This is a genomic window from Salinicola sp. JS01 (assembly GCF_030284585.1).
Lineage (GTDB): Bacteria > Pseudomonadota > Gammaproteobacteria > Pseudomonadales > Halomonadaceae > Salinicola.
The window spans coordinates 922,747-1,845,492 of sequence record NZ_CP127244.1 but is presented as its reverse complement, the minus strand read 5'-3'; the positions used below and the strand labels follow the sequence as shown (position 1 = coordinate 1,845,492).

At 65.9% G+C, this 922,746-nt stretch carries 801 protein-coding genes, 9 tRNA genes, 3 rRNA genes, 2 other RNA genes and 9 pseudogenes (2 of these 824 cut by a window edge); 361 read left to right on the top strand and 463 right to left on the bottom strand.

What is annotated here, in order from left to right; all coding sequences use genetic code 11:
- Together ruvA and QO259_RS08305 are read right to left on the bottom strand one after the other, a co-directional pair.
- Nucleotides 1–599: the 5' portion of a Holliday junction branch migration protein RuvA gene (ruvA, locus tag QO259_RS08310; RefSeq protein ID WP_285952751.1), read on the bottom strand. The gene continues 7 nt to the left of window position 1, outside the view; 599 of the gene's 606 nt are visible here — the first part of the coding sequence; it begins with the start codon at nt 597–599; its stop codon lies off the left edge, out of view.
- 90 nt (nt 600–689) lie between these two features.
- Nucleotides 690–1,088, bottom strand: coding sequence for a nuclear transport factor 2 family protein (locus QO259_RS08305; protein WP_285952471.1), 399 nt, complete (start codon nt 1,086–1,088; stop codon nt 690–692).
- A 112-nt stretch (nt 1,089–1,200) separates the two neighbouring features.
- Between QO259_RS08305 and QO259_RS08300 the strand changes: the two genes are divergently transcribed.
- From QO259_RS08300 to zapE (QO259_RS08290), 3 genes are read left to right on the top strand one after another with little or no spacing between them, the layout of a single operon-like run.
- Complete coding sequence (locus tag QO259_RS08300) at nt 1,201–1,791, top strand: GNAT family N-acetyltransferase (protein ID WP_285952470.1); 591 nt, start codon at nt 1,201–1,203, stop codon at nt 1,789–1,791.
- Complete coding sequence (locus tag QO259_RS08295) at nt 1,788–2,672, top strand: carbon-nitrogen hydrolase family protein (protein ID WP_285952469.1); 885 nt, start codon at nt 1,788–1,790, stop codon at nt 2,670–2,672. Before QO259_RS08300 ends, QO259_RS08295 begins: the two co-directional genes overlap by 4 nt.
- Nucleotides 2,673–2,722: 50 nt before the next feature.
- A complete protein-coding gene (gene zapE / locus QO259_RS08290) occupies nt 2,723–3,787 on the top strand; it encodes a cell division protein ZapE (protein ID WP_285952468.1) in 1,065 nt (354 codons plus the stop codon).
- A 56-nt stretch (nt 3,788–3,843) separates the two neighbouring features.
- Here the strand turns inward: zapE (QO259_RS08290) and ruvC are convergent, their stop codons facing one another.
- The 3 genes from ruvC to QO259_RS08275 form a co-directional block, all read right to left on the bottom strand.
- Nucleotides 3,844–4,386, bottom strand: coding sequence for a crossover junction endodeoxyribonuclease RuvC (gene ruvC / locus QO259_RS08285; RefSeq protein WP_285952467.1), 543 nt, complete (start codon nt 4,384–4,386; stop codon nt 3,844–3,846).
- Between the two features lie 237 nt (nt 4,387–4,623).
- On the bottom strand, nt 4,624–6,405 hold the full coding sequence (gene aspS / locus QO259_RS08280; RefSeq protein ID WP_285952466.1) for an aspartate--tRNA ligase: 1,782 nt from the start codon (nt 6,403–6,405) through the stop codon (nt 4,624–4,626).
- 31 nt (nt 6,406–6,436) lie between these two features.
- Nucleotides 6,437–6,715 (bottom strand): FmdB family zinc ribbon protein, encoded by a 279-nt coding sequence (locus tag QO259_RS08275; protein WP_035470871.1) that lies wholly within the window; start codon nt 6,713–6,715, stop codon nt 6,437–6,439.
- Between the two features lie 372 nt (nt 6,716–7,087).
- Between QO259_RS08275 and QO259_RS08270 the strand changes: the two genes are divergently transcribed.
- The 3 genes from QO259_RS08270 to QO259_RS08260 all read left to right on the top strand — a co-directional run bounded on the left by QO259_RS08270 (nt 7,088) and on the right by QO259_RS08260 (nt 9,981).
- On the top strand, nt 7,088–8,020 hold the full coding sequence (locus tag QO259_RS08270) for a D-2-hydroxyacid dehydrogenase (RefSeq protein ID WP_285952465.1): 933 nt from the start codon (nt 7,088–7,090) through the stop codon (nt 8,018–8,020).
- A 27-nt stretch (nt 8,021–8,047) separates the two neighbouring features.
- Nucleotides 8,048–8,968 (top strand): ribokinase, encoded by a 921-nt coding sequence (locus QO259_RS08265; RefSeq protein WP_285952464.1) that lies wholly within the window; start codon nt 8,048–8,050, stop codon nt 8,966–8,968.
- A gap of 62 nt (nt 8,969–9,030) precedes the next feature.
- Nucleotides 9,031–9,981: a nucleoside hydrolase gene (locus QO259_RS08260; RefSeq protein ID WP_285952463.1), complete on the top strand. Its 951-nt coding sequence runs from the start codon at nt 9,031–9,033 to the stop codon at nt 9,979–9,981.
- A 202-nt stretch (nt 9,982–10,183) separates the two neighbouring features.
- On the opposite strand, the gene QO259_RS08255 is transcribed toward QO259_RS08260, so the two are convergent.
- The 8 genes from QO259_RS08255 to QO259_RS08220 all read right to left on the bottom strand — a co-directional run bounded on the left by QO259_RS08255 (nt 10,184) and on the right by QO259_RS08220 (nt 18,992).
- Nucleotides 10,184–10,456 (bottom strand): acylphosphatase, encoded by a 273-nt coding sequence (locus tag QO259_RS08255; RefSeq protein WP_285952462.1) that lies wholly within the window; start codon nt 10,454–10,456, stop codon nt 10,184–10,186.
- On the bottom strand, nt 10,395–11,426 hold the full coding sequence (locus QO259_RS08250; protein WP_285952461.1) for a YihY/virulence factor BrkB family protein: 1,032 nt from the start codon (nt 11,424–11,426) through the stop codon (nt 10,395–10,397). The genes QO259_RS08255 and QO259_RS08250 overlap by 62 nt, the downstream gene beginning before the upstream one ends.
- A 153-nt stretch (nt 11,427–11,579) precedes the next feature.
- Complete coding sequence (locus QO259_RS08245) at nt 11,580–12,497, bottom strand: LysR family transcriptional regulator (protein ID WP_035470884.1); 918 nt, start codon at nt 12,495–12,497, stop codon at nt 11,580–11,582.
- A 79-nt stretch (nt 12,498–12,576) separates the two neighbouring features.
- Nucleotides 12,577–13,998 carry a cardiolipin synthase gene (gene cls, locus QO259_RS08240; RefSeq protein ID WP_285952460.1) on the bottom strand — a complete coding sequence of 474 codons (1,422 nt, stop codon included), beginning with the start codon at nt 13,996–13,998 and terminating at the stop codon, nt 12,577–12,579.
- Nucleotides 13,999–14,152: 154 nt separating this feature from the next.
- On the bottom strand, nt 14,153–15,658 hold the full coding sequence (locus QO259_RS08235; protein WP_285952459.1) for a fumarate hydratase: 1,506 nt from the start codon (nt 15,656–15,658) through the stop codon (nt 14,153–14,155).
- 186 nt (nt 15,659–15,844) lie between these two features.
- Nucleotides 15,845–16,678, bottom strand: a complete 834-nt coding sequence (gene nei / locus QO259_RS08230; protein ID WP_285952458.1) for an endonuclease VIII — start codon at nt 16,676–16,678, stop codon at nt 15,845–15,847.
- Nucleotides 16,679–16,694: 16 nt separating this feature from the next.
- Nucleotides 16,695–18,725: an excinuclease ABC subunit UvrB gene (uvrB, locus tag QO259_RS08225; protein ID WP_285952457.1), complete on the bottom strand. Its 2,031-nt coding sequence runs from the start codon at nt 18,723–18,725 to the stop codon at nt 16,695–16,697.
- A gap of 69 nt (nt 18,726–18,794) precedes the next feature.
- Nucleotides 18,795–18,992, bottom strand: coding sequence for a hypothetical protein (locus QO259_RS08220; protein ID WP_285952456.1), 198 nt, complete (start codon nt 18,990–18,992; stop codon nt 18,795–18,797).
- Nucleotides 18,993–19,185: 193 nt separating this feature from the next.
- Between QO259_RS08220 and ygfZ the strand changes: the two genes are divergently transcribed.
- Complete coding sequence (gene ygfZ / locus QO259_RS08215; protein ID WP_285952455.1) at nt 19,186–20,229, top strand: CAF17-like 4Fe-4S cluster assembly/insertion protein YgfZ; 1,044 nt, start codon at nt 19,186–19,188, stop codon at nt 20,227–20,229.
- A gap of 34 nt (nt 20,230–20,263) precedes the next feature.
- Here ygfZ and QO259_RS08210 read toward each other — a convergent pair.
- The 3 genes and pseudogenes from QO259_RS08210 to QO259_RS08200 form a co-directional block, all read right to left on the bottom strand.
- Nucleotides 20,264–21,024 (bottom strand): annotated as a pseudogene (locus tag QO259_RS08210) (TatD family hydrolase).
- Between the two features lie 2 nt (nt 21,025–21,026).
- Complete coding sequence (mscL, locus tag QO259_RS08205) at nt 21,027–21,509, bottom strand: large-conductance mechanosensitive channel protein MscL (protein WP_285952454.1); 483 nt, start codon at nt 21,507–21,509, stop codon at nt 21,027–21,029.
- A gap of 210 nt (nt 21,510–21,719) precedes the next feature.
- Complete coding sequence (locus tag QO259_RS08200) at nt 21,720–23,309, bottom strand: peptide chain release factor 3 (RefSeq protein WP_207035462.1); 1,590 nt, start codon at nt 23,307–23,309, stop codon at nt 21,720–21,722.
- 259 nt (nt 23,310–23,568) lie between these two features.
- Here QO259_RS08200 and QO259_RS08195 point away from each other — a divergent pair, with 259 nt between their 5' ends.
- The 4 genes from QO259_RS08195 (at nt 23,569) to QO259_RS08180 (ending at nt 26,918) form a co-directional block, all read left to right on the top strand.
- The gene (locus QO259_RS08195) at nt 23,569–24,840 is read left to right on the top strand and encodes an ATP-binding protein (protein ID WP_207035460.1); all 1,272 of its coding nucleotides are present in this window, start codon (nt 23,569–23,571) and stop codon (nt 24,838–24,840) included.
- 168 nt (nt 24,841–25,008) lie between these two features.
- A complete protein-coding gene (locus QO259_RS08190) occupies nt 25,009–25,545 on the top strand; it encodes a response regulator transcription factor (RefSeq protein ID WP_207035458.1) in 537 nt (178 codons plus the stop codon).
- A gap of 52 nt (nt 25,546–25,597) precedes the next feature.
- Nucleotides 25,598–26,419 (top strand): inositol monophosphatase family protein, encoded by an 822-nt coding sequence (locus QO259_RS08185; RefSeq protein ID WP_285952453.1) that lies wholly within the window; start codon nt 25,598–25,600, stop codon nt 26,417–26,419.
- A gap of 229 nt (nt 26,420–26,648) precedes the next feature.
- Nucleotides 26,649–26,918, top strand: a complete 270-nt coding sequence (locus QO259_RS08180) for a GrxA family glutaredoxin (protein ID WP_106420240.1) — start codon at nt 26,649–26,651, stop codon at nt 26,916–26,918.
- A 131-nt stretch (nt 26,919–27,049) separates the two neighbouring features.
- Here the strand turns inward: QO259_RS08180 and QO259_RS08175 are convergent, their stop codons facing one another.
- Entirely contained in the window at nt 27,050–28,360 is a 1,311-nt protein-coding gene (locus QO259_RS08175; protein ID WP_285952452.1) for an MFS transporter, read from the bottom strand.
- Nucleotides 28,361–28,750: 390 nt separating this feature from the next.
- On the opposite strand from QO259_RS08175, the gene yihG reads away from it, so the two are divergent.
- The 5 genes from yihG to QO259_RS08150 all read left to right on the top strand — a co-directional run bounded on the left by yihG (nt 28,751) and on the right by QO259_RS08150 (nt 32,906).
- A complete protein-coding gene (yihG, locus tag QO259_RS08170; protein WP_285952451.1) occupies nt 28,751–29,626 on the top strand; it encodes a 1-acylglycerol-3-phosphate O-acyltransferase, YihG family in 876 nt (291 codons plus the stop codon).
- The gene (locus QO259_RS08165) at nt 29,566–30,456 is read left to right on the top strand and encodes a M23 family metallopeptidase (RefSeq protein ID WP_285952450.1); all 891 of its coding nucleotides are present in this window, start codon (nt 29,566–29,568) and stop codon (nt 30,454–30,456) included. Before yihG ends, QO259_RS08165 begins: the two co-directional genes overlap by 61 nt.
- Before the next feature lie 137 nt (nt 30,457–30,593).
- A complete protein-coding gene (locus QO259_RS08160) occupies nt 30,594–31,751 on the top strand; it encodes a glycosyltransferase family 4 protein (RefSeq protein ID WP_207035449.1) in 1,158 nt (385 codons plus the stop codon).
- On the top strand, nt 31,720–32,280 hold the full coding sequence (locus QO259_RS08155) for a phosphatase PAP2 family protein (protein ID WP_207035447.1): 561 nt from the start codon (nt 31,720–31,722) through the stop codon (nt 32,278–32,280). Before QO259_RS08160 ends, QO259_RS08155 begins: the two co-directional genes overlap by 32 nt.
- Nucleotides 32,277–32,906, top strand: coding sequence for an alpha-ketoglutarate-dependent dioxygenase AlkB family protein (locus QO259_RS08150; protein ID WP_285952449.1), 630 nt, complete (start codon nt 32,277–32,279; stop codon nt 32,904–32,906). The genes QO259_RS08155 and QO259_RS08150 overlap by 4 nt, the downstream gene beginning before the upstream one ends.
- Nucleotides 32,907–33,100: 194 nt before the next feature.
- Here the strand turns inward: QO259_RS08150 and gcvT are convergent, their stop codons facing one another.
- Nucleotides 33,101–34,210 carry a glycine cleavage system aminomethyltransferase GcvT gene (gcvT, locus tag QO259_RS08145; RefSeq protein WP_285952448.1) on the bottom strand — a complete coding sequence of 370 codons (1,110 nt, stop codon included), beginning with the start codon at nt 34,208–34,210 and terminating at the stop codon, nt 33,101–33,103.
- Nucleotides 34,211–34,282: 72 nt separating this feature from the next.
- Entirely contained in the window at nt 34,283–35,671 is a 1,389-nt protein-coding gene (locus QO259_RS08140) for an alanine/glycine:cation symporter family protein (protein ID WP_285952447.1), read from the bottom strand.
- 535 nt (nt 35,672–36,206) lie between these two features.
- On the opposite strand from QO259_RS08140, the gene gcvH reads away from it, so the two are divergent.
- A complete protein-coding gene (gene gcvH / locus QO259_RS08135; RefSeq protein WP_285952446.1) occupies nt 36,207–36,611 on the top strand; it encodes a glycine cleavage system protein GcvH in 405 nt (134 codons plus the stop codon).
- Nucleotides 36,612–36,683: 72 nt separating this feature from the next.
- Nucleotides 36,684–39,587 (top strand): aminomethyl-transferring glycine dehydrogenase, encoded by a 2,904-nt coding sequence (gcvP, locus tag QO259_RS08130; RefSeq protein WP_285952445.1) that lies wholly within the window; start codon nt 36,684–36,686, stop codon nt 39,585–39,587.
- Between the two features lie 157 nt (nt 39,588–39,744).
- Here gcvP and QO259_RS08125 read toward each other — a convergent pair whose 3' ends face one another.
- A complete protein-coding gene (locus QO259_RS08125; protein WP_285952444.1) occupies nt 39,745–40,665 on the bottom strand; it encodes a LysR family transcriptional regulator in 921 nt (306 codons plus the stop codon).
- Nucleotides 40,666–40,880: 215 nt separating this feature from the next.
- Here QO259_RS08125 and QO259_RS08120 point away from each other — a divergent pair, with 215 nt between their 5' ends.
- Nucleotides 40,881–41,168 (top strand): YfcL family protein, encoded by a 288-nt coding sequence (locus QO259_RS08120; protein WP_207035435.1) that lies wholly within the window; start codon nt 40,881–40,883, stop codon nt 41,166–41,168.
- A gap of 50 nt (nt 41,169–41,218) precedes the next feature.
- Nucleotides 41,219–42,592: a nucleotide 5'-monophosphate nucleosidase PpnN gene (ppnN, locus tag QO259_RS08115; RefSeq protein ID WP_285952443.1), complete on the top strand. Its 1,374-nt coding sequence runs from the start codon at nt 41,219–41,221 to the stop codon at nt 42,590–42,592.
- 122 nt (nt 42,593–42,714) lie between these two features.
- On the opposite strand, the gene QO259_RS08110 is transcribed toward ppnN, so the two are convergent.
- The 12 genes from QO259_RS08110 to cysQ (QO259_RS08055) all read right to left on the bottom strand — a co-directional run bounded on the left by QO259_RS08110 (nt 42,715) and on the right by cysQ (QO259_RS08055) (nt 53,686).
- On the bottom strand, nt 42,715–43,101 hold the full coding sequence (locus tag QO259_RS08110; RefSeq protein WP_285952442.1) for a hypothetical protein: 387 nt from the start codon (nt 43,099–43,101) through the stop codon (nt 42,715–42,717).
- Nucleotides 43,098–43,559 carry a flavodoxin domain-containing protein gene (locus QO259_RS08105; protein ID WP_285952441.1) on the bottom strand — a complete coding sequence of 154 codons (462 nt, stop codon included), beginning with the start codon at nt 43,557–43,559 and terminating at the stop codon, nt 43,098–43,100. Before QO259_RS08105 ends, QO259_RS08110 begins: the two co-directional genes overlap by 4 nt.
- A 210-nt stretch (nt 43,560–43,769) precedes the next feature.
- Nucleotides 43,770–44,078, bottom strand: coding sequence for an integration host factor subunit alpha (ihfA, locus tag QO259_RS08100; RefSeq protein ID WP_035470927.1), 309 nt, complete (start codon nt 44,076–44,078; stop codon nt 43,770–43,772).
- 27 nt (nt 44,079–44,105) lie between these two features.
- The gene (pheT, locus tag QO259_RS08095) at nt 44,106–46,487 is read right to left on the bottom strand and encodes a phenylalanine--tRNA ligase subunit beta (RefSeq protein WP_285952440.1); all 2,382 of its coding nucleotides are present in this window, start codon (nt 46,485–46,487) and stop codon (nt 44,106–44,108) included.
- 27 nt (nt 46,488–46,514) lie between these two features.
- Entirely contained in the window at nt 46,515–47,534 is a 1,020-nt protein-coding gene (gene pheS, locus QO259_RS08090; RefSeq protein WP_207035425.1) for a phenylalanine--tRNA ligase subunit alpha, read from the bottom strand.
- 157 nt (nt 47,535–47,691) lie between these two features.
- Nucleotides 47,692–48,042 (bottom strand): 50S ribosomal protein L20, encoded by a 351-nt coding sequence (rplT, locus tag QO259_RS08085; protein WP_035470930.1) that lies wholly within the window; start codon nt 48,040–48,042, stop codon nt 47,692–47,694.
- 39 nt (nt 48,043–48,081) lie between these two features.
- A complete protein-coding gene (rpmI, locus tag QO259_RS08080; RefSeq protein WP_035470931.1) occupies nt 48,082–48,276 on the bottom strand; it encodes a 50S ribosomal protein L35 in 195 nt (64 codons plus the stop codon).
- A gap of 87 nt (nt 48,277–48,363) precedes the next feature.
- Nucleotides 48,364–48,963: a translation initiation factor IF-3 gene (infC, locus tag QO259_RS08075; protein ID WP_207035423.1), complete on the bottom strand. Its 600-nt coding sequence runs from the start codon at nt 48,961–48,963 to the stop codon at nt 48,364–48,366.
- Entirely contained in the window at nt 48,938–50,848 is a 1,911-nt protein-coding gene (gene thrS / locus QO259_RS08070; protein WP_285952439.1) for a threonine--tRNA ligase, read from the bottom strand. The genes infC and thrS overlap by 26 nt, the downstream gene beginning before the upstream one ends.
- A 314-nt stretch (nt 50,849–51,162) precedes the next feature.
- Nucleotides 51,163–52,056, bottom strand: a complete 894-nt coding sequence (locus QO259_RS08065; RefSeq protein WP_285952438.1) for an OmpA family protein — start codon at nt 52,054–52,056, stop codon at nt 51,163–51,165.
- A gap of 288 nt (nt 52,057–52,344) precedes the next feature.
- Nucleotides 52,345–52,830 carry a DUF2489 domain-containing protein gene (locus tag QO259_RS08060; RefSeq protein WP_285952437.1) on the bottom strand — a complete coding sequence of 162 codons (486 nt, stop codon included), beginning with the start codon at nt 52,828–52,830 and terminating at the stop codon, nt 52,345–52,347.
- 43 nt (nt 52,831–52,873) lie between these two features.
- Nucleotides 52,874–53,686, bottom strand: a complete 813-nt coding sequence (gene cysQ / locus QO259_RS08055) for a 3'(2'),5'-bisphosphate nucleotidase CysQ (protein WP_285952436.1) — start codon at nt 53,684–53,686, stop codon at nt 52,874–52,876.
- Between the two features lie 253 nt (nt 53,687–53,939).
- On the opposite strand from cysQ (QO259_RS08055), the gene QO259_RS08050 reads away from it, so the two are divergent.
- Nucleotides 53,940–55,433, top strand: a complete 1,494-nt coding sequence (locus QO259_RS08050) for an SLC13 family permease (RefSeq protein WP_285952435.1) — start codon at nt 53,940–53,942, stop codon at nt 55,431–55,433.
- Between the two features lie 164 nt (nt 55,434–55,597).
- Here QO259_RS08050 and QO259_RS08045 read toward each other — a convergent pair.
- Nucleotides 55,598–55,674: transfer RNA gene (locus QO259_RS08045), tRNA-Pro, on the bottom strand.
- A 216-nt stretch (nt 55,675–55,890) separates the two neighbouring features.
- Here QO259_RS08045 and QO259_RS08040 point away from each other — a divergent pair.
- The 3 genes from QO259_RS08040 (at nt 55,891) to QO259_RS08030 (ending at nt 59,487) form a co-directional block, all read left to right on the top strand.
- The gene (locus QO259_RS08040) at nt 55,891–56,259 is read left to right on the top strand and encodes a CidA/LrgA family protein (protein WP_285952434.1); all 369 of its coding nucleotides are present in this window, start codon (nt 55,891–55,893) and stop codon (nt 56,257–56,259) included.
- On the top strand, nt 56,256–56,984 hold the full coding sequence (locus tag QO259_RS08035; protein WP_035470941.1) for an LrgB family protein: 729 nt from the start codon (nt 56,256–56,258) through the stop codon (nt 56,982–56,984). Before QO259_RS08040 ends, QO259_RS08035 begins: the two co-directional genes overlap by 4 nt.
- A 142-nt stretch (nt 56,985–57,126) precedes the next feature.
- Nucleotides 57,127–59,487: a right-handed parallel beta-helix repeat-containing protein gene (locus QO259_RS08030; RefSeq protein ID WP_285952433.1), complete on the top strand. Its 2,361-nt coding sequence runs from the start codon at nt 57,127–57,129 to the stop codon at nt 59,485–59,487.
- 140 nt (nt 59,488–59,627) lie between these two features.
- Here QO259_RS08030 and QO259_RS08025 read toward each other — a convergent pair whose 3' ends face one another.
- The 18 genes from QO259_RS08025 to QO259_RS07940 all read right to left on the bottom strand — a co-directional run bounded on the left by QO259_RS08025 (nt 59,628) and on the right by QO259_RS07940 (nt 79,811).
- Complete coding sequence (locus QO259_RS08025) at nt 59,628–59,798, bottom strand: hypothetical protein (protein WP_285952432.1); 171 nt, start codon at nt 59,796–59,798, stop codon at nt 59,628–59,630.
- Complete coding sequence (locus QO259_RS08020) at nt 59,795–61,813, bottom strand: acyltransferase family protein (RefSeq protein WP_285952431.1); 2,019 nt, start codon at nt 61,811–61,813, stop codon at nt 59,795–59,797. Before QO259_RS08020 ends, QO259_RS08025 begins: the two co-directional genes overlap by 4 nt.
- Nucleotides 61,814–61,860: 47 nt before the next feature.
- Nucleotides 61,861–63,222 carry an undecaprenyl-phosphate glucose phosphotransferase gene (locus tag QO259_RS08015; protein WP_285952430.1) on the bottom strand — a complete coding sequence of 454 codons (1,362 nt, stop codon included), beginning with the start codon at nt 63,220–63,222 and terminating at the stop codon, nt 61,861–61,863.
- Nucleotides 63,223–63,343: 121 nt separating this feature from the next.
- Nucleotides 63,344–64,012, bottom strand: coding sequence for an adenylyl-sulfate kinase (cysC, locus tag QO259_RS08010; RefSeq protein WP_285952429.1), 669 nt, complete (start codon nt 64,010–64,012; stop codon nt 63,344–63,346).
- 11 nt (nt 64,013–64,023) lie between these two features.
- Nucleotides 64,024–64,956, bottom strand: a complete 933-nt coding sequence (locus QO259_RS08005) for a KpsF/GutQ family sugar-phosphate isomerase (protein ID WP_207035398.1) — start codon at nt 64,954–64,956, stop codon at nt 64,024–64,026.
- 415 nt (nt 64,957–65,371) lie between these two features.
- Complete coding sequence (locus QO259_RS08000; protein WP_207035396.1) at nt 65,372–65,935, bottom strand: KdsC family phosphatase; 564 nt, start codon at nt 65,933–65,935, stop codon at nt 65,372–65,374.
- Nucleotides 65,935–66,780 carry a 3-deoxy-8-phosphooctulonate synthase gene (kdsA, locus tag QO259_RS07995; RefSeq protein ID WP_035470950.1) on the bottom strand — a complete coding sequence of 282 codons (846 nt, stop codon included), beginning with the start codon at nt 66,778–66,780 and terminating at the stop codon, nt 65,935–65,937. The genes QO259_RS08000 and kdsA overlap by 1 nt, the downstream gene beginning before the upstream one ends.
- A complete protein-coding gene (locus QO259_RS07990) occupies nt 66,780–67,997 on the bottom strand; it encodes a capsular polysaccharide export protein, LipB/KpsS family (protein ID WP_285952428.1) in 1,218 nt (405 codons plus the stop codon). The genes kdsA and QO259_RS07990 overlap by 1 nt, the downstream gene beginning before the upstream one ends.
- Nucleotides 67,990–69,057, bottom strand: a complete 1,068-nt coding sequence (locus QO259_RS07985; RefSeq protein ID WP_285952427.1) for a glycosyltransferase family 4 protein — start codon at nt 69,055–69,057, stop codon at nt 67,990–67,992. The genes QO259_RS07990 and QO259_RS07985 overlap by 8 nt, the downstream gene beginning before the upstream one ends.
- Nucleotides 69,058–69,061: 4 nt before the next feature.
- On the bottom strand, nt 69,062–70,222 hold the full coding sequence (locus QO259_RS07980; RefSeq protein WP_285952426.1) for a hypothetical protein: 1,161 nt from the start codon (nt 70,220–70,222) through the stop codon (nt 69,062–69,064).
- A 37-nt stretch (nt 70,223–70,259) separates the two neighbouring features.
- A complete protein-coding gene (locus tag QO259_RS07975) occupies nt 70,260–70,991 on the bottom strand; it encodes a sulfotransferase family 2 domain-containing protein (protein ID WP_207035386.1) in 732 nt (243 codons plus the stop codon).
- A gap of 109 nt (nt 70,992–71,100) precedes the next feature.
- Nucleotides 71,101–72,534: a sulfate adenylyltransferase subunit CysN gene (cysN, locus tag QO259_RS07970; protein WP_285952425.1), complete on the bottom strand. Its 1,434-nt coding sequence runs from the start codon at nt 72,532–72,534 to the stop codon at nt 71,101–71,103.
- Nucleotides 72,535–73,452 carry a sulfate adenylyltransferase subunit CysD gene (gene cysD, locus QO259_RS07965; RefSeq protein WP_035469326.1) on the bottom strand — a complete coding sequence of 306 codons (918 nt, stop codon included), beginning with the start codon at nt 73,450–73,452 and terminating at the stop codon, nt 72,535–72,537.
- Nucleotides 73,453–73,531: 79 nt separating this feature from the next.
- Complete coding sequence (cysQ, locus tag QO259_RS07960) at nt 73,532–74,335, bottom strand: 3'(2'),5'-bisphosphate nucleotidase CysQ (RefSeq protein WP_285952424.1); 804 nt, start codon at nt 74,333–74,335, stop codon at nt 73,532–73,534.
- A 191-nt stretch (nt 74,336–74,526) separates the two neighbouring features.
- Nucleotides 74,527–75,900, bottom strand: a complete 1,374-nt coding sequence (locus QO259_RS07955; RefSeq protein WP_285952423.1) for an oligosaccharide flippase family protein — start codon at nt 75,898–75,900, stop codon at nt 74,527–74,529.
- A gap of 94 nt (nt 75,901–75,994) precedes the next feature.
- Nucleotides 75,995–78,232, bottom strand: coding sequence for a polysaccharide biosynthesis tyrosine autokinase (locus tag QO259_RS07950; RefSeq protein WP_285952422.1), 2,238 nt, complete (start codon nt 78,230–78,232; stop codon nt 75,995–75,997).
- A 19-nt stretch (nt 78,233–78,251) separates the two neighbouring features.
- Entirely contained in the window at nt 78,252–78,689 is a 438-nt protein-coding gene (locus tag QO259_RS07945; protein ID WP_207037210.1) for a low molecular weight protein-tyrosine-phosphatase, read from the bottom strand.
- 3 nt (nt 78,690–78,692) lie between these two features.
- Nucleotides 78,693–79,811 carry a polysaccharide export protein gene (locus QO259_RS07940; protein WP_285952421.1) on the bottom strand — a complete coding sequence of 373 codons (1,119 nt, stop codon included), beginning with the start codon at nt 79,809–79,811 and terminating at the stop codon, nt 78,693–78,695.
- Nucleotides 79,812–80,910: 1,099 nt separating this feature from the next.
- On the opposite strand from QO259_RS07940, the gene QO259_RS07935 reads away from it, so the two are divergent.
- The 12 genes from QO259_RS07935 to modC all read left to right on the top strand — a co-directional run bounded on the left by QO259_RS07935 (nt 80,911) and on the right by modC (nt 92,238).
- On the top strand, nt 80,911–81,150 hold the full coding sequence (locus QO259_RS07935) for a hypothetical protein (protein ID WP_081918900.1): 240 nt from the start codon (nt 80,911–80,913) through the stop codon (nt 81,148–81,150).
- Nucleotides 81,151–81,209: 59 nt separating this feature from the next.
- The gene (locus QO259_RS07930; RefSeq protein WP_285952420.1) at nt 81,210–81,824 is read left to right on the top strand and encodes a YjbF family lipoprotein; all 615 of its coding nucleotides are present in this window, start codon (nt 81,210–81,212) and stop codon (nt 81,822–81,824) included.
- 59 nt (nt 81,825–81,883) lie between these two features.
- On the top strand, nt 81,884–82,690 hold the full coding sequence (locus QO259_RS07925; protein ID WP_285952419.1) for a capsule biosynthesis GfcC family protein: 807 nt from the start codon (nt 81,884–81,886) through the stop codon (nt 82,688–82,690).
- 13 nt (nt 82,691–82,703) lie between these two features.
- Complete coding sequence (locus QO259_RS07920; protein WP_285952418.1) at nt 82,704–84,845, top strand: YjbH domain-containing protein; 2,142 nt, start codon at nt 82,704–82,706, stop codon at nt 84,843–84,845.
- A gap of 94 nt (nt 84,846–84,939) precedes the next feature.
- Nucleotides 84,940–86,415, top strand: coding sequence for an AlkA N-terminal domain-containing protein (locus QO259_RS07915; RefSeq protein ID WP_285952417.1), 1,476 nt, complete (start codon nt 84,940–84,942; stop codon nt 86,413–86,415).
- The gene (locus QO259_RS07910; RefSeq protein WP_285952416.1) at nt 86,412–86,936 is read left to right on the top strand and encodes a methylated-DNA--[protein]-cysteine S-methyltransferase; all 525 of its coding nucleotides are present in this window, start codon (nt 86,412–86,414) and stop codon (nt 86,934–86,936) included. Before QO259_RS07915 ends, QO259_RS07910 begins: the two co-directional genes overlap by 4 nt.
- 213 nt (nt 86,937–87,149) lie before the next feature.
- Nucleotides 87,150–87,584, top strand: coding sequence for a DUF2946 domain-containing protein (locus QO259_RS07905; RefSeq protein ID WP_285952415.1), 435 nt, complete (start codon nt 87,150–87,152; stop codon nt 87,582–87,584).
- Nucleotides 87,585–87,668: 84 nt separating this feature from the next.
- Nucleotides 87,669–89,060, top strand: coding sequence for a PepSY-associated TM helix domain-containing protein (locus tag QO259_RS07900; RefSeq protein WP_285952414.1), 1,392 nt, complete (start codon nt 87,669–87,671; stop codon nt 89,058–89,060).
- 121 nt (nt 89,061–89,181) lie between these two features.
- Complete coding sequence (locus QO259_RS07895) at nt 89,182–89,559, top strand: winged helix-turn-helix domain-containing protein (RefSeq protein ID WP_285952413.1); 378 nt, start codon at nt 89,182–89,184, stop codon at nt 89,557–89,559.
- 110 nt (nt 89,560–89,669) lie between these two features.
- On the top strand, nt 89,670–90,449 hold the full coding sequence (modA, locus tag QO259_RS07890; RefSeq protein WP_035473575.1) for a molybdate ABC transporter substrate-binding protein: 780 nt from the start codon (nt 89,670–89,672) through the stop codon (nt 90,447–90,449).
- Between the two features lie 5 nt (nt 90,450–90,454).
- Entirely contained in the window at nt 90,455–91,150 is a 696-nt protein-coding gene (gene modB / locus QO259_RS07885; protein WP_285952412.1) for a molybdate ABC transporter permease subunit, read from the top strand.
- On the top strand, nt 91,147–92,238 hold the full coding sequence (gene modC / locus QO259_RS07880; RefSeq protein WP_285952411.1) for a molybdenum ABC transporter ATP-binding protein: 1,092 nt from the start codon (nt 91,147–91,149) through the stop codon (nt 92,236–92,238). The genes modB and modC overlap by 4 nt, the downstream gene beginning before the upstream one ends.
- Nucleotides 92,239–92,815: 577 nt before the next feature.
- Here modC and QO259_RS07875 read toward each other — a convergent pair.
- A complete protein-coding gene (locus QO259_RS07875) occupies nt 92,816–93,448 on the bottom strand; it encodes a TetR family transcriptional regulator C-terminal domain-containing protein (RefSeq protein ID WP_285952410.1) in 633 nt (210 codons plus the stop codon).
- A gap of 211 nt (nt 93,449–93,659) precedes the next feature.
- On the opposite strand from QO259_RS07875, the gene xdhA reads away from it, so the two are divergent.
- The 4 genes from xdhA to guaD are packed head-to-tail and all read left to right on the top strand — an operon-like array spanning nt 93,660 to nt 99,768.
- Nucleotides 93,660–95,102 (top strand): xanthine dehydrogenase small subunit, encoded by a 1,443-nt coding sequence (gene xdhA / locus QO259_RS07870; RefSeq protein WP_285952409.1) that lies wholly within the window; start codon nt 93,660–93,662, stop codon nt 95,100–95,102.
- Complete coding sequence (xdhB, locus tag QO259_RS07865; RefSeq protein WP_285952408.1) at nt 95,086–97,527, top strand: xanthine dehydrogenase molybdopterin binding subunit; 2,442 nt, start codon at nt 95,086–95,088, stop codon at nt 97,525–97,527. Before xdhA ends, xdhB begins: the two co-directional genes overlap by 17 nt.
- Nucleotides 97,524–98,417: a xanthine dehydrogenase accessory protein XdhC gene (gene xdhC, locus QO259_RS07860; RefSeq protein WP_285952407.1), complete on the top strand. Its 894-nt coding sequence runs from the start codon at nt 97,524–97,526 to the stop codon at nt 98,415–98,417. The genes xdhB and xdhC overlap by 4 nt, the downstream gene beginning before the upstream one ends.
- Before the next feature lie 16 nt (nt 98,418–98,433).
- Entirely contained in the window at nt 98,434–99,768 is a 1,335-nt protein-coding gene (gene guaD / locus QO259_RS07855) for a guanine deaminase (RefSeq protein ID WP_285952406.1), read from the top strand.
- Between the two features lie 33 nt (nt 99,769–99,801).
- Here the strand turns inward: guaD and QO259_RS07850 are convergent, their stop codons facing one another.
- Together QO259_RS07850 and QO259_RS07845 are read right to left on the bottom strand one after the other, a co-directional pair.
- Complete coding sequence (locus tag QO259_RS07850) at nt 99,802–100,767, bottom strand: hydroxymethylglutaryl-CoA lyase (protein WP_285952405.1); 966 nt, start codon at nt 100,765–100,767, stop codon at nt 99,802–99,804.
- Nucleotides 100,768–100,771: 4 nt separating this feature from the next.
- Nucleotides 100,772–101,968: a CaiB/BaiF CoA transferase family protein gene (locus QO259_RS07845; RefSeq protein WP_285952750.1), complete on the bottom strand. Its 1,197-nt coding sequence runs from the start codon at nt 101,966–101,968 to the stop codon at nt 100,772–100,774.
- 183 nt (nt 101,969–102,151) lie between these two features.
- On the opposite strand from QO259_RS07845, the gene QO259_RS07840 reads away from it, so the two are divergent.
- Nucleotides 102,152–103,111 carry a LysR family transcriptional regulator gene (locus QO259_RS07840; RefSeq protein WP_285952404.1) on the top strand — a complete coding sequence of 320 codons (960 nt, stop codon included), beginning with the start codon at nt 102,152–102,154 and terminating at the stop codon, nt 103,109–103,111.
- On the opposite strand, the gene QO259_RS07835 is transcribed toward QO259_RS07840, so the two are convergent.
- From QO259_RS07835 to QO259_RS07820, 4 genes are all read right to left on the bottom strand, one after another.
- Nucleotides 103,108–104,514, bottom strand: coding sequence for a mannose-1-phosphate guanylyltransferase/mannose-6-phosphate isomerase (locus tag QO259_RS07835; protein ID WP_285952403.1), 1,407 nt, complete (start codon nt 104,512–104,514; stop codon nt 103,108–103,110). The two genes, QO259_RS07840 and QO259_RS07835, sit on opposite strands and share 4 nt — an antisense overlap.
- 119 nt (nt 104,515–104,633) lie before the next feature.
- Nucleotides 104,634–105,989 (bottom strand): UDP-glucose dehydrogenase family protein, encoded by a 1,356-nt coding sequence (locus QO259_RS07830; RefSeq protein WP_285952402.1) that lies wholly within the window; start codon nt 105,987–105,989, stop codon nt 104,634–104,636.
- Nucleotides 105,990–106,480: 491 nt separating this feature from the next.
- Nucleotides 106,481–106,705, bottom strand: a complete 225-nt coding sequence (locus QO259_RS07825) for a hypothetical protein (RefSeq protein ID WP_207037234.1) — start codon at nt 106,703–106,705, stop codon at nt 106,481–106,483.
- Between the two features lie 453 nt (nt 106,706–107,158).
- On the bottom strand, nt 107,159–107,536 hold the full coding sequence (locus QO259_RS07820; protein ID WP_207037235.1) for a histone-like nucleoid-structuring protein, MvaT/MvaU family: 378 nt from the start codon (nt 107,534–107,536) through the stop codon (nt 107,159–107,161).
- A gap of 402 nt (nt 107,537–107,938) precedes the next feature.
- On the opposite strand from QO259_RS07820, the gene QO259_RS07815 reads away from it, so the two are divergent.
- A complete protein-coding gene (locus QO259_RS07815) occupies nt 107,939–108,850 on the top strand; it encodes an N-acetylmuramoyl-L-alanine amidase (RefSeq protein WP_285952401.1) in 912 nt (303 codons plus the stop codon).
- On the opposite strand, the gene QO259_RS07810 is transcribed toward QO259_RS07815, so the two are convergent.
- Nucleotides 108,804–109,352, bottom strand: a complete 549-nt coding sequence (locus QO259_RS07810; protein ID WP_285952400.1) for a helix-turn-helix domain-containing protein — start codon at nt 109,350–109,352, stop codon at nt 108,804–108,806. The genes QO259_RS07815 and QO259_RS07810 overlap by 47 nt on opposite strands.
- Nucleotides 109,353–109,493: 141 nt before the next feature.
- Here QO259_RS07810 and QO259_RS07805 point away from each other — a divergent pair, with 141 nt between their 5' ends.
- Nucleotides 109,494–110,678 (top strand): benzoate/H(+) symporter BenE family transporter, encoded by a 1,185-nt coding sequence (locus QO259_RS07805; RefSeq protein WP_285952399.1) that lies wholly within the window; start codon nt 109,494–109,496, stop codon nt 110,676–110,678.
- Here the strand turns inward: QO259_RS07805 and QO259_RS07800 are convergent.
- Both QO259_RS07800 and QO259_RS07795 read right to left on the bottom strand, forming a co-directional pair.
- A complete protein-coding gene (locus QO259_RS07800; protein WP_285952398.1) occupies nt 110,675–111,541 on the bottom strand; it encodes a transglutaminase family protein in 867 nt (288 codons plus the stop codon). The genes QO259_RS07805 and QO259_RS07800 overlap by 4 nt on opposite strands.
- A gap of 150 nt (nt 111,542–111,691) precedes the next feature.
- Nucleotides 111,692–114,247 carry a circularly permuted type 2 ATP-grasp protein gene (locus tag QO259_RS07795; protein WP_285952397.1) on the bottom strand — a complete coding sequence of 852 codons (2,556 nt, stop codon included), beginning with the start codon at nt 114,245–114,247 and terminating at the stop codon, nt 111,692–111,694.
- A 404-nt stretch (nt 114,248–114,651) separates the two neighbouring features.
- On the opposite strand from QO259_RS07795, the gene QO259_RS07790 reads away from it, so the two are divergent.
- Nucleotides 114,652–116,106 (top strand): circularly permuted type 2 ATP-grasp protein, encoded by a 1,455-nt coding sequence (locus QO259_RS07790; RefSeq protein WP_285952396.1) that lies wholly within the window; start codon nt 114,652–114,654, stop codon nt 116,104–116,106.
- A gap of 3 nt (nt 116,107–116,109) precedes the next feature.
- Complete coding sequence (locus tag QO259_RS07785; protein WP_285952395.1) at nt 116,110–117,096, top strand: alpha-E domain-containing protein; 987 nt, start codon at nt 116,110–116,112, stop codon at nt 117,094–117,096.
- A gap of 9 nt (nt 117,097–117,105) precedes the next feature.
- On the opposite strand, the gene QO259_RS07780 is transcribed toward QO259_RS07785, so the two are convergent.
- From QO259_RS07780 to QO259_RS07770, 3 genes are all read right to left on the bottom strand, one after another.
- Nucleotides 117,106–118,173 (bottom strand): zinc-binding metallopeptidase family protein, encoded by a 1,068-nt coding sequence (locus tag QO259_RS07780; protein ID WP_285952394.1) that lies wholly within the window; start codon nt 118,171–118,173, stop codon nt 117,106–117,108.
- Nucleotides 118,174–118,337: 164 nt separating this feature from the next.
- The gene (locus tag QO259_RS07775) at nt 118,338–118,760 is read right to left on the bottom strand and encodes a hypothetical protein (protein ID WP_285952393.1); all 423 of its coding nucleotides are present in this window, start codon (nt 118,758–118,760) and stop codon (nt 118,338–118,340) included.
- Between the two features lie 174 nt (nt 118,761–118,934).
- On the bottom strand, nt 118,935–119,540 hold the full coding sequence (locus tag QO259_RS07770; protein WP_285952392.1) for a Yip1 family protein: 606 nt from the start codon (nt 119,538–119,540) through the stop codon (nt 118,935–118,937).
- Between the two features lie 298 nt (nt 119,541–119,838).
- On the opposite strand from QO259_RS07770, the gene QO259_RS07765 reads away from it, so the two are divergent.
- Complete coding sequence (locus QO259_RS07765; RefSeq protein ID WP_285952391.1) at nt 119,839–121,548, top strand: proline--tRNA ligase; 1,710 nt, start codon at nt 119,839–119,841, stop codon at nt 121,546–121,548.
- Complete coding sequence (locus tag QO259_RS07760) at nt 121,520–122,209, top strand: lytic transglycosylase domain-containing protein (RefSeq protein ID WP_502949135.1); 690 nt, start codon at nt 121,520–121,522, stop codon at nt 122,207–122,209. The genes QO259_RS07765 and QO259_RS07760 overlap by 29 nt, the downstream gene beginning before the upstream one ends.
- A 22-nt stretch (nt 122,210–122,231) precedes the next feature.
- Here the strand turns inward: QO259_RS07760 and QO259_RS07755 are convergent, their stop codons facing one another.
- Both QO259_RS07755 and rfaH read right to left on the bottom strand, forming a co-directional pair.
- The gene (locus QO259_RS07755; RefSeq protein ID WP_285952748.1) at nt 122,232–122,741 is read right to left on the bottom strand and encodes an FKBP-type peptidyl-prolyl cis-trans isomerase; all 510 of its coding nucleotides are present in this window, start codon (nt 122,739–122,741) and stop codon (nt 122,232–122,234) included.
- 356 nt (nt 122,742–123,097) lie between these two features.
- Nucleotides 123,098–123,634 carry a transcription/translation regulatory transformer protein RfaH gene (gene rfaH, locus QO259_RS07750; RefSeq protein ID WP_035469994.1) on the bottom strand — a complete coding sequence of 179 codons (537 nt, stop codon included), beginning with the start codon at nt 123,632–123,634 and terminating at the stop codon, nt 123,098–123,100.
- Nucleotides 123,635–123,792: 158 nt separating this feature from the next.
- Between rfaH and QO259_RS07745 the strand changes: the two genes are divergently transcribed.
- On the top strand, nt 123,793–125,157 hold the full coding sequence (locus tag QO259_RS07745; RefSeq protein WP_285952390.1) for an AmpG family muropeptide MFS transporter: 1,365 nt from the start codon (nt 123,793–123,795) through the stop codon (nt 125,155–125,157).
- Between the two features lie 24 nt (nt 125,158–125,181).
- Here QO259_RS07745 and QO259_RS07740 read toward each other — a convergent pair whose 3' ends face one another.
- The gene (locus tag QO259_RS07740; RefSeq protein ID WP_285952389.1) at nt 125,182–127,023 is read right to left on the bottom strand and encodes an SEC-C metal-binding domain-containing protein; all 1,842 of its coding nucleotides are present in this window, start codon (nt 127,021–127,023) and stop codon (nt 125,182–125,184) included.
- Nucleotides 127,024–127,145: 122 nt separating this feature from the next.
- Between QO259_RS07740 and QO259_RS07735 the strand changes: the two genes are divergently transcribed.
- From QO259_RS07735 to QO259_RS07725, 3 genes are read left to right on the top strand one after another with little or no spacing between them, the layout of a single operon-like run.
- Nucleotides 127,146–129,065 (top strand): hypothetical protein, encoded by a 1,920-nt coding sequence (locus QO259_RS07735; RefSeq protein WP_285952388.1) that lies wholly within the window; start codon nt 127,146–127,148, stop codon nt 129,063–129,065.
- Between the two features lie 7 nt (nt 129,066–129,072).
- A complete protein-coding gene (locus QO259_RS07730) occupies nt 129,073–131,100 on the top strand; it encodes a DNA topoisomerase III (RefSeq protein WP_285952387.1) in 2,028 nt (675 codons plus the stop codon).
- Nucleotides 131,097–131,975 carry a ketopantoate reductase family protein gene (locus QO259_RS07725; RefSeq protein WP_285952386.1) on the top strand — a complete coding sequence of 293 codons (879 nt, stop codon included), beginning with the start codon at nt 131,097–131,099 and terminating at the stop codon, nt 131,973–131,975. Before QO259_RS07730 ends, QO259_RS07725 begins: the two co-directional genes overlap by 4 nt.
- A 63-nt stretch (nt 131,976–132,038) precedes the next feature.
- On the opposite strand, the gene QO259_RS07720 is transcribed toward QO259_RS07725, so the two are convergent.
- The 7 genes from QO259_RS07720 to cysM form a co-directional block, all read right to left on the bottom strand.
- Nucleotides 132,039–132,368, bottom strand: a complete 330-nt coding sequence (locus tag QO259_RS07720; RefSeq protein WP_207037252.1) for a chaperone modulator CbpM — start codon at nt 132,366–132,368, stop codon at nt 132,039–132,041.
- Nucleotides 132,365–133,351, bottom strand: coding sequence for a DnaJ C-terminal domain-containing protein (locus QO259_RS07715; protein WP_285952385.1), 987 nt, complete (start codon nt 133,349–133,351; stop codon nt 132,365–132,367). The genes QO259_RS07720 and QO259_RS07715 overlap by 4 nt, the downstream gene beginning before the upstream one ends.
- A gap of 61 nt (nt 133,352–133,412) precedes the next feature.
- Nucleotides 133,413–136,097, bottom strand: a complete 2,685-nt coding sequence (ppc, locus tag QO259_RS07710; RefSeq protein WP_285952384.1) for a phosphoenolpyruvate carboxylase — start codon at nt 136,095–136,097, stop codon at nt 133,413–133,415.
- 218 nt (nt 136,098–136,315) lie between these two features.
- Complete coding sequence (gene mazG, locus QO259_RS07705; RefSeq protein WP_285952383.1) at nt 136,316–137,176, bottom strand: nucleoside triphosphate pyrophosphohydrolase; 861 nt, start codon at nt 137,174–137,176, stop codon at nt 136,316–136,318.
- Nucleotides 137,173–139,422: a GTP diphosphokinase gene (gene relA, locus QO259_RS07700; RefSeq protein ID WP_285952382.1), complete on the bottom strand. Its 2,250-nt coding sequence runs from the start codon at nt 139,420–139,422 to the stop codon at nt 137,173–137,175. The genes mazG and relA overlap by 4 nt, the downstream gene beginning before the upstream one ends.
- A gap of 122 nt (nt 139,423–139,544) precedes the next feature.
- Nucleotides 139,545–140,900, bottom strand: a complete 1,356-nt coding sequence (locus QO259_RS07695) for a TRAM domain-containing protein (RefSeq protein WP_285952381.1) — start codon at nt 140,898–140,900, stop codon at nt 139,545–139,547.
- A gap of 49 nt (nt 140,901–140,949) precedes the next feature.
- Nucleotides 140,950–141,846, bottom strand: coding sequence for a cysteine synthase CysM (gene cysM, locus QO259_RS07690; RefSeq protein ID WP_285952380.1), 897 nt, complete (start codon nt 141,844–141,846; stop codon nt 140,950–140,952).
- A gap of 1,163 nt (nt 141,847–143,009) precedes the next feature.
- Between cysM and QO259_RS07685 the strand changes: the two genes are divergently transcribed.
- A complete protein-coding gene (locus tag QO259_RS07685; protein WP_285952379.1) occupies nt 143,010–144,752 on the top strand; it encodes an Hpt domain-containing protein in 1,743 nt (580 codons plus the stop codon).
- A gap of 57 nt (nt 144,753–144,809) precedes the next feature.
- Here QO259_RS07685 and pdxJ read toward each other — a convergent pair whose 3' ends face one another.
- From pdxJ to rpoE, 9 genes are all read right to left on the bottom strand, one after another.
- Entirely contained in the window at nt 144,810–145,604 is a 795-nt protein-coding gene (gene pdxJ / locus QO259_RS07680; protein WP_285952378.1) for a pyridoxine 5'-phosphate synthase, read from the bottom strand.
- Nucleotides 145,605–145,716: 112 nt separating this feature from the next.
- The gene (gene recO / locus QO259_RS07675; RefSeq protein WP_207037260.1) at nt 145,717–146,424 is read right to left on the bottom strand and encodes a DNA repair protein RecO; all 708 of its coding nucleotides are present in this window, start codon (nt 146,422–146,424) and stop codon (nt 145,717–145,719) included.
- Nucleotides 146,425–146,433: 9 nt separating this feature from the next.
- Nucleotides 146,434–147,333, bottom strand: coding sequence for a GTPase Era (gene era / locus QO259_RS07670; protein WP_035470005.1), 900 nt, complete (start codon nt 147,331–147,333; stop codon nt 146,434–146,436).
- Nucleotides 147,330–148,025, bottom strand: coding sequence for a ribonuclease III (gene rnc, locus QO259_RS07665; RefSeq protein WP_035470006.1), 696 nt, complete (start codon nt 148,023–148,025; stop codon nt 147,330–147,332). The genes era and rnc overlap by 4 nt, the downstream gene beginning before the upstream one ends.
- A gap of 159 nt (nt 148,026–148,184) precedes the next feature.
- Nucleotides 148,185–148,973 (bottom strand): signal peptidase I, encoded by a 789-nt coding sequence (gene lepB / locus QO259_RS07660; protein ID WP_207037262.1) that lies wholly within the window; start codon nt 148,971–148,973, stop codon nt 148,185–148,187.
- Nucleotides 148,974–148,984: 11 nt separating this feature from the next.
- Complete coding sequence (gene lepA / locus QO259_RS07655) at nt 148,985–150,802, bottom strand: translation elongation factor 4 (protein WP_285952377.1); 1,818 nt, start codon at nt 150,800–150,802, stop codon at nt 148,985–148,987.
- A gap of 195 nt (nt 150,803–150,997) precedes the next feature.
- Entirely contained in the window at nt 150,998–152,422 is a 1,425-nt protein-coding gene (locus tag QO259_RS07650; protein WP_285952376.1) for a DegQ family serine endoprotease, read from the bottom strand.
- A gap of 322 nt (nt 152,423–152,744) precedes the next feature.
- Nucleotides 152,745–153,488 carry a sigma-E factor negative regulatory protein gene (locus QO259_RS07645; protein ID WP_285952375.1) on the bottom strand — a complete coding sequence of 248 codons (744 nt, stop codon included), beginning with the start codon at nt 153,486–153,488 and terminating at the stop codon, nt 152,745–152,747.
- Between the two features lie 169 nt (nt 153,489–153,657).
- Nucleotides 153,658–154,263 carry an RNA polymerase sigma factor RpoE gene (rpoE, locus tag QO259_RS07640; protein WP_207037266.1) on the bottom strand — a complete coding sequence of 202 codons (606 nt, stop codon included), beginning with the start codon at nt 154,261–154,263 and terminating at the stop codon, nt 153,658–153,660.
- Between the two features lie 384 nt (nt 154,264–154,647).
- On the opposite strand from rpoE, the gene QO259_RS07635 reads away from it, so the two are divergent.
- The gene (locus QO259_RS07635; protein WP_207037267.1) at nt 154,648–155,730 is read left to right on the top strand and encodes a 3-deoxy-7-phosphoheptulonate synthase; all 1,083 of its coding nucleotides are present in this window, start codon (nt 154,648–154,650) and stop codon (nt 155,728–155,730) included.
- Nucleotides 155,731–155,914: 184 nt separating this feature from the next.
- On the opposite strand, the gene dinG is transcribed toward QO259_RS07635, so the two are convergent.
- On the bottom strand, nt 155,915–158,077 hold the full coding sequence (gene dinG / locus QO259_RS07630) for an ATP-dependent DNA helicase DinG (RefSeq protein ID WP_285952374.1): 2,163 nt from the start codon (nt 158,075–158,077) through the stop codon (nt 155,915–155,917).
- Nucleotides 158,078–158,160: 83 nt separating this feature from the next.
- Nucleotides 158,161–159,450 (bottom strand): DEAD/DEAH box helicase, encoded by a 1,290-nt coding sequence (locus QO259_RS07625; RefSeq protein WP_233076378.1) that lies wholly within the window; start codon nt 159,448–159,450, stop codon nt 158,161–158,163.
- Nucleotides 159,451–159,744: 294 nt separating this feature from the next.
- Here QO259_RS07625 and QO259_RS07620 point away from each other — a divergent pair, with 294 nt between their 5' ends.
- Together QO259_RS07620 and xthA are read left to right on the top strand one after the other, a co-directional pair.
- Nucleotides 159,745–159,981: a hypothetical protein gene (locus tag QO259_RS07620; RefSeq protein WP_035470052.1), complete on the top strand. Its 237-nt coding sequence runs from the start codon at nt 159,745–159,747 to the stop codon at nt 159,979–159,981.
- Nucleotides 159,981–160,799, top strand: a complete 819-nt coding sequence (gene xthA / locus QO259_RS07615; RefSeq protein WP_285952373.1) for an exodeoxyribonuclease III — start codon at nt 159,981–159,983, stop codon at nt 160,797–160,799. The genes QO259_RS07620 and xthA overlap by 1 nt, the downstream gene beginning before the upstream one ends.
- Nucleotides 160,800–161,047: 248 nt before the next feature.
- On the opposite strand, the gene QO259_RS07610 is transcribed toward xthA, so the two are convergent.
- From QO259_RS07610 to QO259_RS07575, 8 genes are all read right to left on the bottom strand, one after another.
- Nucleotides 161,048–162,226, bottom strand: a complete 1,179-nt coding sequence (locus tag QO259_RS07610; protein WP_285952372.1) for a tetratricopeptide repeat protein — start codon at nt 162,224–162,226, stop codon at nt 161,048–161,050.
- A 170-nt stretch (nt 162,227–162,396) separates the two neighbouring features.
- On the bottom strand, nt 162,397–163,155 hold the full coding sequence (locus QO259_RS07605; RefSeq protein WP_285952371.1) for an energy transducer TonB: 759 nt from the start codon (nt 163,153–163,155) through the stop codon (nt 162,397–162,399).
- Entirely contained in the window at nt 163,155–163,562 is a 408-nt protein-coding gene (locus tag QO259_RS07600; protein WP_207037274.1) for an ExbD/TolR family protein, read from the bottom strand. Before QO259_RS07600 ends, QO259_RS07605 begins: the two co-directional genes overlap by 1 nt.
- Nucleotides 163,555–164,022 (bottom strand): MotA/TolQ/ExbB proton channel family protein, encoded by a 468-nt coding sequence (locus tag QO259_RS07595; protein WP_285952747.1) that lies wholly within the window; start codon nt 164,020–164,022, stop codon nt 163,555–163,557. The genes QO259_RS07600 and QO259_RS07595 overlap by 8 nt, the downstream gene beginning before the upstream one ends.
- 49 nt (nt 164,023–164,071) lie before the next feature.
- Entirely contained in the window at nt 164,072–165,523 is a 1,452-nt protein-coding gene (locus tag QO259_RS07590; protein WP_285952370.1) for a MotA/TolQ/ExbB proton channel family protein, read from the bottom strand.
- A complete protein-coding gene (locus QO259_RS07585) occupies nt 165,520–166,425 on the bottom strand; it encodes a DUF3450 domain-containing protein (protein ID WP_285952369.1) in 906 nt (301 codons plus the stop codon). The genes QO259_RS07590 and QO259_RS07585 overlap by 4 nt, the downstream gene beginning before the upstream one ends.
- A 242-nt stretch (nt 166,426–166,667) precedes the next feature.
- The gene (locus tag QO259_RS07580; protein WP_285952368.1) at nt 166,668–167,594 is read right to left on the bottom strand and encodes an electron transfer flavoprotein subunit alpha/FixB family protein; all 927 of its coding nucleotides are present in this window, start codon (nt 167,592–167,594) and stop codon (nt 166,668–166,670) included.
- Between the two features lie 14 nt (nt 167,595–167,608).
- Nucleotides 167,609–168,358, bottom strand: coding sequence for an electron transfer flavoprotein subunit beta/FixA family protein (locus QO259_RS07575; protein ID WP_285952367.1), 750 nt, complete (start codon nt 168,356–168,358; stop codon nt 167,609–167,611).
- A gap of 396 nt (nt 168,359–168,754) precedes the next feature.
- Between QO259_RS07575 and QO259_RS07570 the strand changes: the two genes are divergently transcribed.
- Nucleotides 168,755–170,410: an electron transfer flavoprotein-ubiquinone oxidoreductase gene (locus QO259_RS07570; RefSeq protein WP_035470618.1), complete on the top strand. Its 1,656-nt coding sequence runs from the start codon at nt 168,755–168,757 to the stop codon at nt 170,408–170,410.
- Between the two features lie 56 nt (nt 170,411–170,466).
- Here QO259_RS07570 and QO259_RS07565 read toward each other — a convergent pair whose 3' ends face one another.
- The 16 genes from QO259_RS07565 to QO259_RS07490 all read right to left on the bottom strand — a co-directional run bounded on the left by QO259_RS07565 (nt 170,467) and on the right by QO259_RS07490 (nt 184,786).
- Nucleotides 170,467–171,291, bottom strand: a complete 825-nt coding sequence (locus tag QO259_RS07565) for a sulfurtransferase (RefSeq protein WP_285952366.1) — start codon at nt 171,289–171,291, stop codon at nt 170,467–170,469.
- Between the two features lie 65 nt (nt 171,292–171,356).
- Complete coding sequence (locus QO259_RS07560) at nt 171,357–173,609, bottom strand: ATP-dependent helicase (protein WP_285952365.1); 2,253 nt, start codon at nt 173,607–173,609, stop codon at nt 171,357–171,359.
- Nucleotides 173,606–174,139: a DUF1285 domain-containing protein gene (locus QO259_RS07555; RefSeq protein WP_285952364.1), complete on the bottom strand. Its 534-nt coding sequence runs from the start codon at nt 174,137–174,139 to the stop codon at nt 173,606–173,608. The genes QO259_RS07560 and QO259_RS07555 overlap by 4 nt, the downstream gene beginning before the upstream one ends.
- Before the next feature lie 194 nt (nt 174,140–174,333).
- A complete protein-coding gene (locus QO259_RS07550) occupies nt 174,334–175,143 on the bottom strand; it encodes a TatD family hydrolase (RefSeq protein WP_285952363.1) in 810 nt (269 codons plus the stop codon).
- Between the two features lie 95 nt (nt 175,144–175,238).
- Nucleotides 175,239–175,574, bottom strand: a complete 336-nt coding sequence (locus tag QO259_RS07545) for a PilZ domain-containing protein (RefSeq protein WP_285952362.1) — start codon at nt 175,572–175,574, stop codon at nt 175,239–175,241.
- 90 nt (nt 175,575–175,664) lie between these two features.
- Nucleotides 175,665–176,672: a DNA polymerase III subunit delta' gene (locus QO259_RS07540; protein WP_285952361.1), complete on the bottom strand. Its 1,008-nt coding sequence runs from the start codon at nt 176,670–176,672 to the stop codon at nt 175,665–175,667.
- Complete coding sequence (tmk, locus tag QO259_RS07535) at nt 176,663–177,319, bottom strand: dTMP kinase (RefSeq protein ID WP_285952360.1); 657 nt, start codon at nt 177,317–177,319, stop codon at nt 176,663–176,665. Before tmk ends, QO259_RS07540 begins: the two co-directional genes overlap by 10 nt.
- 74 nt (nt 177,320–177,393) lie before the next feature.
- Nucleotides 177,394–178,398 carry an endolytic transglycosylase MltG gene (mltG, locus tag QO259_RS07530; RefSeq protein WP_285952359.1) on the bottom strand — a complete coding sequence of 335 codons (1,005 nt, stop codon included), beginning with the start codon at nt 178,396–178,398 and terminating at the stop codon, nt 177,394–177,396.
- A 97-nt stretch (nt 178,399–178,495) separates the two neighbouring features.
- Nucleotides 178,496–179,302 carry an aminodeoxychorismate lyase gene (gene pabC / locus QO259_RS07525; RefSeq protein ID WP_285952358.1) on the bottom strand — a complete coding sequence of 269 codons (807 nt, stop codon included), beginning with the start codon at nt 179,300–179,302 and terminating at the stop codon, nt 178,496–178,498.
- Nucleotides 179,303–179,309: 7 nt separating this feature from the next.
- Nucleotides 179,310–180,548, bottom strand: coding sequence for a beta-ketoacyl-ACP synthase II (gene fabF / locus QO259_RS07520; RefSeq protein ID WP_285952357.1), 1,239 nt, complete (start codon nt 180,546–180,548; stop codon nt 179,310–179,312).
- Between the two features lie 315 nt (nt 180,549–180,863).
- On the bottom strand, nt 180,864–181,097 hold the full coding sequence (gene acpP / locus QO259_RS07515) for an acyl carrier protein (RefSeq protein WP_035474582.1): 234 nt from the start codon (nt 181,095–181,097) through the stop codon (nt 180,864–180,866).
- Nucleotides 181,098–181,193: 96 nt separating this feature from the next.
- Nucleotides 181,194–181,937, bottom strand: a complete 744-nt coding sequence (gene fabG, locus QO259_RS07510) for a 3-oxoacyl-ACP reductase FabG (protein ID WP_207037302.1) — start codon at nt 181,935–181,937, stop codon at nt 181,194–181,196.
- Between the two features lie 8 nt (nt 181,938–181,945).
- Nucleotides 181,946–182,908, bottom strand: coding sequence for an ACP S-malonyltransferase (gene fabD, locus QO259_RS07505; protein ID WP_207037285.1), 963 nt, complete (start codon nt 182,906–182,908; stop codon nt 181,946–181,948).
- A gap of 5 nt (nt 182,909–182,913) precedes the next feature.
- Nucleotides 182,914–184,023 (bottom strand): phosphate acyltransferase PlsX, encoded by a 1,110-nt coding sequence (gene plsX / locus QO259_RS07500; RefSeq protein WP_285952356.1) that lies wholly within the window; start codon nt 184,021–184,023, stop codon nt 182,914–182,916.
- Nucleotides 184,024–184,052: 29 nt separating this feature from the next.
- Nucleotides 184,053–184,223 (bottom strand): 50S ribosomal protein L32, encoded by a 171-nt coding sequence (gene rpmF / locus QO259_RS07495; RefSeq protein ID WP_106420326.1) that lies wholly within the window; start codon nt 184,221–184,223, stop codon nt 184,053–184,055.
- Nucleotides 184,224–184,255: 32 nt separating this feature from the next.
- Nucleotides 184,256–184,786, bottom strand: coding sequence for a YceD family protein (locus tag QO259_RS07490; RefSeq protein WP_285952355.1), 531 nt, complete (start codon nt 184,784–184,786; stop codon nt 184,256–184,258).
- Between the two features lie 458 nt (nt 184,787–185,244).
- Here QO259_RS07490 and QO259_RS07485 point away from each other — a divergent pair, with 458 nt between their 5' ends.
- Nucleotides 185,245–185,844, top strand: a complete 600-nt coding sequence (locus QO259_RS07485; protein ID WP_285952354.1) for a Maf family protein — start codon at nt 185,245–185,247, stop codon at nt 185,842–185,844.
- Here the strand turns inward: QO259_RS07485 and sppA are convergent.
- Genes sppA through QO259_RS07470 form a run of 3 tightly spaced genes read right to left on the bottom strand, consistent with a single transcriptional unit; the run spans nt 185,832 to nt 188,601 of the window.
- On the bottom strand, nt 185,832–186,890 hold the full coding sequence (gene sppA, locus QO259_RS07480; RefSeq protein ID WP_285952353.1) for a signal peptide peptidase SppA: 1,059 nt from the start codon (nt 186,888–186,890) through the stop codon (nt 185,832–185,834). The two genes, QO259_RS07485 and sppA, sit on opposite strands and share 13 nt — an antisense overlap.
- Before the next feature lie 60 nt (nt 186,891–186,950).
- Nucleotides 186,951–187,664, bottom strand: a complete 714-nt coding sequence (locus tag QO259_RS07475) for an HAD-IA family hydrolase (RefSeq protein WP_285952352.1) — start codon at nt 187,662–187,664, stop codon at nt 186,951–186,953.
- Nucleotides 187,654–188,601 carry an RluA family pseudouridine synthase gene (locus QO259_RS07470; protein WP_035474568.1) on the bottom strand — a complete coding sequence of 316 codons (948 nt, stop codon included), beginning with the start codon at nt 188,599–188,601 and terminating at the stop codon, nt 187,654–187,656. The genes QO259_RS07475 and QO259_RS07470 overlap by 11 nt, the downstream gene beginning before the upstream one ends.
- Nucleotides 188,602–189,368: 767 nt before the next feature.
- Here QO259_RS07470 and rne point away from each other — a divergent pair.
- The gene (gene rne, locus QO259_RS07465) at nt 189,369–193,010 is read left to right on the top strand and encodes a ribonuclease E (protein ID WP_285952351.1); all 3,642 of its coding nucleotides are present in this window, start codon (nt 189,369–189,371) and stop codon (nt 193,008–193,010) included.
- A 92-nt stretch (nt 193,011–193,102) separates the two neighbouring features.
- Here rne and murB read toward each other — a convergent pair whose 3' ends face one another.
- The 7 genes from murB to QO259_RS07430 form a co-directional block, all read right to left on the bottom strand.
- Nucleotides 193,103–194,134: a UDP-N-acetylmuramate dehydrogenase gene (gene murB / locus QO259_RS07460; RefSeq protein ID WP_285952350.1), complete on the bottom strand. Its 1,032-nt coding sequence runs from the start codon at nt 194,132–194,134 to the stop codon at nt 193,103–193,105.
- Nucleotides 194,127–194,630: a low molecular weight protein-tyrosine-phosphatase gene (locus QO259_RS07455; protein ID WP_285952349.1), complete on the bottom strand. Its 504-nt coding sequence runs from the start codon at nt 194,628–194,630 to the stop codon at nt 194,127–194,129. Before QO259_RS07455 ends, murB begins: the two co-directional genes overlap by 8 nt.
- Nucleotides 194,623–195,399, bottom strand: coding sequence for a 3-deoxy-manno-octulosonate cytidylyltransferase (kdsB, locus tag QO259_RS07450; protein ID WP_285952348.1), 777 nt, complete (start codon nt 195,397–195,399; stop codon nt 194,623–194,625). Before kdsB ends, QO259_RS07455 begins: the two co-directional genes overlap by 8 nt.
- Complete coding sequence (locus QO259_RS07445; RefSeq protein WP_285952347.1) at nt 195,396–195,596, bottom strand: Trm112 family protein; 201 nt, start codon at nt 195,594–195,596, stop codon at nt 195,396–195,398. Before QO259_RS07445 ends, kdsB begins: the two co-directional genes overlap by 4 nt.
- A 121-nt stretch (nt 195,597–195,717) precedes the next feature.
- Nucleotides 195,718–196,734 carry a tetraacyldisaccharide 4'-kinase gene (gene lpxK / locus QO259_RS07440; RefSeq protein WP_285952346.1) on the bottom strand — a complete coding sequence of 339 codons (1,017 nt, stop codon included), beginning with the start codon at nt 196,732–196,734 and terminating at the stop codon, nt 195,718–195,720.
- Nucleotides 196,731–198,470, bottom strand: a complete 1,740-nt coding sequence (gene msbA / locus QO259_RS07435; RefSeq protein WP_285952345.1) for a lipid A export permease/ATP-binding protein MsbA — start codon at nt 198,468–198,470, stop codon at nt 196,731–196,733. Before msbA ends, lpxK begins: the two co-directional genes overlap by 4 nt.
- A 124-nt stretch (nt 198,471–198,594) precedes the next feature.
- Nucleotides 198,595–200,949: a DNA internalization-related competence protein ComEC/Rec2 gene (locus QO259_RS07430; protein WP_285952344.1), complete on the bottom strand. Its 2,355-nt coding sequence runs from the start codon at nt 200,947–200,949 to the stop codon at nt 198,595–198,597.
- Between the two features lie 103 nt (nt 200,950–201,052).
- On the opposite strand from QO259_RS07430, the gene QO259_RS07425 reads away from it, so the two are divergent.
- Nucleotides 201,053–201,583 (top strand): DUF2062 domain-containing protein, encoded by a 531-nt coding sequence (locus QO259_RS07425; RefSeq protein WP_285952343.1) that lies wholly within the window; start codon nt 201,053–201,055, stop codon nt 201,581–201,583.
- 114 nt (nt 201,584–201,697) lie between these two features.
- On the opposite strand, the pseudogene QO259_RS07420 reads toward QO259_RS07425, so the two are convergent.
- A pseudogene (locus tag QO259_RS07420) lies at nt 201,698–202,416 on the bottom strand (ABC transporter ATP-binding protein).
- Entirely contained in the window at nt 202,409–203,650 is a 1,242-nt protein-coding gene (locus QO259_RS07415; RefSeq protein WP_035474546.1) for a lipoprotein-releasing ABC transporter permease subunit, read from the bottom strand. The pseudogene QO259_RS07420 and the gene QO259_RS07415 overlap by 8 nt, the downstream one beginning before the upstream one ends.
- Nucleotides 203,651–203,934: 284 nt before the next feature.
- Between QO259_RS07415 and QO259_RS07410 the strand changes: the two genes are divergently transcribed.
- The 3 genes from QO259_RS07410 (at nt 203,935) to QO259_RS07400 (ending at nt 207,207) form a co-directional block, all read left to right on the top strand.
- On the top strand, nt 203,935–204,996 hold the full coding sequence (locus QO259_RS07410; protein WP_285952342.1) for an agmatine deiminase family protein: 1,062 nt from the start codon (nt 203,935–203,937) through the stop codon (nt 204,994–204,996).
- A gap of 87 nt (nt 204,997–205,083) precedes the next feature.
- Nucleotides 205,084–205,983: a carbon-nitrogen hydrolase gene (locus QO259_RS07405; RefSeq protein WP_285952341.1), complete on the top strand. Its 900-nt coding sequence runs from the start codon at nt 205,084–205,086 to the stop codon at nt 205,981–205,983.
- 264 nt (nt 205,984–206,247) lie between these two features.
- Complete coding sequence (locus QO259_RS07400) at nt 206,248–207,207, top strand: DNA replication terminus site-binding protein (protein WP_285952340.1); 960 nt, start codon at nt 206,248–206,250, stop codon at nt 207,205–207,207.
- A 22-nt stretch (nt 207,208–207,229) separates the two neighbouring features.
- On the opposite strand, the gene sthA is transcribed toward QO259_RS07400, so the two are convergent.
- The 10 genes from sthA to QO259_RS07350 form a co-directional block, all read right to left on the bottom strand.
- Nucleotides 207,230–208,621 carry a Si-specific NAD(P)(+) transhydrogenase gene (gene sthA / locus QO259_RS07395; protein WP_106420335.1) on the bottom strand — a complete coding sequence of 464 codons (1,392 nt, stop codon included), beginning with the start codon at nt 208,619–208,621 and terminating at the stop codon, nt 207,230–207,232.
- A gap of 220 nt (nt 208,622–208,841) precedes the next feature.
- Nucleotides 208,842–209,099, bottom strand: a complete 258-nt coding sequence (gene nqrM / locus QO259_RS07390) for a (Na+)-NQR maturation NqrM (protein ID WP_035474538.1) — start codon at nt 209,097–209,099, stop codon at nt 208,842–208,844.
- Nucleotides 209,096–210,166 (bottom strand): FAD:protein FMN transferase, encoded by a 1,071-nt coding sequence (locus tag QO259_RS07385; RefSeq protein ID WP_285952339.1) that lies wholly within the window; start codon nt 210,164–210,166, stop codon nt 209,096–209,098. The genes nqrM and QO259_RS07385 overlap by 4 nt, the downstream gene beginning before the upstream one ends.
- Complete coding sequence (gene nqrF / locus QO259_RS07380; RefSeq protein ID WP_285952338.1) at nt 210,163–211,395, bottom strand: NADH:ubiquinone reductase (Na(+)-transporting) subunit F; 1,233 nt, start codon at nt 211,393–211,395, stop codon at nt 210,163–210,165. The genes QO259_RS07385 and nqrF overlap by 4 nt, the downstream gene beginning before the upstream one ends.
- Before the next feature lie 34 nt (nt 211,396–211,429).
- Nucleotides 211,430–212,050: an NADH:ubiquinone reductase (Na(+)-transporting) subunit E gene (gene nqrE, locus QO259_RS07375; RefSeq protein ID WP_035474533.1), complete on the bottom strand. Its 621-nt coding sequence runs from the start codon at nt 212,048–212,050 to the stop codon at nt 211,430–211,432.
- Entirely contained in the window at nt 212,043–212,723 is a 681-nt protein-coding gene (locus tag QO259_RS07370) for an NADH:ubiquinone reductase (Na(+)-transporting) subunit D (protein WP_035474531.1), read from the bottom strand. Before QO259_RS07370 ends, nqrE begins: the two co-directional genes overlap by 8 nt.
- Before the next feature lie 2 nt (nt 212,724–212,725).
- Entirely contained in the window at nt 212,726–213,505 is a 780-nt protein-coding gene (locus QO259_RS07365) for a Na(+)-translocating NADH-quinone reductase subunit C (protein ID WP_164673609.1), read from the bottom strand.
- Nucleotides 213,502–214,734, bottom strand: coding sequence for an NADH:ubiquinone reductase (Na(+)-transporting) subunit B (locus tag QO259_RS07360; RefSeq protein WP_207030792.1), 1,233 nt, complete (start codon nt 214,732–214,734; stop codon nt 213,502–213,504). The genes QO259_RS07365 and QO259_RS07360 overlap by 4 nt, the downstream gene beginning before the upstream one ends.
- A gap of 2 nt (nt 214,735–214,736) precedes the next feature.
- Nucleotides 214,737–216,086, bottom strand: coding sequence for a Na(+)-translocating NADH-quinone reductase subunit A (locus QO259_RS07355; protein WP_285952337.1), 1,350 nt, complete (start codon nt 216,084–216,086; stop codon nt 214,737–214,739).
- A gap of 324 nt (nt 216,087–216,410) precedes the next feature.
- Nucleotides 216,411–217,862, bottom strand: a complete 1,452-nt coding sequence (locus QO259_RS07350; RefSeq protein WP_285952336.1) for a glyceraldehyde-3-phosphate dehydrogenase — start codon at nt 217,860–217,862, stop codon at nt 216,411–216,413.
- A 278-nt stretch (nt 217,863–218,140) separates the two neighbouring features.
- Between QO259_RS07350 and mfd the strand changes: the two genes are divergently transcribed.
- On the top strand, nt 218,141–221,590 hold the full coding sequence (gene mfd / locus QO259_RS07345; protein WP_285952335.1) for a transcription-repair coupling factor: 3,450 nt from the start codon (nt 218,141–218,143) through the stop codon (nt 221,588–221,590).
- Between the two features lie 60 nt (nt 221,591–221,650).
- Here mfd and QO259_RS07340 read toward each other — a convergent pair whose 3' ends face one another.
- Entirely contained in the window at nt 221,651–222,775 is a 1,125-nt protein-coding gene (locus QO259_RS07340) for a metallophosphoesterase (protein WP_285952334.1), read from the bottom strand.
- A gap of 119 nt (nt 222,776–222,894) precedes the next feature.
- Between QO259_RS07340 and QO259_RS07335 the strand changes: the two genes are divergently transcribed.
- Both QO259_RS07335 and QO259_RS07330 read left to right on the top strand, forming a co-directional pair.
- A complete protein-coding gene (locus tag QO259_RS07335; RefSeq protein WP_207030801.1) occupies nt 222,895–224,550 on the top strand; it encodes an FMN-binding glutamate synthase family protein in 1,656 nt (551 codons plus the stop codon).
- A gap of 146 nt (nt 224,551–224,696) precedes the next feature.
- On the top strand, nt 224,697–224,867 hold the full coding sequence (locus QO259_RS07330) for a hypothetical protein (RefSeq protein ID WP_164673605.1): 171 nt from the start codon (nt 224,697–224,699) through the stop codon (nt 224,865–224,867).
- A gap of 272 nt (nt 224,868–225,139) precedes the next feature.
- Here the strand turns inward: QO259_RS07330 and QO259_RS07325 are convergent, their stop codons facing one another.
- From QO259_RS07325 to topA, 3 genes are all read right to left on the bottom strand, one after another.
- Nucleotides 225,140–225,379 (bottom strand): hypothetical protein, encoded by a 240-nt coding sequence (locus QO259_RS07325; protein ID WP_035474513.1) that lies wholly within the window; start codon nt 225,377–225,379, stop codon nt 225,140–225,142.
- Between the two features lie 166 nt (nt 225,380–225,545).
- Nucleotides 225,546–226,040, bottom strand: a complete 495-nt coding sequence (locus tag QO259_RS07320; RefSeq protein WP_285952333.1) for a DUF6586 family protein — start codon at nt 226,038–226,040, stop codon at nt 225,546–225,548.
- Entirely contained in the window at nt 226,037–228,658 is a 2,622-nt protein-coding gene (topA, locus tag QO259_RS07315) for a type I DNA topoisomerase (RefSeq protein ID WP_285952332.1), read from the bottom strand. The genes QO259_RS07320 and topA overlap by 4 nt, the downstream gene beginning before the upstream one ends.
- A 534-nt stretch (nt 228,659–229,192) precedes the next feature.
- Between topA and pyk the strand changes: the two genes are divergently transcribed.
- Nucleotides 229,193–230,656, top strand: a complete 1,464-nt coding sequence (gene pyk, locus QO259_RS07310) for a pyruvate kinase (protein WP_285952331.1) — start codon at nt 229,193–229,195, stop codon at nt 230,654–230,656.
- Nucleotides 230,657–230,987: 331 nt separating this feature from the next.
- Here the strand turns inward: pyk and oadA are convergent, their stop codons facing one another.
- Together oadA and QO259_RS07300 are read right to left on the bottom strand one after the other, a co-directional pair.
- Nucleotides 230,988–232,808 (bottom strand): sodium-extruding oxaloacetate decarboxylase subunit alpha, encoded by a 1,821-nt coding sequence (gene oadA / locus QO259_RS07305; RefSeq protein ID WP_285952330.1) that lies wholly within the window; start codon nt 232,806–232,808, stop codon nt 230,988–230,990.
- A gap of 33 nt (nt 232,809–232,841) precedes the next feature.
- The gene (locus tag QO259_RS07300) at nt 232,842–234,257 is read right to left on the bottom strand and encodes an acetyl-CoA carboxylase biotin carboxylase subunit (protein WP_233076371.1); all 1,416 of its coding nucleotides are present in this window, start codon (nt 234,255–234,257) and stop codon (nt 232,842–232,844) included.
- 143 nt (nt 234,258–234,400) lie between these two features.
- On the opposite strand from QO259_RS07300, the gene QO259_RS07295 reads away from it, so the two are divergent.
- Nucleotides 234,401–235,387 (top strand): LysR family transcriptional regulator, encoded by a 987-nt coding sequence (locus tag QO259_RS07295; protein WP_285952329.1) that lies wholly within the window; start codon nt 234,401–234,403, stop codon nt 235,385–235,387.
- A gap of 163 nt (nt 235,388–235,550) precedes the next feature.
- Here the strand turns inward: QO259_RS07295 and QO259_RS07290 are convergent, their stop codons facing one another.
- The 13 genes from QO259_RS07290 to QO259_RS07230 form a co-directional block, all read right to left on the bottom strand.
- Complete coding sequence (locus tag QO259_RS07290; protein ID WP_285952328.1) at nt 235,551–236,069, bottom strand: GAF domain-containing protein; 519 nt, start codon at nt 236,067–236,069, stop codon at nt 235,551–235,553.
- Between the two features lie 144 nt (nt 236,070–236,213).
- Nucleotides 236,214–237,203: a lipoyl synthase gene (lipA, locus tag QO259_RS07285; protein ID WP_285952327.1), complete on the bottom strand. Its 990-nt coding sequence runs from the start codon at nt 237,201–237,203 to the stop codon at nt 236,214–236,216.
- A 61-nt stretch (nt 237,204–237,264) separates the two neighbouring features.
- Complete coding sequence (gene lipB / locus QO259_RS07280) at nt 237,265–237,933, bottom strand: lipoyl(octanoyl) transferase LipB (RefSeq protein WP_285952326.1); 669 nt, start codon at nt 237,931–237,933, stop codon at nt 237,265–237,267.
- A gap of 5 nt (nt 237,934–237,938) precedes the next feature.
- The gene (locus tag QO259_RS07275) at nt 237,939–238,226 is read right to left on the bottom strand and encodes an HP0495 family protein (RefSeq protein WP_285952325.1); all 288 of its coding nucleotides are present in this window, start codon (nt 238,224–238,226) and stop codon (nt 237,939–237,941) included.
- 120 nt (nt 238,227–238,346) lie between these two features.
- Nucleotides 238,347–239,573, bottom strand: a complete 1,227-nt coding sequence (locus QO259_RS07270) for a D-alanyl-D-alanine carboxypeptidase family protein (protein WP_207030818.1) — start codon at nt 239,571–239,573, stop codon at nt 238,347–238,349.
- A gap of 27 nt (nt 239,574–239,600) precedes the next feature.
- Nucleotides 239,601–240,587: a septal ring lytic transglycosylase RlpA family protein gene (locus QO259_RS07265; RefSeq protein ID WP_502949147.1), complete on the bottom strand. Its 987-nt coding sequence runs from the start codon at nt 240,585–240,587 to the stop codon at nt 239,601–239,603.
- A gap of 14 nt (nt 240,588–240,601) precedes the next feature.
- Nucleotides 240,602–241,642 (bottom strand): lytic murein transglycosylase B, encoded by a 1,041-nt coding sequence (gene mltB, locus QO259_RS07260; protein ID WP_285952323.1) that lies wholly within the window; start codon nt 241,640–241,642, stop codon nt 240,602–240,604.
- 35 nt (nt 241,643–241,677) lie between these two features.
- Nucleotides 241,678–242,817 (bottom strand): rod shape-determining protein RodA, encoded by a 1,140-nt coding sequence (rodA, locus tag QO259_RS07255; RefSeq protein ID WP_207030822.1) that lies wholly within the window; start codon nt 242,815–242,817, stop codon nt 241,678–241,680.
- On the bottom strand, nt 242,807–244,702 hold the full coding sequence (gene mrdA / locus QO259_RS07250; protein ID WP_285952322.1) for a penicillin-binding protein 2: 1,896 nt from the start codon (nt 244,700–244,702) through the stop codon (nt 242,807–242,809). Before mrdA ends, rodA begins: the two co-directional genes overlap by 11 nt.
- Before the next feature lie 87 nt (nt 244,703–244,789).
- Entirely contained in the window at nt 244,790–245,257 is a 468-nt protein-coding gene (rlmH, locus tag QO259_RS07245) for a 23S rRNA (pseudouridine(1915)-N(3))-methyltransferase RlmH (protein ID WP_285952321.1), read from the bottom strand.
- Nucleotides 245,254–245,631: a ribosome silencing factor gene (gene rsfS, locus QO259_RS07240; protein WP_035474483.1), complete on the bottom strand. Its 378-nt coding sequence runs from the start codon at nt 245,629–245,631 to the stop codon at nt 245,254–245,256. The genes rlmH and rsfS overlap by 4 nt, the downstream gene beginning before the upstream one ends.
- A 121-nt stretch (nt 245,632–245,752) precedes the next feature.
- A complete protein-coding gene (gene nadD / locus QO259_RS07235) occupies nt 245,753–246,478 on the bottom strand; it encodes a nicotinate-nucleotide adenylyltransferase (RefSeq protein WP_502949134.1) in 726 nt (241 codons plus the stop codon).
- Nucleotides 246,465–247,748: a glutamate-5-semialdehyde dehydrogenase gene (locus QO259_RS07230; protein ID WP_207030838.1), complete on the bottom strand. Its 1,284-nt coding sequence runs from the start codon at nt 247,746–247,748 to the stop codon at nt 246,465–246,467. The genes nadD and QO259_RS07230 overlap by 14 nt, the downstream gene beginning before the upstream one ends.
- A gap of 400 nt (nt 247,749–248,148) precedes the next feature.
- On the opposite strand from QO259_RS07230, the gene QO259_RS07225 reads away from it, so the two are divergent.
- Genes QO259_RS07225 through QO259_RS07215 form a run of 3 tightly spaced genes read left to right on the top strand, consistent with a single transcriptional unit; the run spans nt 248,149 to nt 251,260 of the window.
- A complete protein-coding gene (locus QO259_RS07225) occupies nt 248,149–248,946 on the top strand; it encodes a hypothetical protein (protein ID WP_285952320.1) in 798 nt (265 codons plus the stop codon).
- Nucleotides 248,943–249,857, top strand: a complete 915-nt coding sequence (locus QO259_RS07220; RefSeq protein ID WP_285952319.1) for a diguanylate cyclase domain-containing protein — start codon at nt 248,943–248,945, stop codon at nt 249,855–249,857. Before QO259_RS07225 ends, QO259_RS07220 begins: the two co-directional genes overlap by 4 nt.
- Complete coding sequence (locus QO259_RS07215) at nt 249,854–251,260, top strand: bifunctional DedA family/phosphatase PAP2 family protein (RefSeq protein ID WP_285952318.1); 1,407 nt, start codon at nt 249,854–249,856, stop codon at nt 251,258–251,260. The genes QO259_RS07220 and QO259_RS07215 overlap by 4 nt, the downstream gene beginning before the upstream one ends.
- A gap of 28 nt (nt 251,261–251,288) precedes the next feature.
- Here QO259_RS07215 and QO259_RS07210 read toward each other — a convergent pair whose 3' ends face one another.
- A complete protein-coding gene (locus QO259_RS07210) occupies nt 251,289–251,909 on the bottom strand; it encodes a flavin prenyltransferase UbiX (protein ID WP_285952317.1) in 621 nt (206 codons plus the stop codon).
- The gene (gene mpl / locus QO259_RS07205) at nt 251,899–253,266 is read right to left on the bottom strand and encodes a UDP-N-acetylmuramate:L-alanyl-gamma-D-glutamyl-meso-diaminopimelate ligase (protein WP_285952316.1); all 1,368 of its coding nucleotides are present in this window, start codon (nt 253,264–253,266) and stop codon (nt 251,899–251,901) included. The genes QO259_RS07210 and mpl overlap by 11 nt, the downstream gene beginning before the upstream one ends.
- A gap of 433 nt (nt 253,267–253,699) precedes the next feature.
- Here mpl and QO259_RS07200 point away from each other — a divergent pair, with 433 nt between their 5' ends.
- The 10 genes and pseudogenes from QO259_RS07200 (at nt 253,700) to QO259_RS07155 (ending at nt 265,953) form a co-directional block, all read left to right on the top strand.
- Nucleotides 253,700–254,959: a 6-phosphofructokinase gene (locus QO259_RS07200; protein ID WP_285952315.1), complete on the top strand. Its 1,260-nt coding sequence runs from the start codon at nt 253,700–253,702 to the stop codon at nt 254,957–254,959.
- 343 nt (nt 254,960–255,302) lie between these two features.
- Entirely contained in the window at nt 255,303–256,682 is a 1,380-nt protein-coding gene (locus QO259_RS07195; RefSeq protein WP_285952314.1) for a glutamine synthetase family protein, read from the top strand.
- Between the two features lie 301 nt (nt 256,683–256,983).
- Entirely contained in the window at nt 256,984–258,093 is a 1,110-nt protein-coding gene (locus tag QO259_RS07190; RefSeq protein WP_285952313.1) for an ABC transporter ATP-binding protein, read from the top strand.
- A 10-nt stretch (nt 258,094–258,103) separates the two neighbouring features.
- Entirely contained in the window at nt 258,104–259,033 is a 930-nt protein-coding gene (locus QO259_RS07185; RefSeq protein ID WP_051896082.1) for an ABC transporter permease, read from the top strand.
- Entirely contained in the window at nt 259,030–259,827 is a 798-nt protein-coding gene (locus QO259_RS07180) for an ABC transporter permease (RefSeq protein ID WP_285952312.1), read from the top strand. The genes QO259_RS07185 and QO259_RS07180 overlap by 4 nt, the downstream gene beginning before the upstream one ends.
- A gap of 97 nt (nt 259,828–259,924) precedes the next feature.
- Nucleotides 259,925–260,998 (top strand): ABC transporter substrate-binding protein, encoded by a 1,074-nt coding sequence (locus tag QO259_RS07175; protein ID WP_285952311.1) that lies wholly within the window; start codon nt 259,925–259,927, stop codon nt 260,996–260,998.
- Nucleotides 260,999–261,073: 75 nt separating this feature from the next.
- Complete coding sequence (locus QO259_RS07170; RefSeq protein WP_285952310.1) at nt 261,074–262,438, top strand: glutamine synthetase family protein; 1,365 nt, start codon at nt 261,074–261,076, stop codon at nt 262,436–262,438.
- 70 nt (nt 262,439–262,508) lie between these two features.
- Nucleotides 262,509–263,570, top strand: coding sequence for a polyamine ABC transporter substrate-binding protein (locus tag QO259_RS07165; RefSeq protein WP_207030867.1), 1,062 nt, complete (start codon nt 262,509–262,511; stop codon nt 263,568–263,570).
- Nucleotides 263,571–263,956: 386 nt separating this feature from the next.
- Nucleotides 263,957–264,502, top strand: a complete 546-nt coding sequence (locus QO259_RS07160; protein ID WP_207030869.1) for a glycine zipper 2TM domain-containing protein — start codon at nt 263,957–263,959, stop codon at nt 264,500–264,502.
- Between the two features lie 144 nt (nt 264,503–264,646).
- A pseudogene (locus QO259_RS07155) lies at nt 264,647–265,953 on the top strand (NAD(P)/FAD-dependent oxidoreductase).
- A gap of 162 nt (nt 265,954–266,115) precedes the next feature.
- Here QO259_RS07155 and QO259_RS07150 read toward each other — a convergent pair.
- The 3 genes from QO259_RS07150 to QO259_RS07140 all read right to left on the bottom strand — a co-directional run bounded on the left by QO259_RS07150 (nt 266,116) and on the right by QO259_RS07140 (nt 269,962).
- Nucleotides 266,116–267,864 carry a methyl-accepting chemotaxis protein gene (locus QO259_RS07150; protein ID WP_285952309.1) on the bottom strand — a complete coding sequence of 583 codons (1,749 nt, stop codon included), beginning with the start codon at nt 267,862–267,864 and terminating at the stop codon, nt 266,116–266,118.
- A gap of 302 nt (nt 267,865–268,166) precedes the next feature.
- Nucleotides 268,167–268,868, bottom strand: coding sequence for a DnaA regulatory inactivator Hda (gene hda / locus QO259_RS07145; protein WP_207030876.1), 702 nt, complete (start codon nt 268,866–268,868; stop codon nt 268,167–268,169).
- On the bottom strand, nt 268,868–269,962 hold the full coding sequence (locus QO259_RS07140; RefSeq protein ID WP_285952308.1) for an AI-2E family transporter: 1,095 nt from the start codon (nt 269,960–269,962) through the stop codon (nt 268,868–268,870). The genes hda and QO259_RS07140 overlap by 1 nt, the downstream gene beginning before the upstream one ends.
- Before the next feature lie 137 nt (nt 269,963–270,099).
- Here QO259_RS07140 and purM point away from each other — a divergent pair, with 137 nt between their 5' ends.
- The 15 genes from purM (at nt 270,100) to QO259_RS07065 (ending at nt 293,176) form a co-directional block, all read left to right on the top strand.
- Nucleotides 270,100–271,194 (top strand): phosphoribosylformylglycinamidine cyclo-ligase, encoded by a 1,095-nt coding sequence (gene purM / locus QO259_RS07135; RefSeq protein WP_285952307.1) that lies wholly within the window; start codon nt 270,100–270,102, stop codon nt 271,192–271,194.
- The gene (gene purN / locus QO259_RS07130) at nt 271,191–271,937 is read left to right on the top strand and encodes a phosphoribosylglycinamide formyltransferase (RefSeq protein WP_285952306.1); all 747 of its coding nucleotides are present in this window, start codon (nt 271,191–271,193) and stop codon (nt 271,935–271,937) included. Before purM ends, purN begins: the two co-directional genes overlap by 4 nt.
- 227 nt (nt 271,938–272,164) lie before the next feature.
- Nucleotides 272,165–272,950, top strand: coding sequence for an efflux RND transporter periplasmic adaptor subunit (locus QO259_RS07125; protein ID WP_285952305.1), 786 nt, complete (start codon nt 272,165–272,167; stop codon nt 272,948–272,950).
- On the top strand, nt 272,947–274,263 hold the full coding sequence (locus tag QO259_RS07120) for an efflux RND transporter periplasmic adaptor subunit (RefSeq protein ID WP_285952304.1): 1,317 nt from the start codon (nt 272,947–272,949) through the stop codon (nt 274,261–274,263). Before QO259_RS07125 ends, QO259_RS07120 begins: the two co-directional genes overlap by 4 nt.
- Nucleotides 274,263–276,356 carry a site-2 protease family protein gene (locus tag QO259_RS07115; RefSeq protein ID WP_285952303.1) on the top strand — a complete coding sequence of 698 codons (2,094 nt, stop codon included), beginning with the start codon at nt 274,263–274,265 and terminating at the stop codon, nt 276,354–276,356. Before QO259_RS07120 ends, QO259_RS07115 begins: the two co-directional genes overlap by 1 nt.
- Nucleotides 276,357–276,729: 373 nt before the next feature.
- Nucleotides 276,730–277,224 (top strand): GNAT family N-acetyltransferase, encoded by a 495-nt coding sequence (locus QO259_RS07110; RefSeq protein ID WP_285952302.1) that lies wholly within the window; start codon nt 276,730–276,732, stop codon nt 277,222–277,224.
- A 23-nt stretch (nt 277,225–277,247) separates the two neighbouring features.
- The gene (locus tag QO259_RS07105) at nt 277,248–277,547 is read left to right on the top strand and encodes a DUF6916 family protein (RefSeq protein ID WP_502949146.1); all 300 of its coding nucleotides are present in this window, start codon (nt 277,248–277,250) and stop codon (nt 277,545–277,547) included.
- A gap of 47 nt (nt 277,548–277,594) precedes the next feature.
- Nucleotides 277,595–278,176, top strand: a complete 582-nt coding sequence (locus QO259_RS07100; protein WP_285952300.1) for a phage tail protein — start codon at nt 277,595–277,597, stop codon at nt 278,174–278,176.
- A gap of 201 nt (nt 278,177–278,377) precedes the next feature.
- On the top strand, nt 278,378–286,681 hold the full coding sequence (locus tag QO259_RS07095; protein ID WP_285952299.1) for an Ig-like domain-containing protein: 8,304 nt from the start codon (nt 278,378–278,380) through the stop codon (nt 286,679–286,681).
- Between the two features lie 51 nt (nt 286,682–286,732).
- Nucleotides 286,733–288,217, top strand: a complete 1,485-nt coding sequence (locus QO259_RS07090) for a TolC family protein (protein WP_285952298.1) — start codon at nt 286,733–286,735, stop codon at nt 288,215–288,217.
- 173 nt (nt 288,218–288,390) lie between these two features.
- Nucleotides 288,391–289,488, top strand: a complete 1,098-nt coding sequence (locus QO259_RS07085; RefSeq protein WP_285952297.1) for an aldo/keto reductase — start codon at nt 288,391–288,393, stop codon at nt 289,486–289,488.
- 421 nt (nt 289,489–289,909) lie between these two features.
- On the top strand, nt 289,910–290,701 hold the full coding sequence (locus QO259_RS07080; RefSeq protein ID WP_207034580.1) for a MoaF C-terminal domain-containing protein: 792 nt from the start codon (nt 289,910–289,912) through the stop codon (nt 290,699–290,701).
- Nucleotides 290,702–290,818: 117 nt separating this feature from the next.
- Nucleotides 290,819–291,583, top strand: coding sequence for an SDR family NAD(P)-dependent oxidoreductase (locus QO259_RS07075; protein ID WP_207034581.1), 765 nt, complete (start codon nt 290,819–290,821; stop codon nt 291,581–291,583).
- Between the two features lie 45 nt (nt 291,584–291,628).
- Nucleotides 291,629–292,426: an SDR family NAD(P)-dependent oxidoreductase gene (locus tag QO259_RS07070; protein ID WP_285952296.1), complete on the top strand. Its 798-nt coding sequence runs from the start codon at nt 291,629–291,631 to the stop codon at nt 292,424–292,426.
- 174 nt (nt 292,427–292,600) lie between these two features.
- On the top strand, nt 292,601–293,176 hold the full coding sequence (locus QO259_RS07065; protein WP_285952295.1) for a TetR/AcrR family transcriptional regulator: 576 nt from the start codon (nt 292,601–292,603) through the stop codon (nt 293,174–293,176).
- 263 nt (nt 293,177–293,439) lie between these two features.
- Here QO259_RS07065 and dcd read toward each other — a convergent pair whose 3' ends face one another.
- From dcd to QO259_RS07020, 9 genes are all read right to left on the bottom strand, one after another.
- On the bottom strand, nt 293,440–294,006 hold the full coding sequence (gene dcd, locus QO259_RS07060; RefSeq protein WP_207034587.1) for a dCTP deaminase: 567 nt from the start codon (nt 294,004–294,006) through the stop codon (nt 293,440–293,442).
- Between the two features lie 169 nt (nt 294,007–294,175).
- Nucleotides 294,176–294,979 (bottom strand): iron-sulfur cluster carrier protein ApbC, encoded by an 804-nt coding sequence (gene apbC, locus QO259_RS07055; protein WP_207034589.1) that lies wholly within the window; start codon nt 294,977–294,979, stop codon nt 294,176–294,178.
- Nucleotides 294,980–295,127: 148 nt separating this feature from the next.
- Nucleotides 295,128–295,580, bottom strand: a complete 453-nt coding sequence (locus tag QO259_RS07050; RefSeq protein ID WP_285952294.1) for a tellurite resistance TerB family protein — start codon at nt 295,578–295,580, stop codon at nt 295,128–295,130.
- 256 nt (nt 295,581–295,836) lie between these two features.
- Nucleotides 295,837–296,352: an S-ribosylhomocysteine lyase gene (gene luxS, locus QO259_RS07045; protein ID WP_035472035.1), complete on the bottom strand. Its 516-nt coding sequence runs from the start codon at nt 296,350–296,352 to the stop codon at nt 295,837–295,839.
- A 97-nt stretch (nt 296,353–296,449) separates the two neighbouring features.
- Nucleotides 296,450–296,719, bottom strand: a complete 270-nt coding sequence (locus QO259_RS07040) for a hypothetical protein (RefSeq protein ID WP_285952293.1) — start codon at nt 296,717–296,719, stop codon at nt 296,450–296,452.
- A 162-nt stretch (nt 296,720–296,881) separates the two neighbouring features.
- Nucleotides 296,882–299,266, bottom strand: a complete 2,385-nt coding sequence (locus QO259_RS07035; protein ID WP_285952292.1) for a DNA polymerase II — start codon at nt 299,264–299,266, stop codon at nt 296,882–296,884.
- A gap of 13 nt (nt 299,267–299,279) precedes the next feature.
- Entirely contained in the window at nt 299,280–300,209 is a 930-nt protein-coding gene (locus QO259_RS07030) for an AEC family transporter (protein ID WP_207034597.1), read from the bottom strand.
- Between the two features lie 80 nt (nt 300,210–300,289).
- Nucleotides 300,290–301,348: a glycosyltransferase family 2 protein gene (locus QO259_RS07025; RefSeq protein WP_285952291.1), complete on the bottom strand. Its 1,059-nt coding sequence runs from the start codon at nt 301,346–301,348 to the stop codon at nt 300,290–300,292.
- Nucleotides 301,349–301,736: 388 nt separating this feature from the next.
- On the bottom strand, nt 301,737–302,162 hold the full coding sequence (locus QO259_RS07020; protein ID WP_285952290.1) for a DoxX family protein: 426 nt from the start codon (nt 302,160–302,162) through the stop codon (nt 301,737–301,739).
- A gap of 215 nt (nt 302,163–302,377) precedes the next feature.
- Here QO259_RS07020 and metG point away from each other — a divergent pair, with 215 nt between their 5' ends.
- The 3 genes from metG (at nt 302,378) to nth (ending at nt 306,264) form a co-directional block, all read left to right on the top strand.
- On the top strand, nt 302,378–304,453 hold the full coding sequence (gene metG, locus QO259_RS07015) for a methionine--tRNA ligase (protein WP_285952289.1): 2,076 nt from the start codon (nt 302,378–302,380) through the stop codon (nt 304,451–304,453).
- A 150-nt stretch (nt 304,454–304,603) separates the two neighbouring features.
- Entirely contained in the window at nt 304,604–305,578 is a 975-nt protein-coding gene (locus QO259_RS07010) for an RnfABCDGE type electron transport complex subunit B (RefSeq protein WP_285952288.1), read from the top strand.
- A gap of 47 nt (nt 305,579–305,625) precedes the next feature.
- On the top strand, nt 305,626–306,264 hold the full coding sequence (nth, locus tag QO259_RS07005) for an endonuclease III (RefSeq protein ID WP_285952287.1): 639 nt from the start codon (nt 305,626–305,628) through the stop codon (nt 306,262–306,264).
- 33 nt (nt 306,265–306,297) lie between these two features.
- Here the strand turns inward: nth and QO259_RS07000 are convergent, their stop codons facing one another.
- The 5 genes from QO259_RS07000 to QO259_RS06980 form a co-directional block, all read right to left on the bottom strand.
- Complete coding sequence (locus tag QO259_RS07000) at nt 306,298–306,987, bottom strand: DUF1161 domain-containing protein (RefSeq protein WP_285952286.1); 690 nt, start codon at nt 306,985–306,987, stop codon at nt 306,298–306,300.
- A gap of 103 nt (nt 306,988–307,090) precedes the next feature.
- On the bottom strand, nt 307,091–307,753 hold the full coding sequence (locus QO259_RS06995) for a glutathione S-transferase family protein (RefSeq protein ID WP_207034608.1): 663 nt from the start codon (nt 307,751–307,753) through the stop codon (nt 307,091–307,093).
- A 93-nt stretch (nt 307,754–307,846) separates the two neighbouring features.
- Complete coding sequence (locus tag QO259_RS06990; protein ID WP_285952285.1) at nt 307,847–308,899, bottom strand: tRNA-queuosine alpha-mannosyltransferase domain-containing protein; 1,053 nt, start codon at nt 308,897–308,899, stop codon at nt 307,847–307,849.
- Between the two features lie 251 nt (nt 308,900–309,150).
- Nucleotides 309,151–309,459: an HlyU family transcriptional regulator gene (locus tag QO259_RS06985; RefSeq protein WP_285952284.1), complete on the bottom strand. Its 309-nt coding sequence runs from the start codon at nt 309,457–309,459 to the stop codon at nt 309,151–309,153.
- Between the two features lie 51 nt (nt 309,460–309,510).
- Complete coding sequence (locus QO259_RS06980) at nt 309,511–310,731, bottom strand: argininosuccinate synthase (RefSeq protein WP_285952283.1); 1,221 nt, start codon at nt 310,729–310,731, stop codon at nt 309,511–309,513.
- A 317-nt stretch (nt 310,732–311,048) separates the two neighbouring features.
- Between QO259_RS06980 and rnt the strand changes: the two genes are divergently transcribed.
- The gene (rnt, locus tag QO259_RS06975; protein ID WP_110676820.1) at nt 311,049–311,714 is read left to right on the top strand and encodes a ribonuclease T; all 666 of its coding nucleotides are present in this window, start codon (nt 311,049–311,051) and stop codon (nt 311,712–311,714) included.
- Nucleotides 311,715–311,855: 141 nt separating this feature from the next.
- Here rnt and grxD read toward each other — a convergent pair whose 3' ends face one another.
- Entirely contained in the window at nt 311,856–312,200 is a 345-nt protein-coding gene (gene grxD / locus QO259_RS06970) for a Grx4 family monothiol glutaredoxin (RefSeq protein ID WP_285952282.1), read from the bottom strand.
- 346 nt (nt 312,201–312,546) lie between these two features.
- Between grxD and argF the strand changes: the two genes are divergently transcribed.
- Entirely contained in the window at nt 312,547–313,464 is a 918-nt protein-coding gene (argF, locus tag QO259_RS06965; RefSeq protein ID WP_285952281.1) for an ornithine carbamoyltransferase, read from the top strand.
- A 121-nt stretch (nt 313,465–313,585) separates the two neighbouring features.
- Here argF and QO259_RS06960 read toward each other — a convergent pair whose 3' ends face one another.
- The 3 genes from QO259_RS06960 to QO259_RS06950 form a co-directional block, all read right to left on the bottom strand.
- On the bottom strand, nt 313,586–314,257 hold the full coding sequence (locus QO259_RS06960; RefSeq protein WP_285952280.1) for a VTT domain-containing protein: 672 nt from the start codon (nt 314,255–314,257) through the stop codon (nt 313,586–313,588).
- A 157-nt stretch (nt 314,258–314,414) separates the two neighbouring features.
- A complete protein-coding gene (gene trpE / locus QO259_RS06955) occupies nt 314,415–315,911 on the bottom strand; it encodes an anthranilate synthase component I (RefSeq protein ID WP_207034703.1) in 1,497 nt (498 codons plus the stop codon).
- A gap of 220 nt (nt 315,912–316,131) precedes the next feature.
- Nucleotides 316,132–316,797 (bottom strand): phosphoglycolate phosphatase, encoded by a 666-nt coding sequence (locus QO259_RS06950; RefSeq protein WP_285952279.1) that lies wholly within the window; start codon nt 316,795–316,797, stop codon nt 316,132–316,134.
- Between the two features lie 286 nt (nt 316,798–317,083).
- Here QO259_RS06950 and QO259_RS06945 point away from each other — a divergent pair, with 286 nt between their 5' ends.
- Complete coding sequence (locus QO259_RS06945; protein WP_207034624.1) at nt 317,084–318,382, top strand: NAD(P)/FAD-dependent oxidoreductase; 1,299 nt, start codon at nt 317,084–317,086, stop codon at nt 318,380–318,382.
- A gap of 28 nt (nt 318,383–318,410) precedes the next feature.
- On the opposite strand, the gene QO259_RS06940 is transcribed toward QO259_RS06945, so the two are convergent.
- The gene (locus QO259_RS06940) at nt 318,411–320,768 is read right to left on the bottom strand and encodes an ATP-dependent DNA helicase (protein ID WP_285952278.1); all 2,358 of its coding nucleotides are present in this window, start codon (nt 320,766–320,768) and stop codon (nt 318,411–318,413) included.
- A complete protein-coding gene (locus QO259_RS06935) occupies nt 320,765–322,492 on the bottom strand; it encodes a VRR-NUC domain-containing protein (protein ID WP_285952277.1) in 1,728 nt (575 codons plus the stop codon). Before QO259_RS06935 ends, QO259_RS06940 begins: the two co-directional genes overlap by 4 nt.
- A 243-nt stretch (nt 322,493–322,735) precedes the next feature.
- Here QO259_RS06935 and QO259_RS06930 point away from each other — a divergent pair, with 243 nt between their 5' ends.
- On the top strand, nt 322,736–324,379 hold the full coding sequence (locus QO259_RS06930; RefSeq protein WP_285952276.1) for a dihydroxyacetone kinase subunit DhaK: 1,644 nt from the start codon (nt 322,736–322,738) through the stop codon (nt 324,377–324,379).
- A gap of 315 nt (nt 324,380–324,694) precedes the next feature.
- Here the strand turns inward: QO259_RS06930 and QO259_RS06925 are convergent, their stop codons facing one another.
- From QO259_RS06925 to rpe, 3 genes are read right to left on the bottom strand one after another with little or no spacing between them, the layout of a single operon-like run.
- Complete coding sequence (locus QO259_RS06925) at nt 324,695–325,432, bottom strand: ParA family protein (RefSeq protein WP_285952275.1); 738 nt, start codon at nt 325,430–325,432, stop codon at nt 324,695–324,697.
- A 45-nt stretch (nt 325,433–325,477) separates the two neighbouring features.
- On the bottom strand, nt 325,478–325,813 hold the full coding sequence (locus QO259_RS06920) for a GIY-YIG nuclease family protein (RefSeq protein WP_233076916.1): 336 nt from the start codon (nt 325,811–325,813) through the stop codon (nt 325,478–325,480).
- A 10-nt stretch (nt 325,814–325,823) separates the two neighbouring features.
- A complete protein-coding gene (gene rpe / locus QO259_RS06915; protein WP_035469669.1) occupies nt 325,824–326,513 on the bottom strand; it encodes a ribulose-phosphate 3-epimerase in 690 nt (229 codons plus the stop codon).
- 227 nt (nt 326,514–326,740) lie between these two features.
- Here rpe and ggt point away from each other — a divergent pair, with 227 nt between their 5' ends.
- The 7 genes from ggt (at nt 326,741) to QO259_RS06880 (ending at nt 334,375) form a co-directional block, all read left to right on the top strand.
- Nucleotides 326,741–328,483 carry a gamma-glutamyltransferase gene (gene ggt / locus QO259_RS06910; RefSeq protein ID WP_285952274.1) on the top strand — a complete coding sequence of 581 codons (1,743 nt, stop codon included), beginning with the start codon at nt 326,741–326,743 and terminating at the stop codon, nt 328,481–328,483.
- Between the two features lie 35 nt (nt 328,484–328,518).
- Nucleotides 328,519–329,673, top strand: a complete 1,155-nt coding sequence (locus QO259_RS06905) for an MFS transporter (protein ID WP_285952273.1) — start codon at nt 328,519–328,521, stop codon at nt 329,671–329,673.
- A gap of 255 nt (nt 329,674–329,928) precedes the next feature.
- Entirely contained in the window at nt 329,929–330,954 is a 1,026-nt protein-coding gene (cysP, locus tag QO259_RS06900; protein ID WP_285952272.1) for a thiosulfate ABC transporter substrate-binding protein CysP, read from the top strand.
- The gene (gene cysT / locus QO259_RS06895) at nt 330,951–331,805 is read left to right on the top strand and encodes a sulfate/thiosulfate ABC transporter permease CysT (RefSeq protein ID WP_285952271.1); all 855 of its coding nucleotides are present in this window, start codon (nt 330,951–330,953) and stop codon (nt 331,803–331,805) included. The genes cysP and cysT overlap by 4 nt, the downstream gene beginning before the upstream one ends.
- On the top strand, nt 331,805–332,632 hold the full coding sequence (gene cysW, locus QO259_RS06890) for a sulfate ABC transporter permease subunit CysW (RefSeq protein ID WP_285952270.1): 828 nt from the start codon (nt 331,805–331,807) through the stop codon (nt 332,630–332,632). The genes cysT and cysW overlap by 1 nt, the downstream gene beginning before the upstream one ends.
- Nucleotides 332,629–333,711, top strand: a complete 1,083-nt coding sequence (locus QO259_RS06885) for a sulfate/molybdate ABC transporter ATP-binding protein (protein ID WP_035469682.1) — start codon at nt 332,629–332,631, stop codon at nt 333,709–333,711. The genes cysW and QO259_RS06885 overlap by 4 nt, the downstream gene beginning before the upstream one ends.
- A 70-nt stretch (nt 333,712–333,781) precedes the next feature.
- Nucleotides 333,782–334,375, top strand: a complete 594-nt coding sequence (locus QO259_RS06880) for a YajG family lipoprotein (RefSeq protein WP_035469684.1) — start codon at nt 333,782–333,784, stop codon at nt 334,373–334,375.
- Nucleotides 334,376–334,478: 103 nt separating this feature from the next.
- Here QO259_RS06880 and QO259_RS06875 read toward each other — a convergent pair whose 3' ends face one another.
- From QO259_RS06875 to QO259_RS06865, 3 genes are all read right to left on the bottom strand, one after another.
- Entirely contained in the window at nt 334,479–335,114 is a 636-nt protein-coding gene (locus QO259_RS06875; RefSeq protein ID WP_285952269.1) for a class I SAM-dependent methyltransferase, read from the bottom strand.
- Between the two features lie 97 nt (nt 335,115–335,211).
- The gene (locus tag QO259_RS06870; RefSeq protein ID WP_285952268.1) at nt 335,212–335,832 is read right to left on the bottom strand and encodes a TIGR04211 family SH3 domain-containing protein; all 621 of its coding nucleotides are present in this window, start codon (nt 335,830–335,832) and stop codon (nt 335,212–335,214) included.
- A gap of 291 nt (nt 335,833–336,123) precedes the next feature.
- Nucleotides 336,124–336,453, bottom strand: coding sequence for a DUF1820 family protein (locus tag QO259_RS06865; RefSeq protein WP_035469689.1), 330 nt, complete (start codon nt 336,451–336,453; stop codon nt 336,124–336,126).
- A gap of 250 nt (nt 336,454–336,703) precedes the next feature.
- Between QO259_RS06865 and miaB the strand changes: the two genes are divergently transcribed.
- The 7 genes from miaB (at nt 336,704) to QO259_RS06830 (ending at nt 345,745) form a co-directional block, all read left to right on the top strand.
- Complete coding sequence (gene miaB / locus QO259_RS06860; RefSeq protein WP_285952267.1) at nt 336,704–338,053, top strand: tRNA (N6-isopentenyl adenosine(37)-C2)-methylthiotransferase MiaB; 1,350 nt, start codon at nt 336,704–336,706, stop codon at nt 338,051–338,053.
- 251 nt (nt 338,054–338,304) lie between these two features.
- Entirely contained in the window at nt 338,305–339,309 is a 1,005-nt protein-coding gene (locus QO259_RS06855; protein ID WP_285952745.1) for a PhoH family protein, read from the top strand.
- On the top strand, nt 339,306–339,797 hold the full coding sequence (gene ybeY / locus QO259_RS06850; RefSeq protein ID WP_285952266.1) for an rRNA maturation RNase YbeY: 492 nt from the start codon (nt 339,306–339,308) through the stop codon (nt 339,795–339,797). The genes QO259_RS06855 and ybeY overlap by 4 nt, the downstream gene beginning before the upstream one ends.
- A 336-nt stretch (nt 339,798–340,133) precedes the next feature.
- Nucleotides 340,134–341,027 carry a CorC family transporter gene (locus QO259_RS06845; protein WP_207034649.1) on the top strand — a complete coding sequence of 298 codons (894 nt, stop codon included), beginning with the start codon at nt 340,134–340,136 and terminating at the stop codon, nt 341,025–341,027.
- Nucleotides 341,028–341,100: 73 nt separating this feature from the next.
- Nucleotides 341,101–342,585: an apolipoprotein N-acyltransferase gene (lnt, locus tag QO259_RS06840; RefSeq protein ID WP_285952265.1), complete on the top strand. Its 1,485-nt coding sequence runs from the start codon at nt 341,101–341,103 to the stop codon at nt 342,583–342,585.
- A gap of 252 nt (nt 342,586–342,837) precedes the next feature.
- The gene (gene hglS / locus QO259_RS06835; RefSeq protein WP_285952264.1) at nt 342,838–344,205 is read left to right on the top strand and encodes a 2-oxoadipate dioxygenase/decarboxylase HglS; all 1,368 of its coding nucleotides are present in this window, start codon (nt 342,838–342,840) and stop codon (nt 344,203–344,205) included.
- A 136-nt stretch (nt 344,206–344,341) separates the two neighbouring features.
- Nucleotides 344,342–345,745, top strand: coding sequence for an MFS transporter (locus QO259_RS06830; RefSeq protein ID WP_207034654.1), 1,404 nt, complete (start codon nt 344,342–344,344; stop codon nt 345,743–345,745).
- 179 nt (nt 345,746–345,924) lie between these two features.
- Here the strand turns inward: QO259_RS06830 and QO259_RS06825 are convergent, their stop codons facing one another.
- Nucleotides 345,925–346,473 carry a zinc ribbon-containing protein gene (locus QO259_RS06825; RefSeq protein ID WP_207034656.1) on the bottom strand — a complete coding sequence of 183 codons (549 nt, stop codon included), beginning with the start codon at nt 346,471–346,473 and terminating at the stop codon, nt 345,925–345,927.
- Between the two features lie 246 nt (nt 346,474–346,719).
- Between QO259_RS06825 and leuS the strand changes: the two genes are divergently transcribed.
- The 6 genes from leuS (at nt 346,720) to QO259_RS06795 (ending at nt 354,726) form a co-directional block, all read left to right on the top strand.
- Nucleotides 346,720–349,305, top strand: a complete 2,586-nt coding sequence (leuS, locus tag QO259_RS06820) for a leucine--tRNA ligase (RefSeq protein ID WP_285952744.1) — start codon at nt 346,720–346,722, stop codon at nt 349,303–349,305.
- Between the two features lie 94 nt (nt 349,306–349,399).
- Nucleotides 349,400–349,888 (top strand): LPS-assembly lipoprotein LptE, encoded by a 489-nt coding sequence (locus QO259_RS06815; RefSeq protein WP_285952263.1) that lies wholly within the window; start codon nt 349,400–349,402, stop codon nt 349,886–349,888.
- A gap of 30 nt (nt 349,889–349,918) precedes the next feature.
- Nucleotides 349,919–350,977: a DNA polymerase III subunit delta gene (holA, locus tag QO259_RS06810; RefSeq protein ID WP_285952262.1), complete on the top strand. Its 1,059-nt coding sequence runs from the start codon at nt 349,919–349,921 to the stop codon at nt 350,975–350,977.
- Nucleotides 350,978–351,164: 187 nt separating this feature from the next.
- The gene (locus QO259_RS06805) at nt 351,165–351,557 is read left to right on the top strand and encodes an MAPEG family protein (RefSeq protein WP_207034670.1); all 393 of its coding nucleotides are present in this window, start codon (nt 351,165–351,167) and stop codon (nt 351,555–351,557) included.
- Nucleotides 351,558–351,656: 99 nt separating this feature from the next.
- Nucleotides 351,657–353,813: a putative bifunctional diguanylate cyclase/phosphodiesterase gene (locus tag QO259_RS06800; RefSeq protein WP_285952261.1), complete on the top strand. Its 2,157-nt coding sequence runs from the start codon at nt 351,657–351,659 to the stop codon at nt 353,811–353,813.
- A 28-nt stretch (nt 353,814–353,841) separates the two neighbouring features.
- Nucleotides 353,842–354,726 (top strand): S66 peptidase family protein, encoded by an 885-nt coding sequence (locus QO259_RS06795; protein WP_285952260.1) that lies wholly within the window; start codon nt 353,842–353,844, stop codon nt 354,724–354,726.
- A gap of 84 nt (nt 354,727–354,810) precedes the next feature.
- Here QO259_RS06795 and QO259_RS06790 read toward each other — a convergent pair whose 3' ends face one another.
- The 3 genes and pseudogenes from QO259_RS06790 to fadB form a co-directional block, all read right to left on the bottom strand.
- The gene (locus QO259_RS06790; protein WP_285952259.1) at nt 354,811–355,287 is read right to left on the bottom strand and encodes a YbhB/YbcL family Raf kinase inhibitor-like protein; all 477 of its coding nucleotides are present in this window, start codon (nt 355,285–355,287) and stop codon (nt 354,811–354,813) included.
- Nucleotides 355,288–355,518: 231 nt separating this feature from the next.
- On the bottom strand, nt 355,519–356,694 hold the full coding sequence (gene fadA, locus QO259_RS06785; protein ID WP_285952258.1) for an acetyl-CoA C-acyltransferase FadA: 1,176 nt from the start codon (nt 356,692–356,694) through the stop codon (nt 355,519–355,521).
- A 26-nt stretch (nt 356,695–356,720) separates the two neighbouring features.
- Nucleotides 356,721–358,888 (bottom strand): annotated as a pseudogene (gene fadB, locus QO259_RS06780) (fatty acid oxidation complex subunit alpha FadB).
- A 237-nt stretch (nt 358,889–359,125) separates the two neighbouring features.
- Here fadB and QO259_RS06775 point away from each other — a divergent pair.
- The gene (locus QO259_RS06775) at nt 359,126–360,253 is read left to right on the top strand and encodes a DUF5924 family protein (protein ID WP_233076918.1); all 1,128 of its coding nucleotides are present in this window, start codon (nt 359,126–359,128) and stop codon (nt 360,251–360,253) included.
- A 77-nt stretch (nt 360,254–360,330) separates the two neighbouring features.
- Complete coding sequence (slyA, locus tag QO259_RS06770) at nt 360,331–360,783, top strand: transcriptional regulator SlyA (RefSeq protein WP_207034682.1); 453 nt, start codon at nt 360,331–360,333, stop codon at nt 360,781–360,783.
- 9 nt (nt 360,784–360,792) lie between these two features.
- On the opposite strand, the gene QO259_RS06765 is transcribed toward slyA, so the two are convergent.
- Entirely contained in the window at nt 360,793–361,314 is a 522-nt protein-coding gene (locus QO259_RS06765) for a preprotein translocase subunit YajC (RefSeq protein WP_285952257.1), read from the bottom strand.
- A 202-nt stretch (nt 361,315–361,516) separates the two neighbouring features.
- Between QO259_RS06765 and QO259_RS06760 the strand changes: the two genes are divergently transcribed.
- Complete coding sequence (locus tag QO259_RS06760) at nt 361,517–361,972, top strand: universal stress protein (protein WP_207034686.1); 456 nt, start codon at nt 361,517–361,519, stop codon at nt 361,970–361,972.
- Nucleotides 361,973–362,046: 74 nt separating this feature from the next.
- On the opposite strand, the gene QO259_RS06755 is transcribed toward QO259_RS06760, so the two are convergent.
- The gene (locus tag QO259_RS06755) at nt 362,047–363,996 is read right to left on the bottom strand and encodes an ATP-binding cassette domain-containing protein (protein ID WP_285952256.1); all 1,950 of its coding nucleotides are present in this window, start codon (nt 363,994–363,996) and stop codon (nt 362,047–362,049) included.
- Between the two features lie 142 nt (nt 363,997–364,138).
- Here QO259_RS06755 and QO259_RS06750 point away from each other — a divergent pair, with 142 nt between their 5' ends.
- The gene (locus QO259_RS06750) at nt 364,139–365,014 is read left to right on the top strand and encodes a TatD family hydrolase (protein WP_285952255.1); all 876 of its coding nucleotides are present in this window, start codon (nt 364,139–364,141) and stop codon (nt 365,012–365,014) included.
- The gene (locus QO259_RS06745; RefSeq protein WP_207034692.1) at nt 365,011–365,487 is read left to right on the top strand and encodes a hypothetical protein; all 477 of its coding nucleotides are present in this window, start codon (nt 365,011–365,013) and stop codon (nt 365,485–365,487) included. The genes QO259_RS06750 and QO259_RS06745 overlap by 4 nt, the downstream gene beginning before the upstream one ends.
- A gap of 22 nt (nt 365,488–365,509) precedes the next feature.
- Here the strand turns inward: QO259_RS06745 and QO259_RS06740 are convergent, their stop codons facing one another.
- Nucleotides 365,510–366,070, bottom strand: coding sequence for an elongation factor P hydroxylase (locus QO259_RS06740; protein WP_285952254.1), 561 nt, complete (start codon nt 366,068–366,070; stop codon nt 365,510–365,512).
- Between the two features lie 111 nt (nt 366,071–366,181).
- Here QO259_RS06740 and QO259_RS06735 point away from each other — a divergent pair.
- Both QO259_RS06735 and QO259_RS06730 read left to right on the top strand, forming a co-directional pair.
- A pseudogene (locus QO259_RS06735) lies at nt 366,182–367,629 on the top strand (MATE family efflux transporter).
- Nucleotides 367,630–367,866: 237 nt separating this feature from the next.
- Nucleotides 367,867–368,562: a hypothetical protein gene (locus QO259_RS06730; protein WP_285952253.1), complete on the top strand. Its 696-nt coding sequence runs from the start codon at nt 367,867–367,869 to the stop codon at nt 368,560–368,562.
- A 16-nt stretch (nt 368,563–368,578) separates the two neighbouring features.
- Here the strand turns inward: QO259_RS06730 and tusA are convergent, their stop codons facing one another.
- The 11 genes from tusA to QO259_RS06675 all read right to left on the bottom strand — a co-directional run bounded on the left by tusA (nt 368,579) and on the right by QO259_RS06675 (nt 380,898).
- Complete coding sequence (tusA, locus tag QO259_RS06725; RefSeq protein ID WP_285952252.1) at nt 368,579–368,824, bottom strand: sulfurtransferase TusA; 246 nt, start codon at nt 368,822–368,824, stop codon at nt 368,579–368,581.
- Between the two features lie 20 nt (nt 368,825–368,844).
- Nucleotides 368,845–369,915 (bottom strand): 23S rRNA (cytidine(2498)-2'-O)-methyltransferase RlmM, encoded by a 1,071-nt coding sequence (gene rlmM / locus QO259_RS06720; RefSeq protein WP_285952251.1) that lies wholly within the window; start codon nt 369,913–369,915, stop codon nt 368,845–368,847.
- Nucleotides 369,916–370,355: 440 nt separating this feature from the next.
- Nucleotides 370,356–370,471: ribosomal RNA gene (gene rrf, locus QO259_RS06715) — 5S ribosomal RNA — on the bottom strand.
- Between the two features lie 144 nt (nt 370,472–370,615).
- Nucleotides 370,616–373,504, bottom strand: a 23S ribosomal RNA gene (locus QO259_RS06710).
- A 240-nt stretch (nt 373,505–373,744) separates the two neighbouring features.
- Nucleotides 373,745–373,820: transfer RNA gene (locus tag QO259_RS06705), tRNA-Ala, on the bottom strand.
- Nucleotides 373,821–374,012: 192 nt separating this feature from the next.
- Nucleotides 374,013–374,089 (bottom strand) — tRNA-Ile (locus tag QO259_RS06700).
- A gap of 100 nt (nt 374,090–374,189) precedes the next feature.
- Nucleotides 374,190–375,730 (bottom strand): 16S ribosomal RNA (locus QO259_RS06695).
- Together the 16S, 23S and 5S rRNA genes with 2 tRNA genes alongside form the textbook arrangement of a ribosomal RNA operon.
- 620 nt (nt 375,731–376,350) lie before the next feature.
- Nucleotides 376,351–377,835: a 2-methylcitrate dehydratase gene (prpD, locus tag QO259_RS06690; protein ID WP_285952250.1), complete on the bottom strand. Its 1,485-nt coding sequence runs from the start codon at nt 377,833–377,835 to the stop codon at nt 376,351–376,353.
- Between the two features lie 74 nt (nt 377,836–377,909).
- Nucleotides 377,910–379,031 (bottom strand): bifunctional 2-methylcitrate synthase/citrate synthase, encoded by a 1,122-nt coding sequence (gene prpC / locus QO259_RS06685; protein ID WP_035476947.1) that lies wholly within the window; start codon nt 379,029–379,031, stop codon nt 377,910–377,912.
- Nucleotides 379,032–379,124: 93 nt separating this feature from the next.
- Nucleotides 379,125–380,012 (bottom strand): methylisocitrate lyase, encoded by an 888-nt coding sequence (gene prpB / locus QO259_RS06680; protein ID WP_285952249.1) that lies wholly within the window; start codon nt 380,010–380,012, stop codon nt 379,125–379,127.
- A gap of 124 nt (nt 380,013–380,136) precedes the next feature.
- Nucleotides 380,137–380,898, bottom strand: coding sequence for a GntR family transcriptional regulator (locus QO259_RS06675; RefSeq protein ID WP_285952248.1), 762 nt, complete (start codon nt 380,896–380,898; stop codon nt 380,137–380,139).
- A gap of 411 nt (nt 380,899–381,309) precedes the next feature.
- Between QO259_RS06675 and pabB the strand changes: the two genes are divergently transcribed.
- Together pabB and QO259_RS06665 are read left to right on the top strand one after the other, a co-directional pair.
- Entirely contained in the window at nt 381,310–382,770 is a 1,461-nt protein-coding gene (pabB, locus tag QO259_RS06670) for an aminodeoxychorismate synthase component I (RefSeq protein WP_285952247.1), read from the top strand.
- Between the two features lie 160 nt (nt 382,771–382,930).
- Nucleotides 382,931–383,551: a phosphoadenosine phosphosulfate reductase domain-containing protein gene (locus QO259_RS06665; RefSeq protein ID WP_035476939.1), complete on the top strand. Its 621-nt coding sequence runs from the start codon at nt 382,931–382,933 to the stop codon at nt 383,549–383,551.
- A gap of 98 nt (nt 383,552–383,649) precedes the next feature.
- Here QO259_RS06665 and cysB read toward each other — a convergent pair whose 3' ends face one another.
- Nucleotides 383,650–384,618, bottom strand: a complete 969-nt coding sequence (cysB, locus tag QO259_RS06660) for an HTH-type transcriptional regulator CysB (RefSeq protein ID WP_106420433.1) — start codon at nt 384,616–384,618, stop codon at nt 383,650–383,652.
- Between the two features lie 244 nt (nt 384,619–384,862).
- Here cysB and trxA point away from each other — a divergent pair, with 244 nt between their 5' ends.
- Entirely contained in the window at nt 384,863–385,186 is a 324-nt protein-coding gene (gene trxA / locus QO259_RS06655) for a thioredoxin (RefSeq protein ID WP_035476933.1), read from the top strand.
- Between the two features lie 114 nt (nt 385,187–385,300).
- On the opposite strand, the gene QO259_RS06650 is transcribed toward trxA, so the two are convergent.
- The 14 genes from QO259_RS06650 to QO259_RS06585 form a co-directional block, all read right to left on the bottom strand.
- The gene (locus QO259_RS06650; protein ID WP_285952246.1) at nt 385,301–386,410 is read right to left on the bottom strand and encodes an AI-2E family transporter; all 1,110 of its coding nucleotides are present in this window, start codon (nt 386,408–386,410) and stop codon (nt 385,301–385,303) included.
- Nucleotides 386,411–386,608: 198 nt separating this feature from the next.
- Nucleotides 386,609–387,433: a phosphate ABC transporter ATP-binding protein PstB gene (gene pstB / locus QO259_RS06645; protein WP_081919685.1), complete on the bottom strand. Its 825-nt coding sequence runs from the start codon at nt 387,431–387,433 to the stop codon at nt 386,609–386,611.
- A gap of 19 nt (nt 387,434–387,452) precedes the next feature.
- Nucleotides 387,453–388,304: a phosphate ABC transporter permease PstA gene (gene pstA / locus QO259_RS06640; RefSeq protein ID WP_207037402.1), complete on the bottom strand. Its 852-nt coding sequence runs from the start codon at nt 388,302–388,304 to the stop codon at nt 387,453–387,455.
- A gap of 18 nt (nt 388,305–388,322) precedes the next feature.
- On the bottom strand, nt 388,323–389,264 hold the full coding sequence (gene pstC, locus QO259_RS06635) for a phosphate ABC transporter permease subunit PstC (RefSeq protein ID WP_207037401.1): 942 nt from the start codon (nt 389,262–389,264) through the stop codon (nt 388,323–388,325).
- Between the two features lie 163 nt (nt 389,265–389,427).
- The gene (pstS, locus tag QO259_RS06630; RefSeq protein ID WP_035476924.1) at nt 389,428–390,468 is read right to left on the bottom strand and encodes a phosphate ABC transporter substrate-binding protein PstS; all 1,041 of its coding nucleotides are present in this window, start codon (nt 390,466–390,468) and stop codon (nt 389,428–389,430) included.
- A gap of 445 nt (nt 390,469–390,913) precedes the next feature.
- Nucleotides 390,914–392,119: a Bcr/CflA family multidrug efflux MFS transporter gene (locus QO259_RS06625; RefSeq protein WP_285952245.1), complete on the bottom strand. Its 1,206-nt coding sequence runs from the start codon at nt 392,117–392,119 to the stop codon at nt 390,914–390,916.
- Between the two features lie 276 nt (nt 392,120–392,395).
- Nucleotides 392,396–392,899: an STAS domain-containing protein gene (locus QO259_RS06620; protein ID WP_285952244.1), complete on the bottom strand. Its 504-nt coding sequence runs from the start codon at nt 392,897–392,899 to the stop codon at nt 392,396–392,398.
- Nucleotides 392,892–393,974, bottom strand: a complete 1,083-nt coding sequence (locus QO259_RS06615) for a PP2C family protein-serine/threonine phosphatase (protein ID WP_207037417.1) — start codon at nt 393,972–393,974, stop codon at nt 392,892–392,894. Before QO259_RS06615 ends, QO259_RS06620 begins: the two co-directional genes overlap by 8 nt.
- Nucleotides 393,975–394,044: 70 nt before the next feature.
- Nucleotides 394,045–394,791, bottom strand: a complete 747-nt coding sequence (locus tag QO259_RS06610; protein ID WP_285952243.1) for an MlaA family lipoprotein — start codon at nt 394,789–394,791, stop codon at nt 394,045–394,047.
- Nucleotides 394,791–395,915 carry a beta-ketoacyl-ACP synthase III gene (locus QO259_RS06605; protein ID WP_285952242.1) on the bottom strand — a complete coding sequence of 375 codons (1,125 nt, stop codon included), beginning with the start codon at nt 395,913–395,915 and terminating at the stop codon, nt 394,791–394,793. Before QO259_RS06605 ends, QO259_RS06610 begins: the two co-directional genes overlap by 1 nt.
- Nucleotides 395,916–396,108: 193 nt before the next feature.
- Entirely contained in the window at nt 396,109–400,098 is a 3,990-nt protein-coding gene (gene hrpA / locus QO259_RS06600) for an ATP-dependent RNA helicase HrpA (RefSeq protein ID WP_285952241.1), read from the bottom strand.
- Between the two features lie 82 nt (nt 400,099–400,180).
- Nucleotides 400,181–401,893 (bottom strand): AMP-binding protein, encoded by a 1,713-nt coding sequence (locus QO259_RS06595; RefSeq protein ID WP_207037395.1) that lies wholly within the window; start codon nt 401,891–401,893, stop codon nt 400,181–400,183.
- A gap of 91 nt (nt 401,894–401,984) precedes the next feature.
- Nucleotides 401,985–403,781, bottom strand: coding sequence for a vWA domain-containing protein (locus QO259_RS06590; RefSeq protein ID WP_285952240.1), 1,797 nt, complete (start codon nt 403,779–403,781; stop codon nt 401,985–401,987).
- A gap of 120 nt (nt 403,782–403,901) precedes the next feature.
- Nucleotides 403,902–404,375: a hypothetical protein gene (locus tag QO259_RS06585; RefSeq protein ID WP_285952239.1), complete on the bottom strand. Its 474-nt coding sequence runs from the start codon at nt 404,373–404,375 to the stop codon at nt 403,902–403,904.
- A 143-nt stretch (nt 404,376–404,518) separates the two neighbouring features.
- On the opposite strand from QO259_RS06585, the gene QO259_RS06580 reads away from it, so the two are divergent.
- A complete protein-coding gene (locus tag QO259_RS06580; RefSeq protein ID WP_285952238.1) occupies nt 404,519–406,612 on the top strand; it encodes a S9 family peptidase in 2,094 nt (697 codons plus the stop codon).
- Between the two features lie 95 nt (nt 406,613–406,707).
- Here QO259_RS06580 and QO259_RS06575 read toward each other — a convergent pair whose 3' ends face one another.
- From QO259_RS06575 to QO259_RS06525, 11 genes are all read right to left on the bottom strand, one after another.
- On the bottom strand, nt 406,708–407,157 hold the full coding sequence (locus QO259_RS06575; RefSeq protein ID WP_035476897.1) for a YcgN family cysteine cluster protein: 450 nt from the start codon (nt 407,155–407,157) through the stop codon (nt 406,708–406,710).
- Nucleotides 407,150–407,461, bottom strand: coding sequence for a YcgL domain-containing protein (locus QO259_RS06570; RefSeq protein WP_285952237.1), 312 nt, complete (start codon nt 407,459–407,461; stop codon nt 407,150–407,152). Before QO259_RS06570 ends, QO259_RS06575 begins: the two co-directional genes overlap by 8 nt.
- A complete protein-coding gene (locus QO259_RS06565) occupies nt 407,458–408,585 on the bottom strand; it encodes a ribonuclease D (RefSeq protein WP_285952236.1) in 1,128 nt (375 codons plus the stop codon). Before QO259_RS06565 ends, QO259_RS06570 begins: the two co-directional genes overlap by 4 nt.
- 138 nt (nt 408,586–408,723) lie before the next feature.
- A complete protein-coding gene (gene recR / locus QO259_RS06560; protein WP_285952235.1) occupies nt 408,724–409,329 on the bottom strand; it encodes a recombination mediator RecR in 606 nt (201 codons plus the stop codon).
- Complete coding sequence (locus tag QO259_RS06555) at nt 409,329–409,655, bottom strand: YbaB/EbfC family nucleoid-associated protein (protein WP_207037390.1); 327 nt, start codon at nt 409,653–409,655, stop codon at nt 409,329–409,331. Before QO259_RS06555 ends, recR begins: the two co-directional genes overlap by 1 nt.
- A gap of 93 nt (nt 409,656–409,748) precedes the next feature.
- Entirely contained in the window at nt 409,749–410,603 is an 855-nt protein-coding gene (locus tag QO259_RS06550; protein WP_285952234.1) for a DNA polymerase III subunit gamma/tau C-terminal domain-containing protein, read from the bottom strand.
- 77 nt (nt 410,604–410,680) lie between these two features.
- Nucleotides 410,681–412,147 (bottom strand): DNA polymerase III subunit gamma/tau, encoded by a 1,467-nt coding sequence (gene dnaX / locus QO259_RS06545; RefSeq protein ID WP_502949133.1) that lies wholly within the window; start codon nt 412,145–412,147, stop codon nt 410,681–410,683.
- 393 nt (nt 412,148–412,540) lie between these two features.
- An RNA gene (gene ffs / locus QO259_RS06540) (signal recognition particle sRNA small type) lies at nt 412,541–412,637 on the bottom strand.
- A 232-nt stretch (nt 412,638–412,869) separates the two neighbouring features.
- Nucleotides 412,870–414,390 carry a tripartite tricarboxylate transporter permease gene (locus tag QO259_RS06535; RefSeq protein ID WP_285952233.1) on the bottom strand — a complete coding sequence of 507 codons (1,521 nt, stop codon included), beginning with the start codon at nt 414,388–414,390 and terminating at the stop codon, nt 412,870–412,872.
- Nucleotides 414,390–414,836 carry a tripartite tricarboxylate transporter TctB family protein gene (locus QO259_RS06530; RefSeq protein ID WP_285952232.1) on the bottom strand — a complete coding sequence of 149 codons (447 nt, stop codon included), beginning with the start codon at nt 414,834–414,836 and terminating at the stop codon, nt 414,390–414,392. Before QO259_RS06530 ends, QO259_RS06535 begins: the two co-directional genes overlap by 1 nt.
- Complete coding sequence (locus tag QO259_RS06525) at nt 414,833–415,819, bottom strand: Bug family tripartite tricarboxylate transporter substrate binding protein (protein ID WP_035473666.1); 987 nt, start codon at nt 415,817–415,819, stop codon at nt 414,833–414,835. Before QO259_RS06525 ends, QO259_RS06530 begins: the two co-directional genes overlap by 4 nt.
- A gap of 346 nt (nt 415,820–416,165) precedes the next feature.
- Here QO259_RS06525 and QO259_RS06520 point away from each other — a divergent pair, with 346 nt between their 5' ends.
- Genes QO259_RS06520 through QO259_RS06505 form a run of 4 tightly spaced genes read left to right on the top strand, consistent with a single transcriptional unit; the run spans nt 416,166 to nt 420,101 of the window.
- Nucleotides 416,166–416,837, top strand: coding sequence for a response regulator transcription factor (locus tag QO259_RS06520; RefSeq protein WP_285952231.1), 672 nt, complete (start codon nt 416,166–416,168; stop codon nt 416,835–416,837).
- Nucleotides 416,834–418,228, top strand: coding sequence for a sensor histidine kinase (locus tag QO259_RS06515; protein ID WP_285952230.1), 1,395 nt, complete (start codon nt 416,834–416,836; stop codon nt 418,226–418,228). The genes QO259_RS06520 and QO259_RS06515 overlap by 4 nt, the downstream gene beginning before the upstream one ends.
- Nucleotides 418,195–419,355 carry an ABC transporter substrate-binding protein gene (locus QO259_RS06510; protein ID WP_285952229.1) on the top strand — a complete coding sequence of 387 codons (1,161 nt, stop codon included), beginning with the start codon at nt 418,195–418,197 and terminating at the stop codon, nt 419,353–419,355. Before QO259_RS06515 ends, QO259_RS06510 begins: the two co-directional genes overlap by 34 nt.
- Nucleotides 419,352–420,101 (top strand): TlyA family RNA methyltransferase, encoded by a 750-nt coding sequence (locus QO259_RS06505; RefSeq protein WP_285952228.1) that lies wholly within the window; start codon nt 419,352–419,354, stop codon nt 420,099–420,101. Before QO259_RS06510 ends, QO259_RS06505 begins: the two co-directional genes overlap by 4 nt.
- Before the next feature lie 18 nt (nt 420,102–420,119).
- Here QO259_RS06505 and mscK read toward each other — a convergent pair whose 3' ends face one another.
- Complete coding sequence (mscK, locus tag QO259_RS06500) at nt 420,120–423,584, bottom strand: mechanosensitive channel MscK (RefSeq protein ID WP_285952227.1); 3,465 nt, start codon at nt 423,582–423,584, stop codon at nt 420,120–420,122.
- Nucleotides 423,585–423,871: 287 nt separating this feature from the next.
- Here mscK and QO259_RS06495 point away from each other — a divergent pair, with 287 nt between their 5' ends.
- The 4 genes from QO259_RS06495 (at nt 423,872) to QO259_RS06480 (ending at nt 425,884) form a co-directional block, all read left to right on the top strand.
- Nucleotides 423,872–424,795 (top strand): phospholipase A, encoded by a 924-nt coding sequence (locus QO259_RS06495; RefSeq protein WP_207037382.1) that lies wholly within the window; start codon nt 423,872–423,874, stop codon nt 424,793–424,795.
- Nucleotides 424,796–424,870: 75 nt separating this feature from the next.
- Entirely contained in the window at nt 424,871–425,212 is a 342-nt protein-coding gene (locus tag QO259_RS06490; protein WP_285952226.1) for an ElaB/YgaM/YqjD family protein, read from the top strand.
- Nucleotides 425,212–425,592, top strand: coding sequence for a phage holin family protein (locus QO259_RS06485; protein WP_233076715.1), 381 nt, complete (start codon nt 425,212–425,214; stop codon nt 425,590–425,592). The genes QO259_RS06490 and QO259_RS06485 overlap by 1 nt, the downstream gene beginning before the upstream one ends.
- Nucleotides 425,585–425,884, top strand: a complete 300-nt coding sequence (locus tag QO259_RS06480) for a YqjK-like family protein (RefSeq protein WP_207037381.1) — start codon at nt 425,585–425,587, stop codon at nt 425,882–425,884. The genes QO259_RS06485 and QO259_RS06480 overlap by 8 nt, the downstream gene beginning before the upstream one ends.
- Before the next feature lie 110 nt (nt 425,885–425,994).
- On the opposite strand, the gene QO259_RS06475 is transcribed toward QO259_RS06480, so the two are convergent.
- Complete coding sequence (locus tag QO259_RS06475; RefSeq protein ID WP_285952225.1) at nt 425,995–427,179, bottom strand: BaiN/RdsA family NAD(P)/FAD-dependent oxidoreductase; 1,185 nt, start codon at nt 427,177–427,179, stop codon at nt 425,995–425,997.
- A gap of 232 nt (nt 427,180–427,411) precedes the next feature.
- Between QO259_RS06475 and QO259_RS06470 the strand changes: the two genes are divergently transcribed.
- On the top strand, nt 427,412–427,648 hold the full coding sequence (locus QO259_RS06470) for an ElaB/YgaM/YqjD family protein (RefSeq protein ID WP_051895978.1): 237 nt from the start codon (nt 427,412–427,414) through the stop codon (nt 427,646–427,648).
- Between the two features lie 549 nt (nt 427,649–428,197).
- Here QO259_RS06470 and QO259_RS06465 read toward each other — a convergent pair.
- Nucleotides 428,198–428,485, bottom strand: a complete 288-nt coding sequence (locus tag QO259_RS06465; protein ID WP_035473687.1) for an FAD assembly factor SdhE — start codon at nt 428,483–428,485, stop codon at nt 428,198–428,200.
- A gap of 347 nt (nt 428,486–428,832) precedes the next feature.
- On the opposite strand from QO259_RS06465, the gene QO259_RS06460 reads away from it, so the two are divergent.
- From QO259_RS06460 to lapB, 3 genes are all read left to right on the top strand, one after another.
- Nucleotides 428,833–429,129: an integration host factor subunit beta gene (locus QO259_RS06460; RefSeq protein WP_035473690.1), complete on the top strand. Its 297-nt coding sequence runs from the start codon at nt 428,833–428,835 to the stop codon at nt 429,127–429,129.
- A gap of 79 nt (nt 429,130–429,208) precedes the next feature.
- Nucleotides 429,209–429,514 carry a LapA family protein gene (locus QO259_RS06455; RefSeq protein ID WP_207037379.1) on the top strand — a complete coding sequence of 102 codons (306 nt, stop codon included), beginning with the start codon at nt 429,209–429,211 and terminating at the stop codon, nt 429,512–429,514.
- A 1-nt stretch (nt 429,515) separates the two neighbouring features.
- On the top strand, nt 429,516–430,703 hold the full coding sequence (gene lapB / locus QO259_RS06450) for a lipopolysaccharide assembly protein LapB (RefSeq protein ID WP_285952224.1): 1,188 nt from the start codon (nt 429,516–429,518) through the stop codon (nt 430,701–430,703).
- Here the strand turns inward: lapB and pyrF are convergent, their stop codons facing one another.
- On the bottom strand, nt 430,704–431,408 hold the full coding sequence (gene pyrF / locus QO259_RS06445) for an orotidine-5'-phosphate decarboxylase (RefSeq protein ID WP_285952223.1): 705 nt from the start codon (nt 431,406–431,408) through the stop codon (nt 430,704–430,706). It lies immediately after the preceding gene.
- A gap of 269 nt (nt 431,409–431,677) precedes the next feature.
- Here pyrF and QO259_RS06440 point away from each other — a divergent pair, with 269 nt between their 5' ends.
- The 6 genes from QO259_RS06440 to QO259_RS06415 all read left to right on the top strand — a co-directional run bounded on the left by QO259_RS06440 (nt 431,678) and on the right by QO259_RS06415 (nt 436,088).
- Nucleotides 431,678–431,935: a ComEA family DNA-binding protein gene (locus tag QO259_RS06440; RefSeq protein ID WP_207037376.1), complete on the top strand. Its 258-nt coding sequence runs from the start codon at nt 431,678–431,680 to the stop codon at nt 431,933–431,935.
- 103 nt (nt 431,936–432,038) lie between these two features.
- The gene (locus QO259_RS06435) at nt 432,039–432,548 is read left to right on the top strand and encodes an FxsA family protein (protein WP_285952222.1); all 510 of its coding nucleotides are present in this window, start codon (nt 432,039–432,041) and stop codon (nt 432,546–432,548) included.
- Between the two features lie 209 nt (nt 432,549–432,757).
- Complete coding sequence (locus QO259_RS06430) at nt 432,758–433,051, top strand: co-chaperone GroES (protein ID WP_035473701.1); 294 nt, start codon at nt 432,758–432,760, stop codon at nt 433,049–433,051.
- 61 nt (nt 433,052–433,112) lie between these two features.
- Nucleotides 433,113–434,756, top strand: a complete 1,644-nt coding sequence (gene groL, locus QO259_RS06425) for a chaperonin GroEL (protein WP_035473704.1) — start codon at nt 433,113–433,115, stop codon at nt 434,754–434,756.
- A gap of 143 nt (nt 434,757–434,899) precedes the next feature.
- Nucleotides 434,900–435,619 carry an RNA methyltransferase gene (locus QO259_RS06420; protein WP_285952221.1) on the top strand — a complete coding sequence of 240 codons (720 nt, stop codon included), beginning with the start codon at nt 434,900–434,902 and terminating at the stop codon, nt 435,617–435,619.
- Nucleotides 435,620–435,692: 73 nt separating this feature from the next.
- Nucleotides 435,693–436,088 (top strand): hypothetical protein, encoded by a 396-nt coding sequence (locus tag QO259_RS06415; RefSeq protein ID WP_285952220.1) that lies wholly within the window; start codon nt 435,693–435,695, stop codon nt 436,086–436,088.
- Between the two features lie 296 nt (nt 436,089–436,384).
- Here the strand turns inward: QO259_RS06415 and rpsA are convergent, their stop codons facing one another.
- From rpsA to QO259_RS06380, 7 genes are all read right to left on the bottom strand, one after another.
- The gene (gene rpsA, locus QO259_RS06410; RefSeq protein WP_035473713.1) at nt 436,385–438,061 is read right to left on the bottom strand and encodes a 30S ribosomal protein S1; all 1,677 of its coding nucleotides are present in this window, start codon (nt 438,059–438,061) and stop codon (nt 436,385–436,387) included.
- 219 nt (nt 438,062–438,280) lie between these two features.
- Nucleotides 438,281–438,961, bottom strand: coding sequence for a (d)CMP kinase (gene cmk / locus QO259_RS06405; RefSeq protein ID WP_285952219.1), 681 nt, complete (start codon nt 438,959–438,961; stop codon nt 438,281–438,283).
- Nucleotides 438,958–441,183: a bifunctional prephenate dehydrogenase/3-phosphoshikimate 1-carboxyvinyltransferase gene (locus QO259_RS06400; protein WP_285952218.1), complete on the bottom strand. Its 2,226-nt coding sequence runs from the start codon at nt 441,181–441,183 to the stop codon at nt 438,958–438,960. Before QO259_RS06400 ends, cmk begins: the two co-directional genes overlap by 4 nt.
- 1 nt (nt 441,184) lies before the next feature.
- Nucleotides 441,185–442,285, bottom strand: coding sequence for a prephenate dehydratase (gene pheA / locus QO259_RS06395; RefSeq protein ID WP_035473721.1), 1,101 nt, complete (start codon nt 442,283–442,285; stop codon nt 441,185–441,187).
- A gap of 174 nt (nt 442,286–442,459) precedes the next feature.
- Nucleotides 442,460–443,548: a 3-phosphoserine/phosphohydroxythreonine transaminase gene (gene serC / locus QO259_RS06390; protein WP_285952217.1), complete on the bottom strand. Its 1,089-nt coding sequence runs from the start codon at nt 443,546–443,548 to the stop codon at nt 442,460–442,462.
- A gap of 191 nt (nt 443,549–443,739) precedes the next feature.
- Nucleotides 443,740–446,451, bottom strand: coding sequence for a DNA gyrase subunit A (gyrA, locus tag QO259_RS06385; protein WP_207037369.1), 2,712 nt, complete (start codon nt 446,449–446,451; stop codon nt 443,740–443,742).
- A 169-nt stretch (nt 446,452–446,620) separates the two neighbouring features.
- Nucleotides 446,621–447,052 (bottom strand): acyl-CoA thioesterase, encoded by a 432-nt coding sequence (locus QO259_RS06380; protein ID WP_207037368.1) that lies wholly within the window; start codon nt 447,050–447,052, stop codon nt 446,621–446,623.
- Nucleotides 447,053–447,213: 161 nt separating this feature from the next.
- Here QO259_RS06380 and QO259_RS06375 point away from each other — a divergent pair, with 161 nt between their 5' ends.
- Together QO259_RS06375 and QO259_RS06370 are read left to right on the top strand one after the other, a co-directional pair.
- Entirely contained in the window at nt 447,214–448,140 is a 927-nt protein-coding gene (locus QO259_RS06375) for a recombination-associated protein RdgC (protein WP_285952216.1), read from the top strand.
- Nucleotides 448,137–449,339 (top strand): 1-acyl-sn-glycerol-3-phosphate acyltransferase, encoded by a 1,203-nt coding sequence (locus QO259_RS06370; RefSeq protein ID WP_285952215.1) that lies wholly within the window; start codon nt 448,137–448,139, stop codon nt 449,337–449,339. The genes QO259_RS06375 and QO259_RS06370 overlap by 4 nt, the downstream gene beginning before the upstream one ends.
- A 188-nt stretch (nt 449,340–449,527) precedes the next feature.
- On the opposite strand, the gene QO259_RS06365 is transcribed toward QO259_RS06370, so the two are convergent.
- Nucleotides 449,528–451,027: a TrkH family potassium uptake protein gene (locus QO259_RS06365; RefSeq protein ID WP_285952743.1), complete on the bottom strand. Its 1,500-nt coding sequence runs from the start codon at nt 451,025–451,027 to the stop codon at nt 449,528–449,530.
- Between the two features lie 201 nt (nt 451,028–451,228).
- Here QO259_RS06365 and QO259_RS06360 point away from each other — a divergent pair, with 201 nt between their 5' ends.
- On the top strand, nt 451,229–451,513 hold the full coding sequence (locus QO259_RS06360; RefSeq protein ID WP_035473735.1) for a hypothetical protein: 285 nt from the start codon (nt 451,229–451,231) through the stop codon (nt 451,511–451,513).
- A gap of 79 nt (nt 451,514–451,592) precedes the next feature.
- Here QO259_RS06360 and QO259_RS06355 read toward each other — a convergent pair whose 3' ends face one another.
- Complete coding sequence (locus QO259_RS06355) at nt 451,593–452,114, bottom strand: pilin (protein WP_353057319.1); 522 nt, start codon at nt 452,112–452,114, stop codon at nt 451,593–451,595.
- 241 nt (nt 452,115–452,355) lie between these two features.
- On the opposite strand from QO259_RS06355, the gene pilB reads away from it, so the two are divergent.
- The 5 genes from pilB (at nt 452,356) to yacG (ending at nt 457,415) form a co-directional block, all read left to right on the top strand.
- Nucleotides 452,356–454,083, top strand: coding sequence for a type IV-A pilus assembly ATPase PilB (gene pilB, locus QO259_RS06345; protein ID WP_285952214.1), 1,728 nt, complete (start codon nt 452,356–452,358; stop codon nt 454,081–454,083).
- Nucleotides 454,084–454,198: 115 nt separating this feature from the next.
- The gene (locus tag QO259_RS06340) at nt 454,199–455,425 is read left to right on the top strand and encodes a type II secretion system F family protein (RefSeq protein ID WP_285952213.1); all 1,227 of its coding nucleotides are present in this window, start codon (nt 454,199–454,201) and stop codon (nt 455,423–455,425) included.
- Nucleotides 455,426–455,644: 219 nt separating this feature from the next.
- On the top strand, nt 455,645–456,505 hold the full coding sequence (locus QO259_RS06335; protein ID WP_285952212.1) for a prepilin peptidase: 861 nt from the start codon (nt 455,645–455,647) through the stop codon (nt 456,503–456,505).
- Nucleotides 456,502–457,167 carry a dephospho-CoA kinase gene (coaE, locus tag QO259_RS06330; RefSeq protein ID WP_285952211.1) on the top strand — a complete coding sequence of 222 codons (666 nt, stop codon included), beginning with the start codon at nt 456,502–456,504 and terminating at the stop codon, nt 457,165–457,167. The genes QO259_RS06335 and coaE overlap by 4 nt, the downstream gene beginning before the upstream one ends.
- Nucleotides 457,164–457,415, top strand: coding sequence for a DNA gyrase inhibitor YacG (yacG, locus tag QO259_RS06325; RefSeq protein ID WP_051895981.1), 252 nt, complete (start codon nt 457,164–457,166; stop codon nt 457,413–457,415). The genes coaE and yacG overlap by 4 nt, the downstream gene beginning before the upstream one ends.
- A gap of 166 nt (nt 457,416–457,581) precedes the next feature.
- On the opposite strand, the gene QO259_RS06320 is transcribed toward yacG, so the two are convergent.
- From QO259_RS06320 to QO259_RS06305, 4 genes are all read right to left on the bottom strand, one after another.
- Nucleotides 457,582–458,535 carry a Nudix family hydrolase gene (locus tag QO259_RS06320; protein WP_285952210.1) on the bottom strand — a complete coding sequence of 318 codons (954 nt, stop codon included), beginning with the start codon at nt 458,533–458,535 and terminating at the stop codon, nt 457,582–457,584.
- 81 nt (nt 458,536–458,616) lie between these two features.
- Entirely contained in the window at nt 458,617–459,825 is a 1,209-nt protein-coding gene (gene argJ / locus QO259_RS06315) for a bifunctional glutamate N-acetyltransferase/amino-acid acetyltransferase ArgJ (protein ID WP_285952209.1), read from the bottom strand.
- Nucleotides 459,826–459,890: 65 nt separating this feature from the next.
- On the bottom strand, nt 459,891–462,632 hold the full coding sequence (gene secA / locus QO259_RS06310; RefSeq protein ID WP_285952208.1) for a preprotein translocase subunit SecA: 2,742 nt from the start codon (nt 462,630–462,632) through the stop codon (nt 459,891–459,893).
- Nucleotides 462,633–462,711: 79 nt separating this feature from the next.
- Nucleotides 462,712–463,053, bottom strand: coding sequence for a hypothetical protein (locus QO259_RS06305; RefSeq protein ID WP_285952207.1), 342 nt, complete (start codon nt 463,051–463,053; stop codon nt 462,712–462,714).
- Between the two features lie 62 nt (nt 463,054–463,115).
- Between QO259_RS06305 and QO259_RS06300 the strand changes: the two genes are divergently transcribed.
- Nucleotides 463,116–463,604: a DUF721 domain-containing protein gene (locus QO259_RS06300; RefSeq protein WP_285952206.1), complete on the top strand. Its 489-nt coding sequence runs from the start codon at nt 463,116–463,118 to the stop codon at nt 463,602–463,604.
- Nucleotides 463,605–463,752: 148 nt separating this feature from the next.
- Here QO259_RS06300 and lpxC read toward each other — a convergent pair whose 3' ends face one another.
- From lpxC to rsmI, 16 genes are all read right to left on the bottom strand, one after another.
- Entirely contained in the window at nt 463,753–464,664 is a 912-nt protein-coding gene (gene lpxC, locus QO259_RS06295; RefSeq protein ID WP_207037358.1) for a UDP-3-O-acyl-N-acetylglucosamine deacetylase, read from the bottom strand.
- 116 nt (nt 464,665–464,780) lie between these two features.
- Nucleotides 464,781–465,956 (bottom strand): cell division protein FtsZ, encoded by a 1,176-nt coding sequence (gene ftsZ, locus QO259_RS06290; RefSeq protein ID WP_035473756.1) that lies wholly within the window; start codon nt 465,954–465,956, stop codon nt 464,781–464,783.
- A gap of 31 nt (nt 465,957–465,987) precedes the next feature.
- The gene (gene ftsA / locus QO259_RS06285; protein WP_207037357.1) at nt 465,988–467,259 is read right to left on the bottom strand and encodes a cell division protein FtsA; all 1,272 of its coding nucleotides are present in this window, start codon (nt 467,257–467,259) and stop codon (nt 465,988–465,990) included.
- 300 nt (nt 467,260–467,559) lie between these two features.
- Complete coding sequence (locus QO259_RS06280; RefSeq protein ID WP_207037356.1) at nt 467,560–468,282, bottom strand: cell division protein FtsQ/DivIB; 723 nt, start codon at nt 468,280–468,282, stop codon at nt 467,560–467,562.
- A 46-nt stretch (nt 468,283–468,328) separates the two neighbouring features.
- Entirely contained in the window at nt 468,329–469,738 is a 1,410-nt protein-coding gene (gene murC / locus QO259_RS06275; RefSeq protein WP_285952741.1) for a UDP-N-acetylmuramate--L-alanine ligase, read from the bottom strand.
- 34 nt (nt 469,739–469,772) lie between these two features.
- Nucleotides 469,773–470,858 (bottom strand): undecaprenyldiphospho-muramoylpentapeptide beta-N-acetylglucosaminyltransferase, encoded by a 1,086-nt coding sequence (murG, locus tag QO259_RS06270; protein ID WP_285952205.1) that lies wholly within the window; start codon nt 470,856–470,858, stop codon nt 469,773–469,775.
- The gene (gene ftsW, locus QO259_RS06265; RefSeq protein ID WP_285952204.1) at nt 470,855–472,060 is read right to left on the bottom strand and encodes a putative lipid II flippase FtsW; all 1,206 of its coding nucleotides are present in this window, start codon (nt 472,058–472,060) and stop codon (nt 470,855–470,857) included. The genes murG and ftsW overlap by 4 nt, the downstream gene beginning before the upstream one ends.
- The gene (gene murD, locus QO259_RS06260) at nt 472,054–473,433 is read right to left on the bottom strand and encodes a UDP-N-acetylmuramoyl-L-alanine--D-glutamate ligase (RefSeq protein ID WP_285952203.1); all 1,380 of its coding nucleotides are present in this window, start codon (nt 473,431–473,433) and stop codon (nt 472,054–472,056) included. Before murD ends, ftsW begins: the two co-directional genes overlap by 7 nt.
- Before the next feature lie 4 nt (nt 473,434–473,437).
- Nucleotides 473,438–474,520, bottom strand: coding sequence for a phospho-N-acetylmuramoyl-pentapeptide-transferase (gene mraY, locus QO259_RS06255; protein WP_035473771.1), 1,083 nt, complete (start codon nt 474,518–474,520; stop codon nt 473,438–473,440).
- 9 nt (nt 474,521–474,529) lie between these two features.
- Nucleotides 474,530–475,897, bottom strand: coding sequence for a UDP-N-acetylmuramoyl-tripeptide--D-alanyl-D-alanine ligase (locus QO259_RS06250; RefSeq protein WP_285952202.1), 1,368 nt, complete (start codon nt 475,895–475,897; stop codon nt 474,530–474,532).
- Nucleotides 475,894–477,429, bottom strand: a complete 1,536-nt coding sequence (locus tag QO259_RS06245) for a UDP-N-acetylmuramoyl-L-alanyl-D-glutamate--2,6-diaminopimelate ligase (protein WP_285952201.1) — start codon at nt 477,427–477,429, stop codon at nt 475,894–475,896. The genes QO259_RS06250 and QO259_RS06245 overlap by 4 nt, the downstream gene beginning before the upstream one ends.
- Nucleotides 477,426–479,147: a peptidoglycan D,D-transpeptidase FtsI family protein gene (locus tag QO259_RS06240; RefSeq protein ID WP_285952200.1), complete on the bottom strand. Its 1,722-nt coding sequence runs from the start codon at nt 479,145–479,147 to the stop codon at nt 477,426–477,428. The genes QO259_RS06245 and QO259_RS06240 overlap by 4 nt, the downstream gene beginning before the upstream one ends.
- Nucleotides 479,144–479,473: a cell division protein FtsL gene (gene ftsL, locus QO259_RS06235; protein WP_207037349.1), complete on the bottom strand. Its 330-nt coding sequence runs from the start codon at nt 479,471–479,473 to the stop codon at nt 479,144–479,146. The genes QO259_RS06240 and ftsL overlap by 4 nt, the downstream gene beginning before the upstream one ends.
- A 9-nt stretch (nt 479,474–479,482) precedes the next feature.
- On the bottom strand, nt 479,483–480,463 hold the full coding sequence (rsmH, locus tag QO259_RS06230; protein WP_285952199.1) for a 16S rRNA (cytosine(1402)-N(4))-methyltransferase RsmH: 981 nt from the start codon (nt 480,461–480,463) through the stop codon (nt 479,483–479,485).
- A 33-nt stretch (nt 480,464–480,496) separates the two neighbouring features.
- An RNA gene (gene rnpB, locus QO259_RS06225) (RNase P RNA component class A) lies at nt 480,497–480,846 on the bottom strand.
- Nucleotides 480,847–480,952: 106 nt separating this feature from the next.
- On the bottom strand, nt 480,953–481,810 hold the full coding sequence (gene rsmI / locus QO259_RS06220) for a 16S rRNA (cytidine(1402)-2'-O)-methyltransferase (RefSeq protein WP_207037347.1): 858 nt from the start codon (nt 481,808–481,810) through the stop codon (nt 480,953–480,955).
- Between the two features lie 169 nt (nt 481,811–481,979).
- On the opposite strand from rsmI, the pseudogene QO259_RS06215 reads away from it, so the two are divergent.
- The 4 genes and pseudogenes from QO259_RS06215 to QO259_RS06200 form a co-directional block, all read left to right on the top strand.
- Nucleotides 481,980–483,734, top strand: a pseudogene (locus QO259_RS06215) (penicillin-binding protein activator); the annotation flags it as partial.
- Between the two features lie 183 nt (nt 483,735–483,917).
- Nucleotides 483,918–484,286: a YraN family protein gene (locus tag QO259_RS06210; protein WP_285952740.1), complete on the top strand. Its 369-nt coding sequence runs from the start codon at nt 483,918–483,920 to the stop codon at nt 484,284–484,286.
- 18 nt (nt 484,287–484,304) lie between these two features.
- On the top strand, nt 484,305–484,898 hold the full coding sequence (locus QO259_RS06205; RefSeq protein WP_035473784.1) for a phosphoheptose isomerase: 594 nt from the start codon (nt 484,305–484,307) through the stop codon (nt 484,896–484,898).
- Between the two features lie 5 nt (nt 484,899–484,903).
- Entirely contained in the window at nt 484,904–485,458 is a 555-nt protein-coding gene (locus tag QO259_RS06200) for a BON domain-containing protein (RefSeq protein WP_035473787.1), read from the top strand.
- 152 nt (nt 485,459–485,610) lie between these two features.
- On the opposite strand, the gene QO259_RS06195 is transcribed toward QO259_RS06200, so the two are convergent.
- From QO259_RS06195 to zapE (QO259_RS06175), 5 genes are all read right to left on the bottom strand, one after another.
- The gene (locus tag QO259_RS06195) at nt 485,611–486,081 is read right to left on the bottom strand and encodes a ClpXP protease specificity-enhancing factor (RefSeq protein ID WP_285952198.1); all 471 of its coding nucleotides are present in this window, start codon (nt 486,079–486,081) and stop codon (nt 485,611–485,613) included.
- 38 nt (nt 486,082–486,119) lie between these two features.
- Complete coding sequence (gene sspA, locus QO259_RS06190; RefSeq protein WP_035473791.1) at nt 486,120–486,746, bottom strand: stringent starvation protein SspA; 627 nt, start codon at nt 486,744–486,746, stop codon at nt 486,120–486,122.
- Nucleotides 486,747–486,914: 168 nt separating this feature from the next.
- Entirely contained in the window at nt 486,915–487,304 is a 390-nt protein-coding gene (gene rpsI, locus QO259_RS06185) for a 30S ribosomal protein S9 (RefSeq protein WP_035473793.1), read from the bottom strand.
- A gap of 12 nt (nt 487,305–487,316) precedes the next feature.
- A complete protein-coding gene (rplM, locus tag QO259_RS06180) occupies nt 487,317–487,745 on the bottom strand; it encodes a 50S ribosomal protein L13 (RefSeq protein ID WP_035473795.1) in 429 nt (142 codons plus the stop codon).
- 181 nt (nt 487,746–487,926) lie between these two features.
- The gene (gene zapE / locus QO259_RS06175; protein ID WP_285952197.1) at nt 487,927–489,108 is read right to left on the bottom strand and encodes a cell division protein ZapE; all 1,182 of its coding nucleotides are present in this window, start codon (nt 489,106–489,108) and stop codon (nt 487,927–487,929) included.
- A 192-nt stretch (nt 489,109–489,300) separates the two neighbouring features.
- Between zapE (QO259_RS06175) and QO259_RS06170 the strand changes: the two genes are divergently transcribed.
- Complete coding sequence (locus tag QO259_RS06170; RefSeq protein WP_285952196.1) at nt 489,301–489,753, top strand: Z-ring associated ZapG family protein; 453 nt, start codon at nt 489,301–489,303, stop codon at nt 489,751–489,753.
- A 123-nt stretch (nt 489,754–489,876) separates the two neighbouring features.
- Here QO259_RS06170 and QO259_RS06165 read toward each other — a convergent pair whose 3' ends face one another.
- Nucleotides 489,877–490,680: a Nif3-like dinuclear metal center hexameric protein gene (locus QO259_RS06165; protein ID WP_285952195.1), complete on the bottom strand. Its 804-nt coding sequence runs from the start codon at nt 490,678–490,680 to the stop codon at nt 489,877–489,879.
- 228 nt (nt 490,681–490,908) lie between these two features.
- Between QO259_RS06165 and QO259_RS06160 the strand changes: the two genes are divergently transcribed.
- The gene (locus tag QO259_RS06160) at nt 490,909–492,234 is read left to right on the top strand and encodes a Do family serine endopeptidase (protein ID WP_285952194.1); all 1,326 of its coding nucleotides are present in this window, start codon (nt 490,909–490,911) and stop codon (nt 492,232–492,234) included.
- A 104-nt stretch (nt 492,235–492,338) separates the two neighbouring features.
- On the opposite strand, the gene hisD is transcribed toward QO259_RS06160, so the two are convergent.
- From hisD to QO259_RS06115, 9 genes are all read right to left on the bottom strand, one after another.
- Nucleotides 492,339–493,649, bottom strand: coding sequence for a histidinol dehydrogenase (gene hisD, locus QO259_RS06155; RefSeq protein WP_285952193.1), 1,311 nt, complete (start codon nt 493,647–493,649; stop codon nt 492,339–492,341).
- Between the two features lie 60 nt (nt 493,650–493,709).
- Nucleotides 493,710–494,357, bottom strand: coding sequence for an ATP phosphoribosyltransferase (hisG, locus tag QO259_RS06150; protein ID WP_207037338.1), 648 nt, complete (start codon nt 494,355–494,357; stop codon nt 493,710–493,712).
- 17 nt (nt 494,358–494,374) lie between these two features.
- Nucleotides 494,375–495,637, bottom strand: a complete 1,263-nt coding sequence (gene murA, locus QO259_RS06145) for a UDP-N-acetylglucosamine 1-carboxyvinyltransferase (RefSeq protein WP_035473808.1) — start codon at nt 495,635–495,637, stop codon at nt 494,375–494,377.
- Nucleotides 495,638–495,720: 83 nt separating this feature from the next.
- Complete coding sequence (locus tag QO259_RS06140; protein WP_106420490.1) at nt 495,721–495,975, bottom strand: BolA/IbaG family iron-sulfur metabolism protein; 255 nt, start codon at nt 495,973–495,975, stop codon at nt 495,721–495,723.
- A gap of 238 nt (nt 495,976–496,213) precedes the next feature.
- Nucleotides 496,214–496,579 carry an STAS domain-containing protein gene (locus QO259_RS06135; RefSeq protein ID WP_285952192.1) on the bottom strand — a complete coding sequence of 122 codons (366 nt, stop codon included), beginning with the start codon at nt 496,577–496,579 and terminating at the stop codon, nt 496,214–496,216.
- A complete protein-coding gene (locus tag QO259_RS06130; protein WP_285952191.1) occupies nt 496,576–497,238 on the bottom strand; it encodes an MlaC/ttg2D family ABC transporter substrate-binding protein in 663 nt (220 codons plus the stop codon). The genes QO259_RS06135 and QO259_RS06130 overlap by 4 nt, the downstream gene beginning before the upstream one ends.
- Nucleotides 497,239–497,258: 20 nt before the next feature.
- A complete protein-coding gene (gene mlaD / locus QO259_RS06125; RefSeq protein ID WP_035473816.1) occupies nt 497,259–497,720 on the bottom strand; it encodes an outer membrane lipid asymmetry maintenance protein MlaD in 462 nt (153 codons plus the stop codon).
- Entirely contained in the window at nt 497,717–498,499 is a 783-nt protein-coding gene (gene mlaE / locus QO259_RS06120) for a lipid asymmetry maintenance ABC transporter permease subunit MlaE (protein ID WP_106420493.1), read from the bottom strand. The genes mlaD and mlaE overlap by 4 nt, the downstream gene beginning before the upstream one ends.
- Nucleotides 498,496–499,311 carry an ABC transporter ATP-binding protein gene (locus tag QO259_RS06115; RefSeq protein ID WP_207037334.1) on the bottom strand — a complete coding sequence of 272 codons (816 nt, stop codon included), beginning with the start codon at nt 499,309–499,311 and terminating at the stop codon, nt 498,496–498,498. Before QO259_RS06115 ends, mlaE begins: the two co-directional genes overlap by 4 nt.
- Before the next feature lie 375 nt (nt 499,312–499,686).
- Here QO259_RS06115 and QO259_RS06110 point away from each other — a divergent pair, with 375 nt between their 5' ends.
- The 9 genes from QO259_RS06110 to QO259_RS06070 all read left to right on the top strand — a co-directional run bounded on the left by QO259_RS06110 (nt 499,687) and on the right by QO259_RS06070 (nt 506,496).
- The gene (locus QO259_RS06110) at nt 499,687–500,664 is read left to right on the top strand and encodes a KpsF/GutQ family sugar-phosphate isomerase (RefSeq protein ID WP_285952190.1); all 978 of its coding nucleotides are present in this window, start codon (nt 499,687–499,689) and stop codon (nt 500,662–500,664) included.
- Nucleotides 500,665–500,745: 81 nt separating this feature from the next.
- A complete protein-coding gene (gene lptC / locus QO259_RS06105) occupies nt 500,746–501,342 on the top strand; it encodes an LPS export ABC transporter periplasmic protein LptC (RefSeq protein ID WP_207037332.1) in 597 nt (198 codons plus the stop codon).
- A complete protein-coding gene (gene lptA, locus QO259_RS06100; protein WP_207037331.1) occupies nt 501,339–501,869 on the top strand; it encodes a lipopolysaccharide transport periplasmic protein LptA in 531 nt (176 codons plus the stop codon). Before lptC ends, lptA begins: the two co-directional genes overlap by 4 nt.
- Nucleotides 501,870–501,900: 31 nt before the next feature.
- Entirely contained in the window at nt 501,901–502,626 is a 726-nt protein-coding gene (lptB, locus tag QO259_RS06095; protein WP_285952189.1) for an LPS export ABC transporter ATP-binding protein, read from the top strand.
- 347 nt (nt 502,627–502,973) lie between these two features.
- Nucleotides 502,974–504,398: an RNA polymerase factor sigma-54 gene (locus tag QO259_RS06090; protein WP_285952188.1), complete on the top strand. Its 1,425-nt coding sequence runs from the start codon at nt 502,974–502,976 to the stop codon at nt 504,396–504,398.
- A gap of 115 nt (nt 504,399–504,513) precedes the next feature.
- On the top strand, nt 504,514–504,822 hold the full coding sequence (gene hpf, locus QO259_RS06085) for a ribosome hibernation-promoting factor, HPF/YfiA family (protein ID WP_035473830.1): 309 nt from the start codon (nt 504,514–504,516) through the stop codon (nt 504,820–504,822).
- A 10-nt stretch (nt 504,823–504,832) separates the two neighbouring features.
- Nucleotides 504,833–505,312 carry a PTS sugar transporter subunit IIA gene (locus QO259_RS06080; protein ID WP_035473898.1) on the top strand — a complete coding sequence of 160 codons (480 nt, stop codon included), beginning with the start codon at nt 504,833–504,835 and terminating at the stop codon, nt 505,310–505,312.
- A 7-nt stretch (nt 505,313–505,319) separates the two neighbouring features.
- Nucleotides 505,320–506,234: an RNase adapter RapZ gene (rapZ, locus tag QO259_RS06075; RefSeq protein ID WP_285952187.1), complete on the top strand. Its 915-nt coding sequence runs from the start codon at nt 505,320–505,322 to the stop codon at nt 506,232–506,234.
- Nucleotides 506,221–506,496, top strand: coding sequence for an HPr family phosphocarrier protein (locus QO259_RS06070; RefSeq protein ID WP_207037328.1), 276 nt, complete (start codon nt 506,221–506,223; stop codon nt 506,494–506,496). The genes rapZ and QO259_RS06070 overlap by 14 nt, the downstream gene beginning before the upstream one ends.
- Nucleotides 506,497–506,615: 119 nt before the next feature.
- Here the strand turns inward: QO259_RS06070 and pmbA are convergent, their stop codons facing one another.
- A complete protein-coding gene (gene pmbA, locus QO259_RS06065; RefSeq protein ID WP_285952186.1) occupies nt 506,616–507,956 on the bottom strand; it encodes a metalloprotease PmbA in 1,341 nt (446 codons plus the stop codon).
- 102 nt (nt 507,957–508,058) lie between these two features.
- Here pmbA and yjgA point away from each other — a divergent pair, with 102 nt between their 5' ends.
- Entirely contained in the window at nt 508,059–508,550 is a 492-nt protein-coding gene (yjgA, locus tag QO259_RS06060) for a ribosome biogenesis factor YjgA (RefSeq protein WP_285952185.1), read from the top strand.
- 39 nt (nt 508,551–508,589) lie between these two features.
- Here yjgA and tldD read toward each other — a convergent pair whose 3' ends face one another.
- The 7 genes from tldD to QO259_RS06025 all read right to left on the bottom strand — a co-directional run bounded on the left by tldD (nt 508,590) and on the right by QO259_RS06025 (nt 518,991).
- The gene (gene tldD / locus QO259_RS06055) at nt 508,590–510,044 is read right to left on the bottom strand and encodes a metalloprotease TldD (protein ID WP_285952184.1); all 1,455 of its coding nucleotides are present in this window, start codon (nt 510,042–510,044) and stop codon (nt 508,590–508,592) included.
- A 61-nt stretch (nt 510,045–510,105) separates the two neighbouring features.
- Entirely contained in the window at nt 510,106–514,176 is a 4,071-nt protein-coding gene (locus QO259_RS06050; RefSeq protein ID WP_285952183.1) for a YhdP family phospholipid transporter, read from the bottom strand.
- Between the two features lie 4 nt (nt 514,177–514,180).
- A complete protein-coding gene (rng, locus tag QO259_RS06045) occupies nt 514,181–515,644 on the bottom strand; it encodes a ribonuclease G (RefSeq protein ID WP_285952182.1) in 1,464 nt (487 codons plus the stop codon).
- Between the two features lie 175 nt (nt 515,645–515,819).
- Nucleotides 515,820–516,419 carry a Maf family protein gene (locus QO259_RS06040; protein ID WP_285952181.1) on the bottom strand — a complete coding sequence of 200 codons (600 nt, stop codon included), beginning with the start codon at nt 516,417–516,419 and terminating at the stop codon, nt 515,820–515,822.
- Between the two features lie 26 nt (nt 516,420–516,445).
- Nucleotides 516,446–516,925, bottom strand: a complete 480-nt coding sequence (gene mreD, locus QO259_RS06035) for a rod shape-determining protein MreD (protein WP_207037411.1) — start codon at nt 516,923–516,925, stop codon at nt 516,446–516,448.
- Nucleotides 516,926–516,927: 2 nt separating this feature from the next.
- Nucleotides 516,928–517,902: a rod shape-determining protein MreC gene (gene mreC / locus QO259_RS06030; RefSeq protein ID WP_285952180.1), complete on the bottom strand. Its 975-nt coding sequence runs from the start codon at nt 517,900–517,902 to the stop codon at nt 516,928–516,930.
- A gap of 51 nt (nt 517,903–517,953) precedes the next feature.
- Nucleotides 517,954–518,991 carry a rod shape-determining protein gene (locus QO259_RS06025; RefSeq protein WP_035473851.1) on the bottom strand — a complete coding sequence of 346 codons (1,038 nt, stop codon included), beginning with the start codon at nt 518,989–518,991 and terminating at the stop codon, nt 517,954–517,956.
- Nucleotides 518,992–519,184: 193 nt separating this feature from the next.
- On the opposite strand from QO259_RS06025, the gene gatC reads away from it, so the two are divergent.
- From gatC to gatB, 3 genes and pseudogenes are all read left to right on the top strand, one after another.
- Entirely contained in the window at nt 519,185–519,475 is a 291-nt protein-coding gene (gatC, locus tag QO259_RS06020; RefSeq protein ID WP_035473853.1) for an Asp-tRNA(Asn)/Glu-tRNA(Gln) amidotransferase subunit GatC, read from the top strand.
- Nucleotides 519,476–519,565: 90 nt separating this feature from the next.
- Nucleotides 519,566–521,032, top strand: a complete 1,467-nt coding sequence (gatA, locus tag QO259_RS06015; protein ID WP_285952179.1) for an Asp-tRNA(Asn)/Glu-tRNA(Gln) amidotransferase subunit GatA — start codon at nt 519,566–519,568, stop codon at nt 521,030–521,032.
- Nucleotides 521,032–522,482: pseudogene (gene gatB, locus QO259_RS06010) on the top strand (Asp-tRNA(Asn)/Glu-tRNA(Gln) amidotransferase subunit GatB). Before gatA ends, gatB begins: the two are co-directional and overlap by 1 nt.
- 89 nt (nt 522,483–522,571) lie before the next feature.
- On the opposite strand, the gene QO259_RS06005 reads toward gatB, so the two are convergent.
- From QO259_RS06005 to QO259_RS05965, 9 genes are all read right to left on the bottom strand, one after another.
- Nucleotides 522,572–523,000, bottom strand: coding sequence for a hypothetical protein (locus QO259_RS06005; RefSeq protein WP_285952178.1), 429 nt, complete (start codon nt 522,998–523,000; stop codon nt 522,572–522,574).
- A gap of 78 nt (nt 523,001–523,078) precedes the next feature.
- Nucleotides 523,079–523,927, bottom strand: coding sequence for a tetratricopeptide repeat protein (locus QO259_RS06000; RefSeq protein ID WP_285952177.1), 849 nt, complete (start codon nt 523,925–523,927; stop codon nt 523,079–523,081).
- Nucleotides 523,924–525,165 carry a hypothetical protein gene (locus QO259_RS05995; protein WP_285952176.1) on the bottom strand — a complete coding sequence of 414 codons (1,242 nt, stop codon included), beginning with the start codon at nt 525,163–525,165 and terminating at the stop codon, nt 523,924–523,926. Before QO259_RS05995 ends, QO259_RS06000 begins: the two co-directional genes overlap by 4 nt.
- A 125-nt stretch (nt 525,166–525,290) precedes the next feature.
- Nucleotides 525,291–526,133, bottom strand: a complete 843-nt coding sequence (locus QO259_RS05990; RefSeq protein WP_285952175.1) for a tetratricopeptide repeat protein — start codon at nt 526,131–526,133, stop codon at nt 525,291–525,293.
- 1 nt (nt 526,134) lies between these two features.
- The gene (locus QO259_RS05985) at nt 526,135–527,397 is read right to left on the bottom strand and encodes a hypothetical protein (protein WP_285952174.1); all 1,263 of its coding nucleotides are present in this window, start codon (nt 527,395–527,397) and stop codon (nt 526,135–526,137) included.
- A 92-nt stretch (nt 527,398–527,489) separates the two neighbouring features.
- Nucleotides 527,490–528,341 carry a tetratricopeptide repeat protein gene (locus QO259_RS05980; RefSeq protein ID WP_285952173.1) on the bottom strand — a complete coding sequence of 284 codons (852 nt, stop codon included), beginning with the start codon at nt 528,339–528,341 and terminating at the stop codon, nt 527,490–527,492.
- Nucleotides 528,342–531,878, bottom strand: coding sequence for a T6SS effector BTH_I2691 family protein (locus QO259_RS05975; protein WP_285952172.1), 3,537 nt, complete (start codon nt 531,876–531,878; stop codon nt 528,342–528,344). It lies immediately after the preceding gene.
- A 1-nt stretch (nt 531,879) separates the two neighbouring features.
- A complete protein-coding gene (locus tag QO259_RS05970) occupies nt 531,880–532,764 on the bottom strand; it encodes a DUF4123 domain-containing protein (RefSeq protein WP_285952171.1) in 885 nt (294 codons plus the stop codon).
- A 2-nt stretch (nt 532,765–532,766) separates the two neighbouring features.
- The gene (locus QO259_RS05965; RefSeq protein WP_285952170.1) at nt 532,767–535,397 is read right to left on the bottom strand and encodes a type VI secretion system Vgr family protein; all 2,631 of its coding nucleotides are present in this window, start codon (nt 535,395–535,397) and stop codon (nt 532,767–532,769) included.
- A 124-nt stretch (nt 535,398–535,521) separates the two neighbouring features.
- On the opposite strand from QO259_RS05965, the gene QO259_RS05960 reads away from it, so the two are divergent.
- Nucleotides 535,522–535,791, top strand: coding sequence for a PAAR domain-containing protein (locus QO259_RS05960; protein WP_035469462.1), 270 nt, complete (start codon nt 535,522–535,524; stop codon nt 535,789–535,791).
- On the opposite strand, the gene QO259_RS05955 is transcribed toward QO259_RS05960, so the two are convergent.
- From QO259_RS05955 to tssJ, 9 genes are all read right to left on the bottom strand, one after another.
- Complete coding sequence (locus QO259_RS05955) at nt 535,782–536,981, bottom strand: hypothetical protein (protein WP_285952169.1); 1,200 nt, start codon at nt 536,979–536,981, stop codon at nt 535,782–535,784. The two genes, QO259_RS05960 and QO259_RS05955, sit on opposite strands and share 10 nt — an antisense overlap.
- A gap of 2 nt (nt 536,982–536,983) precedes the next feature.
- The gene (tssA, locus tag QO259_RS05950) at nt 536,984–538,102 is read right to left on the bottom strand and encodes a type VI secretion system protein TssA (protein WP_035469457.1); all 1,119 of its coding nucleotides are present in this window, start codon (nt 538,100–538,102) and stop codon (nt 536,984–536,986) included.
- A 343-nt stretch (nt 538,103–538,445) separates the two neighbouring features.
- Nucleotides 538,446–538,976 (bottom strand): Hcp family type VI secretion system effector, encoded by a 531-nt coding sequence (locus QO259_RS05945; protein WP_035469455.1) that lies wholly within the window; start codon nt 538,974–538,976, stop codon nt 538,446–538,448.
- A 430-nt stretch (nt 538,977–539,406) separates the two neighbouring features.
- Nucleotides 539,407–541,899: a type VI secretion system membrane subunit TssM gene (tssM, locus tag QO259_RS05940; protein WP_285952168.1), complete on the bottom strand. Its 2,493-nt coding sequence runs from the start codon at nt 541,897–541,899 to the stop codon at nt 539,407–539,409.
- A 27-nt stretch (nt 541,900–541,926) separates the two neighbouring features.
- Entirely contained in the window at nt 541,927–542,844 is a 918-nt protein-coding gene (gene tagF, locus QO259_RS05935) for a type VI secretion system-associated protein TagF (protein WP_285952167.1), read from the bottom strand.
- 116 nt (nt 542,845–542,960) lie between these two features.
- The gene (locus QO259_RS05930) at nt 542,961–546,956 is read right to left on the bottom strand and encodes a type VI secretion protein IcmF/TssM N-terminal domain-containing protein (protein WP_285952166.1); all 3,996 of its coding nucleotides are present in this window, start codon (nt 546,954–546,956) and stop codon (nt 542,961–542,963) included.
- 14 nt (nt 546,957–546,970) lie between these two features.
- The gene (gene icmH, locus QO259_RS05925) at nt 546,971–547,684 is read right to left on the bottom strand and encodes a type IVB secretion system protein IcmH/DotU (RefSeq protein ID WP_285952165.1); all 714 of its coding nucleotides are present in this window, start codon (nt 547,682–547,684) and stop codon (nt 546,971–546,973) included.
- Complete coding sequence (gene tssK, locus QO259_RS05920) at nt 547,681–549,027, bottom strand: type VI secretion system baseplate subunit TssK (RefSeq protein ID WP_285952164.1); 1,347 nt, start codon at nt 549,025–549,027, stop codon at nt 547,681–547,683. The genes icmH and tssK overlap by 4 nt, the downstream gene beginning before the upstream one ends.
- A 68-nt stretch (nt 549,028–549,095) precedes the next feature.
- Entirely contained in the window at nt 549,096–549,653 is a 558-nt protein-coding gene (gene tssJ / locus QO259_RS05915) for a type VI secretion system lipoprotein TssJ (protein WP_285952163.1), read from the bottom strand.
- A gap of 313 nt (nt 549,654–549,966) precedes the next feature.
- Here tssJ and QO259_RS05910 point away from each other — a divergent pair, with 313 nt between their 5' ends.
- From QO259_RS05910 to QO259_RS05835, 16 genes are all read left to right on the top strand, one after another.
- The gene (locus QO259_RS05910) at nt 549,967–550,446 is read left to right on the top strand and encodes a copper resistance protein NlpE N-terminal domain-containing protein (RefSeq protein ID WP_285952162.1); all 480 of its coding nucleotides are present in this window, start codon (nt 549,967–549,969) and stop codon (nt 550,444–550,446) included.
- 266 nt (nt 550,447–550,712) lie between these two features.
- The gene (locus tag QO259_RS05905; protein ID WP_035469442.1) at nt 550,713–551,468 is read left to right on the top strand and encodes a hypothetical protein; all 756 of its coding nucleotides are present in this window, start codon (nt 550,713–550,715) and stop codon (nt 551,466–551,468) included.
- A gap of 147 nt (nt 551,469–551,615) precedes the next feature.
- The gene (gene tssB / locus QO259_RS05900) at nt 551,616–552,149 is read left to right on the top strand and encodes a type VI secretion system contractile sheath small subunit (protein WP_035469440.1); all 534 of its coding nucleotides are present in this window, start codon (nt 551,616–551,618) and stop codon (nt 552,147–552,149) included.
- Between the two features lie 12 nt (nt 552,150–552,161).
- Complete coding sequence (tssC, locus tag QO259_RS05895) at nt 552,162–553,661, top strand: type VI secretion system contractile sheath large subunit (protein WP_035469437.1); 1,500 nt, start codon at nt 552,162–552,164, stop codon at nt 553,659–553,661.
- 119 nt (nt 553,662–553,780) lie between these two features.
- Nucleotides 553,781–554,263 (top strand): type VI secretion system baseplate subunit TssE, encoded by a 483-nt coding sequence (gene tssE / locus QO259_RS05890; protein ID WP_035469434.1) that lies wholly within the window; start codon nt 553,781–553,783, stop codon nt 554,261–554,263.
- Nucleotides 554,263–556,098 carry a type VI secretion system baseplate subunit TssF gene (gene tssF, locus QO259_RS05885; RefSeq protein WP_285952161.1) on the top strand — a complete coding sequence of 612 codons (1,836 nt, stop codon included), beginning with the start codon at nt 554,263–554,265 and terminating at the stop codon, nt 556,096–556,098. Before tssE ends, tssF begins: the two co-directional genes overlap by 1 nt.
- A 22-nt stretch (nt 556,099–556,120) precedes the next feature.
- On the top strand, nt 556,121–557,137 hold the full coding sequence (tssG, locus tag QO259_RS05880; protein WP_285952738.1) for a type VI secretion system baseplate subunit TssG: 1,017 nt from the start codon (nt 556,121–556,123) through the stop codon (nt 557,135–557,137).
- Nucleotides 557,134–559,794 (top strand): type VI secretion system ATPase TssH, encoded by a 2,661-nt coding sequence (gene tssH / locus QO259_RS05875; RefSeq protein WP_285952160.1) that lies wholly within the window; start codon nt 557,134–557,136, stop codon nt 559,792–559,794. Before tssG ends, tssH begins: the two co-directional genes overlap by 4 nt.
- Before the next feature lie 197 nt (nt 559,795–559,991).
- Nucleotides 559,992–560,543, top strand: a complete 552-nt coding sequence (locus tag QO259_RS05870; RefSeq protein ID WP_035469427.1) for a cupin domain-containing protein — start codon at nt 559,992–559,994, stop codon at nt 560,541–560,543.
- A 339-nt stretch (nt 560,544–560,882) separates the two neighbouring features.
- Nucleotides 560,883–561,740 (top strand): HTD2 family dehydratase, encoded by an 858-nt coding sequence (locus QO259_RS05865; RefSeq protein WP_285952159.1) that lies wholly within the window; start codon nt 560,883–560,885, stop codon nt 561,738–561,740.
- Nucleotides 561,737–562,903 (top strand): acyl-CoA dehydrogenase family protein, encoded by a 1,167-nt coding sequence (locus QO259_RS05860; protein ID WP_285952158.1) that lies wholly within the window; start codon nt 561,737–561,739, stop codon nt 562,901–562,903. Before QO259_RS05865 ends, QO259_RS05860 begins: the two co-directional genes overlap by 4 nt.
- 58 nt (nt 562,904–562,961) lie before the next feature.
- A complete protein-coding gene (locus QO259_RS05855; RefSeq protein WP_285952157.1) occupies nt 562,962–564,158 on the top strand; it encodes a CaiB/BaiF CoA transferase family protein in 1,197 nt (398 codons plus the stop codon).
- 193 nt (nt 564,159–564,351) lie between these two features.
- Nucleotides 564,352–565,203 carry an HpcH/HpaI aldolase/citrate lyase family protein gene (locus QO259_RS05850; RefSeq protein WP_285952156.1) on the top strand — a complete coding sequence of 284 codons (852 nt, stop codon included), beginning with the start codon at nt 564,352–564,354 and terminating at the stop codon, nt 565,201–565,203.
- A 509-nt stretch (nt 565,204–565,712) separates the two neighbouring features.
- Nucleotides 565,713–566,723, top strand: a complete 1,011-nt coding sequence (locus QO259_RS05845; RefSeq protein ID WP_285952155.1) for a TRAP transporter substrate-binding protein — start codon at nt 565,713–565,715, stop codon at nt 566,721–566,723.
- 13 nt (nt 566,724–566,736) lie between these two features.
- Nucleotides 566,737–567,384 (top strand): TRAP transporter small permease, encoded by a 648-nt coding sequence (locus QO259_RS05840; protein WP_207034749.1) that lies wholly within the window; start codon nt 566,737–566,739, stop codon nt 567,382–567,384.
- Nucleotides 567,381–568,667, top strand: a complete 1,287-nt coding sequence (locus tag QO259_RS05835) for a TRAP transporter large permease (protein WP_285952154.1) — start codon at nt 567,381–567,383, stop codon at nt 568,665–568,667. The genes QO259_RS05840 and QO259_RS05835 overlap by 4 nt, the downstream gene beginning before the upstream one ends.
- 139 nt (nt 568,668–568,806) lie before the next feature.
- Here QO259_RS05835 and QO259_RS05830 read toward each other — a convergent pair whose 3' ends face one another.
- Nucleotides 568,807–570,525, bottom strand: coding sequence for a bifunctional protein-serine/threonine kinase/phosphatase (locus tag QO259_RS05830; protein WP_285952153.1), 1,719 nt, complete (start codon nt 570,523–570,525; stop codon nt 568,807–568,809).
- 152 nt (nt 570,526–570,677) lie between these two features.
- On the opposite strand from QO259_RS05830, the gene ppa reads away from it, so the two are divergent.
- A complete protein-coding gene (ppa, locus tag QO259_RS05825; RefSeq protein WP_035469412.1) occupies nt 570,678–571,208 on the top strand; it encodes an inorganic diphosphatase in 531 nt (176 codons plus the stop codon).
- 121 nt (nt 571,209–571,329) lie between these two features.
- Here the strand turns inward: ppa and QO259_RS05820 are convergent, their stop codons facing one another.
- Complete coding sequence (locus QO259_RS05820) at nt 571,330–572,358, bottom strand: DUF2333 family protein (RefSeq protein ID WP_285952152.1); 1,029 nt, start codon at nt 572,356–572,358, stop codon at nt 571,330–571,332.
- Nucleotides 572,359–572,617: 259 nt separating this feature from the next.
- On the opposite strand from QO259_RS05820, the gene dsbD reads away from it, so the two are divergent.
- The 8 genes from dsbD to purH all read left to right on the top strand — a co-directional run bounded on the left by dsbD (nt 572,618) and on the right by purH (nt 581,546).
- Complete coding sequence (gene dsbD / locus QO259_RS05815; protein WP_285952151.1) at nt 572,618–574,744, top strand: protein-disulfide reductase DsbD; 2,127 nt, start codon at nt 572,618–572,620, stop codon at nt 574,742–574,744.
- A 221-nt stretch (nt 574,745–574,965) separates the two neighbouring features.
- On the top strand, nt 574,966–575,409 hold the full coding sequence (gene aroQ / locus QO259_RS05810) for a type II 3-dehydroquinate dehydratase (protein WP_207034758.1): 444 nt from the start codon (nt 574,966–574,968) through the stop codon (nt 575,407–575,409).
- Between the two features lie 103 nt (nt 575,410–575,512).
- Complete coding sequence (accB, locus tag QO259_RS05805) at nt 575,513–575,980, top strand: acetyl-CoA carboxylase biotin carboxyl carrier protein (protein ID WP_035469406.1); 468 nt, start codon at nt 575,513–575,515, stop codon at nt 575,978–575,980.
- A gap of 21 nt (nt 575,981–576,001) precedes the next feature.
- Nucleotides 576,002–577,345 carry an acetyl-CoA carboxylase biotin carboxylase subunit gene (gene accC, locus QO259_RS05800; RefSeq protein WP_035469405.1) on the top strand — a complete coding sequence of 448 codons (1,344 nt, stop codon included), beginning with the start codon at nt 576,002–576,004 and terminating at the stop codon, nt 577,343–577,345.
- Between the two features lie 111 nt (nt 577,346–577,456).
- On the top strand, nt 577,457–578,359 hold the full coding sequence (prmA, locus tag QO259_RS05795) for a 50S ribosomal protein L11 methyltransferase (RefSeq protein ID WP_285952150.1): 903 nt from the start codon (nt 577,457–577,459) through the stop codon (nt 578,357–578,359).
- A 142-nt stretch (nt 578,360–578,501) separates the two neighbouring features.
- Entirely contained in the window at nt 578,502–579,533 is a 1,032-nt protein-coding gene (gene dusB, locus QO259_RS05790) for a tRNA dihydrouridine synthase DusB (RefSeq protein WP_285952149.1), read from the top strand.
- Nucleotides 579,530–579,838, top strand: coding sequence for a DNA-binding transcriptional regulator Fis (gene fis, locus QO259_RS05785; protein WP_035469402.1), 309 nt, complete (start codon nt 579,530–579,532; stop codon nt 579,836–579,838). Before dusB ends, fis begins: the two co-directional genes overlap by 4 nt.
- Nucleotides 579,839–579,941: 103 nt before the next feature.
- The gene (purH, locus tag QO259_RS05780; RefSeq protein WP_207034766.1) at nt 579,942–581,546 is read left to right on the top strand and encodes a bifunctional phosphoribosylaminoimidazolecarboxamide formyltransferase/IMP cyclohydrolase; all 1,605 of its coding nucleotides are present in this window, start codon (nt 579,942–579,944) and stop codon (nt 581,544–581,546) included.
- A 129-nt stretch (nt 581,547–581,675) separates the two neighbouring features.
- Here the strand turns inward: purH and QO259_RS05775 are convergent, their stop codons facing one another.
- The 6 genes from QO259_RS05775 to QO259_RS05750 form a co-directional block, all read right to left on the bottom strand.
- On the bottom strand, nt 581,676–583,145 hold the full coding sequence (locus tag QO259_RS05775) for an NAD-dependent succinate-semialdehyde dehydrogenase (protein ID WP_207034767.1): 1,470 nt from the start codon (nt 583,143–583,145) through the stop codon (nt 581,676–581,678).
- A 199-nt stretch (nt 583,146–583,344) separates the two neighbouring features.
- Nucleotides 583,345–583,800, bottom strand: coding sequence for a hypothetical protein (locus QO259_RS05770; RefSeq protein ID WP_207034769.1), 456 nt, complete (start codon nt 583,798–583,800; stop codon nt 583,345–583,347).
- 160 nt (nt 583,801–583,960) lie between these two features.
- Nucleotides 583,961–584,518: a GTP cyclohydrolase I FolE gene (folE, locus tag QO259_RS05765; RefSeq protein WP_106418160.1), complete on the bottom strand. Its 558-nt coding sequence runs from the start codon at nt 584,516–584,518 to the stop codon at nt 583,961–583,963.
- A gap of 182 nt (nt 584,519–584,700) precedes the next feature.
- The gene (locus QO259_RS05760) at nt 584,701–585,687 is read right to left on the bottom strand and encodes a serine/threonine protein kinase (protein WP_207034772.1); all 987 of its coding nucleotides are present in this window, start codon (nt 585,685–585,687) and stop codon (nt 584,701–584,703) included.
- A gap of 40 nt (nt 585,688–585,727) precedes the next feature.
- Nucleotides 585,728–586,474, bottom strand: a complete 747-nt coding sequence (locus tag QO259_RS05755; protein ID WP_285952148.1) for a ComF family protein — start codon at nt 586,472–586,474, stop codon at nt 585,728–585,730.
- Nucleotides 586,475–586,829: 355 nt separating this feature from the next.
- Nucleotides 586,830–587,024: a hypothetical protein gene (locus QO259_RS05750; protein WP_285952147.1), complete on the bottom strand. Its 195-nt coding sequence runs from the start codon at nt 587,022–587,024 to the stop codon at nt 586,830–586,832.
- Nucleotides 587,025–587,943: 919 nt separating this feature from the next.
- On the opposite strand from QO259_RS05750, the gene QO259_RS05745 reads away from it, so the two are divergent.
- The 4 genes from QO259_RS05745 to QO259_RS05730 all read left to right on the top strand — a co-directional run bounded on the left by QO259_RS05745 (nt 587,944) and on the right by QO259_RS05730 (nt 591,066).
- Nucleotides 587,944–588,606 carry a hypothetical protein gene (locus QO259_RS05745; RefSeq protein WP_285952146.1) on the top strand — a complete coding sequence of 221 codons (663 nt, stop codon included), beginning with the start codon at nt 587,944–587,946 and terminating at the stop codon, nt 588,604–588,606.
- A gap of 497 nt (nt 588,607–589,103) precedes the next feature.
- Complete coding sequence (locus tag QO259_RS05740) at nt 589,104–589,352, top strand: DUF1654 domain-containing protein (RefSeq protein WP_285952145.1); 249 nt, start codon at nt 589,104–589,106, stop codon at nt 589,350–589,352.
- Nucleotides 589,349–589,792 (top strand): LexA family protein, encoded by a 444-nt coding sequence (locus QO259_RS05735; RefSeq protein WP_285952144.1) that lies wholly within the window; start codon nt 589,349–589,351, stop codon nt 589,790–589,792. Before QO259_RS05740 ends, QO259_RS05735 begins: the two co-directional genes overlap by 4 nt.
- Entirely contained in the window at nt 589,792–591,066 is a 1,275-nt protein-coding gene (locus tag QO259_RS05730; protein ID WP_285952143.1) for a Y-family DNA polymerase, read from the top strand. The genes QO259_RS05735 and QO259_RS05730 overlap by 1 nt, the downstream gene beginning before the upstream one ends.
- Before the next feature lie 146 nt (nt 591,067–591,212).
- Here QO259_RS05730 and QO259_RS05725 read toward each other — a convergent pair whose 3' ends face one another.
- Nucleotides 591,213–591,455, bottom strand: coding sequence for an SOS response-associated peptidase family protein (locus QO259_RS05725; RefSeq protein WP_285952142.1), 243 nt, complete (start codon nt 591,453–591,455; stop codon nt 591,213–591,215).
- Nucleotides 591,456–591,784: 329 nt separating this feature from the next.
- Between QO259_RS05725 and QO259_RS05720 the strand changes: the two genes are divergently transcribed.
- Nucleotides 591,785–592,246 (top strand): hypothetical protein, encoded by a 462-nt coding sequence (locus tag QO259_RS05720; RefSeq protein WP_285952141.1) that lies wholly within the window; start codon nt 591,785–591,787, stop codon nt 592,244–592,246.
- Here the strand turns inward: QO259_RS05720 and QO259_RS05715 are convergent, their stop codons facing one another.
- Nucleotides 592,247–592,909 carry an SOS response-associated peptidase gene (locus QO259_RS05715; RefSeq protein ID WP_285952140.1) on the bottom strand — a complete coding sequence of 221 codons (663 nt, stop codon included), beginning with the start codon at nt 592,907–592,909 and terminating at the stop codon, nt 592,247–592,249. It lies immediately after the preceding gene.
- Nucleotides 592,910–592,952: 43 nt separating this feature from the next.
- On the opposite strand from QO259_RS05715, the gene QO259_RS05710 reads away from it, so the two are divergent.
- Together QO259_RS05710 and QO259_RS05705 are read left to right on the top strand one after the other, a co-directional pair.
- Nucleotides 592,953–593,516 (top strand): hypothetical protein, encoded by a 564-nt coding sequence (locus tag QO259_RS05710; protein WP_285952139.1) that lies wholly within the window; start codon nt 592,953–592,955, stop codon nt 593,514–593,516.
- Between the two features lie 199 nt (nt 593,517–593,715).
- Nucleotides 593,716–593,925, top strand: a complete 210-nt coding sequence (locus QO259_RS05705; RefSeq protein WP_285952138.1) for a hypothetical protein — start codon at nt 593,716–593,718, stop codon at nt 593,923–593,925.
- 26 nt (nt 593,926–593,951) lie between these two features.
- Here QO259_RS05705 and QO259_RS05700 read toward each other — a convergent pair whose 3' ends face one another.
- The 28 genes from QO259_RS05700 to QO259_RS05565 all read right to left on the bottom strand — a co-directional run bounded on the left by QO259_RS05700 (nt 593,952) and on the right by QO259_RS05565 (nt 619,881).
- Nucleotides 593,952–594,599, bottom strand: coding sequence for a hypothetical protein (locus QO259_RS05700; RefSeq protein ID WP_285952137.1), 648 nt, complete (start codon nt 594,597–594,599; stop codon nt 593,952–593,954).
- Between the two features lie 6 nt (nt 594,600–594,605).
- Nucleotides 594,606–595,607 (bottom strand): hypothetical protein, encoded by a 1,002-nt coding sequence (locus QO259_RS05695; RefSeq protein ID WP_285952136.1) that lies wholly within the window; start codon nt 595,605–595,607, stop codon nt 594,606–594,608.
- Complete coding sequence (locus QO259_RS05690; RefSeq protein WP_285952135.1) at nt 595,541–596,323, bottom strand: hypothetical protein; 783 nt, start codon at nt 596,321–596,323, stop codon at nt 595,541–595,543. The genes QO259_RS05695 and QO259_RS05690 overlap by 67 nt, the downstream gene beginning before the upstream one ends.
- Nucleotide 596,324: 1 nt before the next feature.
- Nucleotides 596,325–597,143 (bottom strand): hypothetical protein, encoded by an 819-nt coding sequence (locus tag QO259_RS05685; RefSeq protein WP_285952134.1) that lies wholly within the window; start codon nt 597,141–597,143, stop codon nt 596,325–596,327.
- Nucleotides 597,140–598,501 carry a hypothetical protein gene (locus tag QO259_RS05680; protein ID WP_285952133.1) on the bottom strand — a complete coding sequence of 454 codons (1,362 nt, stop codon included), beginning with the start codon at nt 598,499–598,501 and terminating at the stop codon, nt 597,140–597,142. Before QO259_RS05680 ends, QO259_RS05685 begins: the two co-directional genes overlap by 4 nt.
- A complete protein-coding gene (locus tag QO259_RS05675; protein WP_285952132.1) occupies nt 598,498–603,570 on the bottom strand; it encodes a coiled-coil domain-containing protein in 5,073 nt (1,690 codons plus the stop codon). The genes QO259_RS05680 and QO259_RS05675 overlap by 4 nt, the downstream gene beginning before the upstream one ends.
- A gap of 322 nt (nt 603,571–603,892) precedes the next feature.
- Entirely contained in the window at nt 603,893–604,255 is a 363-nt protein-coding gene (locus QO259_RS05670; RefSeq protein ID WP_285952131.1) for a hypothetical protein, read from the bottom strand.
- Between the two features lie 133 nt (nt 604,256–604,388).
- A complete protein-coding gene (locus QO259_RS05665; RefSeq protein ID WP_285952130.1) occupies nt 604,389–604,655 on the bottom strand; it encodes a DUF1799 domain-containing protein in 267 nt (88 codons plus the stop codon).
- A gap of 71 nt (nt 604,656–604,726) precedes the next feature.
- Entirely contained in the window at nt 604,727–605,071 is a 345-nt protein-coding gene (locus QO259_RS05660) for a hypothetical protein (protein WP_285952129.1), read from the bottom strand.
- A gap of 76 nt (nt 605,072–605,147) precedes the next feature.
- Nucleotides 605,148–606,101 carry a phage tail tube protein gene (locus QO259_RS05655; RefSeq protein ID WP_285952128.1) on the bottom strand — a complete coding sequence of 318 codons (954 nt, stop codon included), beginning with the start codon at nt 606,099–606,101 and terminating at the stop codon, nt 605,148–605,150.
- Entirely contained in the window at nt 606,082–606,270 is a 189-nt protein-coding gene (locus tag QO259_RS05650; RefSeq protein WP_285952127.1) for a hypothetical protein, read from the bottom strand. Before QO259_RS05650 ends, QO259_RS05655 begins: the two co-directional genes overlap by 20 nt.
- Nucleotides 606,271–606,293: 23 nt before the next feature.
- Nucleotides 606,294–607,025, bottom strand: a complete 732-nt coding sequence (locus tag QO259_RS05645) for a hypothetical protein (protein WP_285952126.1) — start codon at nt 607,023–607,025, stop codon at nt 606,294–606,296.
- The gene (locus QO259_RS05640) at nt 607,022–607,549 is read right to left on the bottom strand and encodes an HK97 gp10 family phage protein (protein ID WP_285952125.1); all 528 of its coding nucleotides are present in this window, start codon (nt 607,547–607,549) and stop codon (nt 607,022–607,024) included. Before QO259_RS05640 ends, QO259_RS05645 begins: the two co-directional genes overlap by 4 nt.
- Complete coding sequence (locus QO259_RS05635) at nt 607,536–607,874, bottom strand: phage head closure protein (protein ID WP_285952124.1); 339 nt, start codon at nt 607,872–607,874, stop codon at nt 607,536–607,538. Before QO259_RS05635 ends, QO259_RS05640 begins: the two co-directional genes overlap by 14 nt.
- Nucleotides 607,871–608,200: a head-tail connector protein gene (locus tag QO259_RS05630; RefSeq protein WP_285952123.1), complete on the bottom strand. Its 330-nt coding sequence runs from the start codon at nt 608,198–608,200 to the stop codon at nt 607,871–607,873. The genes QO259_RS05635 and QO259_RS05630 overlap by 4 nt, the downstream gene beginning before the upstream one ends.
- A complete protein-coding gene (locus QO259_RS05625) occupies nt 608,197–608,640 on the bottom strand; it encodes a hypothetical protein (protein WP_285952122.1) in 444 nt (147 codons plus the stop codon). Before QO259_RS05625 ends, QO259_RS05630 begins: the two co-directional genes overlap by 4 nt.
- Before the next feature lie 66 nt (nt 608,641–608,706).
- Entirely contained in the window at nt 608,707–609,948 is a 1,242-nt protein-coding gene (locus tag QO259_RS05620; RefSeq protein WP_285952121.1) for a phage major capsid protein, read from the bottom strand.
- 4 nt (nt 609,949–609,952) lie between these two features.
- The gene (locus tag QO259_RS05615; protein WP_285952120.1) at nt 609,953–610,654 is read right to left on the bottom strand and encodes an HK97 family phage prohead protease; all 702 of its coding nucleotides are present in this window, start codon (nt 610,652–610,654) and stop codon (nt 609,953–609,955) included.
- The gene (locus QO259_RS05610) at nt 610,644–611,918 is read right to left on the bottom strand and encodes a phage portal protein (protein ID WP_285952119.1); all 1,275 of its coding nucleotides are present in this window, start codon (nt 611,916–611,918) and stop codon (nt 610,644–610,646) included. The genes QO259_RS05615 and QO259_RS05610 overlap by 11 nt, the downstream gene beginning before the upstream one ends.
- Nucleotides 611,918–613,651: a terminase large subunit gene (locus QO259_RS05605; RefSeq protein ID WP_285952118.1), complete on the bottom strand. Its 1,734-nt coding sequence runs from the start codon at nt 613,649–613,651 to the stop codon at nt 611,918–611,920. The genes QO259_RS05610 and QO259_RS05605 overlap by 1 nt, the downstream gene beginning before the upstream one ends.
- Complete coding sequence (locus QO259_RS05600) at nt 613,614–614,129, bottom strand: phage terminase small subunit P27 family (protein WP_285952117.1); 516 nt, start codon at nt 614,127–614,129, stop codon at nt 613,614–613,616. Before QO259_RS05600 ends, QO259_RS05605 begins: the two co-directional genes overlap by 38 nt.
- Nucleotides 614,130–614,263: 134 nt before the next feature.
- Nucleotides 614,264–614,578 carry an HNH endonuclease gene (locus QO259_RS05595; protein ID WP_285952116.1) on the bottom strand — a complete coding sequence of 105 codons (315 nt, stop codon included), beginning with the start codon at nt 614,576–614,578 and terminating at the stop codon, nt 614,264–614,266.
- A complete protein-coding gene (locus QO259_RS05590) occupies nt 614,568–615,029 on the bottom strand; it encodes a 3TM-type holin (protein ID WP_285952115.1) in 462 nt (153 codons plus the stop codon). The genes QO259_RS05595 and QO259_RS05590 overlap by 11 nt, the downstream gene beginning before the upstream one ends.
- Nucleotides 615,026–615,325, bottom strand: a complete 300-nt coding sequence (locus QO259_RS05585) for a hypothetical protein (protein ID WP_282235650.1) — start codon at nt 615,323–615,325, stop codon at nt 615,026–615,028. Before QO259_RS05585 ends, QO259_RS05590 begins: the two co-directional genes overlap by 4 nt.
- Nucleotides 615,326–615,339: 14 nt before the next feature.
- A complete protein-coding gene (locus tag QO259_RS05580; protein ID WP_285952114.1) occupies nt 615,340–615,960 on the bottom strand; it encodes a glycoside hydrolase family 108 protein in 621 nt (206 codons plus the stop codon).
- Between the two features lie 246 nt (nt 615,961–616,206).
- Nucleotides 616,207–616,590 (bottom strand): hypothetical protein, encoded by a 384-nt coding sequence (locus QO259_RS05575; protein WP_035470030.1) that lies wholly within the window; start codon nt 616,588–616,590, stop codon nt 616,207–616,209.
- Nucleotides 616,591–616,646: 56 nt separating this feature from the next.
- On the bottom strand, nt 616,647–616,979 hold the full coding sequence (locus QO259_RS05570) for a hypothetical protein (RefSeq protein ID WP_285952113.1): 333 nt from the start codon (nt 616,977–616,979) through the stop codon (nt 616,647–616,649).
- Between the two features lie 319 nt (nt 616,980–617,298).
- A complete protein-coding gene (locus tag QO259_RS05565) occupies nt 617,299–619,881 on the bottom strand; it encodes a bifunctional DNA primase/polymerase (RefSeq protein WP_285952112.1) in 2,583 nt (860 codons plus the stop codon).
- 31 nt (nt 619,882–619,912) lie between these two features.
- Here QO259_RS05565 and QO259_RS05560 point away from each other — a divergent pair, with 31 nt between their 5' ends.
- A complete protein-coding gene (locus QO259_RS05560) occupies nt 619,913–620,410 on the top strand; it encodes a hypothetical protein (RefSeq protein ID WP_285952111.1) in 498 nt (165 codons plus the stop codon).
- A gap of 2 nt (nt 620,411–620,412) precedes the next feature.
- Here the strand turns inward: QO259_RS05560 and QO259_RS05555 are convergent, their stop codons facing one another.
- The 3 genes from QO259_RS05555 to QO259_RS05545 form a co-directional block, all read right to left on the bottom strand.
- The gene (locus QO259_RS05555; protein ID WP_035470032.1) at nt 620,413–620,622 is read right to left on the bottom strand and encodes a TraR/DksA C4-type zinc finger protein; all 210 of its coding nucleotides are present in this window, start codon (nt 620,620–620,622) and stop codon (nt 620,413–620,415) included.
- Entirely contained in the window at nt 620,622–621,122 is a 501-nt protein-coding gene (locus QO259_RS05550) for a phage regulatory CII family protein (protein WP_285952110.1), read from the bottom strand. The genes QO259_RS05555 and QO259_RS05550 overlap by 1 nt, the downstream gene beginning before the upstream one ends.
- A gap of 185 nt (nt 621,123–621,307) precedes the next feature.
- Complete coding sequence (locus QO259_RS05545) at nt 621,308–621,496, bottom strand: Cro/CI family transcriptional regulator (RefSeq protein WP_285952109.1); 189 nt, start codon at nt 621,494–621,496, stop codon at nt 621,308–621,310.
- Between the two features lie 77 nt (nt 621,497–621,573).
- Between QO259_RS05545 and QO259_RS05540 the strand changes: the two genes are divergently transcribed.
- From QO259_RS05540 to QO259_RS05475, 15 genes and pseudogenes are all read left to right on the top strand, one after another.
- Entirely contained in the window at nt 621,574–622,302 is a 729-nt protein-coding gene (locus tag QO259_RS05540) for a S24 family peptidase (protein ID WP_285952108.1), read from the top strand.
- A gap of 34 nt (nt 622,303–622,336) precedes the next feature.
- Nucleotides 622,337–623,416: a type I restriction endonuclease gene (locus QO259_RS05535; RefSeq protein ID WP_285952107.1), complete on the top strand. Its 1,080-nt coding sequence runs from the start codon at nt 622,337–622,339 to the stop codon at nt 623,414–623,416.
- A 146-nt stretch (nt 623,417–623,562) separates the two neighbouring features.
- Entirely contained in the window at nt 623,563–623,739 is a 177-nt protein-coding gene (locus tag QO259_RS05530; RefSeq protein ID WP_285952106.1) for a hypothetical protein, read from the top strand.
- Complete coding sequence (locus QO259_RS05525) at nt 623,736–624,017, top strand: hypothetical protein (protein WP_285952105.1); 282 nt, start codon at nt 623,736–623,738, stop codon at nt 624,015–624,017. The genes QO259_RS05530 and QO259_RS05525 overlap by 4 nt, the downstream gene beginning before the upstream one ends.
- A complete protein-coding gene (locus QO259_RS05520; RefSeq protein WP_285952104.1) occupies nt 624,014–624,313 on the top strand; it encodes a hypothetical protein in 300 nt (99 codons plus the stop codon). The genes QO259_RS05525 and QO259_RS05520 overlap by 4 nt, the downstream gene beginning before the upstream one ends.
- Nucleotides 624,310–624,615, top strand: a complete 306-nt coding sequence (locus QO259_RS05515; protein WP_285952103.1) for a hypothetical protein — start codon at nt 624,310–624,312, stop codon at nt 624,613–624,615. Before QO259_RS05520 ends, QO259_RS05515 begins: the two co-directional genes overlap by 4 nt.
- Nucleotides 624,616–624,626: 11 nt before the next feature.
- Complete coding sequence (locus QO259_RS05510; RefSeq protein ID WP_035470038.1) at nt 624,627–624,905, top strand: phage antirepressor KilAC domain-containing protein; 279 nt, start codon at nt 624,627–624,629, stop codon at nt 624,903–624,905.
- Nucleotides 624,898–625,302 carry a pyocin activator PrtN family protein gene (locus QO259_RS05505; RefSeq protein ID WP_285952102.1) on the top strand — a complete coding sequence of 135 codons (405 nt, stop codon included), beginning with the start codon at nt 624,898–624,900 and terminating at the stop codon, nt 625,300–625,302. Before QO259_RS05510 ends, QO259_RS05505 begins: the two co-directional genes overlap by 8 nt.
- Nucleotides 625,303–625,310: 8 nt before the next feature.
- Complete coding sequence (locus QO259_RS05500; RefSeq protein WP_285952101.1) at nt 625,311–625,673, top strand: YfdP family phage-associated protein; 363 nt, start codon at nt 625,311–625,313, stop codon at nt 625,671–625,673.
- A gap of 98 nt (nt 625,674–625,771) precedes the next feature.
- Entirely contained in the window at nt 625,772–626,575 is an 804-nt protein-coding gene (locus QO259_RS05495) for a DUF2303 family protein (RefSeq protein WP_285952100.1), read from the top strand.
- Nucleotides 626,576–626,667: 92 nt separating this feature from the next.
- Nucleotides 626,668–627,249, top strand: a complete 582-nt coding sequence (locus tag QO259_RS05490; protein WP_285952099.1) for a hypothetical protein — start codon at nt 626,668–626,670, stop codon at nt 627,247–627,249.
- Nucleotides 627,246–627,527, top strand: coding sequence for a hypothetical protein (locus tag QO259_RS05485; RefSeq protein WP_285952098.1), 282 nt, complete (start codon nt 627,246–627,248; stop codon nt 627,525–627,527). The genes QO259_RS05490 and QO259_RS05485 overlap by 4 nt, the downstream gene beginning before the upstream one ends.
- Entirely contained in the window at nt 627,524–627,766 is a 243-nt protein-coding gene (locus QO259_RS05480) for a hypothetical protein (RefSeq protein ID WP_285952097.1), read from the top strand. The genes QO259_RS05485 and QO259_RS05480 overlap by 4 nt, the downstream gene beginning before the upstream one ends.
- Nucleotides 627,767–627,878: 112 nt before the next feature.
- Nucleotides 627,879–627,995 (top strand): annotated as a pseudogene (locus QO259_RS20350) (hypothetical protein); the annotation flags it as partial.
- Nucleotides 627,996–628,042: 47 nt separating this feature from the next.
- Nucleotides 628,043–629,248 carry a site-specific integrase gene (locus tag QO259_RS05475; protein WP_285952096.1) on the top strand — a complete coding sequence of 402 codons (1,206 nt, stop codon included), beginning with the start codon at nt 628,043–628,045 and terminating at the stop codon, nt 629,246–629,248.
- Nucleotides 629,249–629,287: 39 nt separating this feature from the next.
- On the opposite strand, the gene QO259_RS05470 is transcribed toward QO259_RS05475, so the two are convergent.
- Nucleotides 629,288–629,372: transfer RNA gene (locus QO259_RS05470), tRNA-Leu, on the bottom strand.
- Between the two features lie 396 nt (nt 629,373–629,768).
- Nucleotides 629,769–630,113, bottom strand: a complete 345-nt coding sequence (locus tag QO259_RS05465; RefSeq protein ID WP_207034777.1) for a hypothetical protein — start codon at nt 630,111–630,113, stop codon at nt 629,769–629,771.
- A gap of 971 nt (nt 630,114–631,084) precedes the next feature.
- On the opposite strand from QO259_RS05465, the gene QO259_RS05460 reads away from it, so the two are divergent.
- The 3 genes from QO259_RS05460 to QO259_RS05450 all read left to right on the top strand — a co-directional run bounded on the left by QO259_RS05460 (nt 631,085) and on the right by QO259_RS05450 (nt 633,426).
- On the top strand, nt 631,085–631,867 hold the full coding sequence (locus QO259_RS05460) for an amino acid ABC transporter substrate-binding protein (protein ID WP_285952095.1): 783 nt from the start codon (nt 631,085–631,087) through the stop codon (nt 631,865–631,867).
- A 141-nt stretch (nt 631,868–632,008) separates the two neighbouring features.
- Entirely contained in the window at nt 632,009–632,683 is a 675-nt protein-coding gene (locus QO259_RS05455; protein WP_207034781.1) for an amino acid ABC transporter permease, read from the top strand.
- Nucleotides 632,680–633,426, top strand: a complete 747-nt coding sequence (locus tag QO259_RS05450) for an amino acid ABC transporter ATP-binding protein (protein WP_285952094.1) — start codon at nt 632,680–632,682, stop codon at nt 633,424–633,426. Before QO259_RS05455 ends, QO259_RS05450 begins: the two co-directional genes overlap by 4 nt.
- Before the next feature lie 15 nt (nt 633,427–633,441).
- Here QO259_RS05450 and QO259_RS05445 read toward each other — a convergent pair whose 3' ends face one another.
- Together QO259_RS05445 and QO259_RS05440 are read right to left on the bottom strand one after the other, a co-directional pair.
- Nucleotides 633,442–634,929 (bottom strand): sodium:solute symporter family protein, encoded by a 1,488-nt coding sequence (locus QO259_RS05445; RefSeq protein WP_285952093.1) that lies wholly within the window; start codon nt 634,927–634,929, stop codon nt 633,442–633,444.
- Complete coding sequence (locus QO259_RS05440) at nt 634,922–635,155, bottom strand: hypothetical protein (protein WP_285952092.1); 234 nt, start codon at nt 635,153–635,155, stop codon at nt 634,922–634,924. The genes QO259_RS05445 and QO259_RS05440 overlap by 8 nt, the downstream gene beginning before the upstream one ends.
- 148 nt (nt 635,156–635,303) lie before the next feature.
- Here QO259_RS05440 and QO259_RS05435 point away from each other — a divergent pair, with 148 nt between their 5' ends.
- Nucleotides 635,304–636,119, top strand: a complete 816-nt coding sequence (locus QO259_RS05435; protein ID WP_285952091.1) for a DUF1206 domain-containing protein — start codon at nt 635,304–635,306, stop codon at nt 636,117–636,119.
- Between the two features lie 182 nt (nt 636,120–636,301).
- Here the strand turns inward: QO259_RS05435 and QO259_RS05430 are convergent, their stop codons facing one another.
- The 14 genes from QO259_RS05430 to QO259_RS05365 all read right to left on the bottom strand — a co-directional run bounded on the left by QO259_RS05430 (nt 636,302) and on the right by QO259_RS05365 (nt 650,271).
- Nucleotides 636,302–636,913, bottom strand: coding sequence for a HupE/UreJ family protein (locus tag QO259_RS05430; RefSeq protein WP_285952090.1), 612 nt, complete (start codon nt 636,911–636,913; stop codon nt 636,302–636,304).
- Nucleotides 636,914–637,013: 100 nt separating this feature from the next.
- The gene (ureG, locus tag QO259_RS05425) at nt 637,014–637,676 is read right to left on the bottom strand and encodes an urease accessory protein UreG (RefSeq protein WP_285952089.1); all 663 of its coding nucleotides are present in this window, start codon (nt 637,674–637,676) and stop codon (nt 637,014–637,016) included.
- A 138-nt stretch (nt 637,677–637,814) separates the two neighbouring features.
- Entirely contained in the window at nt 637,815–638,507 is a 693-nt protein-coding gene (locus tag QO259_RS05420; protein ID WP_285952737.1) for an urease accessory protein UreF, read from the bottom strand.
- Nucleotides 638,504–639,088 (bottom strand): urease accessory protein UreE, encoded by a 585-nt coding sequence (gene ureE, locus QO259_RS05415; protein ID WP_285952088.1) that lies wholly within the window; start codon nt 639,086–639,088, stop codon nt 638,504–638,506. The genes QO259_RS05420 and ureE overlap by 4 nt, the downstream gene beginning before the upstream one ends.
- Before the next feature lie 73 nt (nt 639,089–639,161).
- The gene (ureC, locus tag QO259_RS05410; protein ID WP_035469468.1) at nt 639,162–640,865 is read right to left on the bottom strand and encodes an urease subunit alpha; all 1,704 of its coding nucleotides are present in this window, start codon (nt 640,863–640,865) and stop codon (nt 639,162–639,164) included.
- Nucleotides 640,862–641,191: an urease subunit beta gene (locus QO259_RS05405; protein ID WP_207034796.1), complete on the bottom strand. Its 330-nt coding sequence runs from the start codon at nt 641,189–641,191 to the stop codon at nt 640,862–640,864. The genes ureC and QO259_RS05405 overlap by 4 nt, the downstream gene beginning before the upstream one ends.
- A gap of 9 nt (nt 641,192–641,200) precedes the next feature.
- On the bottom strand, nt 641,201–641,578 hold the full coding sequence (locus tag QO259_RS05400; RefSeq protein WP_285952087.1) for an urease subunit gamma: 378 nt from the start codon (nt 641,576–641,578) through the stop codon (nt 641,201–641,203).
- Nucleotides 641,551–642,468, bottom strand: a complete 918-nt coding sequence (locus tag QO259_RS05395; RefSeq protein ID WP_285952086.1) for an urease accessory protein UreD — start codon at nt 642,466–642,468, stop codon at nt 641,551–641,553. The genes QO259_RS05400 and QO259_RS05395 overlap by 28 nt, the downstream gene beginning before the upstream one ends.
- Nucleotides 642,465–643,160, bottom strand: a complete 696-nt coding sequence (urtE, locus tag QO259_RS05390; protein WP_285952085.1) for an urea ABC transporter ATP-binding subunit UrtE — start codon at nt 643,158–643,160, stop codon at nt 642,465–642,467. The genes QO259_RS05395 and urtE overlap by 4 nt, the downstream gene beginning before the upstream one ends.
- Complete coding sequence (gene urtD / locus QO259_RS05385) at nt 643,154–644,017, bottom strand: urea ABC transporter ATP-binding protein UrtD (protein ID WP_502949132.1); 864 nt, start codon at nt 644,015–644,017, stop codon at nt 643,154–643,156. The genes urtE and urtD overlap by 7 nt, the downstream gene beginning before the upstream one ends.
- Entirely contained in the window at nt 644,014–645,075 is a 1,062-nt protein-coding gene (urtC, locus tag QO259_RS05380; protein WP_285952084.1) for an urea ABC transporter permease subunit UrtC, read from the bottom strand. The genes urtD and urtC overlap by 4 nt, the downstream gene beginning before the upstream one ends.
- Nucleotides 645,072–646,700, bottom strand: a complete 1,629-nt coding sequence (gene urtB / locus QO259_RS05375) for an urea ABC transporter permease subunit UrtB (protein ID WP_285952083.1) — start codon at nt 646,698–646,700, stop codon at nt 645,072–645,074. The genes urtC and urtB overlap by 4 nt, the downstream gene beginning before the upstream one ends.
- A gap of 113 nt (nt 646,701–646,813) precedes the next feature.
- Complete coding sequence (gene urtA, locus QO259_RS05370; protein WP_233076692.1) at nt 646,814–648,121, bottom strand: urea ABC transporter substrate-binding protein; 1,308 nt, start codon at nt 648,119–648,121, stop codon at nt 646,814–646,816.
- A gap of 350 nt (nt 648,122–648,471) precedes the next feature.
- Nucleotides 648,472–650,271 carry an acyl-CoA dehydrogenase C-terminal domain-containing protein gene (locus QO259_RS05365; RefSeq protein WP_285952082.1) on the bottom strand — a complete coding sequence of 600 codons (1,800 nt, stop codon included), beginning with the start codon at nt 650,269–650,271 and terminating at the stop codon, nt 648,472–648,474.
- A gap of 401 nt (nt 650,272–650,672) precedes the next feature.
- Between QO259_RS05365 and QO259_RS05360 the strand changes: the two genes are divergently transcribed.
- Nucleotides 650,673–652,307 carry a BCCT family transporter gene (locus QO259_RS05360; RefSeq protein WP_207034803.1) on the top strand — a complete coding sequence of 545 codons (1,635 nt, stop codon included), beginning with the start codon at nt 650,673–650,675 and terminating at the stop codon, nt 652,305–652,307.
- 210 nt (nt 652,308–652,517) lie between these two features.
- Here the strand turns inward: QO259_RS05360 and QO259_RS05355 are convergent, their stop codons facing one another.
- The 4 genes from QO259_RS05355 to serS all read right to left on the bottom strand — a co-directional run bounded on the left by QO259_RS05355 (nt 652,518) and on the right by serS (nt 658,179).
- The gene (locus QO259_RS05355; protein WP_502949131.1) at nt 652,518–653,243 is read right to left on the bottom strand and encodes a 3'-5' exonuclease; all 726 of its coding nucleotides are present in this window, start codon (nt 653,241–653,243) and stop codon (nt 652,518–652,520) included.
- Nucleotides 653,240–655,180: a putative nucleotidyltransferase substrate binding domain-containing protein gene (locus QO259_RS05350; protein ID WP_285952081.1), complete on the bottom strand. Its 1,941-nt coding sequence runs from the start codon at nt 655,178–655,180 to the stop codon at nt 653,240–653,242. The genes QO259_RS05355 and QO259_RS05350 overlap by 4 nt, the downstream gene beginning before the upstream one ends.
- A 277-nt stretch (nt 655,181–655,457) precedes the next feature.
- Complete coding sequence (cobA, locus tag QO259_RS05345) at nt 655,458–656,312, bottom strand: uroporphyrinogen-III C-methyltransferase (RefSeq protein WP_285952734.1); 855 nt, start codon at nt 656,310–656,312, stop codon at nt 655,458–655,460.
- A gap of 589 nt (nt 656,313–656,901) precedes the next feature.
- Nucleotides 656,902–658,179 (bottom strand): serine--tRNA ligase, encoded by a 1,278-nt coding sequence (gene serS / locus QO259_RS05340; protein ID WP_285952733.1) that lies wholly within the window; start codon nt 658,177–658,179, stop codon nt 656,902–656,904.
- Nucleotides 658,180–658,419: 240 nt separating this feature from the next.
- Between serS and QO259_RS05335 the strand changes: the two genes are divergently transcribed.
- Together QO259_RS05335 and QO259_RS05330 are read left to right on the top strand one after the other, a co-directional pair.
- Nucleotides 658,420–661,719, top strand: a complete 3,300-nt coding sequence (locus QO259_RS05335; protein ID WP_285952732.1) for an FAD-binding and (Fe-S)-binding domain-containing protein — start codon at nt 658,420–658,422, stop codon at nt 661,717–661,719.
- Between the two features lie 146 nt (nt 661,720–661,865).
- Entirely contained in the window at nt 661,866–663,665 is a 1,800-nt protein-coding gene (locus QO259_RS05330; RefSeq protein WP_081919674.1) for a cation:proton antiporter, read from the top strand.
- Between the two features lie 185 nt (nt 663,666–663,850).
- Here the strand turns inward: QO259_RS05330 and trpC are convergent, their stop codons facing one another.
- The 4 genes from trpC to QO259_RS05310 form a co-directional block, all read right to left on the bottom strand.
- Nucleotides 663,851–664,663 carry an indole-3-glycerol phosphate synthase TrpC gene (gene trpC / locus QO259_RS05325; RefSeq protein ID WP_285952080.1) on the bottom strand — a complete coding sequence of 271 codons (813 nt, stop codon included), beginning with the start codon at nt 664,661–664,663 and terminating at the stop codon, nt 663,851–663,853.
- A 54-nt stretch (nt 664,664–664,717) separates the two neighbouring features.
- Complete coding sequence (gene trpD / locus QO259_RS05320; protein ID WP_207034807.1) at nt 664,718–665,737, bottom strand: anthranilate phosphoribosyltransferase; 1,020 nt, start codon at nt 665,735–665,737, stop codon at nt 664,718–664,720.
- Complete coding sequence (locus tag QO259_RS05315) at nt 665,724–666,335, bottom strand: anthranilate synthase component II (protein WP_285952731.1); 612 nt, start codon at nt 666,333–666,335, stop codon at nt 665,724–665,726. Before QO259_RS05315 ends, trpD begins: the two co-directional genes overlap by 14 nt.
- 281 nt (nt 666,336–666,616) lie before the next feature.
- A complete protein-coding gene (locus tag QO259_RS05310) occupies nt 666,617–666,988 on the bottom strand; it encodes a hypothetical protein (RefSeq protein ID WP_207034809.1) in 372 nt (123 codons plus the stop codon).
- A gap of 324 nt (nt 666,989–667,312) precedes the next feature.
- Here QO259_RS05310 and QO259_RS05305 point away from each other — a divergent pair, with 324 nt between their 5' ends.
- Nucleotides 667,313–667,546: a hypothetical protein gene (locus QO259_RS05305; protein ID WP_207034811.1), complete on the top strand. Its 234-nt coding sequence runs from the start codon at nt 667,313–667,315 to the stop codon at nt 667,544–667,546.
- Nucleotides 667,547–667,575: 29 nt separating this feature from the next.
- On the opposite strand, the gene QO259_RS05300 is transcribed toward QO259_RS05305, so the two are convergent.
- The gene (locus tag QO259_RS05300; RefSeq protein WP_285952079.1) at nt 667,576–667,809 is read right to left on the bottom strand and encodes a hypothetical protein; all 234 of its coding nucleotides are present in this window, start codon (nt 667,807–667,809) and stop codon (nt 667,576–667,578) included.
- A gap of 182 nt (nt 667,810–667,991) precedes the next feature.
- On the opposite strand from QO259_RS05300, the gene QO259_RS05295 reads away from it, so the two are divergent.
- A complete protein-coding gene (locus QO259_RS05295; RefSeq protein WP_285952078.1) occupies nt 667,992–668,171 on the top strand; it encodes a hypothetical protein in 180 nt (59 codons plus the stop codon).
- 19 nt (nt 668,172–668,190) lie between these two features.
- On the opposite strand, the gene QO259_RS05290 is transcribed toward QO259_RS05295, so the two are convergent.
- Nucleotides 668,191–668,490 (bottom strand): DUF6482 family protein, encoded by a 300-nt coding sequence (locus tag QO259_RS05290; RefSeq protein WP_207034816.1) that lies wholly within the window; start codon nt 668,488–668,490, stop codon nt 668,191–668,193.
- 74 nt (nt 668,491–668,564) lie between these two features.
- Between QO259_RS05290 and QO259_RS05285 the strand changes: the two genes are divergently transcribed.
- Nucleotides 668,565–668,837 (top strand): hypothetical protein, encoded by a 273-nt coding sequence (locus QO259_RS05285; protein WP_285952077.1) that lies wholly within the window; start codon nt 668,565–668,567, stop codon nt 668,835–668,837.
- Here QO259_RS05285 and QO259_RS05280 read toward each other — a convergent pair.
- A tRNA-Ala gene (locus tag QO259_RS05280) sits at nt 668,808–668,883 on the bottom strand. The two genes, QO259_RS05285 and QO259_RS05280, sit on opposite strands and share 30 nt — an antisense overlap.
- A 469-nt stretch (nt 668,884–669,352) precedes the next feature.
- Between QO259_RS05280 and QO259_RS05275 the strand changes: the two genes are divergently transcribed.
- The 8 genes from QO259_RS05275 (at nt 669,353) to dusA (ending at nt 674,841) form a co-directional block, all read left to right on the top strand.
- The gene (locus QO259_RS05275) at nt 669,353–669,997 is read left to right on the top strand and encodes a response regulator (protein ID WP_207034820.1); all 645 of its coding nucleotides are present in this window, start codon (nt 669,353–669,355) and stop codon (nt 669,995–669,997) included.
- A 53-nt stretch (nt 669,998–670,050) separates the two neighbouring features.
- Complete coding sequence (uvrC, locus tag QO259_RS05270; RefSeq protein ID WP_285952076.1) at nt 670,051–671,892, top strand: excinuclease ABC subunit UvrC; 1,842 nt, start codon at nt 670,051–670,053, stop codon at nt 671,890–671,892.
- A 61-nt stretch (nt 671,893–671,953) separates the two neighbouring features.
- Nucleotides 671,954–672,502, top strand: coding sequence for a CDP-diacylglycerol--glycerol-3-phosphate 3-phosphatidyltransferase (pgsA, locus tag QO259_RS05265; RefSeq protein ID WP_035476596.1), 549 nt, complete (start codon nt 671,954–671,956; stop codon nt 672,500–672,502).
- 63 nt (nt 672,503–672,565) lie between these two features.
- Nucleotides 672,566–672,640: transfer RNA gene (locus QO259_RS05260), tRNA-Gly, on the top strand.
- 195 nt (nt 672,641–672,835) lie between these two features.
- Nucleotides 672,836–672,909, top strand: a tRNA-Cys gene (locus tag QO259_RS05255).
- Between the two features lie 58 nt (nt 672,910–672,967).
- Nucleotides 672,968–673,054: transfer RNA gene (locus QO259_RS05250), tRNA-Leu, on the top strand.
- 233 nt (nt 673,055–673,287) lie between these two features.
- Complete coding sequence (locus QO259_RS05245) at nt 673,288–673,587, top strand: hypothetical protein (RefSeq protein WP_285952075.1); 300 nt, start codon at nt 673,288–673,290, stop codon at nt 673,585–673,587.
- Between the two features lie 240 nt (nt 673,588–673,827).
- Entirely contained in the window at nt 673,828–674,841 is a 1,014-nt protein-coding gene (dusA, locus tag QO259_RS05240) for a tRNA dihydrouridine(20/20a) synthase DusA (RefSeq protein WP_285952074.1), read from the top strand.
- 7 nt (nt 674,842–674,848) lie between these two features.
- On the opposite strand, the gene QO259_RS05235 is transcribed toward dusA, so the two are convergent.
- Together QO259_RS05235 and QO259_RS05230 are read right to left on the bottom strand one after the other, a co-directional pair.
- Nucleotides 674,849–675,871 (bottom strand): succinylglutamate desuccinylase/aspartoacylase family protein, encoded by a 1,023-nt coding sequence (locus tag QO259_RS05235; protein ID WP_207034828.1) that lies wholly within the window; start codon nt 675,869–675,871, stop codon nt 674,849–674,851.
- 121 nt (nt 675,872–675,992) lie between these two features.
- Nucleotides 675,993–676,760: a CDP-alcohol phosphatidyltransferase family protein gene (locus QO259_RS05230; protein ID WP_233076686.1), complete on the bottom strand. Its 768-nt coding sequence runs from the start codon at nt 676,758–676,760 to the stop codon at nt 675,993–675,995.
- Between the two features lie 388 nt (nt 676,761–677,148).
- Here QO259_RS05230 and QO259_RS05225 point away from each other — a divergent pair, with 388 nt between their 5' ends.
- From QO259_RS05225 to QO259_RS05205, 5 genes are all read left to right on the top strand, one after another.
- Complete coding sequence (locus QO259_RS05225; RefSeq protein WP_285952073.1) at nt 677,149–678,120, top strand: zinc-dependent alcohol dehydrogenase; 972 nt, start codon at nt 677,149–677,151, stop codon at nt 678,118–678,120.
- 61 nt (nt 678,121–678,181) lie between these two features.
- Nucleotides 678,182–678,580 (top strand): 6-pyruvoyl trahydropterin synthase family protein, encoded by a 399-nt coding sequence (locus QO259_RS05220; protein ID WP_035476587.1) that lies wholly within the window; start codon nt 678,182–678,184, stop codon nt 678,578–678,580.
- Complete coding sequence (locus QO259_RS05215; protein WP_285952072.1) at nt 678,577–679,623, top strand: glycosyltransferase family 4 protein; 1,047 nt, start codon at nt 678,577–678,579, stop codon at nt 679,621–679,623. Before QO259_RS05220 ends, QO259_RS05215 begins: the two co-directional genes overlap by 4 nt.
- A complete protein-coding gene (locus tag QO259_RS05210) occupies nt 679,620–680,552 on the top strand; it encodes a class I SAM-dependent methyltransferase (RefSeq protein ID WP_285952071.1) in 933 nt (310 codons plus the stop codon). Before QO259_RS05215 ends, QO259_RS05210 begins: the two co-directional genes overlap by 4 nt.
- Complete coding sequence (locus tag QO259_RS05205; protein WP_285952070.1) at nt 680,549–681,532, top strand: lysylphosphatidylglycerol synthase transmembrane domain-containing protein; 984 nt, start codon at nt 680,549–680,551, stop codon at nt 681,530–681,532. Before QO259_RS05210 ends, QO259_RS05205 begins: the two co-directional genes overlap by 4 nt.
- A 41-nt stretch (nt 681,533–681,573) precedes the next feature.
- Here the strand turns inward: QO259_RS05205 and QO259_RS05200 are convergent, their stop codons facing one another.
- A complete protein-coding gene (locus QO259_RS05200; RefSeq protein WP_285952069.1) occupies nt 681,574–682,473 on the bottom strand; it encodes a RibD family protein in 900 nt (299 codons plus the stop codon).
- Nucleotides 682,474–682,743: 270 nt separating this feature from the next.
- Here QO259_RS05200 and ribA point away from each other — a divergent pair, with 270 nt between their 5' ends.
- Complete coding sequence (gene ribA / locus QO259_RS05195; protein WP_285952068.1) at nt 682,744–683,883, top strand: GTP cyclohydrolase II RibA; 1,140 nt, start codon at nt 682,744–682,746, stop codon at nt 683,881–683,883.
- Nucleotides 683,884–684,159: 276 nt separating this feature from the next.
- On the opposite strand, the gene QO259_RS05190 is transcribed toward ribA, so the two are convergent.
- From QO259_RS05190 to QO259_RS05170, 5 genes are read right to left on the bottom strand one after another with little or no spacing between them, the layout of a single operon-like run.
- On the bottom strand, nt 684,160–684,777 hold the full coding sequence (locus QO259_RS05190) for a Fic/DOC family protein (RefSeq protein ID WP_285952067.1): 618 nt from the start codon (nt 684,775–684,777) through the stop codon (nt 684,160–684,162).
- A 24-nt stretch (nt 684,778–684,801) separates the two neighbouring features.
- On the bottom strand, nt 684,802–685,617 hold the full coding sequence (locus QO259_RS05185) for a creatininase family protein (RefSeq protein WP_285952066.1): 816 nt from the start codon (nt 685,615–685,617) through the stop codon (nt 684,802–684,804).
- A 50-nt stretch (nt 685,618–685,667) separates the two neighbouring features.
- Nucleotides 685,668–687,770: an exodeoxyribonuclease V subunit alpha gene (gene recD, locus QO259_RS05180; RefSeq protein ID WP_285952065.1), complete on the bottom strand. Its 2,103-nt coding sequence runs from the start codon at nt 687,768–687,770 to the stop codon at nt 685,668–685,670.
- Nucleotides 687,767–691,705 carry an exodeoxyribonuclease V subunit beta gene (recB, locus tag QO259_RS05175; protein ID WP_285952064.1) on the bottom strand — a complete coding sequence of 1,313 codons (3,939 nt, stop codon included), beginning with the start codon at nt 691,703–691,705 and terminating at the stop codon, nt 687,767–687,769. The genes recD and recB overlap by 4 nt, the downstream gene beginning before the upstream one ends.
- A complete protein-coding gene (locus QO259_RS05170) occupies nt 691,702–695,556 on the bottom strand; it encodes an exodeoxyribonuclease V subunit gamma (protein ID WP_285952063.1) in 3,855 nt (1,284 codons plus the stop codon). Before QO259_RS05170 ends, recB begins: the two co-directional genes overlap by 4 nt.
- Before the next feature lie 175 nt (nt 695,557–695,731).
- On the opposite strand from QO259_RS05170, the gene QO259_RS05165 reads away from it, so the two are divergent.
- The 3 genes from QO259_RS05165 (at nt 695,732) to QO259_RS05155 (ending at nt 698,460) form a co-directional block, all read left to right on the top strand.
- The gene (locus QO259_RS05165; protein WP_285952062.1) at nt 695,732–696,574 is read left to right on the top strand and encodes an EamA family transporter; all 843 of its coding nucleotides are present in this window, start codon (nt 695,732–695,734) and stop codon (nt 696,572–696,574) included.
- 165 nt (nt 696,575–696,739) lie between these two features.
- Complete coding sequence (locus QO259_RS05160) at nt 696,740–697,744, top strand: amidoligase family protein (protein WP_502949145.1); 1,005 nt, start codon at nt 696,740–696,742, stop codon at nt 697,742–697,744.
- Nucleotides 697,744–698,460 (top strand): gamma-glutamyl-gamma-aminobutyrate hydrolase family protein, encoded by a 717-nt coding sequence (locus tag QO259_RS05155; protein ID WP_285952060.1) that lies wholly within the window; start codon nt 697,744–697,746, stop codon nt 698,458–698,460. The genes QO259_RS05160 and QO259_RS05155 overlap by 1 nt, the downstream gene beginning before the upstream one ends.
- Here the strand turns inward: QO259_RS05155 and QO259_RS05150 are convergent.
- The 5 genes from QO259_RS05150 to QO259_RS05130 all read right to left on the bottom strand — a co-directional run bounded on the left by QO259_RS05150 (nt 698,435) and on the right by QO259_RS05130 (nt 702,667).
- Nucleotides 698,435–699,340 (bottom strand): cation diffusion facilitator family transporter, encoded by a 906-nt coding sequence (locus tag QO259_RS05150; RefSeq protein WP_285952059.1) that lies wholly within the window; start codon nt 699,338–699,340, stop codon nt 698,435–698,437. The two genes, QO259_RS05155 and QO259_RS05150, sit on opposite strands and share 26 nt — an antisense overlap.
- A 46-nt stretch (nt 699,341–699,386) precedes the next feature.
- A complete protein-coding gene (locus tag QO259_RS05145) occupies nt 699,387–700,694 on the bottom strand; it encodes an MFS transporter (protein WP_035476561.1) in 1,308 nt (435 codons plus the stop codon).
- A 216-nt stretch (nt 700,695–700,910) separates the two neighbouring features.
- Nucleotides 700,911–701,342 (bottom strand): OsmC family protein, encoded by a 432-nt coding sequence (locus tag QO259_RS05140; RefSeq protein ID WP_110675494.1) that lies wholly within the window; start codon nt 701,340–701,342, stop codon nt 700,911–700,913.
- Between the two features lie 122 nt (nt 701,343–701,464).
- A complete protein-coding gene (gene tpx / locus QO259_RS05135) occupies nt 701,465–701,968 on the bottom strand; it encodes a thiol peroxidase (protein ID WP_035476555.1) in 504 nt (167 codons plus the stop codon).
- Nucleotides 701,969–702,124: 156 nt separating this feature from the next.
- Nucleotides 702,125–702,667, bottom strand: coding sequence for a DUF1415 domain-containing protein (locus tag QO259_RS05130; RefSeq protein WP_035476659.1), 543 nt, complete (start codon nt 702,665–702,667; stop codon nt 702,125–702,127).
- 104 nt (nt 702,668–702,771) lie between these two features.
- Between QO259_RS05130 and QO259_RS05125 the strand changes: the two genes are divergently transcribed.
- Entirely contained in the window at nt 702,772–703,671 is a 900-nt protein-coding gene (locus tag QO259_RS05125) for an aldo/keto reductase (protein WP_285952058.1), read from the top strand.
- 45 nt (nt 703,672–703,716) lie between these two features.
- On the opposite strand, the gene nfi is transcribed toward QO259_RS05125, so the two are convergent.
- A complete protein-coding gene (nfi, locus tag QO259_RS05120) occupies nt 703,717–704,448 on the bottom strand; it encodes a deoxyribonuclease V (RefSeq protein WP_285952057.1) in 732 nt (243 codons plus the stop codon).
- Nucleotides 704,449–704,626: 178 nt separating this feature from the next.
- On the opposite strand from nfi, the gene QO259_RS05115 reads away from it, so the two are divergent.
- From QO259_RS05115 to QO259_RS05105, 3 genes are all read left to right on the top strand, one after another.
- A complete protein-coding gene (locus QO259_RS05115) occupies nt 704,627–705,865 on the top strand; it encodes an exonuclease SbcCD subunit D C-terminal domain-containing protein (protein WP_353057317.1) in 1,239 nt (412 codons plus the stop codon).
- Nucleotides 705,862–708,684: an AAA family ATPase gene (locus QO259_RS05110; RefSeq protein WP_285952056.1), complete on the top strand. Its 2,823-nt coding sequence runs from the start codon at nt 705,862–705,864 to the stop codon at nt 708,682–708,684. Before QO259_RS05115 ends, QO259_RS05110 begins: the two co-directional genes overlap by 4 nt.
- 62 nt (nt 708,685–708,746) lie before the next feature.
- Nucleotides 708,747–709,160 (top strand): SbcC/MukB-like Walker B domain-containing protein, encoded by a 414-nt coding sequence (locus QO259_RS05105; RefSeq protein WP_285952055.1) that lies wholly within the window; start codon nt 708,747–708,749, stop codon nt 709,158–709,160.
- Nucleotides 709,161–709,223: 63 nt separating this feature from the next.
- Here QO259_RS05105 and QO259_RS05100 read toward each other — a convergent pair whose 3' ends face one another.
- On the bottom strand, nt 709,224–710,444 hold the full coding sequence (locus tag QO259_RS05100) for an ROK family transcriptional regulator (RefSeq protein ID WP_285952054.1): 1,221 nt from the start codon (nt 710,442–710,444) through the stop codon (nt 709,224–709,226).
- A 253-nt stretch (nt 710,445–710,697) separates the two neighbouring features.
- On the opposite strand from QO259_RS05100, the gene xylB reads away from it, so the two are divergent.
- Nucleotides 710,698–711,432, top strand: coding sequence for a D-xylose 1-dehydrogenase (gene xylB / locus QO259_RS05095; RefSeq protein ID WP_285952053.1), 735 nt, complete (start codon nt 710,698–710,700; stop codon nt 711,430–711,432).
- Between the two features lie 80 nt (nt 711,433–711,512).
- On the top strand, nt 711,513–712,919 hold the full coding sequence (locus tag QO259_RS05090) for a sugar porter family MFS transporter (RefSeq protein WP_285952052.1): 1,407 nt from the start codon (nt 711,513–711,515) through the stop codon (nt 712,917–712,919).
- A 69-nt stretch (nt 712,920–712,988) separates the two neighbouring features.
- Here QO259_RS05090 and wrbA read toward each other — a convergent pair whose 3' ends face one another.
- Nucleotides 712,989–713,594 carry an NAD(P)H:quinone oxidoreductase gene (gene wrbA / locus QO259_RS05085; protein ID WP_207034869.1) on the bottom strand — a complete coding sequence of 202 codons (606 nt, stop codon included), beginning with the start codon at nt 713,592–713,594 and terminating at the stop codon, nt 712,989–712,991.
- Nucleotides 713,595–713,759: 165 nt separating this feature from the next.
- Nucleotides 713,760–714,515 carry a FadR/GntR family transcriptional regulator gene (locus QO259_RS05080; RefSeq protein ID WP_285952051.1) on the bottom strand — a complete coding sequence of 252 codons (756 nt, stop codon included), beginning with the start codon at nt 714,513–714,515 and terminating at the stop codon, nt 713,760–713,762.
- 234 nt (nt 714,516–714,749) lie between these two features.
- On the opposite strand from QO259_RS05080, the gene QO259_RS05075 reads away from it, so the two are divergent.
- The 8 genes from QO259_RS05075 to QO259_RS05040 all read left to right on the top strand — a co-directional run bounded on the left by QO259_RS05075 (nt 714,750) and on the right by QO259_RS05040 (nt 723,578).
- Nucleotides 714,750–715,490: an SDR family oxidoreductase gene (locus QO259_RS05075; protein WP_035476531.1), complete on the top strand. Its 741-nt coding sequence runs from the start codon at nt 714,750–714,752 to the stop codon at nt 715,488–715,490.
- A gap of 223 nt (nt 715,491–715,713) precedes the next feature.
- Complete coding sequence (locus QO259_RS05070; RefSeq protein WP_285952050.1) at nt 715,714–716,556, top strand: fumarylacetoacetate hydrolase family protein; 843 nt, start codon at nt 715,714–715,716, stop codon at nt 716,554–716,556.
- Between the two features lie 103 nt (nt 716,557–716,659).
- Nucleotides 716,660–717,694: a zinc-binding alcohol dehydrogenase family protein gene (locus tag QO259_RS05065; protein WP_285952049.1), complete on the top strand. Its 1,035-nt coding sequence runs from the start codon at nt 716,660–716,662 to the stop codon at nt 717,692–717,694.
- Nucleotides 717,691–719,340, top strand: a complete 1,650-nt coding sequence (locus QO259_RS05060; protein ID WP_285952048.1) for a UxaA family hydrolase — start codon at nt 717,691–717,693, stop codon at nt 719,338–719,340. The genes QO259_RS05065 and QO259_RS05060 overlap by 4 nt, the downstream gene beginning before the upstream one ends.
- Before the next feature lie 11 nt (nt 719,341–719,351).
- The gene (locus QO259_RS05055; RefSeq protein ID WP_285952047.1) at nt 719,352–720,476 is read left to right on the top strand and encodes a mannitol dehydrogenase family protein; all 1,125 of its coding nucleotides are present in this window, start codon (nt 719,352–719,354) and stop codon (nt 720,474–720,476) included.
- Nucleotides 720,477–720,626: 150 nt separating this feature from the next.
- Nucleotides 720,627–721,622 carry a C4-dicarboxylate TRAP transporter substrate-binding protein gene (locus QO259_RS05050; protein WP_285952046.1) on the top strand — a complete coding sequence of 332 codons (996 nt, stop codon included), beginning with the start codon at nt 720,627–720,629 and terminating at the stop codon, nt 721,620–721,622.
- A 133-nt stretch (nt 721,623–721,755) separates the two neighbouring features.
- Nucleotides 721,756–722,289 carry a TRAP transporter small permease gene (locus tag QO259_RS05045; RefSeq protein WP_285952045.1) on the top strand — a complete coding sequence of 178 codons (534 nt, stop codon included), beginning with the start codon at nt 721,756–721,758 and terminating at the stop codon, nt 722,287–722,289.
- Between the two features lie 5 nt (nt 722,290–722,294).
- Nucleotides 722,295–723,578: a TRAP transporter large permease gene (locus QO259_RS05040; protein WP_207034883.1), complete on the top strand. Its 1,284-nt coding sequence runs from the start codon at nt 722,295–722,297 to the stop codon at nt 723,576–723,578.
- Here QO259_RS05040 and mmuM read toward each other — a convergent pair whose 3' ends face one another.
- Both mmuM and QO259_RS05030 read right to left on the bottom strand, forming a co-directional pair.
- Nucleotides 723,579–724,565, bottom strand: coding sequence for a homocysteine S-methyltransferase (gene mmuM, locus QO259_RS05035; RefSeq protein ID WP_285952044.1), 987 nt, complete (start codon nt 724,563–724,565; stop codon nt 723,579–723,581).
- Nucleotides 724,562–726,013, bottom strand: a complete 1,452-nt coding sequence (locus QO259_RS05030) for an amino acid permease (RefSeq protein ID WP_285952043.1) — start codon at nt 726,011–726,013, stop codon at nt 724,562–724,564. The genes mmuM and QO259_RS05030 overlap by 4 nt, the downstream gene beginning before the upstream one ends.
- 223 nt (nt 726,014–726,236) lie before the next feature.
- Here QO259_RS05030 and QO259_RS05025 point away from each other — a divergent pair, with 223 nt between their 5' ends.
- Nucleotides 726,237–727,013 (top strand): FadR/GntR family transcriptional regulator, encoded by a 777-nt coding sequence (locus QO259_RS05025; RefSeq protein ID WP_207034890.1) that lies wholly within the window; start codon nt 726,237–726,239, stop codon nt 727,011–727,013.
- Nucleotides 727,014–727,202: 189 nt separating this feature from the next.
- On the opposite strand, the gene QO259_RS05020 is transcribed toward QO259_RS05025, so the two are convergent.
- Complete coding sequence (locus QO259_RS05020) at nt 727,203–729,002, bottom strand: IlvD/Edd family dehydratase (RefSeq protein ID WP_285952042.1); 1,800 nt, start codon at nt 729,000–729,002, stop codon at nt 727,203–727,205.
- A 93-nt stretch (nt 729,003–729,095) separates the two neighbouring features.
- Entirely contained in the window at nt 729,096–730,088 is a 993-nt protein-coding gene (araD1, locus tag QO259_RS05015; RefSeq protein WP_285952041.1) for an AraD1 family protein, read from the bottom strand.
- Nucleotides 730,089–730,691: 603 nt separating this feature from the next.
- Here araD1 and QO259_RS05010 point away from each other — a divergent pair.
- The 5 genes from QO259_RS05010 to QO259_RS04990 all read left to right on the top strand — a co-directional run bounded on the left by QO259_RS05010 (nt 730,692) and on the right by QO259_RS04990 (nt 735,975).
- Nucleotides 730,692–731,612, top strand: a complete 921-nt coding sequence (locus QO259_RS05010) for a tripartite tricarboxylate transporter substrate binding protein (protein WP_285952729.1) — start codon at nt 730,692–730,694, stop codon at nt 731,610–731,612.
- 25 nt (nt 731,613–731,637) lie between these two features.
- Nucleotides 731,638–732,123 carry a tripartite tricarboxylate transporter TctB family protein gene (locus tag QO259_RS05005; RefSeq protein ID WP_207034897.1) on the top strand — a complete coding sequence of 162 codons (486 nt, stop codon included), beginning with the start codon at nt 731,638–731,640 and terminating at the stop codon, nt 732,121–732,123.
- A 6-nt stretch (nt 732,124–732,129) separates the two neighbouring features.
- Nucleotides 732,130–733,644, top strand: coding sequence for a tripartite tricarboxylate transporter permease (locus QO259_RS05000; protein ID WP_207034899.1), 1,515 nt, complete (start codon nt 732,130–732,132; stop codon nt 733,642–733,644).
- The gene (locus QO259_RS04995; RefSeq protein WP_285952040.1) at nt 733,641–734,696 is read left to right on the top strand and encodes an Ldh family oxidoreductase; all 1,056 of its coding nucleotides are present in this window, start codon (nt 733,641–733,643) and stop codon (nt 734,694–734,696) included. Before QO259_RS05000 ends, QO259_RS04995 begins: the two co-directional genes overlap by 4 nt.
- A gap of 79 nt (nt 734,697–734,775) precedes the next feature.
- Nucleotides 734,776–735,975: a fumarylacetoacetate hydrolase family protein gene (locus QO259_RS04990; RefSeq protein ID WP_285952039.1), complete on the top strand. Its 1,200-nt coding sequence runs from the start codon at nt 734,776–734,778 to the stop codon at nt 735,973–735,975.
- Nucleotides 735,976–736,093: 118 nt separating this feature from the next.
- On the opposite strand, the gene QO259_RS04985 is transcribed toward QO259_RS04990, so the two are convergent.
- Complete coding sequence (locus QO259_RS04985) at nt 736,094–736,822, bottom strand: FadR/GntR family transcriptional regulator (RefSeq protein WP_285952038.1); 729 nt, start codon at nt 736,820–736,822, stop codon at nt 736,094–736,096.
- 228 nt (nt 736,823–737,050) lie between these two features.
- On the opposite strand from QO259_RS04985, the gene QO259_RS04980 reads away from it, so the two are divergent.
- Genes QO259_RS04980 through QO259_RS04960 form a run of 5 tightly spaced genes read left to right on the top strand, consistent with a single transcriptional unit; the run spans nt 737,051 to nt 742,179 of the window.
- Nucleotides 737,051–738,031 carry a TRAP transporter substrate-binding protein gene (locus QO259_RS04980; protein ID WP_285952037.1) on the top strand — a complete coding sequence of 327 codons (981 nt, stop codon included), beginning with the start codon at nt 737,051–737,053 and terminating at the stop codon, nt 738,029–738,031.
- A gap of 6 nt (nt 738,032–738,037) precedes the next feature.
- Complete coding sequence (locus QO259_RS04975; RefSeq protein WP_285952036.1) at nt 738,038–738,658, top strand: TRAP transporter small permease; 621 nt, start codon at nt 738,038–738,040, stop codon at nt 738,656–738,658.
- Entirely contained in the window at nt 738,655–739,935 is a 1,281-nt protein-coding gene (locus QO259_RS04970; RefSeq protein WP_285952035.1) for a TRAP transporter large permease, read from the top strand. Before QO259_RS04975 ends, QO259_RS04970 begins: the two co-directional genes overlap by 4 nt.
- A 14-nt stretch (nt 739,936–739,949) precedes the next feature.
- Complete coding sequence (locus QO259_RS04965) at nt 739,950–740,978, top strand: 4-hydroxythreonine-4-phosphate dehydrogenase PdxA (RefSeq protein ID WP_285952034.1); 1,029 nt, start codon at nt 739,950–739,952, stop codon at nt 740,976–740,978.
- A gap of 28 nt (nt 740,979–741,006) precedes the next feature.
- Entirely contained in the window at nt 741,007–742,179 is a 1,173-nt protein-coding gene (locus QO259_RS04960; protein ID WP_285952033.1) for an L-rhamnonate dehydratase, read from the top strand.
- A gap of 97 nt (nt 742,180–742,276) precedes the next feature.
- On the opposite strand, the gene QO259_RS04955 is transcribed toward QO259_RS04960, so the two are convergent.
- A complete protein-coding gene (locus QO259_RS04955) occupies nt 742,277–743,206 on the bottom strand; it encodes a LysR substrate-binding domain-containing protein (protein WP_285952032.1) in 930 nt (309 codons plus the stop codon).
- 207 nt (nt 743,207–743,413) lie between these two features.
- On the opposite strand from QO259_RS04955, the gene QO259_RS04950 reads away from it, so the two are divergent.
- The 6 genes from QO259_RS04950 (at nt 743,414) to QO259_RS04925 (ending at nt 750,158) form a co-directional block, all read left to right on the top strand.
- Complete coding sequence (locus tag QO259_RS04950) at nt 743,414–744,718, top strand: L-fuconate dehydratase (protein ID WP_285952031.1); 1,305 nt, start codon at nt 743,414–743,416, stop codon at nt 744,716–744,718.
- Nucleotides 744,719–744,814: 96 nt separating this feature from the next.
- Nucleotides 744,815–745,903 (top strand): TRAP transporter substrate-binding protein, encoded by a 1,089-nt coding sequence (locus QO259_RS04945; RefSeq protein WP_207034910.1) that lies wholly within the window; start codon nt 744,815–744,817, stop codon nt 745,901–745,903.
- A gap of 93 nt (nt 745,904–745,996) precedes the next feature.
- Nucleotides 745,997–746,485, top strand: a complete 489-nt coding sequence (locus QO259_RS04940; protein ID WP_035476488.1) for a TRAP transporter small permease — start codon at nt 745,997–745,999, stop codon at nt 746,483–746,485.
- Nucleotides 746,482–747,738, top strand: a complete 1,257-nt coding sequence (locus QO259_RS04935) for a TRAP transporter large permease (RefSeq protein WP_106418247.1) — start codon at nt 746,482–746,484, stop codon at nt 747,736–747,738. The genes QO259_RS04940 and QO259_RS04935 overlap by 4 nt, the downstream gene beginning before the upstream one ends.
- Before the next feature lie 16 nt (nt 747,739–747,754).
- Nucleotides 747,755–749,182 (top strand): FAD-binding oxidoreductase, encoded by a 1,428-nt coding sequence (locus QO259_RS04930; protein ID WP_207034914.1) that lies wholly within the window; start codon nt 747,755–747,757, stop codon nt 749,180–749,182.
- A gap of 85 nt (nt 749,183–749,267) precedes the next feature.
- On the top strand, nt 749,268–750,158 hold the full coding sequence (locus QO259_RS04925; protein WP_285952030.1) for an NAD(P)-dependent oxidoreductase: 891 nt from the start codon (nt 749,268–749,270) through the stop codon (nt 750,156–750,158).
- An 80-nt stretch (nt 750,159–750,238) separates the two neighbouring features.
- Here the strand turns inward: QO259_RS04925 and QO259_RS04920 are convergent, their stop codons facing one another.
- Together QO259_RS04920 and QO259_RS04915 are read right to left on the bottom strand one after the other, a co-directional pair.
- Complete coding sequence (locus tag QO259_RS04920; RefSeq protein WP_285952029.1) at nt 750,239–751,237, bottom strand: GntR family transcriptional regulator; 999 nt, start codon at nt 751,235–751,237, stop codon at nt 750,239–750,241.
- Nucleotides 751,238–751,449: 212 nt separating this feature from the next.
- Nucleotides 751,450–753,165, bottom strand: a complete 1,716-nt coding sequence (locus QO259_RS04915) for a DEAD/DEAH box helicase (RefSeq protein ID WP_285952028.1) — start codon at nt 753,163–753,165, stop codon at nt 751,450–751,452.
- 505 nt (nt 753,166–753,670) lie between these two features.
- On the opposite strand from QO259_RS04915, the gene QO259_RS04910 reads away from it, so the two are divergent.
- Complete coding sequence (locus QO259_RS04910; protein WP_207034919.1) at nt 753,671–754,162, top strand: YaiI/YqxD family protein; 492 nt, start codon at nt 753,671–753,673, stop codon at nt 754,160–754,162.
- A 43-nt stretch (nt 754,163–754,205) separates the two neighbouring features.
- Here the strand turns inward: QO259_RS04910 and QO259_RS04905 are convergent, their stop codons facing one another.
- On the bottom strand, nt 754,206–755,210 hold the full coding sequence (locus QO259_RS04905) for a glutathione S-transferase family protein (RefSeq protein WP_285952027.1): 1,005 nt from the start codon (nt 755,208–755,210) through the stop codon (nt 754,206–754,208).
- Nucleotides 755,211–755,373: 163 nt separating this feature from the next.
- Complete coding sequence (locus QO259_RS04900; protein WP_285952026.1) at nt 755,374–756,336, bottom strand: LysR family transcriptional regulator; 963 nt, start codon at nt 756,334–756,336, stop codon at nt 755,374–755,376.
- 469 nt (nt 756,337–756,805) lie between these two features.
- Between QO259_RS04900 and QO259_RS04895 the strand changes: the two genes are divergently transcribed.
- Both QO259_RS04895 and QO259_RS04890 read left to right on the top strand, forming a co-directional pair.
- Nucleotides 756,806–758,515, top strand: a complete 1,710-nt coding sequence (locus tag QO259_RS04895; RefSeq protein ID WP_285952025.1) for a peptidoglycan DD-metalloendopeptidase family protein — start codon at nt 756,806–756,808, stop codon at nt 758,513–758,515.
- A gap of 354 nt (nt 758,516–758,869) precedes the next feature.
- Nucleotides 758,870–760,285, top strand: a complete 1,416-nt coding sequence (locus QO259_RS04890; RefSeq protein WP_035476467.1) for a PhoH family protein — start codon at nt 758,870–758,872, stop codon at nt 760,283–760,285.
- Between the two features lie 124 nt (nt 760,286–760,409).
- Here QO259_RS04890 and QO259_RS04885 read toward each other — a convergent pair whose 3' ends face one another.
- The 3 genes from QO259_RS04885 to QO259_RS04875 are packed head-to-tail and all read right to left on the bottom strand — an operon-like array spanning nt 760,410 to nt 762,026.
- A complete protein-coding gene (locus tag QO259_RS04885; protein ID WP_285952024.1) occupies nt 760,410–760,649 on the bottom strand; it encodes a hypothetical protein in 240 nt (79 codons plus the stop codon).
- Between the two features lie 57 nt (nt 760,650–760,706).
- Nucleotides 760,707–761,348 (bottom strand): DUF938 domain-containing protein, encoded by a 642-nt coding sequence (locus QO259_RS04880; RefSeq protein ID WP_285952023.1) that lies wholly within the window; start codon nt 761,346–761,348, stop codon nt 760,707–760,709.
- Between the two features lie 12 nt (nt 761,349–761,360).
- Nucleotides 761,361–762,026 carry an alpha/beta hydrolase gene (locus QO259_RS04875; RefSeq protein ID WP_285952022.1) on the bottom strand — a complete coding sequence of 222 codons (666 nt, stop codon included), beginning with the start codon at nt 762,024–762,026 and terminating at the stop codon, nt 761,361–761,363.
- A gap of 158 nt (nt 762,027–762,184) precedes the next feature.
- On the opposite strand from QO259_RS04875, the gene QO259_RS04870 reads away from it, so the two are divergent.
- Nucleotides 762,185–763,837: an alkaline phosphatase family protein gene (locus QO259_RS04870; protein ID WP_285952021.1), complete on the top strand. Its 1,653-nt coding sequence runs from the start codon at nt 762,185–762,187 to the stop codon at nt 763,835–763,837.
- On the opposite strand, the gene QO259_RS04865 is transcribed toward QO259_RS04870, so the two are convergent.
- The 7 genes from QO259_RS04865 to QO259_RS04835 all read right to left on the bottom strand — a co-directional run bounded on the left by QO259_RS04865 (nt 763,806) and on the right by QO259_RS04835 (nt 772,663).
- A complete protein-coding gene (locus QO259_RS04865; RefSeq protein ID WP_285952020.1) occupies nt 763,806–764,795 on the bottom strand; it encodes a TerC family protein in 990 nt (329 codons plus the stop codon). The two genes, QO259_RS04870 and QO259_RS04865, sit on opposite strands and share 32 nt — an antisense overlap.
- A 277-nt stretch (nt 764,796–765,072) precedes the next feature.
- Nucleotides 765,073–765,939 carry a formyltetrahydrofolate deformylase gene (gene purU, locus QO259_RS04860; protein WP_285952019.1) on the bottom strand — a complete coding sequence of 289 codons (867 nt, stop codon included), beginning with the start codon at nt 765,937–765,939 and terminating at the stop codon, nt 765,073–765,075.
- Between the two features lie 96 nt (nt 765,940–766,035).
- The gene (locus QO259_RS04855; RefSeq protein WP_285952018.1) at nt 766,036–766,716 is read right to left on the bottom strand and encodes a sarcosine oxidase subunit gamma; all 681 of its coding nucleotides are present in this window, start codon (nt 766,714–766,716) and stop codon (nt 766,036–766,038) included.
- Nucleotides 766,709–769,750, bottom strand: a complete 3,042-nt coding sequence (locus QO259_RS04850) for a sarcosine oxidase subunit alpha family protein (RefSeq protein WP_285952017.1) — start codon at nt 769,748–769,750, stop codon at nt 766,709–766,711. The genes QO259_RS04855 and QO259_RS04850 overlap by 8 nt, the downstream gene beginning before the upstream one ends.
- On the bottom strand, nt 769,747–770,136 hold the full coding sequence (locus QO259_RS04845; RefSeq protein ID WP_106418260.1) for a sarcosine oxidase subunit delta: 390 nt from the start codon (nt 770,134–770,136) through the stop codon (nt 769,747–769,749). The genes QO259_RS04850 and QO259_RS04845 overlap by 4 nt, the downstream gene beginning before the upstream one ends.
- A gap of 12 nt (nt 770,137–770,148) precedes the next feature.
- On the bottom strand, nt 770,149–771,399 hold the full coding sequence (locus QO259_RS04840) for a sarcosine oxidase subunit beta family protein (RefSeq protein ID WP_207034940.1): 1,251 nt from the start codon (nt 771,397–771,399) through the stop codon (nt 770,149–770,151).
- 235 nt (nt 771,400–771,634) lie between these two features.
- A complete protein-coding gene (locus tag QO259_RS04835; protein WP_207034942.1) occupies nt 771,635–772,663 on the bottom strand; it encodes a substrate-binding domain-containing protein in 1,029 nt (342 codons plus the stop codon).
- 278 nt (nt 772,664–772,941) lie between these two features.
- Between QO259_RS04835 and QO259_RS04830 the strand changes: the two genes are divergently transcribed.
- The 5 genes from QO259_RS04830 to QO259_RS04810 all read left to right on the top strand — a co-directional run bounded on the left by QO259_RS04830 (nt 772,942) and on the right by QO259_RS04810 (nt 779,022).
- A complete protein-coding gene (locus QO259_RS04830; protein WP_285952016.1) occupies nt 772,942–773,928 on the top strand; it encodes a substrate-binding domain-containing protein in 987 nt (328 codons plus the stop codon).
- Between the two features lie 70 nt (nt 773,929–773,998).
- Entirely contained in the window at nt 773,999–775,489 is a 1,491-nt protein-coding gene (locus QO259_RS04825) for a sugar ABC transporter ATP-binding protein (RefSeq protein WP_285952015.1), read from the top strand.
- The gene (locus tag QO259_RS04820; RefSeq protein ID WP_285952014.1) at nt 775,482–776,474 is read left to right on the top strand and encodes an ABC transporter permease; all 993 of its coding nucleotides are present in this window, start codon (nt 775,482–775,484) and stop codon (nt 776,472–776,474) included. The genes QO259_RS04825 and QO259_RS04820 overlap by 8 nt, the downstream gene beginning before the upstream one ends.
- Nucleotides 776,471–777,454 (top strand): ABC transporter permease, encoded by a 984-nt coding sequence (locus tag QO259_RS04815; protein WP_035471896.1) that lies wholly within the window; start codon nt 776,471–776,473, stop codon nt 777,452–777,454. The genes QO259_RS04820 and QO259_RS04815 overlap by 4 nt, the downstream gene beginning before the upstream one ends.
- An 11-nt stretch (nt 777,455–777,465) precedes the next feature.
- Complete coding sequence (locus tag QO259_RS04810; RefSeq protein WP_285952013.1) at nt 777,466–779,022, top strand: FGGY family pentulose kinase; 1,557 nt, start codon at nt 777,466–777,468, stop codon at nt 779,020–779,022.
- A gap of 36 nt (nt 779,023–779,058) precedes the next feature.
- Here QO259_RS04810 and QO259_RS04805 read toward each other — a convergent pair whose 3' ends face one another.
- From QO259_RS04805 to gbcB, 3 genes are all read right to left on the bottom strand, one after another.
- On the bottom strand, nt 779,059–779,649 hold the full coding sequence (locus tag QO259_RS04805; protein ID WP_207034950.1) for a DNA-3-methyladenine glycosylase I: 591 nt from the start codon (nt 779,647–779,649) through the stop codon (nt 779,059–779,061).
- A gap of 156 nt (nt 779,650–779,805) precedes the next feature.
- A complete protein-coding gene (gene fdhA, locus QO259_RS04800; RefSeq protein ID WP_207034952.1) occupies nt 779,806–780,999 on the bottom strand; it encodes a formaldehyde dehydrogenase, glutathione-independent in 1,194 nt (397 codons plus the stop codon).
- 344 nt (nt 781,000–781,343) lie between these two features.
- A complete protein-coding gene (gbcB, locus tag QO259_RS04795; RefSeq protein ID WP_285952012.1) occupies nt 781,344–782,450 on the bottom strand; it encodes a glycine betaine monooxygenase reductase subunit in 1,107 nt (368 codons plus the stop codon).
- 358 nt (nt 782,451–782,808) lie between these two features.
- On the opposite strand from gbcB, the gene gbca reads away from it, so the two are divergent.
- Entirely contained in the window at nt 782,809–784,098 is a 1,290-nt protein-coding gene (gene gbca, locus QO259_RS04790) for a glycine betaine monooxygenase oxygenase subunit (RefSeq protein WP_207034956.1), read from the top strand.
- A 111-nt stretch (nt 784,099–784,209) separates the two neighbouring features.
- Here gbca and QO259_RS04785 read toward each other — a convergent pair whose 3' ends face one another.
- Entirely contained in the window at nt 784,210–786,312 is a 2,103-nt protein-coding gene (locus tag QO259_RS04785; RefSeq protein ID WP_207034958.1) for a TonB-dependent receptor, read from the bottom strand.
- A gap of 416 nt (nt 786,313–786,728) precedes the next feature.
- On the opposite strand from QO259_RS04785, the gene QO259_RS04780 reads away from it, so the two are divergent.
- Both QO259_RS04780 and fhuB read left to right on the top strand, forming a co-directional pair.
- Nucleotides 786,729–787,628: an ABC transporter substrate-binding protein gene (locus QO259_RS04780; RefSeq protein ID WP_207034960.1), complete on the top strand. Its 900-nt coding sequence runs from the start codon at nt 786,729–786,731 to the stop codon at nt 787,626–787,628.
- The gene (fhuB, locus tag QO259_RS04775; protein WP_285952011.1) at nt 787,625–789,658 is read left to right on the top strand and encodes a Fe(3+)-hydroxamate ABC transporter permease FhuB; all 2,034 of its coding nucleotides are present in this window, start codon (nt 787,625–787,627) and stop codon (nt 789,656–789,658) included. Before QO259_RS04780 ends, fhuB begins: the two co-directional genes overlap by 4 nt.
- 67 nt (nt 789,659–789,725) lie before the next feature.
- On the opposite strand, the gene QO259_RS04770 is transcribed toward fhuB, so the two are convergent.
- The gene (locus QO259_RS04770; RefSeq protein ID WP_285952010.1) at nt 789,726–789,971 is read right to left on the bottom strand and encodes a hypothetical protein; all 246 of its coding nucleotides are present in this window, start codon (nt 789,969–789,971) and stop codon (nt 789,726–789,728) included.
- A gap of 215 nt (nt 789,972–790,186) precedes the next feature.
- Between QO259_RS04770 and QO259_RS04765 the strand changes: the two genes are divergently transcribed.
- Complete coding sequence (locus tag QO259_RS04765; RefSeq protein ID WP_285952009.1) at nt 790,187–790,819, top strand: transglutaminase-like cysteine peptidase; 633 nt, start codon at nt 790,187–790,189, stop codon at nt 790,817–790,819.
- A gap of 37 nt (nt 790,820–790,856) precedes the next feature.
- Here the strand turns inward: QO259_RS04765 and QO259_RS04760 are convergent, their stop codons facing one another.
- From QO259_RS04760 to QO259_RS04735, 6 genes are all read right to left on the bottom strand, one after another.
- A complete protein-coding gene (locus QO259_RS04760) occupies nt 790,857–791,723 on the bottom strand; it encodes an adenine nucleotide alpha hydrolase family protein (protein ID WP_285952008.1) in 867 nt (288 codons plus the stop codon).
- Nucleotides 791,710–793,008 carry an electron transfer flavoprotein subunit alpha/FixB family protein gene (locus QO259_RS04755; RefSeq protein ID WP_285952007.1) on the bottom strand — a complete coding sequence of 433 codons (1,299 nt, stop codon included), beginning with the start codon at nt 793,006–793,008 and terminating at the stop codon, nt 791,710–791,712. The genes QO259_RS04760 and QO259_RS04755 overlap by 14 nt, the downstream gene beginning before the upstream one ends.
- Entirely contained in the window at nt 793,005–794,987 is a 1,983-nt protein-coding gene (locus QO259_RS04750; RefSeq protein WP_285952006.1) for a (Fe-S)-binding protein, read from the bottom strand. The genes QO259_RS04755 and QO259_RS04750 overlap by 4 nt, the downstream gene beginning before the upstream one ends.
- Nucleotides 794,988–795,208: 221 nt before the next feature.
- The gene (gene dgcA, locus QO259_RS04745) at nt 795,209–797,278 is read right to left on the bottom strand and encodes a dimethylglycine demethylation protein DgcA (RefSeq protein WP_285952005.1); all 2,070 of its coding nucleotides are present in this window, start codon (nt 797,276–797,278) and stop codon (nt 795,209–795,211) included.
- Between the two features lie 119 nt (nt 797,279–797,397).
- The gene (locus QO259_RS04740; RefSeq protein ID WP_285952004.1) at nt 797,398–797,928 is read right to left on the bottom strand and encodes a DUF5943 domain-containing protein; all 531 of its coding nucleotides are present in this window, start codon (nt 797,926–797,928) and stop codon (nt 797,398–797,400) included.
- 212 nt (nt 797,929–798,140) lie between these two features.
- Nucleotides 798,141–799,118: a dipeptidase gene (locus tag QO259_RS04735; RefSeq protein ID WP_207034977.1), complete on the bottom strand. Its 978-nt coding sequence runs from the start codon at nt 799,116–799,118 to the stop codon at nt 798,141–798,143.
- A gap of 424 nt (nt 799,119–799,542) precedes the next feature.
- On the opposite strand from QO259_RS04735, the gene QO259_RS04730 reads away from it, so the two are divergent.
- Genes QO259_RS04730 through QO259_RS04720 form a run of 3 tightly spaced genes read left to right on the top strand, consistent with a single transcriptional unit; the run spans nt 799,543 to nt 801,129 of the window.
- Nucleotides 799,543–800,076 (top strand): helix-turn-helix domain-containing protein, encoded by a 534-nt coding sequence (locus tag QO259_RS04730; RefSeq protein ID WP_285952003.1) that lies wholly within the window; start codon nt 799,543–799,545, stop codon nt 800,074–800,076.
- Complete coding sequence (locus QO259_RS04725) at nt 800,069–800,794, top strand: AzlC family ABC transporter permease (protein ID WP_285952002.1); 726 nt, start codon at nt 800,069–800,071, stop codon at nt 800,792–800,794. Before QO259_RS04730 ends, QO259_RS04725 begins: the two co-directional genes overlap by 8 nt.
- Nucleotides 800,791–801,129: an AzlD domain-containing protein gene (locus tag QO259_RS04720; RefSeq protein ID WP_285952001.1), complete on the top strand. Its 339-nt coding sequence runs from the start codon at nt 800,791–800,793 to the stop codon at nt 801,127–801,129. Before QO259_RS04725 ends, QO259_RS04720 begins: the two co-directional genes overlap by 4 nt.
- Nucleotides 801,130–801,254: 125 nt before the next feature.
- On the opposite strand, the gene gbdR is transcribed toward QO259_RS04720, so the two are convergent.
- The gene (gene gbdR / locus QO259_RS04715; RefSeq protein ID WP_051896112.1) at nt 801,255–802,379 is read right to left on the bottom strand and encodes a choline metabolism transcriptional regulator GbdR; all 1,125 of its coding nucleotides are present in this window, start codon (nt 802,377–802,379) and stop codon (nt 801,255–801,257) included.
- A gap of 536 nt (nt 802,380–802,915) precedes the next feature.
- On the opposite strand from gbdR, the gene efeU reads away from it, so the two are divergent.
- The 4 genes from efeU (at nt 802,916) to efeO (ending at nt 807,465) form a co-directional block, all read left to right on the top strand.
- Nucleotides 802,916–803,749, top strand: coding sequence for an iron uptake transporter permease EfeU (gene efeU / locus QO259_RS04710; RefSeq protein ID WP_285952000.1), 834 nt, complete (start codon nt 802,916–802,918; stop codon nt 803,747–803,749).
- Nucleotides 803,746–804,996, top strand: coding sequence for a cupredoxin domain-containing protein (locus QO259_RS04705; RefSeq protein ID WP_285951999.1), 1,251 nt, complete (start codon nt 803,746–803,748; stop codon nt 804,994–804,996). The genes efeU and QO259_RS04705 overlap by 4 nt, the downstream gene beginning before the upstream one ends.
- A 38-nt stretch (nt 804,997–805,034) precedes the next feature.
- A complete protein-coding gene (gene efeB / locus QO259_RS04700; protein WP_285951998.1) occupies nt 805,035–806,387 on the top strand; it encodes an iron uptake transporter deferrochelatase/peroxidase subunit in 1,353 nt (450 codons plus the stop codon).
- Nucleotides 806,388–806,625: 238 nt separating this feature from the next.
- A complete protein-coding gene (gene efeO, locus QO259_RS04695; protein ID WP_285951997.1) occupies nt 806,626–807,465 on the top strand; it encodes an iron uptake system protein EfeO in 840 nt (279 codons plus the stop codon).
- Nucleotides 807,466–807,635: 170 nt separating this feature from the next.
- Here efeO and QO259_RS04690 read toward each other — a convergent pair whose 3' ends face one another.
- Nucleotides 807,636–808,874 carry a DUF2254 domain-containing protein gene (locus tag QO259_RS04690; protein WP_285951996.1) on the bottom strand — a complete coding sequence of 413 codons (1,239 nt, stop codon included), beginning with the start codon at nt 808,872–808,874 and terminating at the stop codon, nt 807,636–807,638.
- A 275-nt stretch (nt 808,875–809,149) separates the two neighbouring features.
- On the opposite strand from QO259_RS04690, the gene QO259_RS04685 reads away from it, so the two are divergent.
- From QO259_RS04685 to QO259_RS04675, 3 genes are all read left to right on the top strand, one after another.
- Nucleotides 809,150–810,163, top strand: a complete 1,014-nt coding sequence (locus tag QO259_RS04685; RefSeq protein ID WP_207034996.1) for a DNA topoisomerase IB — start codon at nt 809,150–809,152, stop codon at nt 810,161–810,163.
- 98 nt (nt 810,164–810,261) lie between these two features.
- Nucleotides 810,262–811,326: a lactonase family protein gene (locus QO259_RS04680; RefSeq protein ID WP_285951995.1), complete on the top strand. Its 1,065-nt coding sequence runs from the start codon at nt 810,262–810,264 to the stop codon at nt 811,324–811,326.
- A gap of 325 nt (nt 811,327–811,651) precedes the next feature.
- Nucleotides 811,652–813,889, top strand: a complete 2,238-nt coding sequence (locus tag QO259_RS04675; RefSeq protein ID WP_285951994.1) for an NADP-dependent isocitrate dehydrogenase — start codon at nt 811,652–811,654, stop codon at nt 813,887–813,889.
- A 228-nt stretch (nt 813,890–814,117) separates the two neighbouring features.
- Here the strand turns inward: QO259_RS04675 and QO259_RS04670 are convergent, their stop codons facing one another.
- The gene (locus QO259_RS04670) at nt 814,118–815,590 is read right to left on the bottom strand and encodes a carbon starvation CstA family protein (protein WP_207035002.1); all 1,473 of its coding nucleotides are present in this window, start codon (nt 815,588–815,590) and stop codon (nt 814,118–814,120) included.
- Between the two features lie 226 nt (nt 815,591–815,816).
- On the opposite strand from QO259_RS04670, the gene QO259_RS04665 reads away from it, so the two are divergent.
- The 7 genes from QO259_RS04665 to QO259_RS04635 all read left to right on the top strand — a co-directional run bounded on the left by QO259_RS04665 (nt 815,817) and on the right by QO259_RS04635 (nt 823,038).
- On the top strand, nt 815,817–816,563 hold the full coding sequence (locus tag QO259_RS04665; RefSeq protein WP_285951993.1) for a murein L,D-transpeptidase catalytic domain family protein: 747 nt from the start codon (nt 815,817–815,819) through the stop codon (nt 816,561–816,563).
- Nucleotides 816,564–816,683: 120 nt separating this feature from the next.
- Nucleotides 816,684–817,817 (top strand): L,D-transpeptidase, encoded by a 1,134-nt coding sequence (locus tag QO259_RS04660; RefSeq protein WP_285951992.1) that lies wholly within the window; start codon nt 816,684–816,686, stop codon nt 817,815–817,817.
- Nucleotides 817,818–818,038: 221 nt separating this feature from the next.
- On the top strand, nt 818,039–818,533 hold the full coding sequence (locus tag QO259_RS04655) for a universal stress protein (RefSeq protein ID WP_285951991.1): 495 nt from the start codon (nt 818,039–818,041) through the stop codon (nt 818,531–818,533).
- Between the two features lie 120 nt (nt 818,534–818,653).
- Nucleotides 818,654–818,923 carry a DksA/TraR family C4-type zinc finger protein gene (locus QO259_RS04650; RefSeq protein WP_207035010.1) on the top strand — a complete coding sequence of 90 codons (270 nt, stop codon included), beginning with the start codon at nt 818,654–818,656 and terminating at the stop codon, nt 818,921–818,923.
- Between the two features lie 1,198 nt (nt 818,924–820,121).
- A complete protein-coding gene (gene kynU / locus QO259_RS04645; protein WP_285951990.1) occupies nt 820,122–821,354 on the top strand; it encodes a kynureninase in 1,233 nt (410 codons plus the stop codon).
- A complete protein-coding gene (locus QO259_RS04640; protein ID WP_285951989.1) occupies nt 821,354–822,172 on the top strand; it encodes an alpha/beta hydrolase in 819 nt (272 codons plus the stop codon). The genes kynU and QO259_RS04640 overlap by 1 nt, the downstream gene beginning before the upstream one ends.
- 5 nt (nt 822,173–822,177) lie before the next feature.
- The gene (locus QO259_RS04635; protein WP_285951988.1) at nt 822,178–823,038 is read left to right on the top strand and encodes a tryptophan 2,3-dioxygenase; all 861 of its coding nucleotides are present in this window, start codon (nt 822,178–822,180) and stop codon (nt 823,036–823,038) included.
- 82 nt (nt 823,039–823,120) lie between these two features.
- Here the strand turns inward: QO259_RS04635 and amt are convergent, their stop codons facing one another.
- The 5 genes from amt to glnT form a co-directional block, all read right to left on the bottom strand.
- Complete coding sequence (gene amt / locus QO259_RS04630) at nt 823,121–824,452, bottom strand: ammonium transporter AmtB (protein ID WP_285951987.1); 1,332 nt, start codon at nt 824,450–824,452, stop codon at nt 823,121–823,123.
- Nucleotides 824,453–824,708: 256 nt separating this feature from the next.
- A complete protein-coding gene (locus QO259_RS04625; RefSeq protein ID WP_207035018.1) occupies nt 824,709–826,034 on the bottom strand; it encodes an FMN-binding glutamate synthase family protein in 1,326 nt (441 codons plus the stop codon).
- A gap of 13 nt (nt 826,035–826,047) precedes the next feature.
- Nucleotides 826,048–826,734, bottom strand: coding sequence for a GltB/FmdC/FwdC-like GXGXG domain-containing protein (locus QO259_RS04620; RefSeq protein WP_285951986.1), 687 nt, complete (start codon nt 826,732–826,734; stop codon nt 826,048–826,050).
- On the bottom strand, nt 826,734–827,651 hold the full coding sequence (locus tag QO259_RS04615; RefSeq protein WP_207035020.1) for a class II glutamine amidotransferase: 918 nt from the start codon (nt 827,649–827,651) through the stop codon (nt 826,734–826,736). The genes QO259_RS04620 and QO259_RS04615 overlap by 1 nt, the downstream gene beginning before the upstream one ends.
- Before the next feature lie 54 nt (nt 827,652–827,705).
- Entirely contained in the window at nt 827,706–829,040 is a 1,335-nt protein-coding gene (gene glnT, locus QO259_RS04610) for a type III glutamate--ammonia ligase (RefSeq protein ID WP_285951985.1), read from the bottom strand.
- A 663-nt stretch (nt 829,041–829,703) separates the two neighbouring features.
- On the opposite strand from glnT, the gene purU (QO259_RS04605) reads away from it, so the two are divergent.
- From purU (QO259_RS04605) to QO259_RS04560, 10 genes are all read left to right on the top strand, one after another.
- Complete coding sequence (gene purU, locus QO259_RS04605; protein ID WP_207035024.1) at nt 829,704–830,570, top strand: formyltetrahydrofolate deformylase; 867 nt, start codon at nt 829,704–829,706, stop codon at nt 830,568–830,570.
- The gene (gene folD / locus QO259_RS04600) at nt 830,567–831,487 is read left to right on the top strand and encodes a bifunctional methylenetetrahydrofolate dehydrogenase/methenyltetrahydrofolate cyclohydrolase FolD (protein ID WP_233076672.1); all 921 of its coding nucleotides are present in this window, start codon (nt 830,567–830,569) and stop codon (nt 831,485–831,487) included. The genes purU (QO259_RS04605) and folD overlap by 4 nt, the downstream gene beginning before the upstream one ends.
- 19 nt (nt 831,488–831,506) lie before the next feature.
- Nucleotides 831,507–832,748 carry an FAD-dependent oxidoreductase gene (locus QO259_RS04595; RefSeq protein ID WP_285951984.1) on the top strand — a complete coding sequence of 414 codons (1,242 nt, stop codon included), beginning with the start codon at nt 831,507–831,509 and terminating at the stop codon, nt 832,746–832,748.
- A 34-nt stretch (nt 832,749–832,782) separates the two neighbouring features.
- Nucleotides 832,783–833,079, top strand: coding sequence for a sarcosine oxidase subunit delta (locus QO259_RS04590; RefSeq protein WP_207035028.1), 297 nt, complete (start codon nt 832,783–832,785; stop codon nt 833,077–833,079).
- Nucleotides 833,076–836,024, top strand: coding sequence for a 2Fe-2S iron-sulfur cluster-binding protein (locus QO259_RS04585; RefSeq protein WP_285951983.1), 2,949 nt, complete (start codon nt 833,076–833,078; stop codon nt 836,022–836,024). Before QO259_RS04590 ends, QO259_RS04585 begins: the two co-directional genes overlap by 4 nt.
- Before the next feature lies 1 nt (nt 836,025).
- On the top strand, nt 836,026–836,733 hold the full coding sequence (locus QO259_RS04580; RefSeq protein WP_285951982.1) for a hypothetical protein: 708 nt from the start codon (nt 836,026–836,028) through the stop codon (nt 836,731–836,733).
- A gap of 198 nt (nt 836,734–836,931) precedes the next feature.
- Nucleotides 836,932–837,549 carry a helix-turn-helix domain-containing protein gene (locus QO259_RS04575; protein ID WP_207035034.1) on the top strand — a complete coding sequence of 206 codons (618 nt, stop codon included), beginning with the start codon at nt 836,932–836,934 and terminating at the stop codon, nt 837,547–837,549.
- Between the two features lie 471 nt (nt 837,550–838,020).
- Entirely contained in the window at nt 838,021–839,847 is a 1,827-nt protein-coding gene (locus QO259_RS04570; protein WP_285951981.1) for a CocE/NonD family hydrolase, read from the top strand.
- A gap of 123 nt (nt 839,848–839,970) precedes the next feature.
- Entirely contained in the window at nt 839,971–841,284 is a 1,314-nt protein-coding gene (locus QO259_RS04565) for a short-chain fatty acid transporter (protein ID WP_207035038.1), read from the top strand.
- A 74-nt stretch (nt 841,285–841,358) separates the two neighbouring features.
- A complete protein-coding gene (locus QO259_RS04560; RefSeq protein WP_285951980.1) occupies nt 841,359–842,045 on the top strand; it encodes a GntR family transcriptional regulator in 687 nt (228 codons plus the stop codon).
- 62 nt (nt 842,046–842,107) lie between these two features.
- Here the strand turns inward: QO259_RS04560 and QO259_RS04555 are convergent, their stop codons facing one another.
- The 6 genes from QO259_RS04555 to QO259_RS04530 all read right to left on the bottom strand — a co-directional run bounded on the left by QO259_RS04555 (nt 842,108) and on the right by QO259_RS04530 (nt 848,257).
- Complete coding sequence (locus QO259_RS04555; RefSeq protein WP_285951979.1) at nt 842,108–842,914, bottom strand: hypothetical protein; 807 nt, start codon at nt 842,912–842,914, stop codon at nt 842,108–842,110.
- Nucleotides 842,915–842,932: 18 nt separating this feature from the next.
- Nucleotides 842,933–843,673 (bottom strand): SDR family NAD(P)-dependent oxidoreductase, encoded by a 741-nt coding sequence (locus QO259_RS04550; protein WP_285951978.1) that lies wholly within the window; start codon nt 843,671–843,673, stop codon nt 842,933–842,935.
- A gap of 63 nt (nt 843,674–843,736) precedes the next feature.
- Nucleotides 843,737–844,525, bottom strand: coding sequence for an SDR family NAD(P)-dependent oxidoreductase (locus QO259_RS04545; RefSeq protein ID WP_285951977.1), 789 nt, complete (start codon nt 844,523–844,525; stop codon nt 843,737–843,739).
- Complete coding sequence (locus QO259_RS04540; RefSeq protein ID WP_285951976.1) at nt 844,522–845,883, bottom strand: MFS transporter; 1,362 nt, start codon at nt 845,881–845,883, stop codon at nt 844,522–844,524. Before QO259_RS04540 ends, QO259_RS04545 begins: the two co-directional genes overlap by 4 nt.
- A 57-nt stretch (nt 845,884–845,940) precedes the next feature.
- The gene (locus QO259_RS04535) at nt 845,941–846,822 is read right to left on the bottom strand and encodes a polysaccharide deacetylase family protein (RefSeq protein WP_285951975.1); all 882 of its coding nucleotides are present in this window, start codon (nt 846,820–846,822) and stop codon (nt 845,941–845,943) included.
- A gap of 415 nt (nt 846,823–847,237) precedes the next feature.
- Nucleotides 847,238–848,257, bottom strand: coding sequence for a GntR family transcriptional regulator (locus QO259_RS04530; protein ID WP_285951974.1), 1,020 nt, complete (start codon nt 848,255–848,257; stop codon nt 847,238–847,240).
- 360 nt (nt 848,258–848,617) lie between these two features.
- Between QO259_RS04530 and QO259_RS04525 the strand changes: the two genes are divergently transcribed.
- Genes QO259_RS04525 through QO259_RS04505 form a run of 5 tightly spaced genes read left to right on the top strand, consistent with a single transcriptional unit; the run spans nt 848,618 to nt 854,159 of the window.
- Entirely contained in the window at nt 848,618–850,138 is a 1,521-nt protein-coding gene (locus tag QO259_RS04525; RefSeq protein WP_285951973.1) for an NCS1 family transporter, read from the top strand.
- Between the two features lie 49 nt (nt 850,139–850,187).
- Nucleotides 850,188–851,543 (top strand): amidase family protein, encoded by a 1,356-nt coding sequence (locus QO259_RS04520; RefSeq protein WP_285951972.1) that lies wholly within the window; start codon nt 850,188–850,190, stop codon nt 851,541–851,543.
- 32 nt (nt 851,544–851,575) lie between these two features.
- Entirely contained in the window at nt 851,576–851,878 is a 303-nt protein-coding gene (locus QO259_RS04515; protein WP_224418001.1) for a hypothetical protein, read from the top strand.
- A 21-nt stretch (nt 851,879–851,899) separates the two neighbouring features.
- A complete protein-coding gene (locus QO259_RS04510; RefSeq protein ID WP_285951971.1) occupies nt 851,900–852,943 on the top strand; it encodes a CobW family GTP-binding protein in 1,044 nt (347 codons plus the stop codon).
- The gene (locus tag QO259_RS04505; RefSeq protein WP_285951970.1) at nt 852,936–854,159 is read left to right on the top strand and encodes an ABC transporter substrate-binding protein; all 1,224 of its coding nucleotides are present in this window, start codon (nt 852,936–852,938) and stop codon (nt 854,157–854,159) included. Before QO259_RS04510 ends, QO259_RS04505 begins: the two co-directional genes overlap by 8 nt.
- A gap of 95 nt (nt 854,160–854,254) precedes the next feature.
- Here the strand turns inward: QO259_RS04505 and QO259_RS04500 are convergent, their stop codons facing one another.
- The 3 genes from QO259_RS04500 to QO259_RS04490 form a co-directional block, all read right to left on the bottom strand.
- Nucleotides 854,255–855,064, bottom strand: a complete 810-nt coding sequence (locus tag QO259_RS04500; RefSeq protein WP_285951969.1) for a DODA-type extradiol aromatic ring-opening family dioxygenase — start codon at nt 855,062–855,064, stop codon at nt 854,255–854,257.
- Between the two features lie 51 nt (nt 855,065–855,115).
- A complete protein-coding gene (locus tag QO259_RS04495) occupies nt 855,116–856,063 on the bottom strand; it encodes a glutathione S-transferase family protein (RefSeq protein ID WP_285951968.1) in 948 nt (315 codons plus the stop codon).
- Between the two features lie 89 nt (nt 856,064–856,152).
- A complete protein-coding gene (locus QO259_RS04490; protein ID WP_207035047.1) occupies nt 856,153–856,635 on the bottom strand; it encodes a DoxX family protein in 483 nt (160 codons plus the stop codon).
- Between the two features lie 164 nt (nt 856,636–856,799).
- Between QO259_RS04490 and QO259_RS04485 the strand changes: the two genes are divergently transcribed.
- Complete coding sequence (locus tag QO259_RS04485; RefSeq protein ID WP_285951967.1) at nt 856,800–857,732, top strand: LysR family transcriptional regulator; 933 nt, start codon at nt 856,800–856,802, stop codon at nt 857,730–857,732.
- A gap of 805 nt (nt 857,733–858,537) precedes the next feature.
- Here the strand turns inward: QO259_RS04485 and QO259_RS04480 are convergent.
- The 14 genes from QO259_RS04480 to QO259_RS04415 all read right to left on the bottom strand — a co-directional run bounded on the left by QO259_RS04480 (nt 858,538) and on the right by QO259_RS04415 (nt 873,383).
- A complete protein-coding gene (locus QO259_RS04480; RefSeq protein WP_285951966.1) occupies nt 858,538–860,379 on the bottom strand; it encodes an ATP-binding protein in 1,842 nt (613 codons plus the stop codon).
- Nucleotides 860,376–861,566: an SIR2 family NAD-dependent protein deacylase gene (locus QO259_RS04475; protein ID WP_285951965.1), complete on the bottom strand. Its 1,191-nt coding sequence runs from the start codon at nt 861,564–861,566 to the stop codon at nt 860,376–860,378. Before QO259_RS04475 ends, QO259_RS04480 begins: the two co-directional genes overlap by 4 nt.
- Nucleotides 861,567–861,664: 98 nt before the next feature.
- Nucleotides 861,665–862,240, bottom strand: a complete 576-nt coding sequence (locus QO259_RS04470) for a hypothetical protein (RefSeq protein ID WP_285951964.1) — start codon at nt 862,238–862,240, stop codon at nt 861,665–861,667.
- A gap of 102 nt (nt 862,241–862,342) precedes the next feature.
- Nucleotides 862,343–863,263, bottom strand: coding sequence for a nucleotidyl transferase AbiEii/AbiGii toxin family protein (locus tag QO259_RS04465; RefSeq protein ID WP_285951963.1), 921 nt, complete (start codon nt 863,261–863,263; stop codon nt 862,343–862,345).
- Nucleotides 863,253–864,029 carry a type IV toxin-antitoxin system AbiEi family antitoxin domain-containing protein gene (locus tag QO259_RS04460; protein WP_285951962.1) on the bottom strand — a complete coding sequence of 259 codons (777 nt, stop codon included), beginning with the start codon at nt 864,027–864,029 and terminating at the stop codon, nt 863,253–863,255. Before QO259_RS04460 ends, QO259_RS04465 begins: the two co-directional genes overlap by 11 nt.
- A 221-nt stretch (nt 864,030–864,250) precedes the next feature.
- On the bottom strand, nt 864,251–864,607 hold the full coding sequence (locus tag QO259_RS04455) for a nucleotide pyrophosphohydrolase (RefSeq protein WP_285951961.1): 357 nt from the start codon (nt 864,605–864,607) through the stop codon (nt 864,251–864,253).
- A 107-nt stretch (nt 864,608–864,714) separates the two neighbouring features.
- On the bottom strand, nt 864,715–867,105 hold the full coding sequence (locus QO259_RS04450; RefSeq protein ID WP_285951960.1) for a DNA/RNA helicase domain-containing protein: 2,391 nt from the start codon (nt 867,103–867,105) through the stop codon (nt 864,715–864,717).
- A gap of 151 nt (nt 867,106–867,256) precedes the next feature.
- Complete coding sequence (locus tag QO259_RS04445; protein WP_285951959.1) at nt 867,257–867,457, bottom strand: hypothetical protein; 201 nt, start codon at nt 867,455–867,457, stop codon at nt 867,257–867,259.
- Between the two features lie 68 nt (nt 867,458–867,525).
- Entirely contained in the window at nt 867,526–867,792 is a 267-nt protein-coding gene (locus tag QO259_RS04440; RefSeq protein ID WP_285951958.1) for a hypothetical protein, read from the bottom strand.
- Between the two features lie 12 nt (nt 867,793–867,804).
- The gene (gene trbL, locus QO259_RS04435; RefSeq protein ID WP_285951957.1) at nt 867,805–869,301 is read right to left on the bottom strand and encodes a P-type conjugative transfer protein TrbL; all 1,497 of its coding nucleotides are present in this window, start codon (nt 869,299–869,301) and stop codon (nt 867,805–867,807) included.
- Nucleotides 869,302–869,314: 13 nt separating this feature from the next.
- Entirely contained in the window at nt 869,315–869,545 is a 231-nt protein-coding gene (trbK, locus tag QO259_RS04430) for an entry exclusion lipoprotein TrbK (protein ID WP_224104327.1), read from the bottom strand.
- Between the two features lie 10 nt (nt 869,546–869,555).
- Nucleotides 869,556–870,323 (bottom strand): P-type conjugative transfer protein TrbJ, encoded by a 768-nt coding sequence (gene trbJ / locus QO259_RS04425; protein ID WP_285951956.1) that lies wholly within the window; start codon nt 870,321–870,323, stop codon nt 869,556–869,558.
- Between the two features lie 286 nt (nt 870,324–870,609).
- Entirely contained in the window at nt 870,610–872,220 is a 1,611-nt protein-coding gene (gene traI, locus QO259_RS04420; protein ID WP_285952728.1) for a TraI/MobA(P) family conjugative relaxase, read from the bottom strand.
- A protein-coding gene (locus QO259_RS04415; RefSeq protein WP_285951955.1) for an IS3 family transposase occupies nt 872,221–873,383 on the bottom strand; the annotation gives its coding sequence in 2 pieces (ribosomal slippage) (nt 872,221–873,125 and nt 873,125–873,383; 1,164 coding nt in all).
- Nucleotides 873,384–873,896: 513 nt separating this feature from the next.
- Here QO259_RS04415 and QO259_RS04410 point away from each other — a divergent pair.
- The gene (locus tag QO259_RS04410) at nt 873,897–874,526 is read left to right on the top strand and encodes a hypothetical protein (protein WP_285951954.1); all 630 of its coding nucleotides are present in this window, start codon (nt 873,897–873,899) and stop codon (nt 874,524–874,526) included.
- Nucleotides 874,527–874,546: 20 nt separating this feature from the next.
- Here QO259_RS04410 and QO259_RS04405 read toward each other — a convergent pair whose 3' ends face one another.
- Nucleotides 874,547–875,059 (bottom strand): opioid growth factor receptor-related protein, encoded by a 513-nt coding sequence (locus QO259_RS04405; protein ID WP_285951953.1) that lies wholly within the window; start codon nt 875,057–875,059, stop codon nt 874,547–874,549.
- Nucleotides 875,060–875,278: 219 nt separating this feature from the next.
- Between QO259_RS04405 and QO259_RS04400 the strand changes: the two genes are divergently transcribed.
- The 4 genes from QO259_RS04400 to QO259_RS04385 all read left to right on the top strand — a co-directional run bounded on the left by QO259_RS04400 (nt 875,279) and on the right by QO259_RS04385 (nt 878,523).
- Nucleotides 875,279–876,235, top strand: a complete 957-nt coding sequence (locus QO259_RS04400; RefSeq protein ID WP_285951952.1) for a restriction endonuclease — start codon at nt 875,279–875,281, stop codon at nt 876,233–876,235.
- Nucleotides 876,236–876,454: 219 nt separating this feature from the next.
- Nucleotides 876,455–877,204 (top strand): helix-turn-helix domain-containing protein, encoded by a 750-nt coding sequence (locus tag QO259_RS04395; RefSeq protein ID WP_285951951.1) that lies wholly within the window; start codon nt 876,455–876,457, stop codon nt 877,202–877,204.
- A 132-nt stretch (nt 877,205–877,336) separates the two neighbouring features.
- Nucleotides 877,337–877,645 carry a helix-turn-helix domain-containing protein gene (locus tag QO259_RS04390; protein WP_285951950.1) on the top strand — a complete coding sequence of 103 codons (309 nt, stop codon included), beginning with the start codon at nt 877,337–877,339 and terminating at the stop codon, nt 877,643–877,645.
- The gene (locus QO259_RS04385) at nt 877,570–878,523 is read left to right on the top strand and encodes a tyrosine-type recombinase/integrase (RefSeq protein WP_285951949.1); all 954 of its coding nucleotides are present in this window, start codon (nt 877,570–877,572) and stop codon (nt 878,521–878,523) included. Before QO259_RS04390 ends, QO259_RS04385 begins: the two co-directional genes overlap by 76 nt.
- 39 nt (nt 878,524–878,562) lie before the next feature.
- On the opposite strand, the gene QO259_RS04380 is transcribed toward QO259_RS04385, so the two are convergent.
- Nucleotides 878,563–878,639 (bottom strand) — tRNA-Ile (locus QO259_RS04380).
- 83 nt (nt 878,640–878,722) lie between these two features.
- On the opposite strand from QO259_RS04380, the gene QO259_RS04375 reads away from it, so the two are divergent.
- The 5 genes from QO259_RS04375 to QO259_RS04355 all read left to right on the top strand — a co-directional run bounded on the left by QO259_RS04375 (nt 878,723) and on the right by QO259_RS04355 (nt 884,662).
- Nucleotides 878,723–879,331, top strand: coding sequence for a hypothetical protein (locus tag QO259_RS04375; protein WP_285951948.1), 609 nt, complete (start codon nt 878,723–878,725; stop codon nt 879,329–879,331).
- Nucleotides 879,332–879,382: 51 nt separating this feature from the next.
- Nucleotides 879,383–880,126, top strand: a complete 744-nt coding sequence (locus tag QO259_RS04370; RefSeq protein WP_285951947.1) for a 4'-phosphopantetheinyl transferase family protein — start codon at nt 879,383–879,385, stop codon at nt 880,124–880,126.
- Nucleotides 880,127–880,226: 100 nt separating this feature from the next.
- Nucleotides 880,227–881,123 (top strand): lipid A hydroxylase LpxO, encoded by an 897-nt coding sequence (gene lpxO, locus QO259_RS04365; protein WP_035470987.1) that lies wholly within the window; start codon nt 880,227–880,229, stop codon nt 881,121–881,123.
- 123 nt (nt 881,124–881,246) lie between these two features.
- Nucleotides 881,247–882,350: a helix-turn-helix domain-containing protein gene (locus tag QO259_RS04360; protein WP_285951946.1), complete on the top strand. Its 1,104-nt coding sequence runs from the start codon at nt 881,247–881,249 to the stop codon at nt 882,348–882,350.
- A gap of 194 nt (nt 882,351–882,544) precedes the next feature.
- On the top strand, nt 882,545–884,662 hold the full coding sequence (locus QO259_RS04355) for a TonB-dependent siderophore receptor (protein WP_502949130.1): 2,118 nt from the start codon (nt 882,545–882,547) through the stop codon (nt 884,660–884,662).
- Between the two features lie 57 nt (nt 884,663–884,719).
- Here the strand turns inward: QO259_RS04355 and QO259_RS04350 are convergent, their stop codons facing one another.
- The 3 genes from QO259_RS04350 to QO259_RS04340 are packed head-to-tail and all read right to left on the bottom strand — an operon-like array spanning nt 884,720 to nt 886,441.
- On the bottom strand, nt 884,720–885,160 hold the full coding sequence (locus tag QO259_RS04350; RefSeq protein WP_285951944.1) for a GNAT family N-acetyltransferase: 441 nt from the start codon (nt 885,158–885,160) through the stop codon (nt 884,720–884,722).
- A gap of 16 nt (nt 885,161–885,176) precedes the next feature.
- Nucleotides 885,177–886,238, bottom strand: coding sequence for a hypothetical protein (locus QO259_RS04345; RefSeq protein ID WP_285951943.1), 1,062 nt, complete (start codon nt 886,236–886,238; stop codon nt 885,177–885,179).
- A complete protein-coding gene (locus QO259_RS04340; RefSeq protein WP_285951942.1) occupies nt 886,235–886,441 on the bottom strand; it encodes a hypothetical protein in 207 nt (68 codons plus the stop codon). The genes QO259_RS04345 and QO259_RS04340 overlap by 4 nt, the downstream gene beginning before the upstream one ends.
- Before the next feature lie 138 nt (nt 886,442–886,579).
- Between QO259_RS04340 and QO259_RS04335 the strand changes: the two genes are divergently transcribed.
- The 11 genes and pseudogenes from QO259_RS04335 (at nt 886,580) to QO259_RS04280 (ending at nt 904,160) form a co-directional block, all read left to right on the top strand.
- The gene (locus QO259_RS04335; protein ID WP_207035075.1) at nt 886,580–887,347 is read left to right on the top strand and encodes an ATP-binding cassette domain-containing protein; all 768 of its coding nucleotides are present in this window, start codon (nt 886,580–886,582) and stop codon (nt 887,345–887,347) included.
- A 426-nt stretch (nt 887,348–887,773) separates the two neighbouring features.
- Nucleotides 887,774–889,885 (top strand): TonB-dependent receptor, encoded by a 2,112-nt coding sequence (locus tag QO259_RS04330; protein WP_285951941.1) that lies wholly within the window; start codon nt 887,774–887,776, stop codon nt 889,883–889,885.
- Between the two features lie 300 nt (nt 889,886–890,185).
- The gene (locus tag QO259_RS04325) at nt 890,186–891,460 is read left to right on the top strand and encodes an MFS transporter (protein ID WP_285951940.1); all 1,275 of its coding nucleotides are present in this window, start codon (nt 890,186–890,188) and stop codon (nt 891,458–891,460) included.
- Between the two features lie 185 nt (nt 891,461–891,645).
- Entirely contained in the window at nt 891,646–893,454 is a 1,809-nt protein-coding gene (locus QO259_RS04320) for an IucA/IucC family protein (protein ID WP_285951939.1), read from the top strand.
- Nucleotides 893,451–894,452, top strand: a complete 1,002-nt coding sequence (locus tag QO259_RS04315) for a GNAT family N-acetyltransferase (RefSeq protein WP_285951938.1) — start codon at nt 893,451–893,453, stop codon at nt 894,450–894,452. The genes QO259_RS04320 and QO259_RS04315 overlap by 4 nt, the downstream gene beginning before the upstream one ends.
- Nucleotides 894,452–896,302, top strand: a complete 1,851-nt coding sequence (locus tag QO259_RS04310) for an IucA/IucC family protein (protein ID WP_285951937.1) — start codon at nt 894,452–894,454, stop codon at nt 896,300–896,302. Before QO259_RS04315 ends, QO259_RS04310 begins: the two co-directional genes overlap by 1 nt.
- Nucleotides 896,295–897,620 carry a lysine N(6)-hydroxylase/L-ornithine N(5)-oxygenase family protein gene (locus QO259_RS04305; RefSeq protein WP_285951936.1) on the top strand — a complete coding sequence of 442 codons (1,326 nt, stop codon included), beginning with the start codon at nt 896,295–896,297 and terminating at the stop codon, nt 897,618–897,620. Before QO259_RS04310 ends, QO259_RS04305 begins: the two co-directional genes overlap by 8 nt.
- A 165-nt stretch (nt 897,621–897,785) precedes the next feature.
- A pseudogene (locus QO259_RS20245) lies at nt 897,786–899,539 on the top strand (MFS transporter).
- Nucleotides 899,540–899,687: 148 nt separating this feature from the next.
- Nucleotides 899,688–901,721: a RecQ family ATP-dependent DNA helicase gene (locus tag QO259_RS04290; protein ID WP_285951933.1), complete on the top strand. Its 2,034-nt coding sequence runs from the start codon at nt 899,688–899,690 to the stop codon at nt 901,719–901,721.
- Nucleotides 901,722–901,873: 152 nt separating this feature from the next.
- The gene (locus QO259_RS04285; RefSeq protein ID WP_285951932.1) at nt 901,874–903,133 is read left to right on the top strand and encodes a putative DNA modification/repair radical SAM protein; all 1,260 of its coding nucleotides are present in this window, start codon (nt 901,874–901,876) and stop codon (nt 903,131–903,133) included.
- 7 nt (nt 903,134–903,140) lie between these two features.
- Nucleotides 903,141–904,160 carry a DUF4130 domain-containing protein gene (locus QO259_RS04280; RefSeq protein ID WP_285951931.1) on the top strand — a complete coding sequence of 340 codons (1,020 nt, stop codon included), beginning with the start codon at nt 903,141–903,143 and terminating at the stop codon, nt 904,158–904,160.
- 11 nt (nt 904,161–904,171) lie between these two features.
- Here the strand turns inward: QO259_RS04280 and QO259_RS04275 are convergent, their stop codons facing one another.
- Together QO259_RS04275 and QO259_RS04270 are read right to left on the bottom strand one after the other, a co-directional pair.
- Nucleotides 904,172–905,854 (bottom strand): multidrug ABC transporter permease/ATP-binding protein, encoded by a 1,683-nt coding sequence (locus tag QO259_RS04275; RefSeq protein WP_285951930.1) that lies wholly within the window; start codon nt 905,852–905,854, stop codon nt 904,172–904,174.
- 291 nt (nt 905,855–906,145) lie between these two features.
- The gene (locus tag QO259_RS04270; protein ID WP_207035098.1) at nt 906,146–907,051 is read right to left on the bottom strand and encodes a LysR family transcriptional regulator; all 906 of its coding nucleotides are present in this window, start codon (nt 907,049–907,051) and stop codon (nt 906,146–906,148) included.
- 225 nt (nt 907,052–907,276) lie between these two features.
- Between QO259_RS04270 and QO259_RS04265 the strand changes: the two genes are divergently transcribed.
- The 3 genes from QO259_RS04265 (at nt 907,277) to QO259_RS04255 (ending at nt 910,136) form a co-directional block, all read left to right on the top strand.
- The gene (locus QO259_RS04265; RefSeq protein ID WP_285951929.1) at nt 907,277–908,302 is read left to right on the top strand and encodes a zinc-dependent alcohol dehydrogenase family protein; all 1,026 of its coding nucleotides are present in this window, start codon (nt 907,277–907,279) and stop codon (nt 908,300–908,302) included.
- A gap of 130 nt (nt 908,303–908,432) precedes the next feature.
- Nucleotides 908,433–909,314, top strand: coding sequence for an AEC family transporter (locus tag QO259_RS04260; protein WP_285951928.1), 882 nt, complete (start codon nt 908,433–908,435; stop codon nt 909,312–909,314).
- Between the two features lie 279 nt (nt 909,315–909,593).
- Nucleotides 909,594–910,136, top strand: a complete 543-nt coding sequence (locus QO259_RS04255) for a PRC-barrel domain containing protein (RefSeq protein ID WP_285951927.1) — start codon at nt 909,594–909,596, stop codon at nt 910,134–910,136.
- A gap of 222 nt (nt 910,137–910,358) precedes the next feature.
- Here the strand turns inward: QO259_RS04255 and QO259_RS04250 are convergent, their stop codons facing one another.
- The 3 genes from QO259_RS04250 to QO259_RS04240 all read right to left on the bottom strand — a co-directional run bounded on the left by QO259_RS04250 (nt 910,359) and on the right by QO259_RS04240 (nt 913,282).
- Nucleotides 910,359–910,739 carry a DUF4168 domain-containing protein gene (locus tag QO259_RS04250; protein WP_207035106.1) on the bottom strand — a complete coding sequence of 127 codons (381 nt, stop codon included), beginning with the start codon at nt 910,737–910,739 and terminating at the stop codon, nt 910,359–910,361.
- Nucleotides 910,740–910,920: 181 nt separating this feature from the next.
- Nucleotides 910,921–912,216 carry a pyridoxal phosphate-dependent aminotransferase gene (locus QO259_RS04245; RefSeq protein ID WP_285951926.1) on the bottom strand — a complete coding sequence of 432 codons (1,296 nt, stop codon included), beginning with the start codon at nt 912,214–912,216 and terminating at the stop codon, nt 910,921–910,923.
- A 148-nt stretch (nt 912,217–912,364) separates the two neighbouring features.
- A complete protein-coding gene (locus tag QO259_RS04240; RefSeq protein WP_285951925.1) occupies nt 912,365–913,282 on the bottom strand; it encodes a MurR/RpiR family transcriptional regulator in 918 nt (305 codons plus the stop codon).
- 259 nt (nt 913,283–913,541) lie between these two features.
- Between QO259_RS04240 and QO259_RS04235 the strand changes: the two genes are divergently transcribed.
- A complete protein-coding gene (locus QO259_RS04235; RefSeq protein ID WP_207035111.1) occupies nt 913,542–913,994 on the top strand; it encodes a DUF4174 domain-containing protein in 453 nt (150 codons plus the stop codon).
- Nucleotides 913,995–914,097: 103 nt separating this feature from the next.
- On the opposite strand, the gene QO259_RS04230 is transcribed toward QO259_RS04235, so the two are convergent.
- From QO259_RS04230 to QO259_RS04220, 3 genes are all read right to left on the bottom strand, one after another.
- Entirely contained in the window at nt 914,098–915,030 is a 933-nt protein-coding gene (locus tag QO259_RS04230) for a 5-oxoprolinase subunit C family protein (protein ID WP_285951924.1), read from the bottom strand.
- A gap of 74 nt (nt 915,031–915,104) precedes the next feature.
- Entirely contained in the window at nt 915,105–915,818 is a 714-nt protein-coding gene (locus tag QO259_RS04225; RefSeq protein WP_285951923.1) for a 5-oxoprolinase subunit B family protein, read from the bottom strand.
- The gene (locus tag QO259_RS04220) at nt 915,815–916,567 is read right to left on the bottom strand and encodes a 5-oxoprolinase subunit PxpA (protein ID WP_285951922.1); all 753 of its coding nucleotides are present in this window, start codon (nt 916,565–916,567) and stop codon (nt 915,815–915,817) included. The genes QO259_RS04225 and QO259_RS04220 overlap by 4 nt, the downstream gene beginning before the upstream one ends.
- 304 nt (nt 916,568–916,871) lie before the next feature.
- Here QO259_RS04220 and QO259_RS04215 point away from each other — a divergent pair, with 304 nt between their 5' ends.
- From QO259_RS04215 to QO259_RS04200, 4 genes are all read left to right on the top strand, one after another.
- On the top strand, nt 916,872–917,834 hold the full coding sequence (locus QO259_RS04215) for a LysR family transcriptional regulator (RefSeq protein ID WP_285951921.1): 963 nt from the start codon (nt 916,872–916,874) through the stop codon (nt 917,832–917,834).
- Between the two features lie 75 nt (nt 917,835–917,909).
- Nucleotides 917,910–918,908, top strand: a complete 999-nt coding sequence (locus tag QO259_RS04210) for a TRAP transporter substrate-binding protein (protein ID WP_285951920.1) — start codon at nt 917,910–917,912, stop codon at nt 918,906–918,908.
- 91 nt (nt 918,909–918,999) lie between these two features.
- Complete coding sequence (locus tag QO259_RS04205; protein WP_285951919.1) at nt 919,000–919,560, top strand: TRAP transporter small permease; 561 nt, start codon at nt 919,000–919,002, stop codon at nt 919,558–919,560.
- 59 nt (nt 919,561–919,619) lie between these two features.
- Nucleotides 919,620–920,921, top strand: coding sequence for a TRAP transporter large permease (locus QO259_RS04200; protein WP_207035123.1), 1,302 nt, complete (start codon nt 919,620–919,622; stop codon nt 920,919–920,921).
- A gap of 122 nt (nt 920,922–921,043) precedes the next feature.
- On the opposite strand, the gene QO259_RS04195 is transcribed toward QO259_RS04200, so the two are convergent.
- Both QO259_RS04195 and mtgA read right to left on the bottom strand, forming a co-directional pair.
- Nucleotides 921,044–921,973, bottom strand: coding sequence for a Gfo/Idh/MocA family protein (locus tag QO259_RS04195; RefSeq protein ID WP_035474915.1), 930 nt, complete (start codon nt 921,971–921,973; stop codon nt 921,044–921,046).
- A gap of 276 nt (nt 921,974–922,249) precedes the next feature.
- A protein-coding gene (gene mtgA / locus QO259_RS04190; protein WP_285951918.1) for a monofunctional biosynthetic peptidoglycan transglycosylase crosses the window boundary here: on the bottom strand, nt 922,250–922,746 show its 3' portion. The gene runs 211 nt beyond the window's last position; 497 of the gene's 708 nt are visible here — the last part of the coding sequence; its start codon lies beyond the right edge, outside the window — the gene reads right to left on this strand; the stop codon is at nt 922,250–922,252.

Here is a 922,746-nt window from a genome sequence, read left to right as displayed (position 1 = left end):
GCCATCTGGCGCGCCAGCGCCGCCTTGATCAGGGCCTCGGTAGGCAGGCCCTCGTCGAGCCCGGACAGCATGCGCGACGCCTCGGTCGGCTTGTAGCCCAGCGATACCAGCGCCGCCTCGGCATCGGCGAACGGGTCCCGCGGCTTGACCACGGGCTGGCGCGGCGTCTCCAGCAGCGACCCCTGCTCTTCCTGCCAGTGGGGAAAGCGATCGCGCATCTCGACGATCAAGCGGTCGGCGGTCTTCTTGCCCACGCCCGGTAGTTTGGTCAACGCCTTGCTGTCGCCCTCCATGACGCAGCCGACGAAGGCGTCGCGATCCATGCCGGAAAGGATCGCCAGGGCGAGTTTCGGCCCCACGCCGTTGACCTTGATCAGCGCGCGAAACAGCTGGCGCTCCTCGTCACGCCCGAAACCGTAGAGCAGATGCGCATCATCGCGCACGCTCAGGTGAGTATAGAGGCGGACCTCCTCGCCCACGGCGGGTAGCGCGACCAGTGTCGTCATCGAGGTTTCGAGTTCATAACCGACGCCGTTGACGTCGACCACGATCCAGGGAGGGAGCTTTTCCAGCAGGGTGCCGTGCAGGCGTCCAATCATTCCATTCAACGTCCTTTCCGTGACGGCGTCCACTATACGCATCGCCGAATCGGCTGACTAGCTGCTACATGGCCCCCTGCTTGACGATATTCAGCCCACCTGTGCCACCCACTCATTGAGGTTGTAGTAGTTGCTGATGCGCGCGACCTTGCCGTTTTTGATCTCGAAGAAGGCGCCGGCCGGCAGGACGTAGGTTTGGCCGTTGGCCGGAGGTAATCCTTCGTCGTCGGCCAGGTACTCACCGTGCACCACGAACTCGGCAGCGGCGCGGTCGCCGGCGGCGTTCTGCATCACCACGATATCGGCCAGGCGCTCGTGGTAGCAGCGGTTCATCTTGTCCATGAAGGCGGCGAAGGTGGCCTTGCCGACCTGGCGTTCGCCCTGGTTGATGTCGTGCACCACGTCCTCGGCCAGCAGGTCGAGGAAAGTGGGCATGTCGCCGGCGTTGAAGGCGGCGTAGTAGGCCTGAACCAGTTCGGTGGCGGTCATGGCTAGGTTCCTTGCGTAGCGTGGTTAGTGGTTGCTTGGCTCGCATGATAAGTTCGCGCCTTCCAGCCGGCATAGCCGCCGGCGTCACCCTGCTGCTGGCGAACGACTCCAGATGGATATCGAACTGCTCCGGGGGCCGCAGATTGCACCCCATGTCGAAGACCTGGCGCATTTGCGGATCACGGTCTTCCGCGAATTTCCCTACCTCTACGACGGCAGCCTCGACTATGAGGCCGAGTATCTCAACACCTACGTGCGCAGCGCGGACAGCCTGTGCGTGCTGGTGCGGGACGCGGGCCGGGTGGTCGGCGCCTCCACGGCGCTGCCGCTGGCCGATGAAACCGAGGAATTCCAGCAGCCGTTCGTTGCGGCGAGCTGGAATCCTGCGCGCATCTTCTACTGCGCCGAGTCGGTGGTGTTACCGGCCTGGCGCGGGCGTGGTCTGGGCGTGCACCTCTTCGCCGAGCGCGAGGCGCATGCGCGGCGGCTGGGTCGCTTCGACTGGTGCGCCTTCTGCGCCGTGCAGCGCCCGGCCGACCACCCGCGCAGGCCCGCCGACTACCAGCCGCTGGACGCCTTCTGGGCACGCCGCGGCTATCGTCATCATCCCGAACTGCACACCCAGTATCATTGGCGCGATCTGGACGAAGCTGAGGAGTCGGCCAAGCCCATGTCGTTCTGGCTCAAGGAACTCACCTCATGATCAAGGTTGCCGCCTGCCAATATCACATCGATCTGCTGACGAGCTGGGAAGCCTATGTCGAACACCTGACCGAGCTGTGCGAGGCCGCCGCCGGCCAGGGTGCCGAGCTGCTGCTGCTACCGGAATACGCCGGCATGGTGCTCACGGGCCAGTTGCCAGAGGCCCAGCGCAGCGACCTGCACGGCTCCATCGCCGGCATCCAGGTGCTGCTGCCGCGCTGGCTGGAACTGTGCGAGAGCCTGGCGCGGCGGCTGCAGATCTATCTGCAACCCGGTTCGGTAGCCGTGCGGGATGACGACGGCCTCTACCGCAATCGCGCCTGGCTTTTCGGCCCGGACGGCTGCCTGGGCAGCCAGGACAAGCTGATGATGACCCGCTTCGAGCTGGAGCAATGGCAGATCGCCGCCGGCAGCGGGCTCAAGGTGTTCGACACGGCATTGGGCAAGCTGGGCATCCTGATCTGCTACGACAACGAGTTTCCGCTGCTGGCGCGCACCCTAGCCGAGGCCGGGGTGGACTTGATCCTGGCGCCCAGTTGTACGGACACCGAGGCGGGCTTCTATCGTGTGCGGATCGGCGCCCAGGCGCGCGCGCTGGAGAACCAGATTGCCGTGCTGCAGTCACCCACGGTCGGCCTGGCGCCCTGGTCACCGGCGCTGGACGAGAATATCGGCCGCGCCGCGCTCTACGTGCCGTCGGACTACGGCATGCCGGCCAACGGGGTGATCGCCGAGAGCGAAGCGCTGTGCCTCACGCACAGCCGCTGGCTGATCGCCGAGCTGGATCTGGCCGAGGTGCGCCGGGTGCGTGAAACCGGCCAGGTATTCACCCGGCGCGACTGGCCGACGCAGTTCGACGAAAGCCGGCGGGTGCTGCGTTGAACGCGCCAGAGACATCACCGGGCTCCCCGCGGGCTGCTTATGAGCATGCGTTGACCGCAGGCTTCGTCGCCGATGCTGCCCAGCGCCGGGCAGTGGCAGCGCTGCAACGGTGCTTCGAGGCCACGCATCGTGGCGAATGCCCGCCCGGCGTGTATCTCTGGGGCCCGGTGGGACGCGGCAAGACCTGGCTGATGGACGCCTTCTACAACGCTCTGCGTGTGCCGGCGCGGCGCCAGCATTTCCATCACTTCATGCAGTGGGTGCATCGGCGTCAGTTCCAGCTCACCGGTAATGCCGACCCACTGCGCCTGCTGGCCGAGGAGCTGGGACGCGAGGTGCGCGTGCTGTGCTTCGATGAACTGTTCGTCAGCGATATCGGCGATGCCATGTTGCTGGGCCGCTTGCTCAGCCTGGTGGTACAGCAGCGCGTGGTGCTGATGGCCACCTCCAATCAGCCACCGAATCAGCTTTATGCCGACGGTTTCAACCGCGAGCGTTTCCTGCCAGCCATTGCCGCATTGGAGGCGCACATGCAGGTGGTGGCCGTGGACGGTGAGCAGGATCATCGCCTGCACCCCGGCGCTGAGGTGCAGCGTTACTGGGTGCAGCAGCCCCAGGCGCTGTTTGAGCTGTTCGCCCGCCTGAGCGCGGGCCAGGTGACCAGCCGTGAGCCGGTCGCGCTGGGTCATCGGCGTATCGCCAATCTGGGCCACAGCCCGGCAGCGCTGTGGTGCCGCTTCAGTGAACTGTGCGAACGGCCGCTGGCCGCATCGGACTTCATCGCGCTGTGCGAACGCTTTCCGGCCATTCTGCTCGAGGAAGTACCGCGTCTAGGCGGTAAGCCGCGTGAAGGGCGCATCGCCCGTGGCACCGAGGATGGCGCCGAGCGGGTCGACGCCGGCGACAGACAGTTGCCGGCACTGTCGCACAACGACGATGCGGTGCGCCGTTTCATCGCTCTGGTCGATGAGTGCTATGACCGCCGCGTGCCACTGTATATCGAAGCCGAGGTGGCGCTGGATGAGCTTTACACCCAAGGCTACCTCGAGTTTGCCTTCCGCCGCGCGTTCAGCCGTCTGCGCGAGATGCAGCTAGAGCGCTTCGGCCGCTCATAGCAGCGTGCCTGTCACTCGTGGATTAGAGTCTGGCACACTGGATTCCTCCCCTTCTCTCACTCAGGCCTGAAGTCGCGCCAGCGGTTGCGGCCAGCGCTGCCGCTACTGCGCCGGCGGCTGCTGGTCGCCACTAGCCCCTGGCGCGCGTAGGCGTGGGTGAGCGCGATGGCCAGCGCGTCGGCGGCGTCCTCGGGGGGAGACGCGTCCAGCGTGAGGAGCGCCGTTACCATATGCTGGACTTGGGCCTTTTCGGCACCGCCGGTGCCCGTGACCGCCTGCTTGATCTGGCGTGCGGCGTATTCGTGCACCGGGAGGCCGTGATTGGCGGCGCAGACGATCGCGGTGCCGCGGGCCTGGCCCAGCTTGAGCGCGGAGTCGGGGTTCTTGGCCATGAATACGCGCTCGATGGCGAACTCCTGAGGTCGATAGCGCCCGATCAGCTCGGCGACGCCGGCATAGACCTGGGCCAGCTTCTGCGCCAGATCGTCACCGGAGATACGAATGCAGCCGCTGGCGACGTAGCGGGGGCGTGCCGCACCGACGTCGATCACGCCGTAGCCGGTGACACGCGAGCCCGGATCGATACCCAGCAGGATCATCGCCCTGACCTCGCCGTCGGGCTTTGGCCCCTGTGCATCATGCGGATGATCATCGCTCGCTCCGTCGTGCGCTTCATGCTGGGTTCACCTTTTCCGTTCGGCGCCTACGGGGGCGACTCGAGGGGTATGCCGCGCGATTGGGCGTATCACCCGGCAGCCTATCCCCTAGCCGCCGCGCATAAAAGAACCGGCGCCTCGCGGGGCGCCGGTTCGGGGCACGTCGAACGCCGGGCGATGTTATTCGCCGGCACTCTCCGGCTTGGCCTTGGGACGCAGACGGATGTGCAGATCGCGCAGCTGCTCCTTGCTCACCTCGCCCGGGGCGTCGGTCATCAGGTCCGCGGCGCTCTGGGTCTTGGGGAAGGCGATGACGTCGCGAATGGTACGCGAACCGGTCATCAGCATCACCAGACGGTCGAGGCCGAAGGCCAGGCCACCGTGGGGCGGCGCACCGAACTTGAGCGCGTCGAGCAGGAAGCCGAACTTCTCTTCCGCCTCTTCCTTGCCGATGCCGAGCACGTCGAAGACCACGCGCTGCATCTCCTGGTCGTGGATACGGATCGAGCCGCCACCCAGCTCGGTGCCGTTGAGCACCATGTCATAGGCCCGCGACAGCGCCGTGGCCGGCGATGCCTTGAGCGCTTCCGGGGCGCAGGAAGGCGCGGTGAACGGGTGGTGCAGCGCGGCCAGTCGGCCGTTGTCGTCGGCTTCGAACATGGGGAAGTCGACCACCCACAGCGGCGCCCAGTCGGCGGTGTAGAGATCGAGATCCTCGCCCAGCTTGACGCGCAGCGCACCCAGCGCCTCGTTGACCACCCGCGCCTTGTCGGCGCCGAAGAAGACGATATCGCCATCCTCCGCGCCCACACGGTCGAGCAGCTCCTCGATCACGCCTTCCATGAACTTGACGATCGGCGACTGCAGCCCGTCGAGCCCCTTGGCGCGCTCGTTGACCTTGATCCAGGCCAGGCCCTTGGCGCCGTAGATACCCACGAACTTGGTGTAGTCGTCGATCTCCTTGCGCGAGAGCTTGGCCCCGCCGCTGACCTTGAGCGCGGCGACACGGCCGTCCTCGGCCTTGGCCGGGCCGGAGAAGACCTTGAAGTCGACCGACTGCATCAGATCGTCGACGTCGACCAGTTCCAGCGGAATACGCAGGTCCGGCTTGTCGGAACCGTAGCGCTGCATCGCCTCGCTGTAGGGCATGCGCGGAAACTCGGGCAGCGTCACGTCGAGTACGTCCTGGAACAGCTGGCGCACCATGGTCTCGGTGATGCCCATGATGTCGCGCTCTTCGATGAACGACGCTTCGATATCGATCTGGGTGAACTCGGGCTGGCGATCGGCGCGCAGGTCCTCGTCACGGAAACACTTAGCGATCTGGTAGTAGCGATCGAAGCCCGACACCATCAGCAGCTGCTTGAACAGCTGTGGCGACTGCGGCAGCGCGAAGAAGTGGCCTTCGTGGGTACGGCTGGGCACCAGATAGTCGCGCGCCCCTTCGGGAGTGGCGCGGGTCAGAATCGGGGTCTCGATGTCGAGAAAACCCTCGCCCTCCAGATAGGCGCGCACGCTGTGGGTGATCCGTGAACGCAGGCGCAGCTTCTCGATCATCTCCGGACGGCGCAGATCGACGTAGCGATACTTGAGACGTACCTCTTCGCCGACCTTGCCGTGCTCGTCGAGCTGGAACGGCGGCGTGGCGGCGGTGTTGAGTACCTCCACGTCCTTGGCCAGCACTTCGATCATGCCGGTGGGCATGTTGGGGTTCTGGGTGCCCTCGGGACGCAGGCGAATGCGCCCGCGAATCCGCAGCACGTATTCGCTGCGCGCGCGATCGGCGGTGGCGAAGGCCTCCGCCGTGTCGGGATCCACCACCACCTGAGCGACACCGTCTCGATCGCGCATATCGAGGAAGATGACCCCACCGTGATCGCGGCGGCGATGCACCCACCCGCAAAGCGTGACTTCTTGATCGATCAATGACTCGTTCAACTGGCCGCAATAATGACTGCGCATGAGGGATCCTGTGTTATGAATGCTATGGGGCTCAGGCCGAAGCCTTGCTCTCACCGGCAGGCTTGGCGCTGCCGCTCTCGCTCGACGCTGGCTTGCTGGCGCTGTCACCGGCGAGGTTCTTCTTGCTGCCCGACTTGAAATCGGTCTCGTACCAGCCGCCACCCGCGAGCCGGAACCCGGCGGCCGATACCAGGCGCGACAGCGTCGGCTCGGTACAGGCGGGGCAGTCGGTCAACGGCGCGGCGCTGATCTTCTGGAGCTTCTCCAGACGATGGCCGCAGGCTTTGCACTCGTACTCGTAGATGGGCATGGTCGTGTCACTCTCTCAAAGATGCGCGATCGAGTCGCGCCACGTCGCAGTGGCATAACGGCATCGATGATCGCGATGCGCAGCCGCTGCACCCCTTGCGCTCGCCCAGGCCATTCCGACACGCATCCAGACAGCCGGGCGATCTTCCAGGCAAATAGGGGCGACGCACGGGCTTTCCAAGCCGGAATCGATACGCACTGCCGCGCGCCCTTTCCAAGCCGTGTTCGAAAGCCGCATAGTATAGCGCGCAGCGGCCGGTCGCGGGCAATATTACCGGCTCAGGAAATCGCTGTCGCCCGCCGCGACGTGGCGACTGTGGCCCCGGCCCGGACGGAGGGTACGGGGCCCGCACGCTGGAGAGAGGAAGCCTGCATGAAAGCCGTTCTGCTGGACGCCGCGTCACTCGGTGACGATATCGATCTGAGCCCGCTGCGCGCGCTGGTCGACGACCTGGAGGTCCATGCGCTGACCGCCCCCGAGCAGCGCCGCGAGCGCCTTGCCGGCGCCCAGGTGGCACTGGTCAACAAGGTGGTGATCGACGCCGAGCTGATCGACGCCCTGCCCGATCTCGAGCTGATCTGCGTGCTCGCCACCGGTACCAACAATATCGACACGCAGGCCGCCGAGCGGCGTGGCATCGCCGTGCGCAACGTCACCGCTTACGGTACCGCCAGCGTCGCCCAGCACACCCTGATGCTGATGCTGGCACTGGCCGCGCGCCTGCCGCACTACCAGTCCGCGCTGCGCGACGGTGCCTGGCAGCGCAGCGAGATTTTCTGCCTGCTCGATCAGCCCACGCTGCAGCTCGCCAGCAAGCACCTGGTGATCGTCGGCAGCGGTGAGCTGGGCTCCGCGGTGGCCCGGCTGGGTGAAGCCTTCGGCATGCGCGTGACCTTCGCGGCGCGCCCCGGCAACGAGGCCAGTGACACGCGCCCGCCGCTCGCCGATCTGCTGGGCGAGCTGGACGTGCTCAGCCTGCACTGCCCGCTGACCGAGGCCACCCGCGGCCTGATCGATGCCCAGGCATTGGCGGCGATGAAACCCGAGGCGCTGCTGATCAACTGCGCCCGCGGCGGTATCATCGACGAGCACGCCGCGCTCGAGGCGCTGCGTCAGGGCCGGCTCGGCGGACTCGCGGTGGATAGCCTGCCGAGCGAGCCGCCGCGGGAGGGCCATGCCCTGCTCGACGCCTTGCACGAGCCGCTCAATCTCATCGTCACCCCGCACAATGCCTGGATCAGCCCCGAGGCACGACAGCGCGTGGTGACCCTGACCGCCGACAATCTCCGCGCCTGGCGGCATTGACCCAGATTCTCCAGCAGTGAGTTAGCCATGATCTACAACTACGGCTCGATCAATATCGACTACGTCTATCGCGTACCGCACCTGGTGCGCCCCGGCGAGACGCTGTCCAGTACCGGCTTTCGTCAGGTGCTCGGCGGCAAGGGCGCCAACCAGTCGCTGGCGCTGGCCCGCGCCGGTGGCCAGGTAGCCCACTGGGGCCGCCTGGGACAGGCCGATCGCTGGGCGCTGGAGCCGCTGACCAAGGCGGGCGTCGACACCGCCCATGTGGAGCTGACCGCCGACGCCAGCGGTCACGCGCTGATTCAGGTCGACGACGACGCCGAGAATGCGATCATTCTCTACCCCGGTGCCAACCACGGCTTCAGCGACAAGCATCTCGAGGCGCTCATCGGCGCCGCTGACGACGACAGCTGGCTGCTGATGCAGAACGAGTGCAACGCCGCCGAACGCATCATCCGCTTGGCCAGCGAGCGAGGCCTGGCGATCGCCTTCAATCCGGCGCCACTGGGCCCTGAAGTGGCCGCCCTGCCACTGTCGCTGTGCCGTATTCTGTTTCTCAACCGTGGCGAGGCCGCAGCGCTGGTCGAGCTCGACGAAGAGAGCGAGGTCGATACCCTGCTCAACGCCCTAGCCGAGCGTCTGCCCGAGGTGGAGATCGTGCTCACCCTGGGGCGCGACGGCGTCTGCCATCAGCTCGCCGGCGAGCGCATCCGCGCCTCGGCGCACCAGGTCGAGGCGGTCGACACCACCGCGGCCGGCGATACCTTCATCGGCTACTTCATGGCCGCACGCCAGCGCGGCGACGACGTCGAACAGGCCCTGCGACTGGCCAGCGCGGCCTCGGCCCTGTGCGTACAGCAGTCCGGCGCGGCGCCGAGCATTCCGCTGGCCGCAGCGGTCGAGTCAGCGCTCGACAGTCTGGTGCCACTGCGTATCGAGCGCGCCTGACCCCCGAGGCCCCGGCAGCGAGCGCCGGGGCCAATCCATCGTTATCCGTATCGAGAGAGAGCATGACCACGCCTATCATTTTCGACACCGACCCGGGTGTCGACGACGCCCAGGCCATCGCCATCGCCCTGGCCCACCCGGAGATCGAGCTGCTGGGGATGACGACCACCTTCGGCAACGTCACCATCGAGGTCGCGACCCACAACGCCCTGCTGCTGGCCGAGCTGGGCGGGCAAAAGATCCCCGTCGCCCAGGGCGCCGCCACACCCATGGTCAAGCCCAAGAACCCACCGCCGGGGCATATCCACGGCGACAACGGCCTGGGCAACATCGCCCTGCCCGACATCAGTACCCAGGCGCTGGCCCAGAGTGCACCCCAGTTCATCGTCGAGCAGGTCAACGCGCGCCCGGGCGAAGTGGTGCTGGTGGCGGTCGGGCCGCTGGGCAACCTGGCCGCGGCGCTACAGCTCGACCCCTCGCTGGTGGACAAGGTCAAGCAGGTGGTGGTGATGGGCGGTTCGATCCGCGAGGGCGGCAACGTAACGCCGGTCGCCGAAGCCAATATCTTCAACGATCCGCACGCCGCCAAGGCGGTACTGGAGGCGCGCTGGCCGCTGACCCTGGTGGGGCTCGATGCCACCCATCGCTGCGTGCTCGACCCCGACAGCATGGCGCGAATCGTCGAGGCCCAAGGCAAGCTGGGGCGGGTATTGGGAGAGAGCTACGCCTTCTATCGCGCCTTCTATCAGCAGGCGCTAGGCATCGATGGCTGCTGCCCCCACGACAGCTGTGCCCTGGCCTGGCTGCTGCGTCCGGAGCTGTTCACCACCACCCGCGGCACGCTCAGCGTGGTCACCGAAGGGCTGGCCGAAGGGCAGACGATCCTGGCCCCGCAGACACGAGAATTCGTGGATGCACGCTGGACGCGCGACGCCACCGCCGAAGTCTGCATGAACGCCGATGGCGCGGCGGTGGTCGAGTGGATCGTCGAGACCCTGACCGCGGGCACCTAAAGGCCCATTTCGAAAGGCTCTAGCGATGGGCGCCGGGGGCAGGACAAAGTAAGGGGCCTTTGCCAGGGATGGCAAAGGTAGCGCCCAGGGAGGGGTTCACAGCGCCCTCGCGACGCCCTGACGCCGGATAAGCCCATGTCGTCTAGCGGTTGGAAAAGGCGTCCTAAGCGCCCTCCCGAGCACGTGGCCTGCTGCCGCGCCTTCAACCGGTGGTGAAACTCGCCGGGGCGATCAGTGTGGCCTCCTCCACGCTCACCTCGATCACGTCCGCCGCCGGGGGGCCTTCCCACAGCAGATCGATCAGCTCGGCAATGGCGGTCGCCTCACCGCAGGCGATCACCTCGACCGCACCGTCGTTCTGATTGATGGCGTGCCCCGTGAGCCCCCAGCGCTCGGCGTGGCGGCGCACGAACTCACGATAGCCCACGCCCTGAACGTGGCCGCTCACCCGGGCTCGAATCGTGCGCTTGGTCATGTGAGGTCTCCTCCTGCTGCTGCTTGCGCATTGGCATTGGTGTTGGTGGTTCTTCCTGCTCCACGGTCTCCTTGTGCAGCACCTCGTGGCGTACCAGTACCGCGGTGTTGCGCGGAATCACCCGGCGGCCCTTCGACACCACGTGGGTTCGCGTGAAGGCCGCACCATAGAGCAGGATCAGCGACGAGTAGTAGACCCACAGCAGCACCAGGACCACCGACCCCGCAGCCCCATAGGTGGACGCCGTAGCGGTATGGGCGAGATAGGCGGCGATCGCATTGCGCCCCAGCATGAACAGCACCGCGGTGACCAGGGCACCCAGAAAAACGTCACGGTAGGAGAGCACCACGTCAGGCAGCACCTTGAAGATGGCGGCGAAGAACAGCGTGACCACGGCGAGCGAGAGCGCGAACTGCGCCAGCTCGAGCAGCATCACACTACCCGGCACCCAGCCGCCGGCGTAGCTGAAGGTGGCCTGGACGATGACCCCGAGCACCAGCGACACCAGCAGCACGAAACCGATCGCCAGCACCACCGCCAACGACAGCAGGCGCTTCTTGGCGAACAGCCACAGGCTGTTGCGATCGGGATTGGGGGCCACGCCCCAGATGGTGTTGAGCGAGAACTGCATCTGGCCGAAGACCGTGGTCGCCCCGATCAACAGCGTGACGAAGCCGGCCACGGTGGGCAGAATGCCCGACGCCTGAATGCTCGACTGCGCGACGGCATCCTCGATTGCCTTGGCAGCGGCGGGGCCGAGGGTATCCTGCAGGCGGGCGACGATTTCGCCGCGGGCAGCGTCCTCGCCCAGCCATAGCCCCACCACGGTGACCGCAATGATCACGGTCGGCGCCAGCGAGAACAGGGTGTAGAACGCCAGCGACCCGGCGTAGCTGAAGGCGTTACGATCGAGCCACAGCTTGATCGAGTCGCGAATCACGTTGAACCAGTACTTGACGCTCTTCACCATCGTTACGGCATCCTTTCCCGTCTTGTCGTCATGGGCGCCTCGGCGTTGCCCCGGTTGCCGACCAGCGCCGGCACACTCGTCATGCGCAAAGCACGGCTCTGTTTTCGCCAGTCTAGCAGCCCAAGGCGCCCCGAGCGTGCCTCCCGCCCGGGATCAGGCGCGCAGGAAGTCACTCGGCAGCTTCATCATGCGCTTCCACAGCTTCTCGACGCCGGGCTTGTGCACCAGCGAGCAGCGGTAGAGGCGGATCTCCAGCGGAATGTCCCAGCTCTCACCCGCGGCGCGCACCAGCTTGCCGTTGGCCAGCTCCTCGCGAATGCAGAAATCGGGAATCCAGGCCAGCCCCACCCCCTGCAGCGCCATGCCCTTCAGCCCCTCCGCCATCGCGGTCTCGTAGACCGTCTTGAGGCGCATGCGGGCGGGTTCGTTCTTCAGCAGCATGCGCACGCTGCGGCCGAGGAAGGCGCCCTGGGTATAGGCCAGAAACGGGATCGAGCCCTCGCCGTCGAACGAGAACTTGGCCTCGCCATTGGCCTTGGGCACGCTCACCGGCAGCATCTTGACCTGCCCGATCGAGAACGAGGGGAAGATCTCGGCATCCAACTGCATGGTGGCGTAGGGGTCGTGATAGGCCAGCATCAGATCGCAGTTGCCCTCGCGCAGCACATGAATGGCATCCCCCACGTTCATCGCCACCAGCCGCGTAGGCAGCTCACCCACGCCCTTCTGCAGTCGCGAAATCCATTGCGGGTAGAAGGCCAGCGCCAGGGAGTGGGCGGCAACGATGTCGAGCGCCTCGTTGTCCATCGCCAGGCCGCGCAGGTGGGCCAGGCTATCGTTGAGCTGCTCGACCATGTTGCGCGCCGTCACCAGGAACAGCTGCCCTTCCGGGGTCAGGCTGACCGGCGTGGTCGAGCGGTCGACCAGAGTCGCGCCGACGGCCTGCTCCAGCGAGCGGATACGGCGGCTGAAGGCAGGCTGGGTCACGTGGCGCTGGCGTGCCGAGGCGGAGAAACTGCGCGTATTGGCGAGCGCCACGAAATCTTCCAGCCATTTGGTCTCTAGGTTCAAGGGGACTCCTTGACGATGGGTTTCACACGCCGGCCCCGGCCGACGCAGCTGCGCTTGGGTATCAGAGCCGGTAAGGCCTTCACTGGATCGGCGACAGCAGGTAGGTCGCCCGCGACACCACCTTGCGCCATAGCGGTCGCGCTGCCAGCTCGCGCTCGGTCACCTCGCGGCTGTGCGCGAAATCCTGCTCCAGCATGGCCGTCACTTCGGCGGCGAAGGTCTTGTCGGGCACGTAGGCGGTCACCTCGAAGTTGAGCCGGAACGAACGGTTGTCCAGGTTCACGGTACCAACCATCGCGGTGTGATCGTCGACCAACAGCGTCTTCTGATGCAGAAAACCCGGCTGATAGCGGTAGATCTTGACGCCGTTACGGATCATCTCGGGCAGGAAGGCGAACGCCGACAGGAACACCAGCAGATGATCCGGCCGCTCGGGAATCAGCACGCGCACCTCGACACCGCGCAGCGCGGCCAGGATCAGCGCGTCCTGAACACCGTGATCGGGCACGAAATAGGGGCTGGTGACCCACAGCCGATGGCGGGCGCCGTGAATGGCGTGCTGGACCAGCAGGCTCGCGGTCTCGCGACCGTCGGCGGGGCCGGAGGGCACGATCGCCACGTGCTGAGTCGCCTCCGCGACATGATGGATGCGCCAGCCGAGGGCGAGAATATCGCCGGTGGCCCAGTACCAGTCCTCCCAGAACGCCTCCTGCAGCGCCAGCACGCTCGGTCCTTCCAGCTTGAGATGGGTATCGCGCCAGGCACCGTAGCGCTCGACCCGGCCCAGGTACTCGTCGGCGACATTGAGCCCACCGGTCCAGCCAGAGCGACCGTCGACCACCACGATCTTGCGATGATTGCGGAAATTGACCTGGAAGCGGTGGCGCCAGCCCCTCGAAGAGTTGAACGCCGAGACCCGCACCCCGGCCTCCTCCAGGTCACGCAGATAGCCACCGGGCAGGCCGCGGCTGCCGATCTCGTCGTACAGGAAATAGACGTTGAGCCCGTGCTCGGCCTGATGGATCAGCTTGCGCTTGAAGGCAAGACCGATCTCATCGGCGCGGACGATGAAGAATTGCACCAGAATGTATTCTTCGGCCTGGTCGATGCCGGCGAAAAGACTGTCGAAGGTGCGCTCGCCGTCGATCAGCAACTCCACCCGATTGCCGCGGGTCATCGGCATCATCGCCAGCTGCTCCACCGCGCGGATGCGCCCGCTCACCGCCTCCGGGCGCGAGACGTAATCATCCATGTGCGGGCGGTAGCGTTTGAGTACCTGGCGCAGCACGGTATCGCGCTCGCCGCGTGCCGACACATAGCCGTAGAAGCGCGGCCGGCCGAAGATCCAGAAGATGGGCACGCTGAAGTAGGGAAACAGCACCAGCGTGATGATCCAGGCCACCGCACCCTGGGAGGTGCGGCTCGACATAAGCGCGAAGACAGCGGAAATGGTGCCCACTACGTGGCACAGAAACAGCAGCGTGCCGATGATCCATGTCATTGCCGAGACTCCACGCTGCCCTGCGCCATGCACCGACTCCTGTCGAATTGATCGATCCGGCCATCATACCCAAAAAAAACGAGAGAGCCCCAGGGCCCTCTCGTCATCGGGACAGGCGCCATCGCGGCGCCCGCCCGCTCTGCCTCGCGCTCGCTCAGCCCCGCGCGGCAATGATCTCCTTCCACTTGGCCGGGCCGGTCTGATGCACCGAGGTGCCGAGATGATCGACCGCCACGGTGACCGGCATGTCCTCGACTTCGAACTCGTAGATCGCTTCCATACCCAGATCGTCGAACGCGATCACCTCGGCCTTCTTGATCGCCTGGGCGACCAGATAGGCGGCACCGCCGACGGCCATCAGGTAGACCGCCTGATTGTCGCGGATCGCCTCGATCGCCAGCGGGCCACGCTCGGCCTTGCCGACCATGCCCAGTAGCCCGGTCTGCTCGAGCAGGGTGCGGGTGAACTTGTCCATGCGTGTCGCCGTGGTGGGGCCCGCCGGACCGACCACCTCGTCACCTACCGGGTCGACCGGGCCGACGTAGTAGATGAAGCGGTTCTTCAGATCCACCGGCAGCGACTCGCCCTTGGCCAGCATGTCGATCATGCGCTTGTGCGCCGCATCGCGCCCGGTCAACAGCTTACCCGAGAGCAGCACGGTATCGCCCGGCTGCCACTCGCGCACCATCTCCGGGGTCAGCGTATCCAGATCGACCCGGCGCACGCCCTCACCCACTTCCCAGGTGATCTCGGGCCAGTCGTCGAGCTTGGGTGCCGGCAGTGCAGCCGCCCCGCTGCCATCCAGCGTGAAGTGCACGTGACGAGTGGCGGCGCAGTTGGGGATGATCGCCACCGGCTTGTTGGCAGCATGCGTCGGGTAGTCCTTGACCTTGATGTCGAGCACCGTGGTCAAGCCGCCCAGCCCTTGGGCGCCGATGCCGCTCTGATTGACCTTGTCGAACAGCTCCAGACGCAGCTCCTCGGCGCGGTTACTGGCACCACGCGCCTGCAGCGCCTGGATGTCGATGGGGTCGAGCAGTGCCTCCTTGGCCAGCGCCATCGCCTTCTCCGCGGTGCCGCCGATGCCGATGCCGAGCATGCCCGGCGGGCACCAGCCGGCGCCCATCTTGGGCAGTTGCTCGAGCACCCAGTCGACCACGCTGTCGGACGGGTTGAGCATGGCGAACTTCGACTTGGCCTCGCTGCCGCCGCCCTTGGCCGCCACGTGCACCTCGACGCGATCGCCCGGCACCAGCTTGTGGTGGATCACCGCCGGCGTGTTGTCGCCGGTGTTCTTGCGCTTGCCGTCCGGGTCCGCCAGCACCGAGGCGCGCAGGACGTTGTCCGGCAGCGTATAGGCGCGCCGCACGCCTTCGTTGATCATCTCATCCAGGCTCAGCTCGCACTCCCAGCGCACGTTCATGCCGACATGGACGAAAACGGTGACGATGCCGGTGTCCTGGCAGATCGGCCGGTGCCCGGTGGCGCACATGCGTGAGTTGATCAGGATCTGGGCGATGGCATCGCGCGCCGCGGGGTTCTCCTCCCGCTGGTAGGCCGCGTGCATGGCATCGATGAAATCCTTGGGATGGTAGTAAGAGATGTACTGCAGCGCATCGGTCACGCTCTGGATGAGATCCTCCTGACGGATCACGGTCATCACGGCACTCCTGCTATCACGGTGACTGCTCCCACTGTTCGGCGTGGGTAGCGGGTATTCGGGTGGCTGGCATCTTACCGCAATTGATGACAATCGGCAGGTTGGATCGTTTTTTGACAATACAAGATAACGGTATAAATCTGGGTGTTCACAAGTCTTCTCTCGATCAGACAGGCCGAGGGGAGATCAGGCGGCAGGCGAATCGGGCTGGCAGTGCGGGCAGCGGTAGAGTCGCCGGGAGGCGACCATGAGTTTGACGATCTCATTGCCACAGGCGTGGCACGGCAAGCCGGCGCGGTTGAACACTGCATGCCGCCAGCGCGCCCGCTTGAGCCCCTGGCGCTGCAGACGTCGACGCCAGGTCGGCCGGTTGGTCACCCCGGCCTCGTGATACGCCTGGGCGACGGTGCGCAGCATCACCTCGGCGAGACGCCGGCGCTTGCGCGGCGACAGTCGCTCCGCGCTGATCTTGGGCGGCAGCCCGGCATAGAACAGGATTTCCGAACGCAGATAGTTGCCGATACCGGCGTAGAAGCCCTGATCCAGCAGCAGTCCGCCCAGCCCGCGGCGGCGAAACGCTGGCAGCATCAGACGCTCGACGATCTGCTCGGGGCTGACGTCATGGGTGAGCAAATCCGGCCCCAGGCGCGCCAGGAACGGCTGCTGGTCGAGGGTATCGCGGGTCCACAGCGAGATGTCCGAAGCGCTGTAGAGGCTGGCGGCGTGGGTCGGCGTGACCAATCGCGCCCGCAGCACACGCCCCGTGTCCGGCTCGCGCTCGCGCCGGTGCACCTTCCACACGCCATAGAGCTGGTTATGAGAATAGAGCACCTGATCATCGGCGAAGGTGATCAGCAGCGCCTTGCCCCAGCTATCCACTGCCACCACGCGGCTTTCGGCTAGCGCTGGCGCCTGCTGCGCGAGGCTGGCATAGGCGAACCATACCTCGCACAGGGGCGCGTCGATCAGCAGCTTGCCGAGGCGGTCGGCGACGCGCCGAATCTCGGGTCCTTCCGGCATGCGCCCCCCTCGCCTCTCAACCCAGCTCGAGCAGACGCGCCTTGAGCGTCTGCAACTGATCGCGCAGCTTGGCGGCCTGCTCGAACTCCAGGTTCTGCGCCGCCTCGAACATGCGATCCTCGAGCTTGCCGATCTCCTTGGTCAGCTGCGGCGCGCTCATCGCACTCAGTTCGTCGCGGGTATAGCTGCCAGGCGCTTCGGCGACGCGCTGTTCGGCACGCTTGCGGCCACCCTTGCGCCCCGGCGCCTGGGCCCCTTCCATGATATCGGCGACCGACTTGGTCACCGTACGCGGAACGATGCCGTGCTCCTCGTTGTGGGCAATCTGCTTGGCGCGGCGACGCTCGGTCTCGTCGATCGCCCGGCGCATCGAGTCGGTGACCCGGTCACCGTAGAGGATCGCCTTGCCGTTGGCGTTACGTGCGGCGCGGCCGATGGTCTGGATCAGCGAGCGCTCGGCGCGCAGGAAACCCTCCTTGTCGGCATCCAGGATTGCCACCAGCGACACCTCGGGGATATCCAGGCCCTCACGCAGCAGGTTGATCCCCACCAGCACGTCGAACTTGCCCAGGCGCAGATCGCGGATGATCTCGACCCGCTCCACGGTGTCGATGTCCGAGTGGAGATAGCGCACGCGAACATCGTGCTCGTCGAGGTACTCGGTGAGATCCTCGGCCATGCGCTTGGTCAGCGTGGTCACCAGCACCCGCTCCTCGACTTCGAGGCGCAGGCGGATCTCGGAGAGCAGATCGTCGACCTGGGTCGACGCCGGGCGCACCTCGATCTGCGGGTCGACCAGCCCGGTGGGACGTACCACCTGCTCCACCACCTGCCCGGCATGGGACTGCTCGTAGGGGCCGGGCGTAGCCGAGACGAAAACCGTCTGCGGCAGGATGTTCTCCCACTCCTCGAACTGCATCGGACGGTTGTCGAGCGCCGAGGGCAGGCGGAAACCGTACTCCACCAGGGTCTCCTTGCGCGAACGGTCGCCTTTGTACATGCCGCCCACCTGGGGCACGCTGACGTGGGATTCGTCGATGAACAGCAGCGCATCGTCGGGCAGATAGTCGAAGAAGGTCGGCGGCGCCTGCCCCGGCTCTCGACCGGAAAGATAGCGCGAGTAGTTCTCGATACCGTTGCAGTAGCCCAGTTCGAGCATCATCTCGATGTCGTAGAGGGTGCGCTGCTCGAGCCGCTGCGCTTCGACCAGCCGCTCGTGCTTACGCAGATAGTCGAGCCGCTCGGCCAGCTCCTGCTTGATCGCATCCACGGCCGAGAGAATGGTGTCGCGCGGGGTGACGTAGTGGGTCTTGGGGTAGATGGTCATGCGCGGCACCTGGCCGCGCACCTCGCCGGTGAGCGGGTCGAACAGCCGGATCGAGTCGATCTCGTCGTCGAACAGCTCCACCCGCACGCCCTCGTCCTCGGCGTCCGCCGGAAAGATATCGATCACATCGCCGCGCACGCGGTAGGTACCCCGGCGAAAGTCGGCGTCGTTACGCGTGTACTGCAGCTCGGCGAGGCGGCGCAGGAACTGGCGCTGGTCGATCTGCTCGCCGCGGTTGAAGTGCAGCCGCATCTTCATGTACTGCTCGGGATCGCCCAGACCGTAGATCGCCGACACCGAGACCACGATCAGCGCGTCGCGACGCTCGAGCAGCGCCTTGGTCGCCGATAGCCGCATCTGCTCGATATGGTCGTTGATCGAGGCATCCTTCTCGATGAAGGTGTCCGACGACGGCACATAGGCTTCCGGCTGATAGTAGTCGTAGTAGGAGACGAAGTACTCGATGGCGTTGTCGGGGAAGAAGCTCTTGAACTCACCGTAGAGCTGCGCCGCCAAGGTCTTGTTGGGCGCCAGCACGATGGTCGGACGCTGCAGTGTCTCGACTACGTTGGCGACGGTGAAGGTCTTGCCCGACCCGGTGACCCCGAGCAGCGTCTGGTGCGACAGCCCCGCCCCGAGCCCACGTACCAGCCCCTCGATGGCGGCCGGCTGGTCACCCGCGGGGCGGTACTTGGAGTGAATCTTGAAGGGTTTGTTCATGATCGTTAGGTAGGGTCCAGAGCCGTTCGCTTCAAGGGCGGCGCACGCGATGATCGCGCTGATGAGGTCTTAGCGGGCAACGTAGCCCTGTTTCAGCTCGCTGACGGCTTTGATCAGCGCAGCGCGAGTTGCATTGCCTTCGACCTCGGCCCAGTCGCGACCGATATCGACGCTCTCGACGCCGTCGACCATCATCAGCGCCGTGGTGACACGATTGAGATCCTCGGGCGTGGTGACGCCTTCGAGGGCCAGATTGATTCGGGACATGGATGACTCGCTAACCGCAGAATGAATTCGAAACCATCGATGAGAATAGCACTTCAGCGCCTCGCCAGCGTTGCAATGTGCCACCATCGCCGCCATGTTGGGGCCATTGTCGGGCGTTATGAGCGCCCGCCCCGATCGCCTCTGGTGATCGTGATCCGCGACCCCCACTCACCATGACCACCGGAGTAACCCGATGCACGACTGGACGGCGCATCTCGAAGCCCAGGGCGGCCAGCCACGCGACGCGCTGCATTGGCAGTTCCCCGACGACGCACATCGAGCGGATGACGCCCCGGCGCTGGTGCCGCTAACCCATCTGGCGGTACTCGAGTGCCGTGGCGCCGATGCCGCGCGCTTTCTGCAGGGGCAGACCAGCGCCAACGTCGAGCATGCCAATGGCACCCTGGCGCCGCTGACGGTGTTCTGCACTCCCAAGGGGCGGGTACTGGCCAATGCCGAGCTGCTCAAGGTGGCACCCGAGCACTACTGGCTGGTGCTGCACGCCTCGTTGGTCGCGCCGCTCAAGCAGCAGCTCGACAAGTACGCGCCGTTCTACAAGATGAGCCTGGCCGCCCGAGACGATCTCGTGCTGCTGGGCGTGGTCGGCGACACGCCGATTGCCGCCACCTGGCCCTCGAGCGCCTGGCACATGACGCATGACAACGCCAGCGTGGTGGTGCGCCATCCCGGCCCCCAGCCGCGCTGGCTAGTGGCGCTGCCCGCGGATCAGGCCGAGACACGATGGGCGGCGCTGACCGCCGAGCTGGCGCTGAAAGGTACCGACCGCTGGCTGCGCGCCGATATCGCCGCCGGCCTGGCCTGGCTGACCCAGGCACACAGCGACAGCTATCTGCCGCAGATGATCAACTGGGAGGCACTGGGTGGCATCAGTTTCCGCAAGGGCTGCTATACCGGGCAGGAGGTGGTGGCGCGCGCACACTTCCGCGGCCAGGTGAAGCGCCGTCTGGGAGTGGCACGGCTCGCCGGCGACACGCCGCCAGTGCTCGGCAGCGAGATTCGCGATGCCCAGGACAAACGTGTCGGCGAAGTGTGCCAGGCGGAGACCGACCCCAGCGGCGACGGCTGCCAGCTGCTGATCGTGATCAACACTGCGGTAGCGGACGACGAGCCGCTCCAGGTCGAGGGCCGCGAGCTGACACGCGCACCGCTGCCCTACCCCCTCGAACGCCTCGACCCGGAGACTCTGGCCGCCGCCAGCGAGCCCGCCCAGGCGTGACGCCGGTCAGCGCCGCGGATCATGATCTCGCGGGCTAGGCGCAGGCGAACAGGCGACAGGTATTGGCATAGGCCTGGGCGGCGACCTCGGCCTCGGGTCGGCGGCGCAGCGCGGCGACCCGGGTCAACACTTCGGTGAGATTGGCCGGCTCGTTGCGCTGCTCGTGGCGCCCGGCCGGCGGCATGTCGGGGCTGTCGGTCTCGAGCACGAAGGCGTCGTCGGGCAGCGCGGCAATGGCCCGCTGCAGCCGCTGGGCGCGGGCGTGGGTGGCAGCGCCACCCAGGCCCAGATGGTAGCCGAGATCGACGAAACGACTGGCCTGCTGCGCGCTGCCGGCAAAGGCATGGATCAGCCCCCCGCGGGCAGCGCCAGCTGCCGCAGCCGCTTGGCCACCTGGTCGTTGGCGTGCACGCAGTGGATCACCAGCGGTAGCCGGTGCTGCTTGGCCAGCTGCAACTGGGCCTCGAACAGCTGCCACTGGCGTGGCAGCGCCTCTTCGAAGCGGGCATCGATACCGCACTCGCCGATGGCGACCACCGCGCCTCGCTGCGTCAACGCCTCTTCCAGCGCGTCGAGATCCTCGTCGCGGTGGTCATCGATGAAATAGGGGTGCAGCCCCAGCCCCACGATCACATCGTCACGGGCCGCCAGTGCGCTAACCGCCGGCCAACGTGCGCGCGTCGTACCCGGCACCATGAAACGCCTGACGCCGGCCGCGTGCGCTCTTGCAAAAACGGCTTCGCGGTCGGCGTCGAAAGCGGCGAAATCGAGATGGCAGTGGGCGTCGAACAGCATCGTCAGGACGTGGCGCGCTCCTCGCTGGGCAGATCAGCGGTGCAGTGGCCGCAGCGAGTCGCCTTGATCGGGATGGTCATGAAGCAGTAGGGGCACGCCTTGTCGGTGGGTGCCTTGGGGGCCACCGCCTCCTCGCGCTTGAGCCGGTTGATGGTGCGCACCAGCAGAAAGACCGCAAAGGCGACGATGACGAAGCTGATCACGGCGTTGAGGAACAGCCCGTAGTCCAGGGTCACCGCGCCTGCCTGCTGCGCCGCCGCCAGCGACAGATAGGGCCCGGGCGTGGCGCCCTCCTTGAGCACGACGAAGAAGTTGGAGAAATCCACGCCGCCGATCAGCAGCCCCAGCAGCGGGTTCATGACGTTCTTGACCAGGCTCTGCACGATCAGCGTGAAGGCGCCACCGATGATGATGCCCACGGCCATGTCGACGACATTGCCCTTGACCGCGAATTCGCGGAACTCCTTGAGAAACTTGGAAGCCATCGACGTTCCCTTTGACTGAGTCGATTACGCGCTACGAGGCGCACCCGCCGGCCGAGCGCGCCCTTCCCTTGTTGCGTGTCCCACGCCGACAGCATGGCCCAGGCGCCGACGGGCGACAAGCGAGCGGCGTCGCTGATGGCTCAGCGCTGGCCACGCCTGGCCTGCCAGCGGCTCGCGCTGTCGCTTTTCGAGCCATCGGTGCTCGCGCTATCAGTGCTCACGCGTGGCGCGGAAGGTGATATCCGGCCAGCGCTCCTGAGTCATCTGTAGATTGACCCGGGTCGGCGCCAGATAGGTGAGATAGTTGCCGCCGTCGTAGGCCAGGTTGAGGCTCGCCTTGCGCTTGAACTCGTCGAGTTTGCGGGCGTCGTCACAGTAGATCCAGCGCGCGGTATGGACATTGACCGGCTCATAGAGGCAGTCGACCTTGTACTCCTCCTTGAGCCGGTGGGCGACCACGTCGAACTGCAGTGTCCCCACCGCTCCGACGATCAAGTCGTTGTTGTCCAGCGGCAGAAAGACCTGGGTCGCGCCCTCCTCGGAGAGCTGTTGCAGCCCCTTCTGCAGCGCCTTCATCTTGAGCGGGTCCCGCAGCCGCACGCGGCGGAACAGCTCCGGGGCGAAGTGCGGGATACCGAGAAAGCGCATGTCCTCACCGGCGGTGAAGGTATCGCCGATCTGGATCGTGCCGTGGTTGTGCAGGCCGATGATATCGCCCGGCCAGGCCTCCTCGACATGGGCACGATCAGAGGCCATGAAGGTCAGGGCGTCGGCGATCTTGACGTCCTTACCGATGCGCACGTGGCGCATCTTCATGTTGCGTTCGTACTTGCCCGAGCAGATGCGCAGGAAGGCGACCCGGTCGCGGTGCTTGGGGTCCATGTTGGCCTGGATCTTGAACACGAAGCCGGAGAAGCGGCCATCGTCGGAGACCACTTCACGGGCATCGGTCTCGCGCGGCTGGGGCGCCGGGGCGAACTCGACGAAGCCGTTGAGCATCTCGCGCACCCCGAAGTTGCCCATGGCGGTCCCGAAGTAGACCGGCGTCAGCTCGCCGCGGCGATAGGCCTCGAGATCGAATTCGTGCGACGCGCCGCGCACCAGTTCCACCTCCATGCGCAGCTCCTCGGCCACGCTCGCACCCAGCACCCGATCCACCTCTTCGCTGTCGAGGCCTTCGATGCGCTTGTCCTCGGGAATCCGGTTGCCCTGGCCCTGGGTGTAGAGGTGCACGACGTCGTCATAGAGATGATAGACGCCCTTGAACGCCCGGCCCATGCCGATCGGCCAGGTCATCGGTGCACACTGGATATTGAGCACCGTCTCGACCTCGTCCATCACCTCGACCGGATCGCGAGTCTCGCGGTCCATCTTGTTGACGAAGGTCAGGATCGGCGTGGTGCGCAGGCGGCACACCTCCATCAGTTTGATCGTGCGATCCTCGACGCCCTTGGCGCCATCGATCACCATCAGCGCCGAATCCACCGCGGTCAGCGTGCGGTAGGTGTCCTCGGAGAAGTCCTCGTGTCCCGGGGTATCGAGCAGATTGACCACCCGCCCGTTATAGGGAAACTGCATCACCGAGGTGGTCACCGAGATGCCGCGCTCCTGCTCCATCTTCATCCAGTCGGAGGTGGCGTGGCGCTCGGCGCGCTTGCTCTTGACCGAGCCCGCCAGCTGGATCGCGTTGCCGAACAGCAGCATCTTCTCGGTGATAGTGGTCTTGCCCGCGTCGGGGTGGCTGATGATGGCGAAGGTGCGCCGCAGTGCCGCTTCCTGGGCTATTTGAATGTCTGACATGAAGAGTTCGCTGACCGAAACAGGGCACGTCGGCCGGTGGGCCGCGCGTGCGAGAGTGTAGAAAGGGTATCGAGAGGTTCAGAATGGGCGCGATTGTACGCGCTGGCGGCGGCGAGTTGTAGCGGCTGAGGGACAGCCACCCCGGCGCGCCCTGCCGACACTGGCGCTGCGCGCTCACGCCAGCTCGCTGGCTGCGTTACCATAGGCGGTATTCGACCACCGGCGCGGCGACATCGCCGATCGCGATTGCGGAGAGATCATGTTGCAGGCGCTACCCCTTTCGACCCCGAATCGCAATCTGGTGCGCCTGACGATCGTGCGCGGCATCACCTGGACCGGCTTCCTGGCGGCGATCATCTTCGGCATCGAAGTGCTCAAGTTCCAGCTGCATGTGTTGCCGATCATCAGCGTGATCGTCGCCATGGGGCTTTGCAACGTGGCCACCTGGTGGCGTCTGGGGCGCCCGCTGGCAGTGACCGACACCGAGTATCTGCTGCACTGGCTGCTGGATATCGCCGGCCTGAGCCTGTTGTTCTACTACACCGGCGGCTCGACCAACCCTTTCATCACCTATCTGCTGGTACCGCTGGCGATCGCCGCTTCCACCCTGCCCTGGTCCTACGCCTGGATCATCGCCTTCGCCGCCACCGCCAGCTACACCTTCATGATGCTGTTCTACGAGCCGGTCCCGCAGCTCGCCAGCGCCGAGCTGGTCTCGGGCATCCAGCTGCACACCGTGGGCATGTGGCTCAACTTCATCCTCTCCGGCGGCCTGCTCAGCTTCTTCATCTTCAAGATGGCCCACGCCCTGCGCCGGCGTGACCTGACCCTCTCGCGGACCCGCGAGGCGGCGCTGCGCAACGAGCAGATTCTCGCCGTGGCGACCCAGGCCGCCGGCACCGCACACGAGCTGGGCACGCCGCTATCGACCATGGCGGTACTGCTCAACGAAATGCGCCACGACGCCGCCGACCAGCCGCAGCTGCTCGAAGACATCGAGCTGCTGCGCCGCCAGGTCGACACCTGCAAGCAGCGCCTGCAGACCCTGGTCGCCAATGCCGACCGCCGCCGTCTGGAAAAGCCGGAGACACTGCGCGCCATTCCGTGGATGGAGTCGCTGATCCAGCGCTGGCTGGTGCTGCGCCCGGATGTGAACCATCAACTGGAGATCGTCGGCCGCCGCGGTCAGCCGTGGATCGCGGTCGACACCACCCTGGAGCAGGCGCTGATCAACCTGCTCAACAACGCCGCCGATGCCAGCCCGGAAGCGGTGGTGACCAGCCTCGACTGGAACGTCGAGGAGCTGATCATCGATATCCGCGACCACGGCCCCGGTGTGCCGATGTCGATCGCCGACCAGCTCGGCGACACCTTCGTCTCGACCAAGAGCAAGGGCATGGGCATCGGCCTGTTTCTGAGCCACGCCACCATCAACCGCTTCGGCGGCGGCGTGAGTCTCTACAATCACGAGGAGGGCGGCACCCTGACCGAGGTCAAACTGCCGCGGGTCACCGCCGGCGAGCTACCCTGAGCGCGCTTGGGCCAGCGCTATCGCGCCCCTGTGGCGACGCCGCTCCGAGGTTCGACGAGACACCGCGGCAACGGATGAAAGCCTCGACGACCGAGAGCGTCGACGAGCAAGAGCTTCCATTGGCAAGTGCATCAACTGGCAAGAGAAAAGGATCGAGGACGGATAGCCATGAGTGATCAGGAACGTCTGCTGATCGTCGACGACGACGATCAGTTCTGCTTCGTGATGGAGCGCGCCATGCGCCGGCGCGGCTATGAGGTGAGCGTCGCGCATACCCAGGCCGAGGCGCTCGAGGCCGCGCGTCTGGCGCCACCGGATCTGGCCACCCTGGATCTCAAGCTGGAGTCGGACTCCGGGCTCAAGCTGCTGCCGGAGCTGCTGGCGGTGGCCCCCGAGTGCCGGGTCATCGTGCTCACCGGCTACTCGAGCATCGCCACCGCGGTCGAGGCGATCAAGCTCGGCGCGGTCAACTATCTGTGCAAGCCGGCCGATGCCGACGAGATCCTGCACGCTCTGGAGCGCGACAGTGGCGACGTCGACGTCGAGATCGCCGACAACCCGCCCTCGGTCAACCGCGTGACCTGGGAGCATATCCAGAAGGTGCTCCAGGAGCACGACGGCAATATCTCGGCCACCGCGCGGGCGCTCGGCATGCACCGGCGTACGCTTCAACGCAAGCTGCAGAAACGTCCGGTGCGCCACTGAGCGTCGCTCGGATCTCCGCCTTCATTCGCTTTCGACCCCGCAGGAGTTTCACTTGGATCACACCCAGCGTCTGGAACAGATGGTTCGCATTGCCCATCAGGCCGGCGAGCGCATCGAAGAAGCCCGCCGCGCCCAGGACTACGCCCACCGCTACAAGGGCGGCGACGAACTGGTCACCGACGTCGACGTCGCCGTCGACCAACTGATTGCCGACGAGCTGGAGGCCAACTTCTCCGGTGAGGCCCGGCTGACCGAAGAGCTCTCCCCCGACCGCAGCCAGCTCGAGCGCGAAGGGCCGCTGTGGGTCGTCGACCCGATCGACGGCACGGTCAACTTCGCCTATGACCACGTCCATGTGGCGGTCTCCATCGCCTGGGCGGTGGATGGCGAACTCGAGCTGGGCGTGGTCCACGCCCCGTTCATGGGCGAGACCTTCAGCGCGGTACGTGGCCAGGGCGCCTGGTGCAATGGCCAGGCGATCCGCTGCAGCCAGGCCGATAGCCTGGCGCGCAGCCTGGTCGCCACCGGCTTCCCCTACGGCCGCGACAAGCGCGAGCCGCTGGTGCGCCGTCTCAGCCATGTTCTCGGCGCCTGCCGCGATATTCGCCGTAACGGCTCCGCCGCGCTCGATCTGTGCCATGTCGCCTGCGCCCGCCTGGATGCCTACTACGAGAGCGTCTCACCCTGGGATTTCGCCGCCGGGCTGCTGATCGCCCGCGAGGCGGGTGCGCGCACCGGCCACCTCTACGCCTGCCCGGACAACCTGCCTGCCGACCTCTACGGCGAGAACCTGCTGGTGAGCGCGCCGGACATCCACCGCGATCTGGGCGAGCTGCTGCGCCACGCTGACGAGGGTGGCCGCCTCCGGCACTGAGCCAAGTCCCGGGGAGCGTCGTCTTCCCGGGGATTGATCGCCCCGCCGTCGCCAGAATGATATAGCGCCTAGCCGACGGGTCTGAGAGCGGGGCTATAGTTCCGCACAATGGATCGAGTAGGCCGACGCTATTGGCGACCGGGGGTTTAATACGAAAGAATAAGTCCCCACTGACTCTACCAATCCACACCCTGGATTCCGTCTTCCCCTTTTCACAGGAGACCGCTCGATGTTGACCGTCATTTTTGGCCGTCCCGGCTGCCCCTTCTGCGTGCGTGCCAAGGAGCTCTCCGAACAGCTCAAGCAGGCGCGTGACGATTTCGATTTCCGCTATATCGACATCCATGCCGAAGGCATCACCAAGGCGGACATGGAGAAGACCATCGGCAAGCCGGTGGAGACCGTGCCGCAGATCTTCGTCGACCAGACCCATATCGGCGGTTTCACCGAGTTCGATCAGTACGTCCGTGATCACGCCCTGATGCCGGAAAACGCCTGAGTCGCGACGTCCTCGGCAGGCCCGCCTTCAGCGCCGGCTCCGAACGACGACCCGGATACGACGACTCCGATAAGACGACGCCCGCGACCTCCTCGGTCGCGGGCGTTTCCGTGTGGCACCGGGCACCCGGTTCAGGCCGCCTCCCCGTCTGACCCGGCTTCCCAATCGTGACCGTCGAGGTCGAGCTCGTACTGGATCGGCCCGTGGCGCGGATCGAGCTCGTTGATGTAGTGGGTCGACTCCACCAGCGGCACCATCGGCGTGTAGGGCTCCTGCTCCTGTGGCGTCTTGACCGGCTCGCGCCGCCACAGGCGATAGAGAATGAACGCCGCCAGTGACAGGGCCGCAGCGCCGAGGAAGTACCACAGCCCATCGGGCCCCGCGATATCCATCAGCAGCGAGGCGCTGAATGGGCCGATCACCGAGCCCACGCCGTAGCACATCAGGATCTTGCCATTGGCCTGGATCGTCTCCTCCGGCTCCAGCCAGTCGTGGGTGTGGGCCAGGCTCAACGAATAGAGTGTGTGCAGCATGGCGGTGTGGAAACTGGCCACGAACACCAGCAGCCAGAAGCTGGAGCGCGCGGCGAAGGTGATCAGTATCCCGGAGATCGTCATCACGATCGCCATGCACAGAATCACCTTGCGCCGATCGAAGCGGTCCGAGACCCGGCCGAGGGTCCACTGGGCGACCAGCGCCACCAGCGTGGTGATCGACATGAACTGGGCGGTCTGGCCGGTGCTCAAGCCAATCTCCTGACCATAGAAAGGCGTCATGGCGAAAAACGCCTGGACCATCAGCCCGGCGACGAAGGCCCCGGTCAGGCCCACCGGGGCGCGCTTGAACAGCTGGGCCAGCGAAATCTTCGCCGCCGCGCTGTGCTGACCGCGCAGCGGGCCGTGAATACGGTGGATCGAAAGCGGCACCAGTGACAGTGCGAACAGAATGCCGGCGACCGAGAACAGCACGAAGGTGCCAGGGTCGGCGGCATTGAGCATCCACTGACCGCCGGCCAGCGACAGGGTCGAGATCACCAGATACCAGCCGAGCACCCGGCCGCGGTTCTCGTTGGTCGACTCCCCCGAGACCCACGACTCCATCACCATCAGCAGGCCGGCGGTCGCCGCACCGCCGAACAGCCGCCACACCAGCCAGGCCCAGGGGTTGACCCACAGGCCGTGGAGAATCGCGGTCGCCGCGAGCAGCGCCGCGCAGGCGGCGAAGACACGGATATGCCCGACGCTGCGGATGCGCTTCTCGAGCCAGTAGCTACCGGCGACGAAACCCAGCGAGAAGCAGGACATCAACAGCCCCGCCATCTGTGACGGAAACGACTCGAGCGACATACGCACGCCGAGCAGCGTCATGATCAGGCCGTGGCCGAGCAGGAAACTGATCTCGCACAGGAACAGAATGGGCAGTGTCGCAGGCAGTGAGCGCAAGACGTCCTCCGATAGATGACGAGACGGCGCGATGGCGGCACGCGACCATCGACGGCCGGCGAGCTGCATCCCGCCGCACGCGGGGTGAGGCAGAAGCAAAAGGAGCGGCATTCTAACAACTTGCCTACCCTATTCCGACTCGCGAACGCCACCCGGCGCGGCGTGCCACGAATTATTCACATCTTCTGTGGATAACGCTGTGCATTTCCGGTGGCCTGCCGCGACGCTCGCCGAGCCTCTCGGCATCGCGCTCGGATTGATCAGTTTTTCGGCACTCGCTCACCCCGACGGCATGACGATTTTGACCCTTGACCCGGACACCGCCATGGTCATCTGTGCAGTTCGACGACATTCCAGTAACATTACTCCAAGTCTTTGATGGAGCATGGCATGTCGACCCTTAAGGGGCTCGTCAGCGTACTGCTGTTGATCGCCAACACCCTGTTCTGGGGCACCCCGCTGATCGCGCTCACCGCGGTCAAGCTGGTCACGCCCACGCGTCGGGCGCGACTCTACGTGCTCGGCGGGCTGCATTGGCTCGCCCTGGCCTGGATTCGCACCAACAACGTCTGGATCCGCCTCTGGTTGCGCCCGCGCATTCACCACGAGCTGCCAGAGGGCCTCTCGCCGGCACAGTGGTGGCTGGTGATCGCCAACCACCGCAGCTGGACCGATATCATCGTCATGCTCTATGTGCTCACCGACCGCCTGCCGATGCCCAAGTTCTTCCTCAAGCGCGAGCTGATCCTGGTGCCTATCGTCGGTCTCGCCTGGTGGGCGCTGGAGTTCCCGTTCATGCGCCGCTACAGCCGCGAGCGCCTGGCGCGCAACCCCAGGCTCGCCGAGCGCGACCGTCAGGCGACCCAGCGCATGTGCGACCACGCCCGCGAGATGCCGATGACGATCTACAACTTCGTCGAGGGCACCCGCTTCACCGCGGCCAAGCGCCAGGCCCAGTCGAGCCCGTTCGAGCATCTGCTGCGCCCCAAGGCCGGCGGCGTGGCGCAGGTGATTGGGCTGCTCGGTGAACGCCTCGACGGCATTCTCGACGCCACCCTGCACTACCGGCGCCAGCAACCCGACTTCTGGGACTTCCTGTGCGGCCGCGAGGGTCAGATCGCGCTGGTGGTCAGACGCCTCGATCGGCCGAACTGGATGCTCGAGGGCCGTTACGACGATGCCCAATACAAGGAACGTTTCTATTCATGGCTCAACACCCTGTGGCAGGAAAAAGACGCGGCGCTCTCCTCCTACTCCTGGCCCTGATCCTGCTGCTCGGCGGCTGCGCCAGCGGTGGGGGTGGCAGCAGTCGCGCCGGCCCCGGCTGGATCACGGTCCAGCGCGGCGACACCCTGGGCAAGATCGCCAGTCAGGCGGACATTCCGCTGCTGCGTCTGCAGCGCTTCAACCCCGGCGTCGATGCACGTCGCCTGGCGGTGGGCCAGCGCCTGATGCTGCCCTCGCGCCAGGAGCGCGCCCCCGGTGGCGGCCCCTACCGGTATCAGGTGCGCCGTGGTGATACGCTCTACGGCATCGCTCGCTACTTCGGCGCCGACCCGCAGCGGGTTCAGACCGCCAACCCGGGGCTCGACCCGAGCAATCTCGCCGTGGGCCAGCTGATTCAGGTGCCACTGAGCAGTGCCGGCAGTCGCAGCAGCGGCGCGCGTACCAGCGCCCCAGCCGCGCGCCGCAGTCTGCCCGACCCGGGCCCACTGCCGCGCTCGGCGCACGGCTGGGCATGGCCACTGTCCGATTACCGCATCGCGCGCCCCTTCGGTCGCGATGCCAACGGCACGCTGCAACCGATGCTGCTCGCCACCACCGCGCCCGCCCAGGCCAAGGCGACCAACGCCGGCAAGGTGCGCTTCGCCAGCGGCATGCGTCAGCTCGGCCAGGTGGTGATCCTGCACCACGCCGACAACATGCAGAGCGTCTACGCCTTCTGCAGCAAACTGCTGGTGAGCGAGGGCCAGAGCGTGAACCGCGGCGATCCGGTGTGCGACATCGCCCACGATGACAACGCCAATAACTACCATCTGCTGTTCGATCTACGTCATGGCGGCAAACCCATCGATCCCGCGCGCGTGCTACGCTGATCGACAACGGGGTTTGTCATGGAACCGTCATCGCTTTGACGCATTGACGTCACTGCCGATACGCAGGATCTAGGAAGGGTCAACACGGTCGCACGCGCCGCCAACGCGGTCGTGCGCCGTGCAAGGGAGTGATCGTGATGCGGATAGCCCTGGTCAGCGAAACCTGGTCTCCGGAAGTCAACGGGGTGGCGCACACGCTGCGCCACCTGGCCAACCACCTCGTCGCCAAGGGCGTCACTCTGCAGGTGATCCGCCCGCAGCCGGTCGGCGGCGAGCGTGACCAGTTGGCCGAACGCGATGTGCATGTCAGGGGCATGTCGCTGCCGATCTATGCCGACGTGCATATCGGCTTGCCGTGTCGGCGGCGACTGTTGAAGCTGTGGCGCGAGGAGCGCCCCGATGCGCTCTATATCGCCACCGAGGGACCGCTCGGCTGGTCGGCACTCAACGCCGCCCGCGATCTGCAGATCCCCGTGGTCAGCGGTTTTCACACCAATTTCGACCAGTACGCCGGCAACTATCATCTGGGCTGGAGCATCCCCATCGCCCGGCGCGGCCTGCGTTATTTCCACAATCGCTGCGAAGCCACCCTGGTGCCCACCCAGGCCCAGCGCCAGCACCTCGAACGCCAGGGCTACCAGCGCGTCTCGGTGCTCGCCCGCGGCGTCGATGCGCGCCGCTACACGCCCGAGAAACGCAGCGCCGAGCTGCGTCGCCAGTGGGGCGTCGGTCCGCACCAGCCGGTGGCGCTCTACGTGGGCCGCCTCGCCTCGGAAAAGAACATCGAGCTGCTCGCCGACAGCATGGCGGCGATGCAGCGCAGCAACCCCGCCCTGACCCAGGTTCTGGTAGGCGACGGCCCGGCGCGCAAGACACTCGCGCGACGTCTGCCGGAGGCGATCTTCACCGGTTTTCAGACCGGCGAGGCGCTGGCGGCACACTATGCCAGCGCGGACCTGTTCGTCTTCCCCTCGCTCTCCGAGACCTTCGGCAACGTCGTGCCCGAGGCCATGGCCAGCGGCCTGGCCGTGATCGCCTTCGAGCACGCCGCCGCCCAGGAACTGATCACCGATGGCGTCGATGGGCGCCTGATCGCCGCCGACGATCGCCATGGCTTCATCCAAGCCGCCAGTCAGCTGAGCGGCCAGCCGGCCCTCTACGCTCGGCTCGGCCGGCAGGCGCGGCAACGCGCCGCCGCACTGAGCTGGGCCAACATCGGTGATCGCTTTCTCGCCCACATGATCCAGGTCCAGAGGCCACAGCATGCTGCCGCGCACTACACGTCTCACGTTTGAACGTCTCGATCGCTTCGAGAGCCGGCTCAGCCACCGCTTCGCCGAGCTCTCGCGCCACTCGCCGACGCTATGGCTGTTCCGGCTGGTCAGCCGGCTGGGCGACTGGCCGGCATGGGTGCTGCTGTGCCTGTGCCAACCGCTGTGGCACGGTGCCCGTGGCTGGCTGATCGCTGTCTACTGGGGGCTGACCACCGCGGTCGCCGCCCTGCTCTACCGACTGCTCAAGACCCGCCTGTGCCGCGAGCGCCCCTACATTACCTTCTCGACCATTCGCTGCAGTATGCCGCCGGTGGACCGCTACAGCTTCCCCAGCGGACACACCCTGCATGCGGTGATGTTCACCCTGCTCACCGCCACCACCACGCCCAGCCTGCTGCCGGTGGTCTTCCCCCTGGCCTGTCTGATCGCCGCCTCACGCGTGATACTGGGGCTGCACTATCTCAGCGATGTGCTGATCGGTGGCCTGATCGGCGCCGGGCTCGCCTGGTCGAGCCAGGCACTGGCTGTGTTGATCTTCCCCCCGCTTTGAGCGCCGGCGCCACATCCCGCGAGGCGTGGCAGTGGCTCGAGACCGAGCCGCTGCTGGCCCGGCTGGACGCCTTCATCGCCCCGGCGGCGGCCAGCGCGCTGCTCGAGACACTGCTTCACGAGGTCGCGTGGGAGAGCCCGGCCATCCGTGTCTACGGGCGCGACCATGTCATCCCCCGCGCCCAGTGCTGGATGGGTGATCCCGAAGCCAGCTACCGCTACTCCGGCAGCCAGCTGGTTCCGACAGCCTGGCACCCGGCGGTGGCCGAACTGGCCATACGGGTGCAGCAAGCCCTGGCCCAGGCCGAACTGCCGACCACCGAGTTCAACAGTGTGCTGCTCAATCGCTATCACGACGGTCAGCAGCGCATGGGCTGGCACAGCGACGACGAGCCGGAGCTGGGCCCGGACCCGATCGTCGCCGCGGTTTCGCTTGGGGCCGAGCGCCCGCTACGCTTCCGTGAGCGTCGCCGTGGCCCCGGGCGGCGGGCGTTCAACGTCTGGCTGCCCCACGGCAGCCTGCTGCTGATGGGCCCCGGCGTTCAGTCCCGCTGGCAGCATGCCCTGGCCCCACGGGCGATCCCCGGTCCGCGTATCAGCCTCACCTTTCGCCGCGTCCACGGCTGAGCCGATTCAACACGCACCTTCATGAGCAGCGATAGCCGAGCCGCGCTGACACCCCAGCCTGTTACCCTGCGTGCTTATCCTGGAAACCAAAAAAGCCTCCCGAATGGGAGGCTTCGAAAGGTTATCCGCGACCAAATAAGATAACGGTATAAATAGGGCAAAGCGCCATCGTGGCTCAGCCTTACCGCCAGCGCTCAGCGCTGATAGTTGGCCTCGACGAACGGCATCCGGCTGACGCGCATCGGCAAGCGTTTGCCGCGCACGTCGGCGTAGAGCGTGGTCTCGAGCTGTGCCACCTCGGGCTTGACGTAAGCCATGGCCACCGGCGCCCCGACACTGGGGCCGAAGCTGCCGGAGGTGACCTCGCCGATGGCGTTGTCGTCGGCATCGTAGAGCGCGCACCCTTCGCGCACCGGCGCCCGCCCCTCGCCGACCAGCCCGACCCGCTTGCGCCGGTGATCCTTGGCCTGCATCTGATGCAGGATGATATCCGCACCGGGGAAGCCCGCTTCGCGCTCGCCGCCTATCCGGCGCGCCTTGCCCACCGCCCAGGCGAGGCTCGCCTCCACCGGCGTAGTGGTGGCGTCGATATCGTGGCCATAGAGACATAGCCCTGCCTCCAGGCGCAGCGAATCGCGCGCGCCCAGGCCGATCGGCGCCACCTCGGTCTGCGCCAGGAACCAGCGCGCCAGCTTTTCGGCGGCCTCGGCGGCGACCGAGATTTCGAAACCGTCCTCTCCGGTGTAGCCGCTGCGGCTGATCCACAGGGTGTCACCGTCGACCTCGAAACGTCCATGCTGCATGAAGCTGAGTTCGCAGGCCGCGGGGCACAGCCGGTCCATCACCTGGCTCGCCTGCGGCCCCTGCAGCGCCAGCAGCGCGCGGTCGAGCACCTCCACCTCGTGCTCGGTACCCAGACCGACCCGCATCAGCGCCACGTCCGCATCCTTGCAGGCCGCGTTGACCACCACGTAGAGCGCATCCCCCTGGTTGACGATCATCATGTCGTCGAGGATGCCCCCCTCACTGTTGGTGAACAGCGCATAGCGCTGACCGCCCTCGGGGATACCCACCACGTCCGCACACACCAGCGTCTCCATCGCCTGCGCCGGCGACGGCCCGGTCACCCGTACCTGGCCCATGTGGGAGACGTCGAACAGGCCGCAGGCTTGGCGAGTGTGCTCGTGCTCCTTCTTGACCCCGAGGGGGAACTGGACCGGCATGCTGTAGCCGGCGAAGGGCACCATCTTGCCACCCAGCTCTTGATTCAGGGCGTGAAGCGGTGTCTGTTTGAGATCGGACATGAGGATTCTCCAGATCGGGTCGAGAAGGAAACCGTGCCACAGGGCCGCCACGCGTGGCAGCGGCCCGCGGCATCAGTCGCGGTGGCGTTCGAGCTCCTCGCCCGGCAGCACCGTCTTGCCGGCGAAGTGATCGCGGGTCAGCTTGAACACTACCGGTGACAGCAGTGCCAGCGCGATCAGGTTGGGAATCGCCATCATGGCGTTGAAGGTGTCCGCCACCAGCCAGATGAAATCCAGCTTGGCCATGGCCCCCACCGGCACCGCCAGCACGAAGACGATACGGTAGAGCATGATCGGCTTGTCGCCGAACAGATACTGGAAGCACTTCTCGCCATAGAACGACCAGCCGAGGATGGTGGTGAAGGCGAAGACCGCCAGCGCGATGGCGACCACGTGCTGACCCACCCCCGGTAGCGCGCTGTCGAAGGAGAGCGAGGTCAAGCCGGCACCGCTCTCGCCGTCCAGCCAGTGGGTCGAGGTGAGAATCACCAGCGCGGTCATGGTGCACACCACCAGAGTGTCGATGAAGGTACCGAGCATCGCGATCAGCCCCTGGCGCACCGGGTTGCGGGTCTGGGCCGCGGCGTGGGCGATCGGCGCACTACCCAGGCCCGCTTCGTTGGAAAAGATGCCCCGGGCCACGCCGAAACGGATCGCTGCGGCCACGGCAGCGCCGGCGAAACCGCCGGTGGCGGCGATCGGATTGAAGGCGTGATTGAAGATCAGCGCGAAGGCGTTGCCGATCTGATCGACGTTGATGACCAGGATGATCAGCCCCGAGACCACGTAAGCCACTGCCATCAGCGGTACCAGCTTGCCCGCGACCTGGGAGATGCGCTTGATACCGCCCAGGATCACGGCACCCGCCAGCAGCATGATGATCACCCCGGTCAGCCACGCCGGCACCCCGAAGGAGGTGGTCAACGCATCCGCCACCGAGTTGGCCTGCACCGTATTGCCGATGCCGAACGCCGCCACCGCGCCGAAGAAGGCGAACAGCCCGCCGAGCCACGCCCAGCGTCTGCCGAGACCGTTACGGATATAGTACATCGGCCCGCCGACATGGTTACCCTGGGAGTCGGTCTCGCGGTAGCGCACCGCCAGCACCGCCTCCGAGAACTTGGTCGCCATGCCGACCAGCGCGGTGAGCCACATCCAGAACACCGCCCCGGGGCCGCCGAGCGCGATCGCCGTCGCCACGCCGGCGATATTGCCCGTGCCGATGGTCGCCGAGAGCGCGGTCATCAGCGCATTGAACGGCGAGATCTCGCCATCGTTGCGGTCGTCGTCGGCACTCCGACGCCCCTGCCAGAGTAGACTGAAGCCGAGCCCGAGCTTGCGGATCGGCAGCAGCTTGAGGCCCAGCTGGAGATAGATCCCCACCCCGAACAGCAGTATCAGCATCAACGGGCCCCACACGACCCCGTTGATGGATCCGAAGATATTGGTCAAAAGTTCCATGGCAACCCCCTGTTGAGATTGTTATTGCCCAGCGCCCCGACGGCCAGTCGTGGCGCGACCTGCCAGACGCTTGTGTCGAAAAAACCCTGCAACGATAGAGGATTATACTGCGACTTCACAATCAGACCCGTGGCGGATCGGAAGTGCAGCAGCGACGACACTGAGGATGTCGCTAACCTTATGCGAAAAGGTGAGGCACGAAAAGCGTTCTTGTTTCCAATAAGAAACATAAGCGTCGATCAGAAACGCGCCTCTCGACCGCCAGGCGCACGAGCGCTGAGGCATGCGCGCCACCACCGCCTCTTTCGACCACCGCCACGCCGCGAAGTCGGCAGGCGCAAGCCGCCAGTGGCGCGACCCGCGGCTCGAGCGGGCGGTTGCCACTGGACGCCGGCGCCTTCTCGCCCCAACCTAGGACGTGGCGACAGCGATCGTGATCACAGCGATCGCGGGCCTATGCCAATTGACGAAACATTGATGCATAATGCTCGCCAGAGTCTCTTGTGCCGAAATACGTTTCTTATAGGAAACCCTCATGAGCGATATCCCCAACAACCTGCTCTATACCGATAGCCACGAATGGGTGCTGGACAACGGCGACGGCAGCGTCACTGTCGGCATCACCGACCACGCCCAGGAAGCACTGGGCGACGTCGTCTTCGTCGAACTGCCCGAGCCAGGCAAGAGCCTCGACGCCGGTGACGAATTCGGCGTCATCGAGTCGGTCAAGGCGGCCTCCGACCTCTACGCGCCGCTGGCCGGTGAAATTCTCGAGGTCAACGAAACGCTCGAGGATGCCCCCGAGACCGTCAACGACTCGCCCTACAGCGATGGCTGGATTCTCAAGCTCAAGCTGGCCGATCAGGGTGAGCTGGAGTCACTGCTCTCCGCCGAGGCCTACGCGGACCTGGTCGCCGCCGAGGCAGATCAGGACGACTGACCCACTCGCCCCAGTCGCGGCCACCCGCCCCGCCGGGTGGCCCTCTCCCACCGCCGATCCGCTGGACGCACCATGCCTACCGATACCCGCACCCTGGCCGAGCTGGCCAACCACGACGATTTCCTCAAGCGCCACAACGGCCCGAGCGGTGAAGACGTCACCGCGATGCTCAAGACGCTCGGCATGACCTCGCTGCCGACGCTGATCGAGCAGACCGTGCCCCAGGGCATCCGCCTGAAGCGGGAACTGGCGCTGGACGGCCCCAAGGGTGAGGCGGAGGCGCTCGACTATCTCAAGGGCCTGGCGCGTCAGAATCGGGTATTCAAGAGCTACATCGGCCAAGGCTACTACCCCACTCATCTGCCGCCGGTGATCCAGCGCAACGTGCTCGAGAATCCGGGCTGGTACACCGCCTACACGCCGTATCAGCCGGAGATCGCTCAGGGGCGTCTCGAAGGCCTGCTCAACTTCCAGCAGATGGTGATGGACCTGACCGGCATGGCGATCGCCAACGCCTCGCTGCTCGACGAGGCGACCGCCGCCGCCGAGGCAATGGCGCTGTGCCGACGCGCCAACAAGAAGAACAAGAGCGAACGCTTCTTCGTCGCCGACGACGTGCTGCCGCAGACCCTCGACGTGCTGCGCACGCGGGCGGCCTATCTCGGCTTCGAGCTGGTGGTCGCCCCGCGTGCGCGCCTGGCCGAGGAGGAAGTGTTCGGAGCCCTGCTGCAGTATCCCGGGGTCTATGGTGAAGTCCCGGCGGATCTCGAAGCACTGATCGCGGCCGCCGGCGAGCGCCAGATCATGACCTGCGTCGCCGCCGACCTGATGAGCCTGGTGCTGCTCAAGCCGCCGGGCGAGATGGGCGCCGATATCGTGCTCGGCAACTCCCAGCGCTTCGGTGTGCCGATGGGCTACGGCGGCCCGCACGCGGCCTACTTCGCCGCCAGCGATGCGCTCAAGCGCTCGCTGCCGGGACGCGTGATCGGCGTCTCCAAGGACAGCCATGGCCGCCCGGCACTGCGCATGGCGATGCAGACCCGCGAGCAGCATATCCGGCGCGAGAAAGCGACCTCCAACATCTGTACCGCCCAGGCGCTGCTGGCCAACATCGCCGGCTTCTACGCCACCTATCACGGTGCCGAGGGGCTGCGCACCATCGCCACTCGCATCCACCGTCTCACCTCGCTGCTGGCGACGGGCCTGGCTCAGCACGGTGTCGCGCTCAAGCACGACAGCTGGTTCGACACCCTGACCCTGTGCGGCGTCGACAGCCACCGCATCCAGGGGCGCGCGCTGACCCGCGAGCTCAACCTGCGCTATCCCGGCGACGGCGAAGTCGGCGTGAGTCTCAACGAGACCACTACCGCGGCCGATCTGGCCGAGCTGTTCGATGTGCTGCTGGGCGACGAGCACGGCCTCTCGGTGAGCGAGCTCGATCGCCAGGCCCAGCGCGAGGCGATCACCGGCGTTCCCGCGGCGCTTGCACGCCACAGCGACTTCCTGACCCACCCAAACTTCCAGCGCTTTCGCAGCGAGACGGAAATGCTGCGCTATCTCAAGCGCCTGGAGAATCGCGACCTGTCGCTGACCCATGCGATGATCCCGCTGGGCTCGTGCACCATGAAGCTAAACGCCACCAGCGAGATGATCCCGATCACCTGGCCCGAGTTCGCCAACATCCACCCCTTCGCGCCCGCCGAGCAGGTCGCCGGCTACCGCCAGATGATCACCGAACTGAGCGACTTCCTGGTCGAGATCACCGGTTACGATGCCATTTCGATGCAGCCGAACTCGGGGGCCCAAGGCGAGTACGCGGGCCTGGTGGCGATTCGCCGCTATCAGCAGGCCAACGGCGAGGGCCATCGCGATATCTGCCTGATCCCCAGCTCGGCCCACGGCACCAACCCGGCCTCGGCGGCGATGGCGCAGATGCAGGTGGTGGTGGTGGAGTGCGACCGCGACGGCAATATCGACCTGAGCGACCTGCAGGCCAAGGCAGAGAAATACAGTGAGCGCCTCTCGGCGATCATGCTCACCTACCCCTCGACCCACGGCGTGTTCGAAGAGAGCGTCCGCGACGCCTGCCAGATCGTCCATGAGCATGGCGGCCAGGTCTATATCGATGGCGCCAACATGAACGCCCAGGTCGGCCTCTGCCGCCCCGGCGACTACGGCGGCGACGTCTCCCACCTCAACCTGCACAAGACGTTCTGCATCCCCCACGGGGGCGGTGGTCCGGGCATGGGGCCGATCGGGGTCAAGGCGCACCTGGCGCATCATCTGCCCAACCACGTGGTGACCCCGCAGGAGGGGATCGACCCGGCTGCCGGCGCGGTCTCCGCGGCAGCCTTCGGCAGCGCCTCGATCCTGCCGATCTCGTGGGCCTACATCAAGATGATGGGCGCGCGCGGGCTGCGCGAGGCGACCGAGCTGGCGATCCTCAACGCCAACTACATCGCCAAGCGGCTCGAACGCCACTACCCGGTGCTCTATCGCGGCGCCAATGGCACCGTGGCCCACGAGTGCATCCTCGACATTCGCCCGCTCAAGGCGGCGTCGGGAATCGGCGAGGAGGATATCGCCAAGCGCCTGATGGATTACGGCTTCCACGCCCCGACCATGTCCTTCCCGGTCGCCGGCACGCTGATGGTCGAGCCGACCGAGTCCGAGTCGCGCTATGAGATCGACCGTTTCTGCGACGCCATGATCGCGATTCGCGAGGAGATCGCCCAGGTCGAGAACGGCACCTGGCCCAAGGATGACAATCCGCTGGTGATGGCCCCCCACACCATGGCCGACCTGGCCGCCGAACACTGGGAGCGCGCCTACTCCCGCGAACTCGGCGCCTTCCCCTCCCAGGCCTCGCGGGAAGCCAAGTACTGGCCGGCGGTCAATCGGGTCGACAACGTCTTCGGCGACCGCAATCTGATCTGCAGCTGTCCGCCGATGGACGCTTACCGCGACGCCGTCTGAGATACGCGCGAAAGCGACAGGCTCATAAGACGCATGCGTGAAAAAGCAACGGCCGCTCATCGAGCGGCCGTTGCCTTGTCTGGGGAACCCATCGAACCGGTGTCGGGCTATGCGCGCTGTCTTCTAGCGAGACATCTCCTTCTCGCTGGACACCCTATCAGGCGTCCTCCAGAGACGGCAGCTCGCTGTAGCCATAGAGCGAATTGAGGCGCTGCTGACGGAAGGTCTCGAGCAGCTGCCGGTAGCGCTTGGGCAGCTCGACGTCACTACGGCTGACCAGATAGAGGGTGTCATAGACCGGTTGCGCCAACGGCAGCTCACGTACCTGACGCTGCCAGGGCGAGGTCTCCAGCACCGGCCGCGAGACCACGGTGAAGCCCAGGCCACGGGCGACCGCGTCCAGCACCTGCCCCACTTCGTTGGTGAATCCCTGACGCGGCAAATGCGTCATGCTGCGGAATTCACCGCCGAAGTTGTTGCGCAGCACCAGACTGGCGTTGGTATTGCCGTCGGTGTAGTTGACGAAGCCCAGCGCCTGCAGCTCGGCGAAGGTGGTACCGGCGAAATCCGCCGGCACCACCAGGCACAGCGGCTCTTGGTGCCACGCCTCGAAGTGCAGATCCGGCTGCTTGCCCACCTCGGTGACGATGCCCACGTCGTAGCGCCCCGCCAGCACGTCGGCGGCGATCTCGTGATTGAAGGCGAAGCTGTAGTTGACCGTGAGTCCCGGGTGCATCTGCTGATAGCCGAGCAGGAACGGATAGAACATCAGCCCCACGCTGCCCGGCGAGGCGATACGGCACTCGCCGCTGTCAGGGGAGTCGTCGTCCAGCGAGTGGCGAAAATGCTCGTGCTCGGCGAACAGCTTGACCGCATAGTCGTAGGCGCGGCGGCCGGCATCGGTCAGCGAGAACTTGCGCCCCTGGCGGTTGAGCAGCGAGCGCCCGAGGTACTCCTCGAGCTTGCGCACATGCTGACTGACACCGGGTTGAGTCATGTCGAGCTTGCCCGCGGTCTGAGTGAAACTGCCGGTTTCGACGAGCATCATGAAGGTACGAAAATACTGGGCGTTGAACATGGAAAACGCGATTCACTCACGCGGGCAGGGCTGAAGAGAGTCGAGGCGCGCGAGAACGTCGCGCCACCGTGGCCGGATAACGGCTGATTGTTATCACGGCCTCTGAATCATCATAGCAATTTATACCCCGAGACGCACCGCCGCCGGCGTCACTGCGCCGCTCCAACACCCGTGTTAGCATGCGTAATCCCCTTTTTTGGATAGTTCAGAGCCCTATGTCAGATCCCTTCGCGCAACGCGCCCAGGCCGTCCAGCGCACCCTGCTCGAGATGGAAGAGAACGCCGCGGAGAACGACCTGTTCGCTCTCGGCTACATGATTCCGCAGATCGGCCTGGTCCAGGAGATGGCCGACTACGACCCTGCCGAGGTAGTGGCGGAAGATTTCGACGCCACCTACTGGCAGTGGCTCGAGAGCACTTTCGCCCAGGACGGCATGAGCGACGCCGACCGCGCGCAGATCGCCGCGCTGTGGCAGCGCGCCGTCGACCGTACTCCCCAATAATCCCTCATGTCGCCCGCCCCGGCGGGCGCTCTCTGTGCAAGGAAACGGCCATGCCCGAGACGCTATCCACCATCGTCTCCCCCGAAGGAAGCCTCGAAGTTCTCTCCCAGTCCGAAGTCAATCGCCTGCGCGACACCTCGGGCAGCGGTCTGCACGACCTGCTGCGGCGCTGCGCGTTGGCGATCCTCAACTGCGACACCCCCACCGACGATGGTCTGGCGGTGATGCAGGCGTATCACGACTTCGATATCGAGGTGCTGCAGCAGGATCGCGGCATCCGCCTGAAGCTCTCCAACGCCCCGGCTTGCGCCTTCGTCGACGGCCGCATGATCCGCGGCATCCGTGAGCAGCTCTCCTCGGTCCTGCGCGACATTGTCTACGTCTACAACGAGATCCAGAACAACCCGCGCTTCGACCTCGACACCAACGAGGGCGCCACCAACGCGGTATTCCATATTCTGCGCAACGCCAGCGCCCTGCGTACCGCCCACGAGCCGAGCATGGTGGTGTGCTGGGGCGGCCACTCGATCAGCCGCGAGGAGTACGACTACACCAAGGCGGTGGGCTACCACCTGGGCTTACGTGAACTCGACATCTGCACCGGCTGTGGCCCCGGGGCCATGAAGGGCCCGATGAAGGGCGCCAACCTGGCCCACGCCAAGCAGCGCCGGCGCGGCGGTCGCTATCTGGGCATCTCCGAACCCGGCATCATCGCCGCGGAGTCGCCCAACCCGATCGTCAACGAGCTGGTGATCATGCCGGACATCGAGAAGCGCCTCGAGGCCTTCGTGCGCGTGGGTCACGGCATCGTGGTGTTTCCCGGCGGGGTCGGCACCGCCGAGGAGATTCTCTATCTGCTCGGCATCCTGATGCACCCGGACAACCGCGACATCCCCTTCCCGGTGATCCTGACCGGGCCGGCCAGCGCCAGCGACTACTTCCAGCGCATCGACGAGTTTCTCTGCTATACGCTGGGTGAGTCGGTGCGTCGACACTACCGCATCATCGTCGACGACCCGGTCAGCGTCGCCCGTGAGATGCGCCACGGCATCGACGATGTCGCCGAATTCCGTCGCAACCAGAACGACGCTTTCTACTTCAACTGGCGTCTCAATATCGAGCGCGGCTTCCAGCAGACGTTCGAACCGACCCATCAGGCCATGGCGGGCCTGGCGCTGCATCGCGACCAGCCGCGTCACGAGCTGGCCGCCAACCTGCGCCGGGCGTTCTCGGGGATCGTCGCCGGCAACGTCAAGGAGCCGGGCGTACGCGCGATCGCCGAGCACGGCCCCTTCCGCCTGCATGCCGAGCCCGAGCTGATGGAGCGCCTAGACGCCCTGCTCACCTCCTTCGTGGCCCAGGGGCGCATGAAGCTGCCGGGTAGCGAATACGTGCCCTGCTACACCCTCGCCGCCCCGCACTGAGTCTGCGCCCGAGCGGCAAACACCGCGCGGGCGGCAGGCCATAAACGCCAACGGGCGACGGGGATCTCCCCGTCGCCCGTTGGCTTTGGTGTCTCAGCTGGCGCCTGCGCCCTTTCGTGGGGCTACTCTCCGCGACGCCGCCACAGCCGCAGCACCACGTGCAGCACCAGCCCCAGCGCCATACCCTGAGAGAGCGTCACCGCCCAGACCACGCCGGCCGCGCTGAATAGACGCCAGCCGGCCACCACTATCAGCCCCACCACCAGGCAGATCAGCAGATGACGGATCGCCCGCGGGCAGCGGCCGCGCTCCGCCGTCGACATCAGCCGCCAGATTGCCGCCAGCGCCACGCTCACCGCCACCACGAAGGCGCCCAGCAGGGCCAGGCGCGTCTGATCACCGAGCAGCCAGTAGCGTGGCAGCGAGAGCAGCATCACCAGCCAGAGTCCCAGCAGCGTACTGAAGCGGGTCGCAGTCAGCGCCCGCGCGGAGGCGGTGGTGTCACTCATGCGCCCAGCCCCTGCTCGGCGATCCACGTCTCGGCCCAGGGCAGCGCGGCGTCATCCGCCATGAAGGTCTCCATGGCATCGATCTCCAGGCGTTCACCCAGACGCTGCGCGCCGATATCGGCAAGGATCTCGTCGAGCGCCCGGCCGGAGCCACAGAAGGTATCGCCATAGGAGCTGTCGCCCAGCGCGATCAGGCCGTAGCGCAACCCGTTCAGCGCCGGCGGTGTCTCCTTCAAGGCACGCACGAAGGCGACGAAATCACCGGGAAAATCCCCACTGCCGGTGGTCGAGAGGCAGAACAGCGCCAGATCGGGACGGTCGTCGACCAGATCGGCCAGCGTCGGCTGCTCGATCACGGTGACCTCGTAGCCAGCCTGCTCGAACAGCGGCGAGATTTGCTCGGCGACATCGAGTGCGCCGCCGTAGACGGTTCCTACGTAGATCTTCAGTCTAGGCATATCAATTCGGTCTAGAGTGGGTGAAAAGCACGGGCAACAGACCGCCCGCGGTGGGCACGAACTTGAGGTTTGTACGAAAAAGTCAGCGAGCGCAGGCATTTTGCGCACAAAGCCTAGCACACCCGCCCGGGGCGGCTCATCCGACGCCGTCTCAACGCAAGACCGCCCGCCGGGGTCGCCGGCAGGCGGTCTTGGAAGTGAGAGCCCTGCTCAGGGGTCCTGCAGCTCGCCGTCGAAGCTTTCGACCTTGGCCTTCAGCTTCTGCCCGGGTCGAAAGGTGACCACGCGCCGGGCGGAGATCGGTATCTCCTCGCCCGTCTTCGGGTTGCGCCCCGGCCGCTCGCGCTTGTCGCGCAGATCGAAGTTGCCGAACCCCGACAGCTTCACCTGCTCGTTTTCGCGTAGGCAGCCACGAATCTCCTCGAAGAACGTCTCCACCATGTACTTGGCTTCCCGCTTGGAGAAGCCGAGCTCCGTATGCAGGTGCTCGGCGAGTTCAGCCTTGGTCAGCGCTCCCATGATCGCTCCTTCGCACAGGACGACAGATCAACTGCGCAGCCTGGCACCGAAACGGGACTCGGCTTCGTCCACCACGGCTGCAATTAACTGATTGATTTCATCGTCATTGAGAGTGCGCGAAGGATGCTGCCAGGTCAAGCCCAGGGCGATGCTCTTGTGCCCCTCGGCAACCCCCTGCCCCTGGTAGACATCGAACAGCTGCCACTGGGTGAGCCACTCACCGGCACGTGCCCGGATCGCTTCCAGCAGCGGTGCCACGCCTACCTCGGCATCGACCACGAAGGCCAGATCGCGACGCACCTCCGGATAGCGCGACAGCGGCTGGAAGGCCGCGATCCGCCCTTCGAGTACCGCCTGCTGGGCGACTTCGAACAGATAGACCTCCGGCTTGATGCCCAACTGCGCCCGGATCGAGGGGTGCAGCGCACCGATCCAGCCCTGGGCCTGGCCACCCCGATAGAGCTCGGCGGTACGCCCCGGATGCAGCGCGGGATGGCTGGCGGCGACGAACTGCCACTCGTCGGCGCAGCCGCCGAGCGCCAGCAGGCTTTCGAGGTCGCCCTTGAGATCGAAGAAGTCGACGCTCTCACGCCCGGCGGCCCAGCCCTCGACGTCGCGACTACCGCATACCAGGCCACCGATCATCGGCGTCTGCGTCAGCGCATCGAGCTCGCCTTGGAACACCAGCCCGGTCTCGAACAGGCGCACCCGCTGCTGTTGACGGTTGAGGTTGTGCATCAGCGCCTTGAGCAGCCCCGGGAAGAGGCTGTGACGCATCACCGACATATCGCTGGAGATAGGGTTGGCCAGGGTCGGCGATACCGCTTCCGGCAGCAGCAGCGATTGCAGCTCGGGGGAGACGAAGCTGTAGGTCACCGCCTCCTGATAGCCACGCGAGACCAGATGGCGGCGCACCCGGCGCAGCGGCTGCAGCGCCTCGTCGGCCGGCTTCAGGCTCAGTCGCGCCTGGGGCCGGCGTACGGGCAACCGGTTGTAGCCGTGGACACGCGCCAGCTCCTCGATCAGATCCTCCTCGATGGCGATATCGAAACGCCAGCTCGGGATCTGCACCCGCCAACGGTCGCCGGGCGCCGACGCGGTCATGCCCAGGCCGCGGAAGATACGCTGGATTTCGTCGTCGGGCAGGCGTACGTCGAGGCAGGCGGCGAGGCGTTCGCGGCTCAGCGCGACGTCGTCACGCTGGGGCAGGTGCGCCGGCTTGCGCACCTCGGAGATCGGGCCCGGGGTGCCACCGACGATCGCCAGCAGCAGCTCGGTGGCACGCTCCATCGCCGGACGAGTGATGTCCGGGTCGACGCCGCGCTCGAAGCGGTGGGAGGCATCAGTGTGTAGTCCGAATTCACGCGCCTTGCCCGAGACCGCAAGCGGTGCGAAGAAGGCGGCCTCGAGGAACAGATGACGCGTCTCGGCGCCGACGCCGCTATCTTCGCTCCCCATGACACCGGCGATCGCCAGCGCCTTGGTCTGGTCGGCGATCACTAGGGTAGTGCCATCCAGCACTACCTCCTGACCGTCGAGCAGGGTCAACCGCTCGCCGTCGTGGGCCCGGCGCACCTCGATGCCCCCTTCGAGCACGTCGAGATCGAAGGCGTGCATCGGTTGCCCTAGCTCGAGCATCACATAGTTGGTGACATCGACCGCCGGATCGATGCTGCGAATACCGCTGCGGCGCAGGCGTTCGCGCATCCACAGCGGCGTCTGCGCGCTCAGGTCGACGTCGCGGATGACCCGGCCGAGATAGCGCGGGCAGCCCGCTTCGTCGCTCACCGCGATCGGGAACTGGGCATTGCTGCGCGCCACCACCGGCGCGATATTTGGCTCTACCACCCGGGTCGCGGTAACGCAGCCGACTTCACGGGCGATACCGCGCAGACTGAGACAGTCGCCGCGGTTGGGAGTCAGGTCGACGTCGATGGTGCTGTCGTCCAGCGCCATCCAGGCGCGGAAGTCCTTGCCGACCGGCGCGTCCGCGGGCAGCACGTAAATCCCTTCGGAGTGCCCCTCCTCCAGCCCCAGCTCGGAGGCAGAGCAGATCATGCCGTGGGACTCGACCCCGCGCAGCTTGGCGCGCTTGATCTTGAAATCCTCGGGCAGCACCGCGCCGACCCGGGCGAACGGCACCTTCTGGCCCACGGCGACATTGGGCGCGCCGCACACCACCTGAACCGGCTCGCCACTGCCATCCTGAACCTGGCACACATTGAGCTTGTCGGCGTCCGGATGCGGCGCCTTGGCCACCACTTCCGCGACCACGACGCCCGTGAAAACCGCCCCGACCGGCTCGATCGCATCGACCTCCAGGCCGGCCATGGTGATGGCATCCGCCAGGGCCTGGGTATCGAGCTGAGGAGAGACCCACTCGCGCAGCCACGCTTCGGAAAACTTCATCTTGATACTCCTTGACTGGCGAAGAACTCAGTTGAACTGGCGCAGGAACCGCAGATCGTTGTCGAAGAACAGGCGCAGATCGTTGACGCCGTAGCGCAGCATCGCCAGACGCTCCGCCCCCATGCCGAAGGCGAAGCCAGTGAAGCGGCTGGCATCGATACCCGAGTGACGGAAGACTTCGGGATGCACCATGCCGCACCCCATCACCTCCAGCCAGCCGCTGTGCGAGCAGACCCGGCAACCCTCGCCGCGGCACATCACACACTGGATGTCGACCTCGGCGGAGGGCTCGGTGAACGGGAAGTAGGAAGGCCGGAAGCGGACCTGCAGATCGTCACGCTCGAAGAACGCCTGCAGGAAATCGGCGATAGTGCCCTTGAGATCGGCGAAGCTGATCCCTTCGTCGACCAGCAAGCCCTCGACCTGGTGAAACATCGGGGTATGGGTCAAATCGGAGTCGCTGCGATAGACGCGTCCCGGGCAGACGATACGGATCGGCGGCTCCTGCGACTGCATGGTGCGCACCTGGACCGGAGAGGTATGGGTGCGCAACAGCCGCGTGGCGTCGAAGTAGAAGGTATCCGCCATGCCCCGCGCCGGATGGTGGGCCGGGATGTTGAGCGCCTCGAAGTTATGGAAGTCATCCTCGATCTCGGGGCCCACGGCGACATCGAACCCGATGTGCTGGAATAGCGCCTCGATGCGCTCCAGGGTCTGGGTCACCGGATGCAGACCGCCATTGACCTCGCCGCGCCCGGGCAGGGTGACGTCGATACGCTCGGCTTCGAGCTGTGCCGACAGCGCCGCCTGCTCCAAGGTTTGGCGGCGCTGCTCGAGCTCCTGCTGCAGCGCCTGCTTGGCCTCGTTGATGCGCTCGCCGGCAGCCGGCCTCTCTTCCGGAGGCAACTGGCCGAGCCCCTTCAACAGCGCCGTGATCTCGCCTTTCTTGCCCAGATAGCGCACACGCACCTGGTCCAGAGCCTGGGCGTCCTCGGCCGCGGCGATGGCCGCGCTCGCCTCGTTGACCAGGGCAGGAAGATGATCCATCCGTCGAGCTCCACTTGTCTCTCGTGACGCACCGCGTATCGCTGCTGCAGTGCACTCAAAAACAGGGTATGGGAAAAAAACAGGGGAAGAGCGGCTGCTCTTCCCCTGGATCGGTCACGCGATTACTCCGACCCGCGAAGGGCCGGGGATGACCGGCTTATGCAGCCTTGGCTTTCTCGACGAGCGCCGTAAACGCGGCTTTCTCGTGAACGGCCAGATCGGCCAGCACCTTGCGGTCGATCTCGATACCCGCCTTCTTGAGGCCGGCAACGAAACGGCTGTAGGACAGGCCGTTGTTGCGTGCCGCCGCATTGATACGGGTGATCCACAGCGCGCGGAACTGACGCTTGCGCTGACGACGGTCACGATAGGCGTACTGACCGGCTTTGATGACCGCCTGCTTGGCTACGCGGAAGACGCGCGAACGCGCACCGTAGTAACCCTTGGCCTGCTTCATGATCTTCTTGTGACGACGACGTGCGACGACACCACGCTTGACGCGAGACATAGTACTCTCCTGACGTTAAAAAAGGTCGACCAAAGGGGCTCAGAGGTTCGGCAGCATGCGGGCCACGAGCTGCTTGTCGGCAGCGTGGACCTGCTTCATACCGCGCAGCTGACGCTTACGCTTGGTGGACTTCTTGGTCAGGATGTGACTACGGAAAGACTGCTTGTGCTTGAAGCCATTCGCGGTCTTCTTGAAGCGCTTGGCAGCGCCGCTGTTGCTCTTGATTTTCGGCATGAGTAGAAACTCCGATCCGATTTCTTTAGAAAACCCGAGGCCGGGCGTGGCGGATTGACGCCACACCCCGTTCGACTTGCCCGCGGATCACTTCTTCTTGGGCGCAAGGATCATGATCATCTGCCGTCCTTCCATCTTGGGAAAGGACTCGACAGCGGCCATCTCCTCGAGATCGCCGGCGATCCGTTCCATCAGTCGACGACCGATGTCCTGGTGCGCCATCTCGCGACCGCGGAAGCGGAGGGTGACCTTGCCCTTGTCGCCACCTTCGAGGAAACGTATCAGGTTCTTGAGCTTCACCTGATAGTCACCCTCGTCCGTGCCAGGCCGGAATTTCACTTCCTTGACCTGAATCTGCTTGGTCTTCTTCTTCTGAGCCGATTTCTGCTTCTTCTGCTCGAAGAGGAATTTACCGTAGTCCATGATCTTGCAGACGATGGGATCGGCATTGGAAATCTGCACGAGGTCCATACCGGCTTCCTCGGCACGCTCCAGCGCCTCCTGCATGGGGACGACCCCCACCTGCTCGCCCTCGGCATCGATAAGGCGAACTTCGTCTGCACGAATACGGTCATTGATGGGCGCGCGCTTTTCCTGAGGGCGCCCGCGCTGATTATTACGCTTGATCGTTAGATCTCCGTTTGGCGATTCACGTTGCTGCTCAGTGCTGATCCGGCTTGCCTGCATGTTCGAGCTGCGCCAGCAGCGCCTCTACCGACAGGGAGCCCAGATCCTCGCCGGACCGAGTACGCACGGCAACGGCACCCGATTCGACTTCCTTATCTCCGACAACCAGCAGATAAGGGATCTTCTGCAGCGTATGTTCGCGAATTTTAAAGCCGATCTTCTCATTCCTCAAGTCCGCTTCGACGCGGAAGCCCGCTTCACGCAAGCGTTTCAGGAGATTTTCGGCGTATTCGCGCTGTGCATCGGTGATGTTCAACACCACCGCCTGGACCGGCGCCAGCCATAGCGGCAGAGCTCCGGCGTAGTGCTCGATCAGGATACCCACGAAGCGCTCCATCGAGCCGACAATGGCACGGTGCAGCATGACCGGGGTCTGGCGCGAGCCATCCTCGGCCACGTACTGGGCGCCGAGGCGGCCAGGCATCATGAAATCCACCTGCATGGTACCGACCTGCCATTCGCGGCCGAGGCAATCCTTCATATGGTACTCGATCTTCGGACCATAGAAAGCACCTTCGCCTGGCAACTCCTGCCACTCTACATCGCAGTTGGCGAGTGCAGCGCGCAGCGCACCCTCGGCCCGATCCCAAGTCTCATCACTACCCAGGCGCTTGTCCGGGCGCAACGCGATCTTCACCGCGATATCGTCGAAGCCGAAGTCAGCATAGACCTTGAGCGCCTGACGGTGGAAGGCAGTCACCTCGGGCTCGATCTGCTCGGGCGTACAGAAGACGTGGCCGTCGTCCTGGGTGAAGGCGCGCACGCGCATGATACCGTGCAGCGCACCGGAAGGCTCGTTGCGATGACAGCCGCCGAACTCCCCGTAGCGGATCGGTAGCTCGCGGTAGCTGCGCAGCCCCGAATTGAAGACCTGGACATGGCCGGGGCAGTTCATCGGCTTGAGCGCATACTCGCGCTTCTCCGACTCGGTGAAGAACATGTTCTCGGCGTAGTTGTCCCAGTGGCCGGACTTCTTCCACAGCGACACGTCCATCACCTGGGGACACTTGATCTCCTGGTAACCGCCGCTCTTGTAGACCTTACGCATGTACTGCTCGACGACCTGCCACAAGGTCCAGCCGCGGGGGTGCCAGAACACCATACCGGGCGCCTCTTCCTGCATATGGAAGAAGTCGAAGCGCCGCGCCAGCTTGCGGTGGTCACGCTTCTCGGCCTCTTCCAGACGCTGGAGATAGGCCTTGAGCGCCTTCTTGTCGGCCCAGGCCGTGCCGTAGATACGGGTCAGCATGGGGTTGGCGGAATCACCCCGCCAGTAGGCGCCGGCCAGCTTGGTCAGCTTGAACGCCTTGAGATGCCGAGTATTGGGCACATGAGGCCCGCGACACATGTCGATGTACTCCTGATGATGGTAGAGACGAATCGTCTCGCCATCGGGAATCCCCTCGACGATCTGCTGCTTGTAAGGCTCGTCGCGGGAGACGAAGGTGGCTAGCGCCTCGGCCTTGTCGACGTACTCGCGCACGACGTCGTAATCCTGGTCGATCAGCGCCTTCATGCGCGCCTCGATCTGCTCCAGATCCTCCGACGAGATCGACTCGCCAAAGTCGATATCGTAATAGAAGCCGTCTTCGATGACCGGGCCGATCGCCATCTTCGCCGCAGGATAGAGCTGCTTGATCGCATGCCCCATCAGATGAGCACAGGAGTGGCGGATGATATCCACCCCTTCCGGATCGCGCGCGGTGATGATGGCGACCTCGGCATCGTGTTCGATCAGATCCGCGGCATCGACCTCGACTCCATCGATCTTGCCGGCAATGCACGCCTTGGCCAGACCCGGCCCGATGGACTCGGCCAGCGCCATGATGCTGATGGGATGTTCGAAGGTTCTCTGACTGCCGTCGGGCAGCGTGACAATAGGCATGAAGACATCCTTATGTTCAGTGGTGGCCCACACCAAGGACCACGTGAACGGTTCGATACGGTGACGTCGCTATCCACGATCAGCCCGCATACGGGCAGGCCGATGTTCGGCGGAAAGGCGTCGACTTGACGATATCGCCGTGAGGCGAGTTTGGGGGCACTAGCGTAGCAGCGCCGAGACACCGACGCCATCGATTACGCGGTTGTCCGGGCAGGTATGGCGGGGAAAGGCGTCGATGCAGCGGTCAGACCTGCCCCACAACGACAGAGGGCGCCCGAAGGCGCCCTCTTGATCACATCGATCTGGTGGCGAGCTTACTTCCACTCGTCCAGTTCGACGCGACGGTTCTGGGCACGACCTTCAGCGGTGTCGTTGCTGGCGATCGGATCGCTCTCACCGTGACCGTAGGTCATGATGTTGTCAGCATTGAAGCCCTTGTTGACCAGGTACGCTTTGACGGAGTCAGCGCGACGCTGGGACAGCTTCTGGTTGTAAGCGTCCGGACCCACGGAGTCAGTGTAGCCGTCGAGACGGATACGCAGCTTGGCGTTGGAGTTGGAGCTAGCCATCAGCTTCTGGGAGATGCCGTCGAGAATCGACTCGGCGTTGGAGGTCAGCTCGGCGGAATCGAACTTGAAGTTGACGTCACGCAGGATGACGCTCTCTTCACAGCCCAGAGAGTTGACCTTGGCGCCAGCCGGAGTGTTCGGGCACTGGTCCTGGTAGTCCGGCACGCCGTCACCGTCGGAATCCAGCGGGCAGCCCTGAGCGTTGACTTCGACGCCAGCCGGGGTACCCGGGCACTGGTCCATGTAGTCCGGCACGCCGTCACCGTCGGTGTCCAGCGGGCAGCCTACCGCGTCAACCGCGACGCCGGCCGGGGTGTTCGGGCACTGGTCACGATCGTCCGGCACGCCATCGCCGTCGCTGTCGACGACGTCGGAGGAGTAGTCGGCACACAGCAGGGCACCTGCTGCTGCGCCGGCAACGCCACCCACGGCTGCGCCAGTGTCTTCGTCGGAACTACCGCTGGTTGCGTAGCCCAGACCACCGCCGATCAGACCGCCAGCGAGGCCGCAGACGAACGGCGAGTTGTACCACGCCTGATCGGAAGAGCTACCGGTGGACTCCATGCCAGAACTGGCACAACCAGAAAGACCGACTACCAGAGCAGAGCCCAGCAGCAGGCCAGTCGTTGATTTTTTCATGTAAGACTCCTTCTTAACACAGCGCTAGTCGTAACGGGCGTTACCCAGCGGCTTCGAGTATAGAAGCCGATTTCGTTGGGAGAAAGTCATTCCCCTCCCTCAACGACAAAGAAATCTCTCGCGATGGAACCCATCGAGTCGAGTAGCGGTCAATGTTCCCATTGTCCCTTTTTCTTTGCAGCTCCGTAACAGCATTGTCGATTCCTTGCCGGTATGCAAACCCGCGTCGGAAACACTGTTCTTTTTTAGCATCATTTACGAGATTGGCAAAGCGTAGCGGCGAAAAGTTCACGCCGCTTGCGTGATTGCCGCCCACTTATCGGGCCAATCGGCACACAGCGCCTGCAGCGCCCGGGCAGCGTCATCCAGCCGCGTTTCGTACTGCTCGGCGATCGCCACCCGGGCGAGATCCTCGCGGTGGCGCTGACGCGGCGTCAACTCGCTTCGTGCGGCATGCGTACGCAGATGCGCCGCCTGCGCCTGGACCTCGGCAATCACCTTGAAGCGCTCCTGCGTCACCAACTGGTGATCGACGATATCCAATAGCACCTTGCAGCGCAGGGCGCCCTCGACCAAGTCTACCTGGCGCTCGAGCATCGCTTGCGAGATCGCCGCCAGGCTATCGATGCAGTTGCGATTGGCGCGCGCGATCTCGTCGCGGCGAAACGCTTCGCGTCGCCGCACCTCGCGCCACAGTCGGCGGGCATAGAGCGCCAGCCCCACCACCACGGCCAGCGCCACCAGCGCCAGCGCACTCACTCCCCATGCAGACATCACACTCTCCTGAGCCGATCGGTTGTCTTCGCCGACGCCGCACTCACCGCGCCGCCTGCCAAGCCGCCCGCCAGTCCCCCTGGGGGTCGGCACAGGCGACGAAATCCGGGTTGAGCAGCGACGCCTTGGTGTTGTAACGCAACGGTTGCCAGTCTCGTGGATCGACCAGCGCCCCGCCGGCGCCTTCCAGAATCGCTTGCGCCGCCGCGGTATCCCACTCGCTGGTCGGGCCGAAACGCGGATAGAGATCCGCCTCACCGGCGGCGATGCGACAGCACTTGAGCGAGCTGCCGAGGGCCTCCACCCGGGCCCCGGGCAGGCGCGCGATAAACGCCCGGGTGTGCGCGTCGCAGTGATGGCGGCTCACCATCACCCGTGGCGGCGTGCACGACTCGACGCCGAGTCGAATCCAGGCAGCCCCGGCGGCTGGCTGATACCAGGCGCCCGATTCAGCGCCGCCGGCCCATACCTCGCCGCTACCGGGCTTGGCGATCACCCCCAGCACCGGGCGCTGATCACGAATCAGCGCCACATTGACACTGTACTCGTCGGAGCCGCGAATGAACTCCTTGGTCCCATCCAGCGGATCGATCAGCCAGTAGCGCGACCAGCGCCGGCGCGTCTCCCAGGGGGTGGCGGCCGCCTCCTCGGAGAGCACCGGCAAGCGGGCATCGCCCAGCGTCGGCAGCGCCGCCATCAATACCTGGTGGGCGGCGAGATCGGCGTCGGTCACCGGGCTGGCATCGGACTTGAAGCGCGTCTCCAGGCCATCGGCGGCGGCGCTCAAGATCGCCTCGCCGGCACGCCGACAGAGCGACGCCAAGGCGTCGAAAGAGGGATAGAGAGAAGCGCTCATGCAGTCATCCTAGATCACCGGCGGCGCTACCGCCGTCGCCGTGCTGCGAATGGGCGGCCGATCCGAGGACGGCCGCGGCGTGCGCGCATGATATTAGACCGCCGCACATACCGCATCCTCGGCCGCAGCCGGCATGCCAGGTGCAGCGTGCCAATCCGTTGATAGACTGGAGGCATGGGAATGGGGTGCGTGACCGGCTCTGGGTCATCCGCCCCGCTGCTCGATCCATGGCTTCGTCAACCGGAGAGACGTCATGACCACCACTCGCACGGATGCGCATTCGCCCCCCTCCCTCACCGCCAGGATCGGCCTGATCCTGGGACCGCTCTGGGTGCTGACGACGCTACTGCTGCCATCGCCTGCCGGGATGTCGCCCGCCGCCTGGCACTGTGTCGGCCTGGCGCTGCTGCTGGCAACCTGGTGGGCCACCGAGGCGATCCCCATCCCCGCGACATCGCTACTGCCGATTCCGCTGGCACCCGCGCTGGGTATTGCCGAGCTCAAGAGCGCCGCCGCCAGCTACGCCAATCCGACCATCTACCTGTTCCTGGGCGGCTTTCTGCTCGGCATCGCCATGCAGCGCTGGAATCTGCATCGCCGGATCGCCCTGCGCATCCTCGATCTGGTCGGCCAGAAACCGCGCCAGCAGATCGCCGGCTTCATGCTGGCCACGGGATTCATCAGCATGTGGGTCTCCAATACCGCCACTGCGATCATGATGCTGCCGATCGGCATGTCGGTGGTGTCGCTGTTCGCCAGCGCCGACGCCCGCGAGGTGGAACGCTACGCCACCGCCCTGCTGCTGGCGATCGCCTACGCGGCGAGCATCGGCGGCATCGCTACGCTGATCGGCACGCCGCCCAACGCCATCCTCGCCGGCTACCTCTCCAGCGAGCAGAATATCGAACTGGGCTTCGCCGAGTGGATGACCGTGGGGCTGCCAGTGAGTCTTGCAATGATGGCTGTGGCCTGGTGGTGGCTGACCCGCGGCGGCTTCGATCTGCGCCTGCAGGCAAGTGCCAACAGCAGCGAGAACAGCGGCAAGAACGACAGCCGGGACGGTAACGTGATCCGCGACGAGCTGAGCAAGCTGGGCCCGCTGAGTGCCGCAGAGATGCGCGTCGGCGTGGTCTTCCTGCTCGCCGCGCTGGCCTGGATCACCCGACCGCTGCTCAACGACATGGGCGTGGACTGGCTCTCCGACACCTCGATCGCGCTGATCGCCGGGGTGGGCCTGTTCCTGATCCCCAGCGGCAACGAGCCGCACCGCCCGCTGCTGCTGTGGGAGGACACCAAGGATCTTCCCTGGGGCATCTTGCTGCTGTTCGGCGGCGGTCTGGCACTGGCCAGCAGCATCAGCAGCTCGGGGCTCGCCGACTGGATCGCCAATCAGCTGAGCCTGTTCGACGTCCTGCCGCTACTGCTGCTGATCGGCGCCGTGGTGCTGGTGATCATCTTCCTCACCGAGCTGACCTCCAACACCGCCACCGCCGCGGCCTTTCTGCCGCTGCTCGGCGCGCTGGCGATCTCGCTGGGCATCGACCCGCTACTGATCACCGTACCGGCTGCGATCGCCGCGAGCTGCGCCTTCATGATGCCGGTGGCGACGCCGCCCAACGCCATCGTCTTCGCCACCGGGAAGATGAAGATCCAGTCGATGATCCAGGCTGGCTTGCTGCTCAATCTGGTCGGCGCCGTGCTGGTGACCTTGATCAGTGTGGCGGTGGTCGAGGCATTCTGGCTCTAGCCACAACGCGCGCGGTTGACGGTCGGCGCCTCGGCATACAGCGGGATGGAAGGACAGCGGACAGAGGGACAAAAAGAGAGCCGAATGGCAAAACGGCTGGACGGAAAAATCGACACAAAAAAAATGGCCAATCGGAGCGAATCCGATTGGCCATTTTCTCGATCTGGTCGGAGCGACAGGATTCGAACCTGCGACCTCTGCAACCCCATTGCAGCGCGCTACCAAGCTGCGCCACGCTCCGGCTTCGCCCAGGCTTGCCCGTGGGCTACCCTGCGAAACGACGCGTATACTACCTTGCGTTTCCGGAAATGAAAAGCGCTTCTTTCATCTTTTTTATCAATCGCTTGCAGGACAGTCTCGGGACGCACTTGGTGATCGCCGCAATCGACGTACAATAGCCCGCTTTCCGGGCGCTCTGCCTGTTCCCCGTCTTCCACCACGCGCGCAAGAGGTCACCATGTCCCTGATCATCGGCATGAGCATTCTGCTCGGCTGTCAATTTCTCGGAGAGGTGCTGAGTCTGGCACTGTCGCTGCCGATTCCCGGCCCGGTCATCGGCATGCTGATCCTGCTCATCGGCCTCGTCATTCGCGGCAGCGTTCCGGCCAGTCTGCGCAGCATGGGTGAAGGCCTGCTCAAGTACCTCACCCTGCTGTTCGTGCCCGCCGGCGTCGGGCTGATCGAGCACGTCGGGCTGATCAGGCAGGAGTTCTGGATCCTGCTGGTCACGCTGGTGCTATCGGCAGCAGTGACCCTGTGGGTGACCAGTCAGGTGATGCAGCGGCTCGCCCACCGCAGCGGCACAGCGCAGGAGGAGGAGGTATGAGCCCGCTACCTCTGGGTCAGGTGTGGGTCTATCTGGCCGCCAGCCCACTACTGCATCTGTTCGCCACCCTGATCGCCTTCGTCATCGCCAGTCGCATCAATCGCTGGGCCGGCGGCACGCCGCTGCTGCACCCGGTGATCCTGTCGATCGCGCTGCTGATCGCCTTTCTGCTCCTCACCCATACCGACTACCCCACCTACTTCGCCGGCGCGCAGTTCCTGCACTTTCTGCTCGGCCCCGCCACCGTGGCCCTGGCGATCCCGCTGTTCGACCAGCGCGAGCGCGTACGCCGCCTGCTGTGGCCGGTATGTGCCGGCACCCTCGCCGGTGTCGCCACTGCGGTGGTATCGGCGGTAGGTATCAGCCTGGTACTGGGTGCCGACCACGCCACCGTGCTATCGCTGGCGCCCAAGTCGGTGACATCACCGATCGCCATGGGCATCGCCGAGAAGATCGGCGGTATTCCCTCGCTGACCGCCGGGCTGGTCCTGCTCACCGGGGTCATCGGCTGCATCATCGGCCCCTGGGTCCTGCGCCTGGGCCGCGTCACCGATCCGGCCATCCGCGGCTTCTCCATGGGTTTGGCCGCCCACGGCTTCGGGACCGCTTACTGTTTCTCCACCTATGGCGCCATTGCCGGGGCCTTCTCCGGCCTGGCCATGGGGCTCTCCGGGCTGGTCACCGCCTTCGTGCTGCCACCCCTGGTACAGCTTTTCGGCCTCTGATTCCTCAGCGTTAGCGCGGGCACTGCCGGTGGCGGATACGCACCTCCACCACCGGCTGACAAAACCACACCAAGTCGCAAAAGAGCGCGGGCGGCGAGTTGCGGATAATGCTCAGCGAGTTCACGACGTGAGAGTGCGCCCCATGGAAGTCAAAACCTTCTTCGCCCAGCGCGCCGACGGTCGAGCGCTGCCACGCGCCGCCGTCAGCGTCCTGCCCCAGGGTGAGGAGACGCTGGCAGCCGGCCTGGAGGATGGCCTTGGTCAGCCGCTGTCCAACCCGTTCCACGCCGATGCGGACGGTCGCATCCAGTTCGCCGCCCCCAACGGCCACTATGTGGTGGAGGTGGGCGATGGCACCCAGCAGCAGCGCTTGCACGCCCAGTTCTTCGATCAAGGCGAGATTCATTCCGCCTCCGGCACTCAGCCGCTGGCCCAGGCGCTCGATCAGCGCCTGGTGGTGGTCGACAGCGTGGATACCCTGCGCGAGTGGCCGGGTGCCCGTGTCGCCGACGGCTGCTGGCTGGTCTGCCGCAGCTTCTACCGCGACCGCCCCTTCGAGTTGGATATCCAGCTACAGCGCGTCGTCGCCCTTGACGACCCCGGGCAGGCCAATCAGATGGCGTGGCTGCCCATTGATCACCCACACCACGACGACTTCCATCGCTTCACCCTGTGGGCCGCCGATGGCGCCGCCTATGTCCAGCCCGGCGACGACATCGACCTGCTCAAGGTCGGCTTTCGCGCCGATTACACTGACGCCGAGGGCAGCGGCAGCGACGAATCGGCGTGGTTCCAGGAAACTCTGGACAAGACCCCCTACCGCACCAAGTATCTGCCCGATCTGCCCCAGGGCTGTGCGCTCTATCTGGGCAAGCGGCGTATCGCGCTGCGCTCGGGCACCCGTCTGGTGGGCGCCGGCGCGCGCGCCAACAGCCGCCTGGTCAGCGATTATGTCGCCAGCGGCTTTCGCGATGGCATGTTCCTACTGCGCGAACCCCACGTGATCGCCGCCTGGGCCGAGGGGCGGCCGCAGGGCGATCTGGACGCCGCCTTCAGCCACGATATCCATGTCAGCGGCCTCACCCTGGAGGCGCGCGACTTCTGCCGCGGCGCGGTAGCCCTGGTCTGCGTGCGCGACGTGGTCTACCGAGATATTCATCACGTGCGCTGCGGCGGGCTGAAAGTGTTCCATGAGCTGGAGCTGAACGGGCGCTACTCCACCCGGGAGGAGAACCCGGAGAGCGACAACGCCGTGGCCGCGGGTTTCAACCCCGAGGTGCCCGACGACCTGAGCGAGCGCATCCGTATCAGCGACCTCTCCGGCGGTGCCGGTCGCTATACGCTCAGCCCCGGCGACAGCAAGCGCGCCGGCGCCGTGCGCCTCAACTTCGTGCGCGACTTCAGCATCTCCCACGTGCACATGGACTACTGCAACGTCTCCGGCTGGGGCGGCTCGGCGCGCCCGGGCAAGGGTGGCGAACTCCGGTGGATGCGGCGCCTGCGCGACGGCTTCATCCAGGACGTCCACTGCCGCTGGACCAATGGCGCGATCTATTTCAACAACGCCCACAACATCAAGGTCTACGGCTGCAGCGCCAAGGAGGTAAGCGACACCGCCTTCGACCTCGAGGGCTGCACCTACTGTCTGTTCGACGGTCTCTACGCCGAGAACGCAGCCAACTTCGGCATCTCGATCTTCTATGCCACCCGCGGCAACGTGATCAAGAACTTCGTCGCCCGTCAGAGCGCCAGCGCCGGCACCCTGCACGAGCGCCTGGCAGAGCCCAAGTTCGGCCCCGGCCTGGGCCGCACCCTGTTCCGCCGCCTGGCCGGGTTCGAGGACCCTGACTTCAGCCAGGACGTGACCCTGGATACCGGCGCCTTCGTCTACGAGGGCGAGGGCTTCGGCGCGGTGATCGTCGACTCCTGGGCCGATGTCACCTATCGCAACGTCAGCCACCATGACGTGGTCATGGACCTGCGCGGCCACAGCAACGCCCAGTCGCCCTATCTCAAGGACTGCCGCTTCACCTTCACCCGCCCCGCGCGTGATGGCGACGTACTGGTGGCGCTGGGCACCAACCGCAGCGACTACGGCTACTGGAAAGGCGGTGCGATCGTCTCAGAAGTGCCACAGCCGGCCGGCGTGGTGCCGCTGCTGGGGCAGCTGCGCGCCTATACCGGCACCGCGATCTTCGATCTCGACGACCTGCGCATCGACGTTCCCGGGGTCGAGACCGCGATCGCCGTGTGCGATGCGCGCCAGGCCGGGCGCCGCCCCGGCCACGCCTTCCGCCTCGGGCGCAACCTGATCCCGGCCCACAGCGGCATCACCGATCTCGCGCTCAATCGGCAGTCGGGTGGCGACGCCCTGCAGCTCGATGCCGGTGACAATCGCACCCTCGACTTCTCTCTTGTGCAGGTGCAGGCACTGGACGAGGGAGGCACCCGGCGCTATGCCGCACTCGCCTTCGGCCTCGATGTGGCCCGCGGCGGCGACTGACGCCAATCCCGGCAGTGACCACGCCGGCCGCAGTCACATCGTCACCAACGCAAGACGCCCGCCGGATTCGGCGGGCGTCTTGCATTCGGCGGGGCGTTGACGGCGCATAGTGGCTCAGAGCGAAGGCGCCGCCTGCCGACTCAGCCGAGCATGACCCGGTTGGCCTCCCCCACGATTCGCAGGCCGCCGGATGCCGACCGCGTCGAGCGCTGGTCCAAAGGCGTGCGTATTGGCCCGGAGAGCGCGGGCAGCGCGGGGGTCGCGGCCACGGCCAGCATGGCAGTGATGAATCGACGGCGTGTCAGACTCATGATCCCTCCTTGGGTTCGGCTGGTTGACTGCCCTGGGACGCGCCGGCGATCCAGTGCCCCGCATCCGCCATCGCGAATGCCGCCTCGGCCTGAGCCAAGGTGTGGGCGATACGGGGCGCCGCCAGCTGCGAAAAGGTGTTGGTGATGTGATGGTCGTCGCGGTAGAGCAGCACCTTCCCCTGCAGCGGCCGACACAGGCGCTCATCGCAGAAGAGATCGCTGATATCCGCGAAGTAGACGTTGTCGAGGTGATAATCAGCGGTGGGCGAACGCCGACTGAGCAGCGCATCCCGCGGCTTGGCGCAGGCGTCCGCGGCCTCCTCGTGCAGATCGACACACTCGGGCACGTCGAAGCCGAACCAGGGATTGTCGCGCAGCGCCAGGACCCGCACGCCCCCTTCCGCCAGCGCGTTCCACGCCGCCAGATAGCCCTCGGGCACGTACTCCGCCGAACCCTGCCCACGAGTCGAGTTGGTGAACACATAGTCGGGCTGGATCTGACGGATGCGCGCGATCACCCGCTCGTTCCAGGCATGGCAGGAGGGGTACGCCATGTAGTCGGCATCGGCGTCGAGGGAGAGCATGCAGCCGCCCTTGGTCAGGGTGACCAGGCGAAAGCGCTCGCGCGCCGCCACCCGTTGGAGCGCCGCCAGCCACTGCTGGGCGTGGGAACCGCCGGCCAGCACCACCGTCTTGTCGGCGTCAGGGTCACCGTAGCTGCACTCCACCAGCTCGGCATCCGTCGCGCTCTGATGGCAACCATCCCGGGACGACGGTGGCAGATCCATGCTGGCGATCAAGGTCGGCGGGTAGACTGCTGCCTCTGCCGGCCGGGCGTGGTGCAGGAACCGATCGAGTGCCGCCTCGGCGCTGGCGCGGCGCCCCTGGTAGTCATGATACCAGCCGCCCAGGGCCGCCATCGGCAGCGCCAGCAGTGCAGCGCAGGCCGCATAGGTGGCGAACCGGTGCCGCGACAGCCATGCCGAACGACGCACCGGGTTCTCGAACCCCCAGGTGGTCAAGCCCGCCAACAGCGCGGCGCCGCCGATGATCGCCAGCCCCGGCAGCAGCCCGACGTCGAAGCCGCCGGTGGCGTAGCGATAGCAGGAGAGCAGCGGCCAGTGCCACAGATAGAAGGCGAACGAGAGATCGCCGAACCACACCACGCCGCGATTGTTGAGCAGCCAGATGTCGCACTGGTTGCGCGCCGCGACGATGATGCCGCAGGCCGCCAATACCGGAATCAGCGCCACCACACCGGGGAACGACGACGACACCTCGAGAAACAGCGCAAAGGTGAGCAGCACCGCCAGCGACACCCAGCCGAGCAGCTTGGCCGCCAGACGCGACAGCGTCATCCGCGTCACCGCAAAGGCGAGCAAGCCGCCGATGGCGAACTCCCAGGCCCGCGCGCCGCTATCGAAGTAGGCCCACGGCTGGTTGCGCGCGGTCATGTAGACGCTGTAACCCAGCGACAGCAGCCCGATCAGCACCAGCGCGACGATCACCCGTCGGCGGTAGCCGTGCTGGTCACGGCCGACGCGACCCGCCACCCACAGCAGCAGCGGGAACAGGCAGTAGAACTGGACCTGCACCGCCAACGCCCACAGCTGCTGGAACGGCGACGGCGGCGAGCCCTGCTGCAGATAGTCGGTGGCGGTGAAGGCCAGTGCCCAGTTCTCGAGAAACAGCGTCGAGGCCAGGGCGTGCTTGATCTGATTGCGCCACATCGAATCCGGCATCAACCACAGCGACAGCGCCACCGTGGTCACGATCACCACCGCCGCGCTGGGTACCACCCGGCGCAGGGTCTTGGCGTAGTAGTCGAACAGCCCGCCCAGCGTGGGTGGGCCGCCGCGGGTCAGCGAACCGACGATGAAGAAAGCAGCGACGACGAAGAACACGTCGACACCGCCGGAGACCTTCTGGATCCAGATGTGATAGACGGCGACCATCAGCGCCGCCACCGCGCGCAAGCCCTGAATCTCGTACAGGTAGCTTGAGTGTCTAGCCAACGTTCAGCTCCTTCGAACGTAACGGATGAGGGATCAAAACCGCCATATCAGTAGGCGTTCTGACCGGTGAAGCCCTTGAATACGGTGAGAAAGATGATCTTCAGGTCGAGCAGCAGCGACCAGTTGTTGATGTACCAGAGATCGTGCTCGACCCGGCGCTGCATCTTGTCCAGGGTGTCGGTCTCACCCCGATAGCCGCACACCTGGGCCCAGCCGGTGATGCCCGGCTTGACCATGTGCCTCTGCATGTAGGACTCGACCAGATCCTTGTAGTAGTCGTTGTGCGCCAGGGCGTGCGGACGCGGCCCGACGATCGACATGCGCCCCTGCAGCACATTGATGAACTGGGGCAGCTCGTCCAGCGAGGTCCGGCGCAGGAAGGCGCCGACCCGGGTGATGCGCGGATCGCGCCGGGTCGCCTGGGAGACCTGGCCGGCGGACTCCTGATGCACCTTCATCGAGCGGAACTTGTAGACCTGGACATCGTGGCCGTTGGCTCCGGTGCGCAACTGCTTGAACAGCACCGGACCCGGCGACGACAGCTTCACCGCCAGCGCGCAGGCCAGGCACACCGGCGCGATCAACAGCAGAATCAAGCCGCCGATCACGATGTCTTCCAGGCGTTTGGCCCACTGCGCGCTGCCGGCGATGGGGCTGACGCTGAGATCGAAGGCGTGATTGCCGGCGACCTGGCTGACCCGATGGTTGAGCAGCGGGATATCGGCGAAGTGCGGGATGAAGCGAATCTCCAGCGGCAGATGGCGCAGGTTGTACATGATCGCCTTGACGTGGGCGCCTTCGGAGACCGGCAGGCAGATCCACACCTCATCGGCGCCCGACTTCTCCACCCGACGGGCCAGATGGCGCGGCGTCTGCTGGCTACGTAGCACCCGCGCGCGGCAGATACCGGCGAGCGCATAGCCCTGCTCGCGGTGGCGGCGCAGCGAGCGCGCCACATCGAGCAGGTTCTCCTCGGGACCGACCAGAAACACCTTGCGCCGGTTCTTGGCGCTGGCGTTGTGATAGAGGGTCAGCATCATCAGCAGCGCCCGCGACGCGCACACCAGGCAGAACGACAGCAGGAAGGTGAACACCAGCCACTGCCGCGACACGCTCTCGGAGAGCTTGAACAGATAGAGCAGGCTGGCGAGTACCGCGAACACCGCCGCCCACACCCACAAGAGCCGGTAGATACGGCTGCGCAGCCGGGTCGAGCGCCACTTGCTGTAGCCGCCACCGAACAGATTGATCAACACCACCGCCAGCGCCACCAGCACCAACACCAGCGCGTTGCCGCTATCGAGCCGCGCACTGCCGAAACGCACCTCGCTGGCCAGCACGCCCGCCAGCGCTATGGCCATCACATCCATCAGCGGCGCCAGACGCCGGACCGGATTCAGGCTTTTCATCGTGGTTCTCCCTTGAACGCGTGGTTATCCCTGAACGCGTAGTTCTCCTTGGACGCGTGAGTCTCAATGACCGCTTGCACCTGGCTTGCCATCGCCGCAGACGCCACCAACGCTCGGCCTGTCATACGCAGCGCCGGCCCGCGAGATAGTCCACCACCTGCTGTGCCATCGCCGACGGCGAGCAGCTGCCGTCGTTGTGCAGATGCACCTCGGGCGCCTGGGGCGGCTCGTAGGGTGAGTCGATACCGGTGAAGTCAGCGATCTCGCCAGCCCGCGCGCGCCGGTAGAGCCCCTTGGGGTCGCGCGCCTCGCAGGTCGCCAGCGGCGCGTCGACGAACACCTCGATGAAGTCCCCCGCCGCCAGCCGCTGGCGCACCGCGGCTCGCTCGCTGCGAAACGGCGAGATGAACGCCGACAGCGTGATCACCCCGGCATCCACGAACAGCCCCGACAGCTCGCCGATGCGCCGCACGTTTTCGACCCGGTCGGCGTCGGAGAAGCCGAGATCGCCGTTCAGTCCCTGGCGCACGTTGTCGCCGTCGAGCAGATAGGTCAGCTTGCCCAACTGGTGCAACCGCTCCTCGACCAGCCCGGCGATGGTCGACTTGCCGGAGCCGCTGAGCCCGGTGAACCAGAGCAGGCAGGCACGCTGAGCGTTGAGCGCCTCGCGCTGAGCCCGATCCACCCGATGGGCATGCCAGACGGTGTTGTCACTCATGCACGCGCCTTCTTTCTCACCCTGCATTCCCATGTCCTGCATTCCCATGTCCTGCACTCCCTTGCCCTGCATGCCCGCCTCCTTCATTTCTTGAACACACCGACCAGGCGCTCGTGGTCGAACACCAGCAGCACACTGATCTGCTTGCTATCCATCAGCGCCAGCGCATCCTCGACCCGGGCAGTGGGCGCGATCCGCGACGCCTGCGGCGTCATGAAGTCGAACGCCCGGCGACTGAACACGCGCTCACCGTACTTCTCGATCGCCCGGCGCAGATCGCCATCGGTGATGATTCCCCAGCGCTCGCCGTGGCGGACCACCGCCATGCCGAGCTGCCCCCGGGACATCGCCTGGATCACATCGAGTACCTGGGCGTCGGCCTCGACCAGGGGCAGGTTGTCGCTGCGCATCTCGTGCTCGACTCGGCTCAGCAGACGCCGCCCGAGCGAGCCGCCGGGATGAAAGCGGGCGAAGTTCTCGGGCTGGAAGTCGCGCGCCTTCATCAGCGTCACCGCCAGCGCGTCGCCCATCGCCAGCGTGGCCGTGGTCGAAGAGGTCGGCGCCAGCTGCAGCGGGCACGCCTCCTCCAATACACCGATGTCGAGATGACTGTGCGCCGCCTGCGCCAGGGTCGAACCGGGGCTGCCGGTCAGCCCCACCAGATAGTTGCCGTTGTCCTTGAGGAACGGGATCAGCTTGACCACCTCCTCGGTCTCACCGGAGTTGGAGATGGCCAGGAAGACGTCGTGCTCGGTGACCATGCCCAGGTCGCCGTGGTAGGCCTCCCCGGGATGCATGAAGAAGCTCGGCGTACCGGTGCTGGCCAGGGTAGCGGCGATCTTGCGCCCGACGATGCCGGACTTGCCCATACCGCACACCACCACCCGACCCGGCGTGCGCAGGATGGCATCGACCGCGGAGATCAGGTCGTTGTCGAGCTTGCGCGAGACTTCGAGCAGGGATTCGGCTTCCTTGGCGAAGACCTGCCGGGCGGTATCGAGATAGGTCAGATTCATAGGGACCTCCATGTGTCTCATGAATGTGTCTCATGAGCGGCTGAATGACCGATGGGATGACCCGCTTGAGAGACGCCCGGCCACGCCGCGACGCACCCGGCCCGTAATCGGGCAAGGCACGCCGCGCCGGCGGCGTCTGCTGAGATAGCGCGGGGTCGTACTGGGTGATGCCTGGGTGATGAATGAGTGATGACTGACTGAGTGCCGGAGAGCGCTGATCAGCGCCGACGTATCGAGCGGCGGACGCAGGCGCGCCCTTTGGCCGCTTTCGAGGCAATGCCGAGTGAAGATCTCAGCCCTGCCTCGGCGATGCCGCCGCCAGCGGGCGCTGGCGGCGCAATGCCCGCCCCCGTTTGGCGCCAGGCGCCGTGGGGGACGGGGTCGCTAGGTCGTGGGTGCCGCCCGTGGCGGATGACTACTGGACCAGATCGCCCAGCGCGTCATCGTCCTCGAGCAGATGGGCGTACATCTCGGCCAGGGTCAGCCCCCGGGCCGCGAGCAGATCCTCGGCGATCTCGCGCGCCACGCCGCGGCCGCCACGGCTGGCGGTCACATACGTGGCGACCTTGCGTACCAGCGGATGAGCGTCCGCCGGCGCATAGGCGACGCCGATTCGACGCATCACCGGAATATCGATGATGTCGTCACCGGCGAAGGCGATGCGCGCCGGCGGAATCTGCCACTCGGCGCTGATCTGAGCGATCGCCTCCAGCTTGCGACTGAAGCCGAGCTTGACCACGTCCATGCCCAGTTGGGTGGCGCGGGTGAGCAGCGGCTGGCTCGACTTGGCCGAGAGCACCCCACTCTTGATCCCGTGCTGGCGCAGCAGCCCCACCGCCACGCCGTCGCGGACGTTGAACGGCTTGAGCGCCTCGCCCTCGGGACCGATCAGCAGCGTGCCGTCGGTGAGCACGCCATCGACATCGAACAGCACGAGCTCGATGTCGTTGCGCGCATCGGCCTGGCCGCCCCCTGCCATCAACGGATCTCCAGCGCGGGGAAGCCCTTGACCAGATCATCCAGCGCCTTGATCTGGGCCAGGAACGGCTCGAGCTGGTCCAGCGGCAACGCGCTGGGGCCGTCACAGCGGGCGCGATCCGGGTCCGGATGCCCTTCCAGGAACAGCCCCGCCAGCCCCACGGCCATGCCGGCACGGGCAAGCTCCAGCGCCTGGCGCCGACGTCCGCCGGAGGCCTCGCTCGACGGGTCGCGGCGCTGCAGACTGTGGGTGACGTCGAAGATCACCGGCGCATTGCCGCTGACGTCCATCATCTCGCGGAAGCCGAGCATGTCGACGACCAGGTTGTCATAGCCGAAGCAGCTGCCACGCTCGCAAAGCACGATCTGCTGATTGCCCGCCTCGGCACACTTGTCGACGATGTTCTTCATCTGTCCCGGGCTCAGGAACTGCGGCTTCTTGACGTTGATCGGGCGACCGGTGCGCGCCATCGCCACCACCAGGTCGGTCTGGCGGGCGAGGAATGCCGGCAGTTGGATGATATCGGCGACCTCGGCCACCGGTGCCGCCTGGGCGACTTCATGGACGTCGGTGATCACCGGCACGCCGAACTCGCGCTTGACCGCGGCGAAGATCTCGAGCCCCTCGTCCATACCGACACCGCGGAAGGAGTGGATCGATGAGCGGTTGGCCTTGTCGAAGCTGGCCTTGAACACATAGGGGATGCCCAGTCTGCGCGTGACCTCGACGTAGGTCTCGCACGCCTTCAACGTACTCTCCCTGTCCTCGAGCACGTTGATGCCACCGAACAGCGTGAAAGGGGCATCGTTCGCTACCGTCAGACCGGCAATGGGTACGGATTTCATCAAGCTACCTCGCTTCGATCCAGAATGGGCAATCGGGCTCTTTGCATCAGCTTGGCGAAGTTCGCCGCGCTGAACGGAGTATCCCGAAAATAGTCTTCGTTCACTAGGTAATGGTCGACATAGGCCGCCAGACGACGCTCGTCGAACTGCGCATAGAAGGTGTTGCCGAGGAAGGTGACCGGCTTGTCGAGCAGCTTGGCCTCGAGCCCCACGGTAGAGTTGATCGTCACCACCGACTCGGCGCCATCGAGCAGGCGGAAGGTGTTCTCGTTGACGATCTTGAAGCCATGCTCGCGGCGCAGCCGCGCCAGCACCGCCGGGATCGCCTGATTGATCTCCGCCGGATGCGGCTTGATCACCAGCTTAAGCCCCCTTTCCGCTGCGATCTGTATCGCCCGCTTGAGCCCATCGATCACGCTGCCCTGGGGGTAATTGAGAATGATCTGGGCGTCGGTGCTCACCTGCATCGGAAAGAACAGATAGGGTGTCTGCCAATCCATGTTGTCGAGCGCGACGTCATCGGCCTTGCGCAGCTTGGCCAGTTCCGACAGCCCATAGGCGTTCTCGCCGGCGAGCCCGAGCAGCGCCTCGAGCCGGCAACCGGCCACCTGCACACACTTCTGCAGTACCGTCTTCAGGTCCAGCTTGCGCGCCTGCCCGATCACGTGCTTCTGCATGCGCGCCTGGGTGTAGTCGCGCTTCCAGCGGCGGAAGGCATCGAGGTCGACCGCATAGTCGTCGAGCAGCTCCACATGGGCGTAGAGATAGGACTGCATGTCGGTGCCCTGGGGATCGGCGAAGGTCTTGTTGCCGATATTGCCGTAACCCGTATAGAGCACATCGATCCCCTGGGCGCGGGCGTGGGCGGCCAGCGCCGACTGCGACGCCAGCCGGCCGCTGGGAAGAATGTAGAGCTCCCAACCGCGCCGCGGCTGCTCGCGCTCGATGAAATTGGCGAAGCCCGAATAGACCCGATCCGCCTGGCGCTGCGTCAGCCGCCCGGTCTTGATGCTGAAGTTGTCCTCGCGGCAGTGCCGGCCATGGCCGCGGCGCGGCATGAACACCGTCTCGCGCTTGAGCTTCAGATAGACGTACATGATCAGGTTGTTGGCCACGAAATCGACGCGGCACGCCTGGGCGCCGGGGGCGGCGAAAACGCGTTTGAAGAAACGGTAGTCTTCCGGGTTGGAGATATTGATCAGGATCCGACTATACATAGCAGTGCTCGCTCGAGCGGTAGAGTTTGAGAAGCGCCGAATTCATGCTGGCGGGCGAGAATTCACGCTCGTAGCGCTCGCGGCAGCGACGCCCCATGGCCTCGCGGTCGCCCGCCTCGAAGCGCGCCAGCGCGGCGTCCAGCGACGGCGCGAAATCGTCGAAATCGAATACTTGGCCGGTCTCGCCATCGCGCACCAGCTCCGGCAGCGCGCCGCGGTTGGAGCAGATCACCGGGGTCGCGTTACGGTAGGCCTCGAGGACCACGAGGCCAAATCCCTCCCAGCGGCTGGGCACGATCAGCGCCTTGGCCCGGGCGATCAGGCCGTCGAGGCTGGCGTTATCGAGCCAGCCGAGCAGATGCATGTTCGCCTTGGGCGCGAACGCCGTACCGGCATCCACCACGCTGCCACCGACCACTCGCAGCTCGCCATGGGCTTCACCCCAGCTGGCATAGAGTCGATCGAACCCCTTCTGGCGGTCGAAGCGTCCGATGAACAGGTAGAAATCCTCCTTGTCGACACCGACACGCGGTTCGCGGGTGTCGCGCACGCAGTTCTTGATCAGCAGCGTGCGCTCGCCCATACCCGCCGCGTTCAGCAGCGTCTGCTCGTATTCGGAGATCGCCACCAGCGCATCGCTGCGCGCATAGAGTGCACGCTCCACCCACTGGATCGCGCGGCGCTTGAGCCCCCCGACACGGTGCGGATCGAAGGCCACCCCGTGGGGCTGATAGACCAGCTTGGCCCCGCGCAGCGACAGCGGCAGCCCGCGGCAGACAAGCCCGGCGAAGGTGCTGTGGACGTGGACCACGTCCGGCCTCTCGGCCGCCACCGCCGCCGATAGCCGTGTGGCCAGATGGCGCAGACGCTGCGGCCGACTCTCGCCGGGGAAGTCGTGGATACGCACCGCATCCCCCAGCGCGATCTCCTCACGCTGCGCCGCCGGCAACACCATGGAGACCCCGCTGACATCGGGATGGCGCAGCTGCTCGCCCGCGACATTGTTGAGATAGGTGGCGATGCCGCCCGTCACCGTCTCGCATACATGCATGATTTTCATGGGATCACTCGCTGAAGGAGAGCATTACCAGCAAAGAAAAGATGATGAAGGTCGGCACCAGGACCAGCGCCGCATCGGAGAAGGTGGCCACCCAGTACATGACGCAGCCGATACAGGCACTGCGGCTCACGGGGCGCGAGGGGTCGAACAGACTGCGCGCCATAACCACGTTGGAGAAGAACAACAGGAACGGCAGCAGACCGATCAGCCCCACGAACTCGGCGATCGAGACGTAGGGAATCTCGTAGGACCAGTAGAGCGGCGTGTGTGAGATCAGTCCGGCGTCGAAGAAGTACTGCAGATACCCCGCCCGGCCCCCCAGATCGCTGTCGAACAGGAAGGTGACGTCGCGCCCCATCAGCCCCAGCAGACCGACGATGCCCGGCACCACCAGGCACAGCGCAAAGCAGATCAGGATCAGCTTCTTGACCGAGATGGCGCGATTGAAGAGCAGATATTCGAAGATGCAGTAGACCAGCAGCAGCGCCCAGGCGGTGCGAGACAGCGTCAGCATGATCGTCAGCATCAGCCCCAGTACCCACAGGCGGCGGGTCTCGATCACGCTGTAGAGCGGCAGCAGCATGATCATGCACACGGCGTAGATGTTGCCGTTGTTGTAGGTCGAGAAGAGCTTGAACAGGCCGCCGCGGTCGTTCATCTTCGCCTCCAGCGTCAGCTCGGCCCCATAGGTGGTGGTCAGCATGGGGATCGAGAAGTACTGGCCGGTGGCGATCTTGTAGAGGAACAGCGCCAGGCCGAAGACGATGGCGAAACGGATGCAGTGGCGCAGACAGACGAGCAGATAGGCGATCTGCTCGGGTCCCAGGCGCTTCGACCAGACGTAGACGAAGATCGGCACCACGATCAGCGCCATCACGTAGCCGAAGTAGATGCCCACGCTGGCGATCCCGTTGAGCAGTGTGACCGCCAGAAACAGCAGCCAGAACGGCACCAGCAGCCACACGTAGCAGGCGTAGCGATCCTGGCGAAAGAGCTTGCCAGTGCCCAGCATCGCCTTGAGGAACAGGATCGGGAACGTCACCACGATCAGCAGATAGATGGTGTTGAGCGGAATGCCGCCGAGGGCGACGCCCGACTTGGGTAGCGCGATGGCGAAGATCGCCACCAGCGCCACGAAAACGCGCTTGGCATCGATGACCAGCATGTCTCGGGTCCATGAGTACGAAGGGGTCATGCGGCGTTCAGGGCGTGTAGCCGAAGATCTCGAAATCGCGCCGATAGAGGCGTGAGGCGATCGCGGTAAGCTCACTGTCGTAGTAGTCGCGGTAGTCCCGGCGCGCGGTGGCGTTGACCACTTCCAGCGGTGCCACCCGACTGATGCGCAGATCGGCGGCGATACGCCGGTAATCGGCATCGATGTTCTCGTAGCGCCCGACATAGTCGACCAGCGGCTGGCCCTCGGCGTCGCACAGGAACTCGGCCTGGGGCCGGAAGTGGACCCAGCGCATCACCCGGCGGCGATAGCGCGACCGCGACGCCAGCCGGCGCAGAAAATCATCGAAACCGGAGACGCCGCGCAGATACTTGTCGCGGAAGGCGCGGTCGTAGCGGCCGATACCGCCCTTCTCGAGGTAGACGTAGGCGGAGACCAGACGATCCAGCGGATGGCGCACGAAGCCGAACTTGTAGTAGCGCGCGAAGCGCTCGGCATCGAAGCGGCGATAGCGCTCGGCCGGATCGTGGCCGTGGGCCGGCACCCCGAACAGCGCCTGGAAGATACTGTTGCCGGCGGTCTTGGGCACGTGCACGAAGACCACATCGTTGTTCTCCTCATGCTCCGAATAGGGGTCGACCAGATGACGATAGAGGCGATCCTTCACCTCCAGCGGCAGGCGGTCGTTGACGCCCAGGATCAAGGACTTGGCCAGGGGGCTCTTTTTCAGACGATAGCGGGTCTGTATCAGCAGGCTCATGGCACTCCCGTCGATGAGTGATCGCAGTGAATCGAGGCGCTCCGGCGGCGTCTGGCGACGCGCCGGAGGCTTGGCATAGCGGTGGGGTTTAGCGGTGTCGCGGCGCGCTTCAGTCGCCGATGCCGCGCAGCACGGTGCGCAAGTCCTTGGCTTCCCAGTGCGGGAAGTGCTTGCGGATCAGCGCGTTGAACTCGACCTCGAAGGCCTGCCAGTCGACCTCGCCGCTCACCTCGCGGCCCGCCGCCGCGCCGCGGATCAGCCCCGCGCCCACGGTGACGTTGCTCAGCCGGTCGATCACCACGAAGCTGCCGGTCCCCGGGCTGCGCCGGTAGTCGTCCAGCGGCACGCTCGCGGTCAGCTCCACCCGGCAGCGCCCGATGGCGTTGAGCGCCAGCTGCTCCGCCGGCAGCTGCGCCAGGCTGTTGACGTCGATCTGATAGTCGATCTCGGCCACTCGCCCGGCCACTTCCTGGGTGCCCAGCTTGAAGTCGTAGAGCCGACCGGGTTCGAGGGCGTTCTCGTGCATCCACACGATGTCGGCCTCCAGCGCGCTGGCCTGGGTCACCTCGGCATCCGCTGCCACCAGCCAGTCACCGCGGGAAAGGTCGATCTCGTCTTCCAGGGTCACCGTCACCGCCTGCCCGGGATACGCCTCTTCGAGGTCGCCGTCGAAGGTGACGATGCGCGCCACCCGCGAGCGCTTGCCCGAGGGCAGCGCCTTGATCGCCTGACCGGGGCGCAGGATGCCGGCTTCGAGCGTGCCGCAGTAGCCGCGGAAGTCGAGGTGCGGGCGGTTGACGTACTGCACCGGCAGGCGCAGATCGGAGAGGTTGGCGTCGTGGGCGATCTCGACCGTCTCCAGCAACTCGAGCAACGGCGGACCGGCGTACCAATCCATCTGCTCGCTGGGGTTGACGACGTTGTCGCCCTCCAGCGCCGAGAGCGGCACGAAGCGGATATCGCGGGCGTCGAGCTTCTCGGCGAAGGCGCGATACTCGGCGACGATCTCGTCGAAGCGCGCTTCGGCGTAGTCGACCAGATCCATCTTGTTGACCGCGATCACCAGGTGCTGGATACCCAGCAGGTCGGCGATGAAGCTGTGCCGGCGGGTCTGCGTCTGCACCCCGTGGCGGGCGTCGATCAGGATCACCGCGAGGCTAGCGGTGGAGGCACCGGTGGCCATGTTGCGGGTGTACTGCTCGTGCCCCGGGGTGTCGGCGATGATGAACTTGCGCTTGTCGGTGGAGAAGAAGCGGTAAGCGACATCGATGGTGATGCCCTGTTCGCGCTCCGACTGCAGGCCGTCGACCAGCAGCGCCAGGTCGACCTTGTCACCGGTGGTGCCGCTGGTCTTGGAGTCGCGGGTGATGGCGGCAAGCTGATCTTCGTAGATCATCTTGGAGTCGTGCAGCAGGCGCCCAATCAGGGTTGACTTGCCGTCATCGACGCTGCCGCAGGTGATGAAGCGCAGCAGGTCCTTGTTCTCGTGCTCGTGCAGGTACTGCTCGATGTTGTCGGCGATGAGCGAAGACTGATGTGACATTTAAAAATACCCCTCGCGTTTCTTCTTCTCCATCGAGCCAGCTTGATCGCGGTCGATGGCCCGGCCCGAGCGCTCGCTGGTGCGGGTCAGCAGCATCTCCTGGATGATCTCGGGCAGCGTCGCCGCCCGCGACTCCACCGCCCCGGTGAGCGGGTAGCAGCCGAGGGTGCGAAAACGCACCCACTTCTCTTCCGGCACTTCACCCGGTGCCAGTGGCAGGCGCTCGTCGTCGACCATCACCTGCATGCCGTCACGCTCGACCACCGGGCGCGGCGCGGCAAAGTAGAGCGGCACGATGGGGATCGATTCGAGGTAGATGTACTGCCAGATATCCAGCTCGGTCCAGTTGGAGAGCGGGAAGACGCGGATCGACTCGCCCTGGTTGACCTTGCCGTTGTAGAGCCGCCACAGCTCCGGGCGCTGGTTCTTGGGGTCCCAGCGGTGGTGCTTGTCGCGGAAGGAGTAGACCCGCTCCTTGGCCCGGGACGCTTCTTCATCGCGCCGCGCACCGCCGAAGGCGGCATCGAAGCCGTACTTGTCCAGCGCCATCTTCAGCGACTGGGTCTTCATGATGTCGGTGTACTTGGCGCTACCGTGATCGAAGGGGTTGATGCCGGCGGCGCGTCCCTCCTCGTTGATATGTTCGATCAGCTCCATGCCCACGCTGGCCGCCATGCGGTCGCGGAACTCGATCATCTCCTTGAACTTCCAGGTGGTGTTGACGTGCATCAGCGGAAACGGCGGCGTCCCCGGATAGAACGCCTTGCGCGCCAGATGCAGCATCACCGAGGAGTCCTTGCCGATCGAGTAGAGCATCACCGGGTTGCGGAACTCGGCCGCGACCTCACGGATGATGTGCATCGACTCCGCCTCGAGCTGCTTGAGGTGGGTTTGACGTTCCGGTGTGATTTCCAGCATGAGGGTTTCCGTACGGTTTGATGTCCCTATCCGCGCGTGCCGGCACTCGCGCCATCGCGAGCGGCGGCACACGCCACGGTCACAGTGCGCGCTGCAGCGCGCTTTCCCAGCGCTCATCGCGCTGTGCGCAGACGATGAAGGCAGGATTGAGGTAGCTCTCGCCCTGGGTGCAGCGCAACGGCGCCAGCGTCTCGGCCTCGAGCACCTCGCCCCCCGCCGCCAGCACCACTGCCTGGGCGGCGGCGGTGTCCCACTCGCAGGTCGGGGCCAGCCGCGGGTAGAGATCGGCGCTCCCCTCCGCCACCAGGCAGAGCTTGAGCGAGCTGCCGAGGCTGGTGAGGCGATGTGCCGGCAGCCCGTCACAGAAGGCCTCGAGCGCCTCGGCGGCGTGGGAGCGGCTGCCCACCACCACCCAGGGTTCGGCCGCCGGATCGGGCAAAGCACGCACGCGGATCTGCTCGACCACGCCCGCTCCGACCTGCTTGAAGGCGCCCTCTTCGCCGCCCCACCAGGTGGTGGGCCCGGCCGGCAGCGCCGGGGCGTGAACGATGCCAAACACCGGCACCCCGGCCTCGATCAGCGCCACGTTGAGGGTGAACTCACCGTTTTGCTTGAGAAACTCCTTGGTGCCGTCGAGCGGGTCGACCAGCCAGTAGCGCGACCAGCCGCGACGGGTCTCGAACGTGACGTCGGCAGCCTCTTCCGAGACCACCGGATACCCCGGTGCGAGCCGTTCGAGCGCCTGTACCAGCGCCTCGTGAGCGGCCAGATCGGCCGCTGTCAGCGGCGAGTCGTCGGCCTTCCAGGTGACCTCGGCGTCGCCGCGATAGATCGCCATGACCCGCTCGCCGGCGGCGTGCACCGCCTGCAGCAGTGCCGCCAACGGCAAACATGCTGACGCATCGCGACTATTCTCGGGCGCCTCGGTCGCGGTCGCCGAGGCGGTATCGGTGGCAATGTCGGAGGCACCGACGGACGAGGAAACGGGCGATTCCGTCGCCCTGCCTGTCGCGTGTGGGTATCGGCACATGCTCGAAAGACTCCTTGTCTTACTCACTCACGTATGGATCTTGATCAAGTACGGGTGTGGCGGCGCGGCGTGTCAGCGGTCGCCGCACGCCCAGGCACCGTCAACGGCAGCATGACGATGCCCATGTCGCGCCAGACGAAGATCGCCGCGACGACGTTCTGCAACGAGAGCACCAGCGCCAGCGACAGCGCCGCCCCCAGCGCACCCAGCAGCGGGATCAGCACCAGAAAGGCGATCAGTCCCAGGGTGGCGCAGATCAGCGAGATGTTGCGCATCAGCCGCTCGCGCCCGGTCATGGTCAGCAGGAAAGCCACCGACCCGGTTGCGACATTGACCAGATGGCCGATGGCGATGATGCGTAGAAGCGATGCTGCGGCGCCGAATTCGGGCCCGAACCAGCCCAGCACCCAGGTCGGAAAGAGCAGGCAGAGTAGCGCCAGCGGCAGCGCCATGGCCGTAGCCACACGCGTGCTCTGGCGTGCCAACCGCGCCAGCCCTCGGTGGTCGCCCTGGTGATAGAGCCGCGAGAAACGCGGCGGGAAGACCGCATTGATCACCAGCAGGATGAAGCTGATGATCATGCCCACCCGCTCCGCCGACTTGAACAACCCCAGGTCGACGTGGCTCAACAGCGCACCGGCGATGAACATCCCCAGCACCTGCTGCAGGAACATCGACAGATTGAGCATGATGAAGCTCTGCGCGGTGGCAAAGAAGGCGCCCTTGCTGGCCAGCGTAGCCAGGTCCGGCGCACCGCCGACCACCGAGGCATGCCGACGCAACCAGCGCAGGGTGTGCAGCGCGCCCTGGGCAAAGACCAGCCAGGCGGCAGCGCAGAAGGCCCAACTGGCCAGCACCAGCGAACGGCTCTCGCCGACGAGCACCAGCGTGAGAATGGCGATCGCCGCCCACAGCGAGATGGCGCCATTCTCCTGCAGGCTGGCACGCGCCGGCATATTGGCGCCCTTGAGGAATCCGGCGAGCACGAACGAGAGCGTGAAGGCAGGCGTGGCCACGGCGATCGCCGGCAGCATCTCACCCAGGGTGGGTGCGGCGAAGACGTTGGCGATCGGTGCGCGCAACAGCCAGATCGCCACGGCGAAGAGCACACTCAGCATGAGTGCCCGCAGCAGCGCCCAACGCAGATAGCGGCGTACATTCGGGCTGTCGCTATCCTGGCTGACATAGCGCATCAGCGAGCCGTTGAGGCCATAGCAGGCGATGATGCCGGCACCGAATATCAAGCTCTGCGCCAGCGCGAACAGCCCCACCCCCTGGGCTCCATAGAGACGGCCCAGCACCACCCCGAGCATCACCGTGCCCAGAGCGGCCACACCGCGCGCAGCGAAGGTGCGGCAGAGGTTGACCACGAGCTCACCGCGCAGCCGGGTGCGGATCACCGCGAACGCAGGCGTCATGGATATGCCCTCGCAGCCTTTGTCCGCGCCGGACGAGACAGGCTCCGAGCTCCGGCGACATCGACGGTGGTGGGTTTCATGGCGGCTCGCGGGATCACTGATAGTTGTAGTGGTAGTAGCCGTAGCCATAGGCGGTTGACGCCTTGCGCTCGACCGCGTTGAGGATGGCGCCGCGCGGTTCGACCCCGGCGGTGCGCAGGCGAGCGATCGCCAGCTCCAGCTCCTTGACCGGATTGCGCTCGAAGCGCACCAGCATCAGCGAGGTGCCGACCTGCTTGCCAATGATCGCAGCATCGGTGACCGCCAGAATCGGCGGCGAGTCGACGATCACCAGGTCGAAGCGTTCACTCGCCGCAGCGAGGAAGGCACTGAAGCGCGACCCCATCAGCAGCTCCGAGGGGTTGGGCGGTGCCATACCCCGAGCAACGTAGTGGAGCCCTTCGCACTCATCGACGTCGCGGATCACTTCATCCAGCGTCAGCCGGCCACCGAGCACGTCGCTCAGCCCCGACTCCGAGGTCGCGCCGAAGACGCTGTGCACCTGCCCCTTGCGCATGTCGGCGTCGATCACCAGCACGCGCTGTCCGGCTTGGGCGCAGACAGCCGCCAGATTGACGCTGACGAAGCTCTTGCCCACGCCGGGGCTGGGGCCGGTGATCATCAGGCGGTTATCGCTCGCTTCGAGCATCGCGAAGTGCAGACTGGTGCGCAAGCCGCGCAGGGCCTCGACCGTGACGTCCGCCGGATTGCGCAGCGACAAAAGCCCCTGCGGGTAGCGCGGGTCGCGGCGCGTGCCACGGCGCCCGCGCTGCTCGCGGCGATTGAGCTTGCGCTGCTCGTCCGACAGCGGCACCGTCGCATAGACCGCCAGGCCGGTCTCTTCGATCTGCTCCTGGGTCTCGATACCGCGATTGAAGAGCGCGCGCAGGAACACCCCGGCGACGCCGACGATCAGGCCGACGATCACCGCCACCGCCAGCAGCAGCGGCTTGTTGGGTGCTACCGGGGTTGCCAAGACCTGGGCCGAGTCGAGCACGCGAACGTTGCCCACGGTACTGGCCTCGGCGATCCGCGTCTCCTGCACCTTGTTGAGCAGTTGCACGTAGATCTCGTTGTTGACCTCGGCATCACGCTTGAGACGCAGGATTTCCTGCTGGGTCTTGGGCATCGCCTTGATCTGCTGGTCGAGATTGGCGCGCTCACGCTGGAGCTGGGCCTTCTTCTCGAGCAACGCCTGATAGGTCGGATGGCTCTTGGTGAAGCGCTGGGCAATCTCGGCCTCGTTCATATCCAGCTCGTTGAGCTGAGCCTCCAGATTGACCAGACGGTCGAGCACCGACTTGGTCTCCAGCGACAGATCGACACTGTCCTGGGACTCGCGATAGCGATTGAGCTTCTCCTCCGCGCGATCGACCTGGGCGCGGATCTTGGGCACCTGGCCATCGAGAAACTCGAGGCTCTTACGGGCCTCCTCGGACTGGCGCTGAACGTTCTGCGAGTAATAAATATCGGCAATGGTGTTGAGGGTCTTCTCGGTCTCCTGCGGGTCGGGCCCGGTAAGGCTCCAGCTCAGGATGCCGGTCTCGCTGCCCGCCTCGGCCACCGTCAGGCGCCCGCGCAGGGCATTGATGGCGGCGAGACGCGAGCCGTGGCGCAGCTCGAAGGTGGCGCCGGCGCCGGCGTCGATCGAGGTCACCCGCAGCGCCACCCCGCCGTCGGCGAAGTTGCTCAGTTCGCCCAGCTTGCCTTCGCCCAGGTCGTTGCCGTCGGCATCGAACAGGCGATAGTGATAGCTGTCGATAACCCGCAGGCGGAACGGCTGCCCCTCATAGGCATCGGCCACCGGCATCTCGCTGACCGCGATAGACTCACCGCTGAAGGCGTAGTGCCAGCCGGCGGCGAAACCGGGCCGAGAGACATGCTGGCGCTCGAGCAGCCCACCGATCACCGGCAGCGTCACCGGGGCCACGGAGATATCGAGATTGAGCAGATCCACTGCACGTCCAAGGACCATGCGCGACTGGATGATCTCGATCTCCGACAGCGTCGGCGGCTCCTGGCCCAGCAGCGTCGATACCTCCTTGAGCGGATTGCTGCCGGGTGAGGAACTCTCGATCTGTACCAGCGCATCGGCGCGATAGATCGGAGTCGCCACGCTGACATAGACAAGCCCCAGCAGGGCGAAGGCGGCGACGCTCGCCAGCACCCACTTCTTGTGATCGACCAGAATCCCGAACAGACGCCGGATATCGATCTCTTCGTGGCTGCGCGGCGCGCTCGCGGAGGGCGTCGGGGCTTGAGTGCCCGACTGAGCGTTCGAGGCGTGAGTCATCGTGGGTCCTTGCATCCTTTCATCGTTCCGGCAGCTTGCCGATCCAGCCGTCGGCAGCGCTCACCAACAGACCGTGGACGTGCGCGAAGGCACTCTCGCTCTTGTGGTAGGGATCGGGGATCTCGGGCTCGGCGAGCCAGCGCCCGAACAGCAGCGTCTTGCCCGTCGCGGCCGGGTCGCGCTCGGTGACCGCCCGGCGCTGCCCTTCGCTCATGACCAGGATCAGCTCGGCGTCCTTGAGCATGTCGGCATCGAGCTGGCGCGCGACGTGGGCGTCGAGGGTCAGACCGTTGCGCTCCGCCAGCAATCGGGCGCGAGGATCGACGTCCTGGCCGACCAGTGCGCCCAGACCTGCGGACTCGATCCGGCGCCCAGGGAAGCGCTGGCGCAGCAGCGCCGCGGCCACCGGACTACGGCATACGTTGCCGATACAGACCACCAGAATGCGCTGAAACATCGATCAATTACCGTCCCTGAGTTCATCGAAATCACGCGTGGCCCGGGTCACCTGGTAGACCGAGGTAATGGTCGGGGTAAGCTGATTGATCACCCGGTTCCAACGGCTCAACGGCGCCGCAGTGACATAGACGATATCGGTGGGCTGGAGCATGAACTGGGTGCCCAACACCAGCGCCGTGGCATTGCGCGCATCGAGCTGATAGACCGTCGCCAGCTTGCCGCTGGCGGCCGGCGCCTGGCGGATCACGAAGATACCCTTGGCATCGGCTTCGGCCTCGTTCATACCACCGGCCTGGGAAAGCGCATCGGTCAGTGACAGCCGCGAATTGCCCATCGGCAGCGAGACCGGGTCGACCACTTCGCCCATCACGAACACCTTCTGGTTGCCCAGGTCGGGGACGTGCACCACATCGCCGTCCCGCAGGCGGCGGTTGGCGCTGAGGTCGCCGTCCTGGAGCATGGCGTGGACATCGATATGCTCGATCTCGTCGCCACGGGTCAGCACCACGTCATGCCAGTTGGCACTCTCGCGCATGCCGCCCGCCTGATTGATGGCATCGAGCAGCGTCAGCGGCACGTTGGTGACCGGCATGACACCGGGCTTGTCGACCTCACCGGTCACATAGACCTTCTGAGAGTTGAAGCCGGCCACCTTGACGTCGACCTGAGGCGAGGCGATGTACGCCGTCAGCCGCCGCTGCAGCTCGTCGCGCACCGCGTCCACGGTGCGCCCGGCCACCGTCATTCGGCCCACATAGGGGTAGAAGATGGTGCCGTCGCTGCCGACGGTGCTACCGGACTCACTGCTGGGGCGCTCGCCGCCGGCGGGAATGGTCAGCTCGGGGTGGTCGTAGACGGTCACCGAGAGCACATCGCCCACCCCGACACGATACTGATAAGACGGGGCTGGCGACGTATCTCCAGCGCCTTCGGCCGCGCGGCTCAGCGCTTCCGGATCGGGCTTTGCGGCATCCACCGTGCCGGCCTGTTGGGTACGAATCAGCCCCAGCGTAATCGGCTCGACATCGACCAGATCGTCGATGGGTGCCGAATCGGTCTCATAGCCGATATGACCGCCCGGGGCGAAAGCACAGCCGCTAAGGCTGGTGACCAGTAGCAACGCAGCGAGGCCTCGGCCGCTGCCAGCCACTGACCTGATCGCCCCAGCTAGCGACAACCCGACTTCGACCGTACCCACCTCTCGATTCTTGCGTCTCATCCCTCTCGCCTCTGCCATTCGCGCCATCCCTGTCGCTCGACGTCACTCGTGCCTTTTGCCCGACACATGCACATTGACTCAATGGGTCAAAACGACGGGTCAAAACGACACAGACCCGACGAATTTAAATTTAAACACGCTACCGCCCCGAGGTTGTCATGGCATTCCCCGAAGCCTTTCTACAAGATGAATCGCCCAAGTCGGCACGATTTAAGCTTGGCTATCCTTGGCGGCAACCCGCTTCCATTCAAGCAATGCCAAAGTCGTGCCAACTTCATAAAACGACACACCTCGGAAACATTAGAATTACGTAGCAGGCGACAAGACTGCACGACACCAGTGAAAAATCATTTTCTTGCGTATTTGACACCGCTCTTCGCGTTAGCCAGCTGTAACGAAATAGCGACAGGTTATCTGCGAGAAGCACCTATTGGAGGCAGCACCCGAGCACTCGAGCAGCTCGCCACTCGCCCATAAGCACTGGAGAAAGCCACCGAACAGCCCCCTATTGCAGCCGATTTTCAATAGCTTGCCCCCGCCAGGAGCCACGCCAGACGGCTTGGACGTTGGTCGTACTCCCTCTCGCAGCACGGCGTGATAATGTCGCAACCCCTCCCGCGAAACAGCCCTTTTTGGTGCATGCCTGCACGCAACGGCAAGGTTGTCGCCAATCACTGACAAGTTGGCTTAGCGCTTTACAAATTACGTTCAAACATTGCCAAAAGACACGATTCAGCCCACTTTGCGATCGCACTCAGCGCGCCCATCGTTACGATCCAGCAACAATAATCCGCATTTTATTCCTCACACTACCGTCATCTTTCGATAATGAAATCACCTGCCTAAACGGCCTCGCTATTAGCAGACTTCCAGCCCCCAAATATTTGACAAGTTCCGATTGCCCCGCAGCATAATATTGGCAAGAATGTCCTCGGTCTTCGGACCACGGGCGAGGCGTCAATCGCACTCGTTTTACTTTTCACTCAACCAGGAGCTATCTATGAAGAAGCGAGCCATCTTGGCAGTCGCCTTCATGGCGGTCTCTTCGCTCGCTGCAGCCCAGGAAGTCGCTACGGGCAGCGCAGCCGGCGTGGGCACCGCCGCCAGCGCGTCTACGGCCTCGGCCGTGGGCGCCAGCACGACCGCCTCTTCGGTGGGCGCGCTGGCCGCCGCTGGTGGCAGCGATGGAAGTGGTGGTACCGGTACCACCGGCACCACCGGTACGACCGGCACACGTTGATGAGCGTATTGGCTCAGCGTTGCCGGGAAGGCCGCCCTCGGGCGGTCTTCTTCATCGGCATGGCACTAGTGCTGTCGGGCTGCACCATCGGCAGCCAGCGCTCGCCCAGTGACGTCGTCGCCAGCCTGCGCGGGCCCGACCTGGCGGCCCAGGCCGCGGATTTGCCCTACGCCTCGCTGGCACTGGACCTGGCCGGCCACGGCGGGCTGGTGGTACTGGCCAGCCAGCAGGCCAGCACCACCTACTGGCAGTTCCGCGATGGTGCGACGCTGGCGCTCGAGGATGGTTATCCGGTGGCCAGCGCCGGGCTGCGCGACGAGCTGCTGGGTACGCGCATTCTCGACGCCAACGAGGCATCGCCACCGCCCTATCCATGGCGTCAGCCTGGCAGCGAAGTGCACTACCGGATCGAGCGCCAGTGGCAGGATGCCGAAGGTAATCTGCATCAGGACAGCGCCCGGGTAGCGCTCGATTGCGCGGCACCGGCAACCGTCGAGTTACTGTTGACACGGCGCCGGCTGGTGCGCTGCCAGGAAACATCACACTGGGCCGGCGGCGCCATCACCGAGGCGACGCTATGGCGCGATCCCGAGGACCGGCGGCTGTGGGCTTATGCGGGCCAGCCGTGGCCGGACGCACCGACACTGACCTGGCAGATCGCCCGCCCCTGGTGAACGACATGCCGAAGGATCGGCACGCTGCTCCTATCCACCGTCAGGGACATGACCGACACATGCGATCCCCTTTCCCCTTTGCGCTGGGCCTGCTGGCGCTGGGTGCACTCGCGTTGGATGCCGCGGCCGCGCCGCCGGCCGACGAGGCCCCCGTCACCATCGAGATCGAGGGCCGAACGGCTACGGCAACGACACTGCTGGAGGCGTGGTCGGCGCTATCGCGCCACGATCGGGTGAACTGGCCATTCGCCTATGTGGGTGCCGAGCGCACCGATAGCTCGACCCGCCAGACGCAACGTCGCCTGCGCGCCGAACTAGACGGGCTCGCCCTACAGGCCCGACTGCAGCGACAGCCAGCGCTGGCCAGCGGACTCGATGAGTGGTCGCGGGCGCTAGCCACCAAAGCGCCCGGACGTATTCCGGGCCGGGTCGATCCCAGTTGGCTGATGGCACACACGCGCCAGATGCCGGCACTGGCCGATCTCGACCGCCTCGGCTGGTGCGAGACCCCGGACTGGGTCGAAGCGTGGACCCCGCAAGGCGTGACGCGGCTCGACTGGCGCCCCGGCATGACCACCGAGACGCTGCTGGAGGCGCTGCCCGAGTCCGCCCGCGCCCAGAGCGAGCAGCTGGCGCTGGTCGACCCACGTGGTGGGATACGTCGGCTGGGCATGGCGGCATGGAATCGCCAATCGGCCACGCTGGTGCCGGGTAGCCGCGTGGTGCTGCAACTGCCCCTGAATGGAGTGAGCGCGCGCTGGGTCGATGCCAGCCTGCCCGATTTCCTGGCCACGCGCCTGCCCGGCGACACCTGCCACACCTTCACGCCCGACGCCGCTTCAGGCGCTACTACCGCCACCGACTGACGACGCTCCGAGCATGATGCTTCCAACCTCCCGCCGTTCCCGCACGCTACGCCGCGCGACCCCCGCCATGGGGCTCTCGCTGCCCTTGCTGCTCGCCACCGCCCCCCACGCCGTGGCCGAACTCGGCACGTCCCAGAGCGATTTCGGGGGTGTCGGCCTGATGCAGACACCCAGCGCACGCATGGCGCCGCTGGGCGAAATCTCGCTGCACTACAACCACGTCTCGCCCTATTCGCGCTATCAGGTCAGCGTGCAGCCGATGGATTGGCTTGAGGCGGGCTTCCGCTATACCTCGATCGGTAACCGCGACTACCGCGCCTCCGGGGACGCCGAGCGGGATTACCTCGACAAGGGCATCGATTTCAAATTCAGACTGCATCAGGAAGATCGCTACACCCCGGCGCTGGCGCTCGGCTTTCGCGACTTCGGCGGTACCGGGCTGTTCGGCAGCGAATATCTGGTGGCGAGCAAGCGCTGGAACGACTTCGACTTCACCCTGGGCCTGGGCTGGGGCTATCTCGGCGCCGGCGGCGGGCTCGGCAACCCGCTCTCGGCGCTCTCCGGACGCTTCGATTCGCGCCGCAGCGAGAACCCGGAAGAGGCCGGCGACTTCGAATTCGGCGATCTGTTCAGCGGCGATATCGGCGTGTTCGGCGGGGTCGAGTACCAGACCCCGTGGGAGCCGCTGACGCTGCAGCTCGAGTACGACGGCAACGATTACCGCTCGGAGCCCCTCGACAACCCTCAGCGTCAGCGCTCGCCGTTCAACCTGGGCGCGCGCTGGCGCCTCAGCGACAATCTCGCGCTAGCGGCGGGCTGGGAGCGTGGCGACACCGCCATGCTCGGCCTCACCCTGAGTGCCAATCTGGCCGGCGCGAGCCAGGCCAAGACCGGTGACCCGCGCCCGGTCGCGGTGGCCGAGCCGCCGCCGCGCAGCACTGACGACTGGCAGGCGGTCAGCCGCGACCTCCAAGCCAATGCCGGGATGCGCGTGCATCGCATCACCCGGCGCGATGACGAGCTAGTGGTCGAGGCGGAAGCCACCCGCTACCGTTCGCTGCTGGTCAGCGAAGGGCGCGCCAACCGCATCCTCAACAACCACACCGCCGACGACATCGACACCTACCGCTACCGCTGGCAAAGCGCTGGCATGGGCCTGCGCGACGACGTTCACGACCGCCACGCCTTTCGTCGCGCCGCCGCCTCGGCCGCCTATGATCAGCAGTATCACTACGGACTCTACGCCTCTGCCCTGACCCAGCCCGACGACAGCGCACCGGATGGGGAGCGGCTCTATACCGACGATCTCGCAGGCTTCGACTGGCAGCTGGCGCCGGGTCTCAACCAGAACATCGGTGGCCCGGACGGCTTCCTCTACCAGCTCTACGCCAAGCTCGATGCCAACTACCGCACCGACGCCAACGGCTGGTTCAGCGGCCAGCTGGCGCTCAACCTGTTCGACAACCTGGACCGCTACGACTATATCGCCGACTCCAAACTGCCGCGGGTGCGCACGCACATCGGCGACTATCTCGACCAGACCAGCCTCGGCATCTACAACCTGCAGTACACGCGTACCGCGCGCCTGGGCGAGAACTGGTACGGCATGGCCTACGCCGGCCTGCTGGAGATGATGTACGCCGGCGGCGGCGGCGAGGTGCTCTATCGCCCCTTCGACAGCCCGGTCGCCTTCGGCGTCGATCTCAACTGGGTCAAGCAGCGCGACTTCGACCAGCGCTTCGGCCTGCGTGACTACTCGACCTGGACCGGGCACGCCACCGCCTACATCGAGACCGGGGTCGAGGACGTGCTCGCCCAGGTCAGCGTGGGGCGCTATCTGGCCGGCGACCTGGGGGTCACCTTCGATCTCTCGCGCCAGTTCGATTCCGGGGTCCGCGTGGGTGCCTGGTCGACCTTCACCGATGCCGGTGACGACTACGGCGAGGGCAGCTTCGACAAGGGCTTCTACGTCTCGATTCCGTTCGACGCCTTCTTCGATACCTCGAGCCGCAGCGCCACCACCATCGCCTGGCAGCCGCTGACGCGTGACGGCGGAGCGCGCCTGGCGCGACGCTACACCCTCTACGGGCTGACCCAGGACCGCGAGATGGGGCACTACTGGCAGGACTACGATCGAGTATGGGATGAGCCCTGAAGGAGAGCTGTTTTACTAGGGTGCCGAATCCGGCGAGTTCGCGCGCTCCCAGGCGCTACACTGGGGTCACCTGCGGCTCGCCGGACTCGTATCCATGCACCACGCATCTCCACTCAACGTTACCGACGCCAGCACGTCTCTGCCCGACGCCGCCCGGCTAGACGCCTCGCCTCCCCAGACGAGCGAGCTCGGAGCGCCGTTCTCGCTCGCCCCCGAGCAGTGCCGGCGGGCACGCCTGGCCCGGGACGCGCGCTTCGACGGTCGCTTCTTCATCGGTGTCGTCACCACCGGTATCTACTGCCGTCCGATCTGCCCGGTCATGCCCCCGCACGAGGAGAACGTGCGCTACTTCGGCTCGGCGATCGCCGCCGCTGCCGCGGGTTTCCGTCCCTGCTTGCGCTGCCGCCCGGACAGCGCCCCCCGCTCGCCTGCCTGGCGCGGCACCCATACCACCCTGAGCCGGGCGCTGGCGCTGATCGATGCCGGTAGCCTGCAGCGCGGCAGCGTGGCCGCGCTGTGTCAGCGTCTGGGCATCGGTGAGCGCTATCTACGCCAGCTGTTCCAGCGTCATCTGGGGGTATCGCCCAAGACCTATGCGCTCTATCGCCAGTGCCTGTTCGCCAAGCAACTGCTCCATGACACCGCGCTACCGATCACCGATATCGCCTACGCCAGCGGCTTTGGCAGCCTGCGCCGCTTCAATGACGCCTTCCAGCGCCAGCTACACCTCACCCCCAGCGCGGTGCGCCGCCGGCGCGGCGATCCACAGGCGCCACTGACACTGACGCTCACCTATCGCCCGCCCTACGCCTGGTCACGCCTACGCCACTTCCACGCTCTGCACCAGCTCACCGGGCTGGAGTGGATCGATGAGGCGTGCTTCGGGCGCACCTTCCGCCTGGGCGAGGTCACCGGCCATTTCACCGCGCGACACCTGCCCGAGCGCCACGCCTTCGCCGTCAGTCTGGCGCTGAGCGATCTCGCCGCCCTCGACGAAGTGGTGCACTGCCTGCGCCGGCTGCTCGATCTGGATGCCGACACCCAGACGATCGAAGGCCATCTCGCCGCGGCGCTGCCGGGGCTCGCACTGAAACCGGGGCTGCGTCTGCCTGGGGTCTGGGATCTGTTCGAGGCGGGCGTACGTGCGATTCTGGGCCAGCAGATATCGATTGCCGCCGCCACCCGCCTGCTGCAGCAACTGGTCGACCAGCTGGGCGAGCAAGACACCGCTGAACGCCGCCGTTTTCCCACGCCAGCGGCGATCGCCGCCAGCGATCTGGCCTTCCTCAGGCTGCCGGGGGCGCGACGCGAGACCCTCAAGCGCTTCGCCATCGCCTATCAGAATGGCGAGCTCGGCGACGACCCCGCGAGCTGGCAAAGGCTCAAGGGCATCGGCCCCTGGACCGCCAAGGTCGCGGCTTTCCGCGGCCTCAGCGACCCCGATATCTGGCTCGATGGCGATGTCGGCCTGCGTCGCGCACTAGCGCATCAGCCGCAGCCGCTCGACCCCGCCCGTGCCGCGCCCTGGCGCAGCTACCTCACGCTACAACTGTGGGATACCGTGATATGAACGCACCGCTGTCTTTCGTCGCCCCCTGCACGCTCACCCATCACGCCGAGGCGTGCCAGCGCTATACCCCGCCCGCTGGGGTGCCACTGGGCGAGATCGAGATCCGCGCCAGCGAGACTGGCCTGACCTGGGTCGGCTTCGTCACCGACGCCTGCGCCGACGCCAGGCCGAACACTCTGACCGGCCGCTGTGCGCAGCAGCTCGACGCGTACTTCGCCGGCGAACTCACTCATTTCGATCTCCCGCTGGCGCCCGCCGGCACCGAGTTCCAGCGCAGCGTGTGGCAGGCGTTAACCACCATCGCCTTCGGCGAGATCCGCTCCTACGCCGCACAAGCCGAAGCCATCGGCCGCCCCAGTGCCACCCGCGCGGTAGGGGCGGCCAATGGTCGCAATCCCCTGGCGATAGTGGTGCCGTGTCATCGGGTGATCGGCGCCAACGGCCGCCTCACCGGTTACGCCGGCGGGCTCGAGCGCAAGCGCTGGCTGCTGAGCCATGAGGGACACGTCGTCACGAGCTAGCGCCTCGGTGTGCGGCGGAGCGCGGAGATCGCCGCGATGCCGACCGCCGCATCTGCTCGAGGTGGTGTAGGGCAGAATGACGATCGCTTCACGCGAGCCCTGGGTATCCCTGTCGGTCGCCTGCGACATAGTTACACACCCCAGGCGGCAATGATTGGCGCCACCGCCCGGACACGCTAGAGTCGCGGGTCGACGACGCGACGGACTCCGGCCATGACCCGCCTGTGGCACCACTGTTACCGACCGCTGACCTGGCTGGCGCTATTCGCCATGCTGATGGCGTTCGTCGGTCCGCTGGTGAGCCAGTCACAGCGCCTGATGGAGATGCCCGCCCACGGCGGCATGCCGCTGCACGCGCTGCAGGCGCCGACGCATCACGCTGCCGCGCCCTCCGCCGCCATGAGCGGCGGCCACGGGATGCGCGCCGAATCGCGCTTCAGTGCCAGCGACCACTGGCACCTGGCGGCCTGCGGCTACTGCGAGCTGTTCTTGCACGCCCCGGGTATTGCCACGCCCGCCGTGATACCGCCGCCCATCGTGTCGCCCGCCGCCCCCAGCGTCGCAGCGCCCACGCCGCTGGCGGCGCCGCCCAACCCGCACGCCCGTTTTTCTCCCCGCGCGCCACCCGGCGCCTTCGTCTTGAGCTGACTTCCAGCGCCCGCCGTCGCATTGCGTCGGGCTCTGTCGGCACGCCAATGCTGCGCTGCCGACGTCGCCAATTCGGAGATATCCATGTCTACCCCCATGGCAGCGGCCGAGCGCCGCCGCACTCGTCAACTGCTGCTCGCGATGATCACGCGGCTGCACTTCTACGTCGGTCTCTTCGTGGGACCCTTTCTGCTGATCGCAGCCCTTTCGGGCATCGCCTACGCCCTGACCCCGCAGCTCGAACAGTGGGTCTACCACGACGCCTTGACCACCCAGAGCAAGGGTGAGGCGCAGCCGCTAGCGCGCCAAATCGCAGCCGCCCAGGCCGCGGCTGGTATCAGCCAAGCCCCTGCCGCGGTGCGCCCGGCGCCCGCCGCGGGCCAGACCACCCGGGTGATGTTCGATGACCCCAGCGTAGGGGAATTCCAGCAACGCGCGCTGTTCATCGACCCGGTGACACTGGCGGTGCGTGGCGACATGCCCGCCTACGGCACCAGCGGCTCGCTACCGCTGCGCACCACTATCAGTCAGTTCCACCGCAGCCTGCTGCTGGGGCAGCCCGGGCGCATCTATAGCGAACTCGCCGCCTCCTGGCTGTGGCTGCTGGCGCTGGGTGGCGTAGTGCTGTGGTGGCAGCGCCGTGGCGCCCGCCGCGCCCCGGCGGCCAGCCCGCAGCGTCGGCGCCAACGCCATGCCACGCTGGGCATCGTCGCCGCGCTGGGGCTGGTGTTCTTCTCCGCCACCGGGCTCACCTGGTCGAAATGGGCCGGCGGCAATATCGCCGAACTGCGCCATGCCTGGGGCTGGGGCACGCCAAGTGTCTCCACGACGCTGAAAGGGCAGGACGCCGCCGCCGCGGACCCCCACGCCGAGCATCACCACGCTGCGGGCGGCATGGGCATGACATCTTCGGGCGTCACCGGCGCCGACTTCGACCGCGCGCTGGCCGCAGCCCGCCATGCCGGCCTGATGGCGGGCAAGATCGAATTGCAGCCGCCGCCGGCAGCGGATCGCGCCTGGAAAGTGCGCGAGATCGGCCGCGAGTGGCCCACCGAGGTAGACCAGGTAGCGCTCGACCCGCACAGCTTCGCGGTACTCGACCGTACCGATTTCTCCACCTTCCCGCTGGCGGCCAAGCTCACCCGCTGGGGCATCGACCTGCATATGGGCGTGCTCTTCGGCCTGCCCAATCAGTTGGTGCTGGTGGCAGTAGCCGGCAGTCTGGCAACGCTGATCTGCTGGGGCTATCGGATGTGGTGGCAGCGGCGTCCGGCCAGCGGCACGCGCGCCGCGCCGCAGACTCTGAGCGCACTGTTCGCACAGCTCGGCTGGGGGCCGCGTCTGGGCGTGTTGCTGGTGGCGCTGGCGCTGGGCCTGGCGCTGCCGGTGATGGGGGCGAGCCTGGTGCTGTTCGTGGTGATCGACTGGCTGCGCTGGCGGCTGTCGAGCCCCGCGAGCGTCGCTAGCACCGCCTGAACTCGATCGCGAGCGCAGCGCCAGCCGCTGCGCTCGCCTGGTTCGGCCCTGGTTCGGCTCTGGTCTGGCCGGAGTCGAGTGCTATGGTAGGGTCTCGCTCCCCAGCTACGGCTTGCTCTCGATGACCCGCACCCATCATCCCCGTCCCCAGCTCCAGCTACGTCTGGTCGCCGAGCGCGACATCGTGCTCGGCCCGGGCAAGATCGCGCTGCTCGAGGCGATCGAGCGCCACGGCTCGATCGCCGCCGCCTGCCGCGAGATGCGTCTGAGCTACAAGAAGGCGTGGCAGCTGCTGGAGACCATGAGCCGTCACTTCGGCGCCGCGCTGGTCGACACCAGCTCCGGTGGCAGCCAGCGCGGCGGCGCCACCCTGACCCCCTTGGCCCGCGAGCTCATCTCCCATTATCACGCGCTGCTGCAGCGCCTCGACGCCGCGCCGGAGAGCGCGGCCCTGCGTGGACTGCTGCGCTCGCCGCACGCTCCCTCCCACGAGTCCTGAGCGGGCAGCGGTTGCCGACCCTACGCGCTGCCGGCGAGTAGGGTCGACGCTCGTGCCCGGCTGGTCTATAGTCATTCCCGTTATTTCCAAACAGACATAGCGAGAACGCCATGCCCGCGCTGCGCACCGCCGCCACTCTCGGCGCCCTGCTGTTGACACTGCTTCCGCTCAACGCCAGCGCCGCCGAGCGCATCCAGGTGTTCGCCGCGGCCTCGCTCACCGATGCCATGAACAGCGCCATCGCCCGCTACGAGCAGTCGCACGATGTCGAGGTAGTGCCGGTCTATGCCTCCTCCTCGACCCTGGCGCGCCAGATCGCCAACGGCGCCCCGGCGGATCTCTACCTCTCGGCCAACGAGCAGTGGATGGATTGGCTCGCCGATCAGGGCGCCACGGTCGACCAGCGTATCGATCTGCTCGCCAACCGACTGGTGCTGATCGCCCCGCGCGACAGCGAGATCGCGCCCTTCACCCCCGGCGATGGCACCGCTATCGCCACCCGCCTGGGCCCCGACGAGCGGCTCTCGGTGGGCAATACCGACCACGTGCCGGCGGGTATCTATGCCAAGCAGGCGCTCGAGTCCCTGGGCGAGTGGCCGGCGCTGCAGGCACGCCTGGCCAGCGGCGACAACGTGCGCGCAGCCATGGCCCTGGTCGAGCGCGGCGAAGCGCCGCTGGGGATCGTCTACCAGACGGATGCCGAGGCCAGCGACGGCGTGCGTCAGATCGGCGTCTTTCCCGACGCCAGCCATACGCCGATCACCTACCCCATGGCGGTGGTCACGCCATCGCCCAGCGCCGCCACCGAGGCGCTGCGCCAGTGGCTGGCCGGTGACGCGGCGCGCCGGATCTTCAGCCATTACGGCTTCACCCCGCTCACCGGCGACTGAACCGGGTGCTCTCGGACGCCGAATGGCAAGCGCTGGCGCTGAGCCTCAAGATCGCTGGCAGCGCGGTGGGCTGGACCCTGATCCCCGGGATCGCGCTGGCCTGGCTGCTGGCGCGGCACGACTTCCGTGGCAAGTCACTGCTGGATGGTGTCATCCACTTGCCGCTGGTGTTGCCACCGGTGGTGGTGGGCTATCTGCTGCTGCTGGCGCTGGGCCGCCAGGGCTGGCTCGGGCACTGGTTGCAGGCGAGTCTCGGCATCACCCTGCCGTTCACCTGGCAGGGTGCCGCCGTGGCCGGCGGGGTCATGGCCTTTCCCCTGCTGGTGCGCGCGGTACGGCTGTCGCTGGAAGCGGTCGACCCCAAGCTCGAGGCCGCCGCGGCGACCCTCGGTGCCGGACGCTGGCGGGTGCTGTTCACCATCACCCTGCCGCTCGCCCTACCCGGCCTGCTCACCGGCAGCGTGCTGGCCTTCGCCCGCGCACTATCGGAGTTCGGCGCCACCATCACCTTCGCCTCGAACATTCCCGGCGAGACCCGCACCCTGCCGCTGGCGCTCTACACGCTGATCCAGACCCCCGGCAAGGAGGCCGCCGCCGCGCGACTGTGCGCGATCTCCATTGCCATCGCGATGCTCTCGCTGATCGCCTCCGAGTGGCTCGCTCGCCGCGCCCGGCGGCGCCTGCAGGAGCGTGACCGATGACCTCCCGCAATGCGCTCTCGCTCGACCTGCGCAAGCGCCTCGGCGATTTCACCCTGGAGATGAAGCTGGAGGTGGCGGCGAGCGGGGTCACCGCGCTGTTCGGGGAATCCGGCAGCGGCAAGACCAGCCTGCTGCGTCTGATCGCCGGCCTCGACCGCCCGGACGCCGGGCATGTGCGCCTGGATCAGCGGTGGCTGACCCACTGCCAGCGCGGCATCGCGGTGCCGGTGCATCGCCGCCGACTCGGCGTGGTATTCCAAGAGCCGCGCCTGTTCCCCCACTACCGGGTGCGCGGCAACCTCACTTACGGCATGCCGCGGGCGGCCCGCTCACGCTTCGACGACCTGGTCGCGCTAATGGGTATCGAGCCGCTGCTCGAGCGCCTGCCGGGCACGCTCTCCGGCGGCGAAGCCCGACGCGTTGCCATCGGCCGCGCGCTGCTGACCCAGCCGCGCCTGCTGCTGCTGGACGAGCCGCTCACCGGCCTCGATGGCGAGCGCAAGCAGGAGCTGCTGCGCTATCTGGTGCGCTTGACCCGAGAGATCGACATTCCCGTGCTCTATGTCAGCCACGATACCCAGGAGATCACCGCCATCGCCGACCATCTGGCGCTGATCGACAGCGGGCGCCTGGTGGCCCATGGCTCGCTCGATGCGCTGCTGCAACGGCTCGACCTCGGTGGTCGCCTGGGCGGCTTCGATGCGGCCTCACGGCTGTGCGGCCGGGTCACCGCCCAGGATGCACACTACGCCCTGACCCGGATCACCCTGGCCGACGGCCAGACACTGCGCGTGCCGCGTATCGACCAGCCGCTCGGCGGTGAGGTACGTCTGCGCATCGGCGTGCGCGACGTCGCCATCGCCCTGGCGATGCCAGCAGATACCAGCTATCGCAACGGCCTCGCCGCACGTATCGTCGACACCGCCCCTTCGACCCACGATCCCAGCTCCCAGGAGCTACGCCTGACGGTCGGCGAGCAGTCGCTGCGCGCGCGCCTGACCCGGCAGGCGTGCGACGAGATGCAGCTGACACCGGGGCGGGAGGTGATCGCGCTGATTCGCAGTGTCGCCTTCGAAGCGCCGGCATGAATCGCCCAAATGGCCGATCGTGACCGGGACCGCACGCGCAGACCGTTTGAATAGAACCAAACGAGGGGAGCCGCACGAAGTGAGCGGCGCAAGGACCATTACGGCGCCCCTCGTGAGAACTGTTGGCAGAATTTTCTTCAACCGAAACAACGGTTTCCCGGCGCCCGGAGGGCGCGTTTATCGAGCACTGTTTCTTTTTGTAATTATTGGATTTTAAACGAAAAAGTCATTAGCGAACGGACTCATCGCTCGGCTAGAATGGCCGTGGCAGGATGCCATCCAAGGAACCCGCTCAGGGAGGCAGCGTTTTGGCAGGGATCGCGCCAGGGAGAGCCCAGGGATCGATCCAGAGCAAAAGGAGCTTGCCGGCGCTCAAGGTCGAGACTCGACAGGAGGTCGAGTGCGAAGGGACTCGCTTCCGTCGTATCGTTTTTCGATGTCTCATCGTCTTGTTCCCGTCGTTTTCCCCTCGCGGTCTTGCTTGCCTTCCCCACTGTCGTTGTTGCACTCCTTTTTTACCCCTCTGGTTTTTACTCTCTTTGGTTTTTATCCCTCTGGTTTTTATCCCTCTGGTCTTTCACCCCCGCGTCAGCCCACACCCCTTTAGAATGACCTGACATAGACAGTCGGTGGCGGCGGCGAAATCGGCGTCCGCCAGACCGGCCTGCCCGGTGATACCAAGCACCTGCGCCTCGAAATCAGCATAGTGCTGGGTCGCCGACCAGATCAGGAAGATCAGCCAGACCGGGTCCACCGGATCCATGCGCCCCTGCTCGGCCCAGCGCCGGAAGATCGCTGCACGCGACTCGACCCACTCGCGCATGCTGCCGGCAAGGGTCTCCTGCAGAAATGGCGCTCCCTGCAGTATTTCATTGGCAAACAGTCTCGAACTGAGCGGATGCGTCTGGCTCAGCGCCATCTTGCTGCGGATGAACGTCTCGATCACCGTGGCCGGGTCATCGTCTTCGCCGATATCGCTGAGCGCGGTGTTCCAGCGCGCCATGGTGCGTTCCAGCAGTGCCACGTAGAGCCTGCGTTTACTGCCCACGTAATAGAGCACATTGGACTTGGGCAGCTCGGCGGCGGCGGCGATCGCCTGGATGCTGGCCCCACGATAGCCGTGGCGCGCGAAGACCAGCTCCGCGGCGTCGAAGATCCGCCGTTCGTTGCGCTCGCGAACCGTCGGTTCCGCTGCAATCGAATCACTCACGCGCTCTCCTTGAATCGTCGAAGGTCCACGCGCAATCTTACCCGAACCCTCTTGCCTCCGGGCGTACGATCGGAGAACCTGTAACGACTTGACCGATCGGTCAGCTTTTTTACCGGCTCTCGTCACGCGTCGCTCGTTCTTTCCGCCGGCTTGGCCGCCGGCCGCCTGACGTCCAATACAACGACAACGACAACACCACCAGGGGTGAGCGATGATCGAATTCTTCCTCAACGGCCGACGCCAGTGCGTGGAGGCAGCCCCCGCTACCAGCGTGCTGGCGTTGCTGCGCGAGACCCTGGGCCACTGCGGCACCAAGGAGGGCTGCGCCTCCGGCGACTGCGGCGCCTGTACCGTGGCGATCTCCGACCCCGACTCGCCGGCGGCGTGGCGTACCGCCAACGCCTGCATTACCCCGGCGCATCAGCTTCAGGGCTGCCATCTGGTCACGGTGGAGGGGCTGGCGCGGGGAGAGGCGTTGCATCCGGCCCAGGCCGCCATGGTCGAGTGCCATGCCAGTCAGTGCGGTTTCTGTACCCCCGGCATCGTAATGTCGCTGTTCGCCCTGCACGAGTCGCGCCGCCAGACGCCTGCCGCCCCGCTCGCGCCCCAGGCGCTGGAAGCCGCGCTGGGCGGCAATCTTTGCCGCTGCACCGGCTACCGCCCGATCCGCGATGCCGCCCATGCCATGGCCACGCAGCCGGACAGCCGGCCGAGCTGGGCTGACGACCCGGAGCTCGAGACGGCGTGGCGCGCGCTCGGTCGCGCCAGCCGCGCCACGCACTACCACACGCCGCAGAATCTCGCCGAGCTCATGCAACTGCGCCGCGAACATCCGCAGGCGCCGCTGGTGGCCGGCGCCACCGATCTGTGGCTCGGCGTCACCCAACGGCTCGAACAGTGGCCCGAGGTGATCGATCTCAGTCAGGTCGCCGAGCTGCGCCGCATCGAGGCAGAGGCCAAGGGGTGGTGGATCGGTGCAGCGGTCACCTACCGCGAGTGGGAGCCACTGCTGCAGACCCACTACCCCGCCTTCGCCCATCTGCTCGAACGCCTTGGCTCGGCGCAGATTCGCCATCGCGCCACGGTCGGCGGCAATATCGCCAACGCCTCGCCCATCGGCGACACCCCGCCGGTGCTGCTGGCGCTCGAGGCACGGCTGAGACTGGCCGGCCCCGAGGGCGAGCGCGAACTGCCGCTCTCGGCGTTCTTCCTCGACTACCGCAAGACCGCCCTGCGCCCGGGCGAGTGCATCGTGGCCATCTGGCTGCCGCGACCCGAGGACGACGCACAGCTGCGGGTATGGAAACTTTCCAAGCGCCGCGAGGACGATATCTCGACCCTACTCGGCGCCTTCCATTGGCGTCACACCGGGGAGCGGCTGCACGATGTGCGCGTCGCCTTCGGCGGCATGGCGGCGACTCCGCTACGGGTGCCCACGGTGGAGGCCGCACTCGAAGGCCAGCCGGCCACGGCGGCGACCTTCGCCGACGCCAAGCGCGCTCTGCGTGCGGCGCTGACGCCGCTGGACGACGTGCGCGGCTCCGCCGACTATCGCCTGACCGCCGCCACCAACCTGCTCGAGCGCTGGGCGCTGATCCTCGACCCGAGCCGCGATGATACTCAGGAGGTGGCGCTCGATGCGTACGCTCACTAAACGTCTGCAGGCCAGTCACTCCAGCGCCGAGGCGCGCCCGCAGGCGCCCGCCGCCGAAGCCCCGGTGCAGGGCGACGAGCCGCTGGCGCGGGAGACCATCGCCTCCACCCACGACGCGTCACGCCAGCCGCAGGCCGCGCGCCACGAAAGTGCGGTCAAGCATGTCACCGGACGCGCCCACTATATCGATGACCTCCCCGCGCCGGCGGGAGCGCTGCATGCCATGGTCGGCTTGAGCGAGGTCGCCCACGGCCGCCTGCTCCGGCTCGATCTCGACGCCGTGGCCAAAAGCCCCGGGGTGGTCGACGTCATCCGCGCCAGCGACATTCCCGGACACCGTGATATCGGCCCGGTCTTTCCCGGCGACCCGCTGTTCGCCGAGACCAGTGTGAGCTATGTCGGCCAGCCGCTGTTCGCGGTGGCAGCCACCAGCTATGCCGCGGCACGCCGTGCGGTGCGCGCCGCCGTGGTCGAGATCGAAGCGCTGACGCCACGCTTCGATGCGGTCGCCGCCGCCGCGGCCGGTGAGTTCGTGCGCCCCTCCCACCGCCAGGTCGGCGGCGACTGGGACCAGGCACTGGCGCAGGCGCCCCACGTGCTGGAAGCGCGTCAGTTCGTCGGTGGTCAGGAGCACTTCTATCTCGAGGGGCAGGCGTGCCTGGTCATCCCCAGCGAAGACGAGGGCGTGACCGTCCACACCTCTAACCAGCACCCCAGCGAAACCCAGAAGCTGGTCGCCGAGGTGCTCGATATCCCGTTCCATGCAGTGACGGTGGAGAACCGGCGCATGGGCGGCGGCTTCGGCGGCAAGGAGACCCAGGCCGCACCCTGGGCCTGCATGGCGGCGCTGCTCGCCCGGCGCACCGGCCGCGCGGTGCGCCTGCGCCTGCCCAGGGTGGAGGACACCCGTGCCACCGGCAAGCGCCATCCGTTCCACAACCGCTACCGCCTGGGTATCGACGACGACGGCGTGATCCTCGGCGGCGACATCGAGCTGATCGGCGACTGCGGCCACTCGCCGGATCTCTCCGAGGCGGTGGTCGACCGCGCCATGTTCCACGCCGACAACGCCTACTCGCTGGGTGCGGCACGCGTCACCGGGCATCGCGCGCGCACCCACACTGCCTCCAACACCGCTTTTCGCGGCTTCGGTGGCCCCCAGGGGATGATGATCATCGAGCGGGCCATGGACGATATCGCTCGCCATCGCGGCGAGGACCCGCTGACCATTCGCCAGCGCAATCTCTACCGCCCGGGCCGCGAGACCACCCACTATGGCCAGCGCGTCGACCAGCACCCGCTGCTGCACCACATCGTCGAACGCCTGACCCAGAGCAGCGACTACTGGCAACGCCGCGAGGCGATCACCGCGTTCAACCGCCACAGCCCGGTGGTCAAGCGTGGCTTGGCGCTGACCCCGGTCAAATTCGGTATCTCCTTCACCGCCAAGCACCTCAACCAGGCCGGCGCCCTGCTCCACGTCTATACCGACGGCAGCGTGATGATCAATCACGGCGGCACCGAGATGGGTCAGGGCCTGCATACCAAGATCTGCCAGGTGGTGGCACGGGAGCTGGGGCTCGATCTGGCGGCGGTGCGGATCAGCGCCACCCGCACCGACAAGGTGCCCAACACCTCGCCCACCGCAGCCTCCAGCGGCGCCGATCTCAACGGCATGGCGGCGCGCGATGCCGCCATCCAGATGCGCCGGCGGCTGCTCGACTTCGCCGCCGAACACTACCAGTGGGACCGCGAGGGGCTGACGCTGCAGCAGGGCGCGCTGGTCGCCGGTGACGGCGATGCCGGCCATCGGGTCGCCTGGGGCGAGCTGATCCAGGCCGCCTATCTGGCCCGGGTCTCGCTCTCGGCCACCGGCTTCTACGCCACGCCGCTGATCCACTACGACCGCGACAGCGGCCAGGGCCGCCCGTTCTACTACTTCGCCTACGGCGCCGCGGTGAGCGAGGTGCGCGTGGACACCCTGAGCGGCGAGTACCGGGTCGAGCGCGTCGACGTGCTCCACGACGTCGGCGACTCGCTCAATCCGGCCATCGACCGCGGCCAGGTGGAGGGCGGGTTCATCCAGGGGATGGGCTGGCTGACCAGCGAGGAGCTGAAGTGGAACGCCGAGGGCCGCCTGCTCAGCGACGGTCCGGCGACCTACAAGATTCCCACCTTCGGCGACCTGCCACCGGTGTTCAACGTCGAGCTGCTGGAGGGCCACCCCAACTCCCAGGCCAGCCTCTATCGTTCCAAGGCAGTGGGCGAGCCGCCGTTCATGCTGGCGATCTCGGTGTGGTCGGCGCTGCGCGACGCCCTGGCCAGCCTGGTCGACTACCGCGAGAGCCCCGACCTGGATACGCCGGCCACCCCCGAGCGTGTGCTGCTGGCGGCCGAGGCCCTGCGCCGGCGAGACGAGCCATGATACCCACCCCCGACAACGCCACGAACGGGTGGGCACCGGAGCCCTGGCATGCGGCGCTGCATCGCCTGCAGCAGGCGGGCGAGGCCCACGTGCTGGCGAGCATCGTCGCCGCCAGCGGCTCGACCCCGCGGGAGCCCGGAGCCAAGCTGGTCGTCACGCCGGGGCAGGTGATCGATACCCTGGGCGGCGGCCACTTCGAGCAGCAGGTGATCGCGCTGGCGCGGGAAGCACTAGCGACACCGTCCGCCACGCCGCAGACACATCTGGAGACCTTCGTGCTCGGCGCCCGCTCGGGCCAGTGCTGCGGCGGCTGCGTGCAGGTGCTGATCGAGCACTTCCCCGGCGCCGAGCAGCATCTAAGCCTGTTCGGCGCCGGCCACGTGGGCCAGGCGCTGGTCGCTCTACTGGCACCGCTGCCGTGGCGGATCGACTGGTTCGACAGCCGCGCCACGGCGTTCGAGGGTGTCGCCGGCGGCCCCCGCGTGCACTGTCACACGGTCGATGCCGACGCTTCGGACGCCGCGCTGGCGGAGCTGGTCGGAGACGGCCACGCGCTGATCATGACCCACGACCACGCCCTCGACCGCCGGCTGGTGGCTGCCCTGGCGCCGCGTGACGATCTCGCCTCGCTGGGGCTGATCGGCTCGGCCAGCAAGTGGTCGAGCTTTCGCGCGGCGCTGGGGCGGGCCGGGCTCGGCGAGGCCGATCTGGCGCGGGTGCGCTGCCCCATCGGCCTCGCCGCCAGCGCCGCCAAGCGCCCCCAGGAGATCGCCATCAGCGTCGCCGCCGAGCTGCTGGCGCTCTCCACGCCGCCCGCCGAGGCGGACGACGATCACCATCGCGGCATTCCTGCGGCCACGCTGCGGGATGCCTTCCCCTCTGCCCGCTGACGATGACCTTGCCATCATGACCCAATCGCACCGACTGCTCCGCGGCGCCCTGTTCACCTGCCTCGACGATCCCGGCGAGGACAACACCCCGCTGCCCGACACCACGCGCTATCTCGAGGATGGCGCGATCTGGATCGTCGACGGGCATATCCACGCCGTCGACGACTACGCCGCCCTGGCCGCCCGGCTGCCGCCGGAGATCGAGGTGGTCGACTACCGCGGCAAGCTGATGATGCCGGGCTTCATCGATAGCCATGTCCACTATGTGCAGCTCGATATCATGGCCTCCTACGGCCACCAGCTGCTCGACTGGCTCAACGACTACACCTTCCCCGCCGAATGCCGCTTCGCCGACGCCGAGCACGCCCGGCAATCCGCGGAGCGCTTCCTCGACGAGCTGCTGCGCGCCGGCACCACCACCGCTCAGGTGTTCTGCTCGTCGCACCCGATCTCGGTCGACAGCTTCTTCGGCGCCGCCCAGCGGCGTCGGCTGCGCATGCTCGCCGGCAAGGTCCTGATGGACCGCAACGCCCCCGCAGCGCTCACCGACGATACCCTCGGCGGCGTGCGCGACAGCGAACGACTGATCGCCGACTGGCATGGCCGTGATCGCCTCGCCTACACCTTGACGCCGCGCTTCGCCCCGACCTCCACCCGCGAGCAGCTCGACGCCGTGGGCGGGGTACTGCGCAGCGCGCCGGATCTCTACCTGCAGACCCATCTGTCGGAGAACCGCGGCGAGATCGCCTGGGTCGCCGAACTCTTCCCGGAGCGGCGCGATTATCTCGAGGTCTACGAACACTACGGCCTGGTGGGCCCGCGCAGTACCTTCGCCCACGGTATCCATCTGGATGACGGGCAGCGCCGCCGTCTGGCCGACCCGGGTGCCAACATCGCCTTCTGCCCGACCTCGAATCTGTTCCTCGGCAGCGGGCTGATGGACCGCCTGGCCTGCCGCGACGCCGGGCTGGCCACCTCGCTGGCCAGCGACGTCGGCGCCGGCACCTCGCTGTCGGGTTTCGGCACGCTGCAGGGGGCGTATCAGGTGGGAGCACTGCTGGGCCAGCCGCTGACCGGCTGGCAGGGGTTCTATCGGCTGACGCTGGGCAACGCCCGCGCGCTGCATCTGGCGGACAAGATCGGTAGCCTGCAGCCCGGCTACGAGGCCGATATCGTGGTACTCGACCCGGACGCCACGCCGCTGCTGTCACGCCGCCTGAGCGGTGCCACGACGCTGGCCGAGCGCCTGTTTGCGCTGATGATGCTGGGTGACGACCGCACCGTGGCCGCTACCTGGGCCAACGGGCAGCCCGTTCACGTGCGCGATGCCGTGGCCGTGGGCGGCGACTGAGTCGCGCCCCGGCGCCCGAACCAGCGCGACTCGCTATTCGCTCCCCGTGGGCAGCGGATAGCGCCGCTCGGCGGTACCGGCCTTGACCACCTGGCCGGGCACCGCATTGCCGACCAGCGCCGGCAGCGCCTCTGCCACGGCGAGCAGGCGCGCCAGATCGACGCCGGTCTCCACGCCCATCTGGGCGAACATGTGGGCCAGATCCTCGGTGCACACATTACCGCTGGCCCCCGGCGCAAAGGGGCAACCGCCCAGGCCACCCAGGGCAGCGTCGAAGCGCGTCACCCCCTGCTGCCAGGCGCTGAAGGCGTTGACCAGCCCCATCCCGCGGGTGTCATGCACGTGCAGGGTCAGCGCCAGCCACGGCCAGCGCGCCAGCACCGCGCCGCACAGGGTCGCGACCTGCTGCGGATTGGCCATGCCGGTGGTGTCGCACAGGCTGATGCCCTGTATGCCCAGCGCCAGCAGGCGTTCGATGATCTCCATCACCCGTCGCTGCGCCACCCTGCCCTCGAACGGACAGCCGAAGGCAGTAGAGATCGAGGCGTTGATCTGGACCCCGCTGCCGCGGGTGAGCTCGACAATGCCGGCAAAGCGCGCCAGCGACTGCTCGGCGCTCATACGTAGATTGGCGCGGCCGTGGCTATCGCTGGCCGAGAGCACCAGATTGATCTCGTCGACACCCACCGCCAGGGCACGCTCGGCACCCTTCTCGTTGGGCACCAGGACCGCGTAGTCGACCCCGGCGACGCGCTCGATGCCCTGCATCACCGCCTCGGCATCGCGCAGCGTGGGAATCGCTTTAGGTGAGGTGAAGGAGGTCGCCTCGATCTTGGCCACTCCGGTGCGCGACAGCGCATCGATCCAGCGGATCTTCTCCGCCGTGGGCACGAATCGAGACTCGATCTGCAGGCCATCGCGGGGTGCTACCTCGTTGAGCGTCACCCGCTCGCTGCCCCGCGTCATGCCGCTGGCCGGCGTCAGCGTATGGCGAGCCATCAGATCACCCCCGCTCGCGCATTCTGGCCTGGGTTTCGCGGTCGATGCCGAGCTCGTCGAGTACATCCTGGGTGTGCTGTCCCAGCGCCGGGCCGCCGCCGTGGATACGCCCCGGCGTGCGGCTCAGCTTGGGCAGCACCCCAGGCACCTTGAGTTCGGCGCCGTCATCCAGGCGCACGCGCTCGATCATCTCGCGGGCCAGATAGTGCGGGTCGGCGACGATATCTTCGGCGGTGTAGGGGTAACCTACCGGCACCTGGGCGTTCTCGAGGGTGTCCAGGACCTGATCCCGCGCATGCTGGCGGGTCCACGCCTCGATCGCACCGTCGATCAGTTCGGCATGCTGGCTGCGACCATCGTTGTGGGCGAAGCGCGGGTCAGCGGCCAGATCGTCACGCCCGATCGCCTGCATCAAGCGTTTGAAGATGCTGTCGCCGTTGCCGGCGATCAGCACGTATTCGCCGCCGGCGCAGCGATAGGCGTTGGAGGGGGTGATACCGGGCAGCGCGCTGCCGGCAGGTTCGCGCACCACGCCGGCGGCGTCGTACTCGGGCAGCAGACTCTCCATCATGGCGAAGACCGACTCGTAGAGGGCGACGTCGATATACTGGCCGCGACCGCTGCGCTGGCGCTCCTGCAGCGCGAGCAGCGCGCCGATCACGCCGTAGAGCGCCGACAGCGAGTCGCCGATGCTGATGCCGACCCGCACCGAGGGCTGGTCCGGGTGGCCGGAAAGATAGCGCAGGCCGCCCATGGCCTCACCGATCACGCCAAAGCCCGGGCGATCGCGGTAGGGACCGGTCTGGCCATAGCCGGAGATGCGCACCATGATCAGCCGCGGATTGAGCTCGCTCAGCGCCTCCCAGCCCAGATCCCACTGCTCCAGCGTGCCGGGGCGGAAGTTCTCGATCACGATGTCCGCCTCCGCCACCAGCCGGCGCACCACCGCCTGCCCCTCGGCCGTGCGCAGGTCCAGCGCCAGCGAGCGCTTGTTGCGGGTCTGCACGTGCCACCACAGCGAAGTGCCGTCCTTCAGCACGCGCCATTTGCGCAGCGGGTCCCCCGTGCCGGGCGGCTCGATTTTGATCACATCGGCGCCGAATTCGCCCAGCAGCTTGCTGGCGAAGGGGCCCGCGATCAGCTGTCCCAGTTCGATCACCTTGAGCCCGGCCAGAGCCTGGGCACCGTCGCTTGCCGACATCGCCTTCTCCCATGATTGGCAGCGGCAGGCACGCAGCGCGCAGGGCGGCGCGCGCCGGCCGCGGATGCCCGCCAGCATGGCGTAGCCCGGCGACGGCGACAATTGCGCAATCGTCAAGCAAGGCTTCGCCAAAGGCGAAAGCTGAGTTAGGCTCGGGGGCCCATCGCCAGCCTGCGGCCCATAATGAAGCGACTCGATTTCACCACCCTGCGCCTGTTCATCGCCATCGCCGACTCGCACAGCCTGACCCGGGCGGCGGCGCGCGAGCACCTGGCGCTGGCGGCGGTGAGCAAACGCATCAGCGATCTCGAGACGCAGCTCTCGACCGCCCTGCTCTACCGACGCCCCCGCGGCGTCGAGCTGACCCCGGCGGGGCATGCGCTGCTGCACCACGCACGCCACATGCTCGATAGCCTCGACCATCTGACCGCGGATCTGAGCGACTACAGCGTGGGTGTCCGCGGGCATGTGCGCATGCACGCCAACACCTCAGCGGTGATCGAGTTCCTGCCCGAGGATCTGAGCGACTTCACCTGGCGCTACCCGCAGATCCGCATCGACATGCAGGAGCGTCTGAGCCACGAGATCATCGCCGCGGTGCGCGAAGGGCTCACCGATATCGGCATCTTCTCGGCGCATATTCCCGCCGCCGAGCTGCAGACCCGCGCCTATCGCCGCGACCGCCTGGCACTGGTGACCGCCAGCGACCATCCGCTCGCCGGGCACGCCAGCATCGCCTTCGCCGAGACCCTGGACTACGACTTCATCGGGCTGGAGCAGGACTCCTCGCTGCACAGTCTGCTGCAGCAGGACGCCCAGCGCCTGAAGCGCGCGCTGCGCATGCGCATCCAGGTGCGCAGCTTCGAGGGGATCTGCCGCATGATCGATCGCGGCATGGGGGTGGGCATTCTGCCGGCACGCGCGGTCTCGGCCTACCGCGGTAGCCTGTCGCTGGCGACGGTCCCGCTGAGCGACACCTGGGCCGAGCGCGAACTGGTGATCGGCATGCGCGACTACGACTCGCTGCCGCTGATCGCGCGCGAGATGGTCGACCACCTGACCGCGGCCGCCGAGCGCAGCGGCGCCTCCAGCCACGGCGAGACGCCGACCGTCGCCACCGCGCCGCGCGCCGGAGAGGTCTAGTCGCGCCGATAGACGTCGTCGAAACGCTCGATGTCGTCCTCGCCCAGATAGCTGCCGCTCTGGATCTCGATCAGTTCGAGCGGGATCTTGCCCGGGTTCTCGAGCCGGTGCACCACCCCCAGCGGGATATAGGTGGACTGGTTCTCGGTCAGCAGGAAGGTGTCGTCGCCGCAGGTCACCCGCGCGGTGCCGCACACCACCACCCAGTGCTCGGCGCGATGGAAGTGCTGCTGCAGCGAGAGGCGCCCGCCCGGCGCCACGCAGATATGCTTGACCTGATAGCGCGCGGCGCGATGCACGCCATCGTAGCTGCCCCAGGGGCGATGCACGCGGCGATGGAGATCCCACTCGCTGCGATTGTCGCGCTTGAGCGCCGCGGCGATCCGCTTGACCTCCTGGGCCTGTTCGCGATGGGTCACCAGTACCGCATCCGGGGTCTCCACGATCAGCAGGTCGTCGATCCCCACCGCCGTGACCAGGCGGCTCTCGGCGCGGATCAGACTGCCGTGCACGTCCTCGGTGATGACGTCGCCACTGAGCGCATTGCCCGCGGCATCCTTGTCGGCGATCTCCCACAGCGCCTGCCACGAGCCGACATCGGACCAGCCGGCATCGAGCGCCACCACACAGCCCTCGGCGGTGTTCTCCATCACCGCGAAGTCCACCGACTCGGCTTCGCAGGCGGCGAAGGGCGCCGGCGCCACACGCAGGAAATCGAGATCCGACTGGCGCGCTTCCCAGGCGGCGGTCACCGCATCGAGCATGTCCGGACGGTGTGCCCCCAGCTCCTCCAGATAACGGTCGGCACGCATCAGGAACATGCCGCTGTTCCACAGATAGCGGCCGCTGGCGAGATAGGCTTCGGCAGTCGCGGCGTCGGGCTTCTCGACGAAGCGCTGGATCGGCACCGCGAATGCTTCACTCGGCGACTCGCTGGTCTCGATATAGCCGTAGCCGGTCTCGGCGCGGGTCGGGGTCACTCCGAAGGTCACCAGCCGGCCCTGGCGCGCCGCCGCCTGGGCCGGCCCCAGCGCCGCGCGCAGCGCCTCGGGGTCACGGATGGCGTGATCCGCCGGCAGCACCAGCAGCATGGCATCGGGGTCGCGCACCATCGCCTGCAGTGCGGCCAGGGCAATGGCCGGCGCGGTATTGCGCGGCGCCGGCTCGAGCAGAATCTCCGCGCGCCAGCCCGCCTCGCGCAGCTGCTCGGCGACCACGAAGCGATGCGCCTCCTGGCACACCACGATGGGATCGGCGGGCTCGACGCTGACGAAGCGATCCAGGGTCTCGAGCAGCATGCTGCGCGGCCCCACCACGGGCAGGAACTGCTTGGGAAAGCTTGCCCGCGACATCGGCCACAGCCGGGTACCGGCGCCGCCGGCGAGCACCACGGGGATCAACATGCACTGATGTCCTTGGTGGGTCGATAGATAATAAATCTATGATATCTCAGGCCGAGCCCGCCTGACGTCGAGACCACCGCGACCTGCCGGTCGCGGTACCTCTCTCTATCACCACGCGATCACCGTGCGCGCGGCGCCTGTTGCTCGAGCGAGTCGCCGCGCCCCACAGCGAAATAGAGCAGCCCGGCGTCGCGCACCGCCAGCGGGTCGAACAGATTGCGGCCATCGACGATTACCGGCGTGGTGAGTTCCCGCTTGAGCTGAGCGAAATCGACCGTGCGGAAAGACTTCCACTCGGTGCAAATGACCAGCGCATCGGCCCCCATCACCGCCTCGTCACGGGCGTCGACCAAAGTCAGGTCGTCGCGCTCGCCGTAGAGCCGGGTGCACTCCTCCATCGCCTCGGGGTCGAAGGCACGCACCTTGGCCCCGGCGGCCCACAGCGCTTCCATCAGCGCTCGGCTCGGCGCTTCACGCATGTCATCGGTGTTGGGCTTGAATGCTAGCCCCCAGATCGCCACCACCTTGCCCGCCAGGGCGCCATCGAACGCCTGCTCGAGCTTCGCGAACAGCGTGGCCTTCTGTCGCTCGTTGACCGCTTCCACCGCTTCCAGCAGCTGTGCCGGATAGCCGATCTGGGCCGCGGTGCGCGACAGCGCCTGAACGTCCTTGGGGAAGCAGGAGCCACCGTAGCCACAGCCCGGATAGATGAAGTGATAGCCGATACGCGGGTCGCTGCCGATACCCCGGCGCACGTTCTCGACGTCGGCGCCCAAGCGCTCGGCCAGGTTGGCGATCTCGTTCATGAAGCTGATCTTGGTCGCCAGCATGGCGTTGGCGGCGTACTTGGTCAGCTCGGCGCTGCGCACGTCCATGAACATCAGCTTCTCGGCGCGCCGGTTGTAAGGCGCGTAGCACTCGCGCATGAGCGCCTTGACGCGTTCGGCGTCGGTCCCCACCACGATCCGCGCGCCGTGGGTGAAGTCCTCGATCGCCGCGCCCTCCTTGAGGAACTCGGGGTTGGAGCAGACATCGAACGGCAGCTCGACGCCGCGCCCGGCGAGGGTCTCGGCGATCGCCTCGTGCACGCGATCGGCGGTGCCCACCGGCACGGTGGATTTATCGACCACCACCTTGTAGGCGTCCATATGCTCACCGATCGAGCGCGCCACGGCGAGCACGTACTGCAGGTCGGCGCTGCCGTCCTCATCGGGCGGCGTGCCTACGGCGATGAACTGCAGCGTCCCGAATGCCACCGCCTGGCGGACATCGGTGGTAAAGGTCAGCCGCCCGTGGGCCACGTTCTCGGTGACCAGCGCTTCCAACCCGGGCTCGTAGATCGGAATCTCGCCACGCTTGAGCCGCACGACCTTGTGTTCGTCGATATCCATGCACATGACGTCGTGACCTGCATCCGCCAGACAGGCCCCCGTGACCAGGCCGACGTAGCCCGTGCCGAAAATCGTGATTCGCATTGCGGTTCCTTCGACTTCGAATGAGAGCGCCCGAGCGCCGCGATACCGCTACCGCGACGACCATCGAGCACAGGATAGCTGGTGCCAATGGTAAAGGGTTTTGGTCTGCGTGGCGCGCTCCGGGCAGATCGAAACCGCGAGACACCGCCCGCTAGGCCTACGCTATCGGCGGTTCGACGAAGCCAATTGGCAGAACGCCGAAAGAGGATCGACCAGCAGGCAGTGGTTCGCTGGCAGGCAGGCGCTGACATGCTTAAAACTATTGGACAATTGCATAAAACGCCACCTAGCGTCGCGGAATACTTTAACTCGCGACAATCGCATAAGGGACTTCGGTAAATGTTGTCGCAATCCCGGTTTTTGCATACCGCGACGCTACGTATCCACATAACATCACGTAACGCCACGCTCTCACATAACGCAACGCTACGTTTCCAGGCGGAAACAGCGCGAGATAAGTCACATCAGGCTAAAAACGGCACGTACGCACTTCAAGAAAGATATTTCAACCGGGTCAGTGTCGTCAGCATATCGAGCACGCATTGCTGGCTCAGTGCATACTCCGACATCAGCGCATGGAGGCGATCTTCGAACCGTGGGCGTTCATCGACGGGGGACGAAGAGGCTTGACGTGAACCACCGTCGAGCTCTCGTAGCGCCTGCGCGAAAGCATCATCCAATTCTCGGAACTTACGGAGTTTATCGCGTTCGTTCATGTGTTGGCGTGGCATAGAGTAACGATCGTTGGCAGCAATGGCCAGACACCGTCAGGTGTAGGCAGTTGAGATGAATGACCCGAACAGGAACACGCCTGTGACGGCCGGACGAACCTCTCTAAACAAACCACTCTAGACAGGAGCGTGCGCAAACGGGAGCGAACGCGGCCCCCACAACAGGCTTTCAGCGGGTCGTCGAAAAGCATAGCGGAATTCTGCCGCGAAATCATCTATCGCGTAGACACCCTAAATGGGGTTCGCTTCAGTGCCCAACTGACGGCAAGGATGCGGTAAGGCCTTGGAAAAGCAAGACGACATGAAAAGGCTTGACAACAAAGAGCGCCCACCCTTATCGGGTAGACGCTCTTTCTCTGGCGACCTGCTCGAGCACGGCCAAGGCTGTGTCAGAAGGCTTTCCAGCTGCCTGCCACACTCGCCGGGCGTCGAATCGGATCACTCTTCGGTGCGCACGACCCAGGACTCCACGGTGTCGCCGCCGTGCTCTTCTTTCCACGCTTTCAGCGTTTTGTGGTTGCCGCCACGCGTCTCGACCACTTCACCCGTATTGGGGTTCTTGTAGATCTTGAGCTTGCGTTTGCGACGACCGCCAGCGCTGGCGGGTTGAGTACTTGCGGCAGCACTGCTGGGGCGCGGGCTGAGCAGTTCGATGACGTCGGAAGCGGACTTACCATACTCCGCCATCAGGGCCTCGAGCTTCTCCTTGAATTCGAGCTCGGCCTTGAGGCGCTGGTCACCTTCCATACGCTTCAGCTCTTCTTCTAACTGCTTAAGGAGCTGTTCCTTTTTGACGTAGTCACTGAGAAGAGACATTCTGAGTTCCGTTGCAGATTGATTGGCCCTCACATTATTGCGCTAAAATCGCAACATGCAACCCTTTTGCAATGATATTTTTTGCTTACCACTGGTTAATAAGCGCCTTTCCGGATACCCACCGTGCAACGTAGATAAAGCAACTCAGGTAGCGCTGTATAATGAACTTTCCCATACCGCTCGACCCCATCGAGCGGACCATTTGGTACATATTTTTTTGCCATGGGCAAAGCCCGCATACCGACTGGTGTAGAGCGTTGCCGCCAGGGCTATGCTAGGCGACTACCATGCGCCTTAGCGGCCGACTGCCGCCAATATCAGACATCGGCCCCCAGGAACTACTACCGCTGGAACTTTCAGCTTGGAAAATGACACATCGTGATATCTCCGAGATGCAAGACCTTGCCTGCACGCACCTGGCAACTGGCGGTCTTCGCCGCTCTGTTCACCGTCATCGCCGGCTGTGCCAGTTCCGGCCTGGCGCAGCGCGACGGCTATGTGGCAGATCGCCGCCAGCAGTCGAGCGCGTTCAATGAACGTGTGCGCTATGTGGTATTGCACTACACCGATTCCGGGGCGCCGCGCGCACTAAAAACGCTGATGGGCCCCGAGGTCAGCGCGCACTATGTGGTCGCGCGCACGCCCGAGGAGCGGGGTGGCGAGCCGGTGGTGTGGCAGCTGGTCGACGAGCAAAAGCGCGCCTGGCACGCCGGCGTCAGCGCCTGGGAGGACCGCACTCAGCTCAACGACTCATCGATCGGTATCGAGATCGTCAATCGCGGCCCGAACCACGACGCTGCGGTGCAGCACTGGGAGCCCTACTCCGAGGCGCAGATCGCGGCCGTCATTGCGCTGGTCGGCGACATCGTTCGGCGCTATCGGCTGCCGCCCACGGCGATCGTCGGTCACGCCGATATCGCCCCAGAACGCAAGATAGATCCGGGCCCGGCCTTTCCCTGGCAGCGCCTCTACGCCGCCGGCATCGGCGCCTGGCCGGATGCCGATAGCGTCGCCCGCTATCGGCAACGCTTCGAACGCTGTCCGCCGACGCTTGCGCAATTGCAGCGCGCGCTTGCTGCCTACGGTTATGCGCTACCCGTCAGCGGCGAGCGCGATGTGCGGACCCAAGCGGTGCTGCGCGCCTTCCAGATGCACTTCCGAGCGTCGGATTATCGCGGCGAGCCTGACATCGAGAGTGCGGCGATCGCCTGGGCGCTGCTCGCCAAGTACCGTCCCGAGGCCCTGCAGGATGCACGTCTGACCACGCTCACATGCCCGCCGGGTAGTGGATCAGGTCGTGGATTCGCGCCCTAGACGCGTCGAGATTGCGATAGGCGTGGGGCCGGTCTGCGGCGAAGCGCATGGCATCGCCGGCCTCGAGACGATGCCACTGCCCCTCGATCGCGAGCTCCATGGCGCCCTCGATAACGACGACGTGCTCGACGATCCCCGGCGCATGGGGCGGCGACTCGCTCAACGTCCCCTGGGGAAGATCGATGACGAACATCTCGAACCCGAGGCCGGGGTCGAAGGCGAACAGCGGCTGCACCGTCATGCCGGAAGCGTCCTGGTGCCAGGGAATCGATGAGCGGCTGGCCGGGCTCAGGCCGGGGGCCAGGAAGTAACTCATCGGGACGCGCAGGCCGCTGGCGATCTTCCACAGCGTAGCCACCGTGGGAGTTGACTCCCCGCGTTCGATCTGCCCCAGCATCGCCTTGCTCACACCGGTCTCCCGGGCGACACCGTCCAGACTCAGCCGGCAGGCCTGGCGACGCGCCTTGAGTCGCTGGCCCAGCGCCGCGAGATCGGCTTCCATGGCGACTCCTCTTTGATCGCAGGGTGGTGTTCACAGCCATCTTCGGCAATGTCCGCGCCGGATGCAATGTGCGTTATAGCGCACGTTGCGTCCGGCCAAATCGTGCGCTATAACGCACGAACCGTTCTCGAGATTCCCGCCATGCTTCACTCCCACTTCTGGCGCGACAGCAGCCCCGCCCACGCCACGGCCGGTTTCGTCGCCGTGCTGGTCGGCTATAGCAGCTCTGCGATCATCATCTTCCAGGCGGCCGCCGCTGCGGGAGCCTCACCGAGCCAGATCGGGGCCTGGCTGAGCGCGCTGGGGCTGGCGATGGGCATCACCTCGATCGGGCTCTCGCTGCTCTATCGCCAGCCGATTCTCACCGCCTGGTCGACACCCGGCGCCGCGCTGCTCGCGGTCAGCCTGCCTGGCAGCTCGCTCAACGAAGCGATCGGGGTATTCATGTTCTGCGCCCTACTGGTGCTGATCTGCGGCATCACCGGCTGGTTCGCTCGGCTGATGCAGGTGATCCCGCAGTCGATCGCAGCGGCGATGCTGGCCGGGGTGCTGCTGCGCTTCGGTCTCGATGCCTTCGTCTCGCTGGGCCACGAGTTTACTTTGGTGCTGGTGATGCTAGCGACCTATCTGATCGCCAAGCGCTGGCTGCCCCGCTACGCCATCCTGCTGGTGCTGACACTAGGGCTCGCGTGCGCCGCCGCGCTGGGCAAGATCGATACCGCAGCAGCACGCTGGTCGTTCGCGCTGCCGTCAGCCGTCATGCCCCATTTCAGTCTCGCCAGCCTGCTCGGCATCGGCTTGCCCCTGTTCGTGGTCACCATGGCCTCGCAGAATGCGCCCGGCGTCGCCACGCTGCGTGCTGCGGGCTACGACACCCCGATATCGCCGCTGATGATCTGGACCGGTATAGCCACGCTGCTGCTGGCCCCCTCCGGGGCCTTCAGCGTGTGCCTCGCCGCCATCACCGCCGCAATCTGCATGGGCGGTGACGTCCACGCCGATCCGGCACGGCGCTATCCGGCCGCGGTCTGGGCGGGGCTTTTCTATCTGCTCGCGGCGGTATGCGGCGGCTCGATCGGCAGCCTGTTCGACGCCCTCCCGCGGGAGCTGGTCTTGGCCCTGGCCGGCCTGGCACTGCTACCGACCATCGCCAGCAGCCTGCACCGCGCGCTGCGCGAGGAGGCCCAGCGCGAGCCAGCGTTGATTACCTTCCTGGTCACCGGCTCCGGGGTGAGCCTGTTCGGTATCGGCGCGGCATTCTGGGGGCTGGTCGCGGGCATGCTGGCGCTGGGTATCGCCGGTTTTCGTCGCAGATCAAGATTTTAGGCGGGGTCGGTGGTCAACGGCTCCACATCCACCGCCACCTCCAGCACATGCGAGCCGCCGCCGCTCATCACCCCTTTCAGCGGCGGCACGTCGCCGTAGTCGCGGCCCCAGCCGGTGATCAGATGCCGCTCACCGGGCAGCGTACCGTTGGTCGGATCGAACTCCAGCCACCCCCAGCCCGGCAGATAGAGCGCACTCCAGGCATGGGAGGCATCCGCCCCCACCAGCCGTGGTTGACCCGGCGGCGGTCGCGTTTCGAGATAGCCGCTGACGTAGCGCGCAGCGAGCCCCAGCGAGCGCAGGCAGCCGACCATCAGGTGGGCGAAGTCCTGACATACACCGCGGCGCGCTTCGAGCACGTCGAGCACCGGTGTCGCCAGCGTGGTGTAGCCGGGATCGTAGATGAAATCTTCGAAGATGCGCCGATTGAGTTCGGCGGCAGCCTCGAGCAGCGGCCGCCCCGGCGTGAAGCTGATGGCGGCAAAGTCGTAAAGCGCCGCGTGGCGGGTGACGAATGGCGAGTCGAGCTGATAGAGCCGGCACGCCACCCGCTCGCGGCTGGCCGCGCGCACTGCCTCCCAGGCGCCGACTGAAGGCGGCTGCGGGCGCGCGTCGGCGGTCAAGCAGGTTTCGGCAGTCACGGTCAGGCTCTGATGCACCTCTTGAACGCTGAAGTAGTTGACCTCGTTGCCGAACGCGTCGCGCCGCGTCTGCAGTACGGCCGGCGCCGGCGTCACCGTCAGGCGGGTCGGTTCGGGGAGCTGCCAGGTCAAGCGCCGCGGCGTCAGGCGCGCCTCGTTGTGGCACAGCGAGACTGGCGCGGCGTAATCGTAACGGGTGCTGTGGCTGACGCGATAGCGCATGAAATCCGTTTCCCTCTCTAGCGACACCCGCGACTTCTCTCTAGCGATACCCAAGACTTCTCTCTAGCGACACCCGAGACGCCTGTCTGGATGCCCGGGAATCACGTCCGACAGGTCGTAAAACTAAGCAATCCGCGCTTCACGGTGTGCTCAGGGTGCCTGCATCGGAATCAGTTGGCGTGGCGCCTCGGCATGGCTGAAGTGGCTATACTCGATCGCCTGGGACAGTGCCGCCAGCGGCTCGGCAAGGGCGTCCAGCAGGCTCGCCAGAGCCTGCCTCGCCTGCGGCATCAGCGCACTCTCGGCCAACGAATCGAGATCCGCCAGATGCAGCGCGGCCCGCGCGCGAATCAACAGCCGCGCCTCATCGCTGCGATAGGGCGTATCCTGCGGCTGGGGTAGATGCGCGATCTGGCGCTCCAGACGCTTGAACATATAGCCGATCGAGCGCGGATTGCCCTCATCGAACAGCAGCAGATCGAGAATCGCCGCCGGATAGAGCTCGCTACGGTAGCGTCGGCGGTAAGCACTGGCATTGTCGGTGGTCGCCAGCACCACTTCCCACAGACCGTCACCGGTCGCTGGCGCGCTGTCACCCTGGGACGCCGACTGGGGCGCCTCGATCAGCGCCACCCGCAGCAGTCGCAGGGTGAGCATGGCACGCTCGATGAAGCGTCCGATATCGAGGAAACGCCAGCCGTAATGGTGCGGCATGGTCTCGTTGCAGAAGCCGAAGAACGCCGCCGACTGGGTGATCAGCGCTTCCACCGCGCGCCGCCCCTCGTGGATGCCCGCCTGCGGCAGGCGCGCGCCCTCCTGATGCAACTGGTTGAACACCCGCCAGGCGTCGTCGCCGAGATGGTCGCGCACCGCCCGGCCATTGGCCACCAGCCGCGCCAGCAGGCTGGGTAGCGCCTCAGAATGCCCCTCCTTGAATAGCGACAGAAGCTGCTCACGATCGTGCTGGAAGCGGTTCTGAGCGGAATCGGCCGGACCCCGCTCGAGACCCAGCAGACGCAGCAGATCATCCAGCGCCGGGTCGGCAAGAGTCTCCTGATCCTGCTCCATCAGGCGATAGATCGCTTCACGCAGCAGCCTGGCGTGGCCGTCCAGACGCTCACCGTAGCGCCCCAACCAGAACAGGCTCTCGGCCACCCGGCTGGGCAGGTCGGCGCCGTCACGGGTGACCACGAACGGTTGCGACGCGCGTCGCAGCCGGCTGACGTGGGGCTGCGGCGAGGTAGCGCTGACCCACACGTCCTTGACGCACTGACTCGTCGCCATTGCCGCCCCGGGCAGCCCTTGCCACGCTACGCCCCCCGGCATCGCTTCGAAGCCCGCCGGCCGGCGCTGATCGTCGTAGCGCGCCTGCACGAAGCAGCGCAGATTGAAGGTCGCCGGCGTCAGCCCGGCGCCGACGTGGGTCATGAATGGCGCCGTGGCCCCCTCCAGCGGACGCGACGCCACATAGCGCTCGGGATGCGCCACCAGCGCCGCGCGCAGCGCCGCTTGTGCCCCCGGCGCCAGGCTCTTGGGCTCGCTGATCGCGTGGCCGGCGTCGATGCGCTGAAAGCGCAGCCGCTCGAAGTCGGCAAGCGCCCAGGCCAGGCCCGCCGCCTCGCCGCACCAGTGCGACTCGGGCCCCGAGATCGCCAGCGGTTCGCCCAGCAGGCGCTCGCACAAACGCGGCAGATAGGCCGCGATCAATGGATTCTCCAGCACGCCGGCCCCGGGAGGGTTGGCCACCCCGACCCCGCCGCCGCGAATTGCTGCCAGCAGCCCGGGCACGCCGATCAGCGAGTCGGCCTCCAGCTCCAGCGGATCGCTCCAGGCATCGCCGATCTGCTTGAGCAGCACGTCCACTGGCACCAGCCCGCCCAGGGTGCGCATCCATACCCGCGCATCGCGCACCACCAGGTCGCTGCCTTCGACCAGTGCCAGGTTGAGATAGTTGGCCAGGTAAGCGTGTTCGAAATGGCTGGCGTGCGCCGAGCCCGGAGCGAGCAGCGCAATACGCGGTTGGTTGAGTGTCAGCGGCGAGAGTGCGCCCAGGGCGTGGTGCTGACGCTCAAGGAAGCCCGCCAGACGACGCAGCGGCGCGTTGCGATAGACACCGGGAAAGGCACGCGCCATGGCGATCCGGTTCTCCAGCGCGAAGCCCATGCCGGTGGGTGTCTGCAGGTGGTCGGCGAGCACGCACCAGCGGCCGTCGCTATCGCGGCTCAGATCCACGGCCAGCAAGGAAAGCGCCGGCGCCCGCTTGCCGTAGAGACGATCGCAGGCGAGCAGAAACCCCGGATTGGCGAACAGCGCATCGGCGGGCAGTACGCCCTCCTCGAGCATGCGCCGGGGGCCGTAGATATCCGCCAGCAGCGCATCGAGCAGACGCATGCGCTGCATCAGCGCGCGCTCCAGATGCTGCCACTCGGCCGGGGTGATCACCAGCGGCAGCGGGTCGAGCCGCCACTGACGCAGACTCTCGGGATCGTCGGCCGAGCGGCCGTAGGTGACGCCGTTCTCGTGCAGCAGGCGCTGAATCTCTTCGACTCGCTGAGCCAGGGTGTCGCCGTCGAGACGTTCGAGCGCCGCCAGCAGCGGCTGCCAGCGTCGCCGCAGCGAACCGCGCGGGGTCACCAGTAGATCAAAGCCCGACTCGGTCTCATAGTCACCGAGCCAGGGTGTGGTGCGGGTGTCGGTCTCAGCCATCGCCGCCTTGCTACCTTTACACGGGCACATCCGGCCAGCATCGAGTCCGGCCTCCTGCCGGACCACGCGAGCCGCCCAGGGGCGGCCCGTCCATTTTCACGCAGGGCGCCGACCCGCTACGCCAGGCCGACGGCGGCGCGCAGCGAGTCCGCGCGCCCTGGCGCCAGCTTAATCGCACCACCTGCCGGCGTCACCTCTGATCGCTTTATCGGCCGGCGGCGCTGTCACTGCAGTCTTGCGCGCCGCAGATCGCTACCCCACCGCCTGGCCCGCGGCGGCGAGAAAACTCAGTCACCTTCATCGCACAACGCAGGTGACAGTCTGGCCTGGCGCTCACTATGCTGAGACAACGACACAACAACACGACGACCGGCCAGACCGATTCGCCGGCAGGAGCTTGAGCGATGGGCAATGTGGATTGGCAGCAGTATCCCGGCAAACCCTTCTACGACGAACTGATCGCCGCCTCCGGCGCACCGCGACCGGCAGCAGCACCGCTATGCGACATGCTGGAAAGCTTCACCCCGCGCGAGCTCAACGAACGCAAGCTGGCCGCCGAAGTGGCGATCCGCACCATGGGGATCACCTTCACCGTCTACTCCGAAGGCAGCACCATCGACCGCGCCTGGCCGTTCGACATCGTGCCGCGCATCATCCCCGCCAGCGAGTGGCGCGGTATCGAGGCTGGCCTGAAGCAGCGCGTCGATGCCCTCAACCTGTTCATCGACGACCTCTACCACGATCAGAAAGTGATCAAGGACGGCATCCTGCCCGGCGAGATTCTGGCCCAGTCGGTCAATTTTCGCCCCCAATGCCGCGGTATCGACCCACCCCACGGGATCTGGGCCCATATCTGCGGATCCGACCTGGTGCGTGATGGCGACGGCACGGTCTACGTGCTCGAGGACAACCTGCGCGTTCCCTCCGGCGTCTCCTATATGCTCGAGAACCGCAACGTGACCAAGCGCGTGCTGCCGGAGCTATTCCAGACCGGGCGCATCCTGCCGGTGGATGACTATCCGGCGCAGCTCTACGACACCCTGGCCAGCCTCTCGCCGCGCCCCGGCGACGAGCCTCAGATCGTGGTCTTGACTCCCGGCATCTACAACTCCGCCTACTACGAGCACGCCTATCTGGCGCAGCAGATGGGGGTCGAACTGGTTCAGGGCTCCGACCTGATCGTCGACGACGAAGACGTGGTCTACATGCACACCGTCGACGGGCTCAAGCGAGTCGACGTGATCTATCGGCGGATCGACGATCTGTTCCTCGACCCGGAGGCGTTCCGCCCCGACTCGATGCTCGGCACGCCGGGCCTGCTGCGCGCCTGGCGCGCTGGCAAGGTGGCACTGGCCAACGCCCCGGGCGCCGGCGTCGCCGACGACAAGGTGGTCTACGCCTTCGTACCCAAGCTGATTCGCTACTATCTCGACCAGGAGGCGACGCTGCCCAACGTGCCCAGCTACCTGTGCATGTTCGACGACGACCGCCGCTACGTGCTCGAGCATCTCGACGAGCTGGTGGTCAAACCGGCCAACGAATCCGGCGGCTACGGCATGCTGATCGGCCCACGCGCGAGTGCCGAGGAGCGCGCCGCCTTCGCCGAACGCATCCAGGCCGACCCGCGCAACTACATGGCACAGCCGACCCTGGCACTCTCCACCGCACCGACCCTGTTCGACGGCGCGCCCGAGCCACGCCACGTCGACCTGCGCCCGTTCATCCTCTCGGGGCCGGAGACCCACGTCACCATGGGCGGGCTGACCCGGGTGGCGCTGGTCAAGGACTCACTGGTGGTCAACTCCTCCCAGGGCGGGGGCAGCAAGGACACCTGGATCGTCGATACCGAGGAGGATTGAGCCATGCTGTCACGTGTCGCCGAAAATCTGTACTGGATGGCCCGCTACGTCGAACGCGCGGAGGACACCGCACGTCTGATCAGCGTCAACAGCAACCTGATGCTCGACATGCCGGCACGCGCTGCGCTGAGCTGGTCGACCCTGATCGACATCACCGGCAGCGAAGAGACCTTCGACGCGCTCTACAGCGAGCGTAGCGAGCGCAACGTCATCGACTTCCTGTGCCTGTCCCGCGAGCACACCGGTTCGATCCTCTCCTCCCTGGCCAACGCCCGCGAGAACCTGCGTACCACCCGCGACGTGGTACCGCGGGAGATCTGGGAGGAGATCAATCAGTGCTATCTGGAGATCCAGGAGCAGACCCAGAGCGGGCTCAAGCCGCGTCACCGCGATGCCTTCCTCAAGAGCGTGGTCCGCGCCTGCCAGACCCTCACCGGGCTGATCGAAGGCACCCTGAGCCACACCGAGGCGCGCACCTTTCTCTCGCTGGGGCGGCATCTGGAACGCGCCGACATGACCACCCGGATCCTCGACGTGCGCTCTGACAATCTGCTGCCGCGCAATCCCGAGGAGCTGATTCCGTTCGAGCACCTGCAGTGGATGAGCGTGCTCAAGTCACTCACCGCCTACCAGATGTACCGCCAGGCGGTCAGACTGCGGGTGCGCGGCCCCGATGTGCTGCGCTTTTTGCTCCAGGATCACGATCTGCCGCGCTCGGTGCTGCGCAGCCTCGAAGAGGTCAGCTGGGAGCTGCAGACCCTGCCCAACCACGACCGGCCGCTGGCGGTGGCGACGCTGGTGCGCGCCGAAGTCGCCGAAGCCGACGTCCAGACCCTGGCCCGCGCCCCGGAGCAGTTGCACCAGCTCATCGACGAGTTCCAGATCGGCTTCAACAATCTGCACGAAGCGATCGCCAGCGCCTACTTCGTGGTGCGCCCGGTCAAGAGTGCCAGCACCCAGGAGCGCGACCTCGGCGACGACGACGATTGAGCGTCACCCTCACCCGCGCGGCGACGTCGCCGCGCGGATCACCAGATCGTGGACATAGGCCAGCTTGTCGCGGATGGCCGGGGTGATGATCACCGGCACCACGTCGAGAAGTCCCATTTCACGATTGAGTTCGTTGAGCCCCATTCCGACCCGCTGAAAGGCCAGGATCATGGCATCGATGCCGCTCTCCGGAGCGGCTCGGGTCAGTCCCAGATCGCCGGCGGTGTCCAGCACCGAGACGATATCCTCGTAGAGCGAGAACGTCTCGGCGAAGTCCTCCCACGGATGCATGGTGGCGTAGGCCGAGACATGGCGCTCGCGCCAATCGGGCGCCGGGCCCTCGGCGTAGTAGCGCTCCAGCGCCTCGGCATAGGTGGGCGTGTCGTGATCGCCGAACACCGAACGGCAGGCCGCCTCGTCCTGCCCCTTGACCAGCAGATCCCAGTAGTAGTGGCCGATCTCGTGACGAAAGTGCCCGATCAGGGTGCGTAGAGGCTCGTTGAGGTCGACCCGCAGGCGCTCGCGCTCGACGTCGTCGGCCTCCTTGAGGTTGATCGTGATCAGCCCCTCGGCGTGGCCGGTATAGACCTTGTCGCTGCCCTCGGCGCTGCGCCACAGGCCGGCATCGGGAAGCGCATCGGCCATGAAGGCGAAACGCAGCGGCAGAGCCACGCCATCCTGAGGCGCCGGGTGCGGCAGGCCCATCAGGTCAAGGGTATAGAACAGCCGTCGCTTGGCCGCCTCCAGCGCCGCCCAGCGCTCGCGATGGCCCTCGATGGAGAGATCGGGGATCACCGTGTTGTGACGGCAGCAGTCGCACAGACCGTGGTAGCGTGCCGCGTCCGCCGGCGTCAGCAGGCGGTTGCAGACATCGTGATGAGCGTAGTTGAAGCACTTGACCAGGGTCGCGCCACAGGCCGGATTGGCGCAGCGATAGTCTGCCCCCTGCGGGATCAGCGCGGTCACGCTCGAGCACACCGGACACCAGCCGACCTCGGCGTGGCACACGGTGCAGCGGGTATTATCGAAGAACAGCCGAGTCGGCGGCTGGCAGCAGTGACACTCGAAGGTGCGCATGCGCTCTCTCTCAAGACGACGTCGAGCGCGGCGGCCAGCCCGGTTGGCGATCACCCGCCGCCCCAAACCGTGGCGGGGCAGCGTCGGAGCGCCGCCGCGCCCCTGCCTGAGAGCTTAGCAGAGCCCTGCCGCGCCAAACGTGACGCGGCTACCGATATCTACGCTCAGCGTGCGGCGAGATCGACCCGGGAGGCCTCGATCCAGGCCAGCGCCTGGCCCAGGTCCCGCGGGCGTTCGACCCGCACCACCTCGGCCTGCCAGCCCCGCGGCAGCCCGCGCGAGGCCAGCAGCGCATCGACCTGGGCGGTGTCGGCAGGGTCGTCGAGATGAGTGGCATCGATACCCGCCCCCGCCTCGCTGGGCAGATAGATGGTGTTGTTGGAGAAATCGATGGCGTAGGCGATCACGCCGGGCACGATGAAGAAGAGCAGCCCGATGCCGTCGGCGATGGCCACGCCGGGGTCGATACGCCCTGGCAGCTGGCCCTTGCGTTCGGGATAGAACAGCGTGCCGCAGCCGGCGAGCGCAAGCGTCAGGCTGGCGATGAGCGCGGTGGCGACGGCGCGCCTGGGGTCGAGGAGTGACATCGTCGGGATCCTGCGGTGGGAATCGAGCGTTAACCTAAAGTAACGCGCTTTCGACGTCCACCGCCGGCCGGCACGAAAACGCCCGCCTATAGTGGCGGGCGTCTTGGGAGCCAGAAGCCAGAAGCCAGAAGCCAGAAGCCAGAAGCAGGAGGCCAGCGTCTGGCGCCTTCATACTCACACCAGCGAAGCGCCGTAGCTCCACAGCAGGACGGTCAGCGCCAGCAGCGCCTCCAGCACCAGAATACCGATCGCCAGGGCCGCACTGGAGGCGCGCAGGCCCTCGCCGCGGTCGATGCCGAGAAACGACGGCAGTCCGGCGAACAGCAGATAGGCGGTGTAGCACAGGCCGACGATACCCGCGAGCAGGCACAGCCAGACGATGGGATAGAGGGCGACGATACCGCTCAGAAACATCGGTGTCGCCATATAGCCGGCGAACACCACGCAGCGGTTGAGGCTCGGCCGCGACGGATAGCGCCGGGCCAGCCAGTGCACCACGTTACCCATCAGCCAGACCGCAGCCAGAATCAGCGCATAGAAGATGATCGCGAGCAGGACCGCCGTGGAGGGCGCCACCTGCACGCGCTCCGCCAGGCCGGTTTCCGACGTGCCGAAGTGCCAACCCACCAGCGTGGTGCCGATGAACGAGCAGACGACGGGCACCGCCGCCAACAGCAGCACGTGATGGCCGTAGAGGTGGGAAACGGTCTCGTTCTCGCTGCTGATCTCCTGCCACTCGCGATTGGGATGCGTGAGAAGTCCCCAGACATGGTTGATCATGACGCGCCTCTCCACACCGCCGCGGGTCGCCAACGACGGCTTCCGTGAATGCCACCGCTCGCCCGGCGGGCGATGTCGGTCGCGACCCTGCCTTCACTATAGAAAAGAATTCGCCGAGCGGTAGCTAGACCTGTGGCTAGGCCGAACTCGCCTCGACGCCCAGGGATTTTACCCGGCCCCCTCCCCGTGGGCGGCTGCCATCTCTATACTGGCCGGCTCACGATCGACTCATCGCCGTGCCGCACCCGGCTCACCGCCGGTCCCGGACACCGCTGCTGAATACAGGAACGAACACGCCATGCGCGCCAGCCAACTACAGATCTCGACCCTCAAGGAAACGCCGGCGGATGCGGAAATCATCAGCCACCAGCTGATGCTGCGTGCCGGCATGATCCGCCGTCTGACCTCGGGGCTCTACACCTGGCTGCCGGTGGGCCTGCGCACCTTGCGCAAGGTCGAGCGCATCGTGCGCGAGGAGATGGATCTCGCTGGCGCCCAGGAGGTGCTGATGCCGGCGGTGCAGCCGGCCGAGCTGTGGCAGGAGTCCGGGCGCTGGGAGCAGTACGGACCGGAACTGCTGCGTCTCAAGGATCGCCATCAGCGCGACTACTGCGTCGGTCCGACGCATGAAGAGGTGATCACCGATCTGGTGCGGCGCGAGCTGTCGAGCTACAAGCAGCTGCCGACCAATTTCTATCAGATCCAGACCAAGTTCCGCGACGAGATCCGGCCGCGTTTCGGCGTCATGCGTTCGCGCGAGTTCATCATGAAGGATGCCTACTCCTTCGACGTCGACGAGGCCGGACTGGCGCGCTCTTACCAGAAGATGTACGACGCCTACGTGCGCATCTTCACCCGCCTGGGGCTCGATTTCCGTGCGGTGCTCGCCGACAACGGCTCGATCGGCGGCACCGGCTCCCACGAGTTCCACGTTCTCGCCGACTCCGGTGAAGACGCGGTGATCTTCTCCACCGGTTCGGACTACGCCGCCAACATCGAAAAGGCCGAAGCCATGCCCCCGCTCGGCGCCGAGCGCGCGGCACCGCAGGAGAGCCTGCGCCAGGTGCCCACCCCCGGCGTGCGCACCATTGCGGCGCTGGTCGAGGGCTTCGACCTGCCGATCGAGAAGACGGTCAAGACACTCATCGTGCACGGCGCCGAGGGTGGCCTGGTGGCCCTGATGGTACGCGGTGACCATCAGCTCAATGAGATCAAGGCGGAGCATCTGCCCCAGGTCAAGGCGCCGCTGACCATGGCCGAAGAGAGCGAGATTCGCGCCGCAGTGGGCGCCGGCCCCGGTTCGCTGGGCCCGGTGGGGCTGCCGATGCCGCTGATCGTCGACCGCAGCGTGGCACTGATGAGCGACTTCGGCGCCGGTGCCAACATCGATGACCAGCACCTGTTCGGGATCAACTGGGAGCGCGATCTGCCGCTGCCCGAGATCGCAGATCTGCGCAACGTGGTCGAGGGCGACCCGTCGCCGGACGGCCAGGGCACCCTCGCCATCACCCGTGGCATCGAGGTCGGCCACGTGTTCCAGCTGGGCCAGAAGTACTCGCAGGCGATGAACGCCACCGTGCTGGGTGACAACGGCCAGCCCGCCACCCTGCACATGGGCTGCTACGGCATCGGCATCACCCGCGTGGTCGCCGCCGCCATCGAGCAGAATCACGACGCCGGCGGCATCATCTGGCCCGACGCCATCGCCCCGTTCCAACTGGCGATCGTGCCGATGAACGCGCACAAGTCAGAGCGCGTGCGCGATACTGCCGAGGCGCTCTACACCCGCCTCACCGCCGCGGGTATCGATGTGCTGCTCGACGACCGCGACCTGCGCCCCGGGGTCAAGTTCGCCGATCAGGAACTGATGGGTATCCCCCACCGCCTGGTGATCGGCGACCGCGGCCTGGACAACGGCGAGCTGGAGTACAAGGGACGCCGCGACAGCGAAGTCACCATGGTCGCCGTCGAGGATCTCGATGCGTTCCTCGCCGAGCGCCTGGGCTGATCATCGCCTAACCCGGCGAGCCCTCGTCGGCACGCTGGCAGCGCTGCTGCTGGCGGCCGGCCCGCTGCCTGCCGCCGCGGCCCAGGCCGCGGCATCGCCTCCTTCCCCACTCCCCGCTACCGCCACAGACATCGACCCGGCGCACACGCCGCCCGATCCGGCGCTGATCCAGGCGCTGGCACGGTCGATGGCCGCCGAACCCGACAGCGGCGATCACTTCGATGCCCAGGTGTGGCTGCTCGACATGCAGTCGCGCCTGGCCCGGCGTCATCCCACTGCCTATCCCGATCGCCAGGCGCGCTTGCGCCTACTGCAGCGCGTTTACGTCGAAGCGCGTCGCGTCGCCCTGCCACCGGCACTGGTGCTGGCCCTGATCGATGTCGAGAGTCGCTTCCATCCCGCGGCCCGTTCGAGTGCCGGAGCGCGCGGGCTGATGCAGGTGATGCCGTTCTGGAAGGCCGAGATCGGCCGTCCACAGGACGACCTGGAGGACGCCGCCACCAATCTGCGCTACGGCTGTACCATCCTCGCCCACTATCTGACCCGGGAGAACGGTGACTGGACCCGCGCCCTGGCCCGGTACAACGGCAGCCTTGGGCGCACCACCTATCCAGAGCGCGTGATGGCGGCGTGGTACCAGCGCTGGTGGGTAGTTCGCTGAGCGCCGCGCGAGCGGCGTCGGATCAGACCTGCTTGCGGTCCTCGACCTCGGTGTGCGAAGTGCCCGGCGGCAGCGGATGCCCCTTGACCCGCTCGGCACGGGTGGCCTCGCGCACTTCGAGGATCTCGATCTCGTAGCTCAGCGTCTGCCCCGCCAGCGGGTGGTTGGCATCCACGGTGACGCTGTCGGCCCCGGCGGCGATCACCGTCACCGTGTGCGGCCCTTCCGGCCCCTGGGCCTGGAAGCGCGCGCCCGCCTGCAGCGGCTGGTCGACGGGAAAGGCGCTACGCGCGGTCTCGCTGACCAGCGCTTCGTCGCGCTCGCCATAGCTCTGCGCCGGGCTCAGCGTCACTCGCATCTGCGCGCCGGGCGCCGCATCCGCCAAGTGCGCTTCGAGCGCCGCGAACAGGTTACCGTGGCCGTGCAGATAGCTCAGCGGCTGCTGGCGCGCGCGGGAGTCATCGAGGGTGCGCCCGTCGGCATCGCTCAAGCGGTAGTGCAGCGTGGCGACACGTCCGGGGGTGATGGTCATTGCCGTCATGGGTCGTTCCTGAAAGTCGTGGCTGAAGATCGTTCCTGGAAAGAGAGAATATCGGCGGCTTCTCTTGCCAACCCCGGGGTACGTAAGACAAGTCAGCGAGCGCAGTCCTTTTCAGCCAGTGCCTAGGTGCTGTCTGAAAAGTCTACGAGCGAAGGCCAGGCCGGGGCGCGCAGCTAAGGCAAAAATTGGCGAAAACGGACCGGGCTGGCGCTCCAGTTTACGGGGTGTAAATGAGCATATTACTCGCTCCGCTCGCCCTTCGGGCCGTCCTACGGACGTTCTGAACGAGGTTCAGTGAGCCGATTTTTAACGCCGCAGGGGCGAGCGCAGTACTTTTCAGCCAGTGCCTAGGAAACCGGCTTGCGCAGCGCCTCCACTGGCAGCTCCAGCCGCTGGGTCTGCTGCAGCAGGTTGAGCAGCACGATCGCCCGCTCCTCGCCCTTCTGGGCGTCGAATATCGCCTGCAGGGCGCGAAACGGCCCGTCGGTGATCTCCACCAGGTCGCCACGCCGGTAGTAGACATTGGCGCGCTCGCGGCTGGTATCCGCAGCGACACGGTCGCGCAGGGTCGCGATCAGTGCATCCTGCACCGCCACCGGCTCGTGGCCGAAGCCGACCAGCCGCAGCACGCCACGGGTGGAGCGAATCGGGCGCCAGTTGCTGGCGAGGCGGTCGAGGCGAATGAACAGATAGTGGGGAAACAGCGGCTCGGCTACCCAGACCAGCTTGCCGCGGCGGCGCTTCTGGACTTCCAGCACCGGGTGGAACACCTCGTAGCCCTGGTTGTCCAGATGTTCGCTGGCGCGAAACGACTCACCGCCCTTGCACTGGATCACATACCAGCGAGGCAGCGCGTCACCGTCGTTCGTCGACTCCGTGGTCATGCTCGTCTTCCTGATCGCGATCATAATCCCGTGGCGTGCCCGGGTAGGGAAGCGTGGTCATCAGATCCCCCGCGCCAGACGCGACACGATCGGCTAGAGTAGCATTTTTCGCGTCACCACGTCCGCCCGCGACGCGGCGGACCCTGTCTGGAGGTTGCATGCAACGCGAGCCACGCGACTGGCTGACATCGTGCCGGGTGTATCTGCGCGCCCCGGTCATCACCCTGCTGTTTCTGGGGTTTTCCGCGGGCCTGCCCTATCTCCTGGTGTTCTCCACCCTGACCGCCTGGCTCGAGGACAGCGGCGTTGACGTCGCCGCCATCGGCTTCTTCAGCTGGATCGGCATGCTCTATTCGATCAAGCTGTTCTGGGCGCCGATCGTCGACCGCGTGCGCCTGCCGCTGCTGGGGCGTGCTCTCGGCCAGCGGCGTAGCTGGATGCTGCTTGGGCAAGCGCTGATCGCCGCCGGTCTGTTCGGGCTCTCCGGGGTCGATCCGCTGGGGCATCTGCCGCTGGTGGCCGCCTTCGCCCTGCTCACCGCCTTCGGCGCGGCGACTCAGGATATCGTCATCGACGCCTACCGCATCGAATCCGGCGAGGCCGAGATCCAGGCGGCGATGGCATCGACCTATATCATCGGCTACCGCATCGGCATCGTGGTCGCCGGCGCCGGGGCGCTGTATATCGCCGACGCCGCGTCCTGGTCGGTGGCCTATCTGAGCATGGCCGCGCTGGTCGGCATCGGCATGCTCACGGTGCTGCTGCGTCCCGAGCCGCCGCGCCAGCAGGGGCTGGGCCGGGTCCTGTTCCATCCACGGGTCAGGCGCTTTTTGCGCGCCGGCGCCTCGCGCCCCGAGTGGCAGCGCCGCGCCGGGGTATGGCTGATCGCCGCCGTGGCTTGTCCGGTGGCGGACTTCTTCCAGCGTTACGCGCGCCTGGCCTTCGCCCTGCTGCTGTTCGTGGCAATCTACCGCATCGGCGACATCGTGATGGCGGCGATGGCCAACCCGCTCTACCTGAGTCTGGGCTTCACCAAGAGCGAGATCGCCAGCGTGACCAAGGTGTTCGGCGTCGCCATGACCATTGGCGGTGGCGTGCTTGGCGGGCTGCTGGTGGTGCGCTACGGCCTGGCACGCATGCTGGTTATCGGCGGCATCGCGGTGGCACTGACCAATATGGCATTCGCGGTGCTGGCCCTCGGCGGAAAGAGCCTGCCGCTGCTGGTGCTCACCATCACCGGTGACAACCTCGCCAACGGTCTCGCCAGCACGGTGTTCATCGCCTTTCTGTCGAGTCTCACCTCGCGCGCCTACACCGCGACCCAGTACGCGCTGTTCTCGTCGCTGATGACGCTGCCGGGCAAGTTCATCGGCGGCTTTTCGGGGGTCGCCGTGGCCCATCTGGGCTTCGCCCCCTTCTTCGTCCTGAGCGGGCTGCTCGGAGTACCGGCGATCGCCCTGGCCTGGTGGCTGGGCCGGCGCCTGCCGGCACTCGGCGGGGCAAGCGACACGCCGGCGCGCTGAAGCGGCGGCCGGCCTCCTCGGCGATCACTGGCTGCGGCGGCCCTCGCCGGCGCGCGCGCAGGGCTGACGCGAGAGCCACTCCAGCGCGCCGTCCGAGGCGGCCCATTGATCGCGCATCAGTTGGCGGTATTGCCACGCCTCGGCGCGGGTGCCGGGCTCAGGCATATCGACGCTCAAGCGCGCCGGGCGCGGGCGATCCTCGCACAGCACGCGCACGATATAGGGGTTGGCAGCGCATACCTCACCGAGTACCGCGCGCGCATCGTCATGCCGCGCCAGACGGTAGAGCGCCAGCACCCGCCCCATCTGCACACCCAGCATGTCGGCGCCTTCCGGTCCGGCCTCGCTCACCGCCAGTGCCTGGTCGTCGTTGCCCTCACGCAGCAGCTGATCGATCACCAGCTCGCGCAAGCCCAGGCTATCCTCGGCGTCGAGCGCTAAAAGCCGCTGCGCCAGCGCCCGCGCCTGGGGCCCGGCACCGCGCTCCATACCGATCACCAGCGCCAGGCCGGTGCGCAGCAGCGTGGCATTGTCAGCGTCGTGCCAGGAGAAGGTGCCGCCGGCATCCTCGAGCTGGGTCAGCCAGGCGCCGTAGCGCTCGGCCAACGGCGTGAAGAAGGTATCGACCATCCACGGCAGGCTGCCGAAGCGGCTCGCCAGCGCCAGGGTCAATGCCTGCATCACCTTGGGCGCGTCGAGCCACTCGGGGTTGGCACACAGCCCTTGAAGCCACTGCGGCGCAGTGACCCAGGGGTCACCGAGGAATCCGAGTGCAGCGTCCTCGTCGATCTCGATCTCACAGGCTTCGATCCAGCCAGCGTAGAGTGATGCCTCGCGCCGGCTGGGCTCGTAGAGCAGCGCCCCCTCCGGCGAACGCGACAGCACCAGCCGCGGCGGCCGCTGCTGAGTGTGCAGCAGCGCCTGCAGCGCGGTCAGCGGCCCGGCCAGCGCCTCCTCGGAGTTGATCACCTGTTCGGCCAGGGTCGACTCGGGATCGTCGGCCAGCTCGGCGATGAAGTCGAGCTGATCGGGATCGGCCTGGTGTTGGCGTGCCAGCCGCCGCCACCAGAACGCCGCGCGCTGGCGCGCCTTGCCCACGTTGCCCTCATGCAGCAGCACCATGGCTTCGATATAGGCCAGCGACGGCGAGTCCGGCAGAGTGCGCTGGGCGCTCTGGAACGCCTCGCGGGCACTGGCCAGGTCACCGCTGTCGAGATGCATCAGACACAGTCGCTCGTAGGCCGCGGCGCGAAGGAAATCGGGGCCACTGGCGATGACCCGCTCGATCAGCGCCGCGCGCTTGCGCAGGAAGCCGCGCTCCTGATAGAGATCGATCAGGATCTCGAACGCCGGCTCGATCTGCTCGGCCAGCACCTGCCAGTCACGCTCGCCGGCGAACAGCGACTCCAGAATCTGCTGGGCGCGGCCGTTGTTGCCGCTCTCGGCGGAGACGATACCCGCTTCGAGCAGCGCCTGCGCCGGCGCCTTGCGGCTCTCCAGCGCGGCCTTCAACGTCTCGCCGCGCCACTCGCGCAGCGACAGCATCCACATTAGATGCGTGGGCACCGCGCTGGGCAGCGCCACCCGCCGGCAGCAGTCGCGAAAGGCGCGCCCCGAATCGCACCAGCAGGGTTCGTCGGGACGCGGCTCGGCCAGCGGCTCGCAGTCGAACTGGCGCCGCACCAGCGGCGTCTGGTTCCAGATGATCGGCGCCAGCGCCTGGGCCATGTCCAGACTGCCGCCGCAATGCTCGGCGCCCTGCGTGCGCGCCCATGCCATCAGTGCCGGGTAGTGTTCGTTGTCGCGAATTGTATCGAGGGCGCCGCTGGCGTAGCCCAGCAGCTGTTCGACCCAAGCAGTCAGCATGGCGTTCCTCCGTCCGGTTGGCCCCATCCTAGCACGCCAGGCAACAGCGCTGGCGAGGCTCGACCTGGGGTGCTAAGTTAGCCGCCGCCCGCTGTGTCCGCCGCTGTTTGCAAGGAGCAAGCTTGCTCTCGTTGATTCCCCCCACGCTCCGCCGCCGATCCCACGCCGCCGCCAGCGACACCCCCCAGGTGCGTCTGGAGCGTGAAGGGCGCGACGAGATCCGCCGTATCACCGCCGCGGTGGAAAAAGTGCCGTGGACCGTGAGCCTGCTGCAGATCCTCTGGACCGCCGGTCCGGTGACCCTGCTCGGCGCCTGGGGCGGCTACCTGCTCGGCTACGGCAAGGCGCCGACGATCGAGAACTACATCTTCTTCATCTCGTTCACGGTCATCACCGGCATCTTCGGCGTACTCGCCAACCTGACCCATCACCTGACCCGCGGGCGACGCGTCGAGCGCACCTCGCAGCGCATCGAGCGGGTGATCAAGACCCTGCCGGAGCTGCTGCTGGCGACACGCAACCTGATCGTCGAGAGCCTCGACGGCGACGCCCGTCGCCGCGAGGCCGCGGCCATGCTGCTGCGCAAGCAGGACCTGTCGCCGGCGGGCGTCGAGCTGGCCGCGCTGGAGCTGCTCGACGACCCCGAAAGCGCGCGCCTGATCGGCCAGATCGAGGTCTACCGCCGGGTCGGCCTGCACGCCCGTATCAGCGATCTCTTCACGACCTACCGCGAGCGTATCGAACCGCAGTTCGGCGAGCTGTTCGACCTCGCGCCCCAGGCCATCACCCTGCTGCGCGAGCGCTTCGAGGGGCACGCCCCCGACCCGCGCTATGGCGTAGCGCGGGACGAGAACTTCATCGAACGCGTGATGGCGGCGATCGAGAACGACAACGACCTGCTGATGACGCTGCAGGACGTCGAGGAGATGGTGATTCTGGCCTTCGAACTGATCAGCGGCCGCCAGATCCCGGTGCTCTCGTTCGAGTACCGCGGGCGCTGGAAGCTGGCGCGCGCCTTCGACAACCTCGAGGAGGCGCGCGCCCGCCACCGCATCGCCCAGGCCACCGGGCTCTCGCGACTCAAGGCGCTCAACACCTATCTCACCGAACGCTCCGCCACGCCGCTGGCCGAGAGCGTCTCCGGCCAGCGCGCCGATGCCCTGCTCGCTCACAGCGTGGCGGCGATCGACGACCTCAGCGCGCGTATCGACGCCCAGGTGCGGGCGATCCAGAACGGGCGTAAGGAGGAGCGCCAGACGCTGCGCGACAACGCCGAGGTGCTGACCAACGCGATCAAGCTCTACAAGAGCGTCTCCAGCGCCTACGAGTCGGTCGGGCGCAGCCATGCTCACCGTCTGCGCATGGCCGAGCGCTGGGAAGCGCTCAGCGCCAACCTCTCCGACAGCACCACCCGCCTGCGCCTGGGGCCGGGGCGGCGCGGTCTGCGCATTCGCGAAAGCAAGATCGCCCTCGACGACGAGGCCAAGGCGGAGGTGTGCAAGCTGCTCGGGCGCTATATGGAGAAGGCCAACATCGGCACCTTCCGCGACCGCCTGCGCCAGGCCGAACGCGACACCCAGCTGAGCGTCGGCGTCGATACCGCCAAGCGCGTGGCAGTGGAGATCTTCCTCGCCCTGGAGCCCCACGTGCAGCTATCGCGCCCGGCGGTGCAGCGCGCCATCAACAGCTCCAACGCGGCGGACTTCGGCCAGCTCGAACCCAACCTCTCCGCCGCGGCCAAGGCGGCCATGGGCTCGGCGATGGTACGCGAGATCGAGACCGACCTGTCGCGCACCGCCGAGTCCCTGGCATTGGCGTTGGTGCGTCACTATCGGGTGGCGCTGGAACCGGAGGCGATGGCTTTTCTGCAGCGCCAGTACGGTGCCCGTGAGGCCACCCTGACGATGCTTACCAACGTCAATCTGGAGCGCAGCGAAACGCCCAACGTCAGTTATCTGAGCATGGCGCCACCGGCAGTAGGCACGCCGCACCGCCAGTGGTACCGCGCCCTGGTACGCGCCCGTCGACACCTGGAGAAGTGAACCGCGCATGCGTCTGATCGTCGCCGAAAAGCCCAGCCTGGCCCGGGCCATCGCCGCGGCCCTGCCCGCTCCGGCGGTACGCCGCGACGGCTATCTTGAAGCCGGCGACACCTGCGTCAGCTGGTGTCTGGGCCATCTGCTGGAGCAGGCCCCGCCGGAGGCCTACGCCCCCCGCTACCAGCAGTGGCGGCTGGACGATCTGCCCATCGTGCCGGATCGCTGGCAGCTGGTGCCGCGCCCCCAGGCCCGCGGCCAGCTCGCGGTGCTGCGCAAACTGCTCAAGCGCGCCACCAGCGTGGTCCACGCCGGCGACCCCGACCGCGAGGGCCAGCTGCTGGTGCAGGAGGCGCTCGATTACCTGGGCTGGCGCGGCCCGCTGCAGCGCCTGCTGGTACAGGATCTCAACCGCCCGGCGGTGGCCAAGGCGCTGGCCCGGCTCGAGGACAACCAGCGCTACCAGCCGCTGTTCGCCGCCGCCGAAGCGCGCTCGCGGGCGGACTGGCTGTATGGCATCAACCTGACCCGGGCGTGGACGCTGATCGGCCGCCAGGCGGGTTACGACGGCCTGCTCTCGGTGGGCCGGGTACAGACCCCGGTACTCGGGCTGGTGGTGCGCCGCGACCGGGAGATCGCCGCCTTCGAACCCTATCCGTTCTATCCACTATGGGCAGACCTCGCGGTCGCCGCCGGCGAGCTGCGCGCCTGGTGGCTGCCCGGCGAGAACCAGCCGCTGGATGCCCAGGGCCGCCTGCTCGACCCGCGTCCGGCCCAGGCCCTGGCCGCGCGCCTGCCCGGCAGTCAGGGCCGGCTGGCGACGCTGGAGCAGCGCCGCCAGCGCCAGGCGGCGCCCCTGCCCTACTCGCTCTCGGCGCTGCAGGTGGACGCCGCGCGGCGTTTCGGGCTCTCCGCCAAGCGGGTGCTGGACGTGTGTCAGGCGCTCTACGAGCGGCACCAGCTGATCACCTACCCGCGCTCGGACTGCCGCTATCTGCCGGCGGCTCACCACGGCGAGGCCGCGCGCACCCTGGCGAGCGCCTGCCAGCACGATGCGACACTCACACAGTGGGTGCGCGGGGCCGACTTCACCCGGCGCTCCAAAGCCTGGGACGATGCCAAGGTCGGCGCTCACCACGCCCTGGCGCCGAGCGGTCGCCCGGCCGATGTCGAACGCCTGACCCGCGACGAAGCCAATCTGTTCCGGCTCATCGCGCGTAACGTGCTGGCGCAGTTCTACCCGCCGCTGGAGACCTTCGAGACCCGAGCGCTGTTCGAGATTCTCGACGAGCGTTTCCAGGCCAAGGGGCGCGAAATCCTCGAGCCGGGCTGGAAGCCGCTGTTCACCACCCGCGACGACGTACCTACGCTGCCCGCGCTGCACCAGGGCGAGACGGCCCGCGTGCTGGGCGCCGAGGTCGAGAGCCGCGAGACGCGCCCGCCGGAGCCGTTCACCGATGCCAGTCTGATCAAGGCGATGATGAACATCGCACGCTATGTGGATGACCCCGAGGTCAAGCGCACCCTGCGCGAGACCGACGGCCTGGGCACCGAGGCGACGCGGGCCGGCATCATCGAGACCCTGCTCACCCGCGGCTATCTGGTGCGCGAGGCCAAGGCGCTGCGCGCTTCGCGAACCGGCCACGCCCTGATCGATTCGCTGCCGCCGGCGGCCTCGCAGCCGGAACGCACCGCGCTATGGGAGCAGCGTCTGACCCGCATCGCCGAGGGCAATGCCGCGGCGCAGCCTTTCGTCGACGCCCTGCTCACGGACCTGCACCAGCTGCTCGGCCAGGCCAGTGCGGGCAAGCTCGACCAGGCGCTCAAGGCGGCCCGCCAGAGCGCCGCGCCGGAGGCCGCCAAGCCGGCTCGCGGCAAACGCCACACGGCCAAGCGCGGCAGCGGCGGGCAGTCGCGTCGGCGTAGCGGCAGCAAGAGCAGTGCTGGCACCCAGAGCAGTACCGACACAAAGAGCGGCACGGGCACCACCCGCAAGCCGCGTAGCCGCCGCGGCAGCCGCACCCAGGGGTCCGGCTCGTGACGTCGGGGCCCTGGCTGGTACTCGGCGCGGGGGCGCTGGGGCAACTGTTCGCGGCGCGCCTCGCCGCGGCGAGCGATAGCGGGCAGATCATGCTGCGCGGGCGCCAGGGGGCAGTGAATCAGGTACACCTGCAGACGGCCGACGGCAACTGGCAGACTCGGACGCTAACGCCCTCCGCGGCGGCGCCGGCGCTGGTGATCGTCGCCACCAAGGCGTTCGATGCCGAGCAGGCGCTAGCGCAGGCCCGGCTGGCACCGGCTACTCCGCTGCTGCTGTTGCAGAATGGCTTCAGCGTCCAGCCGCGTCTGAGCAGAGAGTGGCCGGGCCCGGTGCTGTGCGCGGCGACCACCGAAGCGGCCTATCGCCGGCCGCTGCCGGCAACCGGGGTGGTCCACGCAGCAGCCGGCCACACCTGGCTCGGCGATCTGGCCGGAGAGCATCGCGCCATGGCGGCCGCGGTCGCCGCGACCCTCACCCGCGCAGGCCTGGCAGCCAGCGCCTGCGACGACATCGATGAGAAGCTGTGGCACAAGCTGGCGGTCAACGCCGTGATCAATACGCTGACGGCACGCCATCGGGTACTCAATGGTGCCCTCGCCACGCCGCCGCTCCGCGCCGAGGTCGCAGCGCTGTGCGCGGAGATCGCGCAGCTGATGGCGGCAGCACAGATAGCGCCCCCGGCCGCGGGGTGGCAGGGATGGGTCAGCGCGGTGATCGAGGCCACCGCTGGCAACCGTTCGTCGATGCTCCAGGACGTGCTGGACGGGCGTCGCACCGAGCGCGACGCCATTCTCGCGCCACTGCTAGCGCTCGCCAATACCCACGCCCTCGCGGCACCTGGGCTGCGCGCCTGCTATCACGCCACCCCAGGCTGACCGCCGGGGCCCCCGGGGCGCGGCGGCCATACACGTAGAGTGGCCCTGACGCTGAGCGGGGGCTCAGCCCGGGCCGCCATCGAGGCGCCGGCGCAGCGTCTCTAGCTCTTCCATCAGCTCCAGGGCGAGCGCGGCACCCGCCAGGTTGACCCCCAGGTCGCGCTGCAGGCGTCGGACCGTGCGCACGCGGGCCAGGCTGCTGCCGTAGAAGCGCCACTGCTCACGCTGGCGCCCAGCGGGCGTGAGAATGCCCTCGTCGACCAGCTCGATCACCCACTCGGCGTGCACGGTGCAGCTACGGCAAAGCTCGCCCAGGGTCAGCAGCGGACGCTCGTCGAGGTTATCCCCTTCGAGCACCGAGTCGGCATCGGCAGATGAGAGATGTCGCGTCATGATCCGTTACCTCCCAGGTCGGCACGGGGGTCGAAAGCGCTGGCCTCGGCCAGTTGGCGATAGGCGGCCGCCACCGCCTCGCTGTCGGCCGGCGGTGTCACCAGCGTCAGCTCGACGTAGAGATCGCCGGGCGGCGTGCCGGGAATGCCTCGCCCCTTGAGGCGTAGACGGCGCCCGCCGCGGGAACCGGCAGGCACCTTGAGGGTCACCTCGCCGCCCGGCGTCGGCAGCGACAGCGTGGTGCCCAGCGCCGCCTCCCACGGCGCCACCGGTAGCGTCATGGCGACGTCACGTCCCTCGACCCGATAGCGCGGATGCGGGCGGAACTCCACCTCCAGATAGAGATCCCCGGCGGCGGCGCCGTTGGCGCCAGGACCACCCTGCCCGGCGAGGCGGATGCGCTGCCCCGCCTTGACGCCCTTGGGGATCCGCACCTTGAGCGTGCGCTCGCGCGGGCGCAGATGCCCCTGCGGGTCGAACTCGGCGCGCTGCAGCGACAACGTGCGCGTGGCCCCCTGATAGGCATCCTCCAGCTCGATCAACACCTTGGCGTGGTGGTCCTCGCCGTGCAGCGTCTGATTACGGGTCCGACCAGCGCCCTCGAAACCGCCCGCGGCGTCGAAGCCTGAGAATCCGCCCCTGGCGCCACGGCGGCCGAACAGCGTCTCGAAGAAGTCGCTGAAATCGGCACTCTCACCATGGGTATAGCCGCCGCCGCTGAACTCGAAGCCGGCATCCCAGTCGGGCGGCGCCTCGAAGCGCTCGCCCTCGCGCCCGCCGAGACGGTCATAGGCAGCGCGCTTCTCCGGATCCTTGAGCACCTCGTAGGCTTCGCCCAGCGCCTTGAAGCGCGCCTCGGCGTCGGCCTCGTGACTGACATCGGGATGATACTTGCGCGCCAGCTTGCGATAGGCGCGCTTGATCTCCTCTTGGGTGGCGTCGCGCTCGACGCCGAGTACCGCATAGTAGTCCTTGAACTCCATCGGCGATCTCCCTTTGCCCAGCCCACGGGGCGATCACCTCGCCCCGGCCCGACGCCACGCCTCAGCCGGTATTGCGCAGTCCGGCGGCGATACCGGCCATGGTGACCATCAGCGCCCGCGAGAGCGCCGGGCTGATGTCGCCGTCGGCATCGCGGTTACGCTGCAACAGCTCCGCCTGCAGCCCGTGCAGCGGGTCGATGTAAGGATTGCGCACCTCGATCGCCTGACGGATCAGGGGCGTATCCTCGAGCAGCGTGCGCTGATCCAGGATCTGCAGCAGCACCGCTTCCAGGTCGACCAGACGCTGGCGCAACGCCCCGCCCAGCTCGCGCAGCGCCGGGGCATCGACCAGCCGCTCCTCGTAGTAGGCGGCGATCTGACCATCGGACTTGGCCAGCAGCATCTCCAGCATGTCCAGGTAGGTGCGGAAGAACGGCCACTGTTGGCGCATCTCGCGCAGCCGGGCCAGGCCGCCCTCCTCGGCCACCCGGGTGGCGAAGGCTTCGCCACTGCCCAGCCAGGCCGGCAGCATCAGCCGGATCTGTGTCCAGGCAAAGATCCACGGAATCGCGCGCAGCGTCTCGATGCCCCCCTGTTGACGCCGCTTGGCCGGGCGCGAGCCCAGTGGCAAGCGGCCCAGGGCGCTCTCCGGGGTCACCGCGCGGAAGTAGTCGACGAAGTCCGGATTCTCGCGCACCACGCCGACATAAGCCGCGTGGGCCACATCGGCCAGGCGATCCATCTCCTCGCGCCAGGCCGGCTGCGGCGCCGGCGGCGGCAGCAGGGTCGCCTCCAGCACCGCGCAGGTGTAGATCTCCATCGAACGCAGCGCGATATCCGGCTGCCCGAACTTGAAGCGGATCATCTCGCCCTGCTCGGTGACCCGAAGACTGCCGTTCACCGAACCCGGCGGCTGCGACAGGATGGCGGCATGGGCCGGGCCGCCGCCGCGCCCCACGGTACCGCCACGGCCGTGGAACAGGGTCAGCGCCACGCCGCCATCGCGGCACACCTCGACCAGCCGCTCCTGGGCGCGGTACTGGGCCCAGGCCGCCGCCAGCTGGCCGGCGTCCTTGGCCGAGTCGGAGTAGCCGATCATCACTTCCTGATAGTCACCGGCGATCGCCCGATACCCCGGCAGCGCCAGCAGCCGCTCGATCACCGCGCCGGCGCGGTCGAGGTCGTCGAGGGTCTCGAACAGCGGCGCGATGGGCAGATTCAGGCCCTCGCCGGCCTCCTTCATCAGCAGCGCCACCGCCAGCACGTCGGAGGGCTGCTGGGCCATCGAGATGATGTAGGTGCCCAGCGCCTCGCGCTGCTCGCGACCGATCACGCGGAAGGTGTCGAGCACCTCGCGCGCCTCGGCGGAGCAGGCCCAGCGCGGCGGCACCAGCGGCCGCGGCGAGGCCAGCTCGTCGAGCAGGAACTGCTGGCGCTGTGCTTCCGGCCATTCCAGATAGCTGCCGAGCTCGAGATGACGGGTCAGCTCGTCGAGGCACTGGGCGTGGCGCGAGCCATCCTGGCGCACGTCGAGCTTGGCCAGAGTCACCCCGAACACCCCGACCCGGCGCAGGGTATCGAGCAGCACCCCGTTGGCGATGGTCTCCAGACCGACGTCACACAGCGAGCGGTAGCAGGCCAAGAGTGGCGCATGCAGCTGGGCGCGGGTCTCGATGATCGGAGCGTCTGCCACCGGTTCGCCATCGAGCCGGGCGCGGGCCCAGGCGCGGGTCGCCTCCAGCCGGGTGGTGAGCTGCTTGAGCAGCGCGCGGTAAGGTTCGGGATCGTCGCCCACCTCGGCGCGCAGGGCGTCGCTGGCCTGCCACATCGACAGCTCGGCACGCAGCTGCTCGAGATCGCGCAGGTAGAGATCCGCGGCCATCCAGCGGCCCAGCAGCAACACTTCCTGGGTGACCGCCGCAGTGACGTTGGGGTTGCCGTCGCGGTCGCCGCCCATCCACGAGGCGAAGCGGATCGGCGAGGCGTCCAGCGGCAGGCGCTCGCCGGTGGCGTCGAGCAGCAGCGCATCGAGATCACGATGGAAGGTAGGCACTGCCTGCCACAGCGCGTTCTCGATCACCGCGAAACCCCACTTGGCCTCGTCCACCGGTGTCGGCCGCTCGTGACGAATCTCGTCGGTGTGCCAGGACTGGGCGATCAGCTCCTCGAGCCGCCCCTGGGCGCGCTGCAGCACCTCGGGGTGTTCAGCGCTGGTCTCGATCCGACTCAGGCACTCGTCGATGGCATCGTATTTCTGGATCAGCGTGCGCCGGATGACCTCGGTCGGGTGCGCGGTCAGCACCAGATCGACACGCATCCCCGCCAGCGCATCGACGACCTCGCGGGGCGACTTGCCGGCAGAAGCGATACGCTCGATCAGTTCGCCCAGGTCTGGCTGGGTGCCGGGGCGGTAGTCCTCGACCCGGCGAAAGCGCGCCCGATAGTGCTGTTCGGCGATATTGGAGAAGTTCAGGAACTGGTTGAAGGCGCGGGTCACCGGCAGCAGCTCGTCATCGGGCAGCGCGCGCAGATAGTCGATCAGCGCGTGGCGGTCGGACGCCTCGGCACGCTGGCGCCCCTGCTTGGCCAGCGCGCGGATCGCCTCGATGCGATCGACGAAATCGGCGCCCATGTCGTTGGCGATGGTTCTGCCCAGGCTATCACCCAGCAGCCTGACGTTTTCCCTGAGCGATTCGTGCAGCGAAGTGTCGTGGTCCGACGTCCTGGTGTCTTGCTCTGAACTCATGAAAGTTCCTCTGCGGGCGGCGATGGGCGATGGCGACGCCCGGCCTGACGACGACAGATGCGCCGGCAACAGGCCGGGTGACGCAGACAGTATGATCCAGAATAGCCACAAGCGAGGCACCCCTGGCAAGCGCCCTCGCGCACTGATTCTCCTGCCGGGGGCAAGCGCCGCGGTCGCGTTCGGCTAGCGCACGCCCACTCCTGCTGGTGCTCCCGCGGCTAGTCCCGCTGGCGCTCCCGCGCCTTGGCCGCCTGCCAGTGGCGCTCCATCTGTGCCAGCGTGGCATCACCGGGGGTGACACCCTCTTGTGCCAGGCCATCCTCGACGTGGCGGAAGCGGTGCTCGAACTTGTGGTTGGTGCGCCGCAGCATCTGCTCGGGGTCGCACTTGAGCCGCCGTGCCAGATTGACCACCGCGAACAGCAGATCGCCCACCTCGGCCTGGGCGTGCTGGCGATCGCCGTCGGCGAGCGCCGACTCGACCTCCGCCAGCTCTTCCCGGATCTTGTCGATGACGCCGTGCTCGTCGGGCCAGTCGAAGCCCTGGCCGGCGGCGCGCTTGCTCAGCTTGGCTGCGCGGGTCAGCGCCGGCAGCGCGGCGGGGATGTCATCCAGCGCCGAGGGGCGTTGCGTCGCCTGAGCGCTACGCGCCTCGCGCTCCTCGGCCTTGAGCGCTTCCCAGCGCGCCTTGACCTCGGACTCGGCGACGGCGCCATCGCTGCGCCGCGAGGTCAGGGTGCCGTCGGGAAACACATGCGGATGGCGGCGCAGCATCTTGGCGGTCAGGGTGTGGACGATGTCGGCGAATTCGAAGCGCCCCGCCTCGCGCGCGAACTGACTGTAGTAGACCACCTGGAACAGCAGGTCGCCGAGCTCGCCGGGCAGCTCGTCGAAGGCGCGGCGCTCGATCGCGTCGGCCACCTCGTAGGCCTCCTCCAGGGTGTGCGGCACGATCGAGTCCCAGTCCTGCTTGAGATCCCACGGACAGCCGTCACGGGGGTCGCGCAGCACCGCCATCAGCGTCAGCAGATCGTCGAGGGTGTAGCGTTGGGTCGCGGTGCTCTCGTCGGTCAGGCTCACTGGATCTGTCCCTGGCGCAGGCGTTTGACGTCGATCACGTTGGGCAACTGCTGGATACGCGAGAAGATGCGCTCCAGCGCCTCGAGCCCATCGACCTCGAGGGTGATGCGCATGCGCGCGATGTTGTCGTGCTTGTCGGTGGCGGTGTTCACCGAGGTGACGTTGATCCGGTCGCTGGAGAGCACGTGGGTGACATCGCGCAGCAGTCCCGAGCGGTCCCAGGCCTCGATCTCGATATCCACCGGATACTGGGTTCGCGCGCGGTCGCCCCACTCGACGTCGACGATGCGCCGCGGCTCTTCGCTGCGCAGCTGCAGCACGTTGGCGCAGTCCTGGCGGTGGATGGTGACCCCACGTCCCTGGGTGATATAGCCGATGATCTGATCGCCGGGCACCGGGTGGCAGCAGTTGGCCATCAGCGTCTTGAGGTTGCCCACGCCGAGGACGGTGATGCCGTCGCCGGCCTCCCGCGACGGCTGGCGCTTGGGCTTGGTCAGCAGACGGTCGAGCTGCTCCTGGTCGTCGCTCTCGCCGAACTTCTGCTGCGCCTGGTGCAGCACTTGGCCGATGCGCAGGTCGCCGGCGCCGATCGCCGCGTACATGTCCTCGGCGCTGGTGTAGTTGACCGTCTCGGCGAGCCGGGTGAGATCGATGCCTTCGATATCCAGACGCCGGAACTCACGATCGAAGATCGCCTTGCCCTCTTCCAGGTTCTGCTCGCGCGCCTGCTGCTTGAACCACGCCTGGATCTTGGCCCGCGCCCGCGAGGTGCGCACGTAGCCCAGATTGGGGTTGAGCCAGTCACGGCTGGGGGCACTCTTGGTCGCGGTGAGGATCTCCACCTGCTGGCCGGTCCGGAGCAGGTAGGTCAACGGCACGATGCGCCCGTCGACCTTGGCCCCGCGGCAGCGATGGCCGATCTCGGTGTGCACGCGGTAGGCGAAGTCGATCGGCGTCGCCACCTGCGGCATGTCGATGACGTGACCATCGGGCGTGAACACATAGATGCGATCCGGGGCCACGTCGCTGGAGAGCCCTTCACGGAAGTCGCCGACGTCGCCGACCTCCTCCTGCCACTCCAGAACCTGGCGCAGCCAGGCGATCTTCTCTTCGTAGCTGCGGCTCTTGGGATCGAGATCGGTGCCCTTGTAGCGCCAGTGGGCGCAGACCCCGAGTTCGGCCTCCTCGTGCATGGCGAAGGTGCGCACCTGGATCTCCAGCACCTTGTTCTCGGGGCCGAAGACCGCGGTGTGCAGCGACTGATAGCCGTTCTTCTTGGGGTTGGCGATATAGTCGTCGAACTCGTTGGGCACATGATGCCAGCGCGAGTGCACCACCCCCAGCGTGGTGTAGCAGTCGGCGATCTCGGGCACCAGAATGCGCACCGCCCGCACGTCGTAGACCTGGGAGAAGTCGATGTGCTTGCGCTGCATCTTGCGCCAGATCGAATAGATGTGCTTGGCGCGGCCGTCGACCTGGTACTGGCTGATCCCCTGACGCTCGAGCAGCGTCTCGAGGGTGGCGACCACCTCCTTGATGTAGCGGTCGCGGTCGAGGCGCTTCTCCGCCAGCTGCTTGGCGATCGACTTGTATTCGCTCTCGTGGAGATAGCGGAAGGCCAGGTCCTCAAGCTCCCACTTCACCTGGCCGACGCCGAGCCGGTGTGCCAGCGGCGCGTAGATATCGAACACCTCGCGCGCCACCCGCAGGCGCTTCTCGCGCGAGGCATCCTTGACCTGACGCAGGGCACAGGTGCGCTCGGCGATCTTGATCAGCGCCACGCGCACGTCGTCGACCATGGTTACCAGCATCTTGCGCAGGTTCTCCTGCTGGTTGTGCTGGGAGAGCCCCTGCTTGGGGGCCTGCAGCTGGCTGATCGCGGCCATGCTGAGCACGCCTTCGATCAGCTGCGCAACCTCCCGCCCCTGACGCTTGGCCACGCCCTCGACGCTGATCAGGCCCCGGCGCACGCTGCGATAGAGTACCGCCGCCTCCAGCGTCGGCTGATCGAGCCGTAGCTGGCTGAGGATATCGGCCATCTCCAGACCGGTGAGCAGGCTCAGCCCGGGTACACTCTCCTGAGCCGTCGCCTGCGGGTTCTCCCCCACGGCACGCGCCAGCTCGCACGCCTGACGCATGCGCTGCGGGTCACGCAGCGTCACTTCGTCGTTCAACCGCTCGAGCCATCCCTCGAGATCGATACCGCCGGGGCCGACCGACGGCTGATCCTCACGCACCTTGACCATGCCTGTCCTCGCCTCCTGGAGCCCCTTGATGCCGCCGCCTGCCGCTGAACGGCAGGCCCCGCGACACCGGGCTTTCGTTGTTCGTGATAATAGCTGTCTAGTCGCTTGCGCGTTGATTCAAGTCAATCGTGATCGGTACCGCCGGCCCCGAGCGCCACCTCCGGGCGCGTGAACAGCGCCAGCGACTCCAGATGCGCGGTGTGCGGGAACATGTCGGCGACCGCCAGCCGTCGCAGCACCAGGCCACCGGCCACGAGATGCGCCGCATCACGCGCCAACGAGGCCGGGTCACACGAGACGTAGAGCACCTGCGCCACCTCGCTCTGCGCCACCCGCCGGCAGAGCGCATCGGCGCCATCCCGCGGCGGGTCGAGAATCAAGGTGTCGTGCTCCGCCAGCAGTGCCTCCAGAGCCGAGTCCGGCGCACTCAGGTCCGCCTGCATCGCCGTCACCGCGGGAAGGGCATTGGCGTCGGCGTTGGCACGCAGGCGCTCGACCATCGTCTGGCTGCCCTCGACGGCGGTCACCGCCGCCACCTCATCGGCCAGCGCCAGCGAGAAGTTGCCGATGCCGGCAAACAGATCGAGCAGCCGCATGCGCGGTGTCGGTGTCAGCCAGGCGCGGACCGTATCGATCAGACGCTGATTGATCTCGGCGTTGACCTGGACGAAATCCCCCGGCGCCAGCGCCAGCGTCACCGCATGGGCGGCGCCCTGCACCCTCACCGCCAGCGTGGGCGCCGCGCCCAGCCAGTGCAGCTGCGGCTGCTCACGGCCCTGCAGCTGGGCCACCGCGACGCCATGGCGCTCGCCGAAGCGCCGCCAGCGCTCGCTGTCCTCGCTCACCTCGCGCAGTTGGCGCACCACCACCACCGGCACGGCGTGGTCATCCAACAGCAGCTCCAGATGGCCGACATGGCGCGGCACGGCCAGCGTTGCGAGCAGCTCGCGCAGCGGCGCCAGCAGTGCGGCGAGCGCCGGTGTCAGCACCATGCAGCCGACGATATCGACCAGTTGGTCGCTGCCGCGGGCGCGGAAACCGAGATGCATGCGCCCCTCGCCGTCACGCTTGACGCCGAGCCGCGCGCGCCGGCGGTAGCCGACATCGGCGCCGGCGATCAGCCCCACTTCGCCGGGGGGTTCGATGCCCTGCCGGGCGAGCAGCTCACCCACCACCCGGCGCTTGTGCTCGCGCTGGGCGGCGATATCCATGTGCTGCAGATCACAGCCGCCACAGCGGTCGAAATAGACGCAGGGCGGGGTGACCCGCTCGGGCGCGCTGACCAGGCGTTGGCGCACGTGGGCCTCATCGAAGCGCCGCCGCTCACGATGCACCGCCACCTCGACCCGCTCGCCGGGCAGCGCGCCGCTGACGAACACCGTCTTGCCGCTGGCCGCACGCGCCACGCCGCGACCGTCGTGGGCCAGGCGCTCGATATACAACCCCGGCGCTGCGATTTTCCCGCTGGCGGCGGCCATACTTTCTCGTTTGCGCACCGGCGCGCGGCGTTTCCCCAGCATCGCCATCTCAGGCGTCCGGGGCGTAAAGGCCGGTGGAGAGATAGCGATCGCCACGGTCACACACGATGAACACGATCACCGCGTTGTCGACCTCCTCGGCGATGCGCAGCGCTCCGGCCAGGGCTCCGCCGGAGGAGACGCCGGCCAGGATGCCCTCTTCGCGCGCCAGCCGGCGCATGTGATGCTCCGCCTCGTGCTGCTCGATATCGAGGATGCGGTCGACCCGGGCAGGCTCGAAGATGCTCGGGCGATAAGCATCGGGCCAGCGCCGAATGCCGGCGATGCTGGCGCCGTCGGCCGGCTGCAGGCCGACGATCTCGATCGACGGGTTGCGCTCCTTGAGGTAGCGCGAGGTGCCCATGATCGTGCCGGTGGTGCCCATGGAACTGACGAAGTGGGTGATGCGCCCGGCAGTCTGCTCCCACAGCTCGGGACCGGTGGAGCGATAGTGCGCCAGTGGGTTGTCGCCGTTGGCGAACTGGTCGAGAGACTTGCCCTCGCCACGGGCGATCATCGCATCGGCGAGATCGCGCGCGCCCTCCATGCCCTGCGCCTTGCTCACGCCGATCAGCTCGGCACCATAGGCGGCCATCGCCTGCTTGCGCTCGCTGGAGGCGTTCTCCGGCATGATCAGGACCATGCGGTAGCCCATCACCGCCGCCGCCATGGCCAGCGCGATGCCGGTATTGCCGGAGGTGGCTTCGATCAGCGTATCGCCGGGGGCGATATCGCCGCGCGCCTGCGCCTCGCGCAGCATCGACAGCGCCGGCCGATCCTTCACCGAGCCCGCCGGGTTGTTGCCCTCGAGCTTGGCCAGCAGCGTGTTGTCGCGGCCGGCGTTGATGCGAGCGAGCCTCACCAGCGGCGTATTGCCGACGGTTTGCGCGAGCGTGGGAAATGCCATGGCAGATGTCCTAGCAGTCGGTATAGATGACGCGCCGTCACCGCCGGTGGCGGTGAACGCGAAAAACATCGTCCCAGTATATCGAACGCAGCGTATATCGAACACGACGCGCCGCCTGGGTCGCGACGTCGCACGCCAGCAGCCGGGGTCGCCACACCACCGGCCAGCGCTGCCCCGAGGGTCGCAGGACACACGCCCGGCGGGCAGCGCTAGCCTGCCGCGACGCGCGGGAAAACGCAAAACGAATTCGCAACGCCGCGTAGTGATGGTTCAATAGGCAGCCGTGTAGCGCCCGGCCGGGCGACCGACCGGCGCTCGGCGGCGAGCGTCAGGCGGGCACTTCGCCTGCGCGCGCTACGGATCGCGCCGTATCGGCCGATAGATGCAACCTAATCGACATCATGGGGTTCGTTGCCGCCGATGCTCTCACGCTGGCTGACACGTCTTGCGCTGATCCTGGTGATCGGTGTCCTGATCCTGAGCGGGCGCCATCTGTGGCAGCTCGAGCAGGCGCGCGGCCAACGGGTGCCAGAACACCTGGGAACGATGAGTCGCGTGCTGGTCCCGACGCTCACCGAGGCGATTCGCGACGAGGATCACGCCACCCTTCACCGGCTCCTGATGCAGCTCTCGGACGATCCCGACATCCGCAACGTCACCCTGCGCAACACGAACGGCAGCGAAGTCGACTACAGCGGCGAGGCTCCCGGTCCGCCGCCACGCCCGCTGAACGCCGATGCCCGTGGCTGGCACGCGGAGTCCGCACAGCGCTGGCTGCTGCCGATCGACTGGCTCACCCCCGCACAGCTACCGCAGCGCCTGTGGCTGGACATTCGCCTGAGCCCCGACGCGGTCGACATCGATGAGCGCTCGCGCTACCACATTCTGACCCTGTCACTCTCGGGTCTGAGTCTACTGCTGCTGCTCGGCGCAGGCGTGGCCCGGCGACGCCACGGGGCTTCGCTGCACCACGCCGCGGATCGGCGCGCCGGAGCAGCTGGCGACCCGAGCAACGGCGGGCGCGCGCCCGGCGAGACGGCCCTGGGAGCGATCCCCCCGCGCCCATCGCGACGGATGCCCCACCCACTCGCTGGCCCGATGCCGCCAAGGAGATCAGCGATCTGGCCTACGTCAGTCACGAACTGCGTGCCCCGCTCTCCGGCGTGCTCGGACTCTGCCGGCTGCTCGAGAACAGCCCCCTCGACGCGCGTCAGCGCGAGTGGCTGCGGCATATCCATCTGGCTTCCAATGGTCTGCTGGATACCGTCGATCACGTGCTCGGCGACGAGCGCCGCCGGCAAACGGAGACCACCTTCGATATCGCCGATCTGCTGTGGGAGGTGAACTGCCTGCAGACGCCGCTGGCACAGGCCCGCGGCATCACCCTGCTGGGCATGGTCTACGACGACGTGCCACCGCGCCTGGTAGGCCAGCCGGTGGCCCTGCGTCAGCTGTTGACCAATCTGATCAGCAACGCGGTCAAGTACGGTGCCGCAGGCGATGTGGTGACACGTGTCACGCTGGCGAGCCGCGACGCCGAGCGCGTACGCCTGACGCTCAGCGTCAAGGATGCCGGCTGTGCCGAGGGTAGCGACCGCGAGCAGCTGCGCCGAGCCCTGGCCGCACCCATGGAGACCGCGGGGCGCGGCAGCGGTCTCGCCGTGTGCCGGCGGCTGACGCGCGAGATGGAGGGCGAGCTACGTCTCGGCAACGATGGCAGACACGGCAACAGCGTGGTCGCCAGCGTCACGCTGGGCGCCTGCGAGCCGTTCATCAGGCCCGCCGAGTTCGACCTCGGCCAGGCGCGGATCGGCCTCTATCAGCGCCATACCCGCCTCGATCATCTGCTCGCCTACGCGCTCAAGCGCTGGTCGGCCCGAGTGCAGCCGATCACCCACGCCGATGCTCTGATACAGGACCGCGAGCCGCCGGCGCTGACGCTGATCGGGCTCGATCAGCAGGATCTCGAGCCGGCGGCGCGCGACGCCTGGCAGCGCCGCTTCGACGCCATGGCCAGACCCTGCCTGCTGGTGGTCAACGCCGAGCCGACCCAGCCGCTGCCGTGGCGTCTGCCGCTCGGCAGCAGCGTGCTGCGACTGCCGATCTCACGCTATCTCCTGGGGCGCACCCTGGCAGGCATGCTCGATGCCGCCGGGCGCCAGACGAGCAGCGACCAGCCATGCATTCTGGTGGTCGACGACGACGAGCTGAGCCAGCACTACCTGGATGCGCTGCTCCCGATCGTCGGCGCCAGCTCACTGGTGGCGGGCAGCGCCGAGGCGGCGCTGACGCTGGCCGCCGGCCACGCCATCGACCTGGTGCTGATGGACCTGCGCCTGCCCGACGCTTCCGGCGCCGCGACCATTGCCCGTCTGCGTGCCCTTGGCGGGCGCTGGTCGCACCTGCCGATCGTCGCCATGAGCGCCAGCCCCGGCGCCGAGCTGCCCGAGCAGGGGCCCGGCGGGTGTCAGCAGTTGCTGACCAAACCGATCGACGAGCGTCAGCTGCGGGCGCTGCTGATGCGCTACCTGCCCGGCGTCAGCGAGCCCGCCGACGAGCCGGCGCTGGCGGTGGTCGACCCCGACCTCGCCCTGCAGCTGAGCGGCGGCCGCGAAGCGCTGGCCGACGAACTGCTGACCCTGCTGCTGAGCGAACTGCCGAACCACCGTCTGACGCTGGCGCAGGCGTGGCAGGCCGCGGATGCCGACGCCCTCAGGGAGGCAGTGCATCAGCTCGGGGGCGGCTGCCGCTACTGCGGTGTGCCCGCACTGAGCGCCGCCTGCAGCGCGCTGGAGACCCGCCTGCAGCAGGCACCGCTGGCCGACTGCCGGCGCGAGTGGATGCAGCTCACCCATGCCTGCGACCAGCTCGCCGCCTGGGCCGAGCGGCATCCCACGCCGCGCTGACGCGCGCGGTCGGCGCCCTGCGCACCAAACGGCCCTTATCGGGCGGGAACGCCTGCCTCAGTGAGCGTGGTCGTGGTCGTGGTCCTCATCATAGGACTCGAGCTGTGCCACCAGACCGGCCTCCTGGCCGGCGATCATCAGCCGCTTCATCTCCGCCACTGCCTCCTTGAGCCCCACGAACAGCGCGCGGGCGATGATGCTGTGGCCGATATTGAGCTCGTGGATGCCGGGAATCGCCGCGATCGCCTCGACATTGTGATAGTGCAGACCGTGGCCGGCGTTGACCACTAGCCCCAGTTCGCTGGCCAGCTCCGCCGCCGCGGCGAGACGCGCATACTCGACGCCGCGGGCATCACCCTGGGCTTCGGCGTAGGCACCGGTGTGCAGCTCGATCACCGGCGCCCCCACCGCCTGGGCGGCGGCGATCTGATCCGGTTCCGGGTCGATGAACAGCGACACCCGGCACCCCGCGGCGGCGAGCCGGCGGCAGGCGTCAGCGATCGCGTCGCGCCCGCCGATCACGTCGAGGCCGCCCTCGGTGGTCAGCTCCTCGCGCTTCTCCGGCACCAGGCACACATCCGCCGGGCGCAGGCGCTCGGCCAGCGCGATCATCTCTTCGGTGACCGCCATCTCGAGGTTCATGCGGGTATTGAGCACAGCCGCGATCAGCTCGACATCGCGCTCCTGAATATGTCGGCGATCCTCGCGCAGATGCAGCGTGATACCGTCGGTACCGGCCTCCTCGGCCAGTAGCGCCGCCTGCACCGGATCCGGGTAGCGGGTACCACGGGCCTGACGCAGGGTAGCGATATGATCGATATTGACGCCCAGTTGGATGCGGGTAGTGAGCATGGGGTAACTCCTGTGGTTAAGGCGTGGGGGTGCAGTCAAGGGGTGCGGCGAGCGGCGCGTTCGGCCAGCGCAAGGGGCACGCGGGGTCGGCGAACCAACGCCCACGAAAGAGTCAGGAGAGCCCGCGTCGGCGCTGGCTCAGGCGCTGCATCAGCTCGCGCGAGCGCAGCGGCTGCGGCCCCAGCAATGGCGCCAGCGCCGCCCGGGTCAGCGCCTTGCTGAGCCCGGCCAGACCGGGGGCGTCCCAGTCGCCGCGGGCGAGCAGCTTGAGCGTACGCCCGTCCCAGCCCGGCGCGTCCGCCGCCACCGGCGAGAAACGCCGGCTCGACGGGCTGTAGGTGTAGCGTGTGGCGGGGTCGAGCGCGCGCTCGTCGATATCGGCGAACACCGGCTCGGCGTCGAGCGTCTCGAGCAGGGTGATCTCCAGGCGGCGCAGCGCGGTGGCGCGCTCGGCGGGCCGGGTCAGTCGCTCCAGAGTCCAGGCGTAGATGGCGAAGACCTCGCCCACCGGCAGCCCCACCGGCAGCGAACGGGTCAGCAGTTCGTTGGCGTAGAGCCCGCACAGCAGCCCCTCGCCGGCCAGCAGCACGGCACTCTGGGTGGTCTCCATCATGCGTAGGCGCTTGAGGTCGCCCTCGCCGATCCAGGTGAGATGCAGCGGCGCGAACGGCTGCAGCTTGGCGCGGGACTTGCTGCCGGCACGCTGCACGCCCTGGGCCACGGCGCGGATGTGGCCATGTTCCAGGGTGAGCACGTCGACCAGCGCGCTGGTCTCGCGATAGGCGCGCTTGTGCAGCAGGTAGGCCGGCTGGGGTTGCATGCGCCTACCCTAGTCGAGGTCGTAGCCGAGACTCTTCAGCGCGCGGTCGTCGTCCGACCAGCCGCGCTTGACCTTGACCCACAGGTTGAGCATGACCTTGGCATCGAAAGCGCGCTCCATCTCCTGGCGCGCCTCGGTGCCGATCTTCTTGATCCGCTCGCCCTTGTCGCCGATCAGGATCTTCTTCTGGCCCTGACGCTCGACCAGGATCAAGGCGCTGATATGCACCACCCGGCCTTCGTCGCGAAACTCCTCGATCTCCACCGTCATCTGGTAGGGCAACTCGTCGCCGAGCTGGCGCATGACCTTCTCACGCACCAGCTCGGCGGCCAGGAAGCGCTGGCTCTTGTCGGTGATCTGGTCATCGGGGAAGTAGTGCATGCCTTCCGGCAAGCGCTTGGCCACCTCGGCCTCAAGCTCCGGCACGTTGGTGCCATGCTTGGCCGACAGCGGCAGGATCGCGGCGAAGTCGCGGCGCGCCGCCAGCGACTCCAGCCACGGCAGCAGCGAGGCCTTGTCCTCGAGCCAATCGACCTTGTTGACCGCCAGGATCACCGGCGCTTCGACGTGGACCAGCTTGTCGAGCACCACCTGGTCCTCGTCGGTCCAGCGGGTGCGGTCGACCAGGAACACCACGCAGTCGACGTCGCGCAGCGCCTGCGACGCCGCCTGGTTCATGAAGCGGTTGATCGCCTTGTTGCGATCCCGGGTCTGAAGGTGCATGCCGGGGGTGTCGACGTAGATGAACTGCGCCGTGTCGACGGTCTTGATCCCCATGATCTGGTGCCGCGTGGTCTGCGGCCGCCGTGAGGTGATCGAGACCTTCTGTCCCAGAATCCGGTTCATCAGGGTCGACTTGCCCACGTTGGGGCGCCCGACGATGGCCACGAAGCCGCAGGTCTCAGTCATCCGCGCTTGCTCTTGGTAGGTTCGAGTTTGGCCAGCGCGAGCTCCGCCGCCTGCTGCTCGGCGAGCCGCCGGCTGGTGCCTTCACCCAGGGTCGGCGATTCGCCGAGCATGGCGATATGGCACTCGACGCTGAAGGTCTGGGCATGCGCTTCGCCCTCCACCGAGGTCACCTCGTAGCGGGGCAGCGCCTGCTGGCGCGACTGCAGAAACTCCTGCAGCCGGGTCTTGGGGTCCTTCTGGGTGTTGTGCAGATCGATCGACTCGAGCCGAGTGCCGAACCACGCCAGCACGCGGCTGCGTGCCACATCCATGCCGGCGTCGAGATAGATCGCACCGATCACCGCCTCGAGCGCGTCCGCAAGGATCGAGTCGCGCCGGTGGCCGCCACTCTTCATCTCCCCGGAACCCAGCCGCAGGCAGGCGCCGAGATCGAACTCGCGCGCCACTTCGGCCAGCGTCTGGCCCTTGACCAGTCCGGCGCGCAGGCGCGAGAGCTGCCCTTCGCGCGCCGCCGGGAAGCGCTTGAACAGCGCCTCGCCGATCACGAAATTGACGATCGAGTCACCCAGGAACTCGAGCCGTTCGTTGTTGGCACCGCCGACACTGCGGTGCGTCAGAGCCAGCTCCAGCAGCGACGGGTCACGAAACTCGTGACCGATACGTCGCCGGAAGCCTTGCAGAGGATCACTCACGTCATTCCCATTTTCATTGTCCGACGCAAAGCGGGCGCGGGTAGCCCCGTCGCCCGCTGTGCGAGTGCATCGTGGTCGGGTCGTTGGTCGACCCGCCGTGGCGATACCGCGACTGCAGTGAACTCTAAAAGCTACCGCGGGCGGTTCGCGCTATGCGATTCAGTGTATCTGGCGCACCGTGCTGAAGCTAGGCAGACCGCCGTCCCAGTGCATCCACACCGCGAACGCCTTGCCCACGATATTGGCCTCCGGCACGAAGCCCCAGTAGCGGCTGTCGTTGGAGTGGTCGCGGTTGTCGCCCATCATGAAGTACTCATGATCGGGCACCACGATCTCGCGCATCTGCGGCCCCGGCATGCTCGGGTTGTTGTAGATGTCGTGCTCGACCTGCCCCAGTTGCTCGCGCAGCAGCTCTTCGCCGGGGGCCTGCGCCGGGTCGGCGTCGACCAGGGTCTTGGGTACCGGCTTGCCGTTGACGTAGAGCTGCTTGTTCTCGTAGCGAATGTGATCGCCCGGCAGCCCGATCACCCGCTTGATGAAGTTGACCGAGGGGTCTTCCGGGAAGCGGAAAACCATGACGTCGCCGCGTTGGGGTTCGCCGAGATCGGCGATCTCGGTGTTGATCACCGGCAGGCGCAGACCGTAGGCGAACTTGTTGACCAGGATGAAGTCACCGACCTTGAGGGTCGGGCGCATCGAACCCGAGGGGATCTGGAACGGCTCGACGACGAAGCTGCGCAGCACCAGCACGATCAAAAGCACCGGGAAGAACGAGCGCGCGTAGTCGATCGGCCACGGATCCTTGTAGGTCACCGCCTCGCTACTGCCCTTCTCTTCGGCGGCGGCGCGCTGACGCTGACGACGGGCACGGCGCCAGAAAAGACTATCGAGTAACCACACCAGCCCCGTGATGGCGACCGCCACCACCAGTAACAACGAAAAATCCATGAGACCGTTTCCTACTCATTCACTTTGAGAACGGCGAGGAACGCATCCTGGGGGATCTCCACACGCCCCACCTGCTTCATGCGTTTCTTACCGGCTTTCTGCTTCTCCAGCAGTTTCTTCTTGCGCGTGACATCGCCACCGTAGCACTTGGCGGTGACGTTCTTGCGCAGCGCCTTGACCGTGGAGCGCGCCACCACGTGGCCGCCGATCGCCGCCTGCACCGCGACATCGAACATCTGCCGCGGGATCAGCTCTTTCATCTTCTCGACCAGCACGCGGCCACGGGCGTGGGCGTGGTCACGATGGATGATCAGCGCCAGGGCATCGACGCGGTCGCCGTTGATAAGGATGTCCAGACGCACCAGCTTGGCCGGCTCGAAGCGCTCGAAGCTGTAATCGAGCGAGGCGTAGCCTTTGGAGATCGACTTGAGGCGATCGAAGAAGTCCATCACCACTTCCGCCATCGGCAGCTCGTAGACCAGCTGCATCTGGTTACCCAGTACCTGCATGTCGAGCTGCACGCCGCGCCGATTGACGCACTCGCTGATGACGTTGCCGACGAACTCCTGCGGCACCAGGATGTTGGCGCGCACGATCGGCTCGCGCATCTCGTCGACGTTACCCAGGTCGGGCAGCTTCGAAGGGTTAGAGATATAGACCAGCTCGCCGTCGTCCATCAGCAACTCGTAGATGACCGTCGGCGCCGTGGTCAGCAGATCGAGGTCGTACTCGCGCTCCAGCCGCTCCTGGATGATCTCCATGTGCAGCGTACCGAGGAAACCGACGCGGAAGCCGAAGCCCAGCGCGTCCGAGTTCTCGGGCACGTAGTCGAGCGAGGCGTCGTTGAGCGCGAGCTTCTCGAGGGCGTCGCGGAAGTCCTCGTAGTCGTCGGAGCTGACCGGGAACATGCCGGCGTAGACCTGCGGCTTGACCTTCTGGAAGCCGGGCAGCCGCGGTACGTCCTTGGTCTTGGCGTGGGTGATGGTGTCACCCACCGGCGCGCCGTGGATATCCTTGATACCGGCGATCACGAAGCCCACCTCGCCGGCGCGCAGGATCCCGGTGGAGTGCTGCTTGGGCGTGAAGAAGCCGATATCGGTCACTTCCCAATCGCGCCCGGTCGACTTCATGTGGATCTTGTCACCCTTCTTGAGGGTGCCATCGAACAGCCGCACCAGCGACACCACGCCCTGGTAGTTGTCGAACCAGGAGTCGATGATCAGCGCCTGCAGCTGACCCTCGCGGTCGCCCTTGGGCGGCGGGATGTCGCGCACCAGGCGCTCCAGCAGCTTGTCGATGTTGAGCCCGCTCTTGGCCGACACCTGCACCGCATCGTGGGCGTCGAGACCGATGATCTCCTCGATCTCGTGGGCCACCTTGTCCGGATCGGCCTGGGGCAGGTCCATCTTGTTGAGGACCGGCAGCACTTCCAGGTTCTGCTCGATCGCGGTGTAGCAGTTGGCCACCGACTGCGCCTCGACCCCCTGCGCGGCATCGACCACCAGCAGCGCACCCTCGCAGGCATAGAGCGAACGCGACACTTCGTAGGAGAAGTCGACGTGACCCGGGGTGTCGATGAAGTTGAGCTGGTAGGTATGACCATCCTCAGCCTGATAGTCGAGGGTCACCGACTGCGCCTTGATGGTGATGCCGCGCTCGCGCTCCAGATCCATCGAGTCGAGCACCTGCTCTTTCAATTCGCGCTCGCTCAACCCGCCGCACACCTGGATGATGCGGTCGGCCAGCGTGGACTTGCCGTGGTCGATATGGGCGATGATCGAGAAGTTGCGGATGTACTTGAGCTGTTCGTTGCTTGCGGCGTCTGCCATTGAGTCCTTACCAGTCGTTGTACGCGCAGAAGGTCGCGCCCCCGAAGGGTTACGCATTACGCGGTTGATGACGAAATGGCGGCATTGTACCGACATGGCTGTGCCAAGGACAGCGACCGCGTGCGCCGTTGCCGCGCCACACGCGACGAGCCCCGCCGGGGGCGGGGCTCGTCGGGCACATGCGCGGCTGGGGCGTCACTCTTTGCTGTCGTGAGCCTTGAGCCGCAGGGCGACGAACAGCGAGTTGCCGTCGCGTGAGATGCGCACCGGCACCGCACGATCTCCCTTGACCTGCTTGACCGCCTTGATCAGCGCATCCGCGCTATCCACCGGCTTCTGATCGAAGCTGACGATGACGTCGCCCGGCTGGATACCGGCGGCGGCCGCCGCACCGCGCGGATCGACTCGACGCACCAGGACACCGCTGTCGACCTCGAGCTGCTGCTTCTCCTGGGCGCTCAGATCGCTGATGGCGATACCCAGCTTGGTCTGGTCGTTGGTCGACGGGCCGCCGGACGAGCCATCGGCGCTCAGCGAGTCGGGCCAGTCGCCCACGGTGACGTCGATGTTGCGGGTGTCGCCGTCACGCAGGACCTTGAGCTTGATCGTTGCGCCCGGGGCGAACTTGCCGATGATACGCGGCAGCGTGGTGGAGTCGTCGACGGCATCCCCGTTGACGCTCAAGATCACGTCGCCAGCCTTGAGTCCGGCTTTCTTGGCCGGGCTGTCATCGCTGACGTCGGAGACCAGCGCGCCCTTGGTGTCGTCGAGCCCGAACGACTCGGCCAGATCCTTCGACACCGGCTGGATCACCACGCCCAGCCAGCCGCGGCTGACGTGGCCTTCGGTGCGCAGCTGATCGGCGACGTTCATCGCCACGCTGATCGGGATAGCGAAGGAGAGTCCCATGAAGCCGCCACTGCGGGTATAGATCTGGGAGTTGATGCCCACCACCTGGCCATCCAGGTTGAACAGCGGACCACCGGAGTTGCCCGGGTTGATGGCGACGTCGGTCTGGATGAACGGCACATAGGTGTCGCTGGGCAGGGTACGGTTGATGGCACTGACGATACCCGCGGTGACCGAGTGGTCGAAACCGAACGGCGAGCCGATCGCCGCCACCCACTCGCCGACCTGAAGATCATCGGAGTTGCCGATCTTGAGCGTCGGCAGGTCCTTGGCATCGACCTTGAGCAGCGCCACATCGGTGCGCGGATCGGAGCCCACCAGCTTGGCCGGCAGTTCACGCCGATCGTTCAGGCGCACCATGATCTCGTCGGCGTTCTTGACCACGTGGGCATTGGTCAGAATGTAGCCATCGGAGCGAATGATGAAGCCCGAACCGAGCGACTTGCGCTCCTCTTCTGCTCCCGGCGCGCCGGGCATCGGTGGCATCTGGTCGCCGAAGAAGCGGCGGAAGATATCGGGAACATCCTGCTGCCCGAAGGGATCATCGGCGGCACTGACCGTGCTGGTCGTGGAGATGTTGACCACGCCCGGCGCCGCCTGCTTGACCAGCGCGGTGAAGTCCGGCAGATCACTGGCACGAGCTATCTGTGTCGACAGCAGCGCCATCATCAGCACCAGCCAGGGAGCGAACCATCTTGTCATACGTTCCATTAAACACTCCTAACACCATGAAGACTCGTCGCGAGCCATACGTTTGCGATGGCCGGCCCCGGCGAGAGATAACGCGGTCACAATGAACCCCGCCCAGGACACGGCGCCGGTGGCTTCATGCCGCCGCCACCCTCTTCATTGATGCGGAAAAAGCCGAAGAGTTCAACGAGATGTAAAGATTCTTTACCGCCGCGGCGTGCGCCGGTTGCCGATGGGAGGGGAAGATATCCGGCAGCGTAAGGGCTCGCGCCCGCGACTTGGAAACGCGCGGGGCGCGGCCGTCATGCGACGGCCGCGCCCCGTTGGCGCCGAAAGCCTCGCCTTAGCGCGTGGCAGAGGCGTCGATCGCGTGAAGCTGGCTGGCGTAGTTGCCGGAGCCGTGCAGCAACCCCAGGTCACCGTTACCTAGGGTGCGTCGCGCCAGGTAGGACTGCAGCGAAGCGCCCTGCTCCTGATCCAGGCCAGCGTCGCCGCTGGCGCTGAACAGCGGCAGCATGACGTCATCACCAATGGTCATCAGCCCGCGCTGCTCGCCACCGCCAGTGCCGGCGCCTGCCATCGAGAAGATCGGCATGCCGCTGGAGGCCGGCGCGCGCATCGATGCCGGAATCACGCCACTTTCACCGCCGCCGGAAGGAAGCGCGAAAGCGGGCTGCGCGCCAGCCGCCGGCGTGAGCGACTCACCGCTGGAAGCGATGTCGGCCGGTACGGCGGCATCACCGCCGAAGCCGTTGTAGACCTGCACGCCAGTGATCACCATCAGCGAGACCGCCGCGGCCACCGCCGCACCGCCCATGAAGGAGAACGAGTGACGGCGAGACGCCGTCGGCGTCTCGGCCACACCGGGGGCCGGCTCATCGGCGATCGCCGCCATCACGTCAGCGGAGATATCGATATCCACCACCGCCTCGCGTTCGCGCTGCATCATGCTGCGCGCCAGATGGTAGCGCCGCCAGGTGTCCGCCTCGCCGGAAGCCGTCTCCATCTGCTTGAAGACGCGCCGGAGATCGAACTCGTCGCCCTCGTCGTCCATCAACGCGGAAAACGACTCTCGTAACTGCTTCATAGTCACACCCTCACACTCGGCCAGTGCCTTGCCCGTGATCGCCGCCGGCAGCGTCGCCGGGCAACGACATCAGTGTCTCTTTCACACTCTATGACGCCGCAGGCGCACGACAGTTCATTTTCGATTCATGTTTATTTGCAGATCGAATACGTCGCCCGCTGCACACGCCTCAGCCGTCATTGGCGACACTGGAATCCCCCCGCTCCAGCAGCGGCTGGATATGCCTGTCGACCGCCTCCCGCGCGCGAAAGATACGCGAGCGCACGGTACCCACCGGACACTCCATGATGGTGGCGATATCCTCATAGGAGAGCCCGTCGAACTCGCGCAGGGTGATCGCCGTGCGCAGATCGTCGGGTAGATTGTCGATCGCCGCGAAGACCGCCGACTCGAGCTGATCGCGGGCAATCGACGCTTCGGGAGACTCGATGTCAGAGAGCCGCCCGCTCTGGTCGACCACCTCGGCATCGGCGATGTCGAGATCGCTGCCCGGCGGGCGCCGGCCGCGGGAGACCAGGTAGTTCTTGGCCGTGTTGATGGCAATACGGTACATCCAGGTATAGAAGGCGCTTTCGGCTCGGAAGCTGCCGAGGGCCCGATAGGCCTTGATGAAGGCCTCCTGGGCCACGTCCTGGACTTCGGCATGGTCCTGTACGTAGCGGCCGATGAGCCCCAGAATCTTGTGCTGATACTTCTTGACCAGAAGATCGAAGGCCCGGGTATCTCCCTTCTGGGCGCGCTCGACCAGCTGCTGATCGGTCTCTCTGGCACCCATTCAGGCACTCCACCGGTTCATGGGCGCGGCGCATCGGGGAACCAGCGGGTGACGATCGGGATATGACGGTGACAATACGCTCATGATTCAACCTGGAGCCGTGGGACTCGCGATTCAGTGACAGGCGTGCAACTTATAACAGAACCCCGGCATTTAACAGAAAGCAGGAGGCGGCACGCGGTGAAAGCCTGCCAGTCTTGCCGTTTTGGCGCCCGCCATCAAGTCGTCGACGGCCGTATCGCCCGCCTTTACGGCCTGCGGAAAGTTGATTTTTGTCCTTCCAAGCCGCCATAGTACGCGCTCTACACGCAGACGCGCGTCGCTCGACGGCGCCATCTCCCACGCGTCCACGCGCGAACCATCGCAGATTTCAACGGGCCCAGCATGTCGGAACAGCAGGTCAACAATCTCAACGTCCTGGCGCAGGACGTTCTGATATCTCCCGAAGTGCTCAAGCAGCACATCCCGCTCAGCGAAGCCGCCGAGCGCACGGTCATCGAAGGCCGCCAGACCATCCAGCGCATCCTCGACCGCGAGGACCCGCGCTTGTTGGTGGTGATCGGCCCCTGCTCGATCCACGACCCCGAGGCCGCCCGCGACTATGCCCGGCGCCTGCGTAAGCTGGCCGATGCGGTGAGCGACAGCCTCTATATCGTGATGCGCGTCTACTTCGAGAAGCCGCGCACCACGGTGGGCTGGAAGGGCCTGATCAACGACCCCCATCTCAACGACTCGTTCGAGATCGAAGAGGGGCTGCACATCGCCCGCCGCCTGCTGGTGGATCTGGCCGAGATCGGCCTGCCACTGGCCACGGAAGCACTCGACCCGATCTCGCCGCAGTATCTGCAGGACTGCATCAGTTGGTCGGCGATCGGCGCCCGCACTACCGAATCCCAGACCCATCGCGAGATGGCCTCGGGGCTCTCCGGCCCGGTCGGCTTCAAGAACGGCACCGACGGCAGTCTGGACGTGGCGGTCAACGCGCTGCAGTCGGTGGCCAGCCCGCACAACTTCCTGGGCATCGATCAGGCCGGCAAGGTCGCGGTGATCCGTACCCGCGGCAACGCCTACGGCCATGTGGTCCTGCGCGGCGGCAACGGCAAACCCAACTACGACAGCGTCAGCGTCACCCTGGCAGAGCAGGAGCTGGCCAAGGCCGGTCTCAAGGCCAATCTGATGGTCGACTGCTCCCACGCCAACTCCAACAAGGACCCGGCACTGCAGCCGTTGGTGATGGAGAACGTGACCCACCAGATCCTCGATGGCAATCGCTCGATCATCGGCCTGATGATCGAGTCCAACATCGGCTGGGGGGCGCAGAAGATTCCCGCCGACCGCAGCCAGCTCGAGTATGGCGTGTCGATCACCGATGCCTGCATCGACTGGCCCACCACCGAGCGCAGCCTGACCCAGATGGCCGAGCAGCTTGCGCCGACGCTCAAGGCGCGACTCGCGCCCGAAAGCTGAAAAGCCCGGTTCTGACATGCCGACGCCCGCTGATCACAGCGGGCGTTGGCGTTTCAGGGTATCGAAAAGCGGGTTCCAGAGCCTCGAAATCCAGAGCCCCGAAATCCAGAGCCTCGAAAAAAATGGTCTTCGGGGCAGCGAAAAGTGAACGGCGCTGCGCAGACTGGCGCCAGCAACTGCCGGATCAGGAGGTTTCCCTGACCACCCCCTCGATCTCGCGCCGGAACGGCGGCAGCGCATCCAGCAGCGCCTTGCCGTAACGTCGGGTCAGCACCCGGCGGTCGAGCAGCGAGATACGCCCGCTGTCATTCTCCTTGCGAATCAGCCGACCGCAGGCCTGGACCAGCTTGATCGAGGCGTCCGGCACCGAGATGCGCATGAACGGATTGCCCCCCTGGCTCTCGATCCACTCCGCCAGCGTCGCCCCCACCGGATCGTCCGGTACCGAAAACGGCAGCCGCGTGATCACCACATGGGTGAGATAGCGCCCCGGCAGATCGATCCCCTCGGCGAAGCTCGCCAGTCCGAAGATCAGACTACCCTGCCCCGCATCCACTGCCTTGCGATGGCGCTCGAGCAGCTCGCGCTTGGGCAGGCGGTCCTGGGACAGCAGGCGCGACGCCCAGGGTTCGGCGAGCGCCTCGGCGACGCTCTTGAGCTGCTTGCGCGACGAAAACAGCACCAGGATCGCCTCGTCGTCCTCGCGCCCCTCGATGAACTGCACGATGGCGCGGTCGTGGGCCACCGGATCGCCGGGCTCCACCGCCTCGCGCGGCACGCTGAGGGTGGCGCGGGAGTAGTCGAACGGACTCGGCAGGCGCTGATAGCGGTAGCGATTGGCCAGGCCGGCACGCTCCTGAAGACGTTCGAAACGGTTGAGCGCGGTCAGCGTGGCCGAAGTCACCACCGCCCCGTAGCAGGTTCCCCACAGGTGGCGCGCCAGGGTCTCGGCGGCGGAGACCGGGCTGGCCGAAAAGGTCAGCTCGGGCTCGCTGCCGAAGCGCTCGAAGGTGAGCCAGCGCGCCTGGGGCTTCTGATCCGGCGGGTCCTCACTGGCCATGGCCTGCCACAGCGCGTGGGCATCCAGCGCGCGCCCGTGGAGCAAGGCACTCAGCGGCAGCCAGGGTTCGGCCTGCTCGCGGGGAAGCCCGGTGGACTTGTCCGGGTCCAGGCTCTCGCGCAGGATCTCGGTCATCGTCTCCAGGTCGCGCGCCAGCGCCGCGAAGGGAATCACCAACTGCTGCGCCAGCGCCACCAGCGGTGCCGGCGCGCGGCCGTTGACGAAGCGGTGATGCCGGGTCTCGTCCCCGGCGCCCTGCTCGTCCCCGGCGCCCTGCTCGAGCCCGGCGATCTGATGGCCCATGGCGTAGGCCTCGCCCAGACTCGGCTCGAGCGCTGCGATGCGCTCGGGAAAGGCCGCCAGCAGACGCGCCAGCGTGGGCTGGGCGGCGAGCGCGGTATTCAGTTCGGTGAGCGACTTCTTCAGCGTGCGCAGCCAGCGCAGGGTGCCATTGACGGCGAAGCGATGGTGAAAGTGATCCAGCGCCTTGTCCGGAAGATGGTGCCCCTCGTCGAAGATGTAGATGCACTCCTTCGGCGGCGGCAGCACCATGCCGCCACCGAGGGCCAGATCCGCCAGCACCAGATCGTGGTTGGCGACCACGATGTCGGCCTGCTCCAGATTCCGCCGCGAGCGGAAGTAGGCACAGGCGCCAAAATGACCGCAGCGACGGTTGGTGCACTGGCGATGGTCGACGGTCAGGCGGCGCCAGTCGCGGTCATCGATCGCCACCGGCCAGCTGTCGCGGTCGCCCTCCCACTTGCCCGAGGCGTAGGTGTCGGCCATCTCCTGGATGAGCTGCGGGAAGTCGCCACCGGCATCGGTAGCGATGGTCTGCTCGAACAGCGACAGCGTGGGATTGGGCTCGCTGCCCTCCAGCGCCTGGTCGAGCTTGGCGACGCACAGATAGCGCCCGCGCCCCTTGGCCAGGGCGTAGTCGAAATCGAGCCCGCTATGCTCGCGCAGCCGCGGCAGATCCTGATTGAGCACCTGCTCCTGCAGCGCCACCGTCGCGGTCGCCACCACCAGCCGCTTGCCGCGCGCCTTGGCCACCGGCAACGCCGCCAGCAGATAGGCCAGTGTCTTGCCGGTGCCGGTACCCGCCTCGAGCACGCAGACGTGCTCCTGAGAGGTACGCCGCCCCTGATCGTCGTGCTCGATCCCGGCCAGGGTGCGCGCGATCTCTGCGATCATCAGCCGCTGGCCATAGCGCGGCGTGAGTTCAAGACCCTCGAGCGTACGTCGGTAGGCGTCCTGAATCTCCTGCTTGAGCGTCTCGTCGAGCATGCGGGTTCCGGGCGAGCCGGCCTGTGTGGGGAAGGCAGGGTGACCGCTCAAGGGGATGAGCGGTCGGTTCGGGGTCGCTCAGCTCAGACGAGCATCGACTCCGGCGGCTGCTCGCACGGCAGCTTGTCCTTGATATAAGCCTCGATCTCGGGCAGCGAGAACGCGTCCTCCTCGCCGACGAAACTGATCGAGACCCCCTTGGCGCCGGCGCGACCGGTACGACCGATACGGTGCACGTAGTCTTCCGGGTCCTCGGGCAGGGTGTAGTTGACCACGTGGCTGACATCCTCGATATGAATGCCGCGCCCGGCGACATCGGTCGCCACCAGCACCTGGATCTCACCCTCGCGGAACTTCTCGAGCGTGCTGATACGCTGATTCTGCGGCACGTCGCCGGAGAGCATCGCTACGTTGATGCCCGCCTCGCGCAGCAGTCCATCGAGCTCACGCACCAGATCGCGGCGGTTGCCGAAGACGATCACGCGCTCCATCGACTCCTGCTTGAGCAGGTTGATCAGCAGCCGGCGCTTGTCACTGTCGCTGACCAGATAGACGCGCTGATCGATGTTGGCGGCGTTCTCGGTGGTCACCTCGATCTCGACGTGGGCCGGATTGTGGGTCCACTGCTCGGACAGGTTGAGAATATCCGGGGTAAAGGTCGCCGAGAACAGGAAGGTCTGGCGCTCTTCACGCTTGGGCGTGTAGCGGATGATGCGCTTGACGTCGGGGATGAAACCCATCGACAGCATGCGATCCGCTTCATCGAGCACCAGCACCTCGACCTGGGAGAGATCGATGTCGCGCTTCTGCTGGAAGTCCAGCAGCCGGCCCGGCGTGGCCACCAGGATGTCCAGGTTCTTGCCCAACTGCTCGCGCTGCTTCTGGTAATCCATGCCACCGACCACGCTGGCCACGTTGAGCGTGGTGAAGCGCGCCAGCGCCTTGGCGTCCTTCTCGATCTGCAGCGCCAGCTCGCGGGTGGGGGCGACGACCAGTGCCCGCGGCGTCCCCGGCTTCTGGCCGTCCGGCGCCTCCTCCTCGAGGAAATAGGCGAGCATCGAGATCAGAAACGCGGCCGTCTTGCCGGTACCGGTCTGCGCCTTGCCCACCACGTCGCCGCCTAGCAGCGTGTGCATCAGCGCTTCGGCCTGGATCGGGGTGCAGTACTCGAACCCCTCGGCGTGGATGGCGCGCATCAGCGCCAGCGGCAGATCGAAATCGTGGAACCGCCAGCGGCCGGCCACGGGCGCGACCGGAAACTGATCCAGCGACCAGCCGTTGGCGTTGCGCGACTGCGATTTACGAGGCTTGCGTCGACGCCGCTTGGGTCTGCGGTTCTGTGCCGGTGCCTGGGTGTTGTCCGACTCACTCATAGTTATGACGAATGTCCGAATTCGATTGACGGTGAAGCCCGCGCGGGTACGGAGAGCCGCCGAAGCAGTGCTGGCGCTCGATCCGACACCACCGCCTGGTGCCGCCGCTGGCGGCAGGCCAAGGCCCGGCGTCGGCGCGGGCAAGCCCCTAGTGTACCAGCCTGGGTGCGTGACGTCGCCAGCCGGGCGGCGAGCCCGGCCTGTCAGCCGCGTTGGGGCCTGTTAGAATGGGTGGCATGAGACGACAACGCCCCGGCACTCAGGCCGCGGGCGCCGCTAGCAAAGGCCGCGTGAATGACTCGCAGAAAGAAGACCCGCTCCCTGGCCGACAAGGTCAGCATCCGCACCGGTAAGCGCAAGGACTATCGTCGTTGGCGCCACGAGAACCCTGACGAGGTCACCTCCTCGCGCCGTTACGTGTCCAAGAAGGACCAGCAGCGCAAGGCCCAGGCCGAGCGCAAGCTGAAGCGCCAGAGCGTGGCGCCGCTGCCACTGCATAAAGCCGACAACAGCGATAAGGATACCGACTGATGCGCCTGGTCTCGTTCAACATCAACGGCATTCGCGCTCGCCTGCATCAGCTGGAGGCGCTGGTCGAGGCCCACGATCCGGACGTGATCGGGCTGCAGGAGACCAAGGTCCAGGACAGCGAGTTTCCGCGCGAGGCAGTCGAGGCGCTCGGTTATCACGTCCACATCCACGGCCAGAAGGGACACTACGGGGTCGCGTTGATGACCAAGGCGCGCCCGGAACAGGTCCACTACGGCCTGCCCGACGACCCGGAGGACGCTCAGCGGCGACTGATCGGTGCCACGCTGACGGGCCCCGACGGCCGCCCGCTGACGGTGTGGAACGGCTACTTCCCGCAGGGCGAAAACGTCGCGCACCCGACCAAGTTCCCGCACAAGCGCGCCTTCTATGCCGGGCTCAGCGCCTTGCTCGAGGCGCGCCACGACCCCGCCGAGCGCCTGGCCATCATGGGCGACTTCAATATTTCACCGCAGGATATCGACATCGGTATCGGCGAGGAGAACCGCAAGCGCTGGCTGCGCGAAGGCAAGACCAGCTTCCAGCCGGAAGAGCGTGAATGGCTCGAGCGGCTCAAGGCGTGGGGGCTGAAGGATAGCTATCGCCTGTGTCACCCGGACAGCAGCGAGCTGTTCAGCTGGTTCGACTACCGCTCCAAGGGGTTTGATCGCGAGCCCAAGCGGGGTCTGCGTATCGATTACATCCTGGTCACCGACCCGCTGGCCGAAGCTACCCGCGCCGCCGGCGTCGACTACGCGCTGCGCGGCATGGAGAAACCCTCGGATCACGCCCCGGTGTGGAGCGACTTCACGCTCGAGTGAGCGCCTAGGGAAGCGTTGAATAAATCGCCGAACGAGATGAAGGGCAAGGCGCACGGAACGCAGACTCGAAGCAGCGCGTAGAGAACGCCCGTAGGGCGGCCCGTCAGGGCAAGTTGCCGAAGGCAACGCGTCACGCGAGACATAACATGGGGTTAGGCGAGCCTTCGACCGGGCTGGCGTCCCAGTACCGCGCAACGTAGTCATGCGCTGGGGAGGCCGAGTCCGTGCAGGCATTTATGCAGGGGTTCCTAGCCTTGGCCCAGCGACACCAGCCAAGCCTGGGCCTGGCTCTCCCCTGCCGCCGCCGCCCGCTTCAACGCCCGGCGCGCCAGTTCAGGGCGCTGCAGCTGGACCGCGGCAACGCCCATCAGTAGCCAGTCGCGCCCCTGGGCAGCCTGCCCCGACGCATCACTACTCCCAGTCTTCTGCGCAGCTTCGTTCCGGTCGACTTGGTTTCGGTCGACTTTATTCCGGTCAACGTCGTCGGCGGGCACGATATGACCCAGGGCGTCGAGCACCACCTGCCACTCGCCCCAGGCATAGGCGGCCTCGGCCAGTTGGCGCCAGTCCGCCACGTTCTCAGTCCGATTGGCCAGCTCGCGCCACGCCGCCAGGGCCTTGTCATGTTCGCGCGCTGCACTCCACGCCTGCGCCTGCAGGCGTAGATTGGCCTCGGAACGTGGCAGCTCGCCGTCCGCCAGCCAGCGCGCCAGATACTCCCCCGCGCGAGCGGGTGTTCCACCGGCGATATGCAGCTCGGCCAGTTGCACCAGATCCTGCGGCCGGGTCAGCACGCCGCGACGCCAGCCGCTCTCCCAGATCGCCGCCGCGCGCCCGGGGTCGCCTGCCCGCTGCGCCAGCCCGGCCGCGCGCCGCCACACCTGCGGCGAATCGGCATCGTCACCCAGCAGTGTCAGGGCGTCATCGAAACGCCCACTGCGCTGATAGACCGTGCTGGCGAGCCGGCGCTGCTCGGCATCCCAGGAGGCGCTGCCCGATTCGCGCAGGCGATCGAGAGAGTTTGCTGCCGCCTGCCACTCGCCGAGGGCAGCGCGCGTTTGCACCAGCAACCAGCGCGACTCGGCGTCGCCGCCGCTGGCCTCGACCCAGCGCGTGAGCAGATCAGCCCCGCGCTCGCGCTGCCCGGCGGCGAGACGCAGCTGCGCCTCCTGGCGCAGCCAGGCCAGCCGCCGTGGCGCCGGCACCTCATCGATAGCGCGCGCCGTGGCCAGGCGCTGCGCCGCGGCGGCGCTCTTCCCCTGGCGAGCCAGAGCGCTGGCTTCGAGCTGCAGAAACAGCGCCCGGGCCCAGCGATCGGCGGCATTACCGCCATCGAGACGCGCCGCGGCGGCCTCGGCCCGCGACGCCACCGCGGCGTTGTCGCCCGCGGCCAACTGCTGCTGCAGCGACTCGAGCGAAGCAATCATGCTGGAACGCAAGGCCGGCCCTTCGGCCATCACCGGCGTGGTCACCAGTAACGCCAGCAGCAGGAGTGCAGCGCCATACCGGCGCTGCCGTCCCTTAACGGCATCGGCGGCCGTAGTGACAGCCAGGGCGGGCCCCGCGGGCGGAATGACAGTCTGTGACGCGTCCATGGTCAACCTTGCAGTTTGAACTCGATACGCTGGGTGGCACGGCGCACGTCGTCCGCCGGCGGGAAGCGCCAGCGCGCTACCGCTTCCTCCACCGCGCGGTCGAACACGTTGGCCGGCTCGGCGTCGATCACCCGCAGGCTGCCGCTATCCACGCGCCCATCGGGCTGGATCACGAAGCTGACCTCGACGTAGCCCTCCAGGCCACGCCGCTGCGCCCGTACCGGGTAGGTCGGATTGACCCGACTGGTCGGCTGCAGCTGTCCCACATCCCGCGGCGCGGCCTGAGTACCCTTGGGCGTCGGCTGCGCGGCCTGCCCCTGGGCCTGGCTGGGCGCTGGTGATGGGCTAGGCTGCGGATTGGGCTCGGGCCGCGATTCAGGTTGTGGCTGAGGTTGTGGTTGCGGCTTGGGTCGCGGCGTCGGCCGCGCCTCGCTCAGCTCGGGCAACGAGGTATCCAGCGTCGGCGCCGGGGTCTGCGGCTGCGCGACCTCGGGCTCGGGCACCGCGATCTGGCTGGGTGTCGGCGCCGGCGTCGGTGCCGCGGCCGGAGGTGGCGGCGGTGCGGCCGGCGGAGGCGGTGGCGCTGCTGCGCTCGTCGCCGGTGCTGTCTGCGCCTGCTCCGGCGCGTCGACCATGGCGATCGGTGCAGCGCTGACGATCTCCTGATCCTCCGGCGCGGGTGGTGCCACCAGCAGCGCCAGCAGATAAAACAGCACCAGCGCCAGCACGCCACCGGCGACCAGCCCCACCAGCCTACGCATCAGCCCGCGTCCCGATTGGCTGCGACAGCGACATTGTCGACCCCGGCCTGGCGAATGCGATCCATCACCTCGAGCAGCAGACCCGTGGTCGAGCGGCGGTCGGCCTGGACCACCACGCTGCCATCGCCGGAGACCAGTGCCGCCACCTTGGCGCCGACCCGATGGGCGTCCACCGCCTCGCCGTCGACCCACACCGCGCCATCCTGGGTGATCGCCACCAGCACCTGGGTGTCGGGGCGCGCGGTCGCCTCGCTCGACTGCGGCCGCTCGATCTCGACCCCACTCTCCTTGATGAAGCTGGTGGTGACGATGAAGAAGATCAGCATGATGAAGACGACATCGAGCATCGGGGTCAGGTCGATCCCGGTGGCGTCGTCGCTCGCTTCCCGCAGGCGCCGCCTACGCATGGGCATCCTCCACCGCGCGAGCCATGCGATCGTGCAGCCGCTGGTCCTCGCGCCGAATGATCTGTTCCAGTCGGGACACGAACAGCAGCCCGACCACGGCCACGGCCATGCCCACCAGGGTGGGCAGCGTGGCACGAGCAACGCCGTCGGCCATCGCCCGCGCCTGGCCGCTGTCGCTGAGGGAGAGGCTATCGAACACCTGGATCATCCCGGTGACGGTACCCAGCAGCCCCAGCAACGGGCATATCGCCACCAGCAGCTTGAGCCAGGGCAACGGCTGGCGCAGCCGCGCCAGTAGCTCCCGGGTCCACACCTCGCGCAGGGTGAGCGCGCTCCAACTGACGTGGTCGCGGCGCTGGATCCAGGCATCGATCAGCGCTCGGCGCGCCCGGCGGTAGGTGAAGCGCCAGTAGATCAGACGCTCCAGCGCCAGCGCGAACAGCGCCATGGCGACCAGCATGATCACTACCAGGACCCCGCCGCCGGCGTCGATCAGCCAGCGGATCGGCTCAAGCGTGAACGCCACGATGGCTCTCCTGATCCTGGCCCGCAGCTTCCAGGTGCTCGGCCAGAACCGCGCTGGCGCGCCCTTCGAGCAGCCCGACAAGCCGCCGGCTACGGCTGCTCAGCGCGGTGTTGACGAACAGTAACGGCACCGCGGTGATCAAGCCCAGCACGGTGGTCACCAGCGCCTGGCTGATCCCCCCGGCCATCAGCTGCGGATCGCCGGTGCCAAACACGGTGATCGACTGGAAGGTGATGATCATCCCGGTGACTGTTCCCAGCAGCCCCAACAGCGGTGCCACCGCGGCGATCAGCTTGACGATCGGCTGGCCGCGCTCGAGACGCGGCTGCTCCGCCAGCAGCGCCTCGTCGAGACGCGCCTCGAGGGCCTCCGGGGCGTGACTCGGGCCCAGCGCACCGAAGCGCCCCAGTACCCGCCCGAGGGGGTTGTCATCACGCAGCCGCTCAGGGTCGCGCAGCTGACGCTGCATGCGTGAACTCACCCGCAGCAGATAGAGGTATTGCGCCAGCGCCACCAGCAGGCCGATGGCGCCCAGCCCAACGATCACGTAGCCGACGTAGCCGCCCTGCTGAAAGCGCTGCCACAGACTAGGCTGCTGGGCGATCGCCTGCAGCACCTCGCCGTCGGTGGGATCGAAGAAGAAGCGCTCGCCCTGCCCGGCCTGGAAGTCGCGCAGCGCCGCGCGAACATCGCCGGGCGTGTGCGGGAAGACATCGAGCGGCAGCTTGGCGTCGGCGTCACGCGCCAGCAGATCGCCTTGGCTGAACGCCACGCTGTCGCCCAGACGCACCACCGGACGCACCTGCACGTCGCCATTGGCCGCCGCCACAGGCGCCTCGAAGCTTACGCCGCGGGCGCTCTCCGCGATCAGCGCAGCGAGATCACCGCGTAGCCGATCGAGGGTATCGATATCGACCAACCCACGATCATCCAGCCGTGGCGGCAGCTGCGCCGCACCGCCCAGGGTCAGCCAGCTATCGCTGAGCGCATCGCGCAGCTCACCGGCCTGTTGCTTGATCACCTGCGACACCGCCTCGATATCGGCAGCATCGCCGCCACGTTGCTGCCCCAGGTCAGCCAGCGTCTGGCGCTGCTCGCGCTGGCGCTGTTCCAGTTCTTCGCGCTTTGCCTGCGCTGCCGAAAGCCGCCTTTCGGCGTCCGCCACTGCCGCATCGAGCTTTTGGCGGTCATCCACCAGCGCGGCCAGACGCGCATCGTCGCGGGCCTCGGCCTCCCGACTGTCGGCCTGGAAGCGCGCCAGCACCTGCTGCAGCGTATTCGGCGCTTCGGCCTGAGCCTGGGTGGAAGAAGACTGGGAGGCGGTAGCATCCTGGGCATCGGGTGCGGCCGGATCCTGCGCCTGGGCTACCGGCGCCGCCAGCATCAGCGCGATCAGCAGCGACTGCCCACGGGAAACGAACGAATGCTGCTTCATGATGCCGACTCCTGTGCCGTTTCCTGCGGCGCGCTCGGGGTCTGGGCATCGCCTGGTCCAGCCCCGTCGCCGGCCGCTTGCGGCGACTGCCCGGGCACCACACTGATGGACGCCGGCAGCGCCAGCAGTGCCGGGGCGGCCTGGTCACGGGCGATACGGATTCCCCGGCGCACCTCGTCGATCTGACCGCGATCGAGCGGCTCCCAGCGCTGGCTCGCGACCTTCCACACGCCACCGGCTTGACCGTCGGGAGTGACATAGTAAAAGCCGGTGCGCCCCACCCGCAGGTAATCGACCTGGCGCGCATAGTCGCTACCGGCCTGCGCGTCCGGCGCACGCTCACCCGTCAGCGGGCCGCTCCACTGGTCCATCTGGCGACCGTAGTCGAGCTCGGTGCGCCACACCGAGAAGATCTTCTGTAGCTTGTCGGCCTGGGAGGTTTCATCGCTGGCGAGCATCTGTTCGAGGGTATCGACCCGCGCCAGGCGCTCCTGGCGCAGAAACGGCATGTCGGCCTCGATCATCCCGCGCAGCTGTTCGACCATCTCGCGCATCTCACCCGGCAGCGCTTCGCGCGTGGTCGAGATCTGCGCCAGTGCCTTTTGCTGCGACTCGATGCGGCGTGCCTGATCCGCCACCACCGGCGCCAGCTCGGCGTTGTAGCTCTCCAGGCGGTCCGCCTGCCGGGTGGCACGCCGCAGCCGCTCGAGGGCTTCGCGCGTGGCGTCGTCGGCACTGTCGATACGCCGCTGCAGCGCGGCCTGGGTCTGCTGCGCCTCGATGCTGGCCTGACTGAGCGAGTCCTGAGCCGGGGCCTGAGTGGCCACGCCGACGAGACTCGCGGCGACGAAGCAGAGCGCCGTGAGCCGGCGGTGGCTTCGCTGACGCGGGGAATGCAACACCACGCGATCTCCTTACGATTGGGCCTGAAGCCGTGGGAGTGGGCCTGAAGACGTGACGATCACCGTCTCAAAGCGGTGCGACAGCGTCGAAAAGTGGGCACCGATCTAGAGGACGACAACCTAGTACAAACAAGAACAATTATCAATCAGAATCCAAGCCCTACCTTCATCTCCTGAAGACTCGCGCGCACAAAAAAGCCGGCGCCCTGAGGCGCCGGCTTCGAACCCCGATCAGCCGCGGGTTACAGCTTCTGCTCCAGTGCCGGCAGGATCTCGAACAGATCGCCGACCAGGCCGTAATCGGCCACCTGGAAGATCGGTGCATCTTCGTCCTTGTTGATCGCCACGATCACCTTGGAGTCTTTCATCCCGGCCAGATGCTGGATCGCACCGCTGATGCCCACCGCGATGTAGAGCTCCGGGGCGACGATCTTGCCGGTCTGCCCCACCTGCATGTCGTTGGGCACGAAACCGGCATCGACCGCAGCGCGGGAAGCGCCGATGGCGGCACCCAGCTTGTCGGCGATGCCTTCGAGCAGCTTGAAGTTGTCGCCGCTACCCATGCCACGGCCACCGGAGATGACGATCTTGGCACTGCCCAGCTCGGGGCGATCGCTCTGGGCCAGCTCTTCGCCGACGAACCGGCTGCTGGCGTTGCTCACCTCGGCGCTGATCGGCTCGATCGCGGCACTGCCGCCCTCGGCCACGGCGTCGAAGGCGGTGGTGCGCACCGTGATCACCTTCAGCGGGTCGCTCGAGCGCACCGTGGCGATGGCGTTGCCGGCGTAGATCGGCCGCTTGAAGGTGTCGGCGCCGACCACCTCGAGGATATCGGAGATCTGGGCCACGTCGCGCAGCGCCGCCAGCCGCGGCAGCACGTTTTTGCCGGTGGTGCTGGAAGCCGCCAGCACGTGAGTGTAGTCATCGGCCAGTGCCACCAGCAGCTCAGCCAGCGGCTCGGCCAACTGGTGCGCGTAGACCGCGTCGTCGGCCACCCGCACCCGGCTGACGCCGTCGAGACCGGCAGCGGCCTGGGCCACGGCGTCGACCCCTTCGCCGGCGACCAGCACGTCGATGTCGCCACCGATCGCGCGTGCCGCGGCAACCACGTGCGCCGTGCCCGTTGACAGTTCGCCATCATGCTGTTCGGCGAGAATCAGAATGCTCATGCCAGCCGCTCCCTTCAAAGCACTTTCGCTTCGGTCTTGAGTTTCTCTAACAGCTCATCCACCGAGCCGACCTTCACACCGCCCTTGCGCTCGGCCGGGGTCTCGACCCCGAGCAGCTCGAGTCCGCTCTCGACGCTGACACCCAGCGCTTCCGGCGTCTTGCTCTCGAGCGGCTTCTTCTTGGCCTTCATGATGTCGGGCAGCTTGGCGTAGCGCGGCTCGTTGAGACGCAGGTCGGTGGTGACCACCGCCGGCAGCGTTAGTGCCACCGTCTGCAGACCACCGTCGATCTCGCGGGTGACGTCCACGCTGCCTTCCTTGACGTCGACCTTCGAGGCGAAGGTGCCCTGGGGCATGCCGGTGAGTGCCGCCAGCATCTGGCCGGTCTGGTTATTGTCGGTGTCGATGGCCTGCTTGCCCAGGATCACCAGGTCCGGCTGCTCTTCATCGACCACCGCCTTGAGCAGCTTGGCCACCGCCAGCGATTCGACCCGCGCCTCGGTCTCGACGTGAATGGCGCGATCGGCGCCCAGCGCCAGCGCCGTGCGCAGCTGCTCCTGCGCGGCCTTGGGACCGACGGTGACAGCGACGATCTCGCTGGCGACACCCTGCTCCTTGAGACGCACCGCCTCTTCGACGGCGATCTCGCAGAACGGGTTCATGGCCATCTTGACGTTGGTCAGGTCGACATCGGAGTGATCCGGCTTGACGCGGATCTTGACGTTGTAGTCGATGACGCGTTTGACCGCGACGAGTACTTTCATGGATGTCCTCGCAGGCTGAAGAAAAGATCGGCGCGAGGCGGAAAACGTCACTGACCTGACGGCAGGCAAAAGCCGGCCGTCACGCAAGACACGCGCAACGCTTCCACCAAACCGATTGACGCGAAACAGACTCGCGTCAAACGTGGCCGGGGTCAATCCGCCAGTGGTCCCATCCCGCGGCGGCGCGGCCGGATCAGGGACAACGGCGGCGTAAAAGTGCGATGATAGCCCATTATCGAGCGCGGCCCGAAGCCGCGCCTTGGCATAAGCAAAGCGCGCGGCGTCATAACGTCGAGACGCGCGGGCACAAGCCCCATAACAGGCCGCGGCCGGCGCGAGGGCCGGGCCGACAATACCGTAGCGCTAGCAAGGAGAATCGGTTTGGAACGCGAATCCATGGATTTCGATGTAGTCATCGTCGGCGCGGGGCCGAGCGGACTGGCAGCAGCGTGCCGGCTGATGCAGCAGGCCCAGGCGGCAGAGCGCGAACTCTCCGTGTGCGTGGTCGAGAAAGGCTCCGAGGTCGGCGCCCATATCCTCTCCGGTGCCGTGCTCGAGCCGCGCGCCCTGGCCGAGCTCTTCCCCGACTGGGCCGAGCGCGGGGCGCCGCTGAAGACCGCGGTCACGCGTGACGATCTCTATCTGCTCAAGGATGCAGAGAAGGCGCAGAAATTGCCCGGTGCGCTGGTGCCCAAGAGCCTGCACAACGTCGGCCATGGCACCCAGAACTACATCATCAGCGCCGGCAACCTGTGCCGCTGGCTGGGTGAGCAGGCGGAGGCCCTGGGGGTGGAGATCTTCCCCGGTTTCGCGGCTCAGGAGGCGCTGATCGACGACGACGGCATCGTGCGAGGCATCGTCACCGGTGACATGGGCGTGGCCGCCGATGGCAGCGAGGGCGCCAACTACATGCCGGGCATGGAGCTACGCGCCAAGTACACGCTGTTCTGCGAAGGCGCCCGCGGGCATATCGGCAAGCGCCTGATCGAGCGCTTCGATCTCGCCGCCGGCCGCGATCCGCAACACTATGCCATCGGCTTCAAGGAGCTGTGGGACATCCCCGCCGAACAGCACGAACCGGGGCTGGTGGTGCATGGCTCCGGCTGGCCGCTCAGCGACAAGGCGGCCGGCGGTGACGGCCACGGCGGCTGGTTCCTCTACCATGGCGACGACAACCAGGTGATGGTGGGGCTGATCGTCGACTTGAGCTATCGCAACCCCTATCTGTCGCCGTTCGACGAGTTCCAGCGGCTCAAGCACCACCCGCAGCTCAAACGCTATCTCGAGGGCGGCAAGCGGGTCGCCTACGGCGCGCGGGCGATCGCCAAGGGCGGCGCCAACTGCCTGCCCAAGATGACCATGCCCGGGGCGCTGCTACTCGGCTGCGACGCCGGCACCCTCAACTTTGCCAAGATCAAGGGCATCCACACGGCGATGAAGTCCGGCCTGGTCGCCGCCGAGAGCGTGTTCGAGGCGCTCGCCGAGGATGATGCCGGCGGCCGCGAGCTCACCGCTTTCACCCAGGCATGGGAGTCGAGCTGGGCGTGGCAGGAGCTGCAGGCCAGCCGCAGTTTCGGCCCGGCGGTCCATCGCTACGGCACCCTCGGTGGCGGCGCCTACTACTTCGTCGACCAGCTGCTCGGTGGCGGCAAGCTGCCCACACTGCACGACACCACGCCGGACTATCGCCTCACCCCCGCCGCCGAGGCCACCCGTATCGACTACCCCAAGCCGGATGGCAAGCTGTCGTTCGACAAGCCCTCTTCGGTGTTCCTCTCCAACACCAATCACGACGAGGATCAGCCCTGCCATCTGCGCCTGAGCGACCCCAGCATCCCGATCGAGAAGAATCTGCCCGAGTACGCCGAGCCGGCACAGCGCTACTGCCCGGTCGGGGTCTACGAGGTGGTCGAGGAGAGCGACGGCCCGCGATTCCAGATCAACTTCCAGAACTGCATCCACTGCAAGACCTGCGACATCAAGGACCCCGCACAGAACATCACCTGGGTGGCGCCGGAGGGCGGTGGCGGTCCCAACTACCCCAATATGTGATGCACGGCCGTGCCTGGAGCGGGTGGCGCTAGGGCTAGGGAGGTGTCAGCAAGAGGCTAGGCGGGACCAGTGGCCACCGGCCTACCCGCATCCTCGATCCACTCGCTCCAGGAGCCGACATACAGTCGCGGCAGCGCCAGGCCGGCCACCGCATAAGCGAGAATGTTGTGGCACGCGGTCACCCCGGAGCCGCAGTAGGCGGTCAGCCGCTCTGCCTGGGGCAAAGCCGCGGCCAGCGCTGCCGGTGACTGGAAGCGGCCGTCGGCGGTGAGATTGTCGGCGCAAGGGTGACACAGGGCGCCGGGGATATGCCCCGCTACGCGGTCGAGGGGCTCCTCCTCGCCGCGGAAGCGCGAAGCGGCGCGGGCGTCGATCAGTTGGCCGCCCTCTGCCGCCAGGTGCTCGCGCCCGATCCAGGCCGCATCGCGGTAGTCAGGCTGCCATGCCGTCTCGGCGTCCACTTCCCCAGGTGCGGCGGCTTCCGAGAGCTGCACGAGCGCCTCCCCCGCTGCCTGCCACGCCTGAACGCCACCATCGAGCACGCGCACGTCCGGGTGCCCCGCCCAGCACGCCAGCATCCACCAGCCCCGCGCAGCGGCCAGCCGCCCGCCTTGATCGTCGAACACCACCACGGCTCGCCCAGGCGTCACGCCGAGACGCGAGAGCGTCGCGGTGAATGCCGTCTTGGTCGGCAGCGGATGGCGACCGCCGGTGCCGGCTGCCGCCGACATGTCGCGTTCGAGATCGAAGCGCCGGCTGCCCGGCAGGGTCACGGCAGCCTCGGGGCTATTCTGACGAAAGGCACGACAATCGAGCAGCAGTGGCGGCTCGGGCGTCTGCAGCTGGGCTTGGAGTGCTTCGGGGGTGATCAGTACCGACATGGCGCACGCCTCATACATGGGAGTCATCCCATGCTGCGCCGTAACGCATTCGCTGTCGAGCGGGCTCAGGCGATACGCGCCAGGGGCGCCCGCGAGGCGATCAATCGGCGCCGCCCGGCGCCGTCGAAGCGCACCTCGATCACCGGATCGGCGGGGTCGCCCTCGACCACGACCACCTCGCCGGTGCCGAAATTGGCGTGATGGAGCCGTTCACCGACCCGCCAGCCCGCGGCCGGCGTGGCAGCAGCGGACATGTCCCGCGCAGGCGTCAGCGCCAGTTGACGACCGATACGCTCGAGATAGCGCGCCACCAGCGCCGGCTCGCTGACGCTGACACTCGCCTCGCTCTCGCTGGCCAGCGCCTGGCCGATACGTTCGCACTCCGTCACCGCGCTCTCGGCGAGAAAGCGGCTGGGGCGGTGTTCCCCGCCATCATGCAGCAGCAGCAGGCGCTCACGGGCCCGGGTAATCGCGACATAGTAGAGCCGCCGCTCCTCCTCCAGCCGCTGGGGCGAGAGCGGGTTGTCGCGGCTGAAGTGGGGGAAATCCTCCTCGTTGAGGCCCCACAGCATGACCAGCGGCCACTCCAGCCCCTTGGCCCCATGCACGGTACTGATCAGCACGCCATCGGGGCGATTCTCCACCGGATTGCGCAGCAGCTCGATGAAGGCGTCGGGATCGTTGGCCAGCTCGCCGGCCTGCTCGATCAGCACGTCGAGCAGGCGCACATCGTCGTCCGCCTTTTCCCGCCGAGAGGCCGAGCGGCGCAGCACCTTCTCGGCATCGATCGCCTCGATCACATGGGCCAGCAGTTTCGCCGGCGGCCAGTTGCCCAGCCGCGGCAGTTCACACAGCAGCTGCCAGCGGCGCTTGAGATGGCGCCGCTGGCCGGGCTTGAGCCCAGCCAGTAGCGGATCATCCCGCCCCGGCCACTGCTGCGACCCAGCAAGCGCCTCGCACAGCCGGCGCACGCGCTCCTGGGCAACGAAGGTGGTCGGCTGCGAGAACAAAAGCCCCAGATGCGCCGGGTCCTGGAGTCGGTGAGGCTCCCGCGCCAACTGCAGATAGCCGGCCAGGGCCTGGACCAGCGGCAGGCGGAAGACGAAGCGCGACTCCTGGGCCAGCCGGAACGGAATCCCCGCGCGCAGCAGCTGGAGCTGTACGGAGACCGACAGCGACCAGCTGCGCACCAGCACGCAGGCCTCGTCATGGCGCCGGCCGGCCGCTTGCCAACGGCCCAGCTCGTCGAGCAGCGCCGCAGCACCCACGCCGCTGCCGAGCCGCGTGTGCGGATTGCCCGGTGCCGCCAGGCACAGCTGATCGCTGCCCTGGGCGTTACCGCGGATCGCGTGATTGGCCGCCAACGCCAGGGCGTGACCGTGGCGGAAGGTATACGAGAGCGGATAGTCGCTGGCGCCGCCGAACAGACCGTCGAAACGCGCCTGCATGGCGTCGGCACGGGCACCGCGCCACTCATAGATGCACTGGTTGGCGTCGCCCACCGCCATTACCTGGGCCTGCTCGCCGGCGAGTAGTTTCAACAGCCGCAGCTGTGACTCGTTGATGTCCTGGTACTCGTCGACGATCACGTGGTTGAGATAGCCCTGAACCCGGCGCCGCGCCTCGGGCTCGGCCTCGAGACAGCGCAGCGGACGGTAGAGCAGATCGGCGTAGGTGATGCTGCCGGCGGCTTCGAGCAGCGACTCGGCGATGGCGAAGGCGTCGATGAAGTGCCGTTCGGCCGGGCTATAGTCGAGACGCTCGAACAGTACCGCGGGCTCGGCCATCTCGGCCTTGACCAGGTCGCAGAACTGGGCGAACGCCTCCACCCGCTCGGCCTCCAGCGCCCCCTCCTGGGTCTCGGCATCGGCCTGGGCGAGGCTCTGGGCCACTGCCTGGCGCAGCAGCCGCTCGTGCTGCCAGTCAGCCTGCAAAAGCTGCCGCGGCGGCAGGAACCCCCAGCGGGTCAGGCTCTGGGTCAGGCGGTGGCCAATGGAGTGAAACGTCCTCACCTCGGGCAGCGCCACCCCCGCTGGCGCCTGCCGCGCCAGCTTGTCGCGGAAATCGTCGCGCGCCGCGCGGTTGAACATCAGCACCAGCAACCGTCGGGGTGACTCACCGCTGGCAAGCAGATGGAGCACCCGCTGCACCAGGGTTGTGGTCTTGCCGGCGCCGGCCACCGCCGCCACTCGGGCGTGACCGCCGGCGTGCCCGACCACGGCGCGCTGCTCTTGGGTCAGCGCCGCGCTGTCTGTCTGGGAGCCCTCGGCAAGGATGGCCTCTGCATGGGAGTCCCCGGCATGACTGCCCGCGCTCATGCCTCGCCCTCCGCCAGCCGTCCTAGCGGCTGCCACACACCGTCGCTGGTGAGCCCCAACTCGGCGCCGCGCCACTCGGCGACCTCGACCAGCCGGTAATAGAGATTGCGGTGCAGTCGCGCCTCGAGGCCGTGGCGCACCGGCAGTGCCGGCCGCCATTCACCCTGGGGGTCCGACGCCAGATGCAGGCGATGTGCCGCCCCCAGACGCAGCCGCTCGCCCCACTGCAGATCGACACACCAGCCGTCGGCATCGGCCTCGGCATCGACCGCCCGCAGCGGGCAATCTTCGACCCGAATACGCAGCTTCTCGGCCGGGGTCACCAGGTAGTAGTCGCCGTCGCTCTCACGCCGCAGCACGCTGGCGAGCAGACGCACCAGTTCAGGGCGGCGAATCGGCGACCCCTCGTGGATCCAGTCGCCGCCGGCGGTGATCAGCAGATCCATGTCACCGCAAAACGCCGGGTCCCACTGGTCGAGCGGCGGCACGCCGTGGGCGTCGAGCTGGCGGAATAGCGAATCCAGGCGCATGGGGTGGCTCCTGATGAGAGTGGCAAGAGGCTAGGCTTTGTACGAAAACTACCTGCGCTCGGCAATACGGCGTTAAAAATCGGCTCAAAATGCTCATTTACACCGCGTAAACTCCGCGTTTTCGCCGATTTTTGCCTTGTCTTGCCTTCGCTCGCTGACTTTTCGTACAAACCCCAGACGGACGCGCTCACGCCTCACACAAAGGGATTGGTGTGCTGCGCATCTTCCTGGTGGCAGCCCGGAAACAGCCGATAGAAATTGGCCCGGGTCTGCATCGCCACCTCGTCGACGCTGATACCACGCACCTCGGCGATACACTCGGCGACTTCCACCACCCACTGGGGCTCGTTGGCCCGCCCGCGATAGGGCACCGGGGCCAGGAAGGGGCTATCGGTCTCGATCAGCAGGCGATCCAGCGGCAGCCGACGGGCCACCTCGCGTAGCGCCTCGGCGCTGGCGAAGGTGACGATGCCCGAAAGCGAGATGTAGTAGCCCAGGCGCACCGCTTCCCGGGCCATGTCGAGATCCTCGGTGAAGCAGTGCAGCACGCCACCCACCGCCGGATCGCCATGCTCACGAATCAGCGCCAGCGTCTCCTCGCGCGCTTCTCGGGTGTGCACCACCACTGGCAGTTCCAGCGCCCGCGCCGCCTCCAGATGGGCGACGAAACGCTGGCGCTGGAGTGCGTGCGGCACACTATCGACATGGAAGTCGAGTCCTGTCTCGCCGATGGCCACCGCCGAGTAGCGCTCGGCGCACTCGGCGATGGCCGCGGCGTCGGGCTCCTGCGCTGTCGTCTGCAGCGGATGCAGGCCGAGTGCGATATCGACATCGGCATGCTCCCGCGTCATTGCAGCCAGCGCCGGCGCACTTTCCAGCGTGGTAGCGATGGCCAGGAAGCGCTGCACGCCCCGCGCCCGCGCCGCGTCGAGGGCGGCGCCGAGATCGCCGCCGTAGGGCGTCAGATCGAGGCGGTCGAGATGGCAGTGGGAGTCTACGAACATGACGATATCCAGAAAACGGGAATAGTGAGAGTACCGAGGCGACCGGCGCGCCCACGCCGGCGTTGACTATTTATTCAATCCAAAGAGGGCCCGGCTCAAAGCGTATGACGCGTCAGCACCGACGGCGACGGATGCGCCTCGAGTCGCGCCTCGATGCGCTCACGCAGCGCCTGGCCATCGGCGCCGAAGTGCACGCCGATACCCGCTACCCGATCGGCGGTGCCGGGGGGCGTCAGCCATACCACCTCGCCCTCCACCGGCAGGCGGTCATGGGCGTCGGGTAGCGTGATCAGCAGATAGACCCGCTGGCCCAGGCTGTAGTGTCGCTCGGTGGGCACGAACAGCCCCCCACGAGCCAGCCACGCCAGATAGGCACTGTGCAGGGTGTCGTCGTCGCGGATGGTCAGCGACAGCGCCTTATGTGAACTCATGACAGCCCTCGGTGAGAGAGTGAACAAACCTCGTCGATGACGTGGAAGCGGCACCTGCACGATCGCATAGCGCTTTTCGAGAGCGCAGTCTCAAGACCTCAACAGCGCCGACCAGCGAATCAGCCACGCCTCCATCACCAGCTGCGGATTGGGATTGCCCCCCGCCGCCAGCAACCGACGCTGCTCGCGGGCGTAGTCAAGCAGCCGAAACCAGTCCCGCACGCGGGCATTCTTGACCGCCTGGCGGTAGAGCGGCAGCAGATCGCTGTTGCGCACCCGCCGGCTATCGCCGGAGAGGCCCAGACGAATCAGATCCTCGAGCCAGGCGATGCCATACCAGAGTACGCGATCGAGCGCCTGGGCATCGAGTCGCGCCGCCTCTCCCACCGGCTCGCCGCCGCGCACCAGCGCGTCGAACAGCTCGCGCAGCTCCTGGCGCAGCTGGCGCGCCTCGGCACCGGCCAGCTCCTCGGCAAGCAGCGGCAGCCCACCGGCGACCCGCAGCCAGAACTTGGCCTCCTCGGCATCGCCGAGACGCTCGCTCAGCCAGCGCTCGGCCTCGGTAGCAGGCGGTGTGGCCAGGTTCCAGTGCTGGCAACGCGAGCGAATGGTCGGTAGCAGCCGCGAAGCGATGTCCGACACCAGGACGAACAGCGTGCGCTCACCCGGCTCCTCGAGGCTCTTGAGCAGGGCGTTGGAAGCGGCGACGTTCATCGCCTCCGCCGGCTCGATACGGATCACCCGATAACCGCCCTGCTGCGCCGTCTGGGACACGAAGCCATTGACCTGACGGATAGCATCGATACGGATCTGGCGCGATTTCTCCGCCGGCGCCACGCTGAGCAGGTCGGGATGATAGCCCGCCGCCAGCATGCGACAGCCGTGGCACTCACCGCAGGCGACCTCACCCGGCGCGCGGCACAGGGTGCGCGCGATCAGCGCCTCCACCAGCGGCTGCTTGCCAATCCCGTGGGGGCCGGAGATCAACAGCGCGTGGGGCAGGCGCCCACTGTCCTGCAGTTGGATCAGCCGCTGCCAGCGCTCGCGCTGCCAGGGCATGGGCTCGGCGACCCGCGCTGGCGCAGGACTCACAGCCATGGCGCCACCCGCGAGGCGAGGCACTGCTCGATGGCCTCGCGAACCTGAGGCAACGACGGTGTGGCATCGATCACCGCGAAGCGCGGCTGCGCCTGGGCGCGGGCGAGATAGGTGTCGCGCACCGCCTCGAAGAAGCTCTCACGCTCACGCTCGAAGCGATCACGCTCGCCGCCGCGGCCGCTGACACGCTGCGCGGCGATCTCCAGCGGTACGTCGAGCAGCAGCGTCAGGTCGGGTTCGAGCCCCTGCTGAACCAGTGCCTCGAGCGTGGCGATGCGCGCCGGATCGAGCCCGCGACCGCCGCCCTGATAGGCGAAGGTGGCGTCGGTGAAACGGTCGCACACCACCCAGGCGCCGCGTGCCAGCGCCGGTCGGATACGCCGCGCCAGATGCTGGGCACGGGCAGCGAATACCAGCAGCAGCTCGGCGCTGTCATCCCAGGGTTCGTCGCGTTCGGGGTCGAGCAGCAGCTCGCGGATCGCCTCGGCACCCGAGGTGCCGCCGGGCTCCCGCGTGCGTACCACCTCGATACCCTGGCGGGTGAGCCAATCGCAGACCACGCCGACGTTGGTCGTCTTGCCGACGCCCTCCCCGCCCTCGAGCGTGATGAAGCGCCCGCGTGACTGCTGCTCTGCTTGTGCGCTCATGCGGTCGTCTCGTGCTGATCTCGTGCTGGAAAAAACGGGCCGCTCGCCTAGCTGGCGTACGGCCAGTCGCGCTCTTAGTCGCGGTTCAGGATATAGCGTCTGACCGCAGCGTTGTGCTCGCTGAGCGTGCGCGAGAACTGGTGCGAGCCGTCGCCCTTGGCCACGAAGTAGAGCGCATCGCCGGGCGCCGGATGCACCGCCGCCTCCAGCGAGGCGCGCCCGGGCATGGCGATCGGTGTCGGCGGCAAGCCGTCGATCACATAGGTGTTGTAGGCGTTCTGGCGCTGCAGGTCGGCGCGGGTGATATTGCCGACATAGCTGTCGCCCATGCCGTAGATCACGGTCGGGTCGGTCTGCAGGCGCATCCCCTTCTCCAGCCGCCGCACGAAGACGCCGGCAATCTCGCGACGCTCGGCGGGCACGCCGGTCTCGCGCTCGATCAGTGACGCCAGAATCAGCGCCTGGTAGAGGCCGTCCAAAGGCAGACCATCGTCGCGCGAGGCCCAGACCTCGTCGAGGGTCTTGTGCATCCGCGCATAGGCGCGCTTCAGCACTTCGAGATCGGTCACGCCCTTGTGGTAGCGATAGGTATCGGGAAAGAAGCGCCCCTCCGGATGCTCGTCAGGATGCCCCAATGCGCGCATGATCTCGGCATCGCTCATCTCGGCGGTGCGGTGGTCGAGTTTCTCGGCGCCGTTCAGGAGCTGGCGCATCTGCCGGAAGGTCCAGCCCTCGGGAATCGTCACCCGATAGGTGACCACCTGGTCGCTGGAGAGCTTGGCGATCAGCTGGCGGCCACTCATGCCCGGCTCGAGCTGGAACTCGCCGGCGCGCAGCCCCTGCATCGCGCGCGGCTCCACCCGCGCCAGCACCTGGTAGGGCCAGGCCGCGGCGATGATCCCACGCGCGGCGAGATCGTCGACCACCTGCGAGAACGCCGCACCCCGCGGCACTTCATAAATGGTCGCAGCGTCGAGAGCGATGGGGCCGTCGAGCTGTGACTGCCAGTAGCGATAGCCGGCGAAGGCGGCGAGCGCCGCCAGCACCATCAGCACCACGAAAATCTTGAGAAGACGCATGCCACTTCCTTAGATGGCCCGGCTTTACCGGGCCTCACTGCCGCCACCCGGATGCCCGGGCGACGAGGATGTCAGGGCGCTGTCGCGCACCGTCTGTTCAGCTGTCGGGCTCCACGGGATAGCCCAGCAGCGGATGCGCCAGGCGGCGCAGCGAGTCGTCGGCCGCGACCTCCCAACGCCGCAGCACCGCCCCCTCGGCGTCACGCAGCACGCGAATCGGCCACACCCCCTGCACGCTGTTGCAGACCCAGGCGGCCTCGGCCTGCAGCAGGCGCTGCGGCTCGGCACGCACGCGCTGCAGCGATGTCTCGGCATCGAGTGCAGCCAGCAGCGTACCGGCGACCCCGGCCTGGTCGAGCAGCGGTGTTTCCAGGCGTCCCTGGCGCAGCCACACCAGATTCATCGCCGTCGCTTCGACCAGATAGCCCTCGCTATCGCACATCAGCCCTTCGGCGATGGTGTCGTCATCCCACTCCTGGCGCGCCAGCACGTTCTCCAACCGAGCCAGATGCTTGAGTCCGGCCAGGCGCGGCTGTCGCCCCAGGCGCAGCGCGCACAAACGCACCTCGACCCCGGCGAACCAGCGCCGGGGCGCCGGCTCGAACGCGGTCGCGCGCCAGGCCCAGCGCGGCTCAGGCTCGGCCGGTGGGCGGTAGCCACGCCCGCCGCTGCCGCGGGTGACCACCAGCTTGAGCACCTGGAGCCCGGCGCCGCAGGCCGCCGGCAGCGGATCGAGATGCGCCCGTGGCGGCGCCGGCAGGCCCAGGCGAGCGCACCCCTCGGCGAGCCGGGCCAGATGTGCCTCCCACAGCAGCGCCTGGCCGTCGCGTACCAGTACGGTCTCGAACAGCCCGTCACCGTAGGCCAGACCGCGGTCGTCCAGGGGTAGCATCAGATCCCGCATGCGCCCGTCACACCCGCGAGAAGATCAGCGAACCGTTGGTGCCCCCGAAACCGAACGAGTTGGAGAGCGCGGTATCGATCTTCATCTCACGCGCGGTATGCGGCACGTAGTCGAGCATACAGCCCGTGTCGGGATTGTCGAGATTGATCGTCGGCGGCGCGACCTGATCGCGGATCGCCAGCACGCAGAAGATCGCCTCCACCGCTCCGGCGGCACCCAGCAGATGGCCGATCATCGATTTGGTCGAGCTCACCGCGACCTTGTGCGCCGCCTCTCCCATCACCCGCTCCACGGCACGACTCTCGGCGACGTCGCCCGCCGAGGTCGAGGTGCCGTGGGCATTGATGTAATGGATCGCCGAGGGGTCGATAGCGGCATCGTTGATCGCATTCTGCATCGAGGCCGCAGCGCCGCTGCCATCTTCCGGCGGCGAGGTCATGTGGAAGGCGTCGTCGCTCATGCCGAAACCGGTGAGCTCGGCATAGATAGTGGCACCGCGGCGCTTGGCGTGCTCATACTCTTCGAGCACCATCACGCCGGCGCCGTCGGAGAGCACGAAGCCGTCGCGATCGCGATCCCAGGGGCGGCTTGCCGCCTGCGGATCGTCATTGCGCGTCGACAGTGCCCGCGCCGCCGAGAAGCCGCCCAGCCCCAGCGGCGTGGTGGCCATCTCGGCACCGCCGCAGAACATCACGTCGGCATCGCCGTAGGCGATGGTACGTGCGCTGTAGCCGATATTGTGGGTGCCGGTGGTGCAGGCGGTGGTAATGGCGATATTGGGACCCTTGAAGCCGTGCTGGATCGCCAGGCTGCCGGAGATCATGTTGATGATCGATCCGGGCACGAAGAACGGCGACACTCGCCGTGGACCGCCCTTGTTGAGCGCATCGTGGTTGCGCTCGATCATCGGCAGCCCGCCGATGCCCGAACCGATCGCGACCCCGATACGGTGGGCGTTCTCCTCGGTGCAGGCAATGCCGGAGTCGCGCATGGCCTGGGTGGCGGCGGCCACGCCGTACTGGATGAACAGGTCCATCTTGCGCGCTTCCTTGGGGTTCAAGTACTCGCCGATGTCGAAGTTCTTGACCGCCCCGCCGAAACGCGTGTTGAAACCTGCCGTGTCGAAATGCTCGATCGGCGCGATGCCACTCTTCCCTGACAAGAGCTGCTGCCAGCTCTCCTCGACCGTGTTGCCGACCGGGGTCACTAGACCCAGGCCGGTCACTACCACTCTTCTACGCGGCATCGAATCTCCTCCGAACTCCGTCATTGCCACGAGCCATGGCGGCGGCCCATCCAAGTCCCGCCGCCGGCCCGCACACCGAAACGCGCGAATTATACCCGATCCCCGTCGCCGATGGGCGACCCGCTGGCCGCGGAACACGGGCTATCGGTGCACTTCGCTCATGCCCACGGACATGTCGCCACCCAGACTAACACAGCGAGCATGGCATGCCGGTGACCCCGGAAACGCAGAAAGCCGCTCTCATCGAGAGCGGCTTTCTTGACATCGGCCGATCAGCCGGCAGTCTGGCTCCATCGGATGATGGAGATAACCGCCTTACTGGTGGGCGTTGATGTAGTCGATCGCTTCCTGAACGGTCGTGATCTTTTCTGCTTCTTCGTCGGGAATTTCGGTGTCGAATTCCTCTTCGAGCGCCATCACCAGTTCGACGGTATCCAGCGAATCCGCGCCGAGGTCTTCGGTGAAGGAGGAGGAGTTCTGAATGTCCTCTTCCTTGACGTTCAGGCGTTCGGCAACAACCTTCTTAACGCGCTCTTCGATGGTGCTCATTATGTCGTTACTCCTAATGGTACGAATCCGCCAGCTAAAAAGCTGCGGCTAGTTTATAGACCACCCCCAGACGACGCAACCCGCGTCGCAGAGGGATTACCGCATGTTCATGCCGCCATTGACCTGCAGCGTTTCACCGGTGATATAACCGGCGGCGTCGCTGGTCAGAAAGCCAATGGCCGCTGCGATCTCTTCCGGCTGCCCCAGGCGCGCCAGCGGAATTTGACCCAGCAGCGCATCGCGCTGGGCTTCCGGTAGCGCCTGGGTCATATCGGTGTCGATGAAACCGGGCGCCACCGCGTTGACGGTGATGGCACGCGAGGCGACTTCACGTGCCAGCGCGCGGGTAAAGCCCTCCAGGCCCGCCTTGGCGGCAGCATAGTTGGCCTGACCGAGATTGCCCATCATCGCCACTACCGAACTCACGTTGACGATACGGCCGAAACGCGCCCGCGTCATCCCCTTGAGGCTCGTCTTGCACACCCGATAGACCGATTTCAGGTTGGTATCGAGCACCGCGTCCCACTCGTCTTCCTTCATCCGCATCAGCAGGTTGTCCCGCGTGATACCGGCATTGTTGACGACGATGGTGGGAGCGGCATAGGTCTCGGCGATGCGCTTGAAGACGGCCTCGACACTAGCCTGATCGGTGACGTCGAGCGCCAGGCCCAGCCCCTCGATATCGTGGGCCTTGAGATCCTCGTCGATCCGCGCCGCGCCGCTCTCGCTGGTGGCGGTGGCGATCACGATGCGCCCCTGACGCCCCAGCTCGCGGGCCACGGCGCGACCGATACCCCGACTGGCACCGGTCACCAACGCGACTCTACGTTCGGTCATGATGTCATCCTTTAAGGCTCTTGAACGTCCAACGCCTCGCGCGCCAGCTCGAGGGCAGAGGACAGCGTGTCGGGGTCATTGACGGCCAACCCCTTGATCTGACGCTGAATGCGCTTGTTGAGTCCGGTCAGGACCTTACCCGGCCCGCACTCGATGAAGACACCCGAGCCGGCCTCGAACATGGCGTTGACGCAGTCCGTCCAGCGCACCGGGCGGTAGAGCTGCTCGACCAGGCGCTGGCGCAGCGCCTCCACCGTCGCCGGCACTTCGGCATTGACGTTCTGGTAGACAGCGTAGCGCGGCAGCTTGATATCGAGCTCTGCAATCGCCGCTTCGACGCGCGCCGCGGCGGGCTTCATCAGCGCACAGTGCGAGGGAACCGATACCGGCAGCGGTAGCGCACGCTTGGCGCCGGCCTCCTGGCACAGCGCGATCGCACGATCCACCGCACCCTGGTGCCCGGCGATGACCACCTGCCCCGGCGAGTTGTAGTTGACCGCAGCCACCACCTCGTCGCCGGCGGCCTCGCGACAGGCCTGTTCCACCGCCGCATCGTCGAGCCCGAGAACCGCCGCCATGGCACCCACGCCCGCCGGCACCGCCTCCTGCATCGCTTCACCGCGCAGCCGCACCAGGCGGATACCTTCGGCAAAGCCCAGCGCCCCGGCACACACCATGGCACTGTACTCGCCCAGGCTATGCCCGGCCATCATGCTCGGGCGCGGCCCCTCGAGCTCCTGCCACACCCGCCATACGGCGACGCTGGAGGCCAGCAGCGCAGGCTGGGTGCAGGCAGTGGCGTTGAGCTTCTCCTCGGGGCCTTCCTGGACGACATGCCACAGGTCGTAACCCAGCGCTTCGGAAGCCTCGTCGAACGTGGTGCGAACCACGCTGTAGCGTTCGGCCAATTCCCGCAGCATTCCCTGCTGCTGAGAGCCCTGCCCGGGAAAGACCAGAGCCAGTGATTGCGTCATCGCGCTCACCCTTGAAGTGATGAATCGTCGGTTCCCGTCGTATCACGAGACCCGCTATCCACTCGACCGACATCGTCGACCGACGAGATAGCAGATGTCGCCGCCACTGCCGACCAGGCCCCACGCAGGTGCTCCGGCAGCCCAACCGCGATCTCACGAACCGCGCGGTCGATGGCGAAGGCGAAGGCTCGATCACTGGCGTTGCCATGGCTCTTGACCACGATCCGATTGAGCCCCAGCAGACTGGCGCCGTTGTGACGCACCGGGTCGAGCTGCGCCTTGAAGCGCATCAGGGCCGGGCGTGCCAGCGCACTGACCATGCGCGTACTCCAGTGAGACTCGAAGATCTCCTGCAGGCGCTTGAGCAGCATCTGAGCGACCCCTTCGCTGGCCTTGAGCACTGCGTTGCCGACGAAACCGTCACACACCACCACATCGGCCGCGCCGGAGAAGATGCCATCTCCCTCCAGGTAGCCGATATAGTCGAAGGTATCGCTGTCGCGCCTGCGCAACTCGGCGTCGGCTTCGCGCACCCGGGCCGCGCCCTTGCCCGCCTCGACACCAATATTGAGCAGCGCCACCCGCGGGCGCGCCACGTCGTCGACGGCACGGCACATCAGCGCGCCCATGTAGGCGAAATCGACCAGGTGCCTGGCGTGCACCTCGACACTGGCGCCCAGATCGAGAAGATAGCAGCGACCGCCATGGCGAGTGGGCACAGCGGTACTGATCGCAGGCCGCGAAATCCCCGGCACGCTGCCGAGCTCACGCCGCGCCAACGCCATCAGCGCGCCGGTATTGCCGCAGCTGACGCCGGCCTGCGCCTCGCCCCGCGCCACCGTCTGCAGCATGCCGTAGAGACTGGTCTCGCCGGGGTTGTCGAGTACATCCATCGGCGCCATCGCCTGGGTGACCACTCTGGGGGCATCGCGCAGCGCGATGCGCTCGCGCACCGCGCGCGAGGTGCCCAGCTGATTCAGCAGCCCCTGCAACTCGGCCCGAGGACCGAAAAGCGTCGGCTCGAGGACCGGATGGCGCTGGAGCGCCAGCAGCATACCCCCGACAGTAGCGCGGGGACCGAAGTCCCCGCCCATGGCATCGATGGCGATGCGCATTGCCCGCGCGTCAGCGTCAGTCGCCGTGATTAAACGTCGATGACCTTGCGACCACGGTAGTAGCCGTCCGGAGCGACGTGGTGGCGACGATGCGTGGTACCGGTTTCCTTGTCCTGGGACAGGGCCGGGCTGCTCAGCGCATCGTGTGCGCGGCGCATGCCACGCTTGGAACGGGTCTTGCGGTTCTGTTGAACGGCCATGATGATGACTCCAACGTCAGTGTCATTCGGTTTTAGAGTTTTCCCTTCAACATCTTCAAGACATCGAAGGGGCTATCGGCTCGAGCGGGCACCCGTTCGTCGGCGCTCTCTCCGCTCTGCATCTGATCACGCGAGACGGCACAGTCCGCCTCTTCGTGATAGACCACCTGAGGAAGACTCAGCAGCAGCTCGTCCTCGATCGCCCCAAGCAGGTCGAGATGTTCGTTGTCGACCAGTACCGGCTCGTACTCACTCGGCACCTCGGAAGCCAGCGCGTCACTGCTCACCACGGCGAGCTGGAAACGGCTCGACACCGGCACGCTCATCGGCTGCAGGCAGCGTCGACACGGTATCTGCAGCTGCGCCGACAGCTCACCTTCGATCAGGTGCCGACGCTGGGCATCGCGCCCGAACTGCAGCGATACCTGAGCCGCACCGCTCTGCGCACCGATCTCGGCGGCAAGACGCGACAGCGACTCGAGGTCGACAGTGCCCTCGAGCAGCTCATGGTTGGCCGCGAGGCGATAAGGCTCGACGGTCGCGGGAATTCGTCTGGTCAACATAGGCGCGCCATAATAGGGATTCGACCTGTCTGTGTCAAAGCACTTGAACGCGACTATGCTGGAGACATCGTTGCAGATAGGCGGGCGCCGCAGGGAGACGGCGCAATAGGCGCCGACCACGCCTGCACGCCCCGCCATGGGCGGCATGATAGCCTGAAAGTGCCCGGCGTTCGCGCACTCGTTTTGTGCCGCCACGCGCGAGTCGCCGATAAATAGGCCGAGCAGCAAGTCACCGGGAAGATCCTGCCAAGCGTGACACGTTCGCACTTAAAACAAACTGGTCCTAGTAATTGAGTAATATTGACTGAGTAATAGTGACTGACTAAACCCTCTTGCCGACAATCATCTCATCTCGCTACTCGTCGAGAAGCCACGACCACTGCGGCATTCAGCGCCAGGATGGCGCGGCCTCGCAGCGCCACCCCATCGCCCCGACAACCATTGAGTAAGGAAAACCCATGTCGCGACTGGTACTCGCCTCCAGCTCCCCCTATCGCCGCCAGCTACTCGAGCGCCTGGCACTCCCCTTCACCTGGGCCGCACCCGATATCGATGAGAGCCATCGCAAGAACGAGACGCCGACGGCGCTGGCGCATCGCCTGGCGCTCGGCAAGGCGCAGGCCGTCGCGGCGCAGTTTCCCGCGCATCTGATCGTCGGCTCAGACCAGCTGGCGCTGTTCGAGGATGACATTCTGGGCAAGCCCGGCGATCACGCCACCGCCTGTGCCAATTTGCGCCGCTTTTCGGGGCAGCGCGTGCGCTTCATGACCGGCCTCGCACTGGTCGATACTGCCAGCGGCCGCCACTGGGTCACCCACGACACCTACGACGTGCATTTTCGACAGCTCAGCGACGCCGAGATCGAGACCTACGTCAGCCGCGAGCGCCCTCTCGACAGCGCCGGCAGCTTCCGCATGGAAGGGCTGGGTGTCGCCCTGTTCGAGCGCTTCGAAGGCAGCGACCCCAACACCCTGATCGGGCTACCGCTGATGCGCCTGTGCGAACTGCTGCGTGAAGCCGGCATGGACCCGCTGGCAGCGACACCTCAGGGCAACTGATAGCGTACCGGCGAGGCGGCCTCGCTGATTCCCAGCCAGTGCGCCGCCGCCTGGGTCAGCTTCTGGGAAAACAGCGACCAGGGGTCGAGCGCCGGCGTGTAGTCCTCCAGACTGACCTTGCCCAGGCGGCTGCGCGAGAGTTGCTCGAGATTGCTGATATCGTCGATCAGCCCCAGCTGCAGCGCCTGCTGGCCGGTCCATATCAGCCCGGAGAAGATGCGCGGGTCGTCGCTCAGGCGCTTGCCACGCCCCGACTTCACCGCATCTATGAACTGCTGATGCGTGGTGTCGAGCACCGACTGCCAGAATTCGCGCTGCGCTGGCGCCACGGGCGAGAACGGATCGAGAAACGCCTTGTTCTCCCCCGCGGTGAACACCCGACGCTCGACGCCCAGCTTGTCGATCGCCCCCTGCAGGCCGAAGCCCGCACTGATCACGCCGATCGATCCCACCAGACTGGCTGGCGAGGCGTAGATTCGGTCCGCCGCCGAGGCCATATAGTAGGCGCCGCTGGCGCCGATATCCTCGATCACCGCCAGGATCGGCTTGTCACCCTGAGCCTCGAGATAGCGAATTTCGTCATAGACCCGCTGCGACTGCACCGGGCTACCGCCGGGGCTATTGATGTGCAGCACCACCGCCTCACTGTCGGGATCGCGCCAGGCGCGCCGCAGCCCTTCGATGATGCGCTCGGCACTCGCCTGACCCTGGGCATCGATGGGCCCCGAGACGTCGACCACACCCAGATGACGCTCGCCACTGGCGGCATCCTGCCCCTGGGCGAGCAGCAGGCCGTAGGCACTCAGTGCCAGCCCGGCAATCACCACGCCGGCGAACAGTAGACGAAAGAAGATCTTCCAGCGCCTCGAGCGCCGCTGTTCGGCCAGCACGTCGCCGATCCAGCGGTCGAGCAGCCGAATCTCCGCCAGCCTGACGCTCTCGTCGTCCGCGCCGGCGGCGGTCTGCGCAGCGTCGCGCCGAGCGCGGGCGGCCTCCGCGGAGAGCTCGGGGCCATCGGTCCAGTCGTCGTGCCGTTGATCACTCATCTGCTCACTCCTTGCGCCAGACGCGCAGCGATCGATACGAATGCGCGGTCATGCCAGGTGTCACGCACTACCTTCTCGAACCGGGCCGGGCAACAGCCACTCGACCAGCCCGGCAAAATCATCGACGACGTGTACCGGCTCACTGGCGAGCAGCCGCTCACGCGCATGGACGCCATAGCTCACCGCCACCCGATCCATGCCCAGCGCCCGCGCCATTTCCAGATCGTACTCGGTATCACCAACCATGACCGCCGCCTCAGCCGGCAGCTGGCACATCGCCAGCAGCTCCTCGAGCATCTGCGGGTGCGGCTTGGAGCGGGTCTGGTCGGCGGTGCGACTGGCCGCGAACCACTCGCCGCAGCCGTGGTGGGCGAAGACGCGATCGAGACCTCGCCGACTCTTGCCGGTGGCCACCGCCAGGCGACAACCGGGCGTCTGGCGCAGTTGCGCCATGCCCTCGCGCACGCCGGGGAAGAACGGCGACGGCACCTGGTCGGCAAGGCGGAACTGCCGGCTGAACGCGGCCTGCAGGGTATCCCGCTCCAACTCCCCGATCCCCGGATAGAGCGCCTCCATCGCCTCGGGCAGACCCAGCCCGATGATGTCGCGGATCGCCGCCGGTGTCGGTGCCACCCAGCCGAGCTCGTCAGCGGCAGCCTCCATGCAAGCGACGATCCGCGCCGCCGAGTCCATCAGCGTGCCATCCCAGTCGAATATCACCAGCCGATAACGGCAGGCCCGCGGCGCCCCCTGCAGACGAGCGTCAAGAGGCATGCCGTGCCCGCTCCAGCGCCCGTTCCAGCGATGCCTCCAGCGGCGCCCGCGCCTGTACGTCGCGACCGCTCTTGGGATCGGGGAAGGTCAGCGTCAGCGCGTGCAGGAACAGCCGATCGAGCCCCAGCCCCCGAGCCATGCGCTCACCCTCCGGCGTGCCGTACTTGTCGTCTCCCAGCAACGCATGCCCGGCATGGGCGGCATGCACGCGTATCTGGTGCGTGCGCCCGGTGACCGGCTCGGCCTCGACCAGGGTCACCCGGGGCAGCGTCTCGCGCACGGCAAAGCGGGTGCGCGAGACCTTGCCGGCGTCGTCAACGCGCACCCGGCGCTCACCGTTGCCGGCGTCGTAGCGGTCCAGGCGCGCGCTGACATAGTCGCGCCGCGCCGGCCAGCGCCCCTGTACCAGCGCCAGATACTTCTTCTCCATGCGCCGCTCCTTCATGGCGGCGTTGAGCGAGAGCAGCGCGGTGCGATTCTTGGCCAGCAGCAGGCAGCCCGAGGTGTCACGGTCGAGACGGTGAACCAGTTCGAGAAAGTCGAGGTCCTCACGCACCTGGCGCAGCGCTTCGATCAGCCCGATCTTGACCCCGCTGCCGCCATGTACCGCCAGCCCCGAGGGCTTGTTGATCACCAGCCAGTCAGGGCTCTCGACCAGCACGCTGCCGGCGAGCAGATTGCGCAGCCCTTCGCTGGCCTCCTTGACCGCGCTCTCCGGCGTCAGCCGCAGCGGCGGCACGCGCACGAGGTCCCCACTCTGCAGCCGATAGTCGGCCTTGATCCGCTTCTTGTTGACCCGCACCTCGCCCTTGCGCACGATCCGATAGATCAGCGACTTCGGCGCGCCCTTGAGCCGGGTACGCAGAAAATTGTCGATACGCTGCCCCGCCTGGGACTCGCTGACTTCGATGAACTGGACTTCCTGGCCCTCGGCCATGCTTGACTCCTCGGCAACGCGAATCGGCGGCCTCTGGCGCCGACGGCCGGCCATTCTAACGCACTCCCCGCACGGCGCGACCTCAATTGCCGCCCGCGCGCCATTACTGTTATATTGCGATGTCGCTCAGTGGCTATCTCCACGTCGGCGCCAGCCCCTGAATACGCTGGCCGGAGCGAAAAAATGTCTCGATCCCCCAGAGGGTTAGCGAAAGTCACACGCTCTGGGTCGATCAAAACACGTTTGGAACGCCCTGCCCCTGCCGGGAGCCATGCACTGACGACAACGTCAGCGCACCTCCTCCAGGGAAACCCACAAGTACCGGTGGAAGGCGTCGCCGAACCGAACAATGCCAAGTGATATAGACGGCAGTCTGCGGGACCGGATGCGGCTGATCGATGCGCACCGTGACATGTTCCGCCACCGTTTCGTACTCAACACATGTTCGTGCAGCACCCAGACAAGCAGGTCAGGAAAGCAGAGATGCCAAGGTAATCAGCCAGCACGCCAAAGGGCTCGACGAGCGTCGACCCGACTGTGGCCGGGGGGACAAGAGACCACCCGGCGCGCAGCGACCGGGCAGTCCTTTCGAGTCTCGACGCGGTTCCACGCGTTGGTGACACGCCAAGTTCTTTCTGGCTCACGTGAAGCTTGTTCCTCCTGCGGGGTCGCTCCACCAATGTGCGCGAGCACAGCACGACCGCTTGCGGTTCGTCGTCGCCGATTCAGGCCTGCCTTCCACCGGCACGCTGAATTTGCGAGATGTCATGAAAAGAATGCTGATCAACGCGACCCAACCGGAAGAGTTGCGCGTCGCCCTCGTCGATGGCCAACGCCTCTACGATCTGGACATCGAGTCCGGCGCCCGGGAGCAGAAGAAGGCCAACATCTATCGAGGCAAGATCACCCGCCTGGAACCCAGCCTGGAAGCCGCCTTCGTCGACTTCGGCGCCGATCGTCACGGCTTTCTGCCGCTCAAGGAGATCTCCCGCGAGTACTTCTCCAAGGAACCCTCGGGGCGCCCCAATATCAAGGAGGTGCTCAAGGAGGGGCAGGAAGTCATCGTCCAGGTCGACAAGGAGGAGCGCGGCAACAAGGGCGCGGCGCTCACCACCTTCATCAGCCTGGCCGGGCGCTTCCTGGTACTGATGCCCAACAACCCGCGCGCCGGCGGTATCTCGCGGCGCATCGAGGGCGATGAGCGCAGCCAGCTCAAGGACGCCATGGGCCAGCTCACGCTGCCCGACAAGATGGGCGTGATCGTGCGCACCGCCGGGATCGGCCGCTCGTCGGAAGAGCTGCAGTGGGATCTCGACTACCTGGTGCAGGTGTGGGAAGCGATCACCGCCGAAGCGGTCAAGCGCCCGGCCCCCTTCCTGATCTACCGCGAATCCAACGTCATCATCCGCGCCATGCGCGACTACCTGCGCCAGGATATCGGCGAGGTACTGATCGACAGCCCCGCGGTCCACGAGGAGGCGCTCAGCTTCATCCGCCAGGTGATGCCCTCCTATCAGCAGAAGATCAAGCTCTACAGCGATGACGTGCCGCTGTTCTCGCGCTTTCAGATCGAGTCCCAGATCGAGACCGCCTATCAGCGCGAGGTCAAGCTGCCCTCCGGTGGCTCGGTGGTGATCGACCACACGGAAGCCCTGGTCTCCATCGACATCAACTCGGCGCGTGCCACCCGCGGCGCCGATATCGAAGAGACCGCGCTGCAGACCAACCTCGAGGCGGCCGACGAGATCGCCCGCCAGCTGCGTCTACGCGACATCGGCGGCCTGGTGGTGATCGACTTCATCGACATGTCGCCGGCACGCAACCAGCGCGAGGTGGAGAACCGGGTGCGTGATGCGCTCAAGCTCGACCGTGCGCGGGTCCAGATCGGACGTATCTCGCGCTTCGGCCTGATGGAGATGTCGCGTCAGCGTCTGCGCCCGTCACTGGGTGAGACCAGCGGCGTGGTCTGCCCGCGCTGTGACGGCCAGGGCACGATCCGCGACGTGCGCTCGATGGCGCTCTCGATCCTGCGTCTGATCGAAGAGGAAGCGATGAAGGAGCGCAGCGCACAGATTCGCGCCATCCTCCCGGTGCCTGTCGCCACCTATCTGCTCAACGAGAAGCGCAACGTACTCTCCGACGTCGAGCGGCGTCAGAAGGTACGCGTACTGCTGCTGCCCAACCCGGACATGGACACCCCACACTACGACGTCCAGCGTCTGCGCGACGATCACGTCTGCGAAGAGGGTGACGAGCACAAGTCGAGTTATGAGCTCTCGGTCGAGAGCGAAGCGATCAAGGAGCCGGAGACCAGCCTGGCCAAACCGATCCAGCGCACCCAGGCGGCCGTGCAGACCGTGCTCCATACCGCCCCTGCCCCGGACTCGCTGCATCAGGAGCCGGAAGCGCCCGCGCCCCAGCCAGCCGCCGCCCAGCCAAAGTCGCAACCGCAGGCGGCCAAGTCCGAGCCCGTTGCCGCGCAGCCACAGGCGGCACATAACGGCGGTCTGATCCAGCTGTTCCGCGGCCTGTTCGGCCGTCGTCGCGCCGACGAGGAGGTCTCTCGCCCGTCCAGCGACAGCCAGGCGCGCAGCACCGGCAGCAACGACAAGCCGGCGTCACACAACACCGGCGGTAACCGTGGCAATCGTAACGGCGACTCGCAGCGTAACGGTGAGCAGCAGCGCAGCGGCGGTGCCAAGCGTGACGGCGACAATGGCAAGCAGGCCGATGCCGGTAACGACAGCCGCCAGAGCAATCGGAGCGACAACCGCCAGGGCAACGGCAACAACCGCCGCCGCCGGCAGTCGGACGACCGCCAGAATGGTAACGACAATCGCAACGACAGTGGACGTAACGGCAATCGCCAGAACGGCAGCGACAATCGTCAAGGCGGTAACGACAACCGCCAGAAGGATGACAACCGCCAGAAAGATGACAGCCGTCAGGGCGGCGACGACGCGCGCCAGCAAGGCAATCGTCAGCCCCGCCAGGAGAGCCGCGGCAAAGGCGAACGTACCAGCGAGAATCGCGCCGAGACGTCCAAGCCCGACAACGCCGGCAAGCCCAAGGCGGCGCGTCAGGCCGACACCGTGGATAGCGCTATCGCCCCGCAGGAGAGTGTCGACAGCAAGCCGAAGCGCATGCGTAACAATCCCCGCAACCGCAGCCGCCAGCACGCGCTGAACCCGGCCGCTGCCGAAGAGCAGCAGCGTCTTCAGGCGGCGGCCGCCACGGCGAATAGCGAAGCGCCCCAGGCAGGCACTGCCGAGGCCAAGCCGCAGGCCGTTCAGGCCGACGCCGCCAAGACCGAAGCCAAGCCGGAAGCCGACGCCAAGCCGCAGGCCGACGTCGCCAAGTCCGAGGCCAAGCCGGAAGCCAACGCCAAGCCGCAGGCCGCTCAGGCAGACGCCGCCAAGTCCGAGTCCAAGCCGGAAGCCGACGCCAAGCCGCAGCCCGCTCAGGCCGACGCCGCCAAGTCCGAGGCCAAGCCGGAAGCCGACGCCAAGCCGCAGGCAGCTCAGGCCGAAGCTGCCAAGCCCGAGGCCAAGCCGGAAGTCGACGCCAAGCCGCAGGCCGCTCAGACCGACGTCGCCAAGCCCGAGGCCAAGCCGGAAGTCGACGCCAAACCGCAGGCCGCTCAGGCCGACGCCGCCAAGAGCGGGGCCAAGCCGGAACTCGACGCCAAGCCGCAGGCCGACGCCAAGCCGCAAACCACCCAGGCTGAAGCTGCCAAGCCCGAGGCCGACGCCAAGCCGCAGGCCACCCAGGCTGAAGCGGCCAAGCCCGAGGCCAAGCCGCAAACCACCCAGGCTGAAGCGGCCAAGCCCGAGGCCAAGCCGCAGGCCGCTCAGGCCGACGCCGCCAACAGCGATGCCAAGCCGCAGGCCGCCCAGGCTGAAGCAGCAAAGCCCGAGGTCAAGCCGCAGGCCGCTCAGGCCGACGTCACCAAGAGCGATGCCAAGCCGCAGGCCGCTCAGGCCGACGCCGCCAAGAGCGAGGCCAAGTCGGAAGCCGGCGCTAAGCCGCAGGCCGCCCAGGCTGAAGCAGCAAAGCCCGAGGTCAAGCCGCAGGCCGCTCAGGCCGACGTCACCAAGAGCGATGCCAAGCCGCAGACCGCTCAGGTTGACGTCGCCAAGACCGAGACCAAACCGGAAGCTGAAGCCAAGCCGCAGACCGTTCAGGCCGACGTCGCCAAGAGCGAAGCCAAGCCGCAGACCGCTCAGGTTGACGACGCCAAGACCGAAGCCAAGCCGGAAGCCGACGCTAAGCCTCAGGTCGCCCAGGCCGAGACCCAGCCGGAAACCAAGGCAGACGAGGCCGGCGCTTCACGCCCGCCCCGCCGCCGCCGCGCGCACAACGACCCGCGCGAGAAGCGGCGTCGTGAACAGGGCAACAGCGATAGCTGAACGCGCCCAGAACGCAAAAAGCCCAGACCTCGGTCTGGGCTTTTTGCTGTCAGGGCCAGCGATATCGATCCGCCGGTGAAGCAGATAGGGCGCTAGGCTTCGGACTCGTGGACCTGGCGCGGCTCCCGCTCCAGAGTGATACCGAAAGTGTCGTGAACACGCTCGGCGATCGCCGCGGCGAACGTCAACAGCCCGGCGAGATCGCCACCGCCGAAATGCACCAGCACCAGCGCCTGGCGCTCGTGCACGCCGAAAGCGCCCTGCCGCCACCCCTTCAGGCCACAGCGTTCGATCAACCAGCCTGCGGCCAGCTTGACCCGACCATCGGGCTGCGGATAGCGCGGTAGCTCGGGGTAGCGCTGCGTCAACTGCGCTGCGCGCGACGCGCAGACCACGGGGTTCTTGAAGAAACTACCCGCGTTGGGTAGCTCCCGCGGGTCGGGCAGCTTTTCACGGCGGATGGCGCAGATGGCTGAGAAGATCTCCTGCAGATCCGGACGCTTCGACACACGCTCGGCGAGCACACCGTAACCCAACTGCGGTCGCGGGAGGCGCGAAAGGCGCAGCGCCAGCCGGGTGATCACGACCTGATTGGCCAACTCGCGCTTGAACACGCTGTCACGGTAACCGAGCGCGCAGGATGCGGACGTCAACCGATGGCACTCGCCGTCGCGGCGATCGACGAACTCCACCCAGAGCAGCACATCACTGAGCTCGACGCCATAGGCGCCAATATTCTGGATCGGCGCGGCCCCGACAAGACCGGGGATCAGCGCCAGATTCTCGATCCCCCACAGCCCGCGCTCGACGCACGCCGTCACCAGCGCGTGCCAGCCGACACCAGCCCCCACCTCGACCACCACGCTGTCGCCCTCACCCGGGGTGAAGACGATATCGGGCAGCTCGAGCACCAGCGTCAGGCCGGCGAGATGCGCCGGGAGCAGCAGATTACTCCCCCCACCCAGCACGCTCAGGGGCCAATCATTGGCATTGGCCAGACGCAGCGCCACGGCGACCGCGGCACTATCCCGTGCGCACCAAAAGCGCTCGGCGATACATGGCAGTGCCATCGTGTTGGCACGACTGAGATCGCGCGCGTATTCCAGCGCCTCAGGCTCACGCATGGGGCGCCGCCGACAAGCGCTGGGCAAGGCTCTCGGCCAGGCAGGCCACCGCTGCCTCGATCCGCTCGATAGCGAACGTGAAGCCGGTATCACCGCCATAGTAGGGGTCGGGCACATCGCTCTCGGGCTCGCCGAGGTAGGACAGCAGCCGCACGACCCGCGCTCGACTCGCAGCCGGCGCCAGCATCAGCGCCTGTTCGAGATTGTCACCATCCATGACCAGGATCTCGTCGAAGCGCTCGAAATCCTCGCGCACCAGCTGACGGGCGCGCAGCCCGCTGAGGTCGATACCCCGCTCCCGTGCCACGCGCTGGGCGCGCAGATCCGGAGGCTGCCCCACGTGCCAGGCCCCGGTGCCGCAGGAGTCGACCGCGATGCGCGCACTCAGACCCAGCCGCATCAGGCGCTGGCGCAGCATGCCTTCGGCAGTCGGTGAGCGGCAGATGTTACCCAGGCAAACGAAGAGCACCCGATAACTCGGCTCACGTTCAGCCATGCAGCCCCCGTGTTGTGAAGTGCTCGCGCACCCGCTCCAGATCCTCTTGGGTGTCGACACCGCCGGGATAGGGTGAGGTGACGTCGGCAACCTGGATCAGATGGCCATGCTGCAGCGCGCGCAGCTGCTCGAGCTGCTCGAGCTGCTCCAGCGGCGCCGGCGACCAGGTCATGTACTCGGCGAGAAAGCCGGCGCGATAGGCGTAGAGCCCGATATGCCGGCGCCAGGCGTCGGTCTCCAGCAGCGTCGGCGGCTGAGTCTTCCAGGCGTTGCGGTCCCACGGGATCGGCGCGCGCGAGAAATAGAGAGCCCGGCCGCTGAAATCGGTGATCACCTTGACCACGTTGGGATTGAACAGCGTCTCCACATCGTGGATGGGCTCGGCCAGGGTGGCGATCGACGCGCGCGAATCGGCTGCCAGACGCTGCGCCACCAGGTCGATGGCCGCGGCCGGCAGCAGCGGCTCATCGCCCTGCACGTTGACCACCAGGGTATCGGCCGCCAGCGCCAACGCCTCGGCGACCTCGGCCAGGCGATCGGTCCCGGAGGGGTGATCGCCGCGGGTCATCACGACCTCGGCGCCGAACGCCCGTGCCGCAGTCTCGATCCGCGCATCATCGGTGGCGATCACGATCCGTGAAGCACGGCTCTCACCGGCGCGCTGCCACACATGCTGCACCATCGGCAGGCCGGCGATCTCCATCAGCGGCTTGCCGGGCAGACGGCTCGACCCGTAGCGGGCCGGAATGACGACGACGAATTCACTCATGGTGTCGGCGCCACCTTGCCGAGCTTCTCCTCGGTGCTCATCACCCGGGCCTCGCTCTCCAGCATCACCGGGATGCCGTCACGGATCGGATAGGCCAGCCCGCTGACCGAGCTCTTGAGTTCGTTGCGTTCGCGGTCGAAGGTCAACTCGCTGTGGCTGACGGGACAGATCAGCATCGCTATCAGTTCCTTGTCCATGGTCTCTCCTCGTGGCGATTCAGGGCGGACAGAGGTCCGTCCGCGATATCTCTCTGGTGGCCGGCGTCTTTCGTTCGCTGTCTTTCTTCGTCTTCGCTGGGAAACAACACCGGCGTGGCGATCAGGTTGGCTGGCGCCACTGCTCGACGCGCGCTGCCCACCACCGTTCGAAGCCGGCATCCGGCGCGGCGATCACATCCAGCACCCAGCAGCGCTCGTCGGCGAAGTCGCGACACTTGACCCCATCCTTGGCCGTCATCACGATCGGCCGATCGCCGGCAGGCAGGTCGGCGGCGCTGAAGGCGTGGTGATCGGCGAAGCGCCGGGCGCGGTGAACCACGCCCAGCGCTGTCAGCGTGTCGAAGAAGCGCTGCGGATGGCCGATCCCCGCCAGCGCCTCCACCGGCCCAGCGGTGGCGAACGGCGGCGTCTCGATCGGCCGGGTCGCGCCGCTGAGCAGATGGCGCCAGGCGCGTGGACGCACCTGCATGACGAAGCGCGGCACCCCGGGTGCGTCGTTCTCGCGCAGCGGATCGAGCCCACCGTTACCGATCAGCGCATCGACCGCCGCCAGGCGCTCCAGGGGCTCACGCAGGGGTCCGCGTGGCAAGCAGTGACGATTGCCGAAACCGCGCTGGCCATCGACCACCGCGATCTCGAGTGTCCGCCCCAGGGCGTAATGCTGCAAGCCGTCGTCCGCCAGCAGCACGTCGCAGCCACGCGCCTCGATCAGCGCCTGGGCGGCGCGCGGGCGGCGCGGGTCGACCGCCACCGCGACCCCACTCTGCTGTGCCAGCATCAGCGGTTCGTCTCCGCTGTGCGCCACCGGTGTCTCGGCGTCGACCAGCAGCGGATAGCCCGGCGCCTTGCCACCATAGCCGCGCGAGACGATTCCCGGACGCCAGCCACGGGCCACCAGCCACTCCGCCAGCCAGGCCACCAACGGCGACTTGCCGGTGCCACCCACGCTCAGATTGCCCACCACCACCAGCGGTACCGGCGGCTGCCAGACCTCGCGCCGCCCCTGGCGATAAGCCGTGCGGCGGCGACTCACGGCGCCGCGGTAGAGTGCCTCGAGTGGCTGGAGCAGCGGCAGCCAGGGGGCCCCCTGGTACCAGGCGCGCTCGAGTGGCGTCACGTCTGCTCCTGGAACTGCAGCCGATAGAGCGAAGCGTAAGCGCCCTCCTGGGCCAGCAGCTCGGCGTGGGTGCCGCTCTCGATCAGCTCGCCCTGCTCCATCACCACGATACGATCGGCACGCTCGATGGTCGACAGGCGGTGGGCGATGACGAAGGTGGTGCGCCCCTGGCAGACCGTCTCCAGCGCCTGCTGGATATAGCGCTCGGACTCGGTATCCAGCGCCGAGGTCGCCTCGTCGAGAATCAGTATCGGCGCATCCTTGAAGATCGCACGGGCGATCGCCAGGCGCTGGCGCTGGCCGCCGGAGAGCATGACGCCGTTGTCGCCGACCAGCGTGTCGTAGCCCTGCGGCAGGCGCTCGATGAACTCATGCGCATAGGCAGCCTTGGCGCTGGCGATCACCGATTCTCTCGATGCCTCGGGCGCGCCGTAGGCGATGTTCTCGGCGATCGTGGTATTGAACAGCGTCACCTGTTGCGAGACCAGGGCGATCTGCTGGCGCAGTGGCGAAAGCTGGTATTCCTGAATGTCGATGTCGTCGATCAGAATGCGCCCGGCGGTGGGCCGATAGAAGCGCGGCAGCAGGCTCATCAGGGTCGACTTGCCGCTGCCCGAGCGTCCGACGATGGCCACCATCCGCCCCGCCGGCACTTCCAGGTCGATGCCCTTGAGCACCTCGGGCTGTCCCTCGGCATAGGCGAAGCGCACGCCCTCGAACCGTACCTGGCCGGTCAGCCGATGCGGCTCGCGCTGGCCTTCGTCGACCTCGGTCGGCTGCTCGAGCAGGCCGAACAGCTCCTGGGAGGCAGAAAGCCCTTTCTGGATGATGCTGTTGACGTCGGTGAGCGAGCGAATCGGCTTGGCCATCAGCGACGCGGCGGTGATGAAGGCGACGAACTCACCGGGGGTCATGGCATTCATCAGTTCGGGCGCCATGGCCAGCCATACCAGACCCGCCAGCGCCAGCGCCACCAGTAGTTGAATCACCGGGGTGCTGGTGGCCTTGGTCATCGCCTCCTTGATGCTCTGCTCGCGGTTGTAGTTGCTCGCCGCCTCGAAGCGTTGCTTCTCGTAGGCTTCGGCGCCGTGAGTACGCACCACGCGATAGCCGGTCAGCGCCTCGGAAGCGACATGCGTGACATCCCCCATCGAATTCTGGATGCGCCGAGAGATACGCCGAAAACGTTTACTGGTGTAACGCACCACCAGCCCGATCAGCGGCGTCACCGCCATGAAGATTAGTGTCAGCAGCCAGTTGGTCCACAGCAGGTAGCCGATCAGGCCGATGACGAAGAGCCCTTCGCGCAGGATGACGGTGATGGCGTTGGTTGCAGCACCAGTGACCTGCTCGACGTGATAGGTCACGCGCGAGATCAGATGGCCGCTGGAGTGCATGTCGAAGAAACGCCCCGGCAGATGCAGCATATGGTTGAAGACGTTGCAGCGCAGCTTGTGCACCACGTTACGTGCCACGTTGCTCATGTAGTAGGTGCCGAGGAAGGTGCCCACACCCCGCGCGGCGAACATCAGCACCACGAACAGCGGCAGAAAGTAGCGGAAGTCGGCATCGGGATGCTGGATACCGTCGATCAGCCGCTTCATCATCTCCGCCAGCGCGGTGCTGGAAGCCGCATAGATGGCGTAGCCCACCACCGCCAGCGCGAAGGAGCGCCACTCCGAGTGCACATAGGTGAGAAGACGTCGATAGAGCGCCCAACTGGAAGCTTGTGACACGGTGACTCCGTTCGACTGGATAAAAAGCGTCGAGCCCGCGGCCGCGCGGGCTCGACGAGCGGCCGGGCCGGTGCCGACGCGAGGCGATAAACCATCAGGCCAGCGACACGCGCCGCGGGCGCATTCAGGGGCTGGATTCTACCCCAACATCCCCGGCGTCGACAGTCGCCCGGCGCGACCAGCCCGGATGGCGCTGGGTCTCGACCTCGATACCGCTCGCGCTCAGCACGAGGCGCACCGCGCCGTCGTAGGCGGTGTTCCAGACGCGGCTACCCGCCGCCAGGAAGCGTGCCACCACCGCCGGTTTGGGGTGGCCAAAAGGGTTGTGGCGGCCACTGCTGAAGACCACCTCGCGCGGACGCGTCGCCGCTACGAAGCTCGGCGCCGAACTGGTGGCGCTGCCGTGGTGACCGGCCACGAGCACATCGATACGCCCCGTGCCCAGCTGCGGCAAGAGCTGCTGGCGCTCGATGGTGACCCCGGCGTCACCCGTGATCAGCACCCGCCGCGAGCCGAGCGTGACCAGCAGCACGCAGGAGCGGTCGTTGCGCGACAACGCCGCTGCCCCCCGCGGCGGCGACAGGAACCGCCAGGTGGCGCCATCCGCACGCCAGGTCTCTCCCGCGACGCACGGCCGCGATGGCAGGCCAAGCGTGTTTCCCCGCGGTGCCCACCAGCGGTCCACCCGGTGGTCCGCCCGCAAACCCGGCACCCCACCCGAGTGGTCGCGATCACTGTGGCTCACCACCACCGCATCGAAGCGCTGACCCGGCGGCCATAGCAGCGTCAACGGCATGAAGCCGGAGCCGAACCGCGGCCCGGTATCCACCAGCACGCGCTGGTGACGAGTGCGCAGTTCGACCAGTTGCCCCTGACCGACATCGTAGACCGTCACCACCAGCGTACCCGGTGGCAATAGCGGCACGCGCAGCAGGGCCACGCTCACCAGCAGCAGCGCGCTGAACCAGACCCGCAGCCTGAAGGCGACGCCCGGCAGCAGCCAGAGCAGTGCCCATAGCAGTAGCGCCAAGGCCAGCGGCCAGTGCCACCACGCCGCCGGCTGCCACAGCGGTACGACCTGAGCACTCCAGGCCAGCGCCGCGGCCACGCCCCGGGCCAGCAGGTCGAACGGCGCCCATACCCAGCCGGCCAGCGTGGGCCAGGCCACCCAGAGCCAGCCGCAGAAGCCCAGCGGCACCATCAGACTGCCCACCACGGGCACCGCCAGCAGATTGATCAACGGCGCCGCCGGCGCCAGCCGGCCGAAGGCGAGCAGAACCGCCGCCGCCATCACCGGCGCCAGCAGCCACTGGGTGCGCAGCAGCGCCAGGCACCAGCCGCGTGCCCCACGCGGGCGTGGCCGCCCCGCCCAGGCCAGAATCAGCACCGCCACCGCCGTGAACGAGAGCCAGACACCCGGACGCCACGGCGCCATGGGGTCAGCGAACACCACCAGCGCCAGAGCCAGCCACCACGCCTGCCACCAGCCCGGGGCATGGCGCCCACTGGCCACCCATAGACCGATCGCGGTCATCAGCGCGGCTCGCAGCGTCGGCGGTGCAAAACCGGCAAGACCGGCGTAGGCGAACGCCATCAGCGCCGCCCCCACCCACGGCCACGCGACCAGCCGCCAGTCACGGGGGGCGAACCAGCGAGCCAGGCGTCGCAACAGCCACAGCATCAGCGTCGCCACCATGCCCACGTGAAGGCCCGAGATCACCATCAGATGGGTGGTGCCGGAGGCGTTGAGCAACTCCCAGTCGGCGGCCGTCAGGCCATCAGCGGCCCCCAGCGTCAGCGCCGCCAACCAGCGCTTGCCGAGCGCGCTCATCGGCACCTTGGCCAGACGTTCGAGCGCCGCCCGGCGCAGCGAGAAAGGCGCCGGCGCCAGACGCCGCGCCGTCTCCTCAGCGCGCACGTAGCCCAGGGCGTGGATATGCTCCCGACGCAGCCAGGCGGCGTAATCGAAAGTATCCGGATTGGCAAAACCCAGCGGCGGACGCAGACGCGCCGTCAGCGCCCAGCGCTCCCCCGCAGCCAGAGCGTTGTCGGCATACCAGGAGAGGCGCACCTGCCCCAACGGCGGGCAGGCGACATGCTGCGCCAGCGCCTCGCACCGGGTGACTTGCAGCGCGAAGCGAGTTCGCCAGTCATCGCGCTCGAGATTCTCGACCACACCCTGAAGGCGAAACTCTTGCCCCGCCAGCGCCTCGGGTAGTCGACCCGCCCGGTCATGGGCAAGCATCAGCGCGCACCAGGCGGCCATCAGCAGACACAGCCCCCCACCCATGAGGCTCCAGGCTCCGCTGCGCCCCACCACCCGCACGCAGACCGCACCTAACAGCAGCGCCACACCCAGCAGCGCCAGCCCCACCCCGGTCGCCGCGGGCAGCGCCTCGCCGGCCAGGGCGCCAGCGATCGCCGCCAGCGCCAGCGGCATCGCCAGACCCGGCCGGCACACCCACCAGCGCGCTGTCATTGCCCGCAGGCGCCGGCCGGCGCCGGGGAAAGGCCGCTACAACACATGGCGAGCCCTCGACGTTGTATGGATAATGGTCGCTTCTCGTCCAGCGAGCGGTCTCATGTCTCGTCGATGGTTACAACGCTACATCCCCAGTCAGGAGAGACTGCAGCGCACGCGCTCGCTGCGCTTCATGCACCACATGCTGGGCGACCCGGCACTGTGGATCCTGTCCCGACGGAGTGTCGGCAACGCCTGTATGGTCGGCTGCTTCTCGGCCATGCTGCCGATTCCGTTCCAGATGGTGCTGGCAGCCTTCGGTGCCTACTGCTTCCGGGGCAACCTGCCGCTCTCGGTGAGCCTGGTATGGATGACCAACCCGCTGACCATGCCGGTGGTGTTCTACTTCAACTATCGCGTCGGGGCCTGGGTCATGGACTACCCGGCCCGCCAGGTGCCCGAGCATATCAGCACCGCCTGGATCGCCGGACAGATGGCACATATCGTGGTGCCGCTGTTCGTCGGCTCGCTGCTGGTCGGGCTGGTGCTGGCGCTTTCGAGCAATCTACTGGTACGCCTGATCTGGCGCTGGCAGATCGCGCGCAGCTGGCGCCGCCGGGCACGTCGTCGCGCCCGGCGCCAGCGCCACTGAGTATGGCGCCCACCGCACCCACCGATACCTCACGCCACCCCAAAACGACACCGCCCTGAACGATTGATCGTCCAGGGCGGCGCGTCTCTTTAGCCGGGATGGCTGGTGGCGATGTCAGGCAGGGGTCAGGCGTCCCTTGTCGAGACGCAGCTTGCGATGCTGATGATCGGCGACCGCCGGATCGTGGGTGACCACCACGAAGGCACACTCGGTGCTCGAGGCGAGCTCATCCATCAGGGCGAGGATGTTGGACGCGGTGGTCTGGTCCAGGTTGCCGGTGGGCTCGTCCATCAGCACCAGACTGGGGTCGGTGACCAGCGCTCGCGCGATCGCCACGCGCTGGCGCTCGCCGCCGGAGAGCTCGCCGGGCTTGTGATCCCCGCGCGGTGCCATACCCACCCGGGTCAGCAGTTCGAGCGAACGCTTCAACGCTATCTTGCGCGACTGCCCGCGGATGATCAGCGGCAGCGCCACGTTCTCGGCGGCGGTGAACTCCGCCAGCAGATGGTGGAACTGATAGACGAAGCCGACATAGCGATTGCGGAAACGCCCCAGCGCCGCCTCGCCGAATCCCGCCAGCGACCGTCCGCCGATCACCACCTCGCCACCGCTGGGGCGGTCGAGCCCCCCAGCAGATTGAGCAGCGTGGTCTTGCCCGAGCCCGAGCTGCCCACCACCGCCACGCGCTCACCCGCCGCGACCTGCAGATCGAGATGATCGAGCACGGTGATGTCCTGCGGCCCTTCACTGTAGACCCGGGTCAACTGGCGACAATCCAGCATCGGCTCGCCGCGCGGCGCCCCCGAGGAGCGGTCGATGGATACATCACTCATAGCGCAGCACCTCCGCGGGCTGGATTCGGGCCGCCCGCCAGGCGGGATAGAGCGTCGAGATGAAGGTCAGCACGAACGCGCTGGAGACGATCACCCAGACATCGTCCCACTCCAGTCGCGATGGCAGATAGCTGATGAAATAGACGTTGGGGTCGAGGAACTGGATACCGGTCACCGATTGGAACCAGGCGATGATATCGGACACGCTCAGCGCCAGCGCGATGCCCGCGACCACCCCGAGCACGATGCCGATGATGCCAATCGCCAGGCCCTGGACCACGAAGATGCCCATGATCGAGCGCGGCGTCGCGCCAATGGTGCGCAGGATGGCGATATCGGCGTGCTTGTCGGTGACCACCATCACCAGCGTCGAGACGATATTGAACGCCGCCACGGCCACGATCACCATCAGCAGCAGGCCGATCATATGCTTCTCCATCTGGATCGCCTGGAACAGATTGCCGTGGGTGTAGGTCCAGTCCAGACCGCGGTAGCCGGCCCCTAGAGAGCTGACGATATCGCGGGTCACAGGGCCGGCCTTGAACAGATCGTCGAGTTCCAGACGCAGGCCATCGACCTTGTCGCCGAGACGCGCCAGCGCCTGCATGTCCTCGATATTGGCGTAGGCCAGATTGGCGTCGAGATCGGCCCCGACCTTGAAGATGCCGCTGACGGTGAAGCGCTTGAGCCGTGGGAACACGCCGCCTGGGGTGATCGACGCTTCCGGCACCAGCAGCGTCACGCGGTCGCCGACCCCCACGCCCAGATTGCGCGCCAGCAGGTCGCCCAGGATCACGTTCCAACTGCCCGGCGTCAGATCGTCGAGGGAGCCTGCCTGCATGTGCTGGCCGATGATCGACACCTTGCGCTCGTATTCGGGCTGTATACCGGTCACCAGCGCCCCCTGGGTGCGCCCGGCGGCGGAGAACATGCCCTGCTGCTGCACGTAGGGCGCTACCGCGACGACGTCACGATGCTGGCTCACTCGCTCGGCCAGCGCCTTCCAGTCGCGCATGCCGCCCTGCTGCTCGATGCGCGAATGCGGCACCATGCCCAGCACCCGGGTGCGCAGCTCGTGATCGAAACCGTTCATCACCGAGAGCACCAGAATGAGCACCGCCACACCCAGGGCCAGGCCCAGCATCGAGGTCAGCGAAATGAAGGAAATGAAGTGGTTCCGGCGCTTGGCCCGCACATATCGCAGGCCCACCAGAAAGGGTAAACGGTCGAGCATCAGGTTGGCTTCCTTGTCAGCAGCGCCTCATGTTACGGGTTTTGATGCGCCCCGCAAACGCTGGATAGGCGTCGCAATCACGCATCATGACCGGCCGCGTGCGATGACTTGTCCGGTAACCGTAAAAGGCTAGACTAGCGACCAGGACTGAGACGCTGCCAGCCCGCCCGCGGTTCCCCAAGCGCGCCGCCAAATCGCGCTTGCATCACGCCGGGCAAGTCCTAAAATGCCGCGTCCCCCGGCATCCTTGCCATCACTCGCCGCCGCGCGCCATGGAGACCGCCTTGACCCTGCGCCTGCTTCCGGAGTGGCATCTCCAGGATGCCGTGCAACTGACCTGGCCCACGCCTACCAGCGATTGGGCACCGCAGCTCGACACCATCGAAGCGACGCTGGAGGCGATGGTAGTGGCGATCGCGCGCTATCAGCCGGTGCTGGTGTGCGTCCACGACGCTGCCCAGTGCGAGCGCCTGACGCAGCGCTTCGACGCCCTCGGTGTCGCGCCCGGGCGGCGCGCCCTGGTCATCGCCGACAGCGACGACACCTGGGCCCGCGATCATGGCCCGATCGCGGTCTCCCGCGATGGCGCGATCACCCTGCTCGACTACGTCTTCACCGGCTGGGGCGGCAAGTTCGAAGCGGCACGCGACGATCGGCTCAGCCGCGCGCTGGCTGCCCAAGGCGTGTTTCAGGCACCGCTCGAGAGCCAGGATCTGGTGCTCGAAGGCGGCGCCATCGACAGCGACGGCGAGGGCACGCTGCTGACCACCAGCGCCTGCCTGCTCAATCCCAACCGCAACCCGCACCTCGATCGCGATGCGGTCGAGACGCGTCTATGCCGGGATCTCGGCGCTACGCGGGTGCTATGGCTGGCGCATGGCCATCTCGAGGGTGACGACACCGATAGTCATATCGACACCCTGGCGCGCTTCTGCGATGCGGCGAGCATCGCCTACGTGCGCTGCGACGACCCCAGCGACCCGCACTACGCCGAGCTCGCCGCCATGGAGCATGAGATCAAGGCGCTGCGCCGCGAGGATGGCTCGCCCTATCGGCTGTTCGCGCTCCCCTGGCCCAAGCCCTGCCACGACCCCGACGACGGGCATCGTCTGCCGGCCACCTACGCCAACTTCCTGATCATCAACGGCGCGGTGCTGGTACCGACCTACGGCGACGCGGCCGACTTCCGCGCTCTGGAAGTGCTGAAGGCAGCCTTCCCCGACCGCGACCTGATTCCGATCGACTGTCGCGCCGTGATCCGCCAGCATGGCAGCCTGCACTGCCTGACCATGCAGTTGCCACGCGGGTCGCTCGCGCCCACGCTGTTGGCAGCAGACGCCGACTGAATCCGGCGTCGATCAACCGCGCTTCAGCGCTATCGCCATGCGCTCATGGCACCACATCGTCACCACGTCCCACCACAAGGAGGGAGCATGTCGAAGACACTCAAGGTCGGCCTGGTTCAACAGCAGGCGTGGCCCGACAAGCAGCAGAGCCTCGCCGCCAGCACCGCGGGTGTGCGCGAGCTCGCCGCACAGGGCGCCGAGCTGGTGCTGCTGCAGGAGCTGCACGCCACGCACTACTTCTGTCAGTGCGAGGACGCGGAGCTGTTCGATCTGGCCGAACCGCTGGACGGCCCCACCTCCCAGGCGCTGGCGGAGCTTGCGCGCGAGCTCGATATCGTCATCGTCGGCTCGATCTTCGAGCGCCGCGCCGCCGGGGTCTATCACAACACCGCGGTGGTGATGGATCGCGCCAAGGGCCGCGTGGGCCACTATCGCAAGATGCATATCCCCGACGATCCGGGCTTCTACGAAAAATTCTATTTCACCCCCGGCGACGGCGACGAGCGCCAGGGCTTCGAGCCGATCGACACCTCGGTGGGTCGCCTCGGCGTGCTGGTGTGCTGGGATCAGTGGTATCCGGAAGCCGCGCGCCTGATGGCGCTGGCGGGCGCCGACCTGCTGCTCTACCCCACGGCGATCGGCTGGCATCCGCCGGATGACCAGGCCGAGAAACAGCGCCAGAAGGATGCCTGGACCCTGATCCAGCGCGCCCACGGCGTGGCCAACGGCCTGCCGGTGGTGGTCGCCAACAGGGTCGGGCATGAGCCGGATCTGGCCAAGGTGAGCGACGGCATCGACTTCTGGGGCGGCAGCTTCATCTGCGGCCCGCAGGGCGAACTGTTCGCCCACGCCGGCGAGGAGAGCGAAAATCTCCTGGTCGAGCTGGACATGCGCCGCAGCGAACACGTGCGCCGCATGTGGCCCTACCTGCGCGATCGGCGAGTCGACGCCTACGGCGACCTGACCAAGCGCTATCGCGACCGCTGAACCAGCGCGTGTAATAACGGCCGGCCGTGCTTGCGTCACGGCCGGCCGGCGCCCGCCCGGTTGACGGTATCACCCGTTCACTGCACCACGCGGGTCTCGTCTCGAGAGCCCATGCTTTCGCCGCCGGAGCGCTTCCTCGTTTTCGGTGCCCAGATACACACCGCCCACCTGCCAACGCCCCCATGTCCGTCGATTCGCTACCAAGCCGTTAGACAGGCGTCCAGATAACGGTATAAATTGATTCAAACCGTCGTGGAGGCGATCATGGAACTGCAATACCGGCTGCTGGCCGAGCTGGAATCCGACTTCGACGAGCTGATCGCCGCCACCGATCGGCTCGCCAACACCTACACCGAAGCGCCGACGCCCGCCTGGGCGCTGGGCGACGCCCCCGTCGACGCGGCCTGGCTGCGCCGCGCGCTGACCGACTTCTGGTACCAGGACGGTCAGGATGGGCGCGAGACGCGTAACTATATCGGGCTGATCGTCGCCGGCCCCGAACTGATGAGTGCCGTCGAGACGGTCAACGCCGCCAAGGCGCGCTTCGCTGCCACTCTCAAGCACATCCGCGAAGCCGCGCCGCGGCTGGTACCCGAAATCAAGGCGGTACTGCCCTTTCGCCATCCAGCGCTGCACGACCATCTGCGCGGCCAGGGGCTGGCGCGGCTGCACCTCAAGCAGTGCTGGCGCCAGCTGCCGATCGCCGACGCCCCGCTCTCCCGGGTACGTCTGGCGTGGTATACCAGCGGGCGCTCGATCAAACGCTTGAGCGTGGCCGAGGCCGAGGCGCGGCTGGCGCGCATGGATAACGCCGGCGCCCATATCCGCATCCAACTGCGCAAGCTGGGCGATATTCCCAGCGACGAGCCGCTGGCGCAGATCCAGAATCAGGCCCCCGTGATGCGCGCCAACCTGTTCTTCCGCGAGGCGCTGGCGGATGGCCGTCAGCGACGCGCCATGAACCTGCCGCTGCCGCTGTTCATCCCCGACCCGGCTCTTCGGCTACCCGACCATAACGCCCCGCCGCTGCAGCCGCCGGCGAGCCGCACCCGAGCCAAGCGTTCGGACCAGCGCCTGGAGGACTACCCCTTCCTGCCCAGCCTGCGGGTCTACCGCTACCGCAATCCGGCACTGCAGCTGGCCGAAGCGCGCGAGCGGCAGGCACGCGACAGCGCCGCGCAAGAGTTAGAAACGCCAGCGCCCGGCGACGAGGCCGGGCGCTGAGGAAGACCATTGGCCACCCGCGTCAGAACAGCCGGTTGAGCCCGTTCTGCGCGGCGATGCGGTAGGCCTCGGCCATGGTGGGATAGTTGAAGGTGGTATTGATGAAGTAGCGCAGGGTATTGGCCTCACCCTGCTGCTGCATGATCGCCTGACCGATGTGCACGATCTCGGAGGCCTGGTCACCGAAGCAGTGGATGCCCAGGATCGCCAGGGTCTCACGATGGAACAGGATCTTGAGCATGCCGGCGGTGTCGCCGGTGATCTGCGCCCGCGCGGTATCCTTGAAGAACGCCTGGGCCACCTCGTAGGGCACCTTGGCCTCGGTCAGCTCGCGCTCGGTCTTGCCCACCGAGCTGATCTCCGGGATGGTGTAGATGCCGGTAGGAATGTCATCGACGAAGCGGAAATCGCCGCCCAGGAACTCGTCACTGGCGTTGCGTCCCTGGTCGTAGGCGGCGCTGGCCAGGCTCGGCCAGCCGATCACATCGCCCACCGCGTAGATGTGCGGGATCGCGGTGCGATAGTGGTCGTCGACCTGTAGCTGGCCACGGCCGTTGGGCTCGAGGCCGATCGTTTCCAGCCCCAGTTCGTCGGTGTTGCCAGTACGCCCGTTGGCCCACAGGAAGGCGTCGGCGCGCAGCCGCTTGCCCGATTCGAGATTGACCACCACACCCGACTCGTCGCCCTCGACGCTGCGGTACTCCTCGTTGTGACGGATCAGCACGCCGTTATTGCGCAGCTCGTAGGAGAGCGCGTCGCTGATCTCGTCATCCAGGAACGACAGCAGCCGCTCGCGGGTATCGATCAGATCGACCTTGACCCCGAGCCCCGAGAAGATCGAGGCGTACTCGGAGCCGATCACCCCGGCGCCGTAGATGATCAGCGTGCGCGGCGTGTGCGACAGGCCCAGCACGGTGTCCGAACAGTAGATACGCGGATGGCGGAAGTTGACGTCCGCCGGCCGATACGGGCGCGAGCCGGTAGCGATCACGAACTGGCGTGCGCTCAGCTCTTCGACCCCCTCGTGGTTGTCACGCACCACCACGGTATTTTCGTCACGGAAGCGCGCGGTGCCGAAGAACAGGTCGATGCGGTTGCGCGAATAGAACTTGGTGCGCAGTTCGACCTGCTGGTCGATGGTGACCCGCGAGCGCTCGAGCACCTTGGGAAACGAGAACCAGCGCGGTTCGCCGATATCGCGGAACATGCGGTTGGTGTTGAACTGCATGATCTGCTTGACCTGATGCCGCAGCGCCTTGGAGGGGATCGTGCCCCAGTGGGTGCAGTTCCCGCCTACCGACGACTGTCGCTCGACCACCGCGACCCGCTGGCCGTGCTTGGCCGCATTGATGGCGGCACTCTCCCCGGCGGGGCCCGACCCGATCACGACGACATCGTAGTTGTAGACTGCCATGGGTTTCGCCTGCTCCTTGACTTGGCTGATTCTGAAGATGGTGGGCAAAAACGCCGGTGCGGTCGTCATCGCGACCGCACCGGACCGCCAGTCGGCGGGTAGCTACTCTCAGTGCAGAGCCCAAGGGCCCCTTTCCCCCGCTAGACGAAGTGGGCTCATCGGGGGCTGGGCATCAGAGGCTTTGGAAACAAGCGCCAAGACCGCCACACGGCACGCCGGCTCAACGCTTGACGGCGTCGTAGCCGAGATCGGCACCGCGGTTCTCGTCGCTGCGCCGGCGCGCGCCGACCGCGTTCTTGCGGCTCTCTTCCTCGCACACCTGGTCGTTGCCGCCGCAGATCTCACAGCCATTCTTCAACCCCAGGGTATTGAGCCCCCCGCAGGAACCGCTGATCGGCTTGCGCCCCAGGATGACTCCGATCGCCATGCCGGCGACCAGCAGCAGCATGAGCGCGAAAGCCAGAATCCAGATCGTCATGATTGCGTCTCCTCATCGGTGTCCGCGAGATAAGCCTGAAAGGCGTCGGACGCCCGCGTCTCGAACCCATCGGCCGTCTTGACCACCAGATAGACCGCGAGCTTCTCCCGCTGAGCCATCTCGAGGCCCGCCTCGGGACCGAGCACATCGACCGCCGTGGCCAGGGCGTCCGCGGTCATGCAGTCGGCGGCGATGACCGTCACCGACACCAGATGATGCTTGATCGGCCGTCCGGTGCGCGGATCGATGGTGTGTGAATAGCGCTCGCCGTCGTCCTCGAAGTAGTTGCGATAGTCCCCCGAGGTGGCGACGGCGGCGGCGTCGAGTTCAATGATACGCTGCACGCTGCGCTCGTACGAGAGCGGCTTTTCCACCGCGATCCGCCACGGCTCGCCGTTGGGCTTGTCGCCATGGGTGCGGATCTCGCCGCCGACCTCGACCAGATAGCGCTCCACCCCGGCGGCCTCGAGCGCCCTGGCCGCCTGATCGACACCATACCCCTTGGCGATCCCCGAAAGATCGACATAGACCGGCTTGGTCTTGGTCAGGGTGTTGCCATCGAGCTTCAGCGCGCGGTAGTCCACCGCCTCCAGCGCCTGAGCGATCTGGGCATCGTCCGGCACCCGGTCGGGATGCTTGTCGGGGCCGAACCCCCACAGGTTGACCGCACTGCCCACGGTGACATCGAAGGCGCCATCGGAAAGCTTGCCGATGCGGATCGCCTCGCGGATCACCGCCGCCGTCTGCGGCGACAGCGTGAAGGGTTCGCCCACCGGCGCGCGGTTGAAGCGCGACAGCTCCGAGTCGGGCTTGTAGGTCGACATCAACTGATCGACCTGCTCGAGCGCCGCCTTGACCGAGCTTTCGATCTTTGCCAGCTGGGCGTCGTCGTAATCGCCGTAGAAGGTGATATGAAAGCCGGTGCCGTAGATCGGCCCCTCGAGCCGATAGGCCTGCGCTTCACGCTGGCACCCGGCCAGCGCCACGGCCATCGCCATGACCAACGACAGCAGGGCCAACCCCCGAAGGATTGGCCCTGCCATCTTGCGCGTGGGTCGCGGCGTCATCCGCCGAAATCATCCAGCATGATGTTCTCGGGCTCGACCCCGAGGTCGGTGAGCATCTTGATCACCGAGGCGTTCATCATCGGCGGCCCACACATGTAGTACTCGCAGTCCTCCGGCGCCGGATGGTCCTTGAGATAGTTCTCGTAGAGAACATTGTGGATGAACCCGGTCGGGCCTTCCCAGTTGTCCTCCGGCAGCGGATCGGAGAGCGCCAGATGCCAGTCGAAGTTGTCGAACTCCTCGGCCAGCTGGTCGTACTCTTCGTTGTAGAACGTCTCGCGCCAGGAGCGTGCGCCGTACCAGAACGACATCTTGCGCTTGGACTTGAGGCGCTTGAGCTGGTCGAAGATATGGCTGCGCATCGGCGCCATGCCGGCACCACCGCCGATGAAGACCATCTCGGCGTCGGTGTCCTTGGCGAAGAACTCGCCGAACGGCCCCATCACCGTGACCTTGTCACCCGGCTTGAGACTGAACACGTAGGTCGACATCAGCCCCGGCGGATGGCTCGACTTGGGCGGCGGCGTGGCGATACGGATATTGAACTTGAGAATACCCTTCTCTTCCGGATAGTTCGCCATCGAGTAGGCGCGAATGACCTCCTCGTCGTTCTTGTGCGAGATGTCGAACAGTCCGAACTTCTCCCAGTCGCCCCGGTACTCCTTCTCGATATCGAAGTCGGAGAACTTGACGTCGTAGGGCGGCGCTACCAGCTGCACGTAGCCGCCGGCGCGGAAGGCCACTTCCTCGCCCTCCGGCAGCTTGAGGTTGAGCTCCTTGATGAAGGTGGCGACGTTGGGGTTCTCGATGACCTCGCACTCCCACTTCTTCACCCCGAAGACCTCGTCGGGAACCCGGATCTTCATGTCCTGCTTCACCGGCACCTGACACGAGAGACGCCAGCCCTCGTTCTTCTCGCGCATGGTGAAGTGCGACTCCTCGGTGGGCAGGATCGAGCCGCCGCCCTCCTGGACCCGGCACTTGCACTGGGCGCAGGTGCCGCCGCCGCCGCACGCCGACGACAGGAAGATGCCATTGGCGGCCAGCGTCTGCAGCAGCTTGCCGCCGGCCTGGGTGGTCACGGTGTTGTCGGGATCGCCATTGATCTCGATCGCCACGTCGCCGCTGCTCACCAGCCGCGAGCGCGCGGCCAGGATCACCGCGACCAGACCCAGCACGATCACGGTGAACATGACGACGCCGAGCACGATGATAGATGTATCGACCATGTCGGTTTCCTATTTGCCTAGATTGCGTTGGGCGTCAGAGCTGGATGCCGGAGAAGGACATGAAGCCCAGCGACATCAGACCGGCCGTGATGAAGGTGATGCCGAGGCCCTGCAGGCTTGCCGGCACGTCACTGTACTTGAGCTTCTCACGGATACCCGCCAGCGCCATGATCGCCAGCGCCCAGCCGGCGCCGGCGCCAGCGCCGTAGATCACCGACTCGCCGAAGGTGTAGTCACGCTGCACCATGAACAGCGACGCCCCCATGATGGCGCAGTTGACCGTGATCAGCGGCAGGAAGACCCCCAGCGCGTTGTAGAGCGCCGGCACGAACTTGTCGAGGAACATCTCGAGGATCTGCACGATCGCTGCGATCACACCGATGTAGCTCAGAAGCCCCAGGAAGCTGAGGTCGATCTTGTCGGCGCCGGGAATGCCGGTCCAGCTCAGCGCGCCCGCCTTGAGCAGATAGTTGAGGATCAGGTTGTTCATCGGCACTGTGATGGTGAGGACCACCACCACGGCGATGCCCAGACCGATGGCCGAAGAGATCTTCTTCGACACGGCAAGGAAGGTACACATGCCGAGGAAGAAGGCCAGCGCCATGTTCTCGACGAAGACCGCCTTCACGAACAGGCTAACGTAGTGCTCAAACATTGGCGGTCTCCTTGATCTTGGCCTTGCTGTTGGCAACGATGCGGTATTCGGTCTTCTCGACCTGCTCCGGGTTGAACCAGCGCAGCACCCAGATGAACAGGCCGATGACGAAGAACGCCGACGGCGGCAGCAGCATCAGGCCGTTGGGAACGTACCAGCCGCCGTTCTGCACCGTCGGCAGCACGGTCAGGCCGAACACGCTGCCCGACCCCAGCAGCTCACGCACGAAGCCGACGATCAGCAGGATCACGGCGTAGCCGAGGCCGTTGCCGACCCCATCCAGGAAGCTCATCACCGGGCCATTTTGCATGGCATAGGCCTCGGCACGGCCCATGACGATACAGTTGGTGATGATTAGGCCGACGAACACCGACAGCTGCTTGGACATGTCATAGGCGTAGGCGCGCAGCACCTGGTCGACCACGATCACCAGCGAGGCGATGATCGTCATCTGCACGATGATACGGATCGACGACGGGATATGGCTGCGGATCAGCGAGACGAACAGGTTCGAGAACGCGGTCACCGCGATCACCGCCAGCCCCATGACCAGCGATACGCTCATCGAGTTGGTCACCGCCAGTGCCGAACAGATCCCCAGCACCTGAAGCGCGATGGGGTTGTTCTTGAACACCGGCGAGAGAACGACGTCTCTTACGGAGTCTTTGGCCATGGTCACGCGCCTCCTTGGGAATCGTGGTGGAACCGAGCGAGATAAGGTGCGAAGCCTTCGTCACTCAGCCAGAACCGCAACATGTTGGTGACACCGCGGCTGGTCAGCGAGGCGCCCGACAGCGCATCGACCTGATACTCGCCGCTGGCGCCGCCTTTCACGAGATGGATCTGGGGGTCCTGATAATCGCCGTCGGCGTAGATCTTCTTGCCGTCCCACTTGGCCTTCCAGCGCGGGTTGTCCACCTCGCCGCCGAGTCCAGGGGTCTCGGACTGATCATAGTAGGATAGCCCGACGATGGTGTTGCCGTCGCCGCGCACCGACAGGAAGCCTTCCATCAGGCCCCACAGCCCCTGGCCGCGAATAGGCAGCACGATCTGCTCGGGATCGTCGGGATTGCCGACCAGATAGACCGTGGCGTAGTTCTCCTGACGCCCGATACCGGCCAGATCCTGCTCGCCGGAGAGCGTGCGCGAGGTCGCCGGGTCCTTGGCCGCTTCGAACTGGTCATAGGTCTCGGGGTCGAGATTGTCGGCGTACTGGCCGGTCTTCAGATCGACCACCCGCGGGGTGATCAGCTCGGCGTACTTCTCGTCGACGTTGTCACCCGGCTTGTAGAGCTCGGTCACCTGCAGGATGTTGGACTTGCGGTCCAGCTCCTGATTCTGCACCTGCTTGGGCTTGAGCACCACCGCGGCGGACGAGACCACCACAGAGCACACCACGCAGAGCGAAAATGCCACGATGAGTGTCTTCTTGATCGAGTTGTTGCTCGCCATCAGACAGCCTCCTTCTCGGCGGGCAGCACGGCCGCCAGGCGCTTCTGGCGCCGCTTGACGTTGGCCTGCACGAAGATGTGATCAATGAGCGGCGCGAACAGGTTGGCGAACAGGATCGCCAGCATGATGCCCTCGGGGAACGCCGGGTTGACGACACGGATGAGCACCGTCATCACGCCGATCAGCGCGCCGAAGATCAGCTTGCCCGGGTTGGTCATGGAAGCCGACACCGGGTCAGTGGCCATGAACACCATACCGAAGGCGAAGCCACCCAGCACCAGATGCCAGTACCACGGCATCGCGAACATCGGATTGCTGTCAGAGCCGATGACGTTGAACAGCGACGCGGTCGCGGCCATGCCCAGCAGCACGCCCAGCATGATGCGCCAGGAAGCGATACGGGTCAGCAGCAGCACCGCCGCGCCGAGCAGGATCGCCAGGGTCGAGGTCTCGCCCATGGAACCCATGATGAAACCGAAGAAAGCGTCCAGCCAGCTGTACTGCTGGTGCAGGCCATCCATGCCGTTGAGCGCGGCGTTGGAGAGCGCGGTCGCGCCGGTGTAACCGTCGGCCGGTACCCACACGCTGTCGCCGGAGATCTGCGCCGGGTAAGCGAAATAGAGGAAGGCACGCCCGGTCAGCGCCGGGTTGAGGAAGTTCTTGCCGGTGCCGCCGAAGATCTCCTTGCCGATCACCACGCCGAAGCTGATGCCCAGCGCCACCTGCCACAGCGGAATGGTCGCCGGCAGGGTCAGCGCGAACAGCACCGAGGTGACGAAGAAGCCTTCGTTGACTTCATGCCCGCGCTTGACCGCGAACAGCACCTCCCAGAAGCCGCCGACCACGAAGGTGACGAAGTAGACGGGCAGGAAGAAGGTTGCGCCGAGCACGAAGTTGGCCCAGATGCTACCCGGATCGTGGCTGCCGGCCAGGGCCATGGTGATGGCTTCACGCCAGCCGCCCATGGCCTGGAAGCCGTCGGCGATGGCCATATTGGCCTGATAGCCGGCGTTGTACATGCCGAAGAACATCGCCGGGAAGGTGCACATCCACACCGTGATCATGATGCGCTTCAGGTCGATGCCATCGCGCACGTGCGTCATGCTCTTGGTGACGCTGGGGGGCGAGTAGAAGATCGTGTCTACCGCCTCGTACAGGGCGTAGAACTTCTCGTACTTCCCGCCCTTCTCGAAATGAGGCTCCAGCTTGTCGAGCGTGTTACGAATCCCCATCGTCAGGCCTCTTTCTCGATCATGGTCAGGTTGTCACGCAGGATCGGTCCATACTCGTACTTGCCCGGGCACACATAGGTGCACAGCGAGAGATCCTCTTCATCCAGCTCGAGGCAGCCGAGCTGCATGGACGTCTCGATGTCACCGACGATCAGCGAGCGCAGCAGCTGCGTGGGCAGGATGTCCAGCGGCATGACTTTCTCGTAGGCACCGATCGGCACCATGGCGCGCTCGGAGCCATTGGTCGACGTGTTCGGCGCGTAGTCGGGCAGGCCCAGGAACTGGGAGACATAGATACCCATCACCGAGTGGCGATTGCGCCCCGGCGAGAGCCAGCCCATGAAGGCGCGCTTGTTGCCCTCTTCGAGCAGCGAGAACTGGTTGTGGAAACGCCCCAGGAACTCGCGGCTGCCCTCGCACTGGCTGCCACCGAAGACCGATCCCGAGATCACCCGGGTGTCTTCGGGCTTGGCGATTTCGCCATCGAGCAGTTCGCGGCTACTGGCGCCGAGACGCGTGCGCACCAGACGCGGATTGTTGGCCCGCGGACCACCGATCGCCACCACACGGCTGGTATCGAGCACGCCGTCGACGAACAGCTTGCCCACCGCGATCACGTCCTGGTAGCCGAGATGCCAGACCTGACGCTGCAGCCCGACCGGCGACAGATGATGAATGTGGGTTCCCACCAGACCGGCGGGATGCAGGCCCTCGAAGCCCTCGGCCTGGATACCCTCCAGCTCGTCACCCGGGAGCTGCGTCGAACCGCGGCGGCACACGAATACCTTGCCCGGGGTCAGGTGACGCAGCGCCTGCAGGCCGTGGCGGAACGCCTCGGCGTCGGCATCGATCACCACCTTGGGGTCCGCCGCCAGCGGATGGGTGTCGATCGCGGTGACGAAGAGATCGGCGGGTACCGCGTCGAGCTCCGGGGTGCGCGAGAACGGGCGCGTGCGCAGCGCCGTCCACAGCCCCGACTCGACCATCTGCTCGACCACCTGCTCGCGCGTCAGGCTCGCCAGCGCGTCGGCGCCGTGGGCGGTGAAGCTCACGCTCTGCTCGTCTTCGTCGAGCTTGATCACCACCGACAGCAGACGCCGCTTTTCACCGCGATGGATGGCGACCACCTCGCCCGCGCCCGGGGCGGTGAAACGCACACCCGCCACCTTCTTGTCGGTGAACAGCAGCTGGCCCCGCTTGACGCGGTCGCCCTCGCGAACCTCCATGGTCGGCTTCATGCCGACGTAGTCGGTCCCGAGCAGCGCCACGTGACGCACGGCTCGTCCGGCGTCGATACGCTGCTCCGGGGCCCCCGCGATGGGGAGATCCAGGCCTCGTTTGACTTCGATCATAGTCTCGCCCAGTTATCGAATCTGATTGACGTAAGGAAAGAGTTTCGACGGACGCCGAGGCACCCCCGCTCGACCGCGGTAGCGCCGTGGAGTCAGGAGACAGCGTCACGGACTTCGAATGCTTTTCTTATCAGAAAGGGTGACTTCCATGACCCGTGCGCGGCACGGACCACGCCAAAAAACGCGCACCAGTATAATGAGACAGGCCTCGAAAGACCACTCATGCCGTCCCTTCACTCCGCCCGCCACAACGAAAAAGTCCCGACGGCGTCGGGACTTGTATAAGACCAAAGTCTAAATGGAACCGCGCTGGCGGCACCCGTCTCAGGGAGTGGCCGGCAGGTAGCGATGGCGCACGTTGGACATGTGCTGGAGGATGCGCACCACCTGGCAGCTATAGCCGAACTCGTTGTCATACCAGACGTAGAGCACCGCGTGCTTGTCGTTGGCGATGGTCGCCTTGGCATCGATCACCCCGGCATGGCGGTTGCCGACGAAGTCCGACGACACCACCTCGGGGGAGTCGACGTAGTCGATCTGCTTGTGCATCGGCGAGTGCAGCGCGGTCTGGCGCAGGTAGGCGTTGAGCGCCTCGCGCTCGGTGCCACGAGCCAGGGTCAGGTTGAGGATCGCCATCGAGACGTTGGGGGTGGGCACGCGGATGGCGTTGCCGGTGAGCTTGCCGGAGAGCTCGGGCAGCGCCTTGGCCACCGCCTTGGCCGCGCCGGTCTCGGTCAGCACCATGTTGAGCGGCGCGCTGCGCCCGCGGCGGTCGCCCTTGTGGTAGTTGTCGATCAGGTTCTGGTCGTTGGTGTAGGAGTGCACCGTCTCGACGTGGCCATGAACGATGCCGAACTCGTCGTCCATCGCCTTGAGCACCGGCACGATGGCGTTGGTGGTGCACGAGGCGGCCGAGACGATGCGGTCGTCGTCGCCGATCGTGGTGTGGTTGATGCCATGGACCACGTTCTTGAGATCGCCCTTGCCCGGTGCGGTCAGCAGCACCTTGGCCACGCCCTTGGCGGCCAGGTGCTGGGAGAGCCCTTCACGGTCACGCCACTTGCCGGTGTTGTCGACGACGATGGCACGGTCGATGCCGTAGGCGGTGTAGTCGATCTCGGCCGGGGAGTCTGCATAGATGATCTGGATCACATGGCCGTTGGCGATCAGCGCCTGACGCTCACGGTCGATATCGATCGAGCCCGAGAAGGGCCCGTGGACCGAGTCACGGCGCAGCAGACTGGCGCGCTTCTCGAGGTCGTCACTGCTGCCGCGCACCACGATCGCCCGCAGCCGCAGCAGGTTGCCGCCACCGGCCTTCTCGATCATGATCCGCGCCAGAATGCGACCGATACGGCCGAAGCCGTAGAGCACCACGTCCTGAGGCTCGCCGCCCATGCCGCTGGCGTCGTGGCCGCCGATGATGTCGGCCAGCTCACGCTGGAGGAAGGCACGCACGTCAGACTCGCCGGCGTGCTTGAACGCCACCGCCAGGCGCCCGATGTCGATATGCGCCGGCCCCAGGTCGAGCTCGGTCATGGCGCGCACCATGGGCAGCGTGTCCGCCACCGTCAGCTCGGTCCCCTCGACCTTGCGCACGTAGCGATGGTTCTTGAGGATGCGAGTCACCGAGCGGTTGATCAGCGAACGCCCGAACAGCGACGGGATCACGTTGTACTGGCGGTAGAGCTTGCCCAGCAGCGGGATCATCTCTTCCGCCTGCGCTTCGTTGTCCTGCCACTGTTGAAAAACGTGCTCGAGCTGTTGCTGACTCACGGCCGGGTCTCTCTTCTGTGTCATCGTCGTCGATCGCCGGGAAGGCCCTTTACGCCACCCCGACTCGTCCAAAAACCCGAGCATTATCGGTAACCTACGAGACGAGCCGCAATCACTGCGTAGTCGCAAGGGTTGTAGTTTGACTACAGGCGAGCGCGGCGACGGCGGTCGCGTCCCGCTCGCGCCTGCCCCCTGCTATCATGAAGGACCATCGCGCGGCGGCCGTCGCCCAGCCCGGCCGTGCCAGTGTCTTCTTCCATTCCGCTAGCGAAAGGTCCATGTCGCAATTCAGCCCTCTCTCGCCGCCACAACCTCAGGGCGTGCGTGAAACGATCTACTGCCAGCGCCCCCACGGCAGCGCGCTGGCGCTGACCCTGGCGCGTCTGGCCGACGACGCACCGCTTTTGGTCATCACCCCCGACACGGCGGCGGCGCAGCGCCTGGAGAGCGCGCTGCGCTTCTACGCGCAGGTACCGGTGATGCCCTTCCCGGATTGGGAGACCCTGCCCTACGACAGCTTCTCGCCGCACCAGGACATCGTCTCCGCCCGCCTGCGCACCCTGCGCGAGCTTCAGGAGGGCACCCGCGGCATCGTGCTGGTACCGATCAACACCCTGATGCAGCGCCTGCCGCCGCGGGACTACGTGGCCGGCCGCGTGCTGACGCTGACCACCGGTGAGCGGCTCGACCGCGAAGGCTTTCGCGAGCGTCTATCGCGCGCCGGCTACCGCGCGGTGGAGACGGTCTACGAGCCGGGCGAGTACGCCATGCGCGGCGCGCTGATCGATCTCTTCCCGATGGGCACCGAGACGCCGCTGCGTATCGACCTGTTCGACGACGAGATCGACAGCCTGCGCCGTTTCGACCCCGATACCCAGCGCTCCCAGGACAAGATCGAGCGGGTCGAGCTGCTGCCGGCCCACGAGTACTCGCTGTCGCGCTCCGCGATCGCCTGCTTTCGCGAGGGCTTCGAGACGCTGTTCGACGTCGACCCGCGCCAGTGCCCGCTCTATGTCGATGCGCTCAAGGGCATCCCCTCGCCCGGCCTCGAGCAGTATCTACCGCTGTTTTTCGAGGAGACCGCGACGCTGTTCGAGCATCTCGACGCCGGCACCCGGGTCGCACTGCTGCCCGAGACGTACGCCGCCGCCGAGAGTCACTGGCGCGCCATCGAGAGCCGCTATGAGAATCTCGGCGTCGATCCCACGCGGCCGCTGCTGCCGCCGGCGCGGGCCTTCGTACCGGTGGCCGAGGTGTTCGCCGCGATCAAGCGCCATCCGCGGCTCGAGTTCGTCGCCGCCGAGGACACCCGTAGCGCCGCCGCCAGCGCCACCCAGGCACCGCCGGCGGTATCGATCAACGCCCGCGCCCAGCGGCCGCTGGCCACCCTGGAGCAGTTCCTGGCCAGCCATCAGGGGCTGCGCGTGCTGTTCGTGGCCGAATCCCGCGGGCGCCGCGAGGCGTTGGAGGAAGCGCTCGCACCGCTCCACCTGAGCCTGCCCCACGTCGACGACTGGCACGCCTTCCGCGAGGGCAGCATGCCCTACGCCATCGGCGAGGGCGGGCTCGACGAGGGCCTGTGGCTGGGCGACCCCGAGCTCGCGGTGATCACCGAGACCGAACTCTACGGCGAGGTGGTGCGCCAATCGCGGCGGCGCGCCAAGGCCACCGACGACAACGAGCTGGCGGTGCGCCATCTGTCGGAGCTGCGCCCCGGTTCGCCGGTGGTTCACCAGCACCACGGCGTGGGCCGCTACCAGGGGCTCGAGACGATCCACGCCGGCGGCGTCGCGGCGGAGTTCCTGGCGCTCGAGTACGCCGGCGGTGCCAAGCTCTACGTGCCGGTGGACAACCTCCAGCTCATTTCGCGCTACGCCGGTGCCAGCGACGAACTGGCGCCGCTGCACAAGCTCGGCTCCGACAGCTGGGACAAGGCCAAGCGCAAGGCCGCGGAGAAGGTGCGCGATACCGCCGCCGAGCTACTCGACATCTACGCCCGGCGCGAGGCCCGCGAAGGCTTTGCCAGCGATATGCCGGGGGACGAATACGCGCGCTTCGCCGCCAGCTTCCCGTTCGAGGAGACCCCGGATCAGCAGGCCGCGATCGAAGCGGTGATCCATGACATGACCGCCCCCAGGCCGATGGATCGGGTGGTGTGCGGCGATGTCGGCTTCGGCAAGACCGAGGTCGCCATGCGCGCCGCCTTCCTGGCGGTCAGCTCCGGTCGCCAGGTGGTGGTCCTGGTGCCCACTACCCTGCTCGCCCAGCAGCACTATGACAATTTCCGCGACCGCTTCGCCGATACCGCAGTGCAGATCGAAATGCTCTCGCGTTTCACCGGCGGCAAGGGCGAGAGCGACACCCTGGCGCGTATCGCCGAGGGGCGCGCCGATATCGTCATCGGCACCCACAAGCTGCTGTCGAAGTCGATCAAGCTGCCCAATCTGGGGCTGATGATCATCGACGAGGAGCACCGCTTCGGCGTGGCGCAGAAGGAGCGTCTCAAGCAGCTGCGCGCCGAGGTCGATATCCTCACCCTCACCGCCACGCCGATCCCGCGCACCCTCAACATGGCGATGAACGGCATCCGCGATCTGTCGATCATCGCCACCCCGCCGGCCCGCCGGCTCTCGGTCAAGACCTTCGTCCAGAACCGCAACGAGGCGGTGGTCAAGGAGGCGCTGCTGCGCGAGATACTGCGCGGGGGCCAAGTCTACCTGCTGCACAACGAAGTGCGCACCATCGAGGCCAGCGCCGACAAGATTCGCGAACTGGTGCCCGAAGCGCGGGTCGGCGTGGCCCACGGCCAGCTCCCCGAGCGGGCGCTGGAGCGGGTCATGTCGGATTTCTACCACAAGCGCTTCAATGTGCTGGTGTGCTCGACCATCATCGAGACCGGCATCGACGTTCCCAGCGCCAATACCATCATCATCGAGCGCGCCGACAAGTTCGGCCTGGCCCAGCTGCATCAGTTGCGCGGGCGGGTCGGGCGCAGCCACCATCAGGCCTACGCCTATCTGCTGACCCCTCCGCCCAAGGCGATGACCAAGGATGCGATCAAGCGTCTGGAAGCGATCACTCAGAGCGACGATCTGGGGGCCGGTTTCACCCTGGCCAGTCACGACATGGAGATTCGCGGTGCCGGCGAGCTGCTCGGCGACGAGCAGAGCGGCCAGATGGAGACGGTCGGCTACAGCCTCTACATGCAGATGCTCGACCGCGCCGTGAAGGCGATCCGCGCCGGCAAGACGCCCAATATCGAGGCCCCGCTCGACGAAGGCACCGAGATCAGCCTCAATCTGCCGGCCCTGATCCCCGACGACTACCTGCCCGATATCCAGCAGCGCCTGATCATGTACAAGCGCATCTCCAGCGCCGCCGACGAAGGCGAACTCAAGGAGCTGCAGGTGGAGATGATCGACCGCTTCGGCCTGCTGCCGGGGCCGCTGAAGACGCTGTTCCGCCAGACGCGGCTGCGTCAGCGCGCCGAGCGCCTGGGTATCGCCCGGCTCGAGGCCGGGCCAGAGCGCGGCCGGGTGATATTCGGCGCCGATCCGCAGGTCGACCCGATGACCTTGGTCGAGCTGATCCAGCGCCACCCGAAGGAGTATCGGCTGGACGGCGCCGACACCCTGCGCTTCAGTGCCGAAATGGAACAGGCGGAGGCACGCCTGGCCCGGGTCGACGCCCTGCTGGATATCCTGAATCGCAAGGCCAAGGCGGCCTGAGGTCGCTGAGATCGGATTGGCGCCGCACTCCCCACTGGCGGGGAGTGCGGGCATTCCATCTCAGTCGGCGCGCTGCAGCCGAATCAGGGTGATCTCGGCGGGCGCGCCGAAGCGCATTGGCGGCCCCCAGTAGCCGGTGCCGCGGCTGGTATAGACCCACATCCGCCCCTCGCGGCCGAGTCCGGCCAAAAAGCGGTTAGCGCGCCGTGCCGCCAGGCTCCAGGGCCACAGCTGGCCGCCATGGGTGTGCCCGGAGAGCTGCAGATCGAAGCCAGCGCGGGCCGCCGCCGGGGCCGAATTGGGCTGGTGCGCCAGCAGCACCCGCGGCACCGCTTCGGGCAGGCCGGCGGCCGCGCGCTCGGGGTCGCTGCGATGCGTCGCCACATAGTGCCCGGCGGTGAGATCGGTGATCCCGGCCACCGCCAGCTGCGCGCCCTCGTGGGTGATCAGGGTGGCGGCGTTGATCAGCACCTCCAGCCCCAGCTCCTCGAAGGCCCGGGTCCAGGCCTCTGCCTCGCTGTAGTACTCGTGATTGCCGGTGACGCAGAAGACCCCGTGCCGCGCCGCGAGCTGGCGCAGTGGCGCCAGCTCCGGCGCCAGCTCCTCGACCCGACCATCGGTCAGATCGCCGGTGATCGCCACCAGATCCGGTGCCAGCGCGTTGGCCCGGGCCACGTAGCGCGCCAGCTGGCGACGCTTGATGGTCGGGCCGACGTGCAGATCGCTCAGCTGGACGATACGCAGACCGATCAGCGCCGGCGGCAGCCCCGCCAGTGGTACCTTCACCTCGACCACCCGCGGCACCCGGCGCGCCTGCCACAGCGCATACAGGCTCAACCCCAGGGTCGCCGCGAGCACGCCCCAGGCGCTCGCGACAAGCCACGCCCCCGGTGGCAGTGGCGTCAGCACGAGTATCAGCAGCAGCAGGTCCCGCGCCAGGGTAAGCACCAGCAGAAACGAGAAGGCGCCGGTCATCAGCGAGATCGGCCAGGCGAACCAGCGCCCGTTGAGCCAGCTCACCCGCAGCACCCACGGCAGCGTCAGCGCACTCAGCGCCAGATAGCCCCACGCCAGCGCCGCTACCGGCAGCGCGAGATCGAGATCCGGCAGCAGCCGCCAACCGATGTAGGCATGCAGCAGCAAGAGCCAGAAACGCAGACGCAGGACGAAGAGCGAGTGACGCAAGAGACGGGATTCCTTCTAGCGCAGTAGTGGTGTGGTTAGCCGCTGGGGCGCGCTTTCGCTATCCTTGCCCCTTTTGCGGACGCCGTCGCGCCCGCCATGAGCCAGGAGCCGATGTTCGCATGATCTACGCCAAGGGTCTCTCCCGCATCCCCCTACGCAACGCAGCCTTCGTCGCCACGCTGGCGCTGCTCGGCGTATCGCTGCTCGGTCTGGCGTTCTCGCCGCAGTGGCTGTGGGGCGTGGCGATCTTCGGCGCGCTGGCGCTGCTGGGCGTCTACGACGTGCGTCAACGCCGGCGCACGATCAGCCGCAACTACCCCATTCTGGCGCACTTTCGCTACATCCTGGAGTCGATCGGCCCGGAGATCCGTCAGTACTTCATCCAGTCCGACCTCGACGAGCGCCCTTTCTCCCGCGAACAGCGGGCGGTGATCTACCAGCGCGCCAAGAACGCCAGCGACAAGAAGCCGTTCGGCTCGCTGCTCGACATGTATAGCCCGGGGCACGAGTGGGTCAACCACTCGCTGCGCCCCACCCACATCAGCGACCACGACTTTCGCGTCAGCATCGGCGGCAGCCTGTGCCGCCAGCCCTACGCCGCCAGCGTGTTCAACATCTCGGCGATGAGCTTCGGCTCGCTCTCGGCCAACGCCATCGAGGCACTCAACGCCGGCGCGCGCAAGGGGGGCTTCTACCACGACACCGGGGAAGGCTCGATCTCGCGCTACCACCGGATCCACGGCGGCGACCTGGTGTGGGAGATCGGCTCGGGCTACTTCGGCTGTCGCCACGCGGATGGCAGCTTCAATCCCGAACGCTTTGCCGCCAACGCTCGCGAGCCGCAGGTCAAGATGATCGAGATCAAGCTCTCCCAGGGTGCCAAACCCGGCCACGGCGGCATCCTGCCGGCGGCCAAGGTGACCGCGGAGATCGCCGAGGCGCGCGAGGTGCCGATGGGCCAGGACGTGGTCTCGCCGGCGGCCCATAGCGCCTTCTCGACCCCGCTGGAGCTGATGACGTTCATCGGCCAGCTGCGTGAGCTCTCCGGCGGCAAGCCGGTGGGCTTCAAGCTTGCCATCGGCCACCCCTGGGAGTGGTTCGCGATCGTCAAGGCGATGCTCGAAAGCGGCCAGCGCCCCGACTTCATCGTCGTCGATGGTGGCGAGGGAGGCACCGGCGCCGCACCGCTGGAGTTCATCAACCGCCTCGGCGTCCCCATGACCGAAGCGCTGATGCTGGTCCACAACACCCTGGTCGGGGTCGGCCTGCGCGAGGAGATCCGCATCGGCGCCGCCGGCAAGATCACCTCGGCCTTCAATATCGCCCGCACCCTGGCACTCGGCGCGGACTGGTGCAACTCGGCGCGCGGCTTCATGTTCTCGCTGGGCTGCATCCAGGCGCTCAACTGCCACTCGGACAAGTGCCCCAGCGGCGTGGCGACCCAGGATCCGCGGCGTGGCCATCACCTGGACGTGGCCGACAAGCGCGAGCGGGTCTATCACTTCCACCGCAACACCCTCGCCGCGCTGGCCGAGATGCTCGCCGCGGCGGGCCTGGAACACCCCAGCGAGCTGGGGCCGGAGCACATCATCCGCCGGGTCTCCAGCGACGAGATCCAGTCCTACGACCGCCTGTTCAGCTTCCTCACCCCGGGCCAGCTGCTCGACGGCGAAAGCGAGCACACGGTGTTCAAGCAGTACTGGCATCTGGCTCGCGCGGACTCCTTCGCACCGCCACCGGCGGTAGCCGAGCTGCGCACCACCAAACTGCGCTGAGAAGCGACGAGCCGCGCCAGCCACTGGCCCGCGACCACCGGTCGCGGGCGCCCGGCCACGGCGGCGCATCATCGGGGCGCGCCACGCGCTATACTGCGCGCCCACGCCTGACACGCATCCACGCACGCATTCCACTAGGAGTCTTCATGTCGACGGCCGATATCGCCTGGATCATCTCGACGCTGGCGATGACCATCGCTTTTGCCACCTTCTTCGTCTTCAGCGCCACCCGCAGGCGCGGCCTGCTGGTCGCGACCCTGGTCCTGGCGGGTGTCGCCGTCTGCGCCGGCCTGACCGCCGGTCTGGGCCTGCTGTAGTCAGCGGCTGTCAGCGGTTGCTGGCGTTGGTTGTCGAGAGCGGCTGTCTTGAGCAACTGCCGTGAAAGATCGCACGACATCCTGCGGCTGGGCGACGCGACAGCATCCCGGCCGGTAGCGCAAGAAGCAGACGAGGGACGTCTGAGGATAGGGTGAGAGACGTCTTGAGCTAGGGTGAGAAACGCCTGAGGTCGGAGGAAAAGACGTCTGACGGCGGGGGCGCCATGCTCGGACATGACGCCGGGGGGCCGCCGCGGTGCGGCGGCCGGTATTCAGTGAACCGTCGCCGGCGCCTGCGGCGCCTCCTCCTCTTCACCATCCCACAGATGGGTGCGAGTGATGGCGTGATCGAGCATCTCCCGCGCCACGTCGAAGCGGCTGCGACGCAGCAGCTCCAGCGCCTCCTCGGAGAATCGAATGCTCACCAGCGGTTCGCCGCTCGCCTCCGCCGGTCGCAGCACCACCTCGCCGTCGGCGAGTTCGACGATTTCCAGAATGGCGGTATCAGACACGGTCTCTCTCCTGTCACGGCGACAACGACTGCTCTTGCAAAGCATGCGGAAACGACGCCCTTCCCGGACCTGCGACGCAGCCGGGACGGCGCTCAATAAAAAACGACCAGGGCGCGGGCCCCGGTCGTCGATCGGTGGATAAGGCTACCATGTCGACCCAGGGTCGTCACCACTCCTGACTGCCCTGACGCAGGCTCGGCAGCAGCGCCTTGAACTCACCCAGGCACCAGCGCAGTTCATCGCCCAGCGGCGTCGCCCCGGCACTCGTGATCAGTCCCGGCACACCGTCGCCACGTCGCGCTACGCCGTCGTCACTCTGCAGGGCGGCAAGACGTGCCAGCAGTAGCGCCAACCAGCTCTCCGGCCGAACCGCCAGCGACTCGAGCCAGACCAGCTCGGCGATCTCGGCTTGCACCGGCGCGTCACCGCCCGCCTGACGCTGGCTCGCGGCGTCGAGCCATGTGCGCCAGTCCGGCGCGCCGCCGGGGGCATGGGTGGTCACCTCGCGCAGCAACGCCTCGAACGCCAGCCCGAGCTGACCCAGCGCGGCCTCCTCGAGCGCCATGCGTCGCGCCGGCGCGTGCTCGTCGTCACCCGCCGGCATAGCCAGCAGCAGCTCGGTCTGATAGAGCAGCTGATTGGTGCGGGCGACGGCACTCACTTGCGCTTGTCCTCCACCTGCCAGCGGCCATCCTCGAAGATCGCGCGCCAGCCGGTCGCCTTGCCATCCTCGTCGGTCATCACGTACTGGCTCTTGGTCTTGCGCGAGAAGCGGATCTGCGCCGGACGCCCGTCCGGGTCCTCGCTCGGCGCTTCGAGCAGGAAGTGGTACTTCTCGGGCAGCGCCTCGGCGTGCGCCTTGAGCTCCTTGACCAGCGGCGCGCGGGTCTCGCGATTCTTGGGGAACTGGCTCGCGGCCAGGAACAGCCCGCTGGCGCCGTCACGCAGCACGTAATGGTCGTCGACCTTCTGGCAGGCGAGCTCGGGCATCGGGATCGGGTCCATCTTGGGCGGCGCCACCTCGCCACTCTTGAGCAGCTTGCGGGTGTTGCCGCAGGCCTCGTTGGTGCAGGCGAAGTACTTGCCGAAGCGGCCGCTCTTGAGCTGCATCTCCGAGCCACACTTGTCGCATTCGATCACCGGGCCGTCGTAGCCCTTGATGCGGAAGCGCCCCTGCTCGATCTCGTAGTAGCCGTCATCGTCGTTGCTGATATAGAGCTTGCGCCCCTCGTCGATGAGATAGCTGTCCATCGCCGTGCCAGTGTTGGGATTACGCCGCTTGGCGCGCAGCGCATCGGTCTCCGCCGACTCGTCGGCATCCTCCGGCACCGCCTCCTCGCCGGGGATCAGGTCGATGGTGGTCTTGCAGCGCTCCTTGGGCGGCAGGTTGTAGCCCGAACAGCCGAGGAACACCCCGGTGGAGGCGATACGGATCTGCATCGGCCGACCGCAGGTCGGGCAGGCGATATCGGTGGCGATCGGCTCGTTGGGGCGCATGCCGTCCTCGCCCTCGGCGTGATCGAGCTTGCGCTTGAAGTCGGCGTAGAAGGCGTCGAGCAGCTGCTGCCAGTTCTCGTGCCCCTCGGCGACCTCGTCGAGACGGTCTTCCATGCGTGCGGTGAAGCCGTAGTCGAGCAGGTCGTTGAACGACTCGACCAGGCGATCGGTGACGATCTCACCCAGCTTCTCGGCGTAGAAGCGGCGGCTGTCGAGCTTGACGTAGCCGCGGTCCTGAATGGTCGAGATGATCGCGGCGTAGGTCGAGGGGCGGCCGATACCGCGCTTCTCCAGCTCCTTGACCAGGCTCGCCTCGGTATAGCGCGCCGGCGGCTTGGTGAAGTGCTGCTGCGGGTCGAGCTGGACCACCTCGAGGCGATCGCCCTTGTCGATGTCGGGCAGCTGGGTGGCGTCGTCCTTCTTCGCCATCGGCTTCATCACCCGGGTGTAACCGTCGAACTTGAGCACACGACCGCGCGCCTTGAGCTCGAAGCCATCGCTCTCGATGGTCAGGGTGGTGGCCAGATACTCCGCCGGCACCATCTGGCAGGCCACGAACTGGCGCCAGATCAGCTCGTAGAGACGCTGTGCGTCACGCTCCACCGGCAGGTCATCGGCGCGCTGCTTGACGTTGGAGGGGCGGATCGCCTCGTGTGCTTCCTGGGCGTTCTGCTTGCTCGAGTAGCGAATGGCCTCTTCGGGCAGGTAGCGCTCGCCGTACTCTCCGTGGATGTAGTCACGCGCACTCGCCACCGCATCCTGGGACAGGTTGGTGGAATCGGTACGCATATAGGTGATGTAGCCCGCCTCATAGAGGCGCTGCGCCAGGGTCATGGTCTTCTTCACCGAGAAACCCAGGCGCCCGCTGGCGGCCTGCTGCAAAGTCGAGGTGATGAAGGGCGCGTTGGGCTTGGAGCGGGTCGGCCGGGTCTCGCGCTCGGTGACCGTGAAGGCGTCGCGCCGCAGCGGGGCGATGCGCTCGAGCGTCTCGCGCTCGGAGGTGGGGCGGAAGGTCTCGCCCTTCTCGCGCACCACCTCGAAGCGCACCGCCTCACCATCGGCGGTGGCGGTGTCGAGATGAACGTCCCAGAACTCCTCCGGCACGAAGGCGCGGATCTCGCGCTCGCGGTCGACGATCAGACGCACCGCCACCGACTGCACGCGACCGGCGGAAAGCCCCCGGGCGACCTTGCTCCAGAGCAGCGGCGAGACCATGAAGCCGACCACGCGATCGAGGAAGCGACGCGTCTGCTGCGCTTCGACCCGGGCCACGTTGAGGCTGCCGGGCTGCTTGAACGCCTCCTGGATGGCGTTCTTGGTGATCTCGTTGAACACCACCCGCTTGTAGCGCTTGTCGTCGCCGCCGATGGTCTCCTTGAGGTGCCAGGCGATCGCCTCCCCTTCGCGGTCCAAATCGGTCGCGAGATAGATGGTGTCGCTCTTGTCGGCCAGCTTCTTGAGCTCCTCGACCACCTTCTCCTTGCCCGGCAGCACCTCATAGTTGGCGCGCCAGCCGTGTTCGGGATCGATGCCCATGCGCCGCACCAGCTGGTCCCACTGCTTCTGCTTCTTGTACTCGGCCTTCTCCTCCGGCGACATCTTGCGCGTCGCCGCGGCCTGCCGCGCACGCTCCTTGGGATCGCTGGCCTGCTTGGACGAGCCACTGGTCGGCAGATCACGAATATGCCCGACACTCGACTTCACGACGAAGTCGTTGCCGAGATACTTGTTGATGGTCTTGGCTTTGGCCGGAGACTCGACGATAACCAGTGACTTGCCCATAGCGCTCCTGCTTCTTCTATATAGCGGCGGCTCCGGTCGACGCGTGCTCGAGATGGCGCGAGTCAGAGGGAGGCGGCCGGAAAATCCGCCTACCCTACCCTAGCGCTCCACACGGCGCCAGCCGTAGCTTGACTTTCACGGCGCGGCGCTGGCCGTCGCCGGGAACCGCGTTATTGGGCTGCCGGTGCCGAATTCCAAGCACCGGTCCAGCCATGTATCACCGCGCGTCTAGGCCTCTTCGAGTACGCGGCACGCTGGCGGCATCTGTGAATACCCTAGCCGGAATCTGCCCATACGCCAGGATTTGCCACCGCGAGCGGGTGCCCGAGTATCGAGTGGCGCCACGCGCCTTGCGTGTCGCTCGCGGCGCTGGCGCGTTACACTCGGGTCGAGACGGCGCGCCGCCGGAGAAAGCCGGACGCCATCGCCTCGGACAAGGCGCAGCCGATGTTGTAAAATAACCACCTGTCATCGCACCCGCCGCCAGACACGCATCGACGCGGGATGCACCATCCAGTCGCCAGGAGATTTTCCATGCAGCACGCCTTTCACGGCCCGATTCGTCGCACCAAGATCGTCGCTACGCTAGGTCCCGCCACGGACCGCGAAGGCGTGTTGGATGCCCTGATCGAAGCGGGTGTCGATGTGGTTCGCCTGAACTTCTCCCACGGCAACCCGGAAGACCACCGCCGCCGCCTCAAGGCGGTGCGCGAGTCCGCCGAACGCCAGGGCCGCGCGGTTGCTGCCCTCGGCGACCTGCAGGGGCCGAAGATCCGTATCGCACGCTTCAAGGCCGAAGGTGGCGTCAAGCTGGAAAAGGGCCAGCCATTCGTGATCGACGTTTCGCTGGGGCGTGACGAAGGCACCAGCGAGCAGGTGGGCTGCGACTACAAGGAGCTGGCCGATGACGTCGACGCCGGCGACGTGCTGCTGCTCGACGATGGCCGCCTGGTACTGGAAGTCGAACGCCTCGACGGCAGCAAGATCGTCACCAAGGTAAAGGTGGGTGGCAAGCTGACCAACAACAAGGGCATCAACAAGCAGGGTGGCGGCCTCTCCGCCGCGGCCCTGACCGAGAAGGACAAGGAAGACCTGAAGACCGCGATCGACATCGGCGTCGACTATCTGGCGGTCTCCTTCCCGCGTAGCGGGGCCGACATGCAGTACGCCCGCGAGCTGCTCGGCGAGGCTGGCCAGGAGATCGGCCTGGTCGCCAAAATCGAGCGCGCCGAGGCGGTCGCCGACCCGGAGACGCTGGATGACATCATCCGCGCCTCGGAGGCGGTGATGGTCGCCCGCGGCGATCTCGGGGTCGAGATCGGCGACGCCCAGCTGATCGGCGTGCAGAAGCGCATCATCGGCCGCGCCCGCTCGCTCAACAAGGTGGTGATCACCGCCACCCAGATGATGGAGTCGATGATCGACTCGCCGCTGCCGACCCGCGCCGAGGTGTTCGACGTCGCCAACGCGGTGCTCGACGGCACCGACGCGGTGATGCTCTCGGCCGAGACCGCCGCCGGCGACTACCCGGTCGAGACCATCCGCGCCATGGACCGGCTGTGCCTCGGCGCCGAGCGCGAGCGCAGCGCCCAGGAGTCCAAGCACCGCATCCACGAGGGCTTCTCGCGCATCGACGAGACCGTGGCGCTGTCGGCGATGTACGCCGCCAACCACCTCTCCGGCGTGGTCGCCATCGCCTGTCTCACCGCCACCGGTTATACCCCGCTGATCGCCTCGCGCATCCGCTCGGGGCTGCCGATCGTGGCGCTGGCCGAGACCGCGGCGGTGCAGCGGCGCATGGCGCTCTACCGTGGCGTGGTCTCGCTGGTGTTCGATAGCTCGCGCTTCCCGCTGACCGAGATCAACGCCGGTGCCATCGACGAGCTGGTGGGCCGCGGTCTGGCGGCCAAGGGCGATCACGTGATCCTGACCCGCGGCGACCACATGAATGCCCACGGCGGCACCAACACCATGAAGATCATTCAGGTCGAGGCCTGAGCCCCTGCCGGCGGCGCGCCAGGCGCCGCCCAGAGATAAGCGCTCATGTCCATTCCCTAGGACGATGGGCGCCGGGGACAGGGCAAAGCGAGGGTCCTTTGCCAGGGATGGCAAAGGTAGCGCCCAAGGAGGGGTTCATAGCGCCCTCGCGACGCCCTGCCGCCGGAGCAGCCCATATCGTCCAGCGGCTATGAAAGGCGATCCAAACGCTTTCTAGCGATAGGCGGCTCGCCAGCAGCGGGCAACAAAACAGACGGCGCGGCGTCCTTCGACGCCGCGCCGTCTTGTCTCGGGCTTCCCGGGAAGGCGGCGGAGAAACCGCCGCCGCCCCTCACTCGATCTCGACCAGTACCTCACCCGGCGTGACACGATCACCCTTGGCGACGTGAACCGCCTTGACCGTGCCCTTGATGCGCGACTGCACCTCGGTCTCCATCTTCATCGCCTCGGTGATCAGCACCGCCTGGCCGGCCTCGACGCTGTCGCCCTCGGCCACCAGCACGTCGACGATATTGCCCGGCATCGAGGTGGTGACATGCCCCGGCGCGCTGGCCTTGGCACGTCCGGCGCCCTTGCCCTCCTGCACGAACTCGTTCTTGGCCTCGAACACCACCTCTTCGGGCATGCCGTCCAGGGTCAGGTAGACGCGGCGCTTGCTGCCGCTGCCACTACCCACACCGGTGATCTGCACCTCGTAGGATTCGCCGTGGACGTCGATGACGAACTCCGTCGGCACGCCCTCGGAGACCGGTCGCTCGCCGCCACCGCTGCTGCTGGGCGCGGGAATCGCCTCCGGCACCAGGGTGCCGTCGCGCCGGCCCTTGAGGAAATCGCGCCCCAGGTCCGGGAACATGGCGAAGGTGAGCACATCCTCCTCGCGCTCGGCGAGTTCGCCGATCTCTTTTTCCAGGCGCGCCATTTCCGGCTGCAGCTGGTCGGCGGGTCGCCCCTCGTCGACCGGCTCGCTGCCGATCGCCTTGCGTCGCACCTCTTCGTCGACCGCGGCCGGCGGCTGGCCATAGCCCCCCAACAGGTAACGCTTCACTTCATTGGTGATCGACTTGTAGCGCTCGCCGGTGAGCACGTTCATCGCCGCCTGGGTGCCGACGATCTGCGAGGTCGGGGTGACCAGCGGCGGGTAGCCGAGATCGGCACGCACCCGCGGGATCTCGTCGAACACGTCCATGATACGGCCGAGCGCGTTCTGCTCCTTCATCTGGTTGGCCAGGTTGGACATCATCCCGCCGGGCACCTGCCAGATCTGCACGCTGACATCCTCGCGGGTGTACTCGCTCTCGAAGGCCGCATACTTCTTGCGCACCTCGCGGAAGTAGTCGCCAATCTCCTTGAGCGCCACCAGATCGAGGCCGGTGTCATAGGGCGTACCCTGGAAGGCAGCGACCATCGCCTCGGTGGAGGGGTGGCTGGTGCCGTTGGCAAAGGCCGAGTTGCAGGTGTCGATATGCCGACAACCCGCCTCCACAGCTTTCAACTGGCACAGCGAGGCGAGCCCGGCCGTAGCGTGGGCGTGCAGGTGCACCGGCACGTCCACCGTTTCGACCAGCCCGGCGACCAGCTCGCTGGTGGCGTAAGGGGTTAACAGCCCAGCCATGTCCTTGATCGCGATCGAGTCGGCGCCCATGTCGACCAGGCGCTGGGCCTGCTCCAGATAACTCTCCAGGGTATGCACCGGGCTCACGGTGTAGCAGATCGTGCCCTGGGCATGCTTGCCGCTCGCCTTGACCGCCTTCATCGCGGTCTCCAGATTGCGCAGGTCGTTGAGCGCATCGAAGACCCGGAAGATGTCGATGCCGTTGTCGGCGGCGCGGGCAACGAAGCGCTCGACCACGTCATCGGCATAGTGGCGGTAACCGAGCAGGTTCTGGCCACGCAGCAGCATCTGCAGCGGGGTATCGGGCAGCGCCTCACGCAACGCGGTCAAACGCTCCCACGGGTCCTCCTTGAGGAAGCGCACGCAGGCGTCGAAGGTCGCCCCGCCCCACACCTCCAGCGCGTGAAAACCGATGGCATCGAGCTTGGCACAGATCGGCAGCATATCCTCGGTGCGCATGCGCGTGGCGATCAGCGACTGGTGGCCGTCGCGGAGCACCACATCACTTATCTTGACCGGCGTCGTCTTGGCGTTGTTCATTGTCTCTCTCCTCATGACTGTCGGCACGGCGCCTCAAAGGCCGGCATGCGCGGCGATCGCCGCGGCGATCGCCAGCGCTACCTCTTCCGGGTTGCGTTTGACGGAGTAGTTGAGCAGCTCCGGATGCGCCGGCACGAAGCCGGTATCGAAGTGGCCGGCGCGAAAATCGGGATGCCGCAGAATTTCCTGATAGTAGGGGGTGGTCGTCTTGACCCCCTGCAGGCGCATGTCGTTGAGCGCGCGAATGCCGCGATCCAGCGTTTCTTCCCAGGTCATGCCCCAGACGATCAGCTTGAGACACATCGAGTCGAAATAGGGCGGAATGGTGTAGCCGGTGTAGATCGCGGTGTCGGTACGCACCCCCGGCCCGCCTGGCGCGTAGTAGCGGGTGATGCGACCGAAGCTGGGCAGGAAGTCGTTCTTGGGGTCTTCGGCGTTGATCCGGAACTGGATCGCGTAGCCGTGGTGGACGACATCCGCTTGGCGGAAGGCGAGACGCTCCCCCGCCGCCACCCGCAGCTGCTCGCGCACGATATCGATCCCGGTGATCGCCTCGGTGATGGTGTGCTCGACCTGGACCCGGGTATTCATCTCCATGAAGTAGACCTCGTTGTCCTTGACGAGGAACTCCACGGTACCGGCATTCTCGTAGCCCACCGCCTCGGCCGCGCGCACCGCCATCTTGCCCACGTAGCTGCGCAGTTCCGGGGTGAGCTGGGGACTGGGCGCGATCTCGATAAGCTTCTGGTTGCGGCGCTGGATCGAACAGTCACGCTCGAACAGATGGATCACGTTACCGTGGGCATCGGCGAGAATCTGCACTTCGATATGGTGCGGATCGACGACGCACTTCTCCATGAACACTTCGGCACTGCCGAAGGCCTTGGTCGCCTCCGAGATCACCCGCTCCCACGCCTGCTTGAGCTGGTTTTCGTCATCACAGCGGCGAATGCCGCGCCCGCCGCCGCCGGAGGTCGCCTTGAGCATCACCGGGTAGCCGATCTCCGCGGCGACTTCCAGCGCCGCGTCGCGATCCGGCAGATTGCCCGCCGACCCCGGCGTCACCGGCACTCCGGCCTCGCGCATCGCCGCACGCGCTGCGGTCTTGTCGCCCATGCGCGCGATGACCTCGGCGCTGGGGCCGACGAACGTAATCCCCGCCTGGGTGCAGATACGCGCAAAGTCGGCGCTCTCGGAAAGAAAGCCGTAACCGGGATGGATCGCGTCGCAGCCGGTCTCGCGGGCCAGGTTGACCAGCCGGTGGGCGTCGAGATAGCCCGCCAGCGGCTCCTCGCCGACGAAGTGCGACTCGTCCGCCCCCTTTACGTGGAGCGAGAAGCGATCCGGCTCGGTATAGATCGCCACCGAACGGATGCCCATCTCGGCACAGGCCCGTACAATACGCACGGCGATCTCGCCGCGGTTGGCAATTAGCAGCTTCTTGAACACCGTCTGCCCTCCGAGTTGTGCGTCGTTGTTGTCGGCTTTGTCATCGGCTTTCTACGCTAGCCACCCGCGAGCCAATAGAAAAATTGATATTTCTTTGCCGACCTATAAGCTAGACCTTATACCTGACCGCGAGGACGTCCATCATGTCGCGCCCCAACCTGCTCAACCGCCTGACATTCCGGCAGCTCCAGGTGTTCCAGGCCGTTCATCGGCAGCAGTCCTACTCGCGGGCCGCCGAGCAGCTGGGGCTGACGCAGCCCGCGGTAAGCGCGCAGATCCGCCAGCTCGAGCAGGCCCTCGGCCAGCCGCTGTTCAAATATGCGGGCAAGACGCTGCACGTCCTGCCGGCGGCGGACGCCCTTTCGGCCTCGGTGCAGTCGATCTTCGGGCAGGTGTCGAGCCTGCAGATGGAGCTTTCAGAGCTGGCGGGGACGATTCGCGGGGAACTCAATCTGGCGGCGGTCTCCACCGCGCAGTATGTGGTGCCGCATATCCTGGCGCGCTTTCGCGCGCGCTATCCGGAGGTGCAGGTGCGGCTGCGCGTGTGCAATCGCGTGCAGGCGCTGGAGCGACTCGCCGAGCGGCGCGACGATCTGGTGATCATGGGGATGGTACCGGACGACCCGAACCTGGTGTTCATGCCGATCCTGGACAACGAGCTGATTCCGGTGGTGTGGCCGGGGCATCCGCTAGTGACCGCCGAACGGCCGACGCTGGAGGATTTCGCCCGCCACTACCTCCTGATGCGCGAACCCGGCTCGGGAGCGCGCACGGCGTTCGAGGATTTCGCCGCCCGCGAGCGTATCTCGCTGCACCACACCATCGAGCTAGGAACCAACGAGGCGATCAAGCAGGGGGTGATGGCTCATCTCGGCGTGGCGGTGCTGCCGCGTCTGGCGGTACAGCTCGAACTGGCCTCGAACCTGCTCGCCAGCCCCACCCTGCCGGGCTTCCCGCTACGCCGCTCGTGGTGCACCGTCTACCCCAAGGATCGCTACCCCACCCCGGTGACGGAGCTGTTCCTGCGCTTCGTGCGCGAGCTATTGCCGGAACTCAACGCCCACTTCCGCGCCCCGATGACCCCGATCGACACCCCGACCCTGGTCTGCCTGCCCAGCGCCGACGCCTGAACGGCGCCGGGGCACACAGCCTGGGCAACATCGATCAGACAACGCACTGCGCTCGCGCTCCAGTTTACGCTGGTGTGAATGAGCATTTCGACGGGGGCCGGCTCGCTTACGAGGCCGATTTCAACGCCGTATCGTCGCGCGCAGGCATTTCGTAGACACCCTCTCAGGCGCCACCCTGGGCCGTTTGCACACGCAACACATGCAGCGACACCAGCTCCTCGGCGATGGCCGCCATCAGGCGCAGGCGATCCATGTCGCCTTCGTCGAAGGCCCGCGGCAAGGTGCCAATCAGGCACAGCGTGCCGATGCACGCCCCGGACTCTACGAACAGCGGATAGCCGGCATAGAAGCGAATGAACGGTGAGCCGAGCACCAGCGGATTGTCAGCGAAGCGCGCATCCTTCAGCGCGTTGTGGATCACCAGCGGCACCCCATCGGCCACCACGTGCCCACAGAATGAGATACGCCGCGGCGTCTCGCACACGCTCAGGCCCTGACGCGACTTGAACCATTGGCGATCCTCGTCGACCAGCGTGATCATCGACATTGGCACGTCGAAGATTCGTGTGGCCAGTTCGGTCAAACGGTCGAAGCCTTCGTCAGCGTGGGTGTCCAGCAGCTCGAGCTTGTGCAGCGCGGAAAGGCGCGTCTGCTCGTTATCAGGGGATGAAGGGGCAATCATGTCAGGACCTCTGCGAACGCGGCGGCACACCGCCGAAAGGCGCGGCGCCGGTTCCAGCGGCCGCGTCCCGATTGTCTTGCGGCCCACGCCCGGAGGGGCATGGAGACCGGCGCGCTGCGTGAGCGCACCAGCCTCAGCGCAAACTCACTTCACTTCGACGCCGTGGGCCTGCTTGTCGGCGTGATAGGAGGAGCGCACCAGCGGCCCGGAAGCCACATGGGTGAAGCCCATCGCCCTACCCTGCTCGGCGAACCAGTCGAAGGTACTCGGATGTACCCAGCGATCCACCGGCAGGTGGTTGCGCGACGGCTGCATGTACTGGCCCAGAGTGAGCATGTCGACGTCATGAGCGCGCAGATCGCGCATGACCTCGATCACCTGCTCGTCGGTCTCGCCGACGCCGAGCATCAGACCGGACTTGGTCATGACCTCGGGGCGGCGCGCCTTGTAACCCTTGAGCAGGTCCAGCGACCACTGATAGTCGGCCCCGGGACGCACCTTGCGGTAGAGCGACGGCACCGTCTCCAGGTTGTGGTTGAAGACGTCCGGCGCCTCCCCTTCGAGGATGTCCAGCGCCACCTGCATGCGCCCGCGGAAGTCGGGCACCAGCACCTCGATCTCGATCTCGGGGCTGTCGCGGCGAATCTCGCGGATACAGTCGGCGAAGTGCTGAGCGCCGCCGTCGCGCAGGTCGTCACGATCGACCGAGGTCACTACCACGTAGTTGAGGCCCATCTCGGCGATCGCCTCGGCCAGCTCCCGCGGCTCCTTGTCGTTGAGCGCATTGGGGCGCCCGTGGGCAACGTCGCAGAACGGGCAGCGCCGGGTGCAGATGTCGCCCATGATCATGAAGGTCGCGGTGCCACCGCTGAAGCACTCGCCCAGGTTGGGGCACGAGGCCTCCTCGCACACCGTGTGCAGACCGTGCTTGCGCAGCGTCTGCTTGATATGGGTGACCTGTGGCGAGACCGGCATGCGCACGCGCAGCCAGTCGGGCTTCTTGGGCAGCGTCTCGGTCGGGATGACCTTGACGGGGATGCGCGCGACCTTCTCCGCGCCGCGCAGCTTGACGCCGCGCTCGACACGCCCGGGCTTTTTCGAATCGGGCGTTTGCATGACGGTGGTCTCGGTCATAAGTCCCATCCTGATGATTCATTGAGTTCGGGCGGCGTCTTGCGCGCCCTGACGATGCCGCTCAGGCCATCGCGTCCGCTGTCAGGGCCGCCGGCCGGTCAGTGCGCTCGACCAGGGTGGCGCCCAGGCGCGCGGCGAAGCAGCCGGCGAGCCGGGTGGCTTCCGCGTCGAGATCCGGCGTCGCCACACCGAGGTCACGCAGCTGGGTCATCTCGAGCCCGGCATAACCGCACGGATTGATGCGCGAGAACGGGGCCAGATCCATATCCACGTTGAGCGCGACGCCGTGAAAGCTGCAGCCACGCCGGATGCGCAGCCCCAGCGAGGCGATCTTGCGCGCACCGACATAGACGCCGGGGGCATCGGCCCGCGCCCGGGCATCGATGCCGTGAACGGCGAGCAGATCGATCACCGCCTGCTCCAGCAGGCTCACCAGCTCGCGCACGCCGACGCCCAGCCGGCGAACGTTGAGCAACGGATAGAGCACGATCTGCCCCGGGCCGTGGTAGGTCACCTGGCCACCGCGATCACTCGCCACGACCGGAATGTCTCCCGGCAGCAGCAGATGTTCGGGCTTGCCCGCCCGGCCCTGGGTGAACACCGGGTCGTGCTGTACCAGCCACAGCTGATCGACACTCGCGCCGTCGCGGGTGTCGGTAAAGCGCGACATCGCCTCCCATACCGGGCGATAGGGCGCGCGGCCCAGGCGATAGAGCTCCAGCTCGGCCATGGCGGTCACAGCACCATATGCACGCGACCGGTCGCCTTGAGCTCTTCGAACAGCGCGTTGAGCTGCGCCTCGCTGGTCGCGCGGATCACCGCCCGCGCGGACTGGAAGCGGCCATTGCGACTATCCGAAAGCGTGATCGCCGAGCTGTCGAAGCCCGGCGAGTGGCGCGCGATCACCGCGCTGATGGCAGCGACGAAATCTTCGGCCGCGTCACCGACGACGCGAATGGGATAGTCACACGGGAATTCGATCTTGGGTCGCGGCAGATCGACGTTATCGGGGGTCTGGGTCATCGAGTTACGAACCGGCTGCGGTTTCCGCCCATTCTACGCAAGAACGCCGCATGCACCAACACGCCCGCCGCGACCGCCGGGTCGAACCGGCGTGCCGCGGCGGGCGTCAGATGACTTGGATCAGTTGAACAGGCCGGTGACGAACAGCACGATGCTATCCCACACGCGCTTGAAGATACTGCCCTCTTCGACGCCTTCCAGCGCCACCAGCGGCTCCTGACCCAGCACCTTGTCGCCGGACTTGATCTCCAGCGTACCGATCTGCTGGCCCGCCTGGATCGGCGCGTGCAGCGTCTCGGGGATATTCAGACGCGCGGTCAGATTGTCGGCGCTGCCCCGCGGCACGGTCATGCTCACTTCATGCTGCACGCCCAGACGCACCGTGTCCTGCGCACCGCCCCAGACACGCGCCTGATTGAGCACCGAGCCGGCATCGTAGAGCTTGCGTGTCTGATAGAAACGGAAGCCGTAGTTGAGCAGTCGCTGGGTCTCGGCGGCACGCGCCTCGTCAGACTGGGTTCCCATCACCACCGCGATCAGACGCGTGTCCTGCTTCTTGGCTGAGGCCACCAGACAGAAGCCAGCCGCTTCGGTATGCCCGGTCTTGAGGCCATCGACGTCAGGGTCGCGCCACAGCAAACGGTTGCGGTTGGGCTGGCGAATATCGTTGTAGGTGAAGTACTTCTGCGAGTAGACCTTATAGTGGTCGGGGTAGTCTTCGATGATGTGGCGGGCCAGGATCGCGAGATCGTGGGCCGAAGAATAGTGGTCATCGTGCGGCAGGCCGGTGGGGTTCATGAAGTGCGAATTCTGCATCCCCATGCGCTGCGCCTGCTGGTTCATCAGATCGGCGAACGCCGATTCGCTGCCGGCAATGTATTCGGACAGCGCGACGCTGGCGTCGTTGCCCGACTGGATCACCACGCCGTGGAGCAGATCCTTGACGCTGACCTGGGTACCTTCGCGGATGAACATGCGCGACCCGCCGGTGCGCCAGGCGTTCTCGCTGATGCTGACCATGTCGCTGTCATGGATATTGCCGCGCTCGATCTCCTGTTCGACGATGTACGCCGTCATCATCTTGGTCAGGCTAGCCGGCGGCAGGCGCTGATCGCCGTTGTGATTGACCAGCAGTTGGCCGGTGGCGGCATCCATCAACACCCAGGAAGAAGCGGCGAGATCCGGCGGCGAAGGGATCATCTGCTCAGGCTGCGGGTTGCTGCCCTCGGGCATCTGACTGTCCGGGGTGGGTTGCTGCTGTGCGCCGGCCGGGGACGTGAGCAGCCCCAGGCACAGCGAGGCCGAAAGGACCCAGCGGGGAAGTGACGAAGTGAACAGCGCTTTCATGACAATCGAATTCTCGTTGAACGAAGGTTACTGGGTGGGCGATACCACGAACGTCTGACCGAAGCCGGCGTCACTCAAGGTTGCCCGAACGGTTTCCAGGGATGCCAGGTCATCGATCGGGCCGACCTGAACGCGATAGAGAGAGGCGCTATTGTCGATGCGCACCGGCTGCGACAGCAAGCCTTGCAGCCTCGACTGGAGCGCCAGGGCCTTGTCCTGCGAGCCCAGCGCAGCGACCTGTAGATAGCGAACGCCGCGTGTACCCTGCGCCACTCTGGTCTGCGTCATACCGGTCTGCGTCACCGGGCCTGGCGCGGCAGTGGCAGCGCGGGTACCCGGGTCGCTAGCCGCGGCAGCGCGGTCGACGGCGGTCGACAGCGGATCGTTGCGCCGGGGTGCCGCCGAGGTCTGCGCGGTGCCCGCTACCCGCGCGGGTGCGGCCGGCGCGGCGGCGACCCGGGGCCCAGAGCGGCCACCGCCGTGGGTCTTCGCCCAGGCCACCGGGTCGATCGCCTCGACCCGCACCCGCCCGGTGCCGTGCCCGAGAATGTCCAGCCGTGCCGCCGCCGCGTAGGAGAGATCGATCAGGCGATCGTCGTGGAAAGGCCCACGGTCGTTGATGCGCACGATCACCTGGCGCCCGTTGTCCAGATTGGTCACCCGGGCATAGGTCGGCAACGGCAACGAGCGGTGCGCCGCCGACATCTTGTACATGTCGTAGGGCTCGCCGCTGGCGGTATCGTAACCCTGGAACTTGGTGCCGTAGAAAGAGGCCCGCCCCTCGGCGACATAGCCGCTGGGGTCGCTGAGCACGTGGTAGGTCTTGCCCCACACGCGGTAGGTCGGCCGATTGCCGCTGCGCGAGCGCGGCTCCACCTTGGGCACCGCATCCGGCACCTGGGAGACGTCACGGGGAGCATCGGGATAGCCATCCTGACTCGCCGCGTAGCGCCCACCCCCGCTCCCGCCAGGGCCGCCGGCACAGCCGCTGAGCAGCAGCGCGGCGGCCAGCATCCACCACAGTCGTCTCACGTCTCTGCCGCCTCCAGCGCGAGCTGGATGCGTTGCGCCAGGGTAGCCACCGCCATGGCGTAGAGATGGCTGTGGTTGTAGCGCGTGATGACGTAGAAGTTGTCGAGCCCGAGCACGTAACGCACGTGCCCGTCGGCGTAGTCCAGCGCCAGCGGCATCACTTTGTCATCGGGCGTGAGCGAGCCGGCGGTGGGACGGACGCCCGCCGCCGCCAGCTCGGACACGCGGACCGACGGCGGCTCGGTCTGATTGAACGTCAGTCGAGCCGGCGGCGTCGCCGGCCCGCTGGCTTCGACCAGCACTGCCTGCCCGCGGCGCCAGCCGTGCTCGCTGAAATAGTTGGCGATGCTGCCGATGGCATCGGTGGGGTCGTTCCACAGATCCTTGAGCCCATCGCCATCGAAATCGACCGCGTAGGCCTGATAGCTGGTGGGGATGAACTGCGGGTAGCCCATGGCGCCGGCATAGGAGCCATAGCGCGAGGCGGGGTCGACGCCCTGGCCCAGCGTGATGGTCAGAAACGCCATCAACTCGCGGCGAAAGAAGTCGCCGCGGGTCGGATGATGAAAGGCCAGCGTGGAGAGCGAGTCGAGCACCCGATGGCTACCCTTGTGCGCCCCATAGCGGGTCTCGACGCCGAGAATCGCCACGATCACCTCGGGCGGCACGCCATACTCGCGCTGGGCACGATCCAGCGCCTCACGGTGCTGCTGGAGAAACGCCACGCCTTGGGCCACGCGATCGGGCTGGATGAAGATATCGCGGTACTGATCCCAGCGCAGCCGACGCTCGGCGGCATGATTCATCGCCTCGAGCACCTGCGGCCGGTAGCTGGCGGCACGCATGGCATCGTCGAGCTGCTGCGACGACAACCCTTGCGCGCTCAAGGTATCGAGCATGGTGCGCACCTGGGGGTGCGTCGCCGGGTCGAAATCGCTCTCTGCCAGCGCCGTCCCGGCGCTCGAGAGCCCTCCTGCCAGAGCCACCACCAGAGCCATTGCCCGGGTCAGACTTCCCTGTTTCCAACGCAGCGCCATGCGCCAGTGCTCCCTGCTGCAGCCCGCCGCGACGCTCAATGCTTGAGCAGGCGGCGGTGCGTGTGAATCGACATGAGAATACCGAAACCGGCCATCAAGGTCACGCTGGAGGTCCCGCCATAGCTGACCAGCGGCAGCGGCACCCCGACCACCGGCAGGATACCGCTGACCATGCCGATATTGACGAAGACGTAGATGAAGAAGGTCAGCACGATACTGCCGGCGAGCAGGCGGCCGTAGGTATCCTGGGCCTGATTGGCCATCACCAGCCCGCGCGAGACCAGCAGCAGATAGAGCACCAGAATGGTCGCCATGCCGATCAGGCCGAACTCCTCGCCCAGCACCGCGACGATGAAATCGGTGTGGCGCTCGGGCAGGAACTCCAGCTGCGACTGGGTGCCCAGTCCCCAGCCCTTGCCCTCGAGTCCGCCGCTACCGATGGCGGTCTTGGACTGGATGATGTTCCATCCGGCGCCCAGCGGGTCGCTCTCGGGGTTGAGGAAGGTCAGCACCCGCTGGCGCTGATAGTTGTGCATGTTGAGCCATAAAAGCGGCATCGCCGCCCCTGCCATCACCGCCAGGCTGAGGATGAAGCGCCACGACAGCCCCGCCAGCAGGATCACGAACACCGCCGCCGCGGTCACCAGCATCGAGGTGCCCAGATCGGGCTGGCGCGCGATCAGCAGCACCGGCACCGCGATGATCACCCCGCACACCAGCAGATCGCGCCACGATGGCGGCAGCGGCCGGCGATGCAGATAGGCCGCCAGCATCATCGGCATGGCGATCTTCATCAGCTCCGACGGCTGGAAGCGCAGCGGACCGATCTCCAGCCAGCGCTGCGCGCCCATGCCGATATCGCCCATGATCTCCACCGCGATCAGCATCAGCAGCCCCCCGCCATAGGCCAGCGGGGTCCAACGATAAAGCGTGGCCGGCGAGAACTGGGCGATCACTATCGCCCCGACCAGCGCGATCCCCATACGGATCGCCTGGGCCATGGTGGTCTGCGCCGACATGCCACTGGCGCTGTAGAGCACTACCAGGCCGAAGGCGATCAGCAGCAGCAGAATCGACAGCAACCAGGGGTCGAGGTGCAGCCGCAGCCACAGCGAGCGCTTGCGGCCGACCCGCGCGCCGTGATTCGGCGCAGTGCGTTGAAAATCAATCGCCATCGAGACTCTCGACCTCTTCAGGAACGGTGGCACCGGGTTGGTCGTGCAGCTCGCTCTGGGGCAACAGCCAGGCATCGGTGAGCTCACGACCGAGCCCCGACACCCCGCCGCCGGCGTTCTCGACGATCACCGCCACCGCGATCTGCGGATCCTCCACCGGCGCAAAACCGATGAACAGCGCGTGGTCGCGCAGGCGCTCGGCCAGCTCGCTGGCGTTGTACTTCTGATTCTGACCCAGCGAAAAGACCTGCGCGGTCCCGGTCTTCCCCGCCATGGTGTATTCGAGGCCGGCACCAGCCTTGCGCGCCGTGCCCTCGCGGCCGCTCATGACCTCCTCCATGCCCTCGTAGACGTCGTTCCACCACTGCGTCTTGTCGACCTGCACATCCGGCTTGGTATCGGGGAACGGCGGCTTCACCGGCTGGTCGCCGATGCGCTCGGCCAGATGCGGGCGCACCCAGTGGCCATGATTGGCCAGCGTCGCGGTCGCCGCAGCCAGTTGCAGAGGCGTGGCCATGAAATAGCCCTGACCGATGCCCGCGGAGAGGGTCTCCCCCGGGAACCAGGGCTGGTTGTACTTCTCGCGCTTCCACTCCCGCGACGGCATCAGCCCCGGCAACGCCCCCTGGACATCCAGCGAGTTGACCTCGCCGAAGCCGAACTCGTGCATGAACGACGACAGCCGGTCGATGCCCAGACGGTAGGCCATGGTATAGAAATAGGTGTTGTTGGAGACCTCGATCGCTCGCCGCAGGTCGACCCGCCCGTGCCCCCAGCGCAGCCAGTTGTGGTAGCGCCGGGTATCGTTGGGCAGTTGGAAGTAGCCGGGGTCGTAGACGATATCGTTGGCATCGACGACCCGATCCTGCAACGCCGCCAGCGCCTCGAACGGCTTGACCGTGGAGCCCGGCGGGTATTGGCCACGGGCGGCGCGGTTGTAGAGCGGCAGATCGATATCGTCCTGCAGCGCGCGGTAGTCGGCGTAGGAAATACCGGTGACGAACTTGTTGATGTCGAACCCGGGGGCCGAGACCATCGCCAGGATATCCCCGGTCTTGGGCTGAATGGCGACGATGGCGCCACGGCGCCCGCCCAGCAGGTCGTAGGCCAGGTGCTGCAGACGGCTATCGATGGTCAGCGTGAGGTCCTTGCCCGGTACCGGCGGCTCGCGATCGAGCTCGCGCAGCACGCGCCCGCGGGCGTTGGTCTCGACCTTGCGCAGCCCCGCCTTGCCGTGGAGCTGATCCTCGTAGGTGTACTCGACCCCGGTCTTGCCGATGAAGTGGGTGCCGGCATAGTTGCCCGGATCGAGCTCGGCGAGCTCATCGGCGTTGATCCGCCCGACATAGCCGAGCACGTGGGACATCACGATCGGATCGGGGTAATAGCGCATCAGCTGCGCCTCGACCTCGACCCCGCTGAGCAGATAGCGATTGACCGCCAGGCGGGCGATCTGGTCCTCGGTGAGGTCGCTCATCAGCAGTGCCGGCTGATAGGGCCGCTGACGCTGCAGCGAGCGCTCGCGGAAGGTCTCGACCTCGTCCTCGGGCAGACCGAGGATCTGCACCAGGCGCTCGAGCGTGGCGTCGAGATCATCGACCCGCTCGCGCACGATGGTGAGATTGTAAGTGGGACGGTTTTCCGCCAGCAGCTGACCGTTACGGTCGTAGATCAGACCGCGCCGGGGTGGCAGCGGCTCGACCCGCATGCGGTTGTTGTCGGAGCGGGTGATGAAGACATCGTGCTCGACCACCTGCAGATAGAACAGCCGTGACACCAGGGCGCCGGCCATCAGCACGATCAGTGCAGCGGCGACCAGAGAGCGGTTGCGGAAGACGCGGACTTCCTGCTCGTGATCCTTGACTCGCTCGCGCCGCTTACGCATGACGGCGCCGGATCAGGGCGGGATTCGGCCCGCGGGGGGCACAGCGTTGCGGGGCGTCGAATAACGGCAAGCGACTGACTCTCTGACTCAACGGTGATACGGGTGCCCGGCAAGCAGTGTCCAGGCACGATAGAGCTGCTCGGCCAGCAGTACCCGCACCAGCGGGTGCGGCAGCGTCAGCGCCGAGAGCGACCACGACTGACGCGCACGCGCGCTCAGGCGCGGGTCGAGACCGTCGGGGCCGCCGATCAGCAGCGCCACGTCCTGCCCGCCCTGGCGCCAGTCATCGAGCCGCTGCGAGAGCTGCTCGGTGGTCCACGCCGAGCCTTTGACCTCGAGCGCGACCACATGTTCCTGATCGCGCAATTTTTCCAGCATGCGATCGCCTTCGCTGTGGATCGCCCGGGCGATATCGGCATTCTTGCCGCGCGCGCCAGGGGCGATCTCGACGATCTCCAGCGGCATCTCGCGCGGCAGCCGCTTGCGGTACTCCTCGACGCCCGCCTCGACCCAGGCGGGCATCCGCGTGCCCACCGCCAGCAGCCGTACCTTCATCCGCGCGACTCGTGCCGCTCGCCGTGGCTGGCTCCCTGCTGACGATCGACGGGCAGATCGGCCCACAGCCGCTCGAGATCGTAGAGTTGGCGGGTCTCCGGCATCATCACATGCGCAACGACGTCGCCCAGATCGACCAGTACCCAGTCGCCGCCCTGCTGCCCTTCGACGCCCAGCGGGCGCAGGCCGGCCTCCTTGGCCTTCTCGACCACGTTGCCGGCCAGCGCCGAGACATGACGCGAGGAGGTGCCGCTGGCCACTACCATGACGTCGGTCACACTGGTCAGCGCGGCGACGTCGAGCTCGACCACATCGCGCGCCTTCAACTCCTCCAGCGCCTCGACGACTAACGATTTGAGAGAATCTGTCTGCATAGCTCCTCGTTTGGGAATCGCTGCCCCGAATTCAGGGAAACGCGCATTCTACTCCGATGAGACGCCGACGCCACTGTTCGACTCTCGTTAGCCCCACGGACACTCTGGTCAGCGCCGCGGCTCAGCTCTCGTCAGCACCAGCGGTCGTCTCGCGATAGAGCCCCTGGGCGGCGATATAACGTTCGGTCGCCTCGGCCAGCAGGTAGCGCACGCTCTGTCCGCGCTGCAGCCGGCGGCGCACCTCGGTGGCAGCGATCGCCATGCGGCTGGGCAGGCTGAGCCTGAGCACCCCACCCGCGGGTGCACTCATCAGCGCCTCGGCGGTGGCGACTTCGCGCCCGGCGATCAACGCGGTCAACTCCGGGGCCAGCGGCGCGGCATGGTCGGGCCGGTCGAGCACCACCACGTGCGCCAGCGACAGCAGGCGCTGGTATTGATGCCACTGCGGCAGGCCGAGAAAGGCGTCGTGCCCCACGGCCATCACCAGCCGCGCCTGCTCGCCGTACTCCTCGCGCAGCGAGGCCAGGGTATCCACCGAGAAGGAGTGGCCGCTGCGCCGGATCTCGCGGTCGTCCGCCAGCAGCCCTGGGGTGTCGCCGATACCCGCGGCGAGCATCGCCAGGCGATCGCCGGCGGCGATACCGGGCGCTGCGCGATGTGGCGGCACATGCACCGGAATCATGTGCACCCGGTCCAGCGCCAGCGCCTCACGCAACTCGACCGCGCTGCGCAGATGGCCCAGGTGCACCGGATCGAAGGTACCCCCGAGCATGGCGATGCGCGGCGCCCGACCGCTCATACCCACATCACTGACACCGCTGACACCACTGACATCACTGACGGACATGACCATCGCCAAACACGACGTACTTGCGAGTGGTCAACCCCTCCAGCCCCACCGGGCCGCGGGCGTGCAGCTTGTTGGTCGAGATACCGATCTCGGCGCCCAGGCCATACTCGAAGCCGTCGGCGAAGCGAGTCGAAGCGTTGACCATGACCGAACTCGAGTCGACCTCGGCGAGAAAGCGCCGCGCCAGCGTGACGCTCTCGGTGACGATGGCATCGGTATGCTGCGAGCCATGGCGATTGATATGGGCCACCGCCTGATCGAAATCCTCGACCACGCGGATGGCGATGATCGGCGCCAGGTACTCAGCGTCCCAGTCCGCTTCGTCGGCGGCCACGGCGTCGGCGATCCACTCGCGGGTCAGCGCACAGCCGCGCATCTCCACCCCTTTTTCGCGATAGATCGCCGCCAGTCGCGGCAGCACCCGCGGCGCCGCCTCGACGTGGACCAGCAGCGTCTCCATGGCGTTGCACGGCGAGTAGCGCTGGGTCTTGGCGTTATCGGCGATCGCCACCGCCTTGTCGCTGTCGGCAGCGGCATCGATATAGACGTGGCAGACACCGTCGAGATGCTTGATCACCGGCACCGTCGCCTCGTCAGCAATACGTGCGATCAGCGACTTGCCGCCGCGCGGGATGATCACGTCGACGCTGGCGGTGAGACGGATCAGCTCGCCCACCGCGGCGCGATCGGTGGTCGCAACGACCTGCACCGCGTCTTCGTTCACCCCCGCATCGCGCAGGCCGTCACGGATGCAGGCTGCGATCGCGGCGTTGCTGGCAGCGGCCTCGGAGCCCCCCCGCAGAATGCAGGCATTGCCGGACTTCAGGCACAGGCTGGCCGCTTCCAGCGTCACGTTGGGGCGAGACTCGTAGATGATCCCGACCACCCCGAGCGGCACCCGCATCTGCCCTACCTGGATCCCACTGGGCTGATAGCGCAGCCCCTCGATCTCACCCACCGGATCGGGCAGCGCCGCAACCTGACGGGCGCCTGCGAGCATGGCATCGATGCGTGCCGGCGTGAGTGCCAGACGGTCGAGCAGTGGCTCGCTGAGCCCGCGCGCACGGCCGCGCTCGAGATCGGCGGCGTTGGCGCTTTCGAGCGCCGGGCGGGCCGCATCGAGCCGCGCCACGATGGCCGCCAGCGCGGCATTCTTGCGTCCGCTGTCGAGCGCACGCAGCACGGTACTGGCAGCGCGGGCACGCTCCCCGAGACGCTGCATATAAAGCGGGATGTCGTCGACGCTATCGGTCGCGGAGTGTGACATGACGTGGTATCTCTTCAAGGGTGCCGGGCAGCGATGGCATCAAGGCACGCACGCCCCGGCGCGCCGTGTCCGACGTTGCCTGACGATGCTCGCCCGGCCGTCACCGCTGCAGGCAAGAGTTTGTCTCGAATCGTGATTCACAGTGTACGGTCAGTGACAGCCCGTGCGATAGTTGCAGCATGGAATCCGCCCGGGCTCGATCGCATAGCGCGACGCCCACGACGCAAGCCGCTGCCCCGCTGGGGCGACGGTCGCGCATGGCATCGCTCGAGCGACTCGCCCTGGCGCAAGCGCCATGCCGCCTGTCGTCTGCGCGAAGACCAGACGGCGTTCCGAACCACGCAGAACCATCGGCCCAATATAAGCCACCATGCCAAGCCAGTACAAAAGCCCCGTGACAGTGGCGCTGACTCTCGCCTGCGTGGTCGCTGCCGCCGCCACGGGGGCGTTCACCGACGGGAGCGTGCGACTGATCGCCTGGGGCGGTGCCGTGGCGCTGCTCGCCACGCTTGCCTGCGGTGCGCGCAGCAGCTGCTGGATCGCCCCGGTCGCCGCCGCGCTGGCCGTGATTCTGCTCGCCACGGGCCATCCGGCGACCCTGCCCTGGATCTGGCTGCTGCCGCTGTGCCTGCAGCCACTCAGAGGGCGCGTGGGGCTGGCGCTCAATCTGGCTACATTCGCGCTTTGTGTAGCGTTCATCGCCCGTCACTTTTCGATCCCGGCCACGCTGCTGGCCGCGACGTCACTGGTCATTGTCTGGCTACTGGCCCAGGAGCAGCGCCTGCGAACCCGGCCGCTGCTCAATCGCCAGGGCGCCCAGTGGCTGCTGCCAGCGTCGATGCTGGACGCCGACGCGCGTCACGAGCAGCGCCGGGTGGAGCGCGAGTCGCTCTATGGCGAGGTCGTGATCTTTGGCTGCGCTCACTCCACGCCCAGCGATATGCGCGAGCTCAGCCGCCTGCTGTATGACCAATTGGCCCTCTACGAGCGCGCCTACCGGCTCAACGACTATGGTATCGCAGTCCTGCTGGTGGCCAACGACGACAAGCTGGCGGAGCAGCGCCGCCACCAGCTGCAGCATGCGATCGCTCCCCATCGCATCGTGTCGCACACACCGCTGCCACAGCTTGGCGATCGCTTTGCGCGCTACCGCACCAAACGCACCAGTCAGCGTCGCGAGAGTCAGCCATGGGCATGAGCCGCTACAAGCTCGCCGCGCAGTTGCTGGCACTGGCGATGTTCACCGGGCTGGCACTGTGGCACTACCTGATGCGCCACTATGATCTGATCCTGCCCCCGGCGCTGCTGGCCTGCGGGCTGCTAGTGTCGTTGCCGCTGCAGTGGCTCGGCCGGCTGCGTCCGGCGCTGGCCGACTACCTGATGCTGGTAGGAGCGCTGACTCTGTTTGCCATCGAAGCGCCCGGCTGCGTCAACGGCATGCTATGGCTGGGACTACCGGCGGCGGTCAGCCTGCTGGTGCTGTCATTACCTCTGGCGGTGCTGCTCAATGTCGCCCTGGTACCCGCCTGGATGCTACTGCTAGGGGGCACGCATGTATCGCTGTTGACCCTCAGCATGGGCTGGTGGCTGTCACTCAGCGCCGCACTGGTATTGAGCAGCCTAGATGCCCGCCGCCGCCGGGCGTTACTTCTGCCGCAGTGGCGCCGCGACCCCAAGCTGCCGCGCCAGGCATTGCAGCGCAGCCTGTCGATCGAAATCGCGCGCGCCCACGCGCTCGGCCGCCCACTCAGCGTGCTGGTGCTCTACGTCCCCCAGATCGATCAGGCCGATGACCAGTTCGGCACCGAGCTGCGCGAGGCGCTGTCCCACGCCTTCAGCCACGCAGTGGTCAACGACAGCCGCCACAGCGACCTGCTGGGCGAGTACCGTGAGAACGTTTTCTGCCTGATACTGCCCAATGCCGGCGAGAGTGGCGCCCTGGCCGCCGGTCGCCGACTGACCGCTACCGTGGCCACCATATCGCGCCCGGAGACCGGCCCGCTGGAGAGTTTCAGCCGCGTCTGCATGCTCCAACCCGGCGAAGCCACGGCGCACTTCCTGACCCGGCTCGACAATGCCGCCACCAAACTGCTGGAACCGCTCGCTTGAACTTCACCCATTGGCTCTACTCGCTCTCCCCGTCGCCCACCCTGCTGCTGCTGATCATCGCCGGCGTGGCACTGCTCGAATCGCTGGCGGTGGTGGGTATCGTCGTGCCCGGCGTGGTCCTTCTCGGCGCCGCCGCCAGCCTTGCAGGGCACGCTGAAATGCCGATTGTCCTGGTGCTGATCGCCGGCACCCTGGGCGCGTTCGCCGGTGACAATCTGAGCTTCTGGCTGGGGCGCTCGCAGCGCACGCGTATTCCCGGCTGGTGGCCGCTCGACCGCCACCCGGAGTGGCTCGAGGGCGGCATCGATTTCTTCCAGCGTCACGGCACCATGTCAGTGGTGATCGGTCGATTCGTCGGCCCGGTGCGGCCTTTCGTGCCACTCGTGGCGGGCATGCTGTCGATGCCGAGCCGGCGCTTCGCGCTGGTCAACGCCCTCTCGGCGTGTCTCTGGGCACCGGTCTATCTGCTGCCAGGCTACTGGCTGGGACGCTCCTGGAGCGAGCTGATGCAGCTGCCGCCGGGGGCCGAGCACTGGCTGCTGGTGCTGTCGCTCTCGCTGCTGGCCCTGGGGGTGCTGTTCTCCTGGTTCCGCTACCAGTTGAGCGGCCAGGGCCGCCTGCATCGCTGGCTCGAGCGCTACCAGCAGCGCCACCCGGCCTGCGCTCGTCTGTGGCGCGCACTGCGCTCGCCGCCTCCGGCGAACGAGTTCCCGTTGGCGTCGCTCTCGCTGTTGCTGACCAGCCTGGTCGCACTGATCGCCTGGACCACTTGGGTGCTGATCCACCACGGCCCGCTGCCGATGGATCGTCAGATCCACGCGTTGGCGGCAATGCTGCAGCATCAGTGGTTACTGGGCACCAGCGAGACGCTGGCCAAGATCGGGGATGCGCTGGGGATCACGCTGCTGATGGCGCCCTGGCTGCTATGGCTGGCCTGGGCTCGGCGCTTCGCCGCACTGCTGCATCTGGCCGGTGCGCTGGTCACGGTGGCCGTGGCCAACACCCTGTTCAAGGCGCTGGCCGGGCGAGCCAGGCCGGACACACCGGACTATCTCACCGGTTCGATGTCCTATCCCAGCGCCCACACCTCTACCAGCGTGGTGGTGGTGGGGCTGACCGCTGCCTTCGCCGCTCAGGTCATGCCGCTGCGCTACCGCGCCTACGCTTACTGGGCCGGCATCCTGGTGTGCACGCCCATGGCGCTGTCGCGGCTGGTGATCGGTGTGCACTGGGCCAGCGATCTGATCGGGGGCGCCCTGCTCGGGCTGATCGTGTGCGCGCTGACCCGCATCAGCTACCAGCGCTGGCAGCGCCCGGATCTGGCGATGCCACCCTGGCCGTGGCTGGCGCTGGCGTCGCTGGTGCTGGAGACAGCCCGCATCATACTGTTCCCGCCGGTATGAGCCGGTAGCAGTAACTAGGGAAAATGGCCTACTCGCCCCAGCTCGGCATCAGGCGCTGCGGAATGCCGAGCTGGGCGAGCATCCGCGCGACCACGAAGTCGACCATATCAGCGACACTCTGCGGGCGATGATAGAACCCCGGCGAGGCGGGCATGACCACCGCCCCCATGCGCGTCAGCGTCAGCATGTTCTCGAGATGGATCTGCGACAGTGGCATCTCCCGCGGCACCACGATCAGCGGGCGGCGCTCCTTGAGCGCTACGTCCGCAGCACGCTCGATCAGATTGTCACTGGCGCCGCAGGCGATCGCCGATAGCGTACCGGTGGAGCAGGGGCAGACCACCAGCGCGCGCCAGTCGCCGGAACCGGAGGCCACCGGCGCCAGCCAATCCTCACGCCCGAAGCAGCGGATCTGCCCCGCCTGCGCGCCGAAGCGCTCGCTCAGCGCCGCGGCCAGGCGCTCCGGCTGGGCCGGCAAGTCGAGTTCGGTCTCGATCGCGATCACCCGATGCGCGGCCTTGGAGATCATCACGTAGAGCGGCTGCCCGGCGGCGACCAGACACTCGATCAGGCGCAGCCCGTACTGGGCGCCCGAGGCGCCGGTCAGCGCCACCGCCACCGGCCCGCCGAGCGGGGTGTCACTCTGCATGCTGCACCTCCAGCGCCGCGAGCAGCTTGGCGTGAATGCCACCGAAGCCGCCGTTGGACATGACCACGACGCGATCGCCCGGACGTGCCTCAACCACCACCTCGCCAACCAGCGCATCCAGGTCGGTCGCCACGCGGCTACCCGCATGCCCCGCCACGACTTCGCTCAGCGACCAGTCAAGGCCCGGCGGCTGATACCACCAGACCGCCTCGGCCAAGGCCACGCTCTCAGCCAGGCGCGACTTCATGGTGCCCTGACGCATAGTATTGGAGCGCGGCTCGATCACCGCCAGCAGGCGCCCGCCATGATGATCCCGCGCCAGCCCCTCCAGGGTCAGCGCGATCGCCGTGGGGTGATGGGCGAAGTCGTCGATCACCTGGATACCGGCGACGCTGCCGCGCAGCTCCTGACGCCGCTTGGGCGCCAGGAAATCGGCCAGCGCGCGGCATGCGACTGCCGGCGTCACCCCGAAGTGGCTCGCCGCCGCCACTGCGGCGGCGGCATTGGCGGCGTTGTGGCTGCCGCTCATCGCCCAGCTCACCGGGTAGCGCTCACCGCCATGCTCAAGGGCGAAGGCGCGGCTGTCGTCGGCATCCAGCGCCAGGCGCCAGACGCTCTCCGGCAGCGTGCCGACCCGCTCCACCGGGGTCCAGCAGCCGCGCGCCAGCACCCGTTCCAGGGCGGGCTCGCCGGCGGCCACGATCAGCCGGCCATCGCCGGGCACGGTACGCACGAAATGGTGGAACTGACGCTCTATCGCTGCCAGATCCTCGAAGATATCCGCGTGATCGAACTCGAGATTGTTGAGAACAGCGACATCCGGATGGTAGTGGACGAACTTCGAGCGCTTGTCGAAGAAGGCGGTGTCGTACTCGTCGGCCTCGATCACGAAAGGCGCGCCGTTGCCGCCCAGCCTTGAAGAGACGCCGAAGTTGCGCGGCACACCACCGATCAGAAAGCCCGGCTCGAGCCCTGCGGCCTCGAGAATCCATGCCAGCAGGCTGGCCGTGGTGGTCTTGCCGTGGGTGCCGGCCACCGCCACCACCGGGCGTCCGCCGAGCACGTACTGGGCCAGCCACTGCGGCCCGGAGACATAAGGTATGCGCGCATTGAGCAGCGCCTCGACTTCCGGGTTGCCGCGTGACAGGGCGTTGCCGACGACCACCAGATCGGGCCTCGGGATCAGATTGTCGGCGCGGTAGCCCTCACTCAGTTGGATACCGGCATCCTGCAGCTGATGGCTCATCGGCGGATAGACGTTGGCGTCGGAGCCAGTCACCCGATGCCCGAGCGCCTTGGCCAGACGGGCCAGGCTACCCATGAAGGTGCCGCAGATGCCCAGAACGTGAACGTGCATGCCCTCTCCCTCGGGACGATTGACGCAATGACGGCGGCCGCCTTGGCCGCGATGACGAAGCGGCGAGCCTAGCACGCCGGCAGCGGGCGAACCACAAAGCGCCCAGGCCCATGGCCGCGAGTACACCCCCGGCATCTACGCTCGCACGGCGCTTCACCGCCTCTCATTCTCTCCCTCATCGCGCGGCCCAGAAAAATGACCGCCGCGGTGACCAGCGCCTCGTATTAACAGCCCTTGGCCTTTCGGCTATGCTTGGCCGCGCAACCGAGACTCGCACCCCCGACACTTGCCCTTCGCGGCCGCGCTGCGCCCGTCGACATGGGCGTCGTACGGCTCGATTCGGCGGCGCCACGAATGACGCTGCCCCGCTGCTGCCGGCCTGGCCGGCCCGACGCCGTGCATGAGATACCAATCCCAGGAGATGAGAGCCGATATGGCCAAGCACAACGCCTTTTACGCCCAGTCCGGTGGCGTCACCGCCGTCATCAACGCCAGCGCCTGTGGTGTGATCGAAGCCTGCCGCCGCCATGCCGACCGCATCGGGCACGTCTATGCAGGCCATAACGGCATCATTGGCGCCCTCACCGAAGACCTGATCGACACCAACCAGGAGAGCGACGAAGCCATCGCCGCCCTGCGCCACACCCCGGGGGGTGCCTTCGGCTCCTGCCGCTACAAGCTGAAATCGATCGAGAGCCACCGCGCCGAGTACGAGCGCCTGATCGAGGTATTCAAGGCCCACGATATCCGCTACTTCTTCTATAACGGTGGCGGCGACAGCGCCGATACCTGCCTCAAGGTGTCACAGCTCTCCGAGAAGATGGGCTATCCGCTCACCGCCATCCACGTGCCCAAGACGGTCGACAACGACCTGCCGATCACCGACAACTCCCCCGGCTTCGGCAGCGTGGCCAAGTATGTCGCCACCTCCACCCGCGAAGCGGCGCTCGATATCGAATCGATGTGCGCCACCTCGACCAAGGTGTTCATCTTCGAAGTCATGGGCCGCCATGCCGGCTGGATCGCGGCGGCCGGTGCCCTGGCCGGCGAGAGTGCCGAGCAGGCGCCCCACGTGATCATCTTCCCCGAGATCGCCTTCGACCGCGCCGCGGTCATGGCGCGCATCGATGAAGCGGTGAAGCGCCACGGCTTCTGCGTAATCGTGATCTCCGAAGGCGCCCAGTACGCCGACGGCACCTTCCTCGCCGATGCCGGCAGCACCGACGCCTTCGGCCACAAGCAGCTCGGCGGCGTGGCGCCGACCCTGGCCGGGATGGTCAAGGCGGATCTCGGCTACAAGTACCACTGGGCGGTGGCCGACTACCTGCAACGCGCCGCGCGGCATATCGCCTCGCGCACCGACGTCGAGCAGGCCTACGCTGTGGGCAAGGCTGCGGTAGAGCTGGCACTCGACGGTCAGAATGCGATGATGCCGGCGATCAAACGTGTCTCCGAGAGCCCCTATGAGTGGCAGATCGAGGCGGCGCCGCTGGCCGAGATCGCCAACCATGAGAAGTTCATGCCGCGCGATTACATCAGCGAGGATGGTCTTTACATCAGTGAGGCCGGACGCCGCTATCTGGCCCCGCTGATCCAGGGTGAGGACTTCCCGCCGTTCGAGAATGGCCTGCCCAAGGTGGCCAAGCTGGAGAAGGCCCGGGTCGCACGCAAGCTGCCCGACTTCACCGTCTGATCCGCACGCCGTGATCAGCGCCACGTGCTTGGCGCTGATCACGGCGATTGCCAGCCCCGCCCCTGACTAGCCCCCACGCCCCCTCAGACCGCTGCCCGCGCGCTATCACCCGCACGTTGCTACGACCAATCCTCCGAGCGCCTGTCAAGAATAATGCCCATTCTGGGCATCTCCCCTAACATCCCTCGCCACTGGATACTACATAACTGCCAGATCAGAGGCTCACTGGGTAGCAAAGCCCTTTCCTAGCGCCAAGCCGGTGTAAAATATTTCATAGCAAGTTTGACAACAGCGGGCCCATTTGGAATAACGAAGAGACTCCATCACCTCATCGTGTGCCCCCATGTGCGACTCCGATCGTCTCCAGGAAGCCCAAGATTTCCTGGCCCAGCACCCCGAGGTGCAGAGCGTCGACCTGTTGATCAGCGACCTCAACGGCGTGCTTCGCGGCAAGCGCGTGCCGCGTGACAACGTGATCGGCGTGCTCGATGCCGGCATGCGCCTGCCAGCCTCGGTATTCGCCCTCGACGTGTGCGGCAATACCATCGAGGAGACCGGCCTGGGGCTGGCCTCCGGCGACGGCGACCGCACCTGCAGCCCGGTTGCCGGCACCCTTGTCACCACCCCCTGGGCCAAGCACGGCAACCAGGCGCAGATGCTGATGACCATGGAGGAGGATGACGGCACGCCCTTCGCCTGCGATCCGCGCCAGCTGCTCAAGCGTCTGCTGAGCCGCTTCTCGGCCATGGCGCTGACCCCGGTGATCGCGGTGGAGCTGGAGTTCTATCTGATCGACCGCGAGCGCGACAGCGTCGGCGCGCCGCAGCCGCCGCGCTCACCTGCCACCGGCGAGCGCGCCAGCCAGAGCCAGCTCTACTCGGTGATCGAGCTCGACGAGTACGCCGACTTCCTCGAGGACATCACCCTCGCCGCGCAGGCCCAGCGACTGCCGATAGACACCGCGCTCAAGGAGTGCGCCCCGGGGCAGTTCGAGGTCAACCTGCTGCACCATGCCGACGCCCTGCGCGCCTGCGACGAGGCGGTGATGCTCAAGCGCCTGATCAAGGGCGTGGCGATTCGCCACGGCTTCGAGGCCACCTTCATGGCCAAGCCCTACAGCCAGGAAGCGGGCAACGGCACTCACGTGCACATCAGCCTGCTCGACGCCGCCGGCGACAACGTCTTCGCCACCGCCGACGGCGGCGAACTGGGCAGCCCGCGGCTGCAGCAGGCGATCGCCGGGCTGGCCGAGCTGATGCCGGCGTCAATGGCGATCTTCGCCCCCAATCTCAACTCCTACCGGCGCTTTCAGCCCAGCCTGTACGTGCCGATGGCGCCGACCTGGGGCTACGACAACCGCTCGGTGGCGCTACGTATTCCCTCGGGCTCGCCGCGGGCGCGGCGCATCGAGCACCGGGTCGCCGGCGCCGACGCCAACCCCTATCTGCTGGTGGCCGCCCTGCTCGCCGGGATCGAGCACGGCATGGCACGCGAACTGACGCCGCCAGCGCCGATCACCGGCAACGCCTACGAGCAGGTCGAGCCGAGCCTGCCGATCAGTTGGCCCCAGGCGCTCGACGCCTGGCTCGAGAGCGAGGTCTTCATCGACAGCTTCGGCGAGACCTTTCATCAGGTCTATCACGCCAACCGACGCGCGGAGTACGAACTCTCGCGCCAGGCGATCAGCGCTTTGGAATATCGCTGGTACTTGCGCAACACCTGATAGCACGCGCTATCTGCGACACCCTCAGCGGATACATTCATCCAACACATTCATCAAACACATTCACCGGATACAGGCCCAGGAGAACGGTATGACAATCACAACGCCCCGTCTCACCCACCCGGCCCGCCCTGCACCCCGTCACCCGCAGCGGCAAGATTGGGACAGTTCCCCGCTGCATCGCGGCTGACGTTGGGTTACGCTTCGTCCTGTCGCGCCACCGCCATGCCGACCGCTTCGCGCGGGTCGGTCTCGCTGGCATCGACAGCCTCGACCACCGGGTATGGGAATCTCGTGACCTATGACTGTGCCTCCTTCTGCCGAGCCCGACGCCGCCGGCACCCAGCAGGTGCGTGACGCCTCGGCGATCGCCCTGCGCAACCTGCACAAGCGCTTCGGACGCGACGCCGTCGCCCTCGATGGTGTCGATCTCGACATTCACGCCGGCGAGTTCTTTACCCTGCTCGGCCCCTCCGGCTGCGGCAAGACCACTCTGCTTAGGATTCTCGCCGGCCTCGAAGCGCCCAACGAGGGTACGTTGACCATCGGCGGCAAGGATGTCACCACGACGCCGCCGCATCTGCGCAGCGTCAATACCGTGTTCCAGTCCTACGCGCTGTTTCCGCACCTCTCGGTGCACGACAACATCGCCTTCGGCCTGCGCATGAAAGGCGTGGCGGTCGCCGAGCGCGAGCGCCGGGTGCAGGAGATCGCCGACTTCATCAAGCTCGGCGCGCTGATGGAGCGTCGCGTCAATCAGCTCTCCGGCGGCCAGCGCCAGCGCGTCGCCCTGGCCCGGGCGCTGGTCTGCGAGCCCGATGTGCTGCTCCTCGACGAGCCGCTGTCGGCGCTCGACGCCGGCCTGCGCAACCAGCTCCAGGTCGAGCTGCAGCGCACCCAGAAGCGCCTCGGCATGACCTTCGTCTTCGTCACCCATGACCAGGAGGAGGCGATGGTGATGTCGGATCGCATCGCCGTGCTCGACGGCGGCGTGATCCAGCAGGTGGGGCCGCCGCAGACCGTTTACGAGACGCCGGTCAACGCCTTCGTCGCGCGCTTCATGGGGCACGTCAATCTGTTCGAGATCGGCTCGGTCAGCGGCGATCGGGTGACCACCGCGCTGGGCCAGCTGCGCTTGGAAAAACCGCTGGCAGAGCACGAGCGCCACGGCATGCTGCTGATCCGCCAGGAAGTGATCGAGCTGGGGCCGGAAGTGCCGGAGGGCTACAATGTGCTGCAGGGCGTGGTACGCGAGCGCCTCTACCGCGGCAGCCGGGTGGAGTACCGCCTCGAGGTCGACGGCGTGGTGCTGCTGGCCACCGCCAGCAACCTCGGTCAGCGCCTGCATGCGGTCGGCGACCGGGTGACGGTGAGTATCTGCCCCGAAGACATCGTCAGGCTCGACGCCTGAGGAGACGCGCATGAGCAAGCCCGAATCCCCCTATCCGCTGGCCGCCCACAGCGGCTCGTTGTCGCCGGACACGCGCCACCTGCTGTGGAGCGTGGCCCCCGGCGTGATCTGGATCGTCGTCTTTCTGGTGCTGCCGAGCCTCTATCTGATCGGCGTCGCCTTCATGACCAACGGCCCCTACGGCCAGCCGCAGATGCCGCTGACGCTGGACGCCTTCAGCCAGCTCGCCGGTTTCGGCTTCCTCGGCTGGAGCCCGGGCAATCTCTACACCCTGCTGCGCTCACTGTGGCAGACCCTGCTCGCCACCGGCCTGGTGATCCTGGTCGCCTATCCGCTCGCCTACCGCATCTCGATCAGCCGCGAGAAGTGGCGCGCGCTGATGCTGCTGGCAGTGGTGGTGCCCTCCTGGACCAATCAGGTCATCCGCGCCTTCGGCTGGATGAATCTGCTCTCTCCGGGCACGCCGCTGGCCGAGCTGGCGCAGTTCTTCGGCCTGATCGGCCCCAACATGGGCCTCTACCCGTCCAACTTCGCGGTCACCCTGGGGCTGATCTACAACTTCCTGCCGTTCATGGTGCTGCCGCTCTACGCCGCCTTCGAGAAGCTCGACTACGCCCTGGTCGAGGCGGCGCGGGATCTCTACGCCTCGCCGCTGCGCGCGTTCTGGCTGGCGGTCTTCCCGCAGACCCTGCCGGGGCTGCTGGCGGGCACGGTGCTGGTGTCGATCCCCGCTTTCGGCATGTATGTGGTGCCGGAGCTGCTCGGCGGCGGCCGCGCAATGATGCTCGGCAATCTGGTCGCCAGCCAGTTCGCCGGAGGCTCCAACTGGCCGCTGGGGGCGGCGGGGGCGCTGATCATGCTGCTCGCCACCTTCGGCGGGCTGTTCGCCATGCGCCGTATCGGCAAGCGCTTGAGCGGCGGTGAGGAGGTGGTGATATGAAACGCGACGCCTTTCACCGCGGCCTGACCCTGTTCTGGTGGGTCGTGATGGCCTTTCTCTATCTGCCGCTGGCGGTCATCGTGTTCTACTCGTTCAACTCGGCCAACAGCTCGGCCTACTTCGCCGGCTTCTCGCTGCGCTGGTACGACAAGCTGATCCACAACGACCAGTTGCTCGATGCCCTCGGCAATACCCTGGTACTGGGGATCACCTCTTCTCTCCTGGCGCTCGTCATCGGCACCCTGATCGGTTATGGCATGTATCGCCATCGCGCACGCAAGCTCGGCTGGCTGATCGTGCTGATCTACCTGCCGATCGTGATGCCGGACATCGTCTTCGGGATCTCGGAGATGGCGTTCTTCATCAGCATCGATCGCCAGTTCGGCATCCTCGGCCCCAGCCTGCTGACCATGATCATCGCCCACGTCACTTTCCAGATTCCGTTCGTGGCGCTGATCGTCTACTCGCGCTTCGTCGGTCTCGACCCGACGCTGTTCGAGGCGGCCAAGGATCTCTACGCCTCGCCGTTCCAGCGCGCCCGGTTCTTCCTGCTGCCGACGCTGAAGCCCTCGCTGATCGCCGCCTTCTTCCTCTCGTTCACGCTGTCGGTGGACGATTTCGTGATCAGCTTCTTCAACGCCGGCCCCGAGAACGCCACCCTGCCGATCTACATCTGGGGCGCGATCCGCCGCGGCGTATCACCGGAGATCAACGCCATCGCCACGCTGATGATCGGCGCAGTGCTGATCGCCGCGATCCTGAGCCTGCTGTTCAATCGGCAAAAGCAGCACTGACATCGCGCCGGCCGAGGTGGCCGGCGCACCCGCATGACCCCTTTCCGCCGAGCCCTGTCGGGTCCGGTATCGACATCACCCCGGGAGGTATTCGTCGATGAAGCGCACAACAATCACAACCCGAGTCGCCCTGGCCCTGGGTGGCATGCTGCTGGCCGGGTCGGCTTCCGCCCAGAGCGCCGACAAGCTGTATCTGTTCAACTGGACGGAGTACATGGACCCCAAGGTCATCGAGGCCTTCGAGAAGAAGTACGGGGTCGAGGTGGTGCAGAGCTACTACAACTCGCTGCCGGAGATGACCGCCAAGCTCAACGCCGGCGGCGTGTCCCAATACGACATCATCGTGCCTTCCAACTACTACGTGCCGCGGCTGATCGACAGCGGCCTGGTACAGAAACTCGACAAGTCGCAGATCCCCAACCTGGCCAACGTGATGGCGCAGTTCTCCGACCCCAGCTACGACCCGGGCGCGCAGTACTCGGTGCCCTATCAGTGGGGCACCAGCGGGATCGTGTATGACACCAATGTCTTCCCCGACGCGCCCAAGAGCTGGTCGCTGCTGTTCGACCCCAAGGTCAACGCCAACCAGCCCTTCGCCCTGATGGGCGACGGCCAGGTCAACATGGGCGCCGCCTGCGCCTATCTCGGCTCGGGCTACGACTGCACCGGAGCCGAGGCGTGGAAGCCCGCAGCCAAGCTGATCCTGGACACCAAGCACCGCGCCACCTTCAGCGGTTTCACCGACGGCACGCCGGTACTGCAACAGATCCAGCGCGGCGTGGTGCGTGCCGGTATCTCCTACAACGGTGACTACCTGCAGCAGAAGCGCGAAAATCCGGAAGCGTTCAAGCACATCGCCTTCATGATCCCCGACGAAGGCACCGAGATGTGGGTCGACAACATGATGATCCCGGCCAAGGCGCCGCATCCGGAACTGGCGCACAAGTTCATCAACTTCATTCTCGACCCCAAGATCGGCGCCGAGCTCTCCAACTACGTCCAGTACGCCAGCCCCAACAAGGCAGCCCAGCCCTATCTCGACGCCGACCTGACCCAGCCGCCGGCGCTGCCCGACGAGGCCGACCTGGCGCGGCTGAAGTTCTCGCCCAGCCTGGGCGGTCAGAATCTGCAGCTGTTCCAGCAGCTGTGGCAGGAAGTGCAATCGCGGTAAGCAAGCGTCAACCGCCGGTGCCCGCGGCGCCGGCGGCTTCCCAGACGGCGCCACGTGCGCCACAAGGACAGCGTCATGAGCGAAACACCGCATCACGTGCTCGAAGAGTGGTTCAGCCGCCACGGCATCACCGAGGTGGAGTGCCTGGTCTCCGATCTCACCGGTATCCTCAAGGGCAAGATCATGCCCGCCGGCAAGTATCTGCGTGGCGGGCATACCCGACTGCCCGACTCGATCTTCATCCAGACGGTCACCGGCGGCTACCCCGACGACGACGATATCCGCTTCTGGAACCCGGCCGAGCTCGACATGCAGCTGGTGCCGGCCCCCGACTCCGCCTATCTGGTGCCGTGGGCCGACGACCCCACCGCGCAGATCATCCATGACTGCCTCTACATGAACGGCGAGCCGGTGGAACTCTCGCCGCGCCACGTGCTCAAGCACATTCTCGCGCTCTACGAGGCCCGCGGCTGGCAGCCGATCATGGCGCCGGAGCTGGAGTTCTACCTGGTCAAGACCAACACCGACTCCGACTACCCGCTGGAGCCGCCGATCGGGCGCTCGGGACGCCAGGAGAGCAGCCGCCAGTCGTTCTCCATCGACGCGGTCAACGAGTTCGATCCGCTGTTCGAGCAGATGTACGACTACTGCGAAGCGCAGCAGTTGGATATCGACACCCTGACCCACGAAGAGGGTGCCGGGCAGATGGAGGTCAACTTCCGCCACGGCGACCCGCTGCGTCTCGCCGACCAGGTGGTGATCTTCAAACGCACCCTGCGCGAGACCGCGCTGCGCCACAACATGTACGCCACCTTCATGGCCAAGCCGATGGCCAACGAGCCGGGCAGCTCGATGCATCTGCATCAGAGCCTGCTCGACCGCGACAGCGGCGACAACCTGTTCGCCGGCGCCGACGGCAGCCCCAGCAAGCTGTTTCATCACTACATCGGCGGGCTGCAGCAGTACCTGCCCTCGGCGATGCCGTTCTTCGCCCCCAACGTCAACTCCTACCGCCGGCTGATGCCCGGCGGCAGCAACAGCTCGGTGCCGATCAACACCGAGTGGGGCTACGACAATCGCACCGTGGGCCTGCGCGTGCCGGTGGGCCCGGCGCCCGGCACGCGGGTCGAGAACCGTCTCGCCGGCGCCGACGCCAACCCCTATCTGGTGATGGCGGCTTCGCTCGCCTGCGGCTACCTGGGCATGCTCTCGCAGATCGAGCCGCGCCCGCCGCTGACCGGCTCGGCATGGTCGATGGGCCATACCCTGCCCGACGACATCGGCCCCGCGCTCAATGCGCTGAGTGAGTGCGCACCGCTGGCGGACCTGCTGGGCGAACGCTTCACCCGCAGCTACCTGGCGGTGAAGCGCGCCGAGCACTCGGCCTACTTCCGGGTCATCAGCTCGTGGGAGCGCGAGCACCTGCTGCTGCGGGTCTGACCCCCAACGGTGGCCGCGCGATGCCGGGCTTTCAGCGTCGCGCGGCCGCCCCGACACGAGGTGATACCGCATGCGCACGACCGCCGCCCTCTGCCTGAGCGCGCTCTGCCTGTCGCTGAGCGCCGCCGCCCAGGCCCAGACGCCGGACAAGCTCTACCTCTTCAACTGGACCGAGTACGCCGACCCCGGCGTGATCGAGGACTTCGAGAAGCAGTACGGGGTCGAGGTGGTGCAGAGCTACTTCACCTCCAACGCCGAGATGTTCTCCAAGCTGGTCGCCGGCGGCGACGCCCAGTTCGATGTGGTGGTGCCCACCGACTACTACGTGCCGAGGCTGGTGGCAGCCGGGCTGATCCAGCCGCTGGGCGACGACATCCAAGGGCGTGACAACCTGATGCCGGCCTTCCGCCACCCCAGCTACGATCCCCAGGACGCCTACAGCGTGCCCTATCTGTGGGGCGTCACCGGGATCGTCTACGACACCACGGTGTTCCCCGACCCCGCCCACTCCTGGTCACTGCTGCTCGACCCGAAGGTCAATCCGGACCAGCCCTTCGCCCTGCTCGGCGGTGACCCGCAGGTGCTGTTCGGCATGGCCTGCGCCTATCAGGGCCACGGCTTCGACTGCACCCAGCGCGACGACTGGATTGCCGCCGCCAAGCTGGTGAGCCAGACCCTGCATCGTCCCAACTTCAGCGGCTTCGCCGATAGCACCGCCGCCATCGATCAGATCGCCCGCGGCGTGACCCGCGCCGCGGTCACCTACAGTGGCGATCTCGACTATCGCAAGGCGGACGCGCCCGAGACCTACGGCAAGCTCGAGTTCTTCATCCCCGAGGAGGGCTCGCAGCTCGGCGTGGATACGCTGGCGATCCCCAAACGCGCGCCCCACCCGAAGCTGGCGCGTGAATTCATCAGCTTCATGCTGCGCCCGGAGAACGCTGCACGCTCGGCCACCTACGCCTACTACCGCACCCCCAATCAGGCAGCACTGCCACTGCTCAGCGCCGACCTGCGCCAGGCCTCGCAGCTTAGCGACGCCCAGCGCGTCAAACTGACGCCGGCGCCCCAGCTGGAAGGCGACCAGTTGCAACTGCTCCAGCAGCTGGCCAACGAAGCCCGCAACCGCTGAGACACGTCGGCGGCTGCCGCCGAAAGCCCCGCGTCACGGGGCCTTCGGCGCCGATGTCGCCGCGAGCAGACACCCATTTATCAATATGAAAACAGCGTTCAACAATTCGTTGCGCCCTTCTCTTCGCCTCCGCCTGAACTAAACTGAGCCTACCGATTGGCGGCGTCTTCCACGCCGCTGCCACCGACGGAAGGCGATTCGCCGCTATCACGACAGGGACGTCACCCGTAGCGCGTTGTTCCCCCAGTCACCGCGACGAACGTCCGGCAGACAGCGAGCTCAGACGCCATCGGCACTCGCTATCCGTGCTTGGGATCAGAACAAATCGCGGGGTTTCCGTCTCGGGCTCGACGGAACACGAGCCGGTCCGCAAGAGGAGCAAGGCCATGCAGAAATCGATCATCATCGGCGGCGTCATCGCCGCCCTCGGTGTCGCCGGCGGTGTTGCCATCGGCGCCTACCAGTCCGGCGACAGCCAGCCGCAGTACGCCGACATCATCAGCGTCGACCCCATCACTCAGACCTCCGAGACACCTCGTCAGGAGTGTCATAACGTGACCGTCACTCACCGCCGCCCGGTGCAGGACGAGCACCGCATCGCCGGCACCGCCATCGGCGCCATCGTCGGCGGCGTCGTGGGCAACCAGTTCGGCGGCGGCAGTGGCAAGAAAATCATGACGGCCGCCGGTGCGGTCGGTGGTGGTATCGCCGGTAATCAGGTCCAGGGCCAGATGCAGCAGGGTGACACTTACACCACCACGGAGCAGCGCTGCAACACGGTCAAGGACACCAAACAGGAGACCGTCGGCTACGACGTGCGCTACCGCTACGATGGCGAAGTCCACGAGGCCAAGCTCGACAAGAAGCCCGAAGGCGACCGCGTTTCCATGCGCAACGGCGAGCCCCAGTGGCAGAGTGCCGGCGGCGCCTGACATCCCCGCCCACAGTGCTTTCTCTCACCGCGCCGGCAGCTTCTGCCGGCGCGGTCGTGTTTGCGCCGGGTGCCGGTTGAGCCGCGTGACGGGACCGGCTACCCTCTTGGCATCCGTCGAATAAATTCAACACGCGAGCCCGCCATCGTGCCTCAAGCCTCTGCTGCGACCTTCCCCGAGCGTCACGTCGACTCCTACTACGCCGCCTCGGCCAACCCGGCCCCGGAACGTCCGCCGCTAAGCGGCCAGATCGACGCCGATGTGTGCGTGATCGGTGGCGGCTTCACCGGTATCTCCTCGGCGCTGCATCTGGCCGAGCGCGGGCTGCGCGTGGTGGTGCTGGAAGCGACGCGCATCGGGTTCGGCGCTTCGGGGCGCAACGGCGGGCAGATCGTCAATAGCTACAGCCGCGATATGGACGTGATCGAGGCCAAGTACGGCCAGACCACTGCCCAAGCGCTGGGCAGCATGGCGTTCGAAGGCAACCAGATCATCCGCTCGCGCATCGCCGACTACGCCATTCGCTGCGACCTCAAGGAAGGCAACCTGTTCGCTGCCTGCAGCGACAAGCAGATGCAGGGGCTGGTCGAGCACAAAGCGCTGTGGGAGCGCTACGGGCACCGTCAGCTCGAGCTGCTCGATGCTAAAGGCTACCGCCGCGAGATCGGCTCCGAGCGCTACGTGGGCGCGCTATTCGACCATTCCGGGGGCACCTGCACCCGCTCAACCTGGTACTCGGTGAGGCCGCCGCGTTCGAATCCCTCGGCGGCGTGATACACGAGCATTCGCCGGTGGTCGAGATCCGCCACGGCGATCCGGTAGTGATCCACACCGCCCAGGGGCAGGTCCGCGCCGAGCGCGTGATCGTCGCCGGTAACGCCTATCTCAATGGTCTACTGCCGGAGCTCGAGGGCAAGAGCATGCCCTGCGGCACCCAGGTGCTGGCCACCGCGCCGCTGGATGCCGACACCGCCCGCGAGCTGCTGCCCAACGATGCCTGCGTCGAGGACTGCAACTATCTGCTCGACTACTACCGCCTCTCGGCCGACAACCGACTCATCTACGGCGGTGGCGTGACCTATGGGGGCCACGATCCGGCGAGCATCGAAGCGGTCATTCGACCCAATCTGGAAAAGACTTTTCCCCAGCTCAAGGGGGTCAAGGTCGACTACACCTGGAGCGGCAATTTCCTGCTGACGCTCAATCGCCTGCCGCAGTTCGGCCGCATCAACCACAACGTATACTACGCCCAGGGCTACTCCGGGCACGGTGTGACCTGCACCCATCTGGCCGGACGGCTGATGGCGGAGGCGCTGAGCGGCGAACTCGAGCGCTTCGACGCCTTCGCCGATCTGCCGCACACCCCCTTCCCCGGCGGCCGCCTCTTCCGTGTGCCGCTGACCGCCCTCGGCGCCTGGTACTATCGGATGCGCGACCAGCTCGGCTGGTGAAGCTCTCGACTCGACAGTCATGCCGCCAGCGCCGTAGCGATCGATCGCGGGCCGACATGCCGGCCTGACTCGGCGCCGAGAGTCAGACCGGATTCACAGACCCGGCAGGCAACCGCAAGGGGCGGCCAGTGGCCACCCCTCGAGCTACGATCTACCCCCGGATCAGAATGTCTGCCACGCCTCTTCGTCTTGGTGACTGCGCTTGGCCGTTAACGATGCCGGCTGCACGTTGGCGGATTTCGGCCGAGTATCGAGTGCCTCAGCCACTTCCTCCGCAACGTCCTCGCCGAGCACGAAGGTATCGATCAAGCCGCGCAGGCGCTCGGCTTCCTGCTGCAGATCGGCCGCCGCGGTGGCCGACTGCTGCACCATGGCGGCGTTCTGCTGGGTCATCGCATCCATCTCCGCCACCGCCGTATTGATCTGGCCGATACCGCTGTTCTGCTCCTTGGCACCGGCGCTGATCTCACCGATCACGTCCGCAACGCGATTCACGCTGCCGACGATCTCGCGCATGGTGGTCCCGGCCCGATTCACCAGCTCGCTGCCGCTGCGGGTATGCTCGGCCGACTGCGCGATCAGCTCACGAATATTCTTCGACGCCTCCGCCGAACGCCCCGCCAGTGAGCGCACCTCACTGGCCACTACCGCAAAGCCGCGCCCGTGCTCACCGGCGCGCGCCGCCTCCACGGAGGCGTTCAGCGCGAGGATATTGGTCTGAAAGGCGATGGAGTCGATCAGCCCGATGATCTCCTCGATCTGCGCCGCCGACTGGGTGATTTCGCTCATCCGCGCCTCGACCTGGGCCATCGCCTGCTCGCCCTCCTGGGCCACATCGCTGGTCGACTGCACCAGTTGACTCGCCTGAGTGGCCGAGTCGGTGGCATGTGCCACCGTGGTGGTGATCTCCTCCATCGACGCGGAGGTCTGCTGCAGGCTGGCCGCCGACTGCTCGGTGCGCGATGCCAGCTCCCCGCTGGCATCGGCGATCTGGGACGACGTCGCGTGAACGCTACGCGTACTCGAACGCACGTCACGCAGTGTTTCCTGCATGCGCCCGACGAAGGCGTTGAACTGGGTCGCGAGTTGGCCCACCTCGTCGCGGCTGTCGACGGCCAGGCGGCGCGTCAGATCGCCCTGGCCACTGGCGATATCCCCCATCGCCTCCGCGGTGCGCCGGATCGGGCCGAGCAGCCGCCGCACCAGCACGCTGGCGACCAGCGCCGCCAGCAGCATCCCCCCGCCACCCAGCAGCAGCGAGCGCCACAGCATGGTGTGGCGATTGTTCGCCGCCTTGGCCTCTGCCGCCGCCATCGCCTGATCGATGGAGGTGGCGTAGATGCCAGCACCGATCATCCAGTTCCAGCCGTCGATGCTCTCGGCGTAGGAGTACTTGCGCTCGACCTTGCCGGTGCCGGGATTGGGCCACAGATAGCTGTAGCGTCCCCCGCCCTGCTGAGCGACCCGGATCAGGTCTGCGATGACATGATTACCATCGGCGTCCGTCACGCCGAGCATGTTGGTCCCCTCTTTCTTGGTGTCGGGGGCAAACACCAGATTGGTGCCATCGAAGGTGTAGGCAAAAATGTAGTTAGTGCCGTCGAAGGAGAGCCCGCGCAGCAGATCGCGTGCCTTGGCCTGGGCGGCCTGAGGGTCGCTGCCGGCGTTCTCGACCAGCGGCGTGATGGCGGATTTGGCCAGATCGACGATGCCCTTGACCGCCTTGACCTGACTGTCGATCAACAATCGCCGCTGCTCGGCCAGCTCTCGACGACTGTCATTGAGGTTGGAGACGATATTGACGCTCACCAGCGCCACGATGATCACAAACAGCGGTATCAGCGTCAGCGCCACGATCTTGGTCTGCAGGCTGAACGCGTGTCTGGCGCGCAAAACGGAGGGTGCCTTCATGCGTACGTTCTCGGTCGTTGGAGTTATCGAGTGAGATCCGGCGACGCGCAACCCTCCCGGCCAGAATCCGATACCTCGCCGCCAACGACGCGCCAGCACGATTCAACCCGGCAGAATCACGCGCCCACCAAGGTCGATATCGGTGACCATTTGTTTAACTTGAATCAACTTTAGTAGGAATAGGCATCTTCACGGATACCGCAACCCGTCGTGAAGGCCGTTAGAGGGCGTGCTCTGGCGGCCGACGCAGAGGCGATCTTACGGGGAGACAGTTACTGCCAGGGACCGGGCCTGCGGCGGCACTACCACTCCAGCGCTTGCTTGACGAAGGGAATGGTGAGCTTGCGCTTGGCGGAGAGCGAGGCGCGATCCAGCCGCGCCAGAACGTCTGAGAGCTGGTCGAGCTGGCGCGGACCGCGATGCAGGATATAGCGCGCGACCTCGTCGGGCAGCTGCATGCCGCGCACCCGCGCGCGCAGCTGAAGCGCGCCCAGCCGCTGGGCGTCATCCAGCGGCTGGACATGAAAGACCATGCCCCAGGTCATGCGCGAAGCCAGGTCCGGCAGCTTGATATCGAGCTGGCGCGGCGAGCGGTCGGCGGCGATCACCAGCCGCTTGCCGGCGTCACGCAGGCGGTTGAAGCCATGGAACAGCGCCTCCTCCCAGCGCTTGCGTCCGACCACCAGCTGCAGGTCGTCGATCGCCAGCAGATCGAGCCGCTCGGGCTCTTCGAGAATATCCGGCGGAAAGTGCCCCAAGGCATCCAGCGGCAGGTAGAGCGCGCGCTGGCCGCGGGCATCGGCAGCATGGCAAGCCGCCTGCAGCAGATGGCTACAGCCCACGCCGCTGCCCCCCCAGAGATAGAGGAAGGGCTCGCCGGCGCTCTCCAACTGCGAGGCCAGATGCGCCACCAGCGGGGCGTTGTCACCGGGGAAGTAGTTGGCGAAGGTAGCATCATCGCGCAGCCCCACCCCTAGCGGCAGCTGTGATGGTCCCGGGCGCATCAGCTGTCGCTCTCCCCGTCCCAGCCCGCTGTCAGCGTCTCGGCGCGCGCTCGATCGTAGAGGCGACTGTGGCGATAGCGGTGATAGGCGTAGCGCAGCAGGACCATGATCACCGCAGCCACCGGCAGCGCCAGCAGGATACCGGTGAAGCCGAACAGCTGCCCGCCGGCGAGTACGGCAAAGATCACCGCCACCGGGTGCAGACCGATCTTGTCACCCAGCAGCAGCGGCTGCAGCAGCGTGCTCTCGGCTACCTGGCCGATGCCGAACACCACCAGCACCCCCACCAGCGGCAGCCACTCGCCGAACTGGAAGAACGCCACCACGCCGGCGGTGAGCACGCCGACAATGACCCCGAGATAGGGCACGATGCTCGCCAACCCCGCCATCAGGCCGATCAGCAGCCCGAACTTGAGTCCCACCACGCTCAGGCCGACGGCGTAGATCACGCCCAGGCTCAGCATCACCAGCAGCTGGCCGCGCAGGAAGGCGGAGAGCACCTCGTCGCACTCCATCGCCAGCGCCGTGACCCGGGGTTCGACATGGCGCGGCAGCAGCTCGCGCACATAGCCCTTGAGCCGGTCCCAGTCGAGCAGCAGATAGAAGGTGACCACCGGAATCAGCGCCAGATTGCCGAGCCAGATCGCCAGCGCCAGCCCCGAGCGCGAAGCCTGGGCCAGCAAGGCCGCGGCGTAGGTGCCGGTCTCGCGCCAGTTGCTCATCAGGGCGTTGCGCAACTGATCGAAGTCGGCGCTGAAATCGACCCCGGTGAGTTCGCGCACCTCCGGCAGCACCGTCGTCTGGACCCAGTTGAGCACCTCCGGCAGCGCCGCGATCAGCTGCCCCAGCTGACGCCCCAGCATCGGCAGCAGCACCAGCAGGGAGCCGATCATCACCAGCGCCAGCAGCAGAAACACCAAGCTCACCGAGAGCCGCCGCGACAGCCCTCGCGCCTCCAGCCAGTCGGTCACCGGATCGCCCAGATAAGCCAGGATCAGGCTGACGAAGAACGGCATCAGGATCGGTTCGAGCAGCACCAGCAGCCAGAGCCCCAGCGCGGCACCGATCAACCCCCCAATCTGTAATTTACTCATCGCGTTCTCGCCGTTCCCTGACTGCCCGCTAGGATGTAGGCAATGCTACAATGCGCCCCGCTGAACATCACCCCCATTCATTGGCGGGACGCTGGGTCACCCGCAGCGTCTCCCCGGCTCCGCGAGAAAGGTCCACTATGACGCGCTCCTCTCCCGATTCTTCGAACGCGCCCCGTTCGTCCAACTCCCCCTCCCTGACCTACCGGGATGCGGGTGTCGACATCGATGCCGGCAACGCGCTGGTCGAGCGGATCAAGGGCGTGGCCAAGCGTACCTCGCGGCCGGAAGTGATGGGCGGCCTGGGCGGCTTCGGCGCACTGTGCCAGCTGCCCAGCGGCTACCGCGAGCCGGTGCTGGTCTCCGGCACCGACGGGGTCGGAACCAAGCTGCGCCTGGCGATGGATCTGGGCAAGCACGACACCATCGGTATCGATCTGGTCGCCATGTGCGTCAACGATCTGGTGGTCGCCGGCGCGGAGCCGCTGCTGTTCCTCGACTACTACGCCACTGGCAAGCTGGATGTCGATATCGCCGCCGACGTGGTGACCGGCATCGGTGAGGGCTGCAGCCAAGCCGGCTGCGCCCTGGTGGGGGGCGAGACCGCCGAGATGCCGGGCATGTACGAAGGCAGCGACTACGATCTGGCCGGATTCTGTGTCGGCGTGGTGGAGAAGTCCGAGATTCTCGACGGCAGCCGGGTCGCCGCCGGCGACGTGCTGCTGGGGCTGGCCTCCTCCGGGCCGCACTCCAACGGTTACTCGCTGATCCGCAAGATTCTCGAGGTCGGCGGCGGCCAGCTCGACGAGACACTCGACGGCCAGCCGCTCGCCGATCTGCTGATGGCGCCGACACGCATCTACGTCAAGCCGCTGCTCTCGCTGATCCGCGACAGCGACGTGGCCGTGCACGCGCTCTCGCACATCACCGGTGGCGGCCTGCTCGAGAACGTGCCGCGGGTACTGCCGGAGAACCTCGCCGCGCGGATCGACGTCACCACTTGGCAGCGCCCGGCGGTGTTCGACTGGCTGCAGGCCCAGGGCAACGTCGCCGAGCGCGAGATGTACCGCGTGCTCAACTGTGGCATCGGCATGGTGGTAGTGGTACCGGCGGCCCAGGCCGACGCCGCCATCGCCCACCTTAAAGACGCCGGCGAGCAGGTCCATCGTCTGGGTGAGATCGTCACCCGCGGCGAGGGTGACGAAGCCGTGCAGCTGGAGAACCTGCCGGCATGAGCGCAGAGCACTCTTCTCCGCATCAGGATACGCTGAACGACTTCGAGGCCGCGGCCGCCGAGAAGCCGCGCGTGGTGGTGCTGATCTCCGGCAACGGCAGCAATCTGCAGGCGCTGCTCGATGCCCAGACCCACGACGAACTGGGCGGCGAGATCGTTGCGGTGGTCTCCAACAAGGCCGACGCGTTCGGGCTCAAGCGAGCCAAGGATGCCGGTGTCGACGCCGTGGCGCTGCCGCATCGCGAGTACGACTCCCGCGAAGCCTTCGATGCCGCGCTGATCAAGGTGATCGACCGCCATGACCCCGACCTGGTGGTGCTGGCTGGCTTCATGCGCATCCTCACGCCGATGTTCGTCGATCATTACCGCGGGCGGATGCTCAATATCCATCCGTCTCTGCTGCCCGCGTATCAGGGCCTCAACACCCACCAGCGCGCGCTGGACGACGGCGTCGCCGAACACGGTGTCAGCGTGCACTTCGTCACCGAAGAGCTCGATGGCGGGCCGGTGGTGATCCAGGCCGCGGTCAAGGTCGAGCCCGAGCAGGATCTCGACGCCCTGATCGCCAAGGTCCACGCCCGCGAGCATCTGATCTACCCGATCGCCGTGCGCTGGTTCCTCGAAGGCCGGATCAAGCTCGGCGCCGAGGGCACGGTGACGCTGGACAATATGCCGTTGCCGCCGCACGGCCTGCGCATGTCCCACGAGGATGCCGCCGAGGAGCTCGACGAGGATCTGGAGTGAGCCTCGAGGCATTCGCCCCAGCCGTCCGATCTCCGCGCTAGTCCTCCGAAGTTGCGCTAGCCCCCCCGAAGTTGAGCCGGGCGCCCGTGATCGGGCGCCCGCGCCAGGCGTAGGATCTACCCTCTCGAGAGCGTGACGAATAACCCCCTTTTTTGTCGCCTTTAGATGAATTTGCCACACCTCCGCCTTGCCATAGACTACGGATCTACCCGGCAAGGATGTGTGACATGCTGCTTCGCTCTGCCCGTTGGCTGACCCTCGGCCTCGTCGCGCTCTCGCTGAGTCCCGCGCTCTGGGCCCAGGACGACCCGCTGCTCACGCCCCTCGACCAGACCACCACCAAAGACGGCGAGCGCCAGGTCCGCGGCGTGTTGCGCGCCCATAATCATGCGGTGATCAGTAGCGAGCTGGCCGGGCGCATCGTCGAGATGCCCTACAGCGACGGCCAGAGTTTCGCCAAGGGTGACCTGCTCGCCCGCTTCGACTGCAGCGCCTACCAGGCCCAGCTCAACGCCGCGCAGGCCGCCGCGCGAGCCACCCGTGAAGAACTGAACCACAACAGGCAGCTGGCCGCCCTCAACTCGGTCGGCCGCTTCGAGGTGGCGCTGGCCGAAGCCCGCCAGGCCCAGGCCCAGGCCGAAACCCAGGTGTATCAGGTGCAGGTCAAGCGCTGCAGCGTCACCGCGCCCTTCGCCGGTAACGTGGTGCTGCGCCGCGCCCAGCCCCACGAAAGCGTCGCCAGCGGCACGCCGCTGCTGGAAGTAGTGGATAACACCACGCTGGAGATCTACCTGCTGGTGCCCTCCGACTGGCTCAGCCGCCTGCAACCGGGACAAGCGTTCGAGTTCATCCCCGACGAGACCGGCACACCGTTGAAGGCCAGTGTCAAACGCCTGGGCGCACGTATCGACGAAGGCAGCCAGACCCTGCTGCTGATCGGCAGCCTGCCCCAAGATGCCAAGGGCCTGTTGGCCGGCATGAGCGGCACGGCGCGCTTCCAGGCGTCGCCGTGAGCGCCGCGTCTGCCACGCCCGACAACCTCTTTGCGCGCTTTTTGGGCCTCGAACAGCAGGCGCGCAAGGCGACCACGGCCGCACAGCTCGCCTTCGCCATGGTCAATGACGGCCAGGCGCTGTTCGGCATTCGTCACGCCGCCCTGCTGATCGCCGGTAAGGTGCGTGCACTGACCGGCGTCAGCGTGGTGGAGCCCCACGCTCCCTTCGTCGCTTTCGTCGAGCGCGCGGCCGGGGCCCTGCACAAACAGCACCGGCTGGATCAGAGCCACAACGTCGACCCCGCGCAGCTGGACGAGCAGACGCGCCTGGACATGCACAGCCTGTCCGCGCCCCACGCCTACTGGCTGCCGCTGAAGAATCGCAGCGGCGAAACCTTCGGCGGCCTGTGGCTGGCGCGCGAGCAGCCCTTCAACGACGCCGAGCAAGCCCTGCTGACCCAGCTGGCAGACGCCTACGCCCATGCCTGGCTGGCCCTGCAGCCGCGCAAACCCTGGCGTCTGCGCTGGCCGCGCAAGAAGCTGCTGGCGGTGGCGGCGGCACTCTGCCTGCTGCTGCTGATCCCGGTACGCCAGTCGGTGCTGGCCCCCGCCGAAGTGGTGCCCCTGAATGGTCGCGTGGTGGCCGCACCACTCGATGGGGTGATCGCCGAGTTCCTGGTCAAACCCAACCAGCTCGTGGCTGCCGGAGACGTGCTGGTGCGCTTCGATGCCACCAGCCTCAAGGCTCAGGCCGATGTCGCCGAGCGCACCCTGGGCGTGGCCGAGGCCGAACTCAAGGCCAACAGCCAACGCGCCTTCGCCGATGCCGAGTCCAGCGCGCGCCTGGACCTGCTCGCCGCGCGCGTCGAGCAGAAGCGTGCCGAACGCGACTATGCCCAGCAGTTGCTGGCGCGCAGCGAGGTGCGCGCCGAACGCGCGGGCATCGCCGTGTTTGCCGACGCCGAACGCCTGACCGGCAAACCGGTGCAGACCGGCGAGCGGCTGATGCAGATTGCCGACCCCGAGCAGGCCGAACTGCGCATCGAGCTGCCAGTGGGTGACGCCATCGCCCTGCAGCCGGGCGCCGAAGTGGCACTGTTTCTCGACAGCGATCCCCTGCACCGTCACCAGGCGCGGCTGGAGCGCGCGGCTTATGAGGCGCAGAGCACCGCCGCCGGGCAACTGGCCTACCGCCTCGACGCCGCCTTCGTCGACGCGCCGCCGCGCATTGGCCTGCGCGGCACCGCCAAACTGTTCGGCGACCGCGCGCCACTGGCCTACTACCTGCTGCGCCGGCCCCTGGCCGCCGCGCGGCAGAGCCTGGGTCTGTGATGCTGCCCGCGCTGCGCCCCGACCTGCAGCTCTCGCCGGCCGCCCCCGGCCTCGATGGCGCGCCGCAGTGGACGCTGGCCGACCCGTTACGTGGTCGCTACTTCAAGCTCGGCGCCGCCGCCGTGCGCTTGCTGCGCCACTGGGCGCTGGGCGAGCCACAGCGCGTGCTGGCAGCGGCCAACGCCGAGCCCGGTCAGCCCCTGGGCGCCGAGGAACTGCAAGAGCTGCTGGGCTTTCTCAGCCAGCATGACCTGATCGCCGCCCTGGATGACAAGCAGCGCGCCAGCTATGCCATGAAAGCCGCCGCCCACCGCCAGAGCCCGTGGAAGCGCGTGCTGCACCAGTACCTGTTCTTCCGCATCCCGCTGTGGCGCCCGGATCCCTTCCTCAACCGTGCCTGGCCGGTGCTGGAACGCCACGGCCCCTGGCTGCTGCGCTGGGGGCTGCCGCTGGTATTCGTGCTAGGCCTGCTTCTGGTGATCCGCGACTGGCAGCGATTTCTCACCACCTTTCCCCATCTGTTCAGCCTCGGCGGCGCCCTGGCCTTCGGCGTGGCGCTGACCTTCGCCAAGCTCTGTCACGAATTCGGCCATGCCTTCATGGCCAAGCGCGCCGGCTGCAGGGTGCAGAGCATGGGCCTGGCGTTCATGGTGCTGTTGCCGATGTTCTACACCGATGTCAGCGATGCCTGGCGCGTGCGCGACCGCCGTTCGCGGTTGCTGATCGGCGCCGGTGGCGTGCTCGCCGAACTGTCGCTGGCCGTGCTGGCGCTGCTGGCCTGGTCACTGCTGCCGGATGGCCCACTGCGCACCTCGGCCTTCATGCTGGCCAGCGCCACCTGGATCACCACCCTGGTGATCAACCTCAACCCCTTCATGCGCTTCGATGGTTATTTTCTGATCAGCGACCTGTGGGGCGTGGACAACCTGCAACAGCGCGCCTTCGCCCTGTGTCGCTGGCGCTTGCGCGAAGCGCTGTTCGGTTATGGCGAGCCGGCGCCCGAGCCCTGGTCGCCCAGCATGGCCCGGCGCCTGCTGATCTGGGGCTATGGCTCGTGGATATGGCGCGCGATCCTGTTCCTCGGCATCGCCCTGGCGGTCTATCACCTGTTCTTCAAGGTGCTCGGCATCTTCCTGATGCTGGTGGAGCTGCTCTGGTTCATCGGCCTGCCGATCTGGCGCGAACTGGGCGAGTGGTGGCAACGCCGCGCACAGGCCAACCCGCGCAAGGCCTTGCTCACCGGCCTGAGCCTGGGCGCAATACTGCTGGTGCTGGTGGTGCCCTGGCGCAGCTCGGTGGAGATACCGGCCCTGCTCGAAGCCTCCCGTACCCATGCCCTGCACGCCCCGGTGGCCGCGCGCCTGAAGGCGGTGCACGTAGAGGACGGGCAGAGCGTGGCGGCGGGCGACCTGCTGCTGGAACTGGACTCCCCCGATCTGGACTCGCGTCAAGCCATCGTCCGCCGTGAGATAGAGATTCTGCAGTTGCAGCTACGTCGTCTGTCGGCACGCAGTGAAACGGCAGCCGATGCCGGCGTTCTCGAACAGCGCCTGGCCGAGGCCGTGGCCGAATACCGCGGCCTCGCCGCGCAACGTGAGCGCCTGCAACTGCGAGCCCCCCAGGCCGGCGTGGTGCGTGACCTGCAACGCGACCTGAGCCTGGGGCGCTGGCTGCATCCTGCCGACTCGCTGGCGCGCATCGTCGAACCCGGGCTGCGTCTGCGTGGCTACCTGGCAGAAGAGAACCTCTGGCGGATCGAGGCCGGCGACAGCGGGCGTTTCATCGCCGATGACCCGATGCGCCCTGCCATCCCGGTACGTCTGGACGATGTGGATGCCACCGGCGCCGCTTACCTGGAACAGGAAGCACTCAGCTCGGACCACGGCGGCCCCATCGCCGTGCGACGCGACGCCCAGCAGCGTGCCGAGCCCGTACAGGCGCAGTATGGGGTACGCCTGACGCTGCTCGATGACGGCATCCATCCCGATCATCCACTACGCGGCGTGGTGCTGCTCGAGGGTGAAAGCCAATCGCTGCTGGGCGCGGCCTGGCGGCGGATCGCGGCGCTCGGTGTGCGCGAAAGCGGCTTTTGAAAGAGAGCCATAGGGAGAGCCAGATGAGTCGGGATGCCGTGCCGAGACACTTACGACTGCCGCAGGCACTTTCTTTTCCCAACCTACAGGAGACTTGCTAACGCATACTCGAAGGCCCCGAAAGATCTGACGTAGCGTACTGATACGTTTTCTCACCACCGGTCGTAGTGCAACGCTTGTACTTTGGTCTCGGTGCCACTCGGCCTGAATAAAAGATAGAGACGACGGAAAATTGCCCGATAAAAAATAGTGCAGATTGCGCAAACGAATGTAATGACGACAAGCAATGACTACATTATAGTCACCTCATACCCCCGGGCAGACTGTAGCCACCGGGCACGTGTGCGGGACGTTTCGCAAGGGAACCTGCATTGTGGATAAAAAAAACAAGATTCATCTTCGCCCGATAAATAACGGAGATTTATCTTTCCTCGAGGCTCTCTATTGCAGCACACGTATGAGGGAGCTCGCGGAACTGCCATGGGACCAATCATCCAAAAGTGCCTTTCTCAACCAACAGTTCGCTGCACAGCATAATTATTACCAGGCACACTTTCCTCATGCCGACTTTCAGGTCATAGAGTCCGCCGGCACTCCCATTGGGCGCGCCTATCTCCTGTGGAGTGATATCCATCTACAAATTATCGATATCAGCCTCATCCCCTCCTATCGAGGTCAGGGGCTAGGCAGTCAGTTGCTGGCGCAATGGCTCGCGCGCGCAGACGCTCAGGGGCTCGATACCGGCTTGTACGTGGAAAGCTACAACCCCGCGCAAGCGCTCTATCGCCGCCATGGTTTCGCGATCACCGGAGAGAATGGCGTCTACCTCAAGATGCTGCGCCCCGCCAACCAGGCCAATACCCCATAGCCAAGGAATGCATCGTGTACAGCATGCCGACACAGGAAATGCTCATGCAGAACGCAGGGCAGCACTTCCAACTCTGGATCAGCCCTGATCGTGCGCTCGACGTCGAGCTCATCGAGGTGTCCGAAGGTATTCCGATGACGCCTCGGCATCAGTGTTTTTCTGCCCACTTCGCCCTGCCGGTCGGCCATGAGCTGCCACAAGCGGTCTTTCGCGTATCGCGGCAGAACGAAGAAGGCTGGCTCTTGCTGATGACCCCGGGGATGCCCTGCCGTGATGGGCGCAAGGTACTCCACGCCTCGTTCCATAGCGAAAAGCCGGATTGAATCCAGGCGGACTCGATCCGCCAACATCGAAGCAAAAGGAGCTGCAAATGAGTGATCCATTCCTGGGTGAAATCAAGATGTTCGGCGGTAACTACACGCCCGAAGGCTATGCCATGTGTCAGGGGCAGATGATGGCGATCGCGCAGAACAATGCGCTGTATGCCGTGCTAGGCACCCTGTATGGCGGTAACGGAACAACGACCTTCGGCCTACCCAATTTTCAGGGCCGCTCCCCCGTTGGCATGGGGGCCGGCCCTAACTTGCAACCAGTGGCTCCAGCCGCAACCGGCGGTGCGGAAACTGTCACCCTGTTGAACGCCAATATCCCCGCGTTCTCCCTATCCATCACAGGCGTGGCAAACATAGCCATTCCGGCCTCCACTGAAGACGGCAGCGCTCAGCTTCCAGGTAACTCATCGGTTCTGGCTAAACCAGTGGATGCAATCGCAGGCGCAGAAGTCAGCCTGTACAACAGCGCAGCAAACACGACGCTGGCACCTTTCCCTGCCCCCGTGCAAGCCACCGCGACACATACCGCTGGCAGCCTCCCAGTGGGGATTCGCAACCCCTACCTGGGCACCAATTTCATCATTGCCCTGACGGGAGTGTTCCCTATGCGTAGCAACTGACAGCTTTCATCGTACAAACGCAGCGCCATGATGGCGCTGCACCAATACCCGACTGGTCTTATCGCAGCCCTCCACCCACCTAGATGCGTCACGCTATCATCACGGGAGCAAACCATGTTCTGGACTCGCACCAAAAAATCTCTGGCTAGCTCCCCTGCAACCGTGACCAAAGTCCCTCTGGCCATGTCCCTGGAGCCGCGCATGATGTTCGACGGCGCCGTGGCGGCCACAGCCGCAGACGCGACCGTCGCGGCAACGGTCGCCGTAAACGCCGATGCAACGGGCGCACACGACAGCGATGCAACAGCCGAACACCTGGCTGCCGCCCCCTCCTCGAGCACACCAGGGGAGCGCCATGAAGTCGTCTTCATCGACGCCAGCGTCCAAGACAAGCAGCCATTGCTCGATAGCCTGGTCGCGGGTACGGAAGTCGTCGTGCTGGACGCCGGCAGTGACGGCCTGCAGCAGATGGCCGATTACCTCGATGGTCGCTCCGGCATCGATGCCATCCACTTCATTTCCCACGGTGGCGAGGCCAGTCTGCAGGTCGGCTCGACCCGGCTCGGTTTGGACAATATGGCCAGCGCGCAAAGCCAGCTTTCTGCCATCGGCAGCAGCCTGGCGGAAAACGGTGACTTCCTGATTTACGGCTGCGACACCAGCAAGGGGGAGGACGGAGCCGCTTTCGTCGAGCAACTCGCCAATTTCACGGGCGCCGACATCGCGGCCTCCAACGACTGGACAGGCGATGCCAGCAAAGGCGGCGACTGGGTGCTGGAAACCAGCACCGGCGCCATCGAAGCCGCCAGCCTGTTTGCCGATGCGAATTACAGCCATGTGCTCAATACGCTGAATGCCGGTGATATGGTCGTTCTCGGCTGGAACGCCCTGAACGATACGATCACCTTCGCCACGCTGGTCGATATCCCTGCCGGCACCGTCCTTAAAATCACCGACTGGGGCTGGGATGCGAGCGGAAGCGCATTTACAGGGACGACCACCGGCGACGGGCTGATCACCTGGATGACGAGTAGCACCATCAATGCCGGCACGGTACTCAACCTGTACCTAGGTGGCTCGGATGATGCCACGACGCTGACCAACGTAACGGCGAACATCGATCTCCGTGACGACATCGTGATAACCGGCTACTCGGTCGCCGATCCGATGAACCTCGCTGGCGACGGTGTCTTCATTTATCAGGATTCGGATGCCAATCCCTATTTCATTTTCGGCATGAACAACAGTGCCGGTTCGAACATCGATGCCAATAACTGGAACACCGCCTCGGGCTTTACGAGCCTCAGAGACTCGACACTCCCTGGCGGCGCCGGCAGCCAGAACGCGCTGACCAACGGCACCAATGCCATAGGTCTACCTGGCGGTGCCAGCCAGCAAGACAACGTGCAGTACAACGGCCCAACCTCTGCCGCCGACCGTGCGACCTGGCTGGCGCGGATCACCGACCTCTCCAACTGGAGCGGTAGCGCCAATACCGGTGACTCTACCAGTGTCGGCGTCAGCCCTGGCAGCGCAATCAACATCAGCTCCAACAGTGTCCCGAGCATCGCTAATCTCAACGGCGACAGCGTGGCCTGGAACGGCGTCGGCAACACCGTGCGCCTCGACCTGGGCAGCAACGCCAGCCTGACCGATGCCGAGCTGGGCGCATTGAATGGCGGCAACGGCAACTGGTCAGGCGCCAGCCTGGTGATCCAGCGCAACGGCACGGCAGTGAGCAGCGATGTTCTGGGTTTCGACACCACCAGCGCTGGCGCTCTGTTCACCGTCAGCGGCAGCGACCTGCAAGCGAACGGGCAGACCTTCGCCACCTTCACCAATACCGGTGGCGTGCTGACCATCAACTTCACCAGCAGCGCCACCAACGCCACCACGACGTTGATCAACGACGTGGCACAGCGCATCACCTACCGCAGCGACACCCCTGCCGGCGACGCGACCATCAGCTTCACCCTCAATGACGGCGCCGGGGGCAGCGCCAACGCCACCACTACGGTCACCAGCGATTTCATTTACGTGACCAACAACACCGACACGGCCAGCATCAACGTCAGTAACGGTGTGAGCTTCAGCGAAGCCGTGGCCATCGCCGCCACCGACACCACCGGCAGCCAGACCATCGTCGTCAATGCCTCCCTGGCCGGCCAGACGCTCAACCTCAATAGCGTGTCGATCAACGAGAGCCTGACCTTCGATCTGGCTCAGGTCAGCGGCCTGACCCTCACCGGCGGCACCCTCACCCTGGCCGGCGGCACTACCCAGACCTTCAGCAACGGTGCGGGGGATACCGCGTCCATCGCCAGCGCGGTCGCCGGCAGCGGCGCCCTGACCAAGGCAGGGATCGGCAACCTGACCCTGAGCGGCAGCGGTAACAGCTTCTCCGGTGCCACCACCCTCACCGCCGGCACGCTCACTGTCGCCGGAGGTAGTGCCCTTTCCGACAGCAGCAGCGTGTCGATCGCCGCAGGCGCCACCCTGGCACTATCGAGCAGCGAAACCATCGGCAACCTCTCCGGTGCGGGCTCGATAACCCTGGGCAGCAATACCCTGACCACCCTACAGACCGCAGACACCACGTTCTCCGGCGATATCAGTGGCAACGGTGGCCTGTCTGTCAACCAGACAGGCTCGGCCAGCCATGCGCTGACCCTCTCCGGCAACAACAGCTACACCGGCAACACCACGCTGCTCAATTACGGCTGGCTGAAGCTCGACGGCGATGCCTCGGTGTCCAGTAGCAGTGCGGTACGGGTCAACGGCAACGGCGTGCTGACCCTGCTCTCGGACCAGACCATCGGCAGCCTGGCGAGCAACAATGCCAACGCCAGCATCCAACTGGGTAGCTATACCCTGTCCGCCGGAGGCGACAACACCACCACCTCGGCTCTTGGGGCGATTTCCGGCAGCGGCTCGCTGATCAAGCAGGGCAGCGGCACCCTGACCCTGGCCGGCAGCAACAGCTACAGCGGCACCACCACCGTCTCCGCGGGTACGCTGTCGATTGCCGGTGATGGCAACCTCGGCGCGGGCGACCTGACCCTGGCTGGCAGCACACTCGCCATCACCGGCGCCACCACCATCGACAATGCCATCGCCCTCACCGGCAACAGCACCATCGACAACAGCGACGCCGCCACCCTCAGTGGCGCCATCAGCGGCGCGTACGACCTGACGAAAACCGGCGCAGGCGCTCTGAGCCTGGCCGCTGGCAACAGCTACGCCGCCACCTATGTCAATGCCGGCACCCTGAGCGTAAGCAGCGACGGCAACCTGGGCTCGGGATCGGTCAATCTGGCCGCCGGCACCACGTTGACCCTCACCGGCGCAGCTACCATCGACAACGCCATCGTCCTCGGCGGCAATGCCACGGTTTCTGCAGCGGCCAACGCCACCCTGTCCGGCGTGGTCAGCGGTGCCTATACCCTGACCAAGGCGGGCGCCGCCACCCTGACCCTGTCCGGCAGCAACAGCTACGGCGCCACCACCGTCAGCGCCGGCACGCTGAGCGTGGCCAGCGACGCCAACCTGGGCAGCGGCACACTGACCCTGGCTGCCAGCAGCACCCTGGCCACCAGCAACGCCACCACCATCGACAACGCCATTGCTCTGAGCGGCAACGCCACGGTCAACACAGGCGCAGATACCACACTCTCCGGCGTGATCAGCGGCAGCAACAACCTGACCAAGACCGGCGCCGCGACCCTGACCCTGAGCGGCAGCAACAGCTACAACGGCAGCACCAACGTCAATGCCGGCACCCTGAGCGTCGCCGGTGACAGCAACCTTGGCGCCGGCAGCCTGAACCTGGCCAACGGCACCACCCTGCAGATCACGGGCAACACCACCATCGACAATGCCCTGGCCTTGACCGGCGTGGCCACCCTCAATGCTGGCGCCGCCGCGACGCTCTCCGGGGTGATCAGCGGCAGCGGCGGCCTGACCAAGACCGGCAACGGCAGCCTGACCCTCTCCGGCAGCAACACCAACAGTGGGGCCACCACCGTTTCCGCCGGTACTCTGCTGGTCGACGGCAGCACCAATAGCGCCACCACCGTAGCCAATGGCGCCACCCTGGCCGGCGGCGGCACCCTGGGCGGCGACGTCACCGTGCAGAACGGCGGCACCCTCTCCCCAGGCAACGGCGGCGCCGACACCCTGACCGTCAATGGCAACCTGACCCTGGATGCAGGCAGCACCCTGGCACTGGATATCAACGGCGCCAGTGCGGGCAGCGGCTACGATCAGATCGTGGTCAATGGCAACGTCGACGTTTCCGGCGCGACGTTGGCCGTCACCCACGGCTACGCGGCCGGCAATGGCGAGATCTATGAGGTCATCCTCAATGATGCCGCCGATGCGATCACCGGCACCTTCAGTGGCCTCAGCGAGGGTGGCACGTTCAACGCGGCGGGCAATGGCACCCAATTGACCGCCCGCTATGCCGGCGACACTGGCAATGACCTGACCCTGACCGCCCCCACCGCGCCGACGGTCACCAGCGTTTCGTCCAGCACGGCCAACGGCACCTACAAAATCGGCGACACCATAGTCGTCACCGTCCAGTTCAGCAGCGCCGTGAACGTCAGCGGCAGCCCAACCCTGACCCTGGAAACCGGCAGCACCGACCGCGTACTCAACTACGTCTCCGGCTCGGGCAGCGACACCCTGAGCTTCAGCTACACCGTACAGGCCGGTGACAGCTCCTCCGACCTCGACTACGCCTCCACTGCGGCCCTGAGCCTCAACGGCGGCAGCATTCAGGACGGCACCAGCCAGGCTGCCCTCCTTACCCTGCCGACACCTGGGGCCAGCGGTTCCCTGGGCGCCAACAAGGCCCTGGTGGTGGATGGTGTGCGCCCGGCAGCCAGCAGCATCAACCTCAGCGACACAGCGCTGCGCATCGGCGAGACTGCCACCGTCACCGTGACCTTCAACGAGGCGGTGCTGGGCCTGGACATCGCCGACTTCAGCGTGGCCAACGGCAGCCTCAGCGGCCTCAGCAGCAACGATGGCGGCCAGACCTGGACGGCCACCTTCACGCCAGATGCCAGCGTCAGCGATACCAGCAACCTGATCACCCTGAACAACAGCGGCGTGATGGATCTGGCCGGCAATATCGGCAGCGGCAGCACCGATTCGGCCAACTATGCCATCGACACCCTGCGCCCCACGGCGACCATCGTGGTCAGTGATAGCGTGCTGAAAGCCGGGCAGACCACAACCGTCACCATCACCTTCAGCGAAGCGGTGACCGGCCTGAGCACAGGCGACTTCAGCGTGGCCAACGGCGCGCTCAGTAATCTGTCCACCTCGGACAACATCACCTATACCGCCACCCTGACGCCCAGTGCCAACGTCACCGGTACGACCAACCTGATCACCCTGGACAATACCGGCATCACCGATCTGGCCGGCAACACCGGCACGGGCAGCACCGACTCCAACAACTACACCATCGACACCCAGCGTCCAAGCGCCAGCATCGTGGTTGCCGACAGCGCCTTGAGAGCGGGCCAGAACACCAGCGTCACCATCACCTTCAGCGAGGCGGTGACCGGGCTTGGCATAGCGGACTTCAGCGTCGCCAACGGTGCGCTCAGCAACCTCAGCTCCAGCGACGGCGGCACCACCTGGACAGCGACCCTGACGCCGAACGCCAACGTCACCGACACGACCAACCTGATCACCCTGGACAACACCGGCTATACCGATATCGCCGGCAATACCGGCACCGGCACCAGCGACTCCAATAACTACGCCATCGACACCCAACGGCCGACGGCCACCATAATGGTGACTGACACTGCCCTTTCCATCGGTGAAACCACCGCAGTGACCATCACCTTCAACGAAGCCGTGACGGGCCTGAGCCTGGCAGACTTCAACGTGGCCAACGGCACCCTGAGCAACCTGAGCACCACGGACAACATCAACTACACGGCGATCCTGACGCCCAGCGACAATATCGCCGACAGCAGCAATGTCATCACCCTGAACAACACGGGTGTGCAGGATGCTGCGGGCAACCTCGGCAGCGGTAGCACCGAGTCGAACAACTACGCCATCGATACCCAGCGCCCGACCGCCACCATCCAGTTGAGCGATACCGCACTGGCTGCCGGTGAGACAGCGACCGTGACCATCACCTTCAGCGAGGCGGTGACCGGCCTTACCACGGGTGACTTCAGCGTGGCCAACGGCGCCTTGAGCGGCCTAGGCTCCAGCGATGGCGGCATCACCTGGACTGCCACCCTGACACCCAGCGCCACCGTTACCGATGCCACCAACCTGATCCGTCTGGATAACACCGGCGTGATGGATCTGGCGGGCAACGCCGGCAACGGCACCACCGACTCCGACAACTATGCCATCGACCCCCTGCGCCCGACGGCCAGTATCGTGGTGGCTGACAGCGCCTTGAGAGCGGACCAGAACACCAGCGTCACCATCACCTTCAGCGAGGCGGTGACCGGGCTTGGCATAGCAGACTTCAGCGTCGCCAACGGTGCGCTCAGCAACCTCAGCTCCAGCGACGGCGGTATCACCTGGACAGCGACCCTGACGCCGAACGCCAACGTCACCAACACGACCAACCTGATTACCCTGGACAACACCGGCTACACCGATGCCGCCGGCAATACCGGCACCGGCACCACCGACTCCAATAACTACGCCATCGACACCCAACGGCCGACGGCCACCATAGTGGTAAACGACACTGCCCTTTCCATCGGTGAAACCACCGCAGTGACCATCACCTTCAATGAAGCCGTGACGGGCCTGAGCCTGGCAGACTTCAACGTTGCCAACGGCACCCTGAGCAACCTGAGCACCACGGACAACATCACCTTCACGGCGATCCTGACGCCCAGTAGCAATATCGCCGACAGTAACAATGTCATCACCCTGAACAACGCCGGGGTGCAGGATGCCGCCGGCAACATCGGCAGTGGCACCACGAGTTCCAGCAACTATGCCATCGACACTCAGCGCCCGAGCGCCACCATCCAGGTGAGCGATAGCGCACTGGCTGCCGGTGAAACCGCCACAGTGACCATTACCTTCAGCGAAGCCGTGAACGGTCTGAGCCTGGCCGACCTCAGCGCAACCAATGGCACCCTCAGCGCCCTCAACTCCAGCGATGGAGGCATCACCTGGACAGCTACCCTGACACCTGACGCCAACGTCACCGAGAGCAGCAACCTGATTACCCTGAACAATCCAGGCGTTCAGGACGCAGCCGGTAATACCGGTATTGGCGGCACCCTATCGGGCAACTACGCAGTCGATACCGTGGTTCCGACCATCGCCAGCGTCGACGTGCCAGCCGGCGTACAGTACAACGCGGGCGATACCCTGACCTTCGTGGTCAACGCCAGTGAAGCCGTTGTGGTCAATGGCACGCCAAGGCTGGCATTGGATATCGGCGGCAGCACGGTCTTCGCCGACTACGTGGCAGGCTCTGGCACCACGACGCTGGTCTTCCAGTACAGCCTGCAACCCGGTCTCAACGATGCGGACGGCATCACCGTATCGGGCCTGCAGACCAATGATGGCAGCGTGCGCGATGCGACCGGCAATGCCATGAACCTGACTCTGAACAATGTCGGAGAAACGTCCGGCGTACGCATCGACACCACTGTACCTACCGCTACCCTCACGTTGGATCAGGCGTCCAGCAGTGCCGGCAATGTACGCTACACGCTGACCTTCAGCGAAGATGTGAGCGGCGTCGACCTGTCTGACTTCAGCCTGGTCAGTAGCGGCAGCGCCCAGGGTAACCTCAGCAGCCTGGTGCAGATCGATGCACGCACCTACCAGATCACCATTAGCAACGTTGTTGGTAGCGGCAGCCTGGCGCTGTCAATCAACAGCAGCGGAACCGGAATCAGCGACTCGGCCGGCAACACGCTGACAGAGGGGCTGGTCGGCCAACCCTACACCCAGTCTCAAATCCAGGGTGATCCGGAGTTCCGCAGCAATCCGGCAACCCCGCTGACGCAGCCTGGCGCCGGCGCAACAGTCGAGCCGCCACAAACATCGGCGCCGCCTTCCCTGTTTACCTCGCCCCTGCGGCCCACACCGCTGTTCGAGGTGCCCAACCTGGGCAGCGGCATACCACCAGTAGGCGATATCTTCATCCGCAATGGCGCTCTGTCACCCAGCTATATCGCCCAGGTCTTCGCCAGCAGCGCTGCGAATCTGGGTATCGGCGCGGCGACTGAAGCGTCCGCTATCGGCGGTAGCGAGAACACCTTCGGCAGCAGCAGTTTCTCGGCGCTGTTCGATGGCATCGCTCCGCCAGCCCTGGGCGACATTCAGCTCCGCCCTGACTCGGCCATGATTGATACCGGTCCGCGTGCGCTTCAGGGCGCCCCGACCCTTGCCCAGCAGTTGCAGGAGATACACGAAGACGAGTGGCGCCAGGTCAGCAGACTGACCCTGGCATTCGAGCAGATGGCCGAGCCGACATCCAAGGTCTAGCAAAAGGCCGAACAATAATTGATAGATGCCGTACCAAGGGGAAGTTCGAGGATGAGTCGTCAAAAGCAACTTTTCGCAGTCAGCCTGTTGGCTCTGGCCATCAGTGGCTGCGCCGTCACCAGCCAGCCCATCGATCACAGCGTCAGCGAACAGCGCGCGCAGCAGGATTTGCGTGCGATGTTCAAGGACCAGGAGCCGCTCAGCGGCCCACTCACGCTGCATGAAGCCATGGCGCGCGCGGTGAAGTACAACCTCGAGGGGCGCTTGAAGATCATGGAAGAGGCCATGGCCCAGCGCCAGGTCGATCTGGCCACCTTCGACATGCTGCCGCGCATGGCGCTGTCCGCCGGCTACGCCGGGCGCAGCAACGTCAGCGCTTCCAGCAGTGAGAGCATTCGTACCGGCACACAGTCGCTCGAGCCTTCGACCTCACTGGATCGCGACCGCCGTGTCGCTGACCTGACCACGGTGTGGAACGTACTCGACTTCGGCGTCGATTACGTCAATGCCAAGCAGCAGAGCGATCGCCGCCTGATCGTGCAGGAGCGCCGACGCAAGGTGGTCCACACTATCATTCAAGACGTGCGTTCGGCCTATTGGCGGGCCGTAGCGGCCGACCGCCTGCTGGGGCAGATCGACCGTCTGATGGCACGAGTCGATCAGGCGAGTGAGAACAGCCGCCGCCTCAGCGATCAGCGTATCGGCGACATCATCCAGACGCTGAGCTACCAGCGCGCCCTGATCGAGGCCACGCGTCAGCTCGAGGAGCAGCGCCGCGCGCTGTCGCTGGCCAAGACCGAGCTCGCGACGCTGATCAATCTGCCCCTGGGCACCGAGATCGAGCTGGCGCCCGAGACGGGCTATCAGGTGCCTCAGCTCACGATCGGTCTCGACCAGCTCGAACAGGCGGCCTTGACCCAGCGCCCCGAACTGCGCGAACAGGACTACGAAACCCGCATCAGCGCTGCCGAGACCCGCAAGGCCATGCTGCGCCTGCTGCCCGGCCTGGAGTTCTCCGCTGGCGCCCACTACGACAGCAACTCCTTCCTGGTCAATCAGAGCTGGGCCGATTACGGCGTGAAGGTCACCTGGAACCTGTTCAACGTGCTCTCCGGACCGGCCGCCATCGACGCGGCCAAGGCCGGCCAGGCAGTCGTGGAAGCGCGCCGCCAGGCCATGTCGATGGCGATCCTGGCGCAACTGCATGTCGCCAATGCCAACTTCCGTGAAGCGCAGCGTCAGTTCGCGACCAGTCAAGAGTTGGTCAGCCTGGATAGCCAGATCGTCGAACAGCTGCGCAATCGCTATCAGGTACAGAGCATCGGCGAACTGGAGCTGATCCAGGGCGAGCTGAATACGCTGCAGGCGGATTTGCGCCGCGACCTGGCCTACGCCGATCTACGCAGCAGCTATGGTCAGCTCGCCGCCAGCGTCGGCTTCGATCCGCTGCCCGAGAGCCTTACCTCCAACAGCATCGACGGCATTGCCGACGCGCTCGCCAGCCGCGAAGCGCAGTGGCAGTCGGGCCAGCTGTAACCCCTACCGCGGCATGCGTTGGCCACCAGCGCCGCCCAGGGCGGCGCTTCTCCAGACACTTCTCCAGGTATTTGTCCAGGCTCTGAGACTTGCTCCCGAGCCGATCTTTGCCAGACTGACAGAGCCCCGCCCGCCTCGCGGCGGGGCTCGATTCAGCCAGGCAAGGAGGCCATATGAGTATGCAATATCGTCCGCTGGGCAACTCGGGGCTGATGGTCTCGAACCTGACCTTGGGCACGGTGCCGTTCGGCGGTAGCCACGGTTTCGAGAAGGCAGCGAGCGTCGACGTCAAGGGCGCTCGGCGCCTGCTCGATATCGCCTTCGAGGCCGGTGTCAATCTGGTCGACACCGCCGATCTCTACTCCCACGGCCAGGCCGAGGAGATCACCGCCAAAGCGCTGGGCGACAAACGTCAGGACATCATCCTTGCTACCAAGGGCCGTAGCCCTCTGGGCGACGATCCCAATGCCAGCGGCGCGTCGCGCTACCACCTGATCCGCGCGGTGGAAGCCAGCCTCAAGCGCCTGGGCACCGACCACATCGATCTCTATCAGATCCACAACTGGGACGGCGTCACCCCGGTCGAAGAGACGCTGGAGGCGCTGCATCATCTGGTCACCAGCGGCAAGGTGCGCTACTGGGGCACCTCCAACTACACCGGCTGGCAGATGATGAAGACCCTGGGCAAGGCGGAGCTCCACGGCCTGACCAAGCCGATCAGCCAGCAGATCTACTACACCCCGGAGTCGCGTGAAGCGGAATACGAGCTGATGCCGCTGGCGATGGACCAGAACCTCGGCTCGCTGATCTGGGGGCCGCTGGGCGAAGGCTTCTTGACCGGCAAGGTGCGCCGCGGCCAGCCGACCCCGCCGGATACCCGCCAGGGCAACGGCTGGCCCGAGCCCTATGTGCACGATATGGAGCGCGCCTACGATATCATCGAGACGCTGATCGCCATCGGCGAAGCCCACGACTGCTCGCCGGCGCGCGTGTGCCTGGCGTGGCTCAAGGATCGTCCGGGCGTCACCTCGCTGATCGTCGGCGCGCGCAGTGAAGCGCATCTGCAGGATAACCTCGCCGCCGCCGAGTTGACACTGAGCGAGGCCGAACAGCGCCAACTGGAGCAACTGACGCGCCCCGCCCCGCTCTACCCCTACTGGCACCGGGTCGTGGCCGGCATGGATCGCCTCGACCCGGCGGAAAAGCCCTTCCTCGATGGCTACGCCGCGACCATCAAACACCGCAGCGACGATCGCGCGGCGGATGTCTGAATAGGCCCAACCTGATGCGAGCCCACGGCGGCTCGCTCTATCTCCACGTCTATTGAGAGCGTCCGACATGCGTCTTCAATGAAGAGGCCCACTGGACAGTCACCCCAATGCTCTCAGCGAAGAAGACGACCGCGGCGGACCGCCTTCATGGCAATGGAAGACCACTGCCGACCTGACGCAGGCCGGCGTGGATGACGTCCGTGGAGCGGATACAGGGCAAGAGCCAAAGCGCTTCAAATTCGAGTCGATCCAGGCCCCACGTCCAAAGGTCTAGTGGCCTCCAAAGCGTGTTGACGCTAAAACTAAACGCACGTAGAGTTTTGACACGTAAGTGCGGTTCTACTAGCGGCCAAGCCATGCGAGGTAGCCGTAACGCTCGTCATTGCCTGGCCAGTCCCTCATAACAACAAGGCGACCCATTATGGCTATCACTTCCAATCAAGACTTCGTCCCAGAAGATCAGTGGCCCTCAGTTTCCGTCATGCTCGACGGATTTGGTCAGCAAACACTCCCCCCTTCATCGGCACTCGCTGGCACCTCTCTTGCTGTGCCTTTGGCCTCAGGAGCAACCGTGGAATATCGCTTCCACGATGAAAATTCGCTGACGTGGAAAGCCCAAGGTGGTGAAGGCTCAGCCACCTACAAGGCCATCGAGGCCCGCCCGGACATTTTCATCATCGACTTCGTCCGCGGTGAAGGGCTCGATGCAGAAAACGTCACGGTCATCCTGGACCGAAACACTGGCGCCGTTACTGACAGCGTGTCGCGCCTTGTCGATATATCGGGCAAAGTTCGTGCAGTCACAGAGTTCAATCACGCCAATATCGCGGGTGGCGAAGTCAAACATGAGCGTTCCGACGAAATGGTCGGTAAGCGCATTTTCTATCGCTATAGCGACATAGAGACTTACGAGCACATCTACCTGAATTTAGGTACATTCACCTGGCACTGCCTGCGCGGCGGTGAGGCAGGTCTCGCCGATACCGAACAGTGCAAGACCTTTAAAGTTGCCGAAGATCTCTACATCTTTTTCTGGACTGAAAAGGTAATGACCGTAGAAGCGGTATTGCTTGTAGACTTGAAGGAACAACGCTCCATTGGGCGAATGTTCGGCTGGGACTCCAAGTTAAATACCACGTTAGTACTACCTTTCAACTCTCGCCTCAGCGTTCTCAACACGACGATCTATCCCGAGGATGTTGCCAAAGGCTGATCTGTTTCAGCGCGGCCGGCCAAAGACGCTTCGGCCTCTTTGGCCATATCATCATCACGAGGCACAGGGCTGAATGACGGTGTCCGTCCTCGTCAACGAGAGGTCCCGGAGAACGCTATGGATCTACAGCTGCATAAGCGAATCGCTCTGGTCACTGGTGGTGCATCTGGCATTGGTCTCGCCTGCGTTGAGGCGCTGCTGGCTGAAGGCGCAAGCGTATTGATAGTCGACCGTAATCCAGCAGGTGCAGACGTTGCCAGAGACTTCACAGAAGCTGGACACACCGTTGCCTTCGTGCAGGCCGACGTGACCTCGGAAACTCAGGTCCAGGAGGTCATGGCCTATGCACGAGATAGATTCAACGGTCTGGACATCATCCTCGGCTGCGCAGGCATCTCAGGCCCGGTGGGCCAGAAGTCGACGGACATCAGCCTGACCGACTGGGACCAGGTGATGGCCGTGAACGTGAAAGGCCAGTTCATCGTGGCCAAACACGCTGTCAAGCTGCTAGAAGAGAGTAACGTCGCTAGCGTCGTCTTTTTGGCCTCTGACGCGGCCTTGGTGGCCTTCGAAGGAATGACGCCCTACTGCACATCGAAAGGCGCAGTCCTGATGCTCACCAAGAGTCTCTCGGTCGACCATCCCCAAATCAGGTTCAACTGTGTGTGCCCCGGCGTCGTGGATACCCCCATGTCCCGTCGCGATCTGGGGTGCCCCAACGGCTTTTCAGGCAGTGAGCTACCTGTGATGCAAGCTCATCAAATAGCGCGCCATGCCGTTTTCCTGGCTTCGCCCGTTAGCGCGCCAATCAACGGCACGAGCCTGGTGGCCGACTTCGGTTATCTGGCGCGTTCCGCCTTGCCAGAACTTGCCTTTAGCTAACCTGCACACGGGCGCTATTCACCAAACCTACGGATGAGAAACCCCATGAGTAGTCGACGAGTTGCAATAGTGACGGGTGGCGGTACAGGGATCGGCGCGGCGACGGCGCAGACGCTGGCATCTGCCGACTGGAATGTCGTGATCTGCGGCCGGAGAATGGAGCCACTGCAGAAGATTGCCGAATGCACAGGCGCCCTACCTATCGTCGCAGATGCCTCCTGTGAGAAGGATATCCAGCGATTGGTGACGACGACGACCGAGACGTTCGGCAGACTGGATGGCGTGGTATTGAATGCGGGAGTCGTGCGCCCAGGCTCGGTAGGAGAGCTATCAGACGATGATTGGCAAGCCATGGTCGACATCAATCTGAGCGGCCCATTCAAACTACTGCGTGCCGCCCTTCCCCATCTGATCGCTGCACGAGGAGCCGTTGTCGGCGTCGCCTCAGCGGCCGCCTTGAGGGCCACTAACGAGATTCCAGGCTATAACGCAACCAAGGCCGGACTCAACATGCTATTGCAATCCGTCGCGGTCGATTACGGTCCACGAGGCGTCAGAGCCAATACGGTCTGCCCGGGGTGGGTAAGAACGGAAATGGCAGACATGGAGATGCAGGAGTACGGCGAGTCTCTGGGGCTGGACCGCGAACAGGCCTACGCCCGTGCCACTGCCCTCGTCCCGGCGCGTCGTCCAGCCACTGCCGAAGAAGTCGCGGATGTCATCGCTTGGCTGCTTTCCGACAAAGCGCGCTACGTCAGCGCAGCTGTGCTGCCCGTCGACGGTGGTATGATCGCGACAGACCCTGGCGCTATCGCATTCGATCCCCGCATCAGTTTCCAGTGATCTGAGGATATCCTCCACGTGCCACATGGCCTAAAGACCGATGTGGCCGTTTTGAGTCGAGGGAACGCTTACCGCGCTCTCGTGCTTTGTGAGAACATTGGTCACCCGATTTCCGGCTTGGCGACACTGCCTGGGTCATCGAGGAATACAAACGAGTGGCCAATGGATGTATAGATGACACAGCGATCGGTTCGTTTACCTTACGGCGAAGGTCGGGAAGCGTTGATGGCCGCGACCATCGATATCGTTGCGGAAAAAGGATTACGTGGGGTGACTTACCGGGCAGTCGCTGGACGTGCTCGAGTCAATCATACGCTGGTAACGCATCATTTCGGCTCTATCCAGGGACTGTTGGCGGCAACGATGGAGTGGGCCGTCGAGAGATCGATCCGGGAGTCGGGGCTGGAACGGATAACCGATTTCGATGAGGCCTTCGCCGATGCGCTGATCGCGTCAGTGATGATCGAGCCGGAACTTCAGCTGTTTCAGTTCGAGATGCTGCTCGAGTCGCGACGCAATCCCCAGCTACGGAGTTTGGTCGAAAGACTCTACGCGGACTACATGACCACGGTCGAGCAAGCCCTTAGAGCGCGAGGTCTCGATACCGCAAACGAGATAGCCATGGCGATCTTCGCCGCTCTGGATGGCCTGATGCTCCAGTTTCTCACCATCACGGATGCAACCAGGATCCGCGCGGCGTTGATCCACATAGGCAACCTGGTGCGCGCCCTGCCGCCGTCATCTGGGTGAGTGGCTTGTGAGGGTTCGTGGCTGGCGTGCGATGTAGGAGCTTCGCCTATCTAGGCAAGGAGCTTCGCCTATCTAGGCAGGATTTTGGCACGGACAAAGAGCCACGCGGTAACAGGACCCCATAGCGCGGCGGATACCTGATATAGATACGGCCCGAGCCGAGCCCAAAACGGCTCGCGTCATATACAAAGACGGGGCGCCTCCCTGGCGGAGGCGCCCCGTCTTTCGTCACACGGCCGGCTCTGGAGCCATAGCCTGCGTGATCAGGTGCGCGGCAGGGTCACCCCACGCTGCCCCATGTACTTGCCACCGCGATCCTTGTACGAGGTCGCGCAGACCTCATCGGATTCGAGGAACAACATCTGCGCCACACCTTCGTTGGCGTAGATGCGCGCCGGCAGGTTGGTGGTGTTGGAGAACTCCAGCGTCACGTGACCTTCCCACTCGGGCTCCAGCGGCGTGACGTTGACGATGATGCCGCAGCGCGCATAGGTGGATTTGCCCAGGCAGATCGTCAGCACGCTGCGCGGGATGCGGAAATACTCCACGGTGCGCGCCAGGGCGAAGGAGTTGGGCGGGATCACGCAGACATCGCCCTTGACGTCGACGAAGCTCTTGTCATCGAACGCCTTGGGATCGACCACCGCCGAATGGATATTGGTGAACACCTTGAATTCGTCGGCACAGCGCACGTCATAGCCGTAGCTGGAGGTACCGTAGGAGATCACGCGCTGGTCGTTGGCGTAGCGAACCTGGTCCGCCTCGAAGGGCTCGATCATGCCCTCCTGCTCCGCCATCCGGCGAATCCACTTGTCGGATTTGATGCTCATACAGGTGTCCTTGGAGCGGCGTCACGGAGAGTCTGTGCTCCCCCCGCGCCGGGTCGAGAAATGGATAAGGCTGAATCGGCCCGCCATCATAGCGGCCCGCCCACACGAAGGGAACGCCAGGCGCCGCCAGCGAGGCCGCGCCTGGTCATGCGCCGTGGCGTCTAGTCGCCTAGTCGCTGAACGAAATACTCGGCCCGGTACCGCCGCTCTCGGCGACACCGCTGGCCACCGCGCGGGCGATGTGCCGGAAGGTCTGTGCCACCTCGCCATCGGGCTCGGCGACAACGCTGGGCTGGCCGCCATCGGCCTGCTCGCGGATGGAGAGCGTCAGCGGCAGCTGGCCCAGCAGTTGGGTCGCGTACTGCTCGGCGATGCGCTCACCACCGCCGCTGCCGAAGATCGGCTCGCTGTGACCGCACTGGGAGCAGACGTGCAGGCTCATGTTCTCGACCACGCCCAGTACCGGCACGCTCACCTTGCGGAACATCTCGATGCCCTTGCGCGCATCCAGCAGTGCGATGTCCTGGGGCGTGGTGACGATCACCGCACCATCCACCGAAACCTTCTGCGCCAGCGTCAGTTGGATGTCACCGGTACCCGGCGGCATGTCGATGAACAGAAAGTCCAGGTCGTCCCACAGCGTCTGATTGAGCAGCTGCTGGAAGGCGCCGGAGACCATCGGCCCGCGCCAGACCATGGGCTGATTGATATCCACCATGAACGCCATCGACATCGCCTGGATCCCGTGGGCGACGACCGGCTTCATGTTCTTCTCGTCGACCACTTCGGGGCGGGTATTCTCCGGCAGCCCCAGCATGCGCGCCTGGCTCGGGCCGTAGATGTCCGCATCCAGCAGCCCTACCCGATAGCCTTCGGCGGCCATGGCCAGCGCCAGATTGGCGGTCACGGTGGATTTGCCGACGCCGCCCTTGCCCGACGCCACGGCCACGATGTGCTTGATGCCCTCGGTCACGCTCCCTCCTTGACTCACTGTCGACGGCCACGACCACCTGGGCCGCGCTTTGGCGGCAGTATAACGGTCACGCAGGGGGATACCCTAGGGCTAAGGTCGGAAATTCCGCGCCGTCGGCGAACGCCGGCGGTGGTCATGGCACCGCTGCTCAGCCGCGCGCTTCGAGCACGGCGAGCTTGGTGCGAATGAAATCGCTGTGACTGACGTAGAGCAGATCGGCCAGACGGCGGATGCGATGCTCCTCGAGGGCGGCGAGTTCGTCGTCGGCGTAGGCCAGACGCCACATGGCGGCGACCAGCTCGACCCGCTGGGCGTAGCTGAAACGCTCGTTGAGCAGCGACACGTACTGGAAGTGGTCGACCGCATGCTCGACCTGCGCTTCGGCCTCCGCGATCAGCGCATCGGCCTGCTCGCCGCTCAGCGAGAACTGCCGCACCAGCATCTCGCGCAGGGTCGCTAGCTCCTGCGGATCGACCTCGTAGTCGGCGCGCAGCACCTCGCTGAGCAGCGCCGCCACCGCCAGCTGCGGGGTGACCGCATCGTGATGATCATGCGCGGGTGCGCGCACCCGCTGGAAGAACTGCTGAACCGTATCGAGCATGAGGGGTGTCCTGATGAAAAGACGATGAGTGACGGGCCGGGTCGAGCGCCGATGACAATGGGATAATAACGCCCGACGCCACTACCGTTTTGACAACGCAGGCGCTGAAGGTTCGCCACCGCACGCCGCCCAGGTCTGTAGCAGCCAGGCCCAAAAAAGTCAGCTCCAGATACGACAGTATCGCGCACGACGGCCCCAGAAATGACGAGGCCCGCGGCAACGGTGCCGCGGGCCTCGTGGTCGCGCGTCCTACGCCTCAGGCGCCGTGCGCGGCCAGGAACTCCTCGGTCAGCTTCAGCTCGCTGTTGGAGTTGACGCCGATGCCGCGGGTCGTGACATTGCGCGCGATCTGCTGAGCTTCGTCCAGCGAGTGCATCTCGGCGGTGCCGCACTGGTAGATGTTGAGCTCGGGGATCGCCTTCTGATCTTCGAGCGCCAGCACGTCGCGCATCGAGGCTTCCCAGGCCGCGCCCACGGTGGCTTCGTCGACCTGACCGATCAGGCTCATATAGAAGCCGGTGCGGCAGCCCATCGGCGAGATATCGATGATCTCGACCCCATCACCGTTGAGGTGCTGGCGCATGAAGCCCGCAAACAGATGCTCCAGCGTATGAATGCCACGCTCGGAGAGGATCTCCTCGTTGGGCACGCAGAAGCGCAGATCGTAGACCGTGATGTCGTCGCCATGGGGCGTGCGCATCTGCTTGGCCACACGCACCGCCGGAGCGTTCATCTTGGTGTGGTCGACCATGAAGCTATCGAGTAAGGGCATCGTTGCCTCCTTGTCCGTGAATCGGAAGTGTCTCTACTGTAGCACGCTGGCCGCGCGTGTCAGAAAGGCATGGCCTTACGCCTGCCGACCCACTCGCTCAGCGGCAGGCCACCGCCTGACGCAGCGTACTCTTGACCCACAGACGCTGACCATCCGGCGTCTTGCCCTGGTCGTTCCACTGCTGGGTGGTCTGGACGCAGAACGAGCCCAGATTCTCGACCGCCGGCGCCGCCGCCTCCGGGCGCTCGCCGCCGATCCGCAGCACGTCGGTATTGTTGGTCTGATAGTTGGGCGCGAAGGTGTTGGAGGCACACCCGCCAACGGCCAGGGCCGTCACGGCGGCGAACAGGATGTGGCGCAATGCCATGGCGATGATTCCTCGGAAAGCGTGCGGCATGAGCCACCACGCAACACCGGCACGATTACCGGCAGCGCGTATTTAGCACCGCCTCATGATGCTGTCAACGACCACTCGTAGCCCGTCGGATCTGGCCCTGACCACGCCCGAACAGCCCTTCAGAACAGCACCTCAGAACAGCCCCAACTGCTGGTCGATCAAGCGCGTAAAGTCGTCATCGACGAACGGCAGGATGGCGTCGGCCACCGGCTGTAGCTGACGGCTCACATAGTGCTGATAGTCGATCGGCGAGCGCCGCGCTTCCAGCGGCTCGGGTCCGTTGACGGTGATCACGTAGCGGATCCAGCCGCCGTTCTGGTACTGCAGCGGGCGCTTCAGCTGGCGGTTGAACTCGTCGGCCAGGCGCGCGGCACGCACATGCGGCGGGACATTGCGCTGGTAATCATCGAGCCGGCGCCGCAGCCGCTTGCGATAGACCAGGTCGTCGTCATGCTCCCCCGCCAGGGTCTCGCGCACCAGCCGCCGAACATAGTCACGATAGCCCTCGCCGACGAAGATGCGCCGGTAGAGTTCGCGCTGGAACTGCTGCGCCAGCGGCGACCAGTCGGCGCGCACCGACTCCAGCCCCTTGAACACCAGGTGCTCGCCACCCTCGGCATCGGCCACCAGGCCGGCATAGCGCTTCTTGCTGCCCTCCTCGGCGCCGCGAATGGTGGGCATCAGAAAACGCCGGTAGTGGGTCTCGTACTGCAGCTCCAGCGCACTGTCGAGGGCGTAGTGCTCACGCAGGTGCTCGCGCCACCAGGCGTTGACCCGGGCGACCAGCCGCTGGCCGATCGCCGCCGCGACCTCCTCAGCATGTGCGTCACCCAGCCAGACGAAGGTGGAGTCGGTATCGCCGTAGATGACCGTATAGCCCTCGGCCTCGATCAGTTCGCGGGTACGGTGCATGATCGCGTGGCCGCGCATGGTGATCGAAGAGGCCAGCCGTGGATCGAAGAAACGGCAGCCACGCGAGCCGAGCACACCGTAGAAGGCGTTCATGATGATCTTGAGCGCCTGGGCGAGCGGCGCGTTGCCCTCGCGCTTGGCCGCCTCGCGCCCTTCCCACACCTGCGCCACGATCGCCGGCAGCGCATGTCGGGTGCGCGAGAAGTGCGCGCCCACAAAGCCGGGCACGGCCTGCTCGGGATCGGCGAGACCCTCGACCAGCCCCACCGGGTCGATCAGGAAGGAGCGGATGATCGACGGATACAGACTCTTGAAGTCTAGCACCAGCACCGAGTCGTAGAGCCCCGGGCGCGAATCCATCACGTAGCCGCCGGGGCTGTCCTCGCCCGCACGGCTGCCCAGATTGGGCGCCACGAACCCCAGCCGGTGCATGCGCGGCAAATAGAGATGCGAGAAAGCCGCCACCGAACCCCCGCTGCGATCCGCCGCCAGCCCGGTCACGCTGGCTCGCTCGAGCAGGAAGTCGACGATTCGGGTGTGGGCGAAGATCCGCGTGACCAGCTCGCAATCCTTCAAGTTGTAGCGCGCCAGCGCCGGCTTGTCCTCGGCGAACATGCGATTGATGTCGGCCATGCGCTGGTAGGGATTGTCGATCGCCTTGCCCTCACCCAGCAGGGTTTGGGCGACGTTCTCCAGGCTGAACGAGGAAAAGCTCCAGGTCGCCTGACGCAGCGCTTCGATGCCATCGATGACGAGGCGCCCGGGAATGGTCACGAAGTAGTGATTGGGCTGCTGCCCATGGGCGCGCCACTCCAGCGGCGTACCGCCGCGGCCCAGGGCCAGCGGCACGTCGAGCCGCTCGGCGTGGCGCTGCAGCTGGCGCAGATCGAACTGGATCACGTTCCAGCCGATGATCGCGTCAGGATCGAAACGCGCGACCCAGGCGTTGAGCGCGTGCAGCAGATCGGCCCGCGACTCGCAGTAGACCAGCTCGAAGTCGCGCTCGCGGTCGGCCACACTGCCCGCCCCCGCCGCTGGCCCGAGCATATACACGATCCGTTGGCCGCAGCCGTGCAGGCCAATCGAGTAGAGCTCGCCGCGCTCGCTGGTCTCGATGTCGAGTGAACACAGCGTAAGCGTGGGGCGATAGTCCGGAGCCGGGCGTAGCTGCGCCTGCTGCAGCGAACCGGCTTCGTCCGCCACGCCGCTGGCCAGCACCGGTGCGGTAATGAAGCGCTCCATCAGATAGCGCTCCGGCGGGCGCACGTCGGCTTCGAACAGCTCGATGCCCGCCTCGCCCAGGCGGCGCTCGAGCTGCATCAGTTGGCGATAAGAGCGGCAGTAGAGTCCCAGCAGCGGCCGCCGCGCGAAGTCGCGCAGGTCTAGCTCGCGCAGCGTCACCTCCGCTTCACCGCGCAGCAACCGCTCGACCTCCGCCTGCGCCTCGCGCGCCACGAAGGCCACCGACACCTGCGGCGGCAGCTCGACCCGGCGCGGGCCGACGTCTGTCGCCAGCCACAGCCAGACCCGCGCCCCCGCCGGCGCGTCCTGCCAGTGGCGGGTCAGTACGAAGCCCTCGGTCGCGCCGCGCTGTGCTGCCGTCATGCCGCGACCACCCCTACAGCCCGAGCACCCAGGGCAGCACCAGCCCCAGGTAGAGCGGAATCAGCAGCGGCGCGGCGAGCGTGGTCAGCAGCACGGCGATAGCGCCTTTTTCGGGGCGGATGTTCAGCTCCATGGCGATCACCACCACGTTGGCCGCCATCGGCACAGCACCCACCAGCAGGAATGCCAGCACCAGCGAGTCGGAGGCGTCGCCCAGCAAACGCAGCCCTACCGCCAGTGCCAGGGTCGCCAGCGGCCAGACCACGAAGCGGGTCACCACGCAGCCGACGACGAAGGCGCCATCCACCGCGCGCCAGCTGATGCGGCCCAGCGTCATGCCGATGATCATCATGCCGAGCACGGTAAAGCAGTACTTGAAGTAGCCCAGCCCTTCACTGACCGGCTGCGGTACCTGCCAGCCCAGGGCACTGATCAGCATGCCGCCGGCAAAGGCGTAGATCAGCGGCAGCCGAGCCAATCGCGAGAGACTCTCGCGCACCGAGAACTGGCCCCGCGCGCTGATATAGAAACCGACCGTGAACTCGTAGAGCGAGATACCCAGCATGCAGAACAGGTACTGGGTCACGCCCTCCGGCGGCAGCAGCACCAGCGCGATGGGGAAGCCGAAGTAGCCGGTGTTGCCGGTGCCCGCGGAGAAGGCCAGCAGCGCCCGCTCCTGCTCGGCGTAGAAGCGCCCCGCCACGGCGTTGACCGCGAGACACAAAATCGACGAGAGCAGCACCACGCTGAAGGTGAGCGCCAGCTTGTCGACGCTGGGCTGCCCCTGGGTCAGGGCGTTGAAGAAGGTCAGCGGCGAGATCAGATAGATCAGCAGCGTGGCGATGGGCCGTGGATCGAGCTGCAGGCGCCGCGCCGCCACCCAGCCCAGGCCGACGAAGGCCAGCAGCATCCACAGCGATTGAGAAAGATCGACATCGGGCATCAAGGGCGTTCCAGACAGTCAGCGGCGAGACACTTCGGCCGCTAACTGTAACATCCGCCCTGCGCCGTCGCGCGCCCTGCTCAGCCCGAGGCCGCGCTGCGCCCGAGTTCCTCCGTACCGCCGTGGGCGGCGAGCCGTGCCGCCAGCGCCGCTTCGTGGCGGGTGCCGCGCAGGAAGCGGGTGGCGCCATCCGGGTCGCCCTGCTCGACCAGCGCCAGCAGCATGGATACCGCCCGCGCGGCGCGCTGGCGGATCGCCTCGCGGTCGCGCTCGATCAGCGCACTGATCTCAAGGCGCTGCATGAAATCACGCTTGGCGCTGTCATAGGCGGCGAAGACCTCCCCCGGCCACACCATCCGCCGCCCTACCTTGACGTTGCGGTGCGAGCGGTAGCCCGGACGGTTGGTCTTGAGCTGCTGCTTGCCCGAGGGGCGCCCACGCAGCAGCAGCGCCAGGTACTCCTCCTCGGAGCGGTACATGCGGTGAATCACGTAAGCCTGGCGCGGGGCGATCGCCGTGCTGTCGGCCAGCTCCGGCTGGGTGTCGCTGTAGACCATCGGATGGCCGTCGGCGTCGAGCGACACCACGTCGCGGCCGAAGATCGGATGGTGCACGCGCACGTGCTGGATCTCGATGCCCTGAATCGGGAACAGCGTCTTCAGGTGCGACGAGAGCTCGTAGCCGGCGCCGTTCTGCAGCGAGCAGAACGCCTGCGCCTGGCCCAGCTCGCAGTGCCACAGAAAGCTGATCGGTCGCGGCGTGTCGCCGCACAGTCGCGCGATCAGTTGATCCACGCGTGTGGCGAGGTCTTGCGCCGTCCAGAACTCGTCGATATCCAGGAACATCAGCCAGTCGACACCCGCCGCGCGAGCATCCGCCAGCGCCTTGGCATAGGCGATGGTCTGCAGCTTGCGCCCCACGCTGGGATCGCACAGCTCGACCCAGTCGATGAACTCGAAGGTGATCTGGGGATACGCCTGCCCGATACGCTCGAGCACCGCCGCCGAGGTGTCCGAGGTACGATTGAGCAAGACGTGGATCTGATCGAACCCCACGTGCAGATGATGAAAGACCCACTCGGCCAGATAAGGCCCTTCATCCTTGGCCACGGCACACAGCCGTATACGCGGTTTGTTCAATGACCCATCCTCGACGATTGGTGAAGCGCGCTTGCCTGCCACTAAGCATGGAGGATGGGGTAGCCCCTGCACTGGCTCAAGATGGTTTACGTCACACTCGCGATAGCAGAGGTTCTGACCCGACCTCGCTTCAAATCGCTTTCTGTCAAGAGCCACCTCTCCGCTAAGAGCCCATTTCCGCCCCCCTCTGACGATGGGCGCCGGGGGCAGGGCAAAGCGAGGGTCCTTTGCCAGGGATGGCAAAGGTAGCGCCCAGGGAGGGGTTCACAGCGCCCTCGCGACGCCCTGCCGCCGGATAAGCCCATGTCGTCTAGCGGTTGTGAAAGGCGTTCTAAAATCGCCGTTGGAGCGTGGGGCGTTTCAGGGGCTTATGGCTAGTGGCGGTCACTCAGCAACGATCACGGCGAGGCCACACCCCTGCCCCGACGACGATGGCGAACAGAATCCAGATCTGGAACGGCAGACGCCACAGCAGCAGCCACCCCGGCACCGCGGGGAAGGCATCGCCGTGCAGCCACATATAGACGTTGGCCGGGGTCACGCACAGCGTCAGCAGCACCAGCCCCCACCCGGCTAGACGGCGCCAGCGCGGCAGCAACAGCCCCACCACGCCGAGCAGTTCGAAGACACCGCTGACCCACACCGCCAAGCGCGGCCACGGCAGCCCCGGCGGAATGATCGTGACCATGGCATCGGCATAGAGGAAGTGCGCGATACCGCCGAGGGTGAACCACAGCAGCACGAAGCCCAGGCACATCCGGCGCCACCACGGCATCGCTGAACGTGCCGCGCGGCGGCTCGCCTCTGTCTGCATGCAGGGATCTCCTCTGGTTTCGATGGCAGGCACTTCAGCGCAATCTCTACGCATTCGCATGATGCCAGATCGCCGGGCCTCGCCGCCCGTGGCATGGGCAGCGCGCATCGTCGCCAGCGATGCTACAATCGTCGCCCAAGTCTACAGCCTATTCATCCCCGCGGCGTCGTCAGCCGGCCCCGCGGGGATTTCGTCACGGGAATCGTCTAGTCACCATGTCGAACAACGCTTCGCTCTCGCGCCAGATCCTGGTCACCAGTGCCCTGCCCTACGCCAACGGCTCGATCCACCTGGGCCACCTGCTCGAGTACATCCAGACCGATATCTGGGTGCGCTTCCAGAAGAGCCGCGGCCACGAATGCCACTATGTCTGCGCCGATGACGCCCACGGCACTGCGATCATGCTGCGCGCCGAGCAGGAGGGTCTCACCCCGGAGCAGCTGATCCAGAAGGTGAGCGACGAGCACCAGGCGGACTTCGCCCGCTTCGGGGTCGCCTTCGACAACTACCACTCGACCCACTCGGAAGAGAACCGCGCCCACAGCGAGCGTATCTACCGCGCCCTGCGCGACGCCGGCCACATCAGCACCCGCGACATCGAGCAGATGTACGACCCGGTCAAGGGCATGTTCCTGGCCGACCGCTTCATCAAGGGCACCTGCCCCAAGTGCGGCACCGCGGACCAGTACGGTGACAACTGCGAAGCCTGCGGTGCCACCTACACGCCGGCGGAGCTGATCAACCCGGTGTCGGCGATCAGCGGCGCCACCCCGGAAGTGCGCACCTCGACCCACTACTTCTTCAAGCTGCCGGATTTCGAAGACTTCCTGAAACGCTGGACGCGCTCCGGCCGGGTCCAGCCGCAGATCGCCAACAAGCTGCAGGAGTGGTTCGATGCCGGGCTCAACGAATGGGACATCTCCCGCGATGCGCCCTACTTCGGCTTCGAGATCCCCGACGCCCCGGGCAAGTACTTCTACGTCTGGCTCGATGCGCCGATCGGCTACCTGGCCAGCTTTCAGAACCTGTGCGAGCGTGAAGGCCTCGATTTCGACAGCTACTGGAAGGCCGACTCCGACGCCGAGGTCTACCACTTCATCGGCAAGGACATCGTCTACTTCCACGCCCTGTTCTGGCCGGCAATGCTCGAAGGTGCCGGCATGCGCACGCCGAGCGGCATCAACTGCCACGGCTTCGTGACCGTCAACGGCGCCAAGATGTCCAAGTCCCGGGGCACCTTCATCAAGGCGCAGACCTACGCCGAGCACCTCAATCCGGAGTATCTGCGCTACTACTTCGCGGCCAAGCTGAGCTCCCGCGTCGACGACCTCGATCTCAACCTCGAGGACTTCGCCGCCCGCGTCAACGCCGACCTGGTGGGCAAGGTGGTCAACATCGCCAGCCGCTGCGCCGGCTTCATCAACAAGCTCGCCGGCGGCCAGCTCTCCGCCCACTGCGCCGAACCGGAACTCGTGGCCCGCTTCATCGCCGCGGGTGACGAGATCGCCGCCGACTTCGAGGCCCGCGAGTTCGGCCGTGCCATGCGCCGGATCATGGAGCTCGCCGATGAAGCCAATACCTACATCGCCGACAAGGCGCCCTGGGTGCTGGCCAAGGAGGGAGGACGCGAGCAGGAGGTGATCGACATCTGCTCGGTGGGCATCAATCTGTTCCGCACGCTGATGGTCTACCTGCAGCCGGTGGTACCGGCGATGGCCGAGCAGGCGCGTCACTTCCTGCAGCTCGACTCGCTCGACTGGGCCAGCCGCCAGCAGGTGCTCGAGGATCACGCCATCGGCAAGTTCAAGCCGCTGATGACCCGGGTCGAAAGCGACAAGATCGCGGCGATGATCGAAGCCTCCAAAGAGGTGCTCGCCGAGGAGAAGAAGCTGACCGACGGCGGCGATGCGCGTCCGGCAGGACCTTCGCCGCTCGTGGAGACACCGATCGCCGACGAGATCGCCTTCGATGACTTCATCAAGGTCGATCTGCGGGTCGCCGAAATCCAGCGCGCCGAATATGTCGAGGGCTCCAACAAGCTGCTCAAGCTGACCCTCGACCTGGGCGGCGAGACGCGCACGGTCTTCTCGGGCATTCGCAAGGTCTACGCCCCCGAGGCGCTCGAAGGCCGGTTGACGGTGATGGTCGCCAACCTGGCGCCGCGCAAGATGCGCTTCGGCGTTTCCGAAGGGATGGTACTGGCGGCGGGCGATGCCCCTGACCAGAAAGACGCCGGCATCTATCTGCTGTCACCGGATAGCGGCGCCAAACCGGGGCAGCGTGTGACCTGAGCCTCGCCCTGCCAGCGCACCGCTCCCCCTCGCGCGGCCTCATGGCCGCGCTTTCGTTGCGGGCCGGCGCCCGGTGCGCCTCGAAGCGCTAGCGGCAAGGGGCTATAATGGAGCGCTTTCCCCTCGCCATTACGACCCCGGAGCCTGCGCTTGTCCCTTGCCGAGATCAGCGTCGAACGTATCGACGCCGAACTGCCCCAGACCCAGTGCGGCAAGTGTGGCCACCCGGGCTGCCGCCCCTATGCCGAGGCGATCGTCGCCGGGGAAGCCGTCAACCGCTGCCCGCCCGGCGGCGAGGCGACCCGCGATCGTCTGGCAGCGCTCACCGGGCGGCCCGCGCTGGCGCTGATCGAACCCGCCCAGACACCTCTGCTGGCGGTGATCCGCGAGGCCGAGTGTATCGGCTGCACCAAGTGCATCCAGGCCTGCCCGGTGGATGCGATCCTCGGTGCGGCCAAGCAGATGCACAGCGTGATCGAATCCGAGTGCACCGGCTGCGAGCTGTGCGTGGCGCCCTGCCCGGTGGACTGCATCGATCTCGTCACGCATCCGCAGTGGCAGAGTGCCGCCGATACGACCGAACGTCAGCGCTATCTCGACCGGCGCGCCGCCAACGGGCGCCGGCGCTTCGAGGCGCGCAATCGCCGCCTGGCGCACAAGGCCGAGGAGAAGCGGCGCAAGCGTGAACGTCGCCTGGCGGCCAGCTACGTCCCAGCCGAGACGACGGCTCCCAGCGCCAGTGTGGATACCACCGCGCTCAAGGCCCAGCGCGCTACCCTCAGCGCCAAGACCAGACGTCTCACGCGCCAGCGCGATCAGGCCAGCGGCGAGGCGCGCGCCGCCCTCGAACAGCGCCTGGCAACGCTGGAGACCCAGCAGGCAGAGATCGAGCGTCAGCTGGAAGGCGCCCCGCCGGCATCCACCGCACCGGTTGTGCCGCACATCGCGGTAGCCGCCGCCGAGCAGGCGCTGCGCAAGGCGCAACAGACCGCGGCCCGGCTCGAGCGCGATGGCAAGCACGCCGAGGCCTCGCGGGCCCGTGAGCACGTCATCGAGGCCGAGAACCATCTGCGTCGAGCCCGTGAGGCCGAGTCGTCATCAGATGAGGTGGGCATTAGCCCCTAGACGAGCGACGTGAGTCCAGTCCGAGACAGCCACAGCGAGATAGCCGCATGAACGCGAGCAAGCGTGAACAGATCTTCGCCCGTCTGAAGGCGCACAACCCCAACCCGACCACCGAGTTGAACTGGAGCACGCCGTTCGAGCTACTGGCAGCGGTCCTGCTCTCGGCCCAGGCCACCGATGTCGGCGTCAACAAGGCCACTGCCCGGCTGTTCCCGGTGGCCAACACCCCGCAGGCGATCATCGATCTCGGACTCGACGGGCTGAAGGCGCATATCAAGACCATCGGCCTCTACAACACCAAGGCCGAGAACCTGATGAAGACCTGCCATATCCTGGTCGAGCGCTACGCGGGAGACATCCCGCGCACCCGCGCCGAACTGGAAGCGCTGCCCGGCGTGGGGCGCAAGACCGCCAACGTGATTCTGAACACCGCCTTCGGCGAACTGACGATGGCGGTCGACACGCATATCTTTCGCGTCGCCAACCGCACCCGCATCGCCAAGGGCAAGAACGTACTGGAGGTCGAGCAGAAGCTGCTGCGCCATGTTCCCAAGGGGTATCTCAAGGATGCGCACCATTGGCTGATCCTGCACGGCCGCTACACCTGTCTGGCGCGCAAGCCCCGCTGCGGCAGCTGCGTGATCGAGGATCTGTGCGAGTATCCCGACAAGGTCGAGATCGCCTGAGCGCGGTGATGCCGGCGCATCACCGCGCCGGATTCAAGGTGAGGTGGCCGGCTTCAGCGTATCGCGCACTCGCCCGTCTTCGCCCTGGCGGCCCAGGTCGTCAGTCGGCCGATTTTCCGCCGCTGCCGCGCTATCCGACGTAGCGCCTTCTGACTGAGCACTTTCTGACGTAGCACCTTCTGACTGAGCACTGTCCGACGTCGCGCTATTCGACGCATTGCCCATCTCGTCTGTCGGCGCCTCGGGCTGGGAGCCCGCGCGACCGGTCGCCTCGGCGGTAGACGTCTCGCCGGCAGTATCGCCCGTGGTCGCGGTGGAGGGCTCGGCCTGGGACGGCTCGGCGCCGGCCGCGCCAGACCCAGCGGCATCCGGGGCTTCCGGCGTCGAGGCGGCGGCTGGTGCGCTGCTCTCGGTCGCACCGTGGCGGCTGTAGACGATCTTGCGCGTTCCGCCGTCGCAGCTGCCGACCACTTCGGCACCGGCATGCGGCTCGCCGGCCCGCACCACGCCGCCCTCGACCTGAGCGTTATCGACGATCTCCAACAGGAAGTGGCGCGCCCCGTTGGCACGGATCGTCTGCTCGATCTGGGTCTGCAGCTTGCTGCAGGCCAGGCGAGTCTCAGGCTGCTGATCGAACGGCGAATCGCCCTGCTGCGCCTGGGCCCAGGCCGTGGCCGAGATCAGGCAAAGTCCGCCGGTGATACCGATGAGTGTTCCTTTCAAGACACGCATAGTGACTCCTTTCCCCTACCTCTCCCTGGTGCCGGCGACGGCCGCCACCTGCTCGAATCGTCCAACTTTCATCTCTGACCACCGCACACCGATACTACAGCGCGAACTCACCGCCGCGCGCCACCGCGCGCTGATAGGCCGGGCGTTCCCGCATGCGTGCCAGCGCCCTAGCGACCGCCGGATAGCCGTCGAGGTCACCGCTGCGGTTGGCCGCCAGCAGCACGAAGCTCATCTGGATATCCGCCGCGGTGAACTCGCTACCGGTGAACCACTCGTACTGGCTCAGCTCGCTCTCCCAGTAGGCGTAATGGCGCGCCAGCTGGGGGTCGAGGAACTGCTTGCGCACCCCCTGCCCCAACGCCTTGCCGATGGGTCGGATCAGCGCCGGTACCGGCTTGTGACCGAGCCGGCTCATCAGAAGACGCATCAGCAACAGCGGCATCGCCGACCCTTCGGCATAGTGCAGCCAGTGCAGATAGCGTACCCATTCGGGGGAGCCCACCTCCGGCACCAGCCAGCCGCCGTCATGACGGGCGATCAGATACTCGATGATCGCCCCCGACTCGGCCACGGTGTGCTCGCCATCGGTAATCACCGGCGACTTGCCCAGCGGATGGACCCGCTTCAGCGCCTCGGGCGCCAGCATGGTCTTGGGGTCACGGCGGTAGATCTCGATCTCGTAATCGAGCCCCAGCTCCTCGAGCAGCCAGACGATCCGCTGGGAGCGGGAATTTTCCAGATGATGGACGACGATCATGAACGGAGCATCCTTGGATAGAGATCGAACTTGGCTTAACGATAGGGGGTTATCGGTGTCGCCGCCAGCCCCGAGCGCCGTCGTTCGAGCGCGCTACTCAAGGCCCAGCACGGCGGCGTAGGCGTCGCGCCAGCGTGGCCACTGCCAGGCGTGGGCGTCGGGTAGCGCCGGGCGCTGCTCGGGATGACGCAGCCACTGCCCCAGGCGCGCGGCCAGCGCCTCGGCGCCACCGCGATAACGGTAGACGTCGTCGTAGTAGTCAGGGAAGCAGAGCCGGTCGGGCACCAGCGGCACACAGCCCCGGGTCACCGCCTCCATGATCGCCAACCCCTGGAACTCGTGATCGGTGGTGGAGACCACGATGGCGCCCGAGTCGAGCATCTGATGATAGACCTCACCGGGCTGCTCGCCCCAGCAAACCACGCGCTCGCCCAGCCAGGCGCGGGCCTGATCGAAGATCGCCGGGCGGGCGCGGAACTGCTGGCCCATGACGGCGACCTCGAACGCCACCTCCTCTTCGATCAGCTGCGCCAGGGCGGCGAAGAACGCCTCCGGATTCTTGTCATACTCCCAGCGGTGGTTCCACACGATCCGGTGGCCGCCGTTGGCCTGACGCGGCGGCGACTCGGGCAGCGGCACCGGCAGTACCCGGGCGCGCTCGGCCAGGCGCTCCAGCCAGACCTGAGGACGCGGCCGGCCCGGCATGCGGCCGAGAAAGTCACGCACGCCGTCGCAGAAGCTGTCGCGGTTGTAGCGGCTGTTGAACACCACGCTATCCGCCGCCATAGCGGCGTAGAGATTGACCATCATCGGCTCGGGGCGCGGGGTCTGCTGGGCGGAGGCGGGAAAGGCGAACTGGTTCTCGTGGAAGTAGACCACCTTGTGCGCCCGAGCCAGCGCCGGGCAGAGCCCGACCAGGGTGGCCAGATCCACCATCGAGGTCGCCACCACCAGATCGTAGTTCTGCGCCAGCGCCGCCTCCTGGCTGACCTGCCAGATCAGTGGGTTGGCGCGGATCGACCAGGCGAAGTGGCGCGGCGGCAGTTCCAGGCGCGTCCAGGCGATCTCGGGGAAGGCAGCCACCAGGCCATCGGCCCAGACCCTATGGCTCACCGCGGCGTAGGCGGACAGCAGTAGCGCTTTCATGGGGCTATCTCACATGGGCTATGTCGCATGCTCACATGGGCTATGTCGCATGGGCTATCTCGAGTAGCGCTATTTCGAGTAGAGCTGTCTCGAGTAGAGCTGTCTCGAGCAAGGGCTTTTTCCCGTCAGCAGCATCTGCGAACGAGGGAGCGGTGCGCAGCACGAACGAGGGCGGTACAAAAAATAGGAGAGCACAAAAGACGACGGCGCCCGGGGGCGCCGTCATCGTTTGACCAGGGGAATGGCCGGGCTCAGTGCGCCTGCTCGAACATCGCCTCACCGATATCATCGATATAGCGCTGGCTCTTGCTCACCGTCAGCGCCACGCAGGCATCTTCGCCGGGCACCACGTCGGAGCGCTCGAAACGCCGCTCGCGCATCTGGCCATCGTCGCCGGGCTTGCGAATCCAGCCGCTGACCCGGTACTGGCCGTTGGCCGCCTGCGGCGCCGGTACGATCAGAAACCCCTTGTACTCGATCGCCTCGCGCTCCTTCTGCGGCTTGGCGGCGTCCGCTTCGCGCCCGCCACCCAGCAAGCCGGAGAACAGTTTCTTGAGCATGGCACCCTCCCCTCGTGCAATGACCGGCGCAGTATCGCGCCGCTCTCGGCCTCAGCTGGCGGAACGGCCCTTGCCGGCGGCGATGCGCAGGCGCAGAGCGTTGAGCTTGATGAAGCCCTCGGCATCTTTCTGGTCGTAGGCGCCGGCATCGTCCTCGAAGGTCGCGATCGACTCGTCGAACAGTGACTGCTCGGACTTGCGCCCCACCACCGTGGCGCTGCCCTTGTAGAGCTTGACCCGCACCGTGCCGTTGACGAATTCCTGGGTCTCGTCGATCGCCGCCTGCAGCATGCGCCGCTCCGGGCTCCACCAGTAGCCGTTGTAGATGGTCTTGGCGTACTTCGGCATCAGCTCGTCTTTCAGATGGGCCGCTTCGCGGTCCAGGGTGATCGACTCGATGGCGCGGTGGGCACGCAGCATGATGGTGCCTCCCGGGGTCTCGTAGCAGCCGCGCGACTTCATGCCGACATAGCGGTTCTCGACGATATCGAGGCGCCCGACGCCGTTGTCGCCACCCAGCTTGTTGAGCTTGGCCAGGACTTCGTGCGGCTTCAGACGCTCGCCGTCGATCGCCACCACGTCGCCCTTCTCGAAGGTGAGTTCGAGATAGGTCGGAGTGTCCGGCGCCTCTTCGGGCGAGACGCTCCAGCGCCACATGTCCTCTTCGGCCTCGGCCCACGGATCCTCGAGAATGCCGCCCTCGTAGGAGATGTGCAGCAGGTTGGCATCCATCGAGTAGGGTGACTTCTTCTTGCTCTTGGAGAAGTCCACCGGAATCTGGTGCTCTTCGCAGTAGTTCATCAGCTTCTCGCGCGAGGTCAGATCCCACTCGCGCCACGGCGCGATCACCTTGACTCCCGGCTTGAGCGCGTAGGCGCCCAGCTCGAAGCGCACCTGGTCGTTGCCCTTGCCGGTGGCGCCGTGGGAGATGGCGTCGGCGCCGGTCTCGTTGGCGATCTCGATCAGGCGCTTGGCGATCAGCGGGCGCGCGATGGAAGTGCCCAGCAGGTACTCGCCTTCGTAGATGGTGTTGGCGCGGAACATCGGGTAGACGTAGTCGCGCACGAACTCCTCGCGCAGGTCCTCGATGTAGATCTCCTTGACCCCGAGCGCCTGTGCCTTGGCGCGCGCGGGCTCGACCTCTTCGCCCTGGCCGATATCGGCGGTGAAGGTGACCACTTCACAGGCATAGGTCTCCTGCAGCCACTTCACGATCACGGAAGTATCAAGGCCGCCAGAATAGGCGAGGACGACCTTCTTGATATCGGACATGCGGCAACTCCTTGGGTGTGACGTCTCCAGGCACGAAGGCCAAGAGCGCTCGAACGGCTGGCGTCGAGCGTGGCTGATGGTGGCACAGCCGCCGGCGGCGGGCGGCACGGGCGGCTGTGCGCGCGAATCGATCCCGGATTATAACGCCCTAGCCCCCGCACGAATACCGAGCGGCAGGACGCCGAGGCCCGAAACTGCTAGACTTTTCGCCATTCAAACCAAGCGCCACGACGGCCGTCTCGCGAAGACGTGCCACGCGGCGCTGCTTCGATTCGGGCGGTGCCATCGCCGCCACCCCAGGCAACGGGAGTACTTGCATGTCGGACGCCAGCACGAGAGAGCTGATGGCGCAGCGTTTTCGTGGATATCTCCCGGTGGTGGTCGATATCGAGACCGGCGGCTTCAACGCCGCCACCGATGCCCTGCTCGAGGTCGCGGCAGTGCCGCTGACGATGGACGAACAGGGCAACCTGCTGCCACTTGAGACACTCTCCTTTCATGTGGTGCCGTTCGCGGGGGCCAATGTCGAACAGTCGGCGCTGGACTTCACCGGCATCGATCTCGACAGCCCCTTCCGCCAGCAGATCGCGGTGAGCGAGAAAGAGGCGCTGGACGGTCTGTTCAAGCCGATCCGCAAGACGATCAAGTCCCACGGCTGCACGCGGGCGATTCTGGTCGGGCACAACGCCGCTTTCGATCACGGCTTCTTGAACGCCGCGATCCAGCGCTGCGGCATCAAGCGCAACCCATTCCACCCCTTCTCGAGCTTCGATACCGCCACCCTGTCGGCGCTGGCCTACGGCCAGACCGTACTCGCCCGCGCCTGCCAGGCCGCCGGCATCGAGTTCGACAACGCCGAGGCGCACTCGGCCAGCTACGACACCGAACGCACCGCCGCGCTGTTCTGCGCCATCGTCAACCGCTTCAAGGATCTCGGCGGCTGGCACCTGGCGATGCGCGAGCAGGGCTTCGAGGATATTTGAGCCCTGCGTCGAGTGCACCCGTCTGCACAAGACCCGCTGAAAACGCCTCTCTAAAAACGCCAACGCCGCCCCGAATTCGGGGCGGCGTTGGCGTTTGTACCTGGCCTCGCGGCCGGAGGCCGCGATAAAGGAAACGTCTGCTCAGCTGTCGCTGGAAGCTTCCGACGACTTCGCCGCCGCTTCCTTCACCATCGGCTCGAGCTCACCGCTCTGGTACATCTCGACGATGATGTCGCAGCCGCCGACCAGCTCGCCGTTGATCCACAGCTGCGGAAAGGTCGGCCAGCTGGCGTACTTGGGCAGCTCGGCGCGGATGTCCGGGTTGTCCAGGATGTTGACGAAGGCGAAACGCTCGCCGCAGGCCATCAGCGCCTGCACCGCCTGGGCGGAGAAGCCGCACTGCGGCAGCTGCGGAGTGCCTTTCATGTAGAGCAGGATCGCGTTGTCGCCGATCTGCTGCTTGATGGTATCGAGGGTATCGCTCATGGGACGTCCTTTGACGGGACGAGCGCGATCACGGCGCCCGTCGCGTGGCTGCATGAAGTTTGACCGTGACGCTCATTCTACTGATGACGTGGCACGAAAACACCCCTGCCCCGGCGATCGCCACTCCGCACGGCTCAGCCGCCACCCCTGCGGGCCATTGCACGGCTGCGGGGGGCTGGTTAGGATGAACGATCTCGCACGAACCGGCATGCAGCCAAGCCGGTGACGGCGCCGTTCAGCGAACCGTTCCGACGGCTTTTCGCTCGCGGCGCTTTTTTCTTTGCAGGCCCTCCCCGCGCGGCGCGAGGGGCGCTGCCGCAGAATTAGGCCAAAACGGGAACCGCCCATGAGCGCACGCCACTTTCTGACCCTGCTGGATCTCTCCCGCGACGAGCTCGCCTATCTGATTCAGCGCGCGATCAAGATCAAGCACGAACTGAAGACCCAGGGGCCGACCTACACCCCTTTCAGCAATCGTACCCTGGCGATGATCTTCGAGAAGTCCTCGACCCGCACCCGGGTCTCGTTCGAGACCGCGATGGCTCAGTTCGGCGGGCATGCGCTGTTCCTGTCGCCGCGCGATACCCAGCTCGGCCGCGGCGAGCCGATCGGCGACACCGCCCGGGTGCTCTCGGAGATGGTCGATGCGGTGATGATCCGTACCTTCTCCCACGACGGCCTCGAGACGTTCGCCGCCAGCAGTACGGTGCCGGTGATCAACGCCCTCACCGATGACTACCACCCGTGCCAGCTGCTCGCCGACGTCATGACCTGGACCGAGTGCCGCGGCGCGGTCACGGGCAAGACCGCGGTGTGGATCGGCGATGGCAACAACATGTGCCACTCCTGGATCAACGCCGCCCGGCAGTTCGACTTCCAGCTGCGCATCTGCTGTCCGCAGGGCTACGAGCCGCGTCAGGACATTCTCGATGCCGCCGGTGACCACGCGCTGATCGTGCGCGACCCCAGCGTGGCCGTGCGCGGTGCCGATCTGGTGACCACCGACGTGTGGGCCTCGATGGGCCAGGAGGAGGAGCAGGCCAAGCGCGAGCGCGATTTCGACGGCTTCCAGGTCACCGAAGCGCTGCTCGACCAGGCCGCCGCCGACGCCATCTTCCTGCACTGCCTGCCGGCGCATCGCGGCGAAGAGATCAGCACTACCCTGCTCGACGACCCGCGCGCGGTGGTGTGGCAGGAGGCCGGCAATCGCCTCCACGCGCAGAAGGCGCTGATCGAGTTCCTGCTGCTGGGCCAGGTCGACTGAATCAGGCCGACCGAGCCAACGCAATGCGCTCCCCCATCGCCGCCGGCCCTGACGCGGGCGGCGATGCTGGCGGCGCGGCGAGCCTCCCAGGCGTCGTCTCGCTGCCTCATCTATTCGCTATCTATCCGCCCTTCACTCGCCCTGCGTCGCCCTTGATCGCCCGCTGTGCCAAGCGACGCCGGCGCGCCTGACGCCAGGCCAGCAGCGACACCGCAATCAGCGCCAGTGCCACCAGCGCGCCCAGCGCCTGCCCCAGATCCCCGCTCAGGGCGGACTCCCCCAGGACCACGAAGGCCACCCCATAAGGGCCCGTGGTCAGCAGTGCCACCGTGAGATAGATCGAGCGCGGCACGCCGGCCACCCCGAGGGCGTAATGCTTGATGAACATCGGCACGCCCGGTACCAGCTTGATCAGAAAGGTCACTCGCCAGGCGCTGCGGCGATCCACGTCGAGCGCCGCCAGCGCCGGAAAACGACGCTGGAGCAGCTGACGCAGACGCGGGCGCAAGCGACTATGGGCGATGGCATAGCAGAGCAGCAGATTGCACAGCGTCGCCAGTGTGGCCACGGCGAGACCGCCGGCCACGCCGAAGCGCAGCCCGGCGATGATGAAGAAGGGAGTCATGGGGATGCCCAGCGCCGGCAGCACGATCATGGCGAGGGTGAACGGCAGCAGCTGGAGCTCTTCGAGCCAACTGCGGGGCACAACGCCGTATGCCGCGAACAGCACACACAGCGTGACGCCGAGCCCCGCTACCAGAGCCACCCGCCACCAGCGCCAGGCGCGTGTCATGACGTGACGCTGTGGCGGCAGGGGCCGCTGCCGCACGGCGGCGACAGCGGATCGGGCATCATTGGGGGAAGCGGAATCGGCATGTGTCATGCCTCTCGATGGAAAGCGACAAGCATGACACCAGGATGACAGCCGACGGGGTCAGTCGCCGATGGGGTCAGTCGAGGTTGTCGAGCCCCTTTTCCGCCATCGCCACCGCGCGGAACAGCGCGCGGCGTTTGTTGAGCGTTTCCTGCCACTCGTCGTCGGGGTCGGAGTCGGCGACGATGCCCCCGCCCGCCTGCACGTGCAGCTCGCCATCCTTGAGCACGGCGGTGCGGATGGCGATCGCCATGTCCATGTTGCCGTGCCAGGAGAGATAGCCCACCGCGCCGGAGTAGATACCGCGCTTGACCGGTTCGAGCTCGTCGATCACCTCCAGCGCGCGAATCTTGGGGGCCCCGGAGAGCGTCCCCGCAGGGAAGGTGGCGCGCAGCACATCCATCGCCGACATGCCGCCGCGCAGCTTGCCGGTGACGTTGGAGACGATGTGCATGACGTGGGAATAGCGCTCGATCGCCATGCGATCGGTCACCTCCACCGTCCCGGTCTGGCTGATGCGACCGATGTCGTTGCGCCCCAGGTCGATCAGCATCAGATGCTCGGCGATCTCCTTGGGATCGGCCAGCAGTTCCTCCTCCAGCGCCTTGTCCTCGGCCGGCGTGGCGCCGCGTGGGCGGGTGCCGGCGATCGGCCGCACCGTGACTTCGTCGCCCTCCAGCCGGGTCAGGATCTCCGGCGAGGCACCGATCACGTGGTGGTCGTCCAGGTTGAGGAAGAACATGTAGGGCGACGGGTTGAGGCTGCGCAGGGCGCGGTAGAGATCCAGCGGCGGCGCCTGATACGGGATCGACATGCGCTGGGAGGGGACGCACTGCATCAGATCGCCGGCCAGCACGTACTCCTTGATACGCGCCACCGCCTCCTTGTAGCCCTGCTCGCTGAAGCTGGCGTGGAAGTCCTGTTCGGCCACGTCGTTGCGCCCGGTGCCCGGGCTCAGGGTATTGAAGGTCGCGCTGCGCAGCTTGAGTTCGAGCGCTTCGAGCCGCTCCCAGGCCGAGGCCAGCGCATCCGTCTCCTGCGGGTCGGCGTGGGTCCACAGCTGCAGCCGGCCGGAGAGATTGTCGAACACCACCAGGTCGTCGCACACCATCAGCAGAATGTCCGGCACCCCGATCGGGTCGGGCTTCTCGGCAGCGCGCTCGCTGCGCAGCCGCGGCTCGATGTAGCGGATGGTGTCGTAACCGAAGTAGCCCACCAGGCCGCCGTCGAAGCGCGGCTGATCATCCAGGTGCGGCACCTTGAAACGCGCCTGGAACTGCTCGATCCAGGCCAGCGGGTCGGCCACCTCGGCGACCCCGTGCTGCTCGCCGTCGATCAAATGGCGCACGGTGAAACCACGCACCTCGATGCGCTCGCGGCTGGGCAGGCCGATGATCGAGTAGCGCCCCCACTTCTCGCCGCCCTGTACCGATTCGAGCAGGAAGGTCCAGGGGGCATCGGCCAGCTTGAGATAGGTCGACAACGGCGTATCCAGATCGGCGAGCACGTCGCGGGTCACAGGAATACGGTTGTAGCCGGCTTGCGCCAGCTCGGCAAAACGCTCAGGGGTCATCGTCATGAGACCGGGCTCCAACAGTGAAAATCAGCGACAGGCAGATAAGGCAATCGGGCTGACGGTCACCATCGCCAACGCTTGACGTGGCGCATCAGGGCGCTGGAACACACGGGGCGTCGGCTATCCGGTTGCATGTGGGGCTCGGTCCAGAGAAAAGGGGCGTGAAATGACGGCTCGTGGCCGGCGACAGCCAGGGTGCGACGCCGGTCGAAAAACCCTAAACGAGTTCCTGAAGCGATTCAACCAGACCGTCTGGGGCGCTCGTCGCCACCGGCTCACCGTGGTTGTAGCCATAGGGTACCGCCAGGGTACGAAAGCCGGCGCGCTTGCCCGCTTCGATGTCGTGACGCGAGTCGCCGACCATCAGGCAGTGCTGCGGGGCGATGTCGAAGTGCGTGGCCAGATGCAACAGCGGCGCCGGGTGCGGCTTCTTCTCGGGCAGCGAGTCGCCGCCCAGGGTGAGCTGGAAATAGTCGCGCAGCGCCAACGCTTCGAGGATCGGGTCGATGAAGGCCGCCGGCTTGTTGGTGATCAGCGCCAGCACCAGGCCGCGGGCAGAAAGCCCTTCCAGCGCCTCGCGCACGCCGGGGAAGACCCGGGTGCGCGCGCAGGGCGCTGCACGATAGTGCGAGAGGAAATGTGCGTGGGCGCGCGCAAGCGTCTGCCCGTCAGGTTCACCGCCGCGGGCGTCGGCCAGCGCCCGAGATACCAGCAGGTGCGAACCGTTGCCGACCCAGTCGCGCACCTTGGCCTCACCCGCGGGCGGGCACGCCATGTCTTCCAGCATCGCGTCCACCGCCGCGGCGAGGTCGGGCACGGAGTCGATCAGGGTACCGTCGAGATCGAAGGCGATGAGGCGGATATCGTCGAGCAGGGGCAGCATCTTGCACGGTCTCCAGTGGCGGCGCCGGAGCACCTTTCGCGGGTGCCAAGCGGCAGCGATGGGCGTATCCTACCGGCTATACTTTCGTCGAGTCGACCGGCCTTTTCGTGACTGTGATCCCTGCTTCAGCCCTTTGCGTCATCTCATCCATCACGGATCGCGTCATCCTGCTTCACCCCGCGCTCGCACACCGTCTCGGCCCCGGCCGCCCGGCAGCGAGGTCGCTCGACGCCAGCGCACACCCTTTTCCCTTCGTTTTCATCGTATTCGCAAGGAGTCTTCTGTCATGACCACACCGCGTATCGTGGTGGTCGGTGGCGGTGCCGGCGGCCTCGAGTTGGCGACCCGTCTGGGCCGCAAGCTGGGCAAACGCCAGCGCGCCGACATCGTGCTCGTCGACCGCAACCCCACCCATATCTGGAAACCGCTGCTGCACGAGGTCGCCACCGGCACCCTCGACTCGGGTCTCGACGAGGTCTCCTATCAGGGCCACTCGAAGCACAACGGCTACCGCTTTCAGCGCGGCACCCTGAGCGGCATCGACCGCGACGCCCGCACCATCACCCTCGAACCGATTCATGATGCCGACGACGTCGTGGTGCTGCCGGCACGCAAGCTCACCTACGACTACCTGGTGCTGGCGGTGGGCAGCGTCTCCAACGACTTCGGCACCCCCGGCGTGGCCGAGCATTGCCACTTCATCGACAGCCCGCAGCAGGCGGAGAACTTCCGCCGTCACATGCTCAACACCTTCCTGCGCTACAGCGATCCCGAGCGGCGCACTCATCCCAAGCTGACCGTCGGTCTGGTCGGCGCCGGGGCCACCGGGGTCGAACTCGCGGCGGAGCTGTTCGGCGCCTCGAAGATGCTTCACAGCTACGGCTTCACCGCCCTCGACAGCGGCAAGCTCGAGGTGCACCTGATCGAGGCCGCACCGCGGGTGCTGCCGGCGCTGCCCGAACGCATCAGCCGCGCGGTGCACGGCGAACTCGAGCGCCTGGGGGTGAAGATCCACGTCGACACCCGGGTCACCGAGGCCAACGAGCACGGCTTCATCACCGCCGATGGCGAACCGCTGGCGACCGACCTGAGCGTGTGGGCCGCGGGTATCCGCGCCCCGGCCTTCCTCTCCGAGCTGGGCCTCGCCACCGAGCGCAACCACCAGCTCAAGGTGCACCAGACGCTGCAGAGTCTCGACGACGAGCGCATCTTCGCCTTCGGCGACTGCGCCGCCTGCCCCCAGGCCGACGACAAGCGGGTACCGCCGCGGGCTCAGGCGGCTCATCAACAGGCGACCCACTGCTACCACAACCTGCGCGCGGCGATGGCCGGCAAGCCGCTCAAGCCGTTCGTCTACCACGACCGCGGCTCGCTGATCTCGCTGGCCCACTTCGAGGCGGTCGGCAGTCTGATGCGCGGCACCTCGGCGCGCAGCCTGTTCATCGAGGGCCGGCTGGCGAAGCTGTTCTACGCCTCGCTCTACCGCATGCACCAGATGGCGATCCATGGCCTGTTCAAGACCGGCATGACGGTGGTGGTGGATGGGCTCAACCGCTATCTGCGGCCCAAGATGAAGCTGCACTGAGAGGGCGGAGGCTGCGCCCCGCACTCGCTCAGTCGAGCCGGGGCTCGGGCCACCAGGTCGGCAGTAGCGCCCGCGCCCGGGGCTGAGCGAAACGGTCGTCGAGCAACTCGATGACGCCCCGGTCGCTGGCGGTGCGGATCACCCGCCCGGCGGCCTGCACCACCTTTTGCATGCCGGGATAGAAGTAGGCGTAGTCGTAGCCGTTGCCGAGCAGCGCCTGCAGCCGTTCGCGCATCTGCTCGTTGACCGGATTGACCTGGGGCAACCCCAGCGTCGCGACGAAGGCCCCGATCAGCCGCTCGCCGGGCAGATCGATGCCCTCGCCGAAGATTCCACCGAGCACGGCAAAGCCGACCCCTGCCCCGCCGCTTTCGAAACGCGCCAGGAAGCTGGCCCGGGCGGCATCGTCCATGCGCGCCGCCTGGCGCCACTGCACCACCTCCGGGTGACGCTCGGCCAGGCGCTCGGCGACCTGCTCCAGATAGGCGAAGCTCGAGAAGAAGGCGAGATAGTTGCCGCGCCGCTGATGGAAGCGCGCGGCGATACGCGCCACCAGCGGATCGAGCGAGGCCGCGCGATGGGCGTAACGGGTCGATAGCCGGGTGGCGATGCTGACCTCGAGCTGGCCGGCGGCGAACGGCGAGCCCAGCGCCAGCCAGGGTGCAGTGTCGGGCACCCCGAGCAGATCGCGAAAATAGCCCTGGGGCGAGAGCGTAGCGGAGAACAGCGTGCCGCCATGGGCGGCGGCGAAGCGCGCGGCCAGAAACGGCGCCGGCATGACGTTGCGCAGGGTCAGCGTCGCCCCGGCGCGGCGCTGGCGTCCGCGCGCCGGCTGTCGGGTCAGATCGCACAGCGAGTGGCTAGCGAACGTCTCGGCCACCCGGCACAGATGCTGGGCCTCGAAGGAGAAGCGCTGCAGCTCGCCGTCCAGGGCGATCGGCTGCTCGCTCTGATACTCGACGATCCGCGATACCGCCTGCTGCAGCGCCGCGATCAGCTTGCCCGGCAGGTGCTCGAGCACGCGATAATCGCGCTCGCCGTGGGCATCGTCCAACTGCTCCGCCAGATCCTGCCAGGCCGCGGCGACCCGCGCCAGCGGGCGCTTGAGCGGCGCCGGCAGCTGCGGCACCAGGCGCCGGAAGGCGGCGTGATCGAGCGTCGCGGTATACATGCCGCGACCGCGCTCGACCAGGTTGTGCGCCTCGTCCACCAGAATGCCCACCTGCCACTGCTGCTGCAGGGTCAGCGCGTAGAGCTGGGCGTGCAGATCGAAGTAGTAGTTGACGTCGGCGACCACTACATCGGCCCAGCGCGACATCTCCTGGCCCAGGTAGTAGGGGCAGACCTGATGCTCGAGGGCCACCGCGCGCAGACCGGCGCGGTCGAGCCAGCCGCGCTCGGCGGCCGCCGAGCGTGCCGCTGGCAGGCGGTCGTAGAAGCCCGCGGCAAGCGGACACGCCTCGCCGTGGCACGCCTTGTCGAGATGCTCACAGGCTTTTTCCCGCGCGGTCAGCGTGAGCACCCGCAGCGGTAGCGCCGCGGCGGCGTCACCCGAGGCCGGCTCGGCAGGGGCCGGCGCCGACGCCTGGGTGTCGGCGGCGGATTCAGCAAGCGGGCGCGCGCCGAGCTGCTCGAGGGCTTCCAGCGCCAGCTGCTGGCCGGTATTGCGCGCGGTGAGAAAGAACACCCGGTCGAGCGGTTCGCCGGGCATCGCCTTGAGCATCGGGAACAGCGTCCCCAGCGTCTTGCCGATGCCGGTGGGCGCCTGCAGCAGCAGCCAGCGCCGGGTATGAGTGGCCTTGTAGACTGCCTCCGCCAGCTCGCGCTGGCCGGCGCGGAAGTCGGCGAACGGGAAGTTCAGCGCCACCAGCGCCGCGTCACGCCGCCGCCGATGCGCCAGCTCCTGCTGGGCCCAGGCCAGAAAGCGCTGGCAGTGGGTCTCGAACACCTCGCGCAGCTCGCACGCGCTGCATTGCTGGCTGAGCGGCGTCTCACGTTGGCTGGCGATATCGAAATAGACCAGGGTCACGGTGAGCTGGTCGAGCCCCCGCGCCAGGCACAACAGATGGCCGTAGACCTGCGCCTGGGCCCAGTGCAGGGCGCGCTGGTTGGCCGGCTGGCGCGCCAGATCGCCGCGGTGGGTCTTGATCTCCTCGAGCCGGTTGGCGTCGGGGTCATAGCCGTCGGCGCGCCCGCGCACCTCCAGATGCACGTAGTGCCCGGCGAGCGCTATTTCGCGCTCGTAGCGCTCGCCGCGGCGTTCGCTCACCACCCGGTGGCCGGCGATGCCCTCCTGGGCCGAGGGCGATGGCGTGAAGCGCAGATCGAGATCGCCCGCCTTGGCCGAGAACTCGCACAGCGCGCGCACCGCGATCCGGTAGCTCACGCCGGGTTCCCGCCCGCCGCGCTATTCGGCGGCGCTCCGGCACCCTCGATCACCACTCCCTGCGGTTGCCCCTCGTCGCCCTCGTCCCAACTGACGTAGCAGACGCTGACCGGCATGGCATGCTCGGCGCAGAAGGCGAGCCAGCGCTTCTGGTTGTCCTGCAGGCGATCCCCGGGTCCCTTCACCTCGATCATGCGGTAGCGCGCCTCGTCCGGCCAGAACTGGATCAGATCCGGCATACCGGCACGATTGGCACGAATGTCGCCGAGCAGACGCTCGAACCACAGCCGCAGGTGACGCGCGGGGATGCACGTCAGCGCCAGCGTCAGGGTGCGCTCGTCGAGCGCGCCCCAGGCGACGAACGGCGACTGAATGCCGTACTTGTCGCGAAAACGCTGGCGCACGATGTCGCCATAGTCGCCACGCTCCAGCGCCGCCAGGCAGGCCGTGAACAGCGCCTGGCGCCGGACGTGGAAATCCTCGTCGAAGAGATCCGCCGGCCCGCTGTGGAACGGGTGGAAGAAGGCCCCCGGCAGCGGCGCGAAGATCGCCTCCCAACAGAGCAGCCCGAAGAGCGCGTTGATCAGAGTGTTCTCGACATAGATCACCGGCGCCTGGTCACAACTCAGGTGTGCCGCCACCGCGCCCTCGACCCAGCCACTGCGCGGCAGCGTCAGCATGATGCGCTCGGGCTCGGCCGGCGCCGCGGCGTCGCCCCGCGGCAGCCCCAGCTTGCGCCGCAGACGCGGCACGACGCGCCCCAGCGCCTGGGACTCGGCGGCACTCAGCGGGGCGTTCTCGGCGCACCGGGCCAGCGCCCAGGCCTCGTCGAAGCGTGCCAGGCGTTCGAGCACCCGAATGCGGCGCAGGCGCGCTTCCGGCGCGGCGCTGTCATGGTAGAGCGCCAGCGCCTGGCGCAGCTCGCCCTGGCGCTCGCTGCGGTAGGCGAGCTTGTAGAGCAGCCGGCCACGGCGCCGCTCCAACCAGGGGTTGTCGAAGGGCTCGCGCGGGATCTCGGCGAGCAGGTCAACCAGCGGCTCGTCGGCGTCGAAGCGCTCGCGGCAGCGATGCAGATGATGATAGGCCTCCAGCTCGTCGCGCCGAGAGAAGGCCCGCGACGCTGCCGCCAGGGGGACGGACTCGAAACGGTAGACCCCCAGATCGGCGAGCACGAACTCCGACCACTGCTGGCGCAGGTTACCGAAGAACATCAGCCGGAAACGCTCGCCGAGGGCGTCGACGGTCAGGCGATAGTGCGTGTCGTCGAGGCTCGGCAACCACGCCGGCAGCGCTCGCGGCGGCGGCGACTCGGCCGCCAGCGCCGTGCACCAGACGGCCTTGCCCGCGCTGCGCGAAAGCCCCAGCTCGGCCAGCCACGGCGCCAGGTCGGCGGCAAGCTCGCTCTTGGTCGTCAAGGCAAAGAGTGCCGCCAGCTCCAGCTCGGCATCGGTCTCGATCCAGCCGGCGGCGATCAGCGGCACCGCCGCCGCCCGGGTATCGCCGATCTCGGCGTAGCGCAGCCGGCTGGCACGAAAGTCGACGCCCTTGCGCATCACCATACGCACCAGCAGCGCCCGCGATGCGCGCGGCAGCGCTTCGAAGGCGGCGATGAAGTCGCGCTCCTCGGCCGACAGCAGATCGGCATAACGCGACCCGAGCCAGTCGAGCACGGTGTGGAAATTGGCCAGGTAGTAGAACGGGTCGTCGAGCGTGGGCAACGCCATAGGGAAGTGTCGCGTAATAAGGTTGACCAGTAACGAGTGACGAGTAGCGAACGGACTGGCTAAGCATACAGGTTCCGGTCTCGCCATCGAAGTCGCCCGTGCGTATTCCGATTCGACGGCGGATGCTCGAAGCGCATGGCCTTCTGGGCTAACCTCGGGGTCTGAGCGGGCGACCCCGCCACCACGCCATCGCGATTTCCATCTCGGCCATCGCCCCCGGGCCAGCCACCGCCGGAGTGCCTCATGCAGCATTTCTACAACGCCGCCGACACCCTGATCGATGACGTCCTCGCCGGCGTCAGTGCACTGACGGACGTGCGCATCGCCGAACCCAGCCAGCATCTGCGTATTCTGGTCCGCGCCGACTGGGATCGCGAGCACCACGGGCGTGACCAGGTCGCCCTACTCTCCGGCGGTGGCGGCGGCCACGAGCCGGCCCATGCCGGCTTCATCGGCGAGGGCATGCTGACCGGCGCAGTGGTCGGCGGGCTGTTCGCCTCGCCCAGTGTCGATGCGGTGCTCGCCGCGATTCGCGAGGTGTGCGGCGCCGCCGGCTGTCTGCTGATCGTCAAGAACTACACCGGCGACCGGCTCAATTTCGGCCTCGCCGCCGAGCAGGCGCGCCAGGAGGGCCTGGCGGTGTCGATGGTGATCGTCGGCGACGATATCGCCCTGCCCGACGCCCCCCAGCCGCGCGGCATCGCCGGCACGCTGATCGTACACAAGCTGGCCGGCTGGCTGGCGGCGCAGCAGATACCGCTGGAGACCTTGAGCGAGCGCGTCGAGGCCGCCCTACCGCGGATCGCCTCGCTGGGGCTGGCGCTCTCCCACGCCGCCCGCCCGGGCGAAGCGAAAGCCCCCTGCGCCCCCGAGCTGGGCCTGGGCATCCACAACGAGAGCGGCGTGCGCCGGGTCGATCCGGAGAGTGCCAGCGAGGCGGTGGAGACCCTGCTGGCACCGCTCACCGAGACCCTCGCCGCGCGCGGCTACGCAGCGCCCTACGTCGCCCTGCTCAACAATCTGGGCGGCGCCGCCGAACAGGAGATGCAGGTGCTCGCCGCCAGCCTGCTGGTCAACCGCCGCGGGCTAGCGCTCTCCGGGGTGATCGGGCCGGCGGCGCTGATGACCTCGCTCGACATGCAGGGCTTCTCGATCACCCTGGTGGCGGCCGACGACGATCTCTTCAGCGCTCTCGCCGCGCCGACCGGCGCGCCCGCCTGGCCGGGGCTGCGCACGCCGCGCGCGCCGGCCCGCTTCACGCCCCAGATCAGCGAGCCGCCGGTGCCCGAGCATGTCGAGCGCGACGCCACGGTGGAGACTCTGGTGCGCGCGGCGATCGCGGTACTGACGGAGTCGCGCCAGGCCCTCGACGATCTGGATGCCCGCAGCGGCGATGGCGATGCCGGTACCAGCCTGGCCAGCGGTGCCGAGGCCGTCGCCCGGCGTCTCGATGCCGGTCAGTTGGAGAGCGCTCGACCCGCGGCGCTGTTCGCTGGCATCGGTGCCTGCCTCGCCCGTGACATGGGCGGCTCCAGCGGCGTGCTGCTGTCGATCCTGTTCACCGCGGCGGGGGCCGAGCTGGCCGAGGGCGACAATCTCGCCGCCGCGCTGGCAGTGGGCATCGAGCGCATGCAGCGCTACGGCGGCGCGGCACAGGGCGACCGCACCCTGCTCGATGCGCTGATACCGGCGGTGGAGGCACTGCGAGAAGGCGGCGATCTGGCCAGGGCGGCCGAACGTGCACGGGAAGGTGCCGAGGCCACGGCGACGATGGCGCAAGCCCGCGCCGGGCGCTCTGCCTATCTGCCGGAGAGCGCCCTGCAGGGGGTGACCGACCCCGGGGCCGAGGCGGTGGCAAGGGTACTGCAGGCGCTGGCCGAGGCCTGAGCGCGCGGGCTTTTGATCTGGCGCCCGATGCCGTGGCTATTTATGGCGCCCAGTACCGCGCCCTGTCTACCTATGGCGCCCGATACCGCGCCCTGGCTATTTATGGCGCCCAGTACCGCGTCCTGTCTAAGAGCGCCTTTCACAACCGCTGGACGATGTGGGCTTATCCGGAGGCAGGGCGTCGCGAGGGCGCTGTGAACCCCTCCCTGGGCGCTACCTTTGCCATCCCTGGCAAAGGACCCTCGCTTTGCCCTACCCCCGGCGCCCATCATCAGAGGGGGTGGAAATGGCCTCTAAGGCGCCCGAAACTGCGCCTCAGGCGTCGAGCTCGGCCTTGAGTTCTTGCCACAGCTGACGGTAGGCCAGGGTCGCGCGGCTGCGCGGCGCCAGGTCGGCCAATGGCTGGCATTCGAGACTCATGCGTTCGACGTCGCTAGCATAGGGGATCCAGCTGCGCATGGGCCGGCCGAGTGCCGCCGGCGGTGAATCGAGCCACTCGCGGTGCAGGGTGCGCCGCCGGTCGACCAGATTGAAGAACGGCGAGAGCCGCTCGCGCTGGCGCTTCTTGAGATCGAGATGGTCGAGCATGCGCGAGAACGCCTGCACCGACAGCGGGCTGGGGATGGTCGGCACCAGGATGCGGTCGGCAGCACGGATCAGCTGCTCCGCCAGCGTCGATAGCCCCGGCGGGCAGTCGAGGATCATCAGCCCGTACTCCTCGCCGAACGGCTCGATCAGCCGCTTGAGATGCTTGTCACCATCGGCGCTGGCGTCGAGCAGGCGGTCCAGCTCGCGCAGGCGGATATCCGCCGGCAGCAGGTCGAAGCGTTCCCATGGGGTGTGCTGCACCTGCTCGCCGAGCGGCGACTTGCCGGCGAGCAGCTTGGAGACCTTCTTGCTCAGCCCGCTCTCGCCGCCCAGCACCCAGGTCGAGGCCCCCTGGGCGTCGAGATCCCACAACAGCACCGGCACTCGGTCGCGATTGGCCTCCCGGGCCAGATTGACCGCCGCCGAGGTCTTGCCCACTCCGCCCTTCAAATTGTGCAGCGCCACGACCTTCATGCTCTCGACCACCCGACGTTAACAGAAAGTTACAGTCTACGGATTGGACGTCTCGGAGATAATGACAGTTCGATGACAATCGCCCTCGCGCTGTGCCAGCCAGCGCCGTTTCTGGACCGCACCCAGGCGCTTGATCGCCGCCTCGCGCTTGAGCGCCTCGCTCTGGCTCCCCACCTGCTCGACATGGCGCAGCGTCAGCGGCCCACGCCCGCGCAACGCGCGTGCCCCCTTGCCGCGACTGTGCTCGGCGAAGCGCCGCGCGACGTCGGTGGTGATACCGGTATAGAGCGCCCCGGCGGCGGTCTCAATCAGATAGAGATACCAGGGGCGCGCGGCGACCGCTGGTGCGTCGTCGCCCGGGCATTCGCTCACCTTTGTCGCCTCAGTCCAATGCCGCCAGGGCGCTACGCATCTCGCCGATCACGCCATCGTAGCGATGCGGATCGTCGAGGCTGCGCGCCTTGAAGATCGCCGAGCCGGAGACGAAGGTATCGGCGCCGGCACGCGCGATCTCGGCGATGTTCTGCGGCGACACCCCGCCATCGATCTCCAGCCGGATCGGCAGCCCGCTGGCGTCGATCCGGCGCCGCGCCTCTTGCAGCTTGTCGAGCGCGGCGGGAATGAACGACTGGCCACCGAAGCCGGGGTTGACGCTCATCAGCAGGATCATGTCGAGCTTGTCCATCACGTAGTCGAGATAGGAGAGCGGCGTGGCCGGGTTGAATACCAGCCCGGCCTTGCAGCCACGGCTCTTGATCAGCTGCAGCGAACGATCGATATGCTCCGAGGCTTCCGGGTGGAAGGTGACGTAGCTGGCCCCGGCGTCGATGAAGTCGCCGATCAGCTGATCCACCGGCTTGACCATCAGGTGGCAGTCGATCGGTGCGGTGACGCCGTGCTTGCGCAATGCCTCGCACACCATGGGGCCGATGGTCAGATTGGGCACGTAGTGGTTGTCCATCACGTCGAAGTGGATCATGTCGGCGCCGGAGGCCAGCACATCGTCCACCTCCTGCCCCAGGCAGGCGAAGTTGGCGGAGAGAATCGAGGGGGCAATCTTGAAATCACGCATATGACGCAGCGTCCTGGCAGTGATGGGCGTGGGCATGGATTCGAGTCTGCCTGCATTCTAGCAGCCCTCGGCGCCGCTGCGGTTAGCCGATCGTGCGCCCACGGGCTATGCTCGGCCAGCGGGTAGCGGGAGAACGCCGCTGGCGCCGAGCGTCCCGGGCCCCGCGCCAAACAAGACCAAAACCCAGATAAAGACCCATGACGGGATCAGTTCAAGGAGCCTACGCCATGTCCTCACTCTTTCGCCCGCGCGCCCGGTGCTGGCTGTCGATCACGCTCTCCACGCTCTATCTGGGCATCGCGCCACTGGCGCAGGCCGATTCGGCGATCCTCGAGGGCGAGCGTTTTCATCCGCAGGTGGGGGAGCACGGCATGGTCGCGACCAGCCACTACCTGGCCTCGCAGATCGCCCACGACGTGCTCGCCAAGGGCGGCAATGCGGTGGATGCCGCGGTCACCGCCGGCTTTGCGCTGGCGGTGACCCAGCCGCGCTCGGGCAATATCGGCGGTGGCGGCTTCATGCTGATCTCCGATGAGCAGCGCGACGAGGTGATCGCCATCGACTACCGCGAAAAGGCGCCCGCGGCAGCCTACACGACGATGTTCCAGAACGATCAGGGCGAGGCGGTACCCAAGCTCTCGCGCTTCACCCACAACGCTGCCGGCGTACCCGGCACGGTGGCCGGCCTGGCGCTGGCGCTGGACAAGTACGGCACCCTGAGCCTGGCCGAGGCGCTGGCCCCGGCGATCAAGCTGGCCGAAGAGGGCTTCGAGGTGCCACCGCGCTTCGCCGAAGGGCTGGCCCAGGCCAAGGATCGCCTCGAGCAGTGGGACGCCACGCGCAAGGTCTTCTACAAGCCCGACGGTTCGAACTACCAGGCCGGCGAGCTGTTCCGCCAGCCCGATCTCGCCGCCACGCTCAAGCGCATCGCCGCCCAGGGCCCGCGCGAGTTCTACGAGGGCGAGACGGCGCGCCTGATCAGCGCCGAGATGCAGCGCCACGGCGGCCTGATGACCGCCCAGGATCTGGCCGACTATCAGCCCACGATTCGCAAACCCGTGCACGGCAACTATCGCGGCTACGATGTCTACGCCATGAGCCCGCCCTCCTCCGGCGGCGCGCATATCGTGCAGATGCTGAACATCCTCGAGGGCTATGACATCCACGCCATGGGCTTCAACTCGGCGCGCACCATTCACCTGATGGCCGAGGCGATGCAGCGCGCCTACGCCGATCGCGCCGAATACCTGGGCGACCCCGACTTCGTCGACGTACCGCTGGCCGGGCTGACCTCGCCGGCCTACGCCGCCGAGCTGCGCGGCGAGATCCCCCTCGACCACGCCACCCCGAGCGCCGAGATCGCCGCCGGCAACCCGCTGCCCTACGAGTCCAACGAGACCACGCACTTCTCGATCGCCGACGACAGCGGCCTGGCGGTCTCCAATACCTATACCATCAACTTCAGCTACGGCTCGGGCATCGTGGTCGATGGCGCCGGCTTTCTGCTCAACAACGAAATGGATGACTTCTCGGCCAAGCCAGGCGCGCCCAACGCCTATGGTCTGATCGGCGGCGAAGCCAACAAGATCGAGCCGCGCAAGCGCATGCTGTCGTCGATGACGCCGACCATCGTCAAGAAGGATGGCAAGAACTTCCTGATCACCGGCAGCCCCGGCGGCTCGCGCATCATCACCACGACGCTGCAGGTGGTGATGAACGTGATCGATCACGGCATGAACATCCAGAGCGCGGTCAGCGCGCCGCGTATCCACCATCAGTGGCTGCCCGACGAGATCCGCATCGAGGATGGCATCAGCCCCGACACTCAGGCGCTGCTCGAGGCGATGGGCCATACCCTCAGCCAGCAGGAGGCGATGGGCGCCGCGCAGTCGATCCTGATCGAACCCGACGGCACCTTCACCGGCGGCGCCGACCCGCGCCGCTCGACCTCCTCCGCCATGGGGCTGTGAGTGCACGCCCGGCGTGACACGAGCGGCCGGCGGTGATGTCACGCCGGCCGCCGTTGGCGATCCTGGTGATCGCCCTCGCCGAGTGGTTCGGCACCTCGCTCTGGTTCACGCCCAACGCCCTACTCGCCGAGCTGCGTCTGGCCTGGGCGCTGGATGCCGATGACCTGGCCTGGCTCACCGGCGCGGTGCAGGTGGGCTTTCTGCTCGGCACCCTGGGGATCGGGCTCAGCGGGCTTGCCGACCGCCGCGACGCCAGTCGGGTGTTCGCCGTGTGCTGCGTGATCGGTGCCGCCAGCAATGCGGCTCTGGTGCATGCCGGCGGGCTGGGCCCGGCAGTGGCACTGCGCCTGATCACCGGCATGGCGCTGGCCGGCATCTACCCGGTGGGGATGAAGCTGATGGTGGGCTGGGCCCCCGAGCGCACCGGCGCGGCGCTGGCGTGGCTGGTCGGCATGCTGGTGCTCGGCACCGCGATGCCGCACCTGCTGGCGGCGCTGGACCTCGGCGGCGGCTGGCAACTGACGCTGTGGCTGGCCTCGTTGCTGGCAGTGACCGGTGGCGCCGGCGTGGACTGGCTGGGGGAAGCGCCGCCTCCGGAGCCATGCCCATCACGGCCACGCCTGGGCGGGCTGGCAGCCTTTCGCCTGCCTGAGTTTCGCCGCGCCGCCGGCGCCTACTTCGGTCATATGTGGGAACTCTATACGCTGTGGGCGCTGCTGCCACTATGGCTTCTGCACGCCCTGCCCGGGCTCTCCACGAGCGGCGCGGCACTCGCGAGCTTCGCCCTGATCGCGGTGGGCGCGCCCGGCTGCTGGTTAGGCGGCTGGCTGAGCCAGCGCCACGGCAGCCGGTCAGTGGCGCGCTGGGGGCTGGCCGGCTCGGCGCTGTGCGCCACGCTCTACGCACTCACCGCCGACACCCTGCCTACGGCGGCGCTGATCGTGCTGCTCGGCGCCTGGAGCCTGCTGGCGGTGATCGACTCGCCGCACTTCTCGGCGCTCTCGGCGCGTGCCTGCCCCGCCGCGCTGGTGGGCAGCGCGCTGACCCTGCAGAACGCCATCGGCTTCGCCATCTCGGCGCTCTCGCTGGGCCTGCTGCTGCCGTGGTTGCCCCTGCTCGGGCAGTCGCTGGCCTGGCTGCTGCTGCCCGGTCCTCTGCTCGGCCTGCTGGCGCTGGGCCGAGGCCATTGAGCGACCTGGGTCGCCGCCGCAGCGCTCAGAAATGCTGGCGTTGGCGTCCACGCGCGCGATCCGCGGCGCTTATAGAAGGGCCGCGGATCGTTATATCCAAATGGCATACATAGACATATTGTAATTCCATATGGGTTTATTTAGCCTGCGTGTCTAGACTCGACAGGTCCGTACGACGGAACGACAAGACAGACTCATAAGACAAGAGCGCCGCGCGTCCGCGCGCGACAAGCCATCACCATTCAGGGAACCCACATGCTCCGACTCGCTTCGTCTCGCCGCTGGCTCGCCGCCTCCACCCTGGGGCTGACCCTCGCTCTGGGTAGCGTCGCCCCGGCCCAGGCCGACCAGCCCCGCGAGCTGCTCAACGCCTCCTACGATATCGCCCGTGAACTGTTCGCCGCAGTCAATCCCAAGTTCATCGACTGGTGGCAGCAGCAGCACGACGAAAAGGTGAGCGTGAAGCAGTCCCACGGCGGCTCCTCGACCCAGGCGCGTTCGATCATGCAGGGCCTGCGCGCCGACGTGGTGACCTTCAACCAGGTCACCGACGTCAACGTGCTCGCCGACGCCGGGCTGGTGGCCAAGGATTGGCAGGCGCAGTATCCCAATCACGCCTCGCCCTACTACTCGACCACCGCCTTCCTGGTGCGCAAGGGCAACCCCAAGCAGATCAACAACTGGGACGACCTGGCGCGCAAAGACGTCGAGCTGGTGTTCCCCAACCCCAAGACCTCGGGCAACGGCCGCTACACCTATCTGGCCGCCTGGGCCTACGCCGACCAGGCCTTCGACGGCGATAAGGCCAAGATCGAAGCCTACATGAAGCGCTTCCTGGGCAACGTCGAGGTGTTCGACACCGGGGGTCGCGGCGCCACCACCACCTTCGTCGAGCGTGGCATCGGCGACGTGCTGATCACCTTCGAGTCCGAGGTCAACAACATTCGCAACGAATACGGTGCGGATGACTACGAGGTGGTGGTGCCGCCGGTAAGCATCCTGGCCGAGTTCCCGGTGGCGGTGGTCGAGGAGTACGCCGAGCGCAACGGCAACCTGGATCTGGCCAAGGGCTACCTGGACTACCTCTACACCGATGAGGCCCAGCGCCTGCTCGCCAGCTTCAACTACCGGGTCAACGACGAGGCGGTGGCGGCCGAATTCAGCGATCGCTTCCCGCAGACCGAGCTGCTGCGCGTCGAGGACGTCTTCGGTAGCTGGCCCGAGGCGATGAAGACTCACTTCGCCAGCGGCGGCGAGCTGGACCAGCTGCAGCGCCGATGATCGCCGCGACTCTGCGCCGGCAGGCCAGCCGCCGCGTCCTGCCGGGCTTCGGGCTCTCGCTGGGGGTGACGCTGACGTTCGTCTCGCTGATCCTGCTGCTGCCGCTGACCAGTCTGGTGGGGCAGCTGTCGCAGCTGAGCCTGTCGCAGTACTGGTTTCTGATCAGCGACCCGCGCATCCTCGCCAGCTACCGGGTGACCTTGCTCGCCGCGGCGGTGGCGGCGCTGTTCAACGCCGCCTTCGGGCTGCTGATGGCGTGGGTGCTGGTGCGCTACGAGTTCCCCGGCAAGCGTCTGGTGGACGCGCTGATGGATCTGCCCTTCGCCCTGCCCACCGCAGTCGCCGGGGTCACCCTGGCAACGCTCTACTCGAGCCAGGGCTGGGTCGGGCGCTGGCTCGAGACACTGGGCCTGCCGATCGCCTACACCTGGGTCGGCATCGCCCTGGCCATGGCCTTCACCAGCATCCCGTTCGTGGTGCGCACGGTACAGCCGATCCTCGAGGATCTACCGAGCGAGGTCGACGAGGCCGCGGTGACCCTGGGCGCGCGTGACGGCCACGCCTTCCGCCGGGTGATCCTGCCCCATCTGTGGCCGGCCCTGGTCACCGGCACGGGACTGGCCTTCGTGCGCTCGCTGGGCGAGTTCGGCGCGGTGATCTTCATCGCCGGCGGCAAGCCGTTCGAGACCGAGATCACCTCGCTGATGATCTTCGTCAAGCTGCAGGAGTACGACTACGCCGGCGCCGCCGCGGTGGCCTCGATCGTGCTGGCGACCTCGCTGGTCCTGCTGCTGGTGATCAATCTGTGGCAGGGGCGCTTCATTCGCCGCCTGCATGGGGGAGGCGCCTGATGATCCGTATCGGTGATGCCCCCGGCGTGCGTCGGCTGCTGATCGGCGTAGCGCTGGTGCTGACCGCGCTGTTCCTGCTGCTGCCACTGGTGGCGATCTTCGCCCAGGCGCTGATGGGCGGCATCGATCTCTACTGGCAGAACCTGAGCGACCGCTACACCCTGGCGGCGATCGGCCTGACCCTGCTGGTGACGCTGCTGACGGTGCCGATCAACCTGGTGTTCGGGATCTTCCTGGCATGGCTGGTGACCCGTTTCAGCTTCCCCGGGCGGCGTCTGCTGCAGACCCTGATCGATATCCCCTTCGCGGTTTCGCCAGTGGTCGCCGGGCTGGTCTACCTGCTGCTCTACGGCCGCAATGGCTGGCTCGGCGGCTGGCTCGACGGCTACGACATCCAGATCATGTTCGCCTGGCCGGGCATCGTGCTGGTAACGATCTTCGTCACCTGCCCCTTCGTCGCCCGCGAGCTGATCCCGCTGATGCAGGCCCAGGGCGCCCGCGAGGAGGAAGCCGCGGTGACCCTGGGCGCCTCCGGCTGGACAATCTTCCGCCGCGTCACCCTGCCCAAGATCCGTCATGCCCTGCTCTACGGCGTGATCCTGACCAACGCCCGCGCGGTGGGCGAGTTCGGCGCGGTCTCGGTGGTCGCCGGGGCGATCCGCGGACAGACCAACACCCTGCCGCTGCAGGTGGAGCAGCTGTATCAGGACTATAATACCGTCGGTGCCTTCACCAGCGCCTCGCTGCTGGCGCTGCTGGCGCTGCTGACCCTGGCCGCCAAGGCGGCACTCGAATGGCGCGCGGCGCGCCGGGAGAGCCTCGCATGAGCATCCGTATCTCGCAGATCGACAAGACCTACGGTACCACCCGCGCGCTGGCGCCGATCGACCTCGATATCCGCGATGGCGAGCTGATCGGCCTGCTCGGCCCCTCGGGGTCGGGCAAGACCACGCTCTTGCGCATCGTCGCCGGCCTCGAGCAGGCCGATGGCGGCAGCATCCACTTCGGCGAGCGCGAAGTCACCCAGGTGCACGTGCGCGAACGCCGGATCGGCTTCGTGTTCCAGCACTACGCCCTGTTCCGCCATATGAGCGTGTTCGAAAACGTCGCCTTCGGCCTGCGCGCGCTGCCACGGCGCCAACGCCCGTCGAACGGCGAGATCCGCACGCGGGTCATGCAGCTTTTGGAAATGGTGCGGCTCGCGGCCTTCGCCGAGCGCTTCCCGGCCCAGCTTTCCGGCGGCCAGCAGCAGCGCGTGGCGCTGGCCCGCGCACTGGCGCTCAAGCCCGATGTGCTGCTGCTCGACGAGCCGTTCGGCGCGCTCGACGCCAAGGTGCGCCAGGAGCTACGCCGCTGGCTACGCCACCTCCATGAGGAACTCGGTTTCACCAGCCTGTTCGTCACCCACGACCAGGAGGAAGCGCTGGAACTCTCCGACCGCGTGGTGGTGATGAGTAACGGCCGGGTCGAGCAGATCGCCACCCCGGACACCCTCTATCGCGAGCCGGCCAATCGCTTCGTGTTCGAGTTCCTGGGTGACGTCAACCGGCTCGAGGGTGACGTCATCGAGGGCCGGCTGACCTGCGGCAATGCCAGCGTCAGCGTACCGGGGGTCGAGCCGGGCCGCCGCGAGCTGCTGCTACGCCCCCACGAAGTGCATCTGGCCGAGCGTGCCATCCCCGCGGCGCACCTGCCGGTCACCGTGGCGTCGATCGTGCCGGTGGGCGCCGAAGTGCGCCTCGAACTCGAGGCCGACTGGCTCGAGGAGCCGTGGCTGGCCAGCGTCAGCCACGCCGAGTTCGAACGCCTGGGCATCACCCGCGGGCGGCGGCTGTTCGCCCTGCCCAGCCGGCTGCACGGCTTCGATGCCGCGGGTGCGCAGAATGTCGCGCTGCCGGTCGGCTGAGGCGCTACGAGCTCGCGCCCGGGGCGTCTATACTGGGCGGGTCTTCCCCCGTCAATTCGAGAGGTACGTTATGCGTCAGTGGTTTGCGCTCAAGTGCGTGGCGGTTCTTGGGGTGCTCGGCCTGCTCGCCGCCTGCGCCCAGAGCCCCCAGATCCTTTCCGTACAGCCGAAGGTGAGCGGCGGCTTTCCGCACACCGGCAGCGGCCAGACGGTCACCCTGAACGTGGTCGACGGACGCGACGACAACGTCATCGGCACCCGCTCCGGCACCGCCTCGGCCACCTCGACCATCACCGTCGAAGCCCATGACGTGATTCCCAAGCTGCAGGCTCAGGCCGAGAACGCACTGCGCAGCATGGGCTTCAACCCCACGACCCAGGACACCGGCGGCCCCTCGCTGACCCTGACCCTGGCCGAGCTCGACTACGCTCGCGGCAATGCCGACGAGCCGCTGCTCGGCGCCTCCCAGCTGCAGGCGATCATCGCCGCCAAGGTGGAAAACGGCAGCAACACCTATACCGGCCGCTACACCGCCAAGCGCAAGCAGAGCTACGCCTTCAAGCCCGACTGGGACACCAACAACCGCATGGTCAGCGAGCTGCTCAGCAGCGCCCTGGATCGCACCTTCCGCGACCAGCAGCTGGCCAATCTGCTGGCACGCTGAACGCCGTAAAGCAGGCAGTACCCCAAGGCGTACCAGACGACGACGCCCGCGACCGGAAGGCCGCGGGCGTCGTCTCTAGCAGAGTCGGCGGAAGGGTCGCACTTCAGCGGCACGGCCCACGTCGCAGCAGATGCCACACCGTCTCGCAGGCCCCCTTGGCGTCGGGTTCGCCCGGGCCCTCCAGGCGCTGCAGGGCGAAGTTGGGGCCCAGCAGCCGCTCGACCTCCGCAGCATCGACGCTGTAGGGCGGCCCCTGCTCGCCGTCGGCGTGGGTCAGGGTGACCAGCAGCCCCTGAGTCCCCGGCAGGAACAGCTGGGCCAGATGGTGGGCGTAACGCTGCCGCGTGGCACGCGGCAGCGCGATCAGCGCGGCGCGGTCGTAGAAAGCCGCGAGCTCGGCGGCCTGCTCGACGTGGAAGCGGAAGAAGTCACCGCACCACAGCTCGATCCGCCCCTGGCGCACGCAGGAGAAACCGGCCTGGGCATAGCGCAGGGCCGGCAGTGCCCCCTCGCCGATGAACTGATCCACCGCCAGCGGCGACAGCTCCACACCCAGCACCGGATGCGCCTGCGCCGCCAGCCAGCGCATGTCGTGGCTCTTGCCGCACAGCGGCACCAGCACCTTGGCACCGGGGGCCAGTCCCAGCTGCGGCCAGTGATTCACCAGCGCGGCATGCGGCGCGTCGCGATGAAACCCGATGCGCCCCTCGCGCCAGCGTCTCAGCCAGTCGATCTGCATCCGCCCCTGCCCTCTTTACTCGACGCCCGCATCATCGGTTGGCCCGAAGCGTCAGTACCACTCTGGCCCGAGATCTCGGCGCCGTCACCCGGCGATCTCAGAACCAGCGGTCGCGCTTGCGCCGGCGACGCGGCAGGTGCGGGACGATCAACCCCAGGATCAGACCCGCGCCGGCGACCCCGCCGCCGTACATGAAGTAGCGCATCAGCAGGTCCTCCTCCTGGGTATCCAGACGCGCCTGCATGTTGCGCATCTTGGACTCCGCCTGGGAGTAGGCCTGGCTGAGCTGGTTGTTGCTCGCCTGCAGCTTGTCGACCTGCTGCTGACGGCTGGCGAGTTCGCTGCGCAGGTCCGCCACGCGCTGGTTCCACTCGTCGTCGATGCCGTCGAGGCGCTGGGTCAGGCTGGCGACCTTGTCACGCAGGGCCGGCAGCTGCTGCTGGGCGCTCGGCGTGTCCTGCACGAAGCGCGACTGGATCCAGACTTCGTCGCCGTCGGGGCCGCGCACCTGGGTGTAGTCGCCCTGGGTCTGCAACACCGTGACCGGGTCACCGCTGTCGAGGGTACCGACGATGCGGTAGCCATCGGTGGGACCACTGCGCACGAAGGTGGGCAGCTTGTCGCTGACCCAGTGGTCGCTCTGCGCCGAGACGCCGGCGGAGAACAAAAGCGCCGCGCCCACGGCGCAGCCCATCGCAACATTTCGCATTTTCAACATGTCGTCGTGATCTTAGTGGCTAATGGATAACGTTTCGGCTTCGTTCCACGCGACGATGAGCGGCCTCCGCGTCCTGCAGAGGCATCGTTGGGCCGCGAACGACGGGCGTCCGCGGCGGTTGTCCGGTTGCTCGCTGGCCATCCCCAACCTCTCTCGGGGAGACATCCACACTTTCTGTGGATAACGTTTGGGACAACTGGTTTCATGTCGTCGTCACACTCCGGTCATCCCGGCGCTGGCGACAGATTGGTGAATTTCTGATCAACGTCGACGTCTGCGCCAGACTCGAGCTCAGCTATCCTCGCGCGGCGGCCACGCCATCGGGCGCGGGAATTCGGCGACGTTGCCCTCGGCTTTGACCGCCTTGGCCACCCCGCCGCGCTCGACCTCGTCGATACGCACGATCGCGCTGTAGGGGATGTAGCTGCGGCTGACGCCATCGAAGGTGCGGCGCAGCTTCTCGGCGCTGGGATCGACGACGACCTTCGACTGATCCTCGAAGACGAACGCCTCCACTTCGATGAATCCCCACAGGTCACTCTGAAAGATCTCGCGGGCGTAGAGTTCCCACACTTCCCCCTGATTGTGGAAGACCACCCGATAGACCGGCTTGGACGACATAGACGCAAGACTCTCCGACATCACCGCGCCCGGCAGCACCAGCGCAGTCCGGGTCGCAAATAGGCGCAAGAGTATCACAGCCGGATGGGCTTGCGAGCGCCACGGGTTGGCCGCCAGCCGCCGGCGGCCGTATAATGCCGCGTTCGCGACGATGGCGACCTCGCTCGACGGCGACACCCCACCGCGCGAAACGCTCTTTTCCTCTTTCCCCACGAGTACCGGTGACGCGCGCATGGCCGCAACGCAACCCATGACGAAGAAGCTCTTCATCAAGACGCACGGCTGCCAGATGAACGAGTACGACTCCGCCCGCATGGCGGATTTGCTCGGTGAGTCCCACCGCCTCGAGATGACCGACGACGAGCGTGAAGCGGACGTCATCCTGCTGAATACCTGCTCGATCCGCGAGAAGGCGCAGGAGAAGGTGTTCCATCAGCTCGGCCGCTGGAAGAAGCTGAAGGCCGCCAAGCCCGACCTGGTGATCGGCGTGGGCGGCTGCGTGGCCAGTCAGGAAGGCGAGAACATCCGCAAGCGCGCACCGCACGTCGACATGGTGTTCGGTCCGCAGACCCTGCACCGGCTGCCGACGATGCTCGACGCGCGCAGCAAGAGCGCGACGCCGATCCAGACGGTGGACGTCACCTTCCCCGAGATCGAGAAGTTCGACCACCTGCCCAAGCCCAAGTCCGACGGCGCCACCGCCTTCGTCTCGGTGATGGAGGGGTGTTCGAAGTACTGCACCTTCTGCGTGGTGCCCTACACCCGTGGCGAGGAGGTCTCGCGGCCGTTCGAGTCGGTGATGGAAGAGGTGGTGCATCTGGCCGACCAGGGCGTGCGCGAGATCAACCTGCTGGGACAGAACGTCAACGCCTACCGCGGCCACGACGCCGAGGGCGACGAGATCGACCTGGCCGAGCTGATCGCCTGCGTGGCCGCCGTCGAGGGCATCGACCGTATCCGCTTCACCACCTCGCACCCGGTGGAGTTCTCCGACAGCCTGATCGAGGCCTACGCCGAGATCCCCGAGCTGGTCAGCCATCTGCATTTACCGGTGCAGTCAGGCTCCGATAGCATCCTGGCGGCGATGAAACGCGGCCACGGTCGCGACATGTACATCGACAAGCTCGAGCGTATCCGCGCCCTGCGTCCGGACATCAGCTTCTCCTCGGATTTCATCATCGGCTTCCCCGGCGAGACCGACGAGGATTTCGCCCAGACGATGGATCTGATCCAGCGCATCGGCTTCGACGCCTCGTTCAGCTTCATCTACTCCAAGCGTCCGGGCACCCCGGCCTCCTCACTGCCCGACGACACGCCGGAGGAGACCAAGAAGCAGCGCCTGGCGATACTGCAGACACGGCTCAATCAGCAGACCCAGCAGATCAGCCGGCGCATGGTCGGCAACGTCGAGCGCATCCTGGTCACCGGCTTCTCGCCCAAGGACCCGGGCCAGCTCTCCGGGCGCACCGAGAACAACCGCGTGGTCAACTTCCGCGCCGACGACCCGACCCGCCTGATCGGCCATTTCGTCGACGTCTCGATCACCGAGGCGCTGCCCAACTCGCTGCGCGGCGAGCTGGTCTCCGACGCCCGCTATTGATGCCGCCCCGGTGACACCGGCCCGCGGCCGTACGCGGCGCACCCCGCGCCGCGTCCCGCTCGGCCGGTCACCGGCGCATCGCCGGCCCGCGCCCGCGGGAGATTGGTTATCCTGGAGCATTGCCCCCGCGGGAAGCGTCGCAGTAAGCTGACGGCTTCCACTTCACATCATCGACGGATCCTTCTGCGTTGACTCAAGACCAACAGTCCGCCCAGCGCGTCGTGTCACTGACGCTCGAACCCAACGATCCCATGCGCCTCGCCAGCCTGTGCGGGCAGCGCGACGAACACCTCAAGCTGATCGAAACGCGCCTCGGCGTAACGCTGCGCAACCGCGGCAACACCTTCCAGCTCGCCGGCCCCGAGGCCAGCGTCAAGGCTGCTGCCAACGTGCTCGAACACCTCTATCGTGAGACCGAGGCCGAGGAGCTGCTCCCCGACACCGTCCACCTCTATCTGCAGGAATCAGGGGTCGAGGCGCTCGAGGAGGAGACCGGCGATCTCGAGGAAGGCGGTATTCTGATCCGCACGCCGCGGGCGCTGATCAAGCCCCGCGGCTTCAATCAGCAGGGCTATGTCGCCAGCATCCGCCGCCACGATATCAACTTCGGCATCGGCCCGGCGGGCACCGGCAAGACCTATCTGGCGGTGGCCGCGGCGGTCGAGGCGCTCAATCGCCAGGAGGTGCGCCGCATCCTGCTGGTGCGCCCGGCGGTCGAGGCGGGCGAGAAGCTCGGCTTCCTGCCCGGCGACCTGGCGCAGAAGATCGACCCCTATCTGCGCCCGCTCTACGATGCGCTCTACGAGATGCTCGGCTTCGAACAGGTCAACAAGTTGATCGAGCGCCAGATCATCGAGATCGCCCCGCTCGCCTACATGCGCGGGCGCACGCTCAACAACGCTTTCATCATCCTCGACGAGAGCCAGAACACCACGCGCGAGCAGATGAAGATGTTCCTGACGCGTATCGGCTTCGGCTCCACCGCGGTGATCACCGGCGACGCCAGCCAGGTCGACCTGCCGCGCGGGTCGAGTTCCGGCCTGATCCATGTGCTCGAAGTGCTGCGCGACACCGCGGGCATCGGCATTACCCAGTTCGCCCCCAAGGACGTGGTACGCCATCCGCTGGTGCAGCGCATCATCGAGGCCTACGACCTCCACGAAGCGAGCGAGGAAGCCGCCGATCGCAAGCGTCGCGAAGAGCGGCGTCAGGCGCGTCTGGAAGCCAGCGCCGCGCGTGACGGTGGTGCCTCGTGACCCTCGAGATCGATCGCCAGGTCGCGGTGGCCGACGCGGCCGCCGCCGAGCTGCCCGGCCTCGCCGACCTCGAGGCCTGGGTCGCGCGGGTCCTCGACCACGTCGAGGAGCCGCGCCGCGAACTCACCGTGCGCTTCGTCGAACGCGACGAAAGCCGCCAGCTCAATCGCGACTACCGCGGCAAGGACAAGCCCACCAACGTGCTCTCGTTTCCCTTCGAGGCGCCGCCGGGCGTCGACCTGGGCCTGCTCGGCGATCTGGTGATCTGCCACGCCGTGGTGGCCGCCGAAGCCGCCGAACAGGGCAAGTCCTGCCACGATCACTACGCCCATCTGGTAATACATGGTTGCTTGCATTTGCTCGGCTATGACCATATAGATGAGGCAGAGGCCGAAGAGATGGAAGCGCTGGAGCGCACTCTGCTGGCCGGGTTCGGCATTGCCGACCCCTATCGGGAGGAGCGGTCGGAAGACGCATCGGGCGCCTGATGCCCCGACTGTCTCGACCGACTGACTCGAACGACCGACGCACTTGACTGACTACCGAAGCGACCGTTCAGGCAACCCAATCGACGCCATGCCGACATCGACGCACGCCGCTCCCTGCCGGGAGCGTACCGACGCCAGCCCGTCCCAGATGGACGATCCTGTCGACGAGCCTCCGCCACGCGGTGCCCGGCGGCAGGGACACGGCCCGGACTCCTTTGCCGCCCCGGCGGCGAGACCTCATTACCGACACGCGCTCTCGGGCCAGCCTTGGCCCGGTAGCGCGTGTCGTTTTCGTACCCAGCCCCAACGGCATCCGAGGACAAGAGACTCCCACTCATGAGCGAAGACCGATCGAGTAGCCAGAACAGTCGATCCTGGCTGGAAAAGCTGATCAGTACCTTCTCGAGCGATTTCGACGAGCCCAGCTCCCGCGAGGAGCTGCTCACCTTCCTGCGTGAAGCGGGGCCCAAGCTCAACCTCGACCAGGACGCCCTGACCATCATCGAGGGCGCCTTCCAGATCAGCGACCAGCAGGTGCGCGAGGTGATGATCCCGCGCTCGCAGGTCACCGCGGTGTGCGTCGACCAGCGCCCGGAAGACTGCCTGCCGATCATTCTGGAGACCGCCCACTCGCGCTACCCGGTGATCGACGACAACCTGGATGACGTGCTCGGCATCCTGCTGGTCAAGGATCTGCTGCCGCTGCTCAAGCGCAACAGCCAGGAGCGCGAGGCGTTCTCGCTGCGCGACGTACTGCGCCCGGCGATGTTCGTGCCCGAGTCCAAGCGCCTCAACAGCCTGCTCAAGGAGTTCCGCGATACCCATAACCATATGGCGGTCGTGGTCGACGAGTACGGCGGTACTGCCGGTATCGTCACCATCGAGGATATCCTCGAGCAGATCGTCGGTGATATCGAGGACGAGCACGATACCGACGAAGAAGAGGACATCCGCGATCTCGGCGACGGCACCTTCGCGGTGCGTGCGCTCACCCCGATCGAGGATTTCAACGAGCAGTTCGGTACCGAGTTCTCCGACGAGGAGTTCGACACCGTCGGCGGTCTGATCATGCAACGCTTCGGCCACCTGCCGCGGCGCAACGAGCACACCGATCTCGGCCAGTGGCGCTTCACCGTGCTCAACGCCGACAACCGGCGCATCCGCCTGCTGCAGGCGCGCCCGGTACCCGCGGCGCTGGAGCAGGAGCGCGCACGCCACGTCGAGGGCTGAAGCCTACGGCGACCGCCGCGACGCCGTCGAGCGACTCTGTTATAAGGGGCACTTTGCGCAAAGGAGTGCCCCCATGCCCGCTGCCCTACCCCTGATCTCCGCCCGCCGCCCGTGGCCGGCCTATCTCGCCGCGCTGGTCGCCGGGGTGCTGGCCACGCTGAGCTTTGCCCCCTTTCATCTGTGGTGGCTGGGGCCGATCGCCGTCGCGCTGATGGCCCTCGACCAGCATCGCCTGACCCTGGGCCAGGCCACCCTGCGCGGCTGGCTGTTCGGGGTCGCGCTGTTCGGTAGCGGCGCCTCCTGGGTCTATGTCTCGATCCACGACTACGGCTACACCGGGGTACCGCTGGCGCTGTTCCTGACCGTGCTCTTCGTCGCCACCCTGGCGCTGTTTCATGCCCTGATCTTCGGTCTCTACCGGCGCTTCACCACGCCACGCTGGGCCGTGTTGAGCTTCGCCGGCGCCTGGGTGCTGGGCGAGGCCTTTCGTAGCTGGGCCTTCACCGGCTTCCCCTGGCTGCTGCTAGGCAGCGCCCAGGTCGACTCGCCGCTGGCGCCCTGGGCGCCGGTCGGCGGGGTCTATCTGCTGTCGTTGATCGTGGCGCTCTCGGGCACGCTGCTGGTGGCCTTCTGCCGCCGCCGCTGGTGGGCCGCGGCGCCCCTCGCCGCGCTCTGGCTGCTGCCGCTGGCGCTGCCGACCCACTGGACCCAGCAGGCCGCCGACCCGCTGCGCTTCGCGCTGCTCCAGGGCGATCTGCCTCAGCTCAGCAAGTGGAGCCCCGAGGGCCAGCGCCAGGCGGTCAACACCTATACCCGCATGACCCGCGAGCTGCCCGACGACGTCGATGTGATCGTCTGGCCGGAGACCGCGCTGCCGATGCTGGCGCAGCAGGCGCTGCCTTATCTGGAGCGGCTGCAGGCAACGCTGCCCGAGCAGAGCGCGCTGCTCACCGGGATCGTCCAGCGCGATGCCGATGAGCGCTACTACAACGCCATCATCGGCGTCGGCGCCACCCGCGGCGAGTACCGCAAGGCGCACCTGGTGCCGTTCGGCGAGTTCCTGCCGCTCGACTTCCTGCTGCGCGGGGTGATCGACTTCTTCAACCTGCCGATGTCGGACTTCAGCGCCGGCGCCGACTCGCAGCCGCCGATCCTGACCCATGGCATCGCCATCGGCAGCGCCATCTGCTACGAGATCGTCTACCCGGATCTGGTCGCCGAGCGCGCACGCGACAGCAATGTGCTGCTCACGGTCTCCAATGACACCTGGTTCGGACGCTCGATCGGCCCGCTGCAGCACCTGCAGATGGCCCGTCTGCGCGCGCTGGAGAACGGCCGCTACGTGGTCCGCGCGACCAGCAACGGCGTCACCGCGATCATCGACGACCAGGGCCGGCTGCGCGAGCGAGCGCCTCAGTTCACCCCCGCCAGCGTGGTCGGCGAGGTAATCCCGATGACCGGGCTGACGCCGTTCACGCGCACCGGCAGCTGGCCGGCCTGGGGGCTTGCGCTGCTACTGCTGCTGCCGGGTCTGACCCGCCGCTTCCAGCGCGTCTGAGGCCGCTAAGAGCCCATTTAACCCTCTGACGCTGGGCGCCGAATAAGCCGACGTCGCCTAGCGGTTGTGAAAGGCGCTCGAAGCCGGGTCGAGATAAGCGGCGCCGGCGGGCGCCGCCAAGGCTGTCATTTCCGCAAATGCGACCCGGCTTTATCGATTGGGCCCGACGCGCCCACACGCCCTTGTCAGCCCGCTCGCGATGGCGAAGGATGGGAGTCTGAACTCATCCTTCGCGCATCGAGCCATCCCATCATGACGCTTTCCCTGGTACCCCCCGACGAGGTTCGCACCGCCTTTTCGCAGGCGATGTCCGACATGTACCGCCACGAGGTGCCGCAGTACGGCACCCTGCTCGAACTGGTCGCCGACATCAACGCCAAGGCCTTGGCGGCGGACCCGGCGCTCGAGCAGACGCTGGCCGCGGGCGGCGAACTCGAACGCCTCGACGTCGAGCGCCACGGCGCCATCCGTGTCGGCACCGCCGAGGAGCTGTCGCTGCTGCGCCGGGTCTTCGCCCTGATGGGCATGGAACCGGTCGGATACTACGACCTCTCCCAGGCCGGCGTCCCGGTCCACTCCACCGCGTTCCGCCCGGTCGACGAGGCGGCGCTCAAGCGCAATCCGTTCCGCGTCTTCACCTCGCTGCTGCGCCTGGAGCTGATCAGCGATGACGAGCTGCGGCGCCAGGCCACCGCCATCCTCGCCGGTCGTGACATCTTCACCGAGAAGGCACACGAGCTGCTCGCACTCGGCGAACGCCAGGGCGGCTTCGACACTCACCAGGCCGAACGCTTCGTCGAGGCGATCCTGGAAACCTTCCGCTGGCACCAGGACGCCACCGTCGGCCACGCCACCTATCAGGCGCTGCACGACGCCCACCGTCTGGTCGCCGACGTGGTCTGCTTCCGTGGCCCGCACATCAACCATCTGACGCCGCGCACCCTGGATATCGATGCCGCCCAGGCGGCGATGCCCGCCTACGGCATCGACCCCAAGGCGGTGATCGAGGGCCCGCCGCCGCGGCGCTGTCCGATCCTGCTGCGCCAGACCAGCTTCAAGGCGCTCGAAGAGTCGATCCGCTTCGCCGGCCGCGACAACGGGACCCATACCGCACGCTTCGGCGAGATCGAGCAGCGCGGCATCGCCTTGACCCGAGCCGGCCGCGAGCGCTATGACACCCTGCTGGCGCGCTCGCGCGAGTTGCCGCCTGCGGCCGACAACGCCACTCACCAGCGCCAGCTCGGCGAGGTCTTCGCCGATTTCCCCGACGATCTCGACAGCCTGCGCCAGCAGGGCCTGGCCTACTTCCGCTATCGCCTGAGCGATACCGGTCATGCCGCCCTGGCCGCGGGAGAGACGCCGCCGGCGGATCTGGAGGAGCTGATCGCCCGGCACTGGGTCGAGGCACTGCCGATCACCTACGAGGACTTCCTGCCCGTCAGCGCCGCCGGCATCTTCCAGTCCAATCTGGGCGATACCCGCCACGCCGCCTACGCCAGCGAGTCGAACCAGGCCGCCTTCGAACTGGCACTGGGGCGCCCGGTGCTGGATGAGTTCGCGCTCTATGCGCGCCTGGAGGAGGACTCCCGCGAGCGGCTGCGCCAGCAGCTGGGGCAGTGAGTCTGGCCGGCGCGCAGGCGCCGGCTCTTCCCCCCGGAGGTCGCAGCGGGAACAGTGTTCGTCGCTGGCGCAGCGCGCGGCCAAGACGTTCGGCTCTAGGCTTGAGGGTCAACCCTCTGCCTGCGAGTGACCGCACGTGCCCAACAACAACAATCATGTCGACAACAGCCATTTCAACAACGACCATCCCGACGCCAGTCACACGGCAGCCCAGGTCGATCTGTCGACGCTGCGCAAGGTGATCGCCGCCTCGGCGATCGGCAATTTTGTCGAATGGTTCGACTTCGCCGTCTACGGCTTCCTCGCCGTGGTGATCGCCAACCACTTCTTCCCGCCCGGCGACCCGTCGCTGGCGCTGCTGCAGACCTTCGCCGTGTTCGCGGTCTCGTTCGCCCTGCGCCCGCTCGGCGGCGTCTTCTTCGGCATGCTCGGCGATCGCATCGGCCGCAAGCGGGTGCTGGCGATGACCGTGATGCTGATGGCCGGTGCCACGACCCTGATCGGCCTGCTGCCGACCTATGCGAGCATCGGCCTGCTGGCGCCGCTGGCCCTGGCCCTGGCGCGCTGCATCCAGGGCTTCTCCGCCGGTGGCGAGTACGCCGGCGCCTGCGCCTTCGTGATGGAGCACGCGCCGCGCACGCGCAAGGCGCGCTACGGCAGCTTCGTGCCGGTCTCGACCTTCGCCGCCTTCGCCACCGCGGCGGCGCTCACCTACGCCATCAGTACGCTGCTCTCGGAGCAGGCCATGGCCGACTGGGGCTGGCGCGTGCCCTTTCTGATCGCCGCGCCGCTGGGGCTGGTCGGCCTCTACATGCGCATGCGACTCGACGAATCGCCGGCCTTCCAGGCGCTCAAGGCGCAGCACGCGGTGCCCCACTCGCCGCTGGGCGAGACCCTGCGCTCCCACGGCGCCACCATCGTCTGCCTCAGCGCCTTCATCTCGGCGACGGCGCTGTCGTTCTACATGTTCACCACCTACTTCACGACCTACATGCAGGTGGTCGGCGGCGCGAGCCGGACCACGGCTCTGCTGGCGAGCCTCGGCGCGCTGCTGTTCGCCGCCGCGCTGTGCCCGCTGATCGGCCGCTACGCCGACCGGGTCGGGCGCCGGCGCACCATCCTCTCCGCCGGTATCGCGCTGATCGCGGCGGTGTTCCCGGCCTACACCCTGGCCGCCAGCGGCGAGTGGCTGTCGTCGCTGATCGGCGCGGCGCTGATGGCCGTGGGCGCGGTGATCTGCGGCGTGGTCACCGCGGTGCTGCTGTCGGAGCAGTTCCCCACCCGGGTGCGCTACACCGCCTCCGCACTCTGCTACAACGTCTCCTACACCATCTTCGGCGGCACCGCACCGCTGGTCGCCACCTGGTTGATCGACAGCACCGGCTACCATCTGGCCCCGGCCTACTACCTGATCGCGATCACCCTGCTGGCACTGTGGGGCGGCATGCGTCTGCCGGAAACGGCGGACCGGGCGCTGGATGCCGACGAGTCGACCTGGCGCACGGTGACACCGGGTCGGGAACAGCCGTTGGCGCGCTGAGGCGAACATCGCGCGCTGAGGCGAACAGCACGCACTGAGCGCACACCGCGGCGCGAGACGACCGCGCAAAGTAAGCAGCGGCCCCGAGACAGATCGGGGCCGCTGCATTTAGAGCTGGAATGCCCTGGAGTGGGTCACGCCAAGCGCTGGGTCCTGTACGAAAACGACCTGCGCCCGGCTCAGTCGGCCGTGGAGCGCGGTGCGCCCGAGTCGCGCTGGAAGTAGCGGTGGCCGCAGGCGTGGCACGCTTCCAGGCGCTTGACCTGAGCGAAAGTGACGCCGGCGCCGCAGTGCACGCAACTCATGCGCCCGGGCAGGGCGATCTCGCCGGCGGTGTAGTCGGCGCGCGCCGCCTCGAGATCGTCCTCGAAGCGCTCACGGTCGATGGTGGTACGGTCGGCGATCGAGAACAGCGCCTCCGAGACCCGTCGCGAGAGCACGTCGAGGTCGATACCCAGCCAGCTCGCCACGCCTTCGCCACCCTTGGCCAGGAACTGTCGAAAATCGCGCATGTCGCGCTCGACCCAAGCCCGCAGCAGCGCCATCTCGTCCTTGGTGAACTCCTCGAATTCGGCCTCGAAGGCCACCGCCTCGTCGAGCTCGCGCTGAAAACTCTCCCAGGAGAGTTCGCCACCGCCATCCTTCAGCCGCGTGAGGACACGCTCATAGGCCTCACTGAGGCGTGAACGCTCCTGCGGGTCCTGCGGCGCTGATTGATGTTCCGTCATGGCCATCTCCTTCTACGTTTCTGCATTGACCGCTGTCTGTCACACGTCGACCGCTGTGGGGCCGCGGCGGCGTCCATCGCAGCGCCGGCCGGCATCGCGCGCCCCTACCTGCCGCAGCGGGTCTGGGGTATGCTTGTGGGCCTGAAAATCGACGCCGGCCCCGCACTTTCCGTCTCTTCAGAGTATAGCTTTTCGCGGGACGCCTGGCGCTCTCTCACGCCGAACGCAAGGTGCATGACCGAACCGATGGACGCCCACTACAACCCGCAAGCGATCGAACGCGCCGCACAGCAATTCTGGAACGAGCATCAGAGCTTCAAGGCGAGCGAGGATCTGACTCGCGAGAAATACTACTGCCTGTCGATGTTCCCCTACCCCAGCGGCAAGCTGCACATGGGTCACGTGCGCAACTACACCATCGGTGACGTGGTCAGCCGCTTCCAGCGCATGCGTGGCAAGAACGTGCTGCAGCCGATGGGCTGGGACGCTTTCGGCATGCCGGCGGAGAACGCCGCGATCAACAACGGCGTGGCGCCGGGCAAGTGGACCTACGCCAACATCGACTACATGCGCAGTCAGCTCAAGGCGCTGGGGTTCGCCTACGACTGGGACCGTGAATTCGCCACCTGCGACGTCGACTACTACCGCTGGGAGCAGTGGTTCTTCGCCAAGCTGGTGGAGAAAGGCGTGGTCTACAAGAAGATGTCCACGGTCAACTGGGACCCGGTCGATCAGACCGTGCTCGCCAACGAGCAGGTGATCGACGGCCGCGGCTGGCGCTCCGGTGCACGGGTCGAGCGCAAGGAGATCCCGCTGTGGTTTTTGAAGATCACCGACTACGCCGATGAGCTGCTGGCCGACCTCGACAAGGTCGAGTGGCCGGAGCAGGTCAAGACCATGCAGCGCAACTGGATCGGCAAGTCGCGCGGTGTGGAGCTCACCTTCGACGTGGCCGGCGAGAGCCTCGCCGATGACCTGCGCGCGCTCGACGTCTACACCACCCGCCCCGACACCCTGTTCGGCGTCACCTATGTGGCGGTCGCCGCCGGCCACCCGCTGGCCAAGCACGCCGCCAAGGGCGACCCCGCTCTGGCCGAGTTCCTGATCGAGTGCCAGCAGGGCGGCAACTCCGAGGCGGAGCTGGCGACCATGGAGAAGCGCGGCCGCGACACCGGGCTGCGCGCGATCCACCCGCTCACCGGCCAGGAAGTACCGATCTTCGTCGCCAACTTCGTGCTGATGGAGTACGGCACCGGAGCGGTGATGGCGGTGCCGGCCCACGACCAGCGCGACTGGGAGTTCGCCACCAAGTACGACCTGGCGCTGGCGCCGGTGATCGCCGACGCCGACGGTCAGGCCCCCGATCTGAGCCAGGGCGCCTACGTCGAGCATGGCCGTCTGATCAACTCCGGCGAATTCGACGGTCTCGAGTTCGAAGCGGCGTTCGACGCCATTGCCGCGCGCCTGGAAGCCCAGGGCCGCGGTAAGGTCAAGATCAACTATCGCCTGCGCGACTGGGGCGTGGCGCGCCAGCGCTACTGGGGCGCACCGATCCCGGTCAAGTACGGCCCCGAGGGCCAGACCGTACCGCTCACCGATGCCGAACTGCCGGTGGCGCTGCCGCTGGAAGTCGAAGTCGACGCCTCGGGCTCGCCGCTCAAGAAGATGCCGGCGTTCTACGACCTGGGCGACGGCTGGACCCGCGAAACCGATACCTTCGACACCTTCATGGAGTCCTCCTGGTACTACGCGCGCTTCTGCTGCGCCGACAACCCGGAGGCGATGCTCGATGAGCGCGCCGACTACTGGCTGCCGGTGGATCTCTACATCGGCGGTATCGAGCACGCCATCCTGCACCTGCTCTACGCCCGCTTCTTCCACAAGCTGATGCGCGACGAGGGCCTGGTCGGCAGCGACGAGCCGTTCCAGCGCCTGCTCACCCAGGGCATGGTGATCGCCGAGACCTTCTACCGCGAGTCCGCCAACGGCGCCAAGCAGTGGTTCAATCCGGCCGATGTCGAAGTCGACCGTGACGACAAGGGCCGGCCGCTGCGCGCGCGCCTCAGCAGCGACGGCGAGCCGGTGGAGATGGGTGGCATCGAGAAGATGTCGAAGTCGAAGAACAACGGCGTCGACCCGCAGGCGATGATCGATCGCTTCGGCGCCGACACCGTGCGCCTGTTCATGATGTTCGCGGCACCGCCGGAACAGTCGCTGGAGTGGTCCGACTCCGGCGTCGAGGGCGCCCACCGCTTCCTCAAGCGGCTCTGGAAGCTCACCGCCGACCACCTGGCCGCCGGCACTCCGGCCACGCTCGAGGTGGCCGCGCTCGACGACGCCGCGGTCGATCTGCGTCGCAAGACCCACGAGACGATCGCCAAGGCGGGCGACGACATCGGCCGCCGCACCACCTTCAATACCGCCATCGCCGCGGTCATGGAGCTGACCAACGCCCTCGGCCGCTACGCCGACACCTCGCCCCAGGGCCTGGCCGTGGCGCGCGAAGCGCTCGAGGCATGCGTGCTGCTGCTGGCGCCGATCACCCCGCACACCTGCCACGCCCTGTGGCAGGCCCTCGGCCACGCCGACCCGGTGATCGACGCGACCTGGCCGGAGGTCGACGAGCAGGCGCTGGTCAAGGCCAGCATCGAACTCGCGGTGCAGGTCAACGGCAAGCTGCGGGCGCGTCTCGAAGTACCCGCCGAGGCCGACAAGGCAGCCATCGAAGCCCAGGCCATGGCGGCGGAGAACGTCCAGCGCCATATCGAAGGCAAGAGCGTACGCAAGGTGATCGTGGTGCCGGGCAAGCTGGTCAATATCGTCGCCAACTGAGCCCCGTGTCCGCGCAACCCGAACCAGCGGGCGGATGGGATCATCCGCCCCCGGCGGCGCCCTGGTGGCGCCGCTCTCGACAAGGAGTTACCTGATGATGCGTCGCCCCGTAGTGATCGGCCTGATGGCGTTGGCACTGACCACGCTGGCTGGCTGCGGCTTCCAGCTCCGCGGCCTCGGCCAGACCGAACTACCCTTCTCCGACATCGCGCTCAGCGCCAATGTCTCGCCGTTCAGTGAAACCGTGCGCCAGCGGCTCCGGAGCGCAGGAACCAGGATCGACGATAGCGCCGACCTGCGTCTCAATCTGGGCGACGAGCAGATCAACGACCGCCGCCTGACCCGCGCCGACTCCGGCAGCCGTGAAACCGAGATCACCCTCACCGCGCCCTTCTCGGTCCAGCGTGTCAGCGACGGCGCCTACCTACTGAGCCAGCAGCAGCTCGAAACCTCGGCCACGGTCCTGCTCTCGGACAATAACCTCTACGCCAGTGACGAGATGCGCAAGCAGACGGTCGAGCGCCTACGTCGCGAAGCCGCCGACCAGTTGCTCGAACGCCTGGCCGCCCTCGACACGCCGTGAAGGTTCTCAGGTCACGAAGGTTTTTAGTTCATGAAGGTCTTTCCCGACAAACTGGAGGCAGCGCTGGCCAAGCGCCTGCCCCCGGTGGTTCTGGTCTCCGGTGACGAACCGCTGATTCACATGGAGGCGTGCGACGCGGTGCGCCGGGTCGCCCGCGAGCGCGGCATCGAAGAGCGCGAGGTGCTCCACGTCGAGTCGGGCTTTCAGTGGACCCAACTGCTGGAGTCGGCGGCGAGCCTGTCACTGTTCGCCTCGAGCAAGCTGATCGAAGTGCGGCTTGGCGGCCAGTCACCGGGCCAGGAGGGTGGCAAAGCGCTGGAGGCCTATGCCGACAAGGCCGGCGACAGCGACAACGTGTTGCTGCTCAGCGCCCAGCGCCTGGATCGCAAGGCACAGTCGAGCAAGTGGTTCAAGGCGCTCGACAAGATCGGCCTGTTCGTGCCGGTGTGGCCGGTGGATCATCAGCGGCTGGGCTTCTGGATGCGCGATCGTGCCACGCGCCACGGGCTGAATCTCGACATGGACGCGGCGCGCCTGCTCGGCGAGCGCACAGAGGGCAATCTGCTCGCCGCCGATCAGGAGCTGCAGAAGCTGGCGCTGCTGATGCCGCCCAACGCCCGGCTGACGCTCGAGTCGATCGCCAGCGGCGTCGAGAGCAGCGCGCGCTACGATGTCTTCACCCTCACCGACGCCTGCCTGCGCGGCGAGCGCGAGCGCGTCGCACGCATCGTCGGGGGCCTGCGTGAAGAGGGCATCGAAGCACCCGTGGTACTGTGGTCGTTGACCCGTGAGCTGCGCATCCTGCTGTCGATCTTCCAGCATCTCGATCAGGGCCAGAGCCTCGACCACGCCTGCAAGGCGCAGCGCCCGATGATTCCCGAAAAGCGCCGCCCCGGCTATCAGCAGGCGCTCAATCGTCTGCCGCTGCGGCGGCTGCACAAGCTGTTGCTATTCTCCCAGCGCATCGATCTGGCGATCAAGGGCGCGCTGACGCTACCGGTGTGGGACTGTCTGCAGGATCTGGCGCTGACGCTGGCCGGCGGCCGCGGCCTGCTGGCAGAGATGCCCCACGCCTATCGCATCGGCTGATCCTCAGCCTTCAGCGACCGCCGCCTAGCGCTCGTTTTCGATGGCATTCTTCCAACGTCATTGCGATTGACGCCACGACCGAGCGCTACCCCCGCTCGGCTAGCGGCGCGACCGGCTTCTGCTACCTTGGCTGTAAGCACTCGCGCCGCGGAAGGCGTGACGACTCACTGGCTCGAGGAACATCCCCATGACGACGCTACCGCTCTGGTGTCTGCTGATCACCGCCCTGCTCCCCTTCTGGCTCGCCTTCTGGGGCAGCAGCGTACGGCGGCGCGCGCCCGGCGGGCTCGACAACCATCATCCGCGCCAGCAGTACGCCACCCTGGAAGGCAAGGGCGCACGCCTGTGGGCCGCCCAGCAGAACGCCTGGGAGGCGCTGGCGCTGTTCACCGCGGCGGTGGTCGCCTATGGCTACGCCGGCGGTGGGGGCTGGCTGGGCAGCGCCGCCTGCGTGGTGTTCGTGCTCGCACGGGTCGCCCATGGCGTGTGCTATGCCCTGGACCTGGCGACGCTGCGCTCGACGGTGTTTATCGTCGCCTTTCTCGCGGCGCTGTGCCTGTTCGCCCTGGCGCTCCTGTAAGCGCTGCGGCCAGGGCGCGGTTCAAGTTTCAGCCCATGGCGTCGATAAGATTCGGGTTAAGGACGAGTGTTCCTTGCCAGACACCGAGATTCATAGCTCATGCCCATCGACGACGACGCTCCCTTCGGCCGGACTTCCGGCGAGGCGCTGCCAGCCACGCAGGAGACCGACCTCTGCACGGCCCCGGCGTCGAACGGTCAGGAGGCGTCAGGTGGCTGGCCGCTGGATGCGCTGACGATACTCGGCCTGGTCCCCTGGCACTGGGCGCTCCCGGATACCTTCTTCCGGCTGCTCTCGTCGGGCGTCGCGCATGACGCGCCGCCGCTCCAGCTGAACTTCCGGGAGCTGCTGCGCCCGATGGCGCCCGCGCAGCGCCAGCGCCTAGTGCATCAATGGCGACGTCTTATCTGCGGCCTCGACGACCGCTTCGACCTCACCCTGCAGCCCGATCGCCATCGACCCGAGCTGCGCTGGCGAATCCGCGGCGCGGTCACACTGCGCAGCGCAGAGGGCTACCCGCTGGCTGCCGTCGGTGTGCGGGAAGTGGTGGCCGAGGACAACGTCTGCGATATCGGCAGTCGCGTGCGCGCGCATGCGTTCGTCGCCTCCCGCGATCCGATGCTGGTGGTCGGCGAGCGGTGGCAGATTCTCGAGGCCAACGACGCCTTTCTCGAACTGGGTAGCCGGCCGCTCAGCGACATCCTGGGCCATCCGCTCAGCCGTTATGTCAGCGCCAACGCGCTCTCCGGGCCGCCAGCCACGGCGGTCAGTCGTGAGCGCAGTCACCACCACGAAGGGATGTTCGACGCCGGCGGCGGCGATGCCATCCCCGTCGAGCTGACGCTGAGCGACTTCACCCTCGGCGACAGCCAGCAGGTACACTACATCGCCGTACTGCGCGACATCTCGGCCCGCAAGCGCTCGGAGCGCGAGCTGGAGCATCTGGCGAGTATCGACACTCTGACCCAGTTGCCCAACCGCGCCACCCTGCAGTACGCATTGAATCGGCAGTTACGCCAGATCTCGCCGATCCATGCCCTGGCGGTGCTGTTCATCGATCTCGACGGCTTCAAGCACATCAATGACTCGCTCGGCCATCAGGCCGGCGACACCCTGCTGCGGATCATGGTCAAGCGTCTGCGCGCTACCTTGCGCAGCCGCGATCTGATTGCGCGCTGGGGCGGTGACGAGTTCGTGGTGGTGATCGACGTAGGCAGCGATCGCCAGCTGGCCCCGCGGATCACCCGGCGCCTGCTGGAAGTCCTGGCCCAGCCGATGGTGATCGGCAGTCATCAGATCAGCGTCACCGCCAGCATCGGCATCGTCCACGCGCCATTCGACGGCAAGGACAGCGAGACCCTGCTCAAGCACGCCGACGTTGCCATGTACGCGGCCAAGGACAAAGGCAAGAACGGCTTTGCGATCTATCACGCCCAGCTCAAGCATCACGATCTGGAAAAGATGTCGATGCTATCGCTGCTACGCGATGCGATCGCCCAGGAGACCCTCGACTTCCTGGTCCAGCCCAAGTTCGATCAGCACAGCCGGATCGTCGGCGCCGAGCTGCTGGCCCGCTGGCATAGCGAGAGCCATGGTCAGGTGCCGCCGAGCATCTTCGTGCCCCTGGCCGAGCACAACGGTATGGCCAGCGCCCTCGGCACCCTGGCGATCGAGCACGCAGCGCGTGGCGCCGCACGGCTGGCGGCCAGCGGCCACCCTATTCCCGTCGCGGTCAATATCTCGGCGCTGCACGTGATGGACGAAACGCTGCCGGAAACCCTGCGCAGCGCCTGCCGCCGCCACGCCATTCCCACCGAGCTGATCGAGCTGGAGGTGACCGAATCGGTCTTTCTGGAGAATACCCGGGCCCCCGAGGCGCGCATCGAGGAGCTGCGCCGCCAGGGCTTTCGCGTGGCCATGGATGACTTCGGCGCCGGCTACTCGTCGCTGGGCTATCTCAAGCGCCTGCCGTTCGACACCATCAAGATCGACCGCAGTTTCCTCAGCGACCTGGAGGCCGACCCGCGTTCGCGCCACCTGCTCGAAGGGATCGTGGGGCTGTGCGACCTGCTCGGCATGGAGACCATCGCCGAGGGGGTCGAGACCCAGGCCCAGTGGCAGCTACTGCAGGCACTGGGCATCAAGCAGTACCAAGGCTTCTTCCTGGGCCGGCCGATGCCCATGGCGGCCCTGCTGGAGCGTCTCGGTGCCTGTGCCGAGGACGCTGGCCGCGCACCCAAGGGCAGGCTAAGGTAGGGCTCCATTCGCTGCCCGAGAGCGCCCTATGTCGCTGACGCTGAGTCTGGTCGCCCCAGCCTCGTTCACCGCCCCCGAGCTACTGGATCGAGCCGCCAGCGCGCTGGCCGAGCTGGATATCCGCGTGCGTTTCCCGCCGCAGCTACAGATGCGCTGCCGCTATCTCGCCGGGGACGTGGCTCACCGCCTGGCGGTGCTGCAGGCCGCCTACGCCGACCCCGACACCGACGCGGTGTGGGCCGTGCGCGGCGGCTACGGTTGCGCCCATCTGGCCACCGAGATCGACTGGTCGCGCCTGCCGCCCAAACCTTTGATCGGCTATTCCGATCTCAGCGTGCTGCTGAGTCAGTGCCAACGCCACGGCTTGCCGGCGATCCACGGCCCGGTGATGAAAGAGGGGCTCAAGCTGGTGGCCGACGAGCCGGCGGTACGCAGCGCCAGCCGCCGCGACCTGGAGGCGCTCAAGGGCCTGCTGCAGGGCGAAGCGCCCCCCAGCGTGGCGCTGACCGCGATCACCGCGGCACCTGACCACCGCAGCAGCGGCCCGCTGGTGGGAGGGAACCTGGCGGTACTGGCGAGCGTAGCCGGCACGCCGCTGGCGTTTCGCGCACCGCCGGGCGCCATCGTGATCCTCGAGGATGTCGGTGAGCCCTACTATCGGCTTGAGCGCGATCTATGGCAGTTGGCTCAATCCGGCGCCCTCGACGCGGCGAGCGCGGTCTGCCTGGGCACCTTCGAAGGCTGCGAGCCTTACGCCGGTCTGCGCCTCGAGACGCTGTTCGAGACCTGGCTCACGCCGCGCGGCATCCCTCTGTTCAGCGGCCTGCCTATCGGCCACGGTCGCGACAACCTGCCCTGGCGCTATGGCGCGCCGGCCAGCATCGTCGACTCACGCCTGCACTTCTTGGCCTGAGAGCTGAACGCCGTGCACAAAAACACACGGCGCCACCCGAAGGATGGCGCCGTGTGCCGGTGACGCGGTGACCACAGACCTCAGTCAGTCACGCTTATAGGTTCCGACCAGCCGGCTCATGCCCAGAATGTGCGGCTCCAGCGCATCGAGCAGTTCTCGTTGTGTCAGGCCCTCGGGCAGGTCGGTCAGGGTATCCAGCGCCAGCACCCAGAAGTAGTACTGGTGCACGCCGTGGCCCTCGGGCGGCATGGGGCCGCCATAGCCAATCGCCCCGCCATCGTTGACGCCGGCGGTGCCTTCTCGGGTGTCTTCCGAAAGCGACGTCACGTCCGCCGGAAGATTGTAGAGCAGCCAGTGCACGTAGCCGTAGCTGCCATCCTTGACCAGCGGCGCATCCGGGTCGTGGCAGATCACCGCGAACCCTTGGGTACCCGCCGGCGCATCCCGCCAGCTCAGGGCCGGGGAGAGATCGTCGCCTTCCGCCGAGTGGCGCTTGGGGATGGGCGCGTTAGCCGCGAAGGCACTACTTTCTACGTGCATGCTCGACGGTGCAAAAGGCATAGGTTGCTCTCCTGAAAAGCGATGGACGGTGACGCCAGCGCGTCTGCTCGTGCATTAGAGGTGGTGGCGCCAGCGTGAGATTCAACCCGGCATGGACGCACGCAGCCACTGACGCAGCACCCCACCAAGTATGACGCCGGCAGCTCGCGGACGCGAGCTGCCGGCGTCGGCTGCCGTAGCGAGAAACGCGACGGCGGATTCAAACCCCCTCGCGTTCAGAACACGGTGCGATCAGAGCCGTTCGAACACCGTCGCCACGCCCTGCCCCATGCCGATACACATGGTCGCAAGCCCCAGCTTGGTATCCTTCTGGCGCATCACGTTGAGCAGCGTGGTGCAGATGCGCGCGCCGGAACAGCCCAGCGGGTGGCCGAGGGCGATGGCACCGCCGTTGAGATTGACCGCCTCGTCGAGGCGATCGAGCAGGCCGAGATCCTTGAGCACCGGGATCGACTGTGCGGCGAAGGCTTCGTTGAGCTCGACCGTCTGGATATCGGCGATCTTGAGCCCGGCGGCCTTGAGCGCCTTCTGCGACGCCGGCACCGGGCCATAGCCCATGATCGAGGCGTCGCAGCCGGCCACGCCGGTGGAGACGACCTTGGCCAGCGGCTCGAGCCCCAGCGACTTGGCGCGTTCGTAGCTCATCACCATCAGCGCCGAGGCGCCCACCGACAGCGCCGATGAAGTCGCCGCGGTGACGGTACCGTTCTTGGGGTCGAACACCGGCTTGAGCGAGGCCATCTGCTCGAGGCTGGCGTCCTCGCGCACCACCTCGTCATGCTTGACCAGCATGCGGAACCCCTGCTGATCGTGCCCCTCGATCGGCACGATCTCGTTGTCGAACCAGCCCTGCCGGTTGGCCTCACTGGCGCGCTGGTGCGAGCGCAGTCCGAACTCGTCCTGCTGCTCGCGGGTGACGCCGTGCATCTTGCCCAGCAGTTCGGCGGTAAGCCCCATCATCATCGCCGCCTTGGCGGCGTGCTTGCTCGCCCCCGGGTTGACGTCGACACCGTGGGTCATGGGGACGTGCTCCATGTGCTCGACGCCGCCGATCAGGTAGCAGTCGCCCATGTCGGCGCGAATGTTGGCCACCGCGATGTGCAGCGCGCTCATCGACGAGCCGCACAGCCGGTTGACCGTCTGCGCCGGCACCGAGCGCGGAATGCCGGTGAGGATCGCCGCATTGCGGGCGATGTTCATCGACTGCTCCAGGGTCTGGTTGACGCAGCCCCAGATCACGTCGTCGACCCCCGCCGGATCGAGCCCGGCGTTACGTGTGAACAGCGCCTGCATCACCGCCGCGGAGAGATTCTCCGCGCGCACGTTGCGGAAGGCGCCATGCTTGGCCTTGGCCATGGGAGAGCGAACGGCATCGACCACCACGGCATCTCTTGCATGCAAACTCATAACGTTGACTCCGGTTGGTGGTGAAATCAGGCGTCGCCGCCGGCCTCGGCGTAGAAGCGCTCGCCCCGGCTGGCCATCTCGCGCAGGCGCTCGGTGGGCGCGTAGAGTGCGCCGAGTTCCGCCGCCAGCCGCTCGGCCAGGGCGACGAACTCAGCGCAGCCCATGGCATCGATATAGCGCAGGGCACCACCGCGGAACGGCGGGAAGCCAATGCCGTAGATCAGTGCCATGTCGGCCTCGGCGGGAGAGCCGACGATGCCCTCTTCGAGACAGCGCACGGTCTCCAGACACAGCGGCACCATCATGCGCGCAATGATCTCGTCGTCGTCGAGCTCGCGTGTCTCGCGCTTGACCTCGGCCACCAGCCGGTGGGCCTCGTCGTCATGGAGCTTCTTGGGCTTGCCCTTCTTGTCCTCTTCGTAACGGTAGAAGCCCTGGCCGTTCTTCTGCCCCAGGCGCTGGTTGTCGAGCATGACCTGAATCGCCGACTTGCCATCCTGCCCCATGCGCTCGGGGAAACCTTCGGCCATCACTTCGCTGGCGTGAACCGCGGTATCGATGCCGACCACGTCGAGCAGATAGGCCGGCCCCATAGGCCACCCGAAACGCTCCATGATCTTGTCGGCGCGCTCGAAGTCGACACCCAGCTCGACCAGGCGGCTGAAGCCGCCGAAATAGGGGAACAGCACCCGGTTGACCAGGAAGCCGGGGCAGTCGTTGACCACGATCGGGGTCTTCCCCATCTGGCGGGCATAGGCGACCGTAGCCGCCACCGCCGCATCCGAAGTGTGCTCGCCGCGGATCACTTCGACCAGCGGCATGCGGTGCACCGGGTTGAAGAAATGCATGCCGCAGAAGTTCTGCGGCCGCGACAGGTTGGCCGCCAGGCGGTCGATGGAGATGGTCGAGGTGTTGGAAGCAAGGATGGTCTCCTCGCCCACTGCCGCCTCGACCTCCTTGAGCACTGCGCCCTTGATCTTGGGATTCTCGACCACCGCCTCGACCACCAGGTCAACCTCGCCGAAATCACCATAGGAGAGCGTCGGGCGAATGTTACTCAGCACCTCGGCCAGGCGCGTCTGGCTCAGCTTGCCGCGCTCGAGCTGCTTGGTCAGCAGCTTGCGCGCCTCTTTCAGCCCCAGCTCCAGCGCCTCGGACTTGATGTCCTTCATCAGGATCGGCGTGCCCTTGTAGGCACTCTGGTAAGCGATGCCGCCGCCCATGATGCCGGCACCCAGCACCGCGGTCTGGGCTACCGTTTTGGCGTCGCGCTCGTACTGCTTGGCGCGCTTCTTGACCAACTGATCGTTGAGGAACAGCCCCACCAGGTTGTAGCAGACATCGGTCTTGGCCAGCTTGGCGAAGGCGTTGGCCTCGATCTGCTGGGCCCGCTCGCGCTCTTCGCCGGCGCCCTTCTGGATCACCCGGATCGCCTCTACCGGCGCCGGATAGTGGGGGCCGGCCTTGCCGGCGACATAACCCTTGGCGGTCTCGAAAGCCATCATCTGCTCGACCGCGTTGAGCTTGAGCGGGCCCTTCTTCTCGGCGCGCCGCGCCTGATAGTCGAGATCGCCGGCGCGAGCCTTGGTGAGCACGTCACGCGCGGCGTCCAGCAATTGATCACCGGATACCACAGCGTCCACAGCGCCCACCTTGAACGCAGTGGCGGCGTCGTTCTGGCTGCCACCAGCGATCCACTCCACCGCGTTGTCGGCACCGATCAGGCGCGGCAGGCGCACGCAGCCCCCCAGCCAGGCACGATCCCAAGCTTGGTCTCGGGCAGGCCGATCTGGGCGCTCTCCGCCATGACCCGGAAGTCGGTGGTCAGGCAGAGTTCGCAGCCGCCGCCGAGGGCCAGGCCGTTGATCGCGGTGACGCTGGGAAAGGCGAGATCCTCGATGCGATTGAACAGCGCATGGATCTGCATATTCATGTCGACCAGGAAGGTTTCGTCCTTGGCGAACATGGCGTGGAACTCGGTGATGTCGGCACCGACCACGAAGACGTCCTTGGCGCTGGCGATCACCAGCCCTGCGACGTCGCTTTCGCGCTCCAGCGCCGTCACCGCTTCCTGCAGCTCCGCGATCACCTGCGACGAGAGCTTGTTGATCGATTCCGCCTTGAGATCGAGCGTGAGGACGACGACGTTGTCCGCCTCCCGCGCCATCCGAATGGCATCGCCTTGATAGAGCATGGGATTCTCCGTGCCATGGCTGCGAAACCACCTCCGGGATCAGCCCCGAAAGCGAATCATACGAGCGTTTGAATAGCACCAGCTTGAGCCGCGCCGAGGGCAGCGTCAAGCTCAACCAAAGTCGCGACCGATGCCTGGCTGCGACTAGAATGACGCCCCAACGGCCTTTCGTCTCTCAGCGTAGGCCAAGTGATTCGACGCACCCCATCGGATAGGCACAACGAGGACGTTTTCATCGTGATCGACAAGGAGGTCGCAGTCCCCGCCAGGCTCGCCTGGCTGGAGCCACTCATCGCTCGGCTGCAGCGCTATCTGTGGCTGTGGCCACCCATCGCTTTCGTACTCGGCCTGCTGGGGTTCTTCCTGGTCAACCGCCAGCAGTGGCTGGGCGCCGTGCTGGCGATCGGGCTGTTGCTGACCTGGCTGTTGCTGATCGTCGAGAGCGTGGCCAGCCGCTGGCTCTCGCGGCGCGGCAGGCAGTCGGGGCTTCCCCGCGCGGTGACCACCTTCATCACCCAGATGGTGCACCAGGAAACGCTGTTCTTCTGCCTGCCCTTCTTCCTGGCAACCACGATCTGGGCCAGCGGCCAGGCGCTGTTCACCGGCCTGCTGGTGGGCTGCGCGCTGCTGGCGATTCTCGATCCGCTCTACTTCGGCCTCTCCCAGCGTCACCGCTGGCTCTACTTTCTGCTCCACTCGCTGTGCGTGTTCGTGGTCATGCTGGTGACACTACCGATCATGTTCAGCCTGACCACCGGTGAAAGCCTGGTGCTGGCGATCGCCGCCATGACCTTCTTCAGCCTGCCCAGCCTGATCGGCCTGCTGCGCCCCGCGGGCGCGGTGCGCTGGCTGGCGATGTTCGGCCTGCTGATCCTGCTCGGCGGCATCGCCTGGAGCGGACGCGCCTGGATCCCGCCGGCGACGCTGTGGCTTTCGGGCAGCGCGCTCTCGCCGGGCTTCGACACCGCCGCCCGCACGCCGCGTGGCGAGATGGTGCTGACGCCGGAGAACCTGCGCGCTCGCGGCCTCTACGCCTACACCGCGATTCGTGCCCCGCGCGGCCTGCGCGAGAAGATCTACCACGTCTGGCGCCACGACGGCCGAGTGGTGGAGCGTATCGCCCTGATCATCCACGGCGGACGCGACCAGGGCTACCGCGCCTGGACCCACAAGCAGAATTTCAGCGGCGATGTCAGCGGGCGCTGGCAGATCGACGTCACCACCGCGGTCGGTCAGCGTATCGGTACCCTGCGTTTCACGGTGGCCGACGACGCCGACGCCACCCGCGCCGACGGGCGTATCCATCGGCCCCCGGGCATTCCCGGCTGGAACATTCGCCATCTGCTCGGCAGCCGCGGCGAGTGACCGCAGCCGCCACGACTTGCATTATCCTGCGGCGCTTTGGAGAATGTTAGGACGTTCACGATTTTAGGTAATCCGCTATGCCGCAACATATCGGCTTCAAACTGGCGCGCCTTCCACGACTCTGGCGTGCCGTCATCGATGAACGCTTGGCGCCGCTGGGACTGACCCAGACCCGCTGGGTGACGCTCTACAATCTGCGCCGCATGGGCGGCGGCCAGGCCCAGTGCGACCTCGCCCGGGCGATCGGCGTCGAGGCGCCTTCACTGGTGCGCACGCTCGACCAGCTGGCCGAGCAGAATCTGATCGAGCGCCGCCCCTGCGCCGAAGATCGCCGTACCAAACGCCTGCACCTCACCGAAGAGGCGGCGCCGCTGCTGGAGCAGATCGAGGCGATCGTGGACGAGGTGCGCGACGAGATGCTGGCCGGTTTCAGCGCCGAAGAGATGGATACCTTCGAGAGCATGCTCGATCGCATCGAGAAGAACGGCGTGGCGCTGCAGCGCCAGTCGGAGCAGAACCGGGCCGGCTGAGCCCGCCTTTCAACTCGGCCGGGCGGGCGGTGGCGCCGGGTTGCCGCTGCCTGCGAGGGTATCGCGCATCGCTTGCCAGCTCGGCCATTCGCGCTCGAAGCGCGCCAGTTCCACCGCCTCCTGCCACCAGACGCACAGCGTGTGCTGATGCGACTCGACCGCCAGCGCATCTTCCGGCAGCGTTTCGAGCCACGCCTCGAGCGCGTTCAGGCGCTCGGTATCGAGCGAGGGCAGCGGCGCCTGCCGCCAGCGCCAGCCCGCTGCCGCCGGGGCCAGCGCATCGCTGCCGACCCGGTCCCTGACCAGGGTGAAGTCGCTACCGGTGAGCGTGCCGGGATAACGCAGCCGATAGCCGGTCAATGGGAGATCGGGCTGCGCCAGCGGCGCCTTGGCGAACGATAGCTCGCCGCCGTTGCCCTTGGCGTGCCGCCGCAGGCGCCCACGCACCGACTCCGCCCGGCTCGGGCGCAACCACATCATCGGCGACAGCATCAACAGCACCGCCACCAGCAGAAATCCCAGTACTGCCATACCACCTATTCTCCCCAATATCTGTTCCCGCCACCCCGACTGCGGGATTTCGGTCGTGTTTACAAAGCGTTGCGCCCAGCGCTGGCATGAACGATGATCGGCTGCGGCAGCACGTCGCGGCCTGCGCGCGTCGCCGCCGTTGTACGCCCAATGGACCCAGCTTAGAGTGGGTATTGTCATTCGCCGGATGGGGGGTTCACCCATGAGCAACGAATATCACCACGTGCTGGTCGCTGTAGACCTCACCAAGGATTCGCATAAGGTGCTCGAGCGCGCGATCCCGATTGCTCGCCGCAATCAGGCCAAGCTCTCGATCATGCACACGCTGGAACCGCTCGGCTTTGCCTACGGCGGTGACATTCCGATGGATCTGACCAGCATTCAGGACCAGTTGGACGAGCACGCCACCCAGCGTCTGGGCGACATCGCCGATCCCTACGACATTCCGCGCGAGGATCAGCACATCGTGATCGGCATGCCCGATACCGAGATCCAGCGCTTTGCCAAGGATCACGATGTCGATCTGATCGTGGTCGGCTCCCACGGCCGTCACGGCTTCGCGCTGCTGCTGGGCTCCACCTCCACCGGCGTGCTGCATGGCGCAGAGTGCGATGTGCTCGCGGTGCGCGTGGGCAAGGATGGCGAAAGCGCCGAGTAACCCGGTACCCCGCCCATCGCGCCACGGCGCGCGATGGGCCTCTCGACATCGAGGCTTCAGCTCTCTCCTTCGCTTCAGCTCTCTCCTTCCGCCATGGCCTCAAGCGCCATCCAGCGCTCCATCGCCGCGTCCAGCTCCGCCTGAGTCTGCGCCAGCGCTTCCAGCGTGGCAGTGACCTGGCTGCTCTCCTGCTGATAGAAGGTCGGGTCGCTCATGCGCGTCTCGAACTCGGCCACGCGGGTCTCCAGCGCTTCGATCGTCGCCGGCAGCGCATCTAGCTCGCGCTGCAGCTTGTAGGAGAGTTTCTGGCGGCGCTTCTCCGGTGCCGCGGGGGCTGCCGGCTGACTCTCGCCCTGCGCGGCGTCTCTCGCCTTGCCAGCCTCGGCGTCCACCGGGGCCGCCGGCTGCTCCCAGGGCGCCGGCGGCAGCTTGCCGCCCTGGCGCACCCAGTCGCTGTAGCCGCCGACGTATTCACGCACCACCCCATCGCCTTCGAACGCCAGCACGCCGGTGACCACGTTGTCCATGAAGGCGCGGTCGTGGGAGACCAGTAGCAGCGTGCCGTCGAAGTCCAGGAGCAGCTCCTCGAGCAGCTCCAGCGTTTCGACATCGAGATCGTTGGTGGGCTCATCGAGCACCAGCACATTGGCCGGCTGGGTGAACAGCTTGGCCAGCAGCAGGCGGTTGGACTCCCCGCCCGAGAGTGCGCGCACCGGCTGGCGCGCCCGCTCCGGGGTGAACAGGAAGTCCTGCAGGTAGCTGATGACGTGCTTGTCCTTGCCGCCGACGCTGACCTTGTCGCTGCCCTGGGCGACGTTGTCGTAGACGCTCTTGTCGAGCTCGAGCCCCGCGCGCAGCTGATCGAAGTAGGCCACGCTCAGGTTGGTACCCAGCCGTACCTCGCCGGCGCTCGGGGTCAGCTCGCCGAGCAGGATCTTGAGCAGAGTGGTCTTGCCGGCGCCGTTGCGTCCGATCAGCCCGATGCGGTCGCCGCGCTGAATCTCCAGCGACAGATCACGAATGACGATGCCGTCGCCCCCGCGCGCCTCGGCGTAGCCGTGGGTAACGCCCTTCAGCTCGACCACGCGCTTGCCGCTGCGCTCGCCGCTGTCCACCTGGAACGACGCCTTGCCGGTGCGCTCGCGCCGCTGGGCGCGCTCGTCGCGCATTTTCTCGAGCGCACGCACGCGCCCTTCGTTGCGCGTACGCCGAGCCTTGATGCCCTGACGGATCCAGCTCTCCTCCTGGGCCAGCTTCTTGTCGAACTCGGCACGCTCGCGCGCCTCGACCTCGAGTTCATGCGCCTTCTGCGCCTGATAGGTGGCATAGTCGCCGGGATAGCGTCCCAGACGCCCGCGATCCAGCTCGAGAATGGCGGTCGCCAGCCGCGACAGGAAGGCGCGGTCGTGGGTAATGAACAGCACCGCGCCCTCGAAGGCCAGCAGTTGGGTTTCGAGCCAGGCGATGGTGTCGATGTCGAGGTGGTTGGTGGGCTCGTCGAGCAGCAGCAGATCGGGGCCGGCGACCATCGCCCGGGCCAGCGCCACACGCCGCCGCCAGCCGCCGGAAAGATCGCTCATCAGGGTAGCTGCCGGCAGGCCCAGCCGGGTCAGCACGGTGTCGATACGCTGATGGAAGGACCAGCCGTCGAGCGCCTCGAGACGGGTCTGCAGCGTTTCCAGGCGGCGCATGTCGGGCTCGGCCTGGGCCACCAGCTGGTGATACTCGGTCAACAGGGCACCGGTCTCCGGCAGCCCCTGGGCCACGACCTCGAAGATCGTCGCCTGATCGGCGTCCGGCAGCGCCTGCTCGAGCACCCCGATCTTGAGCCCCGGCGCGCGCCAGACTTGGCCGTCGTCGGCCTGATTGTCGCCGGCGATCAGTCTCAGGAGGGTCGACTTGCCGGTACCGTTGCGGCCGACCAGCGCCAGACGCTCGCCCTTCTCGATGACCAGGTCGGCGCCATCCAGCAGGCTGTGGTGCCCGTAGGCGAGTTGCAGTTGTTCCAGGCGAAGCAGGGCCACGTTGATCCTCTCGGTGGTGATGCATGCATGATCGCCGGCCATTGTACCCTGCCGGGACGGCTGCACCGATAGCAGGCTGCACTCGCGGGGCCGGCGTTCTACAATGGGCGGCTTCGAAACACCCACCGCAAAGGAGTGCCGCTTGAGCGACACGCCCCCCGATGCCCTGTCCGCCGCCGACTCGCCGCTCCCCGAAGCGCTGCGCCTCTCCGCCCCCGCGGCACTGGTCGACATCGGCGCCAACCTCACCCACGAGAGCTTCGCCTCAGATCTGCCGGCAGTACTCGCCCGGGCCGAGGCGGCCAACGTGCGCGCCCTGGTCGTGACCGGCGCCGACCCCGATGGTTCCGAGCGTGCCTGCGAGCTGAGCCAGTGCTACCCCAACCTGTGGGCCACCGCCGGCGTACATCCGCACCACGCCGCCGACTGGGATGCCGCGCTGGAGCGTCGTATGCGCGAACTGCACGCCCAGCCCCGGGTGGTGGCAGTGGGCGAATGCGGGCTCGACTTCAATCGCAATTTTTCCTCGCCGGCGGAACAGGTGCGGGCCTTCGAGGCGCAGTTGGCGCTGGCCGCGGAGTCCGGGCTGCCGCTGTTCCTCCACGAGCGTGACGCCGGCCGACGCATGCTGGAGATGCTGCACGAGTGGCGCCACCGCTTGAGCGACGCGGTGATCCACTGCTTCACCGGTGAACGCGATATCCTCTACGGCTATCTCGACCTCGATCTGCACATCGGCCAGACCGGCTGGCTGAGCGACGAGCGTCGCGGCCACCATCTGCGTGAGTTCATTGCCGAGGTGCCCGCCGAACGCCTGATGGTGGAGACCGACTGCCCCTATCTGCTACCGCGCAACCTGCCGGCCAAGATCAAGGGCCGTCGCCACGAGCCGGCTCTGCTACCTTGGATAGTGAGGGAGCTGGCGCGCTGGCGCGGCGAAGACGAGGAGACGCTGGCCCGCGTCACCAGCCGGACCGCCAGCCGCTTCTTCCGTCTGCAGGAGACTTTCGAGCCATGAGCGAATTTCCCGGTTTCATTGCCGTGGAGACCGGCGATGACAACGCCATACCGCTGGCGATCGCCTGGGCGTTGCCCAACGGCCAGGTCAAGCACACGCTGATCCAGCCCGATGATGACTGGCTCGACGAGGAGCTGCTCTCGCTCGGTGGCTACGGTCTGGACGAGCTGCGCCAGTTCGGCGTGAGCCCGCTGGACGTGCTGCGCGAGCTGGAGAACGACCACTTCAGCCAGACGCTCTATACCGCCGGCGTGCAGGATGACGAAGCGGCGCTGTCGCGAATGTTCGACGACTTCGGCGTCGACCCGTTCGTCGAACTGGCACCGGCGGAGATTCTCTACCCGGATCTATCGCCCGGCGAGTGGTCGCGCGCCCGTGGCGAGCTTTTCGGCGAGCTGGGGCTGGAGCCGCTGCGCCCGGAGCACGAAGTCCAGGTGATGCTCTATCTGCACCAGCGCCTGACCCAGGGTTGATGGCTGCGGCTGGCAGCGGTGATCAAGCGCTGGTGAGCACCGCTGCCAGCCGCGCACGACCGGCAGTGATCGCCACGTCACGCGTCTCGCCTCGACGGTAGAACGCCCGCAGCGTGGCGGCGAAAGCCTCGGCACGCGGCGGCAAGCCCTGATCACGATAGCGCTCGGCGCGTGCCGCGACCTTGGCGGCGAAGGCCTGGCGGTCGACGGCGACGCCATCGAGATTGTCCACGCTGACCTCGAAGGGCTTGGCGCAGGCCTCGCATAGCAGCCGCTCCAGCGCCTGCGGGGCGACCTCGACCTGTTCGAACACCGCCTGCTGGTCGGCATCGCGGCCATCCGGTTCGTACCAGTAGCCGTAATCCTCCAACTGGCGCCGCGCCGTGCCGGCGATGCACCAGTGGCTCACCTCGTGCAGGGCGCTGGCGAAAAAACCGTGGGCGAAGACGATACGGTGATAGCCGACATCGCCACCGGCGGGCAGATAGATCGGCTCGTCGCCGCCCTTGACCAGACGCGTATTGAAGGTGTCGGCGAAGACCCCATCGAATAGCGCCATGACATCGTCGATTGCGTGCACCATGACTCCTCCTGGACCGGCCGGCAGTATACGTAAGTCCATGCCCGGCGCCGAGCATCCCCCAGCGACTCCTGCTAATATTCCCGCCCTGTCCGTCCGGTCAAGGAGCGAGCCGTGTCGACCCTACCCCGCCTGCCGCGCTGGCGTCGCGAAACGGCGGCGCTGCTGCGTCTGAGTCTGCCGATCTGCGGCGCCCAGCTGGCTCAGTCCGGCATGAGCGCTGCCGATGTGATCATGTCCGGGCGGGCCAGCGCCACCGACCTAGCGGCGGTCTCGGTCGGGGCCAGCCTGTGGGTGCCGATGATGCTGCTGATGACCGGGACGCTGATGGGTCTGACACCGCTGGTGGCCCATCAGATGGGTGCCGGCCGGCCCCAGCACGTGCGCGCCAAGGTGCACCAGGCGCTGTGGGTCGCACTGGTATTCGGCTGCCTCGCAGCCCTCATCCTCGGGCTGGGCTCGAGTCTGGTGTTCCGCTGGATGCAGGTGCCCACCGAGGTCGCGGCCCTGGCCACCGACTATCTCGGTGCCGTCGCCTGGGGGATTCCGGCGGTCGCGCTCTACCAGGCGCTGCGCGCCTTCTCCGACGGCATGCATCACACGCGCCCGGCGCTGTGGATCAGCCTGATCGGGCTGGCGGTCAACGTGCCCAGCAACTACCTGCTGATCTACGGCGGCCCGGGGCTGGTCGAACTGCTGGGTAGCGGCGTGCCCGCGCCGCTGCAGCAATTGCCGGCGCTGGGCGCGCTGGGCTGCGGCATCGCCACCGCACTGTCGATGTGGTCAATGTGTCTGGGCATGGCCTGGTACACCCGCCGCAGCCGCGCTTACGCCCCGGTAGTGATCTGGACCGCGCCGACCGCGCCGCGTCTGAGAGAGATCGGCGAGCTACTCTATATCGGTCTGCCCATCGGGCTGGCGATCTTTTTCGAGGTCACGCTGTTCACCGTGATCACCCTGCTGGTGGCCTATCTCGGTGAAGTCACCGTCGCCGCCCACCAGATCGCGCTCAACGTCACCTCGATCCTGTTCATGCTGCCGCTGTCGCTGAGCATGGCGCTGACGGTACGGGTCAGCAACCGGATGGGGGCCGGCGACCCGGGGAAGCCCGCTTCGTGGCCTGGAACGGGGTGGCCGTGGGTCTGCTGCTGGCGCTGTTCAACTGCGCCGTACTGTGGCTGCTGGCGCGTCCCATCGTCACCCTCTACAGCGCCGATAGCGCCGTGCAGTCACTGGCGCTTTCGCTGATTCTGCTGGCGATGCTGTTCCAGGTCTCGGACTCACTGCAGGTCAATCTGGCGGGTGCGCTGCGCGGCTATAAGGACACCCGGGTGGTGATGGGCATCACCCTGATCGCCTACTGGATCATCGGGCTGGGCGTGGGGCATACCCTGGGGCGTGGCCTGGCAGGAATCCCAGAGCTGGGCATCTATGGCTACTGGATCGGCCTCAACGCGGGCCTGACCGCAGCCGCCCTGATGCTGGGCTGGCGTCTGCTGGCCAAGGGCCGCACATCGCGCCAGGTCGCACACGACGCTGGAAAATCGACAGCCGGGGCTTAACACCCCGGCAGAGGCTATGCTAATAGTGACCTCAAGCCTTCATGACAGTGGTCGTATGTCGTGACAGTAGCTATAGATGATAGATAAGTGATAGACAGACAAGGGGTAGCGAGCAGATCTTAGACAGTGGCGTGACGCGGTAACCAGCCACACGAGGCAACAGCGAGTGATATAACCACAGCGGCTGCAGGTGGTTCCGAGGCCCAAGCCGACCGATTGCCGACCAGGAGGGTAGCCATGGGAAGCCAACTTTCCCCCCGCTCCGCGCAGATCATCGATCTCGAGACCATGAGGCACCGGCTAAGGGCAAGAAAGCGGCTGGTCAGATTGTCGCCCGAGCTCGACGGGCTGGAAATGCTCTACTATCTCGCGTCCGAGCCCGACACCCTTTATGCCATGCCGCTGCTGGCCTGGGGGCTACGTGAGGATGGCGAAGTAGTGGGACTGGTGCCGTGGATGGAGAGTCTCAGCGCCTGCCACGAACTCGATGACCCGGAGTACGGTCATTTCGTCGGCTACCGCGACCCCGAAACGCGGGAGATCTTCCACCTCGCCCCGGAGCACAAGATCGCCGAACTCGAGCATGCCGCGGCCTATTTCGACTATGAAGAGACGCCGGACATCTCCTTGACCCAGCAACTGCCGGAGACCCAAGGCACCCACGCCCTGTGCATGGACAGCGATGGGCGTCCCTGGCAGTTGAAGCAGATCGTCGCCTGGCACCTTTACAGCGACGGTAGCGTCGATGCCATGCTGGTCGACGATAACCGCGTCGCCTCGCTACCGGTGCTGCCGGGGGATGACTGCCTTTATCCCGGGCGTAGCCGGCACGAGACCCTCTATTTCTTCCAGCGCTATATCGCCAATCGTATTCGCAACGAAGACCCGGACACGCTGGAAGCGCTGGCACTGATGGTGATGCCGGGCAGTTGAGCCCGGCCGTTCACGTTCAGCCGCCGAGCCGCAGCCGATAGCGATAGCGCCCGTCCTCTTCGCTCTGCTCGATCAGCTCGTGACCCAGAAAGCTGCAGAACTTGGGAATGTCGCGCGTCGTCGCGGGGTCGGTGGCAATCACCTGCAGAATCTGCCCCGGCTGCATATCGCGCACCTTGTTGTGCATCAGCATGATCGGCTCCGGGCAGTAGAGCCCTTGGGTGTCGAGCGTCTCTTCCTGCGCTGTGTCCTGACTCTGCATGTCGCCCTCCTCCGGCGCCGTCATTCGTCGATCCGCACGTGCACGGTGACTTCTTCACGATCATGATACAGGTGGCGGCAGGCGATGGTCGCCCTGACACCATTGGCATGCAGCGTCTCCTCCAACCGGATCAGGCAGCGTCGCACTTCGTCCCAGCGCTTCTTCATCGGCAGCTTGAGATTGAAGATCGCTTCTCGACACCAGCGCCGCATCAGCCAGCGCTCGACCATGTCGATCACCCGCATCGGCTTGTCGACGATATCGCAGACCAGCCAGTCCAGACGATAAGGCGGCTCCCAGACGAAGCCATCCTCGCGCAGATGCTCGACCTGGCCGGAGGCCATCAGGGCCTTGTCCATGGGGCCGTTATCGATGGCATAGACGAACAGCCCCTTGCGCACCAGCTGATAGGTCCAGCCGCCGGGAGCCGCGCCGAGATCGACCGCCTGCATCGCGGAAGAGAGCCGGGTCTCCCAACTCTCCCGCGGGATGAAGGTATGCCAGGCCTCCTCCAGCTTGAGGGTGGAGCGACTAGGGGCATCGGCGGGGTGGCGCAGACGCAGCACACCGCCGGGGTGTTCACTGCGATTGCCGGGAAAGCTGATTCCCACCTGGACGCGATCGCCGGCCAACCAGAACAGATGCAACCGTCGACCGCCGGCCTTACGGCGCAGCCCGCCGCCGCGCTTCAGCGCGCTCTCCAGCGGGCGGCTGAGTGACTTCGCCAAGCGCCCCAGCGCCTTGCCATCATTGGTATCCGGGGTCTCGTGCCAGACCGCCTCGAAGCTCCAGCCGCTCTCCTCGACCAGGCCGGCAATCGGCGAGATCCGATCTTCCCGATCCAGGGTCAGCGGCATGAAGGCCACCAGCGACTGACGCGCGAAGACCAGGGACGCCAGCGGCAGCTGGCGATGCACGGCGTTGGCCGGGCCAGACTCGGTCTGCCAGCAGACGAAGCCGCTATCGGGTTCGGCCAGGGCGACATGCCCCAGCTCACCGGCCGCCGCGGTGCGCTCGGTAATCTCCGCAGCCAGGTCGGATTCGAAACCGGCCCGACAGTAAAGCAGCCATGCGTTGGGGACTTGGCTCACACTCGCCTCTTCTTTCGGATACTCATCAATCGTGGGCGACACGATACCACGTGTCGCCAGGGAGCAGGTGCTGTCCCAGAAAGTCCGGCGTCGATACCGCCATATCGATGCCCAAAACGCACGAACCCCGGCCTGAGCCGAGGGTTCGTTCGATGCCTGCCGGTTTTCCGTGTGCGTTGCTGGGGTTACCGATCAATGAGTCAGGGAAAGCCCCAAAACGAGTGAACCCCAGCCTCTCTCGAGGCTGGGGTTCCGGTATCGATGCCTGACAGGCTCTCTTATCACGCTCGGGGCGGCGCTCCGCGACTTGACGCGTCTCATCCTGAGACTTGCCCTTCGGGCCCGCTGAAGCGGTTCCCGTTCGTTCCCGACGAACGGGTCCAGGGAGAGACCCCTAAACGAATGAACCCCCGGCATGAGCCGGGGGTTCTGGTATAGGTGCCTGACGATGACCTACTCTCACATGGGGAGACCCCACACTACCATCGGCGCTAAGCGGTTTCACTTCTGAGTTCGGCATGGAATCAGGTGGTTCCCACTCGCTATGGTCGTCAGGCAAAACTGACGTCGACATGAACCTGTGACACGCTTTCACGCGCCGGCTTCACATCGACCAATCTGGATCATGCTGATGATACGTCTCTTGCCTATCCGGCCATTGTCGCGATGTGATCGCCCGACCCAGACCCCTTGGGGTTATATGGTCAAGCCTCACGGGGCATTAGTACACGTTAGCTCAACGCCTTGCAGCGCTTCCACACCGTGCCTATCAACCAGCTCGTCTTGCTGGACCCTTTAGGAGACTCGAAGTCTCAGGGAGATCTCATCTTGAAGGGGGCTTCCCGCTTAGATGCCTTCAGCGGTTATCCCGTCCGCACATAGCTACCCGGCAGTGCCACTGGCGTGACAACCGGAACACCAGAGGTGCGTCCACTCCGGTCCTCTCGTACTAGGAGCAGCGCTTCTCAAATCTCCAACGCCCACGGCAGATAGGGACCGAACTGTCTCACGACGTTCTAAACCCAGCTCGCGTACCACTTTAAATGGCGAACAGCCATACCCTTGGGACCGACTTCAGCCCCAGGATGTGATGAGCCGACATCGAGGTGCCAAACACCGCCGTCGATGTGAACTCTTGGGCGGTATCAGCCTGTTATCCCCGGAGTACCTTTTATCCGTTGAGCGATGGCCCTTCCATACAGAACCACCGGATCACTAGAACCTACTTTCGTACCTGCTCGACGTGTCTGTCTCGCAGTTAAGCACCCTTATGCTCTTGCACTCAATGCACGATTTCCAACCGTGCTGAGGGTACCTTCGTGCTCCTCCGTTACTCTTTCGGAGGAGACCGCCCCAGTCAAACTACCCACCACACACTGTCCTTACACCGGATCACGGTGCGAAGTTAGAACGCCAATGATGCCAGGCTGGTATTTCAAGGTTGGCTCCACCGCAACTGGCGTCACGGTTTCCAAGCCTCCCAGCTATCCTACACAAGCAACATCAGCGTCCAGTGTGAAGCTATAGTAAAGGTTCACGGGGTCTTTCCGTCTAGCCGCGGGTACACAGCATCTTCACTGCGATTTCAATTTCACTGAGTCTCGGGTGGAGACAGCGTGGCCATCATTACGCCATTCGTGCAGGTCGGAACTTACCCGACAAGGAATTTCGCTACCTTAGGACCGTTATAGTTACGGCCGCCGTTTACCGGGGCTTCGATCAGGAGCTTCGCTTGCGCTAACACCATCAATTAACCTTCCGGCACCGGGCAGGCGTCACACCCTATACGTCCGCTTACGCGTTAGCAGAGTGCTGTGTTTTTAATAAACAGTTGCAGCCACCTGGTATCTTCGACCGGTTCGCGCTAGGAGAGCGAGTCTCTTCACGCTACGCCGGCGCACCTTCTCCCGAAGTTACGGTGCCATTTTGCCTAGTTCCTTCACCCGAGTTCTCTCAAGCGCCTTGGGATTCTCACCCTGACCACCTGTGTCGGTTTGGGGTACGGTCGCATGTGATCTGAAGCTTAGAGGCTTTTCCTGGAAGCGTGGCATCGATGACTTCCGGACCGTAGTCCGTTCGTCTCGTCTCTCGGCCTTGAGAGCCCGGATTTGCCTAAGCTCTCAGCCTACTGACTTTCACCAGGACAACCAACGCCTGGCTCACCTAGCCTTCTTCGTCCCCCCATCGCAACCACATCCGGTACGGGAATATTGACCCGTTTCCCATCGACTACGCTTTTCAGCCTCGCCTTAGGGGCCGACTCACTCTGCTCCGATTGACGTAGAACAGAAACCCTTGGTCTTCCGGCGGGGGAGGTTTTCACTCCCCTTGTCGTTACTCATGTCAGCATTCGCACTCGTGATACCTCCAGCATGCTTCTCAACACACCTTCGCAGGCTTACACGACGCTCCTCTACCGCTCATCCAGAGGATGAACCCGTAGCTTCGGCATCTGGTTTGAGCCCCGTTACATCTTCCGCGCAGGCCGACTCGACTAGTGAGCTATTACGCTTTCTTTAAAGGATGGCTGCTTCTAAGCCAACCTCCTAGCTGTCTATGCCTTCCCACATCGTTTCCCACTTAACCAGAATTTGGGGGCCTTAGCTGACGGTCTGGGTTGTTTCCCTTTTCACGACGGACGTTAGCACCCGCCGTGTGTCTCCCACGCTCTACTCACCGGTATTCGGAGTTTGCCTCGGGTTGGTAACCCGGGATGGGCCCCTAGCCGAAACAGTGCTCTACCCCCGGCGGTAATACGTGAGGCGCTACCTAAATAGCTTTCGAGGAGAACCAGCTATCTCCGAGCTTGATTAGCCTTTCACTCCGATCCACAGCTCATCCGAATCTTTTTCAACAGATCCCGGTTCGGGCCTCCAGTCAGTGTTACCTGACCTTCACCCTGGCCATGGATAGATCGCCCGGTTTCGGGTCTATATCCAGCGACTGGTCGCCCAGTTAAGACTCGATTTCTCTACGCCTCCCCTATACGGTTAAGCTCGCCACTGAATATAAGTCGCTGACCCATTATACAAAAGGTACGCGGTCACAGAACGAGTCTGCTCCCACTGCTTGTACGCACACGGTTTCAGGATCTATTTCACTCCCCTCTCCGGGGTTCTTTTCGCCTTTCCCTCACGGTACTGGTTCACTATCGGTCAGCCAGGAGTATTTAGCCTTGGAGGATGGTCCCCCCATGTTCAGTCAAGGTTTCACGTGCCCCGACCTACTCGATTTCACAGGATCAGGTTTTCGACTACGGGGCTATCACCCGCTATGGCCGGACTTTCCAGACCGTTCGTCTAACCAGTCACCTGCTTAAGGGCTACTCCCCGTTCGCTCGCCGCTACTGGGGGAATCTCGGTTGATTTCTTTTCCTCGGGGTACTTAGATGTTTCAGTTCCCCCGGTTCGCTTCCCAACACCTATGGATTCAGTGTGGGATACCCAGCTTATGCTGGGTGGGTTTCCCCATTCGGACATGCCCGGGTCACAGGTTGTTTGCCACCTCACCGAGCCTTTTCGCAGGCTACAACGTCCTTCATCGCCTCTGGCTGCCAAGGCATCCACCGTGTGCGCTTAATCGCTTGACCATATAACCCGAAGGAGTCTGGTCGCGCGATCACAACGACAATTGCCGGATACGCTTGAGACGTATCACTTTTCGCTCTTCGCCATTCCAACTACGAATGGTGAAGAACTGTCAGCATGATCCACATTGTTAAAGAGCGTTTAGAGCAGAAGCTCTAAGCGATCGACTCGGTCGCGGTGAGCGACGAAGCGGATGGCTTAGAACTCGGTGACTGTGTGGCGTGGGCCAACGGGGAACGATTTGGTGGAGCCAAGCGGGATCGAACCGCTGACCTCCTGCGTGCAAGGCAGGCGCTCTCCCAGCTGAGCTATGGCCCCAGATAATCCAGCTATCTGGATAATTTTCGTCATGACAAGGCGTTTCACGGTGAAGCATAGCCTGCTATGCGAGCCGGGAAACAACGCGGTCATGGCGTAAATTTGGTGGGTCTGGGCCGATTCGAAAAACCCCGCGACCTCACCCTCTCTTTCGACACCCCGGGGGTGCGCTCTAACCAACTGAGCTTGAGATGGTGGGTCTGGGCCGATTTGAACGGCCGACCTCACCCTTATCAGGGGTGCGCTCTAACCAACTGAGCTACAGACCCGTTGGTCACTGGGCGGCTTTCGAGAGCCTTTCCACAGTCTTTGCTCTTGGTCGATCAGGTAATTGATTGTGAGCGCTTATCTCGCGATCCGCTAATCGTTTAAGGAGGTGATCCAGCCGCAGGTTCCCCTACGGCTACCTTGTTACGACTTCACCCCAGTCATGAACCACACCGTGGTGATCGCTCCCCCGAAGGTTAAGCTAACCACTTCTGGTGCAGTCCACTCCCATGGTGTGACGGGCGGTGTGTACAAGGCCCGGGAACGTATTCACCGTGACATTCTGATTCACGATTACTAGCGATTCCGACTTCACGGAGTCGAGTTGCAGACTCCGATCCGGACTGAGGCCGGCTTTCTGGGATTCGCTCCACCTCGCGGTCTCGCAACCCTTTGTACCGGCCATTGTAGCACGTGTGTAGCCCTACCCGTAAGGGCCATGATGACTTGACGTCGTCCCCACCTTCCTCCGGTTTGTCACCGGCAGTCTCCTTAGAGTTCCCACCATTACGTGCTGGCAAATAAGGACAAGGGTTGCGCTCGTTACGGGACTTAACCCAACATTTCACAACACGAGCTGACGACAGCCATGCAGCACCTGTCTCAGAGTTCCCGAAGGCACCAAGGCATCTCTGCCAAGTTCTCTGGATGTCAAGGGTAGGTAAGGTTCTTCGCGTTGCATCGAATTAAACCACATGCTCCACCGCTTGTGCGGGCCCCCGTCAATTCATTTGAGTTTTAACCTTGCGGCCGTACTCCCCAGGCGGTCGACTTATCGCGTTAACTGCGCCACTAAGTCCTTAAAGGTCCCAACGGCTAGTCGACATCGTTTACGGCGTGGACTACCAGGGTATCTAATCCTGTTTGCTACCCACGCTTTCGCACCTCAGTGTCAGTGTCAGGCCAGAAGGCCGCCTTCGCCACTGGTATTCCTCCCGATCTCTACGCATTTCACCGCTACACCGGGAATTCTACCTTCCTCTCCTGCACTCTAGTCTGGCCGTTCCGGATGCCGTTCCCAGGTTGAGCCCGGGGCTTTCACAACCGGCGTGCCAAACCACCTACGCGCGCTTTACGCCCAGTAATTCCGATTAACGCTCGCACCCTCCGTATTACCGCGGCTGCTGGCACGGAGTTAGCCGGTGCTTCTTCTGCGAGTGATGTCCTTCTTGACGGGTATTAGCCGCCAAGCCTTCTTCCTCGCTGAAAGTGCTTTACAACCCGAGGGCCTTCTTCACACACGCGGCATGGCTGGATCAGGCTTGCGCCCATTGTCCAATATTCCCCACTGCTGCCTCCCGTAGGAGTCTGGGCCGTGTCTCAGTCCCAGTGTGGCTGATCATCCTCTCAGACCAGCTACAGATCGTCGCCTTGGTGAGCCATTACCTCACCAACCAGCTAATCCGACATAGGCTCATCCGATAGCGCAAGGTCCGAAGAGCCCCTGCTTTCTCCCGTAGGACGTATGCGGTATTAGCCTGGGTTTCCCCAGGTTATCCCCCACTATCGGGCAGATTCCTATGCATTACTCACCCGTCCGCCGCTCGCCACCAGGGAGCAAGCTCCCCGTGCTGCCGCTCGACTTGCATGTGTTAGGCCTGCCGCCAGCGTTCAATCTGAGCCATGATCAAACTCTTCAGTTAAAAGTCTGATAGTCCTTACCTCTTCTCTGCCCGAAGACAGAAGAAGCGAAGCGGACCAAACTTGGTTCAAGGTCAAACGAATCTTAGACGAGTCGCTTGCCTTGATATGCTGTGACTGGCGTCACGCAAGACAAGCGCCCACATCAATTACCTGATCGATTGTTAAAGAGCGTCCTTACTTGAAGTCTCGTCTCACGTAGAGTACCGAGCCTTCTGCCGCGTCCCGAAAGTGACTCAAGTGCTTGTCAGCGCTTGCTTTCTGGGTCGCCGCAAGGAGAGGCGTATTTTAAGGATCTTGGCGAAGATGTCAACGTCTTTCTTGTCGACTTTCGCCCGGTTCACGTTGCTGCTTGAGAACCGATCCTGGAAAAGCGAGGGGCATATTTTGCCGCCTCCGAGGCTAAGTGTCAATCGATTTTTTCAATCTTTTCAACAGCTTAGCTAGCTTTCCTGCTGTCTCTGAGAACCTGTCTCGGCGTCAGCGGTATGTACTTTACGGCGCGTGGCGGCGCCTGACAACCCCTGAGGCCAAAAAATGTCATCGCCTTCATTAAACTGTCATCGATGCCGAGAAAACCCGAGCGTGGGCTAGCACCACAACGCCCCGGCATACGGCGGTTTCAGATGACCCAGAGATCCATGAAAGCGGCAACCGAGGTCGACTCGAGCGCCTCCTGGTTCTTGCACAGGCTAAAGATGGTATTGCAGCGCGCGGCCGGGAAGCGCGTGGCCAGATTGCGCTGGAACTTCTTCTCGAGCAGCGGGATGCCCGCCTCGCGGCGGCGACGATGACCGATCGGATATTCGACCGCCACTTGCTCGGTGTGCGAACCATCCTTGAAGAAGACCTGGATCGCGTTGGCGATGGAGCGCTTGTCCGCCTCCAGATACTCACGGGTGTAGCGCGGCTCTTCCTGAATGGTCATCTTCTCACGCAGCTCATCGATGATCGGATGCGCCCGATGGAAGTCGTCCTCGTAGTGCTCGGCGATCAGATCACCGAACGCCAGCGGCACCGCAATCATGTACTGCAGACAGTGATCGCGGTCGGCAGGGTTAGCCAGTTCCCCCACCTTGGAGATGATGCGGATCGCCGACTCGTGGGTGGTGACGACGATACGCTCGATCTCGTCGAGACGATCACGCACCTGCGGGTGCAGCGTCACCGCGGCCTCGGCGGCGGTCTGGGCATGGAACTCCGCGGGGAAGCTGATCTTGAACAGCACGTTCTCCATGACGTAGCTGCCGTACGCCTGGCTGACCCGGAAGCAGCGCTCCGCCTCGGGCTTGAGCGCCTGATCCTTGTTGGTCTTGCTGAAGAGGACATCATAGAAGCCCCACTGCGGCGCCGAGAGCACACCGGGGATGCCCATTTCGCCACGCATCGCGATGTCGGCCAGACGCACGGCTCGCGAGGAGGCATCCCCCGCTGCCCAGCTCTTGCGTGAACCGGCATTGGGCGCATGGCGATAGGTACGCAGGCTCTGGCCATCGACGAAGGCGTGCGACAGCGCCGCCAGCAGCTGCTCGCGATCAGCCCCCATCAGCTTGGCCACCACTGCGGTAGAGGCCACCTTCACCAGCACCACGTGGTCGAGCCCGACACGGTTGAACGAGTTCTCCAGCGCCAGTACGCCCTGAATCTCGTGCGCCATGACCATGGCTTCCAGCACGTCGCGCATGGTCAGCGGCGTTTCCCCTCGTGCCAGGCGCACCTGCGAGAGCGAATCCGCCACCGCCAGAATGCCTCCCAGATTGTCCGAGGGGTGGCCCCACTCCGCCGCTAACCAGGTATCGTTGTAATCGAGCCAGCGGATGATGCAGCCGATATCCCATGCCGCCTTGACCGGGTCGAGCGTCAATCGAGTCCCGGGTACCCGTGCCCCATTGGGCACCACCGTGCCTTCGACCAGCGGCCCCAGATGCTTGGTGCACTCGGGGAAGCGCAGCGCCAGCAGGCCACAGCCCAGGGTGTCCATCAGGCAGTTGCGCGCGGTATCCAGCGCTTCACGGCTCTCTACCCGATAGCCAAGGACATAGTCCGCGATGGCCTGCAGTTCGGGATCGTAATCCGGGCGCTGGTTGAGATCGACATTGGCACTCATGCAGTGACGTCCTCGTCTAGGAGAGAAGGGCGACGTCGACGCGCCGCCTCGAAGATCGGTTGGCAGGCAGCGTCTCAGCGCTGCTCGAGAGGCACCCAGGCGCGCTTGTCGGGGCCGACATAATCGGCACTCGGGCGGATGATGCGGTTGTTGGCACGCTGTTCGAAGACGTGTGCGCACCATCCGGTCAGCCGCGAGCAGACGAAAATCGGAGTGAACAGCTTGGTCGGAATCCCCATGAAGTGGTAGGCGCTGGCGTGGTAGAAGTCGGCGTTGGGGAACAGTTTCTTCTCCCGCCACATCACTGAATCGACCCGCTCGGACACCGCATAGAGATGGGTGTCGCCGACATCCTCGGCGAGCTGACGCGCCCAGGCCTGAATGATCGGGCTGCGCGGATCGGATTCACGGTAAATGGCATGGCCGAACCCCATGATCTTGTCCTTGCGCTCGAGCATGCCGAGAATCTGCCGTTCGGCCTCGTCGGGCGACGACCAGCGGCTGATCATCTCCATCGCAGCCTCGTTGGCGCCGCCGTGGAGCGGACCACGCAACGAACCGATGGCGCCGGTGACACAGCTGTGCAGATCGGAAAGCGTAGAGGCACAGACCCGCGCGGTGAAGGTCGAGGCGTTGAACTCGTGCTCGGCATAGAGAATCAGCGAGACGTTCATCACCCGTGCGTGCAGCTCGGAGGCAGGCTTGCCATGCAGCAGGTGGAGGAAGTGCCCGCCCACCGAGGTATCGTCGGTCTCGGTCTCGATCCGCTCACCGAAGTGCGAATAGCGATACCAGTAGTTGAGCATCGAGGGCATCACCGCCAGCAGACGGTCGGCATGCGCCTGCTGCTCTTCCAGTCGCTGCTCGGTCTCGAGGTTGCCCAGCATCGAGGTGCCGGTGCGCAACACATCCATCGGATGGGCGTCGGAAGGAATCTGCTCCAGTACTTTCTTCAACGCCTCGGGGAGGCCACGCGAACGCTGCAACCGCGAGATGTAGTCATCCAGCTCCTGGCGTGTCGGCAGTTCGCCCTTGAGCAGCAGATAGGCGACCTCCTCGAAGCGCGCCTTCTCCGCCAGTTCCTGAATGTCGTAACCGCGATAGGTCAGGCCCGAACCACTCTTGCCCACCGTGCAGATTTCAGTATTGCCGGCGCTCTGACCGCGCAGTCCAGTACTCTTGATCGTTTCCGCCATGAGAGTCTCCCGCCGCTCGGCCGCGGCCTTGGTCTTGCATGCGTTGGGGGAACGCTGTCTCCATATCCGCGCGGATACGGCGCGCCCGTGGGGCTATTCGGCATTCCCCTTGTCGAACAGGGCATCGAGCTTGCGCTCATAGGTGTGGTAATCGAGGAAGTCGTAAAGTTCCTCGCGGGTCTGCATCATGCCGACCACGTCGCGCTGATGCCCCTTGGCGTGGATATCCTGATAGACCTTGAGCGCCGCGGCATTCATGGCGCGGAACGCCGACAGCGGATAGAGCACCAGGCGACACCCCACCTCGCCCAGCTCCTGCTGGGTGAACAGGGGTGTGGCGCCGAATTCGGTGATATTGGCCAGGATCGGCGCGTCGACGCCCTCGCAGAAAGCGCGGTAGTCATCCAGCGTGTGCACCGCTTCGGCGAAGATCGCATCCGCCCCCGCCTCGACGCAGGCGTTGGCGCGCTCGATCGCCGCCGCCAGCCCCTCCTTCTGGAAGGCATCGGTGCGCGCGATGAGGTAGAAGGCCGCATCCTGGCGCGCATCCGCCGCCGACTTGATGCGATCGACCATCTCACTCTGGGAGACGATCTCCTTGTTGGGGCGATGTCCGCAGCGCTTCTGCGCCACCTGATCCTCGAGATGCACCGCAGCGACACCGGCCCGCCCCATCTCCTTGATGGTCCGAGCGATGTTAAAGGCGCCCCCCCAGCCGGTATCGATATCCACCAACAGCGGGAGATCACTGGCGCCGGTGATGCGCCGGGCGTCCTCGGCGACGTCGTTGAGCGTCGTCATGCCCAGATCGGGCAGTCCGAACGAGGCATTGGCGACGCCACCGCCGGACAGGTAGATCGCCTGATGCCCCACGGCCTGGGCCATCATGGCACTGTAGGCGTTGATCGTACCCACCACCGCCAGCGGACGGTGGGCATCGAGGGCGGCGCGGAAACGGGCGCCGGGCGTCGACTGTGACATTTCACTCTCCTTCGTCTTGGTCTCTCTATCGATCCGTTTACCCACCGCTCGCCCCATTCGAAGCGCGACTCACCATATCCGGACCGCGACTCACCTCGCCCCGAACCGCCACCCCGCGTCTATCTCAACGGCCGGAGTGCTTGACGGACGTCGCCGTGGTATCAGCGGAAGCCACCTTCTCCTCGCCCAGCGTCAGCGCATAGCTCGCCGCCACGTTCTCGCGGGAGGCGCTGACATGGCGCCGCATCAGCAGTTCGGAGAGTTCGGCGTCCCCGGCTTCTATCGCATCGACGATACGGTGGTGCTCGACGAACGCGCGCTGCGGACGCTTGCCGCTGGCGCTGAACTGGGTGCGATAGAGCCGCACCAGGTAGTAGAGGTCGTCGCACAGAATCGTCATCAGCATCCGGTTATGGCTGCCCTGGACGATCCGGTAGTGGAAATCGAGGTCCCCTTCACGCTGATAGTAGGCCTCACCGCTGGCCAGGTCGCCCTGCCGCTCGTGAACCGCCAGCACCTCACGCAACCCCGCGATCTCTTCCGCGGTCATGTGCTGGGCGGCCAGTCTCGCCGCCATGCTCTCGAGCGCTTCGCGCACGTCGAACAGCTCCAGCAGCTCGTCCATCGACAGCTTGACCACGCGCGCGCCGACATGCGGCACGCGCTCGATCAGGCGATAGGTTTCGAGGCGGCGCATCGCCTCACGCAGGGGGCCGCGTGAAATGCCGTAGCGCGACGATAGCTCGGGCTCGGTGATGCGTGTCCCCGGGGGGAGTTCCCCGCGCACGATCGCCCGCTGCAATTGATGAAACACCCGCTCGGCCAGCGTCCTGACTTCCGGCAGGTCGGCATCGCCCTGGGGTGTCGATGAAAGATCGTCGGTCATCTTGATTGTTAACAATTACCTGGAATAAGGGTCATGGTAGAAAGAATGTTTCGCCAGGGCAATCAAAAATAGCCCACAGAAACGCCACTTTAGTCGCAGAGCGATACGTCACTCAAGAGTCATTGTCTACAATCCTACAAGCCATCGCCCTTCTCTCACGCGCGGCCCGACACGGCCAACGCGCCCGCCATGGTACGTCTCTCGGCGACGCGCTCGGCGGCGGCGTCACGGATATCGGCGCATCGACTCCCGGGTCGCCCAGGGACAATGCAACGGTGGTGAAAGCAGCGCGCGCTTAGGGTCTCGCTCATCCGCGCCGCGCCCGATACACTCGCGCCAAACCATCCTTTCATCCGGGTCCGCGTCGCCCTCGCGAGGCACGCGAGTCCCCGTGTACCGAGTACCCCAGGCATGCCAGAGGCGCGACCCCAACTCGCTATCACCGAACTCCCCTACGCCAGCGACCCGGCTCACCACTTCGCCGCGCTGCGCCAGCGGCCGGGCGCCGTGCTGCTCGATAGTGGCCGCCCGGCCGCGCCGGGGGGACGCTTCGACATCCTCACCAGCGACCCGCTCTATACCCTGAGCGTGGACGAAGCCGGCGTGCACTGCGATAACGGCGTGCCGCCGCTGCCCTCGGCGCCGTTCGCAGCGCAGCGCGAGCTGCTCGACCATGCCCTGAAGCATGACCTGCCGCAGATACCGGAAGCCCTCGTCGGCACCCTCGACGAGCTGCCGTTCATCGGCGGGCTGCTCGGCTACTGGAGCTACACCTTGGCGCGCGATCATCGGCCACAGGGCAGTCCGGCCGAGTCGCGACCCGGCCCCGATCTGCCCCACGCCCGCCTGGGACTCTACGACTGGGCGCTGATCCAGGACCATCAGACCCAGCGGACCTGGTTGGTGGCCAGCCCAGAGCGCCGTCGCCTGGTCGAGCGCTGGCTGGCGATGCCACCACCGCAGGATGAGGACATCGTACTGACGCAGCCCTTCGTCAGCGACATCGATCGTACCGGTTACGGTGAGCGCTTCCGCCGCGTGATCGACTATCTGCATGCCGGCGACTGCTATCAGGTCAATCTCGCCCAGCGTTTTACCGCACGCTTTCGCGGCGATACCTGGCACGCCTACCGCCGCCTGCGTCGGGCAACGCCTACGCCCTACGGCGGCTATCTACGCTGGGATGACAAGGCGATCGCCTCGCTCTCCCCGGAGCGCTTCGTCAGAGTCGCTGACGGGCAGGTGGAGACGCGCCCGATCAAGGGCACGCGGCCACGCGGGGAGACGCCTCAGGCCGATGCAGCACTGGCCCGGGCGCTCCAAGAGAGCCCCAAGGACCGCGCCGAGAATGTGATGATCGTCGATCTGCTGCGCAACGACCTGGGACGGGTCTGTCGCTTCGGCAGCGTGCACGTACCGCGACTGTGCGCCCTGGAGAGCTATGCCAACGTCCACCATCTGGTCAGCGTGGTGCGCGGCGAGCTGAGCTCGGAAGCCAGCGCGCTGGATCTGCTCGCCGCCGCTTTTCCCGGCGGCTCGATCACCGGCGCCCCCAAGCGGCGGGCCATGCAGATCATCGACCAGCTCGAACCCAGCCAGCGCAGCGTCTACTGCGGCAGCCTCGGCTATGTCGACCGCCGCGGACATCTGGATACCTCGATCGCCATTCGCACGCTGGTGGCGGATGGTGACACCCTGCACCTTTGGGGCGGCGGCGGCGTGGTAGCCGACTCCGACGAGGAAGAAGAGTACCGCGAGACACTGGCCAAGATCGGGCGCCTGATGTCCGCCCTGGACTCTACGAGCAACGCGGACCCAGGGGCCGCGGCGGAAACCGCCGAGAACGCGGATCTCAATAACCAAAACATCTAGATACGACCACATACTTGGCAAAAACGTTATATATCGTTCTAACCAAACGGTATTGGTCAATGCAAAACCCACGTTGCTAGAGTGCCAGCATCCGTTTCACCTCTTCCCTCATCCCGTGTACGGCCGGTCCAGCACCGGCCCGCCGGCCCAGGAGCTTGCCATGGCATTGGATCTCGACGCCCTCAACCGCGATATCGGTCACGACCCGCTGGCGATCACCGAATTCGCGCTGGGGCTGGATCAGACCGCAATCTGCACCACCAACTTCCGCCCCTTCGAGGCGGTCATCCTGCATCTGGTCACCCGGGTGCGCCCCGATATCCCGGTGGTGTGGATGGACAGCGGCTACAACACCCCGGCGACCTATCGCTTCGCCGACGAGTTGACCCGTCTGCTCAATCTCAATCTGAGCATCTATCATCCGCGTCGCTCGCGCGCCCACCGCGAGTCGCTCGAAGGGCCGATGCCGACCATCGACGATCCCGGCCATGCCGCCTTCACCGAAGAGGTCAAGCTCGAACCCTTCCGCCGCGCGCTGGCAGAAGCCGCGCCCGACGTCTGGTTCACCGCCCTGCGCGCCGAGGACACCCCAGAACGTTCGCGCATGCAGCCGCTGTCGCGTAACGCCGATGGCCTGCTCAAGGTCGCCCCGGTGCTGCACTGGAACGCCAAGCAGATGTATCAGTACCTGCAAGCGCACGACCTGCCCAACAACTTCGACTACTTCGACCCGACCAAGGTGGAAGACAAGCGTGAGTGCGGGCTGCACCTGCAGCACTGAGTGCCGGCGCCCTCAGCCGCCCCCCTGCCACCAACGCCACCAACGACGAAGCCCGCCGAATGGCGGGCTTGTGCTATAGATGCTGTCACGCCTGCCACCTAGAGCACCGGCAGCTCCACATCCTTGAACAGCTCCCCCTCATGCCGCGGCCCCGCCGCCAGCGCCGCCTCGACGGTGTCGCGGTCGAGATGCGGTGCCAGGCGCTTGACGAAGTCATACATGTAGCTGCGCATGAAGGTACCGCGGCGAATGCCGATCTTGGTGGTCGAGCTCTCGAACAGATGCGAAGCGTCCACCGCGACCAGGTCGGCATCGGCCACCGGATCGACCGCCATATGGGCGACGATACCGACACCCAGCCCGAGACGCACATAGGTCTTGATCACATCCGAGTCGGCAGCGGTCAGCACCACGTTGGGTGTCAACCCCCGCGACTTGAAGGCATCGTCGAGCTGGGAGCGCCCGGTAAAGCCGAACACGTAGGTAACCAGTGGATGCTCAGCCACGCGCTCCAGGGTCAGCTCGCCACTCGCCAGCGGATGCCCCTTGGGCATCAGCACACAGCGGTTCCAGCGATAACAGGGCAGCAATACCAGATCGTTGAAGAGCTCGAGGGACTCGGTGCAAATGGCGAAGTCTGCAGTGCCATCGCTGACCATCTGCGCGATCTGCTTGGGCGTGCCCTGCTGCATATGCAGCGCCACGTCAGGATACTGCTGGCGAAATTCACCGATCACTCCGGGCAGCACGTAGCGCGCCTGAGTGTGGGTCGTAGCGATGGCCAGGCTGCCGCGACGTTCGTCGCTGTGCTCCTGGGCCACATGCTTGATATCGTCGACCGTGCGCAGCACCTTGCCGGCGAGCTCGACGATCGCCTCCCCCGCCGGCGTCACCCGGGTCAGGTGCTTGCCGCTGCGCGCAAAGATCTCGACGCCGAGCTCGTCCTCCAGCAGCCGGATCTGCTTGGAGATCCCGGGTTGCGAGGTGAACAGGCTCTGTGCCGTGGCCGACACATTGAGCTGGTGGCGCGTCACTTCCCAGATATAGCGCAGTTGCTGGAGCTTCATGAGCGACCTCGTGACGATGCGTAACGCACAATGGCATAAGAAAACGGATTGCGATTACTTTACGCTATAAGTGACGAGGGGTGAAGCGGCGATCGCACCGGTTTTTCGGGTATGAGAAACTGCTGTTTAATAACCTGGCGCTATCGTTGTCATAACCAGAGCGATTTGCCAGCACCCTGGCCAAGGGCTAACATCGCACCCATACGCTCTCTTCACGAGCGCAAATGTCTACAGGAGTTACCGCATGTCCAACAACGTCGATGTCACCACCGCGAATTTCGAGCAGGAAGTGCTCAAGTCCGACAAGCCGGTGCTGCTGAAGTTCTGGGCCCCGTGGTGCGGCCCGTGCAAGATGATGGCTCCGGTCGTCGATGAGGTGGCCGACGAGAAGGCCGACGCCATCAAGGTCGTCAGTGTCAACGTCGACGACGCCCCGGAGATCGCCTCCGAGCACGGCGTGCGCGGCGTACCCACCGTGATGCTGTTCAAGTCCGGCGCCAAGGTCGCCTCGCTGGTCGGCGCGCAGTCCAAGTCGCAGCTGACCCAGTTCATCGAGCAGAACGGCTGATATCTAGCCAGCGGCGCTCGGTAGCCTCCGTAGCGCTCAGCAGAAAGCCGCTTCGCTTGCTAAAAAGCCGCCCTCTCCGGGGCGGCTTTTTTGTGGCTCGTCTCTCTGCGGACTTCACGGGTCGAGCTCCTCCTCGAGCTCATCCAGCGCCTGCTGGGTCTTGCGCAGCCGCCGCTGGCGCCGCTCCGAAGGCCCCAGCATCTTGGCGATCCAGCGCGTCTCGGGATGACTATCCAGCGCTATCTTCAGCGTCATCGTCAACGGTACCGAAAGCAGCATGCCCACCGGTCCCAGAATCCAGCCCCAAACAACCAGCGACAGAAAGGCCACCAGGGTCGATAGCCCCATGGTTCGCCCCATGACTCGCGGTTCGACCAGGTTGCCGATCACGAAGTTGATCGCCAGATAGGCGCCCGAAAGCGTGAGCGCCTTGACCATCCCCCCGTCCGGCATCGACAGGGTCAGCAGTACCGGCGGCACCGCCGCGATCACCGAGCCGATGTTGGGGATGTAGTTGAGAATGAAGGCCAGCGCGCCCCACAGCAGGGCGAACTCGACCCCCACCAGCCAGGCCGCCAGCGTCACCAGTGCCCCGGTGATCAGGCTGACCACCGTCTTGACCGCCATATAGCGCTTGAGGTTGTGACTGAACTCGGTGAAGCGCTCCAGACTGGGCCCCGGATTGGCCAGGGCACGCGCCACCTTCTGGCGGAAATCGAGCGTCTCGAACAGCATGAAGTTGACCATCAACAGGATCACCAGGCTCTGCGACAGCACCACACCCAGCCCGCTCAGGAAGACCGAGATCCAGCCCTTATCCTGGGAGTCGTCGATCATGCTGGAGAGCTCCCGCGGCGAGACCGACATCCCCTGATGCGCCAGCCACTCGAGCAGATTCAGATAGTGCCCCTGCAACTCCTGCTGCATCTCGGGCCAGCGCTCCATGAACATGGCGACACTGTTGCCCAGCAGAGTGCCGAACAGCGCCAGCAACCCGCCCAGAATCAGCAGCGTGATCAGCACCGCGGCGTAGGAGTTCATGCCGCGGCGATAGAGCCAATGCACCGGTGAGGCGCAGATCACGGCGATGAAGATCGACAGCAGGATCGGAATGATCAGCGCCTCGGCCGCGCGCAGGCCCGACACGATGATCGTCAGCGATGCCAGTGTCAGCATCAGATGAAAGGGTATGTTGCGAAACGCCGGTTCCTGCCCTGGCGACATGGTCAGCCCATCCTTGTGGCACGTCCTGTGTTGCCAGACACTACCACGAACCGATACGGCGTTCGCTGACTCAGGTCAACTCTCGCCTCTCGGTAGAGCCCGAGTACCGCCCGCCACCGGAGAGAGCCACGAACGGCCGCGCCAGACACGCAAGCGCCCCGGCCGCTGGGGCCGGGGCGCAAGACAGGACAGCGAGGCTCAGCCGTAGCGGCCGGTGATGTAGTCCTCGGTGCGGCTCTCCTTGGGCTGGGTGAAGATCTTGGTGGTATCGTCGCACTCGATCAGACTACCCAGGTACATGAAGGCGGTGATGTCGGAAATTCGCGCCGCCTGCTGCATGTTGTGGGTCACGATGACGATCGTGTAGTCCTTCTTGAGCTCGTTGATCAGATCCTCGATGTAACCGGTGGAGATCGGGTCGAGAGCCGAGGTGGGCTCGTCGAGCAGGATCACTTCCGGCTTCACCGCAATGGTACGCGCAATGCACAGACGCTGCTGCTGACCGCCGGAGAGTGCCTGGCCGCTCTGCTTGAGCTTGTCCTTGACCTCCTCCCACAGGGCGGCCTTGCGCAGCGCCCACTCGACCCTCTCCTCCAGCTCGCGCTGGGACAGTTTTTCGTAGAGCCGAATCCCGAAGGCGACGTTATCGAACACCGTCATCGGGAACGGCGTCGGCTTCTGGAACACCATGCCGATGCGCGCGCGCAACAGGTTCAGGTCGACCCCGGAGCCGTAGATATCGTGGCTGTCGAGCAGGATCTGCCCTTCCGTACGAATCCCCTCGTAGAGATCGTGGATGCGGTTGAAGCAGCGGATCAGGGTCGACTTGCCGCAGCCGGAGGGCCCGATGAACGCCGTCACCTGGCGCTCGGGGATCTCCATGGTGATGTTTTTGAGCGCCTGAAACTGGCCGTAGTAGAGGTTCAGGTCCTTGACGCGAAGCTTGGACGCGGCCCGTGCCTGGGAAGCGTTCGGCGCCTCGGCAGCGTTCGGGTTGGCGTTGAGATTGAAATCGACGGTCATGGCAGTCTCTTGGCGAAAGTCAGGTGCGTTGACGCGAGAAGTAACGCGCCGCGATGTTGAGGATCAGAATGGCGGCCGTCAGGATCAGCGCCCCACCCCACGCCAGCGATACCAGGTCAGGGATAAAGGCGTTGATCGTCATGTTCTGGTAGATGGTCATCGGCAGGTTGGCCATCTCATTGTCGAGATTGAAGAAGTTCCACTGGTTGGAGTTCAGCGAGGTGAACAGCAGCGGTGCCGTCTCGCCACTGATACGGGCGAACCCGAGCAGGATACCGGTCAGAATGCCGGCACGCGCACCGCTGTAGCAGACACGCACGATGATCCACCAGCGATGGGCACCCAGCGCCGCCGCCGCCTCGCGCAGCGAGTTGGGAATCAGGCGCAGCATGTCTTCGGTGGAGCGAATCACCACCGGCACGATGATCACCGTGAGCGACAGCACCCCGGCCCAGGCGGAGAAGCTGCCCATGGGCACCACCACCACCGCGTAGATGAACAGACCGATGATGATCGAGGGTGCCGACAGCAGGATGTCGTTGATGAAGCGGATCACCTTGGGCAGCAGGCCCTTGTTGCCATACTCCGCCAGCCAGGTACCCGCGGCCACGCCGATCACGGTGCCGAGGACGGTGGCCAGCGAGGTCATCATGAAGGTCCCCCAGATCGCATTGCCCAGGCCTCCACCGTTCATACGCGTGCGCTCGATGAAGATCGAGGGCGAGATCGCACTGAGCCCCTTGGTCACGAGCGTCAAAAGGATCGCGAACAGGAATACGAATCCGATCAGGGTGGCACCGATACAGGCGGCCATGACCAGGCGGTTGAGCAGCTTGCGCCGGCGATAGAGCGGCGTCGTGTGAGTCTGCATCGTCTCTCTCCTCTCGGCTCAGGCGTGGCGGCCGGTGCTGTTGCGCAGCAGATAGCGCGCGAACGCCAGCACGGCGAAGGTGATCAAGAACAGAATCAGGCCGAGTGCCAGCAGCGCCGAGCGCTGGGTACCGTCCGACTCGGAGAACTGGTTGGCGATCAGGGCCGCGATCGAGGTGCCCTGCCCGGTGAGCGTGGTGTTCAGGAACAGGTTGTTGCCGATCACGAAGGTCACCGCCATGGTCTCGCCCAGGGCCCGCCCCAGCCCGAGTACCACACCCCCCACCAGGCCGCCCTTGACCGAGGGCAGGATGACCCGGCGTGCGACTTCCCAGGTGGTGCAGCCGAGGCCGTAGGCGGATTCACGCATCACCGCCGGCACCGTGTTGATGACGTCGCGGCTCACCGCGGTGATGAACGGAATGATCATCACCGCCAGAATGATGCCGGCCGTGGCCAGGCCGGTGCCCGCGGGAAATACCGAGGGGAACCAAGTACGCAGCAGCGGAGCCAGCACTTCCATGCCCCACATGCCGTAGATGATCGAAGGGATACCGGCCAGCAGCTCGATCAAGGTACTGAGAGGCTGGCGCAGCACGTTCGGGCAGCGCTCGGTCAGGAAGATGGCGATGCCGAAGGAGATGGGAACCGCAATGACGATCGCAATCAAGGAGGTCAGCAGGGTTCCGTAGATGGCGGGCAAGGCGCCGAACACTTCGACGTTGGCCGCCCAGCGATTCTCGGTGAAGAACTCCAGGCCGTAGCGCTCGAGCGCCGGCCAGCTGGAAGCGATCAGCGAGGCGATGATCGCCCCGAGTAGCAGCAGAACCGCGAAGGCGAAGGCAAACAGCGTGCGCTCGAACCACACGTCGATGCGTGCCTTGCGCTGGAGCCGCTTACGGGTGGCCTCGCTCAGTCCGCCCAGACCGCCGCCGGTTTGAATCGCTTGGGGGGTGGCCATGTCAGTTCCTCGTCGGCTTGCCACGCTGCCGCCGGAGGTAGCGGCAGTACTGTGTCGTTGCATACGCGCTCGTCACTCACGCGTTTATTGCAGATTCGATCGTTCGATACACGATCGCGACGGGAGCTCTGAGCACTCGCCGTCGCGATCGGGGCTCAAGGGGTTACTGCTTCCAGACGGCTTCGCCGTTCGGACCCTTGATCTCGCTCCAGCTCTCACGAACCATGTCGGCTACGTTCTTCGGCATCGGCACGTAGTCGAGCTTCTTGGCCATCTCGTCGCCGTTGCTATAGGCCCAGTCGAAGAACTCGAGCGCCTGGCGCGCGGCATCCACGTCCTGCACTTTCTTGTGCATCAGGATGAAAGAGGCACCAGTGATCGGCCAGCTGTTGTCACCCGGCTGATTGGTCAGCACCAGGTACATGCCCGGGGCGTTCTTCCAGTCGGCGTTGGCGGCAGCGGCCATGAACGAATCCATGTCGGGTGCCACGGTCTTGCCGGCCTTGTTCTTCAGGTGCACCAGGTGCAGATCGTTCTGGGCGGCGTAGGCGAACTCGACGTAGCCGATGGCGCCATTGGTGTTGGCGATCTGGCTGGCGACGCCCGCATTGGCCTTGGCCCCGACGCCCGCCGGCCATGCCACCGACTTGCCCTCGCCCACAGTGTTGGCGAAGTCTTTGCTGACCTGCGACAGATAGTGGGTGAACAGGAAGTTGGTGCCCGACCCCTCAGCGCGATAGACCGGGGTGATCTTGGTGTCGGGCAGCTTCATGTCCGGATTCAGCTTGGCGATGGCTTCATCGTTCCAGCTGGTGATCTTGCCCTGGTAGATGTCGGCCAGCGTCTTGCCGTCCAGATTGATCGCGCCGTCGATGCCGTCGACGTGGAATGCCGCGACCACACCGCCCATGACCATCGGCCACTGCAGCAGACCGTTCTTGTCCAGTTCTTCCTTGGTCATCGGCGCATCGCTGGCACCGAAGGTCACGGTCTTGGCGGTGATCTGCTGAATGCCGCCGCCGGAACCGATGGCCTGATAGTTGAGGCCAACGCCGGACTTGTCCTGATAGGCATCCGCCCACTGGGAGTAGACCGGATAGGGGAAGGTCGCGCCGGCGCCGGTGATGGCTTCCTGGGCTTGGACGGCAGCGGCGCCCAGAATCAGGGACCCGGAAACGAGCGTAGCGAAGACATGTTTGAGCATAGCGATATCCTGTTTCCACCTTGGATGGATGCGTGTGCGATAACGACGTTGCGAAGGTTGCCTGCACTCTCAGAACGCCACGTTACGTCAGACGCGTGACACTTTTATGACAGCCTTGTCATCGTCTTGAAAAGTGACATTCGACGAATTGGGTGTGTCAGGTGTATGAAAAACCACCGCACGACCGCAGCTCGCTGGCGATCGCCGGTGATCTCGAGAGCGGCCTCGACTACCGGCCGCAACCTTCGCGGCACCCACACTGCCAAGCCAAGATGACAACAGGATGACAAGGGTCAAGACGCGTAACCGCTTGCACGTATTGAGTAAACAGCATCGACGGTGGGTAAGGTCGGCTGCGAGAGCACAGCCGAACGCACCTGAGGCAAGGGTGAAGAAGGATGATGATGGCTTCAGCGATGGCGGCCGGCGCTACGCCGCCTGACTGTCAGGCGGAGGGTGTCGAGGTACGCTTGAGTGCCGGGCCCGACAGCACGCGGACACCGATATTACCCAGCAGGGTCGCCCCCAGCATGGTCAACACCGTGGGCCAGGCGCTGGCCAGCTCGAAGGCACCGACCAGCGCCCCCGCGACCGCCCCACAGGTGAACTGCAGACAGCCCTGCAGCGCCGTCGCGGTGGCACTCATGCGCGGGAAGTGATCGAGCATGGATGACATGGCGTTAGGGCTGATCAGCCCTTGCATGCCGACGAAGACCACCATCAGCGGCGCCACGCTGTAGATCGAATCCAGCCCCGAGGCGACCAGCGCGACCAGACCGATACCCGCGCTCAGCTGCACGCCGAGCCCCAGCAGCAGGTTCTGCTGCGGCGTGCGGCGCTTGAGCAGGCGGATGTTGAGCCGGCTGGAGGAGGCCATGATCAGGATGTTGGCACCGAACACGAAAGGATAGAGCGTGGTCGAGAGGCCGTAATGCTCCATGTAGAGATAGGGCGAGCCGGTAATGAAGGCGAACATCCCGGCGAACGACATCGATACCGCCCCGATATAGCCCATCGCCTCGCGATGGCGCAGCACGCTGCGATAGTTGCCCAGGATCTGCCCCACCGAGGGCGCGTCGGGGTCGCGCCCATGAGTCTCGGGCAGCAAGCGTCCCAGCAGCCCAAGCACGAACACCGCGTAGAGCGCCAGAAACAGAAAGATCAGCCACCAGTCGGCCAGGTGCAGCAGCGCACTGCCCAGGGCGGGCGCCACCAGCGGCGCCATCATCAGGATCATCACCATGGTCGACATCACCTTGGCCGCCTCGCGCCCGCTGAAGCGGTCACGCACGATCGCCGCGGAGTTGACCACGCAGGCGCCACCGCCGAGCGCCTGGACGAAGCGCCAGCCCCACAGCGTGGCCAGTGAGCCGACCTGTGTCAGCGCTAGACTGGCGAGCAGGAAAACGGCCAGCCCCGTCATCAGCACCGGCTTGCGGCCGAACCGATCGGAGAGCGGTCCGCATACCAGCTGCCCCAGGGCAAAACCGAGCAGGAATATACTCAGCGACAGCTCGGTATGGTGCACGCTGGCGCCGATGGAGGCCGCCAGCGCCGGCATGGCGGGTAGGTAGGCATCGATCGCCAGCGGCGCCAGGGCGGTATTGGCAGCCACCAGCAGTGCCAGACGACGCGCACTGAGCGGCCTCACGCTAGACTCCTCGACAACACGACTTCCTCCTCGCTGCGAGCGGATGAGAGATACCTGATCGCGGGCGTCCGCGGCGCCACACGACAATCGGCCAGCGATGCCGCTGGCACGCAAGATAAAGACACCTGAAGACGGCAGCGGTCAGCGCCGGGACCGATGATCACGCATGCCCGCGATGACGCTCGCGCGAAGAGACAGGCACAGGTGGCGCGCTTTACGGACAGTGACACCGGCCCTGGCACGCGTGGCAGATACGCCCCCGCTCGCGACTCAGAGTCAGTGCGGGGACGCCTTGGCGTGCTGAGACTCGAGCAGCTCGATCAGCGGCTGAAACTCGTGCCGATTGTGCTCGCTCATGTGCATGAGAATACGATGAGCCTCGAGAATGCGCTGCTGAATCGCTTTCTCGTCGGCCTCGACGTGGGGCAGCTCGGCAAGCTCGGCCGGCTCGGTGAGTGGCGCCTCCACCAGTGTGAAGTAACGCGCGAAACCCATCACGTCCAGCATGCGCCGCACGTCCGGATGCTCAGCCACGATCGTCGGCGGCTGCTCCAGCCGCCCACGTACCGCCAGCGCCACCTTGGCCAGAAAGCCCAGCGCCGTGGAGTCGACGTTGGTCGCTTCGCGCAGATCGACCATGACCGCACGCAGGCCCGGCAGATCCGCCAGCCGCTGCGCCTCGGCATCGAGCGTCGCGCACAGCGTCAGGCGGACATCGCCGCAGAGCTTGAGCACGAATACGCCCGACTCGAAGGCCGCCTTGATTCGCCCTTCAATCATGCTCGAAACCACTCAGTGTCATCATGCTGAGATCATCCGGCAGTTGATCTCCCAGCGCCAATCCATCCTTCAGATCGTCGACGCGGGTACAACGTGTCACGCGGCGCTCGAGTTCCTTGAGCCGCGCATCCAGTGAAGCCGCCGGCAGGCATTCGAGCACGCCGTCGGAACAGAACCAGAGCTGGAATCGCTCGGGTAGCGGACAGCCATAGATGGGGTACTCGACATCCGGAAACAACCCCACCGGCGGCCCTTCTCCGCCCAGGTAGCTCGCCCCTTCCTCGCTGACGAGGATCGGCATGGGCAGCTGAGCGCCGAGCGCATAGTGCAGAAAATGGCGCTCATGGTCCAGTACCCCGGCAAAGATCGTGGCGTGCTTGCCGATACCGGTCTCCAGCAGCTCGCGATTGAGCTCGCCCAGCCAGCGCGAGGGAAATGCCTCCGGCAGCAGTGTGCGCCACTGCGACAGCCAGCGGTTGCAGAGATATTTCAGCAGGACAGTGACAAACGCCGAGGAGGCACCGTGGCCGGCGACATCGGCAAAATAGAAGAAGCTGTAGCGCTCGTCACAGCGCTGGAAATCGAGAAAGTCCCCGGAAAGATAGAGCGAGGGCGCGAACCAGTAGTCGCAGCGCACGCCCCGATGGGTCATCCCCGGCGGCGGCAGCAGCTTGCGCTGCACGTGTCCGCCGGCGCGCTGATCCTCACGCAGGATCTCCAGGTGCCGCTCGAGACGATCGTTGAGCGACTGAAGCTCAGCGCGGCTCTCGTCATGGGCGCGGGCCAGCCGGTCGAGATCGAGCGCGCGACACACCAGGCGGCGCAGGATGTCGGCATGCGCCAGCGGCTCGACCAGATAGTCGATCAGCCCGGCGTCCATCGCCTTGTGCAGATCACCGTCGCGGCGACTTTCACTGACCACGATGGTCGGCTGCCCCTGGCTCAGGATCTGCCAGCCATCGTGCGAGACCGCGCGCACGTGCGCCACGACCAGATCGCAGGCTACCGGCAGCGCCGCCAAAGAGTGCGCCGCCACCACGCGCGCATCCAGGCGGGCGATCTCGCCCACCAGCATCTCGCGCTCCCGTCCCGGCAGGTCGATCACGCCGATCACGGGCTCATCGCTCAGCGTTTTGGACACGGGGTCACTCGGCGAAGTCGTCTTCGCTGTATTGGAAATCGTTGCCGAAGTCGCCGCTGGCGAACGGATCCTTGCCCGCCTTGCCGTTACTGATCAGGAATTGACGCCGCTGCAGGTAGGCATCGCGGATGAAGCTGTAGCGATCCCCCTGGATCAGCGACTCCTGGTCGAGCAGACTCGCGCGCAGATCGACGTAGCGCAGGAAGGTCAGACCGTAGCGCACCTTGTCATCTTCGACGTAGGTCACCGGATAGGTGTAGATATCCAGCGGCAGGCCGCTGGTATCACGCACCGTGCTGGGACCGAGCACCGGCAGCACCAGATAGGGGCCGGAGTCGACGCCCCACACCGCCAGCGTCTGACCGAAGTCCTCCTCGTTCTCGTCGAGCCCCATGCGCGTGGCCGGGTCGAGCAGGCCGCCGACCCCCAGGATCGTATTGATGACGAAGCGGCCAGAGGCCGTCCCGGCATTGCCCCACTCCCACTGCAGCACGCTGTTGAACGCAGTGCGGATCTCGCCGAGGTTGGAAAAGAAGTTGCCGACACCGTCACGCACGGGTTCGGGCGTGACCGCCTTGTAGCCCTGGGCGACCGGCTTGAGCGCATAGCGATCTAGCGTGTCGTTGAACTGATAGACGCCACGGTTGAACCCTTCCCACGGATCCTGTGGGTTGCTGTTCTCACCGCTGGAGGCACAGCCCCCTAGCGCCAAAGCGACGGCGGCGCCGCTCAGCCAATGGATCGATTTCATCAACACGCATTCCCTTTACGCAATATGACACTGCCCGCACTGTAGCCCGCGCCGAACGAACACACCACCCCCACATCGCCCTCCTCGAGATCGCCGCGATGCAGATGCAGGGCAATGATCGAGCCGGCCGAGCTGGTATTGGCGTAGCGGTCCAAGATGATCGGCGCCTCGTGCTCGCTCGCCTCGCGCCCCAGCACGCGCCGCGCGATCAGATCGTTCATGTGACGGTTGGCCTGGTGTAGCCACAGCCGGGTGACCGATTCGCCGGTCAGCGACTGGCTCTCCAGATGCTCGAGGATCAGCTCCGCCACCAGCGGGCAGACCTCCTTGAACACCTTGCGCCCCTCCTGCACGAACAGCTTGTCATCGGCACTGCTGTCGGCGAGCCGGTTGAGGAAGCCGAAGTTATTGCGGATGGCGTTGGAGAAGCGCGTGGTCAGGCGCGTGCCGAGAACGGTGAAGTGCTCGCGCTCGCGGGCCAGATGATCCGCCTCCAGGACCACCGCGGTGCAGGCGTCACCAAAGATGAAATGGCTATCGCGATCGCGGAAATCCAGATGCGCCGAGCAGATCTCCGGGTTGACCACCAGCACTCGCTCGAGACTCCCGGCGCGAATGGCATTGGTCGCCATGTCGATGGCGAAGGTGGCACTGGAGCAGGCCACGTTCATGTCGAAGGCATAGCCGCCGGCACCCAGTGCCGCCTGCAGCTCGACCGCCACCGCCGGGTACGGCCGCTGCAGGTTGGAGCAGGCGACGATGATCAGATCGAGCTGGTCGGCGCGGATGGCCGCCTGCTCGAGCGCCTGGCGTGCCGCCGCAAGGCCCATCTCGGCCTGCAGCGAGAGCGCAGAATTATCACGCTCTTCGATCCGCGGGCGCATCCGCTCGGGGTCGAGGATACCGCTGGCCTCCATGACGTAGCGGCTCTCGATACCCGATGCCTTGAGGATGAAGGCTTCGCTGGAGTGGGCCAGCGGCTCGCGCTCGCCGCGGGCAATGGCCTCGGCGTGGCGGGCGTTCTCGGTGTCCACCCAGGTGTTGAAACTGGCGACCAGCGCCGCGTTGTCGATCGCCTCCGGCGGCGTGAACAGGCCCGTCGCCGTGATGACGGCTTGCGTCATGACTCGCTCCTTATGCGGCGAAGGCCGCAGTCCCTCTCGATAGTGCGGCGAGCGCCGCAGTCCCTTCTCGATGGCGCGGCGAACGCCGCGCGCCCTGTCGGTACGGTGCGGTCAGCGCCGTCCAGCCCCTGGGCCCCGTGCACACCTCTACAACCCATGATACGCCGGAGGCGGGTACCGGGATGCAGCGGCGTCATAGCGCCTGCCCGGTGATCTCGCGCCAGCGCCGTGCCAGGCGCTTCTCCGAGACACTCTCGAGTGTCCCCAGCTGCTGGGCGAACAGCGACACCCGAAATTCCTGCAGCCACCAGCCGAACTCGATCAGCTCGGCGGGTACGACGCCCTCGCGCTCGGCGGCCTGACGGCGGGCATCGAGTCGGCTCTCCCACTCCTGCACCTGTTGCATCGCCAGTTGATCACGACGACGATCGCGCGGCGCCTTCTCCAGCCGGATCTCGGCCGCCTGCAGGTAACGCGGATAGTGTTCGAGCCAAGGCCCCGCATCGCGCACGAAGCCCGGATAGACGAGACGCTGCATCTGGGCCTTGAGATCACTGTAGCTCAGGGCCAGGGCAAAACTGACGTTACCCTTGAGCTGCTTGGTCACCGCCAGGTGCCCCTCCAGCGCCTTGTGCAGGTCATCGAGCAGCCGCTCGGCGTAGCCCACCAGATCGCCCCGCCACTGCTCGAGGCGGGCATCGAAAGCCTCGCCCGAGCGCGGCAGCGGGTCGGCAGCGACGGTCTGCGCCAGCACCGCATCGATCACGTCCTGGGTCAGTTGCTCGCGCGTGCCCACCTTGGTGAACAGCAGCGCGCACGCCTTGAGCTGCGGCAGCTCCCGCTGCAGGTAGCGCAGAAGCTCCGGCAGGCGGCGGCGCGCCAGCGCCACCACGCCATCCCGGTGCGCCGCGGTGGCGCGCTCGGCGTGGTCGAACCAGGCGATCTGGAGCGCGTCACCGGCCGGCACCAGGGCCGGATAGACCTCGACCTGGATACCCGCCTGGCGGCTGGTGCTGGAGTCTGGCAGCGGGGTCTGCGGCAGCGCCTCCAGGGTCTCGCTGGGGGCCTCCTGCTGCTGCGCCATGGCACGGGCACCGGCTGCGGCGGCGTCGCCGAAGCGCTCGCGCAGAGCGGCCAGGTCGCGCCCCTCGCCCAGCACCTGGCCCTCGTGATCGACCACCCGCAGATTCATCACCAGATGCGGTTCGAGCTGATCGAGCCGCCACGCCGAGGGGTCAAGACGTACCCCGGTCTTGACCCGCAGGAACTCGCCCAGCGCGGTCTCCACCGGACGCGCATCGGGGGTCAGCGTCTGCAGCGCCGCATCGACCCAGTCGGGGATCGGCACCACCTGACGCCGCAGCGTCTTGGGCAGCGCCTTGAGCAGCGCGATGCACTTGTCGCGCAAGAGCCCCGGCACCAGCCACGACAGCCGCCCCTCCGGCAGCTGGGCCAGCATGACCGCCGGCACGGTAAGGGTCACACCGTCGTCGCTCGCCCCCGGCGCAAAGTGATAGCTGAGCGGATAGCGCACACCGTTGAAGACCAGCTCGTCTGGGTACTGCTCGACGCTGACGTCGTCGGCCTCGCGCGCCATCAGCGCGGCCTTGTCGAGTTTCAGCAGCTCGGGGGTCTCGCGCTCGGCGCGCTTGCGCCAGGCTTCGAAGTCGCGCCCGCTGGCGACCTCGGCAGGGATGCGCTCGTCGTAGAAGGCGAACAGCGTCTCTTCGTCGACCAGAATATCCCGCTTGCGCGCGCGATCCTCCAGTTCCTCGACCTCCGCCACCATCGCGCGGTTGTGGGAGAAGAATGCGGCGCGAGTGTCGTAGTCACCCTCGACCAGCGCGCGCCGAATGAACAGCTCGCGCGCCTCCGCCGGCGCCACCTTGGCGTAGTCGACGCGCCGGCCGCTGACGATCGGTAGCCCGAACAGGGTGACCTGCTCTAGCGCTACCACCTGGGCGCGCTTGCGCTCCCAGTGCGGGTCGCTGTAAGCGCGCTTGACCAGATGACCCGCCTGGGGCTCGATCCACTCCGGCTTGATGCGCGCGCAGTCACGGGCGAACAGCCGACTGGTCTCGACCAGCTCGCCGGCCATTACCCACTTGGGCGGCTTCTTGGCCAACCCCGAAGCGGGATGGAGCATGAACTTGCGATTGCGCGCGCCGAGGAATTCACGGCTCTCCGGCTGCAGCTGGCCGAGATGCGACAGCAGTCCGGCGAGCAGCGCCTGGTGAAGGCGGGCGGCGTCCACCCTGGGTGCGGCCCCCTCGCCCTCACCCGGCTGCATGGCGCTGCTCGGCTCGAGCTTCATCTCGCGCACCAGCTGGCGCAGCTGACGGTAGGTATCGTGCCACTCGCGCAGGCGCAGGTAGCTCAGATACTGGTCCCGGCACCAGCGTCGCAGCTGGCTGCCGGAAAGCTCGTCGCGGGCCGCCTCGAAGCCCTGCCACAGATTGAGCCAGGCCACGAAATCGGAATCGGGGTCATCCCACTGGCGATGCTTCTGATCGGCGGCCTGGCGCTTCTCGGCCGGACGCTCGCGCGGGTCCTGGGTGGCCAGCGCGCTGACCACGATCAGCGCCTCGCGCAGACAGCCGAACTGCTCGCCGGCCAGCACCATACGCCCCAGCCGCGGATCGATCGGCAGCCGCGAGAGCCGTCGTCCGATGTCGCTCAGGCGCTCACCGCCGTCCACCGCGCCGAGTTCGAACAGCAGGCGGTAGCCATCCTTGACCACCCGCGGATCGGGGGCGTCGACGAAGGGGAAATCGAGTACCTCGCCGAGCTTGAGCGAGAGCATCGACAGGATCACCGCCGCCAGATTGGTGCGCTGGATCTCGGGCTCGGTGAACTCGGGCCGGGAGAGAAAATCCTCCTCGCTGTAGAGACGGATGCATACGCCATCGGCGATGCGCCCGCAGCGCCCCTTGCGCTGATTGGCGCTGGCCTGACTCACCGGCTCGATCGGCAGCCGCTGCACCTTGGCCCGGAAGCTGTAGCGGCTCATGCGCACCAGCCCCGGATCGATCACATAGCGGATGCCGGGCACCGTCAACGAGGTCTCGGCGACGTTGGTAGAGAGCACGATGCGACGCCCGGCATGGCTCTGGAACACGCGGTTCTGCTCGGCGTTGGAGAGCCGCGCGTAGAGCGGCAGGATCTCGGTACTCTTGAGCTCGAGCCGGCGCAGCAGATCGGCGGTCTCGCGAATCTCGCGCTCTCCGGGCAGGAAGATCAGGATATCGCGTGGCCCCGAGTACCAGCGCTTGTCGCGCTCGATCTGCTCGATCTCCTCGACCGCCGCCACGATCCCCTCCTGCAGCGTCAGGTCCTCTTCGTCACGGGCCTCGCGCACCAGCGGGCGGTAGCGCACCTCGACCGGGTAAGCACGCCCGGAGACCTCGACCACCGGCGCCGGGCGCGTCTCGCCGTCGATCTCACGGGCGAAGTGGCGCGACAGCCGATCGACGTCGATGGTGGCGGAAGTGATGATGATCTTGAGATCGGGCCGGCGCGCGCTGAGGCGCTTGAGATAGCCGAGCAGAAAGTCGATGTTGAGGCTGCGCTCGTGGGCCTCGTCGATGATGATCGCCTCATAGCGCAGCAGGTCTGGATCATGCTGGGTCTCGGCCAGCAGAATGCCGTCGGTCATCAGCTTGACCAGGGTGGCGTCACCGCTCTGGTCGGTGAAGCGCACCTGATAGCCGACCTGCTCCCCCAGCGGTACCTCCAGCTCCTCCGCCAACCGGGTCGCCACCGAGCGCGCCGCCAGGCGCCGCGGCTGGGTATGCCCGATCATGCCGCGTCGGCCCAGGCCCAGTTCGAGACATAGCTTGGGTAGCTGGGTGGTCTTGCCCGAGCCGGTCTCACCGGCCACCACCACGACCTGATGCTCACGCAGCGCCTCGAGGATCGTCTCGCGCCGCGCCGCCACCGGCAGCGACTCGGGGTAGTCGAGGGTGACGCGCTCTCGACGTCGGCGCTCGACCTGCGCCTGGGAGGCGTCGATGCGGGCCTCGATTTCGCCCAGCGAGCGGTCGATCGGCTTGCCCTCGCGGGCACGCCGCTCGAGCCGCGCCAGGCGCCCGCGCAGGGCGTGGGCATCGCGCAGCAGACAGGCGTCTAGCCGCGCCTGCAGTTGGTTCAGAGCTTGGGAAGCGTTGGCAGCGGTGGCGCTCAAGAGATCCTCGACATCGGCAGTGCGGTGGAGTCGCCGGGAGACCACGGCGAACCCACCATTGTAGCGCCGAAAGCGTGCTAACTCACGTCGAGGCCTTGCTGCCCGAGACCTTGCCATCCGAGACCGAGCCATCCGCGGCCTTGTCGCCGTCACGCAGCTCACGCCGCAGCACCTTGCCGACATTGCTCTTGGGCAGCTCGTCGCGCAGTTCGACGAACTTGGGCACCTTATAGCCGGTCAGTTCCTTCTTGCACCACTGGCGCAGCGCCTGGGGGTCGAGCCCCTCGTTGCGCGCCACCACGAACAGCTTGATCGCCTCGCCGCTCTCCTCATCGGGCACGCCCACCGCAGCGGCCTCGAGCACGTCCGGGTGCCCCACCACCACCTCCTCGATCTCATTGGGATAGACGTTGAATCCCGAGACCAGAATCATGTCCTTCTTGCGGTCGACGATCTTGACGTAGCCATCCTCCTGCACCACCGCCATGTCGCCGGTACGCAGCCAGCCATCGTCGCTGAGCGTCTTGGCGGTATCCTCCGGGCGATTCCAGTAGCCCTTCATCACCTGCGGCCCCTTGATGCACAGCTCGCCACTCTCCCCCGGCGGCAGCGCTCGCCCCTCGTCGTCGACCACGCGCACCTCGGTGCCCGCCACGGGGCGGCCGATAGTGCCGATCTGCGGCGCATCGGGTGGATTGACCAGGGCGATCGGCGAGGTCTCGGTCAAGCCGTAGCCCTCGACGATGCCGTTGCCGGTCACCTCCTGCCAGCGCTTGGCCGCGGCCTGGGTCAACGCCATGCCGCCGGAGATGGTGAACTTGAGGCGCGAGAAGTCGAGCGCCTTGAAGTCGTCGCGCTGGCACAGGGCGTTGAACAGCGTGTTGAGCCCGACGAAGACGCTGAACGGTGTCTGCGAAAGGGTCTTGACGAAGCCGGCGATGTCCCGCGGGTTGGGTATCAGCACATTGTGCTGGCCGGTGGTCATCGCGTACAGGCAGTTCACCGTGAAGGTATAGATGTGATAGCAAGGCAGCGGCGCGATGATCGTCTCGCTGCCATTCTCCAGGGTATCGCCGAGCAGCTGCTGGGTCTGCAGCATGTTGGCGATCAGATTGCGGTGGGTCAGCATCGCGCCCTTGGCCACCCCGGTGGTGCCGCCGGTGTACTGCAGCACGGCGATCTCTTCGTCCTTCCCCGACGCAACCGTGGCCGTCCGCTCGCCCGCGGACAGGGTGCGGCGAAAATCGACCGCCTGAGGCAACGAATAGGCGGGCACCATCTTCTTGACCCGACGCACCACGAAGTTGATCAGAGGACGTTTGGGCCAGTCGTGGAGGTCACCCATCTCGGTCACCACCACGTGGCGAATCTCGGTCTGAGCGAGCACGTTCTCGAGCTTCTGGGCCATGTTGGCCAGCACCACGATCGCCTTGGCGCCGGCATCACGGAACTGGTGGCGCATCTCGCGCTCGGTGTAGAGCGGGTTGGTGTTGACGATCACCAGCCCGGCGCGCAGCGCGCCGAACACCGCCACCGGGAACTGCAGCACGTTGGGCAGCTGGATGGCGATACGATCCCCCGGCTCGAGGTCGGTGTGGTTCTGCAGCCAGGCGGCGAAGCGATCGGCGAGGCGATCGACATCGGCATAGCTCAGGGTCTTGCCCATGCAGGTGAACGCCGGTTTGTCGGCGTAGCGATGACACGCATCGGCGATGATGTCGTTGATCGAATGAAAAGCCTCGAGACCCGTCAGGGGCACTCCGGACTCGACGTAGGCGTTCGCGCTGTCACCCATGGGATCTCCTTGATTAGGCTTGAATAACTCCCTTATATCAGGTTCCCCGCGCCCCGGCGCTGCCACCAAGGTGGTAATCGCACCGTCACTTTTACAGGGAAGGCTCCGAGCGCCGCGCCCGGCGTCTGCGGCTGACGGCGCGGCGCCAGCGCTCGAGCAGCAACAGCACCACCAGCAGCGCGATCACGATCCAGGTGACCGGACGCTGGGCATAGGTCTCGACGTAGGGGCGCGCGATCTGCCAGCCCTCGCGCGCCTTGGCCACGGCGGCATCGGCCATCTGCGACGCCGACAGCCCGTCGGTGAAGCTGTCGTCGCTGCCACTGCCGAGGCTATCGTCCTGCTCACGCTGCTGGCTCTTGACCGCACGTGACAGATCGGCGCCGGTCAGCCCCACCCCAGCTTCAGGATTCAGGCGCACGATGGGCAGGTCGAAGTGCCAGGTACGACCGTCGAGATCGGCCTCGGCGGAGATGGTCACCGGCAGTGAGGCGTTGGGGTCGGTACGCGGCACATCGATCGCCCAGGTGCGTGCATCGATACGCTGGACCGTCAGCGGGCTGCCGGTGAGTTCGGCGCTGAGCCGGGTGTTGTCGGCATTGAGTTCGGGGTGATTGGCGCGGATCACGATGCGTGAGCCGTCCTGGCTCAGTTCGGCGCTGAGTGCGGCGACCACATTGACCGTTTGCACCCGCTGGCGAATCAGGCGCTCGCTGCGCGCAGTGATCACCAGGCGCGCATTGCCCAACTGCTCCGCGCCGGGCAGCTCACCGCGGAAGTGCCCCGCCTGGGGCGAGAGCGTGGTCTGTGACAGCAGGTTGCCATCGAGGTCGCGCAGCTCTGCACGTACCGCGAGCCCGGCAGGCAGTGCATCGCCCTCCAAACGCTGACCCTTGGCTTCCAGCCACACGTCCAGCGGCGTGGCAAAGCCGCGGTAAAGCGTTGCCGGCAGCGCGGTGCTGCGCAACGCGATATCGGCCTGGATGCCGACCCGGCTGTCGTCGCCGATGGCGCCTTCGATGCGCCATTCACCAGACATCGGCTCGGGCACCTTGATCAGATCGTAACGATCGCTGCTCTGCCACTCGACCCGCCCGGGGTGATCATCGCGGGAATAGCGCTGGCCGTCGGGGCCGATCAGTACCGGCGAGTCGGCATTCGGGGCGTGGAACAGCAGTGCATTGAAGGCCTGGATATCGTCATCGATAGTGAAGCGCTGCTGCGCGTCGATGGGCACCTGATCCCCCGGCAGGATGCGGTCGAGCACGTCGAGAAAGGCGCGCAGTAACTGATCCGGAGTGTCGGCCACCGCCGCCAGCCCGCCAGTGGTCTGCGCCACCTGCTCGAGCAGCGGCAGGTCGACGTTGCGCGAGAGCGCGATCAGATGGACGGTCGCGCCTTCGGCGGCCAGCTCGGGAGCAAGCTGGGTAATGACCCGCTGCCGCGAGGCCGCGTCCTGTGCACGCTTGTCACCGCCAGTGGCGGGCAGATCGATCATGCCGTCGGTGAGCAGGATCAGATGGCGGTTGGGCCCCTGGGGCGGCGCCGCGGCGGCGCGAGTCAGGGCTTGCTCGATATCGGTGAACTGCTGGTAGTCGGTGAGCTGCGGCATCAACCGGCTCACCCGCTGACGCCAGGCGTCATCGACCCCGGCATCGGGGACCGGGTTGGCGACGGTGGTACCGAAAGTCCAGATGGAACCGCGCGCCTCCTGAGGCAGCAGGATGGCGGCAAGATCCAGCGCGTTGGCGCGCAGGTTGCCGGGGTCGTTCTGCTTCATGCTGCCGGAAACATCGACCACGATTCTGACGTCCGGCGCCGTCTGCGCCAGCACCCAGCCCGGCAGCAGGCCGAGCAGACAAACCAGCCATACCCTCAACGCACGCATGCCGCGCTTCCTTCTCGCCACCCGGCTCCGGCGTGGAGTGCGCACGAAGCCCTATCCAAAAAAGCGTCCGGCGCGACTCCGCCCCGGTCACCCACCGAAGCCCCGCGGGCGAGGGCTGAATCAGCCGACCATCGGTTCGCGGCGGCCGCCACCCTGGCCACGCTCACCCGTCTTTTTCGCAGCGGCAGTACGGGTGGCACCCGACTGCTGTTTGCCGCCACGTCCGCCGCTGCGGCCATCGTCACCGCCGCGGTGACGCAGTTTGCGCCATGCCAGCACACCGACCCCGGCACCCACTGCCGCTCCCAACAGCAACAGCGGCAACGCACCGAAGACCTGACCACCGTCGTGTTGCAGCACGCCCACCGCCATCACCACGATGGCCGGGGCCAGACCGGAGTAGGTCTCACCCGGCTGCGCCAGTGGCAGCGTGAAGGGGGCGACCATCCACAGCGCCCCCGCGACCACACCGACCAGCGCCAGACGCGGCAGCAACGGTAGCAGCCGCACCCCCAGATAGCCGGTGACCAGGACCACACAAGAAAGCGCGGCGTAGCTCAGCCACAGCTGCGGCAGGGAATCGGAAAACAGCATGATGACGACTCTCGATTCGAACGGTTTGGGACATGGTACACTTCCCGCCTGGAAAGCACAGCCGCCCGGGGTCCGTGCCAGAGGGTCGGGTCGCGGCGGCGTTCTCGCCATGTGAACTACCTACCCGAGCAGCCCGATAGCCTATGCCCCGCGCCCAGATCACCGAGTCCTCCCCCGTCAGTCACTTCCGCCGCGAGGACGACCCCGCCTGGCACTGGCTGGAGTCGCGCGACGATCCTCAGGTGAAGGCCTTCCTGCGCGCAGCCAATCGCCAGAGCGACCGCTTCTTCACACCATTGAAGCCACTCGAAGACGCGCTCTACGACGGCCATCTGGCGCGGCGCGAACTCGCCGTCACCGGGCTGCCGACCACGCTCGACCACTACCGCTACTGGAGCGAGACGGCCGCCGACGCCGACTATCCACGCTGGTGGCGTCAGGCGTGCCAGGGTGACGCCGCCCCCGAACTGATTCTCGATCTGCAGGCGCGGGCCGCCGATCACGACTTCCTCGAGCTCGGTGACATGGCGCTCTCCCCCGACGAGGGTTGGCTGGCCTGGACCGAGGATGTCAGCGGCAACGAGTTCTTCGACCTCTATCTCAAGCAGCTGCCGGATGGCGAGCCGCGCCGGCTGCGTCGACGTCTGGGCCCGGAACTGCTGTGGGCGGAGGATAACCGCACCCTGCTCTTCACCCGCTACGACGCTACCCAGCGCCCCGCCAGCGTGTGGCGGCTGTGCGTGGAGAGCGACCGCTGCGCCAAGCTGTTCGAGGAGCCGGATGTCGAGTTCTGGGTCGGCGTGGGCAAGACACGCTCGCGCCAGTGGCTGGTGATCGAGACCGCCTCCAAGGATACCGCCGAGTGCCATCTGATCCCTGCCGCCGAGCCAGAGCGCGCGCCGCGCTGCGTGCGCCCACGCGAGAGCGGCATCGAGTATGGCATCGACCACCGCGGCGATACCTTCTATGTACTGCACAATCGCGATGCTGCCCACTTCCGCCTCGACACCGCCCCGGTGTCCGCGCCCGATCAGTGGCAGCCGCTGGTGGCGCATCGCGAGGACGTCACCTTGGAAGGTGTCGACGCCTTCGCCTGGGGGTTGATGCTCACCGAGCGTGACCACCACGAGGCGCAGGTCTATCTGCGCGCGATCGAACTCGCGCCGGACGCTGAGACCAGCGATGCCGCGGGCGTGCCCGGCTATCGTCTGCCGCTGCCAGAGGCGCCGTGCAGCCTGGCGCTGGGCGATGCGCCGGACTTTCACGCCCGTCGCCTGCGCCTGCGCGAAGAGTCGTTCACCCTCCCCGTGCGCTGGGTCGAGCACGATCTCGACAGCGGCGAGCAGCGCCTGCTCAAGAGCCAGACGCTGCACGGCGACCTGCAGCCAGCGCAGCTGACCTGCCGCCGCCTGTGGGCGACGGGGCACGACGGCGAGCGCATTCCGGTCTCGGTGGTCGCCCGCGCCGACCTGCTGGGGCAGGCCCCAATGCCGACCCTGCTCTACGGCTACGGCGCCTACGGCGAGGTGCTCGACCCCTGGTTCTCGGTGGCTCGGCTCGAGCTGCTGGCGCGCGGCGTCGCTTTCGCCGTGGCCCACGTGCGCGGCGGCGGCGACCGCGGCGAGCCGTGGTACCTGGCCGGCAAGCTGGAGCACAAGGAGAACAGCTTCCGCGACTTCCTCGCTGCACGCCACGCCCTGGTCGACTCGGGCCTCGCCGCCCCCGAACGCATCGCCGCCTACGGCGCCAGCGCCGGCGGCCTGCTGGTCGGCGCCAGTCTCAACCTGGAGCCCACCGCGTTCTGCGCCGCGGTGCTCGACGTACCCTTCGTCGATGTGCTGCGCACCATGGAGAACCCCGACCTGCCGCTGACCACAGCGGAGTACACCGAGTGGGGTAACCCCGACGAGCCCGCGGCGCGGCGGCGCATTCGCGACTACTCGCCGCTGGATAACCTCACTGCGCAACCCTACCCCAGCGTCCTGCTGCAGGGCAGCTGGCACGACTCGCGGGTACCCTACTGGGAACCGGCCAAGCTCTATGCGCGCATGACCGAACTCGACAGCGCCCGCGGCCCGGTACTGCTGCGAACCGATATGGCCGCCGGCCACGGCGGTGCCTCCGGGCGCTTCAAGGCGTGGCGCGACAACGCGCGCCAGGACGCCTTCCTGCTGTGGGCACTGGGCGTCGCCGAGCCGCAGGCGACAACGAGCGAGGCACAGCAGACAAGCGAGTGAGGGGTACGCGGCCGACCACCCGGGTCGGCCGCAGCGGGCGCCAGTAGATGTCCACAGCGGCCGGTCCGCTGACGAGCAGGCGGCAAAGATGGGGGTCAATCGCGCAGCGGCAGGATATCGATGATGTGCGCTTCGTAGTCCGCCTCGTCGACCTCGCGCTCACTGACCGCGAAGTGGCGCACGCTCATGCCGCGATCGTGCATGCGCCGATCGCTGCCGCTGCGCAGCGGATGCCAGCTGGCCAGCTTGCGTCCTTCGGACAGGCGGCGATAGGCGCAGCTATGCGGCAGCCAGTGAAACTCGTCGAGATTGGCCAGACTGAGCTGAGTGCACTCCGGCACCCGCTCGAAGCGGTGGGCATAGTCGCCGCAGCGGCAGCTGTCGATATCGAGCAGGCGGCAGGCGACATTGAGCGTGGCCACGTCGCCGCTCTCCGGGTGCTCCATCTTGACCAGGCAGCACTTGCCGCAGCCGTCGCACAGCGCCTCCCACTCCTGCGGGGTCAGCTCCTCGAGCGTGAACCGCTCCCAGAATCGCTCACGCATGGGGTGTGTCGTCCCTGTCGCGCGGGGTGAACAGATCGAGCAGATAGCCCTCCTTGGCCGGCGGCATCTGCAGATAGAAACCTTGGGCGCGGATCGCCGCCATCACCTGATGCACATCGACCCGGGCCAGCGGCCGCTCGGCACGTAGCAGCAGCGTCATCACCGGAATCGGGCGGCCGAAGCGCTCGCGTAGCGCCTCCGGCACCGCCGCCATGCCCCGCGCCTTGTCGAGGTAGAGATACATCTCATCGAGATGCGGGCTCTTGACCACTTCGCACAGCAGGCGCTGTTCGCCGGCACTCATGCCGTCCCCTCCAGCGCGTCCAGCGCGGCGCGCCACGGCGCCGCCAGGCACTCACCACGCCAGCCGCCGGGCAGCGGCAGCGTCTGCCCGCCGAGGTGCGCCGCGGCGATCGTCTCCATCTCGGCGCGGTTGGAGAGCCGCTCCGGCGCCAGACCCAGCGCCGTGGCGCGCTCGCCGACCACGCCCTTGAGCGCTTTCATGCGCCGCTTGAAGGCCGGCGCGGTGGGCACCGGCGGCGGTGTCGGCAGTGCGGCCTCGTCGGCGTGCTGCGCCTGTTTGACCAGATCCAGCAGCGCGTCGCCTTCACGCTTGACCAGCGCCGGCGCCACACCGTCGACCGCGGCCAGCTCGAAGCGGTTGGTCGGCATCGCCTCGGCGATCGCCAGCAGCAGCCCATCCTTGGCCAGCCAGCCGCGCGGCGTATCGCGACGGCGCACCTCCGCCTCGCGCCAGCGCGTCATCAGACGGTAGGCCTCGACCTGACGCGGGGTCAGCCGCCATAGCTGACGCTGGCGCAGATACCAGCGCTCGCCGGCATTGACGTCGCGCCCGGCGCCGAGCGCGGCACACTCTTCGTAAAGCCACGCAAGCCGACCCTGCGCTTCCAGGGCCTGGCGCTGCTGGGCCCAGATTTCGGGCAGGAAGTAGACATCGAGCGCCGCGTAGTCGAGCTGCGCCGCACTCAGCGGGCGCTCGAGCCAGTTGGAGCGGGTCTCCTCCTTGGGCAGATCGACCCCACAGCGCGCCTGTACCAGCCCGCGATAGCCGATCGCCGCCGACTCGCCCAGCAGCGACTCGGCAACCTGGGTATCGATCAGCGGCGCGATCTCGACCCCGGCCCACAGCGCGAGCACCTCGAGATCCTCGCTGCAGGCGTGGATCAGCTTGGGCGCACCGCCAGCGAGCAACGCGCGCAGCGCCTCGTCCGCTGCCACCGCCTGGGGGTCGATGAGATAGATACGCTCGCCGGCGCTGAGCTGGACCAGCGCTGGCACCGGATAGAAGCTGGTCTCACGGAAGAACTCCGTATCCAGCGCCAGCACCTCGGCGTCGGCCAGGGCGGCACAGGCGGCGGCGAGGCCCGCCGGCGTATCGATCCATTCAATGGGCGTGTCGACAGTCATTCGAACTCTTTCATGGTTGAGCGCGTCACGGCCACGGCCGCGTCACGCTGGAAGGCGCTTGATCGTGCAAGGTGCAGCGTGGCACGAAGCCCCGCCGCCGCATGGTGGCAATGGCAGTTGAGCCGCGCAGGGTGCGACTCACTCGCGGGCGAAGGGCTGGCGTCCGAGGAAGGCGCGACTCAGCGTGCCGCCATCGACATACTCGAGCTCTCCCCCCATGGGTACACCGTAAGCCAGGCGCGAGAGCTTGGCCGCCTGGCCGACCAGATGTTCGGCAATATAGTGCGCAGTTGCCTCACCCTCGACCGTAGGGTTGGTGGCGAGGATAACCTCGTCGACCGCCTCGGCCGCCAGCCGCGCTTCCAACTGATCGAGACCGATATCGTCGGGGCCGATGCCGTCGAGCGGTGAGAGATGGCCGTGCAGCACGAAGTACTGGCCGCGATAGCCGCCGGCCTGTTCGATCGCCAGCATATCGGCCGGCGATTCGACCACGCACAGCAGCCGTGCGTCGCGCCGTGCGTCCTGACACACGCCGCACAGCGTCTCCTCGGTCAGGGTACGGCAGCGCTCGCAGTAGCCGACCGACTCGACGGCTTCCACCAGGGCCTCGGCCAACCGACGGCCACCCTCACGGTCGCGCTCGAGCAGATGCAGCGCCATGCGCTGGGCGGTCTTGGGCCCGACGCCAGGCAGCACGCGCAGGCTCTCCAGCAGCTGTTCGACCAGCGGCGAAAAGCTCATCAGAACGGCAGCTTCATGCCCGGCGGCAGATTGAGGCCGGAAGAGACCTCTTCCATGCGCGACTTGGATTGGCTCTCGACCTTGCGTGAGGCGTCATTGACCGCAGCCGCGAGCAGGTCCTCGAGCAGCTCCTTATCCTCCTGCATCAGCGAGGGATCGATCTCGACCCGGCTGACGTCATGGCGACCATTCATGGTGACCTTGATCATGCCGGCGCCAGCTTCGCCCGAGACTTCCATCTGAGCGATCTCTTCCTGCACCTTCTGCATCTTTTCCTGCATTTCCTGGGCCTGCTTCATCAGGTTGCCCATGCCACCTTTGAACATCTCGCACTCCTTGGAACGACGATTGAATCGATTGAAACGGAAAACTTCGGGCTTCAGCGGCAACCACGCCCGCGACCGTGATCGGTCAAGAGGTCAGGCGCGGTCGCTGGTCACGCTCTCTTCCAGCAGACGCGCACCGAAACGCGACTCCAGCTCCTGAACGTGCGGGTCACCGCGCAGCGCTTCAACGGCCTGCGCGTGACGCTCACGCGCTTCCCGGTCGCGCTTGTCGCGAGCGGTCTCCAGGCGGCCGTCGAGCGGGCCTACCTCGATCGCCACGCGCCGCGCGAAGCCCTGCGCCGCGAGCGCCTTGGTGATGCGCTCGACGTGCATCTCGGAAAGAATCGCCGACTGCCCCGGATCGAGCGTCAGCGCCAGGGTCTGGCCGTCGTCCTGGGTCACCACGCAGTGGGCGGCGAGATTACGCGTCAGGCCGCCGATCTCCAACGTATCGAACCGCTCGAGCCAGGCCGCATGGGTCAGATGCTCACCCGCCGCCGCAGGCGTCATGGGCGCAGCGGCACTGGCCGACAGGCTCTCGTCGTCGACCTCTTCAGACACTGGTGCGGCGGGTGCCGGCGCGGACTGCCAGTCGGCATAGGCCGCTTCGGCGGCGGCCTGGTCCTGGGCCAGATCGGCATCGTCGAAGCCGGCATCCGCCTCCCAGTCACCCTCGGACGCTGCTTCGGCGGCCGCGGGCGCATGGGTGGACTGCTGAGCCCCTGCGGTCGGTGTCGGGGCCGCTGAATCGTCGGTCGGGATAGGCGCCGCTGAATCGACGGCCGCTGAATCGACGGCCAGGGTCGGGGCCGCTGAATCGTCGGCCGGCATCGGGGCCGCTGAATCGACGGCGGATGGCGCCGAGTCGACCGCCCAGGGCGGTATATCCGCCGCCGGGGCTTGCTGAGGCGCCGCCGCGGCGGGCTCGGCAGTCGGCGCTGCCTGCATTGCAGTTACGGCGCCCGAAGGCGGCGTTGCTGGTGTTTCGGGCGCTGAATCCACGCCCGGCGTCGGGGGCAGGGAGTCTATTGCCGACGGCGCAGCAGCCGGCGTGGATTCGACCGCCCAAGGCGGTGCATCCGCCGCCGGAGCCTGCTGAGGCGCCGCCGCGACGGGCTCGGCAGGAGCCGGTGGCGCGGCGGCCGGCGCTGATGCTTCCCCCAGGGCGGTGCGTCCGCTACCGGAGCCTGATGGGACGCCGCGGCGGCAGGCTCAGCGGCTGCCGGCGTATGCGCCTGGGGGGCGGGAGACGCTGACACGGCGCTCTGAGCTGGACCCGCTGAATCGGCGCTCGGCGCAGATGGCGCCGAAGGTACCGCAGCCGGCTGCGCATCAGCGGGCGCGCTCGATGCCCGTGCCGGCTGTTCGCCGCGCAGCGGCAGATCGGTCTGCGGCGGTGTCGGTACCCCCTGGGGGCGGAACGCCAGCATGCGCAGCAGGGTCATCTCCAGGGCGGTGCGGGTATCCGGTGCGCTATCGATATCGCCACGCCCCTGCAGTGCGATCTGATAATAGAGCTGGACGTCTTCGGCGGTGAAGCGCGAGGCCAGCGCCAGCAGCTGATCGCGATCGCCATGGCCGTTGTCGAGGGCACTGGGCACCATCTGGGCGATCGCCAGGCGGTGCATCAACCCGGCGATCTCGTCGAGAATCCCGGCGAAGTCGGGCCCCTGCTCCGCCAGCGCGGCGACTTCGGCCAAGAGCCGCTCGGCGTCCACCTCGGCCAGCGCTTCGGCCAGCGCCAGCAGGTGCGCATGATCGAGGGTGCCCAGCATCGCCGCGACGTCATCGCGACGGACCTCGCCCTGGCCGAAGGCGATCGCCTGATCGGTAAGACTCATGGCGTCGCGCATCGACCCATCGGCAGCCTTGCCCAGCAGCCACAGCGCCGGCGGCTCGAACGCCACCTGCTCCGCCTCGAGCACCCGGGTCAGGTGTTCGACCACCCGCTCCGGCGGCATGTTCTTGAGCGTGAACTGCAGACAGCGCGACAGCACCGTGACCGGCAGCTTCTGCGGATCGGTGGTGGCGAGCAGGAACTTCACATGCGGCGGCGGCTCTTCCAGCGTTTTCAACAGGGCGTTGAAACTGTGGGTGGAGAGCATGTGCACTTCGTCGATCAGGTAGACCTTGAAGCGCCCCTGGGTCGGCGCGTACTGGACGTTATCGAGCAGCTCGCGGGTATCCTCGACCTTGGTCCGCGAGGCGGCGTCGACCTCGATCAGATCGACGAAGCGGCCGTCGTCGATATCGCGGCAGGTCTGGCATACGCCGCAGGGCTTCGACCCTACCCCCTGCTCGCAGTTGAGGCACTTGGCGAGGATACGCGCCAGGGTGGTCTTGCCGACCCCGCGTGTCCCGGTGAACAGATAAGCGTGGTGCAGCCGCCCCTGGTCGAGTGCGTTGACCAGCGCCCGACTGACATGCTCCTGCCCCACCAGCTCGTGGAAGGTGCGAGGACGCCACTTGCGGGCCAGAACCTGATAACTCATACGACGCGGAATTCCTTGGGGCTGGACGACACCCTCTCCCGGGCGAACCGGCCACACGGATGGCGGCACGGCCAGGCTCAGGGAGCGGCGATGATCGCGCCATTCTAGCAGGATCGAATGAAGGGTGACGAGGTAACCGGTACCTCAACGAGCAGCGACTCAGCGGACAGATAGCACGCTGGCGCGATAGCCCCGATAGACTTGATAGCCCCGATAGACACCCGGGGTCGAGCGCTAGGCGCGCAGAGGACGCAGCGGTCAGCAAACGGCTCGGCAGAAACGATGCGGGAAGGATCAGGCAGACTGAATCAGCAGGAGCGTAAAAGCGCGGGCCAGCAGGACGCAGGCCGGACAAGCAGTCCAGATAACACCGAGGCTAGAAATGGAGGCGGCCCCGACCAGCCACATCCCGGCACACGCGGCCACCACTACCGTTGCTCCCTTCCGGGCCTGGCGGGGTTTGCGGTTTAGCGTTGCGGGAGGACCGGCAAGGGCCACCATAAACGCGATGCTGGGCGCTTGAAGTGCTGATCGCGAGGCGATCGAACAGCCGTTGCCACTTTGCATCGTTGCCGATAACGCCGAGGCGTTGTCGAGCGGCGCAAACTATATCAGCGTATCCGTGCGGCAGCAACCGATGAGGATGAATCCCGCCTCATAGACCCTCACGCAAACGCCCCGATGACAATCACCGGGGCGTGAAAGGCGCAACACCAGCGGCGTCAGTCTCCGATCTTGGCCTTGGCCGCCTGCATGCGCTTGCGCAGGATCGGCCCGACGATCACCGGCAGCAGCAGCCCGATGATCGCCACCAGCCACAGCCCGATCGACAGCCCGCTGCTCCACAGGATCGACCAGTCGCCGTCGGAGATCTGCATCGCATGACGCAGGTTCTTCTCCATCTCCGGCCCCAGCAGCAGCCCCAGGATCACCGGCACCAGCGGTATCTCCAGCTTGCGCAGGATATAGCCGGCGACGCCAAAGGCGATCATGAAGTAGAGATCGAAGGTCGAGTGGCTGATCGAGTAGATGCCCACGAACGCGACCATGGTCACGATCGGCAGCAGATACATCGGCGGCACCGAGAGGATCTTCACGAACACCCCGACCAGCGGAATGTTGAGCAGCAGCAGCATGAAGTTGCCCACCAGCAGCGCAGCGATGACACCCCACACCAGGTCGGCGTTCTGGGTGAACATCAGCGGACCGGGGGTGATATTGAGCGACACCAGCATCGCCAGCAGCACCGCCGTGGTGCCACTGCCCGGCACACCCAGGGTCAGCATGGGCACCAGTGCGCCGCTGGAGGCGCCGTTGTTACCCGCCTCGGGCGCGGCCACACCGCGCGGATCGCCCTCACCGAAGTAGCCCTTCTTGCCCAGGATCTTCTTTTCCAGGGTGTAGGTGATGAAGCTGCCCAGCGACGCTCCGGCACCCGGCAACACCCCGGCGATGAAGCCCAGCACCCCGCCGCGTACGGTGGTCGGGAAGATCGAGGCGATATCGCGCCAGTTGAGCTTGAGCGGATTGATCTTGATCATCTCGCGCCCCTTGCCGGCCTTCTCCTCGATGAAGAACAGCAGCTCGGAGACCGCGAACAGGCCCACGATGGCGATGATGAAGTCGACCCCTTCGTAGAGCTCGAGCACGTTGAAGGTGTAGCGCTGGGTACCGGTGGAGAGATCGATCCCCACGGTGGCAATGATCAAGCCGATGGCCGCAGCCATCAGCGTCTTCATCGGATTCTTGCCGGTGATACCGCCCAGGGTGGCAAAGGCCAGCACGAACAGCGCGAAGTACTCCGCCGGGCCGAAGGTCAGCGCAAAGCGTGCCAGCAGCGGTGCCAGCAGGATCAGGCCAACGGTGGCGATCAGGCTGCCCATGAAAGAGGCAATGGCGGAGATCGCCAGGGCCTCGGCGGCCTTGCCCTTGCGCGCCATCGGATAGCCGTCGAGACAGGTCATCATCGCCGGCTCGTCGCCGGGGATGTTGAGCAGGATCGACGAGATTCTCCCGCCGTACATCGCCCCGGCATAGACCGCGGTGAGCATGATCAGCGCGGTCTCGGGCTTGAGCCCCAGGGTGAAGGCGAGCGGGATCAGAATCGCCACGCCATTGGCCGGGCCGAGCCCGGGCAGCGCGCCGATCAGGGTGCCGATGAAGCAGCCCATCAGCGCGAACATCAGATTCTCTGGCTGCAGCGCAACGCCGAAGCCGAGCGACAGGTAGTGCAGCGTATCCATCAGTTCAGCTCCAGCAGGCCCAGCGGCAGCGGCAGTTCGAGGCCGTAGGTGAACAGCACGAAGACCACGGCGCCACTGATCAACCCGGTGAGATAGGCCTTGAGCGGCTTGGCGCCCATGCGCCAGCACAGGGTGCCGACCGCCAGCATGGTGGCGAGGATGAAGCCGAGCGGCTCCAGCAGCAGCGCGTAGAGGACGAGTACCACCACCGCGATACCCAGCTCGACGAAGGTACGCAGCGCCGGCCAGTGGTTATCGGGGTCGGGTTTGACGATCATGTAGAGACTGCAGATCGCCAGCACCACCCCCAGGATCTTGGGAAACGTCTCGGGCCCGACGGCTTCCGATCCCCCGAAGGGGACCGGAAACTGGGTAGCGCCGTAGAAATAGGCCACGGCGATGACCAGCATGACCAGGCCGAAGACGCGGTCATTGAGCTTGCTCATTGAATCAGCCCGATTTCCTTGGACAGCGCCTGGATGTCCTGGATCTGCTGCTTGACGAAGGCCTGGAACTCATCCGCCTTGGGGTGGAACGGCATCAGACCGTTGCTGGCCATGACCTTTTTCCACTGGTCGCTGGCGTAGAGCTTGTCCATGGCATCGACCCAGTACTGCTTGGCGTCGTCGTCGATACCCGCCGGCATGTAGAAACCGCGCCAGTTGGGGCCGACCGCGTCGATGCCCTGCTCCTTGGCGGTGGGGATGCTGGAGAGATCACCCGGCAGACGCTCGTCGGAGAGCACCGCCAGCACGCGCAGGTCGCCGGACTTCAGGAAACCCTGGGTCTCGGTGACATCACCGGTGAAGGCGTCGACGTGGCCGCCGATGACCTGGGTCATCGCTTCACCGCCGTTGTTGTAGGAGAGATAGGGGATGCGCGGCAGATTCTCGACCCCGGCCGCCTTGGCCGCGATCAGCACCTTGAGGTGGTCCCAGCCGCCATTGGCGCTACCGCCGGCGAACTTGACCGCCCGCGGGTCTTTCTTCATCGCGTCCATCAGCTCGTTGAGGTTGTGGTAAGGCGAGTCCTTGGAGACCGCGATCACCCCGTAGTCGGCACCCACGGCCCCGATCCAGTTGACCATGTCGGCGTTCATGCCCGGGAACTGACCCTGGGCGAGACGCGTGGTGGTGGCGGTGGAGGCGGCCACCAGCAGCTGATCGTCGCCCTTGCGCTTGCTCACGGTGTGGGCAAACGCCACGCCGCCGCCGGCACCCGCCATGTTGATGGTCTGGACGCTAGCCGGCACCAGCTTGAGTTCTTCGAGGACGTTACCCACGCTGCGGCAGGTAAAGTCCCAGCCGCCACCCGGATCGGACGGGGCGATACACTCGACCTTGCCCGAGGGCTGGAACGCCATGGCGCTGGAGGCGACCAGCGTGAGGGCCGCAGCGGCGACCCATTTCAAGGATTTGGCGGAAATCATGGCTTCTCCTTTCTTGTGATGAAGCAAGCGTTGTGATGAAGCAGGCGCTGTGATGAAGCAAGTGTTGGAATGCCTCAAACGTCGTCGAGCGCAGGTCGTCATGCCAAGGGCTGCATGGCGGCCGAAGCAGAACCTCCAGCGCGACGCCCGACGCGGATCGAGCCAACCTTACAATTCTGTAAGGCAGAACTCTGTTCCCGTAGGCGGAATTTAGGCGCCTCCCTTTCGCGCGGTCAACGGCGTCACGGCAAATGCCAACTAAAGTTGAATGCGCGCTCTCCGTGATCGTTTACAATCCCGCCACCGCCCGCAGACTCACCGCCAACGCCCTGCAGGAGCCGCTGCCATGCCGCCGACACTGCTACTGGTCGAGGACGACCCGCTGCTCGCCGACACCCTCGCCGCGACCCTCGCCACGCCCGAACAGCAGGTCGAGCACATCGCCGATGGCGGGATCGCTGCGGCGCGCCTGTGCGAGCCCCACGCCTATGCGCTGGTACTGCTCGATCTCAACCTGCCCACGCGCAGCGGCCTGGAAGTGCTGGCCACGCTGCGCGCCGTGGATCGGCAAACGCCGGTGCTGATTCTCACCGCGCGTGCGGCGATCGAGGACCGGGTCAAGGGGCTCGACCTGGGTGCCGACGACTATCTGGCCAAGCCCTTCGCGCTCGACGAGCTGGAGGCCCGCGTACGTGCACTGCTGCGCCGGCGCAGCGCCGCCGCGGACGAAGCACCGAGCCTGGGCGCGCTGCGCCTCGACCCCCAGCGCCAGCGCTTCAGCCTGGGCGAGACGCCGCTATCCCTGCCGCCGCGCGAGCACCGCCTGCTCGCCTGCCTGCTGCGCTACGCCGGCGAGCCGGTGGACAGGGCGCGCCTGATCGACGAGGCGTTCGCCGGCGAGACCGTGGGCGACAACGCCATCGAGGTCTATGTGCATCGTCTGCGTCGACGCCTGACCGACTCGGGCATCGGCCTGCGCACGGTACGCGGCATCGGCTATCTGCTGGAGACCCAGTGACGGCCCTCCCCCGCTCTCGCCTGGCGCATCTGAGTCTTTATCGCCGCCTGACGGTGCTGCTGCTCTGTCCGCTGGCGCTGGTGGCGGCACTCATCCTGGGGCAGAGCTGGTTCGCCTCGCGCGCCGCCGCCGACCGCGCCTTCGATCGGTTGCTCGATGCCGCCTCGCTGTCGATCGCCGAACAGGTACGCTGGCAGCAGAGCCGGCTGTGGATGGACCTGCCCCCATCGGCCCTGGAGATGCTGGCAACGGATACCCAGGAGCGGGTCTTCTACGCCCTCTATGATGCCCAGGGGCACTTCGTCACCGGCAACCGCGCCCTGCCCGAGCTGCCGCCCTCGCCCAGCGGTCAGATGAGCTACGCCGATGTCGACGTCGACGGCCTGTCGCTGCGTCTGGGCGTGCGCCGCTCGCGCCTGGAAGGCTGGGATCGCAGCGACCGCTTCGAAGTGCGCGTGGCGCACTCCCAGGAGGGGCGCACGGCGCTGGCCAACCGCTTGTTCCTGGCGAGTCTGCTCAACGTGGCGCTGATCGCCCTGCTGGCGATGGTGGTGGTCCTGCTCTCGGCGCGCTTTGCCCTGGAACCGCTGACCCGGCTGCGCCGGGCGATCCGCCAGCGCGACCCGCGTACGCTGGCGCCGCTGGTGCTGGAATTGCCGCGTGAGCTCGACGAACTACGTCAGACACTGAACGAACTGCTGGCCCGCATGCGCCGGGTGCGAGCCAACCAGGAGCGCTTCATCGGCGACGCCTCGCACCAGCTGCGCACACCGCTGGCCGGCCTGTCGGCCCGCGCCGAACTGGCCCTGCGCCAGACCGACCCGGCACAGTGGCGCGCCGCGCTCGACAGCATGCACGCCACCGCCGCCCAGACCGCCCGCCTGGCCGGCCAGCTACTCTCGCTGACCCGCCTCAACAACCCCGAGGCCGCCCCGGCACATACCCCGGTCGACCTGTGTGCGCTGGCCCAGCGCGCGGTACGCAGCGGCTTTGCCAGCTTCGACCGGCGCGGGGTCGATCTCGGCGTGGAGAGTCCGGCGCAGGCGGTGATGGTCGCCGCCACCGCCTGGCAGCTCGAGGAGGCGCTCGCCAATCTGCTCGAGAACGCCGCCCTCTACGGCGCCCGGCGCATCACCGTCAGCGTGCTCGCCGACCCGCCGCGGCTGTGCGTCGACGACGATGGCCCCGGCATTCCCGAGTCGCAGCGCCTGCTGGTGCTGCGCCCCTTCCATCGCGGCCGCGAAGGTGGCAGCGGCACCGGCCTGGGGCTCGCCATCGTCGACAGTATCGCCCGCACCCACGGCTGCCGCCTCACCCTCGCGGACAGCGACCCCGCCCACCCTGAACGGCCTGGACTATGCATCACCCTGACCTTTCCCGACGCCGCCTGAGCGGCGCCCTGCTGAGCCTGGCTGGTGCGGCGGCGCTGGGTCCACCGGCCTGGGCAGGCACTCTGGAGTTTGCCGCCAGCACCGCGCCGGCCACGCCGCTGACGATTTATGGCGTGCTCGACCCACCCCAGGCGCGCCCGCTGCTGCAGGCGTTCACACGGCAACACCCAGAGATCGAGCTGGTCTATCAGCACATGGATACGCTGGCGCTGCACCGGCGAGTGCTCGCCGAGCAGGACGCGCCCCGGGCCGATGTGATCATGTCGCCGGCCATGCCGTGGCAGTACCAGCTGGCCAACGCCGGGCTCTCCAGCCCCATCGACTCCCCTGTTACTGCCGCCTGGCCGCGCTGGGCGCGCTGGCGTCACGAGCTGTTCGGCTTCACCTTCGAGCCGATCGTGATGGTCTATCGGCGCGATCTCGTCGCGCACATGTCAGCGCCCGAGAGCCACGCCGAACTGCTGGCACGCCTGGACACCCATAGCGAGCTGCTCAAGGGCCGAGTGGTCACCTACGACCCGCGGCTGAGCGGCGCCGGCTACACCTACGCGATCGAGGATGCGCGCATCTCGGCGCGCTACTGGGACCTGGTGGCGGCCCTCGGTCGCAGCCATGCAGCGCTCGAAGCGACCACCTCGGCGATGCTCGCAGGGCTCAGTGCCGGCCGCTACTGGATCGGCTACAACCTGATCGGCTCCTACGCCCAGGCTTACGTGGCGAATCACCCGGAGCTCGAGATGGTGATCCCGCGCGACTACGCCCTGGTGCTACAGCGCCTGGTCATGCGCCAGCGTGGCGCGCCACATCCGGAAGCCGCCGAACGCTTCATCGATTTTCTGCTCGGGCGCTCGGCGCAGACGCTACTGGCGACCCGCACCACGCTCGGCGCGGTGGACCCCGGGGTCAGCGGTCCCGGCACCGCCGGTGCCCTGCGCGAGCGGCTGGGTGACGCCATTCGCCCGGTCCAGATCGGCCCCGGCCTGCTCGCCACCCTCGACACGCTCAAGCGCCAGACCCTGCTCGAACAGTGGCAGCAGGCGTTCGCCAACCGCACTACCTTTGCCGACGGGCCGCTGGCGGATCCCGCACCGCTGCCCGCGACCACCAAGGAATCACCTTCACCATGAAACGTCTCGACCAACTGGTGGCCGCCCAGCTGCGCTCACGCACCCGCGCCCAGCGGCTGATCCGCCAGGGCTATGTCAGCATCGACGATGGCCGCGGCTGGCGGATTGCCGACAAACCCGGCGAAAAGCTCCCCGAAGAGACCGCGCTGAAGATCGAGACCGCCCCAGAGGAGCGCTATGTCTCGCGCGCCGGGCTCAAGCTGGAAGCGCTGCTGAACGCCCTCGAACGCCGTCTCGATGGTCTGTGTGTGCTCGACATCGGCCAGTCCACCGGCGGTTTCAGCGACTGTGCGCTGCGCTTCGGCGCCGCCCGGGTGATCGGTATCGAGGTGGGGCACGGCCAGCTCGACGCCAGCCTGCGCGAGGATCCGCGAGTCACCTGCCTGGAGGGGATCAACGCCCGCGCGCTGCCCCACGCCACGCTCGCCGAGCTGGCACCGGGCGGTATCGATGCCGTGGTCATGGATGTCTCGTTCATCTCGCAGACGCTGATCCTGCCGCAGATCGCTCAGGTACTGGCGCCAGGGGGCGAGCTCTTCTCGCTGGTCAAGCCGCAGTTCGAGGTCGGCCCGGGGCGCGTCGACGACCGCGGCATCGTGCGCGATACAGCACTTTTCGAGCAGGTCGCCGAGACCCTGCAGAGCCACTGCAAAAGCGTCGGGCTGGCGCTCACCCACTGGCGCGAAAGCCCGATCCAGGGCGGCGACGGCAACCGCGAGTTCCTGCTCCACGCCCGCCGCGTCTGAGCGCCTCGGGCGCTCGCCTCAGCGCCCGCCGTCGCCACCGTCACCGCCATCCGGGCCGGCACCGCCCACATCGCTGTCACCCAGGTGGCCATCGTCGCCGCTGCGCGCCTGGCGTCGCTTGGGCTCGCCCAGCGCCACCGACTCGTCTGGCCGGCGGCTCTGGACCTTGGCCGCCTGGCCGTTGTCGCCGTGCAGCCATACGTCCATCTGGTTGAAGGCGACACGAATGCCATGCTCGCGGAACAGCCGGTCGAGCTCGCGGTTGATCTCGTCGCTGGCGTATAGCCGGTCGAGCAGGTCGTTGACGAAGATACGCAGCTCGAAGTTGAACGCGGTCGGCCCGTAGCTGATACAGAACACCTGCGGCTCGGGGTCCTTGAGCACCCGACGATTGCCTTCGGCGGCCTGACGCAGCAGCCGATGCACCGTATCCAGGTCCGAGCCGTGGGCGACCCCATAGGTCAGCACTACCCGGGTGACGTTGTCCGACAGCGACCAGTTGATCAGTTGATCGGTGACGAAGGTCTTGTTGGGGATGATGATCTCCTTGCGGTCGAAGTCGGTCACCGTGGTGGCGCGGATGCGGATCCGGCTGACCGAGCCGTGCAGCTGCCCCAGGGTGATGGTGTCGCCGATCCGCATCGGGCGCTCGAACAGGATGATCAGGCCAGAGATGAAATTGGCAAAGATCTCCTGCAGACCGAAGCCGAGACCCACACCGAGTGCCGCCACCAGCCACTGCAGCTTGTCCCACGACACCCCGAGGGTCCCCAGCGCCGCGACCACCCCGGAGCCGACGATGGTATAGGAGAGCAGCGAGGAGATGGCATAGGCGCTGCCCTGCTTGAGGCTCAGCCGCGACAGCACCATCACCTCGAGCAGGCCCGGCAGGTTGCGCGCCATCATCATGGTCAGCGCCAGAGTGATCAGGGCGATGATCACATCGGCGAAGGTGATCGGATCGACCGTCATCGCTTCGCCCTGGCCGTGCTGGATCTCCCACACCCGCACGTGGTCGAGGTAGGAGAACACCTCGAGCAGATCCGACCAGATCAGGTAGAAGGCGAAGGTGAAGCCGATGAACAGGATCAGCTTGGAGAGTCGCAGCGACTGCTGATTGACCTGTTCCATGTCCAGCGGCGGCTCCTCGACCACCTCGAGGCCCCCCTCGGCGCCCTCCTGAATCTGTGCCCGCCGCCGCGCCACCGCACGCCGATAGGCCAGCCGCCGCTGCGCCACCGCCAGCCCGCGCACCACGGTCGCCTCGACCAGAATCCACAGCCCGAAGAGGTAGAGCGAGTTGATGAAGCGCCCGATCAGGCGCAGCGCCGCGTACTCGTAGCCGAGCGCGATCATCCCGGCCAGGATCAGCGGCACCAGTGCCAGACCCAATCCCAGCAGCAGACGGAACAGTTTGAGTCCGAAATAGGGCACGTGGGCCAGGATCAGGCGCACCAGGATCGCGCTCATCGCCAGTAGCCCGGCGAGCAGCAGCAATAGCGACAGTGGCCTGCTCGACAGCTCGGCCTGACTTCCCGGCGAGATTCCGCTGACCAGGATCACCGGGATCAGCGAGAAGCCCAGCCACAGCAGCAGCCCGCGCAGGCGCGCAACATAGCCCGAAGACCAGTGAAAATGGCGCGTGGCGACCCCATCGGCAACCAGCAGCCGACGCGCCCAGCCGAGCACGCCCCAGGCCAGCGCCAGCTGCAGCAGCGTGCTGCCCAGGCGTTCGGCGAAATCGTCCCCGCCGAGACGCAGCAGACCGCCCACCGCCGCCAGCAGCAGCGGGCCGTGAGCCGCCAGCAGGGCGTTATAGAAGATTGCCCGCGGGGTGTGCATCTGGGTATCACGCTTGAGCCGCCCGATCTGCTCGTGGAGGTTGAGCAGACGCACCTTGATGCGCCGGCGCAGCAGCAACAGCACGCCGGTGATCAGGATCACCGGGATCACCCCCAGGGCACGCAGGTCGGGCACCTGCCACAGGCTCATCAGGGCCTGCTGCCACTCGCCGCGGCTCACCTGACGCGCCATATCGACGGGCATGTCACGCCACCAGGAGAGCGTCAGCGGACGCGCACTGGCGACCCAGAACAGCTGCTCTTCGATGATCGCGCGCAGCGAGGTGGTGATACTCGCCAGCTGCTCCTGATTGAGCTGCAGATCGATCGCCACGGTGAGCAGGTTGCCGTACTCGGCATCGAGCTGCTCGAGGATCTCGCTGCGCGAGCGGAACAGCTTGACCAGCGCATCGACCAGCGACGGCGTCACCGTGATACCGGCATCCTCCAGGCTCTTCTTGGCCAGCACTTCCGGCTGGCGCAGTGCATCGCGCTGGTCGACGAGATCGAACTGGCTCAGCCGGGCCTGGGCGATCTCTCCCTGCAGCCCGCCCAGAGTGTCCAGCTCGGGCAGCGCGTGGCGCTGCTCGTTGAGAATGCGCGAGAGCAAGGGACTGCCGCGAATCGCCTCGATCTGCTCGTTGAGGGTGCGCCGCACCTGGCGTACACGGTCGAGCTGCGAACGCACGTCGATCGCCCGTCGAATCAGCTGGTTGGTACGGTCGGTCACCGTCAGCAGGCGATCACTGAGGTCGCGGTTGGCCGCCTGGATCTCACTCAGCACCGGGTGTTCGGCAATGGTACTGGCGTCCTCCTCGCTGACATCCGCCACCGCCTGCTCGGATTGTGCGCGGCGGGCACGATCGAGCGCCGCCTGCAGCGCGTCGAGACGCGCCTCCTGCACCGCCACCTGGCGCGCCAGCAGATCACGACGCAGCACGTCGAGTTCACGCAGCTGGGTATTGTTGGCCAGTTCGCGACGGTGGTACTCGGTCTGCAATTCGGCCAGCGCCAGTGCCAGCTGGTAGCGCGCCTGGGCGGGGTCGAAGGCGGCGTCCTGATCGTCGCTGCGGGTCTGCACCTTGCCCCTTGCCTGCTCGGCCCGATCCATCGCTTCGGCCATCGCCGACTGCGCGCGTTCGGGCAGCGTCTCGGCACTGATCAAGCGGGCATTGACCGTGGCCAGCTGGTTCTGCAGCGTCTCCAACTGGTCGAGCGCATCGGTGGTACGCTCGGCCAGCGAATCCACCGACAGCTTGTCGAGGGCAGCGGCATCCGGCGGCCGATCCTCGCTCAACGCAGAGAGTTGGCGCTGGAGCTCACGCCGCTGCTGCGGCGCCTGACGCACGTTGCGCTCCAGCGTTTCGAGATCCTTACGCGTCGCTTCCAACCCATCGAGTGCCTGCAGCGCCGCGCGCAGCTGCTCCAGATCGGCCTTCTGCTGCTCACTCGGGGTCTCGATCTGCTTGAGCTTGTCGAGTTCCGTCTCGAGTTGCTGCCGCGACGGTAGATTGTCCGGCTGCTGCGCCAGCGCGACCGCGCTGACCAGCAATAGGCAAACTGCCAACAGCGTGCGCATGATAAGCTGCGCAGCGCCAGGGGCAGCGCGCCTGGCGAGTGACCCGAGCGGGTGATCCGACATGCCAACTCCTTGTAAACACCGTCCCCCGGGGAAACGTCCCTGGAATCGTCGGGGCGATTTTCCAGGGTTTCAGTGCCGATCGCCAGCACCACTCGCCAGGCTCACCCGCTTGGCTCTATCATCAGGCCCGGGCGACGCACCGCATGCATATGAGCGCATCGCCCCGGCTCGACGTCGCCATCCTGCCTCAGAGGCAAGGGCTGCCGGCGTTACGACGACCCACGAAGCGCCTCGGCAGCCGCCGCGATCCGCCTTCGCGACCAGGACTCTATCGACAGGACAGTCTCATGACGCCAATCCGCTCACTCTCCTTTTCAAGCCTCATGGTCATGAGCACGCTGACGGCACCGCTGGCGCTGGCCCAGACCACCGAGGCCACGTCTGATCCGGTCCAGCAGGCGAGCGAGAAGGCTGAGGTTCGCCGGGATCTGGAAGCGGAAACGGCCGACAACCCGCTGGCGATTACCGCCTATCGGCGCAACTACGTCATGCCGTGGACCTACAACACCAACCCGGACGAGGCCGACTTCCGCGAGATCTCCACCGACGGCGGCGTCGATCACTCCGAAGTGAAGTTCCAGCTCAGTTTCAAGGTCAAGCTGCTCGACGACATCCTCGGCCGCAATGGTGATCTCTACTTCGCCTATACCCAGCGCAGTTGGTGGCAGGCCTACAATTCCGAGGCCTCCTCGCCGTTCCGCGAAACCAACTACGAGCCGGAAGCCTTCATGAGCTTCGACAACAGCTGGACCGTGCTCGGCTGGACCAACACCATCAACCGGATCGGCTTCGCTCACCAGTCAAACGGACGCTCCGACCCGCTGTCACGCAGTTGGAACCGCCTCTATGCGGAGACGATCTTCCAGCGTGGCGACTGGGCCTTCAGCGTGGCGCCCCACTGGCGCATTCCCGAGAAGGATCGCGACGATGACAACCCCGATCTCGAGGACTACATCGGCTATGGCGATATCACCCTGGTGCGCGCGATCGGCGATCAGGAAGTGTCGCTGATGCTGCGCGGCAACCCGGGCCAGGCCCACTACGGCGGCCAGCTCGACTACTCCTTCCCGCTGTTCGGCAAGGTCCGCGGCTATGTGCAGTACTACCGCGGCTACGGCGAGAGCCTGATCGACTACGACAACGACGTGCAGCGTTTCGGGCTGGGCTTCAGCATCAACACCTTCCTCGCCGGGATCCCCGGCACGCGTTGATGCCTGACGCCGGGCTGACTATGCTGACTGCTGTTCGTCAGCACTCTGCCAATCGACTGTCAAAGGAAGACACCCATGACCATGCAACCCACTGGCGGCCAACACGCAGGCCGCGAGCGCGAAGCCTCAACCGCACAGCTCAAGGAAGATCTGCGTCATCTGTCGCAGACGGTCGAGGAGCTGATCCACGCCACCGCGGATGATTCGCGCAGCAACATCGCCGAACTGCGCGAGCGTGCCCAGCAGCGCCTGCAGGACACCCGCGAGCGACTCGAAGCGCGCGGCGAAGCGCTCTACGACAGCGCGCGCGAACAGATCGACGCCACCGATCGCTATGTGCGTGACAACCCGTGGACCAGCATCGGTATCGGTGCGGCTGCCGGCGTGGTACTGGGGCTGCTGCTGGGGCGGCGCTGATGGCGGGGCCCGCCGAAAATGTGATCGGTGCGGCGCGGCGGCTGATTGCCAACCTGATCGACACCGGTGAGACACGCCTGCGTCTCGCCGTGGTCGAGTGGGAAGCCGAGCGTGAGCGACTGCTCACGCTGCTGCTGCTGGCCGGCGCAGGCTTGATCATGCTCTCCTTCGCCGTCGGCATGCTGCTGCTGCTGATCGTGGTGGTGTACTGGGAGGAGAATCGCCTGCAGGTGATCGCGATCTGTGCCGGTGCCCTGTTCGTGATCGCCGCCGGTCTGATCCTCGCTGCCCGCCGCGTGGCCCGCCGGCGCAAGCTGATGGCGGCGACGCTGCGCCACCTCGACCACGACCGCCAGGCACTGAGGCCGGATCATGAGTGAACGCAGCCACCGTCAGCGAATCGAAGCGCTCGAGCACGAGATTCTGCAGCAGCGTCTGGAGATGACCGCCGCCATGCGCGAGTGGCGCGATGCCACCGCCCCGATCGATAGCGCCTGGGAGAAACTGATGAGCTGGCGGGTGCCGCTGATGGCGGCCGGCAGCCTGTTCGCCCTGCGTGGCGCGCGCAAGCCCCGCGCGACCGGCCGCCTGCTCCGGCGCGCACTGACCGGATTGATGATGTACAACCGCGGCAAGGCCCTCTACCGCGCTACCCGCGGGCGTCGGCGCTGAGCCGCGACCCGTCTCCAGGTTACGCGACATGCGCACGGCCGCCCTCACCGGCGGCCGTCGCCTCTCTCATACGCCCCCTCTTATACGCTCCTCTTATATTCTCCCAGGATTTACACGGCCTGACCGCAGGCCACCCCCGACGCCCACGCCCACTGGAAGTTGAAGCCACCCAGCTGGCCGGTGACATCCAGCACCTCACCAATGAAGCGCAGCTGCGGCAACCCCTCGACGGCAAAGGTCTTGGAAGAGACGGCGCCGGTATCGACCCCGCCCAGCGTGACCTCTGCCGTGCGCCAGCCCTCGGTACCGGCGGGCTTGAACTGCCACCGCGTCAGCGCCTCGGCTAGAGCCTCGATCTGGGCATTGGAGAGATCCGCCAGCGGCGTATCCGGCCACCCCTGCCACTCGCCCAGCGCCTGGGCCAGACGACGCGGCAAGTGCTCGCCCAGCCAGCCAGCAAGACGCTTGCGCGGCGCTTCACGCCGGCCCTGGCGCAAGGCCTCTGCCACCTCGAGCTGCGGCAGCCAGTCGATGGTCAGCGCCATGCCTGGCTCCCAGTGACTGGAGGCCTGCAGCATGGCCGGCCCGGAGAGCCCGCGATGGGTGAACAGCAGCGGCTCGCGGTAGTGGCCATCGCCGCAGCTCACCGCCACCTGGCAGGAGAGCCCGGATAGCGCCGCGAGCGCCGTCTTCCACTGCGAGGTCACGGTGAACGGCACCAGCGCCGCCCGGGTTGCGGTCACCTCCAAACCGAACTGGCGCGCCAGCTCGTAGCCGAAACCACTGGCGCCCAGGGTCGGGATCGACAGCCCACCGCTGGCGACCACCACGGCACCGGCGTCGAGCGTGCCGGCAGAGCTCCTCAGGCGCATGCCCTCCCCCAGACGCTCGACCCGCTCGACCGTGGTCGACAGCGACACCTCGACCCCGGCCCAGGCGCACTCGGTGAGCAGCATCTCGACGATCGCCTTGGCCGAATCGGCGCAGAACAGCTGACCCGGCGCCTTCTCGACATACTCGATGCCGTGACGTTCGACCAGCTCGACGAAATGCTGCGGGGTATAGCGCTTGAGCGCCGAGATCGCGAAGTGCGGGTTGCGCGAGAAGAAGTGGCGGGGCGCGGTGGCCAGATTGGTGAAATTGCAGCGCCCGCCGCCGGACATCAGGATCTTCTTGCCCGCCTTGTTGGCGTGGTCGATGACCCGAACTCGCTGCCCGCGATAGCCCGCGGTGAGTGCGCACATCAGCCCGGCGGCACCGGCACCGATCACGATGACGTCATAGGATGAGGGCATGGTCTGGCGGCTCCCGGCGGCGTTGAGTGGGCGCGCATTCTAACAGGGAAACACCGCTTCGCCCGGCGGCGGTGGCGAATCGGCAGGCGGCTTAGCGCTGCCTCCTTGGGATTGCCCCGTCGATTCGCGGCCGCAAACGCCAAGGCAAGGCCTAGCGCGTCATGAATCTGCAACTACACTGAGAATGCGACGCTCTCGCCCGCGATTCATCCACTTCGATTAAGGAAGATCCATGAGCAGACACTATCGAGACGACGCCCGTCACTACTATCGTGAGGCCAAGCAGCGTGGACGTGCCGGCGTGCAGCGTGCGCGTCAGCGCGCCGATGACATGGGCCAGGATCTGATGGAGCACGCCGAAGAGGCATGGCGGGACACCGACGACTATGTTCACCGCAATGCCTGGAGCGGGATCGGCGTCGCCGCCCTGGCCGGCTTCGCGATCGGCTTCTTTGTCGGCCGTCGGTGAGCCACTGCGGCCCGGTGGCACCAGCCACCGGGCCGCGACCGTGTCGACCCCACAGCGAGCTGCCGAGGTCTATTACTCTTGCCATAGCCGGCCTTGGTCGTCCGAAGGCCTTGGTCGTCTGAGCTAGTGAAGCGGGCGTAAAGCAAGTGCGCCATCCCCCACCTCACGAGCACTCAAGCACCGTTGGAGATTGACTGAAGCTCTGCAAGCAGAAGCTGGCGCAGCCTTCGCATCTCGGCGACATCGCAGGCGTCTGGCCATAGCCACCAATGTCGGCCGTCGAGAGACAGCCCGCATACCCAAGGTGCCACTCGTAGCGGACGACAGTGCACGCCGTGCCAAGAGTGTGCATCCTGGGAGCTTTCCCAGTACCTCAGCCCACCCTCCTCACGACAGCGTAGATAGCGTAACCGTGGCTGGCGCAGCCATTCCCAGACGAGCCCCGCCAATCCGACAACCCCCAGACAAGACGCCACGTCCGGGCCGAGAAAGTACGCAGCAAACAGCGTCAGCGCCACGACCCACCCGGCGCCGAGTGCCAGCGCCAGCCTAGAGCGCCTGACGCCGATCGCGGTCAGTGTTCTCGGCATGCTCGACGATCATCTGCACGATGCGCCGCAGTTCCGGGTCGCTGGGCCACTCGCGACGCATCAGCCAGACGAACAGGTCCTGGTCCTCCTCGGCGATCAGCTCGCGATAGCGGGCCTGATCCTCAGCGCTCAGCGCGTCATAGCGCGCTTCGAGAAACGGCACCAGCAGAAGATCGAGTTCCCACATGCCGCGACGCGAGTGCCAGTAGAGGCGCTTGCGCGCAATGTCTTCATCGTTATCGGCCACGAACGCTCCTCACTACTGAAATGGTCCGCCACTCGGGGACGCCAGACCGCAATGCGCCATGTCGCCCCAGGTTAGCGGGTTCGGGCGCCATTATAGCCGAGCCACCGCGCGCCCACTATGAGCGCCGCCGACCGGCCGTAGCGGGGTTAGCGCGGATAGCGGCCGAGCCCTGTCCGCCGCGTGCTCCGTGGCATTTGCACCAACGTCCTCGGCGCACGCTTTTTGCCGCGCGTAATGCGTTGTTTTATCGAAACTTGCGCAGTATGCTGAAGCGACAATAATAGAGGTCGGATGCCCCTTGCGGCAGCGTCCGTCACCGCCGGGCAGACGGCTCACGGAGAGTGTCGATGACCAAGTCTGAATTGATCGAACAGATTGCTTCTCGCCGACCCGAACTATCGGCCAAGGAGGTCGAGGCGGCGGTGCGCGTCATACTCGACGATATCACCCATGCGCTGGCCGAAGGTGGGCGCGTGGAGATTCGCGGCTTCGGCAGTTTCTCGCTTCACTTTCGCGAACCGCGAACCGGGCGCAACCCCAAGACCGGCGATCCCGTCGATCTCGACGGTAAGTATGTCCCGCATTTCAAGCCGGGCAAGGAGTTGCGCGAGCAGGTCAATGCCAGCCGGGCGCTGGGCTATTGATCGGTCAGTCACCGCGCCGTGACGCCACTATCCGCCGGTCCGGCGGACGTGTCATTTCGGCTCGTCATTGGAAATCACTATGCGCTGGTTCAAAGGCGTCTTTCTCGCCATCGTTCTGATCATCGTGCTGCTACTCGGCATTCTCTTCGCCGTCAACAACCAGCAGCCGCTACCGCTGGATCTGATCTGGGTCGAGCTACCCCCCGCATCGCTCTCGCTATGGCTGCTGGTGGCCCTGGCCTGCGGCGTGATTCTCGGCATGCTGGCAATGACCGGTATGTACCTTCGCCTGCGCACACTGCTGACCCGAGCCCAGCGTCACAATCAGCAACAGCGCAAGGAACTCGATCGTCTGCGCACGCAGGAGTTCAAGGAAAGCACCTGACATGGCGAACGTTCTGCTACTGGCGTTGCTGGTGGCAGCCATCGCCATTGGCTGGTGGCTGGGACGCTGGGAGGGCAGCAGTCAACGCACGCAGCGCGCCCCGCCCTCTCATCCGCTACCCCGCGACTACTTCGTGGGGCTCAACTATCTGCTCAACGAGCAGCCCGACCGGGCCATCGAGACCTTTACCCAGGCCCTCGAGGTCAACAGCGACACGGTCGAGACGCATATCGCCCTGGGCAATCTCTACCGCTCCCGCGGCGAAGCCGACCGCGCCGTGCGCATCCACCAGAATCTGCTCGCCCGCCCGGCGCTGACAAGCGCCCAGAGCGGCCAGGTCCAATTGGAACTCTCCCGCGATTTTCTCAACCTGGGGCTGCTCGATCGCGCCGAGCGGCTGCTGCTCTCGCTCCATAAGGCCAACGTCGACGACGAACAGAAACTCGCCGCCAAGCGTCTGCTGGTGGATCTGTTCCAGCGTGAGAAAGAGTGGAGCCAGGCGCTAGAGATCGCCCAGCCTCAACTGGTACGCCAGGACCCCGATATGCGCCGCGCCGCCGCCCACTGGCTTTGCGAGCTGGCGCTCGAGCACCGTCGCAACGCCAGTCCGTCGCTGGCGCGCAAGGCACTACGTCAGGCGCTGCACATCGACGAATCCTGTGTGCGCGCCAATTGGATTCTGGGCCAGCTGGAGTGGGATATCGGCCAGTATCGCAGCGCGATCCGCTACTGGCAGCGCGTGCCCGAACAGGACCCGAGCTTCACCACGCTGGTGCTGGAGCCGCTACGCGATGCCTATCGCCTGCTGGACGACGCTGACGGCTGGTGGCAGTTCCTCGAGCAGCTGCTGCAGCGCTCGCCACCCACCAGCGTGGTGATCATGGCCGCCGACGCCCTGCACCGGCGTCAGGGAGCGGAGATCGCCTGCGCCTTTGTCAGCGACCAACTGCGCGACCATCCCAGCCTGCGCGGTGTCGACTATCTGATGGATCTCTATCTGGCTGACAGCGACCCCGGCGAGCGCGACCGCCTGGAGCTACTCAAGCAGCACACCCATCAGCTGCTCAGCGTCCGCCCGCGTTACCGCTGCCAGCGCTGCGGCTTTGCCGCCGAGCAGCTCAACTGGCAGTGCCCCAGCTGCCACAGCTGGGGCACCAGCAAACCGATCACCGGCCTCGAGGGCGAATGATCAGCCTACCTCCAGCGCGCGCTCGATTTCGGCCAGCGCCGCCATCGGCTCGGCCGCCTGGGTCACCGCGCGGCCGATCACCAGATGCGTGCTGCCCGCCGCCATGGCCGCCTCAGGCGTCATGACCCGGCGTTGATCCCCCGACGCCGCGTTGGCCGGGCGAATCCCCGGGGTGACCTTGAGAAACCCCTCACCACAGATCGCACGCAGTCGCTCGCTCTCGCGTGCCGAGCACACCACGCCATCTAGCCCGCTCTGCTGGGTCAGCCGCGCCAGGCGCTCGACCTGGCTCATGGCGTCCCCCGCCACGCCGATCTCTTGGAGTTCGTCATCTGCCATGCTGGTGAGCACGGTCACCGCGATCAGACGCGTGACGTGCCCGCGCTGACGCAGCCGCTCGGCACTCGCCTCCATCATCCGCCGCCCGCCGGAAGCGTGGACATTGACCATCCAGACGCCCTGATCCGCCGCCGCCTCGACCGCACCGGCCACGGTGTTGGGGATGTCATGAAACTTGAGATCCAGAAACACCTCGAAGCCGCGCCGGTGCATGGCCTCGATGGCCTGAGGCCCGCCCCGAGTGAACAACTCCTTGCCGATCTTGACCCGACAGCGCGCCGGATCGAGCGTATCGGCCAGCGCCGTGGCCGAGGCCAGATCCGAGTAGTCCAGGGCGATGATGAGCGGCGACTGCGTAGCGGCCATGGGCGGCATCTCCGGCATGATGAATTCGCGCCGGAGTATACCGGAGTTGCCACCGCGCTGCCGCGGCGCGGCGGCCATTCGAGGGTGACACAAGTCGTAGGCGATGACGTACGTAGATCGAGGGCGAATTCGACGTCAAGGGACTCGCGCCAATGTCGATAGCCTCTATGAGGGCTGGCCGAGCAGCCGCCCCACTACGCCGGCACGCCAGCGGCGCTGGCCGGCACGCCTCGTCGTACCGACGAGATCGACACCAAGAGGAGATCGACATGAAAAAGCTGTTCGGTATCGCCCTGCTGTCGCTGTTCATGGCCGCCAGCCTGCCGGCGCTCGCCGATCCGGTGAACATCAACCAGGCAGATGCCGAGACCCTGGCCACGCTACCGGGTATCGGCGAGGTCAAGGCTCAGGCGATCGTCGAGGACCGCAAGGCCAACGGCAAGTACGAATCGCTCGACGAGCTCACCCGCGTCAGCGGCATCGGCGAGGCCACCATCGCCAAGCTCAAGGACGACGCCACCCTCTGAGTCCCGCCGGCAGGTCCGGTCGATCACCGCCAGGGAGTGGCGGTGCTTGCATTTCTCCCCGGTCGTCTCCATCTGAGGAAAATCGGTTTTCCCGGGAGACACCATGCCTCTGCTCTTTCTGCTCGCGCTGTTCCTGCTGGCGGACGTCATCGTCCTATTCACGCTGGGAGCCAAGCTCGGGCTGGCGCTGACCCTGATCTGGATCGTGCTCAGTGCCGCCTTTGGCCTGCACCTGATTCGACGTGAGAGCCTGCTCACCCTGCAGCGCGCCCGCGAACGTCTGGCGCTCGGCGAGCTGCCCTCGGACGAACTGCTGGCTGGCGCCACCTTCGTGCTGGCTGGCGTGCTGCTGATGGCGCCAGGCTTCCTGTCCGACCTGCTGGGACTGATCTGTCTATTGCCGGGCAGCGGCCAGCTGGCACGCCGCTGGTTTCCACGCGCGACAGTCGGAGTCATGGGCAGCGGTGGCCGTTCCCAGGGCGCCAGCCACAGCGAGTGGGAGCCGGCGCCGCGTGCTGCCGACAACGCCTCCAGCGATCATGACACATCCGCAGGGCGGCCGTTGGAAGGCGACTTTCTCGAACGCGACGGCCGCGACGGTGACTCGCGCTGAGCGCGACCGTGGCGTGAGGTTTCTTCGACGAATAGGGATAAAAAATTTGTGGCATGCCCTTGAAAGCGTCTGGCTCGACCCAATCAAGGCAGCAGCGATAGCTTTAGGCCATCAGGCCCATTAACCGGAAGGCGCAAGCCTTCTCCCGCTGAGCCTGGCTCACCGGGAACGTGCATTTGCAACATGCAACCATCAGGAGAACGTGAGCAATGAAAATCCGTCCCTTGCACGATCGCGTCATCGTACGTCGCACAGAAGAAGAGCAGAAAACTGCCGGCGGCATCGTGCTTCCGGGCAACGCCCAGGAGAAGCCGACCCGCGGTGAGATCCTCGCCGTCGGCAACGGCCGCATCCTCGACAACGGCGAAGTTCGCGCCCTGGACGTCAAGGTCGGCGATACCGTCATCTTCAAGGAAGGCTTCGGCGTCGAGAAGCAGAAGGTCGACGGCGAAGAAGTTCTGATCATGAGCGAGAGCGACATCCTGGCCGTCGTCGAAGGCTGATCGATCGCTCGACTCGCTGATTCATCACGTTTCCACGCATAGCATTTAGGAAGATCGGACAATGGCAGCTAAACAAGTCAAGTTCTCTGATGATGCCCGCAAGCGCATGGTTCGCGGCGTCAACGTTCTCGCCGACGCCGTCAAGGCCACGCTGGGTCCGAAAGGCCGCAACGTCGTGCTCGAGAAATCCTTCGGCGCACCGACCGTCACCAAGGACGGTGTTTCCGTCGCCAAAGAGATCGAGCTGAAAGACCGCTTCGAGAACATGGGCGCGCAGATGGTCAAGGAAGTCGCTTCCAAGACCTCCGACGCCGCCGGTGACGGCACCACCACCGCTACCGTTCTGGCCCAGTCGATCGTCAACGAAGGTCTCAAGGGTGTTGCCGCCGGCATGAACCCGATGGACCTGAAGCGCGGCATCGACAAGGCCGTCGCCGAAGCCGTCAAGCACATCCAGTCGCTCTCCGTGCCCTGCACCGACGCCAAGGCGATCGCTCAGGTCGGCACCATCTCCGCCAACGGCGACGCGCGCATCGGTGAGATCATCGCCGAAGCGATGGAGAAGGTCGGCAAGGAAGGCGTCATCACCGTCGACGAAGGTCGCGGTTTCGAAGACGAGCTGGAAGTGGTCGAAGGCATGCAGTTCGATCGCGGCTACCTCTCGCCCTACTTCGTCACCAACCAGGAAACCATGGCGGTCGAGCTCGAAGACCCCTACCTGCTGCTGGTGGACAAGAAGGTCTCCAACATCCGTGAACTGCTGCCGGTGCTGGAATCCGTCGCCAAGGCTGGCAAGCCGCTGGTGATCATCGCCGAAGACATCGAAGGCGAAGCGCTGGCCACGCTGGTGGTCAACAACATGCGCGGCATCGTCAAGGTCGCGGCGGCCAAGGCACCGGGCTTCGGCGACCGCCGCAAGGCCATGCTGCAGGACATCGCCATCCTGACCGGCGGTACCGTGATCTCCGAAGAGGTCGGTCTGAACCTCGAGCAGGCCAACCTGGATCACCTGGGCAGCGCCAAGCGCGTCACCATGTCCAAGGAAAACACCACCATCATCGATGGTGCCGGCGTCGAGTCCGACATCGAAGCTCGTGTCAGCCAGATCCGCGCGCAGATCGAGGAAACCTCCTCTGACTACGACCGCGAGAAGCTGCAGGAGCGCGTCGCCAAGCTGGCTGGCGGTGTTGCCGTCATCCGCGTCGGCGCCGCCACCGAGTTCGAGATGAAAGAGAAGAAGGCCCGCGTCGAAGACGCCCTGCACTCCACTCGTGCAGCGGTCGAGGAAGGCGTCGTGCCTGGCGGTGGTACCGCCCTGGTCCGCGTGCTGACCATGGTCAATGGCCTGACCGGCGACAACGAAGACCAGACCCACGGCATCGCCATCGCGCTGCGTGCCATGGAGTCTCCGCTGCGCCAGATCGTCACCAACGCTGGTGAAGAGGCGTCGGTCATCATCAACCGCGTCAAGGATGGCGAAGGCAACTTCGGCTACAACGCGCAGACCGGTGAGTACGGCGACCTGTTCGAGATGGGCGTCCTCGACCCGGCCAAGGTGACCCGCACCGCGCTGCAGTCCGCCGCTTCCGTGGGTGGCCTGATGATCACCACCGAAGCGATGATCGCCGAGGATCCGGAAGAGAAAGCCGCCGGTGGCGGCGCGCCGGACATGGGTGGCATGGGTGGCATGGGCGGCATGATGTAAGCCTCCCCCGCCATCGCCTGAGACTTTCAGGTATCATGGAAAGCCCCGCCACTGGCGGGGCTTTTTTTGGTTCAGGGTCTTGGGTTCAGCGCGCGTTCCGCGATGCTGCCGCTCCCGCCGTCTCGTTTCAGGAGCCTTCTCGCATGCTCGAGCGTATTCGTATCGTCCTCGTCCAGACCTATCACCCCGGCAATATCGGCGCCAGCGCGCGGGCGATGAAGACCATGGGCCTGAGCGACCTGGTACTGGTGGCGCCGCGCCAGTTCCCCGACCCCGAAGCGAGCCGCCTGGCGGCCGGCGCCCTCGATCTGGTCGAGAACTGCCGGGTGGTCGACTCGCTGGAAGAGGCGGTGGCCGACTGCGTGCAGGTGATCGGCGCCAGCGCGCGCCTGCGCAGCCTGCCGCTACCCTGCTATCACGCCCCGGATGCCATGCTCGAGGCGGCCTGGCAGCGCCTTTCCGATGGCCCGGTGGCCGTGGTCTTCGGGCGCGAGCGCTCCGGGCTCACCAACGACGAGATCGGCCACTGCACGCATCAGCTCAACATCCCCGCTAACCCCGAGTACGGCGTACTCAACCTCTCCCAGGCGGTCCAGATCGTCGCCTACGAGGCGTTCCGTCAGGCCAGTCGCACCGCCGTCGCCGAAACGCCAGCATCGCGAGAAGCGATCTACCCGACGCTTGCGCAGCTCGAGCACTTCCATGCGCACCTGCACCGCGCGCTCGACAGCGCCGGCTTCCTCAACCAGCCCCACGCCAAGACCGAAGCGCACCTGCGCGCCCTGTTCGCCCGCGCCGAGCCCAGCCGCAAGGAGCTCTCGATTCTGCGCGGCGTGCTCAATGCGCTCGAACGCCACGATTGACGACAGGCTTTGACACGGACATCCAAGCCATAGAGAATGGTAATCACTCTCATCAACAGAGTGATGGTGACCCATGCATTCAGAGCGCTCCCGACTTCACTACACCTGCGTCTTTCTGCTGGTCTCCTTTCAGGCCGTACGCCAGTCGCTGCCCGCTGCCACCTCGTCGGCGACGCCGTGCTGGCTGGACGCCGAGATGCTGAAGATGCTGCTGCGCGAGCTCAAGCGCTGTCGCGAAGAGGCTTCCCCCTTCCCGCCGGTGCACGCCTCGCTGGATGTCGCTACCTACCACTGCGGCCTGCTGATGGCGCAGTGCCCGGCAGCACTGGATCCCTCGCTCTGCAGCTATCATCTGGATGCCATCACCCAGCCGCTCAAGCAGGCCATCGCTGAGCTCTCCGGCCACCACGCTGCGACCGCGGGCACGACACAGAGCGGACGAGGCTGGCGCGGCTGGCTGAAGCGCTGAGCGCTCGTACCCAATCTGTGACGATTTTCCAAAGCCTTTGACGAAGGGCGCCGGGGGCAGGGCAAAGCGAGGGTCCTTTGCCAGGGATGGCAAAGGTAGCGCCCAGGGAGGGGTTCACAGCGCCCTCGCGACACCCTGCCGCCGGAGGAGCCCACTATCGTCTACCGGCTTTTTGAAAGGCGTTCGTCGTCGCGCGCGGAGAGGCGCCATCACCGCCCCACCGATCAGCGAGTGACAGACATAAAAAAACAGCGCCCGAAGGCGCTGTTTTTCATGGGAAGACCGAATCCGAAGGATCAGTCCTGGCCCATCTGCTGCTTGATCAGATCACCGATGGTGGTCGGACCGTTGGTCTCGACTTCCTGATCGCGCAGTTTGGTCATGTTGCGACGCGTGTCGACCTGATCCTTGGCCTTGATCGACAGGTTGATGGCGCGGCTCTTGCGATCGACGTTGACGATCTTGGCTTCGACGCTATCACCTTCGTTCAGCACGTTGCGCGCATCTTCGACGCGGTCGGCGCTGATCTCGGAGGCCTTGAGGATACCGATGACATCGGTGGCCAGTTCGACGTGAGCTTCCTTGGCATCGACTTCGATGATGCGGCCGGTGACCACGGAGCCCTTGTCGTTGACAGCCAGGAACTCGGAAACCGGATCGGTCTCGAGCTGCTTGATGCCCAGCGAGATGCGCTCACGCTCCGGATCGATCGAGAGGATGACGGCTTCCGCTTCGTCGCCCTTCTTGAACTGACGTACCGCTTCTTCGCCAGCTTCGCTCCAGGAGATGTCGGAGAGGTGCACCAGACCGTCGATGCCGCCTTCCAGACCGATGAAGATACCGAAGTCGGTGATCGACTTGATGGTACCGGCAACGCGGTCGCCCTTGTTGTAGCGCGCGTTGAAGTCTTCCCACGGGTTGGTGGTGCACTGCTTGATACCCAGGGAGATACGACGACGCTCTTCGTCGATGTCGAGAACCATGACTTCGACGTCGTCACCGACCTGAACCACCTTGGACGGATGGATGTTCTTGTTGGTCCAGTCCATTTCGGAGACGTGAACCAGACCTTCGACACCCTCTTCCAGCTCGGCGAAGCAGCCGTAGTCGGTCAGGTTGGTAACGCGGGCGTTGACCTTGGTGCCTTCCGGGTAGCGGTCGACGATGTTGACCCAGGGGTCTTCGCCCAGCTGCTTCAGGCCCAGCGATACGCGGTTGCGCTCGCGGTCGAACTTGAGCACCTTGACATTGATCTCGTCGCCGACGGCCACGATCTCGCTCGGGTGCTTGATGCGCTTCCACGCCATGTCGGTGATGTGCAGCAGGCCGTCGACGCCACCGAGGTCGACGAAGGCGCCGTAGTCGGTGAGGTTCTTGACGATACCGTTGATCTGCTGGCCTTCCTGCAGCGTGGCGAGCAGCGCTTCACGCTCGGCGCTGTTCTCGGCTTCGAGCACGGCACGGCGAGAGACGACGACGTTGTTGCGCTTCGGATCGAGCTTGATGACCTTGAAGTCCAGCTCTTTGTGCTCCAGGTGCGCGGTGTCGCGAACCGGACGCACGTCGACCAGCGAACCCGGCAGGAACGCACGGATCGAGGAAACGTCGACGGTAAAGCCGCCCTTGACCTTGCCGTTGATCACGCCCTTGACGATTTCGTCTTTCTCGAAGGCCGCTTCCAGTTCTTTCCACGCTTCGGCGCGCTTGGCCTTCTCGCGCGACAGACGGGTTTCACCGAAACCGTCTTCAACGGCTTCCAGTGCGACCTTGACTTCGTCACCGACCGCGATGGTCATCTCACCGTTGTCGTCGCGGAACTGCGCCGCGGGGATCTGACCCTCGGACTTCAGACCGGCGTTGACGGTGATCCAGTCGCCTTCGATGTCGACCACGGTTGCCATGACGATGGCACCGGGCTCCATGTTGATGTCCTGGAGAGATTGTTCGAACAGTTCAGCAAAGCTTTCGCTCATGTGATTCCTACGTGATCAACGTTGATGGCGGGCGGGCCGCCTTCCTCCGTACCACCAGCGAGTACGGGCCTTATCGACATATCCCTGGGGATGTTGGCGCTGGTTCGACCTGCCGCGACTTGACTGTCGATGTCGCCGCACGTCTTCACATCTTGCCAGGGGCCCCGGGAGCGGAAGTGTGTCGTCATTCCACCGGCGGGCGCACGACTCGAGAAGCTCTCAGGTCAGGCCGCGCTCGGCCAGCAGTGTTTCGATACGCTCCACGACTTCCGGTATATCCAGCTGCGTGGTGTCCAGCTCGACGGCATCTTCGGCCGGCTTGAGCGGGGCTACCGCACGCTGCATATCACGCGCATCGCGCGCTTGGATTTCTTCCAAAAGGGTCGCGAGTCTAGCATCTTCACCGGCCTCGCGCAATTGGTGCAGGCGACGCTGGGCACGCTCCTCGGCCGAGGCGGTGAGATAGATCTTCAGCGGCGCGTCGATGAACACCACGGTACCCATGTCGCGACCGTCGGCCACCAGCCCGGGCGCCTGGCGAAAGTCGCGCTGACGCTGCAGCAGCGCTTCGCGCACCGGCGGCAGTGCGGCTACCTGGGAAGCGGCGTTGCCCACTTCTTCGCGGCGAATCGCCCGGGTCACGTCATCGCCCTCGAGTAGGATACGCGCCGCACCGTCCTCCACCGCGAACACCACGTCCAGCCGCTGGGCCTGGCGGGTCAGCCGCTCGACATCGTCCAGCGCCATCTCCTTGCGCAGCGCTGCCAGCGCGGTGAGCCGGTAGAGAGCACCGGAATCGAGCAGGTGCCAGCCCAGGCGTTCGGCGATCATGCGACTGATGGTGCCCTTGCCGGCGCCACCGGGGCCATCGATGGTGAGGACAGGCGAGGTCTGACTCATGCCTCCACCTCCTTGAGGGTGAGTCCCACCCGCTCGGCCAGCGCCACGAAGCCGGGGAAAGAGGTCGCCACGTTGGCGCAGTCGTCGATCTCGATCGGCGCGCTGGCGCGCAGCGCGGCCACGGTGAAGGCCATGGCGATGCGGTGGTCGCCGAGGCTGTCGACCCGGCCGCCACCATAGTTGGCGCTTTCGCCGCCCTTGCCGACGATGTCGATGCCATCCTCGAACACCGTGGCGTCGACCCCCAGGATCGCCAGGCCATCGGCCATCGCCTGAATGCGATCGGACTCCTTGACCCGCAGCTCTTCGGCGCCGCGCAGCCGAGTCGTACCCTCGGCGTTGGCTGCCGCAACGAACAGCGCCGGGAATTCATCGATCGCCAGCGGTACCTGGTCGACCGGGATATCGATCCCCTTGAGCGGCGCATAGCGGATATGCAGATCGGCTACCGGCTCACCGCCCACCTCGCGCGGATTCTCCAGGCGCAGGTCGGCGCCCATCAGCTTGAGAATGTTGATCACCCCGATGCGGGTCGGGTTGACGCCGACATGCTCGAGCACCAGATCGGCCCCCGGCGTGATCGCCGCAGCGACCAGGAAGAAGGTCGCCGAGGAGATGTCCGATGGCACGTCGATCGGTGCGCTGGTCAGCTTGCCGCCGCCGCTCAGGCGTGCCACGTCGCCCTCGCGGGTCACCGCGTAGCCGAAGCCGTTGAGCATACGCTCGGTATGGTCGCGGGTCGGCGCCGGCTCGCGCACACGGGTCTCGCCCTCGGCGTAGAGCCCCGCCAGCAGCAGGCAGGACTTGACCTGGGCGCTGGCCATCGGCATGTCGTAGTCGATGCCCTTGAGCGGCTGCCCGCCATGAATCTTCAGCGGCGGACGCCCGCCCTCGGCGGTGTCGATACGTGCACCCATCAGCCGCAGCGGATCGGCAACGCGCGCCATGGGGCGCTTGGTCAGCGAGGCGTCACCGGTGAGCTCGGTGTCGAAGGCCTGCCCGGCGAGCAGCCCGGCGAACAGCCGCATGGCGGTGCCGGAGTTGCCCACGTAGAGCGGGCCGGCGGGCGGCTTGAGCCCATGCAGACCGACCCCATGGATGGTCACGCGCCCCTGGTGCGGCCCTTCGATCGCCACGCCCATGTCGCGGAACGCCTGCAGCGTCGCCAGGCTGTCCTCGCCCTCGAGAAAGCCCTTGACCTCGGTCACCCCGTCGGCCAGAGCGCCGAGCATGATCGAGCGGTGGGAGATGGACTTGTCGCCGGGCACGCGGATACGCCCGCTGACCGACCCGCCGGGCGAGACCCGATACTGCACCTGTCGTGATTCCATGGCTTGATAACTCGTCTGATTCAACAGCGTTTGGAAATAGTGTCGCGCGTGGCTGGCCCGGTCGAAGGTGCCCAGCATGGCATCGCTGTCACCCTGCTCGACCGCGCGACGCAATCGCGCCAGCCCGCTCTCGAAGTCGTCCAGCGCGCCGAGAAGCGCGTCGCGGTTGGCGGTGAAGATATCGCGCCACATCACCGGGTCGCTGCCGGCGATGCGGGTGAAGTCGCGAAAGCCGCCGGCGGCGTAGCGGAAGATCTCCAGCCGCTCGTCCTGGCGCGCCAGGGTATCGACCAGCGAAAAGGCGAGCAGATGCGGCAAGTGACTGGTACGCGCCAGCACCTGGTCGTGGCGCGCCACCGGCATCTCCAGCACCTGGGCGCCGCACAGCTCCCACAGGTCGCGCACCGCCTGTACTGCCGCCGGATCGGTCTCCGCTTCCGGGGTCAGGATCACCTTATGATGACGATAGAGCGTGGGGTTGGCGGCGGCGACCCCGCTCTTCTCCGAGCCGGCGATGGGGTGACCGGGGACGAAGCGCGCGGGCAGCGTGCCGAAGACCCGCCGCGCGGCGTCGCACACTGCGCGCTTGGTGCTGCCGACATCGGTGACGATACGCGCCCCCAGCACCGGGGCCAGCGCCTCGAACACCGCCGGCATTGCCAGCACCGGCACCGCCAGCACCACGATATCGGCACGCTCAACCAACGGCGTCAGCGCACTGCCGCCGTCGTCGATCACCCCCATAGCCAGCCCGGTGGCGATCTCGTCGCCATTGCGGTCGCAGCCCAGCAGCGTGCCCCGATAACCCGCCGCCTTGAGCGCGGCGGCCAGCGAGCCGCCGATCATGCCCAGCCCGACGATGAGCAGCGTGGGCGCGGTCTCTGCCGACATCCTAGAGCACACCCACCGGATAGGAGCCGAGCACTTTCATATCGGAGGCGTGCTGCTTCACCGACTCCAGTACGCCGGCGACAGCCGGGTCGTCGACATGCCCCTTGAAGTCGATGAAGAAGACATAGGTCCAGACGCCATTACGCGACGGCCGCGTCTCCAGCCGGGTGAGATCGATGGCGTGGCGATGGAAGGGTTCGAGCAGACCGTGCAGCACCCCCGGCTGGTTGCGCATGGCGACCACGATCGAGGTCTTGTCCTGGCCCGAGGGCGGCACCGACTCGTTGCCGATGATCAGAAAGCGCGTGGAGTTGTCCGGGCGATCCTCGATCTTCTCGGCGACATGGTCGAGACCGTAGAGCTGGGCGGCCATGTCGCCGGCGATCGCCGCGCTGTGCCACTCGGTCTTGACCAGCCTTGCGGCCTCGGCGTTGGACGAGACCGCCACCCGCTCGGCATGGGGATAGTGTGCATCGAGCCACTTGCGACACTGGGCGAACGACTGCGGATGCGAGTAGATCCGCGAGATCTTGTCCTGGCGCGTGATATTGGAGACCAGCAGGTGATGGTGGATGCGCAGCACCACCTCGCCGCTGATGTGCAGGCCGGAGTCCATGAACGAGTCGAGGGTGTTGTTGACCACGCCCTCGGTGGAGTTCTCCACCGGCACCACCCCGTAGTTGACCGCACCCGCCTCGACCTCGCGAAACACCTCGTCGATCGCCGCCATCGGCAGGCTGATCGCGCTATGGCCGAAGTGCTTGAGCGCCGCCTGCTGGGTAAAGGTACCCTCCGGCCCCAGATAGGCGACCTTGATCGGCTTCTCCAGCGCCAGGCAGGCAGACATGATCTCGCGGAACAGCCGCGCCATCTCTTCGCCGTTGAGAGGCCCGGGATTACGCTCCATCACCCGGCGCAGCACCTGGGCCTCACGCTCGGGGCGGTAGAACACGGCATCGGGGTCGTCGGCGGTCTTGACCTGAGCGACCTGGGCGGCGCACTCGGCGCGCTCGCTGATCAGGCGCAGAAGCTCGCTGTCGATGCTGTCGATACGCTGGCGCAGGGACGCGAGATCCAGCGGCTTGTCGGTGTTGTCAGTCATGGGCATGTCCTGGCTGCATGCGGCCGCCACTCAGAGGGTGTTTATAAAATGCCTGCACTCGGCAATACGGCGTTAAAATCGGCCTCAAAATGCTCATTTACCCCGTGTAAACTCCGCTTTTTCGACCGATTTTGCCTTGTCTTGCCTTCGCTCGCCGAATTTGTAAACGCCCTCTCAGCCGCGGCGACGTTCGAAATCGGCCATGAAGGTGATCAGCGCCTGCACGTCGGCCTCGCTGACGGCATTGTAAAGGCTCGCGCGCATGCCGCCGACGCTGCGATGCCCCTTGAGATTGAGCAACCCCTCGGCTTCGGCATCCGCGAGGAAGTCGCCGTTGAGCGACGCGTCCGCCAGCGTAAACGGCACGTTCATCAGCGAGCGGTTGGCCGGCGCGATCGGGTTGGCGTAGAAGTCGCTGGCGTCGATCGCCGCGTAGAGCGCTTCGCTCTTGCGCCGGTTGATCGCTTCCATCTCGGCGACGCCGCCGATGTCGTTCTTGAGCCACTCGAACACCAGCCCGGCGAGATACCAGGCGTAGGTCGGCGGCGTATTGATCATCGAATCGTTGTCGGCGTAGACCTTCCAGCCGAGCAGCGAGGGCGCCGAGGGCCGCGCCCGCTCGAGCAGGTCCTCGCGCACGATGACCACGGTGATGCCGGCGGGGCCGATGTTCTTCTGCGCGCCGGCGTAGATCACCCCGAAGCGGCTCACGTCCAGCGGCGTGGAGAGGATCGACGACGACATGTCGCAGACCAGCGGCACGTCGGCAGCGAGTTCGGGGATGTAATCGAAGGCCAGCCCGCCGATGGTCTCGTTGTGACAGTAGTGCAAGTAGGCCGCATCCGCGGAGAGCGCGATGTCGCCCTGGCGTGGCACCTGCACGTAGCCGCTCTCGCGGCTCGAAGCGGCAATGTGCGAGGCGGCCAGGTGGTCCGCCTCCTTGATCGCCTTGCTCGACCAGATGCCGGTATCGAGATAGTTGGGTGTCCCGCCCTGCCCCAGCAGATTGAGCGGCACGCAGGCGAACTGCAGGGTGGCACCGCCCTGCATGAACAGCACCCGGTAGTTGTCGGGGATCGCGAGCAGATCACGCAGATCGCGCTCGGCCTTGGCCGCGATCGCCTCGAAGGTCGGGCTGCGGTGACTCATCTCCATCACCGACAGACCCTGGCCCTGGTAGTCGAGCATCTCGGCGCGGGCGCGCTCCAGCACCGCCGTCGGCATGGCCGCCGGACCGGCACAGAAATTGTGCAGACGTGTCATTCTCGGAATTCCCCGTGGGCTCTTTCACTCGACCCGGGCGCTTGCGTTCGACCGGGCTTGTTCATCAGGTCGTATCATCAGGGGGTCACCACCCCCTGCATCCAATCCCATCTCACCGCCCCTGCCCGGCCCACGCATCGGGCCAGCTCGGCAATGCGCCCCGACCCAAGGCGAGCGGGGGCGCAGCGGCGTCAGGCGTCGTCGTCCGCCGGCGGCGTCTCGCCGGCCTCCGGCGGTACTTCAGCATCGACCGCCTCGGTCTCCTGCGGCGTCTCGGGCTCGTCGAGCGCTTCGTCCTGCGGCTCGTCGACCCGCACCGTCTTGACCAGGTGCTCACCTTCGCTGGTGCGGATCAGGGTCACCCCCTGGGTATTGCGCGAGGTGATCGACACCTCGCCGACCCGGGTACGCACCAGGGTACCGCGGTCGGTGATCAGCATCATCTCGTCGCTGTCGCGAACCTGCATTGCCGCCACCAGGGCGCCGTTGCGCTCGGTGGTCTGCATCGCGATCACGCCCTGGCCGCCGCGGCCGCGGATCGGAAACTCCTCGAGCCGGGTGCGCTTGCCATAGCCGTGCTCGGAGGCGGTCAGAATGTAGATCTGCTCCTCGCTGCCATCCGCGCTGGTGGCGGTGTCGCCGTCGAGCTCGTTGTCGGCGTCGGCATCGATGGTCTGGCTCTGCGGGATGATCAGACTGATCACCTCGGCACCCTCGGCCAGGCGCATGCCGCGCACGCCGCGGGCGGTCCGGCCCATCGGGCGCACATGGCCCTCTTCGAAGCGGATCGCCTTGCCGTTGGAGGAGAGCAGCATGACGTGGTCGCTGCCGGTGGTGATGGCAGCGCCGATCAGGCGGTCGCCCTCCTCCAGGTCCAGCGCGATCAGACCGACGCTGCGCGGCCGCGAGAACTGGTCGAGCGAGGTGCGCTTGACCGTGCCGCTGGCGGTGGCGAAGAAGATGTAGCTCTCCGGGTTGTAGTCACGCACCGGCAGAATGGCGTTGATCGACTCGCCGTCGTCCAGCGGCAGCAGGTTGACCAGCGGCTTGCCGCGCGACCCGCGACTGGCATTGGGCATCTCGTAGGTCTTGAGCCAGTAGACCTTGCCGCGGTTGGAGAACAGCAGCATGGTGTCGTGGGTCGAGGCCACCACCAGATGCTCGATGACGTCTTCATCTTTCATGCTGGTGGCCGACTTGCCGCGCCCGCCGCGTTTCTGCGCCTGGTAGTCGGAGATCGGCTGGGTCTTGGCATAACCGCCACGCGACAGCGTGACCACCATGTCCTCCTCGGCGATCAGGTCTTCCATGGTGAGATCGAGACGGCTGGTCTGGATCTCGGTCAGGCGGGCGTTGCCGTACTGATCGCGAATGCCTTCGAGCTCTTCTCGAATCACCTCCAGCAGCCGGTCCGGCGAGGCCAGGATATGGTTGAGCTCGGCGATACGCTCGAGAATGCTCAGGTACTCGTCGAGCAGTTTCTCGGTCTCGAGCCCGGTCAGACGGTGCAGGCGCAGCTCCAGAATCGCCTGGGCCTGGGCCGGCGAGAGCCGATAGAGCGCGCGGTCGTCGGTGAGCCCGTAGCCCTCGTCGAGGTCCTCGGGCTTGCACGAAGTGGCGCCGGCCCGCTCGAGCATGCCGGTCACCTGCCCCGGCTGCCAGTCGCGGGCGATCAGCTTTTCCTTCGCCTCGGCCGCGTTGGGCGAGGCCTTGATCAGCTCGATCACCTCGTCGATGTTGGAGATGGCGACCGCCAGCCCCTCGAGGATATGACCGCGCTCGCGCGCCTTCTTGAGTTCGAACAGGGTGCGCCGAGTGACCACCTCGCGGCGGTGGCGAATGAACGCCTCCAGCAGCTCCTTCAAGTTGAGCGTCTTGGGCTGGCCGTCATGGAGGGCGACGATATTGATCCCGAACACGGTCTCGAGCTGGGTGTGGGCAAACAGGTTGTTGACCACCACGTCGCCGGACTCGCCGCGCTTGATCTCGATCACCACGCGCAGACCATCCTTGTCGGACTCGTCGCGCAGCTCGGCGATCCCCTCGACCCGCTTCTCCTTGACCAGCTCGGCGATCTTCTCGATCAGCCGCGCCTTGTTGACCTGGTAAGGCAGCTCGGTGATGACGATCTGGTCGCGTCCGCTCTTCTTGTCGAACTCGACCGTGTGGCGGGCACGCACATAGATGCGCCCGCGCCCGGTGCGATACGCCTCGAGAATGCCGGCGCGGCCGTTGATGATACCGGCGGTGGGGAAATCGGGGCCGGGGATGTACTCCATCAGGTCGTCGACCGTCAGGGTGTAGTCCTGGATCAGCGCCAGACAGCCGCTGATCACCTCGACCATGTTGTGCGGCGGAATATTGGTCGCCATCCCCACCGCGATGCCCGAAGCGCCGTTGATCAGCAGGTTGGGCACCTTGGTCGGCAGCACCTCGGGAATCCGCTCGGTGCCGTCGTAGTTGTCGACCCAGTCGACCGTATCCTTCTCGAGATCCGCCAGCAGCTCATGGGAGAGCCGTGCCATGCGCACCTCGGTGTAACGCATGGCGGCGGCGTTGTCGCCGTCGATGGAACCGAAGTTGCCCTGACCATCGATCAGCACGTGGCGCATGGAAAAGTGCTGCGCCATGCGCACGATGGTGTCATAGACCGCACTGTCGCCGTGGGGGTGATATTTACCGATCACATCGCCGACCACGCGCGCCGATTTCTTGTACGGCTTGTTCCAGTCGTTGCCGAGCTCGTGCATGGCGTAGAGCACGCGCCGGTGCACCGGCTTCAAGCCATCGCGGACGTCGGGCAGAGCGCGCCCGATGATGACGCTCATCGCATAGTCCAGGTAGGACTGCTTGAGCTCATCCTCGATGTTGACTGGCAGAATTTCTCTGGCGATATCACCCATGGGTCGTCAAATCCTTTGCGCCGCTGCCACGGCCGAAGTCGACCGTGGCAGCGTTAATGAAGCCCCGACAAGGCGACCGAGACCCTCGGCCGCACAATCTGCCGATCATACCATTTCAGGGCTTCCAAAGGCAGGCATTGACGTCTTTTCCGCGAGTGGTGTAGCCGGCTCAGCGCGCTTGTGCCTCGGCGACCAGCAGCGGTTCGAGGCGCTCGCGCCACACCCCTTCGAGCGGCACCACCTCACCGCTGCGCTGGTCGAGCAGCACGAAGGTCAGCAGCGCGCTCACCACCAGCTCGCCGCTGTCACGATGCACGATACGGTGGGCCACCCGGGCGCTGCGCCCGCCGATATGTGACAGACAGGTCTCGATGTCGAGGTCGTCGTTGATCACCGCAGCGCGGCGGTAATCGATATTGAGGTTGACCGCGACCAGCGCCACGCCCTCGGCCATGCCCGCGGCGAACGCGGGGTGCTCATCGGCGAAGGCCCAGCGACCCTCCTCCAGGAATTCGAGATAGCGGGCGTGATTGACGTGGCCATAGCCATCCAGATGAAAGCCGCGGACGCGAACCTGGGTACGAGTGATGCGTGAATCCATGCGAATCTCCGGGTCATTGGCGACGCCGATCGCGCGCCGCTCCTGACCTCGAAACATACGCTCGTTTGAAACAACGCTGCAAATGCCAATGGTCTACCTCGGTGGCAACACCTGGGTCCTTTCGACATAATGTGCCTCCTTTCAAACGGAAACACGGGCGTATGTGGTTCAAGCACTGTCATCTTTACCGCTGCCATGACGTCGAGATTCTCGCCCTGGAGGATCTGGAGAGCGCCTTGGCAGAATTTGCGTTTCGCCCCGTCTCGCCGCGCGAGGCTCGCCGGGTCGGCTGGAGTGCCCCGGCCGGCCGTGGCCGCGAGCAGCGCGTGCACGAGATCCAGGGCCAGCGGCTGCTGTCAATGCTGCGCCAGGAGCGCCTGCTGCCCGCGTCGGTGGTCAATGAAGAGGTCGCCGAGCGCGCCGAGGCGCGCGAACAGGCCGAAGGCCAGCCGCTGCCGCGGCGCGAGCGCCAGCTGCTCAAGGAGCAGGTGATGGAGGAACTGCTGCCGCAGGCCTTCACCCGCACCCAACGCGTCGAGCTGTGGTGGGATACCCGCCGCCGGCTGATCGGCATCAACTCCTCTAGCCGCAAGCGCGCAGAAGAGGTGCTGGATCTGCTGCGCCAGACCCTGGGCTCGCTCAAGGTCACCCCGCTGGCGACGCGCACGCCGCCGTCGCGCGGCATGACCCAGTGGCTGAGCGACGCCGGCAGCCGGCCGCCCAGCCTGCTGCTGGGCGATCAGGTCGAGCTGCGCGCCGCCGAGGACGACGGCGTGCTGCGCGCGCGCCAGGTCGATCTCGACAGCGAGGAGATCCAGTCGCTGCTCGAGGGCGGCCGCCAGGCCAGCAAGCTGAGCATCGGCAGCGAAGGTCAGCTGCGCACCGTGCTGCACGACGACCTGGCGCTGAAGTCGCTGCAGTTCGACGACGCCCTGCTCGACGAAGCCAGTCAGACCGAGGATGGCGACGATCCCGCGGTGGCGCTGGAGACCGATTTCGCGCTGATGTCCCAGGCACTCGCCACCTTCATCGAACAACTGATCGACTGGCTCGGCGGTGAAGCCGAGACGTCGGCCCCGACACCATGACGCACAGCGCCACCACGCCGCCCAACAGCGCCGAGGCGGCGATCGATCTCGATCGCTTCGCCGACATTCGCCCTTATCACGACGACGAAGTCGCCGGCGTGCTGGCACGCCTGGCCCAGGACAGCGAGCTGCTCGACGCCATCACCCGCTACCGCTTGCCGCGGCTGGCGCGCATCGCACCGCCGCTGGCTCGCGCCCTCGCCAGTTTTCGCCTGCGCCGCGAGGTGCGCGGGGTCGCCACCATCCGCGATTTCCAGCTGCGTATCGCCGACTACATGGCGCACATGATCGCGCGCACCACGCGGGGCTTCAGCGTCGAAGGGCTCGACCAGCTGTCGCCGGATCAGGCGTATCTGTTCATCGGCAACCACCGCGACATCGCCCTCGACCCTGCCTTCGTCAACTATGCGCTCTATGTCGGTGGCCATGACACCGTGCGCATCGCGATCGGTGACAACCTGCTGCAGAAGCCTTTCGTCACCGACCTGATGCGGCTCAACAAGAGCTTCATCGTGCCGCGCTCGGTCAAGGGCAAGCGCGCCATGCTGGCGGCCTATCAGTCACTCTCGGGCTATATCCGCCACTCGATCAGCGACGACAACCACTCGGTGTGGCTGGCCCAGCGCGAGGGCCGCGCCAAGGATGGGATCGACCGCACCGACAGCGCCATCGTCAAGATGCTGTGCATGGCCAGGCGCCAGGAAGAGGACGATGCCGACGTCGGCCGCGCGGTAGGCGAACTGCGGATCGTGCCGGTATCGATCAGCTACGAGTACGACCCCTGCGATCTGCTCAAGGCGCGCGAGCTGCACGCCAAGGAGACCGCCGGCCGCTACCAGAAGGTCGAGTTCGAGGATATCCGCTCGATCGTCTCCGGCATCATCGGCGACAAGGGCCGGGTCAAGCTGGCCTTCGGCACGCCACTGTCGGCGGATTTCGACTCCCCCGATGCGGTGGCCGCCGAGATCGACCGCCAGGTACTCTCGAACTACCCGCTGTTCCCCAGCCATCAGCTGGCCCTGGCCGAGACCGGGCTCGCCCCCGATCTGGTCGACCTCTCCGCAGTCACCGTGGAAGATCGCGAACGCTTCCAGGCGCGTCTGGCAGAGGTACCGGCCGAGCTGCGCCCGTGGTGGCTGAAGCAGTACGCCAACCCGATCCTCAACCGCGCCGGGCGCCTGGACAGCGACGCGTCCTAAGCGCGTCGCCCCAGACGGTTGCGCCAACGACCGGCCTCAAAGTCGGCGAACGCTAAATCGTCGAACGCCAAGCCGGCGGCGAGCACAAAAAAGCAGACTGCCTAGCACGCCCACGCCTCACCCGGCGTGGGCGCGCCTGTTTTCGCGCCCCGGCGCCCCAACGTGCGCCTTGCCACGGCAAAGAGGCATCACTTGCGCCAGAAGAACGGCATCAGCAGCACCAGCACGGTGAGAATCTCCAGGCGCCCCATCAGCATGCCGATACAGAGAATCCACTTGGCCGCATCCGGCAGGCTGGCGAAGTTGCCCGCCGGGCCGATGATCGGCCCCAGGCCGGGGCCGACGTTGGCCAGTGCGGTGGCCGCGCCGGTGGTCGCGGTGACCATATCCAGCCCGAGAGCCGCCAGCGCCAGCGAGAGCACCGCGAAGATCAGAAAGAAGAAGAACGAGAAGGCGATGACCGCCCTCACCACTTCATCGTTGAGCGGGCGACCATTGTAGCGCTGGGCGAATACCCCGCTGGGGTGCACCAGATAGCGCAGCTGGTTGAGCAGCATCAGCCCACCGATCTGGAAGCGGAATATCTTCATCCCGCCGCTGGTCGAGCCGCTGCAGCCGCCGACGAAGGTGATGAAGAAGAAGGTGGTCACCGCCAGCGGCCCCCACAGACTGTAGTCCTGGCTGGCATAGCCGGTGGTGGTCACCACCGAGATCACGTTGAAGGCGACCTCGGTCAGCGCGCTGAACGGCGCATCGTGGAAGGCCAGTACCCGATAGAGGGTCAAAGTGCCGATCACCACCACCAGCAGCGTGAGCAGACCGCGCACCTGCTGGTCCTGCCACAGCGCGCCGCGCGAGTCGCGGATCAGGCGAATGTAGAGTACGAACGGCAATGCCCCGGCGAGCATGAAGGCGCAGCCCAGCCACAGGATCAGCGGGCGGCTCTCGTAGATGCCGAAGGAGGCATCGTAGTTGGCGAAACCGCCGGTGGAGACCGAACTCATGGCGTGCACGATCGCATCCAGGGTCTGCATGCCGGCCAGCCGATAGCTGAGTATCGCCACCAGCGTCAGCCCCAGGTAGATCACCGCCGAGGCCTTGGCGATCCCGCCGGCACGCGGCAGCACCTTGTCCGACCAGTCGGAGGACTCGGTCTGGAACAGCCGCATACCGCCGACCTTGAGAAACGGCAGGATCGCGATCGCCATGACGATGATCCCGATCCCCCCCAGCCACTGCATCAGACCGCGCCACAGCTTGAGGCCATCGGAGAGATGCTCGATACCCGAGAGCACGGTCGACCCGGTGGTGGTGATCGCCGAGATCGACTCGAACACCGCATCGGTGAACGACAACTGCGGTGCACCCAGCACCAGCGGCAGACTGGCGAAGGCGCTGATCACCACCCAGCTCGAGGTCGTTAGGATGAACATGTGCTGGGTCTTGAGCTCGACCGGCGTGTGCCAGGTCCACGCCAATAAGCCCGCCGAGGTGGCCGCGACCAGCGCCATCGACTTCAGAAAGGCCCACAGATCGGGATCGCCCTCCAGCTTCAGAAGCACGATCGGCGGGAGCATGAACACGGCCAGCACGATCAACAACAGCGCCAGAACTTTGAGAATCGGCTTGGCGTCTTGCAACGTCTCTCTCCCCTTCGATGCGCACTTCACTTCGCTGCCGCGCCCCATGAGCGGCTGCCGACGCGCCAGACGACTGGCGATGATAGGCCAATCGGCCACGCCGCGACACCGCCACCTGCCCTAGCGTGCACACCGAGCGCCGCGGGAGGGCCAGACAGGCAGCCACGACACCCGGCGCAGACGAGTACGGCGGCGCCGGCGGCTGTGCTATCGTGGCGCCATCTTCCCGACTCGAGCAAGGAGAGTGCCATGAGTTCCGCTTCGGAAATGCAGAAGGTTCGCGTCATTCACGAGCTGCGCGCCTTCATCAAGAAACTGCTGCAGGAGCCGGGCATCCTGGAAAATTCGCTGGCGATCGCCAAGCGCCACTCGGACGGCAGCAACGACCCGCAGGCGTGGGCGCGCATCGCCAACGAGATCTCCGACACCACCAGCGTGCATATCCCGGAAGACCCCAAGGAGCACTCCGATGCCGATCGGCTATTTCTGGAAGTGCTGCGCGAAGTCGTGGGCGAGGAGAAGGCGCTCTACTGAGCCGCGGGCGTGTGTGGTGCGCTGGACAAGAGAAAGGCCGGCGATATGCCGGCCTGTTTCTATACCACCAATCACGCAGTTATGAAGTGCTTGAAGTACAAGATGAGGGAATGGCGTCCGCAGCCGAGACATTCGTAGAACAGACCCACCCTCCACCGTTCACCGCCCCAGTATTGTTATTCACCGACGTCACATTACGTGTCAAAGTAATATTTTTCCCTTTAAAATCATCAGGTTGACTATCGTCATTGTCAAAAGTAAAGACAATCTTAGCGCCTGTTTGAGTAGCGCTCTCACCCGTGCCACTGGTGCTGGGAGCTGAGATAGAAATACTTCCATTTTGTACTGCGCTGTTGCTCAGACCCAAAACGGCAGGATCATTGCCAGTAAACGTGCCCTGCTGAATGGCAAGCTCAGCCGGAGTCTGTAGTGATTTCAGCGTCGCCAAAGCAGCACTGAAGCGGGATCTCGCCACGTAGTTCTGATACTGCGGAATGGCGATGGCGGCGAGAATACCGATGATCGCGACCACGATCATCAGCTCGATCAGGGTGAAACCGCCCTGGTGGTGTGGCGCTCGACGCTTGTATTGCCCTTGCATGGGAACCCCCTCGTTTGTCGATGATGTGCCGGTCGGCGTCACCGCCGTACCGTGCGGACCGAGTCGCGCCGCATCTTTCCATACGCCGCGGCATAACGATACGCAAAGTTACATTTTGTGACACGCACATCGCTTATCGGCAACGTCTCAGAATTCTTAAAGAAAAAGTTGGCGGTGCCGATAGCGCGGATATGACCTCCGCCAGCGCGGCGGCCACATCCTTCGCGAAAGGTGCCTCGACGTGCCGACCACCACCTCCCCTGCCATCCGTAGCGGTATCGCCCGCCGCCTTATCGATCGCGGCCTGATCGAGGCTGGCGCGTGCGAGCGTGCGCAGCAGGCGGCGAGAGACGCCGAGCAGACGCTGCTCGAGTTCCTGGTGCGCCAGGGCCGGGTCGACCCGCGTCAGGCCGGCGAGGCGGCGGCGCGCGAGTACGGGCTGCCGTTTCTCGACCTGCAGCACGTGGTGTGGGAACGCCTGCCGATCATCGAACCGATTGCGGAAAAGCTGATCGGCCGCTTCCAGGTACTGCCGCTGGCGCGTGACGAACGCCGGCTGACGGTGGCGATCGCTTTTCCCGCCACCCTGGCCAAGCTCGATGAACTTCAGTTCACCACTGGCCTTGCGATCGACGGCGTGCTGGTGCCGTTCGACCAGCTCGAGCGCGCCCTGGCCCGCCGCCTGCAGCACCAGGACACCTCGGGCATGCTCGAAGCGCTGGATGAAGCCAGCGATGCGGTGACGCTGGATACCAGCGAGATCGACCTGGAAGAGGAAGCCGCGGCCCTGGATGCCGGTGGCGACAACGACGCGCCGATCGTGCGCTTCGTCAACCGCGTGCTGCGCGATGCGATCCAGCGCGGGGCCTCGGACGTGCACTTCGAGCCCTACGAGTCGAGCTTTCGGGTGCGCTTTCGCATCGACGGCATGCTGCTGGAGGTGACCCGCCCGCCGCTCAACCTGCGCACCCGCATCGCCGCCCGCCTCAAGGTCATGGCACGCCTGGACATCTCCGAGCGCCGCCTGCCCCAGGACGGCGCAATGAAACTGCGTCTGGAGGATCAGCGCGCCATCGACTTTCGCGTCAACAGCCTGCCCACGGTATTCGGCGAGAAGATCGTGCTACGCCTGCTCGATGCCCGCGCCACTGGATGGGGCATCGATGCGCTCGGTTTTTCACCGCCCCAGCGCGAGCTGTTCGAAAGCGCCCTGGCGCGCCCCCAGGGGATGATTCTGGTGACCGGCCCCACCGGCAGCGGCAAGACGGTGACCCTCTACACCGGGCTCAATCGGCTCAATACCGAGGAGCGCAACATCTCCACCGCCGAGGACCCGGTGGAACTCAAGATACCGGGCATCAACCAGGTCAACGTGCAGTCACGTATCGGACTCGATTTCGCCAGCGCCCTGCGCGCCTTTCTGCGCCAGGACCCGGACGTGGTGATGGTCGGTGAGATTCGCGATCTGGAAACCGCAGAGATCGCGGTCAAGGCGGCCCAGACCGGTCACCTGGTGCTCTCCACCCTGCACACCAACTCTGCCGCCGAGACGCTGACGCGACTGCGCAACATGGGGCTGGCAAGCTTCAATATCGCCAGTTCGGTGTCGCTGATCATCGCGCAGCGCCTGGCGCGCCGGCTCTGCCCCCACTGCCGGGTGCCGTCTCAAGTGCCCGACGAGGTGCTGCTCGGCGAGGGCGTATCACGCGAGCGCCTGGCCAACGCCACGCTCTATCGCCCGGGCGGCTGCGACCGCTGCACGCTGGGCTACAAGGGTCGCCAGGGGATCTATGAAGTGGTGCCTATCGATGACGCCATGAGCCAATTGATCATGCGTGACGGCCACGCCCTGGAACTGGCGCAGCTGGCGCGTGAGCGCGGCTATCCCGGCCTGCGCCAGAGCGCCATCGAGCTGGCGCTCAGCGGCGTGACCAGCCTGGAGGAAGTCAATCGGGTGACCCTCGACTGAGCCACGCCCCATAGCGCCCCAAGAACTGACGCCGCATAAGAACCGATACCGCATAAGAACCGACACCGCATACGAAGCGACACGCTCTCGGCCCAACGCTTTCAGGAGTCCTGACATGGCAACAACGGCGAAGCCTCCCAAGCGCCTGGTGATGCACCGTTGGCACTGGCGCGGCAAGAATCTGCGCGGTGAGACGGTGAGCGGAGAACTGATCGCCAGCGAGATCAGCGAGGTCCGCCAGGAGTTGGCGCGTCAGAAGATCATCGTCAAGCGCATCACGCGCAAGACCAGCCCATTCGGCATCGGCCGTGTGCGCCAGCGCGACATCACCCTGTTCGCGCGCCAGCTGGCGACCATGCTCCGCGCTGGCGTGCCGCTGCTGCAGGCGTGCAAGGTGGTCGCCGAGACGCTACGCAATCCGGCGATGCGCAACCTGGTCGAGACCCTGGGCAACGACATCAGCGCCGGGGCCAGCTTCTCGCAGGCGCTATCGCGTCATCCGCAGCGCTTCGACCGCATGTTCGTCAACATGGTCGCCGCCGGCGAGCAGTCGGGGGCGCTGGATCGTATGCTCGAGCGCCTGGCCAGCTATCGCGAAAAGATCGACACCCTGAAGGGGCGTATCAAGAAGGCGCTCTACTACCCCATCGCGGTAGTCGCGGTGGGGGTCGGCGTCACCGCCCTGCTGCTGATCAAGGTGGTGCCGCAGTTCGAGAGCCTGTTCGCCGGCTTCGGCGCCGAGCTACCGGCCTTCACCCGCTTCACCATCGAGCTCTCCGAGCTGGCCCAGGCGCACTGGTGGCAGGCACTGCTGGCGCTGGTGGTCGTGGTTTTCGCGCTGCGCCGGGCGGTCAAGCGCTCGCCGCGTTTCGCCTATCGGGTCGACCAGCTCCTGCTGCGCCTGCCGGTGCTCGGCAGCATTCTCGACAAGGGCTCGATCGCGCGCTTCTCGCGCACCCTGGCGACGACCTTCAATGCCGGCGTTCCGCTGGTGGAGGCGCTCGAGACCGCCGCGGGTGCGACCGGCAACCGCGTGCACCAGCGGGCGATCATCGGCCTGCGCGACGATGTCGGCGACGGCCAGCAGCTCGCCTTCGCCATGCGCCGGGCCGGCATCTTCCCGATCATGGCGGTGCAGATGGTGAGCATCGGTGAGGAAGCGGGCGACCTCGACACCATGCTCGACAAGGTCGCCGACTTCTATGAAGAGGAGGTCGACAACCAGGTCGATGCGCTCACCTCGCTGCTCGAGCCGCTGATCATCGTGGTGCTGGGGGTGCTGGTGGGCGGTCTGGTGGCGTCGATGTATCTGCCGATTTTTCAGATGGGCTCGGCCATTTGAGAGGACGTTTACAAAATGCCTGCGCTCGGCAATACGGCGTTGAAATCGACCTCAAAATACTCATTTACCTCAAGTAAACTCCGCTTTTTCGGCCGATTTCGCCTTGTCCTGCCTTCGCTCGTCGAATTTGTAAACGCCCTCTGAGCGAAGAGGCGGCCCTGAAGGCGGCGATACGTTACCCTGTGCCACCTTGTCGACTGGATCAAGCGGGAGTTTGCGTTGTCACAACTTTCCCCCTGGCTGCTGTGGCCCCTGGCGTTCGTGCTCGGCGCCTGCCTGGGCAGCTTCATCAACGTGGTGATCGTGCGCCTGCCGGTGATGTTGATGCGGCGCTGGCGCGCCGAGGCGCGCGCCGCGCTCGAGCTGGAAGCCGAGCCCATGCCACGCTACGACCTGCTGCTGCCACGCTCGCACTGCCCCGCCTGCGGCCAGTTCATCGCCTGGCACGACAACCTGCCGCTGATCGGCTGGCTCAAGCGCCGCGGTCGCTGTGCCGCCTGTAGCGCAACGATCAGCCCGCAGTACCCGCTGGTCGAGCTGCTCGCCGGCGGCATGGCCCTGGCCGCGATGGCGATTCACGGGCCCAGTGTCGAGACGCTGTGGCTGGTCGGCGCCTGCCTGGTACTACTTGCGCTGGCGGTGATCGACTGGCGCACCCAGCTGCTGCCGGATGCGCTCACCCTGCCGCTGCTATGGGCCGGCCTGCTCTACCAGTGGGCCTACCACCCGCTGTGGCTCGGCAGCGCCGTGCTTGGCGCTGCCGCCGGCTACCTGGTGCTGTGGGCGGTGTACTGGCTGTTCAAGCTGACCACCGGCAAGGAGGGAATGGGCCATGGCGACTTCAAGCTGATGGCGGCGCTGGGCGCCTGGCTGGGCTGGCAGAATCTGCCGCTGCTGCTGCTGCTCTCCGCCGGCGCCGGTACGCTGATCGGTATTGCGCTGATCGTCGGCCGCCGCCATGAACGCGGCCAGCCGCTACCGTTCGGCCCGTTCATTGCCCTCGCCGGCTGGGTTGCACTGCTGGTAGGCGCGCCGCTGCAGGCCAGCTACCAGGCGCTGCTGCTAGGAGGTGCAGGATGAGCGATACACTCCAGCGAACGCCCACTCACCAGTTGCCGCCGGTGATCGGTGTCACCGGAGGGATCGGCTCGGGCAAGAGCGCGGTCGCCGAGGCCTTTGCTGCCCGGGGTATCCCGGGCATCGATGCCGATGCCGTAGCCCGCGAGGTGGTGATGCCGGGCGAGCCGGCGCTGGCCGCAATCGTCGAGCATTTTGGAGCGGGGGTGCTCGATGCAGACGGCAGCCTCGACCGCCGCGCCCTGCGTGCGCGCGTCTTTGCCGACCCTGCCGAGCGGCAGTGGCTCGAGCACCAGACCCACCCGCGCATTCGCCAACGCCTGCAGGCCCATCTGAGCCGCCTGCGCGGCGGTGATGCTCCCTACTGCCTGCTGATCTCGCCGCTGCTGATCGAGAGCGGCCAGCGCGAGATGGTCTCGCGGGTGCTGGTGATCGATGTTCCCGAGTCGCTGCAGATCGAGCGCACCCTGGCCCGCGATGGCGTGCCCCGGGAGCAGGTGGAAGCGATTCTCGCCGCCCAGAGCTCGCGTCAGGCGCGCCTTGCAGCCGCCGATGACGTCATCGACAATAGCGGTGACAAAGAGATGCTTCTCGATCAGGTCGCCCGCCTGGATGAACGCTATCGCCAGTGGGCGGCATCACCGCAACGACATGGCCACTCATGACCTCCGGTAACGACTCCCGCCACGCCGATGATGGCGCCACCGGCGGCGCACTCAAGGTGCGCTGCCCGCAGTGCCAGACGCCGATCGCCTGGACCACAGACAACCCCTATCGGCCCTTCTGCTCCCAGCGCTGCAAGCTGCTCGACCTGGGCGCCTGGGCCGACGGCAGCCACCGCATTCCAGGTGAGCCGCACATGGACGAGACACAGCTCGACGAGCTGATCGATCGCCTGGAGCGCGGCGAGTAGCCGAAATCCAGCGCCTGCCAGGCGGCGAAGCGCTCATCCCTCGACGCTGAAGTACATATCGAACACGGCTGCTGCGCCTCGAACACCCCAAGCCGTCACCAACGCAAACGCCGCTCCCTGAGGAGCGGCGTTTGCGTAGGCAGCCAGGCTCGCGCGGCCCGAGAGGTCAGCGGTCGTGACGCCAGAAATCCCGGATCGAGGCGATACCCTGAGCGCCGACACCACGCGCCTGGTTGGCGTGGTGCCGGGTCATCCCGCCGAGGGCGAAGACCGGCATCGCCGCCGTCTCGACCATCTGCTGGAAATCGTGCCAACCGATGGTGATCGCATCGGGATGCGAGGGCGTCGGCGCCAGCGGCGAGAGCGTGACGAAGTCACAGTCGATCTGGCCAGCCTGGGTCAGTTGCTCGTCGCCATGGGTCGAGGCGCCCAGCCACTTGTTGGCGGGGATCGGGCGCTGCTTGAGCGTCATCAGACGCGCGCTGGTCAGATGGATACCATCGGCATCCACCCGCTCCAGCCACGCCGGATCGGCGTTGAGCAGCAGTTTGGCGCCGTAGCGCCGGCACAGCGCCAGGGTGCTCTCGGCCCGCGCCTGATAGGCGGCGTCGTCGAGAGTCTTGGCCCGCAGCTGGACCAGACGAATGTTGTCCTCGCGCAGCGCCCGCTCCAGACGCTCCTGGAACACCGCCTCGTCGGGCTCTTCGGCGGTGATCAGGTACTCCTGGGGCAACGCCACCGCACGCAGGATCGGCAGATTGGCCGCGGGGAACGGATAGTTGGGCAGGTCGTCGACCCCCACCCAGCGCACCGGCTGCCCCTCGCGGCCGTATGGCTCGCCGTCGTAGTCACGGACCTGCCACACGTCGAGCAGGATGTGCTTGTCGGGATACTCGTGATGCACCCGAATCAGCGGCTGAGCGCGCCGGATCTGGATACCCAGCTCTTCGCTCAGCTCGCGCTTGAGCGCCTCGAAGCCGGTTTCGTAGGGCGCCAGCTTGCCGCCGGGAAACTCCCACAGGCCGCCCTGGTCCGCGGTCGCTGGGCGCCGCGCGATCAGCACGCGCCCGTCGTCGCGGATGACGGCTGCCGCCGCTACGTGAACCCGTCTCTTCATCATCTTGCTAAATCTCTCGCACCTTGAGGTGTTGCTTCGCTGAGTGTCACGCCTCGTGTTAGCAGGCCGCACCGCGGCCTGCTCTCAACTGCGGTAGTCCGCGTTGATCGAGACGTAGTCGTGGGACAGATCCGAGGTCCAGACGGTGGCCCGGGCCTCGCCCCGGCCGAGCCGGATCCGAATGGTGATCTCCGCTTGTGCCATCACCCGGCTACCCGCCGCTTCGGTATAGCTCTCGGCGCGCCCGCCGTGCTCGACCAGACGCACGTCGCCCAGATCGATGACGATACGCTCGACATCGAGAGCCTCCACCGGGGCGCGCCCGACCGCCGCCAGGATACGCCCCCAGTTGGCGTCGGAGGCGTAGAGCGCGGTCTTGACCAGCGGCGAGTGGGCCACGGTGAAGGCGACTTCACGCGCCTCCTCGACGCTGGCGGCCTCCTCGACCTCCAGAGTCACGAACTTGGTCGCGCCCTCGGCATCGCGGATGATCGCCTGGGCCAGCTCGGTGAGCACCTGGGTCAGCGCCGCGCGGAAGCGGCGCTCGTCCTCCGCCGATACCACCTGCGGCCCGCGTCCGGTGGCGATCAGGGTGCAGGCATCGTTGGTGGAGGTATCGGAGTCGACGGTGATCGCGTTGAACGACACGGCGACCGCCTCGCGCAGCCACTGGTTCAGGGTGGCCGCGGGGATCTCGGCATCGCAGGCGACGAAGCCCAGCATGGTAGCCATGTTGGGCTTGATCATGCCCGAGCCCTTGCTGATACCGTTGAGCGTCACCGTGCCGCCGCTCAGCTCGACCTGCGCCGTGGCACCCTTGACCCGGGTATCCGTGGTCAGGATGCCTTCGGCGGCTTCGGCCCACTGCCCGACGTCGAGCCCTGCCAGCGCCTGCGGCAGACCGGCAGCGATCTTCTCCACCGGCAGCGGCTCGCCGATGACGCCAGTGGAGAACGGCAGCACCTGCTGCGCGTCGACCCCGGCGAGCTCGGCCAGGGCGCTGCAGCAGCGCTCGGCATCGGCGATCCCGCGGCTGCCGGTACCGGCGTTGGCATTGCCGGTATTGATCAGCAGATAGCGCGGCGACGTCTGCGCCAGATGCGCCTTGGCGACATGCACCGGCGCGGCGCAGAACGCGTTGCGGGTGAAGGTGGCCGCGACGCTGCCCCCTTCGGGAATCTCGATCACCACCAGATCGCGGCGGTTGGGCTTCTTGATTCCGGCCATTGCGGCACTCAGCCGAACGCCATCGATCGCCGGCATGTGCGGAAAGCTCGCCTCGCCTACTGCCATCTCGTCTCTCCTCGTGGGCACCGCGCAGCGCGGCGCCGAGTCATGCTCAGTTCAGTTTGCCGTGCTCAGTTCAGTTTGCCGTGGCACTGCTTGAACTTCTTGCCCGAGCCGCACGGGCAGGGGTCGTTGCGCCCTACCTTGGGCCCTTCGCGGCGTACCGGCGCGTTGTCGTCGCCAGTCTGGGCGGCGGGCTCCTCGGCCCCTTCCGCGGTCTCGCGCGCGGCGGCAACCGCCTCCTCGTGGAGCGACTGGCTGCCGGCCTGTTCGCGCTCCAGCGCTTCACGGCGTTGGCGCTCGAGGTCCTCGACCTCTTCCTGACGGCGTACCTGAACGTGGCTCAGGATGCGCGTCACGTCGTGCTTGATGTTGTAGAGCAGCGACTGGAACAGCTCGAAGGCTTCACGCTTGTACTCCTGCTTGGGGTTCTTCTGCGCGTAGCCGCGCAGATGGATACCCCGACGCAGGTGGTCCATCGACTGCAGATGCTCCTTCCAGCGGGTATCCAGTACCTGCAGCATCACCTGCTTCTCGAAGCGCTGCATCATCTCGCGCCCGATTGCCTCGACCTTGGCGGTGTACTGGCCGCGGTGCTGATCCAGCAACCGCTGGCGCAGCATCTCTTCGTTGAAGTTCTGATCCTGCTCGGCCCACTCGACGATCGGCAGGTCGAGATTGAACTCCTGCTTGAGCTGGTCCTGCAGATTGGCCAGCTCCCACTGTTCCGGCAGGCTCTGGGGCGGCACATAGGTGGAAATGGTCTGATCGAGCACCTCATCGCGAATGCTGGCGATGTTATCGGAGATCTCGTCGGCGGCCAGGATCTCGTCACGCTGGTCGTAGATCACCCGGCGCTGATCGTTGGAAACGTCGTCGTACTCGAGCAGTTGCTTGCGGATATCGAAGTTGCGCCCTTCGACCTTCTTCTGCGCGCGCTCGACCGCGTTCGAGACCATCTTGTGCTCGATCGCTTCACCACGCTCCAGCCCCAGGGCGCCCATCAGACGCTGCACCCGCTCGGAGCCGAACAGGCGCATCAGGTTGTCCTCCAGCGAGAGGAAGAAGCGGGTCGAGCCCGGGTCACCCTGGCGCCCGGCACGCCCGCGCAGCTGGTTGTCGATACGCCGTGACTCGTGACGCTCAGAGCCGACCACATGCAGGCCACCGGCGGCGAGCACGGCGTCGTGACGCTGCTGCCACTCGGCCTTGATCGCCTCGATCTGCGCCTCGCTGGGCGACTCCAGCTTGGCCACGTCGGCCTCCCAGCTGCCGCCGAGCATGATATCGGTACCGCGGCCAGCCATGTTGGTGGCGATGGTCACCGCCCCGGGGCGGCCGGCCTGGGCGATGATCTCGGCTTCGCTGTCGTGCTGCTTGGCGTTGAGCACGTTGTGCGGAATCTTCTGCGCCTGCATCAGCCGCGACAGATACTCCGAGGTCTCGATCGAGGCGGTACCCACCAGCACCGGGCGCTCGGCCTCACGCTGGGCCTTGACGTCCTCGATGATCGCCTCGAACTTCTCCTCGGCGCTCATGAATACAAGGTCGTTGAGATCCTTGCGTGCCAGCGGACGGTTGGTGGGGATCACCAGCACGTCGAGGCCGTAGATATGATTGAACTCGAACGCCTCGGTGTCGGCGGTACCGGTCATGCCGGCCAGCTTGTCATAGAGGCGGAAGTAGTTCTGGAAGGTGGTCGAGGCGAGCGTCTGGCTCTCGCGCTGAATGGGCACGCCCTCCTTGGCCTCGACCGCCTGGTGCAGGCCTTCCGACCAGCGCCGACCCGGCATGGTGCGCCCGGTGTGCTCGTCGACGATGACGATCTGGTTGTCGGCGATGATGTAGTCGACATCGCGATGGTAGAGGCAGCGCGCGCGCAGCGCCGAGTGGATATGCTGCAGAAGCCCCAGGTTCTGGACCGCGTAGAGCGAATCCTCCTCCTTGAGCAGGCCGGCCTCGCGCATCAGCCCCTCGACTTTCTGGTGGCCCTCTTCGGTCAGCTCCACCTGTTTCTGCTTCTCGTCGATCAGGAAGTCGCCGCTGCTCGGGTCCTCCTCGTCACTGCACTGCTCGAGCCGCTGCGATAGCGTGCCGATGGTGCGGTAGAGTTCGACATCCTCTTCCACCGGGCCGGAGATGATCAGCGGGGTACGCGCCTCGTCGATCAGGATCGAGTCGACCTCGTCGATGATGGCGTAGTTGAGCGGGCGCTGGACCTTGTCCTCGAGCGAGAAGGCCATGTTGTCGCGCAGATAGTCGAAGCCGTACTCGTTGTTGGTGCCGTAGGTGATGTCGCAGGCGTAGGCCTTGCGCTTCTCCTCGTTGGGCTGCCCGGAGGCGATCACGCCGACGCTGAGGCCGAGGAATTCATACAGCGGGCGCATCCAGTTGGCGTCGCGGCTGGCCAGGTAGTCGTTGACCGTGACCACATGCACGCCCTTGCCCGGCAGCGCGTTGAAGTATACCGCCAGGGTGCCCACCAGGGTCTTGCCCTCACCGGTCTTCATCTCGGCGATACGGCCGTCGTGAAGCGCCATGCCGCCGACCATCTGGACGTCGAAGTGGCGCATGCCGAGCACCCGCTTGCTCGCCTCGCGTACCACGGCAAAGGCTTCGGGCAGCAGGGCGTCGTGCTTTTCACCCGCCTCCAGGCGGCTGCGGAATTCGGCGGTCTTGGCGGCGAGCGCAGCATCGTCGAGCGCGGCGATGGTCTCTTCCAGCGCATTGATCGCCGTAACCTGCTTGCGCATCCGCTTGACGTCGCGCTCGTTCTTCGAGCCGACCAGTTTCTTGACCAATACGTTCAACATGATGGAGTTCCTGCGTCATTCATGGGCGCCTCCGCGGCCTTCGGACCGGCGGTAGCGGCGCTGCGACAAGCGATGAAAGTCAGGCAGGAAGCGGCGGGCCGCGGCGGGAAAAGGCGTCGTGGGCCAGACGCCGCACCGCGACCAGGGCCGGCAGCACACCGACCAGAGTCGGCAAGGCCAGCCGCGGGGGCTGCGGATGCGTGATCGGCGCACGGGCAACACGGCGGGACTCGGCGCGGATCTCCTCCGGCGCCATCAAATAGACCTGGGCCAGTCGCTCGGCCAAGCGCAGCGCCTCGGCCTGCACCAGTCCGGCTGGCAGCAAGCAACCCACCAGCACGCTGGCCAGCCACCAATGCGCCCGCTGGCGCGGTCGCCAGCGGGCGCCCGTGTGGCCGGTATGCGAATGGGCCGATGTCATGCTGTCGACGAACTCCGCGTCGTGATAGGTTTGGGGGAACTTTCCCCACTGCGTGCAAGCCGATGAGTATAAAGGCTAAGCGTTTTCGAGCCCAGTCCGTTTCCCATCTGCTCGGCCAGCCCAGCGGCCTCGGCGACGTGGTGCGCATGGCCACGCTGATCGACCGCGCCCAGCGCCACCTGCGCCGCCAGCTGCCGCCGGACGTGGCCGAGCACGTGTTCGTCGGCGGCTACCGCGACGGCGTGCTGACCCTGATCACCGATCGCGCCGCCTGGCTCACCTGGCTGCGCTACGAGCAGCCGCGTCTGCTCAAGCTGCTGCATCAGCTACCGGGCTTCGAGGCGGTGATGAAGCTGTCGCTCAAGGTGCGCCCGGTGCGCCCGGTCAAGGTCGCCCCGCGCCAGGTCCGCCATCTGACCCCAGCCGGCGCCAGCGCGCTGACCCAGTGCGCGGCGGGCATGGATGAGTCGCCACTGCGGCGCGCGCTCACCCGCCTCGCCTCCCATGCCGAGCCCGCGGAGTCCGAAGGCGGCAACGACAGCTCGCACTAGGCCAGCAGAGACCGCCCTCTCGAACAGCACGTACTCTCGACTACCCGGCAGCATCCCCGAAAACGAAGACGCCGACCCATTGGGGTCGGCGTCGTCATAGATCGTGGCCGCATATTCGTCTGCGGCGACGATCGAAACACGTCTTTCGTCAGGCCATCGCCGGTGCGGCGTAGGAGATAGGTGCCGGCTCGGCAGCTGCCTCGAAGGTCACGATCTCGAAAGCTTCCGGATGGGCCAGCAGCTCGCGGCACAGCTGATTGTTGAGACCGTGGCCGGACTTGTAGCCACGGAACTCGCCGATCAGGCTATAGCCAAGCTGATAGAGGTCGCCGATGGCGTCGAGCATCTTGTGCTTGACGAACTCGTCCTCGTAGCGCAGGCCATCCTGGTTCACGATGCGATAGTCGTCGACCACGATAGCGTTGTCGAGACTGCCACCAAGGGCCAGGTTCTGCGAGCGCAGAAACTCGAGATCACGCATGAAGCCAAAGGTACGCGCCCGCGACACTTCCTTGACGAAGGAGGTCGTGGAGAAATCGACGCTGGCGGTCTGCTTCTGCTGGTCGAACACCGGGTGATCGAAGTCGATCGCAAAGCTCACCTTGAAGCCGTTGTGCGGCAGGAAGGTAGCCTGCTTGCCGTCGTCGCTGACTGTCACCTCACGCTTGATACGGATGAACTTCTTGGGCGCGGCCTGCTCGGCGATACCGGCGGACTGGATCAGGAATACGAACGGACCGGCGCTGCCATCCATGATCGGCACTTCGGCGGCACTCAGTTCGACATAGGCGTTGTCGATACCGAGGCCGGCAAACGCCGACATCAGATGCTCGACCGTGGCCACCTTGACCCCATCCCGTGACAGCGCGGTGCACAGTTTGGTGTCGGTGACGCTCTGGGCGTCAGCGGGAATCTGCACGACAGGGTCGAGATCGGTACGCACGAACACGATGCCGGTGTTAGGCGCCGCGGGACGCAGCGTCAGATACACTTTTTCCCCGGAATGGAGGCCCACGCCAGTGGCGCGGATCGTGTTCTGCAACGTTCGTTGTTTGATCATCGGCATCGACCTGACAGTCAAATAGTTTGAAAACGGTGTTCACTATAACACCGAACGACCGTTTCACCAAACATATCGACGTGACAGAATGATGAGCGTCGTGTGACGCTCCGTGTTCAGTCCGCCTGGCGGCGCAGGAAGGCCGGAATGTCGAGATAGTCATCCATCTCGGCAGACTTGCGCTTCTCCTGGCTCTGCTGCTTTTTGGCTGCGGCAGCTTCCTGCTCGGCGCGGGCTGCCTGCTGGCGCATCACGGCGGGCTGCTGCAGCTTGCGGTAATCGGTCGGTTCGGGACGCGAAGCCACACTTTCGCGCGGCAGCGCTTTCTCTTTCTGCGCATCCAGGCCAGCCGCCACCACGGTCACGCGCAACTCGTCGGACATCTCCATGTCGATCGACGTACCCACGACGATGGTAGCGTCCTGGGAGGCGAACTCCTGCACCGTCGCACCGACGTCGTTGAACTCACCGATGGAGAGATCCGGCCCGGCGGTGATGTTGACCAGAATGCCGCGGGCGCCGTGCAGATCGATGTCTTCGAGCAGCGGGCTGCGGATCGCCTTCTCGGCGGCCTCGCGCGCACGGTTCTCACCGGTCGCGGCGCCGGTGCCCATCATCGCCATGCCCATCTCGGACATCACGGTGCGCACGTCGGCGAAGTCGACGTTGATGATACCCGGGCTGGTGATCAGCTCGGCAATACCCTGCACTGCACCCAGCAGCACGTCATTGGCTGCACTGAACGCAGTCAGCAGGCTGGCGTTCTTGCCCAGCACCGAGAGCAGCTTCTCATTGGGGATGGTGATCAGCGAATCGACGTACTCGGAGAGCGCCTTCATGCCCTCTTCCGCCGCGCGCATGCGCTTGGGCCCTTCGAACGGGAACGGACGCGTGACCACCGCCACGGTCAGGATGCCCAGCTCCTTGGCCACCTGGGCAACGACCGGGGCGCCGCCGGTACCCGTGCCACCGCCCATGCCGGCGGTGATGAAGACCATGTCGGCACCCTGCAGCATCTCGGCGATGCGCTCGCGATCTTCCATCGCCGCCTGACGCCCGACTTCAGGATTGGCGCCGGCACCCAGGCCCTTGGTGATCTCGCCACCCAGCTGGAGTACGGTCTTGGCCGCCACGCGCTTGAGCGCCTGGGCATCGGTGTTGGCGCAGATGAACTCGACGCCCTCGATGTTGCTCTCGACCATGTGGTTGACGGCATTGCCGCCACCGCCGCCGACACCGATGACTTTGATGACTGCACTACTGGAAGGTGCGTTATCTACTAGTTCGAACATTGCCCCGTCTCCAAGACCGCGTCGCGGCCTATCAGAAATTTCCTTTAAACCAGCCTTTGAGTCGCGCCAACGCCGAAACCTCGTCCCTGGTTCCGCGTCGGGGAAGAAGCTCTTCCCGTTGAGGCTGGGCTGATACTGCGCGAGCGTGCTTGGCATCTTGCATGCCGTAGAGTAGCAAACCTACCCCGGTCGAATAAATCGGGTTGCGCACCACGTCGGCCAAACCGCGCACATTGTGCGGGGAAGCGATACGCACCGGCATGTGGAAGATCTCCTCTGCCAGCTCGACCACCCCCTCCATGCGCGAAGTGCCACCGGTCAATACCACGCCGGCGGCGACCAGATCCTCGTAGCCGCTGCGCCGGAGCTCCTCGCGCACCAGCGTGAAGAGCTCCTCGTAGCGCGGCTCGACCACCTCGGCCAGGGCCTGGCGCGACAGATCCCGCGAGGGGCGGTCGCCGACGCTCGGCACCTTGATCATCTCGTCGCTGCTGGCCAGCTGGGTCAGCGCGCAGGCGTACTTGACCTTGATGTCTTCGGCGTACTGGGTCGGCGTACGCAGGGCCATGGCGATGTCATTGGTGACCTGGTCGCCGGCGATCGGAATCACCGCCGTGTGGCGAATCGCCCCTTCGGTGAATACCGCGATATCGGTGGTGCCGCCACCGATGTCGACCATGCACACGCCTAGCTCGCGCTCGTCTTCGGTGAGCACGGCATGACTGGAAGCGATCTGCTCGAGAATGATGTCATCGACTTCGAGACCACAGCGGCGCACGCACTTCTCGATGTTCTGCACCGCGTTGAGCGCAGCGGTCACCAGATGCACGCGCGCCTCCAGACGCACCCCTGACATTCCCAGCGGCTCGCGAATCCCCTCTTGGGTATCGATCGCGAACTCCTGCGGAATGACGTGCAGCACACGTTGGCCTTCGGAGATGGCGCGCGCACGGGCGGAGTCGATCACCCGCTCGATGTCACTCGGGCCGACTTCACGCTCCTTGATGGCGACCACGCCATCGGAGTTCATCGAGCTGATGTGACTGCCGGCGATGCCGACATAGACGGAATGGATGTCGCAGCCGGCCATCAGCTCGGCTTCCTCGACGGCACGCTGAATCGACTGCACGGTCGACTCGATGTTGATCACCACACCCTTCTTCATGCCCCGCGAAGGATGCGAACCAATCCCGGCGATTTCCAGACCGCCATCGTCCGTGGGTTGCCCCACGATGGCGACCACCTTGGATGTTCCGATATCCAGCCCGACCACCATATTGGAAGCGTTGGATTGTCCTGCCATAGGTCGGGATCGCTCCTCAAACACCGATAAAACCCGTCAAAAATGGGCCAATAAAGATCCTGGCTTATTATAGAAACAAGCGAGCCTTTTTCACCAGCCCATCGCTGAAACAAAAGCCACAGTAAGCCCTTTTTCTAAAAAAGGGAAATGGTCGCACCAAGGGCCGCTTTTTTTGTCGCGAGTGTAGCGAGATGGCAACGCCGGTGGACGCCTGCACCCCCGTCATGACGCCGGATGCAGTGGCCAGCGCGGCGCCCGGACCCGATGCGCAAAAGGCGCGTTCGCTGTCAGCACGCCACGTTAGTTGGCTGCGCTGCCGGTGTCGGTCTCTCCGTGCCAGGCCACCGCAACACCATTGGGATAACGCAGATCGATGTAGCGAATCTGCGACGCCTGAGCGCCCAACTGGCGCTGCCAGGCTGCAATGAAGCGCGCCAGCCGGGCATCCAGATCACTGCGCCCGAGAATCACCCAGACATTGTCGTTGACCTGGAAACGCCAGGCCCCACGCGCTTCGAGCCGCAGTTGGGTGACCTCGAGTCCGAGATCGGAGAGTGTGCGCCGCAGCGAGTCATAGTAAGCCAGCACCTCGCGCCCACTCCCCTCGGGGCCGCCGAGATCGGGCAGGCGCCGACCGAAATCGTCGATCGGCCCGGGCAGGAACGGCTGGCCACGGCTGTTGAGCAGCGCATCGTCATTCCAGCGCGCCACCGGGTCCTGCTCGTAGAGCTCGAAACGCAGCGCATTGGGCCACTCACGGGTGACCTTGACCTCGCGCAGCCACTGGATCTTGCGCGCCTGATCCCGCAGCTCCGGCAGATCGATGGAGAGCCAGGTGTGGCCGCGGATCAGCGGTGCCAGCTGCTGCTGCAGGTAACTGGCGCTGACATACTCCAGATCGCCGCTGATCGAGACCCGGGCGATCGGCTTGTCCAGCCACAGCCACAGCGCACGCCCACCGGCACCCAGCAGGACGAAGATCATCAGCACGCCGATCAGCGCACCGCGCGCATTGGCGTTCATCGCTGACGCCTCCGCACCAGGCTCGTCAGGTGGGTCGAGCTGTGGCTCAAAGCGTCACCTCGTCGAGATCGAGACCGCTACCGGCCAGCTTGAGCGCGATGCCACCGACGTCGCCTGCGCCCTGGGTGATCAGGATGTCGTCGGGACGCAACACATGGGAGAGCATATCGGGCAGCGCGGCCTTGTCCTCGACGAACATCGGGTCGACCAGACCGCGCTGGCGGATCGAACCGGCCAGCATCTTGCCTTCGGCACCAGGGATGGGCGCTTCGCCGGCGCTGTAGACATCCAGCAGCAGCAGCGTGTCGACTCCCGAGAGCACGCGCACGAAGTCTTCGTAGAGATCGCGGGTACGGCTATAGCGGTGCGGCTGGTAGACCATCACCAGACGGCGCTCCGGCCAGCCGGCGCGCACCGCGCGGATCACCATCTCGACTTCGCGCGGATGGTGGCCGTAGTCATCCACCAGCATCACCTCGCCACCCTGCTTGAGCGGATAGTGACCGTGCACTTGGAAGCGCCGGCCGACGCCGCCGAAGGAGGCCATGCCGGCGACGATATCGGCGTCGGCGACGCCGGCATCGGTGGCCACGGCGATTGCCGCCAGCGCGTTGAGCGCGTTGTGCGCCCCCGGCATCGCCAGCCGGATGCGCAGATCGGCATGCCCCTCGGGGCGCACCGCGACGAAGCCGATCTCCCCTGCCTCCTGCCAGAACTCGGTGACGCGAAAGTCGGCGTCCTCGCTGAAGCCATAGGTGACGAAGTGGCGCTGCACCCGCGGCAGCAGCTCACGCACGTTATCGTCATCGATGCACAGCACCGCGCGACCGTAGAACGGCAGGTTGTGCAGAAACTCGATGAAGGTGTTCTTCAAGCGCGAGAAGTCACCATCGTAGGTCGCCATGTGGTCGGCATCGATATTGGTGACGATGGCGGTCATCGGCTGCAGGTGCAGGAAGGACGCATCCGACTCGTCGGCTTCGGCGACCAGAAACTCGCCGGCGCCGAGGCGCGCGTTGGTGCCGGCGCTGGTCAGCTTGCCACCGATGACGAAGGTCGGGTCGAGCCCCGCCTCACCCAGCAGCGTCGACAGCAGACTGGTGGTGGTGGTCTTGCCATGGGTGCCGGCGACCGCGATGCCGTGGCGAAAGCGCATCAGCTCGGCCAGCATCTCGGCGCGCCGCACTACCGGCACGCGATGCTCCCGGGCCCAGGCGATCTCCGGGTTGCTGGCGTCCACCGCGGTGGAGACCACCACCACGTCGGCGCCCTCGGCGTTGACCTCGGCATGCCCGATCGCCACGCGAATGCCGCACTCACGCAGATGCTGGGTCACCGTCGACTCGCGCAGATCGCTGCCGCTGACGGTGTAGCCCTCGTTGGCCAGCACCTCGGCGATGCCACACATGCCGGCACCGCCGATGCCGACGAAATGGATCCCACGAATTCGCCGCATCCCCAGATGCGAACGAACCGGACGGCTCTCGATGCTATCGCTCACTTGCTACCTCCATGCAGCCCTCGAGCATGCGCTCGACGGCATCCAGATGAGCTACCCGACGCGCCTGGATCGCCATCTGGGCGAGCACCTCGGGGCGCAGCAGCGCGTCGAGCGCCTGCGTCAGCCGCTGCGGCGTCAACTCGCTCTGCTGTATCAATTCAGCGCCACCGGCCGCGACCAGATGGCGCGCATTGTGGGTCTGGTGATCGTCCACCGCGTGGGGGAACGGCACCAGTAGCGACGGCTTGGCCGCCGCGCTCAGTTCGGCGATCGTCAGCGCGCCGGCGCGACAGACGATCAGATCGGCCCAGGCGTAGGCCGCGGCCATGTCATCGATGAAGTCACTCACCTCGGCGGCCACCCCAGCCTCGCGGTAACGCACCTGGGTCGCGGACTCCTTGTCACGGCCGGCCTGGTGACGCACCGCCGGGCGGGCTTCGGCGGGTAGCGCCGCCAGCGCCTCGGGCAGGCGCTCGTTGAGCGCCTGCGCGCCCAGCGAGCCGCCCAGCACCAGCAGCCGTAGCGGACGCTCGGTCATCCCGCTCGCCGCCCGTGGCGACTCGCCCAGATGTGCGATCTCTTCGCGTACCGGATTGCCCACCACCTCGGCACGCGCAGCCGGGAAGGCCCCGGGGAAGGCGGCGTAGGTGCGCGTCGCCAGGCGTGCCAGGGCGCGATTGGTCAGTCCGGCGATGGCATTCTGCTCATGCACCAGCAGCGGCTTACCGCAGAGCCGTGCGGCGAGCCCGCCGGGACCGCTGGCGAATCCGCCCAGCCCGATCACCAGCTGCGGGTCGAAGCGCTGGATCACGCGGCGCGCCTGCGCCACGGCGCGGCTCAACCGCCACGGGATCGCCAACCAGCCGGCCAGACCGTTACCGCGCAGGCCAGCCACGTCGATCTGGTGCAACACCAGCCCGGCCGCCGGCACCAGCCGATTCTCGATCCCCCGTGGGCTGCCCAGCCACTCCACCGTGACGCCGCGCTGGACCAGCGCCCGCGCCAGCGACAGCGCCGGCACCACGTGGCCACCGGTCCCCCCGGCCATGATCAGGACGCGCTCGAGTTGGCTCATGTCTCGCTCCCCTGCGACTGCCGCGCCGCGGATTCCGACGATGCCTCCTGCGCCGCCGCAGCAGCACGCCGCTGGCCGCGGCGGACCTCGGCGTCGACCCGGAACAGCATCGCCACCATGATGCCGCTGACGATCAGGCTCGAGCCGCCGTAGCTCAACAGCGGCAGCGTCAGCCCCTTGGTCGGCAGCATGCCCGAACTCACCGAGATGTTGATGAAGGCCTGGGCACCGATCACCAGCGCAATGCCGTAGCACAGGTAAGCGGCGAACGGCATCCGCGCCAGCTCCGCCTTGCGGCCGATGCGAAAGGCGCGGAACACCAGCAGGGCGAACAGCAGGATCACCCCCACCGCCCCGAATAGGCCCAGCTCCTCGGCCAGCACCGCGAATACGAAGTCGGTGTGCGCCTCGGGCAGATAAAAGAGCTTCTGCACGCTATTGCCCAGCCCCAGACCCAACCAGTGTCCACGCCCGAAGGCGATCAGCGCCTGGGTCAGCTGATAGCCGGTGTTGTACTGATCCGCCCAGGGGTTGGCGAAGCTGGTGATACGCTGCAGGCGATAGGGTTCGGCCACGGCCAGCATCACCGCGCCCGAGCCGACCACGATCAGGATCAGCAGAAAGCGCCACAGCGGCGCCCCCGAGAGCAGCAGCATGCCCATCACGCAGCCGGTCATTACCACCACGGCGCCGTAGTCCGGCTCCAGAATCAGCAGAAAGCCGATCAAAGCCATCACTGCCAGCGGCCGCATGAAGGCGCCCCAGGTGCGGCGCACCTCGGGCAAAAAGCGCTCGAGATAGCCGGCGACGTAGACGATCATGAACAGCTTGGCGACCTCGGAGGCCTGGACGTTGACGATGCCCAGCGGAATCCAGCGCCGGCTGCCGTTGATCTCGCGCCCCACCAGCAGTACCAGCACCAGCAGCACCAGCCCCAGGATCAGCAGCATCGGCCCCTTCTCGCGCCACCACCACAGCGGTAGACGCACCGCCAGCAGCCCAACCCCGATCGCCGCGAGCACGAAGATGCCGTGGCGAATGCTGAAGTAGTAAGGGTTGCCGGTGAGACTGGCGGCGATCTCGGTGGAGGCCGAGGTGACCATGACCCAACCGATCAGCATCAGCGCCAATGCCGACAGCAGCAACCAGCCATCGAAGGATTGATGGCGGGTGGTGAAGCGTTGTTCCAACCCTTTCAGCATGTGGCTTCCTGCCCTTGCGCCAGAATCTCGCGGAACGCCGCGCCGCGCGCCAGATAGTTGGGGAACTGATCGAGACTGGCGCAGGCCGGCGACAGCAGCACGCAATCGCCGGGCTCGGCGATGGCCGCGGCCCGACGCATCGCCTCGGCCAGGGTCTCGACCCGGGTCACCGGCAGGTGCCCCGCCAGCGCCGCGGCCAGGCGCTCGGCATCCTGGCCAAAGACCACCGCCTCGCGGGCGTGGCGCGCCAGCGGCGGTGCCAGCGGGGTGAAATCGGCGCCCTTGCCGACACCCCCGCCGAGCCACACCAGACGCCCGGCGAGCCCTTCGCCGACGCCGGCGATGGCGGCCAGGGTCGCGCCCACGTTGGTACCCTTGGAGTCGTTGATCCAGCGCACACCGTGGCGCTCGACCACCACCTCGCCGCGATGAGGCAGCCCGGCGAAACGCGTCAGTACCCGACGCATCGCCGCCCACGGCAGGCCCATCGCCTCACCGATGGCCGCCGCCGCCAGGGCGTTGGCCTGGTTGTGGCGCCCCGCCATGGCCAGCTCGGAGACCGGCATCAGCCCCTCGGTGCCGCGACACAGCCAGGGCGTGTCGGCACCGGCAGGCACCGCCACTCCCCACTCGTCGGCGCCGCCGGGCGCGGCCCGGGTGAAGCGCACGCAGGGCAGCCGGGGGTCGTCGGGCCAGGTGGCACGGTCTTCGGCATTGACCACCGCGCGCTCGGCGCCGCGGAAGATACGCGCCTTGGCGGCGCGGTAGCCGGCCATGTCGCCATGACGGTCGAGATGATCCTCGGAGAGATTGAGGAAAGCCGCACAGGCCGCATCCAGCGTCTCCAGGCTTTCAAGCTGAAAACTCGACAGCTCGAGCACGAACCAGGCCGCCTCGGGCCGGTCGAGCAGCAGATCCAGCGCCGCCTCGCCGAGGTTGCCGCCCACGGCGACGTCGAGCCCCGCCTCCTGCGCCATCTCGCCCACCAGCGTGGTCACCGTGGACTTGGCGTTGGAGCCAGTGATCGCCACCAGCGGTGCCTGACAGTAGCGCCGGAACAGCCCGATCTCACCCACCAGCTTGTGCCGATAGGGCGCAAGACCGGCGCCAACGGTATCCACCCCCGGGCTCACTGCGATCTCGCTGAAGGCGTCCAGATCCAGCGTCTCGAGGGCGCCCAGGTGCAGCGACACCTCGGGGAAGTCGGCGCGGAAGGCTTCCAGGCCCGGCGGCGCGCTGCGCGTATCCGCCATGACGAAGGCTTCGCCCCGCGCGCGCAGAAAGCGCGCGATGGCGCGCCCGGAGATACCCAGGCCCACCACCAGACGCGGGCCGGCCGGCAGGTCGTTGGCACGCTGCGATATCGAGCTCATGGGATCAGCGCAGCTTGAGTGTCGCCAGCCCCAGCAGGACCAGCATCACGGTGACGATCCAGAAACGCACGATGACGCGCGGTTCGGGCCACCCCTTGAGTTCGAAATGGTGATGCAGCGGCGCCATGCGGAAAATGCGCCGCCCGGTCAGCTTGTAGGAGCCCACCTGCAGGATCACCGAGACTGTTTCCATCACGAATACCCCGCCCATGATGAACAGCACGATCTCCTGGCGCACGATCACCGCGACCACGCCCAGCGCGGCACCCAGTGCCAGGGCGCCCACATCCCCCATGAACACCTGGGCCGGATAGGTGTTGAACCACAGAAAGCCGAGACCGGCCCCGGCGATGGTGCCGCAGAAGACCGCCAGCTCGCCGGCCCCGGGCACTTCGGGAATGTGCAGATAGTTGGCGAATACCGCATTGCCGCTGGCGTAGGCGAACACCGCCAGCCCCATCGATACCAGCACGGTGGGCATGATCGCCAGCCCGTCGAGCCCGTCGGTCAGGTTGACCGCATTGGAGCTACCGACGATGACCAGATAGCTGAGCACCACGAAGAAGCCGCCGAGGGGAATCACCACATCCTTGAATAGCGGCACGATCAGGCTGATCTCGACCGGGCTGGCGGCAGTGAAGTAGAGCACCAGCGCCGCGCCGAGGCCGATCACCGACTGCCAGAAGTACTTCCAGCGTGCCGGCAGGCCGCGCGGATTCTTCTCCACCACCTTGCGGAAGTCATCGACCCAGCCGATCGCGCCGAAGCCCAGCGTGACCGCCAGTACCAGCCACACGTAATGGTTGGTCAGATCGCCCCACAGCAGCGTGCTCACGGCGATCGAGATCAGGATCAGCGCGCCACCCATGGTCGGGGTGCCGGCCTTGGAAAGGTGCGATTGGGGGCCGTCGTCGCGTACCGCCTGACCGATCTGGCGCTCGACCAGGCGCTTGATCATCTGCGGCCCCATCCACAGGCTCAGAAAGAGCGCCGTCAGCGTCCCCAAGATGATGCGCAGGGTGAGATATCCGAAGACGTTGAAGGCACTTTGAAAATGCGTCAGCAGTTCAGCCAGAAAAAGCAGCATGAGTCCGATTCACCTTGAGGCGTCGTCACGCAGCGCGGCCACGAGTCGTTCCATGCCGGCACTGCGCGATCCCTTGACCAGTACGCTGGCGTGGGAAGGCAACTGATCACGGGCGAAGCGCTCGAGCGCCGCCCAGTCGTCGAAATGGTGGCCTTCGTCACCGAAGGCCTCGGCTGCGGCACGTGCGGGTTCGCCGAACGTGCCCAGACAATCGATACCGAGATCGCGCGCGGTGCGCCCCACCTCGGCGTGCAGCGCGGCCGACTCAGCGCCCATCTCCCCCATCGCGCCGAGGAAGCACCAGCGCGGTGCCGGCAGGGTCGCCAGGGTCTCCAGCGCGGCGCGCATGGCGCCGGGGTTGGCGTTGTAGCTGTCGTCGATCAGGCGGCTGCCGCGCACGCCCGCCACCACCTGCATGCGCCCGCTCATCGCAGTGGTGGCGACGAGCCCGGCGACGATCTCGTCCGGTGCGAACCCCAGCGCATGGGCCGCTGCCGCGGCTACCAGCGCATTGCGCACGTTGTGACGCCCGATCAGCGCCAGCTTCACCGTCAGCGACGGGGCGTCCGGCAGCGAGAGCGTGAAAGCATACCGCCCGGCGTCATCACAGACCAGATCGTGGGCGGTGACGGCGGCCGGGGCGTCGATGGCGATGTCGAGCACGCGAGCGCTACCCGCCAGCGTCCGCCATACCGGGAAATAGTGCTGCTGGCGGTCGAGCACGGCGACGCCTTCGCTGCCCAGGCCGGCGAGAATCTCACCCTTGGCCTGGGCGATCTGCCCCATCCCGCCGAACTCGCCCACATGGGCGCCGGTGACATTGGTGATGATCGCCACCTGCGGCCGGGCCAGCGCCGTGGTCCAGGCGATCTCACCGAGATGGTTGGCACCCAGTTCCACCGCGGCGTAGCGATGATTCGCGCGCAGCCCCAGCAGGGTCAGCGGCGCGCCGATGTCATTGTTGAGATTGCCGCGGGTGGCCAGGGTCGGGGCGCGTCGGGAGAGAATCGCTGCGAGCAGCTCCTTGACCGTGGTCTTGCCGCTGTTGCCGGTGACCGCCACCAGCTCGCCCGCCCAGGACAGACGGTGCGCGCGCGCCAGCAGACCCAGCGCCAGGCGAGTATCCGGCACCACGATCTGCGCCAGTGGGTCGGCCACCGGGTGGGCGACCACCGCCCCCACCGCACCACGCTCGCGCGCCGTAGCGAGGAAGTCGTGCGCATCGAAGCGCTCGCCCTTGAGCGCCACCAGCAGGTCCCCCGGGGCCAGCGCGCGGGTGTCGGTGACGATGCGTTCGACCATGCGATCTGCGGCGCCATCCGGGGCCACCCCGGGCGCTCCCAGGGTCGCGGCGATGGCATTCAGGCTCAGGTTCACGCCTGCGCCTCCCACAGCGCGCACGCCGCCCGCGCCTGTTCGAGATCGTCGAACGGATGGCGCACCCCGGCGATCTCCTGATAATCCTCGTGCCCCTTGCCGGCGATCAGCACGATGTCGTGGGGCCCGGCCTCGGCGATCACCCGCCGGATCGCCTCTCCGCGGCCATCGATCGACCACGCCTTGGCCGCCGCCGCGGGCGACAGGCCGGCGACGATCTCGCCGCGAATGGTCGCCGGGTTCTCGCTACGCGGGTTGTCGTCGGTCACCACCAGCCGGTCGGCGTGGCGCTCGGCGACCGCCGCCATCAGCGGGCGCTTGCCGCTGTCACGGTCGCCGCCGCAGCCGAACACGCACCACAGCTGGCTGTCCGCCTGGGCCGGCAGATGCTCACGCAGCGCGGTCAGAGCATTGTCCAGCGCATCCGGGGTGTGGGCGTAGTCGATCACCACGCTGGGTATTTCACTGTCAGGGTCGCGTGGCAGGCGCTGCATGCGCCCGGGGACCGGCGACAGCGACTGTGCCGCCGTCCACAGCGCCGCCAGCGGCACGCCCAGGCCATAGAGCGTGGCCATCGCCAGCAGCGCATTGTCGAGATTGAAGCGCCCCATCAGCGGCAGTTCGAGCAGGTGCTCGTCCTCCGGCGAGGCGACCACGGCGTGGAGCCCCTGCGGCAGCGTCTCGCAGCCGGCCACGCGCAGCGTGGTCGCCTCGGCCGTGCCGGTCGCCAACACGCGCACGCCGGGGGCCAGCCCCGCCAGCATCAGCCGCGTCAGCGGATCGTCGGCGTTGACCACCGCCAGCCGCAGCCCCTCGCGGCGGAACAGCTTGGCCTTGGCCGCGGCGTAGGCGGCCATGCTGCCGTGATAGTCGAGATGATCACGACTCAGATTGGTGAAGACCGCGACCGCAATCGGGGTATCGCCGAGACGCTCCTGGGCCAAGGCGTGGGAGGAGACCTCCATGGCCACGCTCTCGACCCCCTCGCTGGCGAGCTCGCCCAGCATCTGCTGCAGTTCGAGCGGCCCCGGCGTGGTCTGACGCGCCGCCTTGAGCCGCTGCGGGCGGCCATAGCCGAGCGTGCCGATCACCGCTGCCGGGCGCCCCACGGCCTCCAGCAGGGTGGCAATATAGTGGGTGACCGAACTCTTGCCGTTGGTGCCGGTGACGCCGATCAGCGTCAGGCTATCGGGCACCGCGAACAGCTGACGGCCGAATTCGGACTGCCGCTCGGTGAGTCCCGGCAGCGCCAGCACGCGGGCATCCTCCCGCCACGCAGCATCCAGCCCGTCGGCCTCGGCCAACACCAGCGCCGCGCCCTGCTTAAGCGCCGCGGCGATGAACTCGCGCCCGTCGCGTGCCACCCCGGGCAGCGCGACGAACAGCTCGCCGTCGCTCACCCCGCGGCTGTCGAGCGCCAGCGCCACGCTGTCGGCCTCGGCCAGACGTCGGCGCAGGGGCGCTAGATCGGCCTTTGGCCACAGCGTCTCGAGCGCATCGATCAGACGCGAGACTTCGACTTCGAGCGTCATGGTGCCGTCTCCTCTTCGGGCTGGTCCGGCGGTACGTCGAGCAGGCGCAGGGCGCTGCCGACCACACGGCTGAACACCGGTGCGGCAACCAGCCCGCCGTAATAGTCGCCCTTCTTGGGATTGTCGATCATCACCACGGTGACGATGCGCGGATTGGTGGCCGGAGCGATACCGGCGAACAGCCCACGGTAGGCGGTCTTCTGATAGCCGGTACTGGTGACCTTGCGCACCGTACCGGTCTTGCCCGCGATCTGATAGCCGGGAACCATCGCCAGGTGCCCGCCGGCATTGGGCTTGACGATCTGCTCCATCATCTCGAGCAGCTCATGCGCCACCTTGGGAGTCATCACCTGGTCGCTCTCCGGCTTGCCGCTGAGCTTGAGCAGCGAGGGATGCAGACGCTTGCCGTCATTGGCGATCGCGGTGTAGGCGCTGGCCAGCTGCAGCGGCGTGACCGCGATGCCGTAGCCGTAGGCCATCGCCGCCTGGGCGCTGCGCGGCAGATTGGTCAGCGACGGCAGGCTGCCGCTGTTCTCGCCCGGGAAGCCGGTGCCCGGCGACTGCCCCAGACCGAGCTGGCGATAGCGATTCCAGATGGTGTCCTTGGGCAGCGACAGCGCGATGTGCGCCATGCCGATGTTGGAAGAGTGCAGCAGAATACCCGCCGGCGTGAGCTTGCCGTAATTGCGGAAGTCGCGAATGGTGTAGCCGTCCACCACCATCCAGCCGGGCGAGGTATCGATGACACTCTGCGGGGTGTACTCGCCGGAGGCCAGCGCCGCCGACATGGCCAGCGGCTTCATCACCGAGCCCGGCTCGATGGCATCGGTGATCGCCTGGTTGCGCAGTCCGCGCACGTCGACGTCGGAGCGGTTGTTGGGGTTGTAGGAAGGCAGGTTGGCCATCGCCAGCACCTCGCCGGTGTGGGCATCGAGCATCACCAGCGAACCACCGTCGGCATCGTTCTCGCGCACCCCGGCCGCCAGCTCGCGGTAGGCCATGTACTGCAGGCGCAGGTCGATCGACAGCTTGAGGTCACCGCCGGGCCGGGCATCCTTGATCAGGTGCAGATCGCGAACCAGCCGTCCCTTGCGGTCCTGCAGCACTCGCCGCTTGCCCGGCTCGCCGGTCAGATAGCGGTTGTAGGCGAGTTCGAGCCCCTCCTGGCCGCGGTCGTCGACATTGGTGACCCCGACCAGTTGCGCCGCCACCTCACCCGCCGGGTAGTAGCGTTTGTACTCGTCGCGCGCGTAGACCCCGGGCATCTGCAGGTCGATCGCCGGCTGCGCCTGCGCCGGGGTGAGCTGACGCCGCAGATACATGAACTCCTTCTGGGCGTAGCGGCCGACGCGATCGCGCAGCTCCTGCGGATCGAGCTTGAGCGCCTGGGCCAGCAGGGTGAGCTGGATCGGGTCCGTGGGCAGCTCCTGCGGGTTGGCCCACAGCGTGACCACCGGCGTCGAGATCGCCAGCGGATCGCCGTTGCGATCGCTGATCATGCCGCGGTGGGCACCGATCGACTCCACCCGCAGGGTGCGTGCATCACCCTGGTTCTGCAGGAAGCTGCGGTCGATCACCTGCAAATAGACCACCCGCCCGACCAGTGCGGCGAGTGCAACCAGAATGACGCCCAGCATGAACCAGTAGCGCCCGCCCCCCAGCGGCGCACCGGGGGCACGCGACTTGGGTGTGGCGGTGCGTCGGCGCGTGGCGCTCATGGGGTAATGACCTTGACGTCACCCACGCTCGGCACGCGCATGTCCAGGCGCTTGCTGGCGAGCGCCTCGATACGCGCCGGCGACGACCAGGTGCTCTCCTCCAGCAGCAGGCGCCCCCACTCGGTCTGCAGCGCATCGCGCTGGTTCTCGAGCTTCTGCAGCCGGGCGTATTGCAGCCGGGTGAGGTGGGACGTGCTGATGATCGCCAGCGCGCTGGCGAGGAGAGCGACGATGAGCAGGATCAGGATGATCGAACGGGTACCCGTACGGCGGGCGAATGGCCAGTCCCCAAAGAGAGGGGGCCTGCGTCTTCCTTGAACGGCCATGGAGCTCCTTTACGCCAACTTCTCGGCGATGCGCATCACCGCGCTGCGCGCACGGGGGTTGCCATCGACTTCGCGCTCGCCGGGGCGCATTGCCTTGCCCACCGGCTTGAGCCGCTTGTTGAGCTGATCCTCGCGTATCGGCATGCCGCGGGGCAAGTGGGTGTCGCCGCGGGCCTGATCGCGAATGAAGCGCTTGACCAGCCGATCCTCGAGCGAATGAAAACTGATCACCACCAGGCGCCCGCCCGGGGCGAGGGTCTCCAGCGCCGCGCTCAGCGCGCGCTCGAGCTGGCCCAGCTCATCGTTGAGATGAATGCGGATCGCCTGGAACACCCGGGTCGCCGGATGCTTGCCCTTCTCCCAGGCAGGGTGCGCGGCCTTGACGATCTCGGCCAGCTGCTGGGTGCGCGTGATCGGGGCTTCGCGCCGCGCCGCGACGATGGCCCGCGCGATACGCTTGGCGAAGCGCTCCTCGCCGTAGGTCTTGAACACCCGCGCCATCTCCTGCTCGTCGCTGTGCGCGATCCAGGCCGCGGCACCGACCCCGGAGTCGGGGTCCATGCGCATGTCCAGGGGGCCATCACGCAGGAAGCTGAAGCCACGCTCGGGGTCGTCGAGCTGCGGCGAGGAGACACCGACGTCGAGCAGCACGCCATCGAGCCGGCCGGCCAGCCCTGCGGCTGCGGCATGCCGATCCAGCTCGGCGAAGACCCCGGGGCAGATCTCGAAGCGCGGGTCGGTGATCGCCGCGGCCGCGGCCAGCGCGGCGGGGTCACGGTCGATCGCCAGCAGCCGCCCTTCTGGGGCCAGGCGCTCGAGAATCGCGCGTGAGTGGCCGCCGCGCCCGAAGGTACCGTCCAGGTAGCAACCGTGCGGCGAGCGCACCAGCGCATCAACGGCGCCATCGAGCAGCACACTGGTGTGGCGGTAGTCCGGCGAGCCGGCCGCGCCATCGTCGGGTGCCTGTGGAGCCTTGTCGCGGTGCAGCATGCGGATCTCGGTATTCGAACGGCGGAGAAAAGAGGTGGGAGTCGGCCGATAAGCCGGGTTCTGTCGAGGACAGTCATTCATCTAGGAGGCACGTCGCCATGCCTCTCGAGCAACCTACCCGGATCCAGCGCGGGCCGCGCCGAAGGATCCCTATTTGGTCTTGCTCCAGGTGGGGTTTACCGTGCCACGCACTGTTACCAGGCGCGCGGTGCGCTCTTACCGCACCCTTTCACCCTTACCGGCCGCCGAAGCGGCTTAGGCGGTCTACTCTCTGCTGCACTGGCCGTCGGCTTGCGCCGCCCAGGCGTTACCTGGCACCTCGCCCTATGGAGCCCGGACTTTCCTCCCCCGGATCAACCGGCGGCGACTGTCTGGCCAACTCCCAAGCGCGCAAGAATAGCAGCACCCCCTGCCCCTCTCAACAGTGGGCTTGAACCATCGATCCGCAGCGCAAAACCTGTCGCCGAACGACGACGCACCAAGCGACTCTCAATCTGCATCGGACTGCTGCGCCAGGGCCAACTGATACCACTGCTTGCGCCGCCCACCGAGCACCTTGGTCGCCACCGCCGCCGCACTCTTGACGCCGACGCCTTCGGCCAGCATCGCGGCGATCAGCGCCTCGCCCTCAGCGGTGTCCGTAGCGCGCCCGGCGGGCTCGGCCCCGGCCACCATGACCACGAATTCGCCGCGGGTCTGGTCCGGGTCCGCCGCCATGCGCGCCAGCAGCTCCTCGGGCGTACCCTCGAGCAGCGTCTCGAAGGTCTTGGTCAGCTCCCGCGCCAGCACCACCCGACGCGCGCCCAGTGTCGCTTCCAGGTCGGCGAGCAGATCGCGAATCCGGTGCGGAGACTCATAGAAGACGCGCGTCTCGGTGCGCTCGGCATCCGCTTCCAGCTGGCGCCGGCGCGCCGCCGACTTGGCTGGCAGAAAACCCTCGAACAGGAAGCGGTCGGTGGGCAACCCGGCCACGCTGAGCGCGGCCACCAGCGCGCAGGCGCCGGGCACCGGCACCACCCGGAAACCGCTGCGCCGCAGCTCGCGCACCAGCACGAATCCGGGATCGGAGATCAGCGGCGTGCCGGCATCGCTGACCAGCGCCAGCCGCTCGCCCGCCGCCAGCCGCTCGCGCAGCCACTCGGCGCGAGCGGCCTCGTTGTGCTCGTGCAGCGAGACCAGCGGGCGCTCGATCCCCAGGTGGCGCAGCAGGCGCTGGGTATGCCGGGTATCCTCCGCGGCGATCCGGTCGACCTCGCCCAGCACCCGCGCGGCGCGGGCGCTCAGGTCCTCGAGATTCCCAATCGGCGTGGCGACCACGTACAATACGCCTTCATTTGTCTCGCTCATTCGGTAACATCCGGGTTGCGGTGCATGGGAAAATCCGACGCCGCGAGCGCCCCGCCTTCATCGCGAGGGCTCGGCAGCGAGAGTTCAGGGAGTCGTTCCGACGGCCGCCGCCGCTGGCCGGCAGTCACCAGCGGGACGAGGGAACCGAGACCGGCCGCCGTCACCGCCAATGGGGCGCGACAGCGCACGGCCTCTCAAATACGGAAAAGGGACAGACACTATGCGTTACGCCCTGCGGCGACTTCTCCTGCCGGCGATGGCAGCCTTGATCCTGGCCGGCTGCGCCGGACCCGGCATGATGCCGGGCAGCAGCGGCCCCGACGCGCAGACGCTGCTCGACCAGGCCCGCAGCCAGAGCGGCCAGCAGGCCGCGGCCTCGCGCGTGCAGGCGGCGGAGATTCTAGCACGCCAGGGGGATACTCGGCAGGCACTCGAGATCGTGAGCCAGGTCGACGGCAGCCAGCTCGACCCCGCCCTGCGCGTGCGCTGGGGGCTGGTGATGTCGGACGCCGGCCTTGCCGAGAAGGATGGCTGGAGCGTGGTCCGTGCCACCGACATCCTCGACAGCGGCATCGCCATCCCCAGCGCCGACGCCCAGACGCTGCGCCATCGCCGCGGCATCGCGCTCGACATGATCGGCGAGCCGGAGGCCGCAGCCGACCTGCTCATCGGCCTGCAGCGCGACAACGCGCCGTATGAGCTCAACGACGAGATCTGGAAACCGCTGTCACGCCTGAGCCCCGCCGGTCTCGACAAACTCGCCGCCAGCAGCAACGACACGCTCACCCAGGGCTGGGTGGCCTTGGCACGCCTCTACCGCAGCGCGAGCGGCGATGTCGCGGGCCTGTTCGACCGCCTCGACCAGTGGCGCAGCCGCTATCCCGATCATCCGGCCAATCGCCGCCTGCCGCAGGAGCTCAGCGCCCTGCATCAGGTCGAGGGTCGCGAGATCGACCGCGTCGCCGTGCTGCTGCCCGAGAGCGGCCCACTGGCCAATGTCGCCAAGGCGATCCGCCAGGGCATGCAGGCGCGCCTCGACGACGCCCGCGCCCAGGGCGAGAAGGTACCCGCGCTCACTTTCATCGACTCGAGTCAGCAGGATATCGATGCGCTTTACGCCCAGGCCACGCTCGGTGGCGCCCAGGCGGTGATCGGGCCGCTGAGCAAGGACAAGGTCAATCAGCTGGAGACACGCGCCAGCGTGCCGCTGCCGACCCTGGCCCTGAACTACGGCGAGCACGCGCGCAATCAGGCCTCGGGGCTGTTCCAGTACGGCCTCTCCGCCGAGGACGAAGCGCGCCAGGTGGCCCAGCGCGCCTACCTCGACGGCCGCCGCCGCGCCGGGATCCTGATCCCCGACAACGAGTGGGGCTCACGGGTACTGGCGGCGTTCCGCGACCGCTGGCAGCGCGACGGCGGCGAGATCGCCTCGGTGGTCAGCTACGACCCCTCGGGCTCGGTTACCCAGGCTGTCAGCCAGATGCTCAAGAACGGCCCGTCGAAACCGGACATGCTGTTCCTGCTCGCGCTGCCCAGCTACGCCCGCCAGGTGCCGCCGACGCTCGACTTCTACTACGCCAGCAAGCTGCCGGTCTACGCCACTTCGCAAGTCTACGAAGGCACGCCGCAGCCGCGCGCCGACCACGACCTCAACGATGTCCAGTTCGTCGATCTGCCGTGGATGATCCCCGATGCCGCCGCCGGCGGGGTCGACGCCCTGCCCTACGCCACCACCTATCGTCAACTGGCGACCCAGGACGACCCCGGCCTGCTCAAGCTCAACGCCATGGGCGTGGACGCGCTGGAGCTGGCGCGCCGCCTGCCGCTGCTGCAAGCTCTGCCCAGCACTCAGGTATACGGCGCCACCGGCAACCTGCAGGCGCGTGACGATGGGCGCATCCAACGCACCCTGCCCTGGGCGGTGTTCCAGGCCGGCGTACCCCAGCCGTTGCTCGCCCCCCCGGTGCAACACTGGGCGCCAGCGAAAGCCAGCCCACGCCGAACGGCGACAGCGGTAGCACCTCGAGCGCCGTCACCCCGAATGGCACCAACGCCGGCAGTGATGTACCCGGTGACCCGCTCGGCCCGGCCGCGGACAACACAAGCGATGCCGCGGCAGACTGACGCGCGCGCCCGCGGGCAGGCGGTGGAACAAGCCGCCGCCCGCTGGCTGAGCAACCAAGGCCTGACGCTGGTGGCCAGCAACCAGCATGCCAAGGGCGGCGAGATCGACCTGGTGATGCGCGACGGCGACACCCTGGTGTTCGTCGAGGTGCGCCACCGCCGGCGGACCGACCACGGCCACCCGCTGGAGACGATCACCGCCACCAAGCAGCGCCGCCTCGTCCGCGCGGCGCGTTTTTATCTCCAGGCACAGCGGCTATCATGTCCGTGCCGCTTCGACGTCGTCGGCGTCACCGGCAGCCAGCCCGATCTCGAATTCGACTGGGTTCGTGCCGCATTCGACGCATATTAACCGTCCAATAGGCGATCCATGGACTTTCAAGCACGCATACTCGATCACTTCAACGCCAGCATCGACACCAAGACCTACGCCAGCGAAGTGCTTCCGCCCTTCATCGAGGTCGCCAGCCAGATGATGGTCCAGTGCCTGGTCAGCGAAGGCAAGATTCTGGCCTGCGGCAACGGCGGCAGCGCCGGCGACAGCCAGCACTTCTCTTCGGAGCTGCTCAACCGCTTCGAACGCGAGCGCCCCAGCTTGCCGGCCCTGGCCCTGACCACGGACACCTCGACGCTGACCTCGATCGCCAACGACTACAGCTACAACGACGTCTTCTCCAAGCAGATCCGCGCCCTGGGTCAGCCGGGCGACATCCTGCTCGCCATCTCCACCAGCGGCAATTCGGCCAACGTGGTGCAGGCGATTCAGGCCGCCCACGATCGCGAGATGAGCGTGGTTGCCCTGACCGGCCGCGACGGTGGCGACATGGCCTCACTGCTGGGCCAAGAGGATTGCGAGATCCGCGTGCCGGCGACCTCCACCGCGCGCATTCAGGAAGTCCACCTACTGGTCATCCACTGTCTGTGCGACCTGATCGATCAACAACTTTTCGGCAGCAACGAGTGAAACCCATGAAGAAGACACTGATTCTCTCCGCATGCGTGATCGCCCTGCTCACCCTGGGCGGCTGTGCCAGCCAGAATACCCAGGAGAACTACGCCGAGCGCACGCCGGGGGCGAAGGTCGAGGACAGCACCATCCAGAGCAAGATCTTCAGTGACCTGCAGGCGGCCGACGCGCGCTTCGGCGACGCCCACGTCAACGTCGACAGCTACAACAGCAACGTGCTGCTGACCGGCCAGGTACCCAGCCAAGAGCTCAAGCAGAAGGCCGGCGAGATCGCTCAGCAGGTGCGCAGCGTGCGCCAGGTCCACAATGAGCTGATGGTCTCGGCCAACACCCCGGTCAGCCAGCGCATGACCGACACCTGGATCACCGGACGCATCAAGGCCAACCTGGTCGCCAACGAAGATATCGATGCCAACCTGATCCGCGTGATCACCGAGAACGGCACGGTCTATCTGATGGGTCTGGTGACCCAGAAGCAGGCCGGTGAAGTGGTCAACGCCGCCTCGGGCGTCGGCGGCGTGCAGCGCATCGTCAAGGTCTTCGAATACCTCAACTGAAGCCGCTAGCGTCGATTCAGACCAGCGCGAAGCTGACTGCGCCCACGCCAGTATGAAAAAACCGCCGCCGAGTCGAACTCGGCGGCGGTTTTTTATGGCCACCATGGAAGGCGGCTATCTTTCAGGCCGTCGTCGGAGCCGACACCGGCCGACTACTTGACGATACGCAGCGACGGCTTGCCCTTCTCGGGGCGAGGCCCCTCGCCGACATCGGACGCCTCGGCATCGGCCGAGGCATCCTCGACGCTCTCGAGCACCGGGCGACCGTCGTCTTCCTGCTCCGTCTCTTCGTCAGTGGAGAACTCAGGCATCACCGGCTCCTGCCCGAACACCATGCCGACACCGTTCTCACGCGCATAGATGGCGATCAGGGCGTCGGTCGGCACCACCACCTGCATCGGCTGGCCGCTGAAGCGGGCACCGAAGGTCAGCGCGGCGTTATCGATCTGTAGATCGCGCACCGCAGCCGGGGCGATATTGAGCACGATCTGGCCGTTCTGCACGAACTGCTGCGGCACGCGCACCCCCGGCTTGCCGGCATCGACCACGATGTAGGGCGTCTGATCGTTGTCGAGCAGCCATTCGTACAGGGCTCGCGCCAGATAGGGACGACTGGTCAGCATGTCACCTCCTTCTCGAGCGGCTTGACCGGCAAGCGGTCTCAGCTGCGCATCTCACGTTCGGACTCGGACAGCGACGCCTTGAAGGCATCGCGCGCGAACACGCGCTCCATGTAGCTCATCAGCGGCTTGACCTGCTTCTCCGGCAGCTCCACACCCAGCGCCGGCAGACGCCACAGGATCGGGGCGATGCAGCAGTCGACCAGGGTGAACTCTTCGCTCATGAAGTAGGGCATGTCTTCGAAGATCGGCGAGATGCCCGCCAGGCTCTCACGCAGCTCCTTGCGTGCTTTCTCGGCGTCTTTCTTCGACCCCTGCTGGATCTGTTCGACCAGCGGGCACCACTCGCGTTCGATGCGGTGCATCCACAGGCGGCTCTGCGCGCGCGCCACCGGGTAGACCGGCAGCAGCGGCGGATGCGGGAAACGCTCGTCGAGATACTCCATCATCACCTTGGACTCATAGAGCACCAGGTCACGATCGAGCAGCGTGGGCACGCTGTTGTAGGGGTTGAGGTCGGCGAGCTCGGCGTTGTGCTCGTCGGCCGAGACATCCAGGATATCGACGGCAACCCCCTTTTCGGCCAGCACGATTCTCACGCGATGACTGAAGTGATCATCGCTGCCGGAGTAGAAAGTCATCGACGATCGCTTGGCCACTACACCCATGAAACATTCCTCGCATTGATTCAGCTGTCAATGATAACACGGCGGGCAACCCGCCTGGGGCTCGCTGACCGCACGGCCAGCGCACCGGCATCGCCAGCGAAGGTACCAACAGCAAAACGCCCGACCATGGTGAGTCGGGCGTCGAGCGCGCGTGGGATCCGGAACGGATCAGCGCTTGGAGAACTGCGGACGACGGCGGGCTTTACGCAGACCGACTTTCTTACGCTCGACTTCGCGCGCGTCGCGGGTCACGTAGCCGGCAGCACGCAGCGGCTTGCGCAGCTCTTCGTTGTAGTCCATCAGCGCACGGGTGATGCCGTGGCGAATGGCGCCGGCCTGAGCCGAACCGCCGCCACCCTGGACGGTGATGTAGACGTCGAACTGGCCGGTGGTCTCGGTCAGCTCGAGCGGCTGACGCACGACCATCTGCGCGGTGACGCGGCCGAAGTATTCGCCCAGCTCACGGCTGTTGACGGTGATCTTGCCGGTGCCCGGCTTGAGGAACACGCGAGCGGTGGAGGTCTTGCGACGCCCGGTGCCGTAGTACTGTTGTGCCATTGCGGTCTACCCTCAGATGTTCAGTTCTTGCGGCTGCTGCGCGGCGTGCGGATGTTCGGTACCGGCGTACACCTTGAGCTTGGCGTACATGGCACGACCCAGCGGGCCCTTGGGCAGCATGCCCTTGACGGCGCTTTCGATCACACGCTCGGGAGCGTGGTCGATCAGCTTCTCGAACGACATGGAGCGCAGGCCGCCCGGGTAACCGGTATGACGGTAGTAATTCTTGGCTTGCGCCTTGTTGCCGGTGACGTGCACCTTCTCGGCGTTGACCACGACGATGTAATCGCCGGTGTCGACGTGCGGGGTGTATTCCGGCTTGTGTTTGCCACGCAGGCGGCGGGCGATCTCCGTCGCCAGACGACCGAGCGTCTTGCCCGATGCATCGACGACATACCAGTCGCGCTGCACGGTTTGCGGCTTGGCACTGAACGTCTTCATGAGTGTTTCACCAAATAAGCGTATTTGGGTCTCGAAGCCAGGCTTCTCGACCATCCCTATTTTTCTTGGGTTGCCGCTTCCAGGGAAGCGGCAACGGATCGAAGAGCGCGCATTGTACACGAGCCCTCCGGGCGGCGAAAGAGCTAGACGAGCCTGTCTCGCGTGCCATCATGCCCTGCCTTCAGGGTTTGTGCGCCAGCGCCAGATACTCCCGCGACTGCATCTCCTGCAGGCGCGACAGCGTGCGTTCGAACTCGAAGCTGAGATTGCCGCCGGTATAGAGCGATTCGACCTCGGTCTCGGCCGAGAGCAGCAGCTTCACCGCGCGATCGTAGAACTCGTCGACCATGCTGATGAAGCGCCGCGCCTGATCGTCGCTGCCCGCGCCCATACGCGGCACGTTGGAGACCAGCACCGTGTGATACTCCCGCGACAGCTCGATGTAGTCGTTCTGGCTGCGCGGCCCGTCGCAGATCATCTTGAAGTCGAACCACACCACCCCTTCGCACAGCCGGCGCGCGTTCAGCTCGCGATGGTTGATGGTGAGCTTGGCATTCTCGCGCCCTTCGCTGCCGGCGACCGAGCGAAAGCTCCTGGCCAGCGAGCGCTCCGCCTCGGCGTCCAGCGGCGAGTGGAAGATCTCCACCTGCTCCAGCGCGCGCAGGCGGTAGTCGACCCCAGAGTCGACGTTGACCACCTCGCAATTGCGCTTGAGCAGATCGATCGCAGGCAGGAAGCGCGAACGCTGCAGGCCATCCTTGTAGAGGTCGTCGGGCACGATATTGGAGGTGGCCACCAGCACCACGCCCTGGGCGAACAGCGCCTCCATCAGGTTGCCCAGTATCATGGCGTCGGTGATGTCCTTGACGTAGAACTCGTCGAAGCAGATCACCCGCGCCTCGCGCGCGAACTGCGCGGCGATCTGGGTCAGCGGGTTCTTCTCACCCTTGTGAGACTCTAGCTCACGGTGGACACGCTGCATGAAGCGGTTGAAGTGGGTGCGCATCTTGCGCTCGAACGGCAGCGCCTCGAAGAACACATCGACCAGATAGGTCTTGCCGCGCCCCACGCCGCCCCAGAAGTAGAGCCCCATCACGGCCGGCTTGGCCGGGGCCTCGGGGGCGGCCGCCTTGCGCTTGCCGAACAGTCCCGCGACCTTGGACAGCGCCGAATCGCCACCACCGGTGACGGACGGCTTGGGCGCCGGCGCCCGCAGCAGATCGTCGTACAGGCGCTGCAGGTGCTTGACGGCATTCTCCTGCGCCGCGTCATAGCTGAAGTCGTCGCGCTCGAGATCAGCGCGGTAACGCGCGATCGGCGTCTGGGCATTGGCAGCGGACGTCGCGGAGCGAGGTGCAGTCATGGCGAATCGGTGGCCTCATGCAGGAACGGGTGGGCGGGGATTATAGCGCTCGACGAAAGTCTTGACAGCGTCATCCCCGCACGCGAGGTTTGACCCTATCACCGAACCGGTCGATATAATGGGCCCGCAACGATCTCAAGCATGGTCGTGCCGGTCACGCCGAGATCGGGCACGACGCCAAAGGAGCGCATAGTGAACGAAAGCAATATCGATTGGATCCTGGCCATCGCCTGCTTCCTCGCGGGCATCGGTATCGGCGCCCTTTGCTACCATCTGCTCAACGCCAACGTGGCGCGCAATCAGAAGGTGCGTCAGCGTCTGGCCGAAACCGAGCTCGAGCTCAACCAAGTGCGCGACTCGCTCAACGACCACTTCGCCAAGGTCGCCGATCTCGCCTCGAGCATTCAGCGCCAGAGCCAGGAGCTCGAAAGCTACTTGGTACACGGCGCCGATCGCCTGGTCGACGACCTGCAGCTCAAGCGCCGGTTGCATGGCCAGAACGAGGAAGAGGACGCCAATATCGACGTGCCTCAGGTCCCGCGGGACTACGCCGACGGCAACCGCGGCACCCTCTCCGAGGATTACGGCGTGCGCAAGAAGCGTGACGAAGAGGAAGAGAACGTCAGCCAGCCGCCGCGCTACTAATTGCGCGGAAACTTCTGTTGCGCGGAGACTTCTGCCGCCGGTGCCTCGCCCGGCGGTCTTCCGCCTCAAACGCATCTCCGCCACTACCCCTGCCCACTCTGTCAGACATCGCGACGGTCGCCCTCAGGCGGGATTGTCGATGTCCACGAAACGGTGCTCGATATCGAACCTCGCCGCCAGCCACTCGCCCAGCGCCTCGATGCCGTCACGCTCGGTGGCGTGATGCCCTGCCGCCAGGTAAGTGACTCCCAGCTCCCGCGCCAGATGGGTGGTGCGCTCGGAGATCTCCCCGGAAATGAACGCCTGCGCCCCGGCCTCGGCGGCCAGCGGCAACATGTCCTGAGCGCCGCCGGTGCACCAGGCGATGCGCTCGAGCGGCCCCGTATGCCCCTCGATCAGCAGCGGTCGTCGCCCCAGCGCCTTCTCGACCCGGGCGGCGAGGGCGTGGCTGTCCAGCTCGGTACCGTTCGGCCCATTACCGTTCAGATCGGCACCGCCAAATTCAGGATCGGGCGCGCCGAACCACAGTAGCCCCTGCCCCATGTCGCCATCCAGGCAGCGCTCGGCCACCAGGCCCAGCCGCCGGCCGAGACAGGCGTTGTTGCCGAGTTCAGGATGAGCATCCAGTGGCAGATGATAGGCCAGCAGATTGATGTCGTGGCCCAGCAGGGTGGCGAAACGGCGGCGCTTCATGCCGGTCACCGCCACCGGCTCGTTCTTCCAGAAATAGCCGTGGTGCACGAGTACCGCATCGGCCTCCCAGGCCACCGCCGCGTCGAGCAGCGCCTGGCACGCCGTCACCCCGGTCATCACCCGAGTGATACCCTCGCGCCCCTCGACCTGCAGGCCGTTGACGGTGTAGTCCCTGAACGCGTCAGGACGCAGTTCGGCGTCGATCGCCGCCTGCAGGGTCAATCGTGAAATCATGCTCTCTCCCGCGTAAAGTCATCGATGAATGTTACACTCGCACCCGAGAGCGACGCCGTCGAGCCCCCGCGCGTGCCCGCGGCATCCCAGCGGCCGGCACAAGGGCCAGCGGGGTTTCCGACACCGGGCCACGGCGCGCGGCTCGCGACTGACCACATCCCGGACAGACACCCTGAACAGACACGGCGGCGGCCGCTCGTGGCCACTGTCAGCCCAAGGACCCCGCGCATGCGCCGTCACTTTGCCGCGTTATTCTGGCCCACCGTCTGCGGCATCCTGCTCGCCATCGTACTGCTATACGCCTTCCCGTCGCTGCTCGGCGGTGGCGCCGAGCGTAGCGCTACCGGCCAGGCCTCCAACGCCCACCGCACCACCACCGCGAGCCTGCCGCAGGGCGGCAAACACGCCGCGCCCAGCGTCGAGGAAGCGCCGCCACTGGTGCGCGAGAGAGGCACGGTGAGCTACGCCGAGGCGGTCAACCAGGCCGCCCCGGCGGTGGTCAACGTCTACTCCTCGAAGATCATCGACACCAGCCAGCATCCGCTGATGTCCGACCCCTTCTTCCGCCAGTTCTACGGCAAGAACCTGCCGCAGCGCCAGCGCATGCTGTCGAGTCTCGGTTCCGGCGTCATCGTCAGCAAGGATGGCTACATCCTCACCAACAATCATGTGATCAACGACGCCGACGAGATCCAGGTTGCACTGCGCGACGGGCGCGAGGCGATCGCCAAGGTGATCGGCACCGACCCGGAGAGCGATCTCGCGGTGCTCAGGATCGATCTTGAAGACCTGCCGGTGATCAAGCTCAGCAACTCCGAAAACGTCGCCATTGGCGACGTGGCGCTGGCGATCGGCAACCCGTTCGGGGTCGGCCAGACGGTGACCATGGGGATCATCAGCGCCACCGGGCGCGACCATATCGGACTCAACGCCTACGAGGACTTCATCCAGACCGACGCCGCGATCAACCCCGGCAACTCCGGCGGCGCCCTGGTCGATGCCAACGGCTCACTGGTCGGCATCAATACCGCCATCTTCTCGCGCTCCGGCGGCTCGCAGGGCATCGGTTTCGCCATCCCCACCAACCTGGCCCGCAGCATCCTCGACGACATCGTCACCCAGGGCCGGGTGATCCGCGGCTGGCTGGGCATCGATGCCCAGCAGATGACCCCCGACCTGGCCGCCTCCTTCGGGCTCAAGACCCTGAGCGGGGTGATCATCGCCAACGTGGTAGCCGGCGGCCCGGGGGCCAAGGCCAGGCTCGAACCGGGAGATATCCTGCTGGCGGTTCGCGGCAAGCCGATTCTCGACCCGCGCGAGACCATGGTCGATATCGCCGAGATCTCTCCCGGCACCCAACTGCCGATCACCATTCTGCGCAACGGCGAGAAGCGCGAAGTCACGCTCACCGTGGGCGAGCGCCCCGAACCCAGCGCCGAAGACGCCAAGCGTGCTACCGACGGCGCAGCTACCCCGGACAGCGGCACGCCAGGCTCACCCTCGAAGCGCTCAGATACGCCCGATGACAGCGCCTCGACGCCCGAGCCCGGCTGATACCACCCTCCTATACCGACACCCTACCCCCCACAAATCAGATCGCCGCCCACAGGGCGGCGATCATTGGCTTGACGCAAATGCCTACAGCGCAATAAAACGGCTCAGCGCTGCCAACGACTCTCCGCCGAGCGCGCGTGGGCGGTGAGCGACTCTCCCCGAGCCAGCACCGAGGCGGTACGCCCGAGGCGGTCGGCACCCGCGGCCGAGCACTCGATCAGCGATGAGCGTTTCTGGAAATCGTAGACCCCCAGCGGCGAGGAGAAACGCGCCGTGCCCGAGGTCGGCAGCACGTGGTTGGGGCCGGCGCAGTAGTCACCCAGCGCCTCGGCGGTGTAGCGGCCCATGAAGATGGCACCGGCGTGGCGCACCTGCTCGGCCATCTCACGCGGCGCGGCCACCGACAGCTCCAGGTGCTCGGGGGCAATGCGGTCGACCAGCGCCACCGCCTGCTCGGGCCCGTCGCACAGCACCAGGGCGCCGCGCCGCGACAGCGACTGGCGAATGATCTCGGCACGCTCCAGGGTCGGCAGCAGCCGCTCGATGGCGGCGTGCACCGCTTCCAGATGGTCAGCGTCCCAGGTCACCAGAATGGCCTGGGCGTCCTCGTCGTGCTCGGCCTGGGAGAACAGATCCAACGCCAGCCATTCGGGATCGGTACCACCGTCGGAGACGATCAGAATCTCCGACGGCCCAGCGATCATGTCGATCCCCACCTGACCGAACACCGCGCGCTTGGCCGTGGCCACATAGATGTTGCCGGGGCCGACGATCTTGTCCACCCGCGGCACGCTCTCGGTGCCATAGGCGAGCGCCGCGACCGCCTGGGCGCCACCGACGCAGAAGACCCGGTGCACGCCGGCCAGGTGCGCCGCCGCCAGCACCAGCTCATTGACCACCCCATCGGGTGTCGGCACCACCATGACGATCTCCGCCACCCCGGCGACTTGCGCCGGAATCGCGTTCATCAGCACCGAGGAGGGATAGGCCGCCTTGCCCCCGGGCACATAGATACCCACCCGGTCGAGCGGCGTGACCTTCTGTCCCAGCAGCGTGCCGTCGGCCTCCTCGTATTGCCAGGAGCCGGGCTTCTGCTGCTCGTGGTAGCTGCGGATACGCTCGGCGGCGTGGCTGAGCGCGTCGCGCTGCTCGGCCGGCAGCCCGGCGTAAGCCGCGGCCAGGCGCTCGCCAGCGATTTCGAGATCGGCAACACTGGCGAGGGTCAGCCGGTCGAAGCGCTGGGTGTATTCGATCAGCGCCGCGTCGCCCTGCTGACGCACCGCCTTGAGGATCTCGTCGACCCGTGCCGCCACCGCCTGATCGGACACACCCTCCCAGGCCAGCAGCGCGTCGAGGCGCGCATCGAAATCGGCATCCCGCGTGTTCAGGCGGGCGATGGTCGGAGTTTGGCTCATCGATTCACTCTCTCGGTCATTGCCGGCGTCCGGCACGGGCGCACGGCACATCACTCAGGATCAGGTGCTCTCGCGGCGGGCGCTCACGGCACCACGCAGGCGTTCGATCAGCGGCTTAAGGCGCGCGTGCTTCATGGTCATCGAGGCCTTGTTGACCACCAGCCGGGTGCTGATCTCCTCGATCAGCTCGCGCGGCTCCATGCCGTTCGCCCGCAGGGTGTTACCGGTATCGACGATATCCACGATCTCGTCGGCCAGATTCATCAGCGGGGCCAGCTCCATCGCGCCATAGAGCTTGATCACCTCGGCCTGGATGCCCTGCTCGGCGTAGTAGCGCCGCGCCACCTCGACGAACTTCGTCGCCACCCGGCGTCGTGCGCGCGCCGGCTCGGCCCCGACGATCCCGGCGGTCATCAGCCGGCAGCGCGAGATCTCCAGATCGAGCGGCTCGTAGAGCCCCTCGGCGCCATGCTCGAGCAGCACGTCCTTGCCTGCCACGCCGAGGTCGGCCGCGCCCAGCTGCACATAGGTGGGCACGTCCACTGCGCGGATCACTACCAGCTTGACGTCGGGCAGGTTGGTGTCGAACAGCAGCTTGCGGCTCTTGCCGAAGTCGTCCGCCGGCACCACCCCGGCATCCGCCAGCAGCGGCAGCGTCTCTTCGAGAATACGCCCCTTGGAGAGCGCGAGAATCAGTTGATCGCTCATGGTATCTCTCCACCCGGCTAGCCTGGCACGCGGCGAATCCGCGCACCCAGCAGCTGCAGTTTTTCCTCGATGCACTCATAGCCGCGATCGATATGGTAGATCCGATCGACCAGGGTCTCGCCCTGGGCCACCATCGCCGCCACTACCAGGCTTGCCGACGCGCGCAGATCGGTCGCCATCACCGGTGCCCCGGAGAGGCGTTCGACCCCGGTGACCACGGCGGTATTGCCCTCCAGGGCAATGTGCGCGCCCATGCGGTTGAGCTCCTGCACGTGCATGAAGCGGTTTTCGAAGATCGTCTCGACCACGGTGCCGGTGCCCTCGGCGACCGCATTGAGCGCCACGAACTGCGCCTGCATGTCGGTCGGGAACGCCGGATAGGGCGCGGTACGGATGTTCACCGCCCGCGGCCGCCGCCCCTGCATGTCGAGCTCGATCCAGCCCTCGCCGGAGGTGACCTTGCCGCCCGCCTCTTCGAGCTTGCTGAGCACGGCCTCCATGATATCGGCGCGGGTATTGCGCACGCGCACGCGCCCGCCGGTGGCCGCTGCCGCCACCAGGAAGGTACCCGTCTCGATCCGGTCGGGCATGACATCGTAGTGGCAGCCGTGCAGGCGCTCGACGCCCTCGATCACGATGGTGTCACTGCCGTGACCGCGAATCTTGGCGCCCATCGCGATCAGACACTCCGCCAGGTCGACCACTTCCGGTTCCCGCGCGGCGTTCTCCAGCGTGGTGATACCGTCGGCCAGCGTCGCTGCCATCAGCAGGTTCTCGGTCCCGGTCACGGTCACCGTATCGAAGAAGATGGTGGCACCCTTGAGCCGGCCATCGACGCGGGCGCGGATGTAGCCGCCCTCGACGCGAATGTCGGCACCCATCGCCTCGAGCCCGCGAATGTGCAGATCGACCGGACGCGAGCCGATCGCGCAGCCACCCGGCAGCGACACGTCGGCGGTACCGAAGTGCGCCAGCAGCGGGCCCAGCACCAGGATCGAGGCGCGCATCTTCTTGACCAACTCGTAGGGTGCGTGGCTGTCGCGCACCTGGGAGCCATCGATCTGGATGCTCATCTTCTCGCCCATCACCGGCTCGATGCCCATGCGGCCGAGCAGTTCGAGGGTGGTGGTGATGTCCTGCAGGTGCGGCAGATTGCCGATGGTGACGGGCTCGTCGGCGAGCAGCGTCGCCGCCAGGATCGGCAGCGCCGAATTCTTGGCCCCGCTGGCCCAGACCTCGCCGTCGAGCGGGCCGTTACCGGTAATGATCAGCTTGTCCATGGAGGTTCGCTATAGATCGAAAAGAAGTGGCCAGGTGACCGACCGTGACGAAACCGCGTCCGCCGCCGTGGCGGCGGAGGCGATCAGAACCCCGCGTTTTCCGGCGCCTCGGCCCACTGCGCCGGGGTGAAGGTCTTGATGGTGATGGCGTGCAGTGCGCCCGAGGCGATCTCGTCGGAGAGGGCGGCGTAGATCAGCTGCTGGCTCTTGACCTTGTTGAGATCGGCAAAGACCTCGCCCACGGCGACGACCTGGAAGTTGCAGCCTTCGCCCTGGATATGGAATTCACAGCCGTCGATTCGATCTTCGAGCAGACGTTTGACGTCGCTGGGTTGCATAGACTCGGCTCCCGTATGACTGCTGCGCCGGATGCGCAGGGAAAGCGGCCTATGGTAGCGGAAAACGCCCCGCCCTGGCGACGTCCCAGGCAGGCAAAAACGATGCAAGCCAGATCAGTCACCAAAGCGGGGCTATCGAAAGGAGTAGATAGATATAAATAGAGACGCGGGCGCCGAGGCGCCCGCGTCTCTGTCTATCACTCGAGGGTCTATACTCGAGGCATCGCCTGAGGCTTGCTCAGGACGCGGCGGGCGCCTCGTCTTCGCGGCAGGTGGTTTCGCGGGCTGGCAGCAGCGGCCCCAGCTCGGTGATATCCATCAGCCGGCGCAGCGGGCGCGAGAGCGCCACCCGCTCCAGGTGCAGCGAGTGCTTCTGCACGCTGCGCACCCATACCAGCAGCACGCTGAGCACGGCGCTGCTGGCGACCTCCACCGCGGTCAGATCGAACGAGACCTGCGTATCGGCCGGCTGATCCGCCAGCCAGTGCCGGCCCGCCTGGGCCAGCGGGCCGGCACTGTCGAAGTCCGCCTCGCCGCGGATGGTCAGCACGTTGCCCTCGACCACCTCCAGCGTGGCGTCCTCACGCTCGAGCAGCAGACTCACGAATCGCCACCCTTCTCGAGCTGATCGGTGTCGACCTTCGGCGCCCAGTTATCGATCACCTTGTCGAAGTCGCGATCATTGTCACGCATCGACTGATCGAACTGGTTGCGGAACGTCAGGCCGAGATTGATGCCGTTGACGATCACGTTGATCACCTTCCACTGGCCGTCGCTCTGGCGCAGGGTAAAGTTGACCGGATAGGTCTTGCCGCTGGTCGACACCACCTCGACCGGCACCGATGCCTGATCGTCGTAACGGCCGGCGTCCTCGGCGTCCTTCACCCGCAGGGTCTTGTAGTCGAACGTGACCAGACCCTTGGCGTAGGTATCGATCAGCGTCTTGCGGAACACCTTGACGAAGCGCGAACGCTGCTCCGGCGTCGCCGCCCGGAAGTAGCGCCCCATCACGCTGGCACCGATGTAACGGAAGTCGGCGACATCCGCCATGTTGCTATCGACCAGTTTAGCCAGCTCGTCCTCGTGCTGAGCGTAGTAATCCTTCTTGCCCTCGAGCTCCGACATCAGCGAATCGACGCTCTGACGGATCACCTCGGTGGGCGTCTGAGTCTGCGCCTGCGCGGTCGGGATCACGGCGCACAGCGCCAGCATCAGAGCGGCCACGACGCCGGCGTAGCGGCGGTAAAAGCGAATTGCGTTCATCATCGACTCCTTGTCTGCGATCACTTGGCCATATTCGACACGAACTGCTGGATCAACTGCTCCAGCACCAGCGCCTGCTGGGTGTCGTGAATGACGTCTCCATCGTGCAACATCTTGGGCGACCCACCCACGGTCAGGCCGACATACTGCTCACCGAGCAGCCCGGCGGTGAGGATCGCCGCCGTGGTGTCGTCGGAGAGCTTGCCATCGAACTGCGAATCGATCTGCATGGTGACCTTGGCATCGAACCACTTGGGATCGAGCTCGATATCGGTCACCTTGCCGATACGCACGCCCGACATGGTCACTTTCGCTTGCGGGCGCAGTCCGCCGATGTTGGCGAAGTTGGCCGTCAGCGTGAAGGTATTCTGGGGTACGCCGACGCCCAGGCCACTCACCCGCAGCCCGAGGAACACCAGCCCCAGGATGCCGGCCAGCATGAACAGACCGACACCCAGTTCGAGGACGCTATTGCGCTTCATCCGAAATCTCCAAACATCAACGCGGTGAGCACGAAGTCGAGGCCCAGTACCGCGAGCGAAGCGTAGACCACCGTACGGGTGGTCGCGCGGGAAATGCCTTCCGAGGTGGGCACCAGGTCGTAGCCCTGGAACACCGCGATCCAGGTCACCACCAGGCCGAATACCAGGCTCTTGACCATGCCGTTGAGCACGTCGCCGACGAAGTCGACGCTGTCCTGCATGTTGCTCCAGTAGGAGCCGTCATAGACGCCGAGCCAGTCGACCCCGACCAGATGACCGCCCCAGATACCGACCACCGCGAAGATTACGGTGAGAATCGGCAGCGACACGAAGCCGGCCCACAGCCGCGGCGCGACGATCCGGCGCAGCGGATCGACACCGATCATCTCCATGCTGGTGAGCTGCTCGGTGGCCTTCATCAGGCCGATCTCGGCGGTCAGCGCCGAGCCGGCGCGACCGGCGAACAGCAGCGCCGCGACCACCGGTGCCAGCTCACGCACCAGTGACAGCGCCACCATCTGACCCAGCGCCTCGTCGGCACCGAACCCGACCAGGATGGTGTAACCCTGCAGCGCCAGCACCATGCCGATGAACAGGCCCGAGACCAGCACGATGGCCACCGACATGACACCGACGAAGTGCATCTGGCGCACCCACAGGTAGAACCCCTCGCGCGAAGGCAGGCAGAACACGGACTGCACCAGAAAGAGCCCGGCGCGCCCGATCGCCATGAGCACGTCGAGCGTGCCCCGGCCCAGTGCGGCGATACGATCGATCATGAAAACTGCCCCGCGGGCGCCAGGATATCGTCATAGAAATCCGGCGCCGGATAGTGAAACGGCACCGGCCCGTCGGGCTCGCCGTGGACGAACTGGCGCGTGTGGGCGTCCTCATCGACGTCCAGCGTCCGCGGCGTACCGTGGGACATCACCTTGCCGTCGGCGATGATATAGACATAGTCGGCGATGGAGAGTGTCTCCTTGATATCGTGGGAGACCACGATGGCAGTCAGCCCCAGCGCCTGATTGACCTTCTTGATCAGCTGCACCAGCACCCCCATCGAGATCGGGTCCTGGCCCACGAAGGGCTCGTCGTAGAGCACCAGCTCCGGATCCAGCGCCACCGCCCGCGCCAGCGCCACCCGTCGCGCCATGCCACCGGAAAGCTCCGACGGCATCAGGTGGCGCGCGCCCCGCAGCCCCACCGCCTGCAGCTTCATCAGCACGATGTCACGGATCATGGCGTTGGGCAGCTCGGTATGCACGCGCAGCGGAAAGGCCACGTTCTCGAACACATCCAGATCGGAGAAAAGCGCGCCACTCTGGAACAGCATGCCCATGCGTCGACGCAGCTTGAACAGCGCACGCCGCGGCAGCTTGTGAACGTCCTGACCACCGATCAGCACCTGGCCGCGATCCGGCGTCAACTGCCCGCCGATCAGCTTGAGCAAGGTCGTCTTGCCGGTGCCGCTCGGCCCCATGATGGCGGTTATCTTGCCGAGCGGAATCTGCAGATCGACACCGCGAAACACCTCGGTGCTACCGCGGGCGAAATGCAGATCCTTGACCTCGACCATCATCGGGTCATTCATGCACCCTCCACCACTCTGGTTCGAAAGATTATCGAACATTGTATCCTAACCTGGCGGAAAGCGGCCAGCCATGCACGTCGTCGGGCACGATCCTGACTCGCCGCCAGCGAGGCCTATCCGCCCTGCGCGATAACAAGAGCGCACGATCGACGTTATACTGCTCCAACCCTAGCGTGTCCGCGCCCGAGCGCCACCCGATAAGCGAGTGCCACCCGATAAGGGGCAAGACAGTCCAAAGGGACAAGACAGCCGATAGGGGTACACCAGCCGACGCCTCACCGGTTACGGCTCTTTACCGATGACGCCCCCTCATCGGCTACGGCCACGCAGCGTGACATCGCAGAACGATAAAGCAGGACGACACAGATCAGGACCATGACCCCAGACGCCACCTTCGATTTTCGCGCCAGCGCCCGGCGCACGCTCACCCTCGAGCAGCAGGCCTTGAACGAGCTAATCGACAAGCTCGATGTCAGCTTCGATCACGCCTGCCGCACGCTGCTCGAGTGCAGCGGCCGGATCATCGTCACCGGTATGGGCAAGTCCGGACACATCGCACGCAAGATGGCGGCCACCTTCGCCAGCACCGGCTCGCCGGCCTTCTATCTGCACCCCGGCGAAGCCAGCCACGGCGACCTGGGCATGGTCACCGCGGGTGACGTGGTGATCGCGCTCTCCAACTCCGGCGAGACCCAGGAGATCACCGGCCTGATTGCCCTGTTCAAGCGCCTGGGCGCCCCGCTGATCAGTCTCACCGGCCGCCCCCACTCGACCCTGGCCCGCTACAGCGACGTGCACATCGACACCGGCGTGTCGCGCGAGGCGTGCCCGCACGACCTCGCGCCCACCTCGTCGACCACCGCCGCCCTGGCGATGGGCGACGCCCTGGCCCTGGCGCTGCTCGAGGCACGCGGCTTCAGCCCCGAGGATTTCGCGCTATCGCACCCCGGCGGCACCCTGGGCAAGCGGCTGCTGCTGCGCGTCAGCGATCTGATGCATGGTGGCGAGCGGCTGCCCTGCGTGCCCGCCGGCAGCCCCTTGCGTGTAGCGCTGCTGGAGATGACCCGCAAGGGCATGGGCTTCACCTGCGTGGTGGATGAACATCAGCATCTGGTCGGTGTCTACACCGACGGCGACCTGCGCCGCACGCTGGACCAGCGCGGCGATTTCGACCTGCTCAAGGTCGATGACGTGATGACCCGCGGCGGCAAGACGACGACGCCGGACATGCTCGCCGCCGAGGCGGTGCGCATCATGGAAGACAACATGATCACCGCCCTCGCGGTGGTGGAGGCGGGCCGCCCGATCGGCGCCCTGCACATGCACGACCTGCTGCGCAGCGGCGTGATCTGAAATGGCCGCTGCTCGCGCCCATGCCGATGCCGGGTCGAACCCGATGCCAGTGTCGAACTCGATGACGACAAAGGAGATCGCGTGACAGCCACACCACGAACTCGCTCCCCCTGGTGGCGCCGCCTCGGCCTGCTGGCCCTGCTGCTGGCCCTCGGCGGCGGGCTCGCCTATCTCGACCAGCGCAACGAGCGCGCCCCGGCACCGGCGCCCAGCGACCCCGCCGGTGAACCCGACTACTTCCTGGAAGACGCGCAGATGACGCGCTTCGACGAGCAGGGCCGCGCCTATCAGCGGCTCGACACACCGCGCATGGTGCACACCCCGGCCGACGACGTGATCCGAGCCGAAAAGCCCCACGGTTACCTGATCGACGATGATCAGCGCGAGTGGCAGATCACCGGCGACCGCGGCCAGCTGGCCGAGAACGGCAACCTGCTCACCCTCGAAGGCAACGCACGCTTGGTGCAACCGGCCAACGCCTGGAGCCTGGAGACCCAGACGCTTCACTACGACAACCGTAGCGCGCACGCCTGGAGTGACACCTCCTCCGTCTTGCGTCAGCATAACCAGACCATGCGCGGCGATCGTTTCGACGCCTGGATCAATGAAAATCGCATGCGCCTGACCGACAACGTGCAGGGCCGCCTGCCACAGCAACCTAAGGATCAAGGATCATGAGGCGAGAACTCGGCCAACTGCTGGTCTTGACCGCACTGGGACTCTCCAGCCTGCCCACCCTGGCGCTGGAGAGCGATGCCGCGGCGCCGATCGAGATCGCCGCCGACCAGCTCGAACTCGACGATCGCCAAGGCACCGCGGTCTACACCGGCAAGGTCGACATGCAGCAGGGCAGCATGCAGCTCAAGGCCGCTCGGGTCGAGATCAAGCGCGGCAAGAATGGCGAAGTGAGCCTGGTGACCGCCACCGGCGGCGGTGGCGAGCGCGCCTATCTGGAGCAGAAGCCTGCACCCGATGAAGCCTTGGTCAAGGGCTGGGGCGACAAGATCGTCTATCACGCCGCCGAGCGCCGGGTGGAGCTGATCGGCAACGCCGAGCTGCATCAGGCACGCGACACCTTCGACGGCGCCTACGTCGAGTACTATCTCAACTCGCGCCGGGTCAACGCCCGCTCCAGCACCAGTGGCGACGGCAGCGGTGACGGCCGCGTGCGCATGACGCTCACGCCACGTCAGCAGACCCAGTGACGCGCCCTTTCGCGAGGCAAGGAAGAAAGCGATGAAAACGCTAACGGCCGCCAACCTGGCCAAGAGCTACAAGGGGCGTCGAGTCGTCCATGACTTCAGCCTGACCCTGCGCCAGGGCAGCATCGTCGGCCTGCTCGGCCCCAACGGTGCCGGCAAGACCACCTCCTTCTACATGATCGTGGGCCTGGTCAAGTCCGACGCCGGCAGCGTGCACATCGACGATCGCGATCTGAGCCGCGCGCCGATGCACGAACGCGCCCGCGCCGGCATCGGCTATCTGCCGCAGGAGGCCTCGATCTTCCGCAAGCTCAGTGTCGCCGACAACATCATGGCCATCCTGGAGACGCGCAAGGATCTCGACCGCGCCGGGCGCCGCGACCGCCTGGAGCAGCTGCTGGGCGATTTCCACGTCGACCATATCCGCGACAATCCGGGCATGTCGCTCTCCGGCGGCGAGCGGCGCCGGGTGGAGATCGCCCGGGCACTGGCCACCGAGCCCGCCTTCGTGCTGCTCGACGAACCCTTCGCCGGGGTCGATCCGATCTCGGTGGGCGATATCAAGAACATCATTCGCCAGCTGCGCGATCGCGAGATCGGCGTGCTGATCACCGATCACAACGTGCGCGAGACGTTGGATATCTGCGACAACGCCTACATCGTCGGCGACGGTCAGATCATCGCCGAGGGGCGCCCGGAAGCGATTCTCGACAATCAGCGGGTGCGGGATGTCTATCTGGGGCACGAGTTCCGCCTCTAGGCTTTGTAAGAAAACTACCTGCGCTCGGCAATACGGCGTTAAAAATCGGCTCAAAATGCTCATTTACATCCCGTAAACTCCGCGTTTTCGCCGTTTTTCGCCTTGTCTCGCCTTCGCTCGCTGACTTTTCGTACAGAACCTAAGGTCGCTCCCCCACTTCCCAGCCCGCTGCGCCAGCGCGGCGGACTGGTCCCTCTCGAAGCCGCCGAACGCCCAAGCCGAACGCACCGTGGCATAATTCTTGCATAAAGTTAGCGCTCAAAGCGTTGCATCCCCCGCAGGCAGTCAGTAACGTAAGGGCATCCTATCGACCGGCGGCCACCGCCGCCCCCTTGCGTGTCCATGCCATGTCCATGAAACCTTCACTGCAACTGCGCGTCGGCGCCCAACTGACGATGACGCCACAGCTGCAGCAGGCGATTCAGCTGCTGCAGCTGTCGACGCTCGATCTGCGCCAGGAGATCCAGCAGGCGCTCGAGACCAACCCCATGCTCGAGCTGGACGAAGAGTACGCCGAGCAGGCGGTCAGCGAGACGCCCGAGGCAGAGTGGGCCAGCGACATCCCCGAGGAGCTCGCCCTCGACAGCGAGTGGAGCGATACCTACCAGGACATCGCCCCCAGCGCCGCCCCGGCCGGCGCCGACGAATGGCCGGACCTGGAGCGCAACGCCGCCGACACCACGCTCCACGACCATCTCAACTGGCAGCTCGCCATGGGCGAATTCGACGCCCAGGAGCGCCTCATCGGCGAGTGCCTGATCGATGCCATCAATGCCGACGGCTACCTCGACGGCACGCTCGACGAGCTCACCGCGGGCCTGCGCGAGCAGTACCCGGGGGCGGTCACCAGCGCCGATGTCGAACGCATGCTGCTGCGGCTGCAGCAGTTCGACCCCACCGGCGTGGGCGCCCGCGACCTGCGCGAATGCCTGCTACTGCAGCTCGGCGCCCTGCCCGCTGATACCCCGCTGCTGCCCCAGGCCAAGCGGCTGGTGCGCCAGTTCCTGGAGGCGCTGGCCGGCGACGACCGACGCCAGCTCAAGCGCCGCCTGCGCCTCGACGACGCCGAACTCGAGCGCGTCGTCGCCACCATTCGCACCCTCGACCCGCGCCCCGGCCAGGCCTTCGACCACGGCCAGCAGGACTATGTGATTCCCGACCTGGTGGCCCGCCTGACTCAGGACGGCTGGCGCATCGAACTCAATGCCGAGGCACTGCCGCGGCTGCGCATCCAGCCCGACTACGCCGCGCTGATCCGGCGCGCCGACAAGAGCGACGACAACACCTTCCTGCGCCAGCACCTGCAGGAGGCACGCTGGCTGATGAAGAGCCTCTCCAGCCGCAACGACACCCTGCTGCGAGTGGGTCGCGAGATCATGGCGCGCCAGGTCGACTTCCTCGAGCGCGGCGAAGAGGCGATGAAACCGCTGATCCTGGCCGACATCGCTACCAGCGTCGACATGCACGAATCCACCATTTCGCGGGTGACCACGCAAAAGTTCATCCACACCCCGCGCGGGGTGTTCGAGCTCAAGTACTTCTTCTCCAGCCAGGTGGGCCAGCGCGGTGAGAGCGACAGCGTCTCCAGCACCGCGATTCGGGCACGCCTCAAAAAGCTGATCGGCGAGGAGTCGCCGCGCAAGCCGCTCTCCGACAGCAAGCTGGTGGAGCTATTGGCGCAGGCCGACATCAGTGTCGCCCGGCGCACCGTGGCCAAGTATCGCGAGGCCATGGGCATCCCCGCCTCCAGCGAGCGCAAGCGACTGTCTTGAATGGACTTTTAGAATTCACGCCAGCCCGCGGCGATCAATCGCCCGCGATCCCTTTGCAGCGCGGAGAAAAGGGTTACAATCAGAGGTGCCACATAAGCCGCAACAGGAGCGCGCCATGCAAGTGAACGTCACCGGCCATCACGTCGAACTGACCGACGCCCTGCGGGACTACGTCGACGAGAAACTCGCACGTCTGGAGCGCCACTACGACAACATCACCAACGTTCAGGTGACGTTGAGCATCGAGAAAGAGCGTCAGCAAGCGGCTTGCACGCTACACGCAGCGGGCGGCGACATACATGCCGAAGCCAGCGATATCGACATGTATGCCGCGATCGACGCCCTGACCGACAAGCTGGATCGCCAGCTGGTCAAACACAAAGAGAAGGCACAGGCCCGCGCGCAAGGCGCAGGCGCCCGTTAATTCCCCGATGATCACTCTGGAAACCATTCTGCCCCCCGAACGCACCCTCTACGGTGTGACGGGGGGCAGCAAAAAGCGTCTGCTGGAATTCTTCAGCACCTTCATCGCCCAGAATACGCCCAGCCTGGACAGTCAGGAGGTGTTCAGCCGCCTGATAGGGCGCGAGCGCCTGGGCAGTACCGGCATCGGCAACGGGGTCGCCATTCCGCACGCGCGCAGCCCGCACTGCAAGACGCCGTTGGCCGGCTTCATGCGCCTCGAGGATGCCATCGACTTCGATGCCATCGACGGCGAGCCGGTGGATCTGGTGTTCGTGCTGCTGGTCCCGGAGGAGGCAGACGATGCCCATCTTTCGCTGCTGGCCGAGGTCGCCGGCATCATGAATCAAGGCAGCGTGCGCCAGAAGCTGCGTCAGGCCGGCTCGCAGCGCGCGCTCCACGACACGCTGGTCGACGCCATCCGCCATCACCAGGACAGCGAAGACGGATAGGGACTGCATGCGACTCGTCATCATCAGCGGCCGCTCGGGGTCGGGGAAATCCATTGCGCTGCAGGCGCTCGAGGATCTCGGTTACTACGCCATCGACAACCTGCCGGCCAACCTGCTGGCGCCGCTGATCGACGAGCTCAGGTCCGCGCCGCCCTCGCGGCCCAACGTGGCGGTGAGCATCGACGCACGCAACCTGCCGGAGGCGCTGGAGCGCTTTCCGGTGCTGCTCGAAGGTGTGCGCGAGCGTGGCATCGATACCCAGGTGGTCTATCTCACCGCCGATGCCAAGGTGCTGCTCGAGCGCTACTCGGCCACCCGCCGCCGCCACCCGCTGACCCGCGGCAATGACATGACGCTGGCCGAGGCGATCGACAACGAACAGGTCTATCTGGCGCCGATCCGACGGGTCGCCGATCTGGTGATCGACACCCGCGGCCTCTCGGTCCACGACCTGCGCGCGCGCATCAGCGAACAGGTGGCGCGCCACAGCGGCGGGCGCCTCACGTTGACCTTCGAGTCGTTCGGCTTCAAGCGCGGCGTACCGCTGGATGCCGACATGGTGTTCGACGTGCGCTGCCTGCCCAACCCCTTCTGGGACCCGAACCTGCGCGCGTTCGACGGCCGTGACGACGAGATCGTCACCTTTCTCGAGCAGTACCCCGATGTCCACGCCATGGCCGGCGATATTCATGCCTGGCTGATCCGCTGGCTGCCGGCCTATCTGGCCAGCCACCGCAGCTATCTCACCGTCGCGGTGGGCTGTACCGGGGGCCATCACCGCTCGGTCTATCTGATCGAGCGTCTGGCGCACCACTTCCGTCACGATGACGTCGACATCCGCCTGCGCCATCGCGAGCTCGGGGTGCATACCGCCCTCTCCGATGACGTCCCGGCCGAGCGGGGTGGTGATGCCCAAGCGTGAACGTGAACTGCGACTGACCAACCGCCGCGGCCTGCATGCCCGCGCCGCGACCAAGCTGGTGCAGTGCTGTCAGCCGTTCACCGCCCGGGTCGCGGTGCACCACGGCGACCGTATCGCCGATGCCGCCAATATCATGTCGCTGCTGATGCTGGCCGCGCCCTGCGGCACCCCGCTGGTGATCGTCACCGAGGGTGACGACGCGGAACCGGCGATGGAAGCGATCACCGCGCTGTTCGACGCCCGCTTCCACGAGGACGAATAGCCACAAGGACGAATAGCCACAAGGACGAATAGCCACGAGGACGAATAGCCCCGCGCTCAATATCTCCGTGCTCAACAGGCCCGCGCTCACGGGCCTACTCCCCTTTGGCTACCCCGCTCTTATTGGCCGGCGAGCGTCATCCCATCCACCAGCCAGCTGCCGGTGTGCACGCTGCCGCGGCGATCGATGTCGTCACCCACGCCCTGCAGGGCGGCGAACATCTCGCGCAGGTTACCAGCGACCGTGAACTCCTCCACCGGATGCGAAATCTCGCCGTTTTCCACCCAGAACCCGGCCGCCCCGCGCGAATAGTCGCCGGTGACCGGGTTGAGCCCCTGGCCCATCATCTCGGTGACCATCACCCCGGTGCCCATCTGACGCATCAGCGCTGCAAGCTCGGTGGTCGGCGCCTGGATGCGCACGTTGCGCGCGCCGCCGGCGTTGCCGGTGGTATGCAGGCCGAGGCGGCGAGCGCTGTAGGCCGACAGCATATAACTGGCCAGACGCCCCTGATCGATGAAGACATTGTCGCGGGTGGCCACGCCGTCGCCATCGAAGGCGGCACTCGCCAGGCCGCCGCGCTCGCGCGGGTGCTCGCCGAGGGAGAACCACTCGGGGAACAGCGTCGCGCCGAGCTGATCGCAGAGGAACGAGGACTCACGATAGAGCGCCCCACCGGCGATGCTGTTGAGCAGGTTGCCCACCAGCCCGCGCGCCATCTCCGGGGCGAACAGCACCGGGAAGCGGCCGGTACGCGGGCGCCGAGCATCGAGCCGGCGCAGGGTACGCTCGGCGGCGCTGATCCCGACCTGCTCGGGGCTGGCCAGGTCGCTCGCCCGGCGCGCCGTGGTGAAGTCGTGGTCACGCTGCATGCGCTCGCCGCTGCCGGCGATCAGCAGACACGATAGCGAGTGGCGCGTACCGCGGCGGCTGCCCAGAAAACCGTGGCTGTTGGCGTAGACCGTCACCGCTTCGGTCGACGACAGGCTGGCGCCCTCCGAATTGGTGATACCCGCACGCTCGCGGCCGGCCTGCTCGCAGCGCAGCGCCAGCTCGATCGCGGCATCGGTATCCAGGGCCCAGGGGTGATGCAGATCGAGATCGGGCAACTCGGTGGCCATCAGCGCGGCATCGGCGAGCCCCGCGGCGGGATCCTCGCCGGTATGCCGGGCGATCGCGATCGCCTTCTCGACCACCGCCCGCAGCGAGGCATCGCTGGCATCCGAGGACGACGCGTTACCCTTACGCTGGCCGACATAGACGGTGACCGCAATGCCCTGGTCGCGCGAGAGCTCGACGCTCTCGGTCTCGCCCAGGCGCACTCCCACACCGATCCCCTGATCGACACTGGCGCCCACCTCGCAGGCGTCGGCGCCCAGCTCGGCGGCGAGCGCCAGCGCCCGGGACGCCCGCTCCTCAAGGCGTGACTGCTGTTCGGCGGCATCGAAGGCCTGACTCATGGCAAACTCCTGATCTATGGTGCCCTGACCGCATCAACGGGCCTGGGCGAGCGGGCGGCGGCTGGTATACTGCGCCACCGACCCGCTGCAAATGGTAATGACATGACTTTCGAGGACGCTGCGCCCCCGAGCAAGACACAGCTCAAGAAAGAGATGCAGGAACTGCAGGCGCTGGGCGAACGCATCATCGCCCTCGACCCCGCAGTGCGCGCGCGGCTGCCGCTCTCCGACGAGATGATTGCCGCGGTGGAAGAGACCGGGCGCATCCGCTCCCACGAAGGGCGCCGGCGCCACATGCAGTACGTCGGCAAGGTGATGCGCAAGGAGGATCGCGAGGCGATCCGCGCCGCCTTCGAGGCGATCGACCAGGAGCAGGTCCAGCGCAATGCCGCCTTCCACCGCCTGGAGCAGTGGCGCGACCGCCTGATCGATGACGACGGCGCGCTGGAGCCGTTCATCGAAGCGCACCCCCACGTCGACCGCCAGACCCTGCGCCAGCTGATCCGCAACGCCCGCGCCGAGCGCCAGCGCGGCAAGCCGCCGGCCAGCGCGCGCAAGCTGTTCCAGCTGATCCGCGACACCGTGGGGCTGTGAGCCGCTCGCCGCGGCCGCCCGGCGACCGCGGCGCGTGACTCACGACGCGGTGCCACCGACGGTCAGCTCGTCGAGTTTCAGCGTCGGCTGGCCCACCCCCACGGGTACGCCCTGCCCCTCCTTGCCGCACACCCCGATCCCCGTGTCCAGGGCCATGTCGTTGCCGATCATGGAGACCCGCGACATCGCCTCGGGGCCATTGCCGATCAGGGTCGCGCCCTTGACCGGCGCGGTGATGCGCCCATCCTCGATCAGATAGGCCTCGGACGCCGAGAACACGAAGCGGCCCGAGGTGATATCGACCTGGCCGCCGCCGAAGCTGACCGCATAGAGCCCGCGCTTGACGCTCCTGACGATCTCCTCGGGGTCATCGTTGCCCGCCAGCATGCAGGTGTTGGTCATCCGCGGCATGGTCACGTGGGCGTAGGATTCGCGCCGCGCGTTGCCGGTCGGCTGCATGCCCATCAGCCGCGCGTTGAGCTTGTCCTGCATGTAGCCGGTGAGGATGCCATCCTCGATCAGCGGGGTGTACTGCCCGGGCGTACCCTCGTCGTCGATCGTCAGCGAGCCGCGGCAGTCGGCCAGGGTCGCATCGTCGACCACGGTGACACCGCGCGACGCGACCTGCTCGCCCAGGCGGCCGGCGAAGGCCGAACTGCCCTTGCGATTGAAGTCGCCCTCGAGACCGTGGCCCACCGCCTCGTGGAGCAGAATGCCGGGCCAGCCGCTACCCAGCACCACCGGCATCTGGCCCGCCGGCGCCGCCATCGCATCGAGATTCACCAGCGCCTGGCGCACCGCCTCGCGAGCGTAGCTGGTAGCGACACCGGCATCGCGCAGCCGGCTCATCGCATAGCGCCCGCCGCCGCCGGCACTGCCTCGCTCGCGGCGCCCATCGCGGGCCACGATCACATTGACGTTGAGACGTACCAGCGGGCGGATATCCGCCGCCAGGGTACCGTCGCTGGCGCACACCAGGACCACTTCATGCACCCCGGTCAGCGAGGCGCTGACCTGGGAGACCGCAGGGTCGGCGGCGCGTGCTACGCGGTCCGCCTCTTTGAGCATGGCGATCTTGTCTTCGGCCGAGAGCCCGCTGAGCGGGTCGATCCCGGCGTAGCGGGCGCTGGCGGCCACCGCCTGCACCGCCTGCGGCACCTGACGGCTGCCGCTGCGCGCGATACCCGAGGCGGTGCGGCCGGTCTCGGCGAGCGCATCGGCACTGATCTGGCTCGAGTAGGCAAACCCGGTCTTCTCGCCGGAGAGCGCGCGCACGCCGACCCCGCCGTCGATGCTGTAGCTGGCGTCCTTGACCTCGCCATCTTCGAGCACCCACATCTCGTGCCAGGTGCGCTGGAAGAAGAGATCCGCGTAGTCGATACCGTCCCCCATGGCGTGCCCCAGCCCAGCGTCCAGCGACGTCTGGTCGAGGCCACCCGGGGCCAGCAGCAGGCTCGAAGCCTGCTTCAAGGCGCTTTCGCTCATGTCTGTCATTGGGCGTTTTCCCGATTGTGGCAGCCGCGACGCGCGCCGAACACGCCCCGCGGCTGCCGGATTATTGGGCGCTTTCCACGCTGATGTCCGGCGCGGACCAGGGCCCCTGAATGCGATAGTGGACCTGGGTCACGTTGTCGATCCACTGGCCGAACAGCTGATGGAACACGAACAGCCCCAGGCCCACCTGCGGCGCTCCGGCCATGATCGCGACCAGCGGCAGGTTCTGGCTCACCGGCACCGTGATGCCCAGGCGCTGATCCAGCGTCTGGCGGTTGAGATCGACGCTACCCGATAGCGTGAAGCGCGTCGAGGTGCCGTCGACCACCAGCGGCCCGTCGCTCTGGATCACGCCGTTGTAGAGCGTGGCGCTACCCTTGAGCGTGTTGAAGGCGGTGCCACTGCTGGTGACATCGGAGAAGTCGAGCTTGAGCCGGCGCAGGATATTGTCGAGATTGAAAAGCCCCACCAGCTTGGCCGAGGAGGAGTGGACCTGGCGCAGACGGCCATTGCCCAGATCCAGCGCCAGCCGGCCACTCGTCAGCGGCAGCGCGAACTGCCACGGGGCCCCGGGCCAGGCCAGCTGCAGCCGCCCCTGGGCGCGCTCGCTGGTGATCGGCACCTGCTGGTCCAGCGCGGCGAAGGCGCTACCCAGATTTTTGCCTTCGGCCTGCAGGTTGGCGCGGGTGAGGCTGGCGCTCCCCGCGGCTTCCCAGAGCAGGTTGCCGGAGATGCCCATATCCCCCAGTGTCAGCTTCAGCGGGTCCAGCGTCAGGCCGCGCTCATCGGCACGCCAGCGCGTCTCCAGCGGCCCGAACTGCTGGCCCTGACGCTCGAAACGCGCGATCTTCACCTGCCCTGCCGGCACCCGGGCCAGCCCGTCAGGCAGGGCGATCGGCCGCGGCGCGGTCTCGATCTGGTTCAGTAGCGTCTGCCCCATCCCGGCGTCTTTACCACCCTCAGCCGGCTTGGGCGTCAATGCATCGAGGTTGAGACGTGCCAGCGACACGTCGATGGGCACCTCGGCGCGCGGCTGCCAGCGCGCGCGGCCCGCGGCGATCTCGCCATCCAGCGATAGCTGCCAGCCGCCGCCGGAGAGAGGCGAGGCATCGGCCTGCATACCACCGAGGCAGCGCCCCTCGACCAGGATGCACGGCGTCGCCAGCGCCACCCGCTTCAAACCGCCGCCATCGTTGACCGGCACCGCCGCGGGCTTGTCCAGGTCGTCGGTGATCGCGGTGGGCACCTCGCGCTTCTGCGCGGCATCTTCAGGCGCCGCCTGCAGTGACGTCAGCGCGCTGGCCCAGCGCCGGGTATCGAGCCGGTTGGGCCGCCACAGCACGTACCAGCCGGGCTCGCTGGGCCAAGCCGCCTCGGACCCGGGCCAGCCCTCGAGCCACACCTGCCCCTGCACCTGCTCGCCCAGCGTCCGCCAGCGCGCACGCCCCCAATCGGCCAGGGTGACCGTACCCGAGCCGGCGGCGATATCGGCATCGATGGCCAGCGGCTCGCGGTGCCCGGCCGCTTTGCCGAACGGTGCGGGCAGCTGAATGGCCAGCCCTTCGAGATCGCTGCGTACGGCGAGGCTGGCATTGTTCTGGGCATCGAAGGAGACCTCTGCCCGATACGGAAAGAAACCGCTGGCCAACCCGCCGACCCGCGCAAGCCCCGCCCAGCCGAGCAGCCCGCGGGCCAGGGCGCGGCCCTCGAAGGTGATACCCGAGCCCTTGGCGCCGCCGATATCGAAGGTCGCCAGCAGCGGGCCGTCGAAGGCGCGGGCGCCAAGCTCTCCCTGGAGATAATCCTCGCCCTGCTGATGCCGGTAGTGCAGCGGGCCGTTGATGCCGCCGAGGGTCAACTGCAGCTCCGGGAAGGTCAGCGACTCGACGTCGGCGTGCCCCTGGACGTCGACACTCAGATCTTTCTCGGCATCGCTGTCCGGCGTCATCGGCAGCGCGATGCTAAGCGCCGCGTCGACCTTGCCCTGGCTGCGCCACAGCCCGAAGGTGCGGCTGAGATCGTCGAGCGGTGCCTGGGACAGAAAGTCGAGCAGGCCCGCGCTGCTGCCACTGACGTCACCGTTAATCGCCAGCTGCCGGTCGGCCAGCGTGACCTCGGCATCACGAGTGGTCAGGCCGTGGCTGGTGGCATGGTCGATCTGTGCCTGCAGGTTCATGTTGTGCATCTGCAGATGGCCATAGACCTGCTCCAGCGCCGGCCAGTCGGGGGCGTACTGCAGCCGCCCATCGGCGATATCCAGCGCCAGCGTGAAGCGATCGTCGGGGTTGGAGAACATCTGCCCCTCGGGCGCCTCCTTGTTGCTCAGGGTGAGCGACAGCCCCAAGCGGCCCTGGGTGACCACGCCGCCGAGGTCGCCCCCCAGCCACTGCATCAGCTCGGGGTCGTCGAGGGCGCGTGTCGGCAGCCACGGCAACAGCCGCGTGCGCCGCGCATCGGCATCGGCGAAGCTGAGATCGAGCATGAAGGCGCCGGGCTTGTGCTCGGCATGGTAGAGAGTCAGCCCGAAGCGCCCACGGGCACTGGCCCCACGCCACCCGGCACGCAAGTGCTCGCCGCTGAGCACGACGCCATCGTGGGTCAGGTGCCAGTCGACCACCCCGCTGGCGGCGGAAAGGTCGAGCGGTTCGGCATACACCGAGGGGATCACGAAGCGAGTATCCGCACTGCCGGAGAACGTCACCCGGCCACCGCGCCCGCGGAAGGTCGCCCAGGCGTCGAAGGGCCCGCCACCCGGGGCGTCGTCCCAGGCCGAGACCGCGACCCGGGTGAGTGCCGCTTGGGCATACCACTCGCCGGCATCACGCCCCACCTCCAGGCCATTCACCCGACCCTGCGGTTCGAGCTTGCGCAGCGCCTTGAGTAGCGCTTCGGGCAGTGGCAACTGGCGCAGCGACGCCGCCATGCCGCCGAGGGCGAAGGGCGTGGTGCGCAACCACCAGCCCTGGGGCGTCGAGCGCGCCTGCAGACGCTGGGGCCAGCTCGGCAGCGACGTGGCATCCGTGGCAAGGTCCGCGCCGTTTGCGTTGCCGCCAGTGCTCGCCGCCGCCTGCGCGCCCTCTGCCTGGGCCAGACGCAGGTCGTCGGCCCAGGCCTGCCACTGGCCGTCGGCATCCCGGGTCAGCCCGCCCTTGATGCCGATATCGTGCAAGCCATGGGTCTTGCCATCGCTGCTGTCGACGACCTGTAGCGAGGGCACGTCGAGAGCCAGGCGTGCCTGGCGCAGCCCACCGTCGCGCCACTCGCCGCCGGCCGAAAGCTCGCCGTCGAGCGTCGTCAGCGTGCGCGGATAGGACTGCGTCAGCAGGTTCAGCAGCGGCGTCAGCGCCCCCAGATCGAGCCGGCTCTCGAAGCGCGCCACGGGCCCCGGGCTCCCACCACTGGCGCCCGCCCCAGCGGTCTCGATGGAGAGATGCAGCCGCCCCGCATCCGGAGCGTCCGCTGGCGTCGCCTCGTCCGACTTCGCTGCCGAACCCTCGCCGCGGTGATCTCCCTCCGCCTCGGCCAGGCGAGCGACCAGCGATGCCTTGCCGCCGCGGCTGGCCAGATCGAGCTGCGACAGCGTCAGCGCGCGGGTCTCGCCCTCGGCGTGCAGTACCAGGGTCAGGTCGTCGAGCGTCGCCTGCTGCTGGGCCAGCCAGGTGAGCCAGTGGTCGAGATCGGGTGCCGTCGCCCCAGCATTTTCGCCGCCACCGAACCAGCGACTGCCGGCGCCGTCGGGCCACCCCCAGGCCCCCTCGGCACTGCGATAGAGATGCAGCGTCAGGCCCTCGAGCGTCGCCGGCGCCAAGACCGGCGCGCGCTGATGCCAGCTGGCAAGGCTGTCGAGCCGCGCCTGGGCATGCGCCACCTGCAGCAACGGCTGGCCGCCCTGGCTCTCGAGTTCGAGATCGTCGATGCCCAGGGTCGGGTCGAGGCGCGCCAGCGAGAGCGACAGCCCCCCGAGGCTGCCCTGGGTCTCCAGGCGCGAATCGAGCCAATCCATCAGCGGCGGCGCCAGACGCTCGCTCTGCCAGGCCAGCAGGCGCACCCCGCTGACCGCCAGCGCCAGCATCAGGGCGAGCACGGCGACCAGCGTGAGCAGCCAGCGGAGGGTGATGCGCAGCGGGCTCATCGGGTTACATCAACACGATGTCGTACTGTTCCTGGGAGTAGTGCGCCTCGACCTGGAACCGGATCGTCTTGCCGATGAAGGATTCGAGATCCGCCACCGCCGCCGACTCCTCGTCGAGCAGGCGGTCGACCACGGACTGCGAGGCCAGCACCATGTAGGTCTCGGGCGAGTAGGCCCGCTCCTCGCGCAGGATCTCGCGAAAGATTTCGTAGCATATGGTTTCCGGTGTCTTCAGCGTGCCGCGCCCATGACAGGTAGGACAGGGTTCGCACAGCGTCTGTTCCAGACTTTCGCGGGTGCGCTTGCGAGTCAGCTGCACCAGGCCGAGCTCGGTGACACCGGTCAGCTTGTTCTTGGCGTGGTCGCGCTCGAGCGCCTTTTCCAGCACGCGCAGCACCTGGCGCTGATGCTCGAGCTCTTCCATGTCGATGAAATCGATGATGATGATGCCGCCGAGATTGCGCAGCCGCAGCTGCCGGGCGATCGCCGTGGCGGCCTCGAGGTTGGTCTTGAAGATCGTCTCTTCGAGATTGCGATGACCGACATAGCCACCGGTGTTGACGTCGATGGTGGTCATCGCCTCGGTCTGGTCGATCACCAGATAGCCGCCGGACTTGAGCTGCACCTTGCGCCCCAGCGCCTTCTGGATCTCATCCTCGACGCTGTAGAGGTCGAAGATCGGACGCTCGCCGGGGTAGTACTCGATGCACGACTCCACCGTGGGCATGAACTCGCGGGCGAACTCCTTGAGCTTGAAGTAGTTCTCGCGCGAGTCGATGCGGATCTTCTCGATCTGGTCGCGCATCACATCGCGCAGCGTGCGCACGAACAGCGGCAGGTCGTCATAGATCGGGCTCGGCGTGGGTGCGCTGATCCGGCGTTCGGCGACTTTCAGCCACAGCCGCTGCAAGAACACGATGTCCGCGAGCAGCTCATCGCGGCCCACCCCTTCCGCCGCGGTGCGGATGATGAAGCCGCCGTGCTGCGCGTCCTCCAGCTCGGACTGGCCGCCTGCGACCAGCGCCTTGAGGCGCTCGCGCTCGGCGTCGTCCTCGATCCGCTGGGAGACGCCGATATGCGGCGAGTCTGGCATGTAGACCAGATAGCGCGATGGAATCGAGAGATGGGTGGTCAGCCGGGCGCCCTTGGAGCCGATCGGATCCTTGGTGACCTGGACCACCAGCGACTGCCCGGCATGCAAGAGATGACTGATCGAGGCGGGCTCGGCCTGCGGCGAATCGGGCGCCACCACCTCATTGACATGGATGAAGGCAGCGCGTTCCAGCCCGATATCGACGAACGCCGCCTGCATCCCCGGTAGCACCCGCACCACCTTGCCCTTGTAGATATTGCCGACGATACCCCGGCGCCGACTGCGCTCGATGAAGGCTTCCTGCAGCACGCCGTTCTCGACCACCGCCACGCGGGTCTCCATCGGCGTCAGATTGATCAAAACCTCACCGCTCATGCGGGCATCCTTGTCACGGGTTGTCGGGCGCGGGTGGAATCCCTCGTCAGTTGCCGGTCCTGCTGCTGGCGATGTCTGTCTCGCTGCCAGGATTATGACACAGGCCCGGCACCCTCCCACAAGACAGGGCCACTCGGGTGCCCCACGCAAGTAGCCGCGCGCGCTGACAAGTGCGCTACAGCACCCGAATGCCCTGCGCCTCCAGGAGTTCCGCGGTCTCGTGGAGCGGTAGCCCGACCACCGCGGAGTAACTGCCCTCGAGGCGCTCGACGAAAATCGCCGCGCGCCCCTGCACCGCGTAGCCGCCGGCTTTGTCGGCCGGCTCACCGGTAGCCCAGTAGGCGGCCATCTCCGCTTCGCTGAGCGTGCGCAGCCACACCCGGGTCACCACCCGGCACTCGAGCAGCCCGCGGGGGCCGATCAGCGCCACCGCCGAGAGCACCCGGTGCTCGCGCCCGGAGAGCGCACGCCACATCGTGCGGGCGTGCGCCAGATCGCGCGGCTTGCCGAACACCTCGTCGTCACACACCACCACGGTATCCGCGCCCAGGGTCGGTAACGCACTACCGGCGTGACCCGCCAGCGCCTTCTCCCGCGCCAGCCGGCTGACGAAGGTCTCCGGGGTCTCGTCGCTACCGCGCGACTCGTCGATATCCGCCGGCGCGACCTCGACCGCGATGCCGATGCTGGCGAGGAGCTCGCGCCGGCGCGGCGAGGCCGATGCCAGCCGCAGCACCGGCGTGATAGCTTGGGAGGAAGAAGAGTGAGACGACATCGATATGGACTCCTGACCGCGCCGGCTCAGCCGATACCCAGGCGCCGCCTCACGGCCTGCATCATGGTGAACAGCCACGGCCACAGCAGCGCGCCGATCAGCGCCGGAATCAGAAACTCCAGACTCACCGAGATCGGGCCGAAGATGGTGCGCAGCCACTGCTCCACCAGCTGCCCGATGCCCAGCAGCACGAACACCAGTACCGCCTGCTGCCAGATCGAATAGACCCGGAAGCGCTGATAGAGCAGCAGGAAGAGGTAGGCCAGCAGCGACAGCGTCAGCGCGTTCTGCCCCAGCGGCGCGCCCTCGATCAGATCCAGCAGCAGGCCGAGCACGAAGCCGTGCAGCACCCCCACGCGCTGGGGTGTGGCCACGCACCAGTAGGCGAGCAGCACGCCGAGCCAGTCAGGGCGCCATACCAACCAGGCATCGGGCAACGGCATCACCTGCAGGCACAGCGCCAGCAGCAGGGTGAACCAGACGAACAGATAACCGAAGAGCCCCATACTCACGGCGCCCCCTCCGCTTGCAGACGCAGCGCTGCTTTCAGCGCCTCTTCACTGATCCGATGGGCGTCCGGATGCGCCGGATCCCCCGGCCACATGATCTGACGTGCCATGCTCTCGGGGTCGCCCAGCCCGCTCGCATCCGGCGGCGCAGGCGGGAACAGCAGCAGGAAGTAGCGCGAACGCTCCGGCTGGGCGATCGGCTCGGCGGTCACTTCCATGAACGCCTGACTCGACTCACGCTTGACCCGGGTGACCCGCGCCACCGGATAACCCTGGGGAAAGCGCCCACCCAGCCCGGAGGTGACCAGCAGGTCGCCCTCGCGGATATCGGCGGTGGCCGGCACGCTGGGGATATTCAGCGTGTCCAGCTGGCCGGTACCCTGGGCGATGAAGCGCAGACCGTTGCGGTTGATCTCCACCGGCACCGCGTGGTTGGCGTCGGCCACCATCAGCACGCGGCTGGTGTAGGCGGAAACCGAGACCACCTGACCGATCAGCCCCGAGGCGTCCATCACCGGCTGGCCGATATAGACACCGTCACGTCGCCCGCGGTTGATCACCATCTGCTGGGTGAAAGGGTCGGAGTCCAGCGACAGCAGCTCCGCGGTGATGTAGGGCACGTCATCGGGGTTGGGCGCATTGAGGAGTTCGCGCAGGTGCACGTTCTCGGCGGTCAGGCTGGCCATGCGCTGGACCCGGTTGGAGAGCGTCAGCAGCTGCTCGCGCAGGCGGCCGTTCTCGTCGATCAGGCTCTGCTTGTCGGAGAACGCCATGGCGCCCCAGCGCACGCCCTCACTGGGCAGGCTCACCAGCCACTGAATGGGCGCGACGATGGAGGTCATATGGGAACGGGCCGACTCCACCGCGCTGAAGCGGTGTTCGGCAAACATCAGCCCGAATGCGAGCACCGCACACAGCAGCATGCGGTACGTCGGCACCGGACCGTAGGAGAACAGCGGTTTGATAGGCCTCACCCCCGCCTACCGGTGACCGGGCCGCAGGCGCGGCGCCGGTCGCGGATGGCCTCAATCGCTGGAGAGCAGTTCGAAGGTGTGCTGGTCGATCATCTCCAGCGCCTTGCCGCCGCCACGCGCCACGCAGGTGAGCGGGTCTTCGGCGATGATCACCGGCAGGCCGGTCTCCTCGGCGATCAGTTTGTCGATGTCGCGCAGCAGCGCCCCACCGCCGGTGAGCACCAGGCCGCGCTCGGCGATATCCGAGGCTAGTTCCGGCGGCGACTGCTCCAGCGCGCTCTTGACCGCGGCGACGATCGCCGCCAGCGGCTCCTGCAGCGCGTCCAGAATCTCGTGGGAGTTGAGCGTGAAGCTGCGCGGAATGCCTTCGGCCAGGTTGCGCCCGCGCACGTCGATCTCGCGCAGCTCGCCGCCGGGGTAGGCACAGCCCACCTCTTCCTTGATCCGCTCGGCGGTGGCTTCACCGATCAGGCTGCCGTAGTGGCGCCGCACGTAGGAGGTGATCGCCTCGTCGAAGCGGTCGCCGCCGATACGCACGGACTCGGAGTAGACCACGCCGTTGAGCGAGATGATCGCGATCTCGGTGGTACCGCCACCGATGTCCACGACCATCGAGCCCTGCGCCTCCTCGACCGGCAGGCCGGCGCCGATGGCCGCGGCCATCGGCTCTTCGATCAGATAGACATCGCGGGCGCCGGCACCTTCGGCCGACTCCTTGATCGCACGGCGCTCGACCTGCGTCGACATGCAGGGAACGCACACCAGCACGCGCGGGCTGGGCGTGAGAAAGGTGCTCTGATGCACTTTGCGAATGAAGTGCTGCAGCATCTGCTCGGTAACGGTGAAATCGGCGATGACACCATCCTTCATGGGACGGATGGCAGTGATGTTACCGGGCGTGCGCCCCAGCATCCGCTTGGCGTCGAGACCGACGGCGGCGACGCTACGCATGTTACCGGATTGGCGAATCGCCACGACGGAGGGTTCGTCCAGGACGATACCGCGACCGCGGACATAAATCAGCGTGTTGGCAGTTCCCAGGTCGATCGACAGATCGCTCGAGAACAGCCCCCGTAAACGTTTAAACATGGAAACTTTTACCTAGTCCAGACCGGAACCCTGTGCGGACGCAAACGGTATCATCGTGGGGGGGAAGCAGCAAGCGCGCGCCTGCCAGTTCGGGGCCGAATATGCTAAGGTTCGCCCCATTTCTCGGCCTATCTCAACGGCACGTTTTTTGGGCCCCGTTTTCCACTCCTTTTCGAGACGAGGAACGACACTCATGGCAATCGAACATGCGGACGTATTGAGAGCCGCGCACCTGGCACGTCTGGGCATCAACAGCGATGCCGAGGCGGCCGGCTACGTCGACGATCTGTCGCGCATCCTGGAGATGGTCGACCGCCTCCAGGCCGTCGATACCCAGGGCATCGAACCGCTGTCGCACCCGCTCGACACCACCCAGCGCCTGCGCGCCGACGAGGTGACCGAGGAGAATCAGCGCGAGCGCTTCCAGGCCTGCGCGCCGGCCACCGCCGAGGGCCTCTATCTGGTCCCCCGAGTGGTCGAGTAAAACGCCCGCGCAGCACACTTCTTCCAGGCCGGCGCCGCGCGCCGCCCACGGTTCCATAGCCAGACCCGTATCTAGACAGGGACTCTCTCCATGCACGAGATGACGCTCACGGAACTCGCCAAGGGCCTCAAGGCCGGCGATTTTTCCAGCCGCGAGCTCACGACCAGCCTGCTCGACCGCATCGAGCGCCTGGATGGCGAACTCAACACCTTCATCACCGTGACCCGCGATCAGGCACTGGCCGCGGCCGATGCCGCCGACCAGGCCCGGGCGCGCGGTGACGAGCGCCCGCTGGCCGGGCTGCCGCTGGCACTCAAGGACATCTTCTGTACCCGCGGCGTGCGCACCAGCTGCGGCTCGAAGATGCTAGACAACTTCGTCTCGCCCTATGACGCCACGGTGGTCGAGAAGCTCGAGGCGGCCGGTATGGTCAGCCTGGGCAAGACCAACATGGACGAGTTCGCTATGGGCTCCTCCAACGAGAACAGCTTCTACGGGGCGGTCAAGAACCCGTGGGACAAGAGCGCCGTGCCCGGCGGCTCCTCCGGCGGCAGCGCCGCCGCGGTCGCCGCCGGCTTCACCCCGGCGGCGCTGGGCACCGACACCGGCGGTTCGATCCGCCAGCCCGCCGCCTTCTGCGGCGTGACCGGGCTCAAGCCGACCTACGGCCGCGTCTCGCGCTACGGCATGATCGCCTACGCCTCGAGTCTCGATCAGGGCGGACCGATGGCGCGCAGCGCGGAAGACTGCGCGCATCTGCTCGGCGCCATTGCCGGTCACGACCTGCGCGACTCCACCAGCGTGGCCCGGGTGGTGCCCGACTACCTGGCCGAGCTCGACACACCCCTCTCCGGGCTCAAGATCGGCCTGCCCAAGGAGTATTTTGGCGACGGCCTCGACCCGGAAGTGGAGCGCGCGGTGCGCGAAGCGATCGGCGTCTACGAGTCGCTCGGCGCCAAGGTGTGCGAGGTGAGCCTGCCGCACACCCACCTGGCGATCCCGGCCTACTACGTCATCGCCCCGGCGGAAGCCTCCTCGAACCTCTCGCGCTACGACGGTGTGCGCTTCGGCCACCGCTGCAACGCCCCGGCGGATCTCGAGGATCTCTACAAGCGCTCCCGCGCCGAAGGCTTCGGTGACGAGGTCAAGCGGCGTATTCTGATCGGCACCCACACCCTCTCCGAGGGCTTCTTCGACGCCTATTATCGCAAGGCCCAGCAGGTCCGCCGGCTGATCCGCCAGGACTTCCTCGACGCCTTCGACGAGGTCGACGTGCTGATGGGCCCGGCCGCACCGACCCCGGCGTTCGATCTCGGCGCCAAGAAAGACCCGGTGTCGATGTATCTGCAGGACATCTACACCATCGCCATCAACCTGGCCGGCATCCCGGGCATCAGCGTACCCGCCGGTTTCTCCGCCCAGGGCCAGCGGCCGATCGGCCTGCAGATTCTGGGCCAGCACTTCGCCGAAGCGCAGCTGCTCAACGTGGCGCATCAATTCCAGCACGCGACCGATTGGCATCGCCGCCACCCGAGCCTCGACCAGGAGACGATCTAATGCAGTGGGAAACCGTCATCGGGTTGGAAGTGCACGTGCAGCTGGCGACCCAATCCAAGATCTTTTCCGGCGCCTCCACCGCCTTCGGTGCCGAACCCAACACCCAGGCCTGCGCCATCGACCTGGGGCTGCCCGGGGTGCTGCCGGTGCTCAACGAAGGCGCGGTGGCGATGGCGGTCCAGTTCGGGCTCGCCATCGACGCGCACATTCCCGACACCTCGCTGTTCGAGCGCAAGAACTACTTTTACCCCGACCTGCCCAAGGGCTATCAGACCAGCCAGATGGCCCAGCCCATCGTCGGCAAGGGTGAAGTCGAGATCGTGCTGGATGACGACGTGCGCAAGCGGATCCGCATCCACCACGCCCACCTGGAAGAGGACGCCGGCAAGTCGCTGCACGAAGACTTCCACGGCATGAGCGGCATCGATCTCAACCGGGCCGGCACGCCGCTGCTGGAGATCGTCTCCGAACCCGACATGCGCTCGGCCAAGGAAGCGGTCGCCTATCTGCGCGCGATCCACGCCATCGTCACCTATCTGGGCATCTCCGACGGCAACATGGCCGAGGGCTCGATGCGCTGCGACGTCAACGTCTCGGTACGCCCCAAGGGCCAGGAAGCCTTCGGCACCCGCGCCGAGATCAAGAACGTCAACTCCTTCCGCTTCGTCGAGCGCGCGATCGAGTTCGAGGTCGAACGCCAGATCGAGCTGATCGAGGATGGCGGCAAGGTCGTGCAGGAGACCCGGCTCTACGATCCGGACCAGGACGAGACCCGCAGCATGCGTACCAAGGAGGAAGCCAACGACTACCGTTACTTCCCCTGCCCCGACCTGCTGCCGGTGATGCTCGACAGCGCCTATATCGAGCACCAGCGCGCCACCCTGCCGGAACTGCCCACCGAAAAGCGCCACCGTTTCGAGAACAGCCTGGGGCTCTCGGCCTACGACGCTGGCGTGCTCTCCGCCACGCGCCCCACTGCCGAGTACTTCGAAGCGGTGCTCGCGGTGTGCGGCGACGCCAAGCAGGCGGCCAACTGGGTGCAGGGCGAGCTCTCCGGCCATCTCAACCGCGAGAATATCGACATCAGCAACAGTCCGGTCACCCCGGAGCAGCTCGGGGGCTGGTCAGCCGCGTGCTCGACGACACTATCAACGGCAAGGCGGCCAAGCAGGTCTTCGCGGCGCTCTGGAACAACGAAGGCCAGAGCGCGGACGAGATCATCGAGGCACGCGGGCTCAAGCAGGTCACCGACACCGGCGCCATCGAAGCGATGATCGACCAGGTCATCGCGGATAGCCCGGTACAGGTCGCCCAGTACCGCGACGCCGATCCGGAGAAGCGCGGCAAGATGATCGGCTACTTCGTCGGCCAGGTGATGAAAGCCTCCCGCGGCACCGCCAACCCGCAGCAGGTCAACGGCCTGCTCAAGCAGAAGCTGGACGAGGCCTGAGTCGGCACTACCTGACAAACCAGCCCTGCCCCAATGCAAACGCCCATGGCCAAGGCCATGGGCGTTTGTGTGTTGGTGATGCCATCGGCCTAGGCCGCCTCGGTGTGCACCCGCTGCCGCAAGGCCAACGTGCACCGCTCGCGATCCTCTTTGGCCAGGCTCTTGAGCGGGATCTTGAGCTTGCCTTCGCCGGAACCGTCTTTGCGGTAGTAAAGCACACACTCGCGCGGGGTCACTTCGACGCGCGCCAACTGGTCGAGCGCAAGGGTCGTACGCGGACGGATGATCGCCAGTTTGACCGAGACATGCTCATCCGTGAGCCGGACGATAGGATTGAACTGGAACCAGAGCCCAGCCACGATCAGGGCGCAAGCGATGAGGATGGGCGCACCTGGAAAAATCGGCGAACTGGGAATCGCCAACAGCGACGCGAGCAATAACCCACCCCCGCCGCACAGCGCGATAAGCGAGGAGATCTTAGCGTAAAAAGCTTGATCCGGATTTTCTTGGCCTGGCATAAAAATCACCCCTTATCGTTAGACAGCCTGACGTTAACTTATGACTTATCACCACACACCAGCACTTACATGAAAGTTTCAGTTGGCGCGCCGAATAAAACCACCGCCCACCTGAACATTGTGCTCTTTCTGCCACTCTTTGGATTGACGAAGAGCTTCGTCGATCTGTTCTTGAGTCATTTCCTTGGCAACGCGTTGCTTATCATCAACCCCAGCGGTACCACTTAGATCATAATACTTATAAGCACTAACCAAATCCACACTTGTGCCAACCCCTTTCTCGTAGTAGCCGGCCAAGTAGTGAAAATTAATTATTTTATCTGGCTCGTATTTTGAAAACGCTGATTTCTTAGCCCAATAAAAAGACTTTTTTTCGTCCACTGCCACCCCAATGCCTTTGCGATAAATAGCCGACAGGGCTCCAGCAGATTGAGTATCTCCAGCATCAGCCGCTTTGCTTAACCAAAAAACAGCCTTTTCCATGTTTTTCGGATATAACCCCTTCCAAGAGCGCCCCAAATACGCCCTTCCTAACATTCTCTGAGAAAGAATGTAGCCATCTTTTGCCGTGTCAGTCGCAAGCCCCCTTGCCTTGTCCAGATCTTTGTCCAAACAAACACCATCATAATACATCGTAGCCAATGTGAACCCAGCATCAACAACATTCGCCTGCCAGGCTTTCTGCAACAATGACACCGCCTTGCGACAATCTTTTCTCACATTAAATTCTTGATCTCCATTCACATACAAGACACCAAGCAAATATTGTTTCAGATGCTTATCATCGCCACTCAAGCCCTTCAAACGATCCTCTGAAAACCGATCATAAGCAGCATTGAATTCACGGCCAGTGGGGTCGTTGTAAAAAATTCCCGCATGAACATAATTTACAGCAAACAAAAAAAGAAATACAAGCATCAATCTCATTGAGGAAGCTCCATTAGGAAAACATCAGAGCTGCCAAGTGCAGCACGAGACGTCTTCAGATTTATAGACAGAGTAGCCATATCAGAGAGTTCTTTCCGAGTGTAAGCCTGGCACCATTCCATACTATAACCATCATCCACCTCAACGAATTGTGGGGTATCGGAAGATCCCGTACTTTGGTCTTGTCCACGTTTTCTCTCAGAAGACAACCCACTGACTCCGCCAGTACGCTTATAAGACCAAGCATATGTATAGTCACGCAGATTCGCGACACCAAGCTCAACATCAAGCTCCATAAAATCCAACTTTGGAACCCTGACCTTTAAATTAATCTTTACAAGACTTCTCTCAGCCTTAGAATTCCGAAACCCCTTGAAAGTCGTACCCAATATGCCATGACTGCTAACAACATCTACATCTTTCTCCCTAAACTCCTGCTCCCATGACAACTCGACAACCAGCCCCTCAAAGACCATCTCCAGCGAGCTTTGCTCCGACGCCATATCGTCGAACGGCAGGACCTGCATATCTTCTCGTTCCGATGGCTTCCCGAGAATGCTTCGGTTCACCCACATCTGCACCGCCGGAGACACCATAGTAACGAATATAAAGCCCACCAGGAGTGTCACAAGACCGACGAACAGACCTACGAAAACACCGACGACTGTACTTGCGCTGATCACGACGATCGAAGCAATGCCAGCGAGAACCCCAACACCGCCGACAATCATGCCATAGTGGCCGGTAAGACTCTGACCTGTCTTGTTGGCCTCGTTGGCTTCCGTCAACTTCTTCAGGCCATCCCAGATCGAGATCATGCCACCCGCCGCGCCGAGCACGTCACTGACAAAGGCCCATTTAATCCCACCGATCACCGCGCCTTCTGTCGACAGGCCCAGGCTCGCCATGCGGATCTTGTGGTAGCCTTCGATCCCCGCCATCGCGCCGCTCGCCACGCTGATACCCGAGCCGATGATCTTGCTCCAGTCAGCGCCCTCTTCATCGTCCACGAAGGCGCCTTCTTGCCAGGATACGATCAGGCTCCATAGCACCAGGCAGGCACCGGCAACCTGGCCACTGCCCTTGTGGGCGCTGAACAGGGTGTTACCGATATCCCGGGCGTTCTGCGCCAGATCACCCAGCCGCTGCTGTTCATCCTCTGGCGTATAACTGCCTGGTAGGGCGGGAGGTTCGTCACTCTCCCCCGTCACCGCGTTGATATCCACGTAGAATGGCAAGGCAATCCGTACCGTTCTGTCGCTATCCGCAACCGGGGCGGAGAGCTCCCAACAAAAAACCCATGACCAATGCCATGGGTCTTAATTCTAAAGTCACACGCTACAATCTTGGCAAAACAACAACTTCAATTGGCGCGCCGAATAAAACCACCACCCACCTGAACATTGTGCTCTTTCTGCCATTCTTTGGACTGACGAAGAGCTTCGTCGATTTGCTCCTGAGTCATTTTCTTGGCGATACGCTGTTTGCCTTCCACACCAGCAGTACCGCTCAAGTCATAGCACTTATACGCTTTAACAAGATCCACCTTCGTACCAATACCATTCTCGTAGTATTCTGCCAAAGGCAAAAAATAACCTTGAGACATATTGTATTTTAAACTAACAGAGCGCTCCCTCCATTTATATGCTTCCGAATAATTTCTATCCACCCCTACACCTTTCTCGTATATGTATGCCAGACCAAACGCAGATTTGGCATCTCCAGAATCGCTTGCTTTTTTTAACCAGTAAATAGATTTTTCCATATTCCTAGAGACAAGATCACCGTAATTCTGCCCCCAGTAGGCTCTTCCCAAGACCGACTGAGCCGACAAGAGCCCAAGCTTGGCCGAAGAAACCAACAAATCCAGCGCTTTAGCATTATCCTCTTTAACACCCAAACCACTATAGTACATAGTAGCCAGGATATAGCCAGCATCCGCAACATCAGCTCCCCACGCCTTCTCTAGATAACAGACCGCTTTGTTGTAGTCTGCTTTAATGCTCATTTCCGACGAGCCATCCAAATACAAAACCCCAAGAGCATAAGCAGCCTTTGCATCACCTGCTTCCTCGGCCTTCTTAATCTCAGAAGCCCCCTTTAAATAATATTCATCAAGCCATGCCTCTCTGGGATCTTGGGATATAACCTCACAAAAAGCCACAAGGGGAAACAGAAGCAAAAAAACAAAAGCACCTATCTTCACATCATATCTCCATCGTAAAAGTATCTGTGATCGAACGGGCCTTGGCGAACAGGCTTATATCCAAACTGTATCTACCTGAACCTCTTGATACCTGACTAGAAGCTTTCAATGTATAGCTTTTCAGCTCTTTAACGACTTCAATATCGCCATCATCGCTTTTTGACATTCTCGAATCCCGACCACGCTTCTTCGTCAAAGAGTTTTTATCACCGAAATACGAACCTGATACGAGATCATTACCTGAAGCATCGTACAACCTAACGGATATTGAAAAACTGTCAAAGCTAGGAACTTCGACTTTTGTTTCTATTCTCACCAAACTCGCAACACGTTCTTCTTCCGCTTGCCGCGCACTTGCATCCGAACTTATCCCCAAGGCACCGCCACCTTGAGAACCTGTACCCATATAATTTGCCGGGTTAGGCCTGACAGGCTCCCAAGACAACTCCACCAGCACCCCTTGGAACACCATTTCCAGCGAGCCCTGCTCGGACGCCATGTCGTCAAATGGCAGGACCTGCATTTCCTGCTGTGCCGATGGCTTCCCGAGAATGCTTCGGTTCACCCACATCTGCACCGCCGGAGACACCATAGTAACGAATATAAAGCCCACCAGGAGTGTCACAAGACCGACGAACAGACCTACGAAAACACCGACGACTGTACTTGCGCTGATCACGACGATCGAAGCAATACCGGCGATAACCCCAACCCCGCCGACGATCATGCCATAGTGGCCGGTAAGACTCTGGCCTGTCTTGCTGGCCTCGTTGGCTTCAGTCAACTTCTTCAGGCCATCCCAGATCGAGATCATGCCACCCGCCGCGCCGAGCACGTCGCTGACAAAGGCCCATTTAACCCCACCGATCATCGCGCCTTCTGTCGACAGGCCCAGGCTCGCCATGCGGATTTTGTGGTAGCCTTCGATCCCCGCCATCGCGCCGCCCGCCAAGCTGATACTAGATCCAATGATCTTGCTCCAGTCGGCGCCCTCTTCCTCATCCTCGAAGGCACCTTCTTGCCAGGAGACGATCAGGCTCCATAGCACCAGGCACGCACCGGCAACCTGGCCACTCCCCTTGTGGGCGCTGAACAGGGTGTTGCCGATATCCCGGGCGTTCTGCGCCAGATCACCCAGGCGCTGCTGTTCATCCGCTGGCGTATAGCTATCAGCCGGTATCTGTGCACCACTACCCCCCGTCACCGCTTTGATATCCACGTAGACTGGCAAGGCAATGCGTACCGTTCTGTCGCTATTCGCCACCGGGGCGGAGAGATTCCAATGAAAAACCCATGACCAATGCCATGGGTTTTAATTAAAACTTCACACGCTAGAATCTTGGCAAAGCAACTATCTCAATTGGTGCGACGAATAAAACCACCACCCACCTGAACATTATGTTCTTTCTGCCACTCCTTGGACTGGCGGAGAGCTTCGTCGATCTGCTCTTGAGTCATTTCCTTGGCAATGCGCTGCTTGTCATCAACACCAGCCGAGCCACTGAGGTCATAATACTTATACGCCTCAACAAGGTTCACACTCGTCCCCATACCTTTTTCATAATATTTCGCCAACAAAGGAAACCCAGCAGTATCACCGTCGCCAAACCTACTAAAAACCGCCTTCTTTAACCAGCTAAAAGACTCACATTCATCTTTTGGAACTCCATCACCTTTTCTATACATCGCAGCAAGTAAACCAGCTGAGTCCCTATCACCAGCATCACCAGCCTTACCAAGCCAAAAAACCGCCTTGTCTAAGTCACCACTATCAAACAACTCAGTCCACTGCTTGCCAAGATAAGCTAGACCCAAAACTTTCTGAGAGCGTAGATAACCTGCCTCTGCAGTTTTTAGAAAGTAATCTCTAGATATGCTTAAGCTTTTTTTTACACAATCACCTTTGTAGTAAGCAACCCCCAAAGCGTATCCTGCATCAACAACCCCACTCTTCCATGCTGAGTTCAAGAGAGACATGCCTTTTTTACAACTCTTCTCCACACCCCACTGGCTATTGCCATAAAAATAAAGCAAACCAAGAAGATATTCCTTGATATCCTTCTCAGGTGAGGAGGGGGCTAATATTTCCGCTTTGGAATAGCCAGAGTAAACATCATTTAACGCATACTTCCCCGGATCTTGAGAAACCACACCCGCAAAAGAAACACCAGAAAACAACAAGCCACAAAAAACCAAGAATATCTTCATTCAGATCACCAACTCAAAGGTATCATTCAGCCTAGACACAGCTTTCTTGCTCAGGAAAGACAAGATCAACTGGGGAGAACCACCAAGATCGCTTTTATCAAAAACTCTCTCGCACTCCATAACATAAAAGCCTCCATTTTTGGAAAAGCTGGGCTGACTTGATGAGGATTCACTTCCCATAGCAACAACAGCATCCAATCCAGCATCCTTGCTAACTTTCTGATACCTCCATTCAAATAAAGTATTAACATTTTCAGAAGATATCAAGCGAAGATCGACTTCCATAGAATCTAACGCTGGCAACTTAACCGTCAAATCTATTGTTACATTCTTGCGCGCTCTCTCCACCTCAGCCTTCAAACCTTCCATATCAATATCATAAGGAGACTCAATATATTGATTTGTATCAGGCCTCACCGGCGACCAAGACAATTCTACCAACACCCCTTGGAATACCATCTCCAGCGAGCTTTGCTCCGACGCCATGTCGTCGAACGGCAGGACTTGCATATCTTCTCGTTCCGATGGCTTCCCGAGAATGCTTCGGTTCACCCACATCTGCACCGCCGGAGACACCATAGTAACGAATATAAAGCCCACCAGGAGTGTCACAAGACCGACGAACAGACCTACGAAAACACCGACGACTGTACTTGCGCTGATCACGACGATCGAAGCAATACCGGCGATAACCCCAACCCCGCCGACGATCATGCCATAGTGGCCGGTAAGACTCTGGCCTGTCTTGCTGGCCTCGTTGGCTTCAGTCAACTTCTTTAGGCCATCCCAGATCGAGATCATGCCACCCGCCGCGCCGAGCACGTCGCTGACAAAGGCCCATTTAACCCCACCGATCATCGCGCCTTCTGTCGACAGGCCCAGGCTCGCCATGCGGATCTTGTGGTAGCCTTCGATCCCCGCCATCGCGCCGCCCGCCAAGCTGATACTAGATCCAATGATCTTGCTCCAGTCGGCGCCCTCTTCCTCATCCTCGAAGGCACCTTCTTGCCAGGAGACGATCAGGCTCCATAGCACCAGGCACGCACCGGCAACCTGGCCACTCCCCTTGTGGGCGCTGAACAGGGTGTTGCCGATATCCCGGGCGTTCTGCGCCAGATCACTCAGGCGCTGCTGTTCATCGCTCGGCGTATAGCTATCAGCCGGTATCTCTGCACCACTACCCCCCGTCACCGCTTTGATATCCACGTAGACTGGCAAGGCAATCCGTACCGTTCTGTCGCTATCCGCCATTGGCGCGGAAAAGTTGCCGACCATCCCGTCCAGAGACTTCATTGCCTTGCTGGTATCGGCACCTTGATTCGGCTTTTTGGCACTTGCTTGCGAGACGGCACGTAGCCACTGATAGAGTTCAGAGAGCTTGATCTCCCGCTCGACCATGGTGGGTGCCGGCTGCTCGCCGTCCAGCGCTTGCGGGTCGGCCATGAAGGCCAGTTGGTGGTAGCGCACGAACTGCGATAGCGCCGGCTTATAGTCCGGCGCGGGCACACCAGCGGCTCGGTACAGTACCAGCGAGGCAATCGAGTTGCCGACCGTCGTTGCCAATAGGTCCTGAATCGGGCGCCAGCGGCTGATGATCTGGTCGCTTGTCGGCGCGCGCCCGTCAGGCTTTTGCGTACGTGCACGTACCTGCTGAAAACGCTCACCCCATGACTTTAGCGTCTGCGCCGATAGCTGTGACCCAGCGGGCAAGCTACCTAGACGCTCCCGGGCCTGCGCGATCATTTCGGCGTCATTGGCAAAGAGCGCCGCGAGTAGCGGCGACTCACTCGACTCGAGGTCGTCGGCCAACAGCTTCCATAAGCCACCACTGGAGGGCGATATGATACCGCCACGCAGTGCATTGCCTATCAGGCCACTGAGCCCCAGCCCGGTCCAGTAGTCGGACTGGCTGTAACGGCCAATCACGGCGGGTAAACCATGCCTTGCCCAGATGGCATAGTCATCGTCGAATACGGCGGCCAGACTCTGGCAATGTGCCGTATTCTCTTCGTAATCGGCTCTGAAGCGGTCGAGAGCATCGGAGTCGTAAAGCTCATCGAGCTGGTCGGCGTGCCTATCCGCCGCTCGCTGGGCTTCGGATTTGAGATTTTGGAGCAGGAACCGCTTGTGCTGAAGCTCGTTTTCTATAAAAGGAGTCTGCTTTTGCATTTCGGCTTGTCTGGCGATCGCCGGATCACTGCTAGCCGCCCGGCGGTCGAGTTCGGCCTGCTCGTGCTCCAATTGCGATATTCGCTCTGTCAGCCGCTGTCTCTCTTCACGCAGCTCCTCGGCTTCTTGCTGCTGATCACGTAGAAAGTCCTCCTTTTCCGTCTCAGCTTCGCGCACGGCCCGATTCAACTGACCTAGACGCCGCTGGTGCTGGGCGCGCTCACGGGGAGAGGAGTTTTCCCGGGAATACTCCTCCTCCTGAAAGGCATCCCGCTCAGCACGCGCCTTATCGATTTTGTCACTCAGTGACTGCTCCTGACTCGCCACGTAGCTACGCGCGAAGTTCTTCTTGAAGGCATCGATGGCCTGCATACAGAGCAGTTTACGACGACGCACATTGTGTATCTGCGCCTCATCCTCTTCTTCTTCCTTGTTGTAGAAGAATTCTTCGACGCTGGCCAACGCCTGATGCCGATAGGCGTTCAATTCGTCGATGATGCCGATCTCGTCCTTGACCGCGAGAATGAGCCCCTTGCCCTGGTATTCACCGCCGGCGTGGTCGAGCCGGCGTTGCATGGCGTCCCTGAGTTCACCGGGTTTGAATAGCGATCGCACCGGACCGCTGGACCAGAACTGTTCATCCAGACTTCCTGCTGCCGCGCTGTACTCGGCGACTTTCTCCAGTTCATCGATGCCAAAGGCGCAAGATTGCCGCTGTCCACTCACCCATGCCGGGATGTTCACCTGCTGCATGTGGGCCTTGCGCCACGCCTCATCACTGCCGATCATCTGGATGTGGGCGTTGGACCAGGGGTGTTCGCTGAAGGCGTAGTAAAGCGTGCCCGACTTCTCGGGAAACGGCAGGGTGACAATAGAAGCATCCAGGACATCGCCGGGCTTGGCCTGACAGCTTTCGGGAAACTTGATTTCGTCCAGCGCCCGCGGCTGTAACACAGGGAACTGATAGTATTTGCCGTCGCTGGTGATCGCGTAGGCGTACCAATGATTCTGGTCGGGGTTGTCCTGATCGTAGAAGTAGAGATACCCCTGGCGTAACTGGCGCAGAATGTACTTGTTGACCTGGCTGCCGGTGCTCTGCGTCAGCTCCGCCCTGACCTCGTCGGGCACACTTCTCGCCTGCTCTTCGCCGCCTACCAGACTCTTGTCCAGCAGGATGTCGGTGAACTCCTGGATTCTCGAGGTCTCGAGTTCCGGTATATCGCCATTGCGGTCGTTACGCTGGCAGACGGCGTAGCGCACGGGAAGGATCGGTAATCCCTTGCGTTCACAGAACTGGCAGCGCCCGCTCTCCTGGCCCGCCGCTTCATTTTCCGCTGCGTGAGCGCCCGCTTGAGATGGTGCCGTCATACTATGTCATCTCCCCCATGTTCGATATCGCTTCCCAGTCAGCGTCGGAAAGCTGATTCGACAATCCAATGTAATTCAACCGTCCGCCCAGGCGGCCCAGCAGCGTCTGCATGATCGGGTGGCGATGAAAATCGATCCGCGTGATCAGCCCGTGAAGGACGAAGGTGGCCACGTCTGCTCGGTCTCGCAGACCGAGGTCGTGTGCGGCGACCAACAAGGCGTCGACGCTGTTCGCGGGCGCTGCCGAGAGTCCCGCCGAGCCAGGGAGCGTGCGATAGAGCTCCCGGCAGCGATTGATCTGGCCAATGCGCTGTATGGCACGCCACTGCTCGGCGCTGGGTTTCAGGCCGCCGAGCCGGCGAACCTCTCCGTGTGGGTCGAGTGCGCGCAGCTTCATCTCGGTATCGAGATAGACCCAGCGATCGATGGGCCCCAGCAGCGCCGAAAGCTGCCAGCGCTCGAGAATGCGCGGCAGGTGCTCCAGCACCCGGGGGTCGTAGAAGCGCAGCAGGGCTGGCTTCCCTTCCGGCGTCATCTGCTTGAGCTGGCGGCCGAGATAGGTGGCAATGCTGGTGCTGGCATGGTGAGAAATCAGCCAGCCGCAGAGCGGCACAGGGCCGAGCAGCCCAGCACCACGCTCGGCGCGCTGATGATCGAGTTGCGACGCCAGCGCCGCGGCGCGGCGTTGGTCCATCCGTTCGAGATAAAGACGCTGGGCAGGTGTCTGGGCCAGCAGCGGGTGGCGAATCAGCGTCGCCCGCTGGCGAGCCCCGCCGCTCAGCGCCCAGTCCGGTGACTCCGAAGGGTCCACCAGACGGTAAAGCCGCCCTTCCCTGGCGGCCTCATTGGCATCGGCCATCCACACCGCATCGCTCACGCTGCGCATTGCTAGCTTTCCACGCTACCATCACCGCTGCCTGCCGCAGCCTGGCTCTTGCTGGCACAGAGCACGTCTTCCCCCTCAGGCAGCTCGGGCGGTGTGGCGTTCAGGCTCGCCGGCCCGCCGAAGTTCTTCGTCGCGCCCTTGACGGTGACCTTGCCGGGGGCGTGCAGCTCGATATTGCCGCCCTTGATACGCACGTAGGCACCGCCGCTGACCAGCAGAATCTCCTTGGCGGCAGCCAAGTCGATCTTGTCTTCCGTGGAGGTGACGCCGAGATCCCGCCGCGCGGTGGCTTCCAGGTTGTCCGACTGCGCCTGGATATCCACCTTGCCCCGCGCCGCGAACAGTTTGATGCCGGCCTTCTGCACGAACAGCGAGAGCTTCTCGGAGATCGAGGCGACCAGACTCTTGCCGGTGGCCACGTTGACGTCCTCGCCGCTGGAGACGCTCAGCGAGTGGCCCTGGGCCAGGTGGGTCGATTCCGGCGTGCTCAGGGTGATCCCGGCGGGCGAGGCCATATGCAGCCAGGGCGCTTTCATGCGTGCCGCTTCGCCACGGCCGCCGCTGTCGGTGGCACCACGGGCGTTATCCTGCTTGGCATCCGCAAGCTGTTCGCTGTTGCCGTAGGTGTCGTCGGCATCCTCACCTGCCTGCTTGAGGTGGGTACGACTGTCGAGTGCTTCGGCGTTGTGATTCTGGGCACTCTGGCTCAACGTGTCGGTGAGCTGGTAGGCGCTGTCGAGCTGCTGTTTGGCCGGGGTGAGGTCGAGCTGGTCACCGCTGGCGCCGAGCTGGCCCCAGCTGGTGAGGTAGAGCCCCTGATTGGCGCGGATGGCGCCATAGGCATCGGTGCGCAGCTCGAAGCCGGTGCCGCGGAAGGCGCCGCGGGTGTTGCCGGTCTGGTGGATCAGGTAGCCGAGGTTGAGCTGGCTCTTCTCGGCTTCGGAGTTGAGGCGGACGCGCTCCTGGTCGGTGGCGTCGTCGAACACCAGCTCGTTGTACTTGCTGCCGCGATAGGTCTTGCTCTTGAACCCGGAGAGCAGGCCGTGACTGTGCCAGTCCGGCGTCTGCTCGCCGTTGTAGACCCGCCCGGTGATCAGCGGGCGGTCGGCGTCGCCTTCGAGGAAGTCGACCAGCACTTCCTGGCCGATACGCGGCACGAACACGCCGCCCCAACCGGCGCCGGCGTTGGGCTGGGAGACCCGCAGCCAGACGCTTGAGTTCTCATCGTTTTGCCCCTGGCGGTCCCAGTGGAACTGGACGCGCACGCGGTTGAGGTGATCGGTGTGGATCTCTTCATTGGCCGGGCCGACCACGGTGGCGGTCTGCGGCCCGCCGATCACCGGGCGGCGGTGGGTCAGCGGATGGCGGTAGGGCTGGCTGAGGCGCTGGGCCTCGAGGTCGACCAGAAAGTGGCCGGTGCCGCCAGTCGCATAATCCGACAGACGCTCGCCCGTAGGATCTGGGGTATCCGCTTCGAGCCCGTGCGCCTGCTTGGCGGCGTCGAGCTGGGGCTGCAGGCTGCCCGGTAGCGCCTGAAGCTGGGCCGAGACCGGCAGCGCGTTCTCGGCGTGGACGGTGACGCCCAGCAGCAGGAACTGGCGCTCTTCCTCTCCTTTTCGATGCCGGCCGCCGCTGTCGTGCAGCGGGTGCTGGGTGAGTTCGAACCAGCGCCCGGCCTGGAGCTGGCGCGCGCCGCCGCTGCCGCGGAAGCGCTTGGCGCGGGACTCATGGGCTTCCAGGCGATTCTCGGTCAGCCGCTCACCGCGCTCATAACCGTGGTAGTAGTACTCGCCGGCGTAGTCGTAGAGTTCGGTCTTGGGCAGGTTGCCCTGGTCGCTGAGGGTGTCGAGCCCGGTGCGTTTGGTCAGCGAGGGCTGCTTGTAGTCGAAGGTGCCCACGCTGACCCGGGTGGGCTGCTGGGTACGCACACCGCCCCACTGGGTTAGGGCGTCCTCACGCTCGGTGGCCGCCTGGCGGTGGAAGCGGATCGCCTGGGGGCTGACCGGTTGGGTGGTGTCGACATCGTCGGTGAAGACGATGCGGTGGCCCGCATAGTCGTCGTCTTCGCCAGCGAATTCGGCATACCACCAGATGCCTTCTTCCTGTGCTAGCCGGCTGATGAAGTTCAGATCGCTCTCGCGGTACTGCACGCAGTAACTGCGCACCGGGTAGTCGCGGCGCAGATCGAAGCGGTAGCGGCCCTGGGCCAGCTCATGCCCATCGAAGACCTGGGTCAGCACGTCGACCACCGAGCGATCCTGGAAGATACGGCTATCCCGGCCCAGGCCGAGCATCTGAATCCACGGCACCAGGGTGAGCTGGTAGTAGGTGACGCCGCCATCCTCGCCCAGCAGCGCAGCCTCGGAGACCAGCCCGTGCAGCGGGCGGTAGCTGCCGTCGGCCTGCAGGATCGAGAGCCGCGCCGGCTGCGCCATCAGCGTCTTGAGCTCGATATCGCCCTGCTGGGAGATGCAGTCCAATGTGTAGGTGAAGGGCGCGCTGACGCGCTCTTCGCCCACAAGCCGATGGGGCACGAGGGCGACGCCGGCAACGTCGAGGGTCAGCAGCCGCTGCGACTGCGACAGGTCGATATCGAACGTCTCGCGCAGCGCGTCGAGGGTGATGTCTGCCATGTTACCTCCGCAGCCTCTCGTCGGCGGGTGCTTGTTCCCGCGTCGGGTCGATGGCTAAATTAACGCTCGCCGGCTCGCCGAAACGAGCCCGCTCCTTTTCACCCTTGCCAGGAAGCCCTGACCGATGAAAGGCATCGTTGTACTCGGTGACGCCACGAGCCATGGCGGCAAAGTCATTACCGCACAGAGCAGCTACCTGATCGATGGCAAGCCGGTGGCCTGCGTCGGCGACAAGGTCACCTGCCCCAAGGATGGCCATGGCAGCACCACGGTGATCGTCGAAGGTCATCCGACCATGAAGGTCAACGGCAAGCCGGTGGCGCTGCACGGACACAAGACCGCCTGCGGGGCGACCCTGATCTCTTCGCACAACGGCGACAGCGGTCACGACTGAGCCTCCACCGGCTGCGCGGCCGAGGCTACGGCCACCGCCGCGCAGCTCTCGAGCGCCCAGGCCTGGGTGCTCTGCTCTGCGTGCAGCGTGAGTACCAGCGCATGCTGCTCGGGGGTGCAGGCCGCCACCGCCAGCACGAACGGCAACACCCGGGTGGCTTCACCGCTCCAGCCGCAAAGCGCATCGACACCCAGCCCATCCTCGACCGTATCCAGGTCGGGCCAGCGCTCGACCACCGCGCCGCCCAGCTCCACTGCCCGCCCGGGCAGGCCCAGCGCATCGACCACTAGGCGCGAGGGCGCCGCTGATGCTGTCTCTTCGCCACCCGCCTGCTCATCTGCTCCGGATAACGACCCCGCCGCCGGCCACAGCTCGTCGAGCAGCGTGATCAGCGCCTGGCGCTTGTCGTGGTCGCGCCGCGTCGCCCGCGGCGCATGCTCCCGCCGAATGCCCGCCTCCAGATACCAGCCGCTGTCGAACGCCGCGTCCTCCGCCGTCAACCGCTGCAGCAGCAGCGCCGCCACCGCCTCGCCGGGATAGAGCCCACCGCCGCGCGACGTTGGCGTCAGCAGATCGCGATAGCGCAGCGAGCCCACGTCGCTATCGTTGAGCAGCGAATCCGCGCCGACCCACAGCACATAGGGCATACCGCCCTGATCGCCGACCGCGAGCGTGGCGTGCGGGTCCGCCCCCTCCGGGGCCAGCCGCACCTCACCCAGGCAAGCGCCGTACTGGGTTTCGGCGATGACGTCACGCAGGCGTGACTGCACGATGTCGGCGGCTTCCCGCGAGCGAAACGGCGTGCTGAGCAGCACATCGAAGTGGCTCTCTTCGGGCAGCACTTCGAGCATCATCAGCGCTTCGATCACCACTGTCTGGATCAACTGATGCAGCCGCAGCGCCTTGGCGTCGAGCCGGCCCAGGCGCGGCTCGTTCACGCTCATGGCATCGCCCACCCGGTGCACCAGCAGGCGGTAGCCGTCGGCGCCGTAGAGCGTCGACGACAGCTCCGGCGTGGCCGGTTCGGGGATTTCGCCGCTGCGGATGAACCCGGCGGCCGTCAGCGCCAGGCCATCGATGATCCGCAGCCGGTCGGGGAGATAGTCGCTGCGAATCGCGACCGGTTCTTCGACCGGCTCACTGACGACCTGGCGCTGATGCAGGAGATCGAATATCGAGGCGCGGGACATGGTCAGTAGTCATCATCCTTCGGCTGCGTGCCCAGGGTGTCGCGGATGTTGTCGATCACGCCGTGATCCTTGATCACATCCTTGAGCCACTCTTCCAGCGGCATACGGCCCCACTTCACCGCCCGCTCGATCAGATAGGGCACCGGGCTATGGGGCTCGCGCTCCTTGAAGTAGCGCGCCACACCGTTGAGCATCTCGAACGCTTCGTCGCGGCTCTGGGGCTTGGTGCGCAGCGCACCCGCCGGCTCGGCCACCGCGGGGGCCGACAGGCTCGGCTCGACGCGGGTCGCGGCGGGCTCTTCCGCCTTCACCTCGGCGGCAGCCTCGGCATCGGCGCTGGCAGAGACGTCGGCCCCGCGCTCGCGCAGCAGTTTTTCGGTCAGGTCGCGGCACTGCACCAGCACTTTCTGCAACCCGGCGAAGCTCGGCGCGTCGCGGCCGAAGCGCTGATCGCCGATATCGTCCAACTGCTCCAGCGCCACCAGCGCGGCGGCAATCACGGCGTGGCGCTGCTGCAGGAAGTCGGTACTGGTGAGCACCACCGAGCGCTGGAAGATCTCGTCGTTGATCTTGCCGTCGCTGAGGGCACGATCCATGGCATCGGGGTCGTTGCGCGCCTGGTTCTCGACCTGGCGCGACTCGTCGTAGTCGGCCAGTCCGTAGCCGTCACCGTCGAGCAGCGGCAGCGTGCGCACCACGCCGATCAGCGTATCGCCCAGCCAACTCAGCCGTGCCGAGCGCTCTTCGAGGTCATCCTCGTCGAGTTCGGGATAGAGGGTCTCCCAGTACTCGTCGAGCAGCCGGGCTTCGAGGGTCAGGCCGAAGGCGATACCGTCGAAGCCCTCGCGATGCGCCAGCCCCTCGCACAGCCAACCGGCGAGCTGGAGATCCTTGCTCTGCGCGATCAGCGCCTCGCTGGTGAGGTTGATCACCTGGCCCCAGTCGGACTGCTTGAGTTCGGTCTGCCACTCACCCTGGGGCAGGTAGGTGGGGTCGGCGCGGCGCGCCTCCTTGATCTGGTCGAACAGCAGCGAGAAGGTCAGGTCCTCGCCGCCGGCATGGCTGGCGCCCTCGATGGGGGCGAGCAGCGCCTCGATGGAAAGTTCGCCGAGTTGATCCATGTCGTCCCTCGTCAACGGCTCGGGCCGCGGCGGCTATCGGCGCAACGCTCGCCCCGGCAATAAAAATGGCGGTACTCGTCATGGCGGTATTGGCAGTACCTGAACCGCGATGACTGACCGGGAGCGGCGCGGGAGCCCTGCCCCACCGCTCCCGGTCAGTCGACGCGTCACCCGTTGCGCTGGGTCAGCGGCCGTGAAGGCCAGCAACGCAAACGCCCGCGCGGCTCCTACAGGAGAGCCGCCGGGCGTCGGCGCCACACGCCCACCCGCCGCCACGGGTGAGCGCTGTGCCGCTCGGCCGCTCGCGTAGAGCGGCCGTCGCAACTCGGGCGCGAGCCCGATATCAGGCGTAGACCTTGTTGCGGGTGCGGTCCCAGCCGCCGGCGACGTTGCCGCCACCCTGGCCGTCGGAACGCTTCTGCTGGGTGTAGGTGATCTTGATCCGCGCGTAGTTGAACTTGACGGTTTCGTACGGCAGGTCGTGACGATCTTCGCTCTCGTTCTGCTCGAAGCCGGTCGACACGGAGGTGCCTTCCATCTCGGTCGAGGAGACGATCACCTCTTCCAGCTTGACCTCCATGTAACGCACCTTGTCACCACCGGCGCGGTTCACGTGCAGCACGACTTCCTTGATGTGCTGACCTTTACAGCAGGACTCGAACAGCTTGGCGGACGCCTTGTCGACGAATTTCTGAATGCGGAATTCGCTCAGGTTGACGCGCTCGGCCGAAGCACCGCCGGCAGAACTGGCGGTGGCCGAAGTGGCCTGGCTAGCGCCGAAGTCGAAGCTCTTCAGTTCGATCCAGTCGACGTGTTTGTCGTCCAGGCTTTCACCGGGGATGCCGTCGATCTTGAGATACGCATCGAATGCCATGTGCTCTGTTCTCCTATTTACTCACTCGCGAATAGCCGCTCCTGATGCGCGATGGCAATCGACCTCACGCATGCCGGGCGACCCCTGGCCCACTTGACGGCCTTCGAAGGACTCGACGACCGAAAAGCATACAAACCTCAACCACTTGTTCTTGCGGGGAAAAACAGCAAGACCCGCAAATAACGAAGTTTAATTAGGTGATATCAGAACCAATGCATACGCTTTTTTGTAAGAGATCGCCTACAAAGGCATGGTCAATCTCTTACATGATTGCAGCCGGTTTCAAAATGCCTCCGGCACGCTGCAAAACCTCACACGATTCTGATGAACCTCAATTATATCCACCCATCTTAAACTTTAAAGACAATTTCTACATTTAAACACACTTTACATATTTCGTTACATTATGGGAAAACAGCAGTGCACGTCATCACTGCTGCTTCTTGACTTCGATCTCTACTCGGCGGTTCGGCGCCAGGCACTCGATCAGCTGCGCCCGCGGCTGATTGGGGTCACAGGTCACCAGCGGACGCTCGCTGCCCGCCCCCTTGGCCTCGATCAAGCCCGCCGGCACGCCCTTGCCCACCAGGTACTGGCGCACGGTCATCGCCCGCTGCAGCGAGAGCTGCTGGTTCACCGCCTCGTTGCCGATCGGGTCAGCGTGGCCGGTGATCAGGATCTGCCCCAGGTCCTGGGTGTTGAGCAGGCGCTGGGCCAGCTCGTCCAGCTCTTTCTGCCCCGCCTGCTGCAGCCCGGCGTAGTCGCCACGGCCAAAGGCGAACAGGGTGTCGGACTCGAGCACGATGGTTTCGGTACTGGTCAGGGTCTGTTCAAGCAGGCTGTCGATATAGTTGCGGCTGCTCGAGACCAGGAAAGCGTTGGAGGTGATCCGCGGCACGTCCGGCTCGTGAATCTGCTGGCTATAGAAGTCGATCTGGCGACCGGCGTAGCGGTAGTCGGAGCGATCCTCGTCGATCTTCGCCCCGGTACGCTGCTGGATCGCCGGATACCAGAACGCTGGCAGGCGGTTGCGCAGGACCTCAGTGTCGATGTCGGCACGCTCCATGTCCGACAGCATCAGGTAGGTGTCCAGGGTATTGCGACCGAACTTGGCCAGCGACTCCGCGGTGTTGTCCCGCGGTCGGGCATAGGGCGCCACGGTGTCGGGCCCGTCCACCGCGTGCAGCTCGTCGGTGGTGCGTTTGTAGACACCGATGGTGGTGAGCGAGAACAGCGAGCGAGTCAGGTTCTGCTCCACCGGCTCCAGCATCACCGTGCGCAGGCGATCGAAGTAGCGCTCGCGGATCGCCGGCTCGATCGCATCGCCCTGATAAAGCCCCCAGCCCATCGACCAGGGCACGCCGTCGCCGTGCTCGCGCTGGTAGTAGTGGCTACCCCAGTCACGCAGCGCATCGATGCTGTACCAGCGGGCGTACTGTGTCGGCTGTTGGTCATCCGCGGTCGCGGCTTCGGCGAAGGTGTGCGACATCGCCTCGATCTCGCCGTGGTTGCGCACCGCCGAGGTGATCCACAGGGTACAGGCGACGATCCCCAGCGCGGCGGCGGCCAGCCCCCAGCGCAGCTTGCGCCGCTTGCCACGCACGTCCGTCGAGTAGAGCCCGGCCAGATGGCGGTCGGCGATGATCACCTGACGGAACAGGTTGCCGATGAAGAAGGCGTGATTGACCCGCTCTTCTGAGAGCTGCCCGGGCTTGGCCAGGGCGAAGTGGCGACCCACGCGGCTGGCGTGCTCACCTTCGATGGCATCGCCCTCCTGCAGGGCACTGACGAAGTAGAAGCCGCGCAGCAGCGGTGCGCTCTGATAGGGATTGGCGTTGGTCAGCGCATCGACGAAGCGGGTCAGCGAGTCGCGCAGCGCCGCCAGCTCCAGCGGGAAGCGGAAGGCCGCCACGTCGCGGCGGGTATCGACCACGTCACGCTGGACGATCTCGTCGTCGCCCACCTGCAGCCAGTGATGGCACAGCGCCTGCAGCGCGCTGTCGAACTGCTGCCCCCAATTGACGTCGCTGGGCTGCTGATGCGGAAAGGTATGCCCGAGCACGTCGCTGCGATGCTGCGGATCGAGGCGCTCGAAAAAGGTGGTGAACCCTTCGATCAGGTCGCACTTGGTGAACACCAGATAGATCGGCAGCCGCGCCTCCAACTGCTCGCGCGCCTCCTGGATACGCTCGCGCAGACGCCGCGCCAGGTTGTTGCGCTGGGTATCGCTGGCCTGCACCACGTCGCTGATATTGACCGCGACGATCAGGCCGTTGAGCGGGCAATGGCGGCGATGCGACTTGAGCAGAGCGAGAAAGCCCTTCCACTTGCCGACCTCCTCCTCACTGTTCATGTAGCGTCCGGCGGTATCCAGCAGGATGGCGTCGGAGCTGAAGAACCAGTCGCAGTGGCGAGTGCCGCCCATACCGGCGACCCGGGCGTTCTCGCGCTCGGCGAACGGGAAATTGAGCCCGGACTCGTAGACCATGGTGCTTTTGCCGGCCGCCGGCTGCCCCACGATCATGTACCAGGGCAGCGCATAGAGCGCATCGTTGCCGCGCTGGCCCTTGCGCTTGCCACTCTGCTTGAGGCGTTCGATGGTCTTGAGCAGGCGCTCGCGCAGCAGGCTGATCTCTTCGCGGTCCTGGGGGCTCGCCTCGAGCACCGCGGCGTCGGCGTCCTCCATCAGCAGATGTTCGAGATTGCGCTTCTGCCCCACCCCGCGGTAGAGCAGCAGCACGTAGAACGCTGACGCCAGCAGGAACAGCACGATCCCGCTGAGCAGACTGGCCAGCGATGAAAAGCCCAGTGCGACGCCCAGCCGCCAGACCAGAAAGATGGCGGCGAAGAACAAAAGCCCCAGGATGTAGGGCTGGTACTTGAAGAAGGCGTACTTCAGATAAGCGATTTTGAAACGTTTCATCGATGCGATCTGCTCATGCTCGGGTGTCTACCGTGCGTCGCACGGAAATTGCGCCATGAAATCGGCCAGACTCAACCGGGTATCCGGGAGCGGCAAGGTACCGGGATGCGGCTCGTCGTCCGCGAAGGGCGACAGCACGTCGATGCACAGACGCCTGTCGTCCGGGTTCGAGAGCACCTCGAAGAACTGTTCCGCGCTCTGCCAGACCGGCATCAGCAGCAGCCGCGGGCGCATGAAGTCGTCGACCAGCATACTCATCACCGGCGTGCCACCGGGGCAGGCGGCGCCCAGCCACTGCTGCCAGAGATCGGCGACCGGGCGCTTGAGCCCGCGCTCTGCGGGTAGCGGCAGCATCACCGCCTGGGTACTGCCGGCACGCCAGCGCATCAGCGCATAGTGCAGGCGATGCAGGCAGCCGCCGCTGATGAACTCCGGCCAGCCCCACTCCAGCGCCTTGGCCACGTCGGCGAAGCTGTAGTCGAGCAAAAAGCGCTGATGGATGCGCTGATACAGCGCGATGTCCTGGTCGTTGAGCTGGCGCAGCTCGCCGATCGCCGCCACCGGGTCGATCGGCGACGCGCCATGCACGGAGTCGGTGAGGATCGTGCGCGCCTGGGCGGCGAAGATCTCGCCCAGGGTGTTGATGCAGGGCAGCAACACGGGGCGCCCTTCCGCCTTCAGCGTCTGGAAGACGAAGAACGGATAGCGCCGCCCGGAGGCATCCGCCGAGCTGATCATGGCCCCGGTCACATGGCTGCCGTTGCGTGCGTAATAGTTGAAGAAGCACACCGGCAGCGCATCGAAGCGATGCTGCCAGTCGTCGTGGTCGAGAAACTGCAACAGCGCACTCTGTAACCACTGGTCGAGCTCCTGGATCACTGCCCCGGTGGCATTCACGCCTACGAAGTCGGCCTGCGTGGGAATCTTGCCAAAGCAGCCGATCATGCCGACACCCTCTTCATTACCCGCTCATACCCTGTTCCATGTCTCGCCCGGCCGCCGCCGAGCCGCACCGCCCCGTACCGCCGAGCCCTGGCCTGCCAGCCTCGGCGGCCGCGGGCTCACTGTCCGGACCCGCTCATCTGCGGAATGCGCAGCGACTTGATCCGTTCGAGATCCGAGATCTTCACCCCACCGAAGTTGCGCACATCGAAGCTGGCCGTGCCCATGTAGGTGTTCCAGCTGAACCGTTGGCGCGCCTTGTCGATCGGGGTGATCCGGGCACTCTCGATCATGCGCAGGAAGCCCCAGCGGTTGGGATAGTCGAACACCGTATGGCGCTGGCCGTTGCGATTGACGATATCCAGACGCGCGCCAAAGGTTTCGCCGTTGCCCGGCCAGGTCAGCCGCTCCCACGACTGGGTGTTGTTACGGTAGTGCAGCCGCTGGCCGTCGATGGTCAGGATGATATCGGTCAGCCCCGCGGTGGGGTTGATCTGCAGCTCGAAGCCGTTCTGCAGGTCAGACAGGCTGTCGATGACCCGGCCGAGGGCGGTGGCGTCGTCGATGCTCGAGAGCATGCGCGGGTCGACCATGGTCGAGCGCTGGCCACTGCCGGAACCCGCCAGATCGCCGATCTCCTCCTTGCGGAACTGCGACATCACCCCCTTGTCGGGATCGATGAAGTACTCCATGTCGCGCACCGAGGCTTCGTTGACCGAGTCGCTGACCGGATAGCGCCCGGCAATCATCTGGTCCCACGGCGTGACGATCTTGTCGTCCCAGGCGGCGTTGAGCTGCTGGCGCGCCGGGGCGTTGAGCGCCTTCCAGGTGTCCTCGACCGGCTCGCGGAACAGCGGTTCGAGCGCCCGGATCAGCGGCGTGCGCGAGGTATCCACGCGCGAGGCGACGAAGTTGCGCAGGGTGTTGATCTCGGTCGGCTGGCCGGAGAGCGTCGCCATGATCAGCGACTTGCTGCTGCGGCCCACGTCTTGGGCGCTGCGCACGTTGTCCACGCGCACCTTGAGCTGGCGCAGGTCGAGCAGGTACTGATTGAGCACCGAGTTGTCGCTGCCGGTGGCATCGTCCGCCGCCAGCAGTCGCGTCACCGGGCGGAAGTGCCGGGTCAACAGGCCATCGTTGAGGCGCGGCAGCGTGTTGATATCGACCGCAGAGGCACCTCCCGCGCCGTTGAACACGCTCATCACCCGGCCCCAGAAGCTCTGGTCCTTGGCCTTGCCGCTGGCATCGTCCTCGGTCTGCGCCTTGGGGTCGTCCCAGGTGGTGTTGGCCTTGACCGCTTCCAGCACCTGGCGCAGCGGCGAGCCCTGCAGGTCGCTGAGCTGGGATAGGCGCACGCTGGCCTGGTCCAGGGTCTCGAAGTCGGCGACGTGGGTGTTGTCGAGGAAACGCTCCCAGGCGATGGCGTAGTCACGCTTGTAGCGCGCCATCAGCTGACTGACGAAGCGCGCCTTCGACTGCACCGCATCGTCGACGTTCTCGTCGTCGAGCACCCAGTCCGATTCCCGCTGGAGATCGCCGGAGACGGTCTCGATGATCGCCGGACGCAGGTACTGGTTCCACACCTCGCGGGTATAAAAAGCCGGTACCGCACGGCTGGAGTAGAACAGCCGGCCTTCCATGTCGGGGGCCATGCGCGACAGCGTCAGCGGTTCGAAGCGCTGCTCTACCTCCAGCTGGTAGCGCAGGTATTCGCGGTCGACCAGGCTCGAATCGATCAGGAAGGCGTTGAGCCGGTCGCGGCTGTCGGCGACCAGCTTGTCGTCGCGCTCAAGCGCCGGCGCCTTGCCCTCCTGCAGGTAGTGCACGTAGAGCGCGGCGTTGTCCATGATGCTGTCGCGGGAGGTATCCAGTCCGCGGCGCGCCACGTAGTCGGCCCACAGTCGCGGCAGCGCCGAGGCGACGAAGTCGCCCTGATCCGCATGGGCGTCCGGGTCGGTCAGAATCAGATAGAGCTTGAGCGAGGAGTAGCTCTCGATCAGCTGCTCGACGTCCGCCTGAGAGAGCTTGGTCAGCATCTCCTCGGAGAGCGAGGGGCCCTGCTCGCCGGACAGCGTGAGCGTGGACTCGTCGCCATCGGCATCGCCCACGGCGCTGCCCAGTTGGCTGGTACGATCACGCAGCCCCTCTTCCAGCGAGGTTTCGGCGCTGCTGCGCGCCGAGTACCAGGCATCACGGGCGCTGTCGGTGGTGCGTGAACGCAGCTCACTGCGCGCGCGACTGCCGATCTCGGAGGCGCTGGTGGGTACGCTGCCCAGGGTCGGCCGCGAGGTCGAGCGCTCGCGCATGCGCGCCATGGCGTCTTCGCCGATCTGGCGGCCCTGGTCCCGCGCCGCGCCGGCGGCATCCGCATGCGTACCTGCCTGCGCCGACGCGTCGGCGGCCGTTCCGCCTTCGCCGTTACCGGTATCGATACCGTCGGCCGAATCACCGAAGGCGGCCAGCGAACGCAGCTGCCGCGCCAGACGCCAGGAGAGCGGCGTCAGCACGTCACGCGTGAACAGCGTGGCCCAGGCTTCCTTCAGCGGCGCGCGCAGCGCATCGCCCTGATACAGGCCCAGGTCGAGACGCAGCGGCACGCCGGTCTCGCGGTGACGCTCGATCGCTGTCAACTGCTGCTCCAAGTCGTCGCGCAGCGCCCGGCGCTGCGCCGGCTGGAGGCTGGCATCCGTACCGAGAGGCGCGATGCGCTCGCGGATATGTTCGAGCCACTGCTTGTTGTTGTAGGCCGACCAGCCCTGGGCGGCGATCGCCGCAACCCCGAGCGCACCGACCGCGCCGATCATGAACGGCGGCAGCGAGCGGCGGTCACCGCGCTGGGAGTAGTAGAGGCTCAGGTTGCGGTCGGGGAAAACCACCCGACGGAAGGTATCGGTGATGAAGTAGCTACGCTCACCGTTGCGCGGCGCCGCTGCGGTCGCCGACGTCGGCGCCAGGGCGAAGGCGTCGCGGGTCTGCTCGTCGATCAGCGCCGGCAGCGCCGGGCCGCTCTGCAGCGCGCTGGTGAAGTAGAGCCCGCGCAGGATCGGTGCGCGCTCGGCGTTCTGCTGGGTATCGAACTGCTCGAGGAAGTCGCTGAGCACACCGTAGAGTTCGGCGAAGTAGTCGGGGAAGCGTAAAAGCTCGCTGTCGGCATCGCTGCCCTCTTCCACCACGCGGGCGTCGACCCGTGCGCGCAGCGTGGCCACCAGCCCCGGGAAGCGCTGCTGGAAGGCCCGGGTCACGCCCTGGCGACGCAGCTCGTCGAGCGAGAAGGTCAGGCCCCAGGGCTGCTGGCGCTCCGTGGCGTCGAGCGCTTCGAAGGTACGGGTGAAGCCGGGCAGCAGGTCCGCCTTGCTGAAGAACAGATAGACCGGCGGATTGATGCCCAGGCAGGCGCGGTACTCGCTCACCCGGCTGACCAGCTGCTCGGCCAGCGCGTGGGCGTCCTGTCGCGACTGTTCGAGCAGCTCGGGCAGGCTGACCACCAGCACCAGACCGTTGATCGCCGGCTTGCGCCGCTGCTTGCGCAGGGTCTTGAGGAAGTCGGCGAACTCGCTCGCCGGCCGATCCTCGACCAGATAGCGGCCGGCGGTATCGATCATCACCGCCTCGCGGCTGAAGTACCAATCGCAGTGCTGGGTGCCGCTCACCGCGGAGAGATTGCTGCCCCCGGCCATGGTCGCCGAGAGCGAGGAGCGGGTCAGCAGCGAGGTCTTGCCCGAGGCCGCCATACCCACCACCAGATACCACGGCAGCTCGTAGAGCGAGGCCTTGCCGCCATCCACCGAGCGCGCCGCCCGCTGCATCGCCATGGCGTGCTTGAGCCGCTCGCTCAGCACCTGATAGTCGCCGGGCTCGCTCTCGGCGGCCTCGCGGTGTACCTCGAGCTCGACCAGATTCTCGATGTTGCGCTCGGCGCGGATGCGGTGGTACTGGCGCATCACCACGACCAGCAGCCACAGCGCGGTGACCAGCGCCATGGCGATGAAGATGAGCTCGCGCTCCTGGGTCACCAGCGGCAGCAGCAGCACGCACAGCGCCAGCCCCACCAGCCAGAGGACGATCGAGAGCGGCCAGAAGCCTTTGAGCGCGCGCAGGAATCGAAGAAAACGCATGGTCACCTCGCCCCTCAACCCTGGCTATCGAACAGCTGACGGATCTGCTCGATCAGCGCATCGGTCTCACTGCCCAGCCACCAGCGCAGGCCGCCATAGACCAGCAGGCAGACCACCACGATGACCAGCAGGTAGACCCACAGCGGGATCTCGTAGCGCAGCAGCTGGCCGACCTGATCCGGCAGCTTCCAGCTCTCGCGACCGTCGATCTCACGCTTGCGATAGCGCGCGATGTCCTGGCCCAGGGTATTGGCGATATAGCGCAGCTGGTCACGGTTCTCGAGGCTGTACTTGCCTTCGAACCCCAGCGCCAGGCAGAGGTGATAGACCTCGAGCACGTCCAGGTTGCCACGCACGTCGCTGCGCAGGCTGTCGAGGCGGTCGTAGAAGCCCTCCCCTGCCAGGTGCACACCGAAGTAGCGGTACTGGAACGGGTGCAGCTCGACGTGCTCGCGGATATTGCCCACGCCACCCTTGAGCACGCTCTCGTCGAGAAATGCACACAGCGCGTACTGGGCATCCTTGACCGCCTCGGCGCTGTAGTTCTCGGCCCGCGCCTTCTCCTCGAATTCGCGCAGCCACTGGTCCACCCGTTCGAGGAAGCGCTCGACGCTCTCGGCCTGCTGGCCACGACGCACCATCAGCACCATGGAGATGAAGTCGCGCGACAGCGTCTTGAGCGTGCGCGGCTCGGCGATATCGGAAGGGTGAGCAAGGGCTTCGGTCATTTCATCACCGCCATCAATTCGATACTGAGGTTCTTGAATCCGCTGGGTACGTAGAAGGCGATCGCCTGGGCTTCCATCATTCGCTCATACACCGCGCCGTGGGGCTCGAGGGCGAAGTAGTGGTTGTCCAGGCGTACCGGTATCGCGCTGGGCAGGCGCGCGGCGTGGGTCAGGGTGCCGCCGGGCATGGCGGTGTTGACCACCACTTCGATGTCCTCCGGCGAGCCCACCTTGAACGCCCGCGGCACCAGTTCGAGGATCTGGGAGCCGGGCATGTCGGCATGCACGCAGATATAGAAGTCCGCTTCCTTGAGGCGCGCATCGTTGAGCCGCCCCACGTAGTAGGAGGGGCGCGTCTGCTCCAGCGGAATCGGGATGTACTGGTTGGGCACCACGATCTCGAGCAGCTCGCGCACCACCTTTTCCAGACCCAGCAGCGCCGGCGCCGGGTCACGGTGGTCGTACTCGGGGATGTCGGCCAGGCGGTGCGACATCGAGAAGGTCATCAGGCCGGCCGCCAGCTCGGCGAGGAAGCGATAGAGCGTCTCCGGGTGCAGCCGCGGATGATTCAGCATATGCGCCAGCTGCGGATAGGCGCGATTGATGGTGTAGAGCAGCCAGAACAGGGTGACGTCACTGGAGCCGAACTCGGCGACCTGATCCGCGCGCTCGCGCCGGCGTCCGGAGAGCGCCTCGCTGCGCGCCTGCAGCATGCCGATCAAGCGGTTGGCGATCTCCAGCGGCAGCGACACCGCATCCAGATGCAGCGCCGGGGGCATGAACTGCTCGCTGTCGAGACTGAAGCCGCCAGCGGCATTGCGCTTGAGCAGCGCGATCGGGCAGTGGGTGAAGCCATCCAGGCTGTCACCCTCCATCAGCAGGGTGGCATTGAGTTCGAGCGTGCCCAGCTCGTTCTCCAGCGACCCTTCGTTCAGGTCGGGCAGGGTCTCGAAGCGCTGCACGAAACGGCGCCCGCCGTGACGCGCCGCATCCTGGTCGAGATAGCTCGGCGACCACGGCTCCAGCGTGCGCAGGGCAGCGTAGATCTTCACCTCGCCATTGCGGGCCAGCTCGTCGAGACTGCGCCCCGGCGGCAGCGGGTCGTGCTGCGGTGCGTCGAACAGGGTGCCGTCCGGAAACACCAGCTTGAGCCGGGTCAGGCGCAGCATGCCCTGATCGAGCGCGCCACTGTCGACCTCCAGCGCCTGCACGCCCCACTGGAACGGATGCTGGCTGTGGCGTGACTCGGCCAGCTGACGCTGGTGGAACTCATCCTGATACTGAAAATGCTGGGGCAGGAGGAACATGCCCTCCGACCACATGATGCGATTGTGTTTACTCACGTCCCTGTCCCGAACCCTGATTGCTGTCGTCAGCGTGGCGCCGCGGCGTAGCGCTGGCGCCACGCGCCTCAGTCGCCAAGCAGATCGTGGCCGCGCTCGACCTCGATGCGGTCGTCGACCAGATGCAGCTTGACCCCATCGGAGGCGCTCAAGAGGCCATCGTTGCGCAGCTCGTTGGCGTCGAAGATCACGTGCCAGTCGTCATTGACGGTGTTACGGAAGAATGCCGCCACGCCGACGAACTGAGCGCTGGGGTCCAGCGCGGCGGTGTCGATTTTCTGTGTCCCGGGGAGCAGCGTCAGCTCACGCTGCGACACCAGGCTATTGCCCAGCACGCCCTGGGGATTGGCCCACAGCTGACGCGGCGAAGCGGTGGCGAAGGGCGCACGCTCGGTCAACTGATAGATCCGCACGACCACGGAGAGCGGCTCGCCGTCGACGTCTGGGTTGAGCGCGCTGTCGCTGTCGAGGGTGACGCGCACGCGCTCGCTGTTGCCGAACAGATCGCCGGCCCAAGTGTCGTCGAAGCGCTTGCCGACCCGATCGGCCACACCGCACCCCGCCAGCAGCACCACTAGCCATCCCACCAGGAGAAACGCGCTCACGTGGCGCAGCGTTACCCTCATCGACTTCTCGCTCCCCTTTCTTCTTTTCAGGTAATCCCGGTCGCATTCGATGACGCCGGGGCCGGATTCAAAGCTGCACCAGACCTGCACCCAACCTGCAAAACGGGCAATCGCCGACGGTCAGCGAGAACAAGCTAAACGTTGACCAGCGACGCCCGTAAAGAGACTGCGCCGATTGTCGGCGCAGAACTAAGGAAACTTAGACTTCTTTCAGACAGTGACCACCTTAACAGATTTAGTCGCTATAATAGGGCACAAGTTTAACAAACGCTTACCCTTTAACATTAATTTACACAAAGGCCGACCAAGACACATGCGAATATCGAAGCTGAAACGTCTCTCGGTTGTCGGGTGTCTGGCACTGAGTGCCTGCGCCAGCGGTCCGCAGACGCCGGTCGATTATGTCAAAGTGACCGAGCGCTTCACCGGCACCCTGCCCTGCCAGGACTGCCGCGGCGTCGACACCGACCTGATCCTCAAGCGCGATCCGATCACCGGCGCCCCGGCCGGCTTCTATCTGCACGAGATCCGGATCGACGCCCCAGGCGGCGAGCGAGTCAACACCGCCTGGGGAAAATGGGCGCTACACCGCGATGTTAACGACTTTCAGCGCCAGCTCTACGCACTCCAGCCGGAGGTCGGCCAGACGCGAATCTTCCAGCCGGTGGACGGCACGGCGCTCGAGCCGCTGGACGCACAGGGCGACCCGCTGCGTGACAGCGAAGGCGAGCCAGCACGGCTGGAGCGCGTCACGCCGGACCTGAATCTGGCCAATAGCACCGCTGACGATTAGGTCTCAGAACGTGCTACAGTGCAACGATAAGTTTGATTACATCACGTTGTAAGAGATCTCTTACAAGATGAATGGCGGATCGCTGTAATAGTCTGTCAGTACATTCTGATACACGCATATAGCGTTTTCTGGCATCCTCACGAGTCGATGCATGCCGGACGCCGAGTGCAATAACGAATGTACCTAATCGACGTGACAATCCGACGTGACAATGGATGACGCCGGGGTACTCCCGAGCAACGCTCGAGCCGATCCAGGAATCGATCATGACGCAGTCTTTCGATGTCGATAGTTTCATCCGCTCGCGCAAGCAGACGCGGGCGGTTTCCGACTTGCTCAAGGCGCAGGCATCGGACTATCTGGCCACGCTCTCCCCGCTGGTTCGCCCGCAGCCGCTGTTCGGCGAGTACCTGCAGGGCGCGCCGCGCGGCAGCGGTCGCGAGACCCAGCACCACTTCAAGGAGTTCCGCACGCTGTTCGACAAGCACGCCGGCGCGCGGCCCTTCAATCTGATGAACGAGCTCGAAGTGCCGCTCAACATCATCAACTCGACCCCGGAGCTCTATCCGCTCGAGTACGACCACACCCTGGACAACGGCACGCGCGTGCGCGTCACCAGCCCGACCCGCTGGGTGGTGGGCTACAGCTCGTTCGAGCTCAGCCGCTTTCGCCAGGTGGTCGGTGACCCCAACCGCAGCGGCTCCGAGCTGCACCGCTTCGTGGTGCACTACCTGATGCTGTTCCACTGCTTCAGCCGCGCCGGCGGTCTAGGGCGGCTATTCAAGGGGCTGCGCTTCCCGGTGGGGTTCCAATGCCTGGACGACTTCGGTGACCTGCCCTTCTGCGTCATCAGCTCGCCGGTGTCATCGACGCTGCCGAGCGATCCGGTGATTCGTCACAGCACCGAGATCTCGGGCAGTCGCAGCTTCGAGGAGCTGATCTCCGACGCCGAGATCGAGGCGATGCGCGACGGCCTGCGCGAGCAGCTCACCGAGGCGCTGGCGGCCGCCAGCGCAGAGTGATCGACGCCGTCGTCGATCTCGCCGAGACGGCACTGCCAAAACACGACATCGCTTGAACGACATCGCTTGAAAGACATTGCCCAAACGACATCGTCACCACGGCATTCGTCACCCGGACACTCGACATCTCAACAAGAGGACGACCTCATGGCCAAGAACGAAAGTACCCAGCACAAGCTCTCGCGTGTCAGAGCGCCCCGCGTACACCTCACCTACGACGTCGAGATCGGCGACAGCATCGAGAAGAAGGAGCTGCCGTTCGTGGTCGGGGTGATGGGCGACTACTCCGGCAACCCGCTCGAGCCGCTGCCGCGGCTGAAGGATCGCAAGTTCGTCAACATCGACCGCGACAACTTCGACAGCGTGATGAAAGGGGTCAAGCCGCGCCTGAGCTATCGCGTCGACAACACCCTGGCCAACGACGGCTCGCAGCTGCCGGTGGAGCTCAACTTCAAGCGCATGGAAGATTTCGAGCCCCAGGAAGTGGTGCGCCAGGTGGAGCCGCTGCGCAAGCTGCTCGACGTGCGCAACAAGCTCGCCGATCTGCGCAACAAGATGGGCGGCAACGACAAGCTCGAAGAGCTGTTGATGGATGTGCTGCAAAACACCGAGAAGCTCAAGGCGCTGGGCGAAGAGCTCGGCCGCGAAGCCGCTGCCAAACCGCAGGACGAGAAGGAATAACAGGAGTCACTCATGGCCGAGAATCAGACCGACAACCAGCCCCAGAGCGAAACCCAGGAGGTCTTCGCGCCGGAGACTTCGCTGCTCGACAGCATCATCTCCGAAAGCCGCGTGGCACGTTCGGAGACCGAGCGCACCCGCACCCGTGACCTGATCGACGAGCTGGTGCATCAGGTGCTCGAGGGCGAGGTGACCCCGAGCAAGGATCTGATCGCGGTGCTGGATTCGCGCATCGCCGAGATCGACTCGCTGCTCTCCGACCAGCTCAACGAGATCATGCACGCCAGCGAGTTCCAGCAGCTAGAAGCCTCCTGGCGCGGGCTGAAGTACCTGACCGACCAGTCCGAGACCAGCACCAACATGAAGATCCACATGTTGAATGCCTCGAAGAAGGACCTGGTCAAGGATCTCAAGTCGGCGTCCGAGTTCGACCAGAGCGCGCTGTTCAAGAAGATCTACGAGGAGGAGTACGGCACCTTCGGTGGCGCCCCCTACGGCATGCTGATCGGTGACTACGAGTTCGGCCGCCACCCGCAGGACATGTACCTGCTGGAGCAGGTCTCGCACGTCGCCGCCGCGGCCCACGCCCCGTTCATCTCCTCGGCCTCGCCGGAGCTGTTCGGCTGGGACTCGTTCACCGACATGACCGGCCCGCGCGACCTGTCGAAGATCTTCGACACCGTCGAGTACGCCAAGTGGAAGTCGTTCCGCAATTCGGAAGACGCCCGCTACGTCGGTCTCACCCTGCCCCATGTGCTGGGTCGCCTGCCCTACGGGGAAGAGACCACCCCGGTGGAAGAGTTCAACTTCACCGAGAACGTCGACGGCCGCGACCACAACAAGTATCTGTGGATGAATGCCGCCTACACCATGGGCGCGCGCGTCACCGACGCCTTCTCCCAGTACGGCTGGTGCGTGGCGATCCGCGGGGTCGAAGGCGGCGGCCTGGTCGAGGACCTGCCGACCCACACCTTCCAGACCGACGACGGCGAGGTGGCGCTGAAGTGCCCCACCGAGATCTCGATCACCGACCGCCGCGAGAAGGAGCTTTCCGACCTCGGTTTCATTCCGCTGGTGCACTGCAAGGGCACCGACTACGCCGCCTTCTTCGGCACCCAGTCGGCCCAGTTGCCCAAGCAGTACAACACCGACGTCGCCAACGCCAACGCGCGGCTGTCGTCGCAGCTGCAGTACATCTTCGCCACCTCGCGTATCGCCCACTTCATGAAGGCGATCATGCGCGACAAGGTGGGCAGCTTCGCCTCGCGCCAGAACGTCGAGGACTACCTCAACGAGTGGCTGTCGCAGTACGTGCTGCTGGACGACAACGCCGGCCAGGAAGCCAAGGCCAAGTACCCGCTGCGTGAAGCGCGGGTCGAGGTCGCCGAGGTGCCGGGCAAGCCGGGCGCCTACAAGGCGGTCACCTTCCTGCGCCCGCACTACCAGCTCGACGAGCTGACCGCGTCGCTGCGCCTGGTCTCCGAACTGCCGCAGTCGACCCGCGGCTCTTGAGTCCGAGGGGCGGCGCGCCGCCCCAACGTGCAGGCCAGTCGCGTCGCCGCTCCGGCGGCGGCGCGATCAGCGTTATCCAGCCGCCAAGATCATTCGCCGCCTCGAGGGAGCGTTACGGCATGAGCGACACGATGCAGATGGTCCCGACGCTGCTCGACCGTCTACTCGACGACGAGCCGCAGCACACCACCGAAGCGCAGCCCGGACACCGCTGCTCGGTGAGCGCCTACAAGGCCTCGGTGGTACGCGATCTGGAGCTGCTGGTGAACACCCGGCGCGAGCTGATCGCCGGCGAGCTGGATGCCTGGCCGGGGCTGCAGGGCACGCTGCTCGACTACGGCCTGCCCGACTTCATCAGCCGCGGCGTGCGCAGCACCGAGGACCGACGCCTGATCCAGCGCCAGCTCGAACGCACCATCGAGCACGGCGACAAGCGTTTCAGCAGCGTCCGCGTGGAGCTGCTCAACCAGGACACCCACGACCGCATCCTGCAGTTCCGCATCGAAGCGGTGCTGTCGCTGAGCGAAGCCAGCCAGCGCGTCGCCTTCGATGCCGTATTGCAAGTCAATACCCGCCAATACAAGGTGCAGAACCTGATCTAATGCTCGACGACCTGCTGCCCTACTACGAGAAGGAACTCTCGCACCTGCGCTTTCTGGGGCAAGAGTTCGCCACGCGCTATCCCAAGATCGCCTCGCGCCTGCTGCTGGAGGGGGATTACTGCGAAGACCCCCACGCCGAGCGCATGATCGAGTCGTTCGCGTTTCTGAGCGCGCGCGTGCACAAGAAGCTCGACGACGACTTCCCCGAGATCGTCGAGGCGTTTCTCGACGTGCTCTATCCGCACTATCTGCGGCCGACGCCGTCGCTGTCGATCGTCGAGTTCGACCCCGGCCCCCAAACCTCGCTCACCGGACGCTACCACTTGCCGCGGCATACCGCGCTGCACTCGCGCCCGGTGGAGGACGCCGTGTGCCGCTTTCGCACCTGCTATCCGGTGGACGTCTGGCCGGTGGCGCTGAGTGGCGCCGAGCTGACCCGGCTGGAGCGCTCCTCGTTCAACGCCCACGGCAACGACCACGTGGCCAAGCTGAGCCTGAGCCTGGAGACCCTGGGCAACACCGATTTCGGCAAGCTCGGCCTCGACCGCCTGCGGCTGTTCCTGGATGGCGAAGGCAGCCTGATGCATCCGCTCTACGAGATGCTGTTCAACAATGTCGCGCGGGTCTCGGTGAGCTTCGTCGAGGGCGGCCAGACCCGCGAGATCGGACTGCCCGCGGACGCCATCACCCCGGTCGGCTTCGGCCCGGACGAGGGGCTGATCGACTACTCCGAGCGCTCCTTCATCGGCTACCGCCTGCTGCACGAATACTTCACCTTCCCCGAGAAATTCCTGTTCTTCGATCTCTCGGGGCTGGCGCGGCCGCTGGCCGACAAGCCGGTGACCCGGGTCCAGATTCATTTCCTGTTCCGCGACTACGACCAGCACGAGCGCCTGGCGCGTCTGGCCCAGACCCTGGGCCGGCACAACTTCCGCCTCGGCTGCACCCCGGTGGTCAATCTATTCGCGCAGCAGGCCGAGCCGATCAAGCTGACTCACACCCGCCACGAGTATCCGGTGGTGCCGGACGTGCGCCACTCGCGCTCCACCGAGATCGTCTCGATCGACGAGGTGACCCGGGTGATCCGTACCGCGACCCGCGATGAAATCGCCCCCTGTCTGCCCTTCTTCGAACCTCGTGACAGCGAGAAGCAGGCGCGTCAGAGCTACTGGATCGCGCGCCGGGTCGGGGCGGAGAACGCCCGCGACCCGGGCACCGAGATGCGCCTGCGGGTGGTCGACCGCGAGCTGGAACTGCTCGACGGCAGCAGCGACACCCTGAGCCTCAGGCTCACCTGCAGCAACCGCGACCTGCCCCAGTTGATGACCTTCGGCCATCCGCAGGGCGACTTCACCCTGGAGCGCGAGCAGGTGGTGCAGCAGATCCGCTGCCTGCGCAAGCCGACCTCGCCGGTACGCCCGCCCATGGGCAAAGGGGTGATCTGGCGGCTGGTCTCGCACCTCTCGCTCAATCATCTGTCGCTGGTCAGCGATGGCCGCGAGGCGCTGATGGAGCTGCTGTCGCTCTACAACTACCGCCAGGCCTCGGCGATCCGCAAGCAGATCAACGGCATCACCGCGATCGCGAGCGAACCGGTGATGACACGTATCGGTCACCCGCGCCCGGCGTTCGTGCGCGGCACCGGCATCACCCTGGAGCTGGACGAGAGCCAGTTCACCGGTAGCGGTATCTATCTGTTCGGCAAGGTGCTGGATCACTTCTTCGGTCAGTACTGCAGCCTCAACAGCTTCACCCAACTCACGCTGCGCTCACGCCAGCGCGAACAGCGAGTCGTCCAATGGCCGCCGAGAACCGGTACTCAGCCCCTGGTCTGATCGACCAGGCGCGCGCAGAGCCCTGGCGTTTCGGGTTCTTCCAGCTCGTGCGTCTGCTGCGCCTGCACTACAGCCGCACCGGACGCATCGACCCCGAGAACCGGCCGCACCAGGACCCGCTGCGCTTTCGCTCGCTGCTCTCGCTCAATTTCCCCCCAGCGAGATCAGCGATCTGTCGTTCGAGAACGCCAAGCTGCGCTCGGCCAGCGGCGAGCCGCTGAGTGAGATCCAGATCACCTTCATGGGGCTGGTCGGCCCCTCCGGCGTGCTGCCAAGGCCGTACACCGAGCTGCTGATCAATCGTCACATGGAGAAGCGCGACGACGCCGCCCACGCCTTCATGGACTTCTTCTCCCACCGCATGACGGCGCTGTTCTACGAGGCGTGGCAGAAGTACCGCTTCCATATCGAGTACGAGCGCAAGGGCAGCGCCGATTTCGAGAACTGGCTTTTGCATCTGGTCGGCTTCACCCCGACCACCCAGACGCAGGTGCTCGACCGCCCGGAGCAGCCGGGCACCCTGCGCCGCGAGCTGTTCAGCTGGTTCTCGGGCCTGTGGAGCCAGCGCCCGCGCAACGTCGGCAACCTGCAGTCGATCCTGACCTACACCTTCGGCCAGCCGTGCCAGGTGGTGCCCTTCAGCGGGCGCTGGATTCGTCTCGCCCCCGATCAGTACACCCGTCTGGGCCAGGCGAACGCGCGCCTCGGCCAGAGCGCCGTGGCGGGTACCCGGGTACGCGACTACCAGTCCACCTTTCGCGTGCGCTTCGGCCCCCTCGATCTGGACGCCTACCGTGAGCTGCTGCCGGGTACCGAGCGTCACCGCCAGCTGGTCAAGCTGCTGCGCTTCTATGCCGGCATCGAACTCGACTTCGAGATCGAGCTGATCCTCGACAAGCACCAGATACCGTCGCCCCAGATAGGCCAGGGCAGCGCCCTGGCGCTGGGTCGGCTGGGCTGGCTCAAGCCGCCGGAGCGGCCAGCCAGCGCCCATGGACATGCACTCTTCGCAATCACCTACGATGGAGCCACGGCGTGAGTCTCAAATCCCTCTTCGACAAGCTCAACGATCCCTGCCGCGAAGCCACCGAGGGCGCTGCGGCGCTGTGCCTGGCCGAGCGCCAGTACGACGTGGACATCGAACACCTGCTGCTCAAGCTGCTCGACAGTGACGACAACGACGTGCTGCGTATCGCACGCCACTACGATGTCGCCCTCGACCGCCTGGCGAGCCAGCTCGAGGAGACGGTCGCCACCTTCAAGACCGGCAACACGCGCACGCCGGCGCTTTCGCCGCGGATCACCCGCCTGATCGAGCGCGCCTGGGTGATCGCCTCGATCGACCACGGCGAAGCGCAGATCCGCAGCGGCTACCTGCTGCTGGCGCTGCTCAAGGATGACGAGCTGCGCCGGGTGATCGTCGACGGTGCGCGCGAGCTGGAACGCATCCAGGTCGACGACCTGCAAGCGCACCTCAGCGACCTGATCGGCGGCAGCAGTGAAGATCAGCACGTGCGCGAGCTCGGCGAGGCGAACGCCGCCGCCGGCCCCGCGGCCAATGCCGCCGGCGGCGAAGGCGACAAGCGCGGCAAGTCGAAGACCCCGGCCCTCGACCAGTACACCATCGATCTGACCGGCAATGCCCGCGCCGGGCGTATCGATCCGGTACTGGGGCGCGAGGAGGAGGTGCGCCAGATGGTCGACATCCTCACCCGGCGGCGCCAGAACAACCCGATCCTCACCGGCGAGGCCGGGGTGGGCAAGACCGCGGTGGTCGAGGGTCTGGCCCTGCGCATCGTCAACGGCGACGTACCGCCGCCGCTCGCCCAGGTCGAGCTGCGCACCCTCGACCTGGGCCTGCTGCAGGCCGGCGCCGGGGTCAAGGGGGAGTTCGAGAACCGGCTCAAGAACGTGATCGAGGAGACCAAGCGCAGCCTGCACCCGATCATCCTGTTCATCGACGAGGCCCACACCCTGATCGGCAGCGGCGGTCAGGCCGGCCAGGGCGATGCCGCCAACCTGCTCAAGCCGGCCCTGGCCCGCGGTGAGCTGCGCACCATCGCCGCCACCACCTGGGCCGAGTACAAGAAGTACTTCGAGAAGGATGCCGCCCTGGCGCGGCGCTTCCAGGTGGTCAAGATCGAGGAGCCCGCCGAGCCGGTGGCGATCGCCATGCTGCGCGGCCTCAATCAGCGCATGCAGGACCATCACAAGGTCAGCATCCTCGATGACGCCATCGTCCAGGCGGTGCGCCTCTCCCACCGCTACATCACCGGACGCCAGCTCCCGGACAAGGCGGTCAGCGTACTCGACACCGCCTGCGCCCGGGTCGCGCTGGCGCAATCCTCGCAGCCGGCGGCGCTGGAGGACGCCCACCGCCGGGTCGACAACCTGGAGAGCGAGATCGCGATCCTCGAGCGCGAGCAGCGTGAAGGCAGCGACCACGCCGAGACGCTCGCCGCCCTGGGCGAGCGTCTGGAAGCGACCCGCGCCGAGATCGCCGATCTCGACGCGCGCTGGTCGCGGGAGCAGGAGATCGTGACCCGGCTCAAGGCGCTGGAAGCCGAGCGCAGTGCGGTCGAGGCGGGTGAACAGGCCGGCGACGCCGATGCCCTGAGCCGCCAGGTCGGCGACACCCGCCGCGAGCTGGCCGAGGTCCAGGGCGAGCACGCGCTGGTGCATGGCCATGTCGACGGCAACGTGATCGGCGAAGTGATCTCCAACTGGACCGGCATTCCGCTGGGCAAGATGCTGCGCGACGAGATCACCACCGTGCGCGAGCTGCCCCAGCTGCTCGGCGAGCGCGTACTGGGTCAGGATCACGCCCTGGCCGAGATCGGCAAGCGCATCGCCATCTCGCGGGCGCGGATGGAGGACCCCAACAAGCCGATCGGGGTCTTCCTGCTGCTCGGCCCCAGCGGGGTGGGCAAGACCGAGACCGCGCTGTCGCTGGCCGACGTGCTCTACGGCGGCGAGCGCAACGTCATCACCATCAACATGTCGGAGTACCAGGAGGCGCACACCGTCTCCAGCCTCAAGGGTTCGCCGCCGGGCTATGTCGGCTATGGCGAGGGCGGCGTGCTGACCGAAGCGGTGCGGCGCAAGCCTTACAGCGTGGTCCTGCTGGACGAAGTGGAGAAGGCCCACCCGGACGTGCTGGAGCTGTTCTTCCAGGTGTTCGACAAGGGCGTGCTCGACGACGGCGAAGGCCGCGAGATCAACTTCCGCAACACCGTGATCCTGCTCACCTCCAACGTCGGCACCGACGACATCATGCGCCAGTGCCTCGGCGCGGACGAGCTGCCGGCGCCGGAGGCGATCGTCGAGAGCCTGCGCGATCAGCTCAACGCGGTGTTCAAGCCGGCCTTCCTCGGGCGTCTCAACATCATCCCCTACTACCCGGTGCAGAAAGAGATCCTCAACAACATCGTGCGGCTCAAGCTCGAGCGCATCAAACAGCGCTTCGAGTACAACCACCGGGCCCGCTTCGACTACGACCCGGCGATCGTCGACGCCGTCGCCGCCCGCTGCACCGACAGCGACAGCGGCGCGCGCAACATCGACAACATCCTCTCCGGCAGCCTGATGCCGACCATCGCCGCCCAGGTGCTCGACCGCATGGCCGCGGGCGAGCCGATCGAGCGCCTGGCGGTCAGCCTCGACGACCAGGGCGAGTTCGCCTACGCCCTGAGCTGACTCGCCACCGCCGCCCGGAAGCCCATAGATTTTCGGGCGGCGGCTCTCATTGCTGTCGCCTCCTCACCCAGCGTGGCAAACGCGGCCGATGGTTAATCCCGCCAGTAAGGGTTTGCTGGCGCCGCGCCAGGCGCTAGGCTGCAGTCGCCACCGAGTGTCTCGCCCGAGCGCATGCCGGGCTCCCCAAGGAGAACGCGATGTCCGACGATGTCGGCCCCCGACTGCGCAGCCTGCGCAACCTGCGCGGCATTTCCCAACGCGAGCTGGCCAAGCGCTGCGGCGTCACCCACTCCAGCCTGTCGCTGATCGAGCAGGGCAAGGTCAGCCCCTCGGTGAGTTCGTTGAAGAAGATCCTCGACGCCATCCCGATCAGCGTCGGCGACTTCTTCACCTTCGAGCTGGAGAGTCGCGATCAGGTCTTCTACAGCGTCGACGAGCTGCCCAACGTCGCCACCAACGCGGTGATCTACCGCCTGGTCGGCGCCAATCGCGAGCATCGCGCCCTCTCCTTCATGATCGAGACCTATCCGCCCGGCGCCGATACCGGACGCGAGATGATCGCCCACCGCGGCGAGGAGGCCGGCGTGGTGCTGGAGGGGCGGATAGAGATCACCATCGGCGCCCAGGTGCGCGAGCTCTGCCCCGGTGACGCCTACTACTTCGACACCCACGTGCCCCATCGCTTTCGCAACGCCAGCGACGAGCCGTGCAGGCTGGTGAGTTGCTGTACACCTGCGAGCCAGTTCTAGGGAAGCACTGCATAAATGCCTGCGCGAGTGAATCGCTGCGTTGCGCGGTGCTCGAAGACTCGCCTAACCCCATGTTATGTCTCGCGTGACGCGTTGCCTTCGGCAACTTGCCCTGACGGGCCGCCCTACGGGCGTTCTCTACGCGTTGCTTCGAGTCTGTGCTCCGTGCGCCTTGCGCTTCATCCCGCTCGCCGATTTATTCAGCGCTTCTCGAGTCACGAGCCAGACCAAAGTCGTATTCGGCAAAACCGAACGCCCCCGTTTGCAATGCCAGATTCTCGTCGCCGGCGGGAGGCGACATGCTGAGCCCACTCACTCCTCTGGTGCGTGGACCCTCTCATGTCGACAGACCCGCTGGCCCCCTGGCTCGAGCGCCGCGAACAGTGCCGGGATCGCCTCGATAGCGCCCTGGTCGCGCGCCTCGCGGCCACCCTCGGCGCTCCCTGCCCCGCCGATCAAGCTCCGCTGCCGCCGCTGTGGCACTGGGCCTTCTTTCAACTGCCGACACCGCCGGAGGGCATCGGCGCAGACGGCCACCCGACCCGCGGCGGCTTCCTGCCGCCGGCCGAGGGCCGCCAGCGCATGTGGGCCGGCGGCGAGTTCGAGTTTCTCAGGCCCCTGCGGGTGGCCTGCGATGCCGAGCGCCACTCACGCGTGGCATCGATCGAAGAGAAGTCCGGACGCAGCGGTTCGCTGCTGTTCGTCGCGGTCGAGCACGAATACTACCAGGCGGGCAGCGTGGCGATCCGCGAGACTCAGCGGATCGTCTATCGTCAGCCCAGCGCCCCCAAGCTGGCGCTGGAGGAGCCGATGCCGCCAGCGGACTGGTCACAGACCGTTCAGCCCGATCCGGTACTGCTGTTCCGCTACTCCGCGGCCACCTTCAACGGCCACCGCATCCACTACGACTGGCCCTACGCCACCGCCACCGAGGGCTATCCCGGTCTGGTGGTGCACGGCCCGCTGATCGCCACCCTGCTGCTGCACGCCTTCACCCAGGCCCACCCCGAGGCGACACCGCGCCGCCTGCGCTATCGCGGCCTGCGCCCGCTGTTCGCCGACCGCCCCTTCGAAGTCGGCGGCCGGCTCGTCGGCGCCGGCCAGGCCGAGCTGACCGCCGGCAACGCCGACGGCCCGGCCCAGCGCGCCACGCTCGAATTCGACACTCCCGCCGCCCCGGAGGCCGCACGCCCATGATGTCACCCATCGACCACGACGCCCTGGAAGCCATTCGCGACGGCGTGCGCAGCCTGTGCAAGCCCTATGGCGGCGACTACTGGCGCGCCATCGATGCCAGCCAGGGCTTCCCCGAGCAGTTCGTCGACGAGCTGACCCGCGCCGGCTGGCTCGCCGCCATGATCCCCGAAGCCTACGGCGGCTCCGGACTGGGCCTGGCGGAAGCCAGCGTGATTCTGGAAGAGGTCAATCGCTGCGGCGGCAATGCCGGCTTCGTGCACGGCCAGATGTACAACATGGCGACCCTGCTCAAGCACGGCAGCGAGGCGCAGAAGGCGGCGATTCTGCCGCGCCTGGCCAGCGGCGAGCTGCGCCTGCAGTCGATGGGCGTCACCGAGCCGAGCACCGGCACCGACACCACCAAGATCAAGACCACCGCAGTCAAACGCGGCGACCGCTACGTGGTCAACGGCCAGAAGGTGTGGATCTCACGCGTCCAGCACTCCGACCTGATGATTCTGCTGGCGCGTACCACGCCACTCGCCGAGGTCCAACGCAAGGCCGACGGCATGTCGATCTTCCTGGTCGACCTGCACCAGGCGATCGGTCAGGGCATGCGCGTGCAGCCGATCGACAACATGGTGGGCCACGAGACCAACGAGCTGTTCTTCGACGACCTCGAACTGCCCGTCGACACCCTGATCGGTGAAGAGGGCAAGGGCTTTCGCTATATCCTCGACGGGCTCAATGCCGAACGCACCCTGATCGCCGCGGAGTGCATCGGCGATGGCCGCTGGTTCATCGACAAGGCCAGCCGCTACGCCGGCGAGCGGGTCGTGTTCGACCGCCCCATCGGCCAGAACCAGGGGGTGCAGTTCCCCATCGCCGAAGCGCACATCGAGGTCGAGGCCGCCGATCTGATGCGCTGGCAGGCGTGCCAGGCGTTCGATGCCGGCCAGCCCGCCGGCGCCAGCGCCAACATGGCCAAGTACCTGGCGGCCAAGGCGTCGTGGGAGGCGGCCAACGTCTGCCTGCAGACCCACGGCGGTTTCGGCTTCGCCACCGAGTACGACATCGAGCGCAAGTTCCGCGAGACCCGGCTCTATCAGGTCGCGCCGATCTCGACCAATCTGATTCTCTCCTACGTCGCCGAGCACCTGCTGGGGCTACCGCGCTCGTTCTGATGCCGCGGATCGCTTCATCCCACTATCCCGCATCCGCCATCCGCCACCGGAGACCGCCATGACCCAAGCCCCGCGCCCACTCGACGGCATCACCGTGCTGAGTCTGGAACACGCCATCGCCGCGCCCTTCTGCACCCGCCAGCTCGCCGACCAGGGCGCCCGGGTGATCAAGATCGAGCGCCCCGCCGTGGGTGACTTCGCCCGCGGCTACGACACCCGTGTCGCCGGGCTCTCGTCGCACTTCGTGTGGACCAACCGCGGCAAGGAGAGCCTGGCGCTCGACCTCAAGCAAGCCGCAGCACAGCCGATTCTCGATGCCCTGCTGGCCGAGGCCGACGTGCTGGTGCAGAACCTGGCGCCGGGGGCGGCGGCGCGCATGGGGCTCGACTTCGACACCCTGCATACGCGCTACCCGGGGCTGATCGTGTGCGATATCTCCGGCTACGGCGAAGGCGGACCCTACGCCAGCAAGAAGGCCTACGATCTGCTGATCCAGAGCGAGGCGGGGTTTCTCTCGGTGACCGGGGGCCCGGCGCCGGACGCGCTGGCCAAGGCGGGTTGCTCGGTGGCCGACATCGCCGCCGGCATGTACGCCTACACCAGCATTCTCAACGCCCTGCTGCTGCGCGGGCGCAGCGGCGAGGGTTCGCGGATCGAGGTCTCGATGCTCGAGAGCCTGGTCGAGTGGATGGGCTATCCGCTCTACTACGCCTACGACGGCGCCCCGCCGCCGCCCCGGGCCGGCGCTTCCCATTCGACCATCTACCCCTACGGCCCCTTCCCCGCCGGCGATGGCGGCACGGTGATGCTGGGGCTGCAAAACGAGCGCGAGTGGCAACTGTTCTGCGACCAGGTACTGTGCCGCCCCGAGCTGGCCACGGATACGCGCTTCGACGCCAACGCCAGGCGCTCGCAGCACCGCGAGGCGCTGCGCGCGATCATCGAAGCAGTGTTCGCCGAGCTGAGCGCGGCGGAGGTGATCGCACGTCTGGATGCGGCGCAGATCGCCAACGCCCACGTCAACGACATGGCCGGCGTGTGGCAGCATCCTCAGCTCGCCGCCCGCGACGCCTGGCGCGAGGTGCCGAGCCCCAGCGGCCCGCTGCCGGCGCTGCTGCCACCGGGGCGAAACAGCGCCTACACCGCGCGCATGGCGGCGGTTCCGGCGCTGGGCGAACACACCGACGCCATCCTCGCCGGGCTCGGCTACGATGCCGAGACGCTGGCGATGCTGCGCGAACGCGGTACGATCTGAGTTCACGCCATGCCCCGAGGGTGTTTACAAATTCGACGAGCGAAGGCGAGACAAGGCGAAATCGGCCGAAAAGACGGAGTTTGCGTGGTGTAAATGAGTACTTTGAGGTCGATTTCAACGCCGTTTCGTCGAGCGCAGGCATTTTGTAGACACCCTCTGTGGTCTTGGTTCATTACCCTTGCCGGAGACACCGATGTCCTCTCGCCCTGATGCCGACCCACGCCCCCGACCCGGGCTGCGCTCGGCGCTGTTCGTGCCCGCCAATCGCCCGGAGCGCATTCCCAAGGCGCTGGCGAGCGGCGCCGACGCTGTGATCGTCGATCTCGAGGATGCCGTCGCCGGTGCCGCCAAGGCGGACGCGCGCCGCGCTCTGCGCGAGGCGCTGGCGGCGCTGCCCGAGGCGCGCGTATGGGTGCGCGTCAACGCCCCGGAGAGCGCCGAGTTCGCCGCCGACCTGGCGCTGTGTCGCGACCACCCGGGCATCGTCGGACTGGTGATCCCCAAGGCCGAGACCCCCGACTCTCTCGTCCAGGCGGCCAGCCTCGGGCGGCCTCTGATCCCGCTGATCGAGAGCGCGGCGGGTCTGGCGGCACTCGCCGCGCTGAGCCGGGTGGCAGGTGTCGAACGGCTCAGCTTCGGCGCCCTGGATTTGAGCGTCGACCTCGGCAGCGAGCCGGACACCGAAGGCGGCGAGATGCTGCTCGACCAGACCCGCTATCAGCTGGTGCTCCACTCGCGCCTGGCCGGGCTGGCGCCACCGCTGGAGACAGTGCTGCCGGCGTTCGGCGATCCGGCACGCGTCGAGCGGGTCGCCCGCCGCGCCGCGGGCATGGGCTTCGGCGGCATGCTGTGCATTCATCCGGCGCAGATCGCTCCGGTCCATCGCGGTCTGGCGCCGTCGCCGGATACCCTCGACTGGGCACGGCGGGTGATGGCGGCGGCGGCCGAGGGCGACGACGCCGCCCAGGTCGACGGCGCCATGATCGACGCCCCGGTGGTGGAGCGCGCCCGGCGGCTGCTGGCGCGCGCCGCCGAGCACGGCTGACAAGAACGACTGACGAGCACGACTGACAAGAACGGCTGACGAGCAGCGCTTCTGAATAGAGAGAGGGCGATGGCCGAGCGCCTTGGCATCGCCCTCTGGTTGCCGGTGACAGCGCGTTAACTTGTGTCAACGGGCCCAAATCGCCGCCTGTGACTTGCTGCCTCCACACCAGGCACCTTTTCTGGCGACGGCGACCTTTTTCACTCAGTGAATGAGCGCCTCGCCCATCGATCTGCGCGCCCACCATCCGCTCAAATCATTGTATAGACTGAACATTATCTAGATCGGGCGAAAAATGAGCACGGAGCCACCTCTATCATTCGACACTTTTTAAACTTATTAAACCAAAAATAAACTTTCTAAATCGCCCACTTATTTACGTTCTTTTCCACCAAAGATTGATATACGCAGATACAAATCACTGCGCATAATTCACCGGCATCGCCGTCGAGATGCCGGCCCGGCTTCGGCGCAGCGCGACACACAACAATCCAGGAGTGACAAGTGCCATGTCTCTGATCAATCGAAAAACACTCGCAGGCGCCATCGGTTTCGCGATTCTGCTGGGCGGTGCCACCGGCGCCCAGGCCCAGGACCCTATCGTGATCAAGTTCTCCCACGTGGTCGCCAACGACACGCCCAAGGGTGAAGGCGCTCAGCTGCTGCAGAAGCTGGTCCAGGAGCGTCTGGGCGACAAGGTCAAGATCGAGGTCTACCCCAACTCTTCGCTCTACGACGACACCAAGGGCCTCAACGCGCTGCTCACCGGCGACGTCCAGCTGCTCGCCCCCTCCATGGCCAAGCTCGGCGAATACAGCCCCAGCGTCCAGCTGATGGACCTGCCGTTCCTGTTCGACGACATGAATGCAGTCACCCGTTTCGAGCAGGGTCCGGGCGGCAAGAAGATTCTCGAATCGATGCAGGACCACGACATCCTGGGTCTGGCCTACTGGCACAACGGCATGCGCCAGCTGACCGCCGACAAGCCGCTGATCGAACCGCGCGACGCCCGTGGCCTGAAGCTGCGCGTCGAACCCTCCGACGTGCTCGCCGCACAGATCAAGGAGCTCCACGCGATTCCGCGCAAGATGGCCTTCGGTGAGGTTTACCAGGGCATGCAGACCGGCGTCATCGACGGTCAGGGCGGCAACACCTGGTCGAACATCTACACCCAGAAGTGGAACGAAGTGCAGAGCGACATGACCGAGTCCAACAACGGCGTGCTCGACTACATGCTGATCACCAACGCCAAGTTCTGGAACGGCCTGCCCGACGACGTGCGCACCACCCTCGACGAGATCATCGCCGAAGTGACCACCTCGGTGAACGAGAAGGCCGACCAGCTCAACGAAGAGGCCAAGCAGAGCATCGCCAAGAGCGGCACCACCAAGATCCACGAGCTGAGCCCGGAGCAGGTCAAGGCCTGGCGCGAGGCCATGGCACCGGTGATCGACGAGTTCCGCGACGAGATCGGCAGCGACCTGATCGACGCGGCGCAGCAGTCCAACAACGCCAACTGAGCGCCGATTCCCCATGCTCCTACGCATCTGGAATTCACTCGAGGAGGGCCTGGTGGCCCTCCTGCTGGCGGTGATGACCCTGCTGACCTTCTTCTACGTGGTCGTCACCAACCTCTACAACGTCTTCTATGACCTCGGCGACGCCTACCCGGCGCTGGAGACGCCAGCCTTCGCCGTGGGTGACTGGCTGCTGGGCATCGGTCAGGAGATGACCTGGAGCCTGGCGATGACCACTACCATCTTCGCCTGGCTGATTTTCCTGGGCATCGCCTACGGCGTACGCGTCGGCGCGCACATCGGTGTCGATCTGCTGGTGCGCCTGCTGCCCAGGCCCTGGCAGCGCGTCTGCGGTGTGCTCAGCTGTCTGATTTTCATGGCCTACGCCGGCCTGCTGATGGTGTCGAGCGCGCAGTGGGTCGACTCGCTGCAGATCACCGGCATCGGCGCCGAGGATCTGGGCATGTTCGGACTCAAGGAGTGGCACGTGGCGCTGATCGAGCCGCTCGGTTTCGGTCTGATCATCGCGCGGCTGATCGAAGTACTGGTGCGCATCCTGCGCGGCCAGCAACTAGGGCTAGAGCAGAGCAGCGAAGTCAGCGACGCGCTGGCGCTGGCTCAGGAATCCGACGCGGACAGCGACACCCGGAGAACCACGCCGTGACTATCGCCTTTCTGTTCATCTCCCTGTTCGTCTTCATGTTCATCGGCGTGCCGATCGCGGTCTCCCTGGGGCTGTCGAGCGCGCTGACGATCCTGCTGTTCAGCCAGGACTCGCTGCAGTCGCTGGCGATCAAGCTATTCGCCACCGCGGATCACTACACCCTGCTGGCGATCCCGTTCTTCCTGCTCTCCGGGGCCTTCATGACCAGTGGCGGCGTGGCACGGCGGCTGATCGACTTCGCCAATGCCAGCGTCGGCCACCTGCGCGGCGGCCTGCCGATCGCCTCGGTGCTGGCGTGCGTACTGTTCGCCGCCCTCTCCGGCTCCTCTCCCGCCACCGTGGCGGCGGTGGGCTCGATCGTGATCGCGGGCATGGTGCGCTCCGGTTACACCCGCAGCTTCGCCACCGGCATCGTCTGCAACGCTGGCACCCTGGGCATCCTGATCCCACCGTCGATCGTCATGGTGGTCTACGCCGCCGCGACCTCGACCTCGGTGGGCAAGCTGTTCATGGCCGGCGTGGTGCCCGGGCTGCTGCTGGGCTTTCTGCTGATGCTGGCGATCTACATCATCGCGCGGATCAAGAAGATGCCGGCCCAGCCCCGGGTCAGCGTGCGCGAATGGCTGCGTGCCGCGCGCAAGTCGCTGTGGGGCCTGCTGCTGATCGTGGTGATCCTCGGCGGGATCTACTCGGGCATCTTCACCCCGACCGAGGCTGCCGCGGTGGCCGCCGTCTATGCCGCCTTCGTCTCGCTGGTGATCTATCGCGACATCGGCATCCGCGAGTGCCCGCGGGTGATTCTCGACGCCGCGCGCCTGAGCATCGTGCTGATGTTCATCATCGCCAACGCGATGCTGTTCGCCCACGTGCTGACCACCGAGCAGATCCCCCAGACCATCACCCAGTGGGTGGTCGAACAGGGCTTCTCGCCGATCACCTTCCTGCTGGTGCTCAACGTGGTGCTGCTGATCGCCGGCAGCTTCATGGAACCCTCGGCGATCATCCTGATCCTGGCGCCGATCCTGTTCCCGATCGCCATGCAGCTGGGGATAGACCCGATACACCTGGGCGTGATCATGGTGGTCAACATGGAGATCGGCATGCTGACGCCGCCCACCGGGCTCAACCTGTTCGTCGCCTCGGCGGTGACCGGACAGCCGCTGACCACGGTGATTCGCGCCTCGGCGCCGTGGCTGATCCTGCTGGTGTCGTTCCTGTTACTGATCACCTACGTGCCGTTCATCTCCCTGGGCCTACCCAACCTGCTGGGCATGCCGGGCTGACAAGGCAACGACCGACCTAAGCCGGGGATCATATCGCCGGTTGTCACACCCGAGGGCCCCGGCGCATGGCGCGCCGGGGCCCTCTGTCGTCGAGGCGTCCAGCGGTTGTGAAAAGCGTTTTCGGTCGCTATTTCAACAGCTATTTCAACCACCAGGAGAGGATCAGCAGCAGCAGCAGCACCGTGGCGATCGCCTGCCAGACGTTGGCCGGCTCGCGCCACGGCGGGCGCCGGTCGTCGGTCTGGGCGCGCGGTTTGGGCCGCAGACGATAGGCGAACTCGGAAATGCGCCGGAAGCGCAGGGCGCGCAGCGGATCGAGCGAGCGCCGCAGGGCATCGTCAAGATCCTCGCTGATGGCGGGGTTGCTCAAGCGCGCGCGACGGTAGGTCATCTGCTCCAGATCGGTGTGGCTGCGCAGATGATTGGGCAGTTGGGTATAGGGCAGGTGTCCGGTCAGCATCCAGTAGATGGTGGAGGCCAGCGAGTACTGGTCGCTGCGCCGCCCCACCTCGGTGTCGAGGGCATACTCGGGCGCGCTGTGCTCGGTCAGCCCCACCTGGCGCGCCAGCTCCCGCGCCACGCCCTGGCTATCACTGTCGCGCCGATGGCAGGCACCGAAGTCGGTCAGCACCAGGTTGCCGTGGCGATCGATCAGGATATTGTCGGGGTGCAGATGCTGATGCAGCACCTCATGACGATGCAGCGCCTGCACCGCCTTGACCAGTTGGCGCGCGATCTCCAGGCGCTGTGCCAGGCTCGTCTGCGGATGCCGTCGCAGCCACTCGCTGAGCGAGAGCCCCTCGACGTAGGCCATCAGATAGTAGAGATAGCGCCGCGGCCGCTCGGCCTCGACCACCTTGACCACGAACGGCGAGTTGATGCGCTCCACCACCCGCTGCTGCAGCCCGAAGTGCTCGAGATAGACGTTGCGCGGCGACAGCTCCGGGCTCGGCGCCTTCATCACCATCTCGCGCCCGCTGCGCGCGTCGCGCACGTGATAGACCCGGGCGCGTGGGGTGCGCGAGAGCACCGCGACGATCTCCAGGCCGTCGAGGCGGTCCCCGGGGCTCACCTCCGGTGGCACCGGCAGATGGTGGAACAGCCTTGGCGACTCCTCCGTCCCGGCCTCCGGCAGGCGGTCGACCCGCACCAGCTGGAAGCAGAACTGATTGGCGTTGTAGCCGCGCTCGCTGGCGCGCTGGTTGGCCGCTGCGGTCAGCCGCTCGCAGGCCGCATCGAGATCGCTGACGTCGGCACGGATCAGCTGTACGTACTCGGAGGGCACCAGGGTGCCACGCACCGCCTGGGTCATGAACAGGAACAGATCGCCCTGCTTGAGGGTAAAGGTCGAGTAGTCGATATCGACATGGCCATCCATGCCCAGCGCCCGCGAGGGATAGCGATAGCCGCCGAGATCGGTGACGTGGTCGCGGGTCAACTGCTCGAACTCGGCACCGCGGATGCGATACACCAGGGTATCACCCATGTGGAACAGGTGCGCCTGGCGCTGGTGAAAGATCATCGCCGACAGCGAGCAGATATAGCTGCCGCCCTCGATATAGCCGCTCTGGCTGTAACACCAGCTGTTGAGCGCCCGGAGTACCCGGGTCGCCGAGGTCTTGACGTCCCAGTGCTCGGGGGTGGAGTAGTAGTCGGCGAGAAAGCCGCGCACGCTGAGATCGCCAGCCTGCTTGGCGATCGAGTTGCGCCAGGTGGAGTCGCTGATCAGCGCGCAGCCACCCTTGGCCTGCAGCGCTTCGCCCTGAGGGATCTGCACCGACATCGAGCTGCGGTGGCGGTGCAGATCCGGCGCCACGAAGGCCTGACCGTAGGTCAGCGACAACGAGCTATTCGACAACGATCTTCTCCCCACGGATGGTCCGTCACGGCGGCCGCCGCTTCCCGACACGCAAGCGCCGGGGACGGATTGGTAATCGGCCTAGCCTATTCGTATAATCCGTGGGATTTTCGCCCGCTGGTGTTCAACCTGCAAACCGCAAGGACTCGATGATGAGTTTCGATAAGATTCCCGCCGGAAAGGATCTCCCCAACGACGTGTACGTGGCGATCGAGATTCCCGCCAACCACGCGCCGATCAAGTACGAAATCGACAAGGACATGGATGCCCTGGTGGTGGATCGCTTCATGGCCACGCCGATGTTCTATCCGGCCAACTACGGCTTCATTCCCCACACCCTGGCCGACGACGGCGACCCGCTCGACGCCCTGGTGGTCACGCCCTACCCGGTACAGCCCGGCAGCGTGATTCGCGCCCGCCCGGTGGGCGTGCTCAACATGTCGGATGAAGCCGGTGAAGATGCCAAGCTGGTCTGCGTACCGCACCAGAAACTCACCGCGCTCTACGACGACGTCCACGAAGTGACCGACCTGCCCGAGCTGCTGCGCCAGCAAATCGCCCACTTCTTCGAGAACTACAAGGATCTCGAGAAGGGCAAATGGGTCAAGATCGACTCCTGGGACGGCGCCGATGCCGCGCGCAAGGCGATCGAGAAGGCTGTCGCCGCCTACGCCAGCGAGTAAGTCGCGCCATCCCCGGGCGCCGCGATCGCGGCCTGCCCAACCGCAAGCGCCGCCCCCAGGGGCGGCGCTCGTGTTTTCAGAAATGGTATCCGTCAGCACTTGTGCGCTGCGGCCCGGCGATTTATAGCGCGCTGCGAATCTGCCCGATCAACTGCGCCGCCCGCACGGTGTAGTTGGCCATCATCAGCGAGTGGTTGGCGAAGAAGCCGAAACCCGAGCCGTTGAGGATCACCGGGCTCCACACCCGCGCCTGGGACGCCTTGAGCTCGGCGATCAGCTGATCGAAGGCCTCGCCCTGCCCGGCCTGCTCGATCGCCTCGGCGTAGTCGATGCGCGCCGCCTGCACCAGTTGCAGCAGCGCCCAGGTAGTACCGCGGGTCTTGAAGAAGACGTTGTCGATACGGAACCACGGGGTGCTCTCGACCGCCTGGCCGCCGCCCGGCGAGCGCCCGACACTGGCCGCCAGCGCCTGCGTTTGGGTCTCGAGCTGGCTCTGCACCTGGGCCAGCCAGGCCTTCAGGGTGTCGGCGTCGAGCGCGCTGGGAGCCTGGGCCGGCGTCGAGGCTGCCGCGTCCTGGGTCGGCGTACCGGCACCGCTGTTGTCGAGCGCCGAAAAGGCTTCACCGAGATTGTTGCGCGCCGCACGCAGCAGCGTCTCGGACTCGGGCCAGCGCCAGCTGTCGAGATCGCCGGCGAGCGCCTCGTCGGCGGCCTTGAGCGGCGCCTGGCCAACCGCGAGCGCGCTGCCGAGCAAGGCGACCGAGTCCTGCACCTGCTGGGTCACCCCGGCCTCCCAGTTGGGCATGTTATCGAGCCACAGGCCCGGCGGCATGACATCGTTGCGCAGATAGCCGCCAGGCTTGTCGAGCAGGGCGTCGAGCAGTTCGATATTGGTCGCCAGCAACGCCTCGCCGGGCTTGATCGCCGCTTGTTGATTGTCACCAGCACTCTCCGGTACGCCACGCTGCAGCGCCACCGCCTGGCGCGGGTCGACTGGTGACGGCGTCCAGCTCCACCAGATGCCCAGCACGATGCAGATCAGCAGATAGATCGCCACCAGCGCCACCAGCGGTTTCCAGATCCAGCCGTACTGCGGGGTTTCGAGGACCTCGGTGCGCGACAGCGGCGCCTTCTTACGGAACAGAGCCATGGACGATCCTTGTCTTGACGGAGTTGAGGGCGTCGAGAGACGTTCATTGGGAGACGTGCGTCACTTATCCTATCATGCTCCCGGCGGCGCGCAGCCCGCCTTTCGCTGCATACCGAGACGATCCAGCGAGCCACTGCCGAGGCTTCGATCATGGCACTTTTGCCGCCCTGTGCGCTCCAACGGCTGCGGCCTGCATGCCGGCCTGTAACCCCACGGCGGCGCTGCGCTCCGTCAAATCGATCAGGATTCCGTGTCACGCATGTCGTTCTCTTCGCGCTGCTTGCTCATTATCACTTTGTGCCTGCTGACATCGCTGGCGCAGGCCCAGAGCCCGTTCTCCTCACCCCGCGATACCTCGCCCTTCGCCAGCGCCGAAACGGCCGAGTTCCTGCCGGTGACCGAGGCATTCCACGCCTACGCCTGGCACGACGCCGAGCGCCTCTACGTCGGCCTGCGCGCCCGCCCCGGCCACTATCTCTATCGTCAGCGCTTCGCTCTGGCGGACGCCAACGGTGAGGCGCTGACACCGCTGAAGATGCCGCCGGGAACCTTCAAGCAGGACCCCTATCTGGGGCCGGTGCACATCTTTCGCGACACCGTGGTGCTGAGCGCGCCCCTGCCCAAGAGTGCCGATCGGGCAAGCGATACGCCACTGGCACTGACACTGAGTTTCCAGGGCTGCGCCGATGCCGGCCTCTGCTATCCGCCGGAGCACTGGCGCCTCACGGCCCGCGCCGGCGGGGCCCCGGCGGCGTTCACCGATGCCAGCGACGACGCCCAGGCCTCACCGCTGGCCGCCAACGGCGATCGCGATGCCGATCCACGTGCGCTATTCGCTGCGCCGTCTCGGGCCGATTCGCTATCTCGAACCGATCAACGGCCCCAGGCCGATCCACTACCTCAGGCCGATCCGCTACCGCAGGCCAATGCACGCCCCCAGGCCGATCCGGCCCCCGACCAGACACCCGGCAGCGATATCGCACCGTCCGGCCAGCCGACCAATCACACCGCCTCCAACCAGCCCGCCGCCGAGCCGGGCGGCTCCGCCAAAGACATCGGCGACGGCGCGCTGCCACTCAGCGCCGACGCCCGTTTCCAGACGCTGCTCGGTCAGGGGTTGGGGCTGGGCACCCTGGCGCTGTTCTTTCTCGCCGGGGTGGGCCTGACCTTCACCCCCTGTGTGCTGCCGATGCTGCCCATCCTGACCGCCATCATCGTCGGTCAGAACGCCTCGCGACGGCGCGCTCTGGGGCTCTCGCTCAGCTATGTCGCGGGCATGGCTGCCACCTTCACCCTGCTCGGCACCCTGATGGGGCTGTTCGGCGCCTCGCTCAACCTGCAGGCGCGGCTACAGTCGGCCTGGGTACTGGTCCCGCTGGCGCTGCTCTTCGCGGCCTTTGCCGCCGCGCTGTTCGGCGCCTTCGAGCTGCGTCTGCCGAGCCGCCTGCGTCAAGGTGCGGATGCCTGGCAGCAGCGCCTGCAGCGCAGCGGTCCGCTGGGCCTGGCCGCCGCCGGTGCGCTGTCGGTGCTGGTGGTCTCGCCCTGCGTCTCGGCGCCTCTGGCCGGCGCCTTGGTCTTCATCTCCACCACCGGCGATGTCCTCGGCGGCGCCCTCGCCCTGCTCGCCCTGGGGCTGGGCATGGGGCTGCCGCTGGTCGTGGCGGGTACCTTCGGCGCCAGGCTGCTGCCGCGGGCCGGCGCCTGGATGAACGGGGTCAAGGCGCTGTTCGGCGTGCTGCTGCTGGGCCTGGCCATCTGGCTGCTGGCGCGGCTGCTGCCCGGGCCGCTGACGCTGCTGCTGTGGGCACTGCTGGCGCTCGCCTGCGCGCTGGCCCTGGGCGCGCTCGATCTGCGCACGCCGCCCGGCTGGCCGCGGCTGCGTCAGGCGGCGGGCTGGCTGCTGCTGGTGTGGGGCGTGGCGTTGGCGTGGGGGGCGGCCCAGGGCGGCGGCGACCCGCTGCGCCCGCTCGCGCCCGGCGTCGGGAGCCCCACCCAGAGCAGCCCTGCGGCGGCGCAGTTCACGACTGTCACCAATAACGCCCAGCTACAGGCGGCACTGGACGCGGCGCAGCGCGACGGCCGCCCGGTGATGCTCGATGTCAGCGCCGACTGGTGTATCGCCTGTCAGGTGATGGAGCACCAGGTATTCCCCGCCCCCGCGGTGGCCGAGCGCCTGGCCGGGTTTAAGCTGATCCGCGCCGATGTCAGCGCCGATAGCGCGGCGAGCCGAGCGCTGCTGTCGCACTACGGGCTATTCGGCCCGCCGGCACTGCTGTTTTTCGATGCCACTGGCGAAAGACGCGCCGCGCGCATCCAGGGCGAGATCGACGCCGTCGCGCTGGCCAACCACCTCGATGCGCTCATCTCCTCGCGCTCGCGGGGGTGACCCGCATTGCCGGCTCGGGGTAATCCCCCCTATGGATGAGCCTAGCGCGCCCGGGCCAGGGCGGGCGGTTAGCGAACATCGTTCGCGTCCCAGGCTAGACACTCTGGGCTTTTTTCGGCAAACTCCTGCAGCAGCGCAAATGAGTCGCTCATGCTGCCATCTTGCATGAAAGTGACGTCATCTCAGCGAAGTACGACAGGGTTAACAGCGCAAGGACAGGCATGGCTAGACTACTGGTTCTCAACGGCCCCAATCTCAACCTGCTGGGTACCCGCGAGCCCGAGGTCTACGGGACCACGACCCTCGACGATATCCGCGTGACGCTGACCCAGCGCGCGCTGTCCGCCGGGCACCAGCTCGAGTGGCTGCAGTCCAATGCCGAGCACGAGCTGGTCGAGCGCGTTCACCGCGCCCGCGAGGAGCGGATCGATTTCATCCTGCTCAACCCGGCCGCCTTCACGCATACCAGCGTGGCGCTGCGCGACGCCCTCACCGGTGTCGCCATTCCGTTCATCGAGCTGCACCTGTCGAACGTGCACGCGCGCGAGCCGTTCCGCGCTCACTCCTACTTCACCGACGTCGCGCGCGGCGTCATCGCCGGTTTCGGTGCCGACAGCTACAGCCTGGCGCTGGACGCGGCCCTGGCCCAGCTGGCGCGCGATTGAACGCCCCGGCGGCGCGGAAACAGCCTTTTCGCGGTGGCCTCGTGCTGGCCACCACAGACATTCATCAAGACTTCTTCCACCCTCACGGAGCCGAGACATCACCATGGATATCCGCAAAGTCAAGAAACTCATCGAACTGCTCGAAGAGTCCAACATCAGCGAAATCGAGATCCAGGAAGGCGAAGAGTCGGTACGCATCAGCCGTCATCCCCACGGTTTCGGCGCTGCCCAGCAGCCGATGATGATGCCCCAGTCGATGCACTACGCCCCGCAGCACACCGCCGAGCCGAGCGCACCCGCCGCCGACCCGGCCGAGCCGGCGCCGGTCCAGCCGCTGGGCCATGCGGTGACCTCGCCGATGGTCGGCACCTTCTACCGTTCGCCGGCCCCGGGTGCCAAGGCGTTCGTCGAAGTCGGTCAGAGCATCAAGAAAGGCGATACCGTGTGCATCGTCGAAGCGATGAAAATGATGAACCAGATCGAAGCCGACAAAGACGGCGTGGTCGAGGCAATCCTGGTCGAGGATGGCGAGCCGGTCGAGTTCGACCAGCCGATGATCATCATCAACTAAGGCGACACGGGCGAAACCATCATGTTGGACAAGGTACTCATCGCCAACCGAGGCGAGATTGCACTGCGCGTCCTGCGCGCCTGCAAGGAGCTGGGGATCAAGACCGTGGCGGTCCACTCCAAGGCCGACCGCGACCTGATGCACGTGCGACTGGCGGACGAAGCGGTCTGTATCGGCCCGGCGTCATCGGCGCAGTCCTATCTCAATATCCCGGCACTGATCAGCGCCGCCGAAGTCACCGACTCGACCGCGATCCACCCCGGCTACGGCTTTCTCTCGGAGAACGCCAATTTTGCCGAACAGGTCGAGCGCTCGGGCTTCGTGTTCGTCGGCCCGCGCGCCGAGACCATTCGCCTGATGGGCGACAAGGTCAGCGCGATCAACGCCATGAAGGAGGCCGGCGTCCCCACCGTGCCGGGCTCCGATGGCCCGTTGCCGGAAGATGGTGAAGAGATTCGTCGGATCGCCGCGCGTATCGGCTACCCGGTGATCATCAAGGCCGCGGCCGGCGGCGGTGGCCGCGGCATGCGCGTGGTGCGCAACGACGATGAAGTGGCCAAGGCGGTCAGCGTGACCCGCGCCGAGGCGGCTGCGGCGTTCGGCGATGGCACCGTCTACATGGAGAAGTTCCTGGAGAACCCGCGCCACGTGGAAGTCCAGGTGATCGCCGACGGCCAGGGCAACGCCATCCATCTGTATGATCGCGACTGCTCGCTGCAGCGGCGCCACCAGAAGGTGCTGGAGGAGGCCCCCGCGCCGCATCTCGACCCCGAAGCGCGCGCCCAGGTGCTCAAGGCGTGTACCGACGCCTGTATCGAGATCAACTACCGCGGCGCCGGCACCTTCGAGTTCCTCTACGAGAACGGCCAGTTCTTCTTCATCGAGATGAACACGCGCGTCCAGGTCGAGCATCCGGTCACCGAGATGGTCACCGGGGTGGATATCGTCAAGGAGCAGCTGCGCATCGCCAGCGGCCTGCCGCTGTCGATCCGTCAGGAGGATGTCCAGCTCAACGGCCACGCCTTCGAGTGCCGCATCAACGCCGAGGACTCGCGCACCTTCATGCCCTCGCCCGGCAAGATCGACCTCTACCACCCGCCGGGTGGCCTGGGCGTACGCATGGACTCGCACATCTATACCGGCTACACCGTGCCGCCCCACTACGACTCGCTGATCGGCAAGCTGATCACCTGGGGCGCGGATCGCGAGATCGCCCTGGTGCGCATGCGCAATGCGCTCGACGAGCTGCTGGTGGAAGGGATCAAGACCAATACCGACCTGCAGAAGGATCTGGTGCGTGACAGCGCCTTCCAGAAGGGTGGGGTCAACATCCACTACCTCGAGAAGAAGCTCGGCCTGAGCTGATTCGCGGCGCGTCACGACGGGGCGGTCATGCTCTGGGGATCTGTCTCAAGCCCCTCGGGATGACCGCCCCGTCTGCGTTCGCCCCCACCGACGAGATCAAGGAGCGCCGCCATGGCGTGGCTACAACTCAAGGCGCATATCGCCCCCGAACAGGCCGAATGGCTCGAGGAGCTGCTGCTGGCCGAGGGTGCCAGCGCGATCACCCTGCAGGATGCCCACGACGACCCGGTCTTCGAGCCCGACCGCGGCACCACGCCGCTGTGGCAGGAGACGGTCCTGACCGGCCTCTACGACGATCTCGAGGGGGTCGAGGCGATGATCGAGCGGGTCCAGCGCGCCTGGGCCGAACAGGCGCCGGAAGACCCCGCGCCGCAGATCGAGTATGAACTGCTCGCCGACCGTGACTGGGAGCGCGAGTGGATGGACGGCTTCGAGCCGCTGCGTATGGGTGAGCGGCTGTGGATCGTGCCCAGCTGGCACGCCGCCCCGGACCCGCAGGCGGTCAATCTGCTGCTCGACCCGGGGCTTGCCTTCGGCACCGGCACCCACCCCACCACCGCGCTGTGCCTAGGCTGGCTCGACGCCCAGCCGCTCGACGCCGTCCAGGTGCTCGACTACGGCTGCGGCTCGGGCATTCTCGCCATCGCCGCCCTCAAGCTGGGTGCGGATACCGCGGTCGGCGTGGATATCGACCCCCAGGCACTGCAGGCCAGCCGCGACAACGCCGAGCGTAACCAGCTCGATGACAGCCGGCTGCTGCTGGAGTACCCCGAGCGCCTCGGTCAGGGCCGCTTCGAGGTGGTCGTGGCCAATATTCTCGCCGGCCCGCTGATCGAGCTCGCCGCCGAGATCGCCGGCCGCGTCGCGCCCGGCGGGCGCCTGGCGCTCTCCGGCATCCTCGCCGCCCAGGCCGAAAGCGTGCTCGACGCCTATCGCGACCAGGGCCTGCGCATGGCTCCGCCACAGGAGAAAGAGGGCTGGGTGCTGCTGAGCGGCGAGCGTCCCGCCGCCTGAGCCCCACCGTCTGAGCCACGGCGGCGGTGCCCCGGCTCCGCCGCCGACGCTTTTCCGCCGCGTTCGTGCGACCAAACAGCGCTTCAACAAAGCCGGAGCGCCCGGTATCATAGCTTCCCGTTTTCCCCGAGCCTCTGTAACCATGCGTGAAGCCGTGTCCGCGCAGCCCGAGCGTGCGTTGCCCCGCATCGGCCGCCACACACTGCCCAACCGGGTCATTCTGGCGCCCATGGCCGGCGTGACCGATCGCCCCTTCCGCCAGCTCTGTCGCGAGCTCGGTGCAGGTCTGGTGGTGTCGGAAATGGTGACCTCGGACAGCCGGCTCTGGCACACCCGCAAGTCGCGTCAACGCCTGATTCACCGTGGCGAGCCCGGCCCGCGTTCGGTCCAGATCGCCGGCGGCGACCCGCAGATGCTGGCCGAGGCCGCGCGCATGAACGCCGAGGCCGGCGCCGAGATCATCGATATCAACATGGGCTGCCCGGCAAAGAAGGTGTGCAACAAGGCGGCCGGCTCGGCCCTGCTGCGCGACGAGCGCCTGGTCGGCGAGATTCTCGCCGCGGTGGTCGCCGCGGTCGAGATTCCGGTGACGCTCAAGATCCGCACCGGCTGGTGCGAGCAGAGCCGCAATGCGCTGCATGTCGCGCGCCTGGCCGAGAACGCCGGCATCGCCGCCCTGACAGTCCACGGGCGGACCCGCGAGCAGCGCTACAGCGGCAGTGCCGAGTACGACACCATCGCCGCGATCAAGCAGCAGGTATCGATCCCGGTATTCGCCAACGGCGATATCACCACGCCGCAGCGCGCCGCCGAGGTGCTCGCCTATACCGGCGCCGACGCGGTGATGATCGGCCGCGGCGCCCAGGGCAACCCGTGGCTGTTTCGCGAGATCGAGCACTACCTGCGAACAGGTCGCGAGCATGCGCCACCTAGCCTGGCGGAAGTCGAGGGCACCATGCGCCGGCATCTGGCCGCGCTGCACGCCCACTACGGTGATTACCTCGGGGTGCGCGTAGCGCGCAAGCATATCGGCTGGTACCTCGCCGCCCGCGACCCACGGCGCGAGCATCGCGCGCGATTCAACCGGCTCGAGCAGAGCGCGGAGCAGTTCGCTTTTCTTCATGAACTCTTTCGTGGCGACACCGCGATCGACAACGGAATTCACGCAGCATGAACAGTCGGCAGCCTCTGGACCTCGACGGCAATGCGCCGCTGGAGGTCGAATCCCTTCATATGGCCGAGCAGAGCTCCCAAGTCACGCTGCGCGAGTGCGTCGAGCAGGTGATGGAGCGCTACTTCACCCACCTTGAGGGTGAATCGGTATCGCATCTCTACACCATGGTACTGGCCGAGGTAGAGGCGCCGCTGCTCGACGTCGTGATGCGTCATGTCGAAGGTAACCAGACCCGCGCCGCCGAGCTGCTGGGCCTCAATCGAGGCACCCTGCGCAAGAAGCTCAAGCAGTACGACCTGATCTGATTCTCCCCCTCGCCTCGCCCATGCGGGGCACCACCGAACGCCCGCCGCTCGGACTCTCAAGCCCTCCAGCGCGCGTTCGACCGACCGACAAGAGTGGATTGGCATGTCTCAAAACTCCGCATCCTCCTCCCGCCCCGTCAGCCGCGCCCTGCTTAGCGTGTCCGACAAGACCGGCATCGTCGACTTCGCCCGCGAACTCGTCGGCCGCGGCGTCGAGCTGCTCTCCACCGGCGGCACCTACCGCCTGCTGCAGGAGAACGCCATCGCGGTGACCGAAGTCTCCGCGCATACCGGTTTCCCCGAGATCATGGATGGCCGCGTCAAGACGCTGCATCCCAAGATCCACGGCGGCATCCTCGGCCGTCGCGGCGAGGACGATGCGGTGATGGCCGAACACGACATCGCGCCGATCGACCTGGTGGTGGTCAATCTCTATCCGTTCGAGCGCACCGTCGCCAACCCCGACTGCAGCCTCGCCGACGCGGTCGAGAACATCGACATCGGTGGGCCGACCATGGTCCGCGCCTGCGCCAAGAACCATGCCCATACCACCATCGTGGTGGATGCCGACGACTACGCCCGCGTGCTCAAGGACATGGCCAGCCATGACGGCGCCGTGAGTCAGGCGACCCGCTTCGACCTGGCGATCAAGGCGTTCGAGCATACCGCCGCCTACGACGCTGCGATCGCCAACTACTTCGGCCAGCGGGTGGGCAGCGGCGAGCCCGACTTCCCGCGCACTCTGTCGCTGCAGTTCACCAAGAAGCAGGGCATGCGCTACGGCGAGAACCCGCACCAGAAAGCGGCCTTCTATGTCGAGCGGAGCCAGGTCGAGCCGGAGGCCAGTATCGCCACCGCCAACCAGCTCCAGGGCAAGGCGCTGTCGTTCAACAACGTCGCCGACACCGACGCCGCGCTGGAGTGCGTCAAGTCGTTCACCAAGCCCGCCTGCGTGATCGTCAAGCACGCCAATCCGTGCGGCGTGGCGGTGGTGCCAGAGGATGAGGGCGGCATCCGCAAGGCCTACGAACTGGCCTTCGCCACCGACAGCGAATCGGCCTTCGGCGGCATCATCGCCTTCAACCGCGAGCTGGATGGCGAGACCGCCGCGGCGATCGTCGCACGCCAGTTCGTCGAGGTGATCATCGCCCCGGCGATCTCCGCCGCGGCGCGTGACGCAGTCGCCAGCAAGGCCAACGTGCGCCTGCTCGAGTGCGGCGAGCTGCCGGCACGCAGCGGCGAGGGCTGGGACTACAAGCGCGTCAACGGCGGCCTGCTGGTGCAGAGCCGGGATACCGGCATGATCAGCGCCGACGAGCTCAAGGTGGTGACCCGCCGCGCGCCCAGCGAGCGCGAGCTGCATGACCTGGTGTTCGCCTGGAAGGTGGCCAAGTTCGTCAAGTCCAACGCCATCGTCTATGCCCGCGACCGCCAGACCGTGGGCGTCGGCGCCGGCCAGATGAGCCGCGTCAACTCAGCGCGCATCGCCGGCATCAAGGCCGAGCACGCCGGCCTCCAGGTGGCCGGCTCGGTGATGGCCTCCGACGCCTTCTTCCCCTTCCGTGACGGCCTCGACAACGCCGCCGCCGCTGGTATCACCGCGGTCATCCAGCCCGGCGGCTCGATGCGTGACGACGAAGTGATCGCCGCCGCCAACGAAGCGGACATCGCCATGGTGTTCACCGGGATGCGTCACTTCCGCCACTGAGTACGGCTTCCCCGGTCACGCAAAAAAGCCCACGACAGCATCTGTCGCGGGCTTTTTCGATGCCGTGCAGCAGACCTAAGCCGGGCAGCAGACCTAAACCGGGCGGCAGACCTCAGCCGCCCGGGTGAATCATGCCTGCGCCTGACCCAGGTCGATGCACAGATACTTGACCTCGAGATACTCGTCGAGACCGTACTTGGAGCCTTCACGCCCCAGCCCGGACGCCTTGACGCCGCCGAAAGGCGCGCTGGCGTTGGAGATCAGCCCGGTGTTGATGCCGACCATGCCGTACTCGAGCGCTTCCGCCACCCGCCAGACACGCCCCAGATCCCGCGAATAGAAGTACGAGGCCAGCCCGAACTGGGTGTCATTGGCCAGGCGCACCGCTTCCTCTTCGGTCTCGAACGGGAACACCGCCGCCAGCGGACCGAAGGTCTCCTCGCTCGCCACCTTCATCTCCGGCGTCGCATGGCTGATCAGCGTCGGCGAAAAGAAGCGCCCGCCGAGGGAGTGCTCGTGACCGCCGAGCAGCAGCTGGGCGCCCTTGTCGGTGGCGTCCTTGACGTGCTCGCTCACCTTGGCCACCGCATCCTCATCGATCAGCGGCCCGATATTGACGCCGTCCTGGAAGCCATCGCCGACCTTCAGTTCGCTGTTCATCGCCGCGGCGAGCTTCTCGCTGAAGGCGTTGATCACGCTCGACTGGACCAGGAAGCGGTTGGTGCAGACGCAGGTCTGGCCGGCATTGCGGAACTTGGAGGCGATAGCCCCCTCGACCGCAGCATCCAGATCGGCGTCCTCGAACACCAGAAAGGGCGCGTTGCCGCCGAGCTCCAGCGAAATCTTCTGGATGTGCTGGGCGGCGCCGGCCATCAGCGAACTGCCGACCTCGGTGGAGCCGGTGAAGGTGACCTTGCGCACCACCGGGGACTCGGTCATCGCCTTGGCGATCTCGCTGGCCTTGCCCGGCACCACGTTGAACACGCCCCGCGGCACCCCCGCCTGCTCGGCAAGCGCCGCCAGCGCGGTGGCCGAGAACGGCGTCTGGCTGGCCGGCTTGATCACGATGGTGCAGCCCGCGGCGAGCGCCGCCGCGGCCTTGCGCGTGATCATCGAAGAGGGGAAGTTCCACGGCGTGATCGCCCCGACCACACCCACCGGCTGCTTGGTCACCACGATACGCTGCTGGCTGCTGGCGGCCGGGATGGTATCGCCGTAGATACGCCGCGCTTCCTCGGCGAACCAGCGCATGAAGCTCGCGGCGTAGACGATCTCCCCCGCCGCCTCCTTGACCGGCTTGCCCTGCTCGGCGGTCATGATCGCGGCCAGCTCATCCTTGTGCTCGAGCATCAGCTCGTACCACTTCATCAGGATGTCGGCACGCTCCAGCGCGGTATGGTTGCGCCAGCCCGGCAGGGCCGCCTCGGCGGCCTCGATCGCTCGCTCGGTCTCGGCCCGGCCGAGGCGCGGCATGCGCCCCAGGATCTCGCCGCTGGCGGGGTTGTCGACGTCGATCTGTTCGCCGCTGTCGGCGGCCACCCAGTTACCATCGATATAGGCGTAGGGCCTGAACAGCGCGCTCTCTTTGACGGATTGCATGAGTCACTCCTTCCTTGATGTGCCTGCCGTCGACCGCGCCGAAACCGCACGGCCGGCGGTGATTGCCGGCGCGCCGCCAGGACTCGGGCGACGCGTCTGAAACGGGCAAGGTGTCGGGGGAAAGGATGGCGCTTTCGCTGCGTTGGCGCCAGTGACAATCGGTATGACAGCAGCCGAGGCGCCAAACCGTCGCAGCCGGTTACACCACGCCCTGGGACCAGAGCGTCACGCCGACCGCGATCACCAGGGCCAGCGCCGCCACCGCCTGGCCGTTGAAGCGCTGCGGCGCACGATGCACGTGGCGCAGGCCGAGCCAGGCGAGCACCAGCGCGACCACCTCGACCACCGGCGCATAGCGCCCGGCGCCGACACCGGCGCACGCCACCACGAAAGCCGCCAGCGCCCAGTGCGAGAGCTGCTTGCGCTGTACCTTGCCGCTGGCATCACGGGTGCTGCGCGCGGGCTTTTGCGCCTCGGGCCGATTGAACACCCGCACCGCACGCCCCTCGGCCACGTCGAAGCGCACCGCCTGGCCCGCCGCCGGCAGACCGCGCCCGCGCCACTGGCCGAATTCGAAGGCGTAGCGCTGGCCATCCTGTCCCACGATCTCGCCGCGCTGGGTGTCGTCATCGAAGGTGTCGAGTCGGCCATCCATGTATCGCGCTCCTGCCTCAGAGTGTGTTTACAAAATGCCTGTGCTCGGCAATACGGCGTTAAAATCGGCCTCAAAGTGCTCATTTACCCCATGTAAACTCCGCTTTTTCGACCGATTTTGCCTTGTCTTGCCTTCGCTCGCCGAATTTGTAAACACTCTCTCAGCGGCCGTTGACCAGCATCAGGAACTCCTGCCGCGTGGTCTGGTTCTTGCGGAAGCTGCCGAGCATCACCGAGGTCTTCATGCACGAGTTCTGCTTCTCGACCCCGCGCATCATCATGCACATGTGCTGGGCCTCGACCACCACACCCACGCCGCGGGCGCCGGTCACCTGCATCACCGCTTCGGCGATCTCGCGGGTGAGATTCTCCTGAATCTGCAGCCGCCGGGCGTACATGTCGACGATGCGCGCGAACTTGGACAGCCCCAGCACCCGGCCCTGGGGCAGGTAGGCGATATGGCACTTGCCGATGAACGGCAGCACATGGTGCTCGCACATCGAGTACATCTCGATGTCCTTGACCAGCACCATTTCGTCGGTGTCGGAAGCGAACACGGCGCCGTTGACCAGTTCTTCCAGAGACTGATGGTAACCCTGGGTCAGAAACTGCATCGCTTTGGCGGCCCGCTGCGGCGTGTTGCGCAGCCCCTCGCGCTGGGGGTCCTCCCCCAGGTGTTCGAGAATGCCGCGAAAATGGCCTGCCAATTGCTCTGTCATGATGCTGCCTTGATCCTGTCGCTTGCGGGCGCTGACGCCGAATACCGGGCACCGGCACCGCGCTGATGGAAAGAGGAAGACGCAGGCCACGAAAGCCGACGCATGATGAAAAGGGATTCTAGCGAAACTCGCCCCCGCGCTCTATCGCTGGCGCGCGCCGGGCGTGTCCTCACCCGCCGCCCTCAGGCCAGCCAGCGCGGCGAGTCCAGCGCCACCCGCTGCTGCTCCAGAGTGCGGATGTGTTGATCCCAGTAGCCGCTGTCAGCCACGTAGGGGAAAGCGCGTGGGAACGCCGGGTCCTGCCAGCGGTTGGCCAGCCAGGCGCTATGGCGGACCAGACGCAGCGTGCGCAGCGCCTCGATCCACTCGAGCTGGCGCCGGTCGAACTCGAGCGACTCCTCGTAACCTTCGATCACCTCGGAGAGCTGCATCTGCCACTCCTCAGGCGACTGCGCGGTGAGCAGCATCCATAGATCCTGCACCGCCGGTGCCATGGCACAGTCGTCGAAGTCGACCAGGGCAAAGTGCTCATCGCGGCCGAGCATGTTGCCCAGATGGCAGTCGCCGTGCACGCGCTGCAAAGCCTGGTGCGGCCAGGCGTGCTCGGCGAGCAGCCCCAGCAGCGCGTCGGTCACGCGGGTATAGGCGCTCTGCTGCCGCGCGCTCATCCAGGGCGCGGCGAGCACGCGCTCGCGGCTCTCCTCGACCAGCCGCAGCGGCTCGAACACCGGCCTATGCTGGAACGCATGCCGCCGGCCGACGGCATGCACCTGCCCGATCAGCTGGCCAAGGGCGAAAAGATGCGCGGGATTGTCGAGCTCCGGCGCCTGCCCCGGCACATGGGCGAATAGCGCAAAGCGGAAGCCCTCCGCCTCGAACAGCGTCTCACCCTGGGCGTTCTGCCACGGCGCGCCGACCGCGACCTCGGCGGCAGCGAGTTCACCCAGAAAGGCGTGTTCCTCGAGAATCTGCGCCGTGCTCAGGCGCTCAGGGCGGTAGAACTTGGCGACCCAGCGCTGGCGCTCGTCGTCGCTCAAGGCATAGACCCGATTCTCGTAGCTGTTGAGGGCGAACGGTTCGCCCGGCAGCCAGAAGCCCTGGGATTCGACCGCCTCGACAACGCGCTGGGGCGTCAGGGTCTCGAACGGATGCGGCGATGCGGCACTCATGGCGTACCTCGGCAGACGAAGGCTATGGCGGCGCATGCTATCAGATTCGGCCCGGCGGCGTACGCGCCAGCGCCACCACGCCGATACGCCGAGCACCCGCACGGCGGCAGGCCAGGGCCAGCGCCTCCAGGGTGGCCCCGGTGGTCATGACGTCGTCCAGCAGCAGCACCGACTCAGGCAGAGGCCCCTCGATCACGAAGGCATCCTTGACGTTGCGCCGGCGCGCGACGCGATCGAGCCCACGCTGGCTCGACGAGTCGCGCCGGCGTTGCGCCGCCCGCCGCGGTAGCTGCCAGCGCGCGGCGAGCGAGCCGCCCAGCCAGGCGACCGGGTCGAAACCCCGCTCGCGGGTGCGTGCCCATGACCCGGGGACGCCGATCAGCAACTCGCCGCACGGCGCGGTGGTGCCCATAGCATGGATCAACAGCTCCACCAATAGCAGCCCAGCACGTGGGTCAGCGGAGAACTTGAAGCGCTGCACCAGCCGTATCAGTTCCCCTTCGTAACGCAGCGGTACCCAGGCCGCGTCGAATGCCGGTGGTCGCTTCAGGCAGCGCCCGCAGACATCTCCACCACTCCGCGTCGCCATGGTCTCGGCGCAGTAGCGGCAAGCCATGGCATTCCATGGCAGTTCGGCGTCGCAGTCAGAACACCAAGGGAGATCGCCGCTTAGGCGGGCATAGCAGAAGGCACAGTAGCCGGGCAACGCCCGGCGCAACCAGCGCTCGAGCTGCCAGCGTAAACCACCGGCAGCGAGCATTCGGCCCAGGGTGTGACGTCTGATCATGCGCCTCTCCCCTCCTCTCTTGGCGCCCGCTCACCCTCTCTTGGCGCCCGTTCACCCTCTACTGATGGCGCTTTGCCCTCGGTACCCCGGCACGCAGGCACTCCCTCTCCAGAGAGATCGGCAACCGAAGCGGCGGCTTGAAGGCCGTCACGCCGCGCCCGCCAACCTTGGCTACACTGAGGTCGATCCGCCGATACCCTGGCGCGGGAAACCATTCGCAGTCATGGCCCCTCGCCGGCCCGGCCCTGCACCGGATTCGAGGAGTTTCGCGATGTCACTGGGCAGACAGGAAGCTTTACAGCTGCTGGAATCAGGATTGAAACCGTATCGCGTGCGCGCCTCTTTCAAGGAATAGTCATCCCGCTTCAGTATCAGAGTGAGCCATGATCGCGGCGCCTTCGTGCGCACTATCCCCATCGGTATCTGCAGCAATCGTCGCGCGCTGATTCGCCGCATCGACCTGCTGCGCTCCGAAGCAGAGAATCGCTTCGGTGTTCCCTGTGAGAGATGGCGTCTCGGTGATGAAATCAAGGCAGAAAAGCGCATCCAACTATCACGGTGACTTCCCCAATCGCGGTGACTTCCCCAATCGCGATGACCTCCTCTGCAACCAGGAGTTCTCGAGCGGTCTCGCTTTCCTGCGGGACCAAGCACTCGTGTGCAAAGCCTTCAATGATGGGCCCCGGGGGCAGGGCAAAGCGAGGGGCCTTTGCCAGGAACGGTAAAGGTAGTCTCCAGAAAGAGGGTCAAAGCGCCCCCGAAACGCTCTGCCACGGATAAGCCCACGTCCTCCAGCGGTTGTGAAAGGTGTGCTAGCTCCGGGTAAAGGCAGCCTCCCCGATATCCGGCCAGCCTCCCCTCATCCGCCCGTATCGGCTTTTTCTGCCCACTTTTCCCTCACACGCCCTTGCTCTATCCCACTGCCCATCTTGATTGATATCTGTCCGATATCAGCACCTCATCGAGATCGGAACTGTCCCAGGCTCCTTGAAGCACTCTCCACCCCGACTGGATGAGTAAAACTTACGTTTTCGCAAACGATATTATCGCCATGACACATAGCAAAAATGACAACAAACAAGATAAATCTAATACAAAAATAAAAAATCCTCCTTCTTTACATTCATGACACACTCACTCTCATGAAAACACTCAACCAGACAAGAATAAAACCCTAAACCCTTTTCAACAAAGGATTTTTTGATAGACACACCACTAGAACCCTGATCACAAAAAGCGCAACTGCAGATATGAACACCAGCACATTTAGAGGAATAAAGCCTTAAACATTAGATTTATCTTATTAAGATATCATCTTTGATAAGCAAAGAAAAATTCATCGATAATCATCACACCGCAAAGGAAGGTCTCGCCGATTGCATGCCCATCAGAGAGCGACAACGGCGGGATCGCTGCGGCTCATCGATGCCATATCACCGTCCATCATTCCTGGGGGCTATACGAACAACATGTCACTCTACGAGCGTTTTCAGAGCCGGATGTCGGCCGTCGACAAGCTTGTGAACATGTACAGAGAGCTGTGCAGCGCGCGCGGTATTCTGCCTCGCGGACGGCTGGACGAGGCGCACAGCGACTTGCTCTGGCTGCCGCGCTCGGCGGTTGCCTTCTCGCTGGCAGCCATGGACGCCTACGTCAACGAAGTCGTTACTGACAAGCTGGGAGATTACCGCGCCTACGTGTCGCTCTACGTGCCGATGAAGAACGTGCTCGAGCAGTCGGACGGAACGCCATGTCCGAGCCTGTGCATGCACCGCCGCCCAACCAGCAAAGAGCATCATGGCGCGCGAATCTGGGTCGACCCCTCCCAGCCCAGCGGCCGTACGTCGCTATCGTTCAAGTCGCCGGAAGAGCTGATTGCCGCCTATCGCCTGCTGGGGCATGCCGATATCATCGAGTCGATCGCCGCCATCTGGCCAGGTCCCGCCTGCACCCCCATCGATATCAAGCAGAAGCTGAACGTATTGATCCAGAGACGTAACCAGATCACCTACGAAGGCGACCGCGACCCTGAAGGGCATATACGCCAGATCCATCCGCACTACGCGACCCGCTGCAAGTCGTTCATCGAGAACGTGGTGATACGCCTGCATCGCGTCGCCTACGAGCCTTAGCTGAAAGCGCCGAGGAGGAGGTTCGGACACGCACTGGCCTCTTCCTGGCCACGGCCATGAGGGAGGGCGCAAGGTCCGCGAAACGTTCAACCGACTCGATGCGGTCAAACGAACGATCAGTGCGTCACACTCGGGTCACACGGCAATTGAGCGGCGCTACTAGAGGGAGTCATTGAAACTACAGGGGGCCATCGAGACTAGAGGGGGTCATAGGGACTGGAGAAAATCATCGAAGCCCGAAAAGCCTCGTGAATCAAACTGGTGCGGATGGGGAGACTCGAACTCCCTAATAATTCATATTAATCAATAGCTTACATATAATTCACAACCAAGGCCAGACCATAGATATAGAAGTGGACATCGGCGAGAAGCGCCGGCGTCCAAGCATAGGCCCACAGTTACACTTCCCGCTTCGATCGCCACGCCCCACTAGTCGACATGAGCCCCCTCCTCATGGATACTGTACGTGCATACAGTATTCTTAGGAGCACGCTGTCATGTCCGCTTCGACCAAACGCCAGCAGTCGTACCAGAGCCTTACCCGCCGCATCCAGCAGCAGATCGCCCACGCTCGTGACCGTGAGCAGTGCGAGGTGACGATCTTCAGAATGGATGATGACGACCCCAGCGCGTGGGAGCGCATTCTCGGCGAGTTCGACGAGCTCGATTACGTCACAGTCACCCGCGGCGGCCCCGCTGAGGCGCTGATCGCCTGGGACCCCACCGAAGCGGAGGCAGCGTCATGACCATCCCCGTGGAGTATCTGGGCAGTCAGCGGCAGAGTACGCAGCCGGTGCTGATCCCGATCGCCGCAAGCGAAGCTCGCGCCGGCTTCCCCTCGCCCGCCGACGACTATATGGAGACCGAGCTCGATCTGATCGCCCACATCGTGCAGCGGCCAAGCTCGACGTTTTATGTCCGCGCCGCGGGTGACAGCATGGAGCGGCACGGCATCTTCGATGGCGACATCCTAGTGGTGGACCGTTCACTAGAGCCAGTAGATGGCGATACGCTCATCATCGCTGTCGATGGCGAGATCACCTGCAAACGCCTCGGAAAGATCGGCCAGCGCCCCTATCTGCTCGCCGGCAATGAGGCGTACAAACCGATCCCGCTGGCGAACGCCGATTGCCACGTCTGGGGTGTGGTCACGCACAACGTGCACTCGCTACGCCGGGGGCGGTGATGATTGGCCTGGTCGACTGCAACAACTTTTACGCCAGCTGTGAACGGGTATTCCGCCCGGATTGGGAGGGCCGTCCGGTCGCCGTGCTGAGCAACAACGACGGCTGCGTAATCGCGCGCAGCAACGAGGCGAAAGAGCTGGTCGAGATGGGGGCACCCGCGTTCAAAATCCCGCCGGCGGCGCGGCGTGAGCTGATCCTGGTCTCGAGCAACTACACGTTATATGGCGACATGAGCCGGCGGGTGACCGCGACGCTCCGCGAGTTCACGCCCGATGTCGAGATCTACAGCATCGACGAGTCGTTCCTAGGGTTTGAGGGTTTCTCGGTCGAGCAGCTCGAGGATCATTGCCAGCGGCTGCGCTACATCGTGCGTCGGAACACCGGCATCCCGGTCAGCGTCGGGCTGTCGACCTCGCGCACGCTCGCGAAAGTGGCCAACAAGCTGGCGAAGAAGATCCCGGCCTATGAGGGTGTGTGCCTGCTCCAGCCGGATACCGATATCACGCGCCAGATACTCGAAGACATACCCGTCACCGACCTGTGGGGTGTCTCAGGCCGTCTCGGCCAGCGGCTAGCGCAGATGGGCATCGTTACCGCCTGGGAGTTGCGAGAGGCAGACCCGAAGCGAATTCGGGCCCGGTTCTCGGTCGTGCAGGAGCGGCTCGTCTACGAACTACGCGGCATCGACTGTATCGACACCGACGACTATGGCGAGCCGAAGAAGAACATCATGACCAGTCGGTCGTTCGGGCGGCTGACGTCAGATCCGCACGAAGTGCGCGCTGCAATCCGCGCCCACGCTGCCCGCGGCGCGGAGAAGCTGCGCAAGCAAAGCAGCGTTGCCCGGGCGATCCAGGTACACCTGAAGACCAATCGGCATCGCGAGGACCTGGCGCAGTATCACCCCGCGCTCGTTGTGCAGCTTCCCCACCTTTCAAACGACACGCGGGTGATTGTTGGCGCCGCCCAGGCCGCGCTGGCGCGTATCTGGCGCGACGACTATCGCTACATGAAGGCCGGCGTGATGATGCTGGATCTCGTCGACCAGGCTACTCAGCAGCACGACATCTTCGATTCACCGGAGAGCGATGCAGAGCGTGAGCGATCGGCCAAGGCCAGTGCGGTGATGGACGAACTGAACCGCAAGATGGGGCGCGGTACCGTGCGGCTGGGCGGAACGAAAGGAAAAGCGGACTGGAAGCTCAAGGCGGAGCTGCTGACGCAGCGATACACCACCCGGTGGGACGAGCTGCCTGTCGCGCACTTGAAATAAAAAACCCGGCCCCACGAGAGGCCGGGTCCCACTCCACTTCACTCACAACACCGACGCGGAGAGAGAGCCGCACCAGCGTAGAGACTATCGGCGATGGGCTGACATGCTTGAGTGAGACATTGCCGCTGCGTTGTGTCCGCGATCGCTTACAGCGGGTTGATCAGCGCCGCGTTATGATCATCACTAGGCTTATTGACGGCGGTACTGACGGCCCAGTGCTGGATAAGGCCGGTGTTGATATGCCGAGTGACGCCGCCGGGCGCCTCACGCTCGGTGAAATGGGGATCGAGCCACGGCTCGAGCGATTCATTGTTGAGTGAGATAAGCCTGGGGGAGTGATCGCCGATAGCACGAGGAGCCAGCTCGGCGAATAGGACATAAATCAACACAGCGCTCATTATCCTCAACCAATTGAAAGAGGCTTATCTATCAAAATCGCTCAAACTTAGCAGACTTTAAACACCATCCACCCATAATCGAGACTAAAAAATGATACCACCAAAACAATCACCAAAAAAACAAAATAAATATACTGTTTATTGCCGCGTGGGCAGCCACTGCATATCTGGTTTTAATTTTAGCACTAATAGCGTTATAGCTATGGTCAACATCATCCAATACAGGCATCAGCGATACAAACAAAGATGATCTAAAAACCGTATTCTCCATAGCATCGAGTGCGGTAGCTGCGGTTTCCCTGTCATTCATCACCACACAAATGCTATTGACTCAGGAAAAAGATTTTTCTGAAAAAATAGAAAAAATATTGGAACTAAACAACCTGTTAGAAATTCCACAATCAGCTATATCTCGCATCGAGAACCCCTTAAGCCATGAAAACTTAGCCATCACAGAAAAAAATGATATTGCAAAAATAGACCAATCCATATTACGAATAAATCAGATGTCAACCAAGCTGAAAATCACGCTCATACTAAGGACAGGAAAAAAGAACTCAGAAATCATCGAAGGAATCATAGAATACCTTGAAAGATATTGTCTTTGTCTGGAGAAGTTAGTTTCAGGAAAAACACTATACCCGGAAGATTTCTGCTACAAAAATGTGTCATCACAAGCTTTAGCTATCAAAAATATCGCCAAGCTTCATATTGGAAGAACCTGTGTCACACCTAGTGAGTTTGTGGTTGAATCCCTACGCAAACGGATAAATTGGCTGTGATCACAGCGGATTGATCAGCGCCGCGTTACGATCATCACCAGGCTTATTGACGGCGGTGCTGACCGGCCAATGTTGAATCAGGTCCGCGGCAATGTGCCGAGTGACGCCACGGATCACCTCGCGCTCGGTGAAATGTGGATCGAGCCAGGGCTCAAGCGAGTCATCGGAGAGCGCCAACGGCATTCGGTCGTGCACCTCTTTCGCACTCCCCCGTGCCGGCTCAGTGATGATCGCCACCCCAGGGGCCAAATCATCGCCCCGGTCGGTCCAGATGCCAGCGAGGTACAGCGTCTGGTCGTCGGAACGGGTGATGTAGTGCGGCTGCTTGCGACCATCGACGGATAGCCACTCGTACCAGCCATCTGCGGGAATGAGGCAACGGTGACGCTTGAAAGATGGCGCGAAGTAGCGGCTGGTCGCGACGGTCTCGGCCTTGGCATTGATCGGTTGGGGCGCTTTAGTGTCAGCCCAAGCAGGCCGATAGCCCCACCAGAGCTGTTCGATCGTGACAAATGCCTCGTCATCAGCGCGACGAGCGACACTGATCAGCGTGCCGGGTGGCACATTGTAGCGGGGCTCAGCGTCGGCGAGCAGGTCGGGCTGCGCCACGGCCTCAGCGAGCGCTGAAAGATCGAGGGAATGGAAAGCGAATCGGCCACACATACTGATAATGTAGACATCATCACATTTTTTAGGAAGGAAAAATATGCAGCTTGCAGCCTCGATTATTGTGGCGCTCGTAACAGCCATCTTGACAGCCAATCTCGCCATCTCAAGATTCAAAAGAGAAAGAGTATGGGAGAGGCAAGCGGAGTCTTACTCAAGGATACTTTATGCCATTGAGACAGCCGCCAAATACAGCGAAAGCTACGTATCAGATTACTACGATATGAACAATCACAACCAGGAATTTACAGACAACAGACAAGACACAGCCTTATTGCTCGAAGATAGAAAGAAGGCTGAAGCGGAACTGAAAGAGCTGCAAGCAAAATATCATTTCTTTTTATCGAAGAGCACTCGCACCACATTGGAGAAATTTCACAGAGGGGTTACTTGGGAAGATTGGGAGGATGGGGTAGACGTTGCGCAAAGAGACCTTGAGCATCTAAAAGCACTTAAAAAAGAGATCGAGACTGAGGCAGAGATAGCTGTAGGTGCATCACCCAGTAACACCTTGACAATATTTCAACTATTGTTTCGCTGGTGCGACTTTAAGTTGTCGCCGCTTGTCAAAACACTTGAGCGTCAATTGCGGATAAAATCGTAGACCTGATAAAAAAGACCACCTCTTAAAAACTGGACGGTGACTAGGAGCGACAAGACCACCGGCATAACCAGCAACGCAGACCTGAAAACCTCGTCGCATCGATCTCATCATCGGCGAAAAAATAGCTACACCTCCTCGAGGTCGTGACGCGATGCTAGTCGATGGGCAAAGCCCAAATCCGACAAATTTGAGGTGATATATGAACCACAGCATCTACACACTCTCGGCCAGCTCACTCAAGGGCCTTATCCAACTGCGCGCCACTTTCGAGAACGGGGATCGCGTGCTTTGCGTGACGCGCGACCTGAACACCTGGCTCCAGTTCGTCGAGCGAGATGGCATCTGCACGGTCCAGCTTCTGAGCAACGCAGGGGCATCTGGTGAGATCCTCTCAGAATTCCCCGAGTAAAGCCCCACTGCGGCGGGTGACCACGGTCACCCGCCCACCAGCCCCTCCCACGTCACCCCGCGGGCCTCTTCGGGTGTCTGGGCATCGGCGATCGCCCACTCTCCGCGCTGCCGGATGCCGGTGAACGTCTGCCAGGCGATGAACGCCTCGGCGCGGGCGAGCACGGCGGCGACGAGCTGCGCCAGCGTCTCGTCGCCGGTGTTGCCGTTGCGGCCATCCAGAATCGCGGCCAGCGCCGGGGTGGCGGGTGCGTCGCCCTCGCTGCCGGCGTCCTGCCAAGCCCGGTACGCCTCGGCCTCGCGCTGCTGCTGGCCCCAGCTCAAACGCTCGATCTCGGGGTATTCGCGCAGCAGCGGCCGCGCCGCGGCGTCGTAGTCAGCATTGAGCCGGGCCAGGGCGTCGGCACGCGCCTGCTCAAGCTGCGCGGCGCGCTCTTCAGCAGTGAATTCGCGCACGCTCCACGCCTGCCGCCATGCCCCGTCCTCGCCCTGCTCGAACCCGGCGGGCTCGACGACATCGCCCTGGGGCGGCTCGCTCTCGACGACGTAGGCGCGTGGCGGCGTAAGCTGGGCAAGCGTCTCGGCAGGCGGGTTGCGCGGCAGGGGGATGCCGGTCGCCTGACTTACTTGGCGCGGGGATTCGATTTCGAGTGTTTCGGTGTTGATTATCATCATAGAGCCTCAAGCGCAAATAATCCGCGAAGGTTGATAGCTAGTATCGATTAGTATGGTTTCGATATACGCCCCTGAGCTATCAAACACGTTAATCGCTCTTTCACTATAATCTGACGTATACACGAATCCGTCATCATCGGTGTCCACGGACGTTATATTTCCAATGCACTCATAGCCGAGAGAGAACAATTTATTTCCGTCTGAATCTATTTTGACAAGCTTACAATTCTCTTGATTTTGCTGAAATGTCGCACCGTAAAGCGCGGTTTCCGTCTTGCTTTTAATTAGCTGCTTTACTTCTCCGTAATCTATCGACCTTTTTGTTTCAAGTATTAGGTTGTTTGGGTCGTAATAATATTTAAACAGGCTTCTATCACTGACGGCATAAGCGAAACCAAACTCAGGAATTACTGATAGCGTTGAAAACGCTTCAATTGTGCTTGCCCTTACAGCTTTTTTAATGCTGCCTAGACCATCGTATCTGGAGATATAGCCGTCGATTCTGGCCGTATAAAAACCGTAGGCGTCGCCAGTTATGCCAACAATACCGTAACCAAAATTAGCACTAAAAATTTCTGACCAATTAGAGACATTAAACTTTAAAAACCTGTCCGAGTAACTGCCCAGGTAAATGTTATTTCCGTATAGTGACAGCCTTGAGTTATATGTATTTTCACTCACACCATTTGAGCCAGCAAAATATACTATTTCACCTGTCTCAGCGTCTATTGACCTGAACCTAAATCTTGATGAAAGAGCGTATATTTTTCCAAGACCTTCGTCATAGACCATATCCGACACGCCTTCGCTGGTTTGACTAAACGCATTAACCGACCACAAAACATCTTGCGAATCGACGTCAATCTTGACAATCCAGCCTGAAAGGCATCCGACAAAGATAACCTTTTTTTTCTTTTTGCCACCCGCCATCAACATCTCAATCATCGCTTCATCCCCACGCCGCCACGCCACGCAGATCCCGACCACCACAGTAGGTATTGCGTCCATGCCGTGCCCGCTTCCGGCACTTCTCCACCGTCCCAATATGTCGCGTCGGGCAGCTGAGAGAAAGACAGCCCCGCCGAGCCGGTGGCGTAGACGATCACCAAAATTGAGCGATCGGCTGGTGGGTTGTTGAGATTGACGGTGCGCAGCGACGAGTTGCCGACGATGACCACCTGAGGGCCGGCTGAAAGATCGATATCAACGGTCGTGGTGTCATCAGCCGAGTAATCGGTATTGACCGACAGGTCGTAGCGCTGCAACGCGGCGGGGTTCGTGCCGGCGCTGGCCCATGCCTCGACGCCGGCCGTCACGTCCTGGGGGACGCTGCCCACCACCACTGCCCCCGTCTCATCGACGGTGACGTAGTCGCCCTGGGATGCCAGGGCGCCGGGCTGGAGCGCGGTGATTGCCACGTCGCCGGCGGCGATCTGCTCGGCCTCATCGCGGGCGGTCTCAGCGCCCTGTCGAGCCGTCTCGGCGAGCTGGCGTTGCTCGACGGTGTCGTCGTAGACGTCGCCGGCGGCGGTCAGCTTGGTGTCCATCTGCTCGAGCAGGCCGTCGGCGGCGGTGCCGAACTCGGTCATCGTCGTGCCGAGCTGCTCGGCGAACGTGATCATGTCTTGCTGGTTGGCGTTGAAATTCGTGATGAAATCAACGGTATCGCCCTCGTTGATCTCGCGACGAACGATCGGATCGGGCAGCGTGATGTTGTAGGGCATGTCAGACCTCGAGGAATTTCAGGGGAGCGGCGTAGTTGCGGTAGCGGTCGTGGGTGTCGCCGTATCCGCCGTCGAGCTGCGCGAAAAAAGCCGCGCGCAACCGGTCGATGCTGCCCCGCTGTGGCAGGCAGTCGAGAAACACCGTGGCCACGCTGCCGCGCTGGGCGAGATCCACGGTCAGCCGGGTCATGTCGCTGGGCGTCAGGTGATCGAGGCGCAGCGCCAACTCGCGCCACACGAACCCGCCGCCCCGGGTGCGCAGCGAACCGCCATAGGTGCGCGTGCGCTTGCCGTTGTCGCGCCAGTTGAGATCGATCCCCCAGCTCGGCCCGTAGACCGTGGAGAACCACTGGCCCGCAGCGATGCGCCAGATCTCGAGCGCGCCGCTGGCGTTGGCCGGGTCGTTGATCGTCAGCCGGTAGCCGCGGGCGGCGGTCAGCGGGGTGTCGATGATCGTCAGCGGCTGGGCGAGCTGGTCGTTGTATGTCGCCATCCATGGGTCGATGCCCGCCCGCCACACCCCGGCCGGGATGTAGTCGGCGGTGATCACCGAACCGCTCGACCACAGGGTATTGCCGTCGGAGTCCAGCAGTTCGAGCACCAGGTCGGCGGCGCCGCTCAGGTTGTGCTGCGCCAGCACCACGGTGTCGAGGTAGCGCGTGCGGTCGAACGTGGCAGTGATCACCTGCTCGCCGGTATCCGCCGAGCGCCAGCGATACTCGCGCTCGTCGCGCTGAGTGGTGTCGATGCCGCACTCGGCCGCCGCGCTGGTCGCGGTAAGCGTCGCCCGGTCGTGCAGGTTGTCGAGTATCAGCCTCACAGCCAGATCCCTATCGTGGCCACGCCCTGCCCGGTGTCGCGGCGGATGCGCAGCACGCGCCCGACGCGCCCCACCAGGGGCGGCACGTTGATGGTGATGGTTTGATGCAGCTCCAGGTCGAGGCGGTACGTCTCGCACTCCCACACCTCGCGGCGCGTGGCGTGGAGCGCCAGCAGCCGGTCGCGCTGCACGACGGCCTCGGCCTCGAGCTGCAGCGCGCTGTCGCGGGTCACCGGCTCGGCGAGCGGGTGACCGGTGAGCGTCTGCGCGGCGACGCTCTCGTTCCATTCACGGCCGAACCGCGCCGCCTGGGCCGGATCGTTGACGAGGATCGTCCCGGCAACGGTGCGCAACGGCGCCTCATTGCGCTGCCAGCGCAGCGTGAGCTTGGGCCAGGCCGCCTCATCGCTGGCCAGCGACAGCGAGCCGTCGGTGATGTCGTCGCGGCCGAGCGTCACATCGGGCGTCGCCCCCGGCTCGACGAGCACCCGGGCGGTCAACTGCCCCAGGGCGTCGACGAACCAGTGCGCACCCAGCCCCTGGCAAAGTCGGTCGAGCAGCTGCGCGCCGCTGGTCTCGGCCTGGCTGTACAGCCCCACTGCCACGTCGGGCAGATCGACCAGCCCCAGCGGCAGCCCGTAGTGGGCGGCGATCCACTGCACGATCGCCGCCGGGGTGTCGTGCGCCTCCACGGCTGCGGCAGTGATCTCGCTGCCCGTGCCCGGGGCGTTGTCGAGCGTGAACCCACCGCCCGCCAGGTCCGCCGTGTGCGGCACGGCATTGCCCAGATCACGCGGCGTGACGCTGGTCAGTGGCAGATAGCTGACGCGGTAGTGCAGCGTCGTCGTGCTGTCGCTGATCGCCGGGACGTTGTAGTTGACGCCCAGCAGCAGCGGCACCGGCCCGGCATCGCCCGGCAGTTGCCCGGTGTCGATCGGCGTGTCGAGCTGGCTCGAGGCGTCCATCACGCCCAGCACGATCTTGTCGCGGTTGACGCTGCGCCGGCCTTCGATGATCGCGGTGGCGATCTGCCGGAACTCACCCCGGGGCCAGTCCGGCGCGCCGAGATACAGCCGCACCGGGTAACCCCGCCACTGATAATCCGCCCAATGCGTGATCGAGCCGTCGTCGAGCAGCTCGATGTCGCCGAACTCGATCATTCCATCGAGCCGCGTCGAGACGTCGACCGCCCGCTCGAGCACCCCTGCATAGCGCGGCCGCGCCAGCCCTTCGGATGCCGGGGCCAGGTAGCCGGCATCCGAGACCTGCTCGGTGCCGGCGGCGTGCTCCAACTCGGCAAGGGTCACGCGCACCGCGCCGGGGTCCCGCAGCCAGGCGCGCCATTGCTCGTCGGTCATGTGGTGCTCCGCTCACGTGTGCGCATCGCGCGGTTTGTGGACTCGGCGGCCTGGGCCGTGCGCTCGGCGGGCTCGATCACCGCCCCGGTGTTGTCGATGACGACCCCGGTGGCGGCGATCAGCGCGTCGAGCTTGCCGCGCAGTTGCGCGTTGTCGTCCGACAGCCGGTTGACCGCCCGGACCAGTGCCGACAGATCCTGACCGCTCCCCGACTGCCCGCCCCCAGTGAATGCCGGCGGCACGATCGCCGGGGGCAGCGCGCGGGAAGCGTCGAGCGACTGCATGCCCGCGCGCACGGTGTCGGCGATGTCGCGGGTCAACACCATCTCGTCGGCGTGCAGCACCGCGCGATAGCCGTCGTACGGCACCCGGTCGAGGCCGTCGCGGTGATAACCGTCGATGCCCTCCTTGGCGCCGTACAGCTGCGAGTGCTCCCACGGTGTCAGACCGGACTCGGCGAACGCGGCCCATACCTCGTCGATTGTCAAGTCGGTCTTGCCCTGGGAGGCCGACTTGTTGAGCTGATCGCGCTTACGGGCGATGTAGAGATCCGGGTCGAATGCCGCGCCGGAGGACTGGTCGTTGCCGTCGTAGCTGGGCGACACGCCCTCGGACGCGCCGATCTGCACGTAGTGCTGATAGATTGACCCGTAATCCTGCATGATGCGCTCGCGCACCTGGTCGATGGTCCAATCGGTGCGGCCGCCCTGGGCGTTGGCGTTCGTCTGCTGGGTCTTGTTGTACAGATACGCGGCGGTATCGAACTGGTCCTCGCTGACCAGGCCGCCCGCGCCACTGCCGATCGAGCCGGGGTCGTAACCCGGCAGGGCCTCGGCGATGGCCTGGGCCAGCGTGGTCGGCAGATCGCCGAGCAGATCGCCGATGTTGCCGAGCGACGTGAGCTGATCGCGCAGCGCCGCGGTCGCGCGCTGCTCCTCGCGCAGTTGCTGCTTTGCGATCGACTCTTGCGAGCCGAGCGTGTCGAGCTGCTCGCCGTAGAGATCTTCCAGCGAGCGATACGTGTCCTCGACGCTGAGCACGCCTTGCGCATACTCGGCACTCGACTGGCCGTAGGCTGCTGCCAGCGCTTCGAGATACGCATCGCCCGATTGCCCGAGATTCGATGCCGCATCCGGGTTGGTCTCGGCGCGCACGGACTGCTCGACCCACTGCCGTTGCGCCTCGTCCAGCCGTTCGAGCGGGTCGAGGATCGAGCGGTCGGAGAGCAGCAGATCGTCGGCCAGTTGCGAGACCGTCCGCACCGCGTCCCGCCACGACTCCATCGCCGCGCGTTGCTCCTGCGCGGCCGCCTGGGCGGCGGACATTGCCGCGTCGTAGCCGGCCAGGGCGTCCTCGACGGCATCGACGGTGCCGGTCGCATAGAGCGAGATGCGGGATTCCAGCGCGGCCTGCTCGCGCTTTCGCTCGAGTTCGGCCTCCTGCTGCGCGACGTCCTTGGCGGTCTCGCCGATGGTGTCGGCGATTTGCGAGAGCGCGTCATCGAGGGACAGTGAGCCGTCCTGGATCTGGTCGATCCAGGTGTTGAGCGCGTCGGTCGTCGGTGCCTCGGCATCGAGATCGCGGTATTGCTCGGTGAGCGCATCGCGGATCGACTGCGTCGATTGCGTGAAGGCCGGCGCCAGCTGCATGAGCTGTAGCTGCAGCTTCTGCCCGGCGTCGCTGTTGAGATCCTGGGCCTCGACCAGGTCGCGCAGCGCGGCCGCGCTGTTGGGCATCTCGACGCCCAGCGTTTCGAACTGCGCCGCGAGGTCCTGATACGAGTTGCTCAGGCGCTCGTTGTCGCTGTAGACGGCCTGGTAGTAGCTCTGGTGGATGGCGGCGAGCTGCTGGATACCGCCGGCCGCCTCGGCAAGATCACCGGCCGCCTGCAACGCGCCCTTGGCCGTGGCATCGAACTGTAGCCCGAGGCGATCAGCCGACTCACCCAATAGCTCGACAGCCTGGGCAGACATCACAATCGACTGTGTCGCTGCCTCGATGTCTGAGCCGTCTGCCAGCGCTTCACGGAACTGAGCATTCATCTCATCGGCGACGGCAGACGCCATGTTTTTGCCGACGCTTTCGACCTGCAGCCCGCCGGCCAGCGCCTGGATCTGCTGCTCTAGATTGCCGCCTAGCTGACTGATCGCATCCTCGAACGCGCTATTGCTCTGATCGACGATGATGTCCATGCGCTTCTGCATGAAATCAGACGCGTCATCACCTTTGTAGTAGAAGCCGTTCAACGCTTCTTTGATGCGACTCGTCTGGCTATCGTCCATGAACTGGGCCAGCGCGTTGTCGGCCTGCTCCAGCGCATCGAGGATCTTGATGAGGTCATCGGGCTCAACGACCTCTTTCGACAGAAAACCGAAGCTGCCGAATGCGGTCGTACGGCCGCGCCCCAAATCGCCGTCGGCATAATCACCGGAGGAATACCAGGGTGTGCCGTCGCCTGGGTCTGTGTCATAGCCGAGATCCTGACCCGTCACATGCGGATTGTCCGACATCTGGCTGAAGCGGAACCCAAACTTGCGCGATCCGCCGAAAAGGCCATCGAGCATCGCGCCGCCAATTGTACCTACAGGCCCGAGCAGCGTGCCGCCCCACTTCGCACCGGCGCCGCTGGTGTCGATGCCGAGCCAGTCATAGACGCCCAGCCCCTCGAGCCCGGCGTTAAGCGCTTGCTGTGCAGCCCACGCGGCAGCCACTTGCGGAACCATGCTGCCAGCCGTCGCCATAAAACCGGTGCCCGCCGCCGAGCTACCTGTAGCGATATTGCCGTAAAGCCCGCCGCTGGCCGCCACATTCCCATATAGCCCACCAGAAGCCGCGGCGCTGCCGCTGGCGATATTGCCGTAGAGCCCGCCCGAGGCGCCGGCGCTGCCGCCGCCGAAGACATTCCACGCCTTGCTTCCCCACTGCGCGTAGTCGCCGAGATCGCCGATTGTTCCCGACACCTGATTGATTCCACCCACGGTGCTCGCACCACTGGTTGCACCGGGAATTCCGAGTCCGCGCTGCATATCGGCGGTGAATCCGACGACTATGGGGCGGAGCAGGGCCTGATATGCGAGCTCGGCGAGAAGGCGCTTGAACCCATCGAGCAGCTGGCCGGCGAAATCATCGAATCCATCGAATGCGCCCGCGAATGCATCAGCGAACGTTTCGTCGATGCGATTAGCCGCTTCTTCCCACGCTCTCGCCATTTCCTGCGCAGCAGGGTCAGATTCGAGCGCGAGCTGGCGCATTTCGTCGCGAACGTTGGCGAGCATACGCTGGTACTGCGCGCCCGTGATATCTCCGCGGCGGTATGCCTCAGTGATGTCTTGCACGGCCAGCTCAAGCTCGCGGGCCTTACGCTCGTGGGCATCGTAAGTGCGCGTCAGATCATCGACGCGCTTGGCCTGCTCTTTCGCGGCATCGCTGCTGTCGATGTAGGTGTTAGCCGCGCGATTCCATAGATCGAGGTACTCATCGAGCGTGAGCGAGCTGTTGAGTAGCCCCTTATTGAGTATTGCCGTGCTCTCGCCGAGCTTCTGCTGGGCGTCGTAGGACGGGTCGAGCGAGCGGCGCAGCTGCTCAAGGGCTTGGGCCTGCTCCTTGGCAGCCTTTTCCGCTTTCCGCCTTTCGGCACTATCGGCTTTCGTTGTCTTTGTCAGCTTATCGATTTGCTGATCGACTTCGGCCAGCATGCGGCGGTATTGCGCGGCGTTCTTCGGATCGGCCGCCATCGCTTGCGAAATGGCTTCTCGGTCCTGGCGAAGCTCGACGAGCTTGGTGTGCTGCTCGTCGTAGGTCTTGATCAGTGATTTGATACTGGATTCTTCGTCACCATTGCCCGCGGCGCCGGCGTTCGCCATCTCCTCACGACGCTGCCGAATCTTTTCCAGGCTGTTCATCAGCTCGACCTGGCGCGCCCACAGGGACGCCATATACTGGTTCTGGCTGCTGATCTCACCCGATAGGCTATCTGACACGCCGCCATGCGACTGGTCGTAGAACCTTTTACGGGCTTCGAGCTCCTGCAGATCAAGCATCGCATTCTGTGCTTCGCGGGATACGGACTCCAGCTCAAGTGACAGTGTCTCGAAGCTGCTGTCGAGTGCCGCTTTGTCGCCGTCTCGAATGGCAGCGGCAAGTCCCCGGATCGACTCGTCAGCGGCCTCGGCGAGCGGGTCGACGAGACCCAACTCTTCGCGGTAGGTGTAGATCGCGCCGGCGGCGAGGATCGCAGCGCCCGCCGGCCCCCCAACCAAGGAAAGCGCCCCGGCCATGGCCCGACCGGCAGCGGCAGTTGCTGCCATACGCCCCTGGGTCACAACAAGGGCCTGGTTCAATCGTCCGGTCGCACCCAGGGCGATAGCCATCCCTTCGGCGATCTGGGTGCCAGCGGCAAGGCCATTCTTGCCGACAGTGAGCAGACCCGGGCCAAGGCGACGCGCCAGATACACGGTGGCCAGCGTGCCCACCGTAGTCATCAGAACGTCTAGGACTTCATCTGCCCCGCCCGCCTGCTCGATCAGTGTCGTGAGGTTGTCGGTCGCGCTTGCCAGGCCTGGGCCCAGGTCGGCGATGAGCGAGTTGCTCAGCCCAGTAGCGACGCCCTGCAGCTGGTTCATTGCCCGGGCAGCTTCTACTGCACGGTCAACATCAACTTGATCCATCGCAACGCCCAGCGACCGCGCTTCGCTGGCGTACTGCTTGAGCGCGGCGGCATTGTTTTCAAGCAATGGCTGGAGGAGCGTGGCATCGTCGCCCAGGGATTCGAGGACGTTCACCTGCGAGTAACGATCCAGCTGCTGCAGCCCTTCGGCAATCTTGAGAATCGTCTGATCGGGGCTCAGCTGGATGAGGTCAGCGGCCTTGAGGTTCAGGGTGTTGAGTGCGTCGATCGCCTCGCCGCCGCCGTTGCGATATGCGTCGCCGATCTTATCTGCGACATCCTTCATGATGTCGCCGATCTTGTCGGCATCCATGCCGACTTCCTGACTGGCGTATTGCCACTCCTGCAGACGCTGCGTGCTGACACCAATCGACTCGGCCAGCGCATCGGTGCGCTGGATCATCTGCGCCTGACCGGCTAGATTGCTGACCGCGAACGCGCCAGCCAGCGCAGCTCCAACGCCGGTCGCGGTATTCTTGAGGAAATCCAGCTCACGGCTGGTGGAATCAATGTCCTTGGCGAACTGCCGTGAACGTTTGCCGCCATCGTCGAGACCGACGGCTCAGCTTTGTCAGTTGATCGTCAGTCGCCTTGATCGCACGGATACCGCCGGTGGCATCGCCCTCGATGATAAGCGCTGTTCGATATTGCTTAGCCATGAGCGATCCTCAAATTTCAGGCATTAAAAAACCCGCCGGAGCGGGTTTTTATGATGTCTCTAAGATTTACTTATAGGGCGCGCAGAACACCCCCCACAGGGCAGAAAAGTCCTCGGACTCGCCTTCAATGCTTACAGATTTTCCTGCCGTAACAAATCTTTTGTATCCAGATTTTCCGCCAAATGAATTCTTGGCGTTAACCTCTCCGCATCCTATGGCGTTACCGCCAGACTGGCCAAAGAACTCGTTCCTAAACTGAGCAGAACTAGGATCTTTTAAACCACTTCTAACCGCGCTTCTGAATATCTCTCTGACCTCATATGTCCTTGATAACTTCCTTGCTTGCTCTGTGTTTTTCTCGTCTGAAAAACACCCCTTGACACCAAAAACAACAAAAAACACCAGAAAGAATACGACTATAAATTGCATTAATTGGACTCCCTTGGTTACGCCACCAAGGGAACTTTAGCGTTTACGGAACCAGCAATCCACCCACGGGTGTGGCGCAGATAGAGGCAATGCCGGCCGAGGGATCGGCCAGCGGTTTGAAGGAGTGGAAGGGTTATCGCGCATTCATCACTTCAAGCGCCCCGACTTCGATGTGGCGCAGCTGCTCGAGGCGTTCGTCCTGCTCGTCGAAGCCCAGCCGGGCGAGGCGCGGGTGGGCGTAGATTGCGCCATAGTCGAGCCCCTGATATTGGGCACCGCCCATGCCGGCGACGATGCGCCACTGGGTCTGCACACCGAGGAACAGCTCTAGGGCCGGCCAGTTTTCGGGCCAGACGGCGCAGTGCTCAGGGGACACGTCGTCGGGTTCGTAGTCGTCCAACCCCCAGGCGGCGGCGTCATTGGCGCGGGTATCCTGGATGCTGCCGCCCGCCCAGTACCGGCCGGCCTCCCTCAGTTTTTTGCGGCGGCCTCGCCTCGGCCCTGCTGGGCGGCGAACCAGGACAGCACCAGCGGCCGGCGGATGTAGGCCTTGCGCATCAGCTGATCGCGGAGGTCATTGGTCAGCTTCAGCGGTTTGCCCTTCTCGTCGCTCATGCCCTCGATGTCGAGCAGGTCTTCCTCGACGAGCTGGTCTTCGGGCAGCTCGCCCTTCTGCATCTGCTCCTGACGTTTCTGGGCGTCGGGCACATCATGCAGGCGCCAGCGTGCCGAGACCTTGACGGTGCTTTCTTCGCCCGGGATCTGGATTGTGACGGGGACGGTGATGTCGGTGACTTCTTTGAGCAGGAATGCCATGTCGGGCTCTCACGATAGACGGAACGAACAACGCCGCCCGGAGGCGGCGCGGTGAAGGGTTGCCGGCAGAGCCGGATCAGGTGAACACGATGGAAACGTCGTCGTCTTCGGCGTCGCTGGGCAGGAAGCGCAGGCCGAGGTCGTAGTGCATGATGCCCTGGTTCTCGCTGGGCGAGATGCTGCTGAGCTGCACCTGCTGACCGCTGATCTCGATGATGTTGCCCTCGGCCGTGCCGTGGGTCAGAACCACCGGCAACAGGGTCTGGCCGGAGTGGCTCTCGACCTTGGCGAAGTAGTCGACCGTGGACAGGTCCGGCGCTTCGATGTTGGTCGACCCGGAGACCTGGCGGTTGGTGACCTCGACCCCCTCGTAACTGACAAGGTTGCGGTACGGGTACTCGATGCCGAGATCCAGCGAGAAGGAGGACATACGCGCCGGGTTGCCATCGATGGTGAACTGGCTGTTCTGCTTGTTGACCGGCAGCTCTTTGGCCTGGGCACTTTTTGTCGCTGCGCTGGCATCGCCGACAGCCGTAGGCCGCTGATAGAGGCCACGTAGCTGGAACTGCGCATACGGCAGGCCCTGGCTGTCAGTGGTGAACGAGACGGTGCCGCGCACGCCGGTCATGTGCTGCTGCTGGGTATCCTCGAGCCACCACATCTCCAGCGACTCGAACCCGGTGCTGACCGGGGCGTAGATCACGCTCTCGCTGCCGGTGGTCGCGTCGATATTCTCGGAGAGTCCACACACCCGCAGCAGCGGCCCGAACCCCGGGGGTTCGCCCTTGGTGCCCGAACCCGACAGCGGCGCGCGCACGGTGCGCTCTACGTAAGGCCCGGTGTTGACCTGCTCGAATCCGCCGAGGCCGTTGCGCATGCGCTCGCGATCGACGGTGTTGCCAGCGTAGGGGTTACCCCCTTCCATGGTCACCAGCTCAAGGATGGTGGCCCCGGTCATGTCTGCACTGCCCTGGCCGTAGGTGGATTCCATCTTCACCGCGACAAGGCGCTTACGCCATTTGATCGGCATCGCCGTTCTCCTTCACGTTGCTGGATTTCGCCTGCGCCATCTGGGCGGCGGGCTCGCTGGCCTTGGCGGGCGCCTTGGCCTGGGGCTTGGGATCGGGCGCGGGCTGGGTGTACTGCACGCGCACGCGCTTGCCGTTGCGGATTTCGTAACGGCCGCCGAGGTTGGCCATGGGTGTCTCCTAAATGGACTGGATCAGGTGGACTGGATCAGGCGCTGGTAGCCGTAGAGCTCGCGCCAGTAGACGTGCCGGCCGGAAATCGCTGCGGGCTGGCCGGCCAGATACACCAGCGGCGACACACCGTCGTCGCCGGTGTCCATGCCCAGCAAGGCAGCGCCGACCGCGCGACGCTGGGCCTCGATGTCGTCCTGGTCGGCGACGATCACCACGGCGATCTGTTCAGTGACGGTCTGGCGCACCGCCCAGGCATCGAGGTCGTTATCCGAGGGTGACGCGCCGACAACGTGCACGAATGCTGCGGGTACGGCCGGCGCCGTCATGGCCAGCGCCGCGGCCTGCAGCTCGAAGTGCGCGCGGTACTGGAGCGGCTCGGGCTCGTAGTCAGTGGCGGCGTCGGTGATCGACCAGCTGACGGTGCTGCGGTGAGCCGCGACGCGGTCGATCAGGTCGTCGGTCATGGTGCGCAGCGGGTCGAACTGCGGCGAGCGCAGACTCAGGACGTAGGTGTCGACGCGCCCCAAGCGGTAGCCATCGACGTCGATCTCGTTCCAGCCAACCAGCTGATACACGCCGTTGGTGGCCGGGGCCTGCTCGGGCAGGTTGAGCGGCCACAGCGCGCTGTCGACGACGGGATCGACGAGCGTGACCAGCCCCGGCACGGTGTCGGTGCGCGCCGGCTCGGCGTCGCTCGAGCGCGCGGCGGTGAAGCCGGCGCCCTGAAGTTGGGTGATGATGGCGTCGATCATGCGCGGTGCTTCTCGAGGTAGCGGGTCAGACCCTGGTAGAAACGGGTGTCCATCTCATCGCCGTGTTGGCTCAGCGCGGGACCTAGGAATGGGGCTGCTTTCTGACCGGGGTGGCGGTAGCTGTAGGTCACCCACTTGCCGTCCCGCTTGCGCGCCCGATGGCTTTTCAGATTGCGGCGCACGGTGCGCGTGCTGGGCTCGACGCCGGTCTCAACTAGCCCGGCGATAAAGTCCTGGGCATAGCCGTTCACCTTGCGCGTCGGGCCGACAACGATAGCGACGCGGTCGTCGGCGATACCCAGCCGTCCACGCGCCGACTTGCTCAGCAGGCGGTGGCCGATCGACTGTCGGAGATCGCCAGTCAGCACAGAAACGTTCTGCTTGGCGGCACGCTTGACGGGCGACACGGCCGAGACCAGCCCGGTGCGAACGGCCTTGGCTTGCATATCAGCGGCGAGGCCTTCGAGATCCTTGTGCACCTCAGCCATCTGCTCGGCGTCGAGCTGGAATTCAAACCCACTCATGACAGCTGATCTCCAGTTCCCGGCGGCGCCCTTCCTTATCCATAGGCCGCCCGTCGACGCGGTAGACCCGACCGTCGTGCACCAGGCGTAGCGTCTCGCCGGTGGCGTTGGCGATTTCCTCGCGCCAGCGCATGCGCACGGTGTGCGTGGTGCTGCTGTTGGCCTCGTTGGCGAGGAACGTCATGCGGGTGCTGAGCGGCAGCACCTCGGCCCAGCGCGCCCGGGCCTCGGCCACCCACTCGGTGGGTGTGGCGCCGGAGGCGGACCGAGCGCCTTCCTGGTACCACTCCAGGGTGACGCGGTGGCGTAGTCGTCCGGCTCTCATAGGCCAATGTCCGTTCGGTAGGGCCAGAGCAGGCGCTCCGCACCCATGGGCATTTCAGTCACGATGTTGCCGACGCTGACCGCTTCACGGTTCTCGTAGAGATGCCCAAGCGTCAGCAAGATCGCGGCTTTGACTGACGCCGGCATGACCAGACCATTGGGGTCTTCCGCGGGCAGTGTTGTGCCCTCGGGGTAGAGCTTACGGCCGAGAAACTGCTCGGCCGCATCCTGGGCGGCGGCCAGATAGACACCGATGATCTCGTCCTCGGCGTCACTGCCATCTGCCCGCAGGTGCTGCTTGGCCAGGGCGAGATCGATCAGGTTCATGACTTACTAGCCTCGCCCTCTTCACCCTGCTCGCCTTCGCCCAGCTCGGGCTGGTCTGGCTCGCCGCCTGCACCTGACGTGTTGCCCCCGTCATCGTCATCGCCGGCGTCGGGATCGGGGTCACCACCTTCGCCTTCCCCGGCACCACCGTCATCGCCGGCCGGTTTCTCGGCTTCGGCGATGCGTTCACGCAGGGTCGCTTCCTTCATGCGGTTGGCGTTGGGGATCTCGAGTTCAGCGGCACGGGCGCGCAACTCGGCGAGCAACGCTTCGTCTTCGCCGAGGCCCTTGGTCTCCGGTTCCATCGGCTTGACCTCATGACGCGAGACCAGGCCGTTGCGCTCTAGCTGCTTGACGTGGAGATCGTCGGTCTCGAAGCGCGTGCCGGCCTTGATCAGGCCCGCTTTCCCGACGAATGTCTTGAGTGCTGTCACTTCCATGGCAATGCGTCAGGGCGGGTTGTCCCCGCCCTGCTCCCTGAAACGATGGGTTGTGGCTCGCGCCGATCAGCCTGAGACGGTGTCGGGGAAGGCGCCGCTCACGAACGACTCCGGCCGATACACGGCCAGCGCCAGGCGCTCCTCCGCGCGGACGGTGACCATGTTCTTGACGAAGTTGTCGCGGTCTTCGGTGGAGACTTCGACGGTGGTCGTCTCGCGGTCGAAGATCTGCGCGCCCATGTTCCAGGCGCCGGTGAGGAACGTGCCCTCGGGGATCGCATCGCTCTCCACCACCGGCAGACCCCACAGCCGCGGCTGCGTGGAGTTAACCGGATTGGCGAACAGGTAGGCGTTGTCGTCGGTCTTGGTCAGCTCGATCTCTTCCCAGTCCGCCGGGTGCAGCACGATGCCGCTGGCGCGGTACTGCGCCAGGCGCACCTGCAGGATGGCGTGACGCAGCACATCCAGGCGGGTGTCACCGGCCTTGGTGCGAGAGGTGTTGTAGTCCGACGCCTGCGGCAGGATGCCGAACAGGTTCTCGCCAGTACCGTCACCCAGCAGCAGCTGCTGGTCTTCGACGTAGGCCAGGCCATAGCGCAGGCGCCCATCGATATAGCTGGCGAGCTGCGGCGCATCGTCGAGGATCTGCTTGGTGGCCTGCACCCAGTGGGCGATGGTGCGAACATTGGCGTTCGCCAGACCAAACTTGATATCGGATTCCGCCTTGAGCGTGGTTTCCGCTGCCGGTGCGGCGTTGTTGGTGAAGCCGGTTTCCTGCACGTACTCGATCGAGCTGGAGTTCGTGCGGCCCGGCATGATCAGACTGCGGACCGTGAGAATCTCATCCGGCGAGGAGATGATGCCCGGCAGGCGCTGCGGGCGAACCAGGTCACCAGCGGAACCACCATCGCCGACACTGGTGATCGCCTTGACGTCGATACGGCCAGAGCTGCCGCGGCGATCCTTGATCAGCGACTTGGTACCTTCAGCCTCGGCGACAGATTCGCCCCAGCTCTTGGCTTTGGACTCCTGCTTGCCACGGCGAGAGCCTTTCTGTTCCAGCTCGGTCAGCCGGTCCTGCAGCTCACTCCCGGTCTTGGCCAGCAGCTCCAGCGAGGCCTTGGTGGCCTCGGCCATCTTGCCGGTCTCCTTGATCTCCTTCTGCGCGTTCTCGCAGAAGGTCTTGATCTCGGCATCGCGGTCATTCAGGGCCTGGATGATCTGCTTCATGCTCATCTCTTCGGGCTTGCTGCCATCGCCGCCGGACTTGCGGCCGAGTTCGAGGATGGTGGGGTGATGCATTCCCATAGGGTCAGTCTCCGAATGTGGGAAGTTTGAAGCCGCTCAGTGCGTCACTGAGGGCCTTGATTTCCGCCGGGTCAGGGTTGCCCGTGTCCCCGGACTCGCTCCGGAGCAGGTGCGACAGTCCACGGTTGGCGATGACCGCGGACTGGGTCTTCGAGAAGCCTGCCTCGCGCAGGAACCGCTCGAAGTCGGGAAGGTTGGGCAGCGTGCCTTGGGCGATGGCGAACTTGACCGCTTCGACACGCGCTTCGTCGTTGGCCGGGAAGGTGACGAGCGAGATCTCCATAAGCTCGAGTTCCTTGAGCCGCCGCACACGCTCGGACTCGTCGAAGCTGTCGTCGATGACGTAGTAGCCAATCGAGAGCCCCGAGACGGCGCCAGCGGCCATCAGCGCGTGCGCCTCAGCCGCCTGACGCACACTGTCTTTCAACAGCCGGCCTTCGACGTACAGCCCGCGCTCGTCTTCCTCGAGCTTGGTATAGATGCCGATCGGTTCGCCCTGGCGGTGCTGCCAAAGCACTGGCACGCGGCGGCCAGTGTCAGCGATAGCGCTCAGGCTCTTGCCAAACGCCCCGCGCTCGACAACTTCGCCGTAGCTGTCGACATTGCCGAAGACGCTGCCGTAGCCACGAAAAAGGCCGTCTTCGTCGACGGCCTTGATAGAGAGGTTGAAGTCTCGAATCTTGAGCGTTGCCTTCTTACGTTTCACGGGGCGCCTCCTCGTCGAGTAGCCAGGCCTTGAGCGCCTGTTTGGCCTTCTGGTCGTCAGTGCTCTGTCCGAGCATGGCCAAGCTGATCAGGTTCGATTGCACCGTGAGCACATCGCCACCCTCAACAGGCGGCAGGTTCTCTCGGGCGCGGATCTCGTTGCGGGTGTTGATGCCGTTCTGGGCGAAGCTCGCGTAGAGCGCAGCACGGCCGGCGCTATCTGCCCGCAGCAGCCCTTCGAGGTTGAACTCGGCGAACAGCGTGCGACGCTCCGTGCGTGTCATGAGCTGGCGCTTCACGGCCTGCTCGATGCGTGTCAGATAGGGCCGTAGCGCATAGGTCAGGAAGGCGATGTTCTGCTGCTCTAGCCCCGTGCCCCAGCTGGTCGTCTTCTCCGTGTGGCCGATCATCCAGGGCGGCACGCGGAACCAGCGGCAGATCTCTTCGATGTTGAAGCCGCGAGACAGCAGCATCTGCGCGTCTTCGGGGTTGAGCGAGAGCGGCTGGTAGGTGAAGCCGCCTTCCAGCAGCATGGTCTTGCCGGCGTTCTGGGATCCGGTGAACTCGTTCAGCGCGGCGTTGAACTTGTCGCGCTGCTCCTTGTTGAGAACTTTGTCGGCCTGGACGAAGCCGGCGGTCTGCATCCCATTGGCGAACGTCTTGCCGGCGGCCTCGTCGGTCGCCATGGCGATACCCATGGAGTTACGCGCAAAGCCGATCACAGACAGCCCCACCCGACCGTTGACGCCAAAGCCTTTGACGTGGAAGACGTCCCGCTCGGTCAAGGTCTCGCCGCCGTTCTCGCCGTTGTAGACGAAGAGCAGGTTGCCCTCGTCATCCGGCTCCGGGTCGTTCATGTGCTCCGGGTTGAGCGGCTCCAGCGCCACGATGATGCCGGCGCCATTGCGATCGATGCGGGAGTAGTGGTTACCCCACAGGGCGATATGCGCAATGACCACTTCCAGCCACTCGACCGATGTCAGGTTCGCGTGGGGCTGGTCATGCAGCAGCGCGTAAAGCGGGTGGTCGCGGCGAGCCTTCTTGCCGCCGGCATTGTCGCGCTCATACACGCCCAGCGGCAGCGTGGCGACCGTCTCGGAAAGCAGCCGAACGCACGACCACACCGCCGAGAGCTGCAGCGCGGTCTGCGCGGTGACGCTCTTGCCGGTCACGCTCTCGCCACCGTAGTAGGACGCCCAGAACGCACCATCGGTCAGCCGGATGGTCTTTCCGATCCAGTTGCGCGTCGCGGATAGCAGTCCCATCAGGCGATCACCATGTTGTTGATGAAGTCGTCGAGGTCTTCTTGCTCCTCGAGCTCGGTCAGTGTCAGCGCGGTCGCCATGACGGCGCCGACAATCCCGTCGACGCGGCCGGTGGACTTGGCCTTGTTGATCTTGCGATTGCCGGCTGGATCTTCCTGATAGACGGCATTGGCGGCGCACCAGGTCAGCACCGGGTGTCCGGTGTGGCGTAGCTCGCCATTGATCAGGCGCCGCTCGAACTCGTCGACGGCGGGCGACATATCCTTGAAGCCCTGGCCGACTGGCACCAGCGGCGGCAGCGTCACGCCCTCGTCGGCGATCAGCGCCTGCAGGTCTTCGATGCGCCAGCGGTCGTAGCCGATGCCCTGCAGGTCATAGCGCGCGGCCACTTCAGAGAGCTGGTGCAGCACGAAGCGCTTGTTGATCGCCCGACCTGGCGTCGTGTCGAGGTGACCATCCTTGCGCCACACCAGGTACGGCACCCGGTCCTGCTCGGCCTTCTTGGCCAGCCCTTCGTCGGGCAGCCAGAACCACGGTTTCATGCGCCACACCGGGTCGGCGTCGGTCGGCTCGAACAGCAGCACCAGGGCCGTGAGATCCTGCGTGCTCGACAGGTCGAGCCCGGCGACGCAGCGGCGCCCTTCGAGCAGCGTCTCGTCGAAGTCCTTGTCTTGGGTCGATAGCCAGGCGTCCCGGCTGATCGCCGGGTTGTCGGCCTGCACCCACTGGCAGAAGTTGAGGCGCCGCACGGTGGCCTCTTTCGAGGGCATGCCGCGCGCCTGGGTCACCTGCTCCCGCAGGTACTTGAGCCCGGGGATGCCATAGGCCAGCGAGGGGTTCGCCTTGTACCAGCACTGCTCGTCGTCGAACGGGTCATCGGTCTCGTCGAGACCGCAAACGAAGCCGAAGAACGCATCGTCCTCGAGCGCGCCGCTGGCGACCTTGTTCGCGTATTCGTGGTAGTCGCCACAGACGGTGAGCTTGTCCGTGCCGCTGTTGGTGATCATGAAGATCAGCGCCTGGTCGCGGCTCTTGGTGCCGGCGCGCATCATCTCGACGACCAGCGCCGTCTTGTGCTCGTGGATCTCGTCCAGCAGCGCAACGTGCGGGCGCGGGCCTGACTGGCCGTCGTCCGCCGCCACCGTGCGGAAGAAGCTCGACGTGCGGTGGAAGGCGAGGTTGTACTCCTTCCCCGCGGCCCCGGACTTCACCACTCGGGCGGCCAGCAGCGGCGACTGATCGACCATCGCCACGGCATCGCGGAACAGGATCTGCGCCTGGTCTTTCTTCGTCGCCGCGGCATAGACCTCGGCGCGGTTCTCGCCGTCTGCGACCAGTCCATAAAGGCCGATGCCGCCGGCCAGCGGGCTTTTGCCCGAGCCCTTGGCAGTCTCGACGTAGGCGACGCGGAACCGACGCCACCCGTCCGGCCCCATCCACCCGAACAGCGACCCGATGATGAACGCCTGCCACGGCAGCACCGTGAAGGGCTCGCCCTCGAACCGGCCACCGTTGAGGCGCAGCACATCTTCGAAGAAGCCGATGGCATGCTGGGCATGCTCCAGGCTCCACGTCAGGCCGCGCTCGGCGCCGGTCTCCAGGTCATTGAGATGGCGCTGACAGGCATGCCGAACCTGCGGCCCGGCGATGATATCGCCCGCGACTACCGCCTGAGCGTAGGCGGTCGCCCGGTCTTCAGAGACCGTACTTGGCGGCTGTCTCCGCTTGCTCATTGGGGAAGAGGTCTCCTTGCTTGACCGTGCCGGTGCCGAGCTTGGCGCGCGCGCTGGGGTTCAAGCCGAAAGAGTTCCCCGCCGCCCGCATGCGGTCCTCGGCGCGGTTGGCGATCTGCATCCAGCCGGACATCTGCTTGTAGCCGCTGGGTGTGGTCATCAGGTGTCCACTCTCGCCTTCGGCCTGGGCCATCTTCTCGCGCGCCTGCTTCCAGTCGGCCCAGGCCTGGCAGTAGACGGCCAGCTCGCCGCGGTCGATCTTGGTCATCAGGCCCAGCGTGACCAGGTCCTGCACGATCCGCTTCCACTCCGCCTTGGCGTCCTTGGTCAGAAAGCTCGGGCACGGCGGCGCCTCGGCGTTCAGCTTCGGCGCCGCGTTGTCGTGCAGGTCGTGCGACGCCTTCTTCGACGGGTTCCCACGCAGCGCGTGGACGTTGGCCGGCAACGAACGCCGGCCGGAGTTCCGGTTGCCAGCCATGTGAAATCCTCGTGTTGATACCCGGGGGCCTAGATACCCCCCCTCCCATTTTTCCCGCTCTGACAAAGAGAGGTAGGCGGGCGGTCTATGGCGGCCAGGCTGTAGACTTTTGACCCACCCCCGCCCAGGCGCGGTCAGGCCCAGTGGTGACCCGGGTCGACCGGCATGCCATCGGTGTCGCAGCCCGGTAGCGAGCCGCCGTTCTCGATCCGCGCCTTCTCGATGTCGTGGCACGGCTTGCACAGCGGCTGCCAGTTAGAGCGCCGCCAGAACAGCTTGAGGTCACCGCGATGCGGCACGATGTGGTCGACGACCGTGGCTGCAGTGACTCGCCCGCGGCGCTGGCAGAACACACAGAGCGGATGCTCCTGCAGGAACTGCTCGCGCGCCTTGCGCCACTTGTGGCCGTAGCCCCGAGCGTTGGCGTTACCGCGCCTCTCATCGCGCATCGATCTCACCTGCCAGCCGCCCGGCCTTCGCCTGCTCCTTTGCCACCTGCCCCTGCTGCCAGGTAGCGATGCCACGCTCGGCGGTCTGGCCGGCGATGTAGCCACCGACGCCAAGGGTCATGAGATCCCACAGCGACTGGGGCAGCGGCAGCGTCAGGCCGACGCCGAACATGGCGCCGAGGTACGGCGCCACCAGGTAATTGTTGGCAACGATGGCCACGATCACCAGCATGAGGATCGGGCGCCAGTTGCGTTGCAGCCAGCTCTCGCCGTTGGCCTCGGACAGCAGCACCTGCATGCGTGCGTCGAGCGTCGATGAGCGCTCGGTGATCAGCAGCTTGGTGATGTCAGCCTTCAGACGGGCGGCCTCATCCTTGTCGGTCACCGCCTTATCGACGATGCCCAGGATTGGCGAGACCACCGCACCAATCGCCTTGTCGACGATGCTCATTGGCTCTTGCCCTCCAGCACCGTGACCCGCTCGCGCAGATTGCGGATGTCGGTGCGCATATTGCCCAGCTCACGCTCGGCGTCCGACTTGGGGTAGTAGGCTGTGCTCAGCTCCTTGAGGCTCGACTGCACGTCAGCGAACTGCTGAGCCAGATTGGTCAGCCGCTCATCCTGACGCGCGAATCCCTCACGCACATCGATCAGGCTGCTACCCGCCCAACCGATGGCGGCGACGATGACCGCGAGCAGCGCGGTCTGGATGTGGCGTTCGATGATCGGGCGCGACCGGACAGGCATGTCCTGTTCCTCACTCATTGCGCGGCCTCGGTGTAGAGAGTGACGGCGCGCTGGGTTGATAGCGGCCCTGCGATTTGTGTTGTCAGACCCACGACTCGGCGAAACCAGCCGTAGGCAAACGCCTCTTGTGTCGGGCGTTTTCGTGTCAGCTCGCGGCAGAACGCGATGCGGCAGCCGTTGATCGCCGCGGCCAGCACGGTGACGCCCTCAGCGCCACGTGCGCGCCGGTACCCTTCCAGGGCGGCCAGCGTCTGGCTGCCGACGGCGCCATCCTCGGCGACATCGGGATAGAGCCGCTGCTGATCGTTGAGCGCGTTGAGCGTCATCTGTAGCTCCAGGCCAGAGCGGCCCGGGCCACTGTTCACGCCGTAGTCGAACAGGTAGCTGGCCAGGGTCTCGCTCACCGGCTGGATGCTGTCGAGCGCCAGGGAATCCCAGTAGTGCCGCTCGTAGATGCGAATCGCCCAGGCCAGCGGGAAGTCGCGCATGTCGCCGGAGTAGCCGTCGGCGCGCGCCACAGCATCGGTGATCCCATAGCGGGTTGGGCCGCCACGGTCGGCCGGGTGATTGACATAGCCGCCCTCACGGTCGATCACCTCGGCGATCAGCCGTTGCTTGAGCGTCGTTGTCATCATCTGGCCTCGATAGGGTGCCCGGCCGGAGCCGGGCGGGGCTGTCCACCACAGACAGGAGCAACTGGTGACCCGAGCGGGCAATAAAAAACCCGGCCGGGGCCGGGTGGAATGCTGAAGACGCTGCGGGCAGTAAAATTTGACGTTGGCCTATTTGTATATGCCGAGTGCCCTGGCATCAACGCCTCGGTAATGCCAGCGCCGCAATATGTAGTGAATGTTGCAGGGTCGCGGCTCAATATGTAAAAGTCACGCAGAGCGGCGACGCTTGGCCTTCTCGGCCAGATGACGCTGCAGCGCCACGTGGAGTGAGTCGATGCGCTTGTAGTAGGCCCGCTTGCCGATCTCCAAGCGCTCGCACTTGGCTTCGCTATACCCTCCGTCGCGGTAGTGCTCGAACGCCATCTGCCGGTGCCGGCCGCCCAGCTCACTTAATGCAACATCGGTGTCCCAAGCCAGATCGGAGAGGTCGTCATTCCAAGGTGTGCTTGAGAACTTGGGTCCATTAGTGCGAGGAGGCAGGCCACCGAACTCAATAGCCTGGGCAAGCATCGACGCTGGTTGGCGTGTATAGGCTGGCCGGTCGAACTCGTCGGCCCAGTGCTGCAGCAGTCGGTCCATCTCGTAGATCATCGGTTTGCTCCTGTGGTGATCGCCGGGCATCTGGTGGTGGCAGGTGCCCAACGCTGCTAGATCTCGTTGCTGACGTCGCGGCCTAGCTGCGCGCCGTGCTGGATGACGCCATTCCATTCGTACTGCGTGAGCCCTACCTTCGCAGCCTCCTTAACCGCCCATACCCCCTCGTCGTCTGTCCAGCGCTCAGCAATCTCGATGTAGCAGCAGCTTGAATTACTGTCGTACCACGCAGACTCGACCAGGTGCTCGACGCCTCGCTCCTTCAGTGCCACGGCAAACGCCAGTAAGTCACGCATTTCCCACGCCAGCCCATGCCGGCTAGATAGGCGAACGCCACATGCCACCAGATCCGAGTGATTCACTGTTCCCGCTTCGTAATCGGCCATCTCAGCTCTCCAATTCCAACCCTAGACAGAAATCACCCAACCCTAGACAGAACCCTAGACAAGTAAAAACCTTATAAATCAGATTATTACTATCAATTGTCTAGGGTTACTAGGGTGTCTAGGGGTACTCGCGCGTATAGGGGAATTTATAACCGCCTGTGAATAACTGCTTATAGCATTGCGCACGTGCGCGCACGCGGGGTAAACGCTAGACACCCTAGACAGGGGCTCATAAATCCATATGAATCAGTGTTTTGCATTGTCTATACCCTAGAAACAGACCCTAGACAGTGCCTAGACACCCTAGACAGGCTGAGCGCTACGCGGCGTCGTTGGCGGCATTACCGCCGTATGGCTTCACCCAGCCCCGGCATTTGTCCCAGCCGAGGGGATTCCACCCAGCTTCCAGCGCGGCATCGCGGAAGCGCTTCACCAGCGCCCCCAGCTTGCGCCCATCGCCGAGATCCACATCCACCGGAGGGTCGGGGAGGTAGAACATTGACCTGACACGTCGCTCATCCATGTCGTACCAGCCCATCTGCTGATCGCTCTTGGGGATCTCGCTGCTCATCAGCAACGAGAACTTGGTCTCGCTCATCGTGTGCTCGCGGTTCTTGCTGCACCACTCGAGGAATAGATCATGCACGTCCTGCGTCCGGGCCACGCCGTAGGGCACACCGAGCAAGCCACTACGCCAGGCCGCCAGGAAATTCTGCCATGCCGCGCGCGACATCTCGACCAGTCTTTGCCTTGCCCGCGTCATTGGCGGGCGCGTGCGCTCATCGAAGTCGCCAACATCGTAATTCAGCAGGTAGTGATAGAACGCCGAGACGCCCTCACCATCGAGCTCCCGCTTCAACGCCTGGGTGGCATCTTTCGGCAGGGTCTCGTTGGGCCAGATCACCAGCATGCGGCGGTCGTTCTCACTGATCGGCCACGGCATCACCTCGTTGGAGAGGAACGCCGCGTTCATGTAGTTGGTCTGCTCCCAGCCGCTGACGAACTTCGCCTCGATGCGCATCGTCTTGCCGGTGATCATGTGCTTGATCTTGCCGACCTGGTTATAGCGCTGGTCGCGGCTTACCACCTCCTCGAACACGCCATAGAGCTTGTTCTCCTGCCACTGGCTCCAGCTCGACTCGAGCTGCACCTGCCCTACCGTGGCCCCGTACTTACCGTAGATCTCGCCCATGATATCGGACATCAACAGGCTCTTGCCCGACCCCTCCATGGTCGAGTGTGCCAGCACCGCCGTATCCAGCTTGGCTCCCACGTTCTGCAGCGGGTACGCCAGCCAGCAGGTCAGCCAGTGCATCGCGGCCTTGTCTCCGTTGCACAGCCAATGGATCAGGTAGACGATCGAGCGGCAGCTTTCCGGGGCGTCCACGGGGGTCAGCGGCAGCCCCTCGAAGGTGTTGATGTACTCGGCCGGGTCCTTGGTCATCCGTGGGTCGAACACCAGCCTATCGTGGGGAATCTGCTTGCGATCCGGCGAGTTCACCCAGAGTGAGAACGCATCGCCCAGCGCCAACTGCACCGCGCCCTTGGGCAAGCGCATGCGCAACTGGCAGTCCCAGATATCCTGGGTGCCATCGAGAAACACGTAGCGCTCCATCGGCACCATACCGACCTTGCCCGCCTCACCCTTCAGCTTGGCGGCGAGCTTGGCATCGTCGGTCTGGCGCTTGGCCTGCTCTGCGTCGATCACCTTCTTCTCGGTGGTATCCAGCCATGCCTTGGCCAGCGCGCGGGTCACCAACGCTTCGAAGGCCGCCCACTTCAGGATACGCCGGCGATGCAGATCGAAGACCTTCTTCTCTCCATCCAGCAGCGCGAACCGCCGATGGATCATCTCTGCCGACCACTCAGGGTCGCCGCCCCCTTCGCCCCCATTGTCAGGAGCCGCGGGCGGTGGCGCTTCTTCAGGCAACGGCGGCAACTCACGCTTGCGATGCTCCATGCCCAGCATCCGCGCGGCATCGCGCACTGCCTGGCGCTGATCGCCGCCGTGCTGCAGCAGGCAGAACGCGTCGAAGGGGTCGACCATATGGCCGTTGTTCAGCGGGTCCGAGGCGTGATGCGAGAACGCCGCGCCGTCGATGATCGAGATACCCGGCAACTTGGTGCTGCTATGGGGATACATCCAGCGCCGGCCACGCTTCACGTACCCATGCGCGGCCAGAACCTGCTCAATATCGTGAGTGCGGTTGAACGCATTGATGACCGACTCACCGTCGGACGCCGGGCGCTCAGGACGGTGGGGCCTGGGGGAGGCTTCCGACTTCGCCCAAGGGCAAACGCTCAGGGCGTCCCGCTTGAAGACGTCCCAGTTGACCCACGCCGCCAGGATCTCATCCGGCAGCAGCGGTACCCACCCCTCCTGCGGCGGCGTGCGCCAGACATAGGGATTGCCGGTCCCCGGATGGATCGAAGGCGGCAACACATCCTGCACCGCCCCCGCACGAAACTCGACCACCGTGAAGCTCCCAGCCTCCTCCCGGTTGGGCCATGACAGCGCGTGCCGGGAAAGCTCGACGCCGGGCGGCACCCGGAACAACAGCCGGCAGCGCTCGGGGTTACCCACCACCGTCGGATAGGCGGCGATCATCTCATCCAGATCCAGCCCCAGCAGCTCGGCCAGCACCTGGCGCGTGGCGGGCACGTCATCGACATCCAGCGAACACAGCCCGGATGTACCCAGCACCACGCCGATATTGTGGTCGCTATACTGCTCCCAGAACGCCTGGGCCATATCGGGCTTAGCCAACTGATTCTCGGGCTGCTGCCAGCCCGGCGTCCGCGGCGCCTTCTGCCCCGGCGGAATCGCCACCAGTGACATCCCCAGCTTCTCGACATAACGGCGTGCCCAAACAGCCCTACCGCACGGTGTACTATCGGCCATTGTTACCCCCCATGCTTTTGGAGGTAGAGATTTGATAATCGATCGTGCTCTGCAAAATCGCTGGCTTACTGAACTCAAGGACCTCTACCCAGAAAGAGTGGACCCAGAACTCCTTGACGAGCTTTACCCTCGAGACTCCGGAGCGCGCGAGCATCGAGACGCGCAGCTTTGGTATCTGTACGAACATGGGTTGATTGATCTGACGCTCTCGCCAGAAATCACGGTAGGCGTTCCCAAGATTCTGAACGTCAAAGCTACGAAAAGTGGTATTGACTTTATCGAAGCGGATGGAGGTTTGACCGCCATCCTCGGCACAGTCACTGTCCGCCTTCACGCAGACACGATCCGCGACCTGATCGAGACGCGAATAGCCGAGAGCGATGCCGCTCCGGCAGAAAAGAAACGGATGATCGATAAGGTCAAAGAGATGCCGGAGGAAGGGCTTAAGCACCTTGCAACGCGCATCATCGACTATGGCCTCTCGAAGGGACCAGGAGTCTGGCAAGCACTCACCAATTTCCTGAGCTAACATCACCGCCGCCCCTCCCGGCGCGTCTGGCACGCCACGCAGCGGGTCGCGTACGGCATCCGCTCACGGCGGGCCGCCGGTATCGTCTCGCCGCAGTCGGCGCACTCGTCGCTCACCGGCACCGTATGCCGGCGTGGACCTTGCCGGGCGGCCAGGGCCTGCGCCATGCGCTCGTCGATCAGGTCGTTGGCGATATCTGCACGGTCAGCCATCACTCGTCCCCCTCGTACTGCTCCGCCGCCTTCTCGACCGCGAGCACCGCACCTAGCAACCGACGAATACGCAGATCGAGCTTTTTGGCCTCGACGATATCGATCACCTGATCGTCCAGGCTGTCACTCAGCGTCTCGACAGTCTCGGCGACCTCACGGTGCAGTTGCTTGAGCGCCCCCAGCATGCCCAGCTCGGGCACCTGCTGAGTGGCTTCCTGCGGGCGAACCCAGATCGCACCGCCCGCGATCTCTCCCAGGCTATCCAGAATGCGATCATCCAGCGTCACCGAGAGCACCGCCTCCAAGTCGTCGATATTGGGCCGGTGCGGCTCGTGGGTGGGGCTCAGCTTGTGCTGCAGCGTGGTCGGGTTGAGGCCGTGCACAGCCGCGACAGCCTTGATGCCGCCCGGGTAGTCGCGCGCGGCATGGTAGAGAGAGAGCGAGAGAGGCAGCACCTCGGTCGCCGCGCGGTCGCGCGACGTCGGCCATTGCTTGCCCATGGCATTACTCCTGTCACTGTGCCATGCGCCGCGGGCTCGAGGTGGTGTATCATCGAGACCGTGGCGCAGGCGGATTTGCATTGGTTTGCCCGTCTGCGTTGCGAGAAAGCCCAGCCCGGCCGATCTGTGGTGGAGACTCCGGCGCTGGCACCCCGCCGGGAGAGGTTGCAGCCTCTCCCGGCAACTTAGGCTGAAGCCTTCGGCGCGAGCTTTCGCTGCGCTCTTAGCTCCCCACCCGTCAAAACCTCGATCTGCCACTGGCGAACACGCGGCACGACCTCAGGCCACATACTGACGGCCTGCGTGGTCAGCTCTAGCGCCTCGGCCGTTGCGGTGACACCACCGAAGTAGGCAATCACCTGGGATTTACGCATGATGCTCACCGGTAGGTAAATTGGTTTACCCACTGTAGCGGAAACCGATTTACCACACAAGGCGTAAGATCATTTACATGAGCGATCAAGCGACCCGAATCAGAAACCGCCGCACCGACCTGAAGCTGACACAGCGCGAGGTGGCCGAACGCGTGGGCGTCACCCGGGAATCGATTTCCCAGTGGGAGAAGAACGCGAACCAGCAACTGGGCTCGCACAACCTTGAGCGCCTGGCGAAGGCGCTACAGACAACGACGACATGGATTCTCACCGGGAAGCGTGAAAAAGTTAAAGATAGCGCTAATGTAGTGCCTATCCATAACAACGCCGGGGGACTCAGCATCATGGAACCGTTGCTCAACTACCCAGCCCGTGACGCCTATCACGCCAGCGACTATCGCATCCCGATCCTGGCTGTTTCAGCCAGCGCCGGGCATGGTGCAGTGGTGCTCTCCGAAGAGACCACGGCCTTTATCGAGATCCCGCGCGACGTCCTCCGCGCGATCGGTATCGAGCCATCGCCCCACCTGCGCATGATCAGCACCCGTGGCGACAGCATGCGCGGCACCCTGGACCATGGCGACTTTGCCATTATCGATGTCTCTTATAACGAGATGGGCGACGACGGCGTCTACATCTTCGAGCTCGATGGTCACGTGCACATCAAGCGCCTGCAGCGTCTGCCTGATGAGCAAATCCGCGTAATCTCGGACAACCCGGCCTACGACAGCTACACGCTCAACCGCACACATAACTTTCGTATCTGCGCCCGGTTTCTCGGGCGCTGGGCATTTGGCAGGATGTAACGACTATACGCAGCAGAACTAAAAGGCAGGGAACATGGAAATTGTACAAAAGATCGCGGCACTCGCAGGCCGCGCACGGGATCAGCTCGACCACATCACCAACGAAGAAGCGACCAAAAACGCCCTGGTGATGCCGTTTATTCAGGGGCTCGGTTACGACGTATTCAACCCCACCGAAGTCTTGCCTGAGTTCACAGCAGATGTCGGACTGAAGAAGGGCGAGAAAGTCGACTATGCCATCAAGAACGATGGCGCCCTTTCCATACTGATCGAATGCAAGCCGCGGACCACAGACCTGGCCAATGCCCAGTTCAGCCAGCTATACCGCTACTTCAACTGTACAGAAGCCAAATTCGCCATATTGACCAATGGGATAGAGTACCGCTTCTACTCTGACCTGGACGACACCAACAGGCTGGACAACCGCCCGTTCTTCACCTTCCGCCTGACCGATTACAACGAACGAGATATCGAAGAACTCAAGAAGTTCGCCAAACCGGTGTTCGACGTTGACGCGATCCTGAGCACTGCCAACCGGCTGAAGTACACCAACTTGGCCAAGGCGGCCTTCAGTCAACTACTCCGCGAACCTCCTAGGGAGTTCGTGAAGTCATTGGCTCAGGAGTTCTACGAAGGTCGAATGACGCAACAGGTTCTCGATGAGTTTACGCCCATCGTGCGCGATGCCATGTCTCAACACATCAAGGAACTGGTATCTCAAAGGCTTAAGACTGCACTAGCCACCACGACAGGGGATGAACCTCAAATAGAGACGCCGGAACTCTCCACCACCTCAGCCCCTGCTGCTGATTCCACAGATTCCGATATTGAGACCACCCAAGAAGAAATCGATGGCTACAACATCATCCGAGCCATCGTCGCCGCTGAGGTCGATCTCGATCGCGTTCACATGCGCGACGCGAAGAGCTACTGCGCTATCTTGCTGGATGACAACAACCGGAAGCCGATCTGCCGCCTGCACTTCAATGCCAAGACCAAAAAGCGCATCGAGCTGTGGGACGGTGAGGCCCCAGTGAAGCACGATATCGCAGCGATCACGGACATATTTTCTCATCGGGAAGCCATTCTCTCGACAGTCCAAAAGTACCTCTGATACCCCAATGAGCCGGCGCGCGCCGGCTTTTTCATGCCCTTCATAGTAAATCTGCTTACCGGTGTTGACGCTAAAGGTAAATGTGTTTACGTTTGACGCTAAGGCGTCTGCAAACGCCAGCCGTTCCTCCACCACAGGACAGCACCATGCAAACCAATGGCCGCAAGACCCCGGGCCGGGTGTATCTGCACCCGGCCGCGGGCTCCACCCCCGAGAGCATCCAGCGCGTCCAACGCGAAACCGGCATGCTCGTCGTCATCGGCACCCACGCCGCCCGCCTGATCCCCATCGCTGCCGCCGGCAGCCGGGCGGTGATGGCATGATGAACCGCAACCAGGATCGCGCGCTGCGTAAGATCTGCCGCCAAGGCGGCAAGCTTACGCTGCCGACGACCGATGGCCCTCTGACCATTGAGGTCACGCTCAGGCAACGCACCAACCATCCCGACCGCGCCGATGCCAAGATCTCGGAGAGCCCGACGAGCTTCCTGAAGCTCAATGACTGGTCGCCCCGTGAGCTATATGCCGACCTGGCAGAGCGCATCGAGGACCAGTACCAAGTGCTGTCCGAGGCCGACGATGCGCCGGAGGTCCAGTCATGAGCCTGACCGACCTCACCCCACCGGCACCGGTCACGCTGACCAGCGCCGACCGCATTCTGCTCGCGCGCCTGACCGACCTGGCAGTCGATATCACCAATCAGGGCAAGCTGGTCTGTAACGCCGCCTACATGGGTTTTGCCCGCCGCGTGCATGTCTGGTGGCAGCCCGCCACCGGCGGCGAGATGCAGCAGATCGAGATCGCGCTGAGCGCCGAGCCCGAGACCGTGCGCAGCGAGCTGGCGCAGGCAATCCAGACCCTGGAAGCGCTGCTGACGCAGCCGGGAGATGCCGCATGAACCAGCTAGCCCACGTACTACCGCCGCGGGAGGCGCCGCCCCGCTGCCTGATCGTCGGCCTGATGCCGCCGCAACTTCTCGCCGCGAGCCTCACCGGCAACCTGCTGTCGCGCACCCAGTACCCACTGACCGTCGAGCGCGACAGCGAGGTGCTGGCGCGAGGCACCATCGAAGACACCGGCGCGGGCCTCTCGGTGCAACTGAGCAACCGCGAAGGCGCGGCGGTGCTCACGCTGCACAACGCCCTGCCGGCGGACGCCACCTGGGCGCTGGGCAAGCTGGTCCAGCGCTACACCGACTGACGGAGGCTGCCATGCGATTCGATCTGCGAACCACCGCCACCCTGCTCGGCACCGGACGCACCACGCTGTGCCAGCAGCTGCGCGAGCGGCACATCCTCGACGCCCACAACCTGCCTGCCCGCGAACACGTGCGCGCCGGCCGCTTCGTCGTCGAAGCCAAGGCGGTCGCGGTGCCGGGGCTGGGCCGCGAGCGCGCCTACGGCAAGACGCTGGTGACTGAGCGCGGCCTGACCTGGCTCGCGGATCAGCTCGGCGTCACCGTCACCCGCGAGGCCGCCAACGATGCTTGAGCAACCCGCCTGGACCGATGGCGAGCACGGCACCAGCACGGTCGCGCTGCTGTTCGAGCAGTTCGGCGACGTGTTGATCCCGCTCGAGACCGTGCGCGAGCGCTACTTCCGCAACCTCTCCGAGCGCGTGCTGCGCGCAGCAATCCGCGATGGCCGCATCGATCTCCCGATCATCACGCTGGATGCCAGCCAGAAGGCACAGCCGTTCGTCTCTATCTATCACCTGGCGGTGCTGATCGAGCGCCAGGCCCACGACAGCGTGCGCCAGCTACCACCCCGGCATTGGAGCGAGTTCCGCCGCGCCGTGCCGACCACCGAGCACACCCCGGCCGCCCAGGCGGCGGGGAGCACCGGCCCGGGCACCACCCCGGCCACAACCACCACAGCAAACCAATGAGGCACACCATGAGCGATATCCACGGTTCCGATACCAACTTCGCCGAGCTGCTCGACGACCTCGACGGCGGCGTGTTCCACCAGAAACTGGGCCACGCGCTCTCAGCCGTCGCCCTCGGCGTCGTCCAGAACGGCAAGGCGGGCAAGGTCACCATCACGCTGGACGTGAAGCAGATCGCGACCAGCCGGCAGGTGGACGTCAGCCACAAGCTCACATTCACCGAGCCTACCGCCAAGGGCAAACGCAGCGAGGAGAACACCACCTCGACGCCGCTCTACGTCGGCAAGAACGGCAAGCTGACGCTGTTCCCCGAGAACCAGACCAAGTTCGAGTTCGACAGCGAGAAAAGCGGCCAGCGCACCAACGCCTGACCGGGCACTGACCAGCAGCACTGCCGCCGAGCCGGCCACACCCGGCGCCAACCCCAAACCGCGGCAATCACCACAGCAAACCAATGAAGGAAACGATGATGGACGCTGAAGCAATCCAGAAAATCCAGGAACTGACCCATGCCGCCGCGATCGGCAACCCCGGCACCGACGTGCCGTCGATCCTAGTCCCGTCCGGCTTCAAGCTGCAGTCGCTCGAGCCGCTGATGACCAGCCCGACCCGCTTCCGCGGGACGTTCGCGACGACCTCGCTCGAGGACTACGCCGAATACATCAACGCCGAGCATGGCGGCCGCGTCTTCGTCGACACGGAGAGCATGCGGGCGCGCGCGTTCTTCGACCTGGGCGACGTGACCGCGCCCGGGCACGGCGAGCACACCGCAGCGCTGACGCTGGAAAAAACTGCCGCCTACGCCGCGATGCTCGACGCCGACGGCAAGGCGTTCGCCCAGAAAGACCTGGCCCACTGGGTCGAGGACTGGCACGCCAACATCGAGGGCGAGGATAGCAACGGCAACTCGCTGAGCCCGATGCAGCTCGCCGCCGCCGTGCGCCGTATCGAGATCAAGGCCAGCAGCGAGCGCACCCACGAGGAAGGCGACTGGAACAGCAGTCGGTCTGGACTCGATCAGCTCGACGCCCGCAGCGGCGACGCCACCCCGGCGATCATCCGCTTCAGTTGCACGCCCTACGAGGCCCTCAGCCAGCGCACGTTCACGCTGCGCGTCTCGATCCTGACCGACGACAGCAAGCCCCGGCTCAAGCTGCGTGTCAGCGGGCTCGGCGCAGACCAGGAGCTGATCGCCCAGGAGTTCAAGCACGTGCTCGGCCAGCACCTGGCCGACGGTGCCACCCTGCTGCTGGGCACCTTCGCCAAGAGCTAAGGCCCAGCCCAACTGGTAAGAAATTCTTACCTGTTCGCCCGCCGCCGCCACCACCGACGGCGGGTGCCACCACCAGACATGAGAGCAAACCAATGCGACTGATCGAGATCGTCTACAACCACGCGCGGTTCGACGAGCTACCGCCCGAGCGGATCTTTGCCCCTTTGGGCCTCGAAGTGCACACCGAGTGCCACGAGCACCCCGAAGTCAGTCTGAACGATACCAGCCTGGACATCGCCAGCTTTATCAGCAGCCTGCCGTTCACACCGCCCGCGGGATTTGTTGAAGTCGCCCGCTACGACACCGAAGACGCCATCGTCCTGCTCGCGCTCAAGCCGCTGACGGCCCTGGCCGAGCTGCTGCTGGCGCAAGAGGAGACCGGCGAAGCCCTGGCCGCTCTCGCACGCGAACGCCGCCGACAGGTCGAGGCGGAGGGCTGGACGGCTGAGCACGATGACCAGCACGGCGATGGCAGCATGGCCGACGCCGCCGGGTGCTACGCCCTACATGCACACGAAGAGAGTCACCGCTCACCGGCATGGTGGCCGTGGGACGACGCTTGGTGGAAGCCCAGCGCGTGCGCCACCCGCGACCTCGAGAAAGCCGGCGCGCTGACTCTCGCCGAGATGGAACGCCTCGCCCGCGCTGAGCAGCGTGAAGGCGGTGCCGCATGACCATGACCTACGAAGCCTGGCGGGTCTCGTTTCAGGACGCCGAGCAAGCGGCACGCGCGGCATTCCGGCTGGCGCAGGAGCAGGCCGTCAAGATCGCCCGAGCCCAGGCACTTGCCGACGAGCAGCTTGTCGACCACTCAAGCCACACGGATGAAACCGGCACGCCTTGCCAAGCGGGATTGGCGGGCCGGATGACTTGGCAGCAGCCCTGGGCGCGTGACCTTCATCACGCGCTGAACGCCCGCCAGGAGCTATACAGCCGGGGAGGTATCGCATGAGCAAGAAAAATACCATCGTTGTCGCTCTTGCTTCCGCTTTTGGCATGGGCCTCGGCTGGAAAAAACGCAGCCCTCACCCACAACCAGAGGTCAGCGCCGAACCGATCCGGCCCTACCGCGCCGAGCGCCTCACCACAGACGAGCCAGGCCGCAAAGCTGCCGCCGCGAATCGCCGCACCCGACAAAAGGCCAAGCGGGCCGAACAAGCGCGCCGTCAACGGGAGGGCATGGAGCAATGAGCGAGCCATTCATCTACTGTCGCTCGAAATGGTGGTGATCTGATGACTGGCATTACGCGACACAGAATGCCATGCCCCGGGCCCGGCAGCGTGGTAGATACAGGAGGCAATCATGCTCGCGCTTGATCACCTCACGATAGAGAAATTCGCCGAACACTCCGGCTACACGCCCGGCGCCATTCGCTCGAAGATCAGGGCAGGCGTCTGGCGCGAGGGGCACGAGTACAAGAAAGCGCCCGATGGGCGCATCCTCGTTTCGATCCAGGGATATGAACAGTGGGTAAATCGACCGACCACGACGGCGTCCGGGCCGCTTCGTCCAGCACGATCGAGATCGACTTCTACTACCAGGGCACCCGCTGCCGCGAACGAATCAAGCTGCAGCCCACCCCCGCTAACCTGAAAAAGGCGGCGCGCCACCGCGCCGCGATTCTCGACAGCATCGACAGCGGCACCTTCGACTACGCCGTGACGTTCCCCCGCAGCAGGAACACCCGCAGGTTCATCCGCGGCGACCGGCTCGACAATTATCTGCGCACGTGGCTCGATCGTAAGCGGCCCACGCTCAAGGCGTCGTCCATTCAGACTTACAGCAAGATCATCGAGCAGATGGTCGTGCCAGCGCTCGGCAGCCTGATGCTATCCGAGGTCACACGCCCAGTGGTGCGAGACTGGCTGGCCACCCTGAGCTGCGGCAACAAGCGCATGAGCAACATCCTCACTGTGCTGCGCGGCGCGCTGGGCGACGCCGTCTATGACGAGCTGATTCCGACCAACCCCCTTCACGGCTGGCACTATCGCCGCCAGGAGAGGCCGAAGCCCAGCACCGGCCCCGATCCGTTCAACCGCGACGAGCAGGCCCGCATCCTCGCCGCCTGCCGCGATGAACTGCGCCCGCTATTTCAGTTCGCGTTCTGGACTGGACTACGCCCGAGCGAGTACATCGCGCTTGAATGGGGAGATATCGACTGGGACCGGAGAGAGGTGAGCGTCACCAAGTCCAGCACGTTCGCTGCTCGCGGCGAGATCGAGGACACGAAGACGGCAGCGGGGAACCGCACCGTCATGCTGCTGCCACCCGCTATCGAGGCGCTCAAGCAACAGCGGCAGTACACCCAACTGCACCCGTCGGGGCGCGTGTTCCTATGGCCACGGAGCCAGCTACCGTTCAAGGGCGACGCCGACATCCGCGAAAAGCTGTGGCGCCCTGCCGTGCGACGATCCGGCGTGCGCTATCGCACTGTCTACCAGACTCGGCACACCTACGGCTCGATGATGCTGTCGGCCGGTGAGCCGCTCGCCTGGGTCAGTCGCCAGATGGGTCACCGCGATGTCATATTCACAGCGCGCGTCTACGCGCAGTGGATTCCCAACGCGTCGCCAGACCTGGGGCTGAAAGCCGTGGAGATGTTCGCCGGGAAAGCTGACCAGAAAGCTGACCACGCCCAGCCAAAAACAGACCGTATGAGGACAAAAATCTAGGAAGGGATAGCCGTAAGATTTTGATTTAACGGCATATTTTGGTGCGGATGGGGAGACTCGAACTCCCACGCCTTGCGGCACTAGAACCTAAATCTAGCGTGTCTACCAATTCCACCACATCCGCTGGATGAAGAGCGCGCTCATTTTACGGACGAGCGCTCCAAAGTCAATTCGCTGTACGGCCCCTGCCCGCTCGCATCGAGACCCAGTCGGCGACGCCGCTCGGGCGGACACAAAAATAGAGGGTCCGCGTACGAACCCCCTAATCGTGACGGCTTCCTGCCGTTTGCCATGGCGTCCTGCCAAACTTCCCTGTGTCGGTCGCGTCCTGCGACCTCGCTTCCTGACGTCTCCCTGACGACACGCACACTGTGGACCCCTGGGAGATCAGATAATTTGATACAGGTGAAGAAGTGGAAAGGTAATTGTATCTTTATGTATCTATCGACTGACGAGGAGGCAGCGTCACGCCACAAAAAAGCGCCCCGCGGGGCGCTTTTCGAGAGAGGTCGTTCGCCTATCACTGGGACTTTTGAGCCGCAGCGGCGGCGTCGCTCTGACCCTGGGCGTTGATCGAGTCGAGATCCTCGGCATCCTTGATATCGGTCTTGCCGTCGGTCTCTTCCTGCATGGCGTCGATGGCATCATCGGTCGCCGCACTGTGGCCGCTTTCATCCATGCCTTGATGCTCGCTCTCGCCACTCATCATGTCCTGCTGCGACTCGGTCACGCCGTCACCCTTCTTGAGCGGCTCCTGATTGGCCTGCTCGGCGTCCTTCAGCGCAGCACTGTCGGCATAGACCATGCCCGCGCCGCCGAGCAGCATCAGGGCGGTAGCGGTGACGACTGCAATACCTTTTTTCATGGCAAGTCCCTTGTCTCTAGAGTTGACAGACACGCCGCGCCTTGGGCGGATGGCGTTTTATCAGCATAGCGCAAATGGTGATTTTTGCTCGCCTCCGGGTCCACGATGTCGCCCCTTCGACACCCATGGCCGGTATCATCACCGACACGCCAGCGCATCGTCAGACCCAGGCAGCGACGAGGAGATGCCACAAACACGAAAGGCGAGCCCGAGGGCCCGCCTTTCTAAGATCCGCCTGCGCCGAGAACATCATGTTCTCCTGCCGGGCCATCCTGACCCCTGCCGGCGTGCGGTGCTGTGCAATCAAGCCACAAGGTCACTTTCCCGGTGCCATGCAGCCATACGATCATCCATGATCGCAGCCAAGATTCACCTATCGTCCCTGGACTCCATCCTTGAAGCCGGTGAATCGACCAACGAACGCAAAGTTATACAAAACCTTTCTCTAGGTCAAGCACCTGCCGAGCACATCCGATGCTCGATGCCGCAGACAGGCCGCGACAAGTGCGCAATAAACAGAAAGGGAGACGATGGAAGGACATCGACCCCCCGAAAGCAGGATGCGCTCCAGCCCGTCTGCCGGGGCTGCGAGAGCAACGCCGATAGCGCCCAGAACGCGACTCGCTCTCGACTCTCCACGGTACCTGAGCCTATCGGCCCGTTCCCTGGCCATGCCGCTAACCAGCGCAGCGCGCAACTCCCTTGGTCACGTCCCTGCGGCAGCCTTCACGAAGAGAATCGAGCCGATGTTAGATCAATACATTACAAACGACAAAGGCTCGTACAAAATATTCCCCCCGTCAGCCAGGTCTCGACGAGCTGGCCGCCGGCGACGACGCCATAGCCCCAAACAAAATGGCATATCAAATTTTTCTCTTATTCCGACAAAAAAAATTGCGCTATGCTACATCCACTCACGACCGCGCGGTCCGTCCCCCCGCGCTGCCCCTACCGACGAGGAGATCACCCGCATGGCTCGATACGCATATTCTCTGGCTGGCCGCGTGCTGCGCGGCGGCGCTCTGGCACTGGGTCTGGGCTTGGCTTCGATGAGTAGCGTGGCGCACGCCGATACGCTGCGCGTCGGCATGTCCGGCGGCTACTACCCCTTCACCTTCGTCGACCATGACGTGCTCAAGGGCTTCGAGGTCGACCTGATGAACGCCATCGGCGAAGAGACCGGCGATGACATCGATTTCGTGACTGCCAGCTTCTCCGGGCTCGCCGGAATGCTCGACTCCGGACGCATCGACACCATTGCCAACCAGATCACCATCACCCCCGAGCGTGAGAAGAAGTACCTGTTCAGCACGCCCTACGTCTATGACGGTGCCCAGGTCGTGGTGCGCAAGGGGAATGACGCCATTCACGGCGTCGAGGATCTGAAGGGCAAGACCGTCGCGGTCAACCTCGGCTCCAATTACGAGGCGCTGCTCGAGGAGCTGCCCTACGCCGACCAGATCAATATCAAGACCTACGACTCCAACATCGAGCAGGACGTAGCCCTCGGCCGTGCCGACGCCTTCGTCATGGACCGCGTCAGCGCGACCCAGGTGATCAAGGACAAGCCGCTGCCGCTCGAGCTTGCCGGCCAGCCCTTCTCGCAGATCCAGAACGCCTACCCCTTCCGTGACGACGAAGCCGGTGCTGCCCTGCGTGACCGCGTCAACGCCGCACTGGCCAAGCTGCGTGACAGCGGCAAGCTGAAGGCGATCTCCGAGAAGTGGTTCGGTACCGATATCACCCAACCCTGATACTCTGATCCCACGCCGCCCTCGAGTCGTGCCCTGCGTCCTGCACGTAGGACTACGCCGGGGCGACACGGCCCATGACGCTTGCCGGCTTCATGGGCCTTTCTGTTATCCACGGCCGCGCTGCGCGGCGTAGTGATCTCTATGCACGCACTCAATGTCGACTACATGCTGGGCCTGGTGCCCATCCTTCTGAGCTATCTACCGTTGACCCTGGGCATGGCCGCCGCGGGCATGCTGTGCGCCCTGGTCCTGGCTTCGCTGCTGGCGGTGATCCGGGTGACCGAGCTGCCCGGGCTCAACGCCTTTGCCAAGCTGTTCATCTCGTTCTTCCGCGGCACGCCGCTGCTGGTACAGCTGTTCCTGTTCTATTACGGGCTGCCGCAGGTACTCACTTTTCTGGTCTCGATCAACGGTATCACCGCCACCATTCTCGGCCTGACCCTACACTTCTCGGCCTACATGGCGGAGTCGATCCGCGCCGCCATCGTCGGGATCGATCGCAGCCAGACCGAGGCCGCGCTCTCGGTGGGCATGACCCAGGGCCAGTTGATGCGGCGCATCGTGCTGCCGCAGGCGACCCGCGTCGCCACGCCGACGCTGATGAATTACTTCATCGACATGATCAAGTCGACCTCGCTCGCCTTCACCTTGGGTGTCACCGAGCTGATGGGGGCGACTCAGAAGGAAGCCGCCAGCAGCTTTCTCTACTTCGAAGCCTTTCTGGTCGTCGCCGTGATCTACTGGGTCGTGGTGGAAGCCCTGTCATGGGTGCAGAAATGGCTGGAGCAACGACTCAACCGGGCCTATCAGCGATGATCGAACTCAAGGGTATCCGCAAGCAGTTCGGCGACCAGGTGGTCTTCGACGCCATCGACTTGAAACTCGAACGCGGCGAGATCATCGTCGTGGTCGGCCCCTCGGGAACCGGCAAGTCGACCCTGCTGCGCTGCATCAACTTCCTCGAGCGTCCGGATGCCGGCCAGCTCACGGTGGGCGATCTGCAGGTCGATGCCACCCGCGCCACTCAGGCGCAGATTCTCGCCCTGCGCCGGCGCACCGCCTTCGTGTTCCAGAACTACGCCCTGTTCGCCAACAAGACCGCGCTTCAGAACATCGCCGAGGGCATGATCGTGGTCGACGGCCTCTCCAAGCGCGAAGCCCATGCCCGAGCGCGCAAGATCCTCGAGCGCATCGGCCTGGCCGACAAGGCCGATGCCTATCCGGCCTCGCTCTCCGGAGGCCAGCAGCAGCGCGTCGGCATCGGCCGGGCGATGGCGGCCAACGCCGAGGTGATTCTGTTCGACGAGCCGACCTCGGCCCTCGACCCGCAGTGGGTCGAGGAGGTCCTGGGGCTGATGAAACAGCTCGCGGCGGAGCACCAGACCATGATCGTGGTGACCCACGAGATGCAGTTCGCCCGCGAGGTCGCCGACCGCGTGGTGTTCATGGACGAGGGCCGAATCATCGAACAGGCGCCGCCGGCGACGCTGTTCAGCCAGCCCCGCGATGAACGCACCCAGCGCTTCCTGAAGAAGATTCTCACCGCCAACCCGGCCTGACCCCACCCGCGCCAGTCAGGCGCGGGAGCGACCCGGGGCGCTGATAGCGAAGAAGCGCTCGACCACCTCGTCGCGCACCGGCCGCGTCAGCAGCGACACGCCCACGAACAGTGGCAGGTTGACCAGCAGCCCCCAGAAGCCGGCATGCACGCCGAGCGGATTGCGCCAGATCAGGGTGAAGGCGAGGGTCACGCAGAAGCCGGCGACGATGCCGGCGATCACCCCGGGGGTGGAGGCGCGGGTCCACACGAACATGCCGATGAAGGCCGGCAGCACCTGGGTGGCGAAGCCGAGCCCCACCAGCAGGATCATCACCAGGTTGCTGGGTTCGCTGATCGCTACCGGGGCCACGATCAGCGCCATGATCGGAATCAGCAACCGCCGCGCCAGGCGTGCCGTGGCGCTGTCACTGAGCCGCCACAGCGGCTGGGCGATATCCCGCGCATAGGCCATCGCCACCGAATGCAGAAACGGCTCGCACGAGGACATCGCCGCGGCCAGGGTGCCCGCCCCCAGCAGCCCCACCAGCCACACCGGCAGATGGCCAAGGGCATAGCTCAGGGCCACGGTATCGGCGCGCTCGAGCTGCGGCAGCGCGAGAATACCGATAAAGCCCACCACCACCATCGGCAGCACCACGATGTAGTAGGTCGGCAGCCAGGTCGCGCTGCGCCGGATGGTGTCGGCGGAGCGCGCGCTCATCCACTGGCTCCACACCGGCGGCATGAACGAGAGCATCGAGACGATGATCGAGGTGGTCCAGAAGGCGAAGCTCATGTCGCCGCCCGCCCCTGGCAGAGTCAGGAAGTCGGGGCGCTCCGCCTGCAGGCGCGCGAAGATGGCGCCGAATCCCAGTTCGCCGCTGGCGGTGTGGGCCGACCACAGCCCCACGCTCCACGCTACCACCAGCATCAGCACACCCTGGAAAGCGTTGGTCAGGCCGATGGCGTGCTGCCCGCTGACGTAGAGATAGAGCGCCATCGCCGCCAGGATCAGGATCACCCCTGCCCAGACCGGGATACGCCCGCCGCTCATCACCGCCAGAATGTAGGCCGACCCCATGGTCTGCAGCACCGCATAGGCCAGCGAGCCGATCGACATCACCAGCGCCGCCAGGCCACCCAATAGCGGACTCTGATAACGGTCGGCGATGGCCGCGCCCTGGGTGACGTGGCCGAAGCGCCGGCCGAACTCCCACACCCGCGGGCCGCAGTACCACGCCACCAGCGCCAGATAGGAGAGATAGATCACCACGTAGAAGACCGCGACGCCCTTGCTGTAGGCCCAGCCGGGCGCCCCCATGAAGGTGTAGGCGCTGATGCTGCCAGCGGCGATCAGCAGATAGAGCGTGACGCCACCCATGCTGCGCCCGGCCACGCCCCACTCCTCCAGGCTGTCCATGACGCGCCCACGGCGCGCGCGCAGGCCGATCACCAGCGCCACCGCGACATAGCCCAGGGTGATCCACAGCGGGGCCAGGCTGCTCGTCGACAGGCTAGTCATCCCTGTGCGCCCTCCGCGCCAGCCAGCGGTTGCCCAGCAGCATGGCGAGCCAGCAGCCGGCCACGATGGCATAGGCCCACAGCGCCAGCCACGGCAGCCCGAACGCCAGCCGTGCCCGATTGACGCCGGCCACTACCGGCCACAGGCCCATACCGATCAGGCCCAGGAACAGCAGCAACAGCCCCCAGCCCGCCGCCGAGCGCGGGCGTACCACGAAATGCTTCATCGATGTTCCCACAGTGTGTCACGCGTGTTTCATGATTTTTCACCGCACCACCTGGCGGCCGGCGACAGGATAGCCTATCGCATCGGGCATCGGCGCCGAACCCGGCGAGCTGCTAGGCTGCAGGGATCATTCGCGTTCAGGGATCTCCATGCCGCACCGACGCTCTCGACTCCGTGACGGGCTACGCTTCAGCGCGTCCGCCGGCTATACCGCCAAGGGCTTGATCTATGTCGCGGTGGGCTGGCTCGCCCTGCTCACCACCATCGGCCTGGGCGGCAGCGAGAGCGGCACCAGCGAGGTGATCCACAAGATCGCGCTGTGGCCCTTCGGCAGCGTGCTGCTGGTACTGCTCGGCCTGGGTCTGGTCGCCTACGTGGCCTGGCGTCTGGGCCAGGCGATCTGGGACACCGAGCACAAGGGTAACGACTGGAAGGGTTGGCTGCAGCGGCTGGGATTCGCCCTCAGCGCCGGGCTCTACGCCACCCTGGCATGGCAGTGCGCGGCCTTGCTGCTGCACAGCGTGGCGAGTTCATCCCAGGAAGACAACCGCCGCCGCACCGAGTGGCTGCTGGGCATTCCCGGCGGGCGCTGGCTGCTGCTGGCGGTGGGCTTGGGCTTCGTCGCCGTCGGCGTGCATCAGCTGGTGCGCGCCTGGCGGCGTGCCTACCGCAAGAACTGGCATCTCGACCAGCGACCCAATCCGCCGCTGCCGCTGCTCGAGGGCATCGCCAGAGTCGGGCTGGCCGCCCGCGGCGTGACCTTCATCCTGATCGGCGGCCTGCTCGGCCTGGCCGCCTGGCAGCTCTCGCCCAGCCAGACCCAGGGTCTGGGTGGCGCCCTCGATCTGCTGGCCCACCAGCCCTACGGCGACTTCCTGCTGGGCAGCGTCGCCTGCGGCCTGATCGCCTACGGCGGCTACTGTTTCATCAATGCGGGCTATCGCCGCGTGCGTCACCCCCGCTGACCGGCCCACGCTGGCATGAAAAAGGCCGCATGAGCGGCCTGGAAGGATCGGAACAGCGCGCCGGCGCCGCGACCGCAGTCACGGCACCGACCTACCTGCCGAGCCATGCAGCGCCGCCAGGTAATCAAGGTACGCAGCCGATACCGAGCCGGATGCGCGAGAGAGCTGAGGCGGCGGAGCACTCAGCCCAGCATCAGCGCCCCGCCGGCTGCGGCGATGGCGGCACCGATACCGCGCAGCCAGCGGCTGTCACGCTGGGCCAGCCAGGCACCGGCATGGCGCCCGACCAGGGTGATCGCCACGCTGGTGATCACGAAGCCCAGCGCGTAGAGCAGCGCCGAGGCGCCCGGCGCCAGTTCGCTACCGTGAGCATGGCCATGCAGCAGAATGAAGGCGAACACCAGCGTGCCACCCACCGCGCTGGGCAGCTTGACCAGCGTCGCCAACAGCACACCCGCCAGCAGCACGCTGGAGGCGATGCCGAACTCAACGCCCAGCAGCGGCACCCCGGCCCAGGCCAGAGCGGCACCACACACCATGCCCAGGGCGATCAATGCAGGCATCGCCCGGCGCAGCGTGGGCGCCTGACGGCAGCTCCACAGCCCGATCGCCAGCATCGCCAGCAGATGGTCGAGACCGGTCAGCGGGTGCATCAGGCCGGCCAGGAAACTGCCGCCATGGGTATGCGGCAGCTGCCCCGGGTGGGCGTAGGCCGCCGAGGCCAGCAGCAGCGCCAGCGGCGCGCCGAGCCAGGCCAGACGGCGCGCGGTGCGACGAGAGGGTCGAGCTTGCATGGTGTACTCCTTGGATGGTGGAAGGTTGGGTGGTGGATGGTTGGGCGATGGGTAGTGGCTTGAGTGTGAAAGCGTCGATGTCAGGGTGAACAGTACCGATTCACTCGGCGCACAGCAGCGCCTGATCGACCCGCGCCCGCTGCGCCTCGCCGCGGCGCTCCGGCAGCATCCCGCGGTCGAGGATGAAGCGCACGATGGTCTCGACGCCGACCCCGTCATAGAGGTTGGCGAAGACGAAGGGGCGCGGGCCGCGCATCATCTTGGCGTCGCGCTCCATGACTTCGAGCGAGGCGTGGACGCGCTCGGCGATATCGATCTTGTTGATGATCAGCAGATCCGACTTGGTGATCCCCGGCCCGCCCTTGCGCGGAATCTTGTCCCCGGCGGAGACATCGATGACGTAGAGGGTCAGATCGGAGAGCTCGGGGCTGAAGGTGGCGGCGAGGTTGTCGCCACCCGACTCCACCAGCACCAGCTCCAGCGTCGGATGCCGCGCGTGGAGGTCGTCGATCGCCGCCAGATTCATCGAGGCGTCCTCGCGGATGGCGGTGTGCGGGCAGCCGCCGGTCTCGACGCCAATGATGCGGTCGGCATCCAGCGCGTCGTGGCGCAGCAGGAAGTCCGCGTCCTCGCGGGTATAGATGTCGTTGGTGACCACCGCGATATCGTAATGCTCGCGCAGCGCCAAGCAGAGCTGCTTGAGCAGAGCGGTCTTGCCGGACCCGACCGGGCCGCCGACGCCCACTCGCAGACAGTGTTGCATATCCCTCTCTCCTTTGGTCTTCGCGCCGCCCCATCCCGCCACGGCGCGGCGTATCTATTCCAGGTAAAACCGCACATCCCGGATGAAACCTCGGTATGACAGCGGGTAAGCCCCGGAAGGCTTATCCCGATGCCGACATCAGCTGCGAAACAGTCGCGAGTACTGCGTCTCGTGCAGCGCGCTGGCCAGGGCCAGCCCCGGCAGCGCCGGGCCCAGATCCTCGTCGCCGAGCGCGGCGGCACGCGTCACCGCGGCCGCCAGCGCCGGACGCAGCCGCTCCACCAGCCGCTGGGCCGCGGTCTGCCCCAGCGGTAGCGCCTTGCACGCCGCCGCCAGCTGGTTCTCGAGCCAGGCCCAGGCGAATCCCAACTGGGCATCCGCCAGCGCAATGCCGCGTCGCTGCGCCGCCCAGGCGAACAGCGTGACGTAGGTGGGCGTCGGCGGCAGCCAGCCATCTTCCGGCAGCAGCCCCAGGTCGCCGAGCAGGCGCGCCAGCGACTGCCCCAGACGCAGATCCTCTTCGGCCAGCTCATGGGTCTCGCGGTTGGCCAGCAGCCAGTCGTTCCAGTCCGCCAGCGCCGCGCGGTCTCCCCTCTCCCAGGCTTGCCACAGGCGTTCGAGCAGCGGCAGTTCGCAGCGGGTCAGGCCATCCTCGAGCACTCCGTCGAGCCAGGCACCGAGTGTCGCTTCGTCCTTCACCCAGCCGAGTTCAAAGGCGCTTTCCAGCCCCTGCGACCAGGCGAAGGCGCCGATCGGCAGCGCCGGGCTCACCAACTGCAACAGGCCCAGCAGCGCCAGCGGCGAGCGTGTCGACTCTTCTGCCACGCTCAGTGCTCGTGGCCGCGACCGCGCGGCACGAAGTCATAGACCAGGGCACCCCCGGCGACCCCGCGCTCGGACGCGTGATCGTGCGTGTGACCGTGATCATGTCCATGCCCGTGACTGTGAGCGTGACCATGGCCATGCGCGTGGCCTTCGGCATAGGCCCCGGACTCGGGGTCGAAGGGCGCACGGTGGCGCTCCAGGGTCGCCCCCAATCGGGTCGCCAGCGCCTCCAGCACATGGTCGGGAGGAAAGCGCACCCAGCCGCACTCCTCCTCGGCACCCAGCGCCAGCTGCACATGGCGGTTGCCCAGGTGGTAGCAGAGCCGAGCCAACGCCAGCGTGCCCTCGACCCGGGCGGTGACCACCGGCTCGTCGGCGGCGCGCACCGCGATCACCTCACCGCTCTCCGCGCGCAGCAGCGCACCGTGGCGCAGCACCGGGCCGCGGTCGAGAAACAGCCCCAGTTCGCGTCCGCCATCGCTGGTGGCCTTGAGGCGCCCGCGGCAGCGCAGCTCGAAGGGGAGCGTGACGCTGTCGTCGGCGACGATGTCGCAGGCCGCGTCCAGGCGCTCGATCAACTTCAGCATCGTGTCGTCCTTTTCATTCTCATCAGAGCAGATTCCCCAGCAGAACAGACTGGCTGTCAGAACAGACTGGCTGTCAGAACAGATGGTAGCGCTGGGCCAGCGGCAGCGTGACCGCGGGCTCGCAGGTGAGCAGTTCGCCATCGGCGCGCACCTCGTAGGTCTGCGGGTCGACCTCGAGCTGCGGGCAGGCGTCGTTGAGTTTCATGTCACGCTTGCGCACACCGCGCACGTCCTGAACCGCGACCAGCCGGCTGGCCAGACCCAGGCGCTCGCCCACCCCCGCCGCCAGCGCCGCCTGGCTGACGAAACTGACTCGGGTGGCGCTGGCCGCACGCCCGAAGGCGCCGAACATCGGCCGGTAGTGCACCGGCTGCGGCGTCGGGATCGAAGCGTTGGGGTCGCCCATCGGCGCCGCCGCGATCATCCCGCCCTTGAGTATCAGTGCCGGCTTGACGCCGAAGAAGGCCGGGTCCCACAGCACCAGGTCGGCCAGCTTGCCGACCTCCACCGACCCCACCTCGTGGCCCAGGCCGTGGGTCAGCGCCGGGTTGATGGTGTACTTGGCGATATAGCGCCGGGCACGGAAGTTGTCGCAGCCGCGCTCGGCATCCTCCGCCAGTAGCCCGCGCTGCACCTTCATCTTGTGCGCAGTCTGCCAGGTGCGGCAGACCACCTCGCCGACCCGACCCATGGCCTGGGAGTCGGAGGCGATCATCGAGATCACGCCGAGATCGTGGAGGATATCCTCGGCGGCGATGGTCTCGCGGCGGATGCGTGAATCGGCGAAGGCCACGTCCTCGGGGATATTGGGGTCGAGATGGTGGCACACCATCAGCATGTCGAGGTGCTCGTCGACGGTGTTCACGGTATAGGGCCGGGTCGGGTTGGTCGACGACGGCAGCACGTAATCCTTGGAACAGGCGGTGATGATATCCGGCGCATGGCCGCCCCCGGCACCCTCGGTGTGATAGGTGTGGATACCGCGCTCCTTGAACGCGGCCAGGGTGTCCTCGACGAAGCCGGACTCGTTGAGGGTATCGGTATGGATCGCCACCTGGACGTCGTAGCGCTCGGCCACGCTCAGGCAGGTATCGATGGAAGCCGGCGTGGTGCCCCAGTCCTCGTGCAGCTTGAGCCCGATCGCCCCGGCCACGATCTGCGCCTCGAGCGCCTCGGGCTGGCTGGCGTTGCCCTTGCCAAGCAGGCCGATGTTCATCGGCAGGGTGTCGATCGCCTGGAGCATCTTGCCCAGGTGCCACTCCCCCGGAGTACAGGTGGTGGCGTTGGAGCCGGTGGCCGGCCCGGTGCCCCCTCCGAGCATGGTGGTGACCCCGCTCATCAGCGCCTCCTCCACCTGCTGCGGGCAGATGAAATGGATATGCGCGTCGATCGCGCCGGCGGTGAGGATCTTGCCCTCACCGGCGATCACCTCGGTGCCCGGGCCGATCACGATGGTCACCGCCGGCTGCACGTCGGGGTTACCGGCCTTGCCGATGGCGGCGATTCGCCCCGCCTTGAGGCCGACATCGGCCTTGACGATCCCCCACCAGTCGAGGATCAGCGCATTGGTGATCACGGTGTCCATCACCGCCTCGTCGCAGCGCTGGCTCTGGCCCATGCCGTCACGGATCACCTTGCCGCCGCCGAACTTCACCTCGTCGCCGTAGTGGGTATGGTCCTGCTCGACTTCGATCCACAGCTCGGTATCGGCGAGCCGCACCCGATCGCCCACGGTGGGGCCATACATGTCGGCATAGGCCTGACGTGAAATTTTCATGCTTCATCCTCCACGGCATCGTCCAGCCCACCCATGACCTCGCCGCGGAAGCCGTAGACATGCCGCCGGCCGGCGAACGGCACCAGCGTCACCGCCCGGCGCTGACCCGGTTCGAAACGGATCGCCGAGCCCGCCGGCACGTCGAGCCGATAACCCCGCGCGGCGCCACGATCGAACTCGAGCGCCGGATTGGTCTCGGCGAAGTGGTAGTGCGAGCCGACCTGGATCGGGCGGTCGCCGCGGTTGCCCACCGTCAGGGTGATCGTGTCGCCCCCTGCGTTGAGCTCGATGTCGCCGTCCTGCAACTGGTATTCACCGGGAATCATGGCCGCCCCTCATACGATGGGTGAATGCACGGTCACCAGCTTGGTGCCGTCGGGAAAGGTCGCCTCCACCTGCACCTCGGGGATCATCTCGGCGACCCCCTCCATCACGTCGTCGCGGGTCAGGATCTCGCGGCCGTAACCCATCAGCTCGGCCACGCTGCGCCCGTCGCGGGCGCCTTCGAGAATCTCGAAGCTGATCAGCGCCACCGCTTCCGGGTAGTTGAGCTTGAGCCCGCGCGCGCGGCGGCGCTCGGCCAACTGGGCGGCGGAGAACAGCAGCAGCTTGTCTTTGTCTCGGGGGTCAGTTCCATCGCCTCGTCTCCTGGGCTTGCGGGCGCCGGGCGCCCTTGGTCGTTGTCTCAGGTGCGCCAGATGCGCGGCTCGCACGCCTCGCGCGCGGCGAGCAGCGGGCGCAGCGTGTGCCAGGCAGCCTGGCAGTAGTCCCAGGCCTGATTGCGCGAATCGCCCAGATAGCGCAGCAGCAGTACGCCAAGACGCTGGGTGACGGCCCACTGCGGGGCCGCCGGCAGCGCCTCGCGCAGCGCCGCTACCGCCACCTCGGGGGCCGCCAGTCCGGCCGCCCACAGGGTTGCCTGGACGCTCGCCCCGCCCTGTCCCCAGCGTCCCTGGAAGCGCGCGTGGTGTGGGTCGAGCGGCTGGCGCTCGAGCCACAGCGGGCGGCCGTCGCGGGTCAGCCGAAAGCGCTGCTCGATGGCACCGCTGACGAACGGCTGCGCGCCCACCGGGCGCCCCAGCGCCATCACCTCCCAGCCCAGACAGCGGGCATCGCCAGTGAGCGCGACCGTGGTGCTCTGCACCCCGCGCGAGCCGTCGAAGGCGATGGTCTCCTGAGGTAGCCACTCGAGCAGCCCGCCGGCGTCGACCTGCAGGTGATTGCGCTGCTGCCAGGTCACGCCCTGGCTGTCGGCGCGGTAGAGCTTGGTCGCCGCCGGCGTGGTCAACAGCGCGTGGGCGTCGGCCTCCACCGCGATCTCCACCGCCAGGGCATCACCGCTGACCAGCCCGCCCGGCGGGTGCAGCAGATAGACGTGGCAGGGCTCGACCAGCGCCGGCCGCAGCGGCTCGGGGTAGAACGGCCGCTGCACCCGCAGCGGCCCGCTGTGGTGCGCCCGGGTCAAACGGGTACGTCCGGCGTGGGCGGTCTCGCGGCGGTCGAAGGCGAGCGCCAGCCGCGCCTCCCAGCGGCGCCCGGCGTCGAAACGGTGGCCGGAGTCCGCGGGTGGCGGTGGGCTTGGCGGTGCGGGGTCTGCGCTCATACCGTGAGATGTCGCCGAATCAGGTCGTCGTCGAGATCGGAGATGTCACCGCTGGCCACGGCCTGGCCCCGATCCATGATCATGAAGCCGTCGGCGTAGCGGCGCGCGAACGGCAGTTTCTGCTCGACCAGCAGCACGGTCAGCCCGGCCTCGCGGTTGAGCCGCCGGATCACCTCGCCGATCTGGGCCACGATATTGGGCTGAATGCCCTCCCCCGGCTCGTCGAGGATCAGCAGCCGCGGGTCGAGCACCAGCGCGCGCCCGATCGCCAGCTGCTGCTGCTGGCCGCCGGAGAGGTCGCCTCCGCGACGATAGCGCATCTCGCGCAGCACCGGGAACAGCTCAAAGATACGCTCGGGAATGCGCCGCTGGCGATCGCGCCGCGCCGGCAGGCCGATACGCAGGTTCTCCTCCACCGTCAGCGTGGCGAAGATCTGCCGACCCTGGGGCACATAGCCGATCCCCAGACCGGCACGCGCCTCGGCGCGCCGCGGCAGCAGCGGCTCACCATCGAAGTGGATGGTGCCGGCGCGGGCACTCACCTCACCCATGATGGTCTTCAACAGCGTGGTCTTGCCGACCCCGTTGCGCCCCATCACGCAGGTGCAGCGCCCGGCCGGCACCGTCAGCGACAGACCGCGCAGGATATGGCTCTCGCCGTAGTACTGATCGAGGTTGTCCACGCTCAGCATGCGTTCGTCTCCTCGTCGCCGCCCAGATAGACCTCCACCACCCGCGGGTCACTGGACACCTGGTCCAGACTGCCCTCGGCCAGCACGCTGCCCTGGTGCAGCACCGTGACCTTGCGTGCGATCTCGCGCACGAAGCCCATATCGTGCTCGACCACCACCACCGACTGCTGCCCCGCCAGCCGCGTCAACAGCTCGGCGGTACGCTGCATCTCCGGCTCGGTCATCCCGGCCACCGGCTCGTCCACCAGCAGCAGACGCGGGCGCTGCATCAGCAGCATGCCGATCTCCAGCCACTGCTTCTGGCCGTGAGAGAGCACGCCGGCGAGCCGGTGCCGCTCGCCGCTCAGCCCGATGGTCTCCAGCACCTCGTCGATGCGCGCCTGGCCGGCACCGTCGAGACGCGCCAGCAGGGTCCGCCACACGCGGCGGTCACCCGCCATCGCCAGCTCCAGGTTCTCGCTCACGTCGAGCGCCTCGAACACCGTCGGCTTCTGGAACTTGCGCCCGATGCCGAGATTAGCGATCCGCGGCTCGTCCAGGGTCAGCAGGTTGTGCCGGCTGCCGAACCACACCTGGCCGCTGTCCGGGCGTGTCTTGCCGGTGATGATATCCATCATGGTGGTCTTGCCGGCGCCGTTGGGGCCGATGATGCAGCGCAGCTCGCCGTCATCGATCGTGAGGTTGAGCCGATCGATGGCGCGGAAACCGTCGAAGCTGACGCTGACATCTTCCAGGTAAAGAATCGGCCCGTGACGGACGTCCACCGGCGACTGCGCCGGCAGCATGAAGTCGAACACCCGGTCGGGGCGCGACAGCTCGCGCAGCTGCTGCACCCGGGTGCGTACGCTCTGGCTCATGTCGCCCCCTCCTGCCGATGCCGCCATGCCAGCACGCCGGCGATCCCCCGCGGCAGCGCCATGGTCACCACCACGAACAGTCCGCCGAGCAGGAACAGCCAGGCGTCTGGCATCGCGCCGGTGAGCACGGTCTTGAGATAGTTGACCACCAGCGCTCCGAGCAGCGCACCGAACAGCGTCGCGCGCCCGCCCAGCGCCACCCACACCACCACCTCGATCGAGAACAGCGGCGCGAGGGTGCTGGGGTTGATGATGCCGACCTGCGGCACGTAGAGCGCCCCGGCGACCCCGGCGAGCATCGCCGAGACCACGAACAGCGACAGCTTGACGTGCTCGACCCGATAGCCGAGAAAGCGTACCCGCGCCTCAGCGTCACGGGTCGCCACGGCAACCCGCCCCAGCCGCGAGACCACGATCGCCCGACACAGCCAGAACGCCAGCAGTACGGCAATGCCGGAGGCCAGGAACAGCGCCACGGTCATGCCGTCACTGGCCAGCCGAAAACCGAGCAGCTCGCTGAAGCGCGTCAGTCCGGTGCTGCCGCCCATCCCCATCTCGTTGCGGTTGAATGCCAGCATCAGGGCAAAGGTCAGCGCCTGGGTGATGATCGAGAAGTAGACCCCGGTCACCCGCGAGCGGAAGGCGAGCCAGCCGAACGCCAGTGCCAATAATCCCGGCGCCAGCACCACCGCCAGCGCCGCCAGCGGGAAGCTCGCCAGCAGCCCTTGCCAGCCGGGCAGTGCCGTTCCTTGGGCATTGAGATAGAGCCCCATGGCATAGCCGCCAAGGGCGAAGAAGGCGCCGTGGCCAAGGCTCAAGATGCCCAGATAGCCCCAGATCAGATCCACCGCCAGCGCCAGCAGCATGTAGGTGAAGTACTTGCCCAGCAGCGCCACCGTGGCGCTGCTCACATGCAACGGATGGGCCGCGGGTAGCGCATGCAGGACCAGCACCAGCGCCATGCCGACGATCAGCAGCGCCGAGGTGATCAGCGTGGCACGGGAGAGAAACACCTGGCGCGAGCGATCCCGCCTCGGCTCGAGGGTTGCGTGGCTCATGACACCCTCCCCTTGGGCGCGAAGATCCCCTGCGGGCGCTTCTGGATGAACAGGATCACCCCGACCAGCACGATGATCTTGGCCAGCACCGCCCCGACCCACGGCTGTAGCACCTGATTGATCACCCCCAGCGACATGCCGGCGACCAGGGTGCCCCATAGATTGCCGACGCCGCCGAACACCACCACCAGGAAGGAGTCGACGATATAGCCCTGGCCCAGGTTCGGCCCCACGTTGGTGAGCTGTGACAGTGCCACCCCGGCAAGCCCCGCGACCCCGGCGCCGAGACCGAAGGTGAGCATGTCGACCCGCGCCGCGCGCACGCCCATCGCCCGCGCCATGGCGCGGTTCTGGGTCACTGCGCGCACCTCCAGACCGAGCCGGGTATAGCGCATCAGTGCCCACAGCGCGGCGAACACCAGCAGGCAGAAGCCGAGCACACCGAGACGATTCAGGGTCAGCGACAGCGCATCGTTGATCTGCCAGGCGCCCTGCAGCCACTCCGGCGACGCCACCCTCCGGTTGAGCGGGGAGAACAGCGTGCGCACCAGCTGCTGCAGGATCAGGCTCAGGCCGAAGGTCGCCAGCAGCGTTTCCAGTGGTCGACCCTTGAGAAAGCGAATCACCGTCCGCTCGATCAGCACGCCGAACGCCCCGGCGACCAGAAAGCCGCCGGGGATCGCCAGCAGCAGCGCCAGCCCCGGCTGGCCCGGCAGCGCCTGCTGGATAAGCCAGGTGGTATAGGCACCGAGCATGATCAGCTCGCCATGGGCCATGTTGATCACCCCCATGACGCCGAAGGTGATCGCCAGACCGATCGCCGCCAGCACCAGGATCGAGCCCGCGCTCAAGCCGAAGAACAGCGTCTGCGCGCGGTCGTACCAGGCACGCTTGCTTTCGATGCCGTCGAGCACCTGCTGCGCCTGACTGGCAAGTTCACCGTCACCCGCGGCGACCGTGGTCAGCGTATTGCGCACACGCGTATCGAGATTGCCCTTCAGGGTCTTGAGCGCGGTAGCGTCACCCTGCTGCACGCGGTAGAGCGCCAGCGCGATATCGAGCCGGTCGCGAACCGTCGCACTCTCTTCCCGCTCGCGGCTCGCGCGCACGCTCTCGACATTGTCGGCGTTCACATCACCAATCAGCCGATCCGCCGCCGCCAGGCGAGACCTCTCGTCACCCTCGGCGAGAGAGAGCGAGGCGATCATGCCCTGGAGCTGGGTGCGCAGATCGTTGTTGATCTTGAAGATATCCACCGTGCGCCGTGAGCCGCTGCCGGCCTCGGCAAAGGTGATCGCATCGATCAGCGGCCACTCACGGCCGCTGTCGTCGGTGACGATATAGAACTGCTCGCCGCGGCGCTCCTTGCCCAGACGGCCATCGAGCAGCGCCTGCAGCCAGCGCGTCTTCTGACTCGCCTGGCTGTCGGCGATCGCCTGGGCGGCCTCGCCCTTGGCCTCGAAACTGCGCGTATCGAGCGCTTGCAACAGCGCTCTGGCCTGGGGCTCGCCGACCGCCGCCGATGCCGTGGTAGCCAATGCCGCGCACAGCAGCAGGCCGAGCAGCAGCGAGTGGCAGATCCGGCGAGCGCACTGGCGGCCTCCGGCGTGGAAATTCATCATCATGATGGAACGCTCATGCTGCGTTACCGTTGGCCCCGCGCCATCCGGTGGACGGCGCGGGCACGTGCTCGGGCGGTGAGCGCCGCGGCATGGCCGCGGCCCGGCACCGCCTCCGATCAGTTGGCCCCTGCACCGTCCTCGCAGACCATGCGCTCGACATCGAGCTTTCCGCAGCGCAGCGGCGCGCGCCAGTCGCTGATCAGGTTCTTCGACGCCGGCAGGTAGTCGGACCAGGCATCACCGGCCACCGTGGTCGGGGTCTGCCACACCACGCTGAACTGACCATCGTCCTGGATCTCGCCGATCATCACCGGCTTGGTGATGTGGTGATTGGGCATCATCGTCGCCGCACCGCCGGAGAGGTTGGGCACGGTCACGCCGATGATCGCGTCCTTGACCGCGTCGACATCGGTGGTACCGGCCGACTCGACCGCCTTGAGCCACATGTTGAAGCCGATGTAATGAGCTTCCATGGGGTCGTTGACCACCGCGTCCTTGTTGCCGGTATAGGCGACCCAGGCGTCGATGAAGTCGTAGTTGGCGTCGCTGTCGACGCTCATGAAGTAGTTCCAGGCGGCCAGATGGCCAACCAGCGGCGCGGTGTCGATGCCGGTCAGCTCCTGCTCGCCGACCGAGAACGCCACGACCGGGATGTCCGAAGCCTTGATCCCCTGATTGGCGAGTTCGTTGTAGAACGGCACGTTGGCATCGCCATTGATGGTCGAGACCACCGCGGTCTTCTTGCCCTGACTGCCGAAATCCTTGACCCGGGAGACGATCGACTGCCAGTCGCTGAAGCCAAACGGGGTGTAGTTGACCATGATGTCGTCGTCTGCGACGCCATGGTCCTTGAGGTAGGCCTCGAGGATCTCGTTGGTGGTGCGCGGATAGACGTAGTCGGTACCCAGCAGCGCCCAGCGCTCGACGCCCTGCCCCATCAGATAGTCGACCGCGGGGATCGCCTGCTGGTTGGGCGCGGCGCCGGTATAGAAGATGTTCTCGGAGGACTCCTGGCCCTCGTACTGCACCGGGTAGAACAGCAGCCCGTCGAGCTCCTCGACCACCGGCAGCACCGCCTTGCGCGAGGCCGAGGTCCAGTTGCCGAAGATGACATCGACGCGCTTGTCACCGGTGAGCATGCTGCGCGCCTGCTCGGCGTAGCGCGACCAGTCGGAGGCCGGGTCCATCACCACCGGCTCCAGTTGGCGCCCGAGCAGCCCGCCGGCCTTGTTCTGCTGATCGATCAGCATCAGCATCTCGTCTTTCAGCGTCGATTCGCTGATCGCCATGGTGCCGGAAAGGGAGTGGAGGATACCGACACGGATCGGGCCATCGTCGGCCGCCAGCAGCGGCGCCGAGAAACCTGCCAGCGTGGTGGTGAACACGGATGTCGCGATCAGTTTGCGTAGGGCTGTTGTTGTCATGAGACGCTCCTGAAGGATCCCTGGTTCGGTGACCGGCGCCGCCGGCGCACCCTGCCCCTACCCTCATGCATTTTCCGTGCCCTTTTTTGCCTCCATGGATTTTTCGTATACAAAAATAGCCTCGAAACGCACCTTCAGCGCGCGCCCGAGCCGCCCGCCCAGCCCCTCATGGCGCTCGACCACTCCCGCTCGTCACACGAATTCCTGAAGCAGGACAGTGTGTTGGCTCCCCCTCAAGACGAGCCGCCAGATGCACCATGATGGAGACAAAAAAAGGCACTCGTATCACGAGCGCCCCAAAAGCGTGCAAACCACTGATCGAAACTCGCTGGCGCCAGCGCGCCAGTTCATCAGAAACGCAGCTCATCCATGGCCATCAACCCCGCCGCCCCTGCTTCGAGCTGGCGTGCGTGGGTCTCGCTGCGCGGCAGCAGGCGCTCGAGGAAGTGCTGCCCCACGATCAGCTTGTCGCGGTAGTCGGCCTCACCCAGCGCACCGCCCTGGTCGAGCCCACGCACCGCCGCGCGAGCCGCCTTCCACCACATCCAGGCGTAGACGCTGAGACCGGTGAGCTGCAGATAGTCGTGGGCCGCCGCGCCGGCCTCGGCCGGATCCTGCGCCGCGCGATCGAGCAGTTGACGGGTCGCCTGTTCCAGCCGCGTTGTGGCAGCCTCGGCAGCGGCATGGAAGGGCCGCAGACGCGTGTCATCGGCGGCGCCGTCCTCCAGGTCAGCGCGCAGGCGCCCCAGCAGACGCTCGACATAGGCGCCGCCGTTACGCACCAGCTTGCGCCCGACCAGGTCCATCGCCTGAATTCCATTGGTGCCTTCATAGATCATGGCGATACGCGCATCGCGCACGAACTGCTCGGCGCCCCACTCGACGCAGTAGCCGCTGCCCCCATAGAGCTGCTGCGCTTCGACCGTGGCTTCGAAACCACGATCGGTCAGGAAGGCCTTGGCTACCGGAGTCAACAGCGCGACCATCTCCTCGGCACCGGCGCGGGTCTCGGCCTCCGGGTGGTAGCGGGCACGGTCGAGCTCGCGGGCAACGAAGGCCGCGAACAGCCGTCCGCCCTCGTTCCAGGCGCGCACGTCCAGCGCCATGCGGCGCACGTCCGGGTGTACCAGGATCGGGTCGGCGGGCTTGTCCGGCGCCGCCGCGCCGCCGGGCGCACGGCTCTGCAGGCGCTCGCGGGCGAAGTCGATCGCGCTCTGATAGGCGATCTCGCCCAGGCCCAGACCCTGCATGCCGATCGACAGCCGCTCGTAGTTCATCATCGTGAACATCGTCGCCAGACCCTGGTGCGGCTCGCCGATCAGCTCCCCCCGCGCCGCCTCGAAGTGCATCACGCAGGTGGCGCTGGCCTTGATCCCCATCTTGTGTTCGAGACCGCCGCAAACCACGCCGTTGGCCTCGCCGACCTGCCCCTCGTCATCGACCACGCGCTTGGGCACCAGAAACAGCGAGATGCCCTTGGCGCCCGGCGGCGCGTCGGGCAGCTTGGCCAGCACCAGGTGAACGATGTTGTCGGTGAGATCGTGCTCGCCGCCGGTGATCCAGATCTTGCTGCCGGTGATGGCGTAGCTGCCGTCATCGTTGGGCGTCGCGCGGGTCTTGATCAGACCCAGATCGGTACCGCAGTGGGGCTCGGTCAAGCACATCGTGCCCAACCATTCGCCGGCGTAGAGCCGCGGCAGATAGCGCGCCCGGGTCGCCGCGTCGGCGTACTGATCGAGCAGCAGCGCGGCGCCGTTGTTGAGCGCCAGATAGAGCGCGAAGCTCGAGTTGCTGGCATAGAGCATCTCGTCGAAGGCCAGCGTGAGCAGCTTGGGCAGGCCCTGACCGCCCAGCGCCGGGTCACCGGCGAGCCCGCACCAGCCGCCCGCGGCGAACTCGGCGAAAGCCTCGCGGAAGCCCGCCGGGGTGGTCACCCGTGAACCGTCGAACTGGCACCCCTCGGCATCGCCGCTGGCATTGAGCGGCAACAGCTCGGCGCTGACCAGCCTTCCGGCCTCTTCCATCACCGCGTCGGCGAGTTCGGCGTTGAGCTCGGCTGTCGCCGGCATCGCCGCCCATTCACGCTCGGCGGCGAAGACCTCTTCGCGCACGAAACGCAGATCGTTCAACGGGGCTCGATAGTGTGCCATGACCTCTCCTGCGGCGAATGTCGAATGCAGCCAGTTTCAAACGTTCGTTTCAATATACGTCGAATAGCGTGCGTACTGCACTCTGACCTTGGTCTAGCAGGCTGCGCGAGCGCCGCTATCCAGACAATCGCGATCTCGTTCCACACGCCCTGCGACCTTGGTATAGACGCTGTGCGGCCCGGCGTCGCGGGCAGATACGTCGCGCGCGCGCCGGGGACGGTTGGAAGCACCGACTTGATTCAGGATAATTACAAAACTTGCACGTTCGTGACGATCCGCCAGACTAGAGGCGCAATGGCGCATCGCCGCGACCGCCAGCGAGTCAATAACGGGACGCGATCTCGCCACGCCCTGAAGGCGTGGCCCGATCCGTCATGTGGTAATCATTAGGGAGACGGCTAGTGGCTCAAGAAGATCCTAACAAGCAGCCGGCCGCGCCGCAGGAAGGCGTACCGGCCCCCGAGGGACCCTCCAATCTGATCGATACCGATTACGTGATCGGTCAGGACAACATCAGGACCAACAAATTCGGCTTCGACGTCGACCTGCACGGCAAGGTCTTCTCGATCTCGTCGCTGCTGATCCTGTTCTTCGTCATCATCACCCTGGCGCTGCCAGAGCAGATGGGGCCGATCTTCAACGGGGCAAGGAGCTTTCTCACCGACAACCTGAGCTGGCTGTTCCTGTTCGCCGCCAACGTCTTCGTGCTGGTCTCGGTGGGGCTGATCTTCACCCCGCTGGGCAAGGTGCGCATCGGCGGCATGCACGCCAAGCCCGACTTCAGCTATGCCGGCTGGTTCGCGATGCTGTTCGCCGCGGGCATGGGCATCGGCCTGATGTTCTACGGCGTCTCCGAGCCGATCACCCACTTCGGCACCTCGCTGGCCGGCGACTCCTGGGCACCGCTGGGCGGCGCCGCGGGTAATGACGCCGCCTCCCAGTCGCTGGCCATGGCCGCGACGATCTTCCACTGGGGCCTGCACCCCTGGGGCATCTACGCGGTGGTCGCGCTGTCGCTGGCGCTGTTCTCCTTCAACAAGGGGCTGCCGCTGACCATGCGCTCGATCTTCTACCCGATCCTGGGTGAGCGCATCTGGGGCTGGCCGGGCCACATCATCGACATCCTGGCGGTCTTCGCCACGCTGTTCGGCCTGGCCACCTCGCTGGGTCTGGGCGCCTCCCAGGCGGCCGCTGGTCTGCACTATCTGTTCGACGTGCCCAACACCAACGTGACCATGGTCCTGCTGATCATCGGCATCACCCTGGTGGCACTGGGTTCGGTCATGCTGGGCGTGGACAAGGGCGTACAGCGGCTGTCGCAGATCAACATGGCGCTGGCCTTCATCCTTCTGGTGTTCGTGATCTTCGTCGGCCCGACCCTGCTGCTCGCCACCGGCTTCGTCGAGAACATCATCTCCTACCTGAAGTATCTGCCGGCACTGTCCAATCCGTTCGGCCGCGAAGACACCAACTTCGTCCACGGCTGGACCGCCTTCTACTGGGCCTGGTGGATCTCCTGGTCGCCGTTCGTCGGCATGTTCATCGCCCGCGTCAGCCGTGGCCGCACCGTGCGCGAGTTCCTGATCGCGGTACTGCTGGTGCCCACGCTGGTCTCGGTGATCTGGATGACCGCCTTCGGCGACACCGCTATCCACCAGCTGGTCGGCGATGGTTTCCAGGGGGTCAAGGATGCGGCGCTGGAGCTGCAGCTCTTCACCATGCTGGGCCAACTGCCGCTGACCGCGATCACCTCGTTCCTGGGTATCGTGCTGGTGATGGTGTTCTTCATCACCTCCTCCGACTCCGGGTCGCTGGTGATCGACTCGATCACCGCCGGCGGCAAGGTCGACGCACCCAAGCCGCAGCGCGTGTTCTGGGCGCTGATCGAAGGCGCCATCGCCATCGCCCTGCTGCTGGGCGGCGGTCTGACCGCACTACAGGCGGCGGTGATCACCACCGGCCTGCCCTTCACCATCGTCTTGCTGGCGGCGTGCTACGCCATCATCCAGGGTCTGCGCTCCGAACCGCGCACCTGAAGCCAGTGCTGTAAACGCAACGAGCGGCCCACGGGCCGCTCGTTGTCGTTCTGATGTCTATCGTTCTGATGTCTATCGTTCTAGCACTCGCCGTTCTGGTACCGATTGCCGTGCCAGAGCCGCGAAAGAACCCACCGCCTCAGCGCACCTGACGCGCTCTCCCCGCTGCCAGCACATCGCCTCATCTCCCCGCTGTCAGCACACCACACGTCAGCGCCAGAGCGCGCCGACCGGGGTTTCCCAGCTGTAGTGATAGAGAATCTGCGCCTGCAGCAGCTCCGCCGTGGCCAGCGAATCGATCAGCGCATGGTGCCCGGTATACGCCGGCAGGTTGTAGCGCTGACGGCTCTCGTGCAGGCGGATCGAGGCCACCGGTCGTCCAGCCCAGCGGCGCAGACGCGCCCACCACGACTGGCGGTGGATGCGCGCCTCCAGCGACATGGTGTCGAGCATCGGAAACAGCAGCCCCTCGCCGAGGCGTTCCCGGATCGCGGCATCGAGGAAGGTGCGCTCGAGCTGACGGTAATGAACCACCACCAGCCGCCCGTGCAGCATCTCCAGCAGCTCGTCGATGATGGCGGAGAAGTCGGGCGCGTTCTCCACTTCGGCGTGGGTGATATGGTGGAAGGTCACCGACTCGTCGCTCAGCCGCCGTCGTGGCGACAGCACCCAGTAGCGCCCTTCGGCGGGCCGGATGCGCGCCAGGGTGAACGGCACCACGCCGACACTGACGATATCGTGACGCCCGGCGTCGAGCCCGGTGGTCTCGAAGTCCATGGCCACCAGCGGCGCCTCGCCGATCGGCATCTCGGGGTCGAGTCCACCGCCGGCGAAAAAGCCTGCCAGGCGCGTGTCCTTGGCCTCTGTGGCGCGCGCGGCAAGATAGCGTGGCCAAGCTTCCAACTGGCGCCGGCGCACCTTGGGCACCCGCCTCACGATGCGGTCTCGCCGCGCTCGGCACCCTGGCTCCGCGATGCCCCCTTGCCGGGCAGGGTATAGCGGAAGGAGAGAAACTTCTGCGCGTGGCTGATCGCTTCGAAGGCGTCCTTGAGGTGGTGGCGCTCGCGACTGCCCACGTGCTCGGGGTCGACGCTGTTGTCCGGCTCCTGCCCGTGCTCGATCGCTTCGGCCTGGTGACGGATTCGCACCATCGACAGGAACTCGAAGGCGTAGCGCAGCCGTTCAGCGACCCCCTGCCCCACCAGCTTGGTAGCGGCGATATCGTCGAGACGGGCGAAGGTGTTCTGGGACTTGGAGCCGCAGGCCAGCGCATGTACGCGCACCAGATCGGTCAGCGGCGCGGTGCCGCGACGCTTCAAGTTGATCGACTTGCGGTGCTCGCCGTCCTGCTCCATCACGAACTGGCGGAAGAAGCCCAGTGGCGGCGTGCGGTTCTTGGCGTTGCGCGCCAGCGCGGCGAGGAACAGCTCGCTGCGCGGCGCCTGCTCGGCGATCAGGTCCTGCAGCGCCTCGACCATCGGTGCTTCGCCGTGGACCGGCGCCAAGTCGAAGAAGATCGAACTGTGCAGCAGACGCTCCGGGTTGGGCTCGCGCATCCACTTCTCGAAATAGCGCTTCCACACCGCCAGCGGCTGGCGCCAGCGCGGATTGGTGGCCATGACGTCGCCCTTGCAGTAGGCGTAGCCGCAGCCGGCGAGACCGTCACAGACGAACTTGGCCAGCGCTTCGAAATAGTCGCCGTGCTGCTCGGGGTCGTAGGCGTCGTCGAGCACCAGGGCGTTGTCCTGGTCAGCGTTGATGGTCGGCTCTTCCCGCGCCATCGATCCCAGGACCATGAAGCAGTATGGCACCGGCGGCGGCCCCAGCTCGGCCTCGGCGAGCTCCAGCAGGCGCTGGGTGAAACCGCGCCCGATGGTCGCCAGGGCGCGGCTGATCATCTCGGAGTTGGCGCCGTCGGCGACCATGCGCACGAAGCCGTTGCGCACCTCGGTGGAGAGCCGGGAGAGCTGGGTCGGGGTGTTCTGGACGAAGATATTGTTGACCAGGAACAGGCTGCTGTGGGTCTCGTGGCGGACGATGTCGGAGAGGTGCAGGATGCCCATGGGCTGGCGGCGGTGCAGCACCGGCAGGTGGTGCACCTGATTGCGCAGCATGCACAGCATCGCCTCGTAGACCGACTCGTCGGACTGGATCACGATCGGCCGCGACGACATCACCTCGCCCACCGGAGTCTGCGGCGACTTGCCCTCGGCCAGCACGCGGGTGCAGAAATCACGATCGGTGAGGATGCCGTTGAGCTTCCAGTGGCGACCGTCGCGGCCGACGAAGGTATAGGGGGATTGCGACTCGGTGAGGTCCACCACCAGCACACAGGTGGTGTTCTCGTCACGCATGCGCTGAGCCGCTGCCTGCAGCGTGGTGTCGGCCTCCACCATCTGCGGCTGGCGCGTGATCAGCTTGCGCACGCGGGTGGTCATGAGACCGCTGTCGTCGCGCTGCTGCTGCACCGTGACCTTGAGCCGCCCACCGGTATCGACGAACTCGGAGAAGTCGTCATCCGCCTCGCAGATCTCGTCGAAGATATCCGCCGGCACGAAGTAGATCAGGGTGTCCTCGATCGCCCGTACCGGATAACGTACCCGGCGCTGATGCAGCAGATCCGAGTAGCCGAAGATATCGCCCTCGCCCAGCCGGTTGAACAGCCGCCCGCTACGCTGGTACATCTCCACCGCGCCGCTGCGGATATACCACAGCGAGTCGATCGGCTGATCCTTGGAGAGCAGCTCGCTACCGGCCTGGAAGTAGCGAATCTCGATCGACCCGGCGATACGGTCGAGCAGATCGTCCGAGAGATGGTCGAAGGGCGCGAACTGTGCCAGATGGCCGCGGATGTCCAACTGCTCGATATTCATGGCGGCCTCCCGGCCCAACAGCGTCGTCTGCCTGCATTCTCGAAGCGCCGGGCGGTGGCGTCAACGCACAGTGGCCGATGTCCCGTGCCAATCGCCCGGTGGCTCAGAGGGTGTTTACAAATTCGTCGAGCGAAGGCAAGACCGGGGCGCGTAGCTAAGGCAAAATCGGTCGAAAAAGCGGAGTTTACATAGAGTAAATGAGTATTTTGACCGGGCTCGCGTACGAGGCCGATTTTAACGCCGTATTGCCGAGCGCAGGCATTTTGTAAACACCCTCTCAGGCGCTGTCCGCGCGGGAGAGCGGTGTCGGATGCTTGCCCTCGACCCAGCCCAGGGCACCGCTGGCGGTGGGCTGGAACCAGGCGAGACGCGACGCCAATGTGACCACGCTGCCGATCACGATCAGCGTCGGCGGGCGCGGCGGGTCGTCGGCAAGACTCGCCGGCAGAGTGTCGAGGGTGCCCAGATGCACGCGCTGGCTGGCGGTGGTGCCCTGCTCGACCAGCGCCAGCGGGGTCTGGGCATCGAGACCGTGGGCAACGAGCTGATGGCGGATCAGATCGAGGGCGCCCAGGCCCATGTAGAACACCAGCGTCTGATCACCGCGGGCCAACGCCGGCCAGTCGAGATCGCAGCTGCCGTTCTTGAGGTGGCCGGTGACGAAGCGCACCGACTGGGCGTGGTCGCGGTGGGTCAACGGAATGCCGGCGTAGGCGGCGCAGCCCGAGGCCGCGGTGATGCCGGGCACCACCTCGAAGTCGATCCCGGCTTCGGCCAGCGTCTCCAGCTCCTCCCCACCGCGGCCGAAGATGAACGGGTCGCCGCCCTTGAGACGCACCACCTCGTGCCCTGCCCGCGCCCACTCGACCAGCGCCTGATTGATCCCCTCCTGGGGTACGCTGTGCCGCGAACGCGCCTTGCCCACATAGAAGCGTCGCGCCTCGGGGTTGGCCAGCGCCAGGATTTCCTGGCTGACCAGACGATCGTGGACGATCACGCTGGCGTGCTGCAGCCGCTTGAGCGCGCGCAGGGTCAGAAGCTCCGGGTCACCCGGCCCCGCCCCCACCAGAGCCACCCGACCACGGCGCCAGGGTGAGTCCGCCTCGCGCTCGGCGACCGCGTCGACATCGATGCGTGGCGGCAGCCTGGCACTGGAGAGCGCCGGCCAGCCACGCACGTGGACCAGCGCACCGGCCGCCCGTGCGGCCTCTGCTAGTTGGCGGTCCTGCTCGTGCTCCCCCGAGGCGATCAGCCACAGCTCTCCCGCCGCTGGTGCCGGCACTGCCGCCGCGTGAGACCATCCCTGCTGCGCGCACAGCGCGGCCAGCGCCGGCATCGGCGCGGCGGAGTGCAGCGTCAAGCCCACACCGCTGCCCGCCACTTGGCGGGCGAGCGCGAGTGCCTCGCTGCCGCCGCCGATCAGGCGCAGCGTCAGTTGGGAGGGGTCTAGCTGGAGCGTCAGAGAGGGCGTCACGAATCACCGTCGGGTCGAGTGGAGCCGGGCCAGGATGGCCGGGGTCGGCGCGACTCCGTGTCAGCCGGCGCCGCAGCGCCTTAGAACCGGATACACCATTTAACCCCAATGCTTATAGCCAAATTCTAGGGGTGCCTCGAAGGATCCCGAAGGAACGCTTTCTTGTAGCGTTATAACCAACTTGCCATATCATCGCCGACGATCCAGGTGGCAAGCGGCGGCCGGTCACCGGCCGCCAGCGGTGCCATTACTCGGCGTTGATTTGGGCGATGCCGCCAAGGTACGGGCGAAGCACCTCGGGCACATCGATGCTGCCGTCGGCGTTCTGGTAGTTCTCCATCACCGCCAACAGGCAGCGCCCCACCGCCAGGCCCGAGCCGTTGAGGGTGTGCACCAGCTGCGGCTTCTTCTGCTGCGGATGGCGGAAGCGCGCCTGCATGCGCCGGGCCTGGAAGTCCTCGCAGTTGGAGACCGAGGAGATCTCGCGGTAAGTCTCCTGGCTCGGCAGCCACACCTCGAGGTCGTAGGTCTTGGTCGCGCCAAAGCCCATGTCACCGGCACACAGGGTGACCACCCGGTAGGGCAGCGCCAGCGCCTGCAGGATCGCCTCGGCATGGCCGCGCATGGTCTCCAGCGCGTCGTAGCTGGTCTCCGGGTCGACCACCTGGACCATCTCGACCTTGTCGAACTGGTGCTGGCGAATCATGCCGCGGGTATCCCGACCATAGGCGCCGGCCTCGCTGCGGAAACAGGGGGTGTGTGCGGTGAGCTTGAGCGGCAGCTGGGCGTGATCGAGAATCTCGTCACGCACGAAGTTGGTCAGCGGCACCTCGGCGGTCGGGATCAGGTGGTAACCGCTCTCCTCGAGACGGAACAGATCCTCGCCGAACTTGGGCAACTGGCCGGTGCCCATCAGCGAGTCGGCGTTGACCATATAGGGCACGTAGCACTCTTCGTAGCCGTGCTCGAGGGTCTGCTTGTCGAGCATGAACTGCGCAAGCGCCCGGTGCAGACGCGCGATCGGCCCGCGCATCACGGCGAAACGCGAGCCCGTGAGCTTGGTCGCCAGCTCGAAGTCGAGATAGCCGAAACGTGCGCCCAGGTCGACGTGATCGCGCACATCGAAATCGAAAGCCCGCGGCGTGCCCCAGCGGTGCAGTTCGACGTTGTCGTCTTCGTCGGCGCCTTCGGGTACGCTAGCGTGCGGCAGGTTGGGTAGCCCCGCGATCAGCGCATCCCACTCGCTCTGCACCTCGGCCAGCTGGGTCTTGGCGCGGTCGAGCTCGTCGCCGAGCTGGCCGACCTCGTCGAGCAGCGGCTGGATATCCTCACCCGCCGCCTTGGCCTTGCCGATTGCCTTGGAGCGCACGTTACGCTCGTTCTGCAGCTGCTCGGTTGCGGTCTGCAGTTCGCGGCGCCGGGACTCGAGCGACTCGAGCGACGCGGTATCGAGCGTGAAGCCGCGCAGGGCCAGACGTTGAGCGACGAACTGCGGATCACTCCGCAACAGCTTGGGATCGAGCATGGTGGCGTTCCGTTGATTGACGTCTTCGAGGGTCAGCGCGACACGTGTGGTCCCCATGGGCACCCGCCTCGCCTGAGCGATCGTTTATTGTAAGGAAAAGCCCCGACCGGCACCATGACCCCTCGCCGCCGCGAGGCCGTGGCGCCCGGGCCATGATGCGACTCGCGCCCGCCAAGGCGCGAATCCCCGAATAGATAGCGTGTGCCGCCCGCCGGCCGCCGTGACAGCTTGATGACCATGATGATCGAACGCCTTGACCCGGCCGGCGACGCCTCGGCCCTGAACGCGCACTACCGCCGCTTCCTCGACGACCTCGAGCACGCTGGCTTCAGCGGCGAGATCGCACCGGAGCTGGCCGACCGCAGCGTGCTGGCCACCGACAACTCGATCTATCAGCGCCTGCCGCAGGCGGTGCTCTACCCCCGCGACGCCGAAGACCTCGAGCGCATCGCGCGGCTGATCGCCCGCGACGAGCACCGCAGCATCGTGCTCGCCCCCCGCGGCGGCGGCACTGGCACCAACGGCCAGTCGCTGACCGACGGCCTGGTGGTGGATCTCTCCCGCCACATGAACCGGATTCTGGAGATCGACGTCGAGCGCCGCCGCGTGCGCGTCCAGGCCGGGGTGGTCAAGGATCAGCTCAACGCCGCGCTCAAGCCTCACGGGCTGTTCTTCGCCCCGGAGCTCTCGACCTCCAACCGCGCCACCATTGGCGGCATGATCTCCACCGACGCCAGCGGCCAGGGTAGCTGCGAGTACGGCAAGACCCGCGATCACGTACTCGAGCTCGACGTCGTGCTGCATGGCGGCACGCGCCTGCACAGCCAGCCGCTGGCGGCAGAGGCGCTCGCCACCGCCTGCGCCCGCGACGACGCGGTCGGCCGCGTCCACCGTGAAGCCCGGGCGGTGGCCACCGAGCAGGCCGAGCTGATCGCAGCCAAGTTCCCGCCGCTCAACCGCTGCCTCACCGGCTACGACCTCGCCCACCTGATCGATGCCGAGGGGCGCTACGACCTCAACAGCCTGCTGTGCGGCGCCGAGGGTACGCTCGCCCTGCTCAACGAGGCGACCCTCAACGTGCTGCCTTTGCCTGCACATTCGACCCTGGTCAACGTGCGCTACGCCGGCTTCATGGACGCCCTGCGCGACGCCAAGGCGCTGATGAACGTGGCGTTGCCCGATCAGCCGCAGCCGCTGCGGCCGACCTCGATCGAGACGGTCGACGACAAGGTGCTGATGCTGGCGATGGACGACTTCGTCTGGGACAGCGTGGCCGAGTTCTTCCCCGCTGATACCCAGGGCACGCCGATCCGCGGCATCAATCTGGTCGAGTTCAACGACGACGACCCCGACCGTCTGGCCGAGCGCGTACAGGCGTTCGTCGACCATCTCGGCGCGGACACCAGCGTCGAGCGTCTCGGCTATACCCTAGCCGAGGGCCGCGCCCAGATCGCGCGGGTCTATGCCATGCGCAAGCGTGCGGTGGGTCTGCTCGGCAATGCCAAGGGCGAGCGCCGCCCGATCCCCTTCGTCGAGGACACCGCAGTGCCGCCGGAACGACTCGCCGACTATATCGCCGAGTTCCGCGCCCTGCTCGACGCCCACGGCCTCGACTACGGCATGTTCGGTCACGTCGACGCCGGCGTGCTCCACGTGCGCCCGGCGATCGACATGAAGGACCCGGCCCAGGCGCACCTGATCCGTGAGCTTTCCGACGCCGTGGCCGAACTGACCCAGCGCTACGGCGGCCTGCTGTGGGGCGAGCACGGCAAGGGCGTGCGTTCGGAGTATTCGCCGCGCTTCTTCGGTGAGCTCTATCCGGCGCTGCAGCGAATCAAGGCCGCCTTCGATCCGTACAACCAGTTCAACCCGGGCAAGATCGCGACGCCGCTGTCTATCCGGCCCGAAGACGCCGGAAACGCAACCCCGTCTGCCAGCCGGCCCCAAGACACCAGCAACGCAACCCCGTCTGCCACCCGGCCCGAAGACGCCGGCAACGCGATTCCGATCCGCGCCGAGGCGGAAGACGCCAGCACACGCGGCCAAACCGGCGAGCGGGCGGCAATCGAGGTCGACCCCGGCCTGCTGACGGTGGATGGCGTACCCACCCGCGGCGAGCTGGACCGCCAGATCGACGAGCGCGTGTGGCAGGAGAATGCCAGCGCGGTCTACTGCAACGGTAACGGCGCCTGCTACAACTACGACCCCGCGGACGCCATGTGCCCGTCGTGGAAGGCGACCCGCGACCGCGTGCACTCGCCCAAGGGGCGCGCCAGCCTGATGCGCGAGTGGCTCAGGCGCCAGGGCAACGCTGGGGTCGACGTGGTCGAGCTCTCCCGGCGCACCCGCCAGGAAGGCATCCTGGCGTGGCTGCGCGACCAGCCCGGCAAGTTGGGGCGGGCGCTGGCCCGCCGCCGCGGCGAGGCGGACTTCTCGCATCAGGTGTATGACGCCATGGCCGGCTGCCTGGCGTGTAAATCGTGCGCCGGCCAGTGTCCGATCAAGGTCGACGTGCCCGATTTCCGCTCGCGCTTTCTGGAGAGCTACCACAGCCGCTATGCGCGGCCGCTGCGCGACTACGTGATCGGCGGTCTCGAGTTCGTGGTGCCACATTTGCCGCGGGTGGCGCCGCTCTACAATGCGCTGCTCGACAACCGCCTGATCGACCGCCTGCTGACCCGCACCCTGGGCATGGTCGACAGCCCGCGTCTCTCGCGCACCCATCTCAAGAAGGTGCTGCGCGCCTGGGGCGTGGTCGAGGCCACGCCCACCAGCCTGGCCCAACTGATGCCAGAGGAGCGTGCCCGCAGCGTGGTGCTGGTGCAGGACGCCTTCACCAGTCACTTCGAGTCGCAGCTGGTGCTCGACATCATCGAGCTGCTCACGCGGCTGGGCCTGCGCGTCTTCGTCGCCCCCTTCCAGCCCAACGGCAAGCCGCTGCACGTGCAGGGCTTCATCGGCCGCTTCCAGCGGGTTGCGGCCAGGCAGGCCGCGCGGCTCAAGACCTTGGCCGAGTTCGGCGTGCCGCTGGTGGGTATCGACCCGGCGATGACCCTGACCTATCGCCAGGAGTACGTGAAGCTGCTGGGGCCGGCGGCGGTGCCCGAGGTACTGCTGCTGCAGGAGTGGCTGCTCGCCCGCGGCCCGGCGCTGCTGCCGGCGCGCTGGCAGGACCGGCAGGCCGATGATGCCGACCCTGGCTACCGCCTGTTGTCACACTGCACCGAGAAGACCAACGCCCCGGGTAGCCCCAAGGCGTGGCAGCAGCTCTTCGCCCACTTCGGGCTCGCCCTGGAAAACGTGGCCAGCGGCTGCTGCGGCATGTCCGGCACCTACGGTCACGAGGCGCGCAATCGCGCCACCTCGGAGGCGATCTACGATCTCTCCTGGCGCGAACCGGTAGAAGACACCGCCGCCGGCCCGCTGCTGGCGACCGGCTACTCCTGCCGCAGCCAGGCCAAGCGTCTGTCGCAGCGCCAGCTGCTGCATCCGCTCCAGGCTCTGCTGCAGGTCGCCCGCCGCCGCGACCAGACGAGCTGAGAAGCGCCACCGCGCAAGATTGCGCCACATGACCTATGCTCTGCGACCCGCAAAAGGCGTCGTCGCAGGCATTGCATCGGCGCCTCCGCGCGGCTAGTCTGCGCGCCTTTTGATCCGCCACTGGAATCGCCTCGGAGAGCCTGGCCATGGAAAACGCTGCCCTTGCCCTGACCGGCATCGGTCTGCTGGCGCTGATCTGTCAGTGGCTGGCCTGGCAGTTGCGCCTGCCCGCCATCCTGCCGCTGCTGCTCGGCGGCGTGCTCGTCGGCCCCATCACCGGCTGGCTGCAGCCGGACGCCGTGTTGGGCGATCTGCTGTTCCCGCTGGTCTCACTGGCGGTAGCGGTGATCCTGTTCGAGGGCAGCCTGACGCTCGACTTCCGCGAACTGCGCGGTCACGGACGCACGGTCAGCCGACTGGTCACCTGGGGCGCACTGATCACCGCGCTGATCGGGATCGCTGCGGCACACCTGGTGCTGGGGCTATCGTGGGAGATGTCCAGCGTGCTCGGCGCGCTGCTGGTGGTCACCGGCCCCACCGTGGTACTGCCGCTGCTGCAGACCCTGCGCGCCCGCGAGCACGTCAGCCAGATCCTGCGCTGGGAGGGGATCCTGATCGACCCGATCGGCGCCATCGGCGCGGTTCTGGTCTATGAGTTCGTGGCGCTGGGCGCCTCCAACGGCGCCGCCACCCACACCTTGATCAGCTTTGCCCAGACCGCGGTGATCGGCTTCGGTCTGGGTATCGCCGGAGGCTATCTCTGGGGCAGCGTGCTGCGCCACCACTGGCTGCCGCAGCGGCTGCACAGCTTCGGCACGCTGATGGTCATGCTCACCCTGTTCACGCTCTCCAACCTGCTTTTCCATGAGTCGGGGCTGCTCACGGTGACGGTGATGGGCGTGTGGATGGCCAACATGCGCGGGGTACCGACCCAGCCGATTCTGGAGTTCAAGGAGACGCTGTCGATCCTCTTGATCTCGGGCCTGTTCATCCTGCTCGCGGCACGCCTGAGTCTGGAACAGCTGGGCCTGCTGTCGTGGGAGGCGTGGGCCTTCCTCGCCATTCTGGTGTGGGTCGCGCGGCCGCTGACGGTGTGGCTGTGCACCCTGGGTAGCTCGCTCAACTGGCGCGAGAAAGCGCTGCTGGCCTGGCTCTCGCCGCGCGGCATCGTCGCCGCGGCGGTGGCCTCGCTGTTCGCCATCCGCCTGGAGTCACTGGAAGTGCCGGGAGCCGAACTGCTGGTGCCGGTGACCTTCCTGGTGATCATCAGCACGGTGGTGGTGCAAAGCCTCTTCTCGCGCCCGCTGGCACGCCTGCTGCGGGTCAGCGAACCGACACCGTCGGGCTTTCTGATCATCGGCGCCAACCCGGTTGCACGCGCCTTCGGCCAGGTGCTTCAGGAAGCCGGCTTCGTGGTCCGCCTGTGCGACCACAACTGGGATGCGGTGCAGGAAGCGCGCATGGCCAACCTACCCACCTACTACGGCAATCCACTGTCGGAGCACGCCGCGCAGCATCTGGAGCTCACCGGGATCGGCCATCTGCTGCCGCTGTCGCCCTACCGCGAGCTGAACAATCTCGCCGCGCTGCACTTCGAGCACATTCTCGGGCATGGCAAGGTGTTCCGCCTGGCAGTGGAGTCCAGCCGCAGCGCCAAGCGCCATCACCAGCAGGCCCTCGCTCATCTGCCGCTGCTGTTCGACGGCAACACCAGCTTCACCCGGCTATCGAGCCTGATCGGCCAGGGTGCGGTGTTGCGCCAGGCCAAGATCAGCGAGAACTTCGACATCGAGGACTATCGGCGCATCCACCAGGATCGCCTGTTGACCCTGTTCACCCTCTCAGCCAACGGGCGTATCCGCACCGCGACCGCGGAGAAGCCGCTGATGCCCAAGGCGGGAGACACCCTGATCAGCCTGATCTTTCCGGATTCGCCAGAGTTCTAAACCAGAGTTCTAAACCAGAGTTCTAAACCAGAGTTCTGACCAGAGCACTGAGCAGCGTTCCGAGACGTCGCGAACACCGACCCTGAACGACGAACATCACCTCAAAACGACGAACACCGCCTCGAGGGCGGTGTTCGTCGTTCAGGGCAAGCGTTACCTGCCAGGAGGGTGCTCGCGCGGCGGGCTCAGAAGAACAGACGGCGCAGCGCGCTGCCCGGTTCGGCTTCACGCATGAACGCCTCGCCGACCAGGAAGGCGTTGACATCGTGCTCGCGCATGCGTTCGACGTCGTCGCGGGTATGAATCCCCGACTCGGTGACCACGGTCACACCCGACGGTATGCGTTTGAGCAGGTCGAAGGTGGTATCCAGCGAGGTGGCGAAGGTGTGCAGGTCGCGGTTGTTGATCCCCACCAGCGGCAGATCGAGCGTCAGCGCCCGCTCCAGCTCGAACACATCGTGGACCTCGACCAGCACGTCCATACCCAGCTCCCGCGCCTGGCGATAGAGATCCTTGAGCTGGACGTCATCCAGCGCCGCGACGATCAGCAGGATGCAGTCGGCACCGATGCCGCGCGCCTCAGCGATTTGGTAGCCATCGATGATGAAATCCTTGCGGATCACCGGCAGCGCGCAGGCTTCGCGTGCCGCGATCAGGTAGGACTCATCACCCTGGAAGTAGTCGGCATCGGTCAGCACCGACAGGCAGCTGGCGCCAGCGGCGGCGTAGTCGGCGGCGATCTCTGCAGGGCGGAAATCCTCGCGGATCACGCCCTTGGAGGGCGACGCCTTCTTGATCTCGGCGATCACCGCCGGGTCGCCCCCCTCGATGCAGCGCTCCAGCGCGGCGACGAAGCCCCGCGGCGCACTCTGCGCCTGGGCGCGCTGCAGCCAGGTCTGCTCGCTGGTGCGCGGGCGGCGCTCGCTGATCTCCTCGCGCTTACGCGCCAGAATCTTGGCCAGAATGGTCGGCAACGCCTTGTCCTGTGATTCACTCATGCGCGGAGCTCTCGGTGTCGGGGTGAAAGGAAATCGAGATGGATGGGCGTCGGTTCAATCAGCGAATACCCGGGTGAAGTCGGCCAACTCCTTGAGCTTCTCCAGCGGCAGCTTGGAGGCCTGGGCATCCTGCGCCATCAGCACCCCCTCCTGCAGCGAATCGGAGACGCCCGAGGCGTAAAGCGCGGCGCCGGCGTTCAACGCCACGATATCACCGGCCGCGCCCTTGCCGACCAGCGCCTCCTTGACCAGTTTGAGGCTGTCCTCGGCGGTCACTACCTTCAATGGCGCCAGTGCCTGGCGCTCGATACCCAGCGACTCGGGAGTCAGCGTGTACTCGCGAATCTCGCCGTCACGCAGCTCCGCCACTCGGGTCGGCGCCGCCAGCGAGATCTCGTCGAGACCATCCTCGGCGTGCACCACCAGCACATGGCGGCTGCCGAGCTTGCGCAGCGACTCCGCCACCAGCGGCACCAGATGCGGCGCATAGACGCCGAGCAGCTGGTTGGGCGCGCCGGCGGGGTTGGTCAGCGGCCCCAGGATATTGAACACCGTGCGCACGCCCATTTCGCGGCGCGGACCGATGGCGTGGCGCATCGCCTGGTGGTGGCGTGGCGCGAACATGAAGCCGACCCCGACCTGTTCGATACAGCGTGCGATGGTGGCGGCATCCAGATCGAGGTAGATGCCGGCAACGTCGAAAAGGTCGGCGCTGCCCGCCGACGACGACACACCGCGATTGCCGTGCTTGGCCACGTGCCCGCCAGCGGCAGCGACGACGAAGCTCGATGCCGTGGAGACATTGAACAGGTTGGCACCATCGCCCCCGGTGCCGACGATGTCGACCACGTTGTCACACTCGAGCGCTACCGGCTGCATCAGCTCACGCATGACCTGCGCCGCCGCGGTGATCTCCTCGGCGGTCTCTCCCTTCATCGCCAACGCGATCAGAAAACCGGCGATCTGGGCATCGGTGGCCTCGCCGGTCATGATCGTCTGCATGATCGCGTGGGTGTCGTCGTAGCTCAGATTCTCGTGGCGCAGCAGCGCACCGATCGCCTCACGCATTTGCATGTGTCTCTCCCCGCGGTTGCGACGCGGTTTGGCGCTTGAGGAAATTGTCCAGCAGCTCATGGCCCTGGCGCGAGAGGATCGACTCGGGGTGGAACTGCACGCCCTCGATGTCCAGGGTGCGGTGCCGGAGCCCCATGATCAGACCCGGCGTGACGTCGCTCTCGTCGGTGTAGGCGGTCACTTCCAGACACTCGGGCAGGGTCGCCGCATCCACCACCAGGGAGTGGTAGCGGGTCACCTCCAGCGGATCCTCGAGACCAGCGAACACGCCCTGGCCGGCGTGACGGATACGCGAAGTCTTCCCATGCATCACCTGTGGCGCACGGATCACCTGACCGCCGTAGACCTGGCCGATCGCCTGATGCCCCAGGCAGACGCCGAGAATCGGGATGCGCCCGGCAAAGTGGCGAATGGCGGCCATCGAGATCCCCGCCTCGTTGGGGGTGCAGGGTCCGGGCGAGACGACCAGATGCGAGGGCGCATGGCGCTCTAGCCCCGCCAGGTCGATCTCGTCATTGCGCAGGGTGACGACATCGGCGCCTAACTCGCCAAGATACTGGACGATATTGAAAGTGAAGCTGTCGTAGTTGTCGATCATGAGGACTGGCACGGCGGTAAGCTCCTGATATTCATACGTGATCGCGTCATGGCTGTGGTTTTTCGTCCTACCGGAGCCGGGTTTGGCCCGGTTCTCTGCCAGCCTCACGGAGCCATCTCTCAGACGAAAAAATGCCGCCCCGTGGGGCGGCATCTTTTACAGACGTCAGCGGGCCGCCCTCGAATCAAAGGCGCCACCACCACTGGATCGGTCTGTAGCTCGGTATCGTCATCATGGCGCCAGTCTGCGTTTGACTGCGAGAGCTGTCAAGCGGGCTGCGCTCAAACATCGAGCAGGGACTCGTCGACATCCCCGACCTCGGCATCGAATAGCGTCTCGATATCGGGAAAGATCACCTCGACAGCGCTCTGCTCCGCCCTGAGCGGTCCCATATGCACACGCAGAAATTGCCACAGCACCAGCCCATACTCCTGCAGATAAACGCCGGCGCGGGGCTGTTCCGGAATCGCCAGCCCCTGCTGCAGGCGCGCGGCCAGGTGCGGCACGATCGCATCGGCGAGCCGGGCGGCAGCGTCGAGGTCGCTCTCACCCAGCGCGCTCAGCCCCGGTAGCGCCGGCGTGAAGGCTTCCCACAGCGCATCACCGGCCCGAGGGCGAATCGCGACATCGAAGATACGCTCGTTCATCGGCATCTGTTTTCTCGTCTAGCACTCGCCATCGTTGGCCCTATCCGCTTCTCTCGGTGTCGCTCGTTTCGCCTCGTAGAGAATGTCCCGTACCTTTCTATGGCAGGAGCATTGTGACTACGGGCCAAGCCACCAAAGGATCGAATAGTCCGACCTGGCAGGGCCATTTGTAGTCATGAGCGGATAGCCATGAACACCTCGCCAAGAGGGCGACAGGCTCATCAAACTTAGTGTAGGGTCGGCGGATTCATGGAAGATACCTCGGCATCGCAAGTCATATGTTGGTCACGAACGATCGCGTGGACAGTGCCAACGATCGTGGAGAACTAAATGAAACTGACCGACCGGGGAAAGCAAACACCCCTGATGAAACGACGCGAGCAGCGGGTGCTGCGCGCCGATAGCCTGAACGCCCTGTCGCGCCAGTCGGGCATTCCCGTGAGCACTCTCAAGACGCGCATCAGAACATTGATGGCGCGGGGCATTACCCGCGAGCGGGCGATCGAGATCGCGCTTAGCCGCCCTCTCGGGCCCCAGGGAAGACCCCGCGCCAATGGCCGCTGAGGTGCGGCCGCACTTACTACGAGCCGGATTCACTGCTCGGGCTTGCCTTGATCGTCGTGGCGACGAGAGAGCTCGCGCTCTATCGTCTCGTCGATGGCGTGGCTGACATAAGCCTCTTCACGCTCCAGTAGCTCCTGCGCGGTAGGCGAGTGCACGTCACGCTTGGCGTCGCATTCCGGGCACCGCTCGACGCCCTCGGCATCGGCCGGCGCCTCGGTTTGATCGTGTCCGCAGCGCGGGCACTGGGTAGTCTCTGCACACATGATCCACTCCTTCTTCTCGGTGACATCGTGTCAAGTTTAGCGGCTGCGTGTCACAACTGCGTAACCCTCGCCGACTACCGATGGTCGGGGTATCTCAATGCCCAGGTTATCGACTAGGCTCTACTGAGGCGGCACCAACGACTAGGTCAGGAGCCCCGCCGAACTGCACGGAGTAGCGCGCGATGACACGTTTTGTGGCTAGACCCCTTACCCCCTCCAACGACGGCGACGCTGCGGAGTGGATCGTGGTAGACACGGCGCCCACTCAGAAAGGCGATGGCGCCCCAGGCATCATCAGTCACCACGCAGGGCAGGAAGCGGCACGCAAGCTGGCGGAAAAGCTCAACCAGCGCCGGCACTGACACCCCACTCGGGCCCGCGTCAGTTCGCATCCAGGCGCGTCTTGTGTGACGTCGCGTAGACCTGCGAGCCGACGATCGTACTCCCAGGCGGCTGCGTCACCAGAAAGAGTGGCACCTCGACGCCGCCTAGCCGCGGCAAGTACTGCCGCGCATGTCCTAGCGAACTCAGCCGCACCGGTTGCCCATCTTCCCCTTCGAGCACCTCGGCACGCTCCCCCATTACTACCCGGTACGAAAACGTCTGCGGCTCGAGCGACTCCACCTGCAGCTCGGTTACATGACCTTCGCCAAGAAGTTGTACAAATTCCGCGTATCGCATGCCGCCTCCCTGGCAAGATGCTCGCTAGACCGCCGAAAAAAAACCTGCATAAAAGCTATACATGTATTTAATATTTGTACAACCAAGTCACCATTGCCATGCGACCTTGGTCGCTGATCAAGCGCATCCTCGATCGCTGGCCGAACTCATCGTCAGGGCGGACCGCAAACCACCCCAGCAAAGGCGCTAACGCGATCAAGATCATCGTACCGGCACGCGAACTGCTCTCACTCCGACATTCGCAGGCAGAAAAGCTCTCGGACATGAAAAAAGCCGCCGACGCAAAGTGCGCCAGGCGGCTTTTTCAAAATAAAGATTGGTGGAGCCTAGCGGGATCGAACCGCTGACCTCAACACTGCCAGTGTTGCGCTCTCCCAGCTGAGCTAAGGCCCCGTACCGTGTTCGCCAAGGAACGCGGCGTAATTTACGGATGAATGCGAAGGCTGTCAACGACTTTTGTCGATTCCGTAAAAAGCCATCTACCTTGCCTGGTCTCCACCTCTCCAAGACGGAACGAGGAGCCAAGGCGGAACGAGGAGCCGACCACGACTCTACTTTCTTCCTCTTCTTCTGTTTCTTTCATCCGCCGACAGTTGTCATTGGCCTGCTGGCTCTGTGCGGCTTGCAGCGGAGAGACTCCGCCTTCATCTCCGTGCCAGCGCCCACCGGCATGCCCCATGCGGGTTTGCCGACAGCAATATTCTTGTCAACTCCGCGAATCGTCTCTGTTAACATGCCGGCGCAATAGGCGTGTGGCGTGGTCGACCGGAGTTCGTCGACGCTCCCGCCATGCGTATATACCGGCAGCACCCAGGCGGTCGCTGAGCCGGCCGATAGATGAGGGCAAAGGGCAGGAGTCGTCTTGATCAAGGTATTACTAGCCGATGATCACCATCTGGTTCGCACTAGTATCGCTCGCGTACTGGACGAGGAGCCCGACATCGAGATCATTGCCGAGGTCGATAGCGGCGAAGCGGCGCTGAGCGCCTGCCGCAACCAGCGCCCCGACCTGGCACTGATGGACATTCGCATGCCCGGTATGGGTGGGCTCGAAGCGATTCTCAAACTCCTGCGCGAACAGCCCCAGATAAGCATCGTGGTGCTGACCGGTCAGGTCGAGGAGACCACGGCACAACGACTGATCGATGCCGGCGTGGCCGGTTTCATCAGCAAGGGCACGCCGCTCGACCAGATGATCGAAGCCGTCAAGCTAGTCGCCGCGGGCGAGCGTTTCATCAGCCCCGATATCGCTCAGCGGGTGGTGCTGGCCCGCCGCGAGGGCGAAGGCAACCCGTTCGACCAGCTCTCTGACCGTGAACTGCAGATCGCACTGATGATCATCAACTGCCGGCGCGTCAGCCTGATCTCGCAGCAGCTCGGGCTCAGCTCCAAGACGGTCAACACCTACCGCTACCGCATCTTCGACAAGCTCAAGGTTCAGTCCGATGTCGAACTCACCCACCTGGGCCTCAAGCACGGCCTGGTCGACGGCTTCGACACGCATTGATGCGCTGCGGCCCTGATCTCAGCGCGACGGCGGGTTTTTGATATACTCGTCGCATGAGCGATAGCCCTAGCGATTCCCCGGCATCCTTCGATGCCAAGCACTTTCTCAAATCCGTCTCCGAGTCGCCCGGCGTGTACCGCATGCTCGACGCTCAGGCCAATGTGCTCTACGTCGGCAAGGCGAAGCGTCTCAAGGCGCGTCTGGCCAGCTACTTCCGCGGTGCGCTGAACACCAAGACCCAGGCGCTGGTGGCACGCATCCAGGACGTTCAGGTGACCATCACCCGCAGCGAGACGGAAGCGCTGCTGCTCGAGCAGACGCTGATCAAGGAGCTGCGTCCGCCCTACAACATCCTGCTGCGTGACGACAAATCCTACCCATACGTCTTCGTTACCGACCGCCACCCCTATCCGGCGCTGGAGTTCAAGCGCGCGCGCCAGAAGCGTGCCGACGGGCGCTATCTGGGCCCCTACCCCAGCGCCACCGCGGTGCGCGAAAGCCTCTCGCTGATGCAGAAGATCTTCCGCATCCGCAACTGCGAGGACAGCGTCTTTGCCCATCGCCAGCGCCCCTGCCTGCAGTATCAGATCAAGCGCTGCAGCGCGCCCTGCGTCGACTTCATCAGCCAGGCGGACTACCAGCGTGACATCGAACACGCCGTGATGTGCCTCGAAGGTCGCAGCGAACAGGTCACCGGGCAGTTGACCGAGGCCATGGAACAGGCCAGCCAAGCACTGGATTTCGAGGAGGCCGCGCGTCTGCGCGATCAGATCCAGCAGCTGCGACGTCTGCAGGAGAAACAGTTCGTCGACAATGCCGAGGGCGACGCCGATGTCTTTGCCCTCGCCCAACAGCCCGGCGGGCTCTGTATCAGCGTGCTGGCGATTCGTCAGGGTCGCATGCTCGGCGCGCGTCACCACCAGCCCCAGAACGGTCTCGACCTGGGCACCGAAGAGCTCATCGGCGAGTTCGTCAGCCAGTTCTACCTGGGGCAGTCGAAAGAGATTCCGCAGGAGGTCATCACCTCCCATCCGCTGGCCGACAGTGAGCTGGTGCAGAGCGCGCTGAGCGAGCGCGCCGGACGCCGCGTGCGCGTTACCGCCCAGGTCCGCGGCCATCGCGCCCAGTGGCAGCGCCTGGCACTGACCAACGCCGAGCAGCACCTGGCGACACAGCTGGCCAACCGCAGCCAGCTCAGCCGACGCTTCGAATCCCTGCGCGAGGCGCTATCGCTGGAGAGTCCGCCGGCCCGGCTGGAGTGCTTCGACATCAGTCACAGCCATGGCGAAGCGACGGTCGCCTCCTGCGTGGTGTTCGACGGCGATGGCCCGGTCAAGTCGGACTATCGCCGCTTCAATATCGAGGGTGTGGCCGCGGGCGACGACTACGCCGCCATGCGCCAGGCGCTCACCCGACGTTTCAAGCGGCTGCAGAAAGGCGAAGGCAAGCTGCCGGACATCCTGATCGTCGACGGCGGCAAGGGGCAGCTCAACATGGCGCGGGAAGTGATCGCCGAGCTCGACGTCATCGGCGTGACCCTGATCGGGGTGGCCAAAGGCACCACTCGCAAGGCCGGGCTGGAGACGCTGTTCATCGAGACCGTCGACCGCACCCTCGATCTCGACACCAGCTCGCCGGCGCTGCACCTGATCCAGCATATTCGGGACGAAGCCCACCGTTTCGCCATCACCGGGCACCGCCAACGCCGAGACAAGCAGCGCCGCACTTCGTCGCTGCAGGACATCCCCGGTGTCGGCCCCAAACGCCGCCGCGAGCTGCTACGCTTCTTCGGCGGTCTGCAGGGGGTGCGCAAGGCCACCCGCGACGACCTGGCCCGCGTGCCGGGAATCAATGAACAGATGGCGACGACCATTCACCAGGCGCTACATGGATGAGCGTTGCCGAGCGGCGTAAAATGCCCCCACCTTCACCTCAAGCAAGGATGCTAGCGGCTCGATGAACATCCCCAACATGCTCACTCTGGCAAGAATCGTGTTCATACCGCTGCTGGTGGTGCTGTTCTACCTGCCCTATAGCTGGAGCTTGCCGGTGACCGCCGGCCTGTTCGGGCTGGCGGCGATCACCGACTGGCTGGATGGCTACCTCGCCCGGCGCTGGGACCAGAGCACACCCTTCGGCGCCTTCCTCGATCCGGTCGCCGACAAGGTGATGGTCGGGGTCGCCCTGGCCCTGTTGATCGAGCGCTACGAAGTGTTCTGGCTGACGCTGCCGGCACTGGTCATCATCGGTCGCGAGATCGTAATCTCGGCGCTGCGCGAGTGGATGGCCGAGATCGGCCAGCGCAAGCGCGTGGCGGTCTCATGGATCGGCAAGTCCAAGACCACGCTACAGATGATCGCGCTGGTACTGCTGCTCGGTTTCCACCCCGGAACCCAGATCGCCGCCCTCGGCGTAGTGCTGCTCTACGCCGCCGCCGTGCTCACGCTGTGGTCGATGATGCAGTATCTGCGTGCGGCCTGGCCCGAGCTGACACGCTCGATGTGAACAAAAAATGCCATAAGCGTTTGACAGTTACGGACTTATCCTTATAATACGTCGGCGAGTTGAGCGGGAATAGCTCAGTGGTAGAGCATCGCCTTGCCAAGGCGAGGGTCGGGAGTTCGAATCTCCTTTCCCGCTCCATAACTCGAAGAGTTGTCAGCAGGATCGAGGGTCGTGAGCCGGAACGCCGGTCCGATCGATCTCCTTTCCCGCTCCATAACTCGAAGAGTTGTCAGCAGGATCGAGGGTCGTGAGCCGGAACGCCGGTCCGATCGGTCTCCTTCCCGCTGCATGACTCGATCTTTCGGAACATTCACATCGCTTCCGAATCTGTAAGGCTGGATGGCAGAGTGGTTATGCAGCGGACTGCAACTCCGTGTACGCCGGTTCGATTCCGACTCCAGCCTCCACTTCCCGAGCTTCAGACCCCATCGGTTTGTTGACCTGCTGGTTCTCCCTACGTCGTCGGCCCGGATGGCGAAATTGGTAGACGCAAGGGACTTAAAATCCCTCGGTGGCAACACCGTGCCGGTTCGAGCCCGGCTCCGGGCACCATATCCCAGTCTGCCTCTCATCCCGAAGCCACGACACATCGCCCTGCCCAGCCCCCCATGGTTGCAGGACGCACGCTCTACCCCCCCTTGCGAATGACCTCGCCCTAGCCGCTCTCACCCAGGCCCTGGCACCGAGAACGTGAACCTTTGTGAACTTAGGTCACAAAGGGCAATACTCGCGATATAACCCGAGGTATACTTAGCGGACCACCCAAGGACGCGGGGGAGTACCACATGAACAAAGAACACTACCTGACCGAACTCGAGGCGCTCCAGGCCATGATCGCCGAAGAGCGTCTGGCGCATCAGCGCACCAAGCGCGTACTGGAGACACGTCTGTCAGCCTCCAACGCCCTGCTAGGTGAAGCGCTCGATAGACAAGACACTGCCGAAGCCCGCCTGTCGGCGCTGGCAGCAGAAAACCGTACGCTCAAGCGTCGGCTCGAACTCGAGCATACGCTGGAGGCGATCATGCCCTGGGCGACCCAGCGCCAGCAAGCAAGCAGCAGCTCGATGCCGCTCTTCTTCTGCTGAAGACCTGTCGCCACACCAGCGCACCAGATGGACCGTCAGCCGGCCCGCCATAGGGCCAGTTCGAGCTGATTCCCCGGCGATCGACATTGACGGACCATCGCAGGCAGGTGCTCATAAGGTCACGAGCTGGGAACCCCACCTGTTCTTCCGTACAATGCGCGCCACTCCCATCGGGCGGGGCCGAGGTGCCCAGCCGAAATCGGGCCCACCAGCCCAACCACTCTGATTCACCCAGCCGATATGCCGACTCAAAGCCCAGCAGACCAAGCTCGCCGTTTTTCCGTGGCGCCCATGATGGATTGGACCACGCGCGACTACCGCGCTTTCGCGCGCTGCCTGACCCGGCGCACGCTGCTCTATACCGAGATGGTCACCACCGGAGCGCTGCTGCACGGCTCGCCGCGCGAGCGCTTCCTGGGCTACAGCGAGTGCGAGCATCCGCTGGCGCTACAGCTCGGCGGCAGCGATCCGGGCGAGCTGGCGGCATGCGCCGAGATCGCCCAGGACTGGGGCTACGACGAGGTCAATCTGAATGTCGGCTGCCCCAGTGACCGGGTGCAGAACAATCTGATCGGCGCCTGCCTGATGGGTCATCCCGAGAAAGTGGCGCGCGCCGTTGCCGCCATGCGCGCGGCGGTCTCGATTCCGGTGACGGTGAAGTGCCGTATCGGTATCGACGATCAGGACGAGGACGCCGATCTCGAGCGCTTCGTCGAGCAGGTCGCGGCGGCGGGCTGCGAGACCTTCGTGATCCACGCCCGCAAGGCCTGGCTGCAGGGTCTCTCGCCCAAGGAGAACCGCGATGTGCCGCCGCTCAACTACTCCCGGGTCTATCGTCTCAAGGCGCAGCACCCCGAGCTGCATATCGGCATCAACGGCGGCATCAAGAGCCTGGAGAGCTGCCAGGCCCATCTCGACGCAGGCGTCGACAGCGTGATGATCGGCCGCGAGGCGTACCAGAATCCGTGGCTGCTGGCGGCGATCGATCAGGCGCTCTATCAGCGCCCCGGGCCGGCTCCCAGCCGCCATGCGGCAGCGCGCGCCTTCCGCCCCTATATCGTCGAACGCCTGGCCGAGGGGGCGCGGCTCAATCATGTCACGCGTCATCTGCTGGGACTTTTCCAGGGCTGCCCCGGCGGGCGGCGCTTCCGCCGTCATCTCTCCGAGCACGCCCATCGCGACGGCGCCGGCATTGCGGTCTACGACGACGCCCTGGGCCTGGTCGACGAACAGCGCCTGGCTGAAATCGCCTGAGTCGCGCTCAGGCGCCGGGGGTATCGAAGCGTGACTGGAAGCTCTCCACCGCGCTCTCGACTTCGTCGATCTCCTCATAGCGCGCCACGTGGAAGAGCGCCTCGCCCTCGTTGGCCAGCGGCAGATTGCTCATCCCGATGACGATACCGTCGGCGCTCGCCACCACCTGCGCTTCGTCGTTGCCGAAAGGATCGGCGACCACCCCGAGCACTTCCCCCTTGGCGACCCGCGCGCCCAGCCGTGCCCGCGGGCGCAGAATGCCGTCGATCGGCGCGCGCGCCCAGCTCGAACCGTTGGCGACCTCGGCCGCTGGCGGCGTGCGCCGCCGCCCCTCGGCCGGCAGCATGCCGATCAGCCGCATCACCCGCCGGATGCCGCGCACCCCGGGAGCGATCGCCCACTCCTCGAAGCGCAGCGCCTCCCCCGCTTCGTAGGTCAGCACCGGCACGCCGCGGTTCTGGGCATACTCACGCAGGCTACCCTCGCGCAGCTCGGCATTGAGAATCACCGGCACACCGAAGGCCTCGGCCATGGCCTGGGTCTCGGCATTGCGACGTAGCTGCGAGCGGATCTGCGGCAGATTGGTGCGGTGGATCGCCCCGGTGTGCAGATCGATGATATGCGTGGCGCGATCGACCACCTCCTCACGCAGCAGCGCAGCGATCCGCGAGCCCAGGGAGCCGCTCTCGCTACCCGGAAAGCAGCGGTTGAGGTCGCGGCGGTCGGGCAGATAGCGCGACTGCTGCACGAAGCCGAAGACATTGACCACGGGGACCGCGATCAGCGTACCGCGCAGACGCGACAGCGCCGGTAGCTTGAGCAGCCGGCGCACGATCTCGACGCCGTTGAGTTCATCGCCGTGGATCGCCCCACACACCAGCAGGGTCGGCCCGGGCTGGCGGCCGTGGACGATCTCCACCGGAATGTGCAGCGGCGCGTGGGTGTAGAGTTTGGCCACCGGCAGATCCACCTGTCGCCGGGTGCCGGGTTCGATACGCTCGCCACCGAGCGAGAAAGCTTCCTGCACCATGTGAAACCTTAGCTAGTTGAGCCTTGCGGGGCCGGTATCGGTTGCAGGGCCGATCCTATAGCGAGTCGCGGGCCAAGGCGAGCCCGATGCCGGCGGAGATGGGGGCTGGATGGGCCGGGAGTCAGAAGACGCTGTCGCTCAATGGTGCTCTCCGCCGCCGCCACAGCCACACCAGATCACGCCCGAAGGAGAGCGCCAGCAGCGCCGCCGCCAGTGCGGTCAACGCCACTGCCCAGGCGGGTGTCACCAGCGGCAGCAGACACACCAGCAGCGTTGCCACCTGCCACACGCAGACCGTCTTGCGCAGATAGCTGACCGGCAGTTCGCGGTGCAGCCAGGGCCAGTAGAGCCCGGCACCGACGAAGGCATAACGCGCCAGACCGATCACCAGCACCCAGCTTCCGACCTTGTCCAGCGCCACCAGCGCCGCACACAGCACGACGATGAAAAAGGCGTCGAGCTCCATGTCGAAGCGCGCGCCGAAGCGGGTCGCCGAGTGCGTATGACGCGCCACCCAGCCGTCGATACCGTCAAGCAGTAACGCCAGAAGCGCCAGTGCGGCGATACCCTCGGCGTGGCGCTGAATGAAGGCGGGATAGGCGATCAGCCCGGCGACCAGCGCGATGAAGACCGCGCGCAGCAGCGTGATGCGATTGGCCCAGCCGATACCCTGGCGCGCCGCCGGCCAGGCCCACAGTACCGCCGTGGCAATGGCGACATAAACCCCGCCGGCGGTGAGGCGCAACCCACCCGGCGCGGAAAAGGCCCAGTGCACCCATTCCACCAGCAGCGCCACCAGCGCCAATCCGGCGCCCAGATCCACCCAGCCCCACCAGCCCTGTCGTCTTTTGGGCGGCAGCGCGCTCATCCGTACCGGTCCATCCGCCATGGTGATTCTCCTTCTTCTTCTCGGCTTCCCTGTCACTGTCTATCCATACGTCGACCGTACAAGTCTGGATGCATGCAGGCCAACCTGCCATCGCTCCGCGCAGACAGCCACCAGGCCTGGCTACGACGCCGCTACAAAGCATCCCCACCGGTGACGCCGCACGGCAAAATTCGATGCGCGACTTACTTTTTGTACAGCTATTGTATAAATGACAAAACGCCACGCTCTGCCATACTCAGCTCATCGGCCCGCCCCACGCAGGCGAGCCTCGGCCTCCGGCCAGCATTAGAAATTATTGAACAGAAAGTTGGCCCAGGCGAATAGCGTGCCCTCAGCCGCAGCGACAGCCGCTACCGATCGGCTCGAGGCCAGCTCAAGAGAGACGTTTATGACAATCCCTTACGCACACGCCTTCTGGTCGCTCGGCGACGGCAGCGGCGAGATCAGCCAGGCCGACCTCAGCGACGCTGGCGAGTTGATGGTGCGCACCTGCTACAGCGCGATCAGCCGCGGTAGCGAGACACTCGTGTTCAACGGTCAGGTGCCGCCCAGCGAGTACGCACGCATGCGCGCACCCTTCCAGAGCGGCGACTTCCCCGGCCCGGTGAAATACGGCTACTCCAACGTCGGCGTGGTCGAACAGGGTGCCCACGACTGGCACGGGCGCCACGTCTACTGCCTCTATCCGCATCAGACCCACTACCGGATCGCCGCCAGCGACGTGGTGCGTCTGCCCGAGGATGTGCCACCGCAGCGCGCCGTGCTCGGCGCCAACATGGAGACCGCGCTCAACGCCATGTGGGATGCCGCGCCCGCCGCCGGCGACCGTATCAGCGTAGTCGGCGCCGGCGTGGTCGGTGCCCTGGTCGCCTGGCTCTGCGCCAAGCTTCCCGGTGCCCAGGTTCAACTCATCGACATCGACGAGCGCAAACGCTTTTTGGGTGGCGCGCTGGGGGTCGAGTTCGTCACCCCGGAAGACGCCGCCGACGAGCGCGACCTGGTGATTCACGCCAGTGCCTCGGACGCCGGCCTGCAAACCGCACTGGCGATCGCCGGCTTCGAGGCGAGCGTGGTCGAACTCAGCTGGTACGGCAGCCGCGAGGTCAATCTCCCGCTGGGCGAGGCCTTCCACGCGCGGCGTCTGACCCTGCGCTCGAGCCAGGTCGGCAGCGTCTCGCCCAGCCACCGCGCGCGCTGGGATCACAAGCGGAGGCTGTCGCTGGCGCTGTCGCTGCTCAACGATGAGTGTCTGGACGTGCTGATCAGCGGCGAGAGCCACTTCCGCGATCTGCCGCAGACCCTGGCTAGGCTCAGCCGCAGCGACGACGATACCCTGTGCGAGCGCATCCGCTACGCCTGAACCCGGCGCGACGCTTGCCACACCGCTACCACGCCGCCGAGCCGGCACGAGGAGACAAGGAATGTTCAGCCTGACCGTCCGCGATCACATGATGATCGCCCACAGCTTCAACAGCGAGACCTTCGGCCCGGCGCAGAAACTGCACGGCGCCACCTACGTGGTCGACGTCACCTTCAAGCGCCCGGAGCTGGATCACGACGATCTGGTGGTCGACATCGGGCTCGCCAGTGACACCTTGAAGCGGATTCTGGCCGAGTTCACCCTCACCAATCTCGACGACGTCGACGAGTTCAAGGGCCGCAACACCACCACCGAATTCATGGCCAAGGTGGTCTTCGACCGCCTGGCCCACGCCATCCGCGAAGGCGAGCTGGGTGAAGGCGGCCGGCATCTCACCGCACTCGCGGTCACCCTGCACGAGTCGCACATCGCCTGGGCCAGCTACGAAGGCGGCCTATGAGCGATCTCACGCTGATCGTCGCCGGTGACCCGCAGCAGCTCACCGGCGGCTACCTGTATGACGCGCGTATCGTCGAGGCGCTGCGCCGCCAGGGCTGGGCGGTCAGCGTGGTCGGTCTGGAGGGGCGCTTCCCGGAGCCCGATGCGATCGCCTCGCATGCCCTGGACAGTGCCCTGACCGGGCTGGCCGACGGCGAACGGGTGGTGATCGACGGTCTCGCCATGGGCGGGCTGCCGGCCATCGTCGAGCGTCACGCCGCGCGTCTTTCGATCACCGCCCTGCTCCATCATCCGCTGTGTGACGAGACCGGCCTCGGCGAACCCGAGCGCGCGCGCTTTCGTATCAGCGAGACCCGCGCTCTGGCCGCGGTGGAGCGGGTGATCGTGACCAGCGTCTACACCGCGCGGCGGCTGGCCGATTTCGATGTTCCCGCCAGCAAGATCGCCGTGATCGAGCCCGGGGTGATCCGCGGCGAGCTGGCCCACGGCGATCTCGACCCGCCGCGGTTGCTGTGCGTCGCCACGCTGACCCCCCGCAAGGGCCAGGACGTGCTGGTCGAGGCCCTCGCCGAGCTGACGCACCTGCCCTGGCAGTGCGACCTGATCGGCGCTCTCGACCGCGCCCCGGATTACGCCGCCAAGGTGCAGGCGGCGATCGCCCAGCATGGCCTGCAGGGGCGTATCCGCTTGCTCGGCGCCCAGCCCAGTGCGGCGCTGAGCGAGCACTACCGCAACGCGACCCTGTTCGTGCTGCCCTCGCACTACGAAGGCTACGGCATGGTCATCACCGAGGCCCTGGCCCACGGCCTGCCGGTGGTCACCACCACCGGCGGGGCGCTGGCTCACACCCTGCCCGAGCAAGCCGGCATCAAGGTAGCGCCGGGAGACAGCGCCGCACTGGGGGAAGCCCTGGCCACGCTGCTGGGCGAACCCGAGCACTATCGGCGCTGCCGTGACGGGGCGCGAGCGCTGCGCGACACCCTGGGAGACTGGGACAATGCCGCGCGCGCCTTCGCCGCGGCACTGACACGGGAGACCGCATGAGCACATCATCGTCACGCGCCGCCGATGCCCACTTCAGCGATACCTGGCTGACCCTGCGTGAACCGGTCGACCACCGCGCCCGCGACGCCCAGCTGACCCACGCCGCCGACCACTGGCTGACGCAGCGCGCCAGCGCCTCCCCCTCGGCGACACTGGTCGATCTCGGCTGCGGCAGTGGCTCCAACCTGCGCTATCTGGCGCCGCGCCTGCATGCACCCCAGCGCTGGCGGCTGGTCGACCATGACCCCAGTCTGCTGGAGCACGCGCGCAGCCGCTGCGACACGCTCGCCAGCGCCGCGGGTGAGCCAGTTCAACTAACAGTGCACGAGGCCACGCTGGCGCAGGCGCTGGATGAGGCACTGACAGGCGCCGACCTGGTCACGGCCTCGGCGTTGTTCGATCTGGTCTCGGCCGAGTGGATCGACGCCCTCGCCGCGCGCTGCCGCGAGCTGGGCTGCGCCGTGCTGTTCACGCTCAGCGTGGATGGCGAGATCCACTTCCAGGACAGCGCCGGCAAGACCCTGGAAGATGGCGACGACCGCTTCGTGTTCGACACCCTCGCCGCCCATCAGCAGCGCGACAAGGGCGCCGGTGAGGCGCTCGGCACCCTCGCCCCCACCTATCTCAAGCAGGCGTTCCTGCGCCACGGCTACCATCTGCGCGAAGCGCCCTCACCCTGGCGCCTGGGCCGCGAGACCTGGCCGCTGATCGACGCGCTGATGGCGGGTTGGCGCACGGCGCTGCTGGAGCAGGCACCGGCGCAGGCGACACGCATCGAAAACTGGTACCGGGCGCGTCTGTCGGCGCTCGACGCCGGCCGGCTGATGCTGACCCTGGGTCATCGCGACCTGCTCGCCCTGCCACCGGAATCTCCCCCGGGGATGTCGTTCGACACCTCCTTCGAAACGTCTCAGGATCGGCCAGCGTGAGATCCCGGCATGCCGCGCTGCTGCGCCTGGGGGTCACCCTGGCGCTGCTGGCCACGCTCGCCTGGCAGTTGAACACCGGCGAGATCGTGGCACGGCTCGGCGCGCTGTCGCCCCTGTGGGTCGTCGCAGGCATTGCGCTGAGCCTGCCCCAGGTCATGATTTCCGCTTGGCGCTGGCGTCTCACCGCTCACCACGTGGGTATCGCCCTGCCCTGGCCCCGCGCCCTGCGCGAGTACTACCTGGCGACCTTTCTCAATCAGGTCCTGCCTGGTGGCGTGATGGGTGATGCCACCCGCGCCTGGCGCCACGGCAGCCACACCGATGCCGGCCAGCGCGGCGCGGCGATCCGCGCGGTGGTGATCGAACGCGCCTCGGGGCAGATCGCGCTGGTGCTGGTCGCTCTGGTCACCCTGGCGGCGGCAGCGCCGCTGCGCGAGGCCATCGTCGCCGGCCTGGGTAGCGCACATCTGAGCTGGGCGTGGGCCATCGCCGCCGCGGCGCTATTGGTACTGATCGCGGTGGCCAGCCTCTGGCGTCGGCGCCTGGGCAAGGCGCTGGCGCGGCTGGGGCAGGATCTGCGTCAGGCGCTGCTGGGGTCCCATGTCTGGCCGCGCCAGTTGCTGAGTTCCCTGCTGGTGGTCGCAACCTATGTGGCCGTGTTCGTGTGCGCCGCCCGGGCGCTGGAGCTGCCGCGCTCGCTGGACGTGCTGCTGCCGCTGATTCCGCCGCTGCTGCTGGCGATGGCAATTCCGCTGAGCGTGGCCGGCTGGGGACTGCGGGAAGGCGCCGCGGCGCTGATCTGGCCGCTGTCCGGGCTGCCGGCCCAGGAGGGGGTGACTCTGTCGATCACCTACGGTCTGCTGATCCTGCTCGGCAGTCTGCCCGGCGCCCTGGTGCTGGCCCGCGACCACTGGACCGAGCGTCGCCGCGCCGATGCCACACCGCGGGCCGCCGTGGCCAGCGACCGGGAGATCGGCTGATGGACGTAGCACATTGTCTGCCGGCGTTGGAAACTCGCGGCTCAGCTTGCCGCACCAAGGCGCAGGTCGAAGTCGAACAGCATGTCCTCGCCCAGGCTGAAGTGGCGGCAGGCAGGACGCAGCGCCCGGTCCAGCGTCTCGATCTCGGGCAGCGTCAGCGCCGGGCGCCCGGAGCCGATGATCATCGGCGCCACCACGCTGTGCAGACGATCGAGCCGGCCGGCCTCGAGGAAGCGCGAGATGGTCAGACCGCCACCCTCGACCAGAATGCGTCTGCAGCCACCCTCGGCCAGCAGCGCCACTACCTCGGCCGGATCGGCCCCGCCGGCATCGACACGCAGCGGCTTGACCGTGACGTGGCCAGCGCCCTGGGCGGCCATCCCGGCGGCGGCATGCGCGGCGCGCGCCGCGGCCACCAGATGCCAGGTCGGCGCCGCGTCGCGGGTGAACACCCCCCGCGTGGCGCAGACCCGGGCGCGCGGATCGAGCACAACCCGCAGCGGGTTGTCACCCTCCACGTGGCGCACCGTCAGCTGGGGGTCATCGGCGTCCACCGTGCCGGCACCGACCACCACCGCATCCACCAGCGCGCGCGTGCGGTGAAGATGGACCAGACTGAGGGGGCCGGTGACGTAGTGGGAGGCGCCGCTGACCGTGGCGATGCGCCCATCCAGACTCTGGCCGAGCTGGGCAATGAGCCGCGGGCCCCGGCTGAGATCGGCGACGCACCAGGGCAGCCAGATCGACAGCAGCTGCGCCGCGTCGCTGCTCACCTCGGCTTCGCTGTGCCAGCTACCCTCGGCATCGACCTCGAGGCGCAGACCGTCTCGCTCGACCCTGCCATCGAAACGCTGGCGTCGCGTCGCCGCGGCGATATCACGAATCCAACGCCAGGCGAGCGGCGTATCGATCTTCGTAGCGCTCTCGAAACTGGTGGACATGGGCACTCCTCGGCCAGACTGGGGGGGAAGGACGCAGCGAGCGTCGTTGCGCTACACGGAGATCACGCGTGCAAGGTTAGCAAACCCTACCGCTGGCGGAAGCGCGCGAGCCGACGACCGGCGGTGAAGCAGCAAAGGAAGCGCTGAATAAATTGTCGAACGAGATGAACGGCAAGGCTCACGGAACGCCGCCATTCGCTCGTGCAGGCATGTAGGCAGCGGTTCCCCAACACCGGCTTGAATCATGGAAGATGCGTAAGGAGATATGAGATGCGACAGGTAGAACGAGCGATTTTCGACCTGAGACGCGGCCTGCCGGTACTGGTACGGGCCGAAGGTAGCGATGTCATGGTCCATCCGCTGGAAGGCTGCGACGACGAGGCACTGGCGGCCCTGCAGGCGCTGAGCGGCAGCCAGCCGACCCTGGCCCTGACCCGCCACCGCCTGGCGCGGCTGGGTGTCGAGACCGAGCACGCCGCCGCGCTGCTGCCGATCGACGCCGCCGATACCGCCGAGGAGGTGATCGCCTGGGCCAGCGCCGAGGACAAGCGCCTGCCCGCCGACAGCCGCCCGAGAGCGGCTTCCTCCGGCGCTCAGGCAGCGCTGGAGATGATGCGCATCGGCCTGCTGATCCCGGCGGCGGTGGTGGCCGACGTTGCCGCCGAGCGCCGCGCCCAGGTCGAGGCACTGGTCGCCGAAGGCTCGGTGCTGGCGCTGCCCGCCGAACAGATCGCGGCCTACGCCGAGCACCGTTCGCACTTTCTCAAGCGCACCAGCGAAGCGCAGATCCCGCTCTCCCACGCCGAGGAGAGCCGTTTCGTGATGTTCCGCGAGGCCGACGGCATGCGCGAGCACATCGCCATCCTGATCGGTGACCCGCAGGCCTGGAACGAGGCCGTGCCGGTGCGTCTGCATTCGGCCTGTCTCACCGGCGATCTGTTCGGCAGCCTGCGCTGCGACTGCGGCGAGCAGCTGCGCGAGAGCGTGCGCGCGATCGACGAGCGCGGCGGCGGCGTGCTGCTCTATCTGGCCCAGGAGGGGCGCGGTATCGGCCTGGCCAACAAGCTGCGCGCCTACACCCTGCAGGATGGCGGGCTCGACACCGTGGATGCCGATCAGGTACTCGGCTTCGGTGAGGACGAACGCACCTATGGCGTCGCCCTGGAGATGCTCGAACAGCTTCAGATCCAGCGTATCGAGCTGCTCACCAACAACCCGGAGAAGCTCAACGCCATGGCCCAGGGCGGCATCGAAGTGGTCAATCGGCGCGGCGTCTACGGCAAACTGACGCGGCAGAATCAGCGCTATCTGGATGCCAAGGCCAAGCGTGCCGGCCACTGGCTGGAAGAGGTGCTGGGCCAGGAGAGCGACAGCCGAGTGGCCCCGTTCAAGCGCCCGGTGACCAAGTAAGAGAGAGCGACAACGATCCCCGTCTGCTCCTTTGCAGACGGGGACGAGCAGTCGTGGAAAAAGCTGCGCCCAAGCCTGCGCGCGCGAATCCGTGCGCGATCGGGTATCATGGAAGAGAATCACTCAGAGGCCGATCCATGCCTACGAATGTCAAGTCACGTCGTCCGGCGATTCGCCGCGAAACGCTACTGAAAGCGGTTGCAAGTTCAACGGCAGTAGAGACCGACGACTCGATCAAACAGATCGAATCCCGTCTGAAAGCCCGCCGCGGCCGTTTCAAGACACTATCGCTCTCCTGATATATGTCGCCATCGGCGAGTAATCTCGCCCCATGCCGGCATGAATGGCCGCTATATAGCCTGATTTGTCACCTTGCCAGCTCGTATAGTCGAGCAAGCCAAGTCCAGCTTGGTAAGCCATGGCATCCGCCAATAATCGAGCGATTCGGCCATTGCCTTCGCGGAAGGGATGGATCAGGATCAGCTCGACGTGAACTTCGGCAATCGCCTGAGTGGCCTGCTCAGGCGTCAAGCTACAGCACGGCGTGAGTGTGGATAGCCAGCGTTCATCCAGCTGTTGCAGCAGCCCTGGAATCTGCGCCGCCGCCGCGAACATGAAGTCATCCTTTGCCAGATTGACCTGGCGCTCCTCCCCGGCCCAAGGATATATGGCACCCAACCAGCGATAGTGGCACTGCTTGAGCCAGCGTGAGCTGAGCCGCTGCCGAATACTCAATGTCGCGAAAATGTCCTCGTAGAGCTTGAGCAGCAATTCCGCTTCTGCCTCATCCAGGCTTGCCTGATCGGTCAACCCCAGCTTGTTGGCGAGCACCTGCCCGTTCGAACCTGGTTCCGCCTCGCCCTGCTCTTCCCCCACATGGTACCGATCGGTCATGACGCTCTCCTCGAGAGATGGCGACTACCGCAACGTCGAGAGATCGAACTCGGCAGCGGCCTCGATCACCTCTGCCAGCCGCGCCGCGAAGTGCGCCACCAATCGACGCCCGGTAGCGGCATCGGCCAGCGTGGCATCCCCGGTAACCCCGCTCGGGTGCAGATCCTGAGCCATCCAGGCATAGCCGGCGTCGCCCTCGGGGCCCAGCCGGGCGCCAGCGTCGGCCTGACGCTGGGCCTCGGAAATCGCGTTGGTCAGCGCCTCGCGGCGCACCTTCTCGGGTGCCAGATGCAGCATCATCGCAGTCTCCAGCGCCCCGCCGTGGAGGCCGTGGCGCAGCTCGGCGGCGGGGAGCGCCTCGGGCGGCGGGGCGAAGCGGAAATAGTTGGCCTTGACCACCAGCATGGCGTGGGCCGCGCGCAGCTTGAGCGCGGCCAGATCGATCACCGCCTTGTTGCCGCCGTGGCTGTTGAACAGCACCAGACGGCGGATACCGGCCCGGCTCACCGCCTCCCCCAGCGCCTCGATCACGCCGATCGCCGCCTCCGGCATCAGGCTAAGGGTGCCGCAGAAGGCGGTGTGTTCGAGACTCGCCCCCAGCGCCAGCGGCGGTAGCACCACCACCGTGCCCGAGTTGCGCAGCTCGTGGCTGTCCAGCTCGGACGTGGCGGCGGCCAGCAGGCCCAGGCCGATATCCAGATCGGTGGAGAGCGGCAGATGCGCGCCATGCTGCTCGATCGCCGCCAGCGGCAGTACCGCCACCGTGCGTGCGTCGACCCGCTCGGCCAGCTCCGGGCCGGTCAGATCCTGCCAGTGGAGAACGCGTTGCACGTCGATCATACCCGATTCCTTGTGGGGTGATTGGGAGTCTCTATTTCAGGGCCAGTGACTCAGGGCCTCGGCGCTTCGGGCGCGCGCTCGTCTCTCTCGTGTGCCGGCGCATCGCACAGCAGACGCTCGGCAATCGCGCTCTCGCGCACCACGCGTCGGGCGATCGCCTCGCGTAGCGTGCGGCTCTGCCCCGCCCCCGCCGCCAGCGCCAGGCTCAGGCGTGAACGTGCCCGGGTGACGCCAGTGTAGATCAGCTCACGGGTGACGATCGGGTTGGCCCGCGCCGGCAGCACGAACAGCACATGCTCGAACTCCGAGCCCTGGGACTTGTGCACGGTCATGGCGAAGGCGGTGGCGGCGGCATCCAGGCGCGAAGGCAGCACCTGGCGCACGCCATCCCCCTGCACGAAGCAGACCCGCAGGCGCCCCTCGGCGTCGGCCAGGGTCAGCCCCAGGTCGCCATTGTAGAGCCCCAACTGGGGGTCGTTGTGGGTCACCATCACCGGGCGCCCGGCATACCAGCCGTCGGTGCGCGCGATGAACCCCTGGCGCAGCAGAATCTGGGCGATGCGCGCGTTGAGCCCCTCGACGCCCCACTCCCCCCGACGCAGGGCGCACAGCACCTGGAAACGGCCCTGCAGCGCCAGCAGCTCGGCGGCGGGCGCACCGCGGGCGAGGGCCGTGAACAGCGCCCGGTAGCCGTCCACCACGCGGCGCTCGAAGGCCGCACCCTCGCTGGCGATACGTTCGATATCGGTATAGCCCGCCCCCAGGCAGTCGAGAAAGGCATCGCCATCGCCGGCATTGGCGGCCCGCGCCAGCGCACCGATACCGCTGTCGGCGTGGAAGCGAAAGCTGCGGCGCAGCATTGCCACATGATCGGCCAGCGGGTTGGCGCTCGCCGCCGGCGGCAGCGACTCGCCACCGACCCGGGCCAGATAGGCGCGGGTCGCCTCGGTGTAGCCGACCTCACGCTCTACCCCGGCACCCACGCAGAGATCGCCGAGCACCGAGCCCGCCTCCACCGAGGCGAGCTGGTCCTTGTCGCCGAGCAGGATCAGCCGCGCCTGGGGCGGCAACGCCGCCAGCAGCGCGGCCATCATCTCCAGATCGACCATCGAGGCCTCATCGACCACCAGCAGGTCGAGACTCAGTGGCGTATCGGCGTCGTGGCGGAAATGGCGCGTGTCGGGCCGCGCCCCGAGCAGCCGGTGCAGGGTCTGCGCCTCCTGCGGAATCGCCGCGCGCACGTGTTCCGCCACCGGCAGCTTGGCCACCGCGCCGGCGATCGACTCCGACAGCCGCGCGGCGGCCTTGCCGGTGGGTGCGGCCAGGCGGATCCGCAGCGCCGCCCCGGCGTCCAGCGCCTGCTGCTGCAACAGCGCCAGCAGCCGCGTCACCGTAGTGGTCTTGCCGGTGCCCGGGCCGCCGGAGATGATCGTCAAGCGCTGGCGCAGCGCCAGCGCGCAGGCGACCCGCTGCCAGTCGGGGGCGTGCGTCGCGGGATCAGCGGCCGAATGCGCGTTGCCGGCGAAGAGCTCTGCCAGCGGCGCGGCCATGGCGTCGCTCACCGGGAGCGTGCCGCCCAACCGCTGGCGCAACCGTGCCGCGACCCCGCGCTCCGCCTGCCAGTAGCGGCGCAGATAGAGCCGCTCCCCCTCCAGCACCAGCGGTGTGGCGCTGGTGACGGCGGTCTCGGCGCTGGCCACCAACGGCGAGGCTGCCAGCCGCGCGCACCAGTCGGCGAGATCGAGCCCGGCCAGTAGCTGCTCCGGCAGCGTCACCGGCGTCGCCGGCGGCTCGCCGCCATCCAGCGGCGGCAGCGACAGCGCCGAGTGCGGCGCCGCCAGCGTGCGTGGCAGTGACAAGCAGACATGGCCGCGCCCCGCCTGATGGCTCACCAGCGCCCCCGCCAGCCATACCAGCGGGTCGCCGCCGGTGGTGTGATCGACACCGGCATCGGTACCGGAATCGCCATCGTGGGCGGCGAGAAAGCGCGCGAAGTGGCGGTCGAGCTGACGCAGCCAGCCCAGCTCGACCCACAGCGCCAGGGCCGCGAACAGCCCCTCACGCTGCAGCACCACCGGCGCCGGCGCCGCCAGATCGAGCGCGAACTGCCCACTCTCGCGCGGTTGCGATGTCGCGCCGTGATTCTTGGTCATGTCTCGATCTCCTCGGCCATCGCCAGCAGCGCATTGGCCGGGCCCTCGTCGCCATCGAGCCAGGCATCCAGCGCCTCGATCAGTGCCTGTGACGGACGCCGGAAAAAGACGCCGGGCGCAGGGTCGGGCGGCGTATCGGCAGGCACCTCATGGACAGCCCCCGGCGCGGCGTCGGGCGCCATATTGAAAGGCCCCGGCGCGGGGTCGGGCGGCGTATCGGCAGGCGTCTCATGGACAGCCCCCGGGGCGGCGTCGGGCGGCGTATCGGCAGGCGTCTCATGGACAGCCCCCGGGGCGGCGTCGGGCGGCGTATCGGCAGGCGTCTCATGGACAGCCCCCGGCGCCAGGCCGCGCAGGAACACATAGCAGGCCCCGCCCATGTGGCGGGCGTAGTCATAATCCTCCAGGCGCGCCGCCAGCAGCCGATGCAGCGCCAGCACGTAGAGCACGTACTGCAGGTCGTAACGGTGGGCGACCATCGCCGCCGCCAGCCGCTCGCCCACATAATCGGCGGGGTCATCGCCGAGATGGTTGGATTTCCAGTCGAGCACGTACCAGCGCCCGTGGGCCTCGAACACCAGATCGATGTAACCCTTGAGCATGCCGTTGAGCTTGCGCGGCGCCAGCCGCGGGCGCTGCCCGGGCAGCGGCTCCAGCCGGCTCACCAGGCGATCGAGGGGTGCGCTCCAGGCCGCCGTCGCCGGCAGCCAGAACTCGAGCTCGGTACGCCATGCCGAGAGCGCGGTAAGCCGCACCTCGCCGGCGGCTCCGCGCAGCAGCGGCTGGCACAGACGCTGGGTGAGCCAGTCACCGAGCAGCTCGGCCCAGTCCGCCTCGTAACCGCCCAGGGCCAGGCTGCGCGCTACCTCACGGCGCACCTCCTGGGCGTAGCCCGGCATCGCCAGGCGGTCGAAGTCGAGGCGTTCGAGCAGGCCGTGCAGAAAGGTGCCCGGCCGCGGCCCACGCGGAAAGTCGATCAACGAGCGAATCCGCGGCCGCGGCACCGGGTCACGCTCCTGGCTCACCTCGACATCCAGTGTCGCCGGCAGATCCTCGCCGACGCCCAGCCGAGCATCGGCGATCAGCGCCGTATAGGAGGCGATCCACCAGTCATCGTCGATCGTCCCCCGGAAGCGCCGCGCCGGCTTGGTCGCACCCGCCGTCTGGGCCTGGCGCAGGCGCCAGGCCGGCGGTTCGGGAGGCGCCGAAAGCGCGAGCCAGCCGGCACGCTGGGCGGCCTGCAGGCGTGCCAGCAGCGCCTCGCCGTCATCCTCGGCCTGGCTGCCGAGCAGCCGCCCCAGCGCGGTCTCGTGGAGACAGCCGCCGCGGCTGCGCCCGCGCCCCACGTGGGCAACGCCCAGGCGGCAGGCGTAGATCGCCCGGGTCAGCGCCACGTAGAGCAGGCGTACGTCCTCGTCGAGCCGCGCCAGATCGGCGTCGCGCCGCTGCGTCTCGTCGGCGCCGGCGACCATCACGCTGCCCTCGCCCTCGGGCGGGCGCAGCGCCAGCAGCTGGGTCTGGCGGTCGGGCTCCGCCGGGCGGTGGGAGCAGACGAACGGCAGCAGCACGATGGGATACTCCAACCCCTTGGACTTGTGCACGGTAATCACCTGCACCAGCTCCTCGTCGCTCTCCAGGCGCTGGCTCAGCGCCTGGCTGTCGAGACTCGTCTCGCCCGCCTGCAGCGCCCGGTGCCACCAGCGCAGCAGCGCCTGCTCGCCATCGAGTCGCTGCTGTGCGGCCTGGGCCAGCTCGCCCAGATGCAGCAGGTCGGTCAGCGCGCGCTCGCCGTCGGCGCGGGCGGCCAGCCGCTCGGCGATGCGAAAATCGCGCATCACCGCGCGCAGCATCGGCAGCACCCCGCGCCGCTGCCACAGCCGGTGATAGTCACCGAAGCGCTCGACCTCGCGCTCCCAGGCCAGCTCGTCGGCGAGCAGCGCCTCCAGCGCCGTGGGGCTGTCGTTGAGCAGCCGCGAGGCGAGCGCCGCCTTGAGCCGGGTGTCCTGACGCGGCTGCGCCACCGCTTCGAACAGCTGCAACAGCTCGAACGCCTGCGGGGTATCGAACACGCTGGAGCGCTCGCTAAGATAGACGCTGCGAATGCCGCCCTCGGCCAGCGCCCGGCGCACCTTGAGCGCCTCGGGGCCATTGCGCACCAGAATCGCGATATCGGCGGGCTGGAGCTTGCGCTCGCCGTGCTCGCCGGTAAAGTGCCACGCGCCCTCCAGCAGCCGCTGCACCTCGGCCCGGGTCGCCGTCGCCATGCGCGCCTGATAGTCACCCTGGGCGTAGCGCTCGCTATCCGGCCACCAGGCGCCAAGTGCCGCCACCGGTGCGCCCTCCTGGGTCACCAGATGCGTCGACTTGGCGCTGGCATCCACCGCGACGAAGGGAATCTCGGCGCTGCCGAAGGGTTCCGGATGGCCGGCGAAGAGCGCATTGGTCGCCGCCACCATGGCCTCGGTGGAGCGGAAATTGCGCAGCAGGGTGAAGCGGCTCGGGGTGGCCCGCCGGGCGCGCAGGTAGGTATGGATATCGGCGCCACGGAAGGCGTAGATCGCCTGCTTGGGATCCCCGATCATCAGCAGCGCCGTGGTCGCCGGGTCGCTCTGCGGCGCGCGGTAGAGCCGCGAGAAGATGCGGTACTGTACCGGGTCGGTGTCCTGGAACTCATCGATCAGCGCCACCGGCAGCTCGTGCCGGATGCGCGCCGCCAGGCGCCAGGCGGCGGCCTCGTCGCCGGCTCCCGCCGCCGGGGTCAGTGCCGCATCCAGATCGTTGAGCAGATCGGCGAACTCCCACACGCCCTGGCGGCGCTTCTCCTGGGTAAAGGCCTGGGCCACGCGGTCGCGGGCGTGCACCAGCACCCGGGCGGCGATGGCATCGAACGGGCGCACCTGCTCGGCCAGGCGGTCGAGCGCGGCGAAGAAGGGGTGCGCCGGCGGCGTGGCGCCCTTGCGGGTAGCGCCGTCGAGCTTGGCCTGGCCCAGCCAGAAGCGCCCGCTGCTGTCGCTGATCTCCTCCGCCGCCTCGAACTCGCCGCGGGCGAGCCAGGCGGCGTAGGCCGCCAGACGTGTCTCCAGCTCCTCGGCCTTGTAGCTGCGCTTGTTGAGCGCCCCGGCCTCGAACGCCTGCGCGAGCGTCTCGCGGATTGTCGCCTCGTCCCAACTGGCGGCCACCTCCGCTTCGATCGACTCGCGCGCGCCGAGCGTGCGTTCGGCGCCGGCGAACAGGGTCTCGAGCGAGGGCGGCGCGGTGACTGCCTCGCCGCCGACCCACAGCGGCTGCGGCTGGCCATCCTTGAGCAGCGGCGCCAGCGCCGCGGCCAGTGCCTCCGGGCCACTCCAGTGGGCGCGGATCTGACGCTGCCAGCGCGCGTCGAGCGGGTAGAATTCGCGCCGCCAGTAGTCCTCCACCACCTGCGTCAGCAGCGTGCGACCCTCCTGCAACAGCTCGGCGGAGAAGCGCGCGCCAGCATCGAAGGCGTGGCGGGTGAGCATGCGCTGGCAGAAGCCGTGGATGGTGAAGATCGCCGCCTCGTCCATCAGCCGCGCGGCCTGATCGAGGCGCCGTGCGCCGCTGCGACAGGCCGTCTCACCCGCCGCCACCAAGGGCGCCAGCAGGGTCGCCAACACCCGGTCACGGCGCGCATCCGGGCTCGCCAGCAGCCACTCGCGGGCCTGCTTGAGCCGCGCCCGGATCCGCTCGCGCAGCTCCGCCGTGGCCGCTTCGGTGAAGGTCACCACCAGAATCTCCGGCGGGGTCAGCGGACGCGGAAAGTCCAGCGTCTCGCGCCCGGGCAGCGGCCCGAGCACCAGGCGTACATAGAGCGCGGCCAGGGTGAAGGTCTTGCCGGTGCCGGCGCTGGCCTCGATCAGGTGGCGCCCGGTCAGCGGCAGGGTGTCGAGTTCGAGGGCGACGACGCGCTCGCTCATGAACGCTCTCCGGTGACGTGAATGCGCTGCGTCGCGCGCCGCATGGCGTCGAGCAGTGGCTGATAGTGGCGTACGCTCTCGCCCACCCCGCCGGCGGCGGCAAAGCTGTCGAAGTCGGGCCACAGCTGCCCCAGCGCTTGTTCGCGCCGGATCAGCGCCTCGACCTGGAAGTTGCCTGACTCGAACTCGCCCGCCAGGGTGTCGTGCAGCGCCGGTGCCAACGGCTCGCCGGCGGCCAGCGCCGCCAGGGTATCGCTACCGCACTGGCCCCACAGAGTCCTGGCCAGTTCGCCGGCGGCCGGTAGCGGCGCGCACCAGGCGCGCCACCAGCATGCCAGCCAGGCGGCCAGCGTCTCGCGCGCCAGCGCCCGCTCCAGCGGCGGAAAGCGCAGCACCCGATCCTCGAACAGCGCGCTCCAGGCGGTGGCGTGCTCGCCCCCGGCGTTGGCCAGCAGCCAGCGCAGATAGCCGGCGTGGAGCCGATGCGGCTTGCCCAGTTTCTTCCACGGACCGTCGCCCTCGGGGCGGAAGTGGCCGAAGTGGCTGGTCTCCAGGGTGATCAGCTCGGCCCCCTCGTCGCCCAGGTAGAGCTCATCCAGGCGCGCCTCCAGCGCCAGGGCCGGGGCCGTGCCCGCCGCCGGCGCGGCGAAGTGCACAAGCGTCGGCTCAGCGGCGGTGAGAGTCGCGGTCAGCCCGCGCCAGCTCGCCAGCTGCGCGCTCAGGCGCTTGAGCGGCGGTTCGATCAGCGCCTGGCCGAACCCCGCCGCCGGCAGCCGCCCGGCGAGACGCAAGCGCTCGGCCACCTGCACCAGGGGTTCGCCGCGGCGGCCGGCATCGAGCAGCTCGCGCTTCAGGGTGTGGTCCTCGAGCGCGTCCAGGGTGAACGGCTCGCTATCCTCGTCGGGCACCTCGGCACGCTGGAAGCGCACCCCGAGCCGGCCGAGATAGACACTCCACGGGCGTCGCAGCAGGCGCTGCAGATCGTTCAGCCCGAGCGCCTCTGCCGGCGGCTGGGGCCTCTCCGGCGCCGGCGCGGTGGCGTCGTCGGCGGTGCGCGGGTGTGCCCCGGCCTCGGCTGCCCCTGCCCCTGCCGCTGGCTCGCCGGCCCCGTGCAGCGGCGCCCAGCTGGCGTCATAGGTGAAGCGCGGGTCGTCGGCCAGGAAGTAGCGGCGTGAGAACGGCTGCAGCGGATGGGTCTCGATCAGGCGCTCGGCCAGGCGCCGCTCGGAGTCGTCGCCCTCGGCTGCGTCAGTGGTCGCCGCTGCGGCCGGCTGCCAGCCCTGCTCGAGCATGTCGAGCAGCTCGCCGATCAGCACCGAGGGCGGCCGCGGGGTGTTGTCGCGCTGATCGAAGCCGACCCAGGAGAGGGTCAGCCGGTCGCGGGCGGAGAGCAGCGCCTCGAGCAGCAGATAGCGGTCGTCGTCGCGCCGCGAGCGGTCGCCGGGGCGCGCCCTCCCCGCCATCAGATCGAAATCCTGCGGCTGGCGGGTGCGCGGATAGGCGCCATCGCTCATCCCCAGCAGATAGATATGCCGGAACGGGATAGCACGCATCGGCATCAGGGTAGCGAAGTTGACCTTGCCGGCGAGAAAGCGTTGGGCCAGGCCGCCCTCGTCGAGCTCCGCCTTGAGCGCGTCCCGCACCACGCCGAGCCCGATCGGCTGGGTGAAGGCCGCCAGCTCGCAGCTCGCCTGCCAGCGGCCCAGGGCCTGATCGACCCGCGCCAGCACGTCGTGCTCGTCGAGCCCGGCGGGCTGGAACATCCGCGCCAGCAGCGCCCCCAGGCGCACCCGCCATTCGGCCGGCGTGCCCGGCGCGCAGAGTGCGGCGCGCTGCTCCTCGAGCGCCGCCACCAGCTCCGCCAGGCGCCCGGCGAGATCCGCCTCCAGCCCGCCGACCTCATCGAAGGGCACGATGGCATCGAACTGCCACGCTGCGGACTCCCCCACGCTCGTTCCGCTGGCTCGCGGCGGCAGCGGGCCGCTTGAACGCGGCGGCAGCGGGCCGCTTGAACGCGGCGGCAGCGGGCCGGTCGACTCCGGCGGCAGCGGGCCGGTCGAATACCCCAGCAGCATGCGCTCGAGGCCGAACGCCCAGCTGTTCTCGTGCAGCGCCGGAAAGCCCAGCGCGCGGCGGTGGCTGGCGGAAAGCCCCCAGCGCACGCCGCTCTCCGCCAGCCACTGGCGCAGCCGCGGCAGCTCGCCCTCGTCGATGCCGAAGCGCGCCCGCAGCGCCGGCACGTCGAGGGCATCGAGCAGCTCGCTCACCCCGAGCCGCCGCTCCGGCAGCTCCAGCAGCGCCAGCACCAGCACCATCAACGGATGGGTCTCACTGGCCACCTGGTCGGCGATGGTGAAAGGCACATGGCGCGGATCGTCCGCCGCATACTGCCCGAACACCGCCTCGATGTAGGGCGCGTAGCTGTCGATCTCCGGCACCATCACCAGAATGTCACGCGGGCGCAGCGGCGCCCCCGCCGCACTCGCCTCGTCGAACGCGGCAAGCAGGCGGTCGTGCAGCACCTCGACCTCGCGCAGCGGCGAGTGCACTCGGTAGAAAGACAACGAGGCGTCTTCGGCGGCGATCGTCCGCTTGCGGCCCTGCTCTCGCGCCAGCTCTCCGGGGTGGCGCAGATCGAGCACGTCCTGCTGGATCTGCGCGAGCAGTGAGGGAGCGTCATCCGTGGCCGGGTCCTGGAACAGATCGGTTTCGACGTCGAAGCCGCCATCCTGGCTCTCGAATTCATAGAGTCCGACGATGAAGTCCCGCCCCTGGGCGCCCCAGGCCGCGAGCAGCGGGTTGGCCTGCAGATGCAGCGCCTCCTCGTCGAGCTCGGCGAGCCACGGCGCCTCCGGATGTCGCCCCTGCTGGCGCGCCTGGGCGTCAGCGGAGAGGCGCCCGGCGCGTTTGATCGCCTCGCGGTCGGAGACGATATCGCCCCAGTAGTGGCGGCACGGGTTGGTGATCATCAGAAAGACATCGATCACCCCGGAGAGCGCGTGCAGCGCCTCCAGCAGCTGTGCCGGCAGCGCCGAGATACCGAACACGAACAGCCTGGGCGGCAGCCCCGGTGGGCAGGTGTCGAGCGCCCGCGCGGCGCGCACGAAACGCCCGTGCAGCCGCGCCCGGTGGAACTCGCGCTCGGCCGGATCGGCATCGTCCAGCAGCGCCCGCCACAGCGCCGGCTGCCAGCGCTGGTCGGCGGGCAGATCCATTGGTGCCGTCTCGTCCCGCTCCCACGCCGCCAGCCAGTCGGGTCGATAGTTGAGATACTGGTCGAACAGATCGGCCAGGCGCACCGCGAGCTGCCAGCGCTTGCGCTCGGCCTGCTCGGCGGCGGAACCCGGCGCGTCGGCCGCGTCCGATACCGCCTGCTCACCGGTGTCTATCGACCCCGCGCCATCGTCCCCCTCTGCCCCGGAAGAGAAAGCGCCTGCGGCGGACCCCGCGTCAGCGGATAGAGCGCCTGCGGCGGACCCCGCGTCAGCGGACAAATAGTGCGCCAGCGGCGCGAACACCTCCGGCTCCGCCTCGATCCGGGATTCCAGCAGACGCAGAATGCGCCACGCCAGCGGCCGCTTGTCGAACGGCGAGTGTTGCGGAATCGGCGCGCCTTCACGCTCCAGCACCGCGCGGTAGGCGCGCCAGACGAAGCTCGACGGCAGCGGGAAGTCCACCGAGGCGGCGACGCCATCGGCCTCCGCCAGCGACAGCCGCAGCCACTGCGCCATGCCGTTGGACTGCACCAGGAAGGTCTCGGGGGTGAGGGGTGGCAGCCGCTGACGCTGCATCACCGCCAGCGACAGGTCGCGCAGATCCTCGAGGTGGTTGGCGTGCAGAACACTGAACATTCACGCTCCAAAGAACAGAGATTCGGCCGGGCCGATAGGCCGCCTATCCTACCCCGGCACGGCGCGCCCAGCACACGGGATCGACGCCGCCACCGCGCTGGGGCAGACTATGACAACCCTATGACAGCGCCGGCATCCGCATGCAATGGCCGGGCAGCCGACACCAGGACACGTCGTGACCACACCCATTCTCCTCGCCGTGCTCGCCGGCGCCCTGATGCACGCCAGCTGGAACGCCCTGGTCAAGGTGGGTCTCGACCGCCTGCTCAGCCTGTCACTGATCCAGGTCGCCTGCGCGCTGATCTCGCTGGTCTGTGTCGCCTTCGTGCCACTGCCCAGCGCCGCCGCCTGGCCGTGGCTGATCGCCTCGACCTTCCTGCACATCGGCTACAACGTGTTCCTCGCCCGCGCCTATCGCAGCGGCGACCTGGGCCAGGTCTACCCGATCGCCCGCGGCTGCGCGCCGCTGCTGGTCACCGTGGTCGGGGTCTTCGCCCTCAGCGACTCGCCCACCGCCTTCGGCTACGCCGGCATCGCTCTGCTGGTCCTGGGCATCTTCAGCATGGCGCTGCGTGGCGGCGTCCAGCACCGCCTGTCGCACACGGCCCTGGCCAATGCCCTGATCACCTCGGTGTTCATCGCCGGCTACACGCTCACCGACGGCAGCGGCGCGCGGGTCAACGGCAGTGCCGCCAGTTACGTGGTGTGGCTGTTCCTGCTCGACGGCCTGGGCATGCTGCTGACACTGGTGCTGATGCGCGGGCCGGGCGTGCTGCCGACTCTGATCGGCCACTGGCGGGTCGGGCTGATCGGCGGCGCGCTCTCATTGAGCGCCTACGGCATCACCATCTGGGCCATGACCCAGGCGCCCATCGCCCTGGTCGCGGCGCTGCGCGAGACCAGCGTGCTGTTTGCCATCGCCATTGGCGTAGTCTGGCTCAAGGAGCCACTGCGGCGCGAACGGCTGGTGGCCGGGGGGCTGATCCTGGGCGGCGTGGTGCTCAGCCACTGGGGCTGAAGACGCGATGCGCCCACATGCCTGTCAGCGGATCGCACGCGGGTACCTGTCATCCCGCCGCAGGCCTGCTAGGCTCTGGGTGAACGAGCTGCTCTGATGCCGTCGAATCATCGCCACGACGACCCACCCGTGGCCGCGCCACCGCGTACCGGCAAGGAGTCCGATGTGCCCCTGACAACGCCCCCGCAACCCGACAACCGCGATGGCGCTCCCCGCCGTGTCGGGGTGGAGATCGAGTTCGCCGGCATCGCCCCGCTGGCCGCCGCGCGCCTGGTCGAGGCCACCTTCGGCGGTACGCTCAAGCATGACAGCGCCCATCGCCTGCGGGTCGCCGACACGCCCTGGGGCACCTTCAATATCGAGCTCGACAGCCAGTACGTGCACCCGGATGCTGCGCTGCTGGCACGCGCCCGCTCGCACAACGGCCAGCCGCCGGGGATCGGCGAGCACCTGCGTGCCAGCCTGCACTCGCGCACCCGCGAATGGCTGGGCGACATGGTCGCCGGGCTGGTGCCCACCGAGATCGTCTGCCCGCCGCTGCCATGGCACGCCCTGGCCAAGCTCGACGCGCTGTTCGACGCCCTGCGCAGCCACGGCGCCGAGGGCACCGATGCCAGCCTGATCTACGCTTTCGGCCTGCATCTCAACCCGGAGATTCCGGCGCCCGAGGTGGAGAGCGTGCTCGCCCATCTGCGCGCCTATCTGATCCTGGCCGAGTGGCTGCGCGATCAGATCGAGGTCGACCTCACTCGGGACATGCTGCCGCACACCCGGCCATTCTCCGAGACTTACGCAAGCCTCGTGCTCGACCCCGACTACCAGCCGACGCTGGCGCAGCTGATCGACGACTACCTGGAAGCCAACCCCACCCGCAACCGTGAGCTCGACCTGCTGCCACTGTTCGCCTGGCTGGCCCCGGACCACCCCAGTCCGCTGCTGCAGGAGGGGCTGGTCAAGCCCCGCCCGACCTATCACTACCGGCTGCCCAATGCCTCGCTCTCCGACCCCGACTGGGGCGCCAGCCTGGAGTGGAACCGCTGGGTCGAGGTCGAGCGCCTGGCCGCCGACCCGGCGCGTCTGGCGGAGCGCTGCATGGCCTACCGCGAGCATCTGGCGCAGCCCACCCTGAGCCGCTGGCTCGATTCGCTGCAGCGCTGGATGCGCTCCTGATGGCGGGCGAGAAACCCACCCGGCGGCCGTTGATCGGCATCACCACCTCGGACCACAAGAGCCGCATGGCGTGGTGGTGCGACTGTATTTCGGTATGGCGCGCCGGCGGGCTGCCGCTGCGGGTGTCGCCGGCGCGCCCGCTGCGGCGCGAACTGGATGGCCTGATCATCGGCGGCGGCGACGATATCGGCGCCCACCGCTACGGCGGCGAGATGCAGCTCGACGTGCGCATCGACCCCGCCCGCGACGAGCTGGAACTCGACCTGCTCGCCAGCTGCCTGCCACGCGGGCTGCCGATCCTGGGCATCTGCCGCGGCGCGCAGATGATCAACATTCATCTCGGCGGCAGCCTGATCGGCGATATCCAGTCCACCTACCGGCATATCCGCAACCGGCGCACGGTGCTGCCGCGCAAGCGCGTGGAGATCGATCCCTATAGCCGTCTGGCCGAGATTCTCAACCGCCGCTACTGCCAGGTGAACAGCCTCCACCACCAGGCAGTGGACCGCCCCGGCGAGGGCCTCAAGGTGGTGGCGCGGGATCGCAACGAACTGGTCCAGGCGATCGAGAGCGAGCATCACGCGTTTCTGATCGGGGTTCAGTGGCACCCGGAGATGATGCTCTTCAGCCGCTCTCAGCAGCGCCTGATTCGCGCCCTGGTGCAGGCGGCGGAGAGCACGCGGGAAAACGCTACAGCCAGCGCTGCTCGGCAGTGAAGGCGACGGTGAACCAGCGCTGCTCGGCGGGTACGCTGAGCCCGGCGGCGATCTCCGCGCGAATCTCGTCGCACACGGCGATGCCGCCATCGCGGGCGAACTCGGGGGTGGTCAGGATATGCACCTCGATGGTGTGCACGCGCCCGCTCTTGGCGACGTAGCTGTCGAACGCCAGCAGCCCTTCGCGACGCATCACCGGCGCCATCGCCGCGCGCACCTCGCTGTCGAGCTGCGACGGCGCCACCATCAGTACCTCGCGCATGGCGCGATAGACGATCCGCAGCGGGATCGGCACGAACACCAGGGTCAACAGCATCACCAGGGTGGCGTCGACGTACGGGATCCAGCCGGCATAGCGCGTGCCCTCCATCGCCCAGGCGAGCAAAAAGGCGAGCAGCAGCGCACTGGTGATGAGACCCGCCATCAGCCAGTTCTGCAGATCGATCCGCACGAACTCCGAGCGCGCGCGGCGGTTGAGCCGGCGCTCATAGAAGAACAGCGTGAAGCAGATCAGGCTCACCGCCACGGCGTAGCCCAGCGCCAGCCCCAGCTGCGGCTCGCTGCCGCCCTGGAGCCAGGTGCCGAGAGCGTTGAGAAAGGCGTAGAAGCACAGCAGCACCAGCACCGCGCCGTTGAACGCCGCGGCCATCGGCTCCAGATGCCAGTAGCCGAGCTGGAAGCGCTGGGTCGACTCGCGCATCACCAGCCGCGTCACCGTCAGCGCCAGCATCGACATCGCCGCATCGATCGACGAGAAGACGCCGTCGAACAGGATCGCCTCCGACCCCGAGATCAATCCCAGCGCCACGCCCAGGGCCGAGACCACCAGGGTGGCGGCGATGGAGAGGGTCAGAATGCGCTGTTCCAGGGTCGCGGGCATCGCCCTGCTCCGGCTGACGCGCCCCGGGGAGCGGGGCGCGAAGATCTCAGGAGGGCATCACCGACAGCCGGCGGCCACCTGGCGCCCACAGCAGGAACAGCCCGATCAGCACGCCGAGCAGCGCCAGCGCGGCGATATAGTAGGCCGGCGCCGCCGGGTGCGAGATCATCAGGGTCGAGACCACCACCGGGGTGAAGCCGCCGAAGATGGCGTAGGCGACGTTGTAGGAGAACGACAGCCCCGAGAAACGCACCGCCGCCGGGAACGACTTCACCGCGATGGTCGGGACCACACCGACGATCCCCACGCCGAAGCCGGCCAGGCAGTAGCTCCACAGCAGCTGGCTCGGGTCCTGCGGTACGCTGTGCATCATCACCCAGTAGGCGACGCCCAGCAGCAGGCTCCACAGGATCAGGGTCACCCCGCTGCCCAGACGGTCGGCGCACCAGCCGGCGGCGATGCTACCGAACACGGTGCAGACGATGGCCCAGACGTTGGCATAGGACGCATCGATGGCGTAGAGGCTCTTGAGCATGCTCGGGGTGAGCAGCAGGACCACCACCACCGCACCGGTGAGGATCCAGGTCACGCCCATCGACAGCACCACGCTGTCGAGGTGGCTGGCGAGCACGCGCTTCACCGGCAACCCATCGGAGAGCGCTTTCTTGGCGCGCATCTCGGCGAACACCGGGGTCTCTTCCAGGTAGCGGCGCAGATAGACCGCGAGGAAGCCGAACACCCCACCGATCAGAAACGGCACCCGCCAGCCGTAGGCGCTCATCTCCTCGGCACTGTAGTAGGACTTGAAGAAGGCCGAGATGATCGAGCCGATCAGGATGCCAGCGACCAGCCCCGAGGCCAGGGTACCGCAGGCCAGACCGACGTCCTTGCGCGAGACGTGCTCGGTGACGAAGACCCACGCCCCCGGCACCTCACCGCCCACCGCCGCACCCTGCAGGATGCGCATCAAGACCAGCAGCAGCGGCGCGGCGTAGCCGATCGTCGCATAGGTGGGCAGGCAGCCGATCAGCAGCGTCGGCACCGACATCAGAAAGATCGACAGCGTGAACATCCGCTTGCGCCCCAGCAAATCGCCGAAGTGCGCCATGATGATGCCGCCCAGCGGCCGCGCCAGATAGCCGGCAGCGAAGATGCCGTAGGTCTGCACCATGCGCAGCCACTCCGGCATCTCCGGCGGGAAGAACAGCGCCCCGATGACCGTGGCGAAGTAGACGAAGATGATGAAGTCGTAGAACTCCAGCGCGCCGCCGAGGGCGGACAGCGACAGGACCTTGATGTCTCCGCGAGACAGGGGGCGCGACGGCGCCGCGTCGTACTGAGGAAGAGTGGCCATGGCTATTGTCTTGTGTCGTGGGGCATCCGAATCACGTGTGTCCTGTTCCCTCCCGCGCCCCGGAGGCCGGCGCAGCGTGCCGGGCGGCAGACGCGGAGGTAAGCACGTTAACAGAGTCCACACACGCCGTCATGGCCCAGCGCACGGCACCTGACCGGGTGCGAAAAGCAGCGAGCCGGCCCTGGGGCCGGCTCGCTGTGCTCAGCGTGAGGCGCTTCAGCTCTCGAGCTTGGCGTCCAGCGAGATCTTGGCGTTGAGCAGCTTGGAGATCGGGCAGCCCTCCTTGGCCTTCTGCGCGGCGCTGTCGAAGGTCGCCTGATCGGCACCGGGGATCTTGGCCACGGTCTTCAACTCGACCGCAGTGATGGTGAAGCCGCTGTCGTCCTGCTCCATGATCACGGTGGCTTCGGTCTTGATGCTTTCGGGCTCGATGCCCTCTTCGCCCAGCATCATCGACAGCGCCATCGAGAAGCAGCTGGCGTGGGCGGAAGCGACCAGCTCTTCCGGGTTGGTGCCGGGCTGACCCTCGAAGCGGGTGTTGAAACCGTAAGGGTTCTCCTTGAGAGCACCGCTCTGGGTGGATACCACACCCTTGCCTTTCTTGAGGCTGCCCTTCCACTCGGCGGAACCGGATTTCTTGATCGTCATCATCGTCTCCATGGGTCGTGTGAAGCGTAAGGCGGTCGTCCGCATCCATCCGTGGGGATGGCTCGCCAGTCAGTGTAGACCATCGGTCCGAAGGCTAATCAAACTTAGGGGCTTTTTGATCCTCAACTCTCGAGCGCAGCGATCGCCGCGTCGTAGTCCGGCTCGTGCTTGATCTCGCCGACCAGCTCAGCGTGGATCACCCGATCCTCTTCGTCGAGTACCACCACCGCCCGCGCGCACAGCCCGGCCATGGGGCCGCTGTCCAGCGACACGCCGTAGAGCTGGCGGAATTCGGGATGGCGGAAGCAGGAGAGCGTGCTGACATCGTCGAGCCCTTCCGCCCCGCAGAAGCGCACCTGTGCAAAGGGCAAATCCGCCGACACCACCAGCACCACGGTATTGTCGAGCTGGCTGGCGCGCTCGTTGAACTTGCGTGCCGACATCGCACAGGTCTTGGTGTCGATGCTGGGGATGATGTTGAGCACCTTGCGCTTGCCGGCGTAGTCGTCGAGCTGGACGTCCTTGAGCTCGGCATCGGTCAGCGTGAACGGCGGCGCCTTGTCGCCCTTCTCGAGAAAACGGCCACTCACCTCGACGGGTTCACCGCCACGGGTAACGGTCTGCATGGTATCGCTCCTTGGAGAGCCCCGAAGGGGCCCAGTGACAACATCTGACGGCGGAATACCAGGCTGCTCGGCATCTCCGCTCGGATCAGCCCCAGAATAGCCCCGACACGGCCTGGCAGCCATCGGCACAGGTCACTGCACAGGCGTTGGCCCGCGTCACTCGACGCCGCGCGCGGCCAACCCGGCCGCCAGCGCCGCCGAGCCGGGCTCGCGCAGCCGCGCCATATTGCGCTCGGGGATGCCCTCGGGGTCGGCGTGGTTGGCGATCGCCCGCTCGAGCTCGGCTTCGCGCAGGATATGCAGCATCGGCCAGGGGGAACGGTTGGTCGCATTGGCGGGGTCGTCCGCCGCCACGCCATCGAACACATAGTCCGGGTGGAAGCTGGCCAACTGATAGATGCCGACATAGCCCAGCTCCTCCATCAGCCGCTCGGCCAGTTCGAGCCAGTCCAGATAGGCGTCGAAATCGTCCATGCCCGCGGGTGCGATCAAGAGCGTGGTGGCGATATCGGCGTGGGCATCGAGATGCCGGCACTCGGCCACCAGCTCGTGGAGCAGCCCTTCCAGGTCGCTGGCCTCGGCGAGGACGTAGCGAATGCTGTCCCGGCGCATCTCGCGCCCGGCAAAGGGACAGATATCGTGGGCCACGACGAAGGATTCGACCCAGGCCCGGGTCTGGCGGAGCGAAGAGGGTTCGATGGAAGTTCTCCTGAAAGCAGTAGACGATGGCCGATGCCGGGTTTGCGAAACCCGCGAGTGGCGACCAGCATAACAGCAACGCCTAAACCAAAAGGGAGTCTTGCATGCCTCGGCAGAGACCACGGATCGAATTTCCCGCCAGCGGCGACGCCCCTGCGCTGGCCTTGCCGGCCATCGGCCAGGGAACCTGGTACATGGGCGAGAATCGGGTACCGCGCCGGCAGGAGGTGGCGGCGTTGCAGCACGGCCTGGACCTGGGGCTCGAGCTGATCGACACCGCCGAGATGTATGCTGACGGCGGCGCCGAAGAGGTCGTCGGCGAGGCGCTGCGCGGTCGCCGCGACGACGCCTTCGTGGTCTCCAAGGTCTACCCCTGGAACGCCGGTCGCGACAGCGCCATCGCCGCCTGCGAAGGCAGCCTTGCGCGGCTGGGGATCGAGAGGCTCGATCTCTATCTGCTGCACTGGCCCGGCGGCATTCCGCTGGACGAGACCTTCGAGGCGTTCGAGCGACTGCGCGATCAGGGCAAGATCCGCCGCTTCGGCGTCTCCAACTTCGATGCGGGTAACCTCAGAGCCATGGAAGCGTTTCCTGCCGCCGCCGATTGCGCCACCGACCAGGTGCTCTATCACCTCGGCTCCCGCGGCATCGAGGTCGATGTCCTGCCGTGGATGCAGGACCACCATCTGCCGGTGATGGCCTACTGCCCGCTGGCCCAGGGCGGCCGGCTGCGGGCCAAGCTGCTCTCCTCGACGGTGGTCAACGAGATCGCCGACAAGCATGGCGCCAGCGCCGCCCAGATCCTGCTGGCCTGGGCCATCCGCCCCGCCTGCCCCCAGCACGAGCGGCCGAGACCGGTGATCGCCATTCCCAAGGCGTCGACCCTGGCGCATGTCGACGCCAACGCCGCCGCCCTGGACATCGACCTCGACGCCGACGACCTCACCCGGCTCGACAACGCCTTTCCGGCGCCACGGGAGCCGGTATCTTTGGATATCGTCTAAGCAGCCAGGCAATGCCCAGCGCACAGGCAATACGCCACAGCGCGGCTACAGCGACAGCTGCCCGCTGACCGCCACTTCGCCCTTTCTCGATGCCAGCCGATCCGCCAGCCGGGTCGGCTCCGGCAGCTTGGTGCGACCCAGGCAGCGCACCACCCAGTCGACCGCGGTGGGCAGACAGAGCCGGTGCCCGGGTGAGACGAACAGCGGCTTCACCCCCTCCCGCGAGCGCAGCACCGCACCGATGGTGACCCGGCCGCGCGCATCCACGGCGACGTCGTCGGGGTCCTCGTCACGCCGCCGGTCGGTCAGCGGCGTCCACTCGCCCTTGGCCAACGGCACCTCGCCGAACTGGCCGCACAGCCGGCTCTTGCCCACGCCGATGGTCGGCAGATCGAGCCACAGCCCCAGGTGCGAGGCGATGCCCAGACGCCGCGGATGGGCGATGCCCTGGCCATCGACCATGATCAGATCCGGGCGCTGGGACAGCCGCTCGAAGGCCCCCAGCGCCGCGGGTATCTCGCGAAAGGACAGCAGCCCCGGCACGTAGGGCATGCGCGTCGGCTCGCGGTGCACCACCTGCTCCACCAGGGTGAGCGAGGGCCACTCGAGCAGTACCAGCGCCGCGCGGGTGGTCTCCCCGCCATCTTCGAAGCCGATGTCCATGCCGGCAATCAGGCCCACCTCGCCCAGCGTATCCTCGCGCCTGACGCCGGGTGCCAGCCGCTTCTGCAGGGCGATCGCCGCCTCCGGCGTCAGATCCCAGTCATGTAGTGCCATCGCCGTCTTGCCCTCCCGTGCTGTCGACGCCGCAAAGCCTAGTCGCGCCGACGGCGTCTCTCCAACACAGCATCTCTCCAACACCGAGAACCTGCGTTCGGCTCCAGACCGAGCGGCACGTTACACTTGGCGTCGCTTTTTCCGCTTCACTCTCTCCGACGTCACAAGGCGCCACATCGTGAAACTTTTCCACACTGCCGACTGGCATCTGGGCCAGTCCTTCCATGGCCAGGAGCGCCATGTCGAACAGCGCGCCTTTCTCGACTGGCTGCTGGCGACGCTCGCCGAGCGCCAGCCCGATGCGCTGCTGATCGCCGGTGACATCTTCGATGTGGTCAACCCCTCGCTGCGGGCCCAGGAGCTGCTCTACGACTTCATCGTCGCCGCCCACGCCGCCCTGCCGGCGCTGGAGATCGTGATGATCGCCGGCAATCACGACAGCGGTTCGCGCATCGAACTGCCGGCGCCGCTGATGAAGCGGCTCAAGACCCATGCCCTGGGGCGGGTGCACTGGCTCAAGGATGGCAGCCTCGACAGCGATCACCTGCTGGTACCGCTGCCCGACGCCGCGGGGGAGATTCGCGCCTGGTGCCTGGCGCTGCCCTTCCTGCGCCCGGCGGAGGTCACCGGCGGCGATGTCGACGACTACCGCGAGGGCATCGCCCGCGTCCACCGCGAGCTGGTAGAAGCCGCCGAAGCCCGCCGTGAACCGGGCCAGGCGCTGGTGGCGATGAGCCACGCCCATCTGCAGGGCGCCGCCGTCTCCGAAGCCAGCGAGCGGCCGATCGTGATCGGCGGCGAGGAGGCGATCTCCGCCGCGCTCTTTCCGCCCTCGATCGCCTATGTGGCGCTGGGTCACCTGCACCGACCGCAGCAGGTGGGCGAGCCGCGCATCCGCTACAGCGGTTCGCCGCTGCCGCTCGACTTCAGCGAGAGCCACTACCCCCACCAGGTACTCGAAGTGACCTTGAACGGGGCCGAACTCGACACCGTCGAGAGCCTGCCGATACCCCGCCACGTGGCCCTCGAGAGGGTCGGCCCGGATAGCGTCGAGGCGGTCGAGGCCGAGCTTTTGGCGTGGCAGCCCGAACCCACCACCGGGGAGGCGCTACCGCGCGAGCGCTGGCCGTGGCTGGAGGTACGCGTGGCGCTCGACACGCCGCAGCCCGATCTGCGCGCCCGGATCGAAGCGGCGATCGCCGACAAGCCGCTGCGGCTCTTGCGCATTCACAGCCACTATCCCAATGCCGGGAAAGACCCCGCAGAGCACGTCGCAGTCGATCTCGACAGCCTCACCCCGCAGGAGATCTTCGCCCGCCGCTGGCAGGCGGAGTATGGCGAGACGCCGCCGGAAGCAGTGGCAAGGGATTTCGCCACCCTGGTGCAGGAAGTCCAGGACGCGGAGGGTGAGGCATGAAGATACTCGCCATCCGCCTTGAGAACCTGGCCTCGCTGGCCGGTCGCCACGAGCTCGATTTCACCGCGTCACCCCTCGCCGACCAGGGGCTCTACGCCATCACTGGCCCCACCGGCGCCGGCAAGAGCACTCTACTCGATGCACTCTGCCTGGCGCTCTACGGCAGCACGCCGCGCCTGCGCCAGGCGCCGGTACGCGACTCCCAGATCACCGACGTGGGCCGCGACACCCTGACCACCGCCGATGCCCGCACCCTGCTGCGACGCGGCTGCGCCAGCGGCTTCGCCGAGGTCGACTTCGTCGGCCGCGACGGCCGCCGCTACCGCGCCCGCTGGGGCGTGCGCCGGGCCCGCGACAAGCCCGACGGCAGCCTGCAGAAGATCGAGCAGTCGCTCATCGATCTCGACGCCAACCAGCTGCTGACGGCGCAGAAGCGCGAATTCGACCGCCTGCTGCCGGAGCGCCTGGGGCTCAACTTCGACCAGTTCACCCGCGCCGTGCTGCTCGCCCAGAGCGAGTTCGCCGCCTTTCTCAAGGCCGACGACAACGCCCGCAGCGAGCTGCTGGAGCGGCTCACCGATACCCAGCACTACTCCGCCATCTCGCGCGCCGCCTTCCAGCGCGCACGCACGGCCCGAGGCGCGCTGGAGGCGATCGAAGCCAGGCTCGCCGACGCCCTGCCGGTGGCCGCCGAGGTCCGCGCCGAGCTGGAGCAGGAGGCCACGGCGCAGCAGCAGGCCCTGGATGCCCTGCAGACCCGGCGCGAACGGCTGCAGGCCGAGGGCACCGAACTCGAGCGCCAGGCCCGGCTGAGCGCCGACTGGCAGCAGGCCGAGACGACGCTGCAGGCCGCCGAGGCGGCGATCGCCGCCGCCCAGACCGAGCGCGAGACCCTCGCCCAGCTCGACGCCCTCGCCCCCTGGCGCGAACCGGTCCGCCAGCGCCGCAGCCTGGCCGAGACCTTGGCCCGGCGCGAACAGCAACTGGCCGACGCGCGCGCCGCACTCGAACGCTGCGACGGCGAACGCCGGACCCTCGGCCCCGAGCTGGAAACCGCCAGCGCCGCCCGCGAGCGCACCGCCGCCGCGCTGCGCGACGCCCAACCCGAGCTGGCCCAGGCGCGCGAGCTGGAGAGCGAGCGCGCAAGGCGCCAGCAGCAGCGCGACCAGCAGCGCGCGGAGCAGACGCAGCTCACTGCCACGGCAGCCGAGGAAGCCCAGCGTCAGGCGCAGCTGCAGCAGCAGATGGCAAAGCAGGCGCAGCAGATCGAAGCCCAGCGCCAGCATCTGGCCACGCTGCTGGAGACCGCCACCGCGCAGACCACCGCCGCCGACCTGCGCGCCGCCCTCAACCAGACGCGGGACAAGGCCCAGGCCCGCCTCGATGCCCTGGACGGCCTGACCCAGGCGTGGCGCGAACGCCAACGCCTGGATCACGAGCAGGCGACGCTCCAGCAGCAACTCACGCAGAGCCGCGAGCGGCTGACCCAGCTCGAACAGGCGGGCCAGCAGGCCAAGCGCGATCTCACCGCCGCCGAGCAGCGCCACGCCCAGATCGGCGAACAGATCGAGAACGCCCGCGCCGCGCGCAGCGACGCGGTCGCGCGGCTGCGCCAGCAGCTACGTGAAGAGACGCCGTGCCCGGTATGTGGCGCCACCGACCATCCCTACCGCGAAACGCCGCCGGCGCATCCGGGAGAGGCGCTGGTGGCCAGCATCGAGGCACAGGAGCGCCAGCAGCTCGACCAGGAAGCCCAGCGCGTGGCGGACGCCCGCGAGCAGCATCAGGAGCTGAGCGTCGAGTGGCGCAGCTGCCGCCAAACGCTGCTGGCTGCAGAGCAGCGTCAGCAAGCGTTGGCGCCGGCCCGCGAGGCCGCGGCCAGTACCCTGGACGAGCACCCGCTGAGCGCCGAGTTGAGCGCCGCCGAGCAACCTGGCGAGTGGCTCGAGAACCAGCGCGAGCAGGCGCTGAGTGAGCGCCAGCAGGCCAGTGAGCGGCTGCAGCGGCTCGACACCATCGAGCGCACCCTCGACCCGCTCGAACGTCAGCGCCAGAACCTGGCCCTGGAGCTGGGCAAGCGCGAGACACGCCAGGCGCTCGACCGGGCGCGTCTGGAGACACTCGCCGCCTCGCTGCCGGAGCTTGAGCAGGCGCTGACGCGTACGCATCAGGCGCTCGCCGCGGTGCTGGGCGAGCACGCCTCGGCCCAGGCCTGGCAGACCGCGCTGGAGCAGCAGCGCCAGCAGGCGCAGCAGCAGTGGGAGGCGCGACAGACGCAGTGGCAGACCCTGGAGAACACCCATACACGGCTGACCCAGCAGATCGCCGATCTGGCCCAGCGCCAGCAGGAGGAGCAGACGACCCACGCCGAGCTCGACCACGCCTGGCAGACGTGGCGACGCACCCAGCCCGAGCTCGACGAGGCGCGGCTGGAGACCCTGCTGGGCTACACCGAAGCCGCGCATCGCCAGTTGCGTGAGGCCTGCGAACGGCGCGAGCGCGAGCGCGACGCGGCCCGGGTCGCGCTCGAAGAGCGCCGCCGCGCCCTGATCGAGCAGCGTCGCCTGCTGCTGCCCGATACCCCCGAGGCGCAGTTGCTCGACGCCGAACACGCGCAAACGTTGAGCACGCGCCTGGCTGCCCAGCGCGAGCGCCTGCAGGCGCTGGAGCACGAGTGGCAGGCCCAGCAGCAGCGCCGCGACGACGCCCAGCAGCAGCTCGCCGAAGATGATCGCCGCCGCCGGGTACAGCAGGAGGGGCGCGCCAGCGCGAGGCGGCGGCGCAGGAGGTACAGCGCTGGGAGCGGATCAACGGCCTGATCGGCAGTGCCGATGGCAAGCGCTTCCGGCGTATCGCCCAGGCCTATAACCTCGATCATCTGTTGACCCATGCCAACCAGCATCTGCGCGCGCTGACGCCGCGCTACCGTGTGGCGCGCGGCGGCAGCGAACTGGGCATTCTGGTGATCGACGGCGACATGGCCGACGAGCGGCGCTCGGTGCACTCGCTCTCCGGCGGCGAGACCTTCCTGGTCTCGCTGGCGCTGGCACTGGGGCTGGCCTCGATGGCCTCGCACCAGCTGGCGATCGAGTCGCTGTTCATCGACGAGGGTTTCGGCAGCCTCGACCCGGCGTCACTGGCGCTGGCGATGGATGCCCTCGACGGCCTGCAGGCCCAGGGCCGCCGGGTCGGCGTGATCTCCCATGTGCAGGAGATGCACGAGCGCATACCGCTGCAGATCCGGGTCGAACCCAAGGGCAACGGGGCCAGCGAGGTGCGCGTGCAGCGCAACTGAGCGCGATGCTGACCGCGTTCGGCGCCTACGGTGGTCGGGCGCGGCTCACACCGCGATCGCAGCTCAAATCTCGATCGCGGCGCGTGCCATGACCTGGGCGGCGGCACCGCGGGCGGCGGTGAAGGTGCTGTCCTCGACCACCTTCACCGGTACCCGCTGCGACTGGCGCAGCAGATCGTTCTGGTGGGCATCGAAGTAGGCCAGCGCCGGTGCCACCAGCGGCGCGCCGAGGCGTATCAGCGAGCCGCCGAGAATCAGCATCGAGGGGTTGAGGGTGTGATGCAGATTGAGCATCAAAAGCCCCAGCGCGCGCCCGGCCCGCGCCAACGCCGCGCTGACCTCCGGCTCGTCGAGACGCGCCAGCAGCGACGCGCTCAGGCTGGCATCGGCCGCCACGCCGAGGGATTCGCGCAGCATCCAGCCGCTGACCAGGGTCTCGGCACAGCCGTGATTGCCACAGTGACAGGGCGCCCCGTCCGCCACCAGCACGGTGTGGCCGATCTCCCCCACCAGCCCCTGGTGCCCCCGCGGAATCACCGGAAAGTGCTCGCCGCTGACCACCCCGCAGCCGATACCGCTACCCGCGCTGAGATAGGCGATCGACTCCGGCGGCGTGCCCTCGATGAAGTAGAACTCGCCGAAGGCGGCGGCGTTGGCTTCGTTGTCGAGTAGCCACACCCCCGCCGGAGAGTCGAGCTCGGCGCGCAGCAGCGCCAGGAAGTCGATATCGACCCAGCCCAGGTTGGGTGCCAGACGCAGGATCGGCGCCTGCGGCGCCACCGGCCCCGGCAGCGCCACCCCGAGCCCCAGACAGGGCCGCGCCGCAATCGCCGGATCGCCGAGCAGCGCCTCGATCAGCCGCGCCAGCACCGCCGCGGTCTCTTCCGGCGTGGTGGGCGAGACGTCCAGGCGCTGACTGGCGAGGCCTTCGCCGAGAAGATTGCACGCCACCACGCGCAGCCCCTTCACCCCCACCTCGGCGCCGAGCATCACGTGCTGCTCGCCGTCCAGGTAGAGCGAGCGTCCCGGGCGCCCACCACCGCGCGCGTGCAGCTCGCCCTCGCGCAGCCAGCCGCGCTCGCCGAGCACGTTGACCACGCTACCCACGGTGGCCTTGGTCAGCCCGGTACGCAGGGCAATATCGGCCCGCGACAGCCCCGGATAGCGGCGTACCGTGCTCAGGATCGTGCTGCGATTGAGGCTCTTCAGGTAGTTGAGGTCGCCGGCGGCATGGGGGGTGAAATGATTGGGCGTGAAGTGATCGGGCGTGAAGTGATTAGACATGGACGGCTCGGCACGGAAGGCGATGCAGGGACTATATCAGAGCCATCGAAAGCAGCATCAGCCCCACGGGCAGCGCTCAGCGCCTCCCTCGGCCGCGCCCACCGCCACGCCTGCGGCCTGCTCCCCTCGATCCCCCCTTACCACCAATGGCCAATGGCCAGCCCTCGGCCCCCGGCGCATGCTGAGATTCAGAATTAGTTAACGCTATTTACTAACCCTTCTCGAACTCAATCTTCCTGACAGCGAGCGTGCGATGTCCACAGCGATCTATCCCAGTCTCCAGGGCAAACGTGTCGTCATCACCGGCGGCGGGTCCGGCATCGGCGAAGGGCTGGTGCGCGCCTTCGCCGCCCAGCGCGCCGAGGTGCACTTCCTCGATATCCTGGACGGCGCCGAGGCGCTGGCCGCCGAGCTGGGCGATACGGTGCACTATCACCGCTGCGATCTCACCGATCCGGCGGCGCTGGCCACCACCCTGGAGGCGATCGGCACGGTGGACGTGCTGGTCAACAACGCCGCCAACGACGACCGCCACCGGCTGGAGGACGTCACTCCCGAGTACTGGGACGAGCGCATGAACGTCAATCTGCGCCATCTGGTGCTGGCGGCACGCGCGGTGGCGCCCGCCATGCGCCGCCAGGGCCGGGGGGCGATCGTCAATCTCGGCTCGATCAGTTGGCACCTGGGCCAGCCGGGCATGCTGCTCTACGAGACCGCCAAGGCCGGCATCGAAGGGCTGACCCGAGCGCTGGCGAGCGATCTGGGCGGCGACGGTATCCGCGTCAACTGCGTGATTCCAGGTAACGTCAAGACCCCGCGCCAGTCGCGCTGGTACACCCCCGAGGACGAAGCGCAGATCGTCGCCGAGCAGAAGCTCAAACTGCGCATCCATCCCGAGCACATCGCAGCGATGGTGCTGTTCCTGGCCTCCGACGATGCCGCCGCCTGCACCGCCCACAACTACTGGGTCGATGCCGGCTGGCTGTGAGCGGCCCGGGCTCGCCCCATGACTCACGCCCGTATCCCCTCTTCGAGATGCGCCTGAACACACGTCAACGGAGCTAGACAATGCCAACATCCAGCGCTTCGCAACATCCTTTCGTGGTCATGCTGATCTGCTGCGTCGCCGCCATCGGCGGCTTTTTGTTCGGGTTCGACAGCGGGGTCATCAACGGCACCGTCGACGGCCTGCAGCAGGCGTTCCACTCACAGAGCGTGGGGACCGGCTTCAACGTCGCCTCGATGCTGCTCGGCTGCGCCGTGGGGGCGTTCTTCGCCGGGCGCCTGGCCGACCGTTTCGGCCGGCGCACGCTGCTGATCGTCGCCGCGGTGCTGTTCCTGATCAGCGCCTGGGGCTCGGGTATCGCCGGGGGCTCGCTCGAGTTCGTCATCTACCGCGTGCTGGGCGGCCTGGCGGTGGGCGCCGCCAGCGTGATGTCGCCGGCCTATATCAGCGAGATCGCACCCTCGCATCTGCGCGGCCGGCTGGCGACCATTCAGCAGGTGGCGATCATCGGCGGGCTGTTCTTCTCGTTTCTCAACAACTACGTCCTGGCCAATATCGCCGGCGGCTCCACCGCCCCGCTGTGGTTCGGCTTCGAGGCGTGGCGCTGCATGTTCTGGATGGAGCTGGTACCCGCCGGCATCTTCTTCGTGGCCCTGCTATTCATCCCCGAGAGCCCGCGCTTTCTGGTCAGCGCCGGGCGTGAAGCCAAGGCCGAGCGGGTGCTGCGGCTGGTCTACGATGCCGCCACCACCGAGCGCCGTCTGGGCGAGATTCGCCAGTCACTCTCCACCCGCCACCAGCCGCGCCTGTCCGACCTGATCAACCCCGCCACCGGCAAGCTGCTCAAGCTGGTGTGGGTGGGCATCGGCCTGGCGGTGTTCCAGCAGCTGGTGGGTATCAACGTGGTGTTCTACTACGGCGCCGTGCTGTGGCAGGCGGTGGGGTTCTCCGAGAACGACGCCCTGATGATCAACGTGATCAGCGGCGCGGTGAGTATCGCCGCCTGTCTGGTCACCATCGGCCTGATCGACCGCATCGGACGCAAGCCGCTGCTGTGGGCCGGCTCGCTGGGGATGACGCTGACGCTGGCACTGCTGGTCTACGCCTTCTCCACCGCCGACATGGTCAACGGCAGCCTGGCGCTCTCCAGCGGCAACGGGGTGCTCGCGCTGATCGCCGCCAACATCTACGTGTTCTGCTTCAACGTCTCCTGGGGCCCGGTGATGTGGGTCATGCTGGGTGAGATGTTCCCCAACCAGGTGCGCGGTTCGGGGCTGGCGATCGCCGGGCTGTTCCAGTGGGTGGCCAACTTCGCCATCACCATGACCTTCCCGATCATGCTCGCCTCGATCGGGCTGACCGGCGCCTATGGCTTCTACGCCCTGTGTGCGCTGATCTCGATCTTCTTCGTGGCGCGCTTCGTGCGCGAGACCAAGGGCCTGGAGCTCGAAGAGATGGTCTACGAGTGACCCTAGACAAGCCCGCGCCGTCGCTCACGACGGCGCGGGCTTGCGCATTATGCAGAGGTTGAGAGGGTGTCAGCCGCCCAGCTTGGCCGCCAGCTCGGCGACGTGCTTGCCCTGGAAGCGGGCGATCGCCAGTTCGTTCTCGCTCGGGGTACGGCTGCCGTCGGCCCCCGCCAGGGTCGAAGCGCCATAGGGCGTGCCACCGGTGATCTCGCTCATGTTGGTGAGCTCCTGGCAGGCGTAAGGCACGCCGACCACCACCATGCCGTGGTGCAGCAGCGTGGTGTGGATCGAGGTCAGCGTGGTCTCCTGACCGCCGTGCTGGGTCGCGGTGGAGACGAAGGCGCTGCCGATCTTGCCCACCAGCTTGCCCTGGGCCCACAGGCCGCCGGTCATGTCCCAGAAGTTGCGCATCTGCGAGGCCATGTTGCCGAAACGGGTCGGCGTGCCGACGATGATCGCATCGTAGTCGGCCAGGGCGTCGGGGCTTTCGATCAGCGGCGCATCCTGATCGGTCTTGTAGCCCGACTGTTCGGCCACCTTTTCGGGAACCAGCTCGGACACCCGGCGCACGTCCACCTGGGTGCCGCCGACACCGCCGGCACCTTCGGCGATCGCCTTGGCCAGCGTCTCGACATGGCCATAGCTCGAGTAATAAAGCACCAGTACCTTGCTCATTGCACGCTCCTTGCAGCAGGGGTAACGCCGGCCGCGGCCGGCAAGTCGGGACCAATCCCGGTGAACACTGATGCAAGGCTAGTCCGCCTGCGGCGGCGGCGACACTGGCTTTTTTCGTGCCCGCGCGTCGATGCGGTCGAATCGTCGGCGGTAACGGCACCGGGCTCAGCTATCGAAGAATACCCCGAGCACGTGGTCGAGGTGCGCCGCCATCGCCGCGCGTGCGGCCTCGGCGTCGCGCGCCTCGATCGCAGCGAGGATACGGCTGTGATCCTGCTGCGAGCGGCGCGGCATGTCGGTGGACATGAACAGCGCCTGCAGCCGCCGGAACATCACCCCGTACTGATGCCCGAGCAGGTGCTTGAGCAGCATGGCGTAGGCGGCGTTGCCCGAGGCCTCGGCGATGCGGATATGCATCAACCGATCGCCGACCATGTTATTACCACCGTGGCGGTTGTCTTCGACGTTGCGCTGGTAGGCCGCGCGGATCGCCTCGAGATCGGCGTCGCTGGCGTTGAGCGCCGCCAGTGCCGCGGTCTCCGGCTCGATGAAGCGGCGCGCCTCAAGCAGGGCGAAGGGCGGAATCTCCTGATCCAGATCGAGCTCGATCTCGCTTTCGAATTCGGGGTCGATCGCCCACGGCTCCTGGCGGCTGGCGACGTGCATTACCGGCGCTTCGACCGGCGCCGCGCGCTCCAGCACCAGCACGCCGTGGCCGACCCGTACCTCCACCTGCCCCACCACTTCCAGTGCGATCAGCGCCTCACGCACCGAGGCGCGGCTGACCCCGAGCTGCTGCGCCAGATCGCGCTCCGGCGGTAGCAGCGAGCCCGGCGGGAACTCGCCCTGGCGGATCAGCGCCAGCAGCTGATCGGCAATCTGGCGATAGAGCCGCTGGGCGCGAATGGTCTGAATCGGCATCGCGGGATCTCCTGTGGCAGGCCGCCGCCCGGGAACGGCGTCCTTGTTAGACATTGGTCGAAAACTGGCACGCAATCCCGGGCGCTGGCGCTGCCTATTAGACGTTTGGCGGTTTGCGGTGCCGCCACGCATAGGATAATACTCGGCCCAATGGTCAGGCCTTTAGACATTAGAAGCGAAAGGCCACCGTGCGACAACACTCAGCCAACTTCGACAACGCTCAGGAGCCACGCCATGCGCCTTGCCCACAAGACCGCTCTGATCACTGCTGCCGGCCAGGGCATCGGCCGCGCCACCGTCGAGCGCTTTCTGGCCGAGGGCGCGCGGGTGATCGCCACCGATATCGATGCGGCCAAGCTCGACGGGCTGGAGGCCGCCGAGTGCCACGCGCTGGACGTCACCGACGCCGCCGCGGTGGACCGCCTGATCGGCTCGCTGGGCGCGCTGGACATCGTCTTCAACTGCGCCGGGACGGTGCCCGCCGGTTCGATCCTCGAGTGCGATGACGCCCAGTGGGCACAGGCCCAGCGCCTCAACGTCGACTCGATGTTCTATACCCTGCGCGCCGCCCTGCCGGCGATGCTGGAGAACGGCGGCGGCAGCATCATCAACATGGCCTCGCTCGCCTCCAGCACCAAGGGCGTGGTCAACCGCTTCGCCTACGGCACCACCAAGGCCGCGGTGATCGGGCTGACCAAGTCGATCGCCGCCGACTTCATGACCCGCGGCATCCGCTGCAACGCCATCTGCCCGGGCACCGTGGACTCCCCCTCGCTGCGCGAACGGGTCGCCGAGCAGGCGCGCCAGCAGGGGCGCAGCGCCGAAGAGGTGTTCGCCGACTTCGTCGCGCGCCAGCCCATGGGCCGGCTAGGCAAGGTGGAGGAGATCGCCGCGCTGGCGACCTGGCTGGCCAGTGACGAGGCCGGTTTTATTACCGGGACGGTGCAGATGATCGATGGCGGCTGGTCCAACTAGGCACTGTCTGAAAAGTACTGCGCTCGCCCATGCGGCGTTAAAAATCGGCTCAAAATGCTCATTTACACCCCGTAAACTCCGCGTTTTCGCCGATTTTTGCCTTGCCTGGCCTTCGCTCGTCGACTTTTCAGACAACACCTAGGCTTTTCACGAAAACGACCTGCGCTCGGCACCGCCGGACAGTGATGACGAGCGCACCCATGCATGGACAGAAGGAAAACGCATGAAACTGCTACGCCACGGCCCCAAGGGGCAGGAAAAACCGGGCATCGTCGACGCCGACGGTCGCGTGCGCGATCTCTCCGGCGAGATCGATGACATCGCCGGCGAGGTGCTCAGCGCCGCCGGCCTGGCCAAGCTCGCGGCGCTCGACCTGAGCCGCCTGCCCGAGGTCGCCGCCGATACCCGCCTGGGCCCCTGCGTCGGCCGCGTGGGCAAGTTCATCTGCATCGGCCTCAACTACTCCGATCACGCCGCCGAGACCGGTGCCGAGGTGCCCGCCGAGCCGGTGGTGTTCAACAAGTGGACCAGCGCCATCTGCGGCCCCAACGACGACGTCGAGATCCCTCGCGATTCGACCAAGACCGACTGGGAGGTCGAGCTCGGCGTGGTGATCGGCACCGGCGGGCGCTACATCGACGAAGCCGACGCCATGGATCATGTCGCCGGCTTCTGCGTGATCAACGACGTCTCCGAGCGCGAATTCCAGCTCGAGCGCAGCGGCACCTGGGACAAGGGCAAGGGCTGCGACACCTTCGGCCCGCTCGGCCCCTGGCTGGTGACCCGCGACGAGATCGCCGACCCCCACGATCTGAATCTGTGGCTGGAGGTCGACGGCCAGCGCTACCAGGACGGCTCGACCCGCACCATGGTGTTCCAGATCCCGCATCTGGTCTCTTACCTGAGCCGCTTCATGAGCCTGCAACCAGGCGACGTGATCTCCACCGGCACGCCACCGGGCGTGGGCATGGGTCAGAACCCGAAGGTATTCCTCAAGCCGGGCCAGACCATGCGTCTGGGCATCGAGGGGCTGGGCGAACAGCGCCAGCGCTGTATCGAGAGCTGAGCGCCCGGCGACGCCGCGCCGCCTTCCTGAGCCTGGAAGGCGGCCTGTGCGCCAATTGGCCTGACCTTTAGGCCGAATCCCCTCATTCGCCAGGAGAATCTACATGCAAGTCGTGGTCTGTTCGCGCCCCGGCGAGATGGCGCTGGTCGAGCGCCCGACGCCCCCGCTGGCGCCAGGCGAAGCGCGGGTCGCCATTCGCCGTATCGGTATCTGCGGCACCGATATCCATGCCTTCGGCGGCAATCAGCCCTACTTCGAGTATCCCCGCGTACTCGGCCACGAGCTGGCCGGCGAGGTGGTCGCGGTGGCCGAAGACGTCGACCCGGCGCTGGTCGGCCAGGCGGTCTACGTCATTCCCTATCTGCACTGCGGCGAGTGCCGCGCCTGCCGCCATGGCCGCACCAACTGCTGCCAGGCGCTTCAGGTGATCGGCGTGCACCGCGACGGCGGCATGGCGCAGACGCTCAACGTGCCCGCCAGCCACCTGGTGGCGGTGCCCACGCTTTCGGCCGAGGCGCTGGCGCTGGTCGAGTGCCAGGCCATCGGCGCCCACGCCGTGCGCCGCGCCCAGGTCGCCGCCGATGAGCTGGTGGTGGTGGTCGGCGCCGGGCCGATCGGTATCGGCGTGCTGCAGGTGGCCAAGAGCTGCGGCGCGCGGGTGGCGATGGTCGACACCAACCGCGACCGCCTGGCGCTGTGCCGCGAGGCGCTGGGCGCCGATGCGACCTGGCATGCCGACGATGACGTGGTGGCCAGGATCGAGGCGCTCAACGATGGCGCCCTGGCCGATGTGGTGTTCGACGCCACCGGCAACCCGGCGGCAATGAATCGCGGCTTCGACTTCGCCGGCCACGGCGGACGCTATGTGCTGGTCAGCGTGGTCAAGGCCGAGATCAGCTTCAGCGACCCGGACTTCCACAAGAAGGAGCTGACCCTGCTCGGCAGCCGCAACGCCACGCGGGAGGATTTCGAGCACGTGACCCAGCTGATGGCCGAAGGCCGGCTGCAGACCGCCCCGCTGATCACCCACCGTGCGACGCTGACCGCGCTGCCCGAGCGGATGCCGGCCTGGTGCGCCCCCGGCAGCGGGGTGATCAAGGCGATGGTGACGCTGGACGACACGGAGGCCGAAGCATGAGCAAGACGACCATCGCCAGCGACGCCCCAGCGCGTCAGAACCTGCGTATCCACCCCGGCGACAACGTCGCGGTGGCGCTGACCGACCTGCCCGCCGGACGCGAGGTGATGGTGGCAGAGACGCGCCTCGCCCTGGCCGATACCGTGCGCGCCAAGCACAAGTTCGCGCTCACCGATCTCGCCTCTGGTGATCTCGTCACCATGTACGGCGTCACCGTGGGGCGCGCCACCCGGCCGATCCCCCGCGGCGGCGCGATCACCACCGATAACCTGGCCCACGCCACCGCCGGCGGCGACGCCCGCCCCGGCTCGCGGGACTGGACACCGCCGGATGTCTCGCGCTTCGCCCAGGCCACCTTCGACGGCTTCCACCGCGCCGACGGCAGCGTGGGTACCGCCAACGTCTGGCTGGTGATCCCGCTGGTGTTCTGCGAGAACCGCAACGTCGAGGTGCTGCGTCAGTGTGTCGCCGAGGCCCTGGGCGACGACCCCTACCGTGACTACAAGCGCCTGGCCCGGAGCCTGCTGGAGGGCACCGAGATACCGCCGGTGGGCAGCGAACAGAGCGCCACACCGCGGCGTTTCCCCAATGTCGACGGCGTGCGTTTTCTCACCCATAGCCTGGGTTGCGGCGGCACCGACGACGACGCCGAAGCGCTGTGCCAACTGCTCGCCGGCTACGTCTGCCATCCCAACGTGGCTGGGGCGACGGTGCTCAGCCTGGGCTGCCAGAAGGCGCAGATCCGCATGCTCAAGGCGGCGGTCGCCGCGCGCGATCCGCAGGGAACGAAGCGCGTCGACTACTTCGACCAGCAGGCCTCGCCCAGCGAGGAGCGTCTGATCCGCGACGCCCTGACCTCGATCTTCGATGGCCTCGCCAGCGCCGACCGCGTCACGCGCCAGCCCGCCTCTCTCGACAAGCTGGTATTGGGGCTGGAGTGCGGCGGCTCGGACGGCTTCTCCGGGCTCTCCGCCAATCCGCTGGTGGGCGCGGTGGTCGACCGCCTGGTGGCGCTGGGCGGCAGCGGCATGCTCAGCGAATTCCCCGAACTGTGCGGAGTCGAGCACGAGCTCACCGCGCGCTGCACGAGCGAGGCCGTGGCGGCACGCTTCGCCGAGCTGATGAGCGCCTATCAGCGTCACGCCGCGGCGGTGGGCGCCGACTTCTCGATGAATCCCTCGCCGGGCAATATCCGCGACGGCCTGATCACCGATGCGATGAAGTCCGCCGGCGCGGCCAAGAAAGGCGGCGACGCCCCGGTGGTCGACGTGCTCGACTACACCGAGCCCCACCGCCGCCCGGGTCTGAGCCTGCTGTGCACGCCGGGCAACGACGTCGAGTCGACCACCGCCCTGGCCGCCTCCGGGGCCAATCTGATCCTCTTCACCACCGGCCTCGGCACGCCCACCGGCAACCCGGTCGCCCCGGTGCTCAAGATCGCCAGCAACAGCGCGCTGGCGCAGCGCATGCGGGACATCATCGATTTCGACGCCGGCCCCATCGTCAGCGGCGAGCGCACCATCGACGAACTCGCCGAGGCGCTGTTGGGGCTGTGTCTGGAGGTCGCCTCCGGGCGCCATGTCACCCGGGCCCAGCGCCTCTCCCAGCACGACTTCATTCCCTGGAAGCGCGGGGTGTCACTATGAATCGCAGCGTCATGAGTTCCCCCACGGAGGCTCTCGACAGCGATGCCAGCATCGTCCAGTTCGGCACCGGGCGCTTTCTGCTCGCCCACGTCGACGCCCTGGTCTCGGAGTCGCTGGCCAGCGGAGCCAGCTCGCGCCGCCTGCTGGTGGTGCAGTCCTCGCCGCGCGAAGAAGGCAAGCGCAAGGCGCGCCTGCTCGCCGCCCAGCAGCGCTATCCGTTGCGCATCCGCGGCCGCCGCGATGGTGTGGAGATCGACCGCGAGCAGACCGTCGACAGCATCGACGCCTGCGTCATCGCCGCCGAGCGGTGGCAGGCACTGACCCGCCATGTCGTCGAGCACGCCGAGATCATCGTCTCCAACACCGCCGACGACGGTTTCGAGGTCGGCGCCGATTCGAGCCTGAACCCGCTGCCAACGAGCTACCCCGGCAAGCTGACCCAACTGCTGCGGGCTCGCTTCGATGCCGGCCGCGACGGACTGACGCTGCTGCCCTGCGAGCTGATCGAGCACAACGCCCAGGAGCTGCTGGCCCGGGTGATCCGGCTGGCGCGACGCGACGGCCACCCCGAGGCCTTCATCGACTGGCTCCAGACCCGCTGCGTCTGGGCCGACACCCTGGTCGACCGCATTGTCTCGGCGCCGCTGGAGCCGCTGGGGGCGATCGCCGAGCCCTATGCGCTGTGGGCCATCGCCCGCCGCCCGGGGCTTGCGCTGCCGTGCGTGCATGCCGACGTCGAGGTGGTCGACGACCTGCGCCCGGCGATGCTGCGCAAGCTGCACATTCTCAACCTCGCCCACAGCGTGCTGGTCCACCACTGGCAGCGGCTGGGGCAACCGGTGGCGACGGTGCGCGAGGCGATGCAGCACGACGCGCTGAGCGAGCCGCTGCGCGCACTGCTCGACGACGAGGTACTGCCGACGCTGGCCGCCGAGCTGCCGCTCGACGAGCTCGAACGCTACCGCGACGTCACCCTGGAGCGCTTCGCCAACCCCTTCCTCGACCACCGCCTGGCGGACATCGCCCAGCACCACGCGACCAAGCTGGAGCGCCGCGTGCGTCCGGTGGTGGAACGCGCCGCGCGCCAAGGGCGTCAGGTGCCGGGGCTCATCGCCGCCCTCGGCGGGGCGAGCTAGCGCCTATCACCTAGTACCTGGCGCCTGGCGGCGGTCCTGACGCCGTCCGTGAATGGAAGAGCACGCCCGAACGGACACTCATAAATGACCACGCACGAACGATCACGACAAGATCCACAACGAACAGCTCAACGACAAAAGGAAACACCCATGACAATGCAGCGCTGGCTCCGTTTCACCGCCTCCCTCTCCCTCGCCGGCCTGAGCGCCCTGGCGCTCACCGGGCCGGCCCAGGCCGCCACCGAGATCCGTGTCGCCTATGGCAACCAGCCGGGCGAGCCGGTCGACGTGGCCGTCAAGGCCTGGGCCAAGGAGGTCGAGAAAGCAAGCCATGGCGAGTTGACGCTGAAGGCGTTCCCCGCCAGCCAGCTCGGCGGCGAGACCGAAGTGATGGAGCAGGCGCGCTTCGGCTCGCCGCTGATCACCATCACCGCCTACTCCAACTTCATGAGCTCGGTGCCCGATCTCTCGGTGCTCGACGCGCCCTATCTGGCCAAGGACTTCGACAGCAAGCTCAAGGTGTTCGACTCCGCGTGGTTCGCCGAGCAGGAGAAGAAGGTCGAGGCCGCCGGCTATCACATCGTGATTCCCAACACGGTCTACGGCGTGCGCCAGCTGCTCTCCCGCGACCCGGTGGCGACCCCGGCGGATCTCTCGGGAGTCAAGATCCGAGTCCAGAACTCGCCGATGTACGTCGCCGCGATCAAGGCGATGGGCGCGGTGCCCACGCCGATGTCGCTGGGCGATGTCTATCCGGCGCTGGCCCAGGGCCTGGTGGATGGCGTCGAGAACCCGCTGCCGGTGCTCTATGGCGGCAAGTTCTATGAAGTGGTCAAGAACCTCAACCTCACCTCGCACATGCACACCGTCGCTCCCTTCGTCACCGGCGAGGCGTTCTGGCAGCAGCTGAGCCCGGAGGACCAGAAGATCCTCACCGAGACCGGTCAGGCGATGGCCGCCAACCTGCGCACCCTGGTCGAGAAAGAGACCGACAAGTCGCTTCAGCAGCTCAAGGATGCCGGCGTAGAGGTCAACGAGGTGGATATCGAACCCTTCCGCGAGCGCGCCCAGGAGGAGATTCCCAAGGCGTTCCCGCAGTGGAGCGAGGGGCTGTATGAGAAGGTCAGCAACATCATCAACGACTAGTATCGATGCCTGCGCGAGCGAATCGCGGCGTTGCGCGGGGCTCGAAGCCCTCGCCTAACACCCCGATCGCGTCGACACCCTGGCATGACAGCGCTCCCGCTCGACATCGCGCGGGAGCGCCATGGAGTTGAACATGCAAACGCTTTTCAAGGCGCTCGACCGCCTGATGCGGCTCGATGAAGTCATCGCCAGCCTGGCGCTGTTCGGGCTGTTCGTGGTCGCCATCGCCAACGTCTTCATGCGCTATCTGTTCTCGTCTCCGCTGGCGTGGAGCGAGGAGATCCTGCAGCTACTGATGGTGTGGGCGACCTTTCTCGGCGCCAGCGCCTTGGTGCGTCGCAACGAGCACGTGCTGATCGGCCTGCTGGGTGACAAGCTGCCGCCCCGCCTGCGCCGCTGGAATACCCGACTCTTCAATGTCGGCATCGTCATGCTGTGTGCCCTGGCGATGCTCTACTGGGGGCTGGAACTGCTGCCCTTCTCGCGCTTTCGCAGCACGCCGATGCTGCAGATCCCCTACACCTGGATCCATGTCGCCATCCCCATCAGCGCCGCCATGATGCTCTACCACGGGCTGGTGCGGCTGATCACCGATGACCGTGGCGTGGCGTCAGCGGATGCCAGCGCCGACGTCTCGAACACCGACGTCTTGCACATCAAGGAGTGATATCGATGGCCGTTGGCATCGCGCTCGTCGCGCTCTTCATCCTGTTCTGCCTGGGCACGCCGGTGGCCTTCGCGCTGTTCGCGTCGAGCCTGACCTACTTCCTGATCGGTGCCGACCAGCCGATGGTGACGCTGATCCAGCGCCTGGCCGGCGGGCTGGAGTCGATCTCGCTGCTGGCGATTCCGTTCTTCATCATGGCCGGGGTGTTCATGAACCACTCCGGCATCACCGAGCGGCTGCTCAAGCTGGCCGAGCTGATGACCCGCCGCCTGCACGGCGGGCTGGCCCAGGCCAACGTGCTGCTGAGCACCTTCATGGGCGGCCTCTCCGGCTCCAACATCGCCGATGCGGCGATGAACGCCAAGCTGCTGGTGCCGAGCATGACCCAGGCCGGCTACCCCAAGGCGTTCTCGAGCGCGGTCACCGCGTCATCGTCGCTGATCACCTCGACCATTCCGCCGGGTATCGCGCTGATCGTCTACGGCTACGTCAACAACGTCTCGATCGGGCGGCTGTTCCTCGCCGGCGTCGTCCCCGGGGTGCTGATGGCGGTCGCCATGATGGTGCTGGTCTCGATCCAGTGCCGGCGTCTCGGCTACCAGAAGCCGCGCCGCGAACGCGTATCGCGTCACGAGTGGATCAGCGTGACCCGCGCCGGGATCATCGCCCTGCTGCTGCCGGTGGTGGTGATCGGCGGTATCCGTATCGGTGTGTTCACGCCCACCGAGGCGGGCGCCATGGCGGTGCTCTACGCGCTGATCGTGGGGCTGTTCGTCTACCGTCAGATGGGCCTGGGTAGCGTCGCCGTGGCCACCCGCGAGTCGCTGATGGCCTCGGTCAACGTGCTCTTCATCATCGCCGTGGCGTCGGGCTTCGCCCGCGTGCTCACCTGGGAGCAGATTCCGCAGCAGATCGCGCTGATGCTCTCTTCGGGGGTCGGCAGCGCGGTCGCCTTCCTGCTGATCGCCAACCTGCTGCTGCTGATCCTGGGCATGTTCCTCGAGGGCAACGCCATCCTGATCGTGCTGTCGCCGCTGCTGGCGCCGGTCGCCGCCCAGTTCGGCATCGACCCGGTGCACTTCGGCATCGTCTTCATCCTCAACGCCTCGATCGGCACGATCACGCCACCGCTGGGGACGGTGATGTTCACCACCTGCTCGATCACCGGCGTCTCGATCGGCGCCTTCATCCGCGCGATCCTGCCCTACTGGCTGCTGCTGGTGGCGCTGCTGCTGGTGGTCACCTTTGTCCCCGCGATCTCGCTGACGCTGCCCAACTGGGTGTTCTAGCTAGGTTTGTGCCCGGCGGGCCCGGGCCAATGCCCCGATATCCTCCGGCCCGGTACGGCAGCAGCCGCCGATGGCGCTGGCGCCGGCGGCCAGCCAACGCGGCAGGCCCTCGGCGAGATCCCGCGGCGCCGGCGCGTGGGCGCAGCCGGCGTGCCAGGTCTTGGTCACCGGGTCGTAGTGCTCGCCGGAGTTGGGGTAGACGATGATCGGCAGCCGGGTAACGCCGCGCAGGCGCATGACCAGACTCTCGATATGGGCCAGCGCCGTGCAGTTGATGCCGATGGCAGCCACGCCGGGTAACGCGTCCAAGGCCTCGCCGCAGCGCTCGATCGGCGTGCCGTCGCTGATATGCCCTTCATCGCGGGCGGAGAAGGTGAACCAGGCCGGCACCGTGGAAAGGTCGGGCAGCAGCCCGGCCACCGCCAGGGCCTCTTCCAGCGAGGGCAGGGTTTCCACCGCCAGCAGATCGGGGCCGGCCTCGAGCAGCGTGCGCAGCCGCGGACGATGGAATTCGGCCAGCGCAGCACGCCCGATGGCATAGTCGCCGCGATACTCACTGCCATCGGCGAGAAAGGCGCCGTAGGGCCCCACCGAAGCCGCCACCAGCGGATAGGGACGCGAGGCCTCGGCGTGCGCCGCCCAGCAGGCGTCGCGCGCCTCCTTCGCCAGCGTCACCGCCCGCTGGATCAGGGCGTCGGCCTCGGCGGCCTCGAGCCCGGCGCGCATGAACCCCTCGCGGGTGGCCTGATAGCTCGCGGTGATGGCGACATCGGCCCCCGCCTCGAAGTAGGTCCGGTGCACGTCACGGATACGTTCGGGCGCCTCGCGCAGCACCCGGGCCGACCACAGCGCATCGTTGAGATCGCAGCCCAGCCGCTCGAGCTCGGTGGCCAGCGCGCCGTCGACGATCATGAAACCGGCCTGGGCGGCGATCGCCGCGATCGGGTTGGCGTCGGTCTGGGTAGCGCTCGGATTGGCAGCACTCATGAGGTGGACTCCTCGGTGACATCAGCGTAGCGGCGGTGCGAATCGTCCGCCGGATCGGCCTGGGTGGCGGGCTGGCGCGGGCGGGTCAGGTAGTAGCAGGCGTAGCAGAGCGCCACGAACGGCACCCCGAAGTAGAGCGCGATACGCTGCTGGGGGTCGAAGGCGATGCCCACGCAGGCGAACAGGCAGAAACCGAAGGCGGCCAGCGGCACCCACGGATAGCCCGGCGTGCGGTAGACCAGATCGCGCGGGTCATTGCCGGCGCGCACGTAGACCCGGCGGAAGCGCCACTGGCTGGCGGCGATCGCCATCCACACCAGCACCACCGCCAGCCCCGAGATCGAGACCAGCGCCAGGTAGACCAAGTCCGGCGCATAGACGCTGGAGAAGAGCGCGCCGAAGCCGCCGAGCATGCTCAGGATCACCGCGTTGAGCGGAATGCCACGGCGGTTGAGCCGGCCCAGCGCGCGCGGCAGCGTACCCTGGCGTGACAGCGTCCAGAGCATGCGCGACGAGGCGTAGAGCCCCGAGTTGGCCGCCGAGATCAGCGCGGTGATGATCACCAGATTGATCACGTCCGCCGCCCCGGGCACCCCGATACGATCGAATACCGCCACGAACGGACTCTCCACCAGCCCGGCCTGCTCCCGCGGCAACAGCGCCGCGATCACCACGATGGTGCCGACGAAGAACAGGATCAGCCGCCACAGGGTGGCGCGAATGGCGCGCGGCACGTTGGTCGCCGGATCGACGGTCTCGCCAGCGGCGATACCGATCAACTCGGTGCCGGAGAAGGCGAACATCACCGCCAGCAGCGTGGTCCCGATGGCCAGGTAGCCGGTGGGGAAAGCGCCCTCGGCCCACAGGTTGGAGAGCCCCGGCGCCGGGGCCCCCGCCGGCGCGTCGGCCAGCGGCACGAAGCCGAGCACCGCCGCGGCGCCCAGCACCACGAAGATCACCACGGTGGCGACCTTGATCAGCGACAGCCAGAACTCGGTCTCGGCGAACAGCCGCGTGGTGAAGGCGTTGGTGGCGAAGACGATGGCGGCGAAGATCGCGCTCCAGTACCAGCCCGGCACCTCGGGGAACCAGCGCCCCATGAACACCGCCGCCGCGGTGAACTCGGAACCCAGCGCCACGGTCCAGGTGAGCCAGTAGAGCCAGGCCACGGTGTAACCCGTGCCGGGGCCGATATAGCGCGTGGCGTGGGCGCTGAAGGCTCCCGCCTCGGGCATGTGCACGGCGAGTTCGCCGAGACACATCATCACCAGCCAGGCGACCAGACCGCCGATGAGATAGGCCAGAATGGCGCCCAGCGGGCCGGCCTGATTGACGGTGTAGCCCGAACTCAGAAAGAGTCCGGTGCCGATGACCCCGCCTAGCGACAGCATCACCAGGTGGCGACTCTGCATGCTGCGCTTGAACGGGCTCTCTTGGCTCTCTTGCATAGCGAATGTCCGGTTGAAAAACGGGGTGAAGACGACAGGCGCGCCATGTTACCCAATCCATCCGGCTTGCGGGTAACCGTGACCCGGGGTCGAAAGATCGATTTGGAACAAGCTGATAGCGGCCGGCCCGGCACACCGGGCATCGCCACTAGCCGCCCGCGGCGGTTAAGATGGGCGCTATCGGTCCTCGCCGCGCGAGCCCCCCAACCCTGGATGCCGAACCATGCCCGAGGTGAAAGCCGCCCGCCGCTCCCCGCCCGCACCGCGCCCCAGCGTCGCCGAAGCGCTGGCCGAGGAGATATTCACTGGCCGCTATCAGCCCGGCGAGTTCGTGCCCAAGGAGATCGATCTCTGCGAGCGCTTCGCGCTCAACCGCTCGGCGGTGCGCAGCGATCTGCGCCAGCTGGTGGATGCCGGCATTATCGAGCGCATCTCCGGCTACGGCTCGCGCGTTCGCGCCTACTCCGAATGGAATATCCTCGACCCTCAGGTCACCGCCTGGATGACCCGCTTCGCCACCCCCAACCCCGGCATCCAGCGCGAGATTCTCGCCTTCCGCTTCGACGTCGAGCCCTACGTGGCAATGACCGCAGCCAAGCGTGCCACCGCCCGCGACCTGGTGGCGATCGAGGAGGCCTTCGACGGCATGGGTCAGCATCTGCGCCAGCCCGGCGATGAGGGCCAGCGCGCGCGGCTGCACAGCGACTGCGACGTGGCCTTCCACGTCGCCATTTTCAAGGCCACCCACAACATCGTCTGGACCCAGCTCTCGCATATCCTGCGTCCGTCGATCCATCTGCTGGTGGAGACCTCCAACGTCAGCGCCAGCGACCCCGAGGAGAGCCTGGAGCGCCACCGGGTGCTGATGGAGAGCATCCGTACCCGGCGCCCTGCCGAGGCTTTCCACGCCTCGCTGGCGGTGCTCCAGGGCACCGCCAGCGCCTTGGGGCTGGCACTGCCGGAGACGCTGCTAGGGGAGAGGCCGCCGCCCGGCGACTGAGAGAGTATCGGCAAAAAAAGCGCCCGAGCGGTGGGCTCGGGCGCAGTCGGCAGGCGAGACGCGGGCCTGTAGAGAAGTCGGCCTGGAGCGAGTCGGCGCCGAAAGAGACAAGCGTCCGGCGTCGCGCTCAGAGGGTGGTTAAAAATTCAACGCGCGCAGGCATTGTGTAAACACCCGCTCAGCCCCCTCTCAGTGGTTGTCGCGCGGCAGATCCCAGGCAATGGCGCGGTACTTGGTGGCCGGTGCCAGCGTCATGCCGCGGTCCAGCGGCTCGACCATGCCGCGCTGGATCTCCTGCCACGGCGTCTGGTGATCGCGGTAAGGATAGCCGCCGCGCGCCTCCAGACTTGCTCGCCGCCGCGCCAGCTCGGCGTCGTCGACCAGCAGATTGGCCTCGCCGCGACGCAGATCGATACGCACCCGGTCGCCGCTCTCGAGCAGCGCCAGCCCGCCTCCCACCGCGGCTTCCGGCGAGGCGTTGAGAATCGAGGGCGAGCCCGAGGTGCCCGACTGGCGCCCGTCGCCCAGACACGGCAGCGACTCGATACCCCGCGCCAGCAGCGCTTGTGGCGGCTGCATGTTGACCACCTCGGCACCCCCGGGATGCCCCACCGGGCCGGCACCGCGCATCACCAGGATGGTGTTCTCGTCGATCCCCAGCGTCGGGTCGTCGATCCGCGCGTGGTAATCCTCGGAACCATCGAATACCGCCACCCGCCCCTCGAAGGCATCGGGGTCGTCGGGATCGGAGAGGAAGCGCCGCCGGAAGTCGTCGGAGATCACGCTGGTCTTCATCAGCGCCGAGTCGAACAGATTGCCCTTGAGGTTGATGAAACCGGCCGCCGCCACCAGCGGGTCGGCGTAGCGGCGGATCACGTCGCTATCCTGGGTCTCGCGCCCCTGGCAGTTGTCGGCGAGGGTGTGGCCATTCACCGTCAGCACCTCGCCGTGAACGCGCCCTGCCCCCAGCAGCTCGTGGATCACCGCCGGCACGCCGCCGGCGCGGAAGAACTCCTCGCCCAGATAGGCACCCGCCGGCATCACGTTGGCCAGCAGCGGCACGTCATGGCCGAGCCGCTGCCAGTCGTCGTTGGTCAGCTCGATACCGGCGTGGCGGGCGATGGCGTTGATATGGATCGGTGCGTTGCTCGACCCGCCCAGCGCCGAGCACACCACGATAGCGTTCTCGAACGCCTCGCGCGTGAGGATACGGCTGGGGCGCAGGTCCTCCCACACCATCTCGACGATGCGCGCACCGGTGGCGTAGGCCACCATGGGGCGCTCCTTGTAGGGCGCCGGGATCATCGCCGAGCCGGGCAGGCTCATGCCCAGCGCCTCGGCCATGGAGTTCATGGTCGAGGCGGTACCCATGGTGTTGCAGTGCCCCACCGAGGGCGCCGAGTCGGCGATCCGGGCGAGGAAGGTGGGATAGTCGATCTCGCCGGTGGTGAGACGCTTGCGCAGCTCCCACACGATGGTGCCGGAGCCGACCCGCTCGGCGCCGCGCCAGCCGTTGAGCATCGGCCCGCCGGAGAGCACGATCGCCGGCAGATCGGCGGTGGCCGCGGCCATCAGGCAGGCCGGCGTGGTCTTGTCGCAGCCGGTGGTGAGTACTACCCCATCCAGCGGATAGCCGTGCAGCACCTCGACCAGGCCGAGATAGGCGAGATTGCGATCCAGCGCCGCGGTGGGCCGGCGCACGTTCTCGTGGATCGGATGCAGCGGGAACTCGAACGGCACCCCGCCGGCGGCGCGGATCCCCGCCTTGGTGCGCTCGACCAGCTCGAGGTGGTGACGGTTGCACGGCGTCAGGTCGGAGCCGGACTGAGCGATGCCGATGATCGGCTTGCCCGCAGCCAGCTCCTCCAGGGTAATGCCGTAGTTCATGTAGCGTTCGAGACACAGCGCCGTGGTGCCGGCGTGGTCGGGGTTGTCGAACCACCAGCGCGAGCGCAGTGACTCGCGACGGCGCGCGGAGGAATCAGACATCGGAAGGCTCCAGAGAGGCACCGCGCGCCGCGCGGCACCGACGTACCAGGGGACCCGGACGGCGCCGGGTCAGAGAACGTGACACCGGGCGGTTCACAGCGGCTTGGCCGCCGCGTAGCCCAGGTCCGTATCGGCTTCCAGGGTGTTGCGCAGCGCCCGGCCGAACGCCGGCAGCTCGATCTCGTAGCGGTCGCCCGGTTCGACCGTCACCTGATCGGCGAAGCTCAGCGTCGCCGTGCCGAAGAAGTGCACGTGGACGTCGCCCGGGCGGCGGAAGTTACGGTACTTGAAGTGGTGGTGCTCCAGATTGGCCAGGCTGTGCGCCATGTTGGCCTCACCGGTCAGAAACGGCTTTTCCCACAGGGTCTTGCCATCGCGCACGATGCGGCTGGTGCCCTCGAGGTGCGGGGGCAGCTCGCCCACCAGCAGCTCCGGGCCGTAGCTGCAGGCGCGCAGCTTGGAGTGGGCCAGCCACAGATAGTTGAAGCGCTCGGTGACGTGATCGGAGAACTCGTTGCCGACGGCGTAGCCGACCCGCCACGGCGTGCCATCGTCGCCGATCACGTAGAGCCCGGCCAGCTCCGGCTCCTCGCCGGCATCCTGGGCGAAGCTCGGCGAGCGCAGTGCCGCCTCGGGCGCCACCACGCAGTCGCCGTCGCCCTTGTAGAACCACTCCGGCTGCGGCCCTACCTCGCCGGCGCCCGGCTTGCCCGCCTCCACGCCCATGCGGAACATGCGCATGGAGTCGGTCAAGGTGCTCTCATCGACTAGGGTCGCGGCGTGCATCGCCGAACGCGTGTCGGCACTGCCGAGGTGGGTCAGCCCGGTGCCGGTGACCAGCCAGTGGGCCGGGTCCGGGTGAGTCAGCGGCGGCAGCAGCTGGCCATTGTCGACCAGCGCGGCGTAGTCTAGCCGGGTGTCGGTCAGCGCCGCCTCGACCACCTCGCTCAGCGGGCGCCCCGCGGCGATCGCCTGCCGCGCCAGACCGTAGACACCCTCCTCCGCGGCCACCACCTGCACGCTCTCGGCGTCGACCACCAGGCCCACCGTCAAGCGCCCCTCGTGGCGACATTGAATCAGGCGCATCGTGTTTGCTCTCCTCGGTATTGGTTGGGTTCGGGCGCGGCAATAGGCACCAATTCGACTATGTTGAACATACTAGAAATAAGTACAACATAGACTTTCGCCGCAAATACCCCACCCGCGAATCACGCTAGGCTGGGCGGCCGACCCGGCAGATGTTTTTACGCACTCACCGGTGGACAGGGTGACAGCTTCTGGCCCCATCGGCAGGTGCACTCGACCAATGTCTAGCCAACACGAATATTGCACTCAATGTTCATTCGTCATAGCTTCGAAGACGAATAGCTTCGAGGACGAATGGCTTCGAGGACGAAAAGCACGACACTTGACGAGCCCAGCCAGGACGTCAGTCGCCCGATACCAGTGCCAGTTTCGACGCGTTTGGCACGATAGGTAAGGCTTGTCAGGCGCCGTGTGCTTCACCCGCTAAAGGCCCGTTGCGTGTCAAGCGGCCAAGCCCACAACCACTCCCTGAGCAAGACGGCGATCGGTACAACGACGCCCCACACAACGATAAACAAGACGATACGTCACTCCGGAGACACCGCCATGATCTCGACGACCGCGAAACGCTTCTGCCTCGGCCTGCTCGGTGCGGCCCTGGTTATGCCACTGCCGGCGCTGGCCGACTACCCCGAAAAGCCGATCACCCTGATCGTGCCCTGGGCGGCGGGAGGCGGCACCGATGCCACCGCGCGCACCATCGCCACGGCGCTGGAAAAAGAGCTCGGCCAGACCGTCAACGTGGTCAACCGCACCGGCGGTAGCGGCGTGGTCGGACACACCGCCATCGCCATGGCCAAGCCCGACGGCTACACCCTCGGCCTGGTCACCGGCGAGATCAACATGATGCACTGGCAGGGCCTGACCCAGCTCACCTACGCCGACTACACCCCGATCGCCCAGATCAACTACGACTACGCCGGGATCCAGGTCGCCGCCGACGGCCCCTTCGACTCCGCCCAGACCCTGCTCGACAAGGTCAAGGACGAGCCCAAGGGCACCTACAACGCCTCCGGCACCGGCCAGGGTGGCGTGTGGCATCTGGCCTTCGCCGGGCTGCTGCTCGACCAGGGCATGGAGGCCGACCGCGTGACCTGGATTCCCAGCCAGGGCGCGGCGCCGGCGATGACCGAGATGGCAGCGGGCAGCATCGATATCGTGCCCAGCTCGGTGCCCGAAGGGCGCGCGATGATCGAGGCGGGCAAGGTCAAGAGTCTGGCGATCATGGCACCGGAGCGCCTCGCCAGCTTCCCCGACGTCCCCACGCTGAAAGAGGCAATCGGCAGCGACTACACCATCGGTGAGTGGCGCGGCATCGCCGGTCCCAAGGGCATGGACCCGGCCGTGGTCAAGACGCTGGAGAAAGCGGTCGAGGCGGCCTACCAGAGCGACACCTACCAGAACTTCATGGCCAAGCAGGGCTTCGGCACCGAGTGGCGCGGCGCCGATGACTTCGGCAAGTTCATGGCCGAGCAGGATCAGCGCTTCAGCGAGATCGTCAAACAGGTCGGCCTGGCCAAGTGAGGGCGTAGCCCGCGGGAGTCGCACGATGAGAGACTTTCTCCTGGGTCTGGTCTTTGCCATCGGCGGCGGCGTGGTGATCGCCGTGGCCCAGACCTACCCCACCATGCCCTCGCTGCAGTACGGGCCATCGCTGTTCCCCTCGCTGATCGGCGCGGGGATGCTGATCGGCGGCGCGCTGCTGGCACTGAGCCAGGTCCGCGTGCTCGCCGCCCGGCGGCACGCGCCCGAGGACCCGGGGCTCTCGCGCTACGACTACCGTGGGCTGGCGCTGTCCCTGGTGCCCTGCGCCCTGATCGTGTTCTACATCCTGGCCGCCGAGACCCTCGGCGCCGGGCTGTGCATGCTGCTCTCGATGTGGCTGCTGATGCTGATGCGTGGCGCGAAATGGTGGCTGGCGCTGGGCGTCGCCCTGGTGGTGTCACTCATCGTCACCCTGCTGTTCTCGCGCTATCTGCTGATTCCGCTGCCGGAGGGCACACTTCTCCCGCAAAGTCTGGCCTGGATCGGGTAATCGCTCATGGAAACCTTCGTGCAAGGCCTGGCCATGGTGTTCAACGCCCAGACGCTGCTGGTGATCGTCGCGGCGGCCGTGTTCGGGCTCTTCGTCGGCGCCATCCCCGGCCTCACCGCCACCATGGCGGTGGCACTGCTGGTGCCGATCACCTTCTACATGGACGCCACGCCGGCGATCGCGGCGATCGTCGCGACCTCGGCCATGGCGATCTTCGCCGGTGACATTCCCGGCACCTATCTCAATATCCCCGGCACCCCCGCCTCCGCCGCCTATGTCGGCGAGTCGTATCGGCTGGCGCGCCAGGGGCGGGCGCGGGAGACCCTGGGCACCAACCTGCTGTGCTCGGTGTTCGGCGGTCTGTTCGGCACTCTGGTGCTGGTGTTCGTCTCCCCCTCGCTGGCCGAGGTGGCGCTCAACTTCAGCTCCTTCGAGTACTTCTGGCTGGCGCTGCTGGGCCTGAGCTGCTCGATCTTCATCGCCATCGGCTCGCGGCTGAAGGCGTTTCTGTCGCTCACCGTGGGCCTGCTGCTCTCCACCGTGGGGCTCGACATGATGAGCGGCGCGCCGCGCTTCACCTTCGGCGTGCCCGATCTGATGGCCGGGGTCAACTTCATTCCGGTGATGATCGGCATGTTCGCGCTCAACGAGATCATGCTGTTCTACGGCTCGCGCAACGAGGCCCGCAGCGTGCCGGCAATGGCCAAGGACAGCGTGTTCCGTCAGGCCCCCGCCACCCTGCGCCGCTACTGGCGCAACATGCTGCGCGGCAGCGCCCTGGGTACGCTGATCGGCGCGCTGCCGGGTGCGGGAGCGGATATCGCCGCCTGGATCGCCTATGCGCTGGGCAAGAGCCGCTCCAAGGAGAAGGAGAAGTACGGCAGCGGCCATATCGAAGGGATCGTCGATGCCAGCTCGGCCAACAACTCCGGCATCAGCGGGGCCTGGGTGCCGGCGCTGGTGTTCGGCATCCCCGGCGACACCATCACCGCTATCGTCATCGGTGTGCTCTACATGAAGGGCATGAACCCGGGCCCGACCATCTTCATGAACGGCGGCAGCCAGGTCTATGCCCTATTCACGGTGTTCTTCGTCGCCAACCTGATGATGCTGCCGCTGGGCTATCTGGCGATCCGCGCCTCCAAGGTCTTCATCCTGACCCCGCGCAAGATGCTGATGCCGGTGATCTTCACCTTCTGCATCGTCGGCGCCTTCGCCATCAACAACTCGGTCACCGATATCTGGATCATGCTGATCATCGGCCTGGTGGCCTTCGTGCTGGCGCGCAACGACTTCCCCATGGCGCCGGCGATCCTGGGGCTGGTGCTCGGCGGCACGCTGGAGAACAGCTTCATGAGCTCGATGCTCAAGTCCGGCGGCGATCTGCTCGCCTTCTTCGAGCGCCCGATCAGCGCCGCCCTCGGCGCGCTGGTGATCCTGATCTGGCTGCTGCCGACGCTGATCAAGCACATCCGCCGGCTGCGCCGCCCCGCAGCCGCCACCGCCGGAGACGAGAGATGACCCGCTATGACGCCGCCACCCTGCGCACCACTCTGAGCGCCCTGTTCCGCGAGGCGGGGGCGCACGAGGAGGTCGCCGAGACCACCGCCAGGATTCTGGTCGAGGGCGATCTGCTCGGCCACCACACCCACGGCGTGAAGCTGGCCGACGGCTACCTCAAGGATCTCGCCGCCGGCAACGCCAGCGGCGACCCCGGGGTGCTAGAGATTCAGGAGAACACGCCGGTGGCGGCGCTGTTCGACGGCCACTACCTGCTCGGACCCTATCTGGTCCAGCGCGCCCTCGACCACTGCCGCGCGGCCGCGGCCACCTTCGGCCTGGGCATGGTCAGCCTCAAGCGCTCGCACCATATCGCCTGCCTGGCGGCCTATCTACAGCCGCTGGTGGAGGCCAATCTGGTGCCGCTGATCCTGAGTTCGGACCCCGCGGTGGCCTCGGTGGCACCGTTCGGCGGTCTCGATCGGGTCTACACCCCCAACCCGCTGGCAGCGGGCATCCCCGGCCGCGAGCAGCCGCTGCTGATCGATGTCAGCATGTCGACCATCACCAACGGCACCGTGGGCAAGACCCACGCCGCCGGCGAGCGTCTGGCGCATCCGGCGATCCTTTCCGGGCACGGTGCGGTGAGCGACGACCCCGCCGACTACTTCGCCGAGCCGGGCGGCAGCATCCTGCCGCTGGGCGAACTCGCCTTCGGCCACAAGGGCTTCGCCCTGGGGCTGATGGTGGAAGCGCTGACCTCGGCCCTGGCCGGGTTCGGGCGCAAGGATGGCCCCACCACCTGGGGCGCCTCGGTGATGGTGATGGTGATCGACCCGGCGCGCTTCGGCGGTACGCAGGCGTTCCTCGACGAGACCGACCATCTCGCCCGGCGCTGCTTCGAGGCGCGCCCGCGCGACGCCGAGCGCCCGGTGCGCCTGCCCGGCCAGTCCGGTCTGGCGCGGCGGCGCGACTATCTCGCCGACGGCATCCCGCTACCCGAAGACGTGGTGGCGGCGATGCGCCAGGCAGTGGCACGCTCATCGCTGGCCGGCACGACGCCCTTCGGCTGAACGCCGGGCACCCCTTTATCCGCGCCGCACTAACGCAGCGGCGCCCAGTCACCCCTGATCATCGAGAGCTGGTTTTCCCATGACGCAAGCCCAAGCACCCGACCGCCTGCCCGAGTCAATCGACTGTCTGCCCGAGGACGCCGATCGCGCCCTGCTGGTGGGCCGCGCCTGGCTGGGCGACGATCCGCAGCGCGGCGGCCCGGCCATCGTCGCCGTGCGCGGCGATGCCCTGGTCGATCTCTCCGCGCATGTCGCCACCATGGCCGACCTGCTCGAGCACCCCGACGCCGCGGGCCTGGTGCGCGACGCCGAGGCACCGCTGATCGCCCCGCTGGCGACGGTGCTGGCCAACAGCGCCGCGGCCGAACCGCTGGCGCCCTATCTGCTCGCGCCCTGCGACGTGCAGGCGATCAAGGCCTGCGGCGTGACCTTCGCGGTCAGCCTGCTGGAGCGGGTGATCGAGGAGCAGGCCGGCGGCGATCTCAACCGCGCCGCCGAGCTGCGCCGCGAGATCCAGACGCTGATCGGCAGCGACCTGTCGCGCATTCAGCCCGGCTCGGAAGAGGCGATGACGCTCAAGCGCGAGCTGCAGGCGCGCGGCGCCTGGTCGCAGTACATGGAAGTGGGGATCGGACCGGATGCCGAGGTTTTCTCCAAGGCGCAGCCGCTCTCCGCGGTGGGCCACGGCGCCCGGGTCGGCCTGCATCCGGCCTCGCAATGGAACAATCCGGAGCCGGAGATCGTGCTCGCGGTGGACGCCCAGGGGCAGGTGCGTGGCGCCAGCCTGGGCAACGACGTCAACCTGCGCGACGTCGAGGGGCGCAGCGCACTGCTGCTGGGCAAGGCCAAGGACAACAACGCCTCCTGCGCCATCGGCCCGTTCATCCGCCTGTTCGACGCCCACTTCGGCATCGACGACGTGCGCCAGGCGCGGGTCTCCCTGCGTATCGAGGGCAGCGACGACGGTTTCGTGCTCGAGGGCGACAGCGACATGCGCGAGATCAGCCGCGACCCGCTCGACCTGGTGAGCCAGACCCAGGGGGCGCACCACCAGTACCCGGATGGTTTCATGCTCTTCCTCGGCACCATGTTCTCGCCGATCCAGGATCGCGACGGCGAAGGCCAGGGTTTTACCCATCACCTGGGCGACCGGGTCGATATCAGCACGCCCAAGCTGGGGCTGCTGAGCAACGTGGTCGCGCGCAGCGACCAGCTGCCGCCATGGACCTTCGGTATTCGCCGCCTGATCGCTCACCTCGCACGTCGTCAAGGCGCGTGAGGTATCACCCCGTGGCGGCCGGCTCAGCCGCCACGGGGTGAGCCAAGCCGCTGTGCGGCCGACGTGCCACAGCGTTCCGATGGGATATTGCGAGGGTCATGCGCGATGACATAGCGGCTCAGTCGGCGAGCTTGTTCTTGGTGGTGCGATAGACGCTGTCGAGATGAACCAGCATCGCCCGCTCGGCGGCGTCGGGATCGCCATTGCTCAGGGCGTCGACGATGTGGCGGTGCTCCTGGTAGCTACGCTCGATGGCCCCGTCCTCGATCATGACCTGGCGCCGGATATTGAGTCCGAAAGCGTAGAGTTCCTCGGCGTAGCGCATCAAAATCTCGTTGCCGGCGTACTCGGAGATTCGCTTGTGGAAGTTCTGGTCGGAGAGCTGGAAGTGAACCGGCGAGTCGAACAACTGGCTCTGTGCCCTGAGAAGACTGTCTAGCTCGTCGATCCCGCAGGCGTCGATGTTGACGGCAGCGCGCCGAGCAATCGCGGCTTCCACTACGATACGACTTTCGAAGACGCTGTTGACATCGTAGCGGTTCATCTCACAGGTGGCGCTTTCCGGGTGGGTGCTACGAAAGCGCGCCAGCGCCTCATCGCCGGCACGGATGCGGGTCTTGCTGCCATGCGAGACGCAGATCAACCCATAGGCGGTGAGCCGCGAAAGGGCACCGCGTACGGTCTCCCGACTGACGCCGAAAAGCTGGGACAGTTCGCGCTCACTGGGCAGCTCATCGGCGTCCCGCAGCAGGCCGGTGAGGATCATGTCGGTCAGCTTGTCGGCCAGAATGTCCTTCTTGGTCTTGTTCTTCAACGCCTTCTCGAAGGCAAATGCCGGATTGTCCATGGCGCGCGTCTCCTGTCACAACTGGTCCGAACGATAAACCAGAGTCTCCCCGAATAGCCAGAAACCCGCCTGATATCGTGCGACAAAGGTCTTGATTCCACGATTCCGACTTGACGTGGTTTCGCGTCGACGCCTAACTTCTCCGCTTACTGGTATGGTTAACCAACCAGTATACCAGTCGGTCTGGTAGCGATGACAACTGCCGAAAATGACAACAAGGGGTGCACCATGCTCAAACTCAAGCAGTTACTCGGCCTATCCGCGCTCTCGCTGGCCCTGGCCTCGGCACAGGCTCAAGCTGACAAGATCGTCTTCGCGATCGGCGGTACACCGCAGAGCCTTCAGGGGCAGACGGCCCAGGAATTCACCCGCCGTCTTCAGGCGCGCCTGGGAGACGAACATCAGGTGGAACTGTACGACAGCGGCCAGCTCGGCAACGAGCAGCAACTGGTCCAGAAGCTGCGCCTAGGGACCATCGACCTGGCCGCCATTTCTTCCATCATGTCGTCCATCGATCCCCAGTTCGCCCTCTTCGACATGCCCTTTCTGGTCAAGGATCGCGCTCACCTCAAGCGCATCGATCAGAACATCATCATGAAAGACCTGGCTGACAGCGCCGAGACCAAAGGGCTGCACATCGTCTCCACCTGGGAGAACGGCTTTCGCCAGATCACTAACAACGTTCGTCCCATCGACAAGCCGGAAGACCTGGACGGCCTGAAGATCCGTACGCCGAAGAGCGAATGGCGCACCAAGATGTTCAAGGCCTGGGGCGCCAATCCCACACCGATGGCCTTCTCCGAGGTCTTCGTGGCACTGCAGACCGGGGTCGTCGACGGTCAGGAGAATCCGCTCAGCAACATCAACGGCGCCAAGTTCCAGGAAGTGCAGGACTATCTGTCGCTCACCAACCACGTCTACTCGCCCATCTGGCTGACGGCCGGCAAGGGCGGCTGGCAAAAGCTCCCCGAGGACGTGCGTACGGCCGTGACCGAGGTCGCCGCCGAGACCCAGGGCTGGGCGTTGGCCAAGGGGGAAGAACTCGACCAGAAGCTGGTTGGCACCATGCGCGATGCCGGCATGCAGATCAACAAGGCCGACCGCGACGCCTTCGTCAAGGCCAGCGCCCCGATCTATCAGGCCTACGCGGAGCGCGTCGATGGCGGTCAGGCACTGGTCGATCGAGCCATGGCGCTGGCCGAGGAGTGAGCCGCCATGCCCACACCGTCGGGCGCCCGCCAGGCGCCCTTCCCCTTCCCCGCTACGGAGACCGCGACCATGCTGCTGCCGCTGGAGCGTTGTCGAATCGGCCTGGAGCGTCTGCTGGAGGCATTCACCGTGTGCCTGCTGCTGGCCTTGACCCTCATCGTGCTGGGCGCGGTGACCTTTCGCATGGTGGGTAGCTCGATCCCCTGGTACGACGAGGTCGCCTCGGTGGGTTTGGCCTGGCTGAGTTTCTATGGCGCCAACCTGGCCGCCCTCAAACGGGCCCACATGGGGTTCCCCGGACTGGTCGCCAAGGCCCCGGTACTGCTGCGCGCGCCCCTGTTCATCGTCTCCGAAATCATCGTGATCGGCTTCTTCGCGGTGATCGCTTTCTATGGCTATCGGGTTCTCGACGTCCTGGCCTGGGACACCCTGGTGGCCCTGCCGGCCATCCACCTCGACGTGACCCAGTCGGTTATTCCCATCAGTGCCGCACTGTTCATTCTTTGCGAGCTGCTCAGCCTGCCCATGGCCTGGCGCAAGATGCGCAGCGGCGTGAACACCGAACAGGAAGAGATAGAGGCCGCCATCCAGCAAGCCGAGAACGACCTCAAGGAGCACCGCGCATGACCCTGCTGATCATCATCGCCGCCCTGTTCGCGCTGGTACTGGTCAACGTGCCGATAGCCGTGGCCATCGGTGTGGTCGGGGTGGTGGGCGTCTATCTGAACATGGGGGCCGAAGCCCTGGTCAATGTACCGCTGACGCTGTTCAACGGGGCCACCAAGTTCCCGCTGATCGCCATTCCCTTGTTCATCTTCGCCGGCGCGTTGATGAACACCTCGGGCATCTCCCTGCGTCTGATCAACCTGGTGACCGCCATGGTCGGCTTCGTGCGTGGCGGATTGGCGATGGTCAACGTCGGTGTCTCGCTGTTCTTCGCCGAGATATCCGGGTCGGCGGTCGCCGACGTGGCGGCCACCGGCTCGATCCTGATCCCCGAGATGAAACGTCGCCAGTACCACCCCGACTTCACAGCCGCGATCACCTCCTCCTCGGCCTCGCTGGCGATCATCATTCCGCCCTCGCTGTCGATGATCCTCTACGGCGCCATCGCCGATACCTCCATCGTCAAGCTGTTCGTGGCGGGCATCGTGCCCGGCCTGATCGGGGCCATGGGTCTCGCCGGCGCCTGCTACTACTACGCGGTCAAGTATGATTTGCCGCGCGAAGCCGCCTTCTCGCTGACCACGCTGCGCAAGGCATTCCGCGAGGCTTTCTGGGCCCTGCTGCTGCCGGTAATCATCCTCGGCGGCATCTTCGGCGGCTTCGTCACCGCCACCGAAGGTGCGGGTATCGCCGTGCTCGCCGCCCTGCTGATCGGCGGCCTGGTCTATCGCGAACTGAACCTCAGGATCCTCTACCGCGCGGTCATCGAGGGGGTCGTCCAGACCGCGGTGGTGATGCTGCTGGTGGCCACCTCGGCAGTGCTCGGGCTGTTCCTCACCGAAATGCAATTGCCCCAGCAACTGGCCCGCGAGATCACCGCCATCACTCAGGATCCGGTGCTGGTGCTGGCCCTGCTCAACATCATGCTGCTGCTGCTCGGCATGTTCCTGCACGGTGCCGCCGCCATCATCCTGGTGGTGCCCATCGTCATGCCACTGGTCCAGCAGATCGGCATCGACCCCATCCACTTCGGCCTCATCCTGACGCTCAACCTGGCCATCGGCCAACAGACGCCACCGGTCGCCTCGGTGCTGGCCACGGCCTGCTCCATCGCCAAGACCGATATGTGGAACACCACCCGCGTCAACCTGCCGATGATTCTGGTGCTGTTCCTGGTGCTGATGCTGGTCACCTACGTGCCGGCCGTGCCCATGACACTCGTCAACCTCTTCTATTGATCCGGAGATCCGCCATGACAGACCCACACCCCGTCATCGCCGTCACGCTGGGCGATCCCGCCGGCATCGGCCCGGAACTGATCGCGCGCCTGTTCGCCGATACAGCACTGTTCAGCGATGTGCACACCGTGCTGGTCGGCGACCCTTGGCTGTGGCAGGACGGTCAAAACGTGGCCGGCATCAGCCACCGACTCCCTGACGTCGATAGCTTTGCCGCCGCCCGCGACCACGACGGCCCGGTCTTCCTGCCGCTGGACAGCGTCGCCGAAGGCGAGGTCGGCTACGCCGAGGAGACCGCCGCCGGGGGAGCCTCGGTGCTCAAGGTTCTCACCCGCTGTCTGGACGCCGCCCAGGCGGGTGAGGTGGACGCCATCTGCTTCGCGCCGCTCAACAAGTTCTCGATGAAAAAGGGTGGCCTGCGCCACGAGGACGAACTGCACTTCTTCGCCGAACAGCTGGGTGTCGAGGGGTACTTCTGCGAGTTCAATACCCTGGGCACGTTGTGGACATCGCGAATCTCCTCGCACATTCCGCTCAAGGATGCCGCCGAGTACGTGACCCGGGAGCGCATCGTCGCCGCCAGCCGACTGATCTACGAATCCCTGAAACTGGCAGGCTTCGACGCCCCGCGGATCGCGGTGGCCGCCTTCAACCCCCACGGCGGCGAAGGCGGTACCTGCGGGCGCGAGGAGATCGAAGTCATCGCGCCCGCCGTCAGGGAGTGCCAGGCACAGGGTTACCCCATCGCCGGCCCCTTCCCCGCCGACACCATCTTCATCAAGGCGCGCGACGGCGAGTACGACGCCATCGTCACCATGTATCACGACCAGGGGCAGATCGCGATCAAGCTGCTGGGCTTCAAGCAGGGCGTCACCGTCCAGGGCGGCCTGCCGATTCCCATCACCACCCCGGCCCATGGCACCGCCTTCGATATCGCCGGCCAGGGCAAGGCCGATGTCGGCCCGACCCGCAACGCCTTTTCCATTGCTTGCCGCATGGGCAAGAGTCTGCGCCTTCAGCGCCTTGCATCCGCCGGCGCTTGAGCCATACACCACATAAGGAAAACATCGTATGAAAATCACCCACGTCCGTGCCCGGGTCTTCGAATGGAAAGGCCACACCGTCCCCCCGACGCCGCATTTCTGTGCCAACGCCATGGACGAGCTGTGGGACAAGAGCGACTCCATGGGCAGCTTTCGCTTCCACGGCTGGACCGTGGTCGAGGTCGAGACCGACACCGGGCTGGTGGGGCTGGGCAATGTGGCGCTCGCGCCGCGTGTCGCCAAGACGATCATCGACCAGTACCTGGCGCCACTGGTCATCGGCCAGGACCCGTTCGATTACGAATATCTGTGGCAGCGCATGTATCGCGCCACCCTGGCCTGGGGCCGCAAGGGGATCGGCATGGCGGCGATCTCAGGCGTCGACATCGCGATCTGGGATCTGATGGGCAAGGCGGCCGGTCAGCCGGTGTTCAAGCTGCTCGGCGGGCGCACCAAGGAAAAGATTCCCTGTTACGCCTCCAAGCTCTACTGCATGGACCTGCCGGCGATGCAGGAAGAGGCGCAGTCGTATCTCGACCAGGGCTTCAAGGCGATGAAGATGCGTGTCGGCTATGGCCCCAAGGATGGACCGGCGGGCATGCGCGCCAACCTCGACCGTGTCGCCGCGGTGCGCGAGGTGATCGGCGACGACATCGACCTGATGATCGACTGCTACATGGGCTGGAACCTCGACTACGCCAAGCGCATGCTACCCAGGCTGGAGCCTTTCCAGCCGCGCTGGGTGGAAGAGCCGGTGATCGCCGATGACATCGACGGCTATGCCGAACTCAATCGGCTGACCAGCATTCCGATCTCCGGTGGTGAACATGAATTCACCCATTACGGCTTCCGCCAGCTGCTCGAGCAACGCGCGGTCTCCGTCATCCAGTACGATACCAACCGGGTCGGCGGCATCACTGCGGCGCGCAAGATCAATGCCATGGCGGAGGCCTTCTGCGTGCCGGTGATCCCCCACGCCGGTCAGATGCACAACTACCATCTGACCATGGCCTCCCTCGCCTCGCCCATGTCCGAATTCTTCCCGGTCCACGATGTCGAGATCGGCAACGAGCTCTTCTACTACCTGTTCGAAGGCGACCCCGAGCCGGTCGATGGCTGCCTCGACCTCGACGATGGCACCCCGGGGCTGGGGCTGTCGCTCAACGAGCGCTACTTCGATCAGTTCCACATCATCGAATGACACCGCCCTGTCGCCGCGTGACACCGTCAACGTGAAGGCGCGAGCCGCTGTCCCGAGCTGAGAGGATAGCGGCCGCGCCGGTCTCGCGATGCGACGCTCAGCCTTCGGAGCGCGTCATCAGCAGTGAGATGAAGGCGTCCACCACCTCGGCGCGCTCCTCGCCCTTGCGCGTCATCACCCCGTAGTAGCCCAGCGGCTCGCCGATGGTCAGCGGCAGCGCGGCGAAGCGCCCGGACGAGATCGCCGTGCGCAGTATCGAGGTGGGCAGCAGCGCGATGGCGTCAGAGGCGCTGACCAGCTGCAGCGTGGTCTGGGTCGAGGTGGTCTCGATCACATTGCGCGGCGAGCGCACCTGAGCCTCGGCCAGGGCCACCTCGAACAGGCCGCGCATGGGGCTGGAGGTGGGGTGCATCACCCACGGCCAGCGCACTACCTCGGCCAGGGTCGGGGTGTGCTGGCACAGCGGGTGGCCGGCGCGTACCACGATCGAGACCGGCTCGGCCTGCAGCGGCAGGAAATCGAACAGATGGTGCTGGGCCGGGTCGGTGAAGCGTCCCAGCACCACATCCAGACGCTTGTACTCGAGATCGGCCAGCAGACGATCGCTGGAATTCTCCTGCACGTTCACCGCCAGCTGCGGGCGCTCGCGCTTGAGCTGGATGATCGCCTGCGGCAGCAGCACCGGTGCCGCACCGGGGACACTGCCGATCACCAGCTTGCCGTGGCCACCTTCGCGCAGCGAGATCAGATCGTCGATCAGGCGGTCGGTGTCGTTGAGAATACTGCGCGCATAGCGCACCAGCATGCGGCCACCGCTGGTCAATGTCATCTGCCGTGGCTGGCGCAGAAACAGCGCCATGCCAAAGAAGTTCTCGATGTCCTTGAGCATCTTGCTGGCCGCAGGTTGGCTCATGTTCATGTGCCGCGCAGTGGCGTGAAGACTACGACTTTCGTCGAGCGTTACCAGCAGCACGAGGTGCTTGATACGCAACCAGCTCTTGATGTGAATTCGACTATCGTGGGACATGTGCATCCCTGCCTTTATTCTTTGGTCAAAGACAATAACCCCGGGTTATTCCAGTTGCAAAAAAAACGATTATTCGGGGCTCTATCGCTCCTTTAGGCTGTTCGGAATCGCCGCCGAGGCCATCGATTGAGGTCTCGAGAATTGGCGTATTCCCCGACAATAGCGCGACCTATTTCGTGCCGTAAGCCATAAGGAAAACCGCGCCCCATGACGACCATTCAGCGCGTCGAAGCCCAGGACATTCGCTTCCCCACCTCGCGTGAGCTCGACGGCTCGGACGCGATGAACGCGGCGCCGGACTATTCGGCCACCTACGTCATCCTGCACACCGATGCGGACGATGGTATCAGCGGTCACGGACTCACCTTCACCATCGGCCGCGGCAACGAGATCTGCGTCGCCGCGGTCAACTCCCTGGCCTCGCGCCTGGAGGGCCGGACGCTCGAGGAGATCACCGCCGACATGGGCGCCTTCTGGCGCGACCTGACCAGCGGCGACAGCCAGCTGCGCTGGCTCGGCCCGGAGAAGGGCGTCATCCATCTGGCCTGCGCGGCGATGGTCAACGCGGTGTGGGACCTGTGGGCCAAGCGCGAGGGCAAGCCGGTGTGGCAGCTGCTCGCCGACATGACCCCGGAGGCACTGGTCAAGTGCCTCGACTTCCGCTTCATCAGCGACGCCCTGACCCCGGAAGAGGCGATCGCGCTGCTGCGCCGCCAGGCGCCGACCAAGGCCGAGCGTGTGGCGCAGCTGCGCGAGCACGGCTACCCCGGCTACACCACCTCGGCGGGCTGGCTGGGCTACTCGGAAGAGAAGATGCGCAAGCTCTGCCGCGAGGCGCTGGACGAGGGTTGGCGCCACTTCAAGCAGAAGGTGGGCGGCGACATCGAGGAGGACCGCGCCCGTGCCCGCATTCTGCGCGAGGAGATCGGCCCCGATTGCACCCTGATGATGGATGCCAACCAGATGTGGGATGTCGACGAAGCGATCGCCAACATGCGCAAGTTAGCCGAGTTCGATCCGCACTGGATCGAGGAGCCGACCAGTCCCGACGACATTCTCGGCCACGCCGAGATCCGCCACCGTCTGGCACCGATCGGCGTCGCCACCGGTGAGCACTGCCACAACCGCGTCATGTTCAAGCAGCTGTTCCAGGCCGAAGCGCTCGACTTCTGCCAGCTCGATGCCGCCCGCCTGGGCGGGCTCAACGAGGTGCTGGTGGTGGTGCTGCTGGCGGCCAAGTACGGCATACCGGTGTGCCCCCACGGCGGTGGCGTGGGCCTGTGCGAGTACACCCAGCACATCTCGATGTTCGACTACATCGCGGTCTCCGGTTCGCTGGAGGGGCGCCTGCTCGAGTACGTCGACCATCTGCACGAACACTTCGAGGCGCCGGTGCAGATCCACCGCGGCCGCTATCAACTACCGGATGCCCCGGGTTACGGGGTGACCATGAAGGCGGCGTCGCTCGCGGCCCACCGCTACCCCGACGGCAGCGCCTGGCACTCCGCCTAGCGCCGTCCCCCGGCAGGCGCGGTCGCCCGCGACAAGCCACAACAAGGTGGCACCGCCCTGCCCCTGACCACCAGCCCACATGCTCTGGAGTCGAAGATGAAAACAACCACACGTACCCCACGTACCCTGCCGCTGCGCCGCTCGCTGATGTCGCTGCTGACCGCCGGCGTGCTCGGCCTGGGCAGCCTGTCGGCAGTGGCCGCCACCGAGATGCCGCCGCTGCCCGAGGTCAAGGGCGATGTCGTTCAAGGCGACGGTAAGGACTACAGCCTCAAGTTCAACATCGGTCTGACCCAGTCCAGCGCCCAGTATCGCGGCCTGGAGTACTTCAAGAAGATCGTCGAGCAGCGCAGCGACGGCCATATCCAGGTGCAGATGTTCCACAGCGCCCAGTTGGGTGACGATCTGCAGTCGGTGAGCGCACTACAGGCCGGCACCCTGGAAATGACCTCGCCCTCGACCTCGCCGATGGTCAACATGTTCCCGCAGTTCGCGGTGTTCGATCTGCCGTTTTTGTTCCCCAAGCCGGAAGTCGCCGACAAGGTGCTCGATGGCGAGATCGGCCAGCGCATGCTGAAGGAAGCCTCGACCAAGGGGCTAGTGGCGATCGGCTGGTCGGAGAACGGCTACCGTCAGCTGACCAACAGCAAGCGCCCGGTCTCCAAGCCGTCGGATCTCGACGGTCTCAAGATCCGCACCATGCAGAACCCGATCCACCTGGATATCTGGCGCACCCTGGGGGCCAACCCGACACCGATGTCGTTCGCCGAGCTGTTCACCGCTCTTGAGCAGCACGTGGTCGACGGCCAGGAGAACCCCTGGATCACCATCAAGTCCTCCAAGTTCAACGAGGTGCAGCAGTACGCCACCGAGACCAACCACGTCTACACGCCCTTCATCACGCTGGTCTCCGAGCGCTTCTGGAACCGTCTGCCGGCCGACTACCAGCAGCTGCTGCGTGACGCTGCCAAGCAGATGGGCGACTACGAGCGCCACGTCAGCCGCAGCATGAACGACCAGATCAAGCAGGAGCTGAAAGACGAAGGCATGCAGATCACCGAGCTGACGCCGGCCCAGGTCAAGGTGTTCCAGGACAAGCTGGAGCCGGTCTACGCCAACTGGCGCGACAAGATCGGCGGTGACCTGATCGACAGCATCCGCCAGGCCGCCGCCTCGGCCCAGTAATCCCGCCCCCGCGGCCGGTCGAGAGACTGGCCGCGTCTCATTGTCGGGGGCGTGCCGGCCTGGCCGTCACGCCCCGCTTGCTCGGAGAGCGCGATGACCGCTTCCTCGTCCACTGCACGCGGCGTGCTGGGGTGGCTCAAGCTGACCCTGGAGATCGCCGTCGGCCTGCTCGTGCTGGGTGTCGTCTTCTGCGTCACCGCCAACGTCTTCGGCCGCTATGTGCTCAACTACTCCTACACCTGGGCCGAGGAGATGTCCCGGGTGCTGTTCATCTGGCTGGTGCTGCTGGGCGCCGGTGTCGGCAGTCTCGGCAACGAGCACGTCGCGGTGACCTTCTTCCGCGACAAGGCGCCGAGCGCGCTCAAGCGCGCCGCCTCGCTGCTCGCCATCGCGGTGATCTATATCGTCTGCATCTGCATCCTGTTCGGCTTCCGCGATCTGATCTCGGGCTACACCAGCGCCACGCCGATGCTGGGCATTCCGCAGACCTTCCTCTACAGCGCCATGCCGGTGATGGCGGTCCTCACGCTGATCGCCAACAGCGTTGCGCTCGTCGCCCTGCTACGAGGAAAAACAGCATGATTCTCTGGAGCATTCTCGTCGGTCTGGCGATCTGTATCGTCATCGGCATGCCGATCTCGTTCGGCCTCGCCGCCATTACCCTGTTCATCTTCTTCGAGTCGGACTATGCGCTGTCGCCGATCGTGGCGCAGGCGGTCAACGGACTCGACTCCTTCCCGCTACTGGCGATCCCGCTGTTCATCCTGGTCGGCGAAGTGATGAGCGAGGGCGGCATCGCCACGCGCCTGGTCCGCCTGGCCAGCGCCCTGGTCGGCTTCGTCGCCGGCGGCCTGGGCCAGGTCGCGGTGCTGACCTCGATGTTCTTCGGCGGTATCAGCGGCTCGGCGGTGGCCGACGCCTCCGCCGTCGGCAGCATGATGATCGAGCCGATGAAGCGCCACCGCTACAGCGGGCCGCTGGCCACGGCGATCGTCGTCGCGGCCTCGGTGGTGGGGATCATCATCCCGCCGTCGATTCCGATGATCCTGTTCGGCGTGGTCACCAACACCTCGATCTCGGCGCTGTTCATGGCGGGTATCGTGCCCGGCATTCTGATCACCCTGGGGCTGGCGGTGACCACCTACGTACAGTCGCGCAAGAACGGCCGCGGCCAGCCGTTCTCGCTGCCGGAGCTGGGCAGCGCGCTGAAGGACGCCGCCCTTGCCCTGCTGCTGCCGGTGATCATCGTCGGCGGTATCCTTTCGGGGGTCTTCACCCCCACCGAGAGCGCGGCGATCGCGCTGGTCTACGCCTTCGTGGTGTCGTTCGTGATCTATCGCAGCCTCAGCCTCAAGCGCTTCTTCCAGCTCTGCATCAACACCGGCAAGCTGACCGGTGTGGTGATGCTGCTGCTCGCCTTCGCCAGCGTGCTGGCGTGGCTGCTGACCGCCAACATGATCCCGCAACAGCTGGTGGTGACGCTCTCGGCGCTGACCGACAACCGCTTCCTGCTGCTGCTGATCCTCGCCGCCTTCCTGCTGGTGGTGGGCTTCTTCATGGATCTGACCCCGGCGATGGTGATCCTGGCGCCGCTGATGACGCCGGTCGTGGTCAAGCTGGGCATCGACCCGGTCTACTTCGGCGTGCTGATGTCCTTCATCCTCGGCATCGGGCTGATCACACCGCCGGTGGGCACGGTGCTCTACGTCGGCTGCGGCGTGGGCAAGGTGGGCATGGAGAGTCTGGTCAAGAGCCTGCTGCCGTTCTATTTCACCCTGCTGGGCCTGCTGGTGCTGTTCCTGGTCTTCCCCGGCATCGTGCTGTGGTATCGCTGAGCATAGGGAGACGACGATGACCCGCGACAACGCCCTGATCGGCGAACTCGAAAAATTGTTGGGCGCGCGCGGCGTGCTCACCCAGGCGGATGACCTGGCCCGCTACCGCACCGACTGGACCGGGCGCCGCGGCGGCATGCCGCTGGCCGTGGTGCGACCGGAGAACACCGCCCAGGTGGCGGATATCGTCGCCTACTGCCATCGCCACGACGTACCGCTGGTGCCCCAGGGCGGGCACAGCGGGCTGGTGTGCGGGGCGATGCCGGACGAGGAGTGCGCCGAGCTGGTGCTCAGCCTGGAGCGCATGAACCAGGTACGCGAACTCGACCCGCTCAACTTCAGTCTGAGCGTGGATGCCGGCTGCGTGCTGCAGACCATCAAGGAGGTGGCCGAGGAGGCGGACTGCTACTTCCCGCTGGCCCTGGGTGCCCAGGGCAGCTGTCAGATCGGCGGCAATATCTCCACCAACGCCGGCGGGCTCAACGTGCTGCGCTACGGCATGACCCGCCAGCTGGTGCTGGGCCTGGAAGTGGTACTGCCCGACGGGCGCATCCTCAGCCACATGCGTGCGCTGCACAAGAACAACACCGGCTACGACCTGAAGCAGCTGTTCATCGGTGCCGAGGGCACGCTGGGGATCGTCACCGGTGCGGTGCTCAAGCTCTTCCCCAAGCCCCGGGTCACCCGTACCGCCCTGCTCGCCTGCGCCGACATCGAAGCGGTGCTGGCACTCTATGCCCTGGCCCGGCGCTGCTGCTGCGATCTGCTCACCGCCTTCGAGCTGATCCCGCGGCACTGCCTGGAGCTGGCCATGCAGGCGGCACCTGACCTGCGCGACCCGCTCGACGCGCCCCACCCCACTTACGTGCTGATGGAGGTGGCGGCGAGCGGCCCCGCCGATCTGGATGCGATGATCGAGGCGTTGTTCGAACAGGGGGCCGAGGCGGAGCTGCTGGTCGACGGCGTGCTCGCCGCCAGCGAGGCCCAGGCCCAGCAGCTATGGCTGATCCGCGAGGCGATGCTGGAGGGCCAGCGGCAGACCGGCGAGCATCTGCGCACCGATATCTCGCTGCCGATCTCGTCGCTGCCGCTGTTCCACGCCCAGGCCAGCCACGCCATCGCGGAGGCCTGCCCGGAGGCGACGGTGATCGCCTACGGCCACATCGGCGACGGCAACCTGCACTTCAATATTCTGCCGCCGGCGGCGCTGACGGAGGCCGAGCGCCTGCCGCTGCTCCACGATCTGGAGCTGCGCCTGTTCGAGATCGTCGAAGCGTTCGACGGCAGCATCAGCGCCGAGCACGGTATCGGACGGCTCAAGCAGGCCGCCTTCCTCGATACCCTGCCGGGGCCGGAGTACGACCTGATGCGCGGTATCAAGCATCTGCTCGACCCGCGCGAGCTGCTCTCGCCGGGGCGTATCCTGCCGCGCAGCGGCGATTGAAGCCGGCGCCGGCGATAAGCCCCGCCCCACGCCGGGCCGCGCGCGGCGCCCTCGGCAAGACGAAGTCAGGTAAGGACAAGGCGAGATGACCACACAAAGACGCGTCGGTGTTCTGGGCACCGGCATCATGGGCGCCCCGATCGCCCGCCGCCTGGCCGCTGCCGGCTATGCCGTCAGCGCCTGGAACCGCAGCCGCGACAAGCTCGCACCGCTGGCCGATCACGCCATCCATCTCGCCGCCACCCCGGCGGAGGCGGCTGATGTCGATACTCTGATCGTGATGCTCAGCTCCGGGCCGATATGCGACGAGGTGCTGCTGGGCGCAGACGGCGCGATCGCCGCGATGCCCGCCGGTAGTCGGCTGATCGTGATGAGCTCGATCCCGGTGGCTACCGCCCGCGCCCAGGCCGAAGCCGCCGCAGCGCGGGGCATCGACTATCTCGACGCGCCGGTCTCCGGCGGCGAGCGCGGCGCCATCGACGGCACCCTGGCGATCATGGTCGGTGGCGAGGCCAACGTTTTCGAGACCAGCCGCGAGCTGCTGAGCCACCTGGGCCGCCCCACCCATGTCGGGCCCGCCGGCTGTGGTGAACTGGCCAAGCTGGCCAATCAGATGATCGTCGCCAACACCCTGGCCACGGTGGCCGAGGCGCTGCTGCTGGTCGAACGTGGTGGGGCCGACCCGGCCCGGGTGCGCGAGGCGCTGCTCGGCGGCTTCGCCGACTCGACCATCCTCACCCAACACGGCGAGCGTATGCTGGCTGGAAACTTCACCCCCGGGGGCCCGGCCAAGTGGCAGCACAAGGACACCCAGACCGCTCTGGCCGAAGCCGCCAGCCTGGGCCTGGAGCTGCCGCTGAGCCAGCGCGCCGATGCCCTGTTCGGCGCCATGCTCGACCATGGCGACGGCGATCTCGACCACAGCGGCATCATTCGTGAGCTGCGCCGCCACAATGGTCTACCGGTCGATGGCTGATGGTTCGATGGCTGACTGGGCGATGGCTGACTGGGCGATGGCCTGAGCGCGCAGCCACCGGATAACGTGATGGCCGCGGCTCAGCAGCGGCTGAGCCAGCGCAAATAGGCGGGAATACGGATATCGCCATCGCGCTGGAAGTTGACCAGCCGCGCCTGAACCAGTGACTCGGAGCAGGCCAGATGGTCGCTCAACGCCTGACTGGCACGTGTCGCCTGCCCCGCCGCCAGCGCTTCGAACACCTGGCGGTGGGCCGCGAAGAAGGGGTCCCCCGAGGGCAGCGCGATCTCGCCCCCCAGCAGGTGCTTGCTGATCAGCAGGATCGGCCGCGTGCGCTGCAGCATCGACAGCAGCTCGTCGTTGGCACCGTGGACCAGGGCGTCATGGTGCAGGTCCTGTTCCAGCGCATCCAGCCGCCCCGGATCGATATCCGGATAGCGCCGTTCGGCCTGGGCCAGCCGCTGCAGATAGCGCTCGACGTCCGGCGCTCCGATACGCGCGCATGCCTTGCCGATCATGAACGGTTCGAGCAGGCGGCGCGCCTCGTAGAGCTGATGCAGCCGGTCACTGTCCAGTGGCACCACGTTCCAGCTCGAATACTTGACCTTGGCCACCACGCCGAGGGACTGCAACTGCAGTAGAATGCGGTGGGTGACGCTGCGACTGACGTCGAGCGTACGCGAGAGCTCCAGCTCGTTGAGTTCCAGCCGCCCCTTCATCGACCCGAGCACCACGTCGTGCTCGACCCGTTCGGCCAGTGCACGCCACGACTCGGTGCGCTTGACCGAGGCGCGCCCGCCGGCGGCACGGAAGTCGGCCGCGGTGAGCGAACGCCGCACCACCTCGCTCGGCTCGCCGCCGACCACGTAGCCACGCCCTTCGAAGCGGCTGATCGCCCCTTCGTCGTACAGCCGCGCCAGGGTCTGGCGCACCGGCGAACGGCTCATGCCGAAGATCTCGGCGATATTGCTCTCCAGCAGCACCAGACCGGGCTCGAGATGGCCGCTGGCCATGCTGCGCAGCAGCGCCTGGTAGAGCTGGTCCTTGAGCGTCTTGACCATATCGTTAACCTTAGCCATCGGGGCACACCGCGTCGGCGCGACACCTGTCTCGATTCAGCGAACAAAAACGATTATTGCACACCATGATCATTGGTCGCTGTCCGACCATGGCCCAAGCCAGTGGCGGCGGACGCGCGGCCCGGGCGGCTACCGCGCAGACTTGCGCGGCGCGCACACAAAAACGCCGCCCCTGAAGATCAGGGGCGGCGTGGGACCAGCAGTGCCTGGGATCAGGCGCGCGAGCGGCGCATCGGCGCATCGCCGTCGTTACGGCGGCGCGGTGCACGTTCCGGTGCGCCCTGATCTTCGGCGATCTCCAGCGAGCGGCCGGCGACCCGAGCGCGTGCCATCTTGGCCAGGATGGTGCTGGGCAGACCGCTGGGCAGCTCGACCACCGAGAAGGCGTTGCGGATGTCGATACGACCGATACGGGCGCCTTCGATACCGCCTTCGTTGGCCAGCGCACCAACCAGCTGGCCGGGCTTGACGCCATCCTTGTGGCCGACCGAGACGCGGTAGCGGGTCATGCCTTCACGCGGGGCGCTGTCGCGGCGACGCGGGCCACGCTCGCGGCCGGCATCGCGGCCACCGTCACGCGGGTTGTCGCGGCGCGCAGGGCCTGCGGTGATACGCCCGATCGGGGCTTCACCGGCGCGTGCCAGGGTCGCCATGGCGGCGGCCAGATCGACGGGGTCGTGACCCTCTGCGACCAGCTTCTCGATCAGCTCACGCTGCTGGCCGGCACCGGCTTCGAGCATCTCGAGCAGACGCGCACTGAAGCGGTCGTCGCGATGGGCGCGGATGGCGCTCTCGTCGGGCAGCGGCATCTCGGTCATCGGCTGGCCGGTGGCCTGCTCGACCCAGCGCACCTTGCGCGTCTCGCGGCCGCCGGCGAAGGTGATCGCCACGCCGTCACGGCCGGCACGGCCGGTACGCCCGATACGGTGGATGTAGGCTTCCGAGTCCTGCGGCAGATCGTAGTTGATCACGTGGGTGATACGCGGCACGTCGAGGCCGCGTGCGGCCACGTCGGTGGCCACCAGCACGTCGACCTTGGCACGCTTGAGCCGAGTGATGGTGCGCTCACGCAGGCTCTGGTCGAGGTCACCGGAGAGGCCGGCGGCGTTGACGCCACGCGCGGTGAGCTGCTCGACCAGCGTGGTGCAGGCGGCACGGGTGCGCACGAAGACGATCGCGGCATCGACCGGCTCGACTTCGAGGATACGCGCCAGCGCTTCGAGCTTGCTTGGGCCTTCGACCCGAACCACACGCTGCTCGATGTTCTCGCCGGTGCTGACCTTGGATTCGATCGCCACCTTGACCGGATCGACCAGATAGCGGTTGACGATACGCTCGATCTCGCTCGGCAGGGTGGCCGAGAAGAACACCCGCTGCGAGTCGCTGGGCGCATCGGCGACCACGCGCTTGACGTCGTCGATGAAGCCCATGCGCAGCATTTCGTCGGCTTCGTCGAGCACCAGGGCGGAGAGCCCTTCCAGCTTGAGGCTGCCACGATCCAGGTGATCGATGATCCGGCCCGGGGTGCCGACCACTACCTGAGCGCCGCGCTTGAGCGCGCTCAGCTGCTCACGGTACTCCTGACCGCCGCACAGGGTGGCGATCTCGAGCCCTTTCAGATTCTGACCGTACTTGGAAAACGAGACGGCCACCTGCTGGGCCAGCTCGCGGGTCGGTGCCAGTACCAGCACCTGAGGTTCACGCCGCTCGAGCTCGAGTCGGCTCAAGAGCGGCAGGGCGAAGGCAGCGGTCTTGCCGGTGCCGGTCTGGGCCTGGCCCAGCACGTCGCGACCGTCCAGCAGTGCAGGGATGGTCTGCGACTGGATCGGGGAGGGTGTTTCGTAGCCCAGGGTATCGAGGGCAGAGAGTACTTCCGGCAATAGCGCCAGATCGCCAAAGCTTGGCGTCGCAACTACAGTCGAGGTCATTTCACACCTTGGAGTGGCCGGTGGAGGTACCGGCGAAAATGTCATGGTGCCGCGGGCTTGTGGCCCGACCGACACCGGTCGCACCTGGCATTGTCACCGAGTCGGCGCGAGTGCCGGAGTCGGAGACGTCTGTGGCGACCTTGCTGCGCCCGATCGTGAGAGTCATCGATCGATAAAAGCGCGCCATCGTTGCATCCGGACGCAGAAGTCGGCTTGCGCCGTGCGTCGTACACGAGATACGTCCGGTAGTGGCATCGACTCACGGGTCGATGGCGTGGATTGCAGACATATCGGCAGGATGGTGGGGTCAACACATGCGAGGAAGCGCAACTATACCATGGGTGAAGCGCCACCTCCACCACGATCGTAAATTTCCTACATCTCCCCTCTCCTCCTCTTCCGCACCCACCACTCCAGCCCTCTTGCGCCCCAACGGGAGGTGAGTACGCGGCCTATCACCGCTAGAATCGCCGCTGCCAGCCACCCGATTCCAGGAGAAGCGCCGATGACCCAAGAGATACCCGAAGCGCGCGCGGACGCGACATCCGCCGTGACCCTGTGGGTCGATGCCGACGCCTGCCCGCGGCCAGCCCGTGAGATCATCCTGCGCGCCGCCGAACGCACCCGCACCCCGACCTGGATGGTCGCCAATCACACCCTGCCGCTGCCGCCCTCGGCCTGGGTCAAGGCGCGTAGTGTGGCCCACGGCTTCGATGCCGCCGACGACCTGATCGCGGCCTCGGTGCGCCCCGGCGATCTGGTGATCACCAGCGACCTGCCGCTGGCCCAGGAGGTGATCGAGCGCGGCGCCGACGTCATGACCACCCGTGGAGAGCCACTGAGCGCTGACAACGTGCGCGCCAAGGTCCAGATGCGCGACTTCCTGGAGACGCTGCGCGCCAGCGGCGAGCAGACCCGCGGGCCCGACGCCTACGGCGACACCGAGCGGCGCGAGTTCGCCAATGCGCTGGACCGCTGGTTGCGGCGCCATACTTGAGACGCCACCGGTGAAACGTCACATCTGACCCGAAATCGCGGTATCAGGCGCGTTCGCGGATACCGTGCCCCTCCAGCCGCTCGCGGTCGTGGGGGCGCTCGAGATCCAGCTGCGGCCCCCGCGGCACGATGCGGGTCGGGTTGATGGTGTCGTGGCTGTAATAGTAGTGGCGCTTGATATGGTCGAAGTCGACCGTCTCGGCGATGCCCGGCCACTGGTAGAGTTCGCGCAGATAGTTGGCGAGCTGCGGGTAGTCCTCGATCCGCCGGCGGTTGCACTTGAAGTGGCCGAAGTAGACCGCGTCGAAGCGGATCAGCGTGGTGAACAGGCGAATGTCCGCCTCGGTCAGCCAGGCGCCGGCCAGATAGCGCTGCTCGGCGAGACGCGCCTCGAGCCGGTCGAGGCAGGCGAACAGCGCCTCGTAGTGTTTCTCGTAGACCGCCTGTTCGGTGGCGAAGCCGGTCTTGTAGACGCCGTTGTTGACGTTGTCGTAGACGTCGGCGTTGACCGCGTCGATCACCTCGCGCAGATCCTCGGGATAGAACTCGAGCCGGTTGCCGGTGAGCCCGTCGAAGGCCGAGTCGAACATGCGCACCAGTTCCGCCGACTCGTTGTTGAGAATCCGGCCCTGCTGCTTGTCCCATAGCGCCGGCACGGTGACCCGCCCGGTATAGCGCGGATCGGTCAGGGTATAGAGCTGATGGTGGTACTCGACCCCATTGACGGCATCGCCGCTGGCCCCTTCGTCGCGGTGATAAGACCAACCCTGGTCGAGCATCAGCGGGCTGGTGTGGGACACCCCGATCAGGCCATCGAGCCCCTTGAGCTTGCGCATGATCAGCGCCCGATGGGCCCAGGGGCAGGCCAGCGAGACATAGAGATGGAAACGCCCGGCCTCGGCGCGCACCCCCGGTTGCCCGTCCGGCCCCGCCTCTCCCTCGGCCGTGACCCAGTCGCGCAGCTTGGCGGATTCGCGCACGAACTCCCCGCCGTGGCTCTGGGTGTCGTACCACTTGTCCTGCCATTCACCGTTGACCAACAGGCCCATGCGTCTCTCCCTGTTCCGATATTCCTGGCGCACCGCGCCCGTCCGATATTCCCAGCGCGCCGCGCCCGCGATTCGCGTTAAGCATCATTCACTTTCAGCATAGAGGGCCAGAATCGAATATCGAGCGGATAAATTCGCTGCCACCGTTCGGCGCAGACGAACCTTAAGACTGTGGCGCGTCAGCCAGTGGGATCTGATGCGCCTGCGCCCCCTCTGGCAACAGCAAAGGCTCGGCATCACGGCAGCTGGTAACGGTCGCCTCGATCAGCGCCTGCGCCAAGGCCTGAGTCGCCGGGCCGGCGCCATCGATATCGCGATGGACGATCTGCAGCGAAGCGTAACGGATACCGCCGACCCGCAGCGGCAGCGCCTTCAGCCGGCCACCGTCGAGCGCCGCCTGGATACGCGTCTGCGGCACCCAGGCAAAGCCCAGCCCGCGCTCGAGCATGTCGATGGAGGTAGAGAGATGCGAGAGTGTCCAGCGCTGCTCGGCCTTCAGCCAGCCGGCATCCAGCCGGTGGCGTACGGCGGAGTCACGCACTACCAGCTGGCGATGGCCTTCCAGGTCACGCAGATCGAGCGCCCGGCCCAGGCCGTGCAACGGATGCTCGGGGTGAGCCACGGCGATGAACGGAATGTCCACCAGCGGCTGCCCCAGAAAGCCCTGCGGGCTGAAGCCCGAGATGATCAGGTCGGCGCGTGACTCGTACAGCATTTCGACAGCGCCGTTGAGTACAGTCTCATGCAGCTGCACGCGCACGTGGGGGTAGGCTGCCGAGAAGCGGGTCAGCGCCTCGGCCAGCGCGCAGCCGGGGAAGATCTGATCCACCGCCAGCGTGATCTCCGCCTCGAGGCCGCCGGCAAGGCGTTCGGCGACATCCTCGAGCAGCGCTGCGTTCTCGATGAGTTGGCGTGCCCGGCGCAGCAGCATCTTCCCGGCTTCGGTCAGCACCACCTGGCGCCCCTTGGGCTCGAACAGCCGTACACCCAGTTGCTCCTCGATCTTGTGAATCGCATGGTTGAGCGTCGAAGGGCTCTTGTGGATCGCCTCTGCCGCCTTGGCGAACCCACCATGGTCGGCCACTGCCGCCAGCATCTGCCACTGCAGCAAGGTCACTCTCGGCATGCGCTCACCTCCGGCTGAAAACGCTCATGGGCCCGGAAAGAAGGGCCGCGCCCTTTTCAGTTTACCGCGTCGCGGGCATCGAGAAACCCGTTGCACGCAGCCATTCGGCCCGTACACTCTGGACGCGGGCACAGGCTTCGGGGGCACCCTTGCAGCGCCTATCGGGCAGCTTTTCTCGGCGTCATCGAAAACTCATACAAGGGTTTTACGGAGCACCATTGGCGCAAAATAGCGACGTTTTTATTGCACCATATTAGTGCGAAGCGCTGCGCGAACCGGGCGATACCGGGCATGAAAAGTTAGGCTGCAAAACATCTGCTTGACACCGGGGCACTCTTCTCCGCACCCCATGGCGTCTGGGATTCGATGCTGTACATTAATACAGACTAGGCAATTAATACCGCCATGGGGTATGGTTCCCGAGCCTTTATATTAGTTTGTCACCTTTTTTACTCGGGCCTTCACCTTCATGCTGCGAATTTTCCATTCGCTACCCCGCACTCATAAAGTGCTGCTGCTTCCGGTCGCCACTATGGTCACCGTGCTGGGTACGCAAAAGATCATCGGCGTCTTCGACCACGCCGACACCGCGCAGACACCGATTTCCGTCGCTTCGACCGCCACACTCTCCCAGTCGATCATCGCCTCGGCTGGCGATCATGCCCCGACCGATGGTCATGACAAGGCGAGTGAGCCTTCGACACTCCAGCGTCTTTCCGACGATATACCTCTGGCGCAGTTGAAGCCGCTGGAAGTCATGGATGTCGATCTGATTCCCCAGGCGCAGGCCAGCGAGGACATTCCCGCGGCCAGTTCTACGACCGCCACCGGCTCGACCAGCGCCCCTGCCACCCCGCTGCTCGCCGCCACGGCACTCAAGTCGGCTCTGGCGCTGGGCGCCAGCGGCCATGACTTCGCCGCCAACAGCGACAGCGACGACGATATCGGCGGCACCTCCTACGAGGACTGGACGTCCGACGGGATGCTCGACCCCAACGGCGATCCCGAGCTCGGCAGCGAGATCGCCTCGCATGAACAGTACGTGCCGGAGTGGCAGAGCTACACCATCCAGCCGGGCGACTCCTTCGCTTTGACCGCCGAGCGCACGCTGGGGCTGGAGTACAGCGATGTGACCCAGATCCTCGGCGCGGTGCCGGACAAGAAGGTACTGACCCGCTGGCGCGTCGGCCGGACCTTCGATTACAAGCTCGACGAGAATGGCCAGCTGCTGGCCCTGCGGGTGATGAAGAATCCCCGCGACGGCTATCTGATCGAGCGCGACAGCGAGACCGCCGAGTTCGCCTACTCGCCGATCGAGAAAGCCGGCGAGGCTACCCAGCGCATGTTCAGCGGTACCGTAAGCGGCTCCTTCGCGCTCTCGGCGCAGTCCACCGGGCTCTCCAGCGCCGAGGTCTCCGAACTGACCCACGTGCTCTCCAAGAAGCTCGATTTCCGCCGCGACGCCCGCGCCGGCGATCACTTCCAGGTGCTGGTCGAGTCCGACATGATCGACGGCCAGTCGCTGGACTCCAAGATTCTCGCCGCCAAGTACGAAGGCCAGCGCATGGATCTGACCGTGGTACGCAACAGTGCCGACGATCACTTCTATACCCCGGACGGCAACGGTCTCGATCCCGCCTTCGACCGCTACCCCTTCCAGGGGCACTACCGCATCAGCTCGCCGTTCAACCTGCGCCGGCACCATCCGGTCACCGGTCGCATCAGCCCGCACAAGGGCACCGACTTCGCCATGCGTAGCGGCACCCCGATCGATGCCCCCGCCGACGGCCGGGTCGAGAAGGTGGTCAACCACCCGCTCGCCGGCAAGTACATCGTGATCCGTCACGACAACGGCTACGTCACCCGCTACCTGCACCTGAGCAAGGCGCTGGTGAAGCCCGGCGAGCGGGTCAAGATGGGCCAGGAGATCGCGCTCTCCGGCAATACCGGACGCACCACCGGGCCACACCTGCACTACGAGATCCTGGTCAACAACCGTCAGGTCGACGCCATGCGCGTGAAGCTGCCGGATTCGCAGAAGCTGACCGGCAAGGCGCTGGCCGCCTTCAAGCGCCAGTCGGAAAATCTGCTGGCCAAGCTCGATCAGGGCAACAGCGACGAACCGGCCATCGCCCAGGTCGACCCGCAGAAGACCCAGCGCGGCGACGACAATATCTGATCGGTCTCATCTGATCGGTCCCTGGCCAGCACAAGATCGATGGCCAGTACTAGACGAGCCCTGCCTTGAAAAAGCCCCGCCCAGTGCGGGGCTTTTTGCTGTCTGCCAGGGGTGAAAATCCATCGGCGCGCTGGCCTACCCCAGGGGCACCGATAATTTCCGTTTGCGGGGGTAGAAGTTTGCGCCACTTAGGCCCATTCTGAGACTGACTCCGTTACGTCAGGGAGGTAACGCCGACACCGTTCTTGCGTCCGACACGACAGTGGCACTGACGGAGTCTCCTGCCCGACATCGACTTGTCACGGCACTCTGTCAGGGTCGAGAAGCCTTGAACTCACAGGAGTGCTTTTGCCGATGGTGCGTATCGACAAGAAAGCGAACAGGCTCTACGTACTGGACACCAATGTCCTGATCCACGACCCCGCAGCCCTCTATCATTTCGAAGAGCATGATGTGGTCATCCCCATGACCGTGCTCGAGGAGCTCGACAAGCACAAGAACGGCATGCGCGAGATCGCTCGCACCGCCCGTCAGATCAGCCGCACCCTTTCCGATCTCACCGCCCACGTCACCCCCGAGGAGATTCAGCAAGGCATTCCCATCCCGCGTGCCAGCGGCGAACCCGCCGGCCGCCTGCGCTTCCTCTGCTATCAGGATCTGGAACCGCTGGAGACCCTGGAGAACTCTCCAGACAATCGCATTCTCGCCGAGACCTGCCGCCTGCGCCGCGACCGCCCGGACGCCTCGGTCATTCTGGTGACCAAGGACATCAATCTGCGGGTCAAGGCCGCCGCGCTCAAGGTGCCGGTGGAGGATTATCTCAGCGACAAGGCCTTCGACGATCTCGACGCCATGATCGAGGGCGCCAAGGTCTACGCCGACGCCGGGCGTGATGGCCACGGCCTGTGGGAGTCGCTGGATGTCGAGGTGATGGTCGAGCGTGCCGAGGGGCACACCCTCTACCATCTGGAAGGCACCATCCCCGAGGATTGGCATGTCGGCATGCTGGTCTCCGACAGCGACAACGGCGCCGACTTCGAGGCGATCGTGCGCAGCCACTCGCCGCGCCGCGCCACCCTGCAGCTGCTCACCAACTACCGCCATCACGACGGTGTCTGGGGCGTCCATGCCCACGACAGCCGCCAGAACTTCGCCCTCAACCTGCTGATGGACCCGGAGATCGACTTCATCACTCTCGCCGGCAGCGCAGGCACCGGCAAGACCTTCATGACCCTGGCAGCGGCTTTCCAGCAGACGCTGGATGCCAAGCAGTTCGAACGCATCGTGTTCACCCGCGCCCCCATCCCCATGGGTGAGGACATCGGTTTTCTGCCCGGCACCGAGGAGGAGAAGATGTCACCGTGGATGGGTGCCTTCCACGACAACATGGACAACCTGCTGCGCGACGAGCGTGAGGGCTCGACCAGCTGGAGCGATGGCGCCACGCGCCAGCTGATCGGCTCGCGGGTGCAGATCCGCTCGCCCACCTTCATGCGCGGGCGCACGCTCAACGATACCTTCCTGATCATCGACGAGGCCCAGAACTTCACCCCCAAGCAGCTCAAGTCCCTGGTCACCCGGGCCGGGCGCAACACCAAGATCGTCTGCCTGGGCAACGTCGGCCAGATCGACACGCCCTACCTCACCGCCAACACCTGCGGCATGGCCGCAGTGGTCGAGCGCTTCCGCAACTGGCCCCATGCCGGACACATCACGCTCAAGAGCGTGGAGCGTTCGCGCCTGGCGCTGGCGGCCGAAGAGCTGCTGTAACCCTGATGTGACCAGACGGCGGGGGCTCGCCCCCGCCGCTCCCGCCACCAAAGACGAATCCCGATAAACGAAGAGCCCCGGCGCCAAGGCCGGGGCTCGGGGGATTGCGTGACGCACCGCCCGCTTATTCGTCGTCGGTAGCGGGCTTCTTGTTATTCATCACATCCTCGATCAACTGCTCGGACTCGCTTCGCGGAGTCTCTTCGAGGATTCGTTCGGCCTTGTCCCAGGCGCATACGTCGGTGTTGCACGACGTGCAGAAGACGCGGTCGTCGGGCTGCTTGGCCTGGGAGACCTTCATCATGTGGCTGCCGCAGTTGGGGCAACCCTTGGGCATCCGGAACTCCACGGAAAAGTCTGACACGGCGTTACTCCTTGTCGGCCGTCGGGAATGAACTTCAGTGTAGTCGAGTCGTGGCGCTCAGGCCTGTGCGGCGCGGCGCCATACCAGACAGAGGTTGTTGGCGGGCATCTCGTGCACCTGCAGCGCCTCCAGTCCGGCCGCGGCGGCCAGCGCTTCCAGCGCCGTCAGATCGCGAATACCCCAGCGCGGATCACGCGCGCGCAGCGCCTCGTCGAAGCGGGCGTTGCTCTCAGCCAGCGGTGTGTCGGCGCGCTTGAACGGCCCGTAGAGCACCAAAAGCCCGCCCGGCGGCAGCTGGCGGCCGGCGCCGGCGAACAGCGCTTCGGCCACCGCCCAGGGCGCGATATGCACCAGATTGAAGGCGCACACCGCGGCCAGCTCCGCGATCTCGGGCCACTCGGCGGTGACATCGAGCGCCAGCGGCGCCAGCAGGTTGGGCGGCGCGGCGGCCTCGCGCCAGGCGGCAATCGAGCGCAGCGCCTCGGGGCTGGTGTCCGAGGGCTGCCAGCGCAGGCCGGGCAGCGCCTCGGCCAGGTAGACGGCATGCTCGCCGCTGCCGCTGGCGATCTCCAGCACGCTGCCACGGGCCGGCAGCACCTGACGCAGGATCTCGCCGATGGGCCCGCGATTGCGCTGCGCCGCCGGGCTCGATAGCCGCGGGTCGTCGGCTGCGCCGCCGATATCGTCCATGCTGTGCATCGCGATACTCGCTCAGCCCAGCCGCGCCTGGAGCCAGGCGGCGATATCGCTGGCCTGCTCGGGGCACAGGCTATGGCCCATGTCGTAGGTGCGATAGTTCACCGGGTAGCCCAGCGCTTCGACCCGCTCGGCACCCTCGCGGCCCAGCGTCTCGGGCACCACCGGGTCGGCGCTGCCGTGATGTACCTCGATCGGCAGTTGGCGATTTTCCTCGGCCAGGGCGATGCTGTCGGCGGTGGCGAAGTAGGTCGAGAGCGCGAGCAGCCCGCCCAGCGGCTGCGAGCACGACAGCGCCGCCTCGTAGGCCACCGCACCACCCTGGGAAAAACCGGCGACGATGATGCGCCGGCTGTCGATGCCGGCAGCGATCTGTGCCTCGATCAGGCCGTGCACCCGCTCGGCAGAGGCGCGCAGCTGAGCGACATCGACCCGCCGCCCCAGATTCATCTCGAGAATGTCGTACCAGGCCGGCATGCTCATGCCGCCGTTGACGGTGACCGGCAACTGCGGCGCATGCGGCAGCACGAAGCGCACCGAAAACGTCGCGTCCAGACCCAGCGCCGGCACCAGCGGCTCGAAGTCGTGACCGTCGGCACCGAGGCCGTGGAGCAGAATGACGCAGGCGTCGGCGGCGCGGCCGTGACTCGGCTCGACGATGAGTTCCTGGGCGGATGGCATGGCGGCTCTCCTGTCGCGTGAATTCGATGGGCGCTAGTCTAACTTGGCTGCCACCACCCTGCCCACGACGATTGCCTGAGCGGCGCGCGCAGCGCCCGAACAATACGCAGTGCTATGCTCGGGCCAAGACTTCCCGCTTACTGGATTCAGGACGAATCATGACGCTTTTCCCCGAGTCGGCCAGCGCCAGGGCCGGCTGGCGCCTGCTGCTGGCGTGGCTGCTGCTCAACGCCCTGCTGCTCACGCCCGAACCCCCCTGGGCGGGCTTCCCGCCGCGCCACTGGCTGGCGCTGGAGGCGCCGCTGCTGCTCGGCCTGCTCCTGCTGATGCCAGCGTCACGCCTGCGCCAATGGGCCTGTGCCGGGGTTGCCCTGATCGGGTTGAGCATAGCCCTGGGCGCGCTCGGCGACGGCCTGATGCAGGCCATGCAGGGGCGCTCGATCAACCTCTATACCGATCTATCGCTGCTGCCGATCCTGATCGAGCTGCTGGTCGCCAATCTGGGCTTGGCGCTGACGCTGGCAGTGACCTGCGCACTGGGGCTGGCGCTGTTCGCGGTGGGCTGGGCGCTGAGCGCACTGCTGGCGGCCAGCCATCGCCCCCGACTCCCGCGCGGGCTGGGGGTAGCGCTGCTGGCCTTCGGTGCCGGCGGCCTGGCGCTGCAGCACGCCGGGCGCCTCGAGGCCACGCGTATCGGCAGCCCGGCGCTGGGCTTCGTGACCTTCGAGTGGCAGCGCGCCATGGAGACACGCCACGCCCTGGCGGCGTTCGGCGGCCAGCTCGAGAACGATCCCGGCGCGCGGGCGCTGCCGGGGCTGGCGGGGGTCGACGTGGTGCTGGGCTTCATCGAGTCCTACGGGGTCGCCGCGATCGAGCGCGAACCGTTCGCCGACGAGATCCGCCCGCGCCTGGCGCGGATGGAGTCCGAGCTGGCCGCGTCGGGGCTCTCGATGGTCACCGGGCGGGTCACCGCCTCGACCCTGGGCGGCCAGTCCTGGCTCAACCATGCCACCCTGCTCAGCGGGCTGCCGATCACCTCGCAGCTGCGCTTCGAGCTGATGCTCAACCGCCACCGCTCGACCCTGGTCGACGACTTCAGCGCCAGCGCCCACCGCACCCTGGCGGTGATGCCGGGGATCATCCGCGACTGGCCCGAAGGCCGCCAGCTCGGCTACGACGAGATCCACACCGCCGACAGCCTCGGCTACCGCGGCCCGCCGATGGGCTGGGCCAGCATGCCCGATCAGTTCACCTGGAAACGTGTCGGCGACTATCTGGATGCGGCCTCGGCAAGCGCCACCGGGGCGTCGTCGCATGCCACCTTCGTCGAGCTGGCCACCCTCTCCAGCCACGCCCCCTGGTCACCGGTGATCACGCTGGTCGACTGGGACAGCGTCGGCGATGGTCAGGTGTTCTCGCGCTGGGCCGGCGCCGGCGACGACTACGCCTCGCTGTGGCAGAACACCGAGGCGATGCGCGCCCACTATGCGCCAGCCATCGACTACGCCCTGCAGGCGGCGGCGGGCTTTGCCGAGCGCCAGGTCGGCGAGCATACGCTGATGCTGATCCTCGGCGACCATCAGGCCGCGCCGAGCATCATCGGCCCGCACCCGGGCCGGGACGTGCCGCTGCACGTGATCAGCGGCGACCCGGCGCTGCTCGCGGGCTTCTTGCATAACGGCTTCCGGCCCGGTGCGTTGCCGCCCGGGCCGGAAGCGGCCATTCCCATGTCGCAGATCCGCGCGCTGCTGCACCGGATCTATGCCGCGCCGCCGGCGCTCAGCCGGCCTGACGCTGCCCGCGGCTCTTGATCAGGCTAGCCACGGTGGTGACCACCAGGGTGCCGACGATGATCGTCATCGACAGCCAGATCGGGATCTCCGGCACCAGGTGCAGCGGCTGGCCGTCGTTGATGAACGCCAGATTGTTGGTGTGCATCGCCTCGATGATCAGCTTGACGCCGATGAACGCCAGGATCAGCGACAGCCCGATGCCCAGATAGACCAGCCGCGACAGCAGCCCGCCGATCAGGAAGTAGAGCTGGAGCAGCCCGAGCAGCGCGAAGGCGTTGGTGGTGAAGACGATATAGGGCTCCTTGGTCAGCCCATAGATCGCCGGGATCGAATCCAGCGCGAACAGCACGTCGGTCATGCCCAAGGCCACGACTACCATGAACAGCGGCGTCACCAGACGCTTGCCGTTGTGCACCGTGATCAGGCGGTCGCGATCATAGGTGTCGGTGGCGGGCAGCCGCTTCTGCACGAAGCGCACGATGGCGTTGGGCTCGTACTCCTCGTTGGCGTCGTGGCCGCCGACGCCCTCGCGCATCAGCTGAAACGCGGTGTAAAGCAGGAACAGCCCGAACAGATAGAACATCCAGCTGAACTGGGCGATCGCCGCCGCCCCCACCGCAATGAAGGCGCCGCGCATGAGCAGCGCGATCACGATGCCGATCAGCAGCGCCTTCTGCTGGTAGGCCGGTGGCACCGCGAACTTGGACATGATGATCAGGAAGACGAACAGATTATCGACCGAGAGGCTCTTCTCGGTGATGAAGCCGGCGAAGTACTCGGCGCCGTGCTGTGGCCCCCAGACCCACCATAGCCCGCCGCCGAAGAGAACGGCGAGGGCGACGAAGAACACCGACCACCAGGCCGCTTCGCGGAAGGTGGGTTCGTGCGGCTTGCGCACGTGGGCGTAGAAATCGAAGACGAACAGTGCAGCGATGCCGGCAATCGTAGCCAGCCAGACCCACAGGGGGACATGCATGAGGAAACCTCCGGTTGACGGTGAACGTCACCGAAAGTCTCTCCCGCTGGCCGCGGCACCCGCTGGGTGCCCGAACAACCGATGATACCGGGGCAATGTGGCCCGTGCTGACGACATCATCGAACCGGCGGCGCAGGCAGCGCCGGCGGTGGGATACTCCCCTTCCGTGCCCGCGCATTGTGGCCCGCTGCGCATTGCGGAGCAAGAAAAAAAGCCCGTGGAAACACGGGCTTTTTCAGCTTTTCGACAGGCGCCGGCTGAGTGCGCCGAGCCGCACTCAGCCGGAGAGCACCACCGTGCGCCCGGCGTGCAGGAAGACGCGCTTCTGCAGGTGATAGCGCACCGCCCGCGCCAGGGTCAGGCACTCGATGTCGCGCCCGCGCGCCACCAGATCTTCCGGGTAGTGGGCGTGGTCGACCGCCTCGACGCCCTGGGCGATGATCGGCCCCTCGTCGAGATCGTCGTTGATGTAGTGGGCAGTGGCACCGACCAGCTTCACACCCTTCTCGTAGGCCTGGTGGTAGGGTTTGGCCCCCTTGAAACCGGGCAGCAGCGAGTGGTGGATATTGATCGCGCGACCGGCGAAGTGGTGGCACAGCTCGGGTGACAGCACCTGCATGTAGCGCGCCAGGATCACCAGCTCCGCCGCACTCTCCTCGACCACCCGACGCACCTCGGCCTCCTGCTCCGCCTTGGTTTCCGGGGTGATCGGCAGATGGTGATAGGGCAGCCCATGCCACGCCGCCAGCGGCTCCAGATCCGGATGGTTGGAGACAATGGCACGCACATCGATCGCCAACTGCCCGGTACGATAGCGATAGAGCAGATCGTTGAGGCAGTGGTCAGTCTTGGAGACCATGATCACCACCGGCAGACGATAGTCCGGCGGGGTCAGCTCGAAGTGCATGTCGAACGCCGACGCCCGCGCTGTGAATTGCTCGCGGAAGTCGTCGCCATTGAAGTCGGTCTGCTCCGGCAGAAAAGCCGCGCGGATGAAGAACTGCCCGCCGCGGTAGTCATCGAAGGAGTGAAGCTCGGTGATATAGCAGCCCTGCTCCTTGAGGAAGCGGGTCACCACGTCCACCGTGCCCAGCCGACTGGGGCACTGGGCGGACAGAATCCAGCTGTTGTTTTCAGAGTGCATGTTGGCTCCCGCTGCGCGCTGTCGAGAAGCCGGACGCTGCTCGACCGGGGCGTCTCGACAGGGCCAGACCCCCGCCACGACGGGGGCGCTCGATGATCAGGGCGACGCGGATTCCACGCGCAGCCCGTACTCGCGTCCGGCATCCCGCAGCCAGCGCACGCAGTAGTCGGCGAAGCTGCGCCGCACCACCAGCTCGAAGCGCTCTTCGCTGGGACGCCGCAGCACCACGCTGGTCTTGGCGAAGACGGTGCCTACCGCCTTGCCCACCGGCAGCCCATGCTCGTGGACATCGTAGGTTACCGACTTCATCAGCAGCTCGCGCGCCTTCTCGCCGGAGAGCTCGAGCAGGGTCTGGCCGCCGCCGACGTTGACGATGGCGAAGTGGGCATCCCCCAGCCGCGCCCGCAGCCGGTTCTCCAGCTCGAACTCTTCGCCAGCGGGCACGATCACCAGCCACTCGTCCGGCGAGACCCACTGCACCGACCGACTGCCCTCGGCATCGAGCACCAGCCCCAGCGGCTTGCCCGGCAGGCTCACCCCGAGTTCGGCGCGCACCGCCTCGTCGAGGGTGATGGCACCGCCACGCAGCACCAGATGACCGAGGAATGGCCGTTCGATCACGCGGATCTGCTCGGCGGCGCCACCTTCCTCGGTGACGCGCCCCTGTACCCGGCTCCACTGCAGCGGCGACTCGGGGGTGACGCCGGCGTCAGCGCCCGGATGCGTATCGAAAGTGGCGGCGTTGCCGCCATGATCTTCAGAACGGGCTTCAGACATTCTGGCGCTCTCCCTTGGGATCGATGAAGACGGTACTCACGACTTCGGCCTGGTGGACACTGCCGTCGGACATCGGCAGATAGACGGTCTCGCCCATCCGGTTGCGTCCGCCCTTGAGCACCGCCAGCGCGAAGCCGCTCTCCAGTACCGGGCTGTAATAGCTCGAGGTGACGTGACCCATCATGGTCATGGGAATCTTCTGCTCGGGGTCGAGCACGATCTGCGCCCCCTCCTCGAGGACCACCTTGGGGTCCTTGGGCTTGAGCCCCACCAGCTGCTTGCGATCCTCGCGGGCGGTGTCCGGACGCGTCAGCGCGCGCTGGCCGATCCACGAGAACGGCTTGTCGTAACCCACCGCCCAGTGCATGCCCAGATCCTCCGGGGTCACCGAGCCGTCGGTATCCTGACCGGCGATGATCAGCCCCTTCTCGGCACGCAGCACGTGCATGGTCTCGGTGCCGTAGGGCGTGAGGTCGTACTTCTCGCCGTGGGCGAACAGCGCCTTCCACACGTGCATGGCGTAATTGGCCTGGACGTTGATCTCGAACGCCAGCTCGCCGGTGAAGGAGATACGGAACACCCGCGCGGGGACACCGGCGACCTTGCCCTCCTTCCAGTCCATGAACTTGAACTGCTCACGGTCGAGGTCGATATCGGTCACTTCCGACATCAGCTTGCGCGCGTCAGGACCGGTCACGGTCATGGTCGCCCAGTGGTCGGTGACCGAGTTGAAGTAGACCTGCAGCTCCGGCCACTCGGTCTGGTGCCACAGCTCCAGCCACTCCAGCACGCCGGCGGCGCCGCCGGTGGTGGTGGTCATCAGGAAGTGGTTTTCGGCCAGGCAGCTGGTGGTACCGTCATCCATCAGCATGCCGTCGTCTTTGCACATCAGGCCGTAGCGCACACGCCCCGGTGCCAGCTTGGCCCACTTGTTGGTGTAGACCCGGCCTAGGAACTCGCGCGCATCCGGCCCCTGGATGTCGATCTTGCCCAGGGTCGAGGCGTCGAGAATACCCACCCCGCGGCGCACCGCGAGGCACTCGCGCGCCACCGCCTCGTGCATCGTCTCGCGCTTGCCGTTGACCCGGCGCGGGAAATACCAGGGGCGCTTCCACTGGCCGACATCCTCGAACTCGGCGCCGTTCTCCACGTGCCACTGGTGCAGCGCGGTATAGCGTTCGGGATCGAACAGATCGCGGCAGTGGCGGCCGACGATGGCTCCGAAGCTGACCGGGGTGTAGTTGGGACGGAAGACCGTGGTCCCCACCTCGGGAATCGAGCGATTGAGGCAGCGCGCAGCGATCGCCATGCCGTTGATGTTGCCCAGTTTGCCCTGGTCGGTGCCGAAGCCCAGCGCGGTGTAGCGCTTGACGTGCTCGATCGACTCAAAGCCCTCGCGGGTCGCCAGCTCCACGGCGGCCGCGGTGACGTCGTTCTGCAGATCGACGAACTGCTTGGGCGCGCGCAGCGGCGGCTTTTCATGGGGAATCTGGTAGAGCGCGCTGGTCGGCGACTCCTGGCGCACCGCGACCTCGGGCACGGCGATCGCCGCGGCCTCCTCGAAGCCCGCCGCACGTGCCGCCTCGGCCCCCACGTCGGCGCCGTCGGTGAGCGTCTCGCCGAGGGCGTAGACCCCATGGGCGCCGCCGGCGACATGCATGCCCTTGACCTCGCCGGGCACGAAGCCGAGCAGGTCATCGCGCCACTGCGGGCGCTTGCCGGTGTGCGAGGCCAGGTGGACCACCGGGCTGTAGCCGCCGGAACTGGCGATGGTATCGCACTGGAGCGTCTCGACCTTGCCGGTCACCACGAAGCGTTCGGTGTCGATCGCTACCACCTTGGCACCGCTGACGCGCTGGCTGCCGGTGGCCTCCATCACGGCGCTGCCGGTGATGACGCGGATGCCGGCGTCGCGGGCCTGCTTGACCAGATCGCCGTCCGGCTCGGCGCGCGAGTCGACCACCGCGACCACTTCGCGGCCGGCCTCCTGCCAGTCCAGCGCCGCGCGGTAGGCATGATCGTTGTTGGTGGAGAGCACCAGACGCTGCCCCGGCACCACGCCATAGCGGCGGATGTAGACGGAGACCGCCCCTGCAACCAGGTTGCCGGGCACGTCGTTGTTGGCGTAGACCAGCGGGCGCTCGTGGCTGCCGCTGGCCAGTACCACGCGGCCGGCACGCACCCGGTGCAGCCGTGCACGCACTTCGCCCTCGCGACCGGCGCCCGCGGCGGTATCGGCGAGGTGCTCGGTGCGCCGCTCGTGCAGGGTGACGAAGTTGTGGTCGTGATAGCCGTTGGCGGTGGTACGCGGCAGCAGCGTGACGTTGGCCAGGCCACCGAGTTCGGCGACCACCTGCTCGGCCCAGGCGCTGGCCGGCGCACCGTCGATCGATTCACGGCTGTCGAGCAGCGAACCACCCATCTCTTCCTGCTCGTCGCACAGGATCACCCGCGCGCCGGCACGGGCGGCGGAAAGCGCGGCGGCAAGCCCGGCGGGGCCGGCACCGATCACCAGCACGTCGCAGTGCTGATTGAAGTGGTCGTAGATATCCGGGTCGGCTTCGGTGGGCGCGCGACCGAGGCCGGCCCCCTTGCGGATGAACTTCTCGTAGGTCATCCACATCGAGGCCGGAGCCATGAACGTCTTGTAGTAGAAGCCCGGGGGCATGAAGCTGCCACCCAGCTTGCCGACCCAGCTCATGACATCGCGCTGCACGTTCGGCCAGCCGTTGGTACCGCGTGCCACCAGACCGTCATACAGCGCCTGCTGAGTGGCGCGCACGTTGGGGACCTGGGCGGCTTCGCTGGCGCCGAGCTGGACGATGGCGTTGGGCTCTTCGGGCCCGGCGGCAGTGATCCCGCGCGGACGCGAATACTTGAAGCTGCGGTTGACGATATCCACGCCGTTGGCCAGCAGCGCGGAGGCCAGGGTGTCCCCGGCGAAGCCGGTGTATTGCTGGCCATTGAAGGTGAACGACAGCCGCCGCGAGCGATCGATACGCCCGCCCTGATTGAGACGGTTGGACTGGGTCATGACGGCGTCTCCTCGTTGAGCCGGCTGTTCTCGGGCTGTGCGCCCACGGTCTGCCAGCCACCGTCGGCGGTCTGCACGCCCTGCTCGCGGCGCACCTCAGCGTTGGCGGCGGTGATGCTCGGCTGCTCGCCCATGCGATAGGTCTCGAGAATCTCGTAGGTCGCGGTGTCGCGGGTGATATTGAAGAACTTGCGACAGCCCAGGCGGTGCACCCACATCTCATGGTGGATACCGCGCGGGTTGTCACGGAAGAACAGGTAGTCGCCCCACTCCTCGTCGCTCACGCTGGCGGGATCGGCCGGCCGGACGAGGTGTGCCTGACCGCTGGGATGAAACTCCTCTTCCTCGCGGTACTCCTGGCAATAGGGACAGAAGATATGAAACATGGTGTGCTCTCCTCAGTGCGCCACGCCGGCGGCGCCGTGTTCATCGATCAAGGCGCCGGTATTGAACCGGTCGATGGAGAACGGCGCCGCGATGGGGTGCATTTCCCCTTTAGCCAGACTGGCTGCAAAAACGTGTCCGGAGCCGGGGGTGGCCTTGAAACCACCGGTGCCCCAGCCGCAGTTGAAATAGAGTCCCTTGACCTTGGTCTTGGACAGAATCGGGCAGGCGTCGGGGCAGGTATCGACGATGCCGCCCCACTGCCGGTTCATGCGCACCCGCGAGAACATCGGGAACATCTCGACGATCGCCTGCAGGGTGTGCTCGATGGTGGGGAAGCTGCCGCGCTGCCCGTAACCCAGGTAGCCGTCGATCCCCGCGCCGATCACCAGATCGCCCTTGTCGGACTGGCTGACGTAGCCGTGCACGTGGTTGGACATGGTGACGGTATTGAGAATCGGCTTGAGCGGCTCGGAAACCAGCGCCTGCAGCGGATGCGACTCCAGCGGCAGCTTGAGCCCGGCCATCTTGGCCAGCACGCCGGAGTTGCCCGCGGCCACGCAGCCCACCGTGTGCGCTTCGATGTCGCCACGGTTGGTGTGCACGCCGTAGACCTGACCATCACGGATCTTGAAGCCGGTCACCTCGGTGTTCTGCAGCAGATCGACGCCCAGCGCGTCGGCGCCACGGGCGAAGCCCCAGGCCACCGCGTCGTGACGCGCGACCCCGGCGCTCTTCTGCCACGAGGCGCCCATGATCGGGTAACGCGCGCTCTTGGAGATATCCAGCGCCGGTTCGATCTCCTTGATCTGCTCGGGGGTCACCACCTCGCTGTCGATGCCGTTGAGACGGTTGGCATTGACCCGGCGCTGCACGTCGCGCATGTCCTGCAGGGTGTGCGCCAGGTTGAGCACGCCGCGCTGCGAGAACATCACGTTGTAGTTGAGATCCTGGGACAGCCCCTTCCACAGATCGAGGGAGTGGTTGTAGAGCCGTGCCGCCTCGTCCCACAGATAGTTGGAGCGCACGATGGTGGTGTTGCGCGCGGTATTGCCGCCGCCCAGCCAGCCCTTCTCGATCACCGCCACATTGGTGACGCCGAACTCCTTGGCGAGGTAGTAGGCCGTCGCCAGACCGTGGCCGCCACCGCCGACGATGATCACGTCGTAGCGCTTCTTGGGCGTGGGGTTGCGCCAATGGCGCTGCCAGTTCTCGTGGTGGCTGAGCGCGTGTTTGACCAGGCTGAAACCGGAATAACGTTGCATGGGGACCCTCTCTACGTCGCTCGTCGCCGTGGCGACACGCGGTCGGCGTGCGGTGATTTTCCGCGATGGTATCGCCCGCCCGGGGGAGCATGATGCTCTGCCACGTCACGCTAGAGTGCGTTTGCGACATGGCCTGACGATTTGCGACAGCGAGGGGCATGGCGGCCTTCCGCGGCGCGGCCCGAAAGGCGGCGTGGCGGCGGCACGGAAGGCGCTGAGAGCCGAGGCCATGGCCTCAGAAGGGTGGCGCGGGCGTGCCGACGATCTCCGGCATGACCTCCAGACACTGCGTCGGGTCCGCCGGCGGCGTGTCGATCCAGTCGAAGAGGCGCGCGATCATCGTGGTCACGTCCTGGCGCATCATGATCAAGCGCGGATGGAAGGCCGCCGCCAGCGGATCCCAGTCGAAACAGCCCATGATGATGTCGTTCATGTCGTGCCCGCCCAGACGCAGCCAGCGAACGATACCTTCCAGCGAGATGGTGGAGTTGACGAACATCGCCGCGGGCAGACGGCCCTCACGCTCGACGTAGGCCTCGAGCGCTGCCTGGGCCTTCTCGGCGGCGTAGTCGCAGGGCACGACATCCGTGGGCGCCGTGGCCAGTCCCCGGCTTTCACGGGCCTGGCGGAAGCCTTCGATACGCTCCCGAGTATTGTGATCCTCGACGCGCCCGCCGATGAACAGCACGCGCGTGGCATCGATCTGCTGCGCCTCCAGGCGATCGAGCAGCGCATCGGTCAAGCGGCGCGCCCCCTCGCGATTGGCGGATATCACCGACGGTGCGGCCGTGCCGGGCAGATCGAGATTGAGGCTGGCGACCCCCGCGGCTCGGCACAGGTCGGCGATGGCATCGGGATTCGTCGCCCCGGTGCAGATCAGATGCTCGACGCGATAGGCCAGCATCATCCTGGCCGCCTCGCGTTCCTGGTCCGGATCGCGGTTGGTGCAGGCCACGATGGTGAAGATACCTCGTCGGCGCGCCTCGGCTTCGAATATCTGGGCGATCGAGCTGAAATAGCGGTTGTCGTACAGCGGCAGGATCATGCCGAGGATGCCGGAGCGGTCGCGCCGCAAGGCGCGCGCCTGCATGTTGGTGGAATAGCCTTCGCGCTCGGCCAGATCGAGGATGTGCTGCGCCAGCTTGCGACTGATCCGGCGACGCTGCCAGGTGCCGTTGAGCACGGCACTGACGGTACTCGGCGACGTGTTCGCCAGCTTGGCGAGATCGTAGATCGTCAGCTTTCTGGATGGTTCGCTCGACACTTGGGCACTCCCTTTCGGTAGATCAAAAGTAGCATTGACCTGAGCGCGACAGAAACCAATAGTTGCACAACCGATTGCGCACCCATCCCTGGCTGCGGCCAGAAGTGCTGAAAAGGGTGATTACGAATTCGACCAGCGCGGTCAAGGCGGCATCGTCCGCAAAAAGGCCTGGCTCGCGTACGAGGTCGATCCCAACGCTGTCTCACCGAGCGCAGGCGCTGTGTAAACACCCGCTGAGCCGGCTGCGCTGTCGGACCATCAACGACGGGGAACCGATCATGAAACGCAACTTGTATCTCGCCGCGAGCCTCATCGCGGGCGTCATCGGCAATGCCGGCATGGCGCAGGCTCAGGACAAACCCACCATCGCGGTCGTGGCCAAGGTCGGCGGGATTCCCTGGTTCAACGCCATGGAGCAAGGCATCGAGGAGATGGGCGACGAGCTCGGCGTCGATGCCTACATGATCGGCCCGACCAGCGCCGATCCCGCGCTGCAGGTGCGTGCCGTGGAAGATCTCATCGCCCGCGGCGTGGATGTCATCGGCGTGGTGCCCAATGATCGCGAAGTGCTGGAGCCAGTCCTCAAGAAAGCCCGCGATCAGGGCATCATCGTCATCACCCATGAAAGCCCAGACTCTCAGAACATCGACTACGACTTCGAGATGATCTCCGCCCAGCAGCTGGGAGAAGAGCATGCCAAGCTGCTCGCCGACACCACCGGCTGCCACGGCTCCTATGCCGTCTATGTCGGTGGACTCAACGTGCCGGCCCACAACGCCTGGGCCGATGCCGCCGTGCATTGGCTCGACCAGCACTGCCCGGACATGAAGCAGGCCGCCGATCGTTTCGGTGTCGCCGAAAGCGTCGACGACAGCCGCAACACCACTCTGGACCTGATCCGCGCCCATCCGGATCTGGCCGGCATCATGTCGTTCGGCAGCCAGGGCACCATCGGCGCCGCCCGAGCAGTCAAGGAGCGCGGCCTGGCCGGAGAGATCAAGGTCATGGGCCTGTTCTCCCCCGGTCAGGGTCGCCGTCTGGTGCATGAAGGGGTCATCACTGGGGGCTTCCAGTGGAGCCCGCTGGAGGCCGGCAAGGCCTTCGTCGCGCTCGGGGACAGGCTCTACGAAGGTGGCGAGATCGCCGATGGCGACGACCTGCCGGTACTCGGCAAAGTCCGTCTCGACGGCCATACCCTGTTCGCCTCCAAGCCGCTGGAACTGAACGAGCAGACGGTCGACGAGCTGGCCGCACTCGGCCTCTGAACCGCGGCGACCGTCACGGCTGCGCGACGTTCGCGCGGCCTGTCTTCATCTTGCCTTCAGGGAGAGAGCGATGGATGACATCGCACTGCGGGCCGAGGGTGTCAGCAAGGTATTCGGCCAGAGCCGGGTGCTCGATGACGTCTCCTTCGAGCTGCGCCGCGGCGAGGTGCTCTGCCTCGCCGGCGAGAACGGCTGCGGCAAGAGCACGCTGATCAAGATACTCAACGGGGTCTATACGCCGGAAGCGGGCGCGACCTTCTCGTTCGGCAACGCCGACAGCGTGAGCCGCATCACCCCCCACGACGCCCGTGCGCTCGGGATCCATGTCATCTGGCAGGACCTGGCCCTGTTCCCGCACCTGAGCGTTGCCGAGAACATCGTCTTCGACGACTACGTGGCCAGCCCCTGGCGCCCGCTCTCCCAGCGTGCCGCCCGCCGCGAGGCGCGTGAGGTGATCGAACGCCTCGGGGTGCCCCTCGACCCCGACACTCGGGTCGAGGATCTCTCCATCGCAAGGCGCCAACTGGTGGCGATCTGCCGGGTGCTGCGCGCCGGCGCACGCATCGTGTTTATGGACGAGCCCACGGCCTCGCTCACGCGCAACGAAGTGCAGACCCTGCTGGAGATCACCCGCTCGCTCTCGGCGCAGGGCATCTCCATCGTCTTCGTCAGCCATCGGCTATCGGAGGTGCTGGCGGTCTGCCAGCGGGTGACCGTGCTGCGCAACGGCGCCCTGGTCGGTACCTACTCGACCGAGGGCATGACCCAGACTCGGCTGTCGCAGTTGATGACAGGCCACGAGCTGGCACTCACGCCGCGTGAGCCCGACGGTGCCGGTGAGCCGGTGCTCGAGCTGCGTAATCTGAGCCGTGCGGGTGAGTTCGAGAACGTCTCGCTGACGCTGCACCGCGGCGAGATACTGGGGCTCACCGGACTGCTGGGCGCGGGACGCACCGAGCTCGCCCATGTGCTGTTCGGCATGACGCGCCCCACCGGCGGACAGCTGCTCAAGAACGGCAAGCCGCTGACACTGCGCTCCAACCGGGACGCGATCCGCCACGGCATCGCCTACGTCTCCGAGGACCGCCTGAACCTGGGTCTGGTTCAGAATCAGTCGATCATCATGAACACCGCCGTGACGGTCCTGAACGAACTGGAGAAACCGCGAGGCTTCCTATCACCCCGACGCCTTCGCGCGCTGACCGCCGAGTGGATCCAGCGTCTCGGCACCAAGGTCAACGACGCCGAACTCGCGGTCTCCTCTCTCTCCGGTGGCAACCAGCAGCGGATCGTGCTGGCCAAGTGGCTGGCGACCAAGCCCGACGTACTGATTCTCGACTGCCCCACGGTGGGCGTCGACGTCGGCGCCAAGGCCGGCATCTTCGACATCATTCGAACCCTCGCCGACCAGGGCATGTCGATCATTCTCATCTCGGACGAAGCCAGCGAAATCTGGATGAATTCAGACCGCGTCGTGGTCCTCAAGGCGGGCCGGATCAGCCGTGAGCTCACGCCGACCACTACTACCGAGGCATCGCTCGAGGAGATCATCAATGCCTAGACTGCACCTCGGCACCGAGGGTGTGCTGGCCGCGATCATCGCCGTGCTGTGCATCGTTCTCGGGCTGACCACGGATACCTTTCTGACCACGCAGAATCTGTTCGACCTGCTCAACAACCAATCCGTGAACATGATCTTCGCCGTGGGGCTGGTGGTGGTGCTGATCGCCGGCGGCATCGATATCTCGTTCGCGGTGGCGGCGTCAGTGGTGCAGTACGTGGTCATGACCCTGCTGATCGATCACCTGGGCGGCGGCAACTGGTTGCTCGGCATCCTCCTGTCGATGGCCGTGGGGAGCCTGCTCGGGCTGGTGAATGCCTTTCTGATCCACCGTTTCCGCATCGTCTCGATCATCGTCACCATCGGCACCTTCAACCTCTATTTCGGGCTGCTGATGGTCTTCACCGGGGGCGTCTCGATCTACGACATCCCTGACTGGCTCTACTACTCGATTCCGCTGATCGATCTGCCCGCCGCACGCGGCAGCGCGACGCTCTATCTCCCCGTCGCGGTGATGGCCGTGATGAGTCTGGCCACCGGATTCATTCTTACCCGGACCGGTTTCGGACGTACCCTCTACGGCTTCGGCTCGAGCCCGGAAGCGGCCCGACGCTCGGGCGTGCGAGTCGGCGTGATCCACGCCTTCGCCTACGGCTGGCTGGGTCTGTGCGCCGGTGTCGCCGGCCTGATGCAGGCCCACATCGTACAGGAGGTGGTTCCCAACGCGCTGATCGGCCAGGAGCTACCGATTCTCGCAGCCGTCGTCCTCGGTGGCGCGACGCTCGGCGGCGGCCGCGGCTCGGTGACCGGGGCGCTGCTCGGCGTGCTGCTGCTGGCCGTGGTGCAGAACGGGCTCAACCTGCTCGGCGTGACTCCCTACGCCTTCCGCATGATCGTCGGTTTCATCATTCTCGTCGCGATCACCTGCAGCAATCTCGACAAACTGCTGCCGCGTCGCGCGATTCCCAAGGAGGCACGCCAATGAGCGCCGTATCCGCCCTCCGCCGTACCTTTCGCCCCGGCGCCGAGTCGCTCGAAATCGGCATCATGGCGCTGCTACTGGTCGTCAGCTTCGCGTTCTTCGCCTTGATGGCTCCCGGGTTCTTGAGCGCGGTCAATGTGCGTTCGATGGCCGTGCAGCTCCCGGAACTCGGCCTGCTCTCGCTGGCCATGCTGGTGCCGATCATCTCCGGCGGTCTCAATCTGGCGGTGACCTTCACCGCCAACATCGCAGGGCTGACCACCGCCTGGCTGGTGCAGAACGCGCTCGGCGATGCTGGCGTGATCGGCATCATCGCAGGTATCGGCGCCGGGCTCGCCGTCGGCAGTGCAGCCGGCTTGCTGATCGGCGTCATCGTGGCAAGGGTCGGCGCTCACCCGATTCTGGTCTCGCTGGGGGCGATGATCTTCCTCCAGGGGCTGGGCGAATTCCTGACTCGCGGCGGCGGCATCTCCGGCATGCCGGCAGGCTTTCAGTGGCTCGGCAGCGGCAGTTTGATCGGCATCCCCGTCCCGATGCTGATCTTTTTGCTCTCCGCCGGCGGGCTCGCCTACTTCATGCAGTTCACCCGTACCGGATTCTCGATCCACATGATCGGCTCCAACCTGCGAGCCACCGAATACTCGGGAATCGACGTGCGCCGCGTGCTGATCGTGCTCTACACCCTCTCCGGGCTGCTGGCCGCGATCGCTGGGATGGTGATGCTGGCACGCTTCAACTCGGTACGTGTGGGCCATGGCGAAAGCTATCTGTTGATCACGGTTCTGGCCTGCTTCCTCGCCGGCGCCAATCCATTCGGCGGTTTCGGGCGTGTGCTGCCACTGGTGCTCGGGTTGATGAGCCTTCAGGTGATCGCCTCGGGCATGAACCTGATGGGCGCCAGCCAGCACCTCGCCACCGCCGTGTGGGGCGCATTCCTGATCGTCGTCATGACACTGCGCATGCCCTTTCTCAAACGCTCTTGAACAGGCCAACCATGACCGAGACACACTATTCACTGGGCGTCGACATCGGCACCGGAAGCGCCCGCGCCGGGGTCTTCGATGATCGCGGCGAGCTGCTGGGCGAGGCGAAGGCGCCGATCGCCATGCATCGCCCGCAAGAGCATCACGTCGAGCAGAGCACCCGCGATATCTGGCGAGCCATCTGCGACGCCACCCGCCGCGCAGTCGACGCGGCGGGTATCGAGCCGGCCCGGGTCAAAAGCCTATCCGTGAGCGCGACCTGCTCGCTGGTGCTGCTCGATCGCCAGCATCGGCCGCTGGCGCTTTCGACCGGCGACGAGGGCTGGAACATCATCGTCTGGATGGATCACCGGGCCACGGCGGAAGCCGAACTCTGCACCGCGACCGGTGCCGCCCCGCTGGCCAATCTCGGCGGCGTGATGTCGCCGGAGATGCAGATCCCCAAGCTGATGTGGCTCAAGCGCAATCGACCAGCGTTGTACGACAGCATCGGCTACGCCGGTGACCTCGGCGACTGGCTGGGCTACCACTGCACCGGCATCGATCGCCGCTCGGTCTGCACCCTGGCCTGCAAGTGGACCTTCGACCCACGGCCGAACCGCGGCTGGGACCGCGACTTCCTCGCCCAGGTCGACATGACGGACGTGCTCGAGCGCGCCGCACTACCCGCCAGCGCCGCCGCCGTGGGCGAGCCGTTGGGGCCGCTGAGCGAGACCGCCGCGGCGGAGCTCGGGCTCACCACCGACTGTCTGTTTGCCGTGGGCATGATCGACGCCTACGCCGGCGCCATGGGCACGCTGGGGCGCAGCCTCGACGCGCATTCGGCACATCGGTTGGCTGTCATCGCTGGCACCTCGACCTGTCATATCGGTGCCCAGCCGGAACGTCGCGAAGTCCCCGGCGTATGGGGCCCCTATCCGGGAGCACTGTGCGACGGATTCGTCGCCAACGAAGGTGGCCAGAGCCTGACCGGCGCCCTGCTTGACCATATCGTCGCCCTGTTCAGCGCGGGTGGCGACTTCGGCGACGATCCCCACGGCGCCCTCTCGGCACTGCTACTGGCGCGCCTGGCAGAGGGCGATCCGGCACCGGAGCTGCATGTTCGCCCGGACTTCATCGGCAATCGTTCACCGCTGGCCGACCCCGAGCTTCGTGGCGCCATCGACGGTCTTACGCTGGAATCGCCGCGAGAAACCTTCATCAAGGTCTACTGGGCCGCGGCGACAGCGCTGGTCTACGGTACACGCGCCATCATCGAGCGCATGAATGCCAACGGCTACGCCATCGACACGCTCCACCTCAGCGGCGGCCACAACCGCTCCCCGCTGCTGCGCAAGCTCTACGCCGATGGCACGGGCTGTCGGGTGGTACTGTCGGAAGCACCAGAACCCGTGCTGCTGGGGGCCGCAATCATCGCCATGGCCGCCCGACGACACGAGAACCCGCTTGCCGTGGCCCGTTCACTCGCACCCGGCGAGGACCTGCTCGAACCCGACGCGGCGGCACGCGACCTGCACGACAAACGCTATGCCGCGTTCCGCCAGCTGTTCGATGGGCGCCTGGACTGAGCGCGACGCGCGCAGCCCACGCCAGGCATCCGACGTTCAGCCCATGGCCGCCACGGGCTTGCGGCGATGGCAAGCCTCGGCGTGGTCGTTGACCATGCCGACGGCCTGCATCCAGGCATAGACGATCACCGGCCCGACGAACTTGAAGCCGCGCTTCTTGAGCGCCTTGGAGATATCGACAGAGAGCGGCGTCTGGGTCGGCACCGAACCGTCGCTGCCGATGGAGTCCTGGATCGGACGGCCGCCGACCATACCCCACAGGAAGTCGGCGAAATCCTCGCCGCTGTCACGCATGGCGAGATAGGCGCGGGCGTTGCCGATGGTCGCCTCGATCTTGGATCGCGAGCGCACGATGCCAGCGTTACCGAGCAGGCGCTCGACGTCGGTTTCGTCGTAGCCGGCGATACGCTCGGGGTCGAAGCCCTCGAACGCCTCGCGGAAGGCGTCGCGCTTCTTGAGGATGGTGAGCCAGGAGAGCCCGGCCTGGAAGCCGTCGAGAATCAGCTTCTCCCACAGCGCCCGGCTGTCGTACTCGGGGACGCCCCACTCGGCATCGTGGTAGGCGGCATTGAGCGGGTGCGTCTGCGCCCAGGCGCAGCGCGGAAGATCGGGGTCGGGTACGGTCATGCTCGGCTCTCTGCGACGGATGGCGGTCGCTCTCGATTCTGCCGCCCGAAGCGGCCAAAACCAAATGCAGAACGCAAAACGGCCGGAAGCGCCCGCAGGCGCTTCCGGCACGTCACACTCGCCCTGGTATCGGGCGGGGTCGGTCAGGCCTCGGGATCAGCCGAGGGTCCCGTGGGGGTCGATCACGAACTTCTTGGCCGCCCCGCCATCGAAGGCGGCGTAGCCCTTGGGCGCGTCGTCGAGCGAGATGGTCTGGACGTTGACCGCCTTGCCGATATGCACGCGCTCGTGAAGGATCGCCTGCATCAGCTGACGCTGATAGCGCATTGCCGGGGTCTGGCCGGTGTGGAACGACATCGCCTTGGCCCAGCCCAGCCCGAACTTCATCGAGATGTTGCCGTGCTTGGCGTCTTCGCTCTCAGCACCCGGGTCTTCGGTCACGTAGAGCCCCGGAATACCCACGGCACCGCCGGCCTGGGTGATCTCCATGGTCGCGTTGAGCACCGTCGCCGGCTGCTCGTGGGCGTGGTTGTGGCCGTGGCAGTTGGCTTCGAAGCCCACCGCATCGACCGCGCAGTCCACCTCCGGCACGCCTAGCACCGACTCGATCAGGTCGGACATGCTGGCGTCCTGCTTGAGGTCGAGCCCTTCACAGCCGAAGCTGCGCGCCTGCTCGAGGCGCTGATCGTTCATGTCGCCGACGATCACGCAGGCCGCGCCCAGCAGCTGCGCCGAGACCGCCGCCGCCAGGCCCACCGGGCCCGCGCCGGCGATATAGACGGTCGAGCCGGGCTTGACGCCAGCGGTGACACAGCCGTGGAAGCCGGTGGGGAAGATGTCGGAGAGCATGGTCAGGTCGAGGATCTTCTCCAGCGCCTGCTCCTTGTCCGGGAACACCAGCAGCTGGAAGTCGGCGTAGGGCACCATCACGTACTCGGCCTGCCCGCCGACCCAGCCGCCCATGTCGACATAGCCGTAGGCGCCGCCGGCGCGGTCGCCGTTGACGTTGAGACAGATATGGGTGTCGCCGCGTTTGCAGTTGCGGCAGCGGCCGCAGGCGACGTTGAAGGGCACCGAAACGACATCGCCGACCTTGATGAACTCGACGTCACGTCCGCACTCGATCACCTCGCCGGTGATCTCGTGACCCAGTACCAGGCCTTCCGGCGCGGTGGTACGGCCGCGGACCATGTGCTGGTCGCTGCCGCAGATATTGGTGGTCAGAACCTTGAGGATGACACCGTGCTGGCACTGACGGCTGCCCAGTGCGAGTTCCGGGAACGCGATGTTCTCGACGGCGACTTTACCGGGGCCGCGATAGACGACGCCGCGATTGGCGGGTGAAGACATGACGTGAACTCCTGTGGCTGGTCTCTGGCTGCCGTCGCGTCCGACCGTCTGGCGGGGCGGATCCGGAACAACAGGCCGCAGTCAGCGTAAGAGTCCCGGCCCCGGGGGAGATGTCTCGTTGCGCCACCGGGTGACGCAACGACGACAGTGGCGATGTCTAAAGGTCTTAGGCCTGGCGTGACGGCTAACCGTCAGGATCTGGCCCCCGGGCATGACGAGACCGGAGGTGGGTGCTGCGCGAGCAGCGATCACCTGGCAGCGATCACCTGGCAGCGATCACCTGGCAGCGATCACCTGGCAAGAAGCGATCCGCCCCGACCTGCAGGCCGGGGCGGGGGCAGCGATCAGTAATCGATGACCACCTTGCCCTTGGGCTTGGAGCAGCAGGAGAGGATGTAACCCTCGGCTTCGTCCTCTTCGGTGATCCCGCCGTTGTGCTCCATCTCCACCTCCCCTTCGAGCTTCATCACCCGACAGGTGCCGCAGATCCCCATACCGCACGCCTTGGGAATGTGCAGCCCCAGCTTGGCGGCGGCGGCGTGGATGGTTTCGCTCTCGCCGATACGGATGCTCTTGCCGCTGCTGGCGAACTCCACCGGCGTCAGATCGGCGACATCGACCTCTTCGGCCTCTGCCTCGGCCTGCTCGGCCAGCTCGATGACATCTTCCTGGACACCCAGCGGCGTGGCCCCGAACGACTCCTGGTGGTAGTGGGACATGTCGAAGCCATCTTCCAGCAGCACCTGACGCACCGCCTGCATGAACGGCGCCGGGCCGCAGCAGAAGATTTCGCGTTCGAGATAGTCCGGCGCCATCAGGCTCAGCATCTGCCGCGACAGATAGCCGCGGAAACCGGCCCAGGCCTGGCTCAGCTCGTCGCTGCGCTCGCACACGATATGCAGGCGGAACTCCGGCAGCCGCGAGAACATGTGCACCAGCTCGCGGTGATAGATGATGTCGTTGGGCGCCTGCGAGCAGTGCACGAACTCCAGATCCACCGCGGCATTGGTATCGAAGAACCAGCGTGTCATCGACATCAGCGGGGTGATGCCGACCCCACCGGAGAGCATCAGCACCTTGTCCGCCGGGTGGTCGATGACGTTGAAGTCGCCCACCGGGCCGTGCACGACCATTTCGTCACCGGCGCTGAGGTTGTCATGCAGCCAGTTGGAGACCTGCCCGCCCGGTAAGCGCTTGACCGTGATCGAGAAGCTGTAGGGGATCGAGGGCGAGCTCGAAATGGTGTAGGAACGCATGACCTGCTTGCCCGCGATTTCAAGCTCCAGGGTGACGAACTGCCCCGGCTTGAAGAAGAACATTACCGGCTGATCGGCCATGAAGCAGAAAGTCTTGACGTTCCACGTTTCCTGGATGACTTTGACGCAGCGAACCTGGTGGCGGCCGTTGGTCCAAGTCTGAGTTGTGACCGGATTGAAAAATTGCATCGTCATGGCACTCGATCAGGGGAAGCGGCCACAGCGCCCACTTCCGGTGGGTTACCTCATGGCGGGATTCTGGGCACGCCGGCCGGGTACGACTTTCCCGTCAACGACACGGGCATGCCAGCCACCCCCAACCCGGTCACTCTTTCGTCGATTTGGCCGCTGTATCGCGCCCCGGGGAAAACGCCACCGGTCGTCCTGGTATCGACGAATGTCGCGGCTGGACAACTTCCAAGCTATCGCCTGAGCGACACTCCGCCGAACGGATCGAATCGCTACAGACTAGCCACGCGCCGCCACACTCAGGTCGATCCCGCCGATGGGCTCGGGAAAGACCCACAATATATCGTTTGATGAGGATGCGACCATGTCACCACTTCCACGCGACAGCCTGGATGACGCTCTCAGTGCGACCCGCAAGGCCGTGGCGGATATGCTGGAACAGCGTAACCCGACCTATTCGTTGCCCCAACCCTTCTACAACGACCCGCGCCTGTTCCAGGTCGATATGGAAGAGATCTTCGAGAAGCAGTGGCTGTTCGCCGGCATGAGCTGCGAGATTCCCGCCAAGGGCAACTACTTCAAGCTCGAAGTGGGCAGCAACTCGATCATCATTCTGCGCGGCGCCGAGAACAAGATTCACGCCTTCCACAACGTCTGCCGTCACCGCGGCTCGCGCCTGTGTCTCAAGGACAAGGGCAAGGTGGCCAAGCTGGTCTGCCCCTACCACCAGTGGACCTACGAACTCGATGGCCGCCTTCTGTTCGCCGGCAGCGATATGGGCGACGACTTCGACATGAGCGCCTTCGGCCTCAAGCCGGTGGCAGTGAAGAGCGCCGGCGGTTTCGTGTTCATCAACCTGAGCGAGAACCCCGAGCCGATCGACGACTTCCTGGTCTCGCTCGAGCACTACCTCTCGCCCTATGACATGGACAACGTCAAGGTCGCGGTGGAGTCCAACATCGTCGAGCGCTGCAACTGGAAACTGGTGATCGAGAACAATCGCGAGTGCTACCACTGCAGCGGTTCTCACCCGGAGCTGCTCAACTCGCTGATCGAGTTCGACGACACCGACGACCCGCGCTCCACCGGCGAGTACCGCGATCTGGTCGCGCGCAAGCAGGCCGACTGGACCGCCTGCGAGGTGCCCTGGCAGCTGGCGCGCTTCGGCAAGCGCAACCGCCTGACGCGCACGCCGCTGCTCGACGGCATCGTCTCGATGACCCTGGATGGCAAGCCCGGCTGCAACAAGCTGATGGGCAACATCCCCAATGCCGACATGGGCTCGCTGCGCATCCTGCATCTGCCCAATTCGTGGAACCACTTCATGGGCGACCACGCGGTGGTCTTCCGTGTCCTGCCGCTGGGCCCTCAGGAGACCCTGGTCACCACCAAGTGGCTGGTGCACAAGGATGCCGTGGAAGGTGTCGACTACGACCCGGCGCGCCTGCGCCAGGTGTGGGATGCCACCAACGAGCAGGATCGCCGTCTGGCGGAAGAGAACCAGCTCGGTATCAACTCGCTGGCCTATCAGCCCGGCCCCTACTCGCAGACCTATGAGTTCGGCGTCATCGACTTCGTCAACTGGTACAGCGAAACCATGCGCGAGAATCTCGGCGTACAAGCCTCGACCCCGCTGCAGGTGGCTTCGCAGTAGCGCCATGGCGCTCAGCGCGACTTACTGACGCCAGGGTCATAAATCCAGGCCCATACAAAAGGCGCCTCCCGAGGGAGGCGCCTTTTCATTGATGGTAACGCTATCCGCGGGCTAGAACTCCACGGTTGCCGACAGCTTGAAAGTACGTGGTTCGCCTTGAATCAGATAGCCGGCGAAGGCAGTGGATGCACCCGCCCAGTAATCCTCGTCGGTGACGTTGTCGATGCCGGCACGCCATACCCAGTCGGCACCACCGATCGGCGTGGTGTAGCGCACACCCAGGTCCAGTCGCGTCCACGGGTCCAGTTCGAGATCGTTGCTGGCATCGGCGTACTGCGTCCCGGTATGAATGACACGACCGGTCGCGGTAAGGCGGTCGACATGCGGGATATCCCACTCGCTGCCCAGCACGACACGGTACTCGGGCACGCCGGTCGCATGATTGCCTTCGGTGCCGTCCTGGGTCTTGGTCAGCTCGGCATCGATCCAGGTCGCGCTGCTGAACAGACGCAGACCCTCCAGGGGTTCACCGTAAAGGCTGAGCTCAAGGCCACGATTGCGCTGCTCGTTATCCAGACTGCCGACACCATCGACCACCGCGGCCGTCGGTAGCTCGATCTGAAACAGGCTGATACCGCCGCCGATGTTGCCATAATCGAACTTGCTGCCCACTTCATACTGCTTGGCGTGGGCGATGCCCAGGTACTCGCCATAGTTCGAGGCGCTGGTATCGCTGACGGTGCCACCATCCTGTAGCGCCTCGACATAGTTGGCATAGAGCGACACGTTGGACGTCGCCTTGAACACGACACCCACTGCAGGCGTGACTCGGCGGTCGGCATAACGGTTGTTACCACCGGCGTTGGGACGCTCGTCGACTTCCAGCTCCTGATAACGCGCCCCCAGGGTCAGCAAGACGCGATCATTCAGGAAACCCAGCGTATCGCTCAGGGTGACACCTTGAGAGCGGGTACGTGTCACACTGCCACCCACAAAAGGATCTCCCTGCGGCCGCGACAGATCCTGCGGGTCGTAGATATTGGTCGTACCCGCCGCCAGGAAGCTCCAGTCGGAATCGAACTTGCGGTAGGCACTGGAGTAGCCAAGAGTCACATCGTGGCTCACCGGGCCGGTGAGGACATAACCGCGGACACCCGCCTGACTGGCGAAGTTATCGATGTGGTTGCCGGTCTCGAAATCGTTGACGCTGGCGTTGCCGTTGTCATCGGTCAATCTCGGGTTCGCCGAGACGATATTCTCGATGGTGCGGTTCCCGCCGACCGCGGCAAAGGCGGTCCAGTCGTCGTTCAGGTCGTACTCCCCGCGCACCATGCCGAAATTGGTTTCGAGCGCGGAGCCACCGAAGGCGGGCGTGTAGTTCGAGGAGGCATCCGGCACCGCAGGCACTTCCGTCGCCGCCCCGGTATAGATGCTGGAGCGCGCGCCCTCCAGCGTCGACTTCTGGTGGCCGACATCGAACAGCACGCGTCCCCGCTCACCGCGATAGTCGAGGCCGACGACGACCGAGGTATCGCGCTGGCTCTCGTCATCGATGGCGGTATCGCCGCGGCCACGCGTGGCACTGACCCGCGCGCCCCACTGCTTCTGGTCACCGAAGCGCCGGCTCGCATCGACCCCCACCTCACCGTAGCTGTCTGAACGATAGCCGCTGGAAAGCTTGAGCATCGGTTCGTCACCGGCGTGCTTGGGTTCGATATTGACGGTACCGCCGATACCACCGTTGCCCCCGATGGGAATACCCGAGGTGAAGGCGCTGGCGCCCTTGAAGACTTCGATACGCTCGGCGATATCGGTGTTGATGAGCTGACGCGGGAGCACGCCGTAGAGCCCGCCGTAGGCCACGTCGTCGCCGGTCAGATTGAAGCCGCGGATCTTGAAGGCTTCGCCGTAGATGCCGTACCCCTGACCCACGCTCACGGAGGCGTCGTTCTGCAGCGTATCGCCCAGAGTTTGCGACTGCTGATTCTCGATCAGCTCGCTGGTATAGCTGGTGACGCTGAAAGGAATGTCCATCGCATCCTTTTCACCCAGCAGGCCGACACGCCCTCCCGCAGCGATCTGGCCGCCGGCAAAAGCCGGCGGCGGCGTATCGCCATAGGTCGGCACCGTGCCAGTGACGGTCACGGTATCCAGCGACGACGCATCCGCCGCGCTCTGCGCCCAGGCCGGTGTCACCAGGGGTGCACTCCCCATGGCAACGATCGTCAGCACATGACGAGCCTGAAGCCGGCTCGCCGAAGGAGAGTTCCCTGATGACATGGTCTAGATCCGTTGTTTTGAGAAATCGTTCTGAGAAATCGTTTTGAGGAATCGTTCTGATGAATCGTTGTGACGAATGGTTCGCAATGATTCGGCGCGTGGCTCGTCGAGCGCCGGAATCGAACGTACGCGCCACGTCCGGCCATTCTAGACCGCTTTACGATGGATGAAAATGCGAATGCTTCTTAGACGTACTCATGACAATCTCCTGTGTAACGATTGATAACGATTGTCATTCGATCTACCATCACTCGCGGTCGCCGGCCCCGGCAGACGGCCCCCAAGACGCCCATGCCGCTACGCGAGGCCGGGCATCCCGCGCTCGAATCCCGCTGTCAGGAATCATCACGTTGCCGCGAGTTCGCCCTTCACGCCCAGCCGTCGTCACCCGAATCGCGCTGCTGGTGGGCGTGTGGCTGCTGCTGACGGCCGCCGCCCAGGCCGCCGCCACGCCGCGCATCGCCGCCGCCAACTGGTCCTCCGCCGAAACGCTGATCGCGCTCGGCGTCACCCCCTACGCGGTGGCTGACATCGCCAACTATCGCAAGTGGGTCAGCGCCCCGGCGATACCGGCAGAGACGATCGACATGGGCCTGCGCAACCAGCCCAATCTCGAACTGCTGGCCCAGCGCCCGCCGGATCTGCTGCTGACCAGTGCCCTGTTCGTACGCGACGGCCAGCGCCTCGCACGGCTGATGCCGGTGGAGATCGTGGACAATTTCTATACCGGCAAGGACTACTTCGCCGGCACCTGCGCCATGACCCGTCGTATCGGCGAACTGGTGGGGCGAGAGACGGCGGCCGAGGCGTTGATCGCACGCACCGAGCTCGAGCTCGCGTCGGCCGCCAAGGCGCTCGCCGATAGCACCCGGCCGGTCTACGTGGTGCAGTTCGCCGATGCCCAGCACGTGCGCGTCTTCGGCGCCGGCAACATGGTCGGCACGCTGTTCGAGCGCACCCCGCTCACCAACGCCTGGCAGGGGCCGACCAACGGCTGGGGCTTCGCCAGCGTGCCGATCACCCGTCTGGCCGAGCACCCCGAGGCGCGCATCGTGGTGATCAAACCCTATCCGCGCAACGTCGCCGCTGAACTCGCCGACAACCGTGTGTGGCAGCTGTTGCCCGCGGTGCGTGCCGGCCGCGTCAGCGAGATCGAGCCGGTATGGACCTTCGGCGGCCTGCCCTCGCTGTCGCGCCTGGCGAGTGAGCTGGTGGCGGCGCTGCAGCCCGCGGCGGCGAAGCAACCATGAACACACATCCCCTGCCAGGCTCGGCCCTGCGCCGCTCGCTGCTGCGCCAATCCCCGCTGGGGCTGGTCACAGCCATGGGCGTGATCGCCGCCGTGCTCGGCTATCTCACCCTGGCGTCACAGTTCGGCGATCTCGCCGGTCACTGGTGGCAGGCAGCGATCTCTCCCGACGACGGGAATATCCGCCAGGTAGTGCTCCACTACACCTTCCTGCCGCGGCTGTGCGTGGCGCTCCTGGGCGGAGCCGGACTGGCGCTGGCGGGCTGTCTGATGCAGCAGGTGCTGCGCAATCCGCTCGCCTCGCCGGCCACCCTGGGGGTGACCAGCGGGGCCCAGCTGGCGCTGGTGATCGCCACCCTGTGGGGGCCGAGCTGGCTGCTGGCGGGGCGTGAGTGGATCGCGCTGGGCGGCGGGGTGCTGGCCACCCTGGTGGTGCTGGCGCTCTCCTGGCGTCGGCGGCTGGCGCCGATGGTGGTGGTGCTCTCCGGCATGGTGGTGAGTCTCTACATCAGCGCTCTCAACAGCGCACTGCTGCTGTTCCATCAGGAGAGTCTGGCCGGGCTGTTCATCTGGGGCTCGGGATCGCTGTCCCAGAACAACTGGGAGGACACCCGCTTCCTGCTCGCGCGCCTGATCGTCGCACTGGGGCTGGCGTGTGTTCTGCTGCGCCCGCTGGCGCTGCTCGATCTCGAAGAAGAAGGCGCCAAGAGCCTGGGGATCTCGCTGCGCAACCTGCGTATCGCCGGGCTCGGGCTGGGTATCTTCATCACCGCCTGCGTGGTCAGTGCGGTCGGCTTGATCGGCTTCGTCGGGCTCGCCGCGCCGGCCATCGCGCGCCTGGCCGGCGCGCGGACCCTGGGCCAGCGGCTGGGCTGGTCAATGGCGATCGGCGCCCTGCTGCTGCTGCTGACCGACCTGGTGGTGCAGCAGCTCTCGCCGTTGACCGCCTCGATGCTGCCCACGGGCGCGATGACCGCAGCCCTCGGCGCGCCGCTGCTGCTATGGCTGCTGCCCCGCCTCAAGCTCGCCGGCACGCGCCCCCAGCCGAGCGCCGGGCTGGTCCTGCCGCGACGCACCGACCCGCACCGCCGGCTGTGGCTGCTGGGCGCGCTGGCGCTCCTCGCTGTGGTGGTGGCACTGGGCTTCGGCTTCCGCCTCGATGCCCACGGTGCCCATCCGGCCTGGGCCGGCTGGGGCCAGCTCGACCTGGTGATCGACTGGCGCCTGCCGCGGGTCGTCACCGCCGCCGCCGCTGGGCTGCTGCTGGCCGCAGCCGGCACCCTGCTGCAGCGCATGACCGGCAACCCCATGGCGAGCCCGGAGGTGTTGGGGATCAGCGCCGGGGTGGCCATCGGGGTCATCGCACTGATGCTGCTGCCGCTGGGGATCGCGCCGCTGAGCGGCGGGGTCACCGGATTCGCCGGCGCGGTGGCCGCGCTGCTGGTGCTGGTGGCGTGCAACCGCCGCAGCGGCTTCGTGCCGGAGCGACTGCTGCTGACCGGGATCGCGATCACCGCCCTGCTGGATGCCCTGCGCGCCATCGTACTGTCGAGCAATGACCCGCGGGCCCAGCAGCTGCTGGCGTGGCTGGGTGGTTCGACCTACTACGCCAGCCTCACCTCGGCGGGGGTGATCGCCGTGGTGGCACTGGTGCTGTTCGCACTCACCCTGCCGCTGGGGCGCTGGCTGACGCTACTTCCGCTAGGCGCCCCCACCGCCAGGGCGCTGGGCGTGGATGTCGATCGCAGCCGGCTGGTGCTGCTGGCGCTGGTGGCGCTGCTCACCGTCGCCGCCACCCTGGTGGTGGGGCCGCTCTCGTTCATCGGCCTGCTGGCACCGCACATGGCGCGGCTGATGGGCCTGCATCGGGCCCGCCATCAGCTGCTCGGGGCGGGACTGCTGGGCATCGTGGTGATGGTGCTGGCGGACTGGCTGGGGCGCAATCTGTTCTTCCCCTACCAGCTACCGGCGGGGTTGATCGCGGCGCTGATCGGGGGGATGTATTTTATGTGGGGCTTGCGCAAGATTTGAGCGGCCGCGGTGCCCGGCACGGGTACCTTGGGGCATGGGCACCGCGGAGAAGGAGGCGGGCTTCTCTTCAGTGCCCGTCGAAGGCGGGCAGCAGGTGCTGATCGATGGCGGTCTTCACCGACGGCAGGAGCATATCGCTCTGCTCGGTCAGCTCGCGGATCGCCGCCGGCAGTTCGGGTACGCGTCCGGCGCGGTAGCAGCCCGCGGCCAGCCGGGCGCAGGTATCCGGACAGGCGGCTTCGGGCACATGGACGCCCAGCGCGACCAGCCGCTGGCGGAAATCCTCGCCGTCGACGAGATTGACGATCATCATGCAACACCTCCTCGGATCTGATCGGACTCATGCCCTGCCGATCTTGGCCCGGGCTCGGCCAGTGTTCGGCATAGCGCTCGCGGCGCGCCAACGCCGCATGAGTCGCGGTTTACGGCACTGATCTCTATTTACTGCACTCGACCACGACGGGTCGATACGCGTATCGTCTGACTGTCGCTCCCGGGACAGTCGACGTCCGCCACGGAAACCTCTGCATGCCCTCTCGCGCTGCCAAGCCCAATCCCTGTCGGCGAGCGATCGCCCTCTCCCTGCTGCTGGGCGCCGCCATCGCCCCGGCGGCCAGTGCCGGCAGCTTCACCTACTGGGACGACCCCAGCGCTTCGGCGGTGACCCTCACGCGCGCCGCGTTCGTGGCCAAGGCCCGGCAACTGCACGGTGAAAAACGGCTGATCTACGTCAACCGCGTGGTCAACAACGCCGCCCGGCAGCAGTTCGAGAAAGTGGATACCTGGAAGGGCTTCGACCGTCTGGTGAGCGACGGCTACGGCGACTGCGAGGACTTCGCCATCGCCAAGTATCAGATCCTGATCCAGGCGGGGACACCGCCCGCGCGGCTGGACTTCCTCGCCGCCGACGACACCCTCACGCCGACCTATCACGCGGTACTGCGCTACCGCCAGGACGACGGCAGCCATCTGATCCTCGACAATCTGACGCTGATGATGCTGCCGGAGTCGAAGCGTACCGACCTGAAACCGCTGGTGACCTTCGACCGCACCCACGCCGCCTACTTCCACGACGGTGCCTTCCAACCAGTGGCGCCGAGCCGTATCGTGCTCGGCGGCCAGCCGCTCTCGGAAAGAATGCCGAAACTGCTCGACTACTGAGGCAAACGCCGCTGGCGAGGCCAGCGGCTGGCCGCACTCAGGCGGAAGACTGCCCCTCGTCCCCCGGCTGTACCGCCGGCAGCACCTTCTCGGCGCGCAGATAGTCGATCAGCTTGTGTGCGGCCTCGTCCGGCGTGAGATCGGTGAGCACCTGCCCTCCGGAAGCGGCCGACTTGGCCGCCGCCGCCTTGAAGCGGTCGCGGGCGTTGGTCGACTTGACCACCTTGAGACGCTTGGGGCGGGCCCGCGCCGGCTGCCACTGCCACGCCGCCTGCAGCGTGTCGGGCTCGGCGGTGACATTCGCCACCGCCTCCACCCGCCCGCGCCGGGAGGGGCCGAAGGCGCTCTGGCGCGGCATGGGTGCCACGCCGTCGACGCACAGCAAACACGGCAGGCGCACTTCGAGCCGCCGTCGCTGGCCCTGGGGCAGCGCCTGCAGCACGGTGACCCGGTCGCCCGCGTAGTGCTCGATCGCGGCGACACCAGTGGCCACCGCCCAGCCCAGCCGCTCGGCCAGCAGATAGGGCAACAGGCCCGAGCCCTCGCCGCACTCGGCGCGCTGCCCGGTCAGCACTAGATTGGCACCATAGGCCTCGAGCCAGCTCGCCAGCAGCGGCACGGCGTCGTCGCCGGCGGCCATCGGCAGCAGCGACAGCTCGCCGGGCCCGCCGGCCCCATCGAGTCCGTGGAACATGCCGAGGTACTCCGGCAGCGCCGCATCCTCGGCGTCACCGGCATGGGCCAGATGCAGGGATGCCCCCGCCAGCGCCAGCCCCATCTCCACCGCACGGGCATCCTCCCGCGCGCGTCCGGCGCGCCCGGAAACCGGGTGCCGGCCGCTGGAGACCAGCGCGACAACCCTGGCCTCACCGGCACTGCTCGAGTTGCGCTCAGGCTGCGTCATGGCGCACCCCCTCATGCCGGCTGTCGCCGCTCTCGGGTTGGGGTTGGCCCAGCTGGGCGCAGACCGCCGCCAGCACCGCGTCGCCATCGCCGATGATTGCGAAGTCGGCACGCTTGACCATGTCGCAGCTCGGGTCGCTGTTGATCGCTACCACCCGCTGACACTTGGTGATGCCCTGCAGGTGCTGCACCGCACCGGAGATCCCCACCGCGACATAGCAGCTGGCGCTGACGAAGGTGCCGGTGGCGCCGACCTGGCGCGCACGCGGCATGTAGCCGTCATCGACGGCCACCCGCGAGGCACCCTCGCTGGCACCCAGCACCTTGGCGGCGTGATGGTAGCCGTCCCAGTCGCTGACACCACGGCCGGCAGAGAGAATGAAGGGCGCCTGGGCCAGCGGAATCTGCTGCGGGTCCACCGCGACCCGGCCGCGGTCGATGACACCCGGCGCCGCTGACGCATCACCCACCGAGGCGTCGAGATCCAGCAGCGTCGCCGCATGGCGGGTGTCGCTGACCGGCTCGGCGCACTCCGGCAGTGCCAGCAGCACCCGCGCCACGTCGCGCTGAATGTCCTGGCGATCACCGGCGCGGGAGAGCGTCTGGCCATCAGCGAACTGCCATACCCGGGTCGCTGCGCGAGCCGAGGCATCGCCGCTCGCGGTCGAGGCGAGCGCCAGCCGCGCGGCCAGGCGCCGGCCGAGATCGCCGCCACCGGGGAAGTCGTCGGCAAAGATCCAGTGCGCCGGGGCGAGCGCGGTTTCCACCGCCGCGAGCGCCGCCAGACGCGCTTCAGGCGCATAGCTGTCGGCGTCGACCCGGGAAGACAGATCGACCCGGCGGTCGGCGCCGGCTTCCTCGAGCCCGGCGACCTCGGCCTGGAAGGCGACCGCCACCACGGCCACCCCCGCCTCGGCACCGCCGCGGGCCTCGGCCAGCTGGCGCGCCAATCCGAGCAGGTCGCGGTCGTGATCGCTCAGGCGCCCTTCCGGCAACTCCGGCACCACCGCGACATACGCCGTGGGCGTGTCGATAGTGATCTGGCGCCGGCTCGGCTCGGCGCTGGCCTGGGGGCCCCCAGCCGCAGCCGCCTCGACGCTGGCGCCGCTGCGGTCGATGCGTTTGATGCCGTTGGGGCCGATCGCGCCCAGGGCGTGAGGATTGATCCGGGTCACGCCGTCGGCGCTGGTCCAGCGCCACGCTGGCCGTGCGAATTCGAGATGTCGCGGGTGCAGCCGATTGCGCCGGGCGCGTTCGGCGTGTGGGTCGAGTCGTCTGACACTCATGCCGGAACCTCCTCAGGGGCTTCGCTGCTGTTACGCGCGGTGGGTGCCGCCGCCGGCTCCACCAGCGCGGCGGCGACCAGTTCGGCGAGATCCTTGACCTGGGGCCGCGGCTCGACCACGCCCTCGAGCATCGCCGTGCACTGGGGGCAGGCCACGGCCACGGTGGTCGCCCCGGTCTCGCGTACGTCCTCCATGCGCATGTCGGGGATACGCGCCTTGCCCGGCACGTCGGAGAGCGCGGCACCGCCGCCGCCGCCACAGCAGCGCGAGCGGTAGCCGGAACGCTCCATCTCGGCGACTTCGACGCCGAGCGCGGCGAGCACCTGGCGCGGTGCGGCGAACTCACCGTTGTAGCGGCCCAGATAGCAGGGGTCGTGATAGGTCACCGTCTCGCCCGGCTCGGCGGCCTTGACGCTGAGCCGGCCGGCGTCGAACAGCTCGGCGATGAAGGTCGAGTGGTGCTTGACCACGTAGTCGCCGCCGAAGGCGCCATACTCGCGGCCCAGCACGTGGAAGCTGTGCGGGTCGGCGGTGACGATGCGCTGGAAGCGATAGCGCGACAGCGTGGCGATATTGCGCTCGGCGAGGCGCTGGAAGGTGGCCTCGTCGCCCAGGCGCCGGGCGACATCGCCACTGTCACGCTCTTCGTCACCCAGCACGGCGAAGTCGACCTCGGCGGCGTGCAGGATCTTGACCAGGGCACGCAGGGTGCGCTGGTTGCGCATGTCGAAGGCGCCGTCGCCCAGCCACAGCAGCACTTCGACTCCTTCCGGGCGCTGCTGGATCCGCGGGATATCGAGGTCCGCCGCCCAGTCCAGGCGCGAGGCGTTGTCGAGCCCGCCGGGGTTGTCGGTGGCGATCAGGTTGTCGATCGCCGCAGCGCCCTTCTCCGGGGTCTCGCCCCGCTCCAGAGTGATGAAGCGGCGCATGTCGACGATGGCATCGACGTGCTCGATCATCATCGGACACTCCTCGACGCAGGCGCGGCAGGTGGTGCACGCCCACAGCGTCTGCGCTTCGACCAGCTGTGGCACGATCGCATCCGAGGGCCCACCATGGTGCTTGCCGACCTCGATGCCGGGATAGCCGGAGCCGGCGTAGCGGGCGTCACTGCCGCCAGCCATGCCCACGACCATGTCCTGGATCAGCTTCTTGGGGTTGAGCGGTTGGCCGGCGGCATAGGCCGGGCAGACGTTCTGGCAACGGCCGCACTGAACGCAGGCATCGAACCCGAGCAGTTGCTCCCACTGGAAATCGGCGGGCTTCTCCACGCCCAGCGTCTTCGCCGTGAGATCGAGCGGGAAGAGCGCGGTGGAGCGGCTGCCACGATGCACATCGTGCGCCACGTCACGGTGCTGATCGTCGAACCGCTCGGGGCGGCGATGGAAAGCCAGATGGAAGGTACCGGCGAAGGCGTGCTTCATCGGCCCGCCCCAGCCCATGCCGATCAGCATCTCGGCCAGGCCCCAGGCGACCAGTACCAGCAGGATCAGCGCCAGCACGCCGCCACCCAGCACGGTCGGCGCCACGCCCACCAGCGGCAGGCTGACCAGGAACATGCCCACCGAGTAGGCCAGCAGGCTCTTCGACAGCCGCTGCCACGGCCCCTTGGAGAGCTTGGCCGGCGGGTCGATACGCCGGCGGTTGACCGCCAGCGCGCCGATGAACATGCACAGGCTCGCCGCCAGCAGCAGCCCGCCGAGAATCGGGTTGCGCCAGCCGAAGCCGTGGACCACCAGCGCCAGCGCCATGGCGGCGACGAAGCCCCCGGCAGTGGCCACGTGGGTGTGCGCGATCGCCTTGTCGCGGGCGACCACATGGTGCAGGTCGTTGAGATAGCGCTTGGGCATCAGCACGAGCCGATGCCAACGCATCGGCGTGCGCCGCCCCTGGCGCCACAGCCGGATGCGGCGCACCGCGCCCGCCGCACCCACCGCCAGCGCGGCAAAGATCAGAATGGGGAGTAGCGTCTGCAGCATCGGACTTCTCCGGAAATCGCACCGACCATGAAAGCGTATCGGATCGGGTTGGCGAGAGGCGGTCGCAAAAGCGCGTAGCGCCCTGTCACCAGGCTAGAGAAAGCGTCATGAGCGACGCTCAGGCGCGGCGAAGGACGGCGAGCCAGCGGAGTGGACGTGTTTGTCCATGAGCATGGCGAGCCGGACTTCAACAATGCCTGAGCGAGCGCAATCGCTTTGCACTAAAAGTGCATGCACAGCCGCAAGGCATCGTAGATCGCCGCATGCGTATTGCGCTGCGCCACGCAGTCACCGATCCGGAACAGCGCGAACTCGCCGCTCTCGGCCAGGGTCGGCTGGGGCGCGATCGCATACAGCGCCTCGACATCGGTCTGGCCGTGGTTGCGCGAACGCGACTTGAGCGCGTAGTAGAGCGACTCGTCCGGACGCACGCCGTTCTCGATCACCACCTGATCGACCACCCGCTCCTCGTGCTCGCCGGTGTACTCGTTCTCGAACAGCGCCACCAGCTTGTCACCTTCGCGGTAGACCTTGTGCAGTCCCAGGTCACCGGTCATCACCACCGACTGCTGATAGAGGCTGCGGTAGTAGGTCGGGAAGGTGGTGCCACCGATCGCCACACCGGGCTTGGTGTCGTCGGTGACGATCTCCACCGTAGCGCCCTTGCTGGCGAGGTAGTCGGCGGTGGACATGCCGCTGAACTCGCACATGGTGTCGTAGACCAGCACGTTCTTGCCCGGCTCGACCTTGCCGCTGAGGATGTCCCAGCTGCTGACCGCCAGGCTCTCCTCGGGATTTTCCGAGTAGCCCCACTCGGGCACCTGTTCGAGGAACGGATGACCGCCGTTGGCCAGCACCACCAGATCGGGCTGCAGGTCGCGCACCATCGAATCGTCGGCGCGGGTGTCGAGCTGGATATCGACGCCGAGGCGCGCAAGCTCCATCTCGTACCAGCGGGTGATACCGGCGATCTGATCGCGCTGCGGCGCGCGGGCGGCGAGGGTGATCTGGCCGCCGAGCTGGGACTGGGCTTCGATCAGGGTCACGTCGTGGCCGCGCTCGGCGCTGACGCGGGCCGCCTCCATGCCGCCGGGGCCACCGCCGACCACCACTACCTTGCGTTTGGGTCCGCTGGTTTTCTCGATGATGTGCGGCAGGCCCATGTACTCGCGCGAGGTCGCTGCGTTCTGGATACACAGCACGTCGAGGCCCTGGTACTGGCGGTCGATGCAGTAGTTGGCGCCCACACACTGACGGATCTGGTCGGTCTGGCCGTTCTTGATCTTGGCGATGATGTGCGGGTCGGCGATGTGCGCCCGGGTCATCCCCACCAGGTCGACGTAGCCGCCCTCAAGGATACGCTCGGCCTGGGTCGGATCCTTGATGTTCTGGGCGTGGATGACCGGGACCGAGACCACTTCCTTGATGCCCGCCGCCAGGTGCAGAAACGGTTCCGGCGGATAGGACATGTTGGGAATGACGTTGGCCAGGGTGTCGTGGGTATCGCAGCCGGAGCCGATCACGCCGAAGAAGTCGACCATGCCGGTGGCATCGTAGTAGGCGGCGATCTGCTTCATATCGTCGTGGGAGAGACCATCGGGATGGAACTCGTCGCCGCAGATGCGCATGCCGACACAGAAATCGTCACCGACTTCGGCACGCACCGCCTTGAGCACTTCCATGCCGAAGCGCATGCGATTCTCGAAGCTGCCGCCCCACTGGTCGGTACGCTTGTTGACGCGCGGGCTCCAGAACTGGTCGATCAGGTGCTGGTGGACCGCGGAGAGTTCGCAGCCGTCGAGTCCGCCCTCCTTGACCCGGCGTGCGCCCTGGGCGAAATCACCGATGATGCGCCAGATCTCTTCCTCTTCGATGGTCTTGCAGGTGGCGCGGTGAACCGGCTCACGCAGACCCGACGGAGAGACCAGGGTTGACCAGTTGTGCCCGTCCCAGCGCGAACGCCGTCCCATGTGCGTGATCTGGATCATGATCTTGCCGCCATGCTTGTGCACGGCATCGGCAAGATTCTGGAAGTGCGGAATGATGCGATCGGTGGAGACGTTGACCGAGCTCCACCACTGCTGCGGGCTGTCGATGGAGACCGGCGAGGAGCCCCCGCAGATACATAGCCCACAGCCGCCTTTCGACTTCTCTTCGTAGTACTTGACGTAGCGATCGGTGGTCATACCACCGTCGGTGGCATAGACCTCGGCGTGGGCGGTACTGACCACACGGTTGCGGATCGTCAGCTTGCCGATTTGAATCGGCTTGAATAGCGCTTCATGGGCCATGGCCGGTCATCTCCTCGAACTCGCACTGCCCCTGGGTCAGGTGCGGCAACCACGAGTTCTTCAGTACACGGAATTGCTTGAATTATGGGTCGCTGTCGCGGGGCGTGTCGGCGCCGCCGTCAGCGCGGCGCCACTTCGAAGTAGCCAACTTCGCAGCCCGCCTCGGCCCCGCTCTGGGTCTGCTCGGCACGAGTGCGCAGGCTGCTGCCGCGGGCCTCGAGGATCTGGTCCATGGCGCCGGCGAACCAGCCGGTGAACATGTACTCTTCCTTCTTGCCGGTCTTGCCCAGTTGATAGACGAAGCAGGAGTGCTCCAGGCGCACCTTGGCGGTGCCGGCGTCGAGGTCGATCGCCTCGGTGATGAACAGCCCCCAGCCGCGCTGCGACAGGCGCTTCATGTAGTGTTCGAAGACCGCCACGCCCTCGAGTCCGTGCAGCTCGGCTTCCTTCTCGCACCAGTGCCAGGCGGACTTATAGCCGGCGTCGTAGAGAATCTTGGCGTAGGCCTCGGCCCCCAGCGCCTCTTCGATGGCGACGTGGTTGTTGATGAAGAAATGGCGCGGCACGTAGAGCATCGGCAGCGCATCGGTGGTCCAGACACCGGTGTCGCTATCGACGTTGATCGGCAGTTCGGGAGCCATCTGGGTCATGTCGGTTACCTCTGAAGTTGTTCTTGGGCGGCGCTTCCAGCCGGGTCTTTGGCGGCTATTCCAGCCGACGCCTCTATCGCGTTCCAGGAGTCGTCACGAGCGAAGCGGGCGCTAGGCGCGGATTGGGGAGCCAGCGGAGTGAACGTGTTCGTTCATGAGCATGGCGACCCGATGCGCAACAACGCGCCCGCGAGCGCAATAGGCTCGGTGGTTTACTCGCCCCAGACGTCTTTCAACGTCCGCACCCAGTTCTCCCCCATGATCTTGCGCACCACCGGCTCGGAGAGGCCGTGGTCCAGCAGCGCCTGGGTCAGGTTGGGGAACTCGCCGATGGTGCGGATGCCCTTGGGATTGATGATCTCGCCGAAACGGGTCAGGCGGCGGGCGTAGCCCTTGTCGTGGGTCAGCCACTCGAAGAAGGCTTCGTCCTGGCCCTGGGTGAAGTCGGTACCGATACCGATGGCATCCTCGCCGACGATGTTCATGATGTAGACGATCGCCTCGACGTAATCCTCGACGGTGGCGTTGACGCCCGCCTTGAGGAAAGGCGTGAACATGGTCACGCCGACGAAGCCGCCGTGGTCGGCGATGAACTTGAGCTCCGCGTCGGACTTGTTGCGCGGATGCTCCTTGAGCCCGCTGGGCAGGCAGTGGGAGTAGCAGACCGGCTTGCTCGATTCGAGAATGATCTCCTCGGAGGTCTTCGAGCCGACGTGGGAGAGATCGCACATCATGCCGACCCGGTTCATCTCGGCGATCACTTCTCGGCCGTAGCCGGAGAGCCCGCCGTCGCGCTCGTAGCAGCCGGTACCGACCAGGTTCTGGGTGTTGTAGCAGAGCTGGGTGATGCCCACGCCGAGCTTCTTGAAGATCTCGATGTAGCCCAGCTTGTCCTCGAAGGCGTAGGCGTTCTGGAACCCGAGGATGATGCCGGTCTTGCCCTCTTCCTTGGCCCGGGTGATGTCGCGGGTGGTATGCACCGGGCGCACCAGCTCGGCGTTGTCGCGCATCAGCTGGTTGACGGCCACGATGTTATCGACGGTGGCTTCGAAATCCTCCCACACCGACACCGTGCAGTTGGCCGCGGTCAGGCCGCCCTTGCGCATGTCCTCGAACAGGGCGCGGTCCCATTTGGCAATGATCAGGCCGTCGATGATGATGGCATCGTCGTGCACGGATGACGTCGACATGCGGAAATCCTCCTCGGTTGCGCGCTCCCGGTTTGGCATCACGATGATGAAGCGGCGAGAGCGACTGTTCCGCGCAGCATATCCCTGCGCCCTGCCCGCTCGCCGACCGAAAGCGAATCCGAGTGTTCCGATTGCGTCACGCCCAGCGTTCTCTCCACGACGCCCCGCCGCAGGGTTCCCGAGGCCGCTCACGCCCCGATTTCGCGACTCGCTGTCGCGTTTTCCAGCTTCCATGTCTGACAGCTGCGGGCGCAGCGCGCTTGACGCGTCCCTGTTCCTTTTGTAGAACGTTCTTTTAATAGAACAGTGGTCCGCAACGCGATTCCAATCGCGACATGCCGCGACTGTTCTCAGCACCACGGCGTCAGGTCATCACGGCACCGAAACCTCGTAACCTCATAATGCCTCTCAGGAGCCCGCCGCCATGGATTCCGCCTCACGCCACACCCTCGGCCAGCATCTGCAGACACTGCGCCAGGCGCGCGGGCTGTCGCTGTCGCAGCTGGCCGCCGAGGCCAAGGTCGCCAAGTCGAACCTGTCGCGGCTGGAACAGGGCGACGGCAATCCCACCCTCGATACCCTGTGGCGGCTGGCACGCCAGCTCGGCGTGCCCTTCGGCACCCTGGTCGCCCCGCTCGCCGCCGCGATCGATGACGCCGGGGCCAGCGTGCAGTTGATCATGCAGAGCCGCAGCGGCGTGCCGGTGGATGCCTACCTGATGCGCCTCGCCCCGTGCCACCGGCGCGAAGCCGAGGCACATACCGCCGGCACCCGTGAGACGGTGCAGCTAATCGAGGGCAGCCTGACGGTGGGGCCGCCGGAAGAGAGCCGCCAGCTCGACGTCGGCGAGCTCTACACCTTCGCAAGCGATCGTCCTCACGCCTATCTCAGCGGCGACAGCGGTGCCGCGCTGCTGGTCACCATCGTCTATCTCCCGGAGCCGGTCGCCCATGTCTGATCACGACCTCGCCCCCGCCGCCCCTGCCTGGCTGGGGGGCGTGCGCGACTCGCTGCCGCTGCTGAGTGGCTATATCCCGGTCGCCGTCTCGTTCGGGCTGGTCGCCACCCAGGCCGGCTTCAGCAGCCTGGAGACGCTGGCGATCTCGGGGCTGATCTACGCCGGCGCCTCGCAGTTCGTGTTCGTGGGCATGGTCGCCGGCGGTGCACCGCTGTGGCTGGCGGTCGCCATGACCCTGCTGATCAACCTGCGCCACGTCGTCTATGCACCCAACCTCGCCCCCTGGCTACCGCCGAGCCGGTGGTGGCCGTGGCTGATGCATGGCTTGACCGACCAGGTCTTCGCCCTGGCCCTCGCCCGCCTGCCCCAGCTCGCCGAACGCCAGCGGGTCGGCTGGTTCTGCGGCGCGGCGCTGCTCGCCTGGCTGAGCTGGATCGCCGGCTCGCTGCTCGGCGCCCTCGCCGGAGAGTGGCTGATGACACAGTGGCCGCTGCTCGGCGAGGTAATGCCCTTCGCCCTGCCGGCGCTGTTTCTGGTTCTAGTGGCACCGCGCTTCACTTCGCCGCGCTGGGCGCTGGCACTGTGCGTGTGCATCATCGCGGCCCTGGCGTTCACCCTGGGCGGCCTGGCCAACGTCGGTATCCCCCTGGCGGCGGCCCTCGGCGGCCTCTGCTTCTTCACGCTGCGGGCACCACGCCTGCCGGGAGGTCAGCGATGAGTATCGAACTCTGGATCGCTCTGCTCGCCGGCGCCCTCGGCACCTACCTCATTCGGCTGCTACCGCTACTCTGGATGCAGCGCCGCCTGCGCCACTCCCGCGAGCGCGCGGGGACGGAGTCGATGCCGGCGTGGCTGGGCGTGCTCGGGCCAATGATGATCGCCGCGGTGCTCGGGGTGTCGCTGGTGCCCAGGACCCTGGACAGCAGCGGCTGGTACGCCACCGGGTTAGGCCTGCTGGCGACCCTGCTGGTATGGCGGCGCACCCGTTCGCTGGGGCTGCCGGTGGTGGCCGGGGTGGCGAGCTTTGCCGCAGTGATCCTGCTGCTGCGTTGATCCTGCTGCTGCGTTGAGCAGCACGGACAGGCGCCAGGGCAGGCAATCGATGGGAGTCAAAAACAACGCGGCGGCAGTGAGAACACTGCCGCCGCGATCTTTACCCCATGCCGAGAGCCTCGGCGCTAGTTCAGCGTGACGCTGGCGTAGGTAGGCTCACCGCGGGCGTGATTGAGCGCGACGCTGGCGCTGCTGAACTGCATCAGCGCATCCTCTTCCGGCGTGGGCTGGCGCAGGATCGGCTCCAGACGCCGGATCTTCACCGACTCGCCGCGATCCTCCCGCGGCGGCGTACCGAAGTACTCGCGGTAGCACTTGGAGAAATGCGGCGTGGAGACGAAGCCACAGGCGGAGGCGATCTCGATGATCGGCAGCGGGGTCTGCTTGAGCAACTGGCGTGCCCGCGTCAGGCGCAGCTTGAGATAGTAGCGCGACGGCGAACAGTGCAGATGGCGCTGGAACAGGCGCTCGAGCTGGCGACGCGAGACATCGACATAGCTGGCCAGCTCATCGAGCTCGATCGGCTCCTCGATATTGGCTTCCATCAGCGCCACGATCTCCAGCAGCTTGGGCTGGGTGGTGCCGAGTACATGCTTGAGCGGTACCCGCTGCTGATCCTCTTCGCCGCGCACGCGCTCGCAGATGAACATCTCCGAGATCGCCGCCGACAGCTCGCGGCCATGATCGCGCCCGATCAGGTTGAGCATCATGTCCAGCGGCGCAGTGCCGCCGGAGGCGGTGAAGCGGTCGCGGTCGATCGAGAACAGGCGCGTGCTCCAGGCGGTGCGCGGGTATGCCTCCTGCATTGCAGCCAGACACTCCCAGTGGATGCTCGCTTCGTAGCCATCCAGCAGGCCGGCCTGGGCCAGCGCCCAGCTGCCGGTACATACCGAGCCGACGCGTCGCAGCGAGCGCCCGCGACTCTGCAGCCAGTTCAGCAGCGCCGGCGATACCGCGCGCTGCGGCGCCACGCCGCCACACACCACCAGCCAGTCGAGATTCAGGGGGGCCTGGGTGCTGGCATCGGGGGTCACCTGCATGCCGTCGCTGGCACGCACGGGGGCGCCGTCAAGGGTAATGATGTACCAGCGGTAGAGCTCGCGGCCGGCCAGCTGATTGGCCATGCGCAGGGGTTCGATCGCCGACGCCAGGGAGATCAGGGTAAAGTTGTCCAGCAACAGGAAGCCGAGGGTCTGGGGTTCGGATACCCCCAGATCCCGCTCGCGGGAAACGGGAGAGGAAATCGCCATGTCAGGTCACTCCATCACAGTGTCAGGTGGTTATTCTTATCGCGCGTCCCTGGCGTCGGTCGCTCCTGCAGGCGCATCGCGCCGTCTGCCTGGCTCGGCGGTAGCCCTGAGGAGATGCTGCAGCTGGCCGTATCTTTGCACTTCCTGGATCGTTTTTCGGCCTTGAATCGACTCTAAATCGTGTGACAACGCGACGCATGCTTTTTTACCTGTCTGCGACAGCATAACCGTCAATGAGACGAAAAGTGTCGCTTCTGGAACATTTTCTGCGCCATGAGCGATACCGAGGTCGCTCTCGGGCTCCCGATCACGCCATTCGCTTCGCTCTCACGGGCTCTCTCACGGGCTCTCTGGCGGGCGCTATCAAGGCCCTGTCGAAGGCTCCCCGGAGTCCGACATTCACCGCCTCCACCCCAACCGCACTTGCGAAACCGGAAACAAATTGTTACCTAGTAGATTTGAAAACAAGTATCATTCGCGCAACGAAGTGTTTCTCTCTTACCATTCATCCTCTTCTCCCGCGTCAGGTTCGACTCATGCTCATCCCTTTTCTCATCATGCTGCGTGAAGGCCTCGAGGCCGCGCTGGTCGTCGGTATCATTGCTACCTATCTGCATCAGACCCAGCGCCAGGCCTGGATGCCCGCCGTTTGGATCGGCATCTTCCTCGCCGTAGCGCTGGCCCTGCTGGTGGGCGCAGGCCTGCAGTTCGCCAGTGCCGAATTCCCCCAGCGTCAGCAAGAGTTTTTCGAGGCCGTGGTCGGACTGCTCGCGGTGGGCATGCTGACCTGGATGGTACTGTGGATGCGCCGCGCCGCCGCCGGCATGAAGCGCGAGCTGACGTCGGCGCTCGATCAGGCCTTCCGCGGCGGCAGCCACACCTGGGCACTGATCGGCATGGTCTTCCTGGCGGTGGCGCGTGAAGGGCTGGAGTCGATCTTCTTCCTGCTGGCGGTGTTTCAGCAGAGCACCAGCAGCGCCGCCCCATTGGGCGCGCTGCTGGGCATCGCCGTGGCGGTGATCGCCGGCCTGGCGATCTACCGCGGCAGCCTGCGCTTGCCGCTGGGCCACTTCTTCCGTGTCACCGGCGTGTTCATTCTGTTGGTCGCCGCCGGGCTGCTTGCCGGCTCGGTGCGCGCACTGCACGAGGCCGGGCTGTGGAACCACGCCCAGCAGGTGGTGTTCGACCTCAGCAACGTGCTGCCGCTGGATACCCCGCTGGGGTCGCTGTTCGCTGGAATCTTCGGCTATCAGCCTGCGCCCACCCTGAGTGAGGTCGCCGTCTACCTGGGCTATCTGCTGATCGCTCTGTGGCTGCTGCGCCCGCGGCGCCAGACGCACAGCGTGGCCACCGCGGGGAGCCAAGGATGAACGCACCCCACGCCACGCCGAGCCCCGCCCCCCACGCCCCCTCGCCGCGCCTGCTGCGCCTGGGCCTGGTGGCCTCCTTTGTGCTCATGCTGATCGCCCTTGGGGTGTTCGCGCTGTCGCTGCGCGCCGTCGAGAGCGGCAGCGACGACGGCACGCTGATCACGATCAGCGCCAAGGGCTGCCAGCCGGCTCGGGTCGAGGTGCCGGCCGGCGAGCGCACCTTCACCATCGTCAACCACTCGGATCGCGCCATCGAGTGGGAGGTGATCGATGGCGTCATGGTGCTGGCCGAGCGCGAGAACATCGCCCCCGGGCTGCGCCAGCCGCTGCGCGTCGACCTGGCACCCGGCGACTACGCCATGACCTGCGGACTGCTGAGCAATCCCCACGGCGAGCTGCGGGTGACAGCGAGCGGCGATGCCGAGCCGGCCCGGGCGCTGGCGGCGCACGACTTCGTCGGCGCGCTGGCCGAGCTGCGCGTCTACACCACACTGCAGATGCGCAAGCTCGAGCGCACCAGCAAGGCTCTCGAGCAGGCGATCGAGAAAGGCGATCTGTCGGCAGCACGCGTGGCCTATCTCCAGGCCCGCCGTATCGACCAGCGTCTGGCGATGCCGATCGGCCTGTTCGGCGACCTCGACCAGCGCCTCAACGCTCCCGCCGACTACTACGCCGGGCGCGAGCAGGATCCGGATTTCGGCGGCTTTCCGCGGCTGGCCCAGGCACTGTTCGGCGCCGATACCACAACTGCGGATACCACCGCCGAGCTAGCGCCGGTGGCCAAACGGCTGGTGGCGGATCTAGACACTCTCTCCCAGCGCCTCGCCCAGGCGTCGATACCAGCGGCACAGCTGGCCAACGGCAGCGCCCGCGCGCTGCAGAACTGGCACGACCGCGCAGTCGACGACGAGCTGACACCGCTGGCACTCAATGACCTGATCGGCCTCAGCGAAGGCAGCGCCAAGATCGTGTCGCTGATCGATCCGCTGCTAGCCAGTCAGGCACCGTCGAGCCAAAACCAGCTCGACCAGGCCCTGGCCGCGCTGCAGCAAGCGCTGGCCGAGGCCACGCCGCCAAGCGCCGATGGCAGCCCATCCACGGCGGAGTCAGCGGCCTCCGATGCGCCCCAGGCGCTGCTCGCCGCCGGTGCGCTGCCAGAGGCCACCGCGCAGCGTCTGCTCGCAGACAGCGAGGCGCTGGCCAAGGCGCTGGCAGCGATCAATCACGCGCTCGCCCTGAGCGGATGAGTTCATCGTCAATCGTTACCGTATAGGGTCAAACAGCCATGAGTGACACGTCTTCTTCCCGCTGCCCTTTTGGATTCTCTACCGATAGTGACACCCGCCTGGACCGCCGCGGCTTTCTGCGCGGCGCCGGCGCCACCGGGCTCGGCCTGGGGCTCGCCGGACTCTGCCCCGGCCAGACGCTGGCCGCTCCCGCCAGCACAGACACCGCCGGCCATACCGCGCGCAGTGCCGAAGTCACCAGCGCCCCGCTGACCCAGGACGCCGAACTTGCCTACCCCTTCCATGGCGCGCATCAGCAGGGCGTGACCACGCCACGCCAGGCCAGCGGCATGCTGGTCTCCTTCGACGTGCTGGCGCGCGACCGCGAAGGGCTGGATGCACTGCTGCGCACGCTGACCACGCGTATCGCCTTTCTGACCCAGGGCGGCGCCTATCCCCAGCGCGATCCGCGCTTCCCGCCGCCGGACTCCGGCATCCTCGGGCCGCGCATTCCCCCGGACGGCCTGAGCGTGACGCTGGCACTGGGCGCCTCGCTGTTCGACGAGCGCTTCGGCCTCTCCACCGCACGTCCGCGGCATCTCGAGCGCATGCAGGAATTCCCCAATGACGCCCTCGACGCCGCGCGCTGCCACGGCGACCTGGCATTGCAGATCTGCGCCAACACTCTGGATACCGCCTATCACGCGCTGCGCGACATCATCAAGAACACCCCGGGTAGCCTGCTGGTGCGCTGGAAGCAGGAGGGCAGCGTGCCGCTGCTGCCGCCCTCGCCGGGGGACATCGACGGCAGCGCGCGTAACTTTCTCGGCTTCCGCGACGGTACCGCCAACCCCAGCGCCCAGGATCAGGCGCTGATGGACGAACTGATCTGGGTCGACGCACAGCGCGACGAACCCGACTGGGCGGTCGGCGGCAGCTACATGGCGGCGCGCATCATCCGTAACTACGTGGAGCGCTGGGACCGCACCCCGCTGGGCGAGCAGGAGGCGATCTTCGGCCGCGAGAAGATGAGCGGTGCACCGCTCTCCGGTGGGGTCGAGCAGGACGTGCCGGACTACGCCAGCGACCCCGAAGGCAAGATCACCCCGCTCGATTCGCATATCCGCCTGGCCAACCCGCGCACCCCGGCCACCGAGAAGAACCGCATCCTGCGCCGCCCGTTCAACTACTCCAACGGCGTCGAGCCCAACGGCCAGCTCGACATGGGCCTGCTGTTCATCTGCTTCCAGGCGGATCTGAAAGCGGGCTTCATCACGGTGCAGAAGCGCCTGGATGGCGAACCGCTGGAGGAGTACATCAAGCCGGTCGGCGGTGGCTACTTCTTCGTGCTACCCGGCGCGCGGGATGACAAGGACTACCTGGGGCGCGGGCTGATGGCAGCCACTGCCTGAAGGAGCTCGCGCGCTCACAGACCAGCCCCATGAAGACAAGGCCCGTAAAGACAAGGCCCGTAAAGATAAGGCCCGCAAAGACGGGCCCAGACCAGGACCAGAAGACTAGCGACATGGCACCGACCCGACGCTGCCCCAGGTAGTTTGCGACACCTGGCAGTGTCCAACACCAGGCAGTGTCCAATACCAGGCAGTGTTCGACATATCGTCACCACGGATCATCGAAAGGAGCCTCACCATGCAACCATTCTCCCGCTGGATCAGCGTCAGCGCCCTGGCGCTGATGGCGCTCAACGCCCCCGCTCAGGCCGCCGTCCCTGCCGATGCGCTGGTCGGCCCGATCGCCGAGTACAAGCTCTATGTGCTCGACAATCTGGAACAACTGGTCGACCACACCCGCGAGTTCACCCAAGCGATCGAGCAGGGCGACCTGGACAAGGCCAAGGCGTTGTACGCCCCCACCCGCGTCTACTACGAGCGTATCGAGCCGATCGCCGAGCTGTTCGCCGATCTGGATGCCAGCATCGACGCGCGTGAAGATGACTACGAGCACGGCGTCAAGGATCCCGACTTCACCGGTTTCCACCGTCTCGAATACGGCCTCTTCCAGAGCGATAGCACCCAGGGGCTCGCCCCCTTCGCCAAGAAGTTGATGCACGATGTCGACGATCTCGACCAGCGTGTGCAAGGACTCACCTTCCCGCCCTCGACCGTGGTGGGTGGCGCCGCCGCGCTGATGGAAGAGGTCGCGGCGACCAAGGTCTCCGGCGAGGAGGATCGCTACAGCCGCACCGACCTGTGGGACTTCCAGGCCAACGTGAACGGCGCCCAGGAGATCTTCGAGCTGTTCAAGCCGCTGGCCGCCAAGGAGGATGCCGGCTTCGTCAAGCGCGTTCAGGGCAACTTCGATGACGTCGAGGCAATCCTGGCCAAATACCGCGTCGATCCGCAGGATCCCAAGAAGGGCTTCGTCTCCTACGACAAGGTCAGCGACGCCGACCGCCGCGCGCTGACTGGCCCGGTCAATGTGCTGGCGGAGGATCTGTCGACCATGCGGGGGCTGCTCGGTCTCAACTAGCCCCTACCTGAGCCAGGAAATGCCTGAGTCAGAACCTATCTGAGCCAGGACATGCCTGAGCCAGGACATACCTGAACTGCCACGGCCGCGGCGGGCGCCCTCCACCCACCGCGGTCGATATCGTCTGCGCGCGCCCAGCCGCGGGTCAGCCATCAGGGAAGAGCACCCGGCTACAGCAGTGCGCGCACCCGCGCGCGATCCGCCTCCAGCGGCATGGCCTGCTCGCAGCGCGCCACCAGCCGCTGCCTATGCTCACGCGCCAGTCCCTCTATGCGGGCATCCCCCGCCGCGGCCAACGCGCGCAATGCCTTCTGCAGGCGAATGCCGACCTCCACGCTGCCGGCACCATCCCGCCCCACCGGGGTGAAGAAGTCATCGAACAGATCCTGACTCGACAGCGCCTCGACATAGACATGGCGAATCGGCGGCGCGGGTTCGTCGACCCCGCCCTTGGCATGCTCGACCCAGGGCGTCAGCACGCGCACCGTACAGCCGATCGCGTCGATCGCCGTACCGGAGTCGTTGATGCCTGGTGAGAGCGCGCGCGAGGCGACCTCGGCCATCACGATCAGGCCAAAGCGCGGGTCCTGGTCGAAATGCCGCGACGGCCCGATGGTGAAGGCCGCCCGGATCGCGTCCGCGCGCGTCTCGTCGAGGTCGGGGCTGGCGGCCAGCACGCGTTCGCGGTCGACGAAGCTGCCCGGCAGCACCTGCACGTAAATCGCCGCGTCCGCGTCCTCGGCCAGCGTGCCGAGACGCGCGGTGTCGATATGCTGCACGTAGCCCACCTGCTGCGCGCGTACCTCACAAAGCCCAGAGGGCAGGCTGGCGGGCATCGCCTCGCCGCCCAGATAGGGGTTGTCGATCCGCGCCTGAAGGGCAGCGCTGGCGGCCCGCTCGACCTTGCCGATGGTGTCGCGCACGCGGCCCAGCCGGGTGAGATAGCCGGCCCACTTGATCAGCTGATAGACCACCAGCACGATCACCACCAGGGTGGCGGCGAACAGCAGCGTGCGCCCATCGGCATCGTAGACGCCCGCTGCCAGCGCGACGATCCCCACCAGACTGAACAGAAAGGCACCGATGAAGGTGGCCAGGGTATTCTGGGTGATCCGATCCTCGATCAGCAGCAGGGTCGCCCGCGGGCTGACATTACTGGTCGCCGAGCCGTAGGCGGTGACCATGGCGCTGAGCGAGAAAGTGGTCACCGCGAGCATGCTCGAGGCGATGATGTCGAGAATGCTGTCTACCGCCTTGGCGCCGATGGTGAAGACCTCGGGCAGCGTCAGCCACGGCGTCAGCAACCAGGCGACCAGGGCGGTCACCACCCCCGCCAGCGAGTAGAGCGAGGCGCGATACCACAGCGAGCGCTGGAGGCGTCGCCAGATCCATTGAAAACGTCCCATCATGCGCGGCTACTCCTCGCTATCGCCATTCCCAGGGGTCGGGCTGCCAGCCGGTCTGCGGCCAGCCGCGCCATGGACGACCGTTGGCTCTTAGGGTAGCCGAGACATCCAGACGAAGCGCGTTAGACGTAGCGTGCCGGACTGAAGGCACCGCGCAGGGGAGCCTCGCGGCCGCGCCGACGCCGACTATCCTGAAAGCAGTGCGGCGGAGTCATCGACAGGAAGTCGGCGCTAGCCGCCCTGCCCTGCGCTCTCTTCATCGGCAAAAGGAGCTTGCCATGCCCTCTTCGACCCCGCGGCGCGTCACACGCCATCGCTGCGGCAAAGGCTTCACCTATCGCACCCCCGACGGCACCACCCTCAAGGACGAGCGCTGGCGCGAGTGGATCGCCGGGCTCGCCATCCCGCCAGCCTGGCGCGAGGTGGAGGTATTCCTCGACAAGCGCCATCGCATCCACGCCACCGGCCGCGACAGTGCCGGTCGCAAACAGTACGTCTACAACGACGCCTGGCGCGAGCAGCGCGAACTCGAGAAGTTCGACCGCATGGTCGAGTTCGCCGGCCGCCTGACCCGCATGCGCAGGGTCACCGGGCAACATCTGACCCTCGACGGCATGCCCCGGGAGAAGGTGCTGGCGTGCATGGTACGCCTGATCGACAGCGCTTATTTTCGCCCCGGCAGCGAGCGCTACCGCCAAGAGAACGACTCCTACGGGCTCACCACCATGCGCTCGAAACACCTCACCATCGACGGGGATGAACTCATCTTCGACTACCAGGGCAAGAGCGGTCAGCAGCAGCACCGGGTGGTCGAAGACGCGCGCCTGGCGGCGATCGTCGCCGAGCTCGATGACATCCCCGGCTACGAGATCTTCAAGTACTTCGACGATGCCGGTAACAAGACCCGCGTCGACAGCCACGACCTCAACGACTATATCCACGAGGTGATGGGCGAGCGCTTCAGCGCCAAGGATTTTCGCACCTGGGCAGGCACCTCGATCGCCGCGCTGGCGCTCGACGAGCTGGGCCTGGGCGAGGATGACCAGAGCAGCGAGAAGAACGTGCGCGAGGCGGTGACGCGGGTGGCCGAGCGCCTCGGCAACACCCCCAGCATCGCCAAGGCGAGCTATATCGACCCGCGGGTGGTGGAAAGCTATCTCGACGGGCGCACGCTGTCGCACTTCCGCCAGCTGGTGGAGACCGAGATAGAACAGGAGGAGACGCTGACCAGCCCCGACGAGCGTGCCATCCTCGAGCTGCTGCGCAGCCGCCTGAAGCAGGAAGGGGCGTGAACGCCTCGCCCCCGCCGAGTCGCCAATCGACGTCGGGCATGCGCGATGCTAAAACAAGAACCCTTTTGCTTTCCCTTTCACCCATCCGAGGAGCGCGCATGTCGTCACCCGATTTCGACACCGTCGTCTACGTAGCCAACGCCGGCGACGGCACCATCGGCAGCTATCGCCTGCACCGCGAACACGGCCGGCTAGAGCCGTTCGCCACCACGCCGGCTGCGGAAAACGTGATGCCACTGGCGCTCAGCCCGGACCGCCGCTTCATGTATGCCGCCATTCGCAGCCAGCCGCTGCGCGTGCTGAGCTACCGCATCGAGGATGACGGTGCGCTCACGCCGCTGGGCAGCGGTCGCCTCGACGGCAGCATGGCGTATATCGCCACCGACCGCAGCGGGCGCCATCTGCTCGCCGCCTCCTACGGCGACAGCGTGGTCAGCGTCAGCCCGATCGGCGCCGACGGCGTGGCCGGCGACGCCAGCCAGACCTGTCCCACCGGCAGCCGCGCTCACGCCATTCTCGCCACCCCGGACGATCGCCATGTGCTCGCCACCAATCTCGGCGACGACCGCCTGGCGCAGTTCCGCTTCGATGGCCAGCTGACCCCGAACACGCCGGAAGCCGCTGCCACCGACGCCAACGTCGGCCCGCGCCACTTCGTGTTCTCACCCTGTGGTCGCTTCGTCTACGTGCTCGGTGAGTTCGATGCCAGCGTCACCACCTTCGCTCTGGATGCCGACAGCGGCACCTTGAACCGGCTCGACGTGTGCACCGGCCTGCCGCCGGAGAGCGAGCTGGCCCGCGGCATGCCGCGTGAAGAGATCCCGGAGGGCGACGACACCCCGCGCATCTGGGCCGCGGATCTGCATATCAGCCCGGATGGCCGCCACCTCTATCTCTCCGAGCGCACCACCAGCACCCTGAGCACGCTGCGCGCCGATCCCGAGAGCGGCAGCCTGACCTTCGTCACCAACCAGCCCACGGTGGCTCAGCCGCGCGGCTTCGAGATCGACCCCCAGGGCGAGTTCCTGGTGGTGGCCGGCGAGCGCAGCGACCATCTCGCGCTCTATCGAGTGGATGCCGCCAGCGGTGAATTGACCCATGCCAGCGACGCGCCGGCCGGCAACAAGGCCAACTGGATCGAAATCGTCACCCTGCCGCACTGAGGCAGCGCGGGCTGGCCTGGCTGCCACCAGCCGCAGGCCCCGCCCGTGTGAATGCGTCCGTCACCGGGCGCTGTTATACTCTCCCCCGATCCGCCAGGTTGTCGACAACTCCTGCGCGCGCCCTACTCGTCATCCAGGGGCGCCCATCGACAGCCAGGGCCGCCGATTTTGCGCGCGTGGCATCGTCCGTATCGCGATGCCGGGTGCCTCGACGGGCTTTGGATCGCAGCGTAGCCGGCGCCTTTGCCCGCGCTCGACACCCCGTGCCATTGCCAACGTGCATCGCCCACGTGCCATCGCCAAGAAGAGAGGTTAACGAACAGACATGTCCAATACGCCGAAGATCATCTATACCCTGACCGACGAAGCGCCGGCACTGGCCACCTACTCTCTGCTGCCGATCATCGAGGCCTTCACCGGCACCGCCGGCATCACCGTCGAGACCCGCGACATCTCGCTTGCCGGCCGCGTGCTGGCGCAGTTCCCCGACCTGCTCGACGACGACCAGCGCGTCAGCGACGACCTGGCCGAGCTGGGTCAGCTGGCCAAGACGCCGGAAGCCAACATCATCAAGCTGCCCAACATCAGCGCCTCCGGCCCGCAGCTCAAGGCCACCATCAAGGAGCTGAAGAGCCAGGGCTACCCGCTGCCGGACTACCCGGAAGAGCCCAAGAACGACGAAGAGAAAGCGATCAAGGCAGCCTACGACAAGGCCAAGGGCAGCGCGGTCAACCCGGTGCTGCGCGAAGGCAACTCGGACCGTCGCGCACCCAAGTCGGTCAAGAACTACGCCCGCAAGTACCCGCACCGCATGGGCGAGTGGAGCAGTGACTCGCAGTCCCACGTCGCCCACATGAGCGACGGTGACTTCTACGGCAGCGAGCAGTCGGCGATCATCGAGACGGCCGGCAAGCTCAAGATCGAGCTCAAGCAGAAGGATGGCAGCAGCCAGGTGCTCAAGGAAGGCCTCGCGGTCCAGGCCGGCGAAGTGGTCGACGCCGCGGTCATGAGCAGCCGCCAGCTGCGCAACTTCATCGACAGCGAGATCAAGGACGCCAAGAAACGCGGCGTGCTCTTCTCGCTGCACCTCAAGGCGACCATGATGAAGGTCTCCGACCCGATCATGTTCGGCATCGTGGTCGAGGAATTCTACAAGGAAGCGCTGGAGAAGCACGCCGACGCCCTCAAGCTGGCCGGCTTCAACCCCAACAGCGGCATCGGCGACCTCTACAGCGCGATCGAGAAGCTGCCGAGCGAGCAGCAGGACGCGATCAAGGCCGACATCGACGCGCTCTACCAGGAACGCCCGTCGCTGGCGATGGTCAACTCGCACAAGGGCATCACCAACCTGCACGTACCCTCCGATGTGATCATCGACGCCTCGATGCCGGCGATGATCCGCGACTCGGGCAAGATGTGGGGCACCGATGACGCACTGCACGACGCCAAGGCGGTGATCCCGGACCGCTGCTACGCCACCATCTACCAGACCGTGATCGAGGACTGCAAGCAGCACGGCGCCTTCGATCCGACCACCATGGGCAGCGTGCCCAACGTGGGCCTGATGGCGCAGAAGGCCGAGGAGTACGGCTCCCACGACAAGACCTTCCAAATCCCCGCCGACGGTACCGTGGTGGTCACCGACGAGCACGGCCATACCCTGTTCAGCCACGACGTCGAGACCGGCGACATCTGGCGCATGTGCCAGGCCAAGGACGCGCCGATCAAGGACTGGGTCAAGCTCGCGGTCACCCGCGCGCGGGCCAGCGACACCCCGGCGATCTTCTGGCTCGACGCCAACCGCGCCCATGACGCACGCCTGATCGAGAAGGTCGAGACCTACCTCAAGGAGCACGACACCAGCGGTCTGGATATCCGTATCCTCAGCCCGGTCGAGGCGATGAAAGTCTCGCTGGAACGCATCCGCAAGGGCGAAGACACCATCTCCGTCACCGGTAACGTGCTGCGCGACTACCTCACCGACCTGTTCCCGATCATGGAGCTGGGCACCAGCGCCAAGATGCTCTCGGTGGTCCCGCTGATGAACGGCGGCGGCCTGTTCGAGACCGGCGCCGGCGGTTCCGCGCCCAAGCACGTGCAGCAGTTCCTCGAAGAGAACCACCTGCGCTGGGATTCGCTGGGCGAGTTCCTGGCCCTGGCGGCGTCGCTCGAGCATCTCGGCAACACCTTCGACAACGCCCGCGCCAAGGTGCTCTCCGCGACCCTGGACAAGGCCAACGGAGAGTTCCTCGACGCCGACAAGTCGCCCAAGCGCAAGGTCGGCGAGCTCGACAACCGTGGCAGCCACTTCTATCTGGCGCTCTACTGGGCCAAGCAGCTCGCCGCCCAGAGCGAAGACGCCGAGCTGCAGTCGCTGTTCGCCGAGATCGCCAGGACCCTGGAAGAGAGCGAGAAGACCATCGTCGACGAGCTCAATGCGGTCCAGGGGCGTCCGGTCGACATCAAGGGCTACTACAACCCCAGCCGCGAACTGGCGAGCCAGGCCATGCGCCCGAGCCAGACCCTCAACGCTGCGCTGGACAAGCTCTACAAGGCCTCCTGAGGCGCGCGCCGGCAGCCCCGCTGCCGGCTCGCTGTCACCTCCAGACCGAGCCGCGGTTACGCTTATCCAAGCCGGCCTTTCTGGATTCAGCCTTGCCCATAGCAACGGGCCCGTGCCAATGGCACGGGCCCGTTTTTCTGTGTCGCTCGCCTGACGCATGCGCCCGAATCTCTATCGAGCCCCTCGAACGCAGGCAGCAGGCGCGGCCCGGCAGGGCCGCGCCTCGGCTCAGTCGGTCGCCAGCTCGCCGAGCTGACCGTTGGCCTGGCGACGCGGCGTCTCCGGCTCGTCGACGGCGAAGATGCCGCCGCTCAGCCGGCGCACGCGCTTCATGAACAGCGCCACGCAGATCAGCGTACCGATCGCCGCGACCACGTAGCTCACCTGCAGCGTCAGGCCGAAACCGATCGGCGCGTAGGCCAGATAGGTGAAGGTGGCCATGGTCATGAACAGCGCCGGGATCAGCGTGATCAGATACGGCTTGCGCGACAGCACCAGATACATGGTGGCGACCCACAGCGCGATCACCGCGGTGGTCTGGTTGGCCCAGGAGAAGTAGCGCCACAGCAGGGTGAAGTCGATGTGCGTCAGCGCGTAGGAGAGCACGAACAGCGGCGCGGCGATCAGCAGGCGGCGCACCAGCGGACGCTGGTCGACCTTGAGGTAGTCGGCGATGATCATGCGCGCGCTGCGGAAGGCGGTGTCACCGGAGGTGATCGGCAGCACGATGACCCCGAGCACCGCCAGGGTGCCACCGACAGCGCCGAGCATGGTGGTGGAGACCTGGCTGACCACGGCCGCGGGGCCGCCGGCGGCGAGCACGTCGGAGAGCGTCTGGTCACCGTGGAACAGGCTCATGGCGGCGGCGGCCCAGATCATGGCGATGACACCTTCGGTGATCATCATGCCGTAGAAGATCTTGCGCCCGCTGCCCTCGTTCTCGGTGGTACGCGAGATGATCGGGGTCTGGGTGGCATGGAAGCCGGAGAGCGCACCGCAGGAGATGGTCAGGAACAGCAGCGGGAAGATCGGTGCATGCTGCGGATGCATGTTCTCGAACGACAGCTCCGGAATCGGCGCGCCGGTGAAGATCATGCCCAGGCCGATACCCAGGGCGCTGAACAGCAACAGCGCGCCGAAATAGGGGTAGATGCGGCCGATGACCTTGTCGATCGGCAGCAGCGTCGCCAGCAGATAGTAGGCGAAGATCACCATGGTGATCAGGGTGATCGACAGCGGCGTCATGTTGGCCAGCAGCGCCGCCGGCGAGGTGACGAAGACCGTGCCCACCAGCAGCAGCAGCAGGATGGCGAAGCCGTTGACCACGTGCTTCATCGCCTTGCCCAGGAACTTGCCCGCCAGCTGCGGCAGGTGCGCGCCGTGGTTGCGGATCGAGATCATCCCGGTGAGATAGTCGTGGACGGCACCGGCGAAGATGCAGCCGATGACGATCCAGACGAAGGCGACCGGCCCATAGAGCGCGCCCAGGATGGGCCCGAAGATTGGCCCCACCCCGGCAATGTTGAGGAGCTGGATCAGCGAGTTGCGCGTGGTGTTCATCGGCACGTAGTCGATGTTGTCACGCATGGTGAAGGCCGGCGTGCGCCGCTTGCGGTCAGCGACGAAGACCCGCTCCACGAATTTCCCATAGGTGAAGTAGCCCGCTATCAATAGCAGGATCGATGCGATGAATGTGATCATGTATGGCCCCTGGTACGGAAATAACGCCTTGTGGGCGTCAGGCGGGAGACATGCGCAGCCCAATGTAGGCCACAGCCCGGTCGGGGCTCAATGTACTTAGGTAACTAAATGAAAGCAGCTAGACTTTAGTGGCAGCCACCCACGCCGAGGGCGCCGCTGCCGGCTTGTCTCCCCGACGCTTCTCGCGCATGCTGGCGCTTTCCGCGACCGCCCACGCTCCCCGCCGATGAAAATCTCGCTGACCGCCCTGCTGCTGGCGCTGCTGCCCTGTGCCCCCGTCGCCCTCGCGGCGCCGGCGCCCGACCTGCTGGCCCGCACCGCCACCGTGCCTCAGCTCTCTGCCGAGACGCTCGCACGCCTGGCCCCGGATGCCGACCCCGGGGTGCTGGCGCTGGGGCTCGCCACCATGCAGTGCGCCCAGCACCATGGGGTCGCCGAGGACGCCGCGCGGCTGGCGGTGATCGACTACAGCCGCTCGTCTCTCGAGCCACGGCTATGGGTGTTCGATCTGGCCCAGCGGCGCCTGCTCTATCGCGAGGTGGTAGCGCACGGCCAGGGTTCCGGCGGCGATATCCCCGCGCACTTTTCCAACCGCGATGGCTCCCACGCCTCCAGTCTCGGGCTTTTCGTCACCCGCCACACCTATCAGGGCAAGAACGGCTACTCGCTGCGCCTGGACGGGCTCGAACCCGGCTTCAACGACGCCGCCATGAGCCGCGCGATCGTGATGCATGGCGCCAGCTATGTGGACCCGGCACGCGACGCCGCCCAGGGCCGCCTCGGCCGCAGCTGGGGCTGCCCGGCGCTGCGCCCGGCGGTCGCCGGCGGGGTGATCGACGTGCTCAAGGAGGGCCAGTTCGTGTTCGCCTACTATCCCCAGCGCGACTGGCTGCTGCATGCCGCCCTGACCCGCTGCGGCCAGGCCCGGGTGGCCCGCACCGACAGCCGCGAGCGTTTGATCGGTTCACGCTGAGCGGGCACCGCCCCACCCCAGTTGCCAAGCGCGCGCTGACGTACCAGAGTGAAGATGAGGGGCCGATTCATCTTCTGAGAGGTCCTATCGGAAGTCACCCGCCACGGATGTGGAGACGATATGCCAAGGTACCGGAGCGCGGCTGCGCGACCGCGCAGGATTACCGCCGCGCTGCTGGTCGCCCTGCTCGCGCTGCCCCTGCCGAGCCTGGCAGCACCCTTCTGGGGCGAGCGCCAGTCGAGCCCGGTGGATACCCCGCTGGACGACCTGGCGCCGGGCGCCTGGATCTGGGGTGGCGACGACGAGCGTGGCGGGCCCATGGCGGTGGTGGTGAGCCTCACCGAGCAGCGCGCTTACGTCTATCGTAACGGCGTACTGATCGGCGTGAGCACGATCAGCAGCGGCCGCCCCGGCTACGAGACGCCCACCGGCGTGTTCACGGTGCTGCAGAAGGACCGCGACCACCGCTCCAACCTCTACAACGATGCGCCGATGCCCTTCCAGCAGCGGCTGACCTGGGACGGCATCGCATTGCACGCCGGCGGTCTGCCGGGTTACCCGGAGTCCCATGGCTGCGTGCACCTGCCGAGCGCCTTCGCCCGCCACCTTTTCGACGCCTCCAACCTGGGCATGACGGTGGTAGTGGCCAAGGCCGGAGAAGCGCCGGTAGCGCTGGTCCACCCCGGCCCCGCCAGCCCGATCGATCCGCATACCGGCGCCGATATCGACAGCCCGCCGCTGGCCAACGGCCAGCCCTGGGCCTGGGCACTTTCGCCCCCCAGCGAGGGGCCGATCTCGATGATCCTGAGCCGCAGCGACCGACTGCTGGTGGTCTACCGCAACGGCATCGAGATCGGGCGCTCACGGGTCGAGCTGGCACGCCCCGGCGAACACGGCGGCATCCGCGCCTATATCGTCGAAGGCGCCACGACCGCCGTGTCGAACATTACCGCACCCTCGACTGCGACCGCCGCGGACACGACGCCCGCGATGCCGAGCTGGATCGCGATAGGCGTACCCGGCGCCGAGCAGCACGCCGGCCAGCGCGTCCCCGCCAGCGTGGTCAATCAGGTCAGCCTGCCGGACGCCTTCAAGGCGCGCCTGCTGCCACTGCTGGTGCCCGGCAGCGTGCTGGTGGCCACCGATGCGCCGCTCAGTGCACGCGGCAGCGGCGAGCATCTGCGCGTGATCGACAGCGTCGGCCCCCGGAGCTGGCTCGATGAGGTCGACGCAGCCCGTCATCAGGGGGGCTGATCTCCGATCCTGCGACTGACACGGCCTCTTATTGAACTGAGCGCTGGCTGACGTGCCCCGTGGCGCTAAGCGCCGGTCTGCACTCACGGGTGCGACAATCGCACACTGGGCGGGTGCGCCCACCTGGCCTATCGTGGCTTTAGCGGATGCGGTCGCGGCAGCCGATCCACGGCACCGGACTAGCCCCCGCCCGAACCGATCGGGCCTGCCAGGAGGTCGTCATGTTCAAGTCACTGCTGATTCCCATCGATGGATCGCCGGATTCCCATATCGCGCTGAACGTCGCCTGCCAGTTGGCCGCGCCGGTCCAGGGCAAGCTGCATCTGCTCAACGTACGCGAACCTTTCCCACCTCTGCACCACGGGGAACTGATCAGCGTCGAGGCGGCGCTCAAGGCCGCCTCGGTGGAGACCGCGCAGCGCGAGGGGCGCGCGATACTCGACGCCGCTCTCGATACCCTGCCCTCCTTCCCCGGTTATAACGGCGAGTTCGATCTGCTGATCGAACAGGGCTACCCGAGCCGGGTGATCGTCGCCGTGGCCGAGCGCCTGGGCGTCGACGCCATCGTCATGGGCAGCCGCGGCCTCGGCCAGCTACAGGGGCTGATGATGGGCAGCGTCTCGCACAAGGTGACTCACCTCGCCCCCTGCCGCGTGCTCTGTGTGCACGAGCCGCCGCGGGAGCATGCCCGGCCGGCCGGCACCCAGCCGGTCTGATCCCTGCCCTTTGAATCGCCCCGGCCTTGTCGCCGGGGCCATTCGCCGCCATCTTTATGATGAGACGGATCGGCAACGGGCCGGCAAGAGAGCAGCGGGTCTCGAGAGAGGAGCAACACCATGGCCGGAGGCTGGGCACACGACGGCGCGGTACAGGATCAGATCGATAGTACCGTGAACGACGGCATCGACGAGGTACGCAGGCGGCTCGAGCGGCACGGCCCGAGTCTGACTCACTGCGAGGAGTGCGAAGAACCGATCCCCCAGGCGCGACGCGAAGCCGTGCCCGGCGTCAGGCTCTGCGTGGCGTGCCAGGCCGAAGCCGACAAGCGCCACACCCATCAGTCCGGGTACAACCGCCGCGGCAGCAAGGATAGCCAGCTGCGCTGACACCTACCCGCCCGAAATGTCGATACGACCGCCCCCAAGAGGCGGCCGTGAGTTTTTTTGTGTGCCCGACTAAACAAGCATCGATATTCTTTTTTTCTTTCCGTGAAAACACTGTTAGCCTTGCGTCAATAAACGGGGATTTGTGTGTGTTTTTCTCCAATTCGCTCTTTTCATTATTGAGTAAATTGCGATACAAGCGGCACGGCATTCACGGATTACACTTTTGTCGTATTTCGATACGCTCGTAACCGTCGCCCTACCAGGTTCATGGTCGCGATCTCGCGATCTTTCTGCCCGGCTGCAGGCAACTCCTGCTACCGGGCGTTTTTTTATGCTCGCCATCCCTGGCGAGCACCCTACGGGCCGTCGCTACGCGACGTTCAAAATCGCTCCCGGCCATTTTGTATGCTCGCCATCCCTGGCGAGCACCCTACGGGCCGTCGCTGCGCGACGTTCAAAATCGCTCCCGGCTATTTTGTATGCTCGCCATCCCTGGCGAGCACCCTACGGGCCGTCACTGCGCGACGTTCAAAATCGCTCCCGGCCATTTTGTATCCGCGTCAGCCGCTCTCCCTGACGGTGCAGCAAGCAAAAAAAGTTACCCACGCCTCAATTACCGGCGGTCATGGCCGATAAGCTCAGGAAGCCGCAGAGACACACGGCGACCTCGAGGCGCCTCCCCCGTGGAGCACCCATCAGAGGCCGCCACTCGGGGCCGAGAGAGAACTTCGGTCCCACACTTTGGGTTGCTCCCTGCGACCGCCTCGACCCGACTGGTCGCACGGGCAACCCCGTCGCCCTTATCGGGTCTTTTTTGTAGCCGATTCCGTTCGATACGTAGCGCTTACAAAAGTCTTCAATTTAGACCTTACTAATACTCAAGGATTGCGCCATCCTGAGGATGTGACTTGGCCAAGAAGTCACGTGTCTCCTATTTCCCCTCATTCGTGATGGGTAGCAATAGGCCCCTCTTTTACCCGGCTTGGATGCTCATCTTCGGGTCTGCGTCAGCCGGGACTTTTTGTTTACTGCAAGTTTCCTCACACTGCATGCTGCGAGCTATGCGGCTACCAACCGCGTAAAAAAGCCGCGTTTCTGCTCCCCTGCCTTGAGAGAAGAGGCAAAAGAACATGCCCAGATAGCGTCGCGTTCGGCTTAAGCTATGGCATGAATGCTCTTGGCACGACAGGAGATGCCGATGCGCCCAACGCTCACCGAGGCCAGCGATCTGGACAGCCAGGACCCGCTCGCCGACTTCAAGGCTCACTTCGCCCTGCCCGAGGGTGTGCTCTATCTGGACGGCAACTCGCTGGGGGCACAGCCGCGGGCCGCCCGCGACGCGCTGGATACGACACGGGATCAGTGGCGCGATGCGCTGGTCGGCGGCTGGAACCAGGGCTGGTTCGATGCCCCAGAGCGCCTCGGCGACCTGCTGGCACCGCTGATCGGCGCCCACGCGGGAGAGGTGCTGGTCAGCGATAGCATCACCCTCAATCTCTACAAGCTGCTCGGCCATATCACCGAACAACAAGGACGGGTCCGGCCTGTCATTCTCAGCGAACGCGGCAACTTCCCCGCCGACGGCTATATCGCCGAGGGCTTCTGCCATAGCGCCGGTTTCACCCATCGCTTCCTACCCGAGGGCGCGCCGCTGGAGGCGCATCTGGATGATCAGATGGCAGTCGTGGTACTGAGCCAGGTCAACTATCGCACCGGCCAACTGCGTGACATGGCCGAGACCACTCGCCGTGTTCATGCCAGCGGCGCCGAGGTGATCTGGGACTTGGCCCACTCGGCGGGCGCGTTGGCGGTCGATCTCGCCGGCAGCGACGTGCGCTATGCGGTCGGCTGCACCTACAAGTATCTCAACGGCGGCCCGGGGGCACCCGGCTTCCTCTATGTCCGCGGCGATTGCCAGCGGGCGGCATGGCAGCCGCTCTCGGGCTGGCATGGTCATGCCCAACCCTTCGCCTTCGAGACAGACTATGCCCCCGCCGCGGGGATGACGCGTTTTCGCACCGGCACCCATTCGGCGCTGGCCTACGCCCCGCTCGAAGCCTCGCTGAGACTATGGCAGCGGGTGGACATGAGCGCGCTGCGCGCCAAGAGCCTGGCGCTGGGCGACCTCTTCCGCGCCTGCATCGAAGATCTGTTCGCACCTCATGGCATCGATGACATCACCCCACCGCCGGGACAGCGCGGCAGCCAGGTCGGTCTGGTACAGCGCAAGCACGGCTACGCTATCGTCCAGGCGCTGATCGCGCGCGGCGTGATCGGCGACTACCGCGAACCGGGGCTGATGCGCTTCGGCTTTACCCCGCTCTATCTCAGCCATGTCGATGTCTGGCACGCTGCTGAGCAGCTCCGCGAAGTGTTGGAAAGCGCCGAGTACCGCAACCCACGCTTTCAGACCCGTACGGAGGTGACCTGATGCCCGACACACAGAGTCTCGAAGACCGCGAATACGCCCACTCGCCGCGACGCTGGGCGCGGGATGCCGAAGGTACCCTGGCCCATCAGGCCGAGCTGGGCCGCGCGCTGCGTGAAACGCACCCACCGCAAAGACTCGCCTATGGCGACGCCGACCACGCCTGGCTGCATCTGCACCGACCAGAAGGCGATGGCCCCTGGCCGCTGATGATCTTTCTCCATGGCGGCTACTGGAAGGCGCTGGACGCCACCGCTACCGACTTCATGGCAAAGAGCTGGCTGGCGCGCGGCTGGGCCTTCGCTTCGCTGAACTACCCGCTGGCCCCCGCGGCCACGCTGGAGAGACTGATCGCCGAGAGCACCCAGGGCGTGCGCTACCTGCTCGACCATTGCGAAGCGCTCGGCCTGAGCGGCCGCGTTCGCCTCGGCGGCCACAGCGCTGGCGCCCATCTGGCGCTGATGAGCAGCCTCGCCCCCGAGTGTAAGAAAGCGATCGAAGCGCTGTGGCTGATCAGCGGCGTCTACGACCTGCGCCCGCTGCTCGGCACCTCGATCGCCCAGCCGCTCGACCTGGACCAAGCCCGCGCCCACCGCCTGAGCCCGCTGTGCCAGTCACTGACCGGCCTGCCTCACCTGGATCTGGTCCACGGTGAGCAGGACCCGCCGGTATTTCAGCGCCAGGGCGAGGCGCTCGCGGCCCAGGCCGAACGCGACGGTGTCACGGCGACGGTCACCCTGATGCCGGGGTGCGACCATTTCGACATCCTCGAATACGCCGGTGAGGCGCTGGACCTGGGCCAGACAGAGACAAGGGGGTAAACCCTGTGCACGACGAGACTCCGCCCCCACGCGATCCCGGCGCCGTCGACCTGGCCGACGAGCCGCAGGTGCACTGGGACCAGCACATGAGCTACGGCGAGTATCTGGACCTAGCGCCGCTGCTCGCCTGCCAGAATCCGATCAGCGATCAGCACGACGAGATGCTGTTCGTGATCATCCATCAGGTCTCGGAGCTGTGGCTGAAGCAGTGCCTGCACGAGGCGCACGCGGCGGCGCGGGCGATCAGTACCGATGCGCTGCGCCCAGCGTTCAAGATGCTCACCCGGGTGGCACGCATCCAGGCGCAGATGATCAATGCCTGGGAAGTGCTCGCCACCATGACGCCTTCCGACTATCTCGCCTTCCGCGACAGTCTCGGCCAGAGCTCGGGCTTTCAGTCGTATCAGTACCGCGAGCTGGAGTTTCTGCTCGGCAACAAGCACCCGCGCCTGGCCGAAGCCCACCGCCGCCATACCGCGCACTACCAGCGGCTGCATGAGGTGCTCGCCAGCCCCAGCCTCTACGATGTCTGCCTGCAACTGCTGGCACGGCGCGGCTTCGACCTACCCGAGGCGACCCTGCAGCGCGACTGGTCTGCCCCCTATGTCGCCTCTCCCGAGGTCGAAACCGCCTGGTCGAGCATCTATCGTCACCCCGACCGCTACTGGGATCTCTACGAACTCGCCGAGAAGCTGATCGATACCGAATACAACTTCCACAAGTGGCGTTTCAGCCACATGAAGACGGTCGAGCGTATCATCGGCCAACGCAGCGGCACCGGCGGCACATCGGGGGTGGCCTATCTCGAGAAGGCGCTGGCGCTCAAGTTCTTCCCGGAACTATGGGCAGTGAGAGGCGAGCTCTAAGCACACCCTCGAAACCGAGTGAAGCCCACCATCGGAATCGACGCTATAGAACTCGACGCCCATGGACCGCACCTCTGCCGACTCAAGCGCCTCTTTGCTCGACCATCGCGCCGACTCCAGCAGAGGCAGACCGCCTGCCCGGGCCAGACGAGCCGGTCTCCTGTGCGCTAGCCGCGATGAATTCCGGGTAGGCGAGCATTCCGCACTCATGCAGGTCCATGCCTTCCAGCTCTTCCTGCTCGCTGACACGCAGCCCCATCACGACACGGATTAGCCACAATACGGCGAAGCTGGTAGCGAACATCCAGGCGAAGATCACCACGGTGCCGATCAGTTGCACGGAGAGTGTCGCCTCGGGGTTGGAGAACAGCACGGCCAGAATGCCCCAAATGCCCGCCGTGCCATGCACGGAGATGGCGCCCACCGGATCATCGAGCTTCAATCGATCCAGGGTGACCACAGATAGCACCACCAGGGCACCGCCCACGGCGCCGATCAGCATCGCCAGGCCTGCCGACGGCAGCAGCGGCTCGGCGGTGATGGCGACCAGTCCGGCGAGGGCACCATTGATGATCATGGTCATGTCGGTCTTGCCGAACATCGCCCGCGAGACCAGGGCCGCGACGACCATGCCGGCGGCGGCGGCCGTATTGGTATTGACGAAGATGCGAGCGACGCCGTTGGCGGCATCGAGGCTGGCGACCTTCAACATGGAGCCACCATTGAAGCCGAACCAGCCCATCCACAGGATGAACATGCCCAGCATGGCGATCGGCAGGTTGGCACCGGGAATGGCGCGCACCTCGCCCTTCGCCCCGTAGCGTCCCTTGCGCGGCCCGACGAGGATCACCGCCGCCAACGCCGCCGCCGCGCCGGCCATGTGCACCACCACCGAACCGGCGAAGTCCTGAAAGCCCATGGCGTCGAGAAAGCCGCCACCCCACTTCCAGTAACCCTCCATCGGGTAGATCACCGCCACCATGACCACGGCGAAGATCAGGAAGGGCCACAGCTTCATGCGCTCGGCGATCGCGCCGGAGACGATCGACATGGTCGCGGCCGCGAACACCGCCTGAAAGATGAAGTCGGCCATGCCGGAATAGTAGGGGGCGCCCTCGCCGGTCGCGATGTCCGCCAGGGTGTGGTCGCCGCCGAGCATGAACTGCAGCCCCGGGATGACACTGCTGACCGCCTCGGACGGATACATCACGTTGTAGCCGACCACCAGATACACCAGACAGGCAATGGCATACAGCAGGGCATTCTTGGTCAGTATCTCGACCGTATTGCGGGCTCTCACCAAGCCCGACTCGAGCATGGCGAAGCCACAGCCCATGAACATGACCAGGGCCGCACACATCAGGAAGTAGAAGGTATCCAGGGCATAGCCCAGTTCCAGGGTCGCATTTGTCATTGTGGTTGCCTCGTCGTTGTCGTTGTTCGTATCAAGAGTCGACGACCGGCTCGCGGTGGTAACGGGCGAGCCTGTCGCCGACGGTCTTGCGGGCGCCATCACGCGCTATTTTCTAGCGATGGTGTTTCCACTGAAGAGACATCATGTGTTTGCCGACTCTCGATCCCCCCAAGGAAAGAAGATCGCTACGCCTGAGCACCAAAGGCACCTCGGCCCCCGGTGCTTGGCGGTGGTCGTGCGGGGCTATCGGAATCGCCTAGAAACGCTGCCCCGGAATCCAGTCGGTACCGGCCAGCGGCACCCGCGCCATGGCCGCCGCCTCGACGTTCAGCGCCACCAGGTCCTCGGGCTCCAGGTGGTGAAGATGGGATTTGCCGCAGGCCCGAGCCAGAGTCTGAGCTTCCAGGGTCAGCACACGCAGATAGTTGGCCAGGCGCTTGCCGGCGGCCACCGGGTCTAGGCGCTTGCTCAGTTCCGGGTCCTGGGTGGAGATGCCCGCCGGGCACTTGCCTTCCTGGAAGTCATCGTAGAAGCCGGCAGCAGAGCCCATCTCTCGATACTCCGCGTCATACCGCGGATGGTTGTCGCCCAGCGCGATCAGGGCCGCCGTGCCGATGGCAACCGCATCGGCTCCCAGGGCGATGGCCTTGGCCACATCGGCGCCATTGCGGATGCCGCCGGAGACGATCAACTGCACCTCGCGGTGCACGCCCATCTCCTGCAGCGCCTGGGCCGCCTGGGGAATGGCAGCCATGGTCGGGATGCCGACGTGCTCGATGAACACCTCCTGGGTCGCCGCGGTACCGCCCTGCATGCCATCGAGCACCACCACATCGGCCCCGGCCTTCACCGCCAGCTTGACGTCATAGTAGGTACGGGTGGCCCCGACCTTGATGTAGATCGGCACCTGCCAGTCGGTGATCTCGCGCAGCTCGGCGATCTTGATCGCCAGGTCGTCCGGGCCGGTCCAGTCCGGGTGCCGACAGGCGCTGCGCTGGTCGATGCCCTTGGGCAGGGTGCGCATCTGCGCCACGCGATCGGAGATTTTCTGGCCCAGCAGCATGCCGCCGCCGCCGGGCTTGGCGCCCTGGCCCAGCACTACCTCGATGGCATCCGCCTTGCGCAGGTCGTCCGGGTTCATGCCATAGCGCGACGGCAGGTACTGATACACCAGCTTGGTCGACTCGCCGCGCTCCTCGGCGGTCATGCCGCCGTCGCCGGTGGTGGTCGAGGTGCCGACTTCCGAGGCACCGCGGCCCAGCGCTTCCTTGGCCTGGGCGGATAGAGCCCCGAAACTCATGCCGGCGATCGTCACCGGGGTCTCGATGACCAACGGTTTTTTGGCGTAGCGGGTGCCGAGCGTGACCCGGGTGTCGCACTTCTCGCGATAGCCCTCGAGGGGGTAGCGCGACATGCTGGCGCCGAGGAACAGCAGATCGTCGAAATGCGGCACCTTGCGCTTGGCACCCCAGCCGCGAATGTCGTAGATCCCGGTCTCGGCGGCGCGCTGGATCTCGTGAATGACGTCTCGACCGTAGGTGGCCGATTCCCGCAGTACGGGGTTGGAGGTGTAATCGGTCATGGCAGGCTCCTGATCAGTAGGCCGAGGCGTTGTCGACTTTGAAGTGGTAGAGTTCGCGGGCCGATCCGTAGCGCCGAAACTCCGCGGGGTCCGCGTCGATACCGGCCCGTTCGAGCAGCGCGGCCAGTTCCTCGCGATGCTCGGCGCGCATTTCCTTCTCGACGCAGTCGGCGCCGAGCGTACCGACCCGGCCCTTGACGTAGAGACGCGCCTCGTAGAGCGAGTCACCCAGCGCGTCGCCGGCGTCGCCGCATACCACCAGGCGCCCGGCCTGCCCCATGAACGCGCTCATCGGGCCGATGTTGCCCTTGACCACGATGTCCACCCCCTTCATGGAGATGCCGCAGCGCGCCGCGGCATTGCCCTCGATGACCAGCAGGCCACCGTGCGCCGTGGCCCCGGCCGACTGGGAAGCATCGCCAGTGACGCGCACCGTGCCGGACATCATGTTCTCCGCCACGCCGACCCCCACGTTGCCATGCACCGTGACGCTGGCACGCTGGTTCATGCCGGCGCAGTAGTAGCCGGCATGGCCATCGATATCGACACTGATGTCGTCGTTCAGACCGCAGGCGATGTTGTGCGCACCGTCGGTATTGATGACCCGCCATTCGCGGATGTCGCGGAGCATCTCACCATCGTGCAGCGACTGGTTGAGTTCTCGCAGGCTCTGTTCGGCTAGATCAACGGTCTTCATCATCATGCGGCCTCCACCTTGGCACCATCGTGTTCCCAGACATAGATCGTGGCCGGCTCGGGCTCCCAGACCCGCGCCTGCTGAATGCCCGGCAGTCGTGCCAGGGCGCGGTACTCCGACGCCATCGCCACGTAGTCGTCGGTCTCGGCGATCACCGCCGGCTTGCAGGAGATCGGATCGCGAACCACGGCGAAGCCGTCACGGGTGCCGATGGCGAAGGTGAAAAAGCCATCCAGGTCCGCCAGGGCCCCCTTGAGCGCTTGAGTCAGCGAGTCGCCCTTGGCCAGGCGCCAGGTCAGGTACCCCGCCGCCACCTCGGAATCGTTGTCGGTCTCGAAGGCGATACCCTCACGCCGGAGCTTGTCGCGCAGCCGGTTGTGGTTGGAGAGCGAGCCGTTGTGCACCAGGCACAGGTCGAGCCCCGTCGAGAAGGGGTGGCTGCCCTGCAGCGTCACCGCGCTCTCGGTGGCCATGCGGGTATGGCCGATGGCGTGGCTGCCCTGCATGCCCTTGAGGTTGAAGCGCTCGGCGATGCTCGCGGGCAGCCCCACGCCCTTGAGGATCTCGATGCTCTGCCCCGCGCTCAGCACACGGATCTCGGGTGCCTGCTCGGCGAGCCAGGCGCGCAGCTCGGCCTCCGGGGCGGCCAGCTTGAAGACCGCCACGCTGGCGTTGCGATACCAGTCGTCGACGCCGCCGAAAGCCGTACCCAGCCGCTCGGCCAGCCTGGACCAGTCGTAGTCGACGGCATCGCTCTGCAGCGTCAGCTTGATGCCGGCGTCGTATTCGTCGCCGTAGATCGAGAAGCCGGCGCTGTCCGGCCCGCGGTCGGTCATCGCGACCAGCATCGGTTCGAACAGCTCGCCCAGACGGCTTGCCCAGGATGGGTTCTTGAGATAGAGCCCCACGATTCCACACATAGCGTTGTCCTCTCTATCGATCGCCGTTCGCGGCGAGTTCGGGTCAATCGTTGATCAGAAGAATTCGGCGTAGCGCTGGAGCTCCCAGGTCGATACCTGGCGGCTGTAAGCGGCCCACTCCTCGCGCTTGACGGCGATGAACTCATCGACGATGCCGGGCCCCATCACCTCGCGCAGGATGGTGTCCTTGGCCAGGGCGTCGATGGCCTCCTTGAGCGACTGGGGCAGGACGCCAATTCCCTGCTCCTGGCACTGCTCGGCACTCAGCGAATACAGGTTGATGTTGTGCGCCTTGCCGGGATCGAGCTGGCGGTCGATACCGTCCAGGCCGGCGGCGATCAGCGCGGCATGCACCAGATAGGGGTTGCAGCCGGCATCGGGCAGGCGGAACTCCAGGCGGCCATAGGGCACGCGGACCATCGCCGAGCGATTGTTGTCTCCATAGGCGATGAACACCGGTGCCCAGGTCGCACCGCTGTTGGAGCCACCGTTCACCAGCCGCTTGTAGGAGTTGACGGTGGGTGCGGCAAAGGCACACAGCGCCGGCGCGTGATGCAACAGCCCGGCCAGGAAGTGGTAAGCGGTGCGCGACAGCCCCAGCCCTTGCGGGTCGCTGTCGTCGCCGAAGACGTTGTTGCCGTCGCCATCGCTGACCGAGAGATGGAAGTGCATGCCGTTACCGGGCCGATCCGCGTGCGGCTTGGGCATGAAGGAGCAGACCATGCCGAGATCGTTGGCGATCTCGCCGGCCGCCATGCGCACGAAGGTGAAACGGTCCGCCGAGGTCAGCGCATCGCTGTAGGTGTAGTTGATCTCGAACTGGCCATTGGCGTCCTCGTGATCGATCTGGTAGACGTCGAAATCGACCGCCTGGAGCGCTTCCACCAGGCGTTCCAGGAACACGCGGGAACGCGACAGCCCCTTGTAGTCGTAGCAGGGCTTGGCCAGCGTATCGCTCTCGTCGACGGCCAGCAGCTCGCCCGCCGGCCCGCGCTTGAACAGCGAGAACTCCGGCTCCAGCCCGGTGTTCAGCGTCCAGCCCTTTTCTGACAGTCGTTCGAGCTGCTTGAGCAACACCACGCGGCTATCGAATTCATAGGGCTGATCGTTGACATGGCCATTGCAGACCAACCGCGCGTATCCCGGCTGCCAGGGCACTAACGACAGGGTTGCAAGATCGCCCCGAGCCATGAAATCGGGCCCATGGGGCTCCATACCCAGGCCGCTGACCGCGAATCCGGCGAAGCCAGCGCCCTTCTCGACCACGTCCATCAAACAACTGGCCGGCACCGACTTGGTCTTGGCGGCACCGTGAATGTCCACGAACTGCGCGAGCAGGTAGCGGACATCGTGCTCCTCGAGTAGCTGCTTGGCGGCTTCTGGCGTCATGTCAGGTCTCCTTCATGCGGGGCGAGTACCGGGAACGACATGGCGCGCTCTCCTGTGCCACCGGACCTTGCCGATGCGATGCAGGCTACGCCACACACTCAATTCCCATCAAGAAAATTTGTTTCTCTTTAAGAAAGCACCTTGCATGCCAGAAACGCCACGATGCGCGAGAAAATTCCCGGACTGGTCGCTAATGAACTGATTTACAGGCGATAAAAAGTTTTGGCCGTGGAATCTGGTCGCCGCCGCCCACCTCGTCAGTCTGTCCTATCCGCCGCCATCGCCCCCAGACGGTGCAAGTAGCGCCTCCGACGCACCGTTTTCGAACAAGACGCGACGCCTTGGATCGTTCCCCGGGCTCGTCCCCTGCCGCCACGCTCGTCGCAGCAAAACTTCAAGCCCTTGTTAAAAAAGGAATAAAACGCTGTATCAGAGCACGGGAAACGAGGTGTCACGGGAAACTGGCAAGCTTGTTGCTTGACTAAAAGGAATGTTTTTTTCTTTTCAGGAAAACATGCTTGACGCATCATCTGCCCCGGTGAGCCTCTCGATACTCACGCGACACGCGAGCGCATCGCCAAGGGCCGAACCCGATATCCACTGCCTGGGCGTCGATACCGACACCCAGGCCACGCCCCGCCTACGCCAAGAGGAACGCACCGCATGGCTTCGACAGACGACAGCTACATCATCAAGATCTCTTGCCCCGCCACCTCCGGCATCGTCGCCGCCGTGACCTGTTTTCTGACCGAGGGCCAGTGCTATATCAGCGAACTCGCCCAATACGATGACGAACAGATCGGCCGCTTCTTCCTGCGCGCCAAGTTCCGCTTCAACGCGGGCGTGAAAGGCGATATCGATACCCTCAAGCGCGACTTCGCAGGCGTCGCCAAGGACTTCGACATGGAGTGGGATTTCCGCCACGACGCCCAGCCCATGCGCGTGCTGCTGATGGTCAGCAAGTACGACCACTGCCTCGGCGACCTGATGTATCGCCGGCGCAAGGGCGAGCTGGACATGGAGATCACCGCCATCGTCTCCAATCATCTCGATCTGCGCCCGATGGCCGAGCGCGAAGGGATCCGCTTCGTCTATCTGCCGGTCACGCCGGAGACCAAGGCGCGCCAGGAAGACGCGCTGATGGAGATCGTCGAGGAGACGGGTACCGAGCTGGTGGTGCTGGCGCGCTACATGCAGATTCTCTCCGACGATCTATGCCAGAAACTCTCTGGCCGCGCGATCAACATCCACCACTCCTTTCTACCCGGCTTCAAGGGCGCCAAACCTTATCACCAGGCCCATGAACGCGGGGTCAAGCTGATCGGCGCCACCGCCCACTACGTGACCTCGGACCTCGACGAGGGCCCGATCATCGAGCAGGAGGTCCAGCGCGTCGATCACACCTATCGTCCCGAGGACCTAGTCGCGGTCGGCCGCAATACCGAGACCGTCGCCCTATCCCAGGCGGTCAAGTACCACCTCGAACATCGTGTCTTCCTCGATCAGAACAAGACGGTGATCTTCCGATGAGCACAGAGACTACCCACACGCTTCCGGCGATGCGTATCGACGGCAAGGCCTGCGCCGAACGGGTGCTCACCGAGGTCGCCGCCGACGTCGCGCGACTCGCCGAGGCCGACATCGTGCCAGCCCTGGCGGTGGTGCTGGTGGGCGAGGATGCCGCCAGCCAGGTGTATGTCCGCAACAAGATCCGCAAGGCGGAAGCGGTCGGCATTCGCTCGCTGGAATACCGCTTCGACGCCACCCTGCCCCAGGCGGAACTGCTCGCGCTGATCGCCCGACTCAACGACGACCCCGAGGTCAACGGCATCCTGGTGCAGTTGCCGCTGCCGGCGCATATCGACGAGGCATCGGTGATCCAGGCCATCCTGCCGGCCAAGGACGTCGACGGCTTCCACCGCCAGAACGCCGGCGGGCTCTGGCAAGGGCTGCCCTCCCTGGCCCCCTGCACGCCCACCGGCTGCCTGCGCCTGCTGAAGGACACCTGCGGCGAGCTGGCCGGCAAGCACGCCGTGGTGATCGGCCGCTCCAACATCGTCGGCAAGCCCATGGCGGCACTGTTGCTCGACGCCGACTGCACGGTGTCGCTGCTGCATTCGAAGAGCCGCGACGCCGCCACGCTATGCCGTCAGGCCGATATCGTCATCGCCGCCGTGGGTCGCCCCGAGATGGTCGATGCCCACTGGCTCAAGCCCGGCGCCGTGGTCATCGACGTGGGCATCAACCGCATCGAGTGCGAGATCGACGGCGAACGCCGCACGCGCCTGGTCGGTGACGTCGACTTCGCCGCCGCCAGCCAGGTGGCCGCCGCCGTCACCCCGGTGCCCGGCGGTGTCGGACCGATGACCATCGCCTACCTGATGCAGAACACCGTCACCGCCACCCGCCAACAGTGCCAGGCAGCCGCTAGCGCGCTGCCAGCCTGAACGACTCTCAGGGGGTCCCATGCCTTTCGCCCTACTCAAGTACGGCCTGTCGTCCGACTATCCCGCCGAACAGGACCTGCCACCGCCCAAGGAACTCGCCGCCAGCTACGACGTGGTGATCATCGGCGGCGGCGGGCACGGCCTCGCCATCGCCTACTATCTGGCCAAGTACCACGGCATCACCAAGGTCGCGGTGCTGGAGAAGGCCTATCTCGGCGGCGGCAACACCGCGCGCAACACCGCGGTGATCCGCTCCAACTATCTGACCTCGGAAGGGGTCCGCTTCTATGCCGCGTCGGTGAAGCTGTTTCAGAACCTCTCCAACGAGTTCGACTTCAACATCATGTATTCCGAGCGCGGCCAGCTCACCCTGGCCCACACCGATGCCACGGTGCGCGCCTTCCGCCAGCGCGCCGAGGTCAACAAGCACTTCGGTGGGCGCACGGAGATGATCGACCGCCAACAGATCGCCGAGCTGGTGCCGACGCTCAACCTCGACCCGGGGCATCTGCCGGTGCTCGAAGGTCTCTGGCACCGGGACGGCGCCACCGCGCGTCACGACGCCGTGGCCTGGGGCTACGCCAAGGAAGCGGCCAAGCGCGGCGTGGAGATCCATCAGTTGACCGAGGTCGAAGACCTGATCATCGAGGGCGGGCGCCTCACCGGGGTCAAGACCAACCGCGGCACGGTGCGCTGCGGCTGCGCGGTGCAGGCCGTGGCCGGCCACAGCTCGGTGCTGGCCGCCAAGGCCGGCTTTCGCCTGCCGATCGTCTCCTACCCGCTGCAGGCCATGGTCACCCAGCCGGTCAAGCCGTTCCTCGACCCGCTGGTCAGCTCCTCGGCGCTGCACTGCTATGTGCAGCAGACCAGCCGTGGCGAAATGGTCTTCGGCGGCGGCTCTGACCCCTATCCGCTCTACGCCACCCGCTCGACGCTGGAGCTGAAAGAGAGCCTGATCGCCAGCGCCATCGAGATGTTCCCCTTCCTGGCCAAGGCCAAGCTGATGCGCCAGTGGGGCGGGATCACCGACATGACCCCGGACTACAGCCCGATCATGGGCGAGAGCCCCGTAGAGAACTACTACCTCGACGCCGGCTGGGGCACCTGGGGTTTCAAGGCCACGCCGATCTGCGGCCAGACCATGGCGGAACTGATCGCCACGGGCGGCAAGGTGCCCGAGCTGATTCGCCCGTTCCATCTGGCGCGTTTCGCCAACTTCCAGCAGGTCAACGAGATGGGCGCCACGGCCGCCAGTCACTGACTCTTCAACGCAGACCGAACGGGGGCAGCACACCATGAAGATCCTCCATTGCCCGCTCAACGGGCCACGCAACATCAGTGAATTCAGCTACGGCGGGGAGTTGAAGACGATGCCCGATCCGGCGACCTGCAGCGATCGCGAGTGGGCCGACTACGTCTTCTATCACGACAACCTGCCCGAGGTGGTCACCGAGTGGTGGTTCCACGGCGCCAGCGGCTACTGGTTCCTGGCCGAGCGCAACCGGCTCACCGACACGGTGCTGAGAACCTTCGATCCCGGCGAGCGGTTTCACCAGCGCGTCGAATTTGCCCACCAGGAGAGCGCCTCATGAGCCGTTACGAACCCCTGGCTGACGCCGCCGAGGCTACCGCGTCACGTCTCCCCGCCCCGCTGGGCAGCCTGATCGACCGCGAACGCCCGGTCCGCTTCACCTTCGAGGGCGAGACCTATCGCGGCTTCGCCGGCGACTCCATCGCCAGCGCGCTGGCCGCTCACGGGCGCCTGGTGCTATCGCGCTCGTTCAAGTATCACCGGCCGCGCGGCGCGCTGACCATGGCTGGCCAGGATGCCAACACCCTCGTGCAACTGCCCGACGAGCCCAACGTGCTGGCCGACGAACGCCGCCTCGAGGATGGCCTGGCGATCGAGGGGCAGAACTACAACGGCAGTCTCGATCACGACCGCGACATGAAGCTCGGCAAGTTCTCCCGCTTCATGCCGGTGGGCTTCTATTACCGCGCCTTCTACAAGCCCAAGGGCGCCTGGAAGCGCTGGGAGCCGTTGATCCGCCGCAAGGCGGGCCTGGGACGTTTCGATCTCGACGCCCGCGGCGGTTATCACGACAAGGCCTATCTGTTCACCGAGGTGATGGTGGTGGGCGGTGGCCCGGCCGGCCTGCGCGCCGCGCTCACCGCGGCCCTTGGCGGAGCCCGGGTGCTGCTGGTCGAACAGCAGCCGCAGCTCGGCGGCTCACTGACCTATGCGCGCTTCGATATCGACGGCAGTCGCGGCGAACGCCTGCGCGACGAGCTGGTCACCGCGGTAACGGATCATCCCAACATCCAGGTCATGTGCGACGCCACTTGCAACGGCTGGTTCACCGATAACTATCTACCGGTGATCCAGGGACGTCGGATGTTCAAGGTGCGAGCGAAAGAGTGCATCATCGCCTCGGGCAGCTTCGATCAGCCCGCGATCTTCCGTAACAACGACCTACCGGGTGTCATGCTGGCCAGCGCCGCCCAGCGCCTCATGCGCCACTATGCGGTCAAGCCAGGCCAGCGCGCGGTGGTGCTGACCGGCAACGACGATGGCTACCTGGCAGCGTTGGACCTTCAAGAGCAGGGGGTCGAGGTGGCCGCCCTGGCCGACATGCGCCCCTCATCCGAGGACCCGGCACTCACTCAGGCCGTCGCGGCGGCGGGCATTCCCCTGCATGCCGGGCATACGGTCTTTGAGGCCCTGCACGACAAGTCACTGCATCGGGTGACCGGCGTCGAACTGCGACGCATCGTCGGCACCGGCGAAGTGGCCGACCAGGGTCAGCGACTCGACTGCGATCTGGTGTGCATGACCGCCGGCTACATGCCGGTCTACCAACTGCTGTGTCAGGCCGGTGGCCAGCTGCGCTACGACGACGAGGTCGCCGAATTCTCGATCAGCAACCTGCCCGCCCATCTGCACATCGCCGGTTCGGTCAACGGGCGGCACGACCTCGACAGTGTCGGCGAGGATGGCGTACGCGCCGCCAGCGAGGCGCTGCGCGCACTGGGCCATGATGCGCCAATGCCGGAGAGCGCTGCGCGAGCCCCGCGGCGGGTCAATCATCCCTGGCCGATCTTCCCGCACCCCAAGGGCAAGGCCTTCGTCGACTTCGACGAAGACCTGCAGGTCGAGGACATCCTCAACGCCACCCGCCACGGCTATCGCGATGTGCAGCTGGTCAAACGCTTCTCGACGGTGGGCATGGGGCCCTCCCAGGGACGCCACTCGGCACTGCCCACCGCCCGACTGGTCGCCCAGGCCACCGACCGCAGCGTCAGCGAGACCGGGGTGACCACCGCCCGGCCGCCGTTCACCGCCGAGACACTCGGCCATCTCGCCGGGCGCGGCTTCGACCCCTTCCGCCTGACGCCGATACACCGTCGCCATGAGGCACTGGGTGCGCGCATGATGCCGGCCGGCCACTGGCGTCGTCCCGCTTACTATCCCGCCACCGACGGCAGCCTGGAGCGGGATCGCTGCATGCAGGAGGAAGCGCGCCACGTGCGCGAGAAGGTCGGCATGATCGACGTCTCGACGCTCGGCGGGCTCGAGATCCGCGGCCCGGATGCCGCCGAGTTCATCAACCGGCTCTACACCTTCGGCTTCCTCAAGCAGCCGGTGGGACGTACTCGCTACGCGGCGATGACCAGCGAACAGGGCGTGGTCATCGACGACGGTGTGTCATGCCGCCTGGCCGAGGATCACTTTTACGTCACCGCCACCACCAGTGGCGTGGCCAACGTCCATCGCAGCATGCTGCAATGGAACGCCCAGTGGCGCCTGGAGGTGGATATCGCCAACGTCACCTCGGCGTTCGCCGCCGTCAACATTGCCGGGCCGCTGTCGCGCCGGGTGCTCGAAAAACTGTGTGATGATGTCGACCTCACCGCCGCGGCCTTCCCCTATTTGGAGCTGCGCACCGGCCATGTCGCCGGTATCCCGGCACGCCTGCTGCGGGTCGGCTTCGTCGGCGAACTGGGCTACGAGATCCATGTGCCCGCGCGCTACGGCGAGGCCCTCTGGGACCGGCTGATGGAAGCCGGCGCCGCGGACGGCCTGCGGCCGTTCGGCGTCGAGGCCCAGCGCCTGCTGCGCCTGGAGAAGGGCCACGTGATCATCGGTCAGGACACCGACGGCATGAGCCATCCGGAAGAGGTCGGCCTGGGCTGGGCGGTCAATCGCAAGAAGCCGTTCTTCGTCGGCCGCCGCGCCGTGGACATCCTCGCCGCTCAACCGCCGAAACGCCGGCTGGTCGGCTTCCGGCTGCCGGCGTCCAGCGCCAAGCCAAGAGAGGGGCAACTGGTGCTGGAGGGCGAGACCATTACCGGCAATATCACCTCCTGCGAATATTCGCCCACTCTCGAGGCGATCATCGGCCTGGCCTACGCCGCGCCGGAGAAAGCCGCGCCCGGCAGCCAGATCACGCTGCGCGTCGACGGCGGTCAGGAGATCGCCGCCGAGGTGGTCGCCCTGCCCTTCTTCGACCCCGACAATACTCGCCAGGAGCTCTGAGATGACCACACAAAACGCGACCGCGAGTCTTTCGCGCCTTCCGCTCAACGCTCTCCACGCCGAGCGGCCCGGAGTCGAGTGGATGCCGCTGGGCGACGCCAGGACGCCGGCGCGCTTCGCCGACACCAGCGACGAAGCTCACCGTCTGGCCCACTGCGGGCTGATCGACCTCTCGGCGCTGCCGCGCTTCGGTCTGCGCGGCCCTCAGGCCGCCGCCGCACTGACCGAACGCGGCTATCGCCTGCCCGAGGCGCCCAATCGCTGTCTGGTTCAGGGTGACGGCACCCGCTTGGCGCGGCTGTCTGCCACCGAGTATCTGCTGCTGGGCAGCCTCGCGGACGCCGGCCGGCACGTGTCCGAGACGGCGCAAGTGTGGACGACACCGGCGCCCGGCTGTTATCCGTTACCGCGTCAGGACAGCCATGCCTGGCTGGCCCTTACCGGCGCGGATGGCGCCGCAGTGATGGCCAAGCTGTGCGGCGTCGATCTCGACGCCGAGGTCTTTCGCCAAGGGCATATCGCCCAGACCTCGGTGGCCCGCACCGATGCCATCGTCATCCGTGACGCGCTGGGGGACACGCCCTGTCTGCACCTGCTGGTGGACAGCGCATCGGCTGCCTATCTATGGCCGGCACTCCTCGATGCCATGCAGGAGTTCGACGGCGGCCCCTTGGGCCTCGATGCGCTGCTCGCCCCGGCCGCTGCCTGAGCGAGGCTCGCTCCGGGTTCATGGCCCAGGGTTCATGGCCCAGGTTTCATGGCCCCGGGCTCATGGCCCAAGGTTCACGGCCAAGGGGCGGTGAGCCGGATGGCGACCGACGCCGACGGCTGGGGTGGCACGTGCCACCGCCAGCCGGACTCTGGCACAATTGGCAACTCTCACGCCGTCGACAAGGCCAGCATCTCCATGAGTGACTCCGTCACCACCGACAAGAACGAAACGCGCCTGCGTCTGGAACAGCACATCGCCCGGGCCTTGAAGCAGAGACGCCTCTCCCAGGGGTACAAGATTTCCGACGTGGCCCGTATCGCCGGGCTCAGTCAGGGCATGATCAGCAAGGTCGAGAACGCCCAGGTCTCGACCAGCCTCGACACTCTCAGTCGACTCTGCAACGCCATCGACCTGCCGATTTCCAAGCTGTTCAGCGACTACGACCAGGTCGGGCGCGGCGCCCAGCTGGTCAAGGCCGGCGAAGGCATGGAAGTGGTACGCACTGGCACCGAGGTCGGCCATACCTACCAGCTGCTGAGCTATCGCCAGGGCCCCAAGAAACGCTATGAGCCCTTCCTGATTACCATGGACGACGCCAGTGAGGTCTTCCCCAACTTCAGCCACGCAGGCCATGAATTCATCTACATGTTGAAAGGTCGCCTGACCTATCGCCACGGCGAGCAGTTCTACGACATGGGCCCCGGCGACAGTTTGGCTTTCGATGCTGCAGTCCCTCATGGGCCGGAAAAACTACACGAAGTGCCACTGCAGCTGCTCTCCATCATCCATTACGACGATGACGAACAAGACTGATCTCCCCGCGAAATCGGCAAGCTTCAGGTGCCACGATATGGGAAGGCACCTGGCCACGTAACCGATGTCTGCCACCTTCGGCATCCACTTCCAGAGACCTGAGCCACACCTCCCGCCTCTGATGACGCCGTAACCGGGGCGCTCTTCCAAGCAGTTCAGATAAACCGCTCGTGCACTGAGCATCACCCGCGCCAAGCGCACCTACCGGCCGTAGAGCGGACGTTGTATCTCGACACCGCATTCCGCCCCATCCGCACAGGCAATGACCGCCTACCACTAGCAGCGTCACTACGACGACACCTCCACTGCTACCGAGCGCGCCCGCCAGAAATCCGGCCAGAAGACCCATCAGGGGACACGCCACCATGGCGTGCACCTTCCGCATGTATTTCAAAAATTATCTTTTGACATGTCAAAACAACGCGTTCAACCTTCCATAAATCAGATGTCACAACAACAAGGAGTCCCGAGGTGTCGCATATCACCCCGTTTCATCCCGAATCCTGGCAAGAGAGCCGCCATCCCGCATTCAGCGGCGAGCGACTCGTTTCCCACTATCTGACCATGCGCGACGGGGTCCGCCTCGCCATCGACATCCACCTGCCAGGTACCGAAGCCACCACCAGTGAGCGCTTTCCGGTGATCGCCTTCTTCACCCCCTACTACCGGCGCATGAAACTCAAGCCCGGGGCTCCCACCGACACCGAGGATTGCCCCAATATCGCCGTGTTCCGCTCGCTATTACTGCCGCGTGGCTATGCACTCGTCGCTGTGGATGTCCGCGGCAGCGGTGCCTCTTTCGGCGCTCGCACCGGGCTACGCTCGCCTAACGAACGCGAAGACTACCTGGAGATCATCGAGTGGATCAGCCGCCAGGCGTGGTGCAGCGGCGCCATCGGCGTCACCGGTATCTCCTATCTCGGTGCCGCGGCCGACTTCACCGCGTCCTGGGCACACCCCGCCGTCAAGGCAATCGTGCCCCACTCGGCGGTCTGGGACACCTGGTCCAACCAGCTCTATCCCGGCGGCGTGATGTGCCGGCGGCTGGTCAAGGAGTACGGCCGGCTGATGGAGGCACTGGACGACGACGAGGCCGAGAATCGCGCTCGTTTTCCCTACTTCCGCGGCGAACATTTCGAGGGCCCGGCCCCGGTGGACGAAGACACCGACGGCACACTGCTGGCCGCGGCGCTGGAGGACCACGTCGCTAATTTCGATATGGCAGATTTCGTCCATCAACTGCCCTATCGCGATAGCGCCCTGAGCAGCGTGCCGGACTTCACCTCAGCGATCATCAGCCCCTATCACTACGCCAATCGCGACGCCGACGCCCAGACGGCCGTCTACACCATCTCGGGCTGGATGGACGGCCATTACTCGCGTGGCGCGGCATTGCGCTTCAACTGGCAACGCAATCCTGCCAAGCGACTGATGCTGGGGGCCTGGGACCACGGCGCACGGACCGGCTCAAGCCCCTTTCGGGAGGAGCCAGCCCCGCAGACCAAGGCGCTGGCAGAGACCCTGCGCTTCTTCGACCAGCATCTGATGGGTCTGGAGACGGGGCTCGACGATGAGCCTCCGGTGCACTACTACACGGTAGGCGAAGAGCGCTGGAAGTCCGCCCACGAATGGCCACCGGCCGAGATGGTCACACACCGGTTCCATTTTCATGCCGACCACCGCCTGGCTCCCGAGGCGCCGCCTAACGACCACGCCACTGACCGCTACGTCGGCGACTACCGCTGCGGTAGTGGCAATCGCTCGCGCTACAACCGGCTGTACGCCCAGAATGTCGAACGCTACTACGCCGACTGGGACGGTCGCGACGCACGCATGCTCTGCTACACCACCGAGCCGTTCGCCGTGCCCATGGAGCTCACCGGCCATCCGCTGGTCAAGCTGTTTCTCAAGAGCGACTGCGAGGATTGCGCGCTGTTCGTCTATCTCGAGGACATCGATGAGCAAGGCCGTGCGACCTACGTCACCGAGGGCATCTTCCGGGCGCTACACCGGCGCCTCTCACCAGGACCCGAGAACATTCCTGCCATCGGCCCGAGCCATAGTTTCAACGAGCGCGATGCGCGCTATCTGACACCCGGCGAATACAGCGAGATCACCTTCGACCTGCTGCCCACCTCGTGGCTGTTCCAGGCCGGCCACAGCCTGCGGGTGGCGATCGCCCTGGCGGATAGCGACCACTTCTCACGCATTCCGGATGGCATCGTTCCCACCATCGAGGTCAGCCGGCACGCCGAACGCGCCTCACACCTCGAACTCCCCATGCTCGCACACACCTGAACCAGCGACGCCCTCATCCGCCACGACGAGCGGCGAGAGCGTTGCCACCAAGGTCCAGACCCTGTTCCGACCGACAAGACACCGTGCAACACGCAGACCCACAACAACCAAAAGGGGATTGTCATGCAGTTTCTCACTCGCCTCTGTCTGAGGTTCGTCCAGACCTGCCTGCCCAATGCCATGCTGCTGGCCATAGCCCTCAGCGCGGTAGTCTTCGTGCTGGGCATGACCGTCGAAGGCCAGAGCGCCTACACCATGTTCGAGGCTTGGGGAGAGGGCTTCTCCAACTTGTATAAATTCGCCATGCAGATGTGTCTGATTCTGCTCACCGGCTTCGTCATCGCCAAGACACCCTCAGTGGCACGCATGATCGATCGCCTGGCCGCCTTTCCCAAGAGTCCGGCACAAGCGGTGGGCATCATTGCGGTGGTGTCGATGGTCACCTTCTACATCAACTGGGGCTTCGGCATGATCGTCGGCGCCTTCCTGGCACGCGAGATGGGGCGGCGGGTAGCGGGACTGCACTTCCCACTGGCGGTGGCCGCGGCCTACTCGGGCGAGATCATTCGCGGCACTACCGCCTCGATACCGCTACTGATGGCGTCGGAAGGTAACTTCATGCAGGACGTGGTGGGGGTGGTGCCGATCACCGAGACGCTCTACTCATGGTGGAACATCGTCCTGAGCCTGGTGCTACTGGGATTGCTCTACATCGTCTTCACCCGGGTCAAGCCGCACGGCGAGATCAAGCCATTCAAGGGTGAAGCACTCGATGACGATAACGCGCCGGTGGACACTCGCGGCATGCCCTGGGCCGAGAAGCTGGAGCATTACCGACTGCCCAACCTCCTGCTGGCGCTGTTGCCTCTGGGCTATCTGGCGATCAACTTCCATCAGCTCGGCTTCACCCTGAGCCTCAACCTAGTCATCCTGATCTTCCTGGCCATCGGTCTGCTGCTGCAACCCAGCCCAGCGAGCTTCGGCAAGGCGGTCAAGGAAGGCGTACTCTCGTGTCGCGGCATCATCATGCAGTTTCCGCTTTACGCGGGGATCGCCGGCATGGTCAAGGTCTCGGGGCTGGCCGACAGCATGGCAGGCTGGTTCGTCGAGATCGCCAATGTCCACACCTTCCCGATCCTGACGTTCATTTCCGCCGGCCTCATCAACATTTTCATCCCCTCCGGCGGCGGGCAATGGGCGATCCAGGGTCCGATCATGCTGAATGCCGCCCAGACGCTCGGTGCTGACATTCCGCAGACCATCATGGCCTTCACCTGGGGCGATGCCTGGACCAACCAGATGCAGCCGTTCTGGGCGCTGCCGCTGCTCGGCGTGGCCGGCCTCTCAGCGCGCGATATCATGGGCTACTGCGTCATGTGGACACTGATCTGCGGTGCCACCATCATGGGGCTCTTCGTCTTGCTCTCCCTGATGTGACCGGAGACATATCATGCAGCGAAGCCGGGCACACCGACGCCGGGCTTCGCAGCGCTTCATTACCGAACCTTCCAATGGCAATGACCAAGAAACCCAGCCTGAACGCACAAGCCTTCGACACGCTGCGCCGCGACATCATCTCCTGCACGCTGAAACCCGGCGCCACCATCACCGAAGCGTGGATAAGCGCACACTACGCAATGGGCAAGGCCGCGATTCGCCACGCCCTGGCGCGTCTCACCCAACAGGGGCTGACGGTCAACCAGGGTCGGCTGGGCTACACCGTGGCACCGATCACCATCCGCAGCATTCGAGACAGCTATCAGATTCGCAAGCTGGTCGAACCGGAACTATGCCGGATTGCCGCAGGCAAGCTCGATACCGAGGCCCTGGAGACGCTGCATCGCTGCAGCCGGGCCAGCTACGACCGCAGCAATACCGCCGAGATGGTGGCCTTCTCCCAGGCCAATCATGAATTTCACTGCACGATCGCACGCGCCGCAGGCAACGCCAGACTCGCCCGCTTGATCGAGGAACTCTCCGACGATCACATGCGCATTGCCTACGTCAGCATGGTCTACGGCCAACCCGGCAGACACTGGAGCCGGGATCACACCGACATCACCGCAGCACTGGAAGCCAATCAGGCCACGACCGCGGCCGAACTGATGAAAGCCCACCTCGTCTCGGGTGAAGAAGCCATCATGCAAGCCGTTCTGGACCGACCGGAAATCGTCGAAGCCCAGTTGAACTCGGGATGATCCTCGACCGGCGATGATTCGATGACAGCATGGGCTTACCCGGGCATTGGTCAGCCCAATCATCACGGAGCGCCTGGGCCATCCCGGGCAGCGGTAATCGGCAGCCATCGTGGAAGAAACCACAGCAGGCCACTGACGAGAAGCGAGGCTACCAGAGCGAGAACAAAGGCAAGTGCAGGGGGCAGTGACTCGGCACTGGCCGCCATCACGGCACTGAAGGCCACCAGACTGAGCATCCCGAGCTGGGTATCGGCCATCGTGGCGCGGGCTACGCCGGGCCCGTGACGCTGGTGAAGTGTCAGGGCGATGGTCAACATGCCGATGGGAAAGCTCAGGGCAACACCGGAGACGGCGGGCGAGATGGAATCGAGTACCACGGTGGCCAGGCAAACGATGACCCCGGCGAGCGAGCCACGCATCAGCAAGTCGCCCCAGCGCGGCGCTTGCGACACCGTGTCGCGCGAAAGCCCCAGGGAGCGCATCAGCCACCGCGCCAATAGCAGGGCGAACAGGAACACCGCCGATCCCAGCGTCACACCTCCCGGCAAGGTGGCAGCCGCGGCGGCCACCGGCAGCCAGATGAGCGCCGCCAGGGCGACGCTCGCCGTCGCACCAGACCTGCCGGCCAACAGCACGTAGCCCAGGCAGAAGGTCAGGGTCGCCAGCATGGCGTGCAGCGATCCCAGGGCCGCCTCGGCGACGAAAGCCGCCGGCTGCTCACGCAACATGAAGAAATAGCCCGGCCCCAGCACGATGGGAGTCCCGGCCAGCACGCCGCCCAGCCTGGGCCCCAGCCGCGCTACGGCCGCGGAAACACCGACCACTACCAACGCGGTGGACAACCACTTGATGAACAACACACCGAGCATCGCTGCTTTCCCGACCGGCTACATCACGTCGCCGCTGTTGGGCCCGAGGGTCTGGCCGACGTAGAGATCCCCGTCCGGCGAAGCGGCCAGCATCAGTGCCGTGGGCGCGACCTCCTCGGCCTTGCCAAAACGGCCCAGGGGCAGTTCGGCCTCCTTGTCGGCGATCCATTGCGGGCTCAGGCCCTGCAGCATCGGCGTCAGGATCGGGCCGGGGGCAATGGCATTGGTCAGCACCCCGAAGGGCGCCAGTTCGTGTGCCATGGCCTTGGTCAGCCCCAGCACACCCGCTTTCGCCGAACAGTAGTGGGCCAGCCCGACACCGCCCTTTAGCGCCAGCTGCGAGGCAATGTTGATGATCCGGCCACGCTTGCGCTCGACCATGTGCGGCGCGACCTGGCGACTGACCAGGAATACGCCCCGCAAGTTGATGCCGATCATGCGATCGAAGGTCTCGGTGGCCATCTCCAGCAAGGGAGTTTCATCCAGGATCCCGGCGCAATTGACCAGCACGTCGATGGCCCCATGGGCCTTCAGGACATCATCGACCATGACCTGCACCGAGGCCTCGTCGGCCACATCCACCGCATGCAGGGTGATACCTGGATCCAGCCTGGGCGCCCATTGGCGACAGGCCTCGAGATTGAAATCGGCCACGGCGACCGTGGCGCCTTCGGCCTGGAAGCACTCGACGATGGCGCGGCCGATGCCACTGGCGCCCCCCACCACGAGGGCGACCTGGCCCTGGAGTTTTTGTGTCATGAGAATATCCCGTCTCTTGAGAGCGGGAGGCGAGACGCCGGCCTCGCCTCCCTCGTCAGGCGATCAGCTCGGCCAGCGCACGGTCAGCCCGCCATCGACGATCAATTGCTGCCCCGTCACGTACGACGCATCGTCGCTGGTCAGAAAGCGCACCGTGCGCGCGACTTCCTCGGCACGCCCCACCCGACCCGCCGGGATCATGTCGCCGGCGGCGGCCAGGCCATCGGGCCCCAGCGAGTTCACCGGATCGAGCGATTGCGGGGTCTCGATCAGGCCGGGTATCAAGGTATTGACGCGTATCCCGCGGGGCGCGAGTTCCACCGCCAGCGACCTCACCAGCCCCAGCAGGCCACTCTTGGCCGCCGCGTAGTGGGCGTGATCGTCCCAGCCATAGACGCCGCCCGCGATCGAGGAGATGGCGACCATCGCGCCGGACCCGGTCATCATCCGGGATGCCCCGCGAAAGACGCGCATCACTCCGGTCAGGTCCACCGACAGCATGTCGTCCCACGCCGCGTCCGAGAGGTCCTCGAGCGATGCCTGACGCAGGATGCCGGCACCCGCCACGGCGATATCCAGGCGGCCGAAGTGGTCGGTGGCCGCCCGCGCGAAGGCCTCGCACTGTTCGCCGTCACGCACGTCCAGCGCCACGGGCAGGCACTCCCCGCCCGCGTCCCTCACCGCCGCGACGGTTTCCGCCACATCGTGAGGATCGCCCGGATAGTAGCCTGCCACCACATTGACGCCGGCACGGGCGTAGCTGACCGCCAGGGCCCGGCCGATCCCGCTGGCCGCGCCGGAAATGATCGCGACCTTGCCCGCCAGGCCGTCATCTCGTCTCAGTGCATTCATGCCACGGCCTCCTCGATCGCATCATGCTGGCGATGGTCCACGTGACGGGTGCCGAACATCAGCAGGCCGCTCAGGAGCAACGGCAGGGAGCCGGCCAGGATGGCCGCCCAGGTCATGGTGACCCCCATCGTCAACAGCAGGGATACCAGCCCCGAGCCCACGATGGCCCCCACCGGCGCCATCACGTGCGCCACGTTGGCCCCGGTACCGCGAACATGGGCCGGGAAGGACTCGCCCATGTAGAAGAGGATGGCGGCGAAGGGGCCCAACAGGAAGAACAGCGTGATGGCATACATCAGATAGACGAAACCGTCGCTGGCCGGGCCGAGCAGCATCAACAGACTGGCCAAGCCGCCGAGCAGGAAGCCCATGAGTACCGTGTTGCGACGCCCGATGCGGTCGCCCACCCATCCGTGGGTCAGGTAACCCACGAAGCCCACCGCGTTGGCCAGGATCAGCACATACAGCGAGCTCTCGAAACTCACACCCTTGGCCTCGACCAGGACCGTCGTGCCCAGCACGGCGAAGACCTGGATCGCCATCCAGCTGAACAGCCAGACCAGCGACAAGGAGATGGTATGGCGACGCAACTCCGGCGCCAGCACGCCTTTCAGGCCCAGATTATTCCCGGTATTGACTACCACGTCGTGCTCGGCGGCCAGTTGCGCCGCCCCCTCGGCATCGCCGGACTTGCGGCGGCGCTCGACTTCCTTCATCGCCGCGAATACCGGCGACTCCGGCAGCTTGAGCGCCATCACGATGACGATGATCGACGCGCAGGCAGCGACGAAGAAACTGCCGCGCCAACCCACCACAGGCAGCAGCAACGAGGTCATCCCGGCCGCGCACAAGGCACCGACCGGCCAGCCGCTCTGTACCAGGCTGTACATGAAGCCGCGCCCCTTGGCCTTCTTGTAGATCTCGTTGAGGTAGACGGCATTGACTACCTCTTCGGAAACCGCGAAGCCGGAAAAGGCCCGGATGATGACCAGCGAGGCCGCCCCGATGGCGACCCCTGACAGACCGGAACTGACCGCTCCGCCGATGACCAGCAGGATCAACGTCTTCTTGCGCCCGAAGTGGTCGAGCATGGTGCCGACCACCAGAGACACGAAAAACACACCGATGGTCGCCCAGGTGTTGACCGCCGTGGCCTTGGCAGGACTCCAGCCGAAATCGTCGGCGATGACGGGCAGCAAGGTGCCGAACAGGGTGTAGTCGTAGACCGACGCCACCCAGGCAATGAAGCAGACCAGCGAGGCATAGCCGATCTGTTTCTTGGTGATGACTCTATTCCAGGGCTCATCGGCACTGTCGCGACGCCCTGGGGAAGAAACACTCGAGGTTGGCTCGGTCATCGACGTCACCCTCATTTTCGATTGTCGTTGTGTGGTGAATCGGAAGTGACTACGGGGTTACTTCCTCGGGTTGCGCTTGGCGAAATCGTCGGCGATCTCGTCGAACGTGCAGAAACGCACGCCCTCATGGCTCTGCATGTGCTCGATGAGACGCTCGAGCATCATGAGCACCTGGGGGCGCCCCGAGACGTCGGGATGGATGGTCATGGTGAAGACCGCGTAGTCGTTTTCGCGGTAGACCCAGTCGAACTGGTCCTGCCACATCTCGCCAAGCTGCCGGGGGCTGACGAAGCCATGGCTGTTGGGGGATTTCTTGATGAACATCATCGGCGGCAGGTCGTCGAGATACCAGTTGGCGGGAATCTCGATCAAGTCGGTTTCCTGTCCCCGGACCAGCGGCTTCATCCACTCCTTGGCGGGCTTGGAGTAATCGATCTTGGTCCAGGAATCACCGACGCGTACGTAGTAGGGATGGAAATCGTCGTGCATCAGGCTGTGGTCATACTTGATGCCACGCTCGAGCAGGAGCTCGTTGGTCACCGGACTGAATTCCCACCAGGGGGCGACGTAACCGGTGGGTCGCTTGCCGGACAGGTTGGTGACCAGCTCGATGTTGTAATCGAGCACGTCGCGTTCCTGTTCACGGGTCATGGCGATGGGGTTTTCGTGGCTATAGCCATGGACACCGACCTCGTGCCCGGCATCGACGACGGCCTTCATCTGCTCCGGAAAGGTCTCGATGCTGTGACCAGGAATGAACCAGGTCGTCTTGAGGTCGTAGCGCTCGAACAGCTTGAGCAGACGCGGCGCACCGACTTCACCGGCGAACAGGCCGCGGGAGATATCGTCGGGCGAATCCTCGCCACCATAGGAACCGAGCCAGCCGGCAACGGCATCGACATCGACGCCAAACGCGCAGAGGATCTCTTTCTTGGCCATCTCGAACACCTCGTTGTTGAGTCTTGGAGGGGGTGTGCTGGTATAGGCGACGACAGCCATTGGGCCGCCGACTTATTGAAGATTGGATACATAGGTCATTCTTGTCAAGGCAGCCCTATCGCACATCTCTTCGCTTTTCTTGCCGGAAGGCCTTTCCTGTTAGATAAAAATGCTGATAGAACTAGATAAATCAGGCTAATTAGCCGAAAAACTGGATAAATACCGAAAAAAACAACAGCAAATAGATCTTTCGCTCCATCTCGACCAGGAACAGGCAGTATCAATTCGCTCTTTGGAAAGTCATTTTCTAGAAAATGAACACAAAGGTCATTTTAATACTTGCGGCAGGCGACAACGACGTAACGCCCCACCGCTCAGGGACGCATAGGAGAGAAACGGAAAAGCAGGGAAAGACTCAGGTGATCTTGAGCAGGTAGGGGGGCAGGTTGGGCTCGGGGAAGACCGACAGCACCTTCAGCCGACGACGGGAACGCTCGGCCGCCGCCTGAAGATGCGACTGCAGACTGGAAGCCGCCGCGTCGAAGGCGCCGAACAGCAGGTGATCGAGGACCAGCTTGTGCTCCATCAGCAGCGGCTCGTCCGGCGGCACGCCCAGCGTCTGAAAGAAGATACGGTTGACGATGACGGGCAGTTGGCTTTGACCGATCATCTCGCGAGCCTTGCGATTGGGATACAGCCGCAGGCAGCGCTGATGCAGATCCTGCTCCAGCCGCGTGATGGCAGCCGCGCTCTGGCGCTCTGGATGGTCGATCAGGCGCTGAACCGCCTCCCGCATCGCCTCCAGCTCGGCGCGATCCAGCAGCGGGCCAGAGACCTTGAGCGCCGCCGGTTCCAGCAACACGCGAATCTCATAATCCTCGGCCACGGCCTGGGCCGTCAGCGGACCGGCCAGCCAGTGCGAATGGCGATCCTTTTCGATCAGCCGCTGATTGCGCAACCGACCCAGCACCTCCCTGGCCACGGTACGACTGACCCCGTGATGTTCGCTCAACACGGTCTCGATGATGCGAAAATGACCGAAGGCCAGGCAGGTCGCCACGGCCTCCTCCACCTGAGGGTAAATGCGATCGGCGGCCGACCGGGTATCCACGACGGGCTGCTCGCCACCCCCCAGCCCCAGCATGTCGGGCGTCAGCGGGTCACGTACCGGCTCCACCGACTCCGGGTCCGACGTCGCCAGAAAGCCCCGCCCCTCGAAACGGCTGATCAGCCCCTGCTGGTGCAACAGCTCCAGCGCCTTGCGCACGGGGCCGCGACTGGTCCCGAAAAGCCGGGCGATGGGGCCCTCGAGCAGAATTTGATTGGACGGCAGGCGCCGCGCCTGGATGGCCTCGCGCAACGTCTCCTGGATCATGACATACCGCGGCGCACGCCCCTCCTGCCGCTTGCTCGAACTGTCTGCAGTGGCCAGCACCCACTCCTCCCTGACGTCATCGACTCGTTCCTCGCGCTCGGCACGTTCGGCGCGAAACGCCCCATCACGGGCGCCGGCCTATTTTGACACTTCCCCCCAGGCCTTTCGAGGTCAAGAAAAACGACCCATGGAACCGATCGTCATTTTTCTCACATCGTAAATTCATGGCCAATCAGAAAACCACCAATAAACAGCCTGTTGACGGCGATCCGAAAGATCTTGAAGCAAAACCTCCTCGCCACCCCTTGGCATAAAATGATCTTTGTATTCATACTGCAATTACTGCACGACACCCGCGACGGCTTACCGTCGACGGGTGCCGGCCTAGAACAAACACACAACATCTCGAGGAACGCTGCAGTGGCCCATCAACAACGCAACCCCGACAGTCGCAGCACCGCCGAGGGCGGCGGCGCCCGGCAACACCTGCTCGAAGCCGCCATCCTGCCGGTCTGGCTCAACCAGCGCACCATCGGCTTCTTCGGCTTCATCTGGCTATGGATCGGCATGGCCGTGATCATCGCGACCTTCCAGCTCGGCGCCGGCGGCGTCGCCGGCCTGCCGCTGCTGCACGTCGTCGCCATCATATTCTTCGCCAATCTGGTGCTCGGCGTCGTCATGAGCCTCACGGCGGATATCGGCACCGAACATGGCCTCTCCTTCGCCGTCTACCTGCGCGCGCCCTTCGGGATCAAGGGCACCCACCTGCCAGCGGTGTCGCGCGGCATCGTCGCCGCCATCTGGTTCGGCGTGCAGACCTACCTCGGCGCGCTGGCCCTCAACGGGATCGTCGAATACCTATGGGGATTCGATAACTGGGCACTGTGGTACACCCTGTTCGCCGTCGTGCAGATCGCCAACACCGCGCTCGGCATTCGCGCCGTGGAGCTGCTGGCCTCCATTGCGGCACCCTGCATCGTGGCCATCTCGGTGTGGATGTATTTCACCCTCGACGTGCTGGCCAAGACCCAGGGCATCAATATCTGGACCTTCGTCGGCGACCAGAATATCGCCGCGCTGGGGCTGTTCTTCGCCAACATGGCGTTCTGGTCGGCGCTGGCGGTGGACATCCCCAACCTAACGCGCTTTCTACGCACCCCCGGCGGTGAGCGCAATTTCTTCACCCGCAACCGCAACGTGTTCGTCGCTCAGTTCCTGGCGCTGCCCGCCACGCAAGCCTGGATCGCCCTGATCGGCGGGGTCTCCTTCATCGCCGCGGGCGACTGGAACCCGGTCACGGTCATTCAGGGCCAAGGCGGCGGCCTGACCCTGATCGCATTGCTGCTGATGGTGATCCTCGCCCAGTGGTCCACCAACAACGCCGCCAACCTGATCCCCGCCGCGCTCACTTTCGTCAACGCCGGGGCACCGCGGGTCAGCTACCCGATTGCCCTGGTCATCGCCGGGGTGATCGGTACCGCCGCCATGCCCTGGCTGATCCTCGATCATCTATTCACCTTTCTGAGTTACTACGGTGCCATCCTCTCGGCCGTCGGCGGCATCATGGTGGCGGACTATTACCTTCTGCGGCGCCGGCGCCTCAACGTGCCCGCGCTCTTCGACACCGAGGGCCAGTTCCGCTTTGCCAACGGCTTCAACCCCGCCGGCATCATCGCCTGGGTGGCGGGCGGCGTCATGGCGCTGGTGTTTCTGGAATACGCCTATGCCGTCGGTTTCGTAACCGCGCTCGTGGTGTATCTGGTACTGATGAAGGGCTGGATCCTGCGCCGCTACCCCCAGCAGGAACTGGTCTCCGATTTCGATGACCGCTTCCTGGCGACATCGGTGGGGCGCAACTGGGTCTATACCGAGCAGGGGCGTTTCGAGCGCCTGAGTACCGACGACATTCCTGCCTCAGCGCTGAAGCGCGAGGATCGCTGAGCATCGGCGGGCGTTACCGGGTGACGCCCGCTCAACCGGGAGACAACCCATGGATTCTCTTCCCCGAACCGCGCTGGCCATCGGCCAGGCCCTCCAGGCCGGCGACATCGACCCGGTGACGTTGACGCAGCACTGTCTGGAGAAGGCCAGGAACAGCGACGCGGTGTTCATCTCGTTGACACCGGATCGCGCCCTGGCGGAAGCCGAGGCTGCCGCTCACCGCCAGCGCCTCGGCATCCCGCTGAGCCCTCTCGACGGGGTCCCGCTGGCTTGGAAGGACCTGTTCGATATCACCGGCACCCTGACCACCGCCGGTAGCCGGGTACTCGCCAAGGCGCCCGCCACTCACGACGCCACGGCGGTCCGCCACGCCACGGGAGGTGGCCTGGTGTGTCTCGGCAAGACCAACCTGACCGAGCTGGCGTACTCCGGCCTGGGCCTGAACCCGCATTACGGCACCCCTCACCATACACCAGCGGGACCGGAGCCCCGGGTGCCCGGCGGCTCGAGCTCGGGCTCGGCGGTCGCCGTGGCCCAGGGTATCGTCCCGGCCGCCATCGGTACCGATACCGCAGGCTCGCTGCGCGTTCCCGCCGCCTTCAACGGCCTGGTGTCCTACCGTCCGTCCCGGGCCCGTCACGATCGCCGGGGTGTCACGCCCCTCGCCGCGAGTCTCGATACCATCGGGGCGATCGCGACGTCGCTGCCGGACTGCCTGGCCATCGACGACCTGCTTCGCGGCCAAGCCGTCGAGCCGCGAGAGCCGGCGGACCCCGCGCAGACGGTGATCGTGCTCGACACGACCTGCCTCGACGACGCACGCCTCGAGCCAGGCGTGCGACAAAACCTGGAAGGTAGCGCCGAGCGACTCGCCCGGGCCGGCTTCCACGTGATCAGGCGGCCCATCGGCAGCGTCGGCGACACACTGGATCTCATCCAGCGTCACGGCTGGTTGGGCGCCGCGGAAGCCTATACCGAGTACCGGGATCTACTGGAGCGCGACGAGGCCGAACGCATGGATCCCCGCGTGCGGCAGCGACTGCTGGCCGCGCGATACATGCCCCCGGATAGCGTCGTGACGCTGTATCGTCAGCGCCGGGCACTCCAGACGCGCCTTCGCCAGGACCTGGCGGGCGCGACGCTACTCACCCCGACCGTGGCCCACGTCGCCCCCCTGCTGGCGCCACTGGAGACGGACCCCGAGCGGTTTGCCGAGATCAACCTGGCCACGCTGCGCCTCAGCATGGTGGCCAGCCTGTTGGACTCCCCGGCGATCGCGATGCCTAGCGGGCGCGACGAACAGGGCCAATACACCAGCATCCAGCTCAGCGCACCCCACGGCGAGGACGAGGCGCTCTTGCGAGCGGCCCTGGCGGTCGACGCGTGCCTGAGCGACACCCCCTAACCCGGCCACGTTTCCACGTTCAAGGAGATCCCATGTGCGGACTTTGTGGTGCCCTCGGCGGTGACGATCACTGGAGCACGCATATCGAAGACCCGGAACGGGCCCATCATGAGCGCCGTCGGGCCCGCGCCTACCGGGCCAGGTTGATCAATCGCGTGCTCGGCCCGAGTCGTCTGGCGGTCGAGGACTTCCAGGCGTCGAGCTTCGTGCTGGCGACCGCCACCGGCAAGCGGGAGATGGTCGAAGACCTGGGCGGCGTCTGGCGCCAGGCCGAGCAACTGAGCGGCCGCGAACTCGATCCCCTGGATGCGGCATTCCTGGCGTCCCTGGGCTGACGCCCGGCGAGGAGACTCTCGATGAGCGACACGACTGCGTTGCTACCGGTGCATGTGATTTCGGGCTTTCTGGGCAGCGGCAAGACCACCCTGCTGAAGTCGGTACTGGCCAGCGAGGCCTTCGGCGACAGCGCCGTGCTGATCAACGAGTTCGGCGACGTGGGCCTCGACGACCGGCTGCTCGGCGAGATCGCCGAGGATGCCGTGCTGCTCTCCAGCGGTTGCGTCTGCTGCACGATTCGCGGCGAACTGTCGGACGCCCTGAGGCGCTTGCTGTCACAGCGGCAGAACGGCGAGATTCCCGCGTTCCGGCGCATCGTGCTGGAAACCACCGGCCTGGCGGATCCCGGCCCGATCGCCTCCACCATTACCGCCGACCCCGTACTGCGCCACCATCTCCGCCCGGGGACCAACCTCACGCTGGTCGATGCCGTCAACGCCATCGACAGCCGCCAGCACCACCCCGTGTGGGAAGCGCAGGTCGCGGTGGCCGACAAGCTGGTCATCAGCAAGACCGATCTGGTCGATACGTCCCGCATCGACCACCTCCACGACCTGCTGGATACCATCAACCCCGCCGCGCAACGACTGGGCCGCGAGGCTCTGGACCAGCCCAGCGACGCGCTGTTCGCCAGTGGTCCCCATCTCGAGCGTTTCACCCGCGCCCGGGTCAGGACTTGGCTCGGCCCCTGGCGCGAATCGGCCAGCCCCGAGAAGCAAAGCCACCTGGGCGATGTCAGCGCCTTCCGTCTGGCCTTCGACGGCGAGCTGGACTGGACCTGCTTCGGCTTGTGGCTGTCGATGCTCCTCAACCGCCACGGCAACGACATCATGCGGGTCAAGGGAGTCCTGCACGTCAGGGACGACCCCCGGCCAGTCATCCTCCACGGCGTACAACACACCATTCATCCCCCCGAGCACGTCGAGACCTGGCCCGACGACGACCGCCGCTCGGAGCTCATCTTCATCACGCGTGGTATCCCGGCCAGCCGCGTGGCAGACTCGTTGCAAGCCTTCATGAGCGCCGTGAGCGACCACCCGTGCCCGGGGATCTCCCATGCCTAACGCCGTACCCTCCGCCGTGCCGGGCGGACCCTACGTTCAACGCGGCCCGGTCAGCCTGCGCGTGCTGGGTACCTCGGTCACGCTGCTGGAAAGCATCCGCCGGCAAGCGCGGGCCGACCTGGGCATTCGCCTGACGTTCGATGTGCTCGACGGCGTCGCCGCGCAACGGGCCGGCGTGCTGGCACCGGACAGCTTCGACATCTACGACCAGTGGTTTCACAACGTGGATTTCGTGTGGCCGGCCAACGCCATCCAACCCATCGATATCGCGCGCATCGACAATTGGGACAAGATCAACGCCCTGCCGAAGACCGGGCGCCTAACGCCACACGCGCCGCTGGGCGCCGGCAGCAATCCGGTCGATCGTCTCTATATCCAGCCCGATGGCAGTTGCGGCTCTCGCCCCAGCGGCCACATCACCATGCTGCCGGTCAGTCATAACGTCGACAGCTTCGGCTACCGCCTGGACATGCTGCCGGACGGATTGAGTCGCGATCAGGAGAGCTGGGCCTGGCTGCTGGACAAGCGCTGGCGCGGCATGGTCAGCCTGCAGAACGACAGCGCCATCGGCGCGATCGACGCAGCGCTGGCCGCCAAGGCGGCAGGCCTGGTCGACTTCAAGGATCTGGGCAATCTCAGCGTGGCTGAGATCGACAACCTCATCGACTGCCTGATCGCACTCAAGCGCCAACAGCACTTCCGAGCGTTCTGGAGCAACCAGGACCAGGCCTCTTCCGACATGGTGCGCGGCCGAGTCGGTATCGAGAGTCTATGGTCGCCGGCCATGACCGACCTCAAGAAACGCCATATCAAGGTGCGCATGGCTTCGCCCGTGGAAGGCTACCGCGCCTGGTACGGCGGCATGTCGATCTCGCGCCATGCCAAGGGCCGCACGCTCGATGCCGCCTATGACTACCTCAACTGGTGGATCTCCGGATGGCCCGGCGCAGTCATGGCCCGCCAGGGCTACTACATATCCACCCCGGAGCTGACCCGCCCCCACCTGTCGCCCGCCGAATGGGACTACTGGTACGCCGGCAAGCCCGCCGCCGAGGACCTGGCCGCCCCATCCGGCGCCAGCGGGCTGATCCACCGGGGCGAGATCCGCGATGGCGGAGATTACCTGACGCGCATGAGCCGTATCGCCGTGTGGAACACGGTCATGGACGAGCACAACTACCTGGTCCGGCGCTGGAACGACTTCATGTCGGCATGAGACGGCAGAACCCGTGGACCCACGGGCAAGGCGATTCCAGGCGGCTTACCCCGCGACCAGCCATTGCGAGCCCGCTGGCGCGTCGACCGGCGAGCTTACGCGGGCACCTGCCAATGAAACATCCCCGCCTTTTTCCGCAGGATGGTGGCGACAATGGGCGGCTCGCTGGGCCGGCCCGCCAGGCCGTAGCATACCTGCAGCGGCAATAGATGCTCCTCGCGGGGATGGCAGAAGCGGGCATAAGGGGCGCGATCCCAGTGGATCAAGCGCTCGGCGCGCTCGGATTCCGCGAGGCGCGTGTCGGTACAGGTCGCCGCCAGCCAATCCTCGAAAGCCTGGTTGCGCGCCTCGATCTCCGGTGTGAGGGGCGCGAAGAACGCCTCCATGTTGTGGAAGGAGAAACCGGAGCCGATCACCAGCAAGTCGTCGACGTCCAGCGCCCGCAGCGCCCTGCCGATGGCCAGGTGCATCTCGGCATCCAGGCTGTCGACCAGCGACAGCTGCACGCAGGGGATATCCGCCGCCGGGTACATCAGCTTGAGGGGCACGAACACCCCATGGTCGAAGCCCCGATGGTCGTCGAACCGCGCCGCGATCCCGGCCCGCTCCAGCGCCTGATGAACCTGCCGCGCCAGCGCCGGTTCGCCAGGGCAGGGATACTCGATCTGGTAGGACTCGGGCGGGAACCCGTAGTAGTCGTAGATCAAGCCCGGCCGTGCCCCCGAGGTGATGGTCGGCAGCGATGCCTCCCAGTGGGCGCTGATTATCAGGATGGCCGCAGGCTTGCGCAGTTGGCCCGCGATCTCGGTGAGCCGCGCCACCATTTCGCGGTGATCCGGGTCACCCAGCAACGGCAGCGGCCCGCCGCCATGGGAAATGAAAAGCACATCGGTGTTGTTGCTCATGACTACGCGTCCTCCCGTCACGACCCGGCGTCGTGACATCATCGATTGACCTCAGATCACGCCGGGCCCGGCCGGCACGATCCCGTTGGGGTTGAGTGCCTTGATGGAATAGTACCCCGCCTTGATATGGTCGATGCGCACCGTGTCGGCGATACCGTCGATAGCCAGGATTCGCGTCATGTATGCGTGCAGGTTCGGCATGGCGCGCAGCGTGTTGCGGTTGCACTTGAACAGTCCGTGATAGGCGGCGTCGAAGCGTACCAGGGTCACGAACAGGCGCAGATCGGTTTCCGTCAGACGCTCGCCGAACAGATAGGCTCGTCCATCGGCCAGCCGCGCTTCCATTGCATCCAGCGCGGCGAACACTTTCTCGTAGGCTTCCTCGTAGGCCCGCTGAGTGGTAGCGAAGCCGGCCTGATAGACGCCGTTGTTCAGATCCTTATAGAGGTAGGCGTTCAGGGCCTCGATCTCGACGGCCAGCTCGGCCGGGTAGAGATCCGGCCCCCGGTCGACGATGCCGGTGAAGGCGCTGTTCAGCATCCGCACGATATCCGCGGACTCATTGCTGACGATCGTCCCAGTCAGCGTGTCCCAGAGCACCGGCACCGTGGCGCGACCGGAGATTATCGAATCGGCACGGGTATAAAGCTCGTGCAGGTAGCGCGCGCCGTTGAGAGTGTCCTCGTCGGCGCCCGGGTAACCGCCAAACCGCCATCCCTGATCGGTCAGGCACGGATTGACGACCGTGACGCCGATCACCTCCTCGAGCCCTTTCAGCGCGCGAACCATCAGCGTGCGCGAGGCCCAGGGGCAGATGTAGGCGACATACAGATGATAACGACCCTTTTCGGCCCTGAAGCCTCCCTGACCGGTGGGACCCGGTGCCCCGTCCGGCGTGATCCAGTGGCGAAACGGCGAGGTCTGACGGATGAAACGCCCCTGCTCGTCCTGCGCCTGAACCGGCTGCCAATTCTCCTTCCAGACTCCCTCGACCAACATGATCCCGTACTCCCGTAGTGCTCCGTGGCGAGGGCCCTCCCGCTCGACGCGGAGGGCCACTCAAGCTGACGATTAGCCAGATACCGGCCTCAGCGACCTCTGTTAGCGCGCTGTCCGTTTCCGGCATTCACGAAGCGCGCCTCCAGCACGCGATCCAGGGAGAACCGGCCCGCGCCCTGAATCGCCAGTGCCAGCATGACCACGAACAGGCTCAGGGCATACTCGAAGCCGTTGTTGGCGATGAACAGGCCATTGCCGATATGCACGGAGACAATGGCCACCAGCATCGCAAAGGCCACCACCAGGGCCGCCGGACGCGTCAACAGACCCAATACCAGTGCCAGCCCGCCGAAGAACTCGGCACTCCCGGCCATCAACGCCATCAGTTGGCCCGGCTCCAGCCCGATGCTCGCCATCCACTGCCCGGTGCCTTCCAGCCCATAGCCACCGAACCAGCCAAACAGCTTCTGCGATCCGTGGGCGGCCAGGATCAACCCCACCGGGACCCGCAGGACCAGGGCAGCGATACCGGCCTGGGAGTGAAGCAGGGTCCGTACGAATTGCTTGCTCATGAGCATCACCTCGATTCTTGGTCTGTTGTCGTGTTCCAGGGGCCCTGCCCCTGAGTGATGACGCCACTCTACTGTCACCGGAAAACGAAAATAAGATGACGATCATTGGCTCTTTAACAACATCATGTTGATAATATGGCTCTCCCTGCCCCTTGGAGTGAGCGATGGACCGTATCGATACCATGCGCACCTTCGTCACCGTGGTCGCCGAAGGCAGCTTTACCCAAGCCGCAGAGCGCTTGGCGATGTCCCCCCAGCTCGTCAGCAAGTACGTTTCCCGGCTCGAGCAGCACCTCGGGGTACGCCTGCTCAACCGCACCACGCGCAAGATCCACCTGACCGAAGCGGGCAGGCACTATCATCAGCGTGTTCAGCAGGTTCTCAACGACATCGACGACATGGAGCATCAGCTCGGCGACCTGCATACCCAGGCCCGGGGCCTGCTGCGGATCAGCGCCCCGGTGTCTTTCGCCAGCCGCCATCTGGCAGCGCTGCTGAGCGACTTCCAACGCGCACACCCTGGCGTCGGCATCGACCTGCAATTGAACGACCGCAAGGTCGACATCGTCGAAGAGGGCTTCGATATCGCTCTGCGGATCGGCCACCTGAAGAGTTCATCGCTGATCGCCAAGCGAATCGCCCCGGTACGCGTGGTGTTCTGCGCCTCGCCCGAGTATCTGCAACGGCACGGCGTGCCCCGCCATCCGGACGACCTCAAGGCACATCGCTATCTTCACTACAGCTACATGGAACCGGATGCCGGCGAGTCGGCCTTCCGCGGGCTGCCGGGGCGGAGTCAGCACGCTGACGGCGGCCTGATCAGCAACAACGGCGATGTACTGGTCGAAGCGGCCATCGCTGGTGCCGGCATCGTCCTGCAGCCCACCTTCATTTCGGGTGCCGCGATCGGATCGGGAAAACTGCGGATCGTCCTGCCACGACATGAGCCCGAACCGCTGTCCCTCTATGCGGTCTATGCCCATCGCCAGTTGCTGGCGAGCAAGGTGAGCTGCTTCGTCGACTTCCTGGCGGGCTATTTCGGCGATCCCCCGTACTGGGATCAATTTGATCAGGAGAGTGATCTCGAACAGACGTGACTCGAAACGTCATAAAGCATTCGGGTTCGTCTCGATACCCGGCAAGTCGACTGCGAGTGCTGCATCGCACAACCCTCGGGCTCGTGAGTTCGAAGCGCATCAGTTGGCGACGCTAGTGCTTAGGCACAGGCAGCTCAAAGCAGGCACTCGAGCCCTGATATGGTACGGGGTAGACCTGAGAGACGGGAAGCTGTGGTGGGCCCAGTAGGACTTGAACCTACGACTAAGGGATTATGAGTTCGCTTTTAAATCAATATGTTACTGATATTCAAGGAAAAGCAACCGTAATCGAGCGAAAGGTACAGTTCTTTGGAATCAGTAGGTTAGCGAAGGCTGAGGATAGCATACGAAGCTGGTGTGTGTACCGCTAATGTACTGTTTGGGAGGCCCTATCCGTCAACGCAGTTGACATCTAAACGGATTGAGAGGTGATTAACGTGTGTTCCCCCGAAGAGCGTAAGGAATCCATTCTCAAGAAGATGGCAACACCCATGAACATGACCATCTCGGAACTGGCCGCGCAGTAAGGCATCACAGCAAAAACCCCCTACAATTCGCGGAAACAGGCCAGAGCACGAGGACAGGTTTTGCCATCAAGATCCATCAAGCCCGACCAGTGGACCAGCCAGGAGAGGTCCCATACCGTTCTGGAAACGGCCCCGATGATCGAGGCCGAACTCAGCGCTTACTCCCGTAAGCGAACTATTACTTCCCCCCTACCGAGTCTCCGTCTGTCTCCCAGAGGCCACGGAACTGCCTGAGGCCCGCGGGCGCCTTTCGGAAGAAAAGTACACGACTTCGTCTGTTAATTATTTGTTTGCCATCGCCTTGTAATTTCTTCTAACTCACCTATATTAGTTTCATCAGACAACCAGCCTTTTGCAAATTTTATATCATTTGAGTCAGGAAGCTTGCTATTATCAAGCTTTCTTACCCGGATCCTGCTAGGTAAGGCAGCTGCTTCACCAACAAATATTGCTTCACGTCTAGTAAGAGATGAAAGCATCCGAGTCAGTCCATTTAAGCTATCTGGCAGAAACTTGGAAACATGCTCTTGATCACTAGAATTAGATAGTCTAAGAACTATCCATGAGTTGCACTGTGATAGTACAGTGCTTTCTACATCCGACGGCCTTTGAGATATCAACCCAAGTCCAAGGCCATACTTCCGACCTTCTTTTGCAATTCTTCTGATTGCATCCTGAGCCTCACGATACTGAGCTTCCCCATGGTTGGGAACATACCTATGAGCCTCCTCGCAAACAAAAAGCACGGGATCTTTTTCTCTTTCGCTTCTAGTCTGCCAAATTTTATATTGAAACAGTAGCCGAGAGATTAGTGCGGTTAAAGGCCCGGCAACTTCATTTGGCAGACCTGAGATATCTATAATCCTTATGTCTTCATCTGACTCTTCACCGACAAACTGCCGAAGAACATCAGCCAAAGAAGGAGAACTCTCCTGAGCATGCTCTTCAAGCAAGAATTTCAACTGAGGATTACTTGTTAACACTCTTAACTTTTTTAAGATACTGTCAATTTTATCACGAGATGAAGGAGCAAGATCTTCCGTTTTCTGGTTTTTTCTCCCCTGGACTTTATCCACATGCTTTATAAACTGTGCCAACTTAAAAGGGAGAGGTCTATCTCTGTCAAAATTAAGTATTGTGGATTCATCAACCCCATCCTCAGGCACTAGCTCTTGCCCCCCTACGGGATTGTCGCCTACATCTTTAACCAGCCCGCTTTCCAACAGCCTGGCATAAGTAATGGCCTCATAAACAATATTGTTTTGAGAAGTCGCTTCATGCTCAGTTTTTCCAATGATTAGGGATCTTAGCTCATCGCTTGACATTAACCAGTAAGGTGTTTTTAAAAGATGAGAATTTGTTTCCTTGACGTCTTGCTCTTCTTCCGCCTGTGCAGGCACTACGTTATTGTATGCACGAAAAATCTTAGCACGATTTCCGAATGCCTTAGCATATTCCCCATGCGGATCTATCATTACTATTTTTGGCTTTAGGCTGCTATCTCCAACTTTGTGATCTAGCACCGAATGAAGAATCGATGCCACTGTTCCCGATTTCCCAGAACCCGTAGAACCTAATATCGCAAAGTGGTGGCCAAACAGTTTATCAATATTGGCACGACATATTGCATTATTACCCCCAACATAGTTTCCAATTGGAACCATAGGGTTAGCTGCTTCTTCTTGTGCGTTGAATTCAGCTGCCTTGTAGACAGCCTCAAGCTCTTCATTTAAACAGATATAGGAACTCTGGAGGGGTAGTGGATAGGTTTCAACACCCCTGGAAAACTCAAGGCGTTTCTTTCCAGAAGACCATGCCCCTTCTCCAAACAGGTCTGCTTCTAATATACGTGCATCATCCGTAGCGCTAATTGGGGCTGACTGGTCGTCATAATCAATCTCAGAACGCATTCTTAGAGACCTAACAAAAGCAAATAGCAGCTTCCTTCCAAAATGAATTTTTATTATGCTCCCCATTTGGCCGATAGGGTATACTTGTCCGTCGACGGCGCGGATAAGCTCGCTCAAACCTTCGTCAATTTCTATACGCAGGCTGTTTCCTGTAACCTCTATCAACTTCCCAATTTTTAGCTCTTGTCGGGCGATGAACAAATCTTTCATGATAACTCACCTGTCTTTATAAATTCTGTCAGCCCATCAAACCTCCACCAGTTATAACTTTTTCCTTCTTCGCAAACTGGTTTGGTCGATGAATGATAAATCCCACTCTCACCCGCCACATAAATCCTTTGGCAGATTTTGGGGTCGCTCAGCCACCGATCCAGAACCTCATGAACAGCAATGCCTGATTCTTCATCTGGCGATTCTTTTATAAATGCTATTAGCGTTGTATTCTGATTGCTTTTTAACGCGCCTTCTATTTCTGCATTGATATGGTTGTCACCAAAGCTGTACCCGCAAGTTATTAACGTGTTCTGATATGGGTGCATTAGTGTTCTTCTGAGCCCCAAAAACAGGGTCGCGAAGGGGTCCTTTTGAGTTTCAACATATTTTGTTGCTTGTGGGTATATCATTATATCTGTAGGATCAGAGAGATACTTTGTGCCGTACCTGACTCTTAAAAGCCCGTGTTCAGGATCGCGGTGCCAGTCTACTGACCCGTGTAGCTTATAGACATGGAAGGTTGCAGAGTTAGCAATAGGTCTTGAAAACTCCTCCTCCGCGTTCCAAAACCCTAATGCGCCACCAGTGAAGCCATCGCATACAGCCTTTTTGTGCAAACCCAGAGCATCTTCTAACAAAGTATCGTAATTGGTTGTAAAAAACGTGATCCTGGATCTTCGCTCCAAGTTTGCTTGACTCAGCGACAGAGCCTCTATAAAATGAACGTGAGGGTCGATTTCAACAATAGGCTCTTCTGCGGTGCCTACAACCTCTTCTATTTCCGAATCCGGATCTCCCGCTTTATATCCATATCTAACAGTTTCTCCGATCGCCTTAATTATCTCTGAGTAAAGGCTTTTCAAATCCTCTCTACTATAACTCACCCCTCCAATCCCAGACTTCTTTCCTCTGGATCTTTCTGCAATTGCAAGAAGGTCGCCAAGATGACTTAAATAGTGCTCGACATGGCTAGAGTCACTAAGATCTTCTTTGAGCCTGCCAAGGATTTCTTTCTCGTTTTCACCAGATCTTGAGTTTATAATTGACTCAACTCTAGTTGTCAGCGGGTACATCAGAGGGATATTGGAGTCATAGCTAACACCTGCTCCAAAGAGCCAACTCTGATTGCTTTGAGAGCTTAGCAGCTGCTTTAGGCTATCCAGTTTTACCTCGAACTCTTCCATAGGTATATCACTCATCAATCAATTTGTTTAAATATCACTTTCTTATCTCTTTTTGAAAAAACGGGAGACAAAACCTCAATAACCCATAGGTGGATAAATCACCTACTGGATCGCACATTTCCCTCGGTCCTCCCCGCCAGCAGCTTGAGGATCAACAGCGCGAACTGTCTGCCTGTCTCTTCATCCTCCAGCAGCGGCATGCTGAGCTTCTCGTGGTCGCTGAGGGCGTCGAGTACCGCGTCGGTGACCTTCTTCGGGAAGAGGCCGTGCATCACCTGGTCTTCGCTGTGTGCGTGGACCTGGGCCATCACCGCTTCGTCGCGTTCGATGCGGTCGGCGATGCCGTTGGCAAAGTGCAGCTTGTCGTCGTCGCTGACCTCAGCACCGTAGAGGTCGTTGAGCCGGTCGATGATCTCGGCCAGGCGCTGCTTCTCGGGATCGTGGGGCTTGCCTGAGCCCACTTCGCTGACCGGGCTGAGTCCGTAGTCGCCCTCGGCCTCCTCCAGGCGCAGGCGTTTCTCCTCGCGCTTGGTGAAGCGGTAGTGGGACAGTTCCAGCTCGGCGAAATCCTCCACCTCACAGTCGTAGCCGTCGGCTGCTCCGACCTGCCAGCCATGGAGCGTCCTGGCCTCGATGGTGCCCCGTTTGAACTGAGCCTCCCTGCTGCCCGCCATATCATCCCCTGCGCCTGGCGTAATTATGCGTAACAGCCTAGCGCCTCAGGGATATAAGGAGAAGTCTACTTAGGCCGGTACACCGCCGGGGGGTATTAGGGGTCATCTCCGAAGGCTACCCAGCGCCTTCTCCAATAGCTCAAGTGACTGACGGTGCTTGTCGGGCTTCATCTTCTGGATATTGGAGAGCTTCCAGCGCACGGCAGGCAGCCGATCAACGCCCGGCAGCGGAAGCAGCGCCCAGTCAGGCGCCCCCTGCTTGAAGGCCAGAAGGAAGTGAACATCTTCATCCGTCATCAACTGTCCCAGTCGCGTCAGAAGTTCGTGCCGGACGTCCTCTAACTGCTGCAATGGGATATCGGCCCTGGCCATCCCGACAAACTCCTGTCGATAGACGTCGCCTAGTGGTTTCAGCCGTGGGTTGATCACTTCGTTCAAGGGCCTGGGATGCCCCAGCAGATAGACCAGGAAGCCTTCGAATACGCTTCGATCCAGTCCGCCCTGGTTCAGAAGCAGCTTCACATCGAAAAGGTCCCGGGGATGCTGGCGATCCAGCGCGGCGCAGATCTTGCCGCCATATAGATCCGGCAGTGACACCACCTGCACCGCCGCGAAACCGTAATCGTCCTCCACAGCTTCCACGACATCGCGTTCCTGGGGCGGGTGCAGGGTACCGCGTACTACCGGCGATACCTCCACCTTCACCTGGCTGCGACCTCGACGCACCAGGATCCTCAGCTCGTCTCGGCGATTATCCTGAAGCTCGGCGCGCACGCCTGGCAGTCGGGCGCTGAAGGTCTCTGCCAGCCGCTGCAGCGCCTCGCGACAGCGTCGCAGTGCCTCGTCACGGGGCTCCAGCGGCAGGTAGGCCAGGTCGATGTCGACCGATAGACGAGGTAATGGCTGCACGAAGAGGTTGATGGCCGTGCCGCCCTTAAGGGCGAAGCACGGCTCGTCATTGAGAAACGGCAGCAGCGAGACCAGCAGCCGGACCTGTTCGTGGTAGCGAGCTTCAATCGGCATGCAGGAACGCCTCCGGCACCGTCACGTGATATTCCCTGTCCAGCTTGCCGCCCTGGCAGAGCTGCCGCTTGCCTTTGCCGAGGTCCAGTCGGCGTGGTTCCAGACGACCGTACCAGGCATGCCCGGCGTGGCGAGCCAGCACCAGGAAGGCCCGCTTGGTTCTCACCGAACGGCACCCCTCCAGCAATGCTTGCAGCCGGCGAGGACGCAGCGTATTGAGCCCGCCGAAGGTGTCGACCAGCTCACTGCTGAACAGCAGCTCATTCGGCGTCACGGCGACCCACTCCAGGACCGCTCGCTCGGGGGTCGAAACCTGCAAGCTGAAGGCCCTGCCATCCGGCGCGTAGTCCGTGAAGCTACCGGGAAGCTGCACTGGCAGGCCCTTTTCAGAGTGGAGCACCATCCGCCCTGCCCACTCGACGTCACTCAACCACCGGGGCAGCCGAACGGCTTCCTTTCCATACAGGTGCGTTGTGCTCTCCCCCATGGGCAGATAGTGGGCAAAGCCATGCAGTGCCAGGGCCGTCTGGCCACCCGGCCAAAGCGGTGGTAAGCCCGTGTCGTCGCTCGTCTGCAGGGCGAAGACAGCGCTCTCCCAGGTGAGGGGATCCCCCGCCCGGCAATAGGCACCGTGCCCAACGCGCTGCAGCCAGCCACTGCTGGCCAGCTTACGCGCCTGATCCGAGGTGACGCCGTGTGACGCCAGCCAGGCTGTCGTCACCACGGCGCCATACGGGATCTTGTGCAGCAGCTGGTTTATTTTCACGTCCAAAAGCGGCCTTAAATTCCGTCTTCAGAGTGAAGAATAAACCACACCGGTTTATCTTCAAGCACTAAATCGCCATTAATGGCCGCTTTTAGCACAGAATTTAAACCGAAAGCTGAGTCTCCAGCCCTGTTTGAGCCCAAATTTAGTGGGAGGAAGCTTGAGGGACGAGGCCAGGCTGAGAAGGCCGCTACAGGGGGACAAAGCGGCCACACATCACGTCAATCCTGATAGTGCGTGTATTTTTTCGCACTTCCCTTCACTTGGTCGGCGGGATACTTCTCCGCATTCTTCTCTATCTTCGCCCGGCATGCCGCTTCAATATCCACGTCCAGCTTGCCCGCCAGCCGGATCAGGTAGAGCTGAACATCGGCAATTTCATCGCGCACGGCGGCCAGTTGCTGCTCATCCAGTTCCCTGGACTGCGCCTCGGTCAGCCACTGGAAGCACTCCTGCAGTTCAGCTGCCTCCACCGTCAGCGCCATGGCCAGGTTCTTGGGTGAGTGGAACTGGTCCCAGTCGCGCTCGGTGGCGAACTGGTCCATGGAGTCGCGGAGCTGCTTGAACGGGTCTGACATCTGGGGCTCACCTGGTTCTGCGGTATCGGATTGCGGTGAGCATGCCTGCTCTGCCGCTCGCTATCCAGCCGGTATCGGCATAGGCGACCATTCGGCCGCCAGATTGCTCACAGCACGGAAAGAAATTCACCGATGACCTTCAGATCCTCAAGCTCGTCCTCGAGCACGATGTCCTTGTAGCCGAAGGCGTTGGTCTGGGGCTTCAACACGATGCGCTGGTTCACGAACTCGCCGTACTCCTCGACCTTCTCGCTCTGATACTGCTTGATCGTGAAGCTACCGCCGTGGTCCGGGTCCTCGATGGCGCGATGCTGCACCACGACGACCTTGCCTTGTCGTGTGCCACCGGGGTTGGCACGGAACAGGCACCAGGCGCCATTGGGGATGCGCCGGTTCATCGACTCCCCCACTACCCGGCTGACGAACAGGTCGGGGCTCGCACGCATGAAGTCCGGCAGCTCGACCCAGTGCTCGGCGTCTGCGATTTGCATCTCGCTGAACTCGCCGGCGGCGATGCTCAGGTCGTAGACGGGCACATGGCGCTCGAACGGCACTGCCTCATCACGCGTCACGATGGGAAGGTGCAAGCCTTCCAGCGTCTCTGCCTCTTCAGACGGGTTCAGTCGTTCGGCCGCTGCTTGAGAGCGAGCATAGGCCGCGAAGTACTCGCGGGTCTCGGGGTCCGTGGCATAGACGTAACAGCCCTTCTGGCCCCGTGTCATCAGCGTGCGATAGGTGTTCTTGATGATCTGGTCGGCCAGGGCACGGGCATGCTCGGGCTGCTCCTTGAGCATCTTCTTGTAGCCATGCACCGAGCGGTCCTGCCCTGCCCGCTTGGCCGCGTCTGTCACCACGCGGCCGTCCCGAATCACGAAGTCTTCCCCGATGATGACGCCGACGTAGTCGAACTCGAGCCCTTGGCAAGTGTGGATACAGCCGACCTGCTCTGCTGATCCATCGGCGATAGCCCACAGCATGCCGTCGTCATCTAGGTTCCACTGGGCCGCGAAACCATGTTCGGGAAACACGATGTCCATGGCCTGCTTGTCCTTCTTGCTAGCCCAGGGCCAGCAGTAGCCCGCCACCATGCGTGCCTTGTTTGCCTTGCGGTTCTTCTTGAGAATCGAAAGGCGCATGGCACTCGGGTCATCGAACACCTGGAAGTCGTAGTCGATGTCCTCCAGGTCGGTGTTGGCCGTGGTGCGAATCTGAAGGGCGTGATCGAGCCAGGCTAGATAGCCATCCGAGCCGTTGCAGCGAAACTGCGATGCCAGCTCGAGCTCGTGGACATCGGCGCCGCACTCGGCCGCACGCTGCCGGATCTCCTCGACCGTGCCGACGTCTTTCAGCGTCACGCGCTGCGCCTCATCGATGAAGAAGATCGAGAAGCGTGACGCGGCGATCACCTCCTTGATCTGGCTCTCGCCCCGGTTCTGGTACATGCCCGACTTTTCGTTCAGCCGGTGCGCCTCGTCGACGATCAGTGCATGGAAGGTATCCGGCTCGGCGTTGACGTAGCTGCCCGAGCCCTTGAACAGGTTGTCGATGTGGGTCTTCTTGCGCGTGCCGGTCAGCTTCTTCTTGAAGACCTCACGAGGGGCCGAGTTGCGCGAGACGTACTGCGTCATCATCTCGCGCTTCGTCAGCTCAACCAATAGGTTGATGGCCACCACCGACTTGCCGGTACCTGGCCCGCCCTTGACGATCAGGCACTGCTTGCTCCCGCTGGCCGCGCGATGCGCAAGATCGATGGCGGTTTCATAGACCAGCTTCTGGTCGTCGATCATCAGGAACTCGGCGTTACCCTGCATCATCGAGGCCAGGGCATCCGCCAGGTTCTTGCTCGGCTTGATCACACCGTGCTCGATGCGATACATGATGTTGTCGCTATCGCCGTACTTGATGTGCTGGCTGAGAAATGCCGAGAGCTTCAGGGCATCCGGCGAGATGAATACGGGCGCTCGACCGGTGTGGTGGGAGTAGAAGGCATCATTGATGGCGTTTCCCTGCTTCATGTTGTGCAGGTAGGCGCAAGGCATCAGTTGGATCGACTCCGACCGCACCGTCTCGTTGTAGTCTTTGATGAGGTCTGCGTAGGACCACGCTTGATACGAGGGATGATTGGTCTCACGCACTCCTTTGCCCAGGCGAGTCTTGACGATGGCATCCTTCTTCGTCGTCTCGACGGACTCCCACTGCTTCAGCTCGATGATGACAGCAGTATCGGCCCGCTGGGGATTCTTACCGGTGAGAATGAAGTCGACACGCCGATTGGTCAACGGGATGTTGTACTCGATCGCCACACCCGCAGAGGCCGGGATACCTTCATCGAGCAAGGCGCTCATCATGAAGCGCAGCGAGTTTTCCCAGGACAGAATCTCATTACGGGGCGAGTTGCGGTTTAGCCGGCGTGCCACCTCGTTATTGATAGTGTCGGTAATGACATTGGCGCGCACATCATCGATGAACTGCTGCTTGGTGGCGTTGTAGACCAGCATACCCTCAAAAGTTCCCTTTTCGGTCAGTTAGTTATAGGTTTCTCGCATGAATGCATTTGACAATTATGCACGCTAGCGGCTGCAACAGCACGGATCAGAACTAAAAGGCTGAGAAGGCTTGGGTCAGTGCATACGGGCTTCGGTTCCCAGCCTAACTATCTGTTTTTCGCCGTTTCAGCTCTACCCGCGCCCAAGCAGATGCTTCGGCCATGTCCCGCCGCAGTTCATCCAGTTCTTCGGAAGTCAGCCACCGAACCGCCGGCTCCCCGCTTTCTGGGTGCGCCTCGCCGACCTGCTCGACGGTCTTGCCTTCCAGCTCTTTACGCTGTTGTCGGCGTGATTGTTCGCCCATGTCCCCCTCCTTGCGGAAAGGCGGCCATTGGCCGCCTGGGCTATCGCTGGTCAATGACTCCCATAATGTCAGAAGCCAGTATCGGAAAATCCCGCCGCCTCTGAAAACGGGATTCTCCCGGTTCCAGCTCCTACATCGTTGCTAGTATGCGTGCTGCGTGGTGCCTCCTCGCGGCCCGAGTGGGCCGGACGGTTCACGAAAGCGGCAATCTCTGCACCAAAGCTCCTCTCTTCCTCGACCGATAGCTCGACAGCCGGTACGAAAGCGGCTTCTGTGTAGGCCTCCCTCCCTTCATCGAGCATATCCAGGGCTACCATAAAATGACGTTGTTTCATCGTGGGCTCTCCTTAGATGTCCTGCTGGTCACGGTTCACAAAGCTGGCAATCTCGTCATTACGATCCTGTTGACGTTCACTACCACCCAAGCTGTCGCTGTCGAACGAGGGAACAGAATCATCCGCTTCTGCGACCTCACTATCCCCTTCCGGCTTCATGCTCGCGCGGATGGAGGACGCCGTGCGGCCACCAGCGGTTTGATCAACCTTGCCCTGGAACTTCCCAGCCATCTTCGACCCAACCCCTTTAGCTAGCTCGCCAGCCGTTCCCGCGCCCAAGGATGCTGCTCGCTTGAATCCGCTACCGCCACCAGATCGGGAGCCAGAACCAGCGAAACCAGCCGCCTGCGCAAATGGGGTGTCACCGGAGCCAGCTTCATCTCCGGTGGAGCTGCTGCCACTCCCACCACCGCTGCTGTCACCTCCAGTGCCAAAGCTCGGCATGTCAGCTCCAGACCCCGACATATTGGACTGGGCCTTCTCGAAGGCAGCCTTGATGGCTGACCCGCCACCTACTGCATTCGCCGCACCGCCCAACATCGCGTTCCCAGCCATCTTACCCGCCGTGAGGGCCATACCTGCCGCTGATATGGCTGCTCCTACCGCAGCACCGGCACCAAATGATCCGATGCCCATTGCTCCCACGCTGCCACCCGACACCAGGCCGGAAATCATCGGTGGAATCTTGTTAACCAGAAATAGCAGGATCACCGAAACGACCAGCATCACGACCAACTCCTGGGAAGCCATGTTCTCGCTCATCTGCGAGTAGTAGTGAGTAATAAACTCCCTACCGATGGCGACCAGGAGCACCATTGCCATCAACTGAGCCGCTATGCCGAGAATAGCCTTGTAATAGTTGATCGCCATGTCTGATGTCCAACGGGAGCCGCCAAACCCCAGGAAAAACACTCCTGCATAAAGCAGTATCCAACTGGCGGCTAGCAGCAGGAGCAGGTTGACGGAAATGATCGCCAACACCAGCAATACGGCCAAGGCCATACCTTCCATCACCAACGCAGTGGCAAACTGTTTCCAGCTCAACTCTGACGTGGCCTTCACTGTCTGGTCGTACAGTTCAAAACCGATATCGAGGATGCTGGACGGCCCCAAGTTGCCGTTGGAGAGGCCACCGGCTTGTGCCCCAAGGGTTTGCAATGACTGTACGATGGTTCCCGCGATGTTCATGCCCTGAGTCGCGTTCGTCAGCAACCACCAGAAAAAGCCTGTAAAGATGGTGAAACGAACAAGCTCGGCAAAGAACTCACCAATGTCGGCCTTGCGCAGCGCCATCATGCCGAACGTCCACACCATCGAGATCACTACCAGGGTCCAGAACAACCGACTGGCGGCCGCTTCTATGGCAGGCCCCCACGTTGATGCCGCGGAATGAAAGCGATCCAACACATCATCCATGATGTTGCTGCTGGATAGCTCCTGAGCCATTGCGGTATCGGACAGCATGACGACGGCCATCACGCCCAAACCACCAAAAACGAATCGTTTCATGCAACGCCCTCCCTCAATACCTGTCGGGGGAGCTGGGTTCGAATTCCCATTCCCGCATGCGTTGGGCCTTCTCGAACGACCGACAGGCTTCGGTAAAGGCTTTTCGGTTCGATTCTCGGCTCAGCTCGCGGATAGTCTGCTGAAACGCAACTGGCGCACACGTGATCGCACTCGCCTCTGGTACCGTTTCCTGTTCACAACCTACCAAGGCAACAGCTGCCACAAGTGGGATGATCTTCTTCATCGCGGCCTCCTTAATAGCGATCTGTTGCGCTAGGTTGGTAATTCCAGGTACGCATCTGACTTTCCCGCGCTTCCCCTCTGGCGTTTGCATCCAGTTCGGCGGCGAGACGAGCGGCTTCAGCGTTCTGCTGAGCAATCAGCAAGCTGCGGATTTGCAGAAGTTGGTTCGCTTGGTTGCTGGCGAGCTGGTTGGCGTAACCAATGGCGGCAAGCTGGCCATCCGCGCCCTGAGCAGCAGATTGCAAACGTTCAAGCTGTCGAGCATCTGACGCCAAGTTATCTTGTTGCTGATCCAGCCCCCGGAAGAGCGCATCGTTGGCCGCTTTTTGCGATTCAGACGCCAGGCGACGATTTTCATCCATCGCAGCGCGTTCGGCATCCGTGCAACCTCCGCCATTGAAGCAGGGGGAACTCCGGTAATACGCTACGTCCTGGAACTTGCCCAGATAGGCATCGAGGCTGCCGAGCTGATTCTGGTAATGCTGAAGTGTATTGGTTGCTTGGATCAGATCATTAATCGTGGATTGTGTCCTGTCCCAGATATAAGCCGCTGGAGCCATGGTGTTTTGCAACTGGTTTTCATACTGCTGCAACTGAGTCTGATACTGCTCGATCAGCTTAAGGGTCTGGGCCACAGATTCCATTGCAGTCATGATGTTCTGTGACAAGTTGCCACCATCGATGACAGGGATGCCTGCTTGGGCAGGCATGGACGCGGTTAACGCCAAGGACATGACTGCGACAGGAATTTTAGCCGCTAAAATTCTTTCTCTTCTCATGATTGAGTGCTCTTAGCTTCATCGTGACTAAGTTGCACTCACCAACCTGTAGCGGCTCGCTCATGAAGATTGCGAGCCACTACCCCTACCGGAAAACCCGGCGGTGAAGTGTGGACCTCTACAGGGATAGCTCGTCACTTACTATCCCGGCGTCCGACCTGCGCGACACCGTCAAAACGCGCGGCCAATGGTTGTTGAACATCGGTGTCATTGTCCTGGGGTACGGTTAGGCTTCCCAAGGGTTAATCGCATCTACCGTTTGTTGCCGACTTCCAAAGGGAAAGCACTATAGTGAACGTCCCTTTTGCTGTCTTTTTGCCCTCTTGGCGTCCATCTCTGCCCGTAACTTGGCTTTGCGACGCTCCTGCTCGCTCGGCCCCCGTGGGGGCGGTGTCGGCGTGTTGCTCGCTTGTCCCTCAAGGTGAAGTACATCGGTCTGGGATAGCGATTGCAGCCGGTTCCGGCGCACTGGAGGAGGCGGCTGACCGATAGGCGGCACGCCCGCTTGCTTGCTTCGGGTCTTGGCCTGGGCGGTGTTCTCGCCGTTCGCCAGGGCTTGGCGGCGACGTTCCAGCCCGGAGTCCGCAAACCGGATAGGCAACTGTCCATCCGCTGCCGCCTTGATCACCCGCGCTTTGAACTCCGGCGAACCGTTCACGGTGATGCGCTCGCCGTAGCGTTCCATCGCCATCCTTAGCGCGATCTGGATGCCTGTCTGGTCGGACTCCCTGGATACCTGGAGCCGGTCGCCATCGTCGCGTACGGCGCTGGCCCCGGCCCGGTAAATGATGGTGCCCTTCTTGGTGATGCTGTCGATCACCGGCACATGGCCGGGCTTCGCCTGTCCCTCCCCCTTCAAGGTGTTGCCCTTGAGGCCCTGGGCGGCCTCTCTGGCTCGCAACGCGGCCAGGGCCCCGGTATCGCCCTGCAAGGCTTCCCGTTTTAGCCAGTCTGCCCAGGTGCGGCGCCCGTGGGCCTCATGGATCGCCTGGCGTTCCTCACGGTACTGCTTCTGGATCGCGTCAATGTCGGCTTTCAGGGCGCTGCTGGCCTGCGCATACAGCACCTTCTTGGTCAGCCTGCCGCTGGTGAGCTTGATGGCCGCCCGCCGGGCCTTGCCCTTCTTCTTGGCGTTCTCAATCCGGCGGTTTTTCTGCCGCCGGGCTTTGTCCAGGGCCGCCGTCTTGTTGGCTGCCGCGCTCTGCTGTTCTGATTTGAACCGGGCGTAAAGCTCGATGGTGTTTACCCGCAGCCGTACCGGATCTTTGCGGTACTGGCGGCGGGGCTTGCCCTGTTGCGCCTGGTCAGGCTCGAACGGGCCGAAACGGGCCTCCAGCTTCGGCTTGGAGAAATCCCGCCCCAGGGTGCTCGCCTTGACCGCCGCGTCATCACCGGCCACGACAACCAGCCCATTCCCCCGCGCCCGGAGTTCCAAGCCGTTGTCACGCATGACATGGTGTAGCTCAGCCCAGGACCGCGCGGTTTTGATGTCGTCCAGGCACTCGCGCTTGATCCAACCGATCAGGCTTTCAATACCGGCATGACGCTCCATGTCGGCGGCTCGCGACTCGGCCCCGCGTCGGCGCGGCATGTGGTTGTCCTGCTGCAACCCGTAATCCCGTTCCATGACCTCGCACAGCTCGGCCAGCGTCTGGTGTGGGTAGTAGGGTTCGTGGATGATGTTGCGCGTCGGGTGGATCTTGTTAACGGCGATATGGATGTGCAGGTTGTCGGTATCGTTGTGAACGGCACTAATGCGCTGATGCTCTCCAAAGCCCAGCCCCTTGCAAATACGGTCCTCGATGGCCACCAGGGTATCGGCCTCAACCTGTTCCCCGGCCCGGAAGCTGACAATCAAGTGATGGGTTGATCTTACCCAGCAATCGTGAACACCGATCTAAGCGATCATTCGGGCCTCGAAGGCCTCCGGGCTGATCATCCCAATCGCACTGTGCCGACGCTGCCGGTTGTAGTCCATCTCGATATACTCGAACACGTGCCGCCGCATGGCGTCCCGGGTCTCGAATCGCTCGCCATGGATCGCCTCGACCTTGAGGCTATGGAAGAAGCTCTCGGCACAGGCATTGTCGTAGCAGTTGCCCCTGGCACTCATGCTGCACTTCAGGTCGTGTCGGGTCAGCAGCGACTGGTACAGGGTCGAGCAGTACTGGCTACCGCGATCCGAGTGGACGACGACCTTCTTGGGCATCTTACGGCGCCACAACGCCATCTGGAGCGCGCCCCCGGCCAGGTCGGCAGTCATTCGCTCGCTCATCGCCCAGCCGATCACCTTGCGTGAGAACAGATCGATCAGCACCGCCAGATGGAGCCATCCTTCACCGGTCGCCAGATAGGTGATGTCGCCGACCCATTTCTCGTTCGGCGCCATGGAGGTGAAGTCTTGCTCCAGCAGGTTGGGTGCCACTGGCAGCGAGTGTCGCGAGTTCGTCGTCGCCTTGAACTTGCGCGCCGCCTTGGCGCGAAGTCCTTGGCGTCGTAGGCTGGCAGCGACAGTCTTGCGATTCACCGCCAGACCATCGTGAACTAGGTCCGGCACCAATCTGGGGGCGCCTGAGCGCCCCTTCCGGCGCTTGAAGGCCTCGGCCACTCGCTGGTCGAGAACCGCCTGCTGGCGGCATCTCGGGGACGGTTCACCACCACACTGTCGCCAGGCGTAGTAGCCACTGCGAGCCACCCCGAGAACTCCGCACATCCGCTGGATGCTGAATGCCTGACGATGCTGGTGGATGAAGGCGTACTTCACTTGAGGTGTTTGGCGAAGTACGCGGCCGCCTTTTTTGTGATTTCAAGCTCTTCCGACTTCTCGGCCAGTTGCCGCTTGAGCCGGGCATTCTCGTCGGCCAGTGCTTGCTCACGTGCTGAAGCGCTTTGCTGCTGTTGGGCCTTGGCTCGCCATTGGTAGAGCTGGCTGGACTGAAGGCCAAGCTCTCGGGCGGCGGCACTAATGCCAACGCGGTCAGCGAGTGCCAGCGCCTCGGCCTTATAGTCCTGAGAGTAGCGGGTACGGGTCTTCTTCATCGAAGCTGCTTGCCTTGCCATGGGTCACCTCGTCTCAGTGTACTGCCTTAACGGGGTGTACACTGCTGCTGGGCAAGATCATTCACCCCAGGACGTAACCTAAGGACACCTCATACGACTCTCCTTTTATCCCGTCCTACTTCACCAAAACCCGTTAATCCCCTGTGGTGTGGCGGCTCCATCCGCTGATGCTGACCATCATCGTTTCCCAGAATCAGTTGGATCTCTCGACCAACACGTCCTAATCACCGACATAGCGCACAGCGGCCCGAGGGCCGCTTTTATGCTGTTGAGACAGGGGATTCATCGGGCGGCGCCGTCAAACGCCGTACTGGGCGATTCAGGATGGCTGGTGATCGCAGTCTGCCTGCCGTTCCAGTTAGCTCAAGTATCGACGCTACCTGCCGATCTATAAAGCTATTACCAATCCCACCTACACTGGGCGGCTGGAGATGCCGATAGTGTCGATTCTCGCCTGGCCGCTCAGCGTGCCCATGGTGGTCACGGCTTTATTACTGACCAGGGAGGTCACCCATGAGGTCTTCACCCAACAACCGACTCAACGCCATCATGGAGGCCCTGCTGGCCGCCCATAACGACGCCCAACAGCTGTCGCGGTCCTCGCTGCATCGCATGCCAGAGTTCTTCATGGCCATGCGGGTAGCCGACTACTTCGCCGAGCACTTCGACAACTTCGGCTATCGGCTGGAAGCGCAGGTCAAGCGCACCTTCGAGGCCTCGGACATGCAAGTCGACGACATCACCGAACTGCTCCGGGAACCCGACCTGCGTCCCGAGGGGCGTTTCGACCTTGTACTGCACACGGGCAAACGGGGACGCACCGCGCATATCCTGGAGTTCAAGCGGGGCGATGCCATGCGGGGGTTGATCAGCGATATCCGCCGCCTGGCCAAGGTCAGCCGCCATGCCGGGCGACATAGCCTCAAGACCAACTACCTGGTGCTGACTCGCCGTTGTCCACCGAACCGGGATACCTCTGACCGATTAATCGAACGACTCGGCAATAGGCTGCACACTGAGGGCCTAGACGATCTCGACGTGAACCTGATCGCCTCCGAACCACAGCACCCGTTCCTCAATCATGATCACCTACCGATGAGCAATCGCGCGTTCCAGATCGTGATCCTCGAGATCCAGGGGTAACGGGTATCAGTCACACGACCTCAGGGCTGGTTGGCCGCTCGCCAATAGGCCACTGACTGCTCGGACACCACGCCATGGGACGTGCCGATCTCAATCATGGCCCGCTGAAAGGCCGCCGCCAGCTCAGGCTGGTGGCAAAGATGCAGACTGCGGATGATCCGCGAGATGCGCAGGTGGTTGTGGCCACCGCGCTTGAGCCAGATATGCTCGCGCATGTTGAGCTCGGGCAGCGCCTCAATGCATAGCTTCTCACGACTCAGTCCGAAAAACGTCAGCATTACGTCCAGCGAGTGCTGCTGATTCGTCTTCAGCGATTTGTCATTGGCGAACACCTCCCGCGCCTCTTCGTCCAACAGCGGCGCAAAGCCATTGAACCGCCCTGCTTCGGGGATCGGAAACAGCCACTGGATGTAATCGTGAGAGTGTTCCAACCAGAAATGCGAAAGCGACCAGATATCTCCAATAGCTCGGCCATTGTGGTCGGTGCTCTCTCCTTTATAGAAGCGGATCAAAGGGCTGGGCGTTGCCTGCATCGATGACTCCTGCGCAAAAGTGTTAATCCTGACATACCCCCTACGTCACTAATCCACGCCTGCGATCTCCTTAGAATGCCAAGATTGCAGGCCGCATGCGGTGTGGCCTGGCACGAACCATACCGGAACGGTTGAAAGACCCGAGCAGGTAGTACCGATGGAGGGGGCGACTAATGGTACTGTAAGCCTTCCCAACCCATTGAATGGTAAGAAAATCGCATGTCACTCCAAGTCTTTGCCTTCGCCAAGGTCCCGAGCGAAGTGCGTCCCTCCCTCTATAACGCGATACGTGAAGGCAAGTCACGCTTCGGCATGTGGGACCAGGAAGTCTCGCTCCGGGAACAGACACACGGCGCCAACGGCTTTCTCCTCGACATTCGGCCCGGTGACTGGATTGTCCACGTGAACCTGCCGGAATACGGCCGTTGTGTCGCGGTACAGGTCACCGGGGAGTACGGCTTTGACGAAGGCCTCAGCTGCTCATGGGGGCACGACTTATGCAACTATCTGCCCGTCGATCCAAGCACTATCACCGAGTTCTCGCGTAACGACCCCAATGTCCTGCCCTCGGTGAACCTGAAACCCATGCGTCGTGGGCAGCGGGTGCGCAAGGTAGACGACTTTCTGGCCAGCCTGGAAAACCTCAGGCACAGCCGATATGACAGCCATGCCACGGGGGCCAAGGGGGTCATTCACCTCAGGGAGCGCGTGAATCAGGAGATCCTGCCCCGGCTCACACGAGCCATTCAGGAAATGAACAAAGGCAAGGAGTTCGAGAAGTTTCTGCACGAGGTGTTCAGTCAGATGCCACACACCGTGTCAATCAAAAACGGTTTTGGCTGGCGAACCGATCATGGTGCAGACCTGATCGTGGACTTCCAGAATCCTGTCGCAGGCGTAACGTTGAACACGCGCCTAGTAGTGCAGGCCAAGTCCTTCACGGGGGACCACCACGACCTTCATGCCGTCGATCAGATCGTTGAAGGGATGGAAACGTACAAGGCGGACGGCGGGCTCCTCATCACCACGGGCAATGCTACGGAAGCGCTGGAGGCTTACGTCCTCAGTCAAAGCGAAGAAACTGGCAGAACGATCGACCTGATCGCCGGAGTCGAGGTAGGACGGTTCGTCATGCGACACGCTCCTCATCTGCTGATCGGCGAAGCAACACTGTAGCAAGTAACTACCGGGCCAATACCTGCACCCCAAGCTTGGCGCCATAGATTGCTACATGGCCCCTCGTCCTCGTCCATCAGCCCTCACCCAAGTCTCATGACGCCCAACCACGAACTCAAGCACGGCACACATTCGGAGCCACACACTTAGTCTAGACAAGGGGCTAGCCTGCCAATACGATAACGTATAACCCAAAACCTGACTTGGAGCCAGCTGAGCATGAGCGATGAGAGCACGATAGGCACGAGACTCCGCGACCTCATGGAGACTGCTCGGGTGAGTGAGAACGAGCTTGCACGCCGCGCTGACGTTCCTCAACCCACCATCCACCGCATCTTGAAAGGCACCAGCAAGTCGCCGAGGATCTCCAACCTAGAGAAAATCGCTAAAGCCTTGGGCACCACTACTGGCTATCTGGCCTACGGTGATTCCACCCTCCGCCCCCCTCGGGCTGGAGCCACGCTGAGCGCCATGGGCACTCTGCTGGGCCCGATAGGTTCCGTATTGAGCCCAGTAGGCTATGCGATTGATGCGATTAGCGGAGTACAACAAAGGTCGGCGACCCGTGTGTATGACTACCCATGCCTCGAATGGTCACAGACCGGGACGTCAGACGCAGTAGCCGCGGCTGCATCTAACAAAAAAAATTCAATGGAACCAAGCGCCTGCAAGGCCAAAGGCATTGGCTTCTGGCTGCATGTCAAGGGAGATGCCATGTCAGCCCCTCCCGGGGTTTCTCCAAGCCTGCCTGAAGGCATCAAAGTGCTTTTCGATACAGGGCTGGGGAGTGCACCTGGCAAACTGGTGCTCGCGCAACTCGCGAATACGCCGGAGCCCACCTTCCGCAAGCTCATCGAAGATAGCGGCAAGAGTTACCTTCAGCCGCTGAACCCTTCCTATCCTTTGATTTCGCTAGAAAAAAACTGCTCAATCCTGGCTGTCGCTGTCGAAGCCAAGACCCTTCTCTAATCCCTCTCCTGACATGGCATTGGCTAATCACGCCCGACTAATACACAAACGCATTGACCATCCAATTCATTTAGGTATTATCAGTATCAGCTGTTTCACTCAACGGGTGATGGCTGCGTGGGGAGGCAACAGATGGCTGATGGACTTCTTCGTCCGGAGCAGGTCGCGCAAAAGCTCGGCATGAGCCTGAGCTGGGTTTATGGCCACAAGCACGAAATCGGCTTCATCCAGTTCGGCAGCGCAGTGCGTTTTGATCAGGAAGAGGTTGAGGAGTACGCTCAGCAATGCAGGCGCGGTCCTCAGCACAAGGAGGATCGGGTATGGGATTCACAGTTTCACAACGGAAAGACCGAGGCACGTGGGTCGTGCGCACCACAATCAACGGTCGCCGTGCTCAGCGAACTTTTCGCACGGAAGGAGAAGCAAGACAGTATGCGCTGAAAGCCGAGGCCCAGCGGCAGGAGGACGAATTCAACGGCGTCATGGGTCGCAAGCCCAAGCGTACATTTTTGGAGGGATTGCAGCGGATGGTCAGCGAATACGATGTTCGCACCCAGAAGCAGCACATCCTGTTGGTGGCCAGATGGATGGATGAGCATGCCCCTGGCGTCACGATCGGGCAGGAGTTGCTCGACGCAGCTCGCCGGATGCAGAAGGCTCTCAAGGAAAAGGGACTGGCGCAGTCAACCATTAACAACCGCACTCAGGTGGTCAAGCGGGTGCTCTCGCTGTCTTACCGCGAGTGGAACTGGATCGACCTGCCACTGGACGGCAAGCTGCGCAAACCGTCGCCCAAGAACGAGCGCCATGTCTACCCGACCGAGATGGAACTCGCCGAACTGCTTGAAGCAGTCCCGGAACGCTACAAGGTCGAGCGAAAGGTGATCCTGCTGGCGATGCTGACCGGCATGAGGCGTGGGGAGCTGATGGCACTGGAATCAAGGAACGTCTACAACGGCCGCATCGTGCTCAGGACCAACCAGACAAAGAGCGGGAAGCCGAGGGTCATACCCCTGACGGAGGAAGCCCTGCCGTTGGTAGAAGCCTTGCCGTTTGACACGACCGGCGACAGGGTGCGCGGCGCGTTCGAGAAAGCCAGGGAGAAAATTGGTCGCCCTGATTTTCGCTTTCACGATTTGCGGCACTGCTACGCATCATTGCTGGCCAGCAAGGGGGAGGCACTGACGAGCATCCGGGATCTGCTAGGGCATTCGTCGCTGACGGTGACGAGCCGCTATGCGCATGCCGATCCGGCAAGGTGGGAGAGCGTGGTGGCGAAGTTGCCGCGGATCAGCAACCAAACCGCAACCACACATTGATGGAAAGCGAACCTCGGTCACGTAACCACCTGATTTTATTGGTGGGCCCAGTAGGACTTGAACCTACGACCAAGGGATTATGAGTCCCCTGCTCTAACCAACTGAGCTATAGGCCCTGAAACGCGGGAGCCGTATGATACCCAAAGCCGGGGGCGCAGACCAGACGTTGCCCCGCTCGTCTCTGTCCAGGGAGGACACCATGTCATCGAGTACGCTTTTACGCCGCGTCGCCGGCGTCGTCCTGCTGAGCGCCGCCTCGGCCTTCGCCGGTGTGGCGCAGGCCGCGTGGCAGATGGACCCCAACCACTCAAAGGTCACCGCGGAGGTGACCGAGATCACCAGCAGCGGCCAGCGGATCCCCCATCAGCATGCGCTCCAGCGCATGGAGGGCGAGATCAGCGCGGATGGCACGCTGCGCCTGCCGGTGCGGCTCAACCAGACCGATCTGCTGGATCGGCTGGGTCAGCTGCCGCCGTGGATGTCGTCGCTGACCAATTCCACCCTGGTCACGGTGGTGACCCAGCTGCCGCCGGAACGCATCAACTCGCTGCGCGTGGGGCAGTCCACCGTCGAGGTGCTGAAGCTGCGTACCGATGCCAACGGCGAGCAGCGCCAGGAGCGCCTGCCGGTGCGCTTCACCCGCGAGGCCGAGGATCGGGTCCGAGTGCGCAACGCCGAACCGGTGTCGCTGGATGGCAAGCAGCTGATGAAGAACGGCACCGTGCGCACGATCCTCTCGCTGCTGGGTTATCAGCAAATCGGCGACGAGGTGCCGGTCACGCTCGATGCCCTGCTGGTCGACCGCTGATTCATGAGTGGGCCTGCCGGTATGAGCCCGGGGATGGGCGCCGATGCGCCCGTGAGCACGAGCGCCTCCTCCGAGACGCTGCCGCCGGGTTGCCAGGGTGAAAGCACCGCCTGGCCCTGGCCGCAGCCCCTCGCGGGGGTGCAGTGTGCCCGGCTCCACTTTGCTGTCGATGCACTGAGCGCGGCGGATCTCTCGGCATGGCAGGTCGCCCTGCCGGAGCGTCTGGCCAGCGCGGCGGCCAAGCGCCGCGCCGAGTATCTGGCCGGGCGTTTGTGCGCGCGGCAGGCGCTGGGCGCGCTCACCGGCACGCCCACCACGCCGGAGACGGATAGCGAACGCCTGCCGCTGTGGCCCGCGGGCTGCGTGGGCTCGATCACCCATAGCCAGGGGTTGGCAGCGAGCGTGGTGGCGGAACGCTCGTGCCTTGCCGGTATCGGCCTGGATGCCGAGGGCGAACTCGACCCGGCCCGCGCGCTGCGCCTGGCACCGCAGATTCTGGTGGAGAGCGAGCGCGAGTGGCTAACAAGCCTGCCGCCGGCGCAGCAGGCGGCCTTCGTGACCCAGGTGTTCTCGCTCAAGGAGAGCCTGTTCAAGGCGCTCTATCCGCTGGTGCGCCAGCGTTTCTACTTTCCCCACGCTCGGCTGGTCACGTGGCAGCCCGCCGCCGGTGCGGTCACGCTGGAGCTGGGCAAGACGCTATCGCCGCAGTGGCCGGTGGGGCGTAGGCTCAGCGGCCAGGTGGCACGGGTGGATGGCTATCACTTGACCCTGGTCACGATTCCGCGACAATCGTGAGCAGACAAACGGTTTTTCCCTGACACGGTCCCCTGCGATTCTCCCGACACTCGCACCCGGCACCGATCCCTCACACTCTCCCTATGGAAACGGACTCTCCATGATCAAGTGGATACTCATCCTGCTGTTCATCGCCAGCGTGCTCTATACCCACTACCGGGGTCGAGTGCGCCATCGGCCGCTGCGTCAGATCTCCGATCACTCGACCTTCATGGCGCCGATCAATGCGCTGATGACCCTCTTCGGCCGCGACAAGGACCAGCCCTATCACGATCTCGGCAACTACCCGGAGCTGGAGCGTCTGACCGGCAACTGGCAGGAGATTCGCGACGAGGCAATGGCGCTGCAGGACCATATCAAGGCCTCCTCGCGCTACGACGACGCCGGCTTCAACTCCTTCTTCCGCCGCGGCTGGAAGCGCTTCTATCTCAAGTGGTACGGCGAGAGCCACCCCTCCGCGCGCCAGCTCTGCCCGCGTACCACCGAGCTGCTCGCCGGCATTCCCAACGTCAAGGCGGCGATGTTCGCCGAGCTGCCCGCCGGCAGCCATCTGACCCTGCACCGCGACCCCTACGCCGGTTCGCTGCGCTACCACCTGGGTCTGGTGACGCCCAACGACGACCGCTGCTATATCGATGTCGACGGCGAGAAGTACAGCTGGCGCGACGGTGAAGCGGTGATGTTCGACGAGACCTACCTGCACCGCGCGGAGAACGGCTCGGATCAGGACCGCCTGATTCTGTTCTGCGATATCGAGCGGCCGATGAAGTACGGCTGGGCGCGGCGTCTCAACCGCTTCGTCGGACGTACGCTGATGGCCGCCGCCAGCTCGCCCAACGATGACAACGACCGCACCGGCGGCCTCAACCGCGCCTTCAAGTATCTCTACGCGGTACGCCGCCAGGGCAAGGCGCTGAAGAAGCGCAACAAGACCCTCTACTACGCCATCAAGTGGGCACTGTTCGCGCTGGTGGTGATCGCGATCATCGCCTGGTGAGGAAGAAGAGACTGGCAGCAAGTAGCGAATGAAACGTATTATCGTTTAATTGTCATGGCGTTGACGGCACCGCTGTGACGCCACTTTCGCCACTGCATCGCTGCTCGCTGCCAGGTCTCTTCGATGTCCGCTTCCGCTACCCCGGATACCCCGCCCGCCGCTGGCGTGGCGCCCTACCGCGCTCTGAGCGTCGACGATTTCGCCCACTTCGAGCGGCGCTACCATCTGGCCCACCATTTCCCCGACTTCGAGGCCGGCCGCCCCGGCGGCTCGCGCTGCGTGGTCGAGGGGCGGATCGCCGAGTGTCAGCCCTGGCCCGGCTGCCAGTGGGTCAGCTCGGATATCGGCATCGCCCAGACCTACGAAAGCCACGCGCTGCCAGGCGCGCCGGCGCATCTGTCGATCATCGTGGTGCTCGAAGGTGAGGCCGAGCTGGCACTGGGCGGTGAGCGCTGCCGGCTGCTTGCCGGCCAGAGCGCCCTGCTCGACTACGACGTGCCTGACTACGACGCGCCTGACTACGATGTGACCGGCTACAACGTGCCCGACACCTCCCTGCCGCAGCCGCTGAGCGCCCGCCATGTGGCCCAGCCGCGGGTGCGCGCGATCAACCTCACCCTGCTGAAAACGCCGCAGGCACAGGTATCTCATCTCTCGTCTCATTCGTCTCCCCCTCATTCCCCCTGGCTCGAGCGCCTGGCGCTGGGTAACGGTTGTCGCAGGCTTTCCCTCTCCGATGCGCTGCTGCGCAGCCTCGAAGAGTCGTTGCAGTGGCCGGCGGGTGCCCCCGGCACCGAGCTGATGACCGAGGGGCTGGCACTACAGATGCTGGGGCAGGCGCTGCAGCAAGGCGGAGGTGCAGACAGCGGCGAGCACCGCATAGCGGAGACCGCCGGCGCGCTGAGCCCGCGGGACCGCGCGCTGCTGGCCCGGGTGCATGCGGAGCTCGAACGTTATCCGGGCCGGGCGCACTCCCTCGACGCTCTTGCCCGGCTCGCCTGCATGAGCCCCAGCGCCCTACGTCGCAAGTACCGCTGCCACTATGGCCGCTCGCTGTTCGATCAGCTACGCGAGTTCCGCCTGCGCCTGGCCCACCGCCTGCTGCGCGAGGGCCTGCCGGTGCAGGAGGCGGCGCGCTGCGCCGGCTATCGCCATGCGACCAACTTCGCCACCGCCTTCCGCCAGTTCCACGGCGTGGCACCTAGGGAGGTGAGAAGCGAACGCTGAGGGTCGAGTGGTGATGGGCGAGTGGTGATGGGCGAGTGGCGAGGGTCGAACAGTCAGAGGGGCAAAACGCGAGCGTCGATACGGGCGTCCTGGCAGCAGGCATAGCTTTCGTGGCATTTGGCATAGGCAGTGGCCCGGCCTAATCGTGAATAATTCTCGATTACATCCACGCACATTCGATAACAGGGAACACCATGCCGGCCATGCGCTACCGCTCTCCGTTCACCCTCTGCCTGCTGGGCGCCTCGCTGCTACCACTGAGTGCTGCCGCTCAGAGCGCGGCTGACCCGGCGGGCGCCGATCTCGATACCGTCACCGTCACCGCTCCCTCGGCGGCGACCAAGACAGAAACGCCCTTCATCGAGACCCCGCAGAGCGTCTCCAGCGTCGACCGCGAGCAGATGGATATCCGCCACGTGCGCAGCGTGCGCGAAGCGGCCGAGTACACCCCGGGCGTCTATACCAATCAGGTGGGGGCCTCCAACCGCTATGACTATCTGGTGATGCGCGGCTTCTCGGATGGCAGCCTGAGCAACGTCTATCTGGATGGGCTCAAGCTGATGGGGGATACCAACGGCTACAGCTCGATGGTGATCGACCCCTGGTTCCTGGAGAACGTGGAGATCGTCAAGGGGCCGGCCTCGGTGCTCTACGGGCGCTCCTCTCCCGGCGGCCTGGTCGCCCTGACCAGCAAGCAGCCGCTGTTCAGCCCGCGTCACGAACTCCAGTTCAGCAGCGGCGATCACGACCGGCGCAGTGCCGCCTTCGATCTCTCCGGCCCGCTGGGCGAGAGCCGGCGCGTCGCCTATCGCCTGGTCGGCCTCGGCAGCAAGGCCGACACTCAGTTCGGCCCGGTGGAGGACGAACGCTACGCCATCATGCCCTCGCTCACCTGGGATGCCACCGACGACACCACGCTCACCGTGATGGCCTATCTGCAGAAGGACCCGGAGGGCGGCTACCACTCGGGGGTGCCCTATGAGGGGGCGGTCAGCCGGCGCAATGGCCGGCATATCGACAATGACTTCTTCGACGGGCAGGACGACTTCGACAAGTTCGAGCGCTACCAGCGCCTGTTCGGCTATCGCCTGGAGCACCGCTTCAGTGATGCCGTGGTCGCGCGGCAGAAGCTCAGCTATCTCAATGCCGATGTGCGCATGGACCAGGTGGCCCAGCTCGGCTGGATCGATGAGACCAACCAGCTACGTCGCGGCTACTACGGCGCGCGCGAATCGCTGCAGGCGTGGACGCTGGACAACCAGGTCGAGGCCAAGCTGAACGACGGCTTCATCGACCACACCGTGCTGGTGGGGATCGATTACCAGAAGCGCAAGAATGACGTCACCTACGCGAGCGCCGGTTTCTCGCCCATCGACCCGTTCACCCCCCGCCGCGACGGCGGCTTGACCAGCGCGCGCAGCGTCTACGCCGACGAGACCCACCACCTCGACCAGACCGGCATCTATCTGCAGGACCAGATGGCGCTCGGGGGCTGGCGCCTCACCTTCGGCGGTCGCTACGACTGGGTCGATATCGAGAACGACAACCACCTGGCCGGCGGCAGCGACAGCAGCCTGGACGCCACCCAGTTCAGCGGGCGCGCCGGGCTGCTCTACCGGTTCGACAACGGCCTCGCCCCCTACCTGAGCTACAATACCGCCTTTACGCCCACCAGCTTCACCGGTTCCGACGGCGACCTGCTCGAACCGATGGAGGGCCGCCAGTGGGAGACCGGGCTCAAGTATCAGCCGCCGGGCAGCCGCAACCAGTACAGCGTGGCGCTATTCCGCATCAACCAGGAGAACGTCGCCACCAAGGAGCAGCCCGATGATGACTACCGCTCGGTGGGCGAGATCCAGTCCCAGGGGGTCGAGCTCGAGGCGCGTACCTGGCTCTCGGAGGCCTTCTACCTCCAGGCCGGCTACGCCTACACCGATATCACCTACAAGGAGAGCGACGTCCCCGGCGAGAGCGGCAACTACGCCATCTACGCGCCGCGCCACCAGGCCAGCCTGTGGGCCCATTACGATGTCGCGCACGGCGCCCTGGCGGGGCTGGATGCCGGCGTCGGCGCGCGCTACTACGGCGGGATCTATGCCGACCGCCAGAACAGCGAAACCCTGCCCGACTACACCCTGGTCGATGCCACCCTGGGCTACGACCTGAGCGAGATCGGACTCAGCGGCGTGGACGCCCGGCTCAACGTCGGCAACCTGCTCGACAAGTCCTACGTCGCCTCGTGCAACTCGCTGACCTACTGCTACTTCGGCGCCGAGCGCAATGTGACCGCCACGCTCTCTTACCAGTTCTAGGGACTGTCCCTTACCGGTTCTAGGCGCTGCCTGACGTCGTCATCGCCCCGGCTGCACTCAGGCCGGGGCAGGCTTGGGATACCACGCCATGCCGATGGCATGCGGCGCGGTGGGCTCGAAGTCGAACTGGGCATAGAGCCGATGGGCCTCGCCGTCCGCCAGCAGGCTGACGAAGGCATTCTCCGGCGCCTCGCGCAGGATAAAGGCGCGAATCTCGCCCATGATGCGCTTGCCCAGCCCTCGCCCCTGATGCCTGGGATGCACGGCGATATCCACTACCTGATAGAAGCAACCGCCATCACCCACCACCCGCCCCATGGCGATGGTCTCTCCCGCCCGCTGGATCTGTACCGCGAACAGGCTGTTGGGTAGCCCTCGGGCGGCGCCAGCGGCGCTGCGACTGTGCATGCCTGCGGCGGCGCGCAGCGCCATATAGGTCTCGACACTGGGCGGGGCGTAGATCAGTGTCTCCTGCGACTCGTGTATCTCCTCGTGCATGGTAATGCTCTCCTTGTCAGCGGGCAGTGGTATCAGAGACAGTGGTATCAGAGGCCGTGATATCAGGCGACGTGTCGTTCTCGGCGTGGCTAACCGAGGTCTTGCGCACCAGCCAGCGCGGGGTGCGCGAGGTCATCTTCAACAGCGGTACCAGCAGCCAGAGCAGCGGCGCCAGCACCCAGCGGTAGACGAAGCGTGCCACGATCAGCAGCGGCCACAGCACCGCTAGCCAGACCCCGAACTGACCCAGCCACACCGGCCAGCCCAGCCAGCGGGCGGCACTGGCGCCGGCCGCACTGATCAGGCTGGGGTGGCGCACCACCAGATAGGCGCCGCCCGCAACCGCGGCGACCTTGGCCCCGCGCGCGAGCGTGGCGAAACGCCCACCGACCAGCGCGCCACGGGAGGCGGCGCGCGCGCCCTGCCCCTCCACCGCCGCGCCGGCGCGCAGTGCACGCCCCGCCCGCAGTACCTTGACCGCACTGGCCATTACCAGCAGATCGACCCCGGCCCAGCCGACGTCGACGGCATCGATCGACTCGCCGCGCCGCCACTGGCGTTCGAGATCGCGCACGCCGCTGGTGAAGAGATCGCCGATATCGCTGACCAGGCGCTCGCTCTGCACCCGCGTCACCTCGCCGTCCGGCCCGATCACGAACTCGCGCAGCAGATCGTGCCCCTGCGCCGCCAGGGCCGCGATGGCCAGGCGGCCGCGCATCAGCGGCGTGAGTTCGGCGGGGTCGTCAGCCTGGGCGCCGTCCGAAAGATCGCGCCGAGTCTCGTCCTGAGTGTCATTTCCAGCGCCGGCCTGGCGCTCGGTAGCCGTCGGCGTCTCGGCCCCAGCGTCCTGTTCATCCCACCACTGGTCGAAACGGCTGCTGACCTGGCGGTAGCGCTCGCCCAGCCAGTGTTGCAGACGCAGCGTGGCGATATCGTGCTCGCGGTAGTAGATCACTGGCAGCACGCTGTCGGCGCCATAGCGGGCGAGCACCTGCTGGAACGCCGGTTCGAGGCCGTAGTCGACCAGGACATCCCGAGCCGCGTCGCCGTAGTGGCGGATCGCCAGCCGCGCGCTCATCCACAGCGAGGGTCGTCGGCCATGGCCAGGAACACCGCGTTGAGCGCCGGCGACTCCCGCGCCAGCATCTCCGCCTGAGAGGGCAGCGCCCGCTGCGCTTCCAGCGACACCAGGCGCTGATCGAACGCCTGCGGCGAGGCCACCAGCACGATCCCCGCGGCGAACAGCAGCGCGATCAGCGCGCTCTTGAGTATCCAGCGCATCGTTCTTCTCTCTCCTGGCTGCCGGTCGGGCTTGTGATGGCGAACTGACGGCGTCGTGATCTTTTTGATAAGCGTTCGTATTTGAATTAGGATTGCATCTTGTCACGCCCATCCCCTGCGTTGCGAGGTCGTTCCGGCATGTTCGAACTCCAGGCTGCGAGCTTCGAAATCGCGGGCCGCGAGCTGCTCTCCCCGATCGATTTTACCTTCGGCGAAGGGCGCATCTACGGTCTGATCGGCCACAACGGCTCCGGCAAGTCGACCCTGCTCAAGCTGCTCGCCCAGCAGCAGCCGGTGAGCCGCGGCACCATCAGCCTCGACGGCCGCCCGCTGGCCAACTGGAAACCGCGCGAGTTCGCTCGCCATGTCGCCTATCTGCCCCAGCATCTGCCCAGCGCGGAGAACCTCACCTGCCGCGAGCTGATCGGCTTCGGGCGCTACCCGTGGCACGGCCTGTTGGGGCGGCTCAACGCCCACGACCAGCAGCAGATCGAGCGCGCGATCGCGCTGACCCATACCGAGGCCTTCGCCGACCGCCTGGTCGACACCCTCTCCGGCGGCGAGCGACAGCGCGTGTGGCTGGCCATGCTGCTGGCCCAGGGCAGCCGCTACCTGCTGCTCGACGAACCGCTGGCGGCGCTGGATATCGCCCACCAGGTCGAGGTGCTGGCGCTGGTGCGCAAGCTCTGTCGCGAGCTGGGCCTGGGCGTGGTGATCGTACTGCATGACGTCAACATGGCGGCGCGCTACTGCGACCATCTGGTCGCCCTGCACAGCGGCCGCCTGCTCGCCGAGGGCGAGCCGGGCACGCTGATGTGCGACGCCACCCTGGAGGCGATCTACGGTATCCCGATGCGGGTCATGCCGCATCCCGGGGATGAGTGCCCCATCGCGGTGCTGCCCTAGGCACAGTCTGCCCACTCTCTAGGCACAGTCTGCCCACTCTCTAGGCACAGTCTGCCCCTCTCTGAATGCTGTCCGGGCACTGCGCTCGGCTGCCTCCGCCTGGGCGAGACAATCGGCAATCGATGACGCAACGATAGCGAGACAACGCCCGCCAGCGGCAGCGTTCGCTGTTACAAACCGCGTCTTTCCCACTCGCCTATCCTGACACAGCGCGCCGACAGCGCCGCACCCCGGCGGCGTTCATCGCCATGCGCGGCCGGTTTCGTCACACGATCTCACCCTCCCGTCGTACGGCGGTTTCAGTGGATGCGTCATGTCACCATTCTTCAAATACGAATCACTATCATTTTGCTTTTGATTAGTGCTAGCATCCGGGACTCGATTCGACACAAGCGATAACGTTTCGTTACCGGCAAGGGAACATCCATGAAGAAGACAATGACGCTTGGCCTCGCGGTCGTCGTCGGCGCGTCCGCACTGCCGCTGCAGGCCAAGGAGTCCAACGACACCGTGGTGGTGGTGGGCTCGCGCACGCCGACCCAGATCAGCCAGATCCCCGGAACGGTCTGGGTGATCGAGCACGAAGAGCTGCAGCAGCAGCTGGACACCGGCGCCGACCTCAAGAGCGCCCTGGGCAAGCTGGTGCCGGGGCTCGACCTGGCGCCGCAGGGGCGTACCAACTACGGCCAGAACATGCGCGGGCGCAACGTGCAGGTGCTGATCGACGGCGTCTCGATGAACAGCTCGCGCGGGCTGTCGCGCCAGTTCGATTCCATCGATCCGTTCAACATCGACCACGTCGAGGTGATCTCCGGGGCCAACAGCCTCTACGGCGGCAGCGCCACCGGCGGCATCATCAATATCATCACCCGCAAGGGCAAGGCAGGCGCTCCCACCCTGCGTACCCAGGCGGGCGTGACCAGCGGGCTCAACGACGGCGACGACCTCGACTACCATCTCGATCAGTCGGTCAGCGGCGGTAACGAGCACGTCCAGGGCTATCTGGGGGTCGCCTATCGCGACAACGGCCGCCAGTTCGACGGCAGCGGCAACGAGATCTTCCCCGACATCACCCAGACCGACCTGCAGGACAACCGCAGCATCGACCTGATGGGCAATCTCAATATCGTGCTCACCCAAGAGCAGTCATTGAGCATCGGCGCCCAGCTCTACCGCTCCGGCTATGAAGGGCACCGCGGGGTCTACTTCCCCCATCTCGGCGACGCCTCGCCCAACCTCGACGACGCCGAAATCCGCGACGGCTACAGCTCGGACCGCGATCCGGCCACCGATCGCAAGATGATCAACGTGCAGTACCACCACAGCGATCTGCTGGGTCAGGACTTCTATCTGCAAGCGTTCCACCGCGAGGAGGAGGCCAAGTTCAACGCCTTTCCCTATCCCTCGCCGAGTTGGCGCAACCCGGACTACTACGAGTTCCGCGCCTCGCAGCAGAACACCAAGCTGAGCGGCATCAAGGGGCTGTTCGACGCCCAGCTGAGCGACAGTGTCGGCCTCACCTACGGGGTCGATCTGAGCCGCGAGAAGTTCGATGCCGACCAGATCTTCTTCGATCGTGACGTCACCGACGCCAGCGGTGCGCTGACCCAGCGCGAGGCGCGCTCCGAGGATCGCTATCCCGGCTACCGGGTCGATACCGTCGCCGCCTTCGCCCAGGCCGACTGGCAGGTGACCCGCGGGCTCAAGCTCTCGGCGGGCGCGCGCCAGCAGCGCATGAACGTCGACGTCGACGACTTCAAGAACGTTCCCGGCGGCAGCAACCACTACGATGCCACCCTGGTCAACGCCAGCGCGCTCTACGACTACGGTAACGGCCACCAAAACTGGCTGCGCTACAGCCAGGGCTTCGAGCTGCCCGACCCGGCCAAGTACTACGGCAAGAGCCCCGACGTCAGCGTCTCGGCCAACCCGCTGAGCGCGATCAAGACCGATCAGGTCGAACTCGGCTGGCGCTATCAGGGCGGCGGCTGGAGCACCCAGGCGGCGGTCTACTACGCCTGGTCCGACAAGGCGGTAGAGAACGCCGAGGACCTGAGCGTCGAAGTGGTCGACGAGAAGAAGCGCGACTACGGCCTGGAAGGTGCCGTGACCCGCTACTTCGACAACGGCTTCGAGGCCGGCAGCACGCTGAATCTGGTGCGCTCCGAGCAGAAAGACGCCGACGGCGACTGGAACAAGCGCGATGCCCGCTACGCCTCGCTCTCCTCGGCGACCGCCTTCGTCGGCTGGTCGGACTTCGAGCGCTCGGTGCGCCTGCAGGCCAACCACGCCTTCGACCTCGAGGACGACAACGACCGCGAGATCGACGGCTACACTACCCTCGATCTACTGCTGAGCCAGCAGACCGGCTTCGGCAAGCTCAGCCTGGGGGTGGAGAACCTCACCGACAAGCAGTACTCCACCGTATGGGGTCAACGCGCGACCATGTTCTACTCGCCCTACTACGGCCCCGAGTATCTCTACGACTACCAGGGCCGCGGCCGCACCTACAGCCTGACCTGGTCCCACCAGTACTGACAACGCGGGGATCGCCTCCCGCCGAGCCGACGCCCACCCGAGTGGTGGGCGTCGGCCCATCATCCTTGCGTCCACCGTCATGCTTTCCACGTGCGTCGCCCAGACGCCCTGCGCCCTTCTCTCTCTGCAGTCGCCCCCCTCCACGCGCGACGAACCCTCCACGCGCGACGAGACCCATCGCGACGATGCCTTGCGCAGAAACCCTCGATACAAGTCCTCACGCAACGCTGCGTATCGCGCGTTGACACCCATTCTCACTATGATAATAATTCTTATTCTCATACTTTTGGCGAATGCGGCATGCCTTTACCTCCCCTATGGCGCCTTGGTGCCTGCGCTGCCCTGCTGGGCCTGGGTCAGAACGGCCTGCTGGTGATGCTGCCAGTGCTGGTGGCACGATTCGGACTGCCGCTGTCGCAGTGGGCGGGGCTGATTCTGCTCGGATCGATGCTGTTTCTCGTCGGCAGCCCCTTCTGGGGCGGGGTCGCCGACCGCCGCGGCGCGCGGCCGGTGGTAGTACAGGCGCTGCTGGGCTATCTGCTCAGCTTTGCGCTGATCGCGGCCGCGCTGTGGGCCTCGGTGGCGGGGCTACTGGCGCCAATGGCGATGCTGGTGGTGCTGGCCGTGGCCCGGGTGCTCTACGGCCTGACGGTGTCGGGCATGGTGCCGGCCTGCCAGCAGTGGGCGCTGGCGTTGCACCCCGGTGGCGAGCGTCTGCCAGCACTGGCCGCGGTCAGCGCCGGCCTCAGCAGCGGCCGCCTGCTCGGCCCGCTGCTTGCCGCCGCCAGCCTGAGCCTGTCGGTGTATGCGCCGTTCGCGCTGATGCTGGTAGCTGGGCTGCTGGCACTGTTGCTGCTGCCCGGCGTCCCGCTGCCGGCCCGCGACTCGGATACTATCGATACCGCGCATTCCGCCGCACACGACAGCGCCGCGCAGTCACTGCAGGGCATCGCCCACCGCCTGCCCCCGCGCAGCAACCTGGCCTATCTGGCCATGGCGCTGCTGCTGGCGATGTCGGTCTCGCTGATGCAGTTGGGTCTGCCGGCCTCGCTGCAGCAGGCGCTGGCGATCGATGCCACGCGTGCCGGCCACTGGATGGGCGTGCTGCTCTCGCTGGGGGCGGTGGGGGCACTCGCCACCCAGATCGGGGTGGTCCGCGCCCGCCGCCTGGAGAGCCGCGCGCTGCTGGCACTGGGTGCCGCGGGGCTGGCGCTGGGCTATGCCCTGCTCGCCGCCACGGCCACCTTCACACTCACGCCGGGACTCCATATCGGCCTCGGCCTGCTGTTCGCGCTCGGCGTGGTACTGGCGAGCACCGGCGCTGCCCTTGCCGTCCCCGGCTATACCGAGGCGGCTACCCGCCACCAGGCCCAGGGCACCAGCGCCGGCCTGCTGAGCATGGCGCACACCCTGGGCTACGGCCTGGCGGCGCTCTGCGTCAGCCTGATCGACCCTGGCCGCCTGCTGCCCCTGGCACTGATGGCCGCCGTGGCGCTGCTGCTGCTGATCCCGCTGTCACGCCGCGGGCGAAGCGGCGAACGCACCGCCATGGCCCGGCACGGCGGCCACCCCTGAAGTCGGACGTCGCCAGCTAGAAACGCCACGAGCTAGAAACGCAACGACCCAGAAACGCCACGACCCGAGAACACCACACGCCGAAAACCTCACGCGATGACCCTGAATCAACACACTCAATTAACATGAATGATTTTTATTTGCCTTAGCATTCTCAAAAAGATTCTCGGAAAAGGAGTCGTCCCATGCCGAATACCACGCCCTCCGCGGTCTCCTCGCGCGTCGATCTCGCCGCGAGCTGTTTCTTCAATGCGCTGCTGCGCGAGTGCTCGCACTGGCGGCTGGTCAGCGACGCGAGCGGTGAGCGAGCGGTGCTGCCGCTGAGCGACGGCGAGCTGCATCTACGCCTGCGCCACCGCAGTGCCAGCGGCGAGTGCCGCTTCGTGTGGCCGCCACACCAGGTGCGTCACGGCACCTCGCAGGCGCTCGACTTCGCCACGGCGCTGGATCGGGTGCTGGCGACACCGGCGCTGGTCGGCGAACTCGACGCTGAGTCCCGCGCCCGCTTCCGCGAGCGGGTGCTGGAGAGCCGCGCCAACACCCAGGAGAGCCTAGAGGCGCGGGACGATCTGACCCGGCTGCAGCAGGGGCCGCTCGATTTCATCGCCGCCGAGCAGGGCCTGCTCGCTGGCCACGCCTTCCACCCCGCGCCCAAGTCGCGGGCACCCTTCACCGCGCAGGAGGCGCAGCGCTACTGCCCCGAGCACCGCGCCCGGGTCGGTCTCGCCTGGTGGGGCGTCGCCCCCGAGCGCGTGGTCGAGGCTTCCAGCCGCGACCAGAGCGCCGCCGAGCTGGCCGCCGACCTGCTGCCCGCCGAGCTGGCCGTGCGGCTGCCGGAGAGTGCGACCGGGCAGGCGTTCGTCGCCCTGCCCATGCACCCATGGCAGGCCCGGCACCTGCGCGCGCAGCCCGGCGTCCAGGCGCTCGAGGCGGCGGGTGAGCTGGTGTGGCTGGGCGATAGCCAGGCCGAGTGGTACCCCACTTCATCGCATCGTTCGCTCTACGCCAGCGGCGTGCCGTGGATGGTCAAGGGCTCGCTCTCCGCTCGCCTGACCAATTCACTGCGTCTGCTCAGCGTCAAGGAGGTCACCCGCGGGCTGCGTCTGGATGAATGGATGCGCGATCTCGATATCGCCCGGCGCTTCCCCGGCTTCAACGTGATGCAGGAGCCGGCCTGGCTCGGCTGGCGCGATGCCGAGGGCGAGGTGGATGCCGCCAGCCTGGTGCTGCTGCGTGAGAACCCGCTGCAGCACGCGCCCAACGCCGAGGCGGTGGTGCTCGCCACCCTGACCCAGCAGCCGTTGGCGGCAGAGGGCGAATCGCTGCTCGCCGCCCGGGTCCGCGCCGCTGCCGCCCAGCGCGGCGAGCCGCTGGCCGAGGCCACACGCGGCTGGTTCGCCGCCTACTGCGAGCGAGTGCTCACCCCGCTGTTCGGGCTGGTGGTGGAAGAGGGCATCGTGCTGCTGGCGCACCAGCAGAACATCGTGCTGCGCCTCGACCAGGGCTGGCCGGTGGGCATGGACTACCGCGACTGCCAGGGCAGCGGTGTGAGCGACCACTTTCTCGCGCGCCATCCGCAGCTGGCCGCGACGCCGGAAAACCACTGGTCCCGCGATACCCTGCGCCGCTACTTCCTCTACTACCTGCTGATCAACTCCACCTTCGCCGTCACCAGCGCCCTGGCCGCCGACGGCCTGGCCGAGGAAGCACTGCTGCTGGCCGATCTGCGCGCCCATCTCGAGGGCCTGCGCGAACGGCTCGACGGCGATCTCGACTGCCTGGATCACGCCCTGAACGCCGCCGAACTGGAGGTGAAGGGCAACTTCTTCTGCTACCTGAGCGGCGTCAACGAGGCGACCCTGGGCAACCCCGCCCGCCTCTATCTGCCGCTACGCAACCCGTTGACGCAACCTCTGACCCGATCCCTCGACGGCTCGCAGGCAGCGCCGACCGCGACGCCGAACGCCAACCGCCCCACCGGAGCCATCGCATGACTGCTACGTCGCCAGACACGCTGCAAGACACGCCGACAGACGCACTGACGGCCACGCGCGATCACTCGCTCGGCGAGACTCACGTTTCCAGGGCCGACGCAGCCAAGACACGCAGTGCCGAGGACTCGCTTGCCTTCCTCGCCGACCGCGCCGCGCGCCTGAACGCCACCGGCGAGCACGCTCCGCACTCGCTGATCGCCGCCCTCGATGCCGCCTTCGCCCGCCACCCGACGCTTGCGCTGCTGGTGCTCGAAGACGCGGAGTGGCAGGCCCATCCGGACTGGCCGACGCTCATCGCCACCCTGGGCGGCCCGCGGGTGCTGCGCTCGGTCTTCTATCAGCAGCCGTGGCACTGGCTGGGCCACGCCCCGACCACCCCGGCGCAGACGCCCTTCGCCCCCGAGTTGGGCCACCCCCAACGCCCAGCCAAGCCGAGCGGCGAGGTCTACCGGCGGCTGATGCCCAAGCTAGGCCAGACCTTCAGCCTGCGCGTGATCGAGCGCGAGCGCGACCTCGAACGCTTCGTGCGCTGGATGCATCTGCCGCGGGTGGCCGAGTTCTGGGAGCAGGCGTGGCCCGAGGCGGAGCTGGCCGAGTTCATCGACCAGCGCCTGGCCGACCCGCACACCCTGCCGCTGATCGGGGAGTTCGACGGCCGCGCGTTCGGCTACTTCGAGCTCTACTGGGCCGCTGAGGATCGTCTCGCCCCCCACTACCCCTGGGCACCCTTCGACCGCGGCATTCATCTGCTGGTGGGCGAGGAGGACGTGCGCGGGCCGCAGTTCGTCGATGCCTGGCTGGGCGGGCTCAGCCACTACGCCTATCTCTGCGAGCCGCGCACCACCCGCCTGGTGCTGGAGCCGCGTCACGACAACCAGCGGCTGTTCCGCCATCTGGGGCGCCTCGGGCTGGAGCGTCTGCGCGACTTCGACTTCCCGCACAAGCGTTCGAGCCTGGTGATGGGCCAGCGCGATCACTTCTTCAGCGAGATTCTGTGATGCCCCGACCTTCGATGATGCACGCAGCCCCGGAGATGGCCACGCTGGACGCCTGCCTGGCGCCGCACTGGGGCGCGGCCAACCGCGCGCTGATCGCCAAGATGATCGGCGAGCTGAGCTACGAGCGCATTCTCGCGCCGCTGGGCGACGATGACAGCGGCTACCGCCTCGACCTGAACGAGCACGGCAGTTGGCACTTCAGCGCCCAAACCAATCTCTGGGGCCAGCCGCAGGTCGACCCCGAGAGCCTGAGCCCGCCCCCCGGGGCGAGCCTGGAGGCGGCCGATTTCCTGCTCGCGCTGGCCGCGCCGCTGGGCATGCAGGATAGCCAGGTCGCCGAGCATCTGGAGGATCTGTTCGCCACCCTGCGCGCCGACTGCCAGCTGCGCCAGGCGCGACGCGGGCTCAGCGCCGATGCCGCCATCCGTCTGCCCGAACCGCAGCGCCAGCGGCTGCTCGACGGCCACCCCAAGTTCCTGTTCAACAAAGGGCGCCGCGGCTGGGGGCTGGAAGCGCTGGCGCGCTACGCCCCGGAGCATGGCCACAGCTTCCAGCTGGGCTGGGTGGCGGTGGCCGCGTCCGCGCTCGAGAGCGGCGGCACGGCCATCGACACCCCGGAACTCCTGCGCTCGGCGCTCTGCGATATCGAGCTGGGGCGGCTGCGCCAGGCGCTGGCCGAGCGCGTCGACAACCCCACCGACTACCGCCTGATGCCGGTGCACCCGTGGCAGTGGCAGCGCTGGCTGGCGCCGCTGCACGCCGGCGATATCGCCCACGGCCGGCTGCACTATCTGGGCGAGTTCGGCGACCGCTACGCGCCGCAGCAGTCGCTGCGCACCCTGACCAACGTCAGCCGGCGCGCCAGCCACGATATCAAGCTGCCGCTGACGATCATGAACACCTCCTGCTATCGCGGCATCCCCGGGCGCTATCTGCTCGCCGGCCCGGCGGCCTCGGCGTGGCTCAAGCGCCGCGCCCAGGAGGACGCGGAGTTTGCCCGCGCGGGGCTGGAGATCCTCGCCGAGCCCGCCGGTGCGGTGCTGCCCCACGCCCAGTACGCGCGTCTGGACCAGGCGCCCTACCGCTACGCCGAGCTGTTCGGGGTGATCTGGCGCGAAGCGCTGGCGCCGCGTCTGGCAGCCACCGAGCAGGCGCTGCTGATGGCCGAGCTGATGCAGCGCGACGAGCACGGCCGGCCCTGGCTCGCCGCCTATCTGCGCGCGGCCGGGGCGGAGTCCCCGGCCGCCGCGGAGCGCTGGCTCACACGGCTGTTCGAGGTCACCGTGGTGCCGATGTGGCATCTGATTTGCCGCTACGGCGTCTCACTGATCGCCCACGGCCAGAATCTCACCCTGATCCTGCGCGACGGCTGGCCCGCGCGCCTGGCGCTCAAGGATTTCCAGGGCGATCTGCGCCTGGTCGACGAGGATTTCCCCGAGGCCAGCGACCTGCCGGAGAACCTGACCGCGGTCACCGTGCGCCTGCCGCCGGAGAAGCTGATCCACGATCTGCAGACCGGCCATTTCGTCACCACGCTGCGCTTCATCGCGCCGCTGGCTGCCGCCTGCGGGGTCAGTGAGACACGCTTCTACCAGCTCTGCGGCGACGTGCTCACCGCCTACCGTGAGCGCCACCCGACGCTGGCCGAGCGCTTCGCCCGTTTCGATCTGTTCGCGCCGCGCATCCTGCGTCTGACGCTCAACCGCGCCAAGTTCCTGCACGCCACCGACAACGCCCGCGAGCGCATGCTGGCGGAGATGGATCTGCACGTGGCCAACCCCCTGCACGGCGTGCGCCAAGCCGCGCCACGCGCCGACGTCATCACAACCCCGGAGGTGTCCGATGTCTGAACGCTCTACTCTCGATCTGGCCGGCGTGGGTGCCGGCCCCTTCAATCTGAGCATCGCCGCGCTGGCGGACTCGCGCCTGCCGCAACTCGCCACGCGCTTCTTCGAACGGCGCCAGGCGCTCTCCTGGCACCCCGGCCTGATGCTCCCCGACACCCACCTGCAGACCGGCTTCCTCAAGGATCTGGTCACCGCGGTGGCGCCGGACAGCCGCCACTCCTTCCTCAACTATCTTGTCAGCCACCGGCGCTTCTACCGCTTCCTCAACGCCGAGCTGGGCAGCGTCAGCCGCGCCGAGTTCTCAGACTACCTGCGCTGGGTCGGCGAGCGCCTGGAGAGCGTGACGCTGGGCCAGGGCGTGCGCGAGATCGATCTCGACGCCCACGGTTTCCGCCTGCGCACCGACAGCGGCGACTACCGCGCCCGGCATCTCTGCCTGGGCACCGGCAAGGCGCCGTGGATGCCCGAGTTCGCCACCGCGCTGCGCGGGGCGCACTGCCTGCACGCCTCCGAGATCGCCCATGCCCGACGCGACTTCTCCGACCTGCGCGTGGTGGTGGTGGGCGGCGGCCAGAGCGGTGCCGATGTGTTCCTCAACGCCCTGCGCGGCCACTGGGGTCAGCCGCGTTCATTGGACTGGATCTCGCGGCGGCGCAACTTCGAGCCGCTCGACGAGACCGCGTTCACCAACGAGTACTTCACCCCCGGCTACACCGGCGCCTTCCACGGTCTGCCGCGGGCGGTGCGCGAGCGCGAGGTGGCGGCGCAGAAGCTGGCCAGCGACGGCATCACCCCGGCCGCCCTGCAGACCCTCTACCGCGAGCTCTACCACCGCTTCGACGTGCTCGGCGAGCCGCGCTGGGCGCGCCTGCTGCCGCATCGCAGTGCGGTGGCGCTAGCGCGCCAGGGCGCGGGGATGCGCCTGACCACCGAGCACGGCCTGGGCGGCGAGCGCGAGCGCTTCGACGCCGACGTGGTGATCTTCGCCACCGGCTTCTGCTCGCAGCTGCCGGCGTGCCTGGCGCCGCTGACCGAGCGTCTGGCGCGCGACGCCCAGGGCGATCTGGTGCTCGGCCCGCACTTCGAGGTGGCCTGGGATGGCCCCGCTGCCCACCGGCTCTACGCGGTCAACGCCGGGCGCCACAGCCACGGCATCGCCGAGCCGCAGCTATCGCTGATGGCGTGGCGCTCGGCGACCATTCTCAACCATGTCGCCGGGCGCGAGGTGTTCGATCTCGCCGACAGCGACGGCCCCGTGGCCTGGCATCCGCTGGCGGCCCATCGCGAGGTGGTGGAGCAGCGCTGGGCCCAGGCGATTTAGGCAATCTAGGCAAGGCAAGTCCAGGCACGCCCCGAAAGCGTCGAAAGTCGGGCTGGACGGCGGCAGTAATCGACAGGATGCTAATATTTAGTCATCTGGGGCTCGCGGTGTGACACCGCGGGCCCGCCTGCGCTTTCCGATTCGCCCGCCGACAGCGAGCCCGCCATGCTGCAACCCGTTTCCCGCCAGAGCGATCTGACCCTCGAGCCCGACCAGACGCCGCCGCGCCCGGCGGATGTGAGCACCTTCGCGCCGCTCGGCGTGCCCGCCTTCCGCATGATCTGGATCGCCAACTTGTTCGCCAACCTGGGCGTATGGGCACAGTCGGTGGCGGCGGCCTGGGTGGTCACTTCCAGCGCCGGCGGCGCACTGCTGGTGGCGCTGATCCAGGTGGCGGCGGCGCTGCCGCTGGTGCTGATGTCGATCGTCACCGGGGTGATCGCGGACAACTACGACCGCCGTAAGGTGATGCTGTTCGGGTTGACCATCGAGCTGCTGGGCGGCGCCTTCATCACCGTGATCGCCTTTCTCGGCCTGCTCTCGCCGACCCTGCTGCTCACCTCGATCCTGTGCGTCTCGATCGGTGCGGCGATCACCACCCCGGCCTGGCAGGCGGCGGTCAACGAGCAGGTGCCGCGCAATCTGGTCTCCAGCGCCGTGCTGCTCAACAGCGTCAACTACAACGCCGCGCGTGCCATCGGCCCGGCCATCGGCGGGCTGCTGCTGGCGGCGGTGGGGCCGGCGTGGATCTTCCTGCTCAACGTGCTCTGCTTCTGCGGCCTGCTCGCCGCGCTGTGGCGCTGGAAGCGCGCGGTGCTACCCAAGTCGCTGCCGCCGGAGCGGCTATGGGAGGGGTCAAGGCGGCGCTGCACTTCGTGCAGTACTCCAGCGTCACCCGCCTGGTGATGCTGCGCGCCTTCATCTTCGGCATCTCGGCCAGCGCGATCTGGGCGCTGTTGCCGCTGCTGGCACATCAGCATCCCAGCGGCAGCGCCTCGCTCTACGGCTATATGCTGGGCGGGCTGGGGATCGGCGCGATCGCCGGCAGCACCCTGGTCAACCGGGCACGCCAGCGCCTTGGCAGCAGCCGCCTGATCAGCGTCGCCGCCATACTGCTGGGCGGGGTGATGCTGATCCTCGGCGGGGTCGACAGGCTGTGGCTGCTGTTCCCGGCGCTGGTGATCGGCGGGGGCTGCTGGATCGCCGCGGTCGCCTCCTACAACTCGGCGGTGCAGGTGCTGGTGCCGGACTGGGTCAAGGCCCGCGCGCTGGCGCTCTACCAGACCGCGCTCTACGCCGGGCTGACCCTGGGCTCGCTGCTGTGGGGCCAGCTCACCGAGGGCCTGGGCGTGCACCTGGCGTTGCTGCTGGCCGGCGCGCTGCTGCTGATCTCGGCGCTGCTGCTGTTGCCCTCGCGTCTGCCCGATCTCGATGCCAGCGGCCTGATCGAAGCGCCGGAAGCGCACACCGAGCGCCCGGACTTCGAGTTCGACCCGGCCCGCGGTTCGGTCATGGTGACCATCGAGTACCGCATCGATGCCGAGCATCTACGCGACTTCGCCCGCGCGGTGCGCCCGCTGCGCAAGCTGCGCCTGCGCAACGGCGCCAAGCGCTGGTCGCTCTATCGCGATATCGTCGACCGCGACCTGTGGCAGGAAGTCTTCCTGGTACCCAACTGGCTGCAGCATCTGCGCATGCTCGACCGCATGACCCTGGGCGACCGCGCGATCATCGAACGCGTCACCGCCCTGCATACCGGCAACGAGCCGCCGCGGGCGCGTCACGGGGTCAGCTACCGCTCCTCGCGCCACGCCCAGGCGACGCTGACACCGACCCAGACCCAGCCGCCCGATGAGAAGGCCATGGCCGCCAATCCCAGCGCGGCCCCCTGGCCGCAGCGCGACGTCACCACTCGATAGCCGAGCGGGCACGCCGGCACTTGCCAGCGCGCCTGCCGTGCGCGCCGCTGACACGGCAGCGACCTGCAAGCGTCACCCGGGCGTGCGATACTGCGCCCCCGCAGCGCCGGGCCGGCCGCGCTGCATCGGCCAACCCAGGGAGCCCGACATGACCCCAGAGACCGCTCGCCAGACCCTCAAGCGCGTCTTCGGCTTCGACGATTTCCGCGGTGGCCAGGGCGCGGTGATCGAACGCGTCATCGGCGGCCGTTCGACCGCGGCGATCTTCGCCACCGGCGCCGGCAAGTCGCTGTGCTATCAGCTCCCCGCGCTGCACCTGCCCCACCTCACCCTGGTGGTCTCGCCGCTGCTGGCGCTGATGCAGGACCAGCTCGGTTTTCTCCAGCGCCACGGCGTGGCCGCCGCCAGCATCGACTCCACCCAGGACCGCGACACCGTGCGCGAGATCATGGAGCGGGCGCGGCGCAACGAGCTCAAGATCCTGATGGTCTCGGTGGAGCGGCTCAAGAACGAGCGCTTCCGCCACTTCCTGCGCCAGATCGCGATCTCGCTGCTAGTGGTCGACGAGGCCCACTGCATCTCCGAGTGGGGCCACAACTTCCGCCCGGACTACCTCAAGCTGCCCGACTACCAGCGCGAGTTCGATATCCCTCAGGCGCTGCTGCTCACCGCGACCGCGACCCCGGCGGTGATCGCCGACATGCGCGACAAGTTCGCCATTGCCGCCGAGGACGTGATCACCACCGGCTTCCACCGCCCCAACCTCGAACTGCTGGTCGAGCCGGTGCCGGCCGACGAGCGTCTCGAGGCCCTGGCGGCGTGGCTGGCGCCGCAGCAGCAGCCGGGTGCGGCCGCGCCCACCATCGTCTACGTCACCCTGCAGCACAGCGCCGAACAGGTCGCCCGCGATCTCAGCGCCCGCGGCATCGCCGCGCGGGCCTACCACGCCGGGCTCGACAGCGAGACCCGCGAGGCCATTCAGCAGGGCTTCATGCACGGCGAGCTCGCCTGCATCGTCGCCACCATCGCCTTCGGCATGGGCATCGACAAGGGCGATATACGCAACGTGGTCCACTACGACCTGCCCAAGTCGATCGAGAACTACAGCCAGGAAATCGGCCGCGCCGGACGCGACGGCAAGCCCTCACGTTGCCTCACCCTGGCCGGCCGCGACGGCCTGCGGGTACTGGAGAACTTCGTCTACGGCGATACCCCGGAGCGCGCCGGCATTCGCCACGTGCTCGGCGAGATCGCCGCCGCCGGCGCCGGGCCGGAGCGCCAGTGGCCGGTGCTGCTCAACACCCTCTCGCGCGATAGCAACGTGCGCCTGCTGCCGTTGAAGACGCTGCTGGTGCGCCTGGAGATGCACGGCGTCATCGCCCCGCGCTACGCCTACCTGGCCGAGTACCGACTGCGCTACGTCGAGCCGGCAGAGGCGCTGGTGGCGCGCTTCGAGGGCGAGCGCGCCGACTTCGTGCGGCTGATCGTCGACAACGTGCCGATGGCGCGCACCTGGGGCACGGTGGATTTCGAGCGCCTCTATCAGGCGGGGGCGGCGGCCGGCATCGACGCCTCGCGAGGGCGAGTGATCACGGCGCTGGAGTACTTCCAGGAGAAGGGCTGGGTGGTGCTGGAAGCCAAGCGCATGACCGATGTCTACGAGGTGCTGACGCCCGAGTTCGACATCGACGGCCTGAGCGAGACGCTGCTGGCCGAGTACCAGGCGCGGGAGGCGAGTGAGATCGCCCGGCTGCACGCCATGCTCGACCTGTTCGAATCCACCACCTGCCTGACCTGGCGCCTGGCGGCCTATTTCGGCGAGGCGCCGCCGGCGGGTACTACTGGCTGCGGCCACTCGGTCCAGGCCGCCCGGGGCTGCGGCCATTGTTCGGTATGCCACGGCCATATCGCCCGCCTGCCGCCGGCACCGCCGCTGCCCGAGCCCGATGCGCAGACGCTGCAGCAGGCGCTGGCGCCGTTCATCACCCACCACCGCGACACCCTGGGCGAGGCCCCCGGCCCCCAGCGCATGGCGCACTTTCTGTGCGGGCTGGCGATGCCGCTGTTCACCCCGCTCAAGGCGCGCAAGCTGCCGGGGTACGCGCGCTTCGAGGCCTATCCCTACGCCGAGATCCGCACGCGCTGCGAGGCGCTGGCGGCGGCAGGCGAGACATCGGCCTGATACGCACCGGGCCTATCCGGAGACACGAATACTGTATGCAAAACCACTGTTTTTGAGTACAGTATTTCGAACTAAGCTCCCCGATCGCGGCAGCCATCCTGACAGGGTCGGCCCGCCACCGGGGTTGCCGTCTCCCCTGCTCGAGGTGCGCCATGGAGCTGATCGACAAACTCTCCATCCTGGCCGATGCCGCCAAGTACGACGCCTCCTGCGCCAGCAGCGGCGCGCCCAACCGCAGCTCCCGCGGCAAGGCCGGGCTGGGTGCCTCCAGCGGCATGGGCATCTGTCATAGCTTCACCCCGGACGGCCGCTGCGTCTCGCTGCTCAAGGTGCTGCTGACCAACTTCTGCCTCTACGACTGCCAGTACTGCATCAACCGCCGTTCGAGCAATATTCCGCGCGCCCGCTTCACGCCGGAAGAGGTGGTACGGCTCACGCTCTCCTTCTATCGCCGCAACACCATCAGCGGGCTGTTCCTGAGTTCGGGCATCATCCGCTCCAGCGACTACACCATGGAGCAGTTGATCCAGGTGGCGAAGCTGCTGCGTGAGACGCATCAGTTCCGTGGCTATATCCACCTCAAGGCGATCCCCGAGGCCGACCCCAAACTGCTGGAAGAGGCCGGGCGCTATGCCGACCGCTTGAGCGCCAATATCGAGCTGCCGACGCTCACGAGTCTCAAGACCCTGGCACCGGAAAAGGAGCTGGGTACCATCCACTCGGCGATGGGGCAGATCCGCCAGGGCATCGACGCCGCCAACGACGCGGCCACCCAGGACGCCAGACAGCCACCGCGCAGCGCCAACCCCAAGCGCCTGGCGCCGCGCTACGCCCCGGGCGGTCAGAGCACGCAGATGATCGTCGGCGCCGATGCCACCGACGACCGCACCATCCTGCAGTCCGCCGAGCAGCTCTACCGCGACTTCCGCCTTAAGCGCGTCTACTACTCGGCCTTCAGTCCGATCCCCGAACGCCCCGCTGGTCTGCCCCAGGCGGCGCCACCGCTGCTGCGCGAGCATCGGCTCTACCAGGCCGACTTCCTGATCCGCGGTTACGGCTTCGCCGCCGCGGAGCTGCTCGGCAAGCCGGGCAATCTGGAGCTGGAGATCGACCCCAAGCTGGCCTGGGCGCTGACCCATCGCGATACCTTCCCGGTCGATCTCAACCGCGCCGAGCCGGCGCTGATCGCCCGCGTGCCGGGGATCGGCCTGAGGAGCGTACAGCGGCTGGTCGCGCTGCGCCGCCAGCGCAAGATCCGCTTTCAGGACCTGATCGCACTGCGCTGCCGGGTGGAGACCCTGCGCCCCTTCGTGGTGACTCAGGACTATCGCCCCGCCGATGGCCAGCGCGACAGCGCCCGCCTGCGCCAGCAGCTGACCGCGCCACAGCCGGCGCAGATGGCACTATGGTGAGCCCGCGATGACGCCTGCCCCGTCAGCCAGTGCCATGCCCTGGGTGGTGCCCGCCGCGGACTTCGGCCAGTGGCGCGACGCTGCCCGGCGCCTGCTGCAGGCCGGCGTGCCGCCGGCGGCGGTGGTGTGGGAGGATGCGCGCGAACGCCAGGAAGATCTCTTCGCCGACACCACCGCCGACGCTATCAGGCTGCCCGAGCCGAGCGTGGCGCCAGCGCCGGTGCGCATCGGCCGCGAGGACCTGGCCCTGCTCGAACGCGCCTCACGCTACCGTAGCGGCGGCGGCGAACAGAACCGCTGGGCCCTGCTCTACCGGGTGATATGGCGCCTGCACCACGGCGAGCGCGACGCCACCCACGCCGCCGACAGCGATGGCCGCGCGCTGCATCAGCGCCGCCACGCGGTCAAGCGCGAGGCACACCATATGCACGCCTTCCTGCGCTTTTATCGCGACGCCACGGACGCCGACACGGCGGATACCCGGGGTGCCCAGGACACCCCAGGCGGAGAGGGTTTGCATGGCAGAGAAGATTGCCTCGGCAGGAGGGATGACCGCGACAGAGAGAAGGACCTCAAGGTGGAAGAGTCCCAGGCCAGCTTTATCGCCTGGTTCGAGCCGGCCCACGACGTGCTCGACCTGGGCGCCGAACACTTCGCCGACCGCCTCGGCGGCAACGCCTTCCTGATCGCCACCCCGCGCGGCGGCGTGGCCTGGGACGGCCAGCGGCTGGATTATCGCACGCCCTGCCCCGCGGCCTGGGCCACCCGCGCCCGGGCTGCCCAGGCCGTCGGCGCGGATGATCAGCACGCGCTCTGGCGCACCTACTTCGTCAGCACCTTCAATCCGGCGCGGCTCAATCATCGGGTCATGACCCAGCACATGCCGCAGCGCTTCTGGCGTCATCTCAGCGAAGGCGACCTGATCCCCGCACTCGAAGCCCGCGCCCGCCACGGTGGGCGCCGCCTGGCGCAGGAGGCGAGCGTCGGCGAGCGCAAAGGGAAGACGCTACCGCCAGCTAGGCGCTAGGCGCTAGGCGCTCAAGGAGAGGCGGTATCGATCCGCGCCACCGCATCTCGGCTGGCGAGGTCGCGCGCTTCGCCGGTGAGTTCGAACAGCCGGCCGTCGCGCATCTCAAGCAGGCGATCGGCTTCGGCGAAGTAGTGGTCGTCATGGCTGATGGCGAACACGGTGATGCCGAGTTCGCGGAAGCGCGGCATCAGCTCGCGGTAGAAGACCCGACGGAACTGCGGGTCCTGATCCGCCGCCCACTCGTCGAGCAGCAGGATCTGGCGCTGCTCGACCAGCGCCATCAGCAGTGCCAGGCGTTTGCGCTGCCCCTGGGAGAGTTCGGTATCCAGCACCCGGCCATTCTCGAGCTCGAGCTTGCGCGCCAGCTGCAGCGTCTCCAGCCAGTTGTCGAGCAGCGCCGGATCGGCGGCACCGCCGCGCGGCCCCATCAACCGGTCGAACTGATGGAAGTCGGTATAGACCGCGGCAAAGCGCTGACGATAGCGCGGCCACTCGGCCTCGGTGACCGCCACACCGTCGACCTGGATCTCCCCCGCATGCGGCCGGTAGAGCCCGGTCAGCAGCTTGGCCAGGGTCGACTTGCCGCTGCCGTTGCCGCCGATCAGATAGACCTGCTCGCCACGGACGAGTTCGAGGTCGAGCGGCCCCACCGCGAAGCCCTCGCGCCCGCCACGCTCGGGGTAGCGATAGGTGACCCCGCGCAGTGCCAGCGTCTGCCACTCGCCGTGTTCCTCGACCAGGTCGAAGGAGGGCCGGTAAGGTGCCAGTTCCAGCTCGCGCAGCTTGTCGAACGAGACCTGGGCGGTGATCAGGGTCGGCGTCGCGCCCACCGCCTGGATCAGCGGCGAACGCAGGAACAATAGCGTCAGCGAGAAGGTGGCGGCGACCGCGGTATTGGACCAGCCCAGACCGTTGGCGAGGAAGAACACCACGCCGATGGCACCGAGCATCATGATGTTGGTCCAGTTGCCGGCACTCAGATGGCAGGTATCGGCGCGGATGATGTGGTCGCGGTAGGTGCGGGCGTGGGCGTCATACACCTCTTCTAGTAGATGTCGCGCGCGGTCGCGGTTGAGCGACAGCTCCTTGCGGCCGTGGATCACCGTCTCGTAGTCGCGATAGAGGCGGTCGTCGGTGGTGCGGGTGATATGGATATGATGATAGACCTGAGATACCAGCCACCACCCCACCAGCATGGTGATGGCGATCCATACCGCGGTGACCATCAGCAGCGGCGGCGATAGCCAAAACAGATAGGCCACCGAGGCCAGGGTGATGATCACCCCCTGGACCAGCTCCGGTAGCCGCACGAAGGCGATGGTGATATTGCGGATATCGCTGGACAGGCTGGCCAGCAGATGCGCGCTGCCGAGCTGCTCGAGGCGTTCGATGTCGGTGTCGAGAATGCGCTTGATCAGGCGCCCGCGCAGGCGATAGACGAAGTGATGACCCAGCGTGGTGAGCGCCAGCTGCGAGCCCAGGGTCACCGCCAGCAGCAGCGCCACCAGGCCGATGAACGGTACCAGGGTGGTCAGCACGCGGCTGTCGCCGGCGCCGGCCTCGGTGGCGATCAGCGCATGGTTGATGAAGGCGATCACGCCGATTCCCAGCGCCGCGCTGAGCAGGCTGAGGAGCATGACGCCGACGAACGGCCAGCGGTAGTGACGGAAGACGACGCGCAGTAGTTCCATGCCGATCCTGTGGGTGGCGAAAATGGCTCCGCCCGTGGGACGGCCGGCAAGCGCGAATGATTCTGATCTTCACTCGCAAAGTCAAGCCGCGCCCCGCGTCCCCCTGGAACGCTTTTCACCCCCGCCCTTGGAATGCCACAACCGATAGACGACGTGGGCCCATTCGGCAGCAGGGCGTCGCGCGGGCGCTGTGACCCCCTCCCTGGGCGCTACCTTTGCCATCCCTGGCACTGGACCCGCGCGGTGCCCTGCCCCCAACGCCCATCGTCGGATGGGGGTGGACATGCACGCTCAATCGTCAGCGAACATCATCTGAATCCGCGAGCGCAGCCAGCGCTCGGCGGGGTCGTTGTCGTAGACGCTCTGCCACACCATGCTCAGCGGCGAAGGGTCACGCGCCAGCGGCAGCTCGTCGACGCGCAGCCCGCCCTGGGCGGCGAGCACGTCGGCGGCGTAGTCCGGTACCGTGGCCAGCATGTCGGTCTCCTGCAGCAGCGAGGCGAGGCTGTTGAACTGCGGCACGGCGAGCACGATCCGGCGCTGGCGCCCGTGGGCGGCCAGGAGATCGTCGACATAGCCGTGCAGATCGCCATCGAAGGAGACCAACACGTGGGGTCGCTCGCAGTAGTCGTCTAGGGTCAGCGCACCGGGGCGGCCATCGGCGCGCAGCACCTTGGCCCGGGAGCGGCGCAGGATCTTCTGCTTGGCGTTGGCCGGCAGATCGCGGGCGTAGCCGGCGGCGACGGTGATCTCGCCGGTATTGAGCAGTTGCGGCATGAGGTGGAAGTCGGCCCGGCGCACCACCAGCACGATACCCGGCGCTTCGGTACGCAGGCGCTTGAGCAGCGCCGGCAGTAGCGCGAACTCGATATCGTCGCTGAAGCCGACGCGAAACACCGCTTCGCTGCTGGCGGGGTCGAAGCTGCTGGTGCGGCTGAGCACGCTGGAGATCGCATCCAGCGCCGGCTGCAGCTGATCATAGATCTCCAGCGCCCGCGCCGTAGGCACCATCTGGCGCCCGGTGCGCACCAGCAGCGGGTCGCCGAACACGTCGCGTAACCGCCCCAGCGCGGCGCTGGTCGCCGGCTGGCCCAGGAACAGCCGCTCCGCCGCCCGGGAGACGCTGCGCTCCTGCATCAGGGTTTCGAAGACCACCAGCAGTTTGAAGTCGACACCACGCAGGTCGCTTCGATTCATCACCCACTCCCTTGCCTAGCCCTTCGCATCTCCCAACACACGGCAGCGGATCGCTCGCGCATGGCGCAACCCCCGGCACTTGGGTCCGAGGGTAGTGGCGGCGAACGCCGGCGTCTCATCGCGGTTATCGATACGCTTTATAGCCAGTATCGATGATCGAGCATAGTGTGTCGCGGTCATCATCGATAGAGTCGGACAACAGATTCGGAACGCCCGAGGTGTGCCATGTCACGCACGATACAATTTCAACGATTCGGCGGTGCCGAGGTCCTCGATATCATCGATTCCCCTGAGCGGGAACCCGCTGCCGGAGAAGTCGCGATCGCCACCGAGGCGATCGGGGTCAACTGGCACGATGTGCTCTGGCGGCGCAACATGGGGCCGACCCGCGCCACCCTGCCCGCGGGTCTGGGCACCGAGATGGCCGGGCGCGTGGTCGCCGTCGGGCCCGACGTCGAGGCCTTCCGCCCCGGCGACCGGGTCGCGTCGATCCCCGCCTTCGACCCCAACCGCTACTCAACCTACGCCGAACACACCCTGCTCCCGGTGGAGGCGCTGATCGCCTACCCGAGCCAGCTCTCGGCGACCGAGGCGAGTGTGCACTATCTGCCCTCTCTGGTCAGTTGGCTCGGCTTCCGCGAGGTCGCCGCGCTGGAACCCGGCGAGACCGTGCTGATCACCGGCGCCTGCCATATCGGTGGCCCCTACGCGGTACAGGTGGCCCACGCCCTGGGCGCCCGGGTGATCGCGGCGACGCCCCACGAAGGCGCCATCGACTATCTGAAGTCGCTGGGCGCCGACGCGGTGGTGCATACCGAGACCCAGGACCTGGTCAAGAAGGTGACCAAGCTCACCGACGGCCAGGGCGTCGACGTCGCCCTGGATGCGCTCGGTGGCCCGCAGTTCAACCTGCTGGGCGAGGTGATGGCGCCGCGCGGGCGGCTGATCCTCTACGGCCTGCTCGGCGGCAACGAGACCTCGTTCCCGGCGCAGGCGGCGTTCCGCAAGAACATCCAGTTCCACGTCCACAGCCTTTCCAACTTCAGCGGCAAGCCGGAGCTGGGCATTCCCCAGAACCGCCCGGCGCTGGCGCGGGCGATCGCCGACGTCGAGCGCATGACCCTGGCCGGCGAGCTGCGCCCGCAGATCGACCACTGCTTCGATTTCGGCGAGGTGATCGAAGCGCATCGCTATTTGGAAACCTGCGCCAATCACCACGGGCGCATCGTGCTCGAGATGACGCGGGGCTGACCGCCATCGCGGTGGCGGCGGCCGGGGGCTGCGAATTGACGCCGCCGCGGGATTGACGACAATGGCGCGCCTGGACCCTGCCGGCCTTGTGCCCGGGTCGTATCGTCACCGCTGATGGGGAAACGCCCGCATGCTCGCTCAACTCTTCGCCGTGATGGCGCCGGTGCTGGCCGGCGCGAGCATCGGCTTCGGCTGGATTCGACTCGGCTACAGCTACCCCACCGAATTCGTGACCAAGCTGGTGTTCAACGTCGGTACCCCGGCGCTGGTGCTCGCCTCGCTGGCCAATGCCGATGTCGACCCGGGCGACTTCGGCATGACCCTGCTGGCGACCCTGCTGGTGCTTGCCGGGCTGGCGCTGGCGAGCCTGGGCGTGGCGCGGCTGCTGAACAAGTCGTGGCGGGTGATTCTCTCCCCCATGATGTACCCCAATACCGGCAATATGGGGCTGCCGGTATCGCTCTACGCTTTCGGCCATGCCGGCTTCACCTACGCCATGACCGCCTGGGTCGCCAATGCTCTGATCCAGTTCACCGTCGGCATGATGATGGCGTCACGGGGCAACCCGTGGAAGGCGCTGCTGAAAAATCCCACGCTCTACAGCATCGCCCTCTCCCTGCTGTTTCTGCTCAGCGGCACTCCGCTGCCGGCCTGGCTCGGCAACACCGTGCATCTGCTCTCCGGGCTGACCATTCCGCTGATGCTGATCACCCTGGGGGTTTCGCTGGCCAGCATCCAGGCGCGCAACCTCTCTTCCGGGTTGATCTTCACCCTGTGCCGGGTGCCCATCGCTCTGGGGCTCTCCTTCGGCATTGCCGCCCTGCTCGGCCTGCCGCCGCTCGCCGCCAGCGCCGTGGCGCTGCAGATGAGCATGCCGGTGGCGGTCTACAACTATCTGTTCGCCCAGCGCGCCCGGCGCGAGCCGGAGTATGTCGCCAGCCTGGTGTTCTGCTCGACGCTGCTGGCGTTCGTTTATCTGCCGCTGGAGCTGGCGTTCCTATTGCCGAGCTAAGGAATCACTGCATAAATGCCTGCACGAGCGAATGGCTGCGTTACGCGGTACTCGAAAGCTCGCCTAACCCCATGTTATGTCTCGCTCTCTACGTTCCGGGCGCCTTGCCCTTCATCTCGTTCGGCGATTTATTCAGCGTTTCCCTAAGCTCGCAGGCACCTTGCAAAGGCCCACTCAACGACTATATTACAGTACGTAATCTGGCGGTTTTTCAAAGCATTACCGCAGGTTGCCAAGGATATTGGTTCGTCAATGGAGCCTTCAGGCAAGGAGACGAAGATGCAAAAACTGTCATGGAAGCAGACTCTGGGTGCCGCCGCGCTGGTCGCCGGCTCCGCCGCCATGTCCCAGGCCGCCCTGGCCCAGGACACCGCCAAGCATGACCTGCAGGGCCTCTACTCCGCCGGGGAGCTGATGGACGCCGACGTCTATCTGAAGAGTGCACCCAAGGACGACATCGGCGATGTCGAAGACATCCTGCTGGGCGAAGACATGAGCGTGCAGGCGCTGGTGATCGAAGCCGGTGGCGTGCTCGACATGGGCGATCGGGAATTCGTGGTCCAGAAGGGTGACTTCACCGTCGAAACGGTTCACGCCGACAATCTCGACGACATCGAGTACCGCGTGGTGCTGGATCTCGACCAGGGTGCCCTGAAGCAGCAGCCCGAGTACACCAACGACTGGTGGAAGCAGGCCAAGACCAATGCCGCGCAGGCTTGGGAGCAGACCAAGCAGGGCGCCTCCAGCGCCTGGCAGAGCACCAAGGAGGCCACCTCCAACCTGCTGCGTGATGCCAGCAACGCCATCGACGGCAACAACTGAGCCGTCGTCGCAGCCCATGAGGTGCGATGACATGAGATGACCTCATGGGTTGCCGAAACCAGACCGCCGATCCTGTGATCGGCGGTTTTTTTATGTCCTTCACGGAAGTCCCGGTACGTCGCTGAACCCGACTGCCGGGATCCCACGACGCCAAGCCCCAAAACAGAGCGCCCCGCCCCGGGGAATCCGGGGCGGGGCGCTTCAGGCGCTGGTGAGCGTCGCTTACTGCTTCTTCTGCACCATGCCCTGCACCCGCTGCATCAGCTGCGGGTCCTGCTGGATGGCTTGCCCGATGGCGTTGAACTGCTCGACGCTCATCTCGTTGTCCTTCACGGCCTCGACCATCTCGTCGTTGGCCTGCTGGCGAATTTTCTGCTGCTGGCCTTCGTCGGAGGCATTTTGCAGCTGCTCGGTGTAGTCCTGCGAGATCGAGGCGATCTGCTGCGAGGCATCAGCGAAGTGCTGCAGCTGCTCGTCGGAGAAGTTTTTCGCCGGCGCCTGGGTCTTGGCGGCGCTGTCGGCGGTGTCCTGGGCCATGACCGGGGCGCTGGCCAGACCGGTGGTCATCATGGCTGCCGCGAGAAACGCAGTGATCCGTTGCATTCAATCCTCCAGAAGTCGATTTGCTGCATGTGCCTAATTGGGATGTCACACATGGCCGAGAGTTCCCGTAAGAAGTGTTTCTCTCGGCAATGAAATGTGTCCTGCGCCTCCGATAGGCCGAGAAAACGCTGCGGCCATCGGCCAGCAGCCCCGCTCATGCCGGTGGCGGCAGACACCCTTCTCAGGATAGCCACTCGACGAGGGCGTGGATACCGTCGCGGACCCGGGCCAGGGCCGCCACCTGCAGCGGCGCTTCGAGCCGCGCCGGGTCCTGGCCCAGGAGCTGCTCGCCGTCGAAGTCGACATAGGCCAGCCTGGCAGTCAGCTGCGTGGGCGCACAGCCGAAGGCCGACCCGGGCAGCAGCGCCACGCCGGTCTCCTCGAGCAGGCGGGCGGTGAGCTCGGCGCTGGTATGGATGCCACGTGCCGCAAGCCGGTCACGCTGCGCCTCGAAATCGGGGAACAGATAGAAGCCGCCGTCCGGAGCGTGGACGCGAATGCCCGCGGCGTTGAGTTCGGCACTGCACCACTGGCCGATCAGCGAAAGCCAGGCGCGCTGGCGCTCAAGATAGGCGGCCAGCTGCGGCGTGTGACGATAGGCGACGCAGGCCGCTTCCTGCACCGGGCTGGCCACGCTCGACCAGGTCTCGGAGGCGATGCCCAGCAGTCGCGCCATCAGCTCCTCGCCCAGCGCCGGCGGTACCTGCATCACGCCGAGACGCCAGCCACCGGCGCCACACCACTTGGAGAGACCGCTGGTGGTCACCGTGGCCTCGGGGTAGTCGCGCGCGAACGCCCGATGGGCACCCTGGTGATGCAGCGGGGCGTAGATCTCGTCGGCCAGCACGATGATGCCGTGGCGTCGCGCCACCTCGGCCAGCGCAGCCTGATGCTCGGCATCCGGCGACAGCCCGGTGGGGTTGCCCGGGGCGTTGAGGATCAGCAGGCGGGTACGCGGGCCGCCGGCGCGGCAGTGAGCGTCGAGCTGCTGCGGCGAGATCTGCCAGCGCGAGGCGAAGCTCGCCTCCAGCTTGACCGCGGGCTGCCCCGCCAGGCGCGCCTGTGGCGCATAGGAGACCCAGGCCGGCGCCGGAATCAGGATCTCGGCCGCTGGCAGCGCCTTGATCAGGGCGAACAGCAGTAGCTTGCTGCCGGGGCCGACCAGCACCCGCTCCGCCAGCCACTCGGTGGCGTCGAGCTCGCGATGGAACGCCGCCACCTGCTCACGCAGCGCCGCCAGCCCCTGTACCGGCAGATAGGCCTTGCTGGCGGCATGAGTGGAGAGCGCCTCCACCGCCGCCCCAAAGACCGGGAACGGTGACTGACCGAAACCGAACTTGACGATCCGCTGCCCCTGCGACTCGCGCAGGCGTGACTGTTCGTTGATCAGTAGCGTGTCCGATGCCGGCGTGGCGTTGGCGTCTTGCCGGTAGGCGGCGGCCAGATGCTCGGCGGCGAGCCCGGGAGAAGCGGTCATGCGCGGGTGGCTCCTAGATAGGTGGGTGTAACGGGGTCGGGGGCAACGGGGGCGAATGCAGCCCCAGGGATGCCAGGTAAGGGATGCCAGGTAGCTGCTGCGTGCGACGGTGCGTGGTGGTGGCCGAAAGCCCGACGGCGGCCCCGGCTCACTCCACCTGCCAGCGCGCGATCATGGCCTCGCGACGTCGGATCGAGGCTACCGCATCGGCGCCCATGTCATGCGCCATGCGCGCCAGCAGCGTTTCGATGATGACGAACAGACTGCCCATGGGGTTGAAGAAGAACGGCCCCTGGGACTGGGCTACCAGGGTCAGCCAGGCCATCTCGGCCACGCGTGATGCCGGATGGTTGGTCAACGCCAGCAGCCGCGCCCCCTGCTCCTGCGCCTGCTGGCAGTAATCCACGCTGACCCGGGTCTCGGGGCGGTAGGCGATGCCGACCACCAGATCGCCCTCGCCGAGCTCCCGCGAAAGCTCCAGATTGGTGCCGCCGAGGGAGTCGATCAGGCGCACGTCGCCGCGCAGATAGCCGAGGTAGTAGGCGAGATAGTGGGCCCCGGCGAAGCAGGCACGCTGCCCGACCACATGGATACGCCGCGCCTCGATCAGTGCCTGTACGGCTCGCGCCAGCTGCTTATCGTTCAAGTGCTCCAGCGTCCGCGCCAGGTTGATCGACTCTTCGTCCCACAGCTGCTGCTGTTGCGGACCACGAGCCTCGCTCGCGGCGCTGTGGCTGAGGTCGAGCAGGCGCTCGGCGCGGGTGGAATAGAAGGCACCGCTGGCGGCATCGGCGCGAAACAGCGCCTGCAGCGCCTTGAAGCCGGCGAGCTCCAGGGCGTGCGCCAGACGCGTCAGGCTGGAGGCGTTGACCCCGTTGCGCTCGGCCAGCGCCGAGATACTCAAGCTGGCGGCCTGCTCGGGGGCGCCCAGCAGCTGCTCCAGCAGCTTGAGCGCCCCGGGCGTGAGCTTGGGGGCCTGAGCTTCGCCGCGGCGTGCGGCGATCGCCAGCGCCTGGAGCGCGGCGATGGAGCTGGGGGGCATCTCGAAAGCGGTGGTGGCGGTCATGACCGTCCTCCCTGTGATGAAGTGACGCTAACTCCTGATTTCCATTTTTGCAAATTTATTTGCACGACTTCCCCGGCGCTGGGCGCTCCCCGCCGTGACGGAGACACGTTAGGCTGTATCACAGCACACCATCGTCGGACCGCGAATGCACGCCCGGGCTCTACACACATGGTCCAGGTCGGTGATTCGCGCCACCCGACCTTGATCGAGTCTCGAGCCCGCGGGTCAACGCGAAGGCTCACCCACGAGAGATATCGCCATGAAAGTCTGGAAGATCGCTACCCTCGCGCTGGCCGCGGCCACGCTCATCGGCAACGCCCAGGCGCAGAGCGCGCAAGGTGCCGACCCGGCCAACCCGCTGATCACCGACCGCTGGCAGTTTCGGCCGCTGATCGTGGTCACCCCCGATGCCCAGGCGCCCGCCTACCGCGACCTGCGCCGCCAGCTGGCGGCGAGTCAGGCGCAGTTCGACGAACGCGAGATGCTGCTCTACACGGTGGAGGGCGACCAGGGGACACGCCACGGCGTGGCGATGACGCCGTATGAGACCCGGGCACTGATCGAGGCGCTCGGGGTCGACCCGAGCCGCGGCGTGACCACCATCCTGGTGGGCAAGGATGGCGGCAAGAAAGTGGAGCTGCGGGGCGAGGTCGATCTCCAGCAGATCTACGACACCATCGATCGCATGCCGATGCGCCGCGCAAAGGGCTGAGGCGTGAAAGCGGCGCGCCGGCCATGGCCGGCGCACTGTCGCTTGCTGGGAATCACCGCCCGCGACAAATCACTGCCCGCGCCAGATTACTGCTCGAGTGGGATCACTGCCAGCGGGCGAGCTGGGCCAGATAGTCGCGTCGCGCCCGCTGCGGCGTGACCGCCGCGAAGCGTATGCCCTCCCCCGGCTGGCACTGGGCCAGCCGCGCGCAGGCGAGTGGCGACAACGCGCCCAGCCGGGGGTAGCCGCCCACCGTCTGACGGTCGTTGAGCAGCACGATCGGCTGCCCGTCGGGCGGTACCTGGACCGCCCCCAGAGGGATGCCCTCCGAGATCATCCCCCCCAGCCGGCAGCGCAGCACCGGCCCGGTGAGTCTCACCCCCATGCGATCGGCGCGACTGTCGACTTGCCATGTCCGATTGAAGGCCTCGAACAGGCTGGCGCCGTCGAAATGCGCGATCTGGGCGCCGGTGACCAGCGCCAGCGGCACGTCGGCGGTGGCCGGGTCCGGCGGCGTGTCGAGCCGGCGCGGCTGGCACTCGGCGTGGCGGGCGACGACTCGGTCGCCCTTGGCCAGCGCGCGGCCCTGGCCGTCGAGACCGCCCAACTGTTCGCGCATTACGCTGGCGAGGCTGCCCATTACCGGCGCGGCGGCGATGCCGCCGGGCAGCGCCAGATATGCCCGCAAGCCGTGGACGGGCCGTTCGAACACCAGCCGCTGGCCGGGCTCGATGACGAAAACGGTGTAGGGCGCGACCGGGGTATCGTCGAGCCGCGCGCCCAGGTCCGCCCCCGCCAGGGCCAGCGTCAGCCGCGACTGGGCCTCCAGCGTCAGCCCGCCGACCGCGATCTCCAGACCCGCGGCGGCGGGTGCATTGCCGAGCAGCCAGTTGGCCCAGCCCAACGATACCCAGTCGAGCGCGCCGCCCTGGGTCACGCCCAGATGGCGCACGCCGAAACGCCCGTGGTCCTGCACCAGCGCCTGGGGGCCGGCTTCGGCCACTACCAGCGCACCGCCCTTCGCTTCCCGCGCCATGTGCGCTCCTGTCTGCTGCCCGGCGGTCGGCTGTGCACTCGTCTGCCGACCGGCGGTGTTGTGCGACCCGGCCATCAGCGCTCCTCCATCGGCGTGACGTCGCCGCCCTGATCGATGAAGGTGGCGCGATCGATCGCTTCGAAACGCACCCGGTCGCCGGGTTGGAACAGGCTGATTTCCTCGCGCTCACGGTCGAACAGCTTGACCGCGGTACGCCCCAGGATGTTCCAGCCCCCCGGCGAGCGCATCGGGTAGATCGCGGTCTGGCGCTCGGCGATACCGACGCTGCCCGCCGGCACGCGCTGGCGCGGCGTCTCGAGCCGCGGCGTGGCCAGCGACTCCTCGACCAGCCCCATGAAGGCGTAGCCCGGCGCGAAGCCCAGAGCGAAGGCGCAGTAGTCCCGCGCACAGTGGCGACGCACCACCTCCTGCGGGGAGATGTCGAGCCGCGCGGCGATGGTCTCGAGTTCCGGGCCGACGCTGGGGTCGTACCACACCGGAATCACGTGCTCGCGTGCTGTGCTCGTCGCCGCCGGGGCGAGACCGTCGAGGGCCGAAAGCGCCAGCTCACGCGCCTCGGCATGGGTGAGCCGAGCGACGTCGTAGTGGATCAGCAGCGTGGTATAGGAGGGCACCAGATCGATCAGCGCGGCGCCGAAACGCGCGCGCAGGGCGCTGTCGGCGGCCAGGGTCCAGGGCATGTTGGCTTCGTCGATGCGCGAGAACAGACGCACCATCAGCGCGTCCATGGCGACGGTCTCGAGGCGCGGCGTGGGTGCCTGGCTCATGCGTCCTCCAGCGCCTGGAATGCCTCGCGGATCGCCTTGACCGCGGCCACCGACTCGGCGTTGTCGCCATGCACGCAGAGGGTATCCGCGGCCAGGGTCAGGGCGCTGCCATCGCTGGCAATGAGCGCCTCGCCCCGGGCCAGGGTCACCGCCTGGGCGACGATGGTCTCGCGCGCATGGTGAACCGCCCCGGGCTGGCGCCGCGAGACCAGATGGCCATCGGCGTCGTAGGCACGGTCGGCGAAGGTCTCGAACCACAGCGTCACGCCCATCTCTGCCGCCAGCGCCCGCGCCGGAGCGGGGTCGGCGGTGGACATTACCAGCAGCGGCAGCTCGCGGTCGTAGCGCACGATGGCACGCATCGCCGCGCGCAGCAGCTCGGGGTCGCGGGCCATGTCGTTGTAGAGCGCGCCGTGCGGCTTGACGTAGCTGACCCGCCCGCCCTCGGCCCGGCACAGCCCTTCCAGGGCGCCGATCTGATAGAGCATCAGGTTCTCCACCTCCGCCGCCGAGCAGGCCAGCGAGCGGCGGCCGAAGCCGACCAGATCGGGATAGCCGGGATGCGCGCCGATACGCACGTCATGGGCGATCGCCAGCGCCACCGTGCGGCGCATGACGTCGGGGTCGGAGGCGTGGAAGCCGCAGGCGATATTGGCACAGTCGACGTAGGGCATCGCCTGTTCGTCGAGCCCCAGGGACCAGTTGCCGAAGCTCTCGCCCATGTCGCAATTGAGCAGGGGGACGCGCATCGAATCACCTCTTGGCTGTCGTCATGACTCGCTGTCGTGACTTGTTGTTATGGATTGTCGTTATGGCTTGTCGTTATGGCTAGCGGTGATGACTTTGCGTTATCACGCTGGGTGGTGCTGCCTGATGGCACTGTAAGAAAGCGCTGACGTCAGGGTCCAATCGTTTTTCGCGATGCGCAGTATCGGCGCAACCTTTCATGCCCGGGCCTAGCGGGTGGTTGACGCGCCGATACCTCTCTCGGTTGACGCCTGCGCCCCGCCGCCCAAGAATCGATCACCTTTTGTGTCTGTTCGAGGGCCCTGCATGTTCGATTTCAAGGAGCTGGAAGCCTTCGTCTGGGTGGTCAGACTGGGCTCCTTTCGCAAGGTCGCCACGCGCCTGCATCTGACCCAACCTTCCATCTCCGACCGCATCACGCGGCTGGAAGCCTCGGTGGGCGAGTCGCTCCTCGACCGTTCGGCGCGGCCGGTACAGCCGACCCTGCGCGGGCGCGAGTTCTACGCCCATGCCGAGCGCCTGCTGGAGAGCCGCGAGGAGGCGCTGCGCCTGTTCCAGAACCAGGAAGACTTCTCCGGTACGCTGCGCCTGGGAGTGATCGAGACCATCGCTCACAGCTGGTTCAACGCTTTCTTGAACCGTCTGGCGGAGCGCCACCCGCAGTTGACCATCGAGCTGACCGTGGACATCTCGCCGTTCCTGCAGCAGCGCCTGGCCGACAACGATCTCGACATGATCTTCGCCATGGATGGCGTGGCGTCCAACCTGGCGGTGGAGCAGCTGCCGCTGGCGACCTACGAGATGGGCCTGTTCGTGGCGCCGCAGCACCGCGCCGCACTGGAGGGCGGTGGTAACGCGGCGCTGTCGCGCTTTCCTTTCGTGTCGTTCAGCAAGCTCGCGCGCCCCTACGGCGAGCTGGTGACCTATCTCGCCGAACAGGGCATCGAGGACCCCAAGATCCACTGCTCGACCACGCTGATGACCATCGTGCGCATGAGCGTCGACGGTGTCGGCATCGGCTCGCTACCGGTCACCACCGTGGCCGACGCCTGCGCCCGCGGCGAACTGCTGCGGCTGGACCTGCCGAGCCCGCTGCCGGCGATGGTCTACGACGCGATTTGGCGCACCAGCAACTACCCCAGCTTCTGCCGCCGGGTATCGCAGCTGGCCCAGGCCTGCGCCGCCGACTACTTCCGGGCGGACGCCGAGCAGCCCCAGACGCCGCTGCCGAGAGTGAAAGTCTGGACCGATACTGCGGATAAGAATTAACGATTTGACGCCATCGGCGGCCTGCTTGAAGAATGATTCGGATGTCGTTCATTCAATAATAATCAGGACTGACCCATGCCCAATCGCGTCTTTTCCCTCTGCATGCTGGCCACCGCCGGCGCCCTGAGCCTGTCAACGCCGGCCTTCGCCGAACAGTGGAACCTTGCCACGCCGTATGGCGATGCCAGCTTCCATACCCAGAACACCAAGGCGTTCGCCGAGGATGTCGCCGCCGCCACCGACGGCAAACTGGCCATCAATGTCCACAGTGGCGGCTCGCTGATCAGCCATGCCGAGATCAAGCCGTCGGTGCGCCGCGGCACGGTACAGGCAGGAGAGGTGTTCCTCTCCATTCTCTCCAACGAGTCGCCGATCTACGAGGTCGATACCCTGCCCGGCCTCGCCACCAGCTATCAGGACGCCTTCGACCTGTGGCAGGCGTCCAAGCCGATCATCACCGAGCTGTTCGCCAAGGAGGGGCTGATGCCGCTCTACGCGGTGCCGTGGCCGGCCCAGGGGATCTATACCGACTTCACCCTGACCGACGCCTCGCAGTTCCAGGGCCTGCGCGTGCGCGCGCCCAACATCAACACCCAGCGCTTCGTCGAGAACCTGGGCGGCATCCCCACCCAGACCGAGGAGGCGGACATCCCCACCGCCTTCAGCACCGGCCGCGTCGACGCCATGATCACCTCGGTCTCCACCGGCAACTCGATGTCGGCGTGGGACTACGTCTCGAACTACAACGACGCCAAGCTGTGGCTGCCCAAGAACATCGTGTTCGTCAACAAGCGCGCCTTCGACCGCCTCGACGCGGATACCCGCCAGGCCGTGCTCGACGCCGCCGCCAAGGCCGAGCAGCGCGGCTGGATGATGAGCAAGGCGGATGCCGCCAAGAGCGCCAAGGCGCTGGAGGCCCACGGCATCACCATCAGCCAGCCCAGTGACAAGCTCCAGCAGGAGCTCAAGGCCGCCGGTCAGCAGCTGTTCGAGGATTGGCAGGCCCGCGCCGGCGATCAGGCCAAGGAGCTGGTGACACGCTACCGCGAGCGCCAGGCCCAGCAGTCCCAGTAAGTCTCCCATAGGGCCGCCTGCGCGGCGGCCCTTGCCGGGCCCATCCGCCGTTGGGCCCTCGTTCCCTACCGCCAATCCGTGAGCTCGCGCGATGACGTTCCGACTCGATCCGCTCTACCGCCTCGGCGCCTGGGGCGCCGCCGCCTGCATGATCTCGATCTGTGCCCTGGTCACCATTCAGGTGCTGCTGCGCTGCCTGGATGCCCTGCTCAACGCCGTCGGTGCCAGCCGCCTGGGCCTGGAGATCAGCGGCGTCTCCGAGATCGCCGCCTACCTGCTGGTCGGCGCGACCTTCCTGAGCCTGGCCTACACCTTCACCCACCACGCCCACATACGCGTCACCCTGCTGATCGGGCGCCTGCCGCCGGCGCTGCGGGTGTGGTTCGAGGCGGCCTGCCTGGCCATCTCGCTGGCGCTGAGCGGCCTGCTGGTGTGGCAACTGATCGGTCTGGTCCGGGAGAGCCTCGACTACGGCGATGTCTCCTCGGGGCTGATGGCGATCCCGCTGTGGATTCCGCAGAGCGTGCTGGTGAGCGGCATCGTGCTGCTGTGCCTGGCGCTGGCCGAAGCGCTGTTGGCGACCCTGCGTCAAGCCGTCACCGCCCCGGCGGCCTACGTGGCACCGGGCGACGACGCCCACGGTGGGGAGTGACACGCGATGCCATTGCTGACTCCCGCCACCGCTTCGTTCGCTGACCCCGAGGGCCTCGCATGCTGACGCTCAGCCTCGCCACACTGTTCACCCTGGCGCTGCTGCTCGGCGGCGGCGTCTGGATCGCCTTCGCCCTGCTCGGTACCGGCTGGCTGGCACTGACCGGCTTCTCCAGCTTCGAGGTCGGGCCGATTCTCGCTTCGGATTTCTGGGGCGCCAGCTACGGCTGGGATCTGACCGCGCTGCCGATGTTCGTGTGGATGGGCGAGATCCTGTTTCGCTCGGGACTCGCCGACAACATGTTCCGCGCGCTGTCGCCCTGGCTCAACCGGCTGCCGGGCCGGCTCTTGCACGCCAATATCATCGGCAGCGGCCTGTTCGCCGCAGTGTGCGGCTCCTCCGCCGCGACCTGCGCCACGGTCGGCAAGATGACCCTGCCGGAGCTCGAGCGCCGCGGCTACAGCGACACCCTGGCAGTGGGCACGCTCGCCAGCGCCTCGACGCTGGGCCTGCTGATCCCGCCCTCGATCATGATGATCGTCTACGGCGTGGTCACCGAGCAGTCGATCTCGCGGCTGTTCATGGCCGGTATCGGCCCGGGGCTACTGCTGCTGGCGCTGTTCATGCTCTATCTGGTGGTGTGGTCGCTCAGCGCCGGTCGCCGCGGCGGTGCCGGCCACGCCGAGCCATCGATGCCGCTGGGCGAGAAGCTGCGCAACAGCTGGCGCCTGCTGCCGCTGCTGGCGCTGATCGGCGGTATTCTCGGCAGCATCTACGGCGGCGTCGCCTCGCCCACCGAGGCCGCGGCGGTGGGCGTGGTGCTGTCGATGCTGATCGCGCGGCTCAACGGCCACTTCGACCGGCGGATCTTCCTCGACTCGATGTTCGCCGGGCTGCGCACCTCGTGCATGATCGCCTTCATCATCGCCGGCGCCTCGTTCCTCTCCTCGGCGATGAGCTTCACCCAGCTGCCTACCCAGCTGGCCACCGCCATCGCCGACATGGGGCTCTCGCCCAACCTGCTGCTGGTGGTGCTGACGCTGTTCCTGCTGGTGCTGGGCTGCTTTCTCGACGGTATCTCGCTGATCCTGCTTGTGACGGCGATCATCATGCCGCTGATCAATGCCGCCGGCATCGACCCGATCTGGTTCGGCATCTATCTGGTGATCGTGGTGGAGATCTCGCAGATCACGCCGCCGGTGGGCTTCAATCTATTCGTGATCCAGGGGCTGACCGGCAAGAACATCTTCACCATCGCCAAGGCGACGCTGCCGTTCTTCCTGCTGATGCTGCTGGCGATTCTGCTGCTGCGGCTGTTCCCGGAGATCGTGCTCTATCTGCCCCAGGCAATGAATCGCTGAGCGCCTAGACGAGCTCAAAAAGCGGCTCACCCGCAAAAAGCAAGACGCCCCCTGCGGCTTGGCCGCAGGGGGCGTCTTTATCATGCGTCCGGCGGCAGGCTATTGCCGCGCCGCCGGGCGAGCTACTCGATGAAATCCTCGACCGAATGGCGATACCCCAGCATCAGGGCATCGGCGACATGGCGGAAGGGGCTGACATCGACATCCGACTGGCCGCGGCCGATCAGCCCGGCGAAGCGCTCGTAGAGCCCGGCGTATTCGGCATCCGGGCCCTCTTCGAGCAGCTCACCGTCGACTCGCATGCGACTGCCGCCGGCCTCGAGGGTGAGGCGGCCGTCATCGGTCTCGACGTGGATCTCCCAGATCGGCGGCGTGCCGACCTGGCGGAAATCGAACTCGGCGTGAATCGGCACCTTGAGCCCGTCGACGAAATCGAGCGAGGCGGCGATCGGTGTCTGGCAGTTGCCCGGCACCTGCAACTGGGCATCGATCAGATGGAACGGCCGCGGCAGAATGGCGGTGGCGATCGACAGCGCATTGATGCCGGGGTCGAACACGCCCATGCCGCCCGGCTGCCAGATCCACGCCTGCCCGGGATGCCACTCGCGCACGTCCTCCTTCCACTCGATATCGACCCGCTGGATCTTGCGCGTCGACAGCCAGCGCCGCGCCGGCGCCACGCAGTGAGCGTGGCGCGAGTGCCAGCTGGCGAACAGGGTGACGCCGCTGCGTGCGGCGTCTTCGCGCAGCGTCTCGATCTCGGCCAGGGTCGCCCCCGGCGGCTTCTCGAGCATCACATGCTTGCCGTGGGACATCGCCAGCCGTGCCTGGGCGGTACGCACGCCGGCCGGCGTACACAGGGCAACGGCGTCGACCGTCGGCCCCTCCTTGAGCAGCGCCTCCAGCGTCTCGAAATGCGCGACGCCGGGTACGGCAGCGTTGCGGCTGGCGACCGCACTCAGCCGATAGGCGGGGTTGGCGTCGATCGCTGGGTGGTGCTGATCGCGGGCGATCTTGCCGTACCCGACAATGGCGAGGCGAATGGTATCCATGGCGTGAAACTCTCCCGCTGACGTGATGCGTGGACGATATCCAGCGCGCCCGACGCCGGCGCGCTGCTTTCCGGACCCGAGGCCCGGACGCTATCTGACATACCAGTGGCCACGCGTCACCTTCGCAACGGCCCGGCGCTGCCGATCATGACATCCTCGGCCACCCGCTCCAATCACCTCTTGGTTGAGATCTTTCGGCCGGGAGCTTTTGATCGAGCGCTTTCGCTTGCGGCCCTGGCAGCAGCGAAACCAAACGATCGCCGCGCTGCCGGTGGCTCACTCGATTCGCTGCAGAAAGGCAGTGCCGCCGAGATTGCGCATCTGGCGCTGAATCCAGGCCGCGCGCTGGAGCACATAGGGCGAGGGCCGTGAGGCGCTCCAGCCGCGCGGGTTGGGCAGAATCGCCGCCAGCCGGCTGGCCTGAGAGACGCTCAGATTGGCCGCGGAGGTGCCGAAGTAGTGTTCGGCGGCGGCTTGCAGGCCGAACACCCCGGTGTCCCATTCGGCGATATTGAGATAGACCTCGAGAATGCGCTGCTTGGGCCACAGCGCCTCGAGCAGCAGCGTGAACCACGCCTCCAGCCCCTTGCGTATCCAACTGCGACCGGTCCACAGGAACAGGTTGCGTGCGGTCTGCTGGCTGATGGTGCTGGCACCACGCAGATCGCCACCATCCGACCACGAGGTGAGCGCGCGGCGTATCTGGTCGGTATCGAAGCCCCAGTGATCGGGAAAGCGCTGATCCTCGCCCGCCATTACCGCCAGCTTGGCGT

Bases quoted from the DNA above. Each gene is read 5' to 3' on its own strand.
- purH (WP_207034766.1), top strand. From the start codon at position 579,942: ATGTCTCAAAACTCCGCATCCTCCTCCCGCCCCGTCAGCCGCGCCCTG.
- fdhA (WP_207034952.1), bottom strand. From the start codon at position 780,999: ATGTCTTCACCCGCCAATCGCGGCGTCGTCTATCGCGGCCCCGGTAAA.
- QO259_RS05660 (WP_285952129.1), bottom strand. From the start codon at position 605,071: ATGGCATTCCTGCTCAAAGAAGTCACCGACATCACCGTCCCCGTCACA.
- QO259_RS04520 (WP_285951972.1), top strand. From the start codon at position 850,188: ATGGATTCTCTTCCCCGAACCGCGCTGGCCATCGGCCAGGCCCTCCAG.
- dinG (WP_285952374.1), bottom strand. From the start codon at position 158,077: ATGCTCGACGAGACGCTCAAGCAGGAGATTCAGGACGCCTACCGACGT.
- sppA (WP_285952353.1), bottom strand. From the start codon at position 186,890: ATGAGTGATCAACGGCACGACGACTGGACCGATGGCCCCGAGCTCTCC.
- QO259_RS07105 (WP_502949146.1), top strand. From the start codon at position 277,248: ATGCCGACACAGGAAATGCTCATGCAGAACGCAGGGCAGCACTTCCAA.
- QO259_RS04845 (WP_106418260.1), bottom strand. From the start codon at position 770,136: ATGTTTCATATCTTCTGTCCCTATTGCCAGGAGTACCGCGAGGAAGAG.
- QO259_RS08040 (WP_285952434.1), top strand. From the start codon at position 55,891: ATGTCCCTGATCATCGGCATGAGCATTCTGCTCGGCTGTCAATTTCTC.
- QO259_RS08255 (WP_285952462.1), bottom strand. From the start codon at position 10,456: ATGACCAAGCGCACGATTCGAGCCCGGGTGAGCGGCCACGTTCAGGGC.
- cmk (WP_285952219.1), bottom strand. From the start codon at position 438,961: ATGAGTCAGACCTCGCCTGTCCTCACCATCGATGGCCCCGGTGGCGCC.
- QO259_RS05010 (WP_285952729.1), top strand. From the start codon at position 730,692: ATGCCACTGCCGGCGCTGGCCGACTACCCCGAAAAGCCGATCACCCTG.
- tssC (WP_035469437.1), top strand. From the start codon at position 552,162: ATGGCCGAGAATCAGACCGACAACCAGCCCCAGAGCGAAACCCAGGAG.
- QO259_RS08305 (WP_285952471.1), bottom strand. From the start codon at position 1,088: ATGACCGCCACCGAACTGGTTCAGGCCTACTACGCCGCCTTCAACGCC.
- QO259_RS08235 (WP_285952459.1), bottom strand. From the start codon at position 15,658: ATGACCGTGATCCGTCAGGAGGATCTCATCCAGAGCGTGACCGATGCG.
- QO259_RS04935 (WP_106418247.1), top strand. From the start codon at position 746,482: ATGATTCTCTGGAGCATTCTCGTCGGTCTGGCGATCTGTATCGTCATC.
- cysW (WP_285952270.1), top strand. From the start codon at position 331,805: ATGATCCGTATCGGTGATGCCCCCGGCGTGCGTCGGCTGCTGATCGGC.
- QO259_RS07575 (WP_285952367.1), bottom strand. From the start codon at position 168,358: ATGAAAGTACTCGTCGCGGTCAAACGCGTCATCGACTACAACGTCAAG.
- QO259_RS07180 (WP_285952312.1), top strand. From the start codon at position 259,030: ATGAAACGCGACGCCTTTCACCGCGGCCTGACCCTGTTCTGGTGGGTC.
- recR (WP_285952235.1), bottom strand. From the start codon at position 409,329: ATGAGCTTTTCGCCGCTGGTCGAACAGCTGCTGGAGAGCCTGCGCGTG.
- QO259_RS08060 (WP_285952437.1), bottom strand. From the start codon at position 52,830: ATGTCTGCATGGGGAGTGAGTGCGCTGGCGCTGGTGGCGCTGGCCGTG.
- QO259_RS08050 (WP_285952435.1), top strand. From the start codon at position 53,940: ATGACCACCACTCGCACGGATGCGCATTCGCCCCCCTCCCTCACCGCC.
- QO259_RS07820 (WP_207037235.1), bottom strand. From the start codon at position 107,536: ATGTCTCTTCTCAGTGACTACGTCAAAAAGGAACAGCTCCTTAAGCAG.
- QO259_RS04705 (WP_285951999.1), top strand. From the start codon at position 803,746: ATGAACGCACCCCACGCCACGCCGAGCCCCGCCCCCCACGCCCCCTCG.
- QO259_RS06205 (WP_035473784.1), top strand. From the start codon at position 484,305: ATGGACTTTCAAGCACGCATACTCGATCACTTCAACGCCAGCATCGAC.
- QO259_RS06490 (WP_285952226.1), top strand. From the start codon at position 424,871: ATGACCATGCAACCCACTGGCGGCCAACACGCAGGCCGCGAGCGCGAA.
- QO259_RS07265 (WP_502949147.1), bottom strand. From the start codon at position 240,587: ATGCTGGCCGCCGCGCTGCTGCTCAGCGGCTGTGCCGGCGGCCCTGGC.
- QO259_RS04355 (WP_502949130.1), top strand. From the start codon at position 882,545: ATGCCGGCCATGCGCTACCGCTCTCCGTTCACCCTCTGCCTGCTGGGC.
- QO259_RS05110 (WP_285952056.1), top strand. From the start codon at position 705,862: ATGAAGATACTCGCCATCCGCCTTGAGAACCTGGCCTCGCTGGCCGGT.
- QO259_RS05610 (WP_285952119.1), bottom strand. From the start codon at position 611,918: ATGGGACTGCTATCCGCGACGCGCAACTGGATCGGAAAGACCATCCGG.
- nqrE (WP_035474533.1), bottom strand. From the start codon at position 212,050: ATGTTTGAGCACTACGTTAGCCTGTTCGTGAAGGCGGTCTTCGTCGAG.
- QO259_RS08270 (WP_285952465.1), top strand. From the start codon at position 7,088: ATGAAAGCCGTTCTGCTGGACGCCGCGTCACTCGGTGACGATATCGAT.
- QO259_RS06575 (WP_035476897.1), bottom strand. From the start codon at position 407,157: ATGCGTGAGCGATTCTGGGAGCGGTTCACGCTCGAGGAGCTGACCCCG.
- ihfA (WP_035470927.1), bottom strand. From the start codon at position 44,078: ATGGGAGCGCTGACCAAGGCTGAACTCGCCGAGCACCTGCATACGGAG.
- QO259_RS08030 (WP_285952433.1), top strand. From the start codon at position 57,127: ATGGAAGTCAAAACCTTCTTCGCCCAGCGCGCCGACGGTCGAGCGCTG.
- QO259_RS07985 (WP_285952427.1), bottom strand. From the start codon at position 69,057: ATGAAAATCATGCATGTATGCGAGACGGTGACGGGCGGCATCGCCACC.
- QO259_RS05405 (WP_207034796.1), bottom strand. From the start codon at position 641,191: ATGATTCCCGGTGAATACCAGTTGCAGGACGGCGACATCGAGCTCAAC.
- rng (WP_285952182.1), bottom strand. From the start codon at position 515,644: ATGAGCGGTGAGGTTTTGATCAATCTGACGCCGATGGAGACCCGCGTG.
- QO259_RS06745 (WP_207034692.1), top strand. From the start codon at position 365,011: ATGAGCGAATTTCCCGGTTTCATTGCCGTGGAGACCGGCGATGACAAC.
- murA (WP_035473808.1), bottom strand. From the start codon at position 495,637: ATGGACAAGCTGATCATTACCGGTAACGGCCCGCTCGACGGCGAGGTC.
- rpsI (WP_035473793.1), bottom strand. From the start codon at position 487,304: ATGGCACAACAGTACTACGGCACCGGGCGTCGCAAGACCTCCACCGCT.
- QO259_RS07580 (WP_285952368.1), bottom strand. From the start codon at position 167,594: ATGAGCATTCTGATTCTCGCCGAACAGCATGATGGCGAACTGTCAACG.
- QO259_RS04815 (WP_035471896.1), top strand. From the start codon at position 776,471: ATGAGCGCCGTATCCGCCCTCCGCCGTACCTTTCGCCCCGGCGCCGAG.
- QO259_RS05705 (WP_285952138.1), top strand. From the start codon at position 593,716: ATGAACCACAGCATCTACACACTCTCGGCCAGCTCACTCAAGGGCCTT.
- pyk (WP_285952331.1), top strand. From the start codon at position 229,193: ATGCAGCACGCCTTTCACGGCCCGATTCGTCGCACCAAGATCGTCGCT.
- QO259_RS05745 (WP_285952146.1), top strand. From the start codon at position 587,944: ATGTCACTCTACGAGCGTTTTCAGAGCCGGATGTCGGCCGTCGACAAG.
- mlaE (WP_106420493.1), bottom strand. From the start codon at position 498,499: ATGATCGATCGTATCGCCGCACTGGGCCGGGGCACGCTCGACGTGCTC.
- QO259_RS04440 (WP_285951958.1), bottom strand. From the start codon at position 867,792: ATGAAACAACGTCATTTTATGGTAGCCCTGGATATGCTCGATGAAGGG.
- QO259_RS05460 (WP_285952095.1), top strand. From the start codon at position 631,085: ATGGCTCGATACGCATATTCTCTGGCTGGCCGCGTGCTGCGCGGCGGC.
- QO259_RS05630 (WP_285952123.1), bottom strand. From the start codon at position 608,200: ATGAACCTGATCGATCTCGCCCTGGCCAAGCAGCACCTGCGGGCAGAT.
- QO259_RS06000 (WP_285952177.1), bottom strand. From the start codon at position 523,927: ATGAGATTGATGCTTGTATTTCTTTTTTTGTTTGCTGTAAATTATGTT.
- QO259_RS07910 (WP_285952416.1), top strand. From the start codon at position 86,412: ATGAACGCACCGCTGTCTTTCGTCGCCCCCTGCACGCTCACCCATCAC.
- QO259_RS05030 (WP_285952043.1), bottom strand. From the start codon at position 726,013: ATGCAAGAGAGCCAAGAGAGCCCGTTCAAGCGCAGCATGCAGAGTCGC.
- zapE (WP_285952197.1), bottom strand. From the start codon at position 489,108: ATGACTGCACCTCGCTCCGCGACGTCCGCTGCCAATGCCCAGACGCCG.
- QO259_RS05955 (WP_285952169.1), bottom strand. From the start codon at position 536,981: ATGTCCCGCGCCTCGATATTCGATCTCCTGCATCAGCGCCAGGTCGTC.
- xylB (WP_285952053.1), top strand. From the start codon at position 710,698: ATGTCCACAGCGATCTATCCCAGTCTCCAGGGCAAACGTGTCGTCATC.
- guaD (WP_285952406.1), top strand. From the start codon at position 98,434: ATGACCCAATCGCACCGACTGCTCCGCGGCGCCCTGTTCACCTGCCTC.
- QO259_RS07355 (WP_285952337.1), bottom strand. From the start codon at position 216,086: ATGATCGAAGTCAAACGAGGCCTGGATCTCCCCATCGCGGGGGCCCCG.
- QO259_RS07275 (WP_285952325.1), bottom strand. From the start codon at position 238,226: ATGACCCAGACCCCCGATAACGTCGATCTGCCGCGACCCAAGATCGAA.
- QO259_RS04400 (WP_285951952.1), top strand. From the start codon at position 875,279: ATGTCACTCCAAGTCTTTGCCTTCGCCAAGGTCCCGAGCGAAGTGCGT.
- QO259_RS07775 (WP_285952393.1), bottom strand. From the start codon at position 118,760: ATGTCACTCCTCGACCCCAGGCGCGCCGTCGCCACCGCGCTCATCGCC.
- pabB (WP_285952247.1), top strand. From the start codon at position 381,310: ATGCCAGAGGCGCGACCCCAACTCGCTATCACCGAACTCCCCTACGCC.
- argJ (WP_285952209.1), bottom strand. From the start codon at position 459,825: ATGGCAGTAGGCGAGGCGAGCTTTCCGCACATGCCGGCGATCGATGGC.
- dusA (WP_285952074.1), top strand. From the start codon at position 673,828: ATGCCGACTCAAAGCCCAGCAGACCAAGCTCGCCGTTTTTCCGTGGCG.
- QO259_RS08190 (WP_207035458.1), top strand. From the start codon at position 25,009: ATGAGTGATCAGGAACGTCTGCTGATCGTCGACGACGACGATCAGTTC.
- QO259_RS04340 (WP_285951942.1), bottom strand. From the start codon at position 886,441: ATGCGCTGGATACTCAAGAGCGCGCTGATCGCGCTGCTGTTCGCCGCG.
- QO259_RS05060 (WP_285952048.1), top strand. From the start codon at position 717,691: ATGAGCAAGACGACCATCGCCAGCGACGCCCCAGCGCGTCAGAACCTG.
- tssF (WP_285952161.1), top strand. From the start codon at position 554,263: ATGCTCGACGACCTGCTGCCCTACTACGAGAAGGAACTCTCGCACCTG.
- QO259_RS07760 (WP_502949135.1), top strand. From the start codon at position 121,520: ATGCGTTCCTCGCCGAGCGCCTGGGCTGATCATCGCCTAACCCGGCGA.
- lptA (WP_207037331.1), top strand. From the start codon at position 501,339: ATGAGGCGAGAACTCGGCCAACTGCTGGTCTTGACCGCACTGGGACTC.
- cysP (WP_285952272.1), top strand. From the start codon at position 329,929: ATGCTCCGACTCGCTTCGTCTCGCCGCTGGCTCGCCGCCTCCACCCTG.
- QO259_RS05050 (WP_285952046.1), top strand. From the start codon at position 720,627: ATGACAATGCAGCGCTGGCTCCGTTTCACCGCCTCCCTCTCCCTCGCC.
- era (WP_035470005.1), bottom strand. From the start codon at position 147,333: ATGACTGAGACCTGCGGCTTCGTGGCCATCGTCGGGCGCCCCAACGTG.
- QO259_RS06280 (WP_207037356.1), bottom strand. From the start codon at position 468,282: ATGAACGCCAATGCGCGCGGTGCGCTGATCGGCGTGCTGATGATCTTC.
- QO259_RS07295 (WP_285952329.1), top strand. From the start codon at position 234,401: ATGTCGCGCCCCAACCTGCTCAACCGCCTGACATTCCGGCAGCTCCAG.
- QO259_RS07935 (WP_081918900.1), top strand. From the start codon at position 80,911: ATGAAGAAGCGAGCCATCTTGGCAGTCGCCTTCATGGCGGTCTCTTCG.
- nqrM (WP_035474538.1), bottom strand. From the start codon at position 209,099: ATGACGATCTGGATTCTGGCTTTCGCGCTCATGCTGCTGCTGGTCGCC.
- QO259_RS07800 (WP_285952398.1), bottom strand. From the start codon at position 111,541: ATGCGCTATCGCGTCAGCCACAGCACCCGTTACGATTACGCCGCGCCA.
- QO259_RS05680 (WP_285952133.1), bottom strand. From the start codon at position 598,501: ATGACCGACGAGCAATGGCGCGCCTGGCTGCGGGACCCCGGCGCGGTG.
- QO259_RS07570 (WP_035470618.1), top strand. From the start codon at position 168,755: ATGGATTTCGATGTAGTCATCGTCGGCGCGGGGCCGAGCGGACTGGCA.
- QO259_RS04210 (WP_285951920.1), top strand. From the start codon at position 917,910: ATGCCCAATCGCGTCTTTTCCCTCTGCATGCTGGCCACCGCCGGCGCC.
- QO259_RS07230 (WP_207030838.1), bottom strand. From the start codon at position 247,748: ATGTCACACTCCGCGACCGATAGCGTCGACGACATCCCGCTTTATATG.
- gatA (WP_285952179.1), top strand. From the start codon at position 519,566: ATGCACGAGATGACGCTCACGGAACTCGCCAAGGGCCTCAAGGCCGGC.
- QO259_RS07830 (WP_285952402.1), bottom strand. From the start codon at position 105,989: ATGCGAATCACGATTTTCGGCACGGGCTACGTCGGCCTGGTCACGGGG.
- QO259_RS05755 (WP_285952148.1), bottom strand. From the start codon at position 586,474: ATGATCAGACGTCACACCCTGGGCCGAATGCTCGCTGCCGGTGGTTTA.
- QO259_RS04930 (WP_207034914.1), top strand. From the start codon at position 747,755: ATGACCCGCGACAACGCCCTGATCGGCGAACTCGAAAAATTGTTGGGC.
- murC (WP_285952741.1), bottom strand. From the start codon at position 469,738: ATGCGGCGAATTCGTGGGATCCATTTCGTCGGCATCGGCGGTGCCGGC.
- QO259_RS04865 (WP_285952020.1), bottom strand. From the start codon at position 764,795: ATGCATGTCCCCCTGTGGGTCTGGCTGGCTACGATTGCCGGCATCGCT.
- QO259_RS05490 (WP_285952099.1), top strand. From the start codon at position 626,668: ATGCGACTGATCGAGATCGTCTACAACCACGCGCGGTTCGACGAGCTA.
- QO259_RS04785 (WP_207034958.1), bottom strand. From the start codon at position 786,312: ATGGGGAGTGCACCCCTGGTGACACCGGCCTGGGCGCAGAGCGCGGCG.
- QO259_RS04810 (WP_285952013.1), top strand. From the start codon at position 777,466: ATGACCGAGACACACTATTCACTGGGCGTCGACATCGGCACCGGAAGC.
- QO259_RS05670 (WP_285952131.1), bottom strand. From the start codon at position 604,255: ATGCAATTTATAGTCGTATTCTTTCTGGTGTTTTTTGTTGTTTTTGGT.
- QO259_RS05910 (WP_285952162.1), top strand. From the start codon at position 549,967: ATGCGAATATCGAAGCTGAAACGTCTCTCGGTTGTCGGGTGTCTGGCA.
- QO259_RS04640 (WP_285951989.1), top strand. From the start codon at position 821,354: ATGCCCGACACACAGAGTCTCGAAGACCGCGAATACGCCCACTCGCCG.
- QO259_RS05700 (WP_285952137.1), bottom strand. From the start codon at position 594,599: ATGATGATAATCAACACCGAAACACTCGAAATCGAATCCCCGCGCCAA.
- trxA (WP_035476933.1), top strand. From the start codon at position 384,863: ATGTCCAACAACGTCGATGTCACCACCGCGAATTTCGAGCAGGAAGTG.
- QO259_RS06845 (WP_207034649.1), top strand. From the start codon at position 340,134: ATGAGCGAAGACCGATCGAGTAGCCAGAACAGTCGATCCTGGCTGGAA.
- QO259_RS05070 (WP_285952050.1), top strand. From the start codon at position 715,714: ATGAAACTGCTACGCCACGGCCCCAAGGGGCAGGAAAAACCGGGCATC.
- QO259_RS07090 (WP_285952298.1), top strand. From the start codon at position 286,733: ATGAGTCGTCAAAAGCAACTTTTCGCAGTCAGCCTGTTGGCTCTGGCC.
- QO259_RS05245 (WP_285952075.1), top strand. From the start codon at position 673,288: ATGAACAAAGAACACTACCTGACCGAACTCGAGGCGCTCCAGGCCATG.
- ppa (WP_035469412.1), top strand. From the start codon at position 570,678: ATGAGTTTCGATAAGATTCCCGCCGGAAAGGATCTCCCCAACGACGTG.
- QO259_RS05145 (WP_035476561.1), bottom strand. From the start codon at position 700,694: ATGGCCACTCTTCCTCAGTACGACGCGGCGCCGTCGCGCCCCCTGTCT.
- QO259_RS06800 (WP_285952261.1), top strand. From the start codon at position 351,657: ATGCCCATCGACGACGACGCTCCCTTCGGCCGGACTTCCGGCGAGGCG.
- dsbD (WP_285952151.1), top strand. From the start codon at position 572,618: ATGTCGTTCTCTTCGCGCTGCTTGCTCATTATCACTTTGTGCCTGCTG.
- QO259_RS04595 (WP_285951984.1), top strand. From the start codon at position 831,507: ATGCCTTTCGCCCTACTCAAGTACGGCCTGTCGTCCGACTATCCCGCC.
- QO259_RS06740 (WP_285952254.1), bottom strand. From the start codon at position 366,070: ATGGTGCACGCAATCGACGATGTCATGGCGCTATTCGATGGGGTCTTC.
- QO259_RS06160 (WP_285952194.1), top strand. From the start codon at position 490,909: ATGCGCCGTCACTTTGCCGCGTTATTCTGGCCCACCGTCTGCGGCATC.
- QO259_RS06415 (WP_285952220.1), top strand. From the start codon at position 435,693: ATGCATTCAGAGCGCTCCCGACTTCACTACACCTGCGTCTTTCTGCTG.
- QO259_RS06400 (WP_285952218.1), bottom strand. From the start codon at position 441,183: ATGTCGGCAGAGACCGCGCCCACGCTGCTCATCGTCGGGCTGGGCATG.
- gbca (WP_207034956.1), top strand. From the start codon at position 782,809: ATGTCACCACTTCCACGCGACAGCCTGGATGACGCTCTCAGTGCGACC.
- hisD (WP_285952193.1), bottom strand. From the start codon at position 493,649: ATGAGCCAAACTCCGACCATCGCCCGCCTGAACACGCGGGATGCCGAT.
- purN (WP_285952306.1), top strand. From the start codon at position 271,191: ATGAGCGCAGAGCACTCTTCTCCGCATCAGGATACGCTGAACGACTTC.
- QO259_RS08180 (WP_106420240.1), top strand. From the start codon at position 26,649: ATGTTGACCGTCATTTTTGGCCGTCCCGGCTGCCCCTTCTGCGTGCGT.
- QO259_RS05620 (WP_285952121.1), bottom strand. From the start codon at position 609,948: ATGGGAATGCATCACCCCACCATCCTCGAACTCGGCCGCAAGTCCGGC.
- QO259_RS06200 (WP_035473787.1), top strand. From the start codon at position 484,904: ATGAAGAAGACACTGATTCTCTCCGCATGCGTGATCGCCCTGCTCACC.
- QO259_RS04655 (WP_285951991.1), top strand. From the start codon at position 818,039: ATGTTCAAGTCACTGCTGATTCCCATCGATGGATCGCCGGATTCCCAT.
- rpe (WP_035469669.1), bottom strand. From the start codon at position 326,513: ATGCGTGATTTCAAGATTGCCCCCTCGATTCTCTCCGCCAACTTCGCC.
- QO259_RS06605 (WP_285952242.1), bottom strand. From the start codon at position 395,915: ATGACGCAAGCCGTCATCACGGCGACGGGCCTGTTCACGCCGCCGGAG.
- QO259_RS05655 (WP_285952128.1), bottom strand. From the start codon at position 606,101: ATGCCGATCAAATGGCGTAAGCGCCTTGTCGCGGTGAAGATGGAATCC.
- mpl (WP_285952316.1), bottom strand. From the start codon at position 253,266: ATGCACGTTCACGTTCTGGGCATCTGCGGCACCTTCATGGGTAGCCTG.
- lepB (WP_207037262.1), bottom strand. From the start codon at position 148,973: ATGGATTTTTCGTTGTTACTGGTGGTGGCGGTCGCCATCACGGGGCTG.
- dcd (WP_207034587.1), bottom strand. From the start codon at position 294,006: ATGAGCATCAAATCCGACAAGTGGATTCGCCGGATGGCGGAGCAGGAG.
- QO259_RS04985 (WP_285952038.1), bottom strand. From the start codon at position 736,822: ATGGACAATCCGGCATTTGCCTTCGAGAAGGCGTTGAAGAACAAGACC.
- QO259_RS08000 (WP_207035396.1), bottom strand. From the start codon at position 65,935: ATGGCAGGGGGCGGCCAGGCCGATGCGCGCAACGACATCGAGCTCGTG.
- mscK (WP_285952227.1), bottom strand. From the start codon at position 423,584: ATGTCGGATCACCCGCTCGGGTCACTCGCCAGGCGCGCTGCCCCTGGC.
- tssE (WP_035469434.1), top strand. From the start codon at position 553,781: ATGAGCGACACGATGCAGATGGTCCCGACGCTGCTCGACCGTCTACTC.
- tssA (WP_035469457.1), bottom strand. From the start codon at position 538,102: ATGGATCAACTCGGCGAACTTTCCATCGAGGCGCTGCTCGCCCCCATC.
- pheA (WP_035473721.1), bottom strand. From the start codon at position 442,285: ATGACTGACAACACCGACAAGCCGCTGGATCTCGCGTCCCTGCGCCAG.
- QO259_RS07905 (WP_285952415.1), top strand. From the start codon at position 87,150: ATGACCCGCCTGTGGCACCACTGTTACCGACCGCTGACCTGGCTGGCG.
- QO259_RS05465 (WP_207034777.1), bottom strand. From the start codon at position 630,113: ATGAAAAAAGGTATTGCAGTCGTCACCGCTACCGCCCTGATGCTGCTC.
- QO259_RS05730 (WP_285952143.1), top strand. From the start codon at position 589,792: ATGATTGGCCTGGTCGACTGCAACAACTTTTACGCCAGCTGTGAACGG.
- efeU (WP_285952000.1), top strand. From the start codon at position 802,916: ATGCTCATCCCTTTTCTCATCATGCTGCGTGAAGGCCTCGAGGCCGCG.
- trbL (WP_285951957.1), bottom strand. From the start codon at position 869,301: ATGAAACGATTCGTTTTTGGTGGTTTGGGCGTGATGGCCGTCGTCATG.
- QO259_RS05515 (WP_285952103.1), top strand. From the start codon at position 624,310: ATGAACCAGCTAGCCCACGTACTACCGCCGCGGGAGGCGCCGCCCCGC.
- QO259_RS05080 (WP_285952051.1), bottom strand. From the start codon at position 714,515: ATGCCGATTCAGACCATTCGCGCCCAGCGGCTCTATCGCCAGATTGCC.
- QO259_RS05855 (WP_285952157.1), top strand. From the start codon at position 562,962: ATGACCCAAGCCCCGCGCCCACTCGACGGCATCACCGTGCTGAGTCTG.
- mraY (WP_035473771.1), bottom strand. From the start codon at position 474,520: ATGCTGCTTTTTCTGGCTGAACTGCTGACGCATTTTCAAAGTGCCTTC.
- QO259_RS07975 (WP_207035386.1), bottom strand. From the start codon at position 70,991: ATGAGCCTGCTGATACAGACCCGCTATCGTCTGAAAAAGAGCCCCCTG.
- QO259_RS07185 (WP_051896082.1), top strand. From the start codon at position 258,104: ATGAGCAAGCCCGAATCCCCCTATCCGCTGGCCGCCCACAGCGGCTCG.
- QO259_RS06475 (WP_285952225.1), bottom strand. From the start codon at position 427,179: ATGCCCTCATCCTATGACGTCATCGTGATCGGTGCCGGTGCCGCCGGG.
- QO259_RS04265 (WP_285951929.1), top strand. From the start codon at position 907,277: ATGTCACGCACGATACAATTTCAACGATTCGGCGGTGCCGAGGTCCTC.
- nth (WP_285952287.1), top strand. From the start codon at position 305,626: ATGAACGCGAGCAAGCGTGAACAGATCTTCGCCCGTCTGAAGGCGCAC.
- QO259_RS07140 (WP_285952308.1), bottom strand. From the start codon at position 269,962: ATGAGTAAATTACAGATTGGGGGGTTGATCGGTGCCGCGCTGGGGCTC.
- cysN (WP_285952425.1), bottom strand. From the start codon at position 72,534: ATGTCACATCAGTCTTCGCTCATCGCCGACAACATCGAGCAGTACCTG.
- QO259_RS07955 (WP_285952423.1), bottom strand. From the start codon at position 75,900: ATGACGCCTGCGTTCGCGGTGATCCGCACCCGGCTGCGCGGTGAGCTC.
- QO259_RS04505 (WP_285951970.1), top strand. From the start codon at position 852,936: ATGCCTAACGCCGTACCCTCCGCCGTGCCGGGCGGACCCTACGTTCAA.
- QO259_RS06675 (WP_285952248.1), bottom strand. From the start codon at position 380,898: ATGACCGACGATCTTTCATCGACACCCCAGGGCGATGCCGACCTGCCG.
- QO259_RS06620 (WP_285952244.1), bottom strand. From the start codon at position 392,899: ATGATTGAAGGGCGAATCAAGGCGGCCTTCGAGTCGGGCGTATTCGTG.
- QO259_RS07785 (WP_285952395.1), top strand. From the start codon at position 116,110: ATGCTGTCACGTGTCGCCGAAAATCTGTACTGGATGGCCCGCTACGTC.
- tssJ (WP_285952163.1), bottom strand. From the start codon at position 549,653: ATGAGGGTAACGCTGCGCCACGTGAGCGCGTTTCTCCTGGTGGGATGG.
- rsmH (WP_285952199.1), bottom strand. From the start codon at position 480,463: ATGCTGCACCGCGACAAGGCTCCACAGGCACCCGACGATGGCGCGGCC.
- QO259_RS06480 (WP_207037381.1), top strand. From the start codon at position 425,585: ATGAGTGAACGCAGCCACCGTCAGCGAATCGAAGCGCTCGAGCACGAG.
- lipB (WP_285952326.1), bottom strand. From the start codon at position 237,933: ATGGCCGAGCTGGAGCTCTATCGCCTGGGCCGCGCGCCCTATCGCCCG.
- QO259_RS07030 (WP_207034597.1), bottom strand. From the start codon at position 300,209: ATGCCCGATGTCGATCTTTCTCAATCGCTGTGGATGCTGCTGGCCTTC.
- QO259_RS05200 (WP_285952069.1), bottom strand. From the start codon at position 682,473: ATGTCCACCAGTTTCGAGAGCGCTACGAAGATCGATACGCCGCTCGCC.
- QO259_RS04555 (WP_285951979.1), bottom strand. From the start codon at position 842,914: ATGCTCGGTGTGTTGTTCATCAAGTGGTTGTCCACCGCGTTGGTAGTG.
- QO259_RS07790 (WP_285952396.1), top strand. From the start codon at position 114,652: ATGGGCAATGTGGATTGGCAGCAGTATCCCGGCAAACCCTTCTACGAC.
- aroQ (WP_207034758.1), top strand. From the start codon at position 574,966: ATGGCTAGACTACTGGTTCTCAACGGCCCCAATCTCAACCTGCTGGGT.
- QO259_RS05860 (WP_285952158.1), top strand. From the start codon at position 561,737: ATGATGTCACCCATCGACCACGACGCCCTGGAAGCCATTCGCGACGGC.
- QO259_RS04305 (WP_285951936.1), top strand. From the start codon at position 896,295: ATGTCTGAACGCTCTACTCTCGATCTGGCCGGCGTGGGTGCCGGCCCC.
- QO259_RS07600 (WP_207037274.1), bottom strand. From the start codon at position 163,562: ATGCGTAGGCGGCGCCTGCGGGAAGCGAGCGACGACGCCACCGGGATC.
- dusB (WP_285952149.1), top strand. From the start codon at position 578,502: ATGCGTGAAGCCGTGTCCGCGCAGCCCGAGCGTGCGTTGCCCCGCATC.
- QO259_RS05310 (WP_207034809.1), bottom strand. From the start codon at position 666,988: ATGCCGATGAACGAGCGTATCTTCGATGTCGCGATTCGCCCTCGGGCC.
- QO259_RS04765 (WP_285952009.1), top strand. From the start codon at position 790,187: ATGCCCTCTCGCGCTGCCAAGCCCAATCCCTGTCGGCGAGCGATCGCC.
- QO259_RS04535 (WP_285951975.1), bottom strand. From the start codon at position 846,822: ATGGCCAAGAAAGAGATCCTCTGCGCGTTTGGCGTCGATGTCGATGCC.
- serC (WP_285952217.1), bottom strand. From the start codon at position 443,548: ATGACACGTCTGCACAATTTCTGTGCCGGTCCGGCGGCCATGCCGACG.
- QO259_RS07080 (WP_207034580.1), top strand. From the start codon at position 289,910: ATGGCTATCACTTCCAATCAAGACTTCGTCCCAGAAGATCAGTGGCCC.
- QO259_RS05600 (WP_285952117.1), bottom strand. From the start codon at position 614,129: ATGGCTGGCAACCGGAACTCCGGCCGGCGTTCGTTGCCGGCCAACGTC.
- topA (WP_285952332.1), bottom strand. From the start codon at position 228,658: ATGGGCAAGTCACTGGTTATCGTCGAGTCTCCGGCCAAAGCCAAGACC.
- prpC (WP_035476947.1), bottom strand. From the start codon at position 379,031: ATGGCGGAAACGATCAAGAGTACTGGACTGCGCGGTCAGAGCGCCGGC.
- QO259_RS05525 (WP_285952105.1), top strand. From the start codon at position 623,736: ATGATGAACCGCAACCAGGATCGCGCGCTGCGTAAGATCTGCCGCCAA.
- QO259_RS04225 (WP_285951923.1), bottom strand. From the start codon at position 915,818: ATGAGCCAGGCACCCACGCCGCGCCTCGAGACCGTCGCCATGGACGCG.
- gyrA (WP_207037369.1), bottom strand. From the start codon at position 446,451: ATGGGTGATATCGCCAGAGAAATTCTGCCAGTCAACATCGAGGATGAG.
- QO259_RS04680 (WP_285951995.1), top strand. From the start codon at position 810,262: ATGTCGTCACCCGATTTCGACACCGTCGTCTACGTAGCCAACGCCGGC.
- QO259_RS04230 (WP_285951924.1), bottom strand. From the start codon at position 915,030: ATGGCGCGGGAAGCGAAGGGCGGTGCGCTGGTAGTGGCCGAAGCCGGC.
- hisG (WP_207037338.1), bottom strand. From the start codon at position 494,357: ATGAGCGATCAACTGATTCTCGCGCTCTCCAAGGGGCGTATTCTCGAA.
- QO259_RS07035 (WP_285952292.1), bottom strand. From the start codon at position 299,266: ATGACGGCAGCACAGCGCGGCGCGACCGAGGGCTTCGTACTGACCCGC.
- QO259_RS07730 (WP_285952387.1), top strand. From the start codon at position 129,073: ATGCGTCTGATCGTCGCCGAAAAGCCCAGCCTGGCCCGGGCCATCGCC.
- QO259_RS05155 (WP_285952060.1), top strand. From the start codon at position 697,744: ATGGCGGGCGAGAAACCCACCCGGCGGCCGTTGATCGGCATCACCACC.
- QO259_RS07635 (WP_207037267.1), top strand. From the start codon at position 154,648: ATGTCGGAACAGCAGGTCAACAATCTCAACGTCCTGGCGCAGGACGTT.
- QO259_RS05170 (WP_285952063.1), bottom strand. From the start codon at position 695,556: ATGTTCAGTGTTCTGCACGCCAACCACCTCGAGGATCTGCGCGACCTG.
- QO259_RS06050 (WP_285952183.1), bottom strand. From the start codon at position 514,176: ATGAGCCCGCTGCGCATCACCCTCCGCTGGCTGCTCACGCTGGTCGCC.
- QO259_RS05000 (WP_207034899.1), top strand. From the start codon at position 732,130: ATGGAAACCTTCGTGCAAGGCCTGGCCATGGTGTTCAACGCCCAGACG.
- groL (WP_035473704.1), top strand. From the start codon at position 433,113: ATGGCAGCTAAACAAGTCAAGTTCTCTGATGATGCCCGCAAGCGCATG.
- infC (WP_207035423.1), bottom strand. From the start codon at position 48,963: ATGCAGGCAAGCCGGATCAGCACTGAGCAGCAACGTGAATCGCCAAAC.
- QO259_RS08120 (WP_207035435.1), top strand. From the start codon at position 40,881: ATGTCAGATCCCTTCGCGCAACGCGCCCAGGCCGTCCAGCGCACCCTG.
- cysT (WP_285952271.1), top strand. From the start codon at position 330,951: ATGATCGCCGCGACTCTGCGCCGGCAGGCCAGCCGCCGCGTCCTGCCG.
- metG (WP_285952289.1), top strand. From the start codon at position 302,378: ATGTCGAACAACGCTTCGCTCTCGCGCCAGATCCTGGTCACCAGTGCC.
- folD (WP_233076672.1), top strand. From the start codon at position 830,567: ATGAGCACAGAGACTACCCACACGCTTCCGGCGATGCGTATCGACGGC.
- QO259_RS07810 (WP_285952400.1), bottom strand. From the start codon at position 109,352: ATGGAAGCCGATCTCGCGGCGCTGGGCCAGCGACTCAAGGCGCGTCGC.
- QO259_RS07560 (WP_285952365.1), bottom strand. From the start codon at position 173,609: ATGAGCGCGGGCAGTCATGCCGGGGACTCCCATGCAGAGGCCATCCTT.
- QO259_RS05550 (WP_285952110.1), bottom strand. From the start codon at position 621,122: ATGGGCAAGCAATGGCCGACGTCGCGCGACCGCGCGGCGACCGAGGTG.
- lptB (WP_285952189.1), top strand. From the start codon at position 501,901: ATGAAAACGCTAACGGCCGCCAACCTGGCCAAGAGCTACAAGGGGCGT.
- lpxO (WP_035470987.1), top strand. From the start codon at position 880,227: ATGATCAAGTGGATACTCATCCTGCTGTTCATCGCCAGCGTGCTCTAT.
- QO259_RS04490 (WP_207035047.1), bottom strand. From the start codon at position 856,635: ATGAGCAAGCAATTCGTACGGACCCTGCTTCACTCCCAGGCCGGTATC.
- dnaX (WP_502949133.1), bottom strand. From the start codon at position 412,147: ATGAGTTATCAGGTTCTGGCCCGCAAGTGGCGTCCTCGCACCTTCCAC.
- QO259_RS06815 (WP_285952263.1), top strand. From the start codon at position 349,400: ATGATGCGTCGCCCCGTAGTGATCGGCCTGATGGCGTTGGCACTGACC.
- QO259_RS06615 (WP_207037417.1), bottom strand. From the start codon at position 393,974: ATGCTGGTGGGCGAGATCGCCCGCCTGGATGCGCGCGTGGTGGCGGCG.
- xdhC (WP_285952407.1), top strand. From the start codon at position 97,524: ATGATACCCACCCCCGACAACGCCACGAACGGGTGGGCACCGGAGCCC.
- QO259_RS04685 (WP_207034996.1), top strand. From the start codon at position 809,150: ATGCCCTCTTCGACCCCGCGGCGCGTCACACGCCATCGCTGCGGCAAA.
- ureE (WP_285952088.1), bottom strand. From the start codon at position 639,088: ATGCTGAAGTTGATCGAGCGCCTGGACGCGGCCTGCGACATCGTCGCC.
- urtB (WP_285952083.1), bottom strand. From the start codon at position 646,700: ATGATGATGAATTTCCACGCCGGAGGCCGCCAGTGCGCTCGCCGGATC.
- QO259_RS06585 (WP_285952239.1), bottom strand. From the start codon at position 404,375: ATGCTGTTTTCCGATTCCCTGCCGCAGCTGTGGCTGAGCTACGCCGCG.
- pstA (WP_207037402.1), bottom strand. From the start codon at position 388,304: ATGCAGACTCACACGACGCCGCTCTATCGCCGGCGCAAGCTGCTCAAC.
- murD (WP_285952203.1), bottom strand. From the start codon at position 473,433: ATGAGCTCGATATCGCAGCGTGCCAACGACCTGCCGGCCGGCCCGCGT.
- rnt (WP_110676820.1), top strand. From the start codon at position 311,049: ATGTCGGACGCCAGCACGAGAGAGCTGATGGCGCAGCGTTTTCGTGGA.
- QO259_RS04650 (WP_207035010.1), top strand. From the start codon at position 818,654: ATGGCCGGAGGCTGGGCACACGACGGCGCGGTACAGGATCAGATCGAT.
- gcvH (WP_285952446.1), top strand. From the start codon at position 36,207: ATGAGCGATATCCCCAACAACCTGCTCTATACCGATAGCCACGAATGG.
- QO259_RS06505 (WP_285952228.1), top strand. From the start codon at position 419,352: ATGAAACGTCTCGACCAACTGGTGGCCGCCCAGCTGCGCTCACGCACC.
- QO259_RS06880 (WP_035469684.1), top strand. From the start codon at position 333,782: ATGCGTCAGTGGTTTGCGCTCAAGTGCGTGGCGGTTCTTGGGGTGCTC.
- QO259_RS05605 (WP_285952118.1), bottom strand. From the start codon at position 613,651: ATGAGCAAGCGGAGACAGCCGCCAAGTACGGTCTCTGAAGACCGGGCG.
- QO259_RS04390 (WP_285951950.1), top strand. From the start codon at position 877,337: ATGGCTGATGGACTTCTTCGTCCGGAGCAGGTCGCGCAAAAGCTCGGC.
- QO259_RS05455 (WP_207034781.1), top strand. From the start codon at position 632,009: ATGCACGCACTCAATGTCGACTACATGCTGGGCCTGGTGCCCATCCTT.
- pdxJ (WP_285952378.1), bottom strand. From the start codon at position 145,604: ATGCTCACTACCCGCATCCAACTGGGCGTCAATATCGATCATATCGCT.
- QO259_RS07020 (WP_285952290.1), bottom strand. From the start codon at position 302,162: ATGCAGACAGAGGCGAGCCGCCGCGCGGCACGTTCAGCGATGCCGTGG.
- QO259_RS07330 (WP_164673605.1), top strand. From the start codon at position 224,697: ATGTCGACGGCCGATATCGCCTGGATCATCTCGACGCTGGCGATGACC.
- QO259_RS04565 (WP_207035038.1), top strand. From the start codon at position 839,971: ATGCAGTTTCTCACTCGCCTCTGTCTGAGGTTCGTCCAGACCTGCCTG.
- QO259_RS08005 (WP_207035398.1), bottom strand. From the start codon at position 64,956: ATGAATCTGACCTATCTCGATACCGCCCGGCAGGTCTTCGCCAAGGAA.
- QO259_RS04925 (WP_285952030.1), top strand. From the start codon at position 749,268: ATGACCACACAAAGACGCGTCGGTGTTCTGGGCACCGGCATCATGGGC.
- QO259_RS04335 (WP_207035075.1), top strand. From the start codon at position 886,580: ATGTTCGAACTCCAGGCTGCGAGCTTCGAAATCGCGGGCCGCGAGCTG.
- purU (WP_207035024.1), top strand. From the start codon at position 829,704: ATGGCTTCGACAGACGACAGCTACATCATCAAGATCTCTTGCCCCGCC.
- QO259_RS06245 (WP_285952201.1), bottom strand. From the start codon at position 477,429: ATGACGCTCGAAGTCGAAGTCTCGCGTCTGATCGATGCGCTCGAGACG.
- QO259_RS05535 (WP_285952107.1), top strand. From the start codon at position 622,337: ATGGAAATTGTACAAAAGATCGCGGCACTCGCAGGCCGCGCACGGGAT.
- QO259_RS07945 (WP_207037210.1), bottom strand. From the start codon at position 78,689: ATGTTTCAGCGCATTCTGGTGGTCTGTATCGGCAACGTATGCCGTAGT.
- QO259_RS07770 (WP_285952392.1), bottom strand. From the start codon at position 119,540: ATGATCAACCATGTCTGGGGACTTCTCACGCATCCCAATCGCGAGTGG.
- QO259_RS05930 (WP_285952166.1), bottom strand. From the start codon at position 546,956: ATGCGTTTTCTTCGATTCCTGCGCGCGCTCAAAGGCTTCTGGCCGCTC.
- QO259_RS08025 (WP_285952432.1), bottom strand. From the start codon at position 59,798: ATGAGTCTGACACGCCGTCGATTCATCACTGCCATGCTGGCCGTGGCC.
- rapZ (WP_285952187.1), top strand. From the start codon at position 505,320: ATGCGACTCGTCATCATCAGCGGCCGCTCGGGGTCGGGGAAATCCATT.
- rne (WP_285952351.1), top strand. From the start codon at position 189,369: ATGAAAAGAATGCTGATCAACGCGACCCAACCGGAAGAGTTGCGCGTC.
- QO259_RS05040 (WP_207034883.1), top strand. From the start codon at position 722,295: ATGGCCGTTGGCATCGCGCTCGTCGCGCTCTTCATCCTGTTCTGCCTG.
- urtE (WP_285952085.1), bottom strand. From the start codon at position 643,160: ATGCTGAGCGTGGACAACCTCGATCAGTACTACGGCGAGAGCCATATC.
- QO259_RS08220 (WP_285952456.1), bottom strand. From the start codon at position 18,992: ATGTCCCGAATCAATCTGGCCCTCGAAGGCGTCACCACGCCCGAGGAT.
- QO259_RS07780 (WP_285952394.1), bottom strand. From the start codon at position 118,173: ATGCGCACCTTCGAGTGTCACTGCTGCCAGCCGCCGACTCGGCTGTTC.
- QO259_RS05945 (WP_035469455.1), bottom strand. From the start codon at position 538,976: ATGGCATTCGATGCGTATCTCAAGATCGACGGCATCCCCGGTGAAAGC.
- tusA (WP_285952252.1), bottom strand. From the start codon at position 368,824: ATGCAGAGTCAGGACACAGCGCAGGAAGAGACGCTCGACACCCAAGGG.
- QO259_RS04515 (WP_224418001.1), top strand. From the start codon at position 851,576: ATGTGCGGACTTTGTGGTGCCCTCGGCGGTGACGATCACTGGAGCACG.
- QO259_RS04215 (WP_285951921.1), top strand. From the start codon at position 916,872: ATGTTCGATTTCAAGGAGCTGGAAGCCTTCGTCTGGGTGGTCAGACTG.
- QO259_RS06875 (WP_285952269.1), bottom strand. From the start codon at position 335,114: ATGCAGATCGACTGGCTGAGACGCTGGCGCGAGGGGCGCATCGGGTTT.
- QO259_RS04915 (WP_285952028.1), bottom strand. From the start codon at position 753,165: ATGACCTCGACTGTAGTTGCGACGCCAAGCTTTGGCGATCTGGCGCTA.
- QO259_RS05540 (WP_285952108.1), top strand. From the start codon at position 621,574: ATGAGCGATCAAGCGACCCGAATCAGAAACCGCCGCACCGACCTGAAG.
- QO259_RS05760 (WP_207034772.1), bottom strand. From the start codon at position 585,687: ATGAGTGCCGCATCGCCGCATCCGTTCGAGACCCTGACGCCCCAGCGC.
- QO259_RS04870 (WP_285952021.1), top strand. From the start codon at position 762,185: ATGACGCTTTTCCCCGAGTCGGCCAGCGCCAGGGCCGGCTGGCGCCTG.
- QO259_RS04965 (WP_285952034.1), top strand. From the start codon at position 739,950: ATGACAGACCCACACCCCGTCATCGCCGTCACGCTGGGCGATCCCGCC.
- QO259_RS04250 (WP_207035106.1), bottom strand. From the start codon at position 910,739: ATGCAACGGATCACTGCGTTTCTCGCGGCAGCCATGATGACCACCGGT.
- modA (WP_035473575.1), top strand. From the start codon at position 89,670: ATGCCCGCGCTGCGCACCGCCGCCACTCTCGGCGCCCTGCTGTTGACA.
- QO259_RS07190 (WP_285952313.1), top strand. From the start codon at position 256,984: ATGACTGTGCCTCCTTCTGCCGAGCCCGACGCCGCCGGCACCCAGCAG.
- QO259_RS07160 (WP_207030869.1), top strand. From the start codon at position 263,957: ATGCAGAAATCGATCATCATCGGCGGCGTCATCGCCGCCCTCGGTGTC.
- ppnN (WP_285952443.1), top strand. From the start codon at position 41,219: ATGCCCGAGACGCTATCCACCATCGTCTCCCCCGAAGGAAGCCTCGAA.
- QO259_RS04615 (WP_207035020.1), bottom strand. From the start codon at position 827,651: ATGTGTGGAATCGTGGGGCTCTATCTCAAGAACCCATCCTGGGCAAGC.
- QO259_RS04545 (WP_285951977.1), bottom strand. From the start codon at position 844,525: ATGAATGCACTGAGACGAGATGACGGCCTGGCGGGCAAGGTCGCGATC.
- rpsA (WP_035473713.1), bottom strand. From the start codon at position 438,061: ATGAGCGAAAGCTTTGCTGAACTGTTCGAACAATCTCTCCAGGACATC.
- pheT (WP_285952440.1), bottom strand. From the start codon at position 46,487: ATGAAGTTTTCCGAAGCGTGGCTGCGCGAGTGGGTCTCTCCTCAGCTC.
- QO259_RS07740 (WP_285952389.1), bottom strand. From the start codon at position 127,023: ATGCTGACTGCTTGGGTCGAACAGCTGCTGGGCTACGCCAGCGGCGCC.
- QO259_RS06935 (WP_285952277.1), bottom strand. From the start codon at position 322,492: ATGGCGTTGCCCACGCTCGACGACCCGTTCTACTACCTGGCCAATTTC.
- mmuM (WP_285952044.1), bottom strand. From the start codon at position 724,565: ATGAGTGCTGCCAATCCGAGCGCTACCCAGACCGACGCCAACCCGATC.
- QO259_RS04290 (WP_285951933.1), top strand. From the start codon at position 899,688: ATGACCCCAGAGACCGCTCGCCAGACCCTCAAGCGCGTCTTCGGCTTC.
- QO259_RS06355 (WP_353057319.1), bottom strand. From the start codon at position 452,114: ATGCAAGGGCAATACAAGCGTCGAGCGCCACACCACCAGGGCGGTTTC.
- QO259_RS07210 (WP_285952317.1), bottom strand. From the start codon at position 251,909: ATGCAGAGTGACACCCCGCTCGGCGGGCCGGTGGCGGTGGCGCTGACC.
- gbcB (WP_285952012.1), bottom strand. From the start codon at position 782,450: ATGACGATGCAATTTTTCAATCCGGTCACAACTCAGACTTGGACCAAC.
- QO259_RS05820 (WP_285952152.1), bottom strand. From the start codon at position 572,358: ATGGCTCTGTTCCGTAAGAAGGCGCCGCTGTCGCGCACCGAGGTCCTC.
- recB (WP_285952064.1), bottom strand. From the start codon at position 691,705: ATGAGCGAGCGCGTCGTCGCCCTCGAACTCGACACCCTGCCGCTGACC.
- QO259_RS08015 (WP_285952430.1), bottom strand. From the start codon at position 63,222: ATGAAAAGCCTGAATCCGGTCCGGCGTCTGGCGCCGCTGATGGATGTG.
- QO259_RS06470 (WP_051895978.1), top strand. From the start codon at position 427,412: ATGAGCAGACACTATCGAGACGACGCCCGTCACTACTATCGTGAGGCC.
- QO259_RS07485 (WP_285952354.1), top strand. From the start codon at position 185,245: ATGTCGCGACTGGTACTCGCCTCCAGCTCCCCCTATCGCCGCCAGCTA.
- purU (WP_285952019.1), bottom strand. From the start codon at position 765,939: ATGCACTCTGAAAACAACAGCTGGATTCTGTCCGCCCAGTGCCCCAGT.
- accC (WP_035469405.1), top strand. From the start codon at position 576,002: ATGTTGGACAAGGTACTCATCGCCAACCGAGGCGAGATTGCACTGCGC.
- kdsB (WP_285952348.1), bottom strand. From the start codon at position 195,399: ATGAGTGAATTCGTCGTCGTCATTCCGGCCCGCTACGGGTCGAGCCGT.
- QO259_RS06320 (WP_285952210.1), bottom strand. From the start codon at position 458,535: ATGATGAAGAGACGGGTTCACGTAGCGGCGGCAGCCGTCATCCGCGAC.
- gbdR (WP_051896112.1), bottom strand. From the start codon at position 802,379: ATGGCGATTTCCTCTCCCGTTTCCCGCGAGCGGGATCTGGGGGTATCC.
- QO259_RS07610 (WP_285952372.1), bottom strand. From the start codon at position 162,226: ATGATTGCTTCGCTCGAGTCGCTGCAGCAGCAGTTGGCCGCGGGCGAC.
- QO259_RS05690 (WP_285952135.1), bottom strand. From the start codon at position 596,323: ATGCCCTACAACATCACGCTGCCCGATCCGATCGTTCGTCGCGAGATC.
- QO259_RS04500 (WP_285951969.1), bottom strand. From the start codon at position 855,064: ATGAGCAACAACACCGATGTGCTTTTCATTTCCCATGGCGGCGGGCCG.
- QO259_RS06985 (WP_285952284.1), bottom strand. From the start codon at position 309,459: ATGCTCAAGAAACTGTTCTCCGGCTTGCTGGGTGGCGGGCGCGAAGCG.
- QO259_RS07050 (WP_285952294.1), bottom strand. From the start codon at position 295,580: ATGCTCGATACGGTTCAGCAGTTCTTCCAGCGGGTGCGCGCACCCGCG.
- QO259_RS04310 (WP_285951937.1), top strand. From the start codon at position 894,452: ATGCCCCGACCTTCGATGATGCACGCAGCCCCGGAGATGGCCACGCTG.
- miaB (WP_285952267.1), top strand. From the start codon at position 336,704: ATGACGAAGAAGCTCTTCATCAAGACGCACGGCTGCCAGATGAACGAG.
- QO259_RS04905 (WP_285952027.1), bottom strand. From the start codon at position 755,210: ATGGGCCTGTTGGTCAACGGTGAATGGCAGGACAAGTGGTACGACACC.
- glnT (WP_285951985.1), bottom strand. From the start codon at position 829,040: ATGACGCCAGAAGCCGCCAAGCAGCTACTCGAGGAGCACGATGTCCGC.
- QO259_RS04580 (WP_285951982.1), top strand. From the start codon at position 836,026: ATGACCACACAAAACGCGACCGCGAGTCTTTCGCGCCTTCCGCTCAAC.
- QO259_RS07545 (WP_285952362.1), bottom strand. From the start codon at position 175,574: ATGAGTTCACATAAGGCGCTGTCGCTGACCATCCGCGACGACGACACC.
- QO259_RS05005 (WP_207034897.1), top strand. From the start codon at position 731,638: ATGAGAGACTTTCTCCTGGGTCTGGTCTTTGCCATCGGCGGCGGCGTG.
- efeB (WP_285951998.1), top strand. From the start codon at position 805,035: ATGAGTGACACGTCTTCTTCCCGCTGCCCTTTTGGATTCTCTACCGAT.
- QO259_RS04485 (WP_285951967.1), top strand. From the start codon at position 856,800: ATGGACCGTATCGATACCATGCGCACCTTCGTCACCGTGGTCGCCGAA.
- QO259_RS06790 (WP_285952259.1), bottom strand. From the start codon at position 355,287: ATGCCTTTTGCACCGTCGAGCATGCACGTAGAAAGTAGTGCCTTCGCG.
- QO259_RS04465 (WP_285951963.1), bottom strand. From the start codon at position 863,263: ATGCCGATTGAAGCTCGCTACCACGAACAGGTCCGGCTGCTGGTCTCG.
- cysB (WP_106420433.1), bottom strand. From the start codon at position 384,618: ATGAAGCTCCAGCAACTGCGCTATATCTGGGAAGTGACGCGCCACCAG.
- aspS (WP_285952466.1), bottom strand. From the start codon at position 6,405: ATGCGCAGTCATTATTGCGGCCAGTTGAACGAGTCATTGATCGATCAA.
- QO259_RS07695 (WP_285952381.1), bottom strand. From the start codon at position 140,900: ATGGCCGCCGCCAGCGGGAAAATCGCAGCGCCGGGGTTGTATATCGAG.
- QO259_RS07175 (WP_285952311.1), top strand. From the start codon at position 259,925: ATGAAGCGCACAACAATCACAACCCGAGTCGCCCTGGCCCTGGGTGGC.
- QO259_RS06885 (WP_035469682.1), top strand. From the start codon at position 332,629: ATGAGCATCCGTATCTCGCAGATCGACAAGACCTACGGTACCACCCGC.
- QO259_RS04480 (WP_285951966.1), bottom strand. From the start codon at position 860,379: ATGAAAGATTTGTTCATCGCCCGACAAGAGCTAAAAATTGGGAAGTTG.
- QO259_RS04275 (WP_285951930.1), bottom strand. From the start codon at position 905,854: ATGGAACTACTGCGCGTCGTCTTCCGTCACTACCGCTGGCCGTTCGTC.
- QO259_RS04575 (WP_207035034.1), top strand. From the start codon at position 836,932: ATGAGTGACTCCGTCACCACCGACAAGAACGAAACGCGCCTGCGTCTG.
- QO259_RS07590 (WP_285952370.1), bottom strand. From the start codon at position 165,523: ATGAAGCAGCATTCGTTCGTTTCCCGTGGGCAGTCGCTGCTGATCGCG.
- QO259_RS08260 (WP_285952463.1), top strand. From the start codon at position 9,031: ATGACCACGCCTATCATTTTCGACACCGACCCGGGTGTCGACGACGCC.
- icmH (WP_285952165.1), bottom strand. From the start codon at position 547,684: ATGACCGAAGCCCTTGCTCACCCTTCCGATATCGCCGAGCCGCGCACG.
- QO259_RS06905 (WP_285952273.1), top strand. From the start codon at position 328,519: ATGTCACGCCGGCCGCCGTTGGCGATCCTGGTGATCGCCCTCGCCGAG.
- QO259_RS04195 (WP_035474915.1), bottom strand. From the start codon at position 921,973: ATGGATACCATTCGCCTCGCCATTGTCGGGTACGGCAAGATCGCCCGC.
- QO259_RS04625 (WP_207035018.1), bottom strand. From the start codon at position 826,034: ATGACCGATTACACCTCCAACCCCGTACTGCGGGAATCGGCCACCTAC.
- QO259_RS05215 (WP_285952072.1), top strand. From the start codon at position 678,577: ATGAGCGATCTCACGCTGATCGTCGCCGGTGACCCGCAGCAGCTCACC.
- folE (WP_106418160.1), bottom strand. From the start codon at position 584,518: ATGACAGAGCAATTGGCAGGCCATTTTCGCGGCATTCTCGAACACCTG.
- QO259_RS04495 (WP_285951968.1), bottom strand. From the start codon at position 856,063: ATGTTGGTCGAGGGAGTCTGGAAGGAGAATTGGCAGCCGGTTCAGGCG.
- QO259_RS05190 (WP_285952067.1), bottom strand. From the start codon at position 684,777: ATGACCGATCGGTACCATGTGGGGGAAGAGCAGGGCGAGGCGGAACCA.
- QO259_RS04345 (WP_285951943.1), bottom strand. From the start codon at position 886,238: ATGAGCGCGCGGCTGGCGATCCGCCACTACGGCGACGCGGCTCGGGAT.
- QO259_RS07475 (WP_285952352.1), bottom strand. From the start codon at position 187,664: ATGCCTCTTGACGCTCGTCTGCAGGGGGCGCCGCGGGCCTGCCGTTAT.
- recD (WP_285952065.1), bottom strand. From the start codon at position 687,770: ATGACCAAGAATCACGGCGCGACATCGCAACCGCGCGAGAGTGGGCAG.
- QO259_RS05480 (WP_285952097.1), top strand. From the start codon at position 627,524: ATGAGCAAGAAAAATACCATCGTTGTCGCTCTTGCTTCCGCTTTTGGC.
- QO259_RS04315 (WP_285951938.1), top strand. From the start codon at position 893,451: ATGACTGCTACGTCGCCAGACACGCTGCAAGACACGCCGACAGACGCA.
- QO259_RS07220 (WP_285952319.1), top strand. From the start codon at position 248,943: ATGAGCCGCTACAAGCTCGCCGCGCAGTTGCTGGCACTGGCGATGTTC.
- QO259_RS04585 (WP_285951983.1), top strand. From the start codon at position 833,076: ATGAGCCGTTACGAACCCCTGGCTGACGCCGCCGAGGCTACCGCGTCA.
- QO259_RS06555 (WP_207037390.1), bottom strand. From the start codon at position 409,655: ATGTTCAAAGGTGGCATGGGCAACCTGATGAAGCAGGCCCAGGAAATG.
- QO259_RS07075 (WP_207034581.1), top strand. From the start codon at position 290,819: ATGGATCTACAGCTGCATAAGCGAATCGCTCTGGTCACTGGTGGTGCA.
- hpf (WP_035473830.1), top strand. From the start codon at position 504,514: ATGCAAGTGAACGTCACCGGCCATCACGTCGAACTGACCGACGCCCTG.
- ureC (WP_035469468.1), bottom strand. From the start codon at position 640,865: ATGAAAATTTCACGTCAGGCCTATGCCGACATGTATGGCCCCACCGTG.
- nadD (WP_502949134.1), bottom strand. From the start codon at position 246,478: ATGTCCGTCAGTGATGTCAGTGGTGTCAGCGGTGTCAGTGATGTGGGT.
- coaE (WP_285952211.1), top strand. From the start codon at position 456,502: ATGAGCGATACACTCCAGCGAACGCCCACTCACCAGTTGCCGCCGGTG.
- QO259_RS07555 (WP_285952364.1), bottom strand. From the start codon at position 174,139: ATGCGCCTGGATTCGCTATTCCGCCAGCTCGACGCCCACGGCGTGCCG.
- QO259_RS06165 (WP_285952195.1), bottom strand. From the start codon at position 490,680: ATGATTTCACGATTGACCCTGCAGGCGGCGATCGACGCCGAACTGCGT.
- QO259_RS08065 (WP_285952438.1), bottom strand. From the start codon at position 52,056: ATGAAAAAATCAACGACTGGCCTGCTGCTGGGCTCTGCTCTGGTAGTC.
- QO259_RS07895 (WP_285952413.1), top strand. From the start codon at position 89,182: ATGACCCGCACCCATCATCCCCGTCCCCAGCTCCAGCTACGTCTGGTC.
- QO259_RS06535 (WP_285952233.1), bottom strand. From the start codon at position 414,390: ATGGATACGCTGCACTACCTGTCGCTCGGCTTCGGCGTTGCGCTGCAG.
- QO259_RS04890 (WP_035476467.1), top strand. From the start codon at position 758,870: ATGGTGCGTATCGACAAGAAAGCGAACAGGCTCTACGTACTGGACACC.
- QO259_RS07490 (WP_285952355.1), bottom strand. From the start codon at position 184,786: ATGTTGACCAGACGAATTCCCGCGACCGTCGAGCCTTATCGCCTCGCG.
- QO259_RS07990 (WP_285952428.1), bottom strand. From the start codon at position 67,997: ATGTATAGTCGGATCCTGATCAATATCTCCAACCCGGAAGACTACCGT.
- QO259_RS07360 (WP_207030792.1), bottom strand. From the start codon at position 214,734: ATGGGGATTCGTAACACGCTCGACAAGCTGGAGCCTCATTTCGAGAAG.
- QO259_RS05565 (WP_285952112.1), bottom strand. From the start codon at position 619,881: ATGGCCGATAGTACACCGTGCGGTAGGGCTGTTTGGGCACGCCGTTAT.
- urtC (WP_285952084.1), bottom strand. From the start codon at position 645,075: ATGAGCCACGCAACCCTCGAGCCGAGGCGGGATCGCTCGCGCCAGGTG.
- QO259_RS06210 (WP_285952740.1), top strand. From the start codon at position 483,918: ATGCCGCGGCAGACTGACGCGCGCGCCCGCGGGCAGGCGGTGGAACAA.
- QO259_RS06730 (WP_285952253.1), top strand. From the start codon at position 367,867: ATGGGAAGCCAACTTTCCCCCCGCTCCGCGCAGATCATCGATCTCGAG.
- tagF (WP_285952167.1), bottom strand. From the start codon at position 542,844: ATGATCGGCTGCTTTGGCAAGATTCCCACGCAGGCCGACTTCGTAGGC.
- QO259_RS06510 (WP_285952229.1), top strand. From the start codon at position 418,195: ATGCATCACCCTGACCTTTCCCGACGCCGCCTGAGCGGCGCCCTGCTG.
- QO259_RS05980 (WP_285952173.1), bottom strand. From the start codon at position 528,341: ATGAAGATATTCTTGGTTTTTTGTGGCTTGTTGTTTTCTGGTGTTTCT.
- QO259_RS05585 (WP_282235650.1), bottom strand. From the start codon at position 615,325: ATGCCTGTCCGGTCGCGCCCGATCATCGAACGCCACATCCAGACCGCG.
- QO259_RS05440 (WP_285952092.1), bottom strand. From the start codon at position 635,155: ATGAAGCATTTCGTGGTACGCCCGCGCTCGGCGGCGGGCTGGGGGCTG.
- recO (WP_207037260.1), bottom strand. From the start codon at position 146,424: ATGCAACCCCAGCCGGCCTACCTGCTGCACAAGCGCGCCTATCGCGAG.
- QO259_RS06340 (WP_285952213.1), top strand. From the start codon at position 454,199: ATGGCAACAACGGCGAAGCCTCCCAAGCGCCTGGTGATGCACCGTTGG.
- QO259_RS06610 (WP_285952243.1), bottom strand. From the start codon at position 394,791: ATGAAATCGATCCATTGGCTGAGCGGCGCCGCCGTCGCTTTGGCGCTA.
- QO259_RS07385 (WP_285952339.1), bottom strand. From the start codon at position 210,166: ATGACGCCGCGACCCACGCGCAAGATGGCAGGGCCAATCCTTCGGGGG.
- rplT (WP_035470930.1), bottom strand. From the start codon at position 48,042: ATGTCTCGCGTCAAGCGTGGTGTCGTCGCACGTCGTCGTCACAAGAAG.
- QO259_RS07900 (WP_285952414.1), top strand. From the start codon at position 87,669: ATGTCTACCCCCATGGCAGCGGCCGAGCGCCGCCGCACTCGTCAACTG.
- QO259_RS08160 (WP_207035449.1), top strand. From the start codon at position 30,594: ATGCGGATAGCCCTGGTCAGCGAAACCTGGTCTCCGGAAGTCAACGGG.
- QO259_RS05100 (WP_285952054.1), bottom strand. From the start codon at position 710,444: ATGTCTAATCACTTCACGCCCGATCACTTCACGCCCAATCATTTCACC.
- mrdA (WP_285952322.1), bottom strand. From the start codon at position 244,702: ATGCGTAAGCGGCGCGAGCGAGTCAAGGATCACGAGCAGGAAGTCCGC.
- QO259_RS04405 (WP_285951953.1), bottom strand. From the start codon at position 875,059: ATGCAGGCAACGCCCAGCCCTTTGATCCGCTTCTATAAAGGAGAGAGC.
- QO259_RS04675 (WP_285951994.1), top strand. From the start codon at position 811,652: ATGTCCAATACGCCGAAGATCATCTATACCCTGACCGACGAAGCGCCG.
- QO259_RS04875 (WP_285952022.1), bottom strand. From the start codon at position 762,026: ATGCCATCCGCCCAGGAACTCATCGTCGAGCCGAGTCACGGCCGCGCC.
- QO259_RS04445 (WP_285951959.1), bottom strand. From the start codon at position 867,457: ATGGGCGAACAATCACGCCGACAACAGCGTAAAGAGCTGGAAGGCAAG.
- QO259_RS04360 (WP_285951946.1), top strand. From the start codon at position 881,247: ATGTCCGCTTCCGCTACCCCGGATACCCCGCCCGCCGCTGGCGTGGCG.
- QO259_RS05720 (WP_285952141.1), top strand. From the start codon at position 591,785: ATGCTATTGACTCAGGAAAAAGATTTTTCTGAAAAAATAGAAAAAATA.
- QO259_RS05150 (WP_285952059.1), bottom strand. From the start codon at position 699,340: ATGCCCGCGACCCTGGAACAGCGCATTCTGACCCTCTCCATCGCCGCC.
- dgcA (WP_285952005.1), bottom strand. From the start codon at position 797,278: ATGGCCCATGAAGCGCTATTCAAGCCGATTCAAATCGGCAAGCTGACG.
- QO259_RS07200 (WP_285952315.1), top strand. From the start codon at position 253,700: ATGGCCAAGCACAACGCCTTTTACGCCCAGTCCGGTGGCGTCACCGCC.
- QO259_RS06665 (WP_035476939.1), top strand. From the start codon at position 382,931: ATGGCATTGGATCTCGACGCCCTCAACCGCGATATCGGTCACGACCCG.
- pabC (WP_285952358.1), bottom strand. From the start codon at position 179,302: ATGCGGGATCTGATGCTACCCCTGGACGACCGCGGTCTGGCCTACGGT.
- ftsW (WP_285952204.1), bottom strand. From the start codon at position 472,060: ATGCTGAAAGGGTTGGAACAACGCTTCACCACCCGCCATCAATCCTTC.
- QO259_RS05025 (WP_207034890.1), top strand. From the start codon at position 726,237: ATGCCCGAGGTGAAAGCCGCCCGCCGCTCCCCGCCCGCACCGCGCCCC.
- ruvC (WP_285952467.1), bottom strand. From the start codon at position 4,386: ATGATCCTGCTGGGTATCGATCCGGGCTCGCGTGTCACCGGCTACGGC.
- kdsA (WP_035470950.1), bottom strand. From the start codon at position 66,780: ATGAAATCCGTACCCATTGCCGGTCTGACGGTAGCGAACGATGCCCCT.
- QO259_RS07470 (WP_035474568.1), bottom strand. From the start codon at position 188,601: ATGGCCGAGGGCCAGGAAGTCCAGTTCATCGAAGTCAGCGAGTCCCAG.
- QO259_RS06520 (WP_285952231.1), top strand. From the start codon at position 416,166: ATGCCGCCGACACTGCTACTGGTCGAGGACGACCCGCTGCTCGCCGAC.
- QO259_RS04375 (WP_285951948.1), top strand. From the start codon at position 878,723: ATGTCATCGAGTACGCTTTTACGCCGCGTCGCCGGCGTCGTCCTGCTG.
- QO259_RS06300 (WP_285952206.1), top strand. From the start codon at position 463,116: ATGAGTATAAAGGCTAAGCGTTTTCGAGCCCAGTCCGTTTCCCATCTG.
- QO259_RS06865 (WP_035469689.1), bottom strand. From the start codon at position 336,453: ATGTCGTCCAAGCCGGTCTATCGGGTGGTCTTCCACAATCAGGGGGAA.
- rpmI (WP_035470931.1), bottom strand. From the start codon at position 48,276: ATGCCGAAAATCAAGAGCAACAGCGGCGCTGCCAAGCGCTTCAAGAAG.
- QO259_RS05365 (WP_285952082.1), bottom strand. From the start codon at position 650,271: ATGGCACACTATCGAGCCCCGTTGAACGATCTGCGTTTCGTGCGCGAA.
- QO259_RS04975 (WP_285952036.1), top strand. From the start codon at position 738,038: ATGCCCACACCGTCGGGCGCCCGCCAGGCGCCCTTCCCCTTCCCCGCT.
- QO259_RS06090 (WP_285952188.1), top strand. From the start codon at position 502,974: ATGTCCATGAAACCTTCACTGCAACTGCGCGTCGGCGCCCAACTGACG.
- QO259_RS08265 (WP_285952464.1), top strand. From the start codon at position 8,048: ATGATCTACAACTACGGCTCGATCAATATCGACTACGTCTATCGCGTA.
- urtD (WP_502949132.1), bottom strand. From the start codon at position 644,017: ATGAGCCAGAGCGTACGCACCCGGGTGCAGCAGCTGCGCGAGCTGTCG.
- rlmH (WP_285952321.1), bottom strand. From the start codon at position 245,257: ATGAAGGTACGGCTGCTGGCGGTGGGCACGCGGATGCCCGCCTGGGTC.
- QO259_RS06650 (WP_285952246.1), bottom strand. From the start codon at position 386,410: ATGTCGCCAGGGCAGGAACCGGCGTTTCGCAACATACCCTTTCATCTG.
- QO259_RS07805 (WP_285952399.1), top strand. From the start codon at position 109,494: ATGCTTCACTCCCACTTCTGGCGCGACAGCAGCCCCGCCCACGCCACG.
- QO259_RS07335 (WP_207030801.1), top strand. From the start codon at position 222,895: ATGATCTACGCCAAGGGTCTCTCCCGCATCCCCCTACGCAACGCAGCC.
- mreD (WP_207037411.1), bottom strand. From the start codon at position 516,925: ATGGGGCTCTTCGGTTATCTGTTCGTCTGGTTCACCCTGCTGCTGGCG.
- QO259_RS05045 (WP_285952045.1), top strand. From the start codon at position 721,756: ATGCAAACGCTTTTCAAGGCGCTCGACCGCCTGATGCGGCTCGATGAA.
- QO259_RS06370 (WP_285952215.1), top strand. From the start codon at position 448,137: ATGACGCACAGCGCCACCACGCCGCCCAACAGCGCCGAGGCGGCGATC.
- QO259_RS06530 (WP_285952232.1), bottom strand. From the start codon at position 414,836: ATGAGCAAGCTCAATGACCGCGTCTTCGGCCTGGTCATGCTGGTCATC.
- QO259_RS04805 (WP_207034950.1), bottom strand. From the start codon at position 779,649: ATGACCGTACCCGACCCCGATCTTCCGCGCTGCGCCTGGGCGCAGACG.
- QO259_RS04665 (WP_285951993.1), top strand. From the start codon at position 815,817: ATGAAAATCTCGCTGACCGCCCTGCTGCTGGCGCTGCTGCCCTGTGCC.
- QO259_RS07095 (WP_285952299.1), top strand. From the start codon at position 278,378: ATGATGTTCGACGGCGCCGTGGCGGCCACAGCCGCAGACGCGACCGTC.
- QO259_RS04820 (WP_285952014.1), top strand. From the start codon at position 775,482: ATGCCTAGACTGCACCTCGGCACCGAGGGTGTGCTGGCCGCGATCATC.
- QO259_RS05305 (WP_207034811.1), top strand. From the start codon at position 667,313: ATGAAACTGACCGACCGGGGAAAGCAAACACCCCTGATGAAACGACGC.
- QO259_RS04855 (WP_285952018.1), bottom strand. From the start codon at position 766,716: ATGTCTGAAGCCCGTTCTGAAGATCATGGCGGCAACGCCGCCACTTTC.
- QO259_RS04970 (WP_285952035.1), top strand. From the start codon at position 738,655: ATGACCCTGCTGATCATCATCGCCGCCCTGTTCGCGCTGGTACTGGTC.
- QO259_RS07850 (WP_285952405.1), bottom strand. From the start codon at position 100,767: ATGGCTCGCCATACGCTGACGCCGGCCAGCGGCATGACGCGGGGCAGC.
- QO259_RS06375 (WP_285952216.1), top strand. From the start codon at position 447,214: ATGTGGTTCAAGCACTGTCATCTTTACCGCTGCCATGACGTCGAGATT.
- QO259_RS05770 (WP_207034769.1), bottom strand. From the start codon at position 583,800: ATGGATGGCCGACTCGACACCTTCGATGACGACACCCAGCGCGGCGAG.
- QO259_RS05520 (WP_285952104.1), top strand. From the start codon at position 624,014: ATGAGCCTGACCGACCTCACCCCACCGGCACCGGTCACGCTGACCAGC.
- leuS (WP_285952744.1), top strand. From the start codon at position 346,720: ATGGACGCCCACTACAACCCGCAAGCGATCGAACGCGCCGCACAGCAA.
- QO259_RS05530 (WP_285952106.1), top strand. From the start codon at position 623,563: ATGCAAACCAATGGCCGCAAGACCCCGGGCCGGGTGTATCTGCACCCG.
- argF (WP_285952281.1), top strand. From the start codon at position 312,547: ATGAGCGCACGCCACTTTCTGACCCTGCTGGATCTCTCCCGCGACGAG.
- QO259_RS07455 (WP_285952349.1), bottom strand. From the start codon at position 194,630: ATGGCTGAACGTGAGCCGAGTTATCGGGTGCTCTTCGTTTGCCTGGGT.
- gcvT (WP_285952448.1), bottom strand. From the start codon at position 34,210: ATGTCCGATCTCAAACAGACACCGCTTCACGCCCTGAATCAAGAGCTG.
- yihG (WP_285952451.1), top strand. From the start codon at position 28,751: ATGTCGACCCTTAAGGGGCTCGTCAGCGTACTGCTGTTGATCGCCAAC.
- QO259_RS05395 (WP_285952086.1), bottom strand. From the start codon at position 642,468: ATGAGCGCAGACCCCGCACCGCCAAGCCCACCGCCACCCGCGGACTCC.
- QO259_RS08140 (WP_285952447.1), bottom strand. From the start codon at position 35,671: ATGGAACTTTTGACCAATATCTTCGGATCCATCAACGGGGTCGTGTGG.
- QO259_RS05075 (WP_035476531.1), top strand. From the start codon at position 714,750: ATGCGCCTTGCCCACAAGACCGCTCTGATCACTGCTGCCGGCCAGGGC.
- QO259_RS06460 (WP_035473690.1), top strand. From the start codon at position 428,833: ATGACCAAGTCTGAATTGATCGAACAGATTGCTTCTCGCCGACCCGAA.
- QO259_RS06025 (WP_035473851.1), bottom strand. From the start codon at position 518,991: ATGTTTAAACGTTTACGGGGGCTGTTCTCGAGCGATCTGTCGATCGAC.
- QO259_RS07925 (WP_285952419.1), top strand. From the start codon at position 81,884: ATGCGATCCCCTTTCCCCTTTGCGCTGGGCCTGCTGGCGCTGGGTGCA.
- QO259_RS06550 (WP_285952234.1), bottom strand. From the start codon at position 410,603: ATGCAGGCAGCGCCGACTGCCGAGCCCGCCGCGGCGGCGCCTCAGCAA.
- secA (WP_285952208.1), bottom strand. From the start codon at position 462,632: ATGTTGAACGTATTGGTCAAGAAACTGGTCGGCTCGAAGAACGAGCGC.
- QO259_RS05290 (WP_207034816.1), bottom strand. From the start codon at position 668,490: ATGCGATACGCGGAATTTGTACAACTTCTTGGCGAAGGTCATGTAACC.
- QO259_RS06070 (WP_207037328.1), top strand. From the start codon at position 506,221: ATGCCCAAGCGTGAACGTGAACTGCGACTGACCAACCGCCGCGGCCTG.
- QO259_RS06565 (WP_285952236.1), bottom strand. From the start codon at position 408,585: ATGACTGTCGACACGCCCATTGAATGGATCGATACGCCGGCGGGCCTC.
- QO259_RS06485 (WP_233076715.1), top strand. From the start codon at position 425,212: ATGGCGGGGCCCGCCGAAAATGTGATCGGTGCGGCGCGGCGGCTGATT.
- hda (WP_207030876.1), bottom strand. From the start codon at position 268,868: ATGCGCCCGGGACCATCACAGCTGCCGCTAGGGGTGGGGCTGCGCGAT.
- QO259_RS07745 (WP_285952390.1), top strand. From the start codon at position 123,793: ATGCAACGCGAGCCACGCGACTGGCTGACATCGTGCCGGGTGTATCTG.
- holA (WP_285952262.1), top strand. From the start codon at position 349,919: ATGAAGGTCTTTCCCGACAAACTGGAGGCAGCGCTGGCCAAGCGCCTG.
- QO259_RS06420 (WP_285952221.1), top strand. From the start codon at position 434,900: ATGCTCGAGCGTATTCGTATCGTCCTCGTCCAGACCTATCACCCCGGC.
- QO259_RS08275 (WP_035470871.1), bottom strand. From the start codon at position 6,715: ATGCCCATCTACGAGTACGAGTGCAAAGCCTGCGGCCATCGTCTGGAG.
- QO259_RS05430 (WP_285952090.1), bottom strand. From the start codon at position 636,913: ATGCAAGCTCGACCCTCTCGTCGCACCGCGCGCCGTCTGGCCTGGCTC.
- fabF (WP_285952357.1), bottom strand. From the start codon at position 180,548: ATGCCGCGTAGAAGAGTGGTAGTGACCGGCCTGGGTCTAGTGACCCCG.
- QO259_RS04960 (WP_285952033.1), top strand. From the start codon at position 741,007: ATGAAAATCACCCACGTCCGTGCCCGGGTCTTCGAATGGAAAGGCCAC.
- QO259_RS07550 (WP_285952363.1), bottom strand. From the start codon at position 175,143: ATGTTCGTAGACTCCCACTGCCATCTCGACCGCCTCGATCTGACGCCC.
- QO259_RS06115 (WP_207037334.1), bottom strand. From the start codon at position 499,311: ATGAATGACCCGATGATGGTCGAGGTCAAGGATCTGCATTTCGCCCGC.
- QO259_RS06240 (WP_285952200.1), bottom strand. From the start codon at position 479,147: ATGAGCGCCACGCGCCGACGCACCGCCACACCCAAGTCGCGTGCCCCC.
- QO259_RS04260 (WP_285951928.1), top strand. From the start codon at position 908,433: ATGCTCGCTCAACTCTTCGCCGTGATGGCGCCGGTGCTGGCCGGCGCG.
- QO259_RS04740 (WP_285952004.1), bottom strand. From the start codon at position 797,928: ATGACCCAGATGGCTCCCGAACTGCCGATCAACGTCGATAGCGACACC.
- hglS (WP_285952264.1), top strand. From the start codon at position 342,838: ATGACGCTTTCCCTGGTACCCCCCGACGAGGTTCGCACCGCCTTTTCG.
- fhuB (WP_285952011.1), top strand. From the start codon at position 787,625: ATGAACACACATCCCCTGCCAGGCTCGGCCCTGCGCCGCTCGCTGCTG.
- QO259_RS05740 (WP_285952145.1), top strand. From the start codon at position 589,104: ATGTCCGCTTCGACCAAACGCCAGCAGTCGTACCAGAGCCTTACCCGC.
- QO259_RS07765 (WP_285952391.1), top strand. From the start codon at position 119,839: ATGCGCGCCAGCCAACTACAGATCTCGACCCTCAAGGAAACGCCGGCG.
- QO259_RS05295 (WP_285952078.1), top strand. From the start codon at position 667,992: ATGACACGTTTTGTGGCTAGACCCCTTACCCCCTCCAACGACGGCGAC.
- QO259_RS05695 (WP_285952136.1), bottom strand. From the start codon at position 595,607: ATGGACGCAATACCTACTGTGGTGGTCGGGATCTGCGTGGCGTGGCGG.
- QO259_RS04755 (WP_285952007.1), bottom strand. From the start codon at position 793,008: ATGAGTGTCAGACGACTCGACCCACACGCCGAACGCGCCCGGCGCAAT.
- tldD (WP_285952184.1), bottom strand. From the start codon at position 510,044: ATGACAGACATGAGCGAAAGCGCCTTGAAGCAGGCTTCGAGCCTGCTG.
- QO259_RS07565 (WP_285952366.1), bottom strand. From the start codon at position 171,291: ATGTCGGTACTGATCACCCCCGAAGCACTCCAAGCCCAGCTGCAGACG.
- QO259_RS07755 (WP_285952748.1), bottom strand. From the start codon at position 122,741: ATGACCATCACCCCCGGACGTGTCGCCACGCTGCACTACCGCTTGAGC.
- nei (WP_285952458.1), bottom strand. From the start codon at position 16,678: ATGCCGGAAGGACCCGAGATTCGGCGCGTCGCCGACCGCCTCGGCAAG.
- QO259_RS07195 (WP_285952314.1), top strand. From the start codon at position 255,303: ATGTGCGACTCCGATCGTCTCCAGGAAGCCCAAGATTTCCTGGCCCAG.
- QO259_RS07125 (WP_285952305.1), top strand. From the start codon at position 272,165: ATGCTGCTTCGCTCTGCCCGTTGGCTGACCCTCGGCCTCGTCGCGCTC.
- QO259_RS04475 (WP_285951965.1), bottom strand. From the start codon at position 861,566: ATGGAAGAGTTCGAGGTAAAACTGGATAGCCTAAAGCAGCTGCTAAGC.
- QO259_RS04455 (WP_285951961.1), bottom strand. From the start codon at position 864,607: ATGTCAGACCCGTTCAAGCAGCTCCGCGACTCCATGGACCAGTTCGCC.
- ygfZ (WP_285952455.1), top strand. From the start codon at position 19,186: ATGCACGACTGGACGGCGCATCTCGAAGCCCAGGGCGGCCAGCCACGC.
- QO259_RS06580 (WP_285952238.1), top strand. From the start codon at position 404,519: ATGCCCCGCGCCCAGATCACCGAGTCCTCCCCCGTCAGTCACTTCCGC.
- QO259_RS07715 (WP_285952385.1), bottom strand. From the start codon at position 133,351: ATGGAGTTCAAGGACTACTATGCGGTACTCGGCGTCGAGCGCGACGCC.
- ftsA (WP_207037357.1), bottom strand. From the start codon at position 467,259: ATGGCAGGACAATCCAACGCTTCCAATATGGTGGTCGGGCTGGATATC.
- QO259_RS04470 (WP_285951964.1), bottom strand. From the start codon at position 862,240: ATGGCGGGCAGCAGGGAGGCTCAGTTCAAACGGGGCACCATCGAGGCC.
- QO259_RS05650 (WP_285952127.1), bottom strand. From the start codon at position 606,270: ATGGCCAACCTCGGCGGCCGTTACGAAATCCGCAACGGCAAGCGCGTG.
- QO259_RS07980 (WP_285952426.1), bottom strand. From the start codon at position 70,222: ATGCTGGTCATCGATGCCAAGCGCGTTTTCGTGGCGCTGGTGGCGATC.
- pheS (WP_207035425.1), bottom strand. From the start codon at position 47,534: ATGGATCATCTTCCTGCCCTGGTCAACGAGGCGAGCGCGGCCATCGCC.
- QO259_RS05960 (WP_035469462.1), top strand. From the start codon at position 535,522: ATGAAAGGCATCGTTGTACTCGGTGACGCCACGAGCCATGGCGGCAAA.
- gatC (WP_035473853.1), top strand. From the start codon at position 519,185: ATGGCAATCGAACATGCGGACGTATTGAGAGCCGCGCACCTGGCACGT.
- QO259_RS05965 (WP_285952170.1), bottom strand. From the start codon at position 535,397: ATGGCAGACATCACCCTCGACGCGCTGCGCGAGACGTTCGATATCGAC.
- nqrF (WP_285952338.1), bottom strand. From the start codon at position 211,395: ATGGTCGATACATCTATCATCGTGCTCGGCGTCGTCATGTTCACCGTG.
- plsX (WP_285952356.1), bottom strand. From the start codon at position 184,023: ATGCGCATCGCCATCGATGCCATGGGCGGGGACTTCGGTCCCCGCGCT.
- QO259_RS05975 (WP_285952172.1), bottom strand. From the start codon at position 531,878: ATGACGGCACCATCTCAAGCGGGCGCTCACGCAGCGGAAAATGAAGCG.
- QO259_RS04910 (WP_207034919.1), top strand. From the start codon at position 753,671: ATGACCCAAGAGATACCCGAAGCGCGCGCGGACGCGACATCCGCCGTG.
- QO259_RS05230 (WP_233076686.1), bottom strand. From the start codon at position 676,760: ATGGCGGATGGACCGGTACGGATGAGCGCGCTGCCGCCCAAAAGACGA.
- QO259_RS04950 (WP_285952031.1), top strand. From the start codon at position 743,414: ATGACGACCATTCAGCGCGTCGAAGCCCAGGACATTCGCTTCCCCACC.
- QO259_RS07405 (WP_285952341.1), top strand. From the start codon at position 205,084: ATGTCGAAGACACTCAAGGTCGGCCTGGTTCAACAGCAGGCGTGGCCC.
- QO259_RS04320 (WP_285951939.1), top strand. From the start codon at position 891,646: ATGCCGAATACCACGCCCTCCGCGGTCTCCTCGCGCGTCGATCTCGCC.
- QO259_RS05020 (WP_285952042.1), bottom strand. From the start codon at position 729,002: ATGTCTGATTCCTCCGCGCGCCGTCGCGAGTCACTGCGCTCGCGCTGG.
- QO259_RS05125 (WP_285952058.1), top strand. From the start codon at position 702,772: ATGCCTCGGCAGAGACCACGGATCGAATTTCCCGCCAGCGGCGACGCC.
- QO259_RS06040 (WP_285952181.1), bottom strand. From the start codon at position 516,419: ATGTCGTCTCACTCTTCTTCCTCCCAAGCTATCACGCCGGTGCTGCGG.
- QO259_RS06455 (WP_207037379.1), top strand. From the start codon at position 429,209: ATGCGCTGGTTCAAAGGCGTCTTTCTCGCCATCGTTCTGATCATCGTG.
- QO259_RS05055 (WP_285952047.1), top strand. From the start codon at position 719,352: ATGAGTTCCCCCACGGAGGCTCTCGACAGCGATGCCAGCATCGTCCAG.
- QO259_RS06525 (WP_035473666.1), bottom strand. From the start codon at position 415,819: ATGATTTCCGCCAAATCCTTGAAATGGGTCGCCGCTGCGGCCCTCACG.
- purM (WP_285952307.1), top strand. From the start codon at position 270,100: ATGACGCGCTCCTCTCCCGATTCTTCGAACGCGCCCCGTTCGTCCAAC.
- QO259_RS06110 (WP_285952190.1), top strand. From the start codon at position 499,687: ATGACCCCAGACGCCACCTTCGATTTTCGCGCCAGCGCCCGGCGCACG.
- ribA (WP_285952068.1), top strand. From the start codon at position 682,744: ATGCGACAGGTAGAACGAGCGATTTTCGACCTGAGACGCGGCCTGCCG.
- cls (WP_285952460.1), bottom strand. From the start codon at position 13,998: ATGACATGGATCATCGGCACGCTGCTGTTTCTGTGCCACGTAGTGGGC.
- QO259_RS05905 (WP_035469442.1), top strand. From the start codon at position 550,713: ATGACGCAGTCTTTCGATGTCGATAGTTTCATCCGCTCGCGCAAGCAG.
- QO259_RS07650 (WP_285952376.1), bottom strand. From the start codon at position 152,422: ATGGAACGTATGACAAGATGGTTCGCTCCCTGGCTGGTGCTGATGATG.
- QO259_RS06440 (WP_207037376.1), top strand. From the start codon at position 431,678: ATGAAAAAGCTGTTCGGTATCGCCCTGCTGTCGCTGTTCATGGCCGCC.
- QO259_RS04750 (WP_285952006.1), bottom strand. From the start codon at position 794,987: ATGCTGCAGACGCTACTCCCCATTCTGATCTTTGCCGCGCTGGCGGTG.
- QO259_RS05775 (WP_207034767.1), bottom strand. From the start codon at position 583,145: ATGCAATCCGTCAAAGAGAGCGCGCTGTTCAGGCCCTACGCCTATATC.
- QO259_RS06825 (WP_207034656.1), bottom strand. From the start codon at position 346,473: ATGACGGAACATCAATCAGCGCCGCAGGACCCGCAGGAGCGTTCACGC.
- lipA (WP_285952327.1), bottom strand. From the start codon at position 237,203: ATGACCGAGACCACCGTCATGCAAACGCCCGATTCGAAAAAGCCCGGG.
- QO259_RS05575 (WP_035470030.1), bottom strand. From the start codon at position 616,590: ATGATCTACGAGATGGACCGACTGCTGCAGCACTGGGCCGACGAGTTC.
- QO259_RS06795 (WP_285952260.1), top strand. From the start codon at position 353,842: ATGTCGCTGACGCTGAGTCTGGTCGCCCCAGCCTCGTTCACCGCCCCC.
- ppc (WP_285952384.1), bottom strand. From the start codon at position 136,097: ATGAGTTCAGAGCAAGACACCAGGACGTCGGACCACGACACTTCGCTG.
- QO259_RS05735 (WP_285952144.1), top strand. From the start codon at position 589,349: ATGACCATCCCCGTGGAGTATCTGGGCAGTCAGCGGCAGAGTACGCAG.
- QO259_RS07825 (WP_207037234.1), bottom strand. From the start codon at position 106,705: ATGAACGAACGCGATAAACTCCGTAAGTTCCGAGAATTGGATGATGCT.
- efeO (WP_285951997.1), top strand. From the start codon at position 806,626: ATGCAACCATTCTCCCGCTGGATCAGCGTCAGCGCCCTGGCGCTGATG.
- QO259_RS05510 (WP_035470038.1), top strand. From the start codon at position 624,627: ATGCGATTCGATCTGCGAACCACCGCCACCCTGCTCGGCACCGGACGC.
- QO259_RS07620 (WP_035470052.1), top strand. From the start codon at position 159,745: ATGACTCGCAGAAAGAAGACCCGCTCCCTGGCCGACAAGGTCAGCATC.
- rpoE (WP_207037266.1), bottom strand. From the start codon at position 154,263: ATGGGTGCCAGAGAGACCGATCAGCAGCTGGTCGAGCGCGCCCAGAAG.
- QO259_RS05500 (WP_285952101.1), top strand. From the start codon at position 625,311: ATGAGCGATATCCACGGTTCCGATACCAACTTCGCCGAGCTGCTCGAC.
- QO259_RS07400 (WP_285952340.1), top strand. From the start codon at position 206,248: ATGGAACTGCAATACCGGCTGCTGGCCGAGCTGGAATCCGACTTCGAC.
- QO259_RS05065 (WP_285952049.1), top strand. From the start codon at position 716,660: ATGCAAGTCGTGGTCTGTTCGCGCCCCGGCGAGATGGCGCTGGTCGAG.
- yacG (WP_051895981.1), top strand. From the start codon at position 457,164: ATGACCTCCGGTAACGACTCCCGCCACGCCGATGATGGCGCCACCGGC.
- ftsZ (WP_035473756.1), bottom strand. From the start codon at position 465,956: ATGTTCGAACTAGTAGATAACGCACCTTCCAGTAGTGCAGTCATCAAA.
- araD1 (WP_285952041.1), bottom strand. From the start codon at position 730,088: ATGCGCCTGATTCAATGTCGCCACGAGGGGCGCTTGACGGTGGGCCTG.
- QO259_RS05330 (WP_081919674.1), top strand. From the start codon at position 661,866: ATGGAAAACGCTGCCCTTGCCCTGACCGGCATCGGTCTGCTGGCGCTG.
- QO259_RS04920 (WP_285952029.1), bottom strand. From the start codon at position 751,237: ATGGCTAAGGTTAACGATATGGTCAAGACGCTCAAGGACCAGCTCTAC.
- QO259_RS04690 (WP_285951996.1), bottom strand. From the start codon at position 808,874: ATGATGGGACGTTTTCAATGGATCTGGCGACGCCTCCAGCGCTCGCTG.
- sspA (WP_035473791.1), bottom strand. From the start codon at position 486,746: ATGGGTGTAGTGGCCAAGCGATCGTCGATGACTTTCTACTCCGGCAGC.
- QO259_RS07840 (WP_285952404.1), top strand. From the start codon at position 102,152: ATGAAGCGACTCGATTTCACCACCCTGCGCCTGTTCATCGCCATCGCC.
- QO259_RS05625 (WP_285952122.1), bottom strand. From the start codon at position 608,640: ATGGAAGTGACAGCACTCAAGACATTCGTCGGGAAAGCGGGCCTGATC.
- QO259_RS04840 (WP_207034940.1), bottom strand. From the start codon at position 771,399: ATGCAACGTTATTCCGGTTTCAGCCTGGTCAAACACGCGCTCAGCCAC.
- QO259_RS06305 (WP_285952207.1), bottom strand. From the start codon at position 463,053: ATGACATCGGCCCATTCGCATACCGGCCACACGGGCGCCCGCTGGCGA.
- sthA (WP_106420335.1), bottom strand. From the start codon at position 208,621: ATGGCAGTCTACAACTACGATGTCGTCGTGATCGGGTCGGGCCCCGCC.
- QO259_RS06360 (WP_035473735.1), top strand. From the start codon at position 451,229: ATGAGTTCCGCTTCGGAAATGCAGAAGGTTCGCGTCATTCACGAGCTG.
- QO259_RS04990 (WP_285952039.1), top strand. From the start codon at position 734,776: ATGACGCAAGCCCAAGCACCCGACCGCCTGCCCGAGTCAATCGACTGT.
- QO259_RS05225 (WP_285952073.1), top strand. From the start codon at position 677,149: ATGACAATCCCTTACGCACACGCCTTCTGGTCGCTCGGCGACGGCAGC.
- QO259_RS07845 (WP_285952750.1), bottom strand. From the start codon at position 101,968: ATGTCGGCAAGCGACGGTGCCCAGGCTCTGGCCGGGCTCAAGGTGATC.
- QO259_RS06995 (WP_207034608.1), bottom strand. From the start codon at position 307,753: ATGATCGTCGTCCATCATCTGGAAAATTCCCGCTCCCAGCGGATCGTC.
- pstC (WP_207037401.1), bottom strand. From the start codon at position 389,264: ATGGCCACCCCCCAAGCGATTCAAACCGGCGGCGGTCTGGGCGGACTG.
- QO259_RS05450 (WP_285952094.1), top strand. From the start codon at position 632,680: ATGATCGAACTCAAGGGTATCCGCAAGCAGTTCGGCGACCAGGTGGTC.
- oadA (WP_285952330.1), bottom strand. From the start codon at position 232,808: ATGAACAACGCCAAGACGACGCCGGTCAAGATAAGTGATGTGGTGCTC.
- ftsL (WP_207037349.1), bottom strand. From the start codon at position 479,473: ATGGCCGTTCAAGGAAGACGCAGGCCCCCTCTCTTTGGGGACTGGCCA.
- QO259_RS05495 (WP_285952100.1), top strand. From the start codon at position 625,772: ATGGACGCTGAAGCAATCCAGAAAATCCAGGAACTGACCCATGCCGCC.
- rplM (WP_035473795.1), bottom strand. From the start codon at position 487,745: ATGAAGACGTTCAGTGCCAAGCCGCAAACCGTGCAGCGCGACTGGTAT.
- QO259_RS07645 (WP_285952375.1), bottom strand. From the start codon at position 153,488: ATGAAGCAGTTACGAGAGTCGTTTTCCGCGTTGATGGACGACGAGGGC.
- QO259_RS05140 (WP_110675494.1), bottom strand. From the start codon at position 701,342: ATGACGATCAAGAAATCCGGTTCCGCCGAGTGGAAGGGCAGCCTCAAG.
- QO259_RS04200 (WP_207035123.1), top strand. From the start codon at position 919,620: ATGCTGACGCTCAGCCTCGCCACACTGTTCACCCTGGCGCTGCTGCTC.
- QO259_RS07100 (WP_285952300.1), top strand. From the start codon at position 277,595: ATGAGTGATCCATTCCTGGGTGAAATCAAGATGTTCGGCGGTAACTAC.
- accB (WP_035469406.1), top strand. From the start codon at position 575,513: ATGGATATCCGCAAAGTCAAGAAACTCATCGAACTGCTCGAAGAGTCC.
- lpxC (WP_207037358.1), bottom strand. From the start codon at position 464,664: ATGATCAAACAACGAACGTTGCAGAACACGATCCGCGCCACTGGCGTG.
- QO259_RS05595 (WP_285952116.1), bottom strand. From the start codon at position 614,578: ATGCGCGATGAGAGGCGCGGTAACGCCAACGCTCGGGGCTACGGCCAC.
- tmk (WP_285952360.1), bottom strand. From the start codon at position 177,319: ATGAGCGCACAAGCAGAGCAGCAGTCACGCGGGCGCTTCATCACGCTC.
- trbK (WP_224104327.1), bottom strand. From the start codon at position 869,545: ATGAAGAAGATCATCCCACTTGTGGCAGCTGTTGCCTTGGTAGGTTGT.
- QO259_RS06980 (WP_285952283.1), bottom strand. From the start codon at position 310,731: ATGTCCGATATCAAGAAGGTCGTCCTCGCCTATTCTGGCGGCCTTGAT.
- lnt (WP_285952265.1), top strand. From the start codon at position 341,101: ATGCCCGCTGCCCTACCCCTGATCTCCGCCCGCCGCCCGTGGCCGGCC.
- QO259_RS04560 (WP_285951980.1), top strand. From the start codon at position 841,359: ATGGCAATGACCAAGAAACCCAGCCTGAACGCACAAGCCTTCGACACG.
- QO259_RS05485 (WP_285952098.1), top strand. From the start codon at position 627,246: ATGACCATGACCTACGAAGCCTGGCGGGTCTCGTTTCAGGACGCCGAG.
- QO259_RS07370 (WP_035474531.1), bottom strand. From the start codon at position 212,723: ATGGCCAAAGACTCCGTAAGAGACGTCGTTCTCTCGCCGGTGTTCAAG.
- QO259_RS06435 (WP_285952222.1), top strand. From the start codon at position 432,039: ATGCCTCTGCTCTTTCTGCTCGCGCTGTTCCTGCTGGCGGACGTCATC.
- QO259_RS07605 (WP_285952371.1), bottom strand. From the start codon at position 163,155: ATGCGTAGGCTGGTGGGGCTGGTCGCCGGTGGCGTGCTGGCGCTGGTG.
- ureG (WP_285952089.1), bottom strand. From the start codon at position 637,676: ATGCAACACTGTCTGCGAGTGGGCGTCGGCGGCCCGGTCGGGTCCGGC.
- cysM (WP_285952380.1), bottom strand. From the start codon at position 141,846: ATGGCATTTCCCACGCTCGCGCAAACCGTCGGCAATACGCCGCTGGTG.
- QO259_RS04735 (WP_207034977.1), bottom strand. From the start codon at position 799,118: ATGTCGACGTCATCCGTGCACGACGATGCCATCATCATCGACGGCCTG.
- QO259_RS07290 (WP_285952328.1), bottom strand. From the start codon at position 236,069: ATGATTGCCCCTTCATCCCCTGATAACGAGCAGACGCGCCTTTCCGCG.
- QO259_RS04270 (WP_207035098.1), bottom strand. From the start codon at position 907,051: ATGAATCGAAGCGACCTGCGTGGTGTCGACTTCAAACTGCTGGTGGTC.
- QO259_RS05870 (WP_035469427.1), top strand. From the start codon at position 559,992: ATGTCCGACGATGTCGGCCCCCGACTGCGCAGCCTGCGCAACCTGCGC.
- mltG (WP_285952359.1), bottom strand. From the start codon at position 178,398: ATGCGTCTTCTCAAGATTTTCGTGGTGCTGATGGTGCTGGCGGCGCTC.
- QO259_RS04550 (WP_285951978.1), bottom strand. From the start codon at position 843,673: ATGACACAAAAACTCCAGGGCCAGGTCGCCCTCGTGGTGGGGGGCGCC.
- QO259_RS07795 (WP_285952397.1), bottom strand. From the start codon at position 114,247: ATGGCTGAGACCGACACCCGCACCACACCCTGGCTCGGTGACTATGAG.
- QO259_RS04450 (WP_285951960.1), bottom strand. From the start codon at position 867,105: ATGCTGGTCTACAACGCCACCAAGCAGCAGTTCATCGATGATGTGCGC.
- QO259_RS05445 (WP_285952093.1), bottom strand. From the start codon at position 634,929: ATGACTAGCCTGTCGACGAGCAGCCTGGCCCCGCTGTGGATCACCCTG.
- QO259_RS04945 (WP_207034910.1), top strand. From the start codon at position 744,815: ATGAAAACAACCACACGTACCCCACGTACCCTGCCGCTGCGCCGCTCG.
- QO259_RS04955 (WP_285952032.1), bottom strand. From the start codon at position 743,206: ATGTCCCACGATAGTCGAATTCACATCAAGAGCTGGTTGCGTATCAAG.
- QO259_RS04510 (WP_285951971.1), top strand. From the start codon at position 851,900: ATGAGCGACACGACTGCGTTGCTACCGGTGCATGTGATTTCGGGCTTT.
- QO259_RS04245 (WP_285951926.1), bottom strand. From the start codon at position 912,216: ATGACCGCTTCTCCCGGGCTCGCCGCCGAGCATCTGGCCGCCGCCTAC.
- QO259_RS05865 (WP_285952159.1), top strand. From the start codon at position 560,883: ATGTCGACAGACCCGCTGGCCCCCTGGCTCGAGCGCCGCGAACAGTGC.
- QO259_RS07065 (WP_285952295.1), top strand. From the start codon at position 292,601: ATGACACAGCGATCGGTTCGTTTACCTTACGGCGAAGGTCGGGAAGCG.
- QO259_RS06960 (WP_285952280.1), bottom strand. From the start codon at position 314,257: ATGACACGCGCCTGGCGCTGGTGGCGGGTGGCTCTGGTAGCGGGGCTC.
- QO259_RS05640 (WP_285952125.1), bottom strand. From the start codon at position 607,549: ATGAGTGGGTTTGAATTCCAGCTCGACGCCGAGCAGATGGCTGAGGTG.
- QO259_RS05635 (WP_285952124.1), bottom strand. From the start codon at position 607,874: ATGAGAGCCGGACGACTACGCCACCGCGTCACCCTGGAGTGGTACCAG.
- uvrC (WP_285952076.1), top strand. From the start codon at position 670,051: ATGAGCGATAGCCCTAGCGATTCCCCGGCATCCTTCGATGCCAAGCAC.
- prmA (WP_285952150.1), top strand. From the start codon at position 577,457: ATGGCGTGGCTACAACTCAAGGCGCATATCGCCCCCGAACAGGCCGAA.
- QO259_RS04830 (WP_285952016.1), top strand. From the start codon at position 772,942: ATGAAACGCAACTTGTATCTCGCCGCGAGCCTCATCGCGGGCGTCATC.
- QO259_RS08110 (WP_285952442.1), bottom strand. From the start codon at position 43,101: ATGAGTGACACCACCGCCTCCGCGCGGGCGCTGACTGCGACCCGCTTC.
- pyrF (WP_285952223.1), bottom strand. From the start codon at position 431,408: ATGGCCGCTACGCAGTCGCCGCTCATCATCGCCCTGGACTACTCGGAT.
- cysC (WP_285952429.1), bottom strand. From the start codon at position 64,012: ATGCAGGGCAAGGGAGTGCAGGACATGGGAATGCAGGACATGGGAATG.
- xdhA (WP_285952409.1), top strand. From the start codon at position 93,660: ATGATCGAATTCTTCCTCAACGGCCGACGCCAGTGCGTGGAGGCAGCC.
- QO259_RS08155 (WP_207035447.1), top strand. From the start codon at position 31,720: ATGCTGCCGCGCACTACACGTCTCACGTTTGAACGTCTCGATCGCTTC.
- QO259_RS04660 (WP_285951992.1), top strand. From the start codon at position 816,684: ATGCCAAGGTACCGGAGCGCGGCTGCGCGACCGCGCAGGATTACCGCC.
- QO259_RS05210 (WP_285952071.1), top strand. From the start codon at position 679,620: ATGAGCACATCATCGTCACGCGCCGCCGATGCCCACTTCAGCGATACC.
- QO259_RS05090 (WP_285952052.1), top strand. From the start codon at position 711,513: ATGCCAACATCCAGCGCTTCGCAACATCCTTTCGTGGTCATGCTGATC.
- QO259_RS07950 (WP_285952422.1), bottom strand. From the start codon at position 78,232: ATGACTCACGCCTCGAACGCTCAGTCGGGCACTCAAGCCCCGACGCCC.
- QO259_RS06365 (WP_285952743.1), bottom strand. From the start codon at position 451,027: ATGGGGCGCGGCAGCGAAGTGAAGTGCGCATCGAAGGGGAGAGAGACG.
- QO259_RS05235 (WP_207034828.1), bottom strand. From the start codon at position 675,871: ATGGTGCAGGAAGCTTTCTCGCTCGGTGGCGAGCGTATCGAACCCGGC.
- QO259_RS08035 (WP_035470941.1), top strand. From the start codon at position 56,256: ATGAGCCCGCTACCTCTGGGTCAGGTGTGGGTCTATCTGGCCGCCAGC.
- QO259_RS07170 (WP_285952310.1), top strand. From the start codon at position 261,074: ATGAGCGAAACACCGCATCACGTGCTCGAAGAGTGGTTCAGCCGCCAC.
- QO259_RS06870 (WP_285952268.1), bottom strand. From the start codon at position 335,832: ATGTTGAAAATGCGAAATGTTGCGATGGGCTGCGCCGTGGGCGCGGCG.
- rsfS (WP_035474483.1), bottom strand. From the start codon at position 245,631: ATGCAGACAGATTCTCTCAAATCGTTAGTCGTCGAGGCGCTGGAGGAG.
- QO259_RS06765 (WP_285952257.1), bottom strand. From the start codon at position 361,314: ATGGCAGTACTGGGATTTCTGCTGGTGGCGGTGCTGTTGATGCTGTCG.
- QO259_RS04940 (WP_035476488.1), top strand. From the start codon at position 745,997: ATGACCGCTTCCTCGTCCACTGCACGCGGCGTGCTGGGGTGGCTCAAG.
- QO259_RS06570 (WP_285952237.1), bottom strand. From the start codon at position 407,461: ATGAGTGCCGGCGAACAGCGCCTGCTGTGCGAAGTGGTCAAGAGCCCG.
- lepA (WP_285952377.1), bottom strand. From the start codon at position 150,802: ATGGCAGACGCCGCAAGCAACGAACAGCTCAAGTACATCCGCAACTTC.
- QO259_RS08295 (WP_285952469.1), top strand. From the start codon at position 1,788: ATGATCAAGGTTGCCGCCTGCCAATATCACATCGATCTGCTGACGAGC.
- QO259_RS06760 (WP_207034686.1), top strand. From the start codon at position 361,517: ATGAGCAACGAATATCACCACGTGCTGGTCGCTGTAGACCTCACCAAG.
- grxD (WP_285952282.1), bottom strand. From the start codon at position 312,200: ATGAGCGATACCCTCGATACCATCAAGCAGCAGATCGGCGACAACGCG.
- QO259_RS05715 (WP_285952140.1), bottom strand. From the start codon at position 592,909: ATGTGTGGCCGATTCGCTTTCCATTCCCTCGATCTTTCAGCGCTCGCT.
- yjgA (WP_285952185.1), top strand. From the start codon at position 508,059: ATGACTTTCGAGGACGCTGCGCCCCCGAGCAAGACACAGCTCAAGAAA.
- QO259_RS05570 (WP_285952113.1), bottom strand. From the start codon at position 616,979: ATGGCCGATTACGAAGCGGGAACAGTGAATCACTCGGATCTGGTGGCA.
- QO259_RS05970 (WP_285952171.1), bottom strand. From the start codon at position 532,764: ATGCGCAGCGTGAGCGATGCGGTGTGGATGGCCGATGCCAATGAGGCC.
- QO259_RS05350 (WP_285952081.1), bottom strand. From the start codon at position 655,180: ATGAATATCGAGCAGTTGGACATCCGCGGCCATCTGGCACAGTTCGCG.
- QO259_RS04850 (WP_285952017.1), bottom strand. From the start codon at position 769,750: ATGACCCAGTCCAACCGTCTCAATCAGGGCGGGCGTATCGATCGCTCG.
- QO259_RS06945 (WP_207034624.1), top strand. From the start codon at position 317,084: ATGACCACACCGCGTATCGTGGTGGTCGGTGGCGGTGCCGGCGGCCTC.
- tssM (WP_285952168.1), bottom strand. From the start codon at position 541,899: ATGAAACGTTTCAAAATCGCTTATCTGAAGTACGCCTTCTTCAAGTAC.
- QO259_RS07070 (WP_285952296.1), top strand. From the start codon at position 291,629: ATGAGTAGTCGACGAGTTGCAATAGTGACGGGTGGCGGTACAGGGATC.
- cysQ (WP_285952436.1), bottom strand. From the start codon at position 53,686: ATGAGCGCTTCTCTCTATCCCTCTTTCGACGCCTTGGCGTCGCTCTGT.
- QO259_RS04620 (WP_285951986.1), bottom strand. From the start codon at position 826,734: ATGATGAAGACCGTTGATCTAGCCGAACAGAGCCTGCGAGAACTCAAC.
- QO259_RS04330 (WP_285951941.1), top strand. From the start codon at position 887,774: ATGAAGAAGACAATGACGCTTGGCCTCGCGGTCGTCGTCGGCGCGTCC.
- QO259_RS07445 (WP_285952347.1), bottom strand. From the start codon at position 195,596: ATGGACAAGGAACTGATAGCGATGCTGATCTGTCCCGTCAGCCACAGC.
- luxS (WP_035472035.1), bottom strand. From the start codon at position 296,352: ATGCCCTTACTCGATAGCTTCATGGTCGACCACACCAAGATGAACGCT.
- QO259_RS08125 (WP_285952444.1), bottom strand. From the start codon at position 40,665: ATGTTCAACGCCCAGTATTTTCGTACCTTCATGATGCTCGTCGAAACC.
- pmbA (WP_285952186.1), bottom strand. From the start codon at position 507,956: ATGAGTCAGGCCTTCGATGCCGCCGAACAGCAGTCACGCCTTGAGGAG.
- gcvP (WP_285952445.1), top strand. From the start codon at position 36,684: ATGCCTACCGATACCCGCACCCTGGCCGAGCTGGCCAACCACGACGAT.
- tssB (WP_035469440.1), top strand. From the start codon at position 551,616: ATGGCCAAGAACGAAAGTACCCAGCACAAGCTCTCGCGTGTCAGAGCG.
- QO259_RS04730 (WP_285952003.1), top strand. From the start codon at position 799,543: ATGGATTCCGCCTCACGCCACACCCTCGGCCAGCATCTGCAGACACTG.
- serS (WP_285952733.1), bottom strand. From the start codon at position 658,179: ATGCTCGATCCCAAGCTGTTGCGGAGTGATCCGCAGTTCGTCGCTCAA.
- QO259_RS05545 (WP_285952109.1), bottom strand. From the start codon at position 621,496: ATGCGTAAATCCCAGGTGATTGCCTACTTCGGTGGTGTCACCGCAACG.
- QO259_RS07720 (WP_207037252.1), bottom strand. From the start codon at position 132,368: ATGACGCGACATCTCTCATCTGCCGATGCCGACTCGGTGCTCGAAGGG.
- QO259_RS05300 (WP_285952079.1), bottom strand. From the start codon at position 667,809: ATGTGTGCAGAGACTACCCAGTGCCCGCGCTGCGGACACGATCAAACC.
- QO259_RS06805 (WP_207034670.1), top strand. From the start codon at position 351,165: ATGACGACGCTACCGCTCTGGTGTCTGCTGATCACCGCCCTGCTCCCC.
- QO259_RS07040 (WP_285952293.1), bottom strand. From the start codon at position 296,719: ATGGCATTGCGCCACATCCTGTTCGCCGCCGTGACGGCCCTGGCCGTT.
- rodA (WP_207030822.1), bottom strand. From the start codon at position 242,817: ATGGCGATTGATTTTCAACGCACTGCGCCGAATCACGGCGCGCGGGTC.
- QO259_RS04670 (WP_207035002.1), bottom strand. From the start codon at position 815,590: ATGATCACATTCATCGCATCGATCCTGCTATTGATAGCGGGCTACTTC.
- QO259_RS05645 (WP_285952126.1), bottom strand. From the start codon at position 607,025: ATGATCGACGCCATCATCACCCAACTTCAGGGCGCCGGCTTCACCGCC.
- QO259_RS06950 (WP_285952279.1), bottom strand. From the start codon at position 316,797: ATGCTGCCCCTGCTCGACGATATCCGCCTCATCGCCTTCGATCTCGAC.
- QO259_RS07085 (WP_285952297.1), top strand. From the start codon at position 288,391: ATGAGTATGCAATATCGTCCGCTGGGCAACTCGGGGCTGATGGTCTCG.
- murG (WP_285952205.1), bottom strand. From the start codon at position 470,858: ATGAGCCAACTCGAGCGCGTCCTGATCATGGCCGGGGGGACCGGTGGC.
- QO259_RS07835 (WP_285952403.1), bottom strand. From the start codon at position 104,514: ATGTTGATCCCCGTGGTGCTCGCCGGCGGCGCCGGTACCCGGCTGTGG.
- QO259_RS04825 (WP_285952015.1), top strand. From the start codon at position 773,999: ATGGATGACATCGCACTGCGGGCCGAGGGTGTCAGCAAGGTATTCGGC.
- QO259_RS05710 (WP_285952139.1), top strand. From the start codon at position 592,953: ATGCAGCTTGCAGCCTCGATTATTGTGGCGCTCGTAACAGCCATCTTG.
- rsmI (WP_207037347.1), bottom strand. From the start codon at position 481,810: ATGAGCGAGACAAATGAAGGCGTATTGTACGTGGTCGCCACGCCGATT.
- wrbA (WP_207034869.1), bottom strand. From the start codon at position 713,594: ATGAGCAAGGTACTGGTGCTTTATTACTCGAGCTATGGCCATGTCGAG.
- mfd (WP_285952335.1), top strand. From the start codon at position 218,141: ATGTCGCAATTCAGCCCTCTCTCGCCGCCACAACCTCAGGGCGTGCGT.
- QO259_RS04590 (WP_207035028.1), top strand. From the start codon at position 832,783: ATGAAGATCCTCCATTGCCCGCTCAACGGGCCACGCAACATCAGTGAA.
- QO259_RS07595 (WP_285952747.1), bottom strand. From the start codon at position 164,022: ATGCTGGTCGCCATGGCGCTGTTCGCGCTGGCGCTGGAGCGTCTGATC.
- QO259_RS07920 (WP_285952418.1), top strand. From the start codon at position 82,704: ATGATGCTTCCAACCTCCCGCCGTTCCCGCACGCTACGCCGCGCGACC.
- QO259_RS07430 (WP_285952344.1), bottom strand. From the start codon at position 200,949: ATGACAGCGCGCTGGTGGGTGTGCCGGCCGGGTCTGGCGATGCCGCTG.
- mltB (WP_285952323.1), bottom strand. From the start codon at position 241,642: ATGGCGCTGCGTTGGAAACAGGGAAGTCTGACCCGGGCAATGGCTCTG.
- ggt (WP_285952274.1), top strand. From the start codon at position 326,741: ATGTCCTCACTCTTTCGCCCGCGCGCCCGGTGCTGGCTGTCGATCACG.
- QO259_RS04540 (WP_285951976.1), bottom strand. From the start codon at position 845,883: ATGACCGAGCCAACCTCGAGTGTTTCTTCCCCAGGGCGTCGCGACAGT.
- xdhB (WP_285952408.1), top strand. From the start codon at position 95,086: ATGCGTACGCTCACTAAACGTCTGCAGGCCAGTCACTCCAGCGCCGAG.
- QO259_RS05555 (WP_035470032.1), bottom strand. From the start codon at position 620,622: ATGGCTGACCGTGCAGATATCGCCAACGACCTGATCGACGAGCGCATG.
- QO259_RS05435 (WP_285952091.1), top strand. From the start codon at position 635,304: ATGCCGCACCGACGCTCTCGACTCCGTGACGGGCTACGCTTCAGCGCG.
- QO259_RS05220 (WP_035476587.1), top strand. From the start codon at position 678,182: ATGTTCAGCCTGACCGTCCGCGATCACATGATGATCGCCCACAGCTTC.
- QO259_RS05580 (WP_285952114.1), bottom strand. From the start codon at position 615,960: ATGATGACAACGACGCTCAAGCAACGGCTGATCGCCGAGGTGATCGAC.
- QO259_RS07930 (WP_285952420.1), top strand. From the start codon at position 81,210: ATGGCACTAGTGCTGTCGGGCTGCACCATCGGCAGCCAGCGCTCGCCC.
- QO259_RS05505 (WP_285952102.1), top strand. From the start codon at position 624,898: ATGCTTGAGCAACCCGCCTGGACCGATGGCGAGCACGGCACCAGCACG.
- nfi (WP_285952057.1), bottom strand. From the start codon at position 704,448: ATGGCACTACATGACTGGGATCTGACGCCGGAGGCGGCGATCGCCCTG.
- QO259_RS05675 (WP_285952132.1), bottom strand. From the start codon at position 603,570: ATGATCCAGCGCACCGATGCGCTGGCCGAGTCGATTGGTGTCAGCACG.
- QO259_RS05845 (WP_285952155.1), top strand. From the start codon at position 565,713: ATGTCTCTGATCAATCGAAAAACACTCGCAGGCGCCATCGGTTTCGCG.
- QO259_RS05590 (WP_285952115.1), bottom strand. From the start codon at position 615,029: ATGAGCATCGTCGACAAGGCGATTGGTGCGGTGGTCTCGCCAATCCTG.
- amt (WP_285951987.1), bottom strand. From the start codon at position 824,452: ATGACAAATGCGACCCTGGAACTGGGCTATGCCCTGGATACCTTCTAC.
- acpP (WP_035474582.1), bottom strand. From the start codon at position 181,097: ATGAGCACCATCGAAGAGCGCGTTAAGAAGGTTGTTGCCGAACGCCTG.
- QO259_RS08200 (WP_207035462.1), bottom strand. From the start codon at position 23,309: ATGTCAGACATTCAAATAGCCCAGGAAGCGGCACTGCGGCGCACCTTC.
- trpC (WP_285952080.1), bottom strand. From the start codon at position 664,663: ATGAGTGAATCACAGGACAAGGCGTTGCCGACCATTCTGGCCAAGATT.
- QO259_RS06990 (WP_285952285.1), bottom strand. From the start codon at position 308,899: ATGAAAGCGCTACTGCTGTCCGCCTACGCCGCGGTGAGCCATAGGGTC.
- QO259_RS06130 (WP_285952191.1), bottom strand. From the start codon at position 497,238: ATGAACGCAATTCGCTTTTACCGCCGCTACGCCGGCGTCGTGGCCGCT.
- QO259_RS04325 (WP_285951940.1), top strand. From the start codon at position 890,186: ATGCCTTTACCTCCCCTATGGCGCCTTGGTGCCTGCGCTGCCCTGCTG.
- rfaH (WP_035469994.1), bottom strand. From the start codon at position 123,634: ATGACCACGGAGTCGACGAACGACGGTGACGCGCTGCCTCGCTGGTAT.
- QO259_RS07415 (WP_035474546.1), bottom strand. From the start codon at position 203,650: ATGCTCGACCGTTTACCCTTTCTGGTGGGCCTGCGATATGTGCGGGCC.
- fabD (WP_207037285.1), bottom strand. From the start codon at position 182,908: ATGACGCAATCACTGGCTCTGGTCTTTCCCGGGCAGGGCTCTCAGCAG.
- QO259_RS05850 (WP_285952156.1), top strand. From the start codon at position 564,352: ATGTCCTCTCGCCCTGATGCCGACCCACGCCCCCGACCCGGGCTGCGC.
- QO259_RS05315 (WP_285952731.1), bottom strand. From the start codon at position 666,335: ATGATCGACAACTACGACAGCTTCACTTTCAATATCGTCCAGTATCTT.
- QO259_RS08300 (WP_285952470.1), top strand. From the start codon at position 1,201: ATGGATATCGAACTGCTCCGGGGGCCGCAGATTGCACCCCATGTCGAA.
- QO259_RS04285 (WP_285951932.1), top strand. From the start codon at position 901,874: ATGGAGCTGATCGACAAACTCTCCATCCTGGCCGATGCCGCCAAGTAC.
- QO259_RS06430 (WP_035473701.1), top strand. From the start codon at position 432,758: ATGAAAATCCGTCCCTTGCACGATCGCGTCATCGTACGTCGCACAGAA.
- rpmF (WP_106420326.1), bottom strand. From the start codon at position 184,223: ATGGCCGTTCAACAGAACCGCAAGACCCGTTCCAAGCGTGGCATGCGC.
- QO259_RS06855 (WP_285952745.1), top strand. From the start codon at position 338,305: ATGCGCCTCGCCAGCCTGTGCGGGCAGCGCGACGAACACCTCAAGCTG.
- lapB (WP_285952224.1), top strand. From the start codon at position 429,516: ATGGCGAACGTTCTGCTACTGGCGTTGCTGGTGGCAGCCATCGCCATT.
- QO259_RS04395 (WP_285951951.1), top strand. From the start codon at position 876,455: ATGAGCGATGAGAGCACGATAGGCACGAGACTCCGCGACCTCATGGAG.
- prpB (WP_285952249.1), bottom strand. From the start codon at position 380,012: ATGTCACAGTCGACGCCCGGCGCCCGTTTCCGCGCCGCCCTCGATGCC.
- mlaD (WP_035473816.1), bottom strand. From the start codon at position 497,720: ATGAAGCGCAATAGCGTCCTCGAACTGGGTGTCGGTCTGTTCATGCTG.
- uvrB (WP_285952457.1), bottom strand. From the start codon at position 18,725: ATGAACAAACCCTTCAAGATTCACTCCAAGTACCGCCCCGCGGGTGAC.
- QO259_RS06590 (WP_285952240.1), bottom strand. From the start codon at position 403,781: ATGCGTGCGTTGAGGGTATGGCTGGTTTGTCTGCTCGGCCTGCTGCCG.
- QO259_RS05840 (WP_207034749.1), top strand. From the start codon at position 566,737: ATGCTCCTACGCATCTGGAATTCACTCGAGGAGGGCCTGGTGGCCCTC.
- cysD (WP_035469326.1), bottom strand. From the start codon at position 73,452: ATGCTGGAAATCACACCGGAACGTCAAACCCACCTCAAGCAGCTCGAG.
- QO259_RS07270 (WP_207030818.1), bottom strand. From the start codon at position 239,573: ATGAAAGCGCTGTTCACTTCGTCACTTCCCCGCTGGGTCCTTTCGGCC.
- trpD (WP_207034807.1), bottom strand. From the start codon at position 665,737: ATGCAAATGCGTGAGGCGATCGGTGCGCTGCTGCGCCACGAGAATCTG.
- QO259_RS04205 (WP_285951919.1), top strand. From the start codon at position 919,000: ATGACGTTCCGACTCGATCCGCTCTACCGCCTCGGCGCCTGGGGCGCC.
- fadA (WP_285952258.1), bottom strand. From the start codon at position 356,694: ATGAGTTTGCATGCAAGAGATGCCGTGGTGGTCGATGCCGTTCGCTCT.
- trbJ (WP_285951956.1), bottom strand. From the start codon at position 870,323: ATGAGAAGAGAAAGAATTTTAGCGGCTAAAATTCCTGTCGCAGTCATG.
- xthA (WP_285952373.1), top strand. From the start codon at position 159,981: ATGCGCCTGGTCTCGTTCAACATCAACGGCATTCGCGCTCGCCTGCAT.
- QO259_RS04900 (WP_285952026.1), bottom strand. From the start codon at position 756,336: ATGCCGAGAGTGACCTTGCTGCAGTGGCAGATGCTGGCGGCAGTGGCC.
- QO259_RS08105 (WP_285952441.1), bottom strand. From the start codon at position 43,559: ATGCCTAGACTGAAGATCTACGTAGGAACCGTCTACGGCGGCGCACTC.
- trpE (WP_207034703.1), bottom strand. From the start codon at position 315,911: ATGACCCCTGAGCGTTTTGCCGAGCTGGCGCAAGCCGGCTACAACCGT.
- QO259_RS06005 (WP_285952178.1), bottom strand. From the start codon at position 523,000: ATGCCAGGCCAAGAAAATCCGGATCAAGCTTTTTACGCTAAGATCTCC.
- pgsA (WP_035476596.1), top strand. From the start codon at position 671,954: ATGAACATCCCCAACATGCTCACTCTGGCAAGAATCGTGTTCATACCG.
- QO259_RS08250 (WP_285952461.1), bottom strand. From the start codon at position 11,426: ATGGTGAAGAGCGTCAAGTACTGGTTCAACGTGATTCGCGACTCGATC.
- QO259_RS04720 (WP_285952001.1), top strand. From the start codon at position 800,791: ATGAGTATCGAACTCTGGATCGCTCTGCTCGCCGGCGCCCTCGGCACC.
- QO259_RS07165 (WP_207030867.1), top strand. From the start codon at position 262,509: ATGCGCACGACCGCCGCCCTCTGCCTGAGCGCGCTCTGCCTGTCGCTG.
- QO259_RS04240 (WP_285951925.1), bottom strand. From the start codon at position 913,282: ATGACCGCCACCACCGCTTTCGAGATGCCCCCCAGCTCCATCGCCGCG.
- QO259_RS08165 (WP_285952450.1), top strand. From the start codon at position 29,566: ATGGCTCAACACCCTGTGGCAGGAAAAAGACGCGGCGCTCTCCTCCTA.
- QO259_RS04725 (WP_285952002.1), top strand. From the start codon at position 800,069: ATGTCTGATCACGACCTCGCCCCCGCCGCCCCTGCCTGGCTGGGGGGC.
- QO259_RS05185 (WP_285952066.1), bottom strand. From the start codon at position 685,617: ATGATCGACGTGCAACGCGTTCTCCACTGGCAGGATCTGACCGGCCCG.
- QO259_RS04880 (WP_285952023.1), bottom strand. From the start codon at position 761,348: ATGCACAGCATGGACGATATCGGCGGCGCAGCCGACGACCCGCGGCTA.
- QO259_RS05335 (WP_285952732.1), top strand. From the start codon at position 658,420: ATGATCGAACGCCTTGACCCGGCCGGCGACGCCTCGGCCCTGAACGCG.
- QO259_RS04895 (WP_285952025.1), top strand. From the start codon at position 756,806: ATGCTGCGAATTTTCCATTCGCTACCCCGCACTCATAAAGTGCTGCTG.
- pstB (WP_081919685.1), bottom strand. From the start codon at position 387,433: ATGACCGTCGATTTCAATCTCAACGCCAACCCGAACGCTGCCGAGGCG.
- QO259_RS07115 (WP_285952303.1), top strand. From the start codon at position 274,263: ATGCTGCCCGCGCTGCGCCCCGACCTGCAGCTCTCGCCGGCCGCCCCC.
- urtA (WP_233076692.1), bottom strand. From the start codon at position 648,121: ATGACAACAACAGCCCTACGCAAACTGATCGCGACATCCGTGTTCACC.
- fis (WP_035469402.1), top strand. From the start codon at position 579,530: ATGAACAGTCGGCAGCCTCTGGACCTCGACGGCAATGCGCCGCTGGAG.
- QO259_RS04220 (WP_285951922.1), bottom strand. From the start codon at position 916,567: ATGCGCGTCCCCCTGCTCAATTGCGACATGGGCGAGAGCTTCGGCAAC.
- QO259_RS04280 (WP_285951931.1), top strand. From the start codon at position 903,141: ATGACGCCTGCCCCGTCAGCCAGTGCCATGCCCTGGGTGGTGCCCGCC.
- mscL (WP_285952454.1), bottom strand. From the start codon at position 21,509: ATGGCTTCCAAGTTTCTCAAGGAGTTCCGCGAATTCGCGGTCAAGGGC.
- QO259_RS07625 (WP_233076378.1), bottom strand. From the start codon at position 159,450: ATGAGTGAGTCGGACAACACCCAGGCACCGGCACAGAACCGCAGACCC.
- QO259_RS04350 (WP_285951944.1), bottom strand. From the start codon at position 885,160: ATGCACGAGGAGATACACGAGTCGCAGGAGACACTGATCTACGCCCCG.
- relA (WP_285952382.1), bottom strand. From the start codon at position 139,422: ATGGTCAAGGTGCGTGAGGATCAGCCGTCGGTCGGCCCCGGCGGTATC.
- QO259_RS06595 (WP_207037395.1), bottom strand. From the start codon at position 401,893: ATGGGTGACAGCGCGAACGCCTACGTCGAGTCCGGAGTGCCCCTGACG.
- QO259_RS04995 (WP_285952040.1), top strand. From the start codon at position 733,641: ATGACCCGCTATGACGCCGCCACCCTGCGCACCACTCTGAGCGCCCTG.
- slyA (WP_207034682.1), top strand. From the start codon at position 360,331: ATGCCGCAACATATCGGCTTCAAACTGGCGCGCCTTCCACGACTCTGG.
- QO259_RS07425 (WP_285952343.1), top strand. From the start codon at position 201,053: ATGTCTCGTCGATGGTTACAACGCTACATCCCCAGTCAGGAGAGACTG.
- QO259_RS06140 (WP_106420490.1), bottom strand. From the start codon at position 495,975: ATGCAACCCAGCGACGTCAAACGTCTGCTCGAAGATCGAATCGACGGC.
- prpD (WP_285952250.1), bottom strand. From the start codon at position 377,835: ATGAGTGCCAATGTCGATCTCAACCAGCGCCCGGATTACGATCCCGAA.
- QO259_RS04255 (WP_285951927.1), top strand. From the start codon at position 909,594: ATGCAAAAACTGTCATGGAAGCAGACTCTGGGTGCCGCCGCGCTGGTC.
- pstS (WP_035476924.1), bottom strand. From the start codon at position 390,468: ATGCTCAAACATGTCTTCGCTACGCTCGTTTCCGGGTCCCTGATTCTG.
- QO259_RS04235 (WP_207035111.1), top strand. From the start codon at position 913,542: ATGAAAGTCTGGAAGATCGCTACCCTCGCGCTGGCCGCGGCCACGCTC.
- thrS (WP_285952439.1), bottom strand. From the start codon at position 50,848: ATGCCTATTGTCACGCTGCCCGACGGCAGTCAGAGAACCTTCGAACAT.
- QO259_RS07915 (WP_285952417.1), top strand. From the start codon at position 84,940: ATGCACCACGCATCTCCACTCAACGTTACCGACGCCAGCACGTCTCTG.
- QO259_RS04980 (WP_285952037.1), top strand. From the start codon at position 737,051: ATGCTCAAACTCAAGCAGTTACTCGGCCTATCCGCGCTCTCGCTGGCC.
- modC (WP_285952411.1), top strand. From the start codon at position 91,147: ATGACCTCCCGCAATGCGCTCTCGCTCGACCTGCGCAAGCGCCTCGGC.
- QO259_RS07540 (WP_285952361.1), bottom strand. From the start codon at position 176,672: ATGGCTGTGAGTCCTGCGCCAGCGCGGGTCGCCGAGCCCATGCCCTGG.
- QO259_RS04760 (WP_285952008.1), bottom strand. From the start codon at position 791,723: ATGACGCAGCCTGAGCGCAACTCGAGCAGTGCCGGTGAGGCCAGGGTT.
- kynU (WP_285951990.1), top strand. From the start codon at position 820,122: ATGCGCCCAACGCTCACCGAGGCCAGCGATCTGGACAGCCAGGACCCG.
- QO259_RS08195 (WP_207035460.1), top strand. From the start codon at position 23,569: ATGTTGCAGGCGCTACCCCTTTCGACCCCGAATCGCAATCTGGTGCGC.
- tpx (WP_035476555.1), bottom strand. From the start codon at position 701,968: ATGCAGACCGTTACCCGTGGCGGTGAACCCGTCGAGGTGAGTGGCCGT.
- murB (WP_285952350.1), bottom strand. From the start codon at position 194,134: ATGCGTGAGCCTGAGGCGCTGGAATACGCGCGCGATCTCAGTCGTGCC.
- QO259_RS04410 (WP_285951954.1), top strand. From the start codon at position 873,897: ATGAGGTCTTCACCCAACAACCGACTCAACGCCATCATGGAGGCCCTG.
- QO259_RS07150 (WP_285952309.1), bottom strand. From the start codon at position 267,864: ATGAAGGCACCCTCCGTTTTGCGCGCCAGACACGCGTTCAGCCTGCAG.
- QO259_RS06495 (WP_207037382.1), top strand. From the start codon at position 423,872: ATGACGCCAATCCGCTCACTCTCCTTTTCAAGCCTCATGGTCATGAGC.
- QO259_RS06195 (WP_285952198.1), bottom strand. From the start codon at position 486,081: ATGCTGACCAGTCGTCCCTATCTGGCGCGAGCCCTGTACGAATGGCTG.
- QO259_RS04770 (WP_285952010.1), bottom strand. From the start codon at position 789,971: ATGATGATCGTCAATCTCGTCGACGGCGAGGATTTCCGCCAGCGGCTG.
- QO259_RS06930 (WP_285952276.1), top strand. From the start codon at position 322,736: ATGCAGCATTTCTACAACGCCGCCGACACCCTGATCGATGACGTCCTC.
- QO259_RS06380 (WP_207037368.1), bottom strand. From the start codon at position 447,052: ATGGATTCACGCATCACTCGTACCCAGGTTCGCGTCCGCGGCTTTCAT.